Raw genomic sequence first — 922746 nt, 5'->3', positions numbered from 1 at the left:
AGCAATCTCCCCAAACTTACCTGTAACAAACTCACTTACCTGAGCTTTGAGTCTAGTCAAAATCTCGCAAGAGTTAAGCAATTAATATCGATTGAGCTTATCTGACGACTAGGGCATGTTGACGTTTTAAGGTTATAGATGTACGAACTGTTTGAGATAGATTTAGTATCCCGAAAAAAGCTTAGTTAGCGCTTAATGAAATTAACCCAATGATTTTACGTTCTATTGCATAGGTAAGCAGGGGGGTGATACTTTGACTCATCGAAGTTCAAAGGCACCTACTCCGCCTTAATCATTAATCTGTGTCATTCGTTTTTCCTGCTAATTGATCTAACAAGCTATCGATACTCTGTTCGAGCAAATCAAGGACTAATTCAAATCCTTGAGTACCGCCATAATAGGGATCGGGGACCTCATCAATTTCACTATTTCCGTAAGACAACATTAGCTGAAGTTTGTATTGATACTCAAGCGGACAACGACTACGTAAATCCACTAAATTACGATTATCGGCCGCTAAAATAAGATCAAAATATTCAAAATCGGCATCAACAATTTGTCTTGCGCGCATACCATCGAAACTTAACCCGCGTTTTATACCCGCAGCCATGGCGCGACTGTCAGGTTTATCTCCTTGGTGATAACCAATGGTGCCAGCAGAATCGACTTCAATATTGAGGCGACGTTCACGAATTTTTGCACGGCAAACGGCCTCTGCCGTGGGCGAACGACAAATATTCCCCATACAGACCATTAAAATTCGTCTTATATTTTTTGCTTTTAACGCTTTATCTTCTAACAACTTAGCATCCTCTGGCAGCGCTATTTAGGGGGAGATACGATTTGCCCAAAGGCGGGAGAAATACATTTTTTCACTTCAAAATGATAACCGTATTTCTCGTTAGCAGACTCGGTAATTTCCAGTATTTCGTAATCGTTTAACTCAACCACCACAGAATTGGCTAATTTTTCACAACGACTACGGCCATCGGCCTCAAACTTATAGGCAAATAACGCGATTAATTCTCGGATCCCCTTGTAGTATGTGTGCCCAAAAGTTCTTAAGGATTCAATAGTGCCATCAGCAGATTGCATAGTGAGATCATTAGCCGCGTTCTCAGCTTCAGTCTGGGCTTTTTCGGTTATTTTGACTTCAACAACAGTGTTTGCAAGACTCACTTTTTCATTTTTTTGTATTTTGTTCGCAACGTTCTCCAATAAAGTTTCACCATCGGAGATGGCAACAAGATTCATTAATAACACCACGGATAACACCATACGTAAAAATGCCGTTGTTACCACAAAGCGTTTTTTATTATCCTGTTGGTTGGTCTCTAACCCTAAAATCCGTAAACCGATATGGAACAATAAATAACAAGGGATCACAATTTGCAGAAGCAGTAACGCGAGAATAGAAATACACACGAACCAAATAGGTAAATACAGCAAAATGGCAAAGTTGTGGGTGTAAGACAAATGTGAAGCTGAAACACCTGTGATTTCATTAACCACACTACCACTGGCGGCCAAGGCAAAGTTGGCAATAACGGCATAAAAGAGTAGGAAAATGGCTTTTCCAGCCAATGAATGCCACGCTATTGCAAATTTTGGCCAAAATTCAATGATTAATGCAACCGCAGTGATAATAGCTGCCAGCCAAATGTCTGACTGAAATAGCAATAAAGCAATTAATGCTAATAGATAACAGCGCTGTGCAATGGTTAAACTTTGCAAAAACGCTTTAGCGGTGACAATGGGCTGCTTAGTCCATTTGGGGACCGTTAAGATTTTAGCCAAGCGTTGCTTCAAAGAATGTTCACTAAATTGAATATCAACCAAAACCTACTCCTTGGTGTTATTGCCTATTAATAATCAATATGATATCCGGCAAACCCCTTATTGATAGCGTTCGATTTTTATCAATATCCAACAATTTCGCAACTTATTCTTTAACTTCTTTATCTTCAGGCACAATGTCTGTCCTGATCCGTAAATAACTAGCAAATCGCGGCAAGCCATTCACCGTTAATCCTAGATACTTGTAAGTGATAAGTGTACCGATAGCAGGGGGATGCTGACGCTCTGCAAGGTTAAAACCTGTGCCAATACTAAAAATTCGCCCCTCTGGTGTTTGCACTCTTAAGGCACCCATTTTCCCGGCAAATTGCCCTTTGCCAGCAACATAACCAATCACCGTCGCTTCAGCATCTAAATAGGGCTTTAACTTCATTACATTAGGATTACGTCCCGGCGTATATACCGCAGTGCGTCGATGTAAAATTAATCCTTCAGCGCCAAGGGCAACTAAGGTATTTAAAGTGTCATAGAGGGCCTCGACACTGCCGACACTAAATTGCTCAATAACTTGAAGATAAGCCGATTTTCCCACGATCAGAGTTTGCATTTGCAGATAACGGTCTTCAAAGCTCCCCTTGGTTGTCGGTAAATCAAATACCATAAAGCGTACCTTTTGCCAGTCCGTATCCTTTGGCGATGTTTGACGTATTAATCCTGAAATCGCCTCAAACTGCCCTCGCCCGATCCATAACTCACCTTCCATTGCGATAGTGGGAAACTCGGCGGTAAACCAACTTGGGGCCAGAATGGGATTCCCCTGACGGGTAAACAAACGTTGCCCATCCCAGTAACCACGCACACCATCAAGTTTTTCACTGACCAGAAACGCGCCGATTTGAGTATGATCGTCGAGTGCATATTCCGTTGCTAATTGAATATTCGGTGCAGGACTTGCATAGCTAACCGCAATAAATAAGCTGCAAAGACCAATGAGAAGCCCAAAGCACTTGGCAAGTGCATTTCTTAAAAAAAGTACGCGAATTGTCAGAGTCATTCCTTTGTCTCTCTGTAAGTCATCCCACTGCAAGCTTAGTATTTAGCCTTGATTGCCGCTAATCCGGCCGCAATATGATCCCCCTAACAGAGCGAGCAATTTGTATAGTTAACTATTTATACACATAAATTATCGGGCTATACTGCGGCCTCTTTTTTAAGCTCGTTCAAAAGCCGGCACACATGTCGCATTCAGTTTGAACGAAAATGCTCACGAACAACCGCCCAAGTCGATGGAATAATTATGAAACCAGCAAATAACCACGGTATAAAACGTATCTTTAGAGCGACGGGATTTTCAATGAAGGGCTTAAAAGCGGCGTGGATCCATGAAGCTGCGTTTAGACAAGAATTGATGCTTGCGGTGGTGATGCTCCCCATCGCCCTATTGGTCGATATCAGCACCATGGAACGCTTAATGTTGATCTTAACGCTGTTTATCGTGTTAATTGTAGAGCTATTAAATTCTGCTATTGAAGCCGTTGTTGACCGTGTTGGCAGTGAGATCCATCCCCTGAGTGGTCAAGCAAAGGATATCGCCTCTGCTGCGGTGTTCATGAGTTTAGCGCTCTGCGGGATCACTTGGCTCGTGCTGTTATTACCGCGCTTGATATAATCCTTTGTGCGCATTAACACTGATTTAGGTCATTAAATTCGCTGATAAAAAACGCCTTTAGGAATTATCCCAAAGGCGTTTTTTATCCAACTCAACAAATTTAGTTATCTTCGATTACGAGCTTATCCGCTAAAAAACTTATCGCCTGCTTAATTTGCTCTAGTCTGTCATTTTCAGCCCAATAGGCGACATACACACTGCGTGAAATCGCACTCGCCCCCGCGACCAAATTCAGTTCGCCTCTTTGAAGCAAAGGCTGCACCAAATGCTCGGGTAAAAATGCGCAGCCGCCGTTATTTAAGATAAAATCTAAGGCGATTCGAGCCGAACTGGTATGTAAAGTTGGCACAGGTAAAGCCGCATATTCCTGCGCATGAATAATATTAAAGGCCGTCCCCCAATCGACTTTGACATATTGTCCAGCTTGCACCTTATTAACGGACACATCCCGGGATTTAGATACCAGCAGCAAATTGATTTGGCCTAATTGGATTAATTCAAATTGGTCAAGTTTGGGTGGATCAAAAGAGATCGCCAGATCGAGAGTCCTATCCATCAATTGCCGTGTCATTACGGTGAGTGGCAAAACCTCGGTCCGCAATGCAACCCCAGGAAGTCCCACATGCAGATGCTGTAAATACCGCTGTAAATAGGCATCCCAAATATTGGGGCCCGCGCCAATCGCTAATTGAGTCGATTGTAACTGACTAAGCGAAACATCCTGCTTGGCGCGCTCCCATGCTGTCAATACCGCTTCCGCATGGCCCAACATCCGTTCCCCAGCAGGGGTCGGCTGAATATTATTTCGTTGGCGCTCAAACAAGGCAACACCAAGAATGCTCTCAAGCTGTTTAACTCTAAAACTTACCGCACTACGGGTAAGGTAGAGGTTTTCCGCTGCCTTACCAAAATGGCGGGTACGAGAGACTTCCAGAAAGGTCTTTAGTAAATCGGTATCCATAAAAATTCTTGACCAACATAGGCAAATTTTTTTGATTTATAAATCAATAATACTAGCCAATACTCCACTTGCAAATCTTTGTATACCAAAATCTAGAAGGTAACAGCCATGTCTGAACAGTCTTTTTCAAACGCTAACAGGGGTTCTGAGACGCTGAACGGCTCAGCTGCCAGTTTTGTATCTCACAAACGCTTTTACGACGATACTAATTTCCCCAAAGGTTTTAAGCGCAGTGGCGACTTCACAAGTAAAGAAGCCGAACTGCTCGAATTACATGGTCATGCCATGAAAAACCTTGCTGAAGGCAAAACACTCCCAGTGACCGCCGACGAAGCACAATTTGTCGAAGTCATCAAAGGAAACATCGCTCCGAGTAGCTTGTTAGAGCAGATCTGGTTAAAGTACCGCAAACTCGCCCGGGGTAAGCCCTTTTATGCAGTGGTTGGCACGGTTCATTTACCAGCAACCAAACCTGAGGTTGAGCCAGAAGCGGCATTCGATGTAGATGTGGATGTTGAAATTGAAGATGATGTTCAGGATGAAGCTGAACCCGAGGACAAAGCATGAAAATGAAGGTTTGCGATTAAATGCGTGGTTGGATTTTATATAAAGAAACCGCGACTCAGCTAAAACCTGAATGGTATGAAATCGAACGTCTGTTGGCGGCAGCTAAGGCCGACAATATTGAATTAGCCGTTTATGCGCCGGATGAGTTTGATCTCACCGTGACGAGAGAAGATAACAAAAGTATTTTGTTAAATGGACAACCCGTTGAATTGCCGGATTTTATCATTCCGCGCATGGGTTCTGGCACCACCTACTTTGCGTTGGCAATCATTCGCCATTTAGAACGCTTAGGGGTGTATTGTTTAAATCCTTCAAAAGCTATTGAGATTGTTAAAGATAAGCTCTTCTCCCAGCAATTGTTGGCCGAGAAGAATTTACCTACGCCAAAAACCATGTTGGTCAAATTCCCGGTTGATATTGATCTGGTTGAGCGCCATTTAGGTTTTCCCGTAGTGATTAAAACGCTCTCAGGCTCTCAAGGCAGTGGTGTATTCTTATCACACAAAGCCCGTGAGTTTGATGACTTAATGCAACTAATCGAAGCGACTAATAAAAACGCCAACATTATTTTGCAAGAGTTCATTGCCAATAGTCATGGCCGCGACTTGCGAGTCTTTACTATTGGCGGACGCGTTGCAGGCTGCTATGAGCGACGTGGGCAAGAAGATAGCTTTAAAGCTAATGTCAGCGCGGGTGGCTCGGCGAGGCCCTTTGAAATCACCCCTGAAATCGAATGGCTCGCGACGCAAACCGCCAATATTCTCGATTTAGATGTGGCAGGTATCGATTTATTGTTCGATAACGGCCATTACAAAATCTGCGAAGCCAACTCATCACCTGGGTTTGAAGGATTAGAATCGTGCTTAAATGTGGATATTGCTGCGCAAATTTTGCACTTTATCCGCATCCGTTTAGGCATGTTTAACAAGGACGAGAAAAGCAGCGAGCCAACATCGGCCGCTAACACGCATAACAATTGATGCGGTCTCGTTAAGCTCTTATCGGCGGATCAGTCTCTACTGGGCCGTTTTTTTAGGCTTTACGACATATTCCCGTCACTAGGGCGTGTTGACGTTTCAGGGTTATTTTTGCAGTAATGTGGCTGGCTTTTATGCAAGGCAAAGTCCGTACAGTGTAGTTATTCTACATAAATGGACGATAACGCAGTAGAAAAGCCAGCCAAATGCTGCCCGAAGGGTTCGTCTGGCAAGCCCTTGCTCTTACTTTCTGTCATAAGAGCCGCTCGTCATTTGAGTAAACTACACATCATTCCTCCTTTCGCGAGCACGTACTTGCCAGAACGAACAAAATCTAATCTCGAAACGTCAACACACCCTAATCACCAAGATGTAAATTACTGTGATCCCTCCCTCAAGCCTGCAATACCAAAGCGATTAACCATACAACTTTTGTTTTAAATCACGAAAATTCACACTTTCCAAAACATTTTATTCACATTTAAAGATTTACTGATACACTCCAAATGTTCATAACTTATGGCACTTAAGTCTGATGTTATCGCTGGATATAATAAGAAGAATACTGGAGTAGCGTTGATTTCCACTCGTCTAACCCCCTTAGTGATCGCCCTTCTCACTTGCACTCCTGTGCTGGCGGGCGAATTCAGCTTGGAGCTAGGGGGATTTTATTCGCAGTCAGATACCAATATGGAAGTGACTAACCCGAATACCGCGAGTAACTTCACCTTAAACTATGAGTCCGATCTGCAACTGGCCGAAAACGAATTTTTGCCCTTTGTTGAGCTAAATTATCACTTCAACGAACGCCATCATCTTTACCTCGACTGGAAACAACTACACCGCACAGCCGAAACCCAAGCCCTTTCCAAACCCTTCCAAATTGAAATTAACGATACAATTTACGATATTAAAGCAGGCGGAAAACTCAGCTCCACCTTAAATATCGATATTCTACGTGTTGGTTACGGTTTTGATGCAATTCAAGGCAGTAACTATGATGTTGGTTTGTCTCTTGGTTTACACACAATGTTTATCAAGACAGGATTTGAAGGCATTATCGGCGTCTGTAAAGCCTCTGAGTTACTGAATAATGTCTGTGCGAGCCAGGCAATACCGCAAATTGTCGATGAGAATATCACTGCACCACTGCCGGACTTTGGCGTCTATGCTAATTACGAATTTATTTCTGGATGGGATTTAACCACTCACGCCCAGTATTTCTATATCAACCTCAATGATGTCAAAGGCGAGTTGGTTGATATTAAATTAGGCATAGATGCGCAAATTACTCCCAATTGGCGTATGAGTGTTGCCTATAACTATTACAAAGTTGACGTCGATATCGCACAAAAGTCCCCAAATAAAGAGACTCAAATTGCCGATTACAATATTTACTACAGTTTTATCGGCCCCATGCTTTCTGTTAGCTACACCTTCTAGTTAACCTGAACTCGGGATAACCAGTGTCGAAAAAATCTAAATTTAACAAACTAAATCAATGCTATAAATGATTCTTTTGAAAAGAAAAATCTTTTTTCTAACGGAATGCGCAGATTTTTGCGCATATCAAGGCGCTCAGTCTTATGCCATAGCGCGCTATGGTGAGACAGAGCAATGCAGAGAGGCGCCCGAAAAGATGCCTATTCAGCGGCTCTGCTTATCCCGAGCTCAGGTTAATTAATTGAATAAACATAAAAAAGGACGCAGCAGCGTCCTTTTTACCTTAATCGGAATTACTTTTTACGGCCATCCTGCTCACGCTTAGTCTTAAAATCCGATGCTTCTAACCAATGCGGCCAATCTTTACCATTGGCTAAGGTGGTTAACATACTCGCCATCAGATCTAAATCCTGCTTCACCCCTTCGAGGGTCCAGTTAGGATCATAATCATCGGCTCCTTTATGGTATTTATGGGCGATGTAGTCAGGATCCGTATCCCCAAGGCTCATAAATAACAAGCCGGGCACGCCTTGCTGGGCCAGAGCGAAGTGGTCCGATCTAAACATCAAACCATTTTGCGGTCTAGGATCAGCCTTGACAACCCGTCCCTGTGCCTTGGCGGCCTTATCTAAATAACCTTCTAACTCAGACACGCCCTCACCATAGCGCAGAATATATTCTACCCCTTGGTTCATATTCATGCCGTCGATATTTAAAAAGGCGACAATGTTTTTGGTCGGTACACTGGGATGCTGAGCAAAATGCTGAGCACCGATCAGCCCTGTTTCTTCGGCGGTAAAGGCACTAAACAGAATCGAGCGCTCAAGCGGCGCCGTTTTTGCTTGTTTGGCAAAGTAACGCGCAAGCGCTAACACACCTGCCACACCACTGGCATTATCGACCGCGCCATTAATGATTTCCGGTTTACCGTCTTCTATCACTGTACCTAAATGATCCCAATGGGCATGCATCATCACCACCTCATCAGGGCGGCTTTTTCCAGGTAATAGTGCCGCCACATTGTGGGATTCGGCGCGTTCAATCGTATTGTTTAAACTGACATTCGCCTTGAGTTTTAAGGGAATTGCCTTAAAGTTTGGCTTAGCGGCTTGTTGCTTTAAGGTATCAAAGTCCATACCAGCCTTAGCAAAAATCTTTTTGGCGACATCATGTTGCACCCAACCCATCACGCCAACCTGCCCTTGATTATTGTTGGCATCGATGAGGGTAAACTTGGTACCTGTGTTAGAGTTTTGCACGACACCCCAGCCATAGGCTGCGGGTTCAGTTTCATGCACAATAAAAACAGCTTCAGCGCCTTGACGCGCGGCCTCTTCGTATTTGTAGGTCCAGCGGCCATAGTAGGTCATGGCATTGCCTTTAAAGACCTTGGGATCTTGAGTTGCAAAACCAGGGTCATTGACCAGCACTATCACGGTTTTACCTTTTACATCGAGTACCTGATAGTCATTCCAACCATATTCAGGCGCATTAATGCCATAACCGACAAACACTACATCGCTATTACTGAGGTTGACTTTATCGCTAATTCTCTGGGTTCTGGCGGTAAATTCACTGCCATTGACAAACTTAAGTCCGCCGATATCGAGTTGCATATTTTGATCGGCGGTGATTTTCGCCAGCGGTACCGCCTGCAAATAGCTGTCGCCAAATCCCGGCTTGAGCCCCATCTCTTTAAAGGCTTTCTCAAGGTAATCGATGGTCAATTGCTCACCTTCGGATAAGGGCGCACGGCCACCAAAGGCATCACTGGCTAAGGTTTTGACATCAGTACGATACTGATTCAAATCTAGGCTGTCGCTGAAGGAAGAGGCAGCCATTGCAGGTAGTGAAAGTAAGGAACCTAGGGCACCAGCAAGGATGAAATTTTTCAAGACTTTCTCCCAAGTTATTATCATTATTTAATTTTAGCGATAAACTCTATCATATCCCCCCAAGCTTGTGGCAGGTAATTGCCCCAGCTTTTGGGCTTTTGTTGTAACGGGATTTGACGAGCCATATTGTTATCCATGTGTGATATGCATGGTTTATCGGATTATTTTTACTGGAATTTATCCATGTCACGAGATTTATTACAAACCGCAGCCTTGAATCTTAAAAAAGCGGTTCCCTTAATGCTCAAGCATCAAATTCCCACAACGCCAATCAATTATGCTCTGTGGTATACCTACGTGGGGGAACAAAACCCAGCGTTAAACGCCCAGCTCGATACGGTTATCGCCCACTACAACACTTGCCCACCAGTGAGCAGTGAGTTGTTGTTTCGCCAGTATGTCGCCGATCCTGTTGAGCTTGATGTGCGTGATATGAGGCTTAATCTAGAGGCCATGGCCACAGAGCTGTCGCAATCGATTCGGGATACTAATCTTGATGCAGCCGACTTCCAAAGCTGTATTAATAATAACTTTGCCAAGCTCAATGGTGTCGAAGAAGGCACGCTCAGTGTTGAGCAAGTGCTCGATTTAGTCCGTAATTTGGTGAAGGAAGCCGACAATATTCGCTCAAGCACCGAGTTTTTTACGACCCAATTGCAAAAAGCCCAAACAGAGATTGATGCGTTAAAACAAAAGCTTGAAAAAACAGAAAAAGATGTACTTTACGATGCGCTCACTGGCTGTTTAAACCGCCGCGCCTTTGATGCCGATATCGCAGGCATGTTGGCACAGGCTCCCGAGGGCACCTGTCTTATCTTGGTCGATATCGATCACTTTAAGGCCTTTAATGACAACTATGGTCACCAGCTTGGCGACCAAGTATTAAAGGTCGTTGCAAAGCGTTTGCAGGAAGCCTGCCGAGATGGCTGTAAGCTGTACCGCTTTGGCGGTGAAGAATTTGCCATTTTAGTGCCAAAGAGCCAATTACGAATCACCAGGCAACTGGCTGAAGCCATGCGCCGTGGGCTTGAAAAACTCAGCATCAAGGATCGACGCAAAGATCAACGTATCGACAATATCACCGCCTCCTTTGGTGTATCTCAGTGGCAAGAAAGACAATCAGTAATACAACTTATTGAAAATACAGATAAGTTGCTTTATGAGGCAAAACGTCTAGGCCGTAATAGAGTGATGCCAATAAACAATTAATGCTGACATTAAGGCAGAGCCTTCAGCTCTGCCCTAATTGATTTGCCAATTTTTTAGTTACCAGTCAACCTGCCCATTGTAGCGAGTAACTCAAGCTATCAACTCGAATGTTCAAGCCACTTTTGGCTCCAACGTCCTATCGACTGTCGCCCCTTCGGATTGAGCTGCAGTTTCTGGCTCGACCGGGATAGCCTGTACCACAAAACGCAGTTCCGCCCCACCTTGCAGCACATCGAAGGGATAGCAAGTGATCAGGGTTAAACGATTATCCTCACTTGGCGCCATCAACTCAGTTTGCGACTCATGCACCACTTGGGTCGCCACCACTTGGTAAACAATCTCCCTGCCCGCTGCGGTTTGCAGCGCTAGGCGACGCCCGACGCTGATACCATTTAACATCGCAAAATGCGTATCCCTGTGCCCTGCAATCACAGTATTACCTTGCGCGCCAGCGGGCGCACTCGACAGCACTAAAGCTGGCCCGAAGGCCAAGTTACGGCCAGATGCGCCCGCCAGCACATATAAGCTGTCGTTGGATGCCGGACCATCGAAGTGATTCGGTCTTTTAGCCTGCTCGATGGAGAGCTTAGCCACGGGATAGGTATCGGCCCAGGACCAAGGTTTATGGGACTGACCATCGATTAAGGTTTTAGCCCAAGCTTGTTCAATCAAATATTGGGCAAAGTGTGCTTTCGCTTGCATATAGAATCCTTTTCCAAACAACGTGATGCCGATTAATACCAATCCCACCAGCAACCCTATTTGTATCTGTTGAGTCACGCGCATACTCATGGACATGACTCAAGTGTGTAGCGCTAATGACAGCGCGCGTTGCTGCCGCTGCTGGCGACGAATCGACAGCGCCAACATCAAGGCAAGCAGTAACACGCCGCCCCCTAAGAGCATGTCGAAACGGCTCGAGGTCGATGTTTGTGGTAGAACCCCCATTGGCTGCCAACCCAAGGGTAAATGCTGGCGCACCACCGCATCTCGGCTTATCGCATTCGTGGTGATGGGGGTTAAATCCACCGCGACCAAGCTGGTATAGGGGCTGACTAAGTGATAATTCAGCGACAGCGCCGTGACCTGCTCTTTGACCTTGTCATCGTTAGCGCCGTTTTTACTCAACTCTAAGGCCGCAATCTGTTTGCGCGCCCAGAGTAAATCGAGCCCCGCCGCAGGCTGCGCAGCATCAGTTACTGAATGGCTTGCGTCATTGGCTTGCAAAGATAACGACTGTTGCCAGTTTTTATGGCCCTGACGACCGGAGATCACGAGTTCCTCAGGGTCACGTGGGTGGCGCTTTAGGCTGATCAATACCGGTTCACCGCGGTAAAGATCGGGGATTGGCGCTGGCCAGTAGTCAGGCACAGATCCATCGTCAAAGCGCACCTGTAAATCGGTGAGTACCGGATACTGGATTTTGGCCAGCAATTGGCTGATCTTTTGCTCCACTTCATCCACATCACCAATGTAAGTAAAAGTGCCACGCCCAAGTTCAGCCGCACGCTGCATAAAATGCGAGTTCGGCGCCGAGCCAATGCCTACGGTGAAAAGACGGTTGTCGCCAATTTGATTGCGGATTAACTCAAATAACGCCGACTCACTGCCGACGGAGCCATCGGTCATAAAGATCACTTGTCTTAGCGACTTATCCTCAGCCGACGCTGTGTTAAACGCCTGTCTTGGCAGCGCGGCATTTAAAGCCAGCGCCATTTCGGTGCCGCCATCGGCCTGCAAACGATTCACAAACTGACGCGCCTTGTCCAGATTAGTTGCTGTCGCGGGCAGCGGTGTTGGCGATAGTAAAGACACATCGGAGTTAAATTCGATTATGTTAAAACTGTCCTGTGGCCTTAAACCGCGCAGCGCATAACGCAGGGCATTTTTCGCCTGAATAATGGAATCTCCCGCCATCGACCCCGAAGTATCAATCACTAAAATAAGCTCACGGGGCAAGTTCAGTTGTTCACTGGCCTCGACTTTGGGCGGCAGAACCATCACTAAGCTGTAGTTATCTGTATTGCTACTATTACCAGTTGGACCTGTATCCGCACTCGCATTGTCGTCCTGTGCCGTATGGGTTTTGCCCGCTTGGTTGAATACCCAAGCCACGGGACTATTGCCCTGCTTAAGACGCCATTGCAGCACAAAGTCACGATTGGCGGGCACGCGATTAGCTAAGGCCGCCGTCAGTTGCCCCTGTTTTTCCGCTATCGTAATGGGATGATACGGACTCACCACGGCTGATTTGTCCACCCCTTCACCGAGTTTGACCTTAATATCGGCCTTTAGCACAGGGTCTGCCTCGCTATTGGCGTTGCGGATCGGGGCGATAATCCGGTCGGCATCGAAGACTTGGCTGCTGGTTATACGCTCACTCTGGTTCCCACCGAGTGTTAGGCCTGAAATATAGCGCGGCGCTACCACCAGCGGAAAACGTAGGCTAAAGAGACCATCTTCATAATGAATGGTTTCTTGATAGCTGATTTCGACCACCAACTTTTCATCGGGTGCGAGGTTGGCGACTTCGGTAGTGAACATATTGGGCCGTTCTTGACTGACTAAACTGGCGCGTTTTCCTTCGGCTTTGGCCTGTTCAAAAATCTGCTTTGCTTGCTGTTTTAGGTGAATTTGACCTTCGATGATCCGCTCACCGATATGTAAACGCAGTGAGTCTACTGCCGCCTCATTGGGTAAAGGGAACAGATAGCGGCCATTGAGGACAAATCCCGTTTGATTACTGAACACCTGCTTTACGCTCACCCTATTGGTTAACCCAGAGACCTGCATCGACACTTGCGTGTCCACGGGTAAAGATGGCATTAAACGGCCGCTGGCGGTTTGATACACCAACATCCCTTGGGTGACATCATCGAAACTAAAAGCTGGCAATGTGCTCGCCGTGTGTTCTTCGAAGGTCGCCGCAATATTTTGTGGTGCCGATAATGTGCCCACACTGTTTGGTGAAGCTAACACCGCAAAGGGGAGCCCCCAACAGATGGAGGCGCCGATCATTAGCATCGCCAGTGTTTGACAAACTTCTTTTACCCTTTTCCCTGTGATCATCACAAAGGCTCCTGATCTTGATTGAATACGATTGATATTGTTGAATTATTCGGTCACGCGGCTCGCCATCAGCCCTTGGTTAGGCTGCATGGTCAGAGTGACTCGGCGATCGAACACATCGGATTCACTGTCTTGCTGATCATTGAGTGGCATTCCGGCGCCGAAGGCTTGGGTGGTGATCCGCTCGGGGGCTACGCCTTGTTTAATCAAGTAGCCCCGCACTTCTAACAAACGTTGCTCCGAGAGCGCTTGGTTGTAGGCCAGATCACCGCGGCGGTCGGCATAACCTTTCAGCTCGAGATTGGACTCGCTCAAGCGCTTCATCACCTTGGCGACATTGTCTAATTGGGGCAAAAAATGGCTTTCAAGCTCCGCAGAGCCAGTACGAAACTGCACATTCATACCCAGCGCCAATTCACTAAACAGTTGTTGTTGCTCGGCGAGCAGTTCATCGAGTTGCTTTTGGGTTAAGGCGTATTCGACGGCGCGTTGCTCGCTAGCCTGTTGTTTGGCCGATAAGCTCGTCAATTGTTGACGCTGCAAGGCAATATGTTGTTGCTGAGTTTTAACCGTGTCGGTATCAGATACCGACTGGCCGATTAAGGTGCCAGTAAATCCGCCGATAATGGCGCCAACGGGGCCGCCCACTAGGGCGCCAAGTAGCGCTCCGCCGCCAAGACCTATCAGCGCTTCGCCGTCATCCTCCTCTTGCTCAATCATTAGCTCTGTCTGTGGCTCTATGAGCAGAGGTTGATTTTGAAGCGACACCTTTGCCGATACATTGGCGATGGGCGCGGCGAACACACTTAGGATCAACATATTAATTAGCGTCTTTTTCATCATCTCATTCCTTTTGATTTGTGCTGCGTTTACCCGCCTAAGTCATTAGCGCGGCGGGTAAAACGGAATGAGCGTATTAAACACAAGTGCCATGGCATAAGCGGGGATGGAAAATGGCAATGCGACTATCAATTGTGGCAACAAAATGGCAATTGCATTCGGGAGCTTTTCTCAGAAATAAATTCCTGTATAGTCACGAAAACTTATCCCCAGCAGTCAATAGGAAGATGGCTAAATGAAACGTATCGCCATTGTGGAAGATGAAGCGGCCATTCGCGAAAATTACAAGGATGTGTTGCAGCAACACGGTTACAGTGTGCAAACCTATGCCGACAGGCCATCGGCCATGTTGGCATTTAATACCCGTCTGCCGGATTTAGCCATTATCGATATTGGCCTTGGCAATGAGATTGACGGCGGTTTTATGCTGTGTCAGTCCCTACGCGCCATGTCAAACACTCTGCCGATCATCTTCTTAACCGCGCGGGATAGCGATTTTGATACTGTGTGCGGCCTGCGTTTAGGCGCCGATGATTACCTGAGCAAAGAAGTGAGCTTCCCCCATTTGACCGCTCGTTTAGCAGCGCTGTTTCGCCGCTCTGAGTTAGCCACCAGCCAAACATCGCAGGAGAATTTACTGGAGCGCGGACCGCTCACCATCGACGCCAATCGAATGCTGGTTTCTTGGAATCAGATCCCGATAGAACTCACAGTCACCGAGTTTTGGATGGTGCACGCCCTTGCCAAACACCCGGGGCACGTCCGAAGCCGCCATGAGCTGATGCAGGAGGCAAAGATTTTTGTCGATGACAGCACTATTACTTCCCATGTGAAGCGCATCCGTAAGAAGTTTATGGCCGCCGCGCCCGAATTTGATTGTATTGATACCGTTTACGGCATGGGCTATCGCTGGGACAGCCTAGCCTAAACCATGCCAAGTAGCAGATTAGCCAGCATTCTATGACACGTTTTCCCTTCGGTCTTCGCACTAAAGTTATTGGCCTCAGCCTGTTTTTACTCTGCCTACCTTGGCTGGGGTACCAATATGTGTGGGAGATGGAAAAATACCTGCGCCACGGTCAGGAACGCACCTTAGAGGGCACCACCCAAGCCTTAGCGACCGCACTGCACGAGCGCCCCAAGCTGTTCGACGGTCAGGCGAGCTTTTTAAAGCAGGTGGAAAAGAGTCGCGATCTCTATGCTTACCCCTTAGCGGGCGCGATTCTGCTCGATGGCAAACTCAATGAATGGCAGGAATATCAGCACAGATTTATCCAGTACGGTGAGGCGAATCTCATCATGCGTGCCGATCCCAGCACGCCGCTCACCTTAAGTTTTACCCATATGGTGGGTCAGTACGATGGTTATCTGTATGCCTTTTTTCAGGTGGTCGATCCCAATGTGGTGTTTCGGGGTAAAAATGCCTTAAGCGTCGATAGAAACGATCACCTGTCGATTGCGACCCTTGCTCCCGACAATAAATTTAAGCGTTATATCGTGGCTACGACCCAGCCCGGTTGGATCAGTGCCTTCGAGCTGCCCGCAAATCCTAAACAAACCGTGCCAGTGACACCCGAGGTGCGTATTCAAGGGCAATGGGCCACCACGGATGTGGGCTACAATATCGAACTGCGTATCCCCTTGGATATGGTGGGCAGCAAACTAGGATTTGCCATTGCCGATGTCAACGACAGCAAATACCGTGATGTGACCGCAGTGGTTGGCACCTCAGCCTTAGATACCGTCGACAAGCTGGGCACAGTGTTGGTGCCCTCACCCGAAATTGAAAGTATTATCAAAGGGATGAGCCACTACAGCTCGCGTATTTGGGTAGTCGATAAACACGGCCGTGTGCTCGCGAAGTCTGGCGATATCCGTGACAGCAACAGTGTGTGGACGCGCACCCTCGATGATGAAAACAGCGACTCGATGTGGCAACGTTTTCAGCGCGACTACCTGCACCCTCTCTACTATAAAATCCTCACTAAACCGCCGAAGGATTTTATCGATTCCCTACAGGACTCGACCGAGCTAGACGGTAGCCATATTCAAAAGGCACTTGCGGGACAACAAAGCTCGACCTGGCGACTGACGCCAGACAATAAGGCTGTGGTGTTGGCGGCCGCCAGCCCCATTTGGATTGATAACAATGTGATGGGCGCCGTGGTGGCCGAAGAAACCACCCACGGTATTCGCACCCTGCGTAACCGTGCGCTGGAAAAACTGTTTAACGTGATCCTGACTATTATGAGTATGGGCACCTTAGCGCTGTTTTTCTTCGCCTCAAGTATTTCGAATCGTATCCGCAAACTGCGCGATGAAGCCGAGAATGCCATCGACAGCCAAGGCCGGGTACGGAACCATTTAAAACCCTCCAAGGCGCGGGACGAGATTGGCGACTTATCCCGCAGTTTTGCCAGCATTGTCGGTCGTTTGGGTCAATACACTCATTATTTAGAGAATATGTCGTCACGCTTATCCCATGAGCTACGTACTCCTGTTGCTGTGGTGCGCTCCTCTTTAGAACACTTAAATCTGCAAACCTTAGATAAAGACACCCAAAAATATGTCGACCGCGCCCAAGAAGGGGTAAGCCGTTTAAGCATGATTTTGAACAATATGAGTGAGGCAACGCGCCTCGAGCAGAGCTTAACTCAGGCAGATGTGACTAAGTTCCCGCTATCCCAAGTGGTGAGCGGTTGTATGCAAGGCTATCAAATGACCTACCCTGAGCAGCAATTTAGCGTCAAAGTGCCCGAGCAACCTTTGATGATGCAGGGCGTGCCCGAATACATCGCCCAATTGATGGACAAGCTTATCGCCAACGCCATCGAGTTTTGTCATCAAGGCAGTGCGATTGAAGTGACTCTCACCCAAGTTGGCAAACAAGCCACATTGCTTATCAGTAACTTAGGGCCGCAGTTGCCAATCGATATGTCGGAGCAGATCTTCGATTCCATGGTTTCTGTACGAGTCAATCAAGCCCAAGATAAACCTCACCTTGGCTTAGGTTTATATATTGCGCGGCTTGTGACCGAATTCCACCAAGGGAAAATTTTGGCCCGTAATCGCAGTGAGAACGATGGGGTCGATATTCTGGTCACCCTGCCGCTTAGCTAATACAAAGACTTACAACTTGAGGCAAACTCATCTGTTTGCCTCCTGCCATTTTCACGGGCAGATGCTAAGATGACGGCCATCACAATGGATAACAACATAAAAACTGACTTGCCAAGGTAAGCCCTATGACAGATAAACATCAGCTAGCCACCCAAATCGTCAGCGTCGGTCGAGATAAAAAATGGACCAAGGGTGTGATTAACCCGCCCATATTTCGCGCATCGACTATCGTCTTCGACACCATGGAAGATATGCGTCACGCCGCCAAAAACAAAACCAATGGCGAAATGTTTTACGGCCGCCGAGGCACCCCGACCCACTTTGCGTTTCAAGCGGCGATCAGTGAGCTCGAAGGTGGCGTAGGTACGGCGCTGTATCCCTCGGGTGCGGCAGCGATTAGCGCGGCTTTATTATCGTTTTTACAGGCGGGCGATCACCTGTTGATGGTCGACAGTGTGTACGAGCCGACCCGCGATCTTTGCAGCCATATTCTGGCTGGCTTTAATATTGAGACCACCTATTACGATCCCCTGATTGGTGAAGGTATTCGCGCGCTTATCCGCCCCAATACTAAGGTGCTATTTTTGGAGTCTCCCGGCTCCATCACCATGGAAGTGCAGGACGTCCCTACTCTATGCCGTATCGCCCATGAACACGGATTAGTGACTATTCTTGACAACACTTGGGCATCGCCAATCAATAGCAAGCCCTTCGAGATGGGTGTCGATGTGTCGATTCAGGCTGCAACCAAATATATCGTCGGTCACTCTGATGTAATGATTGGCACCGCGACCGCCAACGAAAAGTACTGGCCGCAGCTGCGTGAGCGCAGTTATTTATTGGGGCAAACCACCTCCCCCGACGATGTGTATCTCGCCACACGCGGATTACGCACCCTAGGCGTGCGCATGGCGCAGCATGAAAAAAATGCCCTTAAAGTGGCTAACTGGTTGAAAACGCGCCCCGAGGTTGACCATTTACGTCACCCCGCCTTTGATACCTGCCCAGGACATGCGTTCTTTAAACGCGACTTTAGCGCATCAAATGGCTTGTTTTCCTTTGTATTAAAGCAAGGGGATCAGGAGGCGGTCACCGCACTTGTTGAAAATATGCAGCATTTTAAAATGGGCTTTTCTTGGGGCGGTTATGAGAGTCTGATCCTAGGGATTTTCGGAATTGAAAAAATCCGTAGCGCCACTCAATGGGATGCAAGCAAACCATTGATCCGTGTGCATATTGGCCTAGAAGATCCCGATGATTTAATTGCCGATCTCAGCGCAGGCTTCGAGCGCTTTAATGCCGTACTTGCTGCCAAGGCCAAATAAGGCTTAAACAACTTATATGTTAAACAATGAAGGCGGGAATTATCTCGCCTTCATTTTGCCCCGCCTTCGTTTAAGCCCACCTTATTTTGACTTCGGCTTTACCCACTTTTACTATTTTGGCTGCGCCGCACTTATTGCGGGGTCAACCCACGCCTGAGAGCCGTATAAAGGCACGGTCGATAAGGCATGCTTGTGGCTGCCATTAGTCTCTTTGGTTGAATAAGACAAATACAACAGGGTTTGATTGGGCGCATCGTAAATTCGGCGCACTTTTAAAGTTTTAAATAAGATACTTAAGGATTCGGTAAAGACTACTTCGCCGTGTTTGCTCTTATCGATTTTGGCGATATCGGCGGCGGAAATCGGCCCCGTTTGACGGCAGCTAATGCCCATATCGGAGGGATCGGCAAAATCAAGATTCGCTTCGATACGGCTAATATGGCAGGTCACACCGGGGATTTTCGGGTCTTGCTTGGCATCGATAATCACGTCTTTCGTGGTAAATAAACCGAGGCTCACTTTGCCCACATCATCACCACAGCCCGTGAGCAGTGTCCCCGCCAACGTCACGGCCAGCAAAGACATTAAAGCCTGATTAACTTTCTTCATCTGTTTATCCTTATTCATCATCCTATTGAGCAAAACGCTTTTGTGCCCAGCGCGTTAAGCCAGCCGTCACCGAACCAAAGTGATCCCCAACCACCACAGGCGTATTGGGATAAAGGCTAGTGATTTTAGCGTAAATTGCTGGGCTTCGTGCGGTACCGCCCGTCACATAAATCACATCGGGTTGGCACTCATAGGTTCCAGCCTCGACAGCCAGTTCTTCTGGTGCTAATCCATTGCCAGCAAGACTCTTGGCCGCCTGAGTCAGTGCTTGGTGCATTAAGGCTTCTATCTTAGTCAATGACGGTTCAATGGCATTTTCAAAACAATCGCGACTCACTTCAACATTGAGCTTGGCCTCAATAAATTCCAATGAACTTTCAGTTGTTTGGGCCTCAGACAAGGCTATTTTAGCTCGCTCGGCTAAACGTACAATTTGGTAGCTTAACTGTTGTTGCTGCACTTTGAGCAATCTTTTTAATAAATGTGGCTGCTCAGCGTCTTTGATCAGTTCATCTATCAACTTGCGAGTGCTTAAGGTGGCAAACTCACGCTGGGCACTGATATCGTTTACTGCCACCGCATTCCAAAAGGGATTACTCGGCATAGGTTTACCATTACTCATCAGCGAACCTAAACCAAAGTGCGGCATAAAGGCATTCATCGCCAATGCGATATCCAGATCGTTACCACCAATACGCTGGCCGCTGTGGCCAAGACAATCGGCACTGCGGTCGAAATTCGCCTGATGCTTAGGCCCCATTTTAACTACAGAACAGTCGGTGGTACCGCCACCGACGTCGACTACCAGTACGGTTTGATCGGATTTGAGGCTGGCTTCATAGTCCATACCCGCGGCAAGCGGCTCAAACAGAAATGCCACATCGACAAACCCCGCCCGTTTCGCGGCTAAGGTTAAAATGGCCTCGGCTTGGCGGTTGCTCTCTTCACCACCAATACCCTGAAAGTTCACCGGGCGACCAATCACTGCATGGGTAATGCTGGCTTCGCCTGCGGATGTTACGCCCTTTTCGGCGAGTACGGCTTCGGCGCGCATTTTAATGTACTGCATCATTAAAGTGACTATGTCTTCAAACAGGGCGACTTGCTCGGGTCTAAGGCCAGTTGCACCTAAAAAGGATTTTGGCGAACGGACATAAAAACCTTCTTCCGGCATTTCAAGATACGCGGCCACGGCCAGCTCACCCACAAACACCGCTGGCGTCTCGGCATCGAGATCTAATTCATGACGTACCATACGGGCGCGGCTTAATTGCGCGGCGCGCTTTTGGGCATAATCGGCTTTTAATTCTGTGGGAAGAGCGCGATAAACGGCTTCGGCAATTAACTCTCGGTCCATCGCATATAGCGTTGACGGTAAATAAGTTGAATCGGTGGATATTGGTAAGAGTGATACTTCATCTCCCTGCATGATCCCAACGGCACAGTTGGCACTGCCATAATCAAATCCAACAAACATCCGCTTACCTCTAAGTCATACCACAATAAAAAGCCGAGCACGTTAACACAGTTTGCCTCAATCCCAAAGAAAGCCTAGTGCATATCCTACCCTTTACCTTGTAAACTCGTGACTAGCCAACGTTAAGTTAAAGTCACATTTTTGTCACAATGGTCATCAATCTGACATATTCCGTTCGTATCTTTATGGACTTATGACTTTCGCCCGAAGGGGAATTTGCCTTTAAATCCCTTCATTTGTAGCAGTAAATCTGATTGCACTCCGATGTATGAATGCTATTGTATACTGCGCCATGACGCTTGCTTAAAGGAGCTGTGCAGTGTCCCCGAATACCGATAAACTGTCGATTGATAAAGAACTCTCTTGGTTGTCATTTAATGAGCGAGTGCTGCAAGAGGCCTGCGACCCCAATGTGCCGATTGTTGAGCGCGTGCGCTTTTTGGGTATATTCTCCAATAATATGGATGAGTTTTTCCGGGTGCGGGTCGCAGCAGTCAGGCGCTCTATATTACTGTCTTCCCTGCAGGAAGGGCGTAGTAATAGTCGTCACTTAATGGCAAAAATTCAATCCAAAGTGATGGCACTGCAGGAGCGTTTCGACAGTATCTATGCCGAGCTGATGCGCGAATTAGTTCGCCGTAATATATTGTTAATTAATGAAAAACAATTAAGCGACTTCCATAGTAACTGGCTTAAAAAGCATTTTCGCGATCATTTTAAACGCCATATAGCGCCGCTTATCGTCAATAACAATCGCGACCTCGTAAAACATATCAACGATGATGCAACTTACCTTTGCGTATGCTTATACACTAAGTTGCGCAGACAATATGCTCTCGTAGAGGTACCCACCAAAAATGTCCCGCGTTTTATTGAGTTACCAGCAGAGAAATCTAAAGCCAAAAAATACCTGATCCTGCTGGATAATATTATCCGCCACTGTGTGGATGAGTTGTTTGGACCGTTTTTTGAATACGATGCGATTGAAGTTTATTCGATGAAGCTCACCCGCGATGCGGATTTTGATATTACCGATGAGCTAGAACAAACTCAGCTAGAAAAAATGACCAAGGGTCTGAAAAAGCGCCTGACGGCTGAACCTGTGCGTTTGGTATACGACAAAGAAATGCCCGAACATATGCTTGAAATGCTGAAGGAAAATTTAAATATCAGCTCTACTGAATGTTTGATCCCAGGCGGGCGTTACCACAGTTTCAAAGACTTTATTGGCTTCCCCAACCCCAGCCGTGATTACCTCGAAAACGAGAAACTGCCCGCGCTAAATAGCTCGGGCTTTGGCCGCAGTGCCAACAGTTTCGATGCGATCAAAATGGGCGATATTATGCTTAATTATCCGTACCATAAGTTCTCCCACTTTACGGAAATGGTACGTCAAGCCGCCTACGATCCTGCGGTACGGTTTATTCGCATCAATCTGTACAGGGTAGCGAAAAAATCCCATGTGATGCAGTCACTTATCGATGCAGTCAAAAATGGTAAACAAGTCACTGCGGTAATAGAACTACGGGCTAGATTTGACGAGCAATCCAACATTGAATGGACGCGAGTACTCGCCGAAGCCGGCGTAAAGGTCCACCATGGGATCACCAGCTTAAAAGTACACTCTAAGTTGTGCTTAATTGGCCGTGAAGAGCAAGGCGAAATGAAGCTTTACTGCCATGTCGGCTCAGGCAACTTTAACGAAGGCACGGCACGGGTCTATACCGATTTGTCCCTCTTTACCGCCAATCAGGAAATCGCCCGCGAAGTGGAGCAAGTGTTCGACTTAATTGAACATCCCTACCGCCGTGATAACTTCCAGCATTTGATTGTGTCACCCTATGATGCGCGACAAAAGCTCACCCATTTGATTGATAAAGAGATTGTTAACGCCCAAAGCCATATTAAGGCGGCGATTACTTTAAAATTGAATAACTTACTCGATGAGTCTCTAGTACAAAAGCTCTATGAAGCATCGGCTGCGGGCGTCAAAGTCAAATTATTGATCCGCGGAATTTGCTCGCTGATACCGCAAATTCCGGGGATCAGCGATAACATCGAAGTCTACAGTATTGTCGACCGCTTTTTGGAGCACTCTCGGGTGATGCTATTTCACGCGGGTGGTGAAAATAAGTTGTTTATTTGCTCCGCCGATTGGATGAGCCGCAATATTGATAACCGTGTTGAAGTGAGCGTACCAATCTATGATCCGCGTCTAAAACAAATGGTGATGGATATTTTATCGTTACAATTCAACGATAATACTAAGGCTCGCATTATCAATAAGGAACAGAGTAATCCTTATCGTAATCGCGGTAATAAACGTAAAGTGCGTTCTCAAATTGCCATTTATCAATATCTGATTAATTATGAAAAGCGGTTACAGCAAGAATTAAACGCCCAACGGGAAGCTGCAAAGCTTGAAGCAGAGCAAGCACAAGCACTGACTCTCGATCCCGCATTACAGGCCAAAGCCAGCTAACGCTGGCTTTATTTTAGTCTCGATTGCCTAAGGATAATCCGATTGGTTGCCACACATTCACAGCCGCGACACTTTGTCGCCATCGACATGGGCTCAAACAGTTTTCACTTGGTTATCGCCCGAGAGCAAGACGGCAGTTTGCAGATATTACACAAAGAAAAACAGCAAGTTCAGTTAGCGACAGGCCTCAATGCGCAAAATATTCTCAGTGCTGATGCTATCGAACGCGGCCTAAATTGCCTACGGGACTTTAATCAGCGTTTTTCAAACCTCGACCAAGCACAGGTACGCTTAGTCGCCACCCACACCTTAAGAGTGGCTAAAAACCGTGAGCAGTTTATTGAGGCAGCGCTGCGTATTATGCCCTACCCAGTGGAGGTGATTTCTGGCCATGAAGAAGCGCGGCTCATTTATAACGGCATTGCCCAAAGCCAAGTACTTGGGAAACGTAATATCGTTATCGATATCGGTGGCGGCTCTACCGAAGTAGTGCTCGGGCAAAAAAATACCCCTACCCATTTATCGAGCCTACGCTGTGGCTGCGTGAGTTTTAATGAACGCTTTTTTATCGATGGCCAAATTACTCCAGCGTCGTTTCGCGGTGCGCAAAGCGCTGCCGACAAACAATTTGCTTCACTGTCGAAGGAATATTTCAGTGGCGATTGGGACTTAGTGCTCGGCAGCTCTGGCACCGTAAAAGCTATTTGCGAAGCAATCCAAGAAGAACATGGTGATGAAATCGTCACCCTCGCCCGCCTCAAACAATTAAAGCTGAAACTGATCAAGTGCGGACACATCAGCCAAGTGCACTTTGCCAATGTCGATGATAAACGCACGCCGCTAGTACCTGCTGGCCTTGCTATTTTAATCAGCTTTTTTAGACGTTTACCCATTGAGCAATTGGAGTTTAGTCCAGGCGCCCTGCGCGAAGGCGTGCTCTACGAATTAGCCAAAATCGGCCAATATCAAGACATTCGCCACCGCACCGTTGACAGTATTGCCCAGCTTTACCATGTGGATATGCCCCATGCGGCTAAAGTGCGTGACACCGCCATGGCGCTGTTTGAGCAAGTCGCCGATGAATGGGGATTAAGACCCCATGCACGCTTACTCTCCTACGCTGCGACCCTGCATGAAATTGGGTTACACATTAACTCCAAGGCATTACACAAACACGGTGCTTATATCATTAGTAACAGTGACTTACCGGGTTTTAGTGAAGCGCTGCAACAGGATTTAGCCAGACTAATCGCCAACCACCGTAAGAAACCCAATGAATTGCTACTGGCCGAATTAGAGCCTAGCCACAAACTCACCCTCATTCGTCTCGCCTGTCTACTGCGCTTGGCGGTGTTAGTGCATTTAGGCCGAATTGCCAAAGCCCTAGTGCTTGAGAAAATCCAAGTGGTTCCAGATGGCCTCATGCTAGTGCTCCCTAGCCACAAGCGTAAAATAAGTTTGTTTATGAAAGACTTGCAGCGAGAGCAAAAACAAATGGCAGCCCTAGGGATGCAGCTGCGTTTTGTTTCAAGCCTTGAGCAGCGCCAAGATAAACCGTAAGAAGTAAAAAGTGGCATGCTAAACAGCATCGCCAGTGAATAAAAGCATTTCATCCCTCAGAGACATTGAGAGCTCTAAGGGATGAACTGATAAATGCCTTATGCTATTTATCCCCCTTCCCTTGAGGGATCTCGAGGTTATCAAGCTCACAACCACAGCGATTACAGTAGGTTGCATCTAAATCATGACCCATTTTATGGCATTGATTACAAGTACGCAGATCCCTATGCCGTCCCGCTTCTTGGGAAATTTCTGCGGTTAAAATGCCCGTAGGGATCGCAATAATGGAGTAACCCAGCAACATGGTAAATGCGGCAATCGCTTGGCCTAGTTCGGTTTTCGGCGTGATATCTCCGTATCCTACCGTCGTGATGGTCACAATAGTCCAATATACTGATTTAGGAATAGAGCTAAAGCCATTCTCAGGCCCCTCAACGACATACATCACGGCACTTAATACCATGATGATTAAACTCACCGAAAAGAAAAATAGGAACACTTTACGGCTAGATTGCATCATCGCCTTAAGCAGCAAATTACCCTCGCTTAAGTAGCGCAGTAATTTAAGCACCCTAAAAATCCGAAAAAGTCGCAGCACACGAATCACTAAGGTGAAATTAGCTCCAGGAATAAAGAGCGCGAGATAACTAGGCAGTACCGATAATAAATCCACTAACCCATAAAAACTGCGGGCATACAGTACAGGATGGGTCGCGCAATAAAGCCTCAAACCGTATTCAACGGTAAAAATCAGCGTAAACACCCACTCTAACACCCGAATAATGTGTCCATAATCCCGATGAAACGCTTCAACTGTGTCAAGAAACACCAACGCCACACTCAGTACAATACAAATGATCAGACCAAGATCAAAATAACGGCCTGCGGGTGTATCGGTACCAAAAATAATGATGCGTAATTTACGTTTAAATGGGCTTTCAGTGTCCAGTTTTTCAAGCGAATGGTTTGACATAGGGGAAAACATCCTTGCGGTAAATAGCGTTATCTGCTCCTAATTGCCAAAGTCTGCCATGCAATTGCTACTCGCTCAAAATTATCTACTCACATTGGCAAAAATTTGCGGTATGATGCGCAAAAAAAGCGTTAACAGCGTCATTTTAGAGGAAGACATGCGCGTACCACTACTTTCAAAATCCATTACTGTGGCAATAACTCTCGCCGCACTGATTTCTCCCCAAGTGCTCGCCTCATCGAGTATTGGCAAAGTCGATTTAGTGGTAATCACTAAGTCTGAATCCAATATGGCCTTATTAAGGGATGGCAAAGTCCTGAAACAATACCGCATTGCTATGGGTGACTTGCCGACAGGCCATAAGTTGACTGAAGGCGACCAACGTACACCACAGGGCCGTTATATTCTGGACTATAAAAAGTCCGATAGCGCCTATTATAAGTCCATCCATATTTCTTATCCGAATGAAGAAGATAAGTTAAGAGCCAAGGCGCTAGGGATCAGACCCGGTGGCATGATCATGATCCATGGCCAGAACCCACGCTCGCCTCTCCCTCCTGAGCAAGCACAGCAATACAACTGGACCGATGGTTGTATCGCCATTACTAACGCCGAGATGGACGAAGTGTGGAAAGCCGTTGATGAAGGTACACCCATCGAGATTTGGCCCTAAGCCATCACAGAATACGCCCAGTTAAATGGGCGTTTTTATTTGTGTTACCTGCTTTAAGGATTTTTGATGTCAACAGCAAACACAGAAGCTAATGTATTGAGCTTCGGAGCATTAGAACAGACATGGCCTGAATTTGAGGCGAAGATATTAGCGTTTCTAGACCAATTGGGCTTAGGAGATAAAGCATTGCATTGCGATCATGTCGCCCTGAGGGTGAACAGTATCGCCGCTGCCGATGCACTCAAGCAAGCCTTAAGTGCCCGCGGGCAGATCATCTCGGATAATCAAATTAATGGTCGCACAATCCTGATCATTGAACTGGATAAGCCCTTAAGACTCGGCAACTTTAGCATCGACTGTGTCGAACTCCCCTATCCTGGCGATACCGTTTATCCTCAAGAAGGCTGGGAGCATATCGAGCTGGTATTGCCATCCACTGCACAGGACTGCGACAGTCTAAGCCAAGAACTGACTCATTTGAGCCCCTCACTTGTGCCATTACTCCAAGGGCATTCGGCAGCCTTAACCGAAGCGCCAATAAAAGTGAAATTTAGCTCGCCTAAGGGCGATAAAGAACGCTTAGCTAACCCCACCATCGCCTTTAAACGAGCCGATATCTGTATCAAAATCCACCCGCACAGCATTAAAGCGGTTATCGCCAGCGAACAGGCGGAGATATAAGATCAATCGAGGCGCAAACCGTTGACATTAGGAATGTGACAGCAATTCCAATGACATATAATGGATTGCATGAAACAGGCAGTTTGCGAAAAAATCAGCAGCAATAACGGTTGAAATAGCCTAGATTCAAGCTATTAACACTTTGGTTAGTCATTAGATTTTCTCGATTTTGTGTTATCGACCACGGAAGTCGCCGATGCGCATTGCCGTGATACCCATAAGGATGCAGCACATGAAGCCACATAAGCACGAGGCACAGCTACTCAAACTCGCCCTCGAAATTGGGATCGGCTACGCCAAAAAACGCGGTTTTGATGACTTTGACAAGGGTGTGTCGCCCAAGGATAAAGTGGAATGTATTTATCGACTTTTAGTGACCGATAATCTGATCCAACCCTTAGCAAAAGATAAAGAAGACGGCCCGAATATGAAGCACAAACTGGTACTGTGGATCATCCGCCATCTGCCGACAGATCATCCTTTATTGCAATAAGCACTCAAACACAAAAACAGGGCACCAATGATTGGGTGCCCTGTGTGGAAATAAGAAATAGACGCGGGAGTTACTTCGCGACTTTTTGCACTTTCTGTGCTTTTTCCGCCGCCAACACAGTGGCCATCGGTGGCACTATGGTTGTCGGATCGAGGCGCATTTGGAACCAATTCAATCGCCAATCTAAATGCGGACCATTCGCTCGTCCTGTCGCCCCAACTTCAGCCACAGCTTGCCCTTGCTTAACGGTTTCACCCGCATTCACATAGAGTTTGCTTAAGTGTAAAAAACTTGAACTCACGCCATAACCATGGTCGATAACCATAGTCCCGCCTGAATAAAACATATCGGGAACCGACAGGCTAATCACCCCATCGGCGGGCGCGATCACCACAGTGCCGGTTTTCGCCGCCACATCCACACCAAAATGTGGGTTGCCAGGCACATCGTTATAAATACGCTGACTACCATATACACCCGAGATCCTGCCGGTTAATGGCCAAATAAACGATTGTAAAAACGCGGTTTGTTCACTAAAAGTCCCGCGTGCCGCTTTGACCTGCGCTGTATCCTTTGCTGCCCGCTCCTGCGCCACGGGATCGGGCTTCATAATCTTATTGCTGATCCCTTTAACATTCTGAATATTGTACTCTCGCTTCTTGATATTTAACGGTTTAACTTCAGTTAAGCCATCGGGATACACTAAGGTAAGCTGTTGAATAAGCTCTGCGTCCCTATCAAAACCAAAGGCAAAATGACCATCAGGCGTCACTTTAACGGCCTCGCCATTAAGACTTACCTGCGTACCCGCTGGGGCTTTACCACGAATTAACGCACCTTGTTCAAATTTACCGTCAAAACTCACTTGTGCTTGAGTCGATAAGCTAAACAGGGTCAAAAGTGGCAATAACACCACCTTACAAGTGCGCGATAGCATGTTCGGCAACGTTTTTAACAACTTAGGTAGAGCATTAGGTACAGCGTTTAGCATATTTTCAAAAATCCTTATTCAAACAATAACGCCCTAAAGATTAGGGCGTTAAAAAATCGACAGGGTTAATTCCCTTTGGTCACTATGGCGCCTTTACCCACACCTTCGTAGGCAATCACAGTAAACTGGCTTGAAGGCACTTTCGTGGCTAAAGTGGTTGCCATATAGTCTGCCAGCAATTCGACCGTGGTATCGTGCGGGATCAAATCACAACATTCCTTGGGCATCGCCAGTTGGAAATCCCCCTGAGGCGCTTGATAATGGAAACCATAATGGCTGTCATCGCTGATCCGCGTTTGTGGCGATAGGTTTAACGTCTTCACCGAGACTAAATCCTCTTCGCTACCGAGGTAGATATCATGCCAACGCTTGGCCCAATACTCATTCCATTTCGGCGCGGACACTCCATTCTCAAACACTTGAACTGGGCTTCGATGACCATGGGCAATCCGCTGGCAATTACCATCGTGTTTACGCAAACCATGGCTGTAGTGATAGTAAGGCGCGTTCAGGATCTCATGCCTTAAAGTGAGGCTAATCCCTTCAACATTATCGGGCAGAGTTTCCCGTAAGGCTTTTTGTAAAAAGGCGTTAACGCTTGGAATATCAATCTGTTCCGATGGAACGAGTGCAAAGGCTTGCGAAGGACAGGCTAAGTGGATCTCACCGAGCGCGCTATCGAAATCCATCCACACCCGATCGCCCTGCTGCTGCCAACGCACGCCACTATAGGCGGTCGGCACCAATAAACGATGATCGGCCACCGCATCAATCGTGTGCTTAATCGCACGTTTGACCTTGGCAAAATCGAGCACCATATTTTGCTCGTCTAAACCGCCTTCTAATACGACATCGACAATCCAGCTTTCCCCCACCATGCCACGCTTAGGGCACAGGTAAGAAAAATCGATCACGGTTAAATCTTTTACAAACAGTTGCATTGACTCTCCTCGGCAGAAAAACAGTCCGCCTTAATAGGGATTGCGCCACTTAGCGATGGCCGAGCACGCTCACTTGGACAGACACCAAGCTTACCCAAATAATAAGGATTCTAATCAATTCTGCTTCGCCCCGCGACAAATGAATCCTTTCTTAGATACTTTTTATCTTAAGACATTTGTAAACGAACTTGAGCCCACCATAGTTTGCTATCGCAATGAGTAACAAACACGAAATAACGCAAACCGTTTAATCGGCCATATCGTGACCGACAGATAGTTTCAGCCGCACACTAATAGACACTACAGATTAGCAAGCAAAACCCTAAACGAAACACCGCAAACCCTACAGAGTTAATCCAGTAAAAACAGCGAATTAGCTCACAAAAATCTAATCCACAACAGCGATAGACCCAATCGAAACAAGGCGTTATCCCTAAGCCATTTTAGTCGTTACTATCGCTCTATAAACCATACAGTTAACAAGGTTAATAAGGGAGAAAACCAGATGACAAAACTTACCGCTATCGCGATAACCCTCACAGCTATAGTAGCGAGTAGCTATGCCGTCGCCGCCGAACCGATTGAAGTCATTTCCCCAGCAAAAATCACTGAACCCGAAAAGGTGGAACTGGGTAAAATGCTGTTTTTTGAACCAAGGTTGTCTAAATCAGGTTTTATTTCCTGTAACTCTTGCCACAACCTCTCCACCGGCGGCGTGGATGCCCTGCCCACATCGATTGGTCACCATTGGCAAGAAGGCCCAATAAACTCTCCGACCGTGCTAAATGCTGACTTTATGCTGGCGCAATTCTGGGATGGCCGCGCCAGCGACTTAAAAGAACAAGCCGCGGGCCCAATTGCCAACCCCAAAGAAATGGGCTTTACCCATGAACTCGCCACCGAAACCATTGCCTCAATGCCCGCTTACCGTGCCCGCTTTGCCAAGGTTTACGGCGATGAAAAAGTCGATATTGACCGCTTAACCGATGCCATTGCCGCCTTCGAAAAAACCTTAGTCACGCCAAATAGCCCATTCGATCAATATCTATTAGGTAAACAGGATGCGATAAGCAGCGAAGCCAAGGCGGGTTACCAACTGTTTAAGGACAAAGGCTGCGTCAGCTGCCACAACGGCCCTGCGGTCGGTGGCACTATGTTTATGAAGATGGGCTTAATCAAACCGTTCCACACCAATAACCCCGCCGAAGGACGTAAAAGTGTAACGGGTAAGGATGCGGATAAGTTTGTGTTTAAGGTACCGACACTGCGCAATATCGAGCTCACCTACCCCTACTTCCACGATGGCAGTGTATGGACGCTCGAAGAAGCGGTAAATACCATGGCGGATATTCAGTTAGGGCAAAAGCTTACCGACAAGGAAACCAAGGAAATGGTGGCGTTCTTAAATTCACTGACAGGTGAACAGCCACAGATCACCCTGCCGATCCTTCCCCCATCGAATAAAGAAACTCCGCGCCCAGTACCTTTTGCGACGGGAGCAAAATAAAGGTTAAACCTAAGAAGCATTTAGCATAAAACAAAGGCCGAGGATAAACTCCTCGGCCTTTTTGTTTAATGCTTGGTGCTTAAAAAGCTGACGCTTAAAGCTTAAGCGATATTATCCCAAGCGGCTTATTCGCCCTTAAGACGTCTATCTAGCTGATCTTTTAAGTTTGCTGGCACGCCTTTAATCAAAATTGTGTCGGAAATCGGATCGTAAATCACTCGCTGACCTAAATGGCCACCATCGAAGCTAATGGTGACTCCGCCACCGGTACCCGAAAACTTCTTCAATTGTCTTAAGGTCGATTTATCGGCGGGAAATTCTTCATCCAGCTCATAACTGCCACCACGGGCAAAGTCATAGAAAGACTCCATACCTTGATCGGCAAGCTCATCCGCTAAATCTTTGATCTCAATATCGGCGCCTTCGTCGAACCGCTCGGAGCAATATTCAAACACTTTATTACGACATTGCTGGCGTTCTTCTTTGGTCAGGTCACTACTGGCGACAAAGTCTTCCACCGCGTTCATCAAGGTTTTGTTTTGCGCCTTGGTATTCACCCCTTCGACACAGCCCATAAAGTCGAGGAAGAAGTCCGCCACTTTACGGCCTGCACGCCCACGGATAAAGGAGATGTACTTGCGAGAATCTTTATCAGCCTGCCATTCGGTGAGATCGATTCGCGCAGCCAATTGGATATTGTTTAAATCCAAATGGTTATTTTGTGACAGCTCCATATCATCGAGTACCGTCATTGACGATTTTGCACTGAGCAGCGCCACAAACAAATAATCACTCGCCATGTTGGTGTAGCAGGACATCAACAAGAATCCGCCTTGGCTAAAATCATATTTTGCCAACTCTTCCTGCAACAACTTACTGGCTTGGCCGGTAAATTCGACGAAACCTAAATCCCCTGCACGGTATTCCTTTAGCGCATTGGCAAACGCCGGATTAGCCTCACCATCATCACCGTGAATACCAAAATAACCGAATCCTTTGCCGGATTTGCTGGTATAAGTCTGATGCAACTCTTCGAGCATCATCTCGACAGCCTGACCGTTCAGCAGAGGTTGAGGACGTAAACGGCAGCGTAATTGACCCTGACTGTCCTGGGAAATCTCGTGAATAATTGCTTGTTCGATGTTAATACTCATAAGCCCTGATAGTGATGCTGGAATAAATCCGCTATTATATGCCGCTAATCCATTCCAAAGTGAAACATTTTTTGATTATGGCAATCCAATCGAAATACTCAAACGCACAAGTTGAATCATTAATCGCCGAAATTTTAGCGGTACTCGAAAAGCACAAAGCTCCTACTGACTTAAGCCTGATGGCGCTAGGCAACTGTGTCACTCACCTGCTCGAGCGCAAAGTGCCAAGCGAATCTCGCCAAGCGGTCGCCGAACAATTTGCGAAAGCGCTCGCACAATCGGTGAAATCCAATTAAGTTAGTCGAGTAACAATGATTAAAACAGCATAAGATACAACGCCTTTTAGGAATAAGCGGATCACTATGGTCGAGCGAAAAAAACAAATGAGCCGCGATCGCGTATCGCGACTTATCAACTGGGGACATTGGTTCGCCTTCTTTAATGGCCTATTGGCTATGATCGTCGGCACACGCTATTTAAGTAGTGTGGGTTATCCCGAAACCTGGTTTGGCTGGGGCTATCTCGCCGTCAGCACCATTGGCCAGTTCAGTTTTCTTGCTTTTATCGCCTACTTGATCTGCCTATTCCCACTGACGTTAATCTTACCTTACTCCAAGATACTCAGAGGCTTAGCGGCCGTTATTGCGACCTTAAGCCTGTGTATTTTATTGTATGACACGATTGTTTATGCCGATTACGGCATGCACTTAAGTCCCTTCGCCTTTGATTTAGCCTGGGCCGATTTGAGCGCCCTACTCCACGGTACGTCTTATATCGTCACGCCCATCGCCATTTTGGTGATTGAGCTAACGGCGGCGAACTTCCTGTGGAAACGGATTGAAAAAATCCAAAAACTCAATCTTGGCAATAAAGTCATAGCCTTTGTTGGAGTATGCTTTGTTAGCAGCCATTTGATCCATATTTGGGCCGATGCCGCTGATATCACCGAAATCACCCGTTTCGATGACACGTATCCGCTGTCGTACCCCGCAACGGCTCGTAGCTTTATGGAAAGCCACGGCATTGACGGTTCATCCCAAATCGATGATGACGCAAATCATGCCACTAATGTGCTCAGCTATCCTATCCAGCCACTGCAATGCCAAGCGGATAATAAACCAAACGTATTAATGCTAACCATCGACAGCTTACGTGCCGATATGGTGGACACCAAGACCATGCCGTTTTTGCATCAATACACCGAGCAGAATCAGAATTTTACTCACCACTACAGTGGCGGCAATCAATTTAAGACGGGCATGTTCTCCCTACTTTATGGTTTACAAGGCAGCTATGGCGATGCACGCATCTTCAATACTACAAGTCCAATCATCACCCGCAGCTTTAAGCAGGAAGGTTATGAACTAGGCTTGTTTATCCCAGAAACCAATCTGAATTTGCGTGCAGCCCAGGCCATGTTTAATGACTTTACCCCCGTCATTGCCAAAGAAACCAATGGCAGTGCCGAGGCGGATATTCTTAGTGTTGGCCACTTTACACAGTGGCAAAGCGTGCAACAACGTCCTTGGTTTGCTCTAGTAAACCTTAAAGCACCCGAGAATTTTGATACACCGGTAGGCTTCCTCGGTATCGAAACTGTCAAAGCCGATGCGAATTTACAACCCGCGCAAAAGGTATTATTTAACCAATATCGCCAATCATTGAATTTTATTGATAAGCAAATTCAATCGATTGTAAGTCAATTACCTAGCGATACCTTAGTGGTGATCACCGGCGTCAACGGCAAAATGTTTACCAGCAATAGTGACGAAGCGCTGCGTAATTTGTCACCAGATAGCGTTAGAGTCCCACTGGTTATCCACTGGCCAAATGTAGGAGCTAGCACGGTTAACTATCGCACTAGCCACTATGGTATCGTTCCCACTTTAATGACCCATGTCTTAGGCTGTACCAATAACCCCACAGACTACAGTGCGGGCCGTAGCCTGTTGCAACCAAGCCAAGAAACCTGGATTTACATCGGTGACAGTCGCATTTTTGCCATTTACCAACAGTCGGAAATCACCGTCATCGACCGCCATGGCAAATACCGCATTTACGATGAAAACTTTGAGCACAGACTGTACAAAAAGATGAGCGCACCTGAGCTTATTCAAGTGATGCGCGAAGGCAGGCGCCTTTACAATCACTAAAAAGTATTTTACCTCAAAGCCCTAAATCACTTAGGGCTTTTTGTTTTAACAATTTCATTGCGAGTAGCGTGTTGAAAAGCCAACAACTTGATCACATTAATCACACCATTACTAAACTAATATCAGACAGTTAGTCCATTAAATGCTAAAATAACTATATGACTCATAAATGATATTTTTATTTGGCTGATTTCATTCCATGACTCTTATTAAAAACGATCAGAATCAAGCCTTTGACGCCATTCATACTATCCTCAACAGCCTAGATGCGCTGGTCTACGTTTCTGATTTACACAACTATGAGCTACTGTATTTAAACGATTATGGAACGGCCATTTGGGGCAAACCCGCCGGTAAAAAGTGCTATCAACTCCTCCAAGCAGGCCAAAATAGTCCCTGTGCTTTTTGCACCAACCACAAACTGATTGGTCCCGAGGGCGACGCCACTGGTGTACATGTATGGGAGTTTCAAAATACACAAAATAAGCGTTGGTACCAGTGTCGAGATCAAGCGATTCGTTGGACCGATGGCCGCCTAGTTCGGATAGAAATCGCCACTGATATCACTGAACGTAAACACATGGAACAGGCATTAATCGAAGCTAAGTTCATCGCAGAACGCCTTGCCAATACCGACGAACTCACAAAACTCTACAATCGCCGCGCCTTTTTCCATTTTGGGCACCCTACAGCACATCATTCAGGCCAAGCGCTAGCGTTTATTATGTTTGATATTGACCATTTTAAGCGCGTCAATGATCAATGGGGACATGCTACAGGCGATGCAGCCCTTATCCATATCGCACAGCTGACGCAAACTAAACTGAGAACAAATGATATTCTTGCTCGTTTAGGTGGCGAAGAATTTGGGCTGATTTTACCCAACACCCAACATGAACAAGCATGGCAAATTGCAGAGTCTATTCGCCATGGATTTGATACACAGCCACTTTACCTTGATGGACACACCATTCATTGCACTGCAAGCTTCGGCATATCATCCTTGATCTTGCCTCAAATCAATCATCCCGATGAAGCACAAGCACTCTTGGAGACTCTATTCAATAATGCCGATCAGGCTATGATGCGAGCGAAACGCACAGGCAGAAATCGAGTCTGTGATGCGGAATAAACCAGCTCAAAGAAAGTTTAGCCATTTAAATTCAGCTTAAGACTCAAGATCGGATAAGCATTTTTAGCCAGTAAGGCAGTTTTTATCGCCATTGAGCCTGCTTTATAGTCCAATAGAATGGTTTCGCGGCTTAACAGTTTATTCCTCAATTCAAGACAAATTTGTCGTCAGGTGTACTGGATAGCCCATATACCCATACATTGTTATGTCGATTTCTGGTAAGGCCAAACATAGGCAAATAGATAAGAATATGTATGGTAGCAGGTGTGGGAATTTTCGGTTGAGCTAACGACCCGAAACACATAATGGGTCAAAAGCTTTTAGCCAGATGAACAGTTCAATGGTCGTTAAGATTGGCATTGTTGCAACTGTGACCGTTGGCGGCATGGATGCCGCCGTCGAGCCCTCAGGGATGCTTCTTGTGAAATAAAATGGCGGCCTGTCACAGGGGAAACAATGACAATTCATCCTACACACCTGACGACAGACTTATCTTACTTGGGGCAAAAGCCTTTAACGGGATTAACCGTGTAATGGTTAGTTAAGATTGCCATCAATAAAGCAGTGCTCTTAACGGCATAAATATCATCCTAACTAACCTTCACTATCTCACCTTCCCTATCTCAGTAAATAGGCCCAAACCAATCAACTCAACTATTCTCGGCATATGGTTATACGGCGAAGTGCAAATATGCCCAGTAGCGAAAGGATTAATAGGGATAAACTGCCACCGCCGCTATAACCTTGTTTATGTTCTATGGTCGCAATATGTTCTTCTTTCACGCGGGTTTTAAAGCGGGCTAATTCGGCGTCTAAATTAGTGATCATATCGTTTACCGCTAGATCAAAGCCTTCGGCGGATTTTTCACGTAACACGTTGGTGACGCTCACCGCGGTTGAAGTGTCGGTAAGTTGGTTGATGCCGGGCGCCCTAAACAGCATTTTTTGGCTACGCATATCAAATACAGCGGTATCGACAAAGGTTTGGATCGCGTTTTCATTGCCGGGCACCATATACATGCCGACTATGGTCCAATACAGCAGTGAAGCCTTATTCTCGCTGCTTTGTAACAGTTGATCGTAAGACACCAGTGCCATCACATCGACATCGTGTAAGCGGGCAACCTGCTGCAAGGTGCTAAAACCTTTGCCATTTTTAAGGTAAGTGCTGGGAATTAATTCGATACGGTCAATAAAGTCGTATTTCACAAAAGACTGTTTCACTTTATCCAGCAAGGCGATTTGTGAGCTGCTATCGAGGGCTTCGGATTGCCAATGGGTGGAAGGTAAAAAGGCGATGCCGACCGTGATGGGAAGACGTAACACGGGAATACTGGGCTGCTGTGCCTCACGCTGTTTATCGTCGGGATAGAGATATTCAACCAGACTGCTGGAAACCACGTTTTTTTCGGTGGTGTTACCGTTAAAAAAAGCACTGCAACCACTAAGCAAGATGCTAATCGATGCCAGCGCGCCTACAAGCGCAATGAATTTTGTTTTCATCTGTTTCCCTACCGTATCCTTACTGCACACAGGCCCATGCAACCCGTGCATATTGCCGCTACCTTAGCGAGTCACTGCTGTAAAAACAAGCCGTTAACTTCACATATCGCGCTTTTGTTTGGCTTTTTAGAGGCTTAGAAACAACCAAGCCGCATCGAAATGCGGCTTTGGCTTTGATAACGACATAAATAACATCACAAACTAATCATAATGATTATGCTGCAACCACATGCCGCTGTGCGCGAAGTGGGTGTAAACGATTATGCATTACTTTAATAGTTTCGAACTGCACCATAGTTTTAGCACCGGATAACACACATTCAGGTGATAGCAACATCACTAACGCCGATTGTAAGGTGTTTTCGACGACTAACACTAATGCACGTTGTTTTTGGCATTTAAGCTCAAAGACTTTACCGACATCACTGTAAACGCATACATCGCTGGTATCAAAAAACCAAGATTTAGGCATTTGGGGAGTCAGCATAAAATGGGCCGCTGTCGCATTAAGGGCAATTTGCACTATTGCGGCATCGGTTAGAGATAAGTTTTTTGGCAACTTGTCGAGTAAGCTCATATAGAATTTGGCGTGCGCGATATTAAATTCCATGCTTGATAAGGCATCAGGAATTAATGATTTCGCTTTATAAGCCGTCAGAAATTCTATCTCGGAACCTAACGAAACGCCTAATACACCATACGAATCGTTATATTTCCAGTGCCAATCCTTTTGTGGCAATAATAACATAACGTTTACCTACTATTTGAACACTGCCACATCATAGTAGATATTTTATGCAATATCAAAATAAAAATAATAAAATACAAATTAATTAACAATTACTTAGAAGATCTATTTAGAGATCATAACCGCGATCTGATGATCGTTTTAGATCGCGGTTATGATAAAAGATCTTGTTTTAGATCCTTAGTGAGATGTAAAGATCATTATTTTAAGCGATAAGCTTCAACTATCTCTTTAATTAACTTTGGACCTTGATAAATAAAACCAGAGTAAATCTGAACCATTGTCGCACCGGCATCAAATTTTGCTAAGGCATCTTCAGCACTATTAATCCCGCCCACACCAATAATTGGGAGTTTTCCCTGTAAAGAAGTCGCCAATTGTTTAATCACTTTTGTTGACAGTTCTGTTAAAGGTTTACCGCTTAAACCACCGCTTTCATTAGCATTGGTAAGCCCGCTAACACCGTCACGAGTTAAGGTTGTATTGGTCGCAATTGCACCGTCAAACTGATTTTTAATTAATGCTTGAGCAATATTTTCAATTTCTTCTGTGGTTAAATCGGGAGCAATTTTAAGGGCTATTGGTACATATTTTTTATGCTTCTCTGCTAGCTCAAGTTGCTTGGTTTTTAATGCGCTTAATAATTCATCTAATAGATCGCCATATTGTAACGATCGTAATCCTGGCGTATTGGGTGATGAAATATTCACCGCAATATAGGCGGCATAAGGATAAACTTTATCCATGCAGATCAAATAATCGTCTTTCCCCTGCTCTACTGGCGTGTCTTTATTTTTACCTATATTGACCCCAACCATGATATCGGTTTTCTTTGCGATCAAATTTTTGACCAGATTATCGACACCTTTGTTATTAAAGCCCATGCGATTGATAATCGCCTTGGCGGGTTTTAATCTAAATAAACGGGGTAAATCATTACCGGGTTGTGGTCTTGGAGTAACAGTTCCCACTTCCACATGACCAAATCCCATCGCATGAAAAGCATCGATCGACTCACCATCTTTATCCATACCTGCGGCTAAACCCACAGGATTTGGAAACGTCAGCCCCATAAAACTCACTGGCGCAGGAGCAATATGCTGAGCATAAAAAGCATTCAGAGGGCTATTACCTGTCAGTCTCAGGCTACCAATGGCTAAATTATGCGCTCGCTCAGGATCCATCTGAAACATGACTTTCTGTGCGATTTTATAAAACATGTACTTTCCTCGACCTAAAAAAAGCCCCGGCGATCGCCAGGGCTTCTGATTGTTATAAAAGTTTACTTTTGCCCTTCGCAGTGAAGGATCAGAAGGTTAAGTTCACGTAGGGCGACAGAGAACTTAGCAAACTCATGGCTTTGCGACGTTTTAAAGTCAGCTAGCATATGGAACCATCTTTCCAGTAAGGCTTGATTAGTATCAATCCACTGGGAAATCACGCTCTGTGCGTTACAGGTTGCACTGCACGTTCTTAAAACCACTGACGTCAACGCACGTTGCTGCCAATCCAGCTCTTCCCTAAAGGCTGCACGGGCCAGTGCTTGCCAATGGTTAGTAACTGGTTGCGCACTGATCTGTTCTAGGAACCAGTGCAGCTCAACACGGGCACCGAGTTTGAAATAAGTCTCGGCAACAAGCGCAACTGTCTTCTCTTCTGTCTGCGCAATTTGCGCAATATCAAGTGTAGAGAACAGTGTGCTCATATTAGCAACGGTAGAGGCAACATCCTGAGGCACATTCTCTTTAATCAGAGCATTGATCTCAGCTTGGATACCTGCCGCTTCTTCTTCGACTAAGTATGAATGAACATTCGCTTTGAGTTGTTCAAATACAGGTTTGAAGAAGGCAACAGTTTGCTCAATGCTCCAACTACGATTACGGTGACGCAGGAACCAGCGGCATGCACGACGCATATTACGACGTAACTGGTGCAACATTTCACCTTGAACCACAGCAGGTACAATACCGTTTAAGTCAGTGATTGATTTAGTTAGTTCAGCTAAACCAAAGACTTCGCGAGCCATAGTGTAACAAATCGCCGCATCGGCAACTGAGGCACCTGTCTCATCTTGCATACGTTGAACAAAGTTCAGCCCCATGTCGTTGACCAACTCGTTGGCCAACGATGTAGCAATGATTTCACCGCGCAATGGGTGCGTAACCATTTTATGACTGTACAGTTCCTGAAGTTTTTTCGGGAAGTATGCAATCAACAATTGGCTCAACAATGTATCTTCAGTGATTTCAGGGGTGAGTAACTGCTCTTTCAGCACCATCTTAGCGTAAGCCACCAGCACTGATAGCTCTGGACGCGTTAATGCACGGCCATTAGCTAGACGTTCTGCCAGTTCTTCTTCCGAAGGTAAGAATTCTAACGCACGGTCTAACTTGCCTTCTTTCTCCAGATACTGGATAAAGCGAATTTGCTCTTTTAGTTGTTCTGCACCACGGACTTGAGTCACCGAAATCGTGCGAGTTTGGTCTTTACAGTCTTGTAGAACAATTTGACCCACTTCTTCGGTCATCTCTTCCAGTAAACGGTTACGTTGCTTGAGTGTCAATTCACCCTCAGCCACTAACGCGTTTAACAGAATCTTGATGTTTACTTCGTTGTCAGAACAATCTACACCACCTACGTTATCCACGAAGTCAGTGTTGATACGACCACCGTTGGCCGCGTACTCAATACGACCTAATTGGGTACAACCTAAGTTACCACCCTCGCCCACGATCTTGGCGCGCAGTTCACGACCATTGACGCGCAGTGCATCGTTAGCGCGGTCGCCGACTTCAGCATTGGTTTCGCGGGAAGACTTAACGTAAGTACCGATGCCACCGTTCCAAATCAGATCGACTGGCATTTTCAGCAGCTCTTTCATCAACTCGGTTGGTGTCATCGACGCCTTTTCAGTTTCCAGCATTTGCTTCATTTCAGCAGATAATGGAATCGACTTAGATGAACGCAGGAAGATGCCGCCACCTTTAGAGATCAGTTTGCTGTTGTAGTCTTCCCAGCTTGAACGTGGTAGTGCGAACAAACGGGCACGCTCTTCATAACTGGCGGCAGCATCTGGATTTGGATCGATAAAGATATGCATATGGTTGAATGCGGCCACAAGTTTTGTGTGCTTAGACAACAACATACCGTTACCAAATACGTCACCCGCCATATCGCCGATACCTAAACAGGTAAAGTCGGTAGTTTGGCAATCGATACCCACTTCGCGGAAATGGCGCTTAACAGATTCCCAGCCACCTTTAGCCGTGATACCCATTTTCTTATGGTCGTAACCGTTACTACCACCCGATGCGAACGCATCACCTAACCAGAAATTGTATTCTTGGGAAATAGCGTTAGCGATATCAGAGAAAGTCGCAGTGCCTTTATCCGCAGCCACAACGAGGTATGGATCATCCTCATCATGACGCACCACATCTACTGGATGTACGATTTCACCGTTAACGATGTTGTCAGTAATATCGAGCAGTGCACGAATAAAGATGCGGTAGCACTCTTGGCCTTCAGTGAAGAATGCCTCACGGCCCCCTTCAGTTGGCAGCTGCTTACAAACGAAACCACCTTTTGCCCCCACAGGGACAATAACGGTGTTTTTCACTTGCTGTGCTTTCACTAAGCCAAGCACTTCGGTACGGAAGTCTTCACGACGGTCAGACCAACGCAAACCACCACGAGCCACTTTACCACCGCGTAAATGCACACCTTCAACCCGTGGCGAATAAACGAAAATTTCGAATTTCGGTAGCGGGCGTGGCATTTCAGGGATCATCGAAGGCATAAACTTGAAGGAGATATAGCTCTTCGGTTCACCCTTAGCATCTAATTGATAGAAGTTTGTCCGCAGCGTAGCGTTAATCAGATCGAGGTAACGACGGATAATACGGTCATCATCTAAGCTTGATACTTCGTCTAAACGTAGGTTGATCTGCTCCATAAACTTGCCCAATGTGCGGGTTTTCAGTTTTGGATTGAACTTACGGATAAACATTTTTACCAACAAATCAGCGATTTGTGGATAACGACCGAAGGTTTCTTCAATATAGGCTTGGCTGAATGTCGCATCGATTTGACGCATGTATTTAGCGTAAGCACGCAGTACGGATACTTCACGGCCCGTTAAACCTGACGCCAGAATGATACGGTTAAAACCGTCATCTTCTAATTTCTTTTGCCACACTTGAGACAGTGCCGTTTGGAATCTGTCTTGGCTATCGGCGATATTGTCAGTATTGGCGACTTTGACCGTCATTAAGAAGTCTAAGATCCAGAAGGTTGAACCGTCTGAGGTCGTCACTTCATAAGGGCGCTCGTTGATCACGCGCAGACCAAAGTTTTCCAGCATTGGCAGTACGTCAGAAAGATGGATTGGTTCATCTTTATGGAACAGTTTTAAACGCACTTTGTTGTCGTTCAGCGCAGCTTCCTGCGGTTGATAGAACAACATGCCTAACTTGTGTTCGTCATCTAGCGCTTCAAGCTGTTGCATATCCACAACGGCCGAGCTTGGCAATACATCTTCTTTATAGCTTTGTTCGAAGGCGTTAGCGTAACGCTTCATCAGATGAGTACCGGCTTCTTCACCTAAGGCGTTATTTAGCGCAGTATTTAACTTATCTTCCCAAGAACGTGCCGCTTCAATTAAATTGTTCTCTATGGCAGCCACATCTACATCCATATTATTGTTATCAACTTTGACAATGTAGTGAGTACGGGCCAGGGTTGACTCGGAGAAATATGTCGTAAACTCTACATCTTCTTTGCTGTTGAAATGCTGGGCCAGAATACGCTGGGTATCTTGGCGAAGTTTAGTGTTGTAACGATCTTTAGAAACATACACTAAACAGGATAAGAAACGCCCGAAACCATCTTTACGAACAAAGAGTTTCAGTTTATCCCTGTCTTGCATCTCGAGCACACCGTGCGCTGTGTGTGCTAAATCTTCCACATTGGCTTGAATTAGCTCATCGCGCGGTAAGTTTTCGAGAATGTTCAGTAGGGCCTTATAATCGTGAGAACGTGGCGTTAAACCTGAGCGATCTAATACACGTTGAACTTTTTCGTTCAGCAGCGGGATCTCACGTGGGCTGCGGTTATACACGTTTGAAGCGTATAAACCGATGAATCTGTCTTCACCAACCACATTGCCTTTTTTGTCGAAGCGTTTGATACCGATATAGTCAACATAGGCTGGACGGTGCACACGGCTCTTGGCGCTGCTCTTAGTCAGGATCAACAAACTGTGATCTAAGGCTTCTTTACGCGCACTATCAGAAAAACTTGATAGTAACAAACCTTGCTCTGGTTGAGCCTTATGGTGCTTGTTCATTAAGCCTAAACTCGAGGCCATATTCGGCACCAACTCAACATCCCCTTCAACACGTTTTAAATCGTATTGACGGTAGCCCAGTAAGGTAAAATGATGATTATTAAGATAAGTTAGGAAGTTAATCGCTTCTTCTAACTCTTGCTTCTCACCGGGGAATGGACGCTTAGGCAGGTCTTTAATAGTCTCACTCAGCTTAGCTGACATGGCTTCCCAGTCATTAACTGATGCGGCGACATCGCCAAGCACTGATTGGATTTCACGCTCAAGGGCTTTGATATCCGCGCTACTGTTTTGACGATCGATTTCAATCAGGAAAACCGCCACCTGCTCAGTGCTGTCAGGGCTTTGCTTCAAGTAAGTTACTTTAGTTACTTCTTGCGCTGAACGCTCAATCGCCAGCGGAGTGTGTAACATCATATGGGCCGTAATACCCATGCGATTCAATGCCATACCAACAGAATCAACCAAGAATGGCATATCAGGTTGGATGACTTCAATGATCGAATGGGTCGATTGCCAGCCGTGTTTAGACTGACTTGGGTTGAATACTCTGAGGTGAGTTTCCCCTTTCGGGGTTTTATTCAGTGCATTCCATAAACTGAGAACGGCACCGTACAGATCGCTGTCATTACGCGCATTGAGGTCGTCTTTCGACATGTGGGCATAAAGGCAGGTCGCGAACTGTTCAACTTGCTTGGCTTGTGAATTAGGGACTTTAGCGTGAATTAAACTGACTACATTTTCAAGTAGTACTGAAGGCATTGCATCTTTCAAGGCCATGTTGCTGTTTCCTTAAGCGTCTATGGCAGCGCTTTTTTTCATTATTTGGATGCTTCGGCTTAACAATCTGAGAAAAGCGAGTGTGATCTAGATCGTCGCGCGAAGTTTATTACTAAATCCTCTGTATTTCGAGGAAAATTTTAGTGGTACATCCTCTTGAAATCCAGTCGCCACGCGATTAAAGCACACAAAATGACCAAACAATCGTAAAAACAGACTATCTATGCAAAAGAAAATGGGGAGTTAAACTCCCCATTCATTGATACTACTTAGCTTGTCGCCAAAACACTGCCGACAACGCTGGCAAGATAATTATTGCCCCCAACATATTTACCACAAACATGAAAGTAAGCAGGATCCCCATATCCATTTGGAACTTTAGCGCCGAGAAAAACCAAGTGCTTACCCCAATCGCCAAGGTTAAGCCGGTGAATATCACTGCACTGCCCCGCTCGACTAAGGCTTCATAGTAGGCTTGTTGAACTGGCATCCCATTCGACAACTTGGACGACATGGTCGACAGGATATAGATACCATAGTCGACCCCGATGCCAACACCAAGGGCGATAACGGGTAAGGTACTAACAGCTAAGCCAATATTGAGCTGAGTCATCAACGCTTGCGCCAGTGTTGAGACCACATAAAGTGGAATAATCACCGCTACCGTTGCCTTAAATGACTTAAAGCTGATAAGGCAAAGTACAAATACTGCGCCATACACATAGATCATCATAGGTAATTGGGCTTCAGCAACGGCTTCATTGGTTGCGGCCATCACTCCCACGGGGCCAGAGGCTAGCTTAAATTGCAGCTTATCATTATTCATTTTGGCCGCGACCGCTTTCACCTTGGCAACCACAGTCTCAATGGTTTCCGCTTTATGATCCTGCATAAATAAATACACTGGCATCACCGAGCAATCACCATTTAACAAGCCTGACGTCGTAGGAATTTGACCAATCGCTTGCACTAAACTCGCCGCTGTACGCGGCAACACTTCCCATCTTGGATTGCCTTCGTTAAAACCTGCGTTTACCTTTTTCGCCACGGATGCCAAGCTAACGGTTGACTCAACGCCAGGAGTATTACGTATCAACCACTCAAACTCATCAATCTGGGTCAATACATCGTGATAGGTACAGGCTTCTGGAGTAGCTTCAACTATCACAGTCATTACATCCGTGGTGATAGAGAAGTGGTCGGTAATAAAGAAAGTATCTAGGTTATAACGTGAATCTTGGTGCAGAGCAGGCGCGCCGCCTTGTAGATCACCAATTTTCATCTGGTTTGCCTGTTGCAGCCCCAAAAAATACAAGGCTATCGTTGCCACTATCACTACCATCGCATATTTAGGCGTAGCAAATTTTGCTAGGTAGCGCCAAATCGCCTCGGCACGCACTTCATCCGATGATGGCGCAGCACCTTGTGGCGCAACTTTGAGCTCAGTAAAGGAAATCACTAGCGGTAACAGGATAAGGTTAGTGAAAATAATCACACCGACACCTAAGGATGCCGAAATCGCTAGCTCTCTAATAATACCAATATCAATAGAGAGTAACGTAATAAAACCCACTGTATCAGACAGTAATGCTACGCCACCGGGGACGAGTAAGCTACGAAACGCCGAAGCCGAGGCCGCCTTGGTCGTTTGTCCATCCATTACCCGACGTCTTACCGCGTTAATAATCTGTACACCGTGACTAACACCAATCGCAAACACCAGAAATGGCACCAGAATCGACATCGGATCGAGACCGAAACCAATTACCGTTAATAAACCGAGCTGCCAGATCACCGCAGTTAAGCTACAGACGAGAGGGAATATTGTCAGAATAATCGATTTAGAAAACAGATAGACCATTACAGCGGTGATAAAAATGGCAATCACGAAGAACAGCAATACGCCTTTGGCACCATCGGCCACGTCACCCGCCATCTTGGCAAAACCAATGATATGGATTTTCACCTTGTCGGTTTCATACTTGCCGCGAAGCTCCTTCTCCAATTGAGCGGCAAAGGCGATGGTATCTAAGGGTTTACCCGTTTGTGGATCAAAGTCCATCAACTGGGCCGACACCATAGCAGCACTATAATCATTGGCAATCAAACGTCCTACAATGCCTGCTTTTTCGATGTTATCGCGCACCGTATTCAAACCCGCTTCAGTGGTCGTAAAATCGGCGGGGATCACAGGGCCGCCAGCAAAACCATCTTCGACAACCTCAGTAAAACGAGTCGAAGGTGAAAACAAGGACTTCACCTGCGAGCGGTCAACACCGGGAATAAAAAATAGCTGATCATGGACATTTTTAAGGGTATCAAAAAAGTTAGGGTTAAAAATATTGCCGCTGGTGTCTTCCACCGCCACCATAATACTATTGGCGCCACCAAAATCTTTTTGGTGTTTGAGGTAGGTTTGCATATAGCTATGATTGAGCGGAATATTTTTAATGAATGCCGCATCCATTTTTAATTGGCTTGCCTGGTAGCCCAAAAAAAACGTCAGCAAAATAAAAATGCTCACCACCCAAGCGCGGTTGCGGAATAAAAATGACTCAAATCCGTTGACCAGTTTTTCTAACATCTTATCGGCCCTGTTATTGTTGTTTTATAATTTATGGCTTCAGAGTGAGTAGCCCTTGGCTACCCGATAACCACACATTCCCTTGGTTATCTTTGGCAATTGAAACTAAGTTTTCCCCTTGGCGACGAGTGACAATACTCGAACTATCATCCTTATTTAACTGGATAACCACGCCAGCATTTCCCACTAGATAAAGGCTAGTGTCCGAGCTAACCATGGCGCCGTTGATGGATGATTTAACTGGCATCTCAATCTCATCCCATTGGCCAAGACTCAAATCCGCCTTAAAAACATGCCCCCTAAGCCCCATTACGTAGACTGAATCCTGCAATTGGATAGCATTGAACATAGAGCCATCGTAATCAAACCCTGTGCGGGTAAAGGTTTGGCCTTTATCAGCCGACACCGCCACTAAACCAAGCTCTCCGACTAATAATAAGCGGCCATCATTAAGCTCAATCATCCGATTAAAATGTGGCAATAATGAAGCGCGTTCGGTCAGATAAGTGTCTTGGTCGCTATTTTTTAACTCAGCTAAATAGGACACATCTTCTTCGGCCAGTAACTCTTCATGGAATTCCTCAGCCCAATTTGCGCCACCATCACGGGTGCGATAGAAAAGCCCGTAGGCACCAATCGCTATGCCCTCTTGTTCATTTAAAAACAACACATCAAGGAAAGGCTTTTCAATTTCAGTCGACTGCATTTGTAACGACCAAGTTTGGCCGCCATCTTGAGTGTGCAAAATGGTGGCATCGTGACCAACAGCCCAACCGAGTTTTTCATTTAAAAAGAAAACCTTTGTTAACTGGACCGAAGTTGGCGTCGGAACTTGTTGCCATTTGTCATTTAACACTAACACATGACCACGCTCACCCACGGCAACCAAATGCTGTCCAGCGTGTGCAATATCGAGCACTAAAGAAGATGCGGCCAACGGCTGGATTTGTGGAAAACGCTCTGGCACAGCAGAAAACAACGGGGAAGAAAATAAACAACCAACACTTATCGCAGCGACACATTGAAGGATGCGAAACGACATACAAACTTCCTTAAACTAATGAGGGGCGCTTAGCGCCCCTTTTATCGTGGCAGATTAACGAATACCTTCACGACGCAGCGCATCTGGGGTGAAGTTCGCTTCACTCAGTTTGGCATCGAAATTATACATACCGCTCTGGTTGTCTAAGCCCATAGCTAAGTAACGACGGGACTGCAAATCATGGAACACTTCTAAGGTATCCCACTGGGTAGGCACTTCGTAATAGTTCAAACCATGGGCAACCGCCACACGATAAAGTTCATTACGGTTGTCATACAGATCGGCAATCGATACCTGCCAAGAGTCTTCATCAAGATACATCACGCGGGTTTTATAGATATGGCGCATACCGTCTTTCAGTGTCGCCTTAACTTCCCACACGCGGTGTTTTTCCCAACGGACGAACTCAGGATTGATATGACCGGGTTTTAAAATTTGGTCATATTTCAACTTATCTGAATGCAATTTGTAGTCATTGTAAGGAATATAGATTTCTTTCTTGCCCACAAGCTCCCAGTTGTATCGCACGGGTGAGCCGTTAAACATGTCGAAATCGTCAGTGGTGCGCAGACCATCGGATACGGTACCCGGAGTATCAAAGGCAACGTTGGGTGCCTTACGCACGCGGCGCTGACCTGTGTTATAGGTCCATGCCTGGCGCGGTAAAGCTTCTTGATCCATGGTTTCTTTAACTAGCAGCGCAGTACCCGCTAAACGTGCAGGTTGAGTCACTACTTGTTTAAAATAAAACAAGGTGTTGCTCGCTTTTAACTGATCTAAAGTAATCTCAGGACGAGAATACTCGAAACGGATTTCCTCGGCAGTTTCCACTAAGGTGAAACTACCATCAGCTGTCGGTGCCGCTTGGCTACGTGAGGTTTCAACATCCACACCACGGAAGCGTAGAATATGGTTCCAAATCGCTTCTAAACCGTTAGCTGGAATAGGGAATGGAATACCTATCGATGCGCCCGAAATACCATTACCTTGCGCCACCAATTCGGCACGGGTCGCATTGGCTTTGGTCGCATCGTAGACAAATTGCGGTACGGAAGCACTACGACGAGTCTTGTACACATTCATCTTGTAAGTATCAGGGTAAAGCTCAAATAATTTCATCTGACCTGGGGTCAAAAAATCTTTATATTGCGCTTTGTTTGCATTGGTAATGGTAAATTCAATCTTATCTTCAGGGAAAGGATCAGGATGATGCATCCCCTTAGTGTAACCCGCTACTGGCTTAGTAATACCACCATCCCATGCGGGGATAGAACCATCAGCATTTCCAGCCTTTTCAGCACCTAATGGGGTTAATTCGTTACCCAGTTTTGCGGCCTCGACTTCGGATACTTTAGCCATCGCTGCTGGTGCTACAAGTGCCATAATGACCGCACTTGCCAATATCGACAGTTTCTTCATTGTTATAGTCCTTTAGATCGAATACTTGATATTGAATGAAATATAATCACGATCTGCCATCGCGTTGGTTGTACCTACACCACCAAAGAAGTTGTTGTAGGACAGATCGGCCCCCCAACGGTTTTGGTATTCAAAGTTCAGACCCAAAGCGACTGACTTGCGTCCCTCTGTGAAGAGGAACATAGGATCTGGTGTAATACCATCAACATCGTGCGAGAAAATCATCCGTGGAGACATGTTCACACCCGCAAACAAGTTGTTGAACTCAGCTTTAGCTACAAGGCGATATCCCCATGCGAAATCGGTTGGGAATGGGTTAGTTTCAGGGCCGTTATGCAACGCTTGAATAATGCCTGGCATATCAGGATTACCGCCAGAACGCGCCGTTCCCGGACCATTTAAGCGCAATTCATCAAACCCAGGCATATCATGGATCCACACCCCGCCAACTTCAGCTAACATCGTCAGGTTATCTAGGCCTAATGTAGGACCAAATAGGTGAGTGAAAGTGACTTGCGCCTGAGTCGTATCTAAGCGGATAAAGCCGTCAACGGTATCACCAGGCTTTACTCCATCAATTTGTGAAATACCGTCGAAATCAGGGCGAATACCGGCATTTGCTAACTGCTGAGGCATACCTGCGAACAGCAGTTCTACGTCATCAATTTGCAGTGGTTCATCTTGGCGGTGGGCAATTTCAGCACCGACTGAAGTATCGCCTAGTGAAGTGTTAAAACTGAAGCCATAAAGCTTGATGTCTTCAGGGTACACAATTTGCGCTTTAGAGAAACTCTTTAAGCTGAGCAGTAATTCGCGGTTGATATCACCCGCATTTTGCCCCAGAACCGCTAAGTCAGATAGCAGTGCACCGGTGCTAAAATCGGCGGCTGTACCGCTGATCAGCGGACGGCGGCTATGGTAGTTCATAAAATAGAAACCAAACTCGGTATCGCCCAATTCAGGCGCGTAATACCCCAATTTGACACCATATTGGCCATCATTACTTGGCTCTTGTTCATCTTGCACTAAAGTGACTTTAGTAGGATAAGCTAATGCCATCGCGACGAGCTGTTGCGTTGGAATTGTCTGACCACTGGCAATCATCCCTGCTAGACGTTGATATTCCTGCATCACAAAGTCTAAGTTGATATCAGGGTTGGCGTTAAAACCTAACTGTGCGTTTTGATTGTAGCCACCAAAGCCAGCAAAATCGTTAGTCGCAAAAATTGAACCGGGTGTTGGCACCCAAATAGGTTCCCAATCATATTGATAGAAAGCTTCTACCGATAAGTTTTCTGTGATCCCAAGAGAAGCCCACACCATGCCCTGAGGTCTAAAGGCTTCTTTCAGTTCTGCACCGGGAGCATTAAGGATGTTCAAATCAACAGGGTTAATCTCACCAATACCATGGGCGATAAGAGTACTTTCCCCCCAAGAAACCACTTGGTTACCTAAACGGATAGAGAGTGGATTGGCACCGTCATTTAAATCAAAATTCGCATAAACAAAGGCATCTAACAGACGGATGTCCTTACATTGCACTTCTGAAGCACGATTATCCTCACAAGGATCGAATTCTTTGCCTGTTATCGGATCATTGAAGTCATAGTTACCATCGTTTAATTTACGATCGTAAAAATACATGCCACGAGCAAACAGACCATAATTCTCATACTTCAGGGACAGCTCATGTAATCCTTTAACGATCTCAGAAGTAGTATCACCTTGAGAATAAAGCAAATTACTTAAATCGTTATTGCTTGAATAGGAACCTGGCTGTGCCCAAATCTCAGCAGATGTGTATTTAGTATTGCCAAACGCAGTATAATTCGACCAATCAAATTGTGGCTGGTTAACTTTACCAATTTGTCCATCCCAATCGCGCTCACCGACACGCCAACTGGCACCCGCGGTCCACGTTGAGTCAAACGTGCCTTGTACCTCCCCCCAATCGAACGCAACCGCATTAACATTCGATATCATCAACAAACTCAATGCCGACGCCACCCCCAAAGCAAGCGCCGACTTGTTAAAACTTTTTTAACAATTTTCATTTTAGCTCTCCGTACCCTGCTGGATTCTTTGTTTTAGGAATTACAACCAACATCTTGTTAGCTCACAGGTAACATCATTGTTACAGCAATTAATCCCTATGAGCAAGGCACAGTTAGAGAAAATTTTCTAAAGAATTAAGCACGTAGACACATTTATGTCATCGAGTACAAAGATGGGATTTAAATTAGTAAAGCAGAAGATTGGAATACTGAGGCAAAACAAGATAAAAAATCATAAATTTCATTAACATAATCACAAAGAAATTATCATGTTTTATTAATTGTAATTAGTCGACCGTTTAAAGTAATTACTCTAAGATAAAATCAACAATTTGTTTCTACAACCGCTCCAATGACACAAATTGACCTTTATCGTCGAGCACGAGTTTAAACTGCCCATGAATACCATTTTCAGTTAAAAAACGCCTAAAATGTCGCCCGCTAATCCAAATGATCCGCCCTTGACGTTCACGCACTTCAACTTTATCGGCCAGCCCTTGATAGTAAGGTAAAAAATCTTGATAGCTAAGGGTTAACTTAAAATACAATTCCATATTGATAAGGGCAGCAAAATGCTGCCCTCCTCCTCTAATTAACCTGAACTCGGGGTAACGAGTGTCGAAAAACCTAAATTTAATAAACTAAATCAATGCTATAAATGATTATTTTGAAACGAAAAATCTATTATCTGGCTGAATGCGCAGATTTGTGCGCATATCAGGGCGCTCTGTCGTATGCCATAGCGAGCGATGGTGAGACAGAGCAACGCAGAAAGGCCCGAAAAGATGCCTATTCAGCGGCTCTGCTTATCTCGAGCTCAGGTTAATGACGACTTCGCTAACGCTTTGGACACTTTTTCGAATAAATCCTTAGAGAGTCCAGGTAAGTCTAATAAACGCGTTAAACAGGCCTTAATCTTACGCTGACGTGTTTCATCGAATTTACTGAATTGGATGAGCGGTGTCACCATTCTGGCGGCAACTTGTGGGTTAAGCTGATTTAAGTTGATAAGGCACTCAGTTAAAAACTCATAACCTCTGCCATCGGCGCGGTGGAATTGATAAATATTTCCAGCGGCAAAACTACCAATAAGCGAACGTACCCGATTGGGATTACTCATGCTAAAACTCGCGTGTTGTTGTAATTGACGTAATGTATCAATCACATCATCGCTATCATGAGTCGCCTGTAACATAAACCATTTATCCATCACTAGCGGCGTATCACGCCAGCGCGTCTCAAATTGAGCCATTAACTGGTCACGGCAAGTTAAAGAGCCAACATTGGCTGCCGTTAATGCGCCGAGCGAATCCGTCATATTACAAGCCTTAGCAAACTGCTCTACCACAAAGGTTTCGGCATCATTGCTAACTCGGCTAAGCCAATTTAGACATTGGTTTTTAAGGGCGCGGGCTTTAGTGCAATCCAAATTAACCAATGAGCGATAAAGTGCCGTTAATTCATCTTCGCAGTAAGCAGCAAGCTCTGTGAGCACAAATTCACGCGCGAGCGCTAACGCATCAAGGTCAACAGTATCAGTTTGCTCAATCAAAGCGGAAGCCGATGGAATCGCTAAAATCTCAGCCATTAATGCCTGATCGAGTTTCTCATCGAGTAAAGCCCCTTTAAAACTATCCTTCACTCTTTCATCTAAGGTCATCGTCTGATGTTGCTGTAAATGTTCAACATTTTGCCAAATTGCTTGGCTAACGAGAGTAACGGATGCCTCCCAACGCGCCACTTCACTCGAAGCAAAACGCATCAAATGAACAAGTTGGTCAACTTCGAAGGGATAGTGCAATTTAACTGGCGCAGAGAAATCTTGCAGCAATGACGCCACAGGTTTATGGCGGAGTCCTTCAAAAGTAAATACTTGTTCGGCGTCAGTAAAACTGATCACTTGGTTGACCAGTGATAGTCCCTTATCGTCCAACAGCTCCAGACTAAAAGGAATATGCAGCGGCGAGGTGCAGCCTGTAAGAGTCTGTTTAAGTGTTAACTGATAACGCCCTGATGCAGCATCGAAACTGTCGCTTGCGGTTACTACCGGCGTACCTGCTTGGCTATACCAGAGGCGGAATTGGGTTAAATCGATACCACTGGCATCTTCCATCGCCGCAACAAAATCATCGCAGGTCACAGCTTGGCCATCGTGGCGTTTAAAGTATAACTTCATCCCCGCTTGGAAACGGGCTTCACCAAGCAAAGTGTGCATCATGCGAATAACTTCGGCGCCCTTGTTATACACTGTCACCGTATAAAAGTTATTCATCTCAATCACGGACTCTGGACGAATTGGATGTGCCATTGGGCCTGAGTCTTCAGCGAACTGCTGGTTTTTAATGACTTTAATGGCGTGAATTCGATTTACCGCGCGCGAACCTAAATCCGAACTAAACTCTTGGTCGCGAAAAACTGTTAAGCCTTCTTTGAGACTTAATTGGAACCAATCACGGCAAGTGACACGGTTGCCCGTCCAGTTATGGAAATATTCATGGCCGACTACGGATTCAATACCATGGTAATCCTCATCAGTGGCGGTCAAAGTATCGGCGAGGACATATTTGGTATTAAAGATATTTAAGCCTTTATTTTCCATCGCCCCCATATTGAAAAAGTCGACAGCAACGATCATGTAGATATCTAAATCATATTCAAGGTCAAAACGGGACTCATCCCAAGCCATAGACTTTTTAAGGGATGCCATAGCATGGTGCGCCTTATGCAAATTCCCTTTATCAACAAAAACCTGTAGCACCACTTTACGCTGACTGCGGGTAATAAACTCATCCTGCAACAGATCAAAATCACCTGCCACGAGGGCAAAAAGGTAGGCCGGCTTGGGGAAAGGGTCCTGCCAACGTACATAATGGCGTCCGCCATCGAGATCACCTTTGTCAATCAAGTTGCCGTTACTGAGCAGGAACGGGAACGCCAGCTTGTCGGCTTCAATACGCACAGTATATTTAGCCAATACGTCAGGACGGTCGAGGAAGTAAGTGATACGTCTAAAGCCTTCAGCTTCACACTGGGTGCAATAGGCACCGTCAGACATATAAAGCCCTTCGAGGCTTGAGTTGGCTTCAGGATCCAGTTGGGTGATGATGGTCAGCTCAAACTCATTTAGGGTCGTTTCGATTGTCAGCTGCCCTTCACCAACTTGATACGCTACCTGTTGACCATCAATCGCCACGCTGACTAAGGTTAATCCTTCACCATCAAGCACTAAAGGATTAGCGTGGGAAGAGCTACGTTTAACCTTGCTAATAGCCTTAACAACGGTATTTTTACCGTTAAGATTAACATCTAAGTCGATGGATTCAATCGTGAACTGGGGAGCTTGGTAGTCTTTAAGGTATTTTGCTTGAACTTGTGTCATTTCGTTCCCTTTAACACTGATTTAAATAAGAAAAACGCGCCATAAGCGCGTTTTAAGGTAAGGTAAACAGACGTAACTTCCGCCTATTTAGTGCCAGCGTTAGCTAGCTTTTTCGCATCCACCATATCTAGAGTGATATAAGCCGTTTCATCTAAAAATGCATCTGGCGCAGCAACATCATCTTTAATATCTTCCATAGATTTAACTGGCGCTAAACCATTGGCTACGCGACGCTCATTGGTTCTATCGAGCACTTTCTTCTCATCAGCTTCACGTGATGCAATACGCTCACTTTCCACTAAGGAGACAGTTTTCTCTTTGTGATGCTTTTTAAAGTCAGCAATATCTTGATTGATATAGTTAAACTCAACACTGTTTTGAATACGGGCAAGGTGCTTTTTCTCTAAACTCGCCACCAGTTCAGGGGTGATATCATTTAGCGTACCGTATTGCGCCATCGGGACTTTGTCCCAAGGCAAAGCATTCTTCTCTTCAGCTTCACCATACTCACCAGGCTCTAACGCACTTGGATACGCAATATTCGGCGTCACACCTTTGAGTTGTGTACTACCACCGTTAATGCGATAAAACTTCTGAATGGTGTATTGCACATGGCCGATAGGCTTCTCGTACATATCGTAGATCCGACCTAGGCTCTTATGCTGTTGCACTGTGCCTTTACCGAAACTGGACTCACCAACAATCAATGCACGATCATAATCCTGCAATGCTGCTGCAAAAATCTCAGAAGCTGATGCGCTGTAACGGTCAACCATCACGGTCAACGGACCTGCGTAGGTTGTCTTGCCATCGTTATCGCGGTGAGCTGACACACGGCCATCGGCGTCACGGATTTGCACCACAGGGCCCATGTCAATAAAGAGTCCGGTTAGTAACACGGCTTCGGTTAATGCACCGCCGCCATTACCACGTAAATCGATAACGACACCTTCGACTTTTGCTTCGTTGAGTTTAACGAGTTCCTTTTCCACATCCTGGGATAAATTCATATAGAATCCAGGAATTTGGATAACTCCGACTTTACGATTGGCGTATTCACCGTCTTTAGGCTCGATGATTTTAGAAGTCGCAGCACGGTCTTCTAAGCGAATCTTGTCACGTACTAAAGTGACGTTAAACGGCTTAGCATTTGAGCCACCTTTCTTCGGTAAAATCTGCAGAACGACTTTACTGCCCTTAGGACCTTTGATGAGCTCAACGACATCGTCTAAACGCCAGCCGATAACATCAACGATCTCGCCACCCTCTTGGCCAACACCAACAATCTTATCTTCTGGTGACAGTTTTTCACTGCCAGCGGCAGGACCACCTGCGATTAAACTCTTAATCACAGTGTAATCATCTTCGAGCTGTAACTGCGCGCCAATACCCTCTAGGCTCAAGTTCATTTCCATTTGGAAACGCTCAGCATTACGGGGGGATAAATAGCTAGTGTGCGGCTCAATGCTGCGAGAAAATGCATTCATCACCGCTTGGAACACATCTTCACTATTGGTCTGAGTCAGACGTTTGATGGCGTTGTTATAACGTTTTTGCAGAATCTCAACAATTTCAGGCCATTTTTTGCCAGTAAGCTTGAGATTCAACGCATCGTATTTCACTCGCTGACGCCAAAGCTCATTGATTTCAGCTTGATCTTTTGGCCAAGCGACATCTTCCCTATCGTACTCGTAGGCATCACCAGGAACGGTAAAATCCATTTCTTTATCGAGCAGAGAAAGCGCGTACACAAAGCCTTCGTAGCGACGTTTTTGAACCAAATCAAACATTTTGTAGGCGGGGTCGAGTTCACCTGAACTCAGCATATCGTCAAACTGATTGATATAAGGCTTAAAACTGTCGACATCGGCTTGGGTCAGCACATTGCGACGGTAATCAAGTTGCTGTAAATAGCGGTCAAAAATCTGCGCAGAAAACGCGTCATCGAGCGCAAATCGATGGTAATGCGAACGAGTGTATAAATCTGTCACTCGTTTACTGGCCACTTTATGCTGCGCTTCCTGCTTGAGAGTGGGTAACTCGCTGATTTGAATCGTAGGAGGCACAGCCCAAGCCGAGAATCCGACAAAAACAGTGGCGATGGATGTAGCCAAAATGAGTTTTCGCATCAACAAGTTACTCCGTTAGATTAAATGATTACAGCAGAATATGTTCTGCTTTCACTTTTATCGTTAAGCCGCTATCAAGCTGAACATGAATGTCTTCTTTGTTAATGTCAGTGATCACGCCGGCTACTGGCGTCATACCTAACTTAACATTGACACGCTGTTTCTTAGCTAAATCGGTCAATTGCGCTTGGACTAAGTTAACAGCAGGTTCAGCCTTAGGAGCCACTTTGGCAGGACGCTCAGTCTTGCGGGCAGGAACAGCTACTTTCTTAGGGGCCTTTTTCGCTGGAGCTTTGCCAGCCGGAGCCACTTTGGCAGCTTGAGCAGCACGCTTAGCCTTGGCTTTTTCTTGGCTTTCTTTCAACATGGCTTGAGCATGATCGATATGTTCTTGCTCTAGCTCGCCACAAGGCTGACCATCAAGATCCACACGCTGGGCACCAGCTTTTACCGATTTGAGGTAACGCCAACTGCTAGTGTAACGTCTTAACGCCACGCGCAGTTGAGTTTTACTGACTTTAGAATCATCAGCCAACCTTTCAGCCAAATCTTGAAACAATCCGATTTTTAATGGCTTAGTTTCACCTTCAGCAATAAAGCACAAAGGAAATGTTTCATACAAATACGCCAAAATTGCGTTGGTGTCGGTCAACTTATCTGTTGATTCCATCATTACTTCCACAGTTAAAAAGGGACATCGAATTCGAGGTGATATAAATCAGCTTCTTACGTGTCGTTTATCTTGGTTAAGCTCACAATTGAGCCAAAGTACAAATTAACATTCTCGCCGAGTTAACTAAAGTTAAAAAATATCAGTTAACCATTTTTTACGGCTAAACCTCTCAGGTTTATTCGGGCCATGCCCAAACAAGCCTTATCAGGGCATACGCTATTATAAGGCGCACGCCACCGATTGCGACTATGAATTATGCGTTATTGTACGCAAATTAAGCAAATAGGCAGTTTTCGAAGCTTTTTACCAATAATTCCAAGCCCTTTTGGTCTTCTTCGTCAAAGCGGTCAAAAATAGGGCTATCAATATCCAGTACAGCAATCACCTGACCATTAGCACGAACAGGGATAACAATTTCGGAATTACTGGCCGCATCGCAGGCGATATGTCCATCGAATTGATGCACATCGGCAACCCGTTGAGTTTGATTAGCCAGTGCTGCAGTGCCACACACGCCTTTACCCATCGGAATGCGGGTACAAGCCACTTTACCTTGGAATGGGCCTAATACTAACTGTTCGCCGCGCATAACGTAAAAACCTACCCAGTTTAGTTCGGTTAGGTTGTCATTAAGCAGGGCTGAAAAGTTAGCCATGGCAGCCACTAAATCATCTTCGCCTTCGAGTAACGCTAACGCTTGACGGTTCAGTGATTCATAAAATTGCGGTTTCATATGCTTCCTAAAAATTATTCAGCAGCATCGTCCTTCTTAGACGCTTTTTTGGCTGTGTTTGGTTTTGTTGGCGTACTATTAACTTGAACCACACCTTTAAGCAAGTTTGTTAGCTCATCTTTATTGTTAGCAAAATAGAATGCGAGCTGTTCGGTTAGACTTTCATCAATCCCAAGTTCCGCTTTCTGAATAAATGGAATGAGGTTATCAGCGATGTCGAGCATCTTATCGTAGGCATCAGCCTCCTTTTTCGATGTGAATGTCATCTTTTCTACCCCTTCTCTTACCACGACAAACTGTGTAATAACTGCCATGACCGCCCTCGCACTGTTTTTATATACAGTAACCAGAATGACATAAAGTGAACTAGTGATGCAAGTGTTCTGATTATTCTGATATTATGACTGCGCTTTATGTTGTGGAGATGGGTCAATCAATTTGATATCTCACCTTATAATTTGTTGTTTTCGGATTATTTGCTCAATCTCAGTGGCTTTGGGGCTAATATAATATTTTTATATGCATGACAATACAGCAGAAAACTCTGTAATCCTCTGTCGTTCCTGCGACTTGGCCATTCGGAAACGTGCCCTCCCAACTGGGGTCAGAGCATTGTGTCCGCGTTGCAACACCGCACTTTATGACACTCCATACTGTTCAGTAAATGGCATGTTGGCACTGTGCATTACCGCGTTGGTGTTCTATTTTCCTGCTAACTTTTTTCCTGTGCTAGAAATCCATTTTCTGGGCAGTATTCGCACAACAACGGTATTTCAAGGCGCTTTTGCCGTCTTCGAACAAGGTTATTGGGTGGTGGGATTAGCCGTACTTGCTGCCGCAGTGGTTGGCCCTGGTTTATTGATCCTATCGATTCTTGCGCAAATTTTGATTATAAAATGGGGGCTTGCAAGCCCATTTTGGCGCCATAGTCTCAAACAATTACTCACATTTCAGGGGTTCCTTTCGCAGCTGACGATGCTTGAGATTTATGTGATTAGCTTCCTCGTCTCATCATTTCAATTATCTGATTTTTCGGATATTTATTTTGGAATGGGTACCTTTTGCTTCACCATGCTTTTTTTAGTCACCCTGTTTTTACAGCGTGAATACGATATTGAGCATATGTGGGGTCTTCTTATGCAGGAACATCACTGATATGAAGCAGCAAGGAAAGGATTTAGGCCTGTGTTTGTGCCGCGTTTGTAGGCAACTCAATAGCAGTGAGGATAGCCACTGTAGTCGTTGTGAGTCAGAATTACAGGTCCGCGATTACAACAGCTTACAAAAAAGTTGGGCGCTGCTTATTACTGCCGCCATTTTATTGGTTCCAGCCAACCTCTATCCCATTACGGTGCTCACCAATCAGGGAAAGGTACGTCACGATACGATCTTTTCCGGAATTGTTCATTTAGTCCAATCGGATATGTTACCCATCGCCATTATTGTGTTTATTGCCAGTATTTTAGTGCCTTGGGTAAAGATTATCGGCTTAGCCACTTATCTGTGTGCTATCAGTTTCAACCTGCCAATTTCAAAGCAAAAACTTATGGTGGGATTTCATGTTATTGAGTGGATTGGCCGCTGGTCGATGCTCGATTTATTTGTGATCTCGCTGACCGTTGCCCTGGTGAATATGGGGCAATTACTCGATGCAAAGCCTGCACCCGCGGCCACGGCATTTGCATTGGTGATTTTACTGACGCAACTTGCCGCAAAAGTTTTAGACACTCGTTTACTCTGGGATCGACTGGAACCTCAAGATGACACAAATTGAATCGCCAAAAGTTGTGAAGAAAAAGCTCTTTTCGCCGATTTGGCTGCTCCCGATTGTGGCGCTCGCGCTTGGCGCATGGCTGGGTATTAAGAGCATCAAAGAATCGGGCATTGAAATTCAAATCCACTTCCCCAGTGCTACGGGGATCGACGTGGGCAAAACCTTAGTCAAATACCAAGGCTTAACCGTTGGTAAGGTAAAAGATATCGGTATTGATGATGATCTTAAAGGCGTTAACGTGAAGGTGATGATGGACTATCGCGCTAAGCCTTTCTTAAATAAAGAAACCCTCTTCTGGTTAGTTACCCCAAAGGCCAGCATCACAGGCGTTGAAGGTCTGGATGCGCTGTTTTCAGGCAACTATATTGCAATCCAACCAGGCAAAGGCAATGCCGCTACCTTGTTTGAGGCAGAACGCCAACCGCCACCAATGCAAATTGGCTCCGAAGGGGTAATGATTGAACTGACGGCCGATAAACTCGGCTCATTAGATGTGGGCTCGCCAGTGTTCTTCCGTCAAATACCTGTGGGCAGCGTGGTCAGCTATCGTTTAGACGGCAACGCTAGAGTGATTATCAGCGCCTTTATCCAAGAGCAATATGCACGTTTAGTGAAGAAAAACTCTCACTTTTGGAATGTGTCAGGCGTTAAAGTCGATGCTAGTTTAGCGGGTATTAAAGTCAACACTGAAAGCCTTGCTTCTATCCTTGCGGGTGGTGTGAGTTTCAGTTCCGATGAAAAAGCGCCTGCGGCACAAAATGGCGACAGTTTTTCCCTCTATGATTCCGAAACCAGCGCCCTTGGCGGGATTGAAGTCAGTCTGACCATGAGTGATGGCAATGCTATTGATAAAGGCACTCGCATTGTATATCGCGGCATCACCATTGGTGCAGTTCAAAGCAAGCAACTCACCGCTGCAGGTGTGACTGCGGTGGCAAAATTTGAGCCTGAATACGCTAACCTATTAACTCGGGACGGCCAGTTTTGGCTTGAAGGCGCCGATATTTCGCTCTCTGGGATCAAAAACCCCGAGCGTTTACTCACAGGAAGCGTGATTAACTTTTTACCCGGCACCTATGCTAATTCGGCACTGCCAAGTAGTTTTGCCTTGCAATCCTCAGCTCCTGATGTGCTACAAGCGAAAAAACTTAAGGCAACAATAACCTCGGCCGAAAACATGGGCTTAACCGCTGGCGCCGAAGTGCGTTACAAGCAATTACCTATCGGTCAGGTGCTCGAGGTGAAATTAACCAAAGATCTGTCGGCCGTTGAATATCTACTCGAGCTGCAACCTGAATTTGCCAGCTTAATCCGCAGTGATAGCTATTTTGTTCCCGAATCAGCGTTGAGCGTCGATGCGTCTCTTGATGGTGTATCGGTCAAAGCACGCGATCTAGCGACATTAACTAAAGGCGCGGTGAGTCTGATCCCTGGTACCAGTAATACCCCGCTGGCGGCAAATGCGCGTTTGCCACTCTTTAGCTCAATGGATGAAGCTAAGCAATTCTTTGTCCGTCAACAGCGTTTATACTTTACTCTCATCAGTGCTGATGGCGCCGATGTTAGTCAAGGATCTCCGATTTACTATAAAAAAATGCAAATTGGTAGCGTGGAGTCGGTCAACTGGCAGGGTAAAACCGAAGACTTTGCGATAAAGATCGCTATTGATAAGCAGTTCCAACCCTTAGTGCAAAAACCTAAAGTCTTTTGGCGTAACAGTGCCGTGGATGTCAGCGCCAGTCTTGCGGGTATTGATGTCGCCGTTGCTCCACTACAAGGCGCGTTAAAGGGCAGCATCAGCTTAGGTTTATTGGACAGTTCAACGACTGAGCCTAATGCGGCACTTAAACTATACGAAAGTAAACAGCTCGCCTTAGCGCAGGCTCAAGCCATCAAACTCACCTTACCCGCCTCGGCAAAATTGGCTGCAAAAGCCGCCATTCGTTACCAAGGTCATCAGGTGGGTGAAGTGACGCAAGTTAAGCTCAATACCGATTTAACTACCCTTACAGCCACCGCCTATCTCTATGGTGACTATGCCGAGCATTTCAGCCGCAGTGATACTGAGTATCATATGGTCGAAGCGCAAATATCTTTAGCAGGCATTAAAGCGCCAGAAACCTTAATTACCGGGCCATATATTGGTGTGTTACCGGGCAAGAGCAAGCAAAAGGCGAGTCAATTCCAGGCCAAATTGGTTGAGAGCAGCTACGCCAACGTGGCCGAAGATGCGCTTAAGTTTACCTTAGAAGATAGCAACCTTGGCTCGATGAAAGTCGGCACGCCTATTTTCTTCCGCGGCATTAAAGTCGGCCAAATCGATGGTTATAGCCTGTCGTCTCAAGGTAACAGTGTACTCATGCAAGCGCACATTGAGCCCCAGTACAGTCACTTAGTGAATCAGAGCAGTCAGTTCTGGGACGCCTCAGGCATTAAAGTCGATGTAGGTATTTTCTCTGGTGCACAAATTGAAGCCGGTTCGCTCGAAACCCTATTAGCGGGCGGCATTAATGTTGCAACCAAAGAAACAACTCAAGAGAGTAACCGCCTCAGCGAAGGCGCAGTGATTAAACTGCAGCATAAAGCCGAGCGTGAATGGCAAGAATGGGCTCCGGCGCAATAGCCTCCCATGCAATAAATAATCGCGCTATTGATTAAGCGTATTTAAACCCGACAGTTAACTCTATTAATACAAGGCGCATTTGGTTTATCCGAATGCGCCTGATTTTTTCATATAACACTGCTTAGCCATAGAACCAATAACAGACAGCAATAGCCGCACTGATCCCTGCAAAATCCGCCGTTAGACCACAGGCGAGCGCATGGCGCCCGTGACGAATACCCACTGAACCAAAGTAAACCGCCAGCACATAGAAAGTCGTTTCAGTACTGCCTTGGAAAATCGCCGCCAAGCGACCAGCAAAGGAGTCCACTCCGTGGTGTGCCATGGTTTCGAGCATCATCGCTCGCGCGCCCGAACCACTAAAGGGTTTCATCAACGCCGTAGGCATAGCATCGACAAAGCGGGTATCAAACCCGAAAAGACTCACGCAACTCGCAATCAGTTGCAGCAGGTAATCTAACGCGCCCGATGCCCTAAGTAAGCCAATCGCCAGCAGCATGGCTAACAGATACGGGATCAGTTGGATCGATTGGTTAAACCCCGCTTTGGCACCTTCGATAAACTCATCATAAATAGCTACTTTTCGCACGCCCGCCACCAGCACAAAACTGAAGACTAACAGTAGCAATACCCCGTTGCCCAAGGCGGTCGACACTGTGCCAATCGCGTCTGCCGTTAAGGTCATCAAATAAAAACCACTGGCAACTAATGCCGACAGCAGCACTGCGCCATATCCGAGTACCACGGCATTGAGTAGTGAAAGGCGCTGCACAACAGCAACGATCAAAAGCCCCGCTAAGGTTGAGGCAGAGGTTGCGAGGAGTATCGGTAAAAAAATGTCTGCCGGAGCCGCCGCGCCCTGCTGAGCACGGTATAAAAACACCGTGACAGGCACTAGCGTCACCGAGGAGGTATTTAGGACTAAAAATAGAATTTGTGCGTTAGTGGCAACGGTTTTGACCGGATTAAGACTCTGCAAATCCTGCATTGCCTTTAAACCTAATGGAGTAGCGGCATTATCCAATCCAAAAATGTTGGCGGTTAAGTTCATCGTCATACTGCCAAATGCAGGATGCCCCTTAGGCACTTCGGGCATTAAGCGGCGCAGCAGCGGCTCAAATACAAAGGCAATCGCCCCAACAACGCCGGCTTTTTCACCAATGCGCATTAATCCCATCCACAGGGACAACACACCCACTAAGCCTAAGGCGATTTCAGCGGCAAGTTTAGCGCTGGCAAACAAGGCCTCAACCGCGTTGGCAAGCACATCAATATGCCCATTAAAAAGCTGTATTGCCATCGCCAACAGCGATGTGAGGAAAAACACTAACCACACCCGATTTAGCACTCTGCCCCTTCCTTATTGTTATTCAAACTGTTTATTCGTGTCGCTTTGTTTATTTAACGCAAATCTGAACCAACGATAGTAGAGGGAGAAAATCCCAGCCCGATAAGGGATTATGATATACTTGCCGCAGTTGATACACAGCCTAATCCCGTTATGGTTCAATTAAATCAAAATTTTATCAATACTATTGCCCAAGAACTGCCCGCCCATCTCTCAATGGATGACTTTATTGCGGCCTGTTCGAGACCACTACGTCGCTCGATTCGCGTCAACACCTTAAAGATCAGCAGTGAAGACTTTAAGCAATTAATGCAGCCTAAGGGATGGACCTTTGAACCCATTCCCTGGTGTGAGGATGGTTTCTGGATAAGCTACGATGAAGAAGAGCAGCTCGGCAACGCCCTAGAGCATATTCAGGGATTATTCTATATCCAAGAAGCCAGCTCCATGTTGCCCCCTACAGCACTTTTTACCCCAAATGCGGATTGGCAATGTGTATTAGATTTAGCCTCGGCGCCTGGCTCTAAGACCACGCAAATGGCAGCGTTAATGAATAATCAAGGCTTATTAGTCGCCAATGAATATTCCGCTAGCCGCGTCAAAGTACTCCATGCCAATGTGCTGCGCATGGGCGCGAGTCACTGCGCCCTGACCCACTTCGATGGACGGGTATTTGGCGAGTATCTGTATGAAAGTTTTGATGCGGTATTGATTGATGCCCCCTGCGGCGGTGAAGGCACAGTCCGTAAAGATGCGGATGCGTTAAAATCTTGGTCCCTCGATGAGGTGATCGAAATTAGCGAAACCCAAAAAGCGTTAATCGAATCCGCATTTTTGGCGTTAAAGCCGGGTGGCAGTCTGGTGTATTCCACTTGCACCCTTAATCGGCACGAAAACCAAGGCGTGTGCGAATATTTACAGCAGACCTATGGCGATGCGGTGCAATTTGAGTCCTTAAGCCAATTGTTTGATGGTGCCGAAAAAGCCACTACGCCAGAAGGCTTTTTGCACGTTTGGCCGCAAATTTACGACAGTGAAGGCTTTTTTGTCGCTAAGTTGAGCAAAACCCGCTCCGTGCCCCGCCTGCAACCCGAGCCTAAATTACAAAAGAATTTCCCCTTTACGGAGGCGAATGCCAAACAAGCCAAAGCCATTCAAGCCTATTTTGCCGATGATTTGGGTATCGAACTGCCCGATGATCTCATTATGGTGCGCGACGATGAGTTTTGGCTATTTCCCCATGAATTTAGAGATTTTATTGGCAAAATGCGCTTTCAGCGGATTGGGGTTAAGCTTGCCGATCACAGTAAACATGGCTTTAAAGTCCGCCATGAAGCCATTATCGCACTTGCGGGTAAAGCGCTTAAAGCCGGGGCAAAAAATGGCGCGAAAGTCGTCGAAGTGAGCGATGAGCAGGCGAAAGAGTATTTGATGGGACGAGATATTCCCCTCGATACCGCTAGCAAAGCTCAGGGCGAAGTGATTGTCTGTTATGGCGGCGCGCCTTTAGGCATGGCTAAACATTTAGGCAATAAACTAAAAAACAACCTGCCCAGAGACTTAGTGAAAGATAAAGTGTTATTGCTACCACCGCAGACATAATGGTTATAAATCGGCATTTTTTTAGCGAGAAATAACCTAAAAAAGGGGACGGAGAAAGTGTCACTCACACTAAACTCAACTACACTGAGTCTATTGTAAAGCGCACTGCATGTCGCTTTCATCTGTAGCGCACGGCTCTTCAACGAGCCATTCCCCTAGGCCCAAACAGCTAGAATCGTTTTGGGCCTTTTTTTATGGGCTTGCGTTTTAACGAATATGAGCAAAATTGTGCTCACAAGAGAGGGGCAAACCTAAATCAACGCCCAATCAAGCGCGCCGCATCCTTAAATAAGTTAAAGAAGTTATCACTGGTATACTGCGCAAGATCTTCGTAACGCTCTCCGCGCAGCTCTGCCACAAACTCGGCCACATCACGCACATAGGCGGGTTGATTTTCCTGTCCACGGTGTGGAATAGGCGCAAGATAAGGCGAATCGGTTTCGACCAATAAACGCTCTTTCGGCACTTTGCGGATCACCGTTCTTAACTCACCGGCATTTTTAAAGGTCACAATGCCTGAAACGGAAATATAAAAACCTAAGTCAATCGCCGCCTTGGCCATTTCCCAGTTTTCGGTAAAGCAATGCAACACGCCACCGACTTTGTCCGCCTGCCCCGCTTTAAGCATGTTGATGGTGTCTTCACGGGCATCACGGGTATGCACAATCAGCGGCTTATCAACTTCAACCGCCAAGGCAATTTGTTGCTCAAAACATTGCTGTTGCAGGGCTTTAGTTTCATCGGCATAAAAATAATCTAACCCAGTTTCACCAATGGCCACCACTTTGGGGTCCATTGCAAAACGGCGAATTTGCTCCACATCGAGGCCGTCTTTCACATCCAGCGGATGCACGCCCGAAGATAAAAACACCTGCTCGAAACCTGCAACCTTGTCGCGCATCGACTCAAATCCCTGCTGGCGCACATTGACACAGAGCATATAGTCGACACCGCGCGCCTTAGCGTTAGCGAGAATGAGTTCTAAGGTTTGTTGATCGGGAGCCGCTTTCAGGCGATCGAGATGGCAATGTGAATCGATAAGCACAGCAATGTCCAAGCAGATAAACAAAAAGGAGCACAAGGATACTCAGCGATGGGATCGAGGTCAAATTTCGCTAAGGCTTCACTCAGCACTTAATACTCAGTGTCGACCCTAGCCGACCACTCTATGCATTACATCGTGCAGGTTAAGTCACCAGAGGCGAGTTCACGCGATAATAGTTTTTCAATATGGTGTTTATGGCTGTCGGGCTCTGAGACTATCTTGATACCAATCCCAGCAGGACGTCCACCCGATGCTCCCAAAGGATTGATCCACACAACGACGCCACGAAATTCGTTTGAGGTGGTCGCGCCAGGTAAACGATAGGCGATGGTTAAGGTCTCACCGAGGTAATGGGTTTCCCCGGTGGCGACAAACAGCCCTGCCGGTTTGATAAACGGCATATAGGCGCGGTAAAGCTGATGTAAGGTATCAAAATTGACGACAAGATCGACCATGGCATGTTACTTATTTGTTATTTCTTTATATTCTAAGACATAACTTTGACACAAGCCTAAATAATTGACACTCGGCATTGCACTTAAGCTATGACACATTTCCATGATTTTCGCCGCCAAGTTCCCTATTTGCGCTTGCACAAACGCATCTTGGTCGCCGTACTTCAATAAAACTTGTCTCAGGAGTAAGTATAAAACCTTAAGAGCATCAATGATTTGTTGTTCACTTATCGTTAACAAACTAGCACGCAGATGGCCCGACGACAAACTTTGCGCCCAATCTTTGCGAAACCCTAACAAGGTTTGATAACGACTGGGTTGCGTACCGTCGGATAGCAAACTTTCGGCCAACTTTAATGGACCGCCGACCACACTCAAGCACCAAGTCACATCCTCTTGGATCTGACATTGCTGAATTAACCAGTTTTTGATCAACATTTTAGACGGCGTCACAAAGGGAAGCCGCTGACAACGACTACTGATCGTGGCCATTAAACGTGCGGGCGTATCGGAATGTAATAGTAGTAAGGTGTCTTTACCCGGCTCTTCGAGCGTCTTGAGTAGCGCATTGGCAGAGGCTGAGTTTAAACGCTCGCTATGGTGGATAATGGCTACACGGCGGCCACTTTGCTGGGCAGTCGCACTTAAGCGGCTACAAAGCTCACGAATTTGATCGACTTTGATTTGATGGCCATCGGCCTCGATTTGATAAAAATCAGGATGATTACCCGCATCAAATAACTGGCAGGACTTACAAAAACCGCACCCGCCCGCGGGAGTGGGTTGTGAACACATGGCGGCGCGCGCCATAAATACACTCAAAAGTTCACCGCCATAGGCAGAATCGATACCCACGAGTTGCGCGTGAGGGACTTTTTGAGTTTGCAACTGGGTTAAAAACGCCTGTCTTGGCGCATCGAGCCAAGGCAGGGTTAATACATCAAATCCGCTTTGCGTTACCATGCCATCGCCTGTAACACGGCCAGAATATCTTTATGCACTTCGGCCATGGTTTGGCTGGCGTCGATAACGACAATCCGCTCATCTTCGCTGGCAAGCTTGAGGTAAGTTGCGCGCGCCCGTTCAAAAAAGTCGATGGCTTGCTGCTCAATTCTATCAAGTTCGCCCCGCTTTGCTGCACGTTGCAGCCCAAGCTTAGGGTCAAGGTCAAGATAGAGGGTTAAATCGGGTTTAAACCCTTTGAGCGTTGCGTTACTTACGGCTTCGACTAAAGGCATTAAGCCACGTCCACCGCCTTGGTACGCTAAAGATGACAGATTGTGCCTATCCCCCAACACCCACTTGCCTTGTGCCAATGCAGGTTTGATGACATTGGCGACGAGCTGAGCTCTGGCGGCATAGATCAATAAACATTCAGACTCATCACATAAAGGATCGTTTGGGTCGGCAATTTTCACTAAATCACGAATGCGCTCGGCCAGCGGCGTGCCGCCTGGCTCGCGGGTGCAAACAGGCGCAAGCCCGGTGTGCTTTTCAATAAAATCGCGAATAAGGGCAATCGCACTCGATTTACCGGCGCCTTCCAGTCCTTCAACAACGATGAATTTGGCGGATGCTTGGGTCATTTTTTCTTTCTCTGATAAATATCGACGGCGCGGTTATGTTCTTCCAAAGTGGTCGAAAATACATGGGTACCATCGTTACGCGACACAAAATACAAATAACTGACCTTGGCGGGTTTGGACACTGCCTGTAATGAGGCCTTGCTCGGTGCCGCAATCGGTGTTGGCGGTAAGCCGAAAATCCGATAGGTATTAAACGGTGTCTCTTCGACTAAATCTTTACGGGTGATATTGCCTTTAAATCTGTCTCCCATGCCATAAATCACCGTGGGATCGGTTTGCAGCTTCATCCCCAGATTCAGTCGATTAATAAAGACGCCGGCGATTTGATCGCGCTCAAAGGCTTGACCAGTTTCTTTTTCGACAATCGATGCCAAGATCAGCATTTGGTAAGGTGATTTAAGTGGTAAATCGGGCACACGCTCTGCCCAGGCTTTAGCGAGTTCTTGCTCCATCATTTTATAACTTTGGGTCAGCAGTACCTTGGCATCACTGTCAGCGGTGTAATGGTAAGTATCGGGGAAGAATTTACCTTCGGGCAATGCCGAATCGTCCCCCTGCTCCATTAATACCGCACTAAAAACCTCTGGGGTCAGTTGTAAATGGGGCGCACTTGCCAGTTGTTGTTCCCACTCGGCAATGGTTTTGCCTTCGACTAAGGTCAGGCTAAAGGTTTTCACCTTGCCATTGACTAAGTCGTTAAGTAAGTCGGCAAGCGTCTGCGAGGGTGACATTTCGTACAGACCAGTGCGGATCTTCGCCAGCTCTGGGTGCAATCTCAGTAACCATTTGAGTTTCCATTTGTCTTGGATAACGCCATCGGTTTCTAACTGCTGCGCCAACTGGTGCACACTCGTACCACGGGCAATGGTTAATTCTTTGGCTTCGGTTAACGTTAATGGCGTTTGGCTGTAATCAATAATCGTACGGTAACCCCAATAACCCGCCAAGCAAGCTAAGGTCAGCAAGGCCAATAAGGTAGAACTTGCGATCAGAATGAGTTTTTTCATAGTGAGAGTGAAAGTGTGTGTCTAAGATCGGCAGTCAAAGGAGAAGGCTTGAAACTGTGCGAATCGATCGCCAGTACATCCACCACGCCTAAGATGCTGTTAGTGATAAATGCCGAGTCAAACTCCACTAAACGCTCGGCGCCAAAGGGCAAACAATCAATATTCATCTGCTGTGCTAGTAAGGCTAACATCACTTGCTCGCGCATGACACCCGCAACGCCGCAGCGTGCCAAAGATGGGGTAATCACTCGATGGCCTTTAACAAAAAAGATATTCGCCATCGAAGATTCTATCACCTGCCCAGTACAATCCAGCACTAACCAATCATCAAAACCCTGTGATAAGGGCTGGGATTTGATTAACACTTGCTCGAGGCGATTAAGGTGTTTTATCCCCGCCAATAAGGGTTGATGACCTAATTGGACTGCGGAGGTTTTAAGACGAATACCCTGTTGTTGCCACGCAGCATAATGGTCAGGAATGGGATGAACAGAAACGATCTCCGTAACGTTTACCCGCTCAGGCGGGGCATAGCCTCTGCCTCCAACACCGCGTGTGATCATCAATTTAATACAGTGATGCGGGTACTGTGCAGCAAGTGTATTGAGCTGCTCGGCAAGGGCTGAACTCATTTGCCAGTCAAACCCAAGTCTTGCAGCGCCAGCCGTAAGACGGGCTTGATGCTGCTCAAAAAACAAAATACCACACTCGCTACTTCGCATCGTAGCAAAGAGGCCATCACCATAGGCAAGTCCCCTGTCCATAGGAGCAATGCTTGCCTGTGAAACCCCATTAACCCAAATCAAGGGTATTAGTCCTGACTGATACGGCTAGCAACCGCATCCTGTTGATCTTTATACTTGGCATTTTTGCGCTTGTTATACGGACGCGCCACTGGGCCACTTAAACGTTCAAAGTTTAACGCACCAATGGTCATCCGTGGGCGCAGCGCTAAAGGCAACTTACCGCTGTTGTAAAACTCGAGCACGATTTTACCCTGCCAACCCGGATCAATTCGGTGCGCAGTGACGTGCACCATCAGGCCTAAACGCGCCAGTGAAGAGCGGCCATCGAGCCAACCGACGATATCGGCAGGCAGCGTCACGCTTTCATAGGTCACGGCGAGCGCCAATTCACCGGGATGCAGGAAGAAGGCTTCGCCGTCTGGGATTTCGATGATTTCACTCATCACCCGATCGAGCGCCGCCTGCACTTCAATACTCGGACCACTCAGGTCGATAAAAGGCGCAGTATGATCCTTAAAGACGCGAAATTGCCCACCTAAGCGCACATCCACACTAACGCCAGAAATCGCATCTATGCTTGGGCGAGGTTCTATAACGATAGTGCCGTTATCAAGGGCCTGTTCAATTTCGATATCGGTTAAGCGCATCTTGCCTTTTACTCCCTGAGTTTTAGTCGTTATTTTGCCAGTAAATGTTGAATACGAGTCTTCAAAATATCGGTCGCGATACGGTTTTTACCGCCGCGAGGCACGATAATATCAGCGTATTGTTTAGAAGGTTCAATAAATTGCAGGAACATAGGACGCACTGTCTTCTTGTACTGTGAAATCACTGACTCCATCGTACGGCCACGCTCGGCCACATCGCGGGTTAAACGGCGCAGGAAGCAAATATCTAGCGGCGTATCCATAAACACGCTCGCATCCATCAATTCACGTAATTTAGGGTCTGTTAACAGCAGAATGCCCTCTAAAATGATCACTTTTTTCGGGGTCATTTTAACGGTTTCGGCCATACGCGTATGTTCGGTATAGCTATAGCAAGGGATATCAACAGCTTCGCCAGACTTTAGCAACTGCAAGTGCGTGCATAGCAGCTGATGGTCTAACGCCTTGGGATGGTCGTAGTTAGTTAACACACGCTCATCCATGGATAAATGACTCTGATCGCGGTAGTACGCGTCTTCGTTAATTACCCCAATCTGATCTGTGCCTAAATCGCGGCGAAGTTCGTCAAAAATCGTCTTGGCAATTAAACTCTTGCCCGATGCTGACGCGCCAGCAATTGCAATAATGACACACTGCTGAGAATTCATACCCTTAAACCTTACTCGTCATCTGATACGCTAATAGAAACTGTTTTCTGGCTCTGTTTGAGAGCCAATTCGGCGCCCACTTTACGGGCAATTTCCCGATAAAGTGCCGCCACTTCACTGTCAGGCTCGGCCACAACCGTCGGCGCACCCACATCCATGGCTTCACGGATATTGATGTGCAGTGGTAAGGCGCCTAACAGTGGAACTTGATAACGCTCGGCCATTTTACTGCCACCGTGCGTACCAAAAGGATGTTCTTTATGACCACACTCGGGGCATAAATGGAAACTCATATTCTCAACAATGCCGAGGACCGGAATGTTCACCTTCTGGAACATGGTGATGCCTTTCTTGGCATCGGCGAGAGCGATGTCCTGCGGCGTTGTCACAATCACCGCGCCACTTACTGGCACTTTTTGCGACAGGGTTAATTGAATATCACCCGTGCCCGGTGGCATATCGACGACTAAATAGTCTAGCTCTGGCCACTGGGTTTCATTGAGCAGCTGCGCAAGCGCGCCCGCCGCCATAGGACCACGCCATACTGCGGCTTCATCACCACTTAACATAAACCCAATCGATTGGGCGGCAATGCCATGGGCACTGGCGGCGCTCATGTGTTTACCATCGAGGGATACGGGCCTGAAGTTTGGGATCCCAAGCATTAATGGGACGGAAGGACCATAAATATCGGCATCTAAAATACCAACCTGTGCGCCCTCAGCGGCCAGTGCTAAAGCAAGGTTGACCGCCGTGGTTGATTTACCTACACCGCCTTTGCCGGACGCGACAGCAATCACTTGCTTCACATTGGCAATCGGTGCGATAGAAGCAATCGCCGAATACACCTTAGGTTGAAAATCGATTTCACACTCAACCTCATCGATGGCATCCAGCACCGCAAGTTTGTTGGTCAGCGCCATCACGGTATCGCGGTATTGAGTCATACAAGGGTATGGATAGACTAAGCCAAGCTGCAAACGCTTGCCTTCAATCGCCAATTTATTAACGCATCCTGCGCTCACTAAACCCTTCGCTAAATACGGGTCGATATATGCATCGAGAATGGCCAGAACTGGCCCGAGAAGATCGTCACTTAAACGATAATCAGTTTGAGTTGAAGACAAAAGAATTACCCCCACCAATAAATTTGCCCAAGTGTACCAGATAATGACAAAAACATTAGCGCAGATTTAACCCAATCGACTCAGGTTTTGATGAAAATCATCCTGTAATCGGTTAGTATCTCTACCATTATTTTTGGCCCACCACGATATTTGAGACAAGATGGCAACTTCACAACGTAAAATTCTCGTGACCAGCGCACTTCCCTACGCGAACGGACCGATTCATTTAGGTCACATGCTGGAATACATCCAGACGGATATCTGGTCGCGTTATCAAAAACTTCGTGGACATGAGTGCCACTATATTTGTGCCGATGATGCCCACGGCACACCGATTATGCTCAAGGCGCAGCAATTAGGTATGGCGCCTGAAGAAATGATTGCTCAAGTCAACAAAGAGCATCAGCAGGATTTCGCCGATTTTAATATCGCCTTCGATAATTATCACAGCACCCACAGTGACGAAAACCGCGTGCTGGCGAGCGATATTTACTTAAAACTGCGCGCTAATGGCTATATCAAAAGCAAGAGTATTTCTCAGCTATTTGACCCTGAGAAGTCGATGTTCCTGCCCGATCGCTTCGTAAAAGGCACCTGCCCTAAGTGTAAATCGCCCGATCAATACGGCGACAACTGTGATGCCTGCGGCGCAACTTACAGCCCGACTGAGCTTATCAATCCAAAATCAGCGGTATCGGGTGCCACGCCAGTGATGAAGGACACTGAGCACTTCTTCTTCGACTTACCTGCCTTCGAAGACATGCTTAAAGAGTGGACGCGTTCGGGTGCACTGCAAACCGAAATGGCCAACAAACTCGACGAATGGTTCGAACAGGGTCTGCAGCAATGGGATATCACCCGCGATGCACCTTACTTTGGTTTTGAGATCCCAGATGCACCGGGCAAATACTTCTACGTTTGGTTAGATGCGCCTATCGGCTACATGGGCTCATTCAAAAATCTGTGTGACAAACGCCCAGAGCTAAGCTTTGACGAATTTTGGGCCAAGGATTCTAAAGCCGAGGTTTACCATTTTATCGGTAAAGATATCGTTTATTTCCACAGTCTGTTCTGGCCTGCGATGCTCCATGGATCGGGCTACCGTCAACCTAACAGCGTCTATGCCCACGGTTATGTAACGGTTAACGGCGCTAAGATGTCTAAATCTAAGGGCACCTTTATTAAAGCCCGCACCTATTTAGATCACTTAGATCCTGAATATTTACGCTACTACTACGCGGCTAAACTCAGTAGCCGTATCGACGATTTAGATTTGAATCTGGAAGATTTCGCCCAGCGCGTGAATTCAGATCTAGTCGGTAAGCTAGTGAACTTAGCCTCGCGCACCGCAGGTTTTATCACTAAGCGCTTCGATGGCAAGCTCGCGAAAATTGCGGATACCACGCTAACTGAGGCGTTTTTAGCCAAACAAGAACAAATCGCTGAGTTTTATGAGACCCGTGAATACGGTAAAGCGATGCGTGAAATCATGGCACTCGCGGACATCGCCAACGGTTTTGTCGCCGATGCAGCGCCTTGGCAGCTAGTGAAGCAAGATGATCAACAGGAAGCCGCGCACCAAGTGTGTTCAAACGCGCTGAACCTGTTCCGCATTTTGGTGACGTACTTAAAACCTGTGTTACCACGCTTAGCGCAAGACGTTGAAGCCTTCTTCCAACAAACCTTAACGTGGGATGGCTTAGGCCAAGATATGGCGGGCCATGAAATTGCGCCATTTAAAGCCATGATGCAACGTGTTGAGTTAGACAAAGTTGAAGCTATGGTGGCCGACTCTAAGGAAAACTTGCAAGCCACGAGCGAGCCAGAAGCACCAAAAGGGCCATTAGCAACCGATCCCATTAGCGATACCATCAACTATGACGATTTCGCTAAAATCGATCTGCGTATTGCGCGTATCGTTAAAGCCGAGCATGTAGCCGAAGCCGACAAACTGTTAAAACTGCAACTTGATATCGGCGGCGAAACCCGTCAGGTATTTGCAGGCATTAAATCAGCCTATTCGCCTGAGGATCTCGAAGGCAAGCTGACTGTGATGGTTGCCAACCTTGCACCACGTAAGATGCGTTTTGGCATGTCAGAAGGCATGGTCTTGGCAGCAGGCCCTGGTGGCAGCGATTTGTGGATTTTAGAACCCCATGAAGGTGCACAGCCTGGTATGCGGGTGAAGTAATCGACACTACGCACCCGTCAAGTTACAGGTAAGTAGACATAAGGCCGCATTTAATGCGGCCTTATTTATTAAACACACATTCCTTTACGCTTTATCAGGGAACGTAAGTTGATGTGGCCTCGACAAGTGACTGACAGTGCGACACTATCGCGGCTATTGCTAAGCCGCACTGATTCAGCGACAACGCACTATGGAATTTTCGAGGAGAAGTTATGGGCAATATCATTGAGCAGCTGTTGTTTTCTGCTTCAATAACCGGTCCCATCTGTTTAATGTTAGCCTTAGGCGTGATGCTTAAACGCACCCAAGTCATTGATGAACACTTTATTGATGTCGCTTCTAAACTGGTTTTTAATGTCACCCTGCCGGCGCTGTTGTTTCTCAGCATCATCAGCTCGCATCACGATCTTGCCGCCAGTGCGCCATTAATCGGTTATGGCTTACTCGCCAACTTACTGTTTTTTATCCTCTCAACCTACACGACAAAACGATTTTTCCCCGAGCCGAAGGATCAAGGCGTCATCATTCAAGGGGGATTTAGGGCCAATACCGCCATTATCGGCTTAGCCTATGTCTCTAATGCCTATGGCGAATCAGGCGTTGCTTTAGCGGCCGTTTATGTGGCGTCCATGACGCTGCTCTACAATATTCAAGCCGTGATTTGTTTAAGCCCGCGGGGGGAAGAGTCGAGTCGCAGCGCATTTAGTGTAATGGTGAAAACCATCACTAAAAATCCGCTGATCATTGCCATTATACTCGGCATGTTGTTTTACCTGCTGGCGATCCCCTTACCGAAAATGGTCCTCGATGCTGGGCAATACTTTGCCAATATGACACTCCCATTAGCACTGCTGTGTACAGGCGGTTCATTGGATATTGGCTCGCTCAGACATGAAAAGTATGCCACTTGGTTCTCGACCGCCTTAAAACTTATCTTTGCGCCACTGTTTATCACCCTAGGCGCCTTGATACTTGGCTATCGCGGAGTTGAACTTGCCTTGGTGTTTTTGATGAGCGCCGCGCCCACAGCAGCCGCAAGTTATGTGATGGCGCGGGCCATGGGAGGAAATGCCACGCTTGCGGCCAATATTATCGCCTTAACCACCGTTTGCTCGCTGCTCACCTGCACCTTAGGCATTTTTATCCTGTCGACCCTAGGGCTTATTTAAACTTAGGACTGATTTGAACTTAAGGTTGATTTACATAAGACAAAGGCGAGCATGGCTCGCCTTTCATTTACAAGATGTCGATAAAGCAAGATTGTTAAACAGGGTTAGCGATATCTACAAAATGGTGTACCAAATTAAATTCGCGAGCGAGATGACGCCCCAGCGCCTCAATGCCAAAACGCTCGGTCGCATGGTGACCCGCCGCATAATAGTGAATTCCCTGCTCCACGGCGCTATGGAAAGTACGCTCAGAGACTTCGCCACTGATAAACGCATCCACACCAAGACTCGCGGCAACATCGATATAATCCTGCGCACCGCCCGTACACCAAGCTAAATATTGGATTTCATCCGAACTTTCACCAATATGCAATGGTTCTCTGCCAAGCACCTCAGCTAACATCGTACCAAATTCGCTGGCACTCATCGGCAAATCAAGCTTCCCACGCCACACTAATCCCTGCGCTACATCTTCTATTGCTTCGGCATCTAAGATCCCCAGTTTACGGCCCAAGGTCGCATTGTTGCCTAACATTGGGTGGGCATCTAAAGGTAAGTGATAGCCAAAAAGATTGATATCGTGGACGAGCAGCGCTTTGATACGGCGCTGCTTCATGCCAGTTATTACTTCAGGCTCATTCTTCCAAAAAAAACCATGATGCACCAAAATAGCATCGGCTTTCAGGCGAATAGCCTCATCAATTAACGCTTGGCAGGCGGTGACCCCTGTCACTATGGTGCGGATCTCAGCCTTGCCTTCAACCTGCAACCCATTGGGGGCGTAATCTTTAAAGGCCGACACTCGCAAAAAGTCGGCTAAATATTGGGTTAGTTCTGTCCGTGTCATTCCATCACCGTTTAACGTTCTTTATTAATTTTGGCAGTTAGGCTTAATTTCCTCGCGTTAGTTGCATGGCTTAGTTACATGGCTAAATCAACGCGAACCCCACCTTGCAAGTACACCACACGTACCCTATCCCCCGCATTGAACACCATGCCAGGATCATAATCTTGGATCACCATGACTTGCGTGCCGTCTTCCTGAGTGATCATCAGCTCCACGAGCTTAAGCGATTGCACCGTTGTGCCACTGCCATAACGATTGCCAACCCCAGCACCAATTAAGGCGCCTAATATTGTCGCAATATCTTGGCCAGAGCCACCACCAAATTGATGGCCGATAACACCACCCGCTAATGCGCCACCGAAAGTTTTCCAACCTTGGTTTCGGTCTTCAATTAATTGGGTTTCGGTGATATTACGTACTGAGTTGATATCGCCATAGAGAACTTTTTCGACCGGCACCGCCTGATTACGATCGTAACCTGCTTGCACCGGAGAAATCACTAAAGCACAAATAAACATAAAGCTCGCTAGTGTAGGTTTCCACATATCCGAATTTCCGCTAACTTAGTATAAGGGTCTATTACTGAATCATACGCAATTGTGAACTCACTGTCTTTTCTGAATCACGAATTTGAAGCTTTTCCTTCACCCGAACTCGCCCTAACCGATCCAAACGGCTTATTGGCGATAGGCGGTGACCTACGCCCAGAGCGTTTGTTAACCGCCTATTATCACGGCATTTTCCCTTGGTTTAACGCCGAGGATCCTATTTTATGGTGGTCACCTGATCCCCGCGCCATTTTTATTCCAGGCCAAGTGAATATCAGCACCAGTTTACGTAAATATTTAAAAAAACAGCCTTGGCGCTATACCATCAATCATGCCTTTACCGATGTGATGGCGGGTTGTGCTCAACCTCGGCGTAAACAAGCTGGCACTTGGATAACCCATGAAATTCAAATGGCCTACCGTGAGCTACACCATAATGGCCATGCCCACTCAATCGAAGTTTGGCATGGCGAACGATTAATCGGTGGGCTTTATGGTCTCGCCATCGGCCAAGTGTTTTGTGGCGAATCCATGTTCCACCGCGAAACCAATGCGTCAAAGGCGGCCATGGCGGTGTTGCAACAACATTTAATCAAAATGAATTTTAAACTTATCGATGCACAGGTAATGAATCCCCACCTTGAGAGCTTAGGGGCAAAACCCGTTAAACGTGCGAACTTTATACAACTCTTAACCCAGTTTAGGGATAACACGGTCAATCCTGCAGCTTGGATACCAAGTGAGGTCACACTTGAACTCTAACGCGAGTAACACCCCAATCGCCATTGGGATCAGCCAAATTTTCCCCTGCAGTTACCTCGATGGTCAGCAGGAGCAACTGTTAGTCATTCAGGAGGAAACCCTCGACCCAATACTATTTGAGCGGCTACTCGCCATAGGTTTTCGCCGCAGTGGCAGCGCTATTTATAAACCCCGTTGCCCCCGTTGCAGTGCCTGTCAGCCGATTCGGTTACCAATTAAAGAATTTACACCGTCTAAACGGCAAAAGCGCACCCTAGCCCAGAACCGTGATTTAACTTGGCGCATCACCTCAGAACATACCGAGGCTCAATATGCCCTGTATGAAAAATACATCCGTGAGCGCCACTTCGATGGCCCAATGTTTCCGCCAAGCAAAACTCAATATGAACAATTTTTATTCTGTCATTGGCTGCCCCCCACGTTTATTGAAGTCTATGATGGCAATAGACTTGTGGCTGTAGCAGTGACAGACACTCTGCCCAATAGTTTGTCAGCCATTTACAGCTATTTTGACCCCGATGAAGAACGCCGCTCCCTTGGCGTATTATTGATCTTACTCCAGTGCAGATTGGCTAAAATGCAGGGTAAAGATTTTCTTTATCTGGGATATCAAATTGATGCAAATCGGAAAATGTCCTACAAACGCTTATACCGCCCTTATCAGATTTTAACCCCCCAAGGCTGGGAGTATTCCCAAGTTTGCTAGGCACATCCCCTTTACAGCAAGGTGAATTTGCGGCATGATACGCCCGTTTTTTATATTCGAAGGCTAATGGGATAAATAATTAATGGCGAAAGAAGATAACATTGAAATGCAAGGCACTATCCTTGAAACCTTGCCAAACACAATGTTTCGCGTAGAGCTTGAAAATGGTCATGTGGTGATAGCCCACATTTCAGGCAAAATGCGCAAAAACTACATCCGGATCCTGACTGGTGACAAAGTAACAGTTCAGTTGACCCCTTATGATCTGACCAAAGGTCGTATTGTCTTCCGCGCACGCTAATATTCCCCTTTAGTTGAAAAACCCGGCGAGGCCGGGTTTTTTTGTTGGCGTAAGATTAGAAAAATGGCTGCAATTGCAGCCATTTTTATTGGGTTTTTGCGAGAGATTAAGCCTTAGTGGTACTTTTCTCGTGGCGTTCAGTGTGGATCACGATTTCACCGTCTTCGGCATCAACATGAGCAATACCGCCATGTTCCAGTTCACCGAAGAGAATAGCATCCGCTAATGGACGTTTAATAAGCTCTGTCACCACGCGGGCCATTGGCCGTGCGCCCATGCTCTTATCATAGCCTTTCTCGGCGAGTAGGGTTCTGGCCTCATCACTGACTTCAAGTAACACATGTTTCGCATCAAGTTGTGCTTGTAATTCCACCAAGAATTTATCAACCACCTTGGCTATGATAGTCATATCTAAATGATTGAACCAAATGATGGAATCTAAGCGGTTACGGAACTCTGGCGAGAATACTCGATTGATTTCCGATAAGGCATCTTGGGTATGATCCTGCTGAGTAAAGCCAATAGACTTACGGATCGTTTCCTGAACACCTGCGTTTGTCGTCATCACTAAGGTGACATGCCTAAAATCCGCCTTGCGACCGTTGTTATCGGTTAAGGTGCCATGATCCATCACCTGCAGTAACAGGTTGTAGACATCGGGGTGAGCCTTTTCGATTTCATCGAGCAACACCACGCAATGGGGATTTTTAATTACAGCATCGGTGAGTAAACCACCTTGGTCGTATCCTACGTATCCAGGAGGAGCACCAATCAAACGAGAAACCGTATGGCTTTCCATGTACTCAGACATATCAAAGCGCACCAGTTTCATCCCTAAACAGCTAGCCAACTGATTGGTGACTTCGGTCTTACCCACACCTGTGGGTCCCGCGAATAAGAAGCTGCCAACAGGTTTTTTATCTGTGCCTAAACCACTACGAGATAAGCGAATAGCTGAACTGAGACTCTCAATGGCCTTATCTTGGCCAAAAACCACCATCTTCAGATTGCGCTCAAGGTTACGCAGTAAATCTTTGTCGCTGGCGGAGACTGATTTTTCAGGGATCCGAGCAATCTTCGCTACTATGGTTTCAATCTCGGCCTGACCGATGGTTTTCTTACGTTTGCTCTGTGGCAACATAGCCATACGCGCACCCGCCTCATCGATCACATCGATGGCTTTATCGGGTAAATGCCGGTCATTAATGTGTTTTGCCGACAGCTCTGCCGCGCTGTTAATCGCCGCTTGGGTGTAACGCACACCGTGATATTCTTCGTATTTAGACTTTAAACCCATCAGAATTTTAGTGGTTTCAGCCACTGAAGGTTCATTAATATCGACCTTTTGGAAACGGCGCGCCAGTGCACGATCTTTCTCAAAAATACTCTGATATTCTTGGAAGGTGGTTGAGCCCATGCAACGCAAATTACCGCTCGATAATAACGGCTTTAGCAGGTTAGAGGCATCCATCACCCCACCCGATGCGGCGCCTGCACCAATAATGGTATGAATTTCATCGATAAATAAAATGGCGTGTTTATCGGCGCTGAGTTCCTTAAGCAGACTCTTGAAACGTTTTTCAAAATCGCCACGGTACTTAGTGCCTGCGAGCAAGGAGCCTAAGTCGAGGGAGTACACAGTCGCCTGCGCCATCACCTCTGGCACTTGATTATTGACGATTCGATAAGCCAAACCTTCAGCAATCGCAGTTTTACCCACGCCCGCTTCACCCACCAACAATGGATTATTTTTACGGCGACGACATAAAGTTTGGATGGCGCGTTCGATTTCTTGATCACGACCAATCAGCGGATCTATCACCCCTTGTTTTGCAAGTTGGTTTAAATTACTGGCAAACTGCGACAACATACTGCGTTCTTCGTTCGCTTCGCTTTGATCTTCGATGCGTTCTTGATCTTGATGAGCGTCGCTGTCCTCATTTTTTGAAAAACCATGGGAAATATAATTCACCACATCTAAACGGCTGATGTCGCTGCGACGCAGCAGATAAACAGCTTGGGATTCCTGCTCACTAAAAATGGCCACCAGCACATTAGCACCAGTGACTTCATTGCGGCCCGAGGACTGCACATGGAAAACGGCGCGTTGCAGTACCCGCTGAAACCCGAGCGTTGGTTGGGTTTCTTTATCATCATCCATATCCGCAATGATTGGGGTGGTTTGTTGGATAAAGCTTGCTACTTCATCTCTCAGTTTATCTAAATTCGCTCCACAGGCGATTAGCGCTTCTTGAGCCGCAGGATTGTCTATCAGAGCCAATAACAGATGTTCAACCGTCATATACTCGTGACGTGCCTCTCTGGCTTGCTGAAACGCCAGATTTAAGGTGACTTCCAGATCTTTGTTCAGCATAAGCACCCCCAAAATTAACAACTGACAACAGAGTAAGCGCGGTTAAGCCTTCTCTAACGAACACAGTAACGGATGTTGGTTTTGTCTTGCAAATTGATTTACTTGTATCACCTTAGTTTCTGCAATGCCGTAGGGGAAAATCCCGCAGATACCCTTTCCCTGGTGATGAATAGTCAACATGATATCTGTGGCTTCCTGCTCATTCTTGCGAAAGAAGATTTGCAGTACTTCAATCACAAAATCCATTGGCGTGTAATCGTCATTATTAAGGATCACCTTATACATAGAAGGTGGCATTAACTCAGATTCAACACGTTCTTCAACGTGCTCTATGTTTCCTGTCTTACCCATTTTTTAATACTAGCCTCTCGTGTTGTCCTCTTCCAATTGCTATCTTCAAATTAATCAGTTGTTACCTCTTTGTTAATTTTAGCTTGACTTCCGCTTTTACTCCTTACATTCTGTAGCTCAGACGGTGAAACAATCCCGTCTATACAGGTTTTACTATCTTACTGGTAAGTAGACAACAGAAGGAAGTGGAAGTATGGCAAGCGGAACTGTTAAATGGTTCAACAACGCCAAAGGATTCGGGTTTATTTGCCCTGATCAAGGTGGCGAGGACGTTTTTGCACACTATTCTACCATTGAAATGGAAGGCTATAGAACTCTAAAAGCAGGCCAACCGGTTCAATTTGAAGTAGAACAAGGTCCAAAAGGAATGCACGCTTCAGCCATTTCACCAACAAAATAATGTATGGTGAGGCCAATGATCTAAAAGGCAGGGATTAATCCCTGCCTTTTTATTTTGAGTAGAATAACTACACGTCATGTCTCATTTTGTAAGCATAGGTGTACCGGAGCGAATACATTTTCATCTCTAAACGTTAACTCGCTCTGGTTAATTTACAACTTACTCCTAAATTTAGTGCAATAAAAAGGCCTGCAATGCAGTAATGCCGATCAGTTAAGACAGATCGCTTGACGATCTCGCTGAAAAGATCAAAATCCGATGACCTCATGTCATCGGATTTTTTATGCAACTCTCAGAAGCACTCGCCCGTACTCATATTACCCGCCTAACCGAATTCACCTGCTTAGCAGATGTGTTAGAACCTGAGTTAATTCAATCTTGCCTAGACTCTCAGGGCGTTGCGACGTTAAGACGGCGTAAATTGCCGATGGACGCGATGATTTGGGCCGTTATCGGAATGGCTTTGTTCCGAGGGGAGTCTGTTCGGTCACTCATCAACAAACTCGACATTGTTTTGCCGCAAGAGATTGATTATGTTGCACGCAGCGCCGTGACTCAGGCGCGTAAACGATTGGGCAGTGAGGTTATTAGAGAAGTCTTTAGCCGCAGCGCCAATACCTGGCACGCGAGAGCTGAACATCCTCATTGGTGCGGTCTTAACTTGTATGGTGTTGACGGTGTCGTGTGGCGGACACCCGATAGTGTTCAAAATCAAGCCGCCTTTGGACGAACCGCCAACGCTTCAGGCGAAGCGGCTTATCCGCAAATTCGCATGGTTTGCTTGATGGAATTAAGCAGCCATTTATTGGTCAACAGCGCCTTTGATTCGGTTGCCGAAAATGAAATGAACTTAGCGTCCCAGCTCATTCCTAGCATTCCTAATCACAGCCTAACCCTATTTGACCGAGGATTTTACTCGCTCGGCCTGCTGCACGCTTGGCAGCAAGCGCAACCTGATAGCCACTGGTTGTTGCCATTGAAGAAAGGCACTCAATATGAGGTGGTGCGAACGCTAGGAAAGCATGACCAGAGGGTGAAACTCACCACGACACCTCAAGCCAGAAAGAAATGGCCGCAGCTCCCTGAAACTCTTGAAGCGCGTTTATTGACTAAGACAGTGAAAGGTAAGTCAGTCGCCATTTTGACCTCGTTGACAGACCCGATGCGTTACCCCAGCGAAGACATCGTCGACTTATATGCCCATCGATGGGAAATCGAACTGGGCTATAGAGAGATGAAACAACATCTACTGGAGAGCCGTTTTACGCTCCGCAGTCAACTACCGGAGCTGGTGACTCAAGAGTTATGGGGCGTGCTACTGGCCTATAATCTCATTAGATATAAGATGTTGCTGATGGCTAAAAGCTTGCCATCGGTCCATCCCAATCAACTGAGTTTTCGGGATGCGGCGAGTTATATCATCTTCAAGTTGACACAACTGTCATCACAAACACCGGGGAATGTCCCGAGAGACGTATTGGATATAGAACGAAATGCACGGCAATTTAAGCTGGATGGTAAACGGGAAAGGGCATATCCACGAGTCCTTAAAATGAGCAAAAACAAGTTTCCGGTTAGACCAAAGAAAAATGCCGTTCACTCTTAAGTGAACGGCATTATGCAATGCAGGCCTTTTCAGTATTAATGTTAAGTTAACGATAAATCGTTAAGCAAGTAATAGCTTGTTCAGTGTCTCGCTTGGGCGCATGGCTTTTTCAGCCTTGATAGCATCTAAACGATAGTAACCGCCTAAATCCACTGGTGCACCTTGCGCATTGTTGAGCTCAGCCACAATAACTTGCTCATTTGCAGCCAGTGCGTGAGCCAGTGGAATAAAGTGAGCTTGTAACTGCTCGTCTTTGGTTTGAGCGGCTAATGCTTGTGCCCAGTACATCGCCAGATAGAAATGGCTACCACGGTTATCCAGCTCTCCAACGCGTCTTGATGGCGACTTGTTGCTATCTAAGAACTGACCGATGGCTTGATCTAAGGTATCCGCCAGTACCTGCGCTTTAGGGTTCCCCACAGTTTGGCTTAAATGCTCTAAAGAAGCCGCTAATGCCAGGAATTCCCCTAGAGAGTCCCAACGTAAGTGACCTTCTTTTTCAACCTGTTGTACGTGTTTAGGCGCACTACCGCCCGCACCCGTTTCGAACAGGCCGCCACCATTCATTAATGGCACGATAGACAGCATCTTAGCACTGGTACCCAGTTCGAGAATTGGGAACAAGTCAGTCAGGTAGTCACGCAGTACGTTACCGGTAACAGAAATAGTATCTTTACCTTCTTTAATGCGCACTAATGAGAAACGAGTCGCTTCTTCTGGTGACATGATACTGATGTCTAAACCGTTAGTATCATGCTCAGGCAGATATTGCTTCACTTTAACAATCAATTGCGCATCGTGGGCACGATTTGCATCTAACCAGAATACCGCAGGAGTATTGCTTAAACGTGCGCGGCGTACGGCTAATTTCACCCAGTCGCGAATTGGGGCATCTTTAACTTGGCACATTCTCCAAATATCGCCCGCTTCGACGTTGTGGCTCATTAACACTTTTCCACTGGCATCAATCACGTTTACTACGCCATCAGCTGGGATTTCGAAGGTTTTATCGTGGCTGCCATATTCTTCGGCTTTTTGCGCCATCAGGCCCACGTTTGGCACACTGCCCATAGTGCTTGGATCGAATGCACCGTGTTCTTTACAGAAAGCGATAGTTTCTTGATACACACCTGCGTAGCAACGGTCTGGGATCAGCGCTTTAGTATCGTGCAACTTGCCATCTGGACCCCACATTTGGCCAGATGAACGAATAGCCGCTGGCATAGAAGCATCGATAATAATGTCGCTTGGGACGTGTAAGTTGGTGATGCCTTTGTCAGAATCCACCATCGCCAGCGCAGGACGCTCAGCGTAGACCGCCGCGATATCGGCTACAATTTGGCTACGTACATCGGCAGGTAAGCTGGCGATTTTCGCATATACATCGCCAAAACCGTTGTTCACATCAACGCCTAATTCAGCAAATAACGCTGCATGTTTATCAAATACCGGTTTGAAGAACACTTTCACGGCATGGCCAAACATGATGGGATCGGACACTTTCATCATGGTGGCTTTAAGGTGCAGCGATAACAACACATTTTCAGCCTTGGCATTGGCAATTTCACGCTCAAAGAAGCTCACTAAGGCTTTTTTGCTCATCACTGACGCATCGATGATTTCACCCGCGAGCAGTTTCAGACCTGATTTAAGGACGACTTCTTGACCGTCTTTTTGTGCCAGAACGATGTTAACCGTGTCTGCGTTAGCCAAAGTCACTGACTGCTCGCTACCGTAAAAATCACCTTCGCTCATATGAGCAACGTGTGACTTAGAGTCTTTCACCCATTTACCCATAGAGTGTGGGTTCTTTTTAGCGAAGTTTTTCACTGACAGCGGCGCGCGGCGATCAGAGTTACCTTCACGCAGGACGGGGTTTACCGCACTGCCCTTGATCTTGTCATAACGCGCTTTAATTGACTTTTCTTCGTCAGTTTTTGGCTCGTCAGGATAGTTTGGAATGTCATAACCTTTCTGTTGCAGCTCTAAAATACAGGCTTTTAACTGTGGGATTGACGCACTGATATTAGGCAGCTTGATGATATTAGCTTCTGGTTTATTCGCTAAATCGCCAAGCTCAGCTAAGTGATCGCCAATCTTTTGGGCGTCAGTCAGTTTTTCTGGGAAGTTAGCAATCACACGGCCTGATAAAGAAATGTCACGGGTTTCAACCGCCACACCCGCCGCATTGGTAAAGGTCTTGATGATAGGTAACAGAGAAAGCGTTGCCAGTGCTGGCGCTTCATCGGTTTCGGTATAAATAATTGTTGGTGAGTTATCTTTCATGTTACATCCTACATTATTGTAAAATTTAGTATTTTTATAATAATTTTATATCATGACGAACAAACATTGGCACGAAGGAATTCTCTATCGAGGCAATCGTAAACGCCCCTATAAACCTATAAACCCGCTGCAACATCCTCTTTGCGTTCGCCAACGTGGGTAAATTGACTCATTAATACCTAACAAACATTTAGGCGTAGATCACATTTTCAGGCCGACATCATAGAGCATTCACAATAATATTCAAATTCCACTAACGGCGAATGCCAAGTACACTGTGTGCAGATAAATAACACGTCTTCTTTCTGACGTCTGCTAACGGATAGGTTCAGTCGTATATCATCGGCGACGACGTAAAATGACTAGACTGTCTTAAGCGACTATTCGCCACGGTATGAACAACAATTAGTTACTGCATGAACAAAAATAACCCGCTAACTTCTCAGGCAACACCTCGCACTCGCGGCCAGAGCGCATCCACCACGCACCCGCAGCATAGGGCAGATAACCGCAGCAAAGGAAGTAAACCAAGCTCCTTCGCCAAATCTGCCAAGGCAAGTTTGCAGCGCGATACAGGGTCACAACAAAATAGTCCCAAAACACGGCTTCAAAAACACTCATCGGCCTCACGCGTCAAGCCTCAAACTGCGCCTATCATCGTCTTATTTAACAAGCCCTTCGATGTTCTGTGCCAATTTACCGATGAGCAAGGCCGTAAAACCTTAAAAGATTACATCCCTATTCCGGGCGTTTATGCTGCTGGGCGATTAGATCGCGACAGCGAGGGACTGTTGCTGTTAACCAATGACGGTCAACTCCAAGCCAAACTGACTGAGCCAAAAAAGAAAACCTTTAAAACCTATTGGGTACAAGTGGAAGGTGTGCCATCGGAAGCCGATTTAGCCAAACTGCGCCAAGGGGTTGAATTAAAAGATGGTATGACACTCCCTGCGAAGGTCAGCATCATGGCGACGCCGAATGTGTGGCCGCGTAATCCGCCGATCCGTGAGCGAAAAAACATCCCTACTACTTGGCTTGAAATTCAAATCCATGAAGGACGCAATCGCCAAGTTCGGCGGATGACGGCCCATATTGGTTTTCCGACCTTAAGACTTATTCGCTATAAAATAGGCCAATGGAGTCTAGATGATTTAGCGACAGGTGAGCATAAATGCATACTGGTGGCTCAAAAGACCGAATAGTCTTGCGCCAACAAGCAATCCAATATCCCTAATCTAGCCGCTCAAAGGTAATCACTGTGACAGTAAAAGCAAGATATAAACCCAATGTAACAGTTGCTTGTATTATCCATGCCTCTACCGAGGATAAGTATCTATTAGTGGAAGAGTGGATTGATGGTGAGCAGCGTTTTAATCAACCAGCAGGACATTTGGAAGCGAATGAAAGTCTTATCCAAGCCTGTGAGCGCGAAGTCTTTGAGGAAACAGGCCTTCAACTCAAGCCACAGGGATTGGTCGGGATTTATCAATTTAGCGCCAATCAGGACCTCGCATTTGTGCGTTTTACCTTTTTGGTGCAAGTAGATACGCTACTCACACCTAAGCCACAGGATGCGGATATTTATGCCGCCCATTGGTTGAGCTTTGAGCAGATCGCAGCTAAAGCTCATCAACTGCGCAGTCCATTAGTGCTCGATTGCCTCAACGATTACCGCAAACAGTTGCAACAAGGGCAAATTCATTCGCTCGAATTACTCAATAGTCAGCGTCTGTAGGGATGTCAAAGATAGCCCCAAGCAACAAGGCGTGATAGAATACGCCCCCGCGTAAATGCGCGATTCGATAAGGCATTTAACTGCGCTTTTGGGTTAAAAATTTGGGGTATTTTAGCATCATGCATCTTGTGCTTAATGATGTTGGGCTGATGTATCTCAGATGCTAAACGGATCACCAATAAGCCTGCCCTAACTACGCAGCTAATATAAACGCAGATTTAAAAGTGAGTCATGCACTAATGACAACGGTTCAAGCCACGACTCGCTAACACATATACTCAATGGTTTTAGGATCTATGACATCAATCGAACCCACTCATACAGGTAAAAAAGTCATTGTCGGCATGTCCGGCGGTGTTGATTCATCCGTTTCAGCCTATTTGCTTATGCAGCAAGGCTATCAGGTTGAAGGCCTTTTCATGAAGAACTGGGAAGAAGATGACAACGACGAGTACTGCGCGGCCGCCGAAGATTTAAAAGATGCTCAAGCCGTTTGCGATAAGCTTGGGATCAAACTCCACACGGTCAACTTTGCTGCCGAATATTGGGACAATGTATTTGAGTATTTTCTTGCCGAATACAAAGCAGGTCGTACCCCCAATCCCGATATCATGTGCAACAAAGAAATCAAATTTAAGGCCTTTTTAGAGTTTGCTGACGATATTCTCGATGCCGACTACATCGCCATGGGTCACTATGTGCGCCGCCGCGACAATGCCGATGGCTCGACGCAAATGCTGCGCGGGGTCGACAATAATAAAGATCAAAGCTACTTCCTATACACCTTAAGCCATGAACAAGTGGCACGCAGCCTGTTTCCGGTGGGTGAACTCGAAAAACACGAAGTGCGAGAGATCGCCAAACAGATGGGATTAATTACCCATGATAAGAAAGACAGCACCGGCATTTGCTTTATCGGTGAACGTAAATTTACTGAATTCTTAGGTAATTACTTACCCGCACAGCCTGGCAACATCGAAACCGCCGAAGGCGAAGTGATTGGCACGCACCAAGGTTTGATGTACCACACCTTAGGCCAACGTAAAGGTCTGGGGATTGGTGGCATGAAAAATAGCAATGATGACCCATGGTACGTGGTGGATAAAGATCTCAAACGTAACGTGCTTGTTGTTGGCCAAGGTGGTCACCATCCGCGATTGATGTCCAATGGCATGTTTGTCAATCAACTACACTGGGTCGACCGCAAAGGTCCCGCCGATGGCAGCCAAATTGTGGTGAAAACCCGTTACCGCCAGCAGGATATCCCTTGCACCCTCACCTATCTTGATGACAATACCCTCAAAGTGGTGTTTGACGAGCCCGTTGCCGCCGTGACGCCTGGCCAATCAGCGGTATTTTACGATGGCGAAGTGTGCCTCGGTGGCGGAATTATCGATCAACTGATCAGAGGATAAACCGTGAACGAACAGCTCCATGATCGTACTATGGCCTTTGCAGGAATACTGCAGGCCATTGCACAAGTTCAGTATTTAGCCCGTCATGGTGAAAGCGACACCGATGAGCTAGCTGCCAGTTTACACACCATTTTAGTGACTAATCCCGAAACCCCCGCCGATGTCTACCAAGATAAGGCGGGCCTGCACAAAGGCTACCAATTGGTGTTAAATCAACTGGGGGATAGCAGTCAAAAAGATGTGGAAATAACTCGCTATCTGGTGGGAATTTTAGCCCTTGAACGTAAACTTGCACGTTCAAACAGTGGCTTAGCTATGCTTGCCGAACGCATCAACCAAGTGAATCGTCAGCTACATCATTTTGCGATCACCGACGAACAAGTCATTGCCAATCTGGCCAGTATTTATAGCGACATTATCAGTAATCTTGGACCTAAGATTCAGATCTCAGGCAATCCAGTGTGTCTGCAACGTCCAATCGTGCAACAAAAAATCCGCGCCTTGCTGCTTGCAGCCATGCGCAGCGCAGTGTTATGGCGACAACTAGGCGGCAAACGTCGACACTTAGTCTTTGCCCGTAAAGCCATCTTAGACACAGCTAAGAAAAGTCTTACCCTATAATAAAATAAGTTTTCATCAAGGAGCTTCACATGGATCTTTCCGCACTAACTGCTATCTCTCCGGTAGACGGCCGTTACGGTAGTAAAACAGCGTCATTGCGAGGGATTTTCAGCGAGTTCGGTCTTACTAAGTACCGTGTTCAAGTTGAAATCAACTGGTTAAAGTTACTCGCTGATTGCCCAGAAATCACCGAAGTGCCACCATTAAGCGAGTCAGCGATCGCGCTTCTCGATGCCATTAAAGACAATTTCAGTGAGCAAGATGCGCTTCGCGTGAAAGCCATTGAAAGCACCACCAACCACGACGTGAAAGCAGTTGAATACTTTATCAAAGAAAAAATCGCAGACAACGCGGAACTCGCCGCTGTCGGTGAATTTGTTCACTTTGCCTGTACTTCTGAAGATATCAACAACTTAAGCCATGGTTTAATGTTGACTGAAGCCCGCGAGCAAGTGGTACTGCCTTATTGCAATGAACTGCTCAGCGCCATCAAAAAACTGGCCGTTGAATACCGCTCAGTACCTTTGATGTCACGTACCCACGGTCAGCCAGCCTCGCCTTCAACCTTAGGCAAGGAAATGGCTAACGTAGCCGTGCGTTTAGAGCGCCAAATCAAGCAAATCGCGGCCGTTGAAATCATGGGGAAAATTAACGGCGCCGTAGGTAACTACAACGCGCACATATCTGCATACCCAGAAGTGAACTGGCATGCACTGTCTGAACGTTTTGTGACAAGCCTTGGCCTGCACTGGAACGCATACACCACTCAAATCGAACCGCATGATTACATTGCAGAGCTCTTTGATGCGATTGCGCGTTTCAACACTATTCTGCTCGATTTCGACCGTGACGTTTGGGGTTATATTGCCTTAGGTCACTTCAAGCAACGTACCATTGCCGGTGAAATTGGCTCATCAACCATGCCACACAAGGTCAACCCTATCGACTTTGAAAACTCTGAGGGTAACTTAGGTATTGCCAATGCGTTGATGCAACATTTAGCCGCAAAACTACCCGTTTCAAGATGGCAACGTGACTTAACCGATTCCACCGTACTACGTAACTTAGGTGTGGGTATCGCCCACTCGCTGATCGCTTACCAAGCGACCTTAAAAGGCATCAGCAAGTTACAAGTGAATGAAGAGCATTTACGTGCCGAGCTCGATCAAAACTGGGAAGTATTGGCCGAGCCCGTACAAACCGTTATGCGTCGCTATGGTATTGAAAAGCCATACGAGAAGTTAAAAGAATTGACACGCGGTAAACGCATCGACGCTAAGCAACTTGCCGAATTTATCGACGGTTTAGCCCTGCCAGAAGACGTGAAGGCTGAGCTGAAGAAGATGACGCCAGCCAACTATATTGGCCGTGCAGAAGCATTCGTTGACGAACTTAACTAAAGTTCAGTTTACGGCTAACGCTTCGTTTAACGCTAAGCTGACATGCTTAGCTTATTATCTAGCCTAAATAAGGATTGAGGCGGTTACATTGTTAAGGATGTAGTCGCCTTTTTTGACACTATGTATAAACTCAATCTCGATATTGCCCAGTTCCTCAAGGATTACTGGCAACAAAAACCTGTGGTCATCAAAGGCGCTTTTCCTCACTTTGAAGATCCAATCAGTGCCGATGAGCTGGCCGGCCTGGCCTGCGAAGAAGAAATCACTTCGCGCATCGTCGTGACCCAAAAAGATAACTGGGAAGTGATCCAAGGCCCCTTTGAGGATTACGACAATTACGGTGAAACCCACTGGCAATTATTGGTGCAAGCGGTTAACCATTGGTATCCCGACTCACAACCCCTCGTTGAGGCCTTTCGTTTTCTCCCCGATTGGCGATTCGATGATTTGATGGTGTCATTTGCCACTCCAAGTGGCGGTGTCGGTCCCCATATCGACAACTACGATGTGTTTATTATTCAAGGCGAAGGTCAGCGCCGCTGGACCGTAGGTGACAACACCCCACAACAACGTCGTGGCGGTAATCCTAATTCACCTCTGGTTGAAGACTTTGATCCCATTATTGATATGGTGTTAGAGAAAGGCGATATGCTTTATATTCCGCCAGGATTCCCACACTGCGGTGAAACCTTAACCTTAGCCTTGAGCTATTCGATTGGTTACCGCGCACCCAGTCAGCAAGAATTAGTCAGCGAAGTGGCCGACTATTTACTCGACAAAAATTTGGGTCAACAGCGTTTTACCTCCGCATCCGAGCCAGCAAATCCGGGCATTATTAGCCAAGATCATCAACTCGGCATTATGTCGCTGTTAAGCCAGCTTGCCCAAGATCCTGCGAGTTATCAGGTTGTGCTAGGTAAACTGCTAAGCCAAAACCGATTTGAATTAGATATTTGTGAAGGCGAAGAAGCCTATAGCATCGACGATCTGCAAGATGCCTTTGAACAAGGCGCTGGTGTAAATCGCATTGGCGGTTTAAAAGTACTACGTCTAGAGAATGATGCTTACTCGCGCTTATTCATCAATGGCGAAATCTATGATCTGCCCAATACACCCGAAGCGGTGCTTGTACAGTTAAGCGATCATGTCAGCTTTGATAGCGAAACGGCTTTGGCATTATGCGAACATGATGAAGTACAACAGCTGTTGCTGGAACTGATTAATCAAGGTTTATACTATTTAAGTGATGAAGAAGCGTAATCCTTTAATATGGAACGAAACCGTCGGTATGCTCAACGTAGAACACAACGCTTGAGACAGACTTAAACAACAAAGGCACTCAATCGAGTGCCTTTGGTTTTATGACTTAACACAAGGAAATCTAGCTATTCCACAGTTTTTCATCATTGTGCATACGATATAAACTCTCTGCACGGGAGACTAATAACTGGGCAAATTTTGCCTGGGTTGCATCGCGTCTGGTTGCGCCTGAACGGATCAAATTTTCAGCCTGCATTTGCCACATCATCGAGAAATGACGAACCGCATCACGCGCCGTTTTAGCCACTTTGACATCCACAAAATCCGATGGTAAATCGCCTGACATCACCCAATAGGTTTTGGTCGTAGGACGTTTGGATTCCATCTTCCAAATCGCTAAATAAGGTGCAAGATAACGGCTCTCATCGGCTAAAACCTTGCTGGGGATAACCCCTTTTTCCGCTAAAAAACGGTTCGCTTTTTGGAATTGTGTTCTGACCCACTCTTGGCGCAATTTCTCCATTTCTTCAGGAGAGATTGTTGGTTGAGCTTGATCGACAGCTTGTTCAGTCATACTTCCGTCCTATCTTATTGTTATAGCGCGGCTCTCATTCTTGGGACAGCACGCGAATCATACTAATGTCTGAGAATATCATCAGTTAAAACTGGTTTCGCATCTCTAAGCTTACGTTTACGTAAAGTGGAAAGCTAGATTGCCACAAATAATCTATTTATTCGGTCATTATGCATGGTTGAGAGTATCGCTAAATGCTATGGTTCTGCAATAAATATAACGAGCTGTCGATGGGAAGTCGTTCCATCGACGTTTTATTGTGTATAGCGGAGAACTTCACGTGGCTGTATTTAATCATGTATCCTTTGATGAACATGAACAGGTCGTATTCTGTCATGATAAAGAAAGTGGCTTAAAAGCCATTGTTGCCATCCATAACACCAACTTAGGTCCAGCTGTGGGTGGATGCCGGATGTGGAATTATCAATCCGATGATGAAGCCCTGACAGACGTATTACGCCTCTCCCGTGGTATGACTTACAAAAATGCCCTCGCCGGTTTAACCATGGGCGGTGGTAAGTCAGTGATTATTGCCGATCCTAAGCGTCCTGATCGCGAAGCCCTTTTCCGTGCCTTTGGCCGTTTTATCAATAGCCTCGGTGGACGCTACTATTCTGCTGAAGACGTGGGCACCACGACCGCTGATATCATGATTGCCCATCAAGAAACACCTTACATGGCAGGCCTTGAAGGCAAGAGTGGCGATCCATCACCATTTACAGCATTAGGCACCTATTTAGGGATCAAGGCTGCAGTTAAACATAAACTCGATTTAGACAGCTTAAAAGGCCTTAAGATCGCCGTTCAAGGCGTGGGCCATGTAGGTTACTACCTGTGTAAACATCTACATGAAGAAGGTGCACAGCTGATTGTTACCGATATTCACCAAGCATCACTGGATAAAGTAGCTACCGACTTTGGCGCCATCGTTGTTGCTCCACAGGATATCTATGCCCAAGACGTGGATGTCTATGCGCCATGTGCACTAGGTGCAACTCTAAACGATGTTACCCTACCACAACTCAAAGCTAAGATTGTTGCGGGTTGCGCCAACAACCAATTAGCCGAAGTCCGCCATGGCGAGCAGTTAAAAGAAATGGGCATTCTGTATGCGCCAGATTATGTGATTAACGCTGGCGGCATTATCAACGTGTCATTTGAAAAAGATTATGACGCAGCAAAATCAGAAGCTAAGGTCAGAGAAATCTACAACACGCTGCTGAAGATTTTTGCTAAGGCCGATGCTGAAAACCGCACGACAGGTGCAGTAGCTGACGAAATGGCCCGTGCCATTTACCAAGCGGCCAAAGCTTAATCATGCAGTAGGCGGACAACGAGTCGTTGTCCGCCTCAACCACTTCCCTCGCTCCACTTATCCATCGAAAAAATAAATTCCTCTCAATACCAATCAGATACCAAAACGCCACGTAAAATTCACTTTTCTGTAGTGGAAAACCCTATATGTCTCTGCTTGAATTAACTACTCGTCAGTCACGGAGAAGGTGCCACTATGGTCAGTTTCAAATATGAGCTGGGGAAAGATTCACTTGAATTACAAGCAAGTGATTGGTCGGGTTTGGAGAGAGTCTATATCAATGGCCAAATGGTTTCGCGCAAACTCAATTTTAGCCATCAAAGTGAACATCTGATCAAATTGAAAGATGGTGGGCAATGCCTATGTAAGTTATTTATTGACCCCTTCACAAATGAGTTAACTTGCCGTATTTATAAGCGTAATCAGCTAATCACTAGTCTGAAACAGGGAAAAAATAGCTTAATGCAGCGACAACGATTACTGCAACAAGGGTTATTACTGGGGTCAAGTTTAGTATTACTTTTTATGCTACTGCCACTGTAAATAACCGAAAGAAGCAGAATAAAACTTACGGATTAGATGACAGTTTATTTATTTTATTCAAAAGCTTAATAAAATAACTTCGTTCATCTTCAGTAAGATTAGCAAGAAACTTTTCATTGACGCGCTCGGCCTCACGGATCAAATCCTGCTCCAGCGCCTTGGCCTCATCGGTGAGAAAAATCTGGAAAGCTCGGCGATTATCGAGTTCTTGATGGCGGGTGATGAGGCCTTGCACCTGCAACTGATCGAGCAAACGGGTCATGGTATAGTTCGCTACATCACAACGTTTGGACAACTCAGTCTGAGTAATCCCCTCCTCCTGCCAAAGCGCGAATAATACTGGCCACAACTTAATGTCGAGCTGATAGCGTTTCAACTGCAAATCGAGTTCATTTTGCAGCTCAATATTTAAGTGCGAAACAAGATAGCCTAAGCTTTCATAACGGTTCAAACAGCACCTCCGAAAACAACATTTAGACCCATCGACACAAACCTAAACCCGAGTAGGATTGGCTAAGGTTAGTTTTAATACTATCACTTAACCCATAATAAACTAGTCAGCCTCCCCAAGTTATTACAATCAAAATCTTTAAGCACTGAGGCCACCTTCATCGGTTAAATTGAATTCATTCACAAAATTGTAGTAGCAGGCACGGCTCAATTTTCCCCATAGGCCGCGCTCTAGCGGCAGATAAATCCCAAAGTCGGTGAGCTTTAAACGATTGAGTGTCGCCAGAGAATGCTCGGTGCCAATACTACTGTGCAGCGTTAAACCCGATGTTGTCTCATCCTTCATATAATCCACAATCACCAGTGGCGCATCATCCACCTCGACTCGCACCTTTTCGACTGGTGTGATCAAAAAATATTCGCCATCGATGCCATGTAAAATACTGGCAAACAGCTTAGCAAACTTCGTCGGTAATGGGCTGTCCTGATATATCCAGTCACCGGAGAGTTGGATACGAAATAACGCGACTTCACTACACAGCGCCGTTGGGTGTGTGGTGACGTCATACGGCGCTGGCTTGCTGGTGAATGCCTGTAGCGTATCGATAACATTGCCCGTGTGTTTTTCCATAGCGTCCCCTCAATAAAAAAACCAGCCTGACGACTGGTTTAGTGTGGCATTGCCTTAGAGATTATCCAATCCCTAATTAAAAATTGCGTTAAGCCTTAACGAGCTCCAATAAAGCCTCTAATGGATGTTTTGGCTTGTAACCGGCGAAACGTTTCACTTGGCTGCGACAAGAGTAGCCAGAGACTAACACCTGCGACGCGTCTATCTTGCTTAAAGTGTCTTTCCACGACATATCAAACAAGGTCTTAGAACGCTCAAGATTCTCAGCCTCATGGCCGTAGGTACCCGCCATGCCGCAGCAGCCCAAATTCACCGCCGTCAATTTAGCGCCAAAGTGAGTGAAGATTTTGCTCCACTCATTGGCGGTATTAGGCTTCGCCGTAGACTCAGTACAATGGCTAAACCAAGTAAATTGTTTATCTTGCATGGCCTTAGTGGGAATATCCTGCAGTATGCCAAGCAGCCATTCGTTAGCCAGTTTCACCTCAAACGCGCCGCGGTTAGCCCCTAAAATTTCTTTATATTCATCGCGATAACAGAGCACTAAGGCGGGATCGATCCCAACCATCGGCATACCTAACTTATGCACTTGGTTTAAGAAATCCGCACTCGACTGCGCCGTTTTAGCAAATTTACCCAAGAAGCCCTTGATATGCGTCGGTTTACCGTTGGGCTTAAACGGCAGTAGAACGGGTTTTAATCCTAAGGTTTCAATCAATTGGATAAAGCGATACACCAAGCCCGCATCGTAGAAACTGTTGAAGGGATCTTGTACAACTAATACAAATTTTGCCCTCTCATCGGCGGGGATGGCCTGCAATGCCGCCAAATCATAGCCGCGGCTCGCATGGCCATCGAGTCGTTGTTTTAAGGTTGGCACCGACAGCGCTGGCGCATCCACATAGCCAATAGCCTTTTTGATGACCCATTGGCTGAGTGGGTTTTGCGAGGCGAAATTAGTCAGCCTTGGCGCAGCAGCCATCAGAGGTAAGCTGTCTTCTATGCCCGCAACTAGGTAATCCTTGGCCGGACGCAGATAACGTTGATAGTAAATATTAAAGAATTGCGCCCTAAACTTAGGTACATCCACTTTAACCGGGCACTGACTCGAACACGCCTTACACGCAAGACAGCCCTTCAGCGATTCCATCACTTCGTGGGAATAATCGTAATCGCGCTTCGCATTGATGGTATTTTGCATCCGCTGCAAAATACCTAAGGGTTTGGCTTTCGCCAGCGCGTTCACATCCACCCCTTCCGACTCAAGCAAACGCAGCCACTCACGCATCAGACCCGCACGGCCTTTGGGGGATTGCACCCTATCGCCAGTCACCTTAAATGACGGACACATAGGTGAGAAACTGCTGTAGTTAAAGCACAGGCCATTACCGTTACAGTTCATCACATCGGGATAGGCATCGCGTACTTCAACGGGAATTTGTCTGTCAAACTTGCCGCGCTTGGTACTATCCACATCAAATGCCAAGCTGCCGACTTGCTTGGGCGCCACTAACTTGCCGGGATTAAGCCTGTTATCAGGGTCAAATAGACCTTTAATATCTTGCAGCACGCCATAAAGTTCATCGCCAAATACCGATGGGCCGTATTCGCCACGCACGCCCTTACCATGCTCGCCCCACATCAGGCCGCCGTATTTGAGCGTCAGTGCTGCAACTTGATCAGAAATCACCCTTAGCAGTTTTTCATCTTCGACATCGCACATATCGAGTGCTGGGCGCACGTGTAATACGCCTGCATCCACATGGCCAAACATACCGTATTGCAAATTGTGACTATCGAGTAGCGCACGAAACTCCATAATATAATCGGCAAGTTTTTCAGGTGGCACAGCAGTATCTTCGGCAAATGCAATGGGTTTGCGACGTCCCTTGGTAGCACCGAGCAATCCAACGGCCTTTTTACGCATGCCATAGATTTTCTCAATACAGGCCTTATCTTGAGTGACTTGATAACCGACCACACCACATTCACCGCGACCAATTTGCTCGGTCAATACAGCCTCAAGATTCGCAAGCTTTTGCTCAACTTCTGCCGTATCACCAGCAAACTCGACCATATTCAGGCCATCGATGACTTTACCCGGCACTTCTTGAATAAGGTCGGAAACCGAATGCCAAACAATGTCCTCGCGGGCAAGATTAAGCACTTTAGAGTCCACGGTTTCGACCACCGTTGCCCGCGCAGCCACTAAGGAAGGAGCATGACGCAGCGCAGACTGGAAGGAATCGTACTTAATATTCACCATCGCCCGCTCACTCGGCAGTGGTGTAATGTTGAGTTTCGCTTCGGTAATAACCGCCAGCGTGCCTTCAGAGCCTGTTAAAATGCGTGAAAGGTCGAACTGAGTTAAGCCTTCATTCCAGACATTCTTTAAGTCATATCCGGTTAAAAATCGATTGAGTTTTGGGAATTGTTGCTCAATGAGCGCGCGCTTCTCACGGCATACCTTTGCAATTGCCGAAATCAGTTTTTGTCCAAGCGGATTTTCACTCACGTTATCGGGATTACATAACAGACCCGCATCGAGGGGACGAGTATCTAACACACTGCCATCTATCAATACGCTACGCAGCGCCAGTACATGGTCGGAAGTTTTACCATACACCAAAGAGCCTGCGCCCGAGGCGTCGGTGTTGATCATACCGCCAATAGTGGCGCGGTTTGAAGTTGAGAGATCGGGACTAAAGAAGAATCCATGGGGACGCAGCGCATCATTTAGCGCATCTTTAATGACCCCTGCTTCAACCCTAACCCAGCCCTGCTCAGGATTCACTTCTAACACACGATTCATATAACGAGACACATCAAGGATCAAACCGTGGGTCAGCGACTGACCATTAGTGCCTGTTCCGCCGCCTCTGGCACTAAAAGTCACACCCACAAACTCTGCTTTCGTAGCAAGTTTAAGTGCTATCTCGATATCCTTTTGGTGTTTAGGATAAAGCACCGCCTGGGGCAAAAATTGATAGACGGAGTTATCCGTGGCTTGCACTAAGCGCGCGCTGTAGCGCTTATCAATATCACCTTCATAGGCACTTTGTTCTAAAGCATCAAGATAGGCCAGATAAACAGGTTCTAAGGTTTGTTGATGTGATAACAGAGGTAACATGGGCGGCTTCAGTCAATTATTGTTATGCGGCCCATTATAAACAAAAAAAAGCCGCTAAAAAGCGGCTTTTTTAACACCTTGATAAAATTACGGCCTAGATCAAGCGTGCGCTTCGGCTAAATATAACCAAGTATCAATTACGGTATCAGGGTTTAACGATACGGTATCGATGCCTTGTTCAACTAACCAAGCCGCGAAATCGGCGTGATCTGAAGGTCCTTGACCACAAATACCGATATAAGCGCCCTTGGCCTTAGCCGCTTTAATGGCCATAGACAGCAGGATCTTCACCGCTTCGTTACGCTCATCAAACAAGTGGCTGATGATGCCTGAGTCACGGTCAAGACCGAGTGTTAACTGTGTTAAGTCATTTGAGCCGATAGAGAAACCATCGAAGTGCTCAAGGAACTGATCCGCTAACAGCGCATTTGATGGTACTTCACACATCATGATGACGCGTAGACCATCTTTACCACGCTCTAAGCCCTGCTCTTTCAGCAGTTCAATCACTTGCTCAGCTTCTTTCACGGTACGGACGAATGGGATCATGACTTCAACGTTCTTCAGACCCATTTCATTACGCACGCGCTTAATCGCTTCACATTCAAGCGCGAAACAATCGCGGAATGATTCAGAGATATAACGGCTTGCACCACGGAAGCCCAACATTGGGTTTTCTTCGTCAGGTTCGTAACGATCACCGCCGACTAAGTTAGCGTATTCGTTAGACTTAAAGTCTGACATACGTACGATCACTTTCTTCGGATAGAAAGCCGAACCAATAGATGCGATACCTTCGACTAAGCGAGCGATGTAGAACTCAACAGGAGAGTCGTAACCGGCGATCATCTCGTTGATTTCTTCCTGCAATGCAGCATCTTGTTGGTTGAATTCAAGCAACGCTTTCGGGTGAATACCGATCATGCGGTTGATGATGAATTCTAAACGCGCTAGACCCACACCTTCGTTAGGTAAACGGGCAAAATCAAATGCACGATCTGGGTTACCCACGTTCATCATGATCTTCATCGGTAATGCTGGCAGTGAGTCAACGCGGTTTGAAATCACTTCAAACTCTTGTTTACCTTCGTAGATGTAACCTGTGTCACCTTCGGCACAAGATACAGTCACTAACTGACCATTTTTGATACGGTCAGTCACATCACCACAACCGACTACCGCAGGTACGCCTAATTCACGGGCAATAATCGCCGCATGACAGGTACGACCGCCACGGTTAGTCACGATGGCGCTGGCGCGCTTCATGATAGGTTCCCAATCTGGGTCAGTCATGTCGGTCACTAACACATCGCCAGGTTGGATTTGATCCATATCCGCAATAGAGGTTAATACCTTAGCCACACCAGAACCCACTTTATGACCGATAGCGCGACCTTCAGAGATCACTGCGCCACGGCTCTTTAAGTGGTAACGTTCAATTAATTGTACGTCTTCACGGCTACGAACCGTTTCTGGACGCGCTTGAACGATATAGAGTTTGCCATCGTTACCGTCTTTCGCCCACTCGATGTCCATTGGACGACCGTAGTGTTTTTCGATAACCATTGCTTGTTTAGCCAGTTCCATCACTTCGGCGTCGTTGATGGAGAATTGACGACGTTTTTCAGCAGCAACGTCTTCAATTTTCACTTGTTTGCCGTGAGCAGCATCATCGGAATACACCATCTGGATGAGCTTACTACCGATATTACGGCGAACAACGGCTTTATGACCTTGAGAAAGGATAGGTTTGTGGACATAGAATTCGTCAGGGTTTACCGCACCTTGAACAACCATTTCACCCAGACCAAAAGATGAAGTGATAAACACCACATCGTTGTTGCCTGATTCAGTGTCCATGGTGAACATAACACCTGATGCCGCTTTGTCTGAACGAACCATGCGTTGTACGCCGGCAGACAGGGCAACACCGTGGTGCTCATAACCTTGGTGAACACGGTATGAAATTGCACGGTCGTTAAAGAGTGACGCAAACACGTGCTTAATCGCCACGAGTACAGAGTCAAATCCTTTCACGTTTAAGAAGGTTTCTTGCTGACCAGCAAAAGAAGCATCTGGCATATCTTCTGCGGTAGCAGAAGAACGTACTGCAAATGATGCATCGCTAGTTTCAGCGGCAAGTTTATCGTAAGCTTCACGAATGGCTTGCTCTAAAGCTGGTTGGAATGGGGTATCAATCACCCATTGTCTGATCTGTGCACCTACTTTTGCCAGTGCATTGACATCATCTACATCCAGTGTGGCTAGAATGTCATAAATCTTCTGGTTTACTCCACTTTGTTCAAGGAACTCATTGAACGCATAAGAAGTAGTCGCAAATCCGCCAGGTACTTGAACACCGGCATTAGCTAGATTGCTGATCATCTCGCCAAGAGAAGCATTTTTACCGCCAACCAAGTTGACGTCACCCATGCCTAATTCCTGATACCAGAGTACGTATTGCTGCACAGTTCTATCTCCGCAAGTTTATTTCAGTGGCCCCTTCACACGAGGGCAGCGGCATTTTACACTCCCGCTGAAGAAGCGTAAATCTATAATTTTATTTGTAATTTTATTACTACAAGAGGTCAGTATGGCACCAAAGGTATTTTACATCTCCGACGGCACAGCGATCACAGCAGAGGTTTTTGGGCATGCAGTTCTCTCGCAATTTCCATTAGAATTTGAGTCACTTACAATTCCATTTGTTGAAACATTGGCAAAAGCTGAAAACGTTAAACGACAAATTAATGATTGTTTTATTACAACAGGCGAACGCCCCTTAGTGTTCCATTCAATCGTTAAACCGGAAATTCGGGACATCATTTATTCGAGTGAAGGTCTCGATTACGATTTTTTAAATACCTTCGTCGCTCCACTTGAACAACATTTAGGCGTAAGTGCATCGCCTGTATTACACCGCACCCACGGTAAAGCCAATCAGGGTTATGAAGCCCGTATCGATGCCATCAATTTTGCGATGGATAATGATGATGGCCAAACCATGAAGCATATGGATCAGGCCGATTTGATCCTGCTGGGCGTGTCTCGCTGCGGTAAAACCCCGTCCAGCCTCTATTTATCGATGCAGTTTGGTATTAAAGCGGCTAACTACCCGTTCACCGAAGACGATATGGATAACCTTAAACTGCCCGAAGCCTTAAAACGCAATAAGAAAAAATTGTTTGGGTTGACCATCGATCCGGTACGCTTACATGAAATCCGCCAAAGTCGGATGGAAAACAGTCGCTACTCTTCCTTAAAGCAGTGTCGTTTAGAGGTAAAAGAAGTCGAGATGATGTTCAAACGTGAACGTATTCCTTATATCGACACCACCAACCACTCGGTCGAAGAAATCGCCACTAAGATTTTAGATGTGACGGGTTTAGAACGTCATATGTTCTAATCTTGATGATTTCGAACGAGACAATCGAGTCCCTCGATTTAGGCTAAATAGGTCTAACTTAAATCAAATTCATTGCACAGTTGCCGACAATTAACACAATTGGCACTGTGCAATGCTGTTCGATTCGTTATAATCCGAGGCAATCTGGCGAAAAGCGCCGCACGCAAGCTCGGTATTTTGAATGACCATTAAAACAGACGAATTACGCACTTCCTTATTAGCTAAAGTCATCTCACCTGCACAACTGGCATCTGAGTACCCGTTAACCCAAGATGCAGCCGATTACCTCGTTCAGCAACGTCGTGAAGTTGAAGCCATTATTATGGGCGAAGATCATCGTCTACTGGTGATCATTGGCCCTTGCTCTATCCATGATACGCAAGCGGCCCTCGACTACGCCCGCCGTTTAGCTGTGCTGCATCAAGAGTTAAAGGACGATCTCTGTATTTTAATGCGGGTGTACTTTGAAAAGCCGCGCACCATTGTAGGCTGGAAAGGGTTAATTTCCGATCCTGACTTAGATGGCAGCTTTGAACCCAATAAAGGATTGCGTATTGCCCGTCAGCTACTACAGCAAATCACTGAGCTGAAATTGCCAATTGCCACCGAATTTTTAGATATGGTGAACGGTCAATATATTGCTGATTTAATCACCTGGGGCGCTATCGGCGCTCGCACCACTGAAAGCCAAGTCCACCGCGAAATGGCCTCGGCACTCTCCTGCCCTGTGGGTTTTAAAAATGGAACCGATGGCAATATCAATATCGCCGTTGATGCCGTTCGTGCCGCCAAAGTGCCACATATTTTCTATTCACCAGATAAAGATGGCGCTATGTCAGTATATCGTACCCATGGTAATCCTTATGGGCACATTATTTTACGTGGCGGTAAAAAACCTAATTACTTTGAGCAGGATATTGAACAAGCAAGATTAAAACTTGAGTCTGTCAATGTAACGCCGCGTGTAGTGGTTGATTTTAGCCACGGTAACAGTGAAAAAAATCACCTAAAACAACTGGTCGTTGCTGAAAATATCATGGCGCAAATGCGCGCGGGCAGTACGGCCATTGCCGGCATCATGGCAGAAAGTTTCTTACATGAAGGCAATCAAAAAGTGATTGAGGGTCAACCTTTATGCTATGGCCAAAGCATTACCGATGCCTGCTTACATTGGGATGACTCAGAAAAATTACTGCGAGATCTGGCGAAAGCCTCACGCGATAGGCGTGAACTTCTCGGTAAATAAGTCGATTACCAAACACTAAAGGCTTCCACTGGAAGCCTTTTTACTTTTCGTTTTGTCTTAAAACCTAACGATATAGTCGTTTTATATCATTCAAATTGAAAACTCACTATAATCGCGCCTCTTGAAAATGCATAACCTCAGGTTGCCGTATGCCACATTCACTCGACTCTACTCGCCCTGCTTTTTCCGATGCCATTGAACAACGAATCAATCAATCCGAAGCGCGTGTAATCAAAGCCGTATTTCCTTCTATCACCAATCACCACAATACCTTATTTGGTGGTGAAGCCTTAGCATGGATGGATGAAACCGCTTTTATTGCTGCGACTCGTTTCTGCCGTAAAGCCTTAGTTACAGTCAGCTCTGATCGAATCGACTTTAAAAAACCTATTCCAGCGGGTACCTTAGCAGAGCTTATCGCCCGCGTGATCCATGTAGGTAATACCTCGTTAAAGGTCGAAGTCAATATTTTTGTCGAAGACATGTACCAAGATCACCGTGAGCATGCGATCCGTGGCGTATTCACCTTTGTTGCGGTAGACGAACAACGCCATCCAACCCAAGTGTGGACGGCTGAATAAGATTTATACTACGTAATAACGTACTCTAGCCCTTTAACAGCAAGGTTTTAGGGCTAATTTATTCATTCATTTAAGCGAGACAAAAGTATAACAACCAGAAACATATAAAAATTTTGTCCTTCTTGCTGCATAAACCAATAGGATCCTCGATTACTTTTCTGTTACATTGGGTTTAATCTTCACGCGCCACGAACATAATCAAAAAAGCCATGAAGCTAGAAAACTTAAATATAATTATTGCCGACGACCATCCATTGTTTCGAAATGCACTACGTCAAGCACTCAGTAGCGCCTTTGAGCGCACCCAGTGGTTTGAGGCTGACAGTGCCGATGCGTTGCAGTCTGTGTTAGATTCACAAAGTGTCAGCTACGATTTGGTTTTACTGGATTTGCAGATGCCAGGTTCCCACGGCTATTCGACGCTTATCCATCTGCGCTCTCACTACCCTGAGCTGCCTGTTATCGTGATTTCGGCCCACGAGGATATCAATACCATTAGCCGTGCTATTCACTACGGTGGTAGCGGTTTTATCCCTAAATCAGCGTCGATGGAAACCTTGAAAGAAGCCCTAACCGCTGTTTTATGTGGGGATTTATGGCTACCTAAAGGTGCTGATATTATACCTATCGAAGATGACAGCACTGATAAAATGGCCAGTAAGCTCTCAGATCTCACGCCGCAGCAATATAAAGTACTGCAAATGTTTGCTGAGGGCTTGCTCAATAAACAAATCGCCTATGACTTAGGTGTTTCTGAAGCAACAATAAAAGCGCACGCCACTGCCATTTTCAGAAAACTAGGCGTTCGTAATCGCACTCAAGCGGTTATTGCTTTAAGTCAGCTTGAAATGGATAAAGTCGATTTGTCATAGTCATACGTGTCATTTCAATTCTCAACACAATAAAAATGCCGCAATTGATGCGGCATTTTTATTAATTTCACCAATAGCGTAGCTTAATCAACGCATAGGCAGATTTTTATCTGCAAACATCTCATCAATTAATTGCTGATCACGCAATGCGACGGCCTTCTCAACCACATCACGAGTTAAATGTGGCGCAAAGTGTTGAATAAAATCATACATATAACTTCGTAAGAAACTACCCTTCCTGAAACCAATTTTAGTGGTGCTATGGGCAAATAAATGGCCAGCATCGATGGCAACTAAATCTTTATCAATATTTGGATCAATCGCCATAGAGGCAATCACTCCTACACCTAAGCCTAAGCGCACATAGGTTTTCAGCACATCAGCGCTGGTAGCACTAAAGACAACCCGCGGCTCAAGGTTTGCACGATTAAACGCTTTCTCAATTTCCGATGCCCGATCAAACCCAAACACATAAGTCACTAATGGAAAACGGGCTAAATCTTCAATACTAATATGAGTCCGTGTCGCCAAGGGATGATCTTTTGGCACAACGACGGAGCGATTCCAGTGATAACACGGCAACATAATCAAATCGGAATACAAATGCATCGCTTCGGTCGCAATCGCAAAATCAGCATCACCTCGGGCTGCCTGCTCACTGATCTGCGATGGCGTCCCCTGATGCATATGTAGGTTAACTTTTGGATAACGGTCGATAAACTGGCGAATGATATGGGGTAAAGCATAGCGAGCTTGGGTATCCGTTGTCGCAATATTCAATTCACCTTGATCCGGTTTTGTATATTCCTCAGATACTTTTTTAATACTTTCAACTTTACCTAAGATGTCATTGGCGATATTAATCACCTGCTGTCCAGCTGGCGTCACATGGGTCAAATGTTTACCACTGCGACCAAATATTTGAATACCTAATTCATCTTCCAACATGCGAACTTGCTTACTGATCCCAGGCTGTGATGTGTATAAATTTTCAGCTGTGGCCGATACGTTAAGGTTATGCTTTACGACCTCAGCAATATACCTGAGCTGTTGCAGTTTCATCTTATGTCCTTGTCTCAAACAGGCTGAAATGGATTGGTTAAAATAGCACCACTCAGTATCAGCTATAATCAATCGTTATAGTATATAGTAAAAATTAAAGCAAATAGGAATATAGAGCACAAGTCTTATGTTTCAAACGACAGAAATGATAACCTAGGCTAAGATAACTATGCTAGTTTATTGATTTATTGTAGCATTAGCTCAATTGGATAAATAATGGAACAGCTATGACATTCACCTTGGTTCTGATCCTCATCGGTGCACTATTACTGCTTGTTATCGGAATTAACGTAATACAACAACAAAAAGAACGTGCAGAGGCTGAACGTAGGATTGAATTTGCCCGCCAACGTGCGATTCTTGATGAAACAGAAACCGTATTATCCAATACAGGGATGATACCTTGTAGTACACATATAATGTTAGTGCTCTATCGCCGTGTTCAAGATGCTTTGGAAATGGCAACATCACTGAGCACAAGCCAACAACAAGCTGATTTTCAACGTCGACTTGCCGATATCAAAAATCAAATTGATTCATTACAAGCTAACCCACCTCAAGTCCCGCCGATTGAGAATTTTAGATTGCCTGATAACGACAAACAAACTTTGGTGTTAGTACAAACGTTAAAGAAACTAAAAGCCATTTTGCGTGCAGAGCATAACAAGGGGAGAGTCGACCCAGCGGTGTTTGGTCAGGAAGAAAATCGTATTGATAGTTTACAGCTCAGAATTAACGTTGACTCTATGTTGTCACGTGCTCGCGCCGCAAGTTTTATGAAGCAATACGGATCTTCAAAGCAAATGGTGACTAAAGCATTAGCCACTTTGCATGCGATTAAAGCGCAGACGCCAAACGACCCCTTCATCGCCCGTAAAGTCGATGAAGCCAAAATGCTATTAGATGAAATTATGGGCGCACAAAAACTCACTGCACCCAGTGCACCTAAACCCAAGAATGAAGAAGACGATATCGATATGCTGTTTCAACCGAAAAAGAAATGGTGATCAATCTTTAAAACACAAAAGCCAAGTCAGTGACTTGGCTTTTTTATTGGTTGAAATCTAACTTAAGCAGTAACACAACCTAGAGCATATTCACAAAGCGTTCATCCTCAATGACGATTTGTGAACATGCCCATAAGCACATGTTTATTTCTTCGCTTTCTTCGCTGATGATTCACTTACCCATTTACCATTAACATAATGGGCGGACCATCCAGTGGCTTTACCGTCGACTTCCGTCGCCACATATTGCTCTTTGGTTTTACGGCTAAACTTCACCGCAGCCTTATTGCCGTCATCATCGGCGATAGGTGCATCTGCAAGATACTGATACTTAGGCCATAAGAGTTCACGGTATTTCACTAATTCTTCAACCAGTGGCGCACGGGTTTCCCTCGATTTAGGGAAGGTACTGGCCGCTAAGAATATCCCTGCCGCCCCGTCACGCAGCACAAAGTGCGCATCCGACTTGCTACATTTCAGCTCTGGTAAGTAAATAGGATCTTCTTTTGGTGGCGCCGCTTCACCGTTTTTCAGTAATTTACGGGTATTCTTGCATTCCGCATTCGTACAACCGAAGTACTTACCAAAACGACCGTTTTTCAGTTCCATATCATGACCGCAGCGGTCACATTCGATTAATGGGCCTTCGTAACCTTTGATCTTAAATTGCCCTTCTTCGACTTCATACCCCTCACAAACAGGGTTATTACCACAAACATGCAGTTTGCGTTTTTCGTCGATAAGATAACTGTCCATTGCCGTGCCGCAAATACCACAGCGGTGCTTGGCACGCAATGCATCGGTTTCGGCATCTTCACTATCGCTGATCGCTTCAATGCCTGGCGTTAAGTTCATGGTGGTTTTGCAGCGCTCTTTTGGTGGCAACTCGTAACCAGAACAACCGAGGAATACCCCTGTTGTGCCTGTACGGATCCCCATTGGACGACCGCAAGTAGGGCACTTAATATTGGTCATCACCATTTGATTGAGGCGCATACCGCCCTCTTCCGGTGCTAATTCTGCTTTCTCTAATTGTTTAGTGAAGTCAGCATAGAAACCATCGAGTACTTTTTTCCAATCCAACTCACCCTTAGCAACATCGTCGAGGGTCTGTTCCATACTGGCGGTAAAGTCATAGCTCATCAACTCGGCAAAACTATTGACTAAGCGTTCACTGACTATTTCGCCCATTTTTTCAGCGTAGAAGCGGCGGTTTTCCACTTTCACGTAGCCACGTTCTTGGATCGTCGAAATAATGGTGGCGTAGGTTGACGGACGGCCAATACCGCGCTTCTCTAACTCTTTAACCAATGACGCTTCACTGTATCGCGCTGGAGGCTTAGTAAAATGTTGTTTAGGCTCGAGTTCAACGAGAGATAATACATCCCCTTCGTTTACTGCCGGTAGCGTATTGTCTTCTTCGTTTTTCTTCTTGATTGCAGTTTGAACACGGGTCCAACCGTCAAAGCGCAGGATGCGTCCTGTTGCTTTAAGTTCGTAGTCGCCTGCTTTCACCGTGAGTTTAGTCGCGTCGTATTGGGCAGGTGTCATCTGGCAGGAGACAAACTGACGCCAAATTAACTCATAAAGGCGCTGCGCATCACGTTCCATATCAGTTAAAGCCGCAGCTTCAACATTGACATTTGAAGGACGAATCGCTTCGTGCGCTTCTTGTGCGCCTTCCTTAGAACCGTAGCGGATAGGCTCGGCAGGTAAATACTTGGCGCCGTATTCCTTGCTGATCATCTCACGTACGCTGTCTAAGGCCTCTTGGCTTAGGTTTGTCGAGTCGGTACGCATATACGTGATGTGACCCGCCTCGTACAAGCGCTGCGCCATCATCATGGTTTTCTTCACCCCAAAGCCTAAACGAGTACTGGCCGCTTGTTGCAGGGTAGAGGTAATAAAGGGTGCAGAAGGTTTACTTTGAGTCGCTTTGTCTTCACGGGCAATCACTTTAAAGCTGGCCGAAGATAAGGCCTGCACCGCGGCTAACGCTTGTTGCTCGTTGGTTGGCTCAAAAGCTGAATCTAAATACTTAACCACTTCCATGCGCAGTGCTTCGCTGGCTGGCGTATTAAGCTCAGCACGCACATCCCAAAACTCTTCTGGCACAAAGGCTTTGATTTCACTTTCGCGTTCCACCACGAGACGCACTGCCACAGATTGTACCCGTCCTGCGGATAAACCACGGGCAACCTTCTTCCACAACAGTGGTGACACCATAAAGCCGACGACACGGTCTAAAAAGCGTCGTGCCTGTTGGGCATTAACCATATTGGTGTCGAGGGAAGAAGGCTTACTAAAGGCTTCTTGAATCGCAGATTTGGTGATTTCGTTAAACACTACGCGCTGATAACGTGAAGGATCGCCACCAATCACCTCTTGCAAATGCCAGGCGATGGCTTCCCCTTCACGGTCTAAGTCCGTTGCGAGATAAATTTGGTCAGCAGAATCGGCTAAGGCTTGCAGCTCTTTAACCACTTTCTCTTTACCCGGTAGAATTTGATATTTAGCCGCCCAGCCCTTTTCAGGGTTAACGCCCATACGCGATACCAGCGCTTGATGATCTTTCATCTTTTTGTATCGCGCCTTTTCTTCTGGCGACATCTTCTTTACTTCGGCGGCAGGTTTCACCTTATCGGTGCCGTCAGATATAGAAGATGTAGGCAGATCACGGATATGACCTACGCTCGATTTAACGATGAATTCTTTGCCAAGATATTTATTAATGGTCTTAGCTTTGGCCGGTGATTCGACAATAACTAGCGATTTACCCATAGTTTGATTTGCGCCAAAAAATCTCAAGAAGGTGGAAATTGGCTCCATATATAGAGGGTTGCATTGAGAGTTTCAAGCTAATCCCTCTTTTATATGTACCAGCGAGTCACTTTTTAATCAAAGTTGAAAAAATGTAAAAAAATAATATTGCGTAATTAAAAACTAATATTTCATTATTTGCCAGCAAGCAAGAAATAGTTATGCATTTATCGCGAAAAAGTCGCTTTGAGCACAAAACCGTGCGCTTGTGCCCACAAAAACCTTCAGTATACTGGGTCGCTTCAGGGACCATTTGAATAAATAATAACCTTCCCTATCACAAGGATATGCAATGAAGCACTTTGAAGCGAATTTCGACGGACTCGTTGGGCCAACCCACAATTATGCCGGTTTGTCTTTTGGCAATGTGGCCTCACTCAACAACGCCGCTTTAGTCTCTAATCCTAAAGCCGCCGCTAAACAAGGTTTGCAAAAAGCCAAAGCACTCGCTGATTTAGGGATGATCCAAGGCATGTTAGCGCCACAAGAGCGCCCCGATCTTAACACGCTGCGCCGAATTGGTTTTTCTGGCAGCGATGCCCAAGTTTTACAACAAGCCGCTAAAACCGCGCCTGCACTACTTAATGCCTGTTGCAGTGCTTCAAGCATGTGGACGGCTAATGCGGCTACCGTGTCACCCAGTGCCGACACCCGTGATGGTAAACTGCATTTCACGCCCGCTAATCTAGTCGATAAGTTGCATCGCAGCATCGAGCCCATCACAACGGGGCGCATCTTAACAGCAACTTTCAATGATCCCCACTATTTTCATCACCATAATCATTTACCTGAGCATAATAGCTTCGGTGATGAGGGCGCAGCGAACCACACTCGCCTGTGTCAGGAATACGGCCACGCTGGGGTTGAACTCTTTGTTTATGGACAAGAGGCGACAAATCCTCATGCTCCTAAACCACTGAAATATCCGGCAAGACAAACCCTCGAGGCCTCGATGGCGATAGCAAGATTGCATCAACTCGAAGAGGATAACTGCGTTTTTATTCAACAAAATCCCGACGTGATTGATCAAGGCGTATTTCACAATGATGTGATTGCCGTGGGTAACCAAAATGTGCTGTTTTACCACGAGCAAGCATTCTTAAATACACAGGAAAAATTGGATGAAATAAAACGCAAACTTGATACCGAGTTATATTTTATCGAAGTTCCAACCGCCAAAGTAGCGATTAACGATGCGGTGAAGAGTTATCTATTTAATACCCAAATCATCACTCTCCCCTCAGGAGAAATGGCGATCATTGCCCCAACCGACTGCCAAGAAAACCCCGCTGTTTATGCTTATTTAAATGAGCTACTCACCTTAAATACGCCAATCAAACAAGTGCTGTATTTCGATGTGAAACAAAGCATGCAAAATGGCGGCGGCCCAGCCTGCTTACGTTTACGGGTTGCCATGAATGAGCGCGAAGTTGCCGCAGTAAATCAGCACACTTTACTTAACGATGCTTTATTTGCACGTTTAAACGCTTGGGTAGATAAGCACTATCGCGACCGTTTATCAACTCAGGATTTAGCCGATCCACAACTCGTTATCGAATCACGCACCGCGCTAGATGAGCTCACTCAAATTATGAAACTCGGGAGCGTATATCCATTCCAGCGATAGTGTTTCAGTAAAAAGTAACGTTAGTTAATCGCATAATGAGGCCCCCAATGTTGGGGCCTCATTTTTTGAGTGCTTCGAATTTATCAGGAAAATAATTCAACTGGGGGGTCATTAGGCGTTAGCTGCAACTCGGTGTCAAACGACATGCCTAATTTATTCAACAGCGACTTAGAGGCCTGATTATGTGGGCTGACAATCGCGACAATCCGTTCAATCCCTAAGGTTTTACCGAATTCCAGTGATGCCCTAGCGGCTTCAAACGCGTAGCCTTTGCCCCAATATTGAGGCAAAAAAGCATAACCTAAATCCACATCCTTCAGCGTGGGTCTTTTAATTAACCCGCAGATCCCAATCGGAAAACCATTTTCGGCCAGCACCACGGCAAATAACCCAAAACCATGCTCGCGATAGCTGATAGCAGGCCCATTAGCGATATAATCCTTGGCGTCCTGCAAGCTACGCACTCCTTTATCACCAATATTGTCGATAAATCCTTGGGTGTTGAGTAGCACCAAAATAAATGACGCATCATCGTGCGTTAACTGCCGCAGCAGTAATCTTGGGGTTTGGGCAACTTGCATACTCACGACTCCCATTCAGAGGGGATAAACTAGGTTATAGGTAACGGGCGTACTGGCTGCCATCTTTTTGCGGTTTTTTCGGTGCGGCTACCGCTGGGGTGCCAACATATAAAAAGCCGACGATTTGATCCTCTGGCGCTAAACCTAACGCTGCATTCACATTGGCATCGAAGGCAAAATCTCCCGTGCGCCACACTGCGCCTAATCCTAAGGCGAATGCCGCTTGCTGCATTGCCATCGTAGCGCAGCCCGCTGCAATTTGCTGCTCGAGCACTGGCACTTTAGGATGTTGTTGGGTTTTCGCTACAACCGTAATCACCATGGGCGCACGCATCGGCATCCCTTTGGCTTTGTTGATAAAATCTTCATCGGCGCCGCTGGCTTTGGCGGCATTAACATAGATATCCGCTAAGGTGTCTAAACCCTTCCCCGTGGCAATAATAAATTCCCACGGCGCTAACGCGCCATGATCCGGCACTCGAATCGCCGCATCTAAAATGATTTTAAGCTCATGCTCATTGGGTGCTGGCGCGGTTAATCTTGGAGTAGATTGGCGGGTGAGTAAAAGTTCGATAGCGTCCAAGTAATTATCCCTGTTCTTATAAATGGGTGCGTATAAATTGGCTCAAGCATAGCAAATTGCGGCTAAAGAGGTACAAAAAATCCCACGTAAAAGTGGGATTGAAAGCGTTTACAGGCAAGGTCGCTCGGCTTACTTTATGCCATAACGCTTAGCGATAACGTAATCAAGACTGGTATAACGCCCACCACCTAGGCTTAAGAGTGCCAGCAACATAATGAAATAGGTCACCGCAAACTCAATTCCATTATTCAATACAACCAAGTTACCTGAACTGGTTAACCAATCGTAATTGCCGTATTGCTGCAACAGGGATTTGGCCTTATCCAGCTTGTCACCCGCCTCGAGCACCCGCTCATTTGCCAGCCATGAACTGCCATCGGCAATTGCCAGCCAACCATTAGGCCAATGCACGGTAAAAGCGGCCACCAGCATAGTGATCATCAGCGGGATAGAAATCAGTCGCGTGGCTAATCCGAGTAATAACAAAATCGCCCCAAAAAACTCAGTGCCCGCCGCCAGCGCGGCCATTAATGTCGGCATTGGTAGACCCAGCCCCCAGTCGGGATTCGCAAACCAAGTGACGGTGTCTTCAAAATGCGCGAGTTTGTTATACCCCGCCTGCATCAGTACAGGTGCAAGATAGAGCCTAAGGGCTAAGGGTGCGAGTCCATCAAACAGACGGCTAGCATTGAGTGATTTTTGATAAAAAGAAACGAGGGACATGGGCTATATCTTCAACAAAATGACGTTGCTCAATAGACCTTGTCACCAGGATTAATCTTTCATAGTCTTAACAGCCTTTTCGATTCCCTCTTGATTTAATTCGCGAAGATCTTGAATAAGCTTGTTCAGCTTCTTATAAAAATGTTTCGACTGCTTAGGTGTCAAACTAGCATTAATGGCCAGCAATAACGCCCCAAAGGCCTCGGTATTTTGCCTTAAAATAGCGCGGTGTTTTTCTGATTTAAGCTCGTCTGGCTGTGTCATCAGCAACGTCAAACGCTCGGTCAACAGCGGAATATCGCTGCGCTGCCCGAGGGCGATCTCAAACTGGCGTAGCCATTCATGGCGGTAGTCGAGCCACATATCTAGGGTGGATAACCGCTGTTGATTATATTGATGGATAAGCGCTTTTTGATCATCCGTTACGCTCCCCAGCCAGTCATCGAATTGCTCGATAAGATTCTCATCGGCCTCTTGTTGTAACTGCTCTGGAGTTTTACCGGCAAATTCCTTAATCAATTCCTGCTCGTCTTTTCGAGACTGGGTAAGAATTTGCTTTACCTGAGAATCCGTTAATGATGCGATGATCGGCAACATGTCAGGTAGCGCAAACTCAAATAACCTAAACCAATGCCGCTTGGCGAGTGTGACATGCTCAGCCCAAAGCGCAGGGGTTAAGGTATTGGTTTGAATGAGATGTTCAACTTCGGTTAACTGCGCCACATAGTGAGCAAGCTCTTCAGATTGATGCCAACGCACAAACTTTTCGATAAGCCGATCCATACTCTTTTGCTGAGTTTTATCTAAAGTGACATAGTCATCTAATTCCCAACCGATAGCCCAATCCAGAAAATGGTAACTAAACTTAGTCGAACACGCGGATACCCCAAACACCAATACCAACAGCAACAAGGTTTTTTTCATCAATTTGCGTCCTTTCTCTCTTTGTCATCCTACGACACCCAAGTTAACAAAAAGTTGCATCAATAACATAGCAGTAAACATCACGCAGTGTTTGACCTTAACTGTTTTGCTTAAGTGGTTTTACAGAGGATTATGGGTGCAAGCATCTTTGACTAAGTGTGGAAGCGTAAAGATGTGTTTAAGCGTCTTGGCTTACCAGCGGCCAAAAGCTATCAAACCAAGCAAGATACGCCTGCTGACGCTCTACATCGGTTTGCGCCGCCATCAGTAGCGCCCAGTAAAGCGCAAACACCCAATACATTTCAATTGCAGCTGGAATCGCCGTGATCGCGGTGGATGTGAGGCCTGGATGTTTTGCAAGATATTGCTGTACTAAAATATGCCGCTGCGCTGGTGTTAATCTGTGGGTTGCCAGCACAGCGGCCAGCTCACATAAAGGATGAGAGGCAGTGGCGTATTCAAAGTCGATACAATACAGCCGGTTATCCTTTAGCAGCAGATTATGCGGATTTAAGTCTCGATGGCAAAATTGCGCCGCCACCAAACAATCGGCTAACGCGTTTGTCCAACGATGAATTTGCGGTTGTAAGCCCAACAATGAGTCCAACCGCGTCTGCCAAGCGCTACCTTTATCGGTTGCAGCAAAGGCTAATAACTGCTGATGATATTGCTGCCACTGCTCTGTCACGCTGATGTGATAAGGCCCAGCGGATTGCAAGCGAAGCTGTTGCAATAATTGCTGCAATAGAGAATGTGCATAATTGGGGCACTGGGATTCAAGTAATGTCAGCGGTGTGAACTCTGCGGCGAAAGACTGAGGCGTGGGAGTCTCGTATAATGCGCACTCAAGATTTTCAGCATGCGCTTGCAGCCACCTTTGCACCCACAGTTCTCCATGGATGAATTCGGCCGAACTACACTGATATTCCAAGTCGCTCCAGTTAACCACGTGATAAAAATCAGCCCCGTCGCCGAGCATTTCCGGCGTCCGAGAAACGTTAACTCGACAGGCAATCTCCTGTGATTCGATAAATGCACTTACATAGTAACGATGATCGCAACTTGCCCATATCAGCTCAGGCGCAAGCTTTGCCTTAGCTAGATTACGCCAATAAAACAACTCCTGCTCTCGAGAACAAAACCGGTCGGCGGCATCGGCATTAAGACGTAATACGTATTGTGCCGCAGGTGTTTGAATATGATAGTTATGATTACTTAATCCACCCGCCAACTCGTGGATATGCGTGATATGGCTTAGCCCTGCCTGGCGTAATATCGGAACCAGCCTTGCAAACGCCTCAGCAGATAACGGCTGCATTAACGGCTTACCACCGATGTTGCAATTAATATCTTAGGTGTTGGCAGTTGGCCTATATCAGTATTAGTCATCACTTAACCAAGTAACTTAGCGGCACGTTCGCCATTAAGATTGAGACGACTCTCGGCCAGTGCGGTGCGCCATAGGAAATAGCCCACAACAGCTAACCCCACATAAAGCACAAATAATAATGAGGTCAGCATAAGGCCTTTACTCAAGTAGAGGTAAATCGACACCAGATCGATAACGACCCAATACAGCCAGTTCTCCAACACTTTTTTGGCGACTAAATAGGTGGTCATCACCGCAAAACAGCTGGTCGCAGCATCGAGATAAGGAAAAGAAGCTTGAGTAAAGGTCGCCATACCATGACCAATACCAAGGGAGACTAATGTCGTAGCAGCAATCAACTTTAAATGGGTTTTCAGCGGCCAAGTGGTCACCTTAACACCTTGATGTTTATCACCACCTTGAGTCCAGAGCCAATAGCCATAAAGTGCCATGCCCATATAATAGATATTCAGCATCGACTCCATCAGCAATGCTACTTTCCAAAACAACACAGTGTAAATGGCCGTGCTGGTAAATGCCGCGGCCCAGCACCATACGCTTGCCTTCATTGCCAGTAGCAAATACGCCATGGCGAGTACCACAGCAAGTGCTTCCCACGCGGTCATCACATGGACTTCCCCAAGGGCGGCATTAACACTATTGACTAGCGTTAACCATAAATCTGTCATTGCCTTACTCTCACGATAAATCGCATTCTAAAAACCTGTAGGCTTGAGCCGTAACTGAGTGAGCGAGCCTTAAATTAACCACTGATATCGCGCAGTGGCTTAGCTCATTAAAGGCGTTACTCGCTGTGGGCTAAATTTAGCTCGCCACCAATAAACTTACACACAAACACGGCTTTGCCCCACTTCTCATGGGCGGCTTGCATTTCGGTGGCCAGCATCGCCATCACGTCAGAATAGTCGCCGCACACTTGGGTCGCCATCGCATTGGTAACACGTTGAATCGTTGGATAACTGTCTAAACGATGAATAAACCATTTAATTGGATCGAGGTAGTTTTCATTAAAAGGATACATGCTAATTTCGGCGGTCAGTTTCATCTTCAATCCTTATTTCAAATACTTATTATAAAAATAGCCGCACCGTGAAACGGTATAGCATAGCGCCTCAAGTCTCTCTCCACAGCGCGGCTAGCTTGGGTACTACATAAACTTAACGTTCAGTGTTACCCCAATTTGGCGTGGGTCGCCGTAGCGGATATATTGTTTTTCCGCCCAGCCATTATCAGGCTCATTACCAAAATAGAAGCCACGAACGCCATATTCTTCATCAAATAGGTTGCGGCCCCATAAATATGCTGACCACGCACTTGCCTCATAACCTAAACGCGCATTCACAACAGTATATGGCTCGGAGCGCGAATCGTTACTGTCTGAGTAGTAAAACTCGCTCTTACCACTCATATTCAAGTTGGCAAACCAACCCGAGTTCGCACGATAGGTGCCGCCTAGGCTATAGGTTAAGTGCGGTGAATGGGCCAGATCGCGCCCCGTTAAATCCACATCAGTACCGTATTTATCTTGATATTGGTAATTACCGTAAGCAGTCTGTAACCAACCAAGGCTTGAGTAAAACTGGAGATTATCCGTGGCATACCAAGTTGCATCCAGCTCGGCACCGTAGTTGTTTGAGCTACCCGCATTTTCAGTGTAGAGAATAAACCGTTGTGGCTTATTAGGATCTTGCTGGGAAGCAGCCACTTGCTGATCCTGTCTATCCATATAGAACAGTGCCAGATTAGTATCGATAAGCCCTTCAAACCAATGGGATTTTAAACCTATTTCGTAGTTGTATAAGGTTTCGGTATCAAACTCTTTTTTATCATTGAGTTCGACTGGCAAAGTCATGTTGAAACCGCCCGCCTTGTAACCTCGCGCCACACGGGCGTAGACATTGTGGGACTCATTGAGCACTTTACTCAGCGCAATATGGCCGCCCCACATGGTTTCGCTCGGGTCAAAATTATCATTATTGGTGTCTGAATAATGGCTATTGCGACGCTCAACACGCAGCCCCATAGACAAGGCATAGTCAGCACCTAAATCCGTATCCAGCTGACCAAATACGGCGTAATTGGTTGCTTCATATTCAGAATCTAACACCTCATCAGGCCAAGTATTATATTCAGAATACAGTTGGTTATCTTCTTTGAGGTTCATTGCATAAACCCCAATCAACCAATCCGTTGAGTCTGCAAAAATACGGCCTTGATCGGTCGAGCTTAAACGGAACTCTTGGGATAAGGTTTTACGCTGACCGGTTTTGTCCCAGAAGTAGTCGTACTGACAAGGCGATACATTACCGCCCTCTTCACATTGTTTAGATGCCCAATACTCAGGGTTTGCCCAATCACCATCGTAACTATAGTGGTGATCGGTATTGGCAAATGACGTCAGCGAGGTCAACTCAAACGGCTCTGCCCCCGAATATGTCGCTTTAAAACCTGCGCCCGTGGTGCGCTGGCTATCGACACCCGGTTGATCAGATAGGGTGTTTGTCGGATCGTTGGTCAAACTCCACACATCATAACCGTTATCAAAATCGGCATGCAGCAGAGTTAAATCCAGTTGCAGATCATCGGTGGCATACCAACGCAATTTCGCGCGGCCGGTAAATTCATCACGGCCATTGGTATCTTCTTTATTTAAATACAGATTATCGCGATAACCGTTTTGCTGATGTTGCTGCAGTGCCACACGGTACAACAATTTGCCTGAGTCGCTTAAGGGACCAGAGCTAAAACCGCTAAAGGTTTGTAGATCGTCATTACCTAAAGAAACCTCGGCGCCATGTTCAAACACATCGGTTGGGTCATTACTCTTAAGGTAAATTAAGCCCGCTAACGCATTGGCGCCATAACGGGTTCCCTGCGGGCCGCGTAACACTTCAACCTGCTGCAGATCGTACATGCTCGACACCATGCCGATACCGGATAAATCAATATCATCAACAATATAACCAACGGATGAGTTAGGCGCGCCTTGATATTGCTCCTGCTCACCCACGCCACGGATCTGAAAATACTTGGGGCGAGAACTACCACCTGACCAGTTAAAGTTGGCGATGGAGTTCATCACATCTTCAAAGTGCTGGGCGCTTTCATCTTGAATTTGCTGGGCATCGATAACGGTAATGCTTGAAGGCATTTTTTCTAAACTGGCACTGCGAAAATCCGCCGTAACCACCATGATTTCCATATCATTATTGGGATCAGGTTTGTCGATAGCATCGGTTTGCGCCCATGCCGACGCACTTAACGCCGCAGAGACGGCCAGCGCTAATGGTGCACGAGTTAACGATATCGTGAAGACTGAAGATTGGTTGTTAGACTTTTTGTTAGACATAGGACCTCAAATACATGTTTGAGATCCGGCAACGAATAAGCGATTCAGAAGTGTGCTGTTGATTGGCCCATTCCTACGCCGGTATTAGCCGGATCAGGTTCTAAGGGTTCGTCTGATGACATCTCAGTCTGCCGAATGTTGGCAAACACCCCTTGGCGGCGCTTAGTATACATGACGAAAATAATAAAGTAGACACACTTGTGCCGGCGATATCCTTAAATATCACTAAAACCTTGTCTTTCTACACAATGTTAAAAATCTTATGCCAAACGCCCGCAATCCCAATGCCTAAAATCGCCAGTCAACTCCTTTGGCCCATTTGACCGTTTATCACGATAATGTTATAGAAGGCCGCCATTTTACATAGGATAAGAGGATCACACTCAATGCAGCTAAAACCGTTAGCCAAAGGACGTTATAGCCAGCGATGGGAGCAAGACTATCCCCTTATTGAAGCGGTGATACTCAGCTGTATCAGCGAAGTTAAAATGCTTAAAAAAGGCGCCCATCTAATGACACAAGGTGAAGCCATGACCTCACTGGTGTTGGTAAAACAAGGGCGCGTGTCGCTTGGCCATACCGCCAGAAATGGTCGATGTTTTCAATTGGGGACTATCGATTGTGATTCGCAACTCTTTGGTGAAATGGAGTTTTTTACTCAGTATCACTGCCAGTTGGATATTATTGCTAATGAAGCCTTAGAAATCATGGTCATTAGCGCCGAAAAACTACAACATTCCCTCGGCCAGCACCCACAGCTAGCGTTATTTTTTGCCAGCGCCATTGCCATTGACTACCAAGACACCGTCGATATTTTTACCCGGCGCCTGCTGTATCCCATCAGCTATAACGTGGCATATGATATTTACCACGAATATTTAAATGATTTACCCGTTGATGGCTTTAGTAAGCGTTATTTAGAAGCGGAGCGATTTGGTACAACCGATCGTGTTTACCGACGGGCACTACAGTTGCTTGAAGAACGTGGCCTGATTGAACGCAATAAAGAAGGCATAAGGATTAAAGATCTCAATGCCCTTAAACAATTTGTTGAAGCTGCGATATAACCAAATTAAAAAAGCCCACTCTCGAGGTTATTTATTCGCAAGAGTGGGCCAAATCAATTAACGTCGCAAATGAACTTTAGGCCGCAGCAGGTTTCATTCGGCCTGAAACAATCAGCATGATAAATATCGCTACATAAAGCAGCGGGATAACATACATCACCGTTTGCAATCCAATAATACGTTCAAAGAATGAGCTAATAGCGGGACTAAACATCGCCCCCGTGCTGCCGCTGATCAGAATATAAGACACATTTTTACTGCTCGCCTTTTTAACAAAAGACACACCATAAGCAATAAATGCGTTGTAAAGAGCTGCGCACACAAAGCCATAACCATAGGTTAAATAACCTATCCAATTAAGCTTATCAGTTGTCACAATCATAAAGGTGATGACCATAGCAAGACCGATAATTGCGACTAGAAAATGGTGGATTTTTACCCGAGTCACAATCAGCGTCGAAATTAACGCACCAATCAGTGCGGCTGACCAATATTGAGTAATGATATTGCCCGCGTCTTCAAATGGAATATCAAATTTTTGCTTAACGAATAAAGGGGCCCAGGTTAAAAACGTATACAGCGCCAACATGCCTAAAAATAACCCAATGCCACCGCTAATAATACCGAAATTCCATTCAGATTGTTGCTTATCTTCCGTATTCGATGATTGCTCACATAGCGAAAAATTAGTGAACAAAGTAATAATCACGGTTCCTAACGCGACTAAACCTACGGCTAAGTAACTGTAACTCCATGACAATGAACTTGTGAGTGCGTAAGTTGTGATTAAAGGGAAAATAACCCCCGCAATATTAAATGTGGCATCTTGCACAACGAGCATGGTGCTTTGTAATTTCTCTTGCCACACTGATACCACTATCGTACCCGCAATACATAGCCCCACACCGCCGCAAAAACCAATCAAGGTCATGGCTATCATCACCACTTGTAGCGAAGTGGTAAGATGTAACGCGACAGCACACAATGCCACTAGGCTGTAACTAATTAAGGTAATTCGCTTGATACCCAATTTTTCAATAAAGAAAAAAGCGGCAATAGTTCCCGCCAGTGCGCCGCCATTAAGCAAGGAGAATATTGAAGCAACGTCATTCACGTTTGCTGCAAATTTATCCGCTATGGGTTCAATTAGCATCCCAAATTGAGTGGCAAAGCCCGCCATTATAAAATTAGCGAGAAAACTAATTGCGGTTAAGGTGATTTTATTATTCATGTTGTCATTCCATCAGTGAAATGCTAAGGGTACAAAGGATAGCGTTAACCCTAATTAAGCGCGGTTTCTAAGGCGAGCTCGATCATATTATTAAAGGATAATTGACGCTCTTGCGCCGTGGTTTCTTCACCAGTTAAACAGTGGTCAGATACCGTCAGAATCGCTAAGGATTCAATTCCCTGTTGATGTGCCAAGCCATAAAGTCCTGCCACTTCCATATCAATACCTAACACCCCGAAACGCTCAAGCGCCGGGATCATATCTTCGTCAGGATCATAGTAAAGATCGCCACTAAATACGTTGCCAACTTTCACGCTAATGCCTTTTTCATTGGCTTTGGTATAGGCTTTGTGCAGTAAGGAAAAGGTGGCTGAGGTCGCCATTTGGTAGCCACTGCAGCGTTTAGCATTCGTTGGGGAATCCGTACCAGCGGCTTGAGCTAAAATCACATCGCGCATTTCGATATGCTGTTGGGTCGCCCCTAAACTGCCGATACGAATAATACGTTTAACGCCGAAAAAATTAATTAACTCATGGCCATAGAGCACCATAGATGAAATACCCATACCATGGCCCATCACCGAAATGCGTTGTCCTTGGTAATAACCGGTGTAACCCAACATATTGCGAACGTTAGTCACTTCTACGGCATCGGTAAGATAGGTTTCAGCGATATATTTCGCCCGCAGCGGATCGCCCGGCATAATAACAGTTTCTGCAAAATCAGTAGGTTGCGCATTAATATGAGCCGTCATAGATCTATCCTCATGTGGTAATATGCAGATAGTAGTGCTCAACCGCGAAATATTTTTAGGACTAAAGTCCGGATCTTCTATTGTAATCCCCCTTTTTTGTTAAAAGTGGATGATTTATCGCAACGTTTACACTTAGCATCATAAAACTTAATAACAAAATCTCATTTAACACATTGTATTTGATACAAATAAAAAGACTTACTCCCAAAAGAGTAAGTCTTTTTAAATATAGAGAACCCGGCACAAACTCTACTAAAACAAACACCAATCTAGTTTGAATGGGTCTCGCGCACATAAACGTCAAATTTTACCACTTGGGCATTTGGTGCCACAGCCGACACTTGTAACTGTTGTTTGCCGTGTAATTTCACCGATTTCCAACTGGTGGCTTCATCTTCAATGGTAAAACCACTGGCATCATACCAAGTGAACTTATATTGCACTCGCATATCGCTTGAGGACTTGCTGACGATCAGCGCCGAACCTTGGATAAGATCGCCAACACGGCGCACCTCAACCCCTTCGACACTGATATCACGGGCAAAACTCTTGCTATCGACACGGGTTTCTCCCAGTGAGTTCACCGAAATGCCCGCCGTATTAGTGCAGGCGCCGAGTGTCAGTGCTGCTGCCAAGATTAATCCACTGTAAATTGCTTTCATTTTGTTTTCCCTCACTCACAAAAACCTAGGTGCCGAACAACGGATGGGCAATGACACTACGCGACGCCAGCTGAACTTATGCTTAACGTGCTCATCATGCCCCGCGCTCGCGATTAATCGATCAAAAAGTGCGCCCTTGCGGTAGCGATAAGCTGCTTACGATTGGTTTGCCAACAATTGATATTCACGTTGGCGACCCGTCGCCCCTGACGGGTGATACGGCATTCGGCAAAACTGTCTTTATGCAGGCCTGCTCGCAGGTAATCAATCGAGAAATCGACCACTTTTGGCACTTTTGCCGTTTGCATAAACACCATTAATTGCACTATGGCTGACATTTCCATAAAACCAGCAATTACCCCACCATGAATCGCGGGCAGAATGGGATTACCGATATTGTCGTCCTTAGCGGGGAGTTTGAAAATCAGCTCATCGCCAAAGCGCTCGACCTTCATGCCAATAAACTTAGCATAAGGCACATGTTCGAGCAGATGACCAAAGTCGTTCAACTCGGTAGCGCGTTTTACAATTCCCTGCACATCGAGGGTTTTCGGCTCGGCCGGCTTATTTGAGTTCATCTGTCTCTCCTAAAGACGGCACGGCTTCTCCCATCAAGGCTTGCCTAAAGGCATCGCCCACCATTTCAGGGCTGATACGCATAAAGGAGCCCACCGCATGGGCGATAGGATCATCAATGCTGTCCTGATAGGCGATGGCGCGGGTAAAGGCGATATTGGATGACAATTTATAGCACTCGGCAAAGCCATAAACCGATTTATGGGGCTGCGCGGGCTTCATATAATCGACGCGTAAGTCGAGGGTGGGCGAAATCTCTAAGGATTGATATTTTTGAAAAATCGCACTCACCACCGCGCTGCCACAGGCGGTGTCCATCAGGGTGGTGATCACCCCGCCGTGGATAACGCCAGTATCGGGATAACCAATTAACTCAGTGCTGTAGGGCAACTCAATCAGTACATGGTGCTCACTGGCTTCGAGCACGGTTAACCCTAAGCGACGGCACTGGGCGAGCTGATCGACAAATCGCTGCGCCATTTGAGTCAGCGGAAAAAACTCAGGATTTACCTTCATTGACCTTGGCTCAACATAGGTCCCAGTGGCTCTCCGCCGACGAGATGAATGTGGATATGGTACACTTCCTGTCCACCATGTTTATTGCAGTTCATGATCAAACGATAACCGTCTTTGGCAATCCCCGCCTCTGCTGCCAGTTTGGCTGCCACAGTCATCATCCGGCCGAGTGCTGGTTCATCCGAGGCTTTCATATCATTTGCGGTTGGGATCAAATGATTCGGCACAATCAGAATATGGGTTGGCGCCTTTGGCGAGATGTCTCTAAAAGCAGTCACCAGCTCGTCTTGATACAGAATGTCGGCGGAAATTTCGCGGCGGATAATTTTGCTGAAAATGGTTTCTTCGGCCATGGGGAGTCCTCCTTGGGTTAATTGGGATAGTATACTAGCAATTCAACACTTTGTGTCTCCAGATATTTTGCGTTTCATTTGCCTGTTGTGCGCATTTTTGGCAGCATGACACCCATTAAAACGCAGCGGTTTTACAGGATAAATTATGATCCACTATCACATCATGCCCGTCGATCCCAAGGCGCACTTGTTCGCCGTTACCATGACGGTACAAAAGCCCCACCCTAAGCAAGTTTTTAGCCTGCCCGCGTGGCTTCCCGGCAGTTATATGGTGCGGGATTTTGCTAAGAATATTATCGACCTTAAAGCCACAGACAGTAACGAAGAGCCGCTTAAGCTCATTCAACTGGATAAACAAACCTGGTCGGTCGAACATCAAAGCACCCAACTGACCTTAACCTATCAAGTTTATGCTTGGGACCTGTCGGTACGCACTGCGCATCTGGATATGACCCACGGCTTCTTTAACGGTAGCAGTGTATTTTTAGCCGCCCACGGCTTTGAGGCAGGCTTACACACAGTGACTATGGCTGCGCCGACCGAGCAGAGCCTAAATGAATGGCGCCTTGCCACCAGCATGACACGCCAAAGCGGTGATGAATTTGCCTTTGGTGAGTTTTGCGCGCAAAGCTATGACGAACTTATCGATCATCCAGTTGAGATGGGGCTATTCACCCACGCCAGTTTTGAAGCCTGCGGCGTGAGACACGATATCGTGTTAAACGGTCGCCACCGCGCCCATATGCCGAGACTCTGCCAAGATTTAAAGGCGATTTGCGAGTATCAAATCAAGCTGTTTGGCACGCCAGCGCCCTTTGAGCGTTATCTGTTTATGACGACAGTACTCGACAATGGCTTTGGTGGTTTGGAACATAGGGCATCGACAGCACTCATGTGCTCACGCAAAGATTTACCGCTGTCGATGGATGCGCCGATAAATAACGACTACCGCACTTATTTATCGCTCTGCAGCCATGAATATTTCCACAGCTGGAACGTCAAGCGCATCAAGCCAGAATGCTTCTTACCCTATCAACTCGAGGCGGAAACCTATACGCCGCAGCTGTGGGCCTATGAGGGCATCACCTCCTATTATGATGATTTCCTTACCTATCGCGCAGGCTTAGTCGATGAGCAAAGCTACTTAGATATGCTGAGCGAAACCTTTACCCGGGTATACCGCAGTCAAGGCCGCTTTAAACAAAGCATTAAGGACTCGAGCTTTAACGCTTGGACTAAGTTCTATAAGCAGGATGAGAACGCCCAAAACGCCATTATCAGTTATTACACTAAGGGCGCCCTGTTTGCCCTGTATCTGGATTTAACCCTAAGAAGCGAGACTCAAGGAAAATACAACCTCGACGATCTAATGACCATTCTGTGGCAGGAATATGCCCTGCAAAATCGCGGCACCACGGATGAATGTCATCAAAGGATTGTTGAACGCTTATTGGGGCGTGATTGCCAAGATCTCTTCGCCTATTTAGACAATACCGACGATATCCCGCTGGCACCACTACTGGCCGAGTTTGGGGTTGAATTGACACTGAGAGCGAGCCAAGGCGCGCAGGATGTTGGCGGTGGCACGGCCAAAGGGTATGAGATTGCCTTTGGCGCTAAAACGCAAGCTGCGCCAATGGGCCTTAAAGTGACCACTGTCGCCCAAGGTAGCCCTGCGCACCTTGCAGGCTTAAGTGCCGGAGATATCTTAATTGCGGCGGATAATCTGCAGGTGACAGGTCAATTTGAAGCTCAGCTTCAGCAATACCCAATCGGACAACGCTTAAGCCTGCATTGGTTTAGACGAGATGAATTGATGACGGGAGAACTGATTATTGCAGAGGCGCCTAAGGATACGGTTGCCTTAAGCATCACAGATAAAGACAAACTGCAGGCTTGGTTAGGTCGTTGATCTTTAATCTATTAGCCTTTAATGCACTAATTTTTAATGCACTAATTTTTAATGCATTAGTTTTTAATGCAATAGTCCTTAACCCATAAAGCACAAAAGGGGCAATCGTATCGAGGATTGCCCCTTTTTATTTGATTCTTAAGTTGTTCAATTGAATATTGGCTTAGTGGCCCCATCAACAACGCGTTACACCACCACATCGTGTAAGTAGGTTTGCGCCCATGCAATGGCTTGCCCACGGCTTGACACACCAATCTTACGGAACACACGGTACAAGTGAGTCTTAATGGTGCTCTCACTCACAAACAATTGATTCGCGATATCGAGGTTAGTGCTGCCAGACAAGAGGGCTTGTAACACTTCGCGCTCACGGATGGTTAATGGCTCGGTATCTTCGAACAGTCCAAAGTCATCATTTACCCCATTCACCAATTGGATGGGGATCACTCTGTGTCCACGCAGGATGTTAGACAGGCCAAGGCTGATTTCTGTCAGTCCTGCATCCAGATAAAACACCCCTGCCGTAGTCGAGGCTTGCATTAAAAAACGGGCATCAACCTGTTTAGGGAATTGAATGTAGACGACTCGCACACTCGGGTGTTCACGGGCAAGCAAGCGTTGAAATTGATAGGCTTTCTGAAGATCAACAGTGGAAAGGTCAATCACCACCATAGAGGCTTGGTTATCTTTGATTTGATCGCACATTTCATCTGGACTGACTTGCGACAGCTTCACCAGAAACTCCTGAGGCCAGCGGCCTGCAAGCAATTCCATCAGAACTTGCGATCTTGACACTACAATCCAATGTAATATTTTGAACATCCTGCTCACTCCCTGTCTGGTTAACGATTATTTATTTTGAGAGGAGAAACATCTCTCAATACCACTTCAACATCCGTTCAATAGACTTCCAAGTCTATCGTGCACACGATATTAGCATTAGATAAAACAGATTCAAAAGACTTACGTAAAAAATATTTACCGTACGCAAATCAAAAACTTCTACAACTTTAGGACAAATCATTGTCAAGCAGAAGGCTTAATTTAAACTGAAAATAATGCGCTATTTTTAACAGAAAGGCGTAAGATCAAATCAATACAAAACATAAGGAAATACCATGTCCAGCCAGCAACCAAGCCCTATTGAAATACAATCCTACCCCGTCTGGGACAGACCTACGCGTCTGTTCCACTGGATTAATGTCATCCTCGTACTCGCCCTGCTTATCGTGGGCGGTATAATGATGTTTCGCAGCGACTTAGGTATAACCGAACTCTCCGGCAAAATTGGGCTTAAGACCCTGCACGTCATCATTGGCTATGGCTTTGCGATTAATTTACTGTTCCGCTTAGTGTGGGGCTTTATGGGTAACAAATACGCGCGCTTTAGTCATATGTTCCCCAATGCCAATAGCAAGGCCGAGTTACAAACCTATAAAGCAGAACTTGCCGCGGGTAAAAATCCCCAATATCTAGGTCACAACCCTAAAGGAAAATTCGCCGTTCTCGCTATCATGCTCTTATTAGTCACGATTATGATTACTGGGCTGATCCGCGCCGGTACCGATATTTACTATCCACCCCTGGGAAGTGCAGTCCAACAGTACCTTGCGGCCACCAATGTTGATCCGAGTAGCCTACAACCCTACGATGCAACGGGCGTCGATACCGATAAAGCTAACGTGATAAAACCCATAAAAGGTCTTGTAGGAGAGGTACATGTCTATGCAGTGTATTTATTGATGCTGTTGATCATGCTGCATGTTTTTGCAGTGGTCTACACAGAAGTCAAACGCCAACCTGGTATTATCTCAGCCATGTTTTCAGGCAAAAAGCTTATTCAAGGACAACCGAAGGACGAATGAGGTCAACTCAATGAGCATAAAAAACGCCAGCATTTGCTGGCGTTTTATCAAGCTCAATCTGAAGTCAAACTTACTTCTTCAGAATAGATGCCGGAGTACGGCCATCGTCGTGACAGCTTTCACAGGTAGGTTTTTGACCTACGTTCATATCGTGTGGCGCATGGCAGTCAGCACAGACTAAATTACCATCGTGTGGCTTATGTACTGCGTCCATTTCAGAAAGCTTACCATGGCAGCTTTGGCATTGTTCAAACTCATAGGCACCATCAGCAGATGGCGTACCATCTTTATGACAGCTTTCACAACCACCAGATTCAGCGTGGAAGTCAGATAATTTTTGATCCGCGGCAAATGCGGTTGGCGACAGCGCTAGCGCTGCAAGACTTGCCCCGAAAAGCACACTTAATAGTTTTTTGCTCACAATTGTATCCTCCAATGGTGATTGACAGTGGAAATTCTTGTCAGGGGTGACTTCCATCTTGCAACCAATATAAATAGCACGACTCGATTTAACTTAGCTAAGGATTGAGTAATAAGCAACACAATCTTATGCAAAGTAACTTTATCAATATACTCAAGGGTAAAATGTGCGCTGCATCATGTAACCACATGCTTATATAAGAGTTTTACATTGTCACAACCTACCAATTACAACTAAAAGCCTCCCTAGCTTAATCATCAGCAAAAGAAAAGCCCTAATAAAAAAGGAGACCCTAGGTCTCCTTTTGGTGAACGTTTGGACTCAATTAACGAGTTTGTAAAGCCGCAATACGCTTCTCTAGAGGTGGATGGCTCATCATTAACTCAGCCATTGAACGCTTGCCGTTAATACCAAAAGCAGACATTTGTGCTGGCATTGCTGAGCTTTCTGGGCCTTGGCGTAAACGCTCAAGTGCTGCAATCATCTTATGCTTGCCCGCTAAGCGAGCTGCACCTTCGTCGGCACGGTATTCACGAATACGTGAGAAGTAAGCCACGATAATTGATGCCAAAATACCAAACAACATATCAAGAACAAATACCACTGCCATATAAGCAAACATGCCCAAACCTTCGCCTTCTTCATCATTGCTCGAGACGAAGTTGTTGATAATGCCTGCAACAACACGCGCCGCGAAGATTACAAAGGTGTTCACCACGCCTTGAATTAAGGTCAAAGTGACCATGTCGCCGTTAGCGACGTGGCTTACTTCGTGGGCAAGTACGCCTTCGACTTCATCTTGACTCATGCCATACAACAGACCTGTACTCACGGCAACTAATGAGTTGTCCTTACTTGGGCCAGTTGCAAATGCATTCATCTCCGGCGATTGGTAAATTGCCACTTCTGGCATTTTAATCCCAGCTTGCTGGGCTTGGCGGGCAACCGTCTCCACTAACCAACGCTCAGTGCTATCACGTGGGGTGGTGATTACTTCACAACCCATGGTCTTTTTCGCCATCCATTTTGAAATCGCTAAGCTGATGAAGGCTCCGCCGAATCCAAAAATCGCAGCGAACACTAAGAGTCCACCCATAGTAGACGTATTCACGCCTAGAATAGACATTACAATTGAGGCTACTAGCAACACGGCTAGGTTAGTCGCAATCAATAAAAATATACGCTTCATATCAGCTCCTTTACGGCACAAAGGTGCCATTTATTTTGTTCAAAGACATAATATGTCCAATTAATCGAAATTCAAGGGGTAAAGGTAAGAGTTTTTCTAATCGCTAATTTTTCTCTCAATTTAGACACAGCCTTTCATGGCTCGTGAGTCTAGGGACAGTCTATTAAGCCAAACTTAAATCTAGGCGCTGTCAGTGTTACAGCCAAATTCATGTGTGTTTATCTATGTTTATCGTAATTAAACTTTGTTAACATGCCTGCACATTCTGAGATTTAAGGATAAAAAAATGACCGTTAATGCCCTACTGCTAAGCAGTTCACGTGTTGGTGACACGCCTTATCTTTCCCATGCGCTGCCTTTTATCAAACCACTCACCGCTCACGCACAAAAATGGATTTTTATTCCTTATGCAGGGGTAAGCATGAGCTACGATACCTACTTAGCCTCTGTAGTGACGGGACTCAGTGAGCTTAAACTCGATATTAGTGGTATTCATCAACACCCTGATCCGCGCCAAGCGATTAAAGATGCCGACGGTATTTTAATTGGTGGCGGCAACACTTTTCATCTTTTGCATGAGTTGTATAAGTACGATCTTGTGCAGCTTATTCGTAATGAAGTCCTTAGCGGTAAGCCTTACATTGGTTGGAGCGCAGGGTCAAATGTATCTGGATTAAGCATTCGTACAACTAACGATATGCCGATCATTGAACCGCCATCATTCGCGGCCCTAAACATAGTGCCTTTTCAGGTAAATCCACATTATTCAAACTACCGTGCACCAGGACATAACGGTGAAACTCGAGCTCAGCGATTACTCGAATTTACCCGTGTCGATCCGATCACGCCCGTCATTGGCATTGTTGAAGGCAGTGCGCTATGGCGACAGGGAGACACTTTATCACTGTTGGGTGATAACCCTGCCTATTTATTCTGTGGCGAACAGCAGGAGCTCCCTATTCCCGTAGGTAGCGATTTATCTCATTTGCTAAAATAAGATCTCGTTAGCGGCATTCATCGTGGTAAATAGGGTAACATTCACACTAAGCTAACCACTTAACATGCAAATGCCGCTCCTTTAAGAGTTGAACGCGACAAAAGACTAGACTGATTATTGACCTTGCGCGCTATCAATATCCTTTCATCATGCAAGGATCGGCATATCTCCCGCAGGAGAAAAAACTTGCACCACTTAAGTATCTGCACTAATTTCGTTGTCGAACACCTTGATAAACAAGATTAATTTTTGCATTTACCCCTAGCTACATTCTGAAACAAATTTTCTAAGTTATTTAAAATTAGGGAGTTATGACCAAGGCACAGGAGTATTTTTTTACCCTTGGTCCATCCAAGTGAGGAGTTTTCATTTTGCGACTGCATTCAACATTGAACCATTCAACCCCGATGAACGGTCATAAAAAGACCAAATTAACACTTTTTTTTGGGTCTATACTGGCCGGCATAATGAGCATCAGTAGTTTAGCCCCCGCCTATGCCGCCAATGCAAGCGATGATAAAAAAGCTAAGGCATTCTCCCATGACACCGTCGTTGAGTTAGCACAGCAACTGGCTCAAAAACCATTCAAAGAAGCTAGAAAGGCTCCGAAGGAACTGATCGACTTAGATTACGCCACTTATGGCAAGATCAATTATCAAGAAAACGCTGCGATTTGGGGCGGAACACCCACTAAGTTTTCAGTGCAACTTTTTGCGCCCGGTTTTTTATACAAAAATTTGGTGGATATTGATGTCGTTGAAAATAGCCGAGCTTTTCCTATCGAGTTAACAGAATCTTCCTTTAGTGTGCCCAATGATACCATTGAGAAATTACTCACGCAGGTAGGACAATATGCAGGCGTTCGACTTCATTACCCCATCAATGACGATGAAGTCAAAGACGAGTTCATTATGTTTCAAGGGGCAAGCTATTTTCGTGCATTATCCAAGGGCCAAACCTATGGATTATCAAACCGCGGGTTAGCCATTGATGTTGCCCAACCTAAAGGTGAAGAATATCCCTTATTTAAACGTTTTTGGATAGAGCGGCCCTCTAAATATCAAACAGCGATTGTGGTACACGCATTGTTAGATAGTCAGAGTGTTACAGGTGCCTATCGCTTTGGTATTTATCCCGGAGCACCGACACGAGTTGACGTCGATGTCACCCTCTTTCCGCGCCGAGATATCGCCCACGTTGGCCTAGCACCACTGACCTCCATGTTTCTTTATGGTGGTTTAGATACGCCTGACAAACCCGATTATCGTCCTGCTGTACATAACTCTGAAGGATTACAAATTGATCGAGGTAACGGTGAGCGTTTATGGCGACCACTCAATAACCCAAACAAACTGCAAATCAGTGCCTTTGGTGACGAAGATATTAAGGGTTTTGGCTTAATCCAACGCCATCGTAACTTCGACTACTATCAAGATCTTGGTGCGAACTACCAACAACGTCCTTCTGCATGGATTGAACCATTAAACGATTGGGGTAAAGGGCAATTAATACTGCTTGAAATTCCATCAAGCGCCGAAACCAATGATAATATCGTCGCCTATTGGGAACCTCAGGGGGGATTAAAGCAGGCTGAGCCCTATCGCTATTCCTACCGAATTACAGCGTCTAATGACAGCCCTAGTTTTACAAACAAAGCACGGGTAATTCGTAGCTCTAAGGGACAAAAACAGGCTAAAGGCAAAGAACTCCTTATCGACTACAGCAATATCAAACCACAAGATATTGAAAAAATTACAATTGATGCCAGTATCAGTAAGGGTAAAATCCTCTCATCTCGGATAGTAGCTCACCCTGAAATTAATGGTGCTCGGATCTTCATTACGTTTGAGCCTGAAAGTACCAATGTGGCAGAATTGCGCATTCAATTGCGTAAAGATGAAAAACCTGTCGCCGCTACTTGGCTATATCGCTGGAACAGTGATGATTGGCCCTAGGTCGATAAACTAAGACTCGATTTGCGCTTTGCTTAACACCATAAAAATCGCCGGAAATCCGGCGTTTTTTATGGGTAAAATCAATATTTCCACACTCATAATAATAACCTTACAGTTAAGCAGTTTAATATTTCCGATAACTTATCACAGTATTTTTCGGAATAAGTAGGATTATTTTTCTCTAACAAAAATAGGGATTTTCAGTTCCAGTTTTTGAATCCTATTTAGCATCTCATAACATTTACACCCCAATCCTACGGCGTTATATTAGCCTCTCAAAAAAACTGAATATTCACACAAGCTACGTTTTTATAAGATATCTACCTATTGTGCTCATCCTATTCAGTGTTTAGTTATTTTTCGCATCATCAATATGTTAGAGAAAAAATGAAGTTACCTACATTAAATGCTGCGTATTTTCGTAAGCCAACGACAATATTGTTAATTACAAGTACGTTATTTATCTTATATTATTTATTACCAATTATTGGACGAGCATTTTGGCTAGCCTTAGTATTACTCAGCTATTTGCTGATTTAACATGTAAACAAGATGCTAACATGGCGATAAAGGTTAACATTCATCTTAATATTCTCCATTAATCTCGCTTGATAATGCTAAGTTTCTTCAACCTATCAAATCTAGCTGACTCATCATCTAGACGGATATTTATGCTATGCCATTTTCACACTTGAAATCAGTTCTCACGCTTTCGTTACTGTTTACCCCGAATGTCTTGGCAACTGCCGTCGATTTTAGTGACTATGGTCCTTTACGCAGCTATGCGCAATCACCGGCCCAAGCAGGCAGTTTAACACCGATGTTAAGATCAGGGTTTTCGTTACCTGAAGGTCAAAAAGAGCTGCACTTATCCGCAAGTGCAGCCAGTGTTTGGGCTGAAACCGATGACTATTTTGCCGATTACTATCACAACACCCTTGAAGGGGGACTGACTTGGCAAGTCAATGATAAATGGATGATAGATACCAGTTATCACTGGCGTTTTAGTGGCGATAATCACTTAGACTCAGTAACTATGTGGTTTCATGATGCATTTGGTTTTAGTCAAAATGGTCGTGAAGATGCCGCTAAACATCAAAATCAAATATTTTCTAAAGATGGCGTTAATCAGCAAGATATTTCAGGCGAAAACCTCAATAATGTCGTCATACTTTATGTTGGCTACCAATTGTTTGAAAACCAATATCAGGGCTTATCTTTAGGAGGCAGCCTATATTATAACTATGTCGACTCAGGCCCCTTTGAAGATGAAAGCGTTGAACAAGCGTTACAGCTTAATTACAGCTTTGGTTATGAAAAACATCATGTTCATTCTACCGCAGCTGTTAGTTTTAGGCAGGGTAATGAGGTTCTTTCGGGGATAAGCTACGATAATCATGCTTATTCCGTCAATCTCGGTTATGAATATTTAACGGGTCGCCATGGCTGGTTGCTTGAATTACATCACTATCAGGGCTTACTCGAAACCGAAAATGATTTTTCAAAAGCCTCTAACGAAATATTACTCGGCTACCGTTACTATTTAGATACCAGTGCAATAGAGTTCTCTATTGTTGAAAACTATTTCAATATGGATAACAGCACCGATATTGCCTTTAATATTGGGTATCGCGTTAAGTTATAATCACAATATTTTGAAACTATGCCAACAAAAACAGAGGCGACATAGCCCTGAAGAATCCCCTGATGATTTACAAATAAATCATCAAATTAGAGTGGAAGCGCATCTTGTTGCATGATCAAATGGTTTCGCTAAAAACTACACTTGGACAACAAGATGCGCGAAGCCAATATCCTACAACATTCTTTACACCAATACTGCCCAGAACTTCACCTAAAACGATTAAACAGCTTGATGCTGGCCTCTAAGGCACTGATTGAATGTAAGACACTGACCTTGACTGAGTTAGGTCGAAATTTACCAACCACGGCCCGAACCAAGCACAACATCAAGCGCATTGATCGTTTGCTCGGCAACACGCATCTGCATCAAGAACGGTTAGCTGTCTACCAATGGCATGCCAGCCTCATCTGTTCTGGTAACCCTATGCCGATTGTGCTCGTCGATTGGTCAGACATCCGAGAGCATAAACGCATCATGGCTCTGCGCGCCTCAATAGCCTTCAATGGCCGCTCTATTACCCTGTATGAGAAGTCCTATCCCCTATCAGAACAATGCTCTAAGGCCTCCCACAACGGTTTTTTAGCGGACTTAGCCAAGATTTTACCTTTGCATGTTACCCCTCTCATCGTGACTGACGCGGGGTTCAAAGTGCCTTGGTACAAAGAGGTTGAGGCGCATGGTTGGTTTTGGCTAAGCCGTATTCGCGGTACAGTTCAATTTGCAGATATTGGCGCTGAAAATTGGCGTGCAGTTCGCAGTACACATGACTTGGCCAACGGTCAAGCGAAGAGCCTGGGTTGTAAGACCTTGACCAAAACTAACCCTATCAATTGCCATCTCACGCTTTATCGTAGCAAACCTAAGGGGCGTACAAATCAGCGTTCAACGAGGACTAATTGCCACCATCCATCGGCAAAAACGTACTCAACATCGGCGAAAGAGCCTTGGGTGTTAGCCAGCAATTTACCACCAGAATCTCGGAGCCCAAAGCAGCTGGTAAACCTGTACGCCAAACGTATGCAAATAGAGGAAACCTTTCGTGACCTCAAAAGCCCGGCATACGGCTTTGGCTTACGCCAAAGTCGTACCAACAGTCCAGAGCGATTCGACATCATCCTACTGATAGCGTTGATGGTTCAATGCCTGTTGTGGCTAGTTGGTTTACACGCACAGCAACAGGGCTGGGATAAGCATTTTCAGGCCAATACCATTGGGCATCGAACGGTACTCTCAACGATTCGCTTGGGATTGGAGGTACTCAGGCGGCCTGATTATCAAATCACGGAGAAAGAATTGCTGGCGGCCTGGGTATTATTCGCCAATCAGTTGCTCAAATATGGCTATGCTATGGCTGATTTATGAGGGGATCCTTCAGGACATAGCCTCTGTTTTTATATCAAACTTATTATTTGAATAAGCTTATTTCAGCAATAAGGATTGGATATCGATAAAGTTGGCGGCATGGTCCGCATCAGCCTGTTTAAGATGTGGAATACAGCCAAGGAAAGGCGATACCATCATCTCTTTGAGTGTGGCTAGGTTTTCATCAAACACACTCATATTCGGATCGATGCAATTAGCCACCCAACCAGCGACCGTTAAGCCATCGGCTAAGATCGCTTCTTGAGTTAATAACGCATGATTTAGACAACCGAGCTTCATTCCCACTACAAGAATGACCGGTAAATTAAGCTGTTGTACCAACTCAGATAAATAGCGCCCTTCCCCTAAAGGCAAACGCCAACCGCCCGCTCCTTCGATTAAACAAAAATCCGCCTGCGCAAACGCCGCACGATCAAGCTTGGCCAAAATAGCCTCGGGGGATAAATTAACTCCCTGCTGTTTTGCTGCAATATGCGGTGCAATCGCAGGTTCAAAACTAATCGGATTCACCTGCTCATAGCTCAGTTTAAGGGATGAAGCCGACATCAGTTTTAATGCATCACTGTTACGCAAACCCTTTTCAGTGATTTCACAGCCTGAGGCAACAGGCTTTACCCCAAGACTTGAGCGCGAAAACCCTGCGCGCAGAACTTCACGATTGAATGCGGTCAAAAGTGCAGTCGATACTAAGGTTTTACCGCTATCGGTATCTGTTCCTGTTACAAAAAACATGCCTTTTACCTGTTAATCTGTTGGCCAACTATGCGCCAAACCGTTGCTAGAGATTTATACCGAGCCGCCTTGCCGACGCACACGAAATTGGGCGATCTGATAGGTTAAAGGCAGGCCCTGTGCCTCACGAAATTGCTCTGCGCGTTGTTGTAAAGCCTGCCAATCGTGGCGGCCACGCAATTTACCTAAATGGGCATCGGATTCAGAAGAAGTTAGGCTCTGTACTGAGGATTGCACCGATGCGCCCACGCCTTTAATGGAATAGAGTAAGGCTTTAAGATCTTGAAAATAGACGGTCATTGGCATGAGCTTCACATCAAGAAATTGCCAATCTGTGTCGTCAAATGCCGCTTGTAAGCTTTCAAGGGATAAGAAACTGTTGACCCTCAAACCAAGATTGGATAACTGCTCAAGGCTACCTGCCGCTACGATACTCAGATGAGCTTCTCCACCCGATGTTAAGACTCTGGCCATTTCACTGGTTGCCGCCGAAAAATCATGGCACCACTGCAGAGCTAAATTGGAGTAAATATTATCGATGCACGCATCGGCAAAGGGTAATTGCTCGGCATTACCGCACACGCATAGGTAGCTAGGGAAAGTCGCTTGAAGTTGTTGCAGCATCCCTAGGGCGATATCGAGGGCATAAACCCTGATATCTGTGCCTGTGGCATTATGATCAAAATTGGTTCCCGGCCCTGCGCCAATATCAAGAATTGCGCCCTTGGCTACAAATCCCTGCAACAAACTCGCACCGCTTAAACGCTGCAAACAGTTATGCTCTTGATAGCTCTTGGCTGCTGCTGAAAACCGCTCGGCAATATGCGAGAGCTGATCTGCGGGCTCATGGGGATTAAGGCTAACGCCAAGCGGCATGGACATCTCTGGTTATTCTCACTTTTAAATCAAACTCTGATCTTTCAACTCTCAAGATTAAGGCATCGAATCGTCGGCCATAAGCAGTATCGAAAACATTAGCTTATCGCGCAGGACGCTCAGATACCCTAGGTAGTGCAACTTCGGCCAGCACTTGCGCAATGCCCTTAACACAGCACCGAATTGCCGCCTCGCTATGGCATGCACTCAAAGTAATACGTAATCTTGCTGAGCCTACGGGCACGGTTGGTGGACGAATTGCCCCAACCCAAATCCCCATGGCTTTTAGCTTTTGCGCAACCAATAAGGTTTGCTCGGCATCACCGATGATCAGAGGTTGAATCGCGGTGTCACTACCAAGAAGTGGAATATCGGCATCTTGGCATAACTGTTTAAAAATCGAGATATTACGCTGCAACTTTTGCCTAAGTTCAGGATGAGCTTCACAGTGTTCAACTGCGGCCAAAGCTAGCGCAGCATTGGCCGGTGACAGTGCAGTGGAATAAATATATTCCCGCGCATTACTCACTAAAAACGCAATCAACTCTCGACTACCCAGAATTGCTGCGCCTTGACAGCCTAATGCCTTGCCAAAAGTCACTATCTGGATATCGATAAGGTTGGCAGCTGGCTGATTAAAAATATCAGACACGCCAAAGCCATGGGCATCATCGACAATCAACCACACATTATGCGCGCGGCAAAGGCTCGATAAGGCCTTTATCGGTGCAATATCGCCATCCATGCTAAACACACTTTCAGTGATCAGCGCTGAAACCGTGTTTTTGGCTAACAGCCGCTCCGCACTCTCAGTTGAGTTGTGCAAAAAGCGTTTAAAATCGGCGCCACTATCGCGTAAACCATCGATAATCGACGCGTGAACCAGCTTATCCGCCAGCACAACATCTTGCTTATCGAACAGGGTTTTACAGAGCGTACTATTAGCGCTAAACCCTGAGCTAAACAGTAGCGCTGACTCAAATCCGGTTATCTGGCACAGCTTAGTTTCCAGCGCTAAATGCGCCTCATTGTAGCCCGTCACCAGTGGCGATGCCCCGCTGCCAACACCATATTGCTGTGCGCCGCGGTGTAGCGCCGCAATTAATTCGGGCGCACGGCAAAGCCCTAAGTAGTCGTTACTGCTGAAATTAAGATAAGTTTGCCCCTCAAAGCAAAACTGCGGCTCAGCGTCACTTAGCTCGGCATCGGTTGATAATGCTTGACGCTGCCTTAGCAAACCTTGCCCTGCTAAGGCTTGCTGACGAGCGCGGATTTTTGAAGCCAGTTTTGACGCGAGTGGTGAACTCATATTCTCTTGCTCAGGATTTTCTTGCTAAACGTAAGCGCCATAAATCCTTTAGAAGGTAAAGCGCTCCAACGCTTAACGAAGCGCATTTATACACTGTGGTTATAGCGCAGCCGCATCATAAAACTGAGACGTAGCTTTATCTTGGTGAGCCGCAGCTTTAGCTAATACCGCTTGCTCATCATCGATAGTCGCGGCTGCGCCCTGCTCAGGGCGTAAACCCAGACGGCGGAACAGCCCCATATCGTCACTTTCTTCGGGGTTTGGCGTAGTCAATAACTTGCAGCCGTAAAAAATCGAGTTAGCGCCCGCAAAGAAACACATAGCCTGCAGTTCGTCAGTCATGTTTTCACGGCCCGCCGATAAACGCACACGGGACTTAGGCATTAAAATACGCGCCACGGCGATGGTACGGACAAACTCCAGCGGATCTAAATCATCGAGTTTTTCGAAGGGGGTGCCCGCTACTTTGACCAACATGTTAATGGGCACAGAATCAGGATGCTGAGGCAAATTCGCCAGTTGTTGCAATAAACCCGCGCGGTCTGTGGCCTTCTCACCCATACCAACAATGCCGCCAGAGCAAACTTTCATGCCCGATGCGCGCACATGGGTTAAGGTATCTAAACGGTTTTGATAGGTACGGGTGGTGATCACATCGCCGTAATATTCAGGCGAGGTATCTAAATTGTGGTTGTAATAATCAAGGCCCGCATCGGCCAACTCGTTGGCTTGCTCGGCGCTTAACATCCCTAAGGTCATGCAGGTTTCCATGCCGAGGGCTTTCACCTCTTGCACCATTTGCTTAAGGTATGGCATGTCTTTATCTTTCGGGTTACGCCAGGCGGCGCCCATACAGAAACGCGAAGCCCCCGCGGCTTTGGCACTGCGCGCTTCGGTGAGCACGGTTTCCATCGCTAAGAGACGCTCTTTTTCAAGGCCAGTGTCGTAACGCGCACTCTGCGGACAATATTTACAATCCTCTGGACAAGCACCGGTTTTGATCGACAGTAAGCGGCTGATCTGCACTTCGTTAGGATCGTACACTTCACGGTGGATACTGTGGGCTTTAAATAATAAGTCATTCATCGGCAGCGCAAATAAGGCTTCGATTTCTTCCCGCTTCCAATCATGACGAACTTGCAAATGCGACATTGAACACCCTTTTATTTTTGTATTTTACCTTGGCTAGGATAACCTCAGCCCTTAAACTGTCAACGCCAACCAGTGATACAGGTTTACCACTGATTAATTTTAAATCAACGCTATGAGCTTTTATGCGCAATTTACTCGATTTTGACTTTGATAGCGCCCATATTTGGCACCCTTATACCTCTATGACTCGCGCACTTCCTGTTTTTGGGGTACACAGTGCCCAAGGCTGCGAGCTGGAATTGGTCGATGGCCGTAAACTGATTGATGGCACCAGCTCTTGGTGGGCCTGCGTGCATGGCTATGGTCATCCGGCAATATTAACGGCGATGGAGCGGCAACTGCAGCAACTCAGCCATGTCATGTTTGGTGGCATTACTCACGAGCCCGCCATTGAACTCTGTAAAAAACTGTTGGCGATGACCTGCGAACCCCTCACTAAAGTCTTTCTCTGCGACTCAGGCTCCATTGCCGTCGAAGTTGCTATCAAAATGGCGCTGCAATATTGGCAGGGGCAAGATTTACCTTTAGCGCAAAAGGCCCAAAAACAGCGCATTCTTACGGTGAAGAAGGGCTACCATGGCGATACCTTTGCTGCCATGAGTGTCTGCGATCCCGAAGGTGGCATGCATACCATGTTTGGTGAAGCAGTCACTAAACAGTGTTTTGTCGATGCGCCGCAAACGCCCTTTGGTGAATCGTTACACCAAGACGATTTAGCACCCATGCAGCGTATATTGCGCGAGCAACATCAAGACATTGCCGCCGTGATTATCGAGCCGATTATGCAGGGCGCAGGGGGAATGCGATTCTACAGCAGCGAGTATTTACGCGGCCTGCGTGCCCTGTGTGATGAATATAATGTGCTGCTTATCCTCGATGAAATTGCCACGGGTTTTGGCCGAACCGGTAAGTTATTTGCCTACGAACATGCCGACATCACGCCCGACATTCTCTGCCTAGGCAAAGCATTAACGGGCGGTTATATCAGCCTTGCAGCCACCTTATGCACGGATAACGTCGCCCAAGGCATTAGCCAATCGCCCGCCGGCGTCTTTATGCATGGCCCCACATTTATGGGCAATCCCCTCGCCTGCGCTGCCGCCTGCGCAAGCTTAGATTTAATCAATCAGCAGGAATGGCCTGCACAGGTTGCTGCCATCGAGCAGCAAATGCGGCGTGAGCTTGCCGATGCCATCGATATTCCCAGCGTGAAAGAGGTGCGCGTGCTTGGCGCGGTTGGTGTGTTAGAAATGCACCAAGCGGTGAATACCGCGGCGCTGCAGCAGCAATTTGTCGACCTAGGCGTATGGGTTAGACCCTTTGCCAACCTGATTTATATTATGCCGCCCTATGTGATAAGCCCTGCTCAACTCACACAGCTGACTCAGGCGATGAAGCAAGTCGCGGCCACTATTACACCATCGAAAACCACTTCGGATGACGCAAGTCGAGGCCAAAACATCTGTATCAGCCATGGCTAATCGCCATGGCTGCAAGTTATTAAGCCTTCTTGACCAGGCTTGATATCAATGCCCGCAGCGCCGCCGGTTTAATCATTTTGGCCATATAGTGATAACCGCGGCGCTGCACATCTTCCACCAGCTCTTTGCGAGTGTTCGCTGTGATTAAAATGCCCGGTAACTCTTTGCCATAGAGTGCGCGGATCCCATCCATCGCATCAACACCGTTTTGACCATCATCCAAGTGAAAATCGGCTAACACGATATCGGGCGCCACGCCTTTAAGGCCTAACTTAATCCGCGCGTCGGCTAAGTCTTTGGCACAAATCACCTCGCATTGCCAACGACTGAGTAAGCTTTCAAGCCCAGCAAGAATCGCCTCCTCATTGTCGATACACAATACTTTAATCCCTGATAACGGTTGTAATAACGATGGCAATGCCTTCACCTGCGGCTGGCGCACGGTTTCCCCTAAGGGAACCGTAATGGAAAACACAGAGCCACGCCCCAATTGTGAAGACACCTGAATACTGTGGTTAAGTACCCGGCTTATCCTATCGGCAATTGCCAACCCTAAGCCTAAACCGCTGACACTTTTACTACGTGGATTATTTAAGCGTTTAAACTCTTTAAATATTTCATGAGTTTCATGCTCATCAATTCCACAGCCCGTATCGAGTACTTGGATCTCCAATTCGCTGCCGCGATGACGGCAACCAAACAGCACTCGCCCACCACGGGCATAACGGTAGGCATTGGTTAAAAAGTTTTGCAGCACACGCCTGAGCAAAGAAGGATCAGAATTCACCGTCGCGCTGCAGGGGATCATCTTAAAGCGAATTTGATTGTCCGCCGCCATCGCCTCAAATTCGACCGACAGACCATTGAGTAGCTCAGATATAGCAAAGTCGCGGCGGTTCACTTCGACCATGCCAGAATCCAACTTAGAAATATCCAATAAGTCGGTGAGCAACTCGCCGGCGGTTTTAAGCGAGCTATTCACATGGGATAAGGTAGTGCGTGCCTCGCGATCCAAATTAGGGTATTGGGATAACGACGCAGTAAACAATCTTGCCGCATTCAGTGGCTGCATTAAATCGTGCCCCACCGCCGCTAAAAAGCGACTCTTAGAGGCGTTAGCCATTTCTTCCTGTGCTTTGGCCTCAAGTAACTCACTATTTAGCAGAGCTAGTTCGTAGGTACGTTCTTTAACACGCGACTCGAGCGTTTCATTGGCTTCGAGCAACGCCCGTTCTTGCTCACGATATTGGGTAATGTCGGTAAAGGTCATCACAAAACCACCATCGGGCATAGGATTACCTTGAATTTTAATCACTTTACCGTCTTTACGTTGCCGCTCTGAAGTATGGGGCGTGCCATTACGCATATGCTGCACACGTTTTTCAACCTGTTGTTCTATATCGCCATCGCCACAATAACCTCTGGCGGCATTAAAGCGGATCACTTCACTGATAGGCATTCCTTGCTGTAAAAAGCCTTCAGGATATTGATATAACTCGACATATTTGTAGTTCCATGCAACCAAGTTAAGGTCGCTGTCGATCACGCTCATCCCTTCGTAGGCATGCTCGATAGCGCCGCGCAGCATATCTTGACTAAGCATGATTTTGGATGAGGCTTCATCCACAAGGCTAAAGACTTCATCTAAGGCCAAGTCACGCCCTTGTAAGACCGAATCCATAACTAAAGAAGCACTCGAAGCGCCGAGCACGCCAGCGAGTAAACGCTCGGTATGAGCAATCAGTTCTGGAGTCGCGGCCTTATGCCAACTGTCACTTTTAACCGCTTCGGTAGAGAATCGACTAAAACTTTCATAGGCGCGGGTTGGACTCACAAAGCGGCTGGCTAAGATCAATAAATCCTGCTGCGAGATAGGGCCGCTTTTCTTATTGGCATTATTTTTAAGCTTACCAGGGCTGACAAAAGCACTGGCCTGAATACGCTCGGCCACCCCGGCCCTGAACCAAATCGAGCCCAACACATAACAGGCAATATTGGCAAATAACGCCGTAAGCGCATCACGCACATTCGGTGTAATAGCATCTAATAGGTCGAAATTACTAGACATTAATGTCGCTGGGCTTTGGTTACCCGTCATACCACTGAGCATGATGTAAAACCACAAGCTAAAACCCACACTGAGTCCTAAAAACACCCCTGCACGATTACCGTGTTTCCAGTAGAGTCCACCCACTAACGCGGGTGCAAGTTGGGCAAAAGCACCAAAGGACAGCATCCCCAGATGCGATAGCGAGTCGCTGTCAGCCAGCGCCAGATAACTGCCGTAGCCCAACCCAAGGATGATGATAATCGCTAGGCGGCGGGCATTTAGTAGCATCTGCGAAAACTGGCTGAAGTTTTTCTCGCGGATATTGCCAGTACGTAACATCACAGGGACAAGCCATTCGTTACTCACCATAACACTGATTGTCACCACGGCCACAATCACCATCCCCGTCGCCGCAGATAAGGTGCCTAACAGCGCAATCACCGCCAGCAGTGGATGATCTAACGCAAGCGGTAAATTAATCACATAGGTATCAGCGGCAACGCTATCGCCCAAGATCAATTTACCCGCTAATGCCAGTGGCCCGACAAATAGACCAAATAAGGCCAAATACAGCGGAAACAACCAACGTCCCTTAGACAAAACAGACTCATCGGCACATTCCACCACCATCACATGGAATTGGCGCGGCATACACAAAAATGCCGCCATACCGACAAGTAGTTCAGGCATCAAGGTTTCAATACGGGGGTTTGGGTGATGAATTAACGCTTTATCACTCGCCTGCTGCCAAATATCGCCAAACCCGTCAAATACGCCAAAGCTAATCACCATCCCTACCAGCAAAAATGCCGCGAGTTTAACTAAAGATTCGAACGCGATAGCCAGCATCATCCCGGGATTATGCTCGGTAGCATCGAGCTTACGAGTGCCAAAAAGAATGGCAAATATGGCTAACAGCGCGGTGATCAGTAGCGCAATCATAATGCCATTTAAGGGGTCATCCGCGGGTTGAAATAGATTAAGGCTGAACACCATCGCCTTAAGTTGCAGCGCAATATAAGGCATGATGCCAAATAGCGCGATGAGGGTAACAATGGCCGCCAAGGTTTGTGACTTACCGTAACGGGCGGCGATAAAGTCGGCGACTGAGGTAATATTTTGCGCCTTGGACACGAGGACCATCTTGCGCAACATGCCAAACCCTAAGGTGAAGATAAGAATTGGGCCGATAAAAATCGGAATGAACGACCAAAAATCCTTAGCCGACTGTCCAACCGTGCCTAAAAAACTCCAAGAAGAACAATAAACCGCCAAGCTTAAGCCATAAATGACCACTTGCAGCTTCTTTGTCACGCCGCTAAACCAGCGCTCCGCCCCCCAGGCTAAAAGGAATAAAAGTGATACATAACAAATAGCAATAACGGCGACGACTAAGGTGAGATTCATATTTTTGCTCTTTTTTCCATTATTGTGCGATAAATAATGGCTGAAATCTAGCCAGATTTTCGAGTGCAACAGCCTAAATATAAAGGAAATTTTAAAACTAGACCAAGGTCTAATGGAGTTGACTCCCTCTTGCATACCATACTCAGACCACGCAATTTTTCGAAAGGGAAGCCCTATGAGCTCGCAGTCTCTCTACAAAGTCTCCGGCAATATCGCTGCCAATGCACTTGTAAATAACGATCAATATAAAACAATGTACCAAGAGTCGATTGTCAATCCAGAGGGTTTCTGGAGAGAGCACGGCAAACGCATCGATTGGATAAAGCCATACACTAAAATCAAAAAAACCACTTTTGACGATCATAATTTATCGATTAACTGGTTCTATGACGGCACCCTAAACGCATCGGCAAACTGTCTAGATCGCCATTTGGCGGCGCACAGCGACCGTGTTGCCATTATTTGGGAAGGCGATAACGCCAACGAACAACGCAAAATCACCTACGGTGAACTGCACACTCAAGTATGTAAATTTGCCAACGCGCTACGCAGCCAAGGCGTACGCCGTGGCGATATCGTCACGATCTATATGCCAATGGTGCCAGAAGCCGCCGTCGCGATGCTGGCCTGTGCTCGCATTGGTGCTGTGCATTCCGTTGTTTTTGGTGGTTTCTCACCCGATTCTATCGCCTCTCGGGTTATCGATGGTAAATCCAAAATCGTCATCACCTCCGATGAAGGTATGCGTGGTGGCCGCGCCATTCCGCTCAAACGCAACATCGACGATGCGTTAAAACATCCCGATGTGACCAGTGTTGAGAAAGTCATTGTGCTTCAACGCACTGGCGGCAAGATTGACTGGGTAGAAGGTCGCGATGTGTGGTGGCATTCACTGGTTGAAACCGCATCCGAACATTGCGCTGTCGAAGAAATGGGCGCAGAAGATCCGCTGTTCTTACTCTATACCTCAGGTTCAACGGGTAATCCAAAGGGCGTATTGCACACTACTGGTGGTTATATGGTGTATGCCTCCATGACCCACGAGTATGTGTTCGATTACAAACCCGGTGAGATTTACTGGTGTACTGCTGATGTGGGTTGGATTACTGGTCACTCCTATATGGTATATGGCCCGCTTGCCAACGGCGCAACGGTGCTCATCCACGAAGGTGTTCCTAACCACCCAAGCCCTGCGCGTTTAGGCGAGATGATTGACCGCCATAAAGTCAATATTCTCTATACTGCACCAACGCTTATTCGTGCACTAATGGCCGAAGGGAAACAACATTTTGATAAGTACGATGGCAGCTCACTGCGCATCATGGGCTCTGTAGGCGAACCCATCAACCCAGAAGCTTGGCGTTGGTACCACGAGGTCATCGGCCACGAGCATTGCCCGATTGTCGATACTTGGTGGCAAACTGAAACAGGCGGTATTTTGATCACCCCACTGCCAGGCGCAACTGATACTAAGCCCGGCTCGGCGACTCGTCCTTTCTTTGGGGTACAACCGGCGCTCGTGGACAACATGGGTAACATTTTAGAAGGCGCAACCGAAGGAAACTTAGTGCTGCTCGACTCATGGCCAGGCCAAATGCGTACCGTATATGGTGACCATGAACGCTTCGTACTGACCTATTTTAAAACCTTCCGTGGCATGTACTTTACTGGTGACGGCGCTCGCCGCGATGAAGACGGTTATTACTGGATCACTGGCCGTGTGGACGACGTGATTAACGTCTCAGGTCACAGATTAGGTACCGCCGAAGTGGAAAGTGCACTGGTGTCACACGAACTGGTCGCTGAAGCTGCTGTTGTGGGCTATCCCCATGATATTAAAGGCCAAGGTATTTACGCTTATGTGACCTTAACCCGCGGCACAGAAGAAAGCGAAGAACTTCGCCAAGAGCTGCGCCAATGGGTTCGCAAAGAAATTGGCGCCTTAGCCACACCGGATCTGATCCAGTGGGCAACAGGCTTACCTAAGACCCGTTCTGGCAAAATCATGCGCCGCTTCCTGCGTAAGATTGCCGCAAACGAAGTAACCAATTTAGGGGATGCATCAACACTGGCCGACCCAGCCGTGATTGAGACCTTGATTGAAACTCGCTTGAATCGCAACGAGTAATCGTTGTCCCACACTTAATCGTGATTTATCACGATTAAGTGTTGCTTTAGCTCCTGTTCATTTGAACACCTGTCCGTTTTAGCAAGTGTTCCTTTTAATCAAGTAAACCCTGTTGAGAAAGTGCCTGATTGCCCCTTTCTCTTAGTTGCCCCTCCAACCAAGGGGCATTTTTTTGGTTCTGTGTTAAGCTTGACGCCAAACTCAGTCGACCAAGAATAGCTAACAGCGTGTCAGTTAATTCCAGCCCAAGCGTTACCCTCAGGGATTATCAGCAACAAGCCGTCGATGCCGCCATCGCGCATTTCAAAAAAAGCACCGATTCCGCCGTGTTAGTCCTACCAACTGGAGCAGGGAAAAGTATCGTTATTGCCGAGCTTGCCCGCATCGCCAGAGGACGCGTGCTGGTTTTAACCCATGTGAAGGAACTGGTTGCCCAAAACGCACAAAAGGTGGGATTACTGACGACTGAGGCCAGCATTTATTCCGCAGGGCTAAATCAAAAATCGACTGACGGCAAAACCGTTGTCGCCAGTATCCAATCCGCTGCGCGCGCCTTAACTCAATTCGATGAGCCCTTCTCGCTGGTGATTATCGATGAATGCCACAGAGTCAGCCTCGAAAAAACCAGCCAATATCAGCAGCTCTTAACTCATTTACAGCAGCGTAATCCAAAGCTCAAATTATTAGGCCTGACTGCCACCCCTTATCGACTGGGCACTGGCTGGATTTACAAACACCACTACCACGGCAAAGTGGGCTCGCCTGAACTTGGGATCTTCGAGCAATGTATTTTCGAGCTTCCCATCCGTCCGCTGATTAAACAAGGCTATTTAACTTCACCAACCTTATTTGATGGTTTAAGCGCCCAATATGACTTCAGCCGAATCAAACCCAATGACAATGGCGAATATCCCGAGGCCCAAGTTAATGCGCTGCTGAACCACGCCGGACGCGCAACAACGGCGATTGTGAAGCAACTGATTGAACTGAGTCATCATCGCCAAGGGATCATTATTTTTGCCGCGACCGTGCGCCATGCAGAAGAGATTGTCAGCCAGCTCAACAAGGATCACAGCGAACAAACAGCAATCGTCACGGCGCAAACGCCAGATAATGAACGTGATGAGCTTATCGAGCGCTTTAAAGCGAAGAAGCTTAAGTTCCTCGTCAACGTGGCGGTATTAACCACTGGCTTCGATGCGCCCCATGTGGATTTGATTGCGATTTTACGCCCCACCGCATCGGTGAGTTTGTTTCAGCAAATGATTGGCCGAGGCCTTAGGATCTGTGAAGGTAAAAAAGATTGTTTAGTGATTGATTACGCAGCCAATGGCTATGATTTGTATTTTCCAGAAGTCGGCCAAGCTAAGCCCAATAGCAAATCTGTCCCGGTCCAAGTGCATTGCCCTGTCTGCCAGTTTGCCAATATCTTTTGGGGATTAACCGACAAGGATGGCGATATTATCGAGCACTTTGGCCGTCGCTGTCAGGGCATTGTCGAGCATCATGGGCAAAAGCAGCAATGTGACTTTCGATTTAGGTCTAAATCCTGTCCCGATTGCGGACAAGAGAACGACATTGCGGCGCGTATTTGCCAGCATTGCCAGTCGACCTTAATCGACCCCGATAAACGCCTTAAGCAAGTATTGAATAAGCAACACCATCATCTGTTCCGCTGCCAGCATATGACGTTAATGGATGATGCGGGCGATCTTAAGGTGCAATATCTAGACATTGACGGAAATGAGTTTAATCGGCACTTTAAGCTGCAAACGCCCGCCCAATGGCGTGCCTTGTATGCGCTGTTTATTTTCCCCCATAGTCGCACGCCAGGCATTAAACCTAAGCAATACAAAAAAGTGTCTGAGCTGATTGCCGATAGTGCCGCCTTTCGGATGCCAGATCTGTTACTGCTGAAAAAGCACACAAAAGGCTGGGATCTGCTCGAAAGCTATTTCGATTACCAAGGGCGCTATCAAACTGAAAATAAACACATCTGACATTATCAATTCGGTTAGCGCTATGGTATAAAACGCTTAAAGTAATCCTAAGGAGCTATTATGTACGTTGTTATTTTTGGCCGTCCTGGCTGTCCTTATTGCGTGCGAGCAGTACAACTGTCAGAGCAACTCGTTGAAAAACGTGATGACTTTAAATTTAGATATGTAGATATCCACGCCGAAGGGATTTCTAAAGCGGATCTCGAGAAGACTGTCGGCAAGCCAGTCGAAACGGTGCCCCAGATATTCGTTGATGAAAAACACGTAGGTGGTTGCACCGATTTCGAACAATATGTTCGTGATAACAATCTGTTAGGTTAACCCTAATACGAGATAACAAGGAGACCTGAGGTCTCCTTTTTGACTTTTGCATCAGTTGTTACATCAATAATGTTGCAGAGTAAAGCAACCTCAATTTTGCTTGTTCCATTTTGTGTTTCCCCAGTTGTTATTATTTATCTGCAGCCAATATGGACCATTTAACACGTGAGAAAAACTGACAATAAGTCTATGAGCAAACTAGAAAATGCAGTGAAATTAATTAAGATTTTTAGTGATGAGTAGCGAAAGAAGATTTTTACTAGGAGAGATAAAGAGTGGTGGGTCGTGAAGGATTCGAACCTTCGACCAATTGGTTAAAAGCCAACTGCTCTACCGACTGAGCTAACGACCCATCTAGTGAACGCTGATTTTACACTTCAGTAAGTGGTGGGTCGTGAAGGATTCGAACCTTCGACCAATTGGTTAAAAGCCAACTGCTCTACCGACTGAGCTAACGACCCATCTAGTGAACGCTGATTTTACACTTCAGTAAGTGGTGAATCATGAAGGATTTAAACCATTCGATTGATTGGTTAAAAGCCAACTGCCCTAGCTTTATAACATAAGCCACTGAGCTAACGACCCATCTATTGGATTCTGAATTTTACACTTTCAGAAAAGTGGTGGGTCGTGAAGGATTCGAACCTTCGACCAATTGGTTAAAAGCCAACTGCTCTACCGACTGAGCTAACGACCCATCTAGTGAACGCTGATTTTACACTTCAGTAAGTGGTGAATCATGAAGGATTTAAACCATTCGATTGATTGGTTAAAAGCCAACTGCCCTAGCTTTATAACATAAGCGACTGAGCTAACGACTCATCTAAGAATTCTGAATTTTACACTTCCAGAAAAGTGGTGGGTCGTGAAGGATTCGAACCTTCGACCAATTGGTTAAAAGCCAACTGCTCTACCGACTGAGCTAACGACCCATCTAAGGATTCTGAATTTTACACTTCCAGAAAAGTGGTGGGTCGTGAAGGATTCGAACCTTCGACCAATTGGTTAAAAGCCAACTGCTCTACCGACTGAGCTAACGACCCATCTAAAGACTCTGAGTTTTACACTTTCAGAAAAGTGGTGGGTCGTGAAGGATTCGAACCTTCGACCAATTGGTTAAAAGCCAACTGCTCTACCGACTGAGCTAACGACCCATCTAATCTACTACACTTCAAATACCGTTAACTTATTCTATTTACTAGAGTAAGTGGTGGGTCGTGAAGGATTCGAACCTTCGACCAATTGGTTAAAAGCCAACTGCTCTACCGACTGAGCTAACGACCCATATACTGGTATTTTGCGCCCCGAACGACCTCGCCGTTCCGAGGGCGCCTATAATACCTTTTTCATTTCCCCATGCAAGCGTAAATTCCCAATTTTTTGTCGTTTGCATGAAAAACAGACTAAGAGTATGTTTTTTAGTTAATTACGCTTTAATTGCAGCCAGTTGTTGCTGGGCAATGCGTGCTGCAGCGCTGTTGGCGTAGTCTTTTACTACTTGTTGGTAATATTGAGTTGCACCAGCTTTATCGCCCATTTTCTCTGAGATCATGCCAAGCTTCACTAAACTGTCACCACGTTTGTTGGAATCACTAAAACGGGTCACGACCGTATTGAAAACTTGCTTAGCTTCAGCAAACTCACTTTTATTAAACAGCAATTGTCCTAACCAATAATTAGCATTGGCGGCATAAACTGAATCTGGATATTGTTTAATGAAAGCGCGAAAGGCTGGAATTGCATCATCATACTTACGCTCTTTCAGCACGAGATTAACCGCGCTTTCGTAGCTGGCCGTTTCACTTAAACTACTGGCGGCCGCATTCGCGGTTGCTGCTGCAGCGGCAGGAGTGGAAGGCACTGAAGCGGCTGGAGTCGCTGCTTTAGAAGATAAATTAGCAATTTCATCATAAAGCTGACGCTGGCGTTGCTGCATCTGCTCTATTTGATAATTTTGTTGTTCAGTCAAACCACGTAAGTCGAGAACTTCTTGCTGCAAAGTATCCAGACGGCGCTGCATATCAATTTCGCTTTGTTGTCTCGATTTTACAATGCGCTCTAAACGAGCAAGTCTGTCATCACCTGAACCACCAGCAAGGTCTTCAACAGGAGCAGGAGCTGCAATTGCAGCTCCTGCGCCGAAGAACATTGCCGTAATTAAGACGGCACGTTTCATCTCGTTACTCTCCGTAATTCAATCTTAGTAAACTAAAACTGCACGACGGTTTTTAGCAAAACCTTCATCGGTACGAGTGAAGTCAAGTGGCTTCTCTTCGCCGTAGCTTACGATGCTCATTTGGCTTGGTTGTACACCCATGCCTTGTAAGTATTTAGCAACAGCTTTAGCACGACGCTCACCCAGTGCGATGTTGTATTCTGGCGTGCCACGCTCGTCGGCATGACCTTCAATCAATACACGAACACTTGGGTGCTCAACTAAATAAGTACCGTGGGCTTCGAGGACAGCTGCATATTCAGTTTGAACTTCACTGCGGTCGAAATCGAAGTAAATAATGTGCTCTTTTCTCAACTGCTCGAGTTGCTGACGTTGTTGCTCTTCAGGCGACAACATTCCACCAATACCGCCCGTTTGAACACCACCATTGAGTTCACTACCAGAACCGCTTGTAGAGCCCATAGCATCAGTTTCTGATTCAGAAGTTGAGCTACACGCACTAATAGCCATAATTGGAAGTGCTACCAACATAGCTTTTAACAACTTGTTCAGATCCATTACTTGTTCCTTATAAAATTAAATGTTAATAAATCAAACTAATACACTAGAGAAACGGAGACCAAGAAGGTGATTTCACCTCGCCCTGACCTACCGGTAATCTCGCTTTAAAGCGTCCGTCCGTAGAAACAGCTGCTAAAACTTGCTTGCCTTGATACGTAGTGCCATAAATCACCATAGTACCATTAGGGGCCACACTTGGAGACTCGTCCAAACGTGTCGATGTCAGCACCTGCATAAAGCGCGTACTTAAATCCATACGTGCAATATTAAATTTACCATTTGTGCGATTCACAAAAATCATGCTGCGACCATCAGGGGTAATTGAACCACCTAAATTCCATTCACCTTCAAAGGTTTCACGGGTCACTTTGCCTGAATTTAAATCTACACGATATAACTGTGGTCTACCACCACGCTCGGAGGTAAACAACAATGACTTGCCATCAGGATACCAAGAAGGCTCAGTATCGATGGAATAGTGGTTGGTAATACGTTTAATCGCCTTAGTGGCAATATCAATGACATAAATCTCAGGTTGACCATCCTTAGAGAGGGTCACGGCCAATGATTTACCATCGGGCGAGAAAGAAGGCGCACCGTTAATGCCAGGGAAACTACTCACCTTAGTACGCACTTGAGTGTATAGGTCCTGAACAAAAATCTCGGCTTTTTTGTTTTCAAAACTCACATAAGCTAAACGACGGCCATCGGGTGACCACGCGGGTGACATCAAAGGCTCAGGAGAGCGCAATAACATCTGCTCATTGTAACCATCATAGTCAGCAATCATTAATGAATAAGCCGCTTTTTGACTGTGGTTAACCAATACATAAGAAATGCGCGTTAAAAACGCACCACGAATACCGGTCAATTTTTCATAAACGATATCACTTATACGGTGGCCATACTGACGAAACTGGGTCGCAGAAATCACGGTCTGACGACTATCCATCAAAAATTCAGTTGGACTTGCAGGACCTTTTAGTGCTTGGTTTTGTGCTTTAACCAAATCAATAAGATCAAAGCTCACCAAAAACTGATCCGTGCCGTAAGGCTTAACCGAACCAACCACAACGGCTTCTGCACTAACATTAGCCCAAGCATTGGCATCAAACTGTGCTAAGGCTCCAATACCACGTTGAGGTAATCCTAATTCATCTAAAGGTTTAAACGTACCGCTGCGCACTAAGTCAGACATAACCACATCGGCAATCGCCTGTGGTGGCGCACCGGCACCTTGCCATTGGAATGGCATCACAGCGATTGGTCGCGCTGCATCCACACCTTCGGTAATCACAATATCCAGCGCCGCTTTTGCCGGCATAGTGCAAAGCAGAACTGCCAATGCTAACCATTTTGCCAAAATTTTCATGGGACTCCTTTAATTAAACGTTGGTTCAACGATTAAGTTAATTTCTTTCATCAAGTTATATACCGCAGGGTCTGGAGACACTGGTAACTTACCCGCTTTTAAAATCGCCGCTTTAGCTGCACGACACACATTCGGATCACCACCTTGTGTCTGACTGCTAATCACAAATCCATCATTCGCTAAACGCACAGAAACAGTACACGTTTTACCACGCATCGATTCATCAACCACAAGGTTACGCTGAATCGTTGATTTAATCATAGCGGTATACTTACCGACTTCCGTTTGCATCTGCTTATTCATGGTTTGCGATAAGGCTGCCTGCTCGGCGGCTAACGCATCAGCCATTTCCTGCTCCTGTAGAGCACGGGCTTCAGCATCCGCTTTCGCCTTAGCATCTGCTTTTGCCTTAGCTTCGGCTTTTGCTTTCGCCTCTGCATCAGCCTTGGCTTTTGCCTCTGCTTTGGCTTTAGCTTCTGCCTCAGCTTTTGCCTTGGCTTCGGTTTCTTTCTGCTTACGGTCTGCCTCAGCTTTCGCGGCAGCGGCCTCTTCTACTTTACGTTTTTCCGCGGCTTTTTGAGCTGCATCTTCAGCAAGTTTACGTTCTTGCTCCTTCTGCTTGCGATCGGCTTCGGCTTTTTGTGCTTTTTCCTTTTCCTGTTGCTGCTTCACCTGCGCGGCTTTCGCGGCATCATTGGCCTTTTGGGTCTCAATTTCTTGCTGCTTACGTTCTTCCGCCAGTTTCTTCAACTGTGCTTGTTCACGCTCACGGGCTTGCTTTGCTTCCTGTGCTTTGCGTTCAAGTTCGGCTTGGCGCTCACGTTCTCGGCGCTCTGCATCGCGCTTTTCCTGCTTTAGCTTTTCAACTTGATTAGCGACTTGTTGCTGATCAACCATAACAGCTTTTACTGCAGGGGCGCTAACTTGTTGCACAGGTTCAGGTTTATGGGTGAAATCTATGCCAATGGCCAGAATAATTATCACGCCAATATGAATACCTGCTGAAATTGACAGAGGTAATGCAACATTTGAATTATCCGCCACCTATTTCTCCTTGGGTGAATCCGTCATCAAACCGACTGAGGGAACGCCTGCCTGTTGCAAGGTCACCATCAATTGGATCACGTTATCGTAAGGAATAGTTCTATCGGCTTTAACCACCACAGGACGTTCAGGCTCAGTCACCATAATCGCCGCCACGGCGGTGGCTAACTCTTCCAATTCCATTTCTTCGTTATTGGAACCGCCCTGATTAAGAAAATAAGTACCGTCGGCATCAATAGACGCTACAACCGGCGGCTTACTATCCGCGGGTAGCACTTCGGCCGCACCTTGCGGCAGCTCCACCTTCACCCCTTGGGTCACAATCGGTGCTGTTACCATGAAAATAATCAGCAACACGAGCATGACGTCGATGTAAGGCACCACGTTGATTTCGGCAACAGGGCGACGACGTTTACGCTGATAACCGACTTGCATTATACGCCTTCCTTCTCACTGTATGCTTGGCGATGCAGGATGCTAGAAAACTCTTCCATAAAGTTAGCGTAACCGATTTCCAGCTTTTCAACCTGAGTCGCAAAACGGTTATAAGCGATAACTGCTGGAATTGCCGCAAACAGACCCATAGCGGTAGCAATCAGTGCTTCTGCAATACCTGGCGCTACCATGGCTAATGTTGCGTTTTCCATCGAGCCAATTGCGATAAATGAATTCATAATACCCCATACCGTACCAAACAAACCGATATAAGGGCTAGTCGAACCAATGGTTGCCAATAAAGGTAAGTTAGCTTCTAACTTTTCTAATTCACGGGATAAGGTCACACGCATCGCCCGCGAAGTACCATCCATCACCGCATCAGGCACTTTGCTATTTAATTTATTCAGACGTGAATATTCTTTAAAACCCGTCACAAATAATGACTCTAAGCCCGTATTATCTGGACGAGCCGATAATTCTTTATACAGACGATTTAAATCGACGCCTGACCAAAATTTATCTTCAAATTTTGCCGATTTATTTTTTGCAGATGTCAATAAACTACGGCGTTGTAAGATCACCGTCCAAGACATTACAGACAAGCAAAGTAAAGTGAACATAACAAATTTCACTAATAAACTGGCTTGTAAAAATAACCCGACAATCGACATATCAGCTTGCACTGTCAAACTCCTGCACAATATTTAAGGGGATAGCTCGGGGCCGCATACGTGATAAGGCTACACAGGCTACTAGCACTGTGCCTTCACAATAACAGTCTCCCAGATGATCAACCAAACGTTGATGAAATACCAACGAGGCCTTTTTCAACTCTATGACCTTAGTTTCTACAATAAGGTTCTGTTCAAAACGTGCGGCTTTTTTAAAATCCAATTCCGCCCGCTTAACCACAAACGCCGTGTCATCGGCCAACAGTGCAGTCTGACTTACGCCTAAGGCTTTTAACCATTCGGTTCGCGCTCGCTCAAAAAAATTGAGATAGTTCGAATGATAGACAACGCCACCTGCGTCGGTATCTTCGTAATAGACTGAAATGGGCCAATTAAACGTCATGCGAAATCAGTAGATTTTGGTTGAAAAATTGACGCTACTATACCTAGGGAAACAAGACTTGTGAATGACCCGATGAAGATATAGATAGGGATGGCAGGGGTTTCAACGCAATTGAGGGATTTGTAAATAACAATGGGGTCAAACGACCCCATTTAATTAACATAGTTAGCTATTTTGCAAGGGTTTGCGGTAGTGCCAAACCAAAGCTTTGCCACAGGAAGCTATAAATATCGGCAAACTCGTCGATCTTCATCGCGGTAGGTTTACCCGCACCATGTCCGGCATTGGACTCAATGCGCATTATCACGGGTTTATCACCCTGCTGCTTTTCTTGCATCATGGCGGCAAATTTAAAGCTGTGTAGCGGCACCACACGATCATCGTGATCAGCCGTCATCACCATAGTTGCAGGATAAGCCTGCGCTTTAACATTATGGTAAGGCGAATAAGCTAATAATGCCGGGAACTGCTCTGCATTATCAGCACTGCCATATTCACTGGTCCAAGCCCAACCAATGGTAAACTTATGGAAGCGCAGCATATCCAGCACACCCACTGCTGGTAGCACGGCAGCAAACAGCTCAGGACGTTGCGTCACCGCGGCGCCCATCAATAAACCGCCATTACTGCGGCCATAAGCGCCTAACTTTGTAGTGTTGGTGTATTTTTCGTTGATCAGGTATTCGGCAGCGGCAAAATAGTCATCAAACACATTTTGCTTTTTATCGAACATACCTGCCTGATGCCAGCTTTCACCATAATCCGCGCCGCCGCGTAAACTTGGTACGGCGTAAATGCCGCCCATATCTAACCATGCGATGTTGGCAGGGCTAAAACGCGGCGTCATCGAAATCGCGAAACCACCGTAGGCATAGAGTAACGTTGGATTTTGGCCATTCTTCACAAGACCTTTCTTATAGGACAGCATCATCGGGACGCGAGTACCGTCTTTGCTGGTATAAAACACTTGCTCAGACACATAATTATCGGGATTAAATGACACCTGAGGTTTCGCAACAACGGTCGACTGCGCTGTTTTAAAATCAAACTTATAGGTGGTTTCAGGTTGAATATAGCTGTTAAAGACATAGTAGAAATAGTCTTTACTCGCCTTACCGAAAGGCCCGGCGACATTACCTTTACCTGGTAAAGTGACATCTTGACGCTTTTGGCCGCCCATACTGAAAATCGATAATTGTCCCAATACATCGTGTAAATAGCTGACGACTAAATGGTCATTGATAATGGCGACTTTATTAATGGGATCTTTCGACTCTGGAATAATGGTTTGCCACTGCGATTTCTCGCTATTACGGGTATCAATGGCAATCACTTTACCGTTAGGCGCATCTAAATCGGTTTTAAAATAAAATACCGAACCGTCATTACCTAAAAACTCATATTCAGCTTCGAGGTTAAGGATTAATTCCACCACCTGTGCTTTAGGTTCAAACAGTGATTTATAGAAAAAGCGATTACGTTTGTCCGTACCCTGCGAAATCGACAGCAGTAAATATTCGCCCTGCTCAGACACATCGATACCAAATCCCCAATCTTTGTTTTGGGGACGTTCATAAATCAATAAATCTTGGCGTTGATCTGTACCTAATTTGTGGTAATACACTTTTTGATTAAAGTTCACATCGGCCAGTAAATCCCCGCCCGCTGGCGCATCGTAACGGGCATAGAAAACCCCTTGGTTTTCCTTATCCCATACCGCGCTGGAGAATTTAATCCAGTTGAGTTCATCTTTAAGCTTTTTACCCGTGGCAATATCAATAAACTGCCACTGCTGCCAGTCAGAGCCTGACTTAGACACTCCATAGGCTAAAATCTTACCGTCATTACTTACCGATACCCCAGACAACGCCACGGTACCATCGGCTGAGAAGCTATTTGGATCGAGCACGGCTTTCTCAACGCCATCTTTGCCTTTTACATAAAGGACCGATTGCGCTTGTAAACCATCGTTACGGTAATAAAACTGGTTATCGCCATTCTCGAAGGGGGCTGAAATCTTCTCGTAGTTCCACAGTTCAGTGATACGGTCAACCACGGCTTGTTTGTTGGGGATTTTTGCCAAGTAAGCTTGACCAAAGGCCTGTTGTTCTTTTACCCAGCTTTCGGTTTCTGGCGTGTTTTCTTCAAGATGACGGTAAGGATCCGCCACCGCAACACCGTGAAGAGTGTCGACTAAAGCGTCTTTTCTCGTTTCAGGGTAAACCAATTTGTTTGCGCTGACCTGCTGTGCGGCCTCTTCTGGCGTATTGCCACTCTGGCAGGCGGCCAACGCCATGCCCAATGTGGCTACTAATAAACCTTGCTGGGCAAGGCGAAATCTTAATGCCATCTTTTATCGTCCTTTTGGTGATGTCCGGCTTAACGCTCTTTTGCAGCAAGTACTATACAAGCAAAATTTTTCATGGCAATGCTGTAGCAAAAGATGAGGTTTTCTAGCGAAGAAGAAAGATTTAACAAACTGGTAGCAATGATGAGCTTATTGAAGTGTATTTTTATGCAGTAATTATGACTGACAAGTTATTAATCATGCTAAATAGTGACTTAAGTGAGGCAGATCACTTAATCAATCATTAGTTTTGCTAATGTATCGAGGCAATTTTTCTCGTTTGCTAGCCAAATAACAACACACTAAAATATGCTTGTTTTCAGGAGATATCCGCTAGCGGATATTGAAAACAAAGAACTTTTAAACTGATGTCTTTTAAGTACTTCAGTTCATCCCTGGTTCTTATGCTTGACTTCCTTCCTTCAATTTGTTGATTGCAAATGCATTATTTTGCGGCCCGCTTAGATTAAGCGGGCTTTTTTTTACCCAGAATCAAACATCAAGCGACACTTATCGGCGTTCAGTATTTTTTGTTACATAAAAACCACTGGAGCCTCTCAATAAATGGCGCTTATTTGCGTGTCACTATCCGAATCAACAGACTGCCATAGTATTTTGACGCGAATACAAACAGCGTCAATAAACAACAATGCCAAGTCAGTAGACTTGGCATTGTTAGGTTAAGCTTTGATTTAGAGGGGCTTACTAATTCGGATCACAACTCGGCGGTTTAGCGCCCTTTCCTCAATATCGTCATTTGAAGCCACGTGACGCCGCTCGCCGTGACCCACAGTCACAATTCGATCTTGCGGTATACCGCTTGAGACAAAGAAATCTTTTACCGATTCAGCACGTTTGTCCGAGACTTTCTGATTCACTGAACGACCACCATAACTATCGGTATAAGCATCGACTAATACTAATTCTACATCTGGATCGTATGACAAATATTCCTGTATTCGCGTAAGCTGTTGCTGTGAGAAGCGAGTTAAATCCGTTCCTCCTTCATCATAATTAAGCACGGTAAAAGCAATATCTTCAAAGCTATAAGGCAATAGGTGCGATAAACACGCCTTAAACTCAGCATATTTTCGGCCAAAATTCGCTGCCGACAGCCCTACAGCAATTTTATTGGACTCATCATACCAATCGGCATAGTAAAATGTCGGCTCCATACCACGGCTTAGCTCGTTTAACATGGACCACGCGGCGCGTTTAGGCACTTCACCATTAAAATACTTTTGGTAACGTAACGAAGTGATTTCTTTTGACACCACACCTGGTCGCCATTTGGGAGCTCGGCTCATCAACTTGGCTTGGGTCACTTGATCAGGTTTTACCCACATATCCAAAGTGAAATTGAGATTTAATTGCTTACCCGCTTCACTGGTAAAAATCGCTTTACCGTATGAAGGAATATCATGCTCAAGACGGCACACGATCGGACTGTTTTGACTGACTCGCCATTGGGATTCACCCAAAGAGGCCACATAGTGGCGCAACTCTGCCATTGCAGTTGCTGGAACGCATAAAATTGATACTAATATCAGTTTTCGCCACATAGCCCTTACTCGTGTTTATTCGGTTACGAGGTTTTATCGGCAAACTTTTTAGTTCCTTTAGCTCATAAAACCAGCAATCAAACATGACACATCCTAGTTCATTAAGCATAATAGCGCCCTGTGATTTTTCTTGGGTACTTTAATGAGCGATATTTGCGACGCAAACAAATTGAAACACCGATTTCGTGGCTACTTTCCGGTAGTGATAGATGTCGAAACCGCGGGCTTCAACTCTCAAACCGATGCGTTGCTGGAAATAGCCGTCACGCTACTGAAAATGGATGATGAAGGCGTGCTCGGGATTGATAAAACCCTGCATTTCAACATTGAGCCCTTTGAGGGTGCAAATTTAGAACCCGAGGCGCTGGCTTTTAATGGTATCGATCCCACCAATCCATTACGCGGTGCGGTCAGCGAAAAAGAAGCCTTTTTAGAGATATTTAAAGCCGTTAAAAAAGCCCAAAAGGCATCTGATTGTCACCGTAGTATTATTGTGGCGCACAATGCAGCCTTTGATCATGGCTTTGTGAGTAAGGCTATTGAACGTTGTGACTTAAAACGCTCTCCATTCCATCCGTTTGCCACTTTTGATACCGCGACGTTGGCAGGATTAGCGATTGGCCATACGGTATTAGCAAAAGCCTGTATTATGGCAGGCATCCCTTTTGACAATAAAGAAGCCCATTCAGCACTCTACGATACCGAGCGCACTGCTGAACTCTTTTGTTATATCGTCAACCGCTGGAAATCTTTAGGTGGCTGGCCACTCTTAGCCACCAACGAACCTGATGATTCGGATAGCGAAGCATAGCTTTACCAACAATTGTCTAAAACAAGAAAGCTGCCAAAAGGCAGCTTTCTTTTTACCTAACTAAAGGTTTACAAATTACAGAGAGCTTGCGTTTTCAGCTAAGTAAGCCGCAACACCTTCAGTGCTTGCGTTCATACCTTTGTCGCCTTTTTCCCAACCTGCTGGGCAAACATCACCGTGCTCTTCGTGGAATTGCAGTGCGTCGATCATACGCAGCATTTCGTCAACGTTACGGCCTAATGGCAGATCGTTAACCACTTGGTGACGTACCATACCTTCTTTGTCGATCAGGAATGAACCACGGAAAGCCACGCCAGCTTCTGGATGCTCAACATCGTATGCTTTACAGATGTCGTGTTTAACGTCAGCAACTAAAGTGTATTTCACTTGGCCAATACCACCTTTTTCTACTGGGGTGTTACGCCATGCGTTGTGAGTGAATTGAGAATCGATAGACACACCGATCACTTCAACACCACGCTTAGTGAACTCTTCCATGCGGTGATCAAAAGCGATCAACTCTGATGGACAAACGAAAGTGAAGTCAAGTGGATAGAAAAATACCACTGCAGGCTTGCCTTTGATGGCTGCAGTTAAGTTAAAGCTATCTACGATTTCGCCAGAACCTAATACAGCTGCTGCAGTAAAATCAGGAGCCGGACGGCCTACTAATACGCTCATTTTATATCTCCATCTATGAGTTGAACTAACTATAAAAGTAAAACATCCCTTAAACACGCTTGCACATTTGTGCGAGTGTATTTGAGAGCGCTTACCAATCAAATCTTTAGGCATTATAAGTCGTGCGTTTTGCCTTACAACCTATTTAAGACCAATATCACATTTTTCAAGGGCATTTTGACGTTACTGCTTAAGGATAGAGCAATCTGTGCCATTGATAAGCGCTTTTGCCCACATTCATCTAACACTAAAAGCCCTCTCGATTCACATTTTCAGATATTTTTCAGATTAAGGCTCGGTAAACTGGACAGACACGGCCTTCGCAGTCGAAAATAACCCTTTTGGTTTACAGAATTAAGAATTTGTCTATGAATGCAGTCGTCATTGCTGTGTGTTTAATGTTAGCCCTTAGTTTGGCGAGGGTGAATGTAGTGGTCGCGCTCACCATCAGCGCCCTCGTTGCTGGTTTAGTCGGGGGAATGGATCTGCATCAAACGATTGATGCCTTCAATACAGGATTAGGTGGCGGCGCACAAATCGCCCTGAGTTATGCCTTATTGGGTGCATTTGCCGTAGCATTATCCCATTCAGGCTTGACGACGCTGATCTCCAACTCGATCATTAAAAGCCTTGGCCAAGAACCTAATCCGACCAACACTAATTGGGTGCGCTGGTTACTGCTGTTATCCCTGCTCGTGATGTCAATGGCATCGCAAAATATCCTGCCGATCCATATCGCCTTTATTCCGATACTCGTGCCGCCACTGCTGCATGTAATGACCAAGCTGCATATCGACCGCCGTCTGGTCGCCTGCGTGCTGACCTTTGGTCTTGTGACCACCTACATGATTTTACCCGTGGGCTTTGGTGGTATTTTCTTAAATGATATTTTACTGTCAAACCTCACCAGCAATGGCTTAGTCGCTGTGCGTGACCAAATCCCCCCTGCCATGTTGATCCCCGCAGCGGGCATGGTAGTCGGTTTATTGATCGCAGTATTTGTTAGCTATCGCAAGCCGAGGGTATACGATGAAACTAAAGTGCTCAGTGCCGAGCCCGAAGAGACGCTCAATAAGCGCAATATCGCTATCGCAGCGGTAGCAATTCTTGCAACTTTATTTGTACAACTTGAGACTGATTCGATGATCTTCGGCGCTTTAGTCGGCTTTATGATCTTTAGTTTCTCTGGCGCACTAAAACACGTTGCTGACCAAGATATCTTTACTCAGGGCGTTCGCATGATGGCCAATATCGGTTTTATCATGATCTCCGCCGCAGGTTTTGCCGCAGTAGTGAAAGAAACTGGTGAAGTTGGCACCCTGGTTTCATCATTGAGTAGTCTGATTGGCGACAATAAAGCCCTCGCCGCCTTTTTGATGTTAGTCGTTGGACTATTAATTACTATGGGTATCGGCTCATCCTTCTCGACCATCCCGATTATTGCGACCATTTATGTGCCCTTGGCGCTAAGCTTTGGCTTTTCAGTACCCGCAACTATCGCGTTAGTCGGAACTGCTGCTGCGTTGGGCGATGCAGGCTCGCCAGCGTCGGACTCAACATTGGGTCCCACATCGGGTTTAAATGCCGATGGTCAGCACGACCATATCCGCGACAGCGTGATCCCCACCTTTATTCACTACAATATTCCACTGTTAGTATTTGGCTGGATTGCCGCCATGGTGCTCTAAGCGTAGGAAAGACATATAGACATAAGCAAAAGCGTGGTAATGCCACGCTTTTTTATGATAGGGATTTAAGCATTGAGTATTAGAACGTTACCGCAAAACATCATTTTCATCATCGGATCTTTTTTGTGTCTTATCCGCGTATAACGCCTTATCTGCCGCCAGAAATACCGCCTCAAAGGATGGACAATCCATTGAATCTGCGACACCGCAAGAAACAGTTAGCATATTTAAAAAATGTCGCTGCCGAATGTTATCTTTAAGTCTATCCGCAAGTTGTTGTGCTTTATCAATAGGACAGTTGGCTAAAATCACTACAAACTCATCACCACCAGTGCGGATAATAATGTCGTTTTCTCGAAAAACGGCTCGCATCGCTTCGACAATTTGCATTATTGCCAAATCACCTAATTGATGACCATGGGTGTCGTTAATCGTTTTTATTTTATCGCCATCAATACAAATCACAGCATATTGAGACGCAGTTGCAGCCTTAAAAATAAGTGTTTCATAGATTTTTTTATTGTAGGTCTTCGTAAATGGATCCAACAGCATAGCTTCAGAAAATTGCTGACGCTCAGTACGTAACTGCTTGAGACGCATAAATTTAAGTTGGAAAATAATTGTTAAGCCCGACAGCAATAACCAAAGAGGCAAATATTGCATAAAAAACCTTAACGTACTGATTTTGTATGTTAAAACACTCTGATTATCTAAGTGATTACTCATAGCATAAAACAGAAAGTTGGGCGTGATCCGTGTCCAAAAACTATCTCCGCTAATGACAATCTCAGTGCCATAAGCCGAGTTCTGAGTTTCAAACACTTTTCTTTGCATAAAATCCGTTGCCATAAATGATGTATCAGCAATCACATCTCCCCAAAGATGCTCAGGCGCATGTGAGGATGAAATGGGCGCCGCCATAGAAAGAATAATGTTTCCCGTTACTTCATCACGATAAGGAACGGACAGCACAATATCATCAACTAAGGAGTCAGCAGAGGCATCCTTACTGCAATAATGCAGCCGTTGGCAAAACTCATTGGTGAAAGAATTTTCGTGTATTAAGCGACTTTTCACCTCATCAGGAATCGTGGAGGCAAAATATAGCGCATTACTTTTGTATAGACCGATATATATAAACGCACTTCTGACGGGATTCTTATTATTTGAATATAAATAGTCAAAATAGCGCAGGATCAGCTCTTCTTCTGGTGATAAAGCACCGCCTGAAGGCAATAATAAGCGGGAGGAATCAAGCTTAAATGGTGTAAGTAGCGCACTATCAAAATCAATAATATCGTGTAAAGATAAACTCTTACCAAGCAACTCTAAATAACTTGGCACCACGTGTTTCGCCCGTACAAATTTGACAAATGCCCTGTGTTCTTTCTCTATTCGCAGGGGTAAAAGGATCAGCAGTAACACAACAAATATCAAGGTAGCCAATGAACAAGATTGGCGAACAAGTGACCAACTTAGTTTTGAAACCATCATAATCCCCGATGATGACCTGAGTTAAATCGATTTATTGCAAACCTACTGCGCCGCGCAAAACGCATTCTGTCAAAAATTAATCTTATCGTTAACTGTAGAACGAGTCGGCAAAAATGGAATCATAAAAAACAAAAAGGGAGCCTAAGCCCCCTTGTCAAATCGAGATAGCATTTAAGCCATCAGAACATTATTTCGTCCCAAAAATCTTATCGCCCGCATCACCTAAACCAGGCAGGATATAGCCCTTCTCGTTTAAGCATCTGTCGATTGCGGCAGTATACAGCTCAACATCCGGGTGAGCCGCTTCAAGGGCTTTGAGTCCTTCGGGCGCGGCAACTAACACTAAGGCTTTAATTGACGTGCAACCGCGTTTTTTCAGCAGGTCGATAGTCGCAATCATCGAGCCACCAGTTGCCAGCATGGGGTCAACGATCAGCGCGATACGCTCGTTCATGTCGCTGGCCAGCTTTTCAAAATATGGCACAGGTTCTAGGGTTTCTTCGTCGCGGTAGATACCCACAACCGAAATACGCGCACTTGGAATATGCTCAAGTACACCGTCCATCATGCCTAAACCCGCACGCAAGATAGGCACAACAGTCACTTTCTTGCCTTTGATCTGATCCACATCTACCGGACCATTCCAGCCTTCAATCGTAACAGTTTCGGTTTCGAAATCTGCGGTAGCTTCATAGGTTAACAAGCTGCCGACTTCAGCGGCTAGCTCACGGAAACGTTTAGTGCTAATGTCACCTTCACGCATTAAGCCGATTTTGTGACGCACTAACGGGTGTTTAACCTCGACAACTTTCATTTTTCTCTCCTACTATTGTTCGCGAATTATCTTAGGCAAATTTTTCAGATTTTAGATGATTTGTTTATTGGGTAAAACATAAAGTTTTTCCATTCGGACTAATCGTGAGCAATATCGCAAGAATTATTGCTTATCGCTTAAGATACGCCCACTAACACACTATTTTATGACCAATCACTAGATTGAAAATGTGAAATATCCCCCTGTGAAGCTAAAAAAACTTCAGAGATACTGATAAATCCAAATCATGACTTTCGACCCCTAGCACAAGCTGATAGAATACCGCCGCATAAAAATCCAATAACGATGTACCCGAGAGGATCCTCCGTGAGCACTCCTACCCCACTGAGCTATAAAGACGCTGGCGTTGATATTGATGCTGGTAATGCACTGGTAAATAACATTAAAGCGGCTGTTAAACGTACCCGTCGTCCAGAGGTAATGGGCAACTTAGGTGGTTTTGGCGCATTGTGTGAATTACCCACTAAATACAAGCAACCTGTTTTAGTGTCAGGCACCGATGGTGTTGGTACTAAATTGCGTTTAGCTATCGATTACAAAAAACACGACACCGTCGGTATCGACTTAGTGGCCATGTGTGTGAACGATTTGATCGTTCAAGGCGCTGAGCCATTGTTTTTCCTCGATTACTACGCAACAGGCAAGCTCGATGTTGAAACAGCAACTTCTGTTGTTAACGGCATCGGTGAAGGTTGTTTCCAATCTGGTTGTGCGTTAATCGGCGGCGAAACCGCTGAAATGCCAGGCATGTATGAAGGTGAAGATTACGACCTCGCAGGTTTCTGTGTGGGCGTGGTTGAAAAGGCCGACATCATTGACGGGAGTAAAGTGGCCGCGGGTGATGCACTGATCGCCTTAGCTTCAAGTGGTCCTCATTCAAATGGCTATTCATTAATTCGTAAAGTATTAGAAGTCAGCCAAGCGGACCCTCAACAGGATCTCAATGGCAAGCCATTGATCCAACATCTGTTAGAACCAACCAAAATTTACGTTAAATCATTGCTCAAGCTGATTGAAGCATCAGACGTGCACGCAATGGCACACATCACTGGCGGCGGTTTCTGGGAGAACATTCCTCGCGTACTGCCTGAAAACTGCAAAGCCGTTATCCAAGGTGATTCATGGCAATGGCCAGCTGTTTTCAATTGGTTAATGGAAAACGGTAACATTGCAGAATATGAAATGTACCGCACCTTTAACTGTGGTGTAGGCATGATCGTTGCGCTGCCAGCCGATAAAGTGGATGCCGCACTTGCGCTGCTTGCAGCGGAAGGCGAACAAGCATGGCTTATCGGTGCTATCGCTGCTCGCGAAGGTAATGAAGAGCAAGTGGAGATCCTGTAATGCCCCAAAGCTGTCGTGTAGTTGTATTAATTTCCGGAAATGGCAGTAATCTGCAAGCCGTTATCGACGGTTGTGACGATAATTTGCAAGCCGAAGTTGTCGGAGTGATCAGTAATAAACCCGATGCCTACGGCCTAGTTCGTGCCCATCATAGTGAAATTGATACCAGCTGCGTGATTGCTCGCACAGGTGAATCTCGCTCTGATTACGATGCACGGTTAATGGCTGCAATTGAACAATACCAACCGGATTTAATCGTGTTGGCTGGATTTATGCGCATTCTAACTGATGAATTCGTGAATCATTATTTAGGTCGCATGATCAATATCCACCCTTCATTGCTGCCCAAATTTACCGGATTACACACCCACCAACGTGCCATTGATGCCAAAGAAACAGAACATGGCGCAAGTGTGCATTTTGTTACCCCAGCGCTAGATGCTGGTCCGGTGATTTTACAGGCGAAAGTCCCAGTTTATGAAGACGATACCGCAGAGATGCTCGCTGCGCGTGTCCACGAGCAAGAGCATGCTATTTACCCCCTAGTGGTGAAATGGTTTAGCCATCAACGCCTAAAAATGCAAGACGGCCAAGCCTATCTTGATGGCACGCTCATCGGACCTAATGGTTACGCACCCGATTAATCTCTGAATATTTGAAGAAGAGACCTTAAAGGTCTCTTTTTTTTGGGCTATGACATACAAAACCATTGTTTTATGGACTAATGTGGCATTAGATAAGCTAACGAAAAGTGATTTTGTTCGGCATAAAAGAGATTATTAGATGAAAAATATTATCTGCGATATCGATGGTGTACTCCTGCACGACAATAAGCTGATCCCCGGCAGCGATAAATTTATCCAGCGCATTCTCGAGCAAGGCAACCCCCTCGTCATCCTCACAAACTATCCGGTACAAACGGGCAAAGATCTACAAAATCGCCTCAGCGCCGCTGGAATGGATATTCCCGAAGAATGTTTTTACACCTCTGCTATGGCTACCGCTGACTTTTTAAAGCACCAAGAGGGCAGTAAAGCCTTTGTTATCGGTGAAGGCGCCCTCACCCATGAGCTCTACAAGGCTGGTTTTACCATTACCGACATTAACCCCGACTTCGTGATTGTCGGTGAAACCCGCTCCTATAACTGGGATATGATCCATAAGGCCGCCGGATTTGTCGCCCGTGGCGCCCGTTTTATCGCCACCAACCCCGACACTCACGGCCCCGCTTACAGTCCAGCCTGCGGCGCCCTGTGTTCACCGATTGAGCGTATTACCGGCAAAAAGCCTTTCTACGTCGGTAAACCGAGTTCATGGATTATCCGCTCGGCGCTCAATCATATTGACGGTCACTCCGAAAATACCGTGATCATCGGCGACAATATGCGCACCGATATCTTGGCGGGCTTCCAAGCCGGACTTGAGACCATTCTGGTTACCAGCGGCGTAAGTAAGCTTGAAGATATCGATAAAGAACCTTTCCGCCCAAATCATGTTTTCGCCTGCGCGGGCGATATCGATGTCGTTTAAGCATCAAACTGCCAGCTTCTCAGCACCTTAGCGTGCTGAGAAACACCACTGACCTTAACATTAAGTAACATATTTGCCGTTGGACTTCCCTTGTACCCCATTGTCGCTTGATTCATGATAAGGCACGACATCCCCCTTTGATATTCGCGTTAAACACGCCCTAAAAATAACAGTAGGATCAACCTATGCGACGTTTGTATCCGTTTTGTGCACTAGCCTTGCTCAGTGCCTGTAGCCCCAACTCGGCCCAGCCCGATGCCAACAGTAGTGCCGCACTGAAACCCGTGCAAATGAATGAAGCACGTTTTAGAGACGATATTAAAAACCTGTCTTCCGATGAGTTTGAAGGCCGCGCCCCAACCACTCAGGGTGAAAAACTCACCTTGGATTATTTATCCAAGGCCTTTGCAGAGATGGGACTTAAAGGTGCTTACCAAGGTAGCTTTTTACAACCTGTGCCTATGGTGAGCTATACCGCCGATGAAGCACAGCAAGTCACGCTAGCAGGATTACCCTTTAAATACCGTCAAGATCTGGTGCTCAGTAGTCGCCATGATAACGGTGGTATTAACATTGAAAACGCGCCATTGGTATTTGTTGGCTACGGTGTTAATGCACCTGAATATGGCTGGAATGATTACCAAGATGTGGATATGAAAGGTAAAATCGCAGTCATCTTAGTGAACGATCCCGGTTTTGCCCGCCCAGACTCAGGCAAATTTAATGGCAAAGCGATGACCTACTACGGCCGCTGGAGTTATAAATTTGAAGAAGCTAGCCGCCAAGGCGCACTCGGCGCGCTGCTGATCCACGATACTGAGCCTGCATCTTATCCTTGGTCTGTTGTCGAAAACAGTTGGACGGGGCCACAACAGGATTTAGTGCACAGCAAAGCTGAGCAGGATAGCCGCGTCCAAGTTGAAGGTTGGTTAACCTTAGATACCGCCACAAAACTGTTTGAAAAGGCTGGCCTATCACTTCCAACTCTCATGGCTCGCGCTGCCGATAGCCCAATTAGCTTATCCCTAGAGCAAACGGCCAGCATCGCCTTTAAAAACAAAGCGGAATATGCCAACAGCTATAACGTCGTCGCCACCCTTCCTGGCACCAAGCAAGTAGATGAGCAAATTCTGTTTACTGGCCACTGGGACCATATTGGCAAAGATGACAGTAAAGAAGGCGATAAAATTTACAACGGTGCCATGGACAACGCATCGGGCATTGCGGGCATTTTAGAAATCGCCAGACAACTGGCTGATAACGCTAAACAGGGCCACGGCTTAGCTCGCTCGGTGACCTTTATCGCTACCACGGGTGAAGAACAAGGGTTGCTTGGCTCACGTTATTATGCCGCTAATCCTATCTACCCCATTGATAAAACCGTGGCAGTGCTAAACCTAGATAGCACCAATATCTATGGAAAAACCAAGGACCTCACTATCGTCGGTAAAGGCAAGTCCGAGCTTGAAAACTACTTAATCGATGCCGCCAAACAGCAAAACCGCATTGCTTTGGGTGAAAAGAATCCTGCATCGGGCGGTTTCTTCCGCTCTGACCACTTCAGCTTCGCTAAACTCGGCGTTCCTGCGGTTTTTGCCGGTGGCGGTAGTGAGCCAATCGATGTGGCAACCGCGGACTATAAGACCCAAATGCAGGCGACCATGAAGGGCTGCTACCACAATGTCTGCGATGAATACCATGAAGACTGGGATTTGAGTGGTGCGATTCAAGATCTGGAAATTTACTATCAAGTGACTCGCAGCTTAGGCAACAGCCAAGATTGGCCAGGCTACTATCAAGGTACTGAGTTTAACAGCCTGCGTCCCGCCAAAACAGAACTTGCCACGACCGCAAAGTAAGCGGCTTAAGCAAAGGGATTAATCGCTAAAAAATCTAATAAGGCACCTTGAAGGGTGCCTTATTATGTTATGAGTATTTTATGAGCCGCCCCACTTTACGCTCACTGTTGACCTTGACTGTAGCAACACGGGCAATAACTGCCGATATGCTGCTTATAAAATCAGCGATTATGACGCTTGGATAACTATCTTGCTCACATTTATCATGATTTTCTCAAAAACGGATTTTCTTGAGTGAACATTATGTATTTGCCAATATCCCGCCTAGCAATCAACACAAAAAAACACTTTGTGTATAAAAAAGCGAAACTAATTAAACAAACTTCAATTAAAACCATTTTCAATATAGATTAAACTCACCAAAAACACCTAAAAACGAACAAATCATCAAAAATAATATTTGGCAAAATCCCGAATCGCTGGCACATTGATACTCAATTGAGACATCCTCAAATGAAATACAGCGGTTTAGGAGTTGCATTATGTGTTCGATTTTTTCAATTTTAGATATTCAATCCGATGCGAAAGAGCTACGCCAAGTGGCACTAGAAATGTCCAAACTGATGCGCCATCGCGGCCCCGATTGGTCAGGCATTTACGCCAGCGATAAAGCGATTTTGGCCCACGAACGCTTGGCCATTGTCGATATTGAACATGGCGCGCAGCCACTGCTAACCGAAGATGGCAGCCTTATCCTCGCGGTCAACGGTGAAATCTATAACCACAAAGAACTCAAAGCCCAACTCGGCGATAAATACAGCTATCAAACCAACTCAGATTGCGAAGTCATTCTGGCGTTGTATCAGGAATATGGCACTGAATTTCTTGATAAATTAAACGGTATTTTCGCCTTCGTACTCTACGACAAAGCCAAAGACGCCTACCTAATCGGCCGCGATCATATGGGTATCATTCCGCTCTACACGGGTCGAGATGCGGCAGGTAACTTCTATGTCGCCTCCGAAATGAAAGCACTGATGCCAGTGTGTAAAACGGTGGAAGAATTCCAGCCGGGCCAATACTTATACTCAAGCGATGCTGCGGCAGTGAAATACTACACCCGCGATTGGCAACAGTATGATGCAGTTAAAGATAACGGCGCCAGCCAAGAAGAACTGCGTGAAGCTCTAGAAGCCGCAGTAAAACGTCAATTGATGTCCGATGTACCTTACGGAGTATTACTCTCCGGTGGTTTAGACTCATCGGTGATCTCGGCTATCACCCAGACATTTGCCAAACGCCGCATCGAAGATGACGGTGAAACGGGCGCTTGGTGGCCGCAGCTACACTCCTTTGCTGTCGGTTTAAAAGGCGCTCCGGATTTAATCGCGGCCAAAAAGGTTGCTGATGCCATTGGAACGATTCACCATGAGATCAACTTTACCTTCCAAGAAGGGCTAGATGCGATTAAAGAGGTCATCTACCACTTAGAAACCTATGATGTCACCACCATTCGTGCTGCCACACCCATGTATCTGATGGCGCGTAAAATCAAGGCGATGGGGATCAAAATGGTGTTATCGGGTGAAGGTGCCGATGAACTCTTTGGCGGTTACTTGTACTTCCATAAGGCGCCAAACGCGCAGGCCTTCCATGAGGAACTCGTGCGTAAACTGGATAAACTGCATCTATTCGACTGTCTGCGTGCCAACAAAGCCATGGCGGCGTGGGGATTGGAAGCCCGTGTGCCTTTCCTCGATAAGGAATTTATGGATGTGGCAATGCGCATTAATCCTGAAGCAAAAATGTCTAAGGATGGCCGGATTGAGAAACACATTCTGCGCCAAGCCTTTGAACATAAATTACCTAAAGAAGTCGCCTGGCGCCAAAAGGAACAATTCAGCGATGGCGTAGGCTACTCTTGGATTGATGGCTTAAAAGCCCATGCCGCAGAACAGGTCGACGATTTGCAACTGGCCAACGCGAAGTTCCGCTTCCCGTATAACACGCCAGAAACCAAAGAGGCTTACTTCTATCGCTGTTTCTTTGAAGAGCATTATCCATTGCCAAGTGCTGCCGAAACGGTTCCTGGTGGCAAGTCGGTCGCCTGCTCTACCCCAGAAGCACTGGCGTGGGATGAAAGTTTACGGGGTATTATCGACCCATCAGGCCGCGCCGTGCGCTCAGTGCATGCCGCCAGTTATTAACCACTGATATTCATCCTAATAATAAAGCCACCTCGGGTGGCTTTATTACCTTTAACGCTTTGCCCAATTCATTTAGCTTTGCCAAGCAAGCTAAAATACGGCCGAGCAATAATACCTTGAGTGATTCAAGAAGAAGCGAACCAATGACCTAGGCCGATATTGCCAATGGTAAAACTGGCGTCACATCTTTAACCTTGGCAATTTGCCCAGAAGACTTAGCAAGAAACGCCTTCCCCGCCTTTATCCCTTGCAGGTAATCAATCCGTAAATCCGTATCTGTGCTACCTAACAGCTTACTCTGTAATGGTGACTTCGCAAAAATCTGCACAATTTCAACATCATCGGGAGGATTGGCAATAAAGTCTAGCTCGGCCTGATAGGCCTCTTCATGCTGCACTAAGTAATCAATGGTCTTAGGGCAAAAACCTGAGACGCAGATCCACGACTTGAGTTTATGTACCCAAGCGGATTGGGCTTGAAAATCCTCATTCACCGTTCTGACCACCACAATTTTACGGGCGCCGCGTCGATACGCCTCACGCACAGGTAGCGGCGCAGCTAAACCGCCATCGAGATAAAAATCCTGCTCTGGCTCAGCCATAACTTCGGCATGATTAGCAGATTCAATCGCTAACCAAGGTGTTAACTTCACCCCTTGTTTATATAAAAAAGGCAATGCGCTAGAGGCTTTAAGTAGTTCACGCCAGTGTTCGTGGTTGGTTGGGCTCAAGAAATACCCTTGGCGATCGCTGACTCGCGTGGTGGTGATAAGAAGTTCTCGCCCACGGAGGGATTGACTCGCCGCGGCTAAATCTAGCTTAAAGCTTCCACGTTGAATCTGGTCAAAATACCAGTCGAGATCGATCACATTGGCGCCAATCAGACCTCGTCCTAATTGATAGAAGCGTTTATGACGCGTTAAGCCACGGATAAGTTTTTTAGCGTATCCCTTTTGCCTAGCTAAGAAACTCGTCAAGTTTTGTGAGCCAGCGGAGGTACCAATCAATAAATCGAAAGGGTCGAACTCCGCATCAAGCCAAGCATCGAGTACGCCTGCGGTAAAAATACCGCGCTGACCACCACCCTCTGCAATTAACGCCACTTTAGGCGCGGTAACAGATTGAGAAGCTGAGGATAAATGGTTAATCGGCGGCATAACTGACCTTATCGCAATGGAGAATAGATAAGCCCAGTCTAAACAAAGAAAGTCATAGTAAAAAACGGATAGAATCTATTGTTGTAATCGATAAATAAATATAAGAAGCGTTTTGCGTGAATTAAAGCACTTTAGCAACGATGCAATACTCGCATACATAGTTAAAAGCTATAGGTAACGTTGCTTGTAGATAAATCTAAGCCCGCGAATCGTCACGCTGGCTTAGATTGCACTTGGTTTCTTAACGTTAGAACTTATGGCTCAGTTCAAGCGTGATATTGCGCGGCTCGCCAGGGAAATGGCCATTGCGCTCACTAAATCCGCTAACAGCATATTCCTTATCGAAGATATTCTTCAGATTTACGCGCACTTGGGTTTGGTCCCACTGAGTCGTCCAGCTCATATCAAACACCGTATGGGGTTTTACCGTTTGACCATTGAGGCTAAATTGCTCGCCCACATAGTCCATCCCAAAAGCAATGGCGGAATCAATCACTTGAATATCGTAGCGCGTCCATAGCCCTGCTTGATGGCGCGGCGCATTGGCAAAGTGTTTGCCGTCGCCAAAGGTGTTGGTTAGGCTGTCGTTGGTCACGCCCTTGATCACTTCCGTATCGTTATAGGCATAGTTAGCCGTTACGGTAAGGTTATCCGTAAGATCCCCCACCAGCGTAAATTCCACCCCTTGGCTACGTACTTCGCCAAAATTAACTAAATTCGGAATACCATCGTCATCCCCAGTATCTAAAGGGTTAGCCTGGGCCACATTTTGTTTTTCAATGCGATAGAGTGCAAGCGTGGTCATAAACTGGCCATCGAGCCACTCGTTTTTCATCCCAAGCTCTATTTGATTACCAGTTTCGGGATCGAGTGCGCCGTCACTTTTGATGCTCTCTTGATCAGACAATGCTGCCGGATTGAAACTCTCTGAGTAGTTCAAGTAGAAAGACATCGCATCGATTGGACGATAATTCAATCCAGCCCTTGGGGTAATGGCATTATCGCTAAAGGAGAATCCGGTCTTTTTATCGTAATCATCAAACTGGCTAAAGCGTAGACCCGCAATTAAAGACCACTGCTCGTTGAAATGCAGATGCTCTTGCAAATAGAGGCCAAAACGGTTGGCACGGGTACCGTCGGTATCCATGTCTTTTAACTGATAAGCACTTGGGTTTGTTTCACCGTAATTCAGCTCAAAGATATTCAGATTACCCACGCCTTCCTTACTGGTCGCCAACTTGTAACGGTACTCGGTTTCGACATAGTGATAATCACCACCAAACAGGAACTCATGCTCAAAACCTAAGGCATTAAAACGATAGACAAAATCATTGGTTAAACTGATTTCGTCATTGGCACGGGATTGGACACGATATTCACGTTTGATCGTACCATCGGCACTGTTTGCCTTGCCATCACCATTCACATCGACCCAACCACGGGATTCGTGATATTGCTGATCGGATTCATTATTCAGGTAACGAATTTGAGTTTTTACCGAAAAATCATCACTAAATTGATGATCGAGAATCGCTTGCAGCACCAAGGCATCCATTTTCTGGAAATCGCTTTTCTCGTTGGCATTGTAGGAAGGATCGACAAGGAAATTACCCGCATCATCCACGGGTACACCACGGAGTCGATTGCCACCCAAATCCTGCCTTATCAGATCGAAGGTGGTGGTGACCTTGGTATCTTCACTGATTTCATAGAGTAAACCACCTGCCACTTCGGCATTTAAGCTATCGGCATTGTTACGAAAGCTATCTTCCTGCTGATAGTAGCCCCCCAATCGATAGGCTAAATCCTCAGTTAAACCGCCAGTGAAATCCAGCGAGCCGCCCATCATATCGTAGCTACCCGTGCTTAGGGTGAGATCTTTACGCTCGACAAAGGTCGGTTTCTTCGTCACATAGTTAATCATTCCGCCGGGTTCACCGCCGCCATAGAGTGCCGATGCAGGGCCTTTTAATACTTCAACCCGCTGTACGTTGAACAGTTGTGGCACCGAAAATCCCGAATACGGGTCGCCACGTACACCATCGTAAAACACGTTGGCATCATCGCGAAAGCCACGAAAGGTCACGCCGGAATAGCTAAATTCACTCACACCGGCAATGGAGCGGTATAAGTCAGTGATGTTACGAGCGGCTTGATCGTCAATCAGTTGCTCGGTCAGTACTTGTACTGACTGCGGCAATTCCATCACATTGATTGCCGTTTTAGTGCCGATTTCAGTCTCTTTATCAACATACATTTGCATGGCGCGACCACGCACGACAATTCGCTCTGGCGCCTTAGTCTCAGCTTGTGTGCTGGCTTGCGCTTCGGCCTGTGTGTTGGTTTGCATAGCAACTTGTGCCGTTGAAGCACTTTCTTGCTCGGGTTTACTCTCTTGAGCGTTAGGCGCAGCCGCAAAGACCAAATGCGGCATCAGGGCAAGCGTTAGTATTGAATAGGCAAAACGTGATTTCACAAAGTCCCCCAACCTTGAGCAAACCTGTGGTTTACCCATGTCATCTAAAATGTGCCGTCATTATAAAGTTTGACTGATAGATGACAATAATTCTCATTTAAATTTACATCGGTCAGGATTTGTAACAATTGTAAAGAGAGTCTACTCGTTATGTGTGGATATAGCGGCATGGCTCTTAGTGCATAGCACTTACTAAATGGCGCTTAATGAAAGCCATCTCCAATAAAAAAGCCAGCATCACTTTGCTGGCTCATTGTTGTTTTTTACTGGATATAACACTGCGGATGTAAATACTTAAAAAATAGTTTCATCAAGCGTGGTTAGCATCTCACTCGCCAGCTCCAACTGTTTACGCAGGCTGCGGCTTTGCACGGCCCAATACGCCATATAAAAGTCCGCCGTTTTCAGTTTAGCCTGGTAAAACTCCGCCTCTTGCGTGCCATTTGCGAGCGCAGTTAGTGCAATCTTGGCCATACGCGCCCACATCCATGCCAGAGCCGTAATGCCAAATAACTCCAGATACGCCATCGATGCCGCGCCGATAATGTCGGGATTGCTTGCTGCATGGCTCGCTAAATAACCACTCGCCTTTTGTAAATCGGTGGCGCAATCCATTAGCCCACTCACGTAGGGCTGCATTTGCGCATCTTTGCCCTGTGATTGAATAAATTCGGTAACAAGCACAGACCATTGCTGCATAGCCGCACCACGGTCACTCAGCAGTTTACGGCCAACTAAATCGAGCGCCTGAATACCGTTTGTACCTTCATAAATCAGTGCAATACGGCTATCACGCACAAATTGCTCCATCCCCCACTCGTGAATATAGCCATGGCCACCAAACACTTGCTGCGCATCCACGCAGGCATTAAAGCCTCGATTAGTGATAAAGCCTTTCACCACAGGCGTAAACAAGGCCGCTAATTGCGAGGCCGCTTTGGCTTTTGCAGGATCGCTATGGCGCTCTGCCTCATCGAGCCACAACGCCTGCTGGCCAACGAGTGCACGGGCACCTTCATTAAAGGCTTTTTGCGATAACAACATCCGGCGCACATCACCGTGTACCAAAATCGGGTCGGCAACTTTTTCAGGCGCTTTAGCGCCACTAATGGCGCGGCTCTGCAATCTGTCCTTTGCGTAGGCTAAGGCATTTTGATAGGCGATTTCGGAGACGCCTAATCCCTGCATTCCAACCCCCAAACGCGCTTGGTTCATCATGGTAAACATGGCGCGCAGCCCTTGGTGGGGTTCTCCCACTAACTCACCGAGTGCCCCCTCAAATACCATCACACAGGTTGAGTTACCGTGGATGCCCATTTTATGCTCAAGCCCACTGGCATAGAGGCTGTTCGCCTCACCTAAACTGCCATCACTGTTCACTAACACTTTGGGCACAGCAAACAGCGAAATGCCCTTAACCCCTTCGGGCGCATCGGGCAAGCGTGCTAACACTAAGTGCACTATGTTATCGGTAAATTGATGGTCGCCCGAAGAGATAAAAATCTTCTCACCAGTGATCGCAAAGTAGCCGTCCGCCGCAGGCACGGCCTTAGTACGCAATAGTGCTAAGTCGGTTCCGGCATGGGATTCGGTGAGGTTCATGGTGCCAGTCCATTCACCACTCACTAATTTCGCTAGATACTTCTGTTTAAGTGCCTCACTGCCGTGGACATGAATGGCCGCATAGGCGCCGTGGGTAAGGCCGGGATACATGGCAAAGGCCATGTTAGTCGAGGTTTGCATCTCGGTGGCGAAAATCCCGACTACTTCGGGCAGTCCTTGGCCACCGTAGGCGGGATCGCAGGTCAGTGTCGGCCAACCATTGTCGACAAATTGCTGATAGGCGTCGGCAAAACCTTCGGGGGTAACCACTTTACCATCCACGAGTTTGCAGCCCTGCACATCCCCCACGCTATTTAACGGCAACATCACCTCAGTACTGAAATCCGCCATACCCTGTAGGATGGCATCAACCAGATCGGGGTCGATTTCATCGAAGCCTTTTAGGGCATCTTGCTGATAAATATGCAACATTTCATCGAGGATAAATTGATAGTCACGCAGTGGTGCTTGATAGACTGGCATAATCGCTTCCCTTTCTTGTTTTATGGCAATGGACTAAGTGCTCTGACCACTTTAGCTAAATCTGTTGAAAAAGGAAGCATCTGAGCCTCTGTGCAGTGACTTTTGTTTGCACAATCGAACAGCAAAACCGTAAATTGATCGCAACAAAGGCTTATGCTCAAGTGCAAAAGTTTGTAAGCTAAGTGTCTGTATTGCTGATACGTCATCAGGTTGAGGATATTGTTACTATGGGTTCTGTTACCACCAAAAAACACGCAAACGGGCTCGATTATGTCGAAGTGAACACTGCGTTATGCCAAGCAAGGATTTTTTTACAGGGCGCGCAAATCGATCATTTTCAACCCGTAGGTAAGCCCCCCTTGTTATGGGTGTCTTCAGCGGATGACTATCAACCCGGTAATGGGATCCGTGGCGGAGTGCCCGTCTGCTGGCCTTGGTTTGGTATGAGCAATCAAGCTAATTTCCCGCAACATGGTTTTGCCCGCACCCGAATTTGGACACTCGAGTCGGTTGAGATGCGTAATCAACTGGTGGATTTACGTTTTAGCTTAGCCATCAGCGAAGAAGATAAGATCTTTTGGCCGCACCATACCCAAGTCAACGTATTCTTTACCTTAGGTGAAACCTTAAGTATCAGCTTAGTTAACACTAACCTTGGCGATGTACCGGTTACACTCACCCAAGCGTTACACAGCTATTTTCCGATTGAAGATATTCACCAGCTTAAAGCCACTGGTTTTAGCGGTGCTCAATATATTGAGTTTTCCGAAGGGCCTTACCCGCAAACGACGGATGACGTGCTATTTGACCGCGAAACCGACCGCGTTTACACCAACCTAGGTCCAGTACAACACTTACATACGCCCAAAGGTGTGATTGAAGTGAGCCGTGAAAATAGCCACTCGGCCGTGCTGTGGAACCCTTGGATTGAAAAATCGACCCGTCTTGCCCGCTTTAATGACGATGACTATCTCACCATGGTGTGTTTAGAGGCCGCCAATGTGCTTGAAGATAAATTAACGCTGGCTCCCGGCGAGAGTCACAGTTTAGTTACCCATATTCGCTGGGCAGACTAATCGGTCTTTATCACCTCATCAATGAAAAGCCCAGTGCATGACTGGGCTTTTTTATGCCATCAAATTCACGATGGTCATCTATTTGGCAATAACCGCCTACTTAGTGTTTTTCTCAAAACGGGCTAACAAGCTTGAGGTATCCCAGCGATTACCGCCCATGGCTTGAACTTCTGAGTAAAACTGATCCACAAGTGCGGTTAAGGGTAAGTGCGAGCCATTGCGGCGAGCTTCTTCTAGGGCAATGCCTAAATCCTTACGCATCCAATCGACGGCAAAACCAAAATCATAGCTTTGGCCCCACATGGTCTTGTAGCGATTTTCCATCTGCCAGCTTTGCGCCGCACCTTTACTGATCACTTCCACCACTTTTTCACCGTCAAGACCGGCCTTACGGGCAAATTGCAGCGCTTCGGCAAGGCCTTGAACCACACCTGCGATACAAATTTGGTTGACCATCTTAGTGAGTTGGCCGGCACCAACCTCACCTAAGCGCTCAGCGCAACGCGCAAACGCTTCGATAACGGGCTTAACACGCTCGAACACAGCTTGATCGCCCCCGACCATCACAGTCAGTACGCCATTTTCGGCACCAGCTTGGCCACCCGATACAGGCGCATCGAGAAAATCGACGCCTTTTTCGGCCAGCACTTTATGTAATTCACGGGCCACATCGGCTGAAGCCGTCGTATGGTCCACCAATACAGTGCCTTGAGCCATACCATGGATCAGGCCATCATTGCCTAATACCACTTCACGCAAGTCGTTATCGTTGCCTACGCAGGTAAAAACAATATCTTGGCCGATTGCCGCCTCTTTAGGCGTTGGGCAGCAGCGACCACCGTAGTTCTCGACCCAGGTTTGTGCCTTGGCAAAAGTGCGGTTATACACAGTAACCTCATGGCCCTTGTTGAGTAAGTGTCTTGCCATGGGGTAACCCATTACGCCTAAACCAATAAATGCGACTTTTGCCATGAGGAACTCCTTTAATTGATAAACAAGGTGAAACGTTTTACACCACACATTTGCACTGCGTTCATTTAACCTCACTGAATTAACACAATAGATTAACGACACACAGGATGCGCGCTTATGTTACTCCGAGAAAGACCCGACCCAAACTAAAAAAATGCGAGCAAGTGTTTCAACTTAAAAGGTCAATCTGTAGCTAAAACTGTGGCGGCAGTGTAGCACTCGATTAGGCGAGCGTCAGAGTAAAAATGCCCTTGGTAACAAACGCAGTGTTCGACAGAAACAACAAAGGCGCACAGAGGCGCCTTTGTTTTTATAACTAACCCAAATCACTTTTGTACGTGTGCTTCCATTTCGGCGCCAATTTTCTTGCGCATTTCCATTAAGCGCAGTGCGGAATCACGCAGATGAATATCATATTCAGTCTGCGGCACCCATTCAGGCACGGGTGTCGGTTGTCCGTTTTCATCCACGGCAACCATGATGACGATACAGTGAGTGGTGAGATGACGCTCAGAGACCTTAGGATCCCCTGCCCGCACATCAATACCGATGTGCATCGAGGTCTTACCGGTATAAATCACCTTAGCGCTGACTTCGACGATATTTCCCACGAGGATTGGCTGAACAAATCGAATTCCACCCGCATAGGCGGTAATACAATATTTACCACTCCAGCCCGCAGCACAGGCATAAGCCGCAAGGTCAATCCATTTCATCACAGCGCCACCGTGAACCTTACCACCAAAATTCACATCTGCGGGTTCTGACAAAAATCTCAGGGTAATTTGTCTATCGATACCAGCCATATAACCTCAACTTATTCAGCCTCTGTGGCTCAATGATTTTGCAATAAGTTGAGTTTACGATAGAAATGCGCAATAGCGTAAAGATAATTACGATTGTCCCAGTGAAGAGAACCGATTTAGCCAAAGTAACTTATCAACCCACAGGAGAGTAATAATCCCGGCAACGCCAGGCGATACAACCACAGCTGTAATTGACTGCTAACAAAGCGAGTGCCCTTGCCATAAGTGTAAACACCCAACCCAGCCAAAAACAGCCCAATCACTTCAAATCCCGATGACATATGGTTGCTGCCACCGACACTGATGGCGGTCACCAATAACGCGAACCACACCAACACATATGCCGCAATCGCAAAGGTGAAGGTCTTCATGCCGATATCCATATTAGGATGCCAAGCTTTGGATTCACCACGAATTAATTCGGTCAAATTTGCGGTTACGGCACCAACGATAGGCACAAGCGGGATCACCAGAGGGTTTAACATGACAGATTTCCTTTTAAATAGAATATGCCTGTCATTATCGGCGGCAAAGGGCATTAAACAAGCTTGATGAACAAAGGTTAACTATTTGGATATCAGCAGGTTAGAAAGTGATATCAGGCACAATTCGAGCATAAAAAAATGCGCCAGTAGGCGCATTTTTTATCGAGCTAACCGCTGTTTAGACTTTCTTAAACAGCAATGAACCGTTAGTGCCACCAAATCCGAAGGAGTTACACAGAGCATACTCTAACTTTACATCACGGGCAGTGTGCGCCACGAAGTCTAAATCACAGCCTTCATCTGGATTATCGAGGTTGATGGTCGGTGGTACGGCTTGATCGCGCAGCGCAAGCAGAGTGAAAATCGCTTCAACCGCACCCGCAGCGCCCAGCAAGTGACCCGTCATAGACTTAGTCGAGCTGACAAGCAGGTTGTAGGCATGATCGCCAAACACAGATTTCACCGCAGCCGCTTCAGCTTTATCACCCGCAGGCGTTGAAGTGCCGTGCGCATTGATATAACCAATTTTTTCAAATGGCAGCTTAGCATCATTCACTGCATTGACCATAGCGGCCGCAGCGCCCGCTCCATCACTTGGAGGCGATGTCATATGGAACGCATCACCACTCATACCAAAGCCGACGAGTTCACCATAAATGGTCGCACCGCGCGCCTTCGCGTGCTCGTATTCTTCCATCACCATCACACCCGCACCATCACCGATGACAAAACCATCACGGTCTTTATCCCATGGGCGACTGGCCGCCGTTGGGTCATCGTTACGGGTTGACAGCGCTTTGGCCGCACCAAAACCACCAACACCGAGTGGACAAGTCACATCTTCGGCGCCACCGGCAACCATTACGTCAGCATCGCCATAGGCAATAGTGCGCGCCGCAAAACCGATATTATGCACACCGGTAGTACAGGCGGTAGTGACGGCAAAGTTAGGGCCAGTCATACCGTACATAATCGATAAATGGCCGGCAATCATATTGATAATGGTGCTTGGCACGAAGAAAGGCGAAATTTTACGAGGGCCACCACTTAATAGCGCGCTGTGGTTTTGTTCAATCAACCACATACCGCCCATGCCAGCACCGATTGCGGTACCCACACGGCCAGGGTTTTCTTTGCTCATATCCAGACCTGAGTCTTGGATAGCTTGGATGCCCGCAGCCATACCATACTGAATAAAGAGGTCCATTTTGCGGGCGTCTTTTTTAGTTAAGTACTGCTCAACATCGAAATCTTTTACAGAACCACTGAAACGAGTGGTAAATTCGCTGGCATCAAATTTGGTTATGGGCGCAATCCCACTCTTACCCGAAAGCAGGGCTTTCCAAGTAGTGTCGACAGTATTGCCCACGGGCGTTACTAACCCTAAACCGGTTACCACTACACGACGTTTAGACACGGCAGTCACCTTTTGAATGCTAAATAGATTAAGTTATGACAGACAAATGCGGTTCTATCATTAAAATGTCTTCGCCAATCTGCGGCGAGCATCTCATGGATAAATTCAACACAGCTTCCAGAGACGATTGAATGGCACTATTGCAGAATTAGGCGGGGATAAAACAAAAACAGGCGGCATATTTGCCGCCTGTTCTCTAGAATTCAGAATTACTGATTCTTAGAAACGTAATCGATCGCTGCTTGAACAGTAGTGATCTTTTCAGCTTCTTCATCAGGGATCTCGGTATCAAACTCTTCTTCCAGAGCCATAACCAACTCAACAGTGTCCAGAGAATCTGCACCCAGATCGTCAACGAAAGATGCCGCTGGTTTAACGTCTTCTTCTTTAACGCCCAGTTGCTCTACAATGATTTTCTTTACACGTTCTTCGATGTTGCTCATTAGTTTTCTTTCCTATTCAAATTACGCACTTGCGTAAGATTGCGAGTAGTTTATTAGATTTGGCTGACAATGCAAGCTTAGTTTTCGTGGTCTAACCACGAAATTTAGCGACCAATTGATACAGATCACTACTCAGTTGCGACAGTATCCCTGCCATCCGCCCTTAAACCATGTACATTCCGCCATTCACATGCAAAGTCTCGCCTGTGATATAAGCGGCAGAGTCCGACGCCAAGAAGAGTACGGCATTGGCAATTTCTTGCGCTTGCCCTAATCGTTCCATCGGAACCTGAGACATGATAGCTTTTTGCTGATCTTCGGTCAGCTCATCAGTCATATCGGTCTGGATAAATCCAGGAGCGATAGCATTAACTGTAATTTGACGAGATGCAACCTCTCTTGCAAGAGATTTTGTAAATCCGATCAAACCAGCTTTTGCTGCCGAGTAGTTAACTTGACCTGCATTGCCCATAGTGCCTACCACTGAACCGATATTGATGATCCGGCCGAAACGCTTTTTCATCATGGTACGCATCACAGGTTTTGATAGTCTGAACAATGATGTCAGGTTGGTATCGATGATATCGTTCCATTCATCATCTTTCATTCGCATCAGCAAATTATCACGGGTGATACCCGCGTTGTTGACTAGAATATCAACATCACCCGCTTTTTCTTTGATCGAATCGAATAAATCGGTGACGGATTGACTATCGGTAACATTAAGCACTAAACCAAAACCTTTGTCACCCAGATATTCTTGAATTGCTGCGGCGCCCTTCTCACTTGTGGCAGTTCCAACCACAATCGCACCGGCTTCGACTAAGGTTTCGGCAATCGCACGGCCAATACCACGGCTCGCGCCTGTCACTAAGGCAACTTTGCCCGCTAAACTCAGATTGATACTCATACAAACTCCTTATTCAGTTAACGCGGCAAGAGATGCAACGTCATTAACTGCTTGGGCAGAAAGAGATTTATTAATGCGTTTCGCAAGACCTGTCAATACTTTACCAGGACCACACTCAACTAACTGGGTAATACCTTTTTCGGCCATTAATTCAACGGTTTCGCTCCAGCGTACAGGGCAATACAGTTGACGCACCAGTGCATCTTTAATGTCGGCAACCACAGTGGGTGATGCCACATCTACGTTATTAATAACGGTAATGGTCGGCGCATTAAACTGCACATCGTTTAACGCAAGAGCTAATTTATCAGCAGCAGGTTTCATTAATGCGCAGTGTGATGGCACGCTAACAGGCAAGGCTACCGCCATTTTGGCGCCCGCCGCTTTACAGGCCGCAGCGGCGCGTTCAACCGCATCTTTTTGACCGGCGATAACCACTTGGCCAGGGCTGTTGAAGTTAACTGGGCTTACCACTTCGCCTTGAGCGGCTTCAATACACGCATTAGCAATACCGTCATTATCTAGACCGATAATCGCGTACATAGCGCCAGTACCAGCGGGTACGGCTTGCTGCATCAATTGACCACGTAGCTCAACCAGTTTAATCGCATCTTTAAAGTCGATGACACCAGCACAAACTAATGCAGAATATTCACCTAGGCTGTGACCCGCTAACATCGCAGGCATAGATTTACCAGAGGCAACATAGGCACGCCAAATCGCCACACTTGCCGCTAATAAAGCAGGCTGAGTTTTATCGGTTTCATTTAAGGTTTCAACGGGGCCGTCTTGCACTAATGCCCACAAATCATACCCTAGCACCTCACTCGCTTCGGCAAAGGTTTGTCCCACTATTGGCTGTACAGCAGCCAGCTCGGCTAACATGCCTAGGGCCTGTGAACCTTGGCCTGGGAATACAAAAGCTACATTTTCCATATCAAATTACCTATGGCGAACTTAATTTATTGAACACTAAACCGTTATCTTGGACAGCTAACCAAGATAACGATGAGCAGGAATTTATTCGTATACAGATACGATTAAAAACGGACGAGCGCACTGCCCCACGCAAAACCAGCGCCAAAGGCTTCGAGCAGCAAGAGCTGACCACGTTGGATCCGACCATCACGCACAGCTTCATCCAGAGCAATAGGTACCGAAGCCGCCGAGGTATTACCATGCTTAGCAAGGGTTAACACCACTTTATCTAAGCTCATGTCTAGCTTTTTCGCCGTGGCATTAATAATGCGGAAGTTAGCCTGATGGGGAACCAACCAGTCGATTTCCGACTTATCGATATTATTCAGGCGCAAGGTTTCAGTCACGACATGGGATAACTGGGTCACCGCCACTTTAAAGACGTCATTGCCTTTCATCGTCATAAAACCAACCGCTTCAGAGGTTTCCCCCTGACGTGGTGGGAAAGCGCACTTAAGCAAATCGCCTTGACGACCATCGGCATAAATATGGGTTGAAATAATCCCGGGCTCATCGGAAGCACCGATAACCACCGCCCCCGCACCATCCCCAAACAGAATGATGGTGGTACGATCTTCCGGCTCACACAGACGGGATAAAACGTCAGCACCAATCACTAATACTTTTTTCGCGGTACCATTTTTAACGAATTGGTCCGCAACCGATAAGGCATACACAAAACCTGAACAAGCCGCCGCAATATCAAAGGCTGGAATGGTATGCACACCGAGCATGGCTTGGATTTCGCAGGCCGCGGCAGGGAATGCATTTGCCGCACTGGTTGTACCGCAAATGATCATATCTAAATCTGATGCCTCAATACCGGCCATCTCTAACGCATTTAATGCCGCCTGATAGCCCATCGTTGAGACAGTTTCGTCTTGCGCTGCAATGCGGCGCTCTGAAATACCAGTGCGTTCAACAATCCATTGGTCACTGGTTTCCACCATTTTTTCCAAATCTTGATTACTACGCACCTGCACCGGTAGGTAACTACCAGTTCCGAGAATTTTTGTATGCATAAGGAGGAATCAGTTATTTATATCTAAAAGAATCGACTCCAAACGATCTTTTATCATTTCGGGGAGTCGACGTTGCGCTTCAGTCACTGCCAAACTAATTGCTTGTAAATAGGCAGTTTCATCCGCATTTCCATGGCTCTTTACAACTATGCCGCGCAATCCTATCAGACTTGCACCATTATAGTGGTCGGGGTTCATCTGGCTGAGAACCGCCTGAATGCGGGGGGCGATGAGTTTTGCCAAAAAACGCACGAAGAAACCTTGAGTTAGGCCCCGTTTTAACTGATGTACCAATAGCTTGGCAATGCCTTCAGAGGTTTTGAGCGTGATGTTACCCACAAAACCATCACAAACGATCACATCAACATTCCCAGAATAGATTTCATCACCTTCAATAAAGCCGGTGTAATTAATCTGATCAGTGTTTTGCAGTATTTGTGCCGCTTGTTGAACCTGATCGTTGCCTTTGATTTCTTCTGTGCCCACATTAAGGAGTGCGACTTTAGGGCGGGATTTTTTATCCACGGCCTCACACAGTACTGAGCCCATCACGGCAAATTGGAATAGCGTTTCGGAATCGCAGGAAATATTGGCACCTAAATCCAATAAATAAACTGGCTTTTGCGTCACGGAGGGTAAACAACTGACCAATGCAGGTCTGTCCACGCCGGGCAAGGTTTTTAACAGCACCTTGGCCATCGCCATTAACGCGCCGGTATTTCCCGCACTCACACACGCAGCAGCACGTCCATCTCGCACCAGTTCAATTGATAAACGCATCGAACTATTTTTACGAGTGCGCAAAGCGTGCACGGGCCTGTCAGACATACTCACCACTTCATCGGTGTGGATGACTTCAATACGGGAGAGTAACTCTTGTTCTGCTTGGTGCAGATAGACATCTATTTCAGTCTTATCACCGACTAAAATGATTTTAAGGGAAGAATGAGATTTTAGTGCCCGCAAAGCTGCAGGCACTGTGACGTGGGGGCCATGATCGCCGCCCATCGCATCTAACGCGAGCGTCAGACTCGTCATTAGGAAACCAACAAATTACTTGTTGATTACCTTTTTACCGCGATAGAAACCATCAGCAGTCACGTTGTGACGCATATGGACTTCACCGCTGGTAGCGTCTACAGACAGCTGAGCAGTGCTCAGTGCGTCATGTGAACGGCGCATACCGCGCTTTGAACGAGATTTTTTATTCTGTTGTACAGCCATTGGCCCTGTCTCCTAGATTACTTGCTCTTCAGTTTTTCTAACACTGCAAACGGATTTGGACGCTCCTCTTGAGCGGGTTCGATCTCGCCTACAACTATATCCATTGACCCGATATTGCAATCAGTTTCTTCATGCATCGGGATGATGGGCATAGCGACTATCAATTCATCTTCGATCAATTGATGCAGACGTACTTCGCCAATCTCATTGCACTCAATTGGGTCATACGCATCCGGGAGCTCATCGATTTCTGCCTTAGTCCGGCATGGACCGAAGCAAAACTCGACCGTAACCTCAGTGGTAAATAATGTCATGCAACGTTGACAAACCAGAGTGAGCTCCGTCACAGCCTTCCCTTTCAGGTAGACTATCCCCTGCAAATCTACGCCACATTCAAGCGACACTGCCACATCGGAACAGTCGCCGGCACATAACTCATTTAATCTTTTCAATTGCTGCCCGGGCACAATCCCCTCATAGGTAGAACGGCTCGAGGCGGCGCGAATAGGATCAATTGAAACCGGTATCTTTACTGTTTGCATAAGGCGCGCATATTATAGTTTGAAAACGCTAGAGTCAAAGAAAAATTTCTTACTTAAGTCCCAGTTTGCAACTTAAGCGATTCTCTAGCCCCAACATTGAATTAATGGAAGCGAAATTTTACCCAAGCAGGGGGCGGCACACAAGCGTAAGCCGTCTAAAATAGCCGCATTCACCGAAAGAATCCTCAATTACCTTCCTAAAGTGACGGCTTCTGTTACCACTGCTTGCATTCAATCATCCAGATTGGCGACAATAAGTGAAGTTTTCTAATGGATTATTAATGATGACGCCCCAGTTAATCCTCGCCTCCACCTCCGTATATCGGCAAGCACTGCTGAACAAATTAGGCTTACCCTTTGAGTGCTGCGATCCCAAGGTTGATGAAACCTCACTGCCTAATGAGTCAGCGCAAGCCTTAGTACAACGATTAGCGCAGGCAAAAGCAGAAGCTGGTGCAAAATATTGTCCTGATGGTCTGATTATTGGCTCCGATCAGGTTGCCGTGATCGATGGCAAGATCATCGGTAAGCCATTAAATCGCGACAATGCGATTAAGCAGCTCAGTCAAGCCTCGGGGAAAGCCATTACCTTTTACACAGGTCTTGCGCTTTATAATGCTCAAACGGGTGAAATGAATGCCCAAGTTGAGCATTTTACAGTGCATTTTCGGCACCTTACAGCATCACAAATCAGTGCTTATGTGGATAAAGAGCAACCGTTTTACTGTGCAGGCAGTTTTAAAAGTGAAGGTTTAGGCATCGCACTCTTTAATCGTTTAGAAGGACGAGATCCTAATACGCTCGTGGGATTACCTTTAATCTTACTCACGGAAATGCTGCTCAGCCAAGGCATAGATGTATTAGCATAATGCTTATAAATGCTGAAGGAGCTGCTGCGGTGAATCAATCAATGCTATCGGCTTAGCTTGTCGTAATACCGCTTCACTATGGGCGCCGTAAGTCACACCGATGCTATCGATACCTGCGTTCTCTGCCATGGTTAAATCCAGTAAAGAGTCACCGACCATCAAAGCACGCTCAGGCTGAATGCCCAGCTCCTGCAATAGGCTGATGATCATCTCAGGATGGGGCTTACTCTGCGCTTCATCGGCGCAGCGGGAGGCAATAAAGTAATGCCCTAATCCAGATTGTTCCCATACGCGCACCAGACCAGCTCTCGCCTTCCCCGTCGCCACGGCTAACTGATAACCCTTTGCAGATAATGATTCGAGCAATTGTGGTGCTTGGTCGAAGATTGGCGTTGGCGTGGTATCAAGATGCAAATACTGCGTCTTAAACTCGGCGCGCATCGTGATGTAACACTCGTCAGTGCCAGTGCTGACAGTAGAAGCAGTAGACATATCCTCTTCAGGAAACGCCGATAATCGCTGTGATGAAGACAATAATCCGCAAGGAAACAACACTTGTAACGCCTGCGTCATCGACAAGCCAATCACATTACGAATATCCGCCTCAGCAGGAACAGGCAGCGCAAGTGCCCTAGCCATATTCTCAATGCAAATAATGATCTTGCCGATGGAATCCATCAAAGTGCCATCCCAATCAATAATCACTAAATCATATTTACGCAGGGTAGAATGGTTGGCAGCCTTCATGCTTCAAGGTTATCCACGGGTATATAGAGAGAGGAGCGGGAATTAAACCCGCTTTAACTTATTCAACAGTTGCTGCAGATTATCATCCAGTGGTGCAGAAACCCGCATCACTTCATCGTTTTCAGGATGGATAAACATTAATTCTGCAGCGTGTAAAAACAATCTACTCAAGCCAAGCGAGCGCATACTGTCATCGAAAGCTTGCTCACTGTACTTATCATCACAGGCAATGGGATGCCCGGCATATTGACAATGCACGCGAATTTGATGAGTACGTCCCGTGACAGGACTCGCCTGCACCAATGTACAACCTTGATAACGCTGCACAATTTTAAAACGCGTTTCTGATGGTTTGCCTTCTGCATTGACTCGCACAATGCGCTCACCGGATTTAAGTGTCAGCTTTAATAAAGGTTGTTTGACCACTTTATCCTGCGCCGACCACTCCCCCTTAACTAAAGCTAAGTAATCCTTCTGCATTTTTTTATAACGCAGTTGATCGTGCATATGTTTAAGCGCACTGCGTTTTTTAGCGACTAACAGTACGCCAGAGGTATCTTTATCAAGGCGATGAACCAACTCTAAAAACTTCTGTTGCGGACGTAAGGAGCGCAGCGCTTCAATCACACCATAATCAACACCACTGCCGCCATGAACCGCAATACCCGCAGGTTTATTGAGCACAATAAGATGATTATCTTCATGCAAAATACGATCTTCGAGTTGCGACACTTTGCTCAAGTTAGCCGAAGGCGCGGTCCGATTATCAGACTCAGCCATTCTCACGGGTGGCACACGTACCACATCACCAATTTGTAATTTATATTCTGGCTTAATGCGCTTCTTATTCACCCGTACTTCGCCCTTACGGACGATACGATAAATCATGCTCTTAGGTACACCTTTGAGCGCTGTGATTAAAAAATTATCAATTCGTTGGTCGAGGTGGTCTTCGTCAATAGTGATCAACTGCACCTGTTGCTGTGGAGATTCTGTATTCATGATGTGCCATCTACTTATAACGGCGGCCATTGTACAACAACTCACAAGAATTGTGCCTTTCCATTGCTGAATTTTTTGATTATTGCTATATTTCACCAGCGATTAGGGATAAGCCGTGAATAAAGTGTTCACAAACTCCCTGTCCCAAGTGAAAAGTTTTATAGATCAAAAAAGATTTTCTTGATAGCAAATCATTGATTTGCAAATCGTATACTGAGTAAAAATACCACAAATGCGTTTTTTACGATTAAATCGAGAATCTCACCTTACTTTATCAAGGTTTATCTAAAGCTTTTCTCACCGATTTCGAAATATATTTTAACTTGTCGTCAGACAAACCGATTCGACTTGGGCATTACCGGAACGAAATTAAAGAATTTATGGGGTTGGTTGATGTTTTACAACGAATTCCTTGTTTTTGTAATCATTAAAAAATAAGCCATAAATAGGATGCGACACGCAGCGACTGCGTCTAACAGTAATGCGCACCTTGCCTAGCTCACCAGCCGTGAGGCTTTGTTCACCACAGCTAGGCCCGTAATGCAACGAAACGAGATTGTTTGATGACCTCCATTTAAAGAAGAATGACGTCATCATGAAACGTATGTTAATCAATGCAACTCAATCAGAAGAGTTGCGTGTTGCCCTCGTTGACGGGCAACAACTGTACGACCTCGATATTGAAAGTCCTGGTCATGAGCAAAAAAAATCAAATATTTACAAGGGTAAGATCACCCGCGTAGAGCCCTCTTTAGAAGCCGCTTTCGTAGACTATGGTGCTGATCGCCACGGCTTTTTACCATTAAAAGAAATTGCCAGAGAATATTTCCCTAAAGGTTATTCATTCCAAGGTCGCCCAAACATCAAAGAAGTCGTCAGTGAAGGACAAGAAGTTATTGTTCAAATTGACAAAGAAGAACGTGGCAACAAAGGCGCGGCGTTGACCACCTTTATTAGCCTTGCTGGTTCTTACTTAGTGTTAATGCCAAACAACCCACGTGCAGGCGGTATTTCTCGCCGTATCGAAGGGGATGAGCGCACTGAATTAAAAGAAGCTATGGCCGATTTAGAAGTCCCTGCTGGTATGGGCCTTATCGTCCGTACCGCTGGTGTGGGTAAAGAGTCGACAGAGCTGAAGTGGGACTTAAAAGTTCTGCAACACCACTGGGCGGCGATCACTGAAGCGGCGCAAACCAAAGGCGCACCTTTCCTCATTCACCAAGAAAGCAACGTGATTGTTCGCGCCATTCGTGACTATTTACGCCGTGATGTCGGGGAAATTTTAATCGACCATCCACGTATTTTCGAAGAAGCCAAACAGCATATAGCACTTGTGCGCCCTGATTTTGTTGAACGTGTAAAACTCTACGAAGCTGAAGTACCGTTATTCACTCACTTCCAAATCGAGTCGCAAATCGAATCAGCCTTCCAACGTGAAGTACGTCTGCCATCGGGTGGCTCAATCGTCATTGACCCAACTGAAGCCTTAACCTCTATCGATATCAACTCTGCCCGTGCCACCAAGGGCGGCGATATCGAAGAAACCGCATTAAATACCAACCTTGAAGCCGCCGATGAAATTGCCCGTCAATTACGTCTACGTGACTTAGGTGGCTTAGTGGTTATTGACTTTATTGACATGACGCCAGTGCGCCATCAACGTGAAGTCGAAAACCGCCTACGTGATGCCGTGCACCATGACCGCGCTCGTGTTCAATTAGGTCGTATTTCTCGTTTCGGTTTGATGGAAATGTCACGCCAGCGTCTGCGTCCATCATTAGAAGAATCCGCTGCACATATCTGCCCTCGCTGTCATGGCCAAGGCACTATCCGCAGTACTGAATCTTTAGCGTTGTCGATTCTGCGTTTGATGGAAGAAGAAGCCATCAAAGAAAATACCTCACAAATCGAAGCCATTGTGCCTGTCGATGTAGCTGCATTCCTGCTTAACGAGAAACGTAAAGCGATTCGTATCACCGAACAACGCCATGACGTGGAAGTCTATGTGCTCCCAGATCCACATATGATGACCCCAGATTATCGTGTGATCCGTCACCGCACCGACGATGAAATCGACGAATCCAGCTACAAGCGCATTGAACAGCCTGAAGCAAAATTGTACGAGCCACGTAAACTGGAACGTACTGCGGCGCCAGCTCCAGCCCTAAAAGGCTTTGCTGCTCCACAAAAAGTGGAACAAGACACTGCACCAGTTGCCAAAGTTGAAACCGCACAGCCGGGTTTCTTCAGTAAACTCTTCAGTGCAATTGGTGCTTTCTTTAGCTCAAGTGATAACGCAGTCGCAGAAAAGAGCACCGAGACTAAGAAGCCAGACAGTCAAGCCACGAATGCCAACCGTCGCAATCGTCGTAACGACACTCGCCGTACTCGCAATCCACAAGATACTGAAAAAGCGAAAGAAGGTACTCGCGAGCCACGTACTCGTAATGCCAAAAAAGTCGCCGATGCACCACAAGCTCAAGAGCGCCCAATCCGTGAAAAGGATGAAAGTGCGAAACGTGCTAAGCCTGAGCCTAAACCCCGCAATCAAGCAGTTAAAGAAGTGATTGCGGATGTTCAAGACGAAGCACCAAAGCAAGAGGTCGTCCGTGAACGTCGTCAGCGCCGTAATATGCGCCGTAAAGTTCGTATCGACAACACCACAGATGTTGTAGAAACGTCAATTCAGGAAGAAGCGATTTTAGCTGAGTTGGTTGCAATCAATGCCGATGTCACGGTAGAAGTTGAACCGGAAGTGAAAGCGCCGCGCCGCCGCCAGCCACGTAAAGAGGTTACGGTTGCGAATGAGGTCGGCGACACCACAGTATCAGAAGCTGCTGATGTCGTAGAAACTAAGCCAGCCGATGCTATTGTTGATATGCCTGTTGTTGAAAGCCAAGCAGACACTCAAGTGGATGCTAAGTTAGACACTCAACCAGCGGCCATTGATGAAGATAACGCCGAAGCAAATGTTGATGCAGATGACAAAGCCAAACGTGAATCCCGTGATGGACAACGTCGTAGCCGCCGTAGTCCTCGCCATCTGCGAGCTGCTGGCCAACGCCGTCGCCGCGATGAAGATGAACAAGGCACAACGGCTCCTGCGCAGTTCATTCCTAATGATGCGTTAGGCGAAGATCAAGACTATCCAGCACCAACTGCAGTTGTTGAAACGGCTAACTTAACAGAGCAAACCGTGGCTGAAACGGTTGCAGTTGAAGTGGAGACTACAGCAACGCAGCCTGCGCCAATTGTGCACACTGCTGATGTGATCTCCTCAACTGAAGCCGCAGTCTCTCAAAGCATAGCGACAGAAAGCACGGTATCAAACACCACAGTAACTGAATCCTCCGCGGAAATTAAGTCTGATGCTGCTGTCGCTGAAGTCACATCTAAACCTGTAGTTAACGATAAGGCCGCTGAAACGGTTAAAGCATCTGATGCCGAGCCACAATCAGCAACAGAACCAGCAGTGCAAGCCACAGAGGCTATGCAAATAGTGACTGATATAACTCCTGAAGCAAAAGCCGAAGAAGTGACACCTGTTACAGAAAAGACTGAGCCGAAAGAAGCGGTAAAATCAGTCGCATCAGCACCGATGGCGAAACCTGCAGCGTTTGTTAAACCTCAGGCAAAACCTGTAATGGCGCAAGCTGCTACGGCTCAACCAACGGAAGTTGTCGTCAGCAAACCGAAAGCGTCTAGCCGTTTTGGTGCTATGGTGTCATCTGAAATGACCAAACCAACGGTAGAAGTCAGAGCGCAGGTTGAAGTGCCTAAAGGCCGTGAGTATGAAAATACCGCCACCGCTGAAGCCACTGAACCTAAGCTGAAACACAGCAATAGTGCTGAATCGGATATGGCTCGTCCATAGGACCCTTCCACAATCTAAAAAGCCATGCATCTGCATAATGCCGTTCACTTAAGAGTGAACGGCATTTTTCTTTGGTCTAACCGGAAACTTGTTTTTGCTCATTTTAAGGACTCGTGGATATGCCCTTTCCCGTTTACCATCCAGCTTAAATTGCCGTGCATTTCGTTCTATATCCAATACGTCTCTCGGGACATTCCCCGGTGTTTGTGATGACAGTTGTGTCAACTTGAAGATGATATAACTCGCCGCATCCCGAAAACTCAGTTGATTGGGATGGACCGATGGCAAGCTTTTAGCCATCAGCAACATCTTATATCTAATGAGATTATAGGCCAGTAGCACGCCCCATAACTCTTGAGTCACCAGCTCCGGTAGTTGACTGCGGAGCGTAAAACGGCTCTCCAGTAGATGTTGTTTCATCTCTCTATAGCCCAGTTCGATTTCCCATCGATGGGCATATAAGTCGACGATGTCTTCGCTGGGGTAACGCATCGGGTCTGTCAACGAGGTCAAAATGGCGACTGACTTACCTTTCACTGTCTTAGTCAATAAACGCGCTTCAAGAGTTTCAGGGAGCTGCGGCCATTTCTTTCTGGCTTGAGGTGTCGTGGTGAGTTTCACCCTCTGGTCATGCTTTCCTAGCGTTCGCACCACCTCATATTGAGTGCCTTTCTTCAATGGCAACAACCAGTGGCTATCAGGTTGCGCTTGCTGCCAAGCGTGCAGCAGGCCGAGCGAGTAAAATCCTCGGTCAAATAGGGTTAGGCTGTGATTAGGAATGCTAGGAATGAGCTGGGACGCTAAGTTCATTTCATTTTCGGCAACCGAATCAAAGGCGCTGTTGATCAATAAATGGCTGCTTAATTCCATCAAGCAAACCATGCGAATTTGCGGATAAGCCGCTTCGCCTGAAGCGTTGGCGGTTCGTCCAAAGGCGGCTTGATTTTGAACACTATCGGGTGTCCGCCACACGACACCGTCAACACCATACAAGTTAAGACCGCACCAATGAGGATGTTCAGCTCTCGCGTGCCAGGTATTGGCGCTGCGGCTAAAGACTTCTCTAATAACCTCACTGCCCAATCGTTTACGCGCCTGAGTCACGGCGCTGCGTGCAACATAATCAATCTCTTGCGGCAAAACAATGTCGAGTTTGTTGATGAGTGACCGAACAGACTCCCCTCGGAATAAAGCCATTCCGATAACGGCCCAAATCATCGCGTCCATCGGCAATTTACGCCGTCTTAACGTCGCAACGCCCTGAGAGTCTAGGCAAGATTGAATTAACTCAGGTTCTAACACATCTGCTAAGCAGGTGAATTCGGTTAGGCGGGTAATATGAGTACGGGCGAGTGCTTCTGAGAGTTGCATAAAAAATCCGATGACATGAGGTCATCGGATTTTGATCTTTTCAGCGAAATCGTCAAGCGATCTGTCTTAACTGATCGGCATTAATGCATCTGCATGGCTTTTTTATTTTCAGCTAATTAAGGCATATTTCAGGTTTAGCTCAATCAGTTTCTTTGATAGTATGCGCGGCTTATTTTGTCTACACACCAGTAACAGAGGTTTCATGTTCGATCTCTTCCGCCACAAAACATCTAGCTACAAAGCCGATATACTCTCAGGGCTAACCGTCGCACTCGCACTGATCCCTGAGGCCGTTGCCTTTGCTTTTGTTGCCAATGTTGAACCTATGGTGGGCCTCTATGCGGCTTTTATCATGGGATTGGTCACCGCACTGATTGGTGGTCGACCTGGGATGATTTCTGGTGCAACAGGAGCGATGGCCGTGGTCATGGTGTCCTTAGTGGTTGAACATGGCGTGCAATACTTATTTGCGGCTGTCGTGCTGGCAGGATTAATCCAAATCAGCGCTGGCATCTTTAAACTGGGGAAATTTATTCGCATCGTACCCTATCCGGTGATGATAGGTTTTGTAAACGGCCTCGCCATTGTGATTTTTTTGGCACAACTTGGCCAGTTTAAAGTAAAAGACACTGCTGGAAACTTAGTCTGGTTACCACCAGAGCCGTTGTTGCTAATGTTAGGTCTCGTAGCATTAACCATGGCAATTATTTATTTCTTGCCTAAGCTGACCACTGCAATACCGTCCTCGTTGGTCGCAATTCTTAGCGTCACGGCTATTGTCGTTAGCTTTGATCTTGATACTCGTAACGTATTGGATTTTCTCAAGACTATGAGTGGTGACGAGAATGCGACAATTGCAGGCTCACTCCCAAGCTTTGCAATCCCACAGGTACCTTTTAACCTTGAGACGCTCTATATCATTCTGCCCTATTCCTTTATTTTAGCCGCAGTCGGATTAATCGAATCCCTGTTAACTTTGACGGTTATCGATGAGATGACCCATACCCGAGGACGCAGCAATAAAGAATGTATTGGCCAAGGTGTAGGTAACATCACCAGCGGCTTTTTTGGGGCTATGGGTGGTTGTGCCATGATCGGTCAATCGATGATTAATATTAATTCTGGTGGCCGCGGCAGGTTATCAGGGATTACCGCGGCCATTGGCCTACTGGCATTTATTCTCTTTGGTGCAGCCTTTATCGAAATTATTCCGTTAGCAGCCCTCGTTGGGGTGATGTTTATCGTTGTACTCGGTACATTCGAATGGGCAAGTTTTAAGTTTATGGGCAAAGTGCCCAAACATGATGCCTTTGTGATCATTCTTGTAACCACAGTAACTGTGTTTACTGATCTCGCCTTTGCTGTATTTGTGGGAGTAGTGGTATCCGCGCTGGTATTTGCTTGGCAGCATGCGAAACACATTAGCGTCAAAGTGACTCAAAACTCTCAAGGCTGGAAAGTCTATGAGCTTAATGGACCACTGTTTTTCGGTTCTGTCGCGAGTTTCCTCGAGTTATTTGATGCTTCACAGGATCCACAGGATGTCGTCATCGATTTTAAGTTTTCTCGCGTAGCCGATCACTCCGCCTTAGAAGCGATTGATACGCTTGCAGAGCGTTATGTGTCCATAGGCAAAAGACTACATTTGGTGCATTTAAGTGCTGATTGTAAAGCCTTACTTCATAAGGCAGGTGATCTTGTTGAAGTGAATCTGTTGGATGACCCACATTATAAAGTCGCGGATGATAAACTCGACTCCTAATGAAGTCACTATCCATCCTTAAGCAACGGTCCACGGCACTGCAATATGGCTGTGGGCTGACAGTTATCGCCCTGAATGTTCGCGTACGTAAATAGTCAATTTTCAAGCCAAGCTTATGTATTTATTAATATCGTTAACAGCGAAATAAACAAAATTCACGGGAAAAATGATAACAGCTAACAGCAGATTAATCTGAACGAGGTCTTAAAAATGAGAGAAATGATAGAAATGAGAGATGTAAGTATTAAGATAAAACAGCACAAATAAAAAGAGCTATGGTAAAAACCACAGCTCTTAAATCCATTGCTATTAGCGCCTAGGCTAACAGCACTGAAAATTAACCGATTACGGTTACGTTTTCAGCTTGAGGACCTTTTTGACCTTGGGTCACAGTGAAAGACACTTTTTGACCTTCATCAAGAGTTTTGAAACCGTCAGAGTTGATTGCACGGAAGTGAACGAATACGTCTGGACCAGATTCTTGCTCGATGAAACCAAAACCTTTGTCAGAGTTGAACCACTTAACTACACCAGTTACTTGAGACATGATATAAATCCTGTAAATAAAAAATTAAAGCCTTAACGGCGGTGGAGCTGGAAAATGCCGGTATTACTTATGTTTACAGGACGAACGGGTCGTATTGAACACATAAATATAAGCCCAACCTTCAAGCTAGTAAAACTATAAACCATTCTAAAGATAAGTCAACATACTGCGACACTTTGAAAAATTTATTTAAACAAAGCCTTTTAAGGTTTTGCTACCGGCTCGCAGAACAATATGTTCTTACGGCTTAAGCGTTGACAGTAAAGCATTTTAAATAATTTATTTCAATAGGTTAAAATCAGCCCCTAGACTGAAATGCGATGTACTTCAATCTGGAAATCTAACTCACAGCTTAATCCGCTCTGAGAAAATGCTTGTTTCTGCTCTGCGGTAAACTTCCACGCATAGGGAGTCATTTCGAGAAAATTGCCGATATCTTTACTGTCATTAAGATCGAGTTGCGCGCTAAGCCGCTCTTGATGTAGGCATTCAAATCCATCAACTCTGGCCTCAGACTCAGGATGCAATCTTGGCTGGTCATAAATCTGTTGTTTTAGCGCAAAATGATGCAAAGGCCCAGGCGATACCGTGATAAGAATGCCGCTAGGTGCCATGATCCGCTGAAGTTCTTCTACTTTTGATGGTGCATAAATTCGAATCGCTAAATCAATGCTATTAGATGGAATCGGCATTTCATAGGCACTCGCTACACAAAAGCTTAAGTTAGGATAGCGCTTGGCTGCATATTTTATTGCCGACTTAGAGATATCAACGCCCTGTAAATAACAAAAATGATGAGCAACAAGGGCATTATATAAACGATGACTGTAGTAACCCTCACCACAACCTATATCAAGGATCTGCTGTGCACTACTGGCATATTGGAGTGCCAGTTGATTAACTCTATCACTTAAGATTTGATAATAACCCGCATTTAAGAACTCCCGACGAGCAAACATCATTTGCTGATTATCACCTGGATCTTTCGAGTTTTTTTTCTGAACGGGAAGCAAATTGACATAACCTTCTTTCGCCATGTCAAACTTGTGTGCCTGCGGGCATCCCCAAGTTCGTTGTGTTAGGGTGAGGGGTAACGCGCACAAAGGACATATATATTGCATTGATTAACTCTATTTAAAATGGGGGATGTCAAGCTTATATCTCATCTTCCATTAATCGCTCGACCATTTGCAGTAATTCAGGAGAAGCGAGTAGCTCAAAACACTCAAGTTTCCTTAAGGCTTTGTCGATATTCTGACTATCATTTGCGGCGCGACTAAAGCTCGGGCGCTCAAACATGTGGGTATAAGTTCGAAAAAGCCATTGGCGCTTCTGTTGCAGTAATGGATCTAATCGTACGGCCTCTTCAGCTAAGCCAGTATGGTATTGACCAAGTTCACCCCGTAAAAATGCTTGTAACTCCAATCTTATCTGCTCAATTTCGGTGAGGTAAACCGCAAGGGATTCCGATGTCGCACCGTAATCGTACTCCCTAGCAAGAATAGCCTTAGCCATCATCAGTACTCTCGGCTCATGTAAGCCTCTGACGTCGGATTCAAGTGTTACAAACTCGAACTTTGATGCCGATTGCAAAGAGAATGTTACACTTTCTCTCACATCAACTTTAATTAAAATTCCTGCCCGAAGCTCTTGGGCAACAAATTTAGGGGCAGTCCCCATTCGATGATAAAGCCGTACACCTTGACCCAAGCACCTTGATACAGGAGCACTTAGCCCTGCGTCTGCAACAGAAGTTGTGTTTAGTTTTAACCCTAAAATCGGTTGAAGGCGCACTGCAATCTGTGGTGGAGTTTGTGAAACGACAATCAGCTCAAGTAAGGGAGCTCCCATCGTTTCAAGCACAATAAAATCACTCATGTTGCTTGGTAACGTTATGATCAATGACGACGCCTGTGCGACATCGAGTACCATAGGTTCATTGAGATATTGATGATGCATAAGACTGATCCCCTGTTCAATGGGAATTGTAACTGCCAATCGTGGTAAAGATCACCTGTTAAGCGCTTCTCTTTTCAATATAATTTATCCATCAAGGTTTTTGCTGATCAATATTGGGGTGAGTTTAACGGCTAAGATGCTATCATTCGACAAAACCGTCATTTGATTGAAATTATGTATACAGCATCTCAGCCAAGTATTTTTTGGCACGATTATGAAACCATGACTTTAATCACTATGTTTTAAAAAGAATTATTAATCGCCACCCATTAATCATGTACACGCATATGTACACACATCTAAATGCTGCGGCTCTTCCTTTTGTGCACATACCTTATAAAGTTACCCCAAAATTGACACAAAAAAACATTAAAAACATCATAAAGTTAATGCAGCTTTAAAATGCTTTATCTACTGCTCTGTTGAAACCAAACTCAGAGTTTGATTTTTAACTATTGTATTTGTGAAAGGTCTTGAGTGGTTTGATACGTAAACTCTATACGTTACATCGGAAGTTGAAACGCTCAAATTGTCGCTGACAGTAATGCTTCCAGAACAAGAATAGATAACTTCATATGTAGTTGGCACATTTTCAGTATCAGTAGTTTTTTGAACATTACCGTTGATCGTTATAGATGATCCTGGGACATCAACCCAATTACCATTTATTAGCCTCTGAATTTTCATCGTTAGCGTTTCAGTAAGTGTCAGATTGCCTGGATCAACAGTATGCTTATAACCTGCTGTACACAAATAAGAAAGCACTAGATTTTTTGTTTTTCCATTTGTTCCAAATGGACCTATGGTAAGCGGGCTAGTAGCTGATGTGTATACAGTTTTGGTTGTGTATGATGCACCATTTTTTAAGACGCCTGCACTGAGCGTTCCTCCAAAATACGCGTCGCCATCATTAGTTCTATATGTGATAGCATTTGATTTTGAACAGTTTGATATATCTCCAACATCTGGGCCATACCAGTCAATAAACTCGTTATTAACACCAAATCCAGCACCGTAAACAGATAGATATCCTCCTTGTCTTTGTATTAGCACTTTGTTTTGCAATTCTCCAATGAATGCAGAGTTCATAAAAACCTGCCCATTCTCGACTACAAATGGGGTGGTAATGGTTGAGGTGCCAGTTACTTGATTTATGATGGCAAATCTATCGGCAGTAAATAACACTTGCGATTGCATACCTTCTGGCGTGTTTTCCACGCCGATTGCCATGCCTGCGCCGTAGTATTTACCGTCTGCCGTTACCCCAACCTTAATCGAGTACATGGCTTGCAGCTTGCCATCTAAATCAGCTAATGCAGTCGATGTTTGCTGCACCGCGGATGATGCATTGTTAGCTGTAGCCTGCACAGTGGTGATTTGCGATGCTAAAGCACTATCGGCATCAGCGCGTGCGGTCTGTTCTGTCTGAATTGCTGCAGCGTTTTGTGTGGCTTTGGTGTTAGCTGCATCGGCTGTCGCCTGTACTGTAGTGATTTGCGATGCTAAAGCGCTATCAGCATCAGCACGGGCGGTTTGCTCTTGTTTGATTAATGCCGCATTGCCATTGACCGTTGCTGAAATACTGATGATTTGGTTTGATAGCGATTCATCTGCAGTGGCTCTCGCAATTTGCTCTGTGATGATCGCTGCAGTATTTTTATCAATGGTAGCGGCAACCGTTTCAATGCTTTTTGATAAGGCCTCATCGGCAGCGGCTCTTGCATATTGTTCAGACCACGCGCCAGCAAATACTTCTGTGGCACCCGCATTCCAACCAGTATCACCCGCTAATGGAGGATTGACTTGGGCAAAAACACCGTCAATACGAGATGATTGCGCGCTGTCGGCATCTGCACGGGCAATTTGCTCCTGCTGAATTGCCGCGGCGTTTTGGGTGGCCTTTGTGTTGGCCGCTGTTGCTGTCGCCTGCACCGTAGTGATTTGTGTTGCTAATGCGCTATCAGCATCCGCGCGCGCTGTCTGCTCTTGCTGAATTGCCGCAGCGTTCTGTGTGGCCTTGGTATTGGCCGCATCAGCGGCGGATTGTGCAGCTGCTGCAGCGCTGTTGGCCGCTGTTGCTGTCGCCTGCACCGTAGTGATTTGTGTTGCTAATGCGCTATCAGCATCCGCGCGCGCTGTCTGCTCTTGCTGAATTGCCGCAGCGTTCTGTGTGGCCTTGGTATTGGCCGCATCAGCGGCAGCTTGAACAGTAGTAATTTGCGTTGCTAACGCGCTATCAGCATCCGCTCGTGCGGTTTGCTCTTGTTTAATTAATGCCGCATTGCCATTGACCGTTGCTGAAATACTGATGATTTGGTTTGATAGCGATTCATCTGCAGTGGCTCTCGCCATTTGTTCAGTAATAATAGCGGCGGTGTTTTGATTAATGCTAGCTGCTACAGTTTCAATGTTTTTTGCCAATGCCTCATCTGCCGCAGCTCTTGCATATTGCTCAGACCACACGCCAGCAAATACCACAGTTGATCCTGCATTCCAGCTAATATCACCAGCAAGCGGCGGGTTTGCTTGCGCAAATATACCGTCAATGCGCGATGCCTGGGCGCTGTCAGCATCAGCTCTTGCTGTTGCTTCGTTCTGTATTGCGGAAGCATTGGCTGCCGCCGAGGCTTGAACAGTCGTTATTTGCGATGCCAATGCACTATCGGCATCGGCACGGGCAGTTTGCTCCAGCTGGATAGCTGCTGCGTTTTGTGCGGCTTGGGTGTTAGCTGCATCGGCGGCGGCTTGCGCTGCAGCTGCTGCACTGGCGGCATCGGTTGCGGCTTTGTCAGTGACAGCAACCCAAGCTGAGCCGTTCCAGCGTTTTGGCGTATTGGCGTTGCCTGTGGTGTCAATCCATAGGTTTTGTTCTAAGCAATCAGCAGCTGCAGGGGCAGCAGACTGGATCAGCACCTTACCTTTCGTGCCCGCCAGCCCAGCTGCATCGGCCGCGGCTTGGGCGGCACTATCTGCTGCAGTTTGTGCAGTCGATGCAGCTGAGTTAGCCGCCGTCGCTGTCGCCTGCACCGTAGTGATTTGTGTTGCTAATGCGCTATCAGCATCCGCGCGCGCTGTCTGCTCTTGCTGAATTGCCGCAGCGTTCTGTGTGGCCTTGGTATTGGCCGCATCAGCGGCGGATTGTGCAGCTGCTGCAGCGCTGTTGGCCGCTGTTGCTGTCGCCTGCACCGTAGTGATTTGTGTTGCTAATGCGCTATCAGCATCCGCGCGCGCTGTCTGCTCTTGCTGAATTGCCGCAGCGTTCTGTGTGGCCTTGGTATTGGCCGCATCAGCGGCAGCTTGAACAGTAGTAATTTGTGTTGCTAATGCGCTATCAGCATCCGCGCGCGCTGTCTGCTCTTGCTGAATTGCCGCAGCGTTCTGTGTGGCCTTGGTATTGGCCGCATCAGCGGCAGCTTGAACAGTAGTAATTTGCGTTGCTAACGCGCTATCAGCATCCGCTCGTGCGGTTTGCTCTTGTTTAATTAATGCCGCATTGCCATTGACCGTTGCTGAAATACTGATGATTTGGTTTGATAGCGATTCATCTGCAGTGGCTCTCGCCATTTGTTCAGTAATAATAGCGGCGGTGTTTTGATTAATGCTAGCTGCTACAGTTTCAATGTTTTTTGCCAATGCCTCATCTGCCGCAGCTCTTGCATATTGCTCAGACCACACGCCAGCAAATACCACAGTTGATCCTGCATTCCAGCTAATATCACCAGCAAGCGGCGGGTTTGCTTGCGCAAATATACCGTCAATGCGCGATGCCTGGGCGCTGTCAGCATCAGCTCTTGCTGTTGCTTCGTTCTGTATTGCGGAAGCATTGGCTGCCGCCGAGGCTTGAACAGTCGTTATTTGCGATGCCAATGCACTATCGGCATCGGCACGGGCAGTTTGCTCCAGCTGGATAGCTGCTGCGTTTTGTGCGGCTTGGGTGTTAGCTGCATCGGCGGCGGCTTGCGCTGCAGCTGCTGCACTGGCGGCATCGGTTGCGGCTTTGTCAGTGACAGCAACCCAAGCTGAGCCGTTCCAGCGTTTTGGCGTATTGGCGTTGCCTGTGGTGTCAATCCATAGGTTTTGTTCTAAGCAATCAGCAGCTGCAGGGGCAGCAGACTGGATCAGCACCTTACCTTTCGTGCCCGCCAGCCCAGCTGCATCGGCCGCGGCTTGGGCGGCACTATCTGCTGCAGTTTGTGCAGTCGATGCAGCTGAGTTAGCCGCCGTCGCTGTCGCCTGCACCGTAGTGATTTGTGTTGCTAATGCGCTATCAGCATCCGCGCGCGCTGTCTGCTCTTGCTGAATTGCCGCAGCGTTCTGTGTGGCCTTGGTATTGGCCGCATCAGCGGCGGATTGTGCAGCTGCTGCAGCGCTGTTGGCCGCTGTTGCTGTCGCCTGCACCGTAGTGATTTGTGTTGCTAATGCGCTATCAGCATCCGCGCGCGCTGTCTGCTCTTGCTGAATTGCCGCAGCGTTCTGTGTGGCCTTGGTATTGGCCGCATCAGCGGCAGCTTGAACAGTAGTAATTTGCGTTGCTAACGCGCTATCAGCATCCGCTCGTGCGGTTTGCTCTTGTTTAATTAATGCCGCATTGCCATTGACCGTTGCTGAAATACTGATGATTTGGTTTGATAGCGATTCATCTGCAGTGGCTCTCGCCATTTGTTCAGTAATAATAGCGGCGGTGTTTTGATTAATGGTCGCGGCAACCGTTTCAATGCTTTTTGATAAGGCCTCATCGGCAGCGGCTCTTGCATATTGCTCAGACCACACGCCAGCAAAAACCACGGTTGATCCGGCATTCCAGCCAGTATCGCCCGCTAATGGCGGATTAACCTGAGCAAAAATACCATCAATACGAGATGATTCTGCTGTTAGCTTTCCATCGATAGTGTCAATCGACGATTCAACATTATCTACACGTACAGTTAATGCAGAAACAGCCTCACCCAAGGATGAATATTCACCAATTTTTGTCCAATAGGTGGTATTGGTTGGCAGTGTTCCTGCCGGTACCGTTTGTTTAGCTGAGCAGAGATTGCCTTGATATTTAACCAACTGCCCGGTCAGATAGCTGGCGGTGTTATCCCAATCTGGTGCGCCTACAATGTCAGCGATATCTCCTTGCATTTGGTAAATTTTTTCCTGAACAAAGCCAATATCATCTTCGATAGCAGGAATTTTTCTTACTTCTGTTTCGATAGCGGGAATTTTGCTTACTTCTGTTTCGATAGCAGGAATTTTGCTTACTTCTGTTTCGATAGCAGGAATTTTTCTTACTTCTGTTTCGATAGCAGGAATTTTTCTTACTTCTGTTTCGATAGCGGGAATTTTGCTTACTTCTGTTTGAATGCCAGGGATTTTATCCGTTTCAATTTTAATGATCGGAATCTGCTCAATTTCTGATAGCAGCTCCTGCCCGAGTGCTGATGATGTGATGCGCTCGCTAAAGTACTCATCATATTTGGTTTGGTCGGTTGAGCTTTGGCCGTTTACAAAGTTAGACCATGGGCCCACGTTGCCTGTGCGGTCAACTAACCGCGCTCTAAACCAAAAGCTAACCCCTGCACTAAGCCCTGTTATGGTGTGGCTGTTAAGCGGGTAAGCAAAATCACCCAGCTTGATCATGCCGCTGTCGTTATTATTGGGCCCGTACTCAATTTCGGTGCGCAGGGTATCCTCTGCGCCAGCAGGAAATAACCAATTTAGCGCAATGCCAAACACTAACGGCGTAGTGGTGAACGAGGCTACCGCTGGCGGTAATCCGGTTTTACCCGTGATATTAGTTAGGTCGGATAATTTAGGCACTGACGACACATCAACAGAGTTGATTGCGCGAACTCGAGCAATATATTGCCCGGTGTAAACGCCGCGGATATCGACCGAGGTACCGCTGGTTTTTGGCAGCTTAACCCACTCGCCTGAGTCCTTGCGCCATTCCACTTCGTAAGCCACTGCATTTTTGGCTGTGGCCCACTGAATCGTCATAGTTGTGACTGACAGTGTTTGCTCGGTGAATACCGATTGAGTGATTGTTACAGTAGCCGGCGCTTCTTGGGCACCGATGGGCAGCTTGCTTATAGGGCGTTCTTCTAACCGTGCGCCTGTATCGATATAAGTATATTTGCTTGGGTTGTGCTCAACTGCGGTGATCTCGTACTCAATGCTGTCACTATTGGCTTTGGCGACACGCAGCACTCTAAATTGCTGTAGCTTTAGCTCGTCTGACTCAACCGACCATAACAGCTGTGGCAATGGAGTTTCGCTGTATTCGGTGGTTACCGTTACCACACGGCCATTAACGGCCTCAATGGTACGCGCCTGAGCCTTGCCGCTGGGCAAGTTGATGATGAGGCGATCGTTAACCGCGATTGTAGCCGCACGGTCTAATGTGATCTGCTTGCCGTTAACCGCCGAGATCCGCCCACCAATGCGGCTACCAGCAATCAGTTGATCGGCTACACCAATCACATAACCAGGTAATGGGATGCTACCATCCATACCCACTTTAAAATTCACCGCGCGGTCATTGTTGTTGGTATAGATCGCCCATTTGCCACGGCGCTGGGCTTCTGATTCGCGGGTGCAACCTAAGGCGGATAATTCGACTACGTTGTCGCCATAACGGCGCTGTAAGGCTTGATCTGATACCGAGGTAACATCGGACTCATAGGCGTTATCTGGGTTATCCCAGCTGATCAAGGCGCGAGTGTATTTAACTTTTTCACTACTGGATGAATAGCTAAATTTACCGTCGATCACGTTGGCATTGGTGTAGATAAAATCCATATCGCGAGGCATGTCTGCAACGGAGTACATTTGCCCGTTTGACCAGTAGGTCATGCCTCGATAAATCGAGGCCAAATCACGCAGCACTTGCCATGCTTCAGCCGCTTGCTGAATATAGATATTGCAGATATAGCGAGGCTCCATGCCGCCTTTGCCGTCTGGCACCAGCTGATCGCAATATTGCGCAATTTGGTAAAGCTCCCATTTATCCACCAGCGACGCATTGATCCTGCGTCCAGTGCCAAAGCGATCGTCGAGGATAATGTCGTAACTCACCCATGCTGGATTATCGGTCCATGCGATTTTAAAGCTACCGTCCCAAACGCCCGTATATTCGCGGGTAAGCGGATTGTAGTTTGTCGGTACCCGCACTTTGCGCATAAATGGTTCACACGAAACCACGGGGATATTCTGAAATTGGCTGGCGTCAAACTCCACATAAAGCAATGCCGTATTTGGATACTTTAGCTTGCGGTCAATCACATCGGTGATCGCCGCGATTTGCATTAAGTCAGCCACACGGTTGTTGTTTTGGTTTGGCGTTAAGCGGCGAATACGGATCTGCCAACTGTTACCAGCAGGTAAATCAATACGGTGGCTGCGCTCATATGGCTGGGTAGTTTTACCATCTACAGCAGTGCTTAATACAGTTTGATAGCTACCGCCATCGGTAGATAGATCTATGGCATATGCAATGCGATATCCGTTAACATCACCGTTATCAAGCTGTTGTTGCAATGCTGGCCAGCGAAAGCGAATCCGCACCGCAGAAAGCAATGAGTTTGTAATGGCTTTTGTGTAGGGCTGCTCTGATTTTAACTCAATGCCTAATGCCACCTCGTTTTCAACCGATGGCAAGCCAGGTATATAAGTTTGATGCACAGAACCCGGGCGAAAATCCCAAATCACACCGGGGAAGTTTTCCGCGCCGTTGGCATCGATTAACGGCGTGCCATCTAAAAACACATTTTGGCCGGATAATTGGCCTTCAAATTCACCTTCACCAATTGCCAGCAGGATTTTAGCTTTGGCAATGGAGCGCAGATCATCGGGCGATTCAACTGGAGTACGCTGCTCGCTTTCGCCTGCTTTAGCACCATGGATAACGAGTTGTTGATTTAATGCGGGAATACCCATTTACTTAAGGCTCCTGTTGATTGCCGCCATTACTGCCACCAGATTGAATTGGGCGCTTAGTGGTTGCGATGTCTTCTGCGTAAATACCTGCGCTAATAATCGCGCCACCAATACGGCGCTTGCCGTAACCAATACCAACTGGGTTACCCGCTGCTGTTGTGTTAACTGCACCACCAAAGGCATAGCTTGGCGCGTTCTCGGCGGCTTCCCTTCCCTTTAGTCCTTTGGCTTGGGGTGAAAGCATTTGCACCACTCCACCAGCGACCATTGCCACGCCGAGCTGAATAACAGAGCCGCTATAGTCCCCGAATATGGTTGTAAAAACACCGACAACAATAAGAACCGCGCCGAGAATAGTTTGCATCACGCCAGCACGTTTACCACCAGCAATCACAGGGACAATCCTGATCTCTCGAGTACCGGCTAAATCAAATTCATCTTGTCCAGTGTTGCGGCCATTACGAAAAATCGCATAGCGTAGGCCGAGCTTTGCCTGTTCTTTGATGAATAACTCAAATCCTTGAAGGGTATTTTTTAACGCGCTAAAAGCTTCGGTTGTGGTGCCTGTATCTAGAAATCGCTTATGCTCACGGCCAAACTTTTTAGCAAGCGATCCTGATAGTTTTATCGTGGTGAGTTGTTGTGAGTTCATATTAGACCTGCTGTCATCAGCATTTTTTGGCAATAAAAAAGCCGCCTGATTAGGCGGCTTTAGATAATCTTTCTCGAAAGAGGGTTTTTCGGATTGTTATAGCAGGATAAGTCCTTTAGGCTAACTAGGCAACATCGCTTTTAAGCCCCTTGCCTCAAGTTCGTTTATGCTACGTCTAACCGTTGCGGCAAAACACACACCATCACGCATATGATCAATCATCTGGGTGCCAGCGCGAGAGCCAAGCATAGTAAACACCTCATACAGCTTGTATTCGTCAAAGTACTTTTTCAAATAATCCATATGAGTGCAAAGCCCTTTGATATTGTGAATATCGTACTCATTTAGCAAAGGTTTTTGGGTAATTGCAGGGGCAGCAGGGATAAACTCGCCGTCTAGCGGCACACGGGCGGCGAGGGATAACGCCTCGGTAAATTGATCTTCCGCTATTTGCTTGTAGGTGGTGCCAAAGTGAGACTTTAGCGCCGACCACATGGTAATAATCGCTTTAGCCTGCTTGTCTTTCGGTAGCGATTTACCACGGTACATGACTAACTGCTTTATGGCAGTTTGCTGATCTAGCGTAATTTTACCTTGCTGCGACTGGGTGGCTTTGCGCGGATTTTTGACTTCGCCTTTTGTCCAGTATTCATAAAGCACATCATCACACTCTTCTTGATACTGAATAACCCGCTCGCGAATTTCAGGCTTAACTTTGTTTGGCTGAATGCTATTCAACCAAGCTGCAAACTTCCTGAAAGCTAAGCATGTCATTGCTTGTTTGCCACCAGCAGAAGGTATTGCGATTTCCGCAACACCTTTAGCAAACCTTTGTTTTATCTTTGTGAACTGTGAGGCCCAGTCCAAACCCATTCCTTCAACGATAGGCCTCATTGGGACATAAGGCTGGTTGTTTATACTCACAACAAAAAGACTTGCTCCATGAAAAGGAACGTTGATTGTACGATCTGCAATTGCTAAACTTGTCATGTCAATGATTCCGCTTTGATTTGTTGATATAGAGGCCTCAACTGTTGCTGCAGTTGGGGCTTCATTCTTTATGTCAGTCATGCGGCCACCCCCTCACTCACTAACTTCTCACAAATCCACGCCTCACCCGCTGGGGTAAACATGGCCTGCGAAAAACCTTGGTCTGTTTGGCGTAGCTTTCCAAAGCCTTTATCAATAAACCACTGCTGAAACACTCTGCCGCGTTTAATGGCGTGGCTATAAACGTCATGTTCATCCAAAAATTTATTTAGGCGAACAGCGGACAAGTTATGCTTTTGCGCCACTTGGCTTGCATTCATTAATGTGTCACGTACCACCAGCCGATCGAAAAACTCCACTTTAGGCGCTTGTTGCTCGAGTAGCTTGGCTTGGTTAGCGGCGAGTTGCAGTGCCTCTGCAAATGAATGCGGGATCTGCGGGTAAGGCTTAGACTGCTTTGCTTCCAACTCTTGCCAGCGATCGACCAGCCTTGCGGTAAACTCAGGTGAAAGCTGGGCAACAACAATGATGCTATCGCGCTTGCCTTGATCGCCAGAGAATACATAGTGTTTTGACTTCGAATTTTGGCTTAAGCTATTGATATTCTCGAAAACCCCCATTGGGGGAAGTTGAATTACCCCATTTTTTGCCAAGCGTTCGATAGATTGCTTTACTTTGTCATGACGAGATCCAACTAGGTCGGATATCTCTCCACTGGTCATGGTCAATTGATTACCGGTGATTAATTTCATGCCGCCTCCTCTTCCTTTCCTATCAATCCATAAGAGCGCTTTAATTGATAGACAATCTCTGAGTTTAGCGAACGCAACTGCTGTTCAGACATCTCTTTAGCAATCTGGTGTACCTCTGGTGGTAAACGCAACATTAGCCTAAGTGGTGTCACTGTATTTTTTTTCATTTTCACTCCTCATAGTGTCGAGTCGACACTATGAATTTAACTGCTAGCACTAAGTATGTCAACTCGACACTATTCTTTTTGTGTCGAGTTGACGCTATGCTATTAGAATCATGACGAAAAAAAATTTCCCTAGTGATACCTTAGATAAGTTTATGTTGCGCTTCCCTAGTGGTATGCGTGAGCAAATTAAAGAGGAATCCAACAAAAACGGTCGTTCAATGAACGCTGAAATCGTGCATCGATTAGAGGTGAGCTTTATTGCTGACCAAAATTCATCGGCAGCAAGCATGCTGCACGGCGATGGAATTGAAAACCTTTTAACACCAACATTGCCAGCATCAATAGCAGGGAAAATAGCTAAAAACAATGCAGACTCAGGTATTGCATTGGCGTCATTATTTGTTGATGAAATTAACGAACTTATCAATGGAGCGGTAGTAGTTGGTAAGCGAAAAATTGAACTTGATACCAAAAAATTAACCTGCTCAATGCCAGTGACGTATGCAGAGATATTTAGTGCTTTAAAATTGGTTGAAAAGACTTTTGATGATGCCGGTTATCTTGTGAACATTAACGATGGCAACATTATAATTTCATTTTAGTTTTAAGATAATCCACCTTGCCGACTGTAGTCGCTAGTCATTCTATTGAAGATCTATTCATATGAATATACCTATACTTTCCTCTGTTAATTGATAGCTTCTGGTGTAGCTTTACCACTATGGTGGTAAAGCCATTCGCCAGCATCTACGATTCTTCTCAATATTTGCTAGATTTTGCTAGCTGATTCAGGCAGGTAATAAATAATATATAGGTATCCATAATCGTCTTTGTCATAAACATTGTAATTTACCTGAACTATGACCTTTTCATCTGTAACCCACTTACCTTGATATTCTTTGATAAGTGATGATTTTGGCTTGTTTTCTTCCAAAGCCTTACCGTATTTAACAAGTAACCCATCCTTAAAACTGGTAAACTTTGTTTCTGTAATCTTACTTTCTTTCGCTGGAGTCAATCCAACTTGAGCTAACCCTCCTTGCTTATCAAAAAAGAAAATTACTTCGAATTTCTCCCCATCAATCTCATAATTATTCAATTTCAATTTGCCAGCAAAGTCGTCTTTACTATCTTCAGTGCTAATTATAGATTCTGGATAGATCTCCTTGACTTGTGCTTCTGTTGCTCCGTGGAATGCTTTTCCCCAAAGATTAACTTCTGAGTTATTACCACACCCAGACAACACGAACATTAATACAAAAACAGTAAAAATTTGCTTCATAAACATGAAAATAGCTCCATTATTGCTAGATTAATATCGCCATAGTACGCTTGTTTTGCTGGTTATAACAAGTTGATCTATAGTGCGCGATAGCGCACTATCAAGCGGGTGTTGCGCTGCCAGTACCCGCCATAAATATCGTAGCGACTAAGGCGACCATACAGGTGATGCAAGATCTTGCCTTCACCAACATAAACCGCAGCGTGGTTTACTCGATGACTTTGGATTTGCATTAAGATTCCGTCGCCAATTTGTAGATCGGCTAGATTGATATTTGGCAGCGCCACAAATCCCGCTTTGGCAAAGTTATCGAGGTATAGCTCTTGCTCGCCTTCCCACCAACCGTCTTGCCGCTCAAAGTCTGGCAAATGGATTTGTTGCACCTCACGGTACCAATCGCGAACGCAGCTATAGCAATCCCACACGCCATGGACAAACGGACGGTTTAGCAGTGGTTTACGCTCACCCGTTGGCACTATGGTGCGTAAGTCACCATCAGGCCAGCTGAGGATATGCCATGGCAAGCCACTCGCCTCACACATGGCGCGATCGCGCTCACTGGGTTTGCTGCTGGCGTCGGGGTGGCTGTGGCAAATGCCAATGATTGAACCTAACTCCTCAATATCCGAGTATTGCTGCGGATCAATCACAAACTCATCGGCTTTGTTAGTTGCCTTGTTTTCACACGGCACATATTGCGCTTTATTGCCTTGCTGGATCAGCAGGCCACAACATTCGTGAGGGTAGCAGCTAGCCGCATGCTGACTGAAGGCATGTAAAATGGTTGGATGCATAGGGACCTGCTTAGGTTGTGTTAGACCATTTTGCCGACGGCGGGAAATGCTTTTAACGTATAAGCCGCACGCTGGGGAAGCCGCCATGGGGTAATTCGTTATTTTCGCCAAAGCGTAAGGTGCAGCCTTTTATTGTGCCTGAGCACTGGTCTAGCGCTGGGTTATCGGTTGGTTGATCTTCATCGGTAAACATGGCTTCGCCAGTGTAGCCACAATCCGCGCCGCGATATTCACCCCGTTGACACCAGTAGCAATAGGCGGTCATTTGCCTACCGATTTTATAGCCTGATAAATCTGCTGGGTTGGACAGTTCAAAGGTAACGGCGACATTATCCTCATTTACTTTTTTATCAACATACCAAATCTCAACCGCTTCTTGGGTTGGATCCGCTTCGCTATTGCCGCTTGGGAAATTTGCAGCATCAAGGTATTTTGCCAGCGTTCGGCGAATAGTGACCTTAGCTTGCTCCATATTTTGAAAATACAAACACAAGGCACTAATGCTGCCATCGATGTTAGCCACCGTTAGCGTTGGCGTACTTGGCGAGCCATCTGAGTTAACCTCTACCCCTTCTAGCTGCGCTGGCCATGGGCTGTATTGTTCGCCTTGCCAATGTATGATGCGCGCGGGTAACTCTGATTGATTAAGGTCCGCATCTGAGTACGGAATATTGTGTGCATGAAAGCGCAGTATATCGGCGCCAAAGGCGGTACCATCGATTTCGTAGAGAATAACCTCATTGCCCGGTTCGAGGGTTTGAATATCAGCACTAAGCATCGGCTGATACCATAGGGAATCTTGCTTTTATTTCTAGCACTTTGGCTCGCCATTTTGCTTCTGTAGCGGGCGTCTTATCGTATTGCCACTCCAAAAATAACGGGTCTGACTCTTGTACGTATGCCGCCTTTCTTTTTGTAATGACGCCTTCTCCTTCTTCGTAAGATTTTTGATTCATCACTGACTCAATCTGCTCAACACTCATGCCGATTTCCAGCATGTAGTCATTTGATGTGTCAGTGTGAGATTTGCCCTCAAAAATATAACTAAACATGTTCACCTCTTTTGAATGGTTGGCTTAATAGTGAGACTCTTAGCGAAAATGTATCAGCGTGGCTGGCGTGTCCGATCCATGACTGTATTGTTTGGTTTATGTCTTTAATATCAATCTCTCCAGCACTGTATTTTTTGCGAAATATTTTTAACTTTGCTTTAATGCGCTTCACGCTGCTTTTGCGCAGTAACTTTTTATTTGCATATATGCGATAGCCAAGAAAATCAAGGCTTCTTCCGGCAGATGCTGCCACGGGGAATACCTGAGTTTTGCTGTTTGTTTTCAGCCTTAGCTGACAATTAATGAATCTCTCTATCATCACCCTCCACTGATGCAGCTGCTGCTTGTCGTGATGAATGATCACAAAATCATCCATGTATCTGACGTAATTTTTGGCTTTTAGCGTATGCTTAGCAAATCTGTCCAGCTCGTTTAGATACAGGTTTGCAAAAACTTGGCTGGTGAGATTGCCAAGAGGGATCCCAACGCCGTGCGCGTCAGAAGGGCTGCTGTCTATGATGTAAAACAGTAGGCACTTGGTGCGTTCGCACTGTATTTTAGCGCTGACAAGCGACTTAAGTATGTGGTGATCTATGCTAGAGAAATAGCGGCTAATGTCCGCTTTTAGCGCGTAAGCCTTGCTGTGCGTTTTCTCTACGCGCCTAATAAAGAGCTGAGCTCTATCAGCGCCACGGTGTGTTCCTTTGCCGCGGCGGCAGGCGTAAGAGTCGTATATATATTGCCGGTCAAGAATCGGCTCGATGACATTATAAATTGCGCGGTGCACCACTCTGTCTCGAAAGCTGGGCGCAGATATTAATCTTCGCTTTGGCTCGAACACATAAAAATGGTGGTATGGCGATGATAGGTACATACCCCAAATCAACTCGTTTTGGATCTGGATGATGTTTTCTTCTAGATTGTTAAAAAATACTAATGTGCTATTTGATTTCGTTTTCCCTTTGCGGCACTGATAAGCCGCATTTAGTAAATTTTCAAACTGATATATTTGCTCAAATAAACAGCCCACTGGCGCACCGGCGGGCGTGGCTAAATCTATTTCGGCAATGGCCGGGGCTAGTGCATCCTTTTCATTTTTGCGCTGGCAGCACCCAGTAAGATGCTTGCTTCTGGCGTAATCAAGAGCTGGACGGAAACCGATGTTGATGTTCGAGTTCGAACGCGAGTTATTGAGGTTGAGCGCGCCAAGGCCGGCGTTGACGCCGTTGTTCCAGTTGCCGCCACGGATCGGTTCCAGTGTATTCATAATGCATTAGCCTGTTTATTGTTAATTGATTTAATCCATCCTCCCGTCATTTTGCCAATTTCAACAATCTGCACTATCCATCGCTGATACCGGCTGATGTCGATATAACGCAGATCCTTGGCCAGCCTTATCATACGCTTTAGCACCGCTAGTTCTACGTCCAAGTCGGTTAAGGTGGTCTTTTTGTGGTAGCGCTTCATTGCAGTGATGATCAGGCGCTGCATATTCAGCATTGACAGCCGAATTTCAGCGCCAAGAACATGTGTTTCATGTTTTGGGAACTGTTTAATGGCTTGATAGCCAAACACTATCATCTCTCTGCATTTTTCTTCGATTATCAATGCTGGCATGTGCGCTACTCTTTAATTAACCGCTGCGCTATCGCGCAGCTAACAGAACACAGTCTACTTTACGCAAAATAAGCTGGACGGAAACCGATGTGGATGAACGAGCTCGAACGCGAGTAAAAGAGGTTGAGCGCGCCAAGGCCGGCGCTGACGCCGTAGAACCAGTTGCCGCCACGGATCGGTAATCGCTGACCGAAGTTGCGCATGTACAATCGGCCCTGCAAATTATTTGTAGTAGCCGTCTCAATAAGCAGCCGACGCATCAACTCGCTGGGGGTGTATGCTGCATCCTTTGTTAGCAATTTAAATTCCACGTTAGCCGAATTGCCAGCGTTAGCACTGTCTCCTATTGCTCCAAGGCGGTTGATCACTTGGCTATTTAGTCGCGGGGCTCCACCTGCGGCTGATGTTGAATCGTAAAATGCTGGATGTGAAACCCAGTCAACCTCGGCAACAGATGGGTTGTTGTCGAGTGTTGTTTTTATCTGTCCTTCTGAAAGCAACATTTGATCTTGCCACTCCCAAATATTTCCAACTAAATCGTGGATACCATGCACAGTGTGGTCATGCGTCCATGTTGCAGGGCCTTTTCCGGTGTCAGTTCTTCCTGTGCCACTCGCGTCACCTGGTACACCATTATCTGCACGGCGGGCCGTTTCATGCAGTTTATCGTGAGCGCGACCATAGTTTGTATTGCCGCGGGGCACAGTACCGTTTGCCAGAGACCATAGCGCAATTGCCGCCCACTCATGCATTGACATTAAATGCCAATTCGCGCCTTTATTGGTGCACCGTGATTTTGCTTGATCATAATTAACCCCAGTTAATGGCTGAACACCACCAACAACCGAGCACGTTGTACCGCCGGCGCTGGCGAGATATTTTGCGATCAATATTTCTCCGCGTGGGGCTCCGTTTGTCAAAAAGGCGGTTGGCGTTCCTGTGCCAAGTTGCAGGTCAGTTAGGCCAAGCGATTCGTAGGTGAATCGAGGCACCACAACCATCACATTTGGATTGCCTTGGGAATCATAAATGACAGTGTTGCGACCGCCGCTTAACGCCTCAACCTCCTGTCGACGTGGATCTTTAATCAGAATCTGCAGTCCTGCTTTGTCAATGACATGATTATCATTTGACGTGCCGACTTCGCGGGAAGCGGAATGAGTCGGCGAGCTGAAATTAGCATTAAATTTTTCGGCTAAGTTACGCGCTGTATCGCCGCCAGCTCCCGACGGAGATGTGCCTAGATTGACTGTTGCTATAGCCATATTAACTCCATAAATAGATTGGATTAGCGCCTTGGCGCATTAAGGATGAAATGCTTGTTCGAAAGTGGCGGCGATGCGATACATGCCGCCGCCTAATGGGGTGTTGGTGACCTGTTTAACTTGCCATAAAGATGCAGTGCCAAGTGGCGGCGTCCAGATAAATGACGTAGCGCCTTGGTGTTCGTCAAGAAAGGCGACTATCGCCTCGGCCGTGGCTTTGTTTTTGGTAAACGTCAGCGGCCAGCTCTGCACCTTGCTGTTAATGCCATCGCCTACTGATTGGCGGTAGCCATCACCAAACTGAGCGGTGCGAGTACGATATTGGGTGTCGCCTGTGGCGCCGTTGTCTGGTGCCCATGTGAATGTTTGCGGCATTATTTATAAGCCTTTCATTTTTTGAATTTTCTGCCAAATAAACCCATTTGGCTGCAAAGATTCAATCATCATGGCTTCCATATCAGCGGTAACTTGCTGCGTTTTGGCGTTTAGCTGCTTGGCAATATCCATGCGGTAATCACCATCGGCAGAAACAGTGACCAAAATTCCCGCTAAAACCTCAGAAAACGCTCTCACTCTCTCCCGAATTTCTATTGCAGTTGTATCAGGCGTGACATCATTAAAGAAAAACTGAATAGCGGAATCACTTAGCAAGGTAATTAATACCTCTTTGTTATATTGATACACCTTAATACCCTCCCTTCATTGCTCGCCAAATCATTCCACCCGGTCTAAGTTCTAGCGCGATTTGTGTTTTAGTACCTTGCTTAGATGACTCCGCGTAAGCCTTAATAACCTCGTTCATATTTGTATTGTTGGCCCCGTTATTGTTATTACTTTCTGGCACAATAATTTGCTGATTGATGATGACGTTAGGACTTGTTCCAGCCATCGCCGCTGCTGGCACACCGTTATAGGCTGCGCCGCCTGCTACACCGCCTTCCGCATAACCTTTGTGGCCTTTACGCATGGCTTCTACCGTGGCCACGCCACCCGCACGGGCTACATCGCGTTGCGACCAAACCACTTCGCCTTTATGCACAATCCCAGCTGGCTCGTATTTACCGCCAGCGCCAGTGTAACCACCGGATGAATAGCCAACGGCACCACCTTCTGCGAAGCCACCAAAAATACTGCTGGCGATACCTGCAATCGCTTTTTGCATGGCGATTTTGGCGAGATCTGACAAGATAGACTTAGTTAGCTCCGCAAAGTCGGCCTTACCCGTGGTTACAAAGTCGGTTAAGGCGTCTGTCATGCCACCAAAGGCGCTATCAAATAGCTTTTCAGTTTGGCCTGCCATATCCGCTGCGGCATCAATGTAATTTTGCATTGATGAACGGGCACCATTTGTCCAGTCTGCTTGCTTGGCGTCAAGGGCAATGTAGTACTCATCTTGCGCGGCTAGTCGTTCGCTGAGGTTTTGCTTAAGCATTGCAAGCTGGGCTTGATACTCTTCATCGGTGGTACGGCCTGCAAGGTTGTCAGACAATGCCTTACCTTGGGCGCGTTCGATATCGCGCTCAATGCTTTGGCGATCACCTAGGCGTTGTTGTGCTTTGTCTCCTAAGCCAAAGCTGGCGAGTTTGTCGGCATTGCGTTGTTGCTCTGCGGCTAAGTTGGCCGCAAGGTTGGCGCTATAGCTTTGCAGGCGTAGCGCTTCATTGCGCTTTTTAAGTTCTTCATCGAGGGCAACGTTTTTTTCAAGCTGGGCGCGGATCACTGATTGCTCAGCCAGCAGGCTTTTTTGCTGCGCGGTTAGGGTTTCTTTATTTTTGATATCAGCAATTTGCTGCTCAAACTGCGCGAGCTCTTTTTGTGATTGCGTAAGTTTTGTGTTGCTTTCTAATTGGCCTTGTAGACTGGCCTCTGTTTCGCGCAAGCGCATGAGGTAGCTAGTTGCAGCATCATCGGCAAAGGCTTTGGTGGTTTTAGCAGAGTCTTTAAACTTTTCTTCAATCGAGGCGAGTGTGCGTTTAATTACCTCAGGATTAAGCAGGGCGTTATTTGGATCGTCCTCGCGCAACTTTTCTATTTCTTTATTATATTTTTCAATCTCTTTGGTGCGCTTTTGCTCATTTGTTAGGCTTTTTTCATTTTCAGCGCCTAAATACTTAATCCGCTCAATGCGCTCGTTTTCAAGTTTTCTGAGCTTTCCTTCTTCTTCAGCAATATCGTTGAGCACTTGCTGCATCAACTCTAAATCTTCAATCTCCTTTTCTTTTGCCTTAATTTCAACTCGAGCAAAACCATAACCAGCTACGCCTATTTTTGCTTGCGGCCTCAGATTTTCGATATCCTTTTTTAAAGCGGTGATTTGATCCTCAAATGTCTCTGGCCTACCAATATTTAGTACGGCGTCCCACGCCTCAGCGGATGTATCTTTTACTGCTTTCCATGCTCTTTCAACGTATCCAAGATTTTCAGTGATATTGCTTGTGCGATCACCAATAGCATCGCTATATGCTTTAAAGACGAGATCCGCCGCCTCGTTTGATTTACCCGCCTCTTTAAGCGCCGCAGCTTGCTGATAAACAGCAGCGGTAAGAAAGTTATATTTTTTATTGAGTTCTTCAGCGGCTTTTACCGGGTCATCGGCCAGTTTGACAAACTCTGCAATGGTTTCGCTCATTGCTTTGCCTGTGACGTTTTCCATTTTTATGGCTGCAAGGCCGACTAGCTCAATTTGGCTGGCGGTAAACTTACCGGTATTGGCGACCTCGGCCAGTGCCGCGGCAGCTTGGCGTTGGGTACCGCTAATGGCATCAATTCGCTTTGCGGCATCCATTAAGTTATCTGATGTGGTACCCGCTGAGTTGCCCGTTAATATCAGCGCATTGCGCAGCCTATCGGCCTCGATACTGCCTTGGTAATAGGCCAGTGCCAATACACCTGCGGCGGTAGCTGCAACGGTAAATGGGTTGATTAAGCCCATAATATAACCGCCCATGGCTTTAGCCGCTGGGCCAACGCCGCCAAACATATCTTTAAGCTGACCACCTTGCTGCAGGAACACCGTCATCGGGTTTTGGCCAGCTTGCAAGGAAACCGCAATATCGGTGAACTGTGCAGGCAAGCCGCGAGTGGCAAACTCCAATTGCTTGGCTGACGTACCTGTTTTATCAAAGTCATCGCTGGTTTTACCCAGTTCTGAACGCATTTGAGCTAAGCGTTTTGAGTAGAGATCGTATTCGCTGCCGTCCAAGCGCCCGTCGGCACGGTGCATCTTAAGTTGGCGCTCCATTTTATCGAGTTTGGCGTATTCAGATACCAAGGGATCGATTTGGCCCATCAGCTTAACCAAGGCGTTTTTTTGCTTCATGGCGGCGCGTTCGACTTTATCGATACTGCGCTCTGCTGACTCCATCCCTACGTTAAAACTGCCTGTTTCGGCAATTAAATTGAGGGTTAAATTGCTTAATGAGCGGTTTCCCATGGGCGTTCCTGCTTAGTTTTACGGCGTGGTTTTACTGTTGGTTTGGTGGCCGTCCTTGGCCTTATTGCTGTTAATCGGTTTACTTTTTAATGGCGCCGGCTTTCAGCATCAGTAACACATCGTCAACTGTGGCTTCTGGCTGCTCTGCCTCATCTAACTGGCTGAAGATCATAAAATCTTCGAACTTGGCTTTGCCGCCGTGAATGGTGTTGATGTGATGCATTTGTGCTGCGGCAATGCGCTCTTGCCGCGCTTGAATGCTTAAGGGGCCGAACTTTGCTCGGTAGGCGATCCAATCGATGACTTCTCGGTGCGTGAGGTTCTGCTGGGCTTCTTCGATGGTTCGTCCGCCGACTCCTGCGAGCACGAGCTCGTGCCAGAATTCGTGGTCGGCGGTAAGGCTTTTGGGTCAGGCTTAAGCCCAATGCCGTTAACCTCGTTAATGGCGCTAATCAAGGCGAAACCTAATGAGTCGCAAATGGGCCCGTGAGCCTCATTGCCAAGGATGTCGTCAATCTCAAATAGGGGTTTACCCTGCTCATCAACCACACTGGCCACAATGCGCGAGGTTAACCAGTCAACGCCACGATTAAAATTGCTGGCTTCGGCTTGTGCGGTGGCGAATGACTCTTTACGGATAAAGACGATAGCTTTATGGGTTTCGCCATTGGGCGTTGTCCACGAAATTTCACGGCGTTCTGGTTTTGCAGGGGAATAGGAACCCGACTGAATAAGGCTTGCAACACTTAATTCCATGATTATTCCTTAGGATTAAGTTAGTTAAAGATAAAAGCAAAAGCCCACGGTTAGGTGGGCTTTCGGATGGTTAAACCAAAATTAAGGCGTTATTGATGCAGGAGTCAGCACGGGATCGCCAGAGACTTGAATGCCGATAGTACTTTTAACCACATCGTTTTGCGCAAAGGCAAATGGATAGGCCGTCATAAAGCCTTCGAAGGTGATCCATGTGCGGCTGGTTGGTAATACAAAAGCTTTACTGGTAACTGTTGGCGGAACATTTTTAGCATCTGACCAACCAAGTGCCCACTTAATGGTAGTACCTGCGGTTTTAAGTTGATGCAAACGTAAATGCCCTGGTTGCTTTGGATCGACGTTAATACCAAATGTCGCCGCGCCAGGTGACTTTAACCCTGCCACAAACTCACGGGCATCAGCTTCAAGCGGAGTGGTTTCGATTGGGTCAACTGGGCTATCAATCCCGTCGATACTTGTCACGGCGATGACGGCTAAAACAGAATCATCTGCCGGATCTAGTGCATAGAGCTGGGTGCCCTGCGTTTTCATACTCATGTTGTTGCTCCTAACAATAGCCTTGCGGCAGATACAAAAAAGCCCCTGCAGGTGCAGAGGCTTTTGGTTTTAAGTTGCGGAATTTTTTGATAGAGACTGGCTAACGAGTAACTAGCCAATCAATATCAAAGCTGTGGCGGTAATTGCCGGTTTCTTTGTCTCGGTCATCACCGTTGTAATTGGTGGTGTAGGCATCCAGCTCGATGGCATAACGAATTGCATCACCCACGGCTGAGGCTGTGCTGCCTGAGTCGGCATATACATCTACCTGCAGGGTGAATGCATCGGTATCTGGTCTGCCGGCTAAATAGTTTTCAGGGCTACCGCCGATCAATTGCCACACTGCGTATGGCTTTACTACGTCCTGCGGTGCTTGGCCAAATGGGAATAGCCTTGTTGGGTTGGTGCCGAGTAATGCGGTTACCTCTGGGCTATTGCTGCAAACCACAAAAATAGGCGCGGTGCTCATTCTGCTGTACTCATTATGAAATGGCCTTATCGAGCTCTTTTTCAAGCTCAGTAATCACTTTGTCGATCACTGGGTTAATGTTGTTGGCTAGCGCTGGGCGCATAAACGGTTTTGCTTGTGAACGCTCAGTGCCGAGTTCAACCAAGTGCCAGTGTGGAGTACTGCCTTTTGAGCCTTCATCTTCGTTTGGTGTTGGAATGCGACCTCTTGGTGTCGTTACGCCAATTCGATACATAATGAGGCCATCGCGTAAAAATTTGCGGCTACCAAATTGTAAAATAATGTTATCGCGGATGCGGCGCCCTGTTTTGGGATCGTCAATTTTTAGGGCGTTTTCTTGGGCAGCTTTTTTGACTAATTCGGCGGCTTGGCTGAGTGCGTGACGGGTGCCGTCATCCAGTATTGTTCTGGTCACTTTTGCCATTTTTTTTCGGACTTCTTTTAAGCCGATTAGCTCAAATTTGATTGCTGCCATGGTTAACCTACTTTGCTTTGGCTGTTTAAGTGCTCAACTGTGACGCGGCCGTAACGCGTTTTGCAGATCACTTTCTTTTTATGTTTATGAACTTTAAGTGGCTGAGGACAAAACACCACCTTGCCCTTTTTGGTATCGGCATAAATACAATGGCCAACTTTTTTACCGTTTAAAAACACCTCGACGGGTTTACCTATTTCACTGGTATTTTCAATGGTGAAAATGTGAGGTGTATTCATGGTTAACCTACTAAAACGTCGTTAGTTTCTGATACTGGAATGATTATCCGTTGATGGCCTGATTTGATATCAGGTAAAACGCCTTCCGGTTTGTATACCTTGCCTGCGTGGCGAATGCGAAACTCGCTAGGGAATTCTGGTCTAAAGTGGATTTCAAACTTGCCTGAAATTTGCGACTGTGCAGCCGATGCAGCAATAAAGTCTTTCACTGAAAGCGGCATAAAATCGGCCATGGTTTTAAATGCTGGCACCCAATTCTTTTTCATTTCGCCCGTTAGTGGGTCTTGCTGCTTTTGCGATGTAAAAACATCAATTCGATGACGTAGCTTGCCGCTTGCCATAGCTTATCCTATTGCCAAGTCTCTAAATTCGAAGATCAGGCTTTCAAATGCCGCGGGGACTTCAACCATTTGCACAGTTGATACGGCCTCACGGTTAGTAAACCAATGCGCCAATAGCAATAATGCGGCATGGGTTAAGTCTTGGCTTTCTTCTATGATGATTGCCTTTGGTGGCTTTGGGTCTGCAGCTTCATATTCGGCCGCAGTTTCAAAAAAGGTGCAGTTCAAACGACGGCGAATATGCGCCTCAACTGCGGCCATGAGTTGTTGTAAATATTGGTCTTGAAAGGTTTCTGACTCGAGCAGGTTAACTTGCCGCCGAGCAGCTTCAATGGTGATCAGCGGCATGTCGCTTACTCCTGTTTGCCTTCGGCTTTTTCTGCGTCGGCTTCAAAAGGTTCTGCAACCTTAATATTGATTAGTTTTTCTGCGGTTTTTGCGTCAAACCCTGCGACATCGTCAGGTGAATAACGGGTCCATGGTTTGGTGAATAAAACGACGACTTTTGCATCTTCAGTCGAGGCTTCTTTTTTTACAGGTGGCTTTGCCATTGTAATTTCCTCTAAAAAAATGGGGCAAACGCCCCATTTTGATTGCTTACTTATCAGTTAACCGATTACCAAGCTCTTATTACCAAGCTCTTATTACCAAGTGACGCCAGTACCTAATACCAGACCTTCGTTATGGCGGAAGCCGATATCGTGCTCGGTAACCACGCGGATTAACGATTGGTTGCGGCTGAAAGCTGAAACCAAGTTGCCTTGATCGTCCTTGTAGGTTGCTTCGCGGCTAAAGTCGATTGCGAAACTGCCGCTTTCACCGATGAGCACATCGTTAAAGTCAGCAAAGTAGATTTCGGTTTCGTTGGTGCCGGTACCAAGGTTTGATGGAATGGTGTTGGTATGCTGAATTGGGAAGCCTTTCAGCAAGCCAGAGGACATTTCTGGATAAACCTTGTTGCCATTTCCGTCACGCAGGCCGAACAGCTTCATATAGCTGCGTGGTGATAAGCCCCAACCCGGTGTAATCATCAGCGAGTTAGACTGCATCAATTGCAGGATCAAGCTATCAAGGTAAGCATCGATAGTGGCGAGATCTGCCGAGCCAGCCCAAGGTACTGTACGGCCTGCATCTGTGGCTGTCTTTTTAAAGCCCTTTGGTGTTGATGATGAACCATCGTCACGTAAGAAGGCTTTATCTTCACGCACCGCCATTGATGCCAGCATATCTTGCAGTACTAAGTTTTCGACGTTACGACCAGCATGACCAATCAATTGGTTAGAAATCGGCACCAAGGTGATCATGGTTTTGGCTGACAATTTAACATCGTCCAGTGATGCATTGGATGCTAAAACATCTGTGCCTTCACCAACGTAGGATGAAGTGGAACCACCACTCATACGTGGCAATGACATATTGCCGTTTGGCAATGGCATTGAACGCGCACCTAAGCGACGCACAATGGTACGATTACGCAGTAGCTCAATAACTTCCATCGCGGTATTTTGTGGCACTAATGCGCCACCAGAACCCGCTGAGGTTTCAATGGCTAAAGCCACATCACCATCGCCGATGGTGTCGTTAGCAAAACGCGCCGCGCCTTCTAAATCGCCTTTTGAGGCAGCAATAGACATTGCTAAACGTGCAAATGTCGCGCCTTGATACTGCTCAGCTTCTTTTTTAGTGTGAACCGCAGCAGAACCATTTTTACTCACTGGTTTTGCATGGGTTGCATTCATGCGCTCTGCGGCCTCTAAGCGGCCGATTTGAGCGGTAATATCATCAAATTCCTTAGATAAGGATTCGAATTGAGTTAACTCTTCGGCGCTCAAAGAGGCTTCAGCGTCTTTTGCCGCTAGCAGTTGCACTTGAGCGTTAATCTCAGCGCGTTGGCGGCGAAGTTCTTCGATTTTAAACATGGTAAAGCTCCTTCAGGTGAAAAAAATGCAGCCTATTAGCTGCACATTGTTTGCCCCGCCGCGTGGCTAGAGCTGGTTTTTGATATTCATGGCTTTGGCTTGCATGCCAATACTTTTGCTTGGGCGACTTTGCGTCATGTAGGGTTTTGCAATGGCGTTAATGGCTTCAAATGGCGTCATCAGCTCATCGGCTAGGCCCATTGCGATGGCCTCTCTTGCGCCAAATAGTCTGGCTTGGGTATCGATTACCTTTTGCACTTCCATGCCGCGGTATTGCGCGACAGACTCGGTAAACACACGATAGGTTTCGTCTAGGCGAGCATTAATTTCGGTAATGGCTTGTTCGGTGATGGGTTCGTGCGGGCTACCGTCATTTTTATGGTCGCCGCGGTAAAAAGAGGTGAACTTTAAGCCGACTTCCTCTTCCCATTTGCTCATCTCCATGTGCTCCATGATCACGCCGATAGAACCTACGCCAGAGGTTGCGGATACAATGATTTTTGAGCACGCAGAGGCCATAAAGTAGCCAGCTGAATATGCGCTGTAGTTGACGATCGCATTAATGGGCTTGATTTGGCGCGATTGATAGATGAAATCAGCCAATTCTTTGCAGCCAACTGCCATGCCGCCGCCAGTATTAAAATCTAAGGCGATTTCTTCGACCATGTTGTTGTTAAGCGCCCGTGTCATACGGTCTTGCAGCTTTTCATAGCTGTTTAACTCGGTGCAGGCGGCGGTGATGTGGCCCCGGCGAGCCATTAACAGGCCATGAACAGGAATAACTGCTACTCGGCCATTTGCAATGGTGTACATGCCAGAAACATCGCAGTCATCATCCGCAATGGTGGCAAGTCGCTCTGGCGGTTGTTGATTTTGTTGCAGTGATGGGATGTCGATTGACAAGTTACCCGTGATGCGCGGGATCAGGACTGATTTTACGGCATCAACTGCAGTTCTGGTGGCTAGCAATGGGGTATTGAATACCATGCTGGCTAAATTGGGGTAGTTTACTTGCATAGTATTGCCTCGATTTGCTGCATTTGCTCTGGTGTGGCGTTCAGGTGTTGTTGCGCTGAGTTGCTTGGAACCATGTTTAACGGGGTTAAATAGGTGTCGCCGCCGTTGATTGGGCTCATGTTCTCAAGGCGGCGGATATCATTCACACTTAACCAGCCCCAGTTGCGGCCAATTGCGTAAGACTCGTAACGTGATTTTTGGTCACCACGGAGCAACCCTTGCACGTTAAACTCGATGTAGTACTGGCCGCGCTCTGATGGCAGTAGCAAGTCGCGGGTTTGAGCAGCTTCAATCCGTTTTAGCCATGGCAACAACGAGTAAATTACATAGCCAAGCGACATTGACTCGATGCCAGAACCCCAAGAGGTGGTTTTTTCTGTCATCTGCACCATGTGCAGCGGGATTTTGTACAAGCGGCAAGCTTCAGCGATACCAAAGCCACGGCTCTCGAGCAACTGGGCCTTTTCGTTGTCCATTGATAGCTGCTTGTAGCTCATCCCCTCTTGCAACATGGCCACTGAAAACGCATTGCGCAGGCCTGAATGACGCTCTTTAAATTTATTTAGGATCGCGTCAATTTTGTCTTGGGAGTCGATCGCCTTGACTGATTCAGGGCGTTCAATCACGCCGCTGAGCGTGGTGCCGTTGGCAAAGACATTGCCTGCATGTTGTTCGGTTGCTAACGCCAGCCCAAATACATCGGCATTGGTTTGAATGGGCGATAGGCCAATGTAACCATCGAGGCTAAATCCCTTGATGTGATGGACTAATCTGGCAGGCAACGTCTCGTTTAAATCGATTAGATGGTAATAAGGCAGCGCATCAGGCCCTTTTAATACCTGAACTTTGTCAGGATTAATGGGGATCAACTCCTTTATGTAACCATCGCTGTCATATTCTTTTAACGCGAAGTTATTGCCGCGCAGCCCAAGACAGCCCATGGATTGCTCGTAGTATTCAAAGCTGGTGTCTTTTTGGTTTGGCTGGTTGTGAATAATGTCGTATAGCGGGTGATCTGTGGCTCTGACTCGGCCATCGCCTTCGCGGCGATAAAGCTCACAGGGCAATTGAGCAACTGATTCGGCCAATAAGGTAACGCAAGCTCGTACAGCAGAAAGCGCTAGCGCCTTTTCTGGCGTGACATGGATACCTGATGCGGTAGAGCTGCCACTAATAGAGCTAACCCATCGCCACCAGTCGTTACCTTGCTGGCGAGAGCCCTTGAACATTTGTGGAATAAACATTATTCACCTGGTCCTTTGGTTGTGCTCATAGCTCGAGTCACCATCCATGACCAAAGCAGGCATAAGCAACCAAGCGTGATAAAACCTGCTGCGGGAAGCAGGAGCCACGCGCCGTAAGACACGCATAAAACCCCTGCGATACCAATAATGAAAGCGATATAAATCAACATAGAACGTCCGAAGTCTCGTAAACTGAAGTTGACTGAGCATCACTTACTGGGTCAGCCGTTCCCACGGCCATAGCTGCGGCGACTACGCCGTCGATACGACCTGTGGATTTTTTCTTGGTAAAAATACGGTTGTCTTTGGCGTCGGCCTCAAGCACGGCGCTTGCGGCGTTCCACCTAAGGCATGGATTGGTTTTAATTCTGATCTCTTTACTGGTGATCAGCTTTTCGAATAGCTCAATTGAGCGCGGCATCCAGAGGTTTGACTCTGATGCTTTGTAGTAACCTTGCCCGTGCTTAACTAGCGGGATAAATACGTTTGCCTCGGCGAGTTCTGGCTCAAGGTAGTGGATACGGTATTGGTCGAAGCCGATGCTTTTTATCTCAAACAGTGCTGACAGCTCGGCGATTCGCTCGGCCACAAAGCTGTAGTCCACTGCATGCCCGGGTGGCGCATGAATAAACCCTTGCCTGAGCCATGCCGAGTACGGCACGTTATCGGTGCGCTCGCGATCCAGTAACGTGTCTTTTGGTGTCCAAAAGTCCACTAACAGCGTTTTTACTCTAGGGAAGTAAAGCGCTAAGGCGGTTAAGTCGCGGGTACCGGATAAGTCGAGCCCGCCGTAACATTCTTCGCCGTAGAGCTCGTTGATATCAAAATCATTTTCGCAATCCATCCATGTGTCGGCGGATAACCAAGGCGAGGCAGAATCTACCCACTGGCAGAAGTTTAAGCGCCGAACAATGCTCTCTTTTGCTGGCATACCCTTGGCTTGAGTGACCTGTTCGCGCAGATATTTATGCGTGAAGGTGTGCCCAAGTGATGGGTTGGCTTTTTGCCAGCAACTTTCGTCATTAATCGGGTCGTCACCTTCATCGAGCGAACAGATAAAGGCGAAGAATGAGTCATCTTCTTTGGTACCCGCACAAATGGCTTTGCCGTATTCGTGGTACGAGTAACAAACGCTGGTGCGGTCGTGGCCTGAGTTGGTGATCATGAAGATCAGCGCTTGCTTGCGGCCTTTGGTACCCGCACGCATCATTTCAACGACGTTGTTGTTTTTGTGTTCGTGTACTTCGTCAATCAGCGCCATGTGTGGACGTGGCCCTGATTGGCCGTTGTCGGAGCTGATGGGTCTAAAAAATGAGTTTTTAGCCAGATAGGCAAGGTTCCAAACGCTTTGCCCGGTACCCGATTTTTTTAATCTTGAACTTAGCTGCGGCGATTGGTTAACCATGGAAACCGCGTCGCGGAACAACACCATGGCCTGATCTTTTTTCGTGTTGTGTGTCGCGATGTGTGATTTAGTGACTAGGTAAAGGTGATTTGGTGAATCAACCTCTATACAGCGCACTGGCACACTTTTACAGGGTCTAACTTCTTTTACGTATCTTGCTTTTGCTCTGGTATCTACTGCTTCAATTTGTCTCGCGTGTTTGCGAGATAGGTTGAAAACCTTTATTGACTTAGACGCTTTAAAGCTAACAACGTAATGCGGCGCTTGCTCTACCTCTATCTGCCTAATATTTGATTTTATGCCTAGGCCAGTGGCTAGCTCATGAACTGCTTCAGCAAGTCTTTTCTCACGGTTTGTAAAACGGCATTCACCTGTTTTTGTGCAGGTTCCATCTGTATCCATTAATCCAGCTAATAGGCTTAGCCTTTGCTGATAGCTCGCACGCAGATAAATATCAGGAACATGCTTATTGTTAAGTAAGCCAAGACGCCCTAGCTGAGTTCTTAACCCTAAAATGGTGAAGTAACGAGTATCTCCCTGAGAATTCATGCTTGATAGCTGATAGCCTGCCGCGGAAATCAGATCTAAATGCTCTACATCATCTTTATGGCAGCAAATTGCACCGCGATTTACTCGGCCATCACCCAGCCAAACACCAAGGGTATAAGGATCGATTGGTAGTTTTTTACCAGTCGTTTTGATTGCGCCTGCAATTTCTATCCTATGCCTTAAACGACCTGATGGAGATCGTAAAGTACGAGCAATTTCAGCAGTAGTAACAACTTTAGGCTGATAAAGTGATGGTTTTTGGCCACGAGTATCGATAGTTTGCCAGCGATGATTAGCATCTGAAACAATTACAGTGCCATCATCAAACTCTACTTCAAAGCATTCTCTATCATTAAGGATTGGTGATAGATAGGTAACCGTGCATGGTTTGCCATTTTCATCAAATACTTTATCGCCAACCTTTAATTCGCCTTGTGTTGTCCATCCTTTTGGCGTGGGTACTGGCGTGTCAAGCGCAAGTGGTGCGGCGGCATATACCTCGGCGCTCGCCTCTTGATCGGCCACTAAACCGTAAAGCCCGATACCTGCGGCTAACGGCGATTTACCAGAGCCTTTGCCACTTTCGACATAGCACATGCGAAAACGGCGGGTACCGTCGGCATCCTTCCAGCCAAACAGCGAGCCGACGATAAATGCTTGCCAGTCGAGCAGATGGAACGGCTTGCCTTCATGATCACCACCACTTAAGCGCAATACTTTTGGGAAAAAGCTAACGGCGCGGTTGGCGGCGGATAAATCCCAAATAAGACCTGTTGCGTGGCAAGACTCTAAGTCTTTTAAGTGCCGCTTACAGGCGTTGCGGATATCGGGGCCAGCGAGAAACTCCCCTGAGACGACCTCTTTTGCCCAACGAGTGACGCGATCTTCTACGCTATCCGAAGAACTCGTCGATCTCGTCTTTTTTCTTGTCGCCATCAGTTACCTGTACTTTGCTACGGGCCGATGGAGTTAGCCCAAATTCTACGAGATAGGCTTTAAATCGCCTGTCGGCATCGGCCAGCATTTGAACGGCTGGGTTTGCCTTCATTAGCATTTGCTCGACTTGGGTGACTTCGCGGGTATCTTCATCGATATTTTCGCCGATGATTTTGATGCTTTGGTACGTTCGGCCGTTTTGTTTTATTTCGTCCCTCAGGTCGAGGATTTCTGAGTAGACGTCGCATAACCGCTCAAGCGCCATACCGTCGGCCAGTGTGAGCACGCCCATGTCTTTAAGCAGTTTTGTTAGCTTTTTCCATGCTGCTTTGGCTCTTGGGCTGAGATATGCCGGCATTCGCGGGATCCCCGCTTCTAGCTTTGGCTCTTTTTTATTGAGAGGCCTCTTACCGGGGTTTCCTGTAACGAGCTTGAGCGCGGTTGGCGTGGTTTTTCGTCCTACTGCCACGTTTTACCTCACTACTTGTTCCAATGGTGATTTGGGTCTGTTGGCTTGCCGCTTTCGTCTGCGCCAAGCTTTACCCCTCTGTTCTCCATTATTTTTTTGGTGCTATCGTGGCAAGTCTTGCACAGCGGTTGCCAGTTGTTGGTATCCCAAAATAGGGTTGTGTCGCCTTTGTGTGGGATCTTGTGGTCCACTACTGTTGCGGCGGTGATAATGCCTTTTTGCTCGCAGAAGCAGCACAGCGGATTGCGCTTTAAGAAGGTTTCACGGGCTTTTTGCCAGCGTCCACCATAACCACGTTCGGCGGTTTTGCGTTTATCATCGCGCCAGCTTGGTTTTTGACTCATAGCTCACCGGAGCCGTCCAGATAGATTGGAGAGTCATCTTCCTGATTGTCTTCGGTAGCCATCATCTGATCGACAATATCCAGATTACTGTTCACCAGTTGGCTTATCGCTGTTGTTTGGGCGGTAATGGCTGCGGTTTGGGCTGTCATTGCTAACGTTAGCGCCTGAAGATGCTCGATTAAATCGTCTTGCTTGCTTTGCTTGATAACTGGCGGCTTGGTTTTACCTTGAAATGTTGGGTAGGCGGCGTTTAATGCGGTTACATCAACCCAATCAGCAGGTACCAGTGGCACTAATTCTTTTTGGCCATTGCCAATATCTGACTCGACAGCTAGCACTGAAACGATGGCGCCATTGAAGATAACGACAACTTTACTCATGGCTATCGTCCATATTGATTACGTTTAGGTTGCCAGCTTTGATCGCGGCCATTCTGGCAAGATGAAATTCCTTGTCCTGCTTACGCTTCTCTTGTGTTCGACGATATTGAACAAGGAAAAGTGCGACTGTTGATGCGATACCAAGCAACAACGCAATATTGTTGAGTGACAAAAAGCCGCCTATTGCTGTTGAGATTGAAGCGACATAGCTTACAGTTGTCGTTGCTTTATCCATAATTGGCGCCAAGGGTTTGATATTCATTGTTAGCCTCCGATCACTCGGCAGACAGTTTCGACTTTTGCTCGTTTATCCAGTTTTCTAGCGATAGCCAATCGAGATCGCATAAAGAAATCACTTTCATCAACGAGTTGGTGTATTCAGAAAGATCTTGGTTTTTCTTGCTGGAATACGGCGGAACGATGCACTGACTGATCAGTTCCTTGGGCGGAAAAACATACTGAATCTTGGTTACGGTAACGGTTCGCACATCTGGCGGACTGCTCGAGCACGCTGTTAACAGCATCAGGGATATCAGTAGCGCCCCAAGTAAGCGTTTTTTCATCGCTGGACCTTTCGAATACCTGAGTTAACTCTTTGGTTGATTGCTCGAACTCGCGCTTAATCTCGTTTCGTGACCGTTCACGATCGCTCAAGGCCTTTGCTAGCAATGCAAGATTGCCTAGCAAGGTTTGTTTGTCTTTTTCTGCAGTTTCGAGTGATGAAGTCACCGATGATAAATTTTTTTGCAGCTCGGAACGGGCAAGCTCAGATTTATCCAAATTTGCATTTAATAGCGCAATTTGCCCCTTATTGATCACAAAAAAGGCCGTGAATACGCCTATCAAAACAATCAGCAAAACGATAAGTAACGCAATGATTTTACTTGATATTGTCGAGAGCATTTTTATCGCCTAAATTTGCCAGAAAAAAAGGTCTCATTTCGCGGTTTTGCACGCGACTGTCCCCGAATGGTCAGTTAGGCAAAAGCCCTGAAGTTTTGACCCGCCCCACCACACATTATAAGCGTTTGATATTAAAGGTATTTATTAACATTCACTTGAGAGCATCGAGGCAGTCGCGGTGCCGCTGCTGCGCCCTGAGCCACACGCCATAGCAGCGCTTGTTGCCAGGCGTTGAGCAGTCATAACCTGCGACGGTTCGATACTGCGGCAGCAGCAACGACTCACATGATTGTTGGTATTCACCTTGGATAAGATGTTCACGCATCGGCGAGGCTAACCAACGGCCGATACCGTATTGATAAGTCCAGTCGATGTACAAGTCGTAAGACGCTTGGTTAAGCTCCACGTTCGGCAGGCTTGCTCTAAAGCGTTGCTCATCCTTATCGATATGCGCTTTAGCGGTTTTAAGTGCATTAATTGGGGTGGTGGTTTCGCCTAGCTTTACTGGCCGTCCATCTGCGTGATAAGTGGACCCAAAACCCAATGTAGGCCGATCACCTTTAACGGGGATCTCTGCAACAGGCGAGAACCCTTCAGATGTTACCAAGGTGATCAGTGCAGCAGCTGACAAGCTCAGTCCTGTGACTAATACCTTATTACGCATGATTTACTTACCAATCCGTGGAGAACCTAACGGACCTGTATCTGGTGCTTTAGCAGCCATGAGCTTAAAGCTTTCTACCTGCAACGCTTCAGCTTCTGATAATAGTTTGATGATTTGAAGATTATTTGACTTAACCTTCTCTGCTAATTCGCTTTTATCATGTGCAACTCGCGCCGTCTTTTCAGCGACTTCTTCTTGCAGTTGTTTAAGCAGCAACTCGAGCTTGAATCCATTTGGATTAGTAACACTCATCAAAATCTTATTCATAGATGCCCCAAAACAAAAAGCCCCGGCGATGGCCGAGGCTTGAATAAACTCAAAGGTACAGATAGCAAAAAGCCACCTATCTGGTGGCTTTAGATGCTATAACCCGCATTGTTATAGCAGGATAGCGAATCTATTTTTATGGGTCAATAGATGTTTAACGACCTTGTTTTGGTTACTATAGTTTTAATGTTGAAGTTATTATTGATTTAGCATACTTATCTAATGCTGCTTTTTGCATGGATTTCCATGATTCGAATGTTGTATGACTAACAATAAATTTTTCCCAATCATCATCAGGTATTGCTTTAAAATCTTCACGATTTTTTATAACAAACCCGCTTGCAGAAAATAACTGTTCTAAGCTAGAAAAATTAGAACAACTAGATAGAAATTCTGGAGTCATGATTTCATCCAAACCAACTTGCCGCTCTCCATCTAACTTCTTCAAGTTATTTTTAAGTTTTTCCAATCCCTTAATATTTGACTTTACAGGCATATTTCACTCCATTGACTTTTTAATTAAAAATTTATGATGAAATTACTTATCACTTAACTGATTTTAGCTATCAAGATACTAAACTAATACCGCGTTCAATGTCTATTCCTGTTGGGACAAACACGATTTTAAGCCCTATCTTCTTGGCGTAGTAATACTCGGCGGTAGCACCGGCAGACCTGCGCCAACCGGGCAACATCACTATCTCATTGCAAGCGCGGATCATGGCGTAACAGATATCCATGTACTGGGGTTCGGTTAGGCCGAACGGCAGACCAGCAGAATGCAGCACTACTCTGCCAGTTGCCGCCAGCTTCTCAGCCGCCTTAAAGAATGCCTGCTTATTGATCTCGACATTGCCGCTGATTGGGCCAGCGATGTAGGTGGCTATCATCAATCATCACCAGGAGGAGATTGATTAGCCGTGGCGTTATCTAACGTATGCTCACGCCACGCATATTTACAGCACCGACATGTTTTTAATAAATGCTCTTTTTTACAAACGATTTGGTAGTCAAAGGCCCTTGCCACATAGCGAATAAACTCACTCATCTTTCCTTGTTCTTTACATGTACCTAAATTGGTACCGTCTTCCACCCACTGAAATTCTATTGAACTAGATCCGCACTTCACGCATTTACACATTAGCATTACCCCCAAACAGCACTTGGCGATAACACTTAAGCTCGGCGATTGACTCTCTAATATCAGCCAATGCTTCATGCTTATATTGCTTGGCCGATACAGCTTCTTTTTCAACCTCTGGCGCCCATGCTCTTGCAGCAAGTGCTAATGCGGAGATATCCAGCTGTCTATAATGCATAAACTCATGCAATAGCGGAAGCTGGCACAAAATGTAAGAACGGTCGAACATAATGGAGTTACCAGCGAAGATCACCCCTTTCTTAGTTTTTCGGTTATATGCCTCAATCCCCATTTGCTTAAGGTGATTGATGATCCGCTGTTCTGCCTCTGGAAGTGAGCAAGTCGATTGCCTCACTTCATCGAGCAATCCGCTCTTGGTATGGGTATCAATCGCCCATGGGTGTGATCGGCTAATCGCCTCCTCATCTTGATGAACCACAATCCTGATCGCTTCACCCACCTGATTTAAATCGGTATCAGTGACGATAAATGCCAGCTCAAAGACGGGGTAAAACTCCATCCCCAACTTACCGTTATCAAGTCGGCCATTAAGACCACCTGTTTCAATATCGCCAAATAGAAAATATGGCTTACCAATACTGCCCTTGATCTTGTGTCCTAGCTGAAACTGAAAGGAGTTTGGTTCATTGGGGAATAATATTGGCCTCATCACTCCCTCAATAATATGGAATAACGACATTAGTAACTCTAGAGGAGCCCACTTAGTCGCCACCATAAAATCACCTTCTACATCACCAATCCACACGGGGATCCCGTAATAGCTTCCGTGGTTGGTAAATCCTTCGGCAAGCGCCTGCTGTTCTGTCATGTAGCCAAGTAACGCTAATAACTTCGATAATTCCATTACACTTACTCCGCTAATTTTAATTCGGTGTTCTCAACTTTTTTGGAACAAAGCAGGTACCATCTTTAATCTTATAAGTGACGTGCATTGTGCTAATTACAGTCATTAGTTTTGGAAGGCATCCACCCATAACATTCGCTCCTTGGTTTAACTTAAAGTTATTGCAGGATCCGCACTGACGAGACTCAACAGCAAAAATCACTTCGCCGCAATCGACGCATTTATGATCTTTTGTAACTATGTGGGTACAATTGTTCATTACTCTTTCCCCGCCTGCTCGATTGCATCGCGCACTGCCTCAGGCCATTCGCCAACTAACAGCTCAGTGCCGTCATCAAAGTGAATCTTGGTACCATTGAAGCCATTACTGCTATGCATACTAAAATGCTTGATTCTATCCAGAACAACAAAGCTGTTTTCGCCATGATAGAAAGGTTTAAAAGATGCGACTTTACTCATTAAATATCTTCCTCTTTTGAAGATGCATAAATTGCCATGCAAGCCTTAACCAGCAAGGCTTTAAGCTGTTTTACTAATATTTTCTATCTTGAAACTGTCTTGACTATTCATGAACAAATGCGCTCTGCAAATAGGTGATGTATCGACAGCAAATGCTTATGCCAAAGCTCGATAGCCTCGCGCTTTTGATCAGCTAAATAGGTGTGAATATAGGCTTGGTCTAGCTTGGTCATGGAGTGGTTTAGCATCTGCTCAGCTACCATGTAATCGATACCCAAATCAGCCCAACATGATCGAGCCAGCTTGCGTAAATCGTGGGCCGTCCATTCACCACCACTCACCTGTTTAACCAAACTATTAGCACCACGTTCATCTAATCCGGTGTTACGGCATGGGTGCGGAAATAGGTACCCGCCTCGATAACCTGCAGCGGCTTGGGTTGACCTGTGCCAGCGCAAAACATCGGCCATCAGCCCAGAGATAGGGATAGTCAGTTGAGCGTGGGTTTTTGTGATATTAGCGGGGATCACCAACTTGGCATTGGGTTCGTCGTAATAGCTCCACTTAAGCAAGCGGGTTTCACCAATGCGGGTACCGTAAGCCAACATAATAAACACCAACAACGCTGCGCTATCACTGGCGGTATCAAGGTCACTCAGCAGCTTAGGTAAATCAGTTGCTTGTAATTGCGGTGGTTTTGTCGCGATGGGCGTAGCAATAAAATCTGTAAAACTTAACGATGCCAACGGATCATCACTAATCAGCTTTAGCACAGTCGCTTGCTTAAATGCCTTGCGCAGCACTGCGTAATACTGGCGAACACTGCCAATTGAATAACGCGCCTGCAGTGGCCAAATTAATAGCTCATCGACTTTATGATGATTGAGCTCACTCAGCATCACCTCACCTAGCACCGGCAATAAATGCTTAGCGATGGTGCATTTGATATTGCGGCGACGTTTAATCGATAAGCTGGTATCCGCCTGTGACCGGGTTAAATACCAATTGAGCAAGCCACCACAACTTAACCAGGTGTTCACCTTCACGCTTTGATCTTGCCGATGCTGAATGCTCAAGGTGGGCAAATCATCAATGATCGCCTTGGCACTCACCAGCGGCCAGTTCGCCACCTTAGCCCAACTGGCCTTGCCCTCTTTGTTGGTGACTAAATACCAACTGCCACGACTGCGCGAACTCCCCAGGCGCAACCGTAGCGGATAACGTGGGTCCCTAATCTCGGTAATCGATTCATCGGCAACAGCCCGTTTAATGGCCGCATCGCTTAAGGCAATACAGGAAATAGCCATCAGTCGCACCTCAGGTTAGTTCGGCAGTCTGCGTAAAAATACTCAACCGATATCGCCTCTTTATCAGCATCTGATAACCCAACCTTAAACAGCGCTGAAGTCAGTTTTTCAATCAACTCAAACTCAGCCAATATCAACGATTGCTGCAACTTAATCATCTCGCTATTCGCGGCTAAATCAACGCCAGTTCCACCACATTGATGGCACTGATAAAACACATACATCGGCTTGACCTTGCCTTTGCCATTGCATTCATCACACTTAGGCAATGCGTTAATTTGCTGATGGATCCTGTTTTTAGCACTCACCAGCGCCTGATACTCAGGCGTTGATAACACCTGTTGTTTACAGTGCAAATCAAACCGCTCATTTATTGATGACTGCTTTGCCAGCACAGCCATCAGGCGCTTATTTATCCGCTCTAAAGGCTCAATCCGCTGTAAATCAGCATTGCCAATGGGCAGGTGTCCATCGAGTTCATTGCAGATCACCATTACCGCCGCTTCAACGCCGCAGGCCAGATCAACTGAGCCAATAGACTCGAGTTGCTCTGCCTCCGCTTTAAGCCGTTTAACTAAATCGCTTACCGTTTCAATCATTTGGTTTGCCCTTTAAAAACCGTGTTTTGCGCATTCACCACCCAAATTTTATAGTTATGAATGAAAAGCAAAAATCCCAAACAAATGAAACAATTAACCAATAAAAAACACTCAAAACCTTATATTTTAAAGACTTATAAATTAATCCATTATTTTCAGCACCGATCGTTACAACAAAACACTTAGCGGTAAGCCAAAATGAAAATAAAAATAAACTAAGCCAAACTAAACCTAATAAAAATTGCATATATACCTCCAACTATTAGCGCGATTTTTCCAAATCGCTGTTATGCGCATTTATCGCGCTTACACACTCTTCAGCACTTTCAAATTGATAGACAAATTCACGGCTACGACCTTGATCATGGGCATAAAAGTGAGCAAATGCGGTTCTGCGCTCTATACGGCTTACTAATTCAATATCTTGCTTGCTCCACCGCCGAGTTGTTCTTGTTTCAAGTACTCTGCCTTGAGTCCATGCCACGTCTTTAAATTTTTCTCTGTTGTCAGGTGCTTTCATCAACCCGCTAGCCCCATTTCTTCACCCACGAGGCGCAGTACTTTTTTAGCAAAGCGAGCTGCATCATGTTCGTGCTGATGCAGTGCATCTACGCCATCCATATACTTGTCGTAAAAATGCTGGCTAAATTGCTCTGTCGTGATCTTGGCGCCACTCAAATCACAAAACGATTTAGTCAGCTGCTCAACGGTGTTCAACATCTTCCCGGTACCGCTGCAGTGCTTGCACTCACCATTGCGGTGATAGTTGAGTTTTGTTCCCTTACACTTAGGGCAAACGCGGGTACCGCAAACTTCATTCACTGCCAGCCTTGCTAATACTGCGGATACCAATGGTCTGAAATTCTCCTCATATTTCCATGTCAGCGCCTTAACCAGTGCATCCTCGGCATCTACATCGCCGCAAATGGTCGCCTCTAACACCTTCACCCCAACGGGGTACTTACCCTGTACCTGCGCAATAACACCCATAGCATCCTCCCGACTAAAAACCCCTTTCCCCCCCGCCGCACCAATCGATAACCCGCGTGGAGATAGCAGCTCAAACAAGCGCTCAATTGAAATCATTTATCTGCCATCTCCTTGGTGGTTAGCTGCAGCACGGGCAGCGGAATGAATAATGCTCAGTGCCATGCTTGATACACGGCTTTCGGCCGACTCAAGCGGATCTTGGCGCGATACAGTGCTCATTGGTTTACGCTCTGGATGCTTGCGCAGTAATCCACGGGCACTTAGCGCATCGCCTAAGGTTTGGTTGCCAACTTTAGCTTGGCGTGAGGCCGCAAAAATGGTGGCGCCAGCTACATACAAGGCGATCGCTTGCTCCAAGTTGGCGGCGCTCTTTTCGGCCGTATTACGCAGTAAATCGCGCTCTCTTAATACTTTGGCTAGTGCCGTCTTGCATACGCCTGTGTTAGCTGCAGCGTTAAAAACAGATAAGTTTTCATCAACATAAAGCTTGATGGCCTTTTCAAATTTCTCGCTGAGCTTTTTAGGCTCCTTGCGCAATAACCCGCGGTCCTTTAACTCTTTTGTGAGTTTTTTACGGCACACAGGCGCAGCAGCAGAACTATCTAAAAGCGTCATCTTTTGGTTTACATACAACTCAACACCACGCGCCAAGCGCTCAGCTAATGGGGCTTTTAACGGCATAATTCCCCCTTACCAAACAAGGCGATCAGCGCAGCATCACGAGTATCGGCATTGCTGCGGCCAGTCCAGCCGGTGATCTTGTTAAAATACACACTGCTATCCTTGGCCTTTTTCACAGGACCACGCAGCGGTTTAACTAAGGTGACGGTAATACCATTGCCCTCGAGGACTTCTTTAATCAATCTGGCGGTGGCTTTAACCTTGCCCAAGTCCTCGGCCTTGCTCATATTGATCTTAAATTCACTACCGCCTTGGCTTGGGGCATGGCCAACGTAGGCAAGCAATGGGTTTTGGCCTTTGGTAGTACGCTTTAACTTGCTGGCGAACACTGGCTTCTTGTTATCCACATCCTCAAGCAGCACAACGCAAGGCGAACTGGCAGCACTGCTAACTACAAACTCAATCAACTCGCTAAATCCCATGCTCTTAAGCAGCTGTATTTTGCCGCCTACTACCGTGGCCACGCCGCTTTTAGTCAAATCAGGATCAATACCAATACGAATCACACCGCCACCCCTCTAAACCGCTTTGACTGCCTTACCAAAAACTGATTAGCCTGTTTGCGACAAGCTGGCCCACCCAGCGCAAATAAACGCTCATACTCCATAGAAACGGAATGCTTAAACTCAGCGGGGATCACCGACATATGCTTTACAATCTTCTCCATGTCTGACTCACCACCGCGGCAATGCCACATTTGCGGCAGTTCGCGTTCGCGCAACAACCCTTGGGCCCGTAACTCAGCGGCGCTAGTCTTAACCGGCACAAACAACACCGCATCGTTAACCGCCTCTTGCACGACTTGGATAGCGGCTGAATCGATGGCCGTAGGCGCAACAATCGCGCTATAAAAATCAGGTGCATCATCTGGTAAGTGTTTAATTGCCAGCGCCATTGGCAGTCCTTAGCCCAAACTTTTGGCGCAAATCAGCGATAATCGAGCAAGCCTTTTGGCTTTCAACAGGCTTGTTTACTGGGGCGGCAAGCGCCTTAGGAATGCAGGCATCAAAACTTTCACCCTTCACTGCCCGGCGGCACATCACCTCGTAGTTGCGTTTAAATAACGGCCATGTTTGCTGCTCAGTACGGTTTTGCAGCTCATACCAACCCGTTTCACGGCCAGCAGCAAATACAGCGCCATGGCTCCACTTGTGCTCACTCGGCCAGCGACCATGGGCGCAACACTCGCGGTAAGCCTGTTCAGCGTTAGGTAAACCAAGCTGCTCAGGTGTAGGCGTACACATCGCTACAAACTCAGCGGGGTTAACGCTCCATGGCGCAGTTGCAGCACGTTGTTTAAAGGCCTCAATGCCAATCATCACCTCACTCACGCTCAAGCCAGCCTCACCGATTTGCTTAACAAACTCCTGCACTACGCTCCCAAGCTCAGCACCAAAGCGATTGCTAAAATCACGGCTGTACAGGTTCATAGTCGGCATCAATTGTGTGGCCACCACCGTGGTGATCTGCTGAATGCTCGAGCTGCTCTGCCATTTCCCGCAGTTCGCGGAAGACTCGTGCTGTGGAGTGTTCATAGCGTGCAGGGTTTGCGGTAGCAGTTGCTGTATTGGCTTCATGTGATGATCTCGCTAGCAGTTTGGCGTTTAGTTTGTCCCATTGTTTACGCAGGGTTTTTGGGCATAACACATTGCTCGCCCAAAATGAGTCGGAGTTGGCAAACTTAAACAGCTTGCAGATTTCGTGGTGAGTGCGCTTGTCTTGCACACGCATCAAGCGCACTTGGTTAGCCCAATCAGGCCAATTCGGTTGCTTTGCAGTGGGGTTAACAATCAGCACTTTGTTGAAGATGTACTCAGCACAGGTTAAATCGTCTTGAGTGCCCCAAAGCTTGCCGTTAGGAGTTTGAATCGCAGCATCGGGTTTTATCTGTGTGTCGGCCATTGCGTCAGCAATGTTCGACGAAGAGATCTTTTGTATTTCTTTTGTATTAATGTCTTTCTTTTGTGGGGGTCTATCTAGACAGTTTTTACTGTCAGAATAGACAGTCTCACTGTCAGAATAGACAGGTTTTACTGTCAGAATAGACAGTGAATTTTTACTGTCAGAATTGACAGTTTTTGCCTTTGCTGTTTTATCAGTCCAAGAAGAAACCGTTGGGTTAACCCCAATTTTCTTGCCGTCTTTTATCAGCACATTGCGCTTTAATAAGCCGCCAATCACCCGCGATACGTTGTCAGTATCGATATCCGTCATTTCTTCTATTTGACTGTAAGATACCCAGTCAGTGGCCTTGCCGTAGCCATAGGTTCTACGGATAACCGCAAATACCACCCGACTCTCACGATCGCTTAATTTTGTGCGGCACAGGGCGTCCACCAGCGTATTGGAGAGTCGTAAATAACCATCTTCCAAATCTGCTTTCACGACTTCACCCCGCCCTTGCTGTTTGTGCTCAGCAACGGGCCGTAACGGCACCACATTGCTGCCACCAGCGCCATGATTGACGCTATCAATTGATTCCAGTACCATTGTTTTGCCTCTCTTTGGTATTAAGCCCACAGCCGCCACAGCTCTAGTGGGCTTTCTTATTTAAACCGCACTGCACTACCCGAAAACTGATACCCAGCATCCAACACCCGCGCAGCAATACCCTCAGCACTTGTCGTCGGTGATGTGCGGATCACATTAGCCAGCAAGGCAATTTCATGATCCCGCTCAATGCGAGAAAACTCGGAAATTTGTTGATTGCGCTCAATGCGAGCGAACTCGGCATCTTCTTCAGGGGTGTAAGGGATATCTGCGCCATTGCTTCCGCAAAAAGCTACGCAGGAGTTATCAGTTAACTGATTTGCATCAACCTTTACCGCAATAACTTGATCGTAAGCTTCCATCACACTCTCCCATTCGCTTTTAACCGCTCATAGTCATGGCGGCAGTCGGCATCACAAAAATGCTGTTTATTCAAAACAGGGCTATTGCAGTAATGGCACTGGCCCGTAAAAGGCAGCGTAGGTTGACGAACAGTTAAAGCAGCTTTGATATGCGCTTCATGCTCGATTGCGGCATCATCAATAACATCACTCATGCTGTGCGCTCTTTGCTTAGAGTTTCAGACCCTATGAGTGGATCGCTAACCTTAGTTGTATTAACTAAGTTCCTAGCTAAGCGCATGGCTTTGTCCTCACACAGTTCCCGCACTTGGCTACTCACTACCGCTTTAAGCGAAATCACTTCGCGCACAGTCTTGTTAAGCTCGCGGCTAATGCACTCAAACTCTTCAGGTGTAATCACCCCATCAGCGCGGGAGTCGCGGATCTCGGCCAGCGCAATGCCCATTTGCTCGCTAATCAGCAGTAGCTGATCGCTTAACTCTTCATCGCAATTAACCGACTCAGGCAGTTTGACAAACACCCCGCCGCGGCTATGGCACCACGCTGACAAAATGCGGTCATCGTCGGCCAGCTCAGTCAGGTGTATCGCATCACGCAAATACAGGTGATTGCTGTCGTTCTCAGGGTTTAATTTGTTGTACATCACCCCGGGCTGCTGGAATAAATCCTTAGCCAGCTTATCCACTCCGTAATCGTGCCCAAGCGCATGGGCGGCGTAGAGAGGATCGGAACATAAAAGTGACTCGCGCTTTAATGTGTGTTTAGTCATAGGTTAGATATCCTTGCTATTAACAAGAGCAACAAGAGCAGTTAAGCAACCCGAGGTGACGACGTAGACTCAATGGCTTTATCAGCATGAACCTTCAACTCACCGCCCGTTAAGCGCTCAAGCTGAAACGCACGAAGCTCAGGAACCTCTTCGCCCCACTGAGAAATTGACGAGTGAGTGATCCCTAGTTGCTTCGCCAAATTGGATTTGGTTTTGAAATAAGCTACTGCGTCAGATGTTTTCATTTTCACCCCTAAAGTTAGTTTTCTAACATTATCAACAAAAGGATTCTAATGTCAAACGAATGTAAGATAACTAACAATAAAGATTTTGCAGATGAGACTGTTGTTATGAGTTATCAAACAGAACAAATTGGCGAGAGGATTCGACGCCGAAGAAAAGAGCTAAAACTCACGCAAAAAAATATTGCTGAGTACCTGCAAATCACACCAAGCTCAGTTACACAATGGGAGCAAGGAATATCTGCACCATCAGGTAAAAACCTGATTAATTTAGGCAAGGCTCTCGATTGTGATCCTGCATGGATACTTAGTGGTGAAGAAGAAAATATAGAAGTGCGCGAATCAAATGCAGAGTGGCATGCTGGCTTTGAGCTATGGGATGGCGATACACCATTAAGGGATGATGAAGTGGCGCTACCGTTTTACCGTGAAGTCGAATTAGCCGCAGGCAGTGGCTCAACCTTTGTGCAAGAGAACGGCGGCTGCAAGCTACGCTTTGCAAAATCGACCCTTAAAAAGAGCCGAGTAGAACCACAACACGCAGCCTGCGTCACCGTTAGCGGCAACAGTATGCTGCCAGTATTACGCCACGGCACTACCGTTGGCGTTGATACCAGTAAAAAATCAATTATCGATGGCGAGATGTACGCTATTGATCACGATGGTATGCTGCGGGTAAAAATGCTCTACCGCACCCCAGGTGGTGGCATTCGCATCAAAAGCTATAACAACGATGAATTCCCCGATGAATTTATCGCACCAGAAAAAGCCGCAGAGATTAAAATTATTGGCTGGGTGTTCTGGTGGTCAGTGTTAAACGTTTGGAATAATTGAATATTAAATAATGAAAGGGATTTTAAATGTTTTTGCTTAGGCTTTTTATATTGTTATCTTTAACTTTTTGTAGCTATAGTCTGATAATAATACCTAATGAACAGTTAAGTTCATTAGGTTACGCATTTTCTATGTCATTTTTATTCTTTTTGCCAACTTTATATTTTTATCCAACCATTGAGGCTGCATTGCAAAAACGGGAAAATTTCAATGAAATTTTTGAACTTAATTTTCTATGGGGTTGGACTGTTTTTTATTGGCTAGAGGCGTTGTCAAAAGCGGTAAGCAAATCATCTAACAAAAACACTGCAATACAAACCACCCCAAGCTCCCCAAGCTCCACAAGCTCCCCAAGCACTTTGAATAATAAAATTACCAAAGCAGATTATAACATGAACTATAAAAGCTTATGTTTTTCAGATAAACATCCTTACATCCCGACTAAATTTATCGCACTAGATGTTGAAACTACAGGGCTTTATGCTGGAATAGACAAGATAATAGAGATAGCTGCTATAAAATTTGATCTTACATCTAACACTCATCCAGTGTTTGAAACATTAGTTAATCCTGGTGTTAAAGTATCAAGCTTTATTACAAGTCTTACTGGCATATCAAATCAAATGTTAGAAGGTTCAACTAGCTTTCCTGCTATAGCAAAAAATTTAAAAGATTTCATTGGTGATCTGCCAATTGTTGCTTATAACGCCGACTTTGACAGTGAGTTTTTAAGCGCTGAATTGGCCTATGCTGGGTTTTCATTAGATAACCATTTCCACTGTGCAATGAAATTATCAAAAAGAGCATTTAACTTACCCAACTACAAATTAGCTACGGTAGCAGAGCACTGCAATATCCCACTTGATGAAGCGCACAGAGCTAAAGCTGATGCGATGGCCGCTGGCCGAGTGTTTATGTGTGCAGCAGTAACCCTTGGGCACATTAACGAAATAAAACCTAAACCAGCCTTTGTAAAACCAATAAGAGTGGATCACAAAACTTACCCACCAAATAAAAATGGTGAACTATACGGACAAACTATCGTTTTTACTGGCGAGCTATCCATTGCCAGAGCAGATGCCTTTAAAGCTGCCGCAGAGCTTGGGCTTGAAATCAAAACTGGCGTTTCTAAAAAGACCAATTATCTGGTAGTTGGCACACAAGACAGAAAACACGTTGGATCGGACGGAATATCTAGTAAGCAATTAAAAGCGCAAGAGCTTATTGATAAAGGAGCTGAGATTAAGATTTTAGATAAAAATGCATTTATGAATCTTATCTCATAGACAAACCTGCAAACCAATCTCACCAAGCCACCTCCTAGGTGGCTTTTTTGTATCCGCAATTCACCAAACTTAGCCAAAACAAAAAAATGTTAGACAACTAACTTTTTATGTTGACTTTAAAAAGTTAGCAAACTAACATTTCAGCATCGATTAGAAACAAACCTAAATGAAACGATTCTAATCACGCTCTTTAACAGACTGGCCCATGAACGACTAAACCCAGCATTTGCACTAGCAGAGGCACGGACTAGGTCACCCCAAGGTTGTTAGTGATGGGGTACGGAAATTCACTAACGAAAAAATTGCATGCAATCAGCGGCGACCGGGTATCACCTCCCAGATAAAGGGGTGAATTTGCTGGATGGCTTAACTGTGCGAATGACCCGCTATGTGTGCAATCGGTTTTACAGCTGGCTCTTACTAGAGTCAGCGATAAAGCCAACCGTAAATTGAAAAGAGTAGAACATGAAAATTAAAGAGTGCTGGGTTTCAATATGGGTGGTTCTTTTAATCGACGTTGTTGTGACGATCGCTCACTTTATTTTTGACAGATTTGACACCTTCACCGCCTTTGGATTGAAGCCTTCTGAGCTTATTGACCTCGTTGCGATAACTGCGTACATCAGTTATTTGTTGTTTGTAATGTCTTACATCATGGTAAATAGAAAGGCACAAAATAATAAAAAACAATAAATTCAAAAAAGCTAATCCATAAATAAAAACGATTTCTTTATCGTAAATTATTGATGTTTTCAGCATCTTAGCAAAAGCAAATAACGCCACAGCAGAAATCGAAGTGTACATATATCGCCTAGATATATGACGAAGCCTGCCTTTAATTTTATTAAGCATAAGTTTCTCGATTGGTTGTGTAGGAACTCCAATCGTATCACGAGGCCCAACGTGATTAAAAAACGGGCGCTATTTTTACACAGCAACTATCCGGAATTACCGGATAGTTGCCACCGTTAAACTGCAGGACGCAAAGCCATGACTCTCAAGCAACAGAACGCCCAACAACCTGATTTTATCGACCTAGTGCTTATGCTATTAGCCAAGCTAATCCCATTCGACTTGCTCTAACCAACCCGCTTTACCCAACCAAGCAACCCTTAACCCAATACAACCTATGCGAGGTGACCTATGCCCCACCCCATCGCAGCGCATCACTGCGCCCCACTGCTACCCATAGAATCGCAACTGCTGTTACACCTCAGCATTGCCTGCCGCCTCGCCCAATTGCCTGACCTAATGCATTGCCCAACGGTGATCCAGCGTAAAAACGAACTCGAGGCCTACTTGCAAAGCCATGTTTGCAGCTACGCCTTCCGCGAGCGCTACCACGTCACCAAACTGGACGAAGCCCCAATTAAAACCACGAAATTAAACGAAGTGGCCAACATCCAAGTCAGCCGCAGCGGTCGCGTAAAACTCATCCGCATCTCCGAGCCACCAGCTATCAATATCACGGTAAGCGATAGAACCATCAGCTGGCTCAACCGCAGTTTTCACCACGCAAATCATCACGCAAGCCAGCCAATGATTAAGGCTTCCAATTTTAAGGGATAGAGTCATGCTTGATGCACAAGCCCACGCCACCGGCTACGCCCTAGTCGCCATGCTTGCAAATGAGCTAGAGCAAGATCGGCAAGCCAAAGGCAACGCCATGGCCGCTTACTGTGATCGCTCAATAGCCGAATTAAACCAGCTGATTATCGACTATCCAGAATCAAAACACACTTGGTTGCGCCTTATCGAACGCTGGCAAGAGATAAAGCAAAAACACGGCCACAGCAGCTCACAAGACCTGCTTGATGCCCAATATGCCCGACTCGCCTGCACGCCAAATTAAGCGCCCAGGTTAAACCTGTAAGTAATCCTTACAGGTTCATCAATTCCATCATCAGCCTAGTGAGCAATCACCAGTTTGGAGAACACCATGTTCTTTGTATACGGCGTTTCAATGACCCTAGCGAGAAAAGAAGCGGCGAAAAAGTGCAGCCAATACGAAGGCACTTACCCCAATCGCCGCAAACTCAGCCCTGCGGAATATCAAGCCAAGCTTGAAAAGATGGCCGCGGAAAAATTCGAGAAAATGCGCCCACAAAAGCTGTCGCATTCACTCTCAACCCCAGCACTGTGCAGCCAATACATCGCGCTAGCACAACGCCAAGACAAATGCCGCGACCTGCATATTCGCTATCGCAAACCCACAGGCAAAGTGAACCAAAAACCAAGAAAGAAATCATCGCTTGGGAAACTTACAACGGCGAAATGGCCGCATAAAACGAAGGATTAGCATGATGAAAATCAAATTTGATAATCAATATCTGGTAATGCTGGCCGAGTTCGCAGCAAAGCAAGATATCCGTTATTACATTAATGGCTTTCATGTAAAGCCACACCCTGAAAGCGGCGTCATTCTTACCGCCACCGACGGCCATTGTTTAGTCACCATCCACGATATAAATGGTTTTGCAGATGGCAACTATATATTCCCTATTAGCAAAGGCTTGCTTGCAGCATCAAAGCTAAAGCGCCTTTGTGGTTTAAATATTGTCAACGTGTTAATCGTTGATGGTGTTGCAATGGTAACTGCAATTTCAGAACTCGATGATGTGAATAGCGTCAACGATATTGATAACCGCAACCTAGTCGCTTACCTCGAATTTATCACGCCCATAGAAGGAAAATATCCAAATGCAGGACGCTTGTTTAAGTCATTGCCTCGTAAAAAGGCTACGCCTGTTATAGCGCTAGACCCATCGCTTCTCGCCAAGCTAACAAAGTTAAAAGTGAATCAGCACTCAGGCGCAGAATTTCACTTTTTCAGTAAAGATAATGCTATTGCAGCAGTAATGGGGCAAAGCCGCGAAATAGTGGCGCTGTTTATGCCAATACGCCTCGATGTAACTATCAACGCATTACCAGAATTCAGCAAACACTGCGGCGAACTACCCGCGCCAGCCAAAGCTGCCACTCAAACCGCCTCACCCGAGCCTGAACAGTCAAGCGCCGCTTGATAGTTGCCGCCATTCAAGAAACAAGGAATAGACATGAGCTACTTCAAAGTCAGCAACCAAACCGCAGTGCAAGCATTTAAAGACTTTAACGCCGCAAAAGCGGCCTTAATCGAGCAAGCCACAGTGCTGGCTAACCACTTTGGCGGTGAACCCATTTTCAGCAATCGATTTGAGCAGATTTCGTTTGCTGGCATCAACTTTCACAACTTTAACCAGCTTGAAAACAACCACTTATGGCTTAAGCCGAAAGCGACTAACTGCTTTGCTTCTGAGCCAAAATACGGCAAACCAAAAGCTGCCGACCGTGAAGCGCTAGAAGCAATTAAAGCCACCTACAACGCCATGAGGCCTGAGCCTGTTTCACGCGAACCGTTGTTAGCTTCGATCGGCGTAAGTTGGGGAGATTGCCTGTTTAGTCGGCTGCATATGTTCCTGCACAACGATGTGATTTACCTCGATACATGGCTAAAGCCAATCGATGCAATCGAGATACTCGGCAGCGAATACCAAGCCGCAAAAAACGAGTACACCGCAGGCAAAAAGGCATCCAACCAACCAGCACAAGCAAGCGCCGCTTGATTGTTTCAAGCGTTCACGAAAGAAGGAATAGAGCATGACACAACGTATCGAATGCAGCCGTCGCACCTGCCGCTGGACTGGTAGAGACTCAGAGTTAAGCAAGATTGCAGACCCAAAACACGCTTCTAGGTCTTTTGCAGTTTATAACCGAGTTTGCCCTAAATGCGGTTGCGACTCTTATTACGAGCTGCCGGAGCCAATCATCACCGAGCGCGTAGAACACGCAAACGCGCTAATCAAAGTGATATCAGAGCATGGGCGCAAGTTCTTCGAGCACAACGGCGTTATTGCCACGTTTGAACTCGATAAAAACGGCAAAGTGTGGTTTGTCGATGAATACACAAAAGTAAGAATCTATACCCATTTGGGGCGCAAGTGGCATGGATTTAGTCATGGTGGAACACTGCGAGATTTAGTGTGTGCTATACGCGACTACATCTACAAAGGTATCCAGTTAGATATCGACTGGATAGCGCCTTCTCGCCGCAATCCAGATAACGGCGATATTTGGGGCTATGGCAAAGAAGCCGCCGCTGCCGTCCGCGCAGCAGCTGCACAACTGCCAATCATCAAGCAGGAGGACGCAGCATGCTAACCCACGACAAACCCCAACACCGCGATATCAAGATCGGCCTCGGCCATATCGTCGCCGACAAAAACGGTTGGATGTTACCTGGTGGCAAGTTCACCACCAACCGCGCCGTTGCCACCCGCGCCGCCAAAGGCCTGCACCGTTTCTTGGTTAAAAGATAAGGACGTCACTATGAGCCAACAACTCACACCAAAGCAAATCGCAGCAAGGGCTTACTACCAAGCGCATAAGGAAAGTATCAAAGCGCAAAAGCGGGCTCAATACGAAACTAAGGCGCGTAAGCCAAAGGTGATGAAGGTCGTTAACTCATCGACTTCTCAACCTTCAACTGCTGCACCTAAAGCTAAAACAGTCCGATTCCAAGAGGAAAATGAGCCAGTCATCCAGTCAATTAGGATATCGACCGAGGATAAAGTTCGCTTGGCAAAACGCCGCCGCATTGAGGACATAAAACTCGCCAAAGAGCTTGGCTTAAGCATCGAGGATTTTGAATGAAAGCACGCAATGAAAATCAAAAAGACAAAGCAAAGCTTGAGCTAACAATCAAGATTTGCCAACACCTTTTGATGGGAAAAATCATTTGCTTAGATGACAGCCAAATAAATTGCTGGCCTAATGCAAACTTCCCAATAATTTCTCCAACTGAAGCAAAAAAGCGCGGCCTTGTTCTTAAGAATGGTCAAACACCAGTTTGCTCATATTCGTTCACGTTATCAAACGCCAATGGTAGAGGTTCTGGTTATTACTACTTAGCCAGCCAATTTAAACCAAAACCAATTAAAAAGCCGGAGGCAGCATGACCGCCACTAAATCATCCCGCGAAATGCTTTACCTGCTGGCAGGCAGCGAGCCTGAGCGAAAACTCGACTTGCTGATATCGCTAACGCGCATCACCTCCGAGCCAACCATTGCCGCCTTAAAGCTGCACTACACCACAGGCTTGGATCCAGAACGCTGCGCCGCTCGCCACTTTATCGAGCTATCAAACCTGATGCGCGCCCAAAACACGCTCAACAGCACCATGGGTGTGGTTGAAGCCATCAAAGAAATCGACTGGGAAAAGCATCTCGCCAAGTTAGCCGCAGCCAACGCGCGGATCGCTGAACTCGAAAAAACGCTAGCAAGTTATCAGTTAACTGATTCAAAGGAGCATGCAGCATGAGCAAAAAATATCAGCTGATATACGCCGATCCGCCATGGGCATTTAGTAACCAGAACACGGGCGGATCAATGAAATCCAGTGCCCAAGCCAAATACACCGTGACTAGCACAGAGGACTTAAAACGCCTCGATGTGGGCAGCATTGCCGATGATAACTGTGTGCTAGTGATGTGGTACGTGGGCGCCATGCCGCAGGATGCCATTGATCTGGTTAAAAGCTGGGGCTTCACCCTTAAAAACATGAATGGCTTTGTGTGGAACAAGCTAACGGTCAACAACAACCCATTTTTTGGCATGGGTTTTTGGACCCGCGCAGGTAGCGAGTCGGCCATTATCGCTATCAAAGGCAAACCAACGCCTGCTTGTCGCAGCGTTCGCGCCGTGGGCAACTACGATCCACAAAGCCTTGATGAAGTGCTCGCCCACCTATGCTACGTGGGCACCTATCAAAACATTCGCCATAGCCAAAAGCCCGATGAGTTTCGCGATAAATGCGTCGAGCTCATGGGTGACGTCCCTCGCCTTGAAATGTTCGCCAGAACTAAAACCAAAGGCTGGGATGTGTTTGGGAATGAAGTTAAAGGCTCAATCGATATCCCATTAAAGCCAGAGCAAACAACCATTGAATTGGCGCAATCGCAACAGTTCGATATCGAAGATCAAATCGCGCGGGAGAATGCAGCATGAAAAACACTTTGATTGATCTAAATAATCACTTATTCGCCCAGTTGGAACGCTTGTCTGACGAAGACCTTAAAGGCGAAAACCTGCGTGAAGAAATCGACCGTTCCAAATCTGTCACGCAGATATCAAGCCAGATCATCGCCAACGCTAGATTAGCTCTAGATGCACAATTAGCAGCTAATGAGTTAACCATTGGCCGCAAACTGCCTGAAATGCTGGAGAACAAAAATGGCTAGGTTTATCTACACGGCAGCAATGCTCGATTTTTTAAGAGTGACTTTCCCTGAAAAATCGCTAGCCGACACCACAAGGTTATTCAACTTTGCTTTTGGCTGCGACAAAACTGTTCAGCAAATTAAAGGCGCATGCGAAAACCACAAAATCACCTGTGGACGTAAACAAGGTGAGCTAACAAGAGGAAAGTTGCGCAGCTTCACTGATGAACAATTTGAGTGGGTAAAGCTCAAGTATAAATCACTGACTATTGAGCAAATCACTAGCGAATTTAACCAAGTTTTCGGTACCTCCAAAACGGTTAATCAAATCCGCGCGCTCACCCGAAATCACGGTATGAAATCAGGTAGAACAGGCAGGTTTGTAAAAGGCCAAAAAACTTGGAATGCAGGGATTAAAGGCTGGCAAGCTGGCGGAAATTCAACGTCTACCCAATTTAAAAAAGGCATTATCCCGCAAAACCATCGCCCTGTAGGTTCTGAGCGAATCGACAATAAAGATGGTTTTGTCATGGTTAAAGTGGCTGAGCCAAGAACTTGGCGCCTAAAGCATATCCTCGAGTGGGAAAAGCATCACGGCCCAGTGCCAGACGACCACAAAATATGGTTTATCGATAACGACCGCACCAACTGCGACATTAGCAACTTAATGCTAGTCACCACAGCAGAGCATGCCGTTGTCAACAAGATGGGTTTAGGCCGTGCGCTACCAGAAGCGAAAGAAACAGTGTTGCTGTTAGCCCGTATAAAAATGGCGACCACTAAGCGCAAACGGGAGGCAGCATGAACAAACTCAACCCGGTGGAAACAGCACCAAAGAATCAGCAAATCCTTATCGACACCGGATTGGGCTTTTTACAAATAGCCCACTGGAACGCACTTGAAGAGTGCTGGGTATTTGCAGCGCTTAACTGCAACGATGGCGACGGTAATGATATCTACTTTGAAAACGACTACGAACAAACCCCAGTAGGCTGGCTACCGTTGCCAGATTACACGCCAAAAGGGTACAAAAAATGAAGCAATCAACCGCAATCCGCGAAGCGCTTAAAAAGTGGTACGCCATGCCACGCAAACAAGCTGGTAGCTGCCAACAGTTTATGAAACAACTCGCCGAAGAATTGGCAAAGGAAGGTAAGTGATGGATCTGCTTAAAAACATAATCAAGGCGCTTTTCTTCTTTGCACTATTCATAGGCTTCACAGTGTTTGTTGCTAAGTGTGAACATGACAGATCACCTGTTGTAAACGGTAAGCGCGTAGGTACAGGGTATGAGTGTCACGACAACGTTCTATACGTCGTTTCTGGATCAGGCATGGGTAGAAGTATTGCTCCATCTTTTAATGCTGAAACAGGAAAAATAATCAAGTGCAGCATGGGAACAAGTAGCCAAGCGGCTAAGGATGGTGCGTGATGGCAGCAAAAGTTGAATTTAAAGGGCAAGACAAAAGCTTCCCAGTACATATTGAATTAAAGGGTGAGGAATTTTGGTTTACCAAGAAGGCTGCGCTTGAGCTAAAAGAGAATTTGGATTTAGCCATAGGCTTAATGCTTGAGCATGAGGCAAACAGCAATAAGGCAGGTGCAGCATGACTCTAAATGATCGCATGAATTTGCTTACCGAAGAAAACCAGCAGCTTAAAGCCAAAGTTGCAGAACTTGAGAATCAAGTTTCAATCCTCAGCCAGCGCCCTAAATACGATTTATCGACCACACAAGGCCGCGAACAAGCAGTGATTGAAAGGCTTAAAATACAAGGTTTGGTAAGTAACAAGGGAGTTGCATGATGGATGAATATATTCCTGAAACAGGTAAATCCTGCCTTTACAAAAGGAAAGGTGCTCTAAATTGGTGTATGTGCAAAGTTATAGCAAAATACGAATCACTTATTTGGATTCATAATTTTTATACTGGAAGCAAGCCAGTAGTTAGAGAAGCCGAAGTTGAATTTAAGCCATTACCTAATGATGAGGCTGCTTGATGATGGCAAGATTAAATTCAACTATTTTGCATATCACCAACCACGCGATACAAAGATGGAATGAACGATTTTATGGCCGAGCGGCAAATCTTATCGATTCATTTTTGGAGGCTAAAAAATTAAAGCGAAAGCAGGTTATTCGTCTTAAAACTGGCGATACCAATGGAAAGGTTATTTTTGGAACTGAATATTGCATTTTTGTATGCACTAAATGCAGAAAGCAAAAAAAACACACTGGTAATGCTAACAGTCGTGCCAAAAACAAAGATTTAATTCTAAGAAGGTAAACCATCATGAACCACCAGCAAGCAACAAACGAACCGCTGTTTTTGACTACAAAAGAAGTGCTTGAGCGCTATCGCATCAAGTCAAAGGTAACTCTTTGGAAATGGCGCAAAGAAGCAGGCTTCCCTGAGCCAATCCATAACGGCCGTCATTACGCCAAAGACTCCCTCGACAAGTGGGGCGAACAACAAAAGCAAGCCGCTTAAGCTCTTCTTTCTAACACCACCACACTTCTATCCCCAAGTGCCGCAAGTTTGATCTTGCTGGTCCACTGCTCATAAGCTTCCGCCTGTTCTTCAAGCCAATCATGCTTGTTGTAAACAGCCATTACCCCACCCAACAAGTGCCCCAGCATCTTCTCGGTGACATGGGGCAACACTCCCGCCTCAGACATTCTGGTTGATAGCGTCCGTCTAAAATCGTGGATCCGCCATTCTGGGATGCCAACATTATCCTTAATATGCCTAACCAACTTATTTACCGCGGCAATATTAGCCGGCTTAGATAAATCCGCAGCAGGGAAACACCAAGGCGAGCGATATAGGCTCCATTGCTCCTGCAGTATCTCAAGCAAGGCAGCACTAATAGGCCGTCTAATCGGGATGTTGGTTTTGCTGTACTCAATTGGCACAGTCCAAACCATTGCCTCTAAATCAAAGTCCGCTCGCTTAGATTTTAAAATCTCTGAAACCCGCGCCCCAGACAACATACAAGCCTTAATCACGTTAAGGACTGTCTTAGTCGCCCGTCGCTTATCCAGTTCCCGCCAAATCTTGCCGCACTCATTAAAGGTTAGTACCCGTGATCCAACCTTCGAGTGAGAGCCAACATCAGTCACCCTCAGCTGCAATACATCAACAACAGATATCATTTGCCGACGAACCGCCCAGTTAAGCACCGTTTTTAAGTGCCGCAATATCGCCCCTGCAGTGACTCGACTCACCGCCGCCTTTTTATCAAAGAAATCGATCCACTCGCCAAGGGTAATGCTCTCAACTTTTCGGTCGGCAAATGCGTCGCACAAATGGGCCCTAAAGTACGATTTATAGCTTTCTATCGTGCCCTTCTTTAATCCGTCGGCACGTACCTGCAAAAACTTCTCACAGCATTCTTTAACCGTTACGGCGCCCTCGAAGGTATTGCGTTGTTTCCAAAAAACGCGGGGGTCGATATTATTGGCGATAGAACCTCTAAGTTCTGGCACCGCTTTTCGAGCATCCGCGATTTTTAAATCAGGATAACGACCAAGTGTTAACCGACCGGGCTTGTTTTCAAACCTAAAACGATACTGCCATGTTATAGTCCCTGTTGGGGTAACTCTAACGCTTAAGCCGTCTCTGTCTGCTAACTCAGGTTTACCCGTATATGGCTTGCCTAAAATTGCTCGTAACTTTGTGTCAGATAAAGACATTTTAGATACCTGTGTACATATTATTTTTGAATATTACGCCACAGAGCGTGATATGTACACAGTAGTGTACTCACATGCACTCACAACAAAATAAACCGTATTAAATAGATTTAAACCAAATTAATGCATATAAACCAATTAAAACATTGTGTTAAGTAGTATAGAGAACCATTTTTAATGAATATGAAACACAATCAAATAGAGTCTATATTCTGGCACGACTATGAAACATTCGGTGCCAACCCAGCCCAAGATAGACCCGCCCAATTTGCCGGGGTCCGTACCGATTTAGATCTTAACATTATCGGTGAGCCAGAGACTTTTTACTGCAAACAATCAACGGATTACCTGCCCTCACCCGAAGCGATTTTAATTACAGGGATCACGCCACAATTAGCCAATTTAAAAGGTTTACCTGAAACCGAGTTTATGGGGCGTATCCATACTCTCTTCAGCCAACCTAATACCTGTGTCGCTGGCTATAACTCGTTACGATTTGACGATGAAGTCACCCGCTATGGCTTTTACCGTAACTTTATCGATCCCTATGCCCGCGAATGGCAAAATGGCAATACGCGTTGGGATATCATTGATTTAGTGAGGGCTTGTTATGCCTTTAGACCCGACGGTATCCATTGGCCATTAAAAGAAGACGGTTCACCCAGTTTTAAACTGGAACATCTGACCCAAGCTAATGGTTTAAGCCATGAAAAAGCGCACGATGCCATGTCAGATGTTTACGCCACCATCGCAATGGCAAAACTGATAAAAGAAAAGCAACCTAAGTTATATCAGTACTATTTTGAATTGCGCCGCAAACAAGCCGTCAGCGCGCAAATTGACGTATTAAATATGCTGCCGCTTGCCCATGTCAGTTCGAAGATAAGTGCAATGCACGGTTGTACAACCCTTATCGCCCCCGTTGCACACCACCCAAGTAACAAAAATGCCATTATTTGCGTGAATTTAGCGATGGATTTAAGCCCACTGTTTGAGCTGGATGTCGAGCAGATAAAAACGCGCATGTACACGCCCAGAGCGGAGCTTGCCGAGGATGAGTTACCCATCCCAGTTAAACAGGTGCATCTTAACAAATGCCCTTTTATTACTTCGGCCAAAATTTTAGATGATGTGCAGGCAGAAAGACTCAACATTGATAAAGCCTTTGCCAGAGAACAATACAAACACTTAAAGTCTCACCCGGAATTACGGGAGAAGCTGGCGCAACTGTTTGAGCATGATGGCGAAGTAACCACCACGGATCCTGACTTAATGTTGTATTCGGGTGGATTTTTCAGCCCTGCCGATAAAGCTAAGATGGAGATCATTCGCCATACCTTACCTCAAAATTTAGCCGCACTTGATTTGCAATTTGATGATGGACGCATCCCAGAAATGCTATTCCGTTATCGGGCGCGCAATTATCCCGAATTGCTTGATGATCAAGAGTCCCATCGCTGGCGCACCTTCTGTCAGCAGCGTTTGGCCGATCAGGATTATCTGCTCAAACTTGAAAATTTGTTGCAAGATACCGAAGGCGATGAGCATAAACAAAAACTACTCGCCGCCCTGTGCCACTATTTGCGTGGATTGTAGGCCACAAAATAGCCCATGTTTTTTGTTGATTTAGCGCCTATGATTGATAACTTCTTTCAGATGTTAACTAACAGGCGCTTAATTGAACCATAAACGCGAACTAACTCGCATTTATACTGTAACAAAATTACTAGAATGTTCTTCCATGAACTTAACAAACAAGGAGTCGGGAAATGCAAGATAGATTTATCCGAAGCATAACCCAGCTGCCAACCCCATTGGCTGACGCATTAATTCCCTTATTACATCAAGGTTTTGCGGGACATATCGATGCACAGCAACTGGCAGAGTTAGTCAAAAGCAGCAATATGACCGAATCAGAGGTGTTACTGGCTTTGTTACCTATTGCCGCCGCCTTGGCCAAACCACCGATTAGTGAGTTTTATGTTGGTGCAATTGCCAAAGGAAAAAGTGGCGACATTTATATGGGTGCCAACTTAGAACTGCCTGGCGAAGCCCTCTTCCACTCAGTACACGCTGAGCAAAGCGCTATTAGTCACGCGTGGCTTAGCGGCGAAAGCCAGATTGTGGATATGATAGTGAACGCCAGTCCCTGCGGTCATTGCCGTCAGTTTATGAATGAATTAGTCGAAGGCGGCCAAATCAAGATCCATTTGCCATCACAGGATAGCCATTTACTATCCTATTATCTGCCCTATGCGTTTGGACCAAAAGACTTAAATGTTCAGTCACCGCTATTAGTCAAGCAGGAAACTGAATTTGCACTCGATAGCAGTGATCCTATGGTAATTGAAGCCTTAGATCATGCGGGCTTAAGCTATGCACCTTATACCCAAAGCTATGCGGCGGTTGTATTAGAAACCGCGGATGGCGCAACCTACTGTGGTCGCTACGCTGAAAACGCCGCGTTTAACCCATCGATGCTCCCAATGCAAATGGCGCTATCGAATCTGACTCGGCATAATCGTGATTTTGGTGAGATCCGCCGCGCGGTATTGGTGGAATCCTCCCAAGGTAAAATCAGCTTAGTGGGCGCAGCGATGGATGCATTGCATGCTGTTGCCGCGATAGAACTCGAACATATTGTGGTTGATCCTATCTAGCCAGTTAACGCGGCGCTTCTGTTTTTATACTTCGGTATTGACTTAAGTTGCGCCGCGATGCTTTGGCCTATTTTAGCTACTGGGGCGTTTTGACATAAAAACGACTTTGCGCTCAGCCATTTTAAGATAACATGCGCTTCGCTGCTCCTCTGTCATGTTTCGCCACGCCAAAATCTCCTCAAGATGCCTAAAACACCCCATGCAGATATCCTGCTGATCGAGACAGCAATTTCGTACACAGGGCTGATAAATACTGTTATTCTGACCAGACCGCATATTCATTGCCCGCAGGCTCGATAAAATGGAAACGTCGACCACCTGGGAAGCTAAAAATCTCAGTGCTAATGGCGCCGCCAGCCGCGATCACGGCGGCTAAAGTTTCTTCCAAGGTCTTACTGTATAGCACAATCAGGGGACAGCCCTTTTCTAGGGTAAAACAAACCTCAGCTTGATAAAAACCGCCCGTCATTCCCGCATCGATAAAGCAACTGTACTGTGGGCCATAATCCTCAAAATGCCAACCAAATACGGTATTGAAAAACGCTTTAGAACAATCAATATCAGATGTTGGAATCTCTAAATAATTGATAGTGTGATGACGATTCATAATCTTCCCTGCCCAATGAATAACTTAATCAATAAAAAAGGGAGCCATTGCTCCCTTCGCGATAGTGGCTAATCTCAGATTAGCCCTGTACTAAGGCGGCGACAAGTCCGATGGCACCACCAAACACACCGCCCCACACCACGAGCCAACCTAAATGCGTTTGGATCATCTCCTGAACTATCTGCTTAACCATTTGCGGGGTTAATTCATTTAAGCGTTGCTCAACGATATTAGCAATCTTCTGTTGTAAATCGGCCATCACATTTGGCTGTTCAAGCTCTTGCTTCAATAGGCCGCGGAATTGTTCACTCTCGGCCATATCGACCAATGAAGCTTTCATCTTCTCAATAAAGGGTTCTTTTAGCGGCATTAGCGCCTCAGTCCCCCCAAACATGGCTAACATGCCACCAAATGAAGATTGTGCCACAGTATTGACTAAGGCATCGAAAGACGGTGCTAAGTCTACTTTCTCAATCACAGGCGCCAAATCGATTTGGCTTATACCTTCTTTTTCAGACAAAAAACGATCAATGTTTTCAGCGGTAAAAAACTGTTTCATCATCAGATGAGCAATGCCGAGTTTAAATTCTTCAAACCGCGAAGGCACCACACCAGAACCATACAAACCAGGGACTTTTTCAAACAACATATACACCGCAAGCCAGTTGGTTATCGCACCAGATAATGCAAACAACCCAACATTAAATAGAATGGGTAAGCTCAGTACGTATCCCAAGATCACACAAATGGCTGCCAACACATTGGTCACTAAACTCTTATTCAATCGTTAATCCCCCCTATTACGCAATTTCATCGATTGCAAATGGCGCTAGTTTAGCAAGCGAAGGGGAGTAAGGTCTAATGCTGTAAAACAATACTAACACCACCAATCAGCCGCAAAACAGAGCGCAAACTCAGCAAATACTCAGCGGAGCAGCAGAAGCACAACACTGAAGAATCCCCTGATGATTTACAAATAAATCATCAAATTAGAGTGGAAGCGCATCTTGTTGCATGATCAAATGGTTTCGCTAAAAACTACACTTGGACAACAAGATGCGCGAAGCCAATATCCTACAACATTCTTTACACCAATACTGCCCAGAACTTCACCTAAAACGATTAAACAGCTTGATGCTGGCCTCTAAGGCACTGATTGAATGTAAGACACTGACCTTGACTGAGTTAGGTCGAAATTTACCAACCACGGCCCGAACCAAGCACAACATCAAGCGCATTGATCGTTTGCTCGGCAACACGCATCTGCATCAAGAACGGTTAGCTGTCTACCAATGGCATGCCAGCCTCATCTGTTCTGGTAACCCTATGCCGATTGTGCTCGTCGATTGGTCAGACATCCGAGAGCATAAACGCATCATGGCTCTGCGCGCCTCAATAGCCTTCAATGGCCGCTCTATTACCCTGTATGAGAAGTCCTATCCCCTATCAGAACAATGCTCTAAGGCCTCCCACAACGGTTTTTTAGCGGACTTAGCCAAGATTTTACCTTTGCATGTTACCCCTCTCATCGTGACTGACGCGGGGTTCAAAGTGCCTTGGTACAAAGAGGTTGAGGCGCATGGTTGGTTTTGGCTAAGCCGTATTCGCGGTACAGTTCAATTTGCAGATATTGGCGCTGAAAATTGGCGTGCAGTTCGCAGTACACATGACTTGGCCAACGGTCAAGCGAAGAGCCTGGGTTGTAAGACCTTGACCAAAACTAACCCTATCAATTGCCATCTCACGCTTTATCGTAGCAAACCTAAGGGGCGTACAAATCAGCGTTCAACGAGGACTAATTGCCACCATCCATCGGCAAAAACGTACTCAACATCGGCGAAAGAGCCTTGGGTGTTAGCCAGCAATTTACCACCAGAATCTCGGAGCCCAAAGCAGCTGGTAAACCTGTACGCCAAACGTATGCAAATAGAGGAAACCTTTCGTGACCTCAAAAGCCCGGCATACGGCTTTGGCTTACGCCAAAGTCGTACCAACAGTCCAGAGCGATTCGACATCATCCTACTGATAGCGTTGATGGTTCAATGCCTGTTGTGGCTAGTTGGTTTACACGCACAGCAACAGGGCTGGGATAAGCATTTTCAGGCCAATACCATTGGGCATCGAACGGTACTCTCAACGATTCGCTTGGGATTGGAGGTACTCAGGCGGCCTGATTATCAAATCACGGAGAAAGAATTGCTGGCGGCCTGGGTATTATTCGCCAATCAGTTGCTCAAATATGGCTATGCTATGGCTGATTTATGAGGGGATCCTTCAGAGCACAACATCAAGACAAACTCGATAAACAGATTTTTGTTATTTCATTAATTAACATTAACTTAGTTTAATGATTTACAGCAGAAATAATGTCACATTTCTGGATCTGCTTAGGAATTATTGAAAAGCATCGTCTACACTCAAAATACTAATAGCCTCGCCACAAGGCTCAATAACATAAAGGACGCGCTTATGGACTCTGCATTTAATACCGCTGGTGCCTTAGGCTGGCATGAACTCACAACCCACAACACTGAAGAGGCCATGCGCTTTTATGGTGAAGTATTTGGCTGGCAATTTAGAACGGTCAAGATGCCCCATGGTCAGTACCACTTGATTGAAAACCAAGGTGTAGGTATCGGCGGTATCACTGATAATCAGCTCCCGACGCTACCTTCGCACTGGACAGGTTATGTCACGGTCGCCGATGTCGACTTGGTCGCGATTAACGCTAAAAAACTTGGTGGCGATATTCTGTTTGGTCCAGAAGATATTCCGAAAGTGGGTCGCTTTTGTTGGATAAAAGATCCACAAGGCGCCGTCATCGCCGCGATAAGTTATCTCACCACTTAAACTAAGCTATTCGTATTAAAAAGCTTAGCGGTCATAAAATGCCCACTGGAGACACAACATGTTACCCTCGTAAAGCGAGGGTTATGAGTTAACATACATTCTGACTCACATTGGTTGCCATACGGTAACACTCAGATTTAATTGACAAAACACCAAAAAAATCATGCAGAGATAAGCATTATTCGCTAGAATAACCACATTTATTGATAGATTTCGCGCCAGCGTGCGTATTGGAGCATTAATCTGACTATGCTAACTCAACTATCACGGTTAAAACTCGTGTTTTTTAGTCGCCCCCGATACCAACGAGTTCTCGTCTATTTAACCATTACCTACTTAAGTTACCTTATCGCCCTCGGATTAATACTCCCCAAGGCTATCGTCGCCTTCGCCCCAGAGAAGCTTTCACAGCTATTAGGACGTCCGGTCAGTTTACAGGGTATGCATATCAATCCTTTTAACTACCGCGTCAATATCGACCAGCTCGCCGTTAAAGAGAAAGATAATCGGGATTTTGCCGGATTAGCACAGCTCCAATTTGAGGTGCATTTTTGGCAGTCTATATTCAATCAAGCCTTAGTGATTGATCATATTCAGTTGCAAACGCCCTTTGCTCATATCCAACGGTTTAAAACTCATGGGGCAACTCAGTTTAACTTTGACGACATCGTTACCACCCTCAACCAAGCTAAAACCGCCAGCAAACCAGACACGAGTGCTGAACAAACACGCCCTTTGCGCATCATCTTAGGTGAGTTAACCGTCAGTGCAGCCCAGTTCAAATTTGATGACAAGATAACCAAGGCGCAAATTGATTACCCCAATATCAACTTCAAACTCAGTCAATTAGATACTGAATACCTGATGTTACCTAATCCTGCTAGCGTAGCTAAGACGTCATCAACCAAAGATGCGGTGACAAACAATGCCGTTCCAGCAACAACTACGGCGAATACTACTCCAGCAACATCGGCGACAAATGCCACTACGACTATCGTGCATAACCAATTTGTCGCCCAGTTGCAGGATGCCCACGCAGGTGAAGTGAGCCTTGCCGGACAATTTCAGCTCTTTCCCTTTAAGCTCGTCGGGGATGTACAGCTTGCCAAACTCAAACTTGTGCCGCTCTGGCAATTTGTTGCCGATCAATTCAATGTCAAATTGGGGACAGGTGAGCTCAGTATCAACGCCCATTACCAAGTCGATTTACCCGAACAAGGTGAATTACAACTCACTGCCGAACGTGGGCAAGTGATTGTTGAAAAAGTGAATTTGCTCAATGGTGATCAATCGGTTATCACCTTACCACTACTGGCTGTAGATGGGATCAGCGCTAATCTGGCCAAGCAGCGGGTCAATATTAAGCAAATCCACACTGAAGGCTTAAGTCTTAAGGCTAAGCTAGATGAACAAGGTATTGATTTAGTTCAACTATTAATGCCAAAATCTATGGCTGCCAGCACTGATACCGGAACGCCAAACTCGCCTGCAGAAGCGCAAACAGCAGAAGCGTCAGCTGAAACGAACACGTCAGCCGGATCGCCTTCACAAGCAACGTCGGATAAGAGTGTTACTGAACAGCAAGATGCCTGGTTAGTGACACTGGGCGGACTGAATGTCGAAAACTATGATATTCAGCTTGAGGAGCACAAACTCAGCAAAACGGCGCAGCAATGGCGAATCTATCCATTAGATTTTGCGACTGAAACCATAGTGAGCGATTTAAAAGCCCCGATTGAATACCAACTCTCCTTTGGACTAAACGATAAAGGCCATTTTACCTCCAAGGGGCAAGTCGATGTCCTTGGGCAAGCCATCAGCGCTAACCTCAAAGTGGAGCAGTTGGCCTTAGCCCAATTTCAACCTTACCTTGAGCCCTATGTCAATATGCAGCTAAAAAGCGGCCTATTCAGTAGCGATGGCGAGGTTCATGCCGATGGCAAAGGCAAAGCCATTTATCAAGGTAACGTTGAGCTGGATGATTTGAATATCCTCGACAGCATCCGCAAAGCGCCATTGGTGAAATGGCAAAAAATGCATATTAATCAGCTCGATTTTGACCAGCAACAGAATCAAATCAAGATTGATCATTTAAGTTTTGAGCAACCTTATGCCAAGGTTGTTATCGCGAAGGATCGTACAACCAATATCAGCAATCTGATTATTGAACAGCAAGCCATTACCGAGCCTAAAGTCACTGGACAAATGGCGCAAACTGGCATTCAAGCCGAAATCAGCACCAATACAGTTGCACCATCCCAAACCGAAGCTAAAAAGCCCGAGTTAAGCTTAGATATTCAAAAAATTAGCTTTAACCAAGGATCAGCATTTTTTGCCGATAATTCGCTAACACCTAACTTTGCCTCAGGCATCGAGCAGCTAGAAGGTATATCAGTCACCTATCCTCCAAGCCGGGTACTAAGGCATCTGTCGATATTAAAGGCAAAATTGACCGCTATGCACCAGTGACATTAAAGGGGGATATTAATCCCTTGTTAGATAAACCTTATCTTGATTTAGACTTGGTTTTTAAGAGTGTTGAGCTGACGTCAGTAAACCCATACTCTGGCACCTATGCGGGCTATTACATTGATAAAGGGCAATTATCGTTAGCACTTAACTACAAACTTGAGCAAAACCAACTCAAGGGCAGCAACCATTTAGTCATTAATCAACTCAAACTGGGGAAACGCAGTAACAGTGATTTAGCCACCAGTTTACCCGTAACGTTAGCGATTGCATTATTGCAGGATCGCCATGGCGTAATTGACCTAGGAATGGAAGTTTCTGGCGATCTAGACTCACCCAGCTTTAGTGTTGGCAGCATCATCATGACAGCCATTACCAATGTGATTACTAAAGCCGTCACTGCCCCCTTCTCTTTCCTTGCAGGTCTCATTGGCGCTGATGATACCTTAGATAAAATCCCCTTTAATCCCGGGCAATTTACCCTCACTTCCCGTGAGCAAGAAAGCCTAGATAAGCTCGCCAAAGGATTAGAGGATAGACCCATGCTACAGCTCAGTCTTGAGGGCAGTGTCGATGCAATAAACGATAGCCAAGCAATTAGCGAGCGTATGATGAAACGCAAGCTGGCTGCCTTAGCGAATATTCAGCTGACGGAATTGCCGGCAGATCTCAGCCCGAGTCAGTTTCCGACTCAAGGACCTCTAGCCGATGCCCTTCTCAAACTCTATGAGCAGGAAGTTAAAGCCAATCCTGATGATGTGAAAGACAATATTATTGCTGAAACCAAAGATACACCACTGAGTAAAGAGGAACTGACCACCCGATGGCATATCGCGCTTTATAACCTTTCGCTAAAAGCGCAAACGGTCGGTCAAGACAGGTTGGGAGATTTAGCGCAGGAGAGAGCGAAATCAGTCAAGGCCTACCTTGTTGATAGCAAGGGCATCGCACCTGAACGCATTTTCCTACTCGAAAGTCGCGTCACCCTCAATCAAGATGCTGCCCAAGTGAATATGAGCATCGAAGCTAAATAACGCGTTGTACAAGACCATAGAGAATCAAATGCCCAGTATTCACTGGGCATTTTTATTGGTTGATTAAGGTAGCGCCCCCTCGTTCTATTACTTGGCCTAAAACATCCATTAGGTTAAACTCTGCGGCTTTATGCGAGCGGAATCACATTCCGCGCGTCAATCCCCTTTCGCACAGCCAATATTGCGGCGCGCTAAAACACTTTTACTCGAGGTAGTTATGTTCATTATTCGCTGGATTTTAGGCCGGATCATTTTGTTGCTTAACTTTGTGTTCGCCCCAAAGAAACTCAAACGCCCATCAGCAGAACAACAAAAAATCGATGCGCAAACTCAAGCACTGGCGCTATATCAGTACAATGCTTGTCCTTTCTGCGTAAAAGTGCGCCGAGCTATGCGCCGTCAAGGGCTGAATATCCAAACCTTGGATGCAAAAAAATCCCCACATAAAGACGAGCTCATCGCCCAAGGTGGCAAGCAACAAGTGCCCTGTTTACGTATTGAAGACAATGGTCAAGTGCAATGGCTATATGAATCTAAGGATATCATCAGCTACTTAGAACAACGTTTTGCCTAGCACAACAATGCGCGCCCCACGGCGCGCTTTTCATTTACGCCACAAGTACTCACGGTCAGAATAATCAAACAACCATTGGGGTTGATACACCACCAACAGCGTCACCGCCATGCCGTTGAGCAACGCCTCAGGAAAGGCTAATAACGGGATTAACATCAGATAGTTATCAACTAACATGCTCCAGTCATAATCCGCCGACAACCAAAGCCAAAATGCCCAACTAAATTGATGAAAAAACGTCGATAATCCTGCATTAATAAAGGCGCCAACAAAAATAAACACAAAAAGATGCTTAGGAAATAAATGGTAACTGCGGCTGTAAAGCATAAACGCACAGAATAACGGGAGGGCTATTGCAAACAAGCCAAATGCACCAAACTCACCAGGCTGCTTTAGGACAAATATGCTGAAAAACGCACTTGGGAGGAGTAAGGCAACCGTCGCTAAGCGCCAACCAAACATCAATAGACAAGTGACTATCCCTAGAAAATGTAAATGAATTCCGACTTGAATACTGGCATTGAGGAGCCATAAGGTATTTACCGCAATCAGCGTTAACAACAACCGCCATTGCAAGCCTTTATCCTTAACAACCTGCAGTAACTCTTCCTTAGGCCAAATAGCATAAATCCAAAGTCCCAGCAGTAGCAGGCTTAAACCTTGTAATGGGCTGATATTCCAGTCTATTTCAGCAAATCGCTTGGCCCAAAAATCCAGCATCAGTAAGGCTCCGGAGTAGATGCCCATTCAACCTATCGCGACAAGTTTCAGAGCAGATTCAAGTTGTTTCGGTATTAGGGTGATTAACCAACCTATTCGGGCGAATAAACTTCTTTACCAGTATATCGCGAATAAAACCGATAATTGCATGATATTGAGCGACATATTAAGGTATTCTTCGCTAAGTAAATCATCTAAGAGTAATCCTTGATATGCCATTGAGATCGATAAGCCTGACATTATTGAGCTGCTTAACATTACTCGCTTGCAGCAGCGCTCCGATAGACCCCTCTGAATTTGCAGGTAAATTTAAAGACAAACTCACCACTGATATCCGCGCAGATGGCCTTAAACTCTTTACCTATCAGGCAGGTTTTGCGGAGGAATACTCACCAAGAGATGTCACCGAACGCCCCTTCCCCCACGAAGAACGTATGCGTCAAGTCGCGCAAGATCCCCGCGAGCAGCGTCGTTTATACCAACAACAAGCGGATGCACTCGATATCTGGGGCAGACAAGTTGAATTGGGACTCGAGAAAACCTTAGAAATGACAGGTTACTGCCGCGAAGGTTACTTTGAGTTGAGCCGAATAATAGAATCAGGACGGGGAGAAATACGTGGTGAATGTAAAGAAGGCGCCACTGAGGAAGATAAACAAAAGTTTGTGCGCTTTTAAGTCATGAAAAGGGCGAGATGATCGCCCTGTTCTCTACACTTATGCACGGCGGTGTCGCAAGTACACGACTTAGCTCAAACCGTTAAGTTCAATAACGCTGAGTTTTATGCCTAAAAATCAAACTGCTTCATTTAACGGTAAGGCACGATTTTCCAATAACACTGGGATGCCATCGGTAATGGGATAAGCTAATTTGTCCGCTTTACAAATCAATTGCTGCGCCGCCTTATCGTACTCCAACTTTCCTTTACATACTGGACAAGCAACGATATCTAACAGTTTTTTATCAAACGCCATGGGATTTTCCTTTTTTAGCTGCAGCCACAGAGCGTAATCGGCTCAGCAACTGTTGATCAAATTGTGGCGATAGCTTGGCATCGACAGCCAAATACCACCAGTTTTCTTGTGCAAAATCGCGACATTTAACCGCATCTTTTTCAGTCATCATCAAGGGGCGAGATGCTGCAAGCTCGCATAACACGTGTTTATCGTAGGCTTGGTGGTCATCAAAACCATGGGATAACGCGAGTTGAAAACCTTGCTGCGTTAAGGTTTCAAAAAAACGCGCCGGATGACCAATACCCGCCATTGCCACCACGGGCTGGGTCGGATCAAACACGGCCTCAGCCTTAGGATTTACCGGCAACACCGCACTTGGACTCAGCTGCATCTCATATTGATTCGCCTGCGCGGGTCCACTATTGACCACCACAAAATCCACTTGATTAAGACGCCAAGCACCTTCCCGTAGTGGGCCTGCTGGAAGCAAATGACGATTCCCTAAACCGCGCTTTCCATCAATCACCACCACCTCAATATCACGGCCGAGGGCGTAATGTTGCAAGCCATCGTCACAGATAATGACATCCACGGCAAACTGCGCCAGCAAGGTTTTTGCGGTATCAACACGTTTAGGGCCCACCACCATAGGCACACCAGTACGCGCCACAATCATAGCTGGCTCATCGCCCACATCAGTTGCAGCATCCTTTACGCTAACGACTTTTACCCCTTGGATATCCGCACCATAACCACGGCTGATCACACCCGGATTAAACCCCTGTTGACGCAGCAGTTCAATCAAATAGATGACTGTGGGGGTTTTACCACTACCGCCAACGGTAATATTGCCCACCACGATCACGGGGACTGGCAGTGTGGTTTGTGATTTAATCCCTAAGCGAAATAAACCACGGCGAATTGCGGTAATAAGCGCAAACAACGCAGAAAAAGGCAGTAAGAGCCACCGTAATGGGTGGCCTTGATACCAAATTTTATTCACTAACGCCTGCATTTAGCTACCAAACTGCATTTGGTATAACTTGGCATACATGCCGCCAAGTTCGAGTAGAGATTTGTGGGTGCCACGCTCAACGATGCGACCTTGATCGACTACTAAAATTTGATCGGCACTTTCAATCGTTGATAAACGGTGAGCAATCACAACCGAGGTGCGGTTTTGGCGCAAATTGTCTAATCCCTGCTGAATCGCTTTCTCAGATTCAGTATCAAGGGCCGATGTCGCTTCATCCAGAATAAGCACTGGTGCATCACGTAACATTGCCCGCGCAATCGCAATCCGTTGCCTCTGACCGCCTGACAATAGCACGCCGTTTTCACCGACTTGGGTATCTAAGCCATCGGGCAATTGCTCAATAAATTCCATCGCATGAGCTAAGGTCGCCGCCTCAATAATCTGCTCGCGGGTGACTTCGCCCGGATAGGCATAGGCGATATTATTGGCAATAGTATCGTTAAACAGTGTCACTTGCTGCGATACCAAAGCCACTTGACTACGTAATGATTTCAATGAGTAATCATAAATACTCACATCATCAAGCAGAATATCGCCAGACGCTAGTCCGGTGTAAAAACGAGTCACCAAGCTTGCAATCGTCGACTTCCCCGACCCAGAGCGCCCGACTAAGGCTAAGGTTTGCCCTTGGGACACTTCAAAGTCAATTTTATCTAAAGCGCGGCGCTCCTGGCCTTCGTAACTAAAGGAAACATTATCAAAACGTAAGTTGCCCTTAGCACGCTTGACGGTATAAGTACCAGTATCCGATTCTGGCAAAGTGTCTAACAGTTCAAATACTGTGGTGCACGCTGCAATACCACGTTGAAATTCGGCATTCACACGCGTGAGGTTTTTGATGGGTTGCAGCATGGCCATCATCGCGCCCAGAATCGTCGCGAAGGTACCTGCGGTCAAATCGGCTTTCATGCTATCTAGGCTCGCCGCATACAGCACAAAGGCCAAGGCAAAGGAGCCAATCACCATGATAAGCGGCTGGCTGATAGCCTGTGCGATCGCAAGTTTCATATTTTGATGACGGTTTCTGTCATTAATTTTGGCAAACCGAGCCGTTTCTGTTTCTTGTCCACCAAAGGCCAGTACGTTTTTATGACCTTTGATCATCTGCTCGGTCGCGGCACTGACATCCCCCATCGCCGTTTGGATTTGTTTCGACACCTTACGGAAGCGGCGACTCACAATAGTCATCACTAATCCCATAATCGGACCTATCACTAAAATACACAGTGAAAGCTTCCAAGAGTTATAAAACATCAATCCCAGCATACCGATAACGGTCACACCGTCACGAACAATCGAAATCAAGGCGCTGCCCGATGCACGGGCAATTTGCTCGGTATCGAAGGTCACTTTTGAAATTAAATTGCCCGTGTTTTCCTTATCCATGTAACTCACGGGTAAACTTAGATAATGTTGAAAAACTTGCTGGCGCATATCCATAATTAACCTAGCGCTCATATAAGAAATGCCGTAGGTGGATACGAAGTTTGCAAAGCCGCGCAGGGAGAACATTAAAATAACCACGATAGGCGCCATTAATAGCACTTGGTTATCGGCATGAAAGCCTTGGTTCGTGGGGAGTGCAATACCGTTACTTATCGCTGGTGTACTGCTGGAAAACCCTTTATCGATAAAAGGGCCAATAAAAGAAATAAAAGCCGCATCGACAAGCCCATACACAATAAGGCCAGCAACTGAAAGCAAAAACATGCCCTTCATCGGTTTGAGATAGGCCAGTAATCGCTTGAATACGGTCCACATTTCGTCTTTAGGATATGCTGTCATTGGTAACACTAAATTATGGCAAAGTGCTCATTCTACTCTGGATTAATCAAGTCACCAAATCTAAACAAGCGGTTATACCAAAATGGAGCTAAATCTTGCCGATAGGTTTTTACGTCGAGTCGCCCTTGTTCAAAAGTAACGCTAATTTGTCCTTCAATCCCGGTGGTTAAGTGGTTTATCTGCAAAGCTTGGTAGCGGGCAACGACATCGGCTTTAGGAAAGCCATAACGATTATTCAACCCCGCTGGAAAAAGTACTAACTCCGGTGCCACCCTTTCAATAAATGCCAGCGTAGATGAGGTGCGGCTTCCATGGTGTGGAGCAATAAGCACCTGACTTTTAAGTATAAAGCCCGCTTGCACTCGCTCAATCAATATACTCTCTGTTTCCTTTTCAATATCACCGCTCAGTAATAGACTTTGCTGACCATCATCAATCCGCAGCACACAAGAAGCATTATTGCCACCCGCCTGGGTTTGTGGGGAAATAAAGCGTAAGGTAAGTTGTTGCCAATCAATCTGTTGTGGCAAACAAGGCTGAGCATTTAAGTGGTCAACATCAGTAATCCATTTTGCCTGAGGATACGCTTTTGCCAGTACTTGAGCGCCTCCAGCATGGTCGTTATCGCCGTGGCTGATCACAATAAAATCGATATCAGTTAATCCTCGAGTATTAAGAAAAGGGATAATCACACGGTCACTGTAGCTAAAATCATCGCCAAATGCGGCGCCCGTATCATAGATAAGTGCCCTATCATCCTTTTCAACCACCACGGCTAATCCTTGCCCTACATCAAGTAAATGTAGTGTCCATTGAGTGGTTTTCGATGCTGTAATGCGCTGAAAAACAGACAATGCCAGAGGAAGAAACAGTAACCCTATCAATAAATGCCAGTGCCAATATTGGCGCCGATGAGGAACATATCGCCACAGAATCAACGCAAAAAGTGTGCACAGGCCGCCTGCTAATAATGTCTCGGAAACCACATGCCAATGGGCGGGTAAATCGACGCTGAGTTCGAGTAACTTGCCGTAGGGTAATAGTGCTAAATCCGCCAAATTGAATAATCCCAGCCACGATTGCCCCAAAAATGTACCTAACCACCAGATGATAAAAGCCAGCATCGATAGCGGAATGACGATAAGACTAAACCAAGGCACCACCAGCATATTCATCCACAAACTATGGATACTCACACCACCAAAAAAGATGGCTTGCAGCAGTCCCAATATCAGGCTTAAGCGCCATTGTATTGACCAAAACTGTATGACTCTGACTCGCGACTTGGCTAAAAAAGTTGTTTTACTATCAACAGACTGTGTAAATTTGGCACTTTCTAAGGTATATAAAATGATCGCCAAAGCACAAAAAGAGAGCCAAAATCCAGCACTCAAACAAGCGAGAGGATCAATGAGTAACACCACAAATAAGGCAAACAGCAAACGGTCCCATGCGCTTGAGTAGCGTCTTAATAAACTCAACAGCATAACCAATAAAATCATCACTAACGCCCGCTGTGTTGACACTGCAAAACCGGCTAAATAGCTATAAAATAGAGCACTCACTCCTGCTAAAATGAGCGCAATAACTATATTTCGTCGACTTGGATGCGGCGCCAAACGCGTAAGGAAAAACAAAGCGCAAGCATAGACCCAAGCGGTGATCACCGATAAATGTAATCCCGATATCGCCACCAGATGGCCCGTGCCCGTTTGCCTTAGCGCCTGCCACTTAGTTTGCGAGATAAGTTGTTTATCCCCGAGGATTAACGCCAGCAGAATATCCCCCTGTGTTAACGCAGATAACTTTGGAGCAAGTCGTGTGATTAAGTGATGTCTTAACGAAAAACGCTCAGCTTGAAGTCTTGCATGCATAACGCGGCCTTTACCGACAATATGCTGACTAATCAATTGCTTTTGTTCGTTATATCCTCCTTGATTGAGAACACTGGATATACTTTTAGGCATAAAAGTGAAATCCCAAACTTGCCCAACTTGCAGTGTCGCCTCGGATTGCCAGGTTAAACGCAACTTAGCCGTTGGCCCAAAGATTAAATTTGGTTTATCGACAACAATATCGAAGCTAACCCAGTCGCTGTTTTGACTAACTAGTGATATGATTTCGCCCCTCACCTGTATAGGCTGTTGGGATAAAGGAAGATCCTGCCGAGATAACACTAAGCAAAATCCTGTTAGCCAGAACATCGCAAAGAGTGTGCCAGATAAGCTTGGTGCTTTTTTGAATAAGATAAGAGCCCCAAAGCAAAAGTAGGGTAGATAAGTAATTGGCGGCAGCGAAGGCCATAACATCGCTGACAGTAAGGTGGCACTAAAGCCAAACATGAATCCATTCATAGTGAATTAAGTTAAGACAGCAATTTCAGCCTATGCCAAAAAAATTAATAAAAAGATTTATGCCTAAGCCTGAAACCCTGCGTGAGCACAAACACCTACGCATTTTCGGTCGCTTATTACACAATCCTAATCTTTGGGCGCTTAATCGACGCTCAGCACCGGGGGCCTTTGCCATAGGCTTGTTTGTCGCTTGGATCCCAATGCCTTTTCAGATGGTGGTCGCCGCGGCCTTTGCAATCCTTTTTAATGTCAATATTCCCGTTTCCGTCGCTTTAGTCTGGATCACCAATCCACTTACGATGCCAGTTATGTTTTATGGGGCTTATTTATTAGGTGCAAAAATTCTGGGCCACGCACCGCAGGAATTTGCCTTTGAGGCAAGCTGGCAATGGATAGAAGCCTCATTAGCCACAATTGGGCCAGCATTCCTACTAGGTTGCCTAGTATTAGGGATCGTGTTTTCCACTGTAGGATATTTAATGATCAGTAACCTCTGGAAATACTCGATCATGTTTAAGTGGCAAAAGCGTAAGACCAAATAAATGCGGCTTGCAGACACAATGGCTTAACTTGTTTTATGTTAGAGAAATTAACTTTCCTAATTGAACAAGTTAAGCATTAACACCTTTTTAGCGTTTGCATCCCTGTATTTCCTTTACGTCCTCTATTGCAATTTATTCTTACCTTATCAATAGATTAAACCACGGCGATAAGACTATCTTTATCCCTTCACCCGGACACTTACTTACAAGCTACTCATAAGTAGATATATACATTCATTTAATTTGCAGCTTAAAATACTTTTCGTGTTTCACTACTACGCTGTCACTATGTTGAATATTGATGAACCTGCACATTTACAACCTAAACTACCGCTTTTCCGCTTAGGTTTTAGACCTTTCTTCTTATTTGCGAGTCTATTTAGTCTATTAAGTTTAGGGATCTGGGGAGGATTTCTTTCCGGTCTGTCATTACTTCCTAACAACATCAATCCTTTATGGTGGCATGGTCATGAAATGATTTTTGGGTTTGCCTGTGCCGTCGTCGCAGGTTTTTTACTCACCGCAGTGCAAAACTGGACAGGGCAACCTGGGTTGAAAGGCTTACCTCTTATAGGGCTATTTACGGTCTGGTTACTACCAAGGCTTTTATTTATATTGCCGCTAGATATTCCGTTTGTGGCGATCATGATCATCGACTTGATGTTTTTACCCTTAACCGCAGTTGCATTATCAATATCTGTGGTTAAAGTACGCCAATGGCGTAACTTTGTGTTTATCCCTATTCTCAGTTTACTCACGCTTTTTAATGGATTTAGCTATTACGGTTTAATAACTAATCAATTACAGTGGGCTAATAATGGTCTTTATGCAGCAGTCATCCTTGTTGGGGTAATTGTTGCTCTGCTTGGTGGTAGAGTGATCCCATTCTTTACTGAGCGCGCCACCCAATGGCAAAGACACTCCGCCATTCCCGTACTGGAGTGGTTAAGTTTTGCCAGCCTATTAACGCTTGTTGCGAGTCTCTTTTTACCGCAGATAATATTACTGACGCGCGCTCTGGCTGGTATTGCGGGTCTGGTATTGTTACTACGTTGGTCTCGTTGGGGATGGCAGGCAAGTTGGTCTGTGCCGCTGTTATGGTCACTGCATTTAAGTTACTTATGTATTCCCATTGGTTTGATACTGATTGCTACAGGACTACCACTTTCCGTAGGAATGCATGCCATTACTGTTGGAGGACTTGGCGGCATGATCCTCGCAATGATGTCGAGGGTATCGCTAGGCCATACCGGCAGACAACTAAAACCCGCTAGGCCAATGACACTGGCTTTTGGGTTAATGTTACTGGCTACAGTGTTCCGTGTCTTAGCGGGTTTACCCAGTGCATGGTTTATTGAATTAATGCTCGCAGCCATTATTTGTTGGATGCTAGCTTTTGGGTGTTTCTGTTACTACTACGCACCAATGCTTTGTCGCGTCAGAGCCGATGGACGGCCAGGCTAAGCAAGGTGACTCGAGAAAACTCATGGCGCGATGCCTTTAGCAGACAACCAATTACTATCTTGTGAATTGAGTCACAGAGAATCGCGTCTCTTTTCCCTAACTAAAGTATTTTTACTGTTACTATTTACAAAAATATTGAGTAGGGAGTACCCATGCCATTTTATCGTCAATATGGTGCCAAAGGCTTAAAAGCAGTTGAGCATCTCGTCTTAATCATCATAGCAATAGCGACTGTGGTTGCTATTGGTCAAGAAATTGTCCATGTATTTAATGTCGGCGCAGTCGCCCTTGCCGATCTGTTGTTATTGTTTATTTATCTCGAAGTACTGGCCATGGTTGCTAATTATGCAGAATCGGGAAAATTGCCCGTGCGCATGCCGCTGTATATTGCCATTGTTGCCCTTGCACGTTATTTGATCTTAGATATGAAGAGTATGGATGACTGGCGCATCGCCGCAATTTCGCTTTCAACTTTGATCCTTGCGGCAACGGTCATCGTGATCCGTTGGGGCCAATTAAAAATGCCCTATCCTAAAAATCAAGAATACGATAACTAATTACTACTGGGCGCCATTGCCAACCAAGCTCAATGGCGCCATTCTTTACCTGCAAAATCCTTCCAAATCCCTCGCTTTCAGATTGGTATTCTGCCAAAAAGCAATTATGCTAGTTTTACTGAGATCAATTATTTACGGGACAATTGAGTTATGGGTGAACATCCAGTTGGATTTGAAGAAAAACGCAGCTCACTTCGAGTAGATATGGAAGCTGAACGCGTGCTCTTGCATTGGACTGATAAGAATGGCGTTGAACATACGGACGAAGGCGTATGTATCGATTTAGCCCGCAGAGGCATTCTGTTTGATTATAAAAACCCATTTGAACTCGGTGAATTAGTTAACGTGACATTCAATCCAGAAACATCCCGACAAAATAGCGTAAAAGGCCAAGTTTGCCGCTGCTCTAAACGTCATGATCAAAGTTATCATGTCGCGATGCAATTGCTTTAATTTCAATCTAGCTACGCAGGGTCGATTGAGCTGTTCTACACTGAATTAGTTGAACTATTCGTACAAAGGACATTGCTATGATATTGCTGGTGGGGGGAGAGAAAGGTGGCAGTGGCAAGAGTTGCCTCGCGCAAAATCTTGCGGTTTATATAAAGCAAAAATTTGCCGCCAATGTACTAATGGTAGACTGCGATCCCCAACGTACAACATCCGATTGGATCCAAGCTCGAAACAACGACCCTAGCCTCCCTGCAATCAATTGTATTCAGCTCTACGGCAAAATACGTAACGATCTGCTCAGTCTTAATGAACGCTTCGACTACGTCATTGTTGACTGTGGCGGTCAAGATAACCTTGCCATGCGCGCCGCCATGTCGGTAGCCACTTACGTAGTTATCCCACTTAGACCCAAACGTCGCGATCTTAAAACCTTACCCCATATGGAAGATATGCTCAGCACCTGTAAGATGGTTAATCCCAAAATGGTGGCAACCATTGTGCTAACCCAATGTCCCGCTTTGCCCACCCAAGTAAAGCGTATTTTAGAGGCCAAAGAAGTGGTCCAATCCTTTGGATTACGCGTACTCAATTCGGTGACTTTTTGCCGAAATATCTACGATGACAGTGAGGAAAAAGGATCGTCCGTAATGGAAATTGAGCCAGATGGGAAAGCGGCCGACGAGATCCGCGCCATAGTGGATGAGCTGTTCACCTTACCACCAGAAAATAGTTATGAGCTTAACTGATCTTAAACGCAAGAAACCAAAACAAGTTATCAAAACGGTTTCTATTGAGGATTTTATCGAAGATGCCAATAACTATGCTTTAGGTAAAGCGAGTATTTTAGCGGTGCCTCCCGCAGAGCCAAAAGGCTTAGATAAAAAGTCAGCCAAAATTTATCGCCATGCCACCTTTACCTTAACGGAAACCAGAATTACCCAATTAGATGGGCTCGCTAAAGGAACTAAAATCGCCAAATCACGCTTATTGCGGATCTTGATTGATGAATTCTGTCAAAAAACGATTGCAGAACAGCTTGAAGTGGTAAATAAAAGTAAGCAGGATGAGCATTAATCTTTATGAGTATCAAGGTAAACCAATCCGCTGCTCACCTTTTCTTTAACAGCAAGTTATGGCCTATGACCCCAAGCTATTGCGCGGCTCATAGACCAGATTAGCCATACTTAATGATGAGAATGATGACACTGCCGCCCAGCAACAAGGGCGAGCCCTTGCGCTGATTCTGCCATTTTCCCTTTACTCAACAACAAAAAAATTAACTCCTCCGCAGTAAGGTTTTCGGCACTACAAGTGTGATAACGCGCTGCTTCACCAAAGGTTTCAGTCATCAGAGCAATAAACTGAGGCTTTAAAACGGGATGAGCTTGCGCTACCATCAGCGCCATAACGTCATGACCGTGAACAGAATCGGACATAGTCTCTCCAAAAGATGCAAATAAGATTAGGCTTTATAACCGAACTGTTGAATTTTAACCCTGATCTCGCGCACATACTGCCAATGTCAATAACTGCGCTGACCGCTGTGACGATAAAGTGAGCCACTATGTCCTTGATCTTGCTACTGACCCAACAGATGTCACTCTATTTAGTGATTGTTTATTTAGTCAGTAAAACACCACTTTTTAAACTGTTTGCAGAAACATCACCGCGTCTACCTCATAAAATATTTATTTATCTGGTTTTTTCTAGCTTTTGTATCATGGCGACCTATTTTGGTGAGCAAACTTCAGGGGCCATTGCCAATACTCGCGCCATGGGTGCCGTGCTAGGCGGTTTACTCGGCGGTCCTGTCACCGGATTTTTAGTCGGATTCACTGGCGGTTTACACCGCTACAGCATGGGTGGCTTTACCGATTTAGCCTGCGCGATTTCAACCACTCTCGAAGGACTCTCCGCGGGAATGATCAGTTTTTACCTACGCCGCGCGGGTAAGAGTGAACTTATCTACAATCCGCTCTTAGTCTGTTTGGTGACCTTTTACGCCGAAATGATGCAAATGAGCATTATTTTGCTGATTGCACGCCCGTTTGATGCCGCATGGGAATTAGTGCGACAGATAGCTCCGCCTATGCTGTTGGTTAATTCCATTGGCGCAGCGCTGTTTATGAGCATGATCCGCGACCAAAAAACCATGTTTGACAAGCTCTCCTCTAGTTTCTCAACCAAGGCGCTTAAAATTGCCGAGCGCAGTGTTGGGCTGCTTTCTAAGGGGTTTAACGAAGAAAGCAGCGGCAAGGTCGCGCAAATTGTCATTGAAGAAACCAATGTGGGTGCTGTTGCCATTACGGACAGAGAAAAACTTTTGGCCTTTATCGGTATTGGTGCCGACCATCATATCCCTGGAACACCGATTTCCTCAAAAATCACCCTTGAGGCCATAAACCAAAACAAGGTGATGTTCGCCGATGGGGTGGAGATGCCCTATTCCTGCTCGATTTCGAGCCAGTGTAAACTCGGTTCGAGCCTTGTGATCCCACTTCGCAGCGACACCGAAGTCATTGGCACCATCAAGTTATACGAGCCAAAAAATAAACTATTTTTGAACATTAACCGCACCTTAGGGGAAGGGATTGCTCGGCTATTGTCGAACCAGATCCTCTACGGCCGTTTTGAACAGCAGCAAAACCTGCTCACCCAAGCGGAATTAAAATTACTGCAAGCTCAAGTGAATCCACACTTTTTATTCAACGCTCTCAATACCATCAGTGCGATTATTAAGCGCGATCCCGATATGTCGAAGCAACTGTTGCAGCAGTTGTCACAATTTTTGCGGATCAATTTAAAACGTACAACGGGTTTAGTGACACTCGGGGATGAGCTCGATCACATAGCGTCTTATCTCACTATTGAGAAAGCGAGATTTATTGATAAATTACAGGTCAACATTGCTATACCTGAATCACTTTACCACTGTAAAGTGCCTGCATTTACCCTACAACCCATCATTGAGAATGCGGTAAAACATGGCACCTCCCATATGATTGAGCAAGGACAAATCAAGGTCACGGGACGTATGGATGACCATATATTAGCCCTTGAGGTGACAGATAACGCCGGCCTTTATCAACCCTCAATCGATTCTGAGGGATTGGGGATGAATTTAGTTCATAAACGGATACAAAATCTGTTTGGCGAACAGTATGGCATCCAAGTTGAATGCAAGCCGGATGAATACACCAAGGTGACCATCCGCTTACCCATAGAACAGACGGAAACTAGCACGTGATCACTTGTTTGATTGTCGATGATGAATTGTTTGCCCGCGAGGAGCTTGCGGATTTGCTCGGCCAAGAAGCCGACATTGAGATTATTGGCCAATGCAGCAACGCCATAGAAGCATTGCAAACCATTGCCAAAGAAAAGCCTCAATTAGTTTTTCTCGACATCCAAATGCCGCGTATTTCAGGCATGGAACTGATTGCTATGCTCGATCCCGACACCTTACCTAAAATCGTGTTTGTCACTGCATTTGATGAATTTGCCGTCAAAGCCTTTGATAATCATGCCTTTGATTATTTACTTAAGCCAATAGATGCTGATCGACTCAGCCAAACCCTAAAACGTGTTCGTAAGGACCTCACTCCGCAAGCCGTTAATCTGATCGCGCCTCGATGCCTCGAGCACCTACCCTGTTACAGCGGTAGTAAATTAAAAGTGATCCCCATTCAAGATGTTGAGTATGTTTTTAGTGATTTAAGCGGTATTCATGTCGCCTGTACCAAGGGCAAAGTCCATACCCAACTTACCCTTAAAGTGCTGGAAGAAAAAACACCGCTAGTGCGTTGCCATCGCCAATATCTGATTTCACCCAAAGCCATTGCCGAAATAGAGCTGCTCGATACTGGCGCCGAAGTCACGACTCTGCTTGGCGACAAAGTGCCCGTTTCTCGCCGTTATTTAAAAAGTCTTAAGCAATTGTTCGGCTTCCAATAGCCCCATTGTTAACCACTAATGCGCGTATCTAAGCCGCTGGAGGCGGTTAATACTTATGAATGACATCCTCACACAACCGCTCGCCCCATTCTATTGCCGCTGAGTCAGCATTATCGACCTCTCACCCAGTTACCCCTGTTTTATGTAAACAACTTGTTTACACTCTGCACAACTCAAAATGGGGAGATAACTAAAATGATGTGGTTCCTACTCTGTGTCGGTCTATTGATCGGCGGCTACTTTATCTACGGTACCTTTGTCGAAAAGGTATTTGGTATCAACGAAAAACGTCAAACACCGGCTTTTACCCAAACCGACGGTGTGGACTATGTGCCTATGTCGAAAGGCAAAGTGTACTTAATCCAATTATTGAATATCGCAGGTGTGGGTCCAATCTTCGGTCCAATCCTCGGGGCGCTCTACGGTCCTTCAGCGATGTTGTGGATTGTGATCGGCTGTATCTTCGGAGGAGCGGTGCACGATTACTTCTCCGGTATGTTGTCGGTCCGTAATGGTGGTCAATCTGTACCAAACCTTGCTGGTAAGTATTTAGGCAAAAGTGCCAAGCACTTTATGAATGTGTTTGCCATCATTCTATTATTGCTCGTAGGTGTGGTGTTTATCTCTGCGCCAGCAGGCCTGTTAGGCAAGCTAACGGGTTGGGATGTTAGCATTTTTGTTGCGATTATCTTCGTTTACTACCTGATTGCCACTGTGGTACCTGTCGATAAAATTATCGGCCGTTTATATCCTTTCTTTGGCGCGCTGTTGTTCTTCATGTCATTTGGTTTAGCCTTTGCGATCATGTTATCAAGCGAACATACGCTACTGCCCAATGTGCAAGCGGGCGACTTCTTCCAAAATTTAAACCCTAAAGATATGCCATTATGGCCTGCGCTGTTTATCACCATCGCTTGTGGTGCGATTTCAGGCTTCCACGCCACGCAATCACCACTGATGGCACGTTGCGTTGAAAACGAAAAGAACGGTCGTTTTGTGTTCTTTGGTGCCATGATCGGTGAAGGTATCATCGCCCTACTCTGGTGTGCGATTGCACTGTCTTACTTCCACGGTGTTGAAGGATTAAGCACAGGCATGGCGGGTAACCCTGCAAACGTTGTATACGAAGCATCAACTGGTCTATTAGGCGCAGTGGGTGGCTTTATGGCAATCCTTGGTGTGATCATTCTGCCAATTACTTCAGGCGATACGGCTTTCCGCTCTGCTCGTCTGATTTTGGCTGAATTCTTTAACATGCCGCAGGTGGCTTTACCTAAACGTTTAGTGTTAGCTATTCCATTGTTTGTGATTGGTGGCTTACTGACTCAAGTCGACTTCGGCGTGATCTGGCGCTACTTCGGTGTGGCTAACCAAGCGACAGCTGTATTAATGCTCTGGACGGCCTCAGCTTACCTACTGCGTCACAATAAGCTGCACTGGATCACCACCATTCCAGCCATGTTTATGACCACAGTAGTTATCACCTTCCTACTTAACTCTGCAACTTTAGGTGCAGGCTTACCGATGACCTTATCCACCATCGCAGGGACTGTTTCAACGCTAGTCATCACAGGCTTACTGATTGTGAAAACCAAAGGCAAAGGTGAAGTTGATAGCGACAGCGAATTACCCGATGAAGCTTAATTTCTAACAATATTGATATACAAAGCAAACGGGCACTGATGAGTGCCCGTTTTTTTATCTATGATTTTAGTCAATCGGTATAATACTGGTATAATCCGATTATTGTTCACGGTAATTTATACAAAATGACTCAAGAAAATAACCCATTACACGGCATCAAACTGGAAACCATAGTCACACAACTCGTTGAGCACTATGGCTGGGAAGAACTCGGAGCTCGCATCAAGATCCGCTGTTTTACCGAAGATCCGAGTATCAAATCGAGTCTACGATTTTTAAGAAAAACCGATTGGGCACGGGAAAAAGTAGAATATTTATATTTAAAAACCAATAAACTGCCGTTGCCCGCCGCGAAAACATCCAATGCACCAGCGAAAACATCGGCCAAAAAACCTGCAAAACCAGCACAGAAACCAGCTCAGGCAAGTACGGCTACATCGACAGCCGCAACAGATGGCCAGATCAATAGCCATATCTGGGGCAAGCGCGACTAAATTTCGCTCGAATATTCAAACGCATATTCACAGGAACAGACAAAAATGCGCGGAATAATTAATTCAATTATCCCGCGCATTATTTTTTAATCTGTCTATCAGCTAGATTAGCGCCAATCCAATATCCTTCGGTGGGCAACCATGATTGGCAAGAGTCCCCTGCTAATCAAGCCAACGGCTAAGAATAAGCGTTTAAGACTTCACCTATTGGCTATTTTGTCTGCGGATAAGTGACGCGATAGATTGCCCCTGCATAATCATCCGACACGAGTAAACTGCCATCGGCCAATTCAGCAAAGGCCACTGGGCGACCAAAGGTTTGCTCGCCCTGCATAAAGCCAGTTAAAAATGGAGTGTATTTGACCACCTTGCCTTGCTCTATCGTCGCCACGGCCACTTTATAACCCGCTTTCTTAGTGCGATTCCATGAACCATGTTCAGCGACAAACAACTGCTGTTGATAATCGCTAGGGAACTGTTTACCAAGATAAAAATGAATGCCTAGTGGCGCCACGTGAGCCCCTAAGGAGAGCGCAGGAGCGGTGTACTTGGTAGGATCTTTACCTTGGCCAAACTCAGGGTCAAGAATTGTACCTGCATGCACATAGGGGAAGCCAAAATGTTCACCCAAGTAACTGACCTTATTGATTTCGCAGGGAGGAATATCATCGCCCATCATGTCGCGGCCATTATCGCTAAACCAAAGGGTTTGAGTGCCAGGCTGAAAATCAAACCCGACGGAATTACGAACCCCTTGGGCAATGGTGGTTAATTTTTTAGTCTCCAGATTGAGCGAGAAAATACGTCCATAGCGTTCATTCTCCGCGCACACATTACAAGGCACGCCTACAGGAATGATTAACTCGCCAGTCGGTGAAACCCCTAGTACTTTCCAGCCATGGTGGGTTTCAGTTGGAAACCCATCAAAGACCACCTCAAATGTTGGTGAGTTTAAGTGGTTATCAATATCCTTGAAGCGAATGATGCGCTCCACTTCGGAGACATACAGATCGCCATCTTTGATCACCACACCTGATGGTAGCTTTAGTCCCGAGGCAACCAGAATTTTCTCATCGGCAACACCGTCCTGGTTACGGTCGATAAGGGCATAAACATTCCCGGCCTTCATCGAGCCCGCATAGACAATGCCTTTTTCGGATACGGCAATTTCGCGCGCATTGTCAACATTATCTGCAAATAAGCTCAGGTTAAAGCCTTCTGCAACGGTCAGTTTATCTAAAATATTTTTAGCCATCGCAGGCACACTTATTCCACTCAAAGCCAAAAATGCAGCGCATGTTATTTGTAGTTTACGAGCCATATCTTTCATATCCTTATCAGTCAAAAAGTGAACGACCTTAACCATTAATCCCCTAACCTATCCTAGATACGCCTTTTGTATCAAATAGGATGCTTAGCACTTAAGTTTTTTATCTCAAGGCCGATAATTCGATGAATAACCTTCAGGTACTTATGGAGCCTATCGTGAACATTAATGGATTAAACACGACCGCAAATAGCAGCGCCTTCAAATCTGTTTCCAGCGCTTATATCACCACTACGCCAACAGCTAGCTCAGCTTCTGAGAATTCGTCGGCAGAGACCGGCACGCAAGAAACGGTCAATATATCCAATGCCGGAAGACAAGCTCTCGCTACCGAAGTAGGCGCTTCTCTCAGAGGTCAAACCGCGGAAAAACGGCAACAGACGGAAAGTGCTGAGAATGAAGAACCCAAATCTATCATCGACGAACAAATTAAGCGTCTGAAAGAGCAAATCAAAGCTTTGCAGGAGATGCTCACGAAACTGGAAGGAGATGATTCCGAGGCTGCGGCTCAGCAACGTAAGCTATTGCAGGAACAAATTATGCAACTCGGTAACCAAATTGCCGTGTTAATGGACCAGAAAATGCGCGATGCACAAAAAGCCGCAGGCTAATCTGAGTACAGAATCATTTTCAATCTTGGTAGCTGTGAACTAGATTGGGAAACTAAACAATAAACGCCAAATATTTAACCCGTCACCGGTTCGATAACTGATGCCAATTCTATCTATGCCGAGGAGATCGCCGCCCAAAGGCTTAGAAAATGCCAGTGTGGCACCAAACTCATAGCTTCCGGAGACTATGGTTTCATCTTCAGTATCTTGGCTAAAATCCAGCTCGTTGAAGTACCAATAACCAACCGCAAATAATCTAGGTTGCATTTGGATATTCAACCATTGCCAGCGCGGCGAAAGGCCAATATCTACCCCGGTTTGCAATACCGCAAATTGGTCGGTTAACTTTCCTACCCGTTCACTGTAGCCCGCAAACCTTAACCTCGATACCCAGACGCTGTCTTCACCCGCGAGACTAAAATCATACAAGGTGCTTACACCTGAGGCTAAAATCGCCACATTCGCATCGGTCTCAAAATTTGTCCCAAAGCCCACATCCAAATAGGCTTCCATCCGCGTATTTGCCGTTGCCTGCCAATGGTGCTCAATGCCGGGCGTTATCGTCATGGTGCCAACTGACGATGGCAATTCGCCGTCGGTGATGTCTTTGGCTAAGTAGTCAAAAAAACCGAAAGATAAGGGTAAACGCAGCCAAGTCTGACTACTATCATCCTTCAAAAAATCAAAATTTAACGGAATACTAACGACGGTGGCATTTTGCTCAGCAGCTCGATATACCCCTGTGCCAAGGTAGCTGCCAAAGGCATAAACAGAGTTAGGATTATTTTTCCCATCAATCGGCGTTTCAGGGCTAATCTTCGAAAACGCTTGGGAAGATTGGGGGGCAAATGCAGCAAAATCTTGCGGGTGACTGGAGTTTGAAACAGGCTCTGTCGACGCCAACAGCGGGAAAACAATCCCCATTGATAGCGCCGAAATGGAGCAGAGGTTGACGATAAACCGACTAAAAATGATATTCAATTTACGCAAACAGATCCTAATTTGCAGCCTAATCGGTAAATTTATTGCACTAAGAACTACTGTTCATCCGTAAAATGATACTCAGACATCATATGCCCAAGCTCAGTGGACTTAGTCTTTAAGTAAGCCTCATTATAGCGATTTTTACCGACTTGTAAGGGTACGCGCTCAACCACTTCGATGCCGATGTCTTTCATCGCTTTGACTTTGCGAGGGTTATTGGTCATTAAGCGTACATGCTTTACGCCAATCTGCTCAAGCATAGGCTGGATCATATCGTATTTACGCATGTCCGCAGGGAAACCTAACTGTTCATTCGCCTCAACCGTATTGGCGCCTTTATCCTGCAACTCATAGGCGCGGATCTTGTTTAGCAGACCAATACCACGACCTTCCTGACGCAAATATAAGATAAACCCACTGCCGGTCTCGGCAATGTTTTGCATCGCGGTTTGCAGCTGGAATCCACAGTCACAGCGTAAGCTGAATAAGGCATCGCCCGTGAGACACTCAGAGTGAATACGGCCTAAAACAGGAGCATCGCTACTTAGGGTGCCAAATGTGAGGGCAACATGCTCTTTACCGGTTTCGGTATCTTCAAAACCGTGCATGGCAAAAACGCCCCAGGGAGTGGGTAATTTTGACGTCGCGACATATTTTATCGACATGACTTAACCTTAACGACAACTCTCATTCCATGAGACGGAAGGAACATCCATAAACAAAACAATGATTAGGTACTTAGCCTACGGCGCACCTATTCTAAAGTGTTTTCAGCAATCACGAAATACTTTAGTAATTTAATCAACTACAAAACTAAGCTATTAACTGCGTGACTCATTTAGCTCAATGGGTAATATGTCGAGCCAAGGCGCTGCAAAATAGATAAGTGTTCTATTTTGCAACTTATTGAATAACTTAGCAATGTAGCTTAAAATTTTGCTGGTGCAAAACCTGTTACTTCAGTCAAGCCCATTTCGCGCCCTAAAGCAGTCATTGGGTGCACAACAACTAAGCCTTTTACTGACTTTTTCAGTTGACCCATATCGGCTTGCTCGGCTTTGGTGAGGGCGCGGTGAAATGGCAAGTGCTGAATATCCACCCCTTGCTTTTGTAATAAACGCGACTGCTGCGTTTTTACGCTATTGATTTGCTTAGTAACAGCCTCAATCTCGCGTTTAAACTGCGCCACGATGACAACATCGCCACGTTGCTCTGCCGCCGCCAGTTTACGACGAAACTTATCTAACTTATCGTTTAGCTGCTGCAGTTCTTGCTTTAAATTCATTATGTTACCTTAAATTACTTTAGCGAATCCCAGTCGATATTTACCTAATCTTTGGCCTGTTTGTCTGGGTCACTGTGTCAAGGTGTGGGATTATAACAGCAAGTTAGCGATCCTCGTTACCGCTTTTATAAGAAACGGATCACCTGATTACTGCTACCCCGATATGGAAGGCTCGGATCCGCAAGATTTTGCTCGAATTTGCCATCCACCAGCACATCAACATACTTGAGCACTGCGCGTTGCTCATCGCTCAGTTCATCCCATACATAGCCAGTCCACAGCCAAATATCTTTACCGGGACACTCAGCTTTAACGCGTTTAACAAGCGCTAAAATCCCCTCAAGATTGGCGGGTAAAAGTGGATCGCCGCCAGAGAGTGATAGACCACGGCGCACGATCCGCAGATCCTGCAAATCCGCAATGATATTATCTTCCATTGCCTTATCAAATAAATGGCCAGAGCGCACATCCCAAGTACTTTGATTATAGCAACCACGGCATTGGTGCTCACAACCTGAAACAAATAAGGTGGCCCGAGTGCCTGGGCCGTTGACCACATCAACGGGATAATATTGCTGATAGTTCATTGTATAAGTCCAATACGAAATACAAAGAGCGCCAGGCTGGCTAAAAATCAAAGCACAGTCCCATGGTAAGCGACTGTGCTGATATCAGTGCAACAAACACAACAAGGCAAAAATGTTACAAGTGTTTGATCCTACGCTTCACTTCTTCTTGCTTACCATGGTTGAACGGTCTGGCATCGGGACTGCCTAAGTAACCACACACACGGCGCGTAACAGACACTCGACTTGGCTCATGGTTGCCGCATTTAGGGCAAGTAAATCCTTTGCTAGTACAGCTAAATTCGCCGGTAAAACCACAATCATAACATTCGTCAATCGGCGTGTTAGTACCGTAGTAAGGTACACGGCTATAGCTGTAATCCCAGACATTTTCGAGCGCTTCGATATTGTGCTGCATATTAGGATATTCGCCGTAGCAAATAAAACCACCATTGGCGATGGCGGGATATGGCTGCTCAAAATCGATTTTATCGTAAGGATTCACGTGCTTTTCCACATCTAAATGGAAGCTATTGGTGTAATAGCCCTTATCGGTTACCCCCGCAACCACACCAAACTGGCGCGCATCGAGCTTACAAAAACGACTGCAGAGACTCTCACTTGGGGTGCTATACAGGCTGAATCCATAACCCGTTTCGGCCTTCCATGCGTCGGTAGCCGCTTTAAGGTGCGCAACAATCGCCACCGCTTTTTCACGAAGCTTAGCATCATCAAACACATGGGTTTCAGTGCCATAGAGCGCATTAATGGTTTCATGTAAACCGATATAACCTAATGAAATCGATGCCCGACCATTTTTAAAGATTTGGGCAATATCATCATCGGCACGCAAGCGCACACCACAGGCACCTTCCATATACAAAATCGGCGCAACTCTGGCTTTCACTCCGTTTAACCGTTCGATACGCGTATCTAATGCGCGGCGGGCAAGTAATAGCCGCTCATCCAGAATACGGTAGAACTCAGCCTCATCGCCATTCGCTTCTAGCGCAACACGTGGCAAGTTTAAGCTAACAACGCCAAGGTTATTGCGCCCTTCATGGACGAGTTCACCATTTTCTTTATAGGAACCTAAAAAGCTGCGGCAACCCATAGGGGTTTTAAACGAACCCGTCACTTTTTCCACTTGCTCATAGTTCAAAATATCTGGATACATGCGCATACTGGCGCATTTAAGGGCCATTTGTTTTACATCGTAATTGCAATCGCCGACTTTGTGGTTAATACCATCACGGATGGCAAACACCAATTTAGGGAACACCGCTGTTTTACGATTTTTACCTAACCCCGCCATGCGTACTTTCAGCATCGATTGTTGAATTAAACGCGACTCCCACGAAGTACCTAGACCGAAACCAAAGGTCACAAACGGGGTTTGTCCATTAGCGGTATGTAAGGTATTCACCTCATATTCAAGGGATTGGAAAGCATCGTGGCATTCTTTTTCAGTCTGAGCAGTGGCATAGGCTTTAGCATCTTTAATCTGCCAGTTCAGTGCCACTTGATAATGTTTGTCATAACTCTTGGCCACAAAAGGCGCTAACACTTCATCAATACGATTAATCGTGGTGCCGCCATAGATATGGCTTGCCACTTGGGCAATAATTTGCGCCGTCACGGCCGTAGCGGTAGAGATCGATTTTGGGGTCTCAATTTCGGCGTTGCCCATCTTAAAGCCATGGGTCAACATGCCCGCCAAATCAATCAACATACAGTTAAACATCGGGAAAAAGGGCGAGTAATCAAGATCGTGATAGTGGATCTCACCGATTTCGTGCGCAGCCACCACATCCTTAGGCAGAATATGGCTCTTGGCATAATGTTTAGCCACGATGCCCGCCAGCAGATCCCGTTGAGTTGGGATCACTTTAGAGTCTTTATTGGCGTTTTCATTTAACAGCGCGGCATTGCTCTGCTCAACTAAACCACGGATTTCAAGATTGAGCTTACTGGTAGCATCGCGGCAAATGTCTCTGTCGTGACGATATTCAATGTAGACCCGTGCCAATGATTTATAAGGGCCTTCCATCAATAGGTTTTCAACCGCATCCTGTAGATGGTGGATTTCAACTTCTGCCATATTCGCCACTCGTTCTCTCACACAAGCGGCTACCGTCGCGGCATAATCTGCGTCCTCTATCCCAACCGAGTTTGCAGCAGCGACCACTGCATCTCTTATCCTTGTTTCATCAAAAGGTGTGCGGCAACCATCCCGCTTGATCACGACTGGCATTGTTTAATTCCTCTCCATCCCGATTAAAATTAACACTATATATAGTGATTAAATAACCTATCAACACAATATGTAGGCAATTAAGCGGCATCGACACCTAAAATTCCATGATCCAGATCATGATTTATCGGATGGATAAAAAGAACAAATAAGAACTGCTGCCAAACCCAATGATCTCAGTTTTAGGCCTTGACCTTGATGCTAAAGCAAGATAGTAGACGCAGGAAATGGCGCTAATAATGACAAAAGACTCTGACCCAGAAGCCAAAGTCTATTGTTTTTGAAAGAATATTGTAAATAAGACTAGCGCTTAGCTAAGGCAAGATAACTGCTCAATTGTCCCAACGCCGATTGCTGCATCCCCATGGATGAAGCCACCTGCATCGTTGATTTAAGTCCCTGCCATAACTGTTTTTGACTATCGCTCATGGTGGGGTTGCTATTCAAATAATCCGTTAATTGACCAAACACTTTAGTCGCCTTTTGTGCCAGCACTGGCGACTGGGCATCATCCATGTTTTTTAACACATTTTTAGCATCTACTAACGTGTTGATCATCGGGCTATTAGGCGATTTTTCAGCCAAAGACTTTAGCTCATCATCGATAAAATCCTGCAAAGACTGCTTATTGGTACTTTGGCTTGGCAAACTAATGCCGTTTTGCGAGAGCCGTTCCACCTGTGCATCGGAAAGAATACCGTCTTTTTGTAACCGCGAGACTAAAGCGGGTATCTCAGCCACGCTAAATTTGCCATCAGCAAAAAAGTCTTTCGACATGGCCTGAATTTTTTGTGCTCGCAGTGCCCGTGGTGACAGCGCTATCTCGTCACTCGGTTTAGTATCCACCTTAGGGGGTTCTTTGGCTGAGGAGTTTGACTCCGTACTCGATTCAGTTTTACCTGTCTCCGTCTTTTTGCTATTCAGGCCATAAGCTTCAGCAGCACTGCTACGATTTAGATTAAGGGCATTTAAAAGAGAATTCATCGTCAATAATTCGGCGTCTAATACTGATTAATGGTTTTAAAGCAAAAACTAAGCCAATCAAGCAGTAAGTAGTGTCATATCGTAATTAACAGATAAATTCATCCTGACATTTTTAGCCTTTCCAGATCGCCGCATCAATTAAATGTGCCACTTTTGCCACGGCAGCTTCACCTGCTGCAATGGCTTCAGCTGCTCGGTGGAACTCCATGGTGCCGATATTAGCCACTTCGGGTACAACACAGATATCGGGAGGGTCACCCATTAAACGCGCCCGTTTATGCCGCTGCTCTAAAATACTCATCGACTGGGACATCACCGCAATCATACCGGGATTAGATTTAGTCCCTAGGGAAAACTTATCGGTTAAGCTACCGACATATTCTCGCCCGCGGGCGAATAAATCCATAAAACCCGTTTCTTGGCGCGCGGGCATTTGGGTTTCATCTTTAGGTGCCCGATGGCTGGTCATATTAACGGGTAAAACTTGTAATCGACCGGTATGAAAACCTTGTAAATCAACGGCAATGACAATATCTACCCCCATAGCACGGCTCACCGAAACGGGGACAGGATTAACAACTGCACCATCCACTAACCAACGCTCACCTTGACGGACAGGCGCTAATATCCCAGGCATAGAGCAAGAGGCCCGTACGGCTTGGCGTAAATCACCATGGCGAAACCAGATTTCCTGACCTGAATACAGATCCGTAGCAATGGCCGCAAAGGGACGCTCTAAATCCTCGATATTGATATCACCAATCCGCGATTGCAGCACATCGAATACTTTTTCGCCGCCAATTAGCCCACCTTTACGCCAACGAATATCCATCAGTCCCAACACATCCCAACTAGAGAAGCTGCGCACCCACTCTTCAAGTTCCGCTAAATGATTATGAGCATAAGCAGCGCCAACAAGGGCGCCGATTGAGCATCCAGCGACCTTATCGGGTTTAATTCCCATGGCGGCAAGCCCATTGAGTACGCCAATATGCGCCCAACCTTTGGCTGCACCACTGCCTAAGGCAATACCGATCGTCGGAGTTGTCCCCTTACTCATAATAAATTCCCTTAATAAATCGATGATTTAAAGAAGCGCTATGACGTGAAAAAGCTAAATTCCAGCCAAAGTGTTGTCAATCATTAGACAACATAAACCGTTATGCTAGCCAGTCATTAGATACATTTATATGGTTTACGCTCGGCCTTATCCCCTTGCCATACTCAAGGGCAGAGAGTAACCACATCGTCGCTCGATATCCTGTAAGTTCATAGCCAATTTGGCTAAACATAGCACTCGGGGCAAATATCGAGCGTGACACAAGCCAAGCAAATAAGTGGCTATTTAGATGATTACGCAAGATTATGCCCAATCAAGATAGCTGACCATAGTGATTTAGCGCTATAATCTGCCCTCACTCAGATTTAGGGGATATACCTTTGCAGTTTACTGATTTTTCTCTGGACCAGCGTCTGTTACAAAGCTTAAAGCACATGGGGATTGCAACCCCAACCGCCATCCAGGAACAAGCATTACCTATCGCATTGGCAGGTAAAGATTTAATGGCATCATCAAAGACTGGGTCAGGTAAGACCTTGGCATTTTTGCTGCCCGCATTGCAAAGGGTTATCTCCACCCGCGCCCTCAGTAAGCGCGACCCTAGAGTATTAATTTTATTACCGACCCGCGAATTAGCCCATCAGGTGTACAGTCAGTTACGCTTATTGGTGGCCAATACCCAATATAAAGCGATTAGTGTATTGGGCGGTGAAAACTTTAACGATCAGGCTAAAGCGCTGGCAAAAGAGCCGCATTTTATTGTGGCAACGCCAGGCCGAATCGCTGATCACTTAGAACAAAAAAACTTATTCCTCAATGGATTAGAGTTGTTAGTTTTGGACGAAGCCGACCGTATGTTGGATTTAGGCTTTGCGCCACAGTTAAAAGCTATCAACGAGGCGGCCGATCATAAACGTCGTCAGACCTTAATGTTCTCAGCAACCTTAGATCATAGTGAAATCAATGATATCGCGGCGGCCTTACTTAAAAATCCATTACATGTGGCAATCGGCACAGCCCACAGTGAACATCAGGATATTTCGCAGCGAATTTATCTGTGTGATCATTTAGATCATAAAGAAGCCCTGCTCAGTCGTTTACTGACGGATGAATCGCACAAGCAAGTGATTATTTTTACCGCCACCCGTGCCGATACAGAGCGGTTAGCCGCTAAGCTCTCGGCTCAAGGTTTTGCAACCGCCGCCTTAAGTGGCGAGTTAAAACAAACGGCACGTAACCAGATCATGGACCAATTTGCCCGTGGTCAGCAGCAAATATTGGTGACCACAGATGTGGCATCCCGTGGTTTAGACTTACTGAATGTATCCTTAGTCATTAACTTCGATATGCCCAAATTTGCCGAAGAATATGTTCATCGCATTGGCCGCACTGGCCGCGCGGGCGCCAAAGGTGACGCAATCTCCTTAGTTGGTCCTAAGGATTGGGATAACTTTAAAAAAGTACAACTTTTCTTAAGAAAAACTTTTGAGATCAGTGTAATTAAGGGGCTTGAAGCTAAATTTAGTGGTCTAAAAGAAAAGCCAAAGTCCGTCGCGACTAAAGGTGTGGTAAAGGCAAACACCAAAGCCAAATCTAAACCTAAGTCGCACCTTGTTAAAGCAGCGCCATCCCGTGATAAACGCTTTATCACGGGTGTTGATGTCGGTGATGCGCCAATGCGCAAAAAACCTGCGGCACAACTGCTACAAGATAATGACGACGATATCTAAAAATAACGCAAAAGATAGCTCAAGTCCGTGAAACTTGAGCGCTCAAAATGAGTGACTCGCTGGAGCTATTCTTCCGGCGATACATAAGTAATTTGAAATAGTTAAAGGTGTAACATGCGAATTTGTGGTGTTGAATTAAAAGGTGGCGAAGCCATCATCAGTCTGCTCAGTTACGAAGGTGAAACCTTCAACGTACCCAGCTGCCGTAAAGTGTCTTTTAGCATTGCACAGTCGGCATCGACGGAGGCAATTCGTGAGTTTCACTTTGCTTTCCATAAGTTGATGGAAGATTACAAGATCGATGAAATTGTAATTATTGAGCGTGAGCAAAAAGGCAAACTGGCTGGTTCTGCTACTAGCTTCAAACTCGAAGCCGCAATTCAATTAGGCGAGCTGCCTGTAACCTTGCTATCTCCAGTGGCGATCAAGGAACAAAATAAGCGCAATCCACCTCAGGTAGACTTTGATAGCTTAGATCTGAAACGCTTCCAACAACCCGCCTTTGAGGCTGCCTACGCTCAGCAAAATCGCCATATTTTTGGTAAAGCTTAAGTGCTCTTGCTTGGCGCTATCACTTAGCGCCAAGCCACTTAGATATCGCAAGAATCATGCAAAACCTAAAATATGTCAGTGGTTATAGCCTAGATATCCAACGCCAAGTTGAACAGCTTTTACAAAGTGGCAAGCTTGGGGAAGTATTGCTTCGCCGTCATCCGCACATTCATCAGATCCGCAGCGATAAAGCGCTCTACGACTATACCCAAGGGATAAAAAATCAGTTTTTACGCCAATCCTCTCCCCTATCGAAAGTGATCTTTGATGACAAAATTAGTATGAGTCATCATGCACTTGGCTTACATTCCTACGTCTCTAGAGTGCAAGGTAACAAAATCAAAGCGAAGAATGAAATTCGTATCTCTTCTCGCTTAAAACGAGTACCTGAACCTTTGTTACGAATGGTCGTGGTGCACGAACTCGCCCACCTAAAAGAGAAAGACCATAATAAAGCTTTTTATAATCTGTGTACTTATATGGAACCAGATTACCACCAATTTGAATTTGATCTGCGCTTACTGCTGACCTGTATTGATGCCAATCAATCCCCTTATATCGCGCACTCAATAGACTCAGTTTAAGTACTTATTTTTATTGACCCAAGAGTTGACTGATAATAGTTTTCATTTAGAATAATCATGTATTATCTGTCACGTACTTAGGCTGTATGAAAACGCAAAATATTGGTAGAAAGCTAGAAAAATGGTGTAAGAAACAAGCCAAGAAACTGCAAAAGCAACAGGCAACATTGTCCTATGCGGCATCAGTTAACTATGCTGCAAAATCATCTTTCTCAGCGGAACCAATAAAACAGACGACTGCGGGCAAAAGTAAAAAAGCACAACGCAAGCACTTAAATCAATTATTGGCTGAGTATATTGCCAAACAACACATTCAAGATCTTGATAAAGCAGCCCGTAAGCAGCAATTAAAATTAGCCAAAGCGCATTTTAATGCCGCAAATGATGCACAATTTTTATCCTTTGCAGCCATCAAACGCATTTCCCCCTTACCGACAGAGCGAAGCTTTGCACTTCGTCCTTATAAAAAGTCTCCCTGTGGAGGATGTCCTGCATTAAAGGGGCGTCTATGTAAATGTGCGTTAAAAGCGATGCAGAAACGCCAGGCAAGTTAATATTGTTTATCGATCTTGATTAAATAAATTTGAAGATATCTCAAAGTAAGAGTGGTTAGATATTTTCTGCTAGCTATCTTCGCTATTCACACCTCATTCAATCAATACCTGTACGCTCACTAAAGCCTAAAGTGGCTCGATTTATTATTTTAAATACCGATAACAAGGGCGAAATTTAATCAAATTTAAGCAAGCCGTCTTATCCAAGCATATGCAGCCAAACAACAAACCCAACAAAAAGCCTGACAAATACACCACTCAAATCATTTAGTTGCTGAGGCACATTCAATAGAAATAAAAACGCCGATGAATCAGTATTCATCGGCGTTTTTATACTCAGAACGGGACAAACGAAAAGGAATTAACCTAAATTCATCAACGACTGACGACTATTGACCATATTCGTAAAGCTACGCAATTCTTGGTTTGCTAATTGGCTTGCCATAGGAATATCGGCTTTCATTGGATCGACGGGTTTACCGTTTACATGGAATTCATAATGTAAATGCGGACCAGTTGAACGCCCAGTATTACCAGATAAAGCAATCACTTGGCCACGTGTGACTCTCTGGCCTTTACGCACTAATGCCTTTGAAAGGTGTAAATAACGGGTGCTATATTTACCACCATGTTCAATCACAATATATTTACCTGCAAATTGGTGATCCGTTACTAAACTCACCACGCCATCACCTGGCGCTATAACCTTAGTACCAATAGGGACAGAAAAATCAGTACCATTATGGGGGGAAATACGGCCAGTGATCGGATGTTTACGAGCAGGGTTAAAACGTGAACTCATGCGAGGCTGTTTAGCCAATGGAATACGCTGGAAAGCACGCACTAAACTGCGCCCTTTTGCATCATAATAACTGCCATCAGTATGCTGAAAGGCACTGATTTCTGAACGCCCAGTTTTAATACTAACGCCTAATATTTGGCTGCTACCAGTTGCTTCACCTTCAACATATTGATCATTTACCAAAACAGAAAATTTATCTCCTGCATGTAAATCCCGTGCAAAATTCACTTTTTCTTTGAGTAAATCTTCAATCCGCTGAATATCAGCTGCCGCTAAGCCCATTTTTTGAGCCGATACGTAAAATGAGCCTTTAATATCACCAGTAATAATGCGGTTTTGCCAAACGCCTTCAACGTTAATTTCTTCAACGTTGAAGCTACCATCTTCATAACGAGTAAATACGACTTGGCGTGCGGCGTTAAAATAAAGCTCCAACTTTTGCAGTTGGCCATCATTATCGAGCCAAAACTGAATCCGGTTCCCAGGCAGTAAGGTATCGAGTGCCAAAATATTTAAATCGGCCTCAAGTACTTTATACATCGTTAGCTGGTCAACACCCGCCTTAGAGAATAAAGCGCTTAGAGTATCACCGGAGGCAATAACACGCTCAAAATCAGGGGTATTGTCAATAACAGTGGTAGAATCAACAGGCTCAGAAACTTGCGGTAAAACAGTTTCAATGTCGAGAGCTACGGGAATTCGTTGTGCTGTGGGTACGACATGATTAGCATTCGGCATTAACATCGCCGCACCGATCAATAAACCACCTACGAGGAGAATATTTTTATGGGCTGAAGATAAATTCTGCAAACGAATTTGCGGAAAATTAGCCAAATTGGGTTTGCCTGTCTGCAACGCTTTCACCTTTTGTTATCGTTTTTGCGTTATATTTTTGAACCAGTCCCGCCTAGGGAAGCCCGAATTTTCCCAACTTATCCCAAAAAACCGATTATGACAAACGCTATTTTGCACTTTAACAGCACTATTTCCCAAAAACATGCGTCAGTTGGCACTTTAAATCGATTGTGCGTTCTGTATCCAGATGTTAAATAGCACAAAACAACGTCTTCCATCACAATAAAAAACAATGAGTTAAACAAAAAACCAATCCCTTTAACTGACACTAAGGCAAAATCACCTTGATTTCGCTCCCATGGGAGGTTTTCAAGAGATCTATTCGGGTATTTATCTGCTCTTTCATCTCAGAAACATGGGATATCACGCCGATCATCCTACCCGCCGATTGCAAATCCATTAAGGTACGGATGGCAAGTTCAAGGGAGTCCTGATCTAGGCTGCCAAAACCTTCGTCGATAAATAACGTATCAAGTTTTATCCCACCGGCGTAGGCTTGCACCACGTCAGATAAACCCAGCGCCATAGATAAAGCTGCCATAAAACTCTCCCCACCACTTAAGGTCGCCACGGGACGCACTTTTGCGGTGTAAGCGTCTTCGACTTCAAGCTCAAGCCCTGATGCCTTATTTCCCTTCGCTCTGTCTTCTTTACGCAGTAATCGATAACGGCCTTTACTCATCAGGTGTAATCTCTGAGTTGCTGCGAGTAAAACATCATCGAGTAATACGCTTAATACAAAACGTTGCAGAGAAATCTTGTTGCCGGTATTGCCATTGGCCACATCGGCCAAGGTGCCAATAATGGCGTATTCATCCTCAAGGGCTTTCGCTTTTTGATCGACAATACTGAGCTGTGTTTGAGTTTGTTTAAGCAAAGAGAACCGCGTATTAAGTTGGCTCCATGTAGCTTCAGCGAGATTAAGTTGTTGGTGCTTTTCTGCAAGCATGGCTTCTAGGGCATCAAGGTCGGGCACGCTGACATCACTAAGCTCAGTTCTTAGCTGATCAAGCTGTGATTGATTTAAGGCGCACTGTCGATGATAGGTTTCAATACGCTCGCCCAACGCTTGAATTTGTTCATCGGCTAATAATGCCGCCCTTAATGCGTCCCTATCAGTACAACCCGCTAAATGCAGTTGTGAGTTAAGGTCACCATCGGCCAAAGCCTGCTGCTCATCTGCGCTATGGCAGCGTTGTATCGCCGCGTCTAGCGCCGTTTGCGCAGCTACACAATGCTCAGATGCCTGCTTTAGTGAGTTTCTAAGAGCATGAATCTGTTCACGAGTGTTCTCAAGCTGCCGTTGATTATTATTAATCGCTTGATTTAACGCAGTAAGCGAGCGGTATTCGTCAGGGATCCGAAGCGCCTTTTCCGCTAATTGACCGGATAGACGCGCCACTTCACCTTCTTGTTGATGATACCGCTCACGCTCAAGCTCTAATTGTTGCATCAATACTAACTCTTGCTGCTGCAACGCTTTGATTTGCTGCTGTAACTGCTGCAATGCTTGGGTGGCGACTTCAGCTTGTTTTGCTTGGCGTGTTAATTCCTCAAGCCGGTGGACATGCGATTCAAGTGGTAACTCAACCGTATCCCCCAGCGAGGAGGCCAGTTCATTTGCCTGCGACTGCTGTGCTTCTAACTGTTTTTGTAGCCCCCGATACTCTGCCCTCGCTTTGCTGAGCTGTTCGAGTGCATTCACCTCGGCATCCTGCGCAGCTTGCAGCTGTGCGTCCGTTGGTAAATGATCATGACTGGTTGCAGGATGAGGATGCTCGATACTGCCGCAAACTGGGCAGGGTTCATCGAGTTTGAGTTCCCTCGCTAAAATGGCTGCTTGACCTTGAAACCAGTTGAGCTGTAAAGACTTATAGTCACTTAGCGCTGCCTGATGCTGCGCGTTCAGCATCTTTCCTTGTAATCCTGCTTGTATAAGCGCCTCTTCGGTTTGTGCAACTTTGGCGCAGATTTGTTGCCATTGTTTGAACAACTCAAGTAAGTGGCGCTGTTGCTGCAAGGCTTGTGCGGTCGCGAGTTGACGCTCACTTTGCTGTTGTAATGCTGGCAATTGATTTTCATAGGTGCTGCGCTGATCAACTAAGCTTACAAGCGCCGTCTTAGTCTCTTGCCCCTGCTCTTTGGTTTGTTGCAGTATCTCTTTTGCCTGCGATAAAGCTTGTTCAAGGCTAGAAAATTCTGCCAACTGCGGTACTAACGTGCTGAGTTGATTATGTTGTTGATCAAAATCGCGCAGCTGTTGTTCAAGGGGAATAAGTTCCTGCGCTTCGATCTCAGCTTTGGCAAGCGCAAGCTTTGCCGCTTCAAGTACCATTTGGGCATGGCTGCGCTGATCATTAGCAATTGTCGCTTCCTGCTCCCTCGATAACGCATTATCCAATAAGGGCTTAAGACGCTGCGCTTGCTTTGCCACATTCAGGCGAGCCGTTTGCGCTGCAATATGAGCTTGCTGTTCATGAAGCAAAGTGGCTTGGGATTCTAATTCACTTAAACGAGTAAATTCAGCAAACCGTTGCTGCGCACTGTCATGCTGTTTTAACGCCTGTAGATGCGCCGCCGTGCTACGTTCTTTCGCGCCGATAGCGGCCGCCAATTCGGGTTCTATTCGACTAAATTCAGCGGCAAGCTCGTCGTCACTCGCTAGCTCCGCGGTTTGTAGAATGCCATCGCGACGCGCACGCTGCTCTTTAACCAAGCTGCGGATATCGGCCGCCTTCGCCTTTAAGATATCTTCAATACGTTTATAGATATGGGTTTGAAATAATTGACTAAAAATTTGCTCACGCGCCTTGGAGTCAGCCATGAGTAATTCACGAAACTTCCCCTGTGGCAGCACCATAACCTGACGAAATTGTTCTACGTCTAAGCCCGTTAACGCTTCAATTTCAGCCGTTGCATCTGAGACTTTACTGGCGACTAATAGGGTTTCAGTACCATCGGGAGCGATCTTAAACAGCTGCGCCTCGCTCTTTTGGACTGTCGAACCCTCGCCATTCTTTTTGAGTCTGTCCTGTTCGGGCACTCGGCGAATACGATAAGCAGTGTTACCCAATTTAAAACTAAAGGTCACCTCAGTAAGCAGATTATCATCGGCCATATCGCAGCGCATTTGGCTGCCTTCACGCTCATTGCCGGTGGTTTTTCCATACAACGCAAAGCAGATACCATCGAGCAGAGTCGTTTTACCCGCGCCAGTTGGCCCGTTGATCAAAAATAACGGATTATCACCAAGTTCAGTAAAATCAATGGTCTGAGTCGAAGCAAACGGGCCAAAAGCCGACATGGAAAGTTGTAGAGGCTTCATTCTGCCTGCTCCTCTTTTACGTCACGATGTGTTTCGCTGCGTTCAAGTTCGTCTCGATGAAGCTGGGTTAGGATATCCTCCATCACCGCCTGCTGCGCCGGCGTTAATTCATCCCCCGAGACTTGGGCAAAAAAGTCACGGAACATGGCCATTTCACCTTTTTTTATATGATCTCGATTGAGCACCACCGCCTGATCGCCCGCCATCAATCCGGTGCGTTCTAAATGCAGCACATTGGGATAAACACTGCGCAGTTTGCCCATGGCATCTAAAATGGCGTGTTTATCGAGCAGACGCACCATTAAATAATCCTCACGCTTGGCATCGGTTTTCCCTACTGCTAATAAATGTGCCAATTCACCTTCAATTATCCGCACATCACGCAGCGCAGTTAAGGGCAAGAGTTGGATTTGAGCGGGAGATTGCGCAGCGATATCCACTAAGGTGACAGACTTATGCTGGTGTTGCTCACTAAAGGAATATTTTAGGATTGAGCCTGAGTAGCGCACCTGTTCGCAGCCTTTGTATTGCGGACCATGTAAATGCCCTAGGGCGACATAGTCAAAGTCACTAAACAGCCGTGGGGAAATTTTATCCGCGCCGCCGATACTTAATGGCCGTTCGGATTCAGACTCGCTGCCACCATCCAAAAAGCAATGGCTCACCACCACTTTAGGTAAACCTTGGCTATCATGGGAGCGGACCTGTTCTAGCAATAACGCCATCGCCTCTTCATGGCTCGATACGCTAAGGCCTTTGGCATCGGTATCAAAAACTTGGCGCACGGTAGCAGGTTCAGCGTAAGGCAGCGGATAAAAGTAAGCGTCGCCACTGGCACTGGTTAAACGAGTAGGCACTAATTCGGCCTGTAGCGGCCCAATAATATGTAAACCACTGGCAGCCATTTGTTTAGCAGCAAATCCCAAACGCTCATGGCCATCGTGATTGCCAGCAATCATCAGCACTTGTATACCCAATTGGTTAATAAGGCGATTAAGCACATCATTAAGCAAAGCGACGGCACTGGCGGGTGGAATCGATCTATCGTAAATATCCCCCGCAATAATCACCGCATCAACACTGTGCTGCTGCGCCAATGCAACAATTTGATCAAGTACATAGGCCTGATCATCCAGTAATGATTGATTATGTAACTGACGGCCAATATGCCAGTCTGAGGTGTGAATAAATCGCATTATTGCTAAACCTTAATGGATGCTAAGCCAACGCTATGGCGCGGGATGCTTGTCGTTAAGTTATTTGTCGAAGCTGCTTGTCGGATAACCTCGCCCAATGACTCGCCAATAAACCCTAAAAACACTTTAAAAAATGCTAGGTTATCCTAAAAAATGCCGCTGAGTATAGTCAATACAATGGGAGTGGAGAGATTTACAGCAAAGAGGTCGAAGACTGCGCTAACAGATCACTATTAGCGCAAATAAGGTCAGTGCTCAGCTTGAAGAAAGTTGATCCGTACCAAAATCATCATCAAAACAGTTGGTATTGGCTGGCGAGCAATTTCACACTCATGGCCAGCGACATGGTCACGACTAAGGGCTTAATGATCTTTGTGCCCTTAGTGACCACTAAACGTGATCCCAAGGTTGCCCCAATGGCTTGGCCCGCTAACATCACTAAGCCGAGTAACCAAATGACTTTTCCGCCAAGGGCGAAAAAAATCAGCGAGGCAATATTGGTCGAAAAATTCAACACCTTTGCGTGAGCCGTCGCTTTGGCGAGGCCAAAACCCGCGAGGGTAACAAACGCCAACGCAAAAAAGCTGCCAGTTCCTGGACCAAAAAAGCCATCATACAAGCCCACACCTAACGCGGCAGTAAAAGCAAAGGCGGTAGGGGTTAAGACTTGGTGGCGATCATCTTCCGAAATCTTTTTCGAGAACAAGAAGTAACAACCAATGGCGAGGATTAAAAACGGCAATACTAATTCAAGAATTTTGGTATCCACTAACTGCACCAACACTGTACCTAACGCCGCGCCGATAAAGGCACAAAACAGCGCGAGTTTGACAGTTTTGAGATCAACCAATCCCTTACGAACAAAGTACAAGCTCGCAAAAAAGCTGCCACCGCATGCCTGTAACTTGTTAGTGCCAAGGGCGACCGCTGGCGGTAACCCAGCCCACATTAACGCAGGAATGGTCAGTAATCCCCCACCTCCAGCAATAGAGTCGATAAAGCCCGCCACCATCGCCACGCCAAACAGTAATGCTGCAACTTGTAGAGTTAATTCAAATTCCATGATTTTTATAATTGAGTTATAGGAGCTAAGGCTTCGCATTAGACTGCGTTTGCCTTATAAATGCAAAGGAGTTATTGTCGCGCTAGCGTGAGTAAAGCTCACACTAAACCGTTTGTTAAACACCTTGATTTGGATATGAATATGTTTACTAGCTTGCCACCGCTCAATGCATTACGGGCATTCGAGTCTGCTGCCCGCTTACAGAGTATGACGCTGGCGAGCAAAGAACTGCACGTCACCCATGGCGCAATCAGTAAACAAATCAGGGTATTAGAAGATTTTTTAGGTTTCGCCCTCTTTGTTAGGCTACATAAAAAAGTCGAACTCACAGACGAAGCCAAGCGTTACTTCCCCCATGTACAAGCGGCGCTGCAAACCCTATCGAGCGCCACCGCCGATTTGCGTAGCCAAGGTTCTCGGCCACAAACCTTAGCCATCAATGTATTACCAAGTTTAACCATCAACTGGTTAATCCCTCGTATGGAGCAATTTAAGTCGCGTTATCCACATCTATATGTGGATCTCTCGATAGGTGACTTTGCCGTTGACTTCAGCCAAGGGCGCTACGACATCGCGATCCGCAGTAGTACCAAGCTGCCTAAGGGAGTGAATTACATCAAACTCATGGATGAAGATCTGTGCTTAGTTTGCGCGCCGTCATTGGCCCCAAAACTGAAATGTATTGAGGATATTAATCATGTCACCTTACTCAAACACACCACTCGCCCAGAACTTTGGGATTATTGGGCTGAAAAGGTAGGCTTAACACTCACGCAAGAACAAACCTTTGGCGTGGAGCATTTTTACATGTTGAGTCAGGCAGCTGCCAGTGGCATGGGCGCGGCGCTGATCCCACGCTTTTTTATTGAAGAACAATTAGCTAATGGCAGTTTAGTCATCCCCTTTCATGCACCGTTTACCAGCCCATACGTTTATTACCTACTCACACCTAAATCCCCAAGCTTGCCGTTAAAAGTGCAAGCATTTATCGAGTGGATGCTCGACCTCTTCGCTCCTTATCGCAATGCATGCTAAAAACCACCCGAAGGTGGTTTTTACGTCAGTCATAGTAACCACGTTACATGGTTGCCATTGTCCAGTAATCGAGACGCTTTTGAGGATCAGCCAGTAAGTTTTTACACTCTTCTTTATATTTCCCCATCAATACCCCGAGATTACTAGAGCCACCCAGGCTTTGTATTTGACGAGCTTTGGCATCGGCAACGGCTTGGGTCACCTCGGCTTCTGACTGGTATTTCTTCGCCAGATTTTCGGCTTCAACTTTAGACGCTTTTAAGCGTTCACCCACCGCTTGCATTTGTGGAGCATTCATGGCGCCAATCGCTTCAGAGCTAATTTGATAATAGGCTGCACATTCTATGGCTTCTTTAGCCAGAGCCTGTTGGGCTTCATCCGCAAACACGCTGTGGCTCATCGTCAGCATAAGACCTGCAATAGCAAAAGCTTTTAACATTGATATTGTCCTTTTTATTAGTAATTAAGAGTAAGCGACTTAAGCTAAGGATTTAGCTCAAGTTCATAGGTTACAAATTGTTGATCGCGCACAAACCCAAGTGCTTCATAAAGCCCTTGAGCACGTAAATTCTCTTTTTGGGTTTCGAGCACTAAATAACGCGCTCCTTGGCTACGAGCATAGTCTGCTGCCCGTTGTACCAGCGCCCGACCTAGCCCGACACATCGCGCATGCTGCGTGACAAATACATCATTCAGAATAAAAATCGGCGCTAAATTAAGGGATGAAAAACTGGGATATAACTGCACAAAACCCAAGCCTAAACCTTGAGGTGAGCGCGCAAAAAAAATCACCGATGACCCTTCATGCAAACGAGTTCGGATAAACAGCTCACCTGCCTCTACATCATCCTTACAGCCATAAAACTGCCGATACTCATTAAATAAAGGAGCTATATCATGACTGTGGGACTCATTAGCTTGAATGATTCTATTTGCCATCGGCTTAACCAACCTTAAGTCCATATCCATATTGACGTCTTATCAAGCTATATCTACTCATATTAGATATGCGCGATACGCATCCATCATTCCTTACACTACCAGTCGCTGTTGTAAGCGAAAGATTAAATGATGTTTCACCGTCGCCCACTCAGAATCAATAATGGAATAAACCACTGTGTCCCGAATGGTGCCATCCTTAAGAATTTTATTATTCCGTAAAACCCCATCTTGCTTGGCTCCTAAACGAGCGATGGCTTGGCGCGAAGCTTGATTGTGCCAATGGGTTCTAAACTCCACCGCAATGGCCTCAAGGGTTTCGAAGGCAAAGGTGAGTAGTAGCAATTTAGCCTCGGTATTAATACCTGTGCGCTGGGCGCGCTTAGCATACCAAGTGTAACCAATCTCTAAATGGCGATGCTCACTCTCCCAATGGCAAATGCGCGTACAACCCACAATCTCACCAGAAACTTTGTCTCGCACCGCAAAGGGAAAACTTTCCCCACGGGATTTTTCAGCTAAGGCTTTCATTACATAAGCTTTCATCTCACTCGGCTCAGGCACACTGGTAAACCATAAACGCCACAGTTCACCATCGGTGACCGCTAAGCTAAGTGCCGCCACATGGGATAACGACAAAGGCTCTAGAACGACATATTCACCATTTAAACACGCTGAAAGATCATCATTGCCCATTATCTCGTCTCCATTAACGCGGTAAAAAGTGTGCTATTGCGCACACTTTTTACTAGCCTATCATTTATATAAAATAAAAAAACCTCTATTTTCAACATGATTATATAAATTTTATTCCGGACAATAGCTAAGTTTCTCTTAAGCTTCACCGTTGAAAATGACAGGTTAATGAATCGGTGCATAAGCCTGCCATGGTTTAGCACATGGCACGCTGTAGCCTAGGGCTCCAGCCTATTTAGATCGTGTAAATATGGCCTACCAACACATCAATGTATTTAGGGCGTGTTGACGTTTCGAGATTAAATTTTGTTCGTTCTGGCAAGCTCGTGCTCGCGAAACGAGGAATGATGTGTAGTTTACTCAAATGACGAGCGGCTCTTATGACAGAAAGTAAGAGCAAGGGCTTGCCAGACGAACCCTTCGGGCAGCATTTGGCTGACGTTTCTGCTGCGTTATCGTCCGTTTATGTAGAATAACTACACTGCACGGACTTTGCCTTGCATAAACGCCAGCCTAATTGCTGCAAAAATAACCCTGAAACGTCAACACGCCCTAGTACTCGCTTTAGCCGGCGCGATAACCTTACACTATGGGTTAATACTATATTTTTCGTTTTATTCTATTAGCCGAGTACGGCAAGTAGTATCCCCGCAGCGACCGCAGAACCTAGCACGCCAGCAACATTTGGCCCCATAGCATGCATTAATAGAAAGTTATGCTGATTGGCCTCTAATCCCACTTTATTCACTACCCTTGCAGCCATAGGCACAGCCGATACTCCTGCCGCCCCAATCAGCGGATTAACCTTACCGCCGGATAACTTACACATCAGTTTTGCCATCAACACTCCTGCGGCAGTACCTATACCAAAAGCAAGGGCACCAAGAACTAAGATCCCCAAGGTTTCTACCCGCAAAAACTGCTCGGCCGATAATTTAGAGCCAACAGCTAAGCCCAAAAAAATCGTCACGATATTAATAAGCTCGTTTTGTGCTGTTTTTGAAAGCCTATCCACTACGCCCGATTCGCGCATTAAGTTACCCAGGCAAAACATCCCTACCAGTGGCGTTGCCGCGGGTAAAAACAGAATGGTTAAGCCTAATACCATCAGCGGAAAAATAATCCGCTCCTTTTTACTGACTTCCCGTAGCTGCTCCATTTTTATCTCACGTTCCGCTTGGGTTGTGAGTAAACGCATGATCGGCGGCTGAATAATCGGCACCAACGCCATATAGGAATAAGCCGCCACAGCAATCGCTCCCAGTAACTCAGGTGCAAGCTTAGAGGCAAGGAAAATAGCCGTTGGTCCATCCGCGCCACCGATAATGGCAATGGCTGCGGCATCCTGCATGGTAAATTCAAAGCCTGGCACCAAATTCAGCGCTATAGCGCCAATTAAGGTCGCAAAGATCCCAAACTGCGCCGCCGCGCCGAGTAATAAGGTTTTTGGGTTGGCGATCAGCGCACTAAAATCTGTTAGTGCTCCGACTCCCATAAAGATCAGCAGTGGAAAAACGCCGGTTTCAATCCCCACATGATAGGCGTAGTAGAGTATTCCTCCCTCTTCGGTAAAGCCTGCGTTGGGAATATTCGCCAGCACTGCACCAAAGCCAATAGGCAACAGCAACAAAGGCTCAAATCCACGCACGATAGCGAGGTATAACAGCAACATGCCAACGGCCATCATTAAGACCTGCCCTGCGGTAAAATGGGCTATGCCCGTTTCGGCCCAAAACGCCAGTAAACCATCCATATAGACTCCTAGGCTAAGGCCAATAATTGAGAACCCACGACAACTGAATCGCCTTCTTTCACAAAGAGATGGGTAATAACACCATCCCCCTGAGCGCGGATCTCTGTCTCCATTTTCATCGCCTCAAGGATGATCACCACATCGCCAGCGCAGACCTTGTCGCCAATCCCCACATGCACTTTAAAGATATTGCCCGATAGCGGCGCACTCATCTTCAGCTTAATCTCGGCGGATTGAGCCAATGGAGCACTGTTTAAATGAGAAGTAGGGGCATAATTAAGCTGCGAAGCTACCTGTCCTTGAGGTTGGATCTGACTAATTTCACCGCCCTCGGCAACCTCAACCACATAAGTTTGCCCCTCAACCGTGACGGTATAGGTTTCGGCCTCACGCGGCGTAGCTGGTAAGATTGGCGCAAGTTCAGGTTTAGGCTCAAATGCCGCCGGATTATGGCGATTCTTCAAAAACTGTAAGCCAATCTGTGGAAAGAGCGCATAAATGAGTAAATCATCGTCCGAAGACTTTTCCTTACTCTCTAAGACGAGACTAATCCCTTGATCCTGCGCCTTTGATAATAACTCTGCACGCAACTTGTCTAACTCTGGTACGAGTAAATCCGCAGGACGGCAGGTGATCGCTACCTGCCCATTGAGTACTCTTGCCTGCAACTCTGAATTCACTGGCGCTGGCGTAGCGCCATATTCGCCCCTTAGCACGCCTTCAGTCTCTTTCGTCAACGATTGGTATCTTTGTCCCATCAGTACGTTGATAACCGCCTGCGAGCCGACAATCTGCGAGGTTGGCGTGACCAAAGGCAGAAAACCTAAATCTTGACGCACCCGAGGGATCTCCTCCAGCACCGCATCCATCTTATCTAGTGCACCTTGCTCTTTGTGTTGACTCTCCATGTTTGTCAGCATGCCCCCAGGGACTTGAGCACGTAGAATACGGGAATCAATCCCCTTTAGCGCACCTTCGAATTTGGCGTATTTTTTGCGAACCTCACGAAAATAAGCGGCAATCTCCTCAAGCAATACAAGATCATAGCCTGTTGTACGCTCAGTATCTTCCACCATAGCGACTACCGTTTCAGTTGCGGTATGGCCATAGGTTTGACTCATGGAAGAAATGGCGGTATCGAGCACATCGACTCCCGCCTCAATAGCCTTTTGATAGGTCGCAGTACTCAGCCCTGTAGTCGCGTGACTATGCAGAGATAACATGAGTTGAGTTTGTGATTTTAGACGGTTAATCAGCTCAAAAGCTTCCATAGGCTTGAGCAAGCCCGCCATATCTTTAATACACAGTGAGTGACAGCCCATGTCCTCAAGACGCTTTGCCATATCAACCCAAGTATCAACCGTATGAACAGGGCTGGTTGTATAAGAAATTGTACCTTGCGCGTGCCCACCGACATCACGCACCACTTTAACTGCCATCTCTAGGTTACGCACATCATTCATTGCATCAAAGATACGGAAAACATCGACACCATTAGCATGGGCACGCTCAACAAAACGTGTGACTACATCATCGGCATAATGGCGATAACCCAAAAGGTTTTGTCCGCGCAGCAACATTTGTTGAGGCGTATTGGGCATGACCTTTTTCAGTTCGCGGATCCTATCCCAAGGATCCTCACCTAAATAACGGATACAGGCATCGAAGGTCGCTCCGCCCCAAGACTCTAGCGACCAAAATCCCACTTGATCTAAGAGCGGTGCAATCGGAAGCATGTCATCTATGCGTAAACGCGTCGCTAAAATAGACTGATGTGCATCCCTCAAGACAACATCGGTTAACTGTAATGGCTTAGACGCCACTATCGAATTTACTCGGTTCATATGGCGCTCCATTATTGAGCCTGAGAACGATACTGCTGGACGGCTAAGCTGATCGCAGCCACCAATTTAGGCTCTAAAGTGCTTGAAGCTCCAGTTGAGCTCGCATCATTGACCTTCAACGGTTCTACTGCTTTGTGCTCTTCACGACACCACTTAGCAACCAGATTCACAGCTAATATCAATACACTTAAAAATAAATAGACCAGCCCCATTCCCAATAACATGATGCCAACAGCGTCTAATAACTGTTGCGTTAACTCCCCTTTCACTGCCCTACCTCCTTCGCCCTTAACCAACATTCGCGTTTTAAATTAACAACCACACAACATCTGCATTGATAACAAATTTAATCGACGAATGTAAATTGGTAAGACCAATTTACATAAGATCAGCAGCAAGTGTCTGAGAGATCCTTAGTGAACGACCGATAAAATGAATATTCGTTAATGAAACGGCAAAGCAGAGATTTTTATTGAGGAGAAATGACGGAATGAAGATACCAGCCAAGATGAAACCAAAAGCAAAAATGGGCTAACAATAAGGTTCTGACTCACCCTTAAACAAGCATACAAAGAGTCCAAGCTTTAAATTTACTGATTAGTCCTATAAGGACAAAAATCAAAGGGGTCTCAATGCACTACAGTATTTAGACCAAGTAACCATTTAAATGAATGATGCTAAAGGTGTTGGAGAATGAAGAAAACGGAGCAAAGAGGGGCTCTCTGTTTATATTCTGTATGAGGCGAAAAATTAAAGATACTTAGAGAAGTATTGTGAAGAATAGAACGTTGAAATTGAAAACACTAAAAACAAAAAAGCCAGCTTATTCAGCTGGCTTCATTGTTTAATTAGGCGCTTGGCGATGACCTACTCTCACATGGGGAGACCCCACACTACCATCGGCGCGATTGCGTTTCACTTCTGAGTTCGGGATGGGATCAGGTGGGACCACAATGCTATTGTCACCAAGCAAATTCTTACTGGTTAATTCTACGTCTGACGGCATTGTTTCCTCACTACTGCGACCTCCATGGATGGAGGAAGTGTCATTAGATGTAAGGAACATCTTTGACCTCATGTACTACCGTACACTCTGCCCTTCGCGCGTCACGGCTTTGTCAGCCGCACAATTACCTGCGTAATTAACCTTGATTCTTTAATTTAGAAAGCTGGTTTGAGTTCACACTTCTTAAGTGTTTCTATTCGTCTAAGTGCTACTTAGCAAAACCCATCTGGGTTGTATGGTTAAGCCTCTCGAGTCATTAGTATCAGTTAGCTCAACGCCTCACAACGCTTACACACCTGACCTATCAACGTCCTAGTCTCGAACGGCTCTTTAGTGGACTTATAGTCCAAGGGATGACTCATCTTGGGGCTCGCTTCCCGCTTAGATGCTTTCAGCGGTTATCGATTCCGAACATAGCTACCGGGCAATGCCATTGGCATGACAACCCGAACACCAGCGGTTCGTTCACTCCGGTCCTCTCGTACTAGGAGCAACTCCCCTCAATCATCCAACGCCCACGGCAGATAGGGACCGAACTGTCTCACGACGTTCTGAACCCAGCTCGCGTACCACTTTAAATGGCGAACAGCCATACCCTTGGGACCGACTTCAGCCCCAGGATGTGATGAGCCGACATCGAGGTGCCAAACACCGCCGTCGATATGAACTCTTGGGCGGTATCAGCCTGTTATCCCCGGAGTACCTTTTATCCGTTGAGCGATGGCCCTTCCATTCAGAACCACCGGATCACTATGACCTACTTTCGTACCTGCTCGACGTGTCTGTCTCGCAGTTAAGCTGGCTTATGCCATTGCACTAACCGTACGATGTCCGACCGTACTTAGCCAACCTTCGTGCTCCTCCGTTACTCTTTGGGAGGAGACCGCCCCAGTCAAACTACCCACCAGGCACTGTCCTTACCCCAGATAATGGGGCCAAGTTAGAACATCAACACTACAAGGGTGGTATTTCAAGGACGACTCCATCAGAACTAGCGTTCCAACTTCATAGTCTCCCACCTATCCTACACATGTAGGGTCAATGTTCAGTGCCAAGCTATAGTAAAGGTTCACGGGGTCTTTCCGTCTAGCCGCGGGTATACGGCATCTTCACCGCAATTTCAACTTCACTGAGTCTCGGCTGGAGACAGCGTGGCCATCATTACGCCATTCGTGCAGGTCGGAACTTACCCGACAAGGAATTTCGCTACCTTAGGACCGTTATAGTTACGGCCGCCGTTTACCGGGGCTTCGATCATGAGCTTCTCTTGCGATAACCCAATCAATTAACCTTCCGGCACCGGGCAGGCGTCACACCGTATACTTCCTCTTGCGAGTTTGCACAGTGCTGTGTTTTTGATAAACAGTTGCAGCCACCTGGTATCTGCGACTCCCGTCAGCTTAGAGAGCAAGTCTCATCACCAACAGGAGCGTACCTTCTCCCGAAGTTACGGTACCATTTTGCCTAGTTCCTTCAGCCGAGTTCTCTCAAGCGCCTTGGTATTCTCTACCCGACCACCTGTGTCGGTTTGGGGTACGATTCCCGCTAACCTGAAGCTTAGAAGATTTTCCTGGAAGCATGGCATCAACTACTTCATCCCCTTGGGGACTCGTCATCAGCTCTCAGTGTATAGTGACCCGGATTTGCCTAAGTCACCCACCTACCACCTTAAACGCGGACTACCAACGCCGCGCTAGCCTAGCCTTCTCCGTCTCTCCATCGCAGTTAGCGGAAGTACAGAAATATTAATCTGTTTCCCATCGATTACGCCTTTCGGCCTCACCTTAGGGGTCGACTCACCCTGCCCCGATTAACGTTGGACAGGAACCCTTGGTCTTTCGGCGAGGGGGTTTTTCACCCCCTTTATCGTTACTCATGTCAGCATTCGCACTTCTGATACCTCCAGTGTGGGTTACCCCTTCACCTTCAACGGCTTACAGAACGCTCCTCTACCGCGCAACTCTAATGAATTGCACCCGTAGCTTCGGTGGTATGTTTAGCCCCGTTACATCTTCCGCGCAGGCCGACTCGACTAGTGAGCTATTACGCTTTCTTTAAATGATGGCTGCTTCTAAGCCAACATCCTAGCTGTCTAAGCCTTCCCACATCGTTTCCCACTTAACATACACTTTGGGACCTTAGCTGACGGTCTGGGTTGTTTCCCTTTTGACGACGGACGTTAGCACCCGCCGTCTGTCTCCCGAGTAGTACTCATTGGTATTCGGAGTTTGCAAAGGGTTGGTAAGTCGGGATGACCCCCTAGCCTTAACAGTGCTCTACCCCCAATGGTATTCGCTCGAGGCGCTACCTAAATAGCTTTCGAGGAGAACCAGATATCTCCCGGTTTGATTGGCCTTTCACCCCCAGCCACAAGTCATCCGCTAATTTTTCAACATTAGTCGGTTCGGTCCTCCAGTTGATGTTACTCAACCTTCAACCTGCCCATGGCTAGATCACCGGGTTTCGGGTCTACGCCTTGCAACTAAACGCGCAGTTAACACTCGGTTTCCCTACGGCTCCGCTATTCGCTTAACCTCGCTACAAAACGTAAGTCGCTGACCCATTATACAAAAGGTACGCAGTCACGGTCTCAAGAACCGCTCCCACTGCTTGTACGTATACGGTTTCAGGTTCTATTTCACTCCCCTCACAGGGGTTCTTTTCGCCTTTCCCTCACGGTACTGGTTCACTATCGGTCAGTCAGGAGTATTTAGCCTTGGAGGATGGTCCCCCCATATTCAAACAGGATATCACGTGTCCCGCCTTACTCGTTTTCATCAAAGGTTAGTTTTCGTGTACGGGGCTATCACCCTGTGCCGCTGGACTTTCCAGACCATTCCACTAACACCCCTCTGACTTAAGGGCTAATCCCCGTTCGCTCGCCGCTACTAGGGGAATCTCGGTTGATTTCTTTTCCTAAGGGTACTTAGATGTTTCAGTTCCCCTCGTTTGCCTCATGTAGCTATGTATTCACCACATGATGACCGCTTATGCGGTCGGGTTCCCCCATTCGGACATCGTTAGCTCAAATGCTTGTTACTAGCTCGCCAACGCTTTTCGCAAGTTACTACGTCCTTCATCGCCTCTGACTGCCAAGGCATCCACCGTATACGCTTAGTCGCTTAACCATACAACCCAAATAGGTTTCACTTACGTGAGCCACTTGAATTGTTGCGACCAGCTGGTTTTACTTGTCTCATCTTCGACCAAGAAGATGGACTCGCCTTAGACTTGAATATTCAAGACACTTAACAAGTGTTTTAAGAACTCAATTTTTTCGTATTAACACAACGACAGACATCATTGTGTTAATTACTATCAGCTTTCCAAATTGTTAAAGAGCGGGCTTAAAAAAGCCAAAGATAATGTTTTAGTTTATCTTTGGCATCTCTAACCATAATGCAGTAAATGGTGGAGCTATGCGGGATCGAACCGCAGACCTCCTGCGTGCAAGGCAGGCGCTCTCCCAGCTGAGCTATAGCCCCATTTACATGCAGTGCGAGTAAATAAGATGTTCCAAACCTCTTAAAGGATTGGTTTGCCAAATCACGTTATCCGCGGCAAATTAACGCGACGTTTAGTTCACTAAACGAGTGTTAATTTAACAAAGGAGAACGAAGATTTGGTGGGTCAGAGTGGACTTGAACCACCGACCTCACCCTTATCAGGGGTGCGCTCTAACCAGCTGAGCTACAGACCCATCTTTTACTCTATCTTCTATCAAGCAAATCTGTGTGAACACTCAGGCACATGGATGTGCCGTGTGTAAGAAACGCATGGAGCAGTTTCTTACCAACCAAACATCGAGTTAGTCGTATAGGTAAGGAGGTGATCCAGCCCCAGGTTCCCCTAGGGCTACCTTGTTACGACTTCACCCCAGTCATGAACCACAAAGTGGTGAGCGCCCCCCCGAAGGTTAAGCTACCCACTTCTTTTGCAGCCCACTCCCATGGTGTGACGGGCGGTGTGTACAAGGCCCGGGAACGTATTCACCGTGGCATTCTGATCCACGATTACTAGCGATTCCGACTTCATGGAGTCGAGTTGCAGACTCCAATCCGGACTACGACGAGCTTTGTGAGATTAGCTCCACCTCGCGGCTTTGCAACCCTCTGTACTCGCCATTGTAGCACGTGTGTAGCCCTACTCGTAAGGGCCATGATGACTTGACGTCGTCCCCACCTTCCTCCGGTTTATCACCGGCAGTCTCCCTAGAGTTCCCACCATTACGTGCTGGCAAATAAGGATAGGGGTTGCGCTCGTTGCGGGACTTAACCCAACATTTCACAACACGAGCTGACGACAGCCATGCAGCACCTGTCTCACAGTTCCCGAAGGCACAACCGCATCTCTGCAATCTTCTGTGGATGTCAAGAGTAGGTAAGGTTCTTCGCGTTGCATCGAATTAAACCACATGCTCCACCGCTTGTGCGGGCCCCCGTCAATTCATTTGAGTTTTAACCTTGCGGCCGTACTCCCCAGGCGGTCTACTTAATGCGTTAGCTTGAGAGCCCAGTGTTCAAGACACCAAACTCCGAGTAGACATCGTTTACGGCGTGGACTACCAGGGTATCTAATCCTGTTTGCTCCCCACGCTTTCGTGCATGAGCGTCAGTCTTTGTCCAGGGGGCCGCCTTCGCCACCGGTATTCCTCCAGATCTCTACGCATTTCACCGCTACACCTGGAATTCTACCCCCCTCTACAAGACTCTAGTTCGCCAGTTCGAAATGCTATTCCTAGGTTGAGCCCAGGGCTTTCACATCTCGCTTAACAAACCGCCTGCGCACGCTTTACGCCCAGTAATTCCGATTAACGCTCGGACCCTCCGTATTACCGCGGCTGCTGGCACGGAGTTAGCCGGTCCTTCTTCTGTAGGTAACGTCACAGATGAGCCGTATTAAGACTCACCCTTTCCTCCCTACTGAAAGTGCTTTACAACCCGAAGGCCTTCTTCACACACGCGGCATGGCTGCATCAGGGTTTCCCCCATTGTGCAATATTCCCCACTGCTGCCTCCCGTAGGAGTCTGGGCCGTGTCTCAGTCCCAGTGTGGCTGATCATCCTCTCAGAACAGCTAGGGATCGTCGCCTTGGTGAGCCATTACCTCACCAACTAGCTAATCCCACCTAGGTTCATCCAATCGCGGAAGGCCCGAAGGTCCCCTCCTTTCCCCCGTAGGGCGTATGCGGTATTAGCAGTCGTTTCCAACTGTTATCCCCCTCGACTGGGCAGATCCCTAGGCATTACTCACCCGTCCGCCGCTCGCCACCTCAGGAGTAAACTCCTTTGTGCTGCCGCTCGACTTGCATGTGTTAGGCCTGCCGCCAGCGTTCAATCTGAGCCATGATCAAACTCTTCAATTAAAAGTTTTTTGTTTAACTCGCGTTAAACGACTCAATGAATTCTACTGTTTTGATTCGCTTTGCTCACTAAGAAGCATCGCGTTTCAATTCATACATTACTGTATGTACATATTGCTATGAACACTCATTCATTGATGTAAATTTTGATTACTCGCCAAACGGCAGAGTAATTTCGATTAACTCAACACCTGTGAGTGTCCACACAGATTTGCTTGATAAATTGTTAAAGAGCGTGGTTATTTACCTTAAGCATTTAGCGCTTTTGGCTTTCACCGTTGACCCCGCTGGGCCAGTGGATGCGCATTATAGGGATGTCAGATTTTACCGCAACCCCTTTAGGCAAAATAATTAGAAAAAGCGATGTGAATGCGCATTTTTTAAACCAAACCTAGGTTTTAGCGCCTATTTCGCTGTAATTTCCATCACTTTGGCTATCTTTATCGCCTGATAACGCCGTTAGCATCGGTCACTAAGCAAAACGATAAAGCCAATACCGCACTTTTTTGTTGTTAAGCTCGCCCTTCAAGTTCAATCTCACGGCTCAAATAGATTGATGCACGCTTTAAGTTGCAAGAATAGGCTACTTCTTTAAAAAAACCGGTACATCGGCAATGCTATCGAGCACCACAGACGCCTCGCTATCATCCGCAATGGCTTTACCAGTACGGACGAGGATACGTGTTGGCACCCCTGCCGCTTTAGCCGCGAGCATATCGTCTGCTTTATCGCCCACCATCACCGACTGCGACAATTCAATTTTTAGGAATTTTGCCGCATCGAGTAGCATGCCAGGTTTTGGCTTGCGGCAATCGCAATCGACTTTATATTCGCCGAGACCTTTTTCATTATGGTGCGGGCAATAATAGATACCATCGAGGTCGACACCTTTATCGGCAAAATTCCAATCCATCCATTCGGTGAGACTGTGGAATTGATCTTCGGTATACATGCCACGGGCAATCCCCGACTGATTGGTGACCACCACCAATTTGTATCCCATTTGCTTTAATGCAAGGCAGGCTTCAAACACACCTTCTATATATTCAAAGTCATCCACCTGATGCACATAACCATGATCTTTGTTGATCACACCATCACGGTCTAAAAATACGGCTCGATTGACTGCACTCACAGTACTACTCCACTCACAAAAAACAGCGCTTAATGCGTAATTTTACTATTATTCCATCCATTGCAAAAAATTGCACCGCGAAGTTGACGGATACCACTTAGCAATTTGAGCTTGATTCATATTCTGACAATTCATTTGCCATCGTAACGCCTATAAATGGTCGATTAACACATCTTTAAGGGCGAATTCGTCCGCGAATAATTGTTTTAGCCATCTAGTCGATGCGCAGCTCAATCGAGCTTTCCCTTTATTTGTGCTGTTTTTAACGGTAATCTTGCACGGATAACAATAAAACACCTAAAAATAGACGGTCATAATGAGTCGAACTACGCCTATAGTCCATAAAACCCGCACCCAGTTAGTTGTAGAGGTGCTCAGAGAGAAAATACTTTCGGGTGATATAGCCGCAGGAGAACCACTCAGACAAAGCGCACTAGCCGAAGCATTGAATGTTAGCCGCATTCCGGTAAGAGAAGCCTTGCTGCAACTTGAAGCTGAAGGGCTGGTAAAATTCGAACCCCATAAAGGGGCAACGGCGACTGAATTATCCGTTGAACAAGTGACCGAGCTGTTTGAGTTGCGCGCCATGATCGAGACGGATCTGCTCGCCAAAGCCATTCCACGACTTCAAGAAGAAGATTTAATAAGAGCTGAACGCGTATTAGAACAATTGGAATCAGCCTTTAAACATGAAGATGCCGTCGCCAGTTGGAGCGAGCTAAATACACAGTTTCATACCTGTTTATACCAAGCCGCCAATCGCCCACATACGCTAGAGGTCGTACATGGCCTCAATACCAACTGCGATAGATATATTCGTTTGCAATTACTGCTCGCAGGAGGCATTCCCGCAGCAGAGCACGAGCACCGCGAACTGCTCAATTATTGTAAGCAAAGAGAAACAGAGAAAGCCACGGCGTTACTGCGACATCATATTTTGCATGCCGCAATGACAATTCGGGATCTGGTCGCCAAACAGGTGGTATAGATCACGGACTGTCATTCGTTATACCGATAAGCTTTGTTGTCGATTTGAGGCAGCACTAAAGGTTCTGCCTTTTTTATTTGAGAGAAAACACCATGCAGTACGCCACAATCACTGGCTGGGGAAAATGTGTTCCACCCGCCACTTTGACTAACGATGATCTTGCCACGTTTATCGAAACGTCCGATGAATGGATTAAATCACGCACAGGGATCAGTCAACGTCATATCAGCCATGTGAACACCTCGGAATTAGCCTCAGTTGCCGCCAAGCGTGCGCTTGCAGCGGCTGGGATTGAGGGCAGCGAAATTGATATGATCATTTTAGCCAGCGCTAGCCCAGATACTTTGATCCCCAATATAGCCTCAACAGTGCAGGCCAATATTGGTGCAAGCTGCGCAGCCTTTGATATCAACGCCGCCTGCAGTGGTTTTTTGTACGGCTTAGGTTTAGCTAGCTCACAGATCAAGAGTGGTCAATGCAAGAAAGTCCTCGTTGTGGGCGCCGAACGCTTATCTTTCTACCTCGATTGGTCTCGCCGTGAAACCGCCGTATTGTTTGGTGATGGCGCGGGCGCAGTTGTCGTGGAAGCGACCGATATCCCTGGTGGCGTATTAGGCTATGAGCTGAATAATGATCCCGATGGCCGAGACATCCTCAAAGCGGGTTTTGGTACCGCGATGGATCGATTCTCCGCCGAATCATTAGACTTTTACATCCAATTTGATGGCCAAGAAATTTTTAAACGCGCCATTAATGGTATGAATAAGTTAAGCACTCAAGTGCTGGAAAAATGCGGCGTCGATAAGGATGAAGTTGATTTAGTGATCCCACATCAAGCGAACGAGCGCATTATTGATACCCTCGTTAGCCGCATGAAGATCCCTAAAGAAAAAGCCTTTGTGAATATTGCTAACTATGGCAATACATCGGCGGCAACGATTCCAATCGCGATTTGTGATGCACTCGAAAAAGGGTTAATTAAACCTAACCAAACCATTCTTTCTTGCGCCTTTGGTGCGGGATTAACCTCTGCTGCATTGCTATTGCAATGGGGTGAACGTATCACGCCAGTGCAAATCAGTGATGCCCAATTACCGCCTTGCGATCAAAGTGGAATCGAGTTGGTAAAACGCGCTGTAGACTATTTCTGTAAGTAAGTTTATGCATATAAAGGCCATCATTGGATGGCCTTTATATATCTGTAAGCGCTGATGCTAAATGCATTTCATCCCAGTAAATCCCCTGCCCAAAATAAGCTGCGAGTTTTTGATTTAACTCATTAAAGCTTTTAATCGCTCGTTCTTCACCGCACAGACATGACCACACAAATCGGTGGCAATTATTGTCAAACAGGTCATATTCACGGTACTGATAAATCGCCCGCTCGGCTCGATTAACAATGGTATTAGCGATAAGCGGTTGATGTTGATGATTACAGGCAATAAAAATTTGGCTACCTGTTCGGCCCGCTAAAAATCGCTTTACCGATACGGCTCGAACAAGCCCTGAGCCATGTAACTCCACGATGCAATCATCCGCTAACCAAATCCCAGTATGCTCAATCACCCCAAACACATAACAACAAACGATACTTCCAGGTTGTGGCGTGACTTGCTTAAAACCCTTTTGCCATTGGCTCGGCGCAGTAATCATCGCCTGCTTTGTGCTTACTTGGCGAGGAACGCTGCCTAATAGTCGATTGCGTTCAAGCTGTTGTCGCTTTTCGCGTTCATCGGCGAGCATCAATGCGCCCATCGCTGCACCGCCAATCCATAGTAACGGTAGTGGCATGATCTTCTCCTATTCGCTTAACACTCCAAACCACGCAGTAATACTCGTGTGCACCACTTGCTCAACATAACTTGGCGAGAGCAACCAAACACCGTATAAGCTAAGCAATCGCAAATGCCTCACTCGTAGTGAGTGTAGTCAATGAGCCATTAATCAAATATGAAAAGCCTTCTGTTCCAGAAAATATCGCGAATGAAGTGGCTTAACGTGATTAGGTCAGTAAATCCCCGACCGAAATATCTGCACCTCCCCCCATGGCCGCAACTTGTGCTAATAATAACTCCGCACAAGCTAACGCATCGGTTAATGCACTATGGGCACCGTAAATCGGTAAGTGATAACGCTCTCGACAGGCCCCAAGCCTTAGACTTCCTTCTTTAAGTACCGAATGCTCACGTAATAACCGCTGTTTCTCAAGTACTAAGGTATCTATAGCGGGGAGTAAAACGGCTTGATGGTAGATAGCCAATATATCTTGTTGTAAAAAACGACAATCCAGTGGGGAGTGATGGGCAACTAATACTCGGCCACGGGTTTGAGCAATAAACCATGCCATAGCCTCCTCAATGCTCACCGCTTGGATTAAATGGTTGTCGAGAATCCCATGAATCGTTGCACTTTGGCCGACGCTGCCATTAATTTGCACTAATTTTTGCTGCGCCTCACCAAGGGGGATCACTCCATTTTCAATGGGGACTAAGCCAATGCTTAAGATTTGATCCTGAAGGGGATCTAACCCTGTCATCTCCAAATCCATCGCCATCAAGGGAGCACGATTGATGGGCAGCGCCATCAGCGGGATTAAGGACTGATAATAATCCTTAAATAATTGATGCTGACAGCGCAGTGCTCGCCATTGCAACTTAGCATTAATCAACCAAGCGCCCATTAAAAGCTCCGCATAAATTTCATCTTCATGCCCGACTGGGCGTCATGAACCACCTTGAAGGCATCCCGTAGTTGATGCCGAACTAAAGAAGATAAATGTCCGGGTAACAGATAGTTACTAATCTCAAGTCCCTGCGTATGTTGATAACCTTGGTTTGATAACCGCATATGGGCGATAAACTCATGGGCATCGGCTAAGTTAAGCGCATCCTTACGATTAAGAATATTAGCGTCCATCAGTGCCCGAATGCGTTTGGCGGTATTCACTTCTTTAATGCCCGCAGACAGGGCATATACGCGAGCAATATCATTGATCAAAGCATTCCCCTTATGCTTTAAATCAATGCCTTTTACCTCACTGCCATCGCGCTCTAACACAAATTTTCGAAAGAATCCTAAGGGCGGAGACTCGATTAAGGAATTGCCAGTCAAACCCGCGAGAAAAATATCGTTGTCTTTGGTCTGTGCCAACACCTTATCCTGCAATGCATCAAATAATGATAATGGGCCAAATACCGAACGCATATCGAAGAAAATACTTGCATGCATCAATGCCTTAGGCTCTGGCGTGACAACCCACTTTTCAAAAACCTGCTGCCATTCTTTGAGCGACATACGCCACTTGGGATTTTGCGCCATGATATTACCAGGGCAAAAGGCATAGCCACACTGATCAAGCCCTGCACAAACCGCATGGGTTAACGCATCAAAGTAGCCCTTTGCAAAATCATCCATTTCCTCGGCCACCAGCAAGCCGTTATCTTGATCCGAACAGGCGGCTTGGTCTTGCCGCCCCTGCGAGCCAAAGGCTAACCAACAAAACGCCATCGGTGCCTCACCGAGAATTTGCTGATTTAACACAATCAATCGCCGGGTTAAGGCATCGGTGACCGAGGTCAGCACGCGACCAATCTCCTCAGCCCGTGCATCAGCACTGATTAAATTTTGCAATAACAAGGGGATTTGTTTACTAACGCTAATGAGACTAGCGAGATCACGTTGGCGCTCGATTTCACCAATGAGGAGTAATGGCTGCGAACCTTGACCGCGTAAAATATCGGTACTAGTCACCATGCCAATGGCTTTCACTTCCTCGCTATTTTGCTCATCAATAATCGGCAGATGGTGAATATTATGTTCACTCATCAATAGCATAGCTTCAAAGATCAAGGCATTCGATGAAATCGAAATCGGTGAAGTCGTCATGGCTTGATGCACGGCAATTCGGCCATCAAGCCCAGCGGCGAGCACTCGATTGCGTAAATCTTTATCGGTTAAAATCCCCACCAGCTTACGATTATCGGTGACGAGTAAAGACGATACCCGCGAGTTACGCATCAAAAGGGCTGCTTGCGTTACACTTGCGTGGGCGTCGATCATAATCGGTGAAGATGACATTAAGGTACTAATACGACTGGTGGTCGTCAGATCTTTAGCCTTAAAACGCGCTTCATGGCGTAACCGTTTGGCAAAAGCACGGGTAAAAAATTTATCAAAGTGCCGACTCTCACTTCGTAGCTGATCGAATAATGCCTGTGGTAAGTGGTATACCAAACTGTCTTCAAGAATGGCGACCCGATTGACTACCTTTTCCCCTGACAATAGCGTCGAAAAACCAAAAAACTCCCCTTCGGCGACTCTATCCACTAATACCCCTTCGGGATCGCGCACCTCAAAGGCACCGCTGCGGACCAAATACAATTTCGGCGCATCGGCATCAAAGGTCACAAACCCTGAGGCTTTACTGTAATACCCGACGATGACTGACTTAGCACAATGACGAATGGTTTCGTCAGGCAAAGTATCAAAGGGAGCTGTAGACGTTAAAAACTGCACAACGGGTTGTAATTCGCTGGCGTTCATAGCAACACCTTATTTTAGGTGAATTTTATCCCACTATAACGCGCTCGATTGTTGGGCCATATACGACTAAAGTCAGGCTCAAACTCTGCACTGACACCAAAAACAAAAGGACGCAAACGCGTCCTTTTCTCTTAATCTAGGTGAAAGTTAGTGGCCGCTGGCCTCACCCGCCCCTTTAGGGAAACGGATAGACTCAACCATTTCCTGCACATGAGCTGGTGCCGCTGCGGTCAGTTTGCAGACAATAGCTGCTACCACAAAGTTCACTAGCATACCCACCATACCGATACCTTCAGGCGAAATACCAAGGAACCAGTTCGCAGGCACGTTTGCAGTCGGATCAACAAACTTGAAGTAGATGATATAACCAGCGGTGAAGAATAAGCCAAGCACCATACCTGAAATAGCACCTTCTTTATTCATGGTCTTAGAGAAGATCCCCATGATGATTGCAGGAAACAGAGATGACGCAGCCAAACCGAAGGCGAATGCCACCACCGCCGCCACGAATCCTGGAGGGTTAACCCCGAAGTAACCCGCAATTACAATACCGATACCAGCTGCAAGTCGAGCGTACATTAACTCTTTCTTGTCAGAAATATTTGGCATCAGGTTTTTCTTCATTAAATCGTGTGACACTGATGTTGAGATAACCAACAACAAACCCGCAGAGGTAGATAGCGCCGCAGCGAGGCCACCCGCAGCCACCAGCGCAATCACCCAAGCTGGCAGATTCGCGATTTCTGGCGTTGCTAATACAATGATGTCGTTGTCGATTTTCATTTCGTTAGGGCTAGCAGCATCTTCCATTTTGCCTTTGGCATAGTAGATTTTGCCATCACCATTTTTGTCATCCCATTTGATCAGACCGGTTTTTTCCCAGTTTTTGATCCAATCAGGCGCAGTTTCATAGGCAACACCCTTTTGATCTGGGCCGTTAATGGTTTCGATCATATTGACGCGAGAGAATGCCGCTAATGCAGGAACTGTGGTGTACATGATGGCGATAAACACCAATGCCCAACCCGCTGATATACGTGCATCTTTCACTTTCGGTACGGTGAAGAAACGCACAATAACATGGGGTAAACCCGCTGTACCGACCATCAAAGCACCAGTAATACAGAACACGTCGATCATGCTCTTAGAACCATCGGTGTAAGGGGCCAAGCCTAAATCCACAGAGAGATTATTCAGTTTCTCTAACAGATAAACGCCAGAATTATTCCCCGCAGCATCGAGTAACTCAGCACCAAAACCAATTTGAGGAATGATATGACCCGTCATCATCACAGACAGGAAGATTGCAGGCACCATAAAGGCGAAGATCAGTACGCAATATTGGGCAACCTGAGTATAGGTAATCCCTTTCATACCACCGAGTACCGCATAGAAAAACACCACGGCCATACCAATATATACGCCGGTATCTACCTCTACCTCAAGGAAGCGCGAGAATACCACGCCCACTCCGCGCATTTGGCCAGCAATGTAAGTAAAGCAGATGAAGATGGCGCAAATAACTGCTACCGTGCGCGCCGCTTGGGAGTAATAACGCTCACCCACGAAATCAGGCACGGTAAACTTACCAAATTTACGTAAGTATGGTGCCATACACAGGGCTAATAAAACGTAACCGCCGGTCCACCCCATCAAGTACACACTGCCGTCATAACCGACGAAAGAAACAATACCCGCCAACGAAATGAAAGATGCCGCAGACATCCAGTCGGCGGCGGTTGCCATGCCGTTTACAACAGGATGAACACCACCACCCGCTACATAAAACTCTTTAGTTGAACCTGCACGGGACCAAATTGCAATCCCAATATAGAGGGCAAACGACAGCCCTACAATCAGATAAGTTAATCCTTGTACACCCATCTCTGTGCTCCTTAGTCTTCTTGTACGTTATATTTTTTATCTAAGGCGTTGGCTTTTGCCGCGTAGACAAAAATAAGCGCAACAAAGACATACATCGATCCCTGTTGAGCAAACCAGAAACCTAATTTGAATCCCATAAAATGGATTTCATTGAGTACATCAACCAATAGAATGCCGCATCCAAACGAAACTGCGGCCCAAATAGCTAATAGGCCCAAAACCAGACGTAAATTCTCGTTCCAGTAACCTTTTGCTTTATCATTATTTTCAAACGCCATAGCGACTCCCCTGTGCTGTTTTATTTTTAAGTCTCGTTAAATCTAGCAACAGCTGGAGTGACCACAATCAAGACCTTAGTCTAATTTGCGAAATACCTCACATAGCAAAAAATAAAATATCATTTAAAACCATAAACTTAACAATGATTTTACATTTTGTTGCAAAAGTCGTTTTTTGAGCAACTTAGACCAATGTCGAAGAACCTAAGACTAGAAAGAGACAAATTAGCGTGATAAGTGGAACAACTAGAAAGTAGTAATAGCCTGTCATATAAACAAAATATCGTATTACTTCGAGTGTAATACGAGAGCTATCATCTCAACCTATACCACTTAGATTTGTCAGCAGACAGGCAAAAAATAACCCAGCATGGCTGGGTTATGGGAAACTGGTAAATTGGCGCCAGCATAGACGCCAGTATCAACGTTATTATTTAGCGGCTAAGTACTTCACTAACTCAGCCAGTTCTTCAGGAGTATGAACCTGAGACGTGACTAAATAACGGCCATTTACCAATAATGATGGCACACCTTTAATCCCGGCCAATTCCGCTTGCGAATCGTAACTCATCAGTGAAAATTTAGCGTCAACAGAATTCATCGCCGCATCCACATCATCAGCTTTAGCACCTTGAGCCACAAAAAAGGCTTTCACTTGCTCAGGGCGGGTAAATTGCTCACCCTTGTCATGAATTTGTTTAAAAATCGCCTCATGGACTTGCTTGGTCATATTGAGCTTTTGCGCGATATAATAAGCCAATTGGCTCAGTTCCCAAGCAGGACGCCCCGCCCCCACAGGCGTACGCTCAAAGGCTACATCCTTGCCCAAGAGTTTTACCGTGGAAGCCACAAAGGGTTCCTGTTTGTAGCAATGTGGGCAGTTATAGGAAAAAAACTCTCGCAGCACAGGCTTTTGCGCCTCGCTCATACCTGCGACAGTGACATAATCCTTCCCTTCTTCAAAACTGGCCGCTTGCAGCGCAAAACTGGCGCTTAAGACCAATCCACAGGCCAAAGCAGCCAAAGGTCGAACAAGATTAGTTAGGGTTTTCATATATTCTCTTCTTATTAGTGAATGATTAACACGCATCATTGAATCGTAAGTCGTTTGCAACAGGCACAGGCCATTAAGATACCTCAAAATATGGCTATTGTTCTTAAACATTTGTTAACAATAGGTGGTAAATCCGCCGCTAACAGGCCGCTAGCATCGTAATTGGGGAGGTAAACTGATACTTAAATCCCAGATCGCGGACGATTTTATCCCCCAGAATCACTTTGCTGGGTTGCAGCTGGGTATTAAATTGCGGTTCAGCCAATCCCAGTGACAGAGCCGCAGCACCGTAAAATTCGCTTCTCGATGGATGCTCTGGCGCGCATAGATTATAGATAGAGGCGATCTTCTCTCCCTTTAGCTTAGTGTCAATAATTAAACTCACTGCCGCGACGCAATCCTGTAAATGCACGAGATTGACTGCAACATTACCACCAGCCACATCGGTTTTGCCTGCAAAAAAACGCCCCGGATGACGCTTTGGTCCAACGAGTCCAGCAAAACGCACCACGCAAGTATTAGATTGGTGAGCAAATAAAGCTTCAGCATCCAGTAACACCTGCGCTGAAGGTGACTCGGCCTGGGCATCGGCTTCGGTCATGGATTTATCAAGAGAGGGATAAACGCCCGTGGTGCTAATAAACACTATGCCTTGATATTGCCAGCCTTGGGTTAAGTCGATGAGTTGTTTCAGTTCGTTAAGATAAGCTGTATTACCATGCTTTAGACGAGGAGGAATATTAACAACAAGAAAGTCTGTCTGAAATAAGTCTTGCAACAGCTGTGCATCGGGAACAATATCAGCCTCATCACCAAGTTGTAGTTGGAATGCCTCAATACCCGCGTGTGTTAACGCCGGAAGATCCTCACACTGGCGCTTAGCCCCAGTCACGCGATAACCGGCTTGAACAAGTTGTTTTGCGAGCGCAAAACCGAACCACCCACAGCCTACAACCGCAACACTCTTTTTCTCCACCACAGTGTGTTCCATTATCTCTGACCTACTTACTGCTAATCATATATTTTGGCCAATAGCATACGGAACTCTGGTAAAGGGATTCAAGCTTGTAAGGAACTAAAATAAAAACTAATCCCCTTATCGACCTGCAATGTTCGCCTTGCGCCCTCAGTTAAATCTTCAACTCGCAAAGACTTTTGCACTGTCACGCCCTCATCACTTAAAAAGCGTAACGAGGCTTCACTACCATCTTCTTTACAGGCCCACACCTGAGGCTGACTCACTTCTTTCGTGGTCATAATGACTTTTGCAACGCTATCATCCGATAGCTTAACTAAGGTCCCTGGTGGATAAATACCTAATATCTTGACTAAGACAGAAATCAACGATTCCGAATGTTTACTGGCTCTATTTTTAAATAAGTAACCGAGGGCAACTTGAGGAGAAGAAGCTTGCTGACCACTCAGTTGCTGATCGTAATCATTTGCTAGACTAACGATTTGAGTCACGATGGGAATTTTATGACCTGTGAGCCCATCAGGGAAACCCGAACCATCAACAAACTCATGGTGATGTAACACGATATTTAATACTTCTTTGGGGAACAGCCCTGAACGATTAAGCATGTCATAGCCAAAATTAGGATGCATCTGTAAGTAATTGGCTTCATGGGGAGTCAGAGCACCACGCTTTCGACGGATCACATCGGGCACTTTTAGCTTACCAATATCATGGAATAAACTGCCAAGGGCAATATCGCGCAAATCCCTCGCTGGTAAATCCAGTGCATGACCTATCATCATGGCGAGCACCGCCACTGATACACCATGCTGGGTCACACTCACATCCTTTTCGTCCATCCCAACTAAGGTCAAGAAGGGTTTTTCCACCTCTTGTAAATGACTGAGTAAATCTTCAACTAACGCTGCAGACAGGCGATATGCTCCTTCAGGATCGCTCACTATCTTGCCATACATATTCCGGCACTGATTAACACTCTCTAAAAAACGTTTTTGACTTAAACGCATCGATTTACGGGTATCTGCTTTTAAATCTCGCTCTGGTGGCGCGGCTTCAATATCTTCAATGTCTTCCTCTTCTTCAGCAGTATCAATCTCATCATTACTGCCAGAAATGAGGTAAACATAGGGAACACCAAGCCCCCGGATCATCTCAATCTGAGCCGCACTATTGATATCAACTCGGTTAAATAAGAATGGGTGATTTGTCCACGACAAAGGCAACTTAACCCGCATACCGGGCTGAAGTTCTGAGAGTAGTAATTTTTTATGAGCTGCTTTTGCCACGCAATATGACTCCTTTCATGCACGCAAGAATGCAATATGACTTCTTGGCGCGTACATTTAAGCTAAGTACATATAACTATAGATGATTCAGCAAAATCAGTAAGCTGTTGGTGAAAAAATGCTTATCAAACTGAGGGATAGAACACATAAATTATGCTAACTTCATCGAATAAGACATAAAAAACAGTAATAACAAAGAGATGTAGACTACTATGTTATTTAAGTTTTTATTTCCTTCGGCCAATCCGTGAGGTAATAACGCAGTCGTTTTGACTGATAGACATAAAGACAGGACCAAAACAACACCAAGGCATCGAGTGCCAAACTCCAATGGAATAAAAACTGTCCGTGAATTAACCGCTGAGACAGTAAAACCGCATCAACTAATAACAATAACCACAGTCCCCATTTGAGATGGACAAACAACGGCCGAATCCATGAGGGCGAGCGGCGCCGCTCCGCGAGTACGACAAAATAAAGCACTACAGCACCAAGACCTGCCGCAAGTGCAAGTAAAAAGTCTGATTTTTCAGGATAAAAGAGCCTTACCAATTCAGCTCTATCACTGGCTTGAGTCAAGGAGGCGATAAAAATACACCAGCCTCGCGCGAGGAATGCCAAAATCACATATAAAAAAATCGGCGGTTTAATATGGCCTTTATCATCAAGCCAAGTGATGTGACTAAAATTCAACGGCAATCCATTAAGTAAAAACTTAAGCAATAAATATTAAATGGTGCCTATTGGCGTAATTTCAATGGGAGGGATAAACAAATCAAGCACACTCAACGGTTAGGTCAACATTTCCGCCGTGTGCGCTACCCCATACTCCCTGCGATATGTAGATTTAACCATTTGAACTTAATAAGAATAAGGTCGAAGGATTAGCCCCATCGACCTGAACATGACAACCAGCCATAAAATTTCAAAAAGGCACATTAATTTACCGTCATATATGGCCAAATAATTGCCGCGGCGATGCTCCACATAGTCAACCAAATAAAGCGATCTAAGTATCGCCACGCCGCTGGACGACTAAATATCGGCGCCAATAAACGCGCACCAAAACTTAAGCTAAAGAACCAAATAAACGAAGCCAGTACCGCGCCCGCACCAAACCAAGGACGATGGGCATCTTCGAACTGAGTACTAATGCTCCCCAGCAGCACCACTGTATCTAAATAAAGGTGTGGATTAAGCAGGCTGATCCCAAGTGTGGTCAGCATGGCCTTACGCAAAGTGTCGGCATTTTGCGCATTATCCATCTCCATCCCTTTAGCGACAAACGAGGCTTTAAGTGCATTCGCACCATACCAAATCAAAAAGGCGGCACCACCAAAACTAGCCACATGTTTGATAGTCGGAAAGGCTTCAATAATATGCCCAAGCCCAGCAACCCCCGCAGTGATCATTAAGGCATCGATGATTGAACAAAGCAGCGCAATCGGCAAAGGATAAGCTCGCTTAATCCCCTGCTTTAGCACAAATGCATTTTGCGCCCCTACGGCAATGATCAAACTACCACCAATGCCCATACCTTGTATAAACGCCGTTTGCATAACTACCTCTCATGTCTGAAGAAGGCGCTAGCATAGACAAAACAACAAAATTAATATAACTAATGTTTTTTATGTATCATAAGTAAAATTAATAACCTTAAGGACGGCAATCATGTTGGAATACGCCAATCTTAAAGCGCTTGCGGTCGTCGTCTCCGAAGGCGGCTTCGAGCGCGCCGCAAAAGTGCTGCACATTACCCAATCAGCAGTGTCACAACGCGTTAGGCAATTAGAAGAACGAGTCGGCCAATCCTTACTTATCCGCTCAACACCTGTGGTGGCGACCCCAACAGGGAAGCGTTTATTGCGCCACTATTCACAGGTGCAACTACTCGAGAGTGAATTGAGAGCCGAGTTAGATGCCGATGACCCAAATCATCCAACGACGGTGCGAATTGCAGTCAATGCCGACAGTTTAGCGACATGGTTTTTGCCCGCATTGGCCGATATGTTCAGCCGACATGCTTGGCTGCTCGAATTGATTGTCGATGATGAGTCCTACACCCATCACCTACTGAAAAACGGTGAGGCCGTCGGTTGCGTGACCACGACAGTCAACCCCATGGCCGGTTGTAGCAGCGAGTTTTTAGGAACCATGGAATATATGTGCGTCGCCACCCCAGCATTTGCGGCGCGTTATTTCGAATGGGCAAAAAATAGCGATAATGTCGGCGCTCAAATAACCCAAGCGCAGCTTGCGAAAGCCCCGGCTGTGGTGTTTTCGACCAAAGATAAAATGCATGAAAAGTATCTCGCCCAGTATTTTCAAATGTTGCCAGGTCAATGGTGGCAACACAGCATTCCCTCATCGGAGAGTTTTTTAGAGGCGATTAACTTAAGTCTGGGTTACGGTTTAGTGGGTCACTTACAGGCAAAACCCTTGATAGACAAAGGCATATTAATTGAGCTCACCCCAGAAAAACGCATTCGGGTGCCCCTCTATTGGCAGCATTGGAATATCAAAGCGAAACAAACCACTTTGGTTTATCGGGCGCTTGCCGCCACCGCACAGCATCTATTACAGCAATAATGAATGCAGCAAGAGTGAGTAAAACAATTGTTAGTACAAATCATTAGCGTATAAAAAAACTGAGCACTCGTGCCCAGTTTTTATCTATTAGTTTTTAATCTATTGCCAGCGGCTTAGGCTTCTGCCGAATCCGCCTTCACCTGCGCTATCGCCACAGGTTCAATCTCGGTTTTAGGCCAAGCATTGATCACCGCTTTCACTAAGGAAGCTAATGGAATGGCAAAGAACACACCCCAAACGCCCCATAAACCACCGAAAACTAATACAGCAGCAATAATGATCACCGGATGCAAATCCACCGCATCGGAAAACAGGATAGGTACAAGTACGTTACCATCCAAGGCCTGAATAATGCCGTAACCTAGCATTAAATAACCAAACTCAGAGCTAAAACCCCACTGGAAAAAGGCCACCAGCATAATGGGTAGAGTCACTAAGGTCGCGCCCACATAGGGAATCAACACCGACAACCCGGTCAACACCCCCAGTAAGGCCGAGTATCTCAGCCCCATAAAGGCAAAGAAGATGTAGCTCGCCACCCCGACAATCACAATCTCAATCACTTTGCCGCGAATATAGTTAAAGATCTGTTGGTGCATTTCAAACCACACTTTTCGAGCCAACTGGCGATTGGTGGGGAAAAAACGCTTACTACCGCGGATCAGTTGATCTTTATCCTTAAGAAAAAAGAACACCAACAATGGCACTAAAATAGCGTACACCATCAGCACCAATAATGACGCAGAGTAACCAATCAGCTGTTTCGCAATGTCGAGCACATGTTGTGTATCAAGTAATTTCTTCAACTCGGAGACCATTAAATCGAGCTGTTCAGTACTTATAAATTTAGGATACTGGGTCGCTAACCCCTGCAAGGTCAGTAGCCCTTTATCTATCATATTCGGTAAATCCGTCATCAGACTTACCCCTTGACGCCACACGCTGGGGATTAGCCCAAAGGTCAGCAACACCACTATCCCTAAAAACAGCACTAGCACTAAGGAAGCCCCCGTCGTGCGATTAATCCCCAATTTCAGCATTTGCGCCACGGGCCATTCGAGTAAAAAAGCCAACACCAGAGCAACAAGTAGCGGGGCTAACAAACCACCAGCAAAATAAAGTACTAACGCTAAACCCACTAGAATGGCCAATAAGGTGACGGCCTGTGGATCACTAAATCGCTCTTGATACCAACGAGAAAAAAAACTAAACATGCATTCATTCCAATGGGGGTTGGCTTTCCCAACAGGCAGGAAAGTGACTTATGAGTTAACCTTATCGCAGTAGATTAACTGTGTATATGCTTGAAAATCAGTTAACTGCTAACTATGACTGACAAGCCTAGGTTAAGTTGCAGTCAGCTAGCTAACTCGCCATTTTGACTGCGGCATTGAATCATGCTTTGTGTATGATTATCCCTGCGATAAATCAACTTTTGTAATTAATAGGCCTAACTGGCTCGCATCATCGTGTAACGTCACGACCTGATGCCCCTGTTTTTTTAAAAAAGTGGGAACATCTCGGCGGGAACCTGGGTCTGAGAGTAGGATATGTAAGCTGTCACCAGCAGACACAGACTTCAACGCAAGTTTGACCTTAACCAAGGGAACGGGGCAGCGCAATGATGTTAAATCAATAAAAATCATAATTAACTTGCTATGAACGAACTTGGGCTATTATCCTAAGTTGCAATTCAAACTACAAGCTAAGGGCTACCTAAGCCTTAGTTGAGACACTTAAAAGAAATAAAGGATCCACTTGCGTAATTTGACGTTTTTGACCCGATGTAAACCCCTTGCGGCGAGTGTGCTTTCATTAATGTTACTCGGTGGAGCCGCAAAGAGTTTTGCCAACAACGACTTGCCCGATCTGGGTACCGCCGCCGTCAATACCTTCAGCCTAGAAAAAGAAATGGTCTATGGCGATGCCTATATGCGCGTTATTCGCTCATCGGCGCCCATGCTGAACGATCCGGTATTGAGCCAATATTTAACTGAACTGGGCAACAAATTGGTCGCCCACGCCACGGGAGTCAAAACGCCCTTTTATTTCTTCTTGCTGCAAAATGATGAAATCAACGCCTTTGCCTTTTTCGGCGGCCACGTTGCGGTGCACACAGGGCTATTTCTTAATGCTGATAACGAAAGTGAACTGGCCTCAGTATTAGGCCATGAAATCACCCACGTGACCCAGCGTCACTTAGCACGCTCCCTCGAAGCGCAGCAAAAAACCGGACCAGCGACTGTTGCTGGTTTACTCGGCGCCATTTTATTAACGATTGCCGTTCCTCAAGCAGGGATGGCCGCGTTGGCAACCACCCAAGCCATGGCGACACAATCAAAAATCAACTACACCCGCCTGCATGAAAAAGAAGCCGATCGTATCGGCATGCAAATTTTAGTTGACGCGGGATTTGATCCTAATGCCTCCGCCGATTTCTTTGGCAAACTCGCCAGTCGTTACCGTTTTACTACTACGCCACCGCAAATGCTGTTAACCCACCCTTTACCTGAATCACGGATTTCCGAAGCGCGGGATCGTGCCCAGCAATATCCCCACCGTTATGTGCCGGATAATCTGAACTTCCAGCTAGCTAAAGCCCGTATTCAGGTGCGTTTTTCCAGTTATAGCGACGATGCGGTATTAAGCATGTTTGAAAAGCAGCTCAATAAGCAAACCTACAGCTTTAAAGAGGCGGCCCTCTACGGCAAAGCATTAGCACTGTTTAGATTGAAGAAGTTTGATGAATCCGAAAAAATTGTCGATGAACTATTAAAAATCGATGATAACAACTTGTTTTATCTCGATACTAAGACGGATTTGCTTAACGAACGTAAGGATTATGCCCAGGCAACTAAGTTACTCGAAACTCAGCGGAAAATGAAACCCACTTCGCAGGTGATCAACGCTAACTTAGCCAATATCTATATCGAGGCTGGTGACCCCGCTAAAGCGATTCCGCTGCTCGAAGATATGATTTTCCTCGATAAGCAGAATCAACTGCCCTATCAGTTGCTAAATCTTGCCTACAAGAAACTTGGTAACCAAGGGATGGAGTATTTCTCCAATGCCGAGTTAATGGCACTGGGGGCGAATTATAAAGGCGCAATCGATCAACTGAACTTTGCCTATCGCGCCTCGGAAGGTAATCCATTACAACTGGCGCGAATTGAAGCACGGATCCGCCAATTTAAACAGGCAGATAAAGAAATGGATGCCCTGAAGTAAAATCAGCCATTTTATCTCTACAGCCTATAATCGCGCCCCGAACACCCTGACGGGGCGCTGTTTTTTTTGCTATCATCCGCGCCATTGTTTTAGCCGATTGAGCATGAGTACTATGACCCAAGCAACGATTTACCATAACCCACGTTGTTCAAAGAGCCGCGAAACCTTAGCCCTACTCGAGGAGCAAGGCTGCGATATCACAATAGTGGAATACCTTAAGAATCCTCCAAGCGCCGGTGATATTCGTGGAATTTTAGCCACGCTCAAACTCAGCGCCCGTGAGTTAATGCGCACTAAGGAAGACGAGTATCAAGCACTAGGTCTTGCCAATCCGGCTTTAACCGAAGAACAACTTATCGACGCCATGGTCAAGACGCCAAAATTGATTGAACGCCCAATCGTACTGGCCAATCAACAGGCAGCCATTGGTCGTCCACCGGAAAATGTACTGAATATTCTCTAAGTTGTTCAGGCTATTTCACCACTGTTCCAGGATGTTTAGATTAGGAAAATCATGACCTCAAGCTCTCTACTGACACTTAGCCGCTTAGGCTACCTTGCCCTTGTTCTGCTGCTGGGCGGCTGGTTTATTGGTCAAGGCATAAATGGGGAATATACATTATTATTCAGCCTATTATGGATATTGCCTTTATTGCTTCCCATCAAAGGCATTTTAAAAGGTAATCCTTACACCTACGCATGGGCGAGCTTTATTTTATGCTTATATATGCTGCACGCCCTCACCTTGTTGTATGTCACGACCGATGCATTGGCCTTTGCCATTATTGAGGTCCTGCTCATTGGCGCGCTGTTAGTCGCGTTCCCGTTTTATGCTCGTATCCGTGGACGTGAACTCGGCCTAGGTCTGAAGAAAAAATCCGATAAGCAAGACTAATATTCCGAATATAGTAAAGCGCGGTTGATTTACACCGCGCTTTTTATTGCCCGACACACTCTCTGCGTCAGTCCATCCATTTTTAGTCAAAATGATCAATGCCCCGCCTATCTCCAATAATCACTACAAACAATCCATAACATTTAAGCTACCTTCGATCGCTTTTTGTAACTAAAAGAGCGTGCTATAGTCATTTTTTGTGCCAATAAATGACGGTGAATCGTGCCTGTCAAACAACAAAAACAAACAATAACAGCGAATTAATTGGAGTGAGTCATGATGGAAATATGGGGCCCAATTCGTCGATTCAGTATCATAGCCGCAGCAGCAACATTGAGCGCCTGTGGCGGCGGAGGTGATAGCAACAGCGATGGCGGCACAGTTACGCCTCCCACAACCAATGTGCCACGTTGTACCTCAGTCACACCATTAGTGACCACAGATACTGGTGCAATTCGGTTTAAGACGGAATCTCAATATGGTGTAGGACAATCCGGTGCCATTATTGCCAGCCTAGGTAATCGCGATTCGCAGGATCTCACCTTCCGTTGGCAACAACTCGAAGGCCCCAGCATTGAACTCGTTAGTCAAAATAGTCCTGTATTAGCGATGGAGCTCCCGGCCGTGGGCAGCTACCGCTTTCGCTTACAAATCACCGGCGCCAATACCAATGTGACGGGTGACATCAGCATTAATGCCGATAACAACACGGGCGGATTGCTGAATATTCGTCAAGACCATCAAGCCGTTGAGGGTAACGATGTAAGCTTGCGAATTGGTCAGCAAGCCGGCCTCAGTGCCGCCAATGTCAATTGGTGTATCGCCGAAGGCCCCGATGTCAGCCTTGACATAAGCGATCCCTTTAGACCCCTCTTTACCGCACCCGCTGTTGCTCAAGATACCTTAACCCGTCTTAGGGCATCAGCCACGATTAACGGTAATGTAGTGACAGATGAAGCCTTTGTATTAACCACGGCAGCGCCCACGATAAGCTCCAGTTACTTTGATACGCCACTTGCGCGTACTCATGCTTATCATCCAACCTCACCTTATGCCAGTGCGTTAACGAGCTGTGTGTACTCGAATCAGTTAAAAGAGGCTTGTACAATCAATCAATTGCCACTCATAGGCCAAGTTTCAGATAACCTTGATGTCGATACGATTCTTGATCGGGTATTAGTGTCCCACGATTGGATGGGGGACAATTTTGCCGCATTTTTACGGCAGATGGATCCTAATAGTGACTTTGCCCGCCTGCTACAATCGGTCACCGCAGTGGTGATTAGTTATGATGTGCGCCCATCTTTCTATTGGGTTGTTACAGGGGCGATTTATCTCGACCCCAACGACCTTTGGCTGACACCTATGCAGCGCGATACCATCAACGAAGCGCCAGATTATCGCAGTAGCTTTGGCAATGAGCTGAATTTCATCATGCCATGGCGTTACGTTAAAAATAATCAATATGCTTCACAGGGCTTCCCAATCACTACGCGCGCCACACGGACTCTGGCTCAAATTAACCCTGACCTCGCCTCACTCTTATACCATGAGCTCGCCCACGCTAATGACTTCTTCCCAAGAAGCGTGCACGCATCACTTACAGGTCCAAGACTATTGGATGACTATAGTCGCCGAAATGCCAGTAAGAGTTTGATTTCAGATCAAGTAAGCCGCAGTTATCCCCTCACGAGTACCGAAATGACTGGGCTTGCTGGAGTGAGCTTCTTGGGTGCGAAAGCCACTGCCACCCAAAAAGCCTACCAACCTTCGGATGTCAGTACGTTTTTCTCCAGTGATATCGCCAATGATTTTTACAATTATTCCAGCACCCGCGAAGACACTGCAATGCTATTTGAAGAAGCGATGATGAGCTATCGCTATCAGATCCTGCGGGATGTAGCAGTGACAAATGCACCCGATGTAATCACCGCGGATACGATTATCGTCAACTGGGGACAAAGAGGCCGCATTGGCGCCGATAATTTGCTCAACCGTGCCGCCTTAGTGATCGATGGTATGTTACCCGAGTTAGATGGTATTACCTTGCTAGCAAGCCTGCCCGAGCCCATCCCGATGACCCAAGGGCAAAGCTGGCGTCAAACATTAGGGATATCGCCCAATGCAGCCATTGTGAAAGGACAACAAAGTAGTACCGCAGCCAGTCGCGATAGCATAGCCGAGCCAGAGCTGCGCTTCAGTGGCGATCGTCATCGCCATCCGCAGCAGTAGTCACTTGATCTAAGCGAGCAGATAGACAAGATTTCAGTATTTCAGCTCATTTGAAGATATAAAAAAGCCCGTCGTAATTATGCGACGGGCTTTTTGCTAATACGGTATCAGCTCAGAGGTGCAGCATTTCTTTTGCAAAAGGAATGGTGAGTTTGCGCTGATGCACTAAAGATGCTTTATCAAGTTTATCTAACACATCAAACAGAGTACGAAGGTCTCTTGCCATTCGATTGAGCAAAAAACGCCCAACGTCTTCAGGTAATTGTAGCCCACGCATGGCAGCACGGCGTTGCAATGCTGCGAGTTTTTCATCATCAGCCATTGGCTGGAGTTGATAATTGAGTCCCCACTGCATTCTTGAGACTAAATCGGGTAATAAAAATCCGGCATCCGCAGGCGCAGACCGACCACTCACCACCAGCGCGCAATGTTTATTTTCAGCAACACGATTATACAGATCAAAAATCGCCTCTTCCCAAACTGGATGGCCTGCGATGTCGTCCACATCATCAATGCAAATCAAATCAAGTTGTTCCAAACCTTCTAATAGCGCCGTCGAAATACTCGCATGGATCCCAAGTGGCAGATAAAAGCTGCGGCGGTCGAGCTCATTCGCATGGGCACAGGCGGCATGCATTAAGTGAGTACGTCCCGATTTTACGGGTCCCCAAACATAGATAGCCGCTTCACCATGCCCCTCAGCATTAGCGCGCAGCTTTTGAATAAGTTCATCATTACCCGCTGCAGGATAATAACTATTAAAAGTTTCATCGTCTGGCAGATAAACAGGCAATGAAAGTTGTAGCGGTGAGTTTAATGGCACTCGTACGTCTCAATATCAATAAATTATCAACCCCACGCGACTGGGTAGAGTATTTCCCAGCCTCTACGAGGGAAGTTTAAGGTAACCGCCATTGATAGACAGTTTTACCTGCAGGGCTCGCACTGGCGGAAAACTCTCCAGGAGTGACCACCGAAATTCTCGGCTCTAAACTTAATAAACGCTCAAAGTCTGTCTGTGAGCCAAATAGATCTAACGAAAAGGTCACAGTGTTACCTTGAATGCGCGACAAAGTCGCATTCTTAACCGCACTCAGTTGTTTTAAATACTTTTCTACCTCAACAACTTGTGCCATTTTATCAATGTTCACAAAGGTCACACTGGCGCCAACCTGCTCACCAGAATCCGCAATAGCATACTTAGTAAAATAGTAATCCCCTAGGGCAGCCATCATCGCTGTGATCGCCTGCGCACTATTTTCAGCACTGCCATTAAAACTAAACAATGGTGGCGTTAATGAATCAATCGTAGTTTTAGAATACAGATTTAAGCGATAACGCACCTGGTTCCCTGCTGGCTCAATGGCAACAAGCGCTAAGAAATCAGCTTGATAACGTCCAGAGACACTGGCCACGATATCCGCAAACATGCCTTTGACATCGTTCGGGTTAATCCCCATGAGTTCATCAAGATCGAGGATAGGCAATAGCACAGGTATCCCACGTTCATCAGAGTAAGAGCTAAACGCCTGACGCTCGGTCGATGTGGAAGAATCACTTAATAAAATGGTGTCACCTTCACCGGGCATCGCCACCCAAAACAGGGTCAATGGACGCTGGGTGCCCCATACAGGGAGTTGTGCTTGACGCAACAAGGACACAATTCGTCTATGCTCGAAATTTGCTTTCAGCAGCAATTGACCATTTTGTTCAACATAACCAAATTGACTTAACAAAGCATCAGGATTGGCCAACTGCGATTGGATCACGCTATTGTCCAAAGAACGGGCCGTCCCCGTGTTTTTAATGATCACTTTTTCTAAAGCGGTTTTCAACGCGCTATTACGCTCTGGAACCGCACGGGAAGTGACCGGTACATCGGCCTCATCTAATTTACTCACTTCAACAGCTTGCAGGCTATTAACGGTAAACAGGCAGTATAAAAACGCGACTAAGCTTGGCTTTAATAGAAATTTCAGCATCTTTGGGTAGTTGAAGTAACATCAGATAGTGCAAATTGTACCATAGTTCGCGCCTTTAGCGAGTCTTAGCCTTATTCGATACTCTGAATAAGGATCGCTACTCTGACAAGCCATAAAACAGTGATCGCCACCCGCAAATATATCATTTAATAAAGATCATATTGCAACAAACTGTTATCATCTCGCGGTTTACCCTAAATTTACGAGAATAATAAATGAGACGACTTGCTATTCCATTGCAGGGCGCACAAATGCTGTTTGTCGCATTTGGCGCCCTAGTACTGATGCCACTGTTAACTGGACTCGACACCAGTGTTGCACTCTTTACCGCAGGTATTGGTACCCTACTATTTCAATTAATCACTAAACGCCAAGTGCCTATTTTTCTGGCTTCCTCCTTCGCTTTTATCGCCCCGATTCTTTACGGGGTACAAACTTGGGGGATCCCATCAACCATGGGCGGTATCATGGCCGCAGGCGCGGTCTATGTATGCCTAGGCGCCTTAGTTAAAGTACGCGGCACTGACTTTATTCATCGGCTGTTACCACCTGTAGTTGTAGGACCCGTCATCATTATCATTGGCCTAGGCTTAGCGCCTGTTGCCGTGAATATGGCGCTGGGCAAAAGTGGCGACGGCAGTCTAACCTTAGTCGCAACCAATACGGCATTAATCATTTCGCTTGTATCCCTTTGTACCACCATTGCCGTAGCGATTTTTGCTAAAGGGTTACTCAAGGTGATGCCCATTCTTGCTGGCATTATCGTTGGCTACAGCCTGAGTCTAGCATTTGGTATCGTCGATTTTGCGGTAGTCACTGCAGCAAGTTGGATCGCCATTCCAAAATTTGTCGCCCCCGAATTTAACTGGCATGCGATTGCGTTTATGATCCCTGTTGCCATTGCTCCTGCGGTTGAACATATCGGTGACATCTTGGCTATTTCCAATGTCACTGGTAAGGATTTTATGAAAAAACCTGGCCTGCACCGCACCTTAACGGGTGACGGCGTAGCAACAATCGCCGCAGCAGCCTTCGGTGGTCCACCAAACACCACCTATTCAGAAGTCACAGGTGCAGTCACTTTAACCCGTAACTTCGACCCAAGGATCATGACATGGACAGCCATCACTGCCATTACCTTGGCGTTTGTAGGTAAATTAGGGGCACTGATGCAAACTATCCCCGTTCCAGTTATGGGCGGCATTATGTGTTTGTTATTTGGTTCAATTGCCGCTGTAGGATTAAATACCTTAATCCGTAATCACGTGGACTTATCCGAGCCGCGTAACTTAAGCATTGTCGGTGTCACCTTAGTCTTCGGTATTGGCGGTATGGCCTTTGGTATTGGTTCTTTTAGCCTTACAGGCATTAGTCTTTGCGGGATTGTCGCCATTACCATGAATCTGCTATTACCTGCGAGCAAACACCACGATCGAGATGCGGCATCACACTAAGTGTTGCCCTTCAATTCCTCACTCAGTAGGAATATCGCAATAAAAAAGCCGCTAAGTTATTCACTTAGCGGCTTTTTGTTATTCTTCATCGCTCTGTTACGAGTAATTACTCTGCGGTTTTGTACTTTTCTGCAGTCGCTTTGATTAATGGCTGTAATTCGCCTTTTTGGTACATATCAACCACGATATCACAGCCACCAATCAGCTCGCCTTCAATCCACAGTTGTGGGAAGGTTGGCCAGTTTGCATACTTAGGTAATTCAGCACGAATATCTGGGTGCTGGAGAATATCCACAAACGCAAACTGCTCGCCGCAGTTAATCATGATTTGGGCTACCTGAGATGAAAAACCACAGCTAGGTAATTTAGGAGAACCCTTCATGTATACAATGATTGGGTTTTCAGCGATCTGCTGTTTAATTTTCTCTACTGTTTCCATTTTAATTCCTAAGTATGATGACATTGACTCAATGCTGGCTATTGTACGACAGCTAAGCACAGAACAAAATCCCACAGTTTGTATGGTTATGGCCTGCAATTAGTTTTTCGATGACGCCTATCTAATCAATTAGCCAAACAATGATTCACATCACAAATTTTATCGGTACAATAGTGTCCAGTGAGCACGTTTAAAAAACGATAACCTAAGACCATGGAGAGATACTAATGGCTTTCGAATTACCCGCATTACCATATGCAAAGAACGCACTAGAACCACACATTTCTCAAGAAACCATTGAATACCACTACGGCAAGCATCACAACACCTACGTTGTTAAGCTAAACGGTTTAATCGAAGGAACCGATTTCGCAGGCAAATCTTTAGAAGAAATCATCAAAACTTCTACTGGTGGCGTATTTAACAACGCAGCTCAAGTTTGGAACCACACTTTCTACTGGAACTGCTTAGCGCCTAACGCTGGCGGTGAGCCAACTGGCCCTGTGGCTGATGCCATCAACGCGGCTTTCGGCTCATTCGACGCATTCAAAGCCCAGTTTACCGATTCTGCGGTAAACAACTTTGGTAGTGCTTGGACTTGGTTAGTGAAAAAAGCCGATGGCACTGTTGCTATCGTCAACACTAGCAATGCTGCAACTCCTCTGACTGACAGCACTGTGACACCAATCCTGACTGTTGACGTGTGGGAACATGCTTACTACATCGATTACCGCAACGTACGTCCTGACTACTTGGCCCACTTCTGGCAATTAGTTAACTGGGACTTCGTGAACCAAAACTTCGCGGGTTAATCGTCTCTCAGCGATCCTTAAAAAGAGCCCAAGTGGCTCTTTTTTATTACCTCAAAAATCATTCATCTTCGACTTCCCGTTAAACTTCACCTGATAACTACAAGTGCAATAATTGCAATTGCAATCATTTGTTATTGTTTTTATTTGATATTTTTTTGACACAGCAAGCAAGTTTGTGTCTAAGATTAGTGTAGGAAGCTGAAAATCAGTTATCCCTTCCATAACATCACTGGCGTTTCAGGGGGTTTATATGGGCATTTTCGAGCATTACCAAAAGCGCTACGAACAAAAACTCGATGAAGAATACACTTTGCAGGAATTTCTGGATATCTGTAAAGAAGATCGCAGTGCTTATATGTCAGCATCAGAGCGATTACTGCTCGCCATCGGTGATGCTGAAATTATCGATACGGCTAAAAATCCAACCCTAAGCCGTATCTTTTCGAATCGTCTCATCTCACGCTATCCCGCATTTAAAGACTTTTACGGTATGGAAGATGCGATTGAGCAAATCGTTGCCTACCTAAAACACTCAGCCCAAGGCTTAGAAGAATCTAAGCAAATTTTATACTTACTCGGCCCAGTGGGTGGCGGTAAGTCATCACTGGCAGAAAAACTTAAATCATTGATGCAAAAAGTGCCCATTTATATTCTGAGCGCTAATGGGGTAAGAAGCCCGGTGAATGATCATCCCTTCTGTCTCTTCGATGTGGACGAAGATGGTCAACTATTGCGGGATGAATTCAATATTCCCAGCCGTTATCTCAAAACCATCATGTCACCTTGGGCGGTGAAACGTCTGCACGAGTTTGGTGGCGATATTTCTAAATTCCGCGTGGTCAAAGTCTATCCCTCTATTCTCGATCAATTGGCGATTGCCAAAACCGAGCCTGGGGATGAAAACAACCAAGATATTTCTTCCTTGGTGGGTAAGGTCGATATTCGTCAGCTAGAACATTTCTCGCAAGACGATGCCGATGCCTATGCCTACTCCGGCGCATTATGTCGCGCTAACCAAGGGATAATGGAGTTTGTGGAAATGTTTAAGGCGCCGATTAAGGTGCTACATCCACTGCTGACCGCGACGCAAGAAGGTAACTATAACGGCACGGAAGGCTTATCCGCCCTGCCCTATAGCGGGATTATTTTGGCACACTCTAACGAATCAGAATGGTCAACCTTTAAAAATAACAAGAACAACGAAGCCTTCCTCGACAGGGTTTATATTGTCAAAGTGCCCTATTGTCTACGGGTATCAGAAGAACTGCAGATTTACAAAAAGCTCATACAAAATTCTGAGCTATCTCAAGCACCTTGCGCCCCCGGAACCATAGAAACCCTAGCGCAATTTAGCGTACTATCAAGGCTCAAAGTCCCAGAAAACTCTTCTATCTACTCGAAAATGCGAGTTTATGATGGTGAGAGCTTAAAAGATACTGATCCTAAAGCAAAATCCTACCAAGAATATCGCGATTATGCAGGCGTCGATGAGGGAATGAACGGCCTTTCTACCCGTTTTGCCTTTAAGATCCTGTCACGGGTATTTAACTTTGACCATTCCGAAATTGCCGCTAATCCAGTGCATTTATTCTATGTGCTTGAACGGCAAATTGAGCAGGAGCAATTCCCTAGCGATACCGCCGAACGTTATCTGGAGTTTTTAAAAGGCTACTTAATTCCTAAATATGTCGAATTTATCGGTAAAGAAATCCAAACCGCCTATTTAGAGTCCTACTCTGAATACGGCCAAAATATCTTCGACCGTTATGTCACCTATGCCGATTTTTGGATTCAGGATCAAGAATATCGCGATCCAGAAACGGGCCAGTTGTTTGACCGCGCCGCACTGAATGCCGAACTTGAAAAAATCGAAAAACCTGCGGGCATCAGTAATCCAAAAGATTTCCGTAACGAAATTGTCAACTTTGTCCTGCGCGCTCGCGCAAGTCATGAGGGCCATAACCCACTGTGGACCAGCTATGAAAAACTACGCACTGTGATCGAGAAGAAAATGTTCTCGAATACAGAGGACTTACTGCCAGTCATTTCCTTTAACGCCAAAACCTCGACTGACGATCAACGTAAACACGATGATTTTGTCAATCGAATGATGGAGAAAGGCTATACCAAAAAACAAGTCAGACTCCTGTCTGAGTGGTATTTACGGGTTCGTAAATCCTCTTAACTTGCGCTCACTAAAAAACGAGGCTTTGGTGTTGCCAAAGCCTTCGCTGGGATTTGGGAGGTGCGTATGGCGAACTTTATCGATAGACGGTTGAATGCGAAAGGAAAAAGCACAGTCAACCGCCAACGCTTTATCAACCGATATAAGCAACAAATCAAAAAAGCCGTCAGCGATGCCGTCACGCGTCGCAGTGTAACGGATGTAGATAAAGGTGAAAAAATCAGTATTCCCACACGGGATATCAGTGAACCTATGTTCCATCAAGGTAAAGGAGGCGTAAGAGACAGAGTTCACCCAGGGAATGACCAATTCACCCGTGGCGATAAAATTGACAGACCACCGGGAGGTGCTGGCGGCGGAGCGGGTAAAGGTGATGCCTCCGATTCAGGTGAAGGTAATGATGACTTTGCATTTGAAATCTCAAAGGATGAATACCTTGAATTGTTATTTGAAGATTTAGAGCTCCCGAATCTACAAAAAAATCGTCTCAACAAGCTCGTTGAGTATCAAATCTACCGTGCGGGATTCACCAATGATGGGGTGCCTGCCAATATCAATATTGTGCGCTCACTGCGTTCATCCTTGGCGCGCCGTATCGCCATGTCGGCGAGTAAAAAGAAATTGCTCAAAGAGTTGGAACAGGAACTGGCAGAGCTTGAAAATATACCTGGAACAAAAGCTGAGCTGATTTTGGATTTAAAAGCACAAATTGAGGAGTTAAAGCAGAAAATTGCTAAAGTACCGTTTATCGATACCTTTGACTTACGCTTCAACAACTTTGCAAGGCGCGAGGTGCCCTCAAGCCAAGCGGTCATGTTCTGCTTAATGGACGTATCAGGCTCGATGGATCAAGCGACAAAAGATATGGCGAAACGTTTCTATATCTTGCTGTACTTGTTCCTCACTCGTACCTACAAAAACCTCGAGGTGGTCTATATCCGTCACCATACCCAAGCGAAGGAAGTAGACGAACATGAGTTCTTCTATTCCCAGGAAACTGGCGGCACCATAGTGTCGAGCGCCTTGAAATTAATGCACGAAATTCAACAGGCGCGTTACCCTGCCAATGAGTGGAATATTTACGCCGCGCAAGCATCCGACGGCGACAATTGGGCCGACGATTCACCAACCTGTAGGCAATGGTTAGAACAAAAAATATTGCCACTGGTGCGCTATTACAGCTACATCGAAATCACCAATCGTGCCCATCAAACCCTGTGGCGTGAATACGAATCCCTAAAACAACACTACGACAACATAGCGGTACAACATATTCGTCAAGCCGAAGATATCTACCCTGTCTTTAGAGAATTATTTAAAAAACAGGCGGTTTAAGGGGGCTCTATGGGGATTAAAGAAGCAAAAACACGTACAGCCTTAAGCGATGGTCCAGACTGGAGCTTTGAGCTGCTACAAAGTTATTTAAAGGAAATTGAACGGGTGGCAGCAATTTACAAATTAAACGCCTATCCGAATCAAATCGAAATCATCACCGCAGAGCAGATGATGGATGCCTATGCCGGTATTGGGATGCCCATAGGCTACACCCATTGGTCTTTCGGCAAACGCTTTATCGAGACCGAACAAGGCTACAAACGTGGGCAAATGGGGCTCGCCTATGAAATCGTGATCAACTCCAACCCTTGCATCGCCTATCTCATGGAAGAAAACACCATCACGATGCAAGCATTAGTCATGGCGCACGCCTGTTTTGGACATAATAGTTTTTTTAAAAACAATTACCTATTTAAAACCTGGACCGATGCGAGTTCGATTATCGACTATTTGGTGTTCGCTAAAAACTATATCAGCGATTGCGAGCAAAAATACGGTGTCGAGCAAGTTGAAAGCGTGATTGACTCCTGCCACGCCTTAATGAACTATGGCGTTGATAGATATAAACGTCCTGCTGAAATCTCTTTTAGGGAAGAACAAGCGAGGCAAAAAGACCGCGAAGCCTATCTGCAAAGTCAAGTAAACGATCTGTGGCGAACAATTCCTACCTATCAACAACAGCAACCGTCGACCACTAAGCGCCGTTTTCCCGCCGAGCCGCAGGAAAACATTCTGTATTTTATTGAAAAAAATGCGCCATTGCTGGAGTCATGGCAGCGGGAAATTATCCGGATCGTACGCAAAATGGCACAATATTTTTATCCGCAAAAACAAACACAAGTCATGAATGAGGGGTGGGCAACCTTTTGGCACTACACTATTTTGAATCATTTATACGATGATGGTGTTGTCACTGACCGCTTTATGATGGAGTTTTTGCAAAGCCATACGGGCGTCGTAGCGCAGCCTGAATATAACAGCCGATACTACAGCGGAATCAATCCCTATGCCCTAGGGTTTGCGATGTTTACCGATATTCGGCGCATCTGTGAGGCTCCGACTGATGAAGACAAAGCCTGGTTTCCGGATATTGCGGGGAGTGATTGGCTCGAAACCCTACACTTTGCGATGCAGAACTTTAAGGATGAGAGTTTTATCAGCCAATACCTGTCACCAAGAGTGATCCGTCAATTCAAGCTGTTTGGCATCCATGATGATGAAAAACGTAACTATTTATCCGTATCCGCCATCCACGATGAACAGGGCTATCAAGATATTCGTAACTTATTATCGCAGCAGTACAATTTGTCTAATATTGAACCCAATATTCAAGTGCATAATGTTGAAATAAACGGCGACAGATCCCTTACGCTAAGGTACGTTCCCAACAAAGATATCCCGCTTGCTAATAGCTACAAAGAAGTGCTCAAGCATCTGCACCGTCTTTGGGGTTTTAGTGTTAGCCTTGAACAAGCCAACGCTGATAATAGTATTACATTATTAGCTACATGCCCTGAGCAGCCCAAAACGGACTGATAATCAGTGGTAAGACAACATACAAAAAAGCCGTTTTAGCGAAAACGGCTTTCATATTTTATTTGACCTGATTTTAACAAGCACCCAGATAGTGAATGCTCAGCGTCAGCTACGAATGCGAATCCTGTTGAGCAATTGAAGACGGCATATCATCACGCAATTGCAGCCACATTTTGCCACTATTGATCCCATAGGTACGCATTAATGCAGGCACATCGAGATAGTTTTTCGCTTTCGCTAACAGTTCTAACTCTTTATAAAAATTAAGTGCCAACTGACGAGCCTCTGGACTACTAAAATAGTAACGCCCAACTCGACTATATAGTCCCTTAAAGCCATTCAAGATCAATACATAAAGCGGATTACCCGATGAGAACGCTAACGTATGATGCAACAGATAATCATACTCGGCAAAAGATTCAGCGGTATCCTCTAACTGATGGATTTTAGCCAATACTTCCATCGCAGTATCAGGGCTGTTGCGCAGTGCGCCACGGAAATAAATTGCACTCACATTGGTACGAGCAGAGAGTAATTGGTCCACTAGTACAGGGAAGCCCTCAGGGTTGAGATCTGCAATCGTCTCAAGAATATTCAGACCCGAAGTTTCCCAAAAATTATTGACACGAGTCGGCTTGCCATGTTGAATTTTCAACCAACCATCACGCGCTAAACGCTGTAACACCTCACGCAACGTCGTCCGGGTCACGCCGATCAATTCAGAAAGCTCACGTTCAGCCGGTAAAATGGACCCTGGAGGAAACTTATTTTCCCAAATCGATCTTACAATATACTTCTCTGCAAAACTTGCAGGTCCTTTGGCATTGATAATCATCAGCCCACTTATCCAGTTGTTGTGCTTTAATAATGGTCACTGATCATACCAGAGCGGTAAAAAATGGAAACCATTGACTGAAACTCCCCGCTTCATCAGCGTACAATTGTCACAAAAATGTTTAATAAATCGACACAAATCAATAGCAATTGTACCAATTTTGCCGATTAGCTCCGCTTTTTGAAATCTGGGTTTGAGTAACTCGTTACATTAGCATTCTCTTTAGGCTAGACTGAATCCTAAAACATATGTCACTAACAATAACTTGTGAAATTTAAAACATAATTAGAAGAGAGGATGCCATGCCGATGACAATGAGTCAGGCGTTTATTGGAAACTTCTTAGGTAACTCACCTAAGTGGTACAAGATCGCAATACTGTCGTTTTTAATAATCAATCCAATACTCTTTTTCTATGTCAGTCCCTTTGTGGCTGGTTGGGTATTAGTGCTTGAATTTATTTTCACCCTAGCAATGGCGTTAAAATGCTATCCATTACAACCCGGCGGTTTGTTAGCCATCGAAGCGGTTGCAATTGGCATGACTTCAGCCAGTCAAGTGCTACACGAAATTGAAGCTAACCTTGAAGTGTTATTATTGCTAGTGTTCATGGTGGCTGGCATTTACTTCATGAAGCAACTGCTGCTATTCGTGTTTACTAAGATGATCACCAAAGTCCGATCTAAAATCTTAGTGTCTTTAATGTTTTGTTTAGCTTCAGCATTCCTATCCGCCTTTTTAGATGCTTTAACCGTTATTGCAGTAATTATTACCGTTGCAGTGGGCTTTTACTCTATTTACCACAAAGTTGCCTCGGGTAAAGATTTCTCTGCCGATCATGACCATACTTCAGAAGATAAAAACGAGGAAGGTGATGCCCAACTCAACGAAGCTGAGCTGGAGTCCTTCCGTGGCTTCTTACGTAACCTATTGATGCACGCAGGCGTCGGTACCGCATTAGGTGGCGTGTGTACTATGGTGGGCGAACCACAAAACTTAATTATTGCCGCCCAAGCTAACTGGCAGTTTGGTGAGTTTGCAATTCGTATGTCACCAGTTACCGTGCCGGTCCTGATTGCTGGTATCTTAACCTGCTACTTAGTCGAAAAATTCCGTATCTTTGGATACGGTGCACAATTACCTGATGCTGTTCATAAAATCCTCTGTGACTATGCAGCCTATGAAGATGCACGTCGTACCAATAAAGATAAAATGAAGCTTATTGTTCAAGCCATTATTGGGGTTTGGTTGATTGCAGGTCTTGCGTTACATTTAGCCTCTGTCGGCTTGATTGGTTTATCCGTGATTATTTTAGCCACTGCCTTTAACGGTATTACCGATGAACATGCCCTAGGAAAAGCCTTCGAAGAAGCTCTCCCCTTTACGGCGCTGTTAGCGGTATTCTTTGCCGTGGTCGCAGTGATTATTGATCAACAACTATTTGCTCCCGTGATCCAATGGGCGCTGAACCACGAAGGCAATACCCAATTAGTGATTTTCTATATTGCTAACGGTTTACTCTCTATGGTCAGTGATAACGTGTTTGTGGGGACGGTCTACATTAACGAAGTCAAAGCGGCTTTGATTAATGGTCAAATTACCCGCGATCAATTCGACCTGTTGGCTGTGGCAATTAACACTGGAACTAACTTGCCTTCAGTTGCAACACCCAATGGTCAAGCTGCATTCCTGTTCTTACTGACATCAGCACTTGCACCACTCATCCGCTTGTCCTACGGCAGAATGGTATGGATGGCATTGCCTTACACGATCGTCCTATCGGTTGTGGGTGTAATCGCGATTCAAATGGGTTTCTTAGAGCAAATGACGCAGTATTTCTATGATTCCCATGCAATTTTGCACCACAGTGTTAAGGAAGCCTTAGCGCCTGCGGCAGCTCACTAACATAAATATCAGAGTTGACTGAACTTTATGAGTTCAGTACAGTCAAACAAACGCCCTATCTTCAAGGGCGTTTTTTGTTGATACGGAGTTCACTTTTGACAGCATTCACTCGCTTTGCCCATTCCCGTGCATCTTGGTTTATTCTGACAGGCTCTGCGATTGTCCTTGAAGCGGCCGCTTTATATTTTCAATACGTGATGAAATTAGATCCCTGTGTGATGTGTATCTACCAAAGACTCGCTGTATTCGGTATTTTGGCAGCAGGACTTGTGGGAATGACGGTGCCAAAGTACCGTATCGTTCGAATTTTGGGAGCACTGGGTTGGGCAATAAGCGCAACATGGGGCCTAAAGCTAGCATTAGCCTTAGTGGATATGCAAAACAATCCCTCACCGTTTTCTACCTGCTCGTTTTTACCCGAATTTCCAGCCTGGATGCCACTGCATGAATGGTTTCCTGCCATCATGATGCCGACGGGTATGTGTACCGATGTGCCATGGCAATTTATGGGAGTGACAATGGCCGAATGGATGGTCGTTGCCTTTAGTGGTTATCTAGTGATGTTATTACTGTTTATTGTGCCAATTCTCAGCGGCTCAAATAAACCGTCACTCTATAAATAAGTTTCAATAGGCAGACTTAAGGTCTGCCTTATTTTTATGCCTCTCCATTTATAACTTTAGTTAGTGTTATGACTTAACTTTGATTTAAGCCAATGGCAATTAGATCAAAAAAAGCTAAACTGGCTCAATGATCGCGGCATTTGGACCCCGTATAACATGGATAAACGGCCTATCTTTGCGCCACAAGCCTCGTTAACCCAATGGCAAAAAAGCCTGCCGTTTAAGCTCAGCTTGCTCCAACTCATCATCGCCAGCATACTGATTTTCAGTACTGCTTGGGTCATCCTTAATATCCAGACCCAACAAATCAGTGAGCAACAGACGTTGCTTAATCAGAATCACGGGCAAATAATTATTGGCTAAACTGCAGGAGATGACCTCACAAGTCGAAAATCAAGTGAATGCGATTAGTCAAATCGCCATGCTCTACCGCCATGAACCTGAACAGCTCAGTAAAAGTATTCCCGTTTTACTTTCGATAGAAAGTCAAAAAGACATCATCTCTGGTGGCGGTATTTGGCCTGAGCCAGGCGCATTTAATCGGCAAAAGTTCCGTGACAGCTTGTTTTGGGCGCACAATATTCGCGGTGAGTTGGTAGCGATAGACAGCTACAACAGTGATAACTTCCCAAGTTATCATACTGAAGAATGGTATCGACCAACCCGTTTTTTCCCCGCGGGTAAAGTCTTTTGGTCTAAATCCTATGTCGATCCCACAACCCATGAACCTATGGTTACCGCATCAAGCGCCATGTGGGTAGATCATCAATTTATCGGTGCAGCTACCACGGATATTAGTCTAGAAAAACTCAACCAGCTGTTACGCAATGCCATGTTGGATGTCAGTGGCTATGTCGTGGCTATTGACCATCAAAATCAAATACTGGCTTTTCCTAATCGTGATAATACACGCCAATCTCAGTCTGATACGACACACCATTTAATGAGCTTTGATGCGTTAGCTAAAGTAGAGCACGCTTTTACTCCTATAGCATCAGCGCTTCAGTTGGCAGATCGCAGTTTTATCGACCAAGCAATTGCTGAGCGCGTTTTTACTCAAGAGCAAATGGATAATCTCACTCGATTAAGCAGCGATAATGAGCGAGAAATGCTCTCTGCAATTGTGAATGACAACGCGAAAAACCATTTCACAACACCCCGACGTATCGCTTCAATCGCATTGACAATGGATCCTGTCCTAAAGGCGCCTTCACTCGTTTCTGTTTTTCTTATGCCCCATACTTATTGGAAAATTTTAGTCGTCACACCAGTCGCGCCGTTACAAGACACCGCTAAAAAACTGATTGAAAAGGTGGGGCTTTCTTTAGTCGCAATCCAAATGCTAGGCCTTATATCCTTGTTCATACTGCAACATAGGCTAATCATGGCTCCTATAATGGAAATGGTCAGAGCGCTTAAACGCAATGACTCTGCCTCCATCGAACTCAAAGCCAAAGAGCGCCATGACGAAGTCGGATTACTCGCAAAGACTTTTTTATCGCGTACTCAACAGCTTGAAATCGCTATGGCGAGTTTAGATGCCAGCAATCTCGCACTGGAACAACAGTTACTTAGTCAACAACATGTTCAACAGGAATTGAATCGACATAAGGAACAATTAAGATCTTTATTAGACTTTGCATCTACCATCATTTATATCAAAGACTTAAATGGCAGATACACCTTGGTCAATCATAAATATTGCGAAGTACTCGGTATCGAACGGCGAAAAATTATCGGTGCCATGGATTTTGAACTCTTCCCAGCTCCTCTCGCTCAACTCTACCAACAGAACGATCAACGGGTAAACCATCGCCACGATGCTCTGCATTTTGAAGAGCCAATACCAACTCCCCGTGGTGAAATTATTTACCAGATGACAAAGTTTGATATCCGAGATGATGAAGATAATTCTATCGGCGTTGGTGCAATTGGCTTTAATATGGATCTCAAAAAGCGCCAAGAGAAAGCACAAGAAAAACTGCTAGAACAACAACAGCAACAAATGAAGGAACAGCAACATCAAACTCAGTTAGCCCAGCAAGAACTCGCCTTAATGAGGGAGCAGATAGGTGAGCTCAATCATGAAATTACACAGCAAATCCAACTCAACCTCAATAAACAGCAAAGTCTAAAACTCATGCAGCACTTCCTCGCCGAAGTGATTAATCAAATGATGCAAGAGCAGGATCGCCTCCTCGCTCAAGTATGTCAGATTCGTCAAGATGAATATGTCGACCAGTCTGCTAAAGCGGTGCATCTCATGAGTCAACAGGCCGTAAGATTAAGACAAATATCGCAGCTATTTACTGATCAACATAGTGAAATACGCCCGCTCCATTTAGCGCAGTTTCTCCAGCATTTGCTCAGCCTATTACAGCCACAATTACTCAAAGCACAGGTGAAAGTAAATCTTAACTGCGATGAACTATTAATTATCGATGGTAATGCTTGGCAATATTTGCAGTTTTTCTATCGATTGCTTAATAACACTCTACAACACGCATTTAAAGAGCATCATCAACACCGCGAAATACTGTTGCAACTCGATAAACGAGGTAATGAATTACATATACTGCTACAGGATAATGGTGTGGGGATCTCGACAGCTCATCTTGAGCAACTCAGGCATGACATACATCAAAGACAATGTACAGGAACGCTATCCTGCCTCAATTTGTGGATAAAATATGAGTTAAATGGCGAGCTAATCGTAAACAGCGAACTCAATCTAGGCACTCAAATCGAGTGCTATTGGCCGTTGGCTACGGTGTAACAGCTCTTTGCCGCCCTGCTGTATGCTTTACAAATTAAGCATCAACAATCCGAGCAGTTACTCTCTGTTACAGTGCAATCACTTTGTCGTCGTCTAGCCATTCCTTAGCCAGTACACGCTCATTTTCGCCAAAGACTTTAACCGGACAAGGCAACATAAAAGCTAACGTATTGACCATAGTCCCAAGCATTTGCGTGTCCGCAATCATCACTACCCGCGCGAAATCACTGAAATGGAACACACTGAGTAAAGCATCGTCCCAAAGTGCTCCAACTGTAACACCCATAAAATCAGCACTAAATTCATACCATAAACGAATACAAGCATGATCCAATAACTTGGCTTCAATGGCCGGAAACAAAATGGTTTCAATATCCTGATGCGTTACCTGACCGGAAACAGCAATGGTTAATAAATCATCGGCATAGCTAGGACATATGGTTAGCATCATGCATCTCCCTTCGTATATCACCCAAAAATATCGTTATAGAGTAAAGATATACCCTGTAAGCAAAGATGCTTAAACAACTGGTGATTTTTCTACGACTCGGAAAGCAAAATAAGCAGAGTGATAGCTTATCTCCCCTAACCAAATAGGCTTTTGTGCGAATATCGACAGAAAACAGAAAAATGAGCACAAAGGGTTGTTACTAACAACGGCAATCAATCCAGCGTGAAGAGACAAGCCATGATGGAAAAACCAATATGCAATTGCTGAAGGCAAGGAACGGGATTAAAACACGACTTCAATTCCCAAGAGCTAACGATAAGCAATGGGAGTAAGAGTAACCCGATGACTAGCCTCAAACATTAAGCATGGGATTGAAATTTTGCGATCTCTTGATCAAATAAATTTTTGATGAGTCCTGAAAATTCAGTGATAAACAGCGTTTGCTCAGGTGTTGCCCTATGATTGGCTACAGAGGCGAGAATTTCCTCGAGATCATACACAATGGCATCGACCTCACGGATAATGGTATTACGCTCACTAAAGGAGAGTGACGGATTTTGACCACAGACCATAATAATCTGCGCGGATAATTGTTCCTCAAACAATTCCATCACAGTATCGTCGGACACATTTTGGGTATCAGGCGTTTCGAACAAGCCAAGGTGCTCAGTCAAATACTGGATTAAATGCATGTAACCGTCTTTATCTGTGACCATTTTTAACCCTTAAAACAACTAAATCGAGCGCCATTAAGGACACTGTTAACATCTAAAAAGCCTCAACATCCACCCATTAAGTGGTCAGTATGAGCATTATACGTCAGCCACCTCATAACCTTATCTTAAACAACAGCTGACGTATTGATCTAAACCAATCTTATTGTTGTTACTGAGTTAAGGTTAGTACAAACGACACCGGAACGGCTTGGCTAATACTAGATAAACCTGCAATATCACGCAACTTATCAACCCCTGCAACCAAGCCAAATTCATTGGCATTGATAATTATCGGCTGAAAACTACTAACCATCAGTTTATTATCAGATACTTTGGTCAAAATTACCGAAAAAGTTTTTGTTTGCTGTTTTCCATGCAGGGCAATTTTGCCCTCGATGTCAACAACCTTTGACTCATCCACGGCAAGCGCTTTGAGCATTTGACTATCGACTTGGGCATTCAAGTTAAGTTCAGGATACAGTGACACTTCAAACAATAAGTGCTGCATACGCTCATCACGCACATCAATACCCGTTGCTACGCTTATCAGCGGAATTGTTAACTCAAATTGGCCAGTATCCTTCAAAATACCTTTTAGTTGCTTAAAATGATGAACCTCAGCAATATCCCCCTTTTTTACCGACACGAAACTGACCCTAGAATCCTGCTCAATCACTTGCCATTGGGCAACGGAGCTGAAGCTGATCAACGTCGATAATGCCGCGATTCCTATCCATTTATTCATCGTATCCATCCTCAATTGTGAGTTGTAAGACCCGGCAGTTCCTTGTTATGAAGTACAAAGCTGCTCAGCACTTAGCAAATCGTGACAAAGATCACCTAAGCTTCACTAAAGATACTCTTTTTATTGATTAGCGACCAGTGAACTATCATTTAACCCGCACAAGCCATTTGTCTAAACTATTGGCAAAAGCCTGCTTATCGGCCGCAGACAAAGTATCAGGTCCACCTGTATGTACACCCGATGAACGTAAATCTTCCATAAAATCACGCATCGTAAGCTTTTGGCGAATATTGTCAGTGGTGTAGAGTTCACCGCGGGGGTTGAGCGCCAGCGCGCCCTTTTCGATCACTTGCGCCGCCAACGGGATATCGGCAGTGATGACTAAATGTGTGGCCTCAACATAGTCGACAATATATTGATCCGCCACATCAAAGCCTGAGCCAACACGCACTTGACTGATATACGGTGACGGTGGCACCCGTAGCATTTGGTTCGCCACCAGCACTAGCGGCAGCGCCTTTCGCTCAGCTGCGCGAAATAAAATCTCTTTAATTGGGTTTGGGCAAGCATCGGCATCCACCCAAATCTTATACTGTTCCACATTAAGCTCCTAAAGCCATTAGGGTGCTAAACGGTCAATCATCCATTCATCCGCTTGGCGAGTGTAGAGAAAGCGGTCATGCAGGCGATGCTCTCCACCTTGCCAAAACTCAATACTTGACGGCTTAACTAAGTAACCGCCCCAAAAGCTCGGCAATGGTATATCGCCCTTAGCAAATTTCGCTTTCATTTCAAAGAACTTACCTTCGAGCACTTGTCTGGCACTCAGTTTGCTCGACTGCTGCGACACCCAAGCGGCAATCTGGCTATCCTTGGGGCGGGTCATAAAGTATTTCAGCACTTCGGCGGTAGAAAGCGGCTGCGCCTCACCGAGAATCGACACTTGGCGTTCAATCGGATGCCAAGGAAAATGTAGACTCACTTTATTATTGGCCGCAATCTGCTGTGCCTTGCGACTGCCCAAGTTAGTGAAGAACACAAATCCCGTTTCATCAAAACGCTTTAACAGTACAATTCGTTGAAAAGGTTGGCCATGTTCATCCACTGTGGCAACACACATCGCGGTAGGATCACTCAGCTGCGCATCTCTGGCTTGTGTCATCCACAATTCAAATAACTGCATCGGGTTTTGGGGTAAATCGGCGCGTCTTAAGCCACCTTTGGTGTATTCACGGCGAATATCACTGAGATCTGTCATAGGTTTTCCTTTTTATAAGCGCACAATGATTGCTATCGGTGCAATCCGCTGATAGCTCAAGTTTATCATGGCTCCGCCAGAAAACAGCGCCCAATCAAGATGAACCCTCAACAAAAACGCCTTGCTAAGCAAGGCGTTTTACTCATCAAATCAAACTCGCATTAGGTATTGGCAGCGAGCAGCGCGAGCAATTCGTCTTCGCCAATCACTTTCACGCCAAGCTCCTGCGCTTTGGAAAGCTTAGACCCCGCCGCTTCGCCCGCGACTAAGCAATCGGTATTTTTCGATACACTGCCCGCTACTTTGGCGCCTAAGGCCTGTAACTGCGCCTTAGCATCGTTACGGTTGAGTTGATTTAAGGTACCCGTTAACACCCAAGTCTGCCCCTTCAATGGTTGTTCATCGGCACTTGGCGCTGCAATCGCAGGCCAGTTGACACCAGCCGCAATCAAAGCATCGATCACTTCTAGGTTATGGGGCTGAGCAAAGAAATGCGCCACGTGCTGGGCAACGACTTCACCAATATCTTCAACTTGAATGAGTTGCTCAATGGTAGCTACGCGCAGTGCCTCTAGGCTACCAAAGTGTGTCGCAAGGTTCGCCGCCGTCGCCTCCCCCACCTCTCGAATGCCTAAGGCATAGAGGAAACGTGGCAAAGTCGTGGTTTTAGCCGCTTCAATCGCCAGCGCGAGATTGGTGGCAGACTTCATTCCCATACGGTCGAGCATGGTCATCATAGAGGCGGTGAGTTTAAATAAGTCCGCCGGGCTTTGAACCAACTCCTTATCAATCAACTGCTCGACGATTTTATCGCCCATGCCGTCGATATCTAATGCCTTGCGGGAGGCAAAATGTTTGATCGCCTCTTTACGCTGGGCCTCACAGAATAAGCCGCCGCTACAACGGGCAACGGCCTCACCTTCTATTCGCTCAACCAAACTGCCGCAAACGGGACAATGTTGCGGGAAGGTAATCGCCTTAGCATCTTCAGGGCGACGCTCTGGCACTATGGCCACAATTTGCGGGATCACATCGCCGGCGCGGCGGATAATCACGGTATCGCCCACCATCACACCTAAACGCTCGATTTCATCGGCATTGTGCAAAGTGGCGTTCGAAACCGTCACGCCGCCGACAAACACAGGTTTTAGGCGTGCGACCGGAGTCACCGCGCCGGTGCGGCCCACTTGAAAATCTACGCCTTCGAGCAGCGTCATTTCTTCTTGCGCGGGGAATTTATAGGCAATTGCCCAGCGGGGAGATTTGGCCACAAACCCTAAGGTTTGCTGCTGGGCGATATCGTTCACCTTCATTACCACACCATCGATTTCAAAGGGTAAATCGCTGCGGCGAGTCAATATATCTTGATAGTAGGCAAACACTTGGCTGAGTTCGTCGCAGACTTTAATCTCGCTACTGACTGGTAGCCCCCAAGATTTAAGTTGCTGCAATTGCTCGTAATGCGTCTTAGCTAACTCGTGGGAAGTCGGCTCCACCACACCTAAGGCGTAGGCATAAAAAGACAGCGCCCGTGACGCGGTAATTTTACTGTCGAGCTGACGTAAGCTGCCCGCTGCCGCATTACGCGGATTCACAAACAGTTTTTCATCCTTTAAGCGTGCACGCTCATTTAGCGCCTCAAATGCCGCCTTGGGCATAAAGGCTTCGCCGCGCACTTCAACCAATTCGGGATAGTTGTCACCACGCAGTTTGAGCGGAATCGACTTAATGGTTTTAACGTTTTCGGTAATATCTTCGCCCACAGTGCCATCGCCCCGGGTCGCGGCGCGCTCAAGCACCCCATTGCGATACAAAATACTCACCGCTAGACCATCGAGCTTAGGCTCACAGCAAAAACTCACTTGGCCAACTCTGTCGCTAACACGCTTATGAAATGCGCTAAAGTCCGCCTCATCGAAGGCATTATCAAGACTTAACATGGGTTTAAGATGAGTAATTTGTTCAAACTTTGCCAGCGCCATACCGCCCACTCTTTGGGTGGGCGAGTCGGCAGCAACAAACTGAGGATACTCGGCCTCAAGCTGTTTCAACTGCTGCATTAACCTGTCGTATTCTGAGTCAGTAATGCTTGGCGCATCATCGACATAATAACGAATATTGTGTTCATTCAGAGATTGGCAGAGCGCCTGCATCAATGGCTGCGCATTTTCCGACGTAACAGCTTGTGAAAGCAGTTCAGATAGGCGTTTATCGAGTTGAATGTCTTGCATATTCATTATCCAGAATTCTTAAGCATCAAAAAGTTGCAAAAAATGAGGCCGCATTTAGCGGCCCCATCTGTCCATCACCGCGGTCTCGCGGCGGTGCATTAAGCGTTTGCGCGAATGCGGTGTAAATAATCTTGCTTAGTAAACTCGCCCCAAGGTTGACGCTGACCATCGAGCACAACCGCGTCGATATCATCCGCCAATTGGCGCGCCGAGTTAAGCATGATAGAGAAATTCATTAGCGCATCACCGTAGCAAGGTAAAGTCATAAAGAATACCACGCCTTGGGTGCTGAATTGCTCCATATTGTCTGGGTCAAAAACACCAGGTTTTACCATATTAGCAATGGAGAACAACACCTTACCATTACCGGCATTATCCACATGACGATGGAAAATATTCATATCGCCATATTTAAAATTAAGGGTTAAAAAGCAAGGTAATAATTCGGCACCATTAAGTTGCTGGCCTTCTTTCGCCACCACGTGCAGTACGAGTACATCACGTGGTTCACCTAAATCATCATCGGCCTGTTCAACGGCTTTAGGTTGCTCTTCTTCATACGCCTCTTCATCATCAAACAACGCGGTTTGGGTAGGCATTTGCACTTGGGAACGTTGCTCTTCAGCCGCCTTTTGCGCCACTATCGCCGCATGGGATTGGCCAACGTGAGCTTGATTTAAATGCGCTGTATGGCTTTGCAATACTGGCTCTTGGCGCGATGCTTTAGGACCGCGGTGTTGCTCTTTCACACTCGGTGATTGCAAATTAAAGTCGGGCTGCGCCATGCTTGGTTCTTGCTTAAACAGTGGTTTAGGTTCAACTTGAACGGGTTCCACTGGTTGCGGTTGTACTTTGGCTTCTTGCTTTAAATAAGGGTTAAACGCAGGTGCCTCTGGGGTATGAGCTTCATTCGCTTTACGAACTCTGACGGCGCCAATACCATCGGCGTCGAAACCATCGGCATCGATACGCTTGGGGGCAGCCTCGCCACGCTCTGCCTGCTTTTTATAGAAATTGCCCATCGGACTATCTTTCAATGACTTAGGCTGTTGTCTTCTGATAGACCAAAATCCATGCACCAGCACAGCAACTATGGCTATGGCGCCTAAAACGAACAAAACTAGTTGCAAATCTTCCATTGGTTACCCTGTCTTTCTTCTAGTTATCACGCGTCGGCCATCGCCACCGCTTGCTCTAAATCTACTGCGACTATACGGGATACACCCGGCTCATGCATAGTCACACCGATAAGTTGATCAGCCATCTCCATCGTAATTTTGTTATGGCTGATATAGATAAACTGTACGCTCTGCGACATCTCCTTCAATAATCGGCAGAAACGTTCTACGTTGGCATCGTCTAAGGGCGCATCCACTTCGTCTAACATACAGAAGGGAGCTGGATTCAACCTGAAAATAGCGAATACCAATGATAAAGCCGTTAGGGCTTTTTCACCACCGGAAAGAAGATGGATTGTGCTGTTCTTCTTACCTGGCGGCTGGGCCATGATGGTCACGCCCGTTTCTAATAAATCGTCTTCCGTTAGCGCAAGGTAAGCACGCCCGCCACCAAACACCTTGGGGAACAATCGCCCTAAATCCTCGTTGACCGCATCAAATGTGGCTTTAAAGCGGGTGCGGGTCTCCTTGTCGATTTTACGAATGGCTTCTTCTAGTGTTGCAAGCCCTTTATTGAGATCTTCATCTTGATGATCCAAATAGGATTTTCGCTCACTTTGTTGCTCAAATTCTTCGATCGCCGCGAGGTTTATTGCACCTAAGCGGATAATTTTTTGCCGGATCTGATCCAAATCACGCTGCCACTTGTCTGGCTGACCATCGCTAGGCAGCGAATCAATCACCTGAGCAAGCACAATTTGCTGTTCCGCCAGGGCTGCCAACTGGCTGTCAGCCTGCCCTTTTAATCCCTCACGACGTAACTTTAACGTGCTGAGGCTTTGAGTCAAGCCCTCAAGCTTACCAAGCTCTTGTTTTTGCTTTAATCCTATACTGTTTAACGTTTCAGTGAGCGAACTTTGTTGTGCCCTGAGCGTTTTAAGTGCCTGTTGCTGACTTTGTTGCTGATTGAGTAGCTGCGCCAGTTGTTCACTCAGCTTTGCCGTTTGCTGATCACCCTGCTGTGCGACAACACTGGCAAGTTGGGCTGACAGTGTTTCCTGTGAGTGGACTAATTCACTGACACGGACCCGCTGTAATTCAATTTGTTCTGTGCTCACCGCTATCCGAGTGGTGACCGATTGCAGACTGGCATTGAGGCTCGCTAAGCGGCGCTCGGCATCGCTAATTTGTGCCTTTAGCGCTTGGTGACGGGCTAAATCCCCTTGGGCTTCAAGGCTTTGTTGTTGCTGTTTCTCAAGGCTTAACGCTAGCGCCTCCGCCAATTCATCCTCTTGTTCCGAAAGCAGCACTAACTGCTCAGCCAGCTCGGCTAACTCATTGCGCGTTCGCGCAACGGTTTCTGCTAGTTGTCCCCGTTTCACTTCGCGCTGCTTGGCCTGGGCCTCTGCGTTATTAAGCTGGGTAGATTTGGTGGCTTTATCGAGCTGTAATTGGTGTAAGCGTTTGATACCTTGGCTTAAGCTGTCACGCACTTGGGTTAATTGCTGCGCCAACGCATCGAGCTTTGACTGCTGTATTACCCGCGCCTGCTCACACTCATTAATCGCTTCGCTTAATTGAGTTTGTTCTTTACTCAGTTGCACTAACGATTGGCTATTGTCTTGTTTGGCAATCAAAAAACCTTTGCCAAGCAGATAACCATCAGCGGTCACAATTCGCTCATCGGCCGCCAAGCTCGCCACTTGTGCTTGTGCGCTGGCCAGATTATCGGCCCATTTAAGTCCCTTAAGCCAAGGGGCAAGGTTCAATTTTGTCCCTAAGATGGGAGAACCATCGAGATGCGCATCCGCCGCCAAGGCTGCATCGGCATAAAACCCTATCTCATTGGCGTCAACGCCCACGGGCAGCGTCATTAATCCCTGCAGCGCCAGCTCTGCCGCGGCTTCCCAGCCGTTTTCCACTTGAATGCTTTGCCACAGCTGCGGCTTATCACTTAACTCTTCTTGTTTTGCCAGCCATTGTTCAACCAGTTCGAAGCGCGCCCGCATCGAAGTTAAACGCTGCGATAACTGCTCAAACTCACCTCGCGCAACATCTAACGCGTGAGTATCGGTAGCCAGAGTGGATTCAAACTCTTGATTAATTTCAACTTGTTCAGCTAATGCTTGCTCTAACTGGGTAATCTCGTCATTGAGTGATGCGCTGTTATCTTCAAGGGCATGCTCATTGAGTGAGGCTAACTCTTGCTGTTGTTCTTGGTGTAACTGGGTTTTATGGGCATTTAATTGCTGCTGATGCGTCAGTTTGCTGCGGTGTAATTCTAATTGCAGCTTATGCTGAGCGGTTGTCGCCGTCAGCACTCTGGCGCTTTCACTTTGCGCCTCACTGCGCGAAACACTCATCTCCCACTGGGCTTGCAGCTCATCGAGCATTTCTTGCTGCAACTCATGTTGCGGCGCAAGTTGGCTAAGCTCTAGCTCAAGCGCTTGAAAACTAGCTTGATAAGCGGCTAATTTGGCTTGGTTTTGGGTGATTTGCTCGCTCAATTGCTCGAGCTGAGTATGTAGCTGGGCGTCGCGCTGCTTTTGGCTCTGCAACTGTTGCTCAAGCTTTGCGATTTCAGTACCCGTTAGATAATAGGCTTCGACCGCCTGCTGCTCTTGCTCGGCTAACTGTGAAAGCGTAACTTGCAGCTCAGTGCTTTCTAACTCACTCGTTTGCGCTAAGGATTGCGCTGCCGCTTGTTGCAGCTCAAGCGAGCTAATCTGCTCCGATAAACTCGCCATCTGGCTTTGCAGCTCTTGGTAGCGCATCACCAGCAATTCAGCATGGGTTTTACGCTCAGCCTGCTTTAGCTCGCGATATTGTGTTGCGGCTTTTGCCTGCTGACTGAGCTTTTCCAGTTGTTTGGCTAACTCACTGCGAATATCCCCTAAACGCTCTAAGTTTTCACGGGTGTGACGAATACGATTTTCCGTTTCACGCCGCCGTTCTTTATAGCGAGAAATCCCCGCCGCCTCTTCGATAAAAGTACGTAAGTCTTGGGGTTTAGATTCGATTAAACGTGAAATCGTGCCCTGCTCGATAATGGCGTAACTGCGCGGCCCAAGCCCGGTGCCCATAAATAGATCGGTGATGTCTTTGCGGCGACACTTTTGGCCGTTGAGAAAATACCAAGACTCGCCGTCACGGCTCACCTGACGCTTGACCGAGATTTCTTCATAACTGGCATATTGGCCCGCAAGGCGGCCCTCTTTATTTTCAAACACCAGTTCAACGCCTGCCACAGACACAGGTTTACGGGCGCTGGAGCCGTTAAAAATCACGTCACTCATGGAGTCGCCGCGCAAATGTTTGGCCGAGCTTTCGCCTAGCACCCAACGCACGGCGTCAATCACGTTCGATTTACCGCAGCCATTAGGGCCAATAATGGCGCTTAATGCCTGTAAAAACGGAATTTTGGTGGGATCGACAAACGACTTAAAGCCGGCAAGTTTTATTTGTTTTAATCTCATAGTGCCAGTTAGCGTGTCTCAGTTTAAAAAGCCATCAGGGCGATGGCAGATATCGGTGCAGGCCAATATTAGCCCGAGTCGTGTCATAGAATTCTGAGGCCAACTTTAACAAAGCAAGCCGCATTTTGTAACGCTTTTTATTGAATTCATGCGGCTTTTAGCTTGTCATCTCGCGACGAGTTGATCACAATCGCAGTTATCTGTCTCCCGCGCTGTATCTCAACTTTTTGGAATGACGATATGACACAGAAATTTCCCTCGCCCTCACAGGCTAAAAGTGGTGTGAATTATTTTCTCGATGGCTTTGGTTTGATCACACGTAAAGGTCTTCGTACTTTTGTATTTATTCCTTTAATGATTAACCTGTTACTGTTTGCCGCCGTGATTTATGTGGCTGTCGGTCAGCTCGATCTGCTCTTTACTTGGATGAATGCCCAGCTCCCCGAATACTTAAGCTGGCTTAACTTTCTGCTCTGGCCGCTGGCGGTTGTCACTATGTTGGTGATGCTAGCCTTTGTGTTCAGCTCAGTGATGAACTGGCTAGCCGCGCCTTTTAATGGCTTACTGGCCGAAAAGGTTGAACAACTATTAACCGGCAAACCCATGCATACCGGTTCAGGCATGGACTTAGTCAAAGACTTACCGCGCATTCTTGGCCGTGAATGGATCAAACTTAAATACTATCTGCCCCGTGCATTGGTATTTTTACTGCTATTTTTAGTGCCAATGGTCGGGCAAACCTTGGCGCCTATTCTGTGGTTTTTATTCAGTGCTTGGATGATGGCGATTCAATACTGCGACTATCCCTTCGATAACCACAAGGTGAGCTTCAAGGATATGCGCTTTGCACTGAATCAAACCCGCGGCACCAGTTTCAGCTTTGGCGCAACAGTGACACTGTTTTCGATGATCCCTGTGGTGAACTTTATTGTGATGCCTGTGGCTATTTGTGGTGCCACCGCCATGTGGGTCGATAAGTACCGTGAAGCCTACCGTAATCCTGTGGTCGCACCTGAATAATCATCCTTATCGCACTGGATGCATGCCATCCAGTGCGCTTTTGCTCTAACTCAATCCAATTTAAATACAATCCTTGTAACAATTACTCATTCTTGTTAACTCAAAACTTCTGGCACACTGCGCGTAATTTATGGATTATTTTGGGCCCTGTTGTTGAAGACGTTTCTCCCCTTTCTGCTATCGAGCATGATGTTTCTGAGCTTACCGAGTCAAGCCGGCTCAGTTAGCCAATTTCAGTTAACAATTCCAACCTTAACTGATGCCGCCGAGATTGATGGTGAATTTGATGAGGCAGTGTGGCAGCACGCGGCGCTGGCCGAGTTACGCTATGAGACTCAGCCCGGAGAAAACACTGCCGTTCCGGTTTATACCGAGGCCAGAATCTACGCCACCCAAACCAGCCTATTTGTGGCCTTTATCGCCAAAGACAGTCAACCTCAACGCATTCGTGCCACTCTCAAGGACAGGGATAATCTCTGGGGTGATGATCTGGTGGGGATCAAACTCGATACCCTCAATAACGCACGCTTGGCCTATCAGTTTTTTATCAACCCGCTGGGCGTGCAACTAGACTCGATAGAGAATGAACTCACGGGCGAAGAGAGCGAAGCATGGGATGGCATTTGGAAAACCGCTGGTAAAATCACCGCCAATGGCTATCAGGTGGAAGTCGAGCTGCCATTACGGCTATTCAACTTTGACGATAAAAAGCCTATTCAAGACTGGGGATTTGAGCTTATTCGCTACTATCCACGTAATGAAAACCATCGTCTCTCCACCCATAAAATTGACCGCAACATCAGTTGCCAGCTCTGTCAGCTCGGTGTCGCCACAGGTTTAGCCTCCGCCAAGCAAGGGCAAGATCTGCAAATTACTCCCGCTTTTGTAGCAACTCGCAATGAACATAAAACTGCACATGGTTGGCAAACAGATACGGACTATGAACCGGGGTTTGATTTACGCTGGGGAATGAATGCCCGCACCTTGTTGAATGCAACCATTAACCCCGATTTCTCTCAAGTCGAATCCGATGCGGGTCAGCTCGATATTAACAGTACTTTCGCATTGTTTTACGACGAAAAACGCCCCTTCTTCCTCGATAATAAAGACTACTTCGATACCCAAGTGAATCTGCTACATACCCGCAATATCGTATCGCCGGATTACGGACTCAAACTCACCAGCCAAACCGAGCAACACACCTGGGCACTGCTGGCCGCCAATGACAGCCAAGCCACCTTTTTAATGCCGGGTAATTTAAGTTCAGAGGTCGCCTCATTAGCAGAGGAAAGCCTCAATCTGGCTGCGCGTTACCGCTTCGATATGGATAAAACCTTTTCCTTTGGGGGTCTTATCACGGCAAAGAGCAGTGCCGACAATCAACTGACTGAATTTGCTGCACAAACCGATGATAATAATGATTACCACAATTATGTGATAAGTTTAGATGCCAAATACCAGCCTACTGAGCAAGATATACTTACTGCTCAGGTCGCCCATTCCCAGACACGTTACCCCACAGCCCTGTACCAACAATTTTGTGGCAATGTGGAGGGAGAACTCACAGAAGGGCTACTCTGCGGTCAAACACCCTTAAACTGTGAATTTGGCCTATGCCAAGTGAATGAACAAGTATTACGTAGCCAATCAGATGAAGATTTTAGTGGCGCCTTGTATCAACTTACCTATGAACACAATGCCCGCGATTGGTTTGCCTACAGCGAATATCACGATGTTTCCCCTCATTTTCGTGCCGATTTGGGCTTTGTAGAGAAAATTGACTATCGCACCTTTATGGCTGGCGGTGGCTTAATTTGGTATCCGCAAGTGGTGTTTAACAAGATAAAATTTGGCGGTGACTGGGATATCACCCACAATCAAGCGGGAGAACAGCTCGAGCAAGAATTTGAGATCTTTTGGGAAATGTATGGCGCACTACAAAGTGAATTGTCCTTTGGGGTAGAAACCCGTGAGCGGGTCGGACCACGCCATAATACAGCGCAACTCGCCGTAATAGGTAACAGCAATCAATATGAGGAAACTCAAGGCTGGCTTTACGGAGCCATTACGCCGATTTCAGCCCTCAGCCTTGAGCTGGAGATCCATTACGGCGATGAGATTGATTTTCTCAATGATAGATTAGGCACAAAGACCTTAATCAATCCAATATTGAACTGGAAAATCGCCAACGGTTTATCGGTGGAGATTTCTCATCTTTATCAACATATGGAGGTCGAGCAGGATAAACTCTTTACCGCAAACCTTTCGGATGTGCGCCTGCACTGGCAACTGAGTCTGCACAGCTTTATTCGCCTATCGAGCATTTACACCCAAATCGAGCGTAATCTTACGCAGTATTTGTATTCGTCGCCCGATAGCGAAGCGGCGCACTTAGGCAATGAAATCCTCTACGGCTACAAACTTAATCCCCAGAGCGTGTTCTATTTGGGCTATTCCGACAGTTTAACCTCGGATGATGAACTCACGCGGCTCACTCGGGACGAGAAGACCTATTTTATGAAGCTAAGCTACGCCTGGTTGCTCTAGGCAGAAAGGTTTAGCATAAAGCCCACAACAAGGCTTGTGGGCTTAAATCAGAATTCTAGCTAAGACTCATGGATCCCCAATAAGCTTGGGCTGGGAAGCGCAATCCCCATTGCGGTGAGCTCCACTCCCCAATGCCGCAGCAGCGCAAGATACGCCTGTTCAAAGGGATAGCGTGGCCGCGGGAATGCCCACGTTGAAGGAAAACACCATTCCTCCTCGCTCTCATCAATCGCTAAATAGGCGGCAAAATCATGCTTTGCCTCACTCAGCGCAGCGATTAGATTCGTCGCCATCGCGACCCTGTGGGCAGAGGTAAATCCCAACTGCTCACCAAACTCATCAAATACATAAGCATCGTACAGCGCTTGCAGCTGCGCGGGATCTAAAGGATCGTAACGATTGAGTGTTTCCCCGAGCGTTTCCTCGCGGTCATAACAATTAAAGGCGCCAAGAAACCAGCCAGGATTGGGATGGAACGGAATATCCGAATCAGGGTAAAGAAGCGTCATGGTGACAGGTTCTCGTACTGCAACTGAGGCTTTAAAAAACTGTTTTTAAGGCTGTTAACTGCCTTGTCTGATTAAAAGCATTTTCGGTTAAGGTACGGCATCAAGCCGTTTAACCCAATGTGCTGATATAAAAGCAAAAGCCCCATTGCTGGCAATGGGGCTTTTGTCGATTTAGCGTTTTTGCAAAATCACACTACCGATGGAGTAACCCGCACCAAAAGAGCTTAATAGCCCTAAATCGCCCGCATTAAAGTCAGCGGAATATTTATGGAAGGCAATCACAGAGCCTGCGGAGGCGGTATTGGCATACTCATCGAGCACCACGGGCGCCTGATCGGGCGTCACCTCATCCCCTAGCAGTTTTTTCACCACAAACAGGTTCATATTGATGTTGGCTTGATGCAACCACAAACGCTTAAAGGACTGCGGCGTGAGGGATTGCTCGGCCAGATGCTCATCTAAATGCTGATAAATCATCGGCAACAGTTCTTTAAAGACTTTGCGTCCTTGTTGGTGGAATAGCTTATCTGCCTGATGCGCCGAACTTGGATCGCAGCGATTGAGAAAGCCAAAATTACTGCGAATATTGTTCGAGTAGTCGGTAAAACAACGGCTTGAAACAATGTTAAAGCCTTTACTCGCGGCCACTAGGCTTTGCTCTTCAAGCACCATAGCGGTCGCGACATCCCCGAAGATAAAGTGACTGTCACGGTCACGGTAATTCACTTGCGCCGAACAAATTTCGGGATTAATCACTAACACCCGTGAAGCCGAGCCCGTCGCAATCGCATTGGCAGCGGCCACAATGGCAAAGGTGGCCGAAGAACAGGCAACCTGCATATCGTAACCATAGCCACGGGTACCGAGTGCCCGCTGGATTTCAATCGCCATCGCCGGGTAAGCGCGCTGCGTATAAGCACAGGCAACAATCACTAAATCGATTTGCTCGGCCTTCACGTCCGCTTGTTTCAGTGCCATCAATGCCGCCTCAACCCCAATTTCGGCCTGCATGGATAACTCGTCACTGCTGCGCTCAGGGATAAGCGGCATCATGATTTCAGGATCGAGAATACCGTCTTTAACCATCACATATCTGTGCTTGATGCCCGAGGCTTTCTCGATAAACTCACTGGAAGAATAAGACAGCGGCGCGACATGGCCCTGCTCAATTAATCCAGCATTTTCAAGGTTAAACATATCGACATAGGCGTTGAAGCTCTCCACCAAAGCTTCATTTGAAATACTGTGTGGCGGCGTAAATAAACCGCTGCCAGAAATAACGACCTGTTTCATAGGTGCTCCGAACGGGTGCTTGTTGTAAGGTGAGCAGACGTCGCATTATTCTGTGTTGGCACGGCGGCTAATGCGTGTTCAGCCTGCGCCTGTTGCTGCTCTAATTGTTGCTTTTTATGCATTTGCGCTAAGTCTATCACGACTGTGGAAGATATTTTATCTTGGATCCCCTGCCGATTGGCATCCCAAAAAATCTGGATAAAGCCAAGTAAGCCTGTCGTAAAGCCCGCCGCATAGCCACCATAACGGCCAAAAGCGGTCCAAAGGCTGATTTTAGCGCCATCAAGTTGAATAACGCGAATACCTAATAGTTTTTTACCTAAGGTCTGACCATCAAATTTGGCGGTAAACACGGTAAAGTAAAATGCCGCCCAACCAAACCCTAAGCCCATATCGCTCATAAAGCCTTTAATCCACGCCAGCACACTGCGGGTATCACTTTCCTCCTCATCGGCGTTTTCGGTGTTGTTACTTTCCGTTTGACGCACGGAATTAAGATCTTCATCTGCGGCTTGTTTATCGGTATGCGCGTTAGCTAATCCATCGGCTTGTGGTTCAGACACTGGGTTCGCCCTACGTTCAAGCTTGTCATCAAGCAAATGACTTGGCTTTGGTGATTGTGATGGTGTTGTTGAATCCGTGGCTGAATCGAGAGTGACTTCAAACACTTTCACCTCGGGCCAGAGAGTGCCCGCCATGATTTCATCACGTAACTGCGTTTTATCAGCCTCGGATAAATCCGTGCTAGCTAAAGTATCTAATACCATATCGCGGCGCTCAGGTGCCGACATGCCCTCAATGGGTACATTTTCCAGCGTCTGAGTTTCGAGCGTCTGTTGCAAAGAACGGATTTGTTCACGGGCACAATCCGTATTTTCACAGAGTCCGAGGGAGACAAGGCCAGGAATCGCCTTAACAACAGTCTTACTATCCTGGGGCGCGGAGACCTTGTCGCGGGTGGATTGATTGGATTGATGCAAATCCCACAAATTCCCCGCCGAGCTAAAGAGCATTAACCCTAGCATGGCGGCATAGAGGCCCCATTTGAGAAAGCGGCCAAACTGGCGGCTACGTTTTTCGATATAAATAATCCCCACCACCAGCAGAACAAACAGCCAATCCATTTGCTCGGCTAAAATAGTGATAAATAAACCATCGATTAATATCGCTAGAGCCCGCTTAAATGGTGTTGCTAACGGGGTATAAAGTACCGATTCGGCAATAGTAAATGCCTTAGGGGTGACCATAGTTCTAGGATCTTTACCCACATCTGTTTGTTGTTGCTTCATAATGGTTGAAATCCGATTCCGATAAGCGCTTTTATCACCAAAACATCAAATGACTGTTCTCGTTCTATTGCAATTTTTATTGATGTTAGCAAGAGGTTAACACAGTTAAACCCACGACCAATCGGGCTTTGCGAATAACAGTGACATCTTTAATAACTAAATAGAATAAAGAAGAACAAACAATCACTTCTAAATACGCCACAGGCGATTATGATTCAATAGTGCAAACATAGGAGCAAGCAATCCATGAGCAAAATTTTCGAAGACAATTCATATACTATTGGCAACACCCCGTTAGTGCGTTTAAACCGCGTAAGCCAAGGTAAAGTGCTCGCAAAAGTCGAAGCACGTAATCCAAGTTTCAGTGTCAAATGCCGTATCGGTGCCAATATGATTTGGGATGCCGAGAAAAAAGGCCTGCTCACCAAAGATCATGAACTGATTGAGCCTACCTCAGGTAACACCGGGATTGCCTTAGCTTATGTAGCCGCCGCCCGTGGTTACAAGCTGACGTTAACGATGCCAAACACTATGAGCCTAGAGCGTCGTAAGCTGCTTAAAGCTTTAGGCGCAAATCTTGTGCTGACTGAAGGCGCAAAAGGCATGAAAGGTGCGATTGATAAAGCGGAAGAAATCCGTCAATCAGCGCCTGAAAAATACATTATGCTGCAGCAGTTTAATAACCCTGCTAACCCAGAAATCCATGAAAAAACCACAGGTCCTGAGATCTGGAACGATACCGATGGTGCTGTGGATGTGTTTGTTGCGGGTGTTGGTACTGGTGGAACTATCACTGGCGTGAGCCGTTACCTGAAGAAAGTTGCAGGCAAAGCCATCACTTCTGTCGCGGTAGAACCCGCAGATTCACCAGTTATCACCCAAACCTTAGCGGGATTACCCGTACAACCTGGTCCACACAAAATTCAAGGTATTGGCGCTGGTTTTATTCCAGGTAACTTAGATCTTGAGTTAATCGACCGCGTTGAAACCGTCACTAACGATGAAGCTATCGACATGGCCCGTCGCTTGATGCAAGAAGAAGGCATTTTAGTCGGTATTTCTTCGGGCGCAGCAGTGGTTGCTGCTAACCGTATCGCTGCCCTGCCTGAGTTTGCGGATAAAAACATTGTGGTTATCCTGCCTTCAGCTGCCGAGCGTTACTTATCATCAGTATTGTTCCAAGGCCAATTTGGCGACGAAGAAAATATTCAGTAATCTCATCACTTGTTGATAAAAATACCCAGCTCCGTCTGGGTATTTTTATGCCTGCCAGTTAATTCTTGCCATGCATATCTCTTTCGAACGAATATTTTTTCTATCAAGAGCCTGATTTATTGGTGAAATTGGACACAGTTCATAGTTTTTCCGTGCAATGCTAGCTTTAACAATTCAGTCCGCTATAAATAGCCCTCTCCAAGATTAACGTCAGTCTTTTATGTCTTTCTACCAAAATCCAAAAGCGTTAAGCGCCTTTGATGCTAAGTTTGAGGCACAGAAAATTGCCTTTGGACCCGTGAGTTTTCAGGTCGCGCATTGTTTACTCAAATTTGAAGTGCTAGCCACTATTGATAAGGCTGGTGAGCAAGGGGTGACCTTAGCGAAATTAGCCCAAACGAACCTGTTGAGTGAATACGCCCTTGGGGTGTTATTGGATATGGGACTAAGCATGGGGCTGGTATGGCTTAACGAAGACGCCTATGTCCTCGATAAAACAGGTCATTTTTTACTGCATGATGATATGGCAGCAATCAACCTCAACTTTGTGCAGGATGTATGTTATCAGGGATTATTTACGCTGGATAAGGCGCTACTCACTGGTAAACCCGCGGGGCTGAGTGTATTTGGTGACTGGCAAACTATCTATCCCGCATTGAAAGATCTGCCTCACGCCGCAAAAGAGAGTTGGTTTGCATTTGATCATTATTATTCTGATCATGCTTTTCCGCAGCTTTTACCCTTAGTCTTTGCCCATAGTCCAAAACACTTAGTCGATATTGGTGGTAACACCGGAAAGTGGGCTCTAAGCTGCTGCAAATTCGATCCTAAGGTTGAAGTGACCCTGATGGACTTTCCAGGGCAATTAGCCATTGCCAAAGAAAATGCTGCAAAACATGGCGTTACCGATAGAGTCCATACCTTTGCCACCGACTTACTCGATGAGTCGCGCCCTTTTATTGAAGGTGCTGATACCTATTGGATGAGTCAGTTTCTTGACTGCTTCTCTAAGGCGCAAATCTTGAGCATTTTGCAACGCACCGCAAATGCGATGACAGCCAATAGTCAGTTGTTTATTGTCGAAACCTTCTGGGATAGACAGCCTTCTGCCGCCTCGGCCTATTGTGTTAACGCCACGAGCTTGTACTTCACCGCAATGGCCAATGGCAATAGTCGAATGTACCACTCTAAGGACTTGATGGCCTTGCTGCATCAAGCAGGTTTATACGTCGATGAGGATACTGACAATATTGGGCTTGGGCATACTTTGCTTCGTTGTAAACGAAAACCTTGCTAGTTAATAAAAACTGAATCAATGGATAAAATTAATCAATTTTATTTATTAACACCTTAGTCATACACTGACATTAACAAATAGATACATCGAATTAATGTCAGTGTTGAGAGGTAAGTAATATGACTTCAAAGCGTAAACGTTGGACCGCACAGGCCGCAAAATTACCTAGCCCTATGGGCGGACTCGCACTCGCAATCGCAAGCTTAGGGTGGACTTGGGAAAGTGTAATGCCTTCACTGAATGGCTGGGGTCAATTAATTGGTGCAATTATTGCCTCAGCACTGTTACTAATGCTAGCCGGTAAGTTTTTGCTGCATCCTACAGTGCTCAAAAATGAACTTAGCCATCCCGTCGTCGGCAGCGTAATACCGACTTTTGCCATGGCATTAATGGTAGTGTCTAACCTGCTCGGTCACTATTTTCCCCATGCGGGATTAGCCCTTTGGTTAGCCGCCATTGCGATTCATATCGTATTTTTAGGCGCCTTTATCTACTATCGTGCTATCGACTTCAAACTCGAACATATGGTGCCTAGCTGGTTTGTGCCACCCATTGGCATCATAGTGGCTGCTGTGTCTTTCCCCAGCAATGGTGAACCTTGGTTAGTTAACACCATTTTAGCCTTCGGTATGATCGCCTATTTAGTCATGCTGCCACTGATGCTCTATCGCTTGATCTTTTGTCAAGCGATTCCTGACGCAGCTAAGCCCACTATTGCCATCCTTGCTGCTCCCGCAAGTTTATCCCTTGCAGGCTATTTAACGGTTTGTGAGCAACCATCAATCGCCTTAGTCGCCTTATTGGCAAGTATTGCCATCTTAATGACAGCGGTTATCTACCTTGCTTTTTTCCATTTACTTAAATTGCCCTTTAGCCCTGGTTATGCAGCCTTTACTTTCCCCATGGTGATCGGTGCTACTGCACTCTTTAAAACCGCTCACTGGCTTGAGCAATTTAGTCAAATGACCGATCTCACTCAATGGGTAAGGTTGTTGGCAGATTTTGAACTCGGTGTAGCCACTGTCGTCGTTGCCTACGTCGCTCTTCGGTATTTGACTCATTATCTACCCAACCCAATGGCCAATATTGACACAACTATAGTTGAACTTAAGTAATAGGCATAAAATACGGTAAGTGTATTTGACTACTTAACGTACTAAATAAAAATTTAATAACACTACATACAGAATAAAATAAGGAGTGAATTTATATTCACTCCTTTTCAAATTAAAATCCACACCATCAATTCACTCACAAAACTTTAGACTGACAAAGTAAAAAGAACTCTCAAAAATTTAATAAAGGCTATAACAGCTTTATAAAACCATTCTTAAATCCTTTCGTTAAGATATTTTCAACATTAAACATTCAAAAATACCGCATAAAAATCTGTATATTTAATATTGCTTAAATTTAAATCTACACATACTGAAAAAGTATGATTATTTTTTTATTACAAATGCTTTCAATTTTTACAAATAAAAAACAAATTAACAAACAAAAATAAACAAAAGCCATGTTTTCATTAGCAAAAAAGATTAAACGCACCCTAAGCCAGTAATCAACCAATAAAAAACAACTCAAGAGAAACATTTTTGCAACAAAACACCTTTACACATCGTAACCAACATCAATATCAACTGTTGCACTTGTTATTTTCTTGTGGTTATATCTGGAGCCTAATTAAATGGGTACTTATTTCATATAACGTTCCGTATTTAATTAAAATAACAACTAAACAAATAACAAGTGTTAAGGGAGAATGATATGCGCGCTAATTCAACATTAGCCAAAGCGGTTCGCTTTGCGTTAATTGGTGGTGCTACAACAGTTGCTTTATCTAAATAGCTGATCCGAATACTGCTACATTTTCGCCGTGCCATGCCCACTGCCAGGAAATGGGGAAACGGTTCCCATAAAATGCCATACCATGCCAAGCAGTTCCCGTATGTTCCTGCAAGCGTGATTGCGGGTTACCGTTTCATGCAGTGCGAGCCATAAGCGTTCTATCTTGTTGACCCACGGCGAGTATACCGGCTGAAATAGTAATCTGAATTTGGGATTATGCTTGAGCCAAGCTACGGTCTTACGGCTCTTATGAATAATGTAATTGTCCAGGATGAGCGTGATGGTTTTGGCTTTGCGGTAATGACGCTTAAGCTTCTCCAACATGGCAATAAACAGCTCTGACGCTTTGCTATCGTGGCTTACATAAAGCACTTTCCCGGTGCTGGCATGCAGGGCTCCAGCTATGTAATGCTTACGGTTGTTGCCTGGGGTGACAACGCGTTTTTGTTGTCCTTTTGGCATCCAATCTGCCCCGATTTTTGGGTTCAAGTCGATGTCTACTTCATCTTCATAGAAAACCGGATGCTCGACGCAACACTGCTCAAGTGCCTGATTTATCGCGGCCATTTTCTCCTCTTTGTGTGGGTCTTTGATACGCAATGTCGGAGCCGAGCGGCGCCAGACCATTCCTGCTTTGGGTAGTAATCGGCGGACGGTGGATGCAGCGATGCTGAGCTTAAGCTGTGCATTAATCACCATGGCAAGCAGTTCACTGCTCCAGCGGCTACGTTGGTAACCAAAGTCCTGTGGGCATAGCTGAATAAGCAAAGATAGACAGAGCAATATGGGGTCTATGGGCAAGCTTGCCGGCCGTCCCAGCTGCAGAGATTTAAGCCCATCAACGCCGCTTTCGGTATACCAGCCTAACCAACGACCAATACTGGAGCGTGCTGCACCAGTAGCATGATGAACGTCAGTAATCGACAGCCCTTGATGCAGCATCAGCATAGCGATAAGACGTCGAGCGAAGTGTTTATCCTTGGTTTTATGGATCAATTTCTGTAGTTGTTTGCGCTCTGCGCGACAAAGTGGTGGTAAGATGGCCATTCTCAGTCCTCGGCGAGTGGTGGGTTTGTTTGGCGATAGATCAGATCGCTCAAACAGGACTGAGTTCCCTTCCTTTGATCTACTATTTGGAACAGCTATTTAGTATGGCTGTTTACGCTGAAGAAGGAGATAACGCTAAGGTAGAACGCATTGAAGTAACAGGTTCACGTATCCAAAGAACGGATATGGAATCAGCGTTACCAGTAACAGTTTTATCTGCTGAAGATATTGCAAAAACAGGTTTAAGTGATGTTTCTGCTGTTTTAGCACAAATGCCATTTAACACTGCCGGTAGCTTCATTAGCGATGCAGGTAGTTCTGCAAGTAACCATGCTAGCTCAGGTATGCGTGGTTTAGGCTCAAACCGTACGCTAACCTTGATCAACGGTCGCCGTATTGCGCCATCTGCTACATTTGGTGGTGATGCCACTAACCTCAATTTAATTCCAATGGATGCAATTGAACGTATTGAAATTTTACGTGACGGTGCATCAGCAATTTATGGTTCAGATGCTATCGGTGGTGTAATCAACATCATCCTTAAGAAGACTTTCGACGGTTTAGCATTTGATGCCAAATTTGGTAGCCCAACTCAAGGCGGAAGAGATGAAAAGTCGGCTTCTATCACTTTTGGTAATACCAGTGATAAAAGCAGCAGCTTAGTAATCATCGAACACAAGCAATTTGATCCACTGCAAGGTGGCCAACGTCCTCACTTAACCGCTAACTGGGATAAGAAATACGGCCGTAGCGGCTTGTATGCGCCAGAAGGCACATATCGTCCAGTTGAATCTCGTCCAGTGAAAGGCGCAGATGGCACATTCGGCACACCTGTCTATACAGGCTTACAGGTTCCAGGTAAAGATTGTCCAGCCGATCGCATTGTAACCACCAAAGACGGTTCAGCTTGTGGTTTTAACCAGTTTGACGGTACTGACTATCTCCCAGATCAAACAAAAGACTCTGTATTCTCAAATATGACTTACCGTATTACTGATGAATTAGAGTGGTTTGGTCAAGCTATCGTAATGCGTGATAAATCCATCACATCTTCTACTGCGCTGTGGACTCCTAACCTATACATAGCAGCCGATAACCCATTAAACCCAACGTTCGGCACAGCTAATGCGTCAGAAGTTCAAGCTTATCATCGCTTGAAAGGCGTAGCAGACCGTTCAACGGAATTCGACTCAAATGTAGTTGACATAGTAACAGGTTTAAACCTTGAGTTAGATGCAGGCTCTCTGAGCTGGTACGTTCAATACTCAGATCAAATTGTAAACATTGAAACTGACTCTTATGTCTTCGAAGATAAGCTGCAAGAAGCGGTTGATAAAGGTTTGTATAACCCATTCGTTGAAGGTGGCAACGCAACTCAAGCCACTTTAGATACTTTCTTACACACAGCTACTCGTAAAGCAACCTCAAATACAACCGGCACCGGATTGTCATGGGCGGCACTTGCTCCAATTTCCTTACCTGGCGGTGACTTAGGTTATGCTGTTGGTATGGAATACCAAAAAATTGAATACAAAGATTCCCGTGACGCTCAACAAGCAGCAGGTAACGTATTAGGGACTTATGGTGGTGATTCTGCTGGCGATAGAAGCTACAAAGCGGCATTCGTTGAGTTAGAGTTACCAGTTTTAGATCACTTGAACGTGAAGCTCGCAAGCCGTTACGACCAATATAGCTTACCAGATGTTGGTCAGCTTTCTAGCTCTGTAAACGTACGTTACGAAGCCTTAGATAACTTAGTGCTACGTGCATCTTATGGCCAAGGCTTTAGAGCACCGTCACTAGATGACCTGTTAGGCAAACCAGCAACCAGTTACGACAGAGTCACAGATACTACTCTGTGCCAAAGTCTACCACCTGATCAACAAAACGGTAATCCTGCTTGTGAAGATAACCAATATCTGCGTAAGAGTTCAGGTAATAAAGACCTAGATCCAGAGAAATCTGCTCAATACTCTTTCGGCGCAGTGTGGAATATTACTGAGAATATCGATTTTGTTGTTGATTACTACAACATTGAAATCACTGATCAAGTAAGCTACATCGGTGCACAAACTATCGTTGACTTAGAAGCAATTGGTGGCTTAGGTGCCTATGACCCTAAATACATCTATGTTAAACGTAAAGCTGATGGCACTATCGATGAGATTGGTGCAGGCAACATCAACATGGACGGCGTACAAACTTCGGGTCTTGACGTATCTTTCACGTCAAACTTCGATTTAGGGGAAATTGGTACATTTAAGTTTGCAGTTGAAGGTACTTATGCCCTGGAATACACCGAACAAGCAAGCCCAATTGCTAAACGTTATGATGTGTTAGGGACTAAAGGTTATCCGCCACTACGCTTCAACACGACATTTAGCTATGCAATTGATGACTTCTCTGCATCTTTGATTGCTAAGTACATTGATTCTTACGATGGTGAAACGCCACAACAACAAGAAGTTGGCACGAATAAACAAGACTTCTCATCTTTCACCACGTGGGATCTGACACTGAACTACGACTTCGACAGCTACGGTAAAGTCACTGTAGGTGCTCGTAACCTGTTTGATGCAATGCCAACTGTTAACTACAGCTTAGGCTATCCAGGATACGATACAGATACTCATAATATCTTAGGTCGTGTCGTATTTGCAGGATACAAAGTGAAATTCTAATTTCCCTTTAGGAAGATAGGAAACCACAACAAAAACGGCATCCTCGGATGCCGTTTTTTTATCTGCTGTTTAACCAATTAACTGAGTTAACCTTAGCGCCTATTTACCCCGCTGCTTCAGGTTACCCCTAGCGCCTAGCTAAATTCTCGCACCTAGTTAAATCCAAGATAATGCGCGCCAATCACCAGTACGCTTGAGACCAGCATCAGCAGCAGCATAAAGCGCCATACAAATTTCAGCCAGTTACCCCAATCGACGCGGCATACGCCAAGAGTGGCCATCAAAGACGCTGAAGTGGGCACTATGATATTGGTGAGGCCATCGCCTAATTGAAAGGCCAATACCGCCACTTGGCGCGTCACACCAACAATGTCAGAAAGAGGTGCCATCAGTGGCATAGTCAAGGCAGCCTGCCCTGACCCTGAAGTCACAAAAAAGTTGAATACAGATTGAAACAGCAACATAAACCACGCCGAGAGCGCATCAGGCAGATGGCCAATCACCCCGCCAGCACTGTTAAGTACCGTATTTAACACACTCGGTTCAGTCGGTGCACCGCCGCCAAGGAGCAGTAAAATCCCCGAGGCACATCCCACTAAAAGAGCTGGCTCTAACATGGTTTTAGCGCCGTCCTTAAAACTCTGCGCCACCTTGTTAAGCGTCAATCCATTAAGTTTAAACACACAGCCAATGACGCCAGCTACCATACCCATGGTAAAAAACTGACTGGCAATCTCAGGGATAAACCAAGCTTTTACCACTACGCCCCAAATCACCCATACCATAGTGAGCACTAACAATGCTAAAACCAGTATATCGCCAAGATTAAAGCGACTCTCTAATGTCGTATTGGCATGATGCTCTCGAAAATAAGCATCGGACTGAAAACTATGGGATAAACTGGGTTGCTGCTGAATGCGATGGGCGTAACGCATGGTAAAAACAATCCCGAGCAAGGTGAATCCAAGCCACATAGGAAAGCGAAACTCACTGCCTGAAAGAACCGGTATTCCCGCAATACCCTGGGCAATCGCCACACTGAAGGGATTCATCCAAGAACTGGCAAAACCAATTTGAGTCGCCACATAGGTCACCATCACAGTGGTGATGCCGTCATAGCCCAAACGGATCATTAATGGGCAGATGATAATGGCAAAAGCTATGGCCTCTTCTCCCATGCCAAACACAGCGCCACCAAGGGAAAACAGCGTAAATATCACCGGAATAAATAACTTTTCATTGCCACGGGTTTTATCGATTAACTTTAAGATGCCGTTATCTATGGTGCCTGTGGCCATCACCACCCCAAAAGAGCCGCCAATCACCAGCATAAACATGATCACGCCAATCGCACTGCCCCATTTAGATCCTGAAGTTAGGCCCTCAAAGGCGAAGTTAAAAAAGCCAACCCCGCCCTCGCCTTTAAACAATGCCACGGGTTGTAACCTAGGCTCGCCCGCAGCATCCAATTGATAGGCAAAAGAAGTAGGGTCGACCACCGTCCGCGCTTTATCGACACCATCAGCCAGATAATGCACCTCTTGGGTTTGAAACGACCCGATGGGGATAAAGTAAGTCATTAATCCCGCAAGCAATGCCACAAAAAAGATGATCACTAAGGTATCGGGCATTTGAAATGGAGAGGGAGTGTGTGAAGCGGATGATGCCGGAGCAGTCTGAGCTGCCTCTGTTGGCTGATTCGTCGAAGGTGGAGTCGTCATAGATGCGCCATTTTATGTCAAACGGAAAAGGCCGCACTATAAACTAAAGCGCTTTAAATCAGTATATAAAATCTTCATTCACTTGCATGAATATGCAAAATGGTCACATCTATCACAAACAAGTAATCTGCATAAAAAAGCCTTTGCGGTGAAAAAACAAAAAAATGCCCAGTAAAACTGGGCATTTTTTATGAGCCTAAGGCAAATATCACTCAAAGAGAGACTCATAAACCTAAGTGACTTACTCTCTTGATTACTTTCTCTTAATTACTTAGTCCCTTAATGACTTAGTCTCTTGGCTATTTTTCGCCTTTTCAGTGTGCAATGGTGACGCGAAAAAATGAGCCTGATGGGATTTTTGTGGATCGGGTAAGGCAAGTTGTCCTTGCTCAATCCACCAATAGCCGAGGCCAACAATCACGCCGCCGCCGACGATGTTGCCTAAGGTCACAGGAATTAAGTTATTGAATACAAAATTTGTTACGGTTAAATCGGCAAATTGTTCTTGGGTAATACCTAAGGAAGCAAAAAACTCCGGACTTGCCACAGCTTGAATTGTTATCCCAAACGGCACCATAAACAGGTTTGCAATGCTGTGCTCAAAACCGCTACTAACAAACATGGCTACAGGTAGGATCAATAAAATGGCTTTGGTTAGTGATTCGCGACTGGCGAAGGTCATCCAAATACCAAGACATACCAGCATATTACATAAAATACCTAAGCTAAATGCTTGAATCCATGTATGGTGCAGCTTATGTTGTGAGACCTTTAAAGCATTTAGCCCCCAATTTCCGCCATCAAGCTCATATAAGCCCGCAGCCATAATCAAGCCGACCATCAACATGGCGCCGACAAAGTTGCCTAGGTAAACTCGCGTCCAGCATTTGAGTAACTCACTGGTAGTCACTTGTTTTTGCGCCCAAGCCACGCTGCTTAAGACTGAACTAGTGAACAGCTCGCCGCCGCAAATCACGACCAAAATTAACCCTAAGCTAAAGGCGATACCGCCCACAAGACGTACTAAGCCCCATGCACTATCGCCCGCACCCGTGGTGACGGTCAGGTAAAACACAAAGGCTAAAGCAATAAAGGCTCCCGCAAACACCGCTAAACCAAAGGATTGCCAAGGCGCCTTAACCACTTTACTTTTGCCATAGATTTCGGCTTGGTGATAACAACTAAAATGCGAAGAAACCTGCACAGGCTCATAGCCATTTGATGATGTCTGTGGAGCGTTAGCATGTGAGTCTTTCATAACCGTACTCCCAAACCCGATAAACAAACGCGAACTTGCAACATAGGTCTCTCCTACAGCGCCGAGGCGCAGATCAAACCAATCAAAATTTACATTAAGACTTGCTTAAATGATGACTCACTAAAGTCACGCTTTGTAACATACAAATCGTGTTCGCCGTGAAGCAGAGTTTGCCAAAGCGTGATGTTATTCACAGGTAAAATGTAAAATTTTTGAAGAGGCAAACACAAAAGGTTAATTGGTCATACCAATTTTGTTTGCATTTTGCCAATTTATCACCGCCCATCTAAGCATTATTCACTGACTAGATTAAGCAGATTTAACCTTATACAGAGTGAATGAAGCATAAGTATCCTTCACTGAGATGGCGGGTTGTTGACTAAGTGCTGTAATCTTTTAAATAGCGGCTCAACAAGAAATCACAGTATTCGAAGCCCGACACAACAATATTCCGCATCAACATCCTTATCTTTAAATGCTTTAGCACCGCCAAGCATTCCGTATAATCAGGCCTTTTTCATCGCAGCTTTACCTGCCAATTGGAGATTAAATCGTAACCATTAAAAATCAATCGATACGGTGATAGCTTTCGCCGGTTAAAAGCGCGACAGTCTGTTAAATAAGCGATAGCTTCAGCCCGCAATGGGCCAACAAAAGCGTGCTTTAATCCTTATTGTGCTAAAAAAATGCTACCTCGCTAGCAAATTTAAGATTAACAGAGGACAAACTCGCCCGTTTAAGATGCGAGACAGTAAGAGCTATGTTAATATGTTTATGGATAATTGGTCTTACCAATTTATAAAAAGAGTTATCGATAGCCGATAATCCACGTTAAACGTATATTTGTCATCTTATCGGGTATCAATAGACAGACACTTGGCGCGATAAACATCCCCAAGTTCCAGTTCCCATCAAAGGGCGTCATCTTGAAGGGAGCTTTAATCAGGAAATAGCAATTGGCCTATACTCAACATGGCTTACCCCATGAGCGCCAATGACCTTTATCTCAACCAAAAGGTATTAGTACGATGACCGACAAAACTGAACTGTTTGCCAACGCATGGGAAGGTTTTTCCCCTGGCGATTGGAAATCTGAAGTCAATGTACGTGACTTTATTCAACAAAACTATGCTCCCTATGAAGGTGACGAGTCATTCCTAGCCGGTGCCACCGAAGCCACAACCAAGTTGTGGGACAAAGTGATGGAAGGCATCAAGCAAGAAAACCGTACCCATGCGCCAGTTGATTTCGACACAAAGATGGTTTCAACCATCACTTCCCACGACGCGGGTTATATCAATAAAGATTTAGAAACTATCGTTGGTTTACAAACTGATGCGCCGCTCAAACGCGCTATGTTGCCTAACGGTGGTATTCGTATGGTGGAAAGCTCATGCGCCGCCTACGATCGCGTACTAGATGAAGATGTTAAATACATTTATTCAGAACTGCGTAAAACCCACAACCAAGGCGTATTCGACGTCTATACCCCAGAAATCATGGCGTGCCGTAAATCTGGCGTATTAACTGGTTTACCCGATGCCTATGGCCGTGGCCGTATCATCGGTGACTATCGCCGTGTTGCACTTTACGGTATCGATTTCTTAATGAAGGATAAATTCGCCCAGTTCAGCTCACTGCAAGCGCAGTTCGAAGCAGGTGAAGATTTATCTAACGTTATCCAACTACGTGAAGAAATTGCTGAGCAGCACCGCGCACTGGGTCAAATGAAGAAAATGGCTGCGAAATACGGTTTCGATATTTCTCGCCCAGCAACCAATGCTAAAGAAGCGATCCAATGGACTTACTTCGGCTACTTAGCTGCGGTTAAGAGCCAAAACGGCGCAGCCATGTCTTTAGGCCGTACTTCAACGTTCCTAGATATCTATATCGAACGCGATCTGAAAAACGGCGTGATCACTGAGCAACAAGCTCAAGAAATGATTGACCATTTCGTAATGAAACTGCGTATGGTGCGCTTCCTACGTACTCCTGAATACGATGAATTATTCTCAGGTGACCCTATTTGGGCAACCGAATCTATCGGCGGTATGGGCTTAGATGGCCGTACACTGGTGACCAAATCAAGCTTCCGCTTCTTGAACACGCTATACACCATGGGCCCAAGCCCTGAGCCAAACATCACTGTGCTCTGGTCTGAAAAACTGCCTGTTGGCTTTAAAAAGTACTGCGCAAAAGTGTCTATCGACACCAGCTCAATTCAGTACGAAAACGATGACTTAATGCGTCCAGATTTCCAATCTGACGATTATGCGATCGCTTGCTGCGTGAGCCCAATGGTTGTGGGTAAACACATGCAGTTCTTCGGTGCCCGTGCAAACCTCGCCAAAACCATGTTGTACGCAATTAACGGTGGCGTTGACGAAAAACTGAAAATCCAAATCGCGCCAAAAGCCGACCCAATCACTGACGAAGTGCTGAACTTTGATGATGTGATGAATCGCTTAGACGGTTTAATGGATTGGTTAGCAACGCAATATGTCACAGCACTGAACGCCATTCACTACATGCACGACAAGTACTCCTACGAAGCTGCGCTAATGGCGCTGCACGACAGAGATGTACGTCGCACAATGGCCTGTGGTATCGCAGGGCTTTCAATCGCAGCCGACTCACTGTCAGCCATCAAGTACGCTCAAGTTAAACCTGTGCGTGATGAAAATGGCATTGCCGTTGACTTTGAGATCAGTGGTGACTATCCAAAATTTGGTAACAACGACCCACGTGTTGACGATATCGCCTGTGACTTAGTTGAACGTTTTATGGCGAAAATTCGCGACCGTAAAATGTACCGCAACGCGATCCCAACTCAGTCAATTCTGACCATCACCTCGAACGTGGTTTATGGTAAGAAAACCGGTAACACACCAGACGGTCGTCGTTCAGGTGCGCCATTTGCACCGGGTGCAAACCCAATGCATGGCCGTGATGAAAAAGGCGCAATCGCCTCGTTAACCTCAGTGGCTAAACTGCCTTTCGCCCACGCTCAGGACGGTATCTCTTACACCTTCTCTATCGTACCTAATGCTCTAGGTAAAGATGAAGATGGTCGTCGTACCAACTTAGCAGCGTTGATGGACGGATATTTTGCCCACAACGAAGGACACGAAGGCGGTCAACACTTGAACGTGAACGTTATGAACCGTGAAATGCTCGAGGATGCGGTTGTCAACCCAGACAAGTATCCACAACTGACCATTCGTGTTTCTGGTTATGCAGTTCGCTTCAACTCACTGACTCCAGAACAGCAACAAGATGTGATCACGCGTACGTTCACAAAAGGTCTGTAAGCTAAATTAGGTAAGGCTGTAGTACAATGTGCTACAGCCTCACTTATTTCAACAGGAGTCACAATGGCAGTTACCGGTCGGATCCACTCAGTGGAATCCTTTGGCACAGTGGATGGTCCAGGCATACGGTTTATCACCTTTATGCAGGGCTGTTTAATGCGCTGCCAATATTGCCACAACCGTGATACTTGGGATCTCGATGGCGGTAAGGAAGTGCAAGTCGACGAGTTAATGAGCCAAATCATTAGCTACCGCCCCTTCCTCGATGCCAGCAACGGCGGCGTCACCGCCAGCGGTGGCGAAGCCATATTACAAGCGGAGTTTGTCGCCGAACTCTTTAAAGCCTGTAAAAAAGAAGGCATTCATACCTGTTTAGATACCAATGGCTTTGTGCGTAAGTACACGCCAGTGATTGATGAGCTACTCGATAATACCGATCTGGTGTTGCTCGATATCAAACAGATGAATGACGATAAACACATTGAACTGACCAAGGTTAGTAACCACAGAACGCTGCAATTTGCCGAGTACCTCGCCAAACGCAATCAGCCAACATGGATACGTTATGTGGTCGTGGGTGGATTTACTGATGATGAAGCCTCGGCATTACAACTGGCCGAATTTATCAAACCCATGAAGAATATTGAAAAAGTAGAACTCCTGCCCTACCACGAGCTTGGTAAACACAAGTGGGAAGCGATGGGAGAAAGCTATCAACTCGATGGTGTCGCACCACCTAGTCGCGAAACCATGGAAAAAATTAAAGCCGTGTTTAGCTCACAGGGGATTAACGCGGCATATTAAGCGCCAAAGGAGGCTTAAAGCTCCTCCCAATAACTGGCATCTAAGCGCTCAAAGGCTATTTTTAAGATGAGCGCCATATCAAGGTAACACGCCTTAGCGCCCAAGGATTGGCAATGAATGCCCATGGCAGACAATTTCGCACTCAACTGATTACTCCAGTCGAACAGCGATAACGGTAATGGATGGCGCGCACGCCAGCCTAGCCATAACAAGCCCTGCAATGGCAGGCTGATAAAAAACAACGCGATAGTGAGTGCTTGGGGTAAAAATCCCCAACCATAGGTATAGAGCTGACTCACGCTCGCTAAAATTGCCAATACTGGCATCACCAGAATGGCAAGCTGAGTGGCGCGTACCACCCGATACTCAGGAAAATACAAACCCAGTTGTCTAACCATAGGCCACGTCTTCATATAACGACGACCGTCACCTAAGGTTTTGAGAATATTGAGACTCAATTTTAGACACCTACTACAGAGGAATACTGCTTTTACCATAGCACAATCTGGCACTACGCCCCAAGACTGTGATGGCAAATTACTCGCGTATTCCCAAGATTTTGAATCGTTAACTTAAACACAATGGCAAAAGGTTTACACATGTCTAATAAACTGGTTTTAGTACTCAATTGCGGTAGCTCTTCACTCAAATTTGCCGTCATTGACGCGCAAACAGGTGACGATCAGATCTCTGGCCTCGCCGAGTGTTTTGGCTTAGAAGACTCACGCATTAAATGGAAAATCAACGGTGAAAAACATGAGTCCTCTTTAGGTGCATTCACCGCTCACCGTGAAGCCGTTGAATTTATCGTCAATAAAATCCTCGCGGGTCAACCTGAATTAGCCGCACAAATTCAAGCCGTAGGTCACCGTATCGTACACGGTGGAGAAAAGTTCACCCGCTCTGTGATCATCGACGAGCATGTGATCAAAGGTATTGAAGAGTGTTCTTCACTGGCACCGCTGCATAACCCTGCGCACCTTATCGGCATTCGCGCCGCCATTGCGTCTTTCCCTAAACTGCCCCAAGTGGCAGTGTTCGATACTGCGTTCCACCAAAGTATGCCAGAGCGCGCTTTCATCTACGCCCTGCCATACAAATTGTACCGTGAGCACGGTATCCGTCGTTATGGCATGCACGGCACTAGCCACCTGTTTGTCAGCCGTGAAGCCGCTAAAGTGTTGAACAAGCCTTTAGAAGAAACCAATGTGATCTGCGCGCACTTAGGTAACGGTGCCTCTGTGACAGCGGTTAAAGGCGGTAAGAGCGTTGATACCTCAATGGGACTGACGCCGCTTGAAGGCTTAGTCATGGGCACACGCTGTGGCGATCTCGACCCATCTATCATCTACCACTTAGTACACCAACTCGGTTACACGCTGGAAGAAGTCAACAATCTGATGAACAAGCAAAGTGGTCTGCTGGGGATTTCTGAACTGACTAACGACTGCCGTGGCATCGAAGAAGGTTATGCCGATGGCCATAAAGGTGCAACCTTAGCACTGGAGATTTTCTGCTACCGTCTAGCGAAATATATCGCGTCTTACACTGTGCCGCTCGGTCGTTTAGATGCAGTAGTCTTTACTGGCGGTATCGGCGAAAACTCCGATATTATCCGCGAAAAAGTACTCAACATGCTGCAAATCTTTAATTTCCATGTTGATAGCGAGCGCAACAAAGCGGCACGCTTCGGTAAGAAAGGCATTATCACCGCCGACAACAGTACTGTCGCCATGGTCATCCCAACCAACGAAGAGTGGGTTATCGCCGAAGATTCAATTAAACTCATTAGTAAATAATAAGACTCATTAAGCCGTTTGCGTCGTCAAACGGCTTTATTATTAGTGACCTACAACTAAACAAACACAAGCAAATCCGCAGAGACTACTCTGCCAAAAACCATCGAACTTAGAGGTTTTTATGTCTCGAAATATTATGTTAATCCCCATAGGTACAGGAGTCGGCCTGACCTCCTTAAGCCTTGGTATGGTGCGCGCATTAGAGCGCCACGGGGTAAAAGTCCAATTCTTTAAGCCTATTTCACAGCTTCGTCCGAATGATAACGGTCCAGAACGCTCAACCACGATTTTAAGCAAATCGCCAACGGTTAATCCGTTAGAGCCCTTCGATATGGCCCATGCTGAAGCGTTGATCCGCGCCGATCAAACCGATGTGCTGATGGAGCAAATCATTGCCCGCGCCGCAGAATGCGCCAGCAACACCGAAACTCTGATTGTTGAAGGTCTGGTACCTACCCGCAACCATCCCTTTGCCGATGACGTTAACTACGCTATCGCTAAAGCCATGGATGCTGACGTGATTTTCATTGCCACTCCTGGCAGTGATACTCCAACAGGGTTAATGAATCGCCTCGAAATTGCCTACAACTCTTGGGGCGGCAAAAACAACAAACGTCTGATTGGTGCCGTGATCAACAAGATTGGTGCACCGGTGGACGATGAAGGTCGTGCACGCCCAGACTTATCAGAAGTGTTTGATCATCAAGGTGTACAACGCTCTGATGCCTCTATCATGTTCCAACTGCCAGGTAAGAGCCCACTGCGCATTTTAGGTAGCGTGCCTTACAACCTAGACTTAGTCGCACCACGCGCCTCTGATTTAGCTAAACACTTACGCGCACGGATTCTTAATGCCGGTGAGATGAATATTCGCCGTCTACGTAAAGTCACCTTCTGTGCTCGCAGCTTGCCTAATATGGTCAACCATATTAAGACAGACTCCTTACTGGTGACTTCAGGCGATCGCTCCGATGTGATCGTATCAGCGTGTCTTGCAGCCATGAACGGCGTGAAGATTGGTGCCCTGCTGCTGACTGGTAGCTACGAGCCTGAGCCAGAGATCCTTAAACTCTGTGAACAAGCTTTTGAGACAGGTTTACCGGTTTTCCTGATTGATACCAATACTTGGCAAACCTCATTAAATATCCAACGCTTCGACCATGAAGTGCCTGTCGATGATGCCGTTCGTATCGACTTAGTGCAGGAATATGTCGCTAGCCATATCGACCAAACGTGGATTGAGAGTGTCACGAAAAACTCTCCGCGGGAACATCGCTTGTCACCACCAGCGTTCCGTTACAAGCTAACCGAGCTTGCCCGTGCCGCCCACAAAACCGTGGTGCTGCCTGAAGGTGATGAACCTCGTACGATCAAAGCCGCGGCCATTTGTGCTGAACGTGGTATCGCGCGTTGCGTGCTATTAGGTAAAAAAGATGAAATTCTGCGTATAGCGGCGCAGCAAGATGTCGTTCTGGGTGAAGGCGTTGTTATTGTCGACCCAGATGAAGTACGTGATCGCTATGTAGAGCCAATGTTGGATCTACGCCGTAGTAAAGGCTTAACCGAAGTCGTTGCCAAAGAGCAGTTAGAAGACAACATGGTGCTCGGCACTATGATGCTGGCACAAGACGAAGTCGATGGCATTGTCTCTGGCGCGGTTAACACCACCGCCAACACCATCCGTCCACCGCTACAATTGATCAAAACAGCCCCAGGCTCGAGCCTTGTTTCTTCAATCTTCTTTATGTTGATGCCAGATCAAGTGCTGGTTTACGGTGACTGCGCGATTAACCCCGATCCTAATGCTGAACAACTAGCCGATATCGCGATTCAATCGGCAGAATCTGCTAAAGCCTTCGGTATCGAGCCTAGAGTGGCGATGATCAGCTACTCAACGGGTAACTCAGGTACAGGCTCAGATGTGGATAAAGTGCGTGAAGCCACTCGTATCGCCAAAGAAAAACGTCCTGATCTGGTTATTGACGGTCCACTGCAATATGACGCGGCCGTTATGCCAAACGTGGCTCGCTCTAAGGCACCTAACAGCCCTGTAGCAGGTCAAGCCACTGTGTTTGTGTTCCCCGACCTCAACACGGGTAACACCACCTACAAAGCAGTACAACGTAGTGCTGACCTCATCAGCATTGGCCCAATGCTACAAGGCATGCGTAAACCGGTGAACGACTTATCCCGCGGTGCGTTAGTGGATGACATTGTCTACACTATCGCCCTCACGGCAATTCAAGCGTCACAAAACGATGCTAAAAAATCGTAAATTGAGCTAACAACACGCTCAACCTAAAAGCACTGACTTGTTCAGTGCTTTTTTATTTCCAGAGGCAAATGGTCGCAAAATAGACAGCATTAAACGCTTAAATTAAAGCCAAAATACGGTGAAAATGTTGCTGATGAAAAACAAATGCTGTGAATAGACTGGAAAGTTTTATAAAAATATCCACAAGGAAAGGCCAGAAATAAGGCTTAACAGAAAGGCGTCACTTTTTAACCAGCCAATAAAGCGCTAGAGTATCAGACACTTATAAAGTATCCATCTAGTCTTCAACATACTTTTCCACAGATTCTGTGGATAACCTAAAAAGCGAATCCTTTAAGGTATGCCACAACCATTAGACAGGAGTCAAGACATTCTCGCCAAAGATGCCCATTATTACAAAACTTGAACATAGCCGCTAAAATCGCGATACTCGTGACAAATTCCTATAACTAAAAGCCATGAGAACCTTATTTTTCCTTTCATTACTGTTTTTGTTTGGCTGTGGCGAACCCACAGACAAAGAACAACACGTGCTCACGCCCGAAGAAGTCAGCCTAGGCTTTTTTAGCGCCATTTATGTTGACCGAGATGTAGAAAAAGCCAAGCTGTATGTCAATGAGCAGCTCAAAGAGGTACTTACCCACTACTATATCGCTGCCGCAGTACAACGTAATGTGCTTAGCCTGTCTATGACTAATGTCGAAATGGAAATTGATGATATTGATATCGACTTTTTCCGTAAGTTCACCAAAGACGTTATGGTGGTCGTCAAGATGAAGGGCTTAAAGGGAGGGCAACCTTGGATTGATGACAGAACCATTCGCCTACATAAAATTAATGGTAAATGGATTATCGTTGAGATTATGCCTGAAAAACGTAAGGTCAATGGCTAATATCTTGATAACTCATCAATCTAATATCCAAACTCAGATAAAAAAATAGCAACCTTAAGGTTGCTATTTTCATGTGCTTGTATTTGTTACTTCAGACTCAGAATTGTACTGTAAGCGAATGGCTTACAGAACTTAGACCGCTTCTTCTTCGTTCTGCGCAGGTAAAGAAGTCATCACATCGTCTTTAACTTGGTAGTAAGCGTTTTCGTATTCATGAACTTCCATAACAACTCCTGCTCGATTTTGTAAGGTCGCAAAGGCATGTCGTTCTATGCAGACATTTTGCCCATGAGGAAAGGGAATTTCCGTGGCGCTGAGTATACCAAAGCAAAATCAACAATTACAGAAAACTTTCAGTTTTGTTTCCAACTTAAAGATGAAACCGGTGCTTTATCGTCGGAAATTCCAAAAAGCAGTATTAAATCATGAAAGACTTTCAGTCGATGTAGGATGATGTGCTAAAGAATTGTGGTTGATAAATAAAGCATATAAGAAGATGAGTGCAAACTGGGAGCAATTGCGTAGAAAGATAATATCGATGCTATAAAAGTAGTCATCAAGGCCACTTAACCCTGATGACTACTGTAGTTTACGCTTTTAAACGATACCGCAGCACCTTTAATGATTTCTCCTCAGAGATGTCTGCAAAGGATGCAGGGTTAGGTAAACGTTCAAGGTATTCAAGCTCAGGAGCCGCCTCCTCAACCTGCTGACGCAAAAATTGAGTGTCAAGCTCTGGCGCATTTAAGCAAAGCAAGACTTCAGCATTATCGGCTAACAACTCGGGTAAATGCCTGAGCAAACGCACATAATCCTTAGTTGCTACAAAACTGCCCTTTTGATTACTCGGCGGATCAGCAACCACGATGTCATAGGGGCCTAACTTACGCAATTTACCCCACGATTTAAAAATATCGTGCCCTAAAAAACGCGCGCCAGCGGTAAAGCCATTCAGCAGATGATTCTGCTTACCTATCGCAAGAGCCCCCTTACTCATGTCCATATTCACCACTTCATCGGCGCCGCCCTGCAGTGCTGCCACCGAGAATCCACAGGTGTAAGCAAACAAATTCAGCACTTTCTTGTGGCGTGCATTGGCTCTGACCCATTGACGGCCATTGGCCATGTCGAGGAACAAACCGTGGTTTTGACCACGCAGTAAATGTACCTGAAACCTCGCACCATTTTCAGTCACGATATGAGGCTCTGGCACGTCACCCGCCAGTAATTGACTAAAGGTTTCGCCACCACTGCGGTATTGATACACCAAATTTAATGGCTGATTGGGTTGTATCACTTGCCAACGTGCCGTAATGGCCTGCTGGCAAAGGGCGAGCTCAGCTGCCTCAAGGGCCGAAAAACTGGTCAATAACAATACGGGCGCGAACCAGTCTAAGCAAAGATGCTCGCAACCTGGATAATGTCCACCGCGGCCGTGGAATAAGCGCGTGGCATCTTCACTGACTTTTATTGTCGCCAGTGCATCTATAAAACCTTGCATTATCTACTACTTCTTATCAGTTGAATGAGTATCGACAGGTTCAGAAACCGGAGTAGTGCTTGTCGATTGGCTCACCAGTTTATCATCCACATCATCGGACAATAAAATGGCTAACCAGCTACCACTCTTACTGGATTCAAGGGCAATTTTAACCACCATGGTTAAGGGAACCGACAACAACATGCCAACAGAACCCAACAACCAGCCCCAAAAAATTAACGATAGAAATACCACTAAAGTGGAAAGCCCGAGACCGCGGCCCATAAATTTAGGTTCGACCACATTGCCCATCACCATATTCGCGCCGATGTAAAGCAGCGCGGTTCCACCTGCTGCGGCAGGGCCTAATTGGATAAAGGCCAGCAATACAGCAGGAATAGCAGCAATAATTGAACCGATATTGGGAATATAGTTGAACAAAAAGGCGATAACCGCCCAAAGCAGCGCGTAATCCACACCGATAAAGGCCAGTCCAATACCGACGATCAAGCCCGTCGCTAAACTAACGAGGGTTTTAATCACCATATATTGATTTACCGATTGCAGAAAACGGTCAATCTGTTGCAGGCGCATATCCGGGTCATCCAAGGCCAAGTGCAGTTTTTTCGGTAAAGACTGCGCTTCAAATAGCATAAAGACGATGGTCAGGATGATAAGGAACAAATTCGCCATCACATTACCCACACCCGACAACATATTGGTGGTCATAGATAGCGCCATGCCAGGGTCAAAATAGGCTAACACTTGCTCCTTAGAGATTTGAATATTGAGTGCCTGTAACTTATGTAGCACCCAAGAAAACTGCTCCACCAGCTGATCGCGATATTGCGGCAACTGCTTAGAAAACTCATTGATTGAACTGCCCACTAAAGAGGCGAGCCATAAGCCCATCAACACGATAAACCCCATTAGCAGGATCACGGCAAGCCATTTAGGCAACCGATATTTAGTCATCAAGACAATCGCTGGATTACAAATCACCGCAATAAAACAGGATAAAACAAAGGGAACAACAATCGGGCTGGCGGCCTTTATCCCTGCCAAAATAATCACTACAAAAGCCATAACTGCAAAACCTTTATAGGCGGCAGTCGGCGAATTGGATCGTGTCATGGAGTAAAAATCCTTCTTGATCTTCGATAAAGTTGTTAGGCTAGCCTAAGAAATGTCTCAAACTCAATCACCTAAGCATTAGATACTAGATTGTTATTATGAAACCAGAAACCGCGATTATACGCATTAAAAACTTAAGACTGCGCACTTTTATCGGCATAAAAGAAGATGAAATCCAAAATAGGCAGGATGTAATCATTAATGTCGTTATCCATTACTGCGCCGCCAAAGCTCGCAACAGCGATAATGTCGATGATGCGCTTAATTATCGTACTATCACAAAAAAGATCATTGAGTTGATTGAAAACAATCGCTTCTCACTACTTGAAAACCTTACCAGCCAAACCTTAGCCATTGCCAGCGAGCATCCTTGGGTTGAATTTGCCAGTGTCGAAATCGATAAGCCCCATGCCTTGCGCTTTGCTGATTCGGTATCGATGGAACTGTGTTACCAAAAAAATCAATAAAGTGATCCCCACTTGTCCGTTGTCGTATATTGCTTATAAGGTTTGAAATAAAAGATAGCCACCCTCACCTAAGGATTTGACGATGAAGATTTTGATAACGGGAGCAAGTGGGTTTATTGGTCAGCAATTAGTGGCCCATTTAGCCAACCATCACCAACTGTTATTGCTGACTCGCCATCCTGCCAATAGTCGGCAATTATTGGGCCCACAGCATCAATATCTAAGCTCCTTAGACGAAATTGATGATTTGAATCATATCGATGCCGTGATCAATCTCGCCGGAGAACCGATTGTTGCTAAACGTTGGAGTGCGCAGCAAAAACAACGCATCTGCGATAGTCGCTGGAATATCACCGCAAGACTAAGCCAACTGATTTTGCAAAGCAGTAATCCACCTCAGGTGATGATAAGCGGCTCTGCAATTGGCTTTTACGGCCGTCAAGGCGCGAATACGATTGACGAACACGCAGCCCCCCACCCTGAATTCAGCCATGACATTTGTAAAGAATGGGAGCGACTCGCGCTAGAGGCTGCAACTAAAACCCGTGTTTGTATCCTACGCACGGGTATAGTGCTTGGGCATGGCGGTGCGCTAGCTAAAATGCTCCCGCCCTTTAAACTCGGCCTTGGTGGGCCTATAGGCCATGGTCGTCAAGGGATGAGTTGGATACATATCCACGATATGGTGGCCCTGATCGACTTTCTACTTTGTCATGAAACTTGCCAAGGCATATTTAATGCCACAGCCCCCCATCCTGTCAGTAATGCTGAATTTTCTAAAACTCTTGGTAGAGTATTAAACCGTCCAGCCTTTATGACAGCACCTGCACCAGTTTTACGACTCGCAATGGGTGAAATGGCAGATCTGCTGATCGAAGGCCAATTTGTTCTCCCCAAACATGCGCTCGACGCAGGCTTTAGTTTCCGTTTTACTCAACTTGAGCCAGCACTTAAAGACCTACTCACAAGTTAATCTGTTATATGGCGTCATTCATACCCCGTAACTGGCTTGGTAATAAAATGTTATCAAGCCAATCGGCAAGCGTTAATATGATACTGAAGAATGACTTAGAAATCAGAGATAAAAAACCAAGTATAGAATTTGTTTATCAGCCTAGTGCAACAAGGCTGATTAGACCGATTTGCAACAGCATCAAAACATAAATACAACACAATGATTCTAAAGACTATTTAGCGACATGAACCCATTTTTCTGTTACACTTTCGCCTCTTGCTTATCGATATTGTCGTGTTAGCACCCGCACTGAAGCACAGTTAACGCCCCAAGCAAGACCATTATCTTCAGTATTCGCCCACTCAGTGGCGATGCTGATCAACTATACCAATACGGTTCATATTCGCGCTTAATATTTCTTCTCCAACCTTGGGGATTGACAAGAATCGGTCCTTAGATAGCGCGTTTAACACTTAGCATTAGCGAGAGCTAAACAATGAGATGGGTCACCCTAACTCACCTTGAGTCGAGCGGTATTCCCACACAAACCATTTGTAAGGAACTATCATGCACACCACTTACACAATTGGCGAACTCGAGTCGTTCTTAATTGCTATCTTCGTGCTGTTTATTGGCCATTCCATCAATCGCCATGTGCGTGTTTTTAAACAATACAATATTCCAGAGCCTATCGTAGGTGGACTGGTCATCGCCGCAGTCGTTGCCTTTTTACATTTCCAAGACATCACTCTCATCTTTAGTTTACCCATGCAAAATACCTTAATGCTGATGTTTTTCAGCACCATAGGTTTATCGGCTAACTATAAGCTACTGCTTAGTGGCGGCAAGAAAGTGTTTATCTTTCTCGGCGTGGCCTCGGTCTATATTATTATTCAAAATGCGGTTGGCGTGAGTCTCGCGAGCCTCCTTGGTTTAGACCCTATCTTAGGACTTATCGCAGGCTCGATTACCCTCTCTGGCGGCCATGGAACAGGTGTTGCTTGGTCACAAACCTTTGCCGAAAACTACGGCATCAACACCTTAGAACTTGCCATGGCGGCGGCGACCTTTGGCTTGGTCATGGGCGGTATTATCGGTGGCCCTGTCGCGCAGCGACTCATTGGCAAGCACAATCTGATATCTAGTTACGGCATGGGCCGTAAGCACCACGCCACGCATCCACAACTGGTGACCTATGATCAGCTCGAAGAGGACCAAGTTACCGCCAAGACAATCATCGAAACCCTGTTTGTACTGCTGATCTGCGTTGCGGGGGCAAAATGGTTTACTGTGTTTGTCAGCGAATATCAGCTGAATTGGCTCAAGATGCCAGACTTTGTCTATGCCCTGTTTCTTGGCGTAATCATCGCCAACATCACCGAAGTCACCCGTGGTTATAAACCGCATACTGAGAGTATCGATGTGATAGGCACAGTGGCACTGTCGTTATTCCTCTCTATGGCATTGATGAATCTCAAGTTGTGGGAAATTTTAGATCTAGCGATCCCACTGCTTATTATCCTGTTGGTGCAAACCGTCGTGCTGGCGCTGTTCGCCTATTTTGTAACCTTTAAAGTGATGGGCAGCAATTACGATGCAGCTGTAATCACTGGCGGTCACTGTGGCTTTGGTATGGGCGCCACCCCAACCGCAGTGATGAACATGGGCGCACTGGTATCGCGCACTGGCCCTTCTCCTCAGGCCTTTATGGTGGTACCGATTGTCGGCGCCTTCTTTATCGATATCGTCAATTTGATTGTATTGCAGGGCTACCTCAGTTTTATAATGTAACCATACAAGACTTTGTAATGAAATGAACGGTAAAGACATCATCGTTGTCATCCAATGATAGACACGATTTCACCGCCAATAAAAAAGCACTGGTTATGCCAGTGCTTTTCATTTTACAAATGGGGTGTTACAGCGTTTGCCTCAGCTCCAAACTGACCTCATCTTAAGTGCCCACTTTTAATAATTCAGCGCAGGATTGATTGAGTAATTGGCGGCAGCGCCATACACCCAGCAGCGCGACCAATAAGGCGCCGCAGACTGGGGCAATCCCCCACCAGGGCCAGTGCATATACACATTGAGTTCAAACACTTGGGTCTTTAACAGATACAGCGCAAATTCCGCCACTATCACTGCAAGCACACCAGCAATGCCCCCCAGTAAGGCAAATTCAAGCCCAGTGGCACTACGCAGTAACCAGCCCGAGGCGCCAAAGGTACGCAGCACCGCGAGTTCACGCTGGCGCGTCGCCATTCCCGCCTCGGTTTGGGCGATAAGCACTAAGGAACTCGCTAGTAAGACGAGAACCAAGACTAACGTCAGCGACAGTGACACCTGCTCAATGATCTGCCGCAATTGCCCCACCATGGCGCCGACATCGATAATCGATACCGTAGGGAACTGCTGAATAAGTTCGAGGATCACTGTGTTCTTTGGTGCATCATTCCCTTTCACATCCGCATTTTTATCGTCGAGGTAAAAGCTTGCCATCGAGGTATAGGCAAAGGGCGCCAACGCTTCTTGGGTGAAGATCATAAAGAAGTTTGGCTGTAATGTTTCCCAGTGCACGGCACGAATACTGGCGACCTTAACCCTTAGCTCTTGGTTATCAATCATATAAGTCAGCGTATCGCCCAGTTTTAGCCCTAAACGATCGGCAACACCGGATTCCACCGACACCTCATCAGCAGCTTGATTAAAATGCCCTTCAATCAACTCGTTGTTGGCAGGCAAGCTATTGCGCCAAGTGAGATTAAGCTCGCGGGAAATCCCTACTCGCCCCTTCTCTCCGGCCTCGGCCTGCTCGTTAGAGATCAAGGTCTCACCATTAATTTGCGTCAGCCGGCCACGAATGACGGGGTAGATATCCGTGGCTGCTATGCCCTTTTGTGCCATAAAGTCGTTTAATGGTTTAGCATCATCGGGGGCGATATTGACCAAGAAATAGTTAGGTGCATTCTCGGGCAGCTGTTTTTGCCACTCGTTGAGTAAATCCTGTCTAAGCGCCAAAATCGTCAGTAACAATACCAAAGCCGCACTAAAGCCCACCAATTGCACCGCATTTTGCCGCGCACGGCGGCGTAACCCCGCAAGTGCCAGTTGCAAGGGATTGGTGGTTTTCATGCCGACACTGTGGCCAAGGCGGATCATCACAAAACCTAAAATACTGAGCAATACGCCGAGTAGCAGCACAGCCGCGACTACCGTCAGTGTCAGCGCCCAGCTTTGGGAATACAAATATCCCAACAGTGCCATCGCCCCTAAACTTAAGAGTAAATGCAACCACATGCCGAGCTGCAAGCCTTCGAGTTGCCTTTGTAAGACTCGCAGTGGCGGAATCGCCAGTAAACGCATTAAAGGATAGGCCGAAAACATAAAGGCGCTGATAAGCCCTGTGCTGATCCCAAGCAGTAGCGGCCGCGTCAATGGCGGCGAATAGGCAGCGATTTCAGGGGGTAACAATTGATTAATGCCTAAATCCAGCAGTGCCCCGCCGATTAACCCCAGCACAATGCCAAACAGTGTCACTAGCAGTAAATGGATGCCGAATAGTCGACGGATTTGAGATGATGAGGCGCCAAAGGTTTTAAGCATAGCCACCACATCATAATGACGTTGGCAGTAACGCTGGGCGGCAATCCCTATCGCGGCGCAAGCAAGGGCAATACCGAGCAAGCTTGCCAGCAGTAAAAAACGCTCCGCCCGCTTCACCGCGCCCGCTATCGGTGAGTCGCCAGACTGCACATCGACCCAGCGCTGGGAATTATTCAACAGCGGTTTAACGCTATTTTCAAAGGCGCTTAAGGCGCTTTCTTCACCGGCAAATTGATACAGATACGTCACTCGGCTGCCGGGTTGGATAACCCCAGTCTTGGCGACATCTTCAATCCGCATTAACACCACGGGGGAAGAAGCGAACGGATTAAAGCCCGCATCGGGTAAGCGGCTGATTTCTTGACTTAAACGAAACTCACTGTTGCCTAATTCCAGTGTTTGCGGGTATCCCAAGAGTCCCCCTAAGCGACTCTCGAACCACACCTCATCGGCGTGGGGCAAGTCTTGGGCTTTTACATCTTGGCCATTGGCCGCTTTAAGTTCGATGTCTCCCTTAAGTGGATAACCGGACTCAACCGCACGCACTGTAACTAACTGAAACTTATCCCCCGCATACACCATGGAATTAAATTGCATATTGGTGACATGCTTAAGGCCAAGCTCATCGGCCTTGGCCAGAATGCTGGCGTCAATTTGAACGGGAGAGTCGATAATACGATCGGCGGCGATAAACTGAGTCGCTTGTCCGTTGATTGCAACTTGCAAACGCTCACTGACACGTGCAAGACCACTCACCGACAGCACCGCCAAGGTAATGGCGAGGATAATCAATAACAACTGCCCCTGTTGCAACTCGCGCTTAAACAGGCGCCATGCCAAATTAAGCTCCATGGGTTAGGCCTCCTTGGCGCTTAATTCAAGGTTGTTATTCACATTGTGCGATTGAGCCGAATTCAACTCTTCCTGCAAGTGGCCGTTGTCCATAACCAGTTGCCTTTGGCAACGCTTCGCCAGTTGTAAGTCATGGGTGACTAGGATGAGTGTGGTGTGGCTCTCTTGGTTCAGTTCAAACAACATATCGGCAATTTTATGGCCGTTAACACTGTCCAAATTGCCGGTTGGCTCGTCGGCAAATAGCACTTTAGGTTCACAAATAAAGGCCCTCGCAATCGCAACCCTTTGCTGCTCACCGCCGGATAACTGTTTAGGTAAATGAGTCAAACGGTGGGATAACCCCACGCGCCCCAGCATGGCCTCGGCCTTCTCCTTGGCATTTTTAACCCCGGCAAGCTCGGCCGGTAGCATCACATTTTCAAGGGCGGTTAAGGTATCAACTACCATAAAAGATTGAAAAATAAAGCTCACTTTTTGCTTACGCAGCGCGGCTTTCTGTTCTTCATTGAGCGGTGATAGGGCCTGGCCATCGAGCCAAATCTCCCCCGCCGTTGGGGTGTCGAGCGCGGCGAGTAAGCCAAGTAGCGTCGATTTACCCGAGCCGGAGGGTCCTAATATCGCGACACTTTCGCCCTGCTTGACATCTAAGTTAATGCCCTTGAGGATAGTGAGCGAACCTTCCTGAGTAGTCACCGATTTTTCGAGGTTAACCACATTAATGGCACTATTTTTTGAAACGACGTTAGACATAGGATCCTTCTTATACAAATCGTTCTTGCGTCAATTGCTAAGATGCAAGCCTATGGCAAAGGCCGTGAGCGCCTGCATCCTGTTAAGTCTATTTATAACCACGCCAGTTCAGGCGGCGAAAGTGTTGATCCTCGGCGATAGCTTAGGTGCCAGCTATGGCATGTCGGAACAAGTAGGCTGGGTGGCGCTGCTGCAAAAAAACTTACCCGAGCATGAATTTACCAACGGTTCGGTGAGCGGTGAAACGACAGCGGGCGGTTTGCGTCGTTTGCCTGCGCTGCTCGATTCCGTTGCCCCCGATTTGGTAGTAGTCGAACTCGGTGGTAACGATGGTCTACGTGGATTCCCCCCGACGCAACTCAAAAATAACCTAACCCAAATCATTACCCTAGCCCAAAATAGCGGTGCTAAAGTGCTACTGACCGAAATCATGGTACCGCCTAACTATGGCCCTCGCTATAGCCAAAAGTTCACCCAAGTGTATCAAGAGATTGCAAAAGATGAGGATATTGACCTTATCCCCTTCTTTATGCAGGAGGTCGCTCCCCATCCAGAGTTGATGCAAAGAGACGGTATTCATCCCAATGAAAAGGCCCAAGAGAAGATTGCCACTTGGATGCAACCTTGGATTGAAAAAGCCTTAACTCAATAAAATCGCTGCAATTTTAAGCTAATAAACAGCTTGCTGATGTAAACTTGTATTTAAGCGATAAAAACATGCTCCAACGCAACATTAACGCCTGAGATAAACAGTAAAATTCGTGTTAGCAAATGGTTAACCCAACAAGGAGTCAATATGTCCCTTAGCCATCAGCAAAAAGTGTACATACCCAAGGAAGCTCGTACCAATCAGTACATCACCGCCGAAATTAAAGTCACGGATGAATTACTGGCGCAATACCCCGATTACCATAGCTGTTATCAAACCTTAAGCCGCATTATTTTTAACTTGGCAGAACAACACGATCTCCGTAACGTCCATGTGATCACTAACGATAAACTGCCAGTCGTGCGTTACCATACCGAAGCGTATTGTTTCCAAACCGCTGAACAAATTCTGTTTTTTTACAATCCCGCCTATCACGAGGCACAAAATCTGTTCACTGCGGACAACTACCGCGCCCGCAAACTGCGTATTGTTTTCTTAGCGACTGGCGATGAAATCCGCAGCAACTCAGCTAATTTCCATACCCGTGTACGGGAGCTATTAAACGAATTAATGCCTAAGCTGCCGATTAACGATCTTAAGGTAAAGATCCGCGACCACCAGCATTTATCCTATGATTTATTCGCCAAATCAAAAGGTAATAAAGAAACCTACGGCTATAAACTCAGAGCCATTGCACCAAGATACAAGGCCAGAAAATGTGACCTGCCGGAAAATGTCAGTTCACTCACCTATGTCACCGTCAGCCTGCCGCTGAGTCGCAAACTCAAACAAGGTTTACTACCAGAGTCAGCAACTGACTTTAGCCCGTTATATCAACACCTTGAGGATAATTTCATCAAGGCGGCGACCAATAAGCAATTAACGCGCTTGGCTATGATCGCCAACGGCTTAACTCCCTTAGTGCGTAACAGTAAGTTTGAAAAACTCGACAGCAAGGCCGAAGTGCAGATGATTGGTTTTGACCCGAACGCAACAGAGCAGCAAGTAATTCGCCGCTGGGATGCTGATAACTTAGTCGAAGCCGCGCATTTTACTATTGTCGCGGGTGCGAAGGACTGTGATGACTCAGGCTATGGCCGTTTTATGAATAACGTTGAAGCCGCATTGAAAACCTTTGCCGCCGAGATTGGGCTAGACCCTGAGCGTGAAGATCTCGTCGTGCGCTTCCATCAGCACATTAGCTACCAGCTCTAATTATTCGCTGTAGCACGACCGATAACAAAGGGCGCATTTGCGCCCTTTTTATGTTTTATTCCAAAGCATTAGGCTCATACGATGCCATGCACTAAAGCCCTCTAACTTAGCTTCAGCCAACCTTTTATCAGCTTGACTACTTTATCGTAATCGTCATCAAAACTGTGGCCACCGCTTAATTCCATCACAGTGACATTGGGCTGCTTGACCTCTGGGCATAAATGCAGCGGCGCATCGTCCTCTTTACCGTAGAGACAAAGCATAGGCACAGTGGTTTGTTTGTTGACTTCGGGCAAGGTTAAGTAACGAGCCGATTGGTTATCCGAGGTGACAATCTCACTCACATGGATTTCAAAATCCGAAGATTGTGAAGGAGAAAGCAGCACAGCGCCCAAGACATTCTGCCGATATTGAGCGGGCATATCATTTAACACAAAGGGAATCACTTCGGCCCCAAAGGAATAACCAATCAAAATCACTTTTTGCGTGCCAAATTCCGCCTGGTACTTATCAATAATCGCTAAGGTATCTTGGGTGACCTCTTTAGGATCTTTTTGTTTCCAATAATATTTCAGCGAACTCCAGCCAACGACAGGCCAGCCCTGCTGCTGCAAAATGCCCCCTACGGCTTTATCAAGCGTTGCCCAGCCACCGTCACCACTTAAAAAAATCACCAACGGTGGTTTGGCATGGGATGACGCAGCTTTTACCTGAGTTGATGATTCGACAGGCAATAGGGTCAGCCCCAAATTATCGGCAAACTCATCAGCAAAGACGTTAGCAGTAGAACATAAAAGTAAAACGCTAAGTAGCTTGATTAAGGATTTCGTCATCTCGCACCTACTTTTTAAACACGCCAGTTGTACCACGACTCGTTAAGGTCACCAGACTGCCCACCACTACAGGTAAAGAGAGCCCTCCATAACAAATCAAATACTTAGCCTCCCACCTTGGATTAAACTTATCCTTATACCTTCTAAGCCCCTGAAAGTTGTAAAATTTATTCCCCTTCTTATAAACTGTTTTGGCAAGCTTAGTCCAAAATGGCACCAAGGCTCTATCAGTCAATCCAGACATGGGCGCCATGCCAAGATTAAACTGCTGATATCCTTGCTGTTTGCCCCATAGCAAGAGTTCTGTAAACAAAAAATCCATAATATTACTGCCCGATAAACTAGGCTCATAGCGCATCAAATCAACCGAAAACTCTATTTTGGCCGCACTGGCCCACACATTGGAAAAAGCTACAAGCTCGTCGTTTAAATACACTAAGGCCATCGGCGTGGCGCACAGGTAAGCAGCAGAAAAATACCCAACTGAAAATCCCTTTTCTCGACCTTGCTTCGCCTTAAGCCAGCTCGAAGAAATAACCTCTAACGTTGGCAATAGGGCCTTCACTTCACTGGCCTCGATAATTTTAAAACGTAACCCTTCCCTTAAAGCCTTCGCATGACTTTGACGCAAGCTACGATACTTACTCGACTGTAAATCAAATTCCGCTAAGGGCACTATGGCCTCCTCGCCGAGTTTATATAGGCTCAACCCTTGTTCTAAAAAGTGGGGTAAATACCTTTGCGTGACTTGATAAAATACTGGCCAACCATCGTAAGCATCGCATAACTCCCTAAACTGCCAGAGTAAATCATCAAATTTATCTGGATTTCCAATCGGATCGCCCATCACAACCCAGCAATGTCCTGCGCGGGCATACATTAAAAATGCATCGTTATCTTCATTAAATAACAATGACTTATCTTGAACTAAAGCAAGAAATCCGTGGCTACTTGGAGCGTTAGCGACGATATCCATAGCGCAGCTTAAAGTATGCTCATCCAATAGACGGGTTTGCGGTCTTCTCATCGCTAACACGTAGCGAAATGCAAAAATCAACAAGATCACTAGGGCAACCGCCCCACCCCGCAATGCACGGGACACATGGCTATCTTGAGAAAAAGTAAACCAAAGTGAATGATCGTAATCCACATCCTGATAGGCAAAAAATAGCACCCACATCATCAAAAATAATGCCGCCGCCAGCGATAAGGCCCAACCAAAAGAATATTTAATTCCCACAATAGAACCTTGACGATAAAAAACCTGCTCGCAGGGCAGCATTAATAAATAGATAAGACCAAGTGCGAGGGATATCTGCCACTGAGCGCCCTTTAGTACAATAAACACCATGGCTACCAATAAGAGTTTTTGCGTTAACTCAAACGCTTTTTGATAACGTTTAAATAGACCGTGTGATAATAGCAAGAGTAAAATAGCACTCGCACTCAATATCAAACTTGATAGTTCCACAATTGGTAGCGGCACTATCTCACCTAACCAATGATATTTATGAATAATGGAGGGGTTAACAACCGATAGCAACAACACTAAGCCAACGCCAAAAACACTAATGCTTAATAATGGTGGCAATAATTGCCTGACAATCTGTAAATTAACATTTAACTTAGAAAACTTATCCTTATTAGTTAATACTAAGGTTGCCACAAAATACATCAGCGCTAAAACAAATGGCACTATGTAATACATTAATCGATAAATAATTACTGAACTTAAAATTTGTTCGGCAGGTAAATATTGCGATAAGGTAACAGTAACTACCGTTTCAAATACGCCAATCCCTCCAGGCACATGGGCAAGCACCCCGATTGCATTGGCTACAAAAAAGATGCTAAGGACCTGTAAATAACTTAATCCATCCACCTCAGGTAGTAGAGAGTAAAATAATGTCCCCACAACGATCCAATCAATACTCGATACTAGAAACTGCTTTAGAGATAAGGAAAAAATCGGGGGTGCCAATTCGAACCCACGAAAATGAATAGACCTTTTCCACATCAGGCTAAATACAAAATAGCTAATGACACCCAGCACTGAAGAATCCCCTGATGATTTACAAATAAATCATCAAATTAGAGTGGAAGCGCATCTTGTTGCATGATCAAATGGTTTCGCTAAAAACTACACTTGGACAACAAGATGCGCGAAGCCAATATCCTACAACATTCTTTACACCAATACTGCCCAGAACTTCACCTAAAACGATTAAACAGCTTGATGCTGGCCTCTAAGGCACTGATTGAATGTAAGACACTGACCTTGACTGAGTTAGGTCGAAATTTACCAACCACGGCCCGAACCAAGCACAACATCAAGCGCATTGATCGTTTGCTCGGCAACACGCATCTGCATCAAGAACGGTTAGCTGTCTACCAATGGCATGCCAGCCTCATCTGTTCTGGTAACCCTATGCCGATTGTGCTCGTCGATTGGTCAGACATCCGAGAGCATAAACGCATCATGGCTCTGCGCGCCTCAATAGCCTTCAATGGCCGCTCTATTACCCTGTATGAGAAGTCCTATCCCCTATCAGAACAATGCTCTAAGGCCTCCCACAACGGTTTTTTAGCGGACTTAGCCAAGATTTTACCTTTGCATGTTACCCCTCTCATCGTGACTGACGCGGGGTTCAAAGTGCCTTGGTACAAAGAGGTTGAGGCGCATGGTTGGTTTTGGCTAAGCCGTATTCGCGGTACAGTTCAATTTGCAGATATTGGCGCTGAAAATTGGCGTGCAGTTCGCAGTACACATGACTTGGCCAACGGTCAAGCGAAGAGCCTGGGTTGTAAGACCTTGACCAAAACTAACCCTATCAATTGCCATCTCACGCTTTATCGTAGCAAACCTAAGGGGCGTACAAATCAGCGTTCAACGAGGACTAATTGCCACCATCCATCGGCAAAAACGTACTCAACATCGGCGAAAGAGCCTTGGGTGTTAGCCAGCAATTTACCACCAGAATCTCGGAGCCCAAAGCAGCTGGTAAACCTGTACGCCAAACGTATGCAAATAGAGGAAACCTTTCGTGACCTCAAAAGCCCGGCATACGGCTTTGGCTTACGCCAAAGTCGTACCAACAGTCCAGAGCGATTCGACATCATCCTACTGATAGCGTTGATGGTTCAATGCCTGTTGTGGCTAGTTGGTTTACACGCACAGCAACAGGGCTGGGATAAGCATTTTCAGGCCAATACCATTGGGCATCGAACGGTACTCTCAACGATTCGCTTGGGATTGGAGGTACTCAGGCGGCCTGATTATCAAATCACGGAGAAAGAATTGCTGGCGGCCTGGGTATTATTCGCCAATCAGTTGCTCAAATATGGCTATGCTATGGCTGATTTATGAGGGGATCCTTCAGCACCCAGCAACATCAAGATACCAATCACTCGATTAAGAGAGAAAAACCAAGTTGGCAACGGTAAGTCGGAAAGTTGCTCTGCAGGAAAATTAATCAGCGCAAGTCCGCAGATAAAGAAAAGTCCAAGGAAAAATGTCACTGAGCAAGCGAGTACAACCTGGGTAATATTATTGCCACTCAAACCTAATTCAGAATAAAATTTGTAACGTATAGAAGTGCCGGTCAATAATGAAAAACCTATCGTATTAGAGAAGGTAAATGCCAGAAATGAAACAGGAGCTACCTGTTGATAACTTAAGGGCGATCTTAGTTCTCTAATGGCAAGATAATCATATAATGTTAATAGTAGATAACTGACCAATGTCAATAAAACCGCTAATAAAATTTTTGATGGTGCAAATTGTTTAATCTCTAAAAAAATATCATTTAACTGATAATCCTGCTCTAAGTTATATAGCAGAAACAACGAGACTGTGAATATTATCAAACTAATAATCACACGGATCCGCCTACCCATTTTACTCTCCAAGCGCTGTTTAATCTGCAAATAAAATCAACAATAAGCATTGATAGGACATTAAAATAAAATTAACTTTATTTTATTATTCAATCCTATTTAATCGAACGATTTTTAACATAGTGATTTTGGAGAGGCAATCTAATTAATCATTCGCTTCATGATGTTTTATTCATCTTGTAAACACTTTGTTCTAATCTGGCTTAAATATCACCCGAATAGTTTAAAACAGCCATTAAGTGGTCAGCTTTTTTGGCTTAACCATTCTAAAAAAATGAATAGGTTGCATGTCCTATCCTTCACTGTACACGGTATGATTTTGGCCATATTTCACATTGCCTTTTTCAGCTCCGAGCGCATCCTGTTAACGAAATTATAACAAAAGCAGGAGCACCTATGTTCAACAAAACAATCCACTCACTCTCAGGCAAAGAACCGACAGCCAAACAGCGTCATTTTTTGCCGAGCAACCCCAATCGTAAGGCAAATTGGCTAATGCCTACAGGCATAGCTCTATTAATGGCATTCAATCTAACAGGTTGTTTTTCTGACGATGATCCTGCACCAGTGGTAACGCCACCCGTGGTGCAGCCACCTGAAACTGGACCCACCTTTCCCGAAGGTGCAATCAAAATCCCCGCTGGCGATAACCTCACGATGCGTATTCAAGAAGCCTTAATTAACGCGCAAAGTGGTGCAGTGATCGTGCTTCCTAAAGGAACCTTTAATATCGACTCAACTTTGCTGTTCGATGGCGATGTAGATGGGGATGGCAGTTATGCCAAAAACGTCACTATCATGGGCTACGGGATGAAGGACACTATCCTTAATTTCGCCCAAGCGAACTCGGGAGATGGGATTTTCGTCCAAAACGCTCTCAACATTACCATTCAAGATCTGTCGGTTAATGAGGCAAAAAACAATGGTATCAAACTTAAAAACACTAACGGCATTATCCTGCGCCGCGTTGGTGCAGTATGGGAAGGCGAACTCGATAAAGATAATGGTGCCTATGGTTTGTATCCGGTTGAATGTGAAAACATTCTGATTGAAGACAGTTATGTTCGCGGCAGTGCCGATGCGGGGATTTATGTTGGGCAGTCCCAATATATTGTGGTGCGTCGCAATATCGCCAAAGAAAACGTGGCGGGGATTGAAATCGAAAACTCCAAATATGCCGACGTGTATAACAATGAAGCGATGGGCAATACGGGTGGGATTTTAGTGTTCGACTTACCCATCAACAACCATAGATACGGCTCTAGCGTGCGGATTTTCAACAACAAAGTGTATGACAACAACACGCCGAACTTCGCCAATGCTTCTGCTAACCCCGCAGGTGTGCATATTGTGCCGCCAGGCACTGGAGTGATCATTTTATCCACCGCAGATGTGGAAATTTTCAATAACCAAATTACCCGTCACGACACCCTAGGAGTGACTGTGAGTAGCTTTTTTATTGCAGAACCCGATATGACCTCCTTTGTCGGCAACTATGGTCAACCTGGTCAAGCGATTGAGGATGGTTGGCGTCCTGTACCACGTAATATTTATTTACACGACAACGTAATTACCGATTATGGTAGCAAGCCAAAAGGTTATTTAATTCAAGATATTATTCGAGCCTATATCATAAATCATGGCACGTTACCCGGCGTACTCTACGACGGCTTAGGGGAAATGCTTGCTAATAACGGCACCGCCGCTTACCTCGGTTTGAAAGAGACGCCCTTTGCCACTGACGGTAGCGATAACGTCTGCGCCAGTGATAACGGCAACGTATCCTATGGCCGGCTCTATGCCAACAGCAATACGGATATCAGCATCGCCGATGTGCAATATGAAAAGACCCAAAACGCCCTACTGAAATGTACTCAAGTGAGTCTGCCTGTGCATACCGTCACCTTTGCAGGCCAAGTATTTGGCTGCGGGGTTGACGATAATACCGCAGGTTGTGATGGCGGCGTATTGGTCGGTGGCGGTGGTACTATCGGTGAAGGCGAAGGCGGTCTAGTAGGCGATGGCGATCAAAGTCTGTGTAAAGCGACTGGCTCAAATGTTAGTTGGGATGCACTGCTGAAAGCAAACTGTCCTAAACTGTCGGATTACAACCTGTTTAGCGATGCCAAAAACCCCACCACAGGCCCGAATTCGGGTGGTGTCCCTTACGATCTCAACACGCAGCTCTTTACTGACTACGCCAGTAAATATCGCTTTGTGTATTTACCTGCGGGACAAAAAGCCAGTTACTCCGAAAAAGAAGCGTTTGATTTCCCTGTGGGGAGCGTTATCGTCAAATCCTTTGCCTTGCCAAGCGATACCAGTAAGCGCGGTATTAGCAACGAGAGCTTGATTGAAACCCGCTTACTCATCCATCGTCCAACGGGCTGGAGCGCACTGCCCTATGTGTGGAATGCAGATAAAACCGATGCCACGTTGGCGAAAGCGGGAGCGATTAGCAGTCAAACGTTGAGCCATAAAGGGGAAAGTCTGACCTTTAACTACATGGTCCCGAGCATGAACCAATGTAAGCAGTGTCACCAATTTAAAGCCGATAACAATAGCAATGCCGTGTTTGTGCCTATTGGTCCTAAGGCGCGCCATTTGAACCGCAATTACAGCTATCAAGACGGCAGTATGAACCAACTGCTGAAATGGGAAAGCCTTGGTATTTTGCAAGGGTTGCCCAACCTAAGCCAAGTGCCGCAAGTGCCCGCCTACCACGATGGTGACGAAGCGACCGTCGCAAGCTTAAGCGATACAGCATTAATGCAAACGGCTAAGGGTTATCTCGACATCAACTGCGCCCATTGCCATAGACCCGAGGGCAACGCCTCTAATACTGGCCTAAAACTCGAGTACTGGCGTGGCTACAGCGATGATGCAGGTTTCTCCCATGGCACCTGTAAATCACCGGTTGCCTATGGCGGTGGAAACTTAGGTTTCGATATAGTCCCAGGCAATGCCGCTGAGTCCATCCTGCACTTTAGAATGCAAAGCACGACTCCGGGCGATCGTATGCCTGAAATTGGCCGAAGCTTAGCCCATGATGAAGGCGTCGCGTTGATCAGCGAATGGATTAAACGTCTACCCGCAGCAAGCTGCTCACGCTAGCGTTAACGTCACAGTGGGTGAAAGCATGCTTGCAATCACCCACTTGCTTACCACTTCAAGACAGAGCGACACCCTGACATTGAAGGCCAACTCGAGGCCTTCTTATTTTCTAATGACATCTTAACGAGCTGATAATCCATGAAAAATCGCCAAACACTTTCGTTGGTGTTGATTATCACTGTGCTGCTCACAGCCTGCGGTGGAAGTGACAGCCAAAGCAGCGATAGCGGCCAAACACCGCCGCCCACGACCCCAACCAATCCAACGATACCAACTAGCCTTTGTGTGAATACTTCAGGGCAAGTTAACTGGTCCGCCTTGATGGCAGAAGACTGCCCAGTGTTAAGTCAATATGGTCTCTTTATCGACCCGACGAACCCAACCATACAGCCACAAGCTCCGGGGTTTAGCTATCAGCTCGCTACGCAGCTGTTTTCTAACTATGCCAGCAAATACCGCTTTATCTATTTACCCGCGGGCAGCAGCATACAGTACCAAGCGCAGGAGGCATTTGAGTTTCCAACTGGCGCCGTGCTGGTTAAAACCTTTGCTCTTCCACAGGATACAGCTATCACAGGCATAGCCAACGAAACGCTAATCGAAACGCGGCTATTGATAAAACGCCCTCAAGGTTGGACAAGTCTGGTTTATCAATGGCAACAAGGTGAGGCAAAGCTGCTTACCGCCGGCGCAAGCGTGCATCATACCCTGATTAACCAAGGCCAAAGCCAAAGCTTCGATTACAACATACCGAGCCGCGCCGAGTGCAAAATTTGTCACCAAACCAACCAAGATAACAGCAGCCAAATCATTCCGATTGGCCTTAAAGCCCACTTATTGAATCGCGACATCGTCGACCAAGGACAAATCGTCAATCAACTCAGCCTGTGGGCCAAACAAGGCAAGCTTGAGCAGTTACCCGAGTTAAGCCAAGTGGCCAAAACCTATGCAATTGACAACCCTCAAGCCGATTTAACCGCCCGCGCTAAGGGCTATTTAGATGTAAACTGCGCCCACTGCCATAGCGCTAAAGGCTTTGCCAGTATCTCTGGATTACGCCTCGGTTTTTATATTGATCACACCAGTTATCAATATGGGATCTGCAAGCAGCCTCCGGGATGGGATGGCGGTGCGAAAGGACTTGATTACGATATTGTCCCCGGCAATGCTGAACATTCGATTTTGCTGTATCGCCAAACGCTCTCTGAACCGAAAGATCGCATGCCGCCTATCGGTCGCAATCTTGAGCACCAAGAAGGCGTTGAATTAATTCGTCAATGGATAGATTCACTGGCACCGAGTTTAGGGAATTGTATTTAGGAAAGTGCTGAGTAGTACTAGGGCGTGTTGACGTTTCAGGGTTATTTTTGCAGCAATGTGGCTGGCTTTTATGCAAGGCAAAGTCCGTGCAGTGTAGTTATTCTACATAAACGGACGATAACGCGGCAGAAAAGCCAGCCAAATGCTGCCCTAAGGGTTCGTCTGGCAAGCCCTTGCTCTTACTTTCTGTCATAAGAGCCGCTCGTCATTTGAGTAAACTACACATCATTCCTCGTTTCGCGAGCACGTGCTTTCCAGAACGAACAAAATCTAATCTCGAAACGTCAACACGCCCTAATGTCACTCACATTGCATAGCAATGGAGTGACGTTAAACAAAAAATAAAAGGGATAAACAAGGATGAAATTGAATATAGGATAGCGCCGTTTCCCTTAAAGTATCGCTTCCGTTTTTAACCAATTAAGCTAGTTCACTATCCTTTAGCCGCAGTTAAGCCGACTAAAATACCCTGGCGGATGGCCAATCCAGTGCTTAAAGGATTGACGGAAATGGCTCACATCGCTGTAGCCTAAGGTCTCGGCAATCGCCTCAATATCTAGCTTGTTGGCTAAAATCAACTCGACCGCCCGTTGGCAGCGCACCTGATCAACGAGACGCTGATAACTCGATCCCAGCTGAGCAAGTTTACGCCGAAAACTGCGGTCGCTCATATGCAGCTGCGCCGCCATTTCATCTAAATGAAGTACATGGGGAAAATGTGCGCGGATCGCTATCAATACGGTTTCGATAAAGGAGGTGGTAAAAGCTGAAGGCGTTATCTCTGCAAATTTAGGGAAAGGATAGTTTATTGCAAGAGCAAGATAATCAAGGGAAATACTCCATTCGTAATATTCGCAATTAAACTGCACTTTCGCACCCGTTGCCTCCTCTAAAAAATGGCAGTCTCGACCTGACCCAACCAAATTAATTTGACTTAGCGTTATCGCCTCCCCAGTCAGCTCTCTGGCGAGCCCCAATAGTGACCCAATACTGTGTAAAAACTGAAATCCGTATTGTGCTTTATCAATACGACCCGTATTAAGCCAACGAATGCAAACACTGTCATCTGTTAGACGTACCAAAGAATCAGTAAAACTACCAACTAAACTCGGGTGATTAATCACAAACTGTAAGCAGGCCTGCAATGAGCTAAGTTGAGCAAGATGGGGCAACAATACATCTAAGCTACTCACCCGATAACTCAGCCCTAATTTAGTACCAATATCGGGATCTCCACCCTGTAAGCGTAAAAACTCCATCGCATATTCCACCTGCCAGACAAAGACAAACTGGCAATGATTAAGCTCAGTCCGGCCAACACCAATATGACCACAGACTTGCTGTAAGGCTTTTTCGCCTAACTGTGAGGCAATAAAGTCGAGAATATTACGCAGCTCAAATGCGGGATAGGTTTGATCGCCTACCATCAGGTTCGTCTTGTAATCGACGCGCTGTAACATGGAATATCCTTAATGTGATTTGTTCAGCTTTTAATTCCCTAGGTGATTAGTTGTATAAGATCTCGCTTATTTTGAATAGTCTTAAACCAAACTTAATGTTAAAAAAATGTATTATTTCATTTCGCGCCCAAACAAAACAAAAACGCCTGCATATTCGCAGGCGTTTTCATCTGTATTAAGTCAATGCGTCGGCTTACATGGGACGATTTTTCTCAACTAATCGATTAAAAATCGCATTTACCGACAGGGACGCACCATGGGCGATTTTATCGGCTAGTTTCTTGCGCACCTGATAACGCAGCTTATACACGGTACGTTCGCCCGCTAACTGCATTAACACATCATCACTGGTTGAAATCGCATCGATAAGGCCTAATTCAATCGCCTGTTGACCGTACCAATGTTCACCAGTGGCCACCTTTGCCAAATCGAGCTGAGGACGATATTTGGTTACAAAAGCTTTAAACAGCTCATGGGTTTCTTCGAGCTCCTGTTGGAACTTCTGTCTGCCCTCGTCAGTATTTTCGCCAAAGACGGTTAAGGTGCGCTTAAAGTCACCGGCTGTGTGTTGCTCATAATCAATTTCGTGCTTTTTCAGCAAACGGTTGAAGTTAGGCAACTGAGCAACTACCCCGATAGAACCCACGATGGCGAATGGCGCGGCATATATTTTATTGGCGACACAGGCCATCATATAACCACCGCTGGCGGCAACTTTATCCACGCAAATCGTTAATGGGATCTCGGCCTGACGCAGACGATCGAGCTGGCTCGATGCCAATCCATAACCATGCACCATGCCACCGCCACTTTCGACATTGACAATAACTTCATCACCCTTTTCGGCGATGGTTAAAATTGCGCTGATTTCTTCGCGCAAAGATGCTACTTCGGCGGCATCAATACTACCTTTAAAATCAATGACAAAGACCTTGCCTTTGTGGTCTTTTTCGGCCGCGTTTTCCTTCGCCTTTTCGTCTGCTTTCAGCTGTTTTTCGTAGGCTTTAAACTGCTTCTTCGTCAGCAGTTCCTCCTTCAAACTGTGCTTTAGTTCTTCCAGTTCTTCTGAAAGGTTAGTGATCCTCAGTTCACCTTTATCCGATTTGTGCTTCACAGTGGACGCGAGGACGACAATAATCACAGCAACAATCGCAACAACGATAGTCACAGCTTTGGCCAAAAACATGCCATATTCGTATAGAAATTCCAAAGTACTCTCCGTTGGGACCTAAGGTGATCCGGTTTAATGCGCGCTATTCTAACAGCCTAAAGCGCCATAAAAAAACCCAGCAAAGGCTGGGTTTTTAGGATTTAACTCGGATTAGTTAGGACAAGTCGCGATCACACTTGGATCGGTGACGTAAATAGTGGCCTCACCTTTACCCGCAGTCGATGCATAGGTTGCTACTTGAGTCTGCATCTCTACCGTTGCCGCAGCTGCCATACCATCTGTAGAACTCTTCTCGCTTGGGTCAACAATAGAACTGTGATGGCCCTTGGCAAAACGCACCACACCAAGCCCTTTCGTCGTAGCATCGACGCAAGGTAAACCCATTGCAGAGATCAGCGGTTCAGTACCTGATAATGGGAAGTTATCGACACTATTAGGTAACACTTGATCCGCTAAGTTACCATTACCATCACCAGCGACTTCAATTAAGTGCACAGGTAATCCTGTTGCTTTTAACATGCCAGCATGGTTAACCGGATCTGCTGAGTCCACCGCCGTTTGCACAGCAAAGGCAAAAGTAGGAATAAATTGCGCGTAAACCGCCTGAACTAATGCCGCATATTCAGGGCTGCCTGGCTCATATCCTGCCGTATTAGCCTTATCGACTAAAGCTTTGAATGTCGCCGAAGCAGTGACATTATTAAACAGTACGGGACCGAAGGTGGCTGAACCGGCAAAAGCGCCTGCTAAACCACCAGCAGGAGCAACCAAAGAAGCCGCATTAATCACATAAGGGTTAGGTAAGGCTTCACCCGTGGTTGGATTTCTCATCCCCGTGCTGGCATAGGTAGCAAAATCGGTTCCCACAATCGCACCTAAACTTAACCCCTGCGCACTGATCTTAGAGACATCAAATACTTGTGGTTGATTAGCCTGCGCAAGCCCTTGTGCGAAGCCAGTTAAGGCTAAACGCACGCCAAGGTGATCCATGGTTGCCTGACGGAAGTTATCTCGCACAGAAAGTGTGCTTGAGATATTGACAAAGACTAACGGGTTACCATTTTTAAAGGCATCCGGAGTACCAATCACATTGCCAAAAGAGGGATCGGTTGCCGAAACTTCGTAAATACCATCCCCATTGGCATCAAATGAACGAGCACCATGTAAAGGCATATCGATAGCTACCGTTGCCACGCCCATGGCCGCATAAGAACCCGCATAAGCTAAAGACATTTCCTTACCGCCACCTAAACCATGCAGCGCAATCGTGGTTGGCCAGCCTGATGTTGGTGGTGTAAAGGTTAAGCCTTGCTGCTGATAGAAGGCCGCGAGTTTAGTGGCATTAGGCATAGAAATCAGTACAGGTACCGTTTCATAACCTTTAATCGCAGGGATTGGGTTAAATTTGGTCAAATGTTTGGTTTTATCAACCGCAGTACCATCGTCTAATAGCCAGGTTTTACCTGCCATTAGCGAAGGATTAGCTAATGCATCAGCGGGGTTAGCAATACCATTAGCGACAGCCTGCATACCAAAGTTAGTTTGGCTTAAGGTACCCGCTTGCAGCGCTAATAGCACAGAAACTGGGCTATCGCCTTGGGCTTTCCAACTCCCATTTATTAATGGTTTACCTTCTGCAGATAAACAACTGACAGAAGAACAATCACCGTAAATTGGCAATTTAATTTTTGCAGTATAGACATCCGCTAAATTTGAAACCACGTAAGCCATACCATCTGCTGGTTTTAATCTCGCAGCCTGAGCCACAGTTAACCCAGTAGGAGTCGGCATTTGTGCAAAACTAGGTGCATAGGGAGCGCCTCTTGCCATCAATAGTTTTGTGGTTTCATAAACATTTGCGACTGATTGAGTAGTGAACAAGCCAGAGTAGGTAATTGTTGAAGTATCAACATTATGTGCAGCTGCTATCCCCTTCTCATAACTATTGATTAAGGTTTGCAACATCAGTTGATCTGGCGTTTCTAGAGGCAGCGTATTGATATCCATCTTCAACGTACCATAGGTTGTTGAAGGGGCAATGCCGCGTCCCTCTGAATCCTGAATTAACTTAGTGGTCGCATAAATATAAGACTGACCCGCTTTAAGCGGTTTTAGTGGAATAATGACGACTTTATTGCCTGAGGCAGTAGAAACAAAGTCCACACCAAATTGTAATTCAGCCCCTACTTTACAAGCTGATACTGACGGTTTGGCTTTACACTCAGGATCAGAGGACAAAGCGCCCCCCACGGTAGCCTCAAACATTCTTACCGCGCCAGGCTGGGCAACAGATGCCGCCATCAGGGTGAGCTGGGTGCCATCATGATCTTTTGCTAAATCGATATCGATTGAAATGGGCGACGTAGTTGACCATCCATCTAATGCACCGAGTGCAATCTGAGGATCGGTATAATTACCAGAACTTTCACCCGGTATAGATAAAGTACCATCCTTAGTGCCGCTGAACAGGAGGTCATTTGGCAAAGGAACTTTAGAGTTAGCAGGGTCGAATACCATATGGGATTCAGGGATGAGCGGCTCCGTCTTATCCTTGAGTTCGTTATAACTGTCCTCGCCACATCCTGTGAGGCCCAGTGCTGATGCAATCGCAACACACAAAATGAGTCTTTTCATTTTTTTTCCCCAAATCTTGTTGTAATAGTTTTGTTTTCCCCAAGAAATTAGTCACAATAGCGCAAAAGCTATGACTAATAGGGCTTATGTTAGCCCCTAACTCATTTCAAGTTAACGTAAAAATATTGAGTTAGCCACAAGTTTGTCACAAAGATTTTAGCTATTTATAACAAAGTTTCATTCATTTGTTTGAAACATGCGTTTAGCAGTTCAGCGACTCTAGAAGTGGCGGGCATTTTCGCCAAGAGGAATAAAAGGCTCATGTTGGAATATCAAGCAGCAAAAGATTTACTTAAAGGTAAAACTATTTTAGTCACTGGTGCAGGAGCAGGCATTGGTCGCGCGGCGGCTATCGAATTTGCCAAGCATGGCGCCACGGTGATTTTACTCGGTAAAACCGTTAAAAAACTCGAAGCCGTTTACGATGTTATCGAGCAAGCGGGTTATCCGATGCCAGCCATTGTGCCACTGGATTTAAAAGGTGCGACCGAACAAAACTACCGTGATATGGCCGACACGATCAGCGAACAGTTCGGCCATTTAGATGGTTTACTGCATAATGCCAGTTTACTCGGCGCCCTAGGTCCGTTTGAACACATCGATATTCCTTCACTTGAAGATGTACTTAAAGTCAATGTCACCGCACAAGTGATGCTAACCAAGGCATTACTGCCAGTGCTACGCCAAGCACCAAGTGCCTCGATTATTTTCACCTCCAGCAGTGTTGGTCGTCAGGGCCGCGCCTACTGGGGGCCCTATGCCTTCTCGAAATTTGCCACCGAAGGCATGATGCAGGTACTCGCCCACGAATGTGATGGCACTTCAGTCCGCGTGAACAGCATTAACCCAGGCGCAACGCGCACCGAAATGCGTGCTAAAGCATACCCTGCCGAAAATCCATTCGATTTAAAAACGGCCGAAGAAATCATGCCGACTTACTTGTATTTAATGGGACAGGACTCTAGCGATATTAACGGTCAGCAATTCAATGCCCAGTAAGTAAGGCTCACTAAACGCTGTGGTATAAAAGTAAAGGGAACCGAATGGTTCCCTTTACTTTTACTCAGTCGCTGAGTCTAATTTTAGCAAAGTAAATCATTGTTTTAGACTTCTCTTGCAAGTTATCACTTTGGACTTGAATATTATCGGGAACCGATACCTGCTCGTGACTTGAATAATAACTCACCCAAAGATGATCACCTTTCAGAACAATGCCAGCATAACTAGTATCGCCCTGCGAAGGTAACGTGAGCCTCTCATGAATAGCGCCCGTATCTTGATTTATTTCAATAAGTGCAGTGCGAATGTTCCCTTCATAAAGACGTACAACCGCCATCAAACGGGATTGATAGACAAACAGCACTGGCCCACCGATGCGTTTATCGAGTGTTTGCCAAGTCCATTGCTTGAAAGGTGGCAAGCTGTGACCCAGTAAACCTAAAAACTCGTCACTCCACACGGGATCGCGCCTTAATAAACAAAAACAACTCCCTTGGTGAAATACAAGCGAACTTTCATTTACATAACCTTGGTCGTTAAAAACAGGCATCCAAGGTTTAAAGAGCTGTCCATCGTCACTTTTGTAGAAACGGGTATCTCCATCAGGCCCCGCCCGATATCCCACACCATAAAGTGCATCTTGATGCTCAGTTAAACGCCATAACCAGTAACCTATATCAGCTACCGCCTGCGGTTCGGACCAATTTACGCCATCCTTTGAGCGCCAAAGATAGGATTGTAAACCTGATTTATTGTGCAAAGTACCACCACCCAATAGCAACAACTCACCTCGAAATTCAATTAATTTGCCATCCCGTAAATCAGCATGAGCCGAAGTCAGCAGCGCCACACTTTGCCAATTTTCCCCGGCATCATGGGAGCAAAGAATACGTAAAGCGCCATCAGGAGATACGTGAGCAGAGCCTTCTCGAAATACACAAAATAATGCCCCTTGGTATAACACCAGATCGGTAAAAGCATTATGCTCACCTTGCGCCCAAATTCGCTTGACCGATATTAATTCCATGGTTCATCTCCTCGTCATCTTTAGGCTTGTTATAGCATAACCATAGGCTACAGAAAGCAAAAAAGGCCGCAAGCGGCCTTTTAACTGGGTAACATAAACCGATTAACTACGTTGACGCGTTGGCTTCGATTTACCCGTTGAGGTGACTTTATGCTTACGTACAGCGCGGCGAATTTTGGCACTCTTCACCTGCGCACGGGCCACACTGTGTTTATCTGCAGCCAGCATAGTGCGAGTTTCAGGTTCAAGGCCCGCTAATTGGCGCAGGTAGTTAACTTGCTCAATTGGCAATTCAATCCAACCACCACGGGGTAAAGATTTAGGTAATTCCACCATACCATAGCGCACACGGATAAGACGGCTAACTTGCACCTCTTGGGATTCCCATAAACGGCGCACTTCACGGTTACGGCCTTCACGTAAACACACGTGCCACCATTGGTTCATACCCTCACCACCCGCGGCTTTAATGGCATCAAACTGTGCCATACCGTCTTCTAACATCACGCCGGTACGCAGACGTTGTACCGCAGCCTCTGGTACTTCACCAAAGGTACGAACCGCGTATTCGCGTTCAACTTCGTTAGACGGGTGCATCAAACGGTTTGCCAGTTCACCATCAGAGGTAAACAGCAATAGGCCTGAAGTGTTGATATCCAGACGGCCTACCGCAACCCAGCGCGAATCACGCACTTTAGGCAAGCGGTCAAACACAGTTGGACGACCTTCAGGGTCTTTACGGCTACAAATCTCACCTTCGGGTTTGTGATAGGCCAGCACGCGGCAAATCACATCATCGGCAGACTTGAGCGATATGGCTCGACCATCGATACGTACTTTTGCATCAGCTTCGATACGATCGCCAAGATTGGCAATCACGCCATCAATACTAACTCGGCCTGCAGCAATCCATGCCTCCATCTCACGACGGGAGCCATGGCCTGCACGGGCCAAGACTTTCTGCAATTTTTCACTCATTAGTATCTTGCTCTTCTGACTGTTCAGGCGTTACTTTCAAACCCGAAAATACCGCCTGCAATGACTCAGTATCCGTAAGCGCGGGTAAATCCGCGAGGGTATCTAAGCCAAAATAGGCTAAAAATTCTAAGGTCGTGGCGTAGAGTGCGGGTCGCCCCGGGACTTCTTTATGGCCAACGACTTTAATCCAATGTCTATCTGACAAACTTTTGATGATGTGACTACTAATGGCCACACCACGCACCTGCTCAATATCACCACGGGTCACAGGTTGACGATAGGCGATCACCGCCAGAGTCTCTAATGTTGCCCGCGAATACTTAGGTGCTTTTTCCTGCCACAGGGGTTGCAAAAACGGACTCAGGACTTCCAAGGTCTGGAAGCGATAACCTCCAGCCACTTTCACAAGTTGAACACCCCGTTCCTGATAATCCTGTTGCAACTCGTCCAATGCGGCTTTGATTTTGTCTCTGGAAACACTGAAATCCGCCAACACGGTTTCTTTCAACATTTTCACCGACAAGGGTTTCCCCAATACAAACAGACTCGCTTCAATAAGCTGTTTTAATTGAATTGGATTTATCTGCATCAATTAATAGGCCTTTACATAAATAGTTGAAAACGGCTCTGTTTGGTACAATTCCACTAATAATTCTTTGACCAATTCCATTAGCGCTAAAAAGGTCACCACCACACCGGCGCGGCCTTCTTCGGCACTGAATAAACACTCAAAGGGCGTAAACGTCTCGCTATTAAGCATGGCTAAAATTTGGCTCATGCGCTCGCGGGTCGATAACTGTTCACGCTTAACATGATGATCTTCATTGGCATCAATACGTTTAAGCACCTCGCCAAAGGCGCGGGCGATTTCAAATAACGATACATCAGGCGGGATCACCAAAGGTTTAATATTTGGTGAAGGTGCCGCGATTGCTTGAAACACATCGCGTTCAAGCCGAGGTAAATCATCAATTTTTTGCGAGGCTTCCTTGATTACCTCATAGGCCTTCAATTGACGGATCAACTGGGCCCGTGGATCTTCTTCCACCTCATCTTCCGCCACCATACGCGGCAGCAGCAGACGGGATTTAATCTCGGCCAGTGTAGCCGCCATGACCAAATAATCCGAGGCCAGTTCAATACGCGCCTGAGTGAGCATCGCGATATATTCTAAATATTGCGCGGTGATCTGAGAAATGGGTAAATCTACAACATCTAATTTTTGCTTACGGATCAGATACAAAAGTAAGTCTAGCGGCCCTTCAAAGGACTCCAAGAACACTTCCAACGCCTCAGGTGGAATAAACAAATCCTGCGGCATTTCGGTCATCGCCTGACCACGAACAACGGCTAAGGGTAAACTTTGTTGCGTGCCCTGCATCCGCTATCCCCATGTAAAACAATCACCTTGAAACCGCCATTCCCAAGCAAGCAGTATCAGCCTCATTAACTCGAGTTGACTCGCTTCTTCGCAAACGCGCGATTATACCCGTAATTTAATGGCGATAAAACTGCCAAATGACGGTTTTATCGGGCTAACATACGCTGCCATACACTATCGCTGAGACAAACCTGATTTTACAGAAACGGAGTCACATCCCCAGCGCCTTCACGCAGGACTTCGAACCCATCTTCCGACATATCGATGACAGTGGTTGGCTTTTCACCTAAATAACCACCATGAATAATCACATCCACTTGATGCTCTAACAGGTCGCGAATATGTTCAGGGTCCGACTCGGCAAATTCTGCGTTTGGCATCACCAAACTGGTCGACATCAACGGCGCATCTAACGCCTCGAGCAGTGCTAAGGCAATCACATTGTCTGGCACGCGGATACCAATGGTTTTTTTCTTGTCATTTTGCAGACGACGGGGCACTTCCTTACTCGCCTTAAAAATGAAAGTGTACGGCCCTGGCGTGCAACTTTTTAGGATGCGATAGGCCTGATTATCCACCTTGGCGTAGGTCGCTAATTCAGATAAGTCACGGCACATTAACGAGAAATTATGATCGTGTTCGATTTGACGAATGCGAGTAATGCGCGTCATTGCGTCTTTCTCACCGATCATGCAACCGAGGGCATAACCCGAATCGGTTGGATACACAATTACGCCGCCGGACTTCAGCACAGCCACGGCTTGACTAATCAAACGTGTCTGTGGATTTACTTCGTGTACATAAAAAAATTGACTCATGGTCGTTCCATCCAAGATCCCGACTGCCAGACCCAATCAATACCTTGAGGCTGGTAGAGATTTTTACCTAATTCAATCCAATTGCTTGGAAAGTGAAAATCACTTCCTATCGATGCAAGCAACTGATTTTGGACACTCAGCGCCACTAAATTGGCCCTATCATCCACCGTTTGCTGGCCGAGCACCACTTCCATGGCATCCCCGCCTGCTTCTTTAAATTCTCGCACTAAACGCTTTAACCACTTGGCAGACAGCTTATAACCACTCGGATGTGCCAATACCGCGAGCCCGCCCGCGTTGTGGATCACCTTAATTGCGCTGGCCATATCGCCCCAATTATTGGGCACATAACCCGTCTTACCACGGGCTAAGTAACGCTTAAATACACTGGGCATATCCACCGCATAACCGTGATCGGCAAGCCAACGAGCATAGTGACCACGGCTTAACGCTGCGCCTGCCGCAATTGCTTTTGCGCCTTCATAGGCGCCTTCGATCCCGGCTTTAGCCAATCGATGGCCGATTTCTTCGGCACGAAGCTCACGTAACTCACGCTGGTTTTCTAAAAACGTTAATAACTCTGTGTGGGTTTCATCAAAATTGAGCGCCACAATGTGAATATCGTAACTATTCCATCGGGTTGAAATCTCAACCCCAGAAATCAGCTTTAACGGTTCGGTCTGCGCTTGATTGAAGGCGCGGGCTTCACTTAAGCCTGCAACCGTATCGTGATCCGTTATCGCAAATAACTGCACGCCCTTTTCAAGGGCTCTGGCGACCAGCTCGGACGGCGTGAGATGACCGTCAGATGCGGTCGTGTGGCTGTGCAAGTCAGCCAAGATGCTTTGAGTATTCATGCCGTTATTGTACGTTAATTTAAGATGAAATGTGCATTTATCTCACACTTTATCCAGCAGGAACCGCATTTGACACAGTGAGTTAGCCACATGAATCCATCATTTTGAAAAATATTCAATTGACTTTCGCCTCAGGCTCATGTTTTCTATAGCTCAACTAACGAATTATTGAGACCCTTTTGAATGACTCATACTAACGCTTCTTTCAACATCATTTGGTGGTGGCACTTCCCAACGTAGCGGGTGGTGTGAAGCTCTGTGCTCATTTGAAAGTAACAGAATCAACAAAAGCCCGCAGAAATGCGGGCTTTTTTGTTGGTGTGAAAAATGTCTGCAACGCGGTAAATGGATAAAAGCGAGATAACAGCATGGCCTTAAAGACATTTAATCAGGAAATCCAAGTCGATGGTGCGAATTTAACCTCGTCTCAACAGACATTCGCACGTTCACATACGCTCAAGGCAACGCTGGCATACCATAGCGACCCACTGCGTCTATACCAGCACATCACCCAAGATGCGCCCCATACCATGTTGTTAGAATCGGCAGAAATCGACAGCAAGGAAAATCTTAAGAGCATGGTGATGACCCATGCGGCGCTGATGATCCGCTGCGACGGCTATCGTTTACGCTTTAGCGCACTGAGTGACAATGGAGCCAGTTTACTCGCCCCCATCGAGCAATTTTTTACTGCTCGTTCAAGCCAAACTCAATGCCAACACGATGGTCACAACTTAGTGGTCACGCTGCAAAAGAACACTGAGCTTAAGGATGAAGATGCGCGCTTAAAATCCACCTCGCCACTCGATGGTTTGCGCTTGTTTGTAAAGCATATCGACTGTGGTCAGACACCGGCATTCGAAGACTTATTTTTAGGTGGCGTTCTCTCCTACGATTTGATTGATACAGTGGAGCCACTGCCTAAAGCACCAAATGGTGCAAATGATTGCCCTGATTATTTATTTTATCTTGCCGAAACCTTAATTCTTATTGATCACAAGCAAAAACAAGCCGAAATCATCACCCATAACTTTAGTGAAGGTTCTGCAAAACAGGTTGAGGTGACCCAAGCCTTAGCCAAACGAGCTAGCCACATTAGCGCTGACTGCCAAACCTTAGCCAATGATATAGAACCTGCGCCCGCGCTGGTTGGGATAACAGCGACTGAGCAAGTCAATATCAGTGATGAGGCCTTTAAACAAACCGTTATCGATTTAAAAGAACACATTATTGCTGGCGATATCTTCCAAGTGGTGCCTTCACGCAGCTTTAGCCTGCCCTGCCCCAATACCTTGGGAGCTTACCGCGCGCTGCGATTAACCAACCCCAGCCCGTATATGTTTTATTTCAGAGGACATGACTTTACCCTGTTTGGTGCCTCGCCAGAGAGCGCGCTGAAGTTTGATTCCAGCAATAATCAGGTCGAGGTTTATCCCATCGCAGGTACCCGTAAGCGCGGCAAAACCGCCACTGGCGAGATTGATTTCGACCTCGATAGCCGCATCGAACTCGAACTGCGTTTAGATAAAAAAGAGCTCTCCGAGCACTTAATGTTGGTCGATTTAGCCCGTAACGATATCGCCCGTATCAGCCAAAGCGGCAGCCGCAAAGTGGCCGAGTTACTTAAAGTCGACCGTTATTCCCACGTGATGCATTTAGTCAGCCGCGTCACAGGTCAACTACGCCAAGACTTAGATGCACTCCACGCCTACCAAGCCTGTATGAATATGGGCACTCTGGTTGGCGCCCCGAAAGTGCGCGCCTCGCAACTCGTACGTCAGGCGGAAAAGACCCGCCGAGGCAGCTATGGTGGCGCAGTGGGTTACCTCAATGCCCTTGGGGATATGGACACATGTATCGTTATCCGCTCCGCCTTTGTGAAAAACGGTGTAGCCCATATCCAAGCGGGTGCTGGCGTGGTGTTTGATTCCGATCCCCAGAGTGAAGCCGATGAAACGCGCCAAAAGGCGCAGGCGGTGATTTCTGCCATCAAGATGGGCGCAGGCTTGGATGATAGCCATCAAGCAACTGCGACCACTTCGACTGAACAACCAAGATAAGGAGCCTAAGATGAAACTCTATTTACTCGATAACTTCGACTCCTTTACCTACAACTTAGTCGACCAGTTTAGAAGCCTTGGCTGTGAAGTGGTGATCTACCGTAACGATGTTGCCGCCGACTATATTGCCGACAAGCTGTTGGCGGAAACCGAGCCTAGCGCCTTAGTCTTATCGCCAGGCCCAGGTGCGCCCCATGAAGCGGGCTCCATGATGGCGCTAATAGACAAAGTCGCGGGCAAAGTGCCTATGCTTGGGATCTGTCTAGGTCATCAAGCCATGGTGGAATATTACGGCGGTAAAGTGGAGCGCGCGCCTTTTGTCGTGCACGGTAAAGCCAGTCCCACCTTCCATAATGGTGAAGGCGTGTTTGCTAACTTACCTTCGCCCTTACCTGTCGCCCGCTACCACAGTTTAGTAGCCACAAAAGTACCTGATTGTCTTGATGTTATTGCCACCACAGAAGATATGCCTATGGCGATTTTGCATGCCGAGCACAGGGCAGTCGGTTTTCAGTTTCATCCCGAATCCATCTTAACCACCTTGGGCAGCACATTGTTAACCCAAACCTTAAGCTTTTTGACTCAAGACATCGCCCACAATACCGCAGGAGCGCAATAATGAATGCAACATCGATTCAGCCCCTGCTCGATATTTTGTTTCAGGGCAAGGCATTAACACGCGAGCAAACCGCCAGCCTCTTTAGCACCCTTATCCAAGGTGAAATGAATGAAACCGTGATGGCGGGCATGTTAATGGCGCTTAAAATTCGCGGTGAAACCATTGCCGAAATCAGTGGCGCCGCCGATGCGATGCGCGCAGCCGCTAAGCCTTTCCCCTATCCAGCTTCAAGCCGTAGCCAAGGGATTATCGATATCGTCGGTACCGGCGGCGATGGTTTTAATACCATTAATATTTCCACCACTGCCGCCTTTGTCGCCGCAGCTGCTGGCGCCAAGGTTGCAAAACACGGTAATCGTTCCGTCTCGAGCAAATCGGGCTCGTCAGATTTACTCGCCCAATTTGGCATCGATTTAACTATGTCACCCGAGCTGGCGGGCCGCTGCCTCGAATCACTCAATCTGTGCTTCCTGTTTGCGCCCCACTACCATGGCGGTGTCAAACATGCAGTGCCTGTGCGCCAAGCCCTGAAAACTCGCACCTTATTCAATGTGTTAGGGCCATTGATTAACCCAGCGCGCCCAGAATTTATGTTGCTTGGGGTATATAGCCCAGAGCTAGTGACGCCTATCGCCCGCGTACTGCAAGCCCTTGGCACGCAAAGAGCCATGGTGGTACATGGCAGTGGTTTAGATGAAGTAGCGCTCCATGGCAGCACACAGGTCGCCGAACTCAAAGACGGTGAGATTATTGAATATCAATTAACACCGGCGGATTTTGGTGTGCCTCAAGCCCACATTACTGAGCTTGAAGGGGGCGAGCCTGCACAGAACGCCCAAATCACGCAATCGATTTTGCAAGGACAAGGCAGCGATGCCCACACCCATGCGGTTGCCATCAATGCGGGTTGTGCCTTATATCTGTGTGGCCTATCGGACTCAGTCAAAGCTGGCACCGCCCTTGCGCTCAATACCATAAAAAGCGGCAAAGCCTTTGAATTACTGAATCAACTCGCTAAAGTCAGCAGCGAAGCACAGGAATAATGACCATGGCACAGGTTCAACAACCCGACGCGCATCGCTCGGAAGATAATCAAGCATCGCAGGATGTAAGGGGTAGCATGCAAACCAGTACCGCAAAAGCCAACGTTTTAACCCGTATCGTCGATACTAAGGCCGCCCATATCGCCGCCCTTAAGTTGCGTTTTCCTGAAGACAGCTTAACCCCAAAAATCTCGGACCGTAGTCTATTTGCCGCCTTAAAAGCCCCGAAGGCGGGTTATATTTTAGAGTGCAAAAAAGCCAGTCCATCCAAAGGCTTAATCCGTAGAGACTTTGATGTCGAAGCCATCGCCTCGATTTATGCCAAGTATGCTGCGGGGATTTCGGTCTTAACCGATGAGCAATTTTTCCAAGGGGACATGGGCTATATCCCGAAAGTGCGGGCCAAAGTGAGCCAACCGATTCTGTGTAAAGACTTTTTTGTTGATGAATATCAAATCAAGTTGGCCGCACATCAGGGCGCCGATGCGATTCTACTGATGCTTTCTGTGCTCGATGATAAGCGATATCAGCAACTTGCCAGCGAAGCGGCCAAGTATCAACTCGATGTATTGACCGAAGTCAGTAATGAGGAAGAACTAAGACGAGCCATCGCCTTAAATGCACCAATTATTGGCATAAATAACCGTAACTTGCGAGATTTAAGTACCGATTTAGCCACCACAGAAGCCCTTGCGCCACACATCGGCAGCGATCGCGTGGTGATCAGCGAATCGGGCATTTACACTAACGATCAAGTACGCCGCTTAAGTCCATTGGTCGATGGCTTCTTGGTCGGTAGCTCGATTATGGCCGAAGAAGACATTGATTTAGCCTGTCGTAAATTGATCTTCGGTCACAATAAAGTCTGCGGTCTCACCCGACTTGAGGATATTCAAGCAGCAGCCACTGCGGGCGCAGTTTATGCTGGACTCATTTTTGCTGAAAAATCACCACGAGCACTCACAAAAGATGCCGCCAAACAGTTAGTCGAGCAATACCGTGCCGCCAACTTGCCCGCCATTGAGTTTGTTGGCGTATGTGTGAATAGCACGCCTGAGTTCATGGTGAGTATCGCCCAAGAATGTGGCTTAGCCGCGCTGCAACTGCACGGCAGCGAAACTGAGTTGGAAATTGCCGAGCTAAGCCAATTGCTGCAACAGGCCGGACTGAACACCCAAATTTGGAAGGCGATCAGTGTCGATGCTCAAAGCTGCGAACTTGCTGCTATGCCAAGAGGGGTGCAGCGTTATCTCTTCGATAGCAAGAATGACGCAGGTTTTGGTGGCACGGGGCAAGTCTTTGATTGGCAACTCCCCATTGCCCATAAAGCCGAGGCCATGCTCGCGGGTGGCCTCAATGCGGACAATGCTGCCCGTGCCAATGCTCAAGGGTTTTACGGTTTAGATTTTAACTCTGGCCTCGAAACCGCCCCTGGCATTAAGTCGGCAGAGAAGATCCAAGCGGCATTTAGTCAATTACGACTCTAGACCCACTTTTATAAAAAACTGTGCAAAGCACAGGCTAGCAAGAATTGAAACTCGATGGCGTTAACCTAAACCGCCATCGAAACAAATAAATAGGATAAGGAACAAGGTATGTCACAGTTAAAGCTTAACCCTTATTTCGGCGAATACGGTGGTATGTATGTACCGCAGATTTTAGTCCCCGCCCTCAAGCAACTTGAGGGTGCTTTTGTCGACGCACAAACCGATGAGTCCTTCCAAGCCGAGTTTACCGACTTACTGAAAAACTACGCGGGTCGCCCCACAGCGCTCACCTTAACCCGCAATTTAAGCCCCAATCCCATGGTTAAAATCTACCTCAAGCGGGAAGATTTACTCCACGGCGGCGCCCATAAAACCAACCAGGTATTAGGCCAAGCGTTACTGGCTAAGCGTATGGGTAAAAAAGAAATCATTGCCGAAACGGGTGCAGGCCAACACGGTGTTGCCACCGCCCTTGCCTGTGCACTGCTGGGATTAAAATGCAAAGTGTATATGGGCGCGAAAGACGTTGCCCGCCAATCACCTAACGTATTTAGAATGCGGCTGATGGGCGCCGAGGTTATCCCTGTAACCTCTGGTTCTGCCACCTTAAAAGACGCCTGTAACGAGGCGATGCGCGACTGGTCTGGTAGCTACGAAAAAGCCCACTATCTGCTCGGCACAGCTGCTGGACCACATCCGTTCCCGACCATAGTGCGTGAATTCCAACGTATTATTGGTGAAGAAACCAAAAAACAAATACTTGAGCGCGAAGGTCGCCTGCCCGATGCGGTCATCGCCTGTGTCGGCGGCGGCTCCAATGCTATCGGGATGTTTGCCGACTTTATTGATGAAGCCAATGTTGAGCTGATTGGCGTCGAGCCTGCGGGTAAAGGTATTGATACCCATATGCACGGCGCGCCGCTAAAACATGGTAAAACCGGGATTTTCTTTGGTATGAAAGCCCCATTGATGCAGGACAACGAAGGCCAAATCGAAGAGTCTTACTCGATTTCAGCAGGATTAGACTTTCCCTCGGTCGGCCCACAGCATGCCCATTTGAACGCCATCGGCCGTGCCCGCTATGAATCGGCCACCGATGATGAAGCCCTAGAAGCCTTCCAATTACTGGCTCGCAGCGAAGGGATTATTCCGGCGCTCGAATCGGCCCACGCCCTAGCCTATGCAATGCGTCTGGCGAAAGAGTGCACCAAAGAGACCATTTTGGTTGTCAACCTCTCAGGCCGAGGCGATAAGGATATTTTCACTGTGTCAGACATTTTAAACGGTAAAGAGGAATAACTAAGATGAGCAGCATTTCAAACCAAACTATCCCTCATCAAGCTGGCCGTTATCACGCCGCTTTTAGCCGTTTAAAAGCCGAAGGCCGCGGCGCCTTTGTGCCCTTTGTTACTTTGGGTGATCCTAGTCCTGAGCTGTCACTGAAAATTATCGACACCTTAGTGCAAAACGGTGCCGATGCGCTGGAGTTAGGCTTTCCCTTCTCTGATCCGCTCGCCGATGGCCCCGTGATCCAAGGCGCAAATCTCAGAGCCTTAGCCGCGGGTACAACACCAACAGCCTGCTTTGAATTGCTGGCCAAGATCCGCGCTAAATACCCTGAACTTCCAATTGGGTTATTGCTGTATGCGAACCTCGTATTCGCCAATGGCATAGATGCTTTTTATGCCAAAGCGCAGCAAGCGGGCGTGGATTCAGTGTTAATTGCCGATGTGCCAGTTGAAGAAGCCGCACCATTTATTCAAGCGGCCAAAGCCCATGGCATTGCGCCAATTTTTATTGCGCCGCCCAATGCCGACAGTGACACCCTTGCGAAGGTCAGCCAAAGTGGTGAAGGCTATACCTATCTATTGTCCCGCGCTGGCGTAACAGGTACAGACACTAAGGCAGGTACGCCCGTTGAAGAAATTTTAGCTAAGCTGCAAGCATTTAATGCGCCGCCACCGCTATTAGGCTTTGGGATTGCAGAGCCTGCTCAAGTGAGCGCCGCCATTCAAGCAGGCGCCGCGGGTGCAATTTCTGGCTCGGCCGTGGTGAAAATTATCGAAACCTATCAACAGGATGAAGTGAAACTGCTCGCAGCATTAGGCGATTTTACCCGCGCGATGAAAGCGGCAACCTAATCTATTCATCTGAATAACATCCCGATTTAGGGCCAAATCAGCAGAGTTGGCCCTTTTTTATATATTCCCCATAGCAGTAACAACCATGGCTAGCACAGAATCAACAGCATCTTAAAACTGTCAAACCCAAGGCTTATATTAGGATCTATGTCTCATGCGTTTACGAGATAAATGTTAATATAGCGCAAATAATATCGACGCTTTTGTTATGGTAAATGGACTTTATATGCAGTATCGGATCTATATTCTCGACGTCACACCTTGGGGCTGTGGTTTTCAAGGTGAAGTCGCTGCCCAATGGGATAATGGCGCTCCAGTGTGGTTTTACTATCAAGGCAATGATCAACAAGCTAAGCAACGTTTCCCCGTCAATCAATGGGTGACGGTTGAACTGTTTGGCCGTTTAGCCAAGGCAAATTTGCAAACCGACATTATTGAACATCGCCAAAGTCTGCAATTCCCCAAACATAATTGTCACTTTGAGGCCTCGGGACAAATTGTTGAAATCACCCAAACGCCTGATGATACTGTGTATTTACTGCAATCAAGTTTCACCCTACCCTTTGATAATGAACTCGGTACCTCACCAATTTCTCGCGGTCATTGGGTCAATGTTACTGGGGAATTATGGGCAACCAATTGGCAAGCCTAGGCGATAAAACGATTAGTTCTGATTATTCACCCAACGCAAAACGACCAGTATCGGTCTGTATCACCATAGCTTTTGCCGTGTTTTGCTCCTAAAATGGCGAACGGATTGCGCTTTGGGTTTACATAAATACATGTAAATCTTAAGCACTAATCAGCAAGCTCTTTCGCCTAAGTCACACTCTGTTGAGGTTTCCATGTCCAGCTTACACTCTGTACCAACAAATAAAAGCCGCACTATTTTTGGTACACCAAAGTTACCCGCAAAATACGCCACAGTTGTGATGCCATTTTTTCTTTCTATTTTAATGAGTTGCATCGTTTCTGGGATCAGTACTTTTAATGGTGTCGGCGCATCAGCACAATTTGTTGAGCTCTGGTTGAGCGCATGGTTTATCTCTTGGGTGGTGGCATTCCCGACTCTGCTGATGGTATTGCCCCTAGTGCGTAAACTTACCGCCGCTTTTGTGCAATTACCTTAGGCCTTTGCTTCTCCCTCTGCTTTTGACTCCACAAAAAGCCATTTTTAAGATGGCTTTTACGTTTGCTTATCCAATCTTTTATAGCTGACTAGCAGTGTTAATTGACGAACTAATTCGGATTTACAGTCGATTTACACTCAGCAGTTATTCACACTTTCGTTGCCTCCTCAAAAGCCACTAAAAGCAATTAGTGGCAAAATCTCACCAACCAAAAAACAACTTAATCAACTGTTTTTAAATAAATATTATTTTTGGTGATACATTTAGACACCTCTTAGACCTTCCTTCTTCCCCATTGATCAACTCACCGACAAACCGTATTTCAGCCTTTTATTTAACAGTCAAAAGTACGACTCATCCGACAGGTACAAATGAGAATGATTTGCATTTGTAATTTTTATGATGCTAATTTATTCCTCGTTGCACTGAGCGAGTAATAGCAAAACAAGCGGTAAAGCTCCTGTTCGGCAGCACAAAAGAATGATTCATAAAGCAACATTAGAGAGGTCCACTCATCTACTCATCCATCAGTCGATGGTGGCTGCAACCGTTTTAATAGGGATTCAAGGAGGCGTAAGTGACTACCCCAAAAAAGGAAACTGATCGTACGATTTACGATCTACTCGGCATTGGCATAGGCCCATTTAATCTAGGACTGGCGGCTCTGTGTGAACCTCTTAATAACTTCAGCTGTTTATTTTTAGATGCTAAAACCGAGTTTGATTGGCACCCGGGTATGCTGATCAACTCCTCTCGATTACAAACACCTTTTATGTCCGATTTGGTCACTATGGCCGATCCGACAAGTCGTTTTAGTTATCTTAACTTTGCCAAACAAACAGGCCGACTCTATTCCTTTTATATCCGCGAAAACTTCTTTCTCCCAAGGAACGAATATAATCAATATTGTCAATGGGTTAGCAATCAACTATCCAATCTGAGATTCAGTTTTAAGGTCACACAATTAGATTACAACGCCGGTGAAGGCATCTACCATGTTACGGGAGTAGATAGACGCAGTGGTAAACCCCACACTTATCTCTGCCGCAAACTGGTATTAGGTACTGGCACGACTCCCTATCTACCCGATAATTGCCCAATTCAAGACCCGCGTGTGATGCACAGCGCCAGCTATATCCGGCAAAAAGCCTACTTGCAAAGCCAAAGTGCTATCACAGTGATTGGCAGTGGCCAAAGTGCTGCGGAAATCTTTTACGATCTTCTGCAAGATATTGATACCTATGGTTATCAATTAAATTGGATGACCCGCTCGCCACGCTTTTATCCGCTGGAATACACCAAACTCACCCTAGAAATGACCTCGCCAGATTATGTGGATTATTTCCACGAACTGTCGCCGGAAAAACGCCATCACTTAATCGCAGAGCAAAAGTCCCTCTACAAGGGGATCAATGCCGAGCTAATCAACGATATTTATGACCTGCTTTACCAAAAGCGTTTAGTCAGCGATATCCAATGCCAGCTGCTGACTAACGTGGCACTGACAGCAATCGATACCTCGGGCGACAAGCTGACACTCAAGTTCAACCACCTCGAGCAAGAATATGCCTTCGAGCAACTGACAGGTGCCGTCGTCTTAGGCACTGGCTATCAATATCGTTTACCCGATTTTATTCAAGGGATTAAATCACAAATCGAATTTGATGATCGTGGCCAACTCGCCATCCAGCGTGACTATGGCATCGATGTCAGAGGCGATATTTTTATCCAAAATGCGGGCCTACATACCCATGGCATTAGCTCACCCGATTTGGGGATGGGCTGCTATCGCAATGCTATCATTCTGCAAGCGGTTTTAGGTTACGCGCCCTATCCGATTGAAACGCGGATCGCCTTCCAAACCTTTGACCCCAACAACATCAACGACGCGAAAAACCAACCCGTCGAAAGCAACACTCACTCAGCGGTTACGTCTTCTAAGTCTTGTCAGGAGTTAAATCCGTCAGCCAAGCCCACGCAACAACCCAGTAATGAGCCACAAACCGTGCTACGGATAAGCCCTTCTGGTGGCAGTGCCTCGGCCTTAATGGCACCGAATAAGGAGGCACTGTAATGGCCAGCCAATGGAGCCAACGCTGTTTAGATTTGCTCTCAAAACAGATTGTAATCAATGAGTTTGTGCTTAAACCACTGAACCTTGAGCAAGACATTGCCATGCTGCAATCATGGCTTAACCAAGACTATGCCAAGTTTTGGGGCATGCAGGGGATGAGTCTTGATGCACTTGCTCAAGCGATGGCGCCAAGCGAGCACAAGCTCTCGCTGATCGGTGAATGGCAAACCAAACCGCTGTTTATGGTGGAGTTATACGATCCCTCCCATGACGAAATTGGCCTGCACTATCAGGTTAAGCCGCTCGATTGCGGTATGCATTTAATCCTTGCGCCGATTGAAGGCAAACCCGTTCATGGCTTATCCCGCCAAGTGATGGAGGCTATCGCCCAACTTGTCCTTGAAACCCTCGCGTTTACGCGACTGGTAGTCGAGCCAGATCAGCAAAATCACAAAATTCACCGCTTAAATTGCCAGATTGGGATCCGCTACCAAAAAGCCATCCAACTCAGTACCAAAGCTGCGTTTTTAGGTTTTTGCAGTGCCCAAAGCCGCCAGACGGCAACTCAAGCCGCCCCCCAATTGCCGAGTAAAAATCGTCCTGTTACCCAGTCACTTTTAACCTTATCACTTTGTAGGTGAACCGATGAACTTAGCCACTAACGCCTTATTACTCAAACGATGCGCCCAAACCGAGTTGCCGAATATCGAGGCCTTACCCTCTTACGCCCATGTGCCCGTCCATTTAACGCCCCAACATTGGCAGGCAGCCAATCGCCATTTAGTGAAAAAAATCCTCTGTGAGTTTACCCATGAGAAGCTCATCACCCCACAGATTTACGCCCAAGGCGCAAAGGTAAATCACTATGAGCTCAGGTTAAATGACTGCACGTATTACTTTAGCGCGCGCCATTATCAGCTCGACCACCTTGATATCGCGACAGATTCTATTCGAGTCAGCAGCGCGGGCCAAGACAAGCCACTCGATGCCATGAGTTTGATTATCAAACTGAAAGATGCCTTAGGTATGAGTGAAACCCTGCTGCCCACTTACCTTGAGGAAATCACCAGTACCCTCTACAGCAAGGCCTACAAGTTGGCCCATCAAGCTATCCCCGCCGCAACACTCGCCAACGCCGATTATCAAACGATTGAGGCGGGCATGACCGAGGGGCATCCAGTGTTTATCGCCAACAATGGCCGCATTGGTTTTGATATGCAGGACTATTACCAATTTGCTCCCGAGAGTGCCAGCGCGCTTCGGCTAGTGTGGATTGCGGTGCGTAAGGACAAAACCACCTTCTCCGCCCTCGAAGGATTAGACCATGATAGCTTGTTAAAACAGGAGCTTGGCGAACAGTTCACCGAGTTTCAACAACACTTGAGCGCACTGGGGCAAGCGGCCGATAGCTTTTATTTTATGCCCGTTCATCCTTGGCAGTGGCGTGAAAAAATTGCCCGCACCTTTGCCGGCGAAATCGCCCGCGGCGACATTATTTATCTCGGCGAAAGCCAAGATTGCTATCAAGTTCAACAATCGATCCGCACCTTCTTTAACTTAACTGCGCCGCAAAAATGCTACGTCAAAACCGCGCTTTCTATCTTAAATATGGGCTTTATGCGCGGGCTTTCGCCGCTGTATATGAGCTGCACCCCGCAGATCAACGCTTGGGTAGCCAACCTTATCGAAAGCGACAGCTATTTTGCCGAGCAAGGTTTTGTGATCCTCAAAGAAATCGCCGCGATTGGTTATCACCACAGGTATTACGAAGAGGCACTCACCCAAGATAGCGCCTATAAGAAAATGCTGTCGGCGCTATGGCGTGAGAGCCCACTACCGCATATTGAGCCACAGCAAACCCTGATGACCATGGCAGCGCTATTACACATAGATCATCAAGAACAGGCTCTTATTACTGCGCTAATTGAGCACTCAGGCTTAAGCGCCAAGGAGTGGGTCAAGCGCTATCTCAACCTCTACTTATCACCGCTATTGCACGCCTTCTTTGCCTACGATCTGGTGTTTATGCCCCATGGCGAGAACCTGATTTTAGTGCACGATGCTGGCATCCCAGTCAAAATATTGATGAAGGATATCGGCGAAGAAGTCGCAGTACTGAACGGCAGCGAGCCACTGCCGCAAGAAGTGCAGCGCCTTGCGGTCGAGCTTGAGGAAGAGATGAAGCTCAACTATATCTTGCTCGATATTTTTGACTGTATTTTCCGTTACTTAGCCCCCATTTTGGATAAGCAAACCGCGGTGAGCGAAGCGCTATTTTGGGAGTTGGTGGCAGACAATGTACGCGACTATCAAGCGCAGCATCCGCACTTGGCGGACAAATTTGCACAATACGATCTCTTTAAAGACAGCTTCGTCCGCACTTGCCTGAACCGCATTCAGCTCAATAACAACCAGCAGATGATTGACCTTGCCGACCGAGAAAAAAATCTGCGGTTTGCGGGCGGAATAGAGAATCCGCTGGCGGCCTTTAGGCAAAGCCATGCCTTTGGCTCAGCAAATATGAAGCTAAAACCCTAAAGCATTTTTAACCTTGAGTGGGCCTGCGCCCACCCTGGGCACTCATCTGTGCCCAAAAACAACCTAATCAATCAAACCGCCAAAATGGAATTTAAGATCATTATTATGAAAACCTTCGCCCTCAACCGACTCGCTGCTCACTGCCAACTCGCCATCACACGCCCAGAGCTTATCCTCTGCTCAGCCATACTCAGCATGCCCTATGCTTATGCAGATACTAGCGATACCCAGAAAAAATCCACCAAAGACATTGAAATCATTAATGTCGTTGGTGCTAAGGATCTCCACGATAAGCGCTACAAAACCCCAGCGATGAACACGGCAACAGGCCTAGATTTGTCTTATTTAGAGACGCCGCAATCCGTCACCTCGGTCACTCGCCAAATGATGCAAGATCAGCAGTTAAACAGTGTGATTGAAGCCATGACCAGCGTTGCCGGTATCAATGCCCGGCCGATGGATAACGACAGATACAGCATCAGCTCGCGGGGGATTGCGGTCACCAGCATTCTGTACGATGGCGTGCCAACCACCTATGACACCCGTTTTAACTACGGCGATAACCTTATCGATACCGCCATCTACGAGCGGGTGGAGATTGTCCGTGGCGCCACAGGGTTAATGACAGGTGCGGGTAATCCCTCGGCCGCGATTAACCTTATTCGTAAACGCCCGACACAAGAATTTATGGGCAGCACCTCAGTGAGTGTCGGCTCATGGAACAATCTGCGTGGCATGGTCGATTTATCCAGCGGCTTAAACGACAGTGGCAGTATTCGTGGCCGTGTTGTCGCCGCCTATCAGGATAAAGAATCCTTCCAAGACAGATACCAGCAGCAACGCACCACCCTCTATGGCATTGTTGAAACCGATATTAGCGACAGCACACTGCTGACCTTAGGCATGGATTATCAAGACACCACGCCCGAAGGCACTATGTCCGGCGGGCTGCCGCTGTTCCACAGTGATGGCAGCCGAACAAATTACGATCGCGCCACTTCCACCGCCCCCGATTGGGCCTCGGCGCATACCCAAGGGCTTAATACCTTCGCCAGCCTTGAACATCGTTTTGATAACGGTTGGGAGCTAAAAGGCACCTACAGTTATGGCGATAACTCACTGGAATATAATGTGCTGTGGGCTACAGGCTATCCCGATCCGGTAACAAACATAGGCGCAACCGCAGGCTCAATCGCCTATGTCGATGGTAGTCGTACCCAACATAACCTCGACTTACGGGCGCAGGGAATGTTCACCCTGTTTGGCCAAGAGCACCAGCTCACCTTTGGTTGGACGGGTCAGCGCCAAGAGTTTGCCAACCCTTACTATTATCCTACGGCCGCCGTGCCGCCCTTGGGTGATTTTCGCGATCCCAACTTCCAGTATCCAAAACCTCAGTGGAAGGAGACTCACACCACGGGATCCTTCGGTGAAACCGAGCAAAGCGCCGCCTATGTGGCCACGCAACTCAATCTGACCGATGCCTTGGCATTGCTTGCGGGGCTACGCCTTAACCAGTGGCAAACCGACCAAGATAACTTTGGCAGCAAGTATGATTTTAAGGTCGACAATGAGCTCACCACCTATTTTGGCCTGACCTACGCACTGAGCGAGCAATACTCCCTCTACGCCAGTTATACGGATATTTTCGCGCCGCAAACCTTGCAGCGCATCGATGCAAGCTACATCGACCCCGTCAAAGGCAAAAACTACGAGGCGGGTATTAAGGCCAGCTTGATGGATGAAAGCTTAGATATGTCGTTGTCGGTATTTGAAATTCGCCAAGACAATGTTGGTGAACGCACCGGCGATGTGTTGCCAGGCACCACTATCCCAGTGTATCGAGAGGTTAACGGCACTAAAACTCAAGGCTTTGAGTTTGAATCCACAGGTAAAATCACCGATGACTGGAATATCTACTTCGGTTACACCCAGTTCAGTACCGATGATCCTAAGGGCAATCGCATCAACACCACCTCCCCTCGCCAGCAGCTAAAACTCTTTACCACTTATACCTTTAGCGGCGATTGGAACAAGTTGCAGCTTGGCGCTGGGGTCAATTGGCAAAGCCGAGTCTATCAAACCGTGAACTCGCCCTTAGGCAGAGTCGAGGTTGAGCAAGACTCCTACGCGTTAGCCAGCTTAATGGCAAGTTATGCCTTTACCGAGCAGCTAAAACTAAGCGCCAATGTGCACAACGCCTTAGATAAAACCTATTACAGCCAAGTGGGGCAATATAGCCAGTTCCAATACGGCGCCCCACGCAGCATGAGCGTGAATGTAGATTATCGCTTCTAACGGAATATCGATAACTAGCTGTTAATCAATGAAAGCTGCGGTGAGTTTAGCGTTCACCGCAGTTTAATCAATTCAAGCCAAAGGAGTGATTATGGCGCGCCAAAGGGAAACGGTACCGACCTTAGTCAAGCTTTTCAGTGAGACTAAACCGATTAGTGCCAAGCACAGCCATAGCAAATGCTCGCAAAGTTTAAACACTGCATGCGGCGTGCAAACAACCGACTTAACAGCGCTAAGCCCTGCGGATTTAACTCGAGTAGCTCAGGAGTTTAATCAACGACTGGCGCTGCGCGCCCCTTTTTATGCTCAGCACTTTGTGGCAACCACCAAGCCCCAAGGACTCAGTTTTGATACTTGGAGTCAGCCAGCCGTTTATCAATCGCTATTACTGGATTTTGCCAAGGCCTATCCACCCTTGGGGAAAACCTCATCTTCCAGCCCGTCAGAAAATATTCCCGAGCAAATATTGCTCAGCCATAGCTGCAACTCCAAAGCCCTGCACTCGCTCTGGGGACAGTGGTATTTCGGTCTGTTAGTGCCACCCATGTTGGAATGGATTATTAACGCGCCGCACTCGCTCGCGAGCACCATTGAGCAGATTGAGCAAATTGATATAGCGCCTGAGCATTTTTATCTTCACCCCCACGATTCAGGCAGAGTCGCAGGTTTTGAGTTTCAATTAACACCCACTCCTAAGGTGAAAGCCGCCATAGTTAAAACCACGGTCTTAACGCCACCCCGCGAGCGACAACTTATTAAGTGGATTCAAAACCATCTAATCCCTAACGTTGAGCGATTAACCGGTCTAAGCCCAACACCCGCAAAGCTGTATTGGAGCCATTTAGGCTATCTTATTCACTGGTATTTAGGCGAAATGGCATTGCCAGAAATTGAGTTTGAACAGCTTAAGACGCAGCTGTTTAACACTAAATCCTTTAAAGATGGCGAGGTTAATCCACTCTATAACAGCATTAATCTGCTACCCGCCCCAGTTGCTGACGTGGGCAATATTCGCCGCGTGTGCTGCTTAAGGTATCAACTCACGAATAGTCATCGCTGCGGCGATTGCCCGTTAGCCACGCGCGCCCAAGCAAAATGTGCTGCTCACGCTTAGCCTTATCGGTCGCAGCTCGCAGACTTGATGGACTATATGGATTACAACAGCCGTTGCCGCCGCTTTCATGCAACAGTTAGCAATCGGTCACCTTTCACGGCTTTTTCCCTCTAGCCCCCCGTGCTACACTCAAGCCCACGTCTTCTTAACACGATTATTTATGAAACAACTGCTTGATTTTTTGCCACTCGTTATCTTTTTTGCCGTCTATAAATTTTTCGATATTTATATCGCCAGTGGCGCCTTAATCGCAGCCACCGCACTGCAATTAGTCGTGACCTATGCGCTGTATAAAAAATTGGAGAAGATGCACCTGATTACCTTCGCTATGGTGACAGTGTTTGGCACCCTCACTTTAGTGTTCCATGACGATGCCTTTATCAAGTGGAAAGTCACTATTATTTATGCGTTATTTGCCCTAGCCCTTGGCGTGAGCCAACTACTCGACAAGTCGATTTTAAAGTCCATGTTGGGTAAAGAGATGAAGGTGGCCGATAATATTTGGGCACATGTAACTTGGTACTGGGTAAGCTTTTTTGCCATCTGTGGCCTAGTCAATATCTATGTCGCCTTTAGTCTGCCATTAGAAACTTGGGTGAACTTTAAAGTGTTTGGCCTCACCGCCTTAACCCTGATTAATACCGTAATCACCGTCTTTTACCTTTATAAACATCTTCCCGAAGATCAACGCAAGGAACTCAAATAATGTGGTATATGATTTCAGCTCAAGATGTTGAGAACAGCTTAGAAAAACGTTTAGCGGCGCGCCCTGTGCATTTAGCACGCTTACAGGAACTGGCCGATGAAGGTCGTTTGCTGGTTGCGGGTCCACACCCCGCTATTGATAGCGAAAACCCTGGCGATGCGGGTTTTAGCGGCTCATTAGTGGTTGCGGATTTCGATTCGTTAGCCACAGCTCAAGCCTGGGCAGATGCCGATCCTTACTTCGCGGCGGGCGTATATCAAAGCGTTGTGGTAAAACCCTTCAAACGAGTTCTGCCTTAATGAAAATCGTTTCTTTCAATATCAATGGATTGCGTTCTCGCCTGCATCAATTGCAAGCGTTAATCGACAGCCATCAGCCCGATATTATCGGCCTGCAAGAAACCAAAGTGCACGATGAAGCCTTCCCGCTCGCCGAAGTTGAGGCCATGGGTTATCACGTGCATTACCACGGTGGCAAGGCACACTATGGCGTAGCTATGCTCTCCAAAGTTGCCCCGCTTAAGGTGCAAAAGGGTTTTGCAACCGATGAAGAAGATGCCCAGCGCCGCATGATTATCGGCACCTTTGCTCAGGCAAATGGCCGTCCGCTAACTGTGCTGAATGGTTATTTCCCTCAGGGCGAAAGCATTGACCATCCGACTAAGTACCCTGCTAAGCGTAAGTTTTATCAGGACTTAATGGCGCATTTGCACGCTAATCATAGCAACGATGAAGATATCGCCATTATTGGGGATATCAATATTTCGCCCATCGATTTGGATATCGGCATCGGTGAAGTCAACCGCAAGCGTTGGCTAAAAACCGGAAAATGCAGCTTCCAACCCGAAGAGCGTGAATGGCTCAAAACCCTGCAAGATTGGGGATTGGTGGATACCTTCCGTCAACTGCACCCCGACCGCTGCGAACGTTATTCATGGTTCGATTACCGCAGCAAAGGATTCGATGATAACCGCGGTCTTCGCATCGATGTGATCTTAGCCACGCCGTCACTGGCCGCACGTTTAATCGAATCCGACGTCGATTACGATCTGCGCGGCATCGATAAACCCTCAGATCACGCGCCAATTTGGAGCACCTTTAAAGAAGCCTAACTCGCTTGAGTGACTACTTTAATCGATATAAAAAACATCGGCCTAGGCCGATGTTTTTGTTTAAGAATGAGTACGTTAAGTGCAGGCTTCATAGGCGAGCCATGATATTCGTTCGACGACACGATGAATAGACACCTTGGGTTTCTAAGCTTATGAACGAGAGCCATGGTCGTTCTCATACGTCCCTGCATTGCACGACATTCAGGCGTCCTGCCTATCAGATGGCGAAATGGCCGTTAAACACGGATGTTGTTCAAGTCCATCCTTGGATGCAGGGCCGCCCCGTCTGATGTGAATGGATTCACGAATGCCTTGATGGCACTACAGTTCAAGACTTATCTGGGTTCTACGAGGGCCCGGCATACAAACCTCCTTGTTCAATGCTCAACCAAAGCATAGCCAGAGGCTAACTACCGCGTTACTAACGCTGAATGTCCATAATTTCTGTTAAAAAAAACTACTGTTAGTTTTCCATTTTTTTGTATGAACAAATTGGTCTTGTACTAACTAATTTATTCTCTCGAAAACCTCTTGGCTCGTAAATTTCTACAAGAGATTTACTTATCACAGCGCCGTAGACTCTGCCATCATAAAAAAACGGCTCACCAGATTGGTTAGCATAGGACTTATGAGTTGAAATAAAGCTCGAATCAATATTTAAATGCTTTTCATCATAAACATATGAAGAATAAGCTGCATAGTAACGTGGCGCTTGTAAGCATTCATCCGGATAATCTTCAACTAACACAGATTCTGTATTACCATCATTATTAAAATCTAAACGAGTTATTCGGTAGCGCTTTCCTTTTTCTAGCCTGATTGCTTCATCTAAATGCTTTTGATAACTATCACTCATAACCATTCTTGCTTGCACATTAATACGTAGACCTAGCCCCTCTGGTGCAGGCTGTAACTTAGGCAAGCGAAAGCCTTTAAATTGCTCATCTGCTACAAGACCACATTGCAATGGTTTATCCACATTACGCTCGAGATAAGCCTTAAAATCTTTACAAAGTTGCAAATTTGGATTCGAGTGGTCCTCATAGACTTCAGCCCAAGAAAATGATGAGCACATACTTGCTGCAATGGTGAGCAGAATAGATTTTTTCATCTATGACGATTCCTTTTGAGTTACAGTCGTAAAATAATTAATTTGTAAAAATGGGATTCCGGCCACACATTTTAAATCAACAACATAATGCACTTTCCGTTTACCTACAACTTGTAAAAGTTAATATTGCTTAAAAATAACCACCATAGTCGCAGGGACAGTATCTAAGGCAATAACTTGCGCTAATTCATTAAAAAAATGGGGATTTTAGACAAGTTATATCGTCCCATCGTGCTTGGGAGGCATTTGTATAGGACATCTTTCAGAGTAATGTAAGTCGTTGTCAGTTGATGTGAAAATGATGACAACTTGCCGCAAAGTGCCGTCGTCGCTTTTCGATATGTTCGCAATAATAGGTCAAATCTAGCACAGTGCTCGCTGGGTCATGAAGGCTTTATGCCCAAAGTTAATGGCTTCTGTTCTTATGTTCTGTCCATTAAAATTTGGGGAAATTACTGAAAATACAAAAGTAACAAAACCAATAGTGCTCCAATCACAACTGCGCTGCCCATAAAAATGTACTCCTTAATTTCAGCAATCAAAAAAGGATTACCTAGTTTAGACCAATTAGTTAGTAATTTGACTAATGAAACTGTCATTCCTCCTAACCCAAATGCAAACGAGCAGAAACCAAAACTAAAAATGTAAAGATAAAGATCGTCACATTTTCCAGTTATCGGGTTAGAATCAATAACAGTTAAGTATATAGGCCTGATAAATGACTTGGCTCCGATGATTGTCATCAAAATGATTAATAAAAAATACGAAAAATAGTTAATTCCCCTCCCTCTGATTAGAGATATAAATTTTTTCATATTATAGAAAAATCCTATTGAAAAATCCGGCCATCCATTTTAGCTCAACAACATAATCCACTTTCTGTTCTTCCACAACCTACACAGGCCGAAATAGCTTGGATAAGAGTCATCAAAAGTCGCAGGACTGCATCTGAGGAAAAATCGAGCTAATTCATTAGAAAAAAGTTGAGACTGACATAACTTCCAAGTCGCACTAGCGACTTTGGCTTTCTATCTCGACAACGTTACTCGCCCTATTACCTTTGAATAGCAAAACGACATGGGTATAAATTTTTGGCCAAATGTACAGTCAATTGACAGTTAAACTAAATCAACGATATTGCCTATTTTAAGAATATAAAAATGGCGGTTACATCAAATGTAACCGCCATTTTTTAGCTATTACGCTTCGCCAAAAGATAGAGCGTTAAGCTTCAAAACTAATGAGGATTCATAAACCTAATTCACATAAAGCAATCGCTTAGCTGGTTCGATACTGCTTTAAAATGCCTTCAAGCTGAACCGAAGCCTGCTGCAAATCATGCGCTAGGGTGACACTGCGCTGCGCCGTCTGTTTAATGGTATCGGATTGATGGCGGATCTCATTAAGCTGGCCAGCAATATCACGGGCGGCAACGCTTTGTTCTTCCGCCGATGCGGCAATTTGGCTACTCATATCAAAGACGGCATTTACCGATTGCGCCATCCCTTCAACATCGTTACCCACTTCAACAATGGCACTGCGGCCTTCATCGGCGCGGTCCACAATCTCAGTGGTGATATTGGAGAGCTGACGAGTGCCCGATTGCAATCCTTCGATCATCGCTTGGATCTCAACTGTCGCTTGTTGAGTACGTCCCGCTAAGGTACGCACTTCATCGGCAACCACCGCAAAACCGCGACCTTGCTCACCTGCGCGCGCCGCTTCAATGGCCGCATTCAGCGCCAGCAAGTTAGTCTGCCCAGAAATACTATTGATGGTTGTCACTACCGCATCAATAGCCGCCGCATCCTTAGATAATTGTTCTACCGATGAAAAGGCTGCACCAATTTTGGTTGAGAGCAAACCAATACTGTCCACCGTATGACTAATACGCCCTTGGCTGGCACTCATTTGGCTGGCGTTATCTTTAGTCTGTAGTGAAGTGTTACTGGCATTAACCGACACTTCTTCAATCGCCGAAGTCATTTGCGCCATGGCCACAGCCACTGAATCTAAAAATTGATGCTGGGCACCAATTAACTCACCGCTTATTTTTGCTTGCTGATTAAACTCATCAGCAGCGAGGGAAAGTGTTTGGGCATTATTGCGGATAGCGCTCACCATTTCGCTCATATTGTCGGCACAGCGGTCAATTTCGCGGGCGATTAAGCTGAAATCATCGGTACCGAAAAAGTTTAATCTGAAACTTAAGTCGCCATCGGCTAAGCGTTTGATGGCCATGTACATATCCCACAGACCACCGCCGAGGGAAGTTGAAATCCAATAGCTTAATTGGAATAAGGGCAATAAACCGATTAATGCAAGCCAAAACATCAAATTAGCATCGCTGCGGCCATCACTTTCCCATTCGGACACATTTTGCGACAGTGCGAGCGCGCTGCCAGATGCCACCGTGGCGCTGGCGGTGACATTATCCCTTTGGCGCTGCGCCTCAGTTTGGCGAGAGACAACACTCAGCCCATTGTCTCGGGCAAATTGTGATAATGCATCGCCCTGCAACTGTTGCGCATTTGCGACTTGGGCAAAGGCATCAACCGTCGCCTGAACTCGAGCCAAAGATGCTGCTTCTAAGTTACGGTGAGCATGTTGGTAATTGATAAGTGCGATGGTAGCCGTGATTAACGCCACCATAGAACAGACAATCCAAAATTTGCCGTTAAGACTGAACTTGATCAATATGGCATCAATGGTGCGAAACTGGATTTGTTTCATCTTGATATTTCCTAAGACCTAAAGCTATCGGGTACTAAATCAGCATTATAGCTCATCTATTCGATCACTCAGTTACCGCATGGCTATCATGCGAACACAAAAGTGATGGAAGATTAATCGGCACTGGCGATTTCAGAACCTGTTGATGCTGACCATTTTTGGCGAAGGCTGATTAACTGCGCCGTCAATAAGCTCATGCAAAAACCTAACAGGGCGCCTAACACTAAAGGCGGCACAATATTGGCCACATCCCCAGCCATAGCAAAGGTAATACAACAGCCGATAAAGGCACCGGGAATAAAACTGAGTTTTTGATAACTGGCCTGTAGGCACATTGCCGAGGTAGCGATACCTGTAAACAGATAACCCGCCACAGGCGATACGAAAAAACTGCTACCGCTGATAATGAGCCAAGCCCAAAACACACCGGAGAGATTGGTGCACCACGCCATCATCACGCCTTGAAAACCGGCCTTCGGCTGAGCAAAAAACGTGCTACAACCTAAAAAGCCAATCCAAGTAACAAGATGAAAAGTATCTGCGATACCACACCATATTGCGGCTAATAGCCCCGCAGAAATAGCGACCTGCCAACGATTTTCCATGATGACCCCTTTATTGTTTTCACGGAAGTTAATACTCAAATGCGCTCAAGGTGCGGCTGTATTATGGTGTTATAGCGCCCTTCACTTCCGTGTCGATCAATTTTTAGTAGGGATCTGCAATCGAAAACTGACTCACAGGCCGACTAGTAACCGATTCAAATGAATGTGTACGCGAGTCCGCATACCTTAAGTCACTTGAGTAAACATATTGGTTAAATTACCTCAAGTTCGGTAACAAAAACCTGATCTATTGCTAATTTTCGGCATTAATGCCCGTAAATTTGCTAACAAGCAATTTATTTGTGGTAAAAAAACGAAAAAAGCGCTTATTAGGCGCTTTTTTGCTCACTCAGGTGTCGTTTACAGCATCACACCTTTAACTGTTTATTAACCGGCAGGTCGCGGATCCTAAGGCCTGTTGCGGCAAATATCGCATTAGTCAGACTAGGCGCCACCGGCGGTACGCCGGGCTCACCCACACCCGCAGGCGGCGCATCCGAGTCGATAATGATGATCTCCATCTCTGGCACTTGGGGTAAACGTAGCAGGGGATAATCATGGAAGTTAGACTGCATCACCTTACCCTCTTGGTAACTGATCTCCCCCATAAGCGCCAAGCTTAAGCCAAATACTATCGCGCCTTCGGTCTGTGCTTTCACCCTATCGGGGTTAACCACAGTGCCAGCATCAATCGCGGCAATGGCATTCAGCACTTTAAGCTGCTTATCCTCACCGGCCTCAACTCGTATCGCCACCGCCACCACACTCACAAAACTGCGATGCACCGCAAAGCCCCAACCTTGATTCTTACCCGCTTTAGGTGCCTTGGCTTGGGCTTGTTCAACCGCCTCAATCACCTTGAGATAACGGCCGACATCAACGGGATGACGGTTTAAGTCTTCGCCATAGTTGCCATATTTAAAGCCTTGATTTTCAAAAGTCTCTCGCCTTGGTTGCCCCAGTAAGCTGCGCCACATATCGGGGCAAGATAACTTGGCTTTATGGGCCATTTCATCGACAAAACTGCCCACGCCAAACCCGTGTTGGATGTTACATACCGAGCGCATCCAACCGATACGGCTATGGGCGCTGGCCTTTACAGCCTCATAGCGTAAATTTGCGAGGGCAAAGGGCACATCAACAAAACCTAAGTCCAACTCTCCGCCGGATGGATACTCGACGCCCTCGGCAAAGGTGGAGCTTATCGACGGGAAGCCCGTACGCGCTAATAGCGCCGTCGGTTTGTTGTTGGCATCGAACAAGGCCTGATAACACTGGGTACTGATGGCATGGTAATAACCGTTTTGGATCTCATCCTCACGGCTCCAACTCACCTTAACTGGCCGTTTAAATTGCTTGGAGAGTAGCGCCGCCTCGACACTGAAATCTGGTTTGGACTTACGCCCAAAGCCGCCGCCCAGTAGCGTCACATTCACTTTCACCGCATCCTCGGCGATACCTAAGGCCGCGGCCACATTTTGCTGGGTACTCTGCGGTGTTTGTGTCGATGCCCAAATTTCACAGCCCTTCTCGGTCACATTGGCGGTGGCCACAGGCGGCTCGATGGAGGAATGGATAAGGTAAGGCACGGTATAAATCGCCTTAAGGGTATCGTCCTTCGGCCAGGCTTTGACCTCATCACCAACTTGACGTACCACCTTGCCAGGGGCTTGTACCTTGTCCACCAGCTCTTGCAGGTAGGTTTTAGAATCGTGGCTGCTGTTGGCAGACTCAGTCCAGCTCACTTGCAAGGCTTTACGCCCCTGCAACGCGCTCCAAGTATTTGTCGCCACCACAGCTACGCCGCCTAGGGCTTGAAAAGCGGGAGCGCCCTTGGACGTTGGCAAACGGTACACATCGACCACACCCGCTACCTTGCGCGCCGCACTATCGTCAAGACTAGCCACATCGCTCCCCAATACGGGTGGGCGCATAATGCTGGCATAAAGCATGTTATCCACTTGGATATCATAGCCATAGACAGCCTTACCCGTGAGCATGGCCTGCATATCGACTATCTGACGCGAAGCACCAATTTGCTTGAAATCCTTAACCGCCTTTAACCGCAGCGAATCGGCTGCGGGCAATGGTAATCCCGCCGCATCGAGGGCTAATTCACCAAAGCGCGCAGCACGGCCAGATTTGGCATGCAGCACTTGATGATCTTTAGCCTGCACTTCACTCACGGGGACTTTCCAGCGGGCTGCTGCGGCTTGTTCAAGCATGGTTCGAGCCATCGCGCCCATCTCACGCATGCGGTCATAGTTTTCGCGAATACTGCGGCTACCATCGGTATTTTGGCTGGCGTAGCGTTTATCGGCGAGCCCTTGAATAGGCACAATTTTATCCCAATCAGCCTCCAGTTCTTCGGCCAAGATTTGTAAAATCCCCGTGCGGATCCCCTGACCCATTTCGGAGCGGTGGCAGGTCAAATAGACCTTGTCGTCCTCACCGATGGCGATAAACAGATTGAGCCGCGCCTGTTGGTCCTGTGCCAATGCCATTGGACTCCAACTGAGGCCACTGGCACCAAGGGCGAGACCGCCCCCGACGGCGCCGAAGAGTTTTAACACATCGCGGCGACTGATATTTTCAACTGCGGTGAATGTACTCATCTTAGCCCTCCTGCTTGGCATAGCTTTGCAGCGCCGCTTTTATCCGAGGATAAGTACCACAGCGACACAAATTACCCGACATGGCAGCATCAATTTGTTCCGCCGATGGTTTTGGATGCTGAGTGACTAAAGCCGCTGCTGACATTAATTGCCCCGCCTGACAATAACCACACTGAGGTACATTGTGTTCGGCCCAAGCATTTTTAAGCTTTTGATTATTCAGCCCTTCAATCGTGGTCAGTTGCTTGCCTTGCGCCTGGGATACGCTGGTTAAACAGGCGCGCACAGGCTGACCATCTAAATGCACGGTACAAGCGCCGCAGAGCCCCGCGCCGCAGCCATATTTAGTGCCCGTTAAGCCTAAAATATCCCGTAACGCCCAGAGGATAGGCATATTCGGATCCGCATTTAAGGTAAAAGATCTGCCATTAATGGTCAGGTTTAGGGAAGGCATCGCAAGACTCTGGTCCTTTGCCGCCTCCGAGGATGGTATTGCCATAACTCACTCCTTAAGTGCCAACCACGACGCAAGATCGGCTTTAGTATCAATATCAATCGCGGCATGGGGTAAGGGAACTGCCACTAACTCACCCACATTTGCCAGTTGTTTTAAGATAGATTTGGCGCCGCGATCGCCAGTCAAATCCGTTAATAAATCGAGTATTGAGGCATTAAAAATAGCAGGGGCGCCTAATTCATCAAACGTTCCTTGTTCATCCAACGTCCCTTGTCCATTCAACATCTCAGCTTCGTTCGTATAAAAAGCGGCCACAGATTGTTGACTCGTCTGCCAAGTCTCAATCACCTGCCGATAGTCTTCAAATGTCAGCGCAACTTGATCCGCTAAGGTGAGTAACATGCCATCAAACTGCTGCGCTTTTGCAAAGTCCGCCGCAACTCGCAGCGACGACGCCAAACCTGTTTGCCAATTAGGATTATCAAGCAACGTCAGTTTTAGCGCTCCGAGAGCGTCAAGTTGCGGACGCAACAATGTTTGATGGGCACCAAGCACGACCAACAGGTCTGCGGTGACTTGATTAGATGCTCCCATTACTAATGGAGCCGAGGTGAAGCGAGCCAAACGGTCGATATGGCGTTGTAAGATGCTATGCCCTTGCCCCTCACTCGCCGCTGTTGATAAACGTTGTGCCAGCTTCGCCCCCTGAAATCGCCGGCTCTCACCTGCCGCGAGAACAGCAATGAGCAATCTTTGCCTGATGCGCATTAAGGCATCATTCCATCGAGCGAGGAAAATGCCGCGCCATGAAGCACCCCATGGCATTGGGCCAAAATACTCAAGGCAATGGCGCTCGGTAACTCACCACCGAGCGCAAGCCCCGCGGGTGCCGAGAAAAAGCCACTAAACGACTCCGTGTTGAGTTCAGCCATCGCCAACACTTTATTCCGCCGATGGGCAGGCCCCAAGAGCGCAACATATTTAAGATCAAAGGGTTGAATGGCTTTGAGCGCCGCCGCATCTAAGTTCAGGTTATGGTGCATGACCACGGCGCAATCTAATTGCGCGACAAGCGCTTCGGCATCATCAAGGCTTTGCTTGACGATATGGGCATGGGGAAAGTCGGCACTTCTCGCGTAGGCGGTGCGCGTATCAAACACGCTCACCTGCCAACCTAAACTGTGGGCAATCGCTGCCACGGGTTTAGCATCTATTCCTCCCCCAAAAATCCCTAAATGAAATCGCGGTCTGAGTGGGATGATAAGCGCCTCCCCTTCAGGCTGACTGAGTATGCCCGCCTTTGGAAAATCCGCCGTAGGAAAAGGGGCACTTTGCGCCGGATAAAACTGTGCAGCGTAACTGCGAGCATCGCTGCCAGCAGGCACTAAGGGCAATTGATAGTAGCCCGACAGCCCCTTGCGAAACGCTTGTACTATGTCCACTAGGCCAAGATCATGATTTTCTTTAAGCAGAGGTATCAACATGATATCGACTTTACCACCACAACCTAGGCGGTAGCTTGCATCGGATTCATCGGTCGCATCATAGGTGATACAAGTAATCTGTTGCGATTGCATGGCTTGCTGTGCATGACGGCGAAGATCGGCCTCTAAACAGCCACCACTTAATATCCCTGCGCCTTGGCCAAACTCGTGGAATAACATCATGGCGCCGGGTTTACGGTAGGACGAGCCTTGGATATGGGTAATCACCGCCAGCACCCATGAATCATCCGCGAGGGGCAACCAATGTTCTAATAAGTCTTCCATTTGGTGATCCATCGACATTGACTCCTCTCTATTTCGCTAACTTAGGGACACATTTAATGCATCCACGATTGAAATCAGCGTAACTGATTAAAAAATTATCTTTATGTAGAACAAGCTAACAAAGGAAAATTGAATTTAAAAGGGCAAAAGCGGGGAAGCACAAAATAGCTAAAGGATAAAGCTGACATCCCTGTCAACAAGTGTGAGATAGCCTTGAACTAAGGGTTAAAACTGATACTCTCCAGCCTTAGTTCGTAGTGCTTGGGATTGATTATCTAAGCTAATAGAGGTGAATTCGATTTGCTCAATAATTTGTGACACTTCGCGGGAATTATCGCGGATCACCATAAGACTGGTGGCAATATCCTTAGACACCAGAGATTGCTCTTCGGTTGATGCCGCTACTTGGGTATTAATCCCATGAATCGCCGCAGTGCTATGGCGAATATCATCAAAGACCGTCACGATACGTTGCAATTCACCTGAGGCTTTTTTCATTAAGTTAGCCGCTTGGGTGACTGAGCTGCCCACCTGATTGGTGCGATTTTGTAAACTGGCAACAATATCATCAATTTCCTTGGTAGAATCTTGAGTGCGCTGTGCGAGTGAACGCACTTCATCGGCTACCACCGCAAAACCACGCCCTTGCTCACCCGCCCTCGCCGCCTCAATGGCGGCATTGAGTGCCAATAAGTTAGTTTGCTCAGCAATCGCTTTAATCACACTTAATACATTACTGACTTGAGTGCTCTCATTCACCAAATGCTGCATCGAATCTTGGGTGGTCGTAAATTCACTTTCGAGCACCGCCATCGCATTCAATGCCTCTGAAACCGTATCCTGACCAACGCCCACATGGGTCTCATTTTCCGCTGCCCGAATTTCGGCGTTCGAGGTGCTCTCACTAACATGCACTAAGGTGGTCGTCATTTCTTCCATCGCGCTCGCACTGGCATCGAGCTCTTTGGCGACTCGGTTTGAGCTTTGACGGGAAACTTGAATCGAAGCTTTGGTTTGTTTAGCGAGATCTGCCACCTCCTTCGCAATACTGTCCGTCGTCGCTAATGAACTGGCTAGAGATGAAATGAATAAATTAATTTGGCTAACAATTTCCCCAATTTCACCCTGAGTCGAAACTGAGATCCTACGGGCAAGATTTTTAGACCTTTGAATATCAAGTAATTCGCGACAGGTTTGTACGAGTGGAGTCACAATCCTACTTTTAACAATAATAAAGCCGCCAACGGCAACTAAAATCACCAAAAAGAGTACAAACTGCGAACCATTGAGTGCCATATTTAAAGAATCCAATCGATTACTCACCTCACCCTCAGTGCGTTTATCCAAGGCGGTAAAAAACTGATCGATCGGCTGCATAATCTTGGCTTTTTCACTATGATATTGATCGCTATGTAGTAATTCCCTCGCCATCGCGAGATTCGGCTCACCTTTAATGCTGTAGGTTTGGGTATTTGGGTCGATAAAAATTCCTTTCACCGCGTTCATCGCCTTGACCTCAAGGGCGACTAAAGCATCAGAATTTTGCTGTGCCTGCTCGAGATAATGGAACTCCTCATCGGAAAACCCCAAAGCCTTCATTTGGCTTTTGATGGCCACTCTGGCGCCATCTGGCTTAGGTTTATCGCCATAACTGAGCACCAAATCCCAATAAATCTGGTGATATTTTTCCGGCCTAGGTTTTTCACCGTTACGAATGGCCAGAATATCCATATACATTTTTTCGTACTTTTCATCCCCAGTCACCGCATAGGTACGGGCGAGTCTGGTCAAATCATCAGAACTTTGCCGAAGTTCATCAGCAATTTGGTAGGATTGATAGCGAATATTCGCAGCATCATTAAAGAGTTCAATCTTAGATTTGACATTAAAACTCAGCACCGCCGTAATCACTGCACTAGCGACGATTGTGGAAAAAACAACACTCATCATCGTTTTTGTATTCATAGTTACCCCGATAGACACCTACAACGTTAGCTTTAAGTCTAGCCAGTAAAATGTAACTAAAAAGTAAAAAAAACAGAATTTTGATGAATAATACACAGAGTTACGAGCGATTCTCAGTTGCGTAAATAACCGATATTTGGTTTAGGTCAAAATATAATGCTTAAAAATAGATAGTTGCGGATAAATCTAACTAAAAAGACCCAAGATGTGTGTCAAGCAGAGATGAGGTTTGCAGGTTTAATCAGGCACAGTAAATATGAATTGTACCTGATTAAAACTCGCATTTTGGCTGATATTAAGTCAATCGACGCAGTGTTATGCAACTTAGAGCAGTAACTGATCAGCCACAAAGGGATTATGTTCACGCTCTTCGCCAAAGGTAGACATAGGTCCGTGGCCAGGAATAAATTCCACGTCAGCGCCTAAAGGCCAGAGTTTAGAGGTGATTGAATGGATCAAGCTTTGATGATTTGACTGAGGAAAATCAGTACGGCCAATCGAGCTTCTAAAGAGAATATCTCCGACCCATGCAAGCTTGGATGAGGCCGAATAAAACGCCACATGTCCTGGTGTATGGCCAGGGCAATGCAGCACAGTCAAACTTTGCTCGCCCACGGTGACGGTATCGCCATCACACAGGTATCGATCGGGTTCAAAGGCATCACAGTGGGGAAAACCAAAGTTTTGACTCTGTTTAGGCAGATTTTCAATCCAAAACTTATCCGCCTCATGTGGACCAACGATGGGTACATTCGTTTGTTGTGCTAATAACTTAGCACCGCCAACATGATCAATATGACCATGAGTGAGTAACACTTTTTCAAGGGTCAGCCCTAATTTAGTGACTTCACCTAAAATACGGTCAACGTTCCCTCCCGGATCGACAACCGCTGCATGCTTAGTTTTTTCACACCAGATCAAGCTGCAATTCTGCTGGAAAGGTGTCACAGGAATAATTTGGTACTTCATAGCTTCAATCTCGTGTTATCCATAGCCGATAGATTACGCTAAGAGGGTTATCATGGCTCAATTTTTTATAATAAAAATTGATCTCAACCAAAGGCTAATCAAATAATCCTAACTTGCGACAACAGGGCTTTTGTATACAATCTGCCATAAATAACAAGCCTAGCCCTTAAGGTCAATTGATGAAACCCGATATGATGCTCGCTGGTGTTTTCGCCAAGAAACACACATTTACTTTGCCACTCAACTACCAACAACCCATTGGTGAGCAGATTACTGTGTTTGCGAGAGAACTTTGCGCCATTGAAAATAAAGATAAAAAATTACCCTATATCGTCTTTTTCCAAGGAGGTCCTGGCTTTGCCGCTATGCGGCCCGCCAGCAATAGCGGCTGGATCCGTCGAGCACTCAAAGAGTTTAGAGTCTTATTGCTCGATCAACGGGGCACAGGCCTTTCTAGCCCCATCAATTATCAGAGCCTCAGTCACTTACCCCCTGAGCAACAGGCCGAATATTTAAGCCATTTTAGAGCCGACAATATCGTCCGTGACGCCGAATCCATTCGCACCCAGCTCTGCCCCGCCGACAAGTGGGCTATCCTCGGTCAAAGCTTTGGTGGTTTCTGCGTGCTGCACTACTTAAGTGCTGCGCCTCAGGGCGTAAGTGAAGCCTATATCACAGGTGGTATTCCCTCCTTAACGCGCAGCAGTGATGAGGTTTATCAAGCCACCTATCAGCGCGTACTCGCCAAGAATAAGGACTTCTTCCAGCGCTTCCACGATGCGCAGCATCTGGTGACTCGCCTCGCCAAACATTTACTCGAACATCCAGTGCAGTTAGCCACGGGTGAGCGCCTCACGGTTGAAATGCTGCAACTGCTTGGCATTAATTTAGGCATGGAGCAAGGCCCTGAGTCAGTCTACTATTTACTTGAACAGGCCCTAGTGCACTCGCCCCAAGGTGATTATGTCAACCCGCTGTTTTTAAATCATTTCTGCCAATTACTCGACTATAACACCAACCCAATTTTTGCCCTGTTACACGAGGCCATCTACTGCCAACACAGTGCGTCACAGTGGTCTGCCCATAGGGTACGGGAGCAGTATCCGGCCTTTAACTATCAAGTGGGTAAGCCTTTCCTGTTTACTGGCGAGATGATTTACCCTTGGATGTTTGAACAATTTAGCCATTTAGCGCCACTTAAAGCCGCAGCCAATATTCTTGCCCATAAAACGGACTGGCCAGCGCTTTACAATCTTGAGCAGCTCAGCCAAAACCGCGTCCCAGTTGCGGCCGCGATTTATAGCGAAGATATGTATGTCGAGATGGATTTCAGCCTAGAAACCGCCAAACAGGTAGCGCACCTAAAGTATTGGTTAACCTCAGAATATGAACACAATGGTATTCGAATGGATGGCGAGCGGATCTTAGATAAGCTCATCAGTCTCAACCGCGGTGAACTCTTAAGATAAATGTTAATTTTAAGGGTTAATTAAGTAAAAGCTGTCATTGTGTGCAGGCTCCTCATCCAAATGAGTGATTTTGGCTACAACGTTCAACGACCTATTTTCCGTGAGAGTAATCCGAGTTGGATTACTCTTTTTTTTGCTGAAAAAATGCACTCAACAAAGTTGAGTGCATGACAATAATCGTCAAAATACAGGGGAGCGGGTGTTTAACGAGGATGAAATTAACGTTTCATTTGAGGATAAGTAAACTCATGGCATTGATTGCAATAGACTTTACTTTCTTTGTGTTCCTGATGGCAGTAAGTACAAGGCAGATCAGTACCATAGTGCAGACTGTTATGGGGATTCGGCTCAACCGAATGACCCGCATCCGCAGGGCGCGCAGTCAACTTAGCCAGTTCCTCGGGTGATCCATGACAACGACTGCAAGTCGCAGCATCGGGAACGGTTTTGCGTTTTGCATCACCGTGGCATGCCGCACAATCGACTTTACCATCGGCTCCAGTCATTACCTCTTTATGGTAATCCTTGATATTCATTGCATTAGCAGCCATAGGTGCTGCCAGTATGGCACCGAGTAATAGAATAAATACGGGTTTTAACATCAGAGTCTTCCTAGGCGGGGCATGGTGCCCCGCGTCGCAGATTAATAGTGTGTAATAAAGTCAGTCGACGCTTGGATATCTGGCGTGAATGGGCGATCTTTCGCAACAAAAGGCACTTTCTCGCGGTAAGCCTTGTACATGGCTTGCGTCGCTTTACCAAGCTGCAGCTCAGGGTTCGCTTGTTTACGTAAATCAATCGCTTGAGTTGAATGTAGCAGCTCTAAACCATAGATCACTCGTGTGTTTTCGACGATTTGGATCAGGTTATCGGACGCTAACTTAAGGTTAGTGAAGGTATCTTCAATCCCGCCGGCGATAGAAATCCCATCGAAGGATACAGGCGTGGCTAACTGCTTGTTACGCACTTGCATATCCACAAAGGCTTTTTGAATCGCACCGAAGGCATGGCCTTGATTCTCCGGCGCACTTAGGAAGCGCGTCAGCTTAGTAAAGTGGTCATCGGACAGATGAATCGTACGCATCACACTGTTGTGGGACACATGGGTCAGGGCGACACTCAGGTTTTGCACCGCGAGCGCTACCGGCAGCGGCTCGAAGTTAGTGGTTGGGAACACACCGCCCTGCCCTTCAACCATATATTTAGCCACTTGCGGGAACTCGGCATACTGGTTCGACGCGCCCACAATCACTGCTGGGTTATCGTCCGAATGGTTGATTTGGATATTGATCACTTCATCCAATGAAGCTAGGGCCTGCTCGGCGCCAGCAAAGGTGTAAGCTGTGGTTCTAAAACTTAACGGATCCTGTAATGGACGCTCATCATTTAACTGCCATAAATAGCTGCCATCGAGCTGCTTGAGAATGTCACTGGTGGCCGATTTAATGTAAGGGAACGGGCGGATATCATTGGTTTGCGGCAAGAATGGCGCCACGTTACCGTTTAAGCCTTCCAAGCTTAAGCCAAAGACGGTGGGCGATACCGACAATAATTGCTTCGCCTCACGGTAACCTTGCATCGCATACGCCACAGCAAAGGCGTTGTTAGATAAAATCGACAATGCATCTTTACCCATTGGGACTAATGGCGTAATGCCCGCATCGGCCATCGCCTCTTTACTGCTCACACGCTGACCTTTGTAGAATACTTCCCATTCGCCAACCATGGCTAAACCAACATGGGATGACAGCAGAATATCCGCTTCACCGACTGTGCCCTTAGCAGGGATCACAGGGGTCAGTCCCTTGTTAAGATAGGCTTCATAAAGCTCGGCCACCACAGGTTGAACGCCAGTTTGTCCGGCTAGCATAGTATTTAACCGCACGGCTAATGCTAAGCGTGTTAAGCGGATGGGCGCAGCTTCACCCACACCCGCACTGTGAGCCCGAAAGGTACTAAAGTTAAAACTTCTGGAAGCATCGAGCACCGAATCACTCAGCTTGCCGTTAGCATCGAACAGCTTGTGGTCTTTGTTTAGCCCAACACCTACGGTTAAGCCATACACAGGTTTGCCCAGACGCGCTGCTTCCATCAATAGCGCGTGTGCTTTCACGAGTTGGGTCTTGGACTGCGGAGCAATCTTCACTTTTGCACCATCGGCAATTGCCCAGGCTTGGTCTTGAGTTAAATGTTTACCGTCGAGTACCACTTGCTCCATCGCGAGCGCGCTGCCAGAAAGTAAACTCAAGGTAAGTGAGGCCATCAACATGGATTTATTCATTATCATTCTCCAACATTTTGTTATTTTTAATAAAATCTAAACTTGCTTTAGCGTCACAGCACTCGCCGCAGCGCAGTTTCGACCAGCATTACGCCCAGTGACAACTCCTTCAGCCACGGCACAGGCCCCTAAACGGCTGGCACCATGGATACCGCCCGTGGCTTCGCCAGCGGCATATAATCCGGGAATGGCTTTATTACTGACCAAATGCAGCACTTCGGATTGAGTATTCACCTTCACGCCGCCCATGCAGTAATGCACCTTCGGCCACATGCGCACCGCATACCAAGGCCCTTTGTCGAGCACTATTGCCTCCTGCATGGGGCGGTCGAACTCTTTATCGATGCCTGTCTTCACCGCTTCGTTCCAACGCGCAACCTGCGCCTTTAATGCCTTGGCCGGCATGCCGTAAATAGCGGCCAGTTCGTCTAAGGTTTCGGCCTTGCTGATGACCTTGTATTTCAGGCCCCAATCTAAGGTCTGTGCCTTGCTGGCACCGGCAGCATTAGTAAAACCAATGGGATAGACAGGTTGCCCTTTTTCATCTCGTCTGGTCATAATGGCGTCGGCACGGGCTTTACGGTCGGCTAATTCATTGAAGAAACGCTCACCTGTGCGCACATCCACAACAATGCCGTGGGGATAAGTAGCGATAGTGTTGAACTGGGAAGCCGTGCCAAATCCCTTCTCGTCGGGGGATGCCCATGGGCCAAGCTGAATTTGGTCTAAATGAATGGGATTGGCCCCAATGAGCATCATCTGCTTGAGCGCCTCGGAGGTGGCACCTGCATGGTTGGTTGAATCTAAATCACTATTTAACTCAGGTAATTGCATCATGCGGTATTCAATATCGCGGCCAAAACCGCCAGTCGCCATAATCACGCCACGGCGCGCGCCGATTCGAGATATTTTACCCGTGCGGTCATTGGGAAAATAAAAACCTTCGCGAACTTCGACACCGATCACCCGTCCGGCCTCATCTTGTACAAAGCCTTCGAGCTTGGTCTGATTTTTCATGATGACGCCCTTGTCCCGGGCGGCTTTAATTAGGGGGCGAATAATGCCTGCGCCTGAACTTTCAACGGTTTGTAGCACTCGTTGTACCGAGTGGCCGCCAAAGTGCTGTACAAACGGTTTCCAGTTCACGCCGTAATCGATCAGCCACTGGCAGGATTCAGCTGTGCCGTTACATACCAGTTTGAGCATTTCCACATCGTTCATGCCGCGACCAGCCCGCAGCATGTCCGCCACCATTGCATCGACCGAATCTTCAATCCCTGCCTGCTTCTGTAGGGCTGACCCCGCGACCGCCATCGCGCCGCCGTTGATGGTCGAGTTGCCACCAAACACGGGCATCTTATCGATAACCATCACGCTCACGCTGGCTTCTCTGGCCTGCAACGCTGCTGACATGCCCGCAAAACCGCTGCCAACCACGAGCACATCTACGATTTCATCGAAATTAACAGGAGCCGAGTCACAGCTGGCAGAGGCAGGCAACGCGATACTCGCCCCCAGCCCTGCGGCCATGACCATGCCTCCCTTTAATAACTGGCGACGCCCCGCATTAATATCTTGGGTTTTACTCATGCTGATTTCCTTCAATAATCACTGGAACTTGTCAGCATGAAAGTGCAGGTGCTGTGCCAAGCACCTAAAAGGAAGTATTTAAGTGGTGAATTTTGATTGCAGGCACAAAATCACGAAATATAAAGATCTACAATCACGATACTTAGTGATCAACTTGAAATATCAATGGAAAAACACTTTTATTACGAATCAACCCTAAGGCTCTGTAGTAGTCTGCAACTGGAGAAATCCCTACAGAGCTACTTTGAGTTTATTCGGGATGAACTCCCCATTGATGGGCTATTTGTGAATATTTTTCGCAAACAATTTAATGATATACAGTTTATCGCCCATGTAGATAACACCCATTGCTGTACGCTCGATAAGCGCGTCCAAATTCCTGAGAAGATGGCGCAATACTTAGAAGATCCCGAGCGACCAAGGGTTAGAATTGTTAACGATATTGAGCATGATCCTGTTACTGCATTAGTCGCACCTCAAGTGATTAAAGATATTCGGTCACTGATTATCTTGCGAATGTCGATTGAAAACACCCATCTTGGGATAGTCGGTTTTTATGCCAAAACCACTGGAGTATTTAGACCACGCCATGCCGACTTAATCGCACCGCATATGCAAAACCTCGCGCTGATCACGGCGCTGAATTTAAGGGATCGCAACTTACTCAAAGAGAATGAAGCGCTCTCGAAGCAAAACGTGAGTCTACGCCGCACCTTAGATGTTCAAAATGGCGTGGTTGGCGCTAATTCTGGCCTGAAACAGGTAATGCAACAGGTGCAATCCATCGCCAAAATCAACACCACAGTGTTAATGCTTGGGGAAACGGGCTGTGGCAAGGAAGTCATCGCCAACGCCATTCACGAATTATCGGAACGCTCGGGTAAGCCTTTTATCAAGGTAAACTGTGGCGCCATTCCTGATACCTTGATTGACTCCGAGCTTTTTGGTTATGAAAAAGGCGCATTTACTGGCGCCGATTCACGCAAAATTGGCTACTTCGAGCAGGCCAACGGCGGCACGATTTTCTTAGATGAGATAGGGGAATTGCCGCTTTCGGCCCAAGTTAGGTTACTCAGGGTACTGCAAAATAGTTGTATCACCCGCGTTGGCGGCCACGATGCGGTGCAACTCGATATTCGTATAATCGCGGCGACCCACAGAAACCTTCAAGCCATGGTGCACAGAGAGGTGTTTCGTGAAGATCTCTGGTATCGACTGGCGATTTTCCCGATCGAAATCCCGTCATTAAGACAAAGACGCACGGACATTCCTCTATTGGTACAACATTTTATCGAGCAACTGAGTGCCAAGTTTAATTTGCCGCAGTTGCCAAGGATTGCACCAGACCAACTGAATATCCTCAATCAATATGGCTGGCCCGGGAATGTGCGAGAACTTATCAACGTACTTGAACGCGCCATGATCCAGCATCCTGCTGGGCCACTCGATTTTCGATTTCTGGCACCGCAACACTGTGAAGAAGTGAAAACCCCATCCAATCAGACCGTGATTATCGACCCAAGCCATGCCACCGATAAGTTGGTGCCGCTGGATGTGATGACCAAAAAATACATCAGCCATGCCTTAAGGATCACAGGGGGCAAACTGTATGGCCCAGGTGGTGCCGCTGAATTACTGGACATCAATGCCAATACATTACGCAGTAAAATGAAGAAGTTAGGGATTGTGTAACACTCAAAAATGGATCGTAAATAAAAAGGCCACAAAAATGTGGCCTTTGTTTTATGCTGCCGAATTAATCGGTCAAGCCATTGAGCTTAGAAGAAATAACGAATACCAACAGCGTAGTTATTGTCTTGCAGATCTTCATAGGCCTTATCGTCCATGTTGCTGAAGTCAATCTTGGCTTCGGCGTACATAATGGTGTCGCGGCTATAACGATAATGCAGACCAAGTACCGCAAACTGGCGGGTCCACTTACCTTGAATTGCCGTGTTTTCATCGGTATCCAAATCTTGATAGGTCAGCAATACACTCGGCACAAAGCCATTGTCATATTGATAAGCCACGATAAATTCAGCACCTGTAGAATCGTAAAGCTCGCCACCCACTAACTCATTTTGCTCACTCTTATGGGCGTTAAAACCAACATATAATCCATCTGCATCACGGCCCGGCGCATACTGATAAAAACGACCGTACTGCGCACCAATACCAATGATTTGATTGGTATTGTCTACGTCTTTACCGGCGAGGTTTCCAGTAAAGTCGCCACGGTTAAAGCCTGCTAACACCTTAAATTTATCTGTAATGTAGTAAGTCGCGCTGGCACCATAGCTAGGATCAAAGCTCAGCTCTGAACCATCATTTAAGGCATGACCTTGGTTATCATAAAGTGCTACATCGCTATTTTGCTTTGAAGCGTATTGCACCGCGATATGCAGTTTACCAAAGGTATTACGGTATTGCAGCGCCGCATCGGCACGTCCAGCCCCCGTTAACCCACCATCACCGAAGGTATAAGCACCGACCGACCAGCCAGTAAACGCATTGAGCACATCCGTGGTATAGGCAACATCGTAGTAAGCTCCCCACTGCTTACCAAAGCTGAGGGTGCCCCATTTGTCGTGCGACATGCCAACATAACCTAAGCGGTTAAATAGGAAATCTGAGGTTTTTGAAGCGGATAATTGGCCGCCACCTTGGCCTTGGGTATAAATTAGACCATCGTCGCTGGTGACCATATTAATACCCCATTCAGTATGGGCAAAGGAGCGCCAGCCGTTTTTCTCTTGGCGGTCAAAACGAAATCCCACCCGGGAAAAGTTATCGATAACTGAAGTTTCATGACCATCATTTAACGCCGCAAAGCCTAACCATCCGATCATATTGACACTATTGGTTTGATCGTTATACAACTCAACCGCATGAGTTGTACCTGTGAATAACATCGCGGGGATCATCACTGCAAGCAATTTCTTTTTCATATCATCTATACCTATTCATTCAGCTAAATCATAAATAATCTTATGATTTGATTGGCTTATTATATTCTCCGGCCAAGGCAAAGCAGTTAGCATGCCACGGAGCAGAAAAGTTGAGTTTCCAGGTATTTTTTAGAAGTGGATCGGCCAATCACGAAATAACGTGATTGGCGGTAATTAAATATCGCGGAATAAATTAAATATCGTTACCAAATCGCGAACATTAGCGACAGTTTGATTACATTTGTGTCATCAGGCTTGGGCGGTCGCTTTGCTCGTTCGCCGTCTAGGGACGGTCGGTTTAGCTGTTGTGGATGTGGAAGATGCTGCGGCTGAATTTCTAGCATTTCCTTTTTTAGCGCCCGTTCCGGCTTTTTTCCCGCCAGCAGCGCCTCTGGTTCCAGCTTTTCGATAGACGGACTTTTTAGCTGCTCGCTTAAAACCCTGTCCTTTTAAGCCATTGAGAGCTGAGGGTAATTGGGCGCCCGCATTTTCGATTAAGTGATTTAACGTCCCCAGCAGTGGCTGCATAAATCCTTGATAAGAGATTTCCTTATGGCAGATGCCATTTAGGCTTGCCTCCCACAGCGCGGTCATATCGGGTGTTGTGGCACTAAGGGGTAAGCTATTGATTAAACCTTTACCCACCTCAGTTGCCACAATTGACTTGCCCTGACGCTGAATAAAACCCCGTTTAAACAACAGCTCAATAATGCCTGCGCGGGTCGCTTCCGTCCCTAAGCCATCGGTTTCCTTTAAAATTTTGCGGATCTCGGGGTCAGTCACATAACGATTAATCCCCGTCATGGCGCTCAGCAAGGTCGCATCGGTAAAGGCTTTGGGGGGCTGAGTTTGCTTCTCGACCAATTCACCTTGGTTGCAGTGAAGGATTTGTCCTAGGGCTAAAGGCGGTAAAATGCCACAAAACACCTCATCTTCTGCATCCTTATCGGTACTTTTATCATCAGTATTTTGAAGCGATTCTCGCCCCATAGACTCTTTATGTTCATCAGCTTCCCGTGCAAACAGTTGTTTCCAACCTAGGGATTTATCCTGTCTAGCCTTCGTTTTAAAGAGACCACCTTCAATGGTCACTTCGACCGCAGTTTCACTGTAGCAATAGGCGGGGTAAAACTGCGCCAAATACTGGCGGGCAATATGTAGATAAAGCTGCCTTTCCCGCTGGCTTAAACTGCCTAAATTGGGCTGTTTTTCCGTTGGAATAATAGCGTGGTGGGCATCGACTTTTTTATCATCCCACGCCTTAGATTTAAGCCGAGGATTCGGCGCCTCAGCGTGTGCGACTAACTCGGGCGTCCCCCCCATAATGGCCGCTAATACACTGCTTGCTAGACCATGTTGCTCTGTAGGTAAATAGCGGCTGTCAGAGCGCGGGTAGGTAATCAGCTTATGGCGCTCATATAAACTCTGGCAGGTATCGAGCACGTCCTTAGCGCTCATCCCAAACCGCTTGGCTGCATCAATTTGCAGTGCCGATAAGCTGTAGGGTAATGGCGGATTCTGCTGTTTATCCTTAGTGCTTAACTGGGTCACTTTGGCGGGTTTATCGGTGATCCGACGCACCACATTTTGTGCTAAGCCCTTAGCAAGCACTCGCCCTTCTTCGTCCATATAAGGTAAACAGGCTTCACTGGGTTGCCACTTCGCAGTGAAAGATTGTTGTTTATCCGTTACTAAATGCGCTAAGACTTCATAAAAGGGTTTAGATTGAAATCGCGCGATTTCCTCATCGCGGCGCACGATAAGCCCAAGGAGCGGGGTTTGCACTCGACCGACGGATAGCACGCCCTGATAGCCGACCTTTTTCCCTTGGATGGTGTAGGCCCGTGTCATATTCATGCCATAGAGCCAATCGGCACGGCTCCGGGCAAGTGCAGAAGTAGACAAAGGAATAAACTCACGGTTACTACGAAGTTGCGACAAGGCACGTTTCACCGCCTGCGGGTTTAAGTCGCTGATAAGGAGTCGCTGCGTTTGCTGTAATTTATCGCCCGTCACGCCCAAATAGGCGATTACTTCATCAACCAATAATTGCCCTTCCCTGTCTGGATCACCCGCATTCACTAAGGTATCGGCCTGTTTTACCAGCTTTTTAAGTACAGTGAGTTGGCTACGGGTCGCGGCCTTAGGTTTAAGCTGCCACTTCTCGGGCACTATGGGTAAATGCTCAAACTTCCACGATTTGAACTCGGGGTTATAGGCATCGGGCTCGGCCTGTTCAAGCAAATGCCCAACACACCAAGACACGCAGTTTCCTTGGGCGTCTTCAATAAACCCGTCACCTTTTTTGTGGGGTTTTGGTAGCACATCGGCGATTGCACGCCCAAGACTTGGTTTTTCAGCAATATAGAGGATCATATCTACATTAAACACTGGATATAATTACAGTGTAATTTAGCCCAAAGCAGACAAGAGTGCAAACAGCCTTCTTTAGATCGAGAGCCAATTTAGCTCGTTAAGCTCTAACTGAACACTAAAGCTGTGTAAATTTAGTTGAGAATAGTTCTCATCTAGATTTATTATTCTTTCCATCACTTAAAGAGGAATCAGGAAAAAGAGATGAATACGCTGACCTTGCCCTATCATGCTAAACCCGCATTTAAACCTGCACTAGTATTAAGATTCAATCAATTAATGCTATTTCATAGCCTCTTATTACTGGCATTAAGTCTGCTTTGTGGGATGGGTCTTGAAACATTAAATCTTGAGGTTCCGTTCCTCTCTTGGGCTTTTATCCTGTTTCTACCTGTAGCTGTAAGTCTATCTTTGCTATTAAAACATCGCGTTAGCCGCCGTAGCCTGGCATGGCTCTTTGGACTGTGGATGCTGTTATGGCTGGTAATTTAAGCCAAGTTTTCTTTGCCTTGCACAAATACCGTCCCCGCTATCCACTTTGGCTGAGTTAATAGTCTCAATCAATTCGCCTTATCTCCCCCGCTTTTCTCAATGATTCAAGTTGCTAGATTACAAATCTCAATGCAGCAGAGATAACACGCTGCAAAATAAAGCTCCTCAGTAACCCCATCAAATAAAGAACGTTAAATTATCAAATATTTAACAACTTTAGCTATGAAGTAACTAAAAAAATCGTTATGTTGAAGCTCTTGGACGCACACACGCGTTTTAACCTTAGGCCTAATTGGCTGTTTAGTACCCAAAATCACCTAAAAAAATCTTAAAAACTCTGCAAAAAACAACAGAATATTGGAGTTGAATTATATGAATGAGATTGTTAATGCGGTCAACAATATCGTCTGGAGTCCCGCGCTCGTTTATCTTTGCCTCGGTGTAGGACTCTTTTTCTCCCTGCGCTCACGCTTTTTACAGTTACGTCATTTACCCGAAATGATCCGTCTAATGTTTGATGGCAAAAGCACCGATGCTGGTGTGTCTTCCTTCCAAGCTTTAGCCATGACCTTAGCCGGTCGTGTTGGTACTGGTAATATCGCTGGTGTTGCCACGGCGATTACCTTTGGTGGCCCTGGCGCTCTTTTTTGGATGTGGATGGTAGCGTTTCTGGGCGCAAGCTCAGCATTTGTTGAATCCACCTTAGGCCAAGTCTACAAAGAAAAAATCAACGGTGAGTACCGCGGCGGCCCCGCCTTTTATATTGAAAAAGGCTTAGGCATGAAGTGGTACGCTTGGACATTTGCCATTGCGACCATTTTTGCCTGCGGGATTTTACTGCCAGGGGTACAAGCCAACTCCATTGGTTCAAGCTTAAAAACCGCCTTCAATATTGACCCTAATGTCACAGCAGCCATTCTTGCGATGCTATTAGGTTTTATTATTTTTGGAGGGGTGAAACGGATTGCGCAGTTCGCCAGTACTGTAGTGCCTTTTATGGCGCTCGGCTATATCATTGTCGCCTGCGTGATTATCGCCCTTAACATTGGCCAGCTGCCCGATATTATTCTGTTGATCCTAAAAAGCGCCTTCGGACTCGATGCAGGCTTTGGTGCGATTTTAGGTCTTGCGATTATGTGGGGGGTAAAACGCGGTATTTACTCCAACGAAGCGGGTCAAGGTACTGGGCCGCACGCTTCTTCTGCCGCCGCAGTGAGTCATCCAGCCAAACAGGGGTTAGTGCAAGCCTTCTCAGTGTATGTTGATACCCTGTTCGTCTGCTCAGCCACTGGCTTTATGCTGCTGATCACAGGCCTGTATAATGTGCAGGGCCCTGATGGCGCAGCGCTTTATACCGGGATTGCGGGGATTGCGGCGGGCCCTGGTTATGTACAAACCGCAATGGAAAGCATGATGCCAGGCTTTGGTAATATGTTCGTCGCCGTTGCGCTATTCTTCTTCGCCTTCACCACCATTGTGGCCTACTACTATATTGCCGAAACAAACATCGCTTATATCAATCGCAAAGTGAATCGTCCTTGGCTTACAGTGGTACTGAAAGTCGTGCTAATGGCCTCCACAGTCTATGGCACAGTGAAAACCGCAGACTTGGCTTGGGGGATGGGTGATATTGGTGTGGGAATTATGGCGTGGTTAAACATTATTGCCATTATTCTCCTGCAAAAAATTGCCTTCACTTGTCTTAAAGATTATGAATCTCAACAAAAACAAGGTATTGAGCCACAGTTTGATCCTGAAAAACTCGGTATTCACCATGCGGACTATTGGGTTGAACGTAAAAATGCGCAGGATGAGCTAACACAGAGCCAATCCAACGAGAATCCAAAAATCTCCTAAGGCTTAAAATTCCAAACAAAAAGCCAGTGACTTATCACTGGCTTTTTATTGTGTATTTTAAAGTGTGCCGACGCTTAACGCCAAGCACACTCTTTCATCTTAAGCGTTTCGTCTTATGGATGGCAGACGTTGTGTAACTCAAGGTTAGTGCCAATATCCTTATTGCGGTCAGCTTTGGCATCATCGTTACGAAGCTGCGTTAAATGATCGAGATAGGACTGATCAACGTCGTTGGTGATGTAGTGACCATCAAATACTGACGTTTCGAAACGTTTTATCTCTGGGTTTTCCATTCTCACCGCTTCGACCAGATCCGGCAGATTTTGGAAGATAATGCCATCTGCGCCGATAAGCTTAGCAATTTCATCGGCATCACGACCGTGTGCGATAAGCTCATTCGAGGTAGGCATGTCGATACCGTACACGTTTGGGAAACGAATTTCCGGTGCAGCCGAAGCAAAGTACACTTTCTTCGCCCCTGCTTCACGGGCCATCTCAATGATTTGCTCTGAAGTAGTACCACGTACAATGGAATCATCGACTAACAGGACATTCTTACCTTTAAACTCAGTGTTGATGGCATTGAGTTTACGGCGTACCGATTTTTTACGCTCTTGTTGGCCAGGCATAATAAAGGTACGGCCGATATAACGGTTTTTCACAAAACCTTGGCGGTAAGGTAAGTCCATGCAACGGGCGATTTCTAATGCGATATCGCATGAGGTTTCCGGAATTGGGATCACCACGTCGATATCATGGTCGTACCATTCTTTTTTGATCTTTTCACCGAGCTTAGCCCCCATGTTCACGCGGCTGGCGTAAACCGAGACATTATCGATAGTCGAATCTGGACGCGCAAAATACACAAATTCGAAGATACAGGGCGAGTAGCTTGGCTCTTTTGCACATTGGCGAGTGTAAAGATTACCGTCGAGGGAAATATAAATCGCTTCACCCGGCGCGACATCACGCATCACTTCAAAGCCGACAGCATCGAGTGCCACACTCTCAGAGGCAACCATATATTCAGTGCCAGTTGGGGTTTCGTGCTTACCCAGCACTAAGGGGCGAATGCCGAAAGGATCGCGAAACGCGACTAAACCTTGGCCAACAATCAACGCCACAACGGCATAAGCGCCACGGGCTTGCTCATGCACTTTAGCGATAGTGTCAAACACTTCATCAGCCGTCAGTGCTAAGCTCGTGGTTTTTTGTAGCTCATCGGCGAGCAGGTTTAACAACACTTCGGAGTCGGATGTGGTATTCACATGGCGACGCTTTTTAATCAGGCCTTCGGCCAATTCAAGCGTGTTGGTTAAGTTACCGTTATGGGCTAATGAAATCCCAAATGGCGAGTTAACATAGAAAGGTTGCGCCTCTGACGCGCTGGAACTGCCAGCAGTAGGATAACGCACATGACCAATGCCCGCATTGCCCTGTAAGCGCTGCATGTGTTTGACTTCAAATACGTCTTTGACCAGACCATTGGCTTTACGTAGTCTGAAAGCACCACGATCAACGGTGACAATACCTGCCGCATCCTGACCTCTGTGTTGAAGCACAGTCAGTGCATCATAAATGGTCTGATTAACCGATGATTGGCCAACTATTCCGACGATACCACACATGGGTAAGCTTCCTCATTGTAAGATGTTCTATGCCCTTTCATGTGAAATATAAGTAAAACACGAAGTAACTCCCCAGCCATTTGACCAGCGACCTTCGCCTCGATTTGAGTCTGTACCAATAGCGCGACAGAGTTCAAAGCAGACTTATTTTTCATCACTTAGGATAAATTTATTGTCTTTTTTATAGTTTGGGTACAAAGCTGGAGGTGTTTTCCAAATAGTTAAAGAACCACTGGATGACAACGCCAAATTCGGGCACTAATACAGAATCCTTCCACCATTGGGCGTTAGGTGAGCCTGTAAAAGCATCCATAAAAAACAGCAGCGCGCTGACAATCAACGCGCCCCTAATAGCACCGAAACACAGACCTAAAAGTCTGTCAGTGCCAGATAATCCGGTTTTAACCACTAATTGCCCAATGATGTAATTGATAAGGGCACCGAGTATTAATGTGGTGATAAAAAGAATGGCAATAGAAACGCCATTGCGCAGCATCTCATCGTTCATTTGTGTCAGATGGATGGCGAGGTCTTGGTAAAATTGACTGGCAACAAAGAAAGCAGCAAACCATACCACTAATGACATGGCTTCTTTGGCAAATCCACGGATCAGACTAATAAGAGTCGATAACCCGATAACGAAGATGATAGCGTAATCAATCCAAACCATTGAGATGGCTTTCCAGCATAGGCTTTAAGACGGCGCGATTCTACCAGAGACTGAAACGATTCTCACCCCTAGAGAGGTAAATAAATTATTTCAGCCTAGGCAGTTCTGCATTAAGATTCCAACGGATTAAAAGGCACAATCCGACCTTTTAAACGTGTCAGACTTTCAACTTCTTCTTGTATTTTCTTCAACTTAACTTCTGACACATCTGGCCCCACAAACACTTTAGTCAACACGCCATCCTTTGGTGTGTCTGGAATTGTGTACGCCTTGTAACCGCTTTTACGCAACTGCGCCACTAGCGCTTTCACATTGGCGGCATTACTAAATGCGCCCAGTTGCAGGGTAAGTCCGGGCTTTAATGAATCACGACTCACCACTTTTATGCCATCGTCTTTGGCAGGTTTTGCAGATTCAGTTTTCGCCGTTTCGGCCTTAGGCTTTTCAGCTTTTGCAACCGTGGTTGGTTTAACCTCTGGCTTTTTAGGTTCGGTTTTAGCTATCGCAGGCTTAGGTGCATCTTTTTTAGGTTCAGACTTTGCCGTTTCAGTTTTTGCCGTTTCCTTCAACTCAGCCTTGGCATCAGTTTGTACGGCCTGTGGCTTAAGTTGCTCCTTAGCCGCAGCTTGCACGGGTTCAGATGCAGATTCAGGTTTAGACTCTGGCTTAGCATCCGCGCCCACTGCCTGCGCTAATGTCGCCTCATCATTGGGAGAAGGCTCTTCTGGCATAACATCTTTGCCATCCACGTCTTGCGCAGATAGCACTTCAAACGTGTCATCGGCATTTTTATGCGCTATCGCGGTAGGACGTAAGGGAATTTCGGCAAATTGCTCCTCTTGCCGCTCCTTCTTACCGTCTAAAATATCCGGCAAAAAAATCACCCCGAGGGCGACCAGCACCACAGTGCCGACTAATCGATTATGAAACTGGCTAGACAAAACGGTTATCCTGCTTAAAGAGAGACTTAAAACCTGCCACAGTGTAAAAGGAGCCAAACACAATTACCACATCATCGGGTTGAATTTGCGCTTTTAATGCCGTCCAAGCCGTGGCGATATCCTCGAATTCGAGGGCCTTGCAGTCTTGAGCTAAGGTTTGACGTAGCAAGCTGGCATTAGCGCCACGCTCGCCCTGTAAACTCACTAAGTACCAAGTGTCAATTAAGGGCGAAACCACAGGTAATACGCCACCAATATCCTTATCCTTTAGCATACCGCACAGGGCAAACACTCGCTTACCCGCGACGATGGGCGTGAGTTGCTTGACTAAAAACCTTGCCGCATGGGGATTATGAGCCACATCGAGTAAAATCAGCGGCTGTTCGCTGACTTGCTCCAAACGTCCAGTTAAACGGGCGCTGCTGATGCCTTTGGCAATAATATCGGCAGAAATATGTGGCCAACCCTGTTCGACAATGGCAATCACTGTCGCAGCATTGGGTAATGGCAATGTGGGGAGACTAAGCTGTGTTAATTTAAGTACTTGCCCTTGATAGTCCCAAGTGTTGCCATTTTGCTGATAGGTAAATTCTGTCCCGACTCGATACAACTTGGCGCCTAGGTGTTGGGCGACATCATTGACGGTATGGGGCAAGTTTGGCTCGCCGACAATGGCAGGTTTTCCTTGGCGAAAAATCCCCGCCTTTTCGCGGCCAACCAGCTCACGGGTATTACCCAAATACGCCTCATGGTCTAAATCAACCGAGGTCACGACGCTGATATCAGCATCAATCATGTTAGTGGCATCTAAACGGCCGCCAAGACCGACTTCTAAGATCACCACATCCAGCTTGGCCGCTTTAAATAGGATTAAGCCCGCCAAGGTGGCATATTCGAAAAAGGTCAGCGAAATCTCGCCACGTGCCGCTTCAATCTGTTCAAAAGCCGCAACAAAGGCGTCATCGCTGGCGTCCTGACCGTTGATGCGCACCCTTTCATTGTATTTGAGCATATGGGGCGAGCTGTAGACGCCCACCGTCAACCCTGATAAACGCAGGATGTTCTCTAGCATGGCGCAGGTCGTGCCTTTACCATTGGTGCCAGCAACAGTGACAATTTGACTTGGCCCTAAATCCAATACATTAAGGCGCTCGGCAACCTTAGAAACCCGAGTTAATCCCATGTCGATTTCGGTTGGGTGAATCGATAATAAATACGCGAGCCATTGATCCAGTGGCGCGTTTGCTCCTGGCGCAACTAAGGCTGTCAATTCACTTGGGGCTATGGTCATCGGTTATTTCCTTCCTTCGAAACGCATTTAAGCTCTGCCACTATAAAAGCCATTAATCCAACATAAACAATGGCCCAAGCGCTAACTTTGGCAATTGATATTGCTCCGGATATGTCACATCCACAAGATAAAGTCCGTTCGGTTTAGCCGTTGCCGCGGCTTGATTTCTATCTTTTAGTGACAACAGATCCGCCATCCAGGTCAATGGCTGGTTGCCAAGCCCAATCTCCAGCAGCGAACCGACAATATTACGCACCATATGGTGCAAAAAGGCGTTGGCAGATATATCGACGATCACATACATGCCCTGACGCGTCACTTTAACGCTGTGCACATTGCGAAACGGGGTTTTAGATTGACATTGAATAGCACGAAAACTGGTAAAATCCTGCTCGCCGAGCAGCGCCTGCGCCGCAATATGCATTTTATCAACGTCGATATCACCATGATAATGGCTGACGCCGTGGCGTAGGATCCCTGGGCGAAGATTATGATTGTAAATCACATAGCGGTAACGTCTAGCCGTGGCCGAAAAGCGGGCATGGAAGCTCTCATCTACCTCTTTTACCCAGCGTACGGCAATATTATCGGGTAAATTGGCATTAACACCTAAGGTCCAGGCACCTTCGTTACGTACGGCGTTGGTATCAAAATGCACTACCTGCCCCGTTGCATGAACACCAGCATCGGTTCTTCCTGCACAAAACAAGCTAATGGGCTCGTTTGCCACCTTAGACAAGGCTTGTTCTAATTGCCCTTGTACTGAATCGACTTCGGCCTGACGCTGCCAACCAAAATAGCCACTGCCGTCATATTCAATACCTAATGCAATCCGCATCACACATCCTCACAATTAATTTAGCGGCGCATTTTATCACAGCAGCCCGTAAAAAAAACGGCGCTGTGAGCGCCGTTGATCGTTAACATTAAAGCTTAATGCCAGTTCAAACTTAGCCGATCTCTTTAAGTAAACGAGCCGCTTCGTCCTGTTGACGCTCATTACCATCAATTTGAACTTCACGGAGTAGCGCTTTGGCGCTGTCACTGTCATCGATTTCGATATAGGCACGGGCCAAATCGAGCTTAGCGTTAACAGAGTTCTCTTCATCGTCCACATCAATCATGGCTGCATCACCAATCAGGGCACCCACATCACTCATCTCCACATCCATTTCAGGATAGAGATCTGTCTCTGTGTTATCCTGCTCGGCGTCGTTAAGCAGTTTTTCAATATCGATATAGCCATGTTCGTTTTGGAAATTAGTCAAATCATGCTCAGGTACAAACTTCTTCGACTGACGTGACTCCTGCGCATCTAGCGCTGCTAATGCTTCATCGACCGTGAGAGTATGCTCATCATCGAGGGCAAAGCTATCTTCTGGTGTTAATACCTCATCATCTTCAACTTCGGTATTGGCACTAAAAGCAGCAAGCACATTGTCGTCACTTAAATCGATATCGTCATCAGTATCTAAGTCCGCTCTAAAGGCAAACTCATGAGCGACATCCTCATCAACAATATCATCATCTTTGTCAGTGATAAGCTCGAATGTAGGCTCGACCTTATCAATCGGTTCGTCTAAAACAAATTCCAGAGGTTGACGCGGGGAAACCGCCTGCGGATCGACAGCGATAGGATCCACGGGTGCAACAGGTTCGGATTTAGGACTGTCAGTTTGTGCGCTAGACGTAGGCGCAAAGTTAAGCTCAGTGTCCCAATCCAGTACGTGGGGATCTTTACTCTTGTTAGCTTTTAAGTCGTTAAAGAAAGAAGCCTCTTTCTCTTTAACTTTTGCCGCGGCGGCAGCTGTCGCAGCCGTTAAAGCTGCTGTGGCGAGTACCGTATCATCCGCTTGATTATCAGCATCGAAACCGGTAAATGTTGGCTCAATTGCGGTTTCATTTGGATTATCATCTGGGCTCTTCGCAATCGTATCGCTAAGCTCAAAGGTATCATCCGTACCATCAATCGCATGGGCAGCACCGATGCCCTTGAGTAAGCCTTCATCCTCGAGCTTATCATCTGTCTCAGGGTAGGTGGTTTCGAGGTCGAAATTAAACTCATCCGCGTCGGCTTCAGCCTGCTCTGGCACATCAAATTCGGCGAGAAGAGATTCGAGATCATCCTCTGCAGACGATAACTCTTCAGGTAATGCCGTTTCGAGCTCTGCTGCCAGCATATCGTGAGGGATGTCGGATTCATCGCTAGACGTTTGTTGTTCCGCCGAATCTTGGGCCTCAAAACCTGCGAGCAACTGGTCAAGATCATCATTGACTGGCAGGTCGGTGTTTAGTTCATCTTCCAATTCGGCAGCAATGGCTGCTGCAAGCGCAGGGTCATGCGCGGTTGGTGCATCCAAACCTGCAAGCAGAGAATCAATATCGTCGGATTCAATGACACCGATATCATTAAGTTCAGTATCTAATTCTGCGGCGATTTCATCGCTTAGATCAGGCTCCGGCGCTGCGGGTTTATCAAAATCTGCCAGTAACGCATCAATATCGTCGGTTTGCGCGACCCCTAGCTCTGCTAACTCATTATCTAATTCAGCAGCAATTTCATCGCTAAGATCGGATGCTGTAGTGGTGTTTTCCTTACCATAATCCGCTAATAATGCATCGAGGTCGTCCTCAGCCACTGGCTCAGATACCGAATCGGTCATTTCAGATTGATTAAACCCGGCGAGCAAGGCATCAATATCATCTTCAGCCGTTTCAGTTAACGCTATATTTTCAAGTTCATTATCTAATTCAGCAGCAAGCGATGCGGCTAAATCTTGATCGGTATCTAACTCAGCTGCATCAACCACCTCTGGGTCGGCTGGAATATCAAATCCCGCTAATTCATCAAGGTTTTCATTAGTAGATGGCGCATCAGGCTCTTCGGAGCCAAGCCCAGCCAATAATGCATCAAGATCCTCTTCTTCGAGAATATTACCTGATTTGGGTTTTTCTTCCGCAAAGGCTTCCTCTTGGTCGCCCATGGCCTCAGCCCAGAGATCATCTAAGGATTGGCCTTCGTCCTCTTCAAATTGTGGTTCTGCCGCAGTGTTAACACCTGGGTCAATAAACATTTCAGAAGCGATGTCCATCTGCTCATGGCCATCGGTCATTTCATGCTCTGGTTGTAAACTCACGCTACCGACATCTAATAAGCTATCGATGGAATCGGCATGGTCAGTGTCTAAATGCACTGCCATGTCGTCAAGATCATCATCATCCATCGCCAGCACTGATGCTCCCGTTGCCACACCAGCAGCACCTGTCGCCATGGCTACCTGCTGGGCTGCTAACTCACGGCGTTCTTTATTACGCTTACGACGAAGCATCCAGAACACAAGCAGCAGTAGTAACAATGCAGGGACCACCGCTGCTGCAACCAATAACAGCGGATTATTTATCAAGTTTCGCCATAGATCTTCAGGCTCAGTAGGCGTTTGCGGCTGCGCATCGGCATCTGATGGGGCTTGAGCAGCTTCCACCTCGGCCTTCAGTGCAAGATTTTGCTTTTTACTCGCCTGTAAGGTTTCCTCTAATACTGCAATTTGTTGGTTTAAATCCTCAATTTTGGCTTTAAGGGCTTCAACATCGGCATTTCTCACGGCGAGCTGATCTTGTGCTCTGGCTAACTCATCAGTTAAGGATAAATTTTTGCTCTCCGCGGTCTCAAGGCGAGTATTCACATCGGAACTCACCATTTTCGGCGCAGCGGGTGGCGTCGCAACGGCATCCGTTTTAGCAACTTCGGTCTTAGCCGCTTCGGGTTTAACATCGACTTTAGGTTGAGGCTCTACCTTAGGTTTATTTTCAACTACAGGAGTGACAACAGTCGGTTTAGATACTGGTTTAGTCGCCGCTTTGGCGGTATTACGGACTTGCTTATCGCTGCGTTCGGCGCGGGCAATCGCTACACTATTGGGAATGGATAACATCACTTCTTTCGAAGGGATCAGCAAAATCATGCCACGTTCGAGGCTATTGTAACTGTCGGAGTTAAACGCATGGGGGTTGGCATCAAATACTGCAGCCATGACTTGATAAACACTGACACTGGCATCGGGACGGACTTTTTGCGCAATACTCCAGAAAGTATCTTTAGCGGTCGTTGGCCCATATTGATGATTGACCTGACGGATTTGTCCATCTGGTCCCATGATTTTTAAAGGTTTTATTTTGGGAGTATCGGCAGCTATCGCAGGATCAATAAAAGAGGTCGTGGAAAAAACAGCTAAAACGGTGGCCATCAGGCCCACAAGATACGAAGTGCGAAATTTCATCAATCCTTCCCTTTGAAGCGCTATTTAAGTTATCTCGCTGATAACAGGCTTTAGGCAATTGTATTTATTGAGATTACTATAAACTAGAAATCCCAGCCCTGCTACTGTTCACAATTGTAAAACAAAAAAAGCCTGCTGGCAGCAGGCTTTTTCATTGGGCATCAATTGCTACTTAAGACTTAGTAATAATCTCTCACTAAAATCTCGGCAATTTGCACACTGTTTAAGGCTGCGCCTTTACGAATATTATCCGACACTACCCAAAGATTAATACCGTGAGAATGGGAGATATCCTTACGCACACGGCCCACGTAAACAGGATCGGTACCCGCTGCATGGGTCACAGCCGTTGGATATTCGTCATCGGACTCGAACAATACCACTCCTTCGGCATTACGCAGTAAAGCTTTAATATCTTCTGCATCGGCGACTTGACGCGTTTCGATATGTACGGCTTCTGAGTGACCATAGAATACCGGCACGCGCACAGCAGTCGCATTAACGAGAATGTCATCGTCACCAAAAATCTTCTGGGTTTCCCAGACCATTTTCATTTCTTCTTTGGTGTAGCCGTTGTCCATAAATTTATCAATTTGCGGCAATACGTTAAACGCGATTTGCTTTGGATAAACTTCAGCGTCAGCAGGCAGACCTTGCAGCAGCTTAGTGCATTGTTTTGCCAGTTCTTCAATCGCTTTTTTACCCGTACCAGAGACCGATTGATAAGTCGCCACGTTAATACGACTGATGCCATAAGTGTCGTAAATCGGTTTTAGAGCCACCAGCATTTGGATGGTCGAGCAGTTCGGGTTGGCAATAATATTACGGTTGCGGAAATCAGCAATCGCATGGGGGTTAACTTCAGGCACAACCAATGGAATATCAATGTCATAGCGGAAGTGAGAGGTGTTATCGATCACCACACAACCCGCTTCAGCTGCGATAGGCGCCCACTTGGCCGAGACATCACCACCGGCAGAGAAAAAGCCTAACTGCGCTTGGCTCCAATCGAAGGTTTCGACGTCCAAAATGGTAACTTGTTTGCCATGGAAGCTGACCGTTTCACCGGCGCTACGGCTACTGGCTAAAGGATATAAGTTCGCAACCGGGAAGTTACGCTCTTCGAGGATCTCAATCATTGTTTGACCCACTGCACCCGATGCACCTAAAACGACAACATTAAATTCCTGCGACATAATTACCGACCGACTCCTGAAAAACCTAAATTGGACAACCAATCTACCTCAGATTGGCCGTGATAAGCCAGCGCCAATGCACTAAATTCGCGTCGATGTTTGTGATTTTTTCTCATAGTGTCGAAGCCATTCGACCTTGCAAAGCCATTTCGGAATACGGCATCGTCATCACGCAGGTCGTAGACGAATCTTGCGAGCTGTAATAGGGCTTTTTCATCGGGGACTTGTTCGAGTTCAACCGCCTTAAAATGAAATGGAGGCAATAGCTCGAAAAAGCGTTTGGTGGCCGGAATGGCTAACAACTCACACAACTTTTGGTACAGCATAAAAGTGCCACGAGCCTTACCTTCTAAGCTGTAACCGGCGATATGCGGGGTGGCAAACTCAGCAAAAGGCACCAACTCCGGCATGGGATTCGGCTCCCCTTCCCATACATCGAGCACCAATTTAAGATCATCCCTTTGCTGCTTGACCTTAATTAAGGCTTGATTATCAATTACATCACCACGACAACAGTTCACCAACCACGTATTAGGTTTAAGACTCATCAGGCGCGCTTCATCGAATAAATGCAGTGTCTTATGCTCGCCAGAGCGAGTGATGGGCACATGTAGGCTGATGATATCCGCTTCATGTAATAGGGTCTCAAGGCTCACAAAATGACGGGGATCGCCTTCGGCCGCTTTGATGGGATCATTGAGTAATACCTTAATGCCGTAGGCTTCGAGACATTTAGCCGTTGCGCTACCAGTATTGCCCGCACCGATAATCCCCACAACTTTACCCTTGAGCGGCGAGTTAAACCGCGCCGCCAGTTCTAACATCGCAATAAAGGCAAACTCCCCGACAGCGGTCGCATTACAGCCGGGTGCATTCGAAAAGGGAATGCCACGCCCAGCAAGGTAGGCCAGATCCACATGATCAGTCCCTATGGTGGCGCTGCCGACAAACTTAAGTTTTGGATTGGCATCTAACAGTGCGGCATTGACTCGGGTGACCGAGCGCACCAGCAGCACATCGGCATCTTGCACCTGCTCAGGCGTTAATGTGCGGCCATTAACTGGGATTATCTCGCCTAACGCCCCAAATAAGGGTTCGACATAGGGCATATTTTCATCGACAACAATCTTCATGGGGACCTTTCTGATAAAAATGGGCTAGAGAGTGAGTAGCCAAGGATTCTAGCAAGACTCTGATCATAAACCCAATCCCTGAGTCGCATTGCTCAATTTTAGCTAATAAAAAAGGAAGCCGAAGCTTCCTTTTTTAACAAAAATAATAGTTTACTTATATTTGCGCATCACTAACGTTGCGTTAGTGCCACCAAAACCAAAGCTGTTGCTCATAACAGTGTTTAGCTCTGCATCGCGGTATTCACGCACGATTGGCATGTCCTTCGCAGCTTCATCTAAGTTATCGATGTTGATGCTTTGGGCAATAAAGCTGTTTTCCATCATGATTAAGCTGTAAATCGCTTCATGTACGCCTGCGGCGCCTAATGCATGACCCGTCATAGACTTAGTCGATGCAATCGGTGGACACTTGTCTTTAAAGACTTCACGTAGTGCTTCTAATTCACGCACGTCACCTACTGGAGTAGAAGTACCGTGGGTGTTGATATAGTCAATTGGTGTGTCCACATCGGCCAGTGCCATTTGCATACAACGCACCGCACCTTCGCCAGACGGAGCCACCATATCGTAACCGTCTGATGATGCACCATAACCAATCACTTCAGCATAAATCTTCGCGCCACGAGCCAGAGCGTGCTCTAACTCTTCAACGATTAAGATACCGCCACCGCCAGAGATAACGAAACCATCACGGTCAGCATCATAGGTGCGAGAGGCTTTTTCTGGAGTGGCATTGTATTTAGTCGATAGCGCGCCCATCGCATCGAAGCCCATGGTCAGAGTCCAATCCACTTCTTCCGAACCGCCCGCAAACACCATATCTTGCTTACCCATTTGGATAAGTTCAACGGCGTGACCGATACAGTGAGCACTGGTCGCACAGGCTGAACTGATTGAGTAGTTCATACCTTTAATTTTGAAGGGTGTCGCTAAACAAGCGCTGGCCGTGCTCGACATAATGCGTGGCACGATATAAGGACCCACGCGTTTTACGCCTTTTTCGCGTAGAATATCAGCCGCTTGAACTTGGTTAGAAGACGAAGCGCCGCCTGTACCCACAATTAACCCTACGCGAGGATCTGAATATTGCTCTTCAGTTAACTGAGCATCCTTAATGGCTTCTTGCATTGCAATGTAAGCATATGCCGCAGCATCGCCCATAAAACGCAGCGCTTTACGGTCAATCAGCTCTGAAGGATCTAATTTGATATTGCCCCATACATGACTGCGTAGTTGCATTTCTTCAAACTGAGCGGAATGTGTAATACCACTACGGCCCGCTTTAAGTGACTCAGTCACTTCTTGCTTGTTATTACCGATACTTGAAACAACACCCATTCCGGTGATCACGACTCTTTTCATTTTATTGCTATCCATTGTGTACATGTCAGTACCTACTTTTTGCTGAGCCAATAGTATCTGTTTTGCTTCAATTAAGTGGTCAGCTTTCCATAAAGGCGGGTAAAATAATGCCTAATATGAGACCGAGAGTATATTTCTTTGACTGCTAAGCCCCAAAAATCTTACCAATTTAAGCGTGATTACCCGCAACTAATCAACCTTTATCCCCCATGCGCATTGACTACTGCAAAGTCTCTGGACAATTTTACTCTCCTTCAACTCTCTCGCTTACCGACGCAATCAACCCAGCTCATTCAGGGCTTGCACGTCATGGGGCAATGGGGATTAGGCGATGGACTCGAGCTACTATCTTTACTGCATCACTGGCAAACGCATACTCAACCTCAAGGCAAAACGCGTCTGTTAGTCAAAGTGTTTGAGCCCAATCCCATTAACGATTACGAACTTAAATTACTTTGGGATCAATCGCAAAGTTTAATTTCCAAGCCTCATTTACAACCCATTGCCAATGCCATACTTAAGGCAAAGCCTGCGCGCATTATAGGGTGCCAGAGATTAATTTTTGATGACGGCCTAATCACAGTCGATTTGCATTTTGGCGATCAGAACACAGCACTTAGCCAACACCCCCACAGTACTTCTCATCCCATTCAGCAATGGCTGGTTTTACCGCATATATCTGCGCAGCTAAATGGTAAGCAGCTCTGGCAAATGGCACGCTTGAGTGCGGATGATGCCCTACTGATTGGGCTTAATCTTAGTGAAACAGCACAGCACCTTGCCCACAGCTGCGGCTTTAGCACGCTTGACGTCAGCCAAGACGCTCTCAATGAAAATGCCTGCGACTCACTGCGAAACCATATTATCAGCGACAATATTCTGATCCATGAGCGTAAATTGCTGCGTCAGCAAGCCGATACCGTTCAGGCATTTACCCCAAAACCTTCGGCACTCGCCACTAAAGAGCAGCCAATTGCCATCATAGGCGGGGGACTCGCATCAGCACATCTGATGCTATCACTCGCCGAACGAGGCCAAAGTAGCATATTGTTTTGTAAGGATAATGAGTTAGGCCAAGGCGCGTCTGGTAATCGCCAAGGGGCGATCTATCCCCTACTCACGCCAGAAAATGATGAACTTAGCCGTTTTTTCCAACAGGCGTTTCTATTCAGTCGCCGCCGAATCGAGGCGCTGAGTCTTGCATCAACGATGGGCACGAACGGAACATCTGGTGTGACGCCAATTTCCCATGATTTTTGTGGCGTGCTGCAAACAGGTCATGATGAGCGCAGTCAACAACGGCTGGATAAAATCATCCAAAGCCAAGACTGGCCAGTGGAAATCGCCTACGCCGTTGATGCGAATGAAGCCAACGAAATAGCTCAAATAGGGATTGATAAGGCTGGATTTTTCTATCCCCTTGGAGGCTGGGTATGCCCATTTGAATACGCCAAGGCGGCGGTAGATAAGGCCTCGCAACTTGCCCATGTGCTGTGCCATTTCAATACCGACATCACCGAAATCAAGTGTGATACAAATGCTTGGTATCTCCACACTCAAAGCCAACGTTTTGGACCATACAGCCAACTCGTGCTCGCCAATGGCGCGCAGGTGACACAGTTTTCAGCCAGTGAACGTTTGCAGATAAGTCCGTTTCGCGGCCAAGTGAGCCACGTCCCTGCCAAATTTAAACTGAGCCAATTGGCGACAGTGTTATGCGCGAATGGTTACCTCACGCCGAGTCATCAAGGGTTGCATTGTCTTGGCGCCAGTTATGTAAAAGCGGCAGCTCACCTCGATTTTTGCCCGCAGGAGCAACGGGAAAACCTGGGGAAAATGCAAGAAAGCTACCCCGATCAAGCCTGGGTTGACGATATCGACATCAGCGGCAATAGCGCCCGAGTTGGCGTGCGCATGGTAACGCGGGATCATTTCCCGATGATGGGCTGCGCGCCCGATGTGGCTGAAATATTGGCGCGCTATGAACAGCATCAACTCAATCAGCAGCAGGCCGAACAAAGCAAGCATTATTGGCAAACGACCCCAGCTCCCATCCTCAATGGCCTTTATATTCTGGGCGGTTTAGGATCGCGGGGATTAAGCTCCGGCCCCTTGGCGGCCGAATGCTTGGCGGCACAATTAACTGGTGAGCCGCTGCCACTGGATTGGCCAACCTTAAATAAACTCAACCCAAATCGGATGTGGTTACGCAAATTACTAAAGGGTAAAGCACTTTAATGGATGTGAGCTTCGTGATTTTAGTGGTTTTTATTGGTGACCGTATTAATGAGCTTAGTTGCAGCAATTAAACTTTATCGCTCAGAGAAAACCAAGCACTCCAATGCGGGTATTTTCTAAAGATATAAGTGCAAAAACAAAAAAGGATTAAGCCATTGCTTAATCCTTTTGGGATAATACGCTGATCCTTAAGACTACTTCGAAGACTCACGCTTAGTGGTTTTAACACGAGTGCGATTATTATTGTCGCGACTTTGACGGATCAAGGCATCACCATCGAACTCGGTTTGAGCTGATACTTGCTCACGATGGGCTTTCGCTAATCTATCGTACAGCAGTACATTGACCGACGCCGCCAAATTCATGCAGCCTACCGTAGGCACATACACCACGGCATCCGCCCTATCGATAATCTCTTGGCCAATAGTGCCATCCTCAGGGCCAAACACATAAAAGGCTTTCTCGGGATGCACAAACTCAGGTAAGGGTGTCGCCCCTAGGACTAAATCCACGCACACCAGCTTAGTGTCAGAGGGGAGCGCATCGAGTAAGGAGGCCACCCCAGTTAACGGAATGCGCTCGGCGGCGCTCTGCGTATCGGCGTTATATTGCTGCGGCCCACGGGCGGCATATTCATAGCGTTTACCCGTGTAGAACACCGCATCGACACCATAACAACCCGAAGCGCGCATAATGCCGCCTACGTTCGTCGGGGTTTTCGGATTGACTAGACCGATATAAACCGCTTGCTGCCCCTCAGGTTCAGCCATGGTATCAACCGAAGTCGTCTTGGATATACTCATCAATTAGGCCGCTAAATGACTAACAATTTTGCCATGCAATTGTGTCCACGCCGCTTCCACTAATGCAAAATCGGCATCATTTAATTCTTGGCGCGCCAGTGCTAAACAGTCGGTCATTTTTTCAAGTAAGGCTTCTAACGTGCTCTCGCCTTCGTCTTCGAGTTGCGATAACACCACCGCCACATGGCCTTGCAGATAACCGCAGGCAAATAAGGCATCGTCATCACCATGGCTTACGACAGACTCAATCCACTGTTCTAGTGCTTCTTCATACTGCTCTAACATCGGGTCAAACTCTCCAATAACGTATTTCGCCCAAATGGCCGCTGGCCCCTCGGTGCTTGCAATCTCCGAGGAGAATAAATCTGATTAGTCGGGGTTGGCCACCTGATACATCACATAATCATGGTAACCCGTCGTCACTTTGTAATAGCCACAAAGCTCACGATCTAATTGAGGGTCGCCACTATCCACAATTAAGGGGCGTCCTTCAAGTGCTTTTAGCTTAGTTTTTGTGGCGAGGATAATAATATTGTCCTTACCGAGGCGGCGGATCAGCTCTGGCGACAACTGCTGGTTGCCACGACCGAGAATATGCCCCTGCCCGCCAATCAAGGTAATAACCAGTTTTACCGGCTTATCTTGGGTAAGGTCGAGTAACTGCTTGGCGGTTAAATCACTCGCCACTAATGTTTTATCTTGGATAAGATCAACCCCCAACAGAGTGTTATCGAGCCCAAGCTCTTCCATCACAAAGGCGACCGTGCTGCCCGAGCCCATAATGTACAGCTCGTCTTCCATCTGCTGGATAACATCGGCGGCAATGTCGGCGAGCACGAGCTCATCGACTTCTTTTCCGCCCATCTTCACCGCTTGCACATAACGGGGTTCAGCGGGCACTAATAGCTCACCAAACCGTTTGGCGCGCACCGTGCCTTGGCGAAAAGCTACTTCATCGATATCCATCACATCGGCGCTCATTAGGCTGACTAACTCACCTTCGAGCAACATTTTGACCACCATACCCGCGGCATGGGGCGTGATGCCGTAAACGCCCGAATGGATTTTGACCCCAGCCGGCACACCAAGCACGGGTAATTTATCGTCGATAACGGCTTGTTCAAACACGCTATACACATCACGCGCCGTGCCATCGCCCCCCGCAAACAGTAATAAATCTAACGGTTCATCAAGCAAGGTACGCACAACGGCTTGCGTGTCTATCGCTTGAGTTTTATCCGGAGTTTGATACACCACACGGGTGTTAAAACCTAAGGCGTTGGCGGCATCCTCCCCCATCACACCTGAGGCGGTAATGATTTCGATATCTTTGGCAAAAGGGGCAATCACTTCTAAGGCTTGCATCATGCGTTTTATTGCCTTGGGCTCGGCACCTAAGGCGAGTGCCTGCTCGGCCACGCCATCGCTGCCCTTAAGCCCCACACTGCCACCTAAACCCGCTAGTGGATTGATGACTAAGCCTAAACGAAACCGGATCACCTTAACCTCTCTTGTTCATTATTTTAGTTTTTACAATGAGTTATTTTTCACAATCAATGTCAGCTTATGACGTAACCGCTTGCGCCCCATCCTTAGGGATCAAAAATACCGCTAACATGGCCGTAAAGGCACAGGCCGCCGCAAATACCCAAGACCATACAGCGCCGCTACCATCACCCCAGATATACCCGCAAATCCAAGTGCCGAGTGCGCCGCCAACCCCAAAGCTTAAGCTGGCATAAAGGGCTTGCCCTTGGCTGCGATGACTGGCATCAAAATTTCGATGCACAAATTGAATCGAGGCCGCATGGGTCAAGCCGAAGGTGAACGCATGCAGCACTTGGCTTAAACCCAGTAACAACATGCTCTCAACACCAAAGGCGACCAGCAACCAGCGCACGGCGGTCATGGCAATACTGACGACAAGCAAGGTATTAACGCCATACCGTCCAAGCAAGCGAGGCGCAAACATAAACATCACGATTTCGGCCATAGCACCGAGGGCGACAAAAATCCCCGCGGCCGCTTCGGTGTAACCCGCCTGCTTAAGATAGAGCACAAAGAAACCGTAAAAAGGCCCTGCGCTCATCTGTAATAACATCGCCGACACCATGAACCACAGAATGGGTTTAGTCCATTTAAGTGGCTGGCGCTCTTGTCCTTGTGGACGCACAGCCCGATTGGCAGGCAATGGCAAGGCACACACCAGCATCCCCGTAAACAAAACTAAACCAATATAGGGCAATACCTCGGTGCCCCATTGACCGATGGCAAAACCGGCGCCGACCACTAAGCAGATATAACCAATGCTGCCAAAGCTGCGGATTTGTCCATAGCGGCTGGCATTTTCACCTAAGGTTTCGAGGGTGATCACCTCAAGCTGCGCTAAAATCGCGTTCCAGAAGAAGGTATACAGCGCAAGGCTCAGCGCCATATACACAAAACCACCGTGGTAGAAGAAACTCAAATACGCCAGCATCGCCGCGCACGCGCCCATCTTAACCAATTCGGAGCGCATGCCTGTGCGATCGGCCACCTTCGCCCACACATTGGGAGCCACGATACGGGTCGCCATTAAAATCGCGAGCAAAAAACCGATTTCTTGAGGGTTAAATCCTCGGTTTTCGAAGAAGACCCCAAGGTAAGGGATCATAGTGCCGAGAATTGAAAAGAAGAAAAAATAACAGGCACATAGCCAGCGTAACTGCTGGCTTGTGCTAGAGATTGTAGGCATTAACGCATTCCATTTATTACACAGCCGCTATGCATCTTTATTCCATGCAGACTGTCTCATTCATCGCGCCTATCTCATGCCGAGAATCGGTGTATGACTGCGAACATCCTGATTTTGAGCTCTGTGTCTTAACAGATGATCCATCAACACAATCGCCAGCATAGCTTCGGCGATCGGTACCGCGCGGATCCCGACACAGGGATCGTGACGACCTTTAGTCACCACTTCTGCCATTTCACCTTGGGCCGTCATGCTTTGACCCGGCACACTGATACTCGAGGTCGGTTTTAATGCGATATGAGCAATAATCGGTTGACCCGATGAGATGCCGCCGAGGATACCGCCCGCATGATTAGATTCAAAACCCTGGGGCGACATTAAATCGCGCCCTTCTGAGCCCTTTTGTGTCACAACCCCAAAACCATCACCGATTTCCACGCCTTTTACCGCGTTTATGCCCATTAAGGCATGGGCGATGTCGGCATCGAGCCTATCGAACACAGGCTCACCCAGTCCAACAGGCACATTAGTCGCCACCACCGAAATTTTTGCACCAATGGAATCACCGGATTTTTTCAGCTCGCGCATATATTCATCCAGCGCCTCGAGCTTACTCGCATCGGGGAAGAAAAAGGCATTTTGCTCGATTTGACTAAAATCGATGGTCTCGGCGCAAATCGGTCCAAGCTGCGACATATAGCCTTGGATACTAATGCCATGCACTTGTTTTAAATACTTTTTCGCCACAGCACCCGCGGCAACGCGCATCGCAGTTTCGCGGGCGGATGAACGGCCGCCGCCACGGTAATCACGCAGGCCGTACTTTTGTTGATAAGTGTAATCTGCGTGGCCTGGGCGAAATAAATCTTTGATATTAGAGTAATCTTGGCTGCGCTGATCGGTGTTTTCGATCAGAAGCCCAATGGAGGTGCCTGTGGTTTTGCCTTCAAACACACCGGATAAGATCCGAACTTCATCAGGCTCACGGCGCGCGGTGGTATAACGGGATGTGCCAGGACGACGGCGGTCTAAATCATGTTGCATATCGGCTTCGGTGAGTTCGAGCCCTGGGGGGCAACCATCAATAATACAACCGAGCGCCACACCGTGACTTTCACCAAAGGTAGTCACCACAAAATTTTGACCAATACTGTTTCCAGACATCCGCTTTTTACACCTTAAATGATTTGCTTCTCGCTCCGCGCCCAGCAATGGCTGGACAATTCTTTTTCCCGCTGCAAGCCTAACTGGCAGCGGGAAAAGACTCAACCTAATTTATGTGCTTATTGTGATTATTGCGCGTCGCGATAAATGGCAAAAAGCGATTGATGTTCGATCAATTGATCACGAGTTAGCACAAACACACCGTCGCCGCCGTGTTCAAAGTTAACCCAAGTGAAAGGTACTTCAGGGAATTGCTCCATCAGATGCACCATAGAGTTACCCACCTCAACCACTAAAATGCCCGTTGGTGTCAGGTATTGAGCCGCATTCGCTAAAATGCGTTTTGTTAAGTCGAGGCCGTCACGACCCGAGGCTAAACCAATCGCAGGCTCATGGTGGTATTCATCTGGCATATCGCCAATATCTTCTTCATCCACATAGGGCGGATTAGAGACAATCAAATCATATTGTGGACCTTCAGGAATGGCTGAAAACAGATCCGATTGCATAGGGAACACTCTGTCCATGACCCCTAAGGTTTCAACGTTGATTTGCGCCACATCGAGGGCATCATCACTGATATCCAGCGCATCGACCTCAGCTTCATCAAATTCGTAGGCACAGGCAATCGCGATACAACCACTGCCAGTGCATAAATCTAAAATGCGATTAACTGGCTTGCCGTATAACCAAGGACTAAAACGATTGGCGATCATCTCGGCGATAGGTGAACGAGGTACCAATACGCGCTCATCCACATAGAACTCAAGCCCTGCAAAGCGCGCTTTATTGGTTAAATAAGGCACAGGCAAACGCTCACGTACGCGGCGAATGATAAGCTCGACAATTTTGTGTTTTTCGCTGCTGGTTAAGTTACTTAAAATCACTTGTTGGCCGATTTCTTCGGGCAAGTGCAGCGCATGAAACACTAATGCGATGGCCTCATCCCACGCATTATCTGTACCATGGCCATAGTACACATTGGCATCATTAAAGCGGCTCACCGCCCAACGCAACATGTCACCAATGGTGCGTAACTCTGTCACAGCTTCATCTACAAAGATCTTATCCAAAACGCTCTCCCGCTTGTATGTTCACAAACATTGTAACTGAACTCTATTCAGAAACCATAGGATTCAATAGAATACCCGACATGAATAAAGACGATGACAAAGAAGGCATGGCGATGTTTTCGGCGCTAATCGAGGGGATAAAACCTATCACCCAAGATAAGCGGCATTTTCGCGCGCCCCTAAAAACCAAACAAGAAATTGAACTAAAAGAGCAACAGTTGCATGCTAATAGTTATTTCTCAGATACTTATCAACCGCTACTCCCCGTTCAAGGGCCGATGCGCTGGCTTGATGAAGGAGTCGATAGCCTCGAGCTTAAACGTTTAAGACGTGGCGATTATCAACCGGATTTGTTGCTGGATTTACACGGTTATCGCCAATCTGAGGCCAAGCTGGAATTAGCTGCGCTCATTCAAGCCTGTGTAAAACAGCAAAGCCAATGTTGTTGTGTGATGCACGGTTATGGCACTGGCATACTTAAACAACAGGTGCCGATGTGGTTGGTGCAACATCCTATGGTAAAAGCCTTTCACCAAGCGCCCAAAGAATGGGGTGGCGATGCCGCGTTATTGGTACTGATTGATATTGGTGACCAGCCCCATCGACGTTAAGTTATCCAACTTTATAAATAAAGCATGCTAAAACAAAGGGCCCACATCTGTGAGCCCTTTGTTTTATATTGAATTTATTAACTAATACTATGAGGAGCATGCTGCCACACAAGAGAGGCTTGCTCGGCATGTTTATCGATTAATGTAATCCCAGAGGTAGCAAACAAAGGCGGTTCAACACCCGCTACCAACTCACTCACCAAATAACCTAAAAGCGGCATATGGGAAATCACCAACACTTTATCGGCCTTATACAATTCGGCATAGGCCAAAATTAATGCGGCAACATTAGCAGGATCGCCAGATGGCACGAGATCATCGGCAACCAGCCATTTGCGCGGCTCAGGAAAATGTTGACTCAATGTTTGCCAAGTTTGCTGAGCCCGTAAGTAAGGACTAACCAAAACAAGATCAAAATCGCTGACGCTTCGGGATAACCAGTTGCTCATAAACACTGTATGGTGTCTTCCAACATCGGTTAACGTTCTATCCCTATCCGACTGAGCATTAAATCCAGCATCACCATGTCGCATCAAAAATAGCTGCATACGTCTCTCGTTACCCATACTTGTTTTTGTTTTATCCCAATTGTAGCCCTAAAATGGATTTCGACAAACCTTGCAAGAGTTAATCTTTAGTCGATAAGCACAAGAGATATTTGCCAAAAACCATTAAGACTATCAATATATAACAAGCCATCGTCATCGGAGTGTCTCTTTGCAAGCCTCTCAGTCTATTTACAAAAGTCCAAACGATCATCGCCAGTACCGTTATCTCGTGTTAGATAATGCGCTGCGGGTATTATTGGTGGAAGATTTGGACGCTAGCCAAGCCGCCGCCTCCATGGCGGTCGCAGTGGGACATTTTGATGATCCTGTAGATAGACCCGGTATGGCGCATTTTTTAGAGCATATGCTCTTTTTAGGCACTGAAAAATTCCCCGACTCAGGCGAATACCACTCATTTATCAATCAGCACGGCGGCAGTAACAATGCGTGGACAGGCACCGAGCATACCAATTTCTTTTTTACCATCAATGCTGATGTTTTCGCCGACTCCTTAGACAGATTTAGCCAATTCTTTATCGCGCCGAAATTTGACTTGGAATTGGTGGATAGAGAACGCCAAGCCATTGAATCTGAATTTAGTTTAAAGCTGAAAGATGATATCCGCCGCAGCTATCAAGTGCTAAAAGAAACCGTCAATCAACAGCATCCATTCTCAAAGTTCTCCGTGGGAAACTTAGTTACTTTAGGAGGAACGCAGGCACAGGTTAGAAGCGAGTTATTGGCGTTTTATCAAACTCACTACAGTGCTAATTTAATGACACTGTGTTTAGTTGCACCTGTGTCGTTAGATGCGTTGCAAGCACTTGCAATACAATATTTCAGCGAGATCCGTAACTTAAACTTAGTCAAACAGTATCCTGATGTTCCGCTGTTTTCACAAAATGAACTGCTTAAGCAAATCAATATTGTCCCATTAAAGGAACAAAAACGTTTAAGTATCAGCTTTAATTTCCCAGGCATCGACCACTACTACAAACGTAAACCACTCACCTACATTAGCCATATTCTCGGTAATGAGAGTAAAGGCAGCCTGTTGTCGTATCTTAAAGAACAAGGTTTAGTGAATAATTTATCGGCAGGTGGCGGTGTCAATGGCTATAACTTCAAGGACTATTGCATTGGCCTACAGCTCACAGATAAAGGCATGAGCAATATTGAAGACATTGTTTGCAGCTGTTTTGAGTATATTGAGTTAATCAAAACTCAAGGCCTTGAAGACTGGCGCTATTTGGAGCGAGCAAATCTGCTAAAAATGGCATTTCGCTATCAAGAACACGTTAAATCCCTCGATTTGGCCAGCCACTTAAGCATCAATATGCACCACTATGAAGTGGAAGATCTGCTCTTTGGTGATTATCGTATGGATGGTTTAGACGTGCCCGAAACACTCGAGTTATTGGCACTAATGACACCGCAAAATATGCGGTTGCAACTTATTGCACAGTCCGTTAAGAACGACCGTAAAGCTAACTGGTATCACACTCCATACCAAATTTTGCCGATAAAGCCTCAGTCCCTCGCCCGTTGGCAAGTCACTCAGATTCGTCCAGAACTCCAGTTACCCACAGCGAATCCCTTCATTGTGGCTGATTCTATTGCTCGTCCCGATAAAAGCGAAGTCGCAGTCCCTGTTATCGTTGCGGAATCCACGGGATACCGGATTTGGCATAAAAAAGACGATGAATTTAATGTCCCTAAAGGGCATATGTATTTATCACTCGACTCTGAGCAAGCAAGTAAAACCCCCAAACATGCCGCTCTCACCCGCTTGTATGTCGAGATGTTACTCGATTATCTAACCGAGCCTACTTATCAAGCTGAAGTCGCAGGATTAAGCTACAACATCTATCCACACCAAGGGGGTATAACGCTACATTTATCCGGTTTTACCGGTAATCAAGAGACACTGTTAGCTTTGCTTATCCATAAAGCAAGAGAACGTAATTTTACCGAAGAACGGTTTGCCTTAATCAAGTCTCAGCTGTTACGTAGTTGGCAAAATTTGGCTCAAGCTAAACCGATTTCACAACTGTTTACCAGCCTGACAGCAACATTACAGAAGCGCAGTTACGAACCAGCCAGAATGGCCCAAGCACTTGAAAATATAACCTTGAATGATCTACATAACCATGTAAGGGCATTTTACGAAAAAATTTATCTAGAAGGATTAATTTACGGCGATTGGTTAGTCTCAGAGGCTCAGGCACTCGGCAAACGTCTGGAGCATATCTTGTCTCTGGTCTCTAGCCCTAGCGCAGAATCCACCCGTGAATTAATTAATTTAACCGGACAAGGCACCCTTTTAAGAGAACTGGCGATAGATCATCAAGACAGCGCCATTATCGTCTATTATCAATCAGCAAGGGCAACGCCAGAAAAAATGGCACTGTTTAGCTTACTCAATCACGCGATGTCCTCAACCTTCTTCCATGAACTGCGTACTGAAAAACAATTAGGCTACATGGTTGGCACAGGTTACCTTCCGCTAAATCGCCATCCTGGGCTCATTTTCTATATTCAATCACCCACAACGGGTCCACTGCATTTACTGGAAGCAATCGACGAGTTTATCGCGGACTTTAACTATGCTGTTATGCAAATAACGAATGAAGAATGGGAAAGCACAAAACAAGGACTCATCAACCAGGTAATGGAACATGATGCCAATCTTAAAACTCGTGGCCAACGTTATTGGGTGAGTGTCGGTAATCGAGATTATCAGTTCAATCAACGGGAACTGGTTGTGGCTGAAATCAGCAAGCTCACCCGCCCCGATTTAATCAAGTTTATGATGCAAAAAATGCGCACAAAGCATAGTGATCGCTTAGTGCTTTTTAGTACCGGTTCTGAGCATGTATCTCAATCAGCCCTCAAATCTGACAATATGATTACCGATCTAAAACTGTTCAAACAAAACGCTGAAAAGTTCAATTTTTAACCTAAAAAAAGCTGTTAGATCATTAATCCAGCATTTACTGTAAACAAACAAAACCGCTGCATTCATGCATTTGTGCAGTAGTATCTCTGGTCTTTGTAGTAAAAATTAATGTAAAACATGGTCAATCCATCCCTCAGATCAAATGCTGCACACTGTCTAACGCCATCTGTCTGCAATTTAAAGGAATTTTTACATTATCACTTTTGACAAAAGCTTCTATTTCTGGAAAAGTGATGTAACACAATTGTTTCATGGCATCCTCGGACAATACTAAGAACAACACTATGCCGAAAATACTCTTAAAAATCGTCTTGCTCGCTTTTTTTGGCATCTATGCATTCGAAGACGTAAACGCGTCGCCCTTTTCAAATAAATCTCCAATAATTCTCCAATCACAATCTTTTGGTGTACCAGAAGGACTTTCCCAAAGCACCGTTACCTCCATTGTTACGGATAATGAAGGATACATTTGGATTGGTACACTTAATGGACTCAACAGATTCGATGGGAAAGAGTTTAAACATTATTATGCTGACGAAGGCGCTTCTGGATTACCCAGCTCTTTCATTAGAAGCCTATTAATCACTGAAGATGGTGAGCTACTTATCGGTACAGACAAGGGACTTGTTATATACGATAAATATGATGAATCACTTAAAAGCATCAATATAAAAAATGAATATTTGAATGGTGAAATATGGAGTTTATCCAACAATGACTTGACTAAAGAAATTTTAGTAGGAACGAATAAGGGTATACTTAGCCTTAACTTAAACAATCAAAAAATAAGTTATGAATTCATCCAAAATGAATATTTTGAAGTAAAGAAAAGTTTAAATATAGGAAAAAAAATATTCATAAAAAGTTATAGTGGTAATCTATACGAAATAAATAATGGAAGCATAGTCAAGATCATTGACAATGTACTCGATATAGAAAAGTACAACAATACTCTTTACGTATCAACAAATGATGGATTTTATAGCCACAATGATAGTGGAATAACAAAGATTTCAAATGATAAATATACATTTTTAAGTCAAAGTGAAAGTGATTTTTTTGGAATAGAAGAAAACAAAATATACTCACTTAATAACGAGCCGCACCTGATCGGCACTCTAAGTGAGGGGAAAGGTAAAAGCTATAAAACATACTTACTTGCAACAAAAAATTATCTAGCAATAGGAATGAATAATCAAGGATTTGAATTAGTAAGGAAGTCAAAGAACCTCATACTAAGCACAAATTTAATAAAAGATAATGTTTGGCATATTAGCAAGACCTTTGATGGCAACATACTAGTTTCGTCCAACGATAGTATTCTTCGATGTTATGACAATAGACTTAACTTAATAAAAACTTACCAAACAGGTATTATTGGTTATAAAAATGCAGTAATGACCAAAAATGGAATTTATATTGGAAGTGAAACTGGAATAATTTTTTTAAATAAAGATGGAAGTATAACTAACATACTAGAAAACGAGCAAATAACAACCATTGATGTGATTAATAAAGAACAAGATATTATCGCCGGAACCACTTCAGGCAAGGCTATCATCATAAAAAACAATCTTATCAATAAAACAATTACAACAAATAAAAGCGATCCCATATTCGAGACACTTTACATATCAGATTCTAACATTTATTTAGCAAGCCAGAATGGTTTATATCATTACGTCGATGGTATTTTTAATAAGTTATCAGAAGAACTAACCTACAGCATTTCAAAATTTAAAAACAAAATTATATTTGGAACTGCAACATCAATAATGGAGTATGACCCCGATAGTAAAAAAGTAGAAAAAATATTCTCTGACAATAAAGAAATTTACTCGATATTAACCTTAGATGGTAATATTTTTGCATCATCCCTTGGTCAAATAGTTTTAATTGAAGGAGATAATAGCTATATTCTTTCAACTAACAATGGCAGTCAATATGAATATAATACCAGAAGTGGTGTTGTTGATAATGAAAACATTTTCTTCGGCGGTATTGATGGATTAAGTTTAATATCTAAAGATATAATTATTGAACATATAAAAAAATCCTCTCCACCTGAGACGCTCATCTCTGGATTGCGTGTTTTTAACTCTATAATAGTGGGTGACGGAGAGTATTTTACCGGTTCAATAAGTAAATCAGAAAGTATAAAGCTGAAATACTCAGATTACCCATTCACACTTACGTTTAACTCACCAACATCAGAGCCATCATCTACATCTTATTATTACAAAATGGATGGTCTATCCAACGAATGGATCGCATCAAATAAAATAAATTCAGCAACCTATACTAACTTATCTCCAGGCGAGTATTTTTTTAAAGTGTATGCAGTTGATTCGTTGACACAAAAAAATGGTCCCGTAAAGGTTTTAAGAGTTATAGTTACACCACCTTGGTGGTTATCGAGTTTAGCAAAATCACTTTATTTAGCTATTGTAATTTTCATACTCCTTGGAGTTACAAAATCAATCTTACGTAAACGTGAGGTTCAACGTCAAATTGCGCTGAGTGAAGAACGCCTAAAGCTTTCTCTCTGGGGAAGTGGCGATGAAATGTGGGACTGGGATATAGAAACGGGTAATATTTTCCGCTCGAATATTTGGGGTGCATTAGAGTTCCCAAGGGATGGCCACCGTTCAGGTAATAATGATGAAGAAAGCAACATTCATCCCATGGATCAGGAGCGCGTCAGAGAAGCACTTAATAAACATTTCTATGGTGAGACAGATCACTTTGAAGCGGCATATAGAGTTAAGGGCAAAGATGATAGCTGGATCTGGATTTTAGATAGGGCCAAAATTGTAGAAAGAGATGATAAAGATAATGCCCTTCGAATGACTGGCACTATTAAAAATATCAGTCAATTTAAACAAAAAGAAGAACAATTAAAACTATTCGAAAAAGCCATCGAAAATATTTCAGAAGGCATGTTTATTCTCGACAGCGAGTATCGTTTTGTCGAGGTCAACGAAGCATGTTGTAGAATTTCACAGCGAAATCGAACTGATTTTATTGGTAACTTGCTTACCTTTGAGTTATATCCAGAGTCCTTCTCAAATCAGATCCGCAGTATGCTGAAGCAGCAAGGTCGATGGGCGAGTGAAGTCGAAGCTAGTCGTGGTGATAAAAGCCATTTCCATATGGAGCTCACCATAGACGCGATTTACGATGAGTCGGGTGAACTATCACACTATGTAGGTGTTTTCTCCGACATATCAAGACGTAAACAGCAGGAAGAAGAGCTTCGAAAACTCACCAACAATGATTTACTGACTGGCCTGCCAAACCGTTCAAACTTACAAGTCACATTAGGGAACTTAGTCAATAAAGAAATTAATCATGCATTAATGGTACTCGATTTAGATAATTTTAAGCGTATTAATGACTCATTAGGTCATCAAATTGGCGATCAATTACTTAAACTGGTATCTGTCAGAATAAAATCCTCCGTACCGAAAAACACGAGCATCTATCGTTTAGGTGGAGATGAATTTGCCATTGTGCTCGATAAAACCTCTGATATAAGTGCCTGCGCGGCAATTGCGGGACGAATTATTGAAGCTTTTAAAGCTGTATATGAAATAGGCAATGAGCAACTTGTTTTGGGTGCAAGTATCGGGATTGTACTTTATCCAGAGGATGAACAGAGTGAACAAGCATTACTGAGAAAGGCGGATATTGCCATGTACCATGCCAAATCGGCTGGCGGTAATTGTTACCAATTCTACTCAGAATCTCTTAACCAACATGCGATTAAGCAATTAGAAATTGAAAATCTTATCAGGGAAGGTTTAAAAGATGATTTATTTGAGGTGTATTACCAGCCTAAAGTTGATCTAAAGCATGGTCATGTTACCGGAATGGAAGCCTTAGTGAGATTAAATCATCCAATCTTAGGACTTATTCCACCGAATGATTTTATTCCTCTTGCAGAAGAAAATGGCCTCATTATTGAAATTGGCGAAATTGTACTCAGAAAAGCCTGTTTTGCCGCCCAAAAATGGCGTGAACTGGGTCTGTTTAAAGGGAGAGTCGCCGTCAATTTATCGTCACGTCAGTTTGCACTGCCCGATCTGCAACAACGAATTGAATCTATTTTACGATTAACACAATTGCCAGCTGCACATCTTGAACTCGAAATCACCGAAGGGACGGTGATTAAACAACCGGAAATGGCCATTATCGTTATGCAGCAATTGACGAAAATGGGTGTCAATCTAGCATTAGACGACTTTGGTACGGGTTATTCGTCACTTTCTTACTTAAAACGATTCCCTATCCATACGCTAAAAATCGATAAAGCCTTTGTCGATGATATTGATAAGTCAGATCGTGATTTGAAGATGGTCGATTCTATTATCACCATTGCTCATAATATGGGACTATCCGTGGTTGGAGAAGGTGTTGAACAAGCAGCACAGCTAAATATCCTGCGCGCCCTAAACTGTGAAGAAATACAAGGTTATATCTTTAGCAAAGCGATTAATGAGACCGAGTTTACTCAATTGCTGCAAGATGACCGGAGTAAATTCATGCCCCACCACAACATTATTTGATCATCTAATTATCTCTCTGTCAGTAGTTTGAAACATTGGCACAACATCTGCAAATAGATGTCCAGTGTCAAAAAATAAAATATTATCAACTACCCTGAGAGATAAAACGATGAAAGGAATTCTTACCGCAGCAGCTTTACTATCTACAATCGGCTTTGTAACAACTGCCGCAGCCATTGAAACAACTGTAACTGTAGAGAAAAGCCTCTCTCAAACAGTTGTATCATCTGAAGCGACTAAAGAAGTTAATCAAGAAGTCACAGGTTCTCCATATGTGAAATTCAAATCTCTTGAAGTCGCTGGTTCTCCATATGTGAAATTCAAACCTCTTGAAGTCGCTGGCTCTCCATATGTGAAATTCAAATCTCTTGAAGTCGCTGGTTCTCCATATGTGAAATTCAAATCTCTTGAAGTCGCTGGTTCTCCATATGTGAAATTCAAACCTCTTGAAGTCGCTGGTTCTCCATATGTGAAATTCAAACCTCTTGAAGTCGCTGGTTCTCCATATGTGAAATTCAAATCTCTTGAAGTCGCTGGTTCTCCATATGTGAAATTCAAACCTCTTGAAGTCGCTGGTTCTCCATATGTGAAATTCAAACCTCTCGAAGTCGCTGGTTCTCCATATGTGAAATTCAAATCTCTTGAGCAAATCGCATAATATTAATCATGTGAAGGAGAGTGTCTATGTTAAATTCAATCAAAAAAGCACTTGGTTTCGCAAAGCCTGTTCGTAAAAAAGTAAAATTACCAGAAGGCTTAAACCACCTTGAAGTGATCCCAGCAAAGGGTTGGTGGAATTAATTCCATCTAAATGTGGAAACCTTACGTTTAGATAGTCTAGAGCAACTCTGCTAGCGCACGGCCTAGGCCAATAAAAAAGGAGCTTGATGCTCCTTTTTTATTGGCCACATTTATGACAAATCATATCTATATTAAGCGGTTAGACTTCCGTCAGAACTCTGAGACACTCTTCTTAGTGCTATACGCTTATGGGAGGAAAAGAGTGGAAACGCTAAAGGACCCAGTATAAATCCCATTACAGCCCAATAGCTTACCGATAACCCAGCTCTAAAAGCCGCAATCCCAAAACACCACGAACAACTCACCGACAAGGCTGCAACTATATAAAACATCAATCCCACAGCAACCTCTTTATCGACTAAGTCCTGATATTGAAAACCAAAAATAGCAATTCGCTATACAAATAGACCCCGAGCGAGGCTACTTATAAGCATTAATCAACATCAGATATGCACATACGGTATAACAGCACAACTGCCGTAATAGGTGGCCATAATACAAGATCCCCCCAATAAATGTGAACGTTTTTTAGGCAAAACGTAGCCTTGAGGCAATAAAAAAGCGGCATAGCATTGCCGCTTTTTTAACCAAAACATCTAAGTATTAGAAGAAGCGAGCTTTTTCTGCCGCCATCGCCTTAAGGCGTGGGCAAGGCTCAAATCGATCGCCATATTGCGTTTGATAACGTTCAAGTATTTTGACTAAGTTATCCGCGCCTAAAGTATCGATATAATGGAATGGGCCACCTAAGAATGGTGGGAAACCAATACCAAAGATGGCGCCAATATCACCATCGCGCGGTGAGGCAATAATGCCTTCATCTAAGCAGCGCACAGCTTCATTGAGCATTTGCACTACACAGCGTTCCGCTACCGCGCTCATTTCTTTATCGACACCAGGCTTGATGCCTAATACACCATACACACTTTCATCGACGGCTTTTTTCTTGCTAGCAGCGCCATACTGATAGAAACCTTTGCCATTTTTACGGCCCTTTCTATCGTCATTTAACAGCTTGTCGAAAGCAGTTGGGGCTTTAAAGCGCTCGCCAAGCTCTTTTTCAAGAATGGGAGCGATTTTAGCGCCCACATCAATACCGACTTCATCAAGCAAAGTAATAGGGCCAACGGGGAAACCAAACTTCACTAACGCTTTATCGAGATGTTCAACACTTTGCCCTTCTAGCAGCAATTGTGCGGCTTCGTTCATATAAAGCGCGAGGATGCGGTTAACATAAAACCCCGCGCCATCTTGTACTACGATTGGCGTTTTACCCTGTTTGCGGGCAAAAGCGACCGTGGTGGCAATGGTTTCTGGGGAGGTTTTGGCGTGGGCAATCACTTCCACCAGCGGCATTTTTTCTACTGGTGAGAAGTAATGTAAGCCAATCACATTTTCAGGACGGCTTGCCGCTTGTGCAATTTGGCCAATGGGTAATGATGAGGTGTTAGACGCAAAAATCGTGTGCTCACCGCATTCACGCTCAATATCTTTAACCATTTGATGTTTGAGCGCTAAATCCTCAAATACCGCTTCAACAACAATATCGGCATCCTTAACGCCTTTATATTCTGTTGTCGTTGTCATCAGCGCCATTAAATTGTCGCGTGCAGCTGGCGTCATATGACGACGTTTAACGCCTTTATCCAATAACTTATAGGCGTAGGAAAGCGCGTTGCTTAAGCCCTTTTCGTTAATGTCTTTTACCCGCGCAGGGATTTTAGCCTTAGTCGTGGTGACCGAAGCAATACCACCGCCCATCAAACCGCCACCTAAGATCACGGCTTTTTTGACTTTACGTGGTGTTGCCCCTTCGGCGCCGGTTTCTTTCTTCATCTCTGTGGTTGCAAAGAAAATACTGCGCAGCGCTTCAGATTCTTTCGACACCACCAGTTCAGCAAAATGGCTGGCTTCTACCTCAAGCCCTTTTTGCATTCCCTTCGCCATACCTTGACGCACGCAATCAATAATTTTTGCAGGCGCGGGGTAGTTCCCTTGGGTTTTCTTAGCGACTTGCTTAGCGGCTTGATCAAAAATAATGTTGCGACCAAAGCCAGTACCTTCAAGCAATTGGTTTACTAGTGATTTTTTAACTGGCTTAGCTGTTTTTTTACCCGCGAGCGCCATCTCCACTGCAGTTTGCAGTAAAATAGTCTGTGGCACCACATCGTTAACTAAACCCATCTTTAACGCTTGTTTTGGACGAATTTGTTTACCCGTCAACATCATATCCAGCGCAGTGGTAATGCCCACTAAACGAGGCAAACGCTGAGTACCACCACCACCGGGTAATAAACCGAGTTGCACTTCGGGTACGCCCAACATGGTCTTGCCATCATCACTGCATACACGTTGATGGCAAGCAAGCGCAAGCTCTAAACCGCCTCCTAAACAGGCGCCATGAATTGCGGCAACCACAGGGATATTTAAGGCTTCTAACTCGTTAAACACCACATGCCCTTGTTGGGATAAGGCTTTAGCATCGCCCGCCGTTTGGCAAGCATCAAGCATAGAGATATCGGCACCGGCAACAAATGAATCTTTTTTGCCCGAAATCAGCACTAGGCCACGGATACTCGAATCGCGTTTAATCTCAGACAGGATCTCACTGATCTCAGGGCCAAACTCTGCCTTGAGGGTATTCATGGTTTCGCCGGGTACGTCCATCGTTAGAATGGCGATACCGTCTTCACGGCGGGTTAAATTAAATGTCTTTTCCATCGCCATTACTCCACTTCCACAATCATTGCAGCACCAAGACCACCCGCAGCACAGGCAGTTGCCAGACCCGTTCCGCCGCCACGACGTTTAAGTTCACGACAAACCTGAGTGATTAAACGCGTACCTGTAGCCGCAAATGGATGGCCATAGGCTAAAGAACCACCGAGCACGTTAAATTTGCTCATATCGATGTCGCCAATGGCGCGGTTGCGGCCAAGTTTTTCTTCGGCAAATTTTTTGGAGGCAAACATCTGCATATTCGCTAGGGTTTGCGCTGCAAAAGCTTCATGCATTTCGATGAGGGTTAAATCCTCTAATTCCATGCCAGCGCGCTTTAATGCCAATGGCGTCGCATAAGATGGGCCCATTAGCATATCTTGCCAGACATCAATCGCGGTAAATGCGTAGCTCTTAATGTAACCAATAGGTTGATAACCTAAGGCTTTAGCACGACCTTCGCTCATCAAAATGATCGCCGAGGCACCATCGGTGAGCGGCGTACTGTTAGCGGCTGTCACACTGCCATGCTTTTTATCGAAAGCGGGACGCAGTTTGGCGTAAGAGGCTAAATCAGAGTTTTCACGAATATTATTATCGCGCTCAATAAACTGTTTGTAGGGTGGAACATGGGCCACCATCACTTCGTCACGTAAATGGCCTGAAGCCCAAGTTTCACTCGCCAGCGTGTGGGAGCGGTGCGCCAGCGCATCTTGATCGGCGCGGCTAATATTGTAAGTCTTGGCCATTTGTTCTGCGGTTTGCCCCATAGACAATCCAGTAGAGTACTCGGCAACGGCAGGCGGCACCGGCAATAAATCTTTAATGCCTAAACGGCGGAAAATCTGTAGTTTTTGGCCAAAAGTGCGGGCTTTGTTTAGATCAACTAAGGCATGGGCGAGCTTTTTAGACACACCAATAGGTAATACAGAAGAAGAGTCGGCACCGCCGGCAATCCCGATGTCGATATTGCCGGTCATGATTGACTCGGCCACATTCACCGCAGATTGAAAACTGGTCGCACAGGCACGGGTCACGCTATAGGCATCGGTAGACACATCCATACCCGTTCCTAATACGATTTCACGGGCAATATTCGGTGCCGCAGGCATTTGTACCACCTGACCATACACGAGTTGCTCAATCAATTTAGGATCCAGTTCGCTACGAACAAGCAGTTCGTTAACCACCATTTTACCCATATCGAGCGCCGATACTCCGTGGAATGCGGTCGCCTGTTTCGCAAATGGCGTTCTTAAGCCCGCCACAATAGCGATACGCTCACCCTTTGCATTAGTTACCTGTTGTCTATCACTCATTTGTCACCCTCTTTATGTGCGCTATCGCTGAGAGATTTCAGGCGGCGCTATCGATTTCCATGTTTGCCCTGCTGTTTGGCACCAAAAAAGCCTAATAACAGGTCTGACCATTAAAGTGTGATCTGATTCTAACTTCTTGTCAGCAAGTTTTAAACACCTGTTTGTTTTTTTAACACTAGCCAAACCCTTAGGGAATTCTTTACCATATTCGTTGTCTTAAGCCCACACACGTATTTTCAATTGATATTTTCAACCTAAAAACGAGTAGCATCATGCCTTTGAGTCGCTTCCATGCATTACGCACTTACCTAAATAAGGTTGTTTTAGGGCAGCCAGTACTGACCGAAAATCTGCTCATTGCCCTCATCGCCAATGGCCATTTATTAGTAGAAGGTCCACCAGGACTTGCCAAAACCCGCGCGGTTAAAGCCCTTTGCGACGGAGTTGAAGGCGATTTTCACCGGATCCAATTTACCCCTGACTTGCTGCCTGCCGACTTAACAGGAACGGATATCTATCGCTCCCAAACCGGTACCTTTGAATTTGAAGCTGGTCCAATTTTCCATAACCTGATCCTCGCCGATGAAATCAACCGCGCCCCCGCTAAAGTGCAGTCGGCGTTATTAGAGGCCATGGCGGAAGGTCAAGTGACCGTGGGAAAAAATAGTTATCAATTGCCACCGTTATTTTTAGTGATGGCAACGCAAAACCCCTTGGAAAACGAAGGCACTTATCCGCTGCCCGAAGCTCAGCTCGACCGTTTTTTAATGCACCTGAATTTGGATTACCCAAGTGGCGACACCGAGATCGAAATCTTGCGTCAATCCCGTAAGGAAGCACTCACCCACGAGTTGCCAACCACTGAGCCGATTGCTCAGGCGGATATTTTTGCCGCCCGTGACGAAGCTATGGAAATTTATCTGGCCGAACCGCTAGAGAAATACATAGTCGAAATTATTATGGCAACCCGCCAACCCGCGCGTTACAGCGACGAACTGGCCAAATGGTTAGAGTACGGTGTGAGTCCTCGTGCGACGATTTCGCTTGAACGCTGCGCCCGCGCCAGAGCCTGGTTACACGAGCGCGATTTTGTCTCTCCCGAGGATATTCAAGCTGTTGCGCCCAATGTATTAAGGCACAGACTGCTGCTGAGCTATCAAGCGCAGGCCGAAGGGGTCAGCCGCGACCAAGTGATTAACCATATTTTGACTCAAGTCGCCGTGCCTTAGACCTGAACGCCATAAAACAGTCCCATAGCTATGTGTTCAGGTGGCGAACAAACTAACGTTAAGTTAAATAAATGGCTTTAAATGAGTGACTTTGAATGAATAACAGTGCGCTAAACGCATCCCTACATAATGATGTTGCACAACATGGCTTACCTCTTAATGGTTTGCCCTTGTTTGCCGACGGGTTGCATTTAACCGAGAAGGAACTGCTCGCCTGCCAGACCATAGCTCGGGCGATCCCAGAGCGTCACAGCCGAGCACGTGCCAATCTGGCAGGTCATCGCAGCAGTCTAATCAAAGGCCGCGGGATGGAATTTGCCGAAGTGCGCCATTATCAGCAAGGTGATGATGTCCGCACCATAGATTGGCGCGTCACAGCCCGCACTGGGCAAACCCACACCAAACTCTTTATCGAAGAGCGCGAGCGCCCTATTCTGCTGCTGCTCGATTTAAGCCAGAGTCTGTATTTTGGCTCGAGTTTGCTGTTACAGTCGGTTCAAGCGGGGCATCTGGCTACCACGCTTGGCTGGAACGCAATTAACCACGGCGACCGACTCGGCGCCTTAATCGCCTGCGAATCGGAGCACCTTGAATTAAAACCCCGCAGTCGCCGCCAAGGGATATTGCAGCTCATCTCAGGCCTGCGCCGAGTGCACGAGCAGCAACTCAATCAGCTCGGCAGTCATCCGCGCGATCCTGATCATATCCTGCGCGCCTGCCAGCGGTTGCAACGCATCGCTAAACCGGGCTCATTAATTTGGATCATCACCGATGGCAGCCATTTTACGCCGCAATGTATCGCGCCGCTGACAGAACTCAAACGCCACTGTGATATTGGCGCGTATTTGATAACAGACCCTTTGAGGCAAGGTAACCTGAATTTGCCTAAACAGTTCAGTTTACCCGTCCGAGATGGGGAGCAAGACTTAGTGTTGACTCGCCATAGCTATCAGGCGTGGCTTGCGCTGCAACACCAGCAACAGAATGACTTTATTACCATGATGCAAAAGCTTAGGGTACACACCCAATTTATCGATGCAGGCTTACCGCTTGCAGAGCAATTAGCATTGCTGCAGTAACCACATGGCAGAGAAGCTATTCAGTTGACAATGAACCGAAAGAATAAGTGAGTCCAAAGCGTGAACCCACAAACTTTACCGCCAGCCTCGGATAAGGCTGTAACGCCAAATCCCATGTTGGCGGATTTGCAGGATATTATTATCCCCGATCCTATTGGTGCTTGGCCATGGGCCGTAGGCTATTGGTTAGTACTTGCTATCCTGCTGGTGCTAATCATCAGCGCGATCCTTTGGCTTAAAAAACGCGCCGCTTACTTAGCGCCGAAAAAAGCCGCCCAAGGTTTGTTTGCAGTACTTGACCCCAATTCAAGCCAGTACGCCTCGGAAGTCAATCAGCTATTAAAACGAACTGCACTGAGTTACTTACCAAGGGAAGAAATAGCGAAACTCGATGGCCCCGCTTGGGCAACTTGGTTAGATAGCCATTTGCCCGCAAAACAGCGTGGCCGCATTGGGCCCTTATTGGGAAAGCGTCATCAGGCTAAACCACTAAGCGCTGACGAGGCCCGTGAGTTACAGGCCCTCGCCCGCAGCTGGTTTGCCTCAAAAGCCAAATTAAGCGCACCGATAATGCACGCGGCTACAAACCCAAACCCGGCTACGTCAGCAGCATTAACACCGGCTCCAGCAAAGCCTGCGGAGGAGCAATGTTAACTTTAGCCTGGCCTTTTGCATTGATTTTACTGCCTTTACCTTTTATTTTTTGGCGTCGGCAATCAGTACATGCCGAAGGTGCGCGCCTGCAACTGCCCGGTATTAGTCAAACGGGCAAGGCCAATATCACTAGCCACAACCGTCAAAGCCGTAAACGCTATTGGTTAATGTGGTGCTTGTTAGTGCTTGCTATCGCCCGTCCACAATGGCTTGGCGATCCAATTGAGCTCCCTAGCCAAGGTCGCGATCTCATGCTGGCGGTGGATTTATCCGGCAGTATGCAGATTGAAGATATGGTGATCGACGGCAAAGTGGTCGACCGTTTTACCCTCATCCAACACGTGGTCAGTGAGTTTATTGAACGCCGCAAAGGCGATCGCATCGGTTTGATTTTATTTGCCGATCACGCCTATTTACAGGCACCACTGACTCAAGATAGACGTTCCGTTGCCCAGTTCTTAAAAGAGGCCCAAATCGGCCTCGTTGGTAAACAAACGGCGATAGGCGAATCGATTGCACTCGCGGTAAAACGTTTCGATAAAATGGATGAGAGTAACAGAGTATTGATTTTATTGACTGACGGTTCAAACAACGCCGGCAATATCGATCCTGAGCAAGCGGCCCAAATTGCCGCCAATCGTAAAGTGACGATTTATACCGTTGGCGTGGGTGCCGATGTCATGGAAAGACGCACACTCTTTGGTCGTGAGCGCGTCAATCCGTCAATGGATTTGGATGAAAACCAACTGCAGCAGATTGCCGATGTCACCCACGGCCGCTATTTCCGCGCCCGCAATAGTCAGGAGTTAGAACAGATTTATCAAGAAATCGATAAACTTGAACCCGTTAGCCGCGATCAACTCAGTTATCGCCCTCAAGCGGAGCTATTTTACTGGCCGCTCGCATTAGCACTTCTCACCAGTCTCTGGATTGCACTAGCGCAGTTACCGTTTTTTACTCGCGCTAAAACCCTTGTTTTATCAGCCACACCGCGGGGGAATGTCCGTTAATGAGCCTGCATTTTATTCGTCCTGAATGGTTACTCGCCCTATTGCCGTTAGGGATTATTTTATGGGCGCTTTGGCGCCAGCATGCAACTAACAGTGCGTGGAATCGTTATATTGCGCCACATTTGGCAAAAATATTAGTCACAGAAGGTTCACAAAAGTCCCGCAGGCCGCTGTATATCTTGGCCTTTTCTTGGTTTATCGCCGTGTTAGCGTTAGCGGGACCCGCCCTCAATAAACAATCTTTGCCCGTCTTCGCCGCGGAGCAAGGCCGAGTGCTGGTGATGGATATGTCCGTCTCCATGTTTGCCACCGATTTGGCACCTAACCGTTTAACCCAAGCCAAGTTTAGGGCGACGGATTTATTACGCGGCCTAAAAGAAGGGGAAACCGGGCTCATCGCCTTCGCCGGCGATGCCTTTACCATAAGCCCCTTAACCCGCGATACGGGCACACTACTCAATTTATTACCCACCTTAAGCCCTGAGATAATGCCCTTGCTAGGGTCAAACTTAGCCGCCGCATTAACCCAAGCCAAAAACCTGCTGGCACAGGGTGGACATCTTCGTGGCGATATTATTGTGATGACGGATGGCATCACGCCTAAACAATTCGATGAGGCCAACTCAGCCTTATCAGGCAGCCAATATCGCCTCGCGATTATGGGATTTGGTAGCCCCCAAGGCGCACCAATTCGCTTACCCGATGGTCAACTACAACGAGATAGCAGTAATGAGGTTGTCGTCGCGAAAACCGACTTTGGCTTGCTGCAAAAATTAGCCGATAACCATAATGGCACTATGATCCCCAATCGCGCCGATGGTGAGGATCTTGTCCAACTTCAACATTGGTTAAGCGATAGTGGTGATGCCAAAGCCACGGATCTCGATGGTGAAACATGGCAGGATCTCGGCCCTTACCTCGCCTTATTCTTACTCATTCCTGCCCTGCTGAGCTTTAAGCAAGGTATACTCGCCAACGGGCTGTTGATGGGATTAGCTGGTTTATTATTCGGCGCATTGCCGCAAAACGCCCACGCCAGCGCCTGGGACTCGCTCTGGCACACTCAAGAGCAGCAAGCGATGCAGGCTTACCAAGCCGAGGACTATGCCAATGCCGCTCAAAAATTCGAGACGCCCCAATGGCAAGGCGCTGCACAATATAAGGCAGGCAATTTCGAACAAGCGCTAAAAACCTTTGAGCAAGATAATTCAGCTAATGGGCTTTACAATCAAGGCAACGCGCTGATGCAAATGGGCAAACCCGATAAAGCTAAAGAACGGTACCAAGCTGCGCTCGACAAGCAACCCGATTTCCCACAGGCCAAGGCCAACCTTGAGTTAGCGGAAAAACTGCTGGATCAGCAACAATCCCAGCAAAATGCTGACAACCAAGATCAGCAGTCTCAGGGCGACCAAAACCAACAGGGACAGAACCAAAACGATCAGCAGCAAGATCAGCAATCCTCGCAAAACGACCAAGCTCAAGAGCAGTCTCAAGAGCAACAGTCCCAACAGCAAAATAATGCCGACCAAGCGGACGAAAAACCGTCGCAGGATCAAGACACTTCATCCGAGCAGCAGGATAATGCTGAGCCAGGCGCGCAGGATAAACAGCAAGATGCTGATAAAGCACAACGAGATCAGCAAGAAGCTAAAAATGAACAACAGCAGGCACAGCAAGAAGCCAATCAGCAAAATAGCGCCGATAACAATGCTGAAGATAATGCAGAAGAGCAAGCCAGCAACGAAGCCCAAATGCAGGCAAAGGTCGCAGATGATAAGTCCAACACTGAGCAAGAACAACAAGCCCTAGCGCAAAAAGCGGATAAAGAGAAACAGTCGCAGGCAGATAAAGACACTGAAACCGCCATCAGTGAAACACTAGAAGCCCCTCCCAGTAACAGTGAACCTTTGCCCGCTGAGATGCAGCGAGCCCTGCGAGGCGTGAGTGAAGATCCGCAGGTGTTGCTGCGAAACAAGATGCAACTCGAATATCAAAAACGCCGTCAAAATGGCCAAATATCAAGGGATAACGAACAGTGGTAATCAGACAATTTTTTATCCTCCTCATTCTTTGCATCGGGGTTATCAATCCCGCCTTTGCCCTGAGCAAACTCGAGGCGTCGGTCGATCGCAATCCAGTAATGGAGGGAGAGTACTTTGTGCTCAATGTCAGTGCCGACGATGAGGTCGACACAGGTAAACTCGACACCTCCATCTTGCTAAAGGATTTTATTGTGGGCCGCACCAGCGTGAGCCGCAGCACTCAGATCATGAACTTTGACGCGGTTAAAGAAACACGCTGGCAAGTGCTGCTAGCGCCAAAGCAAAAGGGTCAACTGACCATTCCATCCTTTAGTATTGATGGCGTCAGCTCCGCCGAAATTCCCCTCAAAGTAGTCGAAGCCGGTGCGCAACCTGAGCAGGCTAAGAATCTGTTTATCGATGCTAAGGTATCGAGTGATGAGGCCTACGTCGGCCAGCTTATCACCTATAAAGTGAAGCTCTACCTTGCGGTCGAACTGCAACGCGGTGTGCTTAATGCTCCCGTTATCGAAGGCGCGCAGATTAAGCAAATTGGCGAAGATAAAGACGGCTCGGAGATCATCGATGGCCGTCGTTACCGCGTCATTGAGCGCACCTATGGCATCATTCCCGATTTGCCCGGCCAAGTGAACATTAAAGGCGCCACCTTTTCTGGTGATGTATTAGTAGAATCACAACGCCGCGGCGGCATGTTTGGCTTTAATGAAAGCCGTCCTATGCAAGCAGGTGCGCCGTCCTTAAGCATTCAAGTAAATCCGGCCCCAGCAAGCTTCCTTGGGCAATGGCTTGTAGCTGACTTGGTGGTATTAAAAGAGAGTTTTCCTGAGGATGTAAAAGAGTTTACTGTTGGTAGTCCCATTACCCGCACAATCACCCTGTTGGCATCCAATGCCGATGAAAATAGTCTGCCGGATATTGTGCAAGGGCTGCCGCCAGAGCTCAAATCCTATCCCGAAAAACCCCAGCGCCAGAGCTTTGTGCGTGACGCGCAGATAGTGTCCCAATACAGTATTACCTCAGCGATTGTGCCCAGTAAAGCAGGCACTTTTACCTTACCTGAAGTGAAAGTACCTTGGTGGAATCCACATCTTAAACGCCAAGAAATCGCGACCCTGCCCGCTCGCACTATTGAAGTAAAAGGTGGCGCCATTATCGATACACCCGTCGAACCCAACTGGCAGGCAAACACCAGCACCCGCAATGAAGGTAGTTGGAGCGCCAATCTGTTTGCCCTGCTATGGCTAGTAACATTGATTGCATGGGGCGTGACCTTGGTTGCTTGGCGCCGTGCACTTAAGCGACAAAGACCTGTTAACACTCAGGTTCAACCTCAACCACTCGTCCTTGGCAATGGTCTTAAAGGCTTGGAGCAGGCCTGCGCTAGAGGTCATGTCAGCGATATTTTGCAGCAATTACAGCAATACTTTAGTGAGCAGGCCGCTCGCCCTATGACGCTCGATAAAATTGCCGCGCAATCGAATGAATTAGCAGAGGCGATTCGCCAATTACAAGCATTGGCCTACGGCGGAAAAGCCAATAGCGGTACACAACTGGCTGACGCGGTAAAAGCATTGTTAAGCGCGGTAAAAAGCGGCAATCTAAAAACCATGGTACAGCCATCTACGCCATTACGTCCGCTAAATCCAAACGGCTAATCCTAAACAGCGCGACGGCTTACTCGAATGAATAAGGTGTAATATTTTGAATCGTAAAATAAAAAGAAAAAATCAAAAAAATGTTTACTAACTGGCGAAAGAAATCCGTTGAGCCTGCGGTCTCTTCTGACATGCTGAGTAAACAACGACGATATAACAGCCTAGTCAAGGCGCTGCACGCCGATATTTTCCGTTATGCCTTTTGGTTGTGCGGTGACAAGCCGGTTGCTGAAGATATAACCCAAGAAACCTTCTTGCGGGCGTGGCGCTCTTTAGATTCCCTTCAGGATGATAAAGCGGCGAAGGCTTGGCTGATCACGATTTTAAGACGTGAAAATGCCCGTCGATTCGAGCGCAAACAATTTGATTACGCCGATGTCGAGCAAGACAGCTTAGAAGATCACATGGCCTCCAGCACGGAAGAGCAAACCGAGCAGTACTGGTTGAGAAGGCAAATCGCTAAGTTGGATATCGAATATCGAGAGCCATTACTACTGCAATTGATTGGTGGTTTTAGTGGGGATGAAATCGCCGAACTGTTGGAACTGAATCGTAACACAGTAATGACGCGCTTATTTCGGGCGAGGAACCAATTGAAAGAATTACTTGAGAAAACAGAGGTAAGAGGTCAATCCAATGGATGAGCTTAAATTTAGACGTCAAGCTTATGAAGATCCTCATAATCAAGACCCAGAGTTTCTTGAGCAAATGCGTGCCAAACCTGAGCATCAGGCCCTGGTTTCTGAGCTTAAACGCTTCGATGCTAAACTCAACCAAGCCTTAAAAGTGGAAGTACCGGAAGACTTAGCCGATAAACTCATCCTACGCCAACAACTACAACAACACCACAAACAGCGCCGTCAAACGGGCTTTTTAGTGGCGATGGCTGCCTCCATCGCCTTTATCGTAGGCATCAGTTTTAGCCTGCTACGTTTAGGTCCGGTGGATTTAGCTGAGCATGCATTAGCCCATGTCTACCATGAAGGAGTGGCGTTGCAGGTTGATCAGAATGTCAATTTCAGCCAAGTGAATGCGCAGCTTGCCTCGATGAAAAACCTTCAAAATGCAAAATTTATCGAACAACCAGGCAAAGTTTACTACACCTCTTACTGTGATTTTCAAGGTGTTAAGAGTCTGCATTTAGTTTTACAAGCAGAAAAAGGCAAAGTCACACTGTTTATTGTGCCGATTGAAAAACGCATGGTGCTGGATAACACCTTTGCCGATGGCAAATATAAAGGAATGGGATTTGAAACCCGCGATGCTTATATTTTGCTTGTGGGTGAGGATCAAGCAGACCTTAGCTTTGTAAAAGACGAAATCAACAACACCTTTATCTAACCAACTAATATATATACCTTTCTTAAATCCACCTCCGATATTTTTTCACGATCGGAGGTCGGATTTCGATCACATCTCCATCTACTAATGGGCTCTTGCTCAAACATCTGGTAGCATGCTTGCCACTTTTAATAATAACAAGATGGGATAAAAACAATATGACGATTGAAACCCCAATTTTAATCACATTTGTTGGCTATTTAGTATTGATGATGGGCATCGGATTTTGGGCTTACCGTGCTACCGATACTGTGGATGATTATATTTTAGGTGGCCGCAAAATGGGCCCCGCCGTAACCGCACTCAGCGTTGGCGCCTCCGATATGTCAGGTTGGTTACTGTTAGGCTTACCCGGCGCGGTATATTTAGGTGGTTTAGGTGAAGCGTGGATTGGTATTGGCTTAGTGATAGGTGCTTGGCTGAACTGGTTATTTGTAGCAAAACGCTTACGCATTTATACCCAATTAGCAGATAACGCTCTCACCCTACCCGACTTTTTCGAGAAACGGTTTCACGATAAACAGGGGTATCTCAAGCTGGTTTCCGCGATCACTATTCTAGTGTTTTTTACCTTTTACGCTTCCTCAGGCATGGTGGGCGGTGCCATTCTATTTGAAAAGGTCTTTGGCTTAGATTACAACGTAGCCTTGGTAATAGGCTCAGCCATTATCGTAGGTTATACCTTTATTGGCGGTTTTTTTGCCGTGAGTTGGACCGACTTCTTTCAGGGCTGTTTGATGTTAATTGCCCTGCTGATCATCCCGTTTGCGGTATTTTCTCATCCCGAGAGTCATGCAGGCATTGAATCTATCGATCCTGCCATGCTGGCATTAATCAGCGATAAAACTACCGTGATTGGTTTGTTATCACTCTTGGCTTGGGGACTAGGTTATTTTGGTCAGCCACATATTTTATCGCGCTTTATGGCGATCGGTAGTGCCGATGCGCTGCCTGTGTCACGCCGTATTGCCATGAGCTGGATGATTTTATCCCTGCTCGGTGCACTAGCGACAGGCTTGGCGGGATCATTGTATTTTGCCAATGAACCACTCGCAAATGCCGAAACTGTCTTCATTCACTTAGCTCAGGCGGCATTTAATCCTTGGATAGGAGGCTTACTGATTGCGGCCATTTTATCGGCCATTATGAGTACCATTGATTCTCAATTATTGGTGTGCTCGAGTGTGATTACCGAAGACTTTTACCGCAAATGGTTACGCCCTAAAGCAGATGATCGCGAACTTATGATGGTTGGTCGCATGGGCGTACTTGCAATTGCAGTGATTGCCGGTGTTATCGCCTTGAATCCTGAAAGCAGTGTATTAAACCTGGTGAGTTATGCGTGGGCGGGATTTGGTGCGGCCTTCGGCCCAGTTGTGCTTTTGTCGCTGTTTTGGAAGCACTATAGCCGTAATGGCGCTATCGCAACGATTATCGTCGGTGCGTTAACCGTGGTGTTTTGGAAGCAACTTTCTGGCGGTATTTTTGACTTATATGAAATTTTGCCAGGATTTATGTTTGCCATTATCGCCGGTGTAATTGTGAGTAAACTCACTCGACCAAGCGATGAAATCACCGCCGAATTTGAGCAATTTAAGTCAGCGTTATAACCGCCGAATATCGCTTCTTCTTGTAAAAAGCGTACAAGTGTACGCTTTTTACAATTTGTATAATTTTATTAACCTTCGCCTCATTACAAAGTATTAACCTCAATTAAAACCACCTCACCAATTAAAAGTCATAGATACCAAGCATCTGGCCAGACCATTCGTTCAAGCTAAAGTACAACCTAGTTTTAATTAACTGAAATTTAACAAATTTCAAATCTGGTCGGACTTGTTGAGATTACACACAATCCCTAACATGCCGAAGACTATAAAAGGATTTGCGCGTTGTTCTGGTAACTAGGACCGAACAAAATCCAATATCAAAATAATGAGAGAATAATAATGAAATCATTCAACAAGACGTTGCTTGCTGTTGCTGTTGCATTGGCGAGCTCACAGACTTTCGCTTCGGGTTTCCAATTAAACAGTCAATCGGCCACGGGTATGGGTCGTGCTTTTGCAGGTGATGCTGTTATTGCTGACAACGCTTCCGTGTTATCGCGTAACCCCGCAGCGATGGCATTATTTGATAAAGATGCGATCTCTTTCGGCTTAACCTATGCCGATATTACTGTTGACGTTAAAGACGTTAACTTTGCCGGTGGCGCCTATGACTTAGGCAGCATCGATGATGCGGGTAGCTCTAAAGTTATCCCAAACATTTTCTACATCCACCCCATCGACGATAAGTTAGCCGTAGGTTTTGCGGCATTCTCTAACTTCGGCACAGGTACCGATGCCAGCTCACTTTCGAAAAGTTTGCCAGCAGGCTCACCAGCACCTTATGACCTACTTGGTGAAACAGAAGTAACAACAGTCAACTTTAACGCCAGCGTGTCTTACCGCATCAACGATATGTTCAGCATCGGTGCGGGTGTAGATGCCGTCTATGGTGAAGGTCGTTTAACCCGTAATATGGGCACCACGCCTCTGGTTGACGTAGACGCAGACGGCTGGGCATTTGGTGGTATTGTGGGTGCCACTGTTGAGTTAGATAAAGATAACCGTTTCGGTATCAGCTACCGTTTCAGCCCAACGGTCAATGTTGAAGGGGATATCAACACCATCACCTCAACAACAATACCTGGTGTGGGTACGGTTCCTGTTACGACCAGTTTTGATAGTTTAGATGTACCGCTAGCAGATATTTTCCAAGTTGCGGGCTTCCATCAAATTACGCCTAAATTTGCGCTGCACTATACCGCGCAATACAGTAAGTGGGGCAACTTTGATCAAATCACAGCTAAAGACGGTACAGCAACAATTGCAGCTGTAGGCGCCACTAAAAGCGTAGGTGATATCGCCCTTAAAGAATACCAATGGAAAGATTCATGGTTATTCAGCTTAGGTGGTACTTACACCATCAACGAACAATTTACCGTTCGTGCGGGTTATATGCATGACCAAGGCGTTGTAGACGAGATTAGTTCGATTTCATTCCCAGACTCTGACCGTAACTGGTACACAGCAGGTATGAGCTACCACATCAATCCACAAAACACCCTTGACTTTGGTATTGCCTTTATTAAGGGTGAAGAAGTTCACCTGATTGAAAACAGCGCAATCACAGGCCCTGTGAACGCGGTAACTGAATCAAGCGGTATGTACTACTCAGTACAGTACAGCTACCAGTTCTAAGCTGTTTCGAACACAAAAAAGCCGCATTTTTGCGGCTTTTTTGTATCTTGCGTATTTATTGCCTAAAGTTAATCCATATTCCTCTCACTCTATAACCCTTATGGCAAAAGTCATTGGACTTGGTGGTATTTTCTTCAAAAGTACCGATCCCGTTGCCTTAGCAACCTGGTATAAAACTCACCTTGAGATCCCTATTGAAAACTGGGGAGGCGCGGCGTTCTATCATAGTGATAAATCCATCCCGAGTTACCATGTATGGACACCGTTTGACGATAACACGACCTATTTTGCCCCCACGAATAAAAGCTTTATGGTGAACTTTATCGTGGACGATCTTGAGCAAGCCCTACTTCAAGTCACGCAGGGTGGCGGCGAGCAAATCGGCGATATTGAAGACTCTGAATTCGGCCGTTTCGGCTGGTTTATTGACCCCGATGGTAATAAAGTCGAGTTATGGCAACCAAGCGCAATCCCACCCATTAACTAAGTTGTTAAGTTTTAAGTCGCTTTTGCATCAACACGACGCGGATCCTGAATAGCACCTGAGCATAAAGTATAAAGTTGAATGTGCTACGCATTCGCCTATGCACAAAACCATTGAATTGAAGTAAGGTAGCGCAAGGTATTCCATCAAGAGAGTCTGTTATGCAACGCAATTATCTACTACCCGCCATCATCCTCGGTGGTTTCTTATGTGCAGGCATGGTTTATATCGCACAAAACACCAGCTCTGCGCTATTGGAAATGAAAGCGCTCGAGCGCACCGTCACTGTAAAAGGCCTTGCGGAAAAAGAAGTCAAAGCCAACATCGCCATCTGGCCGATCAACTTCACCGAGGTCGACAACAACCTTCCTAAGCTTTATGAAACCGTACAGCTAAAAACCGACAAAGTGGTCGCGTTCCTTAAGGAACGCGGCTTTAGCGACAGTGAAATAACCGTTTCGCTACCATCGATTGAAGACCGACAGGCTCAAGGTTATGTCGACCCCAACGTCAGATATCGATATTCGGCAAAGGTGAATCTCTCTGTCTATACCTCGCAAATTGACTTAATGCTAAGTACTCGTAAGCAAATGATTAATTTGGTTAAAGAAGGCATTGCTATCGCCAGCCAAGACTATGAAAACCGTACTGAATTTTTATTTACTCAACTCAATGATGTCAAACCGACTATGGTGCAAGAAGCCACTCAAAATGCGCGTGAAGTGGCAGAAAAGTTCGCCAAAGACTCCGAATCGCGCCTAGGTAAAATTAAGAGTGCCAGCCAAGGCCAGTTCACGATTTCAGACCGCGATAGCAGCACGCCATATATCAAACAAATTCGCATCGTGTCCACGCTGACCTATTATTTAAACGACTAGGGCGCATTGACGTTTCGAGATTAGATTTTGTTCGTTTTGGCAAGCACGTACTCGCGAAACGAGGAATGATGCGTCGTTATTCTACTCAAATGACGAGCGGCTCTTATGACAGAAAGTAAGCGCAAGGGCTTGCCAGACGAACCCTTCGGGCAGCATTTGGCTGGCATTTCTGCCGCGTTATCGTCCGTTTATGTAGAATAACGACACAGCACGGACGTTGCCTTGCATAAAAGCCAGCCAAATTGCTGTAAAAATAACCCTGAAACGTCAACACGCATTAAGATTTTTGAAATTTTTATGATGATGGCGATTAATGTAAGGGAAGATTCATTCGCCTTTTCCCTATATTAGTAAAATCGATTACATTATATTTTTCTAATAAATATTGATTGCCTATTCAAACCAACTCCATTAGAATTTACTCATGAATTATTTTTGGGATGATTTGGTATGACTGCAATCTCACGTACTCTATTCACATTACTCGCATTTTCTACCTTGACTACCCAGGCTGCTTCCTTGGCAACCCTTGAAGTGATGAGCAAACCGCACGCCAATTGGGTCACCTTAGACGCCAGTATTGAGGCAGTAAAAGCCGCGACTGTGTCGGCGCAAACCTCAGGGCGTATCGTCAAACTGAATTACGATGTTAATGATGTCGTGCCCGAAGGTGCAGCGTTACTCGAAATCACCAGTAAAGAGCAAGGTGCTGAACTAGCAAGCTATGAAGCGGATCTTGCCAAAGCGACAGCACTAAATGTAGAGGCGCAGGCCCAATTCAAACGCTATACCGAACTCTTTCCCCAAGGCGCTATTTCTAAGGGCGCAATGGATGAGGCCACTGCCAATGCCAAAGCTGCCGAGCAAGCCGTCAGTGCGGCTAAAGCGCGGGTCATTAAAGCCACTGAATCCTTAAAATATACTGTCGTATCAGCTCCATTTAGCGGCATAGTCACCGAGCGTTTAGTCGAATTAGGTGAAACCGTGATTGTCGGTCAGCCGCTACTCTCTGGATTTTCACCAAGCCAAATGCGCGCCATCACCCAAGTGCCACAACGCTATATTCAACAGCTAAAAAGCGCCCCTGAATTTTTAGTACGCTTAAATGATGGTCGTGAAATCCTCTCTAAGGACCTCACCATCTTTAGCTTTGCCGATCCCGTGAGCCATAGCTATCAAGTGCGGATTAACCTGCCAAAGGATGAACCTAACCTGCAACCCGGAACTTGGGCCAAGGCGCTGTTTAAAAATGGCGAGCGAGAAAAAATCCAGCTACCGACCTCAGCGCTAATCACCATGAACGAACTCAGCAGTGTGTACCTGAAAAAAGGCGAGCAATTTGTGCTCACTCAGGTACGAGTATCAGAACCTGTCAATGGTGAAGTGGAAATACTCGCAGGACTTAAATCCGGAGATATTGTCGCCATGGATGCTTACCAAGTGTTGCTTGAGCAAAAGCAATAAATTCCCTAGCGATATCAATTTGATGAGGTTGTTGAATGAAACACGCTAATGAATCTCCGATGACACTTGGTATTTCGGGTCGGATTGCGGCCGCCTTCCAAAACAGTGCCATCACACCGCTGCTGGCACTTTTAGGCTTATTGCTCGGCTTATTTGCTATTTTAGTGACCCCAAAGGAAGAAGAACCACAGATTGACGTTACCTTTGCCGATGTCTTTATCCCCTTTCCTGGCGCCACTCCGGTCGAAGTTGAAAACTTAGTCACCCTGCCCGCCGAGCAAGTGATCTCTGAAATCAAAGGGATAGACACGCTCTATTCTTTCTCCCAACCCGATGGCGCCATGATCATTGTGATCTTTAAAGTCGGCGTAACCCGCAATGATGCCATAGTGAGTCTCTACAACCAGATTTATTCCAATATGGATAAACTGCCGCAGGGCGCGGGTGTGGGTGAACCATTAATTAAACCTCGGGGCATTGATGATGTACCTATTGTTAGCCTGACCTTATGGTCCAAGGACAAACAGGTCTCGGCCGAACAATTGACCCATGTTGCGCAAGGGTTAGAAACCGAAATCAAGCGTATCCCTGGCACGCGGGAGATATACACGGTCGGCCAACATGAGATAGTGGCCAATGTACGCATCGATCCCGCCAAAATGAATAGCTTTAATCTCACCTACGACAAGTTGAGACAAAGCCTAAATGACAATAATCACATCTCGATGCCTGCGTCTTTAGTACAAGGTAATCAAGAGATTAAGGTTCAGGCTGGGCAATTTTTACAAACAATAGACGATGTAAAACAGCTCGTTGTGAGTATTTCGCAGGATAAAAACGGCAAGCCTACCCCTGTTTATTTGGCCGATATCGCCGACATCAGTTTAAAGAGTGATATTCCCACTCAAAGCGTTTGGCACAGTGACAAGACAGATATTTACCCTGCGGTGACGATTGCCATAGGTAAACAACCGGGGCAAAACGCTGTCGATATCGCCGATGCAACGCTTGCTCGCATTGCTAAGGTCAAGAATGTATTGATCCCCAGCAATGTCGAAGTGACTGTTTCGCGCAACTATGGTGAGACGGCGGCGGATAAATCTAACACCCTTATTCTTAAGCTGATTTTTGCCACCAGCGCCGTTGTCGTATTGGTATTTTTAACCATGGGCGCCCGCGAGTCCTTAGTGGTCGGTGTCGCCATTATTATCACCTTGGCGATCACTCTATTCGCCTCATGGGCGTGGGGATTTACCCTCAACCGAGTGTCACTCTTCGCGCTGATTTTCTCCATCGGGATCTTGGTCGACGATGCCATTGTGGTAGTGGAAAACATTCACAGGCATATGGCGCTGGGTAAAAAATCCTTTAGTGAACTCATCCCCGTTGCGGTGGATGAAGTCGGCGGCCCGACGATTCTCGCCACCTTTACGGTTATCGCCGCCCTGCTGCCCATGGCATTTGTGTCAGGATTAATGGGCCCATACATGAGCCCGATTCCCATCAACGCCAGTATGGGCATGCTGATCTCCCTTGTGGTTGCCTTTGTGGTCACGCCCTGGCTAAGCCGTAAGCTGCTCAAACACCATAGTGGCCCAGCGACCGAAACTGTCCACAGCGACGATGCCGCGATAAATGAAAGTAAAATGGTGCGCCTGTTTACCCGTCTAATTGGCCCCTTCCTATTAGGTAAAGGCGCCCGTAAAGCACGGATTGGACTCGCTGCGGGTGTATTTGTATTGATCGGTATCGCCGTGGCCTTGCCCATAGGTCAGCTCGTGGTGTTAAAGATGCTCCCCTTCGATAATAAGTCAGAGTTCCAAGTGATGGTGGACATGCCAGAAGGCACACCAGTGGAACAAACCCAGCGCGTGCTTCAGGATTTAAGTCGTTACCTTGCCACTATACCCGAGGTGGAACATTTGCAGCTGTATGCTGGCACCAATGCGCCAATGAACTTTAACGGCTTAGTGCGTCACTATTTCCTACGTAATAGCCAAGAACTAGGCGATATTCAGGTCAATTTAGTCGATAAAAAGCATCGCAAACGCGATAGCCATAGCATTGCACTCTCAGTGAGAGAGGAACTACAGCAAATAGGTGCGCCATATCAAGCCAATATAAAAGTGGTTGAAGTACCACCAGGCCCACCAGTCTGGTCGCCGATTGTGGCCGAAGTCTATGGCCCAAGCCCTGCGATTCGTGAACAAGCAGCTTATGATCTGCAGTCACTGTTCCGTGAGACTCAAGATGTGGTCGATATTGATATCTTCTTACCCGCAGCACAGCAAAAATGGCAGGTGATGATCGACCGCTCTAAAGCTAGCCTGATGGCGGTGCCCTATAGCAATATCGTTGATTTAATTGCGACCTCAGTGGGCGGTAAGGATGTAAGCTACTTGCATATTGCTCAGCAAAAACACCCCGTGCCTATCCGCCTGCAACTGCAAGAAGGGGCGAAAATCGATTTAGAACAAGTGCTAAACATGAAGTTACAAAGCCAAACTGGGCAATCCGTGCCCGTGTCTGAGCTGGTGACCATCAAGCGCGGTAAAATCGATGCCCCTATTATCCATAAGAATATGATCCCTATGGTGATGGTGATTGCCGATATGGCAGGCCCGCTCGACAGTCCGCTCTATGGCATGTTCGACATGGCGGGCAAAATCGACGGCGACGGTGGCTTAGGTTTCGATCAGCATTATATCCACCAACCAACAGGCTTAGACTCAGTGGCCGTACTTTGGGACGGGGAATGGAAGATCACCTATGAAACTTTTAGAGATATGGGTATCGCCTATGCCGTGGGCATGATTGCAATTTACTTATTGGTCGTCGCCCAATTTAGATCCTATCTCGTGCCGCTTATCATTATGGCGCCCATCCCACTGACGGTGATTGGAGTGATGCCGGGTCATGCCCTGCTTGGTGCGCAATTTACCGCCACCTCGATGATTGGCATGATTGCCTTGGCGGGGATTATTGTCCGTAACTCGATATTATTAGTGGATTTTATCAATCAGGAAACCGCCTCAGGTGTGCCCTTTGAGCGCGCAGTGATCCACTCGGGTGCGGTGCGAGCCAAACCGATTATGCTGACCGCTTTGGCGGCCATGATTGGCGCCCTGTTTATTTTGGATGATCCGATTTTCAATGGGCTTGCGATCAGTCTGATTTTCGGGATTTTTATCTCGACCTTACTGACCCTAATCGTGATCCCTGTGCTTTACTACGCGGCGATGAAAAATCGCATAAACTTAACTCAAACAGCCGATTAACCCACAATAGGCAGCCATCGCGCTGCCTCTAGGAGCAAGCTATGTCACTCGAACGCAGCATTATGGCCTTTGCCGGATTTATGGTGTTACTGTCTTTGGTATTAACCGCTTTTGTTCACCATAACTTTTTGTGGTTAACCGCCTTCGTAGGCGCTAACCTATTCCAAAGCGCTTTCACGGGTTTTTGCCCAGCGGCAATGGTATTACGCAAGCTCGGCGTCAAATCCGAAGCTGAAATCGCTAAACAACGTTAATGCAGATTTGCAAAGGAGAAAGTCAGTGTTTAACAAGTTACTGTTTGGCAGTAAAAAATTACTTGGAGTAGCCCTATTGAGTCTTTTGTCACTCTCCATAGTACCTCATGCAGCAAATGCGACAGATCAACAGCCTCAAGTAGCATGGGAGAAAATCGCTGCTGGGGCTATGGTGCTTGATGTTCGCACCCCTGAGGAATTTGCCGCGGGTCATTTAGCCAATGCGGTTAATATTCCCTTTGAGCAAGTCGCCGCCGAGTTTGCTAAGCGCGGTATCGCCAAAGATGCGCCAGTGGTGTTGTATTGCCGCAGCGGTCGACGCAGCAGTATCGCGACCGAAGCCTTGGTCGCGGCGGGTTACACTCAGACCTATAACGGTGGCGGTTATCAGACCTTAGCCGACGCTCAGCCTAAAACAGAGTAACTTGCTGTTTCGATTCACGATGGAAAAGCGCCTGTTGGCGCTTTTTTATATTTCTGCCGAGGTTCATGTATCTCACCCACCACTCACTAGTCGATTATCCTGTTGCGCTCATGCATAAAAGCCAATAAATTGGCAAATGCCAAACCACCGACGCATTAACTCAATAAAATTGCATAATCAATCACTTGAATTAAACTCAATATCAAACACTGAAAAATACTATAGATTTTTCATCTTTTAATTCCAAAAAAATATAACTTTAAATTTCAACAAACTATACAGTTACATTAACCCATTGTTCGCTGTTAAAGCCGCTAGAATTCACTTTTACTTATTCACCTTTTCCACATAAATAAACATAAATAGCGCCAACACATTCGTTACAAGTTGTAACAATTGATTATTTATTCAATAAATTCGCTTATTACCTCAGGCAATTTTACCAACCGCCATACCATTAACATTTAATTTACAAATACTTACACGAAAGATAAATTCACTAACCGAGTAGCATCTGAGTCGTAGTTATTCTTTAAAAGCACAAAATAATAATGATTAACTCTAAATTGAACATGGAAGAAAAACATGACAATCAACCGAACCACTAAAATAGCCCTGAGTTTATCCAGCTTAGCTATTGCAATTTCAGCAAGTGTTCATGCTGCCCCCGACGTACCGGGTTTCAACGCAGCGATGCAAGCACAGACCTCTCCTTTGCCTAAGCGCTATATCGTTAAATTTAAAAATGCCGATGCCCCCGCTCTGATGTCTGTAGATAGTGCTCAAGTCAGCGACCAATTACCCACCACCATGAACTACCAGCCTCAAGTGGCTGAAATTAGCGCCCAGCACAGTGTGCTGAACAAGGCGCAAGCCAAAGAAATGAAGCGTATTGGCCGCAGTAACAGCTACTCAGTTAAGCTGGATAACAATGGCATTAAGGCATTAAGAGCCCGCGCCGATGTGGAATATGTGGAAGAGGACATGCCACGTAGGCTCTTAAACGAAACAACGCCTTGGGGACAAACCTTTGTGGGTGCGACCCAATTAAGCGATAGCCAAGCGGGTAACCGCACCATCTGTATTATCGACTCAGGTTATGACCGTGGTCACAGCGACTTAAGCGGTAACAATGTCACAGGTACCAATAACTCCGGCACCGGTAATTGGTTTGAACCTGGCAATAACAATGCCCATGGTACCCACGTTGCCGGTACTATCGCAGCGATCGCCAACAACGACGGCGTTATTGGCGTGATGCCAAATCAAAATGCCAATATCCATGTGATTAAAGTATTTAATGAAGCTGGCTGGGGTTACTCATCTTCACTCGTATCGGCGGTCGATACCTGTGTTAATAATGGCGCCAATGTGGTCACCATGAGTTTAGGTGGCGCAGGCTCAAGTACAACCGAGCGCAATGCCTTAGCCGCCCACTACAATAACGGCGTACTCTTGATTGCAGCCGCGGGTAACGATGGTAACAATACCCATAGCTACCCCGCTTCGTACGATGCGGTAATGTCAGTAGCGTCTGTTGATAATCACAAAGACCACTCAGCCTTCTCGCAATACACCAACCAAGTCGAGATCTCTGGTCCTGGTGAAGCCATTCTCTCTACCGTTACACGCGGTGAAGGACGTTTAGCCGATATTACTATCGGTGGTCAGTCATACTTTAACTCCGGCGTTGTGCCACACAATCGCTTTACGCCATCAGGCACTAACTATGCGCCCAATCCATACAATGGCACGGCAACCGCAACCTTAGCCGAATGTACGGTTAGCGGCTCAACCTTCAACTGCGGCAATATGACCAACAAAGTCTGTCTAGTTGAGCGAGTGGGTAACCAAGGCACTTCTTATCCAGAAATCAATGCGGTAAAAGCCTGTAAGAATGCGGGCGCTAGCGCTGTTATCGTGTACAGTAACACCGCCTTACCTGGACTACAAAACCCCTTCTTGGTCGATGCTAACAGCGAAATCAACATGGTGTCAGTGTCTGTTGACCGTGCAACCGGTCTAGCACTGCGTAACCAGTTAGGTGCAACCGTTACCGTGAGCAACCAAGGTAATAAAGACTACGAGTACTACAACGGTACATCGATGGCGACTCCACATGTGTCAGGCGTGGCAACCTTAGTGTGGAGCTATCACCCAGAATGTAGCGCTGCTCAGGTGCGTAATGCACTCAAGCAAACGGCTGAAGACTTAGGCACAGCTGGCCGTGATGATTACTATGGTTATGGTCTGGTCAATGCCGTTGCAGCGAAAACCTTCTTAGATGCGTCCTGTAATGGTCCTACGGATCCGGTTGACCCTACACCAACTGACAGCGTGTTAGTGAACGGTGTGCCAAAAACAGGTCTAAGCGGCGCCGCCAGTGAAGAACTGCATTTCTCTTTTGAAGTACCACAGGGTGCAACTAACTTAGGCTTTGTGATGAACGGTGGCACGGGTGATGCGGATCTGTACGTACAGTACGGCGCAGCGCCAACGACCTCAAACTACGATTGCCGTCCATACAAAGGTGGTAACAGTGAATCTTGCCCAATTAGCAACGTTCAATCAGGTACTTACTACGCGATGGTGAAAGGCTATTCAGCCTTTAGCGGTGTATCGTTAACCGCAAGCTACACAGCCCAAAGCGGTGGTGGTACTCCTACCACGCCAGCAAGCTACACCAACACCGATAACTACAATATTCCTGATAACAAGACCGCAGGTATCACGAGCCCAATCACAGTGACTCGCACGGGTAACTCAGGCACAGTGACTGCCGTGGTGAATATTGTTCACCCTTATATTGGTGACTTAAAAGTGCAATTGATCAGCCCAAGTGGTCAAACTTCAACATTGCACAATAGAACAGGTTCTGGCACTGACAATATCAACAAGAGCTACACAGTGGATATGACTGGCGTTGAGTCAAGCGGTGTGTGGAAACTTAAAGCAGTAGATAGCGGCCGTGGTGACGTAGGCTATATCGATAGCTGGGAATTGAAATTCCAATAATCACAGCGAATTAACACAAGAGCCTGCAATCGCAGGCTCTTTTATTATTGATAATCCTTAAGCATCTCTGGTTCGATAAGCAGACTATGCTCATTATCCGATAACCAGACTTGCCCTTCACTGATAGAAGCTTGCAGCGACATAGTCCGGCTCACTAAGGCCTCCATCGCCGTCACTGACTCTTCGGCAATATTCCATACTTTCAAATTTTTATAGCGCTCTAATGCTGCTTGATTCTGTTTCCACCAAATAGGAACACTACGTCCGCCGTAGGTAAACAGCTGCACCGCTTTCGCACGGCCGCTCGCCTTACGCAGCCATTTTTCATCGGCTTGGCCAAACTCAATCCACAGGTTGACTTCCCCTGAGAGACTCTTATCCCACAGTTCGGGTTCATCATCGACGCACAATCCCTTAGTAAAGCTTAAGGTCTCGGAAGCATTGAGGATAAATGCCAGCAAACGCACCATCATGCGACCATCGGTTTCCGAAGGATGCTGCGCTAACGTCAGTTGATGATCTTGATAATATCCCCGGTCCATATCAGCGATCTGAAGATTGACCTTAAACACGGTCGCTTTAAGCGCCATAGTACATCCTAAGCTTAATGATAAAAAATAACGGCGAGTCTACCTAAGACTCGCCGTCAGCTCAAACAAACTGCGATAAAGAAGACTAAATCGCCCCGGGGCGTAAATGCTTCGCGACAGGAAAGTGGGCCTTTAGCTGATTAATTTTCTGAGTATCGGCAACAATCAGCATTCTTGTGCCCTGCTCATATTCGTGAGTTATTTCGCTAAGAGCGAGTAATCCGCCGCGGTTAGCATCACGGCGAACGAATTCTGATAATTCATCCGTTAAGGTCTCTTGGCTATAAATCCAGTCAAGGCGTTGCAGTAACGGCATGGCCGCCAGCGGCAATAACTCGACGGGGGTGGCCTCATCCAATAACAGGATTTCTCCACGGCTGACGATATGGTTAAAAGCATTTTGGTAATGCTCTAGCGTACGTGCATCAAACCTATCACCATTGGTATCGAAAAAACGTTCCCAAAATAATCGACGTGTCGCGGTTTTGGTGAGGCGTTGTTGTACTTCGAGACGTTTGTCGGCCACAAAGTCAAATAGCGGTTTCAAGGATTGCGGTAGACTGGCTTCTAATCTCGCTCGGATGGTACGGGCAAATACAGGCGCGGCCCCTGCCGTACTGATCGCCACAACAAGGCGCCCTCTATCCACGATGGACGGCGTAATAAAACGGCAAAAAGCGGGATTGTCCACGGCATTAACCCAAATGCCACGCTCAGTGGCTAAGGTCGCTAATTCACTATTGAGTTTATCGTTGGCCGTTGCGAGATAAATAAGATCGTAATTTTGAATATCAGCCTGCACGACTGATCGTTGTGACAATAATATCCGTCCCTTATCAGCATAGGCTTGCACCTCAGAATTTACCTCTGGCGCAATAACATGGATATTCGCTTCGGTACGCGTCAGCAAGGCAAGTTTACGACTCGCTACATCCCCTGCCCCAACAAGCAGCACATTCAGATTAACGGTATCAATAAATAACGGGAAATATTGCATCGTATAAGCCTAATAAATATTGAGTAAAAACAAACTTCAATTATTTTCATGCACAGGGTTAACATCTGTTTTGGCCTATAAAAATCAAGGCTCTGATTCTAAACAGCGTTAACTCAACATTATGAATAAACGCATTATCTGACAGAATAATGCAGGCATATCTTATCGTACTAACTAAATGATAAGTCAGCGTAGATTAACACGATACTCAACAATAAATACTTAATAATATGAATAAGTTAGAAAATTTTTATCTAAATAAAAATATGCAATGATGGTCGGGAATATGGATCCCGACGATAGATGGATTGATGAGTAAATTAATTATGGCTCTCGCTACGCTCAGCACTACAATGCCAACACAATTCGAAGCTGCCCTCATTCATCTCATGGCACTGTACACATTGCCATTGGGGACTAACCACATCCAAGCCGCTTAATTGCGCTTGTGCGTTAGCCAACTGCGACTCTCGAACCCAAAGCTCAACATTGTGAAGATTGGCAGGTAACTCACCAACGCCACCCAACAAGGCCTCTCCACGCAACTCCACATGAATACCGCAGGCTTCTAATAATCCCTTCCATGTATGGGCCTGTAATAGGTTTCCACCAGCAATTAATGTTTTACGTTCTTCCATGCGACTTCCTACTGCATTTATCTTTTAAAAATAGCGGCAGCCGACATCCTACAGTGAAATAACTGAGCCTGTCGAGTGCTGTTTTTTACGCCAGTTGTTAATCAATTTAACATTTACGTTTTACAGCATTAGTCACTATAAAGTTGTGAGTTTGATAGCAGATTATCGAAAGTGAGTAATCATGGCGAAAAAAATGCCACTTTAAAAGTGGCATTTTTATCAACAATATTGGTATCTAAAATAGATTAATTTGAGACCAATTTACGGCATCATCGGTGGTTGATCTGCACCTTCTTTCTCTATCTCAACTGGCATCATATGCTCACGGCAAATGCCGAGTTTGATCGCTAAGAAACTCGCCACATAGATAGAAGAGTAAGTACCAACGAAAATACCCAGTAACAGTGCGGTCGCAAAGCCATGGATCATGGTGCCGCCCTTCAGGAACAGCGCAACAACTGTCACCAGCGTCGTACCCGTCGTGATAATGGTACGGCTCATGGTTTGGGTAATTGAAACGTTCACGACTTCTTCAGGATCGCTCTTACGCATCTTGAGGAAGTTTTCACGGATACGGTCAAATACCACAATGGTATCGTTCAGTGAGTAACCCACAACGGTTAACACACCGGCTAATACTGTTAGGTCAAACTCCAGTTGAAATACTGAAAACACCCCTAAGGTCACAATCACGTCATGGGCCAATGCCGCGACTGAACCCGCAGCCAAACGCCATTCGAAACGAAACGAAACGTAGATCATGATACAGATTAGTGCAACTAACACGGCTAAACCGCCCTGCTCAGCCAGTTCTTTACCCACCTGAGGACCGACGAATTCAACCCGTTTTTGTTGAACGCCTGCATCCACTTGCTGAGCAGCTGTCATCACAGATTTAACCTGAGCATCGCTGCTCACGCCTTCTTTCACCGACAGACGAACTAACACGTCGCGACTTGAACCAAAGTTTTGCACAATCGCGCCATCTAATTCAGGCGATGACAGTTTTGTACGCAACACGTTCAAATCAACAGGTTGAGTGAACTCCATCTCAACCACAGTACCGCCAGTAAAGTCTAAGCCCCAGTTGATACCCTTAGTCGCCAGAGAAACAAGCGAACCCAATACCAAAATGGCCGACATAATACTGATAGGCAGCGCATGACGGAGGAAGTTAACCGTACGTTTTAAAGATAAAATTTCTAACATTATCGCTTCCCCTTAGATAGACAGCGTCTTCACGCGCTTACCGCCCCAAATCGCGTTAACGATTGCGCGGGTTCCCACGATAGCGGTAAACATTGATGTCGCAATACCGATCATCAGGGTCACTGCGAAGCCTTTGATCGCGCCCGTACCTACGGCGAACAGGATCAATGCTGTTAAGAAGGTAGTAATGTTAGCGTCGGCGATAGTAGAGAATGCGTTGCCGTAACCTTCGTGAATGGCCTGCTGCACGCTGCGACCAGCACGTAACTCTTCACGGATACGCTCGTAAATCAGTACGTTACCATCAACCGCCATACCCACAGTTAACACCATACCCGCAATACCTGGCAGGGTTAACACGGCGCCAGGGATCATAGACATCACCCCAACCACCATCACTAAGTTGGCCGTTAGGGCCAAGTTGGCGATAAAGCCAAAACTGCGGTAGTAAACCAACATGAAGATAAGCACGACTGCCATACCCCAGATCATGGCTTGCACACCGCTTTCGATGTTTTCCGCACCTAGGCTTGGACCAATGGTACGCTCTTCCACAATCGATACTGGCGCGATCAAAGCACCCGCACGTAGCAATAACGCGAGGTTTTGTGCTTCACCGTGGCTTAACCCAGTGATCACAAAGTTGCGGCCTAAACGTGCTTGAATCGTCGCTACTGAAATCACTTCTTGGATTTTCAGCATTTTGACGCTGCCATCGGCGTTACGTTCACCACTGTCTTTATATTCAATGAATAAGGTCGCCATCGGTTTACCGATATTGTCCTTAGTCACATTAGAAAAAATGGTACCGCCTTTAGCGTCGAGGTTAATGCTTACCTGTGGACGGCTATATTGGTCAAAGCTGGGTTGTGCGCCAGTGATATGATCACCCGTTAGCATCACTTCCTTCTTCAACACCACTTGACCGCCTTCACGGCGTTGATACACCTCAGAACCCGCGGGTATACGGCCAGATTGCGCCGCATTAGGGTCAGCCTTATCGTCCACCATATGGAATTCAATCGATGCGGTTGCACCTAAAATTTCCTTGGCGCGAGCGGTATCTTGTACACCAGGTAACTCAACGATAATACGCTCAGCACCTTGGCGTTGTACCACAGGCTCAGCTACCCCTAACTCGTTCACACGGTTACGGATAGTGGTAATGTTTTGCTGCAACGCTTCTTCTTTAATCTGCTTGAGATAGGTTTCGCTCATCACGGCTTGCAGGGCAAAATCTTCACCCTTGCTCACATCGGTGAACACCATATCGTTGCTGCGAGATTTTAAGAAACGTTCTGCACTGGCTAAACTTTCAGCATCACGGAATTTAATCTCGATACCTTGAGCATTGTTGCGAATGCCCGCGTAACGGATTTTTTCTTCCCGTAATTGTGAACGGAAATCAGCCACTTTGGCTTCTTCCATCTTACGAATGGCTTCGCCCATGTCCACTTCCATCAGGAAGTGCACACCACCACGAAGGTCCAAACCGAGTTTCATTGGGCTACCACCCATAGACTCGAGCCATTTAGGTGTTGCAGGGGCAAGGTTAAGTGCTACGGTAAACTTATCACCTAAGTCTTCGGCGATGGTTTCCTTGGCCAACAACTGTTGATCCGCGTTTTGTACGCGAACCAACAATTGGCCTTTTTCAAGCTCAGAACGCTTTACCGCAATGCCCTTACTGGCTAACAGCTCGTTCACTCTGGCTTGGGTAGATGCCGTGACTTCAGCACCTCGAGTCGCCACTACTTGCACCGCATGATCTTCACCGAACAGGTTAGGTACGGCATAGAAACAACCTATGGCGATGATAAGCACCACCATAATGTTCTTCCACATTGGGTATTTATTTAACACGCCTGAGCCCTCTTGGCTTACAACGACTGGATAGAGCCCTTAGGCAATACAGCTGCAATGTAATCTTTTTTAATTGTAATTTGAGTCGTGTCGTTCAAGCTCAGTAACACGTAGTCATTGTCATCGCTGATCTTTGCAATCTTGCCTAAAATGCCGCCGCTGGTGAGCACTTCATCACCTTTTCCAAGTGATGACATCAGGTTTTTGTGCTCTTTAACACGCTTCGATTGCGGACGGAAAATCATGAAATAGAAAATCAGGCCGAAAATCACCAGCATGAAAATCAATTCCATAGTGCCACCACTCTGTGGAGCGCCAGCAGCATTTGCATATGCATTTGAAATGAACATAGTTTTCTCTTCTTATTAGCAAAAAATCAATCGACTAACTCTGGTACTTCGCGACCTTGACTGGTATAGAAGTCCTTCACAAAGGCGTCTAATGTACCCGTCTCAATCGCACCGCGCAAACCTTCCATTAACATTTGATAGTATCTCAGGTTGTGAATGGTGTTTAAACGCGCACCCAGAATCTCATTACAACGATCTAAATGGTAAAGGTATGCCCGTGAATAGTTTTTACAGGTATAACAATCACATTTAGGATCGAGCGGTGAAGTGTCATCACGATGACGCGCGTTGCGGATCTTGATGACACCTTCACTGGTAAACAGATGGCCGTTGCGGGCGTTACGGGTTGGCATCACACAGTCAAACATGTCGATACCACGACGCACACCTTCAACTAAATCCTCTGGCTTACCGACCCCCATCAGATAGCGCGGCTTGTCAGCAGGAATTTGTGGACAGACATGCTCAAGAATGCGGTGCATGTCTTCCTTAGGCTCACCTACGGCCAAACCACCGACGGCATAACCGTCGAAACCAATTTCGACTAAGCCTTTTAAGCTCTCGTCGCGTAAATCTTCATAAACACTGCCTTGGATAATCCCAAATAATGAATTGGGGTTTTCCAGGCGGTCAAACTCGTCGCGTGAACGCTTAGCCCAACGCAGTGACATCTGCATTGACTTGCGCGCTTCATCTTCGGTTGCTGGATACGGAGTACATTCGTCAAAAATCATTACCACATCACTGCCCAATGCATGTTGAATTTGCATTGATTTTTCAGGATCTAAGAAGATTTTCTCGCCGTTAATTGGCGAGCGGAAATGCACACCTTCTTCAGTAATTTTACGAATATCACCCAAACTGAACACTTGGAAACCGCCCGAATCGGTCAGAATAGGACGCTGCCAATTCATAAAATCGTGAAGGTCACCATGCTTACGCATGATTTCTTCGCCAGGGCGTAACCACAGGTGGAAAGTGTTACCGAGCAGAATATCGGCGCCAGTAGCACGCACTTCTTCTGGCGTCATTCCTTTTACCGTACCGTAAGTCCCTACAGGCATAAATGCTGGGGTTTCCACTGTACCACGTTCAAAAATCAAGCGACCACGGCGCGCACGGCCGTCGGTAGTGTCAAGTTCAAATTTCATCATTCACCTCGCCAGATAAACAGTCTGACTACATTTTTAATGGCAAGCGCCATTTTGATTAACAATAGAGATAGGGACAGTTCAAAAAGGTTCAACCTTTGGCTGAAAAAATCCCCGCCCAAACTCAATGTGGGCGGCTATTTTAAAACAAAATCTTGGTCTAGTGAGCTTTTTTCGTCACAAACATGGCATCGCCATAGCTAAAGAAGCGATATTTTTGCGTGATAGCGTGTTGATACGCCGCCATAACATGATCAAAACCAGCAAAGGCACTAACCAACATGATGAGCGTCGATTCCGGCAGGTGAAAGTTAGTAATCATGGCATCGACGATTTGGAACTGATACCCAGGGTAGATAAAGATATCGGTATCACCGCTAAAAGCGGTTAACTCACCTTCACTTGCACGGGCCGCACTCTCCAGTGAACGTACAGACGTCGTGCCCACAGCAACCACACGCTTGCCTGCCGCTTTCGTTTGGGCAATTAAATCCACCACATCCTGCGGCACATTGGCCCACTCGGAATGCATTTTGTGCTCGAGCACATTATCGACGCGCACGGGTTGGAAGGTGCCTGCACCGACGTGCAGAGTCACAAAGGCGATATTTACGCCCTTGGCTTTTAATGCCTCAAGCATGACATCATCAAAGTGTAGACCCGCCGTAGGCGCGGCAACCGCACCGGGGTTCTGGTTATACACGGTTTGATAGCGCTCTTTATCGGCATCCTCATCGGGACGGTCGATATAAGGTGGCAGTGGCATATGCCCTACCGCTTCGAGCACTTCTAAAATTGTGAGATCGGATAAGAGTTCGAGTTCAAATAAGGCGTCATGGCGAGCAGCCATCTTCATCTCATAACCGCCGTCGAGATGAATAATGCTATCTACTTTTGGGGATTTAGAGCTGCGCACATGGGCGAGGATACGCTTATCGTCGAGCATACGCTCAACTAAAATCTCGAGTTTGCCACCACTGGCCTTTTGGCCAAATAAACGTGCTGGGATCACCCGAGTATTGTTAAATACCATTAAATCACCGGGATTAATCATCTCCAGCAGATCGGTAAACTGTTTATCGGCGAGCGTGCCAGTATTGCCATCTAAGGTTAACAGACGTGACGCCGTACGTTGCGCCATGGGATAACGAGCGATAAGTTCGTCGGGAAGATCGAAAGAAAAGTCTGTTACGCGCATGCAAAGGCCTCTAGATAGCTTAGAACGGCGGCTAGTCTATGGTTAGAGGCCAATAAGATCAAGATTACTTGTTCACGATATCCATATCGGTCACTGCATCCTGCTCATTGAGCGTATTTGAGCTCAATGCGTCATCTACATCATATTTAGCCCGAGTGCGGGCAAAATGATCGATGCTGAAACTATGTTGCTCATAGGGAATATCAACCAGCATTTTTTTACGTTTGGGACGCTCGTCTTTACCAAGCATTTTGATGAACCAGTTCCACATCGTCCATGATCCTTAACAGGTTAGTTGATTAGCGCATTTTCTGTCTTTAGCATCAGCATTTACACTCCTGTTAGAAATGCTGAATCTAGCACTACCTTACAAAAGCACTCGATTTTTGCCTATTTGCACTTTCCTCAGCGCGCCTGCCCATGATAACGTGAACCAACGCGATTAACCAAGCACAAAAAATGAACATTCTTACACACTTACATCTGGCTGATATCAGTAAAACCCACCTTGGTGCCAATCTAGCAGGCAATTTTATTACCGCGTCGATAGACAATGCCCCACAAGCACTACGCCAAGGACTGTGGTTAAACCATGAAATCAATCAGCTCTGCGCGACCCATGAGTTGACTCAAGAACTCATCGCATTGTTTCCTAAACAGTTAACAAGTATAGCAGCAGATTTGATGTTCATCAGTTTCGATTATTATTTAGCCTTCTACTGGGAAGAATATCATCATCTGTCACTGCCTGATTTTAGCCAAAAAGCCTATAGTGAACTGGCAGAATTTGCCGCACAAAGCGATGTGTATCACCCTCAGCCATGCCTAGACATTATCGCCGATATGCGCCGTCAAGATTGGTTAAACGGCTACGCCACACCTAAGGGCATTCAACAGGCATTAACCCAAAGGGCCAAAGGTCATCCGCACAGTGCTTTATTTAACGGTGCGGATAAAATTTTAGTCCAAATGCAGATTGAGACAGAAACCGCCTTTCGTACCTTCTACCCCCAGTTGATGGCCTATACCCGTATTTGGAGCCGTAAAACTCCGAGTGACTATTTACCCGAATAATCCCGAGGAGACCATCTCAGTGATAAGAGCAAGCTCAAGGGAGCAATCACCTCATCCAAAGGGATGGAAACAAAAACTGCAAAGCCCTCGATTTTGGCTAAAGCAGCTTAGGGATTTAACCATTATTGCGCTACTGCTCTATGGGGTAAGCCTCTATTTACAACGGGATATGGTCACAGGCCAAGCGCCAGTATTAAGCGGTATTACCATTGATGGCGGCAAGTTTGCACTTAATACAACCCAAACTGAGCCAACATTAGTCTATTTCTGGGGAACCTGGTGCCCAGTATGCCGCGTAACATCGCCGATGGTTGAGACCATCAGCCAAAATCATCGAGTGATTTCAGTCGCCGTTGCTTCAGGTAGTGATAGTGAGATTCAAACCTTTATGGATGAACATCAATATCACTTTCCGGTACTTAATGATGATAGTGGAACGCAAAGTGCTCTCTGGGGCGCGATGGCATTTCCGGCCATTTATGTTATCGATACGCAAGGAAATATTCGTTACGTTACCTCAGGAGTAACGTCTACCTGGGGGATGAAGTTTAGATTATGGTTAGCGCAGTTTTAATGCCCTATGTCATTGTTGAGAATATACTGCTTAGTAACTGATATTTTGCTAGTATGGCCACGCAAAAGATGAGGATACGATGCAGATATTTGATTACCAGCCCCCTTCAGTCCCTTGGTTAGATCTTCGCTATCAAGATAGAGATGTGATCGTTATTAATAAACCTTCGGGCTTATTGTCTAATCCCGGCAGAGCCGCACATACCTTCGATTGTGCCCTCACTCGGCTGCAACGTCTTTATCCTGAAACGATTCTGGTGCACAGACTCGACTGCGCCACCTCAGGAATTATGGTTTTTGCGCGCAATAAAAAAGCCGAATCCCACTTAAAAACCCAGTTTCAAGATCGACAAAGTGAGAAAGTGTATATTGCCGAGGTCATGGGACTGGTCGAGCTGGATGCAGGTATGATTGATTTAGCTATCGCCCCCGATCCCGAGCACCCACCCTATCAAAAGACGCAAGCGGCGGGGACGGCTGGCGCGAAAAGTGCTCTTACCCATTACCGAGTGCTCGAAAGACGCGAAAACAGCACCTTAGTGGAATTAACCCCAGAAACGGGCCGAACCCACCAGCTTAGGGTACATATGCTCGCCCTTGGGCATCCCATTTTAGGGGATGAATTTTATGGTAATGCTGAGGTGATCAAGGCCAGACCGAGACTGTGTCTCCATGCCCAAAGCTTGAGCTTTACCCATCCGTATTCGGGTAAAAGGATGCATTTTTACAGTCAGCATTCTTTCAATGAATAATCGGCAAAAATACAAGAGGTCGCGTTAAGCGACCTCTGTTTTAACCAAACCTGACCATCCCGCTACACAGGGATAAGCTTGAGAGGGAATATTATTCGCCCAACTCAGTTGCCATTAAAAAATCACAACCGTTTTAAGCAACGCGCTGATTAAAATCAATATCCACAACTAATTTATCTACTTGAAAATAACTACCCTGTTCGTTGCAAAATTGCAGTTGCATATTAGGCGTTACCATAAAATACTCACCGAAGAAATTACCGCCCACATCTTCTACTTTTTTGCCCTGTGGCGTATCAGTTAAATTGACTTCATCTAAGCTATGGCAGCCATCACTGAACCAAGTTTCTAAATAATATTTATCTGCTTCTTTATAGAGGGTAATTTTGTCACCTAGCAGTGGACGCTCATCTAACCAACGACCAATAATTTCACGATTTTGCATATCTGTCTCCCGCCAATGTAGGCGACGGCGTTTTTCAATCCCAGACATCCTGATATCCTTATGCAATACCCAATCACCTAAAGTGAACGTCAGTTGTGGTAGTACATTAAGCATAGAACCCATATACCGCTTTACTCCCCCGAGTCGCAAATTACGTCAAACTCATCAAAAAATGTAATTTTTTGGTTAAATTTAATTTGCTAAACATTTAAAAACTAAAAGATAATTTAGCTTGATTAATTAATGGGCAGTGTAGCTTAATTAGAAAATAAAAACGCGATCTTTATCACTATTTACCTATCGCTAAAGTAAAGATAAATAACCTCTTGCAATACGGTTTATTTAATTACGTATGAATGAGTTTGTTACATCTTTTAATGTCCACTTACCGTGAGATTCTGATATAACAAGATGGATTAAAATCGCCCTACAAATAAACAACAATAAAGCAGGAAGCCTATGCACAATATTCATCGCCGCCATTTTCTGAAAGCCGCAGGCGCCGTCACTGCCGGCCTTGTTACGGCCAATATTGCCCTCGATGCGACTGCCAGTAACGTTGCCCCGAAACCCAGTCGCGGGAAATCAGTTATTGGACTCACTGCCCCTAAAATGGAGGTGGTTAGAGTTGGTTTTATCGGTGTGGGAGAGCGTGGATTTAGCCATGTCGAACAGTTTTGTCACTTAGACGGCGTGGAGCTAAAAGCCATTTGCGATACGCACCAAGCGGTTATTGATAGAGCGGTTGAGCATATCGTTAAACAAAAACGGCCAAAACCTGCGATCTATACCGGCAATGATCTGAGCTATCGCGAGCTATTAAACCGTGATGACATCGATATTGTGATTATTTCCACTCCGTGGGAATGGCATGCTCCAATGGCTATCGACACTATGGAAAGTGGTAAACACGCCTTTGTTGAAGTACCACTCGCCCTCACAGTCGAAGAGTGCTGGCAGATCATCGATACCGCCGAGCGTACCCAGAAAAACTGCATGATGATGGAAAACGTCAATTACGGTCGTGAAGAACTGATGGTGCTTAACATGGTGCGCCAAGGCTTATTTGGCGAATTACTCCACGGCGAAGCCGCTTATATCCATGAACTGCGCTGGCAAATGAAAGAAATTGACCATAAAACCGGCTCATGGCGCACTTATTGGCATACTAAACGCAATGGTAATTTATATCCCACTCACGGTTTAGGGCCTATTTCCCAGTATATGAATATCAACCGTGGTGACAGATTCGATTACCTGACCTCCATGAGTTCGCCTGCTTTAGGTCGTGCTTTATATGCTAAGCGAGAATTTCCCGCCGATCATGAACGTAATCAGCTCAAATACATTAATGGCGATATGAGCACTAGCCTGATTAAAACCGTGAAAGGCAGAACCATTATGGTTCAACACGATACCACCACCCCAAGACCCTACAGTCGCCATAATCTAATTCAAGGCACTAACGGTGTGTTTGCTGGCTTCCCTAATCGTATCGCAATCGAAAATGGGGGTTTTGGTCAGAGTTACCACGAGTGGGATATGGACATGCAAAAGTGGTATGACAAATACGATCACCCACTGTGGCAACGTATTGGTAAAGAAGCCGAAATCAACGGCGGTCACGGCGGCATGGATTTTGTGATGCTTTGGCGAATGATCTATTGCCTACGTAACGGCGAGGCACTCGATCAGGATGTCTATGATGGTGCGGCTTGGTCTGTGGTCAATATTTTAAGTGAGCAATCACTCAATAACCGCAGTAACTCAGTAAACTTCCCCGACTTTACCCGCGGCGCATGGGAACATGCTAAGCCCCTAGGGATTGTGGGAACCTAAATCGCGCTTAGTTGAGCGTGTAACAGTAGATTAAGGGGACAAGCATTAGCTTATCCCCTTATGACTCAATAACAGCCTATTGATTTAATTTTTAATGCAAAATCACCACTTTGCTGCGCACCAATCACTAGCCCAATACTTGTCAGACGGCTCAAATCAATCTCAGCACGCTCAATCGGCTTGCCACGGCACTGGGGATGAAACGCCGTAAAGGGGATTTCAATACGTTGCCAGTGAATAATACTGCCACCATTAACGCCAAAAGACTGATGCTTAGCATCGGGCATCGGTGCTTGATAAACCGTACTCTGCGGCGTGTCGGCATCTTTGAGATTCACTTTGTAGTGCTTGCTTCTATCACGGTCGAGTTCGAGATAAATCCCAGTGAATTCACTCACATTTTTGGGTTCAAACTCACAGCGCACCGAGGCAAACCCGCCACCATTGGCGAGTGACACATGGCCGCTAAACATCCCATAGCCTAACGGAGAGATGGTGAGCTTACTGCGTGACAAACCGCCCATCACAGTATCATTAACGCCATACCAAGACTTTGCCGCATTTAACTCTTTAAAATCGAAAAGGATCATAACTACTCCCATAAAAAAAGCAGCCACCGAAGTGACTGCTCCTATGATACTTTCTTCTACACTAACAACAGCACACTTTATCCAAGTTTAGCTTTGTTTTCAGCGGCTTCACAAGCAGCAGCGGTAAAAATCACGTCCGTAGAGCTATTCAGTGCCGTTTCGGCTGCATCTTGGATCACGCCGATAATAAAACCAACAGCAACCACTTGCATCGCCACATCGTTAGAAATGCCAAACAAGCTACAAGCAAGCGGAATAAGCAATAACGAACCACCCGCCACACCAGATGCACCACAGGCAGAAATCGCAGCTACCACGCTAAGCAGCAAGGCAGTCAGCAGATCAACTTGAATCCCCAAAGTATGTGCCGCTGCTAAAGTCAGTACGGTAATCGTAATCGCAGCGCCGCCCATATTGATGGTTGCCCCTAACGGGATAGAGACTGAATAAGTATCTTCGTGCAGATTTAACTTTTCACACAATGCCATATTCACTGGAATATTGGCCGCACTTGAGCGGGTGAAAAATGCCGTCACACCACTCTCACGCAGACAGCGGATCACAAGTGGATAGGGATTACGTTTGATTTTAACGTAAACAATCAGCGGGTTAATAATTAAGGCGATAATAGCCATCGCACCGAGCAATACGGCTAATAACTGAGCGTAGCCCGCAATTGCCGCAAAACCGGTTTCAGCAAATGTGGCAGCAACTAGACCGAAAATACCAATAGGCGCTAACCGAATGATAAAATGCACCATTTGCGAAATACCATGGCTCACATCCGCAAACACTTGTTTGGTTGAATCACTCGAATGATGTAAGGCTAAGCCAAGACCCACACCCCAAGCCAAAATACCAATATAGTTCCCCGTCATCAGGGCATTCACGGGGTTATCAACCAGTTTAAACAACAGGGTGTTAATCACCTCACCAATTCCCTGTGGCGGACTGGTGCCTTCAACACCCGCAACTAACACCAGATTAGTCGGGAACATCATACTTAAAATCACAGCGGTTAATGCAGCAGCAAAGGTACCCAATAAGTACAACACCACGATTGGGCGCATATTCGTTTGAGTATTTTTCTTTTGATTCGCAATGGAGGATGCCACGAGAATAAAGACTAAAATAGGCGCTATCGCTTTTAATGCACCAACAAATAAACTACCTAAAAAAGCGACTTGTTTGGCCCATTCATGTGAAAAACTGGCTAAAGCGACACCAGCGATAATCCCGACGAGAATTTGCAGCACCAAACTGCTATTAGCCAACTTGGCTAAAAAAGATGATTCTTGTTTCATTACTTAACCTATCGTTATTATATTTCGGCTGAGTTTCCCCATCCCACACCTTCAAAATTGAGGCCAATAAGGTTTTATAGGATGTGATGGAACTTGTCTAGCTTTGCAGGGAAATAAGCGAATTAAATTACCCAGTCCCTGCAAAACCCTTACAAAAATCCAACACGCTCTAATTTGACCGCTTAGCCGCTAAATCAGCCCCCCGTAGCATGGCTTCCACCAGCTCATGGGCATCAAACTTAGTCAGCGCCTCATTTGCCCCCACTTGATGGGCTTGGCTGACGCTGATTTCGCTGGACAACGAGGTATGGAGAATAATATAAGCATTAGCCAACAGTGGATTATCTCGGACTTCAAATGCCAGTTCATAGCCATCGAGCCCCGGCATTTCGATGTCACTAACTAAAATATCAATCGGGTGACGCTCAGCAGCCGCCTGCTCCATAATAGAGAGCGCTTCTCTTCCATCAGGGGTCACGAAATAGGGAATATTAATACTATCGAGCGCATCGGAAAGTTGCTTGCGGGCCACCTTAGAATCATCGACCAACAGAATCCGCATGGGTTTTAACTTCTCCCGCTGCACATCCGTTAGGATTGCTCGATTGGCCTCGGGTGCATCGGGGAACACCTTCGACAATAACAGCTCCACGTCAAGTAACTGCACTAACTGATTATCGTAGCGCGTCACCCCAGTTAAAAAGGCATTTCTCCCTAAATTTGCCGATGGCGCTTCAATATCACGCCAATTGCACTCAATAATCTTATCAATGGCGCGCACTAAAAAACCGATAATCATGCGCTGGCAATCAGTAATGATGATATAGCAATGCTTACGTTCTTCATCGCTGATTGGCCGATAACCAATGGCAGCCGCCATATCCACCACCGGGATGGTATGACCACGAATGGTCGCGGCACCCATGATTGTCGGATGAGATTTAGGGATCTTACTCAGCGGCGTGTAAGGCACTAATTCACGAATTTTGAGCGTGCCTAAGGCAAAGACCTGATGTTGAGATAACCGAAAAAGGAGTAGCCCTTGTGACTGATTTGCCTTACTTTTCATGATAAAACTAAGCGCTCACTCAAATTAAACTGCCAGTATATTAACCTTAACATGCCTTAAAAGTGATGACTAAGGTCAAATGTGATCAAATCAGCCAATTACTTTATCTTTGGAACAATTTTCCCTTCTCAAGGACTAATCCTGCAAAGCATAGAGCACATCAAAAGCAAACTGATCCCACCCCTCAGCGCTAAAAGCAATGTCGCGAATACTGCGCACTTGGCTAACGGCATGCAACGGCGCAGCACCATTAACCATGAGGTAATAAGCCATAATGAGCCCGGTACGATCTTTGCCCGAACGGCAATGGATTAACACGGGTAAATCATCGGCTTCACATTGTTGAATAAAGGCTAACGCTCTGGGTAGTTGGGCGACACAAATGGCGATATCCCCTTCCTGGGGCGGCACGTTTCTGGAAAACGGGATACATTCATAACGCAAACCATGGTGCTGAAAACTACCGGGCTCGCAGCCTTCTCCGCCATTAACGGATAACACGGCGCGGATCCCCGATGCTTTAAGCTCTGCTAAATCCCAAGGGTCCTTATTAGGGCCACTGCGGCCCGCGATTTTACCTTCAACTAACCAAAATAAATGCTGCATACAGCCTCTACCAAACCAATTCGAAACAACCTGAAGATATGCTAAGCATAACTCACACCTGAGGAATTAAGACTTTTTACCCCAAAACTCAACATTCGCCACGGGTAACTGTTTACGCTTTTTCTTGCCAGAACCTTCGGGCTTGGCCTGAGGTTTTTCCTGCGCTAACACATCCAGCGGTATTTCAGCATTGGCTTCAAATCCGGGGATTTGTTCACGCACTAGTTTGATTTTGTTTTTCTTTTCAATCACACCAAAGTGGTGATATTCCTCATGGGAAATTAAAGTCACCGCGAGGCCCGCCTCGCCCGCACGACCGCTACGACCGCTACGGTGCATATAATCGGCTGGACTTCTTGGTAAATCAAAGTTAATCACGACGGGGAGTTTATCAATATCAATACCACGGGCTGCGATATCAGTCGCAATTAGCACACTAATGTCACCATTTTTAAACCCATCAAGGACGCGAGTCCGCGCACCTTGAGCTTTATCGCCATGGAAGACTTCGGCGCTAATTCCCCGTTTTGACAACTTTTGCGCGAGGTGGTTACAGGTATTTTTAGCACTGACAAAAATTAACGCCTGTGACCATTGATGCTGTTTAATCAAATGGGCCAATAACGCTGTTTTTTGCTCGCGGTTAACGGTTATCACACGCTGCACAATGGTGCTTTCTTGCTCACTTTGCAGATGAAATTCAAGCGGTTGGTGGAGTAATTGGGTCGTTAGCGCGCGCACTTCTTCGGGGAATGTCGCCGAAAACAGTAAGGTTTGTTTTTTGGCAGGGAGCGCCTCAAGCACTTGATTTAATTCATCAGTAAACCCAAGGCTTAACATGCGGTCCGCTTCATCCAGCACTAAGGCCGAGACGCGATTTAACTTAAGCGCATTGCTGGCTAATAAATCCAGTAAACGCCCAGGAGTTGCGACCAACACATCGGCGCCAGCGTGAAGACTTTGCATTTGCACATTGACAGACACACCACCAAAGGCCGCGACAATCTTAAGCTGACCATTAAAGTGGGATGCATAGGATAAAAAGCTGTCGGCGACTTGTTGCGCCAATTCGCGCGTAGGCACGAGCACCAAACACCGTACTTGGCCTGCTGACTTATCAGCACTTTTTGCTTCACTCAATCGCTGCAATAACGGCACTGCAAAAGCAGCGGTTTTTCCAGAACCTGTATTCGCCCCTGCTAACACGTCCTGTCCACTGAGTACGGCAGGAATGGTAGCCGCTTGTATCGGTGTGGGAAAAACATAACCCAGCTCAGAGAGTCGATTACATAAGGGGGCAATAATGCCAAGTTCGGCAAAGCTGGCAACGGCGGAAGAAGCTTGGGTCATAAAAAATTACATGGCTCATCAATAACAAATATGACCGCTATTCTAACGTAAAATGCGCGTCCTTGCTTGTCGATTCCAGCATTAACAGTTGTTGTTTCATCGTAAGTCCATAGGCATAACCCGTTAATTGGCCATTTTTACCAATGATGCGGTGACAGGGCACAATAATCGCGATGGGATTGGCGCCATTGGCGGCACCGACTGCCCTGACGGCTTTTGGCCTGTCGATACGCTGGGCGATCTCGCCATAACTGCAACTCTGACCATAACCGACCTGCACCAAGGCCTGCCACACCTGCTGCTGAAATTCGGTTCCTTTGGGCGCTAAGCTTAAGTGGAACTGGGTTAGCTCACCGCGAAAATAATCCAGAAGCTGCGCCTTTGCCTGCTCAATATGACTTTTAGCCCGCGCGAGTTCGTCATCACTTGCGACCTTTAGGGGGATCTCGGTACGACTCGACCCGACGACCGTTAAATGGCTCAATCCGTAGGCATTGGCATTAAGTTGTAGTACGCCCACAGGGGTACTTAAGATATCGACAGCGCAGGGCTGATAATCTTTGGCCGTTGGGGCGCTAATCAGTTGCGATAAATTCGGGCTCATAGTGGTTCTCGTCAACGGCTTTAGTACAGTGTTTTCGTACTGTGTTTCAAATAGTGGCTCTCATATAGAGCCTCGGTACTGAATCAATAAACATGGCCTGAAATGCCCTATGCATTGGACCACAGCAGGAAGGTCAAATAACTCCCCCAAGGGGCGATATCCGCACTTACCCGCTCAACAATCGCTGAATAATCCAGTTGTTTTTGCGCTTCAGTATCTAACCCTGTCTGCTCACCCATCGTCGCCAGTAATTGCTTTTTCACAATTAAATCCGTGTGCAGGAAGATATTTGGATCGCCAAGCCCACGTAATTTGGCATAGGCAATGGTCCAGGGGCCAATGCCTTTTACCCTAATCCACTCATCGGCTGTGGCTTCTGGGTGGTCACAGATAAACGCCGCAAGCGCATTAAGCGCCAGTTTGCGCGCGCCAGGCATTTTAAGCTCATCGAGGCAGGCATGACGGATCACCTGCGGTGTAGGGAACAAGCGATACTCTTGCCCGTTTAAGCTAAAGCGTTCGCCATAGGCTTCGACTAATAAATTGAGTAACTTAGTGGCCTGCACTACGCTCACCTGCTGACCTAAAACGGCTCGGCAACCCGCCTCAAATAAAGATCCTGCTCCCGGGATCCTAAGACCTGATTTAGGGATTAACTTAAGATCGGTCAAACGCTGTAGGTTGTGCTCAATCAGCTGCATATCGGCATCGAGATCTAAAATGCGCCGCACTTGGGTGATGAGTTTTTGTAGGCCCGCCAAGGGCGAGTCGGGCGTTAATGTCAGCGTGATTTTAAAGCGATGCAAATGTGCCTCATGGGCGATACGCACCACTGCGCGGATATCCTCAAGTTGCAAGGTGCGACCATACTCAAGTGTATCTTGGGACATCATGTCGTTGGAGTCATGATTTGCCCCCTCACTAAACCACTCCATTCCCGCCACGGCGCGCAGGCGATAAAAGGCTAACTGCGCCGGCCAATCGAGCGGCGGTCGGTAATACTGATATAAACTCAAACTGTGCGCTGGCATCTGCTGCGGACTAGCCTTATTAGTTCTCTCCCCTTCCTCTAACTTGGCAGTCGACTTCAGACTGGATTTTCTTAACTGTGTGGGCGTTAATTGCAGAGTCTGTTGAAATGCCTCGTTGAAACGGCGAATACTGTTAAAGCCTGCGGCAAGCGCAACCTGAGTGATGGGCAGCTGCGTCTGATGCAACAACTGTTTTGCGAACATTAACTGACGATAGAGTGCAAATTGCTTAGGCGAAGTGCCAAATCCAGCGGTAAATAACTTATTTAGATAACGGCTGCTGATCCCCAGTTTGTCCGCCAAGGCCTCGACCGTTAATCCATGCTCACCCGATAAGGCGCCAGCTTCAATCAAACCTATAGCTCTGTCTAGGGTTGTGCCTGTCCCTTTCCACGGATTAGAGCCTGGTGCACTGTCGGGGCGGCAACGTAGGCAAGGCCTCAGCCCCGCCTGTGCGGCTTTAATGGCCGAGTCGAAATAACGTACGTTTTCTTCTTTAGGTGCAACGGCAGGGCACACCGTTCGGCAGTAAATGCCCGTACTTAACACGCCCACAAAGAACTTACCGTCAAAACGTGGATCACGGCTGATGCGAGCCTCGCGGCAAATCGTCGCGGATAAGTAGCACTCTTGCAAATCGTTTACTACCGGCACGACTAGTGGTTTAGTGGTTGGTTTTGGACTCACTGCTATCAGCTTCATTTGGCTATCCGACAATCTTATTCACAATTTTGTACTTGTCGGTTACTGTACGTCACCCTATGCTAGCACACTCGCGGAAAACGGAACTGGATCATCGCGTGCTTTTAAAGTGCAAGATCCTATATGCTAGACACCTCGACGTTTTCCCCCATTCACTTTTCTCAATAAAATAGAGTCAATTCATGTTTAAACGATTTGAATCTTGGGTTGAAGCCCTGCCCGATGGCGAACCAACCAAGCCTCCCACGGGGGTGTATGCGTTCTGCCGGCATTACACTAAGGGCTATGAATTACCGCTTATCTTAATGTCGGTGCTGACGGCATTAATCGCCATGCTCGAAGTCTCGCTATTTGGCTTTATGGGACAATTAGTCGATTGGTTAGTGAAAAAAAGCCCTGAGACACTCTTTCAAGATGAAGGCTCAACGCTGATATTAATGGGTGTAATGGTCTTAGTGGTGATGCCACTATTAGTGCTATTCCATGCGCTGATCATGCATCAAACCTTGCTGGGTAATTATCCCATGTCGATTCGTTGGCTTGCGCATCGCTATCTGCTCAAGCAAAGCGTGTCCTTCTATCAAAATGATTTTGCCGGCCGCATTGCCACTAAAGTGATGCAAACTTCCCTTGCGGTCCGTGAGACCGTGATGAAGCTCCTCGATGTGCTGGTGTACATTTTAGTGTATTTCACTTCCATGCTGGTGATGGTGGCCAGTGCCGATGTGCGTCTGGTGGTCCCGATGCTGATCTGGCTGGCGCTCTATATCGGTTTACAGTGGTATTTTGTGCCTAGGCTGAAAACAGTCTCAACCGAACAGGCCGATGCACGCTCGACAATGACAGGACGTATTGTCGACAGTTACACCAATATCACCACGGTGAAACTCTTCGCCCATACGGATAAAGAGGCCGAGTATGCCAAGGCGAGTATGCGCAGTTTCCTCGACACAGTGTACCGCCAGATGCGCCTCGTCACAGGGATCAGCGTCAGTGTACAAATCATTAACTACTTACTCGCGTTCAGCATTGCCGCCGTATCAATCACGCTCTGGAGTGACAATGCTATCTCGGTGGGTGCAATTGCAATTGCAGTGAGTTTAGCACTGCGCCTCAATGGGATGTCGCAGTGGATCATGTGGGAAATCAGTTCATTATTTGAAAATATTGGTACAGTCACCGATGGGATGAACACCCTTTCCAAGACAACACTCATTCAAGACTCGCCAGATGCAAACACCTTAGTAGTGGAACAAGGTCGGATCGATTTTAATCAGGTGAGCTTTCATTATGGTGAAAATACTGGCGTAATCGACGAACTCAACCTCACGATCAAAGCGGGCGAAAAAGTCGGTCTAGTTGGCCGCTCGGGCGCGGGTAAGTCTACCTTAGTCAATCTGTTAATGCGCTTTTACGATGTTGAGAAAGGCCAAATTTGTATCGATGGACAAGACATTAAGTCCGTCAAACAGGATTCGCTACGTTCACAGATTGGTATGGTCACCCAAGACACTTCCCTACTGCACCGCACGATTCGTGAAAATATTCTGTACGGCAATCCAGGGGCGAGCGAAACCCAACTCGAACATGCGATTAAACAAGCTCAGGCCCATGATTTTATTAATGAACTAACCGACCCTAATGGCAATCATGGTTTAGATGCACAAGTCGGTGAACGCGGCGTGAAACTCTCTGGCGGACAAAGACAACGTATCGCGATTGCTAGGGTGCTATTAAAAAATGCCCCTATTTTACTGCTCGATGAGGCCACTTCTGCCTTGGACTCTGAAGTTGAAGCTGCGATTCAAGAAAGCTTGTACGAATTGATGCAGGGCAAAACCGTAATTGCAATCGCCCATCGATTATCGACTATTGCCGCAATGGATAGATTAATCGTGCTTGATCAAGGTCGGATTGTTGAACAAGGAACCCATCAAGAGCTGATTGCTGCTGGCGGTATCTATGCCCAGTTATGGGCTCACCAAACTGGCGGATTTTTAGGGGTTGAATAGTGCCGAGTTGTAACTTAATGAACTGATTTTAAAGGCGACATTAAGTCGCCTTTTTATTTTGTTCTGCCCCGTCCTAAATAGCGTTGACACCTTAAACCAATTGTATTGAATATCTGTTCATTCAGCGGGAATTCAACGCGCTTTAGACAAGGCGAAGGCTTGAAGGCATAGTGGTGCTCTGTCGAAAGCCTTAAACGCAGTATAAAGCGCGTTGCCATACAGTGAACATCAGCCGCCCTTTGGGAGCCACCCAGGCATCCCACTCCGATGTTGTATTGACTTAAAAGGGAATGACCATTTCTGCGTCAATGCGCCTTGGATTGAAATGCCTGTGAGGCTCTGAACTGATTAAATATTTAATGTGATTGGTTTACATACTAACAGCGAGACATCGTTCCAAGACTTTATCCCAATATGCAGCAAGCAAGTCTAAACCCAATAGAAACAGAGGAAACCAATAAACGTTGTGGCTTGTGGCTTGTGGCTTGTGGCTTGTGGCTTGTGGCTTGTGGCTTGTGGCTTGTGGCTTGTGGCTTGTGGCTTGTGGCTTGTGGCTTGTGGCACGATAAAATAATAGATACAAAAAAACCATCTTTCGATGGTTTATTGTCTTCAACTAACGTTAGCGATTAACCTTAGTTAAGGTGGTATCCCCTAGGGGATTCGAACCCCTGTTACCGCCGTGAAAGGGCGGTGTCCTAGGCCTCTAGACGAAGGGGACACAAGGACTTATGTTTTTCCTCATAACTGAGGTCTTGCGATTTATCTCAAACAACTCGTTAGTCATTTGGAATGCACTCTATCTTATTAGGGATAGAGTGGTATCCCCTAGGGGATTCGAACCCCTGTTACCGCCGTGAAAGGGCGGTGTCCTAGGCCTCTAGACGAAGGGGACACAAGGACTTATGTTTTTCCTCATAACTGAGGTCTTGCTATTTATCTCAAACAACTCGTTAGTCATTTGTGATGCACCCTATCTTTAAGGGATAGAGTGGTATCCCCTAGGGGATTCGAACCCCTGTTACCGCCGTGAAAGGGCGGTGTCCTAGGCCTCTAGACGAAGGGGACACAAGGACTTATGTTTTTCCTCATAACTGAGGTCTTGCTATTTATCTCAAACAACTCGTTAGTCATTTGTGATGCACCCTATCTTTAAGGGATAGAGTGGTATCCCCTAGGGGATTCGAACCCCTGTTACCGCCGTGAAAGGGCGGTGTCCTAGGCCTCTAGACGAAGGGGACACAAGGACTTATGTTTTTCCTCATAACTGAGGTCTTGCTATTTATCTCAAACAACTCGCTAGTTATTTGGGATGCACTCTATCTTATTAGGGATAGAGTGGTATCCCCTAGGGGATTCGAACCCCTGTTACCGCCGTGAAAGGGCGGTGTCCTAGGCCTCTAGACGAAGGGGACACAAGGACTTATGTTTTCCCTCATAACTGAGGTCTTGCGATTTATCTCAAATAACTCGTTAGTCATTTGTGATGCACTCTATCTTATTAGGGATAGAGTGGTATCCCCTAGGGGATTCGAACCCCTGTTACCGCCGTGAAAGGGCGGTGTCCTAGGCCTCTAGACGAAGGGGACACAAGGACATATTAATTTGACAACTATTATGACTAACAGTGCTCTCGCTTAATATGGCGAAATTGGTGGAGCTAGACGGGATCGAACCGTCGACCTCTTGCATGCCATGCAAGCGCTCTCCCAGCTGAGCTATAGCCCCAAACTCTTTCGACAAAACTGAAACTCAGTATATCGCAGAAATTTAGATTTGTTCTTACCAGACAACTCGTTAGCTATTTGGTAGGAGCACTATGTCGTAAAACATAGTGGTATCCCCTAGGGGATTCGAACCCCTGTTACCGCCGTGAAAGGGCGGTGTCCTAGGCCTCTAGACGAAGGGGACACAAGGACATATTAATTTGAATTTCGTTAAAAACTCTCGCTTAATATCGGCGGTAAGTTTGGTGGAGCTAGACGGGATCGAACCGTCGACCTCTTGCATGCCATGCAAGCGCTCTCCCAGCTGAGCTATAGCCCCAAACTTATTAAACCACATTTAAGTGCACTACAAGCATTTGCTCGTCTGTGTCTCAACTGCGAGGCGCATTCTATGCAGCGCACCTAAATGTGTCAACTCGTTTTTTAGGAATTTATTCTATCTGCTACAAATTCAATCGCTTTGGATATTCTTTGTTCAGAGCGTGCCTTTCCTATTAAGAATAAGGTGATATCTAAGCCTGGAGACTGCCCTGCTCCGGTCACAGCGACACGTAATGGCATCCCCACTTTACCCATACCTACTTCTAATTCAGCAGCGGTGGCTTCAATCGCTTGGTGGATACCTTCAACGGTCCACTCCGGTAATGCCGCTAGCTTTTGTTGCACTAATTGTAATGGCTCAAGTGCCACACCACGTAAATGCTTTTTCGCCTGCTCGGCATCGAACTCAGCAAAATCTTCATAGAAGTAACGGCTAGATGCAGCTAACTCTTTTAACGTTTTGGCACGTTCAGCTAATGCTGTCACTACAGCTGATAAAGCTGGACCATTTGAGGTATCAATCTTTTGATCGTCCATATGCCACTGTAAGTGGGAAGCCACATATTCAGGATCAAGCGTCTTAATATAGTGTTGGTTTAACCAAACCAGTTTTTCGGTATTAAAGGCTGAAGGGGCTTTGTTAATATCATCTAACTTAAAGTACTGCTTCATTTCCTCTAAAGAGAACACTTCTTGGTCGCCATGTGACCAACCTAAACGTACTAAATAGTTAAGCAGTGCTTCAGGCAGATAACCATCATCACGATATTGCATCACGCTTACCGCACCATGGCGCTTAGACAGCTTGGCACCATCATCCCCTAAGATCATCGATACGTGGGCGTATTCAGGAATAGGTGCACCCAATGCTTTAAGGATGTTGATTTGGCGTGGCGTGTTGTTGATATGATCTTCACCACGCACTACACAGGTAATCCCCATATCCCAATCGTCTACCACTACACAGAAGTTATAAGTAGGTACACCATCGGTACGAGCAATGATCAGATCATCTAACGCGTCGTTTGAGAATTCGATACGGCCACGAACATGGTCATCAAATACGACTGAACCACCGATAGGGTTTTTAAAACGTACAACAAAAGGCTCATCAGTATCACGCGCCGGCAAGTCACGGCAGCAACCATCGTATTTTTGTGCTTCACCATTTGCCGCTTGTGCTTCTCTTAACGCATCGATACGTTCACGCGAGCAATAACATTTATAGGCTGTGCCCTGCTCTAACATTTGCGCGATGATTTCGTTATAACGATCAAAACGCTTAGTTTGATAGTACGGGCCCTCATCCCACGTTAGACCTAACCAGTTCATGCCCTCTAAAATGGCATCACAAGCGGCCTGAGTAGAACGCTCAATATCCGTATCTTCGATACGTAAAACAAACTCACCGTTATTGGCACGGGCTTGTAACCAAGAATAAAGTGCAGTACGGGCACCGCCCACGTGCAAAAAGCCTGTTGGGCTAGGGGCAAAACGCGTCTTAGTTGTCATAGTGGGACACTAACCTATATAAAGTCGTCTAGATAAAGACAATCACGATAAAAAGTGGGCTTATTCTAGCAGCCTAAGTCTGCGCTGCAAATGGAACATAACCGCTGATAATACAGATAACACAAAAGTCGATGTATTAATTCGATATAGATATCGCTAGCTGACCAATCATAATAGAAACTAAACGCGCTCACTCACCTCGACTCAGGATCATAAAGATATAACAGCACCGTTAAACTCATGCCCTATAACCGACCTAAAAATCCATCGTCTCGTCGATAAAGAAAACCTGATAAAGTTTAGTGGTTATTTGCGCGGTAACATTCACTATGGGCTGACATACAAAGCTTACTTAAATCACTCAATCTTAAATTGCCCAATAAAGTAACACTTTAAATGAGCGCATGATTAACATTAAGTCAATGCGAACAAAAATAGCGCGACCAATGCTTTTTTCATTAAAAAGCGTTGACACCCGATCGAACCTCCCTATAATACGGCTCCACACAGCAGAGGTCGCTTAGCTCAGCTGGGAGAGCACCTCCCTTACAAGGAGGGGGTCACTGGTTCGATCCCAGTAGCGACTACCATGTGTTAAATGCAAATTTAATCATGGTTTACATGTTTTTATATACCCGGGTCGCTTAGCTCAGCCGGGAGAGCACCTCCCTTACAAGGAGGGGGTCACTGGTTCGATCCCAGTAGCGACCACCATATAACCTCACTGTGTAGTCATTCCCAGGTCGCTTAGCTCAGCTGGGAGAGCACCTCCCTTACAAGGAGGGGGTCACTGGTTCGATCCCAGTAGCGACCACCATATTTGTGAATGACATAAAAATTTGTATTGAAAGAATTCCGGTCGCTTAGCTCAGCCGGGAGAGCACCTCCCTTACAAGGAGGGGGTCACTGGTTCGATCCCAGTAGCGACCACCATATTCTTCATTACTAATTTACCCCGGGTCGCTTAGCTCAGCCGGGAGAGCACCTCCCTTACAAGGAGGGGGTCACTGGTTCGATCCCAGTAGCGACCACCATATTCTGCACTACTGATTTACCCCGGGTCGCTTAGCTCAGCCGGGAGAGCACCTCCCTTACAAGGAGGGGGTCACTGGTTCGATCCCAGTAGCGACCACCATATTCTGCACTACTGATTTACCCCGGGTCGCTTAGCTCAGCCGGGAGAGCACCTCCCTTACAAGGAGGGGGTCACTGTTTCGATCCCAGTAGCGACCACAATATTTACCTCAAAAACTTTACCGCCTTAGTATCTCAACTATGCTTGTTCTAAATCAGCATGACGTTAATTGAGTCCATTACTTAGCATTTACCCTAATTTTGGCTAAAACGCGCTGATTCATTGTCTTGAGCAATTTGGAGATCAGCACTATGGCTAGCGTCAGTCAATCCGCATCCCTCACCAATATCGCCGCTTATCTTAAACATACTCATTCCTGTGACGAGCAAACAGCCTTAAGAGAAGCCCGTGAGGTCATGCAAAACCTTCTGAGTATGCGCCAAAAAGGGTTTATTACTGGCTGGTATTTCGATGAACGTGGACATTTGGAGTTACTCCCAAGTGATGAAATCTTAAAACGAATAGGCGAAGATCATGGCTGACCGTCACTGTGCTTCATCTTAACCATGTCACCGTCTCCCTACTCTACAGTCATTTTTCAAACCATTTTTGATCAAAAAGCAACTTATTTTGCTCAGTTAACCATCAAGCTAAAAACCTCAGCTCATACCCCACAAAATGCAGTTTGGGTGGATTTCCCCCCATAGGTAAAATCAACGTGAGCGAGATCTCACCCACAAAACTAAAAGTGTGACAAACATCAAATGAACTACACTTTATTAACCAAACACTTACAGAATCCATCGTAAGTTGGCGTGGTATTTGCCTTTAATAAGACAGACCTCAGGGAAATCAAGGCTGTATTCCTACTCACACTTGGTAACAAACTAACCAAGGCTGAGGACAAATCCTAACAACAGAAAAAGGAACTCAAAATGACATTGAATCAACAAACTGGATTGACCCGTCCACTCAAAACCTTAGTCAAAATGCTCGCCGTTGCCTCCGTATTCGCAACCAGCTTTAACGTATTTGCAGAACCGATTGAAATTAAGTTTTCACACGTTGTGGCAGAAAATACGCCCAAAGGCCAAATGGCACTGAAGTTTAAAGAACTCGTTGAGCAACGTTTACCGGGTGAATACAAGGTCAGTGTATTTCCTAACTCACAGTTATTTGGGGATAACAACGAGTTAGCAGCACTATTGCTAAACGATGTGCAATTTGTAGCACCTTCACTCTCAAAATTTGAACGTTACACCAAACGCTTACAAGTTTTCGACTTACCTTTCCTGTTCAATGACATGGATGCAGTAAACCGTTTCCAACAGGGTGAAGCAGGTCAAACACTACTCAACTCAATGAGCCGTAAAGGGATTGTGGGTTTAGGCTATTTACACAATGGTATGAAGCAGTTTTCTGCAAACGCACCACTCAAGCAACCTTCAGATGCTAAAGGCTTAAAATTCCGTGTAATGGCATCTGACGTATTAGCCGCACAGTTTGATGCAGTTGGCGCTATCCCCGTGAAAAAACCATTCTCTGAAGTGTTCACCCTGCTACAAACCCGCGCGATTGACGGTCAAGAAAACACTTGGTCTAACACTTACTCACAAAAATTCTATGAAGTTCAAAGCCATATTACAGAAAGTAACCATGGCGTATTGGATTACATGGTCGTGACCTCTGATGCCTTCTGGAAAAGCTTACCTGCGGACAAACGTAAAGTGATCAAAGAAGCATTAGACGAATCTATCGCTTTAGGTAACAAAATCGCTGCAGAAAAAGATAACGAAGACAAGCAATTAATTCTTGATTCAAAACGTTCTCAATTGGTGACCTTAACCCCAGCAGAACGTCAACAATGGGTTGATGTGATGAAACCAGTATGGGCTAAGTTTGAAGACCAAGTCGGTAAAGATGTGATTGAAGCCGCTGTTGCTGCAAATAAATAATAATGAAATAAGCCGCTTAATCTCATTTTGAGGTTAAGCGGTATTTAAGCGAGGGGAGTACAGCTGTGATATCGCGAATTTTTGGTTACTTTGAAGAAGGGGTGCTCAATCTCTTGATCACCTTAATGACACTCTTAGTGTTTACAGAGGTAGTGGCACGGTTTTTCTTCAATACCGGTTTCTTATGGATCCAAGAACTCACCTTAACCATGTGTGGTTGGTTTGTACTCTTTGGTATGTCCTATGGGGTGAAAGTCGGCGCTCACATCGGTGTTGATGCGTTTGTAAAAAATCTACCACCTAAAGCTAAAAAGCTCACATCTCTAGTGACAGCATTGATTTGCTTGGCTTATTGCGGACTATTTCTAAAAGGTAGCTGGCAATATCTGTCGCAGATGTACCAAATTGGCGTTCCGATGGAAGATATTCATTTCCCTAAGTTTTTGTTAAACAGCTTAGATCCTGACTTTGCTTGGAACACATTAAAAATTGATATTGAAGACGGCGCTGTGCCAATTTGGTTATCCCAAAGCATTCTATTGATTGGTTTTAGCATGTTGACTTGGCGTTTCTTAGAACTGTTTATCGCTATCCTGCGCAACCAAGTATCTGGGTTCCAATTTGCCGATGAAGCGAAAGAAAGCATGCATTTAATTGATGAAGCTGCTCAGCACGCACAACAAGAAACAGACAATAAGGAAGCGAAGTAATGGCCATTGCGACCCTCTTTACTGCCCTACTCGTCTGTATGTTTTTAGGTATGCCTATCGCAATTGCGTTAGGTTTCTCGAGCATGCTGACGATTTTATTCTTTTCCAACGATTCCCTCGCCTCTGTGGCATTAAAACTTTATGAGTCATCGTCAGAGCACTATACCCTGCTGGCGATCCCTTTCTTTATTCTGTCCTCGGCTTTCCTATCAACCGGTGGCGTGGCAAGGCGGATCATCGACTTTGCAATGGATAGTATCGGCCATATCCGTGGCGGTTTAGCCATGGCCTCTGTGATGGCCTGTATGTTATTTGCCGCGGTTTCAGGTTCTTCCCCAGCGACAGTAGCCGCAATTGGCTCAATTGTTATCGTTGGCATGGTAAAAGCAGGTTATCCCGAAAAGTTTGCTTCAGGGGTAATTACCACCTCTGGCACTTTAGGGATTTTGATCCCACCTTCAATCGTGATGCTAGTATATGCAGCGGCGACAGAAGTCTCTGCGGCTAAAATGTTCATGGCGGGTTTAATTCCAGGCTTAATGATGGGTTTCCTACTGATGATAGTGATTTATATCGTCGCCCGTTTTAAGAATCTGCCATCACGTCCCTTCCCTGGCTTTAAGCAACTGGGAATTTCAAGTGCCAAAGCCTTAGGCGGTCTGGCGCTGATCTTTATCGTGTTAGGTTCAATCTACGGCGGTGTAGCCAGCCCAACTGAAGCCTCTGCCGTGGCTTGTATGTATGCATACTTTATTGCGGTATTTGGATATCGTGATATTGGTCCATTGAAAAATGTCGCATGGCGTAACCCTAATGAAGCCATCCCAAGCGCGATCGCTCGTAACTTAGGTCATATGGTGCTGGGGCTGATAAAAACTCCAATCGACAAAGAAATTCGCCATGTGGTGCGTGATGGTGCCAAGGTCAGCATCATGCTGCTGTTTATTATTGCCAACGCCATGTTGTTTGCACACGTGCTCACCACTGAACGTATTCCCCATATTATTGCCGAGTATATTGTGGGGATGGGGCTACCCGCTTGGGGCTTCTTAATCATTGTTAACTTACTGTTGTTAGCGGCGGGTAACTTTATGGAGCCATCAGCAATCGTGTTAATTATGGCGCCAATTCTATTTCCGATTGCTACTCAACTTGGTATTGATCCTATCCACTTAGGCATCATTATGGTGGTCAACATGGAGATTGGTATGCTAACGCCGCCTGTTGGGCTTAACCTCTTTGTGACTGCGGGGATCACTGGCCGCAGCATTGGTTGGGTGATCCAATCCGTACTGCCATGGTTAGCACTGATGTTGGCCTTCCTGGCGCTGATCACCTACGTGCCACAAATCTCGCTATTCTTGCCAGAATTACTGGATAAGCTTAATGGATATTAATCTTCAGGAATAAAGATTATTCCTTGATTCTAGATAGTTTTTAAGCGAGCCTACTCAGGCTCGCTTTGTTTTATTCAGTGTGGATCAGGATCGCCTGCTATGTTGCCCATGACGCCTAAAGCCAAAAAACGTCTATTCATGACCATAGTGCTACTTGCGGGTTTGTTTGCCATCTTAAAATTAACGTACTGGGTGCATTTTTATCAGGGAAAAATAGACATCCAACAACAATCTGAGAAACAACTCAAAGAGCTAGTCAGCTTCTTAGATGGCGCCCTGTCACGCTATGAAAGCATCCCTCATGTACTCTCAACCAATCCCATGCTCGCCAATGTACTCAACGATCAACAAAATGCCAAGAAGGTGCAAGAGCTCAACCTGTATTTAGAGGAAATTCAGCATGTGACAGAGGCGTCTGATATTTATCTTATCGATGCCCTCGGCATTGCAGTCGCAGCCAGCAACTGGCAACAGCCCTTTTCATTTAACGGCAAAGACTACTCCTTCAGACCCTATTACACCGATGCGATTTCGGGCAATTTAGGCCGCTACTATGCGGTGGGCACTAGCTCGGATAAACGCGGTTTTTACTTTTCTTATCCTATTTATCAGCAAGGCGGAAAAGGCATTCTGGGTGCCATTATTGTAAAAGTGGATATCGCCGATATTGAACAGCAAAGCACCAGTATTGCAATGGCTGGCCAATACCAATTTTTAATCAGCGATCCCGACGATATCGTGTTTATTTCAAGTGTGGATGAATGGCGCTTAACCTCACTCACACCACTGACTCAGGCCAAACAATATGCCTTAAATGCCTCAAAGCGTTACGCCGAACGCCCGATAGGTGAACTATTAATAAAACCGCAATATCAAGAAAATAGCCTCAGCAGCGGCCATATCTACCAAATCCGCCAAGGCAATAATCAAGCGCAATATATGGATACCCACCATTTGATGACTAAAGCGGGTTGGCGAGTACATATTCTTGCACCATTAAAACCGCTACATGACTCTTTACCCGCACTGATGCTGCTATCGGCATCTATCTACTTGCTGCTTGCCTTAGGTTTACTCTTTAGCAGCGAGCGGCGCCGTAACTTGCAGCGTATGCAATTAGCACAAAGTTTGTTAGAGCAACGGGTCGAGGAGCGTACCCAAGATCTGCAGCAGGCAAATGATCGTCTAAAAGATACCCAAGATGAACTGATCCAAGCCGCTAAGCTGACCGTGATTGGAAGTTTATCCGCCAGTATCAATCATGAGCTTAATCAGCCCTTAGCGGCCCTTCGCAGCTACGCGCAAAATACTCAAACTTTCCTTGCCCGCAATATGCAAGATAAGGCACTGGATAACCTGAAAATTATTATTGAGCTGACCGACCGCTTAGCCGATATTGTTGGGCAATTTAAAAGCTTTACCCGTAAGAGCAAAGGTGCGGATAGTGCCACCGATCTTAAGGGCTGTATAAAACAAGCTCTGACCATAGTGCAGCCCGAAATCGACAAACAAGGGGTTGAACTCGATGTATTGCTACCTGAAGGCCAATATCAGGTTTGGGGCGACAAAGTGCGCCTGCAGCAAGTGTTTGTCAATATTATGAGCAATGCGGTAGTCGCTATGCAGCAATCTCCAAAACGTACACTGAGTATTAGGGTAAACTGCCAAGACAAGTTCTGTATCAGTATTCAAGATTCTGGCCCTGGAGTACGCGAAAGCCAAATGGAGAAAATTTTTGAGCCTTATTTTACCACTAGCGAGCGTACAGGACTTGGCCTAGGTTTATCCATTTCCCAGCGCATTATTGAGTCTATGCAGGGGCAGATTAATGTTGCCAATGCCGAGGACGGCGGCGCTATTTTCCACATTATTTTACCGATTTATTTAGCTGAGGAACGCCAGTCATCATGAGTCTTCCCAATTCAATTCAAGACTATAGCGTACTGATCATCGACGATGAGCCCCATATTGGCACAGTCCTGGTACAACTGTTTGAGCTTGAAGGCATCAAAGCCTTTGCCACCACCGATCCTAAAGGCATTGCTAAACTCCTTGATAGAGACTGGGCAGGTGTGGTGATTTCAGATGTGAATATGCCGCAACTCGATGGCATCAGCCTAATGCAGCAAATTCGCCAGCAAGATCCCGATTTACCCGTCGTACTACTCACTGGCTTTGGCGATATCGCTATGGCAGTCAATGCGTTAAAGCAAGGTGCCTACGATTTTCTCGAAAAACCCTTTAACAACGAGCATATGTTAGATGTGGTGAAACGTGCCTTGGATAAACGCAGCCTCACCCTCGAAAACCGCAAGTTAAAGAAAGAGTTAGAAAGCCATAACGTGCCAGGGCCGAGAATATTAGGCCACAGCGTCGGCATTTTGCGTATGCGCCATATTATCGACCAAGTTATCGACACCCCCGCAGATGTGCTTATCGAAGGTGAAACTGGCACGGGTAAAGAATTGGTCGCCCGCTATCTGCATGACCACAGTAGTCGCAATCAGGCCAACTTTGTCGCTATTAACTGCGGCGCAATTCCTGAAAATTTAATTGAGAGCGAACTCTTTGGTGCCGAAGCCGGCGCGTTTACCGGCGTCGATAAGCTACGGATAGGTAAGTTTGAGTACGCTAATGGCGGCACACTCTTTTTAGATGAAATCGAAAGTACACCGCTGTCGTTACAAGTCAAACTGCTGCGGGTGCTCGAAGATCGCAAGGTCGAACGCCTAGGCTCCAATAAAAGCATCCATTTGGACATTCGGGTGATTGCCGCCACTAAAGTGGATTTAAAGTCCCTATGTGATACAGGGGAATTCCGCCAAGACTTGCTCTATCGCTTGAATCTGGTGACTGTGCCAATTCCACCACTCAGGGATCGCCGCGAAGATATCCCTTTATTGTTCTTACATTTTGCTCGTATGGCATCAGCGCGCTATCACAAGGCCTTGATTGCCCTCAATGCCGAGCAAAATGCCATCCTTACTTCCCACGATTGGCCGGGTAATGTGCGCGAACTTAGAAACCTCGCAGAGCGTTATGTGTTACTCGGTGGTGAAGCCGCCTTCGCTGGCAGCTTAGGTAATGCACCGAGTCTGCATACCAGTATGTCCTTACTGCAACGGGTTGAGTTTTTTGAGCGAGTCTTGATTGAAGAGGCCTTAAGTCATAACAAGGGCAGTATTAAGCAAACCATGGAACAACTCGAACTGCCCCGCAAAACCTTGTACGACAAGATGCGTAAGTACGATTTAGACCGCAAGCAATATATCAACGCCGACGAATAAGCTTGTCGGTGCCAATAAAAACCCCGCAAACCGGTTCACGGCTGCGGGGTTTGCTTTATCTAAGGAACTTCAAACTCGCATTACAATGCTTATGTTTCAAAAACGCATATTGCAAAAGTGAGTCATTACTCATACCGCACGCACATGCCTTTTGATGATTTCACATAAGGCGCCAGAATAGGCATCATCCCTTTCATCACTTGTAATGGCAGCGCCGAGGTAAAACTAAAATCATCGGACTTACTGCCCGGCACAAAGGCAGTTAAGGTGCCGAAGTAGTTATCACCTAAGTAAAACACAAAAGTCGCAGTACGGTTCATCGCCGTGGTAGCGACTTTTCGGCCCTGCTGCATCTGGGTCACAATACGGTTATCGCCCGTACCCGTTTTGCCGCCAATGGCCAGCATCTCGCCGTTATCATCGGTAAAGATACCCTTAAGACGTCGTGCAGTACCGTTTTGAACGACATTTGCCAACGCCGCCTTTAACGCCTGTGCGACTTCATGACGCATCACTCGTTCGCCTTGGGTATTTTGGTTTTCGAGCCGTACTTCATAGGGCGTACCTTCAGCAAAGTGCAATTGATTAATCCGCACCGTCGGTAAACGATAACCATCATTTTGAATAATCCCCATTAATTCCGCTAAAGCAGCAGGTCTGTCGCCCGAGCTACCAAGCGCCGAACCTAAAGAAGGCACCATAGATTCAAAGGGATAGCCTAAACGCGCCCAACGCTGATGAATATCAAGGAAAGCTTCGACCTCCAGCATTACTTGTACTCGCACATCCCTTGCGTTTTTGTGCCGAGTTCTAAACAGCCAGCGATAAACTTCCTGACGCTCATCTTTACTGGCCTCTTTCACATCGTTGAGGTTAGCTTCAGGATGTTGATTCAAATAATCGAGCACCCAGAGTTCAAGCGGATGCACCCGCGCGATATAACCTTGATCAGGGAGGTTATATTTTTCGGGGCCGTACTTGTTATATAGCTCTTTGATGCGCTTATCGGTGTAACTATTTTGTGGTAGCCGCAGCTGTAAAAAGGCCTTAAAGGCGGCGATAGACTCATTAGGCTGCAAATAACGATAAGCCGCAGTGAGTTGTTGTTCAGCTTGGGTTTGACCATCGAAAAACAGTTCTAAACGCTCATTGGGTGCCACTTTCTTATATTTACGGTAGAACTTAGTCACGAAGGTATTGCCTTCACGATCAGCAAATACCCGCAGATATTCCTCTCGGCGCGGATCCTTATCATTGCGCAGCAAACGCGCCATATTGCCTTCGTTTTGCATGCTGCTGCTGTAGTTGACTATGTCCCGCATTAAGCGCACGAAGGGCAAGTTGATCGAGTCTTGCAGTGCTTGATACATGGTCGGAACCTTAAGATCTTCCGTTTTCTTAAAGTTATTAAACACATGCAAACCACCGCCGGTGAAGAACTGCTCATTAGGCGAGGCGGAATATTCCCGTTGCAGCGCGGCGTCGAGCATGCGATCAAGGCGCCTATCGGGATTGACAATCAAATAGTCAATCGCCCAGCGCGTGAGATGATCGCGAGGTTCAATCACAATCGACTCCAACTCAATGCCGTGCTTTTTCGAATACTTATCGTGAATTTCAGCAATGATCTCAAGGTAAGTCGCGAGCACCCTTAGCTTTGCCGTCGACCCAAGCTCCAACTTACTACCTTCGTTAATATCGAAAGGTTGGTCAGTACTGTCTGTTTGTACCCGTACACGATTGGCCGTGGCGGTTTTTTCATACAGCGTAAAACTGTAGAGTACGTTTTGCAGTTGGCTAGGTTCGAGTAAACGCTCACCTAAAAGTCCGACTTTTTCAGCCGTTGAAGTTTGCCCAAGGCTGCGTAAGTAGTTACTTACTTGCTGTTGTAACTCACTGTGTAGACTACTATTCACGGTTAAATCGAGTCGGTCCAAATCATATAAGCCGACATTCAACATACCCGCTGTACGAATACGGATAGTGTTAACGCCCTTGTCTGCGCCCGATTGGGTATTACGCTGAGGTTTAGCGACTTTAAACTGTAATTTTTGTCCTAGTGCGGCATCCCTGAGTTTACGGTCAATCAGATAATATTGGCCGAGTAAACGGATATGGCTATCAACTAGATTCTCTAAATCTTCATGTCCCTGTAATAGGTAATAGGAAGGACGACGCTGAGCAATCATCAGTGCTACCACCTGGCGAAACACTTGGCCACGTTTGGCTGTATTAGCTTTAATTTGAGGGGAAGACAACAGCTGGTTTGCTGTATCGAAGTCAGTACCAAACCAAGCCCATAGGCCGTCACCTATGCCATGCACTTCACCGTGGTTAGGGGCTGAGGATAAAGGCACTGTGTTTAAGTAATCTTGGATGATACGTTTACGGGCAGGTTCAGTGATTTCTCCCTGTTGGTACACTCGCACTGTTGCTGAGGCTATTTGCAGCAATTTATCCTTGATACTTAAAGTTAATCCCTGAGAAGAATGGCGGAACTTTTCAATTTGCGTCGCCAGTGTACTGCCACCCGCTGTTGAGACATTCATCCCCACCATTTCAGCGATTTGGCTCATCCCCGCCACAATAAAACGTGGCCAATCAATCACCGGATTTAGTTTTGGCTCTGTGGTCCACAACTCGCGGTTTTCAATAAACAGCAAAGTATTGACGATTTCATTAGGGATTTTATCGTCATCCTGATACACACGTTTTGGATAAGTGAACTCGTAGAGATCGGTATTGCGACAGTCAAGCAAAGTCAAACCCGATTGTGCTTTCTCATGGTAAGGCGGGAAAAAGCCTATCTGGGCGTATTCCTGCAACGCAGGAGAAAACTCAACCTGCTGTGTCACTTGGAAATTACGTTGCAATAAGCGATCAATATATTGTGGCAACTTACTGTAGCCATGACGCTCATCGAAGGGGCCATAACTTGGATAGATAATCGACTGAGTAGGCTCGTTTTTCAGCTCATAGGTCAGAGTTTTAGCGTATTGGTGAATATACTTAGACTGGTAATAAGAGGTTTTGACCTCCTGACCAATCAAAATCGCTAAACAAAAAACCAGAATAAATAATAGAAACCAAGCACGCCCTTTAGATCTAGGCTTACGCTCACGCTTTGCCTTAGGCTCGGGTTGTGGCGGACGAGGACGATAGTTTTCAAATTGCATTTCTTGCGTAGAATTAGGCAAAACGGCTCCAAAAAATCACTTAACACATCCTTTCTACGTGGGATTTTTCCCAACTTATGCTTAATGCATCAACATGAAGTACAACGGCAAAACTCACACTTATGCTTATCTGAGCGTATCGCCGCGATACATTCTTATTACCTTGCTCGAACAAGATCTAACTGCTCTTGGATGATGGATTATATGTGTTATATCTCACCATATTTTAATGACTTGGCAGCAAGCCTCAAAGTGGTTAGCACAAAAATTCTTATATTTTGGTTAAGTGCTAACCGAGCTTAGGTTAATCCCAAATAAACTCACGAAAATGTTTACGGCATACCGATTCGTAACTTTCATTACCGCCAATTGCGACCTGCTCACCTTCGCGCATGACTTTTCCTTCACCATCTAGCCGCACCACCATATTCGCTTTGCGACCACAGTGACAAATGGTTTTTAGCTCAATTAATTTATCTGCCCAAGCTAATAAATAATGGCTACCACTAAAAAGCTCACCTTGAAAGTCAGTCCTCAATCCATAGCACAATACAGGGATATCTATATTATCAACAATATATGTAAGTTGTTTGACTTGTTCTTTAGTTAAAAACTGGCATTCGTCAACCAACACACAACTCAGATGATTCACTTGATGGGCAGCGGTAATCATTTCAATCAAGTTGTCATCACGGCTAAAAACCTGCGCCTCAGTCTCAATACCAATCCGCGAAGCTACTTTGCCCTTACCGTATCGATCATCGATAGAAGCCGTCATCACTAACGTATTCATACCGCGCTCACGGTAGTTATAGGAAGATTGTAATAAAGAGGTAGATTTACCCGCATTCATTGCTGAATAGTAAAAGTACAATTGCGCCAAAATGAATCCCTTTTTCAAACTGATTGATCATATCTCTGTCACCAGAGTTTATGCCGCTTAGTTTAGCATTGCGCTTGACCCTAGCACACTAGGCCTTTCTCAGCTTTTATACTGAAATCTCAATCTAAATATCTAGAATGGATATTTTAGTGGTTTCATGGTCAATCAACTTTGAAAATCATTGTTCGTATTTCTGTTCAACGCTCAACATATGGAAACAGATAAAGCCATAAAAGCGCAATTGTTACAACAACCTTAATTTAACCTTAAAAATTGTTTTAATTAAGAAAAATCGCATTAACAAAAGTTTAGAAATGTGATCTACCTCCAAAGTTATAGTCCTAAATGCGGTTTGGTTCAAAAAAACAAACATATCAATAACAGTATTATTTCATCTGAGACTAAAAGTACTCAATTTAAAAAATAAAAGTATTCGATGCTTGCAAATGAAATCAGCGGTTCAAAGCACTAATCTCCCCTGCAAACGTTAGTGCTGCAATCCGTGCCTTTAAATGCGTATTGGATTAATGGAGATTATGATGAGAATATTCACCTCTAAAAAACTGGCATATGTTGTCGCGTTAGCACTTACCGGTGCTCTCGTTGGTTGCGGCAGTGATGGTAAAGATGGTGTAGATGGCGCGCCAGGCACTCCGGGGACACCTGGCACACCAGGAACACCGGGTGAACCTTGGGTTCCACCACCAGTCACGAGTTCAACAGTCACCAATGTAAAAGTACTGAACTATAGCTTTGGTGAAGGCAATATCACCTATGAATTTCAGATCACTGACGAAAATGGCAACTTAATCAATGGACTGAAAAATGCTGAAGCCAAAGTTGCAGCATTAACCGATAAAGGCTTTATCAATAATAGAAATGAAGCCGACAAAACAGACGCAAGTGGCAATCCTGTCAAAGATAACGTCAATATCGGTGGCGCTGCGACTCAAGCAACTGAGGGCGCTCTGCTCACTTCATTAGGCGATGGTCACTATAGCTTTAAAGCCCCAATGAAAGGTGTTAACGCAGGTACCGAAGGTATTGTATGGCTCAGAGTCGGCGGTAATGCTGAAACTGGCATTGCTCGCTCAGCACCGCTGGTGGTGAACAAGCCAGAGGGAACTCATTCAACCACGACCGATAGTTGCTATTCCTGTCACGTAGACTATTCAACAAGCCCACGTCGTCACGCTAGTTATGTAGCAACCGGTATGGACAGCGAAGTCACCTTCGTTGAAGGCTGTTTAGTCTGTCACGGCTCAGTTAGCTTTGCAGCAAAAAATGCCGAAGGTTTCTCTATCGGCGGTTATGCAACCAACACACTGTCTAAGATTGGCCACATTAATCACCAGAAATTTACTAAAGATTTCAGCGTGATGAACTGTAGTTCTTGCCACGTTGAAGCTCCAACCAATATTAGTGTTTCAGGCCCAGGCTGTATTGACTGTCACAATACTGGTGGTGTACCAGGCGCGATTGTGCCAAGTAATGGTGCAGATGTCCGTCCGATGCATGAAGGTAAAACAGGTATTACTGAGCGCCAAGCATTACGAGCTAAGTATAAACTTGAATTATCTACCCCTGTTAAAGTTGATGATATTTCAACAAAAACAGATCATTATGCGCCAACTGGTGCAGCTTCTGCCGTTACCGCACCAGGCTGGTGTACCACTCTGACAGTAAAAGATACTGACGGTAATATCTTTAGCATTAAAGATAACTTCAACTACTCAAATCCGCTGGTATTTGATGCTAAGAAACCGATTGTTTACGCAGGTGCTTATCTGCATTCCTACGAAAAAAATAGCTTAGTCGGTCGCCCAGGTAACCGTACTAACTATTACTATGGCTACAATGCTGATGGTACTAAAAATATCTGTCATCTGCTGACCGATATCAGCCCTGTAAACGCCAACTATGTCTACTCTGCACGTGTGACCTTCAGCACCGCAGGTTGGATGGAGTACGACGGTAACCAACGCTATCAAAGCAATGGCAGCCTCAGAGCCAATGGCTATGACGGCTCAATGGGGGTCTCGTTCACCGCATACTCTGATGTAGTCGATCCTGCGACTGCAACCAAAGTATCCGCCTTTGAACGTCGCACCGTAGTCAGTGATAACAGCTGTACTACTTGTCACAATGATGCCACCGCATTCCACAAAAATGGCGCATTTGACGAAGGCGGTAAGGCTTGCGTAGCTTGCCATGATAATGGTATGGCACGGACATCAGCCACACTCGGTGCTGGTTTTGGTCCTATGGTGCACAGCTGGCACTGGGGCAACGGTGCGAATGTCGGTGAGATGAAGGCCGATGGCACTCAAGCGAAAACCGCTAACGGTGCAGGTGCAATCAACCCAGTCACAAGCTGTGTTGCCTGTCACGAAACCGCGATTGATTTAAACAAAATACCAAACCAATACATCCTTGAACCTGGTAACAAAATGACCAGCCCTGTTACCGCTAACTGCTATGCTTGCCACACAGGCGATGCAGTCAAAGCTCACATGGCTAGCAATGGTGGCGAGATCAGCGTTCCTGCCGTAGGTGATTGGTTCAAACAACCAACAGGAGAAGCATGTGCTGTTTGCCATAACACAGGTAGCAGCTCAGGTATCGACAAATACCACAACTTCACCCGTAAATAGTTAATCGTCCCACTATTTTCCCTGCAAGAAAATAGTTCAAAGCGCCCCGTAACCTTGGGGCGCTTTTTTTGTTTACTTTTACTTACAACTTCATCCCATAGGTTTTCAGTCCTATTTAAGTTAGTAACGCTAGAGTCACAAAAACTACAATTCTAAGGAAATCACTCAACTATGCGTAAAAGTTTTATTGCCATCGCCATTGGCGCCACACTGATGACCGGAGCACTAGCTGGCTGTAGCACTCAAGATACAAAAGCTGCAAATGTCACCGCAGTACAAACCCAAAACCCCTTATTCCAAGCCAGTACACTGCAATATCAAGCACCTGATTTCAGCGTTATTAAAGACGAGCATTTTCAGCCCGCTTTAGAACAAGGTATTAAAGAGCAGTATCAAGAAATTTTAGCAATTGCTAACAATCCTGCTGCGCCAACCTTTGATAACACAATTGTCGCCATGGAAAAAAGCGGCGCCCTGCTCAACCGTGCATCGAGCGTGTTTTACAACCTCGCAGGTTCGAACAGCAATCCAGCCCTGCGTAAAATCCAAGGTGAAATGGCCCCAAAAATGGCTGCTCACTCGGATAACATCAACCTTAATCCTGCGCTATTCGCTCGTATTGAAGCCATCTATAACGACCGCAATAACTTAGGTTTAACGCCTGAAGCGGTACGTTTGGTTGAGGTGTATCACCAGCGCTTTATCATGGCTGGCGCTAAGCTGACCGATGAGCAGAAAGTAAAAATCCGCGCCCTGAACGAAGAACAATCAACGCTGACCAACGAGTTCTCTCAACGTTTACTACGCTTAACCAAAGAAATCGCTATTGTTGTCGATAACAAAGAACAACTCGCAGGCCTAAGTGACAGCGAAATCACCTCGGCAGCAAATGATGCCAAGGCAGCAGGCCATGAAGGTAAGTACTTAATCAATATCACCAACACTACTCGCCAGCCAATACTCGCCTCTTTAGAGAACCGTGAACTGCGCCAGCGCATTTGGGAAGCCTCGGCAAACCGTGGCTTAACGGGGGAAAACGAAACCGCATCTTTAGTGTCTCGCTTAGCCCAATTACGTGCCGAGCGCGCGGCTCTCTTAGGTTATGAGAACTGGGCTAGCTATCGCCTTACACCGCAAATGGCAAAAACGCCAGAAGCGGTTTACAGCATGTTTGGCTCTATGGTGCCAGCCGTAGTCGCCAACACAGAGAAAGAAGCGGCCGATATCCAAGCGATGATCAACAAGACCGGTGGCAAGTTTGAACTCGCACCATGGGACTGGGAGTTTTACGCAGAGAAAGTCCGCCAAGAAAAATACGCTCTTGATGCCAATAGCATTCGTCCCTACTTCGAATTTAACCGCGTCCTCGAAGACGGCGTGTTCTATACGCTTAAAGAGTTGTATGGCGTGACGTTAAAACCACGTCCAGATTTGCCTGTATACCACCCAGATGTGAAAGCCTATGAAATGTTTGATGCCGATGGCTCAAGCATGGCGATTTTCTATGCTGATTACTTTGCCCGTGAAGGTAAACGCGGTGGCGCATGGATGAGCTCGTTTGTAGGGCAATCCTTCCTCGAAGGTACTAAGCCTGTCGTAGTTAACGTGATGAACATTAAAAAGGCGCCTGATGGCCAACCTACCTTCGTCAGCTATAACGAAGTCACCACGATGTTCCACGAAATGGGCCACGGTACCCACGGTATGTTCTCCAAAGTGACTTACCCAAGTCTTTCTGGGACTTCGGTATCCCGTGACTTTGTGGAATTTCCATCGACTTTCGAAGAAGATTGGGCGGCCCACCCTAAAGTGTTAGCCAACTACGCCAAGCACTACGAAACAGGCAAGCCTATCCCTGATGAGTTACTGCAAAAACTGTTAAAATCCGGCAGCTTTAACCAAGGCTTCGATACGTTAGAGTATATGGCTGCGGCGCTAGTGGATATGGAATGGCACTCATTAAGCCCTGATGCACCATTGCAAGATGTAGCGACCTTTGAGGCTAATGCGCTGAAAAAGCACGGCTTAAATATCACCGCCGTACCACCACGTTATAAGTCAACTTACTTTGCCCACGCCTTCCCAGGTGGTTACTCAGCAAGTTACTACGCGTATATGTGGAGTGAAATTTTAGCGGCTGACGCCTTTGCCTATGTGCAAACCCAAGGCGGCCTAAACCGTGAGATCGGCATGAAATACCGTAAGACCATTCGCGAAGTGGGCAACAGTATTGCGCCAATGGAAGCTTACAAGAACTTCCGCGGCCAAGAGCCTACCACTGAAGGTTTACTCAACCGCCGTGGGCTCAATCAGACTCAGTAATTTTAGATACTGAGTAGATAAAAATCAGCCAGCATAGTTGCTGGCTGATTTGTTTTACATTCTCAATATAAGAGCGAAGTTAAATCACGGACTTATAAAGCCGTACTTTTGGATTTAATGTGCAAACCAAAAATCGTCAATACAAACAATATGCTACAAGTCACTAATCCCGCATTGACCGATTCAGTAAAGCCAAGCACTACGTAGCCGATCATGCTGATCAGCGCAACGATTACTGCGTAGGGAAGCTGCGTCACTACGTGGTCGATATGATGGCAACTGGCCCCCGTCGACGACAAAATAGTGGTATCAGAAATCGGTGAACAATGATCACCAAATACCGCCCCCGCTAATACCGAAGCCAGCATAGGTAACATCATGGCTGTGTGACTGCCCATCGCCATATCCGCAGCTATCGGCAGCATAATCCCGAACGTACCCCAACTGGTTCCTGTAGAGAATGCATTGACATCCTCCCCGCGCTAAAGCACGGGGATTCCTACAGCTAGACGGCGATGCCCCGCCGCGAGAATATTGGTTGCCGCGTTTATATCGCGGTCGTGCTCTGCTCCGCACTCAGAGCACACCCATTCTCTTATTCCAAGACCAGTTCTACCTTTCGGACTGCTGACGGGGATCGCCCCACAGCTCGAACAGGTCTGGGTGGAGTAGGATTCATTGACTATTTCGAACACAACTGACCGCGCTATCGCTTTATATTCCAATTGTGTTTTGAGCATTGACCAGCCTGCGTCTAAAACCGATTTTGCCATTTTAGTTTTCGCTAACTTGGAGCTGCTCACATCGCCAACAAATATTGCGGCATTTTCATTGACCAGCCGCGTACTAAATTTATGCAAAGCATCTTTGCGACGATTCTTGATCTTCGCATGAATGGCCTTGACTCGCTTTTTCTTATTTGCTCTTTGGGCAACGCCTAAATCCGCCTCTAGATCGCGGTAGAAGTTCCCCCGTTCTAATTTAGCCCCATCACTGCAAGTTGCCGTATCTTTTAACCCTAGATCGATACCGATGGCTGTCTTTCCAGAGGTGGGCGCTGAGGCGCCTACATGAACACACACATTAAAGTACCAGCGTCCTCTTGAGTCTTCAGAGAAAGATCCTGAAGTAAACTCGTATTGTGAAAGCCCGTAGGTATCCCAAACCTTAAAGTGCTGTTTTGCGAATAAGACTTGCCCACTCTTCCACTTAGCAGAACCTTTTTTAAACGGCACAAAGCCAAGAGAGCGTTTAGAGCCTGAGCTTATTCGCCAACGTAACTTCGCTCGTTTGAATTGTTTTCTTGCTTGGGCGTGTTTGGCGCAGACCTCTTGAGCTGTGTGGGATGGAATAATAAATCCAGATTCGTTCCTAAAACTTAGAATCGGTTTTTGCACATCGTAAGCCGACATCCAGACAGGTCTAACCGCGCCAGCATCGCTATAGTTGCGACTCGCTTTCATGGTTAGTTCGTTGGCCAGGTTAAAGCATTGATTTACTTCATACGCCATCTGTCTTAACAGCTTCGCATGTTTATCTTTTACCCTAACACTTAAAGTTTTGGTCTGAATGCTCATAATGCACTAATATAGGTTCTTTAAGCTTGATTGTAAAGGTTGGCCTATGGAATTACGAAGAGGAAGGCACTGCATATTTATGATGCATGTGCATCTTATTTTTATTGCTAAATATCGTGGCAAGTTATTTACGGATGCGCATCTAAAAACGATGCGAGACATCATGGAAAAGGTCTGTGCGGATTTTGAGGCTGAGATCGTAGAGTTTAACGGGGAGCAAGACCACGTTCACCTGTTAGTGAACTACCCACCGAAAGTGGCTATATCGAAGCTGGTTAATAGTCTAAAGGGGGTTTCTAGCAGGAAGTTGAAACAGTACTATCCAAATCTTCATAAGCCAGCCTACATGAAAAATGCACTTTGGTCGCCCAGCTACTTTGCAGGATCTGTTGGGGGCGCTCCAATAGACGTATTAAGGCAATATATTGAGCAACAAGATAGGCCGCATTAAGTTGCTTCGCAACTTGCGCTATCCTTCCCCGCGCTAAAAGCACGGGGCTTGTCGCGCATTTTGGTCAGGCCCGCTAACACAAACATTAATGCAGGTAAGAAAGCAAAGGGAATATTCCCAGTGGCTAGGCTAGCCATAAACTTACCGGTTTCAAGCTGGCCGATCACACCTGCAATGGTCCAAGCAAATAACAAGATGTAAATCGCAGGCAACATAGAGCGAGCGCCCTGCACTACACCTTTTAATACCATTGATTTTTCAACGCCTTGCACTAAGTTAAGTACCAGCGCAACCGCTAAACCAATCAGGGCACCAAAGAACAGTGATGAACTCACATCGGTTTTCTCGAAAGCAGAAATAATATTAAATTCAATGCCTTCTTTAGCTAATACTTGGGCACCGCTATCGATCATAAAATACAGGGTCGCAAATACCAGTACTGTGATAGGTAGGAATAACCCGAGGATTTTACCTGTTTCAGCTTCGGGTAAATCAGCATTAGCACCTGGCGGTAAACCTTTAGTCTCATCGTATAAATTACCGCGCATGGCATTTAATTCATGTTCACGCATAGGGCCAACATCTAAGCCCATAAACGCCACACAAAGCAGTAATAATAAAGAGAAAATTGCGTAGAAATTCATAGGGATCATTTGAATAAAGACACTTAAATGCCCTGAATCCGCAAAACCATGTGCTGTTAATATTCCGCCAATTAACGCAATAATATAAGCGCCCCAACTTGATACCGGTGAAATGACACAAACTGGTGCTGCGGTAGAATCTAATAAATAAGCTAACTTAGCGCGGGAAATATGGTAACGGTCGGTAACAGGCCTTGCGACAGACCCAACGACTAAACTATTGAAATAATCGTCAATAAAAACAACACAGCCTAAAAACATGGTCAGTAATTTCGCATCGCGCTTATTACGAATATGTAACATTGCCCAATCAGCAAATGCCCGAGCACTACCACTCACAGTAATTAGAGCGGTGATCATCCCCAATACAATCAAGAAACCGAGAATGTATAAATTCCAAGAATTTACGCCATCTTCCGACCAAAAAAGTCCTTTTACACTGTTAAATAAAAACTCACCGCTGGCCACAGGAGAAAGTTGATTGAGCAATAATACTCCAATCACAATTCCTAAACCGAGGGAAAGAAGCACTCGGCGAGTAAAAATCGCCAATACAATTGCAACCACAGGCGGGAGCAAAGAAAGCGCCGAATCGGCATAACTAACTACAGTCATTGATTATTTCTTCGTCAAAATACGAATGGAGGGCGACTGAACTGGTGGGAAAAGGCAATAGATACCCAAGATCACCTGTCCTATCAGTAGCGCTCCATAGTAACTATTCCTAATATCCGTATCTGGAAATACTATGGCAGTGTTGTACCTATTAGACACAACCCCAGCAGTTGATCGTGATAAATCAAACTACTTCGGCACCAAATCCTTTCGTGAACGATCAACGGAATCACCCTACTGATCACTACTGATATTTGGTGCGCCTCTACTTCTAAGAACGCCCATACATGGGCGTGAGGCTCATAAAAACATAAGCGGCTAAGCAGTTACCACCGCGAAGCCGCTTACTCTGACTTAGCTCACAAATAAAATCAACTTAAGCTTGCAATCAACTGCGGAACGGCTTCGAACAGGTCAGCTTCGAGGCCATAATCGGCAACTTGGAAGATAGGCGCTTCAGGGTCTTTGTTGATAGCCACAATCACCTTAGCGTCTTTCATTCCCGCTAAATGTTGGATCGCGCCTGAAATACCGACTGCAATATAGAGGTTAGGTGCGACAATTTTACCAGTTTGACCGACTTGCAAGTCATTCGGAACAAAGCCTGCGTCAACCGCCGCACGCGAAGCTCCTACTGCGGCACCAAGCTTATCAGCCAGTTGCTCTAACATCCCGAAGTTTTCACCGCTGCCCATGCCACGGCCACCAGATACGATAATGCCAGCATTACCTAACTCTGGACGTGCTGAAACTGTCAGCGCTTGAGACACAAACTGAGCTTTGGCTTCAAACACTTTATCCAAGGTAGTCACAGCAGCGTTATTACCCTGTGTCACCGCATCGAAAGCACTGGCACGCACTGTCATCACTTTGATAGCGTCATGGCTTTGAACTGTCGCTAAGGCGTTACCCGCATAAATCGGGCGAACAAAGGTATCGCTACTCACCACGCCAATCACTTCCGAAATTTGCGCCACATCTAAAAGTGCTGCCACACGCGGTAACGTGTCTTTACCCGCACTCGATGCCGCTGCGAGAATATGGCTGTAGTTTGGTGCTAAGTCCACCAGCAATTTAGCCACGTTTTCGGCTAAATGCGCTTCATAAGCGCTGTTATCGGCAACTAATACTTGCGCGACACCTTGTAGAGCTTGAGCGGCTTGCACCACTGCACCACATTGATGGCCCACCACCAATACATGTACATCGCCGCCGATCGCACGAGCTGCGGTGACAACTTTAGCGGTATCCAGTTTCAGCGCCGCATTATCGTGTTCTGCTAATACTAAAATGGCCATTTAGATCACCTTCGCTTCATTCTTTAACTTTTCAACCAGCTCTGCTACCGACGCAACCATAATACCGGCCTTACGTTCAGCAGGCGGCGTTACCTTGATCACCGTTTGATGCGCTTTGAGCGTCACACCTAAATCAGCTACCGTCAGCACATCTAACGGCTTACGTTTGGCTTTCATGATATTAGGTAATGAGGCATAACGTGGCTCATTCAAACGTAAATCCGCAGTCACCACAGCTGGCAACGGTAGATTTAAGGTTTGCATACCACCATCTATCTCACGAGCAACTTGAAGTGAATTACCTTCAACTTTAATTGCTGAAGCAAAGGTCGCTTGCGGCATATCCGTTAATGCAGCAAACATTTGGCCCGTTTGGTTATTATCACCATCAATGGATTGCTTACCAAACAGCACTAATTGCGCTTGTTCTTTTTCTTGTACTGCTTTAAGTAATTTGGCAATTGATACTGGTGCTAACTCTTCTTCAGTATCAATGTGAATCGCGCGATCAGCACCTAATGCTAATGCGGTACGCAATTGTTCTTGAACGGCTTTATTGCCGATGCTGACGACCACTACTTCAGTAGCACTGCCCGCTTCTTTTAAACGAACCGCTTCTTCTACTGCAATTTCACAAAAAGGGTTCAACGCCATTTTGAGGTTTGCGGTATCAACGCTGGTGTTGTCAGCTTTTACCCTGACCTTCACATTGGCATCAACTACGCGCTTAACAGGCACCAATACTTTCATAGGGCTTCCTTCCTACACTTTCATGTACATGGACAAAACATTGGTGATCACCAATGCAGGATAGAGCCACTTTACGTCCTGTTAACGTTAACGTCAACCAAAGTCAAACGCTTGTTTGCATTTTTAAGACTGTCGTATTGGCCACATTTTTGAACACTTATTTGCCATATATAAAAAGTTCAAAAATTAAATAATATTTAATTTTTGTTTATTGCATAATTTTATTTGATTCGAGCAATATTAGTTTCTATCATTTAGCTGTTGTTCACCATTATCCTGTAATAAAAATAGAGTGGGACGAAAATAGATATGAGCGAATTTTTAGAGATATTAACTCACGGTCGTCGTTTTAAAGCTGCTGTAAAAGATCTTAGCGTTGAAGAACTGCGTGATTTAGCGGCTAAACTAGATAAAATTTTAGTTGAGCGTGAGTCAATGGAAGCAGAAGAACAGCAAGCTATTGCTGCTCGTAATGCAAAAATTGAAGAAATCCGTCAACAAATGGAAGCCGTTGGTTTATCAATCGACGATTTAGGTGGTGTTGCATTTAAAGCCTCGAGCAAGAAACGCGCTCCTCGTCCAGCGAAATACCAAATTGAAGTTGATGGCGAAGTGATCCAGTGGACAGGTCAAGGCCGTATGCCAACAGTATTTAAGAACGAAGTCAATAAAGGCCGTTCTATGGATGATTTCTTAATCTAATCCAATACCGTAATGGTAATGACAATAGCCATTCGCTATTATCATTGAGTAACATAAAAAAGCTCGCGCCCTGCGAGCTTTTTTATGCCTATCCCACCCCGCCCATTGTCATTCAAGTAAATGCTTAAATTGCGTTACAATTCATCTTTAGTATTTACATCTACTTTAGGTTACTCTTTATTCACCCTCCGTCTAAGTGAATAAAAAATGCAGATAAACAATAAGATAATAATAAGCTGCGGCATAATAAGTAGTTTTGTATCTCAACCCATTTTTGCCGAGGCCAATCCCATCCCCCCCGTCAATAAGTTAACTGCATTGACCAATGCAGAATTAATTCTTGCACCGGGGAAACGACTCTCAAATGCCACATTATTAGTTGAAAACAATCGGATCAAAGCCATTATTGACCAAGGTGATATCCCCGCGGCAGCACTAAAAGTCGATCTCAGTGGTTATACTATTTATCCCGGTTTTATCGATCCTTTTACCGATTATGCTATCGAGTTTGAATATCCCAAATTGCAGCTCACTCGTCCGGTATATGATATTAAGCGTATTGGCGGGAATGCTGAAAATGGTGCAATTCACGCTGAAAAAGAATGGTTTAATTACATTTACCCCAATAAAGAACGCGCACGAGATTGGATCAATAACGGCTTTACCAGTGTACAAAGTAGTAAACTCGATGGTATTTTCCGAGGCACGGGTGTCAGTCTTTCACTCGCGGACAAAACTGCCAACGAGGTAATTTATAGGGCGCACAGCCAACCTTTTATGGCCTTCGATAAAGGTACGTCAGAACAAGACTATCCCAATTCCCTCATGGGTAGCATCGCGCTTATCAGGCAAACCTTTGCTGATGCTAACTGGTATAACCAAAATAAGCACAAATCGGTTAATAGTTCAGCTACACCTCAAATTGAATTTAATATTGCCTTCGAACGTTTAGATAACTTAGCCGAGAAACCAATCGTATTTGAAACAAAAAATCTGAACGATTTATTGCGTGCAGCTAACCTACTCAAAGAACATAAGCAGCCCGCCAACTTACTCGCAAGTGGCCAAGAGTATGCTCGGATCAACGAATTAAAGGCTCTGAATTATCCTTTAATTCTTCCTCTTAATTACCCACAAGCACCCGATGTGGGTACCGATGATGCCGATCGCGAAGTCTCCCTTGCAGAACTCAGGCAATGGGAGCGCGCGCCCACAAACCCTGCCGCAGTAGCAAATGCAGGTATCCCCTTTGCGTTTACCCAATTTGGCATTAAGACCGAGGCGTTTTGGCCACGCCTTCGTCAAGCGATTGCGCAAGGACTCAGCGAAGATAAAGCCCTCGCGGCCCTCACCACTCAAGCTGCTGAAATGGCAGGAACCGCTGACTTGACCGGAAAACTTGCTCCGGGCTATATGGCGGACTTTGTCATTACTAAGGGCAATATTTTTAAAGACGGACAAATTTACAGTGTCTGGCTACAGGGACAAGAACAAGCCATCCGCTCACTTTCACAAGCCAAGATGTTGGGTGACTATCAGCTGACGTTGAATAATTTAACTTTAGATTTGAACCTTGAAGAAGCAGACAAAGCAGGCAAAACCACTTTGCAAGGAAATCTGAGCAGTGGCGAGAAGAGTATTCCACTCTCCAACCTCAAGCTTGAAGACGACGGCCGCGTCAGCTTTAACGCCAATTTAACTGATGCAGGCATTCATGGGATCAGCCGTTTTACCCTCTGGTTTGCCAAAGACGGCATTCAAGGCCGGATGGTAGACGCCCAAAGTCGTAGCATTAATGTTGCTGGTATTGCCCTTACGCCTCTGCCAAAGACGGAGCAAGTAAGCACGCCTAAAGCCGATGCATCGCAAACCTTAGTCAGTCAACTGACCTACCCTAACGTCGCCTATGGTTTAAGTGAGGCGCCCAAAGCCGAGAAACTCCATATTAAAAATGCCACCCTGTGGACCTCAGATAAACAAGGTATCTTGGAACATGCGGATCTGCTAATGGCCAATGGCAAGATTGAAAAAATCGGCCAGCAACTCAACACGCCTTCTGGATATCAAGTCCTCGATGCAACGGGCAAGCACTTAACAGCGGGTATTGTCGATGAGCATTCCCATATTGCCATCAACGGCGGCACCAACGAAGGCACCGACGCAGTCACCTCTGAAGTGCGGATTGGCGATGTGATTAATCCTGAAGATGTCTCCATCTATCGCGCACTCGCGGGCGGTGTGACCAGCGCACAATTACTCCATGGCAGCGCTAATCCTATTGGTGGCCAATCCCAGTTAATAAAAATGAAGTGGGGAGAAAGCGCAGAACAGCTAAAGTTTGCCAATGCCCCTGCCAGTATCAAATTCGCCCTTGGCGAAAACGTTAAACAGAGTAACTGGGGCGAAAAGTTTGTGCAGCGCTTCCCGCAGACGCGCATGGGGGTAAAAGCCTTATTTGAAGAAACCTTCGATGCAGCACTCGCCTATGAGAATGCACTGAAGGATTATGATGATTTACGCAGCAGTGAGAAGAAGAAAACCCTCGCACCGCGCCCAAGTTATCGCCTGCAGGCGGTGGCCGAAGTGCTTAAGCAACAGCGCGATGTGCATATTCACTCTTATGTACAGTCGGAAATTTTAATGTTCCTGCGCTTAGCCGAAGCCTACCACTTTAAAGTGCAAACCTTTACCCATGTGCTTGAAGGTTACAAGGTTGCCAGTGAACTGGCTGCCCATGGTGCGGGCGCCTCGACCTTTGCCGATTGGTGGGCTTATAAGTTCGAGGTTTATGATGCGATCCCGCAAAACGCGTGCCTAATGCAAAAACAAGGTGTGTTGACGAGTATCAATTCCGATGACTACGAAATGCAGCGCAGACTCAACCAAGAAGCAGCTAAGTCAATGATGTATTGCGGTATGTCAAAGGAAGATGCCTGGAATATGGTGACCATCAACCCAGCGAAACAGCTCAGAGTCGATGAGTATATTGGCTCACTCACCCCAGGCAAAATGGCCGATATTGTGCTTTGGAACGCCGAGCCGCTGTCGATTTATGCCAAAGTGACCCAGGCTTGGGTTGAAGGCAAACGCTACTTCGATCGCGACCAAGACCAGCTTGCCCAGCAGCAAGTAGTGGCTGAGCGTGCCGCTCTTATCCAAAAAATTCTCAGTAGTGATGATAACGCTAAGGCGGGTGAAAAAGTTACACCGCTTAACGAGCCACAATGGCACTGCGATACCCATTATCAGGCTTGGGGCCAACATCATCAGGGAGCAAAATAATGAAGCACTTACCCACAACCTTGCTGCTGTCGACACTGGCCATCACCTTGTCCGTGCAGGCACATAATCTCATCCCTACGCCTAAACAAACTCACGGTGTGTTGATTAAAAACGCCACTGTGCATACGGTCAGCCAAGGGGTACTAACCAATACCGATGTGTTAATCGAAAACGGCAAAATCAGTGCGCTAGGACCACAGTTACACGTCAACGGGGCTGATGGTAAAGCACAGGTTATCGATGCCACGGGCAAACACTTATATCCCGGCCTTATTGCACTGGATACCAGTCTTGGCTTAGTGGAAATCGAGATGGTTCGCCCGACCGTAGATAACGCTGAAGTCGGTGACTTTAACCCGCAAATTACTGCAGCAACGGCTTACAACCCGGATTCGGAGCTGCTGCCAACCATTCGCTATAATGGCATCACTCACGCACAAATCGTCCCTAGTGGTGACGGACTCGCGGGCCAATCGGTGGTCGTCGATCTCGATGCGTGGACCATTGAAGATGCATTGCACCCCAGTGAAGGCCAATTTCATGTTTACTGGCCACAGATAAAACGCATGCCAGAGGATGAAAAAGGAAAAGCCAAAGCGATTGAAAAAAATCAGCAGGCTATTGATAAGCTAATCAACGCCTTTGAGGACGGTTACCGCTATTTCTTAAGTCAAAATGCACAGGATACGGACAACACGCCCAATCTGCGTTGGCAGGCCATGTTGCCACTGTACCAAGGTAAAGCGACGCTATTTGCCCACGCAGACAGTGTTAACCAAATCGAGCAAGTGATTGCCCTGACTAAAAAATATCAATTTAAATTGGTCATTGTTGGTGGTTATGATGCATGGCGACTGGCCTCAAGCTTAAGGGAAGTGAATGCCAGTGTGATTTACCCGCACACCCTAAGCCTACCTAAACGCACAGATGAACCGGTAGATTTACCGTTTAAAATCCCTTCGTTGCTAGCAAATGCCGGCATTCCCTATGCCCTTGGTTTTTCATCGGATTGGAACAGTCGTAACCTACCCTATGCCGCAGGTTACAGCGCAGCTTATGGCGTTAGGGCAGAGCAAGCGTTGAAATCTGTCACGTTAGATGCTGCAAAGCTGTTAGGGATTAACGATTTAGGCGCTATCGAAGTAGGCTATCAGGGCAGCGTTGTGCTGAGTGACGGAGATATCCTCGACCCCATGAGTAACAAAATTGATGCGATCTGGATTGAAGGAAGACAAATAGATCTGAATAATCGCCACCAGCAGCTTTATCAAAAGTATCTTAAGCGATAGAATTTACTGAGATAAATCGCACAGCACCGCGCAGTCCATGGGACTGCGCTTCTTTACCCTTAATCTCAGGTCAAACCATGAAAATCATCCTCTCAAGTGCATTAGTGCTCCTGCTTAGCGCCTGTGCCAGCGACTACAGTTTTAATAGCAATTTAGACGGTGAGGCGATTAGTGACTACTTCAAGGCGGGCGATGTTACGCTATTTGAAGGTGATAGTTTGCCTAAAGGCCACTACGAGTTGAAAGGCTTAGTGCAAGGAGAATCTTGCCAAGCGGATGTAAATGGCGTGCCAGCATCCTTAAGCGAAGCGAGAACCGAAGCCCGCCGCGCTGCGGCTGATAAAGGTGCTAATGGTATCATCATCAAACAATGTGTGATGATGGAAGAAGCTGCGCAAGGCTGTATCAGCCGCGCGTTATGTGTCGGTCAAGCGATTAAAATGGCCACCGCCGACTAGTTCATCGCGTGTATTATACTGCACGCCATTCTTGTTGTACTTTACAACCTAAGCCATCTGAGTTTGGGTTGTTGCTCCTTCCTTTAGGTGTTTTTTGCATGACATTTACCAACCAAATTACCGCTGTGGCCACCTGCCGTACCCCCTACAAACAAAAATTTGGCATTCCAAGGCAACCTGGTTTGGTGGAAGCACGCGGTTATGTTGAGCTGGAAGGCCATATCAATCATCTCGACGCCGTGCGTGGCATCGAGCAATATTCCCACCTTTGGCTGCTGTTTTGTTTCCATGAAAATCTCGCCCAAGGCTGGAAAACCACAGTTCGCCCACCGCGTTTAGGCGGTAATGAAAAACTCGGTGTATTCGCAACCCGCTCGACTTTTCGCCCAAACGGCATTGGCCAATCCGTGGTAAAACTCCACCGAGTGGTGCAACGTAAAGGCAAAGTATGCCTGGAGATTTCAGGCATGGATCTTGTCGATGGCACGCCGATTATCGATATAAAGCCCTATATTCCCTTCTCAGATTCGATTGAAGGTGCCGTCGGCGGTATCGCTCAAGAAGCGCCTAAGCTGATTAGCGTGGTTTTTTCCGAGCTCGCGGCAACGCAGATTAACGCCTATAGCAAACAGGACGCTTATACTGATTTGGCCGAACTTATCCGCGGCGTACTCGGACAAGACCCTCGCCCTGCCTATAAAAAAGCCAAGGATGATCCCAAGCTATATCAAGTGGCTTTGTATGACTTAGATATCTTTTGGCGGATGGCGGTTGATGAGGATGATCGGGAATATATTCAAGTGCTCGAACTCAAACCGGGGAAATGTGGCTAAATGCAGACGCTAAACACAACCGCATTGCCTGATTATCAGAGCCAACACAAAAAGCGTCTGTCTTGGATGCCCTGGCTGTATTTTTCACTCAAAGAAAAACACTTAGTCTGGGCTAAACCTTGGCAGGATGAAATTCAAACCAACCTTTGCGCCCTCGAAACCGTCACCATTGGTGATAACTGTTTTATCGCCCCCGAGGCACAATTATTTGCCGAGCCCAATCGCGATATCAAGATAGGTAATCATTGCATGATTGCCGCCGAATGTTTTTTACATGGCCCTATTACCCTTGGTAACGAAGTCGCCATCAATCATGGCTGCTCCTTCGATGGCGGTCGAGTGGGGATTCAAATTGGCTCCCAAACTCGCATTGCTAATCATGTCACTATCTATGCCTTTAATCATGGCATGGCGCCCGATACGCCCATTTATCAACAAGCCTCTCACTCTAAAGGCGTCGTGATAGGTAAAGATGTTTGGATTGGCGCACAGGCCGGGATAGTTGATGGTGTCACCATTGGCGACCATGCGGTGATTGGCATGGGCTGTATTGTCACCAAAGATGTCCCCGCATGGGCTATCGTCGCCGGTAATCCTGCACGGGTGATTGGCGATCGGCGAAATAAGTAAGCAGCGACGAGAATCTAGATACGAGCAATGACGAAGTCGCACCCTAACGGCGCAGCGCTTATCTTTGCTTTATCGGTTATCCAGCATCAAAAATGCTATTTGTCTCCCAGCTAGTTGAATTTAACCTAAATCCATAGGTGACATCATCAAAGCAGGTGATAAAATGGCGCCCATTCAACTCAAATTTGGACATCGGTAATGCGCGTTAGCAAATACCTACTTTCTACTCAAAAAGAAACACCTGCGAATGCAGAAGTCATCAGCCATCAATTAATGCTACGGGCGGGTATGATCCGCCGTAACGCTTCAGGCCTATACAGCTATCTGCCCACGGGCCTGCGTGTATTACGTAAAGTCGAAGCGATTGTTCGTGAAGAAATGAACAAAGCGGGCGCGATTGAAATCCTAATGCCTATGGTGCAACCGGCTGATTTATGGGTAGAAACGGGTCGCTGGGACAAGTTTGGTCCTGAACTACTGCGTTTTAAAGACCGTCATAGCCGTGACTTCGTTCTGGGACCAACCCACGAAGAAGTGATCACCGACTTAATCCGTAAAGAAGTCAGCTCTTACAAACAATTACCGCTGAATCTTTATCAAATTCAAACTAAATTCCGCGACGAAGTTCGCCCACGTTTTGGCGTGATGCGTTCTCGCGAGTTCCTGATGAAAGATGCTTATTCTTTCCATCTTGATGTGGATACCATGAATGAAACCTATGAGGCGATGTATCAAGCCTATAGCAACATTCTGTCGCGCATGGGCTTAGCCTTCCGCCCAGTTTTAGCGGACACCGGTTCTATCGGTGGCAGCATGTCACACGAGTTCCATGTATTAGCGCAAAGCGGTGAAGACTTAATCGCCTACTCTACGGGTAGCGATTATGCCGCTAACATCGAGAAAGCCGAATCGCCAATGCCAACCGAAACGCGCGGCGCGGCGACTGAAGCATTACGTTTAGTCGATACCCCAAATGCGAAAACCATTGCTGAGTTAGTTGAGCAATTCGGTTTGGATATCACTAAAACAGTGAAAACCTTGATTGTGAAAGGTGCGACTGAAGCGGCGCCACTGGTTGCGCTGATTGTACGTGGTGACCACGAGCTAAATGAAATCAAGGCAGATAAATTAGATTTAGTGGCATCACCATTAGAATTTGCCCCAGAAGCCCTGATCCGTGACGCCATTGGCGCAGGTCCAGGCTCATTAGGCCCTGTCGGCCTGAATATGCCGATCATCATCGACCACAGTGTTAGCGTGATGAGCGATTTTGCTGCCGGCGCAAACGTGGATGATAAACACTACTTTGGCATCAACTGGGAGCGCGATCTGCCACTGGCACAAGCGGCCGATATCCGTAACGTGGTTGAAGGCGAGCCAACACCGGATGGTTTAGGTACCTATGCCATGGCTCGTGGTATCGAAGTGGGTCATATCTTCCAACTCGGCACTAACTACTCTAAATCCATGAACGCGACTGTTCTCGATGAGAACGGTAAGTCACAGGTGCTGCTGATGGGTTGTTACGGTGTTGGCGTGAGCCGTATCGTGGCAGCTGCGATTGAGCAAAACTTTGATGACCGTGGCATTGTATGGCCAGAAGCGATTGCACCATTCAGTGTGGGCATTCTGCCAATGAATATGCACAAGTCGCACCGCGTCACCGATATCGCCGAGCAGTTATACAAAGACTTAAGTGCTGCGGGTATCGATGTCCTGTTGGATGACCGTAAAGAGCGTCCAGGTGTAATGTTCGCGGATATGGAACTGATTGGTATTCCACACACAGTGGTGATTGGTGATCGCAATATCGACGCGGGTGTATTTGAATACAAAAACCGCCGCACCGGTGAAAAACAAGACGTGCCATTCGACCAAATCGTCGATTTCTTAAAGAATCTGCAAGCTTAAGCACTGTCTTTTGCGCTGAATACACATTCGCCAGTGTGAGTTAATGGCTTACCATTAACCTCTCAATACAGCAACGCACTTAGGTTTAACTTAAGTGCGTTTTTTATTTCCCGTCTGTTGACGGCAAACATGCTCTCAAGTGCTTGCCTTTGCCTCTTCTCATCAAAAACTAAAGAAATGTCATTAAGATAACTCCTCAGACTTGCTTTTTTAGACAAGGCATTGCTTTAATAAAATCATAATAACAAGTCGTTGAGTATTAAGATTGCCAACATCAACAGCATTAGTTCTCGGTGGCGGTGGCGCTCGTGCCGCCTATCAAGTGGGAGTGTTAAAAGCACTGGTCCAGCTTTATCCTCGCAACCATGGCATTCCCTTCAAAATCATATGTGGCACTTCCGCTGGTGCCATTAATGGTACTTCAATCGCCACCCATGCCTCATGTTTTCATTTAGGTGTCAAAAAACTCGAATGGGTATGGCGTCATTTTGAAACTAGAAAAGTGTACCGAGCCACTCTTCCTGGCGTGTTAAAGCACCTCTCAAAAATGGCGCTAAAGGGCTTACAGGACGATAAGGTTAATACAGATGCTGGCAGCCTGCTCGATAATGAACCTTTACGGCACTTATTGAATGAACTTATTGATTTTAAAAGAATTGATCGCAATATCCGCAACGGCGCTTTAACCGCTCTGAGTGTCGATACCTCCTGCTATAACAACTCGCGTTCGGTGACGTTTTTTCAAGCGGCACGGGATATTGAAAACTGGACCCGCGCCAGACGCAGCGGTGAGCGGCGCATGTTAAATACCGAGCACTTGTTAGCAAGCTCAGCCATTCCCATGGTGTTCCCGTCAATTAAACTTAATCAAGCTTATTATGGTGACGGCTCAGTCCACCAGCTCGCGCCGCTTTCAAGTCCAATCCATTTGGGGGCTAATAAGCTATTAGTGATAAACCTAGACAGTCCCCATAAGCATTTTCCGATGGAGCTAGAATATCATCCGAAGACAGCGACCATCGCGGGTCATCTGTTGGATACCATCTTTTCTGATACCTTAAATAGTGATTTAGAGCGCCTAGAGCGCATAAATCATACGCTTTCCCTTATTCCAGAAGAAAGCCGTGCGCAACTAGCATTACACCCCATAAAAACCTTAGTGATAAAACCCAGTGAAGATTTAAGTAAAATCGCCGCCCGCTTCTATGACGATATGCCTTGGGCAATTAAAACCTTACTGGGATTTTTTGGTATCGATAGGCAGTCTGACTCAAGTATTGTGTCTTATCTCTTGTTTGAAAAATCCTATACCAGCGCACTTATCGATTTAGGTTATAAAGACGGCATGGCGCACCTTGACGAATTGAAAGCATTTTTCAATTTAGCCTAATGCGATGACTCATAATAAAAAGGCTGAGTAAAATCGAATTGAAGCCCGCATCTTGCCGTGTTATAAATTAAGCGATGACATAATTCCTTAACCAAGATATGCGAAACTCATTAAAAATTAAGGATTATTCAGTAGCAGCTAAGCAGTAAATCAGTCTAAAGTCTGAATGACAGAATAGATTTAACATTGATCATTTAAGTTGAATCACCTATCATGCTGTACTAGATTAGCTAAAAATTAGGTTAATTTTTTCTAAAAGGGAATCACGATGAAAAAAACTTCATTAGCACTTATTGCTGCTATTTCAATGTTAGGTTCAGTTGCGGCTAATGCAAATAACACTGGTACAGCTACTGGTGGCACAACTGCCGGTGGCGCTACTGGTACTATCGTTGCTGGTGGTATTGCAGCTGGTGCAGTTGTAACTGGTGTTTTAGTTGCAGCAAATGGCTCAGATGGCAACCCAATCACCACCACAAATACAAATACCACCACTAACTCTAACTAATTGATTGGTTAGTGTGTGTAAATAACCGCCTTTTGGCGGTTGTTTTTTTTGGGGCATTTAGACGCCTAAAGCAAAATAGTGAAAGCTTGAAATCACGACATCATATATTTACATTGGTTACCTACTATTATTGAGAATAAGCAACTCGGATGCGTATATATAAAAGAATTTTCCCCATTATTGCCATTTCGGCAGTTATCGTAGGGCTATCGGGCTGCAGTCAACGAATTAGCGCATTAAACGATACCGCAAAACTAGCCTTTTTGGGGAGTGACGATGTGGTTCTCTCCCCTGAGCAAGTATCATCAAATCCGTATGCCAGCATCTATGTGAAACTTGAAGATACGGCTCAGGCATTTGTGGTTTTAGCCTTTGCAGAGCCTAAAATCAGCCTATCTTCAGTAAAAAACTCGCCCGAAGCACTCGAACTTAAGTGGTTATCTGCAGATAAAGGCATGTTGATTACGGTTAACGGCCGTTTAGTCAAAACCCATAATCTGCTTGCAGGTAACTTAAGTGCTGTTGAAAGTAATGAGCCAGATCCACTGTTATTAGGATTGCATTTAAGCAATACCCCCAAAACCTGGACTCGAACCCTCGATTGGCAACCTGGTTATCATTATGGCTACAAAGCAACATCAGAATTTAAATTGATTGGTGACGAAAATATTCTAATCAATGGCGCTCCCACACAAGCTTTGCATTTTAGTGAAAACGTCTCTGTGGATGCACTCAATATCCAATATCAAAATGAGTTTTGGCTAGATCCACAAACAGGCAACGTTATTAAAAGCCATCAGAAAATTGCGCCCAATCTGCCGTTTATTGATATCACCTTACTGAAGCCTTTTGCTGCTTAGTGGAGCCATAATGAGATCTTATATCACCCCGTTGGCACTGCTAGTAGGTTCACTGTTTTTACCCGCTGTAGAAGCCAATACCCAACTTGCTGTCAGTACCACTGCGTCTAACACGCCGCAGCTACACATTACCTATCCCTCAGCCATTCGAGTTGGACAAGCAGTTCAGGATGGGTTAACCCAGCTTCCTCTTTATAATCAGCCAACAAAAAATGAGGCTGTGGCAATTTATTGGCTAGGTGCGGCACTTTTAGATATAAAAAATACTGCAGCATTAGAGACCACTCGTCAGCAAGTATTGCAGCAATTGGCTACGATGGGTGAGCAAATCGATAATGGTAACTACATTGCAAAACTGAGCAAGCTTGCTCAGTTTTTACGCAACATCAAACTTGGTCAACGGATTAATCAACCATTAGATCTCGATTTAATCCGTATCACCGATGCTTATAATCCACTTATCGATGGTGATTTTTTACTCGTATTACCCCCTCGCCCAACTACGGTCACTGTCGTTGGCGCGGTCGCGCAAATCGGTGAACAAGCATGGCAATCGCGGGCCAGCAGTAAAGATTACCTAAAGCATGCGGGTTTACTCGAGAACGCAGAAACCAGCTTTGTTTGGATTATTCAACCCGATGGCAACGCAATTAGACAACCTATCGCCTATTGGAATTACCAAGCACAGGATATCGCCCCTGGTGCAACACTTTTTGTTGAGTTTTCAAGCCTATTTGATGGCTACGCCAATTTAAATGAAAACATCATTGAATTACTCAAGAATCGGACTCTGTAATGAAAAAGCCTAGCCATTCCATCCATACCTTAGGCCGTTTATCTGCGCTTTCGCTGGCACTCTTGCCACTGTTACATGCCTCCGCTGATGAATTTGCTTATCCAACGCTGTTACCTTCGCAATCGGATTTTGGCGGTGTTGGCTTAATGCAAATGCCCACTGGCCGCATGACCGCTGAGGGTGAATTTAATTTTTCGACCACATATAACGATGAATATCAACACTATACTGCATCAGTGCAATTGTTTCCTTGGTTTGAAACCACAGTACGATACACCTTAGTGCACGATCTATTATATAGCGATGATCCTAGTTTTAGCGGTAACACTAAATACACGGATAAAGGAATAGACTTTAAATTTAGACTGCTTGAAGAGAGCAATTGGCTACCAGAAACATCTATCGGTGTACGTGACTTTGGCGGCACAGGATTATTTGATGGCGAATTTATTGCCGCCACAAAAAGAGTCGGCCCATTAGATTTTACGCTGGGTATTGGCTGGGGCTATATCGGAAATAGCGGTAACTTAACCTCGGATAAAAAAGATCTTAACGATAACTGTGACCGAGATACCTCCTTTGGAGGTAAAGGTGGTGAAGTCGATTATCAGCGTTGGTTTAAAGGCTGTGCAGCACTCTTTGGCGGTGTGGAATACCAAACTCCTTGGGATCCACTTAGGGTAAAAGTGGAATATGACGCTAACGATTACGAGTCTGATTTTCCCGTCGTTGCCCCCAACGGCATAAGCATGACTCAGGACAGCAAGTTTAACTACGGCTTACTGTATCGTTTTGGTAACTGGGGAGATCTGCATTTAAGCTATGAGCGCGGTAATACTTGGACGCTCGGCTTTAGCTTGCAGACGAACTTTAATACCTTAACGCAAATTAAACGCGATCCTGCTGCGGCTAAATATAAACCGCTACCCGCAGCACCTATGACCCAAGCGCAATTAGCACAGACGGAAGATACCCCATCAAGCGTAGCCTCAATTGATACTGCTTCATATCAAGAGAGCAATACGGACAGCATTCAAGCAGATACGGCCCTAAACATTGATAGCACCGTGAATACTGCATCTCTATCAACCGCAGCAACAAAAACGACTGACTGGAATAAGGTTGCGCAGGATCTGCAACGAATTGCAGGCTATAACAATGCAAAAATTTATCTTGCAGCAGATAGAATCACAGTTGTTGGTGAACAGACTAAGTTTCGCGATAGAAGCGAGGCTCACCACAGAGCAGCGACAATACTCGCCAACAATAGCGCCCTATCCCAAATTAAAGAATATCGTCTGATTGAAACCCATTACAGTCAACCGATTACAGAAACCCGTATCGATGCTGAAAAATTTGCCAAAGTGGCCAATTTTGCATATCTCAACGCAAAAGTGAGTGATGCAAGCCAAGTCAGTGTACCGAGTGCCCCCCAAGGCACTCTCGTGACCCAAACAAACACAGACTGGCTAGACAAACTGGGATTTGATGTTTCTCCCACTATGGTGCAATCCTTCGGAGGCTCTGAAGGCTTCTATATGTTTAATATTGGAGTAACGGGTAGCGCAAATTATAAGTTTACCGATAACTTTGAATTTGGCGGTTCTCTTTACCTCAACTTATACGATAACTACGATAAGTTTTTATACGATGTGCCACCAGATGGTACTGACTTAAAACGGGTTCGCACCCTCGTTCGCCAGTATATTCATGATAATCCGGTTAGAGTGAATAACCTGCAACTGACTTGGATGGATAATTTAACCGATAATATTTCTTACCAAGCCTATGGTGGCTATTTAGAAATGATGTATGGCGGCGTGGGTGGCGAGGTTCTTTACCGTCCTCTAAACAGCCAATGGGCTTTTGGTGTTGATGTGAATTACGTTAAGCAACGCGACCCCGATAGCATGCTCGGCTTCTTTGCGGAAGAAAATCAATTTGACCCGCTCATTAACCCCTTCTATCGAGTACAAACGGGCAGTGTAACTGGGCATGCTTCAGTCTATTACCAACCCGATTGGTTCCCCAATACCTTGCTCAGGATAAGTGCAGGCCAATATCTAGCCGAAGATAAAGGTGTGACCATAGATTTCTCGAAACAATTCGATAGTGGTGTGATTGTGGGCGCCTTTGCGACTAAAACCAACCTGTCGGCAGAAGAATATGGTGAGGGTAGCTTTACTAAAGGCTTCTACGTGTCAGTACCATTTGATTTAATGACCATTAAATCAACCCATAGTCGGGCGACAATCAGTTGGATGCCTCTTACTCGCGATGGTGGCCAAACATTAGGGCGCAAGTACAGCCTTTATGACGTAATGGATGCAAGAGATCCTTGGTTCACTCGCCCCAGCACTGAAAATAAGCCTGTAAAATAATTGAAACCGCCGTTAGCGTTTAGACGCTAACGGCGGCATTGGCATCTCTTGCGGAAAGAATGGGTGTGTTATTTAACAGTGGCCACTCAATCGTAAACTCGGCACTATTCCAAGCAAGTACATATTCATCATCCGGCGCATAATAATCGCTGCAACGATACAACACATCTGCATACTCACTTAACACATAAAACCCGTGGGCAAACCCTGGGGGGATCCACATTTGCAAATGATTATCCGCAGAAAGAATCCTGCCAACCCATTTGCCATAGGTCGCGGATTGTGGCCGAATATCGACGGCAACATCAAAAATACTGCCAGCACACACTCGGACTAATTTGCCCTGCGGATATTGTTGCTGGTAATGCAATCCACGCAATACATGCTGCTGCGAGCGACTATAGTTATCTTGCACTAACGCTGGCGCTTCAAATCCGCGACTCAGCAAGCACTCAGTAAAATACGCTTGCCGAAAGGTTTCCATAAAAAAGCCACGCTCATCGCCAAATACCTTAGGTTCAAAGACTAGTACTTCAGCCAGCTCGGTTTCAACGCACTTCATTAAACACCTGTTTATGTAATAAGCCTAAAAGATACTCACCGTAGCCACTTTTAAGTAAAGGTTGAGCTAAGGCAGCTAGCTGCGAGGCATTAATCCAGCCACAATGGAATGCCACTTCCTCCGGGCAATTCACTTTCAAGCCCTGTCGTTTCTCAATAGCGGCAATAAATTGGGTCGCTTCAGCCATCGCATCGGGCGTGCCTGTATCTAGCCAAGCGGTCCCCCGCCCCATGATTTCAACCTGCAACTCCCCAAGCAGCAGATACTGATTGATCACATCCACAATTTCTAGCTCACCTCGCGCAGAGGGAGCAACCGTTTTAGCCAGTTGACTGGCTCTATGATCAAAGAAATATAAACCGGGAATGGCATAGGAAGACCGTGCTGCGCGCGGTTTCTCTTCAATGGAAATGGCTTTACCATTAGCATCAAACTCAACGACGCCATAAGCATTAGGATTCGCCACATGATAGCCAAATACGGTGGCGCCAACGGCTAACTGGGTCGCCTTTTGTAAGTTTGTGTTAAGTTGCTGGCCATAAAATAAGTTATCGCCAAGAATTAACGCACAGGAGTGGCCAGCAAGAAAGGGTTCAGCGATGATAAGGGCCTCAGCTAATCCCCTTGGTGAAGGCTGTACAGCATATTCAAGCTGGATCCCCCAACGCTGACCATTACCCAGTAATGCCTTAAAAAGTGGCAAATCATTAGGAGTACAAATAATCAAAATGTCTCTAATGCCCGTCTGCATCAGAGTCACCAATGGGTAATAGATCATTGGCTTATCGTAGATAGGCAATAATTGCTTACACACAACCTGCGTCATCGGATAAAGGCGAGAGCCTGTACCACCCGCCAATAGAATGCCTTTTCTCATTGATATATCGAGGATTAGTGGATTGAATTAAGGCACAGATAGTAGCATATAAATACAAGCTAAGCGCAGCGCGGCCAATGGCTTACGAGAAAAGGCAGAACGTTGCTATGCGACTTCTAGGCTTATAGGTTCTAGATTCCGCTTTATTTCTCAGGAAGTTGTATGTCGACTTTTACGCCTTGGTTAGGCGAAGAGGTCAGAATAATACTGCCATGGAGCTTTTGGGTAACCAAATTGTAGATAATTGACATTCCTAAGCCTGTGCCGCCATCTTTACGAGCGGTGGTAAAAAAAGGCTCAAAGGCTTTCATCTTGACCTCATCAGTCATGCCGACACCATTATCTTGATAACTCATGCAAACGTTCGAGCCTTGCTGTTCAACTCGGATAGTAATTTGTTTATCACCAGCAAAATTGTCAGGAAACCCATGCCGAAAGCTATTGGCAACTAGATTGGTAAAAATTTGCGCTATTGCCCCAGGGTAAGACTCGATGAAAATTTGGTCATCAAGGTCAACGGTTAAGGTGATATTCTTCTTACGCATTAATGGCCTTAATGAGCTAAAAATCTGGAAAAGATAAGCCTTTAAATTAAATCGCTCACGTTCAAGTACCGACTGATCCGCCGCGGTCCGCTTAAAGTTGTGGACTAACTCCGCTGCTCGCGCCAAATTTCGCTCTATCAGTCCCAAACCATCTTGCATCGTATTGATAAAGTTTAAAAACTTATCTTCGTCGAGTTCATTTTGCTCAAATGTACTTTTTAGCAATGCGACCTCATCTAAACAATGAGTTACGGAAGTAACAGCAATCCCCAAAGGCGTATTGACCTCATGGGCAACCCCTGCCACTAAGCTCCCTAAAGCCGCCATTTTCTCATTTTCAATCAAATGATGTTGTGTCGAACGTAAATCCGCCAATGCGGTTTCCAATTCTTGAGTTCTTAATTCAACTTGCGCTTCCAAATCCGCATTAATGACTTTTAATTGCTGCTGATAATCTAAAATTTCCTTTGCACTCATTGCCCGACCAAATAAATCGGCCAAGGCGGAAGCAAAGGCTTTTTCATCGCGGGTCCATTCTCTTGGCTCACCTTGATGTTCAGAGCAAATAATGCCCACCATCTTACCGCGATGACGGATAGTGCTATCTAATATGGAGGTAATACCATTAGGCACTAAGTAAACCTTTACAAACTCATGGGTTGCTCTATCGGTTTGAGCCTGATTAGCCACTATCGCTCTTTCATTATCTAATAAACTGAAATAATAAGGATAATCAGCACGCGTTAAGACAAAAGCTTCTTGTCTTTGCATTTTATCGAGCAGGTAAAAGCAGTGCATACTTTGATGATCTTCAGTCCATAACCAAATACTGGCACGGCTGATGTTTAAGCCTTGGCACACTGAAGCAACAATGAGTTGCGATGCCTCAGCTAAATCGCCACCATCAATAATTGAGGAGCGACTCACGTCAAATAAAATCCTATCTAACATCCGCGTCATAATGATGGAGTTCTCCGCGTGGCTTCACCAGACATTGAAATCTGACAATAGCTTCAGTGGCCAATGCTTATGCAAGAGTCTTAAGTACTAACCTTAAAGTGATAGTCTTTAGTATAGATTCTATCTGCAAACTCACTAGGTAGATTACTCTACAGAATAGCATTTCAGCGCTTCTCACTCCCCCGGCTCAACTGCGATCGCGCCATATTATCGGATTTAACACTATAGCAATGAAGCCGTAAGCGCCGCTGAAATTAAGCTCCCAAATGCCATATCGAGCATAGCCTTAATGCCTTTAATATGACCCCTTACCATAGTAAATAAGTTTGGTGCCATCGTAGATGGCGGTTATCATCCCTAATATCAATAAATCAGAGGCTTGAGATGAATATGCAACGTCCACTCTTTACTATCGCCTTAGTCGCAATAATGGCAACTGCTTGCAGCGATCCGCAACATGCAACAGATCAAAACTCCACAGCCAATACAGAAACTCAAAAGACCATCCCCCTTGGCGATACCAGCCAAAATGCACTCGATTGGCCAGGCACGTATGAAGGTGTTTTACCCTGTGCGAGTTGCGAAGGTATTCAAACCACGCTAACGCTACTGGCAGATAACCGCTTTGAATTAAAAAGTATTTATTTGGGCAAAGATGAGAGCATCTTCAAGGTGGCAGGAAAATTTGACTGGGATGGCAAGGGCTCAAAAATTACTTTATCCGATGGCAGTAAATACCTCGTCGGTGAAAACCAGCTATTTATGCTAGATAACGAAGGCAACAGGCTCAGCGGCGAACTGGCTGAGCACTATATGTTGAAAAAGAAAGGGATGTAAAAAGAACATTGCAGCGTGACAGTGAGAAGTTAAGCGATTCGCTCACAGTAAAATCGTTGACAGAACGTTCTGCTTACCGATAACGGTAAAAGAAAAATGATTCGCTTACCGTCGGTGATAAGCAATTTCGTAAACCTTGAGCCACGCAGTGACGTTCCATTGCTGCTAGCGGCGTCCGTAGAGTTAGAGCGCTGCGATTCTCGATCTAGAGCAAGCTTGTCAGCGTCCTATCTTCTCGCGTCGGCGCCACCCAAATTGAAAAGAGTAACCAACACGTGAACTCTAATATCCAAATTATCCGTTATGAAGAATGCGAATCGAGCCTATGGAAAAATGGCGGTGGCAGTACTAAACAACTGTTAATATCGCCAAAGGATGCTGACCTCAGTAATTTTGATTTTAGGATCAGCATTGCCACCATTTCGAGTGATGGACCCTTCTCACAATTTCCCAGCATAGATAGACAGCTGTGTATATTAGAAGGTGCAGGCGTAAAACTTAAGATGATGTCTAATGATGCGGCTGAGGCAAATGAATTAATCCTTCGCCCCAATGAGCCCGCATTTTGTTTTAGCGGCGAAACTCAGATCGAAAGCCAACTCTTAGATAAGCAAATTATCGACTTTAATGTAATGACTAAACGCGGCAAGTATCGCGCGTATATTGAATGGCCGGAGTCGTATGGCTCGTTAAGCCCAGAGTCTATAGAAACCAGCAATATTGATGATGCTCATCAAACATCGAATGTACACAATAACGAGTTGCAACAGTGGTTATTGTGCCTTGAACCGCTGAACTTAGTTTACCAAGGCCAAATTATTCAACTTAAGCGTTATGATATGGTGCAATGCCTACGAGGCCAGAATTTAAAAGCGCAGCCGTCAAAAATGCAGCGATTAGAAGAAATTGAAACTTCCGATGCAACCTCTTCAGACGCTGAACGACCAATACTTAAGCACACACATATAGAAAACCCGTCCCTACTAAACCATAAACAATGTCAGGTACTGCGTATCGTTATAGAATGCACTAAAAAGTTCTAGATTATAGATCCACACAGTCGCGTCTTCAAAACCTGAGTCCGTCCTTTTGGCTCCGCCTTATATGCTATATACTCACCCCGAATTCATCAAATCGAGCAATGGACCTATGCAACAACTAAATGAAAAGAAAATCATAAAGTTACTGCGAGACAACATCCCAAAGTTGCAATTAATCTACCTGTTTGGCTCTTATTCGCAGGGAACACAACACCGCAACAGCGATATCGATATCGCGGTACTCGCCGCTGACACTTTAGACAATATTGCACGCTGGGAACTTGCCCAAAAACTCGCTTCGGCGTTGGACTCAGATGTTGATCTGGTTGATTTACGCTCAGCATCCACAGTGTTATGCCAACAGGTAGTCACTCAAGGGAAGCAACTTTGGGGAACACAACAAGATGATGAACTTTTTGCCGTAAAGACCATCTCAATGTACCAACATCTACAAGCCGAAAGACAGGCAATTATTGATGATGTAATGGCCAACACCGCAGCCAAAGACCATAGGGGGAGTCACTTTGAATGACATTATTATCAATAAAATAGCCACCATCAAACGCTGTATAAAGCGCATCCAACAAGTCTATGGTGATGGAAGCCAGTTCAAACAAGACTTCACCTTGCAAGATAGCGTTATCCTCAATTTACAACGCTGCTGCGAAGCCTGTATCGACATAGCCAATCATATTAACCGCCAACAACAACTAGGCATCCCCCAAAGTAGCCGTGATAGCTTTACATTACTCGCACAAAATAACCTTATTACTCAGCCACTCGCAGATAACTTAAAGAAAATGGTCGGCCTGCGAAACATCGCAGTACATGACTACCAAGAACTCAACCTTGATATCGTTGTCCATGTTGTACAGCATCATCTTGAGGATTTTGAGCAATTTATTGATGTGATAAAAGCAGAGTGAAGATGTTGACAGAACAAGAAACGTTGAAGGTTGACGGAACGTTCGCAAGCTCACTCACAGAACGCTTCGCTTACCGTGAGAGCGAAGCCCGTTCCGTTATCCGTAAGTCACGTAGTGACATTCTGTAGCTGCTTGCGGCGTACCTAGATTCTAGAGCCACATAGTGATGTTCTAGGGTGAGCTTGCGCGAGTACTAGTCGCTCGTTATAGGATATTGCTGGTTAATAATCCACTCCACCGTCTTTCTGAGACCTGACTCAAAAGACTCTTGCGCTCTCCAACCTAATTCACGTTGAATTTTACTGGCATCAATAGCATAGCGTACATCATGGCCAGGCCGGTCAACAACATACTGAATTAAATCAGCAAAACCCGCACTACCCATTGCAAGAGATTGCGGATGAGTAGGCACTAACTCCTCTAATAAGGCGCAAATTTGCCGCACAACCGTCAAATTAGTTTGCTCACAGGAACCACCAATATTATAGGTTTGCCCAAGCTCCCCCTGAGTCGCAACTAAATAGAGCGCCTTAACGTGATCATCCACATACAACCAATCACGCACTTGCTGACCATTACCATAAATTGGCAACGGTTTACCCTGTAACGCATTGGTGACCATTAGGGGAATGAGCTTTTCAGGGTATTGAAAAGGGCCATAGTTATTGGAGCAGTTGGTCATCACTATCGGTAAAGCATAAGTTCGATGCCAAGCACGAACCAAATGATCCGCTGAAGCTTTACTTGCTGAATAAGGCGAGCTCGGATCATAAGCTGAGGTTTCACTAAACAATCCAGTTTCGGTCAGTGAACCAAAAACCTCATCGGTAGAAACATGATGAAATCTAAATAACCCTTTTCGCGTATCCGCTAATTGCTGCCAATATCGGCGCGAAGCTTCTAACAACGTATAGGTGCCCACAATGTTGGTTTGGATAAATGCAGCGGGTCCTTCAATTGAGCGATCAACATGACTTTCAGCCGCTAAATGCATTACCACATCGGGCTGATGAACCTGAAAGACTTGCTCTAATGTCGCTCCATCACAAATATCCGCCTGTATGAAATGATAGCGCTCACTATCGGCAATAGCCGCTAAAGCCTCTGGATGACTGGCATAGGTTAACTTATCGACATTGATCACGATGCACATCGTTTGCTCAATCAGCATTCGCACTAATGCCGATCCAATAAACCCTGCACCACCGGTAATGAGTATTCGCATATCGCCTATCCCAAAGTAAAAGGTTAGAAAAATAAAAGCCCCGAAAGTATACAACTTTACCAGTAGAGCGACGTGACCTTTTTAAGTATGAGGAGCAAGAGAAATATACAAGCTGTGCAGGGCGAAGCGAACACTGAGGCGAATGCGCACAATAGCTTGTGCCATTGATTGACGATAAACATCACGCTTAGATCACCCTAAGGAGTTAACGATTCAGGCATTGTTCTGAAGCAGGTCTGGGCTAGTACATTTACGTTAGTCGATAATTCACCTTTCACAACGGGGTATCAGTTGTTAATGGTTCACACTCTTACGACATATATCCGGCGTCTGTTGCGCCCTAATGAGATCCAAATTGACATATTACCCTCCTTGGCATCCACATGACCTCGAAGGCCACTTACACCGAAAATTTTATAGTCTCGCTTGAGCATACCCTTCCCGTTAGCAAAACTGCTTGGCTATGAACAATAGAAATAGACAAACGACATTACTTGTCGTCTCGCTGAATACACTATGTTCATTAATGAGAATGGACGATGAAAACTACTTAAGATGAAAATATTTTTGGATGATGAACGACTCGCTCCTACTGGCTGGCTACACGCTCGATGGCCAGATGAAGTTATCTCCTGTTTAGCCAAAGGCATGGTAACCGATATTAGCCTAGACCATGATTTAGGGGATGATGCTAGAGGTACTGGCTACGATGTGCTGCTTTGGATTGAGCAAGCTATTGTTGATACAGGCTTTAAGCCTCCGAAAATTTATGTACATACGAGTAATCCTGCAGCAAGAATAAGAATGCTTGCTGCAGTAGAACAGATCAACCGCTTAGCTGAAATGAAATCACAATGACTGTACCTACGGTTGCACCTTTACTTTTATTGTCCGGCGATCCATTTCATCTGCTTGGCCAACTTTCAGCCTTTCATAGTCTGAAGCTAATTTGTCGGCTCAAACAAATCCTGCCAGCTCACGTTGGTCGAACTGTCTCGAGTCATGCTGGCATCCCCATGATCGCAGCAGATTTTGAATTGCGGATCATCGCAGAGGCATATAATTGTTTTGAGAATTTTGATGTTGAAATCTATTTGACGTTTCAGAGAGATCGCGACGCTTGGATGCATTATCAACAGAAGGCTAACGAAATGATTAAGTTAGGTTATTCGGTGTTAGTAACGGCTGAAGTCTATAGCCACATTGACGGCTCGATATGTTTGTATGATCCACTACTCACACCAACCGATATGCCTTTTATTCAATAGGACTGACAATGAAACTGCTCCATGTTTCCGATCTGCATTTCAACCAAGTTCAAATGCTATGGGTTACCGACATTGCATCCGAAGCTGACGTTGTTTGTCTAACAGGTGACTTCATTGATAGTCGATACAACTGCCCTACACCAATCGATGAGCAAGTGGCCGTTATCTCATGCTGGTTAAAACAGTTCAATCGTCCTATTTTTGTATGCTCGGGCAATCATGACCAATTAGGTGATGAACTCAATTCAACCTGGTTAAGGGAAATTGAGGGGATCTACGCAGATCAGGCTATAGCCTCAATCAATGGGGTGATATTCGGCAGCGCGTCATATGGTACATCTGACTTCACACCATTTTCTCGATGCAATGTACTGCTTCACCACGAGCCGCCTTCAGGGCTTAGTGTCGCGAAGCAATCGGGGAGAGATTTTGGCTCAAGGGACCTAACAACGGCAATTAAATCAGGCACCTTGTCTCTTGTATGGTTACTGACAGGTCACGTTCATCAACCAGAGAAATGCGCCTCCAAATTTCGCGGGTGCAGCATTTCAAATCCTGGAGCCAACAGTAAGAGTGAAGTCCCTAATCATCATTGGATCCGTATTTAAGCGTGCCTCAATGCTCAGAAGTACGTACAAAACTGTTCCATTAAAAAACAATATATAACTCCACATTGCGATTAAAAATCATGACATCTTAGGAGAAGTTATTTTGAGTAAACCAGAGATTGATCCAAACCATATTGTCGTTTTTACTGGAGCAGGAATATCAGCGGATCAGCTAGCGACATTTACTGATGATAATGGACTGTGGTTGAAGTATCGGGTTGAAGAGGTTTCTTCTGCTCAGGCCTTAAAAGCGTACCCAGAAAAAGTTATCGATTTCTATAATTTCCGCAAACAGGAAGTGTTGTCAGCACACCCTAATCCAGCACACATTGCCATTGCCGAACTTGAAAAAAAATACCGGGTTAGTGTTGTAACCAGTAATGTGGATAATCTTCACGAACGAGCAGGCTCAACTCAGGTTTATCACGTTCACGGAAGTCTATTTGAGGCTCGGCATTTAGAGAGTGATGTTTCATTTAGCACTGAAGAATCCCCTGATGATTTACAAATAAATCATCAAATTAGGGTGGAAGCGCATCTTGTTGCATGATCAAATGGTTTCGCCAAAAACTACACTTGGACAACAAGATGCGCGAAGCCAATATCCTACAACATTCTTTACACCAATACTGCCCAGAACTTCACCTAAAACGATTAAACAGCTTGATGCTGGCCTCTAAGGCACTGATTGAATGTAAGACACTGACCTTGACTGAGTTAGGTCGAAATTTACCAACCACGGCCCGAACCAAGCACAACATCAAGCGCATTGATCGTTTGCTCGGCAACACGCATCTGCATCAAGAACGGTTAGCTGTCTACCAATGGCATGCCAGCCTCATCTGTTCTGGTAACCCTATGCCGATTGTGCTCGTCGATTGGTCAGACATCCGAGAGCATAAACGCATCATGGCTCTGCGCGCCTCAATAGCCTTCAATGGCCGCTCTATTACCCTGTATGAGAAGTCCTATCCCCTATCAGAACAATGCTCTAAGGCCTCCCACAACGGTTTTTTAGCGGACTTAGCCAAGATTTTACCTTTGCATGTTACCCCTCTCATCGTGACTGACGCGGGGTTCAAAGTGCCTTGGTACAAAGAGGTTGAGGCGCATGGTTGGTTTTGGCTAAGCCGTATTCGCGGTACAGTTCAATTTGCAGATATTGGCGCTGAAAATTGGCGTGCAGTTCGCAGTACACATGACTTGGCCAACGGTCAAGCGAAGAGCCTGGGTTGTAAGACCTTGACCAAAACTAACCCTATCAATTGCCATCTCACGCTTTATCGTAGCAAACCTAAGGGGCGTACAAATCAGCGTTCAACGAGGACTAATTGCCACCATCCATCGGCAAAAACGTACTCAACATCGGCGAAAGAGCCTTGGGTGTTAGCCAGCAATTTACCACCAGAATCTCGGAGCCCAAAGCAGCTGGTAAACCTGTACGCCAAACGTATGCAAATAGAGGAAACCTTTCGTGACCTCAAAAGCCCGGCATACGGCTTTGGCTTACGCCAAAGTCGTACCAACAGTCCAGAGCGATTCGACATCATCCTACTGATAGCGTTGATGGTTCAATGCCTGTTGTGGCTAGTTGGTTTACACGCACAGCAACAGGGCTGGGATAAGCATTTTCAGGCCAATACCATTGGGCATCGAACGGTACTCTCAACGATTCGCTTGGGATTGGAGGTACTCAGGCGGCCTGATTATCAAATCACGGAGAAAGAATTGCTGGCGGCCTGGGTATTATTCGCCAATCAGTTGCTCAAATATGGCTATGCTATGGCTGATTTATGAGGGGATCCTTCAGGGCTAAGTACACAATGTAATGCTTTAATGTCTTGTTGTTCAAAAGTTTTAACAGGAACCATGTGGATATTAGGTCTGAAAACCACTTCACATATAGCGAGGGCTGTTACCATTATAGCGGGGACAAGCTTAAAGGTATGGCCGCCCGTCCCCAGTAATTAGCGCTGTAGCATGCCTCCATGACCACGAGTGTTGACTCACATTTCCTAAGCATATCAAGTAATGCTGGGCGATTGATTTTACGGTTAAAAGCAATCGTGCTATCGGGGTTAAATGCAGCCACTTGGAAGACAGTTTTGACTGGATCAGCTTTCCTGTCTGCTGAAGGCGCTCCGCCTGTGTTCTTTTGGCTTTGCTGAAAAGGCCCGTCATTAGCAGAATGAAGTCTCTCCAAGTTGTAATATTTCATGTAAGCCGTTACATCTTGCTTCATAAACTACCTTGTTGGTTGAGCAACTTTAAAAATCCAATCGTGTTTCAAACTACCAAAGAAACGCTCAACAACTGCATTATTCCAACACGCAGAGGGCATTCGGCAATCTAGTTAGTTCATTTCCATTGAGTAAAATTTAAAGTTAGGGATTTTTAGTAAATTTTTGTTTTTTCTAGGGCTTTCTGAGCTAGATTTTGGCCGTGAACATGACGATTTTTCTCCACTCAATACAAGCTCTGCATAAACCAACTGCCGTCTCTTTTTTTCCTCTACCAACTTATCATATTCAACACACATACTTAACCTGCATAAAAGCTATCGTTGTTAATAATAAGATTAGCTCTTACATATACAAATTACACTATATAAATGGTTGTGTTTTACGCTCAGCCCGCTCTGGCAGGATAGTTGTCACTACTTAAAATTTAACCAGTTGGGGCGTTAAGGCTTAATTGTGCCGAGTTATAGTGAAGAACGTAAGCAGCAGATTTTGAACAAGTTACTGCCTCCTTCGAACATGACCGTAGCAGAAGTTTCCAGACAAGAAGGGATTGGCGTACAAACTTTGTATAATTGGCGGGATAAAGCCAAACAACAAGGTCGTCCTGTGCCCGGAAGTAAACCAACCTCAGAACATTGGTCAGCAGAAGCTAAGTTTGCCACAGTGCTTGAAACTGCCAGTTTAAATGAAGCCGAATTGAGTGAGTATTGTCGAGCTAAAGGTCTGTATGTTGATCAGGTAAAGGCCTGGAAAGCCAATGCACTGCGAGGGTTTATGAGCTCCCGCGAGCAGGAATTGGAAGCTAAACGGCAGCGCCAAGCCGACCATAAGGAAATTAAACAGTTAAAGAGCGAGTTGAGGCGCAAAGAAAAAGCTTTGGCTGAAACCGCAGCCTTGTTGGTGCTTAGAAAAAAGTTAAATGCGCTTTGGGAGAACGACAACGAGGACGATTAACCTTGGTCTCAGAGCGCACTGAATGTGTAAACTTGATACAGGAAGCGAACCAGGCTGGCGCCAGGCTTCATCTGACTTGCGAAGAAGCTGGCATTACACTGCGCACTTATCGGCGCTGGTATCGGGATGGCCAGATCACCGCAGACAAAAGGCCGGATGCGATTCGGCCGCAGCCATCGAATAAGCTGACGGAAAAAGAACAGGCGAAAATCATCGAGGTGTGTAATTGGCCAAAGTTTGCCAGCTTACCGCCATCGCAAATCGTCCCAACGCTGCTGGATGAAGATGAATATTATGGTTCTGAATCAACATTTTATCGGGTATTAAAAACCTTTGGTCAGCTGCATCATCGCGGCCGGAGTTTAGCGCCGAAAGGGTCAACGCTGCCAACGACCTACACAGCGACCGGGCCTGGCCAGGTGCTCTGTTGGGATATCACCTACTTGCCAAGCACGGTGCGTGGGCAGTTTTATTACCTGTACATGCTGGAAGATTTGTTCAGCCGGAAAATTGTTGGTTGTGAAGTGTTTGAACAGGAAAGTGGAGAAAACGCCGCGAAATTGTTAGAGCAGACACTGGTCCGGGAGAAATGTTTACACAGTGGAGTCGTGCTGCATTCGGACAACGGTGCGCCAATGAAATCGCAGACCATGCGAATGAAGGCGTATGAGCTTGGTGTAACGACATCGTACAGCAGGCCACGAGTGAGCAACGATAACCCGTTTGCAGAGTCGTTGTTCCGCACCTGTAAATATCGGCCTGATTGGCCATCAGCAGGTTTTAAAAGTATCGATGAAGCAAGGACTTGGGTGCTGAAGTTTACGCGCTGGTACAACTACGAACACAAGCACAGCAAACTACGGTTCGTGACCCCGCACTAACGTCATACCGGTCAGTATCAACTCCTGCTGGCAAAGCGCAAAGAACGGATTGAAGCGGCGAAAGCAGAAAATCCAAGTCGTTGGGGAAAACGAGAAGTACGGAACTGCGAACCTGTGGGACCGACAACACTGAATCCGGAAAAAGAGTCAGTTAAAGAAGTGGAAAAAAAGGCCGCTTAAAACGGTCGATGGTGACAACTAGCTTGAAAAACGCCGAAGTTGCTGTATCTAGCTTTACACCAGATTGCTAAAAAGTGGACAATGCCACTACGAGATTGGAAGCCTGCCATGAGGCAGTTTATGCTCATGTACAGCAACCGTGTGTCGTTATAATAAATAGCCTTTTATAGTCTCCAACTCTCATATTTTGAAGACGATGTGTCAGATCTAGTCTGAACTAATACATTAAAGGGCGTTTAGACAGCATGCTTAGACATTTAATTTTAGCCTGATGCTGAATTCCGAACGCCCTACTAGCAATACTAAATCTCACTAATAACCATATTGACTAACTGGTTGCCAGTGTTTCTTAACATCATTCTCAATAAACTTTTGTTTTTCTTTAATTAAATCAGTCTCAACTAACCCTATTGCTTGATGGGCCTTTTCCTTAGTACTGATATCTGGATAGCTAACTTGAGTAACGTTAAGTTGCTTCAATATTCCAGCGAGCAGATGACGAGCTTCGTTCGCTTGTTCAATGGCTTTATCTAAAAGCTGCTTACCTTCTTGTGGATTATGTGCATACAAACCATGTGAAGACATGGCAAAGTCCCAGCGCCACTGACTGTGTCGTATCGCCATAATGGGCTCATTCATATTATCCCATTTAGCACCGGCATCCCATGCTGCTTTGGCTTCGTAATGAGCCTTGACGAGTAAAGCTTCCACTTCGCGGGCTTTTGTTTCAATAGTTAACTTATTCGCCGCGAGTTTAGTTTCGATTTTGGTTTTGCTGCTATGGCAGCCGCTGCAGCTACTATCAAAGTGCGGTAAGGCCTTATCAACTTTATGGCTCGTAAATTCAACACCTTTTGCATCCTGCTGGGTAGGCATATGGCAGGTAATGCAAGTGACACCGACTTCGGCATGTTTACTGCGACTCCAGTGTTCAAACTCAGGATGCCGTGCTTTGAGTATGGGCGTTTTCGAAAGAGGATGGATCCATTCGAAGAAGCGGCGAGTGTCGTAATATTTTTCAATATCATCGGCGGTACTACCAAAAATCCAAGGAATATTAACGACATTACTTTTTTCCGGACGGAAATAGTAAGTGACATGACATTGACCACAAACCTGCGCACCTTGCATATTAATATCTTGTTTATCGAATGGCAGATGAATTTTAGCCATCGCATCTTGCGCATGAGGGCGAGGTAAGGCTAATTGATGAGTGCCAGATTCATGGCAGTCACTGCAATACACTACGCTTTGGATCTCTTTGCCCAGATCGGTAAAGTTTTTAGCGGAGTATCCTTCAAATCCCAGTTGTTCAATCAATCTAGGGGCATCCGGTGTCTTGCAGGTCCAACAACTGGCGGATAACCCATTCTCTCCTGCTTTAGGTGGCGTACCCGTACGTAAAGTATGCGTCACATCGGCAACGGCAAAATGGTGTCCACGTGGGCTATGGTACTCTTTGGCATAGGAAGATCCTGCCCAGAGTATGATGCTGGCGGGATAATTGGCGAGCATATCCTCGCGTTCAACTTGTTCAGAGGTGGCTTGCCAAGATTGATATTGGTTAGGATATTTTTGTTGATTGCTAGTATCGGAAGCCGCTACAGATGTACATGTAGTGATGACGAACAAGCAAATCAATTTTAGCAATGTAACTGTTTTAAAATAAGTTTTCACTTTGTAACCTTTTGTCCTAACATCAATATTAACCTGGGCGCCCATCAATACGAGGGCGAGAGAGTATTGGCAAATAGTGCCATACAAACAGTGCAAATGCGATAAACCAGAAAGTGCCAGCCAACCATAACCATACTTGGGAGTGGGCCGGAAACCAGATGGGCATCAATGCCCTGAGCAGTGCCGCTAATGGTAGGCAGATAAATGCTAAGATCATTTTCGGGCCTTCATAAATATTTCGACTTGTGTGCCCGAGTGACACTCTGGAGATCATCGAAAGACACAGGGTAGCCATACAACCAATAGCAAATAGGTGAAGCAGGCTGCGATAGGCATATTCATTATCGAGATACCAACTCATGGCTAACAGGCTAAGTGGCAACATTAAATAGGCAAGATGCAAGGACCACAGCATAGGTTCCGTCAGTGTTTTATGGGGTAACCAGCGTACAAATCGGACAAGCTGCAAAAGCCCGGCAATCAACAATAAGCCTCGTGCAACTTCAAGAGGGATGAAATGAATGAGTGATTGAATAACAAGCAAGATCATAGTCACGATAAGTGGGTACTCAATCCAAGTTAAGGGTTCAGCTTTGGTTGCCTTAATGCGCATAGCAGTAAAAAACGGAATGACGCGCCCACCAACAATTGTGATAAGTAAGGCTAACCACCATAACATGGCCTGCCAAATTTGATTGGCAAGGATGAAGTCACGTTCAAATAGAGCATAATAGCTGATGTTGTTAATCACGAGTGCAACAAACAACATAATTGGAAAACCAATATTACGCCATTGCTTAACCTTATAAATACAGCGCCATAGGGTAAGGCTTGCCAAGCCAAGAAACAATGAATCAAACAATGCAGGTAAGATGAGTGGAATTTGAATAGGGAGTAAAAGTAATAATCGTGCCAGCAACCAACAACTAAAGGTCAATGCAAGTGGCCATCCCTTTAATGTGGGTTGATTTGTCCAATTTTGAACAGCAGTAAGTAAAAAACCACAGACAATTGCGATTGCAAAACCGAACAACATTTCATGTGGATGCCACCATAGAGGCAATACTTTACTCCAAAAAGATGAAGGAAAAAAACTATATTGAGGAGTAAACCAAGTTAGTAACCACAAAGGGATATATAACGCAGCTAATATTGCTCCCCCAAGAAAAAAAGGTCTAAAGCCTAGTCGCCATAACGCATGAGTTCGTTCGGTTTGTGTAGGATCATCAATATTTAGCATAGTTTTCACCCTAGTTGCAGACGACAGATAAGACGCATTGGGAAGTTCTGGAGATATTGAACTAATGCCATGTGGCCAAGCATCATTGTTCGTGTGTTTCTCTCTAAATTTAGAGGAACACACGCCCTTGAGGGAGTGTCCCTCAAGGGTAAGTTGTTTATAACTGTGTTATTTATTAGGTTGTTTGTTTTTATCTTGCCTGATGGCGAAACAACCTACTGCTACGAGCATTAAAGTCGCAACAGAAAAACCAGCTAATGAATACAAAATAAACGTTTCAGGTGACACTATGCAGTTACTCATAAGGATGTCCTTACCTTAGATTTTAGCATTTGATTCAATTTCGAGCAATTAACAGTGTTCAAGGCGACCCACCGTTATACTTATTCAGTAACCAAATCAGACCAAAATGCAAAACAATAAGGTTTCCCGCTAATACCACCATGATTGCACTTACCATTGGTGAAAAGCCTTGGTAAACACCGAGCAACGCCACTCCAATATCTAGTAAATATGTTACCAAAATTGAAGATATCGAGTTACGGATGCCCCCTAACTTCCAACCATCAATAAGCGTTAATGCAAAATGACTAAACATTAGCGACAATCTAAGTACAACCATCGAACAGGGCAGAAGCGTCTACTACATCACTACTTTTTAAAGACAGATGAAATAAATGTTGATTCACAATGTCAAACAAGTATGGGTTACTCTTTAGCCAGGGCCGGATTATACATTGTTAAATTGGTTAACAAACCTAACCAGTCAAACGAATTTCATTCGATTATGGAGGATTTATATCAATCAATAATCTCGCATTAAGTCGACTTAAGAACAAAATAGCTAAATGTTAACAGAATTTACAAAGCATAATCTCACCCTGCCTCACTGAGGGGAGTTTTTTCCCTAATTGTCCCTGATTTACACCGTATTCATTGCTCTTTGATAGAGTATTAATCACTGATATACTTTATCTGTGCATTACGTGCGACACTTCTAATCTGGAATATCAGAGAAAATGCCAAAAATCTTTAGTGATGACTTCGAGCAAAAACTCAGAAGGTTACCGACTAACATAGCGGAAACCGAAGCGTTCTTGCACGATCAGCCTACCCCCTTAGCATTGCCCAACTTTGTCGTGCAACACGGGTATCGGCTGCTTCAATCAAAGATTCGCGGTACCCATGAGGGCAATGAGCGCACAATTTGCTTGATTGCTGACACCGCAACTTATAGCGAAACCGTCTACAAAGTTAAAGTGCTGGTTCGCGAAACGCCTAACGCATATTTGAACGTTACCAATGCGACTCAGTTGCTTGTATGGAGAACTGCTGCTCCGAATCATGAAAATGCTTTAAATGGTTTTGCTTCAAAGGTGTTTGCTTATCTTTTACAGACACACAATATTATGGTGACTGATAAAGACCAAACACCTGACGGCCGTAGATTTTGGGAAAGACGCATTCTTGAAGCTATTTCAATGAATAATCGCCATGTTTATTACATCGTTCTAAGCGAACTTGATGATGAACTGGTGCCCGTTATTTTCGAAATTTCTGACTCGGATGTCTTCTATGAGCATTACGAACCCATAGCTTGGGGCAATGGCGACAGGGTATTTGTTATCTCCTGTATGAACCTCAATGCCTAGTTAATTAAACGCAGCAAGATATCAACCAAGCTGCGTTTTTTATGCCCGCAAATAAACCCCAGGTTGCGTCTTTCCTTTTTACTGCTAAAATCACTGTATATTTTAACAGTGATTTTAATTATGCGCGTTATACCCATCTATGCCAGAGCAGGGCTTACAGGCTTCGAACACATTCTTGCGGTCGGACTAGACCGTCTTACAGAAGAAAAGGTAGCAGCTTAACACTGCCCTCGTCTTTGAGCTGTAATGGCTCTTAGAATTCCCTTGCTTTAGCTGGGGGAGAAGTCAAAACGTAACAAGCTACTAGATAAATGCAGAGGAAAGAATATGCAAAAAATAAATTGTAACGAATCAACCGCAGCAAGGATTGGCATGAGAGCTGCCTTGCTAATATTGAAAAAATGGAACTGCAACCAACAGCAAATTCAGGCTTTGCTAAAGTTGCCTGAAAAGTATAACAACCTTGATATTGAAAAGGTGAACTTCAGTCAAGACCAAGTCGAAAGGATCAGCTATATACTGAATATTCACGCTGGTTTAAGTGTGCTTTTTAGTAACCCTGAAAATATTTATGGGTTTATGAACATGGTTAATCATAATGAACCTTTTAATGGCACAAGGCCAATAGATGTTATTTGCAACGAAAAAATCAATCATTTAAAAATGGTTATGGTCCATATAGATCAGTTAGTTATACTCTAAATTTGCCCTTTCTTCTTTAGCGTTTCCACAACAATCTGGTCCATCTTACACTATTAGGTATTTTACATTTAATGTTCTTTAAAATTGAGAGCGATACTTTACATTCTGTAACCTTAAGAAACTTTATTTTGTGACCTTGAGAAACTTTATTTTGTAACCTTGCAAAACTTTATTTAACAAAAACTCTCCTAACAAATTAGATAACAGTCCATTTTAATGATCGCTAGAAGTAGAAGTCAATGTGAGTAAATTGCCTCAGTACTTCTAGCCAATAACAGCACCCTAGCCTATCCCCAAGCAAGAACAGATGATTCAAGATGTACAAATACACTCACTAAAGCCGTGCTTATTACCTTATTCCTCTGACGGGCGGGATTTTATAAAATAAAGGGGTAAATAGCCTCCCTTAAAACCAGAATATAACTAATGAATAGTGTCAACAACTGGAAACAACATATTTATATCTACGTAAACATTAAAAAACTGTGTAAGCGTAACGCCAACCACACCTTGCGGTGTGGCTGGTGATCAGTAAGGCAGGAGTTGCTGTAGTTTCTCTTGGGTGTTGGCTTTGGGTAGCTCGGTTAATAAGCGGCATAGGTAATCATACGGCTCCAGTCCGTTGATTTTTGAGGTCTCGACCAGGCTGTACAGTGCCGCACTGGCTTGTGCTCCCGTCTTGGTATTAGCGAACAACCACGCCTTGCGACCAATCACGAACGGTTTGATGGCGCGCTCCGCACGATTGTTGTCGATATTCAGACAGCCATCATCCAGATAGCGGACAAGCTTGGGCCACTGATTCAGGCTATACGTAATAGCCGCTCCCAGTAAACTTTCTTTCGTGACACTCTCGCTTGATTTATCCAACCAGCTTTTGAATTGCGCGAGCAACGGCTTGGCTAGCGTTTGCCTGGCTTCATATTTCTTATCAGGCGGCGCAGTTTTTAATTTACTCTCCAGCGCATAGAGTTTCTGGATATGGTTAAGGGCCACATCGGCCTTACCCGTTTTGCCTTTGCCCTGCGCTTTTTGGGCTTCGACGAACTTGCGTCTGGCATGCGCCCAGCAGCCGACTAAGGTTGCGTGGGTTTTCTCATATCCGGCATAACCGTCGACCTGCAGATAACCGTTAAACCCCGCCAGGAAGTCGGTGGGATGTTTACTGCTGCGACTATCCTGATAATCAAACAGCACGAGCTTGGGGCCGGTACTTTTTTCTAAGCCACAGCCATATACCCACATATAACAGGTGCTTTTCTCAACATCCAGCACATTAACCGTGGTTTCATCTGCCCACAGCACGGGCTGTTTCAGAAGCTCAGCTTTCATTAACGCCAGTAACGGTTTCAGTTTCTCTGCACAGCTTATCAGCCAGCGGCTCATCGTTTGACGGCTAAGCTCAATACCGGCCTGATTAAACAACTGCTCCTGACGATAAAGCGGTAAGCCATAGTGCATTTTGCTGCTGATGATTTGGGCAAGCAGACTCGGTGTGGTCATGCTCTTAGGGATAACCGCCGGTGGCACATCGGCAATTTTAATGTCGACCTTGGTGTCCGTGGTTTCACACTGCCGGCAGCTGTATTTCAGCCGCACGTTTCTGAGCACCCGGATTTGTGCCGGTACGAACTCGATTTGCTCACTGACTTCCTCACCCATTTGATGTAGCGCATGGCCACAGCAAGCACAGGTTTTATCGTCAATGTCATGGATAACATCAACGCGCGGCAGCTCAGGGGCAATCCGTGGGCGGCGTGGCTTAGCAGCTTTCTTAGCGCTCTCGGTCGTCTGAGTATCTGGCTCTGTCGCTACTGACTCGTCTTCAATAAGCTGTTCGGCCTCATTTAACACCTCGCCTTCACCTTCATAGGTTTCACTGCTGGGGCTAAATTTCTGGTACTTCTTCAGGTTGTAACGCTCCAGCAACTGCTGCAACTTGTCCGACAGTTGCTGGTTAACCCGCTCTAATTTGGCGATGCGTTTATCTTTTTGCGCCAGTTTGCGCTCAAGCTTTTGCGTCTGCTCAAGCAGCATTTTCTTGAGCAGTGCAACGTCATCAGGTAAGGATTGAGGTGTCTTTTTCATGGCCGCTATTGTAACGGCCAATTTAGCTAAGTGCTTGGTAAAATTTAGATTGTTTTGGATGCGATCATAAGGATTTATAGCCGATCGTCATATCAGCCCACACTCTGGTAATGCAGTGGCTGATGGGCGGTGATTTTTTGGATATCGACACCTTGCAACAGCCAATGCCATTGCTGCTCGCTAATAGACAGTATTTTGCCAGGCATCTGCCGTGGCCAGCGGAACTTGTCTTTTTCAAGCCGTTTGTACCACAGGCAAAACCCGGTGCTATCCCAGTACAGTACTTTTAACCGGGTACGCTGCTGATTACAAAACACAAACAGTGCGCCGCTAAATGGCGAGAGCTGCATCTCTTGCTCGACCAGCAACGATAAGCCATTAATGGATTTACGAAAGTCGACCGGCTGTTTATGCAAATAGACCTTAGGCACATCGAGGAACATTTTCATGGTCAGAGCGCTCTTAGCAAGGCTGCTAACCACTGTGCATCGGTGCCGGCTGGAAACTGCAATTCGATATCGCGCTTGCGTAGCAAAATGGATTGATTCAGCTGCAAACCCTGTGGCGTCAGCTCAACAAAGCCACCGTCATCATCCTGAAACGCCAACAACTGACGCTTGCGATAACTAAAATATGTAGGAATGATGCCCTGACGTTTTGCAAATTCAGTTTGGGTGAGACCACTTTGGGCTTGCTCGGCAAACAAGGCCAGCCATTGTTCTTTGGTACGGTGCATGATGATTACCCTGGCAGTTGATAATGGCAGACAGGGTAAAGTTGATCAGTTAGGATTGGAATGTGTGGTTGGCGTTACGCTTACAAAACTGTAGCGCAACAACGCAATCTCATATTAATATTTAGTACTGAAGGATCCCCTCATAAATCAGCCATAGCATAGCCATATTTGAGCAACTGATTGGCGAATAATACCCAGGCCGCCAGCAATTCTTTCTCCGTGATTTGATAATCAGGCCGCCTGAGTACCTCCAATCCCAAGCGAATCGTTGAGAGTACCGTTCGATGCCCAATGGTATTGGCCTGAAAATGCTTATCCCAGCCCTGTTGCTGTGCGTGTAAACCAACTAGCCACAACAGGCATTGAACCATCAACGCTATCAGTAGGATGATGTCGAATCGCTCTGGACTGTTGGTACGACTTTGGCGTAAGCCAAAGCCGTATGCCGGGCTTTTGAGGTCACGAAAGGTTTCCTCTATTTGCATACGTTTGGCGTACAGGTTTACCAGCTGCTTTGGGCTCCGAGATTCTGGTGGTAAATTGCTGGCTAACACCCAAGGCTCTTTCGCCGATGTTGAGTACGTTTTTGCCGATGGATGGTGGCAATTAGTCCTCGTTGAACGCTGATTTGTACGCCCCTTAGGTTTGCTACGATAAAGCGTGAGATGGCAATTGATAGGGTTAGTTTTGGTCAAGGTCTTACAACCCAGGCTCTTCGCTTGACCGTTGGCCAAGTCATGTGTACTGCGAACTGCACGCCAATTTTCAGCGCCAATATCTGCAAATTGAACTGTACCGCGAATACGGCTTAGCCAAAACCAACCATGCGCCTCAACCTCTTTGTACCAAGGCACTTTGAACCCCGCGTCAGTCACGATGAGAGGGGTAACATGCAAAGGTAAAATCTTGGCTAAGTCCGCTAAAAAACCGTTGTGGGAGGCCTTAGAGCATTGTTCTGATAGGGGATAGGACTTCTCATACAGGGTAATAGAGCGGCCATTGAAGGCTATTGAGGCGCGCAGAGCCATGATGCGTTTATGCTCTCGGATGTCTGACCAATCGACGAGCACAATCGGCATAGGGTTACCAGAACAGATGAGGCTGGCATGCCATTGGTAGACAGCTAACCGTTCTTGATGCAGATGCGTGTTGCCGAGCAAACGATCAATGCGCTTGATGTTGTGCTTGGTTCGGGCCGTGGTTGGTAAATTTCGACCTAACTCAGTCAAGGTCAGTGTCTTACATTCAATCAGTGCCTTAGAGGCCAGCATCAAGCTGTTTAATCGTTTTAGGTGAAGTTCTGGGCAGTATTGGTGTAAAGAATGTTGTAGGATATTGGCTTCGCGCATCTTGTTGTCCAAGTGTAGTTTTTGGCGAAACCATTTGATCATGCAACAAGATGCGCTTCCACCCTAATTTGATGATTTATTTGTAAATCATCAGGGGATTCTTCAGTATTTAGTAGCCATAATTAATGCAACGGTTTAAATGCACTCAATAGACCAATTAAAAACATAAACTTGAAAACAGAGACATAAATAAAAATTATTCCGGCGACGAAATTAGTTCATGAATTGACGATATTTACCATTTTTTTGTGATTTAATCTAAAGGCTTGAATGTTGGAGCTTGGTTATGAGTATCGAGAAATCTAAAAAAGTACTGCCCAATTTATTTTCACAGCACCAACACCCAGCACTTGTGAGACTGCTGGCAAATGAAAAGGTTAAACAGTGTGTCCCGCAGAACCGCACCTCCGCCTCTTTTGTTGCACTTCAAGTAGCGTTAAATGAAAGCACTATTCCACATGTCATCAGCACATTAAACACGCTTACACCTTCATTATCTTACCCAAAGTCTGCACGATGCCGTATTACGCAGGCTCATCAAATTCAAGCTGCAAAACAAGCAGAATCCCCAGTTGTATCTAAAATGCAACTAGCTCACTTAACGCAACTCTCTCCCAGTGCGATTCATACCTCAGATATCGGAAAAGGATATGAGTAATGGGAAAGCTACAAGCTAATGCTAAAAGTAATAGACTAAAAAATTCCGGCGGTGTCATGCCCGATAGACTCGGTACTAACACAGCGTTAATGAAGATGTTTTACCAAGCCGAAAAACAGAGTCATGAAACCAACTCAGGCAAATTATTAGTTGTTTTGTTGTATTTGTGGCTTACTCAGCAGTTAGATGACTTTCTCCTGCACGCCAATGAAAAGCCTCTCACAGTAGATGATATTCCCGACTGCCACAAAGTGAAAAACAGTGATACATGCGAAGCACATCGATTCAAAAATCATAAGTTTGAGGATGGCAAGTCCTGGACCTATTACGCGCGTGCAACCATTACTCAAAACGGCGAGAAAAAATTCGAATGGCAACCCATCCCTAATAGCTTAATCCACATTTTCAAACCCTTCGTTAGCAATCACAGCTATAACGTTTCATGGCTAACGGCAGCTGAAAAACAACAATTGCTTAATCTGCTCATGGCCAAATGGCGAAAACCTGCTGAGATCGAACACTTTCCAGCAATAAGAAAGCAATTGTTTTTTAAGTACATAACAAGTTGTATTCGCACAGATAATAAACTGTCTAGTTTAACTAAATCATTATTATTACCTACTGATATACGGCACCATCGCCATGCCGCGGTTTATCAGCAAAAAAACAGTGAACAAGTTCGCGCTGAGCTATTTCACGCACAAGATCGGTATCTCAGTCGATTATTCACTCATGCAAACTCTCTAGGTGTGAGCAAACTGCTGACACTCACATTCTCGTCGAGTTCAAAAGTAGGTAAAGCCACACTTCCCAACATTTCGCTATTAAATGATAACGCCAAAAGAAACATTCCTGCTGACATTACAAGCTCAAAAGTGGGTGTGAGTTTTCATAGTAAATGGGTTGGTGACGACTTAGAAAAATACGCAGACGAGTCTGTGTGCTACGGCAGTAGTCGACTTATACCCGAGAGTGAGATTGTTGCGATTTTTCGTCATCTTCATGACGAGATAACTTCATCTAAGCCTGAAAACAAAGCTGGTCAAGCCGCTTTAATTCATTATCACAATCTCTGCGCTAACCATACTGCGCTGTTATTTATACTGCTTACGGGCATGCGCCCTACCCATGCTATCTCTATCAATAAACAATCACACTATGATTACCGCCGCACGACAGTATCTGATAAAGGCTTTCAACGCGAAATCAGAATTTGTGACTATCTGAGACAACAAATTCTGCATTACACCACGCTGCAACAAAAACTCAGTTTGAAGCTGAATTTGAGCAATGCTCTTCCCTGGGCATGGAGTTTATATGATGCAAATAATCAAGCGACTGCAATATCAGCAAAATCGCTGCGACAATTTTTACATCAAAGAGCCAATGGCATTGTCCCCTATGTGTTGCGTCATCAATTTGCGCAAAGTGCCGCTACCAGCATTATACATAAACTGACAACACACCAAATTGATCGCTTAATGGGACACGCGGAGTACGGTGAACATCTGGGCAGTGACCATACATTTCCAGCAAGCATAAAACAACAAGACTTATTTCTTGATAGTCTGCCGGCTCGATACGGGTTAAAGGAGTTGAAATATGTCTAGTTTATTCAACAAATTAAACCCTGTTGAGATTTACAATTATCACCAACGTCAGGGCTTGTCAAACGCTGGCATAGATGCCATTAGCTGGGTGATCAGCCAGTGGCCGAACCCAACACTCAAAGCCTCAAACCTTTCAGCTCAAAAGCCGACTAACATATCAATCTGCCAACCCCAAAGGCGTGAAATCACTCTTCAAGATTTACAAGTCATCAATAAAATCATTAGCTCGGTTCCTACAGGCAAGCAACGTCACTATAAAAGTGCGCTAGAAGCCATTATTGTCTACCTCAAAGAAGTACTGAAGTGGCAAACTCCTGGAGTTGAAAAGCTGCCTTGGCCAGATCCTGATTTAAGATGGTATGAACGCATCACCGCTCAAGCAAATGATGCATTTAAACTGCAAGCAGAGTATGAAAACGTCAAAGCTCAGTTCTTGCAACAGCGCTCCGCACTGTCAGCTGAGTTTATGGCATTGATTATTGCACTTGAAATTGCGCCACTAACCATTGCACATCTCGTCAACATCATTAACGACAAAGAAAGTATTCAGCATATTGAAAGACAAACATATCTGAATATCAAACACTTAGACAAGTCATCAAACCAAGACGATCTACCGCAATCAAGCCGGTATCACCTGCCCTTATTTGTCTATCAATCATTGACGGAATATCAGGCATATTCGCATAGCAAGCTAACTGAAAAGCAGTTGCTAAAAAGATTAGAAACCTTATTAACGTCATTCTCCATATCAACTCAGGTCTCTCGTCATTACCAGCACCTTTTTCAAGCCGTTTGGCACTATCGCGATCATGTCGTTCCTACATTCTTAAAAGATATTAGTTACCCAGAACGTCATGTCGCAACCCCTTTAGTCTCGGTTGACAAGAAGGACCAACAACGACAATTAGTGAGAATTTATGGCATCGATTATGACGAAATGGCAGTTACCGCAATACCTAAAGCCAATCAAGCCTCGAAGAAATGGCCGCACCTCGAACTGCAAAATAATCGCAATAAGATTACAGAATGTGTCCATGACCTTAGTCATTGGCCTGTAGACAATATCCTGCCAACAATGCTCTATCGATACACGTTAGAACTCATCAATTTCGGTGGGGTAAAAAAGCAAAAACTCGCAGACAGCACCATCAAAAAATACTGCAATATTCAATTAAAACTCACGAGCCCGCTCAGTTATGACCAAGCAATAGACCAAGAACTACTACAACAATGGAGCCACAACATTTATGACAATTTAGCGACTGAAACAGAGCAACTGATCATGCTGTATTTTTTTCGCTTTATGCGTCACCAATCACTCACAGACCATTTAGACATTAGCCAGTTCGAACCACCACTCAGCCCTCCAGGTGTTGATCCATTTCGGATCTCAATAGAACAGTTGCATGAAATCGTCGCAAAGCTCATCGCGCCGCCCTCCGGGGGGTTATTGCAGAGGTTATTTTGCGCAGTCACTGTCATTATCAGCTATTTCGCAATGTTGCGCCGAGGAGAGTTACTGCGTCTTCGTTTAAAGGATGTATTTGTTGATCCAGCGAATAAACAATTGTTTCGTTTCAATATCACAAATACTAAGGAGGGGACGACCAAAAGCAGACATTCACGCGTTGTCTATACCGTCATACCGGAAGAATTCGCAATTCTAGTCAGAATTGTGATAAAAAACAGTGAACTTTGTGAACCTCACCAGCATTTGATCGGCTTCACAGAAGAGCCATACCATTCACGGCAGTTGCAATACTTATTACCTGCCACTAAATGCATCAAAGCAATATGCGGCCAGCAAGCGCGGTTTCATCACCTGCGTCATAGCGGTGTACATTTATTTATGCTGCAAGCACTGCACCTTGCATACAATCTGCCGCCAGAGCAAACCACGAATACAGAGCAAATGAAACGCTTACTCCATGATGACGTGCTTGCTGCGCGATTTGACTATTGGCTTGAAGGGCAACCATTTTCACTGTGCAATGATGGGATTTTGTTAGATGAAATGACTCGTCAAATCGGACACGAGTACTATGCAACAACTCGATGGTCCTATCTGCACGATATAGACTGGCTTTACCCATTCTATCGGCCAGGCTTTGGTGAATCACAGCCTCGAGAATTCTCGCATAGTGAATTGCGATATTTGCTGGGGTTAAAAAACGACTCAAATGATCTATCACGTCAACTCGCTTTAATCAGCCCTGATTACCAAGCAAAAGACATTAACCAGAAGCGTCAAAACCACGTCTTACTCACAGAGACAGCACTGAGACAACATCTATTTAAGACGAATAAAAATAGTGTCGCCCAAAAGCCGCTCAGCGATTTTCATACAGTCTCGATTGCACAAGACACCGTCAAGTATCATCAAAAATGGCTTGGTAACGCCAACAAAATTTCTCATGACTTTCTTCAATATCTATTTCTTGAAATGCGAAAAGTAAAAGAGGTTAACTGGCCGTTATTAAGCCAAATCTCGCAATCTCCAGGCAAATATCAATTCTTGCCAATGACCAAAGCGCAAATCACAGCACTCAGTAATTTGCCAGCAATCGTGCTAAGCAACGGCATACATCCAGCATTAACATTAACCTTGGCGTGTAATGTCAAAAATGCACGACATTTTGCAGCAGTATTTCGTCAGCCACTGTGGCGCTGGTTAGCGCCCAGCTTTGTGTTAACCGTGAATAGAAAAACAAAAATCGACATTCTATTAAACAGGTTAAAAGACCATTTTGCTCAATCGGGTGAAACAATAACGCTTCAAAAACAATCTGTTGGTCAAAGCGAACTGACCATCACTCTGACGCCCAAATTGAGTGAAACCAAACTAAACCCTCATAAGCAGCACGCTAAGTTAGTGGATCTGCAATTTGTCGTTCAACAAACACAGCTATATCTCTCACACTTTCAACAGAACAACTAGGTGTATTATGTCAAAGATATTAATCCCGAAAATAAAATCTCCCTTGTTTATCAATATGATAAATGCACTAGACAAACATCATTCGGATGCATGTATCAGTGTGTTTATCGACAGCGATAACAGCCGTATGCTCCTTATTGGTGGTGCCCCTGGTCAATATGGACAAATTGAAATACCTCTCGAAAAAGGCCATGGTTTGAAGAATGCTGAATTCTCAATCCCTTTCGATTTTTTCATGTGCATGAAAGAGCAACAGCAAGAGTTTAATACCCTAGCCAATCAGTATATTTTTGAGCTCAGGTACAAAAATGGCAAATACATCAATATCGAGTATTGTTTATTACTCAGAGACGACAAAAAGATTGATGATTCAATACATTTCCCAATGTCCCGTTTTGAATTAGACGCTGCTCATGAAAATCATATTCAATATCAGGTGGCCAATACTCAACGTGCTTATCATGAGCTGAACAGACGCTCGATTGTTGACATTATCAATTCAACCAATTCACTCATACCTTTTGATTTTGTTGAATTTAGAAAAAATGAAAAAGAGATCCGCTTCCAGAAAAATGGTGAAGTCACGACCAAACGATTACAAGACAATATCGACTTACCTCATACCCTCCCCTTGACTGAAGCCGCAAGCCAAACGCTTAAAACGCTGTACATGAACTCTGAAACAGGCAGCATAGCGCTGAAGGATCCCCTCATAAATCAGCCATAGCATAGCCATATTTGAGCAACTGATTGGCGAATAATACCCAGGCCGCCAGCAATTCTTTCTCCGTGATTTGATAATCAGGCCGCCTGAGTACCTCCAATCCCAAGCGAATCGTTGAGAGTACCGTTCGATGCCCAATGGTATTGGCCTGAAAATGCTTATCCCAGCCCTGTTGCTGTGCGTGTAAACCAACTAGCCACAACAGGCATTGAACCATCAACGCTATCAGTAGGATGATGTCGAATCGCTCTGGACTGTTGGTACGACTTTGGCGTAAGCCAAAGCCGTATGCCGGGCTTTTGAGGTCACGAAAGGTTTCCTCTATTTGCATACGTTTGGCGTACAGGTTTACCAGCTGCTTTGGGCTCCGAGATTCTGGTGGTAAATTGCTGGCTAACACCCAAGGCTCTTTCGCCGATGTTGAGTACGTTTTTGCCGATGGATGGTGGCAATTAGTCCTCGTTGAACGCTGATTTGTACGCCCCTTAGGTTTGCTACGATAAAGCGTGAGATGGCAATTGATAGGGTTAGTTTTGGTCAAGGTCTTACAACCCAGGCTCTTCGCTTGACCGTTGGCCAAGTCATGTGTACTGCGAACTGCACGCCAATTTTCAGCGCCAATATCTGCAAATTGAACTGTACCGCGAATACGGCTTAGCCAAAACCAACCATGCGCCTCAACCTCTTTGTACCAAGGCACTTTGAACCCCGCGTCAGTCACGATGAGAGGGGTAACATGCAAAGGTAAAATCTTGGCTAAGTCCGCTAAAAAACCGTTGTGGGAGGCCTTAGAGCATTGTTCTGATAGGGGATAGGACTTCTCATACAGGGTAATAGAGCGGCCATTGAAGGCTATTGAGGCGCGCAGAGCCATGATGCGTTTATGCTCTCGGATGTCTGACCAATCGACGAGCACAATCGGCATAGGGTTACCAGAACAGATGAGGCTGGCATGCCATTGGTAGACAGCTAACCGTTCTTGATGCAGATGCGTGTTGCCGAGCAAACGATCAATGCGCTTGATGTTGTGCTTGGTTCGGGCCGTGGTTGGTAAATTTCGACCTAACTCAGTCAAGGTCAGTGTCTTACATTCAATCAGTGCCTTAGAGGCCAGCATCAAGCTGTTTAATCGTTTTAGGTGAAGTTCTGGGCAGTATTGGTGTAAAGAATGTTGTAGGATATTGGCTTCGCGCATCTTGTTGTCCAAGTGTAGTTTTTGGAGAAACCATTTGATCATGCAACAAGATGCGCTTCCACCCTAATTTGATGATTTATTTGTAAATCATCAGGGGATTCTTCAGAGCATAGCGTTTAGCTTAGAAGGAGAACTACTCACGTTTAAAACTGACCAGCACACGCAAAGTATCTCTCTGGAAGGCATAGAGCAATTTCATCGAAAAATAGCTCAGGAAAGCAGGTTACTCCTTGAATTTGCATCTAATTTATACGATTTCAAACAGTTAAATAACATGATCTTAAAAGAAACCAGCGTTAGATCGCTCAATACTGCGATGCTACTGTTTGACAGCAACAGGTTATTCTCATGCATGTTGCCCGGACGTCGGGAGTTCATTCGCGAAGTCAGCGTTAAACACCTTCATAATCACAACGCATTATTATTTTCCTATTCGCCTCGCACTCTCAAAGACATGAAATTAAAAATTTTTGCTAAAGGAGGCGAGATCCGCATTACGTTAACTCAAAATCAAAATGGTGAACTGAAACTCAATTTCTTTGATAAACCAGAAGATATTTCACCGTTTGATAGCCTTAACTTAGTATCAGAACAATCACAGTTAGCTGCATATCAAAAATTGAAAAACGAGTACCTGAACACTTACGATGACCGCTACATTTTGCCGCCATCGCGCCAAGGAGAACTCGATTTGTTTGCCGAACAACCAAGCGATGTGCCAGACGAAATTGATACTCCAGTTAATGACATAGAGTCGCATGCGCAATACACCGACACGACAGAAACCCAAACAGAAGATAAACTCAAGAACGCTCGTGTTTATTCGCCAACGACTTATCCTGATTTAGCACCTAAACCGAACAATAAGCATTCCGAAAACATCACAGAAAACAGTGGCGATTTAGCCAATATCGATGAATATGGGTTTGCCGATGATTAAGTAAGCTCTCAAACAGTAAACTGAATACGGTTGCGTGTGGTTGTGTGTGAAGTGGGGTAAATGACGGCAACAAGCTTCCGCTAAAATGCTCAACAATTTTCATTGGTAAATGGTCAATTTAAAAAGCACAGCAATTTAAAATAAACCACTGGACAAATAAACAGTATTGGTTATATTGATAGGTGTGTTTTTAACCAATAGTTGGCAAACTGCAACTATTGGAAAGGGACATTTCAGGTTGAGTTGCGCGATGTAAAAGTGCGGTTAACCTAATAAATAAGCAGTTGGGAGAGAGTGGCGGCAACCACTCTCCCCCGTATCGGCTGCACTAGCTATTAACACAGACCCAGCCGATGGCGAAATTCTAACGAATTCCATCGGATAGGGACAGTGCTATTTGATGGAGGCCACCTATGGCTCATATTCGTGTGCGCCCCAATGGGCGTATTCAGTTCGACATGCATCTTTATGGCTGCCGTTTTCGTGAAGGCACAAAAATGCTTGCCACACCTAAAAACCTTGCAACTGCCAAGACGACACTCAAAAAAATGAACGCTGAAATAGACTTAGGCAGCTTTCAATACCGTGACTATTTCCCCAAAAGTAAAAAAGTTGCTCAATTTGAGCAGTTGCAGCGTGAGAAACATCCTGATCGTGAATATCCATTTTTCAATGACTTTGCCTATCAGTGGTTTGAACGCAAAAAGGCGACGTGGAAAAATAGCTATAGAAACACCATGCAAAACGTTTTAGATAAGTATCTGATCCCACAATTTGGCAATACATTGATGAATGAGATCACCCTATCGCAGATCGATTTTTATCGTCAGCAGTTAATGCAAATGGTAAAGGCAGATAATACCCGGCAATTATCTAATCGGCGCATTAATAACTTACTGTGGCCCATCGTCTCCATGGTAAGCCTCGCGGCAGAAGAATATAAATTTGAATACCCATTGAGGCGCTATCGCTCACTTAAAGAAGAAAAGGCTGAGTCTCATCCGATGACGATAAAGGAGGTTAAACTTTTCCTATCCCACGTCCCTCCCGAATGGAAAGATTACTTCATCATTAGGTTTTGGACCGGCATGCGCAGCTGTGAAATACATGGATTAGAGTGGCAACATGTTGATTTTAATCACCGCTTAATTCGCATACGGCAAAACTGGGTGAATGGTGAAGTATGTGATGTGAAAACACCAAAATCTAGGCGTGATCTTAAGATGTGTGACACGGTATACGATGCCTTTAAACGCATTAAAAATTTGGCATTGTCAGAGTCAGGCTTTGTGTTTACTGGCAAATCAGATGCGCCACTGGATACCCATTTTGTTAGCAAAAAATTATGGTACCCGACACTCATTAAAGCGGGACTGAAACGTCGACGAGCTTATGAAACTCGTCACACCGCGGCAGTGCTGCATATCGCAGCCCTAGAAAATCCACTGTATATCTCACAAATGCTTGGCCACAGTGATACTCGGTTATTATTTGATGTCTATGCACCTTATGTTGCAAACGCATCTCGAAGCGATGGCAACGCATTTGATAAACTCATGCGCAACGAAAACATGCTGTAAAACCCCGTAAGTTATACTCAACTTGAGTTGGCTGATATCATGTTGTTTAAATCTGGTAACGTTATCACTGACTATGACAGAGCAAGAAACAGAAATTGAAACTCAAGCGGTCACCTATGCGAAAGCAAATAGTACTCGGATAGCTCGAGAACTGACCGATTTGGACAAGTTTCCAGCTGATCAACAACCTGTGTCTATTTTTATGTGCGGCTCTCCTGGCGCTGGAAAAACCGAAGCTTCAAAAGCGTTTCTTGAAATGTTTGATGAAACGGGAATTATTAGGCTTGACCCTGATGAGCTAAGAGTCTTCTTCCAAGAGTACACTGGTGAAAATTCATTCCTCTTTCAGAAAGCTGTCAGCCTTATTGTTGAACGAACCCTAGACAGAATTTTTAACAACAACCAAAGTTTCATCTTAGATGGTACTTTTTCAAACTTTGATATCGCTTGTAAAAATATCGAGCGCTCACTAAAGCGAAATCGAGCCGTGCTCATCATCTTTTTTTATCAAGAACCTACACTAGCCTGGGAGTTTGTCCAAGCAAGAGAAAAGCTTGAAGGCAGACGCATTTTACCTACTACATTTATCGATCAATTCTTAAATTCGCAAGAGGTAGTCCGGCAAGTCAAAGCCAAATATGGCGCGGCAATCAAGATAGATTTACTGATAAAGAACAATGATGGTAGCACTCGTATTTACCATGATAACATTACGGATGTTCAGCATCATATAAAGAAAAAATACTCTCGCACAGAATTAATAAGACTGCTAAACTTGCCACCTGAGCCTATTTTTTAGGCTGTTTTATGTGAGAAATCTATGTCGACCAATACAGCTAAAATTAACGTTACTACATCCAAGCTTTCAGCCTTTGTTATGAACGCAAGTTCAGCAGAGAAAAAACGTGTGTATACTCAAGTTATCAAGAAAGCGACTGAGTCACAGAATAAAATGATTATTGAAGCCAAATCCATGGCAGTGTAATTCATTGGTTTTGTGAATAAAGCCCCGTTAGGGGCTTTTCCTATTTCCTCTGCATCATCACCAACACTCTTCAAGATTCATTCCCCCTCTCGTGCTGCAGGGTGCGTATGATGATAAACCTCCTTTAGCTTACCAATCGTCACCTGGGTATAGACTTGTGTTGTCGAAATATCTGCATGGCCTAGCTGCTCTTGGATATAGCGAATGTCGGCACCATTTTCTGACATTACGGTAGCGGTGGTATGTCGATACAAATTACATGCACCAGGTTTATCAAATTAAATTAGATCCTAAAAGTACTCTGACATCAATTACGCGGTGGTTTTTAGACCGCTTGCACTATCCACTCGACCGTTTTCCTAAGGCCTGAATCAAAGGATTCGAGTGGTTGCCAACCTAATTCACGTTGAATTTTACTCGCGTCAATGGCGTAGCGCACATCATGGCCTGGACGATCAGCAACATGTTGTATTAAATCACGAAACCCCATGCCACTCATTGTCAGAGACTGCGGATGAGTGGGCACTAACTCTTCTAAGAGATCGCAAATTCGCTGCACCACAGCAAGATTAGTGTATTCATTTGAGCCTCCAATATTATAGGTTTCCCCTAGTTGCCCTTCAGTGGCGACTAAAAATAACGCCTTAACATGATCATCCACATACAACCAATCCCGCACCTGCTGGCCATTGCCGTAAACGGGCAGTGGTTTTCCCAATAACGCATTATTCACCATTAAAGGTGATCAGCTTTTCAGGGTATTGAAAAGGGCCATAGTTATTAGAGCAGTTAGTAATAACTATCGGTAAACCATAGGTACGATGCCAGGCGCGAACAAGATGGTCCGCCGATGCCTTGCTGGCAGAATAAGAAGAACTTGATCTGATCCGCTAACTCTGGACACTTAACTAAGCACTGTGTTTCAGTTCAAAATTCTCAGGGCTTAAATAGCCAAGTGAACTATGCCTTCTGGTTTTGTTGTAATCAACTTCTATGTATTCAAAAACGGTCTGTCGCATGGTTTCCCGGTCCATGATTGGCTCGTACTGAATCGCCTCAACCTTCAGTGAATGGAAGAAGCTCTCTGCACAGGCATTGTCCCAGCAGCAGGCTTTGCGGCTCATACTTTTGGTAAGTTAATGTTTTTCAATCAGATTTCGATAGGCATGTGAACAATATTGGCTACCGCGGTCGCTGTGAACAATTACATTTTTCGGGAACCCACGGCGGAACAATGCCATAGTCAGTGCATCACAAGCCAACTGAGCCGTCATACGATTATTCATTGACCAGCCAATCACAGCTCGCGAGTACAAATCAATAATCACCGCCAGATACAGCCAGCCTTCGCTTGTCATCAGATACGTGATATCACCGACCCATTTTTGGTTCGGGCCAGTGGCATCGAAGTTCTGCTCCAATAGGTTTGGCGCTACCGGAAGCTGGTGATCGCTATCGGTTGTGGTTTTGAATTTACGCGCAGCTTTAGCCACTAAATTCTGCCTTGTCATGCTGTTCATAATGGTTTTCAGATCAGCGCATTCCCCATCCTCCGCGAGGTCGGCTTGAATACGCCGAGCGCCTGAGCGCTCTTTGCTCTGGACAAAAAAGCTTTGATTTGCTCATCACGGCTGTGCTGTTTGAGCAAGCGCGCACTCGGTTCTTTGCTTGATTTTCGCCAGGCATAATACCCACTTCGCGTCACGCCAAGCACCGCCGCCATTGGTTTTAGGCGGAACTGGTGCTGGTGTTCGAGCATAAATTCGAATCGGTTTACTTTTGATTCTTCGCGAAGTAGGTGGCCGCCTTTTTTAGGATGGCTAAATCCTCGGCTTGGTCAGCTAACTGGCGTTTTAACTTGGCAACTTCAGCAGCAAGTTCTGCTTCGCGTTGGCTGGTTGTCGATTTCTTTTCAATGGCAGAGCGCCAGTTATAAAGTTGTGATTCGTAGATTTTGAGTTGCCTAGCCGCTTCAGCAACACCGACACGTTCGGCTAGTTTAAGGGCTTCTGCTTTAAATTCAGCAGTGTGAGTCTTGCGGGTCTTTTGGGTTGTCATATTCACCTCGTTAAGTCATTTTACTCACTTAGCGTGGTGTCCAAAAGTATTGGATCAGATCACAACACAAAAATTACTAACTACAGACCCCGTATCAATGTGGGCAATTGCCGCTAATGCATTTTGATTGGTGGTACTAAAAAATAGTACCAAATTCGCTTGAAATGATACTAAAAAGTAGTACTATCGATTTAACGGATTATGAGACTTTATGAACAAAAAACATTTAAGAACGTTGACGGCTATCTTTGCTAGGCCTGTCAGCGGAGCTATCAAGTGGTCTGATATTGAAGCGCTGTTTATTGCTCTAGGGGCTGACATTGAAGAGCGTGAGGGGTCTCGAATTGGTGTGGTGCTGTTTGGTGAAGTTCAGGTATATCACCGCCCACATCCTCAGAAAGAAACTGACAAAGACGCAGTGATAAGCATCAAAAAATGGTTAGAAAGGAACGGGGTGAAAGCATGAAAAATCTTATGATGATCAACGGGGTAAAAGCCTTTATTGATTATGATCCAGACGCTGAAACATTCCGTGGTGAGTTCGTAGGCTTAAACGGCGGCGCGGATTTCTATGGTGAAAGCGTCGCTCAATTGGAAGCCGAGGGCGCGAAGTCATTAAGCGTTTTTTTAGAGATGTGTCAGGAGCGTGGCATTGAGCCTTACAAAAACTTCTCTGGCAAATTCAACGTTCGGATCTCGCCAGAGGTTCACGCTCGACTTAATGAAATTGCGCTATCGCAAAGCATTAGTTTGAATGCAGCGGTAGAAAATGCAGTCAATGACTACATTGCACATTCAGCGTAGGACGGAAAATTGTTCCTCGTTTTGCGGGGATGCAAGTGTTGGCATGTAGCTAATGTTAAACGGGGTTCACCATGTCAATTAAAGCATGGGCTTGGCGATCTAATTCCTGACTTGCATCTGCACCCAGGCAGTCGTCGCTTTGCGGCGTTCTAGATCTTAGCTTCTAAATCGCCTCTACCGCCATTTTCAGCACGACACTATCCTTTGGCATTAATGCTATACGAAACCCGACTCCGCTAAAAACTCGATTAATCAACTCAACACCGTTTTTGCCTTTATCACTTTCGATATCAGACAATGCTTTACGGCTAACGCCAACCATTTTGGCATATTGGTCCTGGCTCAGTGATAACAACTCAACTCTCAGCCATTTAAGTACTTGACCTTGAGTCTTTTTCCCCGAAAAGAGATCCAATGTAGCGGCTAATAATAAATCTTCCCTATCTTTAAGGGTCAAAGGCTTTCGATTAACCGAAATTTTTTTTCGACCACCTCTGCCTTTTGTTTCAATCGAATCCGTTGCAACATTAGATGAAACCGTCATAATAGCCCCCATTGCTGCATTCTCGCTTCTAACGTGGCAAAACCAATTCCCGAATGCGCAAGAATCGATTCTGGCACACCCCGCTGACGTAAACGTTGCTCAAGACCAAGCAAACGAGCAGCGGTTTCATTCAAAGCGCTCATTAACTCATTAGGCGACAGTAAATCAGATAAATGTTCTGCAATTGCAGGAAAGTTATACACGCCACCTAACTCCATTCCCTCACCCCAGGTAAAGGTACGAGTGATCATCTCATAATCTGCTTTCATTGGCGCAAAATCATAAATGGGTGCCAGCTGGACGCGGTTTCCATACTTGATAAAAGAGGTATTTCGGCCATGATTATCTGAATTTCCAAAGGCAATATTTAATAAATCTCTACGTACCCATTCAATCACAAACGCCTCAATGCCGCTCTTGCCTTCAAGCTCAGCCTCAACGTCGAGTAGCGTCCTGGTATTACCATAATTTTCTTTTTTATTAAACGCGGCCAAAAGCCGTCTAATCACATCGGCATGTAGCAAAGGCTTTGCTGTCGGCTCACCTAAAATGGCATAAACCGACTCCATGCCATAACTCACCATTGCTCCCGCCTCAACACCGTAATCAAAGCGTGGCAACCATAAAGAAGGGCCACGTTCAGCTTCAATAAGCTTCATCGACTCAACGGAAATAGTCTCAAAGCCCAATTGTGTAAGCTCATGATAAAAATGATACTCTGCTCGCAAAATATCGCCATCCAGAGTGGTTTTACCCCTTGGAAACTTAACTAAATAAGGCTGATCGAGATTACGCGGATCATCTTGAAAGGTATCAATCCAAACATCTTGCTGCGCATTTAATCGCACTAATAACTTAGGTGCGGCCCCGCCTGCGCCGGAAGCGCCACCTGCTGCTGCACCGCGAGACTGGGCATACTCAATAAAATCAATCTGCAACTCACTGACATCAGCGATACTAAAGGTAACAGGTAATGATCTTTTAGCCTTTTCAGGCACCGATTCTTTTATACGTAAGTTGCCAATTGGCGCGATAGTTCCATATTTCAACAATTGGAAATCACGTTCCAAATTAGGCAAATCCTGCAATCCAAGCCGCTTAACCCAATAATCCCGGCTGGAACCTGCTGGCATAATATCTTCTAAAAAACGATGCCAGTGAGGGCTTCGCAACGGGATATTATCAACGGGTAACGATACACTCACTGCAGTTTGCGCAAATTGATGGAAGTAAGACGTGACATGTTCGATCTCATAATTTAATACACATGGCCCGCCAGTGCCCTTATCTGGCGCATAAAACTCCACCAAAGCAACATCACGCCATTCTCCGGCAATGTTCATCTGCACCGTTAAAATTTGCATTACCTAACCCCTAAAAGCAGACGACAATTAATGAACACTATAGCACTCAAAAATAGATAAAACAGCTAATTAATGCAACCTACAGCACTCAGCAATTAAGAAAAATACTAATTAATGACACCTAAAAAACGCAAAAACAGTCAGAGAAAATAAGATGGAAGGAAAAGCAAAGACGTTGACGGTTGACTGAACGCTCGCAAGCTCACCGTCCGGGCGGAGCCCGTTCAGTAACCTGCAGCGGTAAAACGGCGTTCCTAGATGTATGGACTCCCTCCCACTAAGAGGATACGGTCTTAATCGATTCAAAGATTAGCCAAAGGAGTCCATACATCTCGAGCAACGCTCCAGCTTCTGTTATATGCCAGTAATCAAAAAATCGATAGCCGCTACGATCTCATCCCTGAAACTACTCAACTCATTGACAGGCTCACGTAAAATCTTCGTTGGTACACTTGCCATTTGGTGAGTTAACATCACGAAGTCACCCTCATCGATATGGATCACAGGGCATAAATGCCTAGGGGCTTTTTTCTCCAATAGTTCGACAGGTGTTAGCGGAATAACTAACCGAGTATTCAAGATATTAAGCAATTCACTTTGAACATCAACAAAGTAAGGATATGCAATTGCAGTGCTCTTATCGTGGTTTTGGTATAAGGCAAACTGTGACCAAAATGCGCGACAAGCCCCGTGCTTTTAGCGCGGGGAAGGATAGCGCAAGTTGCGAAGCAACTTAATGCGGCCTATCTTGTTGCTCAATATATTGCCTTAATACGTCTATTGGAGCGCCCCCAACAGATCCTGCAAAGTAGCTGGGCGACCAAAGTGCATTTTTCATGTAGGCTGGCTTATGAAGATTTGGATAGTACTGTTTCAACTTCCTGCTAGAAACCCCCTTTAGACTATTAACCAGCTTCGATATAGCCACTTTCGGTGGGTAGTTCACTAACAGGTGAACGTGGTCTTGCTCCCCGTTAAACTCTACGATCTCAGCCTCAAAATCCGCACAGACTTTTTCCATGATGTCTCGCATCGTTTTTAGATGCGCATCCGTAAATAACTTGCCACGATATTTAGCAATAAAAATAAGATGCACATGCATCATAAATACGCAGTGCCTTCCTCTTCGTAATTCCATAGGCCAACCTTTACAATCAAGCTTAAAGAACCTATATTAGTGCATTATGAGCATTCAGACCAAAACTTTAAGTGTTAGGGTAAAAGATAAACATGCGAAGCTGTTAAGACAGATGGCGTATGAAGTAAATCAATGCTTTAACCTGGCCAACGAACTAACCATGAAAGCGAGTCGCAACTATAGCGATGCTGGCGCGGTTAGACCTGTCTGGATGTCGGCTTACGATGTGCAAAAACCGATTCTAAGTTTTAGGAACGAATCTGGATTTATTATTCCATCCCACACAGCTCAAGAGGTCTGCGCCAAACACGCCCAAGCAAGAAAACAATTCAAACGAGCGAAGTTACGTTGGCGAATAAGCTCAGGCTCTAAACACTCTCTTGGCTTTGTGCCGTTTAAAAAAGGTTCTGCTAAGTGGAAGAGTGGGCAAGTCTTATTCGCAAAACAGCACTTTAAGGTTTGGGATACCTACGGGCTTTCACAATACGAGTTTACTTCAGGATCTTTCTCTGAAGACTCAAGAGGACGCTGGTACTTTAATGTGTGTGTTCATGTAGGCGCCTCAGCGCCCACCTCTGGAAAGACAGCCATCGGTATCGATCTAGGGTTAAAAGATACGGCAACTTGCAGTGATGGGGCTAAATTAGAACGGGGGAACTTCTACCGCGATCTAGAGGCGGATTTAGGCGTTGCCCAAAGAGCAAATAAGAAAAAGCGAGTCAAGGCCATTCATGCGAAGATCAAGAATCGTCGCAAAGATGCTTTGCATAAATTTAGTACGCGGCTGGTCAATGAAAATGCCGCAATATTTGTTGGCGATGTGAGCAGCTCCAAGTTAGCGAAAACTAAAATGGCAAAATCGGTTTTAGACGCAGGCTGGTCAATGCTCAAAACACAATTGGAATATAAAGCGATAGCGCGGTCAGTTGTGTTCGAAATAGTCAATGAATCCTACTCCACCCAGACCTGTTCGAGCTGTGGGGCGATCCCCGTCAGCAGTCCGAAAGGTAGAACTGGTCTTGGAATAAGAGAATGGGTGTGCTCTGAGTGCGGAGCAGAGCACGACCGCGATATAAACGCGGCAACCAATATTCTCGCGGCGGGGCATCGCCGTCTAGCTGTAGGAATCCCCGTGCTTTAGCGCGGGGAGGATGTCAAATTAGAATACTCGGTAAGAATCAGAAAATAAGCCTTGTTTTTCAACCAATTCATTGCAAGCGTTAATCGCTTGGGCATTTTGTTCTAACCATTCGGCTTTTAGGCGATGCTTTACTTCTTTCTCAAGAGCCTTTTCCATTGTCGCTGAAAGATTTATGTTCAGGCGTTTAGCTTCCGCTAATAACTCACTGTTTAAGCTTAAATTTGTAGCTTTTTTGTGTACTTGATTGCTATATTTGTTTCTCATAACAATAACCCATGCGCGTTGTTTGTGCGCATAAATTATAAGTATGGATAGGATATATAACAAGCCATCAAAGATGGCGCTGAGTGTATCTATAAACTGCAGCAGTAAAACAGCATTCGTAGAATGCTTAAGCGCATCGCTACTAGAGTCTAAACCCTAGAGCCACGTAGTGGCGTTCTAGCAGTTGCGTCGCAACGCCAAAGCGTCTCCCAGCCGAAGGCCGTCCTTTTTGCTGCGCCTTATATGCTATATACTCCCCCTGTATTCATTAAATCGTGCAATGGGCCTATGCAACAACTAAATGAAAGCATTATTTGATGCTCAGTTTGGTGCACTCAGTGCCGTCATTGCAGGGGCTCGTGTTTGGACGGACATTCGTGAATACGTTCTGGGTCACCATGAATAGTTTCGCCGTCAACAGTTAGATGTAATATTTGGCGAGGATGCCTGCCAAATTTACCGGGAGAATGCGGCATAAAATGTCGCTAATTTGCATCATATGTCACTGAACATGCTACGAGCTACAACTCAAGCCCATACCGATTACCGATATACTTTTCAATGACCTGCTTCATTGCAATTAACATCTTACTATTGAAGTCCCTACCTCCTGCAAATCAAGATATTCACTATATCGATTTGATTCTCGGCACAAACGCAGTGAAGTTCCGCCCTGAAAAACCAAGTTATCGAGTACCCAAGCTTCATCCAGTGCATACAAGATGTCGTAATGAAGAAGTTCTTTCTCAATGACAGGGCGCATATCCTTTGCGCCTCCTTGTTCCACAGCTTTAAGTTACTTTTATCCTACGAGTTTAGAAAATCAAAGCAAAATAAACCAACTACTTTTTATAGCACTTAAAGGTGTTGTACTGAACTCTTCATGGCTACTAGAAAAAGGGTATAGTTTACAATTACAAGATCGATACAAAAAAGTCAGTGGTTCAAATCAGTTGGCAGAGGCGCTTTGATACGTAAAAAGGATCTGTTGATTATTAATTGAAATAAGTTGAGCTACGCTGCCGTAAGCTCACCATTAAACGTTAAACGCTGATTGTTTCATGGTTTGCTCGGCTCGGCTGACCCCTAGCCGCTTAGCAACGGTTTGCCATTGCTTAACCGCCATTAATACTTCATCGTAAATTTGCGTGGCTTGGGTTTGCGAAAGTCGGAAGAAGTCTTTTACGTCAAAGGCTAATTGGTAGTCTAGAGCGTTGTCTGTATCGGTAATATTCAGATGCAGGCCATGCTTACCCACTATCGGGTTTAAATCATAAGCGGGTGATAACTTCCAACCATTCTTTGTTAATAAAAACCCATGGTTACGCAGGTGATCATCCGTGTTGGACACCGCAATATTAAACACGATACGTCGCCATAACTGTGCTAAATCAGCTTCGGTTTGCGCACCATAATTGGAAATAAATTCAGCAATCTCTAAGTAGCTGGCACCTTGAAATTGTTCACCATCATAGTATTGAAGCTGTGTCATGGCCGATGAAAAATGCAGTCGCTTTTCGCCATCGCGGTCAAACCGTTTTGTTAAAAAGGTATGGTGCTGTGACGAAAACTGCTTGATCTCACTTGGAAACATGTCAACACCTGCCGCCAAAGCCAATTCATAACAGACCATCTCCCATGCGCCCACGTCATGGGTATCATTTAGATTGGGAAACTTTGCAATCCACAAGTGGCCTTGTTCATCTGTGACACAAGCCTTGGGCCTTGCACCACCTAATGATGAGCCTGGAGAAATCAGCATTTTCAACCAGCGATAATACTCGTCACTGTCGATGTCATCGTCTTTTTCAATCTGCATGGCTGCGTGCTCTAGCTCTCGCAAAGAAGCCATTGGCGGCGCAGCAAATTCAGAATTGTCGTCCAAAAAAGCATTCGAGCCTGCTCGCTTAAATCGAATACCACCCATCCGGTAAGAGTCGTGCACGCCCAACAGGTAATCCAATTCGTTTAATCGACTTGTTGCTCGAATGCCTTTGCGCGCATCAATCGCCGCACGCCGTTGCATTAAAATACGTCCCCATCTATCAGGCGATGAATCAAGAAATGCGCGAAAGTTTTTATCGGCTTCATCGTTGTAGAGTTCACCGGAGTGAAGCGTCAAGATTGGATCAATTTGCAAGCGACAGGCTGAGGTTAAAAATGCTTTATCGTAGGCAAAACTAAACACGCCACCTCGGCTTGAATCGCTATAAGTAAGCCGCCCTATTAGCAGTGGCGCTTCGATTGGCTGCCAGTCGGCATAGACTTCGACGATTTCACGGCTCATCTTGAACCTTCCAGCAATTTTATGTTTTGCAGCTTGATACCCACTTCATCATGAGCGGCCATTTCCGCAAAGTTGCTTTCCATGCCAAGTACGGCCATTACTTTTAAGTAAGTGCCTATGGCAACGCCCGGATCACCTGCGAAGACTTTGTTCACGGTTTTATGATCAAAACCAGTACGTTCACACAGCAGCTTTTTTGTAAAACCACGTCGTTTCATCGCCAACAACAAGTCCTCACCAAAATGAGTCAGGATTTTGCGTTGCTTTGGAAACAGTACATTGTGTAAATCACGCTTAGCCACATCACCAACCAAAGGGACTATATTCCCACTATTCAGCCATTAATGGGAATATAGTCCAACTTTGAAATCAAAGCAACTCTAACATGTGAAAGGCAGGACTATATTCCCACTTTACTGAATATTATAGGATTTATATCCCACTTTTAGGTTTAGATTGCGCGTTGGCCAAAGCGATGATGTGAATCCCTGAATTTCAAAGGCAACCAAATCACACTTTTGTGTGATCTGATCCAGTAGTTCTGTACACCGCGCTAAGTGAGTAAAATCACATAACGAGGTGCCTATGACAACTAAAAAGAACCGTAAGACTTATACCGCAGAATTTAAAACCGAAGCCCTGAAACTGGCCGAGCGTGTTGGCGTGGCCGAAGCAGCACGGCAGTTGAAGCTATACGAAACCCAGATTTACAACTGGCGTAATGCATCAGAGAAAAAATCCACTACCAGCCAGCGTGAAGCTGAACTAGCGGCCGAAGTAGCTAAGTTACGTCGCCAACTGGCTGATCAGGCTGAGGATTTAGCCATCTTAAAAAAGGCCGCAACCTACTTCGCGAAAAATCAAAAGTAGCTGCATTTGAATTTTTGCTGGAGCACCAACACAGGTTCCGCCTGCTGCGCATGGCCGCTGTGTTTGGTGTATCGCGAAGTGGGTATTATCAGTGGCGTCGTACCGGTGAAGAACCTGGCGAGAAAGCCCTACGGCGGGCCGCGCTGGACGAGAAAATCAATAAGGCTTTTACGCAAGGTAAGCAACGTGACGGTGCGCGCCGTATTCAGGTTGCGTTGGCTGAAAATGGCGACCATGCAGACCTGAAAACAATATTGAACAGCGTGAAAAGACAAGGGTTAAAAGCCAAAGCAGGTCGTAAGTTCAAGGTGACCACAGATAGCAACCATCAGTTGCCAGTGGCCCCAAATTTGCTGCACTACAGCAAGATCGGTGTTTTTCAAGGTAGTTACCCCTCAAACTGAAGCAGTGTTACCAACTACAATACACCTCCCGCTTGGCCCGCACCTAAAGGAGCGGGATTGCGCGGGCGTTTTGTTCAACGATTTTCTCGCGTATACCATAGTCGCAGCATGTAGATAATCGAATCAAGGATCTCATAACGAACATCGTACTCCCCAACCAAAATCCTCCTAACCTCACAGGGCTCAAACTGGAACAGTTGCTCTCCAATTCGTGGGTTGGTGAGCAAAACCGCCACCATCTAATCAAAATGATTGCATCATTTTGATTAGCCATATACTATAAAGCGCACTAAAGCAAAATGAGAAGTCCTATGTCAAGACTTGGTGATTTTCATCTCTATCCTCATGCTCAACGTAACCGCTTGGAGTTTATAGACTTCTGCCTCTACTACTTTGGCGAGGTGAGCAAAACCGATCTGCTACGCCAGTTTGCGGTCGGATCTGCCTCCTGTACCCGGGATTTGGCGCTATACCGTGAACTGGCTCCGGAAAACCTAGAGTTCAAACACCAAACCAAGCGCTATCACATAACGCAAAAATTTGTACCGCTGTTTAACCATGAGCCGGAAACCCTGCTCAGCCGCCTGAGCCAGGGTATGGGTGAAGGCGTAAAACAGATCTCGCCACCCGGCGAACACTGTGTTGATGCCATCCGCCTCATCCATCCAGACAGCAACACCATAGCCACCCTGATGCGCGCCATCACGCAGCGGCGGGCCATCAGCGTGCGCTATCACTCCTTAGGTTCCGGTGAGACAGAGCGTGAGCTGGTCCCACATGTCTTGGTTAACAACGGCCACCGTTGGCATGTCCGCGCCTACGACCGGCGGCATGGTGAGTTTCGCGACTTCGTCACCACCCGCCTGCTGCAAGTGCATGAATTGGCGCAAGCCCCAAACACAGAACAGCGCGAGGCAGATCTCGCCTGGCAGCGACAGATGACGCTGACACTCGTCCCCCACCCCGCGCTTGTCCACCCAGAAGCCATAGCCTTGGACTATGGCATGACCGATGGACAATTAACGCTGACAGTGCGCGAGGCGCTGGTGGGTTACTTGTTGCAACAGTGGCGAGTCGACTGCTCACCAGATGCCCGGCTCGATCCCCGTTCCCATCCGCTCAGACTGGCCAACCATGACGTAGTCGCCACACTGACCAACTGCCGCCTGCTGCCTGGAGTTGCCCCATGAATCAGGATCTGAGCTTTGAGTTTCTGGAGCAGTTCAAGGAGCAAAGCTTGGCGCTGCGTCTGTTGCGCTCCCCTCACTTTGCCCTGCTCGCCAGCTTTCTGCATCGGGCCTTTCTGGCTAAAAACCGCCGTGCCATCCCCTATCAGGAACTGATCGACGCACTGGAACATCATCTGCAGGACATTGCCGACAGCCATGGTCCCGAGCTGTTTCCCAAGAGTGCCCGCGCCTATGTCGACGACTGGATCAACAGCCGGGGCGGCTATCTGCGCAAATACCTGCCACTGCAGAGCGATGAACCCGAGTGCGACCTGTTGCCCGAGATCGAAAAAGCCCTGCGCTGGATCGAGGAGATGCAGGGGCGCCGGTTTGTCGGCACCGAGTCACGGCTCAAACTGTTGCTCGATCTGATCGGAGAGCTGGTCCACGGCACCACTGAAGACAGTGCATCCAAGCTCGCCACCCTGAGCGCTCGCAAGGCCGAGATCGAGCAGGCCATCTGTGCCGTCGAGCAGGGACAGGATACGGGGATGTCAGCGACCCAGATCCGCGAACGGCTGTTTTTTCTGGGCGATCTCTCGCGCCAACTGCTGGGGGATTTTCGCCAAGTGGAAGCCAACTTCCGCAGTCTGGACAAGGAGACACGCAAGACCATCACCCAGAGTGGCCTGCATAAGGGACTGGTACTGGATCAGGTGTTTGGCGATCAGGATGTCATCGACAGCTCGGACGAAGGACTGTCCTTCAGCGCCTTCTTCGAGCTACTGATGACGCCACAGATGCGCAGTGCCATGCGCCAGAACCTGCAGTCACTGCTAGAACATGAAGAGGCGAGAAATCTGGTGCAACAGGACACCCTGCTCAGCCATCTCTACAGTTACCTGCTGGATGCGGGAACCAAGGTGAACATCACCCGCCAGCAGATCACCGACCAGTTGCGCCGTTACATCCAAGAGCAATCCCAGGACAATAAACGCATTTTGGAACTGATCCGCGACTTCGAGGCACAGGCGCATCGCTTGGAAGGGCTTGATAGCCGCAGCTATCCGGATTTTGCCTCTGTGTCAGAGCAACAGGCCACGCTCTCTGTACTGCTGAGTCGCGGTCTCTACCATCCGCCGCAGAGCGAACAGTTCAATAACTCGGTAGCCGAAGCCGTGCCACAGGCAGAAGTGGATCTGCGTACCCTGTTCGAGGTGAGCCATATCGACGAACAGCAGTTGCAACGCCACATCCAACGTTGTCTGAGTGACTATCAAGGTCAGGTGAGCCTGGCCCAGGTCATCGAACACTACCCGATACGCCATGGCTTGGATGAGGTGCTCACCTATATCAAGCTGGCCTGCGAGCAAACGCTGCCTGCTCACATCGACACCACCCGGGAACAACAGATCCGCTGGCAGGCCGAGCCTGAACTCTGGCGGATATTGCGCATTCCAGCCATCACCTTTGTCAGGGAGCTGTAACCATGTCGACCATCCATGAAACAAGCGCACTGGGGGCGGATGCCCAACGGGACAAGTCTGCCGTGCTCATCCGGCTGCTCAAGGGCCCTCTCTATCTGCATCGGCAACGGGATCTCTGGCAGGTATTACTGCGCGAACAACACAGCATCCGCGACTACTTCCAGCAGATTGGCCTCTCCTTGCTGATCGACGAGGCCGAAGGGTACGCCTTCTTGAAGCAGCCCGAGAGCGCGGAAGAAGAGTCCGGTCAGGAGTTACCACGCCTGATCAGCCGCCGTAACCTGAGCTTTGGCCAGACACTGCTATTGGTCTGCCTGCGCAAGCGGCTGGCCGAGCACGACAGCGCAGAGAGTGCGCCCCGCCTCATCGTCACCCGGCAGGAGATCCACCAGTGGTTGTTACCCTACTACCCCGAGGTGGGTAATGAGGTAAAGCAACGCCGCGAGCTGGATGCGCTGATCAAAAAATGCGATGAGATGGGCTTCCTCTCAATGCTACCCAAGCATCCGGATGACTTCGAGGTGCCGCGCATTCTCAAGGCCTTTGTCACCGCCGAACAGATAGTGGAATTCAACCAGCTACTAGCGCAAAAACTGGCTGTCGCCGGGAATACGACAGAGAACGCTGAAGAGTACAACGAGGAGAACACCGAGTGAATAGTGAGCTGAACGCGCAAATCTCAGCCAAGCACAGCCTGCCAAACCAGGCCCTGCAGGGCTTTCGCCTGATGCGTTTCGAGGTGTTCAACTGGGGCACCTTCGATCAGCAAATCTGGCATCTGGCCGTAGAGGGCGACAACAGCCTGCTGACCGGCAACATCGGCAGTGGCAAATCGACACTGGTGGACGGTCTCACCACCCTGCTGGTTCCCACCCGCAAGCTGGCCTTCAACAAGGCGGCAGGCGCCGAGGAGAAGGAACGCTCGCTGGAGTCCTACTTCCATGGCTTCTATACCTCCCAGCAGGATGACTATGGCAAGGCGCGTCCGGTCGGCCTGCGCGGCAAGGATCACTACAGCGTTCTGCTGGCCCAGTTCCACTCCGCCGCCCTGCAACAGAGCGTGACCCTGGCCCAGGTATGCTGGCTGCCACCCGCAGAGAAGCGGGTCAAGCGACTGTTTCTGGTGGCCGAGCAGCCCCTTACCATCGCCAACCACTTCAGCGGCTTTGGTGACAAGATAGCCGGACTGAAAAAGCAACTAAAACAGCAGGGTGGCTGCGAGCTGTTCGACAGCTTTGGCCCCTATCAGCAAGCCTTTTGCAAGGCGCTGGGACTGGGTAACGATGGCAAGGCGCTGGATCTCTTCAATCAGACCATCTCGATGAAGTCCGTGGGCTCGGTCACTGACTTCGTACGCCAGAACATGCTGACCCAGCCCGATGTCGAGGGGCTGATCCAGGAATTGGAGCGCAACTATGACGATCTCAAGCGGCTGCATGATGCGGTGGTCGCAGCCCGCCAGAAGGTCGAGTTGCTGGAGCCTGTCAGCCGACTGGGGGAGGACGTGCTGCAGGCCGAACAGGAGAAACAGCATATCCAGCAGTGTCGGGAGCTGACCGATGGCTTCATGGCACAACATGCCATCTCCCTCTATCAGAAGCGACTGCAGCGCAGCCGCCAGAACCTGGACAAGCTACAACTGCAGCGCGAGAGCCTGGATCGTAGGCTCGGTGAGCAGGAGCAACAGGTTGCCACCTTGCATCAACAGATCCTGGAAAATGGCGGTAGCCGCCTGCAACAGCTGCAGGGGGAGATGCACCGCCTGAGTCAGGCGCGCGACACGGCTCGCCATCACTACAAAGACTATCGCGATCTGACCCAAGCCCTGGCCCTGCCGGATACTCTGGAACTCGACTGCTTTGTCAGCAACCAGGCCGCCGCCAAGGAAAGGGCCGAGACACTGATGGGCGAGTTGGCCCAACTGGAGCAGCAGCGAGATACGCTCAAGCAGCAGGAGTGGCAGCAGAGCGCCCAACTGCAGCAACTGGGCGACGAACTCGCCGCCCTGAAGAAACGCCAGAGCAACATTCCCGCTCAGCAGTTGGCCATACGCGAGCGACTCTGTGCCGAACTGGGGTTAGATGAGAGCCAGCTCCCCTTTGTCGGTGAGCTACTGCAGGTCAAGGGTAAGGAGCTCGCCTGGCAAGGGGCCATGGAGCGGGTGCTGCACAATTTTGCCCTGAGCCTGCTGGTGCCGGAGCGACTCTACCCCACGATCAGCGAATGGGTGGAAAAAACCCATCTGGGCAGTCGCCTGGTCTATTACCGGGTACGCCAGCCTGCCGATTATCTGCCAAGCCCGGCGACGCCTGGCTCGCTGCTGGGCAAGCTGGAGATAAAACCGGCCTGTGAGCAATACGACTGGTTGCACAAAGAGCTGCAACGCTTTGACTATCTCTGCTGCGAGGATCTGGCCACCTTTCGCCGCAGCGACAAGGCGTTATCCATCAACGGCCAGATCAAATCCGGCCCCTCACGTCATGAGAAAGACGACAGGCACGCCCTGCAGGATAAGAGCCGCTATGTGCTGGGCTGGAGCAACAAGGAGAAGATCCAACTGCTGGCCCAACAGTACAGCCAGTTGCAGCAGCAAATCCAACAACGCCAGCAGCAGCTGCAACAACAGGAGCGGCGCCGCATCATGCTCGACAAACTGCGTCATCAGGCGTTAAGACTGGCCGATTTCAATCTGGGGTTTGAACAGATTAACTGGCCACGTTTTAGCGAGCAGATAGAACAGTTACAGCAAGAAGTACAGATACTGGAGCAGAGTTCGGACCTGCTTCAGACGCTGCAGCAACAATTAACCTTGGCCAAGCAAGCTTTCAAGGCACTCGGGAGCGAGCGCGATAACCTGCTAACCAGCGTGGGGCAACAACAGAGTGAGATTGAGACCGATACCCTTGCCCTGACGGAAAAAGAGGCCTTGCTGGCTAGCGTCCCGCCGATCTTGCGCGAGCGCTGTTTTGCGACCCTGACCCAGTTCTATCAGGAGTATGGTGCCAGCGCCGGGTTGCGCTTCGACATGCTGACTAACCAGACCAGCTTGCTGCGCGGTAAACTCAACGAGCGGGTGCAACATCTGGAGGAGAAACGGCGCAAGAAGGAGGGGCAAATGATCGATGCCATGAGCACCTTCCACTACCGCTTTCCCAACGATGCCAGTGAACTGGACAAGAGTCTGGCGGCATTGAAGGAATATCAACAGCTCCTCCAACAACTGCAGCAGGAGGATCTGCCACGCCACGAAGCGCGTTTCAAGGAGATGCTTAACCGCGACACCATCCGCGCCATGGCGCTGTTTCGCAGCCAGCTCGACAAACATGAAGAGGAGATCAGTGCCCGCATCCGGCTCATTAACCAGTCGCTGTATGCACTGGACTACCAGATCGGCACTTTTATCGAGATTGACAGCGTCTCCTCCCCTGATGTGGAGATCCGCGAGTTCAAGCAGCGTCTCAAACAGTGTGTCGAGCACACGCTGGATGACAACCTCTACTCGGAGCAGAAGTTCGAACAAGTAAAGTCACTGATCGAGCAGATGCGACAAGATGCAAAATGGACCCAGAAGGTCGTCGATGTGCGCTTCTGGCATTTGTTCAACGTTATCGAACGCTACCGGGAGGATGGCAGCGAGAAGGAGTGTTACTCCGACTCCGGTGGTAAATCGGGGGGACAGAAGGAGAAACTGGCCTACTCCATTCTGGCCGCCGCTATCTTGCTGCAATACAGGCTGGTCGGCAGCGAGACTACCCAGACCCGTGCCGAGCGCCGCTTCAATCTGGTGGTGATCGATGAAGCTTTCGCTCGTGGCTCCAAAGACAGCACCCGCTTCGGGCTGGAGCTGTTCAAGAAGCTGGGGCTGCAACTGCTGCTGGTCACCCCCCTGCAAAAACTCGATGTCATCGAGCACTATGTCCGCCATGTGCACTTTGTCGATCTGAAGCAGAATCGATCCATGCTGCTGAACATGACCATCGAGGAGTATCGGCAACGGCTGGCTCAACATCAGGCTCTCGGCAGCTACAGCACGCTGGTTTCTGAGGTCCCGATTGTTGAGGTGCAGGCTTCAGACGTGAATGGTTCCGTGGAGACATGACCATGATCGAACTCAAGACACTCAAGCAGAAACTACTGAAGAAATGGCAAGGTTATGGACTGCATCGGGCCTGGCTTGAGGGGGAATCACTGTTCCCCCTCACCATCAAACTATCCCGCCCCACCGACAAAGCACTGCTGCACGACTTTGCCGCCCTGCGCCAGCAGATCGCCCGCCTGCAGGAGGGACTGACCGATCTGCCCGGCATCACGTTGCAGCAGCAGGAGGTCAACTACCCGACCATGGGGCGCCAATGGCTGCCTGCTGCCGTCGAGTTTGCCGATATGGCCGCCTTGGCCCGCTTTGTCGGGCAGGCACAGGCTTGGCGGATCTTTTGCGATGAGCACGCACGGCTGCTCGCCGCCTTCCCGGCGCTGCAGGCCTGGTTGCTGGACAATCCGGCACAACTAGAAAAGCAGGCGGGTCATTGGCCTGAGCTCATCGCCGTCTGCCGCCACTTCTGTGCTCACCCACGCCCCGATTGCTACCTGCGCCAACTGGACATACCCGGCGTCGATACCAAATTTATCGAGCAACACAAAAGCATACTGAAGAGTCTGCTGGATCAGCTGCTACCAGAGCAGGCGATTGACCCGACCGTGACCAGCTTGCGCGATCACGGCTTCGAACGGCGCTTTGGCCTGCGCTACGAGGAGCCGCAGGTCCGCTTTCGTCTACTTGACCCGCAACTGGCGGCCGAGTTTGCCGGGGCCAGCGACATCACCTTGACGGTGCGCGACTTCGCCAAGCTGGACCTGCTGGTGGATCGGGTTTTTATTACCGAGAACAAGATCAACGGCCTGGCATTTCCTGGGGTACGCAATGGACTGGTGATTTTCGGCCTGGGTTATGGCGTGCAACTGCTCAAAGAGGTGCCCTGGCTGGGCGCTTGCCAGATCCACTACTGGGGCGATATCGACAGCCATGGCTTTGCCATGTTATCGCAACTACGCAGCTATTTTCCGCGTACCCGTTCTCTACTAATGGATGAAGCAACCCTACTTGCCTGCCGCTCTTGGTGGGGAAGCGAGCCTTCTGCCACAGCCCACAGAGCCGAACAGCTCCCCAACTTAAATGAGACAGAGCAACTGCTATACCAACGACTCAAGGCCCATTGGCAACCTAACTTACGACTGGAACAAGAGCGCATCCCTTTCTCTCTTCTCCAAACGTTAATTTGACATACGCATCAATTCTTACTGATGATGGAGTGGTAGTACCAACTTTACTTCACACTGCAAGCAAGGTCACAGGTGTTGATCTGGGGCTGTTTCATTTCGCCATCGAATCGAATGGCAAAAAGATAGCCAACCGAAGATTTGTAAAGCGTGCTGAGAAAAACCTCAGACGTAAGCAGCGCCAGCTATCAAGAAAAGCAAAAACTAGATTGATGGTCGCCAAATGCCATGAAAAAGCAGCGAATGCTCGCGCTAATTTAGTAAATCAGACTATGTTGATTAAGTTCAGCTATGCTGCCGTAAGCTTACAATCAGTTTACGCCGCCTACGACTGCCGTTGGTTTCTTTGGCTTTGTCCTGCCCTGTACATATCCAGCCGTGTGAGATTTTGGTTGCCTGAGTCTGAGTTAAATGGGCAATTAACTCTGCGGTTTGCTCAACAGATTACAGGCTTTGTGAACCGCGACATTTTCAGACTTGAGCTTCTCTGACAAGGTGTAATCGGCAAGGTGACGGCGGACCGTTGATTCATTTATCCGTAATGCTTGAGAAATCATTGCCGCGGTCCAGCCTTCGGATGCAAGAAGTACTGCTTTAATGCGGTCACAAACAAGCCCGTCACGCGTTTGAGCATGCAGGGTCTCTAGGACTTGTTTTTGTTGACATCCTCCCCGCGCTAAAGCACGGGGATTCCTACAGCTAGACGGCGATGCCCCGCCGCGAGAATATTGGTTGCCGCGTTTATATCGCGGTCGTGCTCTGCTCCGCACTCAGAGCACACCCATTCTCTTATTCCAAGACCAGTTCTACCTTTCGGACTGCTGACGGGGATCACCCCACAGCTCGAACAGGTCTGGGTGGAGTAGGATTCATTGACTATTTCGAACACAACTGACCGCGCTATCGCTTTATATTCCAATTGTGTTTTGAGCATTGACCAGCCTGCGTCTAAAACCGATTTTGCCATTTTAGTTTTCGCTAACTTGGAGCTGCTCACATCGCCAACAAATATTGCGGCATTTTCATTGACCAGCCGCGTACTAAATTTATGCAAAGCATCTTTGCGACGATTCTTGATCTTCGCATGAATGGCCTTGACTCGCTTTTTCTTATTTGCTCTTTGGGCAACGCCTAAATCCGCCTCTAGATCGCGGTAGAAGTTCCCCCGTTCTAATTTAGCCCCATCACTGCAAGTTGCCGTATCTTTTAACCCTAGATCGATACCGATGGCTGTCTTTCCAGAGGTGGGCGCTGAGGCGCCTACATGAACACACACATTAAAGTACCAGCGTCCTCTTGAGTCTTCAGAGAAAGATCCTGAAGTAAACTCGTATTGTGAAAGCCCGTAGGTATCCCAAACCTTAAAGTGCTGTTTTGCGAATAAGACTTGCCCACTCTTCCACTTAGCAGAACCTTTTTTAAACGGCACAAAGCCAAGAGAGCGTTTAGAGCCTGAGCTTATTCGCCAACGTAACTTCGCTCGTTTGAATTGTTTTCTTGCTTGGGCGTGTTTGGCGCAGACCTCTTGAGCTGTGTGGGATGGAATAATAAATCCAGATTCGTTCCTAAAACTTAGAATCGGTTTTTGCACATCGTAAGCCGACATCCAGACAGGTCTAACCGCGCCAGCATCGCTATAGTTGCGACTCGCTTTCATGGTTAGTTCGTTGGCCAGGTTAAAGCATTGATTTACTTCATACGCCATCTGTCTTAACAGCTTCGCATGTTTATCTTTTACCCTAACACTTAAAGTTTTGGTCTGAATGCTCATAATGCACTAATATAGGTTCTTTAAGCTTGATTGTAAAGGTTGGCCTATGGAATTACGAAGAGGAAGGCACTGCATATTTATGAGGCTTTGTTTCCTAAATCGATTCAGCGAGCAAAGCTCCTCATAATCGTTTGAATATTAAACTACACGGTAAGTTTCAGGCATGCCTAGCCCAGTGAGTTTGTTCAACGCCTTTATCATCGCGTAAGTTTCTCCTACCTGACCGTTATAATTTCGCAGGCTCAATCTGCCACCAAGTAGTTGCTTCACTCTGTACATTGCTGTTTCTGAGATTGACCGCCGATGATAACCATACCGTTTTTTCCACTGTTTATTTGAACCATGAAGCTGTTGCCAACTGACCGCTAAGTTACGCGGATGACCTTGTTCCCAGAGCGCGGCACCTTCCCTCGGTGGAATGAGTACTAAAGCCCGTTTTCTACGAACGGCATCGTGACAGGCTCTTGTGTCGTAAGCACCATCACCTGAGATATTGCGGATTTTGCGATGGGTTTGCTTGAGCAAATTCGGCATAACTTCAGCGTCAGTGACACCGGATAAACTCAGTTCCGCTGCAATAATTTCATGGCTATGGGTATCGACAGCGATATGCAGCTTACGCCACACGCGGCGCTTGCCATCTGTGCCATGTTTCTTCACTTTCCACTCACCTTCGCCATAAACCTTCAAGCCTGTCGAGTCGATAGCCAAGTGCTCAATGGTGCCACGCGTCTTGGTTTTAAAAGCAATCTTGACGGTTTTAGCGCGTTTGCTGATGCAAGTGTAATGTGGGCACGAAAGCGGAATATCAGCCAGTTTAAACACCGAGTTGATAAAGCCTTGTAACGCTCGTAGTGGCATCGAGAAAACACGTTTAACCATCAGCGCGGTGGTAATGGCTAAGTCGCTAAATACGCGTGGTCGACCTTTCCTTGGTTGCTCGGCCTTAGCTTTCCACTGGGCGATAGCGTCCTCATCAATCCAGAAGGTAAGTGAGCCACGATTGATCAGGGCTTGATTGTATTGCTTCCAGTTGATTGTTTTATATTGAGGTTTTGACACGATTGATGGGCGAGTTGATGGGCTATGTCGATCAGATCACCAGCTATGGTTTTAGTTCAACTGATTTAGGAAACAAAGCCTATTTATGATGCATGTGCATCTTATTTTTATTGCTAAATATCGTGGCAAGTTATTTACGGATGCGCATCTAAAAACGATGCGAGACATCATGGAAAAGGTCTGTGCGGATTTTGAGGCTGAGATCGTAGAGTTTAACGGGGAGCAAGACCACGTTCACCTGTTAGTGAACTACCCACCGAAAGTGGCTATATCGAAGCTGGTTAATAGTCTAAAGGGGGTTTCTAGCAGGAAGTTGAAACAGTACTATCCAAATCTTCATAAGCCAGCCTACATGAAAAATGCACTTTGGTCGCCCAGCTACTTTGCAGGATCTGTTGGGGGCGCTCCAATAGACGTATTAAGGCAATATATTGAGCAACAAGATAGGCCGCATTAAGTTGCTTCGCAACTTGCGCTATCCTTCCCCGCGCTAAAAGCACGGGGCTTGTCGCGCATTTTGGTCATAGACATTCCGTTATTTAGCTAATTGGTATTCTTTGACCAAGCAAGGCAGCGGGATTTTAAGCCCCTCATTCAGCTTGCGGATCATGTTCAGACTAAGTCGACGTTGGCGGTTTAGCACTTCTGATACTCGGCTACGTTGCCCAAGGAACGGCACCATATCGGCATCAACAAGCCCTTGCTGTTCCATGCGAAACTGAATGGCCGCGATTGGATCTGGCGTTTCAATTGGAAAATGAGCGTCCTCAAACGCGCTCACCAGCGTGATCAACACTTCCAGCTCATCACCCTCTGGCGTGTTAGGTTCAGCATCAAAAAGCTGTTCAATACGCTTTAAGGCTGCTTCATTATCAGCCACGGTTCTGATCGGTTTAATTTGCATTGCAAACCTCCTAAATTGTGGTTGCATCAACTTTGTCATACTCAGCATGAGAACCAACAAAGCGAACATAGACCATTGCAAACTTGTAATTCACGGCCACAATAAGACGGTACTTATTGCCGTGGATGTTGAATACCACCCTGTTATTGCCAACAAAACTCGCGTTGCGGTACAACGCTTTTATGTCTTGCGGATTTTGCCAGTTAGCGTTTTTAGCTTCCTCGTACCATGACTTGAGAGGTTGCTCACTATCTTGATAAATGGGCGGCTCCCAAAACTCCCGCAATGCGACTCTTGAAACAACTCTCATGCAATCCCCTTTTCTATATTTCCCATTATGGGAAACGCATAAACGATAGTCAATATTTAATTTCCCTTTTTGGGAAAATATATTAATTTTTTGATTTTTACCATATTGCTGCGAGCAAGCGTGTACTCTCCTTCATGCTCGGGTATTTGTGGGATTTTGGGATTGTGGGATTGTGTAGCTAAGAAGGTTCTGCTGGAATTGACATCCTCCCCCCCTAAAGGAGGTGGAGGATGTCAATGAATCACTCTTGCCTAAAGCCGCTTAAAAAATTCTGAGGAGCTCGTAGCACTTTTTGCAATTAAATCAATTTTTTTACCACTGACTAGGTAAGCGTAATCGCGTGTGGAATATCCGTAGAATATGGATTTCATCTTGCTTAACCCTGTACGGGATGATGAACGGGTAATCCTGTATAATCTGTTCCCGTGTACCAACTACGCGCCCAGCCCGTCCCATGGCGGGTTGCACCGGCAATAAGTTCACTAAGCGGTAAACGTCTTGCACGAATGCTTGAGCGACCTTGGGGTTGTCTTTGGCTAAATAATCATACGCATCTTCAAGATTTTGCGCGGCCTTGCGCAACCATTTAACCCGCATTGTTCCCCCAACGCTGGAACTTGGCATTCATCTCGTTCTCTGGCACAAAATCACCGGCATCGGCTTCACGTAATGCGGCTTGGATTTCAGCAATTTGCCAAGCTTCCCGGTCTAAATAATCCTGAATCGCTTGGCTGGCCAACCACGATTTAGTTCTGCCAGTTGACTGGGCAAGCTGTACCAGCTTTTGCTCGATTTCATCGGATAAGCGCACTGACATGACACTCATGGTAAACCTCATCATACAATGTATACATCAAACTACATTACACTGATTGAGGATAAATTGCCATGTTTGGCTTATCAGCCAAACTGAATGTTAGTATCCGTCCGGTGATCTGCACCTAGCCTAGTTTTGCATTCCAAGGTAACAAATGATCCAGGCTTTCTGGCTTGAGTGACAGCTGATCTAGGCAGTACATGAGATAGTCAAAAGGCATAAGCCCATTAGCCTTGGCAGTTTCTATCATGCTGTACAGTATGGCACTGGCTTTTGCTCCATTGGCCGTATTGGCAAATAGCCAATTTTTACGGCCAATGACGAACGGCTTTATGGCTCGCTCTGCGCGATTATTGTCGATATTCAGTCGCCCATCCTCAAGATAGCGGTTCAAATTGGGCCATTGATTAAGGCAGTAGGTTATTGCCTTCCCAAAGCTGCTTTTAGGTGGCACATGGCGTTGTGATTTCTCCAGCCAACGATGCAACTCATCCAGTAAGGGTTGGCTGTGCAGCTGCCTTTGTTGGCGGCGAACCTCGGGACTTGAGTCTTTATCCAAGGTTTAGATTCGGTAGATTTTCTGGATATGGTTCAGAGCCCAGTTTGCCTTGCCCGTTTTGCCTTTAGGCTGAGCGATTTCAGCCTCTGTGAACTTACGACGAGCATGGGCCCAGCAGCCCACGAGTTCGGCATCGGTTTTAGCATAACCGGCGTAACCATCGACTTGCAGGTAACCACTAAATCCGTCGTTTATTTGAACTTGATGGATGAATAATCCGATACTGGTATAGGTCTAAATTTAGGTCTATACTTAGGTCTTAGTATAACTGTCGCAACAGTAGAAAATGGAGCTATGATGTTACAGAAAATTTTATGTGGCTATACCACACCGATCAGCAAGTTCAAATCAAACCCCAGTGCTGCATTAGCCGAAGCCCAAGGAGATGCAATTGCGGTGTCATCTAATAACCAAATCCAGTTTTATGCGGTACCGGCGTCACTGTTTGAAGAAATGACGGCGTTTTGTGAGTTTGCCCAACGTGGCACCACCACATTGGAAAGCATCCCTGCCCAGTTTACTGCTGCCAATCTGAACATGGATAAGGTTTCGACTCAGATGGCTAACAAACTGAAGCAAGGTGCCAAGTGACAATTTGAGGAATGGAAGTAAAGGCGGTACGCATATTTACGCATCCCTATTTAAAAGAGGCCCTAGGTGAGCTGGCTACCAAAGCATTAGTAGATGATTTTCGGGTGTATAAGGAAGGTAAAGGCCTGCCTACCGCCTTTGGCCGCGACGTTCCTTACCTGTTTACCCATAACCGCTCGTATCTTGAATTACAACATCTGCATTTCAAAGCTGCAGGTTTTCAGCTCAAGCTAGTGCAATTCAAACGGACCAGCGGTTATGTTCTGGTGTATTGTCCAGGCTTCTTCAACAGCCATTGTTACCTACTGATAGCCATCATTAAACGTTGGGATAAGAACAAGCCGAATGATGTCGATAATACCGATCGTGATAGCGGCTTAATGAACCAACTGGAGAAAATAGCCGAAGGCTTCAGGGAGCAGTTTTAATCATACCGAATTTACCCAACGCGCCAAAAATGTAAAGTTAGCCTACATTAAGGCCTTGTTGCTTGTCCGCTGATACAGCATATCTCGACTCTCTACGAGCTTGTTGGATCATGGCTGTTTATTGGCAATTAATGTGAGTCCGCCAAGATAAATGTAAGCCCGTTGTTAATTAATCTGCGTCCATTGGCAGTTAATGTGAGTCGGTGGTCCCGCTTATTATCAGCTAATGTGAGCCCAGTTTGGCGGATGTAATCGCGCCGAAGGGATTATGTGTGCAAGCCACTACAGTTACCAAACATATCGCTCTCCTATGATTCAGAAGAACAAGGATGGCGACATATGGTCAAGTTATGAAGGTGTGCTTCGGCGGACGCTTACGTTATTCTCGATAATTGCTCCTGCATTATTCTACCTTCGCCCGTCCCTGGGCTCGTACCTCCTGCATCTAACTACCATGGAGGGTGGAAATGTCATATTTTGTATGGAACAAAATTGACCATGCAGTCGTTCGCGGGAATGACAGAAAAGAGAAAGATTACGGAACGCTCGCGCGCTCACTCACCGTCAGGGCACAGCCCGCTCCGTTATCCGTAAGTCACGCAGTGACGTTCCGTAGCCGCAAAGCGGCGTTCGTAGAAGCTATCGCTTCGCTGCCAGAGTCTAAAGCGACGTAGTGGCGTTCTAAAGCGAGCTGGCGAGCGTCCTAGGGCCGAAGGCATCCTAGCAGCAGTGCTTTTTGCTGCGTACTTGCGGCCGAAGGCCGTCCTAGCCGTTACGAAGCATCATCATTGCGCTATTTGTATTGCCAAAATTCATCAAAAGTTTCGTCATTAAACATAGCAAGATCAAAAATGTCGTTAAAACTCCCCCGTCGGCTACGTTGGTTTAATTCCTTTTGTATCGCTTGTACTGTTTTGATCTTAGTCACTTTTGCGAGTAACTCTTCAGTTTCAATCGTGAGATGATCACCATATTGGGCCAACTCCCTAGCGCGTGATGCTTTTGAACCACTCCCAAAACGTTGCCAAATCATACTTTTAATATCATCGCCATTCTGCATTGATTGATAATCTTGATTTAATAAACTAATTTTAACCTGCAACGCAGCCTCAATACGTTTAATCATATCTGCATCGGCCTCAAGCTTATACTCTGGCAGATATTCAAGGGCCAACATCAGCAAGGCGACAGCATCCTTGCTTTTCTTGGCTTGAGATAGTTGCTGCATCAACTCTTTTTTTAGCGCCTTTTTAGCAGGTTCAGGCTCTTTATCGGGATGAAATTGATTCGCCAATTGTCGATACAATTTGGTCATGGTTTTATCGCTAAATAACTCAAGGCTTAATGCTTGCTCTGGTTGACTCGATTCAAAGAAAAAATCATCCTCTTGGGCATCATACTCAGCCTCATCTTGCTCAAACGCATTTTCAGCGTCGCCGTCATCAAAAGCCTTATTGTGCTGCTCAGCCAATTTTTGATCAAAAAATGCCTGGAACTTCGCCGGTTCATCAATGAGTTCAGACAGTTGCGCATCGTCTATATCCAACTCAAAGCCAAACATAGATTCTAACTCTTCACGAAAAGCATCAAGCTCGTGCTGACCAATGTCTTGCTTAGGCAAGGTTGCTTGATAAGCCATAAGCAAGCTAGTGAAGCTATCGCGTATTTCGTGAGTATTGATAGGATTAAACGGGTTCGATTCAATAATACTTATTTCTTCGTCAATCCATTCTAGCAGCGCCTCCCGTTGGCGACCTTTAATGGATTTACGCGGCACAAAAGTCAATAAATGACGCACCCATTGGGCTGAGGCATCACATACGGCCTGCTCTTTTTCAAGTAATTGTGAGGTGAACTCGCGATAAAAACCCTCTAATTTTGTTTGATAACGTTTATTTCTTAATTGTTTTTTTTCGTAGTCTTGCCACAATTTTTCGAGTTTTTGCGAGCGGTTACGTGATTGACTTGAAGCCGAAGTATTGATGATGTTCATTAATGACATAAATATTTTCTTTTGATGAAATGTTTACAAACCCGAGTGACCCAAAGTACAAAACTCGCATACCAATATAGCGAAAAACGTGACGACATCCTTAGCAAAGCGACGTTAGAAGAACGCTAGAGCGCTTCGCAGCTAGAGTCTAAAGCCAGCTTGTGAGTATCCTAGATTCTCGCGACTAAAGGCCGTCCTCGATTCTCACTGCCGCAAGCAATTACTTATAAACCAAGCAATGATTGATCAGTTGATTCTGTATGCTTTGTCGTTGGTTCAAAAAAAGTAGCACAGTAACAAGAGACTCATCATTAATGTAGCTAACCTCGTACAGTATTCTAAAATCCTCTTTTATCGCGTGCCTTACTTGAGTAATGCCAAGTTCAACTAACTCTTGACATAATGCATGGCTCAAAGGATTTTGCGTCACAGATGCTTCAAATGCCTCAATAACTGCCTCAACTCTCTCAATAATAGTGATCTCGTCATGCCATTGGGAATAGTGAGATATAGCGCTATCTACGGTATCTTCAAATGTCTTGGTATATTCAAGTTTTACCACAGACATACTACTTATTATCCTTTAAAGCCATTTTACGACCCGCCAAGCGTTCCTTGAATGCACTTGATGACATAGTGCGGCCATTTTGTTGATCGCTTTTTGCAAAACTGACTAGCTTGAGTAAAGCTATCGCCTCATCACGTCGATTTCTATCCGCTACCGACTCGATAACGTAAGCAGGTACACCATTTTGAGTAATAATCATCGGTTCATCGAGGGTTAAGCTCGCGGCATTTTTCTTCAAAAAACTGATTGTTTCTATGTTCATAGGTTGATGCCTAGTTGATTAATTGAAAATAAGAAAACCCATTCACTAAGCCAAAATCATATCATGCGATAGATTAAAGACCAAAAAAAGACTAAAGACATCAAAACGCTTAACGCCGTGCTGACGGTTGACAGATTACGGATAACGGAACGCTCGCAAGCTCACTCACCGTCAGGGCGCAGCCCGTTCCGTAACCTGTAACCGCAAAAAGCGGCATTCCTAGCCCCTAGCAGCGAGCTTGCGAGCGTCCTAGCAGTTGCGTACGACTGCATGGATGCAGGAGGTAGAATAAAGCAGGAGCAGTTATCGAGCAACGCCCTAGTTTCTCCCAGCCGAAGGCCGTCCTTTTTGCTGCGCCTTATATGCTATATACTCACCCTGTATTCATTAAATCGTGCAATGGGCCTATGCAACAACTAAATGAAAGCATTATCATCAACTTACTACAAGATAACATCCCGCAGTTGAGATTGATCTACCTATTTGGCTCCTATGCACAGGGCACGCAACACCGCAACAGTGATATCGATATTGCGGTACTCGCCGATGTCACTTTAGACAATATCGCCCGCTGGCAACTTGCCCAAAAACTCGCCTCAGTGTTAGATACTGATGTTGATCTTGTTGATTTACGCACGGCATCCACAGTGTTATGTCAGCAGGTAGTCACCCAAGGAAAGCGACTTTGGGGAACGCGACAAGATGATGAGATTTTTGCAGTGAAAACCATCTCAATGTACCAACATCTACAAGCTGAAAGACAAGCAATTATTGATGATGCAACGGCCAAAACAACAGCCAACGATCACAGGGGACGTCACTTTGAATGACATTATTATCAACAAAATAGCAACCATCAAACGCTGTATAAAACGTATCCAACAAGTTTATGGTGATGGCAGCATGTTCAAACAAGACTTCACCCTGCAAGATAGCGTTATCCTCAATTTACAACGCTGCTGCGAAGCCAGTATCGACATAGCAAACCATATTAACCGCCAACAACAACTGGGTATCCCCCAAAGTAGCCGTGATAGCTTTACACTACTTTCACAAAATAAAATAATTAATCAGCAGCTTGCAGACAACTTAAAGAAGATGGTTGGCCTAAGAAACATCGCAGTACATGACTATCAAGAACTCAACCTCGATATCGTTGTGCATGTTGTACAGCATCATCTTGAGGATTTTGAGCAATTTATTGAAGTGATAAAATTTTGTCCAAGAATGAGTTATTGAATCACTCTTGCCTAAAGCCGCTTAAACAAGCCCTGAGGAGCTCATAGGGCTTTTTTTAATTAAATCAAACTATTAACACTGACTAGGCAAGCGTAATCGCGTGTGGAATATCCGTAGGATATGGGTTTCATCTTGTTTCACCCTGCGGTTGTCGCAAAACGGCGTTCGTAGAAGCTAGAGCGAGTTTGCGAGCGTCCTAGCAGTTGCGAAGCAACGCCCTAGATTCTCGCGCCACGCAGTGACGTTCCGTAGCCGCAAAGCGGCGTTCGTAGAAGCTAAAAGCCTAGAGCCACATAGTAGCGTCCTAGGGCCGAAGGCCTCCTAGCAGCAGCGCTTTTTGCTGCGTCCTAGCAGTTGCGAAGCAACGCCCTAGATTCTCGCCCGAAGCGCCCGCTTTACGCCGCTCTTACTGCCTCTGCGATAAACTCGGCTTGAGTCTGTGTCATCAGATTATCCGTTGACTCCACCATCACCCGGATTAAAGGCTCTGTTCCTGATTTTCGTAGCAATACACGACCTTGATTTCCTAATACTTCTTCAGCGGCTATCACTGCCTGTTTAACACTGTCTTTGCTTAAAATACTATCTGCGCAACCCGATGTTAAACGCACATTGATAAGCACCTGTGGTAATTTAGTCATCCCCGCTTTTAGTTCAGCTAAACGTTTGCCTGACTCTAAAATGGCTTTAAGTACCTGTAAAGAAGCCACAATACCATCACCTGTAGAGGTATGCTGTAAACTCAAAATATGGCCAGAACCTTCCCCCCCCAGCTGCCAACCAGTTTCTTTGAGCTGTTCAACCACATAACGGTCACCAACCTTAGCCCGCACAAAAGGAATATCCATTTGTTTAAGTGCCAGTTCTAATCCAAGATTAGACATGAGCGTACCAACCACCCCGCCCTGCATTTCACCTTTTTGATATGCCGCTTGTGCCAAAATAAACAAAATCTCATCGCCATCAACTACATGGCCATTATGATCAACAAACATGACTCGGTCGGCATCACCATCGAGCGCAATACCTAAATCCGCTTCATGGATCATCACCGCAGATTGCAAGCTATCTAAATGTGTTGCACCACAATGATCGTTAATGTTCACGCCGTTGGGTTTGTCATTAATGCTAATCACCTCTGCCCCTAACTCGCGATACACATTCGGGGCAATATGGTAGGCAGCACCATGGGCACTATCGACAACAATCTTTAATCCCGCCAAGCTTAAATGATTCGGGAAGGTTCCCTTACAAAACTCAATATAACGACCGGCAGCATCATCAATGCGACGCACTTTACCCAGTTTTTCAGAAGCAACACATTGCAACGCATTATGCTCAAGTGCTTGCTCTAATAGCGCTTCAATTTCAAGCTCTTGTGCATCATTTAGCTTGGTGCCTGTGTTTGAAAAAAACTTAATACCATTATCATAAAAAGGATTATGGGAAGCACTGATAACAACGCCTGCATCGGCCCTAAAAGTTGAAGCTAAATACGCCACTGCGGGCGTTGGCATCGGGCCAATTAATGCCACATTTACTCCCGCAGCAGAAAAACCCGCTTCCATTGCGGATTCCAGCATATACCCACTACTACGGGTATCCTTACCAATTAGCACCTCTTTAGTGCCTGTGGATGCGAGCACTGTACCTGCCGCCCAACCTAACTTCATCGCAAAATCAGGCGTAATTGGGAATTTACCTACTTTGCCACGCACACCATCAGTACCAAAATACTTCCTAGACATACAAAATCCTTAAAAACGCTAAAAGACAAAAAGCCAAATCCATGGGGATTTGGCTTTTAAAAAGATTTAACTTTGCAACATCTAAACGACATAAGACATTGAATCAAGAAACTAACGTTACCACTTTCGGTTTTGTATCAGCTGGTTTAAATAATTTCCTTTGCTGCCAAACTAGATCACAAATACCATCAGTTGGGGCGAAACCGGTTGGCGCCGCAAGTAAAATCTCACGGATCGCCTCATGGTTGAACTCATGGCATGCTTTGTCTAAACGATTAAGAATTAACTCTAATTCGGACCATGGCAGATAAATTTCATTCGCTGTCATAATCCGCTCATGGTCTGTACCTGTTACATCATCGCCAATCAGTAACTCTTCATACAATTTTTCACCAGGACGAAGGCCGGTAAATTCAATAGCGATATCACCATTGGGATTTGCTTCATCCTTCACATCATAACCACTTAAGCGGATCATTTTAGCTGCGAGATCAACGATTTTGACCGATTTTCCCATATCAAGTACAAAGACATCGCCGCCTTTACCCATAGCACCCGCTTGAATAACCAGCTGTGATGCTTCTGGAATCGTCATAAAAAAGCGGGTTATTTCAGGATGAGTAACAGTTACCGGACCGCCATTAGCGATCTGCTTACGGAACAATGACACAACTGAACCAGAAGACCCTAGCACATTACCAAAACGCACCATACAAAAACGCGTTTGATGCACCTCTTTTGCTAATGCTTGCAATGCCAGTTCCGCCATACGTTTAGTGGTACCCATCACATTTGTAGGGCGCACGGCTTTATCGGTAGAGACCAAAACAAAGGTTTCTACATTTGCCGCAATCGCCGCTCTCGCGGTATACAAAGTACCAAATACGTTATTGCGAACACCTTCAACCACATTATGCTCAACTAGAGGCACATGCTTATAAGCTGCGGCATGGTAAACCGTTTGCACTTTAAACGCCTGCATTACCGCTTGCACACGGTTTTCACGCTGAACAGAACCCATGATAGGGACAATTTCAACATCAATACCAAGCTCATTAGCAGTCGCAGAAAGTTCACGGTCAATCGAATAAAGTGCGAACTCCGATAACTCGAATAAAACTAATTGCTTAGGTTGCTGCTTTAAAATCTGGCGGCATAACTCAGAACCAATAGAGCCACCAGCACCTGTAACCATAACCACTTTATTCTTGATATTCGCAGTCAATAAATGCTGTCTTGGGGCAACAGAATCACGCCCCAATAAATCTTCAATTTCGACTTCTTTAACGTCACTAAATAACTTATCACCACTGACTAAATCAGCCATCGCGGGCAATGTCATCACCTTAACGCTAAGCGGCTCAAGCTGATTGATAATCTCTTGCCTGCGAGAGCGTGAGGCACTTGGCATCGCTAACAATACTCGTGCAGTGGCTTTTTGCTTAATTAACTTACGTAATTCCTGTGGTGCATGCACATGTAGGCCCTGGATCACGGTACCTTGCAACGATTCATCATCATCAACAAAAGCGATTGGATGATATTCATGGCTTTGCGCTAGCGCAATTGCCGTTTGGCGGCCGCTCACACCGGCACCATAAATTATCACAGGTTCACCACGACGATTCATACCCGCACCAACTAAAGACCGCATAAGCGAGCGCGCGCCGCCAACAAACACTAGCGCAAAGGCAGCATAAATAAAGGGAACGGTACGAGGTAAATCAACACCGCCATAATAGGCTAGTAAAACAAGGGCTATGGTAGAAATAACTACACCCGCAACGATAGCAGTAAACGCTTGCGAGCCGATATAACGCAGCACTGCGCGATACAGCCCCAACCGCACAAAACCAGCAATACTAATGGGTATTGTTAATGCTATTAGCCCCCAATATTGGGCCTTGAGTAATACTTCAACAGAGTCTAAACGCACCAATAACGCAAACCAAAAGGCAAACAGCAGAAAAACAGAGTCAATAGCGACACTGACCACACGCTTTTGTGACCGTTTTAACGAGAATAAAAACTGCAAAAATTCCATCTTTTGCTCCAATGACATTTTCTTCATAAGTTAACCAATAACACTGTCGTGTACACGACGCCGCCCGATACATCAGGGAGCCGCATTATAGCACCCTGATAGGATTTAAGATGCAACACCGTGGCACCGTCTGAGAGGTATTCAACAGTTCACCACATTCATTTCTTAAAAAGGGTCGAATGTAGCGTTACCACACTCAACATTTTGGCTACGCAAACCAAGCAGGGAAGGATGCATCCTTCGCGAGTAAACCACAACCAGATCTTGCCACCTAAAAACACCGCTCAACGCACCAGCCACCGACTGACTGACTCATAGAGCTCGCGGCGAAAATAGGCTCCGAAATCGGCGCAACATGGCAGAACACATCGCTGCACAAAACAGCCCTGAGACAGTTTTTTCGGCTGTTCATCAAATTTGAGACAGATCCCAAAAACGCTAAACGTTACAAAACAACCGCCTAGCGTTAAAGCACAAATAGATAAGCCTAAAGGGACTACTTTTGAGCAGACTGAAGCACTGAACGAATAACATCGCAGCTTTTTTGCATTTCTGCTGCAGTTAATGTTGGATGAACAAGGAACATTAAACTGGTTTCACCGAGCTGCACAGCATTGGGTAAGCGCTCAGCAGGGCGCCACGGCGTGTTATCAAAAGCTTTTTCAAGATAAATTTCTGAACAACTGCCTTGATAAGCTGGCACGCCCGCTGCGTTGATTTCCTCAACGATGCGATCACGGCTCCAACCTTCTTTAAGTTGGTCAGGGTTGACGAATAGATAATGCTTGTACTCTGCGTGTTCAATGTAATCCGCGACTTCCACACAACGCACAATGGCTAAATCCGCTACCGCTTGATCAATCAGTTTGCCGTTGTGCTGGCGTTTTGCAGTCCAATCCGCCATACGTTTAAGCTGAATACGGCCCAACACGCCTTGGATCTCAGTCATGCGCCAGTTGGTGCCAAAACTTTCATGCAACCAGCGAAACCCAGGGGGATGCTGCCGATTATAAATTGCATCATAACTCTTACCATGATCTTTATAAGACCACATGGTTGACCAGAGTGAATGATCGTTGGTCGTCACCATGCCACCCTCACCGCCAGTGGTCATGATTTTATCCTGGCAGAATGACCACGCACCGATATGGCCAATGGTGCCGACACTGCGGCCTTTATATTTGGCACCGTGCGCTTGAGCACAATCTTCAATGACGAAAAAACCACGCTCAGCCGCTAGCGCCATAATCGCGTCCATTTCGGCTGGCATACCTGCTAAATGCACCACAATCACCGCTTTGGTTTTTTCGGTGACGACGGCAGCAATAGATTCTGCAGTGATGTTTTGGCTGTTGAGATCGACATCAGCAAACACTGGATGAGCACCTGCAGTCACAATCGCAGAAGCAGAAGCCAAAAAAGTACGCGACGTGGTGATCACTTCATCACCTGCGCCAACGCCTAACGCTTTTAACGCCACATCCAGTGCAAGCGTGCCGTTACCCAGCGCAATGGCGTATTCGCAACCAGCCCAAGTTGCGAACTCTTTTTCCAACTCGCGGCATTCGTTGCCCGTCCAGTAATTGACTTTATTTGACAGCAGCACACGGCTGACTGCATCGGCCTCTTCTTGGGTAAAGCTCGGCCAAGGGGAAAATTGCGTATTTAACACTGTCATTATTCCTTACGACAAATGGGTTTGGCGGGAACACCCGCCACAGTCTGATTATCTAAAACGTTATTTATTACTGTTGCACCCGCACCAACAACAGCATTTGAACCAATGTTGATAAGTTGCTTGATATTAACGCCAATTCCAAGCCAACTCGCCTCCCCCACAGAAACACCTCCGGCAAGATGTGCCCCTGGGCTAATGTGCACACCATCAGCAATCACACAATCATGATCCACTGTTGCGGCAGTGTTGATGATACAGGCTTTGCCAATGCAGCTAAATGGATTAATCACCGCTCCAGCCATTACCACAGTGCCACACTCGAGATGAGCATAACGACTGATGATCGCGCTTGGGTGAATCAAAGGCAAACAGTGCGCCCCTTGGACAAAGAGTTGATGGTATTTCTCTAAACGAGTGGCGTTATGGCCTATAGCAACAACCACATTGGAGTAGTTAGCCACATGATTGATTAAAGCATTGCTGTTACCCAATACTGGCCAATGTTCGACTTGCTTGAGCTCTGGCCAGCGATCATCATAAAAATGAATATCAGGATAACCATTGAGCTCAGCCATTTCAGCAATCACTTTACCGTGGCCACTGGCACCGAGAATCGCGCAGGGTCCAAGCGATTGTTTATTAAGGGGCTTAGCGTTCATTGCCAGTGCCTTGCTGCGCTTGCCCTGTGAATGGGGCAATGGTGACATGACCATCGGCCGAAATGCCTTCTTTGACAAATACCTTTTTAACCGTTAACAATAAAATTTTGAAATCAAGCCAAAAAGAACAATTATCTACATACCAAACATCGAGTTTAAATTTCTCTTCCCAACTAATGGCATTGCGGCCATTAATTTGCGCCCAACCAGTAACCCCCGGACGCACTTCGTGGCGGCGTGCTTGCTCTGGGCTATAAAGAGGCAGATATTGCATCAACAGTGGACGCGGGCCAACCAAGCTCATCTCCCCTTTGAGCACATTCCACAACTCGGGCAACTCATCTAGGCTTGAGTTACGCAGTTTATTGCCAAACGAAGTCATGCGCTCAGAATCTGGCAATGGGTTGCCCATGGCATCAACGGCATCTTTCATGGTACGAAACTTCACCATATCAAAAGGCTTGCCATGTAAGCCCGGACGCGTTTGGCGAAACAAAACCGGTGAGCCAAGGTTTTTGCGTATTTTCCATGCTACCAACGCAATAATAGGTGAGAGCAGGATCAGTGCTATGAGTGAAACCAAAAAATCGAACAGCCTTTTCATTATTTACCCATAAAATTCAGAACCATTAAGTTAATCGCTACCAAACAAGTCGCGGGTATACACTTTATCAGCTACATCCGCCAGTTCTTTGGCCATTCGGTTTGACACAATCACATCGGCAAGCGCTTTAAAAGCGGTCAAATCAGTCACAACACGAGAATGGAAAAACTCTTTCTCTTTTAGTACTGGCTCATACACAATCACCTCAATACCTTTAGCTTTAAGACGTTTCATAATCCCTTGAATACTTGAGGCTCTAAAGTTATCAGACCCCGATTTCATAATTAGGCGGTAAATGCCTACGACCTTAGGATTACGGCTTAAAATAGAGTCAGCAATAAAGTCTTTACGGGTAGTGTTTGATTCAACGATTGCACCAATAATACTATTAGGAACATCGGTATAGTTAGCGCGAAGTTGCTTTGTATCTTTCGGTAAACAGTAACCACCATAACCAAAGGATGGATTATTATAGTGATTACCAATACGCGGATCTAAACACACCCCTCCAATAATTTGGCGCGAATCTAAACCATGAGTCTCAGCATAAGTATCAAGCTCATTAAAGTAAGCAACTCGCATGGCTAAGTAGGTATTAGAGAATAACTTAACCGCTTCGGCCTCGGTCGAATCCGTAAATAACACTTGAATATCTCGTTTAACCGCGCCTTCAACTAAAAGATTAGCAAACACCTTTGCGCGTTCACTGCGCTCACCCACGATAATCCGTGAAGGATGCAAATTATCATAAAGCGCTTTACCCTCACGCAAAAATTCTGGCGAAAACAGAATATTATTGCAATTAAATTTTTGCTTAACCTTAGCGGTAAACCCCACAGGCACGGTGGATTTAATCACCATAACAGCATTAGGATTGATGGCTAACACGTCTTGAATAACCGATTCAACAGAGGAAGTATTAAAGTAATTAGTTTTTGGGTCGTAATCCGTTGGAGTTGCAATGATCACAAACTCAGCATCTTGATAAGCAAGTTGCTTATCCAAAGTAGCTATTAAATTAAGCTCTCGATGTGCTAGAAAATCTTCAATCTCAGCATCAACAATCGGTGATTTGCGAGCGTTGATTATCTCCACTTTATTCGCGATAACATCAACCGCAGTAACTTGATGATGCTGAGATAATAACACTGCATTAGAAAGACCAACATAACCAGTACCTGCAATAGCAATTTTCATTAAATTCTTACCTAAAATTAATCATTTACAGCTTGTAATAATGCACTTTCTAATTTTGAAGCCATAATATCTCTAGAATATTCATTATACGCAAGATGACGACAACTCATTTTTGCATTTTGATATTTATCATCATCAAATAAAAACTCATTTAATAATGCAGCTGATTTAGAAAAATTATTGGCATCCAAAACTATACCACACTGATTTTTCTGTATTAACTCATGTTGCCAACCGCCATAATTAATGGCTATTGGGGTTCCTGCAGCTAGCGCATCAAACAATTTATTGGCTGAGTTATGCCACATCTCTTTAATGGGGCCAAACAATGACAATGCCAAATCAGCAGCAGACAACAAACTCACAATCTCAGTTTTAGGTACGGGTTCTAAAACATAGAAATTTATCCCTAGAACCCCTTTTTCTTTGGCATATGCAAGTACATCATTTTTTTGCATACCATCACCGATTGCGACAAAACATAAATGCATATTGGCCTCTAATGCAGCATGAGCAATATCTACCATATATTTAACATTATTAATAACACCAAAAGTGCCTGTATATACGACTAATTTACGTTGACCAACAAAAGAAAGCTTTTCAGTTCTATAGATATTACCAACATTGGGTTCAACATCGAATAATGCCGTATCACAACTATTAGTTGCAAGAATAACTCGCTCAGATTCAATACCTGTTCTAACAATTCCATCACACATACCAGGGGATAAACCCACTAATCTTTTAGAGCTCTTATAAGCAAAAAGCTCTAACCACTTTGCAATCTTGATCACAAATGGATTTTTTATCGCACCAATAGCAATGGGCAATTCAGGCCACAAATCGCGAACTTCAAAAACCATGGGGACGCTTTTCAGCTTTGAATAAATAATACCAGGAATTGCAATTGTCAATGGCGTGCTAGTAGCGAAAACCACGTCAGCTTTGATCGAAAGCGACTTTAACGTAGACCTAATTGAAAAGTTTATAAACTTCAAAATTCGTTTTAAAAAACTATCTTTATTAGAGTAATTAAGGTGTAACACATGTAATTTAATGCCGTCAATTTCAATTAAGTTCCACCCCTTTCGTAAATTATAATTATCAGAAAAAAAGGCCGAACTAGTCACAAATGTAACATTATGGCTATTTTTAACTAATCGTCTCGCCATTTCGTAAGAGCGCGTCCCCGCATTCGATTCCGGAGTGGCGAAGTACTGGTGAAGATATAGAATATCCATTCTTTTATTATCCTAGTTTTATGATAAAAAACCCTTAATGAGTAACTTGAGATTTTTCAAAAAATTAAATTTACTCTTGATAGTGAAAGTCCATTTAAAAATCAAAATCAATGCTATAGGAAAAGAAAAGTTTTTAAGGAAATAACCTTTTGCCTGTAAGTTTTTAACGTAATCTACATTACGGTTTTCTGGTAAAGTGGTATGATAACAAAGCGTTTGGCTGCAAAAATTGATATTAGCGCCGCTATCAAAGCTATCCAACATAAACTTATTCTCTTCACAACAAGGTAATTCAGTACCCAACCCTAGCCTTTCATCAAATGCTATTGAATTTTCTTTGACAAAGTTTACTTTTGCTATGATTTCTATTGACGAAACTTTTAAAGATAATAATCGAGTGAACCTTGAATAACCAACATAATTTTTATAATACTTTTCACAATTTTCTAGAGAGCCAATTCTAATAAGCGCAATATCAATATTATTAGTCAATGAAGACTCTAAGAAAGAAGATAACTGAATTTCATTTATTGAGAAATCATCGTCTTGAAACCAAATCCACTCAGTAAATGTTTCTTTAATTGCAACATTTCTGCTTTTACTTAAACCTTTACTTGTAAGTTTAATAACTTTAATACCATCAATAAAAGTATTTCCATACTCATCCTCCAACTGTGATATAACTAAAAAACTTACTTTTTTTTTAGTTATATCATTTAAAGCATTTATTTTTTTTATAACAGCATTCCGCTGAGCTTTAACTGTAGATATGGCAATTGTTAATTTTCTCATTCATCCCCTTAAATAAAAAGCATTTAACTTTAAAATATATCCATTAAAAGACAACTGCGCAACTTAAATTAAGTATACGTTTCAAAAGGTTTCACAATCAAATAAATTCTGGAGCATTAAATTATTTTTAATAACAATAAATACAACCACCTTCAATAAAATCAATTAACAACACTGAACACTCTCTCTAAAAATCATGTTCTTTTATATCTTCTCCACCTCGCCCCTAAACTGTAAAAATTTATATTAATGTAGGTAGCTAAAGCTGTTTTAAAATTTAGTTTATTAACATTTAATATCAAATCAATAAAGTTAAACGGTCCTTTTTCTAATTTTTTCTTCATAATGAACATTGACTGACTGTGTTTCTTTGACATATACCCTTTATGCTTATTTATAAATAGCTCTAAAGCCATCAACCTTTTATTATTATTATTTGATATACGCTCCTGTTCATGGCCTGTGTGCCACACATAAGTAGACTGTTTTATTTTTTTACATTGACCGAACTCATAGACAAGACGAACCCATGTATCATAGTCTTGAAAAGCGGGAAATGATTCATCAAAACCATTTATCCTTTGCAATCTTGAAGTTAATGTAAAAACTTGATTGCCTACCTTGTTGTAATGAAGCAAACTGTCAAGACTAATTATTCCACAATCTAACGCATGCTCAATTACACAACCGCCAGTATTTTCCAGTAAACTGCAGGCAACAAAGGCATATTTTTCATCAAATGCTGCAAGCAAACCTTCAATATGAAGCGGCATAAACTCATCATCATCATCTAACCCCGTTATAAATACTCCATTGGCTTCAGCAATAGCTTTATTTCTTGAAGCACAGGCACCGCTGTTCTTTTCATTCTGATAAAACCGAATACGGGGATCGGTTTTAGAAATGGCCATTAGATATTCAATTGTTTCATCAGATGAACAATCATCAACAACAATTAGCTCAAAATTTGAATATGTTTGAGCAATAACTGAATTAACAGCTCGTTTTAAAAGCTCAACTCTATTAAATGTTGCCATATATATAGTGATTAAAGGTTTTTTTTTCATTTAAGTTCTCTTATTATTTTTAAATGACTTAACTTTTTTGAGTTGGTATATACTAATAGTTAAAGTCAAACATCATTAAAAATAGATATAAAAACACTTGGCGCCCCTTCATTTTTGTCTATATTTACTATCAGAATACAGGCTATAGGGAGCAAAAGAAAAATCAGGTATACCATTTCCGGTCTGAACTCTATTATCTCTCTCTTGCACTACAAACTTTATCGAAATATATCCAAGCCATAAGCATAATAAAAAAATTGATAGGAATTGGGGCTGGCTTCTAAAGTCCTTCACATTAAACGATTTTTCATACAACGTCAGATAAGCTAAAACAGTGAATGTTATAAAATAAAGTCTATAGGCAATATCGGAAAAAGAAGATGAAAAAAAAGCGATACTAAAGACAGATAAAGCAACAATGAGCTGAAAGCTTTTTTTCTTATTATATAGAAAAGTTAGCCATAAAAAACACAACAAAGCAAAAACTAGAAAAGGAAAATTAAAACTACTCCTATCCAATAAATTATACCCTAAAATTTTATTATTTATTAAATCACCAAAAGATATAGCTATTCCAGCTCCAATGCCTACGAATACACCAACAATAACTATATAATGCCGCGGCTTCAATTTTAAGGAAACCAGTAACACAGGTAAAAAAATCAAAGCACTAAAATGAGAAAACAAAGCTAAAATATAAAATATTATACTTTTTTTACTATCATTATTCACTACACGTAAAGAGCATAGAAAAAACAAAAGTGCCAGTGATGCTCTCAACACATTAAAGTGGTAATCTAAGTAAATAATTACAATATAAATAGCTAGGAAAGTTGAACGATGATACATTTCTTTTGTCGCATAAGATAACAATATGGTCTGTAATAAAGAAATGAGGAGTAAGAAACCAGTGTAACCAAAAAAATGATCAAAAATCAATTTATACGGATACATAATTAAATACAGAATAGGCTCTGCACGGTTTAATTGAAAAAGAAAGGCTTCGGGGCTAGTCAACGAGTCATATTGAAGCTGATAACTATAAGTATCTTGGCCTACATCCCCTCTTAAACCAGCGATAAGAAAAATAATAAAAAAGAATAAAAAATAGAATAAGCTATGATACTTATCTCCTTTTCTACTTGCTAAGTACAAAATAAAAAAAAGGAAAATAGCTAATAAAAAATAAAAAATCATAAAATCCAGAAATAACGTATAAGAAATAAAACATACTCGAAAAAATAATTAGCCATAATATACAACCAAAAACTCTTTCACCCTAAAAAATAGTAAAAGCAACACATTTTGCTCTTATTATAAATATCAAGAGTAAAATGAACTTGCTTTGGTATATTAAAATCCCGCTCCCAGTATAAGAAAAACAACATTATTACTGTTTAAACAGCCTTTCCATAAAGGTACTTTTTCACAAACTGAATAACCGTTATTTCCCCCGCACCTTCTAAGTGCTTCACAATCTTTGGCCTATAATGATAGCCTTGTTAAGCAACTAAAGCGATAGTTTCTTTATTGAAATCCTTAATGCAAATATTGTATTGTCTTTTTTATCCAAAAAACATTAAATAATTAGGATGTTTATCCTTATCGAACTACGCTCTAGATCATTACATAACCTAATTTAGTATAACCATTTTCTCAATATATCACCCTTCCGTTTAGAAGTTCTAAATAAAAAAGAGTACATATAAAAACATTACCGACTAAAAAAAGCATTTTATTATATAAATAATGCATACCACAAGCCAATAAATTCTATTAGTGTACATTTATACACAAACCAATCTCAACCAAGAAATTCTGGACGATTTTATTATTTAATCTTACTGCGTGTAATCCAATTTTTAATTTCAAAAACTTCATTTTTAAAAAAAACAAATACACTGCATAACATAATCAACCAAAATAATTTTAATTCAATAGCATATATCTCACCATATATGCTATTTATTACTGCACCGATAACCAACAAAGAAGTATAAGTATATAACATAAAGCGAGGTAGGGGTCGCCATAGATATATAGCGAACTCAGTTCTAAGTAAAAAGAAAAACCAAAATGATACACAAGTGCTTACAGCTGCCCCGGCGGATCCCAATTTAGGGATTAGCCACCAATTTCCAAGTAAGTTTATGACAAGAGCTAACACTGCAGCGAGCATTGCAAAACCTGAACGACGAGTAACACCAATCCCCACTACCGTTGTCTCTGAAAGAGTATAAAGTAATGGAAACCCCAAACATGGTATTAAAATCCATTGAACAGCATTGTAATTACTAGGTAACATAAAGGTTACAACCCACGAAAATAAACCGGCCAAGCAAAAGAGTACGATAACAGCTAATAATACATAACGGTTTACTTTATATATTTTATCGAAGTTCTCGCCAGCTGCGGCCCACTTATAAACTGTAGGAGCCCAAATAGTTGAAAAAACACTTTGAAATATAGTCGCAGCAGCAGCAAAACTAACAGCAACCGAATAAAGCCCTAATTGCTCAAAATCTGACAGTTCTTTTAGTAAAATTTTATCTGTTGCTGTGAGCCCCCAAAAAGCTAAACCACCAAAAATAAGTGGTGCACCAAAACTGATAAGACTTTTTAAATAGCTGTAGTCAATATTTTCTTTTATACCTAACAACCATTCATTACGAGTATTCCACGCATATATCACACATGTAAATAATATAGCTGACACATTAGCTAATACAAGGTTAGTTATATTTTTCGTTACAGAAAATACTACATACCCCCCAACAATTAAAATCAAAAGTAGTTTAGGGAGTAGCTGACTCATAGAATAAGCCAAACCTTGTTCATTCATACGTAAAATTAAAGATAAAAAGCGAGACAAAAAAGCTGATAAAACAACGACAGTAACAAGTAAGCTAAGCAATAAGCTGTCAACCTCAAACAGCCAGCGCGAGATAATATTATCAAAATAAAGTAGTGATAACAGTGTAATAATTAAAAGTAACAACCCCGGTAGAAGTGTAATTTTAAACAATGCAGGTTTATTTTTTGCTTCATGAAATTCGCGCACATATGCTTGGTCAAGACCTAAACTGAACAGTAAGATACTAAAGCTAATTACAACGTTTAGCATAGCTAAACGACCAATGTCTTCTTGTGAAAAAAACCATGTAATAATGGGCAAAGCAATAAACCCTAACGCAGCCCCAGCAACAGGACCTAATGCAAATGCTGCTATTTTTTTTGGAGTCATAACCTTTTATTTTTTACCACGCTTTTAATTTCATGAAATTTTTGTATGATGAATTTTTTGTATGATGAATATTGTAGAAAATTTGCATACATTAAACAAATTATAGTTCAAACAACTTAGCAAGTTGATTTTTATAATTTTTTTGAGAGAAGTATTCTTTTACGATCTTTATATTTTCTTTTGTTTCGTAACGCTCTAAGCTATTAAACATTTCTACATCACCAATTTTAATACCTTTCGTCTCAAAAAATTGCCATTGAGAAGTATCACTACGAAGGTAAACCGTTTTCCCAAGACCCAACAACGTAATAGTATTACCCATTGCTTGTTGGCGTTTATGATTAAAAATAGCAATATCGATTGAGCCTAAAAAAGATAAGTATTCTTCAAATGGCATAAATTCTCTAAGGGGCTTAAATTTATCACCAAACAATTCTTTACCTTGCGTTATTACCTGCTTGGCATATTCTTTGGAACCATATGATAAAGGTACAAAGATACATATATCCTCATCCTTGAAAGGTAGTAACTTTTCAAGCGCCTCAATATGATTATTGCTTGGATCAGCTGAATTACCTACTTGAATATTAATACTCGTTTTTTTATTTTCAGATACTTCATACTCTTTGTATAAATTACTAGTGTACATTAAACATTCTTGGTATTTGCCTGTTGCGCCATACCACTTTCTAGCAAGCGCTATATCACCTTCAATATAAGTAACTAGGTGACCAATTCTTTTTATCACAGGGCGCCGAAAAAATTCATTTATTTGCCATTTTTTATTACGTTTACCAAGTTGATATGTATATAAATCGCCTCCCCATATAACCCAACAGCATTTTTTTAGTAACCATGGAGCGAAAAACAAGATCTGAACAATTTTTATATTAAATAAAGCATGTACAATAACCTTATCAGCTTGGTGCATTTCTATAATTAAATGAAAGTAATGTTTCAGCTTTGAAAAAGTAGAGTTACCAGAAAAATAGATATTACTACTACTCTGAAGTTCACCTGAAGCCATCCCACTATTAATTATAAAATCATGCTCCTCGGAATTAAAATTTTCATTAACAAACTGAATATAAGGCGGAATAAACTTATCACAACCCGCAATATGTAATATTTTTTTTGACATTTATCACCTAAGCAGTATTTATAAGCTATTTTTAGAACTGTAATAATGTTTTAGCGCTTAAGAAAAAACATCCTGACAGCTTTAACCACACTCTGCTGCTCATCATCGGTCATTCCAAAATAGATAGGTAAACGTACTAACTTTGCACTTTCCTTAGTTGTGTAGTGGTCGTCACCAATAAACTCACCAAATTGCTTACCAGCGGGACTTGAGTGAAGAGGTATATAATGAAAAGGAGTAACAATATTATATTCTTTCATGAAAGATATGAATCTAACTATCTCCTCGCTAGAGGCTAATTTTATATAAAACATATGTGCATTATGCTTTAAATCATTAGGTATGTGCGGGAGCTGTTCTGGTAGCAATAACTTACTAAACTCAGTGTAATAGTTATTCCATAAAGCCAGACGAAATTCATTAATAGTAGATGCAGATTCTAGTTGCGCAAAAAGGTAAGCTGCCTGCAATTCACTAGGTAAAAAACTTGAGCCGATATCTTGCCAAGTATATTTATCAACTATACCGTGTAAAAATTGGCTTCGATTAGTGCCTTTTTCACGTATAATCTCAGCTCGAGCAACCAATTTAGTGTCATTAATTAATATTGCTCCGCCTTCACCACCCGATGAATAATTTTTAGTTTCATGAAAGCTATAACAGCCAATGTGACCTATCGCTCCTAATGCTCGTCCCTTATAGGTAGACATCACACCTTGAGCAGCATCCTCTATTACCCAGAGTTCATGTTTTTCAGCAATGGCTAATATAGCATCCATTTCACATGCAACACCAGCGTAATGCACGGGCACTATCGCACGAGTTTTAGATGTGATGGCTGCTTCGATTAATGATTCATCTATGTTCATGGTATCGGGGCGTACATCAATAAAAATGACTTTTGCACCTCGCAGTACAAATGCATTTGCGGTAGATACAAACGTATATGAAGGCATAATCACTTCATCACCTTCTTTTATATCTATTAATATTGCCGCTAATTCCAATGCAGCTGTACATGAGGGAGTTAGTAATGCTTTTGTTGTGTTGAAGCTGTCTTCAAACCATTTTTCGCATTTTTTAGAGAAGTAACCATCGCCGCATAACTTGTCTGATGCAATCGCTTGCTCGATATACGCTAATTCTGTACCAACTTTAGGAGGAATATTAAAAGGAACCATTGCTATCTCTTAAAAATTCAATTTCTAGTTCAAGTAAATTTTTCTTTCTTTCTTTTACACGCTTTGCTGGATTTCCAACGTAAATCCCCCAAGGCTCAGTAGTTTTGTTAACTAGAGACATGGCACCTACAGAGCAGCCCTCTGCAAGCTTTACTCCTGGAAAAACAATTGATCCTGCACCGACAATTACATGCTTAGCTAAATGCACATGTTTTTTCGTCTCTTTTTTATATTTAGTCGGTATTGTAGGGTTTGTTAAAGTTCGACCAGAGTAATCATCTGACTGACTGAATACTTGTACTTGATAAGCTAAACCTGAAAAGTCATCCATTTGAATACCTTTCTCACCGCCAGCAACTAGACAAAATGGTGCTATATGGACAAATTGACCTATTTTTACATTACCTGAAATAACACAAAAATCATCAATTCGGCTGTTATTACCAATCTCAATTTGATCTGGGTTATATATTGAAGCTTTGTCGCTAATTTTGACATTCTTACCAAGCGCTTTAAAGCCAAAACTTTGTAATTCAATATCTGTTAAATATGCCATTTTATAATTACCCTATGAATAAGCCGCCATTTACAGGAATATTCGCACCTGTAATGTATGAGCAACAATCACTCGCAAGAAATGAAGCTACATTAGCAATTTCTTTTGGTTCAGCCAGTCGCCCTAGTGGAATGTTGTCTTTTATGCCTTGCAATATATCAGCTCTAATATTCTTCATCATTTCGGTGTTTGTATAACCCGGGGATATTGTATTAACTAAAATATTACTTCTAGCGCCTTCTTGCGCTAATGCCATTGTAAATCCATGGACACCAGCCTTCGAAGATGAATAATTTACTTGACCTGCCTGTCCCTTTTGACCATTAACAGATGAAATGTTAATTATTTTTCCACCGCCGTTCTCTTTCATTATTTTATATATTGGTTGTGTAATATAAAATAATGAATTTAGATTAGTATCGATTACACTTTTCCAACATTCCAATGACATTTTATGAAAAAAACTATCACTTGTAATACCTGCATTATTTACAAGTAAATGAACTGAACCTTCAAGCTCACTAATTTTAGCAATCATCTCTTCAACAGCTAATAAACTTGTGACGTCGCACTTAAATAAGCGACAATCATTTGATAGAGAATTTACCCAAGAATCATTTGCTTCTTGATTATCAGCCCTTGAAATACCAACAATAAAAAATCCATCCTGACTTAGCTTCTGGGATATAGCTAAGCCAATACCTCTTGTAGCACCAGTTACTACGGCTATTTTTTTCATAACTAACTCACTTTATAATTTCAGCTAGCAATACTTTTTAAATACTGCCCGTAACTATTTTTTTCTAGTGGCTTAGCTAGTCTTAAAACTTCTTGCTTTGTTAACCAGCCATAATTTAATGCAATTTCTTCTAGGCAAGCTATTTTATACCCTTGTCGCTTTTCAATAGTCTCTACAAATTGAGCCGCTTCAAGTAAGCTTTCATGCGTGCCAGTATCAAGCCAAGCAAAGCCGCGACCAAGTATTTCAACATTAAGCTTATTTTGCTTTAAATAAATTTCATTTAAGCACGTTATCTCTAGCTCACCTCTATGCGAGGGCTTAACTTTTTTTGCTATTTCTACAACAGAATTATCGTAAAAATATAAACCGGTTACTGCTAAATCAGACTTTGGTTTAGCTGGCTTTTCTTCAATGGAAATAGCCTTTTGGTTCTCATCAAATTCAACAACACCAAAACGTTCCGGATCTTTTACTTGATAGCCAAATACAGTCGCCCCTAGTCCGTTCTTAGCATTCTCAACCGCATGCTTTAACTTAGGTGAAAACCCTTGCCCATAAAAAATATTATCGCCTAGCAATAAACAAACGTCGTCAGAACCAATAAACTCTTCACCTAAAATAAACGCTTGAGCCAAGCCATCTGGGCTTGGTTGTATCGTGTAACTAAGCTCAATGCCAAAGCGTGAGCCATCACCTAATAATCGTTTAAATGATTCTTGATCTTCAGGTGTAGTAATAATTAAGATTTCACGTATTCCCGCTAACATCAACACAGAAAGCGGATAGTAAATCATTGGCTTATCATAAATTGGGAGTAACTGCTTGGATACACCCATAGTAATAGGATAAAGGCGTGTACCGGAGCCTCCGGCAAGGATAATTCCTTTCATGCTATTTTCCTTTAGCTGTCATATTTATTTCGCCCAGACGCTCACGCTGATATGAACCATCTTGTACGTTTTGACACCACGTTTGATTATCTAAATACCATTGAACGGTTTTACGTAGGCCTGTTTCAAATGTTTCAACAGGAGTCCAGTTTAGCTCTATGCTCATTTTCGATGAGTCAATCGCATAACGACGGTCATGGCCTGGACGATCTGTTACATAAGTGATTTGTTCTGCATACGGCGTATCTTTTGGTACAAGAACATCTAAAATATTGCAGATAGTCTGTACGACTTCGAGATTTTGCTTCTCGTTATGACCACCAATGTTATAAGTTTCGCCAACCAAACCTTCAGTTACCACCTTGTAGAGTGCACGAGCATGATCTTCTACATAGAGCCAATCACGAATTTGATCTCCTTTGCCATAGATTGGTAATGCCTTACCTTCTAATGCATTTAAAATCACTAAAGGGATTAACTTTTCAGGGAAGTGATATGGACCATAGTTGTTAGAGCAGTTAGTTACTAGCGTTGGTAAGCCATAAGTACGTAACCATGCTCTTACTAAGTGATCGCTTGAGGCTTTTGAAGCAGAGTAAGGGCTGCTTGGTTCGTAAGAAGTTGTTTCAGTAAATAATGGAAGCGGTCCTTCTTGCTCATCGGGATGCGGTAAATCACCATACACTTCGTCTGTTGAGATATGATGAAAACGAAATACTTTTTTAGGATCTTCGGCTAACGTATTCCAATAAGCACGCGTTGCTTCAAGAAGCGTATAAGTACCTACGATATTGGTTTGAATAAAATCAGCTGGGCCGGTAATTGAACGGTCTACATGGGACTCTGCCGCCAAATGCATTACTGCATCAGGTTTATATTGTGAAAAGACTCTATCCAGCTCAGCACGGTCACAAATATCAACTTGCTCGAAAACATATCTTTCATTTTTGTCTACGCTTGCAAGTGACTCAAGATTGCCTGCATAAGTTAATTTATCAACATTGATTACGCTATCTTGAGTATTTTTTATAATATGGCGAACAACTGCTGAGCCAATAAAACCTGCTCCACCTGTAACTAGAATTTTCATTTTTGAATACCAAATTCGATGAGCTTAGCCATAATAAATAGCTATCTTAAAGTTATAAATACTGAAAATTTTCATTTTCGTATCTCAGCCTTTAAAACCATGCTGAGACACATTTTATCCATTTTGAGACAGTCTAATCTCCGCTATCTTTTGTAACTACTTGGTCTTGCTGCTTTCTTGAAACAGTCCCAACAGGCTCATTTTTTTAAAAAATTTATCTATAAAATGTTAGTTTTTATCCGATTTATATTCATAATTATAGTAACCATAATACCCATAGGCGTTACTGGCTTTTTTCAAAACACCGTTGAATACAACGCCTTTAACATCAATGCCATTCTGTTCAAAGCGATTTCGAGTCAATTCTATTTCACGTAAATGGTTCTGGCCAAAGCGGGTAATCAATAACGTCGTACCCGTATGAGCACTGACTATCGCTGGATCGGTCACAGCTAGAATCGGCGGCGTATCAATAATCACTAAATCGTAGGCAGAACTGACTTCAGCCACCAATCTACTGAAATTAGCATGCATTAATAATTCAGAAGGATTCGGTGGAATTTGACCACGGGTTATCACACTTAAACCTTCTACAGTACTTGGCTTGGTAACTTGCGCTAAGTTTAAACGACCGGACAAGTAATCACTTAGACCTTCATCCCATTTCAGACCAAACTGAGTTTGCAAATAACCTTTGCGCATGTCCGCATCGATAATTAGGACTCGCTTACCACTTTGAGCTAACACAGCAGCTAAGTTGACGGAAATAAAAGACTTACCTACGCCAGGGCTTGGACCAGAGATTGCAATAATGTTATTTTTAGCTTCCATCATGGCAAAATGCAAACTGGTGCGTAAGCTGCGTAATGCCTCGATGGATAAATCAGCAGGATTATTGATTGCTAGAATTGATTTTGCTTTAGCAACAGACTTTGACTTACGTGATTTACTGAAACCGAAGAGCTTATCCTGATTTTCTGAATAGGGCACACTTGCATAAACTGGTAAGCCTATTGCCTCAATCTCACTAGGGTCTTCAATGCCTCTATGCAAAGCTTTTTGCACTAGCACAATAGCAACAGCAAACATGCCACCCATCAGAGTTGCCAATACGACAATTAAAGGTTTCTTTGGTTTTACAGGCTTTGAAGTATTGACTTCTGCAGAATCGATAACACGTACATTACCAACGGTTCCCGCACGGACAATATCTAGCTCTTGCACTTTGCCCAATAGCATAGTGTAAATTTGATTACTCACTTCAACATCGCGTTTAAGGCGCAATAGTTCTTGCTGAGTTTCAGGCAAGTTACCTACCTCACCAACTAAACGCTTTTTCTGTTCATTAACCGCACTAATTTGCTCAACCAGACCTTGATAGACTGGATGGTCTTTTTTAAATTTAAGACCCATTTCTACTCGCTTAAGCTCAAGCTCTTGTAGTTGTGTCTCCAGTTTAACAACCTGCTCAAGTACACCTTGAGTTTCTAAAGTAATGTTAATTGATTGGCGCTTAATTTGGTAATCGTTAAAACGCTGCTCAGCGAACTCGAGTTGTTTTTTAATTTCAGGTAACTGAACCTCCAAAAACTCAAGTGATTTTTGTGCTTCAGCTGAATTACGTTCTACATTGCGTCGTACATATATTGCTGCGACTTTATTAAGTACTCGTTCAGCATAGCTTGGTTTGTCACTTTCTAAACTTAAGTTAACAATACCTGAGTCTTTACCTTTCTCACTAGCCCCTAGCGCCGCCTGCAAGTCTAAAATAGTATTCAACCTATCTTTGCGAGCTAGCGTGAATTCAGTACCAGGACGAGCATGAAGACTACGCACAGTTAAATTAAAACTCGCGTTATTGAGCTCCTCACCAACCTTACCTTTGAGTAATTGTTCTCCATCGCTATTCAGTAATATTATGCTGTTGTTCTCAAGAGCAACTAAAGTGAACTCCTTTCCGATAGCTGATGCTGGTACATCGAAACGAAAAATATCAATACGCTCTCCACCCCAAGCATAACTTGTGGCACCAAAACTTGGTTCAGCGATATCGTCTTCATTGATTGAAGAAAACTTTCTAAAAGCTCTCTCTCCGATAAGAGGAAATATTTTGGGTTCGGCAATAATATCAAGGTTCAGCGCATCGACAACCTCTCCAATGACTGAGCGCGATTTTAATAATTCAATTTCGGTAACGGCAGCTGAGGTACTCTCGAACATGCCCGCCATGTCGTCTAAGCCTGGGACTGAAGATCCGCCCTTTTCAACCTGAATCATTGCCGTCGCTTGATAAACAGGTGTAGAAAATATCGCATACGTCACGCCTATCAACATGAATAAGGCAGTAAGGCTAACAATAAAATATTTACGGTCTAACAATGCACCAAAAAGTGCCATCAAATCGATTTCTTGTGCTTGTTGTGCAAGATTATCAGTTTTCTTTGTTGTAGGCTGAACACTCATTAAATTGCCATTCCTTTATAGATACTTTTGCCAAGCGCTACAAGCGCTGTCGATTAATGCATATACGTGTTCAAAAGCTTCTTGGCTTTGACGATATGGATCGGGAATTTCTGCATTGTTTATCCATTTCCCTAATAAAAATGTTTTACCTCGGGCCTCAGGATAACGGCTGTGCAAATCATTTAAATGACGTTGTTCCATAACGAGAATAACACTATTAGAACCGACTAATTGCGATGATAATTGTTGGCCTTTATGCTCATCCATTACAACGCCATGACTTGCTGCAATTTTTTGAGCCATTGGATCAGCAGGCTTTCCTACTAATGCAGTTAAACCAGCAGATGATACCTTTATTTGTTTATCTGCTAGTTTAGCTTTTAATACATATTCAGCAGTTGGACTGCGGCAAATATTACCGGCACAAACAACTAAAATAGAATCAAACATAATTGATTACCCTATTCGAAAACTAATTGCCTATACTATTTACACGTTCAATTGAAGTCACAGAAGGCAAGAGTAGGCTAATTACGCGGTTCCAACGAGCCAGAGGTGCTGAAGTTACGTAGACAATATCGTGGGGTTGTAATTCGAACTGTTCCGCTAACACCATAGAAGCAATGTTTCTGGCATGTAATTGATAAACATCAGCCAGAATACCGCTTTGCTCATAATCACGTTTACGCAATACAAAAATGCCATTTGCATTTGCTGTATTCTCATTCAAGCCACCAGAATCACTTAATGCCTCAGCTAGATTGAGTCCATATCGATTAAGGGATACTGTTCCCGCTTTTTTAACATCACCTAATACAAACACTTTTTGTGTATCGTTGCGATTAACATGGACTATATCGCCATTTTGCAATAAACGGTTTTGCGAAATATCACCCTGAGCATAAAACTTATCTAACTGGATGGTTTCAGTCGTATCACCGCGAGTGAAGGTTACTGTTCGCCAATCCGCAGACTCAGATAAACCACCCGCTTGATTTAATGCATCGATTAGCGTTAATGGAATTTCGGTGACGGGATAAACGCCTGGTTTGGTGACTTCCCCTGTAATATAGGTTTTTTGGCTTCTAAACCCGACCACTTTTATATCGACTTGAGGATCTTCGATTACTTTACTTAAACGCTTAACTAACTCTTTATGAAGCTCTCTAACCGTTTTGCCAACTGCTGGAATATTTGGCGCATAAGCATAAGTAATTGTGCCGTCTTCTTGAACTCTAAAACCATCAAACTCCGCAGTACGTTGAACCGCCGCTGGAATCGTTAATTCAGGATGATCCCACACACCTATAGTTAACACATCACCTACACCTAATCTGTATTGATAATGGCTAGTATCAATACCCGCATTACTTGACATGGGTTTAGGAGTTTTGCGTAATTGATTTTGCTGTGAAATTAATGATGCATCAATGATTTGAATGTTAACTTTATCCAGATCTTTCTCAAGATTTTGAGTCTGCTCTCCGGATTCGATACCTTCAAAATGACTACCAGGCACAAGAGCGCATCCAGACATAGTCACAAGCACGAAAGATGTAATGAGTGTTTTGTAGCGAAACGTCATTGTAGGATCCCAATTATTAAATATTTCTATCAGTTATAGGCATGACTCACTACTCAATTGGTAGTGATTTTTAGTTTATACCTGTTTAAGGATTTGCAGATTGTTTGAGCAAGCAATATTAATCAAAGGAACCTAAATCGACGCGGTACATGACGCGGTGCACAAGGCAAAAATGCTTTACAGTTTAAACTAATTAATGTGCTCTAAATCTAGAACATACTTTGACCGCTTTGCATAAGCGGGTAGCATGGCTTTCATCAACCGTTTTCACAGGTACTATATCAGTACATACACGAAAGAAAGCTGTCTCCCTTTGCACACTTTCAAGTGAAGCTAGTCATCAATGCCTTTATCAATACATCCAGTATTTCGTATTGTGAGACAGCTAAAAATGTTAGTAACTGTTCCTAACAATTGCTTTCAGACACGCTACCGATCCGCGTGGCGGCCAGAAGCCTTCGGCGTTCGCTTAACGAATGAAACTATTCATTCGATGCCTTTCAGGCACGCTACCGCCCATAGATTGCGGCCCCTATATTGCCCTTCGCACTGCGAATATTTAAATTTTTCAATACTTTAAAAATAACTCAGTTAACAATGAAGTCTACTGTTCATGTAAATGATGTAAAGGTACTCCCTTCACACGCTAAGCATTCGGTAGCTTGTCATTATCTTCTAAGTGCTCAGTATTAAGAGTCAGAATCTAATACTTGCAGTTAAGGTTAAACCTCATACTGCAACAGCGTAAAATCAAGTAAAACTTTAGTTGTATAGTGAATTTTTAGCTACTATAAACTTGCCGCACATTGTACTGCCTAACCACTACATCGTTTGTTCAAAAAACCTGCACACGATTCATGTTTGATTTTTTATGACGCAAACTTTGTTATTTGCAAAGCGCGATTGTTAAAACAAAAAATAACATACTGAATATGTTAATATTTTAATTTCAATTCCTACTAGCCAGTAGAAATGACCTGTAGCAAATGTCTTACAAGACTCTAAGTAAAAATCCTACTTAGCAAGTAAAACCCGTTACTAATTACACCCGTTCAACCGAATGTTCCGGTACAGATAGAGTATTGATCTGGCCCATAATATTGAATAAAACGTGACAGCGTTTGTTTGCACATTTTTCTTGGAAAATGCCTTCTAAATCAACAAACGGACCATCTTTAAAGCGAATTTTTTCCCCGGTTTTTAGCTCTAATTCATTGTCTAAAACTGATAGGGATGGCGTTAATTCTTTCATGCGAATGGCGTGAATGATGCGGTCGTCAATTGGTGTCATTTTTTCTTGGCAATTGACGATACGACTCACACCACGGGTAGAGTGAACCTGCTTGACGCTAGTCTGGCTTGGGTCGAAATTGATAAACAAATAGTTTGGAAACAGAGGCACACGGCAGATCCGCTTCTGACCGCGTTGAGATTTCTCTTCAGAGACCATAGGTAAATAGGTCTCTAAATTTTGAAGTGCTAAGTTTTGTTGCGCTCTCGCTTCATTACGAGGCTTACAATACAAAAGGTACCATGCCTTCATTTGTTTATCTCATTACCCTATGTCAAGTGACGTCCATTCATGGGCGGCAATCATAACAAAGATGTTAATGTCGATGGAAGCAGTTTTTTGCCTTAAAACCCTTGCTGTTCGGTATCTAAACAAAGTACCGATATATTAGGAAAATCAACATAAATCAATATTTGGCGGCGAGTTGCAGATAATCTCACCAGTTAGCAAGTCAAAATTGACTTTAGTGACTTTTAAAGGGTATATAAGGTGGGAATTTTAGCGAAAATATCCTAATTAGCGCTTAAAATATTACTTTTATTATAAGAACGTAACAATAACTCATACTTAAATCTCAGCAATTCAACAATTTACTCATGCTTTTAAGCTAGAGCTAAATATCGAATTGACTCAAGATAAATGAGAAGAGCAACAATCATTTTTCTGTGGTGACATCATCCTGTTTCAGGGGCGCCACAGGCAATCACGAGCTTAAGGTGGAAACTTCATGAGCGTAGCAAAACCACAAGGGACAATGCTTGGCCATCCCAAAGGTCTGTTCCTACTGTTTACAACAGAACTCTGGGAACGTTTTAGTTATTATGCAATGCGTGCCATTTTGGTACTGTACTTAGTTGATAAAGTGCAAAGCGAAGGTGGACACGGTTTAGGTTGGAGCCAAGCTGATGCCATTTCGTTATATGGCACCTTCACTGGGCTTGTTTATTTGACCCCACTTCTAGGTGGTTGGTTAGCAGATACCTTTCTAGGCCAACGCCGGGCCATTATGATTGGCGGTACTTTAATGGCGGCTGGTCAATTTATTTTAGGTACGCCCCATGCGTGGGTACCTGGGATGGAAACCGAAGTATTCTACGTCGGCTTAGGCACGTTAATCTTAGGTAACGGCCTGTTTAAACCGAATATTTCTACTATGGTGGGCGATCTGTACCAAGAAGGAGATCACCGCCGTGACGGTGCTTTCACCATTTTCTATATGGGGATCAACGTTGGTGCTTTCCTCTCAGGTATTATCGTAGGCTCAGTAGTTGCCGCTTATGATGGTAATTTCCAAGCTGGTTTTATCTGCGCAGGTATCGGTATGATCCTGTCGTTAATTATCCAGCTTGTGTTTGCACAAAAGTTACTTGGTGATATCGGTAGAACTCCTGCTGCTAAGCTTGAAAAGCAAAAAGCAGCAGAAAAAGGAGAAGTCCGTAAAGAACCACTGACGAAGGTTGAACGTGACCGTATTAAAGTCATCATGGTGATGGGTTTATTTACTATTATTTTCTGGGCGGGCTTCGAGCAAGCTGGCGGCCTGATGAACTTGTTCACGAACGACTTTACCGACCGCATGATCGGCACATGGGAAGTACCAACCACTTGGTTCCAATCCTTAAACGCAATGTTTATCGTTATTTTCGCCCCTGTTGTTGCTTCGATTTGGGTACGTTTAGGTAAGAACGAACCTAACTCCCCGATTAAGTTTGCTTTAGGCTTAGTACTGTTAGCCGTTGGCTTCTTATTTATGATCGGTGCCGTTGTCGAAATGGGCGGTGACGCTACAGCTAAATCAAGCATGTGGTGGTTGGTTGGCGCTTATTTCTTCCATACCATGGGTGAACTTTGCTTATCGCCTATTGGTTTATCTATGGTCACTAAGTTAGCTCCACTACGCATCGCTTCGTTAATGATGGGTTCTTGGTTCCTCTTTGTGGCTGCAGCTAACAAAATTGGTGGTGTGGTGGGTTCCTTTATTGGCCATGGCGGCGAAAAAGAAGAACAACTTGCCAATGCAATGGCTATCTTCTCGGGTATTGCAATTACCGCAGCACTTTCTGGTGTGATCTTATACTTTATGGCTGACAAATTAGTCGATTGGATGCACGGTGCGGAAAGCAAGCATCACAATGAAGCCGAAGCATTAGAAGATGAAATTGCGGTAACCGCTGAACACGAAGCCATTAAAAGATAACGCAGCTAGAAGCTAGGACGCAGCCAAATGCGCTGCTCTAGGTGACTTAGCTGCGAGAAAAAGCAGATCGGGCTTCGTCCTGATAGGACGCTTCTACCCATCCTGAATAATTCTATATTCGATAAAAACGCTGCAGAAATGCAGCGTTTTTTATTGCTTTGCTCCCAAAACACGTTGAGTTTAGAGATGGGATGTTTCGCACACAGACAAATTAGAATATGGGGACTAGGTTCTAGGTGCTAAGTTCTAGGTGCTAGAGTCTAGCTTCTCGAGCCACGCAGTGGCGTTCTAGCAGCGCTTTTGGCTGCGTCCTAGCACCTTATCTTCTTATAAACTTAATTGAATAAAACCACCCGCAGGCAAGTTTGAATTGTAGACTAATCCTTTAAATTGATTATCTAATAACTGCTGCTTATGTTCAGGCTCATTGGTTGCAATACAAAGCTGCTCCTGGGGCAGAATCGTTCGAAACTGAACACTCGGTTTACCCCAATCTAATACCCCTAGTGGTAAACTTTCTGAAATAGCCAATGGACTTAACCCTTTGTCATTACGTAAATAGCACCTCAGTCCCTTGCCTGCTAAGGCAATGGCGGCACGATAACGAGTTAGTTCGATTGCGACATAAACAATATCTACGGTGATATCTAAACCGGACTTGGCTAAACGCTCATTCAAGTAGCTCAGCATATTGAACGGCTCGATAATGGTTTTACTCTGGCCACTTCGATAACTTTTCAGCTTTTGGTTGACAAAACTGCGTAGCAAAACACAAGCAAACGCCGCACGATTGTCTTCGGGATAGAGGTGAGCCATATACATGATCAAATGATCGCTGCCCACCATTGTTGAGTCAATAAAGTAGCTACTGATATCACTGCTTTTAAATAAGCTGTAATCAACTTTAGCGGCGGGATAACTGATATTTGAAGCAGGGAAAAGTTGCTGCTGAACTTGCTTAGCCGCTTCAACACTTTGCTCTAATAAGGCTAAATTATCATTCAACTCTTGGTGAGATAAAGCATCAAAGTCTGCCTGAGTAATATCATCGGGGTGATTTCGCTGCAGCCCTTGTTGAATGGCTTGCTCGATAATAAAGAGATCGGCAACAGGTTTAACCAAATAATCACTCGCACCGATGCGCAGCGCCTCGACAACATCCGCCATAACATTGTTACCTGAAATAACAATAGAAGGCACTAATGGCTCTAACCTGCTCATTTCCTTAAGCATATCTAAGCCACCAAGCTTTGGCATACTCAAATCGGCAAGTATGATATCGAAACGTTGTTGCTTGAAATGAATCAGCCCCTGCTCTCCATCGCCAGCCTGCACTACCTGTGCACCGCGACCATTTAGAAAGGTAGCAACGATTTGCCTGAATACTGGGTCATCTTCAACCCACAGAATTGAAACACCATTTAACGCCATAAAGATTCCCGCGTAACGTTTACTGCAACAGCAATCATTCAATGATGACATGGGAAGAATCATTTATACGGCATGGGCTTGGCTGCATATTCATGCCTGCAGCCAAGTTAGCGCATGAGCTTACTCAAGTTCCTGCATGTACTGGTCGAGTAGCTCATCATCTTCTTGTTTTTGAGGAACATTGCCATCATAGACCTTATAGTCCATGTGTTGTAAGTACGCATCTTTCACGAAGGCATAGGGATCGAGCGCATTATCAACAAGTCTTTCCTGGTCAATTGCCGAGGCTCTAGCATGTAAGCTTTTAAGGCCCCATTTAACCACGGATTGCCACACTGTGAGTTCAGATAGTGGAAAGTATAGACCATCAACCCAATCTGATGCGAGTTCACGAACAACATATGGACCAGCAAAGGGTGCCATAAAATAGGGACCATTAGGTACACCGTAATAGCCCAACACTTCGTTAAACTCGTCCTGCTTACGTGGCATTCCCATCATATCAGCCACATCAATAACGCCTAGTAACCCTATCGTCGTGTTAACCGTAAAACGACCACCCGCATTCGCCGCCCAACCCCATTTGCCTTGCAATAAGTTGTTTACCACGCTGCTGGGTTCTTCCAAGTTTTGCACAAAGTTATTAATCCCTGTTTTAGCAGGCAACGGGATATAATCGTTATACCCATGTGCAACTGGCCGGTATAGGTACCTATCGAGAAACAGATAGTTAAAGTCCCACATGGCGCGGTTGAACCCTTCAAAGGGATCTCTTGGATCTTCGTAAGTAATTTTTACAGCTGAAGCCCCGTCCTTTGGAGTGCTATCGGGTACGGCTACCTCTGCGCCATAAACCTTGGGCAGTAATGCAAAGCCTAAAAGTACCCCTATCCATTTCAACTTCATATTGCTCTCTTAAATAAATGTACTGCCGAGTTCACGAGTTTTCGTTAAAGTGACCATCAACAAGTGACGATAAAAGATTAGTCATCCGAGTCGTATACTAAGTATGACAGACAAAATGCCACTGACTTTACAAAGCGCATAAGCATACTTGGCAAAACAGTTTGGTCAATTGTTAATTTTTTAAATAACGCACCGCGAGTTATTCCAACAAAGGTTTAGTATGGAGTCGATTCCACTTAGTCAGATTACCAACGCACCATTAATCACTTCAGGGACTCAAAACACTGCCCTGAGCACCAATGCGCGTCCTATTCCCGCTGAAGTCCAACTATCTCCTGAAGGCGATAGTATTATTCTAAACGGTACAGAATATAATTTAAAGCTCGTTAATGCTCAGCAGCGCCAAGCATTAATTATTGCTAGTCAATTTTTAGTCAATCAAGTCGTGAATAGCCCCTCTGAATCGAGTGCTATGATCCAAACCTCGCAACTGATTGCCTTGGGTTCGACAGTCAACCTTAAGCTCCCAGAAGCGATCACATTACTTGCCCAACAAAATGGGATTTCAGAGACAAAATTATACGCTCTCTCTGCCCGCCCACAGGGCTACCCCCTCCCTAATGTCATTGTTACTGCAAAAGAATTCCAATTTACTAATGGAACTGTTGTGCCACAGGATCCAGGAACACGACTTAATGCGGGTGAATATCAAGCAAAAATTACCCTTTTACAAGGGAAACCTATTTTAGTGTTGACCCCAATACTGAGCAAACTCGAAATCCAAATTGGCGCTCCGATAAATGAAACTCAGCTTCCCATTATTGACAAGCAAGCGAGTCATGTTGTGATAAGCAAAATGGAACCCGTTCAGATTATTGCGAGTTTTTTACGGAAACTTGAGGGCTTAGTCCCCCAAACGGATAGCACTGCTGCAAAAGTCAATACGTCTAGCACCCAAGGTGGATCAATTTCCGACATAAAAATATCCCAGACTCAAACGGGTTCTATTGCGGATGAAGTGACATCCGTAAAAAACTCACCATCCAAGATTGCTATTAGCGTCAATTTACAATCCACTACTGAAGTAAAGCTGACGACAGGACAAACTACCAATCAACAAATTGATCCCAAAACGGCTATTCCTGAACCTAAGGCACTGACTAAAGATGCAAGCGCATCGGATGTAAAAAATACCGTAACGGTGTCAACTGCTTTGCAAAGTCAACATGCAAAATCGGACTTTAGCAGCTTACAGACTAAACCACAGGTCCCCGCTAATGAGTTAGCGATGACCAAAAATTTTTCCACTAATGAAACACAGCTAAATCTTAAAACCCCATCAGACTCGTTAGGTGCTGACAAACAAAATAAACTCAACGAAGCCAATATCAATGTTAATCAAGTGCTTCAAAAAGCCTTTACCAAGGCCGGTGCTCTCCCCATCGAGCAGATGGTCTCTCGAGCTAGCACAAACTTAGCTGCCGAGCTGTTAAAACATTTGCCTCATCTAGGCCCACATCCTTTAGGCCAATTAAGCGATCCAAACGAACTAAAAGACAGCATCCTTGGTCTCGCAACCTTAAATTTAGCAACGCCGCAGCTCGCTCAAGCCTCAATGCTATTAAATGCGGGAGCCATTAGCTCATTGTTTCAGTTGTTATTGGGGTTTAGGGCAAATAATGCCAATAGTAAAATGAGTGCTAAATTGGCCGATTACTTAGAGCAACTCCAAACTAAAATCGGATTATCTAACCACCAGCTGGGACAATTTAGTAAAGCTGGCGGCCTAGAAAGCATGGTACAACTAGCTTCAAGCCTACAGCTTTATCAACAAGCCAGTAGTGAAAATAATGGCAATTTAGTGTGGTTTTTTGCCCTTCCCTATGGGATTAATCAACGTCATGAACAATTAGAAGGTAAATTCGAGCGAGAAGCCGATAGCGATGAACAGCAACATCATAAAGGCTGGAATTTACAATTGAAGTTTAATCTCGCCCAGGGTCCATTACTGATATCGGCACGTTTTCACCAACAAGTACTAGATATTCAGTTCAAAGGTGACAGTCAGTCATTACTTCGCCGAGTAGATAACTTTTTGGCTCCACTGGGACAAAAACTATCGCAATTAGGATTTACACCGGGTGAATTATCCACCCAATTAGCACCAGTTCCAGCAACGTTGCTGCCTGGTGATCATTTTCATGTGAAAACAAGAGCATAATTAAAGAGTCTATCTATGGCGGAAGAATACAAAACCCAGCAAGCAGTTGCCTTGAGTTATGACGGAAAACATGCGCCTAAAGTAGTCGCATCGGGTGAAGGGCTAATCGCTGACGAAATTATCGCTCTAGCAAAGGCCTCAGGCGTTTATATTCACCAAGATCCGCACCTGAGTAACTTTCTTCGATTGCTTGAATTAGGCGAAGAAATTCCAAGAGAGCTGTATCTGCTCATCGCCGAATTAATCGCATTTGTGTATATGTTGGACGGAAAATTCCCAGAACAATGGAACAATATGCATAAGAAGATTGTTGATAAGGCTTAAAGCAAAAGTGGCTAGCTCCTAGAGCCACAACGTGGCGTTCTAGAGCAGCAGGCCGAGAGTCACGAAGTGCGTCCCAAATTATTCGCCTATTTACGGTGTAAACGAATTAACAACTCAGCTTCAGCTTTAGGCAATTCACACTCTTTGATTAGCTCATCTACACCAGCTCCGAGGGCAACCATCTTCATCGCACGCGTATAAAGCTTTGCTTGGGGATCCTGTTGAGTAGATTCTTCAATGCGTTCAGATTGTTGATGTAAGCGTTTTTCAAGCTCAATCACACGACGTCCCATACCAATGGTACCGCTTCGAAGCTCCTGCATTTCACGCTTAAAGCCCTCGCGCTGACGATCGCCCTCTTTCACTAATACGGTTAACGCTTCAACTTTACTGCGCAACTTACTTAATTGTTTCTGAAGGTAAAGAACTAAACCTAAACACGCAATCACATAAACTAAGGCTGCGATTAAAAATTCATCGCCCATTCATCATCCCTACGCATCACAATCAGCTGAAATCAGCACCGACTCATCAAGTGGCATTCTAAAAGAGTAAATTAAAGCCAAATGAATCGTTCGCATAACAAAAAGCAAAGCGGCAGATAGACACTATCTGCCGCCTCCGATGAATATTTAGAGTTGATTTAATTCAGCCCACTCTTCATCGGATAATAGTTTGTCTAAATCAACTAAGATCAATAACTCATTATCACGATTGCTAACGCCTTGAATAAACTTCGCACTCTCTTCTGTACCAACGTTAGGCGCGTTATCAATTTCAGAGCGGCGTAAGTAAACGACTTCAGCAACACTATCGACCAAAATACCAATGACTTGCTTTTCCGCTTCAATGATCACGATACGTGTCGAATCATCCACTTCCGCTGATTGCAACCCAAAACGTGAGCGGGTATCAATAACAGTAACCACATTACCGCGTAAATTGATAATCCCTAAAACATAGTGTGGTGCACCAGGTACGGGAGCAATTTCGGTGTAACGCAGCACTTCTTGCACTTGCATGACATTAATACCATAAGTTTCGTTGTCTAACTTAAAGGTAACCCATTGCAATACTGCATCATCTTTACTTGCAGCCACGGCTGCGACATTTCTTGTATCTTTCATGTTTACCTCAACCAATGGAGTCCTGACAGCCTAAACCCGCATCAAGCATTTCAACTAAGGCTTGTACGTGCAAAATGCCACACATTTGTTCTTTAACCACACCAGCTAGCCAAGGACGTTTCCCTGCTTTGCTGCGCCAATTTACTTGCGATTTGGTAATTTTTACTGCATTAAGAAGGGACTCACAAGCTAATCCCCAATTACTGCCCTCTAATAATACAAGATATTGATAATTTACCGATTGCGCCAGTTTATCTGTGTATTTTTCTGGCATAACCCACGCACAGGTATCCACTAGATTTAACTGTTCTTCTCGATGAGTTTGTACACCAAGGAACCAAGAAGGACGGCCAATAATATGATTAATCCGTTCTACTTTGACGATACCACCGAGACTGACTAATGGAACCGCTAACGTCAACCCAGCTACCTTAAAGAATAGTACTTGAAACTCATCATCGAGCACTTCTTGCAGATCTTTTGTCACACTTGGAGGCGCAAAGCCGACTTGGGTGTCGGGCACAGTCGATAAGTTATCGACTTGCGTCGGCGCAACATCCGCAGTCTCATCAACTTCAGCAACCGTTATTACTACAGGTTGCTTGGGTGCTGGTAAAGGTTGCTCGATAACCTCCGTTGGCTTATCAACAACTGTAGCTTCCGCTTTTAGGACTGGCGCAAGCAGGCGCTCTAGCGACTGTTTATTCACTAACGGCTCAGCACTCTCCTTAGAGGAGACAGTAACAATGCTTTTTGCCCGAATAGGTTGTACTTCAGGTTCTAGAGTAGCTTTAACATCCGCTTTAGACCGCTCATGCTCTGCCAAAATGGCATTATTGAGCTGCTGAGTTTCCGTTTTTTTACTGCTATCAAAAGCGGTCGCAACATTTTCTTGAGATTTAATTGGGGAAGCACCAAAGGCACTATCATCTTCGTGCAATAATAATTCAAAAAAATCAAAAACAGTTTCATCAACCGATTTTGACATGGCCAAACTCCCCAGCTAAAAGAAAATCTAATAATCTTTCATAGGCCTTCACACCACGACAACCGCTTGCATAATGGGAGGCGGGTAAATGCGCTAAACTTGCATCTCTAAACTTAGTATCTACAGGAATAACATCACGCCATAGACTCTCACCATACTGTTCACTCAACACCTGCAACGCAGCAGGAGATGCCTTAGTACGCTTATCAAACATTGTTGGGACTACGGTATAACTGTAACGAGTCTTCTTTGACCGCCCCATGATTTCCATAGTTTTGACCATGCGCTCCAGCCCTTTAATCGCTAAGAACTCGGTTTGCACAGGAATGACAATATGTTGGCTCGCGGCTAACGCATTCACCATCAGCACACCTAAGACGGGCGGGCAGTCGACGATGGCAACATCATATTCATCAGCAACAAGGGCAAGCAAATTACGTAAGACAAGTCCCATTCCTTCTTGATGGCCTAAAGCTCTATCCAGTGTTGCTAGCGCCATAGTCGACGGTAATAAATCTAAACCATCCACCAAAGTTGGTACGATATGCGATTTAACCAGCTCTTTTGTAAGATGATTGTGCGCAACAAATACATCAAAAAGAGAACCGGACACCTCTTCTGAGTCAACCCCAAGGTAGTAACCGAGTGAAGCATGAGGATCGGTATCAATCATCAAGACGCGCTTACCCCGTTTAGCGAGTGCTCCCGCTAAACTTGCTACCGAAGTGGTTTTACCGACCCCACCTTTTTGATTCGCTATGGTCCAGACTTTCAAAGCACTGACCTCTTAAATGTTGATTCTGTGCCATTTACAAGTGGAATGATTACGCGGCCCACCACGTTACTCTTCTTCCCTTGTCGTGACTCTTATGCCACCGTTAGGCAGACTTATCACCTTAACACCGTCGGCATTTTCCGAAATCACCACAGGAACTTGAGTCGACTCCTGTTGAACCTCTGTTGTCAATGCTGCTTCATTTTGCAAACGCAAAGAGACTGATGATTCAGCAGGTGACTGAGAGGATAACTGTTGTTTATCCATCTCAGGCACTTTTTCAAGTAAAGGCGGAATATTATTACCATCCGCCGCTCGCATTTCAGGCCCAAGAGTCACCGCATTATGTTCACCAGGCGCCACCATTTTTAGCATAGCCTTAGTTTGTTCTGGGTGTGTAGCAAGCCAATCAGCAATGACCTTAGCTTGTTCATCAGGCACCATGAGCACGACTTGGGTCGATGCTAAGCGTTTAACATCAGCAAGCAATTTTATGTTTTTTCGATGATAATCGAAACTTAAGGCACCAAGACAAACGATCGTCATCATCATTAGCACCATAATAAGCACAATATTTGTGCTTATCTGTGACTTGCTACTAGCCACGTGCAGACTCTTTTAAAATCGATTCAGCCATGTGCTCCAGTGAAATGGATTGAGTGGCAATTCCCGCACTGGCCACTGCTTGAGGCATGCCATAAACGACGCAACTCGCTTCATCCTGCGCCCAAATGGTCGCACCGGCAGCTTTGAGCATGCGTGCTCCTTCTCGGCCGTCAGCTCCCATTCCAGTTAACACTACAGCAAGCACATCTCCACCGTAGGCTTTTGAGGCTGAAGCAAAAGTGATATCGACACAAGGCTTATAATTCATTTCAGCACTACCGGCGAGCACTTTTATTCGGCCTGTGACGCCTGTACGCTCTACCATCATCTGCATTCCACCTGGCGCTAGATACGCACAACCTGGACGCAAAATATCGCCATTTGCCGCTTCTTTTACCTCGATTTTACATAAACCATTTAAACGATTTGCAAATGCTGGGGTAAAAGCGGCTGGCATGTGTTGGATCAGCAAAATAGGATGCGGATAATTTGCGGGAAACTGAGTCAAAATTTTCTGTAAGGCGACAGGCCCCCCCGTCGACGTACCGATTAACAATAATTTGTATTGCTTACCACTAGCACGAATAGACGATACTGGTGACGTACGCACTGGCGCAGGTGCACTTTGAACAGGTGTGGCCACATTCCCTAATACCGAGCCCGTGCTTGGTCTTGGGGTAATTGGGGTAACGCTAGGACGCGCCACTGGACGGAAAATTCGACGACGACCAAGAGCCTTGACTCTTTGCTGCAATAACAAAATCGCTTCATCTTTATTGGTCGCGATATCTTCAAAACGTTTAGGTAAAAAATCTAACGCACCCGCATCTAGGGCGTCTAAGGTAGCCTTAGCGCCATCATGGGTTAATGATGAAAACATCAGAATCGGGGTTGGACACTTTGCCATGATTTCACGGACGGCGGTGATACCGTCCATGACAGGCATTTCAATGTCCATAGTGATTACTTGGGGATTAAGCTCAGCAGCCATCTTCACCGCTTCAGCCCCGTTAGCAGCCGTCGCGATCACTTCCAGTTCAGGATCTTGATTGACTATTTCACTAACACGTCGTCTAAAAAAGCTTGAGTCATCAACGACTAATACTTTAATGGCCATTCCATTCCTTAACTTGGGAACTAACTTTTATTTTTCGCATAATGCTTTAATAGCCCAGGAACATCCAAGATAAGCGCAATACCACCATCGGATGTAATCGTTGCCCCAGCCATACCTGGCGTACCGTGCAACAAGGCTCCCAGTGGCTTAATCACCACCTCTTCTTGGCCAATCAGTGCATCCACAACAAAACCGATCTGCATCATACCTAACTGCACTATCACAACATGACCATGTTTCTTGTCACCATGTTTGAAGGTAGTTTTATTTCGATGCAACCAATGCTCTAGATAGAAGAGCGGCACGGCCTTGTTGCGAACGATGACAGTGAGCTGCCCGTCAACAATGTTGGTTTTGGTAAGATCGAGATGAAAAATCTCATTAACACTTGATAATGGTAGAGCAAAAACTTGTTTAGCCACATCGACCATAAGTGTTGGCATAATTGCCAAGGTTAACGGCACTTTAATCTCAAGTATGGTGCCTTTGCCTTTCATCGAGTCAATATGCACAGTACCGTTGAGTTGGGTGATACGGGTTTTAACCACGTCCATCCCCACTCCACGACCAGAGATATCTGAAATCTCGACCTTGGTCGAAAAGCCTGGGGCAAAGATCAAGTTATAAGCTTCATTGTCCGTCATACGCGCAGCGGAATCTTCATCCAGCACGCCACGTTTAATGGCAATTTGTTTTAACTTTTCGGGATCCATACCTGCGCCATCATCTTCGATTTTTAGCAGAATATGGTCACCCTCTTGGCTTGCCGATAGAGTAATCGTCCCCGTCCTGGGTTTACCAGAGGCTTCACGGTCATTTGGCATTTCAATACCATGGTCGACCGAGTTACGAACCAAGTGCACTAAAGGATCCGCCAGCGCCTCAACCAAGTTTTTATCAAGGTCAGTTTCTTCACCGACCAACACTAAATCAATTTCTTTATTGAGCGTACGGGCTAAATCACGAACAACGCGAGGGAAACGGCCAAAAACCTTTTTGATAGGCTGCATACGGGTTTTCATGACCGCGCCTTGCAAGTCAGCAGTCACTAAATCTAGATTCGCGAGTGCCTTAGACATCTCTTCGTCATCACGACTAATGCCCAAACTCACCAAACGGTTACGTACTAATACTAGCTCTCCCACCATATTCATGATTTGGTCGAGTCGTGCAGTATCTACGCGAACGGTCGTTTCACCTTGAGGAACATTTGCTGATGCGGCAGCGGCAGCTTTAACAGGAGCCTTCTCGGCGAGCGCAACTTCGGCCTGAGGTTTAACCGCTGGAGGGGTTACCGGAGTAACACTGGCTTTAGGCACAGCAGGAGCCGCAGCAGATGTGGCAGGAGTGGGAGTCGGTTTCGCAGATTCCACTTTTGCAACAGCTTTGGCTGGTGCCCCACCTTTTCCATGAAGTTCGTCGAGTAAACGCTCAAATTCATCGTCAGTAATTTCGTCTGAATCGACAGCAACAGCAGTTGGTGTTGGTGTTGACACTGGCACAGCAACAGTTTCAACCTTAGGCTGAGGTGATATAGGTGTATCTACTTTGCCATTAAATTTTCCTGAACCATGAAGCTCATCAAGCAGGGCTTCAAACTCATCGTCAGTGATATCATCACCCGAGCTGGTAGCTTGTTGTACTTTAGGCTTGGCTGTATTTGATACAGAGGGAGTTGACGCAGTGGGTGCTGCCACAACATCAGCATTAGTAGTGTTAGTCACACCGGGACCTTTTCCACTACCGTGCAGTGCATCAAGCAAAGCCTCAAACTCCGCTTCATTAATCTCATCAATACTTGAGTTTGAAGAACTCACAGCCTCAACAGGCATCTCTTCAACTGCGACAACGTCAACAACAGTTTCAATAACGGACTCGGGTTCGGGCTCAGCAATAGATTGAGGCTCTGACGCAGTTTGTCCTAATTCTGACGGCAGAGGCTCACCAGAACTAAGTAACTTTAACTTTGCAAGTAATGCAGCATCAGCAGGATCTTGTTGCTCTCCCTGCTGGGTTTGAGCAAACATGGTGTTAATCGCATCAACAGCCTGAAGAATAATATCCATTAATTCTGCTGTGACACTGCGCTTGCCAGTACGCAATAAATCGAATGTGTTTTCTGCCTCATGGCAGACATCAACCATGGGAGTCAAACTTAGGAAACCTGCGCCGCCCTTTACGGTGTGAAACCCCCTAAAAATGGCATTTAGCAAGTCAGTATCATCAGGATTATTCTCAAGGGCAACAAGCTGCTCTTGAAGCAACTCTAATATTTCCCCCGCCTCGATTAAAAAGTCCTGGAGTATCTCTTCATCTACATCAAAGGCCATCAAATTGACTCCCAGTTAGAAACCCAGACTCGATAGCAGATCATCCACTTCGTCTTGACCTGTTACTACATCTTGACGAAGCTCGGCATTCATTATCGGCCCTTCAGCTTCAATATTATTTTTCTGAGTAATCTGACTCTCAATCATTGGCTGCTCACCAAACACCGTCAGCATAGACACCAGATTACTTTCAACTTCCATCACTAGATCGATTACCCTGCGGATCATTTGTCCAGTCAGGTCTTGAAAATCCTGCGCCATCAATATTTGGTTGAGCAATTCGCGTAATCGGTTTGAGTCCAATTCACTTCGCGACATCAAATGCTGAACGTTATGGCAAAGCACCTTAAAATCACTGAGGGCAATTTCACGACGCATTAATTTGTCCCACGATGGCATCACTTGTTGGATGTTCGCGGTTAATGCATTCGCTAACGGCAAGCACTCCTCAACAGCATCCATAGTCTTATTTGCAGCTTGTTCAGTCATGTCAATGACATAACTTAGCCGTTCCTTAGCATCGGGTATTTCTGTATTGGCTAACTCAACTAACCGATTATCGATTTGGAAATCCATAAGAGCGCTATGCAATTGGCGAGTGAGTTTGCCCACCTCATCAAAAAGTTCCCTCTGAAGAGGAGCTGCCAGTTCTCTTAATAAATCATCAGCTTGATTTTGTTCATTCGCGCTTAACAGTTCGACTAAACGCTGAGCATGCTCGAGCGTGATGAGCCCTGATGTATGTGACTTCATAGCTCATCCCTGCTTAAGCGAGTCGTTCAAATATTTTATCTAGCTTCTCTTTCAATGTTGCTGCGGTAAAAGGCTTTACCACATACCCATTCACACCCGCTTGTGCTGCAGCAATAATTTGTTCACGTTTTGCCTCGGCAGTGACCATTAATACCGGTAAATGCTTCAAGGAGTCATCGGCCCTAATGGCTTTAAGTAAATCGATACCCTGCATGCCTGGCATATTCCAGTCTGTAACGACAAAATCAAAATCGCCTTTTTGCAACATTGGCAAGGCGGTTGAGCCATCGTCCGCTTCCTGGGTGTTGTTAAAGCCCAAGTCTCGCAACAAGTTCTTGATGATACGTCTCATTGTCGAAAAGTCATCAACGATGAGAATCTTCATATTCTTGTCCAAGGTTTCCTCCGGTGAGCTGACATTCAGTGCTCAATTAATAATTATACTTATGTCCAATGCTTGAGTTTGCCTTTGAGTCGCAACATTGCCTGACTTAATATCTGGCTAACACGCGATTCGCTTACCTCAAGAATGGCGCCAATCTCTTTTAAATTCAATGCTTCATCGTAGTATAACGATAGCACTAGCGCGTCCCTTTCGGGCAATAATTTTATCGCCTCAACAAGTGCAGAATGAAACTGGGTTTCTGCCAAGACCTCAAACGTACCATCGCTAATATCATCGCTTGTAGTGAGTATATCCTGTGATACGCCTAAGTCTTCTATCCCTATGATTTTACCAACAGAAACATCGTTAAGAATATGATGGTACTCATCGAGCGTCATATCAAGTTTTTCTGCAATTTCTGTGTCGCGCGCATCACGACCTAGCACTTGCTCTAATTCATCAATAGCTTGGGCAACTCGACGATTATTTCGGTGGACAGAACGAGGAACCCAATCGCCACGGCGGATTTCATCCAACATGGCGCCACGGATCCTTATGCCGGCGAAGGTTTCAAACTTTGCACCTTTACCGCCATCAAACTTAGATGATGCTTCTAATAATCCCATCATCCCCGCCTGTAGCAGGTCATCTAACTGCACAGAGGCAGGTAATCTGGCGAGCAAGTGATGTGCAATTCTTTTAACCAACGGTGCATACTGTTCAACGATTGACGTTTTATTGTCTAAACAAGTATACGCTGCGGCTTTATTCACTCGTTTTTTCCTCTTGAAAATCTGGTCGTTGAACTAAGCGCTCAACGAAAAACTCCAAATGCCCACCAGGTTGCTGTGGTACTGGCCAGCTCATAATTTTATTCGCTAGGCCTTGGTAAGCAATTGCAGCGGGAGACTTAGGATAAGCTTCAACCACTAACTTTTGCTTGCGAACCGATTTACGCAAATTTTCATCAAATGGAATGGTCGCAACTAATTCAAGTGCCACGTCCAAGAATCTGTCGGTCACTTTACTGAGTTTAGCAAACAATTCCATACCTTCGCGTAAACTACGCACCATATTTGCAACAATTTTAAAGCGGAAGACGCCGTGTTCACGGCTGAGGATTTTGATTAATGCATAGGCGTCAGTAATAGACGTTGGTTCGTCACAAACAACAACCAACACATCCTGTGACGCACGGGAGAAACTGAGTACCATGTCAGAAATCCCCGCGGCAGTATCCACGATGAGGATATCAAACTGGGTGCGCATCTCACTGAAAGCACGAATTAAGCCAGCATGTTGCGCAGGACTTAGCTCTACCATGCCCTGAGTACCCGATGTGGCTGGCACAATCCCAATACCTTTAGGCCCCCGGACAATAATGTCATCTAACTCAGCATCGCCAGACAATACATGGGAAAGGTTACGTTCAGCACGGATCCCTAACATGACATCGACGTTTGCTAAGCCAAGGTCAGCATCAAGCACTAAGACACGCTTGCCCTTCTCGGCTAATGCTACGGCAGTATTGATGGATACGCTGGTTTTACCCACACCACCTTTACCACCCGTAACCGCGATTACTTTCACTTTTTCGTTATAGGGTTGATTCATCATACGTAAACCACTTGCTTGATCCAGGGTCATAACTCTACTCAAATGCACAGGTCATATTATCTGACCACGCTGTGTCTGGTAACGATTGTTGTTCTGTGTTTTCTAAGGCCGCTAATGCTTGCTCAGCGAGCATCAAAGTATCAGCAACTTTCATATCTTCGGGCACTCGCTGCCCATCCGTAACATAACTTAATGGCAATCCACTTTGGATCAACACACTTAATGCGCCCGCTAAAGACACAGATTCATCAAGTTTGGTGAGTACAACACCAGATAAGGGAATGCGTTTAAAGTGATTTACAGCATCTTGCAGCACGCGGCGCTGTCCTGTGGCAGACAGTACCAGATAACTGCGGATAGGTATTCTGCTATTTGCAGTTAAATTATCAAGTTGCTGGTAAAGCCGCATATCTCGTTGGCCCATACCCGCGGTATCTATCAATACTAGCTTGCGATTTCTAAACTGATACAGAATTTGCTCTAGTTCAGCAAGGTCATGGGCTTGTTTGACTGGGCAGCCCATGATTTTGCCATAGGTGGCCAATTGCTCATAGGCGCCAATACGATAATGATCTGTGGTAATCAATGCCACTTGGTCAGCACCATGGTGAGCAGCAAAGCGTGCGGCCAGTTTAGCCAAGGAAGTGGTTTTCCCCACTCCAGTGGGACCAACTAATGCCACAACACCGCCTTGCTTAACAATATCATCACCTTGATTATCAAGCATATTCGCAAGACTTTGCGGCAGTGCACGAACTAATTCTGCAGGAGTATAGTGTTGGCTCAGCGCAGCTAATTTGTTTGCCACCGCTGGTGAAAACTCGGCCTCCAACAACTTTGACTCCAGCATGGCACCGACAGGGTCGATACGCTTTTTATGCTCAGTCATCAATGCTGAAACCTGATGGGTCAACAAATTACGTAAGGATGATAACTCGTCGCGCATGGCTTCAAGATCGGCATTTTGCTTTTGCGAACTCTGTGACTTTTTATCGAAGGGATTGCCCATATCACGGCGCTCAGCTTTAGGCGCAGCTGCGGTAGCTTGTAATCCTTTAGCCCATGCAGGAAGCTCTGCATCTTGTTGTTGATGCGTGAGTTGTTGGTTTAAACGATTTTGTTGCTTCTCAAGCAAGGCTTGGAGTGAGTCCGCTGGCGCCGAGGGTTTTAGCTTAGTTTCAGCGCGGATAGGCGCTTTGGCACCGAGCGAAACTAAGTCATCACTCACATCCATAAAGGTCGGAGTCGCAGCAGGCGCTTTCGCTTTTGGCTCGTCGTAGTCAACGGCAGCGACAATCTCAATACCGCCGTTCACCTTTTTATTGGACATAATCACCGCATCGGAGCCGAGCGTGTCCTTCACTTGGGCCAGTGCAGCACGCATGTCTTTGGCAAAAAAACGTTTAATCTTCACTTATGCGTCCTCTACTGGCCGACGGCAGATACGATGCGTATTTGCTTTTCATCGGGGATTTCTTGGTAAGAAATCACTCTGAGATTAGGAATAGTATATTTAACAAAGCGAGACAGGGTCGCACGTAACATACCAGACGTTAGCAAAATGGCAGGCTGTCCGACCATTTCTTGCTTTTGAGCGGCATCCGCTAAGGATTGTTGCATACGCTCCGCAAGACCTGGCTCGATATTGGGGCCATCTCCACCCGTTGCTTGCATTGATTGATGCAACATTTGTTCCAACTCTGGCGCCAAAGTTATGACGGGGATTTCGAGTTCAGGGCCAGAGATCTCTTGAACGATCATGCGCTTCAATGCGATACGCACCGCCGCCGTTAACACTTCAGTATCGTTACTCTTAGTGCCGTATTCTAACAAAGTTTGCACTATGGTACGCAAGTCTCTGACAGAAACTCCTTCATTTAATAGGTTTTGCATCACTTTTACGACATTTCCGAGCGGCATCACATCAGGAATAAAGCCATCCACCAACTTAGGCGAGTGTTTAGCAAGCATATCCATCAGTTGTTGCACTTCTTCGTAGCCTAAAAGTTTTGCTGCATTATTCGTCAATATTTGGCTGATATGAGTTGCCACTACCGTCGCGGCATCCACTACCGTATACCCTAAGGTTTGGGCATGTTCACGCAGTTCAGGGGCAATCCACACGGCTTCGAGACCAAAGGCAGGATCACGGGTCTCAATGCCATCTAACTTACCGTACACTTGTCCCGGATTAATGGCGAGCTCGCAGTCATGGCGAATATCCGCCTCACCCACAACAACGCCCATAAGAGAAATACGATAGGCATTAGGCGAAAGGTCTAAATTGTCACGTATGTGAACCGCAGGAACCAAGAATCCCAATTCTTGCGAAAGCTTTTTACGTACGCCCTTGATCCGGCTGAGTAATTCTCCACCTTGACCTTTATCGACTAAGGGGATTAAACGGTAACCCACTTCAAGACCGATAGTGTCGACATGATGCACATCGTCCCAGCTAAGTTCCTTAGGCTCTCTTTCGGCTCTTTCCGTTGGGCCCGTTTTGACTTGTTCGAGGGCTTTGGCACGTTTAGCCTCATTACGTTTAAATATAAAATAAGCCGCACATCCCGTTAAAACGGCGAAACTTAAAAACGCCATGTGCGGCATTCCAGGCACAATCCCCATAACGAACAATACGCCAGCAGCAATCCCTAGCGATTTATGACTGTCAAACATCTGACTCATCAACATCTGACCCATATCGCCAGATTCATTTTGGCGAGTTACCATCAATGCCGCAGCAATTGACAGTAATAAGCCTGGGATTTGGGCGACTAACCCGTCACCTATTGTTAAGAGGGTATAAATTTCAACGGCTTGAGAGAATGTCAAACCATGCTGCACAATCCCGATAATAAAACCACCGAGAATGTTGATCACTAAAATCATGATACCCGCGATAGCATCGCCCTTAACGAACTTAGACGCACCGTCCATTGCGCCATAGAAGTCAGCTTCGCGGGTGACTTCAGCCCGTCTTGTTCTGGCTTGATCTTGATTAATAATGCCCGCATTTAAGTCAGCATCAATTGCCATTTGCTTACCGGGCATCGCATCTAAGGTAAAGCGAGCACTCACCTCAGCAATCCGGCCAGCACCTTTGGTAACAACAGCAAAGTTGATAATAATCAGAATGATAAATACAACTAGACCAACGGCATAGTTACCACCAATCACTACGGAGCCAAAGGCCTCAATCACCTTACCCGCCGCATCACCACCGTTGTGACCTTCGAGTAATACCACACGGGTCGAGGCCACGTTAAGTGCAAGTCGAAGCAGTGTTGCAACTAATAAAACGGTTGGAAAGGCAGCAAAGTCTAAAGGTCTATCGGTATAAATCGCGACCAAAAGCACAATCAAGGCTAAAGCAATGTTAAAGGAAAATAAGATGTCGAGTAGAAACGGGGGAATTGGCAGTACAATCATCGCCAATGCTGCAAGCACTAGTGCTGGCGTACCTATGCCCTTAAAAGAGCTTAGCTTCAACTGTTTTACTTGGCCTAGGGAGGCTTTAACATCCATTCACAGATACCTAAACTTTGACGTATAACAGCCTAAAAGCAAAAAGCACGCCAACAACTAACAATCAGGTAGTGAAGCTAATATGTAGCTAGCTAACTTTACGTTAGAGCACTATTTACTCGTTACTAGGACTTGTTGAGATTTCAAGATTATATTTTGTTCATTCTGGCCGAAACGAAGAAAGATGTGTGGTTGTCTTACTCAAATGACGAGCAGCTTTTATGACAGAAAGTAAGAGTAAGGGCTTACCAGATAACTCCTGAGGGCTACATTTGGCTGCAAAAATAATACTGAAACATCTATCGTTCCTAGGGCGTGTTGACGTTTCGAAATTAGATTTTGTTCATTCTGGCCGAAACGAAGAAAGATGTGTGGTTGTTCTACTCAAATGACGAGCAGCTTTTATGACAGAAAGTAAGAGTAAGGGCTTACCAGACGAACCCTTCGGGCAGCATTTGGCTGGCTTTTCTGCCGCGTTATCGTCCGTTTATGTAGAATAACTACACTGCACGGACTTTGCCTTGCATAAAAGCCAGCCAAACTGCTGCAAAAACAACCATGAAACGTCAACACGCCCTAGTACTTCAGATCTTCAGGAATAGGTTGATTAACGGGAATAGGGATAGGTTTGCGGCCACGCCCTTTTTGATACTGCCTTAACTGGAATACATAAGCGAGTACCTGTGCTACCGCGGTAAATAGGCCTTCGGGGACTTGTTGATCAAGTTTAGTGGTATGGTAAATCGCCCGCGCAAGTGGTGGTGCAGTAACGATGGCTATATTATGCGCCCTTGCTACCTCACGAATTTTAAAGGCAACCTCATCGACGCCCTTAGCAATCACAAAAGGTGCTGCAGAGCGCTTAACATCATATTTTATCGCCACTGCATAGTGCTCAGGGTTCACCACAATCACATCCGCATTGGGAACTTCGGCCATCATGCGTCGCTGCGCTAATTCACGCTGCATTTGGCGGATTCGCCCTTTGACCTCAGGTTTACCCTCGGTATCTTTATACTCGTCTTTGACCTCCTGCTTTGTCATTTTCAGCTGTTTATTATGGTTCCAGATCTGAAATGGCACATCGATCACTACAATGAATAGTACGGAAGAGCAAAGTAGGATAAACATCCATACCAGTAAATCTAAGGCGTGGTAGACATTCCCAGGAAGATGATCGGCAGAAAGGAGTAAAATATCATTAAAATAATGATTTAGAAGAAAATATGCCGCCAACGCGACAACAGAAAACTTAGCAATGCCCTTCATTAATTCAACCAAGGCTTGCACACCAAACATCCGTTTAAAACCCGCAATCGGGCTCATTTTGCTGGCTTTAGGCATCATGGCTTGGGTAGAAAAATTCATTCCACCAAGGGACACGTTACCGATAAATGCCACCACCACAATCAGCAGCATAATCTTAAGTAACGGCCAACCAATTTCGCCGCCGACAACGCCCCAGACATTAAACATTTGATTAGTATCAAAAATTGCAGCTCTATCCATGGTAAACACACGTTCAAACACATTGGAAAGTGCTTTTGCAATTCCAGGACCGAGCATATACAGTCCTGTTGCAGCCGAAAGCAGAACTGTGGCCGTACCTAATTCTTTGGAACGGGCAACCTGACCTTTTTCCCGCGCCTGTTCGAGGCGCCTCCCGGTGGGTTCCTCGCTGCGTTCGCCGCTACTTTCTTCAGCCATTACGCGTTCCTATCCGGTTAAAGTATGCCATCGGCTTGACACTGAAGCCCTAAAATATCACACAGCAAAAGCTGTGCCGATGCCCATACTTCATCGAAATGAGCCATAACAGGAGTTAAGGTTAACCATAAAATTAACAATCCACCGATCATCGTAATCGGAAAACCAATCGAAAAAATGTTTAGCTGTGGTGCAGCGCGGGTCATAACCCCAAAGGATAAATTGACTACCAATAACGCGATAATTGCTGACAGCGACATAGTTAATGCCGCACCAAACATATAAGACCCCCATTCCGCCAACGCGCGATAGCTGGTCAACGTTAATCCCACATTAGAAATCGGCAGTGTATCAAAACTGGCCACAAGCATACGGATCATCAACAGATGACCATCAACAGCTAAAAAAATTAAGGTTGCGAGCAACAGGAAGAAGTTACCAATCACTGGAGTTTGTTGTCCAGAGCTCGGATCAACCATAGAGGCAAAACCTAAGCTGGTCTGCATGCCGATAATCTGACCCGTTAACACAAAGGTTTGCATCACCATTTGGGTCACAAAACCCATGGCAACACCAATAATAATTTGCTGTGCAGTAATAAAAACGGCGCTTAAGGAAAAGAGTTCTGCATCCTTAACGGGCGGCAACACGGGGGCAATTGCGAGGGTTATGGCAATAGCAAGAAGTAAACGCACACGAGTGGGAGTTGTTGCCGCGCCAAACACCACCATAACCATCAGCATACTGGCGACTCGAAACAGTGGCCACATATACGAAGCAATGGTTTGCATTAACGTATCAAGCAGCAACTCCATGGGATTAACCTACCACTTGAGGAATACGGTTAACCATTTCAATAAAGAAATCCATTAAGGTCTGTACTAACCAATGACCCATTAACATCAAAGCAAGCAAGGTCACAATAAGTCGAGGTAAAAAACTTAAAGTTTGCTCGTTAATTGAGGTCGCAGCTTGGAATACCGCCACAATTAAGCCAATGCCGAGCCCAGGCAGAACAATAGCCGAAACCATCATCACAATAACGGCTAGAGCTTCGCGAAAAATATCGATTAGCGCTTCTGGCGTCATCTCAGTACTCCGCCTGTCTAACCAAAGCTATTGGCTAAGGTGCCCATCACAAGCCCCCAGCCATCAACAAGTACAAACAGCATAATTTTAAAGGGCAATGACACAATCATAGGCGAGAGCATCATCATCCCCATGGCCATTAAGATACTGGCCACCACTAAATCGAGTACTAAAAAAGGCACAAACAACATAAAACCAATTTGAAAGGCCGTTTTGAGCTCGCTGGTGATAAATGCAGGCACAAGCACACTCATTGGTGCTTCTTCGGGTGAATTAATATTCTGGTAACCCGAAATATCGATAAAGGTTTTGAGATCCGTGGTACGCACTTGCCCCAACATAAATGCCCTTAACGGCTCTTTGCCCTTATCAAAGGCCTGTTGCAGAGTAAGCTGTTCATCAATATAAGGTTTTACCCCTTGATCATAAATTTTATCAAATACCGGCGCCATAATGAAAAAGGTCATAAACAGGCTCATACCGATTAAGACTTGGTTAGACGGTGTCTGCTGTAAACCAATCGCTTGGCGCAAAATGGAGAGCACTACAATGATGCGGGTAAAGGACGTCAACATAATGACCATGGCGGGTAAAAAACTCAGCGAAGTCATTAGCAATAGGATTTGCATGGTAACCGAATATTCGGTCGAACCATCGGCGGCGGTTTTTACGGTTACCGCAGGCAGTACACCATCGGCAGCGCCTACCGAGGTCGCAAACATCAGTGCACTGATCCCTATAAAAGTGAGTATGTACTTCATCATTGTTTTAATTTCGCCTGCCGTAGCTTGTCCGCAAAAGATACGGACTCAATTTCGATAGGCTCAGCTAATTTATCAATTAAATTAACTTGTTGCCCACTCACGCCAAGTAAATACTGCTGTTCACCCACTTGAACTAAAACAAGGCGCTCTTTCTGACCAAGGGATGTTACTGCAAGGGTTTTCAGCACACTATGATTGGTTGGCACTAAATTAAATCGCCTTAGCAGGTAAGCTAAGGCGAAAATAAGCAATAGAACTAAAATAAGCCCACCGAGCATACTCGCCGCTGCTGCCATTTGTGATGGCTCAGTCACTTTTGCTGTCGCCACTGCACCTTGGGTGGCCACTTCAGCGACACTCGCCTGAGCTGCTGACGCGGCATTGAGAATTACCGATGTGCTCATCTCGCTCCTTCAGGCTTTTTCTTAATGAGTGATATTACTTAAGCTTTTTAATTCGCTCAGTCTGACTAATTACATCTGTTAAGCGAATACCAAATTTATCGTTTACCACCACCACTTCACCATGGGCGATAAGCGTGCCATTAACCATCACATCCAACGGTTCACCTGCAACTCTATCGAGCTCAACCACTGAACCTTGGTTCAGCTGTAACAGGTTACGGATACTGATGAAGCTGCGACCAACTTCCATCGAAATCGTCACAGGTATATCTAAAATGGTATCTAACTTAGCCGCTTCTGCCTTGCTAATCGGCTGTGAGTCATCCACTAGCTCATCAAGATCAACGGCATTAGCCTCTTCCAGAGCTTGTTCGGCCATCGCAGCTGCCCAATCATCATCTGTACTCATCTCACTCCACCTTTATAATTCTGATATGTCTCTGGCTTTGCCTTTACGCGTCACTAATTGTAATTCGGATTTGACCGTCTCAGGACGAGGAATTTTTTCGTAAATTTTAAGTGCTAGATTATCGCGTGAACGTCCCATTTTACAGCGGTAAGTCGGTAAGTCCTCAATTCTCATCATAATGTACTCTGGCAATTCAATAGGGATAATATCCCCAGCCTTAAAGTTCATTACATCTTTGAGTGTGAGTTCGTGCTCAACCACGGTGGCATCAAAGCCTACTTTAACGTCCATAATCTCGTCATGAAGCGCCTGTGACCAACGCATATCGGTATCTTGTTTATCACTCTGTACGCCCGCATCGAGTAATTCGCGGATTGGCTCAATCATCGAATATGGCATCGTGATGTGGAAATCACCACCACCACCATCCACTTCGATATGGAAGGAGTTAATGACAACGACTTCAGTTGGACTGACAATGTTAGCCATCGCTGGGTTAACTTCGGAGTCTAGATAATCAAACTCCACATCCATCACTGGTGCCCAAGCATCTTTATAATCTTCAAAGATAATTTTAAGTAATAACTGCACAATACGCCGTTCAGTGGGGGTAAATTCCCGCCCTTCAATCTTGGCGTGGAAACGGCCATCACCACCAAAAAAGTTATCCACCAAAATAAATACCAGTCGCGCTTCCATGGTAATCAGCGCAGTACCTTTTAGGGGGTGGAAACGTACCATGTTCAGACTGGTTGGGACGAATAGGGTATGTACGTACTCACCAAACTTGAGCATTTGCACGCCGTTGATCGACACTTCGGCCGCGCGACGCATCATGTTAAACATGCTGATCCGCAGGTGACGGGCAAAACGCTCATTAACAATTTCGAGCGTGGGCATACGACCACGCACAATCCGATCTTGGGAAGAAAAATCGTAGGAACGAGCCTCCTGCCCAGCGGCATCAAGCTCATCATCCTCTTCGACATCATCGACCCCGTGTAAGAGCGCATCAATTTCGTCTTGGCTTAATAAATCACTCACAGTATTGTCTTCGCCTCTTTAAGGTGCTGAAGATGAAAGGTTATTGCATGACAAAACCAGTAAAGAGCACTTTTTCAACGACTTTACGTCCCGTTACAGATTGCAACGTGTTTTGTACGCTCAACAGGGCTAATTGTCGTAATTCATCTTTACCCGCCTGTGTACTTAGCTTTTGCACATCGGCACCACTAAAAGTGGTTAGCAGCGCATCTTCAATCAATGGAATGTGCTTTTGGGTCAACACATCATCATCTTGACCTCTGACCATAAGTTGCACTTTGATTTCGACAAGCCGAGCGCGGTCCGGTCCTGGAAGGTTAAATAAAAATGGGCGAGGCATCGGCACATAAGCTGCCAATGCCGGCTCAGCAGCCGGCGCTGCCGTTTCGGTTTTAGCACCTTCGGCCTCGACAGGAGCCTCTTCACTACTTCCAAGGAAAAACCAAAGCGCGCCACCAATTAATAGCGCAACAAAGACACCCACACCGATAAAAATAAATAGCTTCTTTTTACTTTTTGGTGCTTCAGTACTTTCAAGTTCTAGTGATTCTTCCTTGGCCATTTTCTGTTCTCTTTAATAGGCTAAATTTGGGAATGGGATTAAGGCTCAGTTTATAATCCACTTTGTTACTATAGGTTACCTGCTTAAGCGTAATAATCTATACCCGAATTTAAACTAGTTGCTTGATTTAAACCTAAATCGAGTTCTTCTGCCGAGAAATCATCCACATTTCCACCACTTGAACCGCCACTGTCTGCAAATCCTCCCTCACGGCGTTGTCCTTGGTCACCTTGAGAGACGTGACTGTCAGCGAGTTGCATGCCTTGTTCTTGTAATAATTCACGTAAACGAGGAATCGCTTGCTCAACCACATCGCGGGTCTGCGCCTGAGCAACATGGAATTGTACTTGCGTCTGCTCACCATGAACTTGTATTTTCACTATCATGTGTCCAAGTTCGGGTGGATCTAGGCGAATTTCCGCCTGTTGAATACCTTGGCTAACCATAGTAACAAGCTGCTGTTTCATCACAGGAGAAAAGCGCTGGATCATTTCCTGCATCTGATTTTGGTTTTCAACGCCTTGACGTAAGGAAAGATGAACCTGTGGTATCTCTTGGCGTTGAATTTGCTGGTTAGCTAAAGAGTGTTGTATCGATACCGCTTTAAAATCAGCAGGCTTAAATTCTGTAACAGATTCTTCATGGCCAGTATCGAGCGAAGATAAGGCGTTTTCTTGCCGCGAATCCAGTGTGACGGCTAACTTGGCATCTTTTAACAATAATCCTGCCGAAATTTCGGCGCGTGAAGGATTGTCGTCAATAGCATTAGGCTCAACCGAAACCGCACCTAAGGCATTAAGCTCTTTAGTCGTAGAGTTTAATATCACGGCATCAGCATCGGTAACTGACACATTAGCTGTATTGACTGACGGTGACTGTCCAACCGTTGGCGCAATCGTTTTATCAATTGATGGGAGCGACAGATTTATCGACTTATTGCTTAGTTCAGCCTCTTTCACCTCTAACTTGTTAGCTTCAGAGATAGATTCCCCTTCAATCGGTAAAATGGGGGGTTCTGGCGGTTTAACCCATTTTTCAGTTCGCATCTCTGCAAGCATTGATGCATCATCTATAAGCGTATCATCGGTCGAAGCGCCAGTCTTATCCACAGTTTCAGTATTCGCCGTTGCAATCAAACCTACAGTATTAATAGGGGGTGCCTGCCTAGGTGCAATATCTTGCAGAGAGGAGGCTATATTTTCTTGATCACCAGATATCTCATCTTGCTGAAATCCCAATGGTTGATTTTGTGGTAATTGTTGCAGATGTTCGACCACATTAGCTTGATCTAAAACTTGTTCACCTATTGTTTCATCTAATGAGTCATTCGTTAAGGTAGCTTCATGCGACTGTGCAAATTTCGCTAGATCATCTAAAAAAGTTGGCTTGATAGTCTCTTCCGTTGGTAAAGCGCCATCCTCTGTTGCAGGGGCTAAGATGCTAGCGGCATCTTCTGTCGTTAATTGAGCTTCAAGCGGCAAAGAGTCGCTAGGAGCGGCCGCTTTTTTCATCTCGTTTGCCATGCCTATTTGAGCAAAAATCAAGCTAATATCAGCTTCATCATCTGCACTAGTGTCATCAATATCTGTTTTCTGTTTTGTCGATTTGGCAGAAACATCTGGAGAAACATTGGTGTTAGTCGAGGATGAGCTAATAGATGTCACTGAAGCCAAAGCGGCAGAAAAGTCTTCACTATTAGCATCTTGCCCCAATATTTTACTTGAGCCAGCACTATTTTTCGCATTAGATACTAATAGGATATTGTTCATTTGTTGCATAAAAGCTCCTAAACATCCGCCCAGAGGAAAAAGAGCGTGGGCAAACGTCAATTTATACGGCTTTGGCTATATCTGGCATAAATCAAGCAAATAAAATGCCAACAAATGGATATTAAAAATTCGAGTATTATTGATTGTCGGATTGGTTAATTACTTCTTACGACGGAAAAATTGCTGCGAAGCAAATTCATCCGTCATTTTTTGCTCTTTTTTGAGCTCAATGACTTGGCGCTTTTTCTCTTTATTTTCTAACAGTAGTTCTACAGCCTTACGTTTTTTTTGTTTTTCTAGCCAGTGCTGCTGACGGTAGTGTTTCTGCTTTTCACCATCGGCTACGACACGATTTTGCTGAGCAATAGCCTCATCGATTTGCCGAATAAAACGATGGAATTGGTGGTAATGACTCGCACTAATGGCCTGCCCCTGCTGCGACTGCATCTGCTTCATATAATCCAAGCGATAGTTATTTAGCGCATCAAGCTGATTTTGGCGCTTTTGGCACTCAAGTTGTGCCGACTTTAGCAGCAGCGCAGCCTGTTCCTCGGCATCGAGGGCTAACTTTAATACGAGTAATAGGGGATCGGCATTCGCCATAACGGCCTCAATTATTTACATTGCGCAGCGAGTTGCCCGAGCAACATTTGACTATCAGCAAAGCTAAAGGCATCACGCATGGTTTGCCGCAGAAAAGCGTTCATTGCAGGTTGTAGACGTATCGCATTATCAATACGAGGATCGCTCCCTTGTGCATAAGCGCCAATCGAAATCAGATCCTTATTCTGCTGATAAAGGGAATAGGTTTGCTTGACGCGGCGCATGGCCTCAAGATGTTCATTGGAAATCACCATTGGTGCCACACGGCTAATAGAAGCCTCAATATCAATGGCAGGATAGTGCCCAGAATCAGCAAGCGATCGAGAAAGCACAATATGGCCATCGAGGATAGCCCGAGAAGCATCAGCAATTGGGTCCTGTTGATCATCACCCTCGGTCAGCACAGTATAAAATGCGGTGATAGACCCCTGTCCAGGACCGCCATTGCCCGCCCGTTCAACCAGACGCGGCAATTTAGCAAATACCGACGGTGGATAGCCTTTAGTGGCTGGAGGTTCACCGACAGCCAAGGCAATCTCACGCTGCGCTTGGGCGTAACGAGTCAGACTATCCATTAATAACAACACGTTATAACCTAAATCTCGAAAATACTCGGCGATACGAGTCGAGGTTTCACAGGCGCGAAGACGCATCAGCGGTGAAGTATCGGCGGGTGCCGCCACCACAACAGAACGCGCTCTGCCCTTTTCACCTAGGATCTCTTCAATAAATTCTTTGACTTCGCGGCCACGCTCCCCAACGAGCCCCACCACAATAATGTCTGCGGTCGTGCCCCGGGTCATCATACCTAACAGCACACTCTTACCCACACCCGAGCCCGCAAACAAGCCCATACGTTGTCCCTTGCCAACAGTTAGCATGGCATTGATGGCGCGTACGCCCACATCGAGTGGTTCAGTGATCGCACGGCGAGAAAGTGGGTTGATGGCGTTACTGTGTCTTGGTGCCTGCTGTTCAGTAGATAACGCGCCGAGGCCGTCTAACGGCACACCATTACCGTCGAGCACGCGCCCTAACAGGGATAAGCCCACATTCAGACCCGCCTGCTCTCCAAGGGGAACAACCCGCGCACCAGGTAACACGCCACGCAGCTCTTCAATTGGCATGAGATATAATAATTCATCATCAAAACCAACGACTTCGGCAATTAACTCTCCAGCCATGGTCTCAATAGAACACAAACTACCGACGGGTGCTCGACAGCCACTTGCCTCTAAGGTTAAGCCGACAACGCGCACTAATTGCCCACAGGCAACGGCGCGAAATGGGGGCACTTTATTGATGCAATGATTCAGTTTATTCAGCAGTTGATGGCGGCGATTGTGCATCTTGCTCTCCATCAGCTTGCGGTTGTGCTAACAGTTCATTATCGTCCAGTGTTGATTTAGGGGCGATTTTAGCGGCATTTTCGTCATCAAGAGCAGCTTGTCGCTGTTGTTGCTGTAACGCTAAGTGAGATTGCTGATTACGCAGCGATTCAAACACGGCATCAATCCGTGAGGAAAGGGTTAAATCCACCAACGAGCGTTGGCTACTGATAATACAATCCCCCACCGTTAAGCTAGGATCGGCCTCTAATTGCCACTGATTACGGTTCAATTGGGTACTGGAATATAAGGTTTCAACCAAGGCAACATCATCAGGATGCATACGAAGGTTGACGCTTTGTTCCTTAATCGGGAGAGATTCGACCCCTAAACGCAATGCGGACAGGATTTGCTCGGGATGAGTTTTGAGTTCATGACCAATCACAGATTTCGCCAGTGCCATAGTGAGCGTCATTAAAGAATGCTCAATGTCGCCATCGAGTAATTGCAGTGGTTTTTCAAATTGGCTTAACAGCTCCTCAAAGCGGCAAAGCAATGATTTAGCTTCAGCAAGACCTGCTTCTAAGCCCTGTTCATGCCCCTGCGAAAAGCCTTCTTTATGGCCTTGTTCAAGACCTTCTAGTCGACCTTGTTCTAGGCCCTCGCTATAGCCTTGCGTTTTACCCTCATCAAAACCTTCAGCTTCGGCTTGAGCACGAATATCTTCGATTTCTGCCATAGTCGGCGGCGAAATCGTTTCGATGACTGCCGCTTTGGGTACTTGTTGGGCGCTATAACCGAATAGATTAGAAATACTATCGTCTTCGGCTTCTGTCACATCGGGCAATTGCCAATGGCTAAACTCAAGCTCAGCGTCGCTGACCACCCTGTGGGACAATTTATTGTCGCTATTGTCGCTCCGATTAGAGGAACTCATCGCCACCACCGCCGCCTAACATGATCTCACCACTGTCACTTAACCGACGTGCAATTGACAGAATTTCTTTTTGGGCGATTTCCACTTCGCTGATCCGTATTGGGCCCATCGCCTCTAAATCGTCACGCAGCAACTCGGCTGCCCGTTTCGACATATTGCCTAAAATCTTATCTTTGAGCTGATCGTCTGCGCCCTTCAGCGCCTTCATTAATACATCCTGCTGCACTTCACGCAGTAAGGTTTGAATACCACGATCGTCCACATCGATAAGGTTTTCAAATACAAACATCAAGTCTTGGATCTGCTGCGCCATTTCCTCGTCGGTTTCGCGCATGGTTTCCATTAACTGACTTTCGACACCGGTATCGAGGTAGTTCATAATGTTGGCCGCCGCCTTTAGGCCGCCCATCTTCGCTGCTTGCGCGCCACCTTGGCCGGCGAATTGTTTCTCCATGATGTCGTTTAATTCTTGCAATGCTGCTGGTTGCAGTTCTTCAAGATTGGCGATACGCATCATTAAGTCTAAGCGGGTATTCTCAGGGAACTGGCCGAAAATTTCTGCGGCTTGATCTGGCTCTAAATACGATAAAACAATGGTTTGGATCTGTGGATGTTCGTTTTGGATGATAGTCGCGACTTGGCGCGCATCCATCCATTTGAGGGAATCCAAACCTTTGGCGCCGCTGCCCATGATAATTTGTTCAATCAAATTACCGGCTTTGTCTTCACCTAGAGCCGCCGTTAACGCCTTACGAACGAACTCTTCGCTGTTAAAGCCAATGGAAGAATACTTTTGAATATCATCGAGAAACAGCTTATGCACCCCGATGACTTTTTCCTGACCAAAGTCTTCCATGGCCGCCATTGCCATACCCACTTTTTGCACTTGTTTAGGTTCTAAGTGCTTTAAAATAGAGGCGGCATCGGCTTCACTCAAACTTAACAGTAAAATCGCCGTTTTTTCGATGCCACTGAGATCCTTAATATTGAAACTTGAGGTTTCAGCGGCGTCTTTTGATTTATTCTCAGCCATTGTCTTGTAACCAGTTTTTCACGACTTGGGTTGAAAGCTCGGGCTCATTGGCCACAAGCGCACGGATAGCTTTAATCATATCATCATCTTTATGCAGATTAGGGATAAGAATTGAGCCATCGTCGGCATAACTATACTCTGCTTCTTTGGTATTGAGCATCCCTAAGGTGTCAGCAGCATATTGATCCTCAATCTCGGCGAGCTCATTACCCAATCTTGCATCGTCTGGCATGTTAACGCTATCAGGATAGATTAAACGTTTGAGCATTGGGCGCACCACAGCAAGGATCAGCACTAAGATAACTAAGGCACCAATACCTAACTTTACTGCACGCCAGAACCAAGGCTGTTCCCAAAGCTCAGGCGCAGGTACATCTTCAACCAATTGATCCATAAAGGGAACAGTGACTACCTCTAAAACATCACCCCGCTGCGCGCTAAAGCCTACCGCGCCTTCTAATAAACGGCGGATATTCGTCAGCTCTTGTTCGGTACGGGCAACGCGTGCCACTTGGCCATTTTCACCCGCAGCGCCCGGTTTAAAGTCTACGGCTACAGACACACTGACGCGGCGCACTACGCCAATTTGCTGACGGGTATGGCTGATGGTGGTGTCTAATTCAAAATTACGAGTGGCTTCGCGGTGCGAGTTACCTGCGGTAACACTTTCGGTTGCTTTATCAGCCTCCTGAGGAATATTAGATTCCATCGGAGGTTGGTTCGATAATGCGCCAGGGATCCCCCCGCTCGAACCACCAGTAGAGTTATTCTCGACCGTCATTTCACTGCGTAGTGACGGTAAATCTGGATTAAACCGTTTGGCCGTTTGTTCAACGGCGGTGAAATCCATGCTCACGTCCACTTGGGAGGTGAAATTATCAGGCCCGAGAATAGGCGATAAAATCGAATCAATCTTGGTGCGGTATTCGGTTTCTTTTTGCTGTACCAACTCAAGCTCACGACGAGCTCTAGCAGAAACACCATCTTGGCTACCGGAGTTTAGTAAGCGACCATTAGAATCGGTTACCGTGACGCGTGAAGGCTCTAAGCCCTGAACCGCAGAAGCGACGATATCAACGATGGCATCAACTTCACCTTGGCCTAAGCCACCACGGCGAGTGTTAATTACAACTGTTGCACTTGGCTGAGAAGTATTACGGGCAAATACGTTTTCTTTGGGGAGTGCCAAAATCACTTTAGCGCGGCTTACGCTTTGTAACTGTTCAATCGCGCGGGCAAGGTTTTCTTCTTGGCTATGCTTGAGGCGAGCCTGTTCCATTCTTTGGCTCACACCAAAACCACTGTCTTGGGTAAGAAAGTCTTGGGTCGATGCAGCAGGACTATTAACCCCTGCACGGCTAAGCATCATTTTGACTTCTTGGTATTTATCTTCTGGCACTTTAACAACATCAACTTCGATCTGATATTTTATCTTGTTTTTATCAAGTACATCGAGTACTTGCACCATTTCCTGAGTTTCCATTTTACCCAATGGACGGTACTCAGGCTCCTGTGCCCAGATCATGACAAACACGGCTAACGCCAAACAAATGGCGAGGGCTAAAATCATGGTGATTTGACGCATCATATCGACGCCACCGAGACTCCCCAGCACGCCGGATTTATTTTCCTGTTGGACCCCTTGGTCCATTACGCCGGCATTCGATCCGACAATCATTTCTGTGCTCACGATTCGTACCTGCTAATTGCGTTATTCAAGGCCTAAACAGGCATGCTCATTATTTCTTTATAAGCTTCAACGAGCTTATTGCGCACTTGGACAGTGGCTTCAAAGGCAACACTGGCCTTTTCGCGGGCGATAACAGTATCAGACAAGCTCACGGTGGTATCACCCATTTCTAAGCGAGTCGAGAGGTTAGATGAGGTTGACTGCAAACCACTCACATTACCAATGGCTTGTGAAAGTAGCTGGCCGAAGTCAGCACCACTGGTGTTATTCACTTGCTGCACAATATTATTAGGTGAAATCCCAAAAGAAGGTTTGATTTCACCTTGAAGTGACTGCATTTCTTGCAGTAATGAATTCGCGCCAATTTGCATGTCGTGCTCCCCATCGTCGAGTTATTGACGATTAAACTCTCAAGATAACGAGGATATGCAAAACTACGGCCAAGTTTTTACTCAGCCGTGTTAAAAAGAATTGAGGGAGTCGTCAGATATGAAATTGCCAAAGGGTAACCAGTGGCAATGGTGCTAGAAAGGTTGCAAAACTCGACTTAGTTAGGCAATTGAATCCCCATATCGCGCATTCTGGCCATCTTGTATCTTAAGGTGCGTGCGCTGATCCCAAGTTTTTCGGCAACCAACTTACGGCTGCCTTGGCATTGCGCTAGGGTTTCGAGAATGATCACATGTTCCTGCGCCTTTAACTCTTCACCTAACCCCTCTGGCTCACTGCAATATTCAGCATCATCGGATGATAACGGCACATCTTGAGCATCAATAATAATGTCATTGGCAGTAATCACCGTACCTGATCGCAAAATCAAGGCTCGCTGCACAACGTTATCGAGCTCTCGCACATTACCTGGCCAGCGATGGCCAAGTAAACGGCGGCATGCGGCCTCATCAAATTCGGGTACGTCGATGATACTCAGTGCCTTTGCGTGTTTTGTGAGTAAATGCCGAGCTAAGGGTAAAATATCCGCAGGGCGTTGATTCAGTGCAGGCCACGTCAGTGGAAACACGTTAATACGATAATAGAGATCTTCCCGGAATTGCCCTGCGGCAACCACGGCTTTTAAATCACGATTTGAGGTTGCCAGCACTCTCACATCCAGCTTGATGGTTTTACGGCCGCCTAACCGCTCTACTTCACGCTCTTGCAATACGCGCAGCAGTTTGGCCTGTAACCCTAAATCCATCTCTGAAATTTCATCGAGTAATAAAGTTCCGCCCTGTGCTTGTTCGAATTTACCGGGGCATGCCTGATAAGCACCGGTAAAGGCGCCCTTTTCATAACCAAATAAGGTCGCCTCGAGCATATTCTCGGGGATGGCCGCACAGTTGATGGCCACAAATGCTTGGTCGGCACGGCTGCTATGTTGATGAATATAACGGGCTAATACTTCTTTACCCGAGCCGCTTGGCCCAAGGATCATCACAGAAGCATCGGATGCTGCCACCCGCTGTGCCAGAGACAAGAGCGCAAGACTCTTTTCATCGGCAACTACAGGTTGATCGCTATTTTGTTTGAGTGGTAAATAGCGGGAAACTTGATTGAGCAATACTTCTGGAGCAAAGGGTTTAGCCAAATAATCGACGGCGCCCAATTTAATTGCACTGACAGCACTACCAATGGTGGCATATGCCGTCATCAGCAACACTGGCAGCTTGGGGTGATGTTGCTGTAAGTAATTTAATAAGCCTAAGCCGCCAATGCCCTGCATCTGCACATCGCTGATCACTAAGTCAAACTGATGTTGCTTCAATGCGATAATGGCTTCCTCGCCGGAGGCCACATCGATGCAGTCGTATTGCGCCAACATTAAAGTATCGAGCAAAGCCTCACGCAGGGACGCATCGTCTTCGACTAAGAGTAATTTGGCTTCAGACATAGGGTTTCTCCAGCAGCAATACTGCAGCCGATTTCGCCTGCGGGAAGGTTAGCGACACAGTACAACCTTTATTAGGCATACAACTCAATTGGATTTGTCCGCCATGATTGCGAACCACTGACTGCACAACGGCTAAGCCTAAACCTGTCCCCTGAGCTTTAGTGGTAAAGAAAGGTTCCAGCACTTTTTGCTGCATTTTGGCATCCAATCCTTTGCCATTATCGATGACATTGAGATGTAACTGTTCATTGCTATCATTAGCAACGATTTGGATCTGCGTTGCCCCTGCTTCAAGACTGTTCATCACCAGATTATTCACGGCTGAACTGAGCGCGTTCACATTCGCCAGCATTAAACCGTTGGACGCATTGGTGACAGTCAATGCTGCGCCGCGCTGAGCCACAATCGGCTCACAGTTCGCAATGACAGTATTGATCACCTCATCAAGGTTAACTAACTCACCCAATTCATCCTGCCGCCCTTTGGCCATCAGCAGCATATCGTTAACTTGGCGTTCAAGCTCATTGAGTCTATCCACTAACTTCTGCTGAAATTTTGCCTTAGCAGATTCCGATAGTTTAGGACTGGCCAGATTCGCAGCATAGAGCAGTGCCGCCGACAGTGGCGTACGCACTTGATGCGCCAGCGTCGCGACCATTTTGCCGAGGGCTGACAGACGCTGCAGATGGGAAAGATTCTTTTGCAGTAGACGAGTTTCGGTTAGATCCGTCAGCACAATTAATTGGCCTGGTTCGGGCGTTAATGGGGTAATCGCAAATTTGACTCGGCGGCCATTGCGTAATGAGACTTCATGACCATCATCATCCTGTGGCGCAAACGCCGTATGGATCACATCAATCCAGCGGGCGCCACATAACGGCTGCTCCAGCAATTCCACGGCAACAGGGTTTGCATCAGTAACAATACCGTCACCGTTCAAAATCACCACGCCAGAGGGCATAGCCTGTAAAATATGCTCCATCCGATTGGACATATTGGCGGCCTCACGCAGTTGGTTCCATTGTTTGCTAGTGTGCTTGAATGTTTCAAGTTGCGCTAGTGGATGGGCTGACATAGTCACTCCGTCAAAAAATTGCTTCTGACGGAGTGTTTGCAGATTCTATGCCAAATTAAGAAATGAATTTAGATAGGTAAAACAATAAGATAAACAACGTGAATATGACTATTCTTTCGTCATTCCGTACTTACGCATTTTTTCAACCAAAGTAGTACGACGAATACCGAGCATTTCTGCTGCGCGCGCAACGACGTTATCCTGCTGCTCTAACGCTTGACGGATCATGTCGATTTCAAGCTCAGCCAGCAGATCCTTAAGGTTGACCCCTTCTGGCGGTAATTCACTCGGGAAACGGGTTTCAGGGATTTCAACCGGCTCTTCACTGGTGAAGATAGATGCCAGCGCATCACGTTCTTGCTGCTCTTCACTGAGTTCGACACTATACTCAGGCACATCAATATGACGATACTTTATCGGTAAGTCGTTCACATCGACCAAACCGCCCGGATATAAAATCGTTAGGCGTTCAACAAGGTTAGATAATTCCCGGACGTTACCCGACCAAGCGTGTTCTTTTAACGATTCAATCGCACGTTGGGTAAAGCGAACTTTGCCACGTCCTTCGTTATAGACTCGGCTTACCAACTCTTGCAACAGCAGAGGAACGTCATCCTTGCGGTCGCTTAGCGCAGGCATCTCAATCGGGAAAACGTTGAGGCGGTAATAAAGATCTTCACGGAACTCATTGCTGCTGATCATGCTCTCTAGATCCCTATGGGTAGCCGCGACGACTCGAACATCGACGTTAATTGTCTTAGTTCCACCCACTCGTTCAAAAACTCGCTCTTGCAACACACGTAGCAATTTAACTTGCATCTGTAAGGGCATATCACCAATTTCATCAAGAAACAGTGTGCCACCTTCGGCAAGTTCGAAACGGCCCTTACGAGAACTAATTGCCCCAGTAAAAGAGCCCTTTTCATGGCCAAATAATTCACTCTCCAATAACTCAGGCGGAATCGCGCCACAGTTAACCGGAATAAAAGGACCATCTCGGCGCTCAGATAAATAATGAATGTTCCGAGCAACCACTTCCTTACCCGTCCCCGACTGACCCAGGACTAATACAGTGGCATCAGAGGTGGCGACTTGGCTAATCAAGTGACGCACATTGGCAATGCCTTCACTACGACCCACTAAGCTACGAAACAGTTTGGTTTGATTTGCACTGGTTGGGACTTGTGGACGTTTGACTTGCCCATAAACCTGACAAAAATGCAGGAGTTCAGTTAGTTGTGGGTAGTTTAGTGGCTCTTCAATCTGACCCAGCACATTCGACACTTGCAGATCATCTACATTGCCAAATAACAAAATGGGTTGCCATGGGTACTGACTCGCAAGTGACTTGAGTGCATCAGCAGGCATATTATCAGCACTGACCACTAAAGCGCGGAACCGGGTATCTTGCAGACAAATACTTAACTTTTCGATGGCGACGATTTCAATCTGCTCACCCAAAAATTCAAAAATGCAACACAGGCGACTTAAGCGCTCTGATGGGGTTCCGACAAGTAAAATTCGTTGATCTGTTTGCATCATTCAGTAGGCCGTAAAGCGCTAATTAGGTATCAATTCGCATTAATTATTTATGATTAGTTGCTGTAAAAGCTTAACAAATTCAATGTAACAATCTGTGCCACCATCACTACTGTGATGAATATTGTATTATCAGCAGTCGAGAAGCAAGCCTCGAATGCCGATTCTGCCAAACTGAATTGATTTTAGTTCATTTAAGCTATGATTCTAGCTAAAAAGGTCAATTAATTGACACAAGACAAAAAAGACGCACTTTAGGGTGCGTCTTTTTCATTACTTAAAAGTAGGGTTAACGAGCTTCTTCAGTATGGGAAGAGATATTGTGTTTATCTATAGGGATGGCATCCCACCCTTCTTTGATGGTTCGTAAAATATCGCACACATCATCTATTGCTTTCACATCATTATTCAAGTTAGCTTCTGAAATTTTGCGCAGCATGAAATCATAGAGCTCGCTTAAATTCTTTGCTATTTGCCCACCGGCATCCATGTTCAAACTATTACTTAAACCAGTAATAATACCGATAGCTTTATTAATATAAATACCTTTATTGGCCAAATCATTTTGCTCAATAGCGTAACGGCTTTGTGCCAAACGTTGCAGCGCTCCAGCAAACATTAACTGAATGATTCGATGCGGTGAAGCTACAGTGATCTCACTTTCTAACGAAACCTTACGATATGATTGCAGCGATCCTCTCATAAATACCTACCTGTTTGAATCTATTGTCTCGTAAACACTAATCTGGCGCTTATTCTTACTGCCCGCATGTAATAATGCTTGCCTGTCCGCCATGATGTGATTTGCCTTAATAGTGAACTCTTTAGTGAGGTCAAGCTGACACTGAAGATAATCAGCGTCCGTCATGCTAGCATCAGCCACTAATACATTGAGTAAAAGTTGACGCTCTCCAACGAGTACCTGCAAATTTGACACCAACTCGTCAGTTTGAGGATATTCTGCGGGGATGCGAGTTAACTGATTCAATGTGTCGCTGAGCGTTATATTAAGTTCATTAAGTTCATTAAGTTGTTTCACTAGACGTTTCCTTACTTACTAACTCTTTTTAACTACTCCAGGAAGCGAGTTTAAACTAGCAAGTAAACCACTACTCTGCTGGTTAAGTTGTCCTACGACAAGATCCATTGCATTAAACTGTTTTGTTAAACGGGCAGTTAACTGGTCCATTTTAAGAGTAAAAGCTTCTCTTTGTTCTGCTAACCTACTTTGCTGATTAGTATAACTTGTCTCTCTATCTGCAATCACGCCTCGGGATTTAACATAGCTTTCAGAAACATCGTAAAACCGATTAGCTAAGCCTTTTTCTGGTGTAGCAAAGAGAGCTTCAACACTAGACATATCCTCAGAAAGCACTTTATCAAGCTTAGTATCATCAATAGATAACTTACCATATCTATCTGTTGTGATACCTATATCATACAAAGCTATAGAACCACCATCTTCGGTAGGCACTCGTTCGCTCGCAATACTACGGAGTTGTGATTCAATCGAACGGATCATCGAGTCGCCCTGCAATGCCGCTGCAGTATTTGTATCTTGATCGTAGGATGACAGCTTATCGACCGTTGTAACTAAGCTATTGTAGGCATCAACAAATGCCTTAACGTTTGTTTTAACTGCATCGTTATCTTGTTCTATTTTGAGTGAAGTGGTTTTAGTAAGATCAGCATCTGTTAACTGTAAAGTCACACCTGTAATCGCATTCTTAACTTCATTAGTTTGCGAGGTGACTTTTTGATTATCAATGTAGAGGACAGCATTTTTTGCATCTTGAAGCGTTGTGGTATTCATTGCATCAAACATATTGCTAAGGCCAGAGCCTGTGGTATCTGTAGCCGTGATGCTGATTTGGTTATCTTCGCCAGATTTATCGGAACTAAAAACTAATCGACTTCCGGCGTCACTGGTTATAACGGTGGCAGTGACACCGACATTATCGGGTGCTTCATTGACTTTTTTCGCTATCGCATCAAGAGAATCCGTTGCCGATACGTCCACGGAAAAATTATTACCATTGACCCCAAAAGCTAGACTCCCCTCACCGACACCTAATGCAGGATCAGTTACATTCGTTCCAGCAATTTTATGATTGACAGCGAGCTGTTCAACTTTAATAGCATAACTACCTGTTTGAGCTGTTTTATCAGCAGTTGCAGTTAAATATGTACTATTACTAACGGATATTTTGCGTTGATTTAAAGCCTCACCGGTTTGTAATTTTTTTACGGCATCCTGAAATGTCGTCAGTGCGCTTTTTAAGGTTCCCATAGCAGAAACCTCAGCTTTAATGCTATCTTCTTGTGCTTTAAACATTGCTTCTTTAGGAGTTTTTTCAGCATCCACTAATACTTTTACAATGTTAGCAACATCTAAACCCGAACCCATACCTGTCGCTGTTAATGCCATAAATACCTCTCTCTCATCAACGGATAAATCACAATGTGAGACTTAAGCCTCTGTTTTCATCAACAGACCTGTCACTTCTGACAGTTTTTCCGCTAATTTCAGCGCTTCCTCGCTCGGCATCTGTCTTATGACATCGCCAGTATCTCTATCCAAGACTGTCACTACCGCTTGCCCTGAGTTTTCATCAACTTTAAATGCAAGCCCTTTACGCATCATAGACATCATATCAGAAAGCTCAGATACCACTTGAGTTAACTTTCCGGGATTTTGTTCATTCTCTGCCGCACTTTGCTCTGTAGACTGTTCAACCGCAGATACGGCAGCATCGCGTTTTAATTCAACATCCGCCGTAGGTGTTTTCAGTGGTACTTGAGCCAAATCAACACGGTTTGAAGCCGCCATTGATGTGCTTGCTATATTAATATCCATAGCGATACCTCACCATCTTAAGCATTTGTCTTTAACTGCCTAACAAACACTATAACTTTAATGACCATTTATGTGGCAAAGGGAGATCCGTCGCCGAACCTCCCTTAGAGCCTTATACTTCAGTATGTTATTAAAGTAGTGATAAGGCCACTTGAGGTAATTGGTTAGCTTGTGCCAACATCGCAGAACCCGTTTGTTGTAACACTTGGTTCTTGGTCATTTGCGATGTTTCTTTCGCAAAGTCAACGTCTACAATACGGCTCTTCGCATCAGCAACGTTAGCTTGCGTATTAGCACTATTGCTGATGTTGTAAGCTAAACGGTTTTGTATAGCACCTAATTTTGCCCTTTGGTTATCAATTGACTTAATTGCTGCATCAATATTTGTTAGTGAAGTACTTCTCTGGGCTGCAGTAGAAACCTTAACATCCGAAGCCTGTACATTTAGAGCACTTGCAGTCACTTTAGACACAGAAACCGCTATATCCTCTTTATTCTGGTGTCCCACTTGGAATGTCTTACCAGTAGCAAATGAACCATCCAGTAACTTAGTGTTACCAAATGCTGTTGTATTAGCAATAGCAGTAATCTCAGTTGCAAGCGCGTCCAGCTCTGATTTTATCGCATCAAGATCGGATGTAGAATTTGAACCGTTTTCAGACTGAATAGTCAGATCACGCATACGTTGCAACATATTAGTTTGTTCTTGCATCGCACCTTCAGCAATTTGGGCAATTGAGATTGCATCGTTTGCGTTACGCATGCCTACGTCCAAACCACGGACTTGGCTATTTAAACGGTTAGAAATGGCTAAACCAGCCGCATCGTCCTTTGCACCGTTAATACGCAGACCACTGGATAAACGTTCCATGGAGGTGGCCAAGCCGCTTGCTGAAGTATTTAGGTTTTTCTGTGCTTTCAAAGATGTAACGTTTGTGTTTACTGTAATGGCCATGATTGTTTCCTCTTTATACCTGGCTTTATCTAAACTTGCCTGTCTGCTTAAGCCAGGCGGGTCTTAGTGGTTACAGTATATTTAACGGCCATCTTTTTTTTATCTTTAGTATTATTTTTAAAAAATTTTTATGTTTATAAAAAAATCTTTTTTTTCATAAAGATAAAGCTTTTCAATTAAAAACTTTGCCTACTTTTCTAATCGTAGCTAGAAAAAGTAGGCAAAAGTACTCTACAAAAGATACGCTAACTTAAGCTTAGCCCAACAATGACAACGCCACTTGTGGTAATTGGTTTGCTTGAGCGAGCATCGCAGACCCAGTCTGTTGCAGTACTTGGTTCTTAGTCATAACTGACGTTTCTTTCGCAAAGTCAACATCCACAATACGGCTCTTCGCATCGGCAACGTTAGCTTGAGTATTAGCACTATTACTAATGTTATAAGCTAACCTATTCTGAATCGCACCCAAGTTTGATCTTTGCTTATCAATGGCTTTAATTGCTGCATCAATATTTGTTAGTGAAGTACTTCTCTGGGCTGCAGTAGAAACCTTAACATCCGAAGCCTGCACCTTTAGAGCACTTGCAGTCACTTTAGACACAGAAACCGTAATATCCTCTTTATTCTGGTGCCCCACTTGGAATGTCTTACCAGTAGAAAATGAACCATCCAGTAATTTAGTGTTACCAAATGCTGTAGAGTTTGCAATTGCTGAGATTTCAGAGGCTAATGCATCAATTTCTGATTTAATTGCATCAATATCAGAAGTTGAGTTCGCACCATTTTCTGCTTGTACGGTCAAGTCACGCATACGCTGTAACATGTTAGTTTGCTCTTGCATTGCACCTTCAGCAATTTGGGCAATAGAAATTGCATCGTTTGCGTTACGCATACCGACTTCCAAGCCACGAACCTGGCTGTTTAAACGGTTTGAAATTGCTAAACCCGCAGCGTCATCTTTCGCACTGTTAATACGCAGACCGCTCGATAGACGTTCCATAGAGGTTGCTAAACCACTACTGGAGGTATTTAAATTTTTCTGTGCCTTCATCGAAGTCACGTTGGTATTAACTGTAATAGCCATGTTGAGTTCCTCTTCCTAGTTATACTGCCAAGGCTTGGAGCTTGGCTAAATTTTTAACAATTTATCTTACAGATGGATAGGTCTTTGCTTTCTGTTAAATAAAGTCAAACAGGGAAACAGAACCCACCTTACTAAACACGCTAGAGACTGCGTTCAATGCAAGCTGCTGCTTTGCAAATTCCGTAATCGCTGACGCGTAATCAAGATCCTCAAGTAGAGAAAGAGCAGATGTATTCAACACTTGTTCCTCGATGTGAGTATCTTTGTAGCTTTCAACGGCTTTCAGATTATTCCCCGCCACACTTCTGGCAGAACTGATCTGATTGACGCCACTATCGATGTCATTCAATATCTGTGCCAACTGAGATCGACCTTGAGGTGTGTTAGCTGAATTAGGATCTTCAATTAATGCGATCGCACGACTGATTGTATCGAAAATGCTGACTTCAGACTGTGGCTCCATGGTGAAACTATCGCCAGCGCTGGGTTTTCCAGAAATGTTGACTTCAATACCATTAAAACTTACAGGGGTTGCCGCATCAAAATTAGCAATGTTCGCCACTGGATTATTGGCTGAATCAAGTACTTGTAAATTGGTTCCACCAGAACCATTATCTGAAAAATTAAATGTATATGTATCAGCTAGATAAGTTGCTGGATCAGCAATCTTCGCCGTTTTAACACTAAACTCGCCCTGCTGGCTGGCCAAATAATTGACACTATAATCGCCAAGTCCATTGGGGGCTTTCATAAAAGCGGTGTCGCCAGGGACATTAGTTCCTAGTGCAACGCCAGACTGCACTAAACTATTTCGAATGCCAGAATCACCGCTATAAACTATTTTGGGTGGTGTAGAGTTATCGAAAGCAAAAGGCTCTTTATCAGTGCTGTAGCCAGAAAACATATAATTGCCAGATTCATCCTTACTATTGGCAATAGATAAGAGTTCTTCTAAGCTGCCTTTCATTTCATCGGCAATCATTTGCCGCTCAGAATCCGCGAGAGTGCCGTTTACCGCTCGCATAACTTGTTCACGTATGGAAGATGCCAGATTTTCGGCACTCCCCAACTTACTTTCAGTTACTGCTAATCGATTAGTCGCGTAGTCAATATTCTTCATAAATTGATCGACTAAGGCATTGCGTTGATTCAGGTTATCGATACCTAGCGCCGCGACAGGATCATCACCTGCAGTATTGACTTTTTTGCCACTACTGAGCTGTTCGAGGATCTTGCTAGTTGCCGTTTGCTTTTGCAGTACACTCGTAATGCTTTGATTAAAGATCTGCGCGGATGATAGTCGCATGATTAAATCTCCTAACGCACTGAAGTTAATAGGGTGTCAAAAATTTGTTGTGCCGTAGTCATGATACGGGCTGAGGCTTGATAAGCTTGTTGAAAACGCATTAAATTGGCGGCTTCTTCATCTAAGTTGACGCCCGATTCGCTTTCTACTCTGGCATAGGCTTGTTGGTAAATAGCCTCTGCAGACCCTACACGCACTTCGGCCGCTTTTGTCTTACTGCCTATGTCAATTTTTGTATTTTCAAATACATCCGCTAAGGTTGACTTCCCCCCATTCATCACTTTACTTTCACTCAATTTGGCCATAGCAACGGCGTTAGAGTTGTCGCCTTCAGCAAAGGCTAGGTTAAAGGTAAATCTGTCATTACTGGCGGCTGCGGTACTATCAACTTCAAAGGTAAAACCAAAGGCACTTATACTTGGGGGAGTATAAGGAGCGGCAGCGCCAAGGGAGGTTCCGGAGGCATCAAATGCTTCATAGGTTGGAGGTATCGCGGTGGTATCGAGCTGGATCGTCAATTCACTGCCAGTAATAGGAAAATTGGCTGCACTGCGATTCGTAATTTGCGTCAACTTAACTTGGGTATTACCTGAGTTCGCTGCATCAGCGGTTATTTTAGGCGAAGCGGCGGCAATGCCTTTTGGATCCGTCATTTCAACGGTAATGCCGTTAGCGGCGCCCGCAGTAGGGCGAATAACAAAGCGATCACCTGAAGCCATCGCCCCAGCTTTAATATCGATTGAAAATCCAGCACCGCCTTCTAACTTAGTGCCGTTTAAAGTAAGCGGCGTTATCGCGCCGGTTTGCGTATCTCTAAGTTGATAGGTCGACGGCGCCGTAAACGACAGCTCATATGAGCCACCCGTTAAGGTACTGGTATCATCAATATTGACGCCTAAGGTCGCGTTACCTGTATTACCAGAAAGACCAGCAACACGGCCTAAGGACATTAGAGGATCGTTAATATCTTTGAACATATTTGCGCCAACTTGACCATTAAGATCAAATCCTTGCGCTTGCAGTTTATTAAAGCTGTCTGCAACCCCTAAGGCCAATTGATCAAGCTCTAAGCTCGCAGGCATCAAGGTTTGGTCACGGTATTCAAACAATGCCCCCAACTGCCCTCCTAACTTGCTAGGATCGGCTTTTACGCTTTGTGAGCCAACGGTCGATACCAATTGCAATTCGTAGGGGAAGGGATCGCCCGTCGTCGTGCTCATCGACATCGCCACTTCCCCCGAAACCAACATGATAGAACCGCCTAACATGATGCTCTTTGCCCCATTATCCAAGGGGATCACATTCACCTGCGCATACTGACTTAACTCTTGCACAAGCGCGTCTTGCTTATCTAATAAAATCGGATCTTGATTAGGCGATTTCATCAACTCAAGATTGAGATTAGCAAGTTCAGTGCTGATCTCATTAATGCGCTTAGTCATCCCAGTGATTTGATCATTGGTTTGATTTAGCTGCCCGTTCAAGGTTGACTGCATTTGATTCAAGCTATTTGCCAGTTGTTTGGCATCATTTAAGGTTGAGCTACGAATACCTAAATCAGCAGGTAAGTCTGCCAAGCTATTTAAGCCTGCAAACAAATCGTTCAAGCTCTGTGGTATCACTTTACCAATTTGGGAGAAAATTTGGTCCAGCTCACTAAGCTTGCCATAGCTAGCCTCAGCCGCACTCAGGGTCGTTTGGCCAATACGCAGTTCGCGCGAGGCATAGTCATTATAAATACGTTTTACATCAGACACATATGTCCCAGTACCGTAAAAACCATTTCCAAGACGTTGAGAATCTAAGGTGGTTTGGGTTGCCACTTGTCGGTGATAACCCGCGGTATTGGCGTTAGCAATGTTATTACTGGTCACCCCTAGTTGCGACTGAGAAGCGAGCACCCCTGTACGGGCAATGTTTAATAGATCGATAGCCATTAGCCGATACTCCTCAACATTAATGTCTTATGAAGAATGATCATTTGTCTTCTCCTTGCAGTATCGATTTCAGCTCTTCACTGATGGACTGCATGACTTTAATCACTTTTTCAGCATATTTTGGATCGGTAGCGTAACCCGCATCCTGCAATGCACGGATAAACTGAGTCGGTGACGCTGCCACTTTCTTGGCATCTTGATAGCGCTCACCGTCAGCAATAAAGGAAACAAAATCGTTAAAACTATGCTCAAAATCGTTGTAAACCCGGAAATCGGCTTTTTGTCTAACGGCAATACCCTGCTCAAACTCCAAGGTACTCACGTTAGCCTTATCACCCAACCAACGACGATCCGCTTTAATATTGAATAAGTTATGGCTAGGAGTGCCGTTATTTCCGCGAACAATTTTTTGCCCCCAACCAGTCTCGAGAGCCGATTGAGCCAATAACACTTCGGGTTTAGTGCCAAGGGCTTTAGCGGCTTTTTCGGCATGGGGATATAACGTCGCTAAAAATTCTTCACGGCTACCAAACTTAAGCGTCTTTTGCGTTTCTCTAAATGCCACTGTCGGCAATATTTGGCCGCTGATAACAGGTTCTATCGGTGATAAGGGTTGCTCAGACCAGGTAGGCTTAGGTGTATCTATCGCCAACAAGCGTTCAGGTCGGTCAATGTCTAAGGAAGAAGTGACACCATCGGCCTTTTCAAATTCAACATTTGGACGCGCTATCGATGCAGGTACACCTTGTGCGGCTTGTTCTGAAGTGTTGCTATTTATAGCTTCAGCAGTCGATGGGGCTTGAACAGGAATATTAAAGGCTTTAGCGTCATGTTCTAGTTTCATGCCACCATCATTACGTAGCACCGATGCAGGTGTTAGCTGGCTTGACTCAGGATACAACTGCTGCACCATCATGTCAGCCAGCCCCAGCACACCTTTATCCGATAAGTCGACGGATAATTGCTGATCCCGCATCTGCTCATAAAATTTGGTGTATTGACTATTGAGGGGACTGTCAGACTCAAACACCGCATTAGCATCACGCATGCTCTTCATCAGCATTTGCACAAAAACGCCTTCAAATTGCTGGGCAACTTTTTTCAAAGCGCCCTTTTCATCTTTCTGAGCCTGGGCGCGCAGGTTATCGAGCCCGCCCAGATCAAGAAAATGTGATGAACTTGAAAGCTTTTCCATGATTTTCCCGACAGAAATTAGATGATGATAAGTTCACCATGCAAAGCTCCTGCCACTTTTAACGCTTCCAGAATGGCAAGGACATCAGAAGGGGCTGCACCGACCAAATTCACGGCGCGCACTAATTCATCTAAGGTCGTGCCGGGATTAAACATAAACATCCGACGATCACTTTCAGTCGCATTTATCGTGCTATTGCTGGTCACTGTTGTTTGGCCATTGGCTAGCGCATTTGGCTGAGACACCTGAGTCGCTTCGGCGATCGTCACAGTCAAACCACCATGAGTCACAGCCGCAGGTAATAACTTGACGTTCTGCCCAACGACTATCGTGCCAGTACGCGAATTCACAATCACTTTGGCAGACTCCTCAGCAGGTTCCACCTCAATATTTTCGAGCGTAGCTAAAAAAGACACCCGTTGTGATACATCCCTTGGTGCACTGACCTGAATCGACGTTGCATCCAATGGGCGTGCCATATCAGGGCCGAGCAGATCATTAATCGCATCGGCCATACGCTGCGCGGTCGAAAAATCCGAGCGACGTAGGTTAAACGTCAAATAATCGCCAGTAGAAAACGGCGTAGCCACAGTGCGTTCAACAATTGCGCCGTTAGGAATACGGCCAACCGTTGGCGTGTTTTGAATCACTTTCGAACCATCCAAACCATCGGCACTAAAACCACTTACCACTAAGCTGCCTTGGGCAATCGCATATACATTGCCATCAACCCCTTTGAGGAAGGTTTGCAATAACGTCCCACCACGTAAGCTTTTTGCTTCACCGAGGCTTGAAACGGTCACATCCAATTCTTGGCCCGGTTTAATAAACGCTGGCATATCGGCATGCACAGCAACCACGGCTACGTTTTTGATTTTGGGTCTAAAATTTTCAGGCAAATTGATGCCGAAATTTTTAAGCATGGTGGTGAATGTTTGCTCTGTGTAATTGGTTTTCTCACCCGTACCAGGTAACCCCACGACTAAGCCATAACCAATTAACTGGTTATTTCGTACCCCTTGCACATTAGCAATATCTTTAATGCGTTCAGCCTGGCTTGGCATCGAAAACGCTAACATAACAACGGCCAAAATGAGTTTATATTTCATGATATGACTCCTTAGAAGGGCCACCAATCGCTCATAAAGAACTGGCTTAACCAGCCCACTTTTTGCGCTTCGGCGAAAGTACCAGTACCGCTATATTGAATACGCGCATTGGCCATACGGGTTGAATCAATGGTGTTATCTGGCTTGATATCCTGCGAGCGTACAATACCGGTCACGCGAATAAACTCATCACCATTGTTGATTGAAATCCACTTTTCACCGCGCACAACTAAGTTACCGTTATTGAGCACTTGCATAATATTGGCGGAGATACTGCCATCTAAGCTATTGCTTTGATCTGCATCGGATTCACGCTTAGTATTCATGCTGTCTTTGTAGCGTAAATCGAGGGGAATACCGCCTAAAGACACATTGCTCCCACCGGCATAAATGGGATCGAGTGTCATATCAGAACCTTTTTTGATCTGATTACCGGCACTCTTTTTCGCCTGAGTCGCTTCTTTCAACACGATAGTGATAATGTCACCGACTTTATGGGCACGAATATCCGAGTAAAGACTCGCCGCTTGGCTATCTTGGTAAATCGACCCCGTTGCAGCAATTTTAGTCGGTGGTGCTTCGGGATAAACTGGGGCATAGAAGGGATCATCCGCAATCGGCTTCTTTGGAGTTGAACTACATGCCGCCAGCAAGAGCGTACTAGCCAATAGTAGATATCTAGCCATGATCATGTGCCTCTATAGATTCTGATTCACATAAGCCAGCATCTGATCGACCGCCGAAATCACTTTGGAGTTCATCTCGTAGATCCGCTGACTTTCAATGAGGTTAACTAGCTCTTCGGTCACGTTCACGTTAGAGGTTTCTAACGCACCTTGACGAATCGCTCCCATACCATCAAGTGATGCAGTGCCTTGAATAGGCGTACCACTCGCACCAGTTTCGGTGTATAGGTTTTGTCCCATAGGATCTAAACCCGACGGGTTAATAAAGTCGGTCATACTGAGCTGCCCAACGACTTGGTTTTCCGCCGCACCTGGTGTTTTTACCGAGACTTCCCCTTCAGCAGAGACAGTAATACTGGTTGCATCCTCAGGAATAGTGATCGCAGGTTGCAACACATAACCCGAACCCGGTGTGACAATTTGCCCAGTATCATCTAAGGTAAATTGACCATTACGGGTATAAGCCGTAGTCCCATCGGGGAGCTGCACTTCGAAAAATCCTGGGCCTTCAATCATCAAATCGAGCGAGTTATCCGTGGTCAGCATATTGCCTTGGGTAAACATTTTTTGGGTGGCTACCACCTTGGTACCCGCACCAATGTTCAAACCGTTTGGCAACTTAGTGTTAGAGGCGCTGATCCCACCCGCTTGGTTAACAGTTTGATAAAGTAAGTCCTCAAATACCGCGCGGCTTTTTTTATAGCCCACAGTGCTGGCGTTAGCGACGTTGTTTGAAATCACCGCAATATCGGTTTGCTGTGCGTCTAAGCCAGTTTTACTAATCCATAACGCTGGATGCATAATTTATCTCCTAACTAATCCGCATTAATGAGGATGAAGCGCGGTCATTTTCTTCCGCGGTTTTCATCATCTTCACTTGCAATTCAAATTGTCGCTGTAGGTCGATTAAGGACACCATCTCATCCACGGGGTTGACGTTACTGCCCTCTACAGCACCACTTTCAACAAATACACTAGGATCGGCAGGCGCCGGATCACCGGATACCAAACGGAACAACCCATCCTCGCCGCGCATCATTTGTGCATTGCCAGGGTTTACTAACTTTAATCTTCCTACCTCTTCGACGACTTCTGTCGTCGCACCTTGAGGACGAACAGAGATAATCCCATCCTGTGAAATAGTGACCTTTTCAATTGGCAGCGGTAACACAATCGGTCCGGCATCACCCATCACGGGATTACCACGGTCGTTATGCAATAAACCTGTTGAGTCAAAACTGAGACTGCCAGAACGGGTATAAGCTTCACTACCATCCTGTGCTTGCACGGCAAACCAACCGTCACCTTTAATGGCAACGTCAAGATCGCGTCCAGTAGATTTAATCGGGCCCGAACGAAAATTGGCGGAGGGGGTTTCAACCATGGCAAAGACCCTTGTCGGCAATCCTTCACCAAAGGCTTGCATCGATCTGGCTTGCGCCATATCCGACTTAAATCCATCGGTATTTGCGTTGGCTAAGTTGTTGGCACGCAACGCCAACTCATTCATATTTTGCTTAGCGCCGCTCATGGAGATATAAAGGAATTTGTCCACAGACTGCTCCGTCAAAGTTTCAACCTGACAATAGCAAAGCAAGCATCATGCCAATAAAATAAGCAGCTAGTTAACTGATAAATTAGGAGATTTTAATAAACGAATGAATGCACAACAGAAAGAGGCTAAGTGTTGCCGCTTGCGGCAACACTTAGCAGAGGCAAGATTAACTTAACGAATTTGCAGAACAGTTTGTTGCAGAGTGTTATTCACTTCCAGCGTACGTGAGTTGGCTTGGAAGTTACGTTGTGCCGAAATCAAATCCACCAGCTCAGTCGTCAAGTCAATGTTAGATTGCTCTAACGCTGAAGAACTGAGACTACCAAACGTACCACTGTTAGGCTCACCAGCCAGCGCAGGACCTGACGATAAACTGGCTTTCCACGAGGTATTACCCACTTGTGTCAAACCTTGCTCGTTTGCAAAGCGAACTAAAGCAACGCGGGCTAATGGCACTGTTGAACCATTGGAATAACTGGCAGTGATCAAACCATCTTCACCAATTTCGACATTGGTTAAACGCCCTACTGTGGTACCGTCCTGTGACAATTCAGTGGCGGCAAAAGGAGCTGAATATTGGGTTGGTGCATTAAATTTAATAGTCACGGCTTGAGTGCCATCAGCACCAGGGCCTAACACACCAGCGCCGCCAACCCCTAGCGCTTCGGTGGCAACGACTGCCGGATCACTCCCAGTATACACATCGACAGAATTAAACTTCAGAACCGATCCCTTCCAGCCGCCAGCCGTTTGAGCTGTGCCAGAGGCATCGGGAGTGCCATCACCATTGGTGTCAGTCTGATATGTACCAGCAGGGCCAGAAATATCAACTTGTTTACCATCAATGGCATAGTATGCAACCCAGTTGTTTTCACCATTATATGAGCCATTATTTGGCTTGACGAAATAGGTCGTCATGATATGTGGCTCACCCAGAGAGTCATAAATCGTCATGGATGTCACACTGTTATAGGTTTTGGAGTCTAAGGGATCAAAAGCAGCAGGATCGAGTGAACCTTCTTTTGCATTTAAATTCATCTGCAAAGTCACGTTTTCAGTTTGAACAGGGCTACCTGCAGTATCAGGAATTTGTACTGGCTTAGCTGTCGTTAAACTGACAGAGGTAGAGTTACCATCTTTATCTACTGGAAAGGTCTGCAAAAAATTCCCTGCTGAGTCAACCATATAATTATTTTTGTCGACTTTGAAAGCACCTGCCCGAGTAAACTGATGATCCAAGGTACCTATCTCGGACGCAGTTACAAAAAAGCCACCGCCTTTAATCGCTAAATCTAACGAGTTATTCGTCAGTTGCAAACTACCTTGGTGGAATTGCTGCGCCACTTGGCTCGTAGCCACACCGCCACCCACAGCGGTTTTTGAGTTTGAGAAAATTGAATTAGCGTAAACATCCGCAAATTCAGCACGCGACTCTTTAAAGCCAATGGTGTTAGCATTCGCGATATTGTTCGCAGTAGTATTCAAATCTTTCTGCGCAGCAGAAATGCCACTCAATGCAATGTTAAACGACATAATTCACCTCTACATTTGCTCAATTCAATGATGGACAAGTGTGATGTCCATTTACAATCTTGATAACGATTAAACTTCACTAATCGCAAGTACATCCGACAGTTTAAAGGCCATTCCACCCTTGAGATTTAAAATGGCGCCAGTCGCTGCAGTACCTAAAGAAACACTGGTCACATGCGCATAGGTCGATACAGCTAACGCTTGTGATTTATCATTCACCAAACCCGATGCTTTAATCGAGTAATTACCTGCAGCAACGGGTTCTCCTTTATCATTCAAACCATCCCACTTGACATCAGTGTTACCACCCTTACTACCATCAACAGTAAATGTTCTAACGACTTGCCCTTTATCATCTTCGATTCGAACATTAATGACGGGAATTTTCTCTGAAGTACTGATCACACCATTTAAGCCTGGGCTTTCTGCAGAGATATAACCCGTATCTGTCGGTAACAGCACTTTTCGCCCAACTAATCCCGATGCTTGCAAAGCTTGGCTTGATGTCATCACACTGTTTAAATTAACGATTTGATCATTTAACTTAGAAATGCCATCGACTGTAGAAAAAGATGCCATTTGTGCAATCATCTGGTCGTTATCAACGGGCTTGAAGGGATCCTGCATCGATAACTGCTGGCTGAGTAATGAGAAAAAATCCTCTTGAGTGAGCTGCTGACTCTTAGCCTCTGGAACAGCAGAACTATTCGGCAAACGTAATCCATCCAAAAATGGGTTACCTGTCGAGCTAGTCGAGGTTTTCGTGGTATTGGTTGATACCGTATTCGATTGAGTGTTTGTTTGAGTCAGCTGCGATGAGGTTTGACTCAGTTGGTTAATGAGGCTCACAACGTACCTCCTAAATAACGCATATTATTTACCCATCCCAAGTGTTTGTTGCAGCATAGATTTTGCCGCCTCAGCCACTTGAACATTCATCTGATATGAGCGAGAAGCTGAAATCATGTCAGCCATTTCTTCCATGACATTGACATTTGGTTTGTAAATAAAGCCATCAGCATCCGCCATCGGATGATCCGGCGAATACTCTTTTAATAGGGGCTTATCACTCTCGACTATGCCTTTCACCGTGACACCTTGGGAAGCTTGTTGCTGACTTTGCGCCTTGGCCATTTCTGCTTCGAAAATAGGATGACGAGAACGGTAAGTTTTATCTACACTGCTGGAGACTGAATCTGCGTTAGCAATGTTACTCGCGGTAGTATTTAGCCGCAGAGACTGGGCTGACATGCCAGACCCCGCAACATCGAAGATATTAAATAAACTCATGATTAATCCCCTCTCAGCGCTTTTTTCATACCGCTAAATTTACTGTCTAAAAACCCCAGAGACATTTGATATTCGAGAGCATTTTGCATAAATGCTGATTGCTCTTGTTGAACGTCGACAGTATTGCCATCCCCAGTATCGGGTTGATTCGGCACTCGAAATTTAACGTACTGCCCGGTTAGCTGCGCTAGCCCAAAATGCTGCTCATCAGCGGTCATCTCTAAGCTATTACGCTGTTGTTGCTGGGTTTTAGCAACATTTAAGGCGGCAGAAAAATCGACGTCACGGGCTTTATAATGTGGCGTATCAGCATTTGCGATATTGCTTGAAATCACTTCAGCCCGCTCAGCACGGATCCCCAACGTGAATTGGTGAACACCCAGTGCCTTATCAAAATTAATCGCCATAAAATTGCCTCCATCGTGTCACTCACGGGAACAAAGCAATTCATGTGCCAATACTTTTATGGGAGGTAATAAAGTTTGTGAGGGATATAGCAGATAAAAAAATTACCGAACTATGCCGGTAATTATCAATTAAAATCAAATCCTTAAGTTTTCTTTTGGTAATAAATGCCAGGGTTACAACGAACCATATCAAATTCATCAGTAAGGCCAGCAATGGATTCGGATGCGCCTAAAAAGAGGATACCTTTGGGATTTAACGCGGCAGCAAATTGCCGCAAAATTTTTGCTTTTGCCTCAGGGGCAAAATAGATCAACACATTTCGGCAAAAAATAATGTCAAACTTACCCAACAAAGTGTAACTCTCGAGCAAGTTATGAGCTCGGAAATTGACGAGACGTTTAACGTTATCTTTTATGCGCATGTTGCCAGAAGGCAAAGCATCAAAAAACTGCCGCTTACGTTCTTCAGACAATCCACGTGCTAACGCTAAACTATCATACTCAGCATTTTTACAACGCTCCAACATAGAAGGCGAAAGATCCGTTGCCTGAATCGAGGCACCACCAGGCAGCGCCCCAGGTTTTTTTTGCTGGTACTCTAATATGGTCATCGCTAAAGAATATGGCTCTTGACCCGACGAGCAAGCTGCAGACCATATTTTTAAAGGTCTACCTAACTTACTGTATTCTGGTAATAGCACATTATTAAGCAATTCAAATGGATAACGGTCACGAAACCATAAGGTTTCATTAGTGGTCATGGCATCAATAACTTCAGCTCGTAAAGCTCGTTCCGTGGGTTTCATCGAATGCTTTACCACATCGGATAACGAAGGAAGGTTATATTTGCCCATCAATGGCGCGAGACGACTACGTACGAGGTATTGTTTATTTTCACCTAGCACGATGCCGCTATGTTGTTCTAAGAACAACCTAAATTGATTATATTCTGCTTCAGCGAGTGATTTATCAGGCACATTCACGTCCTAGATCCTATAGCAAGCACCAAAATAAGTGCACAACAATCATGTAATAAGGGCTAGATTATAGCGTAAAGCTCAACTAGGCACTAACCCACACTCTCACTACAAACTTAAATGCTTGTTCACTGCCGCAGCTAATTCGTCAGGGTTAAATTTTGCGATAAAGTCATTGGCACCAACCTTTTGTACCATGGCTTGGTTAAAGACACCGCTTAATGAGGTGTGCAGTACCACCTTGATATTTTTAAGCTTAGGATCATCACGGATCTCAGCCGTTAAGGTATAACCATCCATTTCGGGCATCTCAATATCGGAGATAATGAGTGGAATTTCATCGGCAACGTTATTCATTTCACTTGCAATGGCCTTGAGCTTATCAAGTGCCTCACGACCATCTTTTGCCGTGTCAATTTGTAAATTTAACGACTCTAACGACCGAATAATTTGCTTGCGTGCCACCGCAGAATCATCAATCACCATAATATGGTAATGCTGACTTCTATCGAGAGTAAGTTGCTCATTAACCTCTTCACTAATGGCCGTTTTGACAGGTGAGATTTCATCTAAAATCTTTTCAACATCCAAGATTTCAACCAATTCACCTTCAATCTCGGTAACCGCGGTTAAATAGGAATAACGCCCAGCACCTTGCGGTGGCGGCATAATGGCTTCCCAGTTCATGTTGATAATACGTTCAACAGAACTAACCAAGAACCCCTGCACACTACGGTTATATTCCGAAATGATGATAAAGCAATTTTCAGTGCTCGCTAACGGACGCCCCCCCGTTGCCGCACTCAGATCGATAACAGAAATAGTTGTACCGCGAATATGGGCAACTCCTTTGACGTAAGGATTGAGTTTAGGCAATGTCGTTAATGGCGGGCATTGCAAAACCTCTTTCACTTTAAATACGTTTATCCCAAACCGTTGACGACCATTTAACTTAAATAGCAATAGTTCTAGCCGGTTTTGACCTACGAGTTGGGTTCGTTTGTTGACTGAATCAAGAATACTCGACATAACTCTGCCTTGTTGTTCTGTTTATGTACGGCCCTAAAACTCGTTTGAGTATAGGCATATTAATTGCTTACGTCTTGTTATCGATAAACATAGTTGAAACTAAGTCAAACTTCTGACACCAAAAATCTAAGAAAGAAGCATTGAACAGTTTCACGCTTGATAAAAGTATAGGTGTATTCTGGCGTTACAAGCTAGTCTCTTCATTATGAAAGTAAATTTAGTCTATTTTTTGAGTATTTTCGCACTTTTTCTATCCACGGCAGCTAAGGCTGAACCCGTGATACCTAGCGTATCGGCGATATCCGAATTAGCTAAAGCCCTTATTAATGAAAAGATTGCTGTACCTGCAAATGCGAAAGTCGACATTAATCCACAAACGGTCGATAACCGAATGCTGCCAGCACAGTGCACATCACCAATAAGGGTCGAATTAGCTTCAGAACGCGAAATTAGCCGTAATAACACCATAAAAGTCAGTTGTGATACCCCCGATCTCGCCTACCCTTGGCAGATTTTTATGTCTGTTAGAGTAGACATTCTTTTTCCTGTTGTGGTCGCAACCGAAACCTTAGCGCCAGGTGAATTAATCAGTCCTTCACAGGTCGAGATCCGCTATGTTGACCAAAATAGTTTGCGTGGTATGCAATTTAGCGATACTAATCAGCTTACAGGCGTTAGAGTTAAACGCCGAGTCGCGAAAAATTATCCTATTTTTGCGAACAACCTTTGCTTTGTCTGTAAAAATGACACAGTGTCGATTTATGTGCGTTCAAATAACTTCGTACTAAAAACTGTGGGAGAGGCGCTGCAAGATGGTAATATCGGCGACCAAATTCGAATCAAAAATAGCAGTTCTAACAAAGAGCTAGATGCCATAATTACGGCGATTGGCGAAGTAGAAGTTAGAATGTAAAATAAGCTAAAGCTTTTCGATAAGCTGCCGATACCCCAGTTAAGAAATCCGTATACATGACGCTGGAGCCTAAAATGGCAATTGATATTAGCAAATTTAACGCCGGAGCGGCCGCACAAGTCCGTTCAAACAGCACTAAACAAAGCAGCGAAAGCGAGAAAACCTCTCAGGTAGCGGCTAAATCAACTCAACTAAAAGGTGACTCTGTTGTCATTACGGCTCAAGCTCAACAGTTACAAGGAGCTCAAACCAAAATGGCCAGTCTACCTGAAGTCGACCAAAAGAAGGTGGCCGAAATAAAACAAGCCATTGCCGAAGGTCGTTATAAAATTGATCCCGAAAAGTTGGCTGCGAATATTGCCAGCTTCGAAGCAGAATTAAATGAGCTTAATAAAGAGTAACTATGACAGAAATAGCTAAACTGGTAGATCAACAACACGCCCATTTGGCTGTTCTTAAACAAATTATTCTTAAGGAAAAAGGCGCTTTGGTTGACCAAAACGCCGATTTCCTTTTGTCGCTTGCTGAGCAAAAATCAACATGTCTACAAGCCCTTAAAGCAAATGATGACTTGCTGGCTAGTCACAGCGATAAAGCCTTACTCACGGAGCAAGTTGAGCTATCCGATAAAATGGCAGTGATTAAAGAGGCTCTCGCGGAATGCAAAGATCTCAACGCGCAAAATGCTAGTTTGATCGAGATGAATCTTGCAAGCCTAAACCGCTTTGCACAAGCCTTGCAGGCGAGCCGAAATGCCACCACGCTGACGTATAACGATAAAGGTAAAACCTCGACAATCTCAAGCTTAGGCAATGATCTAAAAGCGTAAAGCGTTATAAGAACAAACGGATTTCTAACAAAAACCGCGCATAGTAAGCGCGGTTTTTGTTTATCGATGATCCGTACCCAAACCATCTGACATGCTTGTCTTCTGGTTGATAGGAGATGACACCTTAAAAGTAAGTGACTTCTTTAATTCTCTGTGGCCGACTCTGCTGCTGATAGATTTGCCATACCTTAGAAAAATCAAGTTCTAACTCAGTAACATAATGCTCACCTGCGGGATAACTTTTAACTACTCTTGCGCCGCGGATCACCCCAGTGACTGAAGCTTTAACATTATCATCGGTTAGCATCCAATCACTGACACTGCTGTTAGCGGTGATCTTTTGACCATATACTTGTTCAGCTAGCTCACGGTAAGCCACAATTTTGGATGCTTGCATCGCCATCAACATTCTTTGAGATTGCTCTTTCGCTGGTTGAGTCGCTAACGGGGCATAACCAATGGCCGTTAGTTTAGGGAAGCTAGATGGAGGAACATCTTCCCACTGCACATACTTGTCTCTAGAGGCACAACTTGTCAGTAGAAGCGCCGCAATCACTAACAGGTAGCGTTTCATTTTCCATCTCCTAATACACGCACTTCATTCATACCGGGAGCCGACTGACGATATAAAATCCCATCGTGGGAGATCACTTGCTCAGAGGGCTGCATATAATTGCTTAATTCTTTTTGTGTCACAAAGGTCTGTGAAGCTGACACCACTCGGTTGTTACTTAAGGTAACGATTCGAGTATTAATGGCTAAGCCATTGGTCGTCGGGCTCATTGTGGATACCACAATATGGTCAACAGGCAAATTAGTAGACAATTTTTGCCAGTCACGCGTCAAAATAAAATCGCCCTCACCAGTAACACGCAGTCCATCAGCGAGATTTAACTCCACCACATTAAATTGAAAACTGTGCAACGATGCCATGAGTCCCTGCTGCAATTGCAGCGCAACCGCATTCGTACTCGTCATGTCGCCAACTAATACTGGTGTAGTTACAACAATAGGTTGATCAGGACGCAATGCATCATTTTGCTTGACTAGCTCAGTCACAATACGCTGCGCTAAATGATTAATCACCGCTGTCGGCGGCAAACCATTGCCATCAACTAGGCTAGGTTTGGGCGGTACAACGGGTTTCGTCGTACAACCTACCAGCACCACAAGTGCCAGAGGAATAAATGCACGCTTCAGCATTGGAATAACCTCATCGTCTAAATCAATGCGACTCACATGAAGTCGCGGTCTTTGGCGTAAATCAAGCAAATATTAGACCAAGTCAAAATATTGCGCTTAATGAACTCTTCAGATTATCGACAAATCCATTGATAACTTTATCCCTAGACCACGATAAATCAGGCATACAATTTGCTTAGAGCAATAAAGTACTGCCAGTAAACTGACTCATCCCAGCAATTTTAGTTAAGGGCTTATTGATGAACATACTAAGAAAGAACTTGCTCATAATCAGCAGCCTACTGCTATTTGCTGCACAGACAAACGCCGAATGGGTCGAGGCCAGTGGAGAAGCGGTGATCACCAATGGCAACATCGCCCAAGCACGTGAAGAAGCCATCAATCAAGCGGTGAGTTATGCCACGCTCAGTACCGGTATCCAAATCACCAGCGAGCAGCAAACGACTAACGGCAACTTAACGCAAAACAGCTTTGCGATTAATCGTTATGCCCAGGCGATTAGCATTCAATTGGTGAGCGAGCGTATTCAAGGCAATAAAATCTATGTATCCCTCAGGCTAGATCTCAATGATGACCCAACCCAGCAATGCCCGGCAGGCCAATTAAAGGCCGCCATCTTAATTCCCCAAGCGCAAATAAAAGACCGAGCACAGTTACGCTACGGACAATTATCGGGATTTGAAGAAGTCATCTCCGAGAAACTGAGTAATAGTATTGATGGCTACTCATCTACTGGTTTTAGCCATATCCATGCCAAAGAACGGCTTGATATTGCACAGGAACTCGTCGATATCCGCGGCTATCGACTCCCCAGTTGGTTGAGTGAAATCACCGATAGCCAATATATTTTATTGCCACAAATCATCGATATATCGACTGAGCCTGTGCAATCAACCTTTATGGGATGGTGGGATGAAGCACCACTCAGACAATTCCAATTTAAACTCAGCCTCTTTCACGGCATTAGCGGCGAGGAAGTGTGGAGCAAAACCTACAGTACCTCTGCCCCGTGGGAGTTTGAAGAACAGGCCATCATAGCCCCTAATAGTGACCGATTTTGGCGTTCATCCTATGGCAGAAATATCAGCCAAATCATGCAAGAAGCAACCCGAGATATAGACAAGACGCTCAATTGCAGACCACTGTTAGGGCAAGTTGTCAGCCGTCAAGGCGATAGAATTATCCTCAACTTAGGTCGCAAACACGGCATTCGAGTTGGCGATAAATTCCAGGTCGTGTTACAACAAAACTTGCCCGATAGACTCAACGAAATGCGTGCCGTCGCCACCAAGAGCCGAGCAACGGTAAAAATCGAACAAGTCAGCGAAGAAAGTGCAACTGCGGTCCTCGTTGACCAAAATGCGGCTTACAATGTACAGATAAACGACATCGCGCTTAAGATTTAAGCAACTAAATCATAAGCCTTTTAATCAAAGATAAAACCAGTATAATCACCAGCGTCTCTTCATAGCTCAACAGGATAGAGCAGCCGCCTCCTAAGCGGCCGATCGGGGTTCGAGTCCCTGTGGAGAGACCAGATAGTGATGTCGGTAATATCAACACGAAAGCTTCCGAGGAAACGGAATGACTGAACTATTTACCACTAATCTGAATATTATCGCTAAACGCTGGCCAATTGTGGCTGCAGCGATAAAAAGCCAATCAATTGACCATCTTGATGCGCACTTAGTCCAAGGCCAAAACCAAACTATCAGTGTTAATGGCATTCAGCTCAGCAGTCGCCATGACCGTATCGCTGAAGCACAGCTGTTTATTAGTACCCTTCCCTCAAATGTTCACCAAGTCACGGTTTATGGGGTAGGAATGGGAGATGTGCCGAGTCTATTAACGGATAATTCGCAATATCAAAAAATCGAAGTTTGCATTTTAAACTTAGCCGTATTCGCATTACTGCTTTGTTACACCGATCAGAGGGAATGGCTCAGTCATCCGAATGTGAACTTGTATGAGCAAGCAGGAAAAACTCTAAGTTTTCCTTATATTGCAATCACACCAGAACTCAATTTAGTTAGCAATGAAAATGCTATTATTCGAGATTTAATTGTATATGAGCTAAATCGTAATTATGCTAATCAGCAACACCTTAATAACGACAAAGTTGAGTTTCGATTTAACAGTAATTCAAAAAATATTGAAAATGATCCAAGTGCAGACTTGCTTATACAGTATTATAAGAAACCTCGGTGTCATGTTATAGCCTCAGGCCCAACACTAGAAGATCACTATGATTTTTTGCTAAAACAGCGACAGTTACCAGACAACACAAGACCATTAATGATTGCTGCCGACACTTCATTAAAAGGGTTAGTAAATCATGGCATCTATCCAGATATTGTTGTTAGTATTGATATAAATATTCGTCTAGACCATATGCCTATTGAGGATACAGAAAATATTTCATTAGTGTATTTTCCAACTATATCACCTGACATTATTAGAGAATGGAGGGGAACTAGATATTGTGCATATTCAAAACATGCTAGATACGATACTCTATCAAACTACCAACCAAAATTGCGCTTATATACTAATGGTAGTGTAATTCACCCTATTATAGATCTAGCAGCTTATTTAGGTGCTTATGAGATATCCATGTTTGGTTGTGACTTTTGTTATGCAAAGAATAAAACTCATGCATTCTGGCCTGATGGTTCTTTGGGACCAAAAATAAATAATGCCAAACATTGGGTCCTTAATGGACGTGGTGATAGAGTGGAAACTGATTTAAACTTTAGAGGATATTTGAGAAGCTTAGAACGCTATATAAAAATTAAACCTAACATAAAATTTTATCAATCCTCGCTAGATGGCGCCAGAATACTAGGAGCGCAGTACAAGGACTTCACAAATGAATAAGAATGTTGAAATAACTCTGCTAATAAATGACTTACTAATCACATCAAAACATCTTAGGCTAGGGGAAGAAGCTCAAGGAGCTAAGCATCTTCGAATGTGTCTTGATAAACTAGAGACTATTATCAGTACTGACATGGAGAAAAGCAGAATCGCATCTTTATTACCTCAAATGTTGTCTGCACATGAAAGATCAGATTGGTTGTCACTGGCTGATTATCTAGAGTTTGAAATCCCCGATATGCTAACTAACATATCTTAATGGAGCATTATTTACAAATTAGAGTTGAGCGATAGGTCTATTAAAGTACAAACGGATAATTTATCTAAAGTCAATGCAACACTTCCCCAGGACCAGCCTACACCAAACCCCGAAAGAACTAGTTTATTTTTTCGGGTAAGCAGCTCTTCAGAAAGAGACAAGCATAAGGCTAATGGGATCGATGCAGAACTCGTATTACCCACTTTTCGCATAGATATAATCACTTGCTCTTCGGCGAATCCGACTTTATCACCTAATCGCTTTAACATCATTTCATTTGCTTGGTGCATTACGCAGAAATCAACTTCATTCACTTGCCATTTTTTTTCAAATAAGCATGATTGAATTGATTTTGGAACCTCTCTTAGGGTAAATACAAAAACTTGCATACCATCCATAAACAGTTCGAATTTTTCATCAGGTTTTTTTGCGCCTCCGAAAGGCTGAATCAGATAAGGAGTGCCAGCACCATCAGTTCCAAGGGAAAAAACCATGTCATCACAATCTTTGCAATTCTCAATCGCAATCGCACTAACAGCATCTCCAAACAGTGCAGAAACTGAACGATTATTTTCACTATATTGTTGACTGGTTGTATCACCGACAACAAGTAAAGCTTTGCTCCGCGGTAAAGTATTTAATAGCTGTGATATTTGCCACAGTCCATATACAAAACCGGAACATCCCAAATTAATATCAAAAGCCAAAGTGTTTTTATCTAAACCAAGTCTATGCTGGAGTTGCACAGCATTACCAGGCAAAGGATAATCCGGCGTTTGAGTGACAAAAAGAAGAATAGCGATGTCATCCTCAGCCCAATCCATACTGCTTAGAAGTAACTCACAAGCCTTAGTGGCAAGATCTAGGGCAGTTTGCCCCTGACTGACAACACGTTTCGATTCAATCCCCGTAGCAGCAACAATACGCGCCATTTCTTGCGAGTCTTGAGAAGAAACGGCGTCTCGGTTCAACTTTTCTATTTCGGGTAGCACAGATACTATTCCAGAGATAGTAACATTTTCAACTCGAGTGACTGTCATCTGTATTCCTAAAATTTGCCTTATAAGCAAGAAGTTAGAGTGTTTCCAAAACAAGTTTGGTACTTTCAAGCTATATTATTCAATGTTATAGTTAAAACCAATACCCATTCTTACTTCAACAAGGTTATTTATGGAAGCCGTGATCAAATCAGTCAAAATTGCAGGAATGCAAGCTGCCGTGCCTCCCCATAGGCATTCCTATGTTGAAACTCCAGAGATCTTTACTCAAGAAGAAGCAGATAAAATATATGCTAGCACAGGGATACATAGTCGCCGGATTTTACCTCCACATCTTTGTGCATCTGATATGTGTATTGCTGCCGCAGAGGTTTTACTTCAACGCTTGAACTGGTCACCAGAATCGGTGGATGTTCTCATTTACGTATCGCAAGATGCCGACTATGCGCTTCCCTCAACAGCCTGCTTAATTCAAAACAGATTAGGACTTCCAACTTCTTCTGCATGCCTTGATGTTAGTTTAGGTTGTTCTGGTTTTGTCTATGGAACTTGGATCGCTAGTCAGTTACTAAACAGCTCAAATGGTAAGCGTGCTTTAGTACTTTGTGGAGATACATCAAGCCGACACCTACTCCCTGAAGATCGCGGTACGCTTCCTTTGTTTGGTGATGCAGGAGTAGCTACTGCTCTTGAATATGATGAGAATTGGCCTAATTCATATGCGATTTTTGGGACAGATGGCACTGGTGGACAGCATATTGCCGTAAAAGCGGGCGGGAGGCGTAATCCTACCATACCAGAATTAACGCCAAGATCAGAAGAAGAAGAAAAACGACTCTATAATGACTCTCGTCTATATCTTAATGGAGCGGCTGTATTTTCATTCACATTGAAAGTCGTACCTCAACTCGTAAAAGATACTCTTAGATTAGCCAATCTAATAGTTGATGAGCTTGATATGGTTGTTATGCATCAAGCCAACCAGTTTATCCTCGAACACCTCAGAAAAAAATCAAAAATCCAGGGTGATAAGTATCTCATAGATATGAAAGATTTTGGCAATACTTCAAGTGCATCAGTGCCATTAGCCATATGTCATAAGCTTCAACATTTTTTTGATAATCAAACTAAAAAGGTAATGTTAGGAGGATTTGGTGTTGGTTGGTCTTGGGGAGCAATAATCACGGATATAGGCCCCATTGTGTCGCCAGAAATAATTGAAATTGAAGATGATTTCGAGCCACTTTCTTTGGTGCAACAATAAAAATGAATATGAAGAATAAGCAATACCTAGTTACAGGCGCAGCAATTGACTCTGAAATAGGCTTTGCCATCTGCCAAAAATTGGATGCTGAAGGTGCTAAACTAATTCTTGTAGGTCGTAGAGAAGAGCCCTTACAACAAACAAAAGCACAATTAGGCAACGAGCATTATGTGATTCCGTTCGATCTGAGCCAACTGGATCATATCAATTCTCTCGCGATGACAATAGTTGAAAAATATGGACCGATCGATGGGTTTATTCACAATGCTAGTTTTCAAGGATACAGTCCGCTTCGAAATATTTCCCCAAAACAGATCAGAGATTATTTCGACATTAACTTTTCCGCAGCAGTCATGCTTACAGCCGCTTTTTCTCGGCAAAAACACTTTGTGCCAGGGGCAAGCTTTGTTTATATTGGATCAGCAGCGGGTCAACGAGGGTTAAAAGCACGCACTTTATATGCAGCATCAAAAGCAGCACTTACCTCACTGACCAAATCGGCAGCATTAGAACTTGCATCAAAATCAATAAGGGTTAATTGTGTTGCTCCAGCAATTGTAAAAGGAGCAAAATCAAATAAGCAATTTTTAACAATTGGAGAACAGCAAACATCAATGCTTCTCGCTTCACATCCGCTAGGTTTAAGTGAACCGGAGGATGTTGCTAACTGCGTATATTTTTTATTAAGTGATATGAGTAACAAGATTACGGGAAGTACTCTCGCGGTAGACGGTGGCTTTCTTGCTGGCTAAACCTCTATGTGTTTTTTATGGTAATAGTAGCCATAAAATTGGTGCTGGGCATATCATGCGCTTATTTGCACTTGCTCAAGCTGCTAAAGCTTATTTCCAAATACTTTTTATCTATAAAACCTGTCCAGATGCTTTATTAGATAAACTTAAAGAAGAAGGATTCTCAACCCGAATTCTTTCCTCGCCGCTTGCTTTTAACGAGTTATCATCCTTTTCTGCGTCCGTTATCTTTATAGACGATTATGATCTAACATCAGGTGAATGGCACACATTAGAACAGCTAAAATTATTTAAAGTTAAGCTTGATGATGGACTAGACTGCTCAAAGTATTTTGTTGACCTAGTGATAAATCCTGCACCAAATGCCAATTTAGAAAGTTACGCCAAACGTTTTCCATCTTCCCAATTTTGTTTAGGTCCAAAATATACATATCTTAGAAAAGAGTTCTCAATATGTTCTTTTAAACCACTCAATGAAAGAAAAAATATACTTATTACATTAGGTGGTACTGATAGTAAATCCCTCGCGTACCCTTTATCAAAGAGTTTGCTATCCCGTCTTTCAGGGACAACAATTCAACTACTATTAGGAAAACAGCATCAAGATCAGTTAAATTTAGAACAATTACAACAACAATATAGCAATTTTAGCTTAATTTATAATCCAGCATCTGTAGCAAGTATCATGGTAGAAGCCGGATTAGCGATATCAGCTGCAGGGGGGACTCTTGGAGAGCTGGCATCGATGGGAGTTCCGACAATCGCATTGATAACTGTAGATAATCAAACACCTGCATTAGAGTCGCCGTTAAACAACACTTGGTATTTTGCTATCGATCTCAGATCTGCCTGTACGTCGGAAGTAAAATGCAAAAGAACATTTTCTTTGCTTGACAAAGTATCTGAAGAAGCCACCAATCTCTGGCATGATATATGCAAAAGAGAACGTATGAGTGAGCAAGCTCGCCAATTAATTGACTCGAAAGGCTGCCAACGTATTATCCAGAAGCTACTTATTGGCTTAAAAACTGAGCAGGAACAACAATGATTACTACGGAATCACTACATCCAGTATATTACTACGCCACGAATACATTTGAACAAGAAAAGTTCGCAGTATTCGAGAATAATTGGATTTTTGTTGGCTTTAGAGATGAACTATCAAAAAATAATGATTTCATCACGATTACAATTGGTAATACGCCGATTCTTGTTCAAAACTTCAATGGCGAACTTTCTGCACTATTGAATATATGCAGTCACAGAAAAGCTAAACTTCAGCAAGAAAAAAAAGGTAACCGCTCGCTAATATGCCCATATCATTGCTGGAGTTACAAAAGCAATGGAGCATTAGCCGGTGTTCCACAAAATAAAACAGATTTTGGGTTAAATGAGGCAACAAAAAAACATTTATCTCTAAAAAAATTCGCGCTCGAGCGTTGTGGTGAACTGCTTTTCGTTAGAGTAAGTCAAACTGGTCCCTCTTTATCAGAATTTTTAGGACCGTACTTTTCTATATTAGAAACAATATCAACAGATTTTAATGATCATATTCAAGAAGGCATTTATAGCTGGAAAACGAACTGGAAATTAGCTTGCGAGACTGTTTTAGAAGTTTATCATGTTGCAGGTACTCATCCAGAAACTTTTGCAAAATTTGCTAGAGCAGAATGTGAAATTCATTATTTCAACGGGCATACCACAGGCAATACGCCGTTACAAGAAGCGACCCATAAATGGTGGAATGGCGCGAGAAAACATTTGAAAATTAACCCACATGATAAATTTGATGAGTATAATCATTTTTTTATTTACCCGAATCTTGCCATTGGGTTAACAAATGGTTCACTCATGTCATTACAAACTTATGAACCTGTAGATTCAGTAACGACCCTTTTAAATTTCCGTTTGAGGATGATAAATCCACCAAGCGAAATTAAATCAAGTGAAGCATTAAAAGCTGCAGTTTGTATGAACTTCACAAAATTTAATCATACTATTTTAGAAGAAGACAGAATTGTAGCTGAATCTTGCCAAAGCAATATGACCTGTAATAATACTCCAGGCTTACTCGGTAAATGCGAAGATCGAATCCGTTACTTTCATAGTGCTTGGAGGGAGGATATAAATAAACCTACTGGAATTATAAAGCATGTTTAAGCCAAGTATATTCATTCAAGGCAGAGAAATCTGTTCTCTTAAACCACCTTATGTGATTGCCGAATTATCAGGTAATCATAAAGGAGATCTATCTCAAGCACTTACCATGATAGATAGGGCTGCCTCAACAGGTGTAGATGCTATCAAGATTCAAACCTATAGTGCTGAAACAATAACACTTAACCACAATGGCCCTGAATTTAGGTTAGAAGGTGGGCTTTGGGCGGGTCGTACTCTCTATGATTTATACCAAGAAGCTCACACACCATGGGAATGGCATGAAGAATTGTTTCAGCGAGCAAAAAAAAATAACATAACGTTATTTTCATCTCCATTTGATAAGACTGCCATTGACTTACTTGAATCACTTAACTGCCCTGCATATAAAGTTGCATCATTTGAAATTAATGACATTGGATTAATCACTGCTATAGCCAAAACAGGTAAACCAATAATTATGTCAACGGGGCTTGCTACACTAGAAGAGATCAATGAGGCCGTAACCGCCATTGCGAATGCTGGAGGCACTCAACTTGCTTTATTACACTGTATTAGTGGGTACCCAACTCCAATCGAAGATTGTAACTTGAGAACCATTTCCGATTTATGTCAAAGATTCGACTTCCCTATTGGTCTAAGTGATCACACGGTCGACAATACTGCCGCAATTACAGCAGTAGCTCTAGGTGCATCTATCATAGAAAAGCATTTTACACTTGATAAAACAGATGGTTCAGTTGATGCTGCTTTTTCGCTAGAACCAGATGAGTTTATTCTACTTAAGCAGGAAACCACTAAAGCCTATAGCGCTCTTGGGATGGCAGGTTATGATATAAAACCCAGTGAGCAAGGAGGACGCGAGTACAGACGTTCATTATATGTTTGCAAAAATATCAAAAAAGGCGAGATATTTACTGAACAAAATGTTCGCTCAGTACGTCCGGCAAAGGGATTACATACTCGTTATTTGCCACAGGTTTTAGGACAACAGGCCGTAATGGATATCCCTTTTGGTACAGCGCTATCGGAACAACACCTAAGCATTCCTCTTAAAAAGGCACCTTAAAATGCCAAAAGTGATATGTATAAGCCAAGCAAGAATGGGTTCTAGTCGATTACCTGGCAAAGTGTTAGCGATGATCAATGGTAAACCAATGCTCGAATATCATGTTTCACGAGTGCATGAATCTACACTCATTGATCATCATATAATTGCCACAACGGATAGTGAACGTGATCACCCTATTGTCGATTTTTGTATAGAGAATAATCATCTTTTCTTTTGTGGAAACGAAGACGATGTGCTTTCGCGATTTTATCTGGCAGCGCTTCAGTTAAATGCTCAACCTGAAGATATTATTATTAGATTAACAGCTGACTGCCCACTTGTTTCGGGACAACTAATCGACGAAACAGTGTTGATGCATATGAAAGGCGCTAGCAATCAATACACACATGTTAGCTTAGATTACTTCCCTCGTGGCTTTGACGTTGAAGTCTTCAGTATGGAGAATCTCACTAAGGCGTATAACTTTGCAACTAAACCAGCAGAGCGAGAACATGTAACGCTATACCTATACAGTCAACCCAACATGACGATAGTACCGATTGAGTCAGGTAACGTAAAATGGAGCCAATACCGTCTCTGTGTAGACGAAGCAGATGATTTAGAGCTAATAAATCAATTAATCAATAAGTTAGGCAAAGACTGGTTGCATTCGAGCTCTGAGAAGATCTGTAATTTATTAGCCTCGCACCCAGAAATAGCCTTGCTAAACTCTGGTGTAATACAAAAAACAGTCCATTAAACTCAAAAGTTTTGGTTTTAGGCCGATAGAAAAATATTCTCCTATATAAAGCAACAGAAGGTAAATACTATGAACAAGCAAGAATTTTTAAATCAACTTGAAGAAATTTTAGAACTAGACACCAATACACTTAAAGGAAATGAAGTATTACTGGATATAGAACAATGGGATTCATTAGCATTTTTAAGCATTATCGCCATGGCAGATGAACATTTTGACATTGTCATTCAGGGTGACAAATTGGAACAAATCAAGACTGTAGATGATCTTGTTGCACTAGTACAAGAGCATCTCTCTGTTTAAGGTTTATAGCCATGACGTTAAACAATCCCATGGATTTAAGTGGGAAACGTATTTTAGTCACAGGAGCATCCAAAGGAATTGGTCGTGCCTGTGCTATATTACTATCCCAACTTGGCGCTCGAGTTGTTCTCAATGGACGCCAAGTTGAGCAACTTAATCAAACCCTAGCGTTAATGTCAGGCGAAGGCCATTCAATTGCAGTGTTTGATATGGCAAAAACCGACGAGCTATATGACTGGTTTAAATCTTTAACTAAAACCGAAGGTTACTTTGATAGTTTTGTGCACTGCGCAGGAATTCAAGAAACAAAACCGATACGCCTATTCGACCAAGCATTTTTTGACCAAACTATGCACGTAAATCTTGCCAGTGCTATGGCTATTGCCAAAGGATTTCGCACGAAGCGTGATAGAAGCAAACAGGGTTCTATCGTGTTTGTATCATCTATAGCAGGCCTTATTGGCCAGACTGGTAATACAATCTACGGAGCGAGTAAAGCGGGTTTAATGTCACTTACGCGTGGATTAGCAATGGAATTACTTAGAGATAATATTAGAGTTAACTGTGTTGCTCCTGCATTAATAGCCACTGAAATGGCACAGCGAACTAAAGAGAGTATGACTGAATCTCAATTCCAACATATGTTAGACCAACATCCGATGGGTATTGGACAACCAGAAGACGTAGCGAATGCTGTCGCCTTTCTGATAAGTGATGCGGCAAAATGGATTAATGCGATAACATTGCCGGTAGAGGGTGGTTATCTTGCAAACTAAGAAGTAAAGCATGGCACTAAACTTTAAACGTATAGATGAAACAGATGCTGAATTATTATTGAAATGGCGTACAACGCCAGAGATAACAAAGCATATGTTCACAGATCTAGTCGAACCATCGATCGAGAAACAACGAACTTGGATAAGGTCTTTAAAAGATCGCAAAGACTACCGAGGTTACATGATTCAAGATGACGGTTCATCAATAGGTTTTTTATGCTTCAGTGACATTGATTATTTCCATCGACGTTGTAGTACAGGTTCGTATATCTATGAACGGCATGCGAGACTAAAATATGGTGTGACAATGCATACTTATATTTGTAATTATGTTTTTCACCAGTTAAATTTTAACAAGATTGTCAACCATGTTTTAGATGCTAATGACAAAGTGGTCAAGTTGCAAAAGTTGCATAAAACTAGACTTGTAGGCCAACTAAAGCAGCATATTTTTAAAAATGGCCAGTTTTTAGACGTTTACATTTTCGAACAACTTAGAGAAGATTGGATCAATCAAAAACAACATTTCACATTAGATAAAATATCAAAATCATTTAATGACTGGAACTCTGCATGAAAAATCTAAAGAATTTAATAATAGAAGAGACTCGTAAAATTATCACGGAAAAGGGTGTTGACTGCCCAACAATAACCCTCAATAGCGAGTTTCTAAATGACTTACCTATGGATTCATTAGATCTAGCAACTTTGATAGTTTCATTAGAAATTTCAACTGGTTTAGATCCATTTAGAGACGGTTTTAAAACCTTCCATACTGTTGATGAGCTGATTAGTCTTTACACAGAGGCGAATTCTTAATGTTTGAACAAAATGGTAAATTCAATCTAATTGAAAACAATGTTACCTATACTTTAGATAAGATTGTTGAGTTACCATATAATAAAGATTTAACCTCTATAGTAGTTAATTGCTCCTCTGATAATGAAAAACTCGTATCAAAAATGCTTCACGCCCTTTATGTTGGACAGCATCTTGATATACCTGTAATTTTTAACAGAACTAATCAACAGATTAACTTCCATAATATCCCAAAAAATTTTTCTGTCGGATTATTTACTTCAGGTACAACAGGTACACCAAAGCTAATATTCCATCTATTGAGTGATCTATTACCAAGAACTAACCAATCAAAAAATAACTCTAGGTGGCTTTTGTGCTATCACCCAATGAGCTTTGCTGGTCTACAGGTTATATTACAAGCTGTTATTTCAAATAATGTGCTTGTCGTTGATGTAGATGCAAACGTGACTAAAAAAGCTCAACTTGCATGCCAATATAATATTGATGCTATCAGCGCAACTCCATCACTAATACGAAGTTTGTTGCTGTCATGGACGAAACAACTTCCACCACTTAAAATTATCACTTTAGGTGGTGAAATTGCGACTCAAGCAATTCTAGATACCCTAAAAAATACATTCCCAGATGCTAAATTAAGGCATATCTATGCAACAACTGAAGCAGGTGTAGTTTTCACAGTCAAAGATGGAATTGCAGGATTTCCATTAGAGTGGAGAAACTCACATTTAAATGGATGGGAATTAACTTTTGATGAGTCATTAGTTTTACATAAAAAAGATATCACAATTAAAACAGGCGATACAGTAAAAATAATTGGCAATCGTGTATATTTTATTGGCAGAGAAGACAACATTGTCAATATCGGCGGTGTCAAAGTTAATCTAGAAGATATTGAACAAAAAATCCTTTCAATAGATGAAGTTATCGACGCAAGAGTCTATGCCAAGAGTAACCCTATCACAAATGCGATTGTTTGTGCCGAAATTGCCACACATGATGAATCTAAAGTGAGAGCAGCATTAGCCACTCTAAATAATAATTTAGACAATGCAGAAAAGCCTCGAATTGTAACCTTCGTAACAAATATCTCTTTGACTGAAGCAGGAAAGAAATTAAGGAAAGTATAATGAAGCATGTTATTGTGACAGGCGGAAGTAAAGGACTTGGATTAGCGATAGTTAAGTATCTTCTTTCCGAAAACTATACAGTTTCAACTTGTAGCCGACAAAAAAACTCCGCAATTGATGAATTACTTTCCCAACATTCAACTTTTCAATGGTTTCAAGTCGAAATAGGTAACGCAGAACAAACTGCTGAATTTGTTAGAGAAGCATGCGCCTGGGCTAATGAAGCCAAACTTTGGGGTGTTATTAATAATGCAGGTATAGCAAAGGAAGGAATTTTAGCGACATTTCCTAATATAGAAACTGATTCTTTATTACAAGTAAATTTACATGGCGCTATTTATTTAGCTCGCGAGGCCCTGCGTATATTTTTAAGACAAAATAGTGCTGGAAGAATTATAAACATTAGTTCAATTATAGGAAGCCGTGGTTATACTGGTCTAGCCGCATACTCTGCATCAAAAGCAGGATTAGATGGTTTAACAAGGGCACTGGCTAGAGAAAATGGACGACGAAATATAACTGTTAATTCTATTGCCCCTGGATATTTAGATACCGAAATGTCATCTACTCTAAGTGATAAAAAACGCGAGCAAATTATTCGTCGAACACCAATGCACAGGCTTGGTCATGTGGATGACATAACACCTCTAGTCGGCTTCTTACTATCCGATGGTGCATCCTTTATTACTGGCCAGACTATTACTATTGATGGCGGAATTACAAATTAGGACACCAGCATGTATAGAATAAAGTGTCAACTATGTGGAAAATCAGAATGGACTGATTTTTCAGAAATCACATTTGGTCTCTGGCATCAAGTTTTTCACACTTTAGAGCGCCAATATAACAACTATCCTCTATCAAGATGTAATGATTGTGGACATGTTCAAGTTAGTATTGAATATACTCAATCTCTGTTAGACCAACTTTATTTTCATTCCGCGCAAGAAGCAGTCATGTGGGATGAGGAACATATAATGTCGAATGTTCCCTATATGGACATGCTTAATTTTTCTTCCCCACTTATCTCACCTAATGTTATCGTAGACTTTGGCTGCGGAGACGGGAAGTTGTTAAAAATAGCAAGAGAAATATATCCCACTAGCACTTTAATTGGTATCGATTTTAATAAACGATGTGATAATCCGACATTCCGCAGCTAATTTAGGAATAAACTACCTCATAGAATCTACCGAGTAATTTGAGTAGTTGTGTTTGGTGATCTTGAAGTCCAGTGATGAACCTTTGGCCGTTAATCTCTAGCGTATCTATGCCTTCGAATTGCAAGAAGACCCAACGTGCCGTCGGTCTGGAGGTCGTCTTGTTCTTTACCATACTTGGGAAGAACGCTTCGGTTTGTGCGAGTTGTTCTCTGATTTTGTGTTCTAAACTAGCGTAAACAAGCAAGCTCAACGTCATTATCATTAGCAACGCTTCAATGCGCTCAGGCTTTTTCAAGAAGATGGAAGAGGTTAAAAACTCAGGGCTTTTTAGAAAACGGAAGCCGCGCTCGACTTTTTGTTGCGATTTGTAATGTGCTAGAAGAGCCGCCATGGTGAGTGCTTCATTGTCGGTGTCATTCGTCGCGAGGATAAACATGCCTACTTTGAGCTTAGCCAGTTTTACTTTTTCTAGGTCGGTGAAGGGGGCGGCTTCGATAAAGTATTGGTATCCTGTCGGTGCTTCATCTGTCTTTGGGCGGCCCGAATGAGAGTAAGTCGGCTGTTTGATGAGAGTGCCTTGTTCAAACCCAAGTAAGTCACATTGTTTCTTGAAATCGTTAAACGCTAATTCTGCGTCAACTTCACAAGCGAATGGTTTTTTACTTAGCTTTTCCAACGCTTTGATTTCTTTTGCTATGTTTTTCTCTAAGTTCTTGAAGAAAGTGATTTCTTCCCGCTTGGTGGCCTGTTCACTGTGAACGAGCAACCAACGTTGATTGACCTTTCCGTAATCCGAGTCTATCCAACATCCTGAGTAGCCATGACCGATAGTGCTTAATTGCTCTGGCTCTAGCGCAAGTAGTGCTTGTTTTGCGAGCTTGATGGTCATGGGGACACGGGTAATGAATTTTTGATTTTGCTCATCTAGCGAGGAGATGCTTTCTTCGGTGTACAAAGCGGCATCAGCGATAAAGTAACGACTATTTTGCGCGGCTTTTAGGCAATGTATGTGTCTTTTAGTGACTTCAGCGAATGCCTTGGCATCATTGGTGTTACCACTCAGTGCTTGCATGTAAACAGGAATACCTGCTTGGTTTTCACAGATGAGTTCAAGCACGACTTGGTTAAGCTCTGGCCTATGATCCCGACTATAACCTCTTACAAGCTTAATCACGTTGGTGTTTTCATCTTGTGCATACTCACCATCAACGTGGAAGCTAGTGATATCAAGATGAACAGAATCGGTCGTCAAGCCCAGTTTATCAACAACACGCTCAGCAATAACCTGATAGAGCGCTGAGACATCGGCTTCGTATAGAGCATCTAATGTGCGGCCTAGTACATCATCAGTCAGGTGGTGTGCTTCAATGTCTTTGGCGAGTAGCTTAGATACAGGCTTGGTCTTAAAAAAGTCCGAGAACATGTGCAGTGTTCTGCTATGAAAGCCAAGTCCATTTAGGAGCATGGCCAATACCGCGTCACCATGAGAAACATTGTGGTCAGAATATTTTGGGATAACGGCATCTATCATCCGTGGCAGGCCAATTTCGTGACAAAAGGCGGCAATGAGACCAAGGTGATCTAAGCGTTTAATAACAGGATGGGTAGACATATTTTGAGACCGTCAAATAGCAGTAATAGAGCAAAACTGTCGATCGCGGTCAAGATGGTGTCGTAGTTTTTATGAAAAGCTGATCGCCAGATCACACTATTTAAATTCTGGAATTAGCTGCGGAATGACGGATAATAAATCGTTCGAATACATTTAATTCAATTTAAATAAATTAACTAATATTAATAATTCATATTGGGCTGAAACTATTGATTTTGCTATAGCATCACATGTTCTATAACATGTATTAGATCCTATTTCATTTCTAACAGAAATAGGAAATAGGAAATAGGAAATAGGAAATAGGAAATAGACTTAAAAATAAGGAACTTTTTAAGCTCCTGATTTCTCATTATAACACCCTGACCTTAAATAGAAATGAGTAACTTAGTCAATCTTCAGCATATTCATTATTTTACTATAGATTTATTAACGATACCGGCAATAACATCAGGTTAAAAATCGATTAGACAGCAACTATTCAATAATTACATAAATCCACAAGCTTCATTAATAATGAATAGCTATAAAAATACTTTTTTGAAAATAACCTAAACGCTTTTTTGTAAAAAAACACTAATATCAGTATATAATTCACTATCAAATCTTGCAGAACGTTTAAATAACTCAGACATTAATATTATGAAAATGGTTTATTCTGAATCGTGAATTAAAACCTTTATACCTTATTGAATAAAAGTCAAACTTAGAATACCATTTTCATATAAAAAGATAAGCTATTCTTAGTTATGCATTATAGACTACTGTTATTAGATTGAAAAAAAACCTTATAGACTATATAATAAATTATTACTTACACATCATTAATTAAATATGAGAGGTGTGACTAAATGTAAAATTTTTCTAAGAATTTCTTTAACAAGGAGTGATACATGGCATCATCGAGCAATTATGTTAAATGTGGCATTTGCCAAAATAGTCAATGGAATATTTTGGCAGCATTAAAATCTGGGGTTTGGAACACTGAAAGCATTGAAATTAGCCGTATTAATATTGATTTTAATATTGGAAAGTGCATCAATTGCAATCACGTTCAAATTACGAATCACTATACAAATGATATTTTCAAGATATTATACTTCTCTAATAATATTGAACCAGATATGTGGTGTGACTTCACTTTAGAATGCTCTCCTTATTTACAGATGTATGAGTTTATTAATGAGCATCTGAGAGAGGGATTGCACATTGCTGATTTTGGCGCTGGTTCAGGAACAACACTAAAGCCTGAAGGATCCCCTCATAAATCAGCCATAGCATAGCCATATTTGAGCAACTGATTGGCGAATAATACCCAGGCCGCCAGCAATTCTTTCTCCGTGATTTGATAATCAGGCCGCCTGAGTACCTCCAATCCCAAGCGAATCGTTGAGAGTACCGTTCGATGCCCAATGGTATTGGCCTGAAAATGCTTATCCCAGCCCTGTTGCTGTGCGTGTAAACCAACTAGCCACAACAGGCATTGAACCATCAACGCTATCAGTAGGATGATGTCGAATCGCTCTGGACTGTTGGTACGACTTTGGCGTAAGCCAAAGCCGTATGCCGGGCTTTTGAGGTCACGAAAGGTTTCCTCTATTTGCATACGTTTGGCGTACAGGTTTACCAGCTGCTTTGGGCTCCGAGATTCTGGTGGTAAATTGCTGGCTAACACCCAAGGCTCTTTCGCCGATGTTGAGTACGTTTTTGCCGATGGATGGTGGCAATTAGTCCTCGTTGAACGCTGATTTGTACGCCCCTTAGGTTTGCTACGATAAAGCGTGAGATGGCAATTGATAGGGTTAGTTTTGGTCAAGGTCTTACAACCCAGGCTCTTCGCTTGACCGTTGGCCAAGTCATGTGTACTGCGAACTGCACGCCAATTTTCAGCGCCAATATCTGCAAATTGAACTGTACCGCGAATACGGCTTAGCCAAAACCAACCATGCGCCTCAACCTCTTTGTACCAAGGCACTTTGAACCCCGCGTCAGTCACGATGAGAGGGGTAACATGCAAAGGTAAAATCTTGGCTAAGTCCGCTAAAAAACCGTTGTGGGAGGCCTTAGAGCATTGTTCTGATAGGGGATAGGACTTCTCATACAGGGTAATAGAGCGGCCATTGAAGGCTATTGAGGCGCGCAGAGCCATGATGCGTTTATGCTCTCGGATGTCTGACCAATCGACGAGCACAATCGGCATAGGGTTACCAGAACAGATGAGGCTGGCATGCCATTGGTAGACAGCTAACCGTTCTTGATGCAGATGCGTGTTGCCGAGCAAACGATCAATGCGCTTGATGTTGTGCTTGGTTCGGGCCGTGGTTGGTAAATTTCGACCTAACTCAGTCAAGGTCAGTGTCTTACATTCAATCAGTGCCTTAGAGGCCAGCATCAAGCTGTTTAATCGTTTTAGGTGAAGTTCTGGGCAGTATTGGTGTAAAGAATGTTGTAGGATATTGGCTTCGCGCATCTTGTTGTCCAAGTGTAGTTTTTGGAGAAACCATTTGATCATGCAACAAGATGCGCTTCCACCCTAATTTGATGATTTATTTGTAAATCATCAGGGGATTCTTCAGCACTAAAGCTGATAAATGAAAAAGTTAATAGTTCTGTTTTAACTAGCATCGACTTTCATAATCATACTCAATCAGAATCGATTACCCATATTACAGCTGACCTAAATAATCTATGTGAGATCTCATCTTTTTTTACAAGTAATCCAATCAACATTGCAATAAGTACTCATGTATTAGAACACATTGTTAATCCTATTGAATATTTAAGCAACATTGCTAATTACCTGGATGACGAAGGTTTAATTTTCATTGAGGTTCCTAATTGCAGCCCCAAAATTAATGTAAAAAATATAGCCGCTACAAATATCGTTCATGGCCAACACATTCACTACTATACATTAGCTTCTTTAGATATGATAGCACATCTTGCCGGATTAAAGATAATAAAGTCGAATCAATTAATTACTGGAAATATCCCAAGACTACAAGTACTTCTAAAAAAATGTACGAGAAAGCATTATAGCAGAAAAGTGATTACCCCTTGTTCAGATATTCTGGTCATTGATAGATTCACACAGTACACTAAACATCTAACTAATCTATATAACTTGATTATAAGTAGCTTAAAAAATAATAAAGTTGTACATCTCTGGGGAGTGGGAGGAGACTTTTACAATCTTGTATCGAGCCATAGAGATTTAAATCAATATATAGAATCTAAAAGCATATTACTTTATGATTACAATCTTGCTAATCATCAGTTCTTAGGACAAAAGATTTTATCCAGTACAGTTTTTGAAGAGAATACTTTTGAGGTGATTTTAACCCCTACCTATGACCCAACAAAGGAAAGAATGAAAAAAGTTGCTCGCGATTGGTCATCAACAATAATAGATCCTTATGAATTATAAAAAATTAGCTTTTAATTAGGTAAGATATTTTTTTAACTATATATTCTAGCTCATCCTTATTAAGTTTGGAATAAAGAGGGAGTGTTAAACATGATTTATAATATAATTCTGCATTTGGATAATCCCCTTCTTTAAAACCTTTTTGAAGGTAAAAAGGTTGTAAATGGATTGGATAATAATGAACATGTGCAGTGACTCCTGCCTGACGCATTTCATCAAAAATCATCTTACGTTTTTCACAATCGTTCAGCATTATAATAAACAGATGATAAGCGCTGTACACATCATTGGAGGGAACAACAAATTTAAGGTCTAGATTGTCTAATAAGTTCATATAGTCAGATGCAAGTTTATTTCTTGCTTGAACAAACTCATCAATACGAGACATTTGACTTAAACCCAGTGCCGCTTGCAGTTCTGTCATTCTATAATTGAACCCTAGGCTATGCTGTTCATAATACCAGTCCCCTTCATCAGGTCTTAACATTTTATCGGGGGCTTTAGTGATACCGTGGCTGCGGTAAAGGGCCATTTTCTCAGCTAATTTTGAGCTGTTTGTCATGGCCATACCGCCTTCGGCGCTGGTGATAATTTTGACGGGGTGAAAGCTAAAAACGGTAATATCAGAGTATTGGCAGCTACCCAAAGGGTATCCATGATAGCTCCCACCAATCCCATGCGAGGCATCTTCAATGATGTGAAAGTTATATTGTTCAGCAAGAGTTGCTATCGCTGCCATATCACAACTATGACCACATAAATGTACAGGGATAACAACCTTAGGGAGCTTTCCTATCCGAGCCGCTTGTTCTAATTTAATTACCAATGCATTTGGACAGAGATTACCCGTTAGAGGATCCACATCGACAAAATCAATCTCAGCGCCACAGTAAAGTGCACAGTTTGCCGAGGCGACAAAGGAAATTGGAGAAGTCCATACTAAATCATTTGACCCAACCCCAAGAGCGAGACATGCAATATGTAAGGCGGAAGTCGCACTATTTACCGCTATGCCATAGCGAGCTGAACAATAGGAAGCAACTGCAGACTCAAATGCAGGTACTTTAGGCCCTTGAGTTAAATAATCGGACAATAGAACATCAACTACTGCATCGATATCTGACTGATTAATATCTTGTTTACCGTATGGGATCATGCTTGAGAATCCAAATTCAGTATTTCACTAATACTTAAAAAGTGTGGATTATTTCCCGAATGATATTCAAAGCCCTGCTTTACAGGTTTTCCTATCTCACCTAAGAGATTTTTCGAATAGTCATTCTCACGACCAAAGAACATAATACTGGGAGTAATTACAAAATGATCATCAAATTCAATCGTATGATGGGAATCATCCCCTGGACACATAACCTCATGCATTTTTTCCCCAGGACGAATACCTACAATTTGCGGCTCCAAACTTGGCCCATAGGCTGCGGCAAGATCAGTGATGCGTATGGAAGGAATTTTGGGTACGAAAATTTCTCCGCCCTGCATACGGGAGAAGTTTTTTAAAACGAAATCAACACCATCCTGAAGAGTAATCCAAAAACGTGTCATATCGGGATGGGTAATGGGCAAGGAAGTCGCGCCATTAGCTATCAGTTGTTTAAAGAAAGGTACGACTGAGCCACGTGACCCCACAACATTACCATAACGTACTGCTGAAAAACGAGTTTGGCCGTCTCCAACAACGTTATTAGCAGCGACAAACAGCTTATCGGAGGCCAACTTAGTCGCACCATATAGGTTAATAGGACTCGCGGCTTTGTCTGTTGAGAGGGCGATGACCTTCTTAACATTATTACTGATGGCAGCCCGGATCACATTTTCGGCTCCATGGATATTGGTTTTTATGCATTCCATCGGGTTGTATTCGGCAGCGGGAACCTGTTTAAGTGCGGCGGCATGGATCACAAAATCCACATCTTTAAAGGCTTGCTTTAGGCGATCACCATCGCGCACATCACCGATAAAATAACGCATACATGGCGCGTTAAACACTTGCTGCATCTCATACTGCTTTAATTCATCTCGAGAAAAAATGATCAACCGCTTCGGTTTATACCGTTCGAGAATGGTTTTGGTGTATTTTTGCCCAAATGACCCCGTGCCACCCGTAATCAAAATTGTTTTATTATCAAACATAGAGTTCCCCACTCAAGATTGTTAGCTTCAATTAACTACTTGCGACACTTATGATTAAATACTTCAATACAGTAACTATACAAGATTCTTGCCAACTCTGTGCATGATCAAATGTTGACGTTCATGGTGCGACCTACAAACATATCTTAGGCAACTATATATAATATATGTAGTTTTTCATAGTTCTATTGGGATTAAGATAACATTTGTTCGCTTTTCATACCCTCCTCGCGTTACGTATACTGTGTCAATTAACCGTTGGTATAGGAGTTGCTTGCAAGAATCGCAATGACATAGTCTTATATAGCTATAACCACTACCTTCAATTGCTATCAGGGTAAGAATTTCATGCAATTACAATCTAACATTCTTAAAAATTTTGCTATTAGTCGCTTTAATGAGTACTACTTACCCAGTATCAATCGCAATACATTCGAGGTAATCGATTCAAAAACCTTCTATAATAGGAAATTTAAAACACTGTTCAGCCAACAAGATAAGTTGAACATAATCATTGGTATGGATTCAGGTCTGTTGGCTAACTATATACTTGAGCTAACTGAAGGTATACCTGATGGCAGTAAATTTGTAATTATTGAATTATCTACTATTTTACCTTTATTACTTATAGATATACCTAGTGAGCTACGAAGCAAACTCGTTATCATAGATGAATCTGGTTTAGATGAACTATTTAAACAAGATGATATAAAACTCTTCATAGCAAAAGGTGAATACAGGTTAATCGCTTCATCTTCTGTATCCTCTTGCCATCTTGATGATTACAACACATTACTAAATACTGTTGAATCTAGATTGCAGAATGAATATTTTGACAACAGCATTAACTTTACACAAAAAATATTTGTAAGAACTCAGCTAGAGAATATTGCCGACAATCATACCCAAGCAAAAGAGCTTAGAAATAAGTGTAAAGGAATGGTTTGTATAGTTATCGCAGGTGGTCCGTCACTTGATGACACTATACATTGGATAAAGGAAAATCAAGATAATTTATATGTAATTGCTGTATCGCGGATTGCAGGAAAGCTGGCAAAGTTTGGTATCAATATTGATATTATTGTCTGTGTAGATCCTCAAGATGTTAGCTTTGATGTGAGTAGAGGTATGTTTGAGTTAAGCGATGAAACCCTACTTGTACATTCATATCACGTCAATCCCAAAATATTATCTCAATGGCAAGGTGAATGCTTCTATATGGGGCAACGCTTTCCATGGAATATTGAGAATGACTTCGACAATATACCGACTGTGGGACCAACAGTCACCAATAGTGCTATTCGTTTAGCTATAGAGATGGGGTTCAGGCAGGTCTTGTTAAGTGGTGTGGATTTTTGTTACTCCAAGTCTGGATATAGCCACGCAAGAGGTACAGTAGAAGCAAGTTTAGGGCCGAGTTTAGGGCACGATACATTATGGGTAAATACTTACGCAGGTTATCAAGCAGAGACCTTAATTCAACTTAAACAAGCAATGGAATCACTTGAAAATGAAGCTAAAACATACCCTTATGTTGATTTAATCAATTTGTCATCACATGCTGCATGTATTGAAGGAATTACTCATCAATCTACGGAAAAAATAACACTTAATCCATTAGTAAAAAGCAAACTACTATCCGATAGTCGCCTGATCACAACAAAAGAAAATGATCTTAATGAAGTTTATTCTGAATGTAAAAATATAAAAAATGAACTTATCAAGTTGCAACACTTAATCACTGATGCAAAAAAACTCACATCGAAACTTAACTTAGACGCAAAAAAAACATCTAACACTCTTGATAAAGTAGATAAAATCGAGTTTAAAATAAACAAAAAATATAAAAAACTATCTCAATTAATCAAGTTTTATGGTTACTTTGAGTTCTCTAAATTTTTAACAACTAGAGAAGTAGAAAGCTGGACACAACCGCAAATAAACCAAATGACGGAAAGGTATTATGAGGCATTTTCATCTAGCTGTGATCAAGTTTTTAAACTAGTAGAAAGTGCTTGTAACAAACTGCAAGATAGAATAAACGAACTGGGAACTACTCCATTTAATACATTAGCAGAGCAATGGAAAAGAGATAATCAACCAGGAAGGTGCTTTATATGGAAAAAGATGCACCCTGCCTATTCATTCTCAGCAGATGAACAATTACTTTGGACGGAACTAAATAATCTATACCAGCTTAGCTTAACTCAAGTTAGGCAAGCCTATGTTGATACTCTCCATTCTGGCTCTGCTATGGAGCATGTCTACACAAAAATTTTACGGTTAAATAAATCTCAAAGTCATCAGGGCTTAGCATTACTTGCGCATAATCTTGCTCCACTAATAGAAAAGGATCCTGAAGCTAAGCGACTATATCATCTTGCATTATCCTTTCAGCTCAGCCTAGAGCAACAACATCAGCAAGCCTTAGATGCACTATTAGCATTACCCGAAGATCTCTATACAGAAATGGAGTTAAAACACATTATTCTGCTTGCGCTAAAATTGAGCAAACTTGAGCTGGCCGAGTCAACCCTTGTCAAAATTTTGGCCTATAGCGACGAGTATATGCCACAGTATGCGCATATCCTTAAGCTACGCGGAAAAATCCAAGAGTCAGTCAACGTCTATCTAGACTACTTAGAAAAATATCCTTCAGATACGCAGACTTGGATAAAACTTGGTTTATTTATGGTTGAACTCAATCAAGCTGAGGGTGCACATACTGCGTTTTCACATGCCTTAAATGCGGATCCTGACAATCAGGTAGCACAACATTATGTGGCAGAACTCACCCGAATCATGACTGAAGCACAATAACCTAGTTGCCAAGTGGTGATATCTCCACTTGGCGATTTTATTATTCATGCTTAGCATCTTATAATGAGCCTGTTTCAATCTTGCCATTTCCTAGGAGATATTGCTTGGCTCATACCTACATACCTTTAGACACCTATCGCCGTAAGTGGATTTTTAACCACAAAGACTTACCTGTGAGCGATGAGGACAAGACTGTCATTCTGCCGCTAACGGATAAAAGCGCCATGCTGGTGTGGAATCAGTGGATTAGCAATAAAAGTAGCCGCGCCGAACAGTTTACTAAAGGGGATTGGGCCGCCAAAGCCAACGCATGGGTCAAAACAGATCATTGGCAGAGTGCGTGGGACAGTGAAGATAACTGTCTACCCGAGTTGTTGGCAGAGTTTATTCAGTGGCCAGAGGATACTCAGGTCTATTTTTGCTACGAAAAATATCAAGTGATTGAGACTCGTTGGGATGTGTTTGTCCGCAATTGGAAGTGCTTTTTGTTCTTTGATGATGGTCCAATTCTGATCTCTCCAAAACAAAAACAAGCAGTCATGTTTGAACAGAACGGCCAATATAAATTAGGCGTTCGTGGCTGACCCTGTCAGCTAATAAACTAAACAGGTCGAATATTGCTTCACACATATCGCTTTTTTAATGCGCTCGACAAGGGAAAGTCGCCTTGTTTTGCCTAAGTCACCAGCGATAGCTTGCACAGATAAGGCTATCGCTCCTCTTTGGTTTCGATTAGTATCGCTTCGCAATCTACAGATAAATCCCCGTTTGAGTAATCAAGATTATTGATACGCTCAACGGCCATAACTAAAAAATATGAGGTGTATGATGAAGTTACTCTCAACTCTGACGCTTACCACTGCTTTACTTTTCCCACTACTGACTCACGCTAAAGAGGTTTCCGGAGTCCAAGTCGCCGACAGTATCACGCTCGATGCTCAGACACTGCAATTAAATGGCGCAGGGGTACGTAGCAAATTTTTTATGGATTTGTATGTGGGGAGTCTGTACGTGCCTACCCCCAGCAACACCACCGCCGAAGTGATCAATGCCCCAGTTGCGGCGATTCGTCTTAATATCACCTCAGGAATGATCACCTCAGAGAAAATGCGTGATGCGATAACCGAAGGTTTTGAGCACGCAACCGCCGATAATACGACCGACATTCAGCCACAAATTGACGCCTTTATGGCGCTATTTAAGGATGAAATCAAAGAAGGCGACCAATTCACCTTGATCGCCAACAAGAGCCGTGGTGTTACCGCCTATAAAAACGGTCAAGAACAAGCCACGATTGAAGGGGAAATGTTCCGCCAAGCCTTACTCAAAATTTGGCTAGGGGAAAAACCTGCCCAGAAGAGCCTCAAAGAGGCCATGCTGGGCCAGTAATTAAAATCGGAACTCGAGATCCAAGGCGGCAGCGCCTTGGTTATCAATGTCGAGCGCCGTTTGATCGGTGACTTCTAATTCGCCATTGAAGTAGTAACCCGCGTAAAGATTCAGCGCAATGGCCGGCGTAGCTTGCCAACCAGCACGCAAATAACTCACCCACTCGTTAGTCTCTACTACGGTATCTTTATCGGCGACTAAAAATCGCTCGGTGCGACGTGAATGACCAAAGCCAACATTCCATGCCGGGCTCATTTGATAACTCAGCTCCAAACCCGCAGGGCCACTAAATCCCGCTTGGGATGGGTTCGCTAACCGCCAACGATCATTAATCTGCCAACTCACCGCCAGATAAGGCATAGTGCGTACTTCATCAATATCGTTTAAATACGCAACGCCAAAACCGAGCATATTGCCCGACTCGAAGGCATACATGGCCGACGCAACCACACCATAACTCTGCGCATGGCTCGCCGATGCGGTATCGGCATAGGCATATTGAAGTTGTGGCGACAACATAAAGGACCAATGCTTATCCATCCGATAGCTAAGGGATAGGCCCGCGCGATAACGGTCGATATTTTCCCAGGTTTCACCCGCATCACTAAACAGGCCAGCGGCGTTATTCGCCCCCGTTAAACGGATATTGCGCCAATCGTAATCAAGCCTATCGTAACCGACACGCATTCCAATAGACCACTGTTTATCTAGGGGAATATTGACGCTGGCGTTGAGTAATAAACTGTCCCGCTGCAACTCGGTATCGCCATTGGCAACCGAGGCTCTCTGGGTACTAATCTGCGATACGCTCAACTTAAAGGGTTTATATTGCTTAGGTGCTTCTGCCGCTGATGCACAAAAGCTTAAAAGCGGTATTAAACTCACTCCCATGCAAACTAGGCTATGTTTTATGCTAACTCGAGAATCAAGTGATTTAGTCACGCCTGCTCCTTGCGTTACTGTTAAGTCATTTGTTGCGGATAATACGCTCGATTTCAAACAAAAGTAAACTCTTTTCGAAGAAGATACAAACTGATACCAACCGCTTAATGTTGTTACACTCGGTAGGCTTTTAGGAACATCTCGGCACAACCCCGAATATACTGCTCACGTTCCCCCAATAAACTCTCGGTTTCTAGCCCCAACTCTAACCTGAGCTTCAATTCACCAAACAGCATTAAACATAAACGAACCGCACAGTGATGCGGTTGTGGAAATCGATACAATCCAAGCGCCTCAACCGCCACTAAATATTTTGTCAGCATCGTAAGCATATGCTGTGGGCCCGCCTCAAAAAATAAGCGTGAGACTTCAGGGTGGCTTTCCGATTGCGCCACACAGGCTTTAAAGACGGTAATAGCCTCAGGGCTGACAATCATTTCACCAAATTGCAACGCAAATTCGGTGATAGTAGCTTCGGGTTGGCTTGGATCACTCAGCAAGTCGTCATGTAAATTGTGACCCACGCATTTTGACTCAATCGCTGCCACAAACAGGTCATCTTTACTGCCATAGTGAGAATAAACGGTTTGCTTAGAAACACCCGCCAATTTAGCGACTTCATCCATACTGGTATGGGGAAATCCCTGGCGGCAAAACAAGTCAATGGCCGCCACTAGCACTTGCTGTTTCTTTTGTTCACTGCGGCTCATCGGGATCTCGGTGGACTGAGTCATATCTTCACTCAAGGTAGCAACATAATTAATTCGTATTAGTTAAGCATAAAATAGACTAGACAGTCCAGTTCTGCACAACTAGACTAGCAAGTCTAGTTACATAAAATTAACCTTAAGCTTACAACGGAAGGATTCAAATGGATCAAGCGGCCCGATGTTTTTGGCGTGTATTTTGCGTTTGCGTGATTGCCGTCACCACCTTAACGGCCTGTCAAAAGGAAGTGACAGAGCATGCCAATACTGCGCAATTACAAACCGTGACGACGGCGCCGCTGCGCTTGTCGACTAGCTATCAGAGTGAGCAAGTATTCACTGGCACAATCCGTGCGGGCAATACCACGGGCGTCGGATTTGAATTATCGGGTAAGCTCAGTGAGTTAACTGTCGATAGCGGCGCTAAGGTGACTCAGGGGCAAGTATTGGCCAAACTGGATACCCGCTTGCTTGAAGCCGAGCGCCAAGAAATCCAAGCAAGCTTAGCGCAAACCCAAGCCGATGTTGACCTTGCCACCAGCACTCTCAAACGGAATCTAGAACTGAAGAAGTCCGGTTATGTCTCTGAACAATTGCTCGATGAAACTCGAACCCAACTCACCAGCCTAGAGGCGGCTAAACAACGCCTGCTGGCCTCGCAGCATGCCAATCAACTCAAACTCGACAAATCACACTTACTCGCCCCCTTTGATGGCATCATCAGTCTGCGCCAACATAATTTAGGGGAAGTCGTTGCCGCGGGTAACCCCGTCTTTACCTTAGTTGGTAGCATCAATACCGAGGCCTATATCGGTGTCCCGGTTGCCATTGCTAACCAATTCACTACCGGACAAGAAGTAAAGGTTAGTGTCCAGAATCAACTATTTATGGCTAAAGTCGCTGGGATCAGTGCCGAGGTCAACCCCATTAGCCGCACGGTACAACTGCGGATTAGCCTACCAGCACAGGCCAAGGTGATAAATGGAGAAATAGCCTATTTACATCAACAACAAACCGTTGAACAAGCAGGCTACTGGGTGCCAATTTCAGCACTGATTGACGGTATTCGAGGACGCTGGAATATCTATGTTACGGCGCAACAAACAGCTGATAACGCTTCAACTCAAATAGAACGTCGCGATGTCGATATCCTCTACACCACGCAGGATATGGCTTATATCCAAGGCGCGATTAAAGCCGACGAACAATATGTGACTCAAGGTTTGCATAAATTAGTCGTTGGCCAAGCCGTTTCCACAACAATCGCAACGACGAGGTAATCATGATTAAAGCCTTCGTCGAAAATGGTCGCTTAGTCAGCCTAGTGATCGCCCTACTGCTGGTCGCGGGATTTGGCGCGATGTCCAGTTTACCGCGCACCGAAGATCCACATATCACCAACCGCTTTGCCTCTGTCATCACTCCTTATCCCGGCGCATCCGCCGAGCGGGTCGAGGCACTTGTCACCGAAGTATTAGAAAATCAATTACGTCACCTTGAGGAAATAAAGCTGATTCAATCCACCTCAAGACCCGGTATCTCGGTGATCCAGTTAGAGCTCAAAGACACAGTGACAGATACTGCGCCTGTGTGGTCAAGGGCAAGAGATCTGCTGGCCGATGCCAGAAACACCCTCCCCGATGACATACAGACACCGACCTTAGACGATCAAGTCGGCTACGCCTACACCGCGATTTTAAGCCTAGTGTGGAACGATAACAGTCAACCACGGGTGGATATGCTCAACCGCTATGCCAAGGAATTACAAAGCAGGCTCAGACTCTTATCCGGCACCGATTTCGTTAAACTCTACGGCGCACCCGAGGAAGAAATCATAGTCCAGCTCGATGGCTATAAGATGAGCCAGTTGCAATTAACGCCGGGTACCATAGCGAAAATCTTAAGCAGCGCCGACAGTAAAATTGCCGCTGGTGAGATCAATAACAATCACTTTCGCGCCCTTGTCGAAGTCTCGGGTGAGCTCGATTCGCAGAGCCGTATTCGCCAAGTACCACTTAAAGTCGATAACGATGGGCAAATCATTCGTCTGGGCGATATTGCGACTATCAGCCGCCAAGCTAAAAAACCAGCAGATAGCATCGCTCTCGTTGACGGTGAGCAAAGCGTGTTTGTCGCAGCGCGCATGTTGAATAACACCCGTGTTGATATCTGGCAAGGACAAGTCAAGCAACTGGTCGATGAGCTCAACAACGAGCTTCCCGCAAATATCAAAGTGCAATGGTTATTTGAGCAAAACAGTTACACCAGTGACCGGCTTGGCGGACTCGTTATCAACCTAATACAAGGGTTTGTGATTATTCTCACAGTCTTACTGCTGACCTTGGGCTTAAGAAACGCGATTATCGTTGCCCTATCACTTCCCTTAACCGCCCTGTTTACCTTAGCCTGCATGAAGTATATCGGCCTACCCATTCATCAAATGTCGGTCACAGGTCTAGTCGTCGCCCTTGGGATCATGGTGGACAATGCCATTGTAATTGTTGATGCCATTTCCCAGCGCCGCCAACAGGGTATGAGTCGCTTAAACGCTGTGACTGAGACCTTACATCACCTGTGGTTGCCTTTGGCGGGCTCAACGATTACCACTATTCTAGCCTTTGCGCCGATCGTATTAATGCCAGGCGCAGCCGGAGAATTTGTGAGTGGCATCGCTATATCGGTAATGTTTGCACTCTTTGGCTCCTATGTAATATCCCATACTTTGATCGCTGGTCTTGCGGGACGCTTTAGCCTCGAAGGTAAACATCCTGTCTGGTATCAGCATGGTATCAATGTGCCTTTAGTAAGCGGTTACTTTCAAGCAAGCCTAAGATTTGCGCTCAATCGCCCACTACTGAGCGCTACGCTTATCGGGATAATACCGCTGTTAGGTTTTTACGCTTCAGGCAAGATGACTGAGCAGTTTTTCCCGCCATCGGATCGGGATATGTTCCAAATTGAGCTGTATCTCGCCCCCCATGTCAGCCTCGAAAACACCTTAAACCAAGTGCTATTGATGGATAAGCAGTTGCATCAAATCGAGGGTATCAGCCAAGTCGATTGGGTTGTGGGTGGCAATACCCCTTCGTTTTATTACAACTTAACTCAGCGCCAACAGGGGGCCACTAACTATGCCCAAGCTATGGTGAAAGCCAGCGACTTTGAGCGCGCCAACGCCCTTATCCCAGAGTTGCAGCAAAGCTTGGATAAAGACTTTCCAGAAGCGCAGGTGCTGGTGCGTAAACTGGAGCAAGGCCCGCCCTTTAATGCCCCGGTCGAGTTGATGATTTTTGGCCCTAATCTGGAAACCTTACGCTCACTCGGCGATGAAGTGCGCAATATCTTAGCCGCCACGCCCGATGTGCTTCATACCCGCGCGACGTTGAGCGCCGGCGCTCCTAAGGTGTGGTTACAAGTGAATGAAGATGCGAGCTTAATCAGCGGATTAAGCCTTACGGATATTGCTAGACAAGTCCAAATGTCTACAACTGGAGTGATTGGCGGCAGCGTGTTAGAACAAACCGAGTCACTTCCTATACGCGTGCGTCTAGGTGAGAGTAGCCGCGAGCAGGCGAGCCGTATTGCGGAAATCCAGCTCATGACCCCTTCGGGCACTGCCGTTCCGTTATCTGCACTGTCCCACAACGAGGTGCAAGTCAGTCGCGGGGCGATCCCTAGGCGTAATGGTCAACGCGTCAACACGATCGAAGCCTATATCGTCAGCGGGGTATTACCTGCCCAAGTTTTAAATGATGTAAAAGATAAAGTGGCCGCAATCAAACTACCGGCAGGTTATCGGATTGAAATTGGCGGCGAAAGCGCTAAACGCAATGAAGCGGTAGGTAATCTACTGTCTAATATCATTTTAGTGGTTACCTTATTGCTGGCCACAGTTGTCTTGTCCTTTAACTCCTTTAGGCTAACAGCGATTATTTTACTGAGCGCATTACAGTCGGCGGGGCTTGGGCTACTTGCGGTCTATGTTTTTGGTTATCCCTTTGGCTTCCCTGTGATCATCGCGCTACTCGGCCTAATGGGGCTTGCGATCAACGCGGCGATTGTGATTTTGGCTGAGCTGGAAGATACACCAAATGGCAGAGCGGGAGATAAAGCTGTAATTATCAATATTGTCAGCGGCTGTGTTCGGCATGTCAGCTCAACCACAATCACGACGGTGGGGGGATTTATTCCGCTGATTATTGCAGGTGGCGGATTTTGGCCGCCCTTTGCCATCGCTATCGCGGGAGGCACCTTGCTAACAACCTTACTATCACTCGTTTGGGTGCCAACCATGTATCTACTACTAATGAAAAACCGCAATAGGTTAGATACATCGCCGTTGTCGCCTCAAATAGCATCATGAACCAGATATTGATACAACTTATCTTTAAGGTGAAGCCGTTCTAATTTTAAGGCCACAAAGTGCTCATCATTGGTGGGCACTTTGGTTAACTCTAGAGCGCGAATTTTATGGTCTAACTCATGGTAACGCTGCGCCATGGTCGCGAAAATTGCATTGTTTTTTTTAAGATGATGAATATGGTCAGCAAAATCTGGAAACTCATAAATTAACGCATGATTTTCACCCAACATAATGTCACTCCTTGTCGTCTTGTATTGGTTCGATTGCGATAAGCCATGGGAAGTATCCATTTACCCCAAAACTTATCACTCTAGACCGCATTCCCTATCGCAAAGTGCTATATTCCTATCCGCTAAAATAAAGCAAGGTTATCGTGGTAGGAATTGGCAATATGTCAGCGAACTATCTATAAATAATAGAAAATCTTAGACCCATATCAAGACCATGACGTAAAAGTTAGGTTACATTAGCGTTAACCTTTACCCTATAGGATCGCAGAATGAACTATAAAAATTGGCCTATTGCAAAACAGATCGGTGCTCTCGCGTTTGCCCTTACCCTTATTATTTTCTGTATACTCAGTACTCTTTCCTATAAATCCGCTTCAAATGTGCTCGAGGACAAAGGCATTAGTGCCATGAAAGCCGAAATGCACGCTGTATCCGATATGCTTGAGCTTCAATACGATAGCTTGTTGCAACTAGCAAGACGCAATGCCGATGTATTTAAAGAAATGTATCCTGGTCAATTCAGTATCTTGGATAAAACGGTCAATGTACTTGGCGTAAACACGCCAGCATTGTTACATGAAAAAGAACAAATCAACTCTTCAAAGAGTAAAGTTGACCGTTTTGCTAACCTCACAGGTGGCACAGCTACGGTCTTTGCTCTCGCTGGAGATGATTTTGTTCGTATTGCAACCTCCCTTAAAAAACCCGATGGCAGCCGCGCCTTAGGTACCTTTTTAGGTAAAACCCATCCAGGTTATCCGACCTTAATCAAGGGCGAGGTTTATGAAGGTTACGCCAAACTTTTTGGTAAAGACTACATGACCGTCTATCGACCCATTAAGGATCTCCAAGGAAAAGTGATTGGGATCTTATATATCGGTTTTGAAATCACGCAATCCTTAACTCAATTACAAGATGCGGTGAATAAAATCACTCTAAATAGCTGATCCGAATACTGCTACATTTTCGCCGTGCCATGCCCACTGCCAGGAAATGGGGAAACGGTTCCCATAAAATGCCATACCATGCCAAGCAGTTCCCGTATGTTCCTGCAAGCGTGATTGCGGGTTACCGTTTCATGCAGTGCGAGCCATAAGCGTTCTATCTTGTTGACCCACGGCGAGTATACCGGCTGAAATAGTAATCTGAATTTGGGATTATGCTTGAGCCAAGCTACGGTCTTACGGCTCTTATGAATAATGTAATTGTCCAGGATGAGCGTGATGGTTTTGGCTTTGCGGTAATGACGCTTAAGCTTCTCCAACATGGCAATAAACAGCTCTGACGCTTTGCTATCGCGGCTTACATAAAGCACTTTCCCGGTGCTGGCATGCAGGGCTCCAGCTATGTAATGCTTACGGTTGTTGCCTGGGGTGACAACGCGTTTTTGTTGTCCTTTTGGCATCCAATCTGCCCCGATTTTTGGGTTCAAGTCGATGTCTACTTCATCTTCATAGAAAACCGGATGCTCGACGCAACACTGCTCAAGTGCCTGATTTATCGCGGCCATTTTCTCCTCTTTGTGTGGGTCTTTGATACGCAATGTCGGAGCCGAGCGGCGCCAGACCATTCCTGCTTTGGGTAGTAATCGGCGGACGGTAGATGCAGCGATGTTGAGCTTAAGCTGTGCATTAATCACCATGGCAAGCAGTTCACTGCTCCAGCGGCTACGTTGGTAACCAAAGTCCTGTGGGCATAGCTGAATAAGCAAAGATAGACAGAGCAATATGGGGTCTATGGGCAAGCTTGCCGGCCGTCCCAGCGGCAGAGATTTAAGCCCATCAACGCCGCTTTCGGTATACCAGCCTAACCAACGACCAATACTGGAGCGTGCTGCACCAGTAGCATGATGAACGTCAGTAATCGACAGCCCTTGATGCAGCATCAGCATAGCGATAAGACGTCGAGCGAAGTGTTTATCCTTGGTTTTATGGATCAATTTCTGCAGTTGTTTGCGCTCTGCGCGACAAAGTGGTGGTAAGATCGCCATTCTCAGTCCTCGGCGAGTGGTGGGTTTGTTTGGCGATAGATCAGATCGCTCAAACAGGACTGAGTTCCCTTCCTTTGATCTACTATTTGGAACAGCTATTTAGAAGAAACTGGCCATTTCCTCTTAATGCGTAAGATAGACAACGTTCTCGTCGCTCATCCCAAATTTAATACTGGCGAACCTGTGACAGAGTCTATGCTTGATGGCTTAACCCTCAGCCAAGCCACCCAAGATCAAGCTGAATGGCGTTATAGCAACAGCAAAAACCAACCGATGTTTGCTTACAGTCAAAGTGTTAGCGGTTGGAACTGGATGCTGATTGGTCAAGTTAACGCAAATGAATTAAATGAAGAAAGCCTTCTCTTATTGACGATTAATGCCATTGTGGCCGTCTCAGGCATAGTGTTAATTACCGTACTACTGTCCTTAGTGCTACTGCGCTCACTCAAGCCTTTGCACACACTCCAACACCATATGGAAATCTTAGGTTCAGGAGACTTTAGTCACCACCTCCCCGCATCAGCTTTAGATAGTCAAAACGAAGTCGATAAGATCACCACAAGTGTTTCCACTATGTCATCGGAACTGCGTCAATTAATCAGTGCCTTGCAAGCGTCGGTGCAGAGTATTGAACAGCAGGCATCAAAAGCGCAGCGTATTGCCAAACAAAATGGCGAAGAAGCTCAAGCGTTGATGCAACAAACGGATCAAATTGCTACAGCAATTGAGGAAATGTCCACTTCAATCCGCGATGTAGCAAATCACGCTCAAGAGGGTGCAACTCAAAGCCAACAGGTCGATATCGCCGCGAAAGAAGGTCAACAGCAACAAGTACGCTTAGTACAAGACCTACTTAAATTAAGCCAACAACTTAGTCAAAGTCACCAAGCCGTAGAGAAAGTTAGCCAAGAAAGTGAAGCGATCAGCAAAGTTACAGAAGTGATTAACAGTATTGCCGAGCAAACCAACCTACTTGCTCTCAACGCAGCCATTGAAGCGGCAAGAGCTGGTGAACAAGGGCGTGGTTTTGCCGTGGTCGCAGATGAAGTTCGAACTTTAGCTCAACGGACGCAATCATCGATTTTGGAAATTGGTCAAACAATCGATAAGCTTCAAAGCCAAGTTAAAACGACAACAAACCAAATGTCGCAAAGCCATCAACTGGGTATTGCATCGGCAAATCAAGGGGAAGAAACAGGCAAACAACTTGAGGAAATTACCCGCAGGATTGGAGAACTTGCGATTAGCTCGCGCAATATTGCTTCTGCGACTGAGCAACAAAGCAGTGTTGCCCAAGAGATCACCCATAATCTGCATCAAATTAGTGAGCTTGCCAATGAAGGAGAGCATAGAGCGGCTGAAACAGTAAACTCAGCAAATGAGTTATCTTCCCTCGCCGTCGCGCTTAAGCAGCAAATTAGCCAGTTTAAGGCTTAACCAATACAGCTAAAATTAAGCCCCACGCTTTCATGCCGCCCAACAGGGCGGTATTTTTTATCACTTTATCAAAGCTTAGTTGATGTATTGAGGCAAGATGTTGTTCGCTCTAGCCATTTCGACCTCGTAAAACGCGCAGCAATGTGCCGTTACTCTCCTCACACAGCAAGTGACAAATAGCGAACGAGCCAGACGCCTGTTTGGACAATGTTTGACTAGCGTTTCTGCGGCATTCTCGTTCGTTTAGGTAACATCAAAATCCGACATTACCTTGCATCCCTCCAACCGCTGATCACCTAACACATCAGCACGCAATGGAAACTTTGCCTCTCATGTTATTACGATTGATTTAACCATTTTCAACGGCACAGACTTATCCCTTGCTATCGATAATTTCAGTCATAATCTTTCCTCCTTAAACAGGCTTATTGTCTATGCATGCGAATAAGCAGCGTGTTTAGGATTAGCGTACTGGTATTTTTTATTCCAATAAAAAACCCTGCAGATGCAGGGTTTTAGATGATTTACGCTGTTGGAGTTTAGCGATTACTCAGCGTCATCGCTTGAGCGGTCCATATTCTCAGTGTTTTCAAGCCACAGGGCGTTGATCACACCAAAAGAACAGGCTAACAAAACCCCTAATATCCACGTGAAATACCACATAGTAGATGCTCCTTAATTCTAATAGAGTGAGGCTTTGTTATCTTCAATATGTTTGCGGTTTAAACGACCAAACATCTTGAAGTAAGTCCATACAGTGTAACTTAACACGATTGGAACGAAGATAATCGCCGCCCAAGTCATCACAGTTAATGTCATTTCACTCGCAGTCGCATCCCACATGGTTAAGCTCACGTTAGGATCTAATGAAGATGGCATAACGAATGGGAACATTGCTGCACCACAAGTTAAGATCACCATCGCCACAGTCAGCGAGCTAAATAAGAATGCGAAACCTGAACGATTTAAGCGACTCACCACAATCACTAACAGTGGTAATGCCACACCTAATACTGGGAACAGCATAGTAATAGGATACTTATCGTAGTTAGCTAACCAAGCACCAGACTCAACGGCTACGGTTTTCAGCGTTGGGTTTGACAATGCATGGTGGTCAAGGGTTGAAGTGATAACATAACCATCAATACCATTGGCTAACCACACACCCGCAGCGGCAAATAATACTGCCACTAACAGTGCACATAGCTGAGTCGCATTCGCGGCACGTACACGCAGCTCACCGTCGGTCTTCATTTGCAGCCAAGCAGCGCCTTGCATCATAAACATGCTCACGCTCACTAAGCCCGCCAGTAAACCGAATGGGTTCAACAGGCCAAATAAACCACCGTGATAAGTCGCACGCAGGAACTCATCGAAATTGAATGGTACACCTTGGAGTAAGTTACCGAAGGCCACACCGATGATCAGCGGTGGAATAAAGCCACCACAGAACAACGCCCAGTCCCACGATTTACGCCATTTTGGATTTTCAATCTTAGAGCGATAGTCAAATCCAACTGGACGGGTATACAAGGCAAACAGCACTAACATCATGGCCACATAGAAGCCAGAGAAAGATACTGCATATACCATAGGCCATGCCGCAAATAAGGCACCACCTGCGGTGATTAACCATACTTGGTTACCATCCCAATGGGGGGCAATAGTGTTGACCATAATACGGCGCTCAGTATCGTCTTTACCGATAATCGGTAATAGTGCACCCACGCCCATGTCAAAACCGTCAGTGACCGCAAATCCGATGAACAGTACGCCGATCAGAGCCCACCAGATAACTCTCAATATTTCATAATCAAACATAATGAAATCCTCTGCTTAGGCTTCTAGTTTCTCGAAGTGATAACGACCAGTCTTTAAGCTGCTAGGGCCAAGACGGGCAAACTTAAGCATCAAGAATATCTCGATCACCAGCAGCACAGTGTAGAACAGTGAAATCGAAATAATACTGAACCACAGATCCCCAGTCGTTAGACTCGAGGCAGACATAAAGGTCGGCAGAACCTCAGAGATGGTCCAAGGTTGACGGCCATATTCAGCCACAAACCAACCACACTCGATAGCAATCCAAGGTAATGGCAAGCTAAAGAGCGCCGCTTTAAGAACCCATTTCTTCTCTTCGATTTGATGACGTGTGCTTTGCCAGAAGGCCGCAGCGAACACAATCAACATCACAAAGCCTAAGCCAACCATCACACGGAAGCTCCAGAAAATCGGTGCCACGTTCGGGATAGAATCCTTTGCAGCCGCTTTGATTTGCTCTTCTGTCGCATCAACTACGTTGTCGGTGTAACGTTTCAGCAGTAAGCCGTAACCTAAGTCAACTTTAGCCGCTTCGAACGCTTCACGTAATTCTGGAGACTTATCACCAGCGCGCAGTTTCACCAGCATCTCATAGGCTTTCATACCGTTGCGAATACGCACTTCGTGTTCTGCCACTAAGTCACGTAAACCAGTCACTTCTTCATCTAAAGAACGTGTTGCCACGATACCCATAGCGTAAGGGATCTTAACCGCGAAATCGGTGTGCATGGTTTCTTGATTTGGGAAACCAACTGCAGTAAAGGCCGCTGGAGCTGGCTCTGTATGCCACTCAGCTTCAATTGCCGCTAACTTAACGCGCTGCGCTTCACCCACTTTATAACCTGATTCGTCACCCAAAACGATAACAGACAGGATAGATGCCATACCAAAGCTGGCGGCAATCGCAAATGAACGACGGGCAAAAGGTAAGTCACGTTTCTTCAGAATGTAGTAAGAGCTGATCGCTAATACGAACATTGCACCTGTTACATAGCCAGAAGCCACAGTGTGAACAAACTTCACCTGTGCAACAGGGTTGAAGATAACATCAGCAAAGCTGGTCATTTCCATACGCATGGTTTCGTAATTGAACACGCTACCCACAGGGTTTTGCATCCAACCGTTTGCTACCAGAATCCACAGAGCGGAGAAGTTGGAACCAAAAGCCACCAACCAAGTTGTCGCTAAATGTTGACGTTTTGAGAAACGATCCCAACCGAAGAAGAACATACCTACGAAGGTCGATTCTAAGAAGAATGCCATTAAACCTTCGATGGCCAGCGGTGCACCAAAGATGTCACCTACATAGTGTGAATAGTAAGACCAGTTAGTACCAAACTGGAATTCCATTGCTAAACCTGTTGATACACCCAAGGCAAAGTTGATACCAAACAACTTACCCCAGAACTTAGTCATATCTTTATAAATTTGTTTATCAGTCATCACATAGAGTGATTCCATGATAGCCAGCAAAAATGCCAACCCCAAGGTTAAGGGAACAAACAGGAAGTGATACATGGCTGTCAGCGCAAACTGTAGCCGCGATAGCTCAACAACCTCTTCAACAATCATCGGTGACTCCTTACGTGGTGCGTCCAATTGCTACGACAACATGAGCCATTCATAGCAAGTGCCTTTGTAGGATAGTGAGTTTTCATTTTGTGTTTATAGCTGAAGCCAGTATAAACCGTTAAATATCATCTTTTTCATTACATCGAGGCAGCAAGGCCTAAAAATCCCCTTTTTCCTTGCATACTGAGACCCTAGTCACACTATCGCTCGGCTTTGAGACTTCCACCTCACCACCCAATCCTACAAATGATCCCATCGATATAAATATCAGATAGTTAAGATATTTAATCGCTTTCATTTGTGAGTATTTTATACCACCCGCCTTTGATTCAAATCAATCAAACTCAGGGGTTTAGATGGGTTTTGCGGCAGGGCACACACTTCACTTTGACACCCTGTTGACAGGAAAGCAAATATGAAGTAGAGAACAAGATTGAAAGAATTAAAAAATAAACTTTTAAGCACTTTAAAACAAATTCATACCATAACCAGTAAAAACAACAAAAAACAAATAAAAAACAACATTAACACTAATAAAACAATAATCATAAAAAATGAAAATATGCAAAATAAACCAATATAAACAATAATTTGAAAAGATAAAAAAGCTTAACCCAAAAATAAACCAACTAACATTAATTAGTTTTTTTAATGATTAATTGTATTTTTTCTCGTTTGAGAGTGACGATGGGATTGGTTAATATATCTCCTGTGTTAAGGAGACGGTTTGGTACGACTGGTGAAGTGTCCCAGACAAGCCCAACTCCGCGCACATAGGTCTAACTTTGGTGTGGAGAAAGAGATATGACAAACTTATTTGAACGTCTGGTTAACAGCTATAAGCGTGTTTTTGTTGAACTTTATACAGCGCATGAGCTGTAATCGTTCACCGCTTACTCTGAAATAATACTGATTTGATTTGAAGTTTTGTTAGCGCAAAACGAGCCCCCTTCTCGATGAGTTGGGGGCTTTTTATTTTTATTGTCCGCAGATGGCTGGCATTAAAGCAGTTAAAAAATGGCAATAAGGTTTTGTTTCACTTGTGTGAACTACTTATTAAGAGGTATTTAGCTGATTAAGTCGGTATTTTTCAAATTGACTGCATTAGAATAAACGCATGCAAAGCTAACATATTAAAATATATTATTTTTTTAAAAGATGCGTTTTATATATAAAAAAGGAGCGAAAATTTTCGCTCCTTTTTAGTCACTTAAGTGATAGTTTTATCAATAAAAACCTTAGCCTAAGTTGACTCGCGCATTGCGGAACATCCGCATCCATGGGCTGTCTTCACCCCAGTTATCTGGGTGCCACGAGTTCGCAACCGTTCTAAATACACGCTCAGGGTGTGGCATCATCAAGGTCACACGGCCATCAGTAGTACAGATACCGGTTAACCCGTTTGGCGAACCGTTCGGGTTTTGTGGGTATTGAGTCGCGATCTCGCCTTTACCATTCACAAAACGCAGCGCAATGGTGCCTGATGCTTCGGCTAACGCTAAGGCTTGAGCGCTGGCAAATTCTGCATGACCTTCACCGTGGGACACAGCGATTGGCATGCGTGAACCCGCCATACCTTGGAAGAACAATGACGGACTTTGTTGTACTTCAACCAAGCTGAAACGTGCTTCAAAACGCTCTGAACGGTTACGCACAAAACGTGGCCAATGCTCGCTACCAGGAATAATTTCCTTCAGATTTGACAGCATTTGACAGCCGTTACACACGCCGAGCGCAAAGCTTGAGTCACGTTCAAAGAAACGTGAAAACTCATCGCGAGCACGCTCGTTAAACAGAATCGACTTAGCCCAACCTTCACCGGCACCTAATACGTCACCGTAGGAGAAGCCACCACAGGCCACCAGACCTTGGAACTCTTCGAGGCTAATGCGGCCTGACAGAATGTCAGACATATGCACGTCGCGGCTTTCAAACCCTGCGCGATCAAACGCAGCAGCCATTTCGACATGGGAGTTTACGCCCTGCTCACGCAGGATTGCCATTTTAGGTGCAGCACCTTTAAGGATATAAGGCGCAGCAACGTCTTCACTTGGGTCAAAGCTTAACTTAACCGTTAAACCTAAGTCAGTTTCATCCTGCTTAAGCTTAAATTCTTCTAATGCACAGGCTGGGTTATCACGCAGTGCTTGCATACGGTAAGTGGTTTCTGACCACACAGTGCGCAGTGCAACACGGGTTTCACTGAACACTTCACGCTCACCCTCTTTAATGGTGATGCGTTGATCATCGGCTAATGTGCCGATCACATGGCAAGGAACGCCTGCGATAGCAAACTGAGCGGCGATTTTGGCAGCGTTATCGCGGCTCACTTGCAGCACAGCGCCGAGCTCTTCATTAAAGAGTATTTCTAAATCAGTGCCCTGTAGATCTTCTATATCAATGTCTAAGCCAGTGTTACCCGCAAAGGCCATTTCCACCAAGGTCGTGAATAAACCACCGTCGCTACGATCGTGGTAAGCAATCACTAACTTATTAGCCACTAGCTTTTGCATGGTTTCGAAGAAACCACGTAACAGTGCAGCATCGTCTAAGTCTGGCGCGATATCGCCTAACTCACCGTAAACCTGTGCTAAACAAGAACCACCTAAACGATTTTTACCAGCGCCTAAGTCAACTAGCAATAAAGAGGTTTCACCTTTATCGCTGCGCAGCTCTGGCGTCACGGTGTTACGAATATCCTGCACCACACCAAAGGCCGTGATAACCAATGACATTGGTGATGTCACGGTTTTATTCACACCATCTTGCTGCCATGCGGTTTTCATCGACATGGAGTCTTTACCGACAGGAATGGTCAGGCTAAGTTCTGGACACAGCTCTTCACCGACGGCCTTAACCGCTTCATAAAGACCCGCATCTTCGCCAGGGTGACCTGCGGCCGACATCCAGTTAGCCGACAGTTTGATACGTTTGAACGAACCAATATCCGCACCCGCGATGTTCATAATCGATTCGGCCACCGCCATACGGGCAGAGGCGCCAAAATCGAGCAGTGCCAGCGGCGTACGTTCACCCAGTGACATGGCTTCACCGGCGTAGGTATCAAAGCTTGCCGCAGTTACCGCGCAATCTGCAACGGGTACTTGCCATGGGCCAACCATTTGGTCACGGTTCACTAGACCCGTTACCGTGCGATCGCCAATGGTGATAAGGAAGGTTTTGTCAGCGACAGTCGGTAAGCTCAATACACGCTTAACCGCATCTTTAACATCAATGTTGTCTTGTTTAAGCGCTGGTGATACCGCTTTGGCAGATACCACATCGCGGCTCATCTTAGGCGCTTTACCTAATAACACTTCGAGTGGTAAATCGATGGGATTATTATCAAAATGGCTATCGGCTAGGGTTAAATGTTTCTCTTGTGTCGCCTCACCCACTACCGCAAACGGCGCGCGCTCACGCTCACAAATTGCCGTAAATAACGGTAAGTCTGCCGCGGCAACTGATAATACATAACGTTCCTGCGATTCGTTACACCAGATCTCCAGCGGGCTCATGCCCGGCTCGTCCGATGGCACGTTGCGCAGATTGAAGATACCACCACGGCCGCCATCATTCACTAACTCAGGGAAAGCGTTAGATAAACCACCCGCGCCCACATCGTGGATAAATTGGATTGGGTTTTTATCGCCTAACTGCCAGCAGCGGTCGATCACTTCCTGACAGCGGCGTTCCATTTCTGGGTTTTCACGCTGTACTGATGCAAAGTCTAAATCTTCGCTCGATTGACCTGACGCCATCGAAGAAGCCGCGCCGCCGCCAAGACCGATGTTCATCGCAGGGCCACCGAGTACGATCAGCTTAGCACCGACGGTGATTTCGCCTTTTTGTACATGCTCTTCGCGAATATTACCTAAACCACCCGCTAACATAATAGGCTTATGATAACCACGCACTTCTACGCCATTGTGGCTAGAGACTTCTTGCTCATAGGTACGGAAGTAACCTAACAGGGCTGGACGACCAAACTCGTTGTTAAACGCGGCGCCGCCTAATGGGCCTTCGGTCATAATATCCAGAGCGCTAACGATGCGATCCGGCTTACCATAATTACCTTCCCAGGGTTGAACAAAACCTGGGATTTTTAAATTCGATACGCTAAAGCCAGTTAAACCCGCTTTAGGTTTAGAGCCACGACCGGTTGCACCTTCATCGCGGATCTCACCACCTGAACCCGTCGCCGCACCAGGGTATGGACTGATTGCCGTAGGATGGTTGTGGGTTTCCACTTTCATCAGTACGTGCATTGGTTCAGTGTGATAGCTATAAACACCGTTTGGATCGGGGAAGAAACGTCCCGCAACCGAACCTTCCATCACAGCAGCATTATCTTTATAGGCAGATAACACGTGGTCGGGTGTGGTTTCAAAGGTATTTTTAATCATTTTGAACAGAGACTTAGGCTGCGCCTCACCATCAATTGTCCAATCTGCGTTAAAAATCTTGTGACGGCAGTGCTCAGAGTTAGCCTGAGCAAACATCATCAGTTCGATATCATTTGGATTGCGGTTCAAACGGACAAAGTTTTCGACTAAATAATCGATTTCATCTTCAGCAAGCGCCAGACCCATTTCGACGTTGGCCACTTCAAGGGCTCGGCGACCTTCAGCCAACACGTTCACACTCTTGAAAGGCGCCGGTTCAGTGCGTTTAAACAGCACATCGGCCTTTGCAAAATCGTCCAGAACCACTTCAACCATACGGTCGTGCAATAACCCTTTAAGGGTTTGTTGCTGCTCGGCAGTCAAAGTGTCTGACTCCACATAATAGGCAACACCACGTTCCAAACGCTTTACCTTACCTAGACCACAATTGTGGGCGATATCAGTAGCTTTTGAAGACCATGGGGAAATTGTGCCGGGGCGGGGAGTAACAAACAGGAGTGAACCTTGGGGGGTATGGGCTTCGATAGCAGGTCCATAGGTGAGAATTTTTTCAAGTTGCTTGCGCTCATTGGTCTCAAGCAACTCGCTCAAATCCGCTAAATGAACATACTCAGCATAGATTTGGCGTACCGGAAGCGCAGCGTTTACGCAGGCCTCCATTAGCTTTTGCACTCTAAACGTCGAGAGTGCTGGGGCTCCGCGGATGATCTCCATCACGTCAATTCACCTTATATTTATAATTGCAGGGGTCAGAGATGGCGCTATTATAGGGAAATGTCTGTCACAAATCACCTGTGACCTTACGCAAAACAGTGTTTCCTATAAGATAAAAAGCAAACCTTTTTTCTTGGTTCGCACCCCATTCGATACGATTTTTTTACGTAATCGGTGACAAACGGATATAATCACAGCAACGTCAGCTAGTTTATCTTAGTTACCTCACTGACCTTCTACTATTCATCTTTTTGATTTTATTTAATAAAGTGTACTTAATGGCTCGATTTCTGTTCTTGACTATCTTGGGTTTCTTACTGACTGCCTGTCAGCAAGTTACCGTGGAAGAAACAGAATACGTCCCCCATAAACTCACCGAATTAAGAGTCGGCACGCTCTATGGCCCACAAATTTATATGACCTCGGGCCAAGGCAACAGCGGTTTCGATTATGATATGGCCGTGCTCTTTGCCGAATACCTCGATGTTCCCTTAAAAATGGTGCCCTATACCAGTCGTGTAGAGCTCTATGAAGCACTGAAAAAAAACGAGATAGATATCATCGCCGCAGGGATGACAGAAACCCCAACACGGCGCGAGCAATTCCGTTTAGGCCCGCCACTTTATCGGGTTAATCAAGTATTGGTTTACCGTGAAGGTATGCCTACCCCAAAAGATATTACTGATTTAAAAGGTAAAATTACTGTTATTGCCGACTCAGCATTTGTCGAAACCTTGACTCAATTGCAGAAACGCCATCCGACGCTGGTATGGGATCAAGTGACAGATAAAGACAGCGAAGAACTGCTGGCAATGATCGCCAATAAAGAAATTGACTACACCATAGCCGACTCCAGTAGCGTACAAATAAACCGCCGCTACTTACCCGATCTCCGCGCTGGATTAGTACTTGAAGAGAAGCTCGATGTAGTCTGGTTATTACCCGCCAATCATAGCGATGGTTTGATGAGTCAACTGCTAGCATTTTGGCACCAAGAGAAATTAGCTGGCACACTCGATCATCTAAACGAAAAATATTTTGGCCATGTTAAACGTTTCGATTATATCGACACCCGCGCCTTCCTACGCGCCATCGAAACTGTGTTACCACGCTACCGCCAGTTATTTGAAACCCACGCCGGTGACTTAGATTGGCGAAAATTAGCAGCAACCAGTTATCAAGAGTCCCATTGGAATCCCAATGCCCGCTCACCGACTGGCGTGCGCGGTATGATGATGTTGACACAACCGACCGCCAAAGAAATTGGCATCACCAACCGACTCGATGCGGAAGAAAGTATCCGCGGCGGCGCCGCCTATTTACGGGATATGATCAACCGTTTACCCGAGTCGATTCCCGAGAGTCAACGCATGTGGTTTGCACTGGCATCTTACAATATCGGTTATGCCCATGTGGAAGACGCCCGTAAACTTGCTGAATCTATGGAGTTAAATCCCAACGCGTGGCGAGATCTTAAAAAGGTGTTACCACTGCTGCAAAAGCGCAAATACTACCAAAAGACCCGCTACGGTTATGCCCGCGGTAGTGAAGCCGTGCATTATGTGGATAGCATTCGTCGCTACTACGACACCTTAGTCTGGGTCGATAATCAGTCTCAACAGCAAAATAGTGATGACGTCGAACCCAGCGATCTCGCTTCAGAAGATACACCCGCACCAGTATCTGGCACCTTAAGCCCTGATAAGCCAAAGTAGCCCAACAAATATCTGCCAAATAGTTTGAGTTACGCCACAGTGTTGAAACGCCAACAGAATAAGCCTTAGCTTTTAATCTTAGATTAAGTGAATACACGCTAAAGTGAAGCCACTTTGAGGTAAAAATGCTGCTTTATAGAGCAGATGCATCCTGGGGGGATTGCCGCATGAGATCTCTACTGATACTGTCGTAATGACAAATAAAGACAAAAATGATTGCCGCGTTAACCATTGTCTCTCAACCAAAATGGTAACCCAAGCAAAGTAGCCTTAACTTAAACAATAACAAGATTGAAATGGGGTCTATATGAGAAGAAAAACCATCAATAACAATGCGTCTCGCCGTCGTACTTTACTTAAAATTCGCCATCGCCGAGTGCTGAATCGTCACAAACTGTTTTTTACCTTTCTGCAAGCGCAAGACTAAATCAAAACAATAACTCAATTTAGTCCTTAAGAAATCCTCTCCTGCTGCGCCTTTTGAGCCTGTTTTAAAGCCTTCTTTTCCTCCCGACGACGTTTAAAAAAGCGGCTCAATTGGTCGGCACAATCCTGCGCTAACACGCCAGATGTTACCTCAACTTGATGATTAAAAACGGGATGTTGCAAGAGATTAAGCACTGTGCCCGCGGCGCCAGTTTTTTCATCCCGAGCCCCAAATACTACTCTAGCAATACGGCTATGCACCATAGCGCCTGCACACATGGCACAAGGCTCGAGGGTCACATATAAGGTCGCATCAAGGAGCCGATAGTTTTCAACGGTTTGCCCAGCGGCGCGCAAACAGAGGATCTCAGCATGGGCACAAGGATCATGCTGACTGATAGACAAGTTATACCCAGCCGCAATTTGCTGGCCATCCTTCACTAACACCGCCCCCACTGGCACCTCGCCTTCAGCCTCGGCCTTCTCGGCCATGGCCATCGCGATCCGCATCCAATGTTCATCTTGTTGATTTGTATCCACTCACGTACTCAATTTATCAAGCTTAAATAATGACAGATTATATCAGCAATATATTGATAATTCATGGCGATAGCTAATCTGATGCACAAAACTATCGCCATACTATACTTGACCTAACATCCTGAACTGATACGAATATTCAAATGACTCGATACATTTGGCAGTTCTTCATTCTTATGATTAGTATGAGCTTTTCGTTCGCCATGCTATATGGCAAACCTCTCAAAGCTGAGATTAATTATTATGAGCTCAATCTTGAACTGCTACGCACTGTTATATGGTTATTTATGATGTTCTATATTGCCCATATCCGGCGTTGCAACCAAATCTACTTTTGGTTATTGACTGGTTGTGGCTGTTTATTTTTTGGAAACAATATGAATATCTTGGATGAGGTAGCCTCATTAGAAGATCATTACTATCAAGAAGTTGAAGATTTACTTTTTAACCTAGGAATAATATACGCTTGGTTCGGCTTATATAAATTGATCCAACAGCAGATAATCCGAACTCAAATACTTGATATTGCGGCGAATACAGACCCATTAACGGGACTATTAAATCGACGTAGCTTTAACCAAACATCGAATAAACCAACCAAGACTGAAGTCAATTCGTACTTAATGCTCGATATCGATTACTTTAAACAAATTAATGATACTTATGGTCATTCTGCTGGTGATGAAGTGCTTACTCAAGTCGCTGACTACATCAGGCAATGTTTACGAAAAGAAGACCGAGTTGCCCGTTGGGGTGGTGAAGAATTTCTAATTGAAATCAACAATTGTAATACCGACACGGCTAAGATCATCGCCGAAAAAATAAGAGCATTAATAGAAAAAACTTATTTTACGGTTGAAAAACATGTATTACAGCTCACCGTCAGTATTGGCATTGCACATGTCAGCGCTAACAATCAAAACCGAGATGAAGTCATCAATCTTGCGGATAAAGCATTATACCAAGCCAAACATCTGGGACGAAACCGCATAGTCAGCGCTGACGAGCTGGAATAATAAAAAAGGCGCTCTTGGCGCCTTTCGTTAATTCACATGTCATCAAGACAAGCAATTATTCCCATTCGATAGTCGCTGGTGGCTTACCTGAAATATCGTAAACTACGCGGGAAATACCGTCGATTTCATTGATGATGCGGTTTGATACGCGGCCAAGGAAATCATATGGCAGATGTGCCCAGTGCGCGGTCATAAAATCAATGGTTTCAACGGCACGCAGTGACACCACCCAATCGTATTTACGGCCATCGCCCATTACACCGACAGAGCGAACCGGTAAGAACACGGTAAAAGCTTGGCTGACTTTGTTATAAAGATCAGCCTTGTGCAGCTCTTCGATGAAAATCGCATCAGCGCGGCGCAGCAAATCACAGTATTCTTTCTTCACTTCGCCAAGTACTCGTACACCTAAGCCTGGGCCTGGGAACGGATGGCGATAAAGCATGTTGTATGGCAGACCTAACTCGAGACCAATCTTACGCACTTCATCTTTAAAGAGTTCACGCAGTGGCTCAACCAGACCTAGCTCCATATCATCTGGCAAACCGCCAACGTTATGGTGCGATTTGATCACGTGTGCTTTACCAGTTGCGCTACCTGCAGATTCAATCACGTCTGGATAGATAGTGCCTTGGGCTAACCATTTAGCGTTAACGCATTTCTTGGCTTCTTCGTCGAAAATTTCAACGAATACACGGCCGATGATTTTACGTTTCGCTTCTGGATCGGCTTCGCCTTTCAGCGCGTCAAGGAAGCGGTTTTCCGCATCCACATGGACAATATTGAGACCGAAGTGGTCGCCAAACATTTCCATCACTTGCTTGGCTTCGTTCAAACGCAGTAAGCCGTTATCAACGAATACGCAGGTCAGCTTCTTACCAATTGCGCGGTGCAGCAGCATGGCCACGACAGATGAATCCACACCGCCAGACAGACCTAAAATCACTTCATCGTCACCTACTTGCTTTTTTAAGCGTTCAATAGCGTCTTCGATGATTGAAGAAGGTTTCCAGTTGGCCGCACAACCACAGATATCTAAGGCAAAGTGCGACAGCATACGCATACCTTGACGGGTATGGGTTACTTCAGGGTGGAACTGCACACCGTAGAAACGTTTTTCCTCACAAGACATGGCCGCAAATGGACAAGTATCGGTTTTCGCTACGGCCACAAAGCCTTCAGGAATGGCCGACACTTTATCGCCATGGCTCATCCATACATCCAGCAGAGACATGCCATCGCTGCTAACGGCATCTTCAATACCTTTAAACAGGGCAGATTCGGCAAGCATTTCAATTTGGGCATAACCAAATTCACCTTCACCCACACCTTGGATCACTTTACCGCCAAGCTGTTCAGACATGGTTTGCATGCCATAGCAAATACCAAGAACAGGTACGCCAGCATTAAACACATATTCAGGTGCGCGGGGAGAGTTATCCGCAGTCACGCTTTCAGGGCCGCCCGCGAGGATAATGCCGTTCGGGGCAAACTCACGAATTTGGGCTTCTGTCACATCCCATGCCCATAACTCACAGTAAACACCAATTTCACGGATACGACGGGCAATCAGTTGGGTGTACTGAGATCCAAAATCGAGGATCAGTATCTTATGCTCATGAATATCGCTCATGGATAACCTTTATTTCATCTATTGTTTTAACTTAGCTCAAGACGAGAGGTGCAATCTTGAGGGCATACGGATCTTAATACCGGGGCGGCTAACTGCCGCCCCGGTATTACAAACGCTTAAGAACCTGAACGGTAGTTCGGCGCTTCTTTAGTGATAGTCACATCGTGCACGTGGGACTCGCCCATGCCCGCTGAAGTAACTTTCACAAACTGGGCTTTTTCATTCAGCTCTTGGATAGTGGCACAGCCTGTTAAACCCATGCATGAACGTAAACCACCCATATGCTGATGGATGATTTCCTTCAGCTTACCTTTGTAAGGTACACGGCCTTCAATGCCTTCTGGCACAAGCTTGTCAGCAGCATTGTCAGATTGGAAATAACGATCGGAAGAACCTTGAGACATGGCGCCTAAAGAACCCATACCGCGGTATGACTTATAGGCACGGCCTTGATAAAGCTCGGTTTCGCCCGGCGCTTCATCAGTACCTGCGAACATTGAGCCCGCCATAATGCATGATGCACCCGCCGCTAACGCTTTGGCTAAGTCGCCAGAGAAACGCACACCGCCGTCGGCGATAACAGGGATACCTAATCCTTTTACGGCTTCGGCCGCATCAGAAACCGCAGTAATTTGTGGCACGCCCACACCCGTCACGATACGTGTGGTACAGATAGAACCAGGGCCAATACCGACTTTAACTGCGTTAACGCCGGCTTCAACTAAGGCCAATGCGCCTTCCGCTGTCGCCACGTTACCACCGATAATTTGTAAATCTGGGTATTTAGCGCGGGTTTCACGGATACGTTGGAGTACGCCTTCAGAATGGCCATGGGAAGAGTCAATCAGTAGCACGTCGACACCGGCTTTCACCAGCGCATCGACACGCTCTTCGTTACCCGCACCCGCACCAACGGCTGCGCCCACACGTAAACGACCTAGCTCATCTTTACAGGCGTTAGGTTTACGCTCGGCTTTCTCGAAGTCTTTAACTGTGATTAAGCCTTTCAGCTTGAAGTTATCATCAACAACTAATACTTTTTCGATACGGTGAGAGTGCATTAATTTTTGCACTTCATCTAACTTAGTGCCTTCGGCAACCGTGACTAAACGCGCTTTAGGCGTCATCACTTCTTCTACGGTTTTGCTCCAGTCAGTCACGAAACGTACGTCACGGCCAGTGATAATACCGATCAGCTCATTGGCGTCGTTGACTACAGGATAACCCGCAAAACCATTCTTAGCGGTCAGCACTTTAAGATCGGCAAGTGTGGTTGAAGGCGTTACCGTTACAGGTTGTTGAACTACACCTGCTTCGTAAATTTTAACTTTACGAACTTCTTCGGCCTGCTTTTCTATGCTCATGTTTTTATGAATAAAACCTAAGCCACCTTCCTGTGCCATGGCGATAGCAAGACGCGCTTCGGTCACAGTGTCCATAGCGGCAGACACAAGCGGAATATTCAGTTCAATGGTATTGGTCAGGCGAGTTTTAAGAATGGCGGTATTTGGGAGTACAGTAGAATGCGCAGGAACAAGTAACACATCGTCAAAAGTTAGCGCTTCTTTAATTAAACGTAGCATAGGCAACATCTCCCCAGTTGAGTAGGATTTTAGAGGTGAAATATTGCGGCGGGATTATACCTTGCATCTAGGGAGCGGTAAATGGAAAATAGTGAAAAAATCCCATTTGCGCGAGAAAACACATGCAAGTCCCTAAAAATAATATTTATACCGTCTCACGCCTCAATGGTGAAGTCAGGCAAATTCTTGAGGGACAACTGGGTAAGATCTGGCTAAATGGGGAAATTTCCAACTTTTCAGCCCCCAGTTCAGGCCATTGGTATTTAACCCTTAAAGATCATTATTCACAAATTCGCTGCGCCATGTTTAAGGGACGCAACCAAAGCGTGAGCTTTAAACCTGTGAATGGCCAGCAGGTGATCGTAAAAGGTGCGATTAGTGTTTACGAGCCTAGGGGCGACTATCAATTATTGATTGAGTCAATGCTCCCCGCAGGAGACGGCTTACTGGCACAACAATTTGAAGCGTTGAAAATGAAGCTCGCCGCGCAGGGATTATTTGCCGCCGACACTAAACGCCAGCTTCCGAAAAATATTCAACGCATCGGGGTGATCACCTCCCCCACGGGCGCGGCGATCCGTGATGTCTTGCATGTGCTTGCCCGCCGTGACCCATCGATTGAAGTGATTATTTATCCGACACAAGTACAGGGTGAAAATGCGGATATGAATATCTGCCAAGCGATAAATATCGCCAATCAACGGCTTGAGGTGGATGTATTACTACTTACCCGCGGCGGTGGCTCGTTAGAAGATTTATGGTGTTTTAACAGCGAAGCGCTCGCCCATACCATTTATAACAGCGCACTGCCCATAGTGAGTGCCGTGGGCCATGAAGTCGATACCACAATAAGCGACTATGTCGCCGATGTGCGTGCCCCCACGCCCTCAGCAGGCGCAGAGCTGCTCTCACAGGACAGTGACAATAAAAGCCAACGTTTAGCCACAGTACTTGCCCGCCTTAAACAAAGCGCAAGCCACTATCAACTCAAGCAAGAGAGACGCTTAAGTTTGCTCGAGCACAGACTGCAACGCTTAGACCCTAAACGCACCTTACAGCAATTTGAGCAGCGTTTCGATGAGATGCAATTACGGCTCGAAGCCGCACTTTCTAACAAACTGCATGGCTTAAGTCGCCGTCAGCAGCAACTGGCAAGTCGCCTCGAGCAACAATCACCAAAACATAAACTCGCACTTGAGGCCAATCGTTTGAGCTATTTAGCAACGCGTTTGCGGGACGCAATGCAAGATACACTCAATCAAAGCGAGCAGCGAATTAAATATGCCGCCCATCAACTGGAAACTGTCAGTCCATTAGCCACCTTAAGTCGCGGCTATAGCATCACAACAGATGCAAATCATCAAGTAATAGAGAATGCAGCCCTGCTAAACGTTGGTGATAGTATGCATACCCGCCTATTGCACGGACAAGTCGTTTCTACCGTCACCGAGGTTATTCAAGGGGAATAATGCACAACTTGACTGATACCCAGTCAAACACCCCAATAATTCCACTCAATTGAACAAAAAAAAAAGGAACCCTAGGGTTCCTTTTCTATTGATTCACTTAAATAAATGACTCGGTTTTTCGTTTGAGTCTTATTTTGCCTTGCGGTCTTTAATATGACTCAAGGCACGTTTACGGCGACGCTCTTGGCTCATGGTCAGCTTTTCCACTTTGTTTTCAAACGGGTTATCACCCTCTTGGAAACGCAGTTGGATTGGCGTACCAACCACTTTTAATGAACGGCGGAAGTAGTTCATCATGTAGCGCTTGTAAGAATCCGGTAGCTTGCTGACTTGGTTACCGTGAATAACCACGATTGGCGGGTTATAACCACCGGCGTGGGCGTATTTCAGTTTCACGCGGCGACCGTTCACCAATGGTGGCTGATGGTCATCTTGCGACATTTGCATAATGCGGGTCAGCATTGAGGTGCTCACGCGGCGAGTCGCACTGTCGTAAGCTTCTTCAATCGACTCAAACAGATGGCCAACACCCGTGCCATGCAGCGCCGAAATAAAGTGAATACGGGCAAAGTCAATAAAGCCTAAACGACGGTCGAGTTCACTCTTAACACGGTCTTTAATGCCTTGGTCGATGCCATCCCACTTGTTAACGGCAATCACTAACGCACGGCCTGCGTTTAGGGCAAACCCTAATAGGCCAAGATCTTGTTCGGCAACGCCTTCACGGGCGTCGATGATAAGTAACACCACGTTAGCATCTTCAACCGCTTTCAAGGTTTTAATCACCGAGAACTTTTCAATCACTTCATGGACTTTACTGCGGCGACGTACACCAGCAGTATCGATAATCACGTATTCGCGACCATCGCGTTCCATCGGAATGTAAATACTGTCGCGAGTGGTGCCAGGTTCATCGTAAACCACCACACGCTCTTCACCTAAGATACGGTTGGTTAGAGTCGATTTACCCACGTTAGGTTTACCGATGATGGCGAGTTTGATCGGTAAGTCCTGCAGACGCTTTTGCTCAGCCTCAGCTTCTTCTTCAGTGTACTGACGCTCGTCAACTTCTTCCTCTTCGCCTTGGCGCTCAATGCCCATGGCTTCAGCGTAAGGAGTTAAGGCGTACTCAATCATATTGGTTACACCGCGGCCTTGGGCGGCAGCCATTTGATAGACTTCACCTAAACCCAAAGACCAAAATTCGGCGCAGGCCGAGTCGGCATCAATACCGTCAATCTTGTTAGCCACCACAAAGGTGGTTTTTTGGCGGCTACGTAAATGCTGAGCGATAGACAAATCCGCAGCGGTTAACCCAGCACGCGCATCGGTCATAAATAAGACAACATCGGCTTCTTCGATAGCGGCAAGGGACTGCTCGGCCATCTTAGTTTCGATCCCCTCTTCAGTGCCGTCGATACCGCCGGTATCCACCACGATAAACTCATAGCCGGATAAGAATGCTCGACCATATTTACGGTCACGTGTTAGGCCAGGAAAGTCAGCAACCAGCGCATCACGCGTACGCGTAAGGCGATTAAATAAGGTGGATTTACCGACGTTCGGCCGACCAACAAGGGCCACTACAGGGATCATGATTTCGCCTCTAAAAAACTTTTCAATAAAAAGCCCCCGGAACACACTTCCAGGGGCTCTACAAGGATAACACTTTTAACTAAGGAAGTGTTACAACAGCTAACTTTCCGCTGCGACCTTGCACGTAGATTTTATCATCCACCACTAATGGCTGGCTGAATAATCCAGAGCTGTCCACTTGGATACGACCGACAATACTGCCTGTGCTACGGTCGATAAAGTGCAGATAACCTTCAAAATCACCCACGACCAAATAGTCTTTATATACCTCTGGTGAAGTGAGTGTGCGATTGACCAACTCAGAGTTGCTCCACAACTCTAAACCGTTACGTCTATCCACTGAATAGATACGACTATGGTCATCAACCAAGAACAAACTTAAACCCGCCGTAGCTAACTCATTGAAGCTTGAGTACTTACGAGTCCAAATAATCCGTCCGGTGCGCAGTTCCATCGACACCAAGTTACCGTTGTAGCTCACCGCATATAAATTATCACCAAGGATCAACGGTGTTATATCCACATCGGCCATACGGGTAAACTCATTGCCACCTGTAGGATTATAGATGGCTTGCTCCCACGCAGCTTGACCGTTGTTTTTGACGACAACAGCCACTTTGCCATCGGCGGTACCAATAAAGAAACCACCCGCTTCATAAGCTGCTGAACCCGTTCCCCGGAGCGTCAGGTTAGGCAACTGCATGTTATAAACCCACAGTTTTGCGCCAGTATCAACGTTATAGGCTTCAAATGAACCTGAACTGGTGCTCACCACCACAACGTCGTCAGCCACGGTTGGCTTAGATAACAATTCGCCACCAGCAATCACATGCCATAATACTTGGCCGTCTTCTGCATTCAGCGCAGCCAAAAGGCCACTCTCACCGCCGATAAAGAGCTTATTGCGTGCCGCTGTTACACCAGCGGCCAAACGTGCACCTTTGTTTTTGGCTAAGGCGTTATCACGGAACTCTTCACTAAAATCTTTTTTCCAAACCTGTTCACCCGTTGCTTCATCAAAAGCAACGACTTCACCATAACGGTCGGCCGCAAAAATTTTACCATAACGAACTGCAGGGGTAAGGCGAGAGTAATAATCACCAACACCATCACCTACAGAGGCGCTCCAACTTACTTCAGGAAATACTGTCGCCTGAATCGCAGTTAACTCACTTACCGGTTCTTCTTCTACATCACTAGAAGAACAGGCGGATAACATGGCTAGGCTTAACCCAGCGGCTAGCAGGTTCTTGCACCAAGACTTCATCAAGGGATCCCTTATGCTTGATTTAAGTTATCAAGTTTGATTTTAAGTGCAGGGCTGGTCACAACACCACCGTTATCCATTGCTGCCTGATAAGCAGTTTTCGCTTTATCAGCTTGGCCTTGACGAACAAAGAAGTCACCTTTCAGTTCTTCACGTTGTGCTAAAAAGGCTTTATCAGTCACTTGCTCTAGTGTGGCTAACGCAGTGTCAACTTGACCTTGTTCAGCCTGAATACGCGCTAAACGCAATGTTGCAATAGTGTCTAATCCGGCGCCTGGTTTCGCAGCAATCACTTTCTTCAGTGCTTCTTCGGCCTTAGGAAAATCTTTCGCTTCCACCGCCGTTTTCGCAACGATCAGGTCTAGCAGTGATTGATAGCCCTTTTGGTCGTAATTTTTCGAAAACTCAGCCACGCCAGCAATCATGGCCGCTTCGTCGCTTGATTTGGTGGTTAAGGTTTGGAACGCCTGTGATGCTTCTTCGGCCTTCACGATTTTCATGTCGGAATAAGTGTTCCAACCGTACAGGCCGCCTAAACCAACGACCGCCCCGATAACAATCGAGGTTCCATAGTCTTTCCAGAACTGTTTGATAGCATCAACTTGTTGTTCTTCTGTGCTATAAATTTCCACGCGCACGTCCCCTTATTTGCTAAGTTCAGCTAAAAATGCGTTTAATGCATTTCGAGCGACCCGTTGTTGTTCGTTGTCATTGCGTAAGTATTTTACGGTAACCACACCTTCGGCGAGTTCTTCTTCGCCAATCAGTAAGGCTACTTGAGCGCCGCTTTTATCGGCACGCTTAATTTGCTTCTTGAAGTTACCACCACCGCAGTGACTCATCACTCGCAGTGTGGGCAACGCTGAGCGTAACTCCTGCGCCACTTTAATGGCTTCAACCAAACAGCTATCCCCCATCGCCGCGACATACACATCAACAGCCGCTGGGATATCTTGAGTCAGCTCTAAGGTTTCAAGCAGTAAAACGATGCGCTCTAATCCCATCGCAAAACCCACTGCTGGCGTTTCTTTACCACCCAGCTGCGCAACTAAACCATCGTAGCGACCGCCCGCAAGTACTGTGCCTTGAGAGCCTAAGCTATTGGTAACCCATTCAAAAACCGTGCGATTGTAGTAATCCAGACCACGGACTAAGCGCGGGTTAACTCGGTATTGGATGCCAACCGCGTCGAGGAGTTCACGCAATTGTGCAAAATGTTGTGAGGATTCTTCGCCTAAGTAATCCATCAGCGCAGGCGCATCACCTAAAATGCTTTGCACTTGGGGATCTTTTGAGTCCAATACGCGCAGCGGATTGCTGTACATACGGCGCTGGCTATCTTCGTCTAGTTTGTCCTTATGTTGCTCTAAAAAGGCAATCAAGGCTTCACGGTAAGCGGCGCGCTCGGCAGGATCGCCTAAGGTGTTCAGCTCAAGCGTCACATGCTCGCTAATGCCGAGCTTTTCCCATAGACGGGCAGATAACATCAACACTTCGGCGTCGATATCAGCGCTACCAATACCGTAGACTTCAACACCAAATTGATGGAATTGGCGGTAACGGCCTTTTTGTGGACGTTCATGACGAAACATGGGGCCCAAATACCACAGACGTTGCTCTTGGTTATAGAGCAGACCATGCTCGTTACCCGCACGCACGGTTGAGGCAGTACCTTCGGGGCGTAACGTTAGGCTATCACCATTACGATCTTCGAAGGTATACATTTCTTTTTCAACAATATCAGTCACTTCACCGATAGAGCGTTTAAAAAGATCGGTATTTTCCACTATTGGAGTGCGGATCTCACTGTAACCATAAGCAGCAACGCTTGAACGTAGTACCGCTTCCACTTTTTGCCATAGAGGACTTTGAGTTGGCAGAATGTCATTCATTCCGCGAATCGCTTGGATCTGTTTTGCCACTGTATCGACTCGTCCGATTTCGCTAAATTAATAAAAAATGTCAGGCATTATAGGCTGTTCAACACTAAACGTAAAATGACCCCGTCAGTTTCGAGGTCTAGCTCAAGCCTTGAATGTTTTTATAACGCTTAACCTATGAGGTTATTCGGCTGCGGTTGTTACTCAGTCGTGTCTTTCACTTGGATGCGGTTAGCCATTTGGCTCGCCTTGGCGCGAATTTTAGCTTCGAGGGAATCGACTAGGTTGTCATTGTCGAAACGCTCTTTTTGACGCTCGCCTTCATCGTAGTAACCACTCTTACGATGTCCACCCGTTAAGCCAATGTGCGACACTAAGGCTTCACCTGGGCCATTGACCACACAGCCGATGATCGACACATCCATCGCGGTCGTCACATCTTCGAGGCGGCGTTCTAACTCGTTTACTGTGCTGATCACATCAAACTCTTGACGTGAGCAAGAAGGGCACGCAATAAAGTTAATGCCACGGCTACGGATACGCAGTGACTTTAGAATATCAAAGCCGACTTTGATTTCTTCGACCGGATCGGCCGCCAAGGAAATACGCAGCGTATCACCAATGCCCTCGGCAAGCAGCATACCTAAACCGACGGCAGATTTCACCGCACCAGCACGGGCACCACCCGCTTCGGTAATACCTAAATGCAATGGCTGGCGAATTTGCTTAGCCAATAAACGATAGGATTCTACCGCTAAGAACACATCGGAGGCTTTTACGCTGACTTTAAATTGGTCGAAGTTCAAACGGTCGAGAATATCCACATGGCGCATGGCCGATTCGAGCAGGGCTTCTGGCGTAGGTTCTTTGTATTTGTCCATCAGATCTTTCTCTAATGAACCACCATTAACCCCAATACGAATTGGAATGTTTTTATCGCGGGCGCACTCCACCACACTGCGGATACGCTCTTCGTTACCGATATTGCCTGGGTTGATACGCAAACAGTCCACCCCATATTCCGCCACTTTTAAGGCGATACGGTAATCAAAATGGATATCCGCGACTAACGGCACTGACACCGATTGCTTAATCACTTTAAAAGCTTCGGCCGCGTCCATGGTCGGCACAGAGACACGCACAATGTCGGCACCCACTTTTTCTAAGGCGCGAATTTGGGCAATGGTCGCCTCAACATCAGTCGTTTTAGTGTTGGTCATTGACTGCACTGCAATCGGTGCACCATCACCAATCGGTACATTGCCCACATAAATGCGGGTTGAAGGACGTCTCTTTATGGGTGTTTCGTTATACATACTCAATACGCTCTTTTCGGTACTCTGCGCTAAGCGTGAGACTTAAGCCTGTGGGATAGTCAAACGCGCAACACGACCCTTAGGAAATTCAGCAAGACTGATGACTTTACCATCAACCGTAAAACTAGACACAACAGTCGGCGCGCCTAAGATCACTTTAAACGGAGGCACTCCACTGGCTTGAATAGTTGCGCCAGCACCTCGGACCCCGTCAACAATCGCCTTGCCCTTGGCATCGACAATATTGATCCAGCAATCACCCGTGAGTTGAATATTGATATTGGATTGTCCAGCAACCACAGGCATGGTTTGCTCACTCGAAGCCGCTGGCGTGACACTGTTCACCGGCGCGCTGGCTGTTGGTACATTTTGAGCCGCTGCGTTTGTTGCAGAAGAATTTTGTGTAGAAAGCGTGTTTTGCGCAGTCACCCCTGTCGTTTGCACCGCACCTGATGCACTTTGGGGATTATTAGGCTCACTCGCATTGACTGTCGAATTGGCAGACACCTGCCCAGCTTCCATTGCCGCCATATCACTGATATTCGGGTCAATAGTACTAGCATCAGTATCTTTTACTGGACCATCGGTCGCCATTGAACCGTTGACCGCGATCTCACTCAAACGTGCACTCGCATCCGTTTCGGTGAGCAAAACATCACCCGGCAAGGTTTGATTCGCCGCGGCTAACTCTTCAGCGGTTGGTTTTGAAATATCGACATGAGTCACTAGCGTCGTTCGTTGCATCCACCAAAGCACAAACAGACCGAGCAACACGATGACAATAAAAAAGCTCAGCCACTTTAATTTAGTGTCACGAGCTTGATAAGTGGTCTTACGGGAAAAACTTTGCATCGCAGGCTGTGTCACATAGGGCACCTGCCTTGCAAGACAGGCTTCGATGAGCGTGTTGTCGACCCCCAGCATACGCGCATAATTTTTAACGTATCCGCGTACGTAGGTTGATGAGGCAATATTAGAAAAATCATCGGCTTCGAGATTTTCAACAATACCAGGCCGCAAATGCAGCTTCACAGCTGTCTCCGCAATGCTCAAGCCCATCTGTTCACGAGCTGTTTTGAGTACGCTTCCGAGCGTTACATTAGGCGTCGACTCAGCTTCTTCTGTTGTCACTGGTTCTACTGACGCGTTCATTTCGTTATCTTTCATTGATGCAAATTAACTCTATATTGCTTGGCTTGAGGCGATGCTGGGAATTTGGCAAGCAATAAAATGCCAAATCGTTTCATGGCAGCATCATCATTCAACGCCTGCTCAATTTTTATTCCGAGCGTTAAACTCTCTGGAGTCTGGGCCGCAACTTGGTGGTAACGCGCTAACTGGTTACGCGCATCAACATAATCACCTTTATCTATCCCAAGCTCAACCAGCTCCAGTAAAGACACCGAGCGTCTCGGGTCATACTTTAACGCCATCTGAAAATACTGTCGTGCCTTTTCTGCTCGTCCCGCGTCTCTGCTGCAAAGACCTAAGTTTTCATAACTGGATGCGGTACGCGTATATTTGGGCATTTCTATTGCAGCCAAAAACATTTTTTCAGCTTTTTCGTATTGCTTTTGTTGGCACAAAAACACCCCAAAGTTATTCATGGAATCGCCAGAGGCGTCCTTAGTATTGATAGCGTCCTGATACGCCTGTTCGGTACGTACTAAATCGCCTACGGTTTGATAGTAATAAGCCATTGCCACATGCACATCTTCGAGCTCTGGCGCATATTCGATTGCTTTATCAAGATTATACTTGGCTTGTTCCGAGTTACCTCGATTAAGGTAGGTTAAACCGAGCTGCATACGCTCCCGCGCAGCGGCAACTTTATCCAGTTTTCGCTCCGACACCGGAATATCAGTCCCTGAATAGGTACGCTCAGTTACGCATCCTGTCACTAATAATGACAGGGCTATTGCTAATGAAAACCCTGACAATCCATGCTTCATGGGCAAGCCTATAAATCTGTGCAAACAAAGAGTTAATTCATTGTGACCGAAATCTGATTTTCTTGCATGCGTTTTTTTGCTAAACGCTTGGTTCGATCGCGAATATCCCCAGCCAGCTGTCCACAGGCGGCATCAATATCGTCACCACGGGTCTTACGCACAATCACGGTTAAGCCATATTCCATTAACACTTTCGAAAAACGGTCGATGCGCGAGTTTGACGAACGACCATAGGGTGAACCTGGGTATGGGTTAAACGGAATAAGGTTTACCTTACAGGGGGTATCCTTCATTAATTGTGCTAATTCATGGGCTTGTTCGGTACTGTCGTTGATGTGATCGAGCATCACATATTCCACAGTGACACGACCACGGTTAGCGTTAGATTTGGCTATGTAACGGCGTATCCCCGCAAGGAACTCCTGCAGTGGATACTTTTTATTCACCGGAACCAGAATATCGCGCAGGTCATCGTTTGGCGCATGAATACTGACGGCCAATGCGACATCGAGGGCATCACCTAATTTGTCTAATGCTGGAACAACGCCTGAGGTCGATAGCGTTACGCGACGTTTTGACAGACTAAAGCCAAAATCGTCTAGCATGATGTCCATTGCAGGGATCACGTTAGCAAGGTTAAGTAGAGGCTCACCCATCCCCATCATCACCACGTTGGTAATGGGGCGCTCGCCAGTATCTTTCGCGAATCCTAAGAAATGCGAAACACGCCAAATTTGGCCAACGATTTCAGAGACAGTTAGGTTGCGGTTAAAGCCTTGCTGCGCCGTAGAGCAGAAAGTACATTCGAGGGCACAGCCCACTTGAGACGACACACACAAGGTAGCGCGGTCATCTTCAGGAATATAAACAGTTTCGACCTCTTGGCCTTTACCGACATGGATGGCGAACTTAATGGTGCCATCGGCTGATTTTTGATAGCTGGAAATCTCGGGCGCCACAATCTCACAGCGCGCCGCCAGTTTTTGGCGTAACACTTTGTTGATGTTAGTCATCTCTTCGAAGTCACTGACACCGAAATGATAGATCCACTTCATCAGCTGATCGGCACGGAAAGGCTTCTCACCCAGATCGGCAAATAATGCCCGCATCGCTTTACGATCAAGGTCTAATAAATTGATCTTTTTTTCACTCATAGGACTAACCTCAACACCAAAACCTGCAACAGGGCGGCGAATTATACAGACGCAGAAAAATTTTAGCCAGCAACTCCATTCTCCTATGCTAGAATCGCCGAGGGTCAATGTTGGCCTAAATTATGGAGTTGTAATACCACCAATATGTTAACCCTCATCATTATAGTGCTTGTCGCTGTTGCAGTTTCTTTTCTGTGCAGTGTATTCGAAGCAGTGTTGCTCTCGGTTACCCCTAGTTATATCGCTACGCTCGAACAAACTGACAGTGCTGCGGCGACAAGGTTGCGTAAACTGAAAGAGAACATCGAAGCGCCATTGGTGTCTATTTTGACCCTCAATACTGTTGCCCATACCGTAGGTGCCGCCGTTGCTGGTGCGCAAGCCGCTAAGGTCTTTGGGGATGATATGCTCGGCGTTTTCTCCGGAGTGTTAACCTTTATTATTCTGTTCTTCTCAGAGATTATTCCTAAATCTGTCGGAGCCAACCACTGGCGCCGTTTAGCCCCAAGCGTATCGATTGCCATTACGTGGATGAAGCGTGCTACCCAGCCATTAATTTGGATGTCGCAGCAAGTGACTCGCCTGCTAGGTAAAGGTGAAGAAGGCCAATATATTCGCCAAGAAATGAGCGCGATGGCCAAAATCGGTCAAGAATCCGGTGAGTTAGACGAACAAGAATCCAAGATTTTGACCCAAATGCTTAAGGTGCGTGATGTGCCCGTTACCGCGATTATGACGCCGCGCACCGTGATGTTCTCTTTGCCTATTTCACTGACGCAAAATGAGTTTGTGCAAGAATATCGTGACAAGCCTTTTACGCGTATTCCGGTATACGATCAGGACCACGACGATATTATCGGCTATATCACCCGCACCGATGTGTTGTTGGCTGAGCGTTATACTCCTGACGCGCCAATTGGCGAACTCAAGCGTAGCCTGTTTGTCGTACCCGAAACGGCCAAAATCCTGCCGTTATTTGAGCGGATGATTAAGCGCAACACCCAAATTGCCATGGTGGTTGACGAATACGGCAGTAGCCAAGGTATTGTGACCCAAGAAGATATTATCGAGTCGCTACTGGGATTAGAGATTGTCGATGTGAATGACCCCGCGACCGACATGCAGCAATTGGCGCGTAAACTCTGGACCAAACGCATGAAGCAAAAAGGCATTCGCCTCTCCGATGATGGCGACTTCGAAGCCGCAGCCGACGATGATGAAGCACGCTCGGGTTAATCTTGATTTAGTCATTGTTAAAGTAAAGGGAGCTTAGCTCCCTTTCTTGTTTTTGATGAGAAGGTTATAATCTCCCGCCGTAAAAGAGGTAAGTTATGACACAGAGATACACTCTCTCACTCGCGCACATCAACGATACCCATTCGAATTTTGAGCCTAGCCGCGTACATTTTTCCCTTAATCTTGGGCTTAAGTCCTTAGATATTACTAGCCACAGTGGTGGTTACGCTCGTTTGGGATATCAAATTAGCCAAGCGCGCGAGCAAGCCACCCGAAGCAATACCCCGTTTTTATTTTTGCATGGGGGCGATAGTTTCCAAGGCACACTGTATTTCAGCCATTTTAAGGGTAAAGCCAACGCCCATCTGCTGAATTTACTTGCCCCCGATGCCATGGTAATTGGCAACCACGATATTGATGAAGGTAATGCGCGACTCGCCGAATTTGCCAAGCAAATCGATTTCCCGCTGCTAGCGGGGAATATGGACTTGAGCCAAGAGGATATCCGCAAGCCGGGTAACCTGCGTACTGTGACGAATATTCTGGCCTATGATGAAAAAACACAGCTTGCCAGCTATCTCGAAAAACCCTTCTATGACAAAAAGCTCGCCGTCATCGGCATTACTCTGGATCAGATGAAGGACATTGCCAGACCCGATCCCGATACCCACTTTGTCGATGCGATTGCGACCACGGCGCGAACCGTCTCGCATCTGCATGCCAAAGGCATTAAGCACATTATTGTGCTGAGTCATTTAGGTTTAGATCAGGATAAACGGCTCGCAGAACAAGTCGATGGTATCAGCCTTATCGTTGGCGGCCATACCCATACTCTACAGGGCGACTTTAGCGCCTTGGGGTTAAGCAATCTTCCCTATGGCGAAACCATCAATGGCACGCCAATTGTCCATGCAGGGAAATACGCCGAAACCTTAGGTTTGGCCGAAGTTGAGTTTGATGAAGCTGGCCGCGCGATAAGTTTAAGCGGTGGCAACTACTTTATGCTCGATAAGCAGTTTATGTTGAGTTCGAGTGAGCAAGTGGATGACACCGACTATCAAGCCGTGCGCCAACGCTTTGATGAACATCCCTATATATTGTGGGATGAAGCCGATGAAGATATTCATGGCGTGATCCACGATATCTATCGCCCTGCGATTGCCGAGATGGAAAACAAAGTCTTAGCTCTAGTGCCTAAGAATCTGGTACATACCAGACTACCTTCTAAGGCGCTGCCCCATGGCAGTGAAATCGCGCCTTGGGTAAGTCGCAGTATGTTCCAAGAGGCTAAACTTGAAGACCCTCGCATCCACTTTGCCCTGCATAACGCGGGTGGTGTCAGGCAATCGGTCGCCCAAGGCAGACTGACCCTCGCCGATGTGTTGGGCCAATTGCTGCCCTTCGAACTGCCATTAGTCAAATACGAAATCCAAGGCCAATTTCTATATCAGGCGCTGGAGTCGGCGATTAACGCCGCCACCAATAACAGTGTACGCGGCACAGGCGCTGGCAGCTTCCCCTATACCTATGGATTGCGTTATTACTACGATGGTAGACGCCCCTTAGGGGAACGTTTATTCAAGCTCGAAATGATGCAGCAGGATGGCTTATCACTCTGGTATCCAGTGCAACCCGATGCGCTCTATATGGGGGTATCGACCTCTTATACCGCTGCGGGGAAAGAAGGTTATCACCCACTGTTACAGGCACGCTGGCAAGAGCCGATTGAGACGCTCACCCTACCCCAGGCTTTTATTCGCTTCCTCAATCGGGCACCAAACCCCAATTTAGCGGACTTACTCTCACCCCATGTGCATTACACCAGCCATGTAAAACGCTCAGTGTAAGCGCCCGGTGTCAGGGATGTGTATCAGCGCTGCCACAAAGCCCTGCCCTCTTAATTCATCACAGTACTTAGCCGAAAGGTTAAGTACTGTGATTAACTCAATCCACTAGCAGCACGTGCACTTTACATCCCACTAAAACAACCAGTCGCAATGGGGCAAACGTTCGGCAAACCACGCCTGCGCCTTGCCTTGGCTGCCCTTGCGCCACGCTAGAAACACTGGCTGCGCTGGTCTTGGGATCTCAACCTTGCACGCGACTAATGCGCCTGAAGCGAGTTCTTCGCGAATCAAATGCTTGGGAAGATAACCTACACCTAGCCCAAGTTGCTGCGCTTTAATCTTGGTCTGCATGTTCGGCACGCGGATGACTTGTCGACTATCAAATAACCCAGTGGAGCGCTGCGCGAGCGCCGTTGAGCTGTCGGCCACCACCACGGAGGGAAATTGCAACAAGGCTTCGGTCGGGATTGGATGGTCAAACTGCGCTAAGGGGTGGTGAGGCGCAAGGGCAAAGATGAATTCAAGCATACCGATCTCAACTAAGTGATATTGCCCCTTAGGTAACTCCCCCGTGACCCCAATGGCAATATCGGCGCGGCCCGAATACAGTGCATCCCAACCGCCACCCAATGACTCCTCAGTGATATTGATGGTCACCTGTTTACCTAACTCGGTAAATTCAGCAATCAGTTTTAACAGTGGTAAATCGGGCACTACAGTGTCTATGGCTAAGGTTAACGCCGACTCCCAGCCGGTTTCGAGTTGCCGAACCGCCTCTTCAAGCCTTGCGGTGGCGGCTAAGATCTCCCGCCCTTGGCGTAATACCAGTTGGCCAACTAAGGTCAGCTCGGCGCGCTGCCCCTTACGTTCAAATAATTTTACCCCTTAGTCGCTCTCTAATTTCTGCACTGTATAGGTCAGCGCCGATGGCACTCGGAATAAGGATTCAGCCGCAGCCGAAAAACTGCCTTTCTTATCAATAGCATCTAGCACTATCAATCCATCGAGACTCATCACTGGCAACATAACCGCTCCATATTCAAATTTTTTGAAATATACTTTGAAAATGTTCCGATTTTCTTTCTTAAAGGTCAAGTCTAGACTGTAAACCAATGGAGAGATTGACGCTAAATCTCGACCGACTACCCCATTAACGACATAGTTAAAAAATTTGAATTAAGGAACATCCCATGAAAGCACTTATCACAAAATTACTGACCTCTGCGCCTAGTTTCGCCCCATTGGCCCTGCGTATTCCTATCGGGATCATCCTCATGGCCCACGGCTCACAAAAACTCTTCGGCTGGTTTGGCGGCTATGGCCTAGAAGGCACAGGACAATGGATGGCCTCCATCGGCCTAACACCAGGTTACTTAATGGCGCTGATGGCAGGTTCAAGCGAATTCTTTGGTGGCTTGCTGATCATTATCGGTTTACTGACTCGCCCAACGGCACTGGTATTGTCCTTTACTATGGTGGTCGCGATTTTCTCGGTTCACATTGGTAACGGTCTGTTCCTTAGCAATAACGGTTATGAATTTGGTTTAGCCCTGTTAGCCGCTACGGTATCTCTGGCCGTGTCAGGTGCAGGTAAACTGAGTGCCGACAACCTGTTAGCCGCACGCTTAAAATAAGGAGTTAACGATGATCCGTATACGTAAAGCGCAGGACCGAGGACAGGCAGACTTAGGCTGGTTAAAGAGTCAACATACCTTCTCGTTTGCTAGTTACTACGATCCGCGGCATATGGGTGTGTCTTCCCTACGAGTCATTAATGATGACAGAGTCGCGCCGAACGCGGGGTTTGAAACTCATGGCCATAAAGACATGGAAATCATCAGTTATGTGATTTCAGGCACCATAGCTCATAAGGACAGCTTCGGTAATATTAAGACCTTACCAGCGGGTGAGTTTCAGTTAATGTCCGCCGGTAAAGGGATTTATCACAGTGAGTTTAATGCATCAAACACTGAGCCACTGCACTTTTTGCAGATCTGGATCCAACCAGACACCTTAGGCATTGATGCGGGTTATCAGCAAAAAGCCTTCGAGCAAACCTCGGCGCTCACAGCCGTGGTCACGCCAACGGGTGAAAATGGCACCTTAAAAGTGCAGCAGGATGCGACCTTATATCGCCTAATGCTGGCACCGCAAGAGCAAGTGCATATGCCGCAGCTTAAGCCGCAGCGTCAGCTGTATGTGCAACTGGTGGAAGGTACGCTTAAGGTCAATGACCAAGTGCTCACCCCTGGGGATGGCGCGCATATCACCGCCGAAGAAGTGGTTAGATTTAGCGCCACTGACAGCCCAGTCACAGCACTGGTGTTTGACTTAGCCTGATGATGCTTACTGACCAATAAAAACCGCCAAGGAAACGAGGCGGTTTTTTATTACTCTGTGTATGGTGTATGGCTAAAACAGAATAGTCTCTTCAAGCGCGAACCTATGATAAGGACATGATCAAACTAAAGTTCACTAACACCTGCGCCCTGTCGTTTTGTTTGTCTTCAGCGGTGAGATAGCGGCGTAGTTCATTACGGCGAATGCAATTAAAGCCCTGTTTTTCAAAGAAAGGCCGCGCCTGATAGGAGGCTTCAACTGTGAGTCTTTTAAGGTTTAGCCTTTTCGACTCTTCGAGTAGTGCCAAGTATAAATGTGTCGCTACACCAGCACGACCATATTCAGGATGAACAAACAGACAATCAACTTCGCCGACTAAGCAATCAAGCTCTTTATCGGGGCACAACCTTAAACTGATAAAACCAACCAGCTTATCGTCTTCAAGTGCAACCCACGTGGTTGTATCTTCTAACTTGGCCAGCCAGTAGGCATCGCTGCGTGCCTCACCCTGATTTTGCGCCCAAGCTAAACGTTCGGTAAGCGAGTAATATTCCTGCGCCCCCTCCATCACACTGGCGTTAAATACCGCCGCCACCTGTGCCACGTCAGCAGGAGAAAATAAGCGTATCTGCATTGGAGTCCACTCCTATGGGTTAATCATGACCAATGGGCACACAGGCAGTGCATTCCCATTCAGTTACAGTTTTTTAGTCATATAAAAACTCGGCAACACTTGGCCCAGTTTTTGTTGATAGCTGCGTTGCTGTTGGACGAATCCGAGTTTAATAAACAGCCCACGGGAAAGATAAGAAGCATCGGCACTTAATTGGCTGTAACCTTGCTTCCTCGCCCATTGCTCTAACTGTCTGATAGCCAGTTCACCGAGTCCACAGCGCTGCCAATTAGGATGAATATACAAACTATCGATATATCCCCTATGGCGAAAATCCGTTTCAACATTGATAAAACCTGCACAAATCTTAGTTAAGCTCAGCGCATCTGTCACCAAAATAATCCAAGCTTGGGAACGACTTAAACGTAAATGCCAATGTTGACTGGAACGGGGCGAGGGTGACCAGGCATTTAACTGCGCAGTAGTATAACGCTCATGCTGTATTTGATGAACACAGTGATGAAAGAGCTGACTGACCGCACTTGCATAGCAACGCTGATAAGCGACGACTTCAATTTTCTCGTTAGTTTGGTTAGACGTTGGCACGGTATGCTCAAATATCATTGCGAGTATTTGCCGTATTTTGCAGTTATTTATTGAGAAGTGATAGCGTTGACGTTTATTTAAGCCGAACACCGCTGAAAACAAAACCGCCTCTAACAAGGCGAGGCGGTTTAGGAACTCATCGCAACATGAACGTTGCTAAGGTATCGATTATTTCTTCTCGATTTGACCAACAAACAACAGCTTGTCGAAGGTGCGGTTTAAGGTTTTGCTGGTGAACTGGTTCATCCACATTTGCTCAACCACAGCTACTTTGTCACCTTTCTTGACTTCAGCTTCTGGGCCTGCTGCCCAAAACGTGTTGTCAGCTTCTTTAATTTGAACATAGGTGTAGCCGCCACCATTCATAGTATCAACCACAGTACCTTCATGAACTACGCCCTGTGCCCAAGCACTTGACATACCTAACGCTAATGTTGCTACAGCAGCTAATTTTACCAATTTTGCCATCATGCCTTTTGTTCCTTGTGTTTTACTAATATGCAGCATTAAAACATGCCATAGGTAATAAATCGCCAATCTCTATCACGAAATACAACACTTATCGCAAAAGTAGGATTTTTATCGCTTAGTAGGGAACTCATTTCAATAGCGGTTTTAACATGCCCTCAAGGCCATTGAGTTTTACCTCATAAATCAGCGCTAACTGCTCCCCTAATTTTCCCTTTGGAAAACCTTGTTGATGAAACCACACAAGATAGGGTTCAGGCAATTCGAGTAAGCGGCGGCCAGCATATTTGCCAAAGGGCATGACCTGATTTACGGCATCGATAAGCTGTTGTTGATCCATGACAGTATTAGCTTGAACTCAGACAGAAAACTAGATTGAGGATGCTACCCTAATACCCGATGAATGCCTATGGCTAATACAAGCTGAGAACGACTAAGGGGGGATAAACTCAGAGCAAACCGCAGGCTTACCCTGAGTTGATACGGCATCAAGCGTAGATTTTACGCAGATTCGGTCCAAGATTCGCACAATGTGAATACTCAAAACCGTACTCAATACAGAGTCGTTCTTCTTCTCCGTGGGCGTTAATGCTCACACAAGTTCCTTGACTCGCATGCTCATCAACAAAAGTCATGACTCGCTCTAACATTATTTTTGCCAGCCCCACATGCCGATACTCAGGTAAAACAATAAAATCCTCAATCGCCAGATGGTTAGCCTTATCACCATATACGCAGGCTGTTGCCACTATCGCGCAGGTATTTTTTGACTGATCACTCGTTAAGCGAATAGATACCCAATATAAAGGCTGTAACGGATGCCCATCAGCCATCTCAACGCCGATAGAAGGATACCCAGCCGCATCGCGTAGATTCAGCAACTCATGAAATAAAGGAGCAGTTTCAACCAGCTCAAATTCAATAGGCATTGACATTTTAATATCCATTTGGGCATCCCTTCACGAATGGTAGAAAAATCAAGGTGATTAGACGGCATTAATGGGAAAGACTAACTCAACAAGGTGGCAATTTGATGACACTCAAGCTTTATGCAAGACAACTTTCGTTTGAAAAGTAGTCGTGAGAGGCCAATGTTTTAATAATATTTTTGCATAAAAAATCAAAATAAACGTTCAAAGTAAACTATACCAAGCCTTAATTTCAATATCATTGCCGCAATGGAGAACAAACATTCATAATCAATTGATGTTAAAAATTCACTAAAAACCTTAATAATCAGATAACTAAAATTCAAAATCGCCTAAGTAATCCCGCTAGCAGAAAGAGTCAAATTAACGGCATATTACATGGTGGCGTCAAATATTAATCACGCGACATTTTATAAAAAAACGTCAAAAATCAGATAATTGACCAACGTTAACACAGGGTTTACATTCGTTTATGACAACAAGGTGCGGTAAAAAAACCATAAGCAACATATTACCGCCCAAGTGATAGCCTAAGCATTGAGGAACTCGTCATGATAGTGTTAGTCGGCGGCGAAAAAGGCGGCAGCGGTAAGAGTTGCCTCGCACAAAATATCGCAGTATTTCTCACCACCGAATGTGGTGCCTCTGTCATCATGGTGGATTGCGATCCACAGCGAACCACATCGGATTGGATCCAAGCCAGAAACAATAATCCGAAACTGGCAAGCATTAACTGTGTACAACTTTATGGCAAGATCCGTAACGATCTTCTGAGCTTAGAACAACACTATGACTTTGTACTCGTTGATTGTGGTGGGCAGGATAATCTTGCATTAAGGGCAACCATGTCAGTTGCATCGCATATATTAATGCCGCTCAGACCCAAACGCCGAGATTTAAAAACCGTGAGTCATATGGATGATATCGTCGCAACTTGTAAGATGATTAACCCTAAATTACACGCGTCTTTCGTTATCACGCAATGCCCCAACCTTCCCAATCAAGCGAATCGTATTTTAGAGGCTAAAGAGGTCTGTAAAACCTACGATATCAATGTATTAGATGCAATTACCTATAGTCGTAATATCTATGATGACAGTGAAGAGTCTGGATTGTCGGTGATGGAGATAGAACCAAAGGGTAAAGCCGCAGCTGAAATCCGTGCTATCGCCTGTGAAATGTTTCAAGTGGACTGCACAGCCTCGTTAACGGCCTTACTCAAACCAAGCACACCAATAGCCGCGCATCGTGCCGCTATCAATCAACCTCAGCCGAATCATCTGAGAGGACAATATGGGACTCAGCGACCTCAAGAAAAACGCTATGCCATCTAGGGGAGGCGTCCAGCCCCTCTCCCTCGATGAGTTTATTGATGCCGCAACCCTTTATGCTATGGGAGAAAGTCATATTCCAAGCACGGGCAACTCAGTGGCGGCGATGGAGCGAGTGAAAGAATCACCACTTGAAGTCACCTTGGATACTTCCAATGTGGTAACTTTGCATCGACCACAAACAGCATCAAGATCCCTTGATACCACGATTGACGACGAACGGCCACATTACCGCAAAGCCACATTTTCACTGAGTGAGGCGGCAATAGCCCATTTAGCAACGCTCTCAGAGGAAAGTGATATTTCTAAATCTAAATTGATCCGTTTTTTAATTGAACAACATTATGCTTTGCCAACCGCATTGAGGCAGATGCGCGAACAGCAAATAAAACAAGCTTAATTGCGCACCATCTCCCACCCTTTACCGATGATCTGAATTAATTAGGTCATCGGACTTTTTTTGTCTAAAAAACCGATAAAAAAATTGAGTCAATTTTTTTTACAAATCTATCCTTAATGTACAGCTGAGCTGATTAATGCTATTGATTAGCATCAATAGCCCGAGTATTTAAGGAGTTATTCTTGTTAACACGTTTGTCAATCCTATTATTCGGACTGGGATTAACGCTAGCACCTCCCGCCTTAGCGGAGTTTTCTTTGGATCAAATTCCCCCCTTGCCGAATAAAACGCCAATCACTTTAGTTGCCGAAAAAGGCTTTTGGACTGACTATCTCACCCAGCAAATGCTACCCAAATTCACCGAAAAAACCGGTGTTAAAGTCAATGTGATTAGCACCGAACTTGAAAGCATGTTCGAACTTCAGACCCACGCATTATTAATGGGGGAAGGAAAATACGATCTGCTCACTATGGAGGCTGGCTGGGCAAAAGAATGGGCGGCAAACGGCTATACAGTCCCCCTGTTGGAATTAGCAAAACTCTATGATCCCGATGGTGAAAAAGCGATGGAAAGCTACCTCGAACCCTACTATCCATCATTACTGAATATTTTATCCTACCACGGAGAATTGCACGCAATTCCCTATAATAACTACGTAATGGGAAGTCATTACCGCGCCGATTTATTTGAAAATAAAACCGAACAGTCTCATTTTCAACAACGGTTTGGCTACCCACTCAAACCCGCGACCAACTTTCAAGAATTAGAAGATCAAGCCGTCTTCTTTACGCGAAAAGCGGGTGAACTCCTTGCTGACAAACCATTGACCCATAACTTTTATGGCCTAGCGTTGATGTCGGGTAATAAACCCCATATTAACGATGAGTTTTCCAGCATTATTTGGAGTTTAGGCCTGAAGGATCCCCTCATAAATCAGCCATAGCATAGCCATATTTGAGCAACTGATTGGCGAATAATACCCAGGCCGCCAGCAATTCTTTCTCCGTGATTTGATAATCAGGCCGCCTGAGTACCTCCAATCCCAAGCGAATCGTTGAGAGTACCGTTCGATGCCCAATGGTATTGGCCTGAAAATGCTTATCCCAGCCCTGTTGCTGTGCGTGTAAACCAACTAGCCACAACAGGCATTGAACCATCAACGCTATCAGTAGGATGATGTCGAATCGCTCTGGACTGTTGGTACGACTTTGGCGTAAGCCAAAGCCGTATGCCGGGCTTTTGAGGTCACGAAAGGTTTCCTCTATTTGCATACGTTTGGCGTACAGGTTTACCAGCTGCTTTGGGCTCCGAGATTCTGGTGGTAAATTGCTGGCTAACACCCAAGGCTCTTTCGCCGATGTTGAGTACGTTTTTGCCGATGGATGGTGGCAATTAGTCCTCGTTGAACGCTGATTTGTACGCCCCTTAGGTTTGCTACGATAAAGCGTGAGATGGCAATTGATAGGGTTAGTTTTGGTCAAGGTCTTACAACCCAGGCTCTTCGCTTGACCGTTGGCCAAGTCATGTGTACTGCGAACTGCACGCCAATTTTCAGCGCCAATATCTGCAAATTGAACTGTACCGCGAATACGGCTTAGCCAAAACCAACCATGCGCCTCAACCTCTTTGTACCAAGGCACTTTGAACCCCGCGTCAGTCACGATGAGAGGGGTAACATGCAAAGGTAAAATCTTGGCTAAGTCCGCTAAAAAACCGTTGTGGGAGGCCTTAGAGCATTGTTCTGATAGGGGATAGGACTTCTCATACAGGGTAATAGAGCGGCCATTGAAGGCTATTGAGGCGCGCAGAGCCATGATGCGTTTATGCTCTCGGATGTCTGACCAATCGACGAGCACAATCGGCATAGGGTTACCAGAACAGATGAGGCTGGCATGCCATTGGTAGACAGCTAACCGTTCTTGATGCAGATGCGTGTTGCCGAGCAAACGATCAATGCGCTTGATGTTGTGCTTGGTTCGGGCCGTGGTTGGTAAATTTCGACCTAACTCAGTCAAGGTCAGTGTCTTACATTCAATCAGTGCCTTAGAGGCCAGCATCAAGCTGTTTAATCGTTTTAGGTGAAGTTCTGGGCAGTATTGGTGTAAAGAATGTTGTAGGATATTGGCTTCGCGCATCTTGTTGTCCAAGTGTAGTTTTTGGAGAAACCATTTGATCATGCAACAAGATGCGCTTCCACCCTAATTTGATGATTTATTTGTAAATCATCAGGGGATTCTTCAGAGTTTAGGCGGCGTTTGGATGTGGCCTATTTATGATCAACAAAAAAAACTGACTCACTTTGAAGTTCCGAGTGTCAATCAACAGGCAATTACCGCTGGAATAATCTATCGCAAACTAATGCCCTATGCCTATCCTGCTGATGATAAGTTTGCCTTTAATGAAGCCGCGAATGCTATGGCGACGGGACAGGTAGCCATATGGCCCTTTGCCTATAACAACCTTTGGCCAGCCTCTTTTAAAGTTGAAGCCAATATACCTGGTGCTCGACTTGGGGTATCTCAAGTCCCCGGAGGAACTCCTTACAATGGTGCCTATGCCTTTGCGGTGAGCTACGACAGTAAAAATCCACAAGCCGCCTATTGGTTACTCAAATATATGGGCACTTTTGAAGCCCAATATGCCTATGCGCTTGGCGGCGGAAATCCATGCCGAATGGATGTCGTTACGGCTCCCGAATTTAAACAAGCTTCAAAAAGGTCTGTTGCTGGTGCATTTGAGGCAAGCCACATTGCTAACTTGTTCTGGTCGACTAAAGTATTGGAAGTAGGACACTTTACCACTACAGCAATGGGGCAGATTTATCCAGAATTAAGTCATGCTTGTTATGCCGCAAGCCAGCATGAAGCCAATAGTACAGATATTTTTATTGAGTTAAGCACCAAAATTAAACATTTGCAGAACACCTACGGGGAAGTCCCTGCAATCGACAAGAAAAACAAATGAACTCAAAACGACTGACCAGTCTTAAACAGAAAATTACGCTAGCCTTCTATATTATTCTCGGCATGGCGTTACTCAATGGCATTATCGCTATCCTATTGTCACAACAATTGAGAACTGAAATTGAGCAACTGGTAAATAGTGATGTCGTGAAAGTCACCACTGCGCTGCAACTAGCGAAAAACAGTGAAAGGTTGCAAATTATCACCACAGAATTAAACCACTATGATACTGAGCAACAACGACTGTCCCTACTTTCAGAGTTAACTAATCAATGGGAGCATTTGTTAAAAGATACAAAAGTATTACTAAGTCTTGAAACCACTCCCGAGATGTATCAAGCCCTAAACACAACGATTGATACTCAGCTTTATTATCAGCAACAACTCCCATTGCTCAATACGCTTACGGACAGTGCTTTACAGGCAAAGTTACAGGCACAAAATATTCAAACAAATTTGGCCGGTATGTCATCAGCATTTTCTGATGAAATGCAGACTCAACTGAATCAGACCCATGAACGATTCGCTCTATTAGTTGACCATAAAGATCTCAGTGGAATTACCGACAATCAGATAGAACATCAAGCTATTTCGGAATACCTGCACCAAGGTGAGCACCTGTTTGTGTTATTAGATGAAGAAAAAAATACCCAAAATATAGCGACGTTAAATCACCTTCAACGGGAAGCGATGCGACGACTTATTCAAATGGAAAATATCGTCGCGTCTATGCATTCGAGTAATACAATTTATATCAACTGGTTATCGCAAATAAAACAAAACATGGTTGGCAATGACAACTTATTTGAGCTATCCCGTAATGCCTTAAAAAGTACTCAGATAGCCAATGCTCATTTTGGCTATCAAGCCAGTGCAGCGAGGCAAATAGCAACCTTCACCCAAGAGTTAGTCAACCATGTTGAAGATGAAATTCAGATCGCAGGCACCGATCTCAAGAGTGATAGTACCTCGTTTGTCATCCTCATCTTTTGTGGAGGTATTCTTTATTGCTTTTTTATCTGGCTCACCAGTTGGCACTTTATTGCTAAAGGTATTATTAAACCCGTGATTGAGACTCGTGATGCAATGAATGCCATCGCCAATGAAAAACTCGATACCCAAATGCCGATTACCGATAACCTTGAACTGCAACAAATGGTGAGTTCACTTGAAACCCTAAAAACCTACGCAGCTCAAGTTAAAGCGATGGCAGAAACCGATGGACTCACTGGATGCTATAATCGCCGCTATTTAGATAGCCAAATACTAAAAGAATTGAGTTACGCCAACGATCATAATATGCCATTGAGTATTGTGATGTTCGATTTAGATCACTTTAAGGAATTTAATGATCAATATGGCCATGTTGTCGGTGATCAATGCTTAAAACAGATCGTCGAGGCCACCAAAGCAATTCTACAACGTCCCACAGATATTCTAGCTCGCTATGGTGGTGAAGAATTTATGTTACTCTTGCCCTCAAGCCATATTGAAGATGCTTACAAAATTGCCGAACATCTGCGCGAAACCATTATAGACTTGCATATTCCCCATCAAGGCTCATCAAACATGGGGATTGTCACCATTAGCTTAGGAATTGCCTGCTGGCAACCTCCGCAATTACTCGATGCAAACAAGCTGATAAGCCATGTTGATGAGGCGCTCTATCGTGCCAAACTAGCAGGGCGAAATCGCACAGAAGTCTTCATTGGCGCTCACTAACACCACTCATTCCGCATTAAGCCGCTCACTGAAAGCGTTTTATTTTTAACCAAAGGATTGAGTTCAGTACGCTCAATCCCCATTAGCTAATATAACTGACACCAATACCACACTGAGGGACTATGCTCGCCAGTTTAACGATTCTAATATTTGGCCTCAGTGCGATTGCTTGGTTGGCCTCCAGTCGTTGGCGCAAAAACCTCCGTCGTAAACAAGTGATGGCAAGCCCCTTTCCAAAGACTTGGCGAGCAATACTAAAAAGAAGACTTCCATTTTTTCATGCATTACCTGCAGATCTTCAATTGCAACTTAAACGTCATATTCAGGTATTTTTAGATGAAAAGCATTTTGTTGGCTGCGATGGTTTACTCATAACCGATGAAATTCGAGTCACTATTGCTGCCCAAGCATGCCTACTGCTACTTAATCGCAAGACCGATTTTTACCCTAAACTAAGACAAATTTTGGTCTACCCCGATGCATTTATAGTCGACAGCCAACGACAAGATCCATCAGGCTTAATCAGGGAGCAACGTAACGTACTCGCTGGAGAATCATGGGAGCAGGGACAAGTAATACTTTCATGGAAAAATACGCTTGAAGGCGCTGCCAATCCACACGATGGCAACAATGTTGTCATCCATGAGTTTGCCCATCAATTAGATCAAGAGGATGGCCACGCCAATGGCGCCCCAATTTTAGCTCGTGGCCAAGATTATCTGTCTTGGTCAAGCGTATTTAATCAAGCATTTAATGAACTAGTTGAAGATACTGCCGTCGGTAAACCAGCCCTATTTAATGGCTACGGGGCTACCAACCCAGCAGAATTTTTTGCCGTAGCGACCGAAGTTTTTTTTGAAAAACCAGCAGAACTCAACCAAGAACATCCAGCACTTTATCGAGAGTTAAGTCATTTCTATCAAGTCGATCCGCTCAATTGGCACTGATGTCATTACAAAGTAATAAACACAAGGAATACCCTATGACAATAGCTAAACACAAACATCTTTCAGCCACTTCGCATAATGCCACTCGGCAAAATTCAAGTCGATTCTGTACCACTATGTTCATTCTTGTTGTGGTCGCGTTACTCTTCAGCTCGAATAACCATGCTAATGATAATAATGCCATCACACTAGCAACAAGCGGCATATCAGCCCCATCAGCCGATGAACAAGCCGCAGCTCAAGTACTTGATCAATTGAATCAATATTCCAGTAGTGCCGATTGGGATAAATATTTTTCACTGTATCGTCAGGATGGGATTTTTATCGGAACGGATGCGAATGAGCGCTGGGGAATGGCAGAATTTGAACACTATTCCCGTCCAACAAAAGGCTGGCGCTACGATTTAACTTCGCGCCATTTAGTGCAACATGGTGATGTAATTCTGTTCGACGAACTGCTCAATAGTCCGAGTTATGGCGTGAGTCGTGGTACAGGAACATTAATCAAAACCAATGGAGAATGGAAAATAGCTCAATATCATTTAAGTTTTCCCATCCCCAATGGTATAGCGAAAAAAATCACTGCTGAAATTAAAAAAGCACAGTAAATCGTTATTTTAAGGACACGGTAAAACACACATTTGCCAGCTGTGAGAAGTGGATGAAAGCTTGAAAATCCACTTCTGTAAAACACCTCTCAGATGGTCCTCTATCTGCATAATAAAAGCCGATCACTTTATTATCCACCAACAAGGGTGCCACTAAAAAACCCGACTCAGGCAATTGCACTTTTAACTCTCGACATTGTTCTTGCCATTTTTTGGCACTCGGATTATCAACCCAAAGTGACTCCTTATGCTCCATCGCCATTGGAAATAACCCCTTCTTATCCCCAAGTTCGATAATAAATAATCGCTTCATTTCCTCTGCATCTCTGCCAAGCATAATCCTTGGCTGTAGCTGTTTACGGCTAGGAGACAACAGCAACACACCACAGCGATCAACTCCAACCCCCTCTAAAATACCCTCAAGTACGGTTTGCATGATTTGATTAAAATCGGCTTTATTGATTGCAAAAGCGGTAAGCTCACGCAGTTTAGCTAATTGGATATTTAAATTGGCGGCAAAAATCGGTAGTTCTACTTCAGGCAACCGAGACTCAAGCTTATCGAGCCTCTTGGGATCAGGTAGATAGTCAATCAACACTTTAGCGCCATAGGCTTCAGCTAATTTATGGGTCGCCTTGGTACAACGCTGCATTCTTAAGGTAAATTCACTCTCATCCAGCACGGTAAAGTTGGCCGCTTGAGTTATAAATTTCTCAAGATCGATCTGATCTGGTATCGCCACAGAGAGCGTTTCGCAAAGTTTATCCGCTAAAAATATACAGCGTATTTCAGGACGAGCGTCATCGGGATTATTTACCGCTTGGATCAATAATTCCCCCAATCCCCAATGGCGAGCAATACTCTGGGTTAGTTGTGAAAAAGAGGTACCTAATGATTCACGAATAAGAGTTCGCTCTTCTGCTGGAGTTTCACATTTCGTTAATTGGCTATCGAGGGTTTCGGTAAATTCTCCCCCGATACTCCAAAACGCACTCTCACCAATATGAAAAAGCAAACAGGCTATAAAGGCCTCCTCTTGAATATCATCATCATAATGACTCAGCATCATCCGAGTTAACATGGCAGCTTGAAATGCCTTAGCCATTAATTTGATTAATCTTTGATATACAGCAGGCGAGAGGTTTTTACTTTCTAACAAGCTAGATAATAATTGTGCAGTGATACAAATATTACGAACTGCATCAAAACCAAGCACAATAGCGGCTCTGCTTACAGTAGAAATTTGCGTACTGCCCTTATGGTAAATAGCGCTATTTGCGACCCGTAAAATACGTGATGTGAGGGCGTTATCATGCATCACGCTACGCCCTAATAAGGCAAGTGAAGAAACGTCATCCTTGGCAAGCTTTTCTAACGTTTGGACGGTGGAACAAAGCGCTGGCATTTCCAACTCACTTATCCGTTTTGTCCAATAATCAACCCCTTTATTAGTATTATTAGGTTTCAACCTAGCTTTCCCTTGATGGTTTAATGTTATTGTTTTTAGTATAGATAGGCTTAAAAAATTCGCCTTGCATCTGGTTCACAATTCAACGATTGATTTTTAAATCCGCAATAGGCTGAACTGAAAACAAAGAAAAGCCCAAGGTTTAACTTGGACTTTAATCAATTACGCCTGCAGATGTAATTTAAAAACCCGCAGTACTTTATCAATATCCTGGCGCGAGATATCTTTATGGGTAACAAAACGTATGGTACGTCCAGGACTAATCAAAATGCCCTCATTACGACAGCGTTGCGCTAAGGCCTGTTCATCGATATGAGAAGCTAAGGTTGCAAACACCATATTGGTTTGAACGGATGGCAAGTCAATTTCAAACTCGTCTAATAGGCTTAACTGTTGGGCCAGATATGCAGCGTTTTGATGATCATCTGCCAACCTTTCAACTTGCGCAGTTAGAGCTAACTCCCCCGCAGCTGCTAGAATCCCAGCTTGACGCATACCGCCACCAAGCATTTTTCGCCAACGCGTCGCTTTTTTAATGAGGCGTTCATCGCCTAAGAGTAACGATCCGACTGGCGCGCATAATCCCTTTGATAAACAGATCGAAACGGAATCAAAGTGTACGGCGATATCAGCAATAGCGATCCCTTGTGCCACTGCGGCATTAGCCACTCTTGCACCATCTAAATGAATTTTTAAACCGCGCTGAAAAGCCAGTGCCTGCGCATTGGCAAGATAGGTTTGGGGCAACACTTTCCCCCCGATAGTATTTTCCAAACTCAGCAAGCGCGTTCGGGCAAAATGAATATCATCAGGCTTGATTGCCGCTTCAATTTCGCTAAGAGCAATAGTCCCATCTAATTGATTTGTTAGCGGTTGTGGTTGAATACTACCTAACACCGCCGCACCACCACCTTCAAATTTATAGTTATGAGCTTGCTGACCGCATAGATATTCATCCCCGCGCTCACAATGCGACATTAATGCAAGTAGATTGGCTTGGGTGCCAGATGCCGTAAAAAGTGCTCCCTCAAAACCAAACATCTCGGCGGCCATGTCCTGTAAACGGTTAACGCTCGGATCATCACCATAAACATCATCACCCACTTCAGCCCTCGACATGGCTAAACGCATTGCCTCAGTAGGCTGGGTTACAGTATCACTGCGTAAATCTATCATTTTGTCCTCAACTTCTTCTGCCTATCCCCTATGCGCATGTCAAATACGCCTAGCGACTCTAGCCTTAAAGGAAAAAATTGTATAGCTTGCTGATATAGCTGCCGATAAAACATACAACCTAATGTGGAATTTAATCTGATATAATTGATTTATATCGAATAAATGGCAAAACTTGGCGTTAGAACGTTTAAAAGCTACAATAGCCAACTAGGATGCTCCTGCTAAAGCAATGCCAATCTCCTAGTGATTTTGACTGCTAGATATTAAACATAAGGTGATTTGTGGTGAATATATCCGTAATGCAATGGATTAAACTAGCCTCTTTAGCATTGAGTTTAACCCTAATGCTACCAGCTTATGCGTGGCAGGATACAGATCAAGATGGCGTGCCCGATATTAAAGATGCCTGCCCCAACACAACCGCTAACACTACGGTGATGGCAAATGGCTGTGTTTATGAAGTCGAAGCCACGGCCACAACTATTCAATGTAATCTCAATGACCCCAGCACCTATTCAGCTCCTGATTGTCATCATATTGAGACAGCCATTGTGTATTTTGAGTTTGCGATAGCAGAGGTAGATTTATCGCAGTGGAAAGCATTAGCCTTAGTCAAAGCATTTTTAGAGTCAAATACTGATGTTCATTTAATCTTGGTTGGGCACACAGATATTGTCGGCACACCTGAGTTTAATTATCAGTTATCACTTCAACGTGCGCAAAATGTGAAACAAATTTTGGTTGAAGACTATGGATTCAACCCAAATCGCTTTACCGTTGTCGGTAAAGGTATATCTGAACCAGTAGCAGATAATCGTTCCAGCGAAGGTCGCAGATTAAATCGACGAGTACAATTTTTCGTCAATAATAAGTAGTTTTGTTAGCGTATTTTTAGGGAGTAATTTAATGGAAAACCTTGAAGGCTTATTAAAGCAGGCTCCAGATCTGATCATGACCTATGGAGTGAAGATCTTATTTGCCCTTGTTATCTTTTTTGTCGGTAAATATTTTTCCGGCGTTGCGCAAAAGGTAGTGCGAAAGCTACTCAACAGCCGCAAAGTTGATCCAACGGTGGTCTCTTTTGTAGCCAACTTATCGTGGGCTGTTGTGTTTGTCTTCACCATTATCGCCACCTTAGGCCAAATTGGTGTGCAAACCGCATCTTTAGTCGCGGTTATCGGTGCCGCCGGTTTAGCGATAGGTTTAGCGCTGCAAGGATCATTATCTAACTTTGCTTCAGGCGTGTTAATGGTGTTATTCCGCCCATGTCGCGTGGGTGACTATATTGAAGCTGCTGGTATTGCTGGCACTGTTGATGAAATCACCATTTTCTCAACTAAATTACGCACGCCAGATAATAAGGTTATCGTTGCGCCCAACTCTTCAATCATGAATGGCACGATCACCAACTACTCAGCCTTAGAAAATCGTCGTATCGATTTAGTCATTGGCGTGTCTTATTCTGCGGATATTGCCCAGACTAAAAAAGTTTTAACCGAGATTTTAGATAACAACCAATATGTGCTGAAAGAACCGGGTTACACCGTGGGTCTGTCTGAACTAGCAAATTCTTCAATTAACTTTGTAGTTCGTCCTTGGGTAAAAACGGCGGATTACTGGACAGCTCGTTTCGAGATTTTAGAACAAATCAAAAATGCGCTTGATGCAGCCAATATTGAAATTCCATTTCCACAAATGGATATTCATGTAAAACAACTGCCCGAGAGCAAATAATCAGCAGTGATATTAGAAGGCCGGTGAAAACCGGCCTTTTTTATGGTGATAAGTCGGATTTTGGCGTACCTTAACCGAATATGCACACATATCTGAGTAAGAGAGAGAATATGCCAAAGTATGTTTCATTTCTGGCCGCTGGCTGTGTTTTTAGTTTAATGCTGCTCAGCCCAATGGCGATTGCCAGCAATAAAACCCAAGTAATGATGGGTGAAAAGACTGTCACCCTAGAAGGAAAATTACCTCAACTTGAGCAAATGGCCCCAAGATTTAAAGTCGTTGATGATAAATTCAATCCAATCAACTTAACCGACTTTAAGGGAAAAACCATCCTGATTAGTGCAGTGCCTAGCTTGGATACGGGTGTTTGTGCGTTACAAACTAAACGCTTTAATAGTGAGGTCAGCCACTTTTCTGATGATGTCGTCATGCTAACCATCAGCACGGATTTACCTTTCGCGCAAAAACGTTTTTGTAAAGTTGAGAATGTCGAAAATATTAAAGTGTTATCAGATTCTGTTTGGCGTGATTTTGGCGAGAAGTATGGTCTGTTAATTGAAGATTATGGCTTACTTGCACGGGCGATTTTCATCGTCGATGCCGAAGGTAAACTCAAGTACCAAGAATTAGTACCCAACATTGCCCAGCATCCAAACTATGATGCCGCGCTAGAGGCGCTAAAAACCATTCAAGCACAGTAATAAGCATAAAAATAGGGCATTTAATGCCCTATTTTTTACTAGTGCGTATGTTGGTCGCCGTTGGCTTGATAGTCGAAGGTAGGCATAGACCAATGATAGCGTAATGCTAACATCCGCCAGCTAAATCCAAAACTTAAGCAAATTAATAGATTAATCCATTCAGCCAATTGATAGGCGTTTAGCGTGATATATAACCCCGCCGTAAAGAGTGAGATTACCGCATAGAGCTCTTTCTTAAAAATCAAAGGCACTTGATTACAAAGAATATCGCGAATAACACCACCAAAAACACCGGTAACCAATCCCATAACGACCGCAATAGTTGGACTAAAACCAAGCATCAGGGTCTTTTGCGCGCCAACAATTGAGAATACCGCTAAGCCTAAGGCATCGATTGCCAAAAACAGCTTAGACAAATAACGCATAACTGGCGCAATCGCGACGGTTAACAAAGATGCAAATGCAATCGCAATTAGATAGTGGACATTCTCGACCCAAATCAAAGGGTAATTTCCAAGTAACATATCTCGTAAGGTGCCGCCACCGATAGCGGTAGCACAACCGATAATGACTACGCCGAATAAATCCATCTGCTTACGGCCAGCTGCTAATGCCCCAGTCATGGCCTCAGCCAAAATCCCAATCAGCCATAATAATCCGATAAATTGCGCTTCTTGCATTTAAACTACTTATTACCCATGCATAAAAAACGGATTTTGCCTGATAATCCACGGGCTGGATAATGAGATTATTTAAATTTTGTCATTAGAATATTTAATCTATTGATACCATTTATGCATTAGTCATTTCTAACCTTCAATATCACGCTACGCCACAATCCTTAAATAACAATAAATTAACTAATAGATAGCAGTCCACCACATTCAATTAAGCTTATTTTTTGATAAGTTTTAATAAAGCATAATCAATTAAACTTTGAAATTTTGTAGAAAACTCAACATCACGTCATTCAAGCCTAATTTTTGGCCACAAAAAAGCGGCCTAATAGCCGCTTTTTTAGACTAAAAGTAAATTATTTGTTTTCAGGTTTCGGAGGATAATTCGCCATGACACTTCCAACGGCATCATTGATGAGCTGGACTCTTTCAGAAGGAGTATTTTTATCACGAATGGTGTCAGCCACCGAACCACGCCATATTAACTTAGCTGTTTTATTATCAACTAAATCAATGATCAACGTACCAACTTCGTATTCTCTCACCGTGGTTTGAGTTTGCATGTTGCCACCCCATCCCCAACCAGGACCATAGTAAGGGTTATAGCCAAAGTTGGTATTGAAAGTATCTACATTAATCTTTTTGTCGATTTTAGTCAGATAGTTAACTAGGACATCAGCGTCTTTTGCATCGACTAACGTCATGCCCTTAGCAGAAAGCTGAGCATTAACTGCATCACGCACTCGCTGATCCATCAGACCATCGAGATGATAACCTGAAGCATCGGTCTTTTGTGCTACCCAAGCATAGGTTTTGTATTGAGAGAAATTGGCACTGGGATCGTAGTCCCAACCAGACTTAAGAGAACTACAAGCACTCAAGGCCAGCACTGCTAACCCTACGATAAAATTTTTCATGGTGATTTCCTTGGATTTCGTAAAGAACACAAATGAGCCGATAAATAAATTTAGCTTACAGAGCAATGGCCGATTCTACAACTCAATATAATGAAAAGCAGAGCGTTATTCAGCTTGACTTCAGCAATCGCTTTAAATGATAATGATTATCACTTAAAGCGATTAAGGGATAAATAACATGTACTGGTTCATTAGCGCATTGATTGTTGCATCAGCAATTTTCTGGCTAGCGCCACAAAAAGCCTCAATCGACACCAATAACAATAAACTCACGCCTCATCTCCCGATGATGTTATTGTTTTTGCCTTTGATTGTAATGAGTTGGCTGATATTCGAAGCTGTATCAAATGGTGCAGACTACACCACTATTGCCGCATTTGGTTTTGTTGCCACAGCCTGTTTAATTGCACTTCCCAAATTACATCGTTTTATTATGCCCTGCGCCCTACTCACCGCATTGGCATTAATCGCTATGGTTTTGCAGCATCTATAAATTCCGTTTGAAAACATGCTACTTCCCTGCAAAGAGCTAGCATTTACCTTCGGCCACTTTCAGTCTCTGTCTGTGGCCTTTTTTTACCTCTACTTTTTACCTCCACGAAGCATTATGAATTTGATAGACTTAAGCAGTTTACATTCAGATAAAAGATGACTTATGAGAGTAGATCCCAACGTTTCCTTAGTATACAGCACTGATAAAGGTCGCATTACTGCCGAACCAGAAGCAAAAGCACTCCCCGCATCCGATGGCATTGTGCGTATCCACAGAGACAGCAAAGGCCGTAAAGGTAAAGGTGTCTCGGTCATTTCAGGCCTAGGGCTTGACGATACTGGCCTAAAAGCACTAGCACAAACACTTAAAAAACAATGTGGTTGTGGTGGGACGGTTAAAGATTTCACGATCGAAGTGCAAACCGATAACCGTGAACTACTCAAACAGTTGCTTGAAAAACAAAACTATAAAGTCAAATTAGCCGGCGGTTGATACGCCACGATCCTAAGTAGCTGGATTTTATCTATCGATCAATGCATGTGGGCTGAACGGAGCATTTAATGGAGAGTTTGCAGAACCATTTTTTAATCGCCATGCCATCACTCGATGACACTTTTTTTGAGCGCACCGTCATCTATTTATGTGAGCACGATGAAAAAGGCGCCATGGGACTAGTGATAAATAAACCGCTGGGCATTGAAGTTAACTCCTTGCTCGAGCAGATGGATCTCCCAACAGAGCAAGTGTCTGCCGATTTTGCAATGGGAGCGCAAGTCTTAATGGGCGGGCCAGTCTCCCAAGATAGAGGTTTTGTACTACATACTTCCCAACCCTATTGGGCCAATAGTACGGAATTAGGCTCGGGACTGATGCTTACCACATCTCGAGACGTATTAACCGCTATAGGCAGTAAGCGCTCGCCAGATAAGTTTCTCGTGACATTAGGTTATGCTGGCTGGAGTAAAAATCAGTTAGAGCAAGAACTTGCCGATAACTCTTGGCTTACGATCCCCGCTGATCACACCTTACTCTTTGAAGTAAACCACGAAGATAGATGGCAACAAGCTAGCCGTTCACTGGGATTTGAGGCTTGGCAACTTTCAACACAGGCAGGCCACGCTTAATCTCACTTTATTTAACGAGTTAATATCAGATGAATACTAAAACCGTGTTAGGTTTTGATTTTGGTACAAAAAGCATCGGCGTTGCCGTAGGGCAACAAATTACCTCCAGCGCAACACCACTTTTATCTCTTAAGGCCGTTGATGGCATTCCAAATTGGGATGAAATAGCCAAACTCATCCAAGAGTGGCAACCCGATTTAGTCGTCGTGGGTTTACCGCTCAACATGGATGGTACAGAACAAGAAATGACCCACAGAGCAAGAAAATTTGCCAATCGACTAAACGCTAAGTTTGGGGTCAAAATTGTCACTCAGGATGAAAGACTCACCACCACAGATGCAAAAGCTAGGCTATTTGAACTCGGTGGCTTCAAAGCCCTCACCAAAGGTCAAGTTGATGCTGTGTCAGCCGTATTGATTGTCGAAAGCTATTTTGAAAATCATTTCGGCGACTAATGAGCGATATCAAAACAAAAGGATAGCCTGAGCTATCCTTTTTTATTTCTACGATATTAGTGTCTACAGATAGGGTTTAACCAAGCTCGCCATCATGCTGATATGGTCATCATTATCATTTAGCGCTGGAATATAACGGAACTTCTCCCCCCCTGCATGAGTAAAGATATGTCCATTTTCGCCCACGATCTCTTCTAACGTCTCTAAACAATCGGCACTAAATGCTGGACATACAATCGCAACATCACGCACACCTTGACTCGGCAGAGCCGCCATCGTCGCATCCGTGTAAGGTTGTAACCATTTAGCTTTACCAAAACGTGACTGGAATGTAATCGCAAATTCATCTTTAGCCAAACCCAATTGCTCAGCCACAAGACGAGTGGTCTTCATGCAAAAACAATAATAGGGGTCACCCAGATGAAGATTACGCTCAGGCATACCATGGTAAGACAGCACTAACTTTTGTGGCTTGCCATGTTTGTCAAAATCGGCACGAATCGAATTGACTAATGCAGCAATAAACCCAGGGTTATCGTGATAAGTATTAATAAAATGCAGCGAGGGCAAATAGCGCCATTGACAAAGTTCCTTGGCAATAGCATCAAAAGCCGAACCCGTTGTCGGCGCAGCATATTGGGGATATAAGGGTAAAACAACTATCTTATCAATCCCTTGCTTATGCATATCCTGTAACGTGTTTGCCACTGAAGGGTTACCATAGCGCATAGCTAAGTGAACCGACACTGGATAACCATCGGCGGTTAATTTATCGGACAATTTAGCCGTTTGCCGCAAACTGATATCCATCAGTGGCGACCCTGCTTCTGTCCACACCTTTTGATAAAGTGCCGCGGACTTTGCTGGGCGAACGCGAAGCACTATGCCATGTAAAATCAGCATCCAGAGGAGTTTTGGAATTTCTACCACCCGAGGGTCGGATAAAAACTCTGCAAGGTAACGCCTTACGGCCGATGCCGTTGGCGCATCTGGCGTGCCAAGGTTAAGTAACAACACACCCACTTTGCCACGCGTTGCGTGGCCAATCTCTTTTGATAATCCTGAAAACCTAGCCAAAGTAGCCTCTTAAAATTTGTAAATGAATAAATTGGGCATTAAAGCACGGATTCTATTGCCTGCTTAAGCTCGGCACTATCGGGTTTAACCTTAGAATTAAATTGCTGCACAGTATTGCCATCACCACTCACTACGTATTTGTAGAAATTCCACTTGGGTGAGCCAGCTTTATCGCCTAAGTATTTGAATACACTGTTAGCATCACTACCTCGGACGGGAGACGTCGCGAGCATGGTGAAGGTGACACCATAGTTGATGTAGCACACCTTAGCCGTGTCTTTTTCATCATTCTCCTCTTGGAAAAAATCATCCGAAGGGAAACCAATTACCACTAACCCTTTATCTTTATATTGTTGATGGAGTGCTTCTAAGGCTTTAAATTGCGGCGTATAACCACAATTACTGGCGGTATTGACCAGCAGCACAGGCTTACCCTGAGTGAGCTCACATAAGTTAACGCTCTGTTCTGAGTGCAATTTACGCACTTCAACATCAAGGTAGCTTGGGCATGTTGCCGCCAAAGCGCTGGTGCTCATCAAGCTAGTCAAGATAAATAGCGGGAGTTTCATCATAATGTCCTTCTTATTCAATGATGCAAGATAGGCGAACTTATTCTTATTACGTCACTTGCTACGGTAAAGATCATATTGAATAAAAAAATAAAAGCTACAAGGAGTTATCGATTGCTTTAGCTGATAAAAAAGCAGCTCAATCGAGCTGCTTTAACACACGACAAAATAGGATTAATCCATATCCAAGGTCACGCCTTCCATAAAGCTCGAACTGGCGGGTTCTTTATTTTGCAATTTAATCATTAACCGCAAGTCGTTGGGTGAGTCAGCATGGTGAAGCGCGTCGGCATAACTGATCTCCCCATCGACATAGAGCTTTAACAGAGCTTGGTCAAAAGTCTGCATTCCTTGCTCATTCGATTTGGCCATGGTTTCTTTGAGCAAATGCAGCTCGTTTTTAGCAATCAAACTCGCGACACGTGGCGTATTGATCAAGACTTCAATCGCCGCCCGGCGCCCTGTGCCATCAACTTTAGCCACCAGCTGCTGCGCCACAATACCGCGCAGGTTGAGTGACAAATCGAATAATAGCTGTTGATGTTTACTCTCTGGCACTAAGTGCATAATCCGGTCTAATGCTTGGTTAGCATTGTTAGCATGCAGTGTCGCCATACACAGATGGCCCGTTTCAGCAAAGGAGAGCGCAAACTCCATGGTTTCTTGGGTTCGAATTTCACCGATAAGGATCACATCAGGCGCCTGACGCAACGAGCTTTTCAGCGCCGCATCAAAGGACTCTGTATCTATGCCCACTTCACGTTGAGTAATGATACTTTTGCGATGATCGTGAACAAATTCCACAGGGTCTTCAATCGTCAAGATATGCCCGCGGGCATGGGCATTGCGGTAACCGACTAATGCAGCTAAGGAAGTCGATTTACCGGTCCCTGTCCCCCCCACCATGATGATAAGTCCACGCTTACTCATCACCAGATCTTTTAAAATCGGTGGCAGTTTTAAATCATCCACTTCAGGGATTTTGGTCTCAATCCGGCGCATAACACAACCCGGAGACTCACGCTGCCAGAATGCGCTGACGCGAAAACGACCCAACTCCTTAACCGCAAAAGCAAAGTTACACTCGCGAGTCGTGTGAAATTCCTTCTTTTGCGCCTCCGTCATCACGGACTCGACAAAATCCAAAGACTGCGCGGGCGTAAAGGCGCTCTCGGCTAATGGGCGTAACTCGCCATCAATTTTGGCGCTAGGCGGAAAACCTGCGGTAATAAACAAGTCCGAGGCTTTACGCTCCACCATGACTTTTAAAAACGGACGGACATCCATCATAAATCCTTAAAACGTCGCTTGTTTGTTTGAGCTCTTCGCCATGGCATCCTCACGGGTGATGAGGCCACGGTTCACTAAGTTTTGCAGACACTGTTCGAGTGTTTGCATGCCATGGGCCATCCCCGTTTGAATGGCTGAGTACATCTGCGCCACTTTATCTTCACGGATAAGATTTCGGATAGCGGGCGTACCCATCATAATTTCGTGGGCAGCAACACGACCACCACCGATTTTCTTAATCAGGGTTTGCGAAATAACCGCCTGTAATGATTCAGACAACATGGTACGCACCATGTCCTTTTCACCGGCAGGGAAAACGTCAACCACACGGTCAATAGTCTTAGCCGCCGACGTGGTGTGTAAGGTGCCAAAAACTAAGTGACCCGTTTCAGCCGCCGTCATCGCCAGACGAATGGTTTCAAGGTCACGCATCTCACCCACGAGGATAACGTCAGGGTCTTCACGCAATGCGCTACGCAGCGCCGCGTTAAAGCTGTGGGTATGACGATGCACTTCCCGTTGGTTAATCAAACATTGCTTGTTGGGATGAACAAATTCGATTGGGTCTTCAATGGTTAAGATATGATCATGGCGGTTTTCATTGATGTAATCGACCATGGCCGCAAGTGTGGTACTCTTACCGGAACCTGTAGGCCCAGTGACTAACACTAACCCACGGGGAAAACTGGCAATTTTTTTAAAAATTTCAGGCGCACCTAGCTGCTCAAGTGACAAGATATCACTGGGAATGGTACGAAATACCGCCGCAGCGCCGCGAGATTGGTTAAAGGCGTTCACACGGAAACGCGCTAAATTAGGGACTTCGAACGAAAAGTCGATTTCTAAATGTTCTTCAAAGTCCTTGCGTTGTTTATCATTCATAATGTCATAAACAAGGCTGTGTACACCCTGATGATCAAGCGCGGGCAGATTGATTTTTCTCACTTCACCGTCGACACGGATCATGGGAGATATCCCTGCAGAGAGGTGTAGATCCGAGGCTTTGTGTTTTACACTAAAAGCTAATAACTCAGTGATTTCCATAGTTTGGGATATCCTTGCAACTAGATAATTACATCATGACAACAATAGCAGACAGACTCGCCCACGCCCAGAGCAGGATCGCGCAAGCGGCGCAAAAATGCGCACGCTTACCTCACACTATTCGCTTACTTGCCGTCAGTAAAACTAAACCTATCGCAGATATTATAGCCGCCTATAATGCAGGCCAGCGTTGCTTTGGTGAGAACTATGTTCAAGAAGGTGCGACAAAAATTGAAGCGCTAAAAGATACTCATCCCGATATTGAATGGCATTTTATTGGGCCTCTACAATCCAATAAGACCGCATTAGTTGCCCAGCACTTCGATTGGATGCACACCCTTAGCCGAGAAAAAATTGCCCAGCGGCTCAATGAACAGCGCCCCGCTCACCTTGCGCCACTTAATGTGTGTATTCAAATCAACATCAGTGATGAAGACACAAAATCTGGTATCGATGCCGAGCAAATGCTACCGCTAGCCAATATCATCAGCCAACTGCCGCAGTTAAGGCTCAGAGGCTTAATGGCTATTCCCACTGCAACCGATAACATTACCCAGCAAACCCGGGAACTTACCGAGCTAAAGCAGTTATTCGAAACACTGAAACAGCATTATCCCGATGTCGATACACTATCAATGGGCATGAGTAATGATTTGGACATCGCTATCGAGTGCGGCTCAACCATGGTGCGAATTGGCAGCGCCATCTTTGGAGAGCGGGATTATTCCTCAAAAGAAACGATCAATTGAGTCGATAAGTATCAAACCCATTGCCATTAAAGAGGTCATTGCCAACTGTCGCTATCACAGATTGAAAACTAAGGTATAGCGACTGACTCGGTATTTGGTCTTGTTTTTACAGGCTAAAGCCCAAATACTGTAAAGAAACATTAAATAGAAATTTTTATCCGGTCTAATTTTGTCATCGCTGAACCATAGGATTCAGCCCTAGGCCAGACATTATGGGGTACACATGAGTCAACAAAAAATCTGCTTTATCGGCGCGGGCAATATGACCCGTAGTATTATCAGCGGCTTAATTCGTAGCGGTTATCCAGCATCACAGGTTCAGGCGACCAACCCAAGCCAAGGTAAACTCGACGCCCTCGCTCACGACTTTGGTGTGCCTGTATCCCAAGATAATGTCAGCGCCGCCCAAGATGCCGATGTCATCGTATTATCCGTTAAGCCGCAGTTGATGGAACCAGTCTGCCAAGCACTGCAAAACATTGATATGTCAAACAAGCTGATCATTACTATTGCCGCGGGGATTAAAGCTGAACGCTACAGCCAGTATTTAGCACAACCCATCACGCTGGTTCGCACTATGCCAAACACCCCAATGCAAATCGGCGTCGGCATGACGGGACTCTACGCACCGCACCCCCTATCGGATGCACAAAAAGCGATTACTGAACGATTGATGTCCAGCGGCGGTGAAATAGTGTGGGTAAATGAAGAATCTGAAATTAATCAAGTCATTGCCCTTGCTGGTAGCTCACCAGCATATTTCTTCCTGCTGATGGAATCGATGATTGATGCGGGTAAACAAATGGGCATGGACGAAGCCAAAGCCAGAAGCTTAGTGCAGCAAGCCGCCCTTGGTGCTGCTATGATGGCTAAACAAAATCCTGAGCTCACGCTGGGTAATTTACGGGAAAATGTCACCTCTAAAGGTGGGACAACGGCGCAAGCCATCGCCACATTCGAAGCAGCAGATCTCCGTGGCGTCGTAAAAAAAGCCATGGAAAACTGCATTAATCGCGCAGAAGAAATGGCAAAAACATTTTAATTAAACCACTTTCCCGACGGCTCAAACAAAGATAACGGGCGTTTTTAATTGGACTCATATAGGCAGAAATCTCGATGAATGCATTAACCTTCTTGATCAGCACACTCTTCGATTTGTATTTGATGGTAGTGATTTTGCGGCTCTGGCTCCCCTTGGCACGGGCCGATTTTTATAACCCTTTTAGTCAATTTATCGTGAAAGCAACTCACCCACTCATCGCCCCAATGCGCCGAGTGATCCCATCAATAGGAAGATTTGATACAGCCTCGTTTGTGTTGGCATTATTGGTTGTCATCGTAAAAGTCTTGCTATTGAGCCTTATCGCCGGTGGCGCTATTGATATTGTGCTGTTCTTTGTATTTGCGCTTGTCACTGTCATCAAACAGACGGGCATTTTGCTGTTTTGGATGTTGATCATCCGGGCGATTTTGAGCTGGTTCAATCAAGGCTATAATCCGATCGTGATGATTATGGGGCAATTAACCGAGCCCATTTTGGCCCCAGTGCGCCGCATCATTCCGCCAATTGGTGGTTTAGATCTGTCGGTAATGTTGGTGATTATCGGCATGAACTTTATCAACATGCTGTTGGCGCAATACGTACCTTTTTGGGCCATGATTTAATGAGCGCAGTCATTATGCAGCAAGGCGACTTGCTGCTTAATTTGTATATTCAACCTAAAGCGAGTCGCGATCAGATAGTTGGGCTTCATGGTGATGAGTTAAAAGTCGCCATTACCGCCCCGCCTATTGATGGCAAGGCCAATGCCCATTTAAGCAAGTATTTAGCCAAGGCCTTTAAAGTCCCTAAAAGCGATGTTCACATCCTTAAGGGCGAATTGGGGCGCCATAAACTGGTACGGATTAGCGCTCCTAAAAACGTCCCGACAGAAATCGCGACACTGCTCGAATAAACACAGCGTTGGAAGTCTAGGTTCCGATACATATAATCAAGCAATCTCTCATATTAAGTTAAGGTACAACATTATGTTACGTAACCTCCTAATCATGCTCGCATTAACAGCTAGCCTTTGTGGTGTCGCTAATGCCGAGCAAAAAGAAACCGTCGGTAATTTTGATATTCATTATATCGCGTTAGGAAGTACCTTTCTGACCCCCAGTATTGCTAAAACCTATGGCATTGAGCGTAGTAGCTACAAAGGTATTATCAACATCGCGGTATTAGATACGAGTGAAGAAGGCTCACCCGCCGTGCCTGTTGAAATCACCGGTGTTGCCAATAACTTACTCGATGCGCGTATCGATTTAAAATTTAGAGAAATCCGTGAAGGTAAGGCCATTTACTATATTGCTGAAGTCCCATACCGCGACGATCAAGAGATTAATTTCAACATCGCCATCAAGTATAGGAACCAGCTGAATACTAACCTACAGTTTAAACAAAAGTTCTACGTCGAATAATTTCAGCCTCACAGGCAGGACGATACCAATTATCGTCCTGCCTTTTTCTGTCCTTTACCGCCAAGCTTGGGTATCATTGCCGCCGTAAACATCGCTCAATGAAATAGGTATCCCATGCAACAAATCGTCCTCGCCAGTGGCAATAAAGGTAAACTTGCCGAATTCGATCAAATGCTCGCCGCCTACGGCGTAAAAGTACTGCCACAAAGCCAATTTAACGTTAGCGAAGTGGCCGAAACGGGCACCACCTTTGTCGAAAACGCCATTATCAAAGCCAGACATGCGGCACAAATTACTGGACTTGCCGCCATTGCCGATGACTCGGGATTAGAAGTCGATTTACTCCAAGGTGCACCGGGCATCTACTCTGCGCGCTATGCGGGGGAGAATGCCAAGGATCAAGAAAATGTGTTAAAACTCTTAGACACATTAAAGGATAATCCTGCGCCGCGTACGGCAAGATTCCAATGCGTTTTAGTCTATATGCGCCATGCGAAAGACCCAACGCCAATCATTTGCCAAGCCGCGTGGGAAGGCCAAATCGATTTCGTGCAACGGGGTGACAACGGCCATGGTTACGATCCGATTTTTATTCCAGAACACCATGATTGCAGCGCCGCCCAAATGAGCAGTGACGAGAAAAATGCCTTGAGTCACCGTGGTAAAGCGTTAGTACAACTGATTGCTGCCATGCAGGAAAAAGGCGTATTTACCGACGGGAACGCCCAATAATGTCAGTTAATGTGTCATCTCAGTTAACCCTGCCGCCATTGAGCTTGTACATCCATATCCCTTGGTGTGTACAAAAATGCCCTTACTGCGACTTTAACTCCCATGGGCAAAATGGTGAATTACCCCAGCAGGCCTATGTGGATGCGCTGCTAGCGGACTTACACCAAGACTTGCACTTAGTACAGGGCCGTAAGCTGCACACCATTTTTATTGGTGGTGGAACACCGTCTCTATTTGATGCCAATCAAATCAAACGGATATTGGATGGCGCCAACGCGCTAATTCCCTTTAGTGACGATATTGAAATCACCATGGAGGCCAACCCCGGTACCCTAGAGCACGATGACTTTAGTGCCTACCGCGCCGCCGGGGTCACTCGGTTATCGATTGGGGTACAAAGCTTTTCTAAGGATAAGCTTAATCTGCTGGGGCGAATTCACGATCAAAACGAAGCCCAAACCGCCGCCCAAAAAGCCAGCCAAGCGGGTTATTTAAGTTTTAACTTGGATTTGATGCACGGACTTCCGAATCAAAGTTTTGCTGAGGCCATGGCGGATATCGATACCGCTGCGGCGCTCAATCCGCCACATTTGTCTTGGTATCAACTGACGATTGAGCCTAACACCCTGTTCCATTCAAAACCGCCGCAGCTGCCCGACGATGAAGATCTCTGGCAGATCTACGAACAAGGGCAACAAAAGTTAGCGGCACTAGGTTATGAGCAGTATGAAATCTCGGCCTATGCCAAACCCGGTTATCAATGCAGGCATAACCTTAACTATTGGCAGTTTGGCGATTATTTAGGCATAGGATGCGGTGCCCATGGCAAAGTGACCTTACCTGAAGAAAATCGCATCATTCGCACGGTCAAAATCAAACACCCTAAAGGTTATTTAGTGGCCAGCAACTATACCTTCGAACAAACTGAAGTCGCTCAAGAAGATCGCGCCCTCGAATACTTGATGAATCGTCTGCGCCTAATGACGCCAATCCCTAAACAAGAGTTTGAAGACAGAACCGGTTTACACCGAGACACCTTAAAGGATGGGATGGAAAAGGCCAAACAACGGGGTTTACTCACCGAATCAGCTGAACATTGGCAATTAACCAGTAAAGGTCACATGTTTGTGAACGATTTACTAACGCAATTTTGTTAATTCACTGATTAAATTCCCCGTATAAATAATGTGTTAGCCTAGGTTTCTCGATGAAGCATCTTTTATGGCTAACACATTTTCTAACATTTATATTCATACATTTTTCCCCTGCTTCTTTAGAATTGCCTGAACATTGTTAAGGAAGCCTGATCATGCCAATAAAAACGAACATCAGCTTAGTCGCATTTACCCTCTCCGCCCTGCTTGCACAGCCCTCCTATGCAGTGCCCAGCTTAAATGACTCACATAATGTGACCAGTACAAGTGTTGCAGCCCTAAGCGAGTCAGAAAAAGCCAATGCCTTGTTTGAAGCCATCTTCATGGAAAACATCATGGCAAGCCCAATTGCGCAAACCTATATGGGCATTAAGCAGGATTATGATAAGTGGGATGACATTGGCGACGAGGCGGATGCCCGTGAGTTGGCGCGAACCAAGAAACAGCTAGCCGAAGTGAATCAACTAGATACGAGTAAGCTTGACCCCCAAACTCGCCTAAGCCTGACGTTACTCACCCAAAACCTGAATAACGATATCAAAGACTATCAGTGGCGTTACCATAACTACCCAGTAAATCAGATGCATGGTGGCCACTCGATGATCGCCTCCTTCCTAATTAATCAACACCAGATCAGTGATGTCAGCGATGCTAAGGCCTATATCAGCCGCTTAAATGGCGTGCCCAAACGCCTAAGCCAACTGCAACAGGCGCTAGAAGTGCGCGCTGATAAAGGCATTATTGCGCCTAAATTTGTGTTCGGTTACGTGATATCTGACAGCCAAAACATCATTAAAGGCGCCCCCTTCGATAAAGGCGAAGACAGTGCACTGTTGGCGGATTTTCGCAAAAAAGTGAATGCACTCAGCATCTCCGAAGCAGAAAAAGCCCAACTGATTGCCGATGCTGAAAAAGCACTAGTCTCGCAAGTTGAGCCTGCATACAAGACGCTTATCGCCTATATCAAAACCTTAGAAGCCAAGGCCGATACCCGCGATGGGGTTTGGAAACTCCCAGACGGCGAGGCGTTTTATAACAATGCCCTTGCACGCACGACGACTACCCACATGACGGCGGATGAAATCCATCAGCTCGGTCTTGCCGAAGTGGAACGCATCCATAATGAAATGCGCGCCATTATGAAAAAGGTGAATTTTAACGGCACCTTGCAAGAATTCTTCACCTTTATGCGCGATGATCCACAGTTCTATTATCCAAATACCGCCGAAGGCAAGGCGGCATATTTAGCCGATGCTACCAAGCTTATCGATAATATGCGCTCACGCTTGGATGAAGTCTTTAAGGTCAAGCCAAAGGCTGCCATGATAGTCAAACAGGTTGAAGCCTTTAGGGAGAAATCTGCGGGTAAAGCCTTTTATGAACAACCGGCGCCCGATGGCTCTCGCCCTGGCAGCTACTACGCTAATCTCTACGATATGAAGGCCATGCCCAAATACCAAATGGAAGCACTGGCTTACCACGAAGGGATCCCTGGGCACCATATGCAAATCGCCATTTCGCAGGAGCTGAAGGATATTCCTAAGTTCCGTAAGTTCGGTGGCTATACCGCCTATATCGAAGGTTGGGGGCTCTACAGTGAGTCTTTCCCGAAAGAAATGGGCTTATATGCCGATCCATACTCCGATTTTGGTCGACTGGCGATGGAGTTATGGCGAGCTTGCCGTTTAGTCGTCGATACAGGGATCCACGCCAAGCAATGGACCCGCGAACAAGGGATTGCTTATTACGTCGATAATACCCCTAACGCAAAATCCGATGCGAAGAAAATGGTGGAGCGTCATATCGTTATGCCATCGCAAGCCACAGCCTATAAAGTTGGGATGATTAAGTTACTCGAACTGAGACACAAGGCGGAAAAACAACTGGGTGATAAGTTTGATATCCGGGATTTCCATACTTTAGTCTTGGCAAATGGCGCGCTGCCTTTGGATGTGCTGGAAGAGCAAGTCGATCAATGGATTGCCAGCGTTAACAAAGCCTAAGCGTGAAACCTTGGGAGGCTAACGCTAGCCTCCCTTGAACACCGTTGCGAATGAAGTGATTAAATCGCAGCCAATAAAAAAGCCACTATCAAGTGGCTTTTTTATTGGATTTATCACCGGCTTGGTCATAAAACCCTATCTCACTGTGGATCACTATATTTGATGAATTAAGCTCAATACTTAACACTCGGTGTGACTTTAGGGTACAGAGAGACAAAACTCATTTCCCACGATTAAACCATCAGAAAAAAATTACCTCAGCCTAATAAGCTGAGGTAAACCAAAAACTAGGATGATGGTTTAAAAGCCAACATTGTTTTAGTTCGCAAACTTCTGTTGGCGGTGATTCGAAACCGCAATATTGCAGACCTGTACACTCATATCGAAAGGGGTCATTTCCAATAAAAGCATAGGACTCAGGTCATTCCGAATCATCTGGCAATCATTGTATTCATTTAAGAACAGACTTCAATACAAGCTTCAAAAACTTGTTTTAGATAATGCTAAAAAACCAAACTAAAATGCAAGACCAAAAACATATAAACGACTGATTTTACTTAACTTAAAATATCATCAAACGTTTCCAAAACGCATTAAACGCATTTTAAGAACAATGTTTCCAAAATTACTGACGCTCACTGAAAAGTTCAGCATAAGGGATATCCCAATAAGGCGGATTACCAATATGGTCTTTAATAAACTCAATAAAGGCACTCACCTTAGGCGCTAAATGCTTACGACGTGGGTAGACCGCCTGTAGCGGTAAATGATGAGTCAATTGCCAATCTCTCAATAGTGGCACCAAGGTACCTTTAGCGATCTCATCTTCCATCAAGTAACTAGCAAGATATACAACCCCTAAGCCACTGATCGCAGCTGATTTTAAAGCAGGAGCGTTATCTACCCTAAAGTTACCAGAGACACCTATCTCACAGTAATCATCGCCCTTTTTAAACTGCCACATGCTGTGCTCATGCCACTCACCTTGATACACCAAACAGTTATGGTCGACTAATTGCTCTGGACGCGAAGGTTCGCCATGCTTAGCAATATAATCGGGTGAGGCAACGAGTAGGAACTGACACTTCATCAAAGGTCGCGCCACCATACCAAGGGGAAGCTGCTCATACATAGTTAACAGTAAGTCTAAACCTTCACTGACCACATCCACCTTATGATCAAGCAAACTGACTTGCAGTTCGAGCTCAGGGTGTTTTGCCATAAAGGATGGCAGTGCGGGAATGATATGCATAGCGCCAAAGGACTGAGAAATACCCACCTTTAACACGCCGCGGGTCGCATCGTTTAAATTATGCACGCTAGCAATGGCCTGCTCAGCATCGCGGAGTAACTCTTCACCTTGCAGATATAACAAATGCCCAGCTTCAGTCAAACTTAAGCTGCGAGTAGTACGCTGGATCAGTTGAACACCGAGTCTATGCTCGAGATCGGCTACCTGCGTACTAACCTTAGATTTAGAGATCCCAAGCCTTCTTGCGGCCGCACTGAAACTTCCGGCTCTGGCCACATGAGTAAAAATCGCAATAGGTTCTAACAGTTCTAACATGGAAAGTCGCCTTAAGCAGTTTCGACAGTGATTTAAACTTTCGGAATAACGCAGGAATGCAGCATTCCATAACGCCTTAATATCTCACAGCAAATGGGTTCGTTGTAGAGATTTAAACCGAAAAAGTCAGCTAAAGTAGAGTGTTTTATCTGACTGAGTTGCCAGCTTTTCATTATATTTTAAGAGTATACCAAACATTAGTCTGAAGAATGTAACATTCCACACTAAATAGCCGCAAGCATTGGGATTAATATCAAGGTGCTTGGTAACAATTCCCCAATAAAAAGCCCCAAACACAAAGGTGCTGAGGCATTGATCATTTATACTGCTTTATTCATTTTGTCAGCTAGGCAAACGTTCTAGCGTAAAAACCTGTTTATTCCCTTAGATATCTTCTGCGATATCTACTCACGCAATTCGTGGTGAGTGTTTTGCGTCAACACGTAAGGTGCTAACTCAGGCACTTCTTTACGCAGTTGATTTTCAAGCACTAGCAGGTTTTCAAAACGGTCACATAAACGGTCGGCTTTCGCTTCAATCCCCTTGGATTGGGATTCAATTTGCTGCTCAATATCATCGCCTAATCTATCCATTTTTTGTGAAAATGCCTCCATCTTAGCATCGAAGGACTCACCATCGCCGGCAAGAATTTGGCCACCGATATTCATCATCAGGGTGCCAATGGAGTTTTGCACGATTTGCTCCATTTCCTGTTCAAACTCATCGTTAAAAGTGTTTTGCATCGACTCTTCGGTCGCACCAAGGTAAAAACTATCGCCCTGGTTGTAGGCTACGGCATCGACACGCTTCTGCACACCTGCCATCATTTCATCAAACTTAGCGCCAGCGGCATCGCCCATCAATGGCGTTAACGCCATACTCACAGCTTGAGAGGCCAGTGCAACCGCTTCATTGACTAATTCAATCACCTCAGGTACCTGAGTTGACACCTCATCGGCATATTGGCTAACTAGCTTCTTCTGCTTATCAGTTAAGGTTACCTGCTTGCCTTCAACGTATAACTTGTCAACCTCGATACGATACTTCTCGGCGCCCTTCTCGCTCATCACTAATTTTTTAGGTTCGACTTTCACATCATAATTAAGGGAAACCTCACAGCGCTCATCAATTTGCGGCTCGGTTTTCGCTTGTGCTGATTGCAAGCCAGAAGCACCTAAAATAACGCCCGATAATGCCACTCCAGTTAATAGCGTATTTATTTTCATTGTGGTTCATCCTTTAATCTGAGTAATTCGACTAAGCTAACATGCTAAAAGACAAAAAAGCAGAAGATGTGCCAACTTTGTAACAATATGATTAGTATGGAGTTATAAAAATTAGCACCGATAGATGATTAGTGATTTTCACCAATATTTAGCCTAAGGGGGCTAATAAAAGAGGTAAATCAGAAGATTGAACGTCCGAGACGCTGGCTGAGATGCTCAAGCATCGCCGTCCCCGCGAGGGAGTTACCTTGGTTATCTAATTCGGGTGACCAAACGCAGACCGAGAGCTCCCCAGGGATCACCGCAATAATGCCGCCACCGACACCACTTTTGCCAGGCATTCCGACACGATAGGCAAACTCACCAGCGCCATCGTACAAGCCAGAGGTTGCTAACAGGGCATTTAACTGCCGAGTCTGCACTTGCGAAATAAGCTCGGTACCGTCTAAAGTTTTACCGCGATTAGCTAAATACAGCATCGCCCGCGATAGATCGGCGCAGTTCATTTTTAAGGCGCAGTAATGAAAATAAGTGCGCAGCACTGTATCGACATCACCTTGAAAATTGCCGAAGGATTTCATCAGATAGGCGATGGCCGCATTGCGAGCACTGTGCTGATATTCAGAATCCGCCACTTGCTTATCGAAACAAACTTTATCGTTTTGACTCAGCGCCCTGACCAATTCCAACATCCGATGCTTAGGTGCCCCTAAACGGCTCTGTAATAAGTCAGCGATGACTAATGCGCCAGCATTAATAAAGGGATTGCGAGGTTTACCCCGCTCGAGTTCGACTTGGACTAATGAATTGAAGGAGTGTCCCGAGGGTTCTTTGCCGACGCGGCTCCAAATTTCGGTTTCTTCATATAAAGTTAGCGCTAAGGTTAAGCTGAAAACTTTAGAAATACTTTGAATTGAAAATGGCTCAAGGTAATCGCCTGCGCCTATGGTTTCACCGTCAATAGTGGTCACGGCTATGCCCAATTTGCCAGCATCAACATTGGCGAGCGCAGGGATATAATTAGCAACCTTTCCTTGGCCGAGCAAGGGTCGAACTTTGTCGACCACTTCCTCTAATAACGCCTGTTCTGGCATTAACTCCACCAGATATCGTACAGTTGGCTAACTTCGAGTTGAGTCACTTTTTGACCCGCCCAGAATGCCTTAACAGCAGCGATATCTTCCTCGGTGCACTTACCGATAGTTTGGGTCGCAATAATACCTTCCCATTCGATATGACCACCGCCATGGAAGCCTAGCTTACGGGCTTCAATCACCTCATCAATAAACTTATCGACAGTTGCATCAATTTCAGCTTCAGAGACAGATGCATCGAACGTCCAAGTGATGTCAAAACCTAACTCTTGGAATTCATCGACGCGCATTTTCTTACGTAAACGACGGCTACGATTCGTTGCCATAGTGATTTTCCCCGTTGTGTTAAAAAACCAATAAAAAGATAACGATATTAAGCGATACGCTCAAACATCAGATCCCATACGCCATGGCCAAGGCGATGACCGCGGGCTTCAAATTTCGTGAGTGGACGATGATCCGGACGCGGTACAACAGTACCATCAGCAGATTGATTCTTGTAACCGCTCGCCACATTCATCACTTCCAGCATATGTTCGCTGTAGTTTTCCCAGTCGGTTGCCATGTGGAATACACCGCCGATCTTCAGCTTACGGCGGATCAATTCGGCAAATTCAGCTTGTACGATACGGCGTTTGTGGTGGCGCTTTTTATGCCAAGGATCGGGGAAGAACAACTGCACACGCGTCAGGCTGCCATCGGCAATCGCATGTTCTAATACTTCCATCGCATCATGGTGATATACACGAAGATTGGTCACGCCCGCAGCAGCGGCATCACTTAAGCATGAGCCAACACCAGGCTTATGGACTTCAATACCGATAAAGTTCAGCTCTGGTGCTTCTTGCGCCATTTGCACTAAAGAAGCGCCCATACCGAAACCAATCTCCAGTACAGTGTCAGCTTCGCGGCCAAAAACTTCGGCTAAATCCAATGGTGTTGGGCTGTAATCTAAGCCCATTGTTGGCCACTGAGTCTCAATGGCTTGCGCTTGACCTTTAGTCAAACGCCCTTCTCTTAGGACAAAGCTTCTGATCTTACGCAGATACTTGCCTTCTTCATTAAATTCAGCGGTAGTGACTTCGCTCATTTTTGCCTCGTCTCGTGGACAACACCCTCTAAAAAGAAGGGCATTATCCAAAGTTCAACTTACAGTGCAAGCACTAATGGAGGCGAAGTATAACAAGATTCTTCGCCGGAGCGAATCTAGCACTGTTTTTCCTGTGAGAGTGACTTGTTTGCCGCCCTATCTCCCGCTACACTGCGCCGATGAAATCTACAGCCTCCTTTGCAACACGTATCGTTAATTGGTACGACACCCACGGTCGTAAAACCCTCCCTTGGCAGCAAGATAAAACCCCATATAGTGTATGGGTTTCAGAGATTATGCTGCAACAAACTCAGGTGGCGACTGTTATTCCCTATTACCAGCGTTTTATGACGCGTTTCCCCGATGTATTAGCCCTCGCTAACGCGCCGGATGATGAAGTATTGCACCATTGGACTGGCCTTGGTTATTACGCTAGGGCTCGCAATCTGCATAAAGCCGCTAAGATGATCCGCGATGAATATCAAGGACAATTCCCGACGGATTTTGAGAAAGTGCTAGCACTGCCAGGTATTGGCCGCTCGACAGCAGGTGCTGTGCTATCCCTATCACTTGGGCAGCAGCATCCGATCCTCGATGGCAATGTTAAGCGCGTCCTAGCAAGACATGGCGCGATTGCGGGCTGGCCTGGACAAAAACCAGTGGAGGAGCAACTCTGGCAATTAACTGAACAGTTAACGCCAGAGCAGGATATTCAAAAATATAACCAAGCCATGATGGATATTGGTGCCAGTATTTGTACTCGCAGCAAACCCAATTGCGCCGCTTGCCCTGTGGCTATCGATTGCAAGGCCCAACTTATGGGTAGGCAAACCGATTTCCCGGGTAAAAAACCGAAGAAAACTATCCCAGAGAAATCTGCTTGGATGTTGGTTTTGCTCAAAGATAATCAAGTCTTCTTGGCTAAGCGCCCTCCTGCAGGCATTTGGGGCGGACTCTGGTGCTTCCCCGAGTTTAATACTCAAGCCGCACTCAATGCAGAGCTTGAAGCCCAAGGTTATAAAGCCGCTCAACTCGAACCATTAATTGGTTTTAGACATACCTTTAGCCATTTTCATTTAGATATTCAGCCCATGCTACTGAATTTAGATAGCCACGCGAATGGCTACGACAAGCAAACCGCGGGTAAACAGATCGTGGGCGCAGTCATGGAACAAAATCAGTCTCTCTGGTATAACATAAATCAACCTTCCAAAGTGGGGCTCGCCGCCGCAACCGAGCGTGTGCTAGCCAATTTGGAGTCACTCATAACAGCTACAGTCAGTAAGCAGTAAGGAATAATCATGGCGCGTACAGTCAATTGCGTATATTTAAATAAAGAAGCCGACGGCCTAGACTTTCAACTGTATCCAGGTGATTTAGGTAAACGCATTTTTGATAACATCAGTAAAGAAGCTTGGGGCCTATGGCAGAAAAAACAGACCATGCTGATTAACGAAAAGAAACTCAACATGATGAATGTTGATGATCGTAAGTTTTTAGAAGAGCAAATGACATCCTTCCTGTTCGAAGGTAAAGACGTTGAAATTGAAGGCTTTGTGCCTGAAAAAGATCAAGAATAAGCCTAAGCGCCTATCCATAAATAGCAAAAAAGCGCCTAAGGGCGCTTTTTTGTTACAGGAGAAATGGCGTGCTTACTTACGCACACCTTCTACCACTAAATCTAATTCAACATTGGCAGATGCCGGACCTAAGTCCATCTTGATGCCATAATCTTTCATCGCAAACGTGGTAGTACCGGTAAAGCCGGCACGATATCCGCCCCAAGGATCTTGACCTTCACCCACAGCATGCGCTTGAATAGCAAGTGGTTTAGTCACACCGTTTAGCGTGAAGTTACCCTTGATAACCATATCGCCATTGCCTTTATCTTCAACCGAAGTCGAAACGAAAGTCGCTTCGGCAAATTTAGCGGCATTTAAAAAGTCAGCGCTACGGATGTGTTTATCACGCTCAGCATGGTTTGAATCCACACTTAAGGTGTTCACTTTTACATTCACTTTGGCTGCAGCTGGATTTTTAGCATCGTAGCTGAAATCACCGCTGAAATCATTAAAACGGCCAACCACATAGCTATAACCTAAGTGACTCACTTTAAAGGTAATAGAGGCATGGGCACCTTCACGATCAATCACATAATCGGCAGCAGACGCAGCCATAGGAACCAGTAAAGACCCGCCAATCAAAGCCGCTAATAGTTGTTTTTTCATTATATTATCCTCGGTTAAATTTAATCATCTTGAGTAATGTTGAATCTTTATCGATAAAATGGTGCTTTAGAGCACCTAAGGCATGCAGTACAACCAAAGCAATCAAGCTATAGGCGGCATATTGATGAATATCCCCCGCTATATCAGCCTGATTTTCAATCAGCGGCGTCAGACCAGGTAACTCAAACCAATCAAACACCATAATTCCTCGCCCCTCTGCCGTTGAAATCAAAATACCAGCGGCCATAATCAGCAGTAATAAGAAGTAAATCGCGCCATGGGCAATCTGGGCAGTAACCTTTTCCCATGGCTGATGATTTTGCTCTGGTGCAGGCTTTGGATTAATCAAACGCCAAACTAAACGAAATAACGTTACCGCCAGCAGCAAAATCCCGACGCTTTTATGCCAATGTGGCGCCGTTTTGTACCATGGGCTGTAGTAGGTCAACTCAACCATCCAAACCCCCATGGCAAATAATCCAATCACGGCTACAGCGCTCAACCAATGGCTTGCAATAGCAATAAGTCCATAACTTAACTTAGTATTTCTAAACATACTGCCACTCCGAACCTTTATACTTCTGCCACATAATTAAATAATAGTCATTATCATAGAACGAAAATTAAAAACTAAAATCAGTAAAAATAGCTCATATCTTTCTAAAATTTAGAATGTTTGCCATTTTAACGTTTTGAAGCTGATAGCAAGGTTAGTAAAGGCAATATATTCGAGTGGAAATACAACTTAGTGATATTAAACTGAACCGATTTTGATAGGTTTATAGATAAAAAACAGCCAAAGTGCACATTAAACAGTCGAACACATCATTTATCAGGAAAAAGCACTTGCAGCGGCTAAATACCCTCGCTAATATAGCCGCACTTCGAACAAGACAGCATTGAGTTGTCAGTTTTAAGTAGTCAACTAACGCTTAGTTTAGTTGCCCGAATAGCTCAGTCGGTAGAGCAGAGGATTGAAAATCCTCGTGTCCCTGGTTCGATTCCGGGTTCGGGCACCATTATTCAGCAGTAAAAGTTTAGCCGGCATAGCTCAGTTGGTAGAGCAACTGACTTGTAATCAGTAGGTCCCGAGTTCGACTCTTGGTGCCGGCACCATAAAAAAACAAAAAAGCCACTCAATGAGTTAATGCCGATCGTTTTAAATAGTTGAACGATCTTTCAAGGGCTTCATAATCAGCCGCAACCTAAGTTGCGGCTGATTTTTTTATGTCTGAATTTTCTAAAGAGCTACTTGTTACTGCTGAATTTTGCCAATCGCAGGATATTGATGTATTCGCCAAACATGTTCCCATGGATTGGGTGGCTGAGGCTGTGCAACAAACTGGCAGGGCATCACTTCGAACCCGTCGTTTCCCTGCAGAGCAAGCGGTTTGGTTGGTTCTAGGCATTGGTTTGATGCGTAACCGCTCGATTCAGCAAGTCTGTGATACGCTCTCACTGGCCTTTCCCGATGCCAAGGGAGAGCTCCCGCCACTGGCGACTAGTAGCATCATCAAAGCCAAAGAAAAGTTGGGTTCAGAGCCCATGCGTTATCTGTTCAAAACAACCGCTGCACAGTGGGAAACACAGTGTGAATTTGATGAGATAGCGGGATTGAAATTGCTCAGTGTTGATGGGACGTATTTTAAGACGCATAACACTGAAGAAAACCATCACTTTGGCTTTGCACAAAGCACGGCTTCTTTTCCCTCTGTGCTGGCGGTTACTTTAATGTCTACTCGCAGCCACTTACTTTCTGATGCGGCTTTCGGGCCTGTTACCCACAGTGAAATTCACTACGCACAGCAATTGGTTGGCTCAGCTCCCGAGCATTCGCTCACGTTGTTTGACCGTGGGTTTATGTCTGCCGAATTGCTCATCAGCTGGCAAGGAAGCGGGACTAACACCCATTGGTTAACCCCGATAAAGTCTAAGACCCGCTATAGCATTATCGAGTCATTCTCAGAGTATGACCATCTGGTTGAGATGCCGGTATCACCCCAAGCTAAACAACAAGCGCCTTATCTGGGGGAGCGCTGGCAAGCCCGCCTTATCCTTATTCCATCACCCAAAGGTGATATCAAAGGGTTTATCACGTCCTGCCTATGTCCCGACACTTATCCAGTGAACGATTTGCTCAAGGTGTATTGGCAGCGATGGGAGGTAGAGAGGGGTTATGGTGAGCTGAAGCAATATCAATTGGAAAATAAACCGGTCCTGCGCAGTAAGAAGAAGGATGGGGTGTATCAAGAATTATGGGGGATCTTGACGACCTACAACATTGTTCGGCTAGAGATGGCTGCCATGGCAGTGCAGCATAAAGTTGAGCCACAGAGAATAAGTTTCATTAATGCCCTGTTTTTAATCCAGGATGAGTTCGGTTGGAGCGATAGAGGGAGTCCTGGAGCGATCCCACAGCACTTAAAACGACTGAGGGAAAATGGCAAGCGGTTGATTTTACCCCCGAAGAGGAAGCGGCCCAGCTACCCGCGTGTGGTGCTAAAGAAAACGGTGAAATATCCAAGTAAAAATGCCACTCGCTCTTAAGCGAGTGGCATTACTCAATGAGTGGCTTTTTTGTATCTGGGATTTCAGTCAAATCATATAACTCCACTCTAAGTCACAACCAACCTGCTCTCGATAATTGCAGCGGTTTCCAAGCTCGACTTTTGCTCCTGACACCATTCAAACAAATATTGATTTACGGCTTTACACTTAAACTTTGCCAATTTTCAAAGTTCGGAGGCAGAGACTAAGGTGTTATTCGCGCCTCCCACTATTTAATTGTATTAAGCCATTGATAGTTAGGCTAAGTAAGCCTTTCACATTCAAGTAAAGCGATAAATATTGCGCATTTTGTTTAATACTTGGTCAGTCGAATTAAAAGGGCTTGCACACTGAAAGCGTGCACTATATGATACGCGCACTTCGAACGAATGGGGTGTTAAGCTCACGGTTTGAAGTAGACAACTAACACTTAGTTTAGTTGCCCGAATAGCTCAGTCGGTAGAGCAGAGGATTGAAAATCCTCGTGTCCCTGGTTCGATTCCGGGTTCGGGCACCATTATTCAGCAGTAAAAGTTTAGCCGGCATAGCTCAGTTGGTAGAGCAACTGACTTGTAATCAGTAGGTCCCGAGTTCGACTCTTGGTGCCGGCACCATAAAAAACAAAAAAGCCACTCTTTGAGTGGCTTTTTTGTATCTGTGATTTTAGCAATTTACTTTATCAGCTCATGCACTATCGGCCTATCTCCCGTTTGGACTTGATGCTGCAAGTGTCGCCAACCATGAGTTAACTCGCTTAGCGGCTCTTTTCGCTCAGGAAAGTGCGAAGATAATTTGTCGATCACTTCAATTTGCATTTTACACAATAACGACCAACGGTCTGCATTTGATAGGTACATAGCGTTTTCCTTAACGAAGGGGATGATATTTCCTTAATTGATTAACACTAGGTCATAAACCTAACGTTGCCAAATTAAAATTGCGTGTTAGCGCACTGTTAAACATTGCTACTCCAGAGTATCTTTATTCTATAAACATAAGATAGGAGACATCATGACAGCTACGATTTTTAAACTTATTTTTATCGCAATTGGTTTGTTTCTGGTTTATAAGCTGATATTTGGTGGTAAGAAGGGATCGACTATTTTCGAAATGCACTTTAAAGACGGCCGTATGACTCACCACAAAGGCAAAATCCCCGAGCGTTTCGAGAAGGAATGTCGACATCTTGCTAAAGCAGATAAACTCACTTGTACTATCAGAGCCGAGAAAAATACCGACGTCCGACTACATATATCTGCCAATGTAAATGACAATCTACAACAAAGGATCCGTAATCAATTTCCCTTTGAGTATTACGATAAGAAGACAGTGGATAATAGTCGTCAAGCGGGTTAATTTTCCGAATCATCAGCCCTTATGTCAAAGTAAGGGCTGCACAATCCACTCAAACTCTATTGAGATTGATCAATCTTAGAATTTAATCGGATCCTTTGGCTCTAGCTTTCCATCTTCCCGCGCATCACGAACACGGCGCTCATTATCTTGCACCATAGGATCGCTACTCGATTGATGAGGATCTGCTTGTTCCTCTGAAGTGTCTTCGAAACGAAAATCAATGTTAGAACAAGCTGTTAATGAAATACTTGCTAACACAGCCAGTAACATCCAATACTTTTTCATTATATGATTCACGATAGATTGCTTTGAGCCAGTCTAGAGCAGTCAGAGAGCGATTATTAGCCAAGCCATACCGTTAACCATGGCAGCAAGCCGCTTAATCTAGCTTTTGGATCACTAAAGTCACCTTAGCAACGGTAACCCCCCACTTAATAATGTCGCTTTTATTGATGATGGTATTGTCATTAACTAAAAACATCCAATCATCAAAATGCACTTGGTATTCATCACCATCAACAGGCAATAACATATCGTAGCGCCAGCGCAGCGCGCTTCCCCTCGCCTCACCTACTGCAGTACCAATAATATCGCCTGCCGTGCCGGTATACTGTCCATCACCTAGGGAGGTTATACGCCAGATACGGGTTTGGGTTTCACCGTCATCATAGACAAACCATTCATCGATAACACCTTCGTTCCCTTGCCAACTCGCCTCCATAGTGACATTGAATTTACGGATCACTTTGCCACTAAAATCCTCAACGATGCCCGATGCCTTAAGCGGGCCATTAAAGAATTTTTCCAATACTAATGGTGGATTTGTACCTTGATAATCAGCTACTTCAACCGAGGAACAACTAGATAACAGGCTGAGCATCAATAAACTTAAGATGACATTTTTAGTCCAATTTAACTTTAACAATCGCATGATTTTTCTCCTAGTAATTGCGCTCGTAAACTTGGACGACTGGTTTTAGTCGATAACCAAATCGCTAAAAAAGCCTGTGCAAATTGTGGTTCTTGGATAAGCCCGAGGGGTTGTTGATTAAAATAAAATTGACTCTGGTTTGCATCGATAATCTTAAAACTTAAATGATCACCTGGCGTGACATCAGGCCAAATACCTTTTAGTAAATTAAGCCAGCGACCAATATCACTATCGGCATAACCTAGATGTCGCCATTGGTCGGCTGTGGCTTCCAGTAAATCTGCAGCATCAATATCACGATAATATTCAATATCTAACAGTTGCGGATACTCCCCCTGCTGATACTGACCGGTTGGCGTCATCAGACGAGCTTTATATAAGTTGAACCACAGCCAATCCATTTCGCCGCGCCCAACCTCAACAAGATCCTGGGTCACCGAGTTATCGACCGTAGCGGTTGAATTTGCATATCCAGGAAAAAGGAGTAACAACCCAAAGATGGCGCTAAGATACGTTTTAGTCGATAGCATAGACATCCGATTCCTCCACTTGAAAATTAACGATCGCACAAGCGACGATGTTCTAGCCCATAACGCCTTATCTGCCTATAACTACGGGATATTTTGATAAACAGCGGCAATAAGATAGTCCAAACAACAGCAAGGATAATCATAGAAATACTTTCGCCAAAAGGAAGCGTCACCGCATTAAATTGCGCGCCCGCAATGTAGCTAAGACTGCCAAAAACACCACCCAATATAACCTGCAAAATAATAGGTAAAGCACGCATAAAAATGAGGCTATGGTGCAGGCTCAAGGCAAAATGCAGCCATAGACAAGCGAGCCACCAAGGTAAAACGGTAAACTCAAATACCCCGAACAAAGTGAGCAAGGTATCAATCACGATACCCTGCAATCCCACCTTAATCATGGTACTGAAGTCCCGAAGCACTGCTTGTCGGTTTTCAACCAAAGTCAACAGTAAAAAATGAATCAATAACAATGAGATATTGAGTAACAACACTCGATTACCCCATAAGATGCTACTCCACCAAACACACTGAAAGCTCAAGGCGTTGTAGATAATAACCCCTTGAAGCTTAGACATATTTTGAATGTATCTGACCATAGGGAGCATCTCTGCGCGACGTTAACTACGGTTAATCGTATTAGGTAAACGATACCCGGGACGTACAGCCACTAAATGCACAGTGCTTGTGGTGCGCTCTAAAAATCCGCCTTCGCAGTAACTGAGGTAAAACTTCCACATGCGAATAAAATCTTCACCATAACCAAGGGCTTGGATTTGGGCGACGGAACGATCAAAGTTGTCGTGCCAATCCTTTAAGGTTTTGGCGTAATCTAAGCCCATGTCATCAATCGACAAGACCTGCATATCGGTGCGCTTCGCCAAATGGCCAACCATTTGATGAACCGAAGGCAAACAGCCGCCAGGGAAAATATATCGCTGAATAAAATCAACGCTTTTACGATAGCTATCGTAACGCTGATCTGAAATAGTGATTGCCTGTAATAACATCCGTCCTTCAGGTTTGAGCAATGATTCCAGCTTTTTAAAGAATCCAGGCAAATATTCATGACCTACGGCTTCAATCATCTCGATAGACACCAATCTATCGTATTGACCGCTAAGATTTCGATAATCCTCGGTCAGTAAGGTAACACTATCGCTTAGCCCTTCACGTTCGACCCGCGCTTTAGCATAGGTATATTGAGCATCGGAGATGGTGGTGGTCGTAACGTGCACGCCATAATGTTTAGCTGCATAAATCGCCAAAGCGCCCCAACCAGTACCGATTTCTAATAGGGTTTGCCCCGGCTTTAAATCGAGCCGTTCACAAATGGTTTTGAGCTTATGTAGCTGCGCATCAGCAAGGCTTGCCTCGCTATGGGGATACAGGGCACTGGAATACAGCATTTCACGGTCTAAAAACTGCTCATACAACGCATTGCCCAAATCGTAATGGGCAAGAATATTACGCTTAGAGCCCTGTTGAGAATTACGGTTAAGCAAGTGCTTAAAGCGATTAATCGAGCCAGTAAGCCAACTAAATTTAGCTTCAATCTGGTCAAGCAACGGCAAATTTCGAGCAAAAAGTTGCACGACTTTGGTTAAGTCAGGGCTGGTCCAATGGCCTTGAATATACCCCTCACCTGCACCGATGGAGCCTGAAAACATCACTTGACGATAAAAGCTCGGATGCTTCACGACTAGCGTTGCATGTAGCTCACTGTGGTGCTCACCAAAACGATAGCTTTTATCCCCCTCGACTAAGGTTAAACATCCGTTAGGGAGATTTTCTAAGGCCTTGAGCAGTAGCTTACGGGCAAGACTGTCAGGCAATTTTGCCGTAACAACTGAAGATTGCGATGCAGTGTTTTCCATATTATTTCTCCATTTGAGCAGGATGTGGCACAAAAGGCACTCGTTTGTAGAACAGCTTTAACGCCTGCCAGTAAATCCCACCGAAAATTTTCAACGTCATAAAAGGGAAGCGAAACAACAGCGTCCTAAGTGATGTGGCATTAATGTCTTGGCGAGTCATCGAAAGCGTTGCATTAAATAAACGCTTGCCTGAATGATTCGGCAGATTTTCAATACCAATATTTAAGCGTTCAGTGGGGGGGGCCACATGCCACTGGTAGCGCATATCAAGATTCATAAAAGGCGAAACATGGAACACTTTATCCGTTGTTTCAGGAGCCGATAAATCCACTAAATAGCAGTGGCGCTGATCCCACGGGGTGTTACTCACTTCGGCAAGCATGTATAAAGACTGTTGATTTTTATAACAAAAATAGAAATTTACCGGACTAAAATACACGCCAAAATGCCGAATTTGCCCAACAAATAGCACTCGATTACATCGCTCTTCACCGCCCAATTCTGCCACTTGCTTCAACACTCGGCTCTTGAGGGCTGAAGCACTCGGCTCCTCTATATCGAGTTTGCGGTTAAGATTGTCCTTTGAGGTAAACGTAGTGAGATAGTCCGCAGGATTAAATCTCAGCAAGGCGCGGCGCTGACTAGCAAATATCCGCCCCATACGACTGATAGAATCAACTTCATCCAAATCAATCGCCAGCAACGCCATTTGGTAGCTAAAGTGATGTTTTATTGGGGTAAAGCGACTATGCGTCACTGTGCCGTAGTAAATACCACTATTGAGCTCACTCATAGGCTGATCCCAAAATGGTCGCAAACATCTAACGCACTACGTACACCATCTTCATGGAAACCATTGTGCCAATAGGCCCCTGCAAAATGGGTGCGGTTTTTGCCAGAAATCTCCTCCCGCCTTGCCTGTGCCTGTAAACTACGTTCGTTAAAGACTGGATGAGCATAGTTGAAACGACGCAGAATTTTCGACTCATCAATGAGCTCACTCTGATTAAGCGTCACACAAAACGTTGGCGCGTCGCTAGGTAGGCGCTGCAGGATATTCATATTATATGTCACTGATGCAGGGCGTTTTTTATCGCCATCTAAGCGATAATTCCAACTTGCCCAAGCCGCTTTACGCTTAGGTAAAATGCGGGTATCCGTGTGCAGCACCACTTCATTATTTTGATACTGTAAGTCGCCTAAAATAGCTTTTTCAGCGGAGGTTGCATCGCTTAGCATTCCAAGCGCTTGATCGCTATGGCAAGCTAGAATCACTTCATCGAACACATGCCACTCGCCATTAACCTGAAGCTTGACGCAATCATCATGGCGTTCGATGGCACTAACTGGGCTGTTTAAATGGAGATTATCTTTAAATGGTGCAATTAATTCAGGAATATAACTGCGTGAACCGCCCTTAAGCACATACCATTGTGGTCTGTCCGTCACATTTAACAGTCCATGATGCTCGAAGAAACGGATAAAAAAGCGCAGCGAAAAAGCCCGCATATCTTCAATGCTCGATGACCAAATCGCCGCGCCCATTGGCAAAATATAATGCTCAGCAAAAAAAGCTGAAAAGCGCTCTCTGTCGAGGAAATCCCCTAAATTAGCATCAGGATATTGGTCCAGCTGATAAATGGCTTTACAGCTTTTATTAAATCGAACAATTTCATTTAAAAAGGCCCAAAAGCGCGGATTCAGGAGGTTACGCTTTTGGGCAAACAAACTCGCAAAATGATGGCCATTGTATTCAAGCCCAGTGAGCGCATTGTGCACGCTAAAACTCATCTCTGTCGGCAAAATACTGACATTAAGGCGGGCTAACAGCCGCTCAAAACGGGGATAAGTTCTATCGTTAAATACGATAAACCCAGTATCTATCGCATAGGTTTTACCTTGATAATCCACATCCACAGTGGCAGTGTGACCACCGATATAATCATTAGCCTCAAATACAGTCACTTTGTGTGACTGGCTCAATAGATGAGCGCAGGTCAGCCCTGAAATCCCAGTACCTACAATGGCAATATTTTTCATCTTCCGGTGTCCTTTAGCGCTTTTGCTTGGCTATCTCTTTGGATCATTTTTTGCCATACAAATGCTGGTAAAAATGACATCAATTTCAACAAATAAGTAAATCGTTTTGGAAAATGGATCTCTGCGTCGCCGCGTTCGATACCAACACGAATCGCCAACGAAGCTTCATGCACATCAATTTGCATTGGCATGGCAAAGTCATTTTTGGCGGTTAAGGGGGTTGCTACAAATCCAGGGCAAATCACGCTGACACCAATATCATCTTGCGCAACATCGAGTGACAGACTCGCAGCCAAATACTTAACGCCCGCTTTAGATGCGCCGTAAGCCTCGGCTCGGGGAAAGGGTAAATAAATCGCGCTGGAACTCATCAAGGCTAATTTCGATCCTTTTGGCATTAGAGGCAAAAATGCCCCTAAACAGTAGCCCATCGCAATCAAGTTAGTGTGTATGACTCGCTCAAAGAGCTGATCATCAAAATGTTTTGCATCGTCGATATACTCACAACTACCGGCGTTGAGGATCACGATATCCAATAGACATTCACTGCTCGAGAGCATATCACCTAGCTCAGTAGCAGCCTGCTGGACTTGAACACGATCGCTAATATCAAAACTCAAGCAAGTGGCGCCTATCAGTTCCTTCTGCGCCAACAAATCAAGTTTTGAGGCGTCACGGCCACAGGCAATCACATGCCAACCTAAGGCCAAATAATCCTTTGCTAACTGCAAACCGATACCTGAACTTGCCCCAGTTATCAGCACTGTATTGATTTTTTTTGTGAGCAATGAGGTCATTACTTAGCAGCCCTATCTTTAAGCAAGCGAATAAGTCCGCCCATACAAGGCAAATGTTCATACAGCATTTGCCCGAGGTCGAAATAGTCCCGATGAAAATAAATGCGCTGATGAAACTTAAGCTGGCTCATCCCATCAACCTGAACTATCTCTCCTTTATTGAGCTTAGGATGACGATATTGCATTTGCCAAAACAGCGATGCTTGAGTGTTATCCTGTAATACTTCTTTGATTTCAAAATGAATATAGCCAATATTTTGATAAAGCTTGGCAAAATACTGTGTCAACGCGTTTAAGCCATTCACTTGATGCATAGGATCGATAAAACAAATATTGTCATCATAGACCTCTGCAAGTAGATGCAGATTATCCTTATTTAACGCTTGATAGAGGCTGATAAAATCATCTACTAATCCGCTATGCTCAATCTTCGCTTGGTTTATCATCCAGACACTCCCTAAGGGATAAGTATTAAGGTTGAACTTGTGGTCTAAGCCTTTTTCAGCACACCCAGTACCGTCAGCGCTCTTGCTCTTGCCGCATTGTGCTCAACAATCGCATAGGGATAATCCGCTTGCGATGCAAATAACGGTGCTTCAAACAACGAAGGCATTTTTTGCTGATTCGGTTGATGCAATCGCTTAACGCCCCAAGATGCGAGTTCTGGTAAGTACTTACGAATAAAGCGGCCATCTGGATCAAACTTTTCGCTCTGGCTCATAGGATTAAAAATCCGAAAATACGGCTGCGCATCACAACCGCATCCTGCCGACCACTGCCAACCGCCGTTGTTAGCCGCCAGATCGCCGTCGATAAGATGCTGGCGGAAATACCGCTCGCCCCAACGCCAATCAATGAGCAGATGTTTGGTTAAAAAGCTCGCCACCACCATGCGCAGACGATTGTGCATCCAGCCGGTTTGATTAAGTTGGCGCATAGCTGCATCCACTATCGGATAGCCGGTTTTGCCCTCGCACCAAGCTAAAAACTCATCGTGATTGTTGCGCCACGACACATGATCGGCTTGGCGATTAAAATTGTGTCCCTTGGATAAATCAGGAAAAGCCACCAGCAAATGACGGTAGAACTCCCGCCAAATCAGCTCATTTAGCCATGTACGCCCAGGGCTAGTGTCATCAACCATTACCTCAGGGAAACGTTGTAAAAGCGCCGCGACACATTGCCTTGGGCTGAGCACACCAATCGCCAGATAAGGGGAGATAACACTGGTGCCATCAATGGCGGGGAAATCTCTATCTTGCTTATAGTCTTGCACTTTTTGCTGAATAAATTGATTAAGCAGCCGCTTGGCTTGCCCCTCACCTGCCGCCCACTGTTCACTCGAGATAAGCGGGGTTGATATGGTTTGATTTAAACCTGTTTCTGATGGCGTAGTGCCCTTGTTAGTCGGAGAATCAGCAAAGCCGATATTTTTAAAAAATAATGGCTTAGGCTCTGGCAAGATAGGACCAAGCGGTGCTGGCACACCCAGCGGCACAATAGGCTGCTTTGCGGCAACCTCTCGCCACTTGCGGCTAAAAGGAGTAAACACCCGATACATGTCACCGCTTAAATTAAGCACCGTTCCCGGTGGTAATAAGCAATGTTCATCACTAAGCACCAAAGGAATCCCCGCCTCAATACAAGCTTGATCGCGCTTTTGCTCATTGATCTCAGGTTCTCGTCCTGCAAATACCCGTCCAATACTATGCTCTTCACAATAACCCGTTAAAAATGCGGGAATATCTTTAAAGCTATCAAGTTGAATGAGTTCAAATTCAACCCCTAAACTCGCCAGTCCTTGGGCCAGTAGGTTCACATGCCGCTGAATAAAGTCGAGTTGAATTGGCGCGATATCATGGCGACGCCATTGGCTTGGGGTGGCAATGTAAATCGCTTTAAGCTTGGTGGCATGATGTTGCCTTACCCAATCACAGGCGGCCGTAAACGCTTGATTATCAGTAAGGCGCAGATCTTGGCGAAACCACATTAACGCCTGTTTCTCCAAACCGCATTGATTAATGCTCATCGGCGATCTCTCCTTCAATCAGTGCGGCGTTAGCCTGGCTTTTCTGTCTACGATACTGTTTTTTATGTTGCTGCTTTGCGGCCGTTATTTGCCTAATGATCTCTGTAACACTAGGGGCGATATAGTCCGATAAAGTGGTTAATGTCGGCGCGAAAGGGCCAACGAGATAGCAAGCAAGAGACTTAGTCTCCAGCAACATTTGCAGCTCTGTCTGCTTTGATAGTGAGTGATTCGCCTCTGGCAATAACACTAACGCATCAACCTTAAGCCTGTTATTGATTAGCCCAAGACTGCTGACATGTTGCACGCCTAAGTTGACCACTGAGACTCTTAAATCGGCAAGTTCCAGTAATAGTGCAAGGCAATACAAACGGTTAGTAAGGCTTGAACTGGGCGCAAGCGTAGGCTCTGTATTTTTTTGCGATGTAACATAAGGCAAACGCACTAACGCAATCTGGGGCGAGCTTGCTAGCCCCGCTACGCTTAAACGCCCACCGATACGGCTAGCTAACTCACTGTCTAACCAAGCAAGCAGCAGCTCCACATCTAAACGCGGCTCCAATAAAGGCATTAATTGTGCAAACCAAGCTTGTAGCAGTTTTTGTTTAACCAATTGAAATGGATATAAGCCCAAGGCTTCATCTAAGATTTGGTGAAACTTGAGCTGATCTAACTCAAAAAATGCAGTGTTTAACGCCAATATCTGCTCATGCCAAAAATCAGACGATTGAGATTGCACACTCGCGACATCTATCGCTTTAGCCGAACTCATCAATAATGGCTTTACCTTACTGATGGCAACGCCTTTTGCTAACCATGCATTAATCTCATGGATTTGTTGAATATTTTCGGCAGAATACAGCCTGTGCCCCTTGGGAGTACGCTCAGGGATAACAAGCCCAAAACGCCGCTGCCATGCCCTTAATGTCACCGCATTAACGCCAGTAAGCCGCGACACCTCACCGATCGGCAGTAATTCGCTACTGCTGGGATTATCAGCTACAAGCTCTAAATTATGATCTTCCATTTTTGTCTCTTAACTCATGAATCAGATTGGTTGGCCTAAGCATGTTGTGCTAAACCATTTCGCCAATCGTGGTTTGTATCTGCTAAGCCATTTTTATCAAACGCACATATCAGCAAAAACCTAGTAGGCATAACGCAGTTTTAACTCCTCCGGATGGGGATTTAAGTACACTTGATCTTCAATATATGGCGTTGGGAATTGTCTTAAGTAATGGTTAATCAAGGTGATAGGCACTAACAGAGGCAAGAGTCCTTGACGATATTTCATAATCATTTCAGATAGTTCTTGTTTTTGCTCCTTAGTTAAGTGCTTTTTAAAATAGCCCTGAATATGCTGCAAGGTGCTGGTATGATTTCTACGGGTCGCATTGATTTTTAAGGCGGTCATAAAGCCTGTAAAATAGCGGTCAGCGGTCGCTTCAATATCCTCAATATTGGCCACAATCGGTCCAAGCTCGCGATACCATTTAGGACTGTGGGCCATTAATAAGTACTTATAACGGGAGTGAAACTTCACTAACTTATGCTTAGTCAGCCCCTCGTGACGCATTGTATGCCAGTCGTGATAGGCGTAGACCCGAGTAAAAAAGTTTTCCCGCAGCACCATATCGTGCAAACGCCCTTCTTCTTCAACCGGTAAATGGGGATAACGCTCCATTAATTTGCGGGCAAATACGCCAATACCGGATTTAGAGCCGTTATTGGTGCCAATCTTGTACTCTGTCACACGTTCCATACCGCAGGTTGGGGATTTAGCACATAGTAGATAACCGCCTAAAAAATCTAACTCTTCTACTTTGCGCTCACTGAAATCATTGAGTTTTTCGGTGACATCTAAACTTCCATCCGCGCTCTGTACCCGTATTTGTTCACCATCGCGTACTAAACGAATACTTTTACGAGGTGCGCCTAGGCCAATCGCCATTTCTGGGCAGATAGGAACATAATCAAAAAATGGGGCAATTTCTTGATTACAATAGGAGGAATTTTTATGACCACCGTCAAAACGTACCTTCTCCCCTAACAGGCACGCACTGATCCCTATTTGAATACGTTGCGGATTAAACTTGTACATAATGAGATTCCTTGTATCAATTTAGATACTATTACGGACCACTCTTGTACAAGGATCAAGTTTTTGTACAATTTTTTATAAAAATATTTTTCTACTAAAAATCCAACGAAAGTCGCCAGAGTTTGGCCTTGATATTGCTTAATTTATTTGCCCTATTGGCGCGGCATCTGAAAGTGAAAATCAACGAGGAAAAATAAGGAAATGACTGTCATCAATCCCAATAGCTATGCGGCCATCGCGTTGAACCAAGTAAAATCGTTGCAAACTCAGCAAACGCAAGGTGTATCAAGCCCTGCGGAAAATCCGAGAGCTCAAATGACAGCCCCGCAAGATACAGTCACCCTATCTAGCGGCGTGACTCGAGATGCTGAAACCAGTGATACCTATAGTCAGCTTGCGCCTAATGCCAAACAACATTACACCGCTAATGTGCAACATATTGCCGGTACGGCAGAGACTGAAAAGCCGCATAATAGATTAGAAGACGCAATGCAGGCGATTCTCGATAAACGCACAGGCATTGATAGGGATAAGCTTAAACAGCTAGATGCGGAGATAGCAAAAATAGCCGGTGATGACAGCTTATCCGAAGAGGAAAAAGCAAAAAAAATTGAATTACTTCAAGCTCAAAAAGTGGAGCTAATTAAAGAAGCTACTGAGAAAAATGAAGAACGACAACGCAATAACCAGGCTGAAGTGTATTTTAGTTAATAACGCGAGCGGTATGGCGAGCACAACAAGCCCAACTTAATCATCATGCAAAGCCATTGGTGAAATGATTATCCGCCCTATCAAAGGGCGGCTCGCTATCAGAAACAACCTTGTCGCCTTAATTAGCGCTTTTTACCACCTAAGGCGCGTTTTTTAGCCCGTTGTTTTTGAGCAGCTTTGCTATTGCGCCTTGGCTCGGAGACCATTTTGTTAAAATCGGGTTCAAAGCCAGGATACCATTGTTGTGGCAAACGCTTATCGAGCAAGGCTTCGACTTCTTCTAGCAGTAGCGCATCCTCTTGGCTAAAAAGCGTAATAGCCACCCCGGCACTGCCAGCGCGACCAGTACGACCGATACGGTGAATGTAATCTTCAGCAATAAACGGCAATTCGAAATTAATCACATACTCTAGCTCAACAATATCAAGCCCTCTTGCAGCCACATCGGTGGCAACTAAGACTTGCACTTGTCCTTGTTTAAACTCCTGCAATACCTTTTCCCGCGCACCTTGGGACAAGTCGCCATGGAAAGCTTGCGTTGCCACCCCGAGTTGATTGAGCTGAGTGGTCAGCTTATCGACTCCCTGTTTAGTGCGACTAAATATCAACACTTGCTGCCAATTTTTGCTACGGACTAAATGGCTGACAAACTCAGTTTTACGATCGCTATCTATCGCATAGACTCGCTGCTCTATCTGGGCCGCGGTCGTATTACGTTTAGCCACTTCAATCAGCTTGGGATTACGCAGAAGGTTTTTGCTGAAACTAAAAATCGAATCATCCAAAGTGGCGGAAAATAGCAGGGTTTGTCGGTGAGCGGGCACTTGCTTAAGCACGGCTTTGATTTCATCCATAAATCCCATATCAAGCATCCGGTCGGCTTCATCAAACACCAGTGTGTTCAATTGCTTAAGATTGAATGCACCCTGACGCAAATGATCAAGCAAGCGGCCTGGGGTTGCAATCAACACATCGATCCCGGCGTTAAACACCGCTTGCTGCGCCTCGATACTCACTCCGCCGTAGGCAATACCCACACGAATATCTGTGCCTTTCGCATATTTTACAAAGCTTTGCTGAACTTGTAGTGCCAACTCCCTCGTTGGCACTAAAACTAAGGCGCGGATTGCTTTTGGCGCCTTAAGGTTTTCGTTATCAGCGATTAAGTGTTGCAGAATGGGTAATGCAAAGGCTGCGGTTTTCCCCGTCCCCGTTTGAGCCCCCGCCATCACATCCTGTTTTGCTAAAATGGCGGGAATGGCTTCAACTTGAATAGGCGTGGGTTGTTGATAACCAAGTTCAGCTAAGGTGTTAACTAATTGGGTATTTAAGGAAAGCGCGCTAAAAGACATGAAACATCACCAAAAACAATCATGCCGCAATGTTAGCAGACCGGACTGACTGCGACCAGTTTACGATCGCGCCTTTAATATCATGCTTATCGGTCACAGCCACACTACTACTTAGGTTTGGTAAACAATTACGCTTCGGTAAAAAAGGCCTCAACATCCGCTGGTAATTGTGGGCGGCTAAAGAGATATCCCTGTGCTTGGTCGCAAAAATTTTGAGTTAAAAACTCGGCTTGCTCGGTGGTTTCTACCCCTTCCGCAACAATATCTAATTTTAAGGCATGGCCAAGGGCAATCACAGCTTTAGCTATCGCGGTATTGTTGGTATCGAAGGGAATGTCTCGTACGAAAGACTGGTCGATTTTAAGCTTATGAATTGGAAGTTTTTTCAAATAATTCAGTGATGAATAACCCGTACCAAAATCATCGACCGAAAGCTCAATGCCCAAATCACCTAACAATTTTAAATCACGAATCGCGACATCCGGATTATTCATCATCACACTTTCTGTCACTTCAAGCTCAAGGCAAGTTGCAGGTAAGCCTGTTTGCGTTAGGATACGTTTCACGTCCTCCACAAAGGAGCCACGTTGCAACTGCTGTCCTGCGACGTTAACCGCAATGCGGCCAAACTGTTTACCGTCAGCCAACCAACGCACACCTTGCTGGCAAGCCGTTTCAAGCACCCATAAACCAATATCGTAAATTAAGCCTATTTTCTCGGCGACGGGAATAAACATCCCTGGGGAAATTTGTCCTAAAATCGGATCGTTCCAACGCAATAGCGCCTCAACTCCAACGGTTTTGCGGGTCACCAAATTTAATTTCGGTTGATACATCAAATACAGAGAATTTTGCTCAAGTGCACCATAAAGCGCACTCTGCAACTTTAAATGCTCGATCGATTCTTTGGTCAATGATTCAGTGTAAAAGGCATAATTATTTCGCCCCTCACTCTTAGCGCGATACATGGCGGCATCGGCATTGCGTAGCAGCGTATCAGCATTACTACCATCACTTGGGTAAAGGGAAATCCCCATACTGGCGGTAAGGCGTAAATGATCCCCGGTGCTTACCACAAAAGGCAGATCAAATACTTGGCGCAATTGGTTAATTGCCGCTGTAGCATCCTCATGGCCTTGAATGCCGGAAATCAGCGCCACAAACTCATCGCCACCAATACGTGACAACACATCTTGCTCCTGTAATTGGCTGCGAAGACGTTTAGCCAGTTCCACCAGCATTTCATCGCCAATACTATGGCCAAAACTGTCATTAATGTGTTTAAACAAATCCACATCAATAAAGACTGTCGCTAGTTGGGCATTGAGTCGTTTCGCATGTCTGAGTTCTTGCTTAAGCTGCATCATCAGCTTCATGCGATTCGGCAAATGAGTCAGTGGGTCAAAATAAGCTAAATGAGCAAGTTGCGCTTCACTCTGCTTTTGAGCGGAGATATCGGCAAAGACTGCGACAAAATAGCGGATCTCCCCAACCTCATCGTAGATGGCGCTAATAGTGATATTTTGCGGAAAAATAGTGCCATCTTTACGTCGATTCCAAATTTCACCATTCCACTTACCAGCATCGAGTAAATGATTCCACATGGTTTCAAAAAAAGCTTTATCGTGACGGCCGGAATTAAATAAGCGTGGATTTTGCCCAAGTAACTCTTCTCGCGAGTAACCTGTAATCTCGTAAAAGGCACCATTAACATCGGTAATATTACCGTGCCTATCAGTCACGACAACACCTTCAAGGGAGTGTTTAAAGACATTGGTAGCGAGGGTAAGTTGTTCTTCCACTTCTTTATGTTTAGAGATATTACGGGTCATGCCTATCACGCCCGCCAGTTCACCCTCGGGCGTTAAGGCGGGGATTTTAAGGGTCTCTAGCCATAAGTGTTTATTTTGATTCTCACCATCTAAACATTCGGCAACAATAATTGGCGCCCCAGTCTCAATAGCAAGTTTGTCACCATTAAGAAAAATATCCGCAATCGCTTTGCCAAATAACTCTTCGTCGGTCTTGCCAATAATGTCACTACGGGGTAGCTCCCACGCATTTTCAACACTTTGGTTGCAAATGGTGTAAACACCGTCGATATTTTTGACCCAAATATGCTCTTCAAAACTATCGATAAAGGTCTGCAAGTCAATAACATCCACCGACTTCGCATCACCGCGCAAGGCAGCCATTTGCAGTCGTTGGGCCCTGTGCAACTCACTCAAATTAAGCTGTAGGCTATTAACCGTTAGGGAAGCGAGTTGCAGTGCCTTATCATCTAACTGTAAAGGAGTATGATGATATAAACAAAATACCCCGAAATGCGCTCCAGAATTCCAGATGATAGGCAAATAAATTAAGCTTCCAAGTCCGGTATCACGCCATTTTGGCGTTGATTTTACATCAGGGATCAAGGCTTGCTTGAATGCAGCAGCATGACGTACATCCAACGGAATATTAACCTGATGATGACTAAAGGTACTTGATTCGTTGAAGGGATAATGGGAAGCGGAGCGAGTGGATGGGGTATTAACTTTAGGTGTCGCATGTTGATAGAGGTTTAAATGAGCTTTATGATTAAAATGCCGAACAAGAGCTTCTATATCAATAAGTTGGCACCGTTCAGACTGAATTAACTGACGATATTCACCCGCTGCATTCGCAGTTAAAATCACCGCATGCGACTGAGTGATATTGGCGACTAACTGTAAGTCGTTTGCCCAATCTGTTAACTGCTTTTGTGAAATTGCAAAATCAATCATAAGCTTGCTAACTATAGCCTCTACAATTCCATGTTAAATAAGGACAACAAGCGCCCCCCCTAAAAAACACTACACCGACAACAATACCCACCCACTGTCTTAATAAAATCTGAGCCTAGGCTGAAGTACAAAACCAGTACAATCCCACGCTCAATTGACAGATATTACCGCAGACACTCAATCATCGTCATTCACTAATACATAATTATTTGAGTTATTAGCAGATTAGTTTGTTTCAGATAACGAAATTTAAACACCATTATCGCCAACAGACTCACTGTCGATAAAGGTTAGGCTCAAAGCTACTCAAAAATGAGTTCGTCAATAAAAGCTTATCAATAAAACATTTGAATAAAAATCAAACATCTTCATCTTCGTTTCGCAAGCAAAAAATTCACGCCAACAAACAGGGCCGAATCCCAAGGTATAGCCCCCTCGCATAAGGATTGTTTAAGTAGAAATTACCGTCTTTTCATTGACAATAACATTATCCTATTGTCTACAATGGAAATAATCAGAAAGAAAAACAAGGATTTTTATGCCTACCGTGCCTACAGCCACACCCGCCATCCCGCTAACGAGCCAGCAGCTTTACCGAAAGTCAGAACTTAAACAGCTTAATACTGAGTGCCAATCTACAGCCCAGCTCACGCCACTCGATGATATTGTTGGCCAAGAACGTGCCCAACAGGCGGTAGAATTTGCCATGGGGATAAAAGAAAAGGGCTATAACATCTATGCGATCGGCCAAAATGGTCTCGGTAAACGAACCATGATGCTGCGCTATCTCAATCGCCACGATCCCATAAAACCCGCGTTATTTGACTGGTGCTATGTGGTCAACTTTGACGATACCCGCAGCCCTAAAGTGCTAAAACTCACCGCAGGCACGGGGCAAGAGTTTAAGAAATCCATCGAGAAACTTATGCTCAAACTGGTAAGAGCATTACCCTTAGCCTTTGATAATGAAATGTATTATGCCAGAGCTGAAAAACTTAAAAGCCAACTGATACAAAAGCAAGAAGCCGCACTCACAGAGCTCAGCGAAGAGGCCAAACAAAAAAATATTAGTCTGAGCTTAACCATGCAGGGAGATTATCAAATGATCGCCCTCAATGGTGATGAACCCCATGATGAAGCCAGCTTCAGCGCCCTCACGGAAGCCGAGCGTAGTCAATTCGAAAGCAATATCAATGGGCTAGAAGTAAAACTCAGGAGTATTATTCGCCAAAACACTGAATGGGAAGAAGAATTTAGTGATACTCAGCAGGAACATGATGAACAAGTTGCCAAGGATGTGTTGATCCACTTTTTTAAACCCTTGAAGGATAAGTACAAACATCAACCAGATGTCAGAGCATTTTTAACTGGGATGCAGGCAGATATCTTAAGTAATTTAGATATTTTCCTTGAAGAAAGCGAAGAACAACTCGCCCTTGCCTACGCTTCACTTGAAAAGAAAATGCCCCGCCGCTATCAGGTCAATGTACTTGTATGCCAAGGCGAACAGAAATTCCCCATCGTGGTCGAAGAAAGTCCAAGCTACCACAGCCTGTTTGGTTATGTTGAAAACGCCACCTTCAGAGGCACAGTGTTTACCGACTTTTCATTGATCCGCCCAGGAAGTTTACATAAGGCAAACGGTGGCGTGCTGTTAATGGATGCCATCAAAGTGCTTGAACGCCCCTATGTTTGGGATGGGTTAAAGCGAGCATTGCGTTCACGCAAGTTGGATCTGAGTTCATTAGAGCGGGAAGTCTCATTGTCAGGCACCATTTCATTAGCACCGGAACCGATTCCGTTAGATGTTAAAATTATCCTGTTCGGTGACCATGAAACCTACCAACTATTACAGCATTATGATCCTGATTTCAGTGAGTTATTTAGGGTAACTGCCGACTTTGAAGATGTCATGGATAGAACCGACGACTCCGAAGCCCATTATGCCCGATTTATTTCCAGTATTGTCCACGATAACAACATGCTGCACTGCGACCGTAGCGCCATCGCACGCATCATTGAATACAGCTCACGTGAGGCACAGGATCAACAAAAGCTCTCACTGCACTCTGCCAATATTGCCAACCTATTACGGGAATCTAACTTTTGCGCAAAAGCCGTAGCAAGTGCACAAATAGAAAAGCAACATGTTGAACAGGCACTTAAAAATCAAGAGAAACGCGTCTCCCGCCTGCATGACAACATCATGGAAAGCTTCGTGAATGGCACCACACTAATTAATACTCACGATAAAGTCGTTGGTCAAATCAATGCGTTATCTGTTGTTTCTACTTCAGATCATCAATTTGGTCTGCCTAATCGCATCACCGCCACGACCGCGTATGGTAAAGGAGAAGTGCTGGACATCGAACATAGAGTCAAACTGGGTGGGCGAATACATTCTAAGGGCGTTTTAATCCTCACCGCCTATTTAGCCTCTGTGTTAGGTAAAACCGCGCAAATTCCTCTCACCACTTACCTCACCTTCGAGCAATCCTACAGCGGTGTCGATGGTGATAGTGCGTCAATGGCCGAATGCTGCGCTATTATCTCCGCCATCAGTGAGTTGCCCTTAAGACAAGATATTGCCATTACTGGCTCAATGAATCAGTTTGGCGAAGCCCAACCTATCGGCGGGGTTAATGAGAAAATTGAAGGCTTTTTCGATGTGTGTCAAATCAAGGGTAGAACCTCGAGTCAAGGAGTGATTATTCCCGAGTCGAATATTGCAAACTTAATGCTACGCCAAGATATTGTGGAAGCGGTTGAGCGTGGTGAATTCCATATTTGGGCGATTAACCATGTTACTCAAGCGATGACTTTGCTATTAGGTAAAGCCGCTGCGATAGTGCAAACCGATGAGAGTAAACACACAGAGCACTATGCATCAGATTGCGTGTTCGGCATTGCCCAACACAAACTTAATGCTTTGAGAGCACTCAGCAAAACGAATTCATAGTCTCGATTGAACAACAGATACAAAAAGCAAAAAGGGTTAGCTTAGCTAACCCTTTTTTACCACCGTAGCAATCTAAACCTTAAATCAAGGTTGCTAACATCTCGTCACTATAAGCCACCAGCTCCTCGCCTTTACGCACTTTAGCAACATAATCGGGGTTAGCGATAAAGGGGCGACCAATTGCAATTAAGTCAAATTTATCCTCAGCAATGGCCTTGCTCGCCGTCTGTGCACTATAGCTGCCCACACCCACTAGCGTTTTGCCATAGTGTGCACGAACATAACTTGATGCAGAGCCGCCTAAGTAATCAAACTCCATACTGTCATCGAAAATACCGATATGCACAAAGGCCAGATCGCGTTTTTCTAACTCAGGAAGTAAATAATCAAAAACCGCACGGTCACGACTATCGCTTGCCATATTGAAATAGGCGCCAGGGGAAATACGTAAACCCGTTCTGTCTTTACCAATACGTGCGGCAATTGCATCGACCACTTCTAAGGCAAACCGTGACATATTGGCTGGTGTGCCACCATATTCATCGGTACGACGATTACTATCATGGTGTAAGAATTCATCAATCAAGTAACCATTAGCACCGTGGATCTCAACGCCATCAAAGCCGGCTTCAATCGCATTCTCAGCCGCTTTTGCATAATCACGCACCAGCCCCTGAATATCTTCAACCGTTGCAGCTTTTGGCGTTACATAGGTCAATTCACGCATTCTTGGCACACTGCCTTCAATTTTCTGGGCAGAAGGAGCCAGCACATCACCACCACCGAAGAAATGTGGATGAGCAACACGGCCTGTATGCCATAATTGCACAAAAATCTTACCGCCATTGGCATGCACAGCATCAGTCACTTTGCGCCAGCCTGCAATTTGCCCTTGGGTAAAAATACCGGGAGTGTTTGGGTAGCCTTGGGCATCAGGGCGAATAATCGTGGCCTCGGAGATAATCAATCCGGCTTCAGCACGGCGTGCATAGTAAGCCACCATATCATCGGTAGGAACCAAGTCGGCATCAGCCATGCAGCGCGTTAATGGCGCCATCAAAATACGGTTTTTTAAGGTTATCGTGTCATTAAGCTTATAGGTGTCGAATAGATTACCTACAGAGTTCACTGCATTTTCAATCGTCATTGGTTAAACCCCATTCTTGAATGTACGTTCAAGATATTACTATTTGAATGATCATTCAAGAACATTTTTGAATGTTTGTTCAAAATTAGTTAGAATCTCCGGCAAGTATCGGTAAGAGGTAAGAATGCAATGCGAAACGCAGAGTTTGATAGGGCGCAAGTACTCAGGGGGGCAATGGCGGCCTTTATGCGTAAGGGATATACCAAGACCAGCATGCAAGATCTCACCCAAGCCACCGGATTACACCCTGGGTCCATTTACTGTGCTTTTAGTAATAAACGTGGATTACTCATTGCCGCTATCGAGCAATATCAACAGGATAGAAACGAGCAATTCAAGCTTATCTTCTCCAACAACCAGCCAGTGCTTAAAAATTTAAAAACTTACTTAGATAATGTAGTCGTCGAATGTATCAGCTGCGATAGCCAGCAAGCCTGTTTACTGACCAAGGCGTTAAATGAAATCGCCGAGCAAGACGATGAGATTCAACATATTATCAGTCAGAATCTCCATCTATGGCAAAACGCACTCACCGCACAATTTGAATTTGCAGCTTCTCAAGGAATGTTACAAGGGCAGCTCAATAGCGAGCAGAGAGCACAATATTTAATGATGGGAATTTATGGCTTACGAACCTTCGCCCACACTCATCCGCAGGCGGAGATATTGCAGCAATTAGCCAATAAACTGTTTGATGATGTTTGCAGATAACAGTCGAACCTGACGCTTATTTAACCGAACACATAAAGCAAAAGGACGATAAATCAACTTATCGTCCTTTCAATATGATGTTTTGCCAGTATATTTTTTCTTAACCTATATTTGCCTGTGCAAAAACACGCTCACCGAGTGAGTTCAAAATCTTACACTCACCTTCTAATACGGCAATAATGGATTTTCCTTTGCGAAAACTTGCAGGAATCATCACACGACCTGACTCGCTAACAGGTAAACCTTGTAACACCGAATTGTGCATAATTAACCCAACGGGCGCATCATAATACAAAACTGTAACAGTCGCTTGTGTTGCTTGCATAACTTTTAACTCACATTAAGCAGAATCTACTGCTATCGATCAAAGTGGCAAGAGTCTCCATTCATCTCTTATGAAAACAAAACCCAAAACTTGTTTTACCATTTAAAATCAACAAATTAAAAACTCAAAGCGATATAACTTTGTACAAAAGATAAAGACATCATCGCGCCATGAATATCACACCATTTAAGCACTTCGGCAAATAGATGCCAATCTATTTCTATTTTGTTAATCAAATCCGCGCAATCGATCACACTTAAGCAACAAGGACAGATGAATATTTATCTACAAAATAAAAGCGTTAATTCTATATTAAACTACAGTTACTTCGCTTTAAACCCCACTCGAAAACCGCCCCAGTGTTTACCATTAACATAAATGGGTACTGACAAGTCATGCATAATCTCCCCGGTATCTCGCTTATAGGTTTGCAGTAAAACAGGATCCGTATGTGTCCCACAACGGCTGCCCGTTGGGTCATTAAATAAGCGTTTAGTGCGATTGTGCACCATATCAACCTCAACTTTACCGGTTAATGCTTGGCTAAAGCGTTTATTATGGGTTGGGAAATAACCTTTTTTATCAACGGCTCCAGCATAAATGATCTCACTATGCTTAGCTAAAATCGGTTCTTGAATCGCGGGAAAATGTTGATCGGTGAAACGGTCAAATGCAGTGGTATATTTTTGTGGCTGGGTATTCGCAATTGGCTGATATTTGGGACTAAACAACTCTGCTTCCGTAAAACTACCATTAGCTAATCCTTGCGCAAGTTTCTCTCCGCAAGCTTTTGCCGCTTCATTAGCGACTAATAGCACTTGTTGATCAAAGGTTTGAGTATTCCAATGAGACAGTGCTTTAAATATACCCTCTGTCGTTAATGATAGGGTAAACGCCTGCTCAGAAACTGTCATGCTTTGTCTTCCTGTTGCAGTCAGCGAGTCACGGATCTGCGCTACCGAGTTACTAATCTCATTGGTGGTATGATTGTATTGCTTAAGGGAGTCTTCCATATCTCCAAGGGCATGCGCAGAACGAGTTACAGATGTTGAGATATCAGTAAAGTGACCATCCAACTCCCCCATCGCACCGACAACATCAGCAGTTTGCAAAACCACTCGTTCCATTAACGCTGAACTTTTGTCTGTTTCAGCACGAATTTCGAGCAGCATCTTACCGATATCTTGGGTCGCTCCAGCCGTTTTTCCGGCAAGGCTTCGAACCTCATCAGCTACCACAGCAAAGCCTCGCCCTTGCTCTCCAGCTCTTGCCGCTTCAATAGCAGCATTTAATGCCAGTAAGTTTGTTTGTTCCGCAACCGAATTAATGACCTCGGTGATTTTTTGAATTTGTTCAGCTTTTGACTTTAAGGCCTGCACTTGCTGAGCAGCAGTGTTGATATCAGCATTTAATGATTCGATAGCAGATACGCCCTTTTGTGCTTGAGTTCTGCCTTGCACACTCAAGCGCTCAGCCTCTTGGGTTTGGACTAAAATGCTGCTGGCATTATCCCCAAGCAAAGCGGTTGTATTACTCAATTGCGCCGCAGCCACCGCGATAGCACTCGCATGTTCACCATTGGACTCAATCGATTTATTCAATAAATCAATAAAATGTGATACCTCAGCTGCACCAATTGCAATCTTACTGGTTTGGACGCTGATATCATGCTCAGGAGAGCTTAACCGATTGAGCCTAAGAGCATTTTCATCAGGATTTGGCGCCTTGATACTCAAAAAACGCTTAACAATCCATAATACCCACACACAAACTATCCCGCCTAAAACCAAGGCATGTGTCAAACCGGATAAGGAGATGGCATTAAGTAAAAGGCTGCCAAACACAACTAAGACTAAACTCAGTGCAATGACGATTTTATGTTGTAATTCCATATTTGTATCTCACCAAGAAAACGCACATGCAAAGTGAGAGAAGTGAGTATTCACTTGCTATCCATTGCTATTTGATTGGCCGCAGTAAGCAGAATAGACAAATTCAAACACTGCGTAGTGAGTCTATCCTTCTGACTAAATTGAACTATTCATCCTAAAACCTATAGTCTATCTTCAGCGCTCTAACGCGCTTATGGCATTAGACATTAGTATAGATTTCGCCGAATTACCCAATAAATCCTTCCTAAAATCCTCTGGCCATTTTTAGCTGACAAAATGTGGTGCTTATCGCTTTATTGACAAGAATTCCAACTCGAGTGACTGCACATACGGCAAGAAAACTGCTACTATCGGCGCAATTTTTTTGAGCTAACGAGATCAAGATGGGCAGAGCATATCAAAACCGTAAAGAATCCATGGCGAAAACAGCTGGCCAGAAAACCCGCCTTTACTCACGCTACGGTAAAGAAATTTACGTAGTCGCCAAACAAGGTGGTGTCGAGCCGGACGGCAACTTATCACTCCGTCGTTTAATTGAACGCGCGAAGAAAGATCAAGTACCAGCACACGTTATTGAACGTGCTATTGATAAAGCCAAAGGTGGTGGCGGTGAAGATTATGATACTGCCCGTTATGAAGGTTTCGGCCCAGGTAACTGTATGGTCATCGTCGACTGCTTAACCGATAACGTAAAACGTACTTTTACTGAAGTACGTCAAGCCTTCGTAAAAAACGATGCCAAACTTGGTACACCCGGTACAGTAGGCCATATGTTTGACCAATCTGCCGTGTTCGTTTTCCCCGGTGAAGATGAAGATGCCATCCTCGAAATTCTAATGATGGCCGATGTCGATGTGAATGACGTTGAAGTGGAAGATGGCATGATCAGTGTTATCGCACCACACACCGAGTTTTTCAAAGTTAAAACGGCACTGACAGATGCAATGCCTAACATCAACTTTGAAGTCGAGAACATCACTTTTGTGCCTCAAACCATGACCCCAGTGTCCGGTGAAGATGTGGCAGTATTCGATAAATTTATCGCCGCTTTAGAAGATTGTGACGACGTGCAAAACGTTTATCACAATGCAGAAATTCAAGATTAATTAAAATCGTACTTAACAAAAACGCAGCCAATGAGCTGCGTTTTTATTTGCGATCATGCATGAAATTCAATCGCAGCACACTTGGCCAAACGCGCCAGATCTCTTACCGCGCTTCAGGGAGGGACTCATCATCGCGATGGGCCATAATCATTATGGAAAATAGTTGTCACTGCCGAAAGCAGCGCCATATCCATACAATACCCACCGACCACTAACACCTGCGAGTAACAAAGCGTTACCGCATCCGGCAATTGGTATCGCAATGCCAAGGTTGCATTCCTACTATCACTAACTCATTACCTCATAGGCTAACGACACCGCCACTCCCGCTTAATAAAACAACGTAGCTTGGTTTTATCAAAAACGCTGCCCACATTGAGCTACTTCACTAAGTAATTGATTTAAAATAAATATATGACATTACTATATAGCTGGCGTTATTAGGCGTGGTTAATAAACCACATATCAGATAAAACTTCGCAAACTGAATTAAATAATTCGAATAACTTAGCGGATTAAGACTTTACCTGCGTGATAGACATAGTCTCTTATGGAATACTTGCCTTAGAATGGATGATAAATTGTGATTGAAGGAAGCAAATAGGTGCAAGGAAATCGATTAACCAAAGCAGAAACGATGCTAATTGGTGCGGGTACCCTCACTTGGGCACTTGTCGCTTGGCTGGGATTTAATCAAGATATTCAAGCCAAGCTACCCACGCTCAACAAAAGTTGCCATATAGCACTTTATACATTGTTTATATTATTGTTTTTATTGCTGACAATCTTCGAACATCCTCGTAAAAGTCTCAAGATAAATAGGCTTTTAACCATAGTACTTGTTTGCTGTACCCTCAGCTTAATGCTGTTAAGTGAGCATTCCTTGTTACCCATCTTGCTCGTAATATGGGCGTCACTGTTACCCGAGTTCTTTAGCCGCAATGCCGCGATAGGACAAATCCTGTTAGCCAATCTTAGCTATTACTTCATTCTGCACTCACACACCTCAAACAGTATTATTTTTAATGTCCTTATTTATATGGGATTCCAGCTATTTGCCTATAGTAGTAGTCAAGCGAGATTGTCTGAGCGCGAGTCTCGCCGGATACAGGAACATCTTAATCAACAACTTATCGCCACGAGAGCCTTGCTGAGTCAAACCAGCGAGCAGCAAGAAAGGTTGAGGATCTCACGGGATTTGCACGATATTCTCGGCCACCAACTCACTGCGTTATCATTGCAACTTGAGCTATTAAGTCATCAAGCACCTACGGAGCTCAAATCCACAGTCAATCAGAGTAAATCACTTGCCAAGGAATTATTAGAGAGTATCCGCGCCGTGGTTCGTGCGCAGCGGGTTAATATTGGCCTCGACTTAAAGCCTCCGCTTGATGCAATAGCAAGCCGTTTACCTAATGTTAGCTTGCGGTATAAATCATTAGTGCCGCTACAGTCGACTGAACTGGCTCAAGCCTTATTACTGGTATTGCAGGAAGGGATCAGTAATGGGGTGCGCCATGGCAAGGCCAATCAGTTCACGCTGTCGATGCAACAGCAACAAACCGAACTTATCATTCAACTTAACGATAATGGTCAAGGTATCAACCAAACCGCTTCAACAGGTATAGGGCTCAATAGCATGCAGGAAAGGTTATCAGCCTTTAATGGAAAGGTGTGTTTGCAGCCCAATGAAGATGCTCAAGGTTGTAGCCTTATTATCCGGCTGCCACAAAATACAACAATGTAAAAGACATCCCAACAAAACGGGTTACAAGGAATAAGTCGCTACTTATGGAAAAATTTCAATCGGCAATCACAACTGATAACCCATCTGCACCTCACTCTATCAAGGTGGGATTAGTGGAAGACCAACAGTTAGTTCGTCAGGGGATCGCGAGCCTAATTGCCATTTCTCAGCATATCAAGGTGACTTGGCAAGCCGAGAATGGTCAAGAAGCACTTAGGCTGCTGGAAATTGAAGCCGTAGATTTGCTATTAAGCGATATTCGCATGCCAGTGCTCGATGGTATTAGTTTGCTAAAACAGCTTCGCGCCGCACAAAATCCCTTACCAGTAATAATGTTAACCACCTTTGATGACAGCGAATTGTTTTTAAATAGCTTACATGCCGGCGCAAATGGCTTCTTATTGAAGGATGTGTCTCTGGATAAGTTACTGCATGCCATTGAAACAGTTGCCAAAGGCGAGTATCTAATAGAACCTTCAGTACTTGAACAGATGCAGCACCAATCTCCTGCGCCTCTCAACATTGCAGCTCAAACGTTGTTATCAGCTCGCGAGCAAGAGATTTTACGCTATATGGCGGGAGGGTTTTCCAATAAAGAAATCGCCGATGCAGTATTTTTGGCCGAAGGAACCGTGAAAAACCACGTTTCAACCATTTTGGCTAAGCTCAATTGCCGAGACCGTACTCAAGCAGTACTAAGAGGCTTACAAATCGGCTTAATTTAGGACGGATCACACCAACGAAAAAGGGCCTTAAAGGCCCTTTTCAATGTAATTACTGCCGCAAAAAAACTAGCGTAAATCCATCTCTTGGATAATTTCATGGGCAATAGGTGGCGTTGTGCAGGTCGGCTTTTCATGTAAATCGGCCTTTAACTGACCTTTACGGTGTTTTAGTGCAGCATCCAATTTTTTAGCTGCTGCAGCAATCGCGGGGTACATGATTTCATCCGTACCTGAGGCGGAGATGCGACTGCCTTCGTAATTTGTTCGAATTTCAACCTGAAACTCGCCATGCTCCTTAGCAATAATGATATCAAGCCCAATGAGAGTGGGGAAATGAGTGGCGATTTTTGAAAACTTTTCGTTAACGTGTTCTTTGACAGAATCAGTAACATCGACATGGTGACCAGAAAGATTAATTTTCATAGGTTGTCCCTTTTAGTGTCTTTACTTTTTTTTCGCTTCACTATTAGAGCTTGGGGCATGGCAAATAAAACACAAGCCCCCTAGACAAATATTTCGAATGAAACAGGTATTAGCAGCAGCTAAATGTGAGGCTCATCAAAGAAATGGCACAATACGGGAACGTTAAAATAAATTAACTGGTTGATTTATAACCGACAAAAAAATAAACCAACCAGTTGAATGCTAAGTGCTAATACTTACGCTGCACGCTTTGTTGCCAGAATTGCTGCGATAGGTGATGAGTTTTTGTCGATAAGCGCGAAACCTGCTCGCCCCTTGCCGCCGCATCTTGAGTCTGCTCTAAACTCTGCTGTGCCAAATCGCTGATCACATGGATAGCACGACTAATTTCCGCCGCTACAGATGTCTGTTGAGTCATTGCTGCGGCATTGTCATCACTTAAAGAGTTGATCCGAGCGATAGAGGATAACAACTCACCAAAAGCCACACTGGCATCCTGTGCTAAAGAGACTGAGCGCTTAACCTGCTCCTGTCCGGCCGTCATCGTCGATGTCGCTTTTTGCGTGCTGTCTTTAAAGCGACTGACAATTTGCTCAATTTGTGAAGTTGACTGACTGGTTCGGCTAGACAATTGCCGCACCTCATCGGCAACGACAGCAAATCCCCGGCCAGTCTCCCCAGCCCGTGCCGCTTCAATTGCCGCATTAAGCGCCAGTAGATTAGTTTGGTCGGCGATAGAGCGAATAACTTCTAACACTTGATAAATCGCTTGGCTATCCTGCTCTATGGTTTGGACGACATCTGAAAAATGGCTCACCTGCACACTCAGTTGATGGATAGCTTCGATAACAGTTTCAAGCCGTGAATGGCCGCGCTGTGCAGCCTCATGGCTGGAGACCATTTCAGATGCCGTGCGATGGATATTATCTGTTACCTCAGCAAAACTGGCACTCATTTGTTCCATTGCCGTTGCCGCCTGGGTGGTTTGCACACTCTGACTATCGGCATGCTCCCAGGTATTAGTGATGGTTTGTTTGAGATTGACGCTCTGCTCTTGTATTTCACTTGCTGAATCCGCCATCCGGCCAACAACCCCACCGATTTCAGTAATTAAAAACCGCAGAGCCAGATCAATTTTCCCGATGTCATCCTGTCTACCGGTATAAATCCCCATCGCGACGGGATCATCAATAATATGAGTAGCAACGCTAACTAATGCTTGTAATGGTTGCATAAGCTTGTACCACAATACCCAAGCAACTAAAGCCCCCACAAGTGCGGCTAATAAAGGGGAGTAACATGCCAAAAACGCCGTCGCCGCAATAGCTAAAAACATGGAGGAGAGAATTTTCCCCCGAAATCCTAATCTATCTTTTTTTAATGCTTTAGGTTGTTTACCTTGATTAATGCCTTGATAAACATCTTCAGCTGCTCTGATTTGCTCAGGTGTCGCCTGGCGACGTACTGATTGATATTCATGAATTTTGCCATCTTCATATACAGGTGCAACATAGGCATTGACCCAATAGTAACCGCCAGTTTTGGTCTTGTTTTTGACTATGCCCATCCAAGGTTTGCCGCTTTTAATTCTATCCCAAAGCATTTTAAACGCAGCGGCAGGCATATCCTCGTGACGAACGATATTGTGAGGACTCCCTTGCAACTCAGTAACGCTATATTCACTTATCTGCGAAAAGGTTTGATTAACGTACTTAATATTTCCTTTCAAATCGGTCGTAGAGAGTAGGATTGCGTTTTCAGATAGGTGTTTTTCACCTTTTTTTGAATGTGTTTGCATAGGGATATCAAAATGACTCCAAGTGAAAGTTGCAGGGGATTTTGCCAAAATGACAGAACACCTACTTTGATTAAGTTCACACTGAAAGCAGAAAATTTAACCAAATGCTAAACAAGTAAGATCAATCTCATCAATAAAACCAAACATTTGTGACATATTGCACAGGGTTACGCATAACGCGAGCTAGCACTCAAAATGCGTTAAGGATATTTTGTGCACCGCCTCAATAAATGCAAATGATATTGTTTATCATTTAAATCAACTGCGTTATAATCATCAAAACAATAGCCTGATAGCTCATTAGAATGCCCGCTGTATTCAGCTATGGCTGAATTGGCATTTGGATTAACCGTTTAATATTGACTGAAATAAGTAGCACTTATGTCACATATCCCAGCATCAAATTCCCCCCTCTCAGCGTTAGCTGTACGTCCTGTATTGGGTTATTTTCAAGCCGCCATTCGGTGGCTAAAACAAGAGCAAACTCAATTTGGTTTGCAGGTATTTGTTCGCGCGAGTGCTGCGTTATTTGCTGGCTATATTGCAGCGGCAACGCTGGCCTGTTTACTGACTCAAATACTGCCAATGTCTCGATTTGAGAGCACATTAACGGCCAATATGCTGGCATTCTTGTTTTATGCCATCGCCATTATTTATGCCTTTTGCGTGCGTAAAACCTGGCATGCGTGGCGGGATCTGATGTTATTTAGCCTCCTGTGTTTTACTCTGCTTAAGGTGTGTGGACAGTAAGATGAAAGAAACCTTTTTTAGAACCTTATCTTGGCTACACACTTGGGCGGGTTTACTCGTTTGCTGGGTATTATTGCTGATCTTTTTTGCAGGCAGCCTGAGTTATTTTCGCCATGAAATCAGCCTATGGGCTGAGCCAGAACTTCACCGCGGTACATTTCAAGACTATCAAGCAAATCAATTAATAAGCCAGCTTGATAAGGGCCAACACTATATCGAGAGTCATTCGCCAGCGGAAACACAACGCTGGTTAATAAACTTTCCGACCCAGCGCAGTCCTATGCTTAGCTTTGCTTGGCAACTGCCGCCTGAAAAAGGGCAACGTCGTGGCAAAATCGAGCAACATACGGCACTTGCTGATGGGAGTGGCGTCATCACTGACGTCCGCGATAGTCGTGGGGGTGACTTCTTCTATCGTTTACATTTCGACCTGCACTATATGCCCGCCATTACAGCGCGCTACATTGTGGGCGTCTGCACTATGTTTATGCTGATTGCCCTTATCAGCGGTATCGTTATCCATAAGCGTATCTTTAAGGATTTATTTAGTTTTCGTCAAAACAAGGGCGCACGCTCTTGGCTCGATACCCATAATGTCAGTTCTGTTATTGCGCTGCCTTATCATCTGATGATCACCTATACCGGCCTTATTACCTTGATGCTGATCTATATCCCATGGACGGTGAGCACAGCTTATCCTGAGGATAATCAAGCCTTTTTAAAAGAACTCAATCCGGCGAGACAAACCGAAAAAGCCTCGGGAATTCAGTCAGAGCAAGTGCGCTTAAGCCAACTGCTACCCCAAGTTCAGGCAGAATGGGGCGATGCGCCTATTAAGCAGGTGATTGTTTCTTATCCTAAAGATCAAAATAGCCAAGTCACCTTCTACCAAAATACTGGCAAAGAGGTCACCGACGAGTCGACAATCTTAGTCTTTAACGGTGTGACTGGTGAACTCAAATACGCCAGCCCCCATGAAGTGTCTGCCACGGTTGCCACCTACGACACTATGATGTCGCTACATACAGCGCGTTTTGCCGCGCCACTGCTACGTATTTTGTTCTTCTTCTGCGGCTTACTCGGCTGTGCCATGGTGGCCACTGGCACCTTAATGTGGGCGATTCGTCTACGCCAGAAGCAGCAAAAAACTATCGATAAAGGTGAAAAAGCAAGCTGTGGTCTGCGCTTAGTCGAAGGCTTAAACTTCATGTTTATCTTAGGCTTGCCCTTGGGAGCGGCAGCGTTTTTTTATGCCAACCGCCTGTTACCCGTCGATTTTGCGACTCGCTCTGCTTGGGAGGTTCACAGCTTCTTTATCGCCCTAGCGGCAATGGGCGTTTGGGCATTTTTCGGTAGAAGCAGACGCCATTGGCAATTGGCCTTAATGCTCATTGGAGCACTTTATTGTGCGATGCCGGTACTGAACGCATTTACCTCGCCAAGCCACTTTATTGACAATATCCGCAGCCAACAATGGGCACTGGTGGGGTTTGATATAGTCGCTCTACTACTGGGCAGTGCGATGTTATTTGCCAGTACACGACTCTCAGCTGTGGTCAAAACACTGCAAAAACCGAGTCGAAAAAATACGGCTACTGCTGAAAAAGTCAGAAGAAAACACTCAGATCCGAGTTATGCTAACGAACTTGCCTCGTCGTCTCCCTTGGAGGAAGCAAAATCATGATGCCAGAATTTATCCCTATGCTCGGCATTCTCGGGCTTAGTTATCTCTCCCTTGCGCTGTTTGCGTTAGCCAAGTTTGGCCATTTTAAGGATGTGTTTAAACGCCCTCCGTCACAATGGCAGAGCCGCCTGTTAACCCTGTTTGCTTGGCTGTTATTAATCATCAGCTTAAGCACCTGCGCCCACGGGCAAGGCTGGGCCTATGGCAGTATTCTGTTTATGGGGATCATCTCGCTAGCCGCAATGTTAGTGATTTTGACCCTAAGCTACAGCCCACGCCACCTTCCCATTGGCATAGTCACCGGCAGTGTATTGACTGGCAGCTTGCTGTTAAGTGGTGGGATCTAAGCCGTTTCACAGGTGGCGCACTAAACTGTGCGCCCCATGCTGGAGAAGTCTTTTTAGCTAAGCTATAGTGCCCTGATGTCCTGCTATGAGGAGAAAAACATGGGCTTTAACTTAACGGTGAATTGGCAAACCTCTCCAGCCGAAGAAGGCGAATTCTGCCGTGACCACAGTATTACGTTTGGCAGCGGTCAAACGATTCAGGCATCCTCAGCCCCTGAATACAAGGGCAATGCACATTTTGTCAATCCAGAGGAAAGCCTACTCGCGGCGCTGTCTTCCTGCCATATGCTGACCTTCCTCGCTATTGCGCACCTCAAACGCCTCCCCGTCGTGTCCTATGTCGATGAAGCATCTGCGGAACTAGGAAAAAATGAAGCTGGTAAACTTGCCGTCACTAAAATGATCTTAAATCCTAAGGTCGTTTTTGCTGAAGGTGTGGAAGTCACTCAGGAAACACTTGAGAAAATTCACGAAAAAGCCCATGCAAACTGCTTTATCGCTAATAGCTTAGCAACGGATATTCAAATAAAGTTTTGATGGTTATAGGCAAGTTCATGCAGATAGACTTGCCATAGACCAATTACCTTGCCGCAAAAATAACGATGAACCGTTAACCAGCACCAAATCTATAGGCAAAAAAATGGGCGTGGTCTTGGGAACTACAAGACCACGCCCTAACATTGAACAGACTCAGCTTAGCTGAATTAGCTTAAATTTCGGTTAAAAATTTACGTTAAGCCAACTACTTAGCCTTTATATCTTCCGCCATACCTTTCGCTGGCATAGGTTGCGCCTTCAATGCTGGAATAGGCTGCTTAATCAATTCATCCTTAAGATAGCTAATGGCGGTTTCGAGCTGTGCATCGTGGCCGTTAAAGGTCGCAAAGGGTAAGTTATCCACCTCGATATCCGGTGTTACACCATGACCTTCGAGTACCCAGCGACCATCCATCGCATACTGCGGATATTCGGCGACCCGCGCCATCCCTTTATCTGTGAGTGAGTTACGACCCGATAACCATACGCCAGCACCTGCGGTTTGTTTACCTATCAGCGGAGCAATCCCCAGCGCCTTGATCCCCGCCGAGAAGGTTTCACCATCTGAGTAAGTCAGCTCGTCGGTTAACACCACTAAATGCCCACGGAAAGTTTGCTGCATATTGGTATTAGGCGTGCCATGGGTTGGCTGCCAAAATGCCCAGGCGCGGCGTAACAGTTTTTCGATAATCCAACTATCAATATTGCCACCGCGGTTACGGCGAACGTCGATAATCAGACCGTCTTTATCATAATTGGTGTAAAACTCACGGGCGAAGCTCTCAATATCGCCGCCGCCCATGGCATATAAGTGCAGATAACCCATCTTGCCCTGGCTCGCCTTGGTCACGACCTCAGCATTATGATTAACCCAATCTAAATAACGTAATTGGCCATCGACCAGAGTGCTCACAGGCATCACCACGGTTTTATGGCTTTGGCTACCACGTTTAAGCTCCAGTAACACTTGCTTATCCTGTTGATTACGCAATAAGCGGGTCACATCAGCCACATTGCCCACCGGCGTGCCATTGATGGCGAGTAGCACATCGCCTTCTTTCGCATCGACTTCAATACGGCTCAAAGGTGATGCTTGGCTCGGCAGTTCGGGATCATTTCGATAAATGTGGGCAATTTTCACCCCGTCGCTAGTTTGCTGTAATCGAGCGCCTAAACTCGCGCCCTTCGCCGCGTCAGGGTCCTTCGGCAAATCACCACCACGCACCTGCGAGTGCAACGAATCTAACTCGCCCATCATCTGCATAAAGATATCGTTTAGCTCATTACGATCCGTTAAACGTGCGAGTAATGGTTGGTACTTAGCCTTGGTTGCCTGCCAATCGAGACCGCGCATTTTTTTATCGAAGAAGGAATCTCTATGCATTAACCACGCATCTTCAAACATTTGTTGCCATTCTAAGCTTGGCGAAATCGCTAATTGCCATTGGTCAGTCTGTACCTTGGCATTGTCGGTATCGCCGAGTTTATCGCCCACATCAACAATCATCAGCGACTTTTCATCACTTTGTTTACGCAGCAACAACTTTTGACCATCAGCAGAGACACTGTAGTTAGCCACATCTTCAGCAAACACTTCGACTTTAGGGCGCTGTTCAGTGAACTTAACTGTCATGAGATTAGGTTGGCTTTCGTCACCAATCGCTTGGTCGAGTACATACAAACGACCATCAATGGCGGATAGCTGGCTGTAATTACCCGAATCAACAGGTACTTGCCATAAACGCTCGCTAATTCCCGCCCAATCAATTTTTACAGGCGTCGGTTTATCTTTTGAGTCAGCTTTTTCTGCCGCCTTTGCCACTAATTCCGTTGGTTTACTGAAGGGGAACTTGGCATTCTTCACTAAGGCGATCGCAAAAATCTGGCTGCGCTTATCAAACACTGGCCCCATATTGCGGTCACCCCAAGGTGAACTTGGCGTTGCGGTAAACTGGCGATTGGAGAGGAAATATAACCACTGGCCATCACTACTAAAAGTCGGTGAATAGGATTCATACTTGTCACTGGTGAGTGCTTGGGCCTTATTCTCATCCACCGAATAGAGTACGATTTGTGGCCTTTGCTTGCCGATTTCAGCTTTGGTTAGCGCGATAAAACGACTGTCACTAGACCAGCGAATATCAGCGTAGGGACCAAGTCCCTCACCGTTGCTGATGATTTTTTGGTTTGTATTTTTCTTTAAATCCAATAGCCACACATTACCGTCGTTATCGTCATGGGCAAGATAACGACCATCGCTTGACTGACTCAGCGACATTCTAAAAGTATGACCATCTTTAGTAAGCTGTTTAGCACCACTGCTGCCATCGGCAGGAAATTGCCAAATTTCCTGTTGGCCGCTCATATCGCTGATGGCGTAAACCGACTTGCCGTCCTGACTCAGAATGGCATTGCGTACCCGATAAGTGCCAGGAAGCGCGACTTGCACTAACCGCGAGCCATCAGTCCCAGCAATCGCCACATGACTGCGGGCGGTAATCACCACTTTATCGCCAGCAAGGGCAAGATTAGCGGAGGTCGCATAATCCATCGGATCTTTTACCCAATGTTCGCGACGTTGGGCAAAATCGGAGGTTAATTCAATATCTAATAATGAGTCTTTAGCGGAGGCGATATCAAAAACATGAATATCTGCGCCCAACTGGAACACCACTTTGCCTTGATCCATACGGGCAGCGCGCATTTGCCAATCTTTATACTGAGTCAACTGTTTAGCATCACTGCCATCAAGCGCCATTGACCAGAGATTGTCATTACCATCGCTATCGCTAATAAAATAGAGTCTGTCTTGCCATAGCATAGGTTGGCGGACCGAGCCTTGGTGCTGCTTGCTAAGTAATTGTGCCTCGTCTTTACCACCCAGTTTAAAGCGCCATAATTCGCCCTTAGCGCCGCCGCGATATACTTTTGCATTATCGCCCGTCACCTGCAGGCCGAAACGGGTAAAATAGACATACTGATTATTGGCATCGATCACCCCTTCCACCGCATCGGCAAGTGGTAAGTCGGTCGTCGCCAAGGTTTCAGGGTTCACCAGTCGCAGCATCCAATTATTCGCGGGGCCAAAGCCAGTGTCGGTGGAATAAAGCACCTCTCCTTTACTGGTCCACCCTTGCACGCGCACTCGGCTATTTTCAAAACTCACTCGTTTTGCAACACCGCCCGTCACAGGAATAACATAGACCTCACTCGCGCCCTCGTAATTGGCCACATAGGCCACCCATTTACCATCGGCAGACATTGCCGCGCCCAGTTCTTCAGCTGGCAAGGTAGTCAAGCGCGTCGCCGCCTTTTGGCCTAGGGTTTGCGTCCACAGATCCCCTTCAGCGGTAAACACTAAGGTCTGGTCATGCAACGCTGGCGCGCGGTAATAACCTTGATTGCTAGTCGATTGTGCTGCAAATACCTGCGCTGCAGACAAAGTGCCAAGGGCGAGCATGCAGCAGGCAACGGAGTGACGAAGTTTCATGTGTAATCTCTATCCTATTGTTATTGTTAGCAATGGACTTTCAAGTGGGCAAAATTCACCAATAATGACCCAAAGTCTAACCCAGTAACCCAACAAGCTAGCAGAAATTGATAGAGAGAGCAGTAACTTAAAATAAGAGATGTTTTAGCAAATGTGTCATAGACTTACCATTTTGCATACTCATTAGAATAGCGCTTATCTTGCTATATCAAACGTTAATAACCCAGCATACAAGCGATAAAATGGACCATGTTGATTGCTGATTTTCGATTGCTGTGCCAGCGAAATTTGCTGCCATTTATAGACAATTCGCGCAATTTCACCATTGATTGTTAACGCCTTAATGGCACGATTAAATTGCGCTAACTGTAGGGGAGACATACTCTGCTTACTTAGCATTAAGTGTATCGGATTATGGTCCAATATCGGTTTAAGTGCTGATAACCTGATCCCTTGGTGTTGACTCGCAATATAGGGCATCGCTATAGCATCCCCAATCATCAGATCCGCTCTGTCATAAGTGAGCATTTGCACTGATTTGTCGACATCAGGACTCAGTATCAATAAGTTTTCCAGTGCTAAACGTTCTCGAGTGTTCTCATAATCGGCACCATACCAACCACTGATTGGCACTAATAGCCGCAACTTTTGAGTAAAAATATCCTGCCATCGTTCTAACTTAACATTGTCTTTGTTTTCATCTAATACGAATAAGCGCACTTCTTCATCACGGTAGGGATCTGAAAAAAATGAATATTCTTCACGCTCGACGGTTTTTGTAGCACCCATCATTATATCTAGTGAGCCACTTTTCAGCATTTGATGTGAACGCTTCGCAGGGACATTGATAAAGTTAATCTCACATCCCAAAAACTCAGCAAACGCGCGCAGTAATTCAACATCCAGTCCTTGAGCCTCCCCCTGCATATCTTGCCAGGCATAGGGAGGCCAATCGTTATAACCGACTTTAATGGGATTCGAACAAGCGGAAGCATTCGCTTCGGATGGAACACTCCAAGCGGGGAAAATAAAAATATATAACAGCAAGATATGGCTAAACTGAAAAATGCACTTTGGCATTATCGTTGCCCCGTCGCGAGTTATTCTTCGATGATTTTACGGCTTAATGCTCAGTTTTTACGGCTTAATGCTATGTAAGCTACTACGGCTTATTTATGACTCGATCTAAGCTTAGTCGGCATCCCAACTTGATGCCATCAAGTTGCTCTGTACAGTCCATTGGTCGAACTAGCGTGAACAATAATAAAAACATCTATACAAAAGGAGTCAAACGACTCCCTTTGTATTTCATCAAGTTCCTGTTTATCGTCGTTTAAAAGATTAGGGCGTGTTGACGTTTCAGGGTTATTTTTGCAGCAATTTGGCTGATGTTTATGCAAGGCAAAGTCAGTGCTGTGTAGCATTCTACATAAACGGACGATAACGCAGCAGAAACTTCAGCCAAGTGCTGCCCAAAGGGTTCGTCTGGCAAGCACTTGCTCTTTGTCACTCGTCATTTGAGTAGAATAACTACACTTCATTCCTCGCTTCGTGAGCATGAGCTTGCCAGAACGAACAAAATTTAATCTCGAAACGTCAACATGCCCTATTTTAATACCGCAAATAAATGGTTTTTTAGCTGGGCAAAATCAGCTGCTAATTCAGCCGATAATATTGTTTTGTGCTCTACCGCTTTTAATTCAGGCGGAAGGGGTAAGTTAAGGGCAAGCTCCCTGTCGACCACATCCTTAAACTTAGCGGGATGAGCCGTACCTAAAAATATCCCCACTTCACCAGGCACTAAGTTAAGGGTTAACGCTTTAGCGGCAATCGCTGCATGGGGCTCAGATACATAACCTTTAGCATAAAGATCTGCCAACGCCTCCGAGGTTTGCACCTCTGACAGGCGAATCCCCACTAAGTCTGCCAATGGCCAACCGAGTTTCTCGCAAATAGCTTCAACGCGCGGCCAGTTACTTGGCTCGCTCACATCCATCGCATTGGACATAGTGGCTTGAGTGGGATTAGGCTGCCAATCGCCACTCTCTAAATAGCGTGGCACAGTGTCATTCGCATTAGTGGCGGCAATAAAACGTTTAACGGGTAACCCCATGGCTTTAGCAAACAAACCCGCGGTGAGATTACCAAAATTACCACTGGGCACGGCAATCACAGGATCGGCCTTATGACGCTGTTTTGACTGAGCAACCGCTTCGAAGTAATAACAAATCTGTGCCAGTAAGCGACTGATGTTGATAGAGTTAGCCGAGTTTAAATGCAAACCATCTCGCACATCGCTATCTTCAAATGCCTGTTTGACTAAGTGCTGGCAAGCATCGAAATCTGACTCAACCGCGACTGTGTGGATGTTCTTGCCTAAGGTGGTGAACATCTTTTCCTGTAGCTCACTGATCTTGCCCTTAGGATAAAGCACCACAACATTGACTTTATCTAGGCCGTAAAAGGCATCGGCCACAGCCGCCCCAGTGTCACCCGAGGTCGCGGTTAGAATGGTTAAGCGCGAGTCATGGGCAAAGGCATTGATGCATTGCGCCATAAAGCGCGCACCAAAATCCTTGAATGCTAAAGTTGGCCCATGGAAAAGCTCAAGGCACGAGCGCTGGTCATCGACCGCCACCAAGGGCAAATCGAAATTAAAGGCACGCTCGACCAGTTTATCTACCGCGTCTTGTCCAAGCTCTGAGGCAAGCCAAGCGCCGAGCACTTTTTTACTGCGCTCGACAAAAGGCATCGCCAGCAGCGCCTCGATGTCGTGCAACACTGGGATTTGAGTAGGAAAAAACAGCCCTCTGTCTTTACCAAGTCCTAATTGCACCGCTTCTTTAAAGCTCACTTTCTGCGAAGGGTGTTTTAAATTATATAGTTTCATGCTCACTCGACCTTATCTGCCAAACCTTTAAGGCTTGGGCTTAATGCTTTTAAAAGTAAGAAAAATTAATCGACTCGGCGCGTGCCTTGCTCATCGAGGCGGCACACATGGGCAAAGCCCCCCGCTTCGGTCAGATAATGAGCCTCTAACCACGCCTTAGCGGCGTTAGCGATCGCGAGATCGTCAGTCACAGAAAACAGGGTTGGCCCACTGCCCGAGATGCCAGTAGTTAACATGCCTAATTCGGCGAGCGCTGCTCTGGCATTGTCATAACCCGGAATCGCCGCCGCGCGGTAAGGTTCAGCCAATACATCCTTTAATACTTGAATCGCAAGCTTGGCGTTTTGCTGATAAGAGGCGTGCACAAAAGCACTCAAATAACGCCCAAAATCGATGGCCACAGACTTATCGTATTGTTCTGGCATGAGTTTACGCATCATGGCCGTTGAGAGTGAAATCCCAGGATACGCCACCACCCAATACCATTGTTTAAAACTGGGAATAGCCTCACAGATAGCGCCGGGTACATTGAGCATCAGCTGCATACCGCCCAAATAACAGGGCGCGACGTTGTCGTAATGCACGCTTCCGCTAATCTTGCCCTCAAATTCGCCCATGAGTTCGAGTAGCGCTTGCTTATCGTATGGACGCTCAAAATGCTCGTTAAGCGCGTAAAGCGCTGCAACCACTGAACTGGCGCTCGAACCTAAGCCACTGCCGACGGGCAAGTTTTTTTCTAGGGTTAATGCCACGCCTTGGTTTTCTTTCCCAAGGGCTTTTAAGAAAAACACCGCGCATTGATGGACGATATTCTCCTCGGGATTGCTGGGTAACTTATGCGCCCAAGCTCCCACTTGAGTGAGACTCACCCCAGCATCCGCCGCCGCAATCGTGACTCTATCGCCGAGTAAACTGCCATCAATGGGCGCAAGTGCAGCGCCCAATAAATCAAAACCCACACCCACATTACCCATAGAGGCGGGAGCGTAAATGGTCAAACTCATACACTCACCTCACGAGTCCAATTTAAGGTTCTTAATACATCGGCAAAGGCACCTGCCGCAGTCACTTCTGTGCCCGCACCATAACCACGTAGCACAAAGGGAATCGGCTGATAATAACGGCTGTAGAATGCCAAGGCGTTTTCACCGCCTTTTACGCTATAAAGTGGATCGGTAACATCGACTTCGGTGATACGCACATAACACGCGCCTTCTTCAATCTGCCCGACATAACGCAGCACTTTACCCTGCGCTTTCGCCTCCGCCACTCGCGCCGCAATCGCCGCATCAGCCTCGGGTAAACGCGCCATAAAACTTTCCACATCGCCTGAATCATCAAAACCTGCGGGTAAGACTGAGTCGACAACAATATCATTTAGTTCAAGTTTCAAACCCACTTCACGGGCCAAAATCAGTACCTTACGCGCCACATCCATGCCACTTAAATCATCGCGAGGATCAGGTTCAGTAAAGCATTTTTCCCGCGCCAGTTTAGTCGCCTCAGAAAGTGACATCCCCTCATCAAGTTTACCGAAGATAAAGGATAAGGAGCCTGACAAAATGCCATTAAACTTGTGCAATTTATCACCGGCGAATAACAGTTTTTTCAAGTTATCGATAACGGGTAATCCTGCGCCCACGTTGGTCTCATACAGAAACTGCCGACGTTGCTTTAATGCTGTTTGACGCAAAGCTTGGTAATAGGCGTAATCGCGAGTGTTAGCCTTTTTATTTGGCGTCACAACGTGCATGCCCGCGTTCATCACCTCTAAATACTGGTTCGATACTTGATCGCTTGAAGTACAATCCACCAGCACAGGGTTTAATAACTGTTGCTCTTTCACCCACGCCAATAGCGCAGATAAATCGCTTGGCTGCTGACTGTCGGCAAGCAGGTTTTGCCAATTGTTTAAATCAATACCCGCACTATCGAGTAACATCTTGCTTGAATTGACGATACCGCAGACACGAATGCTAATGTGCTGCTCTTTTAGCACGCTCGCCTGTTGTTTGATCTGCTCCAGTAAGCCTGCGCCAACGTTACCGCACCCCACTAAAAACACATCTAAATACTGCTGCACATCGAAAAAGCCCTGATGACAGGCTGCAACCGCATGTTTGGTCTTTCGCTGCTCAATCACAGTTGAAATAGAACGTTCAGAAGAGCCTTGGGCAATCGCGATAATATTCACACTCGCCTGTGCTAATGCTTGGAAAAACCGCGCCGCCACACCTTTATGGGTACGCATGCCATCGCCAATTAACGAGACAATGGCTAAGTCATGGCGCATTGCAATCGGTTCTAGCAAGTCACTTTTAATTTCTAACTCAAACTCTTGCTCAAGCGCCGATTTCACCTTGGCGGACTCACTGGTCGCCACACAAAAACTGATGCTGTATTCGCAAGAACTCTGGGTGATGAGTGACACAGAAACGCCACTACGGGAAATTGCAGCCAGTGTGCGACTCGCCATGCCGACCATGCCTTTCATACCAGGGCCTGATACATCAAACATGGTTTGATTATCCAGATTAGAAATGGCCTTCACCTGCAAACCGCTTTCATCGGCCTGATTCGATACCAGAGTGCCGGGCGCATCGGGATTAAAGCTGTTTTTGATATAACAGGGGATGTGGAACTGGGCGATAGGCGCAATAGTTTTAGGATGCAGCACCTTAGCCCCAAAGTAAGACAGCTCCATCGCCTCTTGATAACTGAGCTGTGACAACAACTTAGCATCGGTAACAACCCGAGGATCGGTATTGTATACGCCGTCAACGTCGGTCCAAATCTCGCAGCTTGAAGCATCTAAACAAGCGGCCAGCACGGCAGCAGAGTAATCAGAACCGTTACGGCCTAAGGTCACAACCTTGCCGTCTTCATCGGCGGCGGTAAAGCCGGGCATCACCCAAACCCGCTTCTCATCGAGGGCAAGATTTTTAAATCGCGGTTTGCTGACGGCAATATCGACCACGGATTCTAGCGGACGACCACGGCCTAAAAATAGTTCACGTGGGTCTAGCTGCGCCGAAGTAATGCCTTTTGCCAGCATGACTTGCTCCATCAACGCAGCAGACAAACGCTCACCCGCAACCACGATCTCGGCGCGCACCCCGTCAGGGCATTCCTGCAACAGCGTAATACCGCGTAATCTGTCATGCCAACGTGCAAGCTGCGCGCTTAGTCCGGCGAACAGCACTTCGCTCTGGCTACTAGAGAGTCCAGAACTGACCGCATCCTGATAGAGCGAGGTAAACACCCGCTCAACGTGTTGAATGACTGGTGAATAATCTTCCCCTTTCACCGCCACATCGACCATTTCAAGCAGAGCGTTTGTCACTGTTGCAGGCGCAGAGAGCACTGTCGCGACTGGCTCAGCTTTCGCTGCCTTGGCCACAATATCCGCCGCCATTGAAAATCGCTGCCAATTTGCAAGCGAGGTACCACCAAATTTCATCACTTTCATCTTGATCTCCTGTACCGCGCCCGACTAAGAAACATAAGCTAAAAACAAAAAAGCCCGCTTCTTTGTGGGAAGCGGGCTCGTCGTTAAAATTCTTTAGGGTGTATCAGCCCGCCCCCACTCTGGTTGTAGTGGTGGTTGTAATAATGGTAATTACTACGAAACCAAGGCTATGCATACGTTTAGACTTATCTATGTCAATGTGATGTTAAACAGAATTGCCTTTTTCACCTAACCTTGTCAACCCCCAAACTGGATTATTTATGCACAAATCTTTCACTTGAGTAAATTAGTGATTCAAGATTAATAAATATCAAGTTTTCATAGGCTAAAAATACGTTTTCATCAATACAAAACTGTTTACGTAAACGTAATGCTAGACAATTACAATCAATTTAACCTATTAAAAAATAAATAATTTATAATGATATTTTTTCATCATTCGAAAATTAAAGCATTTCAGTCTGTTTCCACACATAACAAAGGGCAACTCATAAAAAACCACAATTCATCTTTTGTATCGTCATTAATCTCAGTAAATCGAACTCACAAAAAGCTGTGCGATATCTAACATAAGCAACTTCAAATTATCGCCAGCACCCTAAAAGCGCGTTATTATGCGCGCACATTCCGAACCGGAGGCGATATGAAGATCACCCAACACAGCGCGGTAACCATTCATTACCGTTTATCAGATCAAGAAGGCAGACTTTTAGAAGACTCTTTTGATGCCGAACCAATGTTGTATCTGCATGGTACAGAAAACCTAATCCCAGGATTAGAAGCCGCATTAGAAGGTAAAATTAAGGGCGAAAAACTGGACGTGACGATCAGTGCCGAAGAGGCCTATGGTCCGTACCATGATGGCCTTCGCCAGGCAGTACCATTAGAAGCATTTGGTGATATCGAAGACATCGTGCCAGGTATGCGCTTTATTGCAGAAACTGAAATGGGCCAGCGTCCAGTTCAAGTCATCGAAGTTAAAGATGATGTTGTGATTGTTGATGGCAACCATCCATTAGCAGGCCAAGCACTCAGCTTTAGCATTGAAGTCATCGATGTACGTGAAGCGACAGCTGAAGAAATTGCCCATGGACATATTCATGCACACGGCGGATGTGGCAGTCATGGACACAGCCATGAACATGACCATGGCGGCGGATGCTGTGGTGGCTCAGGTCATGATGTTGGTGGCTGCTGCGGGGGTTCTGATGACCATGGGCATCACCACCATGACCATGATCACGAAGCTTGTGACACACCTAAAGCGGGATGTGATGGCAACGGTGGCTGCGGCTGCCGCGGCTAATGTAGGTTCACAAGCCTAATAGCCCTCCCAGAGGAGCTGATAAAAAAGCACTTCCTTAAATAAGGAGGTGCTTTTTTTATCGCCAAATGATTATAATCAGCAGGTAAATAGGGAAGTTTAAAATCAAACAGCATTTTCAGCTGAAAAAACAATATTTTCAAATCGATATAAACATCACGCAACGGAGTGCATATGTTAGCAAAACCAGTATATGAAGTTTTACCCTTTGGCTATATGGTACTAGGCTGTTTAAGCTTTATGCTGCTAGAACCTGATTATGCGCTGATTGCTGCTCTTGTTGTGTTTGTTTTGGGCGCCAGAATTTACAATTTACGTTCTCAAAATCGCCGAACCGATCCTGTAAAACGCCGAAAATCTGGATATCTACCTAAGACAATTTACGATTTATTGCCTTTTATTTATCTCTTTTCTGCCTTAGCTATTTTTAAATTTTTCCCTAAAAATCTTTATCCTTTGCTGGCCATTATGTTACTCAGTTATAGTTTTTATATTCTCGTTAGACGCTCCATCCACCGCCGACATAAAATACCGACAACTCCCCAGTTTTAATCAAATATCTAGTCCAATGGAGCCCAAATAATTAACTGATAAGCTGTTGGATTTTATCCCTATGGCTGGGTGCCATATTCTTTAAATAGTTAGAACAACGGGTAATAGTCGCAATACTCACCTGATACTCGGCAGCAATTTGTCTCTGGCTCATTTCTCCATTTAGCAATAGCTGGAAGACTTTTAGCCGACCGGCAATAGCGCTGCGCTCTTCCTCGGTCAGCAATAAATGAAACAATACCGACAGCTCTTCATAATTCCCATGGCTCAAAATTTTTTCTAATACTAAGTCCCAATTGGCTCGCATAATCGCCCCATAAGTATTGTTTAAGCATTACAACGGCAGTTTAGCAGATTTACTCTGCCGGCAAATAACTTGTTACGTTTATCCCTCTTATCTAGACAAAAACTGACAAATTTGCTTCTAGTACATTGAGTTAATTTGTGTACAATAGCAGAGCAATGTCACACTTCGACGCTAATTTGTGAGAATACGATGAAAAAATTACTCCTAACTCTCGTTGCCGGTACCTTATTGGCTTCAACTGCTCAAGCACACAATTTTGAAGATGCAAAAGATGCGATTCAATATCGCCAATCTGGATTCAGCTTAATTGCTTATAACTTTGGTGATATGGGCGCCATGATGAAAGGTAAAAAGCCTTTCGATGCTGAAACCTTTGCGATGCGCGCAAAAAATGTCGCTGCGCTTTCACACATCCCTTTCGAAGGCTTTATTGAAGGTTCAGATAAAGGCGATACCGAAGCCCTAGCCAAAGTATGGCAAGACAAGGCTGACTTTGACGCTAAGATGAAAACCTTCCAAGAAAATGCTGCAATTTTAGCGACTGTTGCTCAGAAAGGTGACCAAGCTGAAATCAAGCAAGCCTTTATGGATACAGGCAAGAGCTGTAAAGGCTGCCATGACGTTTACAAAAAAGATTAATGTTCTCGTAATCGCTTGTAAAAAGCCTGCAATATGCAGGCTTTTTACTCCTGAGCATTCGCTAAAGCACTTGCACTACAGGCCACATCAAATAAGTAAATACAACCCCTGCGATGATTAACAGCAGGATTAATGCCAGCCACAGTGATTTAAAAACCAACTGAGACTCTAACTTTGCGTACTCAAGCTTAGATACACGCTTGTAACCGCTAACCATCGCACCTACTAACTTGTCACCTTTAAGCGCGTGCACAATAACCGCCAACACATGCACGGCAGTTAAGGCTAAGATCAGGTTAAAATTCATCTTATGTAACCAAGTGAGAAACGAACCCGTATCAGCACTCACATAGCTGTATAGCGGACCTTCGGTAAACACATCATCCGTAGCAAACAGTCCAGTAATTAGCTGTAAGCTAATAATGGCAATCAACACAATTACCATATAACCGCCCATAGGATTATGTCCTAATACCACAGACACGCCCTTTGATCGAACTTCGTTTAAATACTCAAACACAACCCTAGGGTGGTGCACGAAGTGGCTAAATCTGGCTGTATCACTGCCAATTAAGCCCCACAAAAGACGAAAGCCAATCAAGATCAACAGACTATAAGCAAAGATCTGGTGCCATTGCATTTCGCCCACTTCGGCGCTCCACCACAATAAGGCCATTAGGGCCACCATGCCCCAGTGAAAAAAGCGTATGGGTAAATCCCAGACCTTAACTTTGATATGTTCGGTTTCCATAATACCTGCCACTCGACGAAACAATGAAATAAGTGAAGGTATTTTATCGGGATCTAATGAAAAACTTAAAGTAAAGATAGGTAAATGATAGGAAAGACTGCAGAGTTATCCCATCAAATATGGCCTGTTCTGATAGCCAATACAAGCCTTTTTGGCTAAGAATCACCGAGATTTGTCTAAGCGATCAAATATCCAACGAACAGTATCTAACCGGACAAAAAATGTGATTTAGATCTCGTTTTTAAAGGTGTAGATTGGTAATCTGAAACTGAAGAAAATAAATAGAAGGTTCGACATATGCTAAAGATTACGAGCAAGCAATTAGAAGTAACTGCCCCAATCCGTGAACGCATTGAAAGCCGTTTGGAGAAACTTTCTAGACATGATGTGCAGTTGATTAATCCCCATGTCATTATTACCGAGGAGAAACCTGGTTTCAAAATTGAAGCGTCGGTTGGCATCCGAAATGGAGAACTTTTTGCTCAAGCTAAACACGATAATCTTTATGCAGCTATCACTGCTATGGGCCAAAAATTAGAGAAGCAACTCAATCGATTAACCCACAAACCTGAAGCACAACGTTTTACATCCATTGCTCATCCCGAAGAGGCTATTAATGTCGAGGATGATTACGAGGAGGAAGATGCAGCTTAAGTTACTCGATGTAGTGCGAGACCACATCACTTCGAGAGCATAAAAGTAGATAAGGTTTAATAGGTCACATTTTTTAGCAAAAGTTTGATAGGCCATCCTAATGGCCAGTAAAAAGAGTGTGAACCTTTAAATAACTACTACACTTTACTAAGTGACAGCAGAATCGAAGTGATGTGAATTTCAGCTTAATAGCATTTAATACCACCACAAGAAGGAGTACGCCGCCATACAAAACTCACACTCAAAAACAGTGACACAGGTAGTCACATAAAGCATTAAAGCAGCCACATAAATTCGGTAACGCCAAGCTGTAATGTTTATGCGTTTCCCATCTGGTTATCAAATGAGATGCGAGGTTACTAAAAGTACAAACCGATGACCAAAAACTAACGACAAATACACTAAGGGGTGTTAACTCACGAGTCGATCATTAAGGAGTAACCTACTACATCATATTGCCAGTTTAAGTCTTACACACTCTTCAAGCACAAATGTAACAACCAAGAGGAGGACGTTAGCAATAGAGCCACATAGGTACCATGAAAGGCCACTTTAGGTGAATTAGCTTCTTAACAGTCAAACAATATGAGGAGGTTAATAGCGTTATCGGTAATATGAGCAATTGGGCATATTACAAATAGTGAGTAAAAAGAATTTAGATAACACGGAACAAGGCGAGCTGCTTAACAGCAAAATACCCAGTACCTTTTTAAGTACTAATATCGGCCAGATTTCTTTATCTATGTTCTAAAGTGTAATCGTAAGTGAAAATGTAAGCTAAAGTTGTAAGTTGAAAAGTGAGTTAACATGCTGAATAAACAAATCTAATGCAATATCTGTTTGTTTATTCACAAAGCGTCAATGAATCCTTTAATAACAATGCTCAATAACCTAGGAGGAATAGTTTGTTTGACCAGTCTTTCAACCAGCGCACCTTCGGGTGCGCTTTGCTTTTATACTCCATAGTCGTTCAACCATTTATATAAGCACTTAGTATTAAGCTTGTTCTCAAATTAGTGAACATTTCGCACAGTAACTGTTTAAGTGAAACACCTGTCCCCCGTAGCTTAATCTACCGCTAAAAACCCCAGAGCGAAGCGTTAACCCAGCTCGAGTTTTAGTGTAGACTTACCCGTTCGTCCATAACTCAAAGCAAGGCATTGAAATCATGACTCAAGCGCTGTTTTATCTACTGCCGCCGATGGGCGTGAACACGGCCTTTAGTGACATGTATCAATTGGCTTGCCGCTTGGCCCAACAGGGATTTATAAACCAGCAGCAGGTCTATATTCACTGTCAGGACAAGAACATCGCCTTCGAAATCGACGAGTTACTATGGCAGTTTGAACCCAGTGCATTTGTCCCCCATAACCTCAAAGGTGAAGGCCCAACCACGGGTTCCCCCGTTGAAATCGGTTTTGATCGACTTGGACCTAACAAAAGTCGTCAACTTCTGATTAATCTTGCAGACCAAGTACCGCCATTTGCGGTAAACTTTGGTCAAATCTTCGATTTTGTAGCTAATGACGACCAACATAAGGCGATAGCACGTGAACGCTACCGCCAATATCGTGGCTTAGGGATTGAATTAACAACCCAAAATTTAGCAACACATCCACTTAATTTAGCTTGAGACAGATACGTTCCCATGGAAAAAACATACGATCCTCAGTCCATTGAGCAGACTCTTTACCAAAACTGGGAAGAGCAAGGTTACTTTAAGCCCCACGGCGATGCCTCACAGGGCAACTATTGCATCATGATCCCACCGCCCAATGTGACGGGCAGTCTGCACATGGGTCACGCTTTCCAAGATACCATCATGGATACCCTGATCCGCTACCAACGTATGAAGGGTAAAAACACCCTGTGGCAAGTCGGTACTGACCATGCGGGTATTGCGACTCAAATGCTGGTTGAGCGTAAGCTTGAAGCCGAAGAAGGCAAGAGCCGCCATGATCTTGGCCGCGATGCTTTTATGGAAAAAGTCTGGGAATGGAAAGCGCAATCGGGCGGCACCATCACTAAGCAGCTACGTCGTATGGGCGCCTCTGTGGATTGGGACCGTGAGCGTTTTACCATGGACGAAGGCTTGTCTAAAGCCGTTCAAGAAGTGTTTGTCCGTCTCTATGAAGATGATTTGATTTACCGTGGTAAACGCTTAGTAAACTGGGATCCCAAGCTGCATACCGCGATTTCTGATCTCGAAGTGGAAAACAAAGAAAAGCAAGGCCACATGTGGCATCTGCGTTATCCATTAGCCGATGGCGAACTGACTGCTGACGGTAAAGATTACCTCGAAGTCGCCACCACGCGTCCAGAAACTATGTTAGGCGATAGCGCGGTTGCAGTTCATCCAGACGATGAGCGTTATCAAGCACTGATCGGCAAATTTATTCTGCTGCCTATCGTTAATCGTCGCATCCCAATCGTTGCCGATGACTATGTGGACATGGCTTTTGGTACAGGTTGCGTGAAAATCACCCCTGCCCACGACTTTAATGACTATGAAGTTGGTAAGCGCCATAAGCTGCCCATGTTCAACGTGTTGACCTTAGATGCGGCCATTCGCGCATCAGCCGAAGTCGTCAATACCGATGGCACCATCAACACCACCTTAGATGGCAGCCTACCTGAGCGTTTCGCAGGTTTAGATCGTTTCAAAGCCCGTGATGCAATCGTGGCAGAGTTTGAAACCTTAGGTCTGCTCGAAAAAATCGCGCCACACAGCCTAAAAGTGCCCTACGGTGACCGCTCAGGCGTAGTTATTGAGCCGATGCTGACCGACCAATGGTACGTTGCCGTTGCGCCTATGGCGAAAACTGCCATCGAAGCCGTTGAAAATGGCGATATTAAGTTTGTGCCGCAGCAGTACGAAAACATGTACTTCTCTTGGATGCGCGACATTCAAGATTGGTGTATCTCTCGCCAATTATGGTGGGGTCACCGCATCCCCGCTTGGTACGATGCGAACGGTAAAGTTTATGTGGGCCGCACCGAAGCTGAAGTGCGTGCTAAGCACAATATCGATGATGCTATCGCCCTGCGCCAAGATGAAGACGTACTGGATACTTGGTTCAGCTCTGCCCTGTGGACATTCTCGACCTTAGGCTGGCCTGACAATGTTGAAGATTTAAAAACCTTCCACCCTACCGATGTGTTGGTAACGGGTTTTGACATCATCTTCTTCTGGGTTGCCCGTATGATCATGATGACCATGCACTTCATCAAAGATGAAGACGGTAAGCCACAGGTGCCATTTAAAACCGTTTATGTGACCGGCCTTATCCGCGATGAAGCGGGTAACAAGATGTCAAAATCTAAGGGCAACGTACTTGACCCATTGGATATGATCGACGGTATCGATCTAGAAGCCCTCGTTGAAAAACGCACCGGCAACATGATGCAACCTCAACTAGCCGCCAAGATCGAAAAGATCACCCGTAAAGAATTTGAAAATGGTATCGAAGCCCACGGTACTGATGCCCTGCGCTTTACCCTAGCGGCAATGGCCTCAACTGGCCGTGATATCAACTGGGACATGAAGCGTTTGGACGGTTACCGCAGCTTCTGTAACAAGCTTTGGAACGCGTCACGTTACGTATTGATGAATACCGAAGGCCAAGATTGCGGCCCGAACTCTCCGGACTACCAAGGCGGCGAGATGGAATTGTCGCTGGCGGATCGCTGGATCATCGGTTTATTCAACCAAACCGTAAAAACCTATGACGACCACATGGCAAACTATCGCTTCGACCTCGCTGCTAACACACTGTATGAGTTCACTTGGAACCAGTTCTGCGATTGGTACTTAGAGTTAACTAAGCCAGTGCTGCAAAACGGCAATGAAGCGCAAATGCGTGGCACCCGCCATACACTGGTCAATGTGTTAGAAGCGATGCAACGTCTGATGCACCCGATGATGCCATACATCACTGAAACCATCTGGCAACGCGTTAAACCACTGACAGGCGCCCAAGGCGACACCATCATGCTGGCACCATTCCCAAGCTATGATGCTGCCAAAGTAGATGCGACCGCGATGGCCGATCTCGAATGGGTTAAGCAAGTCATTGTTGCGGTTCGTAATATCCGTGCAGAGCTCAATATAGCGCCTTCTAAGCCATTAAATGCCCTACTGCGTGGCGTGAGTGCCCAAGACAAAGCCCGTGTTGAAGCTAACCAAGCCTTCTTCACAACGCTTGCACGCTTAGAAAGTATGACAATTCTTGGTGAAGGTGAAACGGCGCCAATGTCGACCACAGGTCTGATTGGCGAAATGGAATTATTAATTCCGATGGCAGGTCTGGTGGATGTAGCAGCCGAAATGGCTCGTATCGACAAACAGCTTGAAAAGCTGACTCAAGAGATTGCCCGTATCGAAGGTAAATTATCCAATGAAGGCTTCGTGGCGAAAGCACCGCCAGCAGTTATCGATAAAGAGCGCGCCAAGATGGCCGATCTGAGCCGCGATATGGACAAACTAAAAGAGCAAAAAGCCGAGTTTGCTAAGTTAGAAGCCTAATCACGGCATCTACGCTAAAAAGGGCTGTATTTTACATAATGCCGATCGTTTTAAGTAGTTGAATGATCTTTCAAGGGCTTCATAATCAGCCGCAACTTAAGTTGCGGCTGATTTTTTTATGTCTGAATTTTCTAAAGAGCTACTTGTTACTGCTGAATTTTGCCAATCGCAGGATATTGATGTATTCGCCAAACATGTTCCCATGGATTGGGTGGCTGAGGCTGTGCAACAAACTGGCAGGGCATCACTTCGAACCCGTCGTTTCCCTGCAGAGCAAGCTGTTTGGTTGGTTCTAGGTATTGGTTTGATGCGTAACCGCTCGATTCAGCAAGTCTGTGATACGCTCTCACTGGCGTTTCCCGACGCCAAGGGGGAGCTCCCGCCACTGGCGACTAGTAGCATCATCAAAGCCAAAGAAAAGTTGGGTTCAGAGCCCATGCGTTATCTGTTCAAAACAACCGCTGCACAGTGGGAAACACAGTGTGAATTTGATGAGATAGCGGGATTGAAATTGCTCAGTGTTGATGGGACGTATTTTAAGACGCATAACACTGAAGAAAACCATCACTTTGGCTTTGCACAAAGCACGGCTTCTTTTCCCTCTGTGCTGGCGGTTACTTTAATGTCTACTCGCAGCCACTTACTTTCTGATGCGGCTTTCGGGCCTGTTACCCACAGTGAAATTCACTACGCACAGCAATTGGTTGGCTCAGCTCCCGAGCATTCGCTCACGTTGTTTGACCGTGGGTTTATGTCTGCCGAATTGCTCATCAGCTGGCAAGGAAGCGGGACTAACACCCATTGGTTAACCCCGATAAAGTCTAAGACCCGCTATAGCATTATCGAGTCATTCTCAGAGTATGACCATCTGGTTGAGATGCCGGTATCACCCCAAGCTAAACAACAAGCGCCTTATCTGGGGGAGCGCTGGCAAGCCCGCCTTATCCTTATTCCATCACCCAAAGGTGATATCAAAGGGTTTATCACGTCCTGCCTATGTCCCGACACTTATCCAGTGAACGATTTGCTCAAGGTGTATTGGCAGCGATGGGAGGTAGAGAGGGGTTATGGTGAGCTGAAGCAATATCAATTGGAAAATAAACCGGTCCTGCGCAGTAAGAAGAAGGATGGGGTGTATCAAGAATTATGGGGGATCTTGACGACCTACAACATTGTTCGGCTAGAGATGGCTGCCATGGCAGTGCAGCATAAAGTTGAGCCACAGAGAATAAGTTTCATTAATGCCCTGTTTTTAATCCAGGATGAGTTCGGTTGGAGCGATAGAGGGAGTCCTGGAGCGATCCCACAGCACTTAAAACGACTGAGGGAAAATGGCAAGCGGTTGATTTTACCCCCGAAGAGGAAGCGGCCCAGCTACCCGCGTGTGGTGCTAAAGAAAACGGTGAAATATCCAAGTAAAAATGCCACTCGCTCTTAAGCGAGTGGCATTATGTATTTTACAGCCCTTTTTATTTCCCCTGTTCCATCCTAAATCGCGTTAACACTCTTCAAACCTCTCTCAGAACTCGCCCCCCTAAGACCCAAAGAAGCTCATCGATCCCTTGTTCCATGCTTATCTCCCCTTCTCTCTTTTACGGCAGATATTGCTAGCCCATTGCTATCTCTTTATCACACGTAAAATAGCAAGCCAGAGCGATAAACATCATCGCTTAAGGCGTTGGCATTTCAACAAGCATAACGTGGCGTAAAAGACGGGCTATCAATGCGTAAAGCTCAACAAGAGATAAGGATTGAAGCAATATAATCCAGAAAAATCCCATAAAAAAAGCCCTGCAATTGCTTGCAAGGCTTATCTAAATCTAACTAAGTAGATGGTGCGCGTGGAAGGATTCGAACCTCCGACCGCCTGGTTCGTAGCCAGGTACTCTATCCAGCTGAGCTACACGCGCTTAAATACTGGGTAAGTTGCTACCTTACCGACAGACTTTAGTCTAGAAGAAGCACTTAAGTCTCGCAAATTAAATCTATTCACTAGGAATAGAATGGCGGAGAAGGAGGGATTCGAACCCTCGATGGGAGATAAAGCCCATACTCCCTTAGCAGGGGAGCGCCTTCGGCCACTCGGCCACCTCTCCGCAAAGTCTGCATTTGTAAGCTATTGCTTACTAAAATGGTGCGCGTGGAAGGATTCGAACCTCCGACCGCCTGGTTCGTAGCCAGGTACTCTATCCAGCTGAGCTACACGCGCATTTTTGCGTTTTGCTAACAAAGCAATTGCTCTGTCAGCTAATTGGTGCGCATGGAAGGAGTCGAACCTCCGACCGCCTGGTTCGTAGCCAGGTACTCTATCCAGCTGAGCTACATGCGCAGTTTTAACAGTTATCTCAACACATTCGCATTAAGATTGAATATGGTGCGCGTGGAAGGATTCGAACCTCCGACCGCCTGGTTCGTAGCCAGGTACTCTATCCAGCTGAGCTACACGCGCTTAAAACACTTACTTGAAGCACTAATTACAAAATTTCTTCTGAAATTCAAACCTGATGAGTTAAACATAACTGATGCAGAAATGGTGCGCATGGAAGGAGTCGAACCTCCGACCGCCTGGTTCGTAGCCAGGTACTCTATCCAGCTGAGCTACATGCGCGACTTGTATCTATCTTGCTTCAATAAAAAATGGTGCGCGTGGAAGGATTCGAACCTCCGACCGCCTGGTTCGTAGCCAGGTACTCTATCCAGCTGAGCTACACGCGCAGTTTTTTATTTGTAAGAAATGGCGGAGAAGGAGGGATTCGAACCCTCGATGGGAGATAAAGCCCATACTCCCTTAGCAGGGGAGCGCCTTCGGCCACTCGGCCACCTCTCCGTTTTCTTGGCGCACATATTACTGTTTGACGAAAATAAGTCAAACCCTTTTTCTGAAACCGATTCCATTTGAACTGTTTTTAATCACATTGCGGTTATATCAAGCCAATGTGTTGATTTACGCCAATCTTTCGGTTTCAAAAATAAAAAAGTCAGTTTAAAAACTGACTTTTTTATCTGACTAATACTCGCATAAGCTTCGTATTAAAAGTTACCGCCTTCTGAAGGCGTACCTGATTTTTCAGATTGAATGCGTTGATAGATTTCTTCACGGTGAACAGAAACCTCTTTCGGTGCATTCACACCGATACGCACTTGATTGCCTTTTACCCCTAGCACTGTAACTGTGACTTCATCACCAATCATCAGTGTTTCGCCAACACGACGAGTCAAAATCAGCATTCGATAGCTCCTTTATGTCTTAATTCAGCTTACACACGGCACTCATCCGGTAGATGGGCTTATTATAGGGTCAGCTGAGTACAAATTAATAGTATTCAATACTCAAACAGTTATTTAATTACACCTTATTTAGCTCGAATGCGTGATGCAACGCTCGAACTGCCTTGTGTAAGTCCCTTTCATCGATCACAGTTGACAATTTACTCTCCGATGTCGAAAGTAACTTAGCATGGATTGTTTCGTTACCCAATACATCTAACATCTTAGTCAATAATCCAACTTTTGCCTGTAAACCTTTGCCAACTAAGGACACTTTTGCACGTTGACGCTCAACATTCAATTGGCCTAGATCAAGACTTTCACTTAAAACTTCAAGCTCATGCAATAAAACATCCACTTTCGTCTCGGCCAACATAAAGCTGACAGACTCCGCTGGTGACGTTTCATTCAATTTCAAAGGAGTAATAAACTCAACGTCTATCTCAAGTCGAGCCAAACAGGCTAATAAGGCTTGATAACGCTCACTGCTGGTAAATAACCCTTCAATGGTCAAGGTTGCTAAGGCCTTATTGATCGCAATTCCTTGTACGGATGCGGGCATCGCAAGCTCAGACTCATCACCAAATTGAATTAATGTGCCCTGACCAGCTTCAAAACTCGACAACACCCGCAGCGGTACTTTAAACCGTTGCGCATATTCGACCGAGTCAGGATGAAGCACCTTAGCACCGAGCTTAGCCATTTCGAGCATGACATCAAAGCCAATCACATCGAGACGTCTAGCACTGCTGTCGATATTAGGGTCTGTCGTAAAAACGCCTGGTACATCGGTAAATATTTGACACTCATCGGCTCTTAGCGCCGCCGCTAGCGCCACAGCCGTCGTATCCGAACCACCACGACCTAAAGTGGTGACATCGCCATTAGGATCGATCCCTTGAAATCCAGCCACAATAGGCACGATGCCTTGTTCCAGCAAGGAGGTTAAGTACTCCGTATCAACACTTTCAATACTCGCCCGACCAAATTGGCTATTTGTATGGATTTGCACTTGATCGCCAGTCAGGGATCTTGCTTTGATACCACGGCGTTGCAACGCCATCGCCATTAACGCAATACTGATTTGCTCACCCGTAGAGACAAGCATATCGAGTTCCCGCGCACTTGCGCGGGGATCGATTTGCGCCGCAAGCGCAAATAGCCTATTTGTCTCACCTGCCATAGCAGAAAGGACCAATACTTGCAGCTCACCACTGTGAGCGGACTTTGCAATCTGCTCAGCAACTACTTCGATGCGTTCAATCGAACCCACCGAAGTGCCGCCAAACTTCTTCACAAAAAGCTTGCTACCACTAAGCTTTCGTTTTTCGAGCACAGCAACCTCTTAAGCTAAACGCTCAGTAATCCAAGGTAATACTTGAGATAGAGCCGCATCCAGATTTTCTGGTTGGCTACCACCCGCTTGAGCCATATCTGGACGACCACCACCTTTACCGCCCACTTGTGCAGCAACCATAGCAACCAGTTCACCAGCTTTGACTTTACTAACTAAGTCATTGCTCACACCCGCGATAAGGTTTACTTTGCCTTCCTGAGCAACACCGAGCAGGATAACGGCAGATTTCAGCTTTTGCTTTAACTCATCTTGCAGGCCGCGCAGTGCACCCGCCTCAACGCCTTCCAGCTTCTTAATCAGCACGTTAACGCCATTAACCACAACCGCATCACCCGCTAAATCCGCACTGGCTGCCGCAGCTAACTTATCTTTCAGTTGCTGCATGTCTTTTTCAAGCTGCTTCATTTTATCCAGCTGGGCTTTAAGCTTGGTCACAACGGATTGAGTATCGCCTTTCAGTAGTGCTGCCGCTTCTTCAAGTTGTGCCTGTTGCTGTGCCACATAGGCCATCGCTGCCGCGCCGGTTACCGCTTCGATACGGCGAACGCCCGCAGCAATACCGCCTTCAGAGGTAATTTTGAACAGACCAATGTCACCGGTGCGGCCAACATGGGTACCGCCACACAGTTCGATAGAGAAATCGCCCATGGTGACAACACGCACCTGAGCATCGTACTTCTCACCGAAGAGTGCCATAGCGCCTTTTTCTTTGGCTTCATCAATCGCCATTTCAGCGACTTTCAGCTCATGGTTGCGGCGAATTTGGGTGTTAACTAACTCTTCAACCTGTTTCAGCTCAGCAGGTTTGACTGCTTCGAAATGAGAGAAGTCGAAACGTAAACGCTCTGGGTCAACTAACGAACCTTTTTGAGTAACGTGAGTACCCAACACTTGACGCAGCGCAGCATGTAATAAGTGAGTCACAGAGTGGTTTAACTGAGTGCGGTGACGTAGCTTTTTATCCACTTTCGCTTCAAGTATTTGACCAACGCTTAAGCTACCAGCCATTAAGGTCCCTTTGTGGCCTGAAGCTTGGCCAAACTTTTGCGTATCGCTAACAGCAAACTCAATACCTTGAGCCACTAATACGCCCTTGTCACCGACTTGGCCGCCCGATTCAGCATAAAAAGGCGTTACATCGAGCACCACTACGGCATCATCACCCGCATTGATTGCAGGAACTGACTCGCCGTTCAGGTAAAGCGCGGTGACTTTAGCATTGCCAGTAAGTTCTGAGTAACCACAGAATGCGGTTTCAGCATCGATCTTAAGTGCTGCGTTGTAATCGGCGCCGAAGTTACCCGCGGCTTGAGCACGGCTACGTTGTTCAGCCATAGCCGCTTCAAAGCCCGCTTCGTCGACGATAATGTTGCGCTCACGGCATACGTCAGCGGTTAAATCCACTGGGAAGCCATAGGTATCGTACAGTTTGAAGACTGTTTCACCGTCTAAGGTGTCGCCCTGCAATTCGTTTAACGCGCTATCCAGAATGCCTAAACCACGCTCAAGCGTACGGGCAAACTGTTCTTCTTCAGCTTTAAGGGCTTTTTCAACAATCACTTGAGTATCGGCTAAACCTTTAGCGGCATCGCCCATCACTTCGATTAGCGTCGGAACTAACTTGTAGAAGAAGGCTTCAGTTGCCCCTAACTTGTTACCATGACGCACGGCACGGCGAATAATACGGCGCAGTACATAACCACGACCTTCGTTCGATGGCATCACACCATCTGCAACTAAGAAGGCGCATGAACGAATATGGTCGGCAATCACGCGCAGTGACTTGTTAGATAAGTCTGTCACGCCGATGATTTCGGCTGCTTTGGCGATCAAGGCGCGGAAAATATCGATTTCGTAGTTTGAATGAACCCCCTGCATAATCGCAGCGATACGCTCAATCCCCATACCAGTATCGACTGAAGGTTTTGGCAGCGGCAACATCTCACCAGAGGCTTGACGATTGTATTGCATGAATACGATGTTCCAAATTTCGATGAAACGATCGCCATCTTCCTCTGGGCTACCAGGACGTCCACCCCAAATGTGGTCGCCGTGATCATAGAAAATTTCGGTACAAGGGCCACAAGGACCAGTATCGCCCATTTGCCAGAAGTTATCTGAAGCATATGGCGCGCCCTTGTTATCACCGATACGGATGATATTCTCAGCAGCAACGCCAATCTTTTTATTCCAAATTTCAAAGGCTTCATCATCTGTTTGATAAACAGTTACACACAGACGATCCTTTGGTAGCTTCAATACTTCAGTCAGGAAGGTCCAACCAAAACGAATCGCATCTTCTTTGAAGTAATCACCAAAGCTGAAATTACCCAGCATTTCGAAGAAAGTATGGTGACGCGCGGTGTAACCAACGTTATCTAAATCGTTGTGTTTACCACCCGCACGGACGCAGCGTTGGGCAGTGGTCGCACGTGTATAGCTACGTTTGTCCATGCCAAGAAACACGTCCTTGAACTGGTTCATACCGGCGTTGGTAAATAAAAGCGTGGGATCATTGCCTGGTACAAGAGAACTACTGTCCACAACTTGGTGACCATTGCTGCGGAAAAATTCGAGGAAAGCACTTCTAAGCGCTGCTGTCGTTTGATACATGAAATCGTCCTGAATTGGGTAAGCATGACCAGCTACACCATAAGGTAGCCGTATTTCTATTTGCCCAGCATTATAAGCAGACTGAAGAAAGACGACCAGCCTTGAATAGCGATATCGCGCTTCGGAGTCTAATATTTTCGATGAGTTTTCATCTAATACAGGGCTTATCACAACAACCCAAGGTGAAAGTGGTGAAAAAGGACTAATTCTGTGAGGGAGATGAACTGAGTTAAGAATGATAAGCACAAACTTACCAGGGCAAGTTTATATGATTACATTAGGTCGTGTTGACGTTTCAGGGTTATTTTTGCAGCAGTTTGACTGGCTTTTATGCAAGGCAAAGTCCGTGCAGTGTAGTTATTCTACATAAACGGACGATAACGCGGCAGAAAAGCCAGCCAAATGCTACCCTAAGGGTTCGTCTGGCAAGCCCTTGCTCTTACTTTCTGTCATAAGAGCCGCTCGTCATTTGAGTAAACTACACATCATTCCTCGTTTCGCGAGCACGAACTTGCCAGAACGAACAAAATGTAATCTCGAAACGTCTACACGCCCTAGTCATCATTATCTTCCAAAGGATCATAATCTAAGGCATAGGTGACTTGTTCGTAATTAAAGCCTTGGCTCAGTAAAAACCGTACTCGTTTGGCTTTTTCTTTTGCAATTTGCTCGCGGGATAGTGAGCCTTTTACTTCAAACACTTTAGGGACCGTATACTTTTTGATGGCTTTCGCTTTTGCCAACTCAAACCAATCATGCTCATTTGCAGATAAGGCAGCTTCGATACAATCTTTAGTCAGCCCCTTTTGAGCAATAGCTTGACGAATGCGTATTGGTCCATGACCACGGGCAATGTGGCTTCGAACGAGAAGCTCGGCATAGCGCTTATCATTGATAAATCCTGACGCTTCACAATCATCAAGCACAGGATCGATATCAGCGACCTCAAAGCCTTTTTCGAGCAGTTTTGTGCGGATTTCTTGGCGGGAATAATCGCGGCGCGCTAACAGCGCGACCGCAATTTGACGGGCAGACTGGCTCAGAATACTTCGCCTGTTTCTAAATCAATATTCCCCTCGATATTATCATCATCGGATGCTGATGATGCCAGTGCACTTGGGTTACTCAATAATAACTCACGCAATGTCTTATCGATTTCAGCGGCAATGGCTGGGTTTTCAGTCAAATATTTACCCGCATTGGCACGGCCTTGACCAATTTTATCGCCCTTGTAGCTATACCAAGCACCAGCTTTCTCAATCAGTTTATGGGCTACCCCTAAATCGACTAACTCGCCAGTACGGTTGATACCTTGACCGTAAAGGATTTGAAACTCAGCTTGCTTAAATGGTGCAGCCACTTTGTTTTTAACGACTTTGACACGAGTCTCGTTACCAACCACTTCGTCGCCTTCTTTGATAGCACCAGTACGGCGAATATCTAAACGAACAGAAGCATAGAATTTCAGAGCATTACCACCCGTTGTGGTTTCTGGGTTACCAAACATCACACCAATCTTCATACGAATTTGGTTGATGAAGATTAACAGTGTATTCGATTGCTTGAGGTTACCCGCTAACTTACGCATCGCTTGGCTCATCATACGCGCTGCTAAGCCCATATGTGAGTCACCGATTTCGCCCTCAATTTCTGCCTTGGGTGTTAATGCCGCGACCGAGTCAACGATGATCACATCTACCGCGCCAGAACGGGTTAACGCATCACAGATCTCAAGAGCTTGTTCACCGGTATCGGGTTGTGAACACAATAAGTTATCAATATCTACGCCTAACTTTTTCGCGTAGATAGGATCGAGAGCGTGCTCAGCATCGATAAAGGCACAGGTTTTACCTTCGCGCTGAGCAGCGGCAATCACTTCTAATGTCAGGGTTGTCTTACCTGATGATTCAGGACCATAAATCTCAACAATACGGCCCATTGGTAAACCGCCAGCCCCTAAGGCGACGTCAAGGGAAAGTGAGCCAGTAGAAATGGTCTCGACATCCATAGAGCGGTCTTCGCCCAGCTTCATGATGGAGCCTTTACCAAATTGCTTCTCAATTTGGCTCAATACCGCAGCAAGTGCTTTCTCTTTGTTTGGATCGACCTTCATTCCTGTTCCCTCATCTAGACAGCATCAGTACTGTCAAAAGTGATATTCAATTTAATAAAGCGGGTGATCAAAAAGCGAGGCTCTTTGTCGTAATCTGCTGACTAGTATACTGTACAATCATACAGTATCAATACCTGTGAATGAATTATTTTTCAGTCAGAAAATTTTCCCATTTAGACAAGCTTTTACCCACCCATACTGCAGATTTATCAAGATATCAGTGAATATCCACGCTTTGAGGATCAATTTTCTGTAAATTGTTGCTAAGATTGGCGCCAATTGATTTTAGACAGTAATAGTGCAAATCAACTGATTTTATCTCCCATTACTGTATGACTTTATTCCCTATTTCAGGGCCGGCATAGCGGACGATAACGATTTAATGAATCCTATAGATACCGATGATTTAGAAAAACATACCCCGATGATGCGTCAATATTTGACCATGAAAGCAGAGCATCACGACATGCTGCTGTTTTATCGTATGGGTGACTTCTATGAACTCTTCTATGATGACGCCAAACGAGCCTCTGAATTATTGGGCATTTCCCTTACGGCCCGAGGCAAAAGTGGTGGCGACCCGATCCCGATGGCGGGTATCCCTTACCATGCAGTTGAAGGCTATCTCGCAAAATTGGTTCAAATTGGCCAATCGGTTGCGATTTGTGAACAAATTGGCGATCCTGCCACCTCAAAAGGTCCGGTTGAGCGTAAAGTCGTACGCATTGTCACCCCAGGAACCTTAACCGATGAAGCGCTATTGCAGGAGCGGCAAGACAATCTGTTGGCCGCGGTTTATCAAGGCAAAGTGGGCTTTGGCTATGCGACTCTAGATGTGTCTTCTGGCCGTTTCGTGATTGCCGAATTAGAGACGAAGGAGTCCCTCGAAGCCGAGTTGCAACGTACGAATCCGGTCGAAATTCTTTATAGCGAAGATTTTGGTGCACTGGAGTTATTGCATCATTTTAAAGGCAAACGTCGCCGCCCTGAGTGGGAATTTGATTACGATACCAGTATCAAACTGCTGTTGGCCCAGTTTGGCACTAAGGATTTACACGGTTTCGGCATAACCGATGCTCGCCTATCGCTGCAAGCGGCAGGCTGCTTGATGCAGTACGTAAAAGACACCCAGCGCACCGCCCTGCCCCATATCAATGCTATTACCCGTTTTAATCAAACCGATACGATTGTCTTGGATGCGGCAACGCGCCGCAACCTCGAGCTGACACAAAATTTGAGTGGTGGTCGGGATAACACCCTAGCAGCCGTGCTCGACAATACTGCCACAGCCATGGGCAGCCGTATGTTACAACGCTGGATCCATCAGCCGTTGAGGGACCATGCACAGATTTTTGCTCGCCAAACGGCGGTCAATGAGTTGCTCGCGACCGCGGCCCATGAGTCATTGCATGAGCAGCTTAAAGCCCTAGGTGATATCGAACGTATCATGGCAAGACTGGCGCTTCGTACCGCTCGTCCACGGGATTTTGCCCGCCTACGCCAAGCATTAAACCTATTGCCTCAATTACAGCAATCATTAGCACAGTTAAGTGCTCCCCATACGGTGAAACTAGGTCAACTCTTAGGCGAGTTTCCCGAAGAGCAACAACTGCTTGAGCGCGCTATTGTCGATAACCCGCCCATGCTTATCCGTGATGGCGGCGTAATCCGTGAAGGCTACAATGCCGAATTAGACGAATGGCGTGGCTTAAGTGAAGGTGCCAGCGATTATCTAGTACAACTCGAAGCGCGGGAAAAAGAACGCACTGGCATTGCTACGCTGAAGGTAGGCTACAACCGAGTCCATGGTTACTACATTGAAGTCAGCCGTCTGCAATCACAGCAAGTGCCATTAAATTACCAACGCCGTCAAACCCTTAAGAATATGGAGCGTTATATCACGCCCGAGCTTAAGGAATATGAAGAAAAAGTGCTGTCGAGCCAAGGTAAGGCGCTCGCTCTTGAAAAACAACTGTGGGACGAATTGTTTGATTTAATCCTCCCCAAATTGCATGAGCTACAAGCCTTTGCCAGAGCAGCCGCCGAACTCGATGTGCTCAGTAACTTTGCCGAACGTGCCGAAACCTTAGGCTATACCTGCCCAGAACTGAGCAGCGAAATCGGGGTAAAAATTGAAGCGGGTCGTCACCCTGTGGTTGAGCGTGTGAGTCAAACGCCTTTTATCGCCAACCCTGTCACTCTGCACAATCAACGCCGGATGTTGATTGTTACAGGTCCAAACATGGGCGGTAAATCGACCTACATGCGTCAAGTTGCACTGATCACCCTAATGGCACACATTGGCAGCTTTGTACCCGCAGATCGCGCCATTATTGGTCCTATCGATCGAATTTTTACCCGTATTGGTGCCTCAGACGATCTCGCCTCAGGCCGTTCAACCTTTATGGTGGAAATGACTGAAACGGCCAATATTCTCCATAATGCCACTGCGCAGAGTTTAGTCTTGATGGATGAAATTGGTCGCGGCACATCAACCTACGATGGCCTGTCATTAGCCTGGTCTGCGGCTGAGTATTTAGCACAGCAAGTCGGCGCGATGACGCTGTTTGCGACCCATTATTTCGAGTTAACACAGTTACCGGAACTCATGGCTGGGGTCTATAACGTGCACCTCGATGCGATTGAGCACGAAGACACCATCGCCTTTATGCACGCGGTGCAAGAAGGTGCCGCCAGTAAGAGTTACGGTTTACAAGTTGCGGCCCTTGCTGGTGTACCAGCTCGGGTGATTAAGGCGGCAAAACATAAACTACATCAGCTTGAGAGTCGCGACCATCAAGTAGAGGGCACAAAGGCACCGATTCAAACCTTGTTAGCCCTGCCGGAGCCAGTGGAGAATCCGGCCATAAGCAAGTTAAAAGCCATCAATCCCGATAACCTGACCCCAAAACAGGCACTGGATTTACTCTATGAGCTTAAACGCTTGAGTTAAATAGCTTTGTTCATCGTAACTTAATAATAAAAACGCCCACAAAGTGGGCGTTTTTTTATGGGTTGATTAAACAACCTTAAGCATTAGTTTCTAAATAAAGCCTCTACAGATAGCCCTTGCGCCCCCAGCAAATCGCGCATGCGTTTTAAGGCTTCCACTTGGATTTGGCGCACACGTTCACGAGTGAGACCAATTTCAGCGCCAACATCTTCAAGAGTTGATGGCTCGTAACCCAATAACCCAAAGCGTCGCGCTAACACTTCTCTTTGCTTGGTATTAAGTTCATTTAACCACTTCACAACTGAGTTAGAGATGTCTTCGTCTTGTACTTTAAAGTCTGGACCTACGTTATCGTCATCAGCAAGCACATCGAGTAATGCCTTGTCGTTATCGCCACCTAAGGGAATATCGACAGAAGTGATCTTCTCGTTGAGCTTCAGCATACGGCTGACGTCAACACTGGATACTTGTAGTTTCTCGGCAATTTCTTCTGCCGTAGGTTCATGGTCAAGTTTTTGCGCTAATTCCCGAGCTGTACGTAAATATACGTTAAGCTCTTTTACTACATGGATAGGCAAGCGAATTGTGCGAGTTTGGTTCATGATTGCACGTTCGATGGTTTGTCTGATCCACCAAGTCGCATAGGTTGAGAAACGGAAACCTCTTTCGGGGTCGAATTTCTCGACAGCACGTATCAAACCAAGATTACCCTCTTCGATTAAATCCAGCAGCGCAAGACCACGATTATTGTAACGACGGGCAATTTTAACCACGAGTCGCAGGTTGCTTTCGATCATGCGGTTACGGGATTTTTCGCAGCCTTTTAAGGCTTTACGGGAAAAGTAAACTTCTTCTTCTGCACTAAGCAGTGGGGAAAACCCTATTTCACCTAAATAGAGTTGTGTGGCATCAAGATTTTTTTGCAGGTCATCTTGAACCTGTTGTTCGAGTCCTAATTCTTGAACTAAATCAGCGGCGATATCCTCTTTATCGAGATCAAACTCTGCGGCATCAACGGAAAAATCTACTAGTTCTTCTACGGCAGTGCTATTTATGCGGCTCATGATCGAATCTCCCAAACCTAATTTAACTGCTTGTATTACTGCAATTTATTATCCTCCATGCCAAAACAAGGCCCTAAACAATCATTGCTTAGGTAAGTAGTTGAGTGGGTTAACAGACTGACCATGGTAACGAATTTCAAAACGTAACATTACTTGATTAGTACCTGTACTACCCATTTTAGCAATCGTCTGTCCAGCGAGGACATGTTGCTTTTCATCGACTACGATCTGATCCGCATGAGCATAAGCACTAAGGTAATCGTCACTATGTTTGATAATAACTAAATTACCATAACCCCTAAGCGCACTACCTGCGTATACCACCCGCCCATCTGCTGCAGCTTTGATGATATCTCCACGTTTTCCTGCGATCTTAATACCTTTATTTCCCTGCTCATTGGCAGAGTATGTTCCTATCAATTTACCTCTTACAGGCCATTGCCACTGGCTTACACTATCGGGTAGTGTCGATGTCGGAGCAATTATTAAAGGGTTAATATTTTGTTGGGAACTTGTTGCAGAATACGCAGGCTTTGCTTTCTGATCAAGTGTTTTTTTCGGTGTTTCACTAGATACAGAATTCTGAGAAAAATCATCACTAACTGATTGTTTTTTATTTTTATTATGCTGATATCCACCTTTATTTACCGAATTAATTCCACCTAAAGTCGTAGAAGGTTTACTATTTTGATTATGGTCATATGTTAAATACAAAACCTGACCAGGATAGATGGTATACGATTTATCTAATTGATTAATTTTAGCAATTTCGGCGTAATCTTTGCCTGCAGCCCAAGAAATAGAGTAAAGAGTGTCGCCTTTCTTAACTTTATATGAATTGGATTTAATATTGCCTTTGTTGTGCTTTGAATAATTGTGGGAAAGACTTTCGACAGGTGCGGGGCGACTCGCCTGAAAGCTACAGCCCGCAAGCAACAACAGTAAACTGAGGTTTAAAAGTAAACCCGCATTCAACAATAAAAACTCCTTTTTGGGGCTATCTTACTGTTTTAGTAATTTATAAATCGATAAACGCGCTATGCAAGCTCACCATTTACTAAAGGAACAAATTTGACTGTCTCTATCACTTCAGAACTAAAACTATCCAAGTGACGCGTAATCCGCATCAATTGCTGCGTTTCTTCACCCACAGGGATAATTAATACACCGCCTTCGGCTAACTGGGATAATAACGCTTCAGGAACCTTTGCGGCAGCTGCGGTGACCATAATGCCATTATAGGGACTACGATTCTGCCAGCCCTGCCAGCCATCGCCATACTTAAAGGAAACATTATGCAGATCGAGCCGCTTTAATCTTTGCCTTGCTTGGATCTGTAACGTCTTTATACGTTCCACAGTGCAAAGCTCTGGTACTAATTGGGCGAGAATCGCCGCTTGATAACCTGAGCCCGTTCCAACTTCAAGCACCTTATGTGGCTGATGCTGCAGCAGTAACTCAGTCATTCGCGCGACGATATAAGGCTGAGAAATGGTTTGCCCTTGACCAATAGGTAAGGCTGTATTCTCATAGGCTTTATGGGCTAACGCATTATCAAGAAACAATTCGCGTGGTGTATAGGATATTGCCTTAAGCACGGCTGGATTGCGGATCCCCGCATCCTGAAGCTTTTTCGCTAAATTCACCGCCGATGTTAAGGCAACTCGAGTCATATTTTATCTACCCAATTTTGCAATATCGATAATTGTTTATACGCGGTCAAGTCTACGGTTAACGGAGTGATCGACACATAACCATGAGCAATGGCATGGAAATCGGTACCTTCACTCGCATCTTGTTCAACACCCGGTGGGCCGAGCCAAAAAATTTCTCGTCCTGCGGGATCTTGCGTACGCACAATGCCTTCAGCTTTATGCCGCGCTCCAAGGCGCGTCACTCTTATGCCTTTAATCTCATCCAACGGTAAATCCGGCACATTGATATTGAGGATCTGATCACTGGCAATCGGGTGCGCTAATAGCCCCTGCACGATTCGCCGCGCGTAAACGGCGGCAGTGTGATAATGCTTAAAGGCTTTGCCATTAAGCGAAATCGCTACCGCGGGGAAGCCTAAAAAACGCCCTTCCATTGCCGCCGCGACCGTACCCGAATATAAAGTATCATCCCCCATATTCGCGCCAGCATTGATGCCCGATACCACCATATCCGGCTCACCATCACAGAGCTCCCGTATGGCTAAGTGGACGCAATCTGTTGGTGTACCGTACACCGAAATATAACCATTATCTAACCTATTAATTCTTAATGGATTAGTCAAGGTTAAAGAGTTACTTGCACCGGAACAATTACGATCAGGTGCGACCGTCATCACAGTGGCGATTTCGGCAAGCGCCTCCGTTAAGGCTTTTATTCCCGGCGCATTCACCCCATCATCATTGCTGACAAGGATGCGGATCATAAAGTGGACTCGCCATTATCGATTAGATTGACCTCTGCAACATCGCTTTCAGTTGCAGTATTTGCCTCAGGAGCATTCGTATCCGGCGTAACTGTTGCTTGCCATTGCAGCTCTTTCACATCTTGATAATCAACCAGCTCTCTTAACAGCGATGTCGCAAAGCTACCCGCAGGTAAAATAAACTCGAGTACCAATCCATCCGCGGTTTGCTCGTATTTAAGTCCTTGAGGTTCCAGTAGCAATGGGCGGCGTTCCTGCTCAAGACCTGCGTGCTCAAGGCCGTAGCAATCGTCGCCCAGCTCAGCCATGGCTTGGGTTTCAACCTCGGCGGCTTCGCCCTGCGGCAGCATTTTTCCGCGACCCCAAAGTGGCGCAGAAAGTTGAATATCCTTCTCAATCAAACGTTTTAATACCACTAAATCCCATTCAGGCGTAACGAAAAAGCTTTTGCTGCCCGCCAGCATCACGCAATCCCCCGCTAAGGGTTTAGTGCCATAATTGGCTAAACGATAGGAGACAACGGTATTGAATAGATTGGAGCGCACCGCAGACAGATACATGCTGCGCTTATTACGGTCTTTCACCTTTTTGCCCGCCAACATTTGCCGTCCCATCACCAGGTTTTTACCATCATGCCCAAAACGCTGCTCACCAAAATAATTGGGCACACCTATTTGGCTGACTTTCTCGATGCGGCTGATAATGTCTTCCACGTCTGTGACATTGCGCAGGGTAAGGATAAAACGGTTGCCCAAGAGCGCGCCAATACGTAATTTTTTGCTGTGGCGACTACTGGATAATATGGTTAAACGCTCGCTGTTTAGCTCGCTCCACGCAGGGGTTTCTTTACCTGGGATACGAATGCCAAACCACTGTTCTGTGATGGCATTTTTATCTTTTTGTCCTGCATAGGTCACTTCTTTGGGATGAACCTTAGCGAACTTCGCCAGCATTTCAGCCACTTGTACCGTGTTCAATCCATCCTTACGAATGTGGACTAAATGATGTTCGCCCTCGCCCGACGGGCTAAAAGGCAAAATCTCTTTGACGATAAAGTCGCTGTTAACGGTTCTTAAATCTGCGGTGCCCGTCGGTTTGCCGTACAGGTAATGTAGTTCGCTCATGGGTCTTTCTTATCTCTTAAAGTTGCAGGCTATTGGCGGCTGAGTAATACGACGGCTTCGACCGCGATACCTTCTTTACGGCCAGTAAATCCGAGTTTTTCTGTAGTAGTGGCCTTTACATTAATGTCAGCAACATCAGCATTGAGATCGGCTGCCAGCACGTGGCGCATATCCTCGATATACGGTGCCATTTTAGGCGTCTGGGCAATAATAGTGACATCCAGATTACCCAGCTCAAATCCCTTCGCCCGCGCTAAGGCATAACAATGACGCAGCAAAACGCGACTATCGGCGCCCTTATAAGCGGCATCGGTATCAGGGAAATGTTTACCTATATCCCCAAGGGCCATCGCCCCTAAAATGGCATCGGAGATGGCATGCAGCACCACATCACCATCGGAATGAGCCACCAGCCCCGTTTCGTAGGGTACTTCGACCCCGCATAAAATTAACGGGCGCGGTTCACCAAATTTATGAACATCAAAACCATGGCCGATACGGATTTTCATGACTTATTTCCTAACGTATTTAATCAATTGCGCAATTCACTCAGCTTGCCTTCAAGCCTTAGCACGCAGTAAAAAAAGTTCTGCTAACTCCAAATCATCGGGATGGGTAACTTTAATGTTATCCGCCCGCCCAGCGACTAATCCAGGGGAAATTCCCGCCCATTCCATCGCCGAGGCTTCATCGGTCACAACGGCCCCTGCGGCAAGCGCGGCTTTTAAATGCAATCGCAACAAGGAGGTTGGGAATAACTGCGGCGTCAAGGCATGCCAGAGATTATCGCGGCAAACGGTCGAGCTGATTTCACCTAAGCTATTGGCGCGCTTCATGGTATCGCGGACTGGCATCGCCAAAATGGCACCTTGGGGAAAGTGCACCCGCGAAGCCAGCAATTTATCTATGTCTTGCGCCGTTAAGCAGGGTCTAGCCGCATCGTGTACTAAAGCCCAACCATTGTCGGGCGCCTTATCGAGTGCCGCCAGCACTGAGTCGGCGCGCTCAGAGCCGCCAATAACAGTCACCAGCTTGGGATGCTTGGCCTGGGGCAACGCGGCAAACTCGGTATCCTCAGGATGCAGCGCGACAATCACTTGGTTAATTTGCGGATGGGACAATAACTTGTCTAAGGTATGAGCCAGAATGCTTTGCCCCAACAAAGTTAAATATTGCTTGGGTTTACCCGCGCCCATGCGGCTGCCAATCCCTGCGGCTGGCACAATCGCAACCACATTAGGTGAAAAAGGATCCAGCTGAATAGCGACTTCTGTTTCAGTCTGTGGCGCGGCTTCTAAGACGATATCCATTTGTGCTCCGTTACTGCGAGGGACTCGATACTGCACGGTCACCGCCCACCACGCGATAGAAGGTCTCGCCTTCTTTCACCATGCCAAGCTCGTTACGCGCCCGCTCTTCAATCGCTTCGGTACCACTCTTAAGATCGATAATTTCTTCTTTAAGCACTTGGTTACGCTCATTGAGTTTTGCATTACCATCTTGCTGAGCAGCAATCTGTTTTTGCAGAACAAAGTATTCGGGCAGACTGTTATCGCCCGACCACAGCCGGTATTGCAGTAAACCGAGTAGCACTATGAGTGCAATGACAAAAAATTTCATGGAGGAATTAGCGTCAATGTCTTGGATTAAAAAAAGATACTGCAGATAGTACAACAAAAAAGGCCACCAAGTGGTGGCCTTTTTACATCGGTCGGCTAAATTACGCCTGACCTTTGATTTCCTTCAAACCGCGATACGGTGCTTTTTCACCTAATTGCTCTTCGATACGCAGCAATTGGTTGTATTTAGCCACACGGTCAGAGCGACACAATGAACCGGTCTTGATTTGGCCAGCCGCTGTACCTACCGCTAAATCAGCGATAGTAGCGTCTTCAGTTTCACCGCTACGGTGTGAAATAACCGCAGTGTAACCCGCCGCTTTTGCCATACGGATAGCCGCTAAGGTTTCAGTTAATGAACCGATTTGGTTGAACTTGATCAGGATTGAGTTAGCAATGCCATTCTCGATACCACGGGTTAAAATCTTAGTGTTGGTTACGAATAAATCGTCGCCCACTAATTGGATCTTGTCGCCCATGATCTTAGTTTGGTATGCCCAACCATCCCAATCTGACTCGTCCAGGCCGTCTTCGATAGAGACAATTGGATATTGTTCAGTCAGTGACTTCAGGAAGTCAGAGAAACCGTTTGAATCGAATACTTTGCCTTCGCCTGACAGGTCATATTTACCGTCTTTGTAGAACTCAGAAGCCGCACAGTCTAATGCCAGAGTCACGTCGGTACCCAGCTTGTAACCCGCTAATTCAACAGCTTCTTTGATTACCGCTAATGCATCAGCGTTAGAAGACAGGTTAGGAGCGAAACCACCTTCGTCACCCACAGAAGTGCTTAAACCTTTACCGTGCAGTACTTTCTTCAGGGTGTGGAAAATCTCAGCGCCCATACGTAAAGCTTCGCGGAAGTTTTTCGCGCCAACAGGTTGAACCATGAATTCTTGGATATCAACGTTGTTATCCGCGTGCTCACCACCGTTAAGGATGTTCATCATAGGCACTGGCATAGCGTATTGGCCAGGTGTGCCGTTTAATTCAGCGATGTGAGCGTATAGAGGCATGCCTTTGAATGCTGCAGCCGCTTTAGCCGCCGCTAAAGACACAGCGAGAATCGCGTTAGCGCCTAACTTGTCTTTGTTTTCAGTGCCGTCTAAGTCGATCATGATTTGATCAAGTTCGGCTTGGGCAGTCGCATCTTTACCGATTAACGCAGCACGGATAGGACCGTTTACGTTAGCCACAGCAGTTAATACACCTTTACCTAAGTAACGGCTCTTGTCGCCATCACGCAGTTCTAGTGCTTCGCGGCTACCGGTAGAAGCACCAGATGGCGCAGCCGCCATACCGATAAAACCACCTTCTAAATGCACTTCGGCTTCAACTGTTGGGTTACCACGAGAATCCATAATCTCGCGACCAATCACGTTAATAATCTTAGCCATATTACCCTCGATTTAAGTTTAAAAGAGAAAAGAAAAAACCAATACCAATGGGAATTAACAGATGTAGAGTACGACCAAAATCTTTAAATTCCGTTTACTATTTCCGTCTATACGCATGTCGTTTATACACATGGGTATGAGTTTTGACTCATGTTTACGCGGCCTGAGTGTAACAAAAGGCCGGGCCCACTGTCGCGGGTCCGGCCTTAAAATTTATTTCTTCAGATCACGTTTTTGATGTGCACTCGCGGCAGCAACGAAACCTTCGAACAATGGATGACCATCGCGTGGGGTCGAAGTAAATTCTGGGTGGAATTGACCCGCTACAAACCAAGGATGATCTTTGAGCTCAATCATCTCAACCAGTTTACGGTCAGAAGATAAACCACTAAATACCAGACCCGCTTGTTCTAAACGTTCTCTGTACTTATTGTTCACTTCGTAACGGTGACGGTGACGCTCAACACAAGTGTTACCTTTGTACGCTTGCGCCGCTTTTGAGCCTTCCAACAGGTGACATAACTGCGCACCTAAACGCATAGTGCCACCTAAATCAGAGGCTTCATGGCGTTGTTCAACATTACCTTCTTCGTCAACCCATTCAGTGATTAAGCCAACCACTGGGAATGGCGTTGCTTTATTGAATTCGGTTGAGTGAGCATCGGCCATGCCAGCAACGTTACGGGCAAATTCAATCAGTGCCACTTGCATACCTAAACAGATACCAAAGTATGGCAGGTTGTTTTCACGGGCAAATTTAGCCGCCTGAATCTTACCTTCCACACCGCGCTCACCGAAGCCACCTGGGACTAAGATACCGTCTAAACCTTGCAGAACTTCATCGCCTTTGGCTTCTACGGTTTGTGAGTCGATATACTTGATAGTCACAGATACGCGATTTTTCAGACCTGCGTGTTTTAATGCTTCGTTGACTGACTTGTAAGCGTCTGGCAGTTCGATGTATTTACCCACCATACCAATCACGACTTCGCCGTTTGGATTAGCTTCTTGGTAAATGACGTTTTCCCACTCAGACAAGTCAGCTTCGCGGCATTCTAAGCCAAAACGCTTAACGACTAAGTCATCTAAGCCCTGTGAGCGCAGCAGCGCTGGGATCTTGTAGATGCTGTCGACGTCTTTTAATGAAATAACCGCACGTTCTTCAACGTTACAGAATAACGAAATCTTCGCACGCTCGTTGGCAGGAATCGCACGGTCGCCACGGCAGATCAATACGTCTGGTGCAATACCGATAGAACGCAACTCTTTTACAGAGTGTTGAGTCGGTTTCGTTTTCACTTCGCCCGCAGCGCCTAAGAATGGCACTAAGGTTAAATGCATAAACAGGGTACGATCGCGGCCCAGTTCAACGCCTAATTGGCGAATAGACTCAAGGAATGGCAGTGATTCGATATCACCCACAGTACCGCCGATTTCAACGATAGCCACATCGTGACCTTCGCCACCAGCTAATACTTTTTCTTTGATCGCGTTAGTGATGTGCGGGATCACCTGAATTGTCGCGCCTAAATAGTCACCGCGACGTTCTTTACGTAATACTTCTTCGTAAATACGGCCTGTGGTGAAGTTGTTGCGACGATTCATCTTAGTGCGGATGAAACGCTCATAGTGGCCTAGGTCGAGGTCTGTTTCTGCGCCGTCCTCAGTCACAAACACTTCACCATGTTGCGTTGGGCTCATGGTACCTGGATCAACGTTAATGTATGGGTCCAGTTTCATGATGGTTACATTGAGACCACGGGCCTCTAAAATTGCGGCTAATGAAGCGGCTGCAATGCCTTTACCTAGTGATGAAACCACACCACCAGTAACGAAGATATACCTTGTAGTCATGCTGAACCTGAGAAAATGAGTTTGAAAATACGTGCTTGTAAGAAAGCACTAGGACGGGGCAGTAGTATACCAAAGGTGTTGCCATTCGACAAACACCAATCAGGATAATTTGCCCTTTATCTTGGCTCGCCCTGTTTAACCTTATCCCAGTAGGCATCTAACTCTTCTAAGCTATGTTCTTCTAATGCTTTATTATTTTGTCTCGCAAATGCCTCTACACCTTTAAAACGGCGTTCAAATTTAACATTGGCTTGGCGCAGCGCTTGTTCTGGGTCCACCTTTAAATGACGCGCCAAATTCACCACTGCAAATAATAAGTCACCCATTTCGGCCTGAACTTTGGCTTGGTCGAGCGTTGGCTGGTTCACCTCCGCCAGCACTTCCTCAATTTCCTCATGGATTTTTGCGACAACGGGCTCAAGCTCAGGCCAATCGAACCCAACGCGCGCGACCCGCTGTTGAATTTTGATAGAACGGGATAACGCTGGCTGTGCGCGCGGAATATCATCCAGCACAGAAACCTCGCTTGGTGAAGTCACCCCAGCCGCTAATGCCTTTTGTTCACGCTCGCTGGCTTTGATTGCTTCCCAATTGGCTTTCATTTGTTGACTACTGGCATCGGCCTCAAACGTGGCTTCACCAAACACATGGGGATGACGGCGGGTCAGCTTATCAGTGATTTTATTGACGACTGTGCTGAAATCAAACCTGCCCTGCTCTTTGCCAAGCTGACAATAAAACACCACTTGGAATAATAAATCCCCCAGCTCATCGGGCAATTCGTCTAAGGCTAAACGTTCAATCGTATCGGCCACCTCATAGGCCTCTTCGAGGGTAAAAGGCACTATGGTTTGAAAAGTCTGCGCCTTATCCCAAGGACAACCCGTTTGCGGATCGCGTAGCTTCTCCATAATCTTCAATAGTGGAGCGACATCGGTTGCTGAAACTGCTGCGGGAAGCTTGTTTGGTGATGGCACTTTTGAAGAGAGTTCTTTTGTGGATAGCTCTGTTGCTGAAAGCTCAGTAGTAGAAGGCGTGGTATGGGAAGTCATGCAGATATCCTTTCAAGAAAGAGAGTCGACACAGACTAATACGCAGAATGAGCACAAAGGAATACACTCAAGCAGAGTCGTGTCGCAACTAAGACAGTAATAATGGCAATAAATGCCAATGATAAAGTAGCCAAGCTCAAAGTGCTATTTTGAGTCTGATATTAGGCTTTAACGAAGAGGATATGCCCTAAAACTAGATAAGTATGTCGTCAGGTGTGTAGGATGAATTGTCATTGTTTCCCCAGTGACGCGCCGTGAATATGTCCCTATAGGCTCGACGGCGACATCCATGTCGCCAACGGTCACAGTTGCAACAATGACAATCTTTACGACCATCGAACTGTTCATCTGGCTAAAAGCTTTTTGCCCCAAAGTGTGTTTTGCAGTTCAAAAGGGAAATAGACCAAGTAAAGCTTTGCCTATAGAAAAGTTGATGGTTCGACTTAGAAGTTATGTATCCCATCTTTTTCGTAGTTTGAATACTTTAATCAAAATCAAAGTCGTGGGGCTTCCCCCCACACCCGACCAAGGAGGACTGCTCGTCCTATCCTCCTTGGATGCTCCAAGACGCCCCAACGGAGTTGAAAGCCCCTTGTGCTCATTGACAAATTTGCTATCGCTTCCGAAGGATGCGTCCCTGCACCTGCGAAAGCTAGCTCGCCATCCGTGGCGAGACTCACGCAATTTGTCTATTCGCCCGCGGCAACTCCGAGGGGAGGTGTATTCCTTGGAGTTTTGAGTCGTTAGATAGCGATTCATCTGCAAAAAATAAGCGTGAAAGAATGGAAAAAGGTAAAACGATATCAAGTAATTACCATCAAACTGTATATAAAAATCGCTACCGCAAAAAAGTTAATTCCTATAGCATCATTGATATCACTTGAAATGGATGTGGCAGCGGCCAAGTCCAACAAGCGATTTATGCCCTGCAAACAGTGCAGCGCATAAATACTAAGACGTTAGCCATACAAGGAAAATGCGTGCAGATTACAGTAAAAGGGCCAAGTTTCTGGTGTCAGGAAGATGAAGATAAGTTTTTTGAGTGGATTTACTCTCTGCCAAATTATCAGTCGGTAACTGGCCGCGGCTTGGATTTAATAATTGAGCTAAATGAGCCAGTATCGCAGAGTACAATAAACCAGTTGTTCGTATTATTTAAACGTTGGGAGCTAGATTTTAACTCTTTGGCTCCTCTAAAAAATGTCAACAAAAGCCATGTCGCTTGGATCAATGAGTTCTTCAAGTAAAGTATGGTTACCAAGGCTAGGCATGGCGACGTCTTTTTTCCTCCGACTTCGCCCCCAAGACAAAGCTGCTCATGCTGGCGGCGTTATCTCCATAGAATTTTTAATCCGAAACAAACTAGTTAGAGTTAAGGATTTAACTCGGGAATGTCCCAAAGCATGCTGTGTGTCTCTTTAAAACCTACAGCCAACAACGATGCTAGGAAGCTGAGCAATGGTGATTTGCGAGACGACCGTCCGCCCCACGGATGGGGCGGTCGAGCATCCAAGGACGGACTCGCTGCGCGTCGGGGAGCAAATGCCATTGCTCAGAATGGTGAACAGCCTCCGCCCCCCCAATCTATATCTCTTATCAAAGTTTTCCATATTGCTAATTTCGAGGCTAATCGCTTCGAAAGGTATTGCTAACCTTAAAGCCGTCTTGCTTCTATCACGCTATCAACTTGGGAGAGCTTAGATAACACCCGCGATAAGCCATCGAGATTATAAAGCTCTAATTCCAGCTCAATGGCTGCCGTTTGATTCTTAATATCCGATGACGAGCTCATGGCAAGTACATTGGACTTTTCGGCGGCGAGTACTGAGGTGAGATCCCGCAATAAGCCGCTGCGATCATGGGCTAATACGCGCAGACGCATACGATAACCGCCGGAGTAATTTTCGCCCCAAACCACATCGACGCCACGCTCTGGGTGAACGCGCATCAACTCTTTCACCTGCTCACAGTCGGAGCGATGCACCGAAATACCACGCCCTTTGGTGATAAAGCCTAAAATCTCATCCCCTGGCACGGGCTGGCAGCAACGGGCGATATGACTAAGTAAGTTACCCACGCCATTCACTTCCACCTGCCCACGGCTGTTGGTACCAGATTTGGGTTGGCTCTTCTTAACTAATTCTTCAACTGCATCTTCTTCGCTAGCCTCATCGAGGCGCAACTTACTTTGGATATGGTTAACGACTTGATGTAACCGCACATCACCGCCGCCAATTGCCGCAAGTAAGTCGTCCATACTCGCCATATTAAAGCGCTCAACGGCAATGGCTGCATCTTTGATTTTAAGGCTCACTCGCGCCAGCTCGGCTTCGAGCATTTCTTTACCGGCGATAATGTTTTTATCGCGGTCTTGCTGCTTAAACCAATGCTGAATTTTCGAGCGCGCCCGCGAGGTGCGGATATAACCTAAGTTTGGATTGAGCCAATCGCGCTTAGGATTAGGGTGCTTCGAGGTAATGATCTCGATACGCTCACCCGTTTCAACCTGATAAGTAAACGGCACAATGCGGCCATCGACCTTAGCACCGATACACTTATGGCCGACCTGCGAGTGAATATAATAGGCAAAGTCGAGCACGGTTGAGCCAAGTGGCAAGTCAACCACTTCACCGCTTGGGGTAAACACATAGACTCGGTCTTCAAACACTTGGCTGCGGACTTCTTCGACCAAGTTGCCGCTTTCGACCACGTCCTCCTGCCATTGCAGAATTTTTCGCAGCCAATTGATTTTTTCTTCGTAACCGCTTTGCTTACCGGAGTGATTACCTTCTTTATATTTCCAGTGCGCGGCAACCCCAAGCTCTGCATCTTCATGCATATCTTGGGTACGAATTTGAATTTCAACGGTTTTCCCCTCAGGCCCCACCACAACCGTATGGATGGATTGATAACCGTTAGGTTTAGGGTTGGCCACGTAGTCGTCGAACTCGCGTGGAATATGGTGCCATAGCGTGTGCACGACCCCTAAGGCGCCGTAGCAGTCCTGCAAACGTTCGGTGACAATCCGCACGGCGCGCACGTCAAACAACTCATCAAACTTGAGGTGTTTGCCCTTCATCTTGCGCCAGATGCTGTAGATATGTTTTGGACGACCATACACCTTAGCGCGGATATGATCCTCATCGAGGCGCTGCTGCAACTGCTCGACAAATTTTTCGATATAGACTTCGCGGTCTAACCGCTTACCATCAAGCTGTTTGGCAATGTCCTTGTAGGTATCTGGATGCAGATAACGGAAGGAAATATCTTCTAATTCCCACTTTAACTGACCAATCCCCAAACGGTTAGCGAGCGGCGCATAGATATCGGCAATTTCACGGGCCAGCAAGACGCGGGTTTCTTCGTCGGCATTTTTCACGGCGCGCAGCAAACAAACACGCTCGGCCAGTTTTATCACCACGGCGCGCACGTCTTCGACCATCGCCAGCAACATGCGGCGGATATTGTCGATTTGCGGCTCAGTTGAGCGGCTATTGGGATTGATTTTTAACGCGCCAATGGCATCCATGGTCACCACGCTGGCGACTAACCGCGCCAGCGGCTCACCAAACTTTTCTTTGATCGCTTCTTCATCTAATAAACCGGCATCAAACACCACAAACAGGATGGCCGCTTGCAGCGTCTCAATGTCCATATTCAGCGGCGCGAGGATTTCAATCATCTCGCGGGCACGTTCGAGCAGTTCTCTTTTCGCGGCAGGACTCTTAGCGGGTAAAGCATCGACCTGCTCAATCAGGGCGAGTAAGGTTTGCGCCTCATCGACATGACTAACATAGCGAGCCACCCACTCTTCAAGATGAAAATCGGGATCATTAAAGTGCGCTTCGCGAACAGAGACCATCTTAATTTGTTTCCTTATTCGTGCTCAGAGAAAAGTGGCACCACCTCGGCACTCCTATCTTCAGCATTGGCACGGACTTGTCAAACCCAACGAGACGAAACTTCACATTTTTTACGTTATTCAAACGCTTTGCTTACTTTACACTCAAATAACGCGGGCAAGTGAGAAAACCTTGCCCCACCGATAAGCCTTATTTTGCAAGCTCAAACAACGCCATGGCTTCGATATGATGTGTCTGCGGGAACATATCGATTAAGCCTAACTTTTGTAACTTGTAGCCACGTTCGAGCAACACCGCACTGTCGCGGGCTAAGCTCGCCGGATTACAAGACACATACACCACTTGGCGGGGCTTCATCTTCTTAAGCCATTGCAAACTCTCAAATGCACCCGCGCGCGCAGGGTCGAGTAGCAATTTATCAATCTTGCCCATCCAAGGCTCGCAGGATAAATCGGCACTTAAGTCGCCATGGTAAAAGGTTAAATTGCTTAAGCCATTTGCAGCCGCGTTTTCACGGGCTTGGCTAACCATTTCTGGCACCCCTTCAACCCCAATCACTTCGGCGCCCAGTTTAGCTAAAGGCAAACTGAAGTTCCCCATACCGCAGAAGAGATCGAGAATGCGCTCACCCGGCTGCGGTGCTAACCAGTCTAACGCCTGCGCCACCATGGCCTTGTTAATTTGCGCATTGACTTGCACAAAGTTGCCAGGGGTAAAGGTTAAGCTCACAGGGGTTGCATCAGCTTTATCATCGAGCAACTGGTAAACGGGCAATAACAGCGTGCCATTTACTCCATGGAACTCGCCGTTGTTGTCTTGTAAACAAATATGGATTTGATGCTGCTCGGCAAACTGCGCAAGCTTTGCCATATCCTTATCGTTTAAGGATTTAGTGATTCGAATTACCGCAAAATGACCATTGTCGGCGTCAATCAATTCTAAGTGCCCAAGACTCGATTTGGCCGCAAGTTGATTAAGTAACTTAGCAAACGGGGCGATTAAATCCGCTAAGGGCTTAGCCAAGACTAAACAGCTATCAATAGGCACGACTTGGTTGCTGCTCGATGCACGAAACCCTAAGCTCAACTGCTTGGTATTTTTATCAAATAGGGTCGCAAGGCGTGCGCGGCGGCGATAGTGCCAGCCTTCGCCTGTCAATGCGGGCACGGAGTTGCCTTCGGCGCCGGCAAACTTGGCCATAATATCAATCAAGGCCGCCGACTTATGCTCGCGCTGCCCCGTTAATGACATATGCTGCAAATCACAGCCACCACAGCTTTGGTAGTGTGGACATAACGGCGTGACTCGCTCAGCGCTTGGCGTCTCGACTTTAATCAGCTTGGCTCGGGCATAGTTTTTCTTTTGTTCGGTCAGCTGCGCCTGCACGGTTTCACTGGGCAAGGCGCCGGGGATAAATACGACTTTTCCCTGATGTTGTGCTATACCTGCCCCAAGGTGATCGAGCTGTTGCACGCTAAAGGATTGCTTCGCGGACAATTGCTTGGAACTATTTGGTTTTGCTTTAAAAAATTGTGCCATTTCGGCCTCTAAATCAATAAAAAACTGGTCAAGACTGCCCTTTTTCTGGCAGTCTTATAAAATTATATCGTCCCTAGAACTTAGGAAACTGCGCTGCGGCTATGAACCCTGTCAACAACATGACCAAATACAGCTTACGTTCCTGGGTTCTGGTGCTTGCGCTTGCGCCGACGATCTTAGTCGGTATTCTGCTGGGCAGCTACTTTACCATAAATCGCTTCTATGAACTCGAAGATACGCTGATTGAGCAGGGCAGTAATATTATCGAGCCTTTAGCGATTGCCAGCGAAGTGGGACTGGTCGGTAATGATAGGGAAGCAACGAAAAGACTCCTTGCCGCAGCCCAACTCAATAAATCCACGCTGGTTAAATCGATTGCGATTTTTGATATCCATAATCAACTCTTTGTTACATCGCACTACCATAAAGATTTCGAGATCATGCGCTACAAAGAGGCACTAACCAATCTGCATAAAACCGAAATTGAACATGTAGGCGACAGCCTTATTCTACGCACACCTATCTTTGCAACCGCTCAGCCTACGGGTGGCGAGCCTGCAAATTTTGATATCCAAACCGATAATGGCGAGTTACTCGGCTATATTTCGGTCATTATCAATAAAGAACGCGCCTTGCTAGAGCAACACAGAGCCGCCGTGGCCGCCTTTATTATCGTGTTGATTGGGGTGCAATTGAACCTGTTGTTTACCTTTCGTCTGGTTAAAAACGTCACCCAGCCGATTACCGAAATGGTGCGGGTGGTCGCCAAAATCCGTGAGGGTAAACTGGATGCGCGGCTCGAAGGCAATCTTATCGGCGAGCTGGATCTGCTAAAACGCGGCATTAATGCCATGGCAGGATCGTTATCGGAATACCACGATGAGATGCAGCAAAATATCGATCAGGCGACATCGGATCTGCGGGAAACCTTAGAACAGATTGAGATCCAAAACGTCGAGCTCGATTTAGCCAAAAAACGCGCGCTGGAGGCCAGTCGTATTAAGTCGGAATTCTTGGCGAACATGTCCCACGAGCTGCGCACCCCATTAAACGGCGTGATAGGATTTGCCCGTCAGCTCGTTAAAACCCCGCTGCACTCGAGCCAAGTCGATTACATTAACACCATCGAGCGTAGCGCCACCAACCTACTGGCGATTATCAACGATATTCTCGACTTCTCGAAACTCGAAGCCGGCAAAATGGTGCTAGAAAGCATGCCATTCGGCCTAAGGGAAACCCTAGGTGAGACAATCACTTTAATCTCCGGTAGCGCGCAGGCCAAAGGGCTGGAATTGGTCGTCGATATTGCGCCCAACGTCCCCGACAACGTTAACGGCGATGCCATGCGAGTGTGCCAAATTATCAATAACTTAGTGGGCAATGCTATCAAGTTTACCGACTCAGGCAGCGTACTGGTTAAATTAGAATTACAAGCGCAGACCGATGAACAAGTGGTACTGCGCTGTGATGTTATCGATACCGGGATTGGGATTGATGAAAGTCAGCAAGACTTCCTGTTCCAAGCCTTTGGTCAAGCGGACTCCTCGATTTCCCGCCGCTTTGGCGGAACAGGGCTTGGATTAGTCATCACCAAACGCCTCGTCAATCAAATGGGCGGCCAAATTGGCTTTACCTCTTCGGTGGATAAGGGCTCGAACTTCTGGTTTACGCTGCCTTTGGGCCTTGGTCAATTCCAAATTGGTGATTCACTACCGCTTGAAAAACTGAAAGATAAAACCGTGCTCTTTTATGAGCCCAGAGTGCTCACCCATTCAGTGATTAGTCGCCAACTAACACAGTGGGATACTAAGGTCACTCATCATCAACATATTCCTAGTTTGCTGACAACCCTATCAACGACTGAGCATCCGTTTGATTATGTGTTATTGAGTTGCCATGGATTTAGCAATCCCAATCAATTGGTGAGTACGTTAAATCTAGCCAAGACAAAAACAGATTGTTTAGTCGTGCTATTCGACTGCCAAGAGCAAGACATGTTAAGTCAGTTTATTCGCCCCAATGCTGACGTGGTATTGTCTCTGCCAGTAAGCGAGCACCAACTGGCGCGTAATATGCTCTATCCACCAATGGAATATGACCTATTACCACCCGCAAATATTACAGTTCCAGCGGCGCGCCAATCGCTTACCGTATTAGCGGTGGACGATAACTTCGCCAATTTAAAACTGATTGATACGCTGCTTAACGAACTAGTCACTACCGTTATCGCTGTCAATAGCGGTGAAGAAGCGGTAAAACAGGCAAAGACTCGCACTTTTGATCTTATCTTTATGGATATTCAAATGCCTGGCACCGATGGCATCAGTGCGACCAAGCAAATTCGCCAAGGGTCGATGAACCGCAATACGCCGATTATTGCCGTGACCGCCCATGCCATTGCCGAGGAACGTGAGCTAATTTTAGGTAGTGGCATGGATGGTTATTTGCCCAAACCCATAGATGAAGCCGCACTTAAAGCAGAGATAAACCGCTGGATCACTCGGCCCAAATTCACTCACTTTGATTTACATACCCTCAACTGGGATCTTTGCTTAACCCAAGCTAACCATAAGTCTGACCTAGCATTAGATATGCTACGCATGTTATTGGAATCGTTACCTCAAACGGTCTCAGCGATAGAGACGGCACTGAGTCAAAACGATCAAACCACGATGCTCAGCACTATCCATAAACTTCATGGCGCCAGTTGCTATTGCGGGGTGCCGACCACACAGCGATTATGCCAAGAGATTGAATCGGCATTGAAACGTGATGCCCGTGTCGAAGATCTCGAACCGGAAATACTAGAGTTACTTGATGAGCTAACTAAGGTAGAATCGGCGGCAAAACAAGTGCTATCACAGCTATCAGCGGAAATAACAGATGACCAAAAAAACGGGCTTCTTTAAGCGTTTAAAAGCGCTAGAACTACCACAGAAAAAACTCTTTGCCATTGCCCTTTGCCAACGAATGTTGCCTAACTATCAACTGTTTTCAGAGGTTTGTGAGTTTGGTGATCCTGCGGTATTAAGCACTGTGCTCGAGCTTCTTTGGCAATCCCAGTACGACAATAAGCTGAAATTCAACATCGATGTGCATCTGCAACGCTTAGAAGATAACACCCCAGATCCTGCCGATTTTGATAGCTATGGCGTATACCCAGCAATGGATGCCGTGGTTGCACTTTCCACTTTGCTTGGGGCGATTCAAACCAACCTTGAGGAAGATATAACCAATATCAGCAAGTTATCCTCAAGCACTGTGGCGAACTATATCGAGACTATCAGCGATGTAGAGTTAACCGATGATGCCTTAGATGACTACGTCTTCGCCCATGAAGTGATGGAAGAAGAGCGCGCGCTACAAAATACCCTGCTGGAAATTATCGAAGAAAACCCTAAGATTACTGCCGAATTAGTGAAGGGTTTACGCAAAGAGATTATCGAAGCGGGTGTATCGAATATCGGGATCAGCGTCGCATAATAAACCCTTTTAAGGTCTAGGGTTTATCTCTTCAGTTGCCTTGAAAATCCGGTGATGTTACCTAACATTTTTACTGCTTAGGTAGCATCAGCGACGGGTTTGAATCACCGGAGGATAGAGTCAACTCTATAACCCATTCAATATGAAAAAAATTGTTTATCAAGGTTTTATTTTAACCAACAGCGAAGGCCTTACCGATACCTGGAAACTCACCATAGGCGGGCAAAACCGTATTGGTTCTCTATTTGAATTACGCCGTTTAGTGAATTATTACCGTGAGCTTGGGATTGTGCCCGCCACCCGCGCGAGCCTGCAAGATGCTAAGCAAACGCAAAACTCCATGAGCCAAAATACTTTAAAACCCCGTAAACGTTAATCTTAAGCCATTGAAAAAAGTTCGGGCGCTTTGGATTGCATAAACTCGATAAACACCTTCACTTTCAGCGGTTGCTGACTACGCTGGTGATAAAGAATCGAAATTCTACGTTGTTCGCCAATCCATTCCGGTAAGAGCACTTTTAAACGCCCTTCTTTAATCTGTTGTTTTACGAATAATTCTGGCCCATACAGAATACCACCATGGTCTAAGGTCGCTTGAATCGCGCCATGGAGATCCGTGAGCGTGAGTTTTGTTGGGCCATTAAAATAGAAAGACTCGCCATTAGGATGCTTTAAATGCCAATTAAACAGCGGCCAAACTTTGATCAGCTGATGGTTTTCAAGATCATCGGGATGGGTTAATTCAGGGGCAAGGGCTAAATATTCCGGCGTTGCAAACAAACGATAATCAAGCTCACCTAAAGTACTCGACACCCAAGAAGAATCAGGCTGTGCACCACCGACAATCGCGACATCAATCCCTTTATCAATTAAATCCACTAACTCATTGCTTTGGGAAATGTGTAAACGAATATCGGGATATAAACGGCCAAACTCGTTTAATGCGTGAATAAAGATAATTGAAATAATTGAGATTGGCGCAGCTATCCGCAATGTGCCTTCAGGTTTATCGCTGCCAATGCCACTGAGCTCATCGAACTGCGCAATCGCACTCTGATATCGCTGAAATAACGCTAAACCTTCCTCGGTTAACCTCAGCTTACGGGTACTTCTCATAAACAATTGCTTATCGAGTTTTTCTTCAAGCTTGGCCAGCTTACGGCTCACGGTGGCGATAGGCATATCGAGCACTTTCGCGGCTTGAGAAAAACTGCCCGCATTCACCAAATGCACAAACAGATAAATTAACTGCAGCTCAGCGCCAACATCATCAGCCATGTTCAATCCCATCGTTTAGCGTGAGTGCCGCTCACAGGTATAAGGCACTAACTCATTGTGTTTTAAACGTAGAATTATTCATTTCTACGACCATAGCGCAATAGCTTCCAAGGTTAATCCTATGCTATTTTGCCAATAAGTTTACTGCGCTAACACCGATTATCGTCAATTACCCTAGGTATTATTCCCTGCTAGCGCACCCACAACGTCTTCTTGCGGGAAAGCAAAAACACAAAAGGATGAGTGAGGGATATGACCATTTTAACCCCTCTGTTTGCCGTCTTCGGGATCATGCTGCTCGGCACACTTGTACAAAAACTGCGTTTTCTCCCAGTAGAAACCGACCAAGTGCTCAATCAATATGTCTACTATATTGCGTTTCCTGCCATTCTCTTGATTGCACTGGCGCAGCAACCGATTCAAGAAATTCTGCAATGGGGATTTATTGCAGGCTATAGCGCCGCCATGCTGATGATTTATCTGATTTGTGTTGGTATATCCTTACTTTTCAATCCTAAACAGCATGCAATTGCCGCCGTGCGCGCCTTAAATGCCACCTTTGGCAATACCGCATTTATTGGTATTCCGCTGCTGGTGATTATATTTCCTGAACAACAAAGCGCCCTAGTTGCCGCCGCCATAGCCAGTTTATTGTCCGTGCTTATGTTTGCCGTGGCCTTGGTCTCGCTGGAGCTTACGACAAATACCCACAGACAACACCACGCCGTAGTGATCATGTGTTTAGCTGTGGTTAAAAATCCCATCGTTATCGGCTGCTTTATCGGCATTGCAATTTCGGCATTGGGGATAACACTGCCCTCTGGCGTAGCCATGATGATCCAACAAATTGGCAATACCTCAAGCCCCTGCGCTTTATTTGCCGTTGGTATGGTATTAGCCAAAGCCATGCGCTACCAAAAAGATAGCAAGGTATTTAGCCTGACGAATCTTATCGAACTTAGCCTTATCAACCTCTTTAAATTAATCCTACAACCCGCATTGGTTTTCTTCATGCTTAAAAGCGTTGGTGTTAGTGGAGATTACTTAGTGATGGGTGTAATCCTCAGTGCCTTACCTACGGCGGCCAGCGTCTATTTACTTGCTCAGCGCTATAACACCCAAGCCTCAACCAGTGCGCAGGGGATATTATTTGGCACTATAGTGACTTTTTTTAGCTTACCTATTTTAGAGCAACTTGTTAAAACCTATTCATAAACAAGCGATTAAACTCTAGCTTATTGCAATGTGTCGAATATTTACCCAAAGCCACTTTACTGTATATAAAATCAGTATATACTGTTTATCAATACAGTGATTTGGTAAGTTATTCGACAGGAACTCATTATGCTTTGCCAACTCAGCATTAATAATTTCGCTATCGTCCGTTTTCTCGAACTGGATTTTCGTCCCGGTATGACCAGCATTACTGGTGAAACTGGCGCAGGTAAATCCATCGCCATCGACGCCTTAGGTTTGTGCCTAGGTAATCGTGCCGATGCCAGTAGTGTTCGCCCTGGTGCAAGTAAAACCGAAGTCAGTGCTCGATTTTCACTACACGATGTTCCCCTTGCCAAACGTTGGCTCGAAGATAACGATCTCGAACTTGATGATGAGTGTATTCTGCGTCGAACTATTGGCAGTGATGGCCGCTCACGCGCCTACATTAATGGCAATCCTGTGCCGTTAACTCAACTGAAATTACTCGGGCAATTGCTGGTCGGTATCCATGGGCAGCACGCCCACCATGCTATGCTAAAGAGTGAGCATCAACTCACCTTGCTCGACAGCTACGCCAATCACAGACTACTGATAGACACAGTGGCAGCAAGCTATCAACGCTGCAAACAAATCGAAGCCGAACTCAAGCAATTAGAAGCCTCACAGCATGAACGTATTGCCCGAAAACAGCTGGTGCAATATCAAGTTGAAGAGCTAGATGAATTCGACCTCAAGGTCGGTGAATTTGAGGACATTGAGCAAGAGCATAAACGCCTCGCCAATGGCACTGAACTGGTGGATAGCTGCCAAGCCAGCCTATATTTACTCACAGATGGCGAAGAGAGCAATATTGAGTCACTGCTTAACAAGGCTGTAAGCCTTGCTGAAAATTTGCAAAGCTATGATCCCGCATTAACCAATGTGAGTACTATGTTGAATGAGGCCCTAATTCAAGTACAAGAGAGCGCGGGAGAATTACAGCATTACCTGAGTAAACTCGAACTCGATCCCGCGCATTTTGCCTATTTAGAGGAACGACTCTCAAAGGCTATGCAACTGGCCCGTAAGCATCATGTTAGCCCTGACAAATTAGCCGAACATCATTTGGCACTCAAAGCGGAACTCACAACCCTCGATGACGATGAAACTAAGTTAGAGGAAATCCAACTCCAAGTTGAAGCGAGTAAAACCGCTTACTTAGCGAACGCACAAAAACTGAGCCAGAGCCGCGCCCGTTATGCGAAAGAACTGGATAAGTTAGTGACTCAATCTATCCACGAACTCAACATGCCCAAGGGTAAGTTCACCATTGAAGTGAATTTTAATCCCGAGATTATGTCGGTAAATGGCAGCGATAATATAGAGTTTATGGTCACCACCAACCCAGGCCAGCCTTTACAACCGATTTCACGGGTAGCCTCTGGCGGTGAATTGTCGCGTATCGGTTTAGGCATCCAAGTGATTACCGCGAAAAAGGTTGCCACTCCTACCCTGATTTTCGACGAGGTGGATGTCGGAATTTCAGGCCCGACCGCAGCTGTGGTTGGACGAATGCTGCGTAGTCTAGGAGAATCGACTCAAGTACTTTGTGTAACCCATTTACCTCAAGTTGCTGGTAATGGCCATCAACATATGTTTGTGAATAAATTCAACAAGGCGGGCAGTACAGAA

811 protein-coding genes, 40 tRNA genes, 3 rRNA genes, 20 pseudogenes, 2 riboswitches and 1 other annotated feature (1 of these 877 running past the window's edge) are annotated in these 922746 nt (G+C 45.6%); of the genes and pseudogenes, 350 read left to right on the top strand and 524 right to left on the bottom strand.

Annotated features, from left to right (window positions below; translation table 11 throughout):
• Positions 1 to 295: 295 nt before the first annotated feature.
• From FJD32_RS10325 to FJD32_RS10315, 3 genes are all read right to left on the bottom strand, one after another.
• Entirely contained in the window at positions 296 to 754 is a 459-nt protein-coding gene (locus FJD32_RS10325) for a low molecular weight protein-tyrosine-phosphatase (RefSeq protein ID WP_258195982.1), read from the bottom strand.
• Between the two features lie 68 nt (positions 755 to 822).
• Positions 823 to 1839: a hypothetical protein gene (locus FJD32_RS10320; protein WP_088585509.1), complete on the bottom strand. Its 1017-nt coding sequence runs from the start codon at positions 1837 to 1839 to the stop codon at positions 823 to 825.
• Between the two features lie 103 nt (positions 1840 to 1942).
• Positions 1943 to 2851, bottom strand: a complete 909-nt coding sequence (locus tag FJD32_RS10315) for a DNA ligase (RefSeq protein ID WP_088585508.1) — start codon at positions 2849 to 2851, stop codon at positions 1943 to 1945.
• Between the two features lie 243 nt (positions 2852 to 3094).
• On the opposite strand from FJD32_RS10315, the gene FJD32_RS10310 reads away from it, so the two are divergent.
• Positions 3095 to 3466 (top strand): diacylglycerol kinase, encoded by a 372-nt coding sequence (locus FJD32_RS10310; RefSeq protein ID WP_088585507.1) that lies wholly within the window; start codon positions 3095 to 3097, stop codon positions 3464 to 3466.
• Between the two features lie 100 nt (positions 3467 to 3566).
• Here FJD32_RS10310 and hdfR read toward each other — a convergent pair whose 3' ends face one another.
• Positions 3567 to 4427 (bottom strand): HTH-type transcriptional regulator HdfR, encoded by an 861-nt coding sequence (gene hdfR / locus FJD32_RS10305; protein WP_088585506.1) that lies wholly within the window; start codon positions 4425 to 4427, stop codon positions 3567 to 3569.
• Positions 4428 to 4535: 108 nt separating this feature from the next.
• On the opposite strand from hdfR, the gene FJD32_RS10300 reads away from it, so the two are divergent.
• The 3 genes from FJD32_RS10300 to FJD32_RS10290 all read left to right on the top strand — a co-directional run bounded on the left by FJD32_RS10300 (position 4536) and on the right by FJD32_RS10290 (position 7414).
• Entirely contained in the window at positions 4536 to 4994 is a 459-nt protein-coding gene (locus FJD32_RS10300; RefSeq protein ID WP_037430721.1) for a DUF413 domain-containing protein, read from the top strand.
• Between the two features lie 20 nt (positions 4995 to 5014).
• Positions 5015 to 5974 (top strand): RimK family alpha-L-glutamate ligase, encoded by a 960-nt coding sequence (locus FJD32_RS10295; RefSeq protein WP_037418145.1) that lies wholly within the window; start codon positions 5015 to 5017, stop codon positions 5972 to 5974.
• A gap of 576 nt (positions 5975 to 6550) precedes the next feature.
• Entirely contained in the window at positions 6551 to 7414 is an 864-nt protein-coding gene (locus FJD32_RS10290) for a hypothetical protein (RefSeq protein WP_037418173.1), read from the top strand.
• 293 nt (positions 7415 to 7707) lie between these two features.
• On the opposite strand, the gene FJD32_RS10285 is transcribed toward FJD32_RS10290, so the two are convergent.
• Positions 7708 to 9333, bottom strand: coding sequence for a M28 family metallopeptidase (locus FJD32_RS10285; RefSeq protein ID WP_069454819.1), 1626 nt, complete (start codon positions 9331 to 9333; stop codon positions 7708 to 7710).
• A gap of 159 nt (positions 9334 to 9492) precedes the next feature.
• On the opposite strand from FJD32_RS10285, the gene FJD32_RS10280 reads away from it, so the two are divergent.
• Entirely contained in the window at positions 9493 to 10518 is a 1026-nt protein-coding gene (locus tag FJD32_RS10280) for a GGDEF domain-containing protein (protein ID WP_069454818.1), read from the top strand.
• Between the two features lie 111 nt (positions 10519 to 10629).
• On the opposite strand, the gene FJD32_RS10275 is transcribed toward FJD32_RS10280, so the two are convergent.
• Genes FJD32_RS10275 through pdsO form a run of 3 tightly spaced genes read right to left on the bottom strand, consistent with a single transcriptional unit; the run spans position 10630 to position 14430 of the window.
• On the bottom strand, positions 10630 to 11310 hold the full coding sequence (locus FJD32_RS10275) for a class GN sortase (RefSeq protein WP_088585504.1): 681 nt from the start codon (positions 11308 to 11310) through the stop codon (positions 10630 to 10632).
• Between the two features lie 9 nt (positions 11311 to 11319).
• Positions 11320 to 13587 (bottom strand): marine proteobacterial sortase target protein, encoded by a 2268-nt coding sequence (locus FJD32_RS10270; protein ID WP_088585503.1) that lies wholly within the window; start codon positions 13585 to 13587, stop codon positions 11320 to 11322.
• A gap of 45 nt (positions 13588 to 13632) precedes the next feature.
• Positions 13633 to 14430 (bottom strand): sortase-associated OmpA-like protein PdsO, encoded by a 798-nt coding sequence (pdsO, locus tag FJD32_RS10265; protein WP_088585502.1) that lies wholly within the window; start codon positions 14428 to 14430, stop codon positions 13633 to 13635.
• Between the two features lie 232 nt (positions 14431 to 14662).
• Here pdsO and pdsR point away from each other — a divergent pair, with 232 nt between their 5' ends.
• The 3 genes from pdsR (at position 14663) to FJD32_RS10250 (ending at position 18872) form a co-directional block, all read left to right on the top strand.
• Positions 14663 to 15355 carry a proteobacterial dedicated sortase system response regulator gene (pdsR, locus tag FJD32_RS10260; protein ID WP_037418159.1) on the top strand — a complete coding sequence of 231 codons (693 nt, stop codon included), beginning with the start codon at positions 14663 to 14665 and terminating at the stop codon, positions 15353 to 15355.
• Between the two features lie 32 nt (positions 15356 to 15387).
• Complete coding sequence (gene pdsS, locus FJD32_RS10255; protein WP_140907046.1) at positions 15388 to 17547, top strand: proteobacterial dedicated sortase system histidine kinase; 2160 nt, start codon at positions 15388 to 15390, stop codon at positions 17545 to 17547.
• Between the two features lie 125 nt (positions 17548 to 17672).
• Positions 17673 to 18872 carry a cystathionine beta-lyase gene (locus tag FJD32_RS10250; protein WP_140907047.1) on the top strand — a complete coding sequence of 400 codons (1200 nt, stop codon included), beginning with the start codon at positions 17673 to 17675 and terminating at the stop codon, positions 18870 to 18872.
• Positions 18873 to 18983: 111 nt separating this feature from the next.
• On the opposite strand, the gene FJD32_RS10245 is transcribed toward FJD32_RS10250, so the two are convergent.
• Together FJD32_RS10245 and yegD are read right to left on the bottom strand one after the other, a co-directional pair.
• Entirely contained in the window at positions 18984 to 19481 is a 498-nt protein-coding gene (locus tag FJD32_RS10245) for a CreA family protein (RefSeq protein ID WP_086024101.1), read from the bottom strand.
• Between the two features lie 22 nt (positions 19482 to 19503).
• Complete coding sequence (yegD, locus tag FJD32_RS10240) at positions 19504 to 20958, bottom strand: molecular chaperone (protein WP_055648432.1); 1455 nt, start codon at positions 20956 to 20958, stop codon at positions 19504 to 19506.
• A gap of 319 nt (positions 20959 to 21277) precedes the next feature.
• Between yegD and ppk1 the strand changes: the two genes are divergently transcribed.
• Both ppk1 and ppx read left to right on the top strand, forming a co-directional pair.
• The gene (gene ppk1 / locus FJD32_RS10235; protein ID WP_037418115.1) at positions 21278 to 23440 is read left to right on the top strand and encodes a polyphosphate kinase 1; all 2163 of its coding nucleotides are present in this window, start codon (positions 21278 to 21280) and stop codon (positions 23438 to 23440) included.
• 42 nt (positions 23441 to 23482) lie between these two features.
• Complete coding sequence (gene ppx, locus FJD32_RS10230; protein WP_037426443.1) at positions 23483 to 25000, top strand: exopolyphosphatase; 1518 nt, start codon at positions 23483 to 23485, stop codon at positions 24998 to 25000.
• 103 nt (positions 25001 to 25103) lie between these two features.
• Here ppx and FJD32_RS10225 read toward each other — a convergent pair whose 3' ends face one another.
• A complete protein-coding gene (locus FJD32_RS10225) occupies positions 25104 to 25973 on the bottom strand; it encodes an ion transporter (protein ID WP_037426445.1) in 870 nt (289 codons plus the stop codon).
• Between the two features lie 157 nt (positions 25974 to 26130).
• On the opposite strand from FJD32_RS10225, the gene FJD32_RS10220 reads away from it, so the two are divergent.
• From FJD32_RS10220 to FJD32_RS10210, 3 genes are all read left to right on the top strand, one after another.
• Positions 26131 to 26646 (top strand): L,D-transpeptidase family protein, encoded by a 516-nt coding sequence (locus FJD32_RS10220; RefSeq protein WP_080612373.1) that lies wholly within the window; start codon positions 26131 to 26133, stop codon positions 26644 to 26646.
• A gap of 66 nt (positions 26647 to 26712) precedes the next feature.
• Complete coding sequence (locus FJD32_RS10215; RefSeq protein ID WP_140907048.1) at positions 26713 to 27327, top strand: VOC family protein; 615 nt, start codon at positions 26713 to 26715, stop codon at positions 27325 to 27327.
• 232 nt (positions 27328 to 27559) lie between these two features.
• Positions 27560 to 27820, top strand: coding sequence for a DUF5062 family protein (locus FJD32_RS10210; protein WP_011626406.1), 261 nt, complete (start codon positions 27560 to 27562; stop codon positions 27818 to 27820).
• A gap of 70 nt (positions 27821 to 27890) precedes the next feature.
• Here the strand turns inward: FJD32_RS10210 and FJD32_RS10205 are convergent, their stop codons facing one another.
• Together FJD32_RS10205 and FJD32_RS10200 are read right to left on the bottom strand one after the other, a co-directional pair.
• Positions 27891 to 28811, bottom strand: coding sequence for a M23 family metallopeptidase (locus FJD32_RS10205; RefSeq protein WP_181159822.1), 921 nt, complete (start codon positions 28809 to 28811; stop codon positions 27891 to 27893).
• A gap of 65 nt (positions 28812 to 28876) precedes the next feature.
• A complete protein-coding gene (locus FJD32_RS10200) occupies positions 28877 to 29752 on the bottom strand; it encodes a 6-carboxytetrahydropterin synthase (RefSeq protein WP_140907049.1) in 876 nt (291 codons plus the stop codon).
• Positions 29753 to 30257: 505 nt separating this feature from the next.
• Here FJD32_RS10200 and ccpA point away from each other — a divergent pair.
• Positions 30258 to 31259, top strand: a complete 1002-nt coding sequence (ccpA, locus tag FJD32_RS10195; RefSeq protein WP_140907050.1) for a diheme cytochrome c5 peroxidase CcpA — start codon at positions 30258 to 30260, stop codon at positions 31257 to 31259.
• Between the two features lie 125 nt (positions 31260 to 31384).
• On the opposite strand, the gene yejK is transcribed toward ccpA, so the two are convergent.
• Entirely contained in the window at positions 31385 to 32413 is a 1029-nt protein-coding gene (gene yejK / locus FJD32_RS10190; RefSeq protein ID WP_037418093.1) for a nucleoid-associated protein YejK, read from the bottom strand.
• A gap of 77 nt (positions 32414 to 32490) precedes the next feature.
• On the opposite strand from yejK, the gene FJD32_RS10185 reads away from it, so the two are divergent.
• The 3 genes from FJD32_RS10185 to FJD32_RS10175 all read left to right on the top strand — a co-directional run bounded on the left by FJD32_RS10185 (position 32491) and on the right by FJD32_RS10175 (position 35698).
• Positions 32491 to 32709 carry a YejL family protein gene (locus FJD32_RS10185; RefSeq protein ID WP_011622981.1) on the top strand — a complete coding sequence of 73 codons (219 nt, stop codon included), beginning with the start codon at positions 32491 to 32493 and terminating at the stop codon, positions 32707 to 32709.
• A gap of 66 nt (positions 32710 to 32775) precedes the next feature.
• The gene (locus FJD32_RS10180) at positions 32776 to 34566 is read left to right on the top strand and encodes a DUF3413 domain-containing protein (protein ID WP_037426457.1); all 1791 of its coding nucleotides are present in this window, start codon (positions 32776 to 32778) and stop codon (positions 34564 to 34566) included.
• A 199-nt stretch (positions 34567 to 34765) separates the two neighbouring features.
• A complete protein-coding gene (locus tag FJD32_RS10175) occupies positions 34766 to 35698 on the top strand; it encodes a GGDEF domain-containing protein (protein ID WP_037426460.1) in 933 nt (310 codons plus the stop codon).
• Between the two features lie 654 nt (positions 35699 to 36352).
• Here FJD32_RS10175 and rhlP read toward each other — a convergent pair.
• The 14 genes from rhlP to FJD32_RS10105 all read right to left on the bottom strand — a co-directional run bounded on the left by rhlP (position 36353) and on the right by FJD32_RS10105 (position 58403).
• Complete coding sequence (rhlP, locus tag FJD32_RS10170) at positions 36353 to 37201, bottom strand: rhombotarget lipoprotein (protein WP_037418083.1); 849 nt, start codon at positions 37199 to 37201, stop codon at positions 36353 to 36355.
• Positions 37202 to 37415: 214 nt separating this feature from the next.
• A complete protein-coding gene (locus FJD32_RS10165; RefSeq protein ID WP_037419319.1) occupies positions 37416 to 37949 on the bottom strand; it encodes a cell division protein ZapC in 534 nt (177 codons plus the stop codon).
• Between the two features lie 200 nt (positions 37950 to 38149).
• Entirely contained in the window at positions 38150 to 39169 is a 1020-nt protein-coding gene (gene pyrD / locus FJD32_RS10160; RefSeq protein ID WP_037419316.1) for a quinone-dependent dihydroorotate dehydrogenase, read from the bottom strand.
• Positions 39170 to 39231: 62 nt separating this feature from the next.
• Positions 39232 to 44076: an NAD-glutamate dehydrogenase gene (locus tag FJD32_RS10155; RefSeq protein WP_037419313.1), complete on the bottom strand. Its 4845-nt coding sequence runs from the start codon at positions 44074 to 44076 to the stop codon at positions 39232 to 39234.
• Positions 44077 to 44341: 265 nt separating this feature from the next.
• The gene (locus FJD32_RS10150) at positions 44342 to 46660 is read right to left on the bottom strand and encodes an MMPL family transporter (RefSeq protein WP_140907051.1); all 2319 of its coding nucleotides are present in this window, start codon (positions 46658 to 46660) and stop codon (positions 44342 to 44344) included.
• 31 nt (positions 46661 to 46691) lie between these two features.
• Positions 46692 to 47702: a YCF48-related protein gene (locus tag FJD32_RS10145; protein ID WP_140907052.1), complete on the bottom strand. Its 1011-nt coding sequence runs from the start codon at positions 47700 to 47702 to the stop codon at positions 46692 to 46694.
• Between the two features lie 54 nt (positions 47703 to 47756).
• Positions 47757 to 49121 carry a DUF1329 domain-containing protein gene (locus tag FJD32_RS10140; protein ID WP_037419306.1) on the bottom strand — a complete coding sequence of 455 codons (1365 nt, stop codon included), beginning with the start codon at positions 49119 to 49121 and terminating at the stop codon, positions 47757 to 47759.
• Between the two features lie 12 nt (positions 49122 to 49133).
• A complete protein-coding gene (locus FJD32_RS10135; RefSeq protein WP_240200002.1) occupies positions 49134 to 51104 on the bottom strand; it encodes a DUF1302 domain-containing protein in 1971 nt (656 codons plus the stop codon).
• A gap of 409 nt (positions 51105 to 51513) precedes the next feature.
• The gene (locus tag FJD32_RS10130) at positions 51514 to 51729 is read right to left on the bottom strand and encodes a DUF2835 domain-containing protein (RefSeq protein WP_047533986.1); all 216 of its coding nucleotides are present in this window, start codon (positions 51727 to 51729) and stop codon (positions 51514 to 51516) included.
• A gap of 263 nt (positions 51730 to 51992) precedes the next feature.
• Positions 51993 to 54554, bottom strand: coding sequence for an aminopeptidase N (gene pepN / locus FJD32_RS10125; protein ID WP_140907054.1), 2562 nt, complete (start codon positions 54552 to 54554; stop codon positions 51993 to 51995).
• 83 nt (positions 54555 to 54637) lie between these two features.
• Positions 54638 to 56683, bottom strand: coding sequence for a carboxy terminal-processing peptidase (gene prc, locus FJD32_RS10120; RefSeq protein WP_037426471.1), 2046 nt, complete (start codon positions 56681 to 56683; stop codon positions 54638 to 54640).
• A gap of 28 nt (positions 56684 to 56711) precedes the next feature.
• A complete protein-coding gene (gene proQ / locus FJD32_RS10115; RefSeq protein ID WP_086023985.1) occupies positions 56712 to 57353 on the bottom strand; it encodes an RNA chaperone ProQ in 642 nt (213 codons plus the stop codon).
• 277 nt (positions 57354 to 57630) lie between these two features.
• Entirely contained in the window at positions 57631 to 58089 is a 459-nt protein-coding gene (locus FJD32_RS10110) for a GAF domain-containing protein (RefSeq protein WP_037419288.1), read from the bottom strand.
• A 14-nt stretch (positions 58090 to 58103) separates the two neighbouring features.
• Positions 58104 to 58403: a YebG family protein gene (locus FJD32_RS10105; protein ID WP_037419285.1), complete on the bottom strand. Its 300-nt coding sequence runs from the start codon at positions 58401 to 58403 to the stop codon at positions 58104 to 58106.
• 205 nt (positions 58404 to 58608) lie between these two features.
• Here FJD32_RS10105 and FJD32_RS10100 point away from each other — a divergent pair, with 205 nt between their 5' ends.
• The 3 genes from FJD32_RS10100 to FJD32_RS10090 are packed head-to-tail and all read left to right on the top strand — an operon-like array spanning position 58609 to position 62486.
• On the top strand, positions 58609 to 59244 hold the full coding sequence (locus FJD32_RS10100; protein ID WP_037419282.1) for a paraquat-inducible protein A: 636 nt from the start codon (positions 58609 to 58611) through the stop codon (positions 59242 to 59244).
• 1 nt (position 59245) lies between these two features.
• Positions 59246 to 59863, top strand: a complete 618-nt coding sequence (locus FJD32_RS10095) for a paraquat-inducible protein A (RefSeq protein ID WP_037419279.1) — start codon at positions 59246 to 59248, stop codon at positions 59861 to 59863.
• A complete protein-coding gene (locus tag FJD32_RS10090; RefSeq protein WP_140907055.1) occupies positions 59850 to 62486 on the top strand; it encodes an MlaD family protein in 2637 nt (878 codons plus the stop codon). The genes FJD32_RS10095 and FJD32_RS10090 overlap by 14 nt, the downstream gene beginning before the upstream one ends.
• Before the next feature lie 121 nt (positions 62487 to 62607).
• Here FJD32_RS10090 and FJD32_RS10085 read toward each other — a convergent pair whose 3' ends face one another.
• Complete coding sequence (locus FJD32_RS10085; RefSeq protein WP_140907056.1) at positions 62608 to 63834, bottom strand: spore maturation protein; 1227 nt, start codon at positions 63832 to 63834, stop codon at positions 62608 to 62610.
• Positions 63835 to 63987: 153 nt separating this feature from the next.
• Between FJD32_RS10085 and rsmF the strand changes: the two genes are divergently transcribed.
• Entirely contained in the window at positions 63988 to 65436 is a 1449-nt protein-coding gene (rsmF, locus tag FJD32_RS10080) for a 16S rRNA (cytosine(1407)-C(5))-methyltransferase RsmF (protein ID WP_140907057.1), read from the top strand.
• A gap of 256 nt (positions 65437 to 65692) precedes the next feature.
• Here the strand turns inward: rsmF and FJD32_RS10075 are convergent, their stop codons facing one another.
• The 9 genes from FJD32_RS10075 to apbC all read right to left on the bottom strand — a co-directional run bounded on the left by FJD32_RS10075 (position 65693) and on the right by apbC (position 72717).
• Positions 65693 to 66481 carry a YchF/TatD family DNA exonuclease gene (locus tag FJD32_RS10075; protein WP_140907058.1) on the bottom strand — a complete coding sequence of 263 codons (789 nt, stop codon included), beginning with the start codon at positions 66479 to 66481 and terminating at the stop codon, positions 65693 to 65695.
• 128 nt (positions 66482 to 66609) lie between these two features.
• The gene (locus FJD32_RS10070; RefSeq protein WP_037419265.1) at positions 66610 to 66936 is read right to left on the bottom strand and encodes a PilZ domain-containing protein; all 327 of its coding nucleotides are present in this window, start codon (positions 66934 to 66936) and stop codon (positions 66610 to 66612) included.
• A gap of 6 nt (positions 66937 to 66942) precedes the next feature.
• The gene (gene holB / locus FJD32_RS10065) at positions 66943 to 67899 is read right to left on the bottom strand and encodes a DNA polymerase III subunit delta' (protein ID WP_140907059.1); all 957 of its coding nucleotides are present in this window, start codon (positions 67897 to 67899) and stop codon (positions 66943 to 66945) included.
• The gene (tmk, locus tag FJD32_RS10060; protein ID WP_037419259.1) at positions 67893 to 68522 is read right to left on the bottom strand and encodes a dTMP kinase; all 630 of its coding nucleotides are present in this window, start codon (positions 68520 to 68522) and stop codon (positions 67893 to 67895) included. The genes holB and tmk overlap by 7 nt, the downstream gene beginning before the upstream one ends.
• On the bottom strand, positions 68519 to 69529 hold the full coding sequence (mltG, locus tag FJD32_RS10055; protein ID WP_140907060.1) for an endolytic transglycosylase MltG: 1011 nt from the start codon (positions 69527 to 69529) through the stop codon (positions 68519 to 68521). Before mltG ends, tmk begins: the two co-directional genes overlap by 4 nt.
• Entirely contained in the window at positions 69526 to 70335 is an 810-nt protein-coding gene (gene pabC, locus FJD32_RS10050; RefSeq protein ID WP_037426492.1) for an aminodeoxychorismate lyase, read from the bottom strand. The genes mltG and pabC overlap by 4 nt, the downstream gene beginning before the upstream one ends.
• A gap of 5 nt (positions 70336 to 70340) precedes the next feature.
• The gene (gene dcd, locus FJD32_RS10045) at positions 70341 to 70922 is read right to left on the bottom strand and encodes a dCTP deaminase (RefSeq protein ID WP_037419254.1); all 582 of its coding nucleotides are present in this window, start codon (positions 70920 to 70922) and stop codon (positions 70341 to 70343) included.
• Between the two features lie 29 nt (positions 70923 to 70951).
• The gene (gene udk, locus FJD32_RS10040; RefSeq protein WP_011072566.1) at positions 70952 to 71590 is read right to left on the bottom strand and encodes a uridine kinase; all 639 of its coding nucleotides are present in this window, start codon (positions 71588 to 71590) and stop codon (positions 70952 to 70954) included.
• An 11-nt stretch (positions 71591 to 71601) separates the two neighbouring features.
• Positions 71602 to 72717 carry an iron-sulfur cluster carrier protein ApbC gene (gene apbC / locus FJD32_RS10035; RefSeq protein ID WP_037419322.1) on the bottom strand — a complete coding sequence of 372 codons (1116 nt, stop codon included), beginning with the start codon at positions 72715 to 72717 and terminating at the stop codon, positions 71602 to 71604.
• 160 nt (positions 72718 to 72877) lie between these two features.
• On the opposite strand from apbC, the gene metG reads away from it, so the two are divergent.
• Positions 72878 to 74908 carry a methionine--tRNA ligase gene (gene metG, locus FJD32_RS10030; protein ID WP_037426495.1) on the top strand — a complete coding sequence of 677 codons (2031 nt, stop codon included), beginning with the start codon at positions 72878 to 72880 and terminating at the stop codon, positions 74906 to 74908.
• A 212-nt stretch (positions 74909 to 75120) separates the two neighbouring features.
• The gene (locus FJD32_RS10025; protein WP_140907061.1) at positions 75121 to 76077 is read left to right on the top strand and encodes an AEC family transporter; all 957 of its coding nucleotides are present in this window, start codon (positions 75121 to 75123) and stop codon (positions 76075 to 76077) included.
• Positions 76078 to 76171: 94 nt separating this feature from the next.
• On the opposite strand, the gene FJD32_RS10020 is transcribed toward FJD32_RS10025, so the two are convergent.
• Both FJD32_RS10020 and FJD32_RS10015 read right to left on the bottom strand, forming a co-directional pair.
• A complete protein-coding gene (locus FJD32_RS10020; protein ID WP_099458244.1) occupies positions 76172 to 76924 on the bottom strand; it encodes a Nif3-like dinuclear metal center hexameric protein in 753 nt (250 codons plus the stop codon).
• Between the two features lie 74 nt (positions 76925 to 76998).
• Positions 76999 to 77469 carry a glycine zipper 2TM domain-containing protein gene (locus tag FJD32_RS10015; RefSeq protein ID WP_037419247.1) on the bottom strand — a complete coding sequence of 157 codons (471 nt, stop codon included), beginning with the start codon at positions 77467 to 77469 and terminating at the stop codon, positions 76999 to 77001.
• Between the two features lie 54 nt (positions 77470 to 77523).
• Here FJD32_RS10015 and aat point away from each other — a divergent pair, with 54 nt between their 5' ends.
• The 3 genes from aat (at position 77524) to infA (ending at position 79241) form a co-directional block, all read left to right on the top strand.
• The gene (aat, locus tag FJD32_RS10010; protein ID WP_069455125.1) at positions 77524 to 78234 is read left to right on the top strand and encodes a leucyl/phenylalanyl-tRNA--protein transferase; all 711 of its coding nucleotides are present in this window, start codon (positions 77524 to 77526) and stop codon (positions 78232 to 78234) included.
• Entirely contained in the window at positions 78224 to 78940 is a 717-nt protein-coding gene (locus tag FJD32_RS10005) for an arginyltransferase (RefSeq protein ID WP_140907062.1), read from the top strand. Before aat ends, FJD32_RS10005 begins: the two co-directional genes overlap by 11 nt.
• Before the next feature lie 82 nt (positions 78941 to 79022).
• On the top strand, positions 79023 to 79241 hold the full coding sequence (gene infA, locus FJD32_RS10000; RefSeq protein WP_006081934.1) for a translation initiation factor IF-1: 219 nt from the start codon (positions 79023 to 79025) through the stop codon (positions 79239 to 79241).
• Positions 79242 to 79347: 106 nt separating this feature from the next.
• Here infA and clpA read toward each other — a convergent pair whose 3' ends face one another.
• Entirely contained in the window at positions 79348 to 81615 is a 2268-nt protein-coding gene (clpA, locus tag FJD32_RS09995) for an ATP-dependent Clp protease ATP-binding subunit ClpA (protein ID WP_140907063.1), read from the bottom strand.
• Positions 81616 to 81657: 42 nt separating this feature from the next.
• Positions 81658 to 81966: an ATP-dependent Clp protease adapter ClpS gene (clpS, locus tag FJD32_RS09990; RefSeq protein ID WP_011622425.1), complete on the bottom strand. Its 309-nt coding sequence runs from the start codon at positions 81964 to 81966 to the stop codon at positions 81658 to 81660.
• 193 nt (positions 81967 to 82159) lie between these two features.
• On the opposite strand from clpS, the gene cspD reads away from it, so the two are divergent.
• Together cspD and FJD32_RS09980 are read left to right on the top strand one after the other, a co-directional pair.
• Positions 82160 to 82366: a cold shock domain-containing protein CspD gene (gene cspD / locus FJD32_RS09985; protein ID WP_011072576.1), complete on the top strand. Its 207-nt coding sequence runs from the start codon at positions 82160 to 82162 to the stop codon at positions 82364 to 82366.
• Positions 82367 to 82649: 283 nt separating this feature from the next.
• Entirely contained in the window at positions 82650 to 83972 is a 1323-nt protein-coding gene (locus FJD32_RS09980; RefSeq protein WP_069454568.1) for an IS4-like element ISSba6 family transposase, read from the top strand.
• A gap of 60 nt (positions 83973 to 84032) precedes the next feature.
• Here the strand turns inward: FJD32_RS09980 and FJD32_RS09975 are convergent, their stop codons facing one another.
• The gene (locus tag FJD32_RS09975; protein WP_140907412.1) at positions 84033 to 86258 is read right to left on the bottom strand and encodes an NADP-dependent isocitrate dehydrogenase; all 2226 of its coding nucleotides are present in this window, start codon (positions 86256 to 86258) and stop codon (positions 84033 to 84035) included.
• A 416-nt stretch (positions 86259 to 86674) separates the two neighbouring features.
• On the opposite strand from FJD32_RS09975, the gene FJD32_RS09970 reads away from it, so the two are divergent.
• From FJD32_RS09970 to FJD32_RS09945, 6 genes are all read left to right on the top strand, one after another.
• The gene (locus FJD32_RS09970; protein WP_181159859.1) at positions 86675 to 87460 is read left to right on the top strand and encodes an rRNA large subunit pseudouridine synthase E; all 786 of its coding nucleotides are present in this window, start codon (positions 86675 to 86677) and stop codon (positions 87458 to 87460) included.
• 56 nt (positions 87461 to 87516) lie between these two features.
• Entirely contained in the window at positions 87517 to 87993 is a 477-nt protein-coding gene (locus FJD32_RS09965) for an NUDIX hydrolase (RefSeq protein WP_140907411.1), read from the top strand.
• 296 nt (positions 87994 to 88289) lie between these two features.
• Positions 88290 to 89408: a tRNA 2-thiouridine(34) synthase MnmA gene (mnmA, locus tag FJD32_RS09960; RefSeq protein ID WP_140907409.1), complete on the top strand. Its 1119-nt coding sequence runs from the start codon at positions 88290 to 88292 to the stop codon at positions 89406 to 89408.
• Between the two features lie 3 nt (positions 89409 to 89411).
• Positions 89412 to 90029, top strand: a complete 618-nt coding sequence (gene hflD, locus FJD32_RS09955; RefSeq protein WP_140907407.1) for a high frequency lysogenization protein HflD — start codon at positions 89412 to 89414, stop codon at positions 90027 to 90029.
• A gap of 29 nt (positions 90030 to 90058) precedes the next feature.
• Entirely contained in the window at positions 90059 to 91429 is a 1371-nt protein-coding gene (gene purB, locus FJD32_RS09950; protein ID WP_037426522.1) for an adenylosuccinate lyase, read from the top strand.
• 120 nt (positions 91430 to 91549) lie between these two features.
• Positions 91550 to 92689, top strand: a complete 1140-nt coding sequence (locus FJD32_RS09945; protein WP_140907405.1) for a cupin domain-containing protein — start codon at positions 91550 to 91552, stop codon at positions 92687 to 92689.
• Positions 92690 to 92810: 121 nt separating this feature from the next.
• Here FJD32_RS09945 and FJD32_RS09940 read toward each other — a convergent pair whose 3' ends face one another.
• The gene (locus tag FJD32_RS09940; RefSeq protein WP_037419348.1) at positions 92811 to 93263 is read right to left on the bottom strand and encodes a DUF4826 family protein; all 453 of its coding nucleotides are present in this window, start codon (positions 93261 to 93263) and stop codon (positions 92811 to 92813) included.
• Positions 93264 to 93543: 280 nt separating this feature from the next.
• On the opposite strand from FJD32_RS09940, the gene FJD32_RS09935 reads away from it, so the two are divergent.
• Both FJD32_RS09935 and FJD32_RS09930 read left to right on the top strand, forming a co-directional pair.
• Positions 93544 to 94578, top strand: a complete 1035-nt coding sequence (locus FJD32_RS09935; protein WP_037426528.1) for a Glu/Leu/Phe/Val dehydrogenase dimerization domain-containing protein — start codon at positions 93544 to 93546, stop codon at positions 94576 to 94578.
• Between the two features lie 195 nt (positions 94579 to 94773).
• Positions 94774 to 95121 carry a hypothetical protein gene (locus FJD32_RS09930; RefSeq protein WP_037419354.1) on the top strand — a complete coding sequence of 116 codons (348 nt, stop codon included), beginning with the start codon at positions 94774 to 94776 and terminating at the stop codon, positions 95119 to 95121.
• 25 nt (positions 95122 to 95146) lie between these two features.
• On the opposite strand, the gene FJD32_RS09925 is transcribed toward FJD32_RS09930, so the two are convergent.
• The 4 genes from FJD32_RS09925 to ppsA form a co-directional block, all read right to left on the bottom strand.
• Positions 95147 to 95572 carry a MarR family transcriptional regulator gene (locus FJD32_RS09925; protein ID WP_037419357.1) on the bottom strand — a complete coding sequence of 142 codons (426 nt, stop codon included), beginning with the start codon at positions 95570 to 95572 and terminating at the stop codon, positions 95147 to 95149.
• 138 nt (positions 95573 to 95710) lie between these two features.
• On the bottom strand, positions 95711 to 96202 hold the full coding sequence (locus FJD32_RS09920) for a DUF1285 domain-containing protein (RefSeq protein WP_140907403.1): 492 nt from the start codon (positions 96200 to 96202) through the stop codon (positions 95711 to 95713).
• An 88-nt stretch (positions 96203 to 96290) separates the two neighbouring features.
• The gene (locus FJD32_RS09915) at positions 96291 to 99332 is read right to left on the bottom strand and encodes an FAD-binding and (Fe-S)-binding domain-containing protein (protein WP_140907401.1); all 3042 of its coding nucleotides are present in this window, start codon (positions 99330 to 99332) and stop codon (positions 96291 to 96293) included.
• A gap of 99 nt (positions 99333 to 99431) precedes the next feature.
• Positions 99432 to 101801, bottom strand: a complete 2370-nt coding sequence (gene ppsA, locus FJD32_RS09910) for a phosphoenolpyruvate synthase (RefSeq protein ID WP_047538908.1) — start codon at positions 101799 to 101801, stop codon at positions 99432 to 99434.
• Positions 101802 to 101925: 124 nt separating this feature from the next.
• Here ppsA and FJD32_RS09905 point away from each other — a divergent pair, with 124 nt between their 5' ends.
• The 4 genes from FJD32_RS09905 (at position 101926) to FJD32_RS09890 (ending at position 105437) form a co-directional block, all read left to right on the top strand.
• Positions 101926 to 102738, top strand: coding sequence for a pyruvate, water dikinase regulatory protein (locus FJD32_RS09905; RefSeq protein WP_011072591.1), 813 nt, complete (start codon positions 101926 to 101928; stop codon positions 102736 to 102738).
• A gap of 181 nt (positions 102739 to 102919) precedes the next feature.
• Positions 102920 to 103984, top strand: a complete 1065-nt coding sequence (locus tag FJD32_RS09900; RefSeq protein ID WP_069455136.1) for a 3-deoxy-7-phosphoheptulonate synthase — start codon at positions 102920 to 102922, stop codon at positions 103982 to 103984.
• 149 nt (positions 103985 to 104133) lie between these two features.
• Complete coding sequence (locus FJD32_RS09895; protein ID WP_037419524.1) at positions 104134 to 104565, top strand: acyl-CoA thioesterase; 432 nt, start codon at positions 104134 to 104136, stop codon at positions 104563 to 104565.
• 209 nt (positions 104566 to 104774) lie between these two features.
• A complete protein-coding gene (locus tag FJD32_RS09890; RefSeq protein WP_037419521.1) occupies positions 104775 to 105437 on the top strand; it encodes a response regulator transcription factor in 663 nt (220 codons plus the stop codon).
• An 87-nt stretch (positions 105438 to 105524) separates the two neighbouring features.
• Here FJD32_RS09890 and cysB read toward each other — a convergent pair whose 3' ends face one another.
• Positions 105525 to 106499 (bottom strand): HTH-type transcriptional regulator CysB, encoded by a 975-nt coding sequence (gene cysB / locus FJD32_RS09885; RefSeq protein WP_011622367.1) that lies wholly within the window; start codon positions 106497 to 106499, stop codon positions 105525 to 105527.
• 227 nt (positions 106500 to 106726) lie between these two features.
• Here cysB and zomB point away from each other — a divergent pair, with 227 nt between their 5' ends.
• Positions 106727 to 107506, top strand: a complete 780-nt coding sequence (gene zomB, locus FJD32_RS09880; RefSeq protein WP_037419518.1) for a flagellar motor control protein ZomB — start codon at positions 106727 to 106729, stop codon at positions 107504 to 107506.
• Between the two features lie 144 nt (positions 107507 to 107650).
• Here zomB and topA read toward each other — a convergent pair whose 3' ends face one another.
• Positions 107651 to 110287, bottom strand: a complete 2637-nt coding sequence (topA, locus tag FJD32_RS09875; protein ID WP_140907400.1) for a type I DNA topoisomerase — start codon at positions 110285 to 110287, stop codon at positions 107651 to 107653.
• A gap of 331 nt (positions 110288 to 110618) precedes the next feature.
• Here topA and astB point away from each other — a divergent pair, with 331 nt between their 5' ends.
• Positions 110619 to 111953: an N-succinylarginine dihydrolase gene (astB, locus tag FJD32_RS09870; protein WP_069455138.1), complete on the top strand. Its 1335-nt coding sequence runs from the start codon at positions 110619 to 110621 to the stop codon at positions 111951 to 111953.
• A gap of 83 nt (positions 111954 to 112036) precedes the next feature.
• On the opposite strand, the gene FJD32_RS09865 is transcribed toward astB, so the two are convergent.
• The 8 genes from FJD32_RS09865 to FJD32_RS09830 form a co-directional block, all read right to left on the bottom strand.
• A complete protein-coding gene (locus tag FJD32_RS09865; RefSeq protein ID WP_181159858.1) occupies positions 112037 to 112534 on the bottom strand; it encodes a GNAT family N-acetyltransferase in 498 nt (165 codons plus the stop codon).
• Between the two features lie 34 nt (positions 112535 to 112568).
• Complete coding sequence (locus FJD32_RS09860; RefSeq protein WP_037419513.1) at positions 112569 to 113117, bottom strand: NAD(P)H nitroreductase; 549 nt, start codon at positions 113115 to 113117, stop codon at positions 112569 to 112571.
• Positions 113118 to 113246: 129 nt separating this feature from the next.
• The gene (locus FJD32_RS09855; protein ID WP_140907398.1) at positions 113247 to 113840 is read right to left on the bottom strand and encodes a DoxX family protein; all 594 of its coding nucleotides are present in this window, start codon (positions 113838 to 113840) and stop codon (positions 113247 to 113249) included.
• Between the two features lie 51 nt (positions 113841 to 113891).
• Positions 113892 to 114764 (bottom strand): DUF6279 family lipoprotein, encoded by an 873-nt coding sequence (locus tag FJD32_RS09850; RefSeq protein WP_037419507.1) that lies wholly within the window; start codon positions 114762 to 114764, stop codon positions 113892 to 113894.
• Between the two features lie 178 nt (positions 114765 to 114942).
• Positions 114943 to 116082, bottom strand: a complete 1140-nt coding sequence (locus tag FJD32_RS09845) for a phosphotransferase (RefSeq protein ID WP_140907397.1) — start codon at positions 116080 to 116082, stop codon at positions 114943 to 114945.
• A 74-nt stretch (positions 116083 to 116156) separates the two neighbouring features.
• The gene (gene pnuC, locus FJD32_RS09840) at positions 116157 to 116822 is read right to left on the bottom strand and encodes a nicotinamide riboside transporter PnuC (protein WP_037419501.1); all 666 of its coding nucleotides are present in this window, start codon (positions 116820 to 116822) and stop codon (positions 116157 to 116159) included.
• A gap of 116 nt (positions 116823 to 116938) precedes the next feature.
• On the bottom strand, positions 116939 to 117199 hold the full coding sequence (locus FJD32_RS09835; protein WP_037427460.1) for a hypothetical protein: 261 nt from the start codon (positions 117197 to 117199) through the stop codon (positions 116939 to 116941).
• A 102-nt stretch (positions 117200 to 117301) separates the two neighbouring features.
• On the bottom strand, positions 117302 to 119503 hold the full coding sequence (locus FJD32_RS09830) for a TonB-dependent receptor (RefSeq protein WP_140907396.1): 2202 nt from the start codon (positions 119501 to 119503) through the stop codon (positions 117302 to 117304).
• 53 nt (positions 119504 to 119556) lie between these two features.
• A riboswitch (TPP riboswitch) is annotated at positions 119557 to 119666 on the bottom strand.
• Positions 119667 to 119889: 223 nt separating this feature from the next.
• On the opposite strand from FJD32_RS09830, the gene FJD32_RS09825 reads away from it, so the two are divergent.
• Positions 119890 to 120570 carry a Crp/Fnr family transcriptional regulator gene (locus FJD32_RS09825; RefSeq protein ID WP_037427464.1) on the top strand — a complete coding sequence of 227 codons (681 nt, stop codon included), beginning with the start codon at positions 119890 to 119892 and terminating at the stop codon, positions 120568 to 120570.
• A 76-nt stretch (positions 120571 to 120646) separates the two neighbouring features.
• Here the strand turns inward: FJD32_RS09825 and tsgA are convergent, their stop codons facing one another.
• The 6 genes from tsgA to hinT all read right to left on the bottom strand — a co-directional run bounded on the left by tsgA (position 120647) and on the right by hinT (position 124663).
• Positions 120647 to 121801 (bottom strand): MFS transporter TsgA, encoded by a 1155-nt coding sequence (gene tsgA, locus FJD32_RS09820; protein ID WP_047538945.1) that lies wholly within the window; start codon positions 121799 to 121801, stop codon positions 120647 to 120649.
• A gap of 50 nt (positions 121802 to 121851) precedes the next feature.
• Positions 121852 to 122556 carry a purine-nucleoside phosphorylase gene (deoD, locus tag FJD32_RS09815; protein WP_140907395.1) on the bottom strand — a complete coding sequence of 235 codons (705 nt, stop codon included), beginning with the start codon at positions 122554 to 122556 and terminating at the stop codon, positions 121852 to 121854.
• Between the two features lie 269 nt (positions 122557 to 122825).
• Positions 122826 to 123218 (bottom strand): YcfL family protein, encoded by a 393-nt coding sequence (locus FJD32_RS09810; RefSeq protein ID WP_140907394.1) that lies wholly within the window; start codon positions 123216 to 123218, stop codon positions 122826 to 122828.
• A gap of 113 nt (positions 123219 to 123331) precedes the next feature.
• Positions 123332 to 123796 carry a PaaI family thioesterase gene (locus FJD32_RS09805; protein ID WP_037419481.1) on the bottom strand — a complete coding sequence of 155 codons (465 nt, stop codon included), beginning with the start codon at positions 123794 to 123796 and terminating at the stop codon, positions 123332 to 123334.
• Positions 123783 to 124310, bottom strand: coding sequence for a PaaI family thioesterase (locus FJD32_RS09800; protein ID WP_099458255.1), 528 nt, complete (start codon positions 124308 to 124310; stop codon positions 123783 to 123785). The genes FJD32_RS09805 and FJD32_RS09800 overlap by 14 nt, the downstream gene beginning before the upstream one ends.
• Positions 124307 to 124663 (bottom strand): purine nucleoside phosphoramidase, encoded by a 357-nt coding sequence (gene hinT, locus FJD32_RS09795; protein WP_140907393.1) that lies wholly within the window; start codon positions 124661 to 124663, stop codon positions 124307 to 124309. The genes FJD32_RS09800 and hinT overlap by 4 nt, the downstream gene beginning before the upstream one ends.
• 145 nt (positions 124664 to 124808) lie before the next feature.
• On the opposite strand from hinT, the gene FJD32_RS09790 reads away from it, so the two are divergent.
• Positions 124809 to 126575: a PDZ domain-containing protein gene (locus tag FJD32_RS09790; protein WP_140907392.1), complete on the top strand. Its 1767-nt coding sequence runs from the start codon at positions 124809 to 124811 to the stop codon at positions 126573 to 126575.
• A gap of 186 nt (positions 126576 to 126761) precedes the next feature.
• On the opposite strand, the gene FJD32_RS09785 is transcribed toward FJD32_RS09790, so the two are convergent.
• Positions 126762 to 127397, bottom strand: a complete 636-nt coding sequence (locus tag FJD32_RS09785) for a LuxR C-terminal-related transcriptional regulator (RefSeq protein ID WP_011717426.1) — start codon at positions 127395 to 127397, stop codon at positions 126762 to 126764.
• Positions 127398 to 127693: 296 nt separating this feature from the next.
• Here FJD32_RS09785 and FJD32_RS09780 point away from each other — a divergent pair, with 296 nt between their 5' ends.
• A complete protein-coding gene (locus FJD32_RS09780; protein WP_140907391.1) occupies positions 127694 to 128440 on the top strand; it encodes a cytochrome b/b6 domain-containing protein in 747 nt (248 codons plus the stop codon).
• Between the two features lie 70 nt (positions 128441 to 128510).
• Here FJD32_RS09780 and FJD32_RS09775 read toward each other — a convergent pair whose 3' ends face one another.
• Positions 128511 to 128861 (bottom strand): cytochrome c3 family protein, encoded by a 351-nt coding sequence (locus FJD32_RS09775; protein ID WP_037419470.1) that lies wholly within the window; start codon positions 128859 to 128861, stop codon positions 128511 to 128513.
• A 325-nt stretch (positions 128862 to 129186) separates the two neighbouring features.
• Positions 129187 to 130050, bottom strand: coding sequence for a protease HtpX (gene htpX / locus FJD32_RS09770; RefSeq protein WP_037419467.1), 864 nt, complete (start codon positions 130048 to 130050; stop codon positions 129187 to 129189).
• 286 nt (positions 130051 to 130336) lie between these two features.
• Here htpX and pepE point away from each other — a divergent pair, with 286 nt between their 5' ends.
• The 4 genes from pepE (at position 130337) to FJD32_RS09750 (ending at position 136009) form a co-directional block, all read left to right on the top strand.
• The gene (gene pepE / locus FJD32_RS09765; protein WP_037419465.1) at positions 130337 to 131047 is read left to right on the top strand and encodes a dipeptidase PepE; all 711 of its coding nucleotides are present in this window, start codon (positions 130337 to 130339) and stop codon (positions 131045 to 131047) included.
• Positions 131048 to 131418: 371 nt separating this feature from the next.
• The gene (locus FJD32_RS09760; protein WP_047535085.1) at positions 131419 to 133002 is read left to right on the top strand and encodes a glucan biosynthesis protein G; all 1584 of its coding nucleotides are present in this window, start codon (positions 131419 to 131421) and stop codon (positions 133000 to 133002) included.
• Positions 133003 to 133678: 676 nt separating this feature from the next.
• Entirely contained in the window at positions 133679 to 134647 is a 969-nt protein-coding gene (locus tag FJD32_RS09755; RefSeq protein ID WP_140907390.1) for a DUF3187 family protein, read from the top strand.
• A 153-nt stretch (positions 134648 to 134800) separates the two neighbouring features.
• The gene (locus tag FJD32_RS09750) at positions 134801 to 136009 is read left to right on the top strand and encodes an IS4-like element IS10A family transposase (RefSeq protein ID WP_001206290.1); all 1209 of its coding nucleotides are present in this window, start codon (positions 134801 to 134803) and stop codon (positions 136007 to 136009) included.
• Between the two features lie 57 nt (positions 136010 to 136066).
• On the opposite strand, the gene bioD is transcribed toward FJD32_RS09750, so the two are convergent.
• From bioD to bioB, 4 genes are all read right to left on the bottom strand, one after another.
• Positions 136067 to 136762: a dethiobiotin synthase gene (gene bioD, locus FJD32_RS09745; protein WP_140916691.1), complete on the bottom strand. Its 696-nt coding sequence runs from the start codon at positions 136760 to 136762 to the stop codon at positions 136067 to 136069.
• Between the two features lie 54 nt (positions 136763 to 136816).
• The gene (gene bioC, locus FJD32_RS09740; RefSeq protein WP_099458260.1) at positions 136817 to 137644 is read right to left on the bottom strand and encodes a malonyl-ACP O-methyltransferase BioC; all 828 of its coding nucleotides are present in this window, start codon (positions 137642 to 137644) and stop codon (positions 136817 to 136819) included.
• Positions 137645 to 137741: 97 nt separating this feature from the next.
• Entirely contained in the window at positions 137742 to 138947 is a 1206-nt protein-coding gene (locus FJD32_RS09735; protein WP_140907579.1) for an 8-amino-7-oxononanoate synthase, read from the bottom strand.
• A 99-nt stretch (positions 138948 to 139046) separates the two neighbouring features.
• On the bottom strand, positions 139047 to 140099 hold the full coding sequence (bioB, locus tag FJD32_RS09730) for a biotin synthase BioB (protein ID WP_140907578.1): 1053 nt from the start codon (positions 140097 to 140099) through the stop codon (positions 139047 to 139049).
• A gap of 122 nt (positions 140100 to 140221) precedes the next feature.
• Between bioB and bioA the strand changes: the two genes are divergently transcribed.
• Complete coding sequence (gene bioA, locus FJD32_RS09725) at positions 140222 to 141580, top strand: adenosylmethionine--8-amino-7-oxononanoate transaminase (protein WP_140907577.1); 1359 nt, start codon at positions 140222 to 140224, stop codon at positions 141578 to 141580.
• 19 nt (positions 141581 to 141599) lie between these two features.
• On the opposite strand, the gene FJD32_RS09720 is transcribed toward bioA, so the two are convergent.
• Positions 141600 to 145037: a NahK/ErcS family hybrid sensor histidine kinase/response regulator gene (locus FJD32_RS09720; protein WP_037427492.1), complete on the bottom strand. Its 3438-nt coding sequence runs from the start codon at positions 145035 to 145037 to the stop codon at positions 141600 to 141602.
• A gap of 175 nt (positions 145038 to 145212) precedes the next feature.
• Here FJD32_RS09720 and acs point away from each other — a divergent pair, with 175 nt between their 5' ends.
• The 3 genes from acs to FJD32_RS09705 all read left to right on the top strand — a co-directional run bounded on the left by acs (position 145213) and on the right by FJD32_RS09705 (position 149486).
• Complete coding sequence (gene acs / locus FJD32_RS09715; RefSeq protein ID WP_069455153.1) at positions 145213 to 147165, top strand: acetate--CoA ligase; 1953 nt, start codon at positions 145213 to 145215, stop codon at positions 147163 to 147165.
• A gap of 227 nt (positions 147166 to 147392) precedes the next feature.
• On the top strand, positions 147393 to 149165 hold the full coding sequence (locus FJD32_RS09710; protein WP_140907576.1) for a DEAD/DEAH box helicase: 1773 nt from the start codon (positions 147393 to 147395) through the stop codon (positions 149163 to 149165).
• Positions 149166 to 149225: 60 nt separating this feature from the next.
• A complete protein-coding gene (locus FJD32_RS09705) occupies positions 149226 to 149486 on the top strand; it encodes a GrxA family glutaredoxin (RefSeq protein ID WP_011072684.1) in 261 nt (86 codons plus the stop codon).
• Between the two features lie 276 nt (positions 149487 to 149762).
• On the opposite strand, the gene FJD32_RS09700 is transcribed toward FJD32_RS09705, so the two are convergent.
• The 18 genes from FJD32_RS09700 to motY form a co-directional block, all read right to left on the bottom strand.
• A tRNA-Lys gene (locus FJD32_RS09700) sits at positions 149763 to 149838 on the bottom strand.
• A 33-nt stretch (positions 149839 to 149871) separates the two neighbouring features.
• A tRNA-Lys gene (locus tag FJD32_RS09695) sits at positions 149872 to 149947 on the bottom strand.
• 33 nt (positions 149948 to 149980) lie between these two features.
• Positions 149981 to 150071: transfer RNA gene (locus FJD32_RS09690), tRNA-Lys, on the bottom strand.
• 36 nt (positions 150072 to 150107) lie between these two features.
• Positions 150108 to 150183, bottom strand: a tRNA-Lys gene (locus tag FJD32_RS09685).
• Positions 150184 to 150216: 33 nt separating this feature from the next.
• Positions 150217 to 150307, bottom strand: a tRNA-Lys gene (locus tag FJD32_RS09680).
• Positions 150308 to 150342: 35 nt separating this feature from the next.
• Positions 150343 to 150418 (bottom strand) — tRNA-Lys (locus tag FJD32_RS09675).
• A gap of 35 nt (positions 150419 to 150453) precedes the next feature.
• Positions 150454 to 150529, bottom strand: a tRNA-Lys gene (locus FJD32_RS09670).
• A gap of 35 nt (positions 150530 to 150564) precedes the next feature.
• Positions 150565 to 150640: transfer RNA gene (locus FJD32_RS09665), tRNA-Lys, on the bottom strand.
• 54 nt (positions 150641 to 150694) lie between these two features.
• Positions 150695 to 150770, bottom strand: a tRNA-Lys gene (locus FJD32_RS09660).
• Positions 150771 to 150912: 142 nt separating this feature from the next.
• A complete protein-coding gene (gene ybgF, locus FJD32_RS09655; protein ID WP_140907575.1) occupies positions 150913 to 151662 on the bottom strand; it encodes a tol-pal system protein YbgF in 750 nt (249 codons plus the stop codon).
• Positions 151663 to 151686: 24 nt separating this feature from the next.
• On the bottom strand, positions 151687 to 152220 hold the full coding sequence (gene pal, locus FJD32_RS09650; RefSeq protein ID WP_037419429.1) for a peptidoglycan-associated lipoprotein Pal: 534 nt from the start codon (positions 152218 to 152220) through the stop codon (positions 151687 to 151689).
• A gap of 46 nt (positions 152221 to 152266) precedes the next feature.
• Positions 152267 to 153595, bottom strand: a complete 1329-nt coding sequence (gene tolB / locus FJD32_RS09645; protein ID WP_037419426.1) for a Tol-Pal system beta propeller repeat protein TolB — start codon at positions 153593 to 153595, stop codon at positions 152267 to 152269.
• A 9-nt stretch (positions 153596 to 153604) separates the two neighbouring features.
• Entirely contained in the window at positions 153605 to 154639 is a 1035-nt protein-coding gene (tolA, locus tag FJD32_RS09640; protein ID WP_069455155.1) for a cell envelope integrity protein TolA, read from the bottom strand.
• The gene (gene tolR / locus FJD32_RS09635) at positions 154640 to 155074 is read right to left on the bottom strand and encodes a protein TolR (protein ID WP_037419420.1); all 435 of its coding nucleotides are present in this window, start codon (positions 155072 to 155074) and stop codon (positions 154640 to 154642) included.
• Positions 155074 to 155760, bottom strand: a complete 687-nt coding sequence (gene tolQ, locus FJD32_RS09630; RefSeq protein ID WP_037419415.1) for a protein TolQ — start codon at positions 155758 to 155760, stop codon at positions 155074 to 155076. The genes tolR and tolQ overlap by 1 nt, the downstream gene beginning before the upstream one ends.
• Entirely contained in the window at positions 155750 to 156151 is a 402-nt protein-coding gene (gene ybgC / locus FJD32_RS09625) for a tol-pal system-associated acyl-CoA thioesterase (RefSeq protein WP_011072691.1), read from the bottom strand. Before ybgC ends, tolQ begins: the two co-directional genes overlap by 11 nt.
• A 169-nt stretch (positions 156152 to 156320) precedes the next feature.
• A complete protein-coding gene (locus FJD32_RS09620) occupies positions 156321 to 158501 on the bottom strand; it encodes a prolyl oligopeptidase family serine peptidase (protein ID WP_055648389.1) in 2181 nt (726 codons plus the stop codon).
• A 689-nt stretch (positions 158502 to 159190) separates the two neighbouring features.
• On the bottom strand, positions 159191 to 160060 hold the full coding sequence (motY, locus tag FJD32_RS09615; RefSeq protein ID WP_037419408.1) for a flagellar protein MotY: 870 nt from the start codon (positions 160058 to 160060) through the stop codon (positions 159191 to 159193).
• Positions 160061 to 160202: 142 nt separating this feature from the next.
• Here motY and rnt point away from each other — a divergent pair, with 142 nt between their 5' ends.
• Positions 160203 to 160871 (top strand): ribonuclease T, encoded by a 669-nt coding sequence (gene rnt, locus FJD32_RS09610; protein ID WP_069455157.1) that lies wholly within the window; start codon positions 160203 to 160205, stop codon positions 160869 to 160871.
• A 75-nt stretch (positions 160872 to 160946) separates the two neighbouring features.
• Here the strand turns inward: rnt and FJD32_RS09605 are convergent, their stop codons facing one another.
• Positions 160947 to 161552, bottom strand: coding sequence for a peroxiredoxin C (locus FJD32_RS09605; RefSeq protein ID WP_011623136.1), 606 nt, complete (start codon positions 161550 to 161552; stop codon positions 160947 to 160949).
• Positions 161553 to 161920: 368 nt separating this feature from the next.
• On the opposite strand from FJD32_RS09605, the gene FJD32_RS09600 reads away from it, so the two are divergent.
• Complete coding sequence (locus FJD32_RS09600; RefSeq protein WP_037419402.1) at positions 161921 to 163240, top strand: Na+/H+ antiporter family protein; 1320 nt, start codon at positions 161921 to 161923, stop codon at positions 163238 to 163240.
• Positions 163241 to 163327: 87 nt separating this feature from the next.
• Here FJD32_RS09600 and FJD32_RS09595 read toward each other — a convergent pair whose 3' ends face one another.
• Positions 163328 to 164731 carry a GGDEF domain-containing protein gene (locus tag FJD32_RS09595; protein WP_140907574.1) on the bottom strand — a complete coding sequence of 468 codons (1404 nt, stop codon included), beginning with the start codon at positions 164729 to 164731 and terminating at the stop codon, positions 163328 to 163330.
• 190 nt (positions 164732 to 164921) lie between these two features.
• Positions 164922 to 165548, bottom strand: coding sequence for a uracil phosphoribosyltransferase (upp, locus tag FJD32_RS09590; protein WP_023267861.1), 627 nt, complete (start codon positions 165546 to 165548; stop codon positions 164922 to 164924).
• Positions 165549 to 165875: 327 nt separating this feature from the next.
• Between upp and purM the strand changes: the two genes are divergently transcribed.
• From purM to asnB, 5 genes are all read left to right on the top strand, one after another.
• On the top strand, positions 165876 to 166913 hold the full coding sequence (gene purM / locus FJD32_RS09585) for a phosphoribosylformylglycinamidine cyclo-ligase (protein WP_023267860.1): 1038 nt from the start codon (positions 165876 to 165878) through the stop codon (positions 166911 to 166913).
• Positions 166913 to 167557, top strand: coding sequence for a phosphoribosylglycinamide formyltransferase (gene purN / locus FJD32_RS09580; RefSeq protein WP_037427506.1), 645 nt, complete (start codon positions 166913 to 166915; stop codon positions 167555 to 167557). Before purM ends, purN begins: the two co-directional genes overlap by 1 nt.
• A gap of 139 nt (positions 167558 to 167696) precedes the next feature.
• Entirely contained in the window at positions 167697 to 168443 is a 747-nt protein-coding gene (locus FJD32_RS09575; protein ID WP_099458270.1) for an HAD-IIA family hydrolase, read from the top strand.
• Positions 168444 to 168628: 185 nt separating this feature from the next.
• Entirely contained in the window at positions 168629 to 170302 is a 1674-nt protein-coding gene (locus FJD32_RS09570) for a M28 family metallopeptidase (protein WP_140907573.1), read from the top strand.
• 482 nt (positions 170303 to 170784) lie between these two features.
• The gene (gene asnB / locus FJD32_RS09565) at positions 170785 to 172449 is read left to right on the top strand and encodes an asparagine synthase B (RefSeq protein WP_037427511.1); all 1665 of its coding nucleotides are present in this window, start codon (positions 170785 to 170787) and stop codon (positions 172447 to 172449) included.
• 148 nt (positions 172450 to 172597) lie between these two features.
• Here the strand turns inward: asnB and FJD32_RS09560 are convergent, their stop codons facing one another.
• The 3 genes from FJD32_RS09560 to FJD32_RS09550 all read right to left on the bottom strand — a co-directional run bounded on the left by FJD32_RS09560 (position 172598) and on the right by FJD32_RS09550 (position 178166).
• Entirely contained in the window at positions 172598 to 173605 is a 1008-nt protein-coding gene (locus FJD32_RS09560) for a patatin family protein (protein ID WP_069455163.1), read from the bottom strand.
• A gap of 247 nt (positions 173606 to 173852) precedes the next feature.
• Positions 173853 to 176081, bottom strand: a complete 2229-nt coding sequence (locus FJD32_RS09555) for a TonB-dependent siderophore receptor (RefSeq protein ID WP_140907572.1) — start codon at positions 176079 to 176081, stop codon at positions 173853 to 173855.
• Positions 176082 to 176375: 294 nt separating this feature from the next.
• Positions 176376 to 178166: an acyl-CoA dehydrogenase C-terminal domain-containing protein gene (locus tag FJD32_RS09550; protein WP_140907571.1), complete on the bottom strand. Its 1791-nt coding sequence runs from the start codon at positions 178164 to 178166 to the stop codon at positions 176376 to 176378.
• Positions 178167 to 178393: 227 nt separating this feature from the next.
• Between FJD32_RS09550 and FJD32_RS09545 the strand changes: the two genes are divergently transcribed.
• Positions 178394 to 179242, top strand: a complete 849-nt coding sequence (locus tag FJD32_RS09545; RefSeq protein ID WP_055647218.1) for a D-hexose-6-phosphate mutarotase — start codon at positions 178394 to 178396, stop codon at positions 179240 to 179242.
• 96 nt (positions 179243 to 179338) lie between these two features.
• Here the strand turns inward: FJD32_RS09545 and FJD32_RS09540 are convergent, their stop codons facing one another.
• The 11 genes from FJD32_RS09540 to yceD all read right to left on the bottom strand — a co-directional run bounded on the left by FJD32_RS09540 (position 179339) and on the right by yceD (position 188041).
• Positions 179339 to 180214, bottom strand: a complete 876-nt coding sequence (locus FJD32_RS09540; protein ID WP_055647217.1) for an NAD(P)-dependent oxidoreductase — start codon at positions 180212 to 180214, stop codon at positions 179339 to 179341.
• Positions 180215 to 180540: 326 nt separating this feature from the next.
• Positions 180541 to 181020 (bottom strand): acyl-CoA thioesterase, encoded by a 480-nt coding sequence (locus tag FJD32_RS09535; protein ID WP_037419717.1) that lies wholly within the window; start codon positions 181018 to 181020, stop codon positions 180541 to 180543.
• 116 nt (positions 181021 to 181136) lie between these two features.
• Positions 181137 to 181505 carry a hypothetical protein gene (locus FJD32_RS09530; protein WP_037419714.1) on the bottom strand — a complete coding sequence of 123 codons (369 nt, stop codon included), beginning with the start codon at positions 181503 to 181505 and terminating at the stop codon, positions 181137 to 181139.
• 178 nt (positions 181506 to 181683) lie between these two features.
• On the bottom strand, positions 181684 to 182922 hold the full coding sequence (gene fabF, locus FJD32_RS09525; RefSeq protein WP_037427243.1) for a beta-ketoacyl-ACP synthase II: 1239 nt from the start codon (positions 182920 to 182922) through the stop codon (positions 181684 to 181686).
• A gap of 209 nt (positions 182923 to 183131) precedes the next feature.
• A complete protein-coding gene (gene acpP / locus FJD32_RS09520; protein WP_006081231.1) occupies positions 183132 to 183365 on the bottom strand; it encodes an acyl carrier protein in 234 nt (77 codons plus the stop codon).
• A gap of 163 nt (positions 183366 to 183528) precedes the next feature.
• Positions 183529 to 184275 carry a 3-oxoacyl-ACP reductase FabG gene (gene fabG / locus FJD32_RS09515; RefSeq protein ID WP_011623152.1) on the bottom strand — a complete coding sequence of 249 codons (747 nt, stop codon included), beginning with the start codon at positions 184273 to 184275 and terminating at the stop codon, positions 183529 to 183531.
• 9 nt (positions 184276 to 184284) lie between these two features.
• Positions 184285 to 185211, bottom strand: a complete 927-nt coding sequence (gene fabD, locus FJD32_RS09510; RefSeq protein ID WP_140907570.1) for an ACP S-malonyltransferase — start codon at positions 185209 to 185211, stop codon at positions 184285 to 184287.
• 104 nt (positions 185212 to 185315) lie between these two features.
• A complete protein-coding gene (locus FJD32_RS09505) occupies positions 185316 to 186275 on the bottom strand; it encodes a beta-ketoacyl-ACP synthase III (RefSeq protein WP_037419694.1) in 960 nt (319 codons plus the stop codon).
• 9 nt (positions 186276 to 186284) lie between these two features.
• Entirely contained in the window at positions 186285 to 187313 is a 1029-nt protein-coding gene (plsX, locus tag FJD32_RS09500) for a phosphate acyltransferase PlsX (RefSeq protein ID WP_037419691.1), read from the bottom strand.
• Positions 187314 to 187328: 15 nt separating this feature from the next.
• A complete protein-coding gene (gene rpmF, locus FJD32_RS09495; protein ID WP_011072715.1) occupies positions 187329 to 187499 on the bottom strand; it encodes a 50S ribosomal protein L32 in 171 nt (56 codons plus the stop codon).
• A 17-nt stretch (positions 187500 to 187516) separates the two neighbouring features.
• Positions 187517 to 188041: a 23S rRNA accumulation protein YceD gene (gene yceD / locus FJD32_RS09490; RefSeq protein ID WP_011072716.1), complete on the bottom strand. Its 525-nt coding sequence runs from the start codon at positions 188039 to 188041 to the stop codon at positions 187517 to 187519.
• Between the two features lie 284 nt (positions 188042 to 188325).
• Here yceD and FJD32_RS09485 point away from each other — a divergent pair, with 284 nt between their 5' ends.
• Positions 188326 to 188910 (top strand): nucleoside triphosphate pyrophosphatase, encoded by a 585-nt coding sequence (locus FJD32_RS09485; RefSeq protein ID WP_080612399.1) that lies wholly within the window; start codon positions 188326 to 188328, stop codon positions 188908 to 188910.
• 3 nt (positions 188911 to 188913) lie between these two features.
• Here FJD32_RS09485 and FJD32_RS09480 read toward each other — a convergent pair whose 3' ends face one another.
• A complete protein-coding gene (locus FJD32_RS09480; protein ID WP_140907569.1) occupies positions 188914 to 189657 on the bottom strand; it encodes an HAD-IA family hydrolase in 744 nt (247 codons plus the stop codon).
• Positions 189658 to 189699: 42 nt separating this feature from the next.
• Positions 189700 to 190659: a 23S rRNA pseudouridine(955/2504/2580) synthase RluC gene (gene rluC / locus FJD32_RS09475; protein WP_069455170.1), complete on the bottom strand. Its 960-nt coding sequence runs from the start codon at positions 190657 to 190659 to the stop codon at positions 189700 to 189702.
• A 595-nt stretch (positions 190660 to 191254) separates the two neighbouring features.
• Here rluC and rne point away from each other — a divergent pair.
• Positions 191255 to 194533: a ribonuclease E gene (rne, locus tag FJD32_RS09470; RefSeq protein WP_140907568.1), complete on the top strand. Its 3279-nt coding sequence runs from the start codon at positions 191255 to 191257 to the stop codon at positions 194531 to 194533.
• A 48-nt stretch (positions 194534 to 194581) separates the two neighbouring features.
• Here the strand turns inward: rne and FJD32_RS09465 are convergent, their stop codons facing one another.
• Positions 194582 to 195904, bottom strand: a complete 1323-nt coding sequence (locus FJD32_RS09465) for an IS4-like element ISSba6 family transposase (RefSeq protein WP_205403043.1) — start codon at positions 195902 to 195904, stop codon at positions 194582 to 194584.
• A 202-nt stretch (positions 195905 to 196106) separates the two neighbouring features.
• Here FJD32_RS09465 and FJD32_RS09460 point away from each other — a divergent pair, with 202 nt between their 5' ends.
• Positions 196107 to 197666 (top strand): SulP family inorganic anion transporter, encoded by a 1560-nt coding sequence (locus tag FJD32_RS09460; RefSeq protein WP_069455172.1) that lies wholly within the window; start codon positions 196107 to 196109, stop codon positions 197664 to 197666.
• Positions 197667 to 198003: 337 nt separating this feature from the next.
• Here FJD32_RS09460 and FJD32_RS09455 read toward each other — a convergent pair whose 3' ends face one another.
• The 8 genes from FJD32_RS09455 to FJD32_RS09420 all read right to left on the bottom strand — a co-directional run bounded on the left by FJD32_RS09455 (position 198004) and on the right by FJD32_RS09420 (position 210656).
• On the bottom strand, positions 198004 to 198213 hold the full coding sequence (locus FJD32_RS09455; protein WP_011072720.1) for a cold-shock protein: 210 nt from the start codon (positions 198211 to 198213) through the stop codon (positions 198004 to 198006).
• Between the two features lie 305 nt (positions 198214 to 198518).
• Positions 198519 to 199334, bottom strand: a complete 816-nt coding sequence (gene rlmA / locus FJD32_RS09450) for a 23S rRNA (guanine(745)-N(1))-methyltransferase (protein WP_047536693.1) — start codon at positions 199332 to 199334, stop codon at positions 198519 to 198521.
• 34 nt (positions 199335 to 199368) lie between these two features.
• The gene (locus FJD32_RS09445) at positions 199369 to 200172 is read right to left on the bottom strand and encodes a hypothetical protein (RefSeq protein WP_140907645.1); all 804 of its coding nucleotides are present in this window, start codon (positions 200170 to 200172) and stop codon (positions 199369 to 199371) included.
• A gap of 411 nt (positions 200173 to 200583) precedes the next feature.
• Positions 200584 to 208095: a DUF1983 domain-containing protein gene (locus FJD32_RS25045; protein ID WP_240200001.1), complete on the bottom strand. Its 7512-nt coding sequence runs from the start codon at positions 208093 to 208095 to the stop codon at positions 200584 to 200586.
• 4 nt (positions 208096 to 208099) lie between these two features.
• Positions 208100 to 208747 carry a tail assembly protein gene (locus FJD32_RS09435; RefSeq protein WP_140906826.1) on the bottom strand — a complete coding sequence of 216 codons (648 nt, stop codon included), beginning with the start codon at positions 208745 to 208747 and terminating at the stop codon, positions 208100 to 208102.
• Between the two features lie 120 nt (positions 208748 to 208867).
• On the bottom strand, positions 208868 to 209818 hold the full coding sequence (locus tag FJD32_RS09430; protein ID WP_205403042.1) for a phage antirepressor N-terminal domain-containing protein: 951 nt from the start codon (positions 209816 to 209818) through the stop codon (positions 208868 to 208870).
• Positions 209815 to 210489: a phage antirepressor KilAC domain-containing protein gene (locus FJD32_RS09425; protein ID WP_140906825.1), complete on the bottom strand. Its 675-nt coding sequence runs from the start codon at positions 210487 to 210489 to the stop codon at positions 209815 to 209817. The genes FJD32_RS09430 and FJD32_RS09425 overlap by 4 nt, the downstream gene beginning before the upstream one ends.
• Complete coding sequence (locus tag FJD32_RS09420) at positions 210486 to 210656, bottom strand: Arc family DNA-binding protein (protein ID WP_083758265.1); 171 nt, start codon at positions 210654 to 210656, stop codon at positions 210486 to 210488. Before FJD32_RS09420 ends, FJD32_RS09425 begins: the two co-directional genes overlap by 4 nt.
• Before the next feature lie 110 nt (positions 210657 to 210766).
• Here FJD32_RS09420 and FJD32_RS09415 point away from each other — a divergent pair, with 110 nt between their 5' ends.
• The gene (locus FJD32_RS09415) at positions 210767 to 211258 is read left to right on the top strand and encodes an Arc family DNA-binding protein (RefSeq protein ID WP_140906824.1); all 492 of its coding nucleotides are present in this window, start codon (positions 210767 to 210769) and stop codon (positions 211256 to 211258) included.
• A gap of 167 nt (positions 211259 to 211425) precedes the next feature.
• On the opposite strand, the gene FJD32_RS09410 is transcribed toward FJD32_RS09415, so the two are convergent.
• From FJD32_RS09410 to FJD32_RS09175, 48 genes are all read right to left on the bottom strand, one after another.
• Entirely contained in the window at positions 211426 to 211938 is a 513-nt protein-coding gene (locus FJD32_RS09410; RefSeq protein ID WP_205403041.1) for a membrane lipoprotein lipid attachment site-containing protein, read from the bottom strand.
• Positions 211939 to 212015: 77 nt separating this feature from the next.
• Entirely contained in the window at positions 212016 to 212732 is a 717-nt protein-coding gene (locus FJD32_RS09405; protein WP_140906831.1) for a C40 family peptidase, read from the bottom strand.
• A gap of 52 nt (positions 212733 to 212784) precedes the next feature.
• On the bottom strand, positions 212785 to 213510 hold the full coding sequence (locus FJD32_RS09400) for a phage minor tail protein L (protein WP_140906822.1): 726 nt from the start codon (positions 213508 to 213510) through the stop codon (positions 212785 to 212787).
• Positions 213503 to 213784 (bottom strand): hypothetical protein, encoded by a 282-nt coding sequence (locus tag FJD32_RS09395; RefSeq protein ID WP_181159788.1) that lies wholly within the window; start codon positions 213782 to 213784, stop codon positions 213503 to 213505. Before FJD32_RS09395 ends, FJD32_RS09400 begins: the two co-directional genes overlap by 8 nt.
• A complete protein-coding gene (locus FJD32_RS09390; RefSeq protein ID WP_140906820.1) occupies positions 213777 to 215051 on the bottom strand; it encodes an RNA-directed DNA polymerase in 1275 nt (424 codons plus the stop codon). Before FJD32_RS09390 ends, FJD32_RS09395 begins: the two co-directional genes overlap by 8 nt.
• Complete coding sequence (gene avd, locus FJD32_RS09385; protein WP_011789750.1) at positions 215048 to 215401, bottom strand: diversity-generating retroelement protein Avd; 354 nt, start codon at positions 215399 to 215401, stop codon at positions 215048 to 215050. The genes FJD32_RS09390 and avd overlap by 4 nt, the downstream gene beginning before the upstream one ends.
• Before the next feature lie 59 nt (positions 215402 to 215460).
• A complete protein-coding gene (locus tag FJD32_RS09380) occupies positions 215461 to 216666 on the bottom strand; it encodes an SUMF1/EgtB/PvdO family nonheme iron enzyme (protein ID WP_140906819.1) in 1206 nt (401 codons plus the stop codon).
• Between the two features lie 39 nt (positions 216667 to 216705).
• The gene (locus FJD32_RS09375) at positions 216706 to 217041 is read right to left on the bottom strand and encodes a phage tail protein (protein WP_140906818.1); all 336 of its coding nucleotides are present in this window, start codon (positions 217039 to 217041) and stop codon (positions 216706 to 216708) included.
• Positions 217042 to 217044: 3 nt separating this feature from the next.
• Positions 217045 to 217350, bottom strand: coding sequence for a hypothetical protein (locus tag FJD32_RS09370; RefSeq protein ID WP_133178976.1), 306 nt, complete (start codon positions 217348 to 217350; stop codon positions 217045 to 217047).
• 1 nt (position 217351) lies between these two features.
• On the bottom strand, positions 217352 to 220099 hold the full coding sequence (locus tag FJD32_RS09365; RefSeq protein ID WP_140906817.1) for a phage tail tape measure protein: 2748 nt from the start codon (positions 220097 to 220099) through the stop codon (positions 217352 to 217354).
• Positions 220100 to 220178: 79 nt separating this feature from the next.
• Positions 220179 to 220322: a hypothetical protein gene (locus FJD32_RS09360; RefSeq protein ID WP_140906816.1), complete on the bottom strand. Its 144-nt coding sequence runs from the start codon at positions 220320 to 220322 to the stop codon at positions 220179 to 220181.
• A gap of 38 nt (positions 220323 to 220360) precedes the next feature.
• Positions 220361 to 220855 carry a phage tail assembly chaperone family protein, TAC gene (locus tag FJD32_RS09355; RefSeq protein WP_140906815.1) on the bottom strand — a complete coding sequence of 165 codons (495 nt, stop codon included), beginning with the start codon at positions 220853 to 220855 and terminating at the stop codon, positions 220361 to 220363.
• Between the two features lie 81 nt (positions 220856 to 220936).
• Positions 220937 to 221410 carry a phage tail tube protein gene (locus FJD32_RS09350; protein ID WP_140906814.1) on the bottom strand — a complete coding sequence of 158 codons (474 nt, stop codon included), beginning with the start codon at positions 221408 to 221410 and terminating at the stop codon, positions 220937 to 220939.
• 100 nt (positions 221411 to 221510) lie between these two features.
• Positions 221511 to 221879, bottom strand: coding sequence for a DUF3168 domain-containing protein (locus tag FJD32_RS09345; protein ID WP_140906813.1), 369 nt, complete (start codon positions 221877 to 221879; stop codon positions 221511 to 221513).
• A 13-nt stretch (positions 221880 to 221892) separates the two neighbouring features.
• A complete protein-coding gene (locus tag FJD32_RS09340; protein WP_140906812.1) occupies positions 221893 to 222354 on the bottom strand; it encodes an HK97-gp10 family putative phage morphogenesis protein in 462 nt (153 codons plus the stop codon).
• Positions 222355 to 222356: 2 nt separating this feature from the next.
• Positions 222357 to 222593, bottom strand: coding sequence for a hypothetical protein (locus tag FJD32_RS09335; protein WP_140906811.1), 237 nt, complete (start codon positions 222591 to 222593; stop codon positions 222357 to 222359).
• A gap of 2 nt (positions 222594 to 222595) precedes the next feature.
• A complete protein-coding gene (locus FJD32_RS09330; protein WP_140906810.1) occupies positions 222596 to 222934 on the bottom strand; it encodes a phage head closure protein in 339 nt (112 codons plus the stop codon).
• A gap of 3 nt (positions 222935 to 222937) precedes the next feature.
• Positions 222938 to 223282, bottom strand: a complete 345-nt coding sequence (locus FJD32_RS09325; protein WP_140906809.1) for a head-tail connector protein — start codon at positions 223280 to 223282, stop codon at positions 222938 to 222940.
• Between the two features lie 5 nt (positions 223283 to 223287).
• Positions 223288 to 223485 (bottom strand): hypothetical protein, encoded by a 198-nt coding sequence (locus tag FJD32_RS09320; RefSeq protein ID WP_140906808.1) that lies wholly within the window; start codon positions 223483 to 223485, stop codon positions 223288 to 223290.
• A gap of 93 nt (positions 223486 to 223578) precedes the next feature.
• Complete coding sequence (locus tag FJD32_RS09315) at positions 223579 to 224853, bottom strand: phage major capsid protein (protein WP_140906807.1); 1275 nt, start codon at positions 224851 to 224853, stop codon at positions 223579 to 223581.
• Positions 224854 to 224919: 66 nt separating this feature from the next.
• On the bottom strand, positions 224920 to 225870 hold the full coding sequence (locus FJD32_RS09310; RefSeq protein WP_140906806.1) for a S49 family peptidase: 951 nt from the start codon (positions 225868 to 225870) through the stop codon (positions 224920 to 224922).
• Positions 225861 to 227114: a phage portal protein gene (locus FJD32_RS09305; protein WP_140906805.1), complete on the bottom strand. Its 1254-nt coding sequence runs from the start codon at positions 227112 to 227114 to the stop codon at positions 225861 to 225863. Before FJD32_RS09305 ends, FJD32_RS09310 begins: the two co-directional genes overlap by 10 nt.
• A 163-nt stretch (positions 227115 to 227277) precedes the next feature.
• Positions 227278 to 230004 (bottom strand): terminase TerL endonuclease subunit, encoded by a 2727-nt coding sequence (locus FJD32_RS09300; RefSeq protein ID WP_181159787.1) that lies wholly within the window; start codon positions 230002 to 230004, stop codon positions 227278 to 227280.
• Positions 229961 to 230473: a phage terminase small subunit P27 family gene (locus FJD32_RS09295; protein ID WP_140906804.1), complete on the bottom strand. Its 513-nt coding sequence runs from the start codon at positions 230471 to 230473 to the stop codon at positions 229961 to 229963. The genes FJD32_RS09300 and FJD32_RS09295 overlap by 44 nt, the downstream gene beginning before the upstream one ends.
• A gap of 11 nt (positions 230474 to 230484) precedes the next feature.
• Positions 230485 to 230817, bottom strand: a complete 333-nt coding sequence (locus FJD32_RS09290; RefSeq protein ID WP_140906803.1) for an HNH endonuclease signature motif containing protein — start codon at positions 230815 to 230817, stop codon at positions 230485 to 230487.
• The gene (locus tag FJD32_RS09285; protein ID WP_140906802.1) at positions 230814 to 231197 is read right to left on the bottom strand and encodes a hypothetical protein; all 384 of its coding nucleotides are present in this window, start codon (positions 231195 to 231197) and stop codon (positions 230814 to 230816) included. The genes FJD32_RS09290 and FJD32_RS09285 overlap by 4 nt, the downstream gene beginning before the upstream one ends.
• Positions 231190 to 231459: an HP1 family phage holin gene (locus tag FJD32_RS09280; protein ID WP_140906801.1), complete on the bottom strand. Its 270-nt coding sequence runs from the start codon at positions 231457 to 231459 to the stop codon at positions 231190 to 231192. Before FJD32_RS09280 ends, FJD32_RS09285 begins: the two co-directional genes overlap by 8 nt.
• A gap of 116 nt (positions 231460 to 231575) precedes the next feature.
• The gene (locus tag FJD32_RS09275) at positions 231576 to 232100 is read right to left on the bottom strand and encodes a hypothetical protein (RefSeq protein ID WP_140906800.1); all 525 of its coding nucleotides are present in this window, start codon (positions 232098 to 232100) and stop codon (positions 231576 to 231578) included.
• Between the two features lie 151 nt (positions 232101 to 232251).
• Positions 232252 to 232764, bottom strand: a complete 513-nt coding sequence (locus FJD32_RS09270; RefSeq protein WP_140906799.1) for a lysozyme — start codon at positions 232762 to 232764, stop codon at positions 232252 to 232254.
• A gap of 3 nt (positions 232765 to 232767) precedes the next feature.
• Entirely contained in the window at positions 232768 to 233031 is a 264-nt protein-coding gene (locus FJD32_RS09265; RefSeq protein WP_140906798.1) for a hypothetical protein, read from the bottom strand.
• A 175-nt stretch (positions 233032 to 233206) separates the two neighbouring features.
• Positions 233207 to 233527 carry a hypothetical protein gene (locus tag FJD32_RS09260; RefSeq protein ID WP_140906797.1) on the bottom strand — a complete coding sequence of 107 codons (321 nt, stop codon included), beginning with the start codon at positions 233525 to 233527 and terminating at the stop codon, positions 233207 to 233209.
• Between the two features lie 70 nt (positions 233528 to 233597).
• On the bottom strand, positions 233598 to 233921 hold the full coding sequence (locus FJD32_RS09255) for a DUF4406 domain-containing protein (protein WP_140906796.1): 324 nt from the start codon (positions 233919 to 233921) through the stop codon (positions 233598 to 233600).
• A gap of 243 nt (positions 233922 to 234164) precedes the next feature.
• Positions 234165 to 235037, bottom strand: a complete 873-nt coding sequence (gene orn, locus FJD32_RS09250) for an oligoribonuclease (protein ID WP_240200000.1) — start codon at positions 235035 to 235037, stop codon at positions 234165 to 234167.
• 258 nt (positions 235038 to 235295) lie between these two features.
• Positions 235296 to 235496, bottom strand: coding sequence for a hypothetical protein (locus FJD32_RS09245; RefSeq protein ID WP_140906794.1), 201 nt, complete (start codon positions 235494 to 235496; stop codon positions 235296 to 235298).
• Between the two features lie 107 nt (positions 235497 to 235603).
• Entirely contained in the window at positions 235604 to 236803 is a 1200-nt protein-coding gene (locus FJD32_RS09240) for a site-specific integrase (protein WP_140906793.1), read from the bottom strand.
• Positions 236803 to 237402, bottom strand: coding sequence for a hypothetical protein (locus FJD32_RS09235; protein WP_140906792.1), 600 nt, complete (start codon positions 237400 to 237402; stop codon positions 236803 to 236805). Before FJD32_RS09235 ends, FJD32_RS09240 begins: the two co-directional genes overlap by 1 nt.
• 34 nt (positions 237403 to 237436) lie before the next feature.
• Positions 237437 to 237649, bottom strand: a complete 213-nt coding sequence (locus tag FJD32_RS09230; protein WP_140906791.1) for a hypothetical protein — start codon at positions 237647 to 237649, stop codon at positions 237437 to 237439.
• Positions 237650 to 237664: 15 nt separating this feature from the next.
• Complete coding sequence (locus FJD32_RS09225) at positions 237665 to 237922, bottom strand: hypothetical protein (RefSeq protein WP_140906790.1); 258 nt, start codon at positions 237920 to 237922, stop codon at positions 237665 to 237667.
• Positions 237922 to 238488, bottom strand: coding sequence for a TIGR02642 family protein (locus FJD32_RS09220; protein ID WP_140906789.1), 567 nt, complete (start codon positions 238486 to 238488; stop codon positions 237922 to 237924). Before FJD32_RS09220 ends, FJD32_RS09225 begins: the two co-directional genes overlap by 1 nt.
• Positions 238489 to 239073, bottom strand: a complete 585-nt coding sequence (locus FJD32_RS09215; RefSeq protein ID WP_140906788.1) for a hypothetical protein — start codon at positions 239071 to 239073, stop codon at positions 238489 to 238491. It abuts the gene before it with no gap.
• Complete coding sequence (locus tag FJD32_RS09210; RefSeq protein ID WP_140906787.1) at positions 239064 to 239579, bottom strand: hypothetical protein; 516 nt, start codon at positions 239577 to 239579, stop codon at positions 239064 to 239066. Before FJD32_RS09210 ends, FJD32_RS09215 begins: the two co-directional genes overlap by 10 nt.
• A complete protein-coding gene (locus FJD32_RS09205) occupies positions 239576 to 239968 on the bottom strand; it encodes a hypothetical protein (protein ID WP_140906786.1) in 393 nt (130 codons plus the stop codon). Before FJD32_RS09205 ends, FJD32_RS09210 begins: the two co-directional genes overlap by 4 nt.
• The gene (locus FJD32_RS09200; RefSeq protein WP_240199999.1) at positions 239952 to 240503 is read right to left on the bottom strand and encodes a replication protein P; all 552 of its coding nucleotides are present in this window, start codon (positions 240501 to 240503) and stop codon (positions 239952 to 239954) included. The genes FJD32_RS09205 and FJD32_RS09200 overlap by 17 nt, the downstream gene beginning before the upstream one ends.
• Positions 240484 to 241563 carry a replication protein gene (locus FJD32_RS09195; protein ID WP_140906784.1) on the bottom strand — a complete coding sequence of 360 codons (1080 nt, stop codon included), beginning with the start codon at positions 241561 to 241563 and terminating at the stop codon, positions 240484 to 240486. The genes FJD32_RS09200 and FJD32_RS09195 overlap by 20 nt, the downstream gene beginning before the upstream one ends.
• 56 nt (positions 241564 to 241619) lie before the next feature.
• Entirely contained in the window at positions 241620 to 241925 is a 306-nt protein-coding gene (locus FJD32_RS09190; protein ID WP_140906783.1) for a hypothetical protein, read from the bottom strand.
• Positions 241925 to 242119 (bottom strand): hypothetical protein, encoded by a 195-nt coding sequence (locus FJD32_RS09185; protein ID WP_140906782.1) that lies wholly within the window; start codon positions 242117 to 242119, stop codon positions 241925 to 241927. The genes FJD32_RS09190 and FJD32_RS09185 overlap by 1 nt, the downstream gene beginning before the upstream one ends.
• Entirely contained in the window at positions 242116 to 242694 is a 579-nt protein-coding gene (locus tag FJD32_RS09180; RefSeq protein WP_140906781.1) for a phage regulatory CII family protein, read from the bottom strand. Before FJD32_RS09180 ends, FJD32_RS09185 begins: the two co-directional genes overlap by 4 nt.
• A 41-nt stretch (positions 242695 to 242735) precedes the next feature.
• Positions 242736 to 242939, bottom strand: a complete 204-nt coding sequence (locus FJD32_RS09175; RefSeq protein ID WP_140906780.1) for a Cro/CI family transcriptional regulator — start codon at positions 242937 to 242939, stop codon at positions 242736 to 242738.
• A gap of 105 nt (positions 242940 to 243044) precedes the next feature.
• On the opposite strand from FJD32_RS09175, the gene FJD32_RS09170 reads away from it, so the two are divergent.
• Both FJD32_RS09170 and FJD32_RS09165 read left to right on the top strand, forming a co-directional pair.
• Positions 243045 to 243770: a helix-turn-helix transcriptional regulator gene (locus FJD32_RS09170; protein WP_140906829.1), complete on the top strand. Its 726-nt coding sequence runs from the start codon at positions 243045 to 243047 to the stop codon at positions 243768 to 243770.
• 50 nt (positions 243771 to 243820) lie between these two features.
• On the top strand, positions 243821 to 245056 hold the full coding sequence (locus FJD32_RS09165) for an exonuclease domain-containing protein (RefSeq protein ID WP_181159784.1): 1236 nt from the start codon (positions 243821 to 243823) through the stop codon (positions 245054 to 245056).
• A 507-nt stretch (positions 245057 to 245563) separates the two neighbouring features.
• Here the strand turns inward: FJD32_RS09165 and FJD32_RS09160 are convergent.
• Positions 245564 to 245860 (bottom strand): hypothetical protein, encoded by a 297-nt coding sequence (locus FJD32_RS09160; protein WP_140916715.1) that lies wholly within the window; start codon positions 245858 to 245860, stop codon positions 245564 to 245566.
• A gap of 339 nt (positions 245861 to 246199) precedes the next feature.
• On the opposite strand from FJD32_RS09160, the gene FJD32_RS09155 reads away from it, so the two are divergent.
• The 21 genes from FJD32_RS09155 to FJD32_RS09060 all read left to right on the top strand — a co-directional run bounded on the left by FJD32_RS09155 (position 246200) and on the right by FJD32_RS09060 (position 253800).
• Positions 246200 to 246625, top strand: coding sequence for a hypothetical protein (locus FJD32_RS09155; protein ID WP_140906776.1), 426 nt, complete (start codon positions 246200 to 246202; stop codon positions 246623 to 246625).
• A 4-nt stretch (positions 246626 to 246629) separates the two neighbouring features.
• Positions 246630 to 246908, top strand: coding sequence for a hypothetical protein (locus FJD32_RS09150; protein WP_140906775.1), 279 nt, complete (start codon positions 246630 to 246632; stop codon positions 246906 to 246908).
• 87 nt (positions 246909 to 246995) lie between these two features.
• Positions 246996 to 247355, top strand: a complete 360-nt coding sequence (locus tag FJD32_RS09145; protein WP_240199998.1) for a hypothetical protein — start codon at positions 246996 to 246998, stop codon at positions 247353 to 247355.
• Position 247356: 1 nt separating this feature from the next.
• Entirely contained in the window at positions 247357 to 248079 is a 723-nt protein-coding gene (locus FJD32_RS09140; RefSeq protein WP_140916714.1) for a hypothetical protein, read from the top strand.
• 33 nt (positions 248080 to 248112) lie between these two features.
• Positions 248113 to 248658, top strand: coding sequence for a hypothetical protein (locus FJD32_RS09135; protein ID WP_140906773.1), 546 nt, complete (start codon positions 248113 to 248115; stop codon positions 248656 to 248658).
• A gap of 34 nt (positions 248659 to 248692) precedes the next feature.
• On the top strand, positions 248693 to 249253 hold the full coding sequence (locus FJD32_RS09130) for a hypothetical protein (protein WP_205403040.1): 561 nt from the start codon (positions 248693 to 248695) through the stop codon (positions 249251 to 249253).
• Complete coding sequence (locus FJD32_RS09125; RefSeq protein ID WP_140906772.1) at positions 249247 to 249411, top strand: DUF1317 family protein; 165 nt, start codon at positions 249247 to 249249, stop codon at positions 249409 to 249411. The genes FJD32_RS09130 and FJD32_RS09125 overlap by 7 nt, the downstream gene beginning before the upstream one ends.
• Before the next feature lie 10 nt (positions 249412 to 249421).
• Complete coding sequence (locus tag FJD32_RS09120) at positions 249422 to 249745, top strand: hypothetical protein (protein ID WP_140906771.1); 324 nt, start codon at positions 249422 to 249424, stop codon at positions 249743 to 249745.
• Positions 249742 to 250050, top strand: a complete 309-nt coding sequence (locus FJD32_RS09115; RefSeq protein ID WP_140906770.1) for a hypothetical protein — start codon at positions 249742 to 249744, stop codon at positions 250048 to 250050. The genes FJD32_RS09120 and FJD32_RS09115 overlap by 4 nt, the downstream gene beginning before the upstream one ends.
• A gap of 23 nt (positions 250051 to 250073) precedes the next feature.
• Positions 250074 to 250412, top strand: a complete 339-nt coding sequence (locus FJD32_RS09110; RefSeq protein ID WP_140906827.1) for a hypothetical protein — start codon at positions 250074 to 250076, stop codon at positions 250410 to 250412.
• Positions 250409 to 251098 carry an MT-A70 family methyltransferase gene (locus tag FJD32_RS09105; protein ID WP_140906769.1) on the top strand — a complete coding sequence of 230 codons (690 nt, stop codon included), beginning with the start codon at positions 250409 to 250411 and terminating at the stop codon, positions 251096 to 251098. The genes FJD32_RS09110 and FJD32_RS09105 overlap by 4 nt, the downstream gene beginning before the upstream one ends.
• Positions 251095 to 251331 carry a hypothetical protein gene (locus tag FJD32_RS09100; RefSeq protein WP_011789808.1) on the top strand — a complete coding sequence of 79 codons (237 nt, stop codon included), beginning with the start codon at positions 251095 to 251097 and terminating at the stop codon, positions 251329 to 251331. Before FJD32_RS09105 ends, FJD32_RS09100 begins: the two co-directional genes overlap by 4 nt.
• Entirely contained in the window at positions 251324 to 252115 is a 792-nt protein-coding gene (locus tag FJD32_RS09095) for an HNH endonuclease signature motif containing protein (protein ID WP_140906768.1), read from the top strand. Before FJD32_RS09100 ends, FJD32_RS09095 begins: the two co-directional genes overlap by 8 nt.
• Positions 252112 to 252348 (top strand): hypothetical protein, encoded by a 237-nt coding sequence (locus FJD32_RS09090; RefSeq protein ID WP_140906767.1) that lies wholly within the window; start codon positions 252112 to 252114, stop codon positions 252346 to 252348. Before FJD32_RS09095 ends, FJD32_RS09090 begins: the two co-directional genes overlap by 4 nt.
• On the top strand, positions 252345 to 252470 hold the full coding sequence (locus FJD32_RS25240) for a hypothetical protein (protein WP_140906766.1): 126 nt from the start codon (positions 252345 to 252347) through the stop codon (positions 252468 to 252470). The genes FJD32_RS09090 and FJD32_RS25240 overlap by 4 nt, the downstream gene beginning before the upstream one ends.
• Entirely contained in the window at positions 252467 to 252742 is a 276-nt protein-coding gene (locus tag FJD32_RS09085; protein WP_140916713.1) for a hypothetical protein, read from the top strand. The genes FJD32_RS25240 and FJD32_RS09085 overlap by 4 nt, the downstream gene beginning before the upstream one ends.
• Positions 252742 to 252921, top strand: a complete 180-nt coding sequence (locus FJD32_RS09080) for a hypothetical protein (protein ID WP_140906762.1) — start codon at positions 252742 to 252744, stop codon at positions 252919 to 252921. Before FJD32_RS09085 ends, FJD32_RS09080 begins: the two co-directional genes overlap by 1 nt.
• On the top strand, positions 252918 to 253115 hold the full coding sequence (locus FJD32_RS09075) for a hypothetical protein (protein ID WP_140906760.1): 198 nt from the start codon (positions 252918 to 252920) through the stop codon (positions 253113 to 253115). The genes FJD32_RS09080 and FJD32_RS09075 overlap by 4 nt, the downstream gene beginning before the upstream one ends.
• A complete protein-coding gene (locus tag FJD32_RS09070; protein ID WP_140916712.1) occupies positions 253112 to 253309 on the top strand; it encodes a hypothetical protein in 198 nt (65 codons plus the stop codon). Before FJD32_RS09075 ends, FJD32_RS09070 begins: the two co-directional genes overlap by 4 nt.
• Positions 253309 to 253596, top strand: a complete 288-nt coding sequence (locus FJD32_RS09065; protein ID WP_140916711.1) for a hypothetical protein — start codon at positions 253309 to 253311, stop codon at positions 253594 to 253596. Before FJD32_RS09070 ends, FJD32_RS09065 begins: the two co-directional genes overlap by 1 nt.
• 6 nt (positions 253597 to 253602) lie before the next feature.
• Positions 253603 to 253800 (top strand): AlpA family transcriptional regulator, encoded by a 198-nt coding sequence (locus FJD32_RS09060; protein ID WP_140906754.1) that lies wholly within the window; start codon positions 253603 to 253605, stop codon positions 253798 to 253800.
• Here the strand turns inward: FJD32_RS09060 and FJD32_RS09055 are convergent.
• On the bottom strand, positions 253797 to 255005 hold the full coding sequence (locus FJD32_RS09055; RefSeq protein ID WP_140906752.1) for an integrase arm-type DNA-binding domain-containing protein: 1209 nt from the start codon (positions 255003 to 255005) through the stop codon (positions 253797 to 253799). The two genes, FJD32_RS09060 and FJD32_RS09055, sit on opposite strands and share 4 nt — an antisense overlap.
• 177 nt (positions 255006 to 255182) lie before the next feature.
• Between FJD32_RS09055 and sbcB the strand changes: the two genes are divergently transcribed.
• Both sbcB and cdd read left to right on the top strand, forming a co-directional pair.
• Entirely contained in the window at positions 255183 to 256601 is a 1419-nt protein-coding gene (gene sbcB, locus FJD32_RS09050) for an exodeoxyribonuclease I (RefSeq protein WP_140906750.1), read from the top strand.
• Between the two features lie 173 nt (positions 256602 to 256774).
• The gene (gene cdd / locus FJD32_RS09045; protein WP_037419666.1) at positions 256775 to 257665 is read left to right on the top strand and encodes a cytidine deaminase; all 891 of its coding nucleotides are present in this window, start codon (positions 256775 to 256777) and stop codon (positions 257663 to 257665) included.
• 72 nt (positions 257666 to 257737) lie between these two features.
• Here the strand turns inward: cdd and FJD32_RS09040 are convergent, their stop codons facing one another.
• The 3 genes from FJD32_RS09040 to FJD32_RS09030 form a co-directional block, all read right to left on the bottom strand.
• Positions 257738 to 257947 (bottom strand): DUF1289 domain-containing protein, encoded by a 210-nt coding sequence (locus FJD32_RS09040; RefSeq protein WP_037427261.1) that lies wholly within the window; start codon positions 257945 to 257947, stop codon positions 257738 to 257740.
• Complete coding sequence (locus FJD32_RS09035; RefSeq protein WP_037427263.1) at positions 257922 to 258272, bottom strand: VOC family protein; 351 nt, start codon at positions 258270 to 258272, stop codon at positions 257922 to 257924. Before FJD32_RS09035 ends, FJD32_RS09040 begins: the two co-directional genes overlap by 26 nt.
• Before the next feature lie 79 nt (positions 258273 to 258351).
• Complete coding sequence (locus FJD32_RS09030; RefSeq protein WP_037419658.1) at positions 258352 to 259056, bottom strand: hypothetical protein; 705 nt, start codon at positions 259054 to 259056, stop codon at positions 258352 to 258354.
• 272 nt (positions 259057 to 259328) lie between these two features.
• Here FJD32_RS09030 and FJD32_RS09025 point away from each other — a divergent pair, with 272 nt between their 5' ends.
• The 4 genes and pseudogenes from FJD32_RS09025 to FJD32_RS09010 all read left to right on the top strand — a co-directional run bounded on the left by FJD32_RS09025 (position 259329) and on the right by FJD32_RS09010 (position 265199).
• Positions 259329 to 260537: an IS4-like element IS10A family transposase gene (locus tag FJD32_RS09025; protein ID WP_001206290.1), complete on the top strand. Its 1209-nt coding sequence runs from the start codon at positions 259329 to 259331 to the stop codon at positions 260535 to 260537.
• A gap of 204 nt (positions 260538 to 260741) precedes the next feature.
• On the top strand, positions 260742 to 261122 hold the full coding sequence (locus tag FJD32_RS09020) for a VOC family protein (protein WP_037419655.1): 381 nt from the start codon (positions 260742 to 260744) through the stop codon (positions 261120 to 261122).
• Between the two features lie 249 nt (positions 261123 to 261371).
• Positions 261372 to 264625, top strand: a pseudogene (locus tag FJD32_RS09015) (DUF748 domain-containing protein).
• 217 nt (positions 264626 to 264842) lie between these two features.
• The gene (locus FJD32_RS09010; protein ID WP_037419649.1) at positions 264843 to 265199 is read left to right on the top strand and encodes a glutathione S-transferase N-terminal domain-containing protein; all 357 of its coding nucleotides are present in this window, start codon (positions 264843 to 264845) and stop codon (positions 265197 to 265199) included.
• A 30-nt stretch (positions 265200 to 265229) separates the two neighbouring features.
• On the opposite strand, the gene FJD32_RS09005 is transcribed toward FJD32_RS09010, so the two are convergent.
• Positions 265230 to 265919: an energy-coupling factor ABC transporter permease gene (locus FJD32_RS09005; RefSeq protein ID WP_181159907.1), complete on the bottom strand. Its 690-nt coding sequence runs from the start codon at positions 265917 to 265919 to the stop codon at positions 265230 to 265232.
• A 212-nt stretch (positions 265920 to 266131) separates the two neighbouring features.
• On the opposite strand from FJD32_RS09005, the gene FJD32_RS09000 reads away from it, so the two are divergent.
• Positions 266132 to 266596, top strand: a complete 465-nt coding sequence (locus FJD32_RS09000; RefSeq protein ID WP_037419646.1) for a hypothetical protein — start codon at positions 266132 to 266134, stop codon at positions 266594 to 266596.
• Positions 266597 to 266713: 117 nt separating this feature from the next.
• Here FJD32_RS09000 and FJD32_RS08995 read toward each other — a convergent pair whose 3' ends face one another.
• Genes FJD32_RS08995 through FJD32_RS08980 form a run of 4 tightly spaced genes read right to left on the bottom strand, consistent with a single transcriptional unit; the run spans position 266714 to position 272050 of the window.
• Positions 266714 to 266893 (bottom strand): Trm112 family protein, encoded by a 180-nt coding sequence (locus FJD32_RS08995; RefSeq protein ID WP_037419644.1) that lies wholly within the window; start codon positions 266891 to 266893, stop codon positions 266714 to 266716.
• Positions 266883 to 267890, bottom strand: coding sequence for a tetraacyldisaccharide 4'-kinase (gene lpxK / locus FJD32_RS08990; RefSeq protein ID WP_140907880.1), 1008 nt, complete (start codon positions 267888 to 267890; stop codon positions 266883 to 266885). The genes FJD32_RS08995 and lpxK overlap by 11 nt, the downstream gene beginning before the upstream one ends.
• Positions 267891 to 269696 (bottom strand): lipid A export permease/ATP-binding protein MsbA, encoded by a 1806-nt coding sequence (msbA, locus tag FJD32_RS08985; protein WP_037419637.1) that lies wholly within the window; start codon positions 269694 to 269696, stop codon positions 267891 to 267893. It lies immediately after the preceding gene.
• Between the two features lie 32 nt (positions 269697 to 269728).
• On the bottom strand, positions 269729 to 272050 hold the full coding sequence (locus tag FJD32_RS08980) for a DNA internalization-related competence protein ComEC/Rec2 (protein WP_069455179.1): 2322 nt from the start codon (positions 272048 to 272050) through the stop codon (positions 269729 to 269731).
• Positions 272051 to 272082: 32 nt separating this feature from the next.
• Here FJD32_RS08980 and FJD32_RS08975 point away from each other — a divergent pair, with 32 nt between their 5' ends.
• The 6 genes from FJD32_RS08975 to FJD32_RS08950 all read left to right on the top strand — a co-directional run bounded on the left by FJD32_RS08975 (position 272083) and on the right by FJD32_RS08950 (position 276140).
• Complete coding sequence (locus tag FJD32_RS08975; protein WP_037419631.1) at positions 272083 to 272592, top strand: DUF2062 domain-containing protein; 510 nt, start codon at positions 272083 to 272085, stop codon at positions 272590 to 272592.
• 288 nt (positions 272593 to 272880) lie between these two features.
• Positions 272881 to 274056 carry an NnrS family protein gene (locus FJD32_RS08970; protein ID WP_140907879.1) on the top strand — a complete coding sequence of 392 codons (1176 nt, stop codon included), beginning with the start codon at positions 272881 to 272883 and terminating at the stop codon, positions 274054 to 274056.
• Between the two features lie 152 nt (positions 274057 to 274208).
• A complete protein-coding gene (locus FJD32_RS08965) occupies positions 274209 to 274613 on the top strand; it encodes a phosphate-starvation-inducible PsiE family protein (protein WP_011623180.1) in 405 nt (134 codons plus the stop codon).
• Positions 274614 to 274763: 150 nt separating this feature from the next.
• Positions 274764 to 275066, top strand: a complete 303-nt coding sequence (locus FJD32_RS08960; protein ID WP_037419625.1) for a PilZ domain-containing protein — start codon at positions 274764 to 274766, stop codon at positions 275064 to 275066.
• Between the two features lie 77 nt (positions 275067 to 275143).
• On the top strand, positions 275144 to 275812 hold the full coding sequence (locus FJD32_RS08955) for an AAA family ATPase (RefSeq protein ID WP_011623182.1): 669 nt from the start codon (positions 275144 to 275146) through the stop codon (positions 275810 to 275812).
• Positions 275799 to 276140 (top strand): replication protein RepA, encoded by a 342-nt coding sequence (locus FJD32_RS08950; RefSeq protein WP_140907878.1) that lies wholly within the window; start codon positions 275799 to 275801, stop codon positions 276138 to 276140. The genes FJD32_RS08955 and FJD32_RS08950 overlap by 14 nt, the downstream gene beginning before the upstream one ends.
• A 110-nt stretch (positions 276141 to 276250) precedes the next feature.
• On the opposite strand, the gene FJD32_RS08945 is transcribed toward FJD32_RS08950, so the two are convergent.
• Complete coding sequence (locus FJD32_RS08945; protein WP_037419620.1) at positions 276251 to 276502, bottom strand: YecH family metal-binding protein; 252 nt, start codon at positions 276500 to 276502, stop codon at positions 276251 to 276253.
• A 128-nt stretch (positions 276503 to 276630) separates the two neighbouring features.
• Between FJD32_RS08945 and FJD32_RS08940 the strand changes: the two genes are divergently transcribed.
• The 4 genes from FJD32_RS08940 to FJD32_RS08925 all read left to right on the top strand — a co-directional run bounded on the left by FJD32_RS08940 (position 276631) and on the right by FJD32_RS08925 (position 281158).
• The gene (locus tag FJD32_RS08940; protein ID WP_037419617.1) at positions 276631 to 278313 is read left to right on the top strand and encodes a sensor histidine kinase; all 1683 of its coding nucleotides are present in this window, start codon (positions 276631 to 276633) and stop codon (positions 278311 to 278313) included.
• Positions 278310 to 279020: a two-component system response regulator BtsR gene (btsR, locus tag FJD32_RS08935; protein ID WP_037427280.1), complete on the top strand. Its 711-nt coding sequence runs from the start codon at positions 278310 to 278312 to the stop codon at positions 279018 to 279020. The genes FJD32_RS08940 and btsR overlap by 4 nt, the downstream gene beginning before the upstream one ends.
• Positions 279021 to 279215: 195 nt before the next feature.
• The gene (locus FJD32_RS08930; protein WP_037427281.1) at positions 279216 to 280664 is read left to right on the top strand and encodes a carbon starvation protein A; all 1449 of its coding nucleotides are present in this window, start codon (positions 279216 to 279218) and stop codon (positions 280662 to 280664) included.
• 125 nt (positions 280665 to 280789) lie between these two features.
• The gene (locus FJD32_RS08925) at positions 280790 to 281158 is read left to right on the top strand and encodes a VF530 family protein (protein WP_140907877.1); all 369 of its coding nucleotides are present in this window, start codon (positions 280790 to 280792) and stop codon (positions 281156 to 281158) included.
• A gap of 211 nt (positions 281159 to 281369) precedes the next feature.
• On the opposite strand, the gene FJD32_RS08920 is transcribed toward FJD32_RS08925, so the two are convergent.
• On the bottom strand, positions 281370 to 282479 hold the full coding sequence (locus FJD32_RS08920) for a PQQ-dependent sugar dehydrogenase (RefSeq protein WP_140907876.1): 1110 nt from the start codon (positions 282477 to 282479) through the stop codon (positions 281370 to 281372).
• Positions 282480 to 282643: 164 nt separating this feature from the next.
• On the opposite strand from FJD32_RS08920, the gene FJD32_RS08915 reads away from it, so the two are divergent.
• Positions 282644 to 283096 (top strand): FlxA-like family protein, encoded by a 453-nt coding sequence (locus FJD32_RS08915; protein WP_069455183.1) that lies wholly within the window; start codon positions 282644 to 282646, stop codon positions 283094 to 283096.
• A 39-nt stretch (positions 283097 to 283135) separates the two neighbouring features.
• On the opposite strand, the gene FJD32_RS08910 is transcribed toward FJD32_RS08915, so the two are convergent.
• From FJD32_RS08910 to rssA, 7 genes are all read right to left on the bottom strand, one after another.
• Positions 283136 to 284020, bottom strand: a complete 885-nt coding sequence (locus tag FJD32_RS08910; RefSeq protein ID WP_037419607.1) for a hypothetical protein — start codon at positions 284018 to 284020, stop codon at positions 283136 to 283138.
• Positions 284021 to 284133: 113 nt separating this feature from the next.
• Complete coding sequence (gene ribA, locus FJD32_RS08905; RefSeq protein ID WP_069455185.1) at positions 284134 to 284745, bottom strand: GTP cyclohydrolase II; 612 nt, start codon at positions 284743 to 284745, stop codon at positions 284134 to 284136.
• Between the two features lie 263 nt (positions 284746 to 285008).
• Positions 285009 to 285365, bottom strand: coding sequence for a YibL family ribosome-associated protein (locus FJD32_RS08900; protein ID WP_037419602.1), 357 nt, complete (start codon positions 285363 to 285365; stop codon positions 285009 to 285011).
• A 125-nt stretch (positions 285366 to 285490) separates the two neighbouring features.
• A complete protein-coding gene (gene nrdG, locus FJD32_RS08895; protein ID WP_011072753.1) occupies positions 285491 to 285952 on the bottom strand; it encodes an anaerobic ribonucleoside-triphosphate reductase-activating protein in 462 nt (153 codons plus the stop codon).
• A gap of 115 nt (positions 285953 to 286067) precedes the next feature.
• The gene (gene nrdD / locus FJD32_RS08890; RefSeq protein WP_037419596.1) at positions 286068 to 288185 is read right to left on the bottom strand and encodes an anaerobic ribonucleoside-triphosphate reductase; all 2118 of its coding nucleotides are present in this window, start codon (positions 288183 to 288185) and stop codon (positions 286068 to 286070) included.
• Between the two features lie 303 nt (positions 288186 to 288488).
• Positions 288489 to 289169 (bottom strand): hypothetical protein, encoded by a 681-nt coding sequence (locus FJD32_RS08885; protein ID WP_037427297.1) that lies wholly within the window; start codon positions 289167 to 289169, stop codon positions 288489 to 288491.
• Between the two features lie 112 nt (positions 289170 to 289281).
• Positions 289282 to 290229 (bottom strand): patatin-like phospholipase RssA, encoded by a 948-nt coding sequence (gene rssA / locus FJD32_RS08880; RefSeq protein WP_140907874.1) that lies wholly within the window; start codon positions 290227 to 290229, stop codon positions 289282 to 289284.
• Between the two features lie 380 nt (positions 290230 to 290609).
• Between rssA and FJD32_RS08875 the strand changes: the two genes are divergently transcribed.
• From FJD32_RS08875 to FJD32_RS08860, 4 genes are all read left to right on the top strand, one after another.
• Positions 290610 to 291959 carry a DEAD/DEAH box helicase gene (locus FJD32_RS08875; RefSeq protein ID WP_109277816.1) on the top strand — a complete coding sequence of 450 codons (1350 nt, stop codon included), beginning with the start codon at positions 290610 to 290612 and terminating at the stop codon, positions 291957 to 291959.
• A gap of 114 nt (positions 291960 to 292073) precedes the next feature.
• Positions 292074 to 292511, top strand: coding sequence for a DUF3010 family protein (locus tag FJD32_RS08870; protein WP_037419582.1), 438 nt, complete (start codon positions 292074 to 292076; stop codon positions 292509 to 292511).
• Positions 292512 to 292567: 56 nt separating this feature from the next.
• A complete protein-coding gene (locus FJD32_RS08865; protein ID WP_037419579.1) occupies positions 292568 to 293095 on the top strand; it encodes a M48 family metallopeptidase in 528 nt (175 codons plus the stop codon).
• Between the two features lie 86 nt (positions 293096 to 293181).
• Positions 293182 to 293649 (top strand): hypothetical protein, encoded by a 468-nt coding sequence (locus FJD32_RS08860; protein WP_140907873.1) that lies wholly within the window; start codon positions 293182 to 293184, stop codon positions 293647 to 293649.
• 361 nt (positions 293650 to 294010) lie between these two features.
• Here FJD32_RS08860 and FJD32_RS08855 read toward each other — a convergent pair whose 3' ends face one another.
• The 4 genes from FJD32_RS08855 to FJD32_RS08840 form a co-directional block, all read right to left on the bottom strand.
• The gene (locus FJD32_RS08855) at positions 294011 to 295306 is read right to left on the bottom strand and encodes a peptidoglycan DD-metalloendopeptidase family protein (RefSeq protein WP_037419574.1); all 1296 of its coding nucleotides are present in this window, start codon (positions 295304 to 295306) and stop codon (positions 294011 to 294013) included.
• Between the two features lie 268 nt (positions 295307 to 295574).
• Positions 295575 to 298631 carry an SMC family ATPase gene (locus FJD32_RS08850; protein ID WP_140907872.1) on the bottom strand — a complete coding sequence of 1019 codons (3057 nt, stop codon included), beginning with the start codon at positions 298629 to 298631 and terminating at the stop codon, positions 295575 to 295577.
• Positions 298628 to 299827, bottom strand: a complete 1200-nt coding sequence (locus FJD32_RS08845) for an exonuclease SbcCD subunit D (protein ID WP_140907871.1) — start codon at positions 299825 to 299827, stop codon at positions 298628 to 298630. Before FJD32_RS08845 ends, FJD32_RS08850 begins: the two co-directional genes overlap by 4 nt.
• Before the next feature lie 292 nt (positions 299828 to 300119).
• The gene (locus FJD32_RS08840) at positions 300120 to 300890 is read right to left on the bottom strand and encodes a TSUP family transporter (protein WP_069455460.1); all 771 of its coding nucleotides are present in this window, start codon (positions 300888 to 300890) and stop codon (positions 300120 to 300122) included.
• Between the two features lie 141 nt (positions 300891 to 301031).
• On the opposite strand from FJD32_RS08840, the gene FJD32_RS08835 reads away from it, so the two are divergent.
• A complete protein-coding gene (locus tag FJD32_RS08835) occupies positions 301032 to 301925 on the top strand; it encodes a LysR family transcriptional regulator (protein ID WP_037430889.1) in 894 nt (297 codons plus the stop codon).
• 43 nt (positions 301926 to 301968) lie between these two features.
• Here FJD32_RS08835 and FJD32_RS08830 read toward each other — a convergent pair whose 3' ends face one another.
• From FJD32_RS08830 to gmhB, 12 genes are all read right to left on the bottom strand, one after another.
• Positions 301969 to 302364 (bottom strand): hypothetical protein, encoded by a 396-nt coding sequence (locus FJD32_RS08830; protein ID WP_037419558.1) that lies wholly within the window; start codon positions 302362 to 302364, stop codon positions 301969 to 301971.
• Between the two features lie 44 nt (positions 302365 to 302408).
• Positions 302409 to 302864 (bottom strand): GNAT family N-acetyltransferase, encoded by a 456-nt coding sequence (locus tag FJD32_RS08825; RefSeq protein WP_037419745.1) that lies wholly within the window; start codon positions 302862 to 302864, stop codon positions 302409 to 302411.
• Between the two features lie 93 nt (positions 302865 to 302957).
• Positions 302958 to 303560 (bottom strand): GNAT family protein, encoded by a 603-nt coding sequence (locus tag FJD32_RS08820; RefSeq protein ID WP_037419555.1) that lies wholly within the window; start codon positions 303558 to 303560, stop codon positions 302958 to 302960.
• 622 nt (positions 303561 to 304182) lie between these two features.
• The gene (locus FJD32_RS08815) at positions 304183 to 305313 is read right to left on the bottom strand and encodes a sodium ion-translocating decarboxylase subunit beta (RefSeq protein ID WP_069455194.1); all 1131 of its coding nucleotides are present in this window, start codon (positions 305311 to 305313) and stop codon (positions 304183 to 304185) included.
• 8 nt (positions 305314 to 305321) lie between these two features.
• The gene (gene oadA / locus FJD32_RS08810; RefSeq protein WP_140907870.1) at positions 305322 to 307157 is read right to left on the bottom strand and encodes a sodium-extruding oxaloacetate decarboxylase subunit alpha; all 1836 of its coding nucleotides are present in this window, start codon (positions 307155 to 307157) and stop codon (positions 305322 to 305324) included.
• 11 nt (positions 307158 to 307168) lie between these two features.
• Positions 307169 to 307456 carry an OadG family transporter subunit gene (locus FJD32_RS08805; protein ID WP_140907869.1) on the bottom strand — a complete coding sequence of 96 codons (288 nt, stop codon included), beginning with the start codon at positions 307454 to 307456 and terminating at the stop codon, positions 307169 to 307171.
• A 555-nt stretch (positions 307457 to 308011) separates the two neighbouring features.
• Positions 308012 to 308127 (bottom strand): 5S ribosomal RNA (rrf, locus tag FJD32_RS08800).
• Between the two features lie 271 nt (positions 308128 to 308398).
• Positions 308399 to 311291: ribosomal RNA gene (locus FJD32_RS08795) — 23S ribosomal RNA — on the bottom strand.
• Positions 311292 to 311572: 281 nt separating this feature from the next.
• Positions 311573 to 311648, bottom strand: a tRNA-Ala gene (locus FJD32_RS08790).
• A gap of 138 nt (positions 311649 to 311786) precedes the next feature.
• Positions 311787 to 311863, bottom strand: a tRNA-Ile gene (locus FJD32_RS08785).
• Between the two features lie 121 nt (positions 311864 to 311984).
• Positions 311985 to 313527 (bottom strand): 16S ribosomal RNA (locus FJD32_RS08780).
• The 16S, 23S and 5S rRNA genes sit together here with 2 tRNA genes alongside, the layout of an rRNA operon.
• A gap of 580 nt (positions 313528 to 314107) precedes the next feature.
• Entirely contained in the window at positions 314108 to 314659 is a 552-nt protein-coding gene (gmhB, locus tag FJD32_RS08775; RefSeq protein WP_140906634.1) for a D-glycero-beta-D-manno-heptose 1,7-bisphosphate 7-phosphatase, read from the bottom strand.
• A 316-nt stretch (positions 314660 to 314975) separates the two neighbouring features.
• Here gmhB and FJD32_RS08770 point away from each other — a divergent pair, with 316 nt between their 5' ends.
• Both FJD32_RS08770 and FJD32_RS08765 read left to right on the top strand, forming a co-directional pair.
• Entirely contained in the window at positions 314976 to 315647 is a 672-nt protein-coding gene (locus FJD32_RS08770) for a GntR family transcriptional regulator (protein WP_037419935.1), read from the top strand.
• Between the two features lie 92 nt (positions 315648 to 315739).
• Positions 315740 to 316804 carry a ketoacyl-ACP synthase III gene (locus FJD32_RS08765; RefSeq protein ID WP_140906633.1) on the top strand — a complete coding sequence of 355 codons (1065 nt, stop codon included), beginning with the start codon at positions 315740 to 315742 and terminating at the stop codon, positions 316802 to 316804.
• Positions 316805 to 316838: 34 nt separating this feature from the next.
• On the opposite strand, the gene FJD32_RS08760 is transcribed toward FJD32_RS08765, so the two are convergent.
• The 10 genes from FJD32_RS08760 to FJD32_RS08715 all read right to left on the bottom strand — a co-directional run bounded on the left by FJD32_RS08760 (position 316839) and on the right by FJD32_RS08715 (position 327229).
• Entirely contained in the window at positions 316839 to 317438 is a 600-nt protein-coding gene (locus FJD32_RS08760; RefSeq protein WP_047533632.1) for a lecithin retinol acyltransferase family protein, read from the bottom strand.
• A 211-nt stretch (positions 317439 to 317649) separates the two neighbouring features.
• Complete coding sequence (locus FJD32_RS08755; protein ID WP_140906632.1) at positions 317650 to 318327, bottom strand: exonuclease domain-containing protein; 678 nt, start codon at positions 318325 to 318327, stop codon at positions 317650 to 317652.
• Positions 318327 to 320189 (bottom strand): DUF294 nucleotidyltransferase-like domain-containing protein, encoded by a 1863-nt coding sequence (locus tag FJD32_RS08750; protein WP_140906631.1) that lies wholly within the window; start codon positions 320187 to 320189, stop codon positions 318327 to 318329. The genes FJD32_RS08755 and FJD32_RS08750 overlap by 1 nt, the downstream gene beginning before the upstream one ends.
• A gap of 147 nt (positions 320190 to 320336) precedes the next feature.
• Positions 320337 to 322073: a sodium:solute symporter family protein gene (locus FJD32_RS08745; RefSeq protein WP_037426792.1), complete on the bottom strand. Its 1737-nt coding sequence runs from the start codon at positions 322071 to 322073 to the stop codon at positions 320337 to 320339.
• A gap of 11 nt (positions 322074 to 322084) precedes the next feature.
• Entirely contained in the window at positions 322085 to 322351 is a 267-nt protein-coding gene (locus FJD32_RS08740; protein WP_011622295.1) for a DUF4212 domain-containing protein, read from the bottom strand.
• Between the two features lie 430 nt (positions 322352 to 322781).
• Entirely contained in the window at positions 322782 to 323405 is a 624-nt protein-coding gene (locus FJD32_RS08735) for a thiol:disulfide interchange protein DsbA/DsbL (protein ID WP_055646939.1), read from the bottom strand.
• 139 nt (positions 323406 to 323544) lie between these two features.
• Entirely contained in the window at positions 323545 to 324396 is an 852-nt protein-coding gene (locus FJD32_RS08730; RefSeq protein ID WP_140906630.1) for an NAD(P)-binding domain-containing protein, read from the bottom strand.
• Between the two features lie 68 nt (positions 324397 to 324464).
• Positions 324465 to 325670, bottom strand: a complete 1206-nt coding sequence (locus FJD32_RS08725) for an HD-GYP domain-containing protein (RefSeq protein WP_055646941.1) — start codon at positions 325668 to 325670, stop codon at positions 324465 to 324467.
• 219 nt (positions 325671 to 325889) lie between these two features.
• Positions 325890 to 326363, bottom strand: a complete 474-nt coding sequence (locus FJD32_RS08720) for a DUF2919 domain-containing protein (protein WP_037426787.1) — start codon at positions 326361 to 326363, stop codon at positions 325890 to 325892.
• A gap of 245 nt (positions 326364 to 326608) precedes the next feature.
• Positions 326609 to 327229, bottom strand: coding sequence for a LysE/ArgO family amino acid transporter (locus tag FJD32_RS08715; protein WP_023266289.1), 621 nt, complete (start codon positions 327227 to 327229; stop codon positions 326609 to 326611).
• A gap of 112 nt (positions 327230 to 327341) precedes the next feature.
• Between FJD32_RS08715 and FJD32_RS08710 the strand changes: the two genes are divergently transcribed.
• On the top strand, positions 327342 to 328259 hold the full coding sequence (locus FJD32_RS08710) for a LysR family transcriptional regulator ArgP (RefSeq protein WP_086904489.1): 918 nt from the start codon (positions 327342 to 327344) through the stop codon (positions 328257 to 328259).
• A 113-nt stretch (positions 328260 to 328372) separates the two neighbouring features.
• On the opposite strand, the gene FJD32_RS08705 is transcribed toward FJD32_RS08710, so the two are convergent.
• On the bottom strand, positions 328373 to 329473 hold the full coding sequence (locus FJD32_RS08705) for an AI-2E family transporter (RefSeq protein ID WP_037419898.1): 1101 nt from the start codon (positions 329471 to 329473) through the stop codon (positions 328373 to 328375).
• Between the two features lie 198 nt (positions 329474 to 329671).
• A complete protein-coding gene (locus FJD32_RS08700; protein WP_037419895.1) occupies positions 329672 to 329905 on the bottom strand; it encodes a sulfurtransferase TusA family protein in 234 nt (77 codons plus the stop codon).
• A gap of 112 nt (positions 329906 to 330017) precedes the next feature.
• Here FJD32_RS08700 and FJD32_RS08695 point away from each other — a divergent pair, with 112 nt between their 5' ends.
• The 4 genes from FJD32_RS08695 (at position 330018) to FJD32_RS08680 (ending at position 334614) form a co-directional block, all read left to right on the top strand.
• Positions 330018 to 331487 (top strand): M48 family metalloprotease, encoded by a 1470-nt coding sequence (locus FJD32_RS08695; protein ID WP_047535243.1) that lies wholly within the window; start codon positions 330018 to 330020, stop codon positions 331485 to 331487.
• 112 nt (positions 331488 to 331599) lie between these two features.
• A complete protein-coding gene (arsC, locus tag FJD32_RS08690; protein WP_140906635.1) occupies positions 331600 to 331950 on the top strand; it encodes an arsenate reductase (glutaredoxin) in 351 nt (116 codons plus the stop codon).
• Between the two features lie 51 nt (positions 331951 to 332001).
• Positions 332002 to 332382, top strand: a complete 381-nt coding sequence (locus tag FJD32_RS08685) for a DUF2069 domain-containing protein (RefSeq protein WP_140906629.1) — start codon at positions 332002 to 332004, stop codon at positions 332380 to 332382.
• 279 nt (positions 332383 to 332661) lie between these two features.
• Positions 332662 to 334614: a hypothetical protein gene (locus FJD32_RS08680; RefSeq protein WP_055646944.1), complete on the top strand. Its 1953-nt coding sequence runs from the start codon at positions 332662 to 332664 to the stop codon at positions 334612 to 334614.
• A 112-nt stretch (positions 334615 to 334726) separates the two neighbouring features.
• Here the strand turns inward: FJD32_RS08680 and hda are convergent, their stop codons facing one another.
• Both hda and FJD32_RS08670 read right to left on the bottom strand, forming a co-directional pair.
• Positions 334727 to 335437: a DnaA inactivator Hda gene (gene hda, locus FJD32_RS08675; protein ID WP_037419883.1), complete on the bottom strand. Its 711-nt coding sequence runs from the start codon at positions 335435 to 335437 to the stop codon at positions 334727 to 334729.
• A gap of 76 nt (positions 335438 to 335513) precedes the next feature.
• Positions 335514 to 336596, bottom strand: a complete 1083-nt coding sequence (locus FJD32_RS08670) for a DUF2066 domain-containing protein (RefSeq protein ID WP_088585437.1) — start codon at positions 336594 to 336596, stop codon at positions 335514 to 335516.
• Between the two features lie 215 nt (positions 336597 to 336811).
• Here FJD32_RS08670 and FJD32_RS08665 point away from each other — a divergent pair, with 215 nt between their 5' ends.
• On the top strand, positions 336812 to 338050 hold the full coding sequence (locus FJD32_RS08665) for a uracil-xanthine permease family protein (RefSeq protein ID WP_037426776.1): 1239 nt from the start codon (positions 336812 to 336814) through the stop codon (positions 338048 to 338050).
• Positions 338051 to 338156: 106 nt separating this feature from the next.
• On the opposite strand, the gene FJD32_RS08660 is transcribed toward FJD32_RS08665, so the two are convergent.
• The gene (locus tag FJD32_RS08660; RefSeq protein WP_007649079.1) at positions 338157 to 338489 is read right to left on the bottom strand and encodes a Grx4 family monothiol glutaredoxin; all 333 of its coding nucleotides are present in this window, start codon (positions 338487 to 338489) and stop codon (positions 338157 to 338159) included.
• Positions 338490 to 338716: 227 nt separating this feature from the next.
• On the opposite strand from FJD32_RS08660, the gene sodB reads away from it, so the two are divergent.
• The 4 genes from sodB (at position 338717) to FJD32_RS08640 (ending at position 344357) form a co-directional block, all read left to right on the top strand.
• Positions 338717 to 339301 carry a superoxide dismutase [Fe] gene (gene sodB, locus FJD32_RS08655; protein ID WP_011622352.1) on the top strand — a complete coding sequence of 195 codons (585 nt, stop codon included), beginning with the start codon at positions 338717 to 338719 and terminating at the stop codon, positions 339299 to 339301.
• 250 nt (positions 339302 to 339551) lie between these two features.
• Positions 339552 to 341486, top strand: coding sequence for a PrkA family serine protein kinase (locus FJD32_RS08650; protein ID WP_088585435.1), 1935 nt, complete (start codon positions 339552 to 339554; stop codon positions 341484 to 341486).
• A 66-nt stretch (positions 341487 to 341552) separates the two neighbouring features.
• Complete coding sequence (locus FJD32_RS08645) at positions 341553 to 342821, top strand: YeaH/YhbH family protein (RefSeq protein WP_037419869.1); 1269 nt, start codon at positions 341553 to 341555, stop codon at positions 342819 to 342821.
• A gap of 9 nt (positions 342822 to 342830) precedes the next feature.
• On the top strand, positions 342831 to 344357 hold the full coding sequence (locus FJD32_RS08640) for a SpoVR family protein (RefSeq protein ID WP_088585434.1): 1527 nt from the start codon (positions 342831 to 342833) through the stop codon (positions 344355 to 344357).
• Between the two features lie 109 nt (positions 344358 to 344466).
• Here FJD32_RS08640 and fadR read toward each other — a convergent pair whose 3' ends face one another.
• On the bottom strand, positions 344467 to 345192 hold the full coding sequence (fadR, locus tag FJD32_RS08635; RefSeq protein WP_037419862.1) for a fatty acid metabolism transcriptional regulator FadR: 726 nt from the start codon (positions 345190 to 345192) through the stop codon (positions 344467 to 344469).
• Positions 345193 to 345494: 302 nt separating this feature from the next.
• On the opposite strand from fadR, the gene nhaB reads away from it, so the two are divergent.
• The 3 genes and pseudogenes from nhaB to FJD32_RS08620 all read left to right on the top strand — a co-directional run bounded on the left by nhaB (position 345495) and on the right by FJD32_RS08620 (position 350495).
• The gene (gene nhaB, locus FJD32_RS08630) at positions 345495 to 347096 is read left to right on the top strand and encodes a sodium/proton antiporter NhaB (protein ID WP_140906627.1); all 1602 of its coding nucleotides are present in this window, start codon (positions 345495 to 345497) and stop codon (positions 347094 to 347096) included.
• A gap of 95 nt (positions 347097 to 347191) precedes the next feature.
• Positions 347192 to 347719: a disulfide bond formation protein DsbB gene (gene dsbB / locus FJD32_RS08625; protein ID WP_037426767.1), complete on the top strand. Its 528-nt coding sequence runs from the start codon at positions 347192 to 347194 to the stop codon at positions 347717 to 347719.
• A 156-nt stretch (positions 347720 to 347875) separates the two neighbouring features.
• Positions 347876 to 350495: pseudogene (locus FJD32_RS08620) on the top strand (cache domain-containing protein).
• Between the two features lie 67 nt (positions 350496 to 350562).
• Here FJD32_RS08620 and FJD32_RS08615 read toward each other — a convergent pair.
• From FJD32_RS08615 to smc, 8 genes are all read right to left on the bottom strand, one after another.
• Positions 350563 to 350943 carry an STAS/SEC14 domain-containing protein gene (locus tag FJD32_RS08615; protein ID WP_037426761.1) on the bottom strand — a complete coding sequence of 127 codons (381 nt, stop codon included), beginning with the start codon at positions 350941 to 350943 and terminating at the stop codon, positions 350563 to 350565.
• Positions 350944 to 351305: 362 nt separating this feature from the next.
• Complete coding sequence (locus tag FJD32_RS08610) at positions 351306 to 351662, bottom strand: DUF3802 family protein (RefSeq protein WP_037419846.1); 357 nt, start codon at positions 351660 to 351662, stop codon at positions 351306 to 351308.
• Between the two features lie 169 nt (positions 351663 to 351831).
• A complete protein-coding gene (locus tag FJD32_RS08605) occupies positions 351832 to 352407 on the bottom strand; it encodes a YceI family protein (RefSeq protein WP_069455462.1) in 576 nt (191 codons plus the stop codon).
• 145 nt (positions 352408 to 352552) lie between these two features.
• On the bottom strand, positions 352553 to 353008 hold the full coding sequence (locus tag FJD32_RS08600) for a YaiI/YqxD family protein (RefSeq protein ID WP_140906626.1): 456 nt from the start codon (positions 353006 to 353008) through the stop codon (positions 352553 to 352555).
• 18 nt (positions 353009 to 353026) lie between these two features.
• Entirely contained in the window at positions 353027 to 353665 is a 639-nt protein-coding gene (gene pdxH / locus FJD32_RS08595; protein ID WP_140906625.1) for a pyridoxamine 5'-phosphate oxidase, read from the bottom strand.
• Between the two features lie 161 nt (positions 353666 to 353826).
• Positions 353827 to 355896, bottom strand: coding sequence for an NAD-dependent DNA ligase LigA (gene ligA / locus FJD32_RS08590; protein WP_140906624.1), 2070 nt, complete (start codon positions 355894 to 355896; stop codon positions 353827 to 353829).
• Positions 355897 to 355994: 98 nt separating this feature from the next.
• Positions 355995 to 357035, bottom strand: a complete 1041-nt coding sequence (zipA, locus tag FJD32_RS08585) for a cell division protein ZipA (RefSeq protein ID WP_140906623.1) — start codon at positions 357033 to 357035, stop codon at positions 355995 to 355997.
• A gap of 26 nt (positions 357036 to 357061) precedes the next feature.
• Positions 357062 to 360490: a chromosome segregation protein SMC gene (gene smc / locus FJD32_RS08580; RefSeq protein ID WP_140906622.1), complete on the bottom strand. Its 3429-nt coding sequence runs from the start codon at positions 360488 to 360490 to the stop codon at positions 357062 to 357064.
• A 240-nt stretch (positions 360491 to 360730) separates the two neighbouring features.
• Between smc and cysZ the strand changes: the two genes are divergently transcribed.
• The gene (cysZ, locus tag FJD32_RS08575) at positions 360731 to 361510 is read left to right on the top strand and encodes a sulfate transporter CysZ (protein ID WP_037426752.1); all 780 of its coding nucleotides are present in this window, start codon (positions 360731 to 360733) and stop codon (positions 361508 to 361510) included.
• Between the two features lie 186 nt (positions 361511 to 361696).
• Entirely contained in the window at positions 361697 to 364057 is a 2361-nt protein-coding gene (locus FJD32_RS08570; protein ID WP_181159779.1) for a carbohydrate binding family 9 domain-containing protein, read from the top strand.
• Positions 364058 to 364116: 59 nt separating this feature from the next.
• On the opposite strand, the gene FJD32_RS08565 is transcribed toward FJD32_RS08570, so the two are convergent.
• From FJD32_RS08565 to FJD32_RS08555, 3 genes are all read right to left on the bottom strand, one after another.
• Positions 364117 to 364566 carry a hypothetical protein gene (locus FJD32_RS08565; RefSeq protein ID WP_140906620.1) on the bottom strand — a complete coding sequence of 150 codons (450 nt, stop codon included), beginning with the start codon at positions 364564 to 364566 and terminating at the stop codon, positions 364117 to 364119.
• A gap of 171 nt (positions 364567 to 364737) precedes the next feature.
• Positions 364738 to 365859: a beta-ketoacyl-ACP synthase III gene (locus tag FJD32_RS08560; RefSeq protein ID WP_069455208.1), complete on the bottom strand. Its 1122-nt coding sequence runs from the start codon at positions 365857 to 365859 to the stop codon at positions 364738 to 364740.
• Positions 365856 to 367148 (bottom strand): RDD family protein, encoded by a 1293-nt coding sequence (locus tag FJD32_RS08555; protein WP_140906619.1) that lies wholly within the window; start codon positions 367146 to 367148, stop codon positions 365856 to 365858. Before FJD32_RS08555 ends, FJD32_RS08560 begins: the two co-directional genes overlap by 4 nt.
• Before the next feature lie 246 nt (positions 367149 to 367394).
• Here FJD32_RS08555 and cysK point away from each other — a divergent pair, with 246 nt between their 5' ends.
• The 3 genes from cysK to FJD32_RS08540 all read left to right on the top strand — a co-directional run bounded on the left by cysK (position 367395) and on the right by FJD32_RS08540 (position 370775).
• Positions 367395 to 368363 carry a cysteine synthase A gene (gene cysK, locus FJD32_RS08550; RefSeq protein WP_011622282.1) on the top strand — a complete coding sequence of 323 codons (969 nt, stop codon included), beginning with the start codon at positions 367395 to 367397 and terminating at the stop codon, positions 368361 to 368363.
• A 220-nt stretch (positions 368364 to 368583) separates the two neighbouring features.
• Positions 368584 to 369660, top strand: a complete 1077-nt coding sequence (locus FJD32_RS08545) for a methyltransferase (RefSeq protein ID WP_069455210.1) — start codon at positions 368584 to 368586, stop codon at positions 369658 to 369660.
• A 119-nt stretch (positions 369661 to 369779) separates the two neighbouring features.
• Positions 369780 to 370775: a TDT family transporter gene (locus FJD32_RS08540; RefSeq protein WP_037419806.1), complete on the top strand. Its 996-nt coding sequence runs from the start codon at positions 369780 to 369782 to the stop codon at positions 370773 to 370775.
• Positions 370776 to 371523: 748 nt separating this feature from the next.
• On the opposite strand, the gene FJD32_RS08535 is transcribed toward FJD32_RS08540, so the two are convergent.
• Positions 371524 to 372555, bottom strand: a complete 1032-nt coding sequence (locus FJD32_RS08535; protein ID WP_069453395.1) for an IS630 family transposase — start codon at positions 372553 to 372555, stop codon at positions 371524 to 371526.
• Positions 372556 to 372659: 104 nt separating this feature from the next.
• Here FJD32_RS08535 and FJD32_RS08530 point away from each other — a divergent pair, with 104 nt between their 5' ends.
• The gene (locus FJD32_RS08530) at positions 372660 to 375236 is read left to right on the top strand and encodes a TonB-dependent receptor (protein WP_275892365.1); all 2577 of its coding nucleotides are present in this window, start codon (positions 372660 to 372662) and stop codon (positions 375234 to 375236) included.
• A gap of 152 nt (positions 375237 to 375388) precedes the next feature.
• Here the strand turns inward: FJD32_RS08530 and yfcC are convergent, their stop codons facing one another.
• A complete protein-coding gene (gene yfcC / locus FJD32_RS08525) occupies positions 375389 to 376957 on the bottom strand; it encodes a putative basic amino acid antiporter YfcC (protein WP_140907287.1) in 1569 nt (522 codons plus the stop codon).
• Between the two features lie 271 nt (positions 376958 to 377228).
• Positions 377229 to 378215, bottom strand: coding sequence for a formate transporter FocA (focA, locus tag FJD32_RS08520; protein ID WP_037426738.1), 987 nt, complete (start codon positions 378213 to 378215; stop codon positions 377229 to 377231).
• 1028 nt (positions 378216 to 379243) lie between these two features.
• Here focA and pflB point away from each other — a divergent pair.
• Together pflB and pflA are read left to right on the top strand one after the other, a co-directional pair.
• On the top strand, positions 379244 to 381526 hold the full coding sequence (pflB, locus tag FJD32_RS08515; RefSeq protein WP_140907286.1) for a formate C-acetyltransferase: 2283 nt from the start codon (positions 379244 to 379246) through the stop codon (positions 381524 to 381526).
• Positions 381527 to 381589: 63 nt separating this feature from the next.
• Positions 381590 to 382330 (top strand): pyruvate formate lyase 1-activating protein, encoded by a 741-nt coding sequence (pflA, locus tag FJD32_RS08510; protein WP_037419790.1) that lies wholly within the window; start codon positions 381590 to 381592, stop codon positions 382328 to 382330.
• A gap of 14 nt (positions 382331 to 382344) precedes the next feature.
• Here the strand turns inward: pflA and yfbV are convergent, their stop codons facing one another.
• Positions 382345 to 382788 carry a terminus macrodomain insulation protein YfbV gene (gene yfbV / locus FJD32_RS08505; protein ID WP_086023991.1) on the bottom strand — a complete coding sequence of 148 codons (444 nt, stop codon included), beginning with the start codon at positions 382786 to 382788 and terminating at the stop codon, positions 382345 to 382347.
• Between the two features lie 141 nt (positions 382789 to 382929).
• Here yfbV and ackA point away from each other — a divergent pair, with 141 nt between their 5' ends.
• The 3 genes from ackA to FJD32_RS08490 all read left to right on the top strand — a co-directional run bounded on the left by ackA (position 382930) and on the right by FJD32_RS08490 (position 387297).
• Positions 382930 to 384129 carry an acetate kinase gene (gene ackA, locus FJD32_RS08500; RefSeq protein WP_037419788.1) on the top strand — a complete coding sequence of 400 codons (1200 nt, stop codon included), beginning with the start codon at positions 382930 to 382932 and terminating at the stop codon, positions 384127 to 384129.
• A 121-nt stretch (positions 384130 to 384250) separates the two neighbouring features.
• Positions 384251 to 386404: a phosphate acetyltransferase gene (gene pta / locus FJD32_RS08495; protein WP_037419786.1), complete on the top strand. Its 2154-nt coding sequence runs from the start codon at positions 384251 to 384253 to the stop codon at positions 386402 to 386404.
• Between the two features lie 458 nt (positions 386405 to 386862).
• Positions 386863 to 387297 carry a hypothetical protein gene (locus tag FJD32_RS08490; protein ID WP_037419778.1) on the top strand — a complete coding sequence of 145 codons (435 nt, stop codon included), beginning with the start codon at positions 386863 to 386865 and terminating at the stop codon, positions 387295 to 387297.
• Between the two features lie 589 nt (positions 387298 to 387886).
• On the opposite strand, the gene FJD32_RS08485 is transcribed toward FJD32_RS08490, so the two are convergent.
• Complete coding sequence (locus FJD32_RS08485) at positions 387887 to 388798, bottom strand: class I SAM-dependent methyltransferase (RefSeq protein ID WP_140907285.1); 912 nt, start codon at positions 388796 to 388798, stop codon at positions 387887 to 387889.
• 6 nt (positions 388799 to 388804) lie between these two features.
• The gene (locus tag FJD32_RS08480) at positions 388805 to 389911 is read right to left on the bottom strand and encodes an AI-2E family transporter (protein ID WP_047537032.1); all 1107 of its coding nucleotides are present in this window, start codon (positions 389909 to 389911) and stop codon (positions 388805 to 388807) included.
• 98 nt (positions 389912 to 390009) lie between these two features.
• On the opposite strand from FJD32_RS08480, the gene folX reads away from it, so the two are divergent.
• The 3 genes from folX to gltS all read left to right on the top strand — a co-directional run bounded on the left by folX (position 390010) and on the right by gltS (position 393124).
• Complete coding sequence (folX, locus tag FJD32_RS08475) at positions 390010 to 390378, top strand: dihydroneopterin triphosphate 2'-epimerase (protein ID WP_037419769.1); 369 nt, start codon at positions 390010 to 390012, stop codon at positions 390376 to 390378.
• An 82-nt stretch (positions 390379 to 390460) separates the two neighbouring features.
• Complete coding sequence (locus FJD32_RS08470; protein ID WP_140907284.1) at positions 390461 to 391351, top strand: TIGR01777 family oxidoreductase; 891 nt, start codon at positions 390461 to 390463, stop codon at positions 391349 to 391351.
• Positions 391352 to 391900: 549 nt separating this feature from the next.
• Positions 391901 to 393124: a sodium/glutamate symporter gene (gltS, locus tag FJD32_RS08465; RefSeq protein ID WP_037426727.1), complete on the top strand. Its 1224-nt coding sequence runs from the start codon at positions 391901 to 391903 to the stop codon at positions 393122 to 393124.
• Between the two features lie 163 nt (positions 393125 to 393287).
• On the opposite strand, the gene FJD32_RS08460 is transcribed toward gltS, so the two are convergent.
• Both FJD32_RS08460 and FJD32_RS08455 read right to left on the bottom strand, forming a co-directional pair.
• Positions 393288 to 395789, bottom strand: coding sequence for an FtsX-like permease family protein (locus tag FJD32_RS08460; protein ID WP_140907283.1), 2502 nt, complete (start codon positions 395787 to 395789; stop codon positions 393288 to 393290).
• A 3-nt stretch (positions 395790 to 395792) separates the two neighbouring features.
• Positions 395793 to 396542 (bottom strand): ABC transporter ATP-binding protein, encoded by a 750-nt coding sequence (locus FJD32_RS08455; RefSeq protein ID WP_140907282.1) that lies wholly within the window; start codon positions 396540 to 396542, stop codon positions 395793 to 395795.
• A 52-nt stretch (positions 396543 to 396594) separates the two neighbouring features.
• Between FJD32_RS08455 and FJD32_RS08450 the strand changes: the two genes are divergently transcribed.
• Together FJD32_RS08450 and FJD32_RS08445 are read left to right on the top strand one after the other, a co-directional pair.
• Positions 396595 to 397194, top strand: coding sequence for an arylesterase (locus FJD32_RS08450; protein ID WP_037419972.1), 600 nt, complete (start codon positions 396595 to 396597; stop codon positions 397192 to 397194).
• A 144-nt stretch (positions 397195 to 397338) separates the two neighbouring features.
• Positions 397339 to 398406, top strand: coding sequence for a DUF3083 family protein (locus FJD32_RS08445; RefSeq protein WP_037428585.1), 1068 nt, complete (start codon positions 397339 to 397341; stop codon positions 398404 to 398406).
• Positions 398407 to 398507: 101 nt separating this feature from the next.
• On the opposite strand, the gene FJD32_RS08440 is transcribed toward FJD32_RS08445, so the two are convergent.
• Both FJD32_RS08440 and mprF read right to left on the bottom strand, forming a co-directional pair.
• On the bottom strand, positions 398508 to 399239 hold the full coding sequence (locus FJD32_RS08440; RefSeq protein ID WP_140907281.1) for an AcvB/VirJ family lysyl-phosphatidylglycerol hydrolase: 732 nt from the start codon (positions 399237 to 399239) through the stop codon (positions 398508 to 398510).
• 7 nt (positions 399240 to 399246) lie between these two features.
• On the bottom strand, positions 399247 to 401292 hold the full coding sequence (mprF, locus tag FJD32_RS08435) for a bifunctional lysylphosphatidylglycerol flippase/synthetase MprF (protein WP_258195935.1): 2046 nt from the start codon (positions 401290 to 401292) through the stop codon (positions 399247 to 399249).
• 105 nt (positions 401293 to 401397) lie between these two features.
• Between mprF and FJD32_RS08430 the strand changes: the two genes are divergently transcribed.
• Complete coding sequence (locus FJD32_RS08430) at positions 401398 to 402606, top strand: IS4-like element IS10A family transposase (protein WP_001206290.1); 1209 nt, start codon at positions 401398 to 401400, stop codon at positions 402604 to 402606.
• Here FJD32_RS08430 and FJD32_RS08425 read toward each other — a convergent pair.
• Positions 402585 to 403136, bottom strand: a complete 552-nt coding sequence (locus FJD32_RS08425; RefSeq protein WP_240199997.1) for a YbhN family protein — start codon at positions 403134 to 403136, stop codon at positions 402585 to 402587. The genes FJD32_RS08430 and FJD32_RS08425 overlap by 22 nt on opposite strands.
• Before the next feature lie 396 nt (positions 403137 to 403532).
• Between FJD32_RS08425 and FJD32_RS08420 the strand changes: the two genes are divergently transcribed.
• A complete protein-coding gene (locus FJD32_RS08420; RefSeq protein WP_140907280.1) occupies positions 403533 to 406250 on the top strand; it encodes an SO2930 family diheme c-type cytochrome in 2718 nt (905 codons plus the stop codon).
• Between the two features lie 138 nt (positions 406251 to 406388).
• Positions 406389 to 407570: an SO2930 family diheme c-type cytochrome gene (locus FJD32_RS08415; protein WP_140907279.1), complete on the top strand. Its 1182-nt coding sequence runs from the start codon at positions 406389 to 406391 to the stop codon at positions 407568 to 407570.
• A gap of 440 nt (positions 407571 to 408010) precedes the next feature.
• Here the strand turns inward: FJD32_RS08415 and FJD32_RS08410 are convergent, their stop codons facing one another.
• The 3 genes from FJD32_RS08410 to FJD32_RS08400 all read right to left on the bottom strand — a co-directional run bounded on the left by FJD32_RS08410 (position 408011) and on the right by FJD32_RS08400 (position 412835).
• A complete protein-coding gene (locus FJD32_RS08410) occupies positions 408011 to 409030 on the bottom strand; it encodes an AraC family transcriptional regulator (protein ID WP_055648776.1) in 1020 nt (339 codons plus the stop codon).
• A 193-nt stretch (positions 409031 to 409223) separates the two neighbouring features.
• Complete coding sequence (sohB, locus tag FJD32_RS08405) at positions 409224 to 410240, bottom strand: protease SohB (protein WP_140907278.1); 1017 nt, start codon at positions 410238 to 410240, stop codon at positions 409224 to 409226.
• Between the two features lie 111 nt (positions 410241 to 410351).
• Positions 410352 to 412835 (bottom strand): VolA/Pla-1 family phospholipase, encoded by a 2484-nt coding sequence (locus tag FJD32_RS08400; protein WP_140907277.1) that lies wholly within the window; start codon positions 412833 to 412835, stop codon positions 410352 to 410354.
• Positions 412836 to 413096: 261 nt separating this feature from the next.
• Here FJD32_RS08400 and FJD32_RS08395 point away from each other — a divergent pair, with 261 nt between their 5' ends.
• The gene (locus tag FJD32_RS08395; RefSeq protein ID WP_037428600.1) at positions 413097 to 413834 is read left to right on the top strand and encodes a YciK family oxidoreductase; all 738 of its coding nucleotides are present in this window, start codon (positions 413097 to 413099) and stop codon (positions 413832 to 413834) included.
• Positions 413835 to 413898: 64 nt separating this feature from the next.
• Here FJD32_RS08395 and FJD32_RS08390 read toward each other — a convergent pair whose 3' ends face one another.
• From FJD32_RS08390 to FJD32_RS08365, 6 genes are all read right to left on the bottom strand, one after another.
• On the bottom strand, positions 413899 to 414861 hold the full coding sequence (locus tag FJD32_RS08390; RefSeq protein ID WP_140907276.1) for an exo-alpha-sialidase: 963 nt from the start codon (positions 414859 to 414861) through the stop codon (positions 413899 to 413901).
• Between the two features lie 102 nt (positions 414862 to 414963).
• Positions 414964 to 415839: a 23S rRNA pseudouridine(2605) synthase RluB gene (gene rluB / locus FJD32_RS08385; protein ID WP_037428604.1), complete on the bottom strand. Its 876-nt coding sequence runs from the start codon at positions 415837 to 415839 to the stop codon at positions 414964 to 414966.
• Entirely contained in the window at positions 415832 to 416428 is a 597-nt protein-coding gene (gene scpB / locus FJD32_RS08380) for an SMC-Scp complex subunit ScpB (protein WP_037419998.1), read from the bottom strand. The genes rluB and scpB overlap by 8 nt, the downstream gene beginning before the upstream one ends.
• A 3-nt stretch (positions 416429 to 416431) precedes the next feature.
• A complete protein-coding gene (locus FJD32_RS08375) occupies positions 416432 to 417220 on the bottom strand; it encodes a ScpA family protein (RefSeq protein WP_088585413.1) in 789 nt (262 codons plus the stop codon).
• A 197-nt stretch (positions 417221 to 417417) separates the two neighbouring features.
• Positions 417418 to 418038, bottom strand: a complete 621-nt coding sequence (locus tag FJD32_RS08370; RefSeq protein WP_037420004.1) for an L-threonylcarbamoyladenylate synthase — start codon at positions 418036 to 418038, stop codon at positions 417418 to 417420.
• Positions 418035 to 418895, bottom strand: a complete 861-nt coding sequence (locus tag FJD32_RS08365; protein WP_140907275.1) for a PHP domain-containing protein — start codon at positions 418893 to 418895, stop codon at positions 418035 to 418037. Before FJD32_RS08365 ends, FJD32_RS08370 begins: the two co-directional genes overlap by 4 nt.
• Positions 418896 to 419105: 210 nt before the next feature.
• Positions 419106 to 419211 (top strand) — a sequence feature (Trp leader region).
• Between the two features lie 52 nt (positions 419212 to 419263).
• Here FJD32_RS08365 and FJD32_RS08360 point away from each other — a divergent pair.
• From FJD32_RS08360 to xthA, 16 genes are all read left to right on the top strand, one after another.
• Positions 419264 to 420955, top strand: coding sequence for an anthranilate synthase component 1 (locus FJD32_RS08360; protein WP_140907274.1), 1692 nt, complete (start codon positions 419264 to 419266; stop codon positions 420953 to 420955).
• 10 nt (positions 420956 to 420965) lie between these two features.
• Positions 420966 to 421574, top strand: a complete 609-nt coding sequence (locus FJD32_RS08355; RefSeq protein ID WP_037420014.1) for an aminodeoxychorismate/anthranilate synthase component II — start codon at positions 420966 to 420968, stop codon at positions 421572 to 421574.
• Positions 421574 to 422617, top strand: a complete 1044-nt coding sequence (trpD, locus tag FJD32_RS08350; protein WP_069455224.1) for an anthranilate phosphoribosyltransferase — start codon at positions 421574 to 421576, stop codon at positions 422615 to 422617. The genes FJD32_RS08355 and trpD overlap by 1 nt, the downstream gene beginning before the upstream one ends.
• Positions 422618 to 422694: 77 nt before the next feature.
• Positions 422695 to 424104 carry a bifunctional indole-3-glycerol-phosphate synthase TrpC/phosphoribosylanthranilate isomerase TrpF gene (gene trpCF / locus FJD32_RS08345; protein WP_231640426.1) on the top strand — a complete coding sequence of 470 codons (1410 nt, stop codon included), beginning with the start codon at positions 422695 to 422697 and terminating at the stop codon, positions 424102 to 424104.
• A 108-nt stretch (positions 424105 to 424212) separates the two neighbouring features.
• Positions 424213 to 425403 carry a tryptophan synthase subunit beta gene (gene trpB / locus FJD32_RS08340; RefSeq protein WP_037428614.1) on the top strand — a complete coding sequence of 397 codons (1191 nt, stop codon included), beginning with the start codon at positions 424213 to 424215 and terminating at the stop codon, positions 425401 to 425403.
• A gap of 5 nt (positions 425404 to 425408) precedes the next feature.
• Positions 425409 to 426245: a tryptophan synthase subunit alpha gene (gene trpA, locus FJD32_RS08335; RefSeq protein ID WP_055648772.1), complete on the top strand. Its 837-nt coding sequence runs from the start codon at positions 425409 to 425411 to the stop codon at positions 426243 to 426245.
• Positions 426246 to 426471: 226 nt separating this feature from the next.
• Positions 426472 to 426897 carry a hypothetical protein gene (locus tag FJD32_RS08330; RefSeq protein WP_037420023.1) on the top strand — a complete coding sequence of 142 codons (426 nt, stop codon included), beginning with the start codon at positions 426472 to 426474 and terminating at the stop codon, positions 426895 to 426897.
• Between the two features lie 193 nt (positions 426898 to 427090).
• Positions 427091 to 427375 (top strand): DUF2798 domain-containing protein, encoded by a 285-nt coding sequence (locus tag FJD32_RS08325; RefSeq protein ID WP_037428620.1) that lies wholly within the window; start codon positions 427091 to 427093, stop codon positions 427373 to 427375.
• 577 nt (positions 427376 to 427952) lie between these two features.
• Complete coding sequence (locus FJD32_RS08320) at positions 427953 to 429449, top strand: lysine N(6)-hydroxylase/L-ornithine N(5)-oxygenase family protein (RefSeq protein WP_140907273.1); 1497 nt, start codon at positions 427953 to 427955, stop codon at positions 429447 to 429449.
• A complete protein-coding gene (locus tag FJD32_RS08315; protein WP_050991358.1) occupies positions 429449 to 430090 on the top strand; it encodes a GNAT family N-acetyltransferase in 642 nt (213 codons plus the stop codon). Before FJD32_RS08320 ends, FJD32_RS08315 begins: the two co-directional genes overlap by 1 nt.
• A 4-nt stretch (positions 430091 to 430094) precedes the next feature.
• Positions 430095 to 431987: an IucA/IucC family siderophore biosynthesis protein gene (locus FJD32_RS08310; RefSeq protein ID WP_140907272.1), complete on the top strand. Its 1893-nt coding sequence runs from the start codon at positions 430095 to 430097 to the stop codon at positions 431985 to 431987.
• Positions 431988 to 432071: 84 nt separating this feature from the next.
• On the top strand, positions 432072 to 434285 hold the full coding sequence (locus FJD32_RS08305) for a TonB-dependent siderophore receptor (protein ID WP_181159845.1): 2214 nt from the start codon (positions 432072 to 432074) through the stop codon (positions 434283 to 434285).
• A gap of 91 nt (positions 434286 to 434376) precedes the next feature.
• On the top strand, positions 434377 to 435399 hold the full coding sequence (gene fhuF, locus FJD32_RS08300) for a siderophore-iron reductase FhuF (RefSeq protein ID WP_140907271.1): 1023 nt from the start codon (positions 434377 to 434379) through the stop codon (positions 435397 to 435399).
• 160 nt (positions 435400 to 435559) lie between these two features.
• The gene (locus FJD32_RS08295; protein WP_037420040.1) at positions 435560 to 436105 is read left to right on the top strand and encodes a septation protein A; all 546 of its coding nucleotides are present in this window, start codon (positions 435560 to 435562) and stop codon (positions 436103 to 436105) included.
• Entirely contained in the window at positions 436105 to 436404 is a 300-nt protein-coding gene (locus FJD32_RS08290) for a YciI family protein (RefSeq protein WP_140907270.1), read from the top strand. Before FJD32_RS08295 ends, FJD32_RS08290 begins: the two co-directional genes overlap by 1 nt.
• Positions 436404 to 437216, top strand: a complete 813-nt coding sequence (gene xthA / locus FJD32_RS08285; protein WP_047538039.1) for an exodeoxyribonuclease III — start codon at positions 436404 to 436406, stop codon at positions 437214 to 437216. Before FJD32_RS08290 ends, xthA begins: the two co-directional genes overlap by 1 nt.
• A 463-nt stretch (positions 437217 to 437679) precedes the next feature.
• On the opposite strand, the gene FJD32_RS08280 is transcribed toward xthA, so the two are convergent.
• The 9 genes from FJD32_RS08280 to FJD32_RS08240 form a co-directional block, all read right to left on the bottom strand.
• Complete coding sequence (locus FJD32_RS08280; protein WP_140907269.1) at positions 437680 to 438327, bottom strand: hypothetical protein; 648 nt, start codon at positions 438325 to 438327, stop codon at positions 437680 to 437682.
• Between the two features lie 1278 nt (positions 438328 to 439605).
• The gene (locus FJD32_RS08275; protein WP_047539225.1) at positions 439606 to 441060 is read right to left on the bottom strand and encodes a methyl-accepting chemotaxis protein; all 1455 of its coding nucleotides are present in this window, start codon (positions 441058 to 441060) and stop codon (positions 439606 to 439608) included.
• Between the two features lie 113 nt (positions 441061 to 441173).
• Positions 441174 to 441665 (bottom strand): DUF1097 domain-containing protein, encoded by a 492-nt coding sequence (locus tag FJD32_RS08270; protein WP_140907268.1) that lies wholly within the window; start codon positions 441663 to 441665, stop codon positions 441174 to 441176.
• A gap of 368 nt (positions 441666 to 442033) precedes the next feature.
• Complete coding sequence (locus tag FJD32_RS08265) at positions 442034 to 444280, bottom strand: molybdopterin cofactor-binding domain-containing protein (RefSeq protein ID WP_140907267.1); 2247 nt, start codon at positions 444278 to 444280, stop codon at positions 442034 to 442036.
• A 1-nt stretch (position 444281) separates the two neighbouring features.
• Complete coding sequence (locus FJD32_RS08260) at positions 444282 to 444779, bottom strand: (2Fe-2S)-binding protein (protein ID WP_140907266.1); 498 nt, start codon at positions 444777 to 444779, stop codon at positions 444282 to 444284.
• A gap of 3 nt (positions 444780 to 444782) precedes the next feature.
• Complete coding sequence (locus tag FJD32_RS08255) at positions 444783 to 445505, bottom strand: nucleotidyltransferase family protein (protein WP_140907265.1); 723 nt, start codon at positions 445503 to 445505, stop codon at positions 444783 to 444785.
• On the bottom strand, positions 445505 to 446518 hold the full coding sequence (locus tag FJD32_RS08250) for an XdhC/CoxI family protein (protein WP_140907289.1): 1014 nt from the start codon (positions 446516 to 446518) through the stop codon (positions 445505 to 445507). The genes FJD32_RS08255 and FJD32_RS08250 overlap by 1 nt, the downstream gene beginning before the upstream one ends.
• Before the next feature lie 213 nt (positions 446519 to 446731).
• Positions 446732 to 448471: a methyl-accepting chemotaxis protein gene (locus FJD32_RS08245; protein ID WP_055648764.1), complete on the bottom strand. Its 1740-nt coding sequence runs from the start codon at positions 448469 to 448471 to the stop codon at positions 446732 to 446734.
• Between the two features lie 324 nt (positions 448472 to 448795).
• A complete protein-coding gene (locus FJD32_RS08240) occupies positions 448796 to 449440 on the bottom strand; it encodes an MBL fold metallo-hydrolase (protein ID WP_037420082.1) in 645 nt (214 codons plus the stop codon).
• 179 nt (positions 449441 to 449619) lie between these two features.
• On the opposite strand from FJD32_RS08240, the gene FJD32_RS08235 reads away from it, so the two are divergent.
• Positions 449620 to 450909 carry an alpha/beta fold hydrolase gene (locus tag FJD32_RS08235; RefSeq protein ID WP_140907264.1) on the top strand — a complete coding sequence of 430 codons (1290 nt, stop codon included), beginning with the start codon at positions 449620 to 449622 and terminating at the stop codon, positions 450907 to 450909.
• Between the two features lie 218 nt (positions 450910 to 451127).
• Here the strand turns inward: FJD32_RS08235 and FJD32_RS08230 are convergent, their stop codons facing one another.
• From FJD32_RS08230 to FJD32_RS08220, 3 genes are read right to left on the bottom strand one after another with little or no spacing between them, the layout of a single operon-like run.
• Entirely contained in the window at positions 451128 to 451511 is a 384-nt protein-coding gene (locus tag FJD32_RS08230) for a cytochrome c3 family protein (RefSeq protein WP_140907263.1), read from the bottom strand.
• Positions 451512 to 451552: 41 nt separating this feature from the next.
• Positions 451553 to 453190 (bottom strand): aromatic amino acid ammonia-lyase, encoded by a 1638-nt coding sequence (locus FJD32_RS08225; protein ID WP_140907262.1) that lies wholly within the window; start codon positions 453188 to 453190, stop codon positions 451553 to 451555.
• A gap of 36 nt (positions 453191 to 453226) precedes the next feature.
• The gene (locus FJD32_RS08220; RefSeq protein ID WP_140907261.1) at positions 453227 to 454780 is read right to left on the bottom strand and encodes a flavocytochrome c; all 1554 of its coding nucleotides are present in this window, start codon (positions 454778 to 454780) and stop codon (positions 453227 to 453229) included.
• 165 nt (positions 454781 to 454945) lie between these two features.
• Here FJD32_RS08220 and FJD32_RS08215 point away from each other — a divergent pair, with 165 nt between their 5' ends.
• Positions 454946 to 456472: a sigma-54 dependent transcriptional regulator gene (locus FJD32_RS08215; protein ID WP_140907260.1), complete on the top strand. Its 1527-nt coding sequence runs from the start codon at positions 454946 to 454948 to the stop codon at positions 456470 to 456472.
• Between the two features lie 86 nt (positions 456473 to 456558).
• Here FJD32_RS08215 and FJD32_RS08210 read toward each other — a convergent pair whose 3' ends face one another.
• Both FJD32_RS08210 and FJD32_RS08205 read right to left on the bottom strand, forming a co-directional pair.
• Complete coding sequence (locus FJD32_RS08210; RefSeq protein ID WP_140907259.1) at positions 456559 to 457728, bottom strand: porin; 1170 nt, start codon at positions 457726 to 457728, stop codon at positions 456559 to 456561.
• 249 nt (positions 457729 to 457977) lie between these two features.
• On the bottom strand, positions 457978 to 460104 hold the full coding sequence (locus FJD32_RS08205; protein WP_140907258.1) for a DNA topoisomerase III: 2127 nt from the start codon (positions 460102 to 460104) through the stop codon (positions 457978 to 457980).
• A gap of 201 nt (positions 460105 to 460305) precedes the next feature.
• On the opposite strand from FJD32_RS08205, the gene FJD32_RS08200 reads away from it, so the two are divergent.
• Positions 460306 to 460593, top strand: a complete 288-nt coding sequence (locus FJD32_RS08200) for a hypothetical protein (RefSeq protein WP_037420093.1) — start codon at positions 460306 to 460308, stop codon at positions 460591 to 460593.
• A gap of 372 nt (positions 460594 to 460965) precedes the next feature.
• Positions 460966 to 462450, top strand: a complete 1485-nt coding sequence (locus FJD32_RS08195) for an alanine/glycine:cation symporter family protein (protein ID WP_037430090.1) — start codon at positions 460966 to 460968, stop codon at positions 462448 to 462450.
• A 113-nt stretch (positions 462451 to 462563) separates the two neighbouring features.
• On the opposite strand, the gene purF is transcribed toward FJD32_RS08195, so the two are convergent.
• The 9 genes from purF to fabB form a co-directional block, all read right to left on the bottom strand.
• Positions 462564 to 464078 carry an amidophosphoribosyltransferase gene (gene purF, locus FJD32_RS08190; RefSeq protein ID WP_037420099.1) on the bottom strand — a complete coding sequence of 505 codons (1515 nt, stop codon included), beginning with the start codon at positions 464076 to 464078 and terminating at the stop codon, positions 462564 to 462566.
• A gap of 181 nt (positions 464079 to 464259) precedes the next feature.
• Complete coding sequence (locus FJD32_RS08185) at positions 464260 to 464748, bottom strand: CvpA family protein (RefSeq protein WP_011072963.1); 489 nt, start codon at positions 464746 to 464748, stop codon at positions 464260 to 464262.
• Positions 464749 to 464858: 110 nt separating this feature from the next.
• Complete coding sequence (locus FJD32_RS08180; protein ID WP_047536581.1) at positions 464859 to 465689, bottom strand: SPOR domain-containing protein; 831 nt, start codon at positions 465687 to 465689, stop codon at positions 464859 to 464861.
• Positions 465682 to 466980, bottom strand: a complete 1299-nt coding sequence (gene folC, locus FJD32_RS08175) for a bifunctional tetrahydrofolate synthase/dihydrofolate synthase (RefSeq protein WP_140907257.1) — start codon at positions 466978 to 466980, stop codon at positions 465682 to 465684. The genes FJD32_RS08180 and folC overlap by 8 nt, the downstream gene beginning before the upstream one ends.
• Before the next feature lie 52 nt (positions 466981 to 467032).
• A complete protein-coding gene (truA, locus tag FJD32_RS08170; protein ID WP_037420111.1) occupies positions 467033 to 467818 on the bottom strand; it encodes a tRNA pseudouridine(38-40) synthase TruA in 786 nt (261 codons plus the stop codon).
• Between the two features lie 112 nt (positions 467819 to 467930).
• Entirely contained in the window at positions 467931 to 471257 is a 3327-nt protein-coding gene (locus tag FJD32_RS08165; protein WP_140907256.1) for a FimV/HubP family polar landmark protein, read from the bottom strand.
• Positions 471258 to 471436: 179 nt separating this feature from the next.
• Positions 471437 to 472453: an aspartate-semialdehyde dehydrogenase gene (locus tag FJD32_RS08160; RefSeq protein ID WP_055648755.1), complete on the bottom strand. Its 1017-nt coding sequence runs from the start codon at positions 472451 to 472453 to the stop codon at positions 471437 to 471439.
• Positions 472454 to 472455: 2 nt separating this feature from the next.
• Complete coding sequence (locus FJD32_RS08155) at positions 472456 to 473586, bottom strand: 4-phosphoerythronate dehydrogenase (RefSeq protein WP_140907255.1); 1131 nt, start codon at positions 473584 to 473586, stop codon at positions 472456 to 472458.
• A 150-nt stretch (positions 473587 to 473736) separates the two neighbouring features.
• On the bottom strand, positions 473737 to 474948 hold the full coding sequence (fabB, locus tag FJD32_RS08150; RefSeq protein ID WP_181159844.1) for a beta-ketoacyl-ACP synthase I: 1212 nt from the start codon (positions 474946 to 474948) through the stop codon (positions 473737 to 473739).
• A 138-nt stretch (positions 474949 to 475086) separates the two neighbouring features.
• Between fabB and mnmC the strand changes: the two genes are divergently transcribed.
• On the top strand, positions 475087 to 477186 hold the full coding sequence (mnmC, locus tag FJD32_RS08145) for an FAD-dependent 5-carboxymethylaminomethyl-2-thiouridine(34) oxidoreductase MnmC (protein ID WP_140907253.1): 2100 nt from the start codon (positions 475087 to 475089) through the stop codon (positions 477184 to 477186).
• 194 nt (positions 477187 to 477380) lie between these two features.
• On the opposite strand, the gene FJD32_RS08140 is transcribed toward mnmC, so the two are convergent.
• The 6 genes from FJD32_RS08140 to prmB form a co-directional block, all read right to left on the bottom strand.
• A complete protein-coding gene (locus FJD32_RS08140; RefSeq protein ID WP_140907252.1) occupies positions 477381 to 477989 on the bottom strand; it encodes an RNA methyltransferase in 609 nt (202 codons plus the stop codon).
• Between the two features lie 3 nt (positions 477990 to 477992).
• Complete coding sequence (locus tag FJD32_RS08135; RefSeq protein ID WP_011622202.1) at positions 477993 to 478274, bottom strand: YfcL family protein; 282 nt, start codon at positions 478272 to 478274, stop codon at positions 477993 to 477995.
• Positions 478275 to 478358: 84 nt separating this feature from the next.
• Entirely contained in the window at positions 478359 to 479489 is a 1131-nt protein-coding gene (locus FJD32_RS08130; RefSeq protein ID WP_140907251.1) for an ATP-NAD kinase family protein, read from the bottom strand.
• A gap of 64 nt (positions 479490 to 479553) precedes the next feature.
• On the bottom strand, positions 479554 to 480723 hold the full coding sequence (locus FJD32_RS08125; protein ID WP_140907250.1) for an MFS transporter: 1170 nt from the start codon (positions 480721 to 480723) through the stop codon (positions 479554 to 479556).
• 69 nt (positions 480724 to 480792) lie between these two features.
• Entirely contained in the window at positions 480793 to 481887 is a 1095-nt protein-coding gene (gene aroC / locus FJD32_RS08120) for a chorismate synthase (RefSeq protein WP_140907249.1), read from the bottom strand.
• 128 nt (positions 481888 to 482015) lie between these two features.
• Complete coding sequence (prmB, locus tag FJD32_RS08115; protein WP_099458373.1) at positions 482016 to 482960, bottom strand: 50S ribosomal protein L3 N(5)-glutamine methyltransferase; 945 nt, start codon at positions 482958 to 482960, stop codon at positions 482016 to 482018.
• A gap of 80 nt (positions 482961 to 483040) precedes the next feature.
• Here prmB and smrB point away from each other — a divergent pair, with 80 nt between their 5' ends.
• Positions 483041 to 483571, top strand: coding sequence for an endonuclease SmrB (smrB, locus tag FJD32_RS08110; RefSeq protein ID WP_041416788.1), 531 nt, complete (start codon positions 483041 to 483043; stop codon positions 483569 to 483571).
• Between the two features lie 77 nt (positions 483572 to 483648).
• On the opposite strand, the gene sixA is transcribed toward smrB, so the two are convergent.
• Positions 483649 to 484119, bottom strand: coding sequence for a phosphohistidine phosphatase SixA (gene sixA / locus FJD32_RS08105; RefSeq protein ID WP_140907288.1), 471 nt, complete (start codon positions 484117 to 484119; stop codon positions 483649 to 483651).
• Positions 484120 to 484288: 169 nt separating this feature from the next.
• On the opposite strand from sixA, the gene FJD32_RS08100 reads away from it, so the two are divergent.
• The 3 genes from FJD32_RS08100 to FJD32_RS08090 all read left to right on the top strand — a co-directional run bounded on the left by FJD32_RS08100 (position 484289) and on the right by FJD32_RS08090 (position 492304).
• Positions 484289 to 487078, top strand: coding sequence for an insulinase family protein (locus FJD32_RS08100; RefSeq protein ID WP_140907248.1), 2790 nt, complete (start codon positions 484289 to 484291; stop codon positions 487076 to 487078).
• Positions 487079 to 487362: 284 nt separating this feature from the next.
• A complete protein-coding gene (locus FJD32_RS08095; RefSeq protein ID WP_239000496.1) occupies positions 487363 to 491646 on the top strand; it encodes an EAL domain-containing protein in 4284 nt (1427 codons plus the stop codon).
• Positions 491647 to 491755: 109 nt separating this feature from the next.
• Positions 491756 to 492304: a hypothetical protein gene (locus FJD32_RS08090; protein WP_205403052.1), complete on the top strand. Its 549-nt coding sequence runs from the start codon at positions 491756 to 491758 to the stop codon at positions 492302 to 492304.
• 746 nt (positions 492305 to 493050) lie between these two features.
• Here the strand turns inward: FJD32_RS08090 and fadJ are convergent.
• A complete protein-coding gene (fadJ, locus tag FJD32_RS08085; protein WP_140906727.1) occupies positions 493051 to 495168 on the bottom strand; it encodes a fatty acid oxidation complex subunit alpha FadJ in 2118 nt (705 codons plus the stop codon).
• Between the two features lie 5 nt (positions 495169 to 495173).
• Positions 495174 to 496484, bottom strand: a complete 1311-nt coding sequence (fadI, locus tag FJD32_RS08080) for an acetyl-CoA C-acyltransferase FadI (protein ID WP_099458377.1) — start codon at positions 496482 to 496484, stop codon at positions 495174 to 495176.
• 272 nt (positions 496485 to 496756) lie between these two features.
• Here fadI and FJD32_RS08075 point away from each other — a divergent pair, with 272 nt between their 5' ends.
• From FJD32_RS08075 to FJD32_RS07995, 17 genes are all read left to right on the top strand, one after another.
• Positions 496757 to 497713: a MoxR family ATPase gene (locus FJD32_RS08075; protein WP_140906728.1), complete on the top strand. Its 957-nt coding sequence runs from the start codon at positions 496757 to 496759 to the stop codon at positions 497711 to 497713.
• Between the two features lie 95 nt (positions 497714 to 497808).
• Positions 497809 to 498792, top strand: coding sequence for a DUF58 domain-containing protein (locus FJD32_RS08070; RefSeq protein WP_037420190.1), 984 nt, complete (start codon positions 497809 to 497811; stop codon positions 498790 to 498792).
• Positions 498793 to 498852: 60 nt separating this feature from the next.
• Complete coding sequence (locus FJD32_RS08065; protein ID WP_047535101.1) at positions 498853 to 499446, top strand: DUF4381 domain-containing protein; 594 nt, start codon at positions 498853 to 498855, stop codon at positions 499444 to 499446.
• Positions 499440 to 500456 carry a VWA domain-containing protein gene (locus FJD32_RS08060; protein ID WP_047535099.1) on the top strand — a complete coding sequence of 339 codons (1017 nt, stop codon included), beginning with the start codon at positions 499440 to 499442 and terminating at the stop codon, positions 500454 to 500456. The genes FJD32_RS08065 and FJD32_RS08060 overlap by 7 nt, the downstream gene beginning before the upstream one ends.
• A complete protein-coding gene (locus tag FJD32_RS08055; protein WP_140906729.1) occupies positions 500456 to 502501 on the top strand; it encodes a VWA domain-containing protein in 2046 nt (681 codons plus the stop codon). Before FJD32_RS08060 ends, FJD32_RS08055 begins: the two co-directional genes overlap by 1 nt.
• Positions 502495 to 504156: a BatD family protein gene (locus tag FJD32_RS08050; RefSeq protein WP_140906730.1), complete on the top strand. Its 1662-nt coding sequence runs from the start codon at positions 502495 to 502497 to the stop codon at positions 504154 to 504156. Before FJD32_RS08055 ends, FJD32_RS08050 begins: the two co-directional genes overlap by 7 nt.
• 80 nt (positions 504157 to 504236) lie before the next feature.
• The gene (locus tag FJD32_RS08045) at positions 504237 to 504800 is read left to right on the top strand and encodes a sigma-70 family RNA polymerase sigma factor (RefSeq protein ID WP_037428248.1); all 564 of its coding nucleotides are present in this window, start codon (positions 504237 to 504239) and stop codon (positions 504798 to 504800) included.
• Positions 504793 to 505497 carry a DUF3379 domain-containing protein gene (locus FJD32_RS08040; RefSeq protein ID WP_037420207.1) on the top strand — a complete coding sequence of 235 codons (705 nt, stop codon included), beginning with the start codon at positions 504793 to 504795 and terminating at the stop codon, positions 505495 to 505497. The genes FJD32_RS08045 and FJD32_RS08040 overlap by 8 nt, the downstream gene beginning before the upstream one ends.
• 158 nt (positions 505498 to 505655) lie before the next feature.
• On the top strand, positions 505656 to 507107 hold the full coding sequence (putP, locus tag FJD32_RS08035) for a sodium/proline symporter PutP (RefSeq protein WP_037428237.1): 1452 nt from the start codon (positions 505656 to 505658) through the stop codon (positions 507105 to 507107).
• A gap of 339 nt (positions 507108 to 507446) precedes the next feature.
• Entirely contained in the window at positions 507447 to 508742 is a 1296-nt protein-coding gene (locus FJD32_RS08030; RefSeq protein WP_037428236.1) for an outer membrane protein transport protein, read from the top strand.
• Positions 508743 to 508842: 100 nt separating this feature from the next.
• On the top strand, positions 508843 to 509229 hold the full coding sequence (locus FJD32_RS08025) for a VOC family protein (RefSeq protein WP_140906731.1): 387 nt from the start codon (positions 508843 to 508845) through the stop codon (positions 509227 to 509229).
• A gap of 158 nt (positions 509230 to 509387) precedes the next feature.
• Positions 509388 to 510104 carry an SIMPL domain-containing protein gene (locus FJD32_RS08020; protein ID WP_140906732.1) on the top strand — a complete coding sequence of 239 codons (717 nt, stop codon included), beginning with the start codon at positions 509388 to 509390 and terminating at the stop codon, positions 510102 to 510104.
• A 450-nt stretch (positions 510105 to 510554) separates the two neighbouring features.
• Positions 510555 to 511568, top strand: a complete 1014-nt coding sequence (locus tag FJD32_RS08015) for an efflux RND transporter periplasmic adaptor subunit (RefSeq protein ID WP_140906733.1) — start codon at positions 510555 to 510557, stop codon at positions 511566 to 511568.
• Between the two features lie 35 nt (positions 511569 to 511603).
• Positions 511604 to 514846 carry an efflux RND transporter permease subunit gene (locus tag FJD32_RS08010; RefSeq protein ID WP_140906734.1) on the top strand — a complete coding sequence of 1081 codons (3243 nt, stop codon included), beginning with the start codon at positions 511604 to 511606 and terminating at the stop codon, positions 514844 to 514846.
• Between the two features lie 41 nt (positions 514847 to 514887).
• Positions 514888 to 515100, top strand: a complete 213-nt coding sequence (locus FJD32_RS08005; RefSeq protein ID WP_037420227.1) for a DUF2892 domain-containing protein — start codon at positions 514888 to 514890, stop codon at positions 515098 to 515100.
• A gap of 25 nt (positions 515101 to 515125) precedes the next feature.
• The gene (locus FJD32_RS08000; RefSeq protein ID WP_140906735.1) at positions 515126 to 515524 is read left to right on the top strand and encodes a rhodanese-like domain-containing protein; all 399 of its coding nucleotides are present in this window, start codon (positions 515126 to 515128) and stop codon (positions 515522 to 515524) included.
• Between the two features lie 585 nt (positions 515525 to 516109).
• Positions 516110 to 518539, top strand: a complete 2430-nt coding sequence (locus FJD32_RS07995; RefSeq protein ID WP_140906736.1) for a S8 family serine peptidase — start codon at positions 516110 to 516112, stop codon at positions 518537 to 518539.
• 44 nt (positions 518540 to 518583) lie between these two features.
• Here the strand turns inward: FJD32_RS07995 and FJD32_RS07990 are convergent, their stop codons facing one another.
• The 9 genes from FJD32_RS07990 to FJD32_RS07950 form a co-directional block, all read right to left on the bottom strand.
• Entirely contained in the window at positions 518584 to 519129 is a 546-nt protein-coding gene (locus FJD32_RS07990) for a YaeQ family protein (RefSeq protein WP_037420235.1), read from the bottom strand.
• 85 nt (positions 519130 to 519214) lie between these two features.
• Entirely contained in the window at positions 519215 to 520126 is a 912-nt protein-coding gene (locus FJD32_RS07985; protein ID WP_055648740.1) for a bifunctional precorrin-2 dehydrogenase/sirohydrochlorin ferrochelatase, read from the bottom strand.
• 320 nt (positions 520127 to 520446) lie between these two features.
• Positions 520447 to 520764, bottom strand: a complete 318-nt coding sequence (locus FJD32_RS07980) for a DUF2007 domain-containing protein (RefSeq protein WP_037420242.1) — start codon at positions 520762 to 520764, stop codon at positions 520447 to 520449.
• Positions 520765 to 521025: 261 nt separating this feature from the next.
• Positions 521026 to 521973 carry a protein translocase subunit SecF gene (gene secF / locus FJD32_RS07975; RefSeq protein WP_037420245.1) on the bottom strand — a complete coding sequence of 316 codons (948 nt, stop codon included), beginning with the start codon at positions 521971 to 521973 and terminating at the stop codon, positions 521026 to 521028.
• 12 nt (positions 521974 to 521985) lie between these two features.
• Positions 521986 to 523836: a protein translocase subunit SecD gene (gene secD / locus FJD32_RS07970; RefSeq protein WP_037420247.1), complete on the bottom strand. Its 1851-nt coding sequence runs from the start codon at positions 523834 to 523836 to the stop codon at positions 521986 to 521988.
• 17 nt (positions 523837 to 523853) lie between these two features.
• The gene (yajC, locus tag FJD32_RS07965) at positions 523854 to 524186 is read right to left on the bottom strand and encodes a preprotein translocase subunit YajC (RefSeq protein ID WP_037420249.1); all 333 of its coding nucleotides are present in this window, start codon (positions 524184 to 524186) and stop codon (positions 523854 to 523856) included.
• Between the two features lie 26 nt (positions 524187 to 524212).
• Positions 524213 to 525337: a tRNA guanosine(34) transglycosylase Tgt gene (gene tgt / locus FJD32_RS07960; protein ID WP_011622165.1), complete on the bottom strand. Its 1125-nt coding sequence runs from the start codon at positions 525335 to 525337 to the stop codon at positions 524213 to 524215.
• 160 nt (positions 525338 to 525497) lie between these two features.
• Positions 525498 to 526535 (bottom strand): tRNA preQ1(34) S-adenosylmethionine ribosyltransferase-isomerase QueA, encoded by a 1038-nt coding sequence (gene queA, locus FJD32_RS07955; protein WP_037420251.1) that lies wholly within the window; start codon positions 526533 to 526535, stop codon positions 525498 to 525500.
• A gap of 64 nt (positions 526536 to 526599) precedes the next feature.
• Entirely contained in the window at positions 526600 to 526806 is a 207-nt protein-coding gene (locus FJD32_RS07950; RefSeq protein ID WP_037420254.1) for a hypothetical protein, read from the bottom strand.
• 188 nt (positions 526807 to 526994) lie between these two features.
• Here FJD32_RS07950 and FJD32_RS07945 point away from each other — a divergent pair, with 188 nt between their 5' ends.
• The 3 genes from FJD32_RS07945 to FJD32_RS07935 all read left to right on the top strand — a co-directional run bounded on the left by FJD32_RS07945 (position 526995) and on the right by FJD32_RS07935 (position 528934).
• Positions 526995 to 527609 (top strand): acyl carrier protein phosphodiesterase, encoded by a 615-nt coding sequence (locus tag FJD32_RS07945; RefSeq protein ID WP_140906737.1) that lies wholly within the window; start codon positions 526995 to 526997, stop codon positions 527607 to 527609.
• A 19-nt stretch (positions 527610 to 527628) separates the two neighbouring features.
• Positions 527629 to 528183 carry a protein disulfide oxidoreductase gene (locus FJD32_RS07940; RefSeq protein WP_140906738.1) on the top strand — a complete coding sequence of 185 codons (555 nt, stop codon included), beginning with the start codon at positions 527629 to 527631 and terminating at the stop codon, positions 528181 to 528183.
• 79 nt (positions 528184 to 528262) lie between these two features.
• A complete protein-coding gene (locus tag FJD32_RS07935) occupies positions 528263 to 528934 on the top strand; it encodes an RluA family pseudouridine synthase (RefSeq protein WP_140906739.1) in 672 nt (223 codons plus the stop codon).
• Between the two features lie 133 nt (positions 528935 to 529067).
• On the opposite strand, the gene FJD32_RS07930 is transcribed toward FJD32_RS07935, so the two are convergent.
• Positions 529068 to 529502: a hypothetical protein gene (locus FJD32_RS07930; protein WP_140906740.1), complete on the bottom strand. Its 435-nt coding sequence runs from the start codon at positions 529500 to 529502 to the stop codon at positions 529068 to 529070.
• Positions 529503 to 529838: 336 nt separating this feature from the next.
• On the opposite strand from FJD32_RS07930, the gene FJD32_RS07925 reads away from it, so the two are divergent.
• Positions 529839 to 531218 (top strand): Gfo/Idh/MocA family oxidoreductase, encoded by a 1380-nt coding sequence (locus FJD32_RS07925; protein ID WP_140906741.1) that lies wholly within the window; start codon positions 529839 to 529841, stop codon positions 531216 to 531218.
• A 65-nt stretch (positions 531219 to 531283) separates the two neighbouring features.
• Here the strand turns inward: FJD32_RS07925 and FJD32_RS07920 are convergent, their stop codons facing one another.
• The 7 genes from FJD32_RS07920 to FJD32_RS07890 form a co-directional block, all read right to left on the bottom strand.
• Positions 531284 to 531808, bottom strand: a complete 525-nt coding sequence (locus FJD32_RS07920; protein ID WP_037428213.1) for a CIA30 family protein — start codon at positions 531806 to 531808, stop codon at positions 531284 to 531286.
• A 77-nt stretch (positions 531809 to 531885) separates the two neighbouring features.
• Positions 531886 to 533112: a serine/threonine transporter SstT gene (sstT, locus tag FJD32_RS07915; protein WP_037420273.1), complete on the bottom strand. Its 1227-nt coding sequence runs from the start codon at positions 533110 to 533112 to the stop codon at positions 531886 to 531888.
• A gap of 169 nt (positions 533113 to 533281) precedes the next feature.
• Positions 533282 to 534181 (bottom strand): chemotaxis protein CheV, encoded by a 900-nt coding sequence (locus tag FJD32_RS07910; RefSeq protein ID WP_055648739.1) that lies wholly within the window; start codon positions 534179 to 534181, stop codon positions 533282 to 533284.
• A gap of 135 nt (positions 534182 to 534316) precedes the next feature.
• A complete protein-coding gene (locus FJD32_RS07905; protein ID WP_037420279.1) occupies positions 534317 to 534787 on the bottom strand; it encodes a dual specificity protein phosphatase family protein in 471 nt (156 codons plus the stop codon).
• 66 nt (positions 534788 to 534853) lie between these two features.
• Entirely contained in the window at positions 534854 to 536137 is a 1284-nt protein-coding gene (locus FJD32_RS07900) for a DEAD/DEAH box helicase (protein ID WP_140906742.1), read from the bottom strand.
• A gap of 37 nt (positions 536138 to 536174) precedes the next feature.
• Positions 536175 to 536741, bottom strand: a complete 567-nt coding sequence (locus FJD32_RS07895; protein ID WP_055648737.1) for a methylated-DNA--[protein]-cysteine S-methyltransferase — start codon at positions 536739 to 536741, stop codon at positions 536175 to 536177.
• 107 nt (positions 536742 to 536848) lie between these two features.
• Positions 536849 to 538474 carry an AlkA N-terminal domain-containing protein gene (locus FJD32_RS07890; protein WP_140906743.1) on the bottom strand — a complete coding sequence of 542 codons (1626 nt, stop codon included), beginning with the start codon at positions 538472 to 538474 and terminating at the stop codon, positions 536849 to 536851.
• A 182-nt stretch (positions 538475 to 538656) separates the two neighbouring features.
• Between FJD32_RS07890 and FJD32_RS07885 the strand changes: the two genes are divergently transcribed.
• Complete coding sequence (locus FJD32_RS07885; protein WP_140906744.1) at positions 538657 to 540486, top strand: ABC transporter ATP-binding protein; 1830 nt, start codon at positions 538657 to 538659, stop codon at positions 540484 to 540486.
• A 645-nt stretch (positions 540487 to 541131) separates the two neighbouring features.
• On the opposite strand, the gene FJD32_RS07880 is transcribed toward FJD32_RS07885, so the two are convergent.
• From FJD32_RS07880 to gltX, 10 genes are all read right to left on the bottom strand, one after another.
• Positions 541132 to 541207, bottom strand: a tRNA-Glu gene (locus FJD32_RS07880).
• A gap of 98 nt (positions 541208 to 541305) precedes the next feature.
• A tRNA-Glu gene (locus FJD32_RS07875) sits at positions 541306 to 541381 on the bottom strand.
• Positions 541382 to 541478: 97 nt separating this feature from the next.
• Positions 541479 to 541554: transfer RNA gene (locus FJD32_RS07870), tRNA-Glu, on the bottom strand.
• A gap of 97 nt (positions 541555 to 541651) precedes the next feature.
• Positions 541652 to 541727 (bottom strand) — tRNA-Glu (locus tag FJD32_RS07865).
• A 98-nt stretch (positions 541728 to 541825) separates the two neighbouring features.
• Positions 541826 to 541901, bottom strand: a tRNA-Glu gene (locus tag FJD32_RS07860).
• 98 nt (positions 541902 to 541999) lie between these two features.
• Positions 542000 to 542075, bottom strand: a tRNA-Glu gene (locus FJD32_RS07855).
• Positions 542076 to 542138: 63 nt separating this feature from the next.
• A tRNA-Ala gene (locus FJD32_RS07850) sits at positions 542139 to 542214 on the bottom strand.
• 107 nt (positions 542215 to 542321) lie between these two features.
• Positions 542322 to 542397: transfer RNA gene (locus FJD32_RS07845), tRNA-Glu, on the bottom strand.
• 59 nt (positions 542398 to 542456) lie between these two features.
• Positions 542457 to 542532 (bottom strand) — tRNA-Ala (locus tag FJD32_RS07840).
• A gap of 104 nt (positions 542533 to 542636) precedes the next feature.
• Positions 542637 to 544046 carry a glutamate--tRNA ligase gene (gltX, locus tag FJD32_RS07835; protein ID WP_037431714.1) on the bottom strand — a complete coding sequence of 470 codons (1410 nt, stop codon included), beginning with the start codon at positions 544044 to 544046 and terminating at the stop codon, positions 542637 to 542639.
• A 514-nt stretch (positions 544047 to 544560) separates the two neighbouring features.
• Between gltX and FJD32_RS07830 the strand changes: the two genes are divergently transcribed.
• The 13 genes from FJD32_RS07830 (at position 544561) to FJD32_RS07770 (ending at position 552470) form a co-directional block, all read left to right on the top strand.
• Positions 544561 to 544636: transfer RNA gene (locus tag FJD32_RS07830), tRNA-Val, on the top strand.
• Positions 544637 to 544684: 48 nt separating this feature from the next.
• Positions 544685 to 544760, top strand: a tRNA-Val gene (locus tag FJD32_RS07825).
• Positions 544761 to 544787: 27 nt separating this feature from the next.
• Positions 544788 to 544863, top strand: a tRNA-Val gene (locus FJD32_RS07820).
• A 40-nt stretch (positions 544864 to 544903) separates the two neighbouring features.
• Positions 544904 to 544979: transfer RNA gene (locus tag FJD32_RS07815), tRNA-Val, on the top strand.
• 25 nt (positions 544980 to 545004) lie between these two features.
• Positions 545005 to 545080 (top strand) — tRNA-Val (locus FJD32_RS07810).
• A 25-nt stretch (positions 545081 to 545105) separates the two neighbouring features.
• Positions 545106 to 545181, top strand: a tRNA-Val gene (locus FJD32_RS07805).
• Between the two features lie 25 nt (positions 545182 to 545206).
• Positions 545207 to 545279: transfer RNA gene (locus FJD32_RS07800), tRNA-Val, on the top strand.
• 153 nt (positions 545280 to 545432) lie between these two features.
• Entirely contained in the window at positions 545433 to 545663 is a 231-nt protein-coding gene (locus FJD32_RS07795) for a hypothetical protein (RefSeq protein ID WP_055647659.1), read from the top strand.
• Between the two features lie 393 nt (positions 545664 to 546056).
• On the top strand, positions 546057 to 547076 hold the full coding sequence (locus FJD32_RS07790; protein WP_055647658.1) for a TRAP transporter substrate-binding protein: 1020 nt from the start codon (positions 546057 to 546059) through the stop codon (positions 547074 to 547076).
• A 65-nt stretch (positions 547077 to 547141) separates the two neighbouring features.
• Positions 547142 to 547786 (top strand): TRAP transporter small permease, encoded by a 645-nt coding sequence (locus FJD32_RS07785; RefSeq protein ID WP_055647657.1) that lies wholly within the window; start codon positions 547142 to 547144, stop codon positions 547784 to 547786.
• On the top strand, positions 547786 to 549183 hold the full coding sequence (locus FJD32_RS07780; protein ID WP_037428311.1) for a TRAP transporter large permease subunit: 1398 nt from the start codon (positions 547786 to 547788) through the stop codon (positions 549181 to 549183). The genes FJD32_RS07785 and FJD32_RS07780 overlap by 1 nt, the downstream gene beginning before the upstream one ends.
• Before the next feature lie 99 nt (positions 549184 to 549282).
• Positions 549283 to 551094, top strand: a complete 1812-nt coding sequence (locus FJD32_RS07775) for an ATP-binding protein (RefSeq protein WP_099458394.1) — start codon at positions 549283 to 549285, stop codon at positions 551092 to 551094.
• Positions 551091 to 552470 (top strand): sigma-54 dependent transcriptional regulator, encoded by a 1380-nt coding sequence (locus FJD32_RS07770; protein WP_011716480.1) that lies wholly within the window; start codon positions 551091 to 551093, stop codon positions 552468 to 552470. The genes FJD32_RS07775 and FJD32_RS07770 overlap by 4 nt, the downstream gene beginning before the upstream one ends.
• Before the next feature lie 125 nt (positions 552471 to 552595).
• Here the strand turns inward: FJD32_RS07770 and FJD32_RS07765 are convergent, their stop codons facing one another.
• Complete coding sequence (locus FJD32_RS07765) at positions 552596 to 555667, bottom strand: transglycosylase domain-containing protein (protein ID WP_140906746.1); 3072 nt, start codon at positions 555665 to 555667, stop codon at positions 552596 to 552598.
• Positions 555668 to 555950: 283 nt separating this feature from the next.
• Positions 555951 to 556529, bottom strand: coding sequence for a thymidine kinase (locus FJD32_RS07760; protein ID WP_037420539.1), 579 nt, complete (start codon positions 556527 to 556529; stop codon positions 555951 to 555953).
• 539 nt (positions 556530 to 557068) lie between these two features.
• Between FJD32_RS07760 and FJD32_RS07755 the strand changes: the two genes are divergently transcribed.
• Both FJD32_RS07755 and FJD32_RS07750 read left to right on the top strand, forming a co-directional pair.
• Positions 557069 to 559183, top strand: coding sequence for a cytochrome c3 family protein (locus tag FJD32_RS07755; RefSeq protein WP_109277872.1), 2115 nt, complete (start codon positions 557069 to 557071; stop codon positions 559181 to 559183).
• A 171-nt stretch (positions 559184 to 559354) separates the two neighbouring features.
• Complete coding sequence (locus tag FJD32_RS07750) at positions 559355 to 561505, top strand: M3 family metallopeptidase (RefSeq protein ID WP_055646638.1); 2151 nt, start codon at positions 559355 to 559357, stop codon at positions 561503 to 561505.
• Positions 561506 to 561597: 92 nt separating this feature from the next.
• Here FJD32_RS07750 and FJD32_RS07745 read toward each other — a convergent pair.
• Together FJD32_RS07745 and FJD32_RS07740 are read right to left on the bottom strand one after the other, a co-directional pair.
• Positions 561598 to 561969 (bottom strand): annotated as a pseudogene (locus FJD32_RS07745) (Na+/H+ antiporter NhaC family protein); the annotation flags it as partial.
• 18 nt (positions 561970 to 561987) lie between these two features.
• Entirely contained in the window at positions 561988 to 563082 is a 1095-nt protein-coding gene (locus FJD32_RS07740; protein WP_069453180.1) for an RNA-guided endonuclease TnpB family protein, read from the bottom strand.
• A gap of 46 nt (positions 563083 to 563128) precedes the next feature.
• Between FJD32_RS07740 and tnpA (FJD32_RS07735) the strand changes: the two genes are divergently transcribed.
• Entirely contained in the window at positions 563129 to 563533 is a 405-nt protein-coding gene (tnpA, locus tag FJD32_RS07735; protein WP_069453193.1) for an IS200/IS605 family transposase, read from the top strand.
• Positions 563534 to 563595: 62 nt separating this feature from the next.
• Here the strand turns inward: tnpA (FJD32_RS07735) and FJD32_RS07730 are convergent.
• From FJD32_RS07730 to FJD32_RS07720, 3 genes and pseudogenes are all read right to left on the bottom strand, one after another.
• Positions 563596 to 564792: pseudogene (locus tag FJD32_RS07730) on the bottom strand (Na+/H+ antiporter NhaC family protein); the annotation flags it as partial.
• 79 nt (positions 564793 to 564871) lie between these two features.
• A riboswitch (Lysine riboswitch) is annotated at positions 564872 to 565068 on the bottom strand.
• 95 nt (positions 565069 to 565163) lie between these two features.
• Positions 565164 to 566090, bottom strand: a complete 927-nt coding sequence (locus FJD32_RS07725) for an FAD-binding protein (RefSeq protein ID WP_037420528.1) — start codon at positions 566088 to 566090, stop codon at positions 565164 to 565166.
• The gene (locus FJD32_RS07720) at positions 566091 to 566840 is read right to left on the bottom strand and encodes an electron transfer flavoprotein subunit beta/FixA family protein (protein ID WP_037420526.1); all 750 of its coding nucleotides are present in this window, start codon (positions 566838 to 566840) and stop codon (positions 566091 to 566093) included.
• A 309-nt stretch (positions 566841 to 567149) separates the two neighbouring features.
• Between FJD32_RS07720 and FJD32_RS07715 the strand changes: the two genes are divergently transcribed.
• From FJD32_RS07715 to FJD32_RS07660, 12 genes are all read left to right on the top strand, one after another.
• Entirely contained in the window at positions 567150 to 567542 is a 393-nt protein-coding gene (locus tag FJD32_RS07715; protein ID WP_140907814.1) for an H-NS family nucleoid-associated regulatory protein, read from the top strand.
• Between the two features lie 207 nt (positions 567543 to 567749).
• Positions 567750 to 570824, top strand: coding sequence for an amidohydrolase family protein (locus FJD32_RS07710; protein ID WP_140907813.1), 3075 nt, complete (start codon positions 567750 to 567752; stop codon positions 570822 to 570824).
• Positions 570824 to 572113, top strand: coding sequence for an amidohydrolase (locus FJD32_RS07705; protein ID WP_055646641.1), 1290 nt, complete (start codon positions 570824 to 570826; stop codon positions 572111 to 572113). Before FJD32_RS07710 ends, FJD32_RS07705 begins: the two co-directional genes overlap by 1 nt.
• 77 nt (positions 572114 to 572190) lie before the next feature.
• A complete protein-coding gene (rcsF, locus tag FJD32_RS07700) occupies positions 572191 to 572571 on the top strand; it encodes an Rcs stress response system protein RcsF (RefSeq protein WP_037420516.1) in 381 nt (126 codons plus the stop codon).
• Between the two features lie 98 nt (positions 572572 to 572669).
• A complete protein-coding gene (gene tsaA, locus FJD32_RS07695) occupies positions 572670 to 573404 on the top strand; it encodes a tRNA (N6-threonylcarbamoyladenosine(37)-N6)-methyltransferase TrmO (protein WP_011716468.1) in 735 nt (244 codons plus the stop codon).
• Entirely contained in the window at positions 573405 to 574034 is a 630-nt protein-coding gene (locus tag FJD32_RS07690; RefSeq protein WP_011716467.1) for an acyltransferase, read from the top strand.
• 198 nt (positions 574035 to 574232) lie between these two features.
• On the top strand, positions 574233 to 575945 hold the full coding sequence (locus FJD32_RS07685; RefSeq protein WP_037428285.1) for a proline--tRNA ligase: 1713 nt from the start codon (positions 574233 to 574235) through the stop codon (positions 575943 to 575945).
• A 265-nt stretch (positions 575946 to 576210) separates the two neighbouring features.
• A complete protein-coding gene (locus FJD32_RS07680) occupies positions 576211 to 577335 on the top strand; it encodes a patatin-like phospholipase family protein (RefSeq protein ID WP_109277867.1) in 1125 nt (374 codons plus the stop codon).
• Positions 577336 to 577603: 268 nt separating this feature from the next.
• A complete protein-coding gene (locus FJD32_RS07675) occupies positions 577604 to 577843 on the top strand; it encodes a hypothetical protein (protein ID WP_088585348.1) in 240 nt (79 codons plus the stop codon).
• A 149-nt stretch (positions 577844 to 577992) separates the two neighbouring features.
• A complete protein-coding gene (locus tag FJD32_RS07670; RefSeq protein WP_088585347.1) occupies positions 577993 to 578703 on the top strand; it encodes a YjbF family lipoprotein in 711 nt (236 codons plus the stop codon).
• Between the two features lie 10 nt (positions 578704 to 578713).
• Positions 578714 to 579499 carry a capsule biosynthesis GfcC family protein gene (locus tag FJD32_RS07665; protein WP_140907812.1) on the top strand — a complete coding sequence of 262 codons (786 nt, stop codon included), beginning with the start codon at positions 578714 to 578716 and terminating at the stop codon, positions 579497 to 579499.
• Entirely contained in the window at positions 579499 to 581880 is a 2382-nt protein-coding gene (locus tag FJD32_RS07660; protein WP_140907811.1) for a YjbH domain-containing protein, read from the top strand. Before FJD32_RS07665 ends, FJD32_RS07660 begins: the two co-directional genes overlap by 1 nt.
• A gap of 19 nt (positions 581881 to 581899) precedes the next feature.
• On the opposite strand, the gene rfbC is transcribed toward FJD32_RS07660, so the two are convergent.
• The 3 genes from rfbC to FJD32_RS07645 form a co-directional block, all read right to left on the bottom strand.
• The gene (gene rfbC / locus FJD32_RS07655; RefSeq protein ID WP_037428279.1) at positions 581900 to 582442 is read right to left on the bottom strand and encodes a dTDP-4-dehydrorhamnose 3,5-epimerase; all 543 of its coding nucleotides are present in this window, start codon (positions 582440 to 582442) and stop codon (positions 581900 to 581902) included.
• Positions 582429 to 583319: a glucose-1-phosphate thymidylyltransferase RfbA gene (rfbA, locus tag FJD32_RS07650; protein ID WP_055646646.1), complete on the bottom strand. Its 891-nt coding sequence runs from the start codon at positions 583317 to 583319 to the stop codon at positions 582429 to 582431. The genes rfbC and rfbA (FJD32_RS07650) overlap by 14 nt, the downstream gene beginning before the upstream one ends.
• 143 nt (positions 583320 to 583462) lie before the next feature.
• Positions 583463 to 584824 carry a GAF domain-containing sensor histidine kinase gene (locus tag FJD32_RS07645; protein WP_109277866.1) on the bottom strand — a complete coding sequence of 454 codons (1362 nt, stop codon included), beginning with the start codon at positions 584822 to 584824 and terminating at the stop codon, positions 583463 to 583465.
• A 390-nt stretch (positions 584825 to 585214) separates the two neighbouring features.
• On the opposite strand from FJD32_RS07645, the gene FJD32_RS07640 reads away from it, so the two are divergent.
• From FJD32_RS07640 to FJD32_RS07625, 4 genes are all read left to right on the top strand, one after another.
• The gene (locus FJD32_RS07640; protein ID WP_181159904.1) at positions 585215 to 585661 is read left to right on the top strand and encodes a copper resistance protein NlpE; all 447 of its coding nucleotides are present in this window, start codon (positions 585215 to 585217) and stop codon (positions 585659 to 585661) included.
• 275 nt (positions 585662 to 585936) lie between these two features.
• Positions 585937 to 586704, top strand: a complete 768-nt coding sequence (locus FJD32_RS07635; protein ID WP_086904479.1) for a HutD family protein — start codon at positions 585937 to 585939, stop codon at positions 586702 to 586704.
• Between the two features lie 106 nt (positions 586705 to 586810).
• On the top strand, positions 586811 to 587233 hold the full coding sequence (locus FJD32_RS07630) for a type II toxin-antitoxin system antitoxin (protein ID WP_069455294.1): 423 nt from the start codon (positions 586811 to 586813) through the stop codon (positions 587231 to 587233).
• Positions 587226 to 587627 carry a type II toxin-antitoxin system toxin gene (locus FJD32_RS07625; protein ID WP_069455295.1) on the top strand — a complete coding sequence of 134 codons (402 nt, stop codon included), beginning with the start codon at positions 587226 to 587228 and terminating at the stop codon, positions 587625 to 587627. The genes FJD32_RS07630 and FJD32_RS07625 overlap by 8 nt, the downstream gene beginning before the upstream one ends.
• A gap of 193 nt (positions 587628 to 587820) precedes the next feature.
• On the opposite strand, the gene rfbB (FJD32_RS07620) is transcribed toward FJD32_RS07625, so the two are convergent.
• Positions 587821 to 588852 carry a dTDP-glucose 4,6-dehydratase gene (rfbB, locus tag FJD32_RS07620; protein ID WP_069455296.1) on the bottom strand — a complete coding sequence of 344 codons (1032 nt, stop codon included), beginning with the start codon at positions 588850 to 588852 and terminating at the stop codon, positions 587821 to 587823.
• 555 nt (positions 588853 to 589407) lie between these two features.
• Between rfbB (FJD32_RS07620) and FJD32_RS07615 the strand changes: the two genes are divergently transcribed.
• The 5 genes from FJD32_RS07615 to FJD32_RS07595 all read left to right on the top strand — a co-directional run bounded on the left by FJD32_RS07615 (position 589408) and on the right by FJD32_RS07595 (position 592525).
• Positions 589408 to 589710 (top strand): cyclic-phosphate processing receiver domain-containing protein, encoded by a 303-nt coding sequence (locus FJD32_RS07615; RefSeq protein ID WP_205403039.1) that lies wholly within the window; start codon positions 589408 to 589410, stop codon positions 589708 to 589710.
• Positions 589707 to 590120, top strand: coding sequence for a hypothetical protein (locus FJD32_RS07610; RefSeq protein ID WP_069455298.1), 414 nt, complete (start codon positions 589707 to 589709; stop codon positions 590118 to 590120). The genes FJD32_RS07615 and FJD32_RS07610 overlap by 4 nt, the downstream gene beginning before the upstream one ends.
• 8 nt (positions 590121 to 590128) lie before the next feature.
• The gene (locus tag FJD32_RS07605; protein WP_069455299.1) at positions 590129 to 590728 is read left to right on the top strand and encodes a metallophosphoesterase; all 600 of its coding nucleotides are present in this window, start codon (positions 590129 to 590131) and stop codon (positions 590726 to 590728) included.
• A 103-nt stretch (positions 590729 to 590831) separates the two neighbouring features.
• A complete protein-coding gene (locus FJD32_RS07600) occupies positions 590832 to 591278 on the top strand; it encodes a Sir2 family NAD-dependent protein deacetylase (protein WP_205403038.1) in 447 nt (148 codons plus the stop codon).
• A 38-nt stretch (positions 591279 to 591316) separates the two neighbouring features.
• On the top strand, positions 591317 to 592525 hold the full coding sequence (locus FJD32_RS07595; protein ID WP_001206290.1) for an IS4-like element IS10A family transposase: 1209 nt from the start codon (positions 591317 to 591319) through the stop codon (positions 592523 to 592525).
• Between the two features lie 110 nt (positions 592526 to 592635).
• On the opposite strand, the pseudogene FJD32_RS07590 reads toward FJD32_RS07595, so the two are convergent.
• Both FJD32_RS07590 and FJD32_RS07585 read right to left on the bottom strand, forming a co-directional pair.
• A pseudogene (locus FJD32_RS07590) lies at positions 592636 to 592820 on the bottom strand (IS110 family transposase); the annotation flags it as partial.
• An 87-nt stretch (positions 592821 to 592907) separates the two neighbouring features.
• Positions 592908 to 593060 (bottom strand): annotated as a pseudogene (locus FJD32_RS07585) (integrase core domain-containing protein); the annotation flags it as partial.
• 364 nt (positions 593061 to 593424) lie between these two features.
• On the opposite strand from FJD32_RS07585, the pseudogene FJD32_RS07580 reads away from it, so the two are divergent.
• Positions 593425 to 594986, top strand: a pseudogene (locus FJD32_RS07580) (IS3 family transposase).
• Positions 594987 to 595298: 312 nt separating this feature from the next.
• Here FJD32_RS07580 and FJD32_RS07575 read toward each other — a convergent pair.
• Together FJD32_RS07575 and FJD32_RS07570 are read right to left on the bottom strand one after the other, a co-directional pair.
• On the bottom strand, positions 595299 to 596708 hold the full coding sequence (locus FJD32_RS07575) for an ammonia-forming cytochrome c nitrite reductase subunit c552 (protein ID WP_140907859.1): 1410 nt from the start codon (positions 596706 to 596708) through the stop codon (positions 595299 to 595301).
• Positions 596692 to 597903, bottom strand: coding sequence for an NnrS family protein (locus tag FJD32_RS07570; RefSeq protein WP_140907860.1), 1212 nt, complete (start codon positions 597901 to 597903; stop codon positions 596692 to 596694). The genes FJD32_RS07575 and FJD32_RS07570 overlap by 17 nt, the downstream gene beginning before the upstream one ends.
• Before the next feature lie 1019 nt (positions 597904 to 598922).
• On the opposite strand from FJD32_RS07570, the gene FJD32_RS07565 reads away from it, so the two are divergent.
• Positions 598923 to 599555, top strand: coding sequence for a hypothetical protein (locus FJD32_RS07565; protein ID WP_140907862.1), 633 nt, complete (start codon positions 598923 to 598925; stop codon positions 599553 to 599555).
• A gap of 327 nt (positions 599556 to 599882) precedes the next feature.
• A complete protein-coding gene (locus FJD32_RS07560) occupies positions 599883 to 600257 on the top strand; it encodes a hypothetical protein (protein WP_088585333.1) in 375 nt (124 codons plus the stop codon).
• Positions 600258 to 600785: 528 nt separating this feature from the next.
• On the opposite strand, the gene FJD32_RS07555 is transcribed toward FJD32_RS07560, so the two are convergent.
• The 4 genes from FJD32_RS07555 to FJD32_RS07540 form a co-directional block, all read right to left on the bottom strand.
• Positions 600786 to 602345, bottom strand: a complete 1560-nt coding sequence (locus FJD32_RS07555; RefSeq protein WP_088585667.1) for an IS66 family transposase — start codon at positions 602343 to 602345, stop codon at positions 600786 to 600788.
• A 92-nt stretch (positions 602346 to 602437) separates the two neighbouring features.
• Positions 602438 to 602794, bottom strand: a complete 357-nt coding sequence (tnpB, locus tag FJD32_RS07550; protein ID WP_057786146.1) for an IS66 family insertion sequence element accessory protein TnpB — start codon at positions 602792 to 602794, stop codon at positions 602438 to 602440.
• Between the two features lie 2 nt (positions 602795 to 602796).
• Positions 602797 to 603081, bottom strand: a complete 285-nt coding sequence (locus FJD32_RS07545) for a hypothetical protein (RefSeq protein ID WP_088585668.1) — start codon at positions 603079 to 603081, stop codon at positions 602797 to 602799.
• A 140-nt stretch (positions 603082 to 603221) separates the two neighbouring features.
• The gene (locus FJD32_RS07540; RefSeq protein WP_001206290.1) at positions 603222 to 604430 is read right to left on the bottom strand and encodes an IS4-like element IS10A family transposase; all 1209 of its coding nucleotides are present in this window, start codon (positions 604428 to 604430) and stop codon (positions 603222 to 603224) included.
• 286 nt (positions 604431 to 604716) lie between these two features.
• On the opposite strand from FJD32_RS07540, the gene FJD32_RS07535 reads away from it, so the two are divergent.
• Genes FJD32_RS07535 through FJD32_RS07520 form a run of 4 tightly spaced genes read left to right on the top strand, consistent with a single transcriptional unit; the run spans position 604717 to position 610366 of the window.
• Positions 604717 to 605088 carry a hypothetical protein gene (locus FJD32_RS07535; protein ID WP_086904845.1) on the top strand — a complete coding sequence of 124 codons (372 nt, stop codon included), beginning with the start codon at positions 604717 to 604719 and terminating at the stop codon, positions 605086 to 605088.
• Positions 605088 to 606698 carry a site-specific integrase gene (locus FJD32_RS07530; protein WP_055647502.1) on the top strand — a complete coding sequence of 537 codons (1611 nt, stop codon included), beginning with the start codon at positions 605088 to 605090 and terminating at the stop codon, positions 606696 to 606698. The genes FJD32_RS07535 and FJD32_RS07530 overlap by 1 nt, the downstream gene beginning before the upstream one ends.
• The gene (locus FJD32_RS07525; protein ID WP_140907809.1) at positions 606691 to 609639 is read left to right on the top strand and encodes a hypothetical protein; all 2949 of its coding nucleotides are present in this window, start codon (positions 606691 to 606693) and stop codon (positions 609637 to 609639) included. The genes FJD32_RS07530 and FJD32_RS07525 overlap by 8 nt, the downstream gene beginning before the upstream one ends.
• 7 nt (positions 609640 to 609646) lie before the next feature.
• Positions 609647 to 610366, top strand: coding sequence for a hypothetical protein (locus FJD32_RS07520; protein WP_140907808.1), 720 nt, complete (start codon positions 609647 to 609649; stop codon positions 610364 to 610366).
• Here FJD32_RS07520 and FJD32_RS07515 read toward each other — a convergent pair.
• On the bottom strand, positions 610350 to 611558 hold the full coding sequence (locus FJD32_RS07515; protein ID WP_001206290.1) for an IS4-like element IS10A family transposase: 1209 nt from the start codon (positions 611556 to 611558) through the stop codon (positions 610350 to 610352). The genes FJD32_RS07520 and FJD32_RS07515 overlap by 17 nt on opposite strands.
• A gap of 274 nt (positions 611559 to 611832) precedes the next feature.
• Between FJD32_RS07515 and FJD32_RS07510 the strand changes: the two genes are divergently transcribed.
• The 4 genes from FJD32_RS07510 (at position 611833) to FJD32_RS07495 (ending at position 615063) form a co-directional block, all read left to right on the top strand.
• Positions 611833 to 612498: a hypothetical protein gene (locus FJD32_RS07510; RefSeq protein WP_140906898.1), complete on the top strand. Its 666-nt coding sequence runs from the start codon at positions 611833 to 611835 to the stop codon at positions 612496 to 612498.
• A gap of 413 nt (positions 612499 to 612911) precedes the next feature.
• Positions 612912 to 614078, top strand: coding sequence for a DUF3596 domain-containing protein (locus tag FJD32_RS07505; protein ID WP_069453175.1), 1167 nt, complete (start codon positions 612912 to 612914; stop codon positions 614076 to 614078).
• Positions 614079 to 614151: 73 nt separating this feature from the next.
• Positions 614152 to 614877, top strand: a complete 726-nt coding sequence (locus tag FJD32_RS07500) for a zeta toxin family protein (RefSeq protein ID WP_088585328.1) — start codon at positions 614152 to 614154, stop codon at positions 614875 to 614877.
• Positions 614878 to 614898: 21 nt separating this feature from the next.
• Positions 614899 to 615063 (top strand): hypothetical protein, encoded by a 165-nt coding sequence (locus FJD32_RS07495; RefSeq protein ID WP_014610884.1) that lies wholly within the window; start codon positions 614899 to 614901, stop codon positions 615061 to 615063.
• A gap of 77 nt (positions 615064 to 615140) precedes the next feature.
• On the opposite strand, the gene FJD32_RS07490 is transcribed toward FJD32_RS07495, so the two are convergent.
• The 3 genes and pseudogenes from FJD32_RS07490 to FJD32_RS07480 all read right to left on the bottom strand — a co-directional run bounded on the left by FJD32_RS07490 (position 615141) and on the right by FJD32_RS07480 (position 617121).
• Entirely contained in the window at positions 615141 to 615317 is a 177-nt protein-coding gene (locus FJD32_RS07490; RefSeq protein WP_205403037.1) for a tyrosine-type recombinase/integrase, read from the bottom strand.
• Between the two features lie 71 nt (positions 615318 to 615388).
• Positions 615389 to 615941 (bottom strand): annotated as a pseudogene (locus FJD32_RS07485) (GDP-mannose 4,6-dehydratase); the annotation flags it as partial.
• 30 nt (positions 615942 to 615971) lie between these two features.
• A pseudogene (locus tag FJD32_RS07480) lies at positions 615972 to 617121 on the bottom strand (IS3-like element ISShes1 family transposase).
• A 211-nt stretch (positions 617122 to 617332) separates the two neighbouring features.
• On the opposite strand from FJD32_RS07480, the gene FJD32_RS07475 reads away from it, so the two are divergent.
• On the top strand, positions 617333 to 617587 hold the full coding sequence (locus FJD32_RS07475) for a type II toxin-antitoxin system HicA family toxin (RefSeq protein ID WP_014610888.1): 255 nt from the start codon (positions 617333 to 617335) through the stop codon (positions 617585 to 617587).
• Complete coding sequence (locus FJD32_RS07470; RefSeq protein WP_014610929.1) at positions 617584 to 617925, top strand: type II toxin-antitoxin system HicB family antitoxin; 342 nt, start codon at positions 617584 to 617586, stop codon at positions 617923 to 617925. Before FJD32_RS07475 ends, FJD32_RS07470 begins: the two co-directional genes overlap by 4 nt.
• Positions 617926 to 618088: 163 nt before the next feature.
• On the opposite strand, the gene FJD32_RS07465 is transcribed toward FJD32_RS07470, so the two are convergent.
• The 4 genes and pseudogenes from FJD32_RS07465 to tnpA (FJD32_RS07450) all read right to left on the bottom strand — a co-directional run bounded on the left by FJD32_RS07465 (position 618089) and on the right by tnpA (FJD32_RS07450) (position 620971).
• Positions 618089 to 618469, bottom strand: coding sequence for a helix-turn-helix transcriptional regulator (locus FJD32_RS07465; RefSeq protein WP_086904820.1), 381 nt, complete (start codon positions 618467 to 618469; stop codon positions 618089 to 618091).
• A complete protein-coding gene (locus FJD32_RS07460) occupies positions 618466 to 619833 on the bottom strand; it encodes a HipA domain-containing protein (RefSeq protein ID WP_014610930.1) in 1368 nt (455 codons plus the stop codon). Before FJD32_RS07460 ends, FJD32_RS07465 begins: the two co-directional genes overlap by 4 nt.
• A gap of 354 nt (positions 619834 to 620187) precedes the next feature.
• Positions 620188 to 620487 (bottom strand): annotated as a pseudogene (locus FJD32_RS07455) (CcdB family protein); the annotation flags it as partial.
• A 79-nt stretch (positions 620488 to 620566) separates the two neighbouring features.
• Entirely contained in the window at positions 620567 to 620971 is a 405-nt protein-coding gene (gene tnpA, locus FJD32_RS07450) for an IS200/IS605 family transposase (RefSeq protein WP_069453179.1), read from the bottom strand.
• A 46-nt stretch (positions 620972 to 621017) separates the two neighbouring features.
• Here tnpA (FJD32_RS07450) and FJD32_RS07445 point away from each other — a divergent pair, with 46 nt between their 5' ends.
• Positions 621018 to 622112, top strand: a complete 1095-nt coding sequence (locus tag FJD32_RS07445) for an RNA-guided endonuclease TnpB family protein (protein ID WP_083243992.1) — start codon at positions 621018 to 621020, stop codon at positions 622110 to 622112.
• 18 nt (positions 622113 to 622130) lie between these two features.
• Here the strand turns inward: FJD32_RS07445 and FJD32_RS07440 are convergent, their stop codons facing one another.
• The 3 genes from FJD32_RS07440 to FJD32_RS07420 form a co-directional block, all read right to left on the bottom strand.
• Positions 622131 to 622376 carry a type II toxin-antitoxin system CcdA family antitoxin gene (locus tag FJD32_RS07440; protein WP_014610893.1) on the bottom strand — a complete coding sequence of 82 codons (246 nt, stop codon included), beginning with the start codon at positions 622374 to 622376 and terminating at the stop codon, positions 622131 to 622133.
• 1036 nt (positions 622377 to 623412) lie between these two features.
• Complete coding sequence (locus tag FJD32_RS07425) at positions 623413 to 624663, bottom strand: type II toxin-antitoxin system HipA family toxin (RefSeq protein ID WP_069453185.1); 1251 nt, start codon at positions 624661 to 624663, stop codon at positions 623413 to 623415.
• A complete protein-coding gene (locus FJD32_RS07420; protein WP_004249763.1) occupies positions 624660 to 624965 on the bottom strand; it encodes a helix-turn-helix domain-containing protein in 306 nt (101 codons plus the stop codon). Before FJD32_RS07420 ends, FJD32_RS07425 begins: the two co-directional genes overlap by 4 nt.
• Positions 624966 to 625248: 283 nt before the next feature.
• On the opposite strand from FJD32_RS07420, the pseudogene FJD32_RS07415 reads away from it, so the two are divergent.
• Positions 625249 to 625889: pseudogene (locus tag FJD32_RS07415) on the top strand (transposase); the annotation flags it as partial.
• Between the two features lie 122 nt (positions 625890 to 626011).
• On the opposite strand, the pseudogene FJD32_RS25305 reads toward FJD32_RS07415, so the two are convergent.
• Positions 626012 to 626167 (bottom strand): annotated as a pseudogene (locus tag FJD32_RS25305) (type II toxin-antitoxin system RelE/ParE family toxin); the annotation flags it as partial.
• 81 nt (positions 626168 to 626248) lie between these two features.
• Here FJD32_RS25305 and FJD32_RS07410 point away from each other — a divergent pair.
• The 6 genes and pseudogenes from FJD32_RS07410 to FJD32_RS07385 all read left to right on the top strand — a co-directional run.
• Positions 626249 to 627127 (top strand): WYL domain-containing protein, encoded by an 879-nt coding sequence (locus FJD32_RS07410; protein WP_088585324.1) that lies wholly within the window; start codon positions 626249 to 626251, stop codon positions 627125 to 627127.
• On the top strand, positions 627124 to 628593 hold the full coding sequence (locus tag FJD32_RS07405) for a DUF3375 domain-containing protein (RefSeq protein ID WP_088585323.1): 1470 nt from the start codon (positions 627124 to 627126) through the stop codon (positions 628591 to 628593). The genes FJD32_RS07410 and FJD32_RS07405 overlap by 4 nt, the downstream gene beginning before the upstream one ends.
• Positions 628594 to 628595: 2 nt before the next feature.
• The gene (locus FJD32_RS07400; protein WP_088585322.1) at positions 628596 to 629249 is read left to right on the top strand and encodes a DUF4194 domain-containing protein; all 654 of its coding nucleotides are present in this window, start codon (positions 628596 to 628598) and stop codon (positions 629247 to 629249) included.
• Complete coding sequence (locus FJD32_RS07395) at positions 629246 to 632692, top strand: ATP-binding protein (RefSeq protein WP_205403035.1); 3447 nt, start codon at positions 629246 to 629248, stop codon at positions 632690 to 632692. Before FJD32_RS07400 ends, FJD32_RS07395 begins: the two co-directional genes overlap by 4 nt.
• A gap of 2 nt (positions 632693 to 632694) precedes the next feature.
• Positions 632695 to 633873 carry a Wadjet anti-phage system protein JetD domain-containing protein gene (locus tag FJD32_RS07390; RefSeq protein WP_069453191.1) on the top strand — a complete coding sequence of 393 codons (1179 nt, stop codon included), beginning with the start codon at positions 632695 to 632697 and terminating at the stop codon, positions 633871 to 633873.
• A 29-nt stretch (positions 633874 to 633902) separates the two neighbouring features.
• A pseudogene (locus FJD32_RS07385) lies at positions 633903 to 634130 on the top strand (transposase); the annotation flags it as partial.
• A gap of 28 nt (positions 634131 to 634158) precedes the next feature.
• On the opposite strand, the pseudogene FJD32_RS07380 reads toward FJD32_RS07385, so the two are convergent.
• From FJD32_RS07380 to FJD32_RS07370, 3 genes and pseudogenes are all read right to left on the bottom strand, one after another.
• Positions 634159 to 634508: pseudogene (locus tag FJD32_RS07380) on the bottom strand (helix-turn-helix domain-containing protein); the annotation flags it as partial.
• Between the two features lie 38 nt (positions 634509 to 634546).
• The gene (locus tag FJD32_RS07375) at positions 634547 to 635641 is read right to left on the bottom strand and encodes an RNA-guided endonuclease TnpB family protein (RefSeq protein ID WP_205403034.1); all 1095 of its coding nucleotides are present in this window, start codon (positions 635639 to 635641) and stop codon (positions 634547 to 634549) included.
• Between the two features lie 138 nt (positions 635642 to 635779).
• On the bottom strand, positions 635780 to 636703 hold the full coding sequence (locus tag FJD32_RS07370; protein ID WP_069455281.1) for an IS5-like element ISSpu11 family transposase: 924 nt from the start codon (positions 636701 to 636703) through the stop codon (positions 635780 to 635782).
• An 85-nt stretch (positions 636704 to 636788) separates the two neighbouring features.
• Here FJD32_RS07370 and tnpA (FJD32_RS07365) point away from each other — a divergent pair, with 85 nt between their 5' ends.
• On the top strand, positions 636789 to 637160 hold the full coding sequence (gene tnpA, locus FJD32_RS07365) for an IS200/IS605 family transposase (protein WP_086904819.1): 372 nt from the start codon (positions 636789 to 636791) through the stop codon (positions 637158 to 637160).
• A gap of 78 nt (positions 637161 to 637238) precedes the next feature.
• On the opposite strand, the gene FJD32_RS07360 is transcribed toward tnpA (FJD32_RS07365), so the two are convergent.
• From FJD32_RS07360 to FJD32_RS07340, 5 genes and pseudogenes are all read right to left on the bottom strand, one after another.
• Positions 637239 to 637607 carry a DNA-binding protein gene (locus FJD32_RS07360; RefSeq protein WP_014610936.1) on the bottom strand — a complete coding sequence of 123 codons (369 nt, stop codon included), beginning with the start codon at positions 637605 to 637607 and terminating at the stop codon, positions 637239 to 637241.
• Positions 637608 to 637617: 10 nt separating this feature from the next.
• Entirely contained in the window at positions 637618 to 637917 is a 300-nt protein-coding gene (locus FJD32_RS07355) for a type II toxin-antitoxin system HigB family toxin (protein WP_088585321.1), read from the bottom strand.
• Positions 637918 to 638229: 312 nt separating this feature from the next.
• Positions 638230 to 638514, bottom strand: a complete 285-nt coding sequence (locus FJD32_RS07350) for a type II toxin-antitoxin system RelE/ParE family toxin (RefSeq protein WP_088585320.1) — start codon at positions 638512 to 638514, stop codon at positions 638230 to 638232.
• Positions 638504 to 638743: a CopG family ribbon-helix-helix protein gene (locus FJD32_RS07345; protein ID WP_069453195.1), complete on the bottom strand. Its 240-nt coding sequence runs from the start codon at positions 638741 to 638743 to the stop codon at positions 638504 to 638506. Before FJD32_RS07345 ends, FJD32_RS07350 begins: the two co-directional genes overlap by 11 nt.
• A 115-nt stretch (positions 638744 to 638858) precedes the next feature.
• Positions 638859 to 639479: pseudogene (locus FJD32_RS07340) on the bottom strand (IS66 family transposase); the annotation flags it as partial.
• Positions 639480 to 639590: 111 nt separating this feature from the next.
• Between FJD32_RS07340 and FJD32_RS07330 the strand changes: the two are divergent.
• The 3 genes from FJD32_RS07330 (at position 639591) to FJD32_RS07320 (ending at position 640986) form a co-directional block, all read left to right on the top strand.
• Positions 639591 to 639884: an antitoxin of toxin-antitoxin stability system gene (locus FJD32_RS07330; protein WP_086904668.1), complete on the top strand. Its 294-nt coding sequence runs from the start codon at positions 639591 to 639593 to the stop codon at positions 639882 to 639884.
• Between the two features lie 11 nt (positions 639885 to 639895).
• The gene (locus tag FJD32_RS07325; RefSeq protein ID WP_126512853.1) at positions 639896 to 640312 is read left to right on the top strand and encodes a type II toxin-antitoxin system YafO family toxin; all 417 of its coding nucleotides are present in this window, start codon (positions 639896 to 639898) and stop codon (positions 640310 to 640312) included.
• Positions 640313 to 640779: 467 nt separating this feature from the next.
• On the top strand, positions 640780 to 640986 hold the full coding sequence (locus FJD32_RS07320; RefSeq protein ID WP_014610942.1) for a hypothetical protein: 207 nt from the start codon (positions 640780 to 640782) through the stop codon (positions 640984 to 640986).
• A gap of 119 nt (positions 640987 to 641105) precedes the next feature.
• Here the strand turns inward: FJD32_RS07320 and FJD32_RS07315 are convergent, their stop codons facing one another.
• The 3 genes from FJD32_RS07315 to FJD32_RS07305 form a co-directional block, all read right to left on the bottom strand.
• Positions 641106 to 642314: a J domain-containing protein gene (locus FJD32_RS07315; protein WP_140907855.1), complete on the bottom strand. Its 1209-nt coding sequence runs from the start codon at positions 642312 to 642314 to the stop codon at positions 641106 to 641108.
• A gap of 211 nt (positions 642315 to 642525) precedes the next feature.
• A complete protein-coding gene (locus FJD32_RS07310; RefSeq protein ID WP_055647497.1) occupies positions 642526 to 642873 on the bottom strand; it encodes a type II toxin-antitoxin system RelE/ParE family toxin in 348 nt (115 codons plus the stop codon).
• A 1-nt stretch (position 642874) separates the two neighbouring features.
• Positions 642875 to 643135, bottom strand: a complete 261-nt coding sequence (locus FJD32_RS07305) for a type II toxin-antitoxin system Phd/YefM family antitoxin (protein WP_055647496.1) — start codon at positions 643133 to 643135, stop codon at positions 642875 to 642877.
• A gap of 407 nt (positions 643136 to 643542) precedes the next feature.
• On the opposite strand from FJD32_RS07305, the gene FJD32_RS07300 reads away from it, so the two are divergent.
• Both FJD32_RS07300 and FJD32_RS07295 read left to right on the top strand, forming a co-directional pair.
• Positions 643543 to 643965, top strand: coding sequence for a nucleotidyltransferase domain-containing protein (locus FJD32_RS07300; protein WP_140907854.1), 423 nt, complete (start codon positions 643543 to 643545; stop codon positions 643963 to 643965).
• On the top strand, positions 643958 to 644374 hold the full coding sequence (locus FJD32_RS07295) for a DUF86 domain-containing protein (RefSeq protein ID WP_088585313.1): 417 nt from the start codon (positions 643958 to 643960) through the stop codon (positions 644372 to 644374). The genes FJD32_RS07300 and FJD32_RS07295 overlap by 8 nt, the downstream gene beginning before the upstream one ends.
• A gap of 395 nt (positions 644375 to 644769) precedes the next feature.
• Here the strand turns inward: FJD32_RS07295 and glmM are convergent, their stop codons facing one another.
• From glmM to rfaH, 21 genes are all read right to left on the bottom strand, one after another.
• The gene (glmM, locus tag FJD32_RS07290) at positions 644770 to 646122 is read right to left on the bottom strand and encodes a phosphoglucosamine mutase (RefSeq protein ID WP_140907853.1); all 1353 of its coding nucleotides are present in this window, start codon (positions 646120 to 646122) and stop codon (positions 644770 to 644772) included.
• 103 nt (positions 646123 to 646225) lie between these two features.
• Positions 646226 to 648166, bottom strand: coding sequence for a nucleoside-diphosphate sugar epimerase/dehydratase (locus FJD32_RS07285; protein ID WP_140907858.1), 1941 nt, complete (start codon positions 648164 to 648166; stop codon positions 646226 to 646228).
• Between the two features lie 496 nt (positions 648167 to 648662).
• Positions 648663 to 649838 carry a DegT/DnrJ/EryC1/StrS aminotransferase family protein gene (locus tag FJD32_RS07280; RefSeq protein WP_140907852.1) on the bottom strand — a complete coding sequence of 392 codons (1176 nt, stop codon included), beginning with the start codon at positions 649836 to 649838 and terminating at the stop codon, positions 648663 to 648665.
• 5 nt (positions 649839 to 649843) lie between these two features.
• Positions 649844 to 650503: an acetyltransferase gene (locus FJD32_RS07275; RefSeq protein ID WP_140907851.1), complete on the bottom strand. Its 660-nt coding sequence runs from the start codon at positions 650501 to 650503 to the stop codon at positions 649844 to 649846.
• Positions 650493 to 651107, bottom strand: a complete 615-nt coding sequence (locus FJD32_RS07270) for a sugar transferase (protein ID WP_140907850.1) — start codon at positions 651105 to 651107, stop codon at positions 650493 to 650495. Before FJD32_RS07270 ends, FJD32_RS07275 begins: the two co-directional genes overlap by 11 nt.
• Before the next feature lie 30 nt (positions 651108 to 651137).
• On the bottom strand, positions 651138 to 652304 hold the full coding sequence (locus tag FJD32_RS07265; RefSeq protein WP_140907849.1) for a nucleotide sugar dehydrogenase: 1167 nt from the start codon (positions 652302 to 652304) through the stop codon (positions 651138 to 651140).
• A gap of 17 nt (positions 652305 to 652321) precedes the next feature.
• Entirely contained in the window at positions 652322 to 653548 is a 1227-nt protein-coding gene (locus tag FJD32_RS07260) for a glycosyltransferase family 4 protein (protein WP_140907848.1), read from the bottom strand.
• Between the two features lie 18 nt (positions 653549 to 653566).
• Positions 653567 to 654340 carry a glycosyltransferase gene (locus FJD32_RS07255; RefSeq protein WP_140907847.1) on the bottom strand — a complete coding sequence of 258 codons (774 nt, stop codon included), beginning with the start codon at positions 654338 to 654340 and terminating at the stop codon, positions 653567 to 653569.
• A gap of 194 nt (positions 654341 to 654534) precedes the next feature.
• Entirely contained in the window at positions 654535 to 655407 is an 873-nt protein-coding gene (locus tag FJD32_RS07250; RefSeq protein WP_140907846.1) for a glycosyltransferase, read from the bottom strand.
• Between the two features lie 108 nt (positions 655408 to 655515).
• The gene (locus FJD32_RS07245; RefSeq protein ID WP_140907845.1) at positions 655516 to 656604 is read right to left on the bottom strand and encodes an EpsG family protein; all 1089 of its coding nucleotides are present in this window, start codon (positions 656602 to 656604) and stop codon (positions 655516 to 655518) included.
• A 634-nt stretch (positions 656605 to 657238) separates the two neighbouring features.
• A complete protein-coding gene (locus FJD32_RS07240; protein ID WP_140907844.1) occupies positions 657239 to 658651 on the bottom strand; it encodes a lipopolysaccharide biosynthesis protein in 1413 nt (470 codons plus the stop codon).
• 100 nt (positions 658652 to 658751) lie between these two features.
• Positions 658752 to 659792: a TDP-N-acetylfucosamine:lipid II N-acetylfucosaminyltransferase gene (locus FJD32_RS07235; protein ID WP_140907843.1), complete on the bottom strand. Its 1041-nt coding sequence runs from the start codon at positions 659790 to 659792 to the stop codon at positions 658752 to 658754.
• A gap of 50 nt (positions 659793 to 659842) precedes the next feature.
• Positions 659843 to 660973, bottom strand: a complete 1131-nt coding sequence (gene rffA / locus FJD32_RS07230) for a dTDP-4-amino-4,6-dideoxygalactose transaminase (protein WP_140907842.1) — start codon at positions 660971 to 660973, stop codon at positions 659843 to 659845.
• On the bottom strand, positions 660960 to 661529 hold the full coding sequence (locus FJD32_RS07225; protein ID WP_140907841.1) for an acyltransferase: 570 nt from the start codon (positions 661527 to 661529) through the stop codon (positions 660960 to 660962). The genes rffA and FJD32_RS07225 overlap by 14 nt, the downstream gene beginning before the upstream one ends.
• A 7-nt stretch (positions 661530 to 661536) precedes the next feature.
• Complete coding sequence (gene phbB, locus FJD32_RS07220; protein ID WP_140907840.1) at positions 661537 to 662268, bottom strand: acetoacetyl-CoA reductase; 732 nt, start codon at positions 662266 to 662268, stop codon at positions 661537 to 661539.
• A 20-nt stretch (positions 662269 to 662288) separates the two neighbouring features.
• Positions 662289 to 663161, bottom strand: a complete 873-nt coding sequence (gene rfbA / locus FJD32_RS07215; RefSeq protein ID WP_140907839.1) for a glucose-1-phosphate thymidylyltransferase RfbA — start codon at positions 663159 to 663161, stop codon at positions 662289 to 662291.
• A gap of 1 nt (position 663162) precedes the next feature.
• The gene (rfbB, locus tag FJD32_RS07210; RefSeq protein ID WP_140907838.1) at positions 663163 to 664251 is read right to left on the bottom strand and encodes a dTDP-glucose 4,6-dehydratase; all 1089 of its coding nucleotides are present in this window, start codon (positions 664249 to 664251) and stop codon (positions 663163 to 663165) included.
• Between the two features lie 228 nt (positions 664252 to 664479).
• Positions 664480 to 666714: a polysaccharide biosynthesis tyrosine autokinase gene (locus tag FJD32_RS07205; RefSeq protein WP_140907837.1), complete on the bottom strand. Its 2235-nt coding sequence runs from the start codon at positions 666712 to 666714 to the stop codon at positions 664480 to 664482.
• Positions 666715 to 666729: 15 nt separating this feature from the next.
• Positions 666730 to 667164 (bottom strand): low molecular weight protein-tyrosine-phosphatase, encoded by a 435-nt coding sequence (locus tag FJD32_RS07200; RefSeq protein WP_115018270.1) that lies wholly within the window; start codon positions 667162 to 667164, stop codon positions 666730 to 666732.
• Between the two features lie 22 nt (positions 667165 to 667186).
• Positions 667187 to 668299, bottom strand: coding sequence for a polysaccharide export protein (locus FJD32_RS07195; RefSeq protein WP_115018267.1), 1113 nt, complete (start codon positions 668297 to 668299; stop codon positions 667187 to 667189).
• Positions 668300 to 669341: 1042 nt separating this feature from the next.
• The gene (gene rfaH, locus FJD32_RS07190) at positions 669342 to 669842 is read right to left on the bottom strand and encodes a transcription/translation regulatory transformer protein RfaH (protein WP_140907836.1); all 501 of its coding nucleotides are present in this window, start codon (positions 669840 to 669842) and stop codon (positions 669342 to 669344) included.
• Between the two features lie 475 nt (positions 669843 to 670317).
• On the opposite strand from rfaH, the gene FJD32_RS07185 reads away from it, so the two are divergent.
• Positions 670318 to 671787, top strand: a complete 1470-nt coding sequence (locus tag FJD32_RS07185; protein WP_037420415.1) for a peptide MFS transporter — start codon at positions 670318 to 670320, stop codon at positions 671785 to 671787.
• A gap of 327 nt (positions 671788 to 672114) precedes the next feature.
• Here FJD32_RS07185 and FJD32_RS07180 read toward each other — a convergent pair whose 3' ends face one another.
• Together FJD32_RS07180 and FJD32_RS07175 are read right to left on the bottom strand one after the other, a co-directional pair.
• A complete protein-coding gene (locus FJD32_RS07180) occupies positions 672115 to 673218 on the bottom strand; it encodes a response regulator (RefSeq protein WP_140907835.1) in 1104 nt (367 codons plus the stop codon).
• Positions 673219 to 673338: 120 nt separating this feature from the next.
• Entirely contained in the window at positions 673339 to 674124 is a 786-nt protein-coding gene (locus FJD32_RS07175) for a VacJ family lipoprotein (protein ID WP_037420409.1), read from the bottom strand.
• Positions 674125 to 674344: 220 nt separating this feature from the next.
• Here FJD32_RS07175 and FJD32_RS07170 point away from each other — a divergent pair, with 220 nt between their 5' ends.
• Positions 674345 to 676345 carry a hypothetical protein gene (locus tag FJD32_RS07170; protein WP_140907834.1) on the top strand — a complete coding sequence of 667 codons (2001 nt, stop codon included), beginning with the start codon at positions 674345 to 674347 and terminating at the stop codon, positions 676343 to 676345.
• A gap of 15 nt (positions 676346 to 676360) precedes the next feature.
• Complete coding sequence (locus tag FJD32_RS07165; protein WP_037420403.1) at positions 676361 to 676669, top strand: EscU/YscU/HrcU family type III secretion system export apparatus switch protein; 309 nt, start codon at positions 676361 to 676363, stop codon at positions 676667 to 676669.
• 86 nt (positions 676670 to 676755) lie between these two features.
• On the opposite strand, the gene FJD32_RS07160 is transcribed toward FJD32_RS07165, so the two are convergent.
• The 50 genes from FJD32_RS07160 to FJD32_RS06915 form a co-directional block, all read right to left on the bottom strand.
• Positions 676756 to 677154, bottom strand: coding sequence for a DUF2802 domain-containing protein (locus tag FJD32_RS07160; RefSeq protein ID WP_037420401.1), 399 nt, complete (start codon positions 677152 to 677154; stop codon positions 676756 to 676758).
• A 147-nt stretch (positions 677155 to 677301) separates the two neighbouring features.
• Positions 677302 to 677796 carry a chemotaxis protein CheW gene (locus FJD32_RS07155; RefSeq protein WP_011073088.1) on the bottom strand — a complete coding sequence of 165 codons (495 nt, stop codon included), beginning with the start codon at positions 677794 to 677796 and terminating at the stop codon, positions 677302 to 677304.
• A gap of 7 nt (positions 677797 to 677803) precedes the next feature.
• Positions 677804 to 678784 (bottom strand): chemotaxis protein CheW, encoded by a 981-nt coding sequence (locus tag FJD32_RS07150; protein ID WP_140907833.1) that lies wholly within the window; start codon positions 678782 to 678784, stop codon positions 677804 to 677806.
• The gene (locus tag FJD32_RS07145; RefSeq protein ID WP_140907832.1) at positions 678768 to 679559 is read right to left on the bottom strand and encodes a ParA family protein; all 792 of its coding nucleotides are present in this window, start codon (positions 679557 to 679559) and stop codon (positions 678768 to 678770) included. The genes FJD32_RS07150 and FJD32_RS07145 overlap by 17 nt, the downstream gene beginning before the upstream one ends.
• A gap of 66 nt (positions 679560 to 679625) precedes the next feature.
• On the bottom strand, positions 679626 to 680144 hold the full coding sequence (locus FJD32_RS07140) for a membrane anchored protein in chemotaxis locus (RefSeq protein WP_181159905.1): 519 nt from the start codon (positions 680142 to 680144) through the stop codon (positions 679626 to 679628).
• Positions 680145 to 680157: 13 nt separating this feature from the next.
• The gene (locus FJD32_RS07135) at positions 680158 to 681282 is read right to left on the bottom strand and encodes a chemotaxis response regulator protein-glutamate methylesterase (protein WP_140907831.1); all 1125 of its coding nucleotides are present in this window, start codon (positions 681280 to 681282) and stop codon (positions 680158 to 680160) included.
• Positions 681283 to 681302: 20 nt separating this feature from the next.
• A complete protein-coding gene (locus FJD32_RS07130) occupies positions 681303 to 683612 on the bottom strand; it encodes a chemotaxis protein CheA (RefSeq protein ID WP_069453226.1) in 2310 nt (769 codons plus the stop codon).
• A 15-nt stretch (positions 683613 to 683627) separates the two neighbouring features.
• Positions 683628 to 684365: a protein phosphatase CheZ gene (locus FJD32_RS07125; RefSeq protein WP_037424753.1), complete on the bottom strand. Its 738-nt coding sequence runs from the start codon at positions 684363 to 684365 to the stop codon at positions 683628 to 683630.
• Between the two features lie 13 nt (positions 684366 to 684378).
• Complete coding sequence (gene cheY, locus FJD32_RS07120; RefSeq protein WP_007649667.1) at positions 684379 to 684762, bottom strand: chemotaxis response regulator CheY; 384 nt, start codon at positions 684760 to 684762, stop codon at positions 684379 to 684381.
• A 47-nt stretch (positions 684763 to 684809) separates the two neighbouring features.
• The gene (locus tag FJD32_RS07115; RefSeq protein WP_047539533.1) at positions 684810 to 685523 is read right to left on the bottom strand and encodes an RNA polymerase sigma factor FliA; all 714 of its coding nucleotides are present in this window, start codon (positions 685521 to 685523) and stop codon (positions 684810 to 684812) included.
• The gene (locus FJD32_RS07110) at positions 685516 to 686397 is read right to left on the bottom strand and encodes a MinD/ParA family protein (RefSeq protein ID WP_037420384.1); all 882 of its coding nucleotides are present in this window, start codon (positions 686395 to 686397) and stop codon (positions 685516 to 685518) included. The genes FJD32_RS07115 and FJD32_RS07110 overlap by 8 nt, the downstream gene beginning before the upstream one ends.
• A gap of 4 nt (positions 686398 to 686401) precedes the next feature.
• Complete coding sequence (gene flhF, locus FJD32_RS07105; protein ID WP_037420382.1) at positions 686402 to 687781, bottom strand: flagellar biosynthesis protein FlhF; 1380 nt, start codon at positions 687779 to 687781, stop codon at positions 686402 to 686404.
• An 11-nt stretch (positions 687782 to 687792) separates the two neighbouring features.
• Positions 687793 to 689892: a flagellar biosynthesis protein FlhA gene (gene flhA, locus FJD32_RS07100; RefSeq protein ID WP_037420379.1), complete on the bottom strand. Its 2100-nt coding sequence runs from the start codon at positions 689890 to 689892 to the stop codon at positions 687793 to 687795.
• Between the two features lie 576 nt (positions 689893 to 690468).
• Positions 690469 to 691599, bottom strand: a complete 1131-nt coding sequence (gene flhB / locus FJD32_RS07095; protein ID WP_140907830.1) for a flagellar biosynthesis protein FlhB — start codon at positions 691597 to 691599, stop codon at positions 690469 to 690471.
• Between the two features lie 17 nt (positions 691600 to 691616).
• The gene (gene fliR / locus FJD32_RS07090) at positions 691617 to 692414 is read right to left on the bottom strand and encodes a flagellar biosynthetic protein FliR (protein WP_069453227.1); all 798 of its coding nucleotides are present in this window, start codon (positions 692412 to 692414) and stop codon (positions 691617 to 691619) included.
• 4 nt (positions 692415 to 692418) lie between these two features.
• The gene (fliQ, locus tag FJD32_RS07085) at positions 692419 to 692688 is read right to left on the bottom strand and encodes a flagellar biosynthesis protein FliQ (protein ID WP_037420368.1); all 270 of its coding nucleotides are present in this window, start codon (positions 692686 to 692688) and stop codon (positions 692419 to 692421) included.
• A gap of 17 nt (positions 692689 to 692705) precedes the next feature.
• Positions 692706 to 693449, bottom strand: a complete 744-nt coding sequence (fliP, locus tag FJD32_RS07080; protein ID WP_172588141.1) for a flagellar type III secretion system pore protein FliP — start codon at positions 693447 to 693449, stop codon at positions 692706 to 692708.
• Positions 693449 to 693856 (bottom strand): flagellar biosynthetic protein FliO, encoded by a 408-nt coding sequence (gene fliO / locus FJD32_RS07075; protein WP_037424769.1) that lies wholly within the window; start codon positions 693854 to 693856, stop codon positions 693449 to 693451. The genes fliP and fliO overlap by 1 nt, the downstream gene beginning before the upstream one ends.
• Positions 693857 to 693890: 34 nt before the next feature.
• Positions 693891 to 694265 carry a flagellar motor switch protein FliN gene (gene fliN / locus FJD32_RS07070; RefSeq protein ID WP_037420360.1) on the bottom strand — a complete coding sequence of 125 codons (375 nt, stop codon included), beginning with the start codon at positions 694263 to 694265 and terminating at the stop codon, positions 693891 to 693893.
• Positions 694266 to 694277: 12 nt separating this feature from the next.
• Positions 694278 to 695309, bottom strand: a complete 1032-nt coding sequence (gene fliM, locus FJD32_RS07065; protein WP_037420356.1) for a flagellar motor switch protein FliM — start codon at positions 695307 to 695309, stop codon at positions 694278 to 694280.
• 40 nt (positions 695310 to 695349) lie between these two features.
• Positions 695350 to 695871 carry a flagellar basal body-associated protein FliL gene (gene fliL, locus FJD32_RS07060; RefSeq protein WP_037420354.1) on the bottom strand — a complete coding sequence of 174 codons (522 nt, stop codon included), beginning with the start codon at positions 695869 to 695871 and terminating at the stop codon, positions 695350 to 695352.
• Between the two features lie 83 nt (positions 695872 to 695954).
• Entirely contained in the window at positions 695955 to 697649 is a 1695-nt protein-coding gene (locus FJD32_RS07055) for a flagellar hook-length control protein FliK (protein WP_140907829.1), read from the bottom strand.
• A 150-nt stretch (positions 697650 to 697799) separates the two neighbouring features.
• Positions 697800 to 698243, bottom strand: coding sequence for a flagellar export protein FliJ (gene fliJ, locus FJD32_RS07050; RefSeq protein WP_047539527.1), 444 nt, complete (start codon positions 698241 to 698243; stop codon positions 697800 to 697802).
• Positions 698244 to 698254: 11 nt separating this feature from the next.
• Positions 698255 to 699592 (bottom strand): flagellar protein export ATPase FliI, encoded by a 1338-nt coding sequence (gene fliI, locus FJD32_RS07045; protein WP_140907828.1) that lies wholly within the window; start codon positions 699590 to 699592, stop codon positions 698255 to 698257.
• Positions 699561 to 700508 carry a flagellar assembly protein FliH gene (gene fliH, locus FJD32_RS07040; protein ID WP_069453230.1) on the bottom strand — a complete coding sequence of 316 codons (948 nt, stop codon included), beginning with the start codon at positions 700506 to 700508 and terminating at the stop codon, positions 699561 to 699563. The genes fliI and fliH overlap by 32 nt, the downstream gene beginning before the upstream one ends.
• Positions 700495 to 701541, bottom strand: coding sequence for a flagellar motor switch protein FliG (fliG, locus tag FJD32_RS07035; protein ID WP_205403033.1), 1047 nt, complete (start codon positions 701539 to 701541; stop codon positions 700495 to 700497). Before fliG ends, fliH begins: the two co-directional genes overlap by 14 nt.
• Positions 701534 to 703219 (bottom strand): flagellar basal-body MS-ring/collar protein FliF, encoded by a 1686-nt coding sequence (gene fliF, locus FJD32_RS07030; protein WP_037420337.1) that lies wholly within the window; start codon positions 703217 to 703219, stop codon positions 701534 to 701536. Before fliF ends, fliG begins: the two co-directional genes overlap by 8 nt.
• Positions 703220 to 703263: 44 nt before the next feature.
• Complete coding sequence (gene fliE, locus FJD32_RS07025; RefSeq protein WP_011716415.1) at positions 703264 to 703602, bottom strand: flagellar hook-basal body complex protein FliE; 339 nt, start codon at positions 703600 to 703602, stop codon at positions 703264 to 703266.
• A 176-nt stretch (positions 703603 to 703778) separates the two neighbouring features.
• The gene (locus tag FJD32_RS07020; RefSeq protein WP_037420334.1) at positions 703779 to 705119 is read right to left on the bottom strand and encodes a sigma-54 dependent transcriptional regulator; all 1341 of its coding nucleotides are present in this window, start codon (positions 705117 to 705119) and stop codon (positions 703779 to 703781) included.
• Positions 705112 to 706194, bottom strand: a complete 1083-nt coding sequence (locus FJD32_RS07015) for an ATP-binding protein (protein WP_140907827.1) — start codon at positions 706192 to 706194, stop codon at positions 705112 to 705114. Before FJD32_RS07015 ends, FJD32_RS07020 begins: the two co-directional genes overlap by 8 nt.
• Positions 706195 to 706302: 108 nt before the next feature.
• Positions 706303 to 707736: a sigma-54 dependent transcriptional regulator gene (locus tag FJD32_RS07010; protein ID WP_140907826.1), complete on the bottom strand. Its 1434-nt coding sequence runs from the start codon at positions 707734 to 707736 to the stop codon at positions 706303 to 706305.
• 286 nt (positions 707737 to 708022) lie between these two features.
• Complete coding sequence (fliS, locus tag FJD32_RS07005) at positions 708023 to 708436, bottom strand: flagellar export chaperone FliS (protein WP_126512816.1); 414 nt, start codon at positions 708434 to 708436, stop codon at positions 708023 to 708025.
• A gap of 6 nt (positions 708437 to 708442) precedes the next feature.
• The gene (locus FJD32_RS07000; protein WP_011716410.1) at positions 708443 to 708772 is read right to left on the bottom strand and encodes a hypothetical protein; all 330 of its coding nucleotides are present in this window, start codon (positions 708770 to 708772) and stop codon (positions 708443 to 708445) included.
• A gap of 18 nt (positions 708773 to 708790) precedes the next feature.
• Positions 708791 to 710161 (bottom strand): flagellar filament capping protein FliD, encoded by a 1371-nt coding sequence (gene fliD, locus FJD32_RS06995; RefSeq protein WP_140907825.1) that lies wholly within the window; start codon positions 710159 to 710161, stop codon positions 708791 to 708793.
• A 42-nt stretch (positions 710162 to 710203) separates the two neighbouring features.
• Positions 710204 to 710590, bottom strand: coding sequence for a flagellar protein FlaG (locus FJD32_RS06990; RefSeq protein WP_140907824.1), 387 nt, complete (start codon positions 710588 to 710590; stop codon positions 710204 to 710206).
• A gap of 130 nt (positions 710591 to 710720) precedes the next feature.
• Positions 710721 to 711545, bottom strand: a complete 825-nt coding sequence (locus FJD32_RS06985) for a flagellin (protein ID WP_140907823.1) — start codon at positions 711543 to 711545, stop codon at positions 710721 to 710723.
• A 256-nt stretch (positions 711546 to 711801) separates the two neighbouring features.
• Positions 711802 to 712629 carry a flagellin gene (locus tag FJD32_RS06980; RefSeq protein ID WP_086903734.1) on the bottom strand — a complete coding sequence of 276 codons (828 nt, stop codon included), beginning with the start codon at positions 712627 to 712629 and terminating at the stop codon, positions 711802 to 711804.
• Positions 712630 to 712723: 94 nt separating this feature from the next.
• The gene (gene flgL / locus FJD32_RS06975; protein ID WP_069453238.1) at positions 712724 to 713935 is read right to left on the bottom strand and encodes a flagellar hook-associated protein FlgL; all 1212 of its coding nucleotides are present in this window, start codon (positions 713933 to 713935) and stop codon (positions 712724 to 712726) included.
• 11 nt (positions 713936 to 713946) lie between these two features.
• A complete protein-coding gene (gene flgK, locus FJD32_RS06970; RefSeq protein ID WP_140907822.1) occupies positions 713947 to 715872 on the bottom strand; it encodes a flagellar hook-associated protein FlgK in 1926 nt (641 codons plus the stop codon).
• A 40-nt stretch (positions 715873 to 715912) separates the two neighbouring features.
• Complete coding sequence (gene flgJ / locus FJD32_RS06965) at positions 715913 to 717067, bottom strand: flagellar assembly peptidoglycan hydrolase FlgJ (RefSeq protein ID WP_140907821.1); 1155 nt, start codon at positions 717065 to 717067, stop codon at positions 715913 to 715915.
• Between the two features lie 17 nt (positions 717068 to 717084).
• Positions 717085 to 718176 carry a flagellar basal body P-ring protein FlgI gene (locus tag FJD32_RS06960; RefSeq protein ID WP_055647450.1) on the bottom strand — a complete coding sequence of 364 codons (1092 nt, stop codon included), beginning with the start codon at positions 718174 to 718176 and terminating at the stop codon, positions 717085 to 717087.
• Positions 718177 to 718187: 11 nt separating this feature from the next.
• Positions 718188 to 718862 (bottom strand): flagellar basal body L-ring protein FlgH, encoded by a 675-nt coding sequence (gene flgH, locus FJD32_RS06955; protein WP_011716401.1) that lies wholly within the window; start codon positions 718860 to 718862, stop codon positions 718188 to 718190.
• 12 nt (positions 718863 to 718874) lie between these two features.
• On the bottom strand, positions 718875 to 719663 hold the full coding sequence (gene flgG, locus FJD32_RS06950) for a flagellar basal-body rod protein FlgG (protein WP_011716400.1): 789 nt from the start codon (positions 719661 to 719663) through the stop codon (positions 718875 to 718877).
• Between the two features lie 10 nt (positions 719664 to 719673).
• On the bottom strand, positions 719674 to 720417 hold the full coding sequence (gene flgF, locus FJD32_RS06945) for a flagellar basal-body rod protein FlgF (protein ID WP_011716399.1): 744 nt from the start codon (positions 720415 to 720417) through the stop codon (positions 719674 to 719676).
• Positions 720418 to 720588: 171 nt separating this feature from the next.
• Positions 720589 to 721950 (bottom strand): flagellar hook protein FlgE, encoded by a 1362-nt coding sequence (flgE, locus tag FJD32_RS06940; protein WP_205403032.1) that lies wholly within the window; start codon positions 721948 to 721950, stop codon positions 720589 to 720591.
• Between the two features lie 69 nt (positions 721951 to 722019).
• Positions 722020 to 722799 carry a flagellar hook assembly protein FlgD gene (gene flgD, locus FJD32_RS06935; protein ID WP_037420602.1) on the bottom strand — a complete coding sequence of 260 codons (780 nt, stop codon included), beginning with the start codon at positions 722797 to 722799 and terminating at the stop codon, positions 722020 to 722022.
• 24 nt (positions 722800 to 722823) lie between these two features.
• Positions 722824 to 723240, bottom strand: coding sequence for a flagellar basal body rod protein FlgC (gene flgC / locus FJD32_RS06930; RefSeq protein WP_011716396.1), 417 nt, complete (start codon positions 723238 to 723240; stop codon positions 722824 to 722826).
• 2 nt (positions 723241 to 723242) lie between these two features.
• Complete coding sequence (gene flgB / locus FJD32_RS06925) at positions 723243 to 723647, bottom strand: flagellar basal body rod protein FlgB (protein ID WP_037424822.1); 405 nt, start codon at positions 723645 to 723647, stop codon at positions 723243 to 723245.
• A 143-nt stretch (positions 723648 to 723790) separates the two neighbouring features.
• Complete coding sequence (locus FJD32_RS06920) at positions 723791 to 724630, bottom strand: protein-glutamate O-methyltransferase CheR (protein ID WP_037420607.1); 840 nt, start codon at positions 724628 to 724630, stop codon at positions 723791 to 723793.
• A gap of 102 nt (positions 724631 to 724732) precedes the next feature.
• Positions 724733 to 725653 (bottom strand): chemotaxis protein CheV, encoded by a 921-nt coding sequence (locus FJD32_RS06915; RefSeq protein ID WP_037420608.1) that lies wholly within the window; start codon positions 725651 to 725653, stop codon positions 724733 to 724735.
• Positions 725654 to 725858: 205 nt separating this feature from the next.
• On the opposite strand from FJD32_RS06915, the gene flgA reads away from it, so the two are divergent.
• The 3 genes from flgA to FJD32_RS06900 all read left to right on the top strand — a co-directional run bounded on the left by flgA (position 725859) and on the right by FJD32_RS06900 (position 727395).
• Positions 725859 to 726566, top strand: coding sequence for a flagellar basal body P-ring formation chaperone FlgA (gene flgA / locus FJD32_RS06910; protein ID WP_037420610.1), 708 nt, complete (start codon positions 725859 to 725861; stop codon positions 726564 to 726566).
• 74 nt (positions 726567 to 726640) lie between these two features.
• Positions 726641 to 726967 (top strand): flagellar biosynthesis anti-sigma factor FlgM, encoded by a 327-nt coding sequence (gene flgM / locus FJD32_RS06905; RefSeq protein WP_037420613.1) that lies wholly within the window; start codon positions 726641 to 726643, stop codon positions 726965 to 726967.
• A gap of 2 nt (positions 726968 to 726969) precedes the next feature.
• Positions 726970 to 727395 (top strand): flagellar protein FlgN, encoded by a 426-nt coding sequence (locus FJD32_RS06900; RefSeq protein WP_055647447.1) that lies wholly within the window; start codon positions 726970 to 726972, stop codon positions 727393 to 727395.
• A 124-nt stretch (positions 727396 to 727519) separates the two neighbouring features.
• Here FJD32_RS06900 and FJD32_RS06895 read toward each other — a convergent pair whose 3' ends face one another.
• Both FJD32_RS06895 and FJD32_RS06890 read right to left on the bottom strand, forming a co-directional pair.
• Positions 727520 to 727969 (bottom strand): LPP20 family lipoprotein, encoded by a 450-nt coding sequence (locus tag FJD32_RS06895; RefSeq protein WP_037420620.1) that lies wholly within the window; start codon positions 727967 to 727969, stop codon positions 727520 to 727522.
• The gene (locus FJD32_RS06890; RefSeq protein WP_069455311.1) at positions 727966 to 728598 is read right to left on the bottom strand and encodes a FlgO family outer membrane protein; all 633 of its coding nucleotides are present in this window, start codon (positions 728596 to 728598) and stop codon (positions 727966 to 727968) included. The genes FJD32_RS06895 and FJD32_RS06890 overlap by 4 nt, the downstream gene beginning before the upstream one ends.
• 239 nt (positions 728599 to 728837) lie before the next feature.
• Between FJD32_RS06890 and FJD32_RS06885 the strand changes: the two genes are divergently transcribed.
• The 4 genes from FJD32_RS06885 (at position 728838) to FJD32_RS06870 (ending at position 731734) form a co-directional block, all read left to right on the top strand.
• Positions 728838 to 730004 (top strand): flagellar assembly protein FlgT, encoded by a 1167-nt coding sequence (locus FJD32_RS06885; protein WP_069453240.1) that lies wholly within the window; start codon positions 728838 to 728840, stop codon positions 730002 to 730004.
• 55 nt (positions 730005 to 730059) lie between these two features.
• Positions 730060 to 730135 (top strand) — tRNA-Arg (locus FJD32_RS06880).
• A gap of 47 nt (positions 730136 to 730182) precedes the next feature.
• Complete coding sequence (locus FJD32_RS06875; protein WP_069453241.1) at positions 730183 to 731475, top strand: 6-hydroxymethylpterin diphosphokinase MptE-like protein; 1293 nt, start codon at positions 730183 to 730185, stop codon at positions 731473 to 731475.
• The gene (locus tag FJD32_RS06870) at positions 731468 to 731734 is read left to right on the top strand and encodes a hypothetical protein (RefSeq protein ID WP_080612471.1); all 267 of its coding nucleotides are present in this window, start codon (positions 731468 to 731470) and stop codon (positions 731732 to 731734) included. Before FJD32_RS06875 ends, FJD32_RS06870 begins: the two co-directional genes overlap by 8 nt.
• An 11-nt stretch (positions 731735 to 731745) precedes the next feature.
• On the opposite strand, the gene FJD32_RS06865 is transcribed toward FJD32_RS06870, so the two are convergent.
• Positions 731746 to 732774, bottom strand: coding sequence for a ketoacyl-ACP synthase III (locus tag FJD32_RS06865; protein WP_069453242.1), 1029 nt, complete (start codon positions 732772 to 732774; stop codon positions 731746 to 731748).
• Between the two features lie 130 nt (positions 732775 to 732904).
• Here FJD32_RS06865 and FJD32_RS06860 point away from each other — a divergent pair, with 130 nt between their 5' ends.
• The 13 genes from FJD32_RS06860 to FJD32_RS06800 all read left to right on the top strand — a co-directional run bounded on the left by FJD32_RS06860 (position 732905) and on the right by FJD32_RS06800 (position 742907).
• A complete protein-coding gene (locus FJD32_RS06860; protein ID WP_069453243.1) occupies positions 732905 to 733996 on the top strand; it encodes a ketoacyl-ACP synthase III in 1092 nt (363 codons plus the stop codon).
• A gap of 2 nt (positions 733997 to 733998) precedes the next feature.
• Positions 733999 to 734748 (top strand): SDR family oxidoreductase, encoded by a 750-nt coding sequence (locus tag FJD32_RS06855; protein WP_069453244.1) that lies wholly within the window; start codon positions 733999 to 734001, stop codon positions 734746 to 734748.
• Entirely contained in the window at positions 734738 to 735796 is a 1059-nt protein-coding gene (locus tag FJD32_RS06850; protein ID WP_069453245.1) for a hypothetical protein, read from the top strand. Before FJD32_RS06855 ends, FJD32_RS06850 begins: the two co-directional genes overlap by 11 nt.
• On the top strand, positions 735793 to 736908 hold the full coding sequence (locus FJD32_RS06845) for an aromatic ring-hydroxylating dioxygenase subunit alpha (RefSeq protein WP_069453246.1): 1116 nt from the start codon (positions 735793 to 735795) through the stop codon (positions 736906 to 736908). Before FJD32_RS06850 ends, FJD32_RS06845 begins: the two co-directional genes overlap by 4 nt.
• Complete coding sequence (pseI, locus tag FJD32_RS06840; protein WP_069453247.1) at positions 736901 to 737974, top strand: pseudaminic acid synthase; 1074 nt, start codon at positions 736901 to 736903, stop codon at positions 737972 to 737974. Before FJD32_RS06845 ends, pseI begins: the two co-directional genes overlap by 8 nt.
• A 1-nt stretch (position 737975) precedes the next feature.
• Complete coding sequence (locus FJD32_RS06835) at positions 737976 to 738716, top strand: glycosyltransferase family protein (RefSeq protein WP_069453248.1); 741 nt, start codon at positions 737976 to 737978, stop codon at positions 738714 to 738716.
• Between the two features lie 69 nt (positions 738717 to 738785).
• Positions 738786 to 739019: an acyl carrier protein gene (locus FJD32_RS06830; protein WP_023267093.1), complete on the top strand. Its 234-nt coding sequence runs from the start codon at positions 738786 to 738788 to the stop codon at positions 739017 to 739019.
• Between the two features lie 11 nt (positions 739020 to 739030).
• On the top strand, positions 739031 to 739795 hold the full coding sequence (locus FJD32_RS06825) for an SDR family oxidoreductase (RefSeq protein ID WP_069453249.1): 765 nt from the start codon (positions 739031 to 739033) through the stop codon (positions 739793 to 739795).
• 10 nt (positions 739796 to 739805) lie between these two features.
• Positions 739806 to 740372, top strand: a complete 567-nt coding sequence (gene pseH / locus FJD32_RS06820) for a UDP-4-amino-4,6-dideoxy-N-acetyl-beta-L-altrosamine N-acetyltransferase (protein ID WP_023267091.1) — start codon at positions 739806 to 739808, stop codon at positions 740370 to 740372.
• Positions 740369 to 740614, top strand: a complete 246-nt coding sequence (locus FJD32_RS06815; RefSeq protein WP_069453250.1) for a hypothetical protein — start codon at positions 740369 to 740371, stop codon at positions 740612 to 740614. The genes pseH and FJD32_RS06815 overlap by 4 nt, the downstream gene beginning before the upstream one ends.
• A complete protein-coding gene (locus FJD32_RS06810) occupies positions 740614 to 741744 on the top strand; it encodes a class I adenylate-forming enzyme family protein (RefSeq protein WP_069453251.1) in 1131 nt (376 codons plus the stop codon). Before FJD32_RS06815 ends, FJD32_RS06810 begins: the two co-directional genes overlap by 1 nt.
• Positions 741744 to 742472 carry an SDR family oxidoreductase gene (locus FJD32_RS06805; protein WP_069453252.1) on the top strand — a complete coding sequence of 243 codons (729 nt, stop codon included), beginning with the start codon at positions 741744 to 741746 and terminating at the stop codon, positions 742470 to 742472. The genes FJD32_RS06810 and FJD32_RS06805 overlap by 1 nt, the downstream gene beginning before the upstream one ends.
• Positions 742473 to 742481: 9 nt before the next feature.
• Positions 742482 to 742907, top strand: a complete 426-nt coding sequence (locus tag FJD32_RS06800) for a class I SAM-dependent methyltransferase (RefSeq protein WP_140907820.1) — start codon at positions 742482 to 742484, stop codon at positions 742905 to 742907.
• 1 nt (position 742908) lies between these two features.
• On the opposite strand, the gene FJD32_RS06795 is transcribed toward FJD32_RS06800, so the two are convergent.
• Entirely contained in the window at positions 742909 to 744519 is a 1611-nt protein-coding gene (locus tag FJD32_RS06795) for an IS1634-like element ISSpu7 family transposase (protein WP_011787758.1), read from the bottom strand.
• Positions 744520 to 745412: 893 nt separating this feature from the next.
• Between FJD32_RS06795 and FJD32_RS06790 the strand changes: the two genes are divergently transcribed.
• Positions 745413 to 745802 (top strand): hypothetical protein, encoded by a 390-nt coding sequence (locus FJD32_RS06790; protein WP_140906950.1) that lies wholly within the window; start codon positions 745413 to 745415, stop codon positions 745800 to 745802.
• Here the strand turns inward: FJD32_RS06790 and FJD32_RS06785 are convergent.
• Entirely contained in the window at positions 745781 to 746989 is a 1209-nt protein-coding gene (locus tag FJD32_RS06785; RefSeq protein WP_001206290.1) for an IS4-like element IS10A family transposase, read from the bottom strand. The genes FJD32_RS06790 and FJD32_RS06785 overlap by 22 nt on opposite strands.
• Positions 746990 to 747067: 78 nt before the next feature.
• Here FJD32_RS06785 and FJD32_RS25040 point away from each other — a divergent pair, with 78 nt between their 5' ends.
• Positions 747068 to 747946 (top strand): class I SAM-dependent methyltransferase, encoded by an 879-nt coding sequence (locus FJD32_RS25040; RefSeq protein WP_140907347.1) that lies wholly within the window; start codon positions 747068 to 747070, stop codon positions 747944 to 747946.
• Positions 747947 to 747950: 4 nt separating this feature from the next.
• Here FJD32_RS25040 and pseC read toward each other — a convergent pair whose 3' ends face one another.
• Both pseC and pseB read right to left on the bottom strand, forming a co-directional pair.
• Positions 747951 to 749102, bottom strand: a complete 1152-nt coding sequence (gene pseC, locus FJD32_RS06775) for a UDP-4-amino-4,6-dideoxy-N-acetyl-beta-L-altrosamine transaminase (protein WP_069453256.1) — start codon at positions 749100 to 749102, stop codon at positions 747951 to 747953.
• The gene (gene pseB / locus FJD32_RS06770) at positions 749099 to 750094 is read right to left on the bottom strand and encodes a UDP-N-acetylglucosamine 4,6-dehydratase (inverting) (protein ID WP_069453257.1); all 996 of its coding nucleotides are present in this window, start codon (positions 750092 to 750094) and stop codon (positions 749099 to 749101) included. The genes pseC and pseB overlap by 4 nt, the downstream gene beginning before the upstream one ends.
• A gap of 348 nt (positions 750095 to 750442) precedes the next feature.
• On the opposite strand from pseB, the gene FJD32_RS06765 reads away from it, so the two are divergent.
• The 3 genes from FJD32_RS06765 (at position 750443) to FJD32_RS06755 (ending at position 754303) form a co-directional block, all read left to right on the top strand.
• Positions 750443 to 752914: a 6-hydroxymethylpterin diphosphokinase MptE-like protein gene (locus FJD32_RS06765; protein ID WP_140907346.1), complete on the top strand. Its 2472-nt coding sequence runs from the start codon at positions 750443 to 750445 to the stop codon at positions 752912 to 752914.
• A gap of 104 nt (positions 752915 to 753018) precedes the next feature.
• Positions 753019 to 753498 carry a DUF2947 domain-containing protein gene (locus FJD32_RS06760; protein ID WP_140907345.1) on the top strand — a complete coding sequence of 160 codons (480 nt, stop codon included), beginning with the start codon at positions 753019 to 753021 and terminating at the stop codon, positions 753496 to 753498.
• A 244-nt stretch (positions 753499 to 753742) separates the two neighbouring features.
• Positions 753743 to 754303 (top strand): chalcone isomerase family protein, encoded by a 561-nt coding sequence (locus FJD32_RS06755; protein WP_099456787.1) that lies wholly within the window; start codon positions 753743 to 753745, stop codon positions 754301 to 754303.
• Here FJD32_RS06755 and FJD32_RS06750 read toward each other — a convergent pair whose 3' ends face one another.
• Both FJD32_RS06750 and FJD32_RS06745 read right to left on the bottom strand, forming a co-directional pair.
• Positions 754304 to 755194 carry a DUF6268 family outer membrane beta-barrel protein gene (locus FJD32_RS06750; protein WP_055648070.1) on the bottom strand — a complete coding sequence of 297 codons (891 nt, stop codon included), beginning with the start codon at positions 755192 to 755194 and terminating at the stop codon, positions 754304 to 754306.
• Positions 755195 to 755358: 164 nt separating this feature from the next.
• Positions 755359 to 755979, bottom strand: coding sequence for a TetR/AcrR family transcriptional regulator (locus FJD32_RS06745; protein WP_140907344.1), 621 nt, complete (start codon positions 755977 to 755979; stop codon positions 755359 to 755361).
• 137 nt (positions 755980 to 756116) lie between these two features.
• Between FJD32_RS06745 and FJD32_RS06740 the strand changes: the two genes are divergently transcribed.
• Entirely contained in the window at positions 756117 to 757232 is a 1116-nt protein-coding gene (locus FJD32_RS06740; RefSeq protein WP_099456790.1) for an efflux RND transporter periplasmic adaptor subunit, read from the top strand.
• Between the two features lie 2 nt (positions 757233 to 757234).
• Positions 757235 to 760315, top strand: coding sequence for an efflux RND transporter permease subunit (locus FJD32_RS06735; RefSeq protein ID WP_140907343.1), 3081 nt, complete (start codon positions 757235 to 757237; stop codon positions 760313 to 760315).
• Here FJD32_RS06735 and FJD32_RS06730 read toward each other — a convergent pair.
• The gene (locus FJD32_RS06730) at positions 760300 to 760545 is read right to left on the bottom strand and encodes a DUF465 domain-containing protein (RefSeq protein ID WP_047534029.1); all 246 of its coding nucleotides are present in this window, start codon (positions 760543 to 760545) and stop codon (positions 760300 to 760302) included. The two genes, FJD32_RS06735 and FJD32_RS06730, sit on opposite strands and share 16 nt — an antisense overlap.
• Positions 760546 to 760814: 269 nt before the next feature.
• Between FJD32_RS06730 and FJD32_RS06725 the strand changes: the two are divergent.
• Positions 760815 to 761483: pseudogene (locus FJD32_RS06725) on the top strand (Cache 3/Cache 2 fusion domain-containing protein); the annotation flags it as partial.
• A 20-nt stretch (positions 761484 to 761503) separates the two neighbouring features.
• On the opposite strand, the gene FJD32_RS06720 reads toward FJD32_RS06725, so the two are convergent.
• Positions 761504 to 762535 (bottom strand): IS630 family transposase, encoded by a 1032-nt coding sequence (locus FJD32_RS06720; RefSeq protein ID WP_205403031.1) that lies wholly within the window; start codon positions 762533 to 762535, stop codon positions 761504 to 761506.
• Between the two features lie 99 nt (positions 762536 to 762634).
• On the opposite strand from FJD32_RS06720, the pseudogene FJD32_RS06715 reads away from it, so the two are divergent.
• Positions 762635 to 763972, top strand: a pseudogene (locus tag FJD32_RS06715) (methyl-accepting chemotaxis protein); the annotation flags it as partial.
• Positions 763973 to 764518: 546 nt separating this feature from the next.
• On the opposite strand, the gene cydX reads toward FJD32_RS06715, so the two are convergent.
• From cydX to purL, 4 genes are all read right to left on the bottom strand, one after another.
• Positions 764519 to 764635 (bottom strand): cytochrome bd-I oxidase subunit CydX, encoded by a 117-nt coding sequence (gene cydX / locus FJD32_RS06710; protein ID WP_011622029.1) that lies wholly within the window; start codon positions 764633 to 764635, stop codon positions 764519 to 764521.
• Between the two features lie 18 nt (positions 764636 to 764653).
• Positions 764654 to 765793 carry a cytochrome d ubiquinol oxidase subunit II gene (cydB, locus tag FJD32_RS06705; RefSeq protein ID WP_037420654.1) on the bottom strand — a complete coding sequence of 380 codons (1140 nt, stop codon included), beginning with the start codon at positions 765791 to 765793 and terminating at the stop codon, positions 764654 to 764656.
• A 15-nt stretch (positions 765794 to 765808) separates the two neighbouring features.
• Positions 765809 to 767365 carry a cytochrome ubiquinol oxidase subunit I gene (locus FJD32_RS06700; protein ID WP_037420657.1) on the bottom strand — a complete coding sequence of 519 codons (1557 nt, stop codon included), beginning with the start codon at positions 767363 to 767365 and terminating at the stop codon, positions 765809 to 765811.
• Positions 767366 to 768603: 1238 nt separating this feature from the next.
• Positions 768604 to 772485, bottom strand: a complete 3882-nt coding sequence (gene purL, locus FJD32_RS06695; protein WP_140907533.1) for a phosphoribosylformylglycinamidine synthase — start codon at positions 772483 to 772485, stop codon at positions 768604 to 768606.
• A 278-nt stretch (positions 772486 to 772763) separates the two neighbouring features.
• Here purL and mltF point away from each other — a divergent pair, with 278 nt between their 5' ends.
• The gene (gene mltF / locus FJD32_RS06690) at positions 772764 to 774200 is read left to right on the top strand and encodes a membrane-bound lytic murein transglycosylase MltF (RefSeq protein ID WP_037420663.1); all 1437 of its coding nucleotides are present in this window, start codon (positions 772764 to 772766) and stop codon (positions 774198 to 774200) included.
• Positions 774201 to 774653: 453 nt separating this feature from the next.
• On the opposite strand, the gene tadA is transcribed toward mltF, so the two are convergent.
• Positions 774654 to 775166 carry a tRNA adenosine(34) deaminase TadA gene (gene tadA, locus FJD32_RS06685; protein WP_082389592.1) on the bottom strand — a complete coding sequence of 171 codons (513 nt, stop codon included), beginning with the start codon at positions 775164 to 775166 and terminating at the stop codon, positions 774654 to 774656.
• Between the two features lie 377 nt (positions 775167 to 775543).
• On the opposite strand from tadA, the gene FJD32_RS06680 reads away from it, so the two are divergent.
• On the top strand, positions 775544 to 776182 hold the full coding sequence (locus FJD32_RS06680) for a GGDEF domain-containing protein (protein ID WP_055647390.1): 639 nt from the start codon (positions 775544 to 775546) through the stop codon (positions 776180 to 776182).
• A gap of 55 nt (positions 776183 to 776237) precedes the next feature.
• Here FJD32_RS06680 and guaA read toward each other — a convergent pair whose 3' ends face one another.
• Positions 776238 to 777815: a glutamine-hydrolyzing GMP synthase gene (gene guaA / locus FJD32_RS06675; RefSeq protein WP_140907530.1), complete on the bottom strand. Its 1578-nt coding sequence runs from the start codon at positions 777813 to 777815 to the stop codon at positions 776238 to 776240.
• Between the two features lie 116 nt (positions 777816 to 777931).
• Positions 777932 to 779398: an IMP dehydrogenase gene (guaB, locus tag FJD32_RS06670; RefSeq protein ID WP_140907529.1), complete on the bottom strand. Its 1467-nt coding sequence runs from the start codon at positions 779396 to 779398 to the stop codon at positions 777932 to 777934.
• A 122-nt stretch (positions 779399 to 779520) separates the two neighbouring features.
• Here guaB and xseA point away from each other — a divergent pair, with 122 nt between their 5' ends.
• On the top strand, positions 779521 to 780867 hold the full coding sequence (xseA, locus tag FJD32_RS06665) for an exodeoxyribonuclease VII large subunit (RefSeq protein WP_140907528.1): 1347 nt from the start codon (positions 779521 to 779523) through the stop codon (positions 780865 to 780867).
• 129 nt (positions 780868 to 780996) lie between these two features.
• Here the strand turns inward: xseA and der are convergent, their stop codons facing one another.
• The 8 genes from der to FJD32_RS06625 all read right to left on the bottom strand — a co-directional run bounded on the left by der (position 780997) and on the right by FJD32_RS06625 (position 790032).
• Positions 780997 to 782463: a ribosome biogenesis GTPase Der gene (gene der / locus FJD32_RS06660; protein ID WP_037420678.1), complete on the bottom strand. Its 1467-nt coding sequence runs from the start codon at positions 782461 to 782463 to the stop codon at positions 780997 to 780999.
• Between the two features lie 79 nt (positions 782464 to 782542).
• Positions 782543 to 783730 (bottom strand): outer membrane protein assembly factor BamB, encoded by a 1188-nt coding sequence (bamB, locus tag FJD32_RS06655; protein WP_140907527.1) that lies wholly within the window; start codon positions 783728 to 783730, stop codon positions 782543 to 782545.
• Positions 783731 to 783741: 11 nt separating this feature from the next.
• On the bottom strand, positions 783742 to 784362 hold the full coding sequence (locus FJD32_RS06650; protein ID WP_140907526.1) for a tetratricopeptide repeat protein: 621 nt from the start codon (positions 784360 to 784362) through the stop codon (positions 783742 to 783744).
• A 12-nt stretch (positions 784363 to 784374) separates the two neighbouring features.
• On the bottom strand, positions 784375 to 785652 hold the full coding sequence (hisS, locus tag FJD32_RS06645; protein ID WP_140907525.1) for a histidine--tRNA ligase: 1278 nt from the start codon (positions 785650 to 785652) through the stop codon (positions 784375 to 784377).
• A 158-nt stretch (positions 785653 to 785810) separates the two neighbouring features.
• On the bottom strand, positions 785811 to 786926 hold the full coding sequence (gene ispG, locus FJD32_RS06640; protein ID WP_037420691.1) for a flavodoxin-dependent (E)-4-hydroxy-3-methylbut-2-enyl-diphosphate synthase: 1116 nt from the start codon (positions 786924 to 786926) through the stop codon (positions 785811 to 785813).
• Between the two features lie 42 nt (positions 786927 to 786968).
• Complete coding sequence (locus tag FJD32_RS06635; RefSeq protein WP_140907524.1) at positions 786969 to 788093, bottom strand: RodZ domain-containing protein; 1125 nt, start codon at positions 788091 to 788093, stop codon at positions 786969 to 786971.
• The gene (gene pilW / locus FJD32_RS06630) at positions 788090 to 788878 is read right to left on the bottom strand and encodes a type IV pilus biogenesis/stability protein PilW (RefSeq protein ID WP_037420698.1); all 789 of its coding nucleotides are present in this window, start codon (positions 788876 to 788878) and stop codon (positions 788090 to 788092) included. Before pilW ends, FJD32_RS06635 begins: the two co-directional genes overlap by 4 nt.
• A gap of 32 nt (positions 788879 to 788910) precedes the next feature.
• Complete coding sequence (locus tag FJD32_RS06625) at positions 788911 to 790032, bottom strand: bifunctional tRNA (adenosine(37)-C2)-methyltransferase TrmG/ribosomal RNA large subunit methyltransferase RlmN (RefSeq protein ID WP_140907523.1); 1122 nt, start codon at positions 790030 to 790032, stop codon at positions 788911 to 788913.
• Positions 790033 to 790176: 144 nt separating this feature from the next.
• Between FJD32_RS06625 and FJD32_RS06620 the strand changes: the two genes are divergently transcribed.
• On the top strand, positions 790177 to 791268 hold the full coding sequence (locus FJD32_RS06620; RefSeq protein WP_037424927.1) for a hemolysin family protein: 1092 nt from the start codon (positions 790177 to 790179) through the stop codon (positions 791266 to 791268).
• A gap of 95 nt (positions 791269 to 791363) precedes the next feature.
• The gene (locus FJD32_RS06615) at positions 791364 to 793115 is read left to right on the top strand and encodes a bifunctional metallophosphatase/5'-nucleotidase (RefSeq protein WP_140907522.1); all 1752 of its coding nucleotides are present in this window, start codon (positions 791364 to 791366) and stop codon (positions 793113 to 793115) included.
• A 132-nt stretch (positions 793116 to 793247) separates the two neighbouring features.
• Here the strand turns inward: FJD32_RS06615 and FJD32_RS06610 are convergent.
• Positions 793248 to 794141, bottom strand: a pseudogene (locus tag FJD32_RS06610) (LysR substrate-binding domain-containing protein).
• A 164-nt stretch (positions 794142 to 794305) separates the two neighbouring features.
• Between FJD32_RS06610 and FJD32_RS06605 the strand changes: the two are divergent.
• Together FJD32_RS06605 and FJD32_RS06600 are read left to right on the top strand one after the other, a co-directional pair.
• Complete coding sequence (locus tag FJD32_RS06605; protein WP_011716306.1) at positions 794306 to 794749, top strand: DoxX family protein; 444 nt, start codon at positions 794306 to 794308, stop codon at positions 794747 to 794749.
• Between the two features lie 10 nt (positions 794750 to 794759).
• Positions 794760 to 795455, top strand: coding sequence for a pirin family protein (locus FJD32_RS06600; RefSeq protein WP_047533700.1), 696 nt, complete (start codon positions 794760 to 794762; stop codon positions 795453 to 795455).
• 103 nt (positions 795456 to 795558) lie between these two features.
• Here the strand turns inward: FJD32_RS06600 and FJD32_RS06595 are convergent, their stop codons facing one another.
• From FJD32_RS06595 to FJD32_RS06575, 5 genes are all read right to left on the bottom strand, one after another.
• Positions 795559 to 796089: a GNAT family N-acetyltransferase gene (locus tag FJD32_RS06595; RefSeq protein ID WP_037420716.1), complete on the bottom strand. Its 531-nt coding sequence runs from the start codon at positions 796087 to 796089 to the stop codon at positions 795559 to 795561.
• Positions 796090 to 796152: 63 nt separating this feature from the next.
• Positions 796153 to 796692, bottom strand: coding sequence for a GNAT family N-acetyltransferase (locus FJD32_RS06590; RefSeq protein ID WP_052183954.1), 540 nt, complete (start codon positions 796690 to 796692; stop codon positions 796153 to 796155).
• Positions 796693 to 796842: 150 nt separating this feature from the next.
• Positions 796843 to 797145 carry a hypothetical protein gene (locus tag FJD32_RS06585; RefSeq protein WP_011622005.1) on the bottom strand — a complete coding sequence of 101 codons (303 nt, stop codon included), beginning with the start codon at positions 797143 to 797145 and terminating at the stop codon, positions 796843 to 796845.
• 127 nt (positions 797146 to 797272) lie between these two features.
• A complete protein-coding gene (locus tag FJD32_RS06580; RefSeq protein WP_011622004.1) occupies positions 797273 to 797482 on the bottom strand; it encodes a DUF3820 family protein in 210 nt (69 codons plus the stop codon).
• A gap of 148 nt (positions 797483 to 797630) precedes the next feature.
• Entirely contained in the window at positions 797631 to 798089 is a 459-nt protein-coding gene (locus FJD32_RS06575) for a GNAT family N-acetyltransferase (RefSeq protein WP_037429408.1), read from the bottom strand.
• A 533-nt stretch (positions 798090 to 798622) separates the two neighbouring features.
• Between FJD32_RS06575 and FJD32_RS06570 the strand changes: the two genes are divergently transcribed.
• From FJD32_RS06570 to FJD32_RS06560, 3 genes and pseudogenes are all read left to right on the top strand, one after another.
• Positions 798623 to 799405: an AAA family ATPase gene (locus FJD32_RS06570; protein WP_140907521.1), complete on the top strand. Its 783-nt coding sequence runs from the start codon at positions 798623 to 798625 to the stop codon at positions 799403 to 799405.
• On the top strand, positions 799365 to 799802 hold the full coding sequence (locus FJD32_RS06565; protein WP_037429410.1) for a hypothetical protein: 438 nt from the start codon (positions 799365 to 799367) through the stop codon (positions 799800 to 799802). The genes FJD32_RS06570 and FJD32_RS06565 overlap by 41 nt, the downstream gene beginning before the upstream one ends.
• A 200-nt stretch (positions 799803 to 800002) precedes the next feature.
• Positions 800003 to 800716 (top strand): annotated as a pseudogene (locus FJD32_RS06560) (extracellular solute-binding protein); the annotation flags it as partial.
• A gap of 13 nt (positions 800717 to 800729) precedes the next feature.
• On the opposite strand, the gene FJD32_RS06555 reads toward FJD32_RS06560, so the two are convergent.
• Complete coding sequence (locus FJD32_RS06555) at positions 800730 to 801938, bottom strand: IS4-like element IS10A family transposase (RefSeq protein ID WP_001206290.1); 1209 nt, start codon at positions 801936 to 801938, stop codon at positions 800730 to 800732.
• 97 nt (positions 801939 to 802035) lie between these two features.
• Here FJD32_RS06555 and FJD32_RS06550 point away from each other — a divergent pair.
• The 4 genes and pseudogenes from FJD32_RS06550 to FJD32_RS06535 all read left to right on the top strand — a co-directional run.
• A pseudogene (locus tag FJD32_RS06550) lies at positions 802036 to 802767 on the top strand (extracellular solute-binding protein); the annotation flags it as partial.
• A complete protein-coding gene (locus tag FJD32_RS06545) occupies positions 802764 to 804488 on the top strand; it encodes a GGDEF domain-containing protein (RefSeq protein ID WP_140907519.1) in 1725 nt (574 codons plus the stop codon). The pseudogene FJD32_RS06550 and the gene FJD32_RS06545, both read left to right, overlap by 4 nt.
• 122 nt (positions 804489 to 804610) lie before the next feature.
• Positions 804611 to 805435 carry a M90 family metallopeptidase gene (locus FJD32_RS06540; RefSeq protein WP_037429412.1) on the top strand — a complete coding sequence of 275 codons (825 nt, stop codon included), beginning with the start codon at positions 804611 to 804613 and terminating at the stop codon, positions 805433 to 805435.
• Positions 805436 to 805470: 35 nt separating this feature from the next.
• On the top strand, positions 805471 to 806043 hold the full coding sequence (locus FJD32_RS06535) for a nuclear transport factor 2 family protein (protein WP_140907518.1): 573 nt from the start codon (positions 805471 to 805473) through the stop codon (positions 806041 to 806043).
• A gap of 4 nt (positions 806044 to 806047) precedes the next feature.
• Here the strand turns inward: FJD32_RS06535 and FJD32_RS06530 are convergent, their stop codons facing one another.
• Together FJD32_RS06530 and ltaE are read right to left on the bottom strand one after the other, a co-directional pair.
• A complete protein-coding gene (locus FJD32_RS06530; RefSeq protein ID WP_140907517.1) occupies positions 806048 to 807511 on the bottom strand; it encodes an HDOD domain-containing protein in 1464 nt (487 codons plus the stop codon).
• A 162-nt stretch (positions 807512 to 807673) separates the two neighbouring features.
• Positions 807674 to 808687, bottom strand: coding sequence for a low-specificity L-threonine aldolase (gene ltaE, locus FJD32_RS06525; protein WP_069453277.1), 1014 nt, complete (start codon positions 808685 to 808687; stop codon positions 807674 to 807676).
• Between the two features lie 299 nt (positions 808688 to 808986).
• On the opposite strand from ltaE, the gene FJD32_RS06520 reads away from it, so the two are divergent.
• From FJD32_RS06520 to tpx, 3 genes are all read left to right on the top strand, one after another.
• A complete protein-coding gene (locus tag FJD32_RS06520) occupies positions 808987 to 809562 on the top strand; it encodes an OmpA family protein (RefSeq protein WP_181159869.1) in 576 nt (191 codons plus the stop codon).
• 31 nt (positions 809563 to 809593) lie between these two features.
• On the top strand, positions 809594 to 810421 hold the full coding sequence (locus FJD32_RS06515) for a mechanosensitive ion channel domain-containing protein (RefSeq protein ID WP_037420742.1): 828 nt from the start codon (positions 809594 to 809596) through the stop codon (positions 810419 to 810421).
• A gap of 110 nt (positions 810422 to 810531) precedes the next feature.
• A complete protein-coding gene (tpx, locus tag FJD32_RS06510) occupies positions 810532 to 811122 on the top strand; it encodes a thiol peroxidase (protein ID WP_037429419.1) in 591 nt (196 codons plus the stop codon).
• A 38-nt stretch (positions 811123 to 811160) separates the two neighbouring features.
• Here the strand turns inward: tpx and FJD32_RS06505 are convergent, their stop codons facing one another.
• Both FJD32_RS06505 and FJD32_RS06500 read right to left on the bottom strand, forming a co-directional pair.
• Positions 811161 to 811802 (bottom strand): trimeric intracellular cation channel family protein, encoded by a 642-nt coding sequence (locus FJD32_RS06505; RefSeq protein WP_037420748.1) that lies wholly within the window; start codon positions 811800 to 811802, stop codon positions 811161 to 811163.
• 353 nt (positions 811803 to 812155) lie between these two features.
• Complete coding sequence (locus FJD32_RS06500) at positions 812156 to 812716, bottom strand: DUF4136 domain-containing protein (protein ID WP_037420751.1); 561 nt, start codon at positions 812714 to 812716, stop codon at positions 812156 to 812158.
• A gap of 178 nt (positions 812717 to 812894) precedes the next feature.
• Between FJD32_RS06500 and FJD32_RS06495 the strand changes: the two genes are divergently transcribed.
• From FJD32_RS06495 to ruvX, 4 genes are all read left to right on the top strand, one after another.
• Entirely contained in the window at positions 812895 to 813209 is a 315-nt protein-coding gene (locus FJD32_RS06495; RefSeq protein ID WP_037420754.1) for a hypothetical protein, read from the top strand.
• Positions 813210 to 813371: 162 nt separating this feature from the next.
• Positions 813372 to 813701, top strand: coding sequence for a stress response translation initiation inhibitor YciH (gene yciH / locus FJD32_RS06490; protein ID WP_037420757.1), 330 nt, complete (start codon positions 813372 to 813374; stop codon positions 813699 to 813701).
• A gap of 68 nt (positions 813702 to 813769) precedes the next feature.
• Positions 813770 to 814333 carry a YqgE/AlgH family protein gene (locus FJD32_RS06485; protein ID WP_140907515.1) on the top strand — a complete coding sequence of 188 codons (564 nt, stop codon included), beginning with the start codon at positions 813770 to 813772 and terminating at the stop codon, positions 814331 to 814333.
• A 29-nt stretch (positions 814334 to 814362) separates the two neighbouring features.
• Complete coding sequence (ruvX, locus tag FJD32_RS06480; protein WP_037420762.1) at positions 814363 to 814788, top strand: Holliday junction resolvase RuvX; 426 nt, start codon at positions 814363 to 814365, stop codon at positions 814786 to 814788.
• A gap of 63 nt (positions 814789 to 814851) precedes the next feature.
• Here the strand turns inward: ruvX and hemH are convergent, their stop codons facing one another.
• The 4 genes from hemH to FJD32_RS06460 all read right to left on the bottom strand — a co-directional run bounded on the left by hemH (position 814852) and on the right by FJD32_RS06460 (position 818768).
• Positions 814852 to 815865: a ferrochelatase gene (hemH, locus tag FJD32_RS06475; RefSeq protein WP_181159868.1), complete on the bottom strand. Its 1014-nt coding sequence runs from the start codon at positions 815863 to 815865 to the stop codon at positions 814852 to 814854.
• 38 nt (positions 815866 to 815903) lie between these two features.
• Positions 815904 to 816437 carry a glutathione peroxidase gene (locus FJD32_RS06470; protein ID WP_037420768.1) on the bottom strand — a complete coding sequence of 178 codons (534 nt, stop codon included), beginning with the start codon at positions 816435 to 816437 and terminating at the stop codon, positions 815904 to 815906.
• Between the two features lie 171 nt (positions 816438 to 816608).
• Positions 816609 to 817721 (bottom strand): PilT/PilU family type 4a pilus ATPase, encoded by a 1113-nt coding sequence (locus FJD32_RS06465; protein WP_037420771.1) that lies wholly within the window; start codon positions 817719 to 817721, stop codon positions 816609 to 816611.
• Positions 817722 to 817730: 9 nt separating this feature from the next.
• Positions 817731 to 818768, bottom strand: coding sequence for a type IV pilus twitching motility protein PilT (locus FJD32_RS06460; protein ID WP_037420775.1), 1038 nt, complete (start codon positions 818766 to 818768; stop codon positions 817731 to 817733).
• 35 nt (positions 818769 to 818803) lie between these two features.
• Between FJD32_RS06460 and FJD32_RS06455 the strand changes: the two genes are divergently transcribed.
• The 8 genes from FJD32_RS06455 (at position 818804) to FJD32_RS06420 (ending at position 825869) form a co-directional block, all read left to right on the top strand.
• Complete coding sequence (locus FJD32_RS06455) at positions 818804 to 819517, top strand: YggS family pyridoxal phosphate-dependent enzyme (RefSeq protein ID WP_140907514.1); 714 nt, start codon at positions 818804 to 818806, stop codon at positions 819515 to 819517.
• Positions 819518 to 819740: 223 nt separating this feature from the next.
• On the top strand, positions 819741 to 820559 hold the full coding sequence (gene proC, locus FJD32_RS06450) for a pyrroline-5-carboxylate reductase (protein ID WP_140907513.1): 819 nt from the start codon (positions 819741 to 819743) through the stop codon (positions 820557 to 820559).
• A 74-nt stretch (positions 820560 to 820633) separates the two neighbouring features.
• Positions 820634 to 821182: a YggT family protein gene (locus FJD32_RS06445; RefSeq protein WP_140907512.1), complete on the top strand. Its 549-nt coding sequence runs from the start codon at positions 820634 to 820636 to the stop codon at positions 821180 to 821182.
• Positions 821182 to 821472: a DUF167 family protein YggU gene (gene yggU / locus FJD32_RS06440; RefSeq protein WP_140907511.1), complete on the top strand. Its 291-nt coding sequence runs from the start codon at positions 821182 to 821184 to the stop codon at positions 821470 to 821472. Before FJD32_RS06445 ends, yggU begins: the two co-directional genes overlap by 1 nt.
• A gap of 73 nt (positions 821473 to 821545) precedes the next feature.
• Positions 821546 to 821980 (top strand): DUF4426 domain-containing protein, encoded by a 435-nt coding sequence (locus FJD32_RS06435; protein WP_037420790.1) that lies wholly within the window; start codon positions 821546 to 821548, stop codon positions 821978 to 821980.
• Positions 821981 to 822094: 114 nt separating this feature from the next.
• On the top strand, positions 822095 to 822712 hold the full coding sequence (rdgB, locus tag FJD32_RS06430; protein ID WP_047533745.1) for an RdgB/HAM1 family non-canonical purine NTP pyrophosphatase: 618 nt from the start codon (positions 822095 to 822097) through the stop codon (positions 822710 to 822712).
• A complete protein-coding gene (gene hemW, locus FJD32_RS06425) occupies positions 822712 to 823869 on the top strand; it encodes a radical SAM family heme chaperone HemW (RefSeq protein WP_140907510.1) in 1158 nt (385 codons plus the stop codon). Before rdgB ends, hemW begins: the two co-directional genes overlap by 1 nt.
• Before the next feature lie 152 nt (positions 823870 to 824021).
• Positions 824022 to 825869, top strand: coding sequence for a DUF885 domain-containing protein (locus FJD32_RS06420; protein ID WP_140907509.1), 1848 nt, complete (start codon positions 824022 to 824024; stop codon positions 825867 to 825869).
• Between the two features lie 625 nt (positions 825870 to 826494).
• On the opposite strand, the gene FJD32_RS06415 is transcribed toward FJD32_RS06420, so the two are convergent.
• The 5 genes from FJD32_RS06415 to trmB all read right to left on the bottom strand — a co-directional run bounded on the left by FJD32_RS06415 (position 826495) and on the right by trmB (position 830846).
• On the bottom strand, positions 826495 to 827436 hold the full coding sequence (locus tag FJD32_RS06415) for a LysR family transcriptional regulator (protein WP_140907508.1): 942 nt from the start codon (positions 827434 to 827436) through the stop codon (positions 826495 to 826497).
• Positions 827437 to 827840: 404 nt separating this feature from the next.
• Positions 827841 to 828662: a YggN family protein gene (locus FJD32_RS06410; RefSeq protein WP_069453288.1), complete on the bottom strand. Its 822-nt coding sequence runs from the start codon at positions 828660 to 828662 to the stop codon at positions 827841 to 827843.
• Between the two features lie 179 nt (positions 828663 to 828841).
• Positions 828842 to 829756 carry a glutaminase B gene (gene glsB / locus FJD32_RS06405; RefSeq protein WP_011621971.1) on the bottom strand — a complete coding sequence of 305 codons (915 nt, stop codon included), beginning with the start codon at positions 829754 to 829756 and terminating at the stop codon, positions 828842 to 828844.
• On the bottom strand, positions 829756 to 830082 hold the full coding sequence (locus tag FJD32_RS06400) for a YggL family protein (RefSeq protein ID WP_140907507.1): 327 nt from the start codon (positions 830080 to 830082) through the stop codon (positions 829756 to 829758). The genes glsB and FJD32_RS06400 overlap by 1 nt, the downstream gene beginning before the upstream one ends.
• 47 nt (positions 830083 to 830129) lie before the next feature.
• Positions 830130 to 830846: a tRNA (guanosine(46)-N7)-methyltransferase TrmB gene (trmB, locus tag FJD32_RS06395; RefSeq protein WP_037420811.1), complete on the bottom strand. Its 717-nt coding sequence runs from the start codon at positions 830844 to 830846 to the stop codon at positions 830130 to 830132.
• A 179-nt stretch (positions 830847 to 831025) separates the two neighbouring features.
• Between trmB and mutY the strand changes: the two genes are divergently transcribed.
• Both mutY and FJD32_RS06385 read left to right on the top strand, forming a co-directional pair.
• On the top strand, positions 831026 to 832138 hold the full coding sequence (gene mutY / locus FJD32_RS06390) for an A/G-specific adenine glycosylase (protein ID WP_140907506.1): 1113 nt from the start codon (positions 831026 to 831028) through the stop codon (positions 832136 to 832138).
• Positions 832139 to 832147: 9 nt separating this feature from the next.
• Positions 832148 to 832426 (top strand): oxidative damage protection protein, encoded by a 279-nt coding sequence (locus FJD32_RS06385; protein ID WP_037420816.1) that lies wholly within the window; start codon positions 832148 to 832150, stop codon positions 832424 to 832426.
• Between the two features lie 72 nt (positions 832427 to 832498).
• On the opposite strand, the gene FJD32_RS06380 is transcribed toward FJD32_RS06385, so the two are convergent.
• Entirely contained in the window at positions 832499 to 833074 is a 576-nt protein-coding gene (locus FJD32_RS06380) for a YceI family protein (protein ID WP_047533770.1), read from the bottom strand.
• A 4-nt stretch (positions 833075 to 833078) separates the two neighbouring features.
• Positions 833079 to 833630: a cytochrome b gene (locus FJD32_RS06375; protein WP_140907505.1), complete on the bottom strand. Its 552-nt coding sequence runs from the start codon at positions 833628 to 833630 to the stop codon at positions 833079 to 833081.
• A 387-nt stretch (positions 833631 to 834017) separates the two neighbouring features.
• Between FJD32_RS06375 and FJD32_RS06370 the strand changes: the two genes are divergently transcribed.
• The 5 genes from FJD32_RS06370 to FJD32_RS06350 all read left to right on the top strand — a co-directional run bounded on the left by FJD32_RS06370 (position 834018) and on the right by FJD32_RS06350 (position 836235).
• Positions 834018 to 834093 (top strand) — tRNA-Phe (locus FJD32_RS06370).
• Between the two features lie 21 nt (positions 834094 to 834114).
• Positions 834115 to 834190: transfer RNA gene (locus FJD32_RS06365), tRNA-Thr, on the top strand.
• Between the two features lie 111 nt (positions 834191 to 834301).
• Complete coding sequence (locus tag FJD32_RS06360; RefSeq protein ID WP_140907888.1) at positions 834302 to 835621, top strand: IS4 family transposase; 1320 nt, start codon at positions 834302 to 834304, stop codon at positions 835619 to 835621.
• A gap of 441 nt (positions 835622 to 836062) precedes the next feature.
• Positions 836063 to 836138 (top strand) — tRNA-Phe (locus FJD32_RS06355).
• A 21-nt stretch (positions 836139 to 836159) separates the two neighbouring features.
• A tRNA-Thr gene (locus FJD32_RS06350) sits at positions 836160 to 836235 on the top strand.
• Between the two features lie 57 nt (positions 836236 to 836292).
• On the opposite strand, the gene FJD32_RS06345 is transcribed toward FJD32_RS06350, so the two are convergent.
• A complete protein-coding gene (locus FJD32_RS06345; RefSeq protein ID WP_037420841.1) occupies positions 836293 to 836478 on the bottom strand; it encodes a hypothetical protein in 186 nt (61 codons plus the stop codon).
• 154 nt (positions 836479 to 836632) lie between these two features.
• Here FJD32_RS06345 and FJD32_RS06340 point away from each other — a divergent pair, with 154 nt between their 5' ends.
• Entirely contained in the window at positions 836633 to 836977 is a 345-nt protein-coding gene (locus tag FJD32_RS06340) for a DUF3634 family protein (protein ID WP_037420843.1), read from the top strand.
• 75 nt (positions 836978 to 837052) lie between these two features.
• Here the strand turns inward: FJD32_RS06340 and FJD32_RS06335 are convergent, their stop codons facing one another.
• The 12 genes from FJD32_RS06335 to FJD32_RS06280 form a co-directional block, all read right to left on the bottom strand.
• Positions 837053 to 837265 (bottom strand): hypothetical protein, encoded by a 213-nt coding sequence (locus tag FJD32_RS06335; RefSeq protein ID WP_181159889.1) that lies wholly within the window; start codon positions 837263 to 837265, stop codon positions 837053 to 837055.
• A 91-nt stretch (positions 837266 to 837356) separates the two neighbouring features.
• Positions 837357 to 837908, bottom strand: a complete 552-nt coding sequence (locus FJD32_RS06330; RefSeq protein WP_037420845.1) for a DUF3833 domain-containing protein — start codon at positions 837906 to 837908, stop codon at positions 837357 to 837359.
• A complete protein-coding gene (locus tag FJD32_RS06325) occupies positions 837896 to 838444 on the bottom strand; it encodes a chalcone isomerase family protein (RefSeq protein ID WP_140907707.1) in 549 nt (182 codons plus the stop codon). The genes FJD32_RS06330 and FJD32_RS06325 overlap by 13 nt, the downstream gene beginning before the upstream one ends.
• Positions 838445 to 838464: 20 nt before the next feature.
• Positions 838465 to 839016: a DUF2878 domain-containing protein gene (locus FJD32_RS06320; protein ID WP_258195941.1), complete on the bottom strand. Its 552-nt coding sequence runs from the start codon at positions 839014 to 839016 to the stop codon at positions 838465 to 838467.
• Positions 839017 to 839058: 42 nt separating this feature from the next.
• Entirely contained in the window at positions 839059 to 840315 is a 1257-nt protein-coding gene (locus FJD32_RS06315) for a cyclopropane-fatty-acyl-phospholipid synthase family protein (RefSeq protein ID WP_140907705.1), read from the bottom strand.
• A 1-nt stretch (position 840316) separates the two neighbouring features.
• Positions 840317 to 841108, bottom strand: a complete 792-nt coding sequence (locus tag FJD32_RS06310) for a DUF1365 domain-containing protein (RefSeq protein ID WP_140907704.1) — start codon at positions 841106 to 841108, stop codon at positions 840317 to 840319.
• A complete protein-coding gene (locus tag FJD32_RS06305; RefSeq protein ID WP_140907703.1) occupies positions 841105 to 842355 on the bottom strand; it encodes an FAD-dependent oxidoreductase in 1251 nt (416 codons plus the stop codon). Before FJD32_RS06305 ends, FJD32_RS06310 begins: the two co-directional genes overlap by 4 nt.
• Positions 842352 to 843152, bottom strand: coding sequence for an SDR family NAD(P)-dependent oxidoreductase (locus FJD32_RS06300; RefSeq protein WP_140907702.1), 801 nt, complete (start codon positions 843150 to 843152; stop codon positions 842352 to 842354). The genes FJD32_RS06305 and FJD32_RS06300 overlap by 4 nt, the downstream gene beginning before the upstream one ends.
• The gene (locus FJD32_RS06295; protein ID WP_069453299.1) at positions 843152 to 843598 is read right to left on the bottom strand and encodes a nuclear transport factor 2 family protein; all 447 of its coding nucleotides are present in this window, start codon (positions 843596 to 843598) and stop codon (positions 843152 to 843154) included. Before FJD32_RS06295 ends, FJD32_RS06300 begins: the two co-directional genes overlap by 1 nt.
• Before the next feature lie 44 nt (positions 843599 to 843642).
• Positions 843643 to 845181, bottom strand: coding sequence for a deoxyribodipyrimidine photo-lyase (phrB, locus tag FJD32_RS06290; protein WP_140907701.1), 1539 nt, complete (start codon positions 845179 to 845181; stop codon positions 843643 to 843645).
• Positions 845171 to 846208, bottom strand: a complete 1038-nt coding sequence (locus FJD32_RS06285; RefSeq protein ID WP_140907700.1) for a MerR family transcriptional regulator — start codon at positions 846206 to 846208, stop codon at positions 845171 to 845173. Before FJD32_RS06285 ends, phrB begins: the two co-directional genes overlap by 11 nt.
• Before the next feature lie 120 nt (positions 846209 to 846328).
• The gene (locus FJD32_RS06280; RefSeq protein ID WP_037420865.1) at positions 846329 to 847282 is read right to left on the bottom strand and encodes a DUF523 and DUF1722 domain-containing protein; all 954 of its coding nucleotides are present in this window, start codon (positions 847280 to 847282) and stop codon (positions 846329 to 846331) included.
• Between the two features lie 201 nt (positions 847283 to 847483).
• Here FJD32_RS06280 and FJD32_RS06275 point away from each other — a divergent pair, with 201 nt between their 5' ends.
• Complete coding sequence (locus FJD32_RS06275; RefSeq protein WP_069453302.1) at positions 847484 to 847993, top strand: hypothetical protein; 510 nt, start codon at positions 847484 to 847486, stop codon at positions 847991 to 847993.
• A gap of 122 nt (positions 847994 to 848115) precedes the next feature.
• Here the strand turns inward: FJD32_RS06275 and FJD32_RS06270 are convergent, their stop codons facing one another.
• On the bottom strand, positions 848116 to 849345 hold the full coding sequence (locus FJD32_RS06270; protein WP_140907699.1) for a DEAD/DEAH box helicase: 1230 nt from the start codon (positions 849343 to 849345) through the stop codon (positions 848116 to 848118).
• Positions 849346 to 849473: 128 nt separating this feature from the next.
• Positions 849474 to 852110, bottom strand: coding sequence for a bifunctional diguanylate cyclase/phosphodiesterase (locus FJD32_RS06265; protein WP_140907698.1), 2637 nt, complete (start codon positions 852108 to 852110; stop codon positions 849474 to 849476).
• Between the two features lie 538 nt (positions 852111 to 852648).
• On the opposite strand from FJD32_RS06265, the gene FJD32_RS06260 reads away from it, so the two are divergent.
• Complete coding sequence (locus FJD32_RS06260) at positions 852649 to 855069, top strand: ATP-binding protein (RefSeq protein WP_047534842.1); 2421 nt, start codon at positions 852649 to 852651, stop codon at positions 855067 to 855069.
• A gap of 79 nt (positions 855070 to 855148) precedes the next feature.
• Here FJD32_RS06260 and FJD32_RS06255 read toward each other — a convergent pair whose 3' ends face one another.
• Positions 855149 to 856216, bottom strand: a complete 1068-nt coding sequence (locus tag FJD32_RS06255; RefSeq protein ID WP_140907697.1) for an alkene reductase — start codon at positions 856214 to 856216, stop codon at positions 855149 to 855151.
• A 129-nt stretch (positions 856217 to 856345) separates the two neighbouring features.
• Between FJD32_RS06255 and FJD32_RS06250 the strand changes: the two genes are divergently transcribed.
• Positions 856346 to 856927 (top strand): TetR/AcrR family transcriptional regulator, encoded by a 582-nt coding sequence (locus FJD32_RS06250; RefSeq protein WP_140907696.1) that lies wholly within the window; start codon positions 856346 to 856348, stop codon positions 856925 to 856927.
• A gap of 100 nt (positions 856928 to 857027) precedes the next feature.
• Here the strand turns inward: FJD32_RS06250 and FJD32_RS06245 are convergent, their stop codons facing one another.
• Positions 857028 to 857252 carry a TIGR02922 family protein gene (locus FJD32_RS06245; RefSeq protein ID WP_037420886.1) on the bottom strand — a complete coding sequence of 75 codons (225 nt, stop codon included), beginning with the start codon at positions 857250 to 857252 and terminating at the stop codon, positions 857028 to 857030.
• 323 nt (positions 857253 to 857575) lie between these two features.
• Positions 857576 to 859144, bottom strand: coding sequence for a methyl-accepting chemotaxis protein (locus FJD32_RS06240; protein ID WP_140907695.1), 1569 nt, complete (start codon positions 859142 to 859144; stop codon positions 857576 to 857578).
• A 383-nt stretch (positions 859145 to 859527) separates the two neighbouring features.
• Here FJD32_RS06240 and FJD32_RS06235 point away from each other — a divergent pair, with 383 nt between their 5' ends.
• From FJD32_RS06235 to FJD32_RS06225, 3 genes are all read left to right on the top strand, one after another.
• Positions 859528 to 860250 (top strand): YebC/PmpR family DNA-binding transcriptional regulator, encoded by a 723-nt coding sequence (locus tag FJD32_RS06235; protein ID WP_037420892.1) that lies wholly within the window; start codon positions 859528 to 859530, stop codon positions 860248 to 860250.
• A 604-nt stretch (positions 860251 to 860854) separates the two neighbouring features.
• Positions 860855 to 861997 carry a histidine kinase gene (locus tag FJD32_RS06230; protein ID WP_140907694.1) on the top strand — a complete coding sequence of 381 codons (1143 nt, stop codon included), beginning with the start codon at positions 860855 to 860857 and terminating at the stop codon, positions 861995 to 861997.
• Between the two features lie 44 nt (positions 861998 to 862041).
• A complete protein-coding gene (locus tag FJD32_RS06225; RefSeq protein ID WP_140907693.1) occupies positions 862042 to 862722 on the top strand; it encodes a response regulator transcription factor in 681 nt (226 codons plus the stop codon).
• Positions 862723 to 862788: 66 nt separating this feature from the next.
• On the opposite strand, the gene raiA (FJD32_RS06220) is transcribed toward FJD32_RS06225, so the two are convergent.
• Both raiA (FJD32_RS06220) and FJD32_RS06215 read right to left on the bottom strand, forming a co-directional pair.
• Positions 862789 to 863145, bottom strand: a complete 357-nt coding sequence (gene raiA, locus FJD32_RS06220; RefSeq protein ID WP_023266557.1) for a ribosome-associated translation inhibitor RaiA — start codon at positions 863143 to 863145, stop codon at positions 862789 to 862791.
• Positions 863146 to 863374: 229 nt separating this feature from the next.
• Positions 863375 to 864943, bottom strand: a complete 1569-nt coding sequence (locus FJD32_RS06215) for a PAS domain-containing methyl-accepting chemotaxis protein (protein ID WP_140907692.1) — start codon at positions 864941 to 864943, stop codon at positions 863375 to 863377.
• A 381-nt stretch (positions 864944 to 865324) separates the two neighbouring features.
• Between FJD32_RS06215 and FJD32_RS06210 the strand changes: the two genes are divergently transcribed.
• The 4 genes from FJD32_RS06210 to FJD32_RS06195 all read left to right on the top strand — a co-directional run bounded on the left by FJD32_RS06210 (position 865325) and on the right by FJD32_RS06195 (position 868261).
• Positions 865325 to 865693, top strand: coding sequence for a DUF3649 domain-containing protein (locus FJD32_RS06210; protein WP_140907691.1), 369 nt, complete (start codon positions 865325 to 865327; stop codon positions 865691 to 865693).
• Between the two features lies 1 nt (position 865694).
• Positions 865695 to 867377, top strand: coding sequence for a PepSY-associated TM helix domain-containing protein (locus FJD32_RS06205; protein WP_140907690.1), 1683 nt, complete (start codon positions 865695 to 865697; stop codon positions 867375 to 867377).
• A complete protein-coding gene (locus tag FJD32_RS06200) occupies positions 867374 to 867724 on the top strand; it encodes a DUF3325 domain-containing protein (RefSeq protein ID WP_023266561.1) in 351 nt (116 codons plus the stop codon). Before FJD32_RS06205 ends, FJD32_RS06200 begins: the two co-directional genes overlap by 4 nt.
• Positions 867725 to 867823: 99 nt before the next feature.
• Positions 867824 to 868261, top strand: coding sequence for an OsmC family protein (locus FJD32_RS06195; protein WP_055647797.1), 438 nt, complete (start codon positions 867824 to 867826; stop codon positions 868259 to 868261).
• Positions 868262 to 868466: 205 nt separating this feature from the next.
• On the opposite strand, the gene FJD32_RS06190 is transcribed toward FJD32_RS06195, so the two are convergent.
• The 5 genes from FJD32_RS06190 to thrA form a co-directional block, all read right to left on the bottom strand.
• On the bottom strand, positions 868467 to 871751 hold the full coding sequence (locus FJD32_RS06190) for a S41 family peptidase (protein ID WP_140907689.1): 3285 nt from the start codon (positions 871749 to 871751) through the stop codon (positions 868467 to 868469).
• Positions 871752 to 871946: 195 nt separating this feature from the next.
• Positions 871947 to 872831 carry a transporter substrate-binding domain-containing protein gene (locus FJD32_RS06185; protein WP_055647795.1) on the bottom strand — a complete coding sequence of 295 codons (885 nt, stop codon included), beginning with the start codon at positions 872829 to 872831 and terminating at the stop codon, positions 871947 to 871949.
• 526 nt (positions 872832 to 873357) lie between these two features.
• Positions 873358 to 874641, bottom strand: coding sequence for a threonine synthase (gene thrC, locus FJD32_RS06180; protein WP_140907688.1), 1284 nt, complete (start codon positions 874639 to 874641; stop codon positions 873358 to 873360).
• A 65-nt stretch (positions 874642 to 874706) separates the two neighbouring features.
• Positions 874707 to 875645, bottom strand: coding sequence for a homoserine kinase (gene thrB, locus FJD32_RS06175; RefSeq protein ID WP_140907687.1), 939 nt, complete (start codon positions 875643 to 875645; stop codon positions 874707 to 874709).
• Entirely contained in the window at positions 875642 to 878110 is a 2469-nt protein-coding gene (thrA, locus tag FJD32_RS06170) for a bifunctional aspartate kinase/homoserine dehydrogenase I (RefSeq protein WP_140907686.1), read from the bottom strand. The genes thrB and thrA overlap by 4 nt, the downstream gene beginning before the upstream one ends.
• 643 nt (positions 878111 to 878753) lie before the next feature.
• Here thrA and slyD point away from each other — a divergent pair.
• Positions 878754 to 879416: a peptidylprolyl isomerase gene (slyD, locus tag FJD32_RS06165; RefSeq protein ID WP_037420923.1), complete on the top strand. Its 663-nt coding sequence runs from the start codon at positions 878754 to 878756 to the stop codon at positions 879414 to 879416.
• A 192-nt stretch (positions 879417 to 879608) separates the two neighbouring features.
• Positions 879609 to 879986, top strand: coding sequence for a hypothetical protein (locus FJD32_RS06160; RefSeq protein WP_037420926.1), 378 nt, complete (start codon positions 879609 to 879611; stop codon positions 879984 to 879986).
• A gap of 31 nt (positions 879987 to 880017) precedes the next feature.
• On the opposite strand, the gene trpR is transcribed toward FJD32_RS06160, so the two are convergent.
• A complete protein-coding gene (trpR, locus tag FJD32_RS06155; protein WP_011073277.1) occupies positions 880018 to 880293 on the bottom strand; it encodes a trp operon repressor in 276 nt (91 codons plus the stop codon).
• A 189-nt stretch (positions 880294 to 880482) separates the two neighbouring features.
• Between trpR and FJD32_RS06150 the strand changes: the two genes are divergently transcribed.
• Positions 880483 to 880932, top strand: coding sequence for a cytochrome c (locus FJD32_RS06150; protein ID WP_037420929.1), 450 nt, complete (start codon positions 880483 to 880485; stop codon positions 880930 to 880932).
• A 61-nt stretch (positions 880933 to 880993) separates the two neighbouring features.
• Here the strand turns inward: FJD32_RS06150 and FJD32_RS06145 are convergent, their stop codons facing one another.
• Positions 880994 to 881683, bottom strand: a complete 690-nt coding sequence (locus FJD32_RS06145) for a cytochrome b/b6 domain-containing protein (RefSeq protein ID WP_055647788.1) — start codon at positions 881681 to 881683, stop codon at positions 880994 to 880996.
• Positions 881684 to 881980: 297 nt separating this feature from the next.
• On the opposite strand from FJD32_RS06145, the gene raiA (FJD32_RS06140) reads away from it, so the two are divergent.
• The 4 genes from raiA (FJD32_RS06140) (at position 881981) to FJD32_RS06125 (ending at position 888300) form a co-directional block, all read left to right on the top strand.
• Entirely contained in the window at positions 881981 to 882337 is a 357-nt protein-coding gene (gene raiA, locus FJD32_RS06140) for a ribosome-associated translation inhibitor RaiA (RefSeq protein ID WP_140907685.1), read from the top strand.
• A 1168-nt stretch (positions 882338 to 883505) separates the two neighbouring features.
• Positions 883506 to 883970, top strand: coding sequence for a DNA polymerase III subunit chi (locus FJD32_RS06135; protein ID WP_037420941.1), 465 nt, complete (start codon positions 883506 to 883508; stop codon positions 883968 to 883970).
• Between the two features lie 15 nt (positions 883971 to 883985).
• Positions 883986 to 886862, top strand: coding sequence for a valine--tRNA ligase (locus FJD32_RS06130; protein ID WP_140907684.1), 2877 nt, complete (start codon positions 883986 to 883988; stop codon positions 886860 to 886862).
• A 118-nt stretch (positions 886863 to 886980) separates the two neighbouring features.
• Positions 886981 to 888300, top strand: coding sequence for an IS4 family transposase (locus FJD32_RS06125; RefSeq protein ID WP_140907888.1), 1320 nt, complete (start codon positions 886981 to 886983; stop codon positions 888298 to 888300).
• Between the two features lie 395 nt (positions 888301 to 888695).
• Here the strand turns inward: FJD32_RS06125 and FJD32_RS06120 are convergent.
• From FJD32_RS06120 to recA, 13 genes are all read right to left on the bottom strand, one after another.
• A tRNA-Arg gene (locus FJD32_RS06120) sits at positions 888696 to 888772 on the bottom strand.
• A gap of 94 nt (positions 888773 to 888866) precedes the next feature.
• A tRNA-Ser gene (locus FJD32_RS06115) sits at positions 888867 to 888958 on the bottom strand.
• A gap of 36 nt (positions 888959 to 888994) precedes the next feature.
• A tRNA-Arg gene (locus tag FJD32_RS06110) sits at positions 888995 to 889071 on the bottom strand.
• A gap of 43 nt (positions 889072 to 889114) precedes the next feature.
• Positions 889115 to 889191 (bottom strand) — tRNA-Arg (locus FJD32_RS06105).
• 43 nt (positions 889192 to 889234) lie between these two features.
• A tRNA-Arg gene (locus FJD32_RS06100) sits at positions 889235 to 889311 on the bottom strand.
• Positions 889312 to 889393: 82 nt separating this feature from the next.
• Positions 889394 to 889470, bottom strand: a tRNA-Arg gene (locus FJD32_RS06095).
• Positions 889471 to 889500: 30 nt separating this feature from the next.
• Positions 889501 to 889577, bottom strand: a tRNA-Arg gene (locus tag FJD32_RS06090).
• A 20-nt stretch (positions 889578 to 889597) separates the two neighbouring features.
• A tRNA-Ser gene (locus FJD32_RS06085) sits at positions 889598 to 889689 on the bottom strand.
• A gap of 203 nt (positions 889690 to 889892) precedes the next feature.
• The gene (csrA, locus tag FJD32_RS06080) at positions 889893 to 890090 is read right to left on the bottom strand and encodes a carbon storage regulator CsrA (protein ID WP_006082602.1); all 198 of its coding nucleotides are present in this window, start codon (positions 890088 to 890090) and stop codon (positions 889893 to 889895) included.
• A 118-nt stretch (positions 890091 to 890208) separates the two neighbouring features.
• A complete protein-coding gene (locus FJD32_RS06075) occupies positions 890209 to 891465 on the bottom strand; it encodes an aspartate kinase (RefSeq protein WP_037420970.1) in 1257 nt (418 codons plus the stop codon).
• A 9-nt stretch (positions 891466 to 891474) separates the two neighbouring features.
• Complete coding sequence (gene alaS, locus FJD32_RS06070; RefSeq protein ID WP_055648571.1) at positions 891475 to 894099, bottom strand: alanine--tRNA ligase; 2625 nt, start codon at positions 894097 to 894099, stop codon at positions 891475 to 891477.
• 554 nt (positions 894100 to 894653) lie between these two features.
• Positions 894654 to 895064 (bottom strand): regulatory protein RecX, encoded by a 411-nt coding sequence (locus tag FJD32_RS06065; protein ID WP_055648572.1) that lies wholly within the window; start codon positions 895062 to 895064, stop codon positions 894654 to 894656.
• Between the two features lie 74 nt (positions 895065 to 895138).
• On the bottom strand, positions 895139 to 896212 hold the full coding sequence (recA, locus tag FJD32_RS06060; RefSeq protein ID WP_037420979.1) for a recombinase RecA: 1074 nt from the start codon (positions 896210 to 896212) through the stop codon (positions 895139 to 895141).
• A gap of 382 nt (positions 896213 to 896594) precedes the next feature.
• On the opposite strand from recA, the gene mutS reads away from it, so the two are divergent.
• The gene (gene mutS / locus FJD32_RS06055) at positions 896595 to 899165 is read left to right on the top strand and encodes a DNA mismatch repair protein MutS (protein WP_037426206.1); all 2571 of its coding nucleotides are present in this window, start codon (positions 896595 to 896597) and stop codon (positions 899163 to 899165) included.
• A gap of 83 nt (positions 899166 to 899248) precedes the next feature.
• Here mutS and rpoS read toward each other — a convergent pair whose 3' ends face one another.
• The 11 genes from rpoS to mazG all read right to left on the bottom strand — a co-directional run bounded on the left by rpoS (position 899249) and on the right by mazG (position 909694).
• The gene (rpoS, locus tag FJD32_RS06050) at positions 899249 to 900229 is read right to left on the bottom strand and encodes an RNA polymerase sigma factor RpoS (RefSeq protein WP_037421178.1); all 981 of its coding nucleotides are present in this window, start codon (positions 900227 to 900229) and stop codon (positions 899249 to 899251) included.
• An 81-nt stretch (positions 900230 to 900310) separates the two neighbouring features.
• Positions 900311 to 901207, bottom strand: a complete 897-nt coding sequence (locus tag FJD32_RS06045; protein WP_140906927.1) for a peptidoglycan DD-metalloendopeptidase family protein — start codon at positions 901205 to 901207, stop codon at positions 900311 to 900313.
• A gap of 59 nt (positions 901208 to 901266) precedes the next feature.
• Positions 901267 to 901902, bottom strand: a complete 636-nt coding sequence (locus tag FJD32_RS06040) for a protein-L-isoaspartate(D-aspartate) O-methyltransferase (protein ID WP_037421172.1) — start codon at positions 901900 to 901902, stop codon at positions 901267 to 901269.
• Positions 901899 to 902648, bottom strand: a complete 750-nt coding sequence (gene surE / locus FJD32_RS06035) for a 5'/3'-nucleotidase SurE (protein ID WP_037426213.1) — start codon at positions 902646 to 902648, stop codon at positions 901899 to 901901. Before surE ends, FJD32_RS06040 begins: the two co-directional genes overlap by 4 nt.
• Positions 902645 to 903772, bottom strand: coding sequence for a tRNA pseudouridine(13) synthase TruD (locus FJD32_RS06030; RefSeq protein ID WP_109277850.1), 1128 nt, complete (start codon positions 903770 to 903772; stop codon positions 902645 to 902647). Before FJD32_RS06030 ends, surE begins: the two co-directional genes overlap by 4 nt.
• 29 nt (positions 903773 to 903801) lie before the next feature.
• Positions 903802 to 904281: a 2-C-methyl-D-erythritol 2,4-cyclodiphosphate synthase gene (gene ispF, locus FJD32_RS06025; protein ID WP_109277849.1), complete on the bottom strand. Its 480-nt coding sequence runs from the start codon at positions 904279 to 904281 to the stop codon at positions 903802 to 903804.
• Between the two features lie 51 nt (positions 904282 to 904332).
• Positions 904333 to 905082 (bottom strand): 2-C-methyl-D-erythritol 4-phosphate cytidylyltransferase, encoded by a 750-nt coding sequence (gene ispD, locus FJD32_RS06020; RefSeq protein WP_037426221.1) that lies wholly within the window; start codon positions 905080 to 905082, stop codon positions 904333 to 904335.
• Between the two features lie 10 nt (positions 905083 to 905092).
• Positions 905093 to 905392 carry a cell division protein FtsB gene (gene ftsB, locus FJD32_RS06015; RefSeq protein WP_086023979.1) on the bottom strand — a complete coding sequence of 100 codons (300 nt, stop codon included), beginning with the start codon at positions 905390 to 905392 and terminating at the stop codon, positions 905093 to 905095.
• A gap of 100 nt (positions 905393 to 905492) precedes the next feature.
• On the bottom strand, positions 905493 to 906788 hold the full coding sequence (eno, locus tag FJD32_RS06010; protein WP_011621904.1) for a phosphopyruvate hydratase: 1296 nt from the start codon (positions 906786 to 906788) through the stop codon (positions 905493 to 905495).
• Positions 906789 to 907001: 213 nt separating this feature from the next.
• The gene (locus FJD32_RS06005; RefSeq protein ID WP_037421150.1) at positions 907002 to 908642 is read right to left on the bottom strand and encodes a CTP synthase; all 1641 of its coding nucleotides are present in this window, start codon (positions 908640 to 908642) and stop codon (positions 907002 to 907004) included.
• A 116-nt stretch (positions 908643 to 908758) separates the two neighbouring features.
• Complete coding sequence (gene mazG / locus FJD32_RS06000) at positions 908759 to 909694, bottom strand: nucleoside triphosphate pyrophosphohydrolase (protein ID WP_140906926.1); 936 nt, start codon at positions 909692 to 909694, stop codon at positions 908759 to 908761.
• A gap of 980 nt (positions 909695 to 910674) precedes the next feature.
• Between mazG and FJD32_RS05995 the strand changes: the two genes are divergently transcribed.
• Complete coding sequence (locus FJD32_RS05995) at positions 910675 to 910941, top strand: hypothetical protein (RefSeq protein ID WP_011073503.1); 267 nt, start codon at positions 910675 to 910677, stop codon at positions 910939 to 910941.
• Between the two features lie 407 nt (positions 910942 to 911348).
• On the opposite strand, the gene relA is transcribed toward FJD32_RS05995, so the two are convergent.
• Together relA and rlmD are read right to left on the bottom strand one after the other, a co-directional pair.
• Positions 911349 to 913556, bottom strand: coding sequence for a GTP diphosphokinase (gene relA / locus FJD32_RS05990; protein ID WP_037421144.1), 2208 nt, complete (start codon positions 913554 to 913556; stop codon positions 911349 to 911351).
• Between the two features lie 190 nt (positions 913557 to 913746).
• Entirely contained in the window at positions 913747 to 915096 is a 1350-nt protein-coding gene (gene rlmD, locus FJD32_RS05985) for a 23S rRNA (uracil(1939)-C(5))-methyltransferase RlmD (RefSeq protein WP_055648579.1), read from the bottom strand.
• Between the two features lie 101 nt (positions 915097 to 915197).
• On the opposite strand from rlmD, the gene barA reads away from it, so the two are divergent.
• From barA to FJD32_RS05970, 3 genes are all read left to right on the top strand, one after another.
• Entirely contained in the window at positions 915198 to 918005 is a 2808-nt protein-coding gene (gene barA, locus FJD32_RS05980; RefSeq protein ID WP_140906925.1) for a two-component sensor histidine kinase BarA, read from the top strand.
• Entirely contained in the window at positions 917980 to 918579 is a 600-nt protein-coding gene (locus FJD32_RS05975) for a YjaG family protein (protein WP_037421135.1), read from the top strand. The genes barA and FJD32_RS05975 overlap by 26 nt, the downstream gene beginning before the upstream one ends.
• Before the next feature lie 142 nt (positions 918580 to 918721).
• The gene (locus tag FJD32_RS05970; RefSeq protein WP_037421131.1) at positions 918722 to 918955 is read left to right on the top strand and encodes a DUF3319 domain-containing protein; all 234 of its coding nucleotides are present in this window, start codon (positions 918722 to 918724) and stop codon (positions 918953 to 918955) included.
• A 2-nt stretch (positions 918956 to 918957) separates the two neighbouring features.
• On the opposite strand, the gene lldR is transcribed toward FJD32_RS05970, so the two are convergent.
• A complete protein-coding gene (gene lldR / locus FJD32_RS05965) occupies positions 918958 to 919857 on the bottom strand; it encodes a LysR family transcriptional regulator LldR (RefSeq protein WP_055648582.1) in 900 nt (299 codons plus the stop codon).
• Between the two features lie 252 nt (positions 919858 to 920109).
• Between lldR and FJD32_RS05960 the strand changes: the two genes are divergently transcribed.
• Both FJD32_RS05960 and recN read left to right on the top strand, forming a co-directional pair.
• On the top strand, positions 920110 to 921072 hold the full coding sequence (locus FJD32_RS05960) for an AEC family transporter (protein ID WP_037426245.1): 963 nt from the start codon (positions 920110 to 920112) through the stop codon (positions 921070 to 921072).
• A gap of 129 nt (positions 921073 to 921201) precedes the next feature.
• Positions 921202 to 922746: the 5' portion of a DNA repair protein RecN gene (gene recN / locus FJD32_RS05955; protein ID WP_037421122.1), read on the top strand. It continues 114 nt past the right edge of the window; only the first 1545 of its 1659 coding nucleotides appear in the window; it begins with the start codon at positions 921202 to 921204; its stop codon lies beyond the right edge, outside the window.

Source organism: Shewanella sp. LC6, from assembly GCF_006385735.2.
Lineage (GTDB): Bacteria > Pseudomonadota > Gammaproteobacteria > Enterobacterales > Shewanellaceae > Shewanella > Shewanella xiamenensis.
This window is presented reverse-complemented; position numbering and strand designations above follow the sequence as displayed.

Bases quoted from the DNA above. Each gene is read 5' to 3' on its own strand.
- FJD32_RS10325 (WP_258195982.1), bottom strand. From the start codon at position 754: ATGGTCTGTATGGGGAATATTTGTCGTTCGCCCACGGCAGAGGCCGTT.
- FJD32_RS10315 (WP_088585508.1), bottom strand. From the start codon at position 2,851: ATGACTCTGACAATTCGCGTACTTTTTTTAAGAAATGCACTTGCCAAG.
- FJD32_RS10310 (WP_088585507.1), top strand. From the start codon at position 3,095: ATGAAACCAGCAAATAACCACGGTATAAAACGTATCTTTAGAGCGACG.
- hdfR (WP_088585506.1), bottom strand. From the start codon at position 4,427: ATGGATACCGATTTACTAAAGACCTTTCTGGAAGTCTCTCGTACCCGC.
- FJD32_RS10300 (WP_037430721.1), top strand. From the start codon at position 4,536: ATGTCTGAACAGTCTTTTTCAAACGCTAACAGGGGTTCTGAGACGCTG.
- FJD32_RS10295 (WP_037418145.1), top strand. From the start codon at position 5,015: ATGCGTGGTTGGATTTTATATAAAGAAACCGCGACTCAGCTAAAACCT.
- FJD32_RS10285 (WP_069454819.1), bottom strand. From the start codon at position 9,333: ATGATAATAACTTGGGAGAAAGTCTTGAAAAATTTCATCCTTGCTGGT.
- FJD32_RS10280 (WP_069454818.1), top strand. From the start codon at position 9,493: ATGTCACGAGATTTATTACAAACCGCAGCCTTGAATCTTAAAAAAGCG.
- FJD32_RS10275 (WP_088585504.1), bottom strand. From the start codon at position 11,310: ATGAGTATGCGCGTGACTCAACAGATACAAATAGGGTTGCTGGTGGGA.
- FJD32_RS10270 (WP_088585503.1), bottom strand. From the start codon at position 13,587: ATGATCACAGGGAAAAGGGTAAAAGAAGTTTGTCAAACACTGGCGATG.
- pdsO (WP_088585502.1), bottom strand. From the start codon at position 14,430: ATGATGAAAAAGACGCTAATTAATATGTTGATCCTAAGTGTGTTCGCC.
- pdsR (WP_037418159.1), top strand. From the start codon at position 14,663: ATGAAACGTATCGCCATTGTGGAAGATGAAGCGGCCATTCGCGAAAAT.
- pdsS (WP_140907046.1), top strand. From the start codon at position 15,388: ATGACACGTTTTCCCTTCGGTCTTCGCACTAAAGTTATTGGCCTCAGC.
- FJD32_RS10250 (WP_140907047.1), top strand. From the start codon at position 17,673: ATGACAGATAAACATCAGCTAGCCACCCAAATCGTCAGCGTCGGTCGA.
- FJD32_RS10245 (WP_086024101.1), bottom strand. From the start codon at position 19,481: ATGAAGAAAGTTAATCAGGCTTTAATGTCTTTGCTGGCCGTGACGTTG.
- yegD (WP_055648432.1), bottom strand. From the start codon at position 20,958: ATGTTTGTTGGATTTGATTATGGCAGTGCCAACTGTGCCGTTGGGATC.
- FJD32_RS10225 (WP_037426445.1), bottom strand. From the start codon at position 25,973: ATGTCAAACCATTCGCTTGAAAAACTGGACACTGAAAGCCCATTTAAA.
- FJD32_RS10220 (WP_080612373.1), top strand. From the start codon at position 26,131: ATGCGCGTACCACTACTTTCAAAATCCATTACTGTGGCAATAACTCTC.
- FJD32_RS10215 (WP_140907048.1), top strand. From the start codon at position 26,713: ATGTCAACAGCAAACACAGAAGCTAATGTATTGAGCTTCGGAGCATTA.
- FJD32_RS10210 (WP_011626406.1), top strand. From the start codon at position 27,560: ATGAAGCCACATAAGCACGAGGCACAGCTACTCAAACTCGCCCTCGAA.
- FJD32_RS10205 (WP_181159822.1), bottom strand. From the start codon at position 28,811: ATGCTAAACGCTGTACCTAATGCTCTACCTAAGTTGTTAAAAACGTTG.
- FJD32_RS10200 (WP_140907049.1), bottom strand. From the start codon at position 29,752: ATGCAACTGTTTGTAAAAGATTTAACCGTGATCGATTTTTCTTACCTG.
- ccpA (WP_140907050.1), top strand. From the start codon at position 30,258: ATGACAAAACTTACCGCTATCGCGATAACCCTCACAGCTATAGTAGCG.
- yejK (WP_037418093.1), bottom strand. From the start codon at position 32,413: ATGAGTATTAACATCGAACAAGCAATTATTCACGAGATTTCCCAGGAC.
- FJD32_RS10185 (WP_011622981.1), top strand. From the start codon at position 32,491: ATGGCAATCCAATCGAAATACTCAAACGCACAAGTTGAATCATTAATC.
- FJD32_RS10180 (WP_037426457.1), top strand. From the start codon at position 32,776: ATGGTCGAGCGAAAAAAACAAATGAGCCGCGATCGCGTATCGCGACTT.
- FJD32_RS10175 (WP_037426460.1), top strand. From the start codon at position 34,766: ATGACTCTTATTAAAAACGATCAGAATCAAGCCTTTGACGCCATTCAT.
- rhlP (WP_037418083.1), bottom strand. From the start codon at position 37,201: ATGAAAACAAAATTCATTGCGCTTGTAGGCGCGCTGGCATCGATTAGC.
- FJD32_RS10165 (WP_037419319.1), bottom strand. From the start codon at position 37,949: ATGTTATTATTGCCACAAAAGGATTGGCACTGGAAATATAACGATTCG.
- pyrD (WP_037419316.1), bottom strand. From the start codon at position 39,169: ATGTTTTATAAAATCGCACAGAAAGTCATGTTTCAGATGGATCCTGAG.
- FJD32_RS10155 (WP_037419313.1), bottom strand. From the start codon at position 44,076: ATGGCCTTGAAAGATGCAATGCCTTCAGTACTACTTGAAAATGTAGTC.
- FJD32_RS10150 (WP_140907051.1), bottom strand. From the start codon at position 46,660: ATGTTAGAAAAACTGGTCAACGGATTTGAGTCATTTTTATTCCGCAAC.
- FJD32_RS10145 (WP_140907052.1), bottom strand. From the start codon at position 47,702: ATGTCGTTTCGCATCCTTCAATGTGTCGCTGCGATAAGTGTTGGTTGT.
- FJD32_RS10140 (WP_037419306.1), bottom strand. From the start codon at position 49,121: ATGAAGAAACTGTCGATATTGGCAAGTGCGGTCATTATGGCACTTGTA.
- FJD32_RS10135 (WP_240200002.1), bottom strand. From the start codon at position 51,104: ATGATATCGAATGTTAATGCGGTTGCGTTCGATTGGGGGGAGGTACAA.
- FJD32_RS10130 (WP_047533986.1), bottom strand. From the start codon at position 51,729: ATGGAATTGTATTTTAAGTTAACCCTTAGCTATCAAGATTTTTTACCT.
- pepN (WP_140907054.1), bottom strand. From the start codon at position 54,554: ATGACACAAGTTCAAGCAAAATACCTTAAAGACTACCAAGCTCCCCAG.
- prc (WP_037426471.1), bottom strand. From the start codon at position 56,683: ATGCGAAAACTCATTTTGGCTACATCCATCGCCACTGTTTTTGTCGGA.
- proQ (WP_086023985.1), bottom strand. From the start codon at position 57,353: ATGGAATCAACAGATAAGTTGACCGACACCAACGCAATTTTGGCGTAT.
- FJD32_RS10110 (WP_037419288.1), bottom strand. From the start codon at position 58,089: ATGAAACCGCAATTTTATGAATCACTGAACCGTCAAGCGTTAGCGTTA.
- FJD32_RS10105 (WP_037419285.1), bottom strand. From the start codon at position 58,403: ATGGCAGTTATTACACAGTTTGTCGTGGTAAGAGAAGGGGTAGAAAAG.
- FJD32_RS10100 (WP_037419282.1), top strand. From the start codon at position 58,609: ATGCATGACAATACAGCAGAAAACTCTGTAATCCTCTGTCGTTCCTGC.
- FJD32_RS10095 (WP_037419279.1), top strand. From the start codon at position 59,246: ATGAAGCAGCAAGGAAAGGATTTAGGCCTGTGTTTGTGCCGCGTTTGT.
- FJD32_RS10090 (WP_140907055.1), top strand. From the start codon at position 59,850: ATGACACAAATTGAATCGCCAAAAGTTGTGAAGAAAAAGCTCTTTTCG.
- rsmF (WP_140907057.1), top strand. From the start codon at position 63,988: ATGGTTCAATTAAATCAAAATTTTATCAATACTATTGCCCAAGAACTG.
- FJD32_RS10070 (WP_037419265.1), bottom strand. From the start codon at position 66,936: ATGGTCGATCTTGTCGTCAATTTTGATACCTTACATCAGCTTTACCGC.
- holB (WP_140907059.1), bottom strand. From the start codon at position 67,899: ATGGTAACGCAAAGCGGATTTGATGTATTAACCCTGCCTTGGCTCGAT.
- tmk (WP_037419259.1), bottom strand. From the start codon at position 68,522: ATGACCCAAGCATCCGCCAAATTCATCGTTGTTGAAGGACTGGAAGGC.
- mltG (WP_140907060.1), bottom strand. From the start codon at position 69,529: ATGAAAAAACTCATTCTGATCGCAAGTTCTACCTTATTGGCCTTGCTG.
- dcd (WP_037419254.1), bottom strand. From the start codon at position 70,922: ATGCGCTTAACCGATATCGAAATTGAACAGGCCCTTGATAACGGCACT.
- udk (WP_011072566.1), bottom strand. From the start codon at position 71,590: ATGAATTCTCAGCAGTGTGTCATTATTGCAATTGCTGGCGCGTCAGCA.
- metG (WP_037426495.1), top strand. From the start codon at position 72,878: ATGGCAACTTCACAACGTAAAATTCTCGTGACCAGCGCACTTCCCTAC.
- FJD32_RS10025 (WP_140907061.1), top strand. From the start codon at position 75,121: ATGGGCAATATCATTGAGCAGCTGTTGTTTTCTGCTTCAATAACCGGT.
- FJD32_RS10020 (WP_099458244.1), bottom strand. From the start codon at position 76,924: ATGACACGGACAGAACTAACCCAATATTTAGCCGACTTTTTGCGAGTG.
- FJD32_RS10015 (WP_037419247.1), bottom strand. From the start codon at position 77,469: ATGTGGAAACCTACACTAGCGAGCTTTATGTTTATTTGTGCTTTAGTG.
- infA (WP_006081934.1), top strand. From the start codon at position 79,023: ATGGCGAAAGAAGATAACATTGAAATGCAAGGCACTATCCTTGAAACC.
- clpA (WP_140907063.1), bottom strand. From the start codon at position 81,615: ATGCTGAACAAAGATCTGGAAGTCACCTTAAATCTGGCGTTTCAGCAA.
- clpS (WP_011622425.1), bottom strand. From the start codon at position 81,966: ATGGGTAAGACAGGAAACATAGAGCACGTTGAAGAACGTGTTGAATCT.
- cspD (WP_011072576.1), top strand. From the start codon at position 82,160: ATGGCAAGCGGAACTGTTAAATGGTTCAACAACGCCAAAGGATTCGGG.
- FJD32_RS09980 (WP_069454568.1), top strand. From the start codon at position 82,650: ATGCAACTCTCAGAAGCACTCGCCCGTACTCATATTACCCGCCTAACC.
- FJD32_RS09975 (WP_140907412.1), bottom strand. From the start codon at position 86,258: ATGAAAGATAACTCACCAACAATTATTTATACCGAAACCGATGAAGCG.
- FJD32_RS09970 (WP_181159859.1), top strand. From the start codon at position 86,675: ATGAACAAAAATAACCCGCTAACTTCTCAGGCAACACCTCGCACTCGC.
- mnmA (WP_140907409.1), top strand. From the start codon at position 88,290: ATGACATCAATCGAACCCACTCATACAGGTAAAAAAGTCATTGTCGGC.
- purB (WP_037426522.1), top strand. From the start codon at position 90,059: ATGGATCTTTCCGCACTAACTGCTATCTCTCCGGTAGACGGCCGTTAC.
- FJD32_RS09945 (WP_140907405.1), top strand. From the start codon at position 91,550: ATGTATAAACTCAATCTCGATATTGCCCAGTTCCTCAAGGATTACTGG.
- FJD32_RS09940 (WP_037419348.1), bottom strand. From the start codon at position 93,263: ATGACTGAACAAGCTGTCGATCAAGCTCAACCAACAATCTCTCCTGAA.
- FJD32_RS09930 (WP_037419354.1), top strand. From the start codon at position 94,774: ATGGTCAGTTTCAAATATGAGCTGGGGAAAGATTCACTTGAATTACAA.
- FJD32_RS09920 (WP_140907403.1), bottom strand. From the start codon at position 96,202: ATGGAAAAACACACGGGCAATGTTATCGATACGCTACAGGCATTCACC.
- FJD32_RS09915 (WP_140907401.1), bottom strand. From the start codon at position 99,332: ATGTTACCTCTGTTATCACATCAACAAACCTTAGAACCTGTTTATCTG.
- FJD32_RS09905 (WP_011072591.1), top strand. From the start codon at position 101,926: ATGGCACCAAAGGTATTTTACATCTCCGACGGCACAGCGATCACAGCA.
- FJD32_RS09900 (WP_069455136.1), top strand. From the start codon at position 102,920: ATGACCATTAAAACAGACGAATTACGCACTTCCTTATTAGCTAAAGTC.
- FJD32_RS09895 (WP_037419524.1), top strand. From the start codon at position 104,134: ATGCCACATTCACTCGACTCTACTCGCCCTGCTTTTTCCGATGCCATT.
- FJD32_RS09890 (WP_037419521.1), top strand. From the start codon at position 104,775: ATGAAGCTAGAAAACTTAAATATAATTATTGCCGACGACCATCCATTG.
- cysB (WP_011622367.1), bottom strand. From the start codon at position 106,499: ATGAAACTGCAACAGCTCAGGTATATTGCTGAGGTCGTAAAGCATAAC.
- zomB (WP_037419518.1), top strand. From the start codon at position 106,727: ATGACATTCACCTTGGTTCTGATCCTCATCGGTGCACTATTACTGCTT.
- topA (WP_140907400.1), bottom strand. From the start codon at position 110,287: ATGGGTAAATCGCTAGTTATTGTCGAATCACCGGCCAAAGCTAAGACC.
- astB (WP_069455138.1), top strand. From the start codon at position 110,619: ATGAAGCACTTTGAAGCGAATTTCGACGGACTCGTTGGGCCAACCCAC.
- FJD32_RS09865 (WP_181159858.1), bottom strand. From the start codon at position 112,534: ATGCAAGTTGCCCAAACCCCAAGATTACTGCTGCGGCAGTTAACGCAC.
- FJD32_RS09855 (WP_140907398.1), bottom strand. From the start codon at position 113,840: ATGTCCCTCGTTTCTTTTTATCAAAAATCACTCAATGCTAGCCGTCTG.
- FJD32_RS09850 (WP_037419507.1), bottom strand. From the start codon at position 114,764: ATGAAAAAAACCTTGTTGCTGTTGGTATTGGTGTTTGGGGTATCCGCG.
- FJD32_RS09845 (WP_140907397.1), bottom strand. From the start codon at position 116,082: ATGCAGCCGTTATCTGCTGAGGCGTTTGCAAGGCTGGTTCCGATATTA.
- pnuC (WP_037419501.1), bottom strand. From the start codon at position 116,822: ATGACAGATTTATGGTTAACGCTAGTCAATAGTGTTAATGCCGCCCTT.
- FJD32_RS09835 (WP_037427460.1), bottom strand. From the start codon at position 117,199: ATGAAACTGACCGCCGAAATTAGCATGTATCCTTTTAATGAAAACTAC.
- FJD32_RS09830 (WP_140907396.1), bottom strand. From the start codon at position 119,503: ATGTCTAACAAAAAGTCTAACAACCAATCTTCAGTCTTCACGATATCG.
- FJD32_RS09825 (WP_037427464.1), top strand. From the start codon at position 119,890: ATGCAGCTAAAACCGTTAGCCAAAGGACGTTATAGCCAGCGATGGGAG.
- tsgA (WP_047538945.1), bottom strand. From the start codon at position 121,801: ATGAATAATAAAATCACCTTAACCGCAATTAGTTTTCTCGCTAATTTT.
- deoD (WP_140907395.1), bottom strand. From the start codon at position 122,556: ATGACGGCTCATATTAATGCGCAACCTACTGATTTTGCAGAAACTGTT.
- FJD32_RS09810 (WP_140907394.1), bottom strand. From the start codon at position 123,218: ATGAAAGCAATTTACAGTGGATTAATCTTGGCAGCAGCACTGACACTC.
- FJD32_RS09805 (WP_037419481.1), bottom strand. From the start codon at position 123,796: ATGAACTCAAATAAGCCGGCCGAGCCGAAAACCCTCGATGTGCAGGGA.
- FJD32_RS09800 (WP_099458255.1), bottom strand. From the start codon at position 124,310: ATGAAGGTAAATCCTGAGTTTTTTCCGCTGACTCAAATGGCGCAGCGA.
- hinT (WP_140907393.1), bottom strand. From the start codon at position 124,663: ATGGCCGAAGAAACCATTTTCAGCAAAATTATCCGCCGCGAAATTTCC.
- FJD32_RS09790 (WP_140907392.1), top strand. From the start codon at position 124,809: ATGATCCACTATCACATCATGCCCGTCGATCCCAAGGCGCACTTGTTC.
- FJD32_RS09785 (WP_011717426.1), bottom strand. From the start codon at position 127,397: ATGTTCAAAATATTACATTGGATTGTAGTGTCAAGATCGCAAGTTCTG.
- FJD32_RS09780 (WP_140907391.1), top strand. From the start codon at position 127,694: ATGTCCAGCCAGCAACCAAGCCCTATTGAAATACAATCCTACCCCGTC.
- htpX (WP_037419467.1), bottom strand. From the start codon at position 130,050: ATGAAGCGTATATTTTTATTGATTGCGACTAACCTAGCCGTGTTGCTA.
- pepE (WP_037419465.1), top strand. From the start codon at position 130,337: ATGACCGTTAATGCCCTACTGCTAAGCAGTTCACGTGTTGGTGACACG.
- FJD32_RS09755 (WP_140907390.1), top strand. From the start codon at position 133,679: ATGCCATTTTCACACTTGAAATCAGTTCTCACGCTTTCGTTACTGTTT.
- FJD32_RS09750 (WP_001206290.1), top strand. From the start codon at position 134,801: ATGCGCGAAGCCAATATCCTACAACATTCTTTACACCAATACTGCCCA.
- bioD (WP_140916691.1), bottom strand. From the start codon at position 136,762: ATGTTTTTTGTAACAGGAACAGATACCGATAGCGGTAAAACCTTAGTA.
- bioC (WP_099458260.1), bottom strand. From the start codon at position 137,644: ATGTCCATGCCGCTTGGCGTTAGCCTTAATCCCCATGAGCCCGCAGAT.
- FJD32_RS09735 (WP_140907579.1), bottom strand. From the start codon at position 138,947: ATGAGTTCACCACTCGCGTCAAAACTGGCTTCAAAAATCCGCGCTCGT.
- bioB (WP_140907578.1), bottom strand. From the start codon at position 140,099: ATGTCGCATTTGCAAGTTCGTCATGATTGGAAGCGGGAAGAAATCGAA.
- bioA (WP_140907577.1), top strand. From the start codon at position 140,222: ATGCGCAATTTACTCGATTTTGACTTTGATAGCGCCCATATTTGGCAC.
- FJD32_RS09720 (WP_037427492.1), bottom strand. From the start codon at position 145,037: ATGAATCTCACCTTAGTCGTCGCCGTTATTGCTATTTGTTATGTATCA.
- acs (WP_069455153.1), top strand. From the start codon at position 145,213: ATGAGCTCGCAGTCTCTCTACAAAGTCTCCGGCAATATCGCTGCCAAT.
- FJD32_RS09705 (WP_011072684.1), top strand. From the start codon at position 149,226: ATGTACGTTGTTATTTTTGGCCGTCCTGGCTGTCCTTATTGCGTGCGA.
- ybgF (WP_140907575.1), bottom strand. From the start codon at position 151,662: ATGAAACGTGCCGTCTTAATTACGGCAATGTTCTTCGGCGCAGGAGCT.
- pal (WP_037419429.1), bottom strand. From the start codon at position 152,220: ATGGATCTGAACAAGTTGTTAAAAGCTATGTTGGTAGCACTTCCAATT.
- tolB (WP_037419426.1), bottom strand. From the start codon at position 153,595: ATGAAAATTTTGGCAAAATGGTTAGCATTGGCAGTTCTGCTTTGCACT.
- tolR (WP_037419420.1), bottom strand. From the start codon at position 155,074: ATGCAAGTCGGTTATCAGCGTAAACGTCGTCGCCCTGTTGCCGAAATC.
- ybgC (WP_011072691.1), bottom strand. From the start codon at position 156,151: ATGACGTTTAATTGGCCCATTTCAGTCTATTACGAAGATACCGACGCA.
- FJD32_RS09620 (WP_055648389.1), bottom strand. From the start codon at position 158,501: ATGGCATTAAGATTTCGCCTTGCCCAGCAAGGTTTATTAGTAGCCACA.
- motY (WP_037419408.1), bottom strand. From the start codon at position 160,060: ATGTGGCGAAAACTGATATTAGTATCAATTTTATGCGTTCCAGCAACT.
- rnt (WP_069455157.1), top strand. From the start codon at position 160,203: ATGAGCGATATTTGCGACGCAAACAAATTGAAACACCGATTTCGTGGC.
- FJD32_RS09605 (WP_011623136.1), bottom strand. From the start codon at position 161,552: ATGAGCGTATTAGTAGGCCGTCCGGCTCCTGATTTTACTGCAGCAGCT.
- FJD32_RS09600 (WP_037419402.1), top strand. From the start codon at position 161,921: ATGAATGCAGTCGTCATTGCTGTGTGTTTAATGTTAGCCCTTAGTTTG.
- FJD32_RS09595 (WP_140907574.1), bottom strand. From the start codon at position 164,731: ATGGTTTCAAAACTAAGTTGGTCACTTGTTCGCCAATCTTGTTCATTG.
- upp (WP_023267861.1), bottom strand. From the start codon at position 165,548: ATGAAAGTTGTCGAGGTTAAACACCCGTTAGTGCGTCACAAAATCGGC.
- purN (WP_037427506.1), top strand. From the start codon at position 166,913: ATGCCCCAAAGCTGTCGTGTAGTTGTATTAATTTCCGGAAATGGCAGT.
- FJD32_RS09575 (WP_099458270.1), top strand. From the start codon at position 167,697: ATGAAAAATATTATCTGCGATATCGATGGTGTACTCCTGCACGACAAT.
- FJD32_RS09570 (WP_140907573.1), top strand. From the start codon at position 168,629: ATGCGACGTTTGTATCCGTTTTGTGCACTAGCCTTGCTCAGTGCCTGT.
- asnB (WP_037427511.1), top strand. From the start codon at position 170,785: ATGTGTTCGATTTTTTCAATTTTAGATATTCAATCCGATGCGAAAGAG.
- FJD32_RS09560 (WP_069455163.1), bottom strand. From the start codon at position 173,605: ATGCCGCCGATTAACCATTTATCCTCAGCTTCTCAATCTGTTACCGCG.
- FJD32_RS09550 (WP_140907571.1), bottom strand. From the start codon at position 178,166: ATGCCAGTCTATCAAGCACCACTGCGTGACTATCAATTTATCCTCGAT.
- FJD32_RS09545 (WP_055647218.1), top strand. From the start codon at position 178,394: ATGGGTTCTGTTACCACCAAAAAACACGCAAACGGGCTCGATTATGTC.
- FJD32_RS09540 (WP_055647217.1), bottom strand. From the start codon at position 180,214: ATGGCAAAAGTCGCATTTATTGGTTTAGGCGTAATGGGTTACCCCATG.
- FJD32_RS09535 (WP_037419717.1), bottom strand. From the start codon at position 181,020: ATGGCTGGTATCGATAGACAAATTACCCTGAGATTTTTGTCAGAACCC.
- FJD32_RS09530 (WP_037419714.1), bottom strand. From the start codon at position 181,505: ATGTTAAACCCTCTGGTGATCCCGCTTGTGCCTATCGTTGGTGCCGTA.
- acpP (WP_006081231.1), bottom strand. From the start codon at position 183,365: ATGAGCAACATCGAAGAACGTGTAAAGAAAATCATTGTAGAGCAACTG.
- fabG (WP_011623152.1), bottom strand. From the start codon at position 184,275: ATGAGTATCAATCTGAGTTTAGCGGGCAAAGTTGCCTTAGTGACAGGC.
- fabD (WP_140907570.1), bottom strand. From the start codon at position 185,211: ATGGAAAATGTAGCTTTTGTATTCCCAGGCCAAGGTTCACAGGCCCTA.
- FJD32_RS09505 (WP_037419694.1), bottom strand. From the start codon at position 186,275: ATGCATACAAAAATTCTCGGAACTGGTAGTTACCTACCGGTGCAGGTG.
- plsX (WP_037419691.1), bottom strand. From the start codon at position 187,313: ATGACGAGTCTGACGCTCGCGTTAGATGCGATGGGCGGCGATCATGGC.
- rpmF (WP_011072715.1), bottom strand. From the start codon at position 187,499: ATGGCTGTACAACAGAATAAAAAATCTCGTTCAAAGCGCGGTATGCGC.
- yceD (WP_011072716.1), bottom strand. From the start codon at position 188,041: ATGCAAACAGTAAAGATACCGGTTTCAATTGATCCTATTCGCGCCGCC.
- FJD32_RS09485 (WP_080612399.1), top strand. From the start codon at position 188,326: ATGACGCCCCAGTTAATCCTCGCCTCCACCTCCGTATATCGGCAAGCA.
- FJD32_RS09480 (WP_140907569.1), bottom strand. From the start codon at position 189,657: ATGAAGGCTGCCAACCATTCTACCCTGCGTAAATATGATTTAGTGATT.
- rluC (WP_069455170.1), bottom strand. From the start codon at position 190,659: ATGAATACAGAATCTCCACAGCAACAGGTGCAGTTGATCACTATTGAC.
- rne (WP_140907568.1), top strand. From the start codon at position 191,255: ATGAAACGTATGTTAATCAATGCAACTCAATCAGAAGAGTTGCGTGTT.
- FJD32_RS09465 (WP_205403043.1), bottom strand. From the start codon at position 195,904: ATGCAACTCTCAGAAGCACTCGCCCGTACTCATATTACCCGCCTAACC.
- FJD32_RS09460 (WP_069455172.1), top strand. From the start codon at position 196,107: ATGTTCGATCTCTTCCGCCACAAAACATCTAGCTACAAAGCCGATATA.
- FJD32_RS09455 (WP_011072720.1), bottom strand. From the start codon at position 198,213: ATGTCTCAAGTAACTGGTGTAGTTAAGTGGTTCAACTCTGACAAAGGT.
- rlmA (WP_047536693.1), bottom strand. From the start codon at position 199,334: ATGCAATATATATGTCCTTTGTGCGCGTTACCCCTCACCCTAACACAA.
- FJD32_RS09445 (WP_140907645.1), bottom strand. From the start codon at position 200,172: ATGCATCATCAATATCTCAATGAACCTATGGTACTCGATGTCGCACAG.
- FJD32_RS25045 (WP_240200001.1), bottom strand. From the start codon at position 208,095: ATGGGTATTCCCGCATTAAATCAACAACTCGTTATCCATGGTGCTAAA.
- FJD32_RS09435 (WP_140906826.1), bottom strand. From the start codon at position 208,747: ATGAACTCACAACAACTCACCACGATAAAACTATCAGGATCGCTTGCT.
- FJD32_RS09430 (WP_205403042.1), bottom strand. From the start codon at position 209,818: ATGACTGACATAAAGAATGAAGCCCCAACTGCAGCAACAGTTGAGGCC.
- FJD32_RS09425 (WP_140906825.1), bottom strand. From the start codon at position 210,489: ATGAAATTAATCACCGGTAATCAATTGACCATGACCAGTGGAGAGATA.
- FJD32_RS09420 (WP_083758265.1), bottom strand. From the start codon at position 210,656: ATGAAAAAAAATACAGTGACACCACTTAGGCTAATGTTGCGTTTACCA.
- FJD32_RS09415 (WP_140906824.1), top strand. From the start codon at position 210,767: ATGACGAAAAAAAATTTCCCTAGTGATACCTTAGATAAGTTTATGTTG.
- FJD32_RS09410 (WP_205403041.1), bottom strand. From the start codon at position 211,938: ATGAAGCAAATTTTTACTGTTTTTGTATTAATGTTCGTGTTGTCTGGG.
- FJD32_RS09405 (WP_140906831.1), bottom strand. From the start codon at position 212,732: ATGCATCCAACCATTTTACATGCCTTCAGTCAGCATGCGGCTAGCTGC.
- FJD32_RS09400 (WP_140906822.1), bottom strand. From the start codon at position 213,510: ATGCTTAGTGCTGATATTCAAACCCTCGAACCGGGCAATGAGGTTATT.
- FJD32_RS09395 (WP_181159788.1), bottom strand. From the start codon at position 213,784: ATGTTTAGTTATATTTTTGAGGGCAAATCTCACACTGACACATCAAAT.
- FJD32_RS09390 (WP_140906820.1), bottom strand. From the start codon at position 215,051: ATGAATACACTGGAACCGATCCGTGGCGGCAACTGGAACAACGGCGTC.
- avd (WP_011789750.1), bottom strand. From the start codon at position 215,401: ATGCCAGCATTGATAATCGAAGAAAAATGCAGAGAGATGATAGTGTTT.
- FJD32_RS09380 (WP_140906819.1), bottom strand. From the start codon at position 216,666: ATGGCTATAGCAACAGTCAATCTAGGCACATCTCCGTCGGGAGCTGGC.
- FJD32_RS09375 (WP_140906818.1), bottom strand. From the start codon at position 217,041: ATGCCGCAAACATTCACATGGGCACCAGACAACGGCGCCACAGGCGAC.
- FJD32_RS09365 (WP_140906817.1), bottom strand. From the start codon at position 220,099: ATGGGAAACCGCTCATTAAGCAATTTAACCCTCAATTTAATTGCCGAA.
- FJD32_RS09360 (WP_140906816.1), bottom strand. From the start codon at position 220,322: ATGCATCACATCAACACCATTCACGGCGGCAAAGCCAAGTTCGAAGAT.
- FJD32_RS09355 (WP_140906815.1), bottom strand. From the start codon at position 220,855: ATGGAATTAAGTGTTGCAAGCCTTATTCAGTCGGGTTCCTATTCCCCT.
- FJD32_RS09350 (WP_140906814.1), bottom strand. From the start codon at position 221,410: ATGAGTATGAAAACGCAGGGCACCCAGCTCTATGCACTAGATCCGGCA.
- FJD32_RS09345 (WP_140906813.1), bottom strand. From the start codon at position 221,879: ATGAGCACCGCGCCTATTTTTGTGGTTTGCAGCAATAGCCCAGAGGTA.
- FJD32_RS09340 (WP_140906812.1), bottom strand. From the start codon at position 222,354: ATGGCAGCAATCAAATTTGAGCTAATCGGCTTAAAAGAAGTCCGAAAA.
- FJD32_RS09335 (WP_140906811.1), bottom strand. From the start codon at position 222,593: ATGAATACACCTCACATTTTCACCATTGAAAATACCAGTGAAATAGGT.
- FJD32_RS09330 (WP_140906810.1), bottom strand. From the start codon at position 222,934: ATGGCAAGCGGCAAGCTACGTCATCGAATTGATGTTTTTACATCGCAA.
- FJD32_RS09325 (WP_140906809.1), bottom strand. From the start codon at position 223,282: ATGCCGCTGATCACCATTGAAGCTGCTCGGCGGCAAGTTAACCTGCTC.
- FJD32_RS09320 (WP_140906808.1), bottom strand. From the start codon at position 223,485: ATGGCAAAGCCACCTGTAAAAAAAGAAGCCTCGACTGAAGATGCAAAA.
- FJD32_RS09315 (WP_140906807.1), bottom strand. From the start codon at position 224,853: ATGTTTAAAATCGAAGAACTTCGCCGCCAACGCGCTGAGATTAACGCT.
- FJD32_RS09310 (WP_140906806.1), bottom strand. From the start codon at position 225,870: ATGCAAGTAAACTACCCCAATTTAGCCAGCATGGTATTCAATACCCCA.
- FJD32_RS09305 (WP_140906805.1), bottom strand. From the start codon at position 227,114: ATGTTTATTCCACAAATGTTCAAGGGCTCTCGCCAGCAAGGTAACGAC.
- FJD32_RS09300 (WP_181159787.1), bottom strand. From the start codon at position 230,004: ATGGCGACAAGAAAAAAGACGAGATCGACGAGTTCTTCGGATAGCGTA.
- FJD32_RS09290 (WP_140906803.1), bottom strand. From the start codon at position 230,817: ATGAGTCAAAAACCAAGCTGGCGCGATGATAAACGCAAAACCGCCGAA.
- FJD32_RS09285 (WP_140906802.1), bottom strand. From the start codon at position 231,197: ATGAGTAAAGTTGTCGTTATCTTCAATGGCGCCATCGTTTCAGTGCTA.
- FJD32_RS09280 (WP_140906801.1), bottom strand. From the start codon at position 231,459: ATGAATATCAAACCCTTGGCGCCAATTATGGATAAAGCAACGACAACT.
- FJD32_RS09275 (WP_140906800.1), bottom strand. From the start codon at position 232,100: ATGCTCTCGACAATATCAAGTAAAATCATTGCGTTACTTATCGTTTTG.
- FJD32_RS09270 (WP_140906799.1), bottom strand. From the start codon at position 232,764: ATGCGTAATAAGGTATTAGTCACAGGACTGAGCTTGTCAGCTGCTGCA.
- FJD32_RS09265 (WP_140906798.1), bottom strand. From the start codon at position 233,031: ATGAATAAGATTTTGATGAGTGTTACTAATCCAAATGGATTCAAGCTC.
- FJD32_RS09260 (WP_140906797.1), bottom strand. From the start codon at position 233,527: ATGCCTGTAAAGTCAAATATTAAGGGATTGGAAAAACTTAAAAATAAC.
- FJD32_RS09255 (WP_140906796.1), bottom strand. From the start codon at position 233,921: ATGATAGCCACCTACATCGCTGGCCCAATCAGCGGCAATGTCGAGATC.
- orn (WP_240200000.1), bottom strand. From the start codon at position 235,037: ATGGAATTATCGAAGTTATTAGCGTTACTTGGCTACATGACAGAACAG.
- FJD32_RS09245 (WP_140906794.1), bottom strand. From the start codon at position 235,496: ATGAGTAAAGTCGCATCTTTTAAACCTTTCTATCATGGCGAAAACAGC.
- FJD32_RS09240 (WP_140906793.1), bottom strand. From the start codon at position 236,803: ATGGCTATTTCCTGTATTGCCTTAAGCGATGCGGCCATTAAACGGGCT.
- FJD32_RS09235 (WP_140906792.1), bottom strand. From the start codon at position 237,402: ATGATTGAAACGGTAAGCGATTTAGTTAAACGGCTTAAAGCGGAGGCA.
- FJD32_RS09230 (WP_140906791.1), bottom strand. From the start codon at position 237,649: ATGCAATTTTTATTAGGTTTAGTTTGGCTTAGTTTATTTTTATTTTCA.
- FJD32_RS09225 (WP_140906790.1), bottom strand. From the start codon at position 237,922: ATGAAAGCACCTGACAACAGAGAAAAATTTAAAGACGTGGCATGGACT.
- FJD32_RS09220 (WP_140906789.1), bottom strand. From the start codon at position 238,488: ATGATTTCAATTGAGCGCTTGTTTGAGCTGCTATCTCCACGCGGGTTA.
- FJD32_RS09215 (WP_140906788.1), bottom strand. From the start codon at position 239,073: ATGCCGTTAAAAGCCCCATTAGCTGAGCGCTTGGCGCGTGGTGTTGAG.
- FJD32_RS09205 (WP_140906786.1), bottom strand. From the start codon at position 239,968: ATGGCGCTGGCAATTAAACACTTACCAGATGATGCACCTGATTTTTAT.
- FJD32_RS09200 (WP_240199999.1), bottom strand. From the start codon at position 240,503: ATGAACCTGTACAGCCGTGATTTTAGCAATCGCTTTGGTGCTGAGCTT.
- FJD32_RS09195 (WP_140906784.1), bottom strand. From the start codon at position 241,563: ATGGTACTGGAATCAATTGATAGCGTCAATCATGGCGCTGGTGGCAGC.
- FJD32_RS09190 (WP_140906783.1), bottom strand. From the start codon at position 241,925: ATGGAAGCTTACGATCAAGTTATTGCGGTAAAGGTTGATGCAAATCAG.
- FJD32_RS09185 (WP_140906782.1), bottom strand. From the start codon at position 242,119: ATGAGTGATGTTATTGATGATGCCGCAATCGAGCATGAAGCGCATATC.
- FJD32_RS09180 (WP_140906781.1), bottom strand. From the start codon at position 242,694: ATGACTAAACACACATTAAAGCGCGAGTCACTTTTATGTTCCGATCCT.
- FJD32_RS09175 (WP_140906780.1), bottom strand. From the start codon at position 242,939: ATGAAAACATCTGACGCAGTAGCTTATTTCAAAACCAAATCCAATTTG.
- FJD32_RS09170 (WP_140906829.1), top strand. From the start codon at position 243,045: ATGAGTTATCAAACAGAACAAATTGGCGAGAGGATTCGACGCCGAAGA.
- FJD32_RS09160 (WP_140916715.1), bottom strand. From the start codon at position 245,860: ATGTACACTTCGATTTCTGCTGTGGCGTTATTTGCTTTTGCTAAGATG.
- FJD32_RS09155 (WP_140906776.1), top strand. From the start codon at position 246,200: ATGCCCCACCCCATCGCAGCGCATCACTGCGCCCCACTGCTACCCATA.
- FJD32_RS09150 (WP_140906775.1), top strand. From the start codon at position 246,630: ATGCTTGATGCACAAGCCCACGCCACCGGCTACGCCCTAGTCGCCATG.
- FJD32_RS09145 (WP_240199998.1), top strand. From the start codon at position 246,996: ATGTTCTTTGTATACGGCGTTTCAATGACCCTAGCGAGAAAAGAAGCG.
- FJD32_RS09140 (WP_140916714.1), top strand. From the start codon at position 247,357: ATGATGAAAATCAAATTTGATAATCAATATCTGGTAATGCTGGCCGAG.
- FJD32_RS09135 (WP_140906773.1), top strand. From the start codon at position 248,113: ATGAGCTACTTCAAAGTCAGCAACCAAACCGCAGTGCAAGCATTTAAA.
- FJD32_RS09130 (WP_205403040.1), top strand. From the start codon at position 248,693: ATGACACAACGTATCGAATGCAGCCGTCGCACCTGCCGCTGGACTGGT.
- FJD32_RS09125 (WP_140906772.1), top strand. From the start codon at position 249,247: ATGCTAACCCACGACAAACCCCAACACCGCGATATCAAGATCGGCCTC.
- FJD32_RS09120 (WP_140906771.1), top strand. From the start codon at position 249,422: ATGAGCCAACAACTCACACCAAAGCAAATCGCAGCAAGGGCTTACTAC.
- FJD32_RS09115 (WP_140906770.1), top strand. From the start codon at position 249,742: ATGAAAGCACGCAATGAAAATCAAAAAGACAAAGCAAAGCTTGAGCTA.
- FJD32_RS09110 (WP_140906827.1), top strand. From the start codon at position 250,074: ATGCTTTACCTGCTGGCAGGCAGCGAGCCTGAGCGAAAACTCGACTTG.
- FJD32_RS09105 (WP_140906769.1), top strand. From the start codon at position 250,409: ATGAGCAAAAAATATCAGCTGATATACGCCGATCCGCCATGGGCATTT.
- FJD32_RS09100 (WP_011789808.1), top strand. From the start codon at position 251,095: ATGAAAAACACTTTGATTGATCTAAATAATCACTTATTCGCCCAGTTG.
- FJD32_RS09095 (WP_140906768.1), top strand. From the start codon at position 251,324: ATGGCTAGGTTTATCTACACGGCAGCAATGCTCGATTTTTTAAGAGTG.
- FJD32_RS09090 (WP_140906767.1), top strand. From the start codon at position 252,112: ATGAACAAACTCAACCCGGTGGAAACAGCACCAAAGAATCAGCAAATC.
- FJD32_RS25240 (WP_140906766.1), top strand. From the start codon at position 252,345: ATGAAGCAATCAACCGCAATCCGCGAAGCGCTTAAAAAGTGGTACGCC.
- FJD32_RS09080 (WP_140906762.1), top strand. From the start codon at position 252,742: ATGGCAGCAAAAGTTGAATTTAAAGGGCAAGACAAAAGCTTCCCAGTA.
- FJD32_RS09075 (WP_140906760.1), top strand. From the start codon at position 252,918: ATGACTCTAAATGATCGCATGAATTTGCTTACCGAAGAAAACCAGCAG.
- FJD32_RS09070 (WP_140916712.1), top strand. From the start codon at position 253,112: ATGATGGATGAATATATTCCTGAAACAGGTAAATCCTGCCTTTACAAA.
- FJD32_RS09065 (WP_140916711.1), top strand. From the start codon at position 253,309: ATGATGGCAAGATTAAATTCAACTATTTTGCATATCACCAACCACGCG.
- FJD32_RS09060 (WP_140906754.1), top strand. From the start codon at position 253,603: ATGAACCACCAGCAAGCAACAAACGAACCGCTGTTTTTGACTACAAAA.
- FJD32_RS09055 (WP_140906752.1), bottom strand. From the start codon at position 255,005: ATGTCTTTATCTGACACAAAGTTACGAGCAATTTTAGGCAAGCCATAT.
- sbcB (WP_140906750.1), top strand. From the start codon at position 255,183: ATGAATATGAAACACAATCAAATAGAGTCTATATTCTGGCACGACTAT.
- cdd (WP_037419666.1), top strand. From the start codon at position 256,775: ATGCAAGATAGATTTATCCGAAGCATAACCCAGCTGCCAACCCCATTG.
- FJD32_RS09040 (WP_037427261.1), bottom strand. From the start codon at position 257,947: ATGAATATGCGGTCTGGTCAGAATAACAGTATTTATCAGCCCTGTGTA.
- FJD32_RS09035 (WP_037427263.1), bottom strand. From the start codon at position 258,272: ATGAATCGTCATCACACTATCAATTATTTAGAGATTCCAACATCTGAT.
- FJD32_RS09025 (WP_001206290.1), top strand. From the start codon at position 259,329: ATGCGCGAAGCCAATATCCTACAACATTCTTTACACCAATACTGCCCA.
- FJD32_RS09020 (WP_037419655.1), top strand. From the start codon at position 260,742: ATGGACTCTGCATTTAATACCGCTGGTGCCTTAGGCTGGCATGAACTC.
- FJD32_RS09010 (WP_037419649.1), top strand. From the start codon at position 264,843: ATGTTCATTATTCGCTGGATTTTAGGCCGGATCATTTTGTTGCTTAAC.
- FJD32_RS09005 (WP_181159907.1), bottom strand. From the start codon at position 265,919: ATGCTGGATTTTTGGGCCAAGCGATTTGCTGAAATAGACTGGAATATC.
- FJD32_RS09000 (WP_037419646.1), top strand. From the start codon at position 266,132: ATGCCATTGAGATCGATAAGCCTGACATTATTGAGCTGCTTAACATTA.
- FJD32_RS08995 (WP_037419644.1), bottom strand. From the start codon at position 266,893: ATGGCGTTTGATAAAAAACTGTTAGATATCGTTGCTTGTCCAGTATGT.
- lpxK (WP_140907880.1), bottom strand. From the start codon at position 267,890: ATGCAGGCGTTAGTGAATAAAATTTGGTATCAAGGCCACCCATTACGG.
- msbA (WP_037419637.1), bottom strand. From the start codon at position 269,696: ATGACAGCATATCCTAAAGACGAAATGTGGACCGTATTCAAGCGATTA.
- FJD32_RS08980 (WP_069455179.1), bottom strand. From the start codon at position 272,050: ATGAATGGATTCATGTTTGGCTTTAGTGCCACCTTACTGTCAGCGATG.
- FJD32_RS08975 (WP_037419631.1), top strand. From the start codon at position 272,083: ATGCCAAAAAAATTAATAAAAAGATTTATGCCTAAGCCTGAAACCCTG.
- FJD32_RS08970 (WP_140907879.1), top strand. From the start codon at position 272,881: ATGTTGAATATTGATGAACCTGCACATTTACAACCTAAACTACCGCTT.
- FJD32_RS08965 (WP_011623180.1), top strand. From the start codon at position 274,209: ATGCCATTTTATCGTCAATATGGTGCCAAAGGCTTAAAAGCAGTTGAG.
- FJD32_RS08960 (WP_037419625.1), top strand. From the start codon at position 274,764: ATGGGTGAACATCCAGTTGGATTTGAAGAAAAACGCAGCTCACTTCGA.
- FJD32_RS08955 (WP_011623182.1), top strand. From the start codon at position 275,144: ATGATATTGCTGGTGGGGGGAGAGAAAGGTGGCAGTGGCAAGAGTTGC.
- FJD32_RS08950 (WP_140907878.1), top strand. From the start codon at position 275,799: ATGAGCTTAACTGATCTTAAACGCAAGAAACCAAAACAAGTTATCAAA.
- FJD32_RS08945 (WP_037419620.1), bottom strand. From the start codon at position 276,502: ATGTCCGATTCTGTTCACGGTCATGACGTTATGGCGCTGATGGTAGCG.
- FJD32_RS08940 (WP_037419617.1), top strand. From the start codon at position 276,631: ATGTCCTTGATCTTGCTACTGACCCAACAGATGTCACTCTATTTAGTG.
- FJD32_RS08930 (WP_037427281.1), top strand. From the start codon at position 279,216: ATGATGTGGTTCCTACTCTGTGTCGGTCTATTGATCGGCGGCTACTTT.
- FJD32_RS08925 (WP_140907877.1), top strand. From the start codon at position 280,790: ATGACTCAAGAAAATAACCCATTACACGGCATCAAACTGGAAACCATA.
- FJD32_RS08920 (WP_140907876.1), bottom strand. From the start codon at position 282,479: ATGGCTCGTAAACTACAAATAACATGCGCTGCATTTTTGGCTTTGAGT.
- FJD32_RS08910 (WP_037419607.1), bottom strand. From the start codon at position 284,020: ATGGGGATTGTTTTCCCGCTGTTGGCGTCGACAGAGCCTGTTTCAAAC.
- ribA (WP_069455185.1), bottom strand. From the start codon at position 284,745: ATGTCGATAAAATATGTCGCGACGTCAAAATTACCCACTCCCTGGGGC.
- FJD32_RS08900 (WP_037419602.1), bottom strand. From the start codon at position 285,365: ATGAATTTAAAGCAAGAACTGCAGCAGCTAAACGATAAGTTAGATAAG.
- nrdG (WP_011072753.1), bottom strand. From the start codon at position 285,952: ATGAACTATCAGCAATATTATCCCGTTGATGTGGTCAACGGCCCAGGC.
- nrdD (WP_037419596.1), bottom strand. From the start codon at position 288,185: ATGCCAGTCGTGATCAAGCGGGATGGTTGCCGCACACCTTTTGATGAA.
- FJD32_RS08885 (WP_037427297.1), bottom strand. From the start codon at position 289,169: ATGAATTCTCTTTTAAATGCCCTTAATCTAAATCGTAGCAGTGCTGCT.
- rssA (WP_140907874.1), bottom strand. From the start codon at position 290,229: ATGAGTAAGGGGACAACTCCGACGATCGGTATTGCCTTAGGCAGTGGT.
- FJD32_RS08870 (WP_037419582.1), top strand. From the start codon at position 292,074: ATGCGAATTTGTGGTGTTGAATTAAAAGGTGGCGAAGCCATCATCAGT.
- FJD32_RS08865 (WP_037419579.1), top strand. From the start codon at position 292,568: ATGCAAAACCTAAAATATGTCAGTGGTTATAGCCTAGATATCCAACGC.
- FJD32_RS08860 (WP_140907873.1), top strand. From the start codon at position 293,182: ATGAAAACGCAAAATATTGGTAGAAAGCTAGAAAAATGGTGTAAGAAA.
- FJD32_RS08850 (WP_140907872.1), bottom strand. From the start codon at position 298,631: ATGAAGCCTCTACAACTTTCCATGTCGGCTTTTGGCCCGTTTGCTTCG.
- FJD32_RS08845 (WP_140907871.1), bottom strand. From the start codon at position 299,827: ATGCGATTTATTCACACCTCAGACTGGCATATTGGCCGTCAGTTACAT.
- FJD32_RS08840 (WP_069455460.1), bottom strand. From the start codon at position 300,890: ATGGAATTTGAATTAACTCTACAAGTTGCAGCATTACTGTTTGGCGTG.
- FJD32_RS08835 (WP_037430889.1), top strand. From the start codon at position 301,032: ATGTTTACTAGCTTGCCACCGCTCAATGCATTACGGGCATTCGAGTCT.
- FJD32_RS08830 (WP_037419558.1), bottom strand. From the start codon at position 302,364: ATGTTAAAAGCTTTTGCTATTGCAGGTCTTATGCTGACGATGAGCCAC.
- FJD32_RS08825 (WP_037419745.1), bottom strand. From the start codon at position 302,864: ATGGCAAATAGAATCATTCAAGCTAATGAGTCCCACAGTCATGATATA.
- FJD32_RS08820 (WP_037419555.1), bottom strand. From the start codon at position 303,560: ATGGGCAATGATGATCTTTCAGCGTGTTTAAATGGTGAATATGTCGTT.
- FJD32_RS08815 (WP_069455194.1), bottom strand. From the start codon at position 305,313: ATGGATGGTTTACTGGCGTTTTGGGCCGAAACGGGCATAGCCCATTTT.
- oadA (WP_140907870.1), bottom strand. From the start codon at position 307,157: ATGAACCGAGTAAATTCGATAGTGGCGTCTAAGCCATTACAGTTAACC.
- FJD32_RS08805 (WP_140907869.1), bottom strand. From the start codon at position 307,456: ATGTTGGTTAAGGGCGAAGGAGGTAGGGCAGTGAAAGGGGAGTTAACG.
- FJD32_RS08770 (WP_037419935.1), top strand. From the start codon at position 314,976: ATGAGTCGAACTACGCCTATAGTCCATAAAACCCGCACCCAGTTAGTT.
- FJD32_RS08765 (WP_140906633.1), top strand. From the start codon at position 315,740: ATGCAGTACGCCACAATCACTGGCTGGGGAAAATGTGTTCCACCCGCC.
- FJD32_RS08760 (WP_047533632.1), bottom strand. From the start codon at position 317,438: ATGCCACTACCGTTACTATGGATTGGCGGTGCAGCGATGGGCGCATTG.
- FJD32_RS08755 (WP_140906632.1), bottom strand. From the start codon at position 318,327: ATGGGCGCTTGGTTGATTAATGCTAAGTTGCAATGGCGAGCACTGCGC.
- FJD32_RS08750 (WP_140906631.1), bottom strand. From the start codon at position 320,189: ATGAACGCCAGCGAATTACAACCCGTTGTGCAGTTTTTAACGTCTACA.
- FJD32_RS08745 (WP_037426792.1), bottom strand. From the start codon at position 322,073: ATGGGTGTACAAGGATTAACTTATCTGATTGTAGGGCTGTCGTTTGCC.
- FJD32_RS08740 (WP_011622295.1), bottom strand. From the start codon at position 322,351: ATGGCGTTTGAAAATAATGATAAAGCAAAAGGTTACTGGAACGAGAAT.
- FJD32_RS08735 (WP_055646939.1), bottom strand. From the start codon at position 323,405: ATGAAAACCCTAACTAATCTTGTTCGACCTTTGGCTGCTTTGGCCTGT.
- FJD32_RS08730 (WP_140906630.1), bottom strand. From the start codon at position 324,396: ATGGAACACACTGTGGTGGAGAAAAAGAGTGTTGCGGTTGTAGGCTGT.
- FJD32_RS08715 (WP_023266289.1), bottom strand. From the start codon at position 327,229: ATGCAAACGGCGTTTATACAAGGTATGGGCATTGGTGGTAGTTTGATC.
- FJD32_RS08710 (WP_086904489.1), top strand. From the start codon at position 327,342: ATGTTGGAATACGCCAATCTTAAAGCGCTTGCGGTCGTCGTCTCCGAA.
- FJD32_RS08705 (WP_037419898.1), bottom strand. From the start codon at position 329,473: ATGTTTAGTTTTTTTTCTCGTTGGTATCAAGAGCGATTTAGTGATCCA.
- FJD32_RS08700 (WP_037419895.1), bottom strand. From the start codon at position 329,905: ATGATTTTTATTGATTTAACATCATTGCGCTGCCCCGTTCCCTTGGTT.
- arsC (WP_140906635.1), top strand. From the start codon at position 331,600: ATGACCCAAGCAACGATTTACCATAACCCACGTTGTTCAAAGAGCCGC.
- FJD32_RS08685 (WP_140906629.1), top strand. From the start codon at position 332,002: ATGACCTCAAGCTCTCTACTGACACTTAGCCGCTTAGGCTACCTTGCC.
- FJD32_RS08680 (WP_055646944.1), top strand. From the start codon at position 332,662: ATGGAAATATGGGGCCCAATTCGTCGATTCAGTATCATAGCCGCAGCA.
- FJD32_RS08670 (WP_088585437.1), bottom strand. From the start codon at position 336,596: ATGCTGAAATTTCTATTAAAGCCAAGCTTAGTCGCGTTTTTATACTGC.
- FJD32_RS08665 (WP_037426776.1), top strand. From the start codon at position 336,812: ATGAGACGACTTGCTATTCCATTGCAGGGCGCACAAATGCTGTTTGTC.
- FJD32_RS08660 (WP_007649079.1), bottom strand. From the start codon at position 338,489: ATGGAAACAGTAGAGAAAATTAAACAGCAGATCGCTGAAAACCCAATC.
- sodB (WP_011622352.1), top strand. From the start codon at position 338,717: ATGGCTTTCGAATTACCCGCATTACCATATGCAAAGAACGCACTAGAA.
- FJD32_RS08650 (WP_088585435.1), top strand. From the start codon at position 339,552: ATGGGCATTTTCGAGCATTACCAAAAGCGCTACGAACAAAAACTCGAT.
- FJD32_RS08645 (WP_037419869.1), top strand. From the start codon at position 341,553: ATGGCGAACTTTATCGATAGACGGTTGAATGCGAAAGGAAAAAGCACA.
- FJD32_RS08640 (WP_088585434.1), top strand. From the start codon at position 342,831: ATGGGGATTAAAGAAGCAAAAACACGTACAGCCTTAAGCGATGGTCCA.
- fadR (WP_037419862.1), bottom strand. From the start codon at position 345,192: ATGATTATCAATGCCAAAGGACCTGCAAGTTTTGCAGAGAAGTATATT.
- nhaB (WP_140906627.1), top strand. From the start codon at position 345,495: ATGCCGATGACAATGAGTCAGGCGTTTATTGGAAACTTCTTAGGTAAC.
- FJD32_RS08615 (WP_037426761.1), bottom strand. From the start codon at position 350,943: ATGCTAACCATATGTCCTAGCTATGCCGATGATTTATTAACCATTGCT.
- FJD32_RS08610 (WP_037419846.1), bottom strand. From the start codon at position 351,662: ATGGTCACAGATAAAGACGGTTACATGCATTTAATCCAGTATTTGACT.
- FJD32_RS08605 (WP_069455462.1), bottom strand. From the start codon at position 352,407: ATGAATAAATGGATAGGAATCGCGGCATTATCGACGTTGATCAGCTTC.
- pdxH (WP_140906625.1), bottom strand. From the start codon at position 353,665: ATGACAGATCTCAGTGATATTCGCCGTGAATACACCAAAGGTGGCTTA.
- ligA (WP_140906624.1), bottom strand. From the start codon at position 355,896: ATGCAAGACATTCAACTCGATAAACGCCTATCTGAACTGCTTTCACAA.
- zipA (WP_140906623.1), bottom strand. From the start codon at position 357,035: ATGGAAGATTTGCAACTAGTTTTGTTCGTTTTAGGCGCCATAGCCATA.
- smc (WP_140906622.1), bottom strand. From the start codon at position 360,490: ATGAGATTAAAACAAATAAAACTTGCCGGCTTTAAGTCGTTTGTCGAT.
- cysZ (WP_037426752.1), top strand. From the start codon at position 360,731: ATGACACAGAAATTTCCCTCGCCCTCACAGGCTAAAAGTGGTGTGAAT.
- FJD32_RS08570 (WP_181159779.1), top strand. From the start codon at position 361,697: ATGATGTTTCTGAGCTTACCGAGTCAAGCCGGCTCAGTTAGCCAATTT.
- FJD32_RS08565 (WP_140906620.1), bottom strand. From the start codon at position 364,566: ATGACGCTTCTTTACCCTGATTCGGATATTCCGTTCCATCCCAATCCT.
- FJD32_RS08560 (WP_069455208.1), bottom strand. From the start codon at position 365,859: ATGAAACAGGTCGTTATTTCTGGCAGCGGTTTATTTACGCCGCCACAC.
- FJD32_RS08555 (WP_140906619.1), bottom strand. From the start codon at position 367,148: ATGAAGCAACAACAAACAGATGTGGGTAAAGATCCTAGAACTATGGTC.
- cysK (WP_011622282.1), top strand. From the start codon at position 367,395: ATGAGCAAAATTTTCGAAGACAATTCATATACTATTGGCAACACCCCG.
- FJD32_RS08545 (WP_069455210.1), top strand. From the start codon at position 368,584: ATGTCTTTCTACCAAAATCCAAAAGCGTTAAGCGCCTTTGATGCTAAG.
- FJD32_RS08540 (WP_037419806.1), top strand. From the start codon at position 369,780: ATGACTTCAAAGCGTAAACGTTGGACCGCACAGGCCGCAAAATTACCT.
- FJD32_RS08535 (WP_069453395.1), bottom strand. From the start codon at position 372,555: ATGGCCATCTTACCACCACTTTGTCGCGCAGAGCGCAAACAACTACAG.
- FJD32_RS08530 (WP_275892365.1), top strand. From the start codon at position 372,660: ATGGCTGTTTACGCTGAAGAAGGAGATAACGCTAAGGTAGAACGCATT.
- yfcC (WP_140907287.1), bottom strand. From the start codon at position 376,957: ATGACGACTCCACCTTCGACGAATCAGCCAACAGAGGCAGCTCAGACT.
- focA (WP_037426738.1), bottom strand. From the start codon at position 378,215: ATGAAAGACTCACATGCTAACGCTCCACAGACATCATCAAATGGCTAT.
- pflB (WP_140907286.1), top strand. From the start codon at position 379,244: ATGACCGACAAAACTGAACTGTTTGCCAACGCATGGGAAGGTTTTTCC.
- pflA (WP_037419790.1), top strand. From the start codon at position 381,590: ATGGCAGTTACCGGTCGGATCCACTCAGTGGAATCCTTTGGCACAGTG.
- ackA (WP_037419788.1), top strand. From the start codon at position 382,930: ATGTCTAATAAACTGGTTTTAGTACTCAATTGCGGTAGCTCTTCACTC.
- pta (WP_037419786.1), top strand. From the start codon at position 384,251: ATGTCTCGAAATATTATGTTAATCCCCATAGGTACAGGAGTCGGCCTG.
- FJD32_RS08490 (WP_037419778.1), top strand. From the start codon at position 386,863: ATGAGAACCTTATTTTTCCTTTCATTACTGTTTTTGTTTGGCTGTGGC.
- FJD32_RS08485 (WP_140907285.1), bottom strand. From the start codon at position 388,798: ATGCAAGGTTTTATAGATGCACTGGCGACAATAAAAGTCAGTGAAGAT.
- FJD32_RS08480 (WP_047537032.1), bottom strand. From the start codon at position 389,911: ATGACACGATCCAATTCGCCGACTGCCGCCTATAAAGGTTTTGCAGTT.
- folX (WP_037419769.1), top strand. From the start codon at position 390,010: ATGAAACCAGAAACCGCGATTATACGCATTAAAAACTTAAGACTGCGC.
- FJD32_RS08470 (WP_140907284.1), top strand. From the start codon at position 390,461: ATGAAGATTTTGATAACGGGAGCAAGTGGGTTTATTGGTCAGCAATTA.
- gltS (WP_037426727.1), top strand. From the start codon at position 391,901: ATGCACACCACTTACACAATTGGCGAACTCGAGTCGTTCTTAATTGCT.
- FJD32_RS08460 (WP_140907283.1), bottom strand. From the start codon at position 395,789: ATGGAGCTTAATTTGGCATGGCGCCTGTTTAAGCGCGAGTTGCAACAG.
- FJD32_RS08455 (WP_140907282.1), bottom strand. From the start codon at position 396,542: ATGTCTAACGTCGTTTCAAAAAATAGTGCCATTAATGTGGTTAACCTC.
- FJD32_RS08450 (WP_037419972.1), top strand. From the start codon at position 396,595: ATGGCAAAGGCCGTGAGCGCCTGCATCCTGTTAAGTCTATTTATAACC.
- FJD32_RS08445 (WP_037428585.1), top strand. From the start codon at position 397,339: ATGTCCCTTAGCCATCAGCAAAAAGTGTACATACCCAAGGAAGCTCGT.
- FJD32_RS08440 (WP_140907281.1), bottom strand. From the start codon at position 399,239: ATGACGAAATCCTTAATCAAGCTACTTAGCGTTTTACTTTTATGTTCT.
- FJD32_RS08430 (WP_001206290.1), top strand. From the start codon at position 401,398: ATGCGCGAAGCCAATATCCTACAACATTCTTTACACCAATACTGCCCA.
- FJD32_RS08425 (WP_240199997.1), bottom strand. From the start codon at position 403,136: ATGGGTAGGCGGATCCGTGTGATTATTAGTTTGATAATATTCACAGTC.
- FJD32_RS08420 (WP_140907280.1), top strand. From the start codon at position 403,533: ATGTTCAACAAAACAATCCACTCACTCTCAGGCAAAGAACCGACAGCC.
- FJD32_RS08415 (WP_140907279.1), top strand. From the start codon at position 406,389: ATGAAAAATCGCCAAACACTTTCGTTGGTGTTGATTATCACTGTGCTG.
- FJD32_RS08410 (WP_055648776.1), bottom strand. From the start codon at position 409,030: ATGTTACAGCGCGTCGATTACAAGACGAACCTGATGGTAGGCGATCAA.
- FJD32_RS08400 (WP_140907277.1), bottom strand. From the start codon at position 412,835: ATGAAAAGACTCATTTTGTGTGTTGCGATTGCATCAGCACTGGGCCTC.
- FJD32_RS08395 (WP_037428600.1), top strand. From the start codon at position 413,097: ATGTTGGAATATCAAGCAGCAAAAGATTTACTTAAAGGTAAAACTATT.
- FJD32_RS08390 (WP_140907276.1), bottom strand. From the start codon at position 414,861: ATGGAATTAATATCGGTCAAGCGAATTTGGGCGCAAGGTGAGCATAAT.
- rluB (WP_037428604.1), bottom strand. From the start codon at position 415,839: ATGAGTGAAAAATTGCAGAAAGTCTTGGCCCGTGCAGGCCATGGCTCC.
- scpB (WP_037419998.1), bottom strand. From the start codon at position 416,428: ATGCAGATAAATCCAATTCAATTAAAACAGCTTATTGAAGCGAGTCTG.
- FJD32_RS08375 (WP_088585413.1), bottom strand. From the start codon at position 417,220: ATGCAGGGCACGCAACAAAGTTTACCCTTAGCCGTTGTTCGTGGTCAG.
- FJD32_RS08370 (WP_037420004.1), bottom strand. From the start codon at position 418,038: ATGAGTCAATTTTTTTATGTACACGAAGTAAATCCACAGACACGTTTG.
- FJD32_RS08365 (WP_140907275.1), bottom strand. From the start codon at position 418,895: ATGAATACTCAAAGCATCTTGGCTGACTTGCACAGCCACACGACCGCA.
- FJD32_RS08360 (WP_140907274.1), top strand. From the start codon at position 419,264: ATGGCCTTAAAGACATTTAATCAGGAAATCCAAGTCGATGGTGCGAAT.
- FJD32_RS08355 (WP_037420014.1), top strand. From the start codon at position 420,966: ATGAAACTCTATTTACTCGATAACTTCGACTCCTTTACCTACAACTTA.
- trpD (WP_069455224.1), top strand. From the start codon at position 421,574: ATGAATGCAACATCGATTCAGCCCCTGCTCGATATTTTGTTTCAGGGC.
- trpCF (WP_231640426.1), top strand. From the start codon at position 422,695: ATGCAAACCAGTACCGCAAAAGCCAACGTTTTAACCCGTATCGTCGAT.
- trpB (WP_037428614.1), top strand. From the start codon at position 424,213: ATGTCACAGTTAAAGCTTAACCCTTATTTCGGCGAATACGGTGGTATG.
- trpA (WP_055648772.1), top strand. From the start codon at position 425,409: ATGAGCAGCATTTCAAACCAAACTATCCCTCATCAAGCTGGCCGTTAT.
- FJD32_RS08330 (WP_037420023.1), top strand. From the start codon at position 426,472: ATGCAGTATCGGATCTATATTCTCGACGTCACACCTTGGGGCTGTGGT.
- FJD32_RS08325 (WP_037428620.1), top strand. From the start codon at position 427,091: ATGTCCAGCTTACACTCTGTACCAACAAATAAAAGCCGCACTATTTTT.
- FJD32_RS08315 (WP_050991358.1), top strand. From the start codon at position 429,449: ATGGCCAGCCAATGGAGCCAACGCTGTTTAGATTTGCTCTCAAAACAG.
- FJD32_RS08310 (WP_140907272.1), top strand. From the start codon at position 430,095: ATGAACTTAGCCACTAACGCCTTATTACTCAAACGATGCGCCCAAACC.
- FJD32_RS08305 (WP_181159845.1), top strand. From the start codon at position 432,072: ATGGAATTTAAGATCATTATTATGAAAACCTTCGCCCTCAACCGACTC.
- fhuF (WP_140907271.1), top strand. From the start codon at position 434,377: ATGGCGCGCCAAAGGGAAACGGTACCGACCTTAGTCAAGCTTTTCAGT.
- FJD32_RS08295 (WP_037420040.1), top strand. From the start codon at position 435,560: ATGAAACAACTGCTTGATTTTTTGCCACTCGTTATCTTTTTTGCCGTC.
- FJD32_RS08290 (WP_140907270.1), top strand. From the start codon at position 436,105: ATGTGGTATATGATTTCAGCTCAAGATGTTGAGAACAGCTTAGAAAAA.
- xthA (WP_047538039.1), top strand. From the start codon at position 436,404: ATGAAAATCGTTTCTTTCAATATCAATGGATTGCGTTCTCGCCTGCAT.
- FJD32_RS08280 (WP_140907269.1), bottom strand. From the start codon at position 438,327: ATGAAAAAATCTATTCTGCTCACCATTGCAGCAAGTATGTGCTCATCA.
- FJD32_RS08275 (WP_047539225.1), bottom strand. From the start codon at position 441,060: ATGAAACAAATCCAGTTTCGCACCATTGATGCCATATTGATCAAGTTC.
- FJD32_RS08270 (WP_140907268.1), bottom strand. From the start codon at position 441,665: ATGGAAAATCGTTGGCAGGTCGCTATTTCTGCGGGGCTATTAGCCGCA.
- FJD32_RS08265 (WP_140907267.1), bottom strand. From the start codon at position 444,280: ATGAGTACATTCACCGCAGTTGAAAATATCAGTCGCCGCGATGTGTTA.
- FJD32_RS08260 (WP_140907266.1), bottom strand. From the start codon at position 444,779: ATGGCAATACCATCCTCGGAGGCGGCAAAGGACCAGAGTCTTGCGATG.
- FJD32_RS08255 (WP_140907265.1), bottom strand. From the start codon at position 445,505: ATGCGCATCAGGCAAAGATTGCTCATTGCTGTTCTCGCGGCAGGTGAG.
- FJD32_RS08250 (WP_140907289.1), bottom strand. From the start codon at position 446,518: ATGGATCACCAAATGGAAGACTTATTAGAACATTGGTTGCCCCTCGCG.
- FJD32_RS08245 (WP_055648764.1), bottom strand. From the start codon at position 448,471: ATGAATACAAAAACGATGATGAGTGTTGTTTTTTCCACAATCGTCGCT.
- FJD32_RS08240 (WP_037420082.1), bottom strand. From the start codon at position 449,440: ATGAAGTACCAAATTATTCCTGTGACACCTTTCCAGCAGAATTGCAGC.
- FJD32_RS08235 (WP_140907264.1), top strand. From the start codon at position 449,620: ATGAAACCCGATATGATGCTCGCTGGTGTTTTCGCCAAGAAACACACA.
- FJD32_RS08230 (WP_140907263.1), bottom strand. From the start codon at position 451,511: ATGTTAAAACCCGTATTTATTCTATTACTCGGTGCCATACTGGCAGCA.
- FJD32_RS08225 (WP_140907262.1), bottom strand. From the start codon at position 453,190: ATGAATAAATCCATGTTGATGGCCTCACTTACCTTGAGTTTACTTTCT.
- FJD32_RS08220 (WP_140907261.1), bottom strand. From the start codon at position 454,780: ATGAGTAAAACCCAAGATATTAATGCGGGGCGTCGCCAGTTATTAAAG.
- FJD32_RS08215 (WP_140907260.1), top strand. From the start codon at position 454,946: ATGGAAAAACACTTTTATTACGAATCAACCCTAAGGCTCTGTAGTAGT.
- FJD32_RS08210 (WP_140907259.1), bottom strand. From the start codon at position 457,728: ATGAAAAAGAAATTGCTTGCAGTGATGATCCCCGCGATGTTATTCACA.
- FJD32_RS08205 (WP_140907258.1), bottom strand. From the start codon at position 460,104: ATGATCCTCTATATTGCTGAAAAACCAAGTCTTGGGCGTGCAATCGCC.
- FJD32_RS08200 (WP_037420093.1), top strand. From the start codon at position 460,306: ATGAATACGCTGACCTTGCCCTATCATGCTAAACCCGCATTTAAACCT.
- FJD32_RS08195 (WP_037430090.1), top strand. From the start codon at position 460,966: ATGAATGAGATTGTTAATGCGGTCAACAATATCGTCTGGAGTCCCGCG.
- purF (WP_037420099.1), bottom strand. From the start codon at position 464,078: ATGTGTGGTATCGTCGGAATAGTTGGCCAATCATCGGTTAATCAGACC.
- FJD32_RS08185 (WP_011072963.1), bottom strand. From the start codon at position 464,748: ATGGTTTGGATTGATTACGCTATCATCTTCGTTATCGGGTTATCGACT.
- folC (WP_140907257.1), bottom strand. From the start codon at position 466,980: ATGACCATAGCCCCAAGTGAATTGACAGCCTTAGTTGCGCCAGGAGCA.
- truA (WP_037420111.1), bottom strand. From the start codon at position 467,818: ATGCGGATTGCATTAGGTATTGAATATGACGGCAGTGGCTATTTTGGT.
- FJD32_RS08165 (WP_140907256.1), bottom strand. From the start codon at position 471,257: ATGAAATTTCGCACTTCGTATCTTGTGGGCCTGATGGCCACCGTTTTA.
- FJD32_RS08160 (WP_055648755.1), bottom strand. From the start codon at position 472,453: ATGTCGCAGGAATTTAATGTTGTCGTTTTAGGTGCATCGGGTGCAGTG.
- FJD32_RS08155 (WP_140907255.1), bottom strand. From the start codon at position 473,586: ATGAAGATTGTTGTCGATGAAAATATGCCCTATGTCGAACCCTTATTT.
- fabB (WP_181159844.1), bottom strand. From the start codon at position 474,948: ATGAAAAGAGTCGTGATCACCGGAATGGGTGTTGTTTCAAGTATCGGT.
- FJD32_RS08140 (WP_140907252.1), bottom strand. From the start codon at position 477,989: ATGAGTATATCCAAGACGACTTCGGTTGATACCATGGCTGAACCTGAG.
- FJD32_RS08135 (WP_011622202.1), bottom strand. From the start codon at position 478,274: ATGTTAGAGCAGTATGAAGAAGCACTAGAACAGTGGATTGAGTCTGTC.
- FJD32_RS08125 (WP_140907250.1), bottom strand. From the start codon at position 480,723: ATGCCTACAATCTCTAGCACAAGCCAGCAGTTACGCTGGCTATGTGCC.
- aroC (WP_140907249.1), bottom strand. From the start codon at position 481,887: ATGTCTGGAAACAGTATTGGTCAAAATTTTGTGGTGACTACCTTTGGT.
- smrB (WP_041416788.1), top strand. From the start codon at position 483,041: ATGAATAAAGACGATGACAAAGAAGGCATGGCGATGTTTTCGGCGCTA.
- sixA (WP_140907288.1), bottom strand. From the start codon at position 484,119: ATGCAGCTATTTTTGATGCGACATGGTGATGCTGGATTTAATGCTCAG.
- FJD32_RS08095 (WP_239000496.1), top strand. From the start codon at position 487,363: ATGCCGAAAATACTCTTAAAAATCGTCTTGCTCGCTTTTTTTGGCATC.
- FJD32_RS08090 (WP_205403052.1), top strand. From the start codon at position 491,756: ATGAAAGGAATTCTTACCGCAGCAGCTTTACTATCTACAATCGGCTTT.
- fadJ (WP_140906727.1), bottom strand. From the start codon at position 495,168: ATGGAAAAGACATTTAATTTAACCCGCCGTGAAGACGGTATCGCCATT.
- fadI (WP_099458377.1), bottom strand. From the start codon at position 496,484: ATGAGTGATAGACAACAGGTAACTAATGCAAAGGGTGAGCGTATCGCT.
- FJD32_RS08075 (WP_140906728.1), top strand. From the start codon at position 496,757: ATGCCTTTGAGTCGCTTCCATGCATTACGCACTTACCTAAATAAGGTT.
- FJD32_RS08070 (WP_037420190.1), top strand. From the start codon at position 497,809: ATGAATAACAGTGCGCTAAACGCATCCCTACATAATGATGTTGCACAA.
- FJD32_RS08060 (WP_047535099.1), top strand. From the start codon at position 499,440: ATGTTAACTTTAGCCTGGCCTTTTGCATTGATTTTACTGCCTTTACCT.
- FJD32_RS08055 (WP_140906729.1), top strand. From the start codon at position 500,456: ATGAGCCTGCATTTTATTCGTCCTGAATGGTTACTCGCCCTATTGCCG.
- FJD32_RS08045 (WP_037428248.1), top strand. From the start codon at position 504,237: ATGTTTACTAACTGGCGAAAGAAATCCGTTGAGCCTGCGGTCTCTTCT.
- FJD32_RS08040 (WP_037420207.1), top strand. From the start codon at position 504,793: ATGGATGAGCTTAAATTTAGACGTCAAGCTTATGAAGATCCTCATAAT.
- putP (WP_037428237.1), top strand. From the start codon at position 505,656: ATGACGATTGAAACCCCAATTTTAATCACATTTGTTGGCTATTTAGTA.
- FJD32_RS08030 (WP_037428236.1), top strand. From the start codon at position 507,447: ATGAAATCATTCAACAAGACGTTGCTTGCTGTTGCTGTTGCATTGGCG.
- FJD32_RS08025 (WP_140906731.1), top strand. From the start codon at position 508,843: ATGGCAAAAGTCATTGGACTTGGTGGTATTTTCTTCAAAAGTACCGAT.
- FJD32_RS08020 (WP_140906732.1), top strand. From the start codon at position 509,388: ATGCAACGCAATTATCTACTACCCGCCATCATCCTCGGTGGTTTCTTA.
- FJD32_RS08015 (WP_140906733.1), top strand. From the start codon at position 510,555: ATGACTGCAATCTCACGTACTCTATTCACATTACTCGCATTTTCTACC.
- FJD32_RS08010 (WP_140906734.1), top strand. From the start codon at position 511,604: ATGAAACACGCTAATGAATCTCCGATGACACTTGGTATTTCGGGTCGG.
- FJD32_RS08005 (WP_037420227.1), top strand. From the start codon at position 514,888: ATGTCACTCGAACGCAGCATTATGGCCTTTGCCGGATTTATGGTGTTA.
- FJD32_RS07995 (WP_140906736.1), top strand. From the start codon at position 516,110: ATGACAATCAACCGAACCACTAAAATAGCCCTGAGTTTATCCAGCTTA.
- FJD32_RS07990 (WP_037420235.1), bottom strand. From the start codon at position 519,129: ATGGCGCTTAAAGCGACCGTGTTTAAGGTCAATCTTCAGATCGCTGAT.
- FJD32_RS07985 (WP_055648740.1), bottom strand. From the start codon at position 520,126: ATGCAATATTTCCCGTTATTTATTGATACCGTTAATCTGAATGTGCTG.
- FJD32_RS07980 (WP_037420242.1), bottom strand. From the start codon at position 520,764: ATGGAAGAACGTAAAACATTAATTGCTGGTGGAAACCTATTACAGGCC.
- secF (WP_037420245.1), bottom strand. From the start codon at position 521,973: ATGTTAGAAATTTTATCTTTAAAACGTACGGTTAACTTCCTCCGTCAT.
- yajC (WP_037420249.1), bottom strand. From the start codon at position 524,186: ATGTTCATTTCAAATGCATATGCAAATGCTGCTGGCGCTCCACAGAGT.
- tgt (WP_011622165.1), bottom strand. From the start codon at position 525,337: ATGAAATTTGAACTTGACACTACCGACGGCCGTGCGCGCCGTGGTCGC.
- queA (WP_037420251.1), bottom strand. From the start codon at position 526,535: ATGCGCGTAACAGACTTTTCTTTCGATCTTCCCGACGAACTTATCGCT.
- FJD32_RS07950 (WP_037420254.1), bottom strand. From the start codon at position 526,806: ATGTGGAACTGGTTCATCAAAATGCTTGGTAAAGACGAGCGTCCCAAA.
- FJD32_RS07945 (WP_140906737.1), top strand. From the start codon at position 526,995: ATGAACATTCTTACACACTTACATCTGGCTGATATCAGTAAAACCCAC.
- FJD32_RS07935 (WP_140906739.1), top strand. From the start codon at position 528,263: ATGCAGATATTTGATTACCAGCCCCCTTCAGTCCCTTGGTTAGATCTT.
- FJD32_RS07930 (WP_140906740.1), bottom strand. From the start codon at position 529,502: ATGGGTTCTATGCTTAATGTACTACCACAACTGACGTTCACTTTAGGT.
- FJD32_RS07925 (WP_140906741.1), top strand. From the start codon at position 529,839: ATGCACAATATTCATCGCCGCCATTTTCTGAAAGCCGCAGGCGCCGTC.
- FJD32_RS07920 (WP_037428213.1), bottom strand. From the start codon at position 531,808: ATGATCCTTTTCGATTTTAAAGAGTTAAATGCGGCAAAGTCTTGGTAT.
- sstT (WP_037420273.1), bottom strand. From the start codon at position 533,112: ATGAAACAAGAATCATCTTTTTTAGCCAAGTTGGCTAATAGCAGTTTG.
- FJD32_RS07910 (WP_055648739.1), bottom strand. From the start codon at position 534,181: ATGAAAAGTAAGGCAAATCAGTCACAAGGGCTACTCCTTTTTCGGTTA.
- FJD32_RS07905 (WP_037420279.1), bottom strand. From the start codon at position 534,787: ATGCAGCATTTATTTTGGTTAGTTGAAGGTAAAATCGCGGGCCGCAGT.
- FJD32_RS07900 (WP_140906742.1), bottom strand. From the start codon at position 536,137: ATGACCCAAGCTTCTTCCGCCGTTGCCAGCTTTGCCGAACTTGGCATT.
- FJD32_RS07895 (WP_055648737.1), bottom strand. From the start codon at position 536,741: ATGAGCCCGAATTTATCGCAACTGATTAGCGCCCCAACGGCCAAAGAT.
- FJD32_RS07890 (WP_140906743.1), bottom strand. From the start codon at position 538,474: ATGAAGCTGATAGCAGTGAGTCCAAAACCAACCACTAAACCACTAGTC.
- FJD32_RS07885 (WP_140906744.1), top strand. From the start codon at position 538,657: ATGTTTAAACGATTTGAATCTTGGGTTGAAGCCCTGCCCGATGGCGAA.
- gltX (WP_037431714.1), bottom strand. From the start codon at position 544,046: ATGACAACTAAGACGCGTTTTGCCCCTAGCCCAACAGGCTTTTTGCAC.
- FJD32_RS07795 (WP_055647659.1), top strand. From the start codon at position 545,433: ATGGCTAGCGTCAGTCAATCCGCATCCCTCACCAATATCGCCGCTTAT.
- FJD32_RS07790 (WP_055647658.1), top strand. From the start codon at position 546,057: ATGACATTGAATCAACAAACTGGATTGACCCGTCCACTCAAAACCTTA.
- FJD32_RS07780 (WP_037428311.1), top strand. From the start codon at position 547,786: ATGGCCATTGCGACCCTCTTTACTGCCCTACTCGTCTGTATGTTTTTA.
- FJD32_RS07775 (WP_099458394.1), top strand. From the start codon at position 549,283: ATGTTGCCCATGACGCCTAAAGCCAAAAAACGTCTATTCATGACCATA.
- FJD32_RS07770 (WP_011716480.1), top strand. From the start codon at position 551,091: ATGAGTCTTCCCAATTCAATTCAAGACTATAGCGTACTGATCATCGAC.
- FJD32_RS07755 (WP_109277872.1), top strand. From the start codon at position 557,069: ATGAGAATATTCACCTCTAAAAAACTGGCATATGTTGTCGCGTTAGCA.
- FJD32_RS07750 (WP_055646638.1), top strand. From the start codon at position 559,355: ATGCGTAAAAGTTTTATTGCCATCGCCATTGGCGCCACACTGATGACC.
- FJD32_RS07740 (WP_069453180.1), bottom strand. From the start codon at position 563,082: ATGAGCATTCAGACCAAAACTTTAAGTGTTAGGGTAAAAGATAAACAT.
- tnpA (WP_069453193.1), top strand. From the start codon at position 563,129: ATGGAATTACGAAGAGGAAGGCACTGCATATTTATGATGCATGTGCAT.
- FJD32_RS07725 (WP_037420528.1), bottom strand. From the start codon at position 566,090: ATGGCCATTTTAGTATTAGCAGAACACGATAATGCGGCGCTGAAACTG.
- FJD32_RS07720 (WP_037420526.1), bottom strand. From the start codon at position 566,840: ATGAAAGTATTGGTGCCTGTTAAGCGCGTAGTTGATGCCAATGTGAAG.
- FJD32_RS07715 (WP_140907814.1), top strand. From the start codon at position 567,150: ATGAGCGAATTTTTAGAGATATTAACTCACGGTCGTCGTTTTAAAGCT.
- FJD32_RS07710 (WP_140907813.1), top strand. From the start codon at position 567,750: ATGCAGATAAACAATAAGATAATAATAAGCTGCGGCATAATAAGTAGT.
- FJD32_RS07705 (WP_055646641.1), top strand. From the start codon at position 570,824: ATGAAGCACTTACCCACAACCTTGCTGCTGTCGACACTGGCCATCACC.
- rcsF (WP_037420516.1), top strand. From the start codon at position 572,191: ATGAAAATCATCCTCTCAAGTGCATTAGTGCTCCTGCTTAGCGCCTGT.
- tsaA (WP_011716468.1), top strand. From the start codon at position 572,670: ATGACATTTACCAACCAAATTACCGCTGTGGCCACCTGCCGTACCCCC.
- FJD32_RS07690 (WP_011716467.1), top strand. From the start codon at position 573,405: ATGCAGACGCTAAACACAACCGCATTGCCTGATTATCAGAGCCAACAC.
- FJD32_RS07685 (WP_037428285.1), top strand. From the start codon at position 574,233: ATGCGCGTTAGCAAATACCTACTTTCTACTCAAAAAGAAACACCTGCG.
- FJD32_RS07675 (WP_088585348.1), top strand. From the start codon at position 577,604: ATGAAAAAAACTTCATTAGCACTTATTGCTGCTATTTCAATGTTAGGT.
- FJD32_RS07670 (WP_088585347.1), top strand. From the start codon at position 577,993: ATGCGTATATATAAAAGAATTTTCCCCATTATTGCCATTTCGGCAGTT.
- FJD32_RS07665 (WP_140907812.1), top strand. From the start codon at position 578,714: ATGAGATCTTATATCACCCCGTTGGCACTGCTAGTAGGTTCACTGTTT.
- FJD32_RS07660 (WP_140907811.1), top strand. From the start codon at position 579,499: ATGAAAAAGCCTAGCCATTCCATCCATACCTTAGGCCGTTTATCTGCG.
- rfbC (WP_037428279.1), bottom strand. From the start codon at position 582,442: ATGAAGTGCGTTGAAACCGAGCTGGCTGAAGTACTAGTCTTTGAACCT.
- rfbA (WP_055646646.1), bottom strand. From the start codon at position 583,319: ATGAGAAAAGGCATTCTATTGGCGGGTGGTACAGGCTCTCGCCTTTAT.
- FJD32_RS07645 (WP_109277866.1), bottom strand. From the start codon at position 584,824: ATGACGCGGATGTTAGATAGGATTTTATTTGACGTGAGTCGCTCCTCA.
- FJD32_RS07640 (WP_181159904.1), top strand. From the start codon at position 585,215: ATGCAACGTCCACTCTTTACTATCGCCTTAGTCGCAATAATGGCAACT.
- FJD32_RS07630 (WP_069455294.1), top strand. From the start codon at position 586,811: ATGCAACAACTAAATGAAAAGAAAATCATAAAGTTACTGCGAGACAAC.
- rfbB (WP_069455296.1), bottom strand. From the start codon at position 588,852: ATGCGAATACTCATTACCGGTGGTGCAGGGTTTATTGGATCGGCATTA.
- FJD32_RS07615 (WP_205403039.1), top strand. From the start codon at position 589,408: ATGAAAATATTTTTGGATGATGAACGACTCGCTCCTACTGGCTGGCTA.
- FJD32_RS07610 (WP_069455298.1), top strand. From the start codon at position 589,707: ATGACTGTACCTACGGTTGCACCTTTACTTTTATTGTCCGGCGATCCA.
- FJD32_RS07605 (WP_069455299.1), top strand. From the start codon at position 590,129: ATGAAACTGCTCCATGTTTCCGATCTGCATTTCAACCAAGTTCAAATG.
- FJD32_RS07595 (WP_001206290.1), top strand. From the start codon at position 591,317: ATGCGCGAAGCCAATATCCTACAACATTCTTTACACCAATACTGCCCA.
- FJD32_RS07575 (WP_140907859.1), bottom strand. From the start codon at position 596,708: ATGGGCGCCCAGGTTAATATTGATGTTAGGACAAAAGGTTACAAAGTG.
- FJD32_RS07570 (WP_140907860.1), bottom strand. From the start codon at position 597,903: ATGCTAAATATTGATGATCCTACACAAACCGAACGAACTCATGCGTTA.
- FJD32_RS07565 (WP_140907862.1), top strand. From the start codon at position 598,923: ATGCCAAAAATCTTTAGTGATGACTTCGAGCAAAAACTCAGAAGGTTA.
- FJD32_RS07560 (WP_088585333.1), top strand. From the start codon at position 599,883: ATGCAAAAAATAAATTGTAACGAATCAACCGCAGCAAGGATTGGCATG.
- FJD32_RS07555 (WP_088585667.1), bottom strand. From the start codon at position 602,345: ATGAAAAAGACACCTCAATCCTTACCTGATGACGTTGCACTGCTCAAG.
- tnpB (WP_057786146.1), bottom strand. From the start codon at position 602,794: ATGAAAATGTTCCTCGATGTGCCTAAGGTCTATTTGCATAAACAGCCG.
- FJD32_RS07545 (WP_088585668.1), bottom strand. From the start codon at position 603,081: ATGCACCGTACCAAAGAACAATGGCTGGCCTTGTTTGCCGAGCAAGCC.
- FJD32_RS07540 (WP_001206290.1), bottom strand. From the start codon at position 604,430: ATGCGCGAAGCCAATATCCTACAACATTCTTTACACCAATACTGCCCA.
- FJD32_RS07535 (WP_086904845.1), top strand. From the start codon at position 604,717: ATGAGTATCGAGAAATCTAAAAAAGTACTGCCCAATTTATTTTCACAG.
- FJD32_RS07530 (WP_055647502.1), top strand. From the start codon at position 605,088: ATGGGAAAGCTACAAGCTAATGCTAAAAGTAATAGACTAAAAAATTCC.
- FJD32_RS07525 (WP_140907809.1), top strand. From the start codon at position 606,691: ATGTCTAGTTTATTCAACAAATTAAACCCTGTTGAGATTTACAATTAT.
- FJD32_RS07520 (WP_140907808.1), top strand. From the start codon at position 609,647: ATGTCAAAGATATTAATCCCGAAAATAAAATCTCCCTTGTTTATCAAT.
- FJD32_RS07515 (WP_001206290.1), bottom strand. From the start codon at position 611,558: ATGCGCGAAGCCAATATCCTACAACATTCTTTACACCAATACTGCCCA.
- FJD32_RS07510 (WP_140906898.1), top strand. From the start codon at position 611,833: ATGATCTTAAAAGAAACCAGCGTTAGATCGCTCAATACTGCGATGCTA.
- FJD32_RS07505 (WP_069453175.1), top strand. From the start codon at position 612,912: ATGGCTCATATTCGTGTGCGCCCCAATGGGCGTATTCAGTTCGACATG.
- FJD32_RS07500 (WP_088585328.1), top strand. From the start codon at position 614,152: ATGACAGAGCAAGAAACAGAAATTGAAACTCAAGCGGTCACCTATGCG.
- FJD32_RS07495 (WP_014610884.1), top strand. From the start codon at position 614,899: ATGTCGACCAATACAGCTAAAATTAACGTTACTACATCCAAGCTTTCA.
- FJD32_RS07475 (WP_014610888.1), top strand. From the start codon at position 617,333: ATGAACAAAAAACATTTAAGAACGTTGACGGCTATCTTTGCTAGGCCT.
- FJD32_RS07470 (WP_014610929.1), top strand. From the start codon at position 617,584: ATGAAAAATCTTATGATGATCAACGGGGTAAAAGCCTTTATTGATTAT.
- FJD32_RS07465 (WP_086904820.1), bottom strand. From the start codon at position 618,469: ATGACGGTTTCATCTAATGTTGCAACGGATTCGATTGAAACAAAAGGC.
- FJD32_RS07460 (WP_014610930.1), bottom strand. From the start codon at position 619,833: ATGCAAATTTTAACGGTGCAGATGAACATTGCCGGAGAATGGCGTGAT.
- tnpA (WP_069453179.1), bottom strand. From the start codon at position 620,971: ATGGAATTACGAAGAGGAAGGCACTGCGTATTTATGATGCATGTGCAT.
- FJD32_RS07445 (WP_083243992.1), top strand. From the start codon at position 621,018: ATGAGCATTCAGACCAAAACTTTAAGTGTTAGGGTAAAAGATAAACAT.
- FJD32_RS07440 (WP_014610893.1), bottom strand. From the start codon at position 622,376: ATGAGAAACAAATATAGCAATCAAGTACACAAAAAAGCTACAAATTTA.
- FJD32_RS07425 (WP_069453185.1), bottom strand. From the start codon at position 624,663: ATGAGCCGTGAAATCGTCGAAGTCTATGCCGACTGGCAGCCAATCGAA.
- FJD32_RS07410 (WP_088585324.1), top strand. From the start codon at position 626,249: ATGTCAAGACTTGGTGATTTTCATCTCTATCCTCATGCTCAACGTAAC.
- FJD32_RS07405 (WP_088585323.1), top strand. From the start codon at position 627,124: ATGAATCAGGATCTGAGCTTTGAGTTTCTGGAGCAGTTCAAGGAGCAA.
- FJD32_RS07400 (WP_088585322.1), top strand. From the start codon at position 628,596: ATGTCGACCATCCATGAAACAAGCGCACTGGGGGCGGATGCCCAACGG.
- FJD32_RS07390 (WP_069453191.1), top strand. From the start codon at position 632,695: ATGATCGAACTCAAGACACTCAAGCAGAAACTACTGAAGAAATGGCAA.
- FJD32_RS07375 (WP_205403034.1), bottom strand. From the start codon at position 635,641: ATGAGCATTCAGACCAAAACTTTAAGTGTTAGGGTAAAAGATAAACAT.
- tnpA (WP_086904819.1), top strand. From the start codon at position 636,789: ATGATGCATGTGCATCTTATTTTTATTGCTAAATATCGTGGCAAGTTA.
- FJD32_RS07360 (WP_014610936.1), bottom strand. From the start codon at position 637,607: ATGCAAATTAAACCGATCAGAACCGTGGCTGATAATGAAGCAGCCTTA.
- FJD32_RS07355 (WP_088585321.1), bottom strand. From the start codon at position 637,917: ATGAGAGTTGTTTCAAGAGTCGCATTGCGGGAGTTTTGGGAGCCGCCC.
- FJD32_RS07350 (WP_088585320.1), bottom strand. From the start codon at position 638,514: ATGCGGGTTAAATGGTTGCGCAAGGCCGCGCAAAATCTTGAAGATGCG.
- FJD32_RS07345 (WP_069453195.1), bottom strand. From the start codon at position 638,743: ATGAGTGTCATGTCAGTGCGCTTATCCGATGAAATCGAGCAAAAGCTG.
- FJD32_RS07330 (WP_086904668.1), top strand. From the start codon at position 639,591: ATGTTACAGAAAATTTTATGTGGCTATACCACACCGATCAGCAAGTTC.
- FJD32_RS07325 (WP_126512853.1), top strand. From the start codon at position 639,896: ATGGAAGTAAAGGCGGTACGCATATTTACGCATCCCTATTTAAAAGAG.
- FJD32_RS07320 (WP_014610942.1), top strand. From the start codon at position 640,780: ATGTCATATTTTGTATGGAACAAAATTGACCATGCAGTCGTTCGCGGG.
- FJD32_RS07315 (WP_140907855.1), bottom strand. From the start codon at position 642,314: ATGTCATTAATGAACATCATCAATACTTCGGCTTCAAGTCAATCACGT.
- FJD32_RS07310 (WP_055647497.1), bottom strand. From the start codon at position 642,873: ATGTCTGTGGTAAAACTTGAATATACCAAGACATTTGAAGATACCGTA.
- FJD32_RS07305 (WP_055647496.1), bottom strand. From the start codon at position 643,135: ATGAACATAGAAACAATCAGTTTTTTGAAGAAAAATGCCGCGAGCTTA.
- FJD32_RS07300 (WP_140907854.1), top strand. From the start codon at position 643,543: ATGCAACAACTAAATGAAAGCATTATCATCAACTTACTACAAGATAAC.
- glmM (WP_140907853.1), bottom strand. From the start codon at position 646,122: ATGTCTAGGAAGTATTTTGGTACTGATGGTGTGCGTGGCAAAGTAGGT.
- FJD32_RS07285 (WP_140907858.1), bottom strand. From the start codon at position 648,166: ATGGAATTTTTGCAGTTTTTATTCTCGTTAAAACGGTCACAAAAGCGT.
- FJD32_RS07275 (WP_140907851.1), bottom strand. From the start codon at position 650,503: ATGAACGCTAAGCCCCTTAATAAACAATCGCTTGGACCCTGCGCGATT.
- FJD32_RS07270 (WP_140907850.1), bottom strand. From the start codon at position 651,107: ATGAAAAGGCTGTTCGATTTTTTGGTTTCACTCATAGCACTGATCCTG.
- FJD32_RS07265 (WP_140907849.1), bottom strand. From the start codon at position 652,304: ATGAAAATTGCTATTGCAGGTACTGGTTATGTTGGTCTTTCTAATGCA.
- FJD32_RS07260 (WP_140907848.1), bottom strand. From the start codon at position 653,548: ATGGATATTCTATATCTTCACCAGTACTTCGCCACTCCGGAATCGAAT.
- FJD32_RS07255 (WP_140907847.1), bottom strand. From the start codon at position 654,340: ATGAGAAAATTAACAATTGCCATATCTACAGTTAAAGCTCAGCGGAAT.
- FJD32_RS07250 (WP_140907846.1), bottom strand. From the start codon at position 655,407: ATGAAAAAAAAACCTTTAATCACTATATATATGGCAACATTTAATAGA.
- FJD32_RS07245 (WP_140907845.1), bottom strand. From the start codon at position 656,604: ATGATTTTTTATTTTTTATTAGCTATTTTCCTTTTTTTTATTTTGTAC.
- FJD32_RS07240 (WP_140907844.1), bottom strand. From the start codon at position 658,651: ATGACTCCAAAAAAAATAGCAGCATTTGCATTAGGTCCTGTTGCTGGG.
- FJD32_RS07235 (WP_140907843.1), bottom strand. From the start codon at position 659,792: ATGTCAAAAAAAATATTACATATTGCGGGTTGTGATAAGTTTATTCCG.
- rffA (WP_140907842.1), bottom strand. From the start codon at position 660,973: ATGGTTCCTTTTAATATTCCTCCTAAAGTTGGTACAGAATTAGCGTAT.
- FJD32_RS07225 (WP_140907841.1), bottom strand. From the start codon at position 661,529: ATGGCATATTTAACAGATATTGAATTACAAAGTTTTGGCTTTAAAGCG.
- phbB (WP_140907840.1), bottom strand. From the start codon at position 662,268: ATGAAAAAAATAGCCGTAGTAACTGGTGCTACAAGAGGTATTGGCTTA.
- rfbA (WP_140907839.1), bottom strand. From the start codon at position 663,161: ATGAAAGGAATTATCCTTGCCGGAGGCTCCGGTACACGCCTTTATCCT.
- rfbB (WP_140907838.1), bottom strand. From the start codon at position 664,251: ATGAAAATTCTAGTTACAGGTGGAGCAGGTTTTATTGGCTCAGCAGTT.
- FJD32_RS07205 (WP_140907837.1), bottom strand. From the start codon at position 666,714: ATGAGTGTTCAGCCTACAACAAAGAAAACTGATAATCTTGCACAACAA.
- FJD32_RS07200 (WP_115018270.1), bottom strand. From the start codon at position 667,164: ATGTTTGATTCTATTTTAGTTGTTTGTGCCGGTAATATTTGCCGCAGT.
- FJD32_RS07195 (WP_115018267.1), bottom strand. From the start codon at position 668,299: ATGACGTTTCGCTACAAAACACTCATTACATCTTTCGTGCTTGTGACT.
- rfaH (WP_140907836.1), bottom strand. From the start codon at position 669,842: ATGAAGGCATGGTACCTTTTGTATTGTAAGCCTCGTAATGAAGCGAGA.
- FJD32_RS07185 (WP_037420415.1), top strand. From the start codon at position 670,318: ATGAGCGTAGCAAAACCACAAGGGACAATGCTTGGCCATCCCAAAGGT.
- FJD32_RS07180 (WP_140907835.1), bottom strand. From the start codon at position 673,218: ATGGCGTTAAATGGTGTTTCAATTCTGTGGGTTGAAGATGACCCAGTA.
- FJD32_RS07175 (WP_037420409.1), bottom strand. From the start codon at position 674,124: ATGAAGTTGAAATGGATAGGGGTACTTTTAGGCTTTGCATTACTGCCC.
- FJD32_RS07170 (WP_140907834.1), top strand. From the start codon at position 674,345: ATGGAGTCGATTCCACTTAGTCAGATTACCAACGCACCATTAATCACT.
- FJD32_RS07165 (WP_037420403.1), top strand. From the start codon at position 676,361: ATGGCGGAAGAATACAAAACCCAGCAAGCAGTTGCCTTGAGTTATGAC.
- FJD32_RS07160 (WP_037420401.1), bottom strand. From the start codon at position 677,154: ATGGGCGATGAATTTTTAATCGCAGCCTTAGTTTATGTGATTGCGTGT.
- FJD32_RS07155 (WP_011073088.1), bottom strand. From the start codon at position 677,796: ATGAAAGATACAAGAAATGTCGCAGCCGTGGCTGCAAGTAAAGATGAT.
- FJD32_RS07150 (WP_140907833.1), bottom strand. From the start codon at position 678,784: ATGTCAAAATCGGTTGATGAAACTGTTTTTGATTTTTTTGAATTATTA.
- FJD32_RS07135 (WP_140907831.1), bottom strand. From the start codon at position 681,282: ATGGCCATTAAAGTATTAGTCGTTGATGACTCAAGCTTTTTTAGACGA.
- FJD32_RS07130 (WP_069453226.1), bottom strand. From the start codon at position 683,612: ATGGCCTTTGATGTAGATGAAGAGATACTCCAGGACTTTTTAATCGAG.
- FJD32_RS07125 (WP_037424753.1), bottom strand. From the start codon at position 684,365: ATGAAGTCACATACATCAGGGCTCATCACGCTCGAGCATGCTCAGCGT.
- FJD32_RS07110 (WP_037420384.1), bottom strand. From the start codon at position 686,397: ATGACCCTGGATCAAGCAAGTGGTTTACGTATGATGAATCAACCCTAT.
- flhA (WP_037420379.1), bottom strand. From the start codon at position 689,892: ATGGATGTTAAAGCCTCCCTAGGCCAAGTAAAACAGTTGAAGCTAAGC.
- flhB (WP_140907830.1), bottom strand. From the start codon at position 691,599: ATGGCTGAAGAAAGTAGCGGCGAACGCAGCGAGGAACCCACCGGGAGG.
- fliR (WP_069453227.1), bottom strand. From the start codon at position 692,414: ATGGAGTTGCTGCTTGATACGTTAATGCAAACCATTGCTTCGTATATG.
- fliQ (WP_037420368.1), bottom strand. From the start codon at position 692,688: ATGACGCCAGAAGCGCTAATCGATATTTTTCGCGAAGCTCTAGCCGTT.
- fliP (WP_172588141.1), bottom strand. From the start codon at position 693,449: ATGAAGTACATACTCACTTTTATAGGGATCAGTGCACTGATGTTTGCG.
- fliO (WP_037424769.1), bottom strand. From the start codon at position 693,856: ATGAGCACATCGGTAATTCTCAATGCCGCGTCAGCAGCTCAGGCGAGT.
- fliN (WP_037420360.1), bottom strand. From the start codon at position 694,265: ATGAGTACAGATGATGATTGGGCAGCTGCGATGGCCGAACAAGCTCTG.
- fliL (WP_037420354.1), bottom strand. From the start codon at position 695,871: ATGGCCAAGGAAGAATCACTAGAACTTGAAAGTACTGAAGCACCAAAA.
- FJD32_RS07055 (WP_140907829.1), bottom strand. From the start codon at position 697,649: ATGCAACAAATGAACAATATCCTATTAGTATCTAATGCGAAAAATAGT.
- fliJ (WP_047539527.1), bottom strand. From the start codon at position 698,243: ATGGCGAATGCCGATCCCCTATTACTCGTATTAAAGTTAGCCCTCGAT.
- fliI (WP_140907828.1), bottom strand. From the start codon at position 699,592: ATGCACAATCGCCGCCATCAACTGCTGAATAAACTGAATCATTGCATC.
- fliH (WP_069453230.1), bottom strand. From the start codon at position 700,508: ATGAGTTCCTCTAATCGGAGCGACAATAGCGACAATAAATTGTCCCAC.
- fliG (WP_205403033.1), bottom strand. From the start codon at position 701,541: ATGGCTGAGAATAAATCAAAAGACGCCGCTGAAACCTCAAGTTTCAAT.
- fliF (WP_037420337.1), bottom strand. From the start codon at position 703,219: ATGATTGTCGGATCGAATGCCGGCGTAATGGACCAAGGGGTCCAACAG.
- fliE (WP_011716415.1), bottom strand. From the start codon at position 703,602: ATGCAAATTGGCGCGAATTCATTACTGCAAGAAATGCAGTCACTTCAA.
- FJD32_RS07020 (WP_037420334.1), bottom strand. From the start codon at position 705,119: ATGTCTGAAGCCAAATTACTCTTAGTCGAAGACGATGCGTCCCTGCGT.
- FJD32_RS07015 (WP_140907827.1), bottom strand. From the start codon at position 706,194: ATGTCAGCCCATCCACTAGCGCAACTTGAAACATTCAAGCACACTAGC.
- FJD32_RS07010 (WP_140907826.1), bottom strand. From the start codon at position 707,736: ATGATGCAAACAGATCAACGAATTTTACTTGTCGGAACCCCATCAGAG.
- fliS (WP_126512816.1), bottom strand. From the start codon at position 708,436: ATGAGAGGATCGCTGCAATCATATCGTAAGGTTTCGTTAGAAAGTGAG.
- fliD (WP_140907825.1), bottom strand. From the start codon at position 710,161: ATGGCATTAACAGCGACAGGTATGGGTTCGGGTTTAGATGTTGCTAAC.
- FJD32_RS06990 (WP_140907824.1), bottom strand. From the start codon at position 710,590: ATGGATATTAATATAGCAAGCACATCAATGGCGGCTTCAAACCGTGTT.
- FJD32_RS06985 (WP_140907823.1), bottom strand. From the start codon at position 711,545: ATGGCCATTACAGTAAACACAAACGTTACATCTTTGAAAGCACAGAAA.
- FJD32_RS06980 (WP_086903734.1), bottom strand. From the start codon at position 712,629: ATGGCTATTACAGTTAATACCAACGTGACTTCGATGAAGGCACAGAAA.
- flgL (WP_069453238.1), bottom strand. From the start codon at position 713,935: ATGCGACTATCATCCGCGCAGATCTTTAATCAAAGCATTACGAGTGTA.
- flgK (WP_140907822.1), bottom strand. From the start codon at position 715,872: ATGGCTATCGATCTATTAAACATTGCCCGTACAGGGGTGCTCGCTTCT.
- flgJ (WP_140907821.1), bottom strand. From the start codon at position 717,067: ATGGAAAAGCTTTCAAGTTCATCACATTTTCTTGATCTGGGCGGGCTC.
- FJD32_RS06960 (WP_055647450.1), bottom strand. From the start codon at position 718,176: ATGAAATATAAACTCATTTTGGCCGTTGTTATGTTAGCGTTTTCGATG.
- flgH (WP_011716401.1), bottom strand. From the start codon at position 718,862: ATGGCTAGATATCTACTATTGGCTAGTACGCTCTTGCTGGCGGCATGT.
- flgG (WP_011716400.1), bottom strand. From the start codon at position 719,663: ATGCATCCAGCGTTATGGATTAGTAAAACTGGCTTAGACGCACAGCAA.
- flgE (WP_205403032.1), bottom strand. From the start codon at position 721,950: ATGTCGTTTAACATTGCATTGAGTGGCATTTCTGCTGCGCAGAAAGAT.
- flgC (WP_011716396.1), bottom strand. From the start codon at position 723,240: ATGAGTTTATTTAATATCTTCGATGTTGCGGGGTCTGGCATGTCAGCC.
- flgB (WP_037424822.1), bottom strand. From the start codon at position 723,647: ATGGCGATTAATTTTGATAAGGCACTGGGTGTTCACCAATTCACGTTG.
- FJD32_RS06915 (WP_037420608.1), bottom strand. From the start codon at position 725,653: ATGTCGAGTATTCTTGATTCAGTCAACAAACGAACCCAACTCGTAGGT.
- flgA (WP_037420610.1), top strand. From the start codon at position 725,859: ATGAAAGTAAATTTAGTCTATTTTTTGAGTATTTTCGCACTTTTTCTA.
- flgM (WP_037420613.1), top strand. From the start codon at position 726,641: ATGGCAATTGATATTAGCAAATTTAACGCCGGAGCGGCCGCACAAGTC.
- FJD32_RS06900 (WP_055647447.1), top strand. From the start codon at position 726,970: ATGACAGAAATAGCTAAACTGGTAGATCAACAACACGCCCATTTGGCT.
- FJD32_RS06895 (WP_037420620.1), bottom strand. From the start codon at position 727,969: ATGAAACGCTACCTGTTAGTGATTGCGGCGCTTCTACTGACAAGTTGT.
- FJD32_RS06890 (WP_069455311.1), bottom strand. From the start codon at position 728,598: ATGCTGAAGCGTGCATTTATTCCTCTGGCACTTGTGGTGCTGGTAGGT.
- FJD32_RS06885 (WP_069453240.1), top strand. From the start codon at position 728,838: ATGAACATACTAAGAAAGAACTTGCTCATAATCAGCAGCCTACTGCTA.
- FJD32_RS06875 (WP_069453241.1), top strand. From the start codon at position 730,183: ATGACTGAACTATTTACCACTAATCTGAATATTATCGCTAAACGCTGG.
- FJD32_RS06870 (WP_080612471.1), top strand. From the start codon at position 731,468: ATGAATAAGAATGTTGAAATAACTCTGCTAATAAATGACTTACTAATC.
- FJD32_RS06865 (WP_069453242.1), bottom strand. From the start codon at position 732,774: ATGACAGTCACTCGAGTTGAAAATGTTACTATCTCTGGAATAGTATCT.
- FJD32_RS06860 (WP_069453243.1), top strand. From the start codon at position 732,905: ATGGAAGCCGTGATCAAATCAGTCAAAATTGCAGGAATGCAAGCTGCC.
- FJD32_RS06855 (WP_069453244.1), top strand. From the start codon at position 733,999: ATGAATATGAAGAATAAGCAATACCTAGTTACAGGCGCAGCAATTGAC.
- FJD32_RS06845 (WP_069453246.1), top strand. From the start codon at position 735,793: ATGATTACTACGGAATCACTACATCCAGTATATTACTACGCCACGAAT.
- pseI (WP_069453247.1), top strand. From the start codon at position 736,901: ATGTTTAAGCCAAGTATATTCATTCAAGGCAGAGAAATCTGTTCTCTT.
- FJD32_RS06835 (WP_069453248.1), top strand. From the start codon at position 737,976: ATGCCAAAAGTGATATGTATAAGCCAAGCAAGAATGGGTTCTAGTCGA.
- FJD32_RS06830 (WP_023267093.1), top strand. From the start codon at position 738,786: ATGAACAAGCAAGAATTTTTAAATCAACTTGAAGAAATTTTAGAACTA.
- FJD32_RS06825 (WP_069453249.1), top strand. From the start codon at position 739,031: ATGACGTTAAACAATCCCATGGATTTAAGTGGGAAACGTATTTTAGTC.
- pseH (WP_023267091.1), top strand. From the start codon at position 739,806: ATGGCACTAAACTTTAAACGTATAGATGAAACAGATGCTGAATTATTA.
- FJD32_RS06815 (WP_069453250.1), top strand. From the start codon at position 740,369: ATGAAAAATCTAAAGAATTTAATAATAGAAGAGACTCGTAAAATTATC.
- FJD32_RS06810 (WP_069453251.1), top strand. From the start codon at position 740,614: ATGTTTGAACAAAATGGTAAATTCAATCTAATTGAAAACAATGTTACC.
- FJD32_RS06805 (WP_069453252.1), top strand. From the start codon at position 741,744: ATGAAGCATGTTATTGTGACAGGCGGAAGTAAAGGACTTGGATTAGCG.
- FJD32_RS06800 (WP_140907820.1), top strand. From the start codon at position 742,482: ATGTATAGAATAAAGTGTCAACTATGTGGAAAATCAGAATGGACTGAT.
- FJD32_RS06795 (WP_011787758.1), bottom strand. From the start codon at position 744,519: ATGTCTACCCATCCTGTTATTAAACGCTTAGATCACCTTGGTCTCATT.
- FJD32_RS06790 (WP_140906950.1), top strand. From the start codon at position 745,413: ATGGCATCATCGAGCAATTATGTTAAATGTGGCATTTGCCAAAATAGT.
- FJD32_RS06785 (WP_001206290.1), bottom strand. From the start codon at position 746,989: ATGCGCGAAGCCAATATCCTACAACATTCTTTACACCAATACTGCCCA.
- pseC (WP_069453256.1), bottom strand. From the start codon at position 749,102: ATGATCCCATACGGTAAACAAGATATTAATCAGTCAGATATCGATGCA.
- pseB (WP_069453257.1), bottom strand. From the start codon at position 750,094: ATGTTTGATAATAAAACAATTTTGATTACGGGTGGCACGGGGTCATTT.
- FJD32_RS06765 (WP_140907346.1), top strand. From the start codon at position 750,443: ATGCAATTACAATCTAACATTCTTAAAAATTTTGCTATTAGTCGCTTT.
- FJD32_RS06755 (WP_099456787.1), top strand. From the start codon at position 753,743: ATGAAGTTACTCTCAACTCTGACGCTTACCACTGCTTTACTTTTCCCA.
- FJD32_RS06750 (WP_055648070.1), bottom strand. From the start codon at position 755,194: ATGGGAGTGAGTTTAATACCGCTTTTAAGCTTTTGTGCATCAGCGGCA.
- FJD32_RS06745 (WP_140907344.1), bottom strand. From the start codon at position 755,979: ATGACTCAGTCCACCGAGATCCCGATGAGCCGCAGTGAACAAAAGAAA.
- FJD32_RS06740 (WP_099456790.1), top strand. From the start codon at position 756,117: ATGGATCAAGCGGCCCGATGTTTTTGGCGTGTATTTTGCGTTTGCGTG.
- FJD32_RS06735 (WP_140907343.1), top strand. From the start codon at position 757,235: ATGATTAAAGCCTTCGTCGAAAATGGTCGCTTAGTCAGCCTAGTGATC.
- FJD32_RS06730 (WP_047534029.1), bottom strand. From the start codon at position 760,545: ATGTTGGGTGAAAATCATGCGTTAATTTATGAGTTTCCAGATTTTGCT.
- FJD32_RS06720 (WP_205403031.1), bottom strand. From the start codon at position 762,535: ATGGCGATCTTACCACCACTTTGTCGCGCAGAGCGCAAACAACTGCAG.
- cydX (WP_011622029.1), bottom strand. From the start codon at position 764,635: ATGTGGTATTTCACGTGGATATTAGGGGTTTTGTTAGCCTGTTCTTTT.
- cydB (WP_037420654.1), bottom strand. From the start codon at position 765,793: ATGTTTGATTATGAAATATTGAGAGTTATCTGGTGGGCTCTGATCGGC.
- FJD32_RS06700 (WP_037420657.1), bottom strand. From the start codon at position 767,365: ATGATTGTTGAAGAGGTTGTTGAGCTATCGCGGCTACAGTTTGCGCTG.
- purL (WP_140907533.1), bottom strand. From the start codon at position 772,485: ATGGAGATCATCCGCGGAGCCCCAGCACTCTCGACGTTTAGAGTGCAA.
- mltF (WP_037420663.1), top strand. From the start codon at position 772,764: ATGGCTCGATTTCTGTTCTTGACTATCTTGGGTTTCTTACTGACTGCC.
- FJD32_RS06680 (WP_055647390.1), top strand. From the start codon at position 775,544: ATGAATATCTTGGATGAGGTAGCCTCATTAGAAGATCATTACTATCAA.
- guaA (WP_140907530.1), bottom strand. From the start codon at position 777,815: ATGAGCGATATTCATGAGCATAAGATACTGATCCTCGATTTTGGATCT.
- guaB (WP_140907529.1), bottom strand. From the start codon at position 779,398: ATGCTACGTTTAATTAAAGAAGCGCTAACTTTTGACGATGTGTTACTT.
- xseA (WP_140907528.1), top strand. From the start codon at position 779,521: ATGCAAGTCCCTAAAAATAATATTTATACCGTCTCACGCCTCAATGGT.
- der (WP_037420678.1), bottom strand. From the start codon at position 782,463: ATGATCCCTGTAGTGGCCCTTGTTGGTCGGCCGAACGTCGGTAAATCC.
- bamB (WP_140907527.1), bottom strand. From the start codon at position 783,730: ATGAAGTCTTGGTGCAAGAACCTGCTAGCCGCTGGGTTAAGCCTAGCC.
- ispG (WP_037420691.1), bottom strand. From the start codon at position 786,926: ATGTATAACGAAACACCCATAAAGAGACGTCCTTCAACCCGCATTTAT.
- FJD32_RS06635 (WP_140907524.1), bottom strand. From the start codon at position 788,093: ATGAAAGATAACGAAATGAACGCGTCAGTAGAACCAGTGACAACAGAA.
- pilW (WP_037420698.1), bottom strand. From the start codon at position 788,878: ATGAAGCATGGATTGTCAGGGTTTTCATTAGCAATAGCCCTGTCATTA.
- FJD32_RS06625 (WP_140907523.1), bottom strand. From the start codon at position 790,032: ATGAGTGAAAAAAAGATCAATTTATTAGACCTTGATCGTAAAGCGATG.
- FJD32_RS06620 (WP_037424927.1), top strand. From the start codon at position 790,177: ATGTTAACCCTCATCATTATAGTGCTTGTCGCTGTTGCAGTTTCTTTT.
- FJD32_RS06615 (WP_140907522.1), top strand. From the start codon at position 791,364: ATGACACAGAGATACACTCTCTCACTCGCGCACATCAACGATACCCAT.
- FJD32_RS06605 (WP_011716306.1), top strand. From the start codon at position 794,306: ATGAAAGCACTTATCACAAAATTACTGACCTCTGCGCCTAGTTTCGCC.
- FJD32_RS06600 (WP_047533700.1), top strand. From the start codon at position 794,760: ATGATCCGTATACGTAAAGCGCAGGACCGAGGACAGGCAGACTTAGGC.
- FJD32_RS06595 (WP_037420716.1), bottom strand. From the start codon at position 796,089: ATGCAGATACGCTTATTTTCTCCTGCTGACGTGGCACAGGTGGCGGCG.
- FJD32_RS06590 (WP_052183954.1), bottom strand. From the start codon at position 796,692: ATGATATTTGAGCATACCGTGCCAACGTCTAACCAAACTAACGAGAAA.
- FJD32_RS06585 (WP_011622005.1), bottom strand. From the start codon at position 797,145: ATGATGGCAAAATTGGTAAAATTAGCTGCTGTAGCAACATTAGCGTTA.
- FJD32_RS06580 (WP_011622004.1), bottom strand. From the start codon at position 797,482: ATGGATCAACAACAGCTTATCGATGCCGTAAATCAGGTCATGCCCTTT.
- FJD32_RS06575 (WP_037429408.1), bottom strand. From the start codon at position 798,089: ATGGATATTAAAATGTCAATGCCTATTGAATTTGAGCTGGTTGAAACT.
- FJD32_RS06570 (WP_140907521.1), top strand. From the start codon at position 798,623: ATGATAGTGTTAGTCGGCGGCGAAAAAGGCGGCAGCGGTAAGAGTTGC.
- FJD32_RS06565 (WP_037429410.1), top strand. From the start codon at position 799,365: ATGGGACTCAGCGACCTCAAGAAAAACGCTATGCCATCTAGGGGAGGC.
- FJD32_RS06555 (WP_001206290.1), bottom strand. From the start codon at position 801,938: ATGCGCGAAGCCAATATCCTACAACATTCTTTACACCAATACTGCCCA.
- FJD32_RS06545 (WP_140907519.1), top strand. From the start codon at position 802,764: ATGAACTCAAAACGACTGACCAGTCTTAAACAGAAAATTACGCTAGCC.
- FJD32_RS06540 (WP_037429412.1), top strand. From the start codon at position 804,611: ATGCTCGCCAGTTTAACGATTCTAATATTTGGCCTCAGTGCGATTGCT.
- FJD32_RS06535 (WP_140907518.1), top strand. From the start codon at position 805,471: ATGACAATAGCTAAACACAAACATCTTTCAGCCACTTCGCATAATGCC.
- ltaE (WP_069453277.1), bottom strand. From the start codon at position 808,687: ATGATAGATTTACGCAGTGATACTGTAACCCAGCCTACTGAGGCAATG.
- FJD32_RS06520 (WP_181159869.1), top strand. From the start codon at position 808,987: ATGCAATGGATTAAACTAGCCTCTTTAGCATTGAGTTTAACCCTAATG.
- FJD32_RS06515 (WP_037420742.1), top strand. From the start codon at position 809,594: ATGGAAAACCTTGAAGGCTTATTAAAGCAGGCTCCAGATCTGATCATG.
- tpx (WP_037429419.1), top strand. From the start codon at position 810,532: ATGCCAAAGTATGTTTCATTTCTGGCCGCTGGCTGTGTTTTTAGTTTA.
- FJD32_RS06505 (WP_037420748.1), bottom strand. From the start codon at position 811,802: ATGCAAGAAGCGCAATTTATCGGATTATTATGGCTGATTGGGATTTTG.
- FJD32_RS06500 (WP_037420751.1), bottom strand. From the start codon at position 812,716: ATGAAAAATTTTATCGTAGGGTTAGCAGTGCTGGCCTTGAGTGCTTGT.
- FJD32_RS06495 (WP_037420754.1), top strand. From the start codon at position 812,895: ATGTACTGGTTCATTAGCGCATTGATTGTTGCATCAGCAATTTTCTGG.
- yciH (WP_037420757.1), top strand. From the start codon at position 813,372: ATGAGAGTAGATCCCAACGTTTCCTTAGTATACAGCACTGATAAAGGT.
- FJD32_RS06485 (WP_140907515.1), top strand. From the start codon at position 813,770: ATGGAGAGTTTGCAGAACCATTTTTTAATCGCCATGCCATCACTCGAT.
- ruvX (WP_037420762.1), top strand. From the start codon at position 814,363: ATGAATACTAAAACCGTGTTAGGTTTTGATTTTGGTACAAAAAGCATC.
- FJD32_RS06470 (WP_037420768.1), bottom strand. From the start codon at position 816,437: ATGATGAAACTCCCGCTATTTATCTTGACTAGCTTGATGAGCACCAGC.
- FJD32_RS06465 (WP_037420771.1), bottom strand. From the start codon at position 817,721: ATGGATGTCCGTCCGTTTTTAAAAGTCATGGTGGAGCGTAAAGCCTCG.
- FJD32_RS06460 (WP_037420775.1), bottom strand. From the start codon at position 818,768: ATGGAAATCACTGAGTTATTAGCTTTTAGTGTAAAACACAAAGCCTCG.
- FJD32_RS06455 (WP_140907514.1), top strand. From the start codon at position 818,804: ATGACAACAATAGCAGACAGACTCGCCCACGCCCAGAGCAGGATCGCG.
- proC (WP_140907513.1), top strand. From the start codon at position 819,741: ATGAGTCAACAAAAAATCTGCTTTATCGGCGCGGGCAATATGACCCGT.
- FJD32_RS06445 (WP_140907512.1), top strand. From the start codon at position 820,634: ATGAATGCATTAACCTTCTTGATCAGCACACTCTTCGATTTGTATTTG.
- yggU (WP_140907511.1), top strand. From the start codon at position 821,182: ATGAGCGCAGTCATTATGCAGCAAGGCGACTTGCTGCTTAATTTGTAT.
- FJD32_RS06435 (WP_037420790.1), top strand. From the start codon at position 821,546: ATGTTACGTAACCTCCTAATCATGCTCGCATTAACAGCTAGCCTTTGT.
- rdgB (WP_047533745.1), top strand. From the start codon at position 822,095: ATGCAACAAATCGTCCTCGCCAGTGGCAATAAAGGTAAACTTGCCGAA.
- hemW (WP_140907510.1), top strand. From the start codon at position 822,712: ATGTCAGTTAATGTGTCATCTCAGTTAACCCTGCCGCCATTGAGCTTG.
- FJD32_RS06420 (WP_140907509.1), top strand. From the start codon at position 824,022: ATGCCAATAAAAACGAACATCAGCTTAGTCGCATTTACCCTCTCCGCC.
- FJD32_RS06415 (WP_140907508.1), bottom strand. From the start codon at position 827,436: ATGTTAGAACTGTTAGAACCTATTGCGATTTTTACTCATGTGGCCAGA.
- FJD32_RS06410 (WP_069453288.1), bottom strand. From the start codon at position 828,662: ATGAAAATAAATACGCTATTAACTGGAGTGGCATTATCGGGCGTTATT.
- glsB (WP_011621971.1), bottom strand. From the start codon at position 829,756: ATGCCAGAACAGGCGTTATTAGAGGAAGTGGTCGACAAAGTTCGACCC.
- FJD32_RS06400 (WP_140907507.1), bottom strand. From the start codon at position 830,082: ATGGCAACGAATCGTAGCCGTCGTTTACGTAAGAAAATGCGCGTCGAT.
- trmB (WP_037420811.1), bottom strand. From the start codon at position 830,846: ATGAGCGAAGTCACTACCGCTGAATTTAATGAAGAAGGCAAGTATCTG.
- mutY (WP_140907506.1), top strand. From the start codon at position 831,026: ATGAAATCTACAGCCTCCTTTGCAACACGTATCGTTAATTGGTACGAC.
- FJD32_RS06385 (WP_037420816.1), top strand. From the start codon at position 832,148: ATGGCGCGTACAGTCAATTGCGTATATTTAAATAAAGAAGCCGACGGC.
- FJD32_RS06380 (WP_047533770.1), bottom strand. From the start codon at position 833,074: ATGAAAAAACAACTATTAGCGGCTTTGATTGGCGGGTCTTTACTGGTT.
- FJD32_RS06375 (WP_140907505.1), bottom strand. From the start codon at position 833,630: ATGTTTAGAAATACTAAGTTAAGTTATGGACTTATTGCTATTGCAAGC.
- FJD32_RS06360 (WP_140907888.1), top strand. From the start codon at position 834,302: ATGTCTGAATTTTCTAAAGAGCTACTTGTTACTGCTGAATTTTGCCAA.
- FJD32_RS06345 (WP_037420841.1), bottom strand. From the start codon at position 836,478: ATGTACCTATCAAATGCAGACCGTTGGTCGTTATTGTGTAAAATGCAA.
- FJD32_RS06340 (WP_037420843.1), top strand. From the start codon at position 836,633: ATGACAGCTACGATTTTTAAACTTATTTTTATCGCAATTGGTTTGTTT.
- FJD32_RS06330 (WP_037420845.1), bottom strand. From the start codon at position 837,908: ATGCGATTGTTAAAGTTAAATTGGACTAAAAATGTCATCTTAAGTTTA.
- FJD32_RS06325 (WP_140907707.1), bottom strand. From the start codon at position 838,444: ATGTCTATGCTATCGACTAAAACGTATCTTAGCGCCATCTTTGGGTTG.
- FJD32_RS06320 (WP_258195941.1), bottom strand. From the start codon at position 839,016: ATGTCTAAGCTTCAAGGGGTTATTATCTACAACGCCTTGAGCTTTCAG.
- FJD32_RS06315 (WP_140907705.1), bottom strand. From the start codon at position 840,315: ATGGAAAACACTGCATCGCAATCTTCAGTTGTTACGGCAAAATTGCCT.
- FJD32_RS06310 (WP_140907704.1), bottom strand. From the start codon at position 841,108: ATGAGTGAGCTCAATAGTGGTATTTACTACGGCACAGTGACGCATAGT.
- FJD32_RS06305 (WP_140907703.1), bottom strand. From the start codon at position 842,355: ATGAAAAATATTGCCATTGTAGGTACTGGGATTTCAGGGCTGACCTGC.
- FJD32_RS06300 (WP_140907702.1), bottom strand. From the start codon at position 843,152: ATGACCTCATTGCTCACAAAAAAAATCAATACAGTGCTGATAACTGGG.
- FJD32_RS06295 (WP_069453299.1), bottom strand. From the start codon at position 843,598: ATGATAAACCAAGCGAAGATTGAGCATAGCGGATTAGTAGATGATTTT.
- phrB (WP_140907701.1), bottom strand. From the start codon at position 845,181: ATGAGCATTAATCAATGCGGTTTGGAGAAACAGGCGTTAATGTGGTTT.
- FJD32_RS06285 (WP_140907700.1), bottom strand. From the start codon at position 846,208: ATGGAAGATCATAATTTAGAGCTTGTAGCTGATAATCCCAGCAGTAGC.
- FJD32_RS06280 (WP_037420865.1), bottom strand. From the start codon at position 847,282: ATGTACAAGTTTAATCCGCAACGTATTCAAATAGGGATCAGTGCGTGC.
- FJD32_RS06275 (WP_069453302.1), top strand. From the start codon at position 847,484: ATGACTGTCATCAATCCCAATAGCTATGCGGCCATCGCGTTGAACCAA.
- FJD32_RS06270 (WP_140907699.1), bottom strand. From the start codon at position 849,345: ATGTCTTTTAGCGCGCTTTCCTTAAATACCCAATTAGTTAACACCTTA.
- FJD32_RS06265 (WP_140907698.1), bottom strand. From the start codon at position 852,110: ATGATTGATTTTGCAATTTCACAAAAGCAGTTAACAGATTGGGCAAAC.
- FJD32_RS06260 (WP_047534842.1), top strand. From the start codon at position 852,649: ATGCCTACCGTGCCTACAGCCACACCCGCCATCCCGCTAACGAGCCAG.
- FJD32_RS06255 (WP_140907697.1), bottom strand. From the start codon at position 856,216: ATGACGATTGAAAATGCAGTGAACTCTGTAGGTAATCTATTCGACACC.
- FJD32_RS06250 (WP_140907696.1), top strand. From the start codon at position 856,346: ATGCGAAACGCAGAGTTTGATAGGGCGCAAGTACTCAGGGGGGCAATG.
- FJD32_RS06245 (WP_037420886.1), bottom strand. From the start codon at position 857,252: ATGCAAGCAACACAAGCGACTGTTACAGTTTTGTATTATGATGCGCCC.
- FJD32_RS06240 (WP_140907695.1), bottom strand. From the start codon at position 859,144: ATGGAATTACAACATAAAATCGTCATTGCACTGAGTTTAGTCTTAGTT.
- FJD32_RS06235 (WP_037420892.1), top strand. From the start codon at position 859,528: ATGGGCAGAGCATATCAAAACCGTAAAGAATCCATGGCGAAAACAGCT.
- FJD32_RS06225 (WP_140907693.1), top strand. From the start codon at position 862,042: ATGGAAAAATTTCAATCGGCAATCACAACTGATAACCCATCTGCACCT.
- raiA (WP_023266557.1), bottom strand. From the start codon at position 863,145: ATGAAAATTAATCTTTCTGGTCACCATGTCGATGTTACTGATTCTGTC.
- FJD32_RS06215 (WP_140907692.1), bottom strand. From the start codon at position 864,943: ATGCAAACACATTCAAAAAAAGGTGAAAAACACCTATCTGAAAACGCA.
- FJD32_RS06210 (WP_140907691.1), top strand. From the start codon at position 865,325: ATGTCACATATCCCAGCATCAAATTCCCCCCTCTCAGCGTTAGCTGTA.
- FJD32_RS06205 (WP_140907690.1), top strand. From the start codon at position 865,695: ATGAAAGAAACCTTTTTTAGAACCTTATCTTGGCTACACACTTGGGCG.
- FJD32_RS06200 (WP_023266561.1), top strand. From the start codon at position 867,374: ATGATGCCAGAATTTATCCCTATGCTCGGCATTCTCGGGCTTAGTTAT.
- FJD32_RS06195 (WP_055647797.1), top strand. From the start codon at position 867,824: ATGGGCTTTAACTTAACGGTGAATTGGCAAACCTCTCCAGCCGAAGAA.
- FJD32_RS06190 (WP_140907689.1), bottom strand. From the start codon at position 871,751: ATGAAACTTCGTCACTCCGTTGCCTGCTGCATGCTCGCCCTTGGCACT.
- FJD32_RS06185 (WP_055647795.1), bottom strand. From the start codon at position 872,831: ATGCCAAAGTGCATTTTTCAGTTTAGCCATATCTTGCTGTTATATATT.
- thrC (WP_140907688.1), bottom strand. From the start codon at position 874,641: ATGAAACTATATAATTTAAAACACCCTTCGCAGAAAGTGAGCTTTAAA.
- thrB (WP_140907687.1), bottom strand. From the start codon at position 875,645: ATGAGTTTGACCATTTACGCTCCCGCCTCTATGGGTAATGTGGGTGTG.
- thrA (WP_140907686.1), bottom strand. From the start codon at position 878,110: ATGAAAGTGATGAAATTTGGTGGTACCTCGCTTGCAAATTGGCAGCGA.
- slyD (WP_037420923.1), top strand. From the start codon at position 878,754: ATGAAGATCACCCAACACAGCGCGGTAACCATTCATTACCGTTTATCA.
- FJD32_RS06160 (WP_037420926.1), top strand. From the start codon at position 879,609: ATGTTAGCAAAACCAGTATATGAAGTTTTACCCTTTGGCTATATGGTA.
- trpR (WP_011073277.1), bottom strand. From the start codon at position 880,293: ATGCGAGCCAATTGGGACTTAGTATTAGAAAAAATTTTGAGCCATGGG.
- FJD32_RS06150 (WP_037420929.1), top strand. From the start codon at position 880,483: ATGAAAAAATTACTCCTAACTCTCGTTGCCGGTACCTTATTGGCTTCA.
- FJD32_RS06145 (WP_055647788.1), bottom strand. From the start codon at position 881,683: ATGGAAACCGAACATATCAAAGTTAAGGTCTGGGATTTACCCATACGC.
- raiA (WP_140907685.1), top strand. From the start codon at position 881,981: ATGCTAAAGATTACGAGCAAGCAATTAGAAGTAACTGCCCCAATCCGT.
- FJD32_RS06135 (WP_037420941.1), top strand. From the start codon at position 883,506: ATGACTCAAGCGCTGTTTTATCTACTGCCGCCGATGGGCGTGAACACG.
- FJD32_RS06130 (WP_140907684.1), top strand. From the start codon at position 883,986: ATGGAAAAAACATACGATCCTCAGTCCATTGAGCAGACTCTTTACCAA.
- FJD32_RS06125 (WP_140907888.1), top strand. From the start codon at position 886,981: ATGTCTGAATTTTCTAAAGAGCTACTTGTTACTGCTGAATTTTGCCAA.
- csrA (WP_006082602.1), bottom strand. From the start codon at position 890,090: ATGCTGATTTTGACTCGTCGTGTTGGCGAAACACTGATGATTGGTGAT.
- alaS (WP_055648571.1), bottom strand. From the start codon at position 894,099: ATGTATCAAACGACAGCAGCGCTTAGAAGTGCTTTCCTCGAATTTTTC.
- recA (WP_037420979.1), bottom strand. From the start codon at position 896,212: ATGAAGGTCGATCCAAACAAAGAGAAAGCACTTGCTGCGGTATTGAGC.
- mutS (WP_037426206.1), top strand. From the start codon at position 896,595: ATGAATCCTATAGATACCGATGATTTAGAAAAACATACCCCGATGATG.
- rpoS (WP_037421178.1), bottom strand. From the start codon at position 900,229: ATGAGCCGCATAAATAGCACTGCCGTAGAAGAACTAGTAGATTTTTCC.
- FJD32_RS06040 (WP_037421172.1), bottom strand. From the start codon at position 901,902: ATGACTCGAGTTGCCTTAACATCGGCGGTGAATTTAGCGAAAAAGCTT.
- surE (WP_037426213.1), bottom strand. From the start codon at position 902,648: ATGATCCGCATCCTTGTCAGCAATGATGATGGGGTGAATGCGCCGGGA.
- FJD32_RS06030 (WP_109277850.1), bottom strand. From the start codon at position 903,772: ATGAGCGAACTACATTACCTGTACGGCAAACCGACGGGCACCGCAGAT.
- ispF (WP_109277849.1), bottom strand. From the start codon at position 904,281: ATGAAAATCCGTATCGGCCATGGTTTTGATGTTCATAAATTTGGTGAA.
- ispD (WP_037426221.1), bottom strand. From the start codon at position 905,082: ATGGATATCGTCTTAGAAGCCGCGCCACAGACTGAAACAGAAGTCGCT.
- ftsB (WP_086023979.1), bottom strand. From the start codon at position 905,392: ATGAAATTTTTTGTCATTGCACTCATAGTGCTACTCGGTTTACTGCAA.
- eno (WP_011621904.1), bottom strand. From the start codon at position 906,788: ATGGCTAAGATTATTAACGTGATTGGTCGCGAGATTATGGATTCTCGT.
- FJD32_RS06005 (WP_037421150.1), bottom strand. From the start codon at position 908,642: ATGACTACAAGGTATATCTTCGTTACTGGTGGTGTGGTTTCATCACTA.
- mazG (WP_140906926.1), bottom strand. From the start codon at position 909,694: ATGACTTCCCATACCACGCCTTCTACTACTGAGCTTTCAGCAACAGAG.
- relA (WP_037421144.1), bottom strand. From the start codon at position 913,556: ATGGTCTCTGTTCGCGAAGCGCACTTTAATGATCCCGATTTTCATCTT.
- rlmD (WP_055648579.1), bottom strand. From the start codon at position 915,096: ATGGCACAATTTTTTAAAGCAAAACCAAATAGTTCCAAGCAATTGTCC.
- barA (WP_140906925.1), top strand. From the start codon at position 915,198: ATGAACCCTGTCAACAACATGACCAAATACAGCTTACGTTCCTGGGTT.
- FJD32_RS05975 (WP_037421135.1), top strand. From the start codon at position 917,980: ATGACCAAAAAAACGGGCTTCTTTAAGCGTTTAAAAGCGCTAGAACTA.
- FJD32_RS05970 (WP_037421131.1), top strand. From the start codon at position 918,722: ATGAAAAAAATTGTTTATCAAGGTTTTATTTTAACCAACAGCGAAGGC.
- lldR (WP_055648582.1), bottom strand. From the start codon at position 919,857: ATGGCTGATGATGTTGGCGCTGAGCTGCAGTTAATTTATCTGTTTGTG.
- FJD32_RS05960 (WP_037426245.1), top strand. From the start codon at position 920,110: ATGACCATTTTAACCCCTCTGTTTGCCGTCTTCGGGATCATGCTGCTC.